Genomic DNA, 922746 nt, shown 5'->3' on the forward strand with positions numbered 1-922746 from the left:
TCTGACACCAGACCTGAGTACCTGCTCCTCCGCCTACTCAGGGCCGTCAAAAAACTCCCGGCACTCCTTGTCGGTGGGTCTGACGACGGGGAAGTCCTTCACGTCCCGGGAGTGCACGAAGGAGCCGTCGATTGAGTCCCACGCGGAGTACGTCAGGCCCGACACGCGCTTGTCGCCGCTTGGGGCCGTGTACTTCAGGAATGCTCCGCTCCATCGCTTCAGGAGAATGGCGCCATCGCCCGCGCGCTGGACCCCCATCACTCCGAAGTCATCATCGTCCTGGCCGCCCTGGATGTGGACGTGGGCGCTGCTCCCGCTCACATCCAGGCGGATCTGCACCACGCTCGAGTCACAGTGCTCGACGATGGCCAGTCCCCCGAGGTGCCGGTCCAACCGGGTCCACTCACCCGTGAGCGGACCCAGCAGTCGCAACTCCTCCTCGGACAGGACCCCTTCGAGCCGCTTCGAGAAGCCAGGCAGCGCCACGTCCGAGGGCTTCTCAGGCGCCAATGCCAGCACCATCGCATCCGAGGGCACATAGCGGTTGGCCGTGAAGACCTGCACATCGAGGTCCTTCGCATCACCCTCGAACGTTCCGGCGCGAACCCAGAAGTGCGGTGACTCGGTCTGCGGGATGGGCTTCTCCAGCATGACACTCACGAACAGGCGCCGGGGTGTCTGCTCCTGGCGTGCGATGTCGAGGCGGTCCCACGCAACGATGCTGACCCCGTCCTTCAACACGCTCATCAGGCAGCGCTCCACCGGGGTCTCCTCGCCCTCGCAGGAGGCCCGGGCGTGGAGCACGGGGAGGGGAGCGTCCTGCTTCGCGAGGAGGTGTTCGACGGAGCTCCGCTCCTGCTCGACAAAGAGGCTCCAGAAAAGCTTCCGGGCGCCAGCGTGAGCGGGCTCCAGCGTCACCGCTCTCTGGGCCGCGTCGAACCGCTGCTTCAAGGGACGCTTCGAATCCCCGGCGGCGGCCAGGAGTGCCTCGACGGTGGGCTTCTCGGACGAGAGGAGGTCGGCCATGGCCCACCCCTGAACGTCACCGCAGCGGATGCGCCACCAGCCGGAGGCGGCCTTCTCCTCGACGGCACACTCGGTGGCGATGGGGACCTGCTTGACGGCCTTGGCGGTGGGGGATGCGGCCTCGCGCAGGTCGACCAGGGTGCCGGAGATGAAGGCGCGCTCGCCGGGGGCGACCTGCGTTTCGGCGACAGCCTCGGGCGGACCGGCCTGGGGGCCCTTGCCGGTGCTGACGAACGCCACCGCTCCCAGGATGAGTCCCAGCGCGCCCACTCCGGCCGCGAGCCCGATGGCCGTGCGATTCTTCTGTGACTTGCCCATGAGATGTCAGGCTATCACGTCCGGGTGCCTGACCTTGCCATGGTCCCCTCCACCTGTACTGGTCGGCGCGGCCCGCCGGAGTGGAGGACTCTGACGAAGCCCCTGTCACGGTGCGCGGGTCGAGGCCAGGCCCGAACACGACTCGCGCTCAACCCTCACGCGAGCGCATCAGCGCCGCGAGTGCATGGTTTCCTGGTAGGGGGCTGCGCTCCAGGCCGTGGATGACGCCCTGCCGGTCCTGGGCGCCCTTGTTCTGGCTGAGCTTGACCTGGCCCTCCACCCGCGAGACGACCACCTCGAAGGCGATGACGTCCGCCAGGAGCCGGCGCACGTAGTCCCCGGAGTGCTCGAGCCGCCAGGGCACGGGGTTTCCGGCCTCATGCAGGGCTGCGGTGTCACGCAGGATGCGCAGCAGGGCCTCTGGCTCCTGGATGACGCGGGGGCGGCCGTAGGCATGCACGGTGACGAAGTTCCACGTGGGCACCTGGGGCGTCGTCGCGTACCAGGTGGGAGACACATACCCATGCGGCCCCTGGAAGATGACGAGCGCCTCGCGCTCCTCCGTGAAGCCGCGCCACTGCGGGTTGAGCCGGGCCATGTGCGCGAGGAGGTGGAAGTGGCCCTGCGCGTTCCGCTCGACGAGGAACGGCAGGTGCGTGGCGAAGGGGCCTCCGTCGTCGCTCGCCGTCACCAGCGTGGCGAAGGGGTATTGCTTCATGAGCCCGAGAAGGCGCTCCGGGTCCTGCTCCTCGAAGGGGCTGGGGATGTACATGGTCGTGGGTCGCGTCTCGGCGGACGCGAGTCATCTACGGGCCGGGTCATGCGGGCGGAGGGTGGAGACGGTGACCTCCACCGAGATGCCCGCGTAGAGGGGGAGGTCCGGAGGCAGCTCTCTCCAGGCGATGCGGACCGGCACCCGCTGGACGATCTTCACGAAGTTGCCCGAGGCGTTGTCCTGCGGAAGCAGCGAGAAGCGGGCGCCCGTGCCCCCGGCGATGCTCTCCACGACTCCCTTCAGCTCGACACCGGGGTAGGCATCCACCGAGATGGACACCTGCTGCCCGGGGCGCATGTCTCCAACCTGTGTCTCCTTGAAGTTGGCGATGACATGCGTCTGTCGCGACACGAGCTTCGCAACCGGTTGTCCCGCGGACAGCAACTGGCCCACGTTCACGGACAGCTTGGACACCTGGCCGCTCATGGGCGCGCGGATTTGCGTGTACTCCAGCAGCAGCCGGGCCTCCTCGAGCTCGGCCTCGGCGGCCCTGGCTCGAGCACGTGCGAGCAGGGCGTCAGCGCGCGCCACTGCAATCTTCGCGTCCACCGGCGCGCTCTGGTCGAGCTGTCCCCGTGCCTCGGCCACCTTGCTCAACGCGGCCTGTCGGGCCTGTTCGACGGCGGCGAGCTGGGCCTGCGCACCGGCCAGCGCCGCCTGAGAGCTCTCACTGGCGGCCTCCGCGGTCTCGAAGGAAGCCTGGGCGACGACACCACCCGCGAGCAGCACCCGCACGCGCTCGAAGTCCAACCTCGTGCGGTTCGCCTCCGCGTCCGCCCGCCTGAGCGCCGCGCGGGCGACCTGTATCTGGGACTCCGCGGTGCTCGCAGCTGCAAGACTGGATGAGAGCATGGCCACTGCGGTGGAATGGCCTCCTCGCGCCCCCGCCTCTGTTACGACGGCTCGCGCTTCGGCCGAGGCCTCCTCGGCCCGTGCCGCCTCCAGCTCCGCCTCCGCCTGCTTGACGCGAATCTCGAACTCGCGCGGGTCGAGCTCGACGAGCACCTCTCCCTCCTGGACGAAGGCGTTGTCCGCCACGGGCACCCTCAGCACCCGCCCGTTGAGACGTGAGCTGAGTGGCACGACATCCGTCTCCACCTGGGCGTTGTCCGTGGTCTCCTGGTGGCGCGTCAGCAGGGCGTGCCCACCCACGCCGACGACCACTGCCACGGCGAACGCGCCGAGCCTCAGCGTGTCGCGCCAGCCCCTGCTGACCGGCGCCGGCGACTCGGCGCCCGGTGTCTCCTCACGCTTCAACCCGTGGAGCCTCACGCTCATGGCCTCAGGCCTCCTCGAGGTGGAGCGGGGCTGGCGGCTGACTGCTCCGCGCCGAGCGGAGGACGAGCAACAGCGGCACCGTGAGCACGAACAGCAGCGCCGACAGATGGAAGAGTTGGTCGAAGGCGATGACCATCGCCTGGCGAAGCACGGTCTGCCCGAGCAACTGCCGGCTCGCCTCCTGGATGCCGCCGGGCTCCAGGCCGCCCGCCATCAGCCCGCGTTCCAGTTGGGCCAACCGCTCCAGGACCTCGGTCCGCTCGACGTTGAGTCCCGTGATGATGGCTTGCCGGGCCTGTTCCGCGTGACGCGGCAGCAGGAGCGTGAAGCCAGCGAGGGCCAGCGAGCTGCCCACGTGGCGGATCATCAGGTTGACGCCCGCGGCGTCCGCCATGCGCTGGGTCGGCACGTGGGTGAAGATGACGGTGTTGAGCGGTACGAAGATGAAGCTCGCCCCCAGCCCCTGCAGCATGAGGGGGAAGAGCATGTCGCTCGTGCTGGTGTCGACGGAGACGCCGCTCACGGCATAGACGCCGAGCCCGTTGATGAGCAGGCCCACCGCGACGAGCGCACGTGTCGGCAGCCGACCATAGAAGCGCCCGACGAGGGGCATCATGAACATCATGACCAGCGTGCGGGGGATGATGGCGCTTCCGGCCTGCGTGGCCGTGAAGCCGAGCACCTCCTGCATGAAGATGGGCAGCAGGAACATGTTCGCGGTGACGACGGAATACACGAGCACGCCAATGAGGGCGCCGGAGCAGAACACCGGCTCCTGGAAGACGCGGAGGTCCACGACGGGAGCGCGCGCGTGAAGCTCGCGCACGACGAAGGCCAGCAGACACATCAGCGCTGCCCCAGCCAGGACGGCAATCCGGCCCGAGTCGAACCAGTCCAGGCGCTGCCCCTCTTCCAGCACGTACTGGAGCAGGGCGAGGCCCAGGCTCAACAACGCAAGCCCGCCCCAGTCCAGCTGTCGCGGCTGGAGCATCGCCGACAGCGGAGGCGTGGCCCGCGAGTCCTCCGGCTCATCGACGATGAACCACACCATGAGAAACCCAATCACCCCGATGGGGAGGTTGATGAAGAAGATCCACGACCAGGAGAAGTGGTCGACGATGTAGCCGCCCAACACCGGACCGATGGTGGGCCCGGCGACGATGACCGTGGTGAAGATGGCCATGGCCATGCCCTGCTCATGTGCCGGGAACGTCCTTCGGAGGATGGCCTGCTCAGTGGGGGTGAGCGCTCCCGCTCCAATTCCTTGCAGCGCGCGGAAGAAGACGAGCGAGGGCAGGCTCCAGCTCAGCCCGCAGAGGACCGAGCTGACGATGAAGAGCGCCAGGCACGCGAGGTAGGCGCGCTTCTGGCCAAAGAGTCGGCCGATGAAGCCCGTGAGCGGGAGGACCACCGCGGTGGCGACGATGAAGCTCGTGCTGGCCCAGGTGCTCTCCTGCACGGTGGCGCCGAGGGAGCCGCGAATCTGTGGGAGGGCCACCGTGATGATGGATGCATCCAGCGCGCCCATCAGCGTTCCGGAAGACACCGCCACCGTCACCAGCCATTTGTTGGCCGGAGGCCTGCGCGAGTCGATGGACATGGGCCTGGCCTCGAGCGGCTACCGCTCGTCCATGATTCGGCGGAGCTTCCCCGTTCGCGGATTGACCGAGAGCTGTGCGGGCAAGACCCAGTCGACGCGGGTCGGGTGGATCTTCCCCGCGTTCTCCCAGTCATGGAGCATGGGCCGCTGCGCATGAAGCGCCGCGAGGAGCGTCTGGGAGGCCGAGCCTGGCAGGGCGGCCGGCTCCTGGACCGCCACCACCAGTGAGAGCCTGTCCTTGCGCTGCTCGTGAGCAATCCGGAGCTGATAGCTCACGATGCCGAGCTGCTTCTGGAAGGGTGCCAGGATGGGCCTGACATCATCGTAGTAGAGGGTGATGGCCCCCACGCGCGCGCCCTCCTCGGCCCTCCCGAGGAGGCGGAACTTCCTGTCGGGGCCCGACCCCCGGGCGTCGACCCACTCGGCCCTGTCACCCGACGGATAGCGGATGATGGGCATCAGCGCGCGGATGAGGTTTGTCACGACGAGGCGGCCCGCGCGACCGGTGCCGGTGATGGGCTCACCCGTCTCATCGTCGAGGATTTCCACGATGCTCTCGGCGCCGAACGCCCGGTGCTCGTCGGGGGCACAGGTGCCATCCGAGTAGCCGATGAAGCCCGCGTCCACGCTCGCGCAGCCGATGGACTGCACCTGGATGCCCGGGAATATCTCTTCGAGGCGCGCCCGCTGGTCCGGATAGAAGGACTCACCGCCGAAGAGCGCCTTGCGGAGCCGCGGCTTGCCGAACTTCGCTGGATGCGCGGCAACGTGCTCCGCGAAGGCCATGAGCGACGTGGGGACTCCGGCGAGGGTTTCGATGTCGAAGTCGAGGACGGTCTTCACCATCGCGTCGAGCGAGGCGGCGCCTCCGATGGGGAACTGGAGGACCGGGACGGGAGACAGCTCCAGGGACCGATGGATGAAGAGGAAGGAGGCGTAGAGCTCGCCCGCGAAGAAGATGTTGCCGATGCGCTCGCCGGAGCGCAGCCCGCTGGCGACCATGCCCCTGGCGAAGGCCCGGCAGAAGTCGTCCCATTCCTCGCGCAGGTAGAAGGAGAACTTCGGGTTCCCCGTCGTGCCGCCGCTCTTGTAGATGACGCCATCACTGACGGGGCCCGTCAGCAGACGGTTCTCCCGCGCCGAGTTGGCCTCCCAGAATGCCTGCTGCGGGACCACGGGGAGCGCCTCGATGCGCGCCTCGTCCTCGGGCAGCGCCGAGTAGAGCTGCCGGTAGAAGCCCGAGTTCTTGCGCACGAAGCGGAGCAGCTCATCCAGCCGGTGGACAGGCATCTCAAGCGGCTCCCAGCAGGGCCATTCCGTGGTCATTCAGAAGCGCAGGCGCGGCCGGTGGGTGGGGGAGGGCAGTCAACGAAGGCTCCTGGCGGGAGGAACGGACGAGAGGCTCCTCCACCTGGCCTCGGCGGCTCTATCCGGATGTTGCCCTGGAGGCCTGGCGCCTCAAGGTGATGCGCTCGCGTGCAAGAACTGGATAGAGCCCGTCAGACACCGCATGCAATGGACCTCCCCTGGCAGCAACGGCAACCCACAGGTTGTCTCACGCAAGGGGAGAGCACCGAGAATGGCAAACTATGCGCAGGGCGTAGAAGACTACAAGCGAGCGTGTCAGCGCGCATGTGACGGCGTCGACTCGGCCGAGTTCTACAAGTATGCCTTTTCGCAGCAGCGCCAGTGGTACCTGAACCTCTTCAGGGCGTTTCCGATACCGAAGCCCGCCAACATCGTCGTCCGCGATGATTCCGTGGTCATGCCCACGCATGAGATTCCGCTGAGAATCTATCGGTCCAAGACGGCCGGAGCCCATGAGCCGTGCATCCTGTATGCCCATGGCGGCGGCTTCGTGAACGGCGCGCTCGAGGCCTCCGACAGCATCGCGGCGGACCTGGCGGACCGCCTGGGCCTCACCGTCATCACCCTGCACTATCGGCTGGCGCCGGAGTCCCGCCATCCCGCCGCGCTCGAAGACTGCTACCAGGTGCTGGTGACCGTCACGGAGCGGGCCGCGGCCTACGGCATCGACCCGGCGAAGCTGGTGTTCGCGGGCGAGAGCTGCGGAGGGAGCTTCGCGGCGGGAGTCTCGCTGCTCGCGCGCGACAGGGGAGGGCCACGCCTGTTCGGGCACGTGCCCATCAACCCCGTCTTCAACCTCCATCGCTGGGCGCGCCGCGAGGTGAAGGAATGCTCGGAGGAGTTCCAGGTCGAGATGCACCACTACACGAGCAACTACCTGGGCTCCAACATGGAGCTGCTCCCGGAGTACGCCTCGCCCCTGCTGGCGAAGGACCTGTCGGGGCTGCCGCCCGCGTTCATCTGGGCGGTGGAGGCGGACCCCCTCAGCAAGGAGGCCAGGGCCTACGCGGAGCGACTCCAGGCCGCGGGAGTGCCCGCCCGGCTCCACATCCACGAAGGCGTGGTCCACGGCTGCCTGCGGGCTCGCGGGCACTACTCCTTCGCCGCCGAGGCATTCGACACGCTGTGTGATGGCTTCAGGGAGCTGCTCGGCCGCAAGGGCTCCTGAGCGCTCGTGGTGAATGCTGGCTGGCGCGCGGCAGGAGCGCGCCAGCCAGGGACGGTCCGCCTCGCACCGCTACCGCGCGGAAGGCACCGCGAGCAGGACGCGCCGCTGGGCGCGGACCGGTACGTCTCCGGCGCCCGGGAGGACCACGACGGCGCTGTCCCGCCTGACAATCATGGGCATCGCATTCCGGCGCAGGTGGCGGAGCGTGATGCGCTGGCAGTGCCAGGGGCACTGGACCACCTCGGCCGCCACGTCCAGCTGCCCCAGGTGGAGCGGGCCTCCTCGATGCGGACATTCATCCCGCACCAGCAGGGGCGGTGTTCCCTCGGTCGACAGCAGGAAGTAGCGGTTTCCACCCGCCTCCATGTAATTCACAGAGCGAGGGTCGAAGCCGAAGACAGGCATTTCTTGTGATCTCCAATGGAGTGGATGGTGTACGTGCACTGCTCGGAGTCGATGATGGCGCCGTGAAGGCGGTTGCGCCGGATGACGATGCCCTCTCCGGCGTTGAGCACGGTGTGGCGCTCATGCCCCGTGACGAAGTGCATCACCCCGGAGTCGATGTGACACAGCTCGTCTCCATCATGGACGTGCGTTACTGAGAGCTCGCCCCGGGGCTCGATGAACTGCTGCCGCGAGGGCTGGAGCTCGCCGCTCCGAATCTTCGCGTGGATGGCCGGATGCAGCCCCTTGAGTGTCTGTCCGTCATCCGACCAGCTCACCTGGTCGCAGAAGTCCTGCTCCGCGAGCTGTCCGAGCAGCGACGCCTCTTCGAAGCCGCGGAGGATTTCCGGGATGATGACCTCACCGTGGGTGGCCACCGCCGGCGCGATGAGCTTCTCGTACACCATGCGGCTGTGGTGGTGGTCGATGTGCACATGCTCGGTGAAGTACCTGACGTCCACGTCCTTGCCGAAGACCGCGCGCATCATCTCGGCCATCCGGGCGCAGGAATGGATGAACGCCGTCTCCGCCTGGTAGATGGCGCCGAGATAGCGGAAGAACTTCGTGTGGTCCTTCCCGAGCCAGTTGTAATAGTTGTTCAAGAGCAGCGATGACGTCAGGTAGAACTGCCAATAGGCGTGTGGCGTCTGGGAAAGCTCGCAGGCCGACAGCACATTGCGGAACAAGGTGCTGTGCTTCGTCTCGTGCACGCCATAGCCAAACTCGTCGATGACAATCTTGAAGAGCTCGGACTGGAGCGGGCCAAAGTGGCCGAGGACGTTCCTCCCCATGGCCGACGCCTCGAGCAGGAAGTCCCCCGCGAGCTGGATGAGGAAGGTCCGCGCGGCGTGCTCGCGGTTCGACGAGGCCAGGATGGCCTCCATCGACTTGTTCGACGTCGAGCGGTGCAGCGAGTCGGCCCAGTCATGGAAGTACGCCTGGAGGGAGGCGGCGGTCCACTGGCCGGTGACCGAGATTTCCTTGTCGAGGAACGAGAAGAGGTAGCGCTCCAGCCAGGGCCGCACCACGGCGCTCAGGGCGACGGAGCGGCCGGAGTAGAACTCCTTGAAGTCCGCCTGCTTCGCCTCGAAGTCGCCGTCCGGCAGCAGGAGGAAGTCCTGCTCGTAGATGGTGAGGAGCGTCCGGTTGGCGCTCAGGCTGTTGTAGGTGAGGAGGTCTTCCCGGCGCAGCGGCTTGGAGTAATCCAGGTGCTTGAAGACATGCGGACGCAGCGTTCGCCGGTAGGGATTGTCGTGGCTGAGCCACTCCTCCGTGTCCGTGAACAGCTCGCTCTCCCCATACTGGATGAGGCAGCGCTTGAAGAAGTCGTAGTCCTCCAGGTCGATGGCGGGCGGGATGGACTTGACGGGCGGGTGTTTCACGTGGGGTTCCTTTCGGGCCTGACGCGCGGGACGGGCCTCCCGTGGGTGCCGGGAGGACTCAAGGGGTGAGGGCAAAGCGGATGCTGGTCAGGCTCTGGGTGACCTCGGCGCGCAGCGGCCGGCCGCCCTCGACCCGCAGGGGGGTCTCGAAGCACTGGACGGCCTGCATCCAGTGACTCGCGGGGTTGTCGGGTGAGTTGGACAGGAGGATTCCCCCGCCGAGGTCCAGCTCGAACCAGAAGAGGACGCCGTGGACGACTCCACTGCGCGAGGGGGTGACGGAGACGTGGACGGTCCGGGGCTCCAGCGAGTCGTGCGCGAAGTCGAAGGCCAGGGCCTGGACACTCGGGCTCAGCAGGGCGTGGCTCCACGTCGAGATGCGGACCGGGAAGTACTCCTGGGTCGAGAAGCGGTTGAACAAGCTGACGTCGAACCCGGCGGCTTCCTTCGTGAAGTTGATGCGATGGATGGCGCTGCTCTCCAGCAGGGAGAAGAAGACGCGAGCCCTGGCTGGGATGATTCGCGCCCCCTCCTTGAGGAGCTCCTCGCGAGCGTGGCGGATGATGGGGAGGATTCCTTCTCCCACGAGGCCACAGTCGACGGTCTCCGTCACGAGCAGGTCGGCCCGGGAGGGCAGGTCCTGTCCGAGCGTGAGCACGGAGGACAGCTTCGGGATGATGGAGATGCGATTCGAGAGGCCATTGGCCTCGATGATTCGCCGGGCGATGTGGGCGACGGGCTCGACGACCTCGCAGGAGACGACGGCCCGGGCGCCGGCCCGCACGGCCATCATCGCCAGCACGCCGGAGCCTGCTCCCACGTCCAGGACCAGGTCGTCTGGCCGTACCGATGCCTGCAACGCGGAGGCGAACGCCTGATTGCGCTCCGTGTCGTTGAGCATGGCGAAATGCCAGCGGGGGATGAGCTTCCGGTAGATGCGGTTGATGGTGTTGCCTGGGAGTCCGTCGGGGACATGACATGCCAGGGCCGCCTCGAACGATTCGATGGACTCGTGCGGGGGCCCGGCGCTCGCGAGGCGGACGGCATCATCGAGGACGTCGGTCATCGTGGCTGGCTCCGGGAGTGGACTGGGGAGGTGTTGCGGAACTGCGGCTCGGCGCAGGCGGGGTGCGAAAGGGGTTCCGTCAGGTGCTCGTTGCCCGACCAGGACTGCCCGGGCACCGCGGCCGGGCCGCGCGAGAGTGGGCCCGCGTCGCGCGGAGAGCCCCGCGCCCGCGAGATGTGTCGCAGCGCCTTGCGCACCTTCTGCTGGAAGGCCGTGCCACGGAGCGAGTGGGGAAGGTGGGGGCTGTTCTCAGGGCTGCCGAGCAGGTCGATGATTCGGGGCAGCACCGTCGCGAGCTCCGGCTGGAAGCCGACGAGCTTCGCGCCAGCGAAGCGAGACATCAGCCGGGCCATCAGCTCCGAGGAAGAGTCCCCGAGCTCAATCATGCAGGTGCCCTTCTCGGTCATGGCCACGAGGAGCTTGCCGAGCGGCGACTCGACGATGGTGTGACAGATGTGCAGGCCGCTCCCACCCGACTTGAACCGGGCGGGTGTCATCCCGAGCTCCCTGTCCGTTTTTTCATACAGCCGGCTCGTGGAGCTGAAGCCGGCGTCGTAGAGGGCATCGATGATGGGGGTGCCGCGCTCGAGCAATGTCTCCAGCCGCCTGAACTGACACGCGGCCGAGTATTCCTTGGGAGTGATACCTACGTATCGCTTGAACAGCCTGTGGAAGTAGAAGCGGCTGAGCCCGACGCTGCGGGCGATACGTTCGAGCGACAGGGGGACATCCGCCTCCTCCAGGAGCTTGCAGGCCCGTTGGATCAGCAAGAGGTGTTGTCTTTGGAGTGACTCCGCGTCTGGCTTGCAGCGGCGGCAGGCGCGGAAGCCGGCCGCCATGGCCGCCTCGCTCGTCGGGAAGAACCTCACTCGGCTCCGAACCGGGCGGCGAGCCGAGCAGGTGGGGCGGCAGAAGAGGCTGCTCGGTTGTATCGCGTAGACAAATATGCTTTCGGAACGGGCGTCCCGCGTCACCACTGCTTTCCAGCGTTCATTGTCTGTTGAAAAGAGAGGAGGCTCTGAAGACGACACGAACGGCTCCAGGAGTGGAAACGTTCGCCAGACTCCCTTAGCGGCTCGCGACGGCTCTATCCGGATGTTGCCCTCGTATCCGGATTTCCGGGGATGAGTAGCGGGCTACCCATGCCCGCGATTCGGCTGGAGGGTGGTCAACTCGCTGATGACGTCGACGGGGCGAGCAGGAGACGGGCGCTATCGGCGCAATCCCTATCTCGATGAATATCCGAGCCGAGTCAGGGCTGGGAGGCGGTTGCAGGTCGAGCGTCCGACCCTGACGCATCGTTACAAACCGTCGGGCCGTAACGAGAGCCAGTTTCGATAATGCTCCCGGGAACGACCTCGCTCGGAGGGGGAGCGGAAGAAGAGGTCCGCGCCTCCGTCGTACGGCGCATACACCTGACCGCTGGTGCATGAGACGAGGAGGAGGCGGGCCTCGTCATTGGCGACGGCCCGGAGCAACGCGTCAAGTGTGCCCCTGTGCCACGTGAGTTCTGTCGCGTACAGCCAGACATCGATGGTGGGGTCGGTGTCGTCTCGCAATGCCGCCGCGCCCGGCCAGGTATCGTCGACCTTGCCCAATCGCTGAAGCGGAAACGCCGTGATGGCTTCAGGCTCGCTCAACCCCGTGCGGTCAGGCCTCTCGGGCATGGGTCTGGCCCGGTCCGCGAAGCGGGGACTCACCATGATGCACGGGCTTCCGTCGCCCAGCACGGCCGTGGCCACCGCGTTGTGGCGCGCGAGCAGTTCAGTCCACTCCTCGTGTGTCTCCGGGTATCGCTTCGACCCGGGGAGGCTGTGGATGCGGAGCCATGCCTCCGGATGAAGCTTGCGCATCACATATCCGACGGGAGGTGCGTTGCCGTACCAGCCTCGCCACCGTGCTTTGAATGCCTCTGCGTCCATGGATTACAAGCCAGCCCACGCTCACGGCGGCGGAGGCGCGAGCGCCCGGAAGCCCTCCGCGATGGCAATGCCGATATTGGTCAGCAAATCCTGACGCGCGTTGACGACATACAGGTGCGGAGTGAGCGCCCACACCTCACGCAGGACGCGCCGGGGCGGGGGAGGCGGCTGGGTGCTCAGCTCGGCCTGGAGCAGTGGCAGCACCTTGTCGGACAGCCGCAGCGCCGTGTCCATGACGAAGATGGCCAGGTGCGGCCGCAGCGCTCGCACGCGCCGGAAGAACGCGCCCACCTCGTCCGGCGCGAGGTGCTTGGGCGGCGAGGACTTCATCTCCAGATACAGCAGTCGGCCCTCCGCGGCGGCCACCACGTCCAGGTCGCCACCCACCTCGGGCGCGTGGAACTTCACCCCGGCCGCCACGTCGAAGCCGAGCCGCCCGCGCAGCTCTCGCGCCACGTACCACTCCAGCGTGCCGCCGAAGCTCGCGGCGGGATACAGCAACTGGTACCGCCCCGCGGCCTCCCGCGCCGCGAGCCCCAGTGTCACCAGGTCCTCGGCGAACGTGGCCGCCTGTGACTCCTCCAGGTACTTCGTCGCCTCGGCGGGGAGGAAGGGTCCGCGCCTCAGGATGGCGCCACGCAGGAAGAGGCGGAACGCATAGTGCCCGAGCCGCTCCACCAGCCGCTCCATGCGCTCGGGCTCGAGAGCCTCGGGGAAGGGCAGGTCCAGCGGGGCCACCGAGGGCTGGAACCCCCGGCGCACCAACATGGCGAGCGCTTCGCTCCCTGGCGCCAGCAACTGCCGGGGAGGGGGCGGTGCTTCGGCCGCGCTCAGCTCCAGGTCACGGGCCGTGGGAAGGTCCTTCATTCCGCAACTCTAGCCCGTCCCCCACACGAGCGCAGGTCCGGGGCACTGGACGCCGCCGCCTCCGTCATCAGTCGGCGCAGCCACGGGTGTCCAGCCATGCTCCGGTCCAACTCGAATGACCTGTGCGCTCAGTGGACGTAGACGGGGCAGTAGCGCAGCAGCTCCTGTATTGGAGGCCGGCAGAGCTGCACGCCGCGCCAGGTCTCGATGAAGCTTTTCTCTCGCGCCTGGATGTAGCAGCCGGCCGGGTCGTCCTCGGGCGTGGCGTACTGGCAGAGCTGGAGCACCTGCCCCTCCGTCAGCGAGCCCTCGTCCTGCAGCCGCAGGTAGCACCTCGCGGGGGCCGTCGAGCGGGCACCCTGGCAGAGCTGGGTGGCCAGGTACTCGTCCGTGAACCCCTTCTGCATGATGAGCTGGTAGCAGGTGAGCTGCGGCGCCTGCTCGCCTTCTTCCTCCTGGGCTCGCTGGGGGCTGCCCTCGACGGCGGGCCCGAGCAGGGCGGCGAGCAGCGCCGCGGTACGGAAGAGCGGGGACGTGCCGCTGCCTGGCTTCATGCGAGCCTCCTCCAGGGAATCTAGGTGTCGGCCCGCCGACGGACCGGTGCACCGGCGAAGGCACGGCCCCGTGGGAGGAGACCGGCACGGGGCACGGCCGGTCGCCTCCCCCGATTCAATACCGCCTGGTTCCGCTCCGGGACGTGGCTCGGGTCATCTTTCGTGTCACGCGACTCAGTCGCACCTCGATAACAAATGTTCCCCAGTGGACATTGTTCGTGTGGGGTCGGTACGCTCCCAGTGAAGTCGCCGTGCCACGTCGAGACGAAAGGAATCAAGACCCCATGAGACGACTGTTGTTCCTTGTCGCCGCGTTCGTTGCATTCATCGGGACCTCGCCCGCGTCAGCCCAGACGCTGCAATGGGCCAGGGGCCTGTCGGGAAACAACTCGAACATCGAGCACCTGGAGGTAGGTAGCAGCGGCTCTGTATACATCACGGGCGAATTCTACGGCACGTCTGACTTCGACCCGGGCACGGGCACGGCGAACCTGACGAGCGTCGGGACGTCGGATTGTTTCATTGCCCGGTATGACGCGAGCGGGAACTACCTCTGGGCGAAGCGCATCAGTGGCAGCGACACGGAGTACGCGTTTGGCCTGGCCGTTGACAGCGCGGGAAGCGTCTACGTCGGAGGCTACTTCCGGGGGACGGTCTCCTTCGACGCGTCCACCACGCTGACCAACAGCGGCAGCTATCCCAACCCCTTCATCGCGAAGTATGACGCCTCGGGCAATCTCGTCTGGGCCCGGGGACTGCTGGGCTCCGGCAGCGGCTACCTGCGCGGGTTGCGCCTCGACAGCTCCAGCAACGTGGTGGTGACGGGAACGTTCATCGGCACGCTCGACTTCAATCCATCCACCGCGACGCTGAACCTGACGTCCAGCAGCAACTACAACCTCTTCCTGGCGAAGTACTCGTCCGCGGGCAACGTCGTCTGGGCCAAGATGCTCGACTCCTCGGACGGCATCTACTTCCCCAGCCTCGTGCTGGACTCCAGCGGGAATCTCTATCTCGCGGCGGGCTTCTCGGGCTCCCTGGACGCGGACCCGGACAGCGGTACCGTATGGGTCTCCGGCACGCCCTCGGCCTCCGGCCCCACCAGCTTCTTCCTGGGCAAGTACACGTCGAGCGGCACCCTGACCTGGGCGCGCGGCATCGTGGGCGCGGGCAGCGACGACTTCGGCGTGGGCAGCGGGATTGCCGTGGATGGCAGCGGCAACGTCATCGTCACCGGCTACTTCACGGGGACGGCCAACTTCGGCTCACAGAGCCTGACGTCGTTCGGGAACTGGGATGCCTTCGTCGCGAAGTACTCGTCCACCAACGCGGCGCTGTGGGCCGTGCAGCTGGGCGGCGCCGGCGCGGACGTCGGCAGCGGCGTCGTGGTGGACGGCTCGGGCTCCATCTATGTCCTGGGCTCCTTCTACGACTCCGGGGACTACCACCCGAGCCCGAGCGCGACGGTGACGCTCACGCACCTGGGCGCCGCGGGCTACACGGGGGACACGTTCCTGGAGAAGCTCGGCTCCGATGGCTCCTACCAGTGGGCCTACGCGCTCAACAGCTCGGCGGATGACCTTATGAAGGACATCACGCTGGATGGCTCGGGCAACCTCTACGTCAATGGCCTCACCCACGGCTCGGTCGACTTCGACGTGGGCAGCGCCACGGCCTACGCGACGGGAGGCGTGGCCGCGAAGTATTCCGTGGGCTCGGGCTCCACCAGCGGCCTGGTTCCTCCCATGACCAGCGGCACGACTCCCTCCGGAGCCGTGACGTCCAGCGGCACCTACTCCTCGGGCTACGAGGCCTACAAGGTCTTCGACGGGAACACCGGCACCCTCTGGCTCTCCAACTCGAATACCTCCTCGGTATGGATTGGCTATGAGTGGGGCGGTGGAACGCAGAAGACCGTGACGTCGTATGACGTCCGGTACAACAACGGGAGCTGCTGCGAGCAGCGCGGGCCCAAGAACTGGACCCTCCAGGGATGGAATGGCTCGTCGTGGATTACCGTCGACACGGTGACCAACCAGACGGGCTGGTATGCGAACTACTACCGGACCTACACGGTCGACTCGCCCGGGAGCTATCTCTCGTATCGCCTGCTCATCACGGCGGACAACTACAACAGCACGACGTACCCCATCACCCTCGTGTCCATCGCGTCGATTCAGTTCTACTGAGCGGCGAGCGCGCATCCGGCCCGTGCATGCCCAGCACGGGCCGGACCGTCCCCGCCTCGCCGCACAGCGAGCAGAGTCCTTCCAGCGGCCCGCACGGCTTGTAGAGTGGGTGTGCTGTTTGCGCATCCTGGCGTCGGTGGAGAGGACGGCATGGTCGACGTGGCATCGGACCTGGCTCCGGAGTGGCGGGCCTGGCTGGCGGAGAACCTGGTGTTGGGCGTGGCGCCGGAGACGCTGGAGCGCACGCTGCTCCAGGCGGGCTTCGCGGCGGAGCGCGTGCGGGCCGAGGTGGCCTCCGTCCAGCAGCACCCCGCGGTGGAGCAGGGGAGGCTGCGCGCGGCGGGGCACGGGCGGCTCCGCGCACTGCTCGACACGCGCGTGGCGCTGCACCGGCAGTCGGGGTGGCACCAGCGCCTGGAGCGCCGCCGCAACGTGTCCGCGCGGGAGCTCATGGAGCGCTACTACCTCGCGCACCGGCCCGTCATCCTGGAGGACTTCATGGGGGGCTGGCCCGCCCTGGAGCGCTGGCGGCCGGAGGCGCTGGCGTCGCGCTTCGGTGACGTGGAGGTGGAGGTCATGGCGGGCCGTGAGTCCCGTGTGGACCACGATTTGGACCCGGACGCCTGCCGCACGGTGATGCGCTTCGGCGAGTTCATCCGCCGGTTGCTGGAGGGGGGCCCCTCCAATGACCTGTACCTCACGGCCCGCAACTTCGCGCTGGAGCGCGCGGAGCTGCGCTCGCTGCTGGAGGACGTGCGCTACCCGCCGGGGGTGCTGCGCCAGACGGAGCTCGTGGGGGCGGTGAAGCTGTGGGTAGGGCCCCAGGGCACGCGGACGGCGATGCACCATGATTTGGGCACCGTGTTCTTCGGACAGATTCACGGGCGCAAGCGCTTCCGGCTGATTCCGTCGTTCCAGACGCACTGCATGTACAGCCACCGCGAGGTCTGGAGTCAGGTGGACGCGGATGCGCCGGATCTGGAGCGCTTCCCCGCGTACCGGGAGGCGGAGGTGCTGGAGGCGGTGGTGGGGCCCGGGGAGATGTTGCTCATCCCCGCGGGCTGGTGGCACCAGGTGCTCTCGCTCGACGTCAGCGTGTCCGTCACCTTCCAGGAGTTCGACGTCCCGGGAGGCAACACGTGGTGGAGGCTGCGATGAGGCGGCTGCTCACTTCTTCAGCGGCGGCGTGGTGGGCGGGGGAGTGGGCGCCTTGCGCTCGGTCTCCGGATGCGAGTGGCTGCCCGGGTTGGGGACAATCGCTTCCCGGCGGATGGTGGGGGGATTGGGGGGAGGGTTCGGCACGATCTTCGGGAGCGGCTCGTTCTTCGTCATCGACTTCTCCACGACCATGGGGGGGACGGCCTTGGTGGTATACCGCACCCCGCGCGTGATTCGGCCGGAGGAGAATGCCTCGCACACAAGACGTGCATGGCTGGCGGAGAACCTGTCGCGCGGAGTGCCGCCGCGCCGGCTCGTCGCGCTCCTGTGTGACTCTGGCGCCACGCCCGAGGAGGCCCACGCGGAGGTGACGTCCGTCGCGGAGCATCCCGCCGTCATCCAGGCGCGCGCCCGGATGGCGCGGCACCGCGAAATGGAGACGCTGCTGGCGTCGAGGGCCGCGCTCTACCGGCAACAACAGACATGCGAGGACGGCCCTCGGGTGGAGCGGGTTCGGGGCCTGTCTCCGGAGGCGTTCTTCGAGCGCTACTACCACCGCAACCGGCCCGTCATCGTCGAGGGATTGATGGCGGACTGGCCTGCACTGTCTCGCTGGTCGCCGGAGTGGCTCGCGGAGCGCTTCGGCGACGAGCCGGTGGAGGTCATGGCGGGGCGCGAGTCGGACACGGACCCGGACTTCAACGCGGAGCGGCTGCGGCGCTCCCTGCCGCTGCGCGAATTGGTGGCCCGCATGCGCGGCGGCGGCGAGACGAACGACGTGTACCTCGTGGCGCGCAACAGCCTGCTCTTGCGCGAGGCTTTCCGCCCGCTGCTGGACGACATCCGGGCTCCGGCGGGGTACATCCACCCGGACATCGCCGCGCCGCACAGCGTGCACCTGTGGTTCGGTCCGGCGGGCACGCTGTCCAACCTGCACCACGACCACCTCAACGTCCTCTTCTGCCAGGTGCTGGGGCGTAAGCGCTTCTGGCTGATTCCCTCGTGGGAGACGCCGTGGCTCTACAACGACCGCGGCCTCTACAGCGCGGTGGACATCCGCGCGCCGGACGTCGAGCGCTTCCCGGACTTCGCGCGCGCCACGGTGCACACGTGTGAGGTGGGGCCGGGGGATGCGCTGCTCATCCCCGTGGGCTGGTGGCACGCGGTGCAGGCGCTGGATGTGAGTCTTTCCGTGACGTTCGTGTGTTTCGACCGGGATGCCCGGAACGCGGAGTGGCGGGACTACTGGATTGGCCCTCGGCCGGAGAAGGTGGAGTGATGAAGGACGGCAGTGACGGAGTGCTGGCTCCCGAGTGGCGGCGCTGGGTGGTGGAGAACCTGCTGCGGGGCGCGGATGAGGTGGAGCTCGTTTCGGTGCTGGAAGGGGCGGGCGTGGGCGTGGCGGTTGCTCGCGAGGCCGTGCGCGCCGAGATGGCGGACCCGTGCTTCGAGGGGACGCGGAAGGCGCTCGCTCTGAACCGGAAGCTCGAAGGGCTGTTGGACTTGTATGGGGATTTGTATCGGCAGGCGGACGGGCATGAGCGGGTGGACCGGCGGGAATCCCTGTCACGAGAGGAGTTCTTCGACCGGTATTACTTCCAGAACCGCCCGGTGGTGATGCGGGGCACGGTGGTGGAGGCGGCGTCGCTGGAGGCGTGGCGGCCTGAGCGGCTTTCGTCGCCCGGTAGTTCTCGTGACGCGTTGTTGCTGGAGTCGCTGCGGCCTCCCGAGGCCTACGTTCGGCCGGACGCGCGCGCGGGCGGGCCAGTGCTGTCTGTAGAAGAGCAAGAGCTCCAGTCGGAGTCGCGTCCGGTCCGGGAGAACATGCTGCTCTGCCAGGTCCACGGACGGCGGCGGCTTCAGCTCATCCCCGCGTTCGAGCTGCGCCGCATGACAGGGGAGCTCGAGGAGAAGGCCGCGGCAACACGCCTGGAGATTGAATTGGGACCTGGGGAGATGGCCCTGGTCCCCGTGGGGTGGTGGCTTGCGTACCGGGTGGTGGAGGCGAGCACGTCGGTAGCTTTCTTCACGTTCGCGGTGTCCGAGCCCAACGCGAGATGGGCGCAGGAGCCGGCGCCTCCGGAGCCGACACCTCCGCCGTGGCGAAAGAGCAAGTGACGGATTTCCGCGTCGGGCCCGATCTCGTGCGCTGCTGGAGTTCCTGCGCGAGCTGCGTGACTCACATGCGGCCGGATGTGACTCTCTCGGGTTAGAGGGCCCGACTCCCGAGTCCACTGCTTGGAGAGGAGAACATGAAATACATTTCATCCATCGCCAGCACCCTCCTCGTGGGCATGCTGGCTGCGGGCGTCAGCGGAGCCGCGGCGGCCGCCGAAGTGTCCCCCCAGCCGGCGCGGTCCGCCACGTCCGAGGTCATTTCCGCCGAACCGCCATTTCCAAACGACGGTCGGCTCGAAGTCATGCTTTGCGCGACCATATCTCTGGCCGTCAGCCCGGGTGATCCCCTCGAAAAATGCCTTCTCCTTCAAGGCGTGAGCCTGTGGATACATGAAATCAACGAGGGAGAGGCCCATGTGTCCGTGCTGTCGGGTGCCTGCGTCGGCATGACCGGGTGGGTGTTGCTGGAAAGCCTCGCTCCCCCCGGAGGCTGTCAGGGTCCACTCATGTAGCTCTGGCGAAAGAAACTGCATGTCGGTTCTGCCTCCCAGACGCGCAGCCAACCGGCGCGGGTCTGGGACGCCTTCCCTGCCATCTCAGGGTTTTTGCGCTTGTGCCGGACGTAGCCGTCCACGCGGCTTCTCCCTACTCAGTCAAGTGGTTGAAGGAGCCTGAGTACACGGGAGCCTTGGGAAATCCTTGTCGGTATCCGTTGCAATGCCCTTCTGCCACAATCAGTGCCCAGGAGAGCACTCGTGCCAGAACTCAACCAGGGAATCCGATGGGAAGCGAACCTGACCCAGGCGCCAGGCCCGCAGACGGGCGGCTGCATCGCCTACGGCATGCTCATCATCGCCAATGGCTCGGTGCTCATGGGCTTCAACCTGTTCTCTGGAGCACTGGAGTTCAGCCAGACCCTGCCTATCGACCCCCGGGTCATCGTGCCGTTCAACGGCAGGCTGGTCGTCAGCAATGACACGCGGGACAGCCAGCTCTTCGTGTTCAATCACACGAACGGCACGCTGACTCCCTTCGTGTCCATCCGCGGCTCCGTCTCGTGGATGACGGGCTCCGGCCAGACCCTGTACGTGGTCTCGGACCAGGACATCGTCGCGGTGAGCCGGGGGAAGCGGCGGTGGGAGGTGGCGCAGCGCAGAGGGAGCGGAAGCAGCACCCGGCCCGTGTACCATGCCTCGAGCGGCGTCCTCTTCGGCACCGGGCAGGGGGCAGGTATGAGCCCGACCGTCTTCGCCCTGTCACTTCAGAACCTGCGCACTGTCTGGGAGTACGCCGCGGACGCGACCGTGGACGTTCCCATCGCTACGGACGGCCACTCCGTCTACGTGGGGACAGCCCGGCACACCGCTCAGGCACTGGATGCCCGGTCCGGCCAGGTACGGTGGAGGGGCTCACTCCCCGCCAACATCAGCACGGGCCCCGCCGCAGGCCAGCAGCACGTCTACTTCGCCTGTGAGAACAGCCTCGTCTACGTGCTGGACAAGGACACCGGGAAGTCCGTCAACGAGTTCCGCTCCACGCAGGCCGTCACCACGAGCCTGTATGTCAATCCCGTCGACGACATCCTGTACTTCGGCCAGGGGAACTCGCTGTACGCCTACGCCTCGGATACCGGCAACCTGCTCGAGCACGCCCTGGGCTCCTGGTCCAGCGTGCTGGCGGCCCGCGGGAGCGATGTCTTCGTGACCGGCGGCAAGAAGCTCCAGGCGATCCGGTTCGCGGAGGTGCTCAACCAATTCTCCATCGATGCCCAGCTCCTCCAGGACTTCGAGCGGGACGAGTCACAGCCGCTCACCCAGGGCAAAGGACTGAAGAGAATCTCGCGGTATCATACGGACGTCTCCCTCCACTGGCCGGACGGCTCGGCCCTGGCGCAGGAGGAGGTGGTCGTCCACGCCACGGAGCAGGTCTCCCTGAGCATCAATGGCGAGCTCCACCCCGTGGGGCCCAAGTCCTCGGTTCAGGTACGGACGAACGCCCATGGTCAGTTGCGGATCGTCTTTTCCGCCGACAGCATCTCCGCGCCGGGTCTCCTGCTCCGCCCCTCGTTCCTGCTCGAGGGAGAGCAGCTCGTGGTGTACCCGGATCATTCGCTCCACAAGCGCCTCGGCGATGTGGATGAGAATGCGCTGCGGGAGGCCACTGACTTCGAGGGAAACCGGATCCTCACCGGCACCTACCAGGACAAGCCCGAGGCGTGCGCGCACGCGGCGAGCGCCATCCGCAACGCACTGGGCATGGTGCTCGAGGCACGCGACCACAGTGCTCCCACGAAGAAGCGCCAGCTCGACGGCTCTCCGGGAGTGCTCCTCAACGCAGGCGCATTCCTGGTGACCCAGGAAAAGCAGCTCTCCCCTCCGCTGACGCTGCCCGACAACTGGCACCTCAGCCTCGATGATCAGGCTCCGTTCTTCCGCCAGGGCCTCACGGGACAGGAGCTCCAGCAGCGGCGCAACCCCGTGGGACGCGCGGAGCGCTCGTTCACGGGGGACATCTGGGACGCCATCAAGAATCAGGGCGCGAAGGTGAAGGATGCACTCATCGCCTACGCCGACGAGGCTCGGGACCGCATCCAAGCCCTCATGAAGGTCGTCATCGATGGCGTGACCTATTGGGTTGACGCCGTGCTGGACTCCCTCGTGAAGGTCACCCTCCTGGTTCAGGGAATCCTCCAGGAGCTCACCACCGGCATCCAGAAGGCGCTCGAGTGGCTCAGTGCAGCCCTCGACTGGCCGGCCATCCTCGCCACCCACGACGAGCTCAAGGAGACCTTCCGCGGCGCCATGAATCAGGTGAAGCAGGGCCGGTATGTGAGCCAGGCGCGCGGCTTCATCTCCGCACGGCTGGCAGAGATCCGGCAGAACGTCGACACGGCGTTCGACGCCCTGCGCGACAGCATCGGGCAGGACAGCTTCAATACCCGCACCGAGGGCAGGCGGGAGAGCCCCCTGCAGGGCGCACAGGCCTCCTGGCTGCTGTCCCGGACTCAGGAGTCCCTGGCCAGCCAGCGGGTGGAAGACATGAAGCGCTCGGAGGCGACGGACGCCACGTCCATCCGCCTCGACCTGGCCCGGAGCGTTGCCCAGGCGGTCGTGGAGTTCATCAACTCGGTGGCGGGGACCGTCTCGGCGGACCTGCTACGGACCCGGGACCAGCTCGTCCAGGGCTTCACCCACGCCTCGGCCTCCGACCTCCTGGCCAGCTCGCTGGCGGCCCTCCTGACCGTGTTCCAGGGCATCGTCGACCTGGCGCTCGACCTCGCCGGGAGCGTCATCCTCGGCCTCGTCAAGCTGCTGGAGACGCTCATCGAGAACGATGTTCTCCTGGCGCTGCTCGAGCAGGAGCTGCCCATTCCTTTCATCAAGGATCTCTACCGGTACCTGACCAACAATGCGATGACGATGCTCGACGTCATCGCGCTGCTGATCGCGGTTCCGGCGACGCTCCTGGAACCCACCCAGGGAAGGAGCCGTGGCCCGGCCCCCCGGCAATCGATCCGAAAGGCCCATTTTGCCTACTGGGGCTTTCTGGTCTGGGCCATCGTGGACGCCGCGCTGGAGATCCTCGATGCCACCACGCCCAACGCATCAGGGCCGCTCCTGGGCGGCCGCTCGATTGCCCAGACCGAGAACGTGCGCATCCACTTCGGCCTGCAGGTGGCCTTCGGGATTTCCTTTCCCATCTTGATCCAGACGCTCCTGCTGGTGGACCTCTTCGAGGTGCTGGGAACGACCCACCAGGCCTTCGAGCCCAACGCCGTCATCTGGACCTACTCGTCCGTTCCCATCGTCATCGACATCGCCGTCGCGGCGATGAGGTTCTTCGGTGAGGGCGCGTCCCCGGAAGAAAAGGCGTTCGCGCTCGCTCGCTACGAGGTCGGCGGACAAATCATGCTGCTCGCCGTGGGACTGCTGACCTTCTACAGCTTCGGCTACTACATCGACCGGAACGAAGCGTTCCGGAAGGATACGTACACCCTCCTGCTGGCGAGCCTGCCCAACGTCTTCATGCTCACGAAGCTCTTCCGGAATATCCAATACAACGGCATCCCCGTCGGGAGGGTTACCCTGGCCGCCGTGGACGCGGCGCTGAACATCGCAACGGGGACCATCGGCATCCTGACCACGGTGTAGATGCCAGCCTCCAGGACCCACGAAACCCAAGGGAGCCTCTCATGACGACGCAGCGGCAGCCGCCTCGCAGCAAGGTCCTCTCGTTCACTCCGGGGGCCTTGCTGACCTATGACCGACTGGACCAGTTCCCCACCCACTCCCTTACGGTGTGTTGCTGGTTCGCGTGGGTGGAGCCCGACAGGATCGACGAGGACAGCTCCTACGCCACGGATCGCTCCACGGCCACCCTGGTGAACTACGGAGAGGACCCGGAGGGCTTGAGCAACGCCTATCGGCTCATGATCAGCTCTCCGGCGAACCTCCGCGTGTGGTGGAGCAACGGCAGTCTCGGGCCCACCGGGGTCTCCATCGCCGACGGGGACTGGCACCATCTGGCGGTCACCCTGGAGCCGCAGGGTGCGGATCGGTACAAGATCCAGGTCATCAAGGATGGAGAGCCGGCCGCCGAGGCGGCCATCCTCCATGAGGGCAACCACCTTCAGGCCGGGCGTCAGCTCGTCCTCGGGCAGCGCTACGCGGGGGATGCGAACGATCAGTTCCTCGGGGACATGGCGGAATTCACGCTCTGGGATCACGTCCGGTCCATCGAGGACATCCGCCGTGACATGTCCCGCAAGCTGAGCGGCAACGAGCAGGGACTCCGCCTCTACTGGGGACTGGACGAGACTCCTCCCGAGGCCTCGCACGGGAGCCTGCGCTTCATCGACGTCGAGGGAGAGGACCCATTCAAGTGAGTGCCGTGCCAGGTGCAATGCCGATCAGTCAAGGGCGAGAAGGTTCGAGAAGAGCGCGGACGCGTGGGCCCACGCCAGCGCGCGTCGGCATGCGTGGAGGAGGCTGGCCCTGTATGGAGTGGACGGCACGACAGCCCGGGTGCCGGACTCGAAGGAGAACCGGAAGCACTTTGGAGGGCAGGCGGTCGGCCGGGGCGGAGGACTCAGCGGCTACCCCTTGGTGCGGCTTGTCACGCTGATGGCCCGGCGCAGCCACCTGCAGTCTGGCTGCTGGGGTCTCGAACTCCAGGGTCTTGCGGGGACGCTGGTTCAACGGAGCGCCACCGCGTCCAGTTGCCTCTGAGTGAAGAGCTGCCTGCGTCAGAGCCTTGACGACGCTGGTGCTGTCCTTGCCTGCCACCCTCACAAGCATCGTGAAGCGGGAGTGTCGCTCGACGCGCGTGGCGATGTGACTGTTATTCGCTCCAGCCAACAAATACGAGAAGCTCTCGTCGCCTTCATGTGGTGTCGTCGCCTTGGGACGATGCCCGCCGTCGCGGTGAACGACGCCGGCGACGCGGTCATCTGTTGATGGCCATTCCCACGGCAGCCGAACTGTCCAATGCCCCGGCGTTCCAGGGGCTCCTCGCCATCGGCTGACCGTTCAAACCCGACGGGACCTGGTACTGGACGCCTCTCCCGGTCGGTCCCAGCGCGCGTGGGTGGGGACATCACGTGGGCCGCTGCGTGGACTCCCGCGCAGCGGTCTCACGCTCGATTCAGTTCTCCGTCATCCCCACCACTCATCCCAGAGGTTGAAGTCGTTGCCTTCGATGAAGACGTGGGGGCTCTCGCCCGAGGTGGGCGTGTCCTTCACGGTGACCGCACCCATCAGGCCGCGGATGTTCGCGCTCTGGGGCCTGCCCAGGTTGCTCCAGTACCAGTCCGTGCCGCTGGACCAGCGGCACCAGAGGTTGCCGTCACTTCCCGCCAGGAAGACGCTTGGCCTTTGAGGCGAGGTGGGCGTGTCCATCACCGTCACCGCTCCCGCCAGGCCAACCAGGTTCACCCCCTGTGGTTTGCCCATGTTGAGCCAGTTCCAGCCCGAGCCGCTCCACCAGAGGCACCACAGGTTGAAGTCGTTGCCCTCGATGAAGACGTGGGGCCTCTCGCCCGAGGTGGGCGTGTCCTTCACGGTGACCGCGCCCATCAAGCCGCGGATGTTCGCGCTCTGGGGCCTGCCCAGGTTGCTCCAGTACCAGTCCGTGCCGCTGGACCAGCGGCACCAGAGGTTGCCGTCGCTTCCCGCCAGGAAGACGCTTGGCCTTTGCGGCGAGGTGGGCGTGTCCATCACCGTCACCGCCCCCGCCAGGCCAACCAGGTTCACCCCCTGCGGTTTGCCCATGTTGAGCCAGCTCCAGTCCGAGCCGCTCCACCAGAGGCACCACAGGTTGAAGTCGTTGCCCTCGATGAAGACGTGGGGCCTCTCGCCCGAGGTGGGCGTGTCCTTCACGGTGACCGCGCCCATCAAGCCGCGGATGTTCGCGCTCTGGGGCCTGCCCAGGTTGCTCCAGTACCAGTCCGTGCCGCTGGACCAGCGGCACCAGAGGTTGCCGTCGCTTCCCGCCAGGAAGACGCTTGGCCTTTGCGGCGAGGTGGGCGTGTCCATCACCGTCACCGCTCCCGCCAGGCCAACCAGGTTCACCCCCTGCGGTTTGCCCATGTTGAGCCAGTTCCAGCCCGTGCCGCTCCACCAGAGGCACCACAGGTTGAAGTCGTTGCCCTCGATGAAGACGTGGGGCCTCTCGCCCGAGGTGGGCGTGTCCTTCACGGTGACCGCACCCATCCTCGTTCGGAGGTTCGCGGCGGGGGGCTTGCCCAGGTTGCTCCAGTGCCACCGAGCCCCGGGCGTGCCACTCAAGCCGCAGCGCGCCGTGAAGTCATTGTCGAATGTCCGAATCGCTCCGTTGTTGGTGAGCTGCCCACGGACTTTCAGCCAGGTGTCCAGCCGGGGATAGGCTTTCGCCACATCCGCGGCGGTCAGGTCGTTGGACAGGCCCCAGTGCTGGATCCCTCCGTGCGCTCGAGCGGTGTCTTCGAGGCGTTTCAGCAGTGGCACGGTGCTGTCCAAGCCAGCCGCGGCGGCGAATTCAATCGTACAGGTTCGCTCGGACCGGGACTGCGGTGACAGATAGGCCTTGGACCTGCCCTGGAACCGAAGCGAAACCCAGCCGCCCCAGCCGCGGAGATTCTGCGCGTACTCCGCGTCCAGGAGCTCCAACGCGGCATCTACGAAGCCCAGATATGCGTCGGTGGTGGCGTCGAATGCAACCTCCAGCGTCAGTCCTTTCGCCGGCGGCTCGCGTGAGGAGGCCATCACGGTGTGTGCCCAACCGCGCCGTGTCTCCTGCTTGAGCGACTGGAACAGCACGCCCTTGACGACGCCCGGGTACATGTTGGGATTCCCATTGAGCAGGGGCACGGAGAGACTGGCCAGCAGCGAATAGAGGTTCTCCATCGGATCTCCGGCGAGCGGGAAGGTCTTCTCCCTCTGCTTGCGCCGGGTCAGGAAGCAGGGACGTGACCCATCGTCGTGCTTGAACTGACTCACGACCACCTGCAAGGCACGGTGGCCCGCGAAGGGGTCGTCCGCCGTGCCAGTCGACCGCAGCCGGGCCTTCATCGTTTCCCAGTCGAAGTGCTCGCAGGTCGCCTCCAGGTCGTACTGCGGATCCACCTCGACGATGAGGGAATAGATGATCCCCATGCTGCCCATGGACACGAGCACGGAGTTGAACCAGTTGTCGTCGTAATGGATCTGGGTCTCGGGGATGCCCAGTGCCATTGCCAGAGCGGGCCCCCGGGTAATTCCTATCGTCGGCTCAATCCAGTGCTGGACGCCCCCCGGGCCTACCAGGTGGATTGCTCGGATGGTGTCGGGGAGGACGCCTCGGTCGAAGTCCGAACCGTGAACCCCGGTGGAGAGCGCGCCAGCCAGCGACTGGCCGGTGGCGCCGCCCAGGGTCCGCATGGCCCAATCCCTGCTGTCGAGCAGCCTGTTCAGGTCATGAAGCTTGATGCCAGCCTCGACGTGCAACAGCCGGAGCCCCGCGCCGGCGTCGTTCAATACGCTCGGGCTCGCGCTCAATACATCGGTCAAGACCCTGTTGAGCTGGTCTGTCTCCACCAAATAGGCGTCATCGCGGGTGGGCACGGCCACGTCTGAGTTGGACCAGGAGCTCCCGACGGCCCGCACCCGGCGGCCACTCCGCTCTGCTTCCTGTACCTCCGTGACCAGCTCCCGGAGGCTGTCCGGCCGGCAGCGTCCGGCAACGGGGATGGGACCGTGGTTGCCGGGCCAGTTGGTCCAGGGTTCATGGCTGGCGTTCTCCAGCCCGCCTCCTGGCCATTGCTGCAGGGAATTATCCGGGCCACGAACGAAGACCTCGATCTGGTTCGGGGCGCGAGCCACCGCGCTCACATCGCCCGCTGGCAGGTTGTTGCCGAAGGAGTCGGGACCGCTCCAGCGGGTGCCATGCCATTGCCAGCGAACCAGGCGGCCCTCCCCGGAGATGCCGAAGACATCCAGTTGGTTGGGGGCATGGGACACCGCGCTGACCGTCCCGGGGACGAGATTTCCACCCAAGGACTCTGGGGGGCTGAACGTGCCGCCGTCCCACCACCAATGCAGGAGGGGGTTGTTATTCCCACCTCCGCGCGCGGCGGCGAAGACGTCCAGCCGGCCAGGGCCCCAGGAGACGGCGCTCACCCCCTCGGCAGGCAGATTCCCGCCGCGCTCCGCCACGTTCCAGAACGGAGAGAGGGTCGCATCCCACCACCAGTGCCAGAGGTGATTGCCGGCTCCGGCGGCGAACACATCCAGACGCCCTGGCCGGGGAGAGACAGCGGCGACAGGGACGGGTTGCAGGTTCGCGACGGCCGGGAGCTGAACCGGAGGGCTCCAGCGCATTCCATCCCAATGCCACCAGTTCGGGGTGTTGCCCTGGCCCGCGGCAAAGACGTCGATGTTGTTGGGCCCCGCGCAGACCGCGGCGACGGGCACCGGGTGCAGGTTCGCGCCGGTTGGGAGCGGCCCGCGTGTCAGCCACATCGTCCCGTTCCATTGCCACCACCAGGGGGTGTTGCCGGCGGGACTTGCCACGAAGACATCCAGGATGTTCGGCGCCGACGACACGGCGCAGATGCCTTCCGCGGGAACGGGCCCCCACTGGAGGTCTGCTTTCCTCCACGCATCACCATTCAACTGCCAGTGCGCTATTTTGTACGCACCCTGTTCCGAGACAACAGCGACAACGTCGGTGCGCCCGGGAGCGCACGAGGTGGCGCTGGGGGCACCAGCGAGCGAGCTTCCAAGTGATTTCATGAGGACGGCCCCCCCTCGAGCCACGAGCCTGATTCCTCGTCTCGGGACTTGTTCAAGCCAACGGTCTGCATGTCCCCACGGGGGCGCAATCACTGGCACAGGCACGAGGCCATGCACGCTCATCAGGGAGGAAGGTTCACGCCGGTCCGTGTCCAAACCCGGGCCGGCGGACGGGACTGAGGGCGGAGTTCGGCCCTGTGCTGTGTCAGCCCTCCGCGCGCTACGCCGAGCGCCCGAACGAATAGCAGGTGGACGGCGGGGTATTCCTCCCCACCCTCGTCCTGACGGCATGTACCGAAGTCGAGGACCTGGAGCTGGCTCTGGCGACCGGCGCCAACGACGTCGTCCCCAAGCCCTGCTCCGCATGGAGTTGCTCGCGCGGGTGTGCACGCTGACGCGTGTGCGCGCCCAGGCAGAGGCGTTGCGCGAGCGGGAGGTGGCGCTGCGCGACGGCCAGGCCGCCCTGCGCGCGAGTCACGACTTCGTACCTCCTCGCCATGCCACGTGACGAGGAGAGGGGTACACTCCACTGCCGGTGGATTTCATCCGCCATCCCACCGATGCGCGGAGTCTGCCAACCACGGGGGAAACATGGGCGCGCGAAGCACTGTCGAGCGATGGCTGGAGCGCATCGAAGTCAGCCTCAGCGTAGGCGTGACCATCGGCACGGCCTTCGTTGCCGTGCTCGGGCTCGCAGCGTTCCTCTTGGCAATTGTGCGCAGGGGGCTCCTGGCGGGAGCCTTCGACGCTGTCGCCATCGCGCACCTGCTCGATGTTGGGTTGGTGGTGTTCATCGCGCTCGAGCTCTTCAAGATTGGAATCGCACATCTACGCAACCGCAGCATCGTGCCAACGGTGATGGAGGCCGCGCTGATTGCGGTCGTCAGAAAGATTGTGGTGATGGAGCTCGACGCGGAAAATCTTCCGAAGGTCCTGCCCCTCTCGCTGCTCCTTCTGTCCGTCGGCGCCACCTGGTTCCTGGTCCATCGGCTCCACGCCAGCGATGGCCCTGATTCGAACCGCGAATAGACGGCGAAGCCGCGTCCCGATCGAGTCCCTCGGACGCCCACATCAGGTCCGCGTCAGAGCACGGGCGCCACCCGCCCTGACTGCGAGCTCCTTGGCCACGTCGATGAAGAGTCGCAAGGGTCCCGAGCGCTGCGCGCGGCTGGGGAAGTAGAGAAAGAAGCCGGGAACGCTGGGGGAGTACTCCTCGAGCACCCGCACGAGCCGCCCGTCGCGCAGCGCCTCCTCCACGGCCGGCTCGAAGGCATACGCAAGCCCCTGGCCCTGCTCCACCAAGCTCTGCATCAGCTGACGGCTGTTGGTGACGACGCCGCCGCGCACCGGCACCCGCCAGTTGCGCTTCCCGCGCTCGAGCTCCCAGGCGTAGAGCGCCCCGCTCGAGGGGATGCGGATGGTGAAGCACTCGTGGCGCAGCAGGTCCTCGGGCTTCCGGGGCGTGCCGTGCTTCTCGAGGTAGGCGGGGGCGGCCACCACCACGAAGCGGAAGGCCTCCGTGAGGCGCACCTGCACCATGTCGCGCTCGATGGCCTCGTGCAGGCGCACGCCTGCGTCGTAGCCCTCCGCGACGATGTCCACGAAGCGGTTCTCCGCGACGACCTCCACCTCCACCCGCGGGTGACGCGCGCGGAAGGCGGGCAGCACCGGCGCGATGACAAAGGGGACCGCAATCTCGGGCACCGTCAGCTTCAGCCGGCCCACCGCCTCACCCGGACCCGCCGACACCTCCTGCAGGGAGGCGAGCGCTTGCCCGAGGCCAGGGCCCGCGCCCTCGAGCAGCCGACGTCCCGCCTCCGTGAGCGCCATACTCCGGGTCGTGCGGGTGAAGAGCGTCACGCGCAGCTGCTCCTCGAGGTGCCGCACGGACTGGCTCACCGCTGCCGGCGAGATGCCCAGCTCGCGCGCCGCGGCGCTGAAGCTCTGCCGTAGGGCCACGACGAGGAACGTCTGCAGGTGCGGCAGGAGGTTGGTCTTCACCGAGAGCGTCCTCCCAAGCGCACGAACGAATGCTTCACCGGAGCATGGCGCCTCAGGCGCCGCCATTCCGCGGTCTTAGCAGGGGCCATTTTAAATCGCAGCTTCAAGGCCCTTCGCCCATTGGCCGTCTGGTGGCGCGCACCGGGCAGCGCTACTTCTCTTCGCGTCGGATGCGGGGCCCGCACAAGTGGCGCCCGCCAGGCGCCGCGCGCACGGACGCGCTGAGAAGGCTGGACCATGAGCACCAAGAACCCCTCACTTACCCTCAACAACGGCGTGCGGATGCCGGCCCTCGGCCTGGGCGTCTTCCAGAGCCCGCCGGCCGAGACCGCGGCGGCCGTCGAGGCGGCCATCCGGACTGGCTACCGCCTCATCGACACCGCCGCCGCGTACGGCAACGAGCGCGAGGTGGGCGAGGGACTCCGCCGCTCCGGCCTCGCCCGCGACGACGTCTTCATCGAGACCAAAGTCTGGATTAGCGACTACGGCTACGACGCCACCCTGCACGCCTTCGACAAGAGCGCCCGCAAGCTCGGCGTCGAACGGCTCGACCTGCTCCTCCTGCACCAGCCGCTGTCGTCGGATTTCCAGCGCACCCTCGACGCGTACCGCGCGCTCGAGACGCTGCTCGCACACGGCCGGGTGCGTGCCATCGGTGTGAGCAACTTCATGCCCGGGCACCTCGAGCGTCTGCTGGGCGTGGCGAAGGTCGTGCCCGCCGTGAACCAGATTGAGGTGCACCCCTACTTCCAGCAGGCGGAGCTGCAGCGCCTGCACGCGAAGCACGGGATTCTCACCCAGGCGTGGTCACCCATTGGCGGCATCACCGCCTACTTCGGGGGCAAGGAGCGGACCTCCTTCAACGACCCGACGCTGCTCGCCATCGGGCGCGAGCACGGCAAGTCGGCCGCCCAGGTGATGCTGCGCTGGCACCTGCAGCAGGGCCGCTCGGCGATTCCCAAGTCCGTCAAGCCCACCCGCATCGCCGAGAACTTCGACGTCTTCGGCTTCGCGCTCACGCGCGAGCAGTTGGCCGCCATCGACGCGCTCGAGACCGGCGCCCGCGGGGGCCCGGACCCGGACAGCATCACCCTCGCCAACTACGGCCGTGCCATCCCCGAGGCATGAGGACCGAGTCATGGACCCGAACTCTCGATGCGCTGTGCGCGAAGACCTCGAAGCTTGGACTTCCCCCCGCAGTGAGGAGGCCGTAGCTCATGGCACAGGACCGTAAGAACAAGATGGGCCGTCGCTCCTTCCTGCTGTCGGCAGGCGCGTTGGGGGCGGCTCCCCTGCTGGGGTGCGCGGCCTCCCAAGCCTCTGGGGCGGCGGCAACGTCGCGCAGGCCCGCTGCTCCCTCGGAGCTCGGCCGGCGCCGGCTCGGCAAGCTGGAGGTCTCCAGCGTCGGCCTGGGCGTGCAGAACATGAGCCGCACGTACCAGACGACGGTCCCGCACCGGCCCGAGATGCACAACATCATCCGGACGGCCTTCGACCGGGGCGTCACCTTCTTCGACGCGGCCGAGGCCTACGGTCCGCACGAGGTCGAGCGCATCTTGGGCGAGGGCGTCGCGCCATTCAGGGACAAGGTCGTCATCGCCACCAAGTTCGGCTGGAACATCGACCCGGAGACGGGCGCGCGGCGCCCTGGCCTCAACAGCCGCCCCGAGCACATCCAGTTGGTGGTGGAGGGCATGCTCAGGCGCCTGCGCACCGACCGCATCGACCTGCTCTACCAGCACCGGGTCGACCCGTCGGTCCCCATCGAGGACGTCGCCGGGGCAATCCAGGAGCTCATGGCCCAGGGGAAGGTCCTGCACTGGGGCCTGTCGGAGATGGGGCCAGGCACGCTTCGGCGCGCGCACGCCGCGCTCCCCGTGAGCGCCGTGCAGAACGAGTACTCGATGCTGTGGCGCGGCCCCGAGGCGGAGGTGCTCCCGCTCTGCGAGGAACTGGGCATCGGCTTCGTGCCGTGGAGCCCACTGGGCGTGGGGTTCCTCACGGGGGCCATCGACGCGAACACGCGCTTCGCGCCCGGGGACATCCGCGGCGTCGAGTCCCGCTTCTCTCCGGAGAACCTGCCGCACAACCTGGCCCTCGTCGACGTGGTGAAGCGCTGGGCCGAGCGCAAGCGCGCCACGCCCGCCCAGGTCGCCCTGGCCTGGCTCATGGCGCAGAAGCCCTGGATTGTCCCCATCCCCGGGACGACGCAGATGGCGCACATGCTCGACAACATCGGCGCGGCGGACGTGCGCTTCACGCCGGCGGAGCTCAGCGAGCTGAACCGTGACGTCTCGGCCGTGGACGTCCGCGGCGCCCGGCTCCCGGAGCAGGTGCAGGTCTTCTCGGGCGTCGAGGCGCCCCCGAGAAGGTAGCGCCCATGGCACATCCCGAGGACGACCCATGAATCGACCGACCTTCACCGCGGCGCTTCTCCCGCTCCTCCTGACCGCGGCCTGCGCCCACACGAACAAGGCGAGTGCTGCCCCGGTGGTTCAGGCGCCTCCGGGCGACGGTGCACAGTCGCTCCAGATTGCCCGTGCCGGCTCGCAGCCCTCGCGCGAGGGGCCCGCCGAGAACTTCACCGGGGCCGTGCGCGTGGACCCGCTCTTCCAGGCGAAGGCCCCGGCGCGCGCCTCGGGCGCTGCCGTCACCTTCGAGCCGGGGGCCCGGTCCGCCTGGCACACCCACCCGCTGGGCCAGAGCCTCTACGTGATTGAGGGCGTGGGCCGGGTGCAGCGCTGGGGCGACCCTGTCGAAGAGATTCGCAAGGGGGATGTCGTCTGGATTCCTCCCGGGCAGAAGCACTGGCACGGCGCCGCGCCCGACAGCCGGATGACCCACGTCGCCGTGTCGGAGCACCTCGAGGGCAAGTCCGTCGACTGGATGGAGAAGGTGACCGATGCCGAGTACGGCGCGCCGGCCACCGCGCGGCCGGCCACCCCGGTACAGGCCGGCGCCGCCAGCCAGCCCTCCCGGGCGCAGCAGCTGTTCGGCGACATCTCTCCGAAGATGGTGGAGCTCACGGACGGCGTGCTCTTCGGCGACATCTGGGAGCGGCCGGGGCTCGCCAAGCGGGACCGCAGTCTGGTGACGGTCAGCGCCCTCATCGCGATGAACCGCCCGGACCAGCTCCGGAGCCATTTCGCCCTCGCGCGCACGAACGGCGTCACGCGCGAGGAGCTCATCGAGACCATCACCCACCTGGCTTTCTACGCGGGCTGGCCGAGCGCGGTGACGGCGCTCGGCGTCGCGAAGGAAGTCTTCGACGGCAAGAAGTGACGCTGCGCCGCTCGCCTGCCGCCAAACGACCCAAGAAGGGCTGAAGCCATGAACCTCAAGAAGCGCATCCCCCTCGTCCTCGCCCTGAGTGCGCTCGCGACCTCGTGCGCCTCGACCCCTTCGGCCGGCGCGTCGGCGGCGTCGTCAGGGCTCACCCTGAAGGAACAAGGAAGCTTCGCCGTGGGCGGCACCGTCGTGACGGCCCCGGGGACCTTCGACTCGCGTCGGCCCTCGGCCGAGGGCGCGACGCTGCACGGAGACCACGCGTACGTCTTCTACCAGGTGCCGGCCGATGCCCGCCCGCTGCCGCTCGTGTTCTGGCACGGCGCCGGTCAGTCCTCGAAGACGTGGGAGACGACGGCGGACGGCCGCGAGGGCTTCCAGACGCTCTTCCTGCGGCGCCGCTTTCCGGTCTACCTGGTGGACCAGCCACGGCGCGGCAAGGCGGGTCGTAGCACCGTGCCGACGACAGTCCCGGCCACGCCGGACGACCAGACCTGGTTCGGCATGTTCCGCATCGGCGTATGGCCGGACTACTTCCCCGGTGTGCAGTTCCCGCGGGAGCCGGCGGCGCTCGAGCAGTACTTTCGCGCGATGACGCCCAACACCGGGCCCTTCGATGCGGAGGTGAACGCACGCGCCGTTTCCGCGCTCTTCGACCGCATCGGCCCCGGCGTCCTCGTCACGCACTCGCAGGGTGGCGGCCCCGGCTGGCTTGTTGCGATGCGCAACCCGAAGGTGCGGGCGGTCGTCTCGTACGAGCCGGGCAGCGGCTTCGTCTTCCCGGAGGGCGAGGTGCCAGCGCCCATGCCCAGCCTCACCGGCGCGCTCGAGGCCACGGGCGTTTCGATGGAGCGCTTCCTCGCGCTGACCCGGATACCCATCGTCCTCTACTTCGGGGACAACATCCCGGAGGAGCCGTCGCCCATCCCCGGCCAGGACAACTGGCGCGTGCGGCTCGCGATGGCGCGCCTGTGGCGCGACGCGGTGAACCGGCACGGCGGCAGTGTCACCCTCGTCCACCTGCCCGAGCTCGGCATCCGAGGGAACACCCACTTCCCGTTCTCCGACACCAACAACGTGCAGATTGCCGACCTCCTCTCGAAGTTCCTCGCCGACAAGGGCCTGGACTGAGTTGCTGAGGCAGTCCAACGAGAGGAGCTTGCAGATGCGACACACCACTTTGAAGGCCACCCTTCTGGCGGCGATGACCGGACTCCTGGCTGGCGAGGCCGGGGCGGCCGACTCCAGGAGGAACCCGTTCACCCTGGTCTACGAAGGTGCCATCACCAGGAATGAGCCGGGCAAGGTCAACATCCGTCCGGTCACCTACAAGCTCAACGGCTTGAGGATTTCCGCCAACGTCTACACCCCGGCGCAGTACGACCCGAAGAAGAAGTACCCTACGGTCGTCGTGGCTCACCCCAACGGCGGGGTGAAGGAGCAGGTCGCGGGCCTGTACGCTCAGCGGCTGGCGGAGCAAGGCTACATCACGATCGCTGCAGATGCCGCGTACCAGGGCGCGAGCGGCGGGCAGCCGCGCAACGTGGATAAGCCTGCGCACCGTATCGAGGACATTCACGGCATGGCGGACTTCATCACCCGGTACCCAGGTGTTGATGCCACGCGTCTGGGCCTGCTCGGCATTTGCGGCGGCGGCGGCTACTCCCTGGCGGCTGCGCAAACCGACAAGCGCTTCAAGGCGATTGCAACGGTCAGCATGTTCAACTCCGGCCGGGCGCGTCGCAATGGCTATGCGGACTCGCAGCTGGAGACGATTCAGGAGCGTCTGCAGCAGGCTTCCGCTGCTCGCGCGCAGGAGGCGGCCGACGGGAAGGTTCTCTATGCCGGTGATGCCGAGCTGACCGATGAGCAAACGCCGCGATGGACAAGCTCACGTCGTTCTTCGCCAAGACGCTCTGACCCAGGCAATCCGCCAGTCCGACGTCGCCTATGGGCTCGTAACAGGACGCCGACCAGGTACCGCGCCCGCGCCCTCATGATGATCATCTGCAGGGAGGCCGGGGGCTACTTCAGAGCGACGTCACGGGACGTCCGAGAAGATGGATTTGGGGAACTTTTGATGACCGCGTAGGCAGCAGCGCATTGTGCAGTCGAGCACGGGATGAGAACCGCGGGAGGGACCTCCTGCCACTCCCTATCCCGCAGGACATGAGTCGGCCTGGAGCTCGAGGCGGGCCGACACCGTGAGCCTTCTTGCGTGGCTCAAGTGACATGCGCTGAGTCAGCGGGACCTGGTGGGGTTGTTCATGGGGGCGGGCGCCAGTCAACGACGAGTCGGTTTGAAATTGACGGACGCGAGATAGGGGCGCCTCTTTCGTCATCCGGTCCCAGGCTGCGGCTGGAGTTGCCGCACCAGCTCGCGCAGGGCAGGGGAGTCTGCCTCGCGCCCCAGTTGCGGCAGCGTGTCTCTCACACAGTCCAGCCGTCCCGCCGCCTCCAGGGTTTTCAGCGCCCGGTACTGGATGACTTCCTCCGGCGGCATGCAGTGCGGAACGGGCACCAGTCCCTGCAGCGGCACGCGCCCGCGCCGCGCCACCAGGTCCGCGAGCACGCCGACATCCTCCGCTTCGAGCGGGGATGACCCGGCGACGGCCTCCGCCTCCATCTGACCGAGCAGCTCCAGCACCGCTTCCCAGGCGAAGCCGCGCGCCGGAGCCTCGTGCTCCACCACCCACCGCCTGAGCTGTTCGCGTGTCGACGGCATGGCGTCTCCTAGCGTGTCCACAGGATGCCGAGTTCCGGCACCTGCTCCGTCCTCACGGTGATGCCGAACGCGCCCCGCGCCACGTCCACCTCCCAGAGCCTTCCATTCACCCGCAGCGCGCCCATGACGTATGGCATTGCCGTGTGCAGGTAGTCCCTCCGGAACGGCGCCTCCGGCCCCAGCGTCACCGGCTGCCCGTCCGGCACCGGCAGCGGCATGTCGAGCGCGACGGCCTCCGCCCGGAAGCTCGGGTCATACAGGTACAACCTTCCTCCCTCCTCCAGGAAGTTCACCGAGTGCCCGTCATCCCACCCCGCGAAGAAGCAGTACCGCGAGTCCTGCCGGCCGAGCAGCTCCACCGGCTCGTCCGGTGTGACGGGGTACTTCGCACAGTCATTGAACCAGCCGTGCAGGCGCGTCTGCCTCGCTGGCTCCACCTGATTCTGTCCCGGTGCCACCGCCACCATCGCCTCCCAGCGCACCTCGTCCGTGCTCGCATCATGCAGCGGCACGAGGTGCAGTGTGCGCCCTTCCACCGTGACACCCTGGCAGTTGGCGAGCTGTTGGAACAACTGATACCAGCCGCCGCACATGCCCCCGCCCGCGAGCAGCATGTGGCGCACCGACCATGCGGGAAGCCCGTATTGCAATCGAGTTTCCGGTAGCCCCTGGAGGATGGCGTCGCAGAGGGCCTTGCGCCCCTCCAGTCCCGCGCACCACCGCGAGGACCAGCGCATCAGCGGTACATACGCCCCCACGGGTGGCGCCCCGGGCACGCCGTGCTCCATGGGTGCGCCGGTGGTGTGCAATTCATGCCGCGTATTCCCGAGGAAGAGCCGCCGCGCCGTGCCGTGGACGTCCGTCCACTCCGCGAACCACTGGAGCTCCAGCGTGTGCACGCCGATGCGGTTGGGCAGCGGCCGGTTGAAGGGCACCGGCTCCGGCAGGGTGCTCCACCCGGCGGTCCGCTCCAGCGTCACCGGATGCGGCCCCACCCAGCGCACCGTGCCGCCCTCGCCGAGCCCCGGGCCGAAGGCGCTCAAGTCGAAGGCCGTGGGCACGAAGTGGTTCGCCAGCAGCGTCACGCTGACGGACGGCCGTGAGCCCCGCACGTAGGCGGCGGGCTCCTCCCTCCGGCCGCGAATCCACTCGGGCAGCGCTCCCAGCCGGGTGTCCGTGACAGGGTCCCAGAGGGGAATCGCGCCGCTGGCGGCGTCGTCCCGTTCGAAATGCAGGCTGTACACGGCGAGTGGTTCCGCGGTGAGCATTCGCCTTCCCCCTCTCTCACGCTTCGCGCCGCGCGGCTCGTTTTCAACGAAAGGCCGCGCGCGAAGAGGCGTGCCCTACTCGTACAACAGGACCCGGCCCACCCAGCTCGCGGTGGGGTCCGCGCGCAGCGTGCGCTGGCGCTCCTCCCGCAGGGCCCGGGCCGGGCTGGCGCCGACGCGAATCCGCTCCCTCACGGCGTGGAAGAACCGGCCCGCCGTGTTGGGGATGTCCACCGTCGCCGCGAACACCGCGCGCGCTCCCGAGCCGATGAAGGCCTGCGGCAGCGAGGACGTCTGGTGCAGGAGGGGCGGCAGCCGCGCCGCGCTGCACGCGCCGAGCAGCACCATGGGCGCCCCCTCCAGGCGCACCCGGCGGATGGCCTCGGCGGTGAGGGCGAAGCGGCCGTCGTGCTCCGGCGCCAGCGCAATCACCGTGGCGTCCGACAGGCTGCGGTCCACCATGCCGTGCGCGTGGAACTCGATGTCCGTGGCCTTCGTCATCGCCTCCAGCACGCGCGACGGCGTGGCGTGGGGCCCCTGCAGCTCCAGGGGCCGGCCCTCCGGTGCGTGCGGAGACTCCGCCTCCCACGAGGGCAGGCGCGCCAGCCGCAGCGACTGCGGCGTCGCCACGTTGGCCACCACCACGTGCAGCGGGGGCACGGTGGAGGAGGGCGCGGACAGCTTCTCGGTGCCCACCCGGTAGCGCCAGGCCAGGTCCGGCGGCAGCAGCCCGGAGCGGCTGTCCAGCGGCGGCGCGGCGAGCACGTCCACCTCGGGGCAGCGGCGCAGCAGCGCCACCAGCTCGCGCGGCACCACACCGGAGAGGTCGTCTCCGAGCGGCTCGCGGCGCGAGGCATCGTGGTAGCCGCGCACCTCGCCGGACGGCCCGCGCGCCACCACCACCGTGCGCTCGGACTCCATGGCCGCGGCGAGCACGCAGCGCTCGGGCGCGGTGACGCCGAGCTGCTCGGCCACCACGCCGGGCACCGCGTCGAAGTGGCCCGCTTTGCCCGCGCTGACGGCCAGCGACTGGTACGCCACGGCGCGGGCGTCGCGCGCGTCCGCGTCGGTGGCGAGCAGCGGCTCGGCCTCGGCGATGGTCTTCCGCAGCAGGGCGTTGCCCTCGTCGCGGTTGCGCTCCACCACGAAGCGGGCGGCGATGAGCGTGGCCAGCACCCGGCGCCCGGGGCCGTCGAGGGTGGGGTTCACCTGCGCCAGCTCGCGGCGCACCAGCTCCTCGTCCGAGGGGCGCGGGTCCATGCGCCCGAGGTCCGCGAGAATCCACGCGCCCACCAGGCCGACGGAGGGGGTGCACTCCTGGGCCTCCTCCAGCGCGTGCCGGGCCTCCTCGGGCCGCAGCCGCATCATCGCCAGTGAGGCCAGGTTGCGGTGCACGTAGTTGCGCGCGTCGCAGTCACCCGGGCTGCGGTGGAGGAACTCGTCCAGGTAGGCCCGCGCGGGCGCGACGCGGAACTGGTAGCGCGCCACCTGGCCGAGCGCCCGGATGGCGAAGCCCTCCTGGCCCCACTCTCCCAGCAGCCGCGCCTCGCGCCAGCTCGAGCGGGCCAGCTCCTCCGCCTCAGCGAGCCGGTTCGCCGAGGTGGCGTTGGCGCTCATCCGCCGCTGCAGGTCCAGGCACCTGAGGCCCAGCTCGCGCTCGCGGCACGTGCGCAGCGCCTCGCGCAGGCGCTGGCCGGCCTCCCACGTCTTGCCCGTGAGGTTCTCCAGCCGCGCCAGCTCCTCCTGTGCCAGCACGCCCACCCAGGGGTCGTCCCACTTCTTCGCCAGGGCTTCGATTTCCGCCGCCTCGCGGGGCACGGAGGTGCTGAGCAGCAGCGCGCCGAGCAGCACGTCGTCCTCGTTCGAGCCGCGCAGCCGCTGGATGAAGCCAGCCGGGTCCGCGTGCGTGCGCCGGATGAGCCGCGTGTACTCGGTGGCCAGCGGCCCGCGCCGGGTGAAGTCACGCGCCGCCACGCGCCGGGTGTAGTCCGCCAGCGAAGTCCCACCGAAGGCACGGTCCAGCACCTCCGCGAGCGGGAGCAGCTCACGCACCCGCGCGGCGGAGGGCGCGGCGCGGATGGCATCGTAGAAGTGCGCTCGCGCGGTGCCGGGCAGGCGGCGTGCCGCGTCCAACGGAATGGGCGCGGCGGAGTCGCTGGCGAGCGCGTCGACGGCGTCGCGCGTGCTCCGCCACTGCGCGGCGCGCTCCTGCTCGCTCGCCCGCAGCGCGTGGGCCAGCTCCCGGGCCTCGGTGCTCCAGCCCGGCTCGCCCAGCGCCGCCACCTCGTCGAAGGTGACCGCAGCGACCAGCGTCAGCCCCAGCTCGCGCAGCACGAGCGCGCGGTTCCACAGCGCCTGCGGGTGGTGGGGATGGGCGTCCAGCGCGGCGTCGAGCAGCGCGAGCGCCTCGTCGTAGCGCTGGAGGAGGAAGTACGCGGCGGCGCGGTCGCACTCGCGGCCCGGTGACGGGGGCGCGTGGTGGAGGTGGGCCAGCGCCTGCTGCGGGTCTCCATGGACGAGGTACGACGCGGCGATGCCCGAGCGGTCCCCGAGCGCCTCCAGCCGCGCCAGCTCGCGCAGCGGCACCGGCGTGGACTCGGGCGTGCGCGCTGGCACGTAGGGCCGGTAGCCGTCCGCCTGCGCCACGCTGAGGCGCGGCTCGATGGGGCGGGTGGGGGACGTGCTGAGCCAGACGCGCTGCGCGACGCGGTCCGCCGTGGGGTCCGCGCCGGAGAGGATGAACGCGGCCAGGACGAGCAGCGGAAGTGGGTACCAGAAGCGCATGCGCGGAGGTCCGCGCCGATGGGCGGCGTCGTGCGCTCCTGGTGTTCCCAGCCCATCCGCCATGCGCTGGACCTCCGGGGTGACGTCTCTGGCCGTCACCTGACTCCATCTTGGGGCAACCCGACCTACGGGAACAAACCGCCACTCCCGCCTGCCTGTCCCGAGGGGCACTTGACAGGAGGTGTCGAAGCCGTCCCGGCCCGGCGTTTCCGGCCCGGGAAGATTCCTTCGGGCTGTCGTTCCCACGACACAACGAATCACCAAGAGGGAGGGGGGACGACATGCGCTCGATGGCGCTTCGATTCATGGGACTGGGTGTGGCGGCGGCGCTCACGGGCTGCGATGGCGGGCCGTACGCCGCGAGCATGGACTCGCTCGCGAGCACTCGGACGGAGCTGGTCTCCGGCACGCTGACGCTGGGCGAGGACTCCAGCATCGGCGGCTACGCGTGGAAGGAGTACTGCAAGGTGCCGCAGGACGTGCTGACCCAGTTGGGCAGCGGCGTGGGCCGGCAGCTCCGCGTGCGGATGGGCTCCGGCTCCACCCTGCAGCAGGGCCTGTGCACCGTCACCGAGGCGCTCGACGCGGGCGTGGGTGTGGTGAGGCTGCACCCTCAGGGCATCTCCCGCCTGGACATGACGGCCGACGCGGGCGTGGTGCTCACCGCCATGCACGGCAGCGCCAGCGACAAGGACGGCGTCACCTGGCACGCGCCCACGGACAGCGAGGCGGTGCTCGACAGCATGCAGTCGACGAAGCCGAACGACCTCATCGAGCGGTTGTCGGACGACGGGCTGAACAACACGCTCATCTACACCGCGCCGCACGGCGGCAACATCGAGGTGAAGACGGCGGAGCAGGTGGAGCGCATCGCCCCGGCGGCCACGTCCCACGTGTCCTCGTGGCGGGTGAAGGGCTGGTACTCAGGCACCAACAAGGCGAAGGACCACTGGCACATCACCTCCGCCGACATCCATCCGTCCAGCTTCCAGAGCCTTGGGGGCGTGTCCGGGCGCGACTTCAAGTACGCGGTGTCCTTCCACGGCTTCGCGGACGCCACCGCGCCGGACGCGGGCGTGCTGGTGGGTGGCGGCGAGGAGGTCGAGTTTCGCAAGGGGGTGGCGGAGGTCATCACCGATGCGCTGCGCGGGACGAATCTCAAGGTGCTGCACGAGCCGCCGTCGAATCTCGCGGGGGACGAGCCGACGAACTTCATCAACGAGCTGGCGCTCGGCGGCCGAGGCCTCCAGTTGGAGCAGTCCAACACGGCCCGGTTGAACCACTGGGACAAGATCGCCGACGCGGTGAAGGCGCACTACACGTGCCTCATCGGCACCACCGCCGAGCGCACGCTGACGCTGGCGGGCGCGGAGGCGTCCGAGAGCAGCAATGGCATCGTGTACGACGGCACCGGCTGCAAGATGTTCGCGCTGGACCTCACCGCGAACGCGCTCGGCGTGGCGAAGACGTACACGGTGTCGGCGGACACGGCCCTGGACGGCCTGTCCCAGGACGACTGCACCCGCACCGAGTGGTACTTCAGCGTCTACCGGTGGAGCCTCGCGGCGGGGCGCTACCAGCGCGTGGGCGGCAGCCGGGGCGTGGGCGCGTACTCCAACGGCACCTGCCATGCCGACTTCAAGTCCGGCTATGGCGCGGTGAGCTTCTCCTCGCCTCTCACCGGCTCGCTCCCCGTCGCGTACCGGGTGGTGGCTTGGGCGCGCCGCTACCCGCAGACGGGGGCGTATGTGCCGCTGCCGGTGACGGTGAGCGTCACGCCGTAGCGGCGGCGCTCACGAGGCATGGGCGCGCAGCACGCGCCCGAAGCCGCGCTCGCGTCCCAGGGCCGGGGACAGGCCGCCCTCCTGGACGGCCTCTCGGCCGGAGATGAGCACCGTCTTCACGGCGGCGTCGTTGCGGCGCACCAGTCGCACGAAGCCGCCGAAGTTCTCCATGGGAGCCTCGGCGATTTCGTCCACCTGCGCGTCCAGGCCCTCGGGGTTGATGACGGCCAGGTCCGCGCGGCGGCCTTCCGCGAGCACTCCCGCGTCCAGCCCGAACCACTCGCCAATCTCCCCGGTGAGCCGGTGCACGGCGCGCTCGGTGGTCATGAAGGGCTCGCCGCGCTTCTCCGCCTCGCGCACCAGGCGCAGGAGCCGGAGCGGGAAGTTGTAGTGGGCCATGTTGCGCAGGTGCGCGCCCGCGTCGGAGAAGCCCACCAGGATGTCCGGGTGCCGGCAGATGCGCTCCAGCTCCTCGCGCCTGTCGTTGGCCATCACCGTGTACCAGCGCATCGCGTCGCCGTGTTGGACGACGAGGTCCAGGAAGACGTCCACCGCGTGGCGTCCCTGCTCATTCGCCACCTGGGCGAACGACTTGCCCACCACGCTCGTGTCCGGGCACTGGAGGATGCGCGACTCGTTGAAGTCGCGGTGGAAGGCGCGCGGGAGGAAGCGGTTGGTCCACTGGCGCCGGAAGCGGTCGCGGTACGCCGGGTCCTTCAGCAGCTCCGCGCGCGCGGCGGCGTCCTGGAGGTGGAGGGCCGCGGTGCCCGCGCCGAACTCCTCGAAGACGACGAGGTCGATGCCGTCCGCCCACAAGTCGAACACCTCGGGCAGCGCCTGCCAGCGGAAGTCCGCGCGCAGCACCGTGTTGGCGAAGCGCGAGAGGACGCCGATGAGGCGGTGGATGCCGCGGCTGGCGCGCGCGTCCATCATGGAGATGACGGACGTCTTCAGGGCCCGGCGCCCCAGGCCGATGCTCTCCAGGAAGAACAGCAGCACATTCACCTTGGTGGTGATGTTGGGCACGCCCTGGAAGACGCGGCCGCGCTCGCGCAACAGGCGGGTGAGGCGGCGGTACTCGCTCCAGCTCGCATAGGTGGAGGGGAGGGGCCGGCTGCGGATGTCGCGGCTGCCGCCCATCTTGTCCCACTTGAGCGTCTGCACCGACAGGCCCAGGTACCCGAGGTCCAGGCCCTCGCGGACCAGCGACTCCATGCGGCGCAGCTCGTCCTCGGTGGGCTTCACACCGGAGTCCAGGCTCCGATGCAAGCCCATGACGTGCGCGCGCAGCGCCGAGTGGCCCAGCATCGACGCGACGTTGGGCCCGAGCGGCAACGCGTCCAGGTGCTCCAGGTAGCCGCCCAGCGTGTCCCAGCGCTTGCGCTCCTCCAGCAGGTTTCGGACGGTGGCGTAGGGAATGGCCTCCACGCGGCAGAACATGTCGGCCAGGTCTTCCGGCGTGCCCACCGCGAGGCTGAGCGAGCAGCTCCCCATGACCACGGTGGTGACGCCGTGGCGGACGGACTCGGAGAGGGACGGGGCGAGTTCCACCTCCGCGTCGTAGTGCGTGTGGAAGTCGATGAAGCCGGGCATCACCCAGTGGCCGGCGGCGTCGATGACGCGCGTGTGCGGCGCTCGGGGAAGTGGTGCCTCGGAGATGGCGGCGACGATGCCGTTCCGGACGCCCACGTGCGCGTGGCGCGGCGCAGTCCCCAGCCCATCGAACAGCAGTCCGTTCTCGACGATGAGGTCCATGACCCCGGAGCCTATGTCCGGAGTCGTGCGGGCTGCCACCCGGGGACGCTCAACGCACCACGTCGTTCACCTCGTTGTACGGCACGCCCGCGGGGATGCGCGAGCCGTCCGGGGCCCACCGCTCCTCGGTGGCGATGGACCAGCAGTCCACGGTGGCGTCGTCGTCGAGGTTGGCCGCGGCCGCGCCGACGAAGACGGGCCCCTGTGCGCCGTTGGCCGGCGTGACGCCCAGGCCCACCGCGCGTCCTGTGAACAGGGTAACAGGTGTCACCGGGCAACCGGTGTCGGCGAAGGTGGTGAAGCCTCCGCGATAGTCGCGCCCGGAAGGGTCCGCCGGGACGACCTGGAACGGGGAGGAGGGATGCTCGCGCTCCGACCGCGGGAGCGCGCGTCCCGTGGCGGCGGAGAAGTACGTGTACCGGTTCTCCGGCTCGGGCAGGAAGCCCACCCGGGCCATGTCCTCGTCGTAGACGTCGTACTCCATGAGGTACGAGCGCTCCGCCGTGAAGAGCGACTTGAGGTGGCTCTTCACCTCGGAGACGGTCGGGCGCTGGTGCGCCCACAGCCGCTTGCGCACGAACCGCACCCCGGGCACGCCGAGGCCCACCGCGAACGCGACGGCGGCCAGTGCGACCAGCCACGAGGGAACGGAACGGTGCGGGGAGGGTGGGGACATGAAGCCTCTTCGGTTGAATCCTATATGGCGCGAGCGTCCAGCACCGGGCAGACGGCCAGCCAGGCCATCCCCAAGCCCGAGCGGTGGTGGCAGATGGCCCCATGCCCCGACGCCCTCCGGTGCTGCTCCTGCTCTGCACCCTCGCTCTCGCCACCGGTCTGCTCCTCTCGCCCATGGCCTGTCCCGGCGCGCCCGGAGGCAGAGGCGAGACGCCCGACGGAACGCCGCCCGACACGGACCCGCAGGTGCGCGAGGACGCGGGCGGGGAGACGCAGGACTCCGACGCCGGCCTCGACGCCGGCCCCGACGCCGCGTCCGACTCCGGTGAGCCCATCCCGAGCGTCCCCTACGGGCTCGACACGCGGCCCGCGAATCCCACCTGCGTGGCGCCCGCGCGTCCCGCCGAGGCCACCGGTGTCTCCCTTCAGCGCGTCTTCCCGAGGCTGTCATTCACCCAGCCGCTGCTCGTGCTCCAGGCGCCCGCTGACAACAGCCGCGTCTACGTCGTGGAGAAGGAGGGCCGCGTACGCGTCTTCGCCAACGAGGAGGACCCGGCGAGCAGCTCGCTGGTGCTCGACATCTCGGACCGGGTGAATTCATCGCACGACGAGACGGGCCTGCTGGGCATGGCCTTCCACCCACGCTTCGTCAGCAACGGCGAGGTGTTCCTCTCGTACATCCACGAAGAGAGCGGGGGAAAGCTCTTCTCGTACATCTCCCGCTTCCACAGCACGGACGGCGGCGCGACGCTGGACCCGAGCAGCGAGGAACTCCTCCTCAAGCTCGCGCAGCCTTACTCGTACCACAACGGAGGACACCTGGCCTTCGGGCGGGATGGCTACCTCTACATCGGCTTCGGTGATGGCGGCGGCCGGTTGGACCCGAACCGCACCTCGCAGGACCCGCAGCAGTTGCTGGGCAAGATGCTGCGTCTCGACGTGGACAAGGCGCGGCCCTACGCCATTCCCTCCAGCAACCCGTATGCGAAGGGCGGCGGGCGGAAGGAAATCTACGCGCTCGGCTTCCGCAACCCGTGGCGCTGGAGCTTCGATCGGCGCACCGGCGCGCTGTGGCTGGGCGACGTGGGTGAGAAGCGCTTCGAGGAAATCAACCGCGTGGCGCTCGGAGGCAACTACGGGTGGAGCATCCTCGAGGGCACCGCGTGTGTACGCAGCAGCACGTGCAACACCCAGGGCCTGACGCCGCCAGTGGCCGTCTACGGGCGCGATGAGGGCGTGTCCGTCACCGGAGGCTACGTGTACCGGGGCGGCGCGGTGCCGGCGCTCGCGGGCCAGTACGTCTTCGGAGACTTCGGCACGGGCCGCATCTGGACGCTGCCGGGAGACGCGACACCCGGTGGTGGGGCGAAGCCGAAGAGCGTGCTCTCCACGTCGCTCAACATCTCCTCCTTCGGCGAGCTGAATGATGGGGAGCTGCTGGTGGTGGACTTCGGCGGAGGTGGACTGCACCGGCTCGTCCCCGAGAAGCCCGCGCCGGGCGGAACGTTCCCCACGCTCCTGTCGGCGACGGGCTGCGTGGACGCGCGTGACGCCACGAAGCCCTCGGGTGGCCTCATCCCCTACGCCGTGAATGCGCCGCTCTGGTCGGACAACGCGGACAAGGAGCGCTTCCTCGCGGTGCCGGACGGAACGACAGTCACCGCGGGCGCGGACGGAGTGCTGGAGCTGCCACCGGGCAGCGTGTCGGTGAAGACGTTCTTCCTCCAGGGTCGGCGCGTGGAGACGCGCCTCTTCATGCGCCACCCGGACGGGAGCTGGGCGGGCTACAGCTACGAGTGGAACGACGCCGGCACGGACGCGGTGCTGCTGAGCACGGGCAAGGTGAAGCAGGTGGCGGGCAGGACGTGGACCTTCCCCAGCCGCGCCGAGTGCATGCAGTGCCACAACGCCACCGCCAGCCATGTGCTGGGCCTGGAGCTGGCGCAACTCAATGGCGACTTCGTCTACCCGGGAGACCGGCGCGCGAATCAGCTCGTGACGCTGGCGCACATCGGCGTGCTGACGTTGCCGGGGGCGCCGGACACGCTGCCCCGGCTGGCCACGTATGACGGCGCGGAGTCCGCGGAGGCGAAGGCCCGCGCATACCTCCACGCCAACTGCGCCATGTGCCACCGCCCGAGCGGGCTCGGTCGTGGCACCGCGGACCTGCGCAGCTCCACCCCGCTGGCGCAGGCCGGCATCTGCGACGCACCACCTGAATTGGGCGACATGGGCGTCCCCGGGGCCCGGCTCGTGGCGCCCGGCCACCCGGAGTCGTCGCTGGTGTCGCTGCGCATGCATGCGCGGGACGGCTTCCAGATGCCGCCGCTCGCCACGCGCGAGGTGGACCCCGGCGGCACGGCGCTGGTGGATGCGTGGATTTCGTCACTCAAACGTTGCCCGGAGGGCCTTTGAGGGCAGGCGTGCCTACCTTTGCGGCCGGACGCGGACGCAACACGAACGAGGAGGCAAGCGATGGCGCGACGGAACTGGCGGTGGCTGACGTTGGCGGGGCTGTGCGGGGTGCTCGGCGCGGCGGGCTGCAACGAGCGGCAACAGGAGTCCGTGCGAGAGAACGCCCGTCAGGTGGGCCGTGAAGCAGGCGAGGCGGCGAAGGACGTGGAGCACGGCGCGAACAAGGCGGCGGAGCAGGTGAAGGACGCGGCGCACGAGGCCTCCGAGGGCTTCAAGGAAGGCACCGGCGGCTCCGGCAAGGCGCCCATCGGCGACACCCCCGGTGTCATCAATGACGGCGAAGGTCCACTGGAGAACGGACGCGGCCCGCTCGAGGAGCAGAAGGCGCACTGACACCCCCACTTGGCGCGTGCTTCCTGGCGGTGCGAGGATTGCGCGCGGACCGGCGCTCGCGGTTGCCGGTTGGGGGGTTGAATGAACGAGCTCGAGCTGGACAGGGTCTACCGCCGAGGTGAGCGGGGCCACGACGTGCGGCGCATCCAGGAGTGGCTGTCACTCCAGGGCTTCGCCGTCGCCATCGACGGTGACTTCGGCGCCGCGACGGAGGCGGCGCTGAAGCGCTTCCAGGCCAAGGCCGGGTTGACGGTGACGGGCGTGGGCGACGCGGTGACGTTCGACCGGCTCGTCGCGCCCCTCAAGGCCGCCGTCGCGCCGGTGCCCGCGCAGGGCCGCTCTCTGGGCTCGATGGTGGTGGCCTGCGCCACGCAGCACCTGCGCCAGCGTCCGCGAGAAATGGGCGGAGAGCACCGCGGCCCGTGGGTGCGCCTCTACATGGAGGGCTCCGAGGGCCGAGGCTTCCCCTGGTCCGCGGGCTTCGCGACGTTCTGCCTCCAGCAGGCAGCGAAGGCGCTCGGCGTGCCCATGCCGGTGGCGCGCTCGCTGTCGTGCGACACGCTGGGGACGTTCGCCCGGGAGAAGGGGCGGCTCGTCTCCACGACGCCGGACAGGACGCGCATCCACCCCGGCTGCCTCTTCCTCCGCCGCCGCACCGCCAGCGACTGGGAGCACTGCGGCGTCGTCACCGAGGTGGACGAGGAGACCTTCCAGACCATCGAAGGCAATGACGAGGTCTGCGCGCGCACGCGCGGCTTCGAGAAGATGGACTTCGTGCTCGTCTGAAGCTCAGGACTGCTTGCTGTTGCCGGAGGGCGGTTTGACTTCCCGCATGCCGGGCCCGCGCACGATGTAGTGCGCCACGACGGGCTGGTGGTCCGAGGACTCGGTGCTGCGGTCCACCTCGAACAGCACCGGCACCAGGCCGGGCGACGCGTAGATGTTGTCGAAGCGCTTGCCGGTGGCGGGCACCACGCCTGTCTCGTCCGGCAGCGAGGTGAGCGTGGCGCTGTCGGCGATGTCCTGCAGCCGCAGCCACTGCTCGCTTCCGCGCGGCACCTTGCCGGAGCGTAGCTCCGCGCTCGCCTGCTTCGGCGTCATCACCTTGCCGTCCTGCAGCCGCACCTGCGTGAGCGTGGCGTGGGCGATGGTCTCCGGCAGCTCCTGCTCCAGTGCGTGCAACTCGTTGCGAAGGCGCGGGTCGGCGATGTTGCCCACGCCCTTGTCGCCCACACTGGCGTGCGGGTCGCCGTAGCGCACCGTGTATTCCCCCACCGTGACGGTGTCCTCGTGCATCGTCAGGTGGGCCATCAGCCACGAGCCGCCGCGCTTGATGGCGGTGTTGGCGTTGAAGTCCCCCATCACCACCGCATGGGCCACCTCGCGATGGCGCAGGAGCGCGTTGAGCTGGCGCAGGTTGCGCGCGTTGATGCCCGAGTCCCCCAGCGCGTGGTGCACGTTGAAGAGGACCACCGGGTGGCCCTCCACCTCCAGCCGGACGCAGAGCGCGCCCCGGTCCTCCGGCAGCTCGCACGGGTCTCCGCGGCGGCAGATGGCGTCGTGGCGTATGGAGTCGGGGATGACGTAGGTGAAGTGCGCCGCGTCCACCAGCGTGTGGCGGGTGAGGAAGGCCTTGCCGTTGATGAGCCGCCGGCTGTCGTGGCCGTCATGGCCCTGGTAGACCATGTGGAACCCGTACCGCTTCGCCAGCAGCACGGTGATGGGCACGTTGGCCTCCTGCAGGCCGATGACGTCCGGCATGCGGCCCTGCGCCTCGAGCTGGTCGAAGTACTCCAGCAGCGCCTCGCGGCGCTGGCCGCCGAGCAGGATGTTGTAGCTCATCACCGTCAGGCCCGGGCCCCGGGGCGGCAGCGCCGAGGCGTTGCGGACGACGTAGGTGCGGCCGTCGCCCAGCTCCCGCTCCGCCATCGACATGGGTACGGCCTCGAAGTCGGGGAACGTCACCGTGAGCTCGACGCGGGGGCGTGGCTCCTCCTGCGTGCTCGGTATGCGGGCGAGCAGGGGGCCGACACCTGGGAGATACTCCAGCAGCTCGGGCACCTTCATACAGGCTCCCACCCGGGGAGCCGCGAGTGCGGAGCAGGAACGCGACAGTCGTGCTGGATGGTGACTCGAGCCACTGGTCCTCCTGTGTGGACACAAGTTCTGCGCTGTTCCGCGCGGAGGCCAGGGGGCGCACGGGCTGCTGAGGGTTGGCCCCTCCGCCTCGCCAGCATGAGGAGCGGGCGGGCAGGGGAGCGCGGCCCTTCCCTCGTCGGGCACCGTGGCGTCAGCGCGTGGGCATGCCCAGCACGTAGCTGATGGCGGCCTTGCCGGGTGCCTTCGCCTCGCCGACCTCCCAGGTGTAGCCCTCGCGCGCGAGCGACGCCGTCATCGCGCGCAGCTCCTCCGGACGGTGGGCCCGCAGCGCGGACACGAGCCCGTCCCAGAAGATGATGAGCGGCGCCACCGGCACCACGTACGTGAGCAGCAGGCGCAGCGGCGTCACGGGCCGCACCAGCGGGGTGAAGAGCAGCACCAGCAGCGGCACCAGGAACATGGAGAGGATGCCCGCTGGCGTGCGCCGCACCGACTCCAGGATGGCGATGGGGACACCCCGGGCCTGCGCGTCCGCGAGCACCGCGCGCGCGTCCTCCGGCCGGAAGTGGTGAAAGGCATTGACGAGGGTGCGCATGCCACGCAGGTCCGCCGGCACGCGCAGCGCGTCCACGGGGCGCTCCAGGTAGTCGACGCCCTCCTCGCGGGCCCGCTCGGCGGCGAGCGCGTTGGGGTACTTGTCGCTGAGCCGCACGCGGGCCTCCAGGCCGTGCCGTTCGGCCAGCAGCCGGCGAAGGCGGGGCAGCGGGCCCCGTCCGCCCGAGGCCAGGTCCAGCACCTCGTGGCCTTCCGAGGCGCGCAGGCCCCGGGCCAGCACCTCGGCCGCGCCGTCGAAGAGGCCCAGGCGCGTGCTGACGGTGTGCAGGTAGTCGGTGGCCAGGTCGCGCAGCGCCGCGGGGCACCAGTCCTGGTCGATGAGCTCGAAGAGGTGGAGGCGGGGTGGAACCATCGGGTGTCCTTCGTGCATGGGACCAGGGTGCTGGGGCGGGGGCCGCGACGCACTGACGGCTCGCGCCAGAACGGCTTGCCGCGCGCGCCAGCCCGCCACTACGGTGCCCGGCGTGGCGAAGGCGACCTCCACCTCCGAGCCATCCCTCTCCGCACGCATGGCGCGCCAGGCCCTGCGGATGGCGCAGGGGTTGGGGCTGCCGGTGGATGCGCTCTGCCGCGAGGCTGGCCTCCGGCTGGACGACGTGGAGGACCCCGAGCTGCGCATCCCCTACGCCGTGCTGGACGACATGCTGGAGCGGATGGTGGCGCTCTCCGGCGACGCCAACCTGGGCCTGCACATCGCCCGCGTGGACCTGGCGGACCTGGATGACCCGGCCACCTTCGTCGTCCTCACCAGCGCCACGCTGCGCGACGCCATGGAGCGGGGCTGCCGCTACCAGCGCGTCTGGGGTGACGGCGAGCGCTTCCGCATGGAGGAGACGGAGGCGGGCGTGCGCATGCGCTTCACCCCCGTGGGCGCGCGGCGGCCCGCGCACCGGCACCTGACGGAGGCCGCGCTGGTGCAGTTCGCCACCGGCGTGCGCTTCTTCACCGGCGTGGACGTGCGGCCCCTGCGCGTGCGCTTCGTCCACGCCGCCCCACCGGACACGTCCGAGCACGAGGCCCTCTTCGGCTGTCCCCTGGAGTTCGGCGCCCCCTTCAATGCCATCGAGTTCTCCGCCGAGGACGCGCGGCGGCCCTTCGTCCACGCGGACGCCCTGCTCAACACCATGTTCGAGAAGCAGGCGCGGCGCGCGCTGGAGCGGCTCCCCCAGTTCAGCACCACCACCGAGCGGGTGCGCGAATCGGTGCGGCACGCGCTGGCCGGCGGGGACTTCTCCTGCGCCGCGGTGGCCCGGGCGCTGCGGCTGCCCTCGCGCACGCTGCAGCGGCGGCTGGCCGAGGAGGGCCAGACGTACGCGGGCATCGTCGAGGCGCTGCGCCGCGAACTGTCCGAGGTCTACCTGCGCCGCCGCATGTCCATCGCCGAGGTGTCCTTCCTCCTGGGCTACGCGGAACCGGCCGCCTTCCACCGCGCCTTCAAGCGCTGGTGGGGCCAGAGCCCGGAGAGCTTCCGGCGTGGACGCCTCGCATCCCCTTCCTGAGCTGCTTCGTGAGAGGACTTCGCTCCGCGACGAGCGAGGGCGCGCGAACCCCACCCCCGGGGGCACATGCCAGTGCATTGGCAACCACGTGGCAAGCAATGTTTGACTATGGCTGTTGCGAGTCCTTAGCATCCGGGACCAGTCAACTGGGGGAACCACTTCCACATGCAGGCCTTGACTGAGGCACCCGGGTACATGGCCCAGGGTGAGCACTCGCTCTATTTCGTCCACCACCGCGCCCCGGGAGGATGCCGGGCCGCGGTGCTGCTGGCGGGCCCGCTGGGGCTGGAGCGCTCGCATGCGTACATCGTCTGGACGCGGTGGGCTCGGCACCTGGCGTCCCGGGGCGTGGATGCGCTGCGGCTCGATTACCGGGGCTGCGGGGAGAGCACGGGGCGCTTCGAGGACATGACGCTGCAGCGCTGGGAGGAGGACGTGCGCGCGGGGCTGGACTTCCTGCGTCGCGAGCGTCCCGGCGTGCCGGTGGTGCTGCACGGGCTGCGCCTGGGCGCGCTGCTGGCCGCGCGTCTCTTCCAGCAGGAGCGGGCGGAGGGGTTGTTGCTCTGGGACCCGCCGGAGTCCGGCCGTGCGCACCTGATGGAGGTGCTGCGCCGGAAGGTGGCGGCGGACAACCTGGAGGGGACGGGTGGCTCGGCGCGCTCGCGCGAGGACTACGTGGCGGAATTGGAGGCGGGGGGCTTCATGGAGGTGGAGGGCTTCCCCTGGTCCCGCGGCTTGTGGCGGAGCGCCGAGTCGTATGACCTGGCCCTGCCGTCGAAGGAAGACGCGCGGCCGTGGCGCGTGGTGCACCTGGACGGGCGCCCGGCGGAGCGGTGCCTGGCGCCGGGCCATGGCCGCTCGGTGCGCACGCCGCGCCCCTTCTTCTGGACGACCAGCAACCGGCTGTTGCCGGACCTGGGGGAGCTGTTCGACGACGGAGCGACGTTCGCTTCCGGCGTCGGCACGCCGCACGAGAGCAAGGGGGGACGGTCATGAGGGAGCTCATCCAACTGGACGTGCAGGGCCACCGGCTGTGGGGGACGTACCACCCCGCGGCGTCGCCGAAGCCGGAGCGGGTGGGCTTCCTCTTCTTCAACCCGGGGCACGTGCCGCGCTCGGGCCATGGCTCGCTGTCGGCGCGGGCCGCGGACCGGCTCGCCGCGCAGGGCTTCCCCTGCTTCCGCGTGGACCTGCCGGGGCTGGGGGACTCGGACGGCCCGTTGCCGGAGACGACGGCGGAGCTGTACCAGTTCGTCTGCAGCGGCGGCTTCGTGGAGGTCGCGCAGGCGATTCACGCGGAGCTCTTGAAGCGCCACGGGCTGAAGGGGTTGGTGGTGGGCGGGCTGTGCGGCGCGGCGACGACGTCGCTCTACCTCGCGGACCGCCTGCCCGACGGCATCGAGGGCGTCTTCATGTTCGAGCCCGAGTTCTACCTGTCCGAGCAGGAGGCGGCGAACGCGGGCGGCGAGGCACCGCGCGAGGAGGAGGCGACGTGGCGCTCGCGGCTGCCGTTGCGGCGGGTGACGTCGAAGGTCTTCTCGTACTGGGGCTGGATGCGGATGCTGACGCGGGAGAACGAGTACGCGCGGCTGTTCCGCTACGTGCCCTTTCCGCGCCAGTTGTTGCTGGACCTGCTGATGGACTGGGGGACGCTGCCGGCGGTGGCCAATGTGCCGCTGGTGCGCACGTGGCAGCGCGTGGTGGAGCGGGGCCTGCCGGTGCTGGTCATCACCGCCGAGGGCAAGCTGCGCGACGTCTTCTTCGACCGCATCCACCGGGCCGCGTTCTCGGACCTGAAGCTGCGGACGCTGGAGCGGCTGCGGCTGCGCGGCACCAACCACATCTTCACTACGGGCGGCGCCATCGACGCGTGCATCGGTCACCTGTCCCGCTGGGCGGCAGAGCGCTTCCGTGAGGGCGGCGCCTCCATGCCCGCCATGCCCCAGGTGGCGGAGCTGCACGGCGCGGGCTGAGCCCCGACGCCGCCGTGAAGCTCGAGCACCGCCAGGCGTACTGAGCCGCATCGGGCAGGGATGCCCGGCGTGCTTCCGCCTGCCTGCCTCGTGGACACGGGCGGGCGTGCTGACGGCCGGCCTCTTCGCGCCGCTCCTGTCAGTGTCCGGGCGCGTCTCCATACTGTCCACATGCACCGTGTTCAGCGCGCAGGTGAGAGGCCTCCGCGAGGGGCCGCGGCTGCGCGGGCGCGAGGGAAGGTCCTCCTGCCGCGGCTGGACGCGGAGGAACGCGCGTGCCTGCGGTCCGTGCTCGGCGTCCTCGGCCATGAGCCCGTGGAGGCGGACGCGCCGGACGACGCCGTCGTGCTCCTGCGCGACGAGTACTTCGGGCTGCTGGTCCTCGACACCGAGGCGCGCGACTGGAATGCCTGGGCCCGGATTGCCTGGCATGCCCTGCGTCAGCGGGAAGTCACGGCGCTGCTGCTCCTCGTTTCCGCCGAGCGCCCTGAGGCCTGGCTCCTCGCGGACGCGCTGCCGGGCACCCTGGCGTATGCCTCCCGGCCGCTCACCCGGGACGCGCTGCTCGGCACCCTCCGCCCGCTCCTGGAGAGCGGCCAGGAGTCGCGGGACGACTCGGCGGAGCTGCTGGCGTCGGAATGGAGGCAGGAGCTCCGGCACGAGCGCCGGGCCCGCGCGGTGGCGGAAGGCCGGCTGAGGGAGCTGATGCGCAGCGAGCGGCGTCTGCACGCCCTGCTGGAGGCCACCACGAGCGTGATGTGGACGGTGACGCTGGATGGCCGCGCGGTGGAGCGAAGCGCCTCGTACGAGTCCTTCACCGGGAGGACGTTCGCGGAGTACCGCGGCCACGGCTACATGCGCTTCATCCACGCCGATGACCGCGACCGCGTCATGAAGGAGTGGGTCCCGGCGCTGCGCCGGCCCACGGCGTACGCCTCCGAGTACCGGCTGCTGCGCCACGATGGATGCTGGCGGCAGATGCTGTCGCGCGGAGCCCCCGTGCTGGGCGCGGACGGGCGCGTGGAGGAGTGGGTGGGCTGGCTGGTGGACATCACCGAGCAGCGGCAGCGCGAGCTGGCGCTCCGCGAGAGCGAGGAGCAGTTCCGCACCTTCTTCAACCTGGCCGCGGTGGGCATGGCCCAGGTCGCCCTCTTCTCGGGCCGCTTCCTGCAGGTGAACGCAAAGCTGTGCGAGCTGCTGGGCTACAGCGCCAGGGAACTGCTCCGCATGGGCTTCATGGACCTCACGCACCCGGAGGACCGGTCCCTCGACTACGCCGACATGGAGCGGGTGGCCCGGGGCGAGGAGCCTCCCGCCATCCACTCCCGGCGCGCCATCCGGAAGGACGGCGCCATCATCTGGCTGGACGTCACCTCCGCCAGCATCCGCGACGAGTCCGGGCGCCCCGCGCGGCTGCTGTCCGTGGTCCAGGACGTCACGGCACGCAGGCAGGGCGAGCTGGAGCGCCGCCGGCTGGTGTCCGTGGTGGAGAGCACGCCCGACGTCGTCGGCATCCACGACGTGGACGGGCGCGTCCTCTACCTCAACGAGGCGGGTCGGAAGCTGCTGGGCCTGGACAGCCTGGCGGAAATCCAGGGCACCTCGATGCTGCACCACGTCCACCCGGAAGACCGTCGCATGATTGAAAGGGAGGCCCTACCCACGGTGCGGCGGGAGGAACAGTGGAAGGGAGACTTCCGGCTCGTCAGCCCACGGACGGGCAAGACGCTCTCCGTCTTCAGCCAGTTCTTCCTCGTGCGGGACACCGAGTCGGGCCGGCCGATTGGACTGGGCAGCATCTCCCGCGACATCACCGAGCGGAAGCGCACGGAGGAGCGCCTCACCTTCCTGTCCGGAGCCAGCCGGCTGCTGGCCGGAGGCATCGACGACGAGGCCTCGCTGCTCCAGTGCGTGGCGGAGCTGGCGGCGTCCTCGGTGGCCACCTGCTGCATGGTGGGGCTGACGCATCCGGAGGGGCCGCTTCAGTGGCTGGCGGTGTCGCACCGGGACAGGGGGCTGTCCGCGCAGGTGCTCCGCGTCCTCGAAGAGGCCGGTGGGGCCGGTGGGGCCGCGCCCCTCGCTGGACTGGGGCGTGACGGGCACGACGTGCTGTGGGTGGATGCCCGGGACGTGAAGGCGTCCTGCTCCCCGCACGGCGCGCTGCTCGAGACATTGGGGGCGAGCGCATGCCTCGCGGTGGCGCTCAAGTCGCGCGGCCATGTGCTGGGCGTCGTGGCCTTCACCTCGGAGGACCCGGACCGCGGCTTCGACGACGCGGACCGGGTGATGGCGGAGGAGCTGGCCTTCCGGGCCGCCGCGGCGGTGGACAATGCCCGCCTCTACGCGCAGGCCCAGCGTGCCATCCGGCTGCGCGACGAGTTTCTCTCCATCGCCAGCCATGAGCTGAAGACGCCGCTCACACCGCTGGCGCTCAAGCTGCAGGGCATGCGGCGCGCGCTGCCCACGGAGGCGACGGACGTCACGGCGGAGCGGATGCGCGCCGACCTGGACATGGCCCAGCGGCAGGTGCGCCGGCTGGCGGAGCTGGTCGACGGGCTCCTCGACGTGTCGCGCATCTGCGCGGGCAAGCTGCAGCTCACGCTGGAGTCGGTGGACCTGACCGAGCTCGTTCGCGAGCTGGTGGCGCGCTACGAGCCGCAGGCCCAGCGCGCGCAGTCGCGCATCGCCCTCGACGCCGGGCCCGCAATCGTCGGGAAGTGGGACCGCTCACGGCTGGAGCAGGTGGTCTCGAATCTCCTGTCCAACGCGCTGAAGTACGGCGCGGGCAAGCCGGTGCGTGTGTGCGTGGAGTCGCGCGGAGGGCTGGCCCGGCTGGTGGTGCGCGACGAGGGCATCGGCATCGAGCCGCAGTCGCTCCTGCGCATCTTCCAGCGCTTCGAGCGCGCCGTGTCGGAGCGGCACTACGGGGGCCTCGGGCTGGGGCTCTACATCACCCGGCAGATTGTCGAGGCCCATGGCGGCACCGTGCTGGCCGAGAGCACGCCAGGGCAGGGCGCAACGTTCACCGTCACGCTGCCGCTGTCAGGGCCCTCGGACGTGGACCCGTGCGGCACCGGGACGGAAGGCCGCGCGGAGCCGGACGGGGCCGGGAGCGGGTGACGCACGTTGCTGTTCGGAAATGTCGGGACATTCCGCGCGCAAAACCCCCGACAAAACCGAACAGGACGGTGCACCCGCCGCCCCGGAGGGCCTCACGCCGCCTCGCGTCCGTCCTCACCCTGGCCGCGAGCCAGGCGCTTCTGGATGGCCAGGAACAGCGCCTCGTGCGTGGCGGGCGAGGCAAGCTCCACCTCGCCGCCGCTCCGCCCGAAGGCGGCCACCGCGTCGCGCAGCGCCTCGCGAGCGGCGAGCGCGAGCATCAATGGCGGCTCGCCCACGGCCTTGCTGCCGTGAATCGTGTTGTGCTGCCGCGCCTTCTCCATCAGCCGCACGCGGAAGTCGATGGGCGCATCGCTGAACGCCGGCACCGCGTACGTGCTGGCCGAGTGCGTGAGCAGCCGTCCGTTGGCGTCCCACCGCAGGTCCTCGCCCGTCAGCCACCCCAGGCCCTGCACGAAGCCGCCTTCAATCTGCCCGCGGTCCACGCCGGGGTTGAGCGAGTCGCCCACGTCCTCCAGCAGGTCCACGCGCAGCACGCGCTTCATGCCCGTGTACCCATCTACCTCCACCTCGCACACGGCGGCGCCATAGGCGAAGTAGAGGAACGGCCGGCCCCGGCCGAGCGCCTTGTCGTAGCCGATGCCCGGCGTCTGGTAGTAGCCCGTCACCGACAGCCCGATGCGCGCGACGTACGCGGCCTCCGCCACGGCGGCGAAGGGCAGGGCCACCTCGGGTTCGCCCGGCGGCCCGACGCGCCCATTCTCGAACACCAGCGCCTCGGGAGCCACGCTGCGCCCGTGCTTGTCCGCGAGCAGCTTCGCGGCCACGGGGGCCAGCCGCTCGCGCAGGGTGACGCAGGCGTTGCGCACGGCCGCGCCATTCAGGTCCGAGCCACTGGAGGCGGCGGTGGCGGAGGTGTTGGGCACCTTGTCCGTGGCCGTCTTCGCCAGCCGCACGGCGCTGGGGGGCAGGCCCAGCTCGCGCATGGCCACGCCCTGCACCTTGGTGTGCAGGCCCTGGCCCATCTCCGTGCCGCCGTGCGACACCATGACCGAGCCGTCCCGGTACACGTGCACGAGCGCCCCGGCCTGGTTGAGGAACGTGGCGGTGAAGGAGATGCCGAACTTCATCGGCGTGAGCGCGAGGCCTCGCTTGATGCGCGGAGAGCGCGCGTTGAACTCATCGACTTCCTTCCGCCGCCGGGCGAAGTCCGCGGACGCCTTCAGCTCACGCCAGAGCTGGGGCATGCGCTGGTCCTCCAGCTCCTGCCCGTAGTGCGTGGTGTTCGTCTCCCCCGTGCCCGAGTAGAGGTTGCGCTCCCGCACCTCCTCCGCGGGCAGGCCGACGGCGCGAGCCACGCGGGCCAGCACCTCCTCACAGACGAGCATGCCTTGCGGCCCGCCGAAGCCACGGAAGGCCGTGTTGGACACGAGGTGCGTCTTCGCCACGCGGCCGGAGTACGCCAGCGCCGGCACGTAGTAGGCGTTGTCGAGGTGGAAGAGGGCGCGGTCGAGGATGGACTCGGACAAGTCCAGGGACCAGCCGCCGTTGGACACGAGCTGCGCGCGCAGGGCGAGCAGCCGGCCCTGGCCGTCGAAGCCGACCTCGAAGGTGGCGTGGAACGGGTGGCGCTTCCCGGTGAGCGCCATGTCCACGTCGCGGTCCATCATCCACCGCACGGGGCGGCCGGTGTGCCACGCGGCCAGCGCGACGAGGGCCGCGGGGGCGTTGCCCTGCGTCTCCTTGCCGCCGAAGCCGCCGCCCATGCGCGGGGCCTGCACCACCACGCGGCTGCGCGGCAAGTCGAGCACGTGGGAGATGACGGCCTGCACCTCGGACGGGTGCTGGGTGGAGGACGTCACGGTGATGTCGCCGTCGTCACCGCGCTCGGCGAAGGCGGCGTGGGTCTCCAGGTAGAAGTGCTCCTGGCCGCCGATGGACAGCGTGCCGGAGAGGCGGTGGGGGCTCGCGGCCAGCGCCGCGTCCACGTCGCCCCGGCGGATGAGGTGCGGCTCGGTGTGGTAGCTGCCCTGCGAGATTGCGTCCTCCACGGTGAGGATGGCGGGCAGCGGCTCGTACTCCACCACCACGGCGCGCGCGGCGGCGCGGCACGCGTCGATGGACTCACCGACGACGAGCGCCACCACCTGTCCGTGGAAGAGCACCTCCCTGTCGGCGAGCAGCGGCTCGTCGTGGCGGATGGGTCCGGTGTCGTTCGTGCCGGGGATGTCCTCGGCCATCAGCACCGCCACCACGCCGGGCAGCTTCCGCGCGGCGATGGGGTCTCTCCGGAGGATGCGCGCGTGAGCGTGCGGCGAGCATACCGGCCACACCTCCAGCATGGGCCGCTTCTGCGCGAGGTCATCCACGTACTGCGCGCTGCCCGTCACATGGCCCAACGCGCTCTCGTGTCGCAGCTCACGGCTCGAGTCCGCGGACGTCCCCGGCTCGCCTGTCGTGAAGCGCGGAGCGGCGTCCAGGGAGGCGCTGCGCTCGCCGGAGAAGAACTTCTCGAACAGTCCCGTCACCAGCCCGCGCCGGTACTCCGCGCTGCCGCGCAAATCACTGATGGGCGTGATTTCCTCCGCCAGCACGGACACCGCTCGCGCCACCGTCTCGAGCGTCCACGGCTGCCCGGTGAGCACCTCCTCCGCGCGTCGCGCGCGCACGGGCGTGGCCGCCACGCCGCCGTAGGCCAGCCGCGCGAGCCGCACCACGCCGTCCGCATCCAGTTCCACGCGGAAGCCCGCGGCGACGATGCTGATGTCCAGCTCGCGCCGCTTGGACACCTTGAACGAGTCCGACAGCCGCCGGCCGCCCGAGGGGACGGACGCGTGGGGGATGACGATGTGCCGCACCACCTCGTCCGGACGCAGCGCCGTCTTCCGGTACGCGAGGAAGAAGTCGGAGAGCGGCACCCCGCGCTCGCCCTTCACGGAGGCGAGGACGAGCTTCGCGTCCAGCGCGAGCAGCACGGGGGCCATGTCGCCAATGGGCGAGGCCGTCACGAGGTTGCCGGCCAGCGTGGCGCGCTGGCGAATCTGCCGCGAGGCGAAGACGTTCAGCATCTTCGTCACCTCGGGCAATTCCGCGCCCAGTGCGTCCTCCAGGTCCACGAGCGACGCCGCGCCGCCCACGTACCACCCGTCCGCCTCGCGGCGGATGGCGCGCAGCGACTCCACGCCCTCGGTGGAGACGAGGAACGGGTAGCGCCGCGCCTTCTTGGTGATGTCCACGCCCAGCTCGGTGGCGCCGGCCACGAGGAGCGCCTCCGGGTGCGCGGCCTTGAGCGCGAGCAACTCCTCCCACGAGTCGGGCCGAAGGAAGGTCTGCCCGTGAGCCTCGTAGCGGAGCGGAGGCAGCGGCGCGGCGGGGCCACCGAGGGAGACGCCCGGTAGCGGCTCGCTCGGGGTGCCCGCGTCACGGGTGGCGAGCGCTTCCATCATCGCGTCGCGGATGGGGCGGTAGCCGGTGCAGCGGCAGATGTTTCCACAGAGCTGGTCCGCCACGGCCTCGGGGGTACAGACCTCCTTGCGTGAGTACGCCTCCGCCATGGAGACGACGAACCCCGGCGTGCAGAAGCCGCACTGCGAGCCGTAGTGCTTCACCATGGCCTGCTGCACGGGATGCGGTGCTTCGCGGCGGCCCACGCCCTCCACCGTGACGATTTCGCGGCCGGCGACCATGGGGAGCAGGGCGATGCACGCGTTGAAGGCGCGCAGGCTCCGGTTGCCCTTCGCGTCTCGGTCCACCATGGCCACGGTGCACGCGCCGCAGTCGCCTTCCGCGCAGCCCTGCTTCGTCCCCGTCGCCCCGCGCGAGCGCAGGAAGTCGAGCAGGGTGGTGTTGGGGGACACGTCGTCGACACGGACGGGCGTGCCGTTGAGCAGGAACTCGAACATGGTGCTCATTCTCCAGATACCCCGCGCACGCGGGGCTGCTCCGGGTGCGACACCCCGGAGTGTGTGTCAATGCTCAGGCCGTGGTGCACCTGCAGGAGGCCGGCGGCGATGCTCACCGCGACCTCCTGCGGCGACTTGCCACCAATGGGCACGCCCATGGGGCAGTGCACCCGGTCGATGTTCCGCGCGGCCACGCCCCGGGCCTCCAGGCGCTGGCGGAAGCGGGCCCACTTCGTGCGGCTGCCGATGAGTCCCAGGTAGCGCGCTGGCCGCTCCACCGCGTACGCGATGATGTCCTGGTCCAAATCGTGCCGGTGCGTCATCACCGCCACGTACGTGCGGCGTGCGTCCCACGAGGCGCGGGAGGCGAAGGCGTCCCATGGCTCGTCGTGGCGCACCACCGACGCGGGGATGCGCTCGCCTTGGAGCCACTCGGGGCGCTCGTCCACGAGGTGGATTTGGAAGGGCGTGCCCTCCAGCGTGCGGCACAGCGCCTGGCCCACGTGGCCGGCGCCGAAGAGGTAGAGGCGCGGGCCGTGATTCACGAGCTCCACGAAGACGTCCACCACGCCGCCGCAGCACTGGCCCAGCTTCGCGCCCAGCGGGTAGCGGAACGTGCGCGCCTCGCTCTTCTCCAGGCACGCCCGCGCATCCGCGAGCACGAGCTGCTCCAGGTGGCCACCGCCCACGGTGCCGTGGAACGTCCCGTCACCGCGCACGAGCAGCTTCGCGCCGGGCTCGGCGGGGGTGCTTCCCTGGCAGGCCGTCACCGTCGCGACGGCGAAGGGCGCATCTTCACGAGACCACTCCGCGAGCTGGCGGACCCAATCCCACATGGTCCGACCGAGTCTGCCACAGCCTGGGCCTCAACCGTCACGGCTCAGACGGAGCGTGCGGGTCAGAACGCGTATCTCACCCGGCAGTAGGGCATGCGGCGGGCCAGCAGCTCCGTGAGCTCGGCCACCAGGCGGCCCTTGAGGCCGGTGCGGTAGCGCACGTTGGCGCCGCCGCCCTGGGACACCTTGGCCTCCTGCGTCTCAGGGGTCCACAGCAGGGCCTCGGCCTTCGGGTGCCAGCGGAGGTTCACCTCGTGCAGGCCCGCGTGGTGGGTGAGGAAGATGACCTCGGCGGCGAGCTGGGCCTTCGCCTCGGGCGAGAGGACGTCGTCCACCTGCTGGAACAGCTCGTCGTACTCGGCCTGCCAGCCCTCGTAGGCGACGACGGGCGAGAAGTTGAGGTGGACCTCGTAGCCAGCGGAGACGAAGTCGTTGATGGCGGCGATGCGCTCGGGGATGGGGCTGGTGCGCACGTCGAGCAGCTTCGCCTTCGACTGCGGCATGAGGCTGAAGCGGATGCGCGTCTTTCCCTTCGGCGCGTAGTCCAGCAGCTCGCGGTTGACGAGCTTGGTGGCGAAGGTGCCCATGGCGTTGGGCAGCGTGGTGAAGAGCCGGACGAGGTCCTTCACGTTGTCGCTCAGCGCCGCGTCCGCCGCGCAGTCGCTGTTGCAGCCGATGTCATAGGCCTGGTAGCGCGGGTCCACGCTGTTGGCCTCCGTCTTCGGCCCCAGCTTCTGGGCGTGCCGGCGGATGGAGGCCAGGATGCGGTCGATGTTGACGAAGACGGTGACGGGGTTGGCGTAGCCCTTGTGGCGCGGCACGTAGCAGTACGCGCAGCTCATGACGCAGCCGTTGGCGGTGGACGGGGGGATGAAGTCGCAGCTCCGCCCGTTGGGGATGAAGGACATCGTCTTCTTCACGCCCAGCACCAGGGTGCTGCCCTTGATGCGGTTCCACGCCTCGGCGTTGCCCTCGTTGCCGAACAGCCCGGGGATGTTCTGGTGCGACGCCACGGGCACCCGCTCCGCGTCCGGGAAGCGCGCGAGGATTTCCCTGCCGCGGAAGTGCTCCTCCACGCCAGGCTCCAGGTAGATGCGGGAGACCTTCAGCAGCCGGTCCAGTGCACCCGGGCCCATGGGGGGAGGGGGCGGGGCGAACAGGTCGAGGTTCGTCACCCGGCGTACGTAACCCGAAGCCGGCCGCCGCGCAGGAGCGCCAATCAGGCCCTCGTCTGGAGGCAGGGAGGGCAGGAGGGGGCATTGTCCGGTGCGGGACACTCGGACTAAGAGCGGGAGAATCTCTGGAGGGGGAGTCCCCATGCGCGGAATGCAAGCTCGCGCGCGACCGGCCTGGGCCGTCGCGCTGATGTGTGCGGTGGCGTTCGGTGGCTGCAAGAAGCAGGAGTCCACGGAGGCCGCCGGCGCGCAGGACGCCGGGCAGGCCTCGGCCATGCCGGCATCGGCCGCGAAGGATGCGGGCACGGTGGCGGTGGCGGAGACGCGCACGCCCTTCACCTTCAAGGACGTGACGATTTCGCGCACCGGCGACAAGGTGAAGCTGGCGTACACGCTGGAGAACCACGGCACGAAGCGGGCGCGCGGGACGAGCTGCCTGTCGCTGCACGACAAGGACGGCTACGTGCTGCAGAACCTCACCCTGGGCCCCATCAGCCTGCGGAGCGGCGAGTCCGACACCTTCGAGGACACGCAGAGCGTCGACATCGCCCTCTGGGATGATGCCCGCACCGTCCGCCTTTTCGCCGGCACGAGCTGCTACAGCCTCACGGGCGACTCCGTCATCAGCCAGGTGAGTCACCTGGACATGACGGGCCGTCCCGCGCCGGCGGGGGTTCCCGCGTCCAAGCTGACTCCGGACGCGGAGGATGGCGTCGCCGTCTTCGAGTTGACGGAGGTGGGCCTGAGCCAGGAGTCGTCCTCGTCCTCCGTCGTCCTGACCTTCAACGTGAAGAACAATGGCGCGGCCCGGATGAACGCGAGCGTGTGCCTGCGCCTCTATGACAGCGCGGACGCCACGGGTGACATCGACGAGGCGAGCTCCAACTACTTCAACCTCGCGCCGGGCGCGACGAAGACGGTGTCCAGCGACCTCACGCTGGACGACGACAAGCACTGGGACTCCACCGTCCTGCTGCGGGCGTACGCGTCCAACTACGGCTGCTCCAGCAGCGCGCGGACGGCGGTGAGCAACGTGGTGGAGCTCCGCAAGCCCGCCGAAATCCACGCGCCCGTCGATGACGTCGATACGTCGGCCGGTGACGAGGGCGGCGACAACTACCAGCCGGACGAGCCCGTGGACGACGAACCCGAGCGCGCCGCCGACGGCGTGAGCGACGGGCAGTAGGAGCCCTTCAGAAAGCCACGGGCACGTCGAGCTGGAAGATGGAGTAGCCCGCCGTCTTCATGGGCGCGTCGAGCGCGAAGGCGTACGAGAGGCCGGGCCGCACCACCACCCTGTCGCTCAGCTGGATGTGGAAGCGGGGGCCCGCGGCGACCGTGAGGTTGTCGCGCAGCTCCTCCGACGTCACCGTCGACGGCGTGGACAGCCAGCGCTGGTAGCGCAGCTCTCCGCCGAGCGAGACGGCGGGAATGAGGAAGTAGCCCAGGTGCAGGCCCGAGGTGAAGTTGGTCCTCGAGCTGTCCTTCTGGACCGCCTCGCCGCGCACGCGCGTGAGCTGCAGCACCGTGGCTTCCACCTGGGCGGTGAAGCCGTCCGCCACGTAGGACAGGCCCACGCCTGGGAATACGGTGAAGTCGTTCACCGCGAACATGGCGTTGTCCATCGCCGAGCGCGCCGGCACGCCCGCGCGGGCGGCGCTGGCCGTCGCGGCATTGGGCGTGTCGCCGCCGCCCATTCCTACCGGAACGGTGACGCCGAGGAAGAACCCCAGCCGCAGCGCATCACTCAGGTCATGCGAATAGATTGCGCCGAGCACCGGATTCACCAGCGCCGCGCCCGGGCGCCCCGTGCCCGGCGCGGAGTCCACGTAGCCCACGCGCACCAGGGGGGCCAGGTGGGGCGTGAGCTTGTAGCTCGCCAGCACGAAGGTGGCCGTGGTGACGCTGTCACCCGTGGCCTCCGTGGAGGAGAGCGCCAGCGACGTGTCCGAGCGCACCACGTTCACCGCCGCCGTCGGACGCAACTGCCAGGGGAGCGAGTAGGGCGCCTTGGGCGCCGCGAGTGCAGCCCCCGGAGCGAGCGTGGCGAGGAGGGAGAGGGATGCGACGACGCGAGCAGTGTGCGAGCACATGGCGGTCTGCCTTTCGAATGGAGTCAGGCGTGGGGCGCGGGAGTGCCGCGCGAGAGAGGTACCAGGAAGGCGGCCCACACCACCGTCGCGCCGAGGAAGGCTGCCGCGGCGATGCCCAGCCAGAGGGTGAAGCGCTCCGCCGTGAAGGGCACCAGCACGCGCGCCACCACGGCCACCAGCATCAGCGTGCCCACCGCGCCCACCTGCCACGGGTTGCCCATGAGCAGCCGCCCCTGGCCGCCGTGCGCGAGCATCACGTGCACGGAGACCGCGAGCGCCATCAGCGCGAAGCCGCCGACGAAGACGACGTGCAGCCCCGCCGTGCGCAGCTCGGGCCGCAGCGCCACCACGGCGTAGCCCAGCGGCACCAGCCACCCGGACGCCCAGATGAACCAGCGGTGCAGCCCGGCCTGCGTCGGCGCGCGCCACAGCCGCGTCGGCGCCACCAGGGCCGCCACCACCACCAGCGCCCTCAGGCCATGGCCCCAGCGCGAGGACGCGAGCAGCTCGACGAAGAAGCTCGCCACGAAGCACAGGGCCGCGGCCACGTGCAGGGCCTGCCTCGCCCGGCGGCGCGCACCCTCGGAGGCACCCGGCGGCTCGCCGTGCAGGAACATGGGCAGCAACATCCCGCCGACGCCCAACACCAGCCCCGCGAACATGCCCTGCAGCAGGAGCCCCGTCCCCAGCGCGTGGAGCCAGTGCGGCCCCGCGCCCGGGGGAATCGCCGTCAGCACCGCGCCGGCCGCGCCCATGGCGAGCGAGAGCGGCACCCACAGCATGCCCTCGGGCACCGTGCGGCCCGGGCCCGGGGTCAGGATGCGCGGCACCACGAAGGCCAGCAGCACGCCGAGCTGCGCCAGGAAGCACGCCTCGGCCAGCCACCAGGCCTCCCACCACGCGCTCGCGGTGACGGCCACCGGGAGCACCAGCGACACCCCGAGCTGCGCGGCGGAAGGCCCTTCCGTTCCGGTGCGGCGGGGAATGAAGGTGTAGAGGAATCCGAGCGCGAAGCAGAGCATGAAGCCCTGCACCTGCGTCAGCGCATGCGAGGTGGAGCGCCACGTGGAGGCGAGGCCCAGCGCATACAGCAGCCAGTGCACCACGCCCACCTGGCCCAGCACCACGCCCAGGGGGAAGAGCAGTCGGTACGGCTCACGGCGCCATACGGAGACGGGGCGCGGCGAAGGCACGGCGTTCATCAGAGTCCTCCTTCCGTCCCGGGTCGCTCGGCTCCCGGAGTCCTTCGCGCGCGCATCTCCGCCAGCAGCGCGCGCATGTCCTCGGGAGACAGCAGGGTTCGCGCCTCGGGGAAGAGCGCCTGCTCCTCCAGGAGGAGGTGGGACTCCAGCAGGGACGCGAGCAACTCGCTGTTCCGGAGGAAGTCCCCGGGCGGCTCCGGGGCCTGCTCGGGAGCGGCTGCCAGCGCGCTCCAGACGGGGAGCAGCATGGCCAGCAGCACCTCGATGCCCACGTGCTGCCGCATCATCTCATCGAGCGCGTCGGCCCCTCGGGGCGACAGTCCGGCCCGGAGCAGTCGCGGGGCCAGCGACAGGTCCTCGTCCGCCACATGGCGTGGAAGGCCCTCGGTGAAGTAGCGCTCCAGCCTGCGCGCGGCTTCCGAACGCTCGTGTGGAGGCGCCTCCACCTGGCGGGCAAGCCGCAGCGCGAGCTGGCTGAAGTCGCGAATCCGCCCATGACACTCGAGGAGGAGGTGGAGGGCGTCCTCGGGCGGGGCCGAGGCGGGCTGGAAGCGGAGCTGGACGAACATGGCGTCTCCTGCTCCAGGGACTGCAATGCGAAAGCCAGCCCCACGCGAGGCGACGCCGGGCCGCGTGGGTGCAGCGTCTGCGCCCACACGGCCGGGATGCGCACTTCATGCGCTGGGGCGTGGGGCCGCCGTCAGGCCGCCACCGGGGCCCGGTGGCCCGCGGCGTCCTCGCGCCGCATCGGCTGCGCCTTCCCGTAGGTGAGAGAGCGCCATACCCACTCGGCGGGGCCGAAGCGGAAGCGCGACAGCCACAGGTGGCTCCACACCACCTGCACGGAGAACACGGCGAGGCACAGTCCGAAGCACGCCGCGGGGCCGACCTTCGTCACCTGTCCCAGGCCGTACCCGTAGAAGAACAGCACGCTCATCACCGTCTGCGACAGGTAGTTCGTCAGCGCCATGCGGCCCACCGGCGCGAGCAGGACGAGCAGCTTCTGCCACGTGGCGCGCTGGAAGAGCAGGGTGATGGCGGACACGTAGACGGCCGCGAAGCCCAGCTCACCCAGGTGCCGCAGGGGCGCCATCGCGAAGGGCACCCACGTGGGCAGCGTCTCCGGGATGAGAATCTTTCGCAGGATGAGCTGCTGCATCACCAGCCCGGCGCTGCTGCCCACGAGCCCCGCCACCAGCCCCCACCCGAGCAGCCGGCGGAAGAAGCCCAGGTGCTGGGGCGCGTCGTGGAAGAGCCGCCGCCGTCCCGCCAGCAGGCCCAGCAGGAACCGGCCGAACGTCGCCAGCATGGTGGCCCGAATCATGGGCAGGAAGCTGAAGATGTAGAAGCTGCCGCCCGCGAGTACCACGTCCAGCCAGCTTCCGCTCGTGAAGGCCGCCAGCGCCTTCGACTTGAAGTCCGCGTCCCGCTCCGTCGCCGCCTTCGTGAGCGCGGCCGCGGCCTCCGGCGTGTCCGCGAGCAACTGCGGCAGCTTGAGGATGGCGGTGCCGATGATGGGCCACACGAGGACCAGCAACGCGGCGCTGATGAGCAGCGTCCTGTCCGTGCGTCGCCGGAACAGGAGCAGCCCGAAGCCCAGCACCGCGTACGTGCTGAGGATGTCCCCGTACCAGAGCAGGAACAGGTGCGTGAGCCCCATCACCAGCATCACCCCCAGCCGCCGCGCGTAGAGCGGGGTGATGGAGGCACCGCGCTCCTCCGCCCGGCCCATCTGCACCGAGAAGCCCAGGCCGAAGAGGAAGGAGAAGATGGTGATGAACTTGCCGAACACCAGCAGCATGAAGGCCTGCGTGGTGACGGTGTCCAGCAGCGAGGCGTTGGCCATCGCCGCCATCATCTGCTCGCGCGGCACGAACGCCCTGCCGCTGAACCACATATAGACATTGGAGATGAACACGCCGCACAGCGCGAAGCCGCGCAGCGTGTCGAGGAGCGCCAGCCGCTCGCTCGAATCAATCGGGCGGGCCTCGGCACGGGGAGCCGCGACGGTGGAAGGGGCAGGGGTCATGCTCCTTCAAAAGGCGGCCGAACCCGAGCCCGCCCGCACGTATTCCGCGCGTCCATGCATCCATGCCGGTGCGGCACGCGCGTCCCACGGGCGGACGCGGCGGGCACTTCGTTTCCCACGTCCGGACAGCGCGACGCGCGCAGTCACACGCCGATGCGCGGACAGATGTCCTTGAAGACACACTCCTCGCACTTCGGCTTCTTCGCCGTGCACGTGTACCGGCCGTGCAGCACGGTGGCGGGCCCGAAGAAGGTCCACTCCTCCTGGGGGACCAGCTTCATCAGGTCCTCTTCGATGACGTCCGGCTTGTCGTGCTTCGACAGCCCCAGGCGCTGGCTGACGCGCGCGACGTGTGTGTCGACGATGATGCCGGAGGGCAGGTTGAAGGCGGTGTTGAGCACCACGTTCGCCGTCTTGCGCGCCACGCCGGGCAGCGTCACCAGCTCGTCCACGGTGCGCGGCACCTCGCCGCCGAAGTCCGCCAGCAGCGCGCGGCTCATGGCCTGCACGGACTTCGTCTTCTGCTTGTAGAAGCCGGTGGGCTTCAAATCCTCCTCCAGCTCGGTGGTGTCCGCGTCCGCGAAGGCGCGCGGCCCCGGGTACTTGGGGAAGAGCGTGTCGGTGACGCGGTTGACGCGCTCGTCCGTGCACTGCGCCGCGAGGATGGTGGCGACGAGCAGCTCGAACGGCGTGGACCAGTTGAGCTCGTAGCGCGCATCCGGGTGGGTCTCCCGGAGGCGCTCGAGGAGGACGGGGACTTTCTGGGCAGGTGTCATGGCGTGTGCTTGCCATGAACCTACCCGGCGAGTCTGACATCCGTCACGCGCGGCGGGCTTCAGCCCCCCGACGGCGCGAGTTGCTGAAGCAGCCGCACCGTCTCTGGCGCGGCGAGCGACGGCGTGAGGGCGGTGAGGGCGACGCCGGACACCACGCGGGTGATGTTGTGGTCCACGCGTCCGGCCTGGGACCATACCTCCGCGGTGGGCGCGGTGATGTACGCGGAGAAGGTGTGGTGTCCGGTGCCGGGGCGCTCGCCAATGATGTGGATGAGGGCGCGGTGCTTCTTCGCGTCTCCCAGGCCACCGAAGAGCGCCTCGCCCGCGCGGTAGCCGGCGCGCACGCGGCCCGAGGTGAGCAGCAGCGTCTCCGGCGCGGGCATGTACCCGGCCTGGGTGAGCAGGTTCCTCAGCGCGTCCAGGTACGGCCGGAGCTGGCCGGCGTCCATGATGGACAGCGCGTTGAGCCCGTCGGACACCATGAGCTGCACGTCGTACTTCCCCGCGTGGCGCACGCGCAGCGAGCGCAGCGCGTCCAGCGACGCGTCGTCGAGCTGCTCGCCCGTCTCCGGATGGAGGATGTATTCCTTGCGGTCCTTCGACTTCGTCAGCAGCCGCACGGCATCCGGCACGGTGACGATGAAGGCCTCGCTCAGCTCCGTCCACAGGCTTGTCTTCGAGTCCGCGTAGACACGTCGCATTTCCGCATCCAGCGCGGGCTCCAAATCCCACGCGTTCGTTCCGTGGCCCACGGCGATGGGCACCCCGCGCGCGCGAATCTCGTCCAGCCGCTTCCCGCCCTCCGCGCGAATCTCCTCCTCGGTCCGCGTGTCGCCCTTCGCGCGCAGGTACTGGAGGTACACCCAGACCGGGTCGCCGAAGTGCTCGGTGGGCCGGCCCTCCGCGTCGATGACACCGAGCCGCTGGAAGAAGGCCCACATCCGGTCCTCCACCTTGTAGCCGAAGCGCTCGCGCAGCCGGACGTGGTCCTGGAAGCCGGTGGTGAGGTAGCCCAGCATGGGGTCGTTCTTCGTGGGCAGGCCCATGAGGTACGCCGGGTTCGCCGGCATGATGCGCTCCAGGCACCAGTCCAGGTCGTCCAGCGTCACGTCCATGTGCAGCGTGGAGCAGACGTCCAGGCCGATGGTCAGCCCGTGCAGCTTGCCCATGACGATGTCCTCGAGGCAGCAGCGCACGAGCTGCTCCTTCGTGCGGAACACCTCGGGGCCGATGAAGCCGGCCACGTCGTTGAGGTGCACCCACGGGGCAGCGGCGCGGCCCGAGCCCTCCTGCGCCCTCGACACCTTCTGCGTCAGCGCGCGCGCGAAGCCGTACTTGCGCGACTCGTGGATGACCATGTCGTAGCCATGGCCGGAGCCGTTGGTGAAGTCCGCGCCCTGGCCCGTCTCGAAGTAGAGGCCGAACTGGCCGGTGCGGGTGGCCGCGTAGTCGACCATCTTCTTCACGGAGATGTCGAAGGTGGCGTTGGCCGTGTCGCTGCCGGCGATGCTCTGGAACCAGATGCCGGTGGTGCCCGGGTGCAGGCGTTCTACCTCCGCCTGCACGTCGATGTGGGCCAGCACGCAGTGCGGGAGCACGTCCTGCAGGCCGAACGTCACCCGCAGCTCGTGCAGCGCGGCTTCAACCGCCGCCACCGACTCCGGCGCGGAGGACACCGGGTTGCAGCCGAGCACCACGTCGCCCACCGCGTACGCCCACCCGTCGAACACCTGCCAGCGGATGTCGTCCACGTTGTCGGTGGGCGAGTTGGGCTGGATGCGCGCGCCCAGGTAGCCCCGCGCGCCGATGTGGCTGCCCGGCAGCGGGTTGAACACCTTCTTGCCCACGGCGATGAGCTCTTCGTCGCTCATCAGCTTCACGACGCAGGCGATGACGTCGCTGCCCAGGCCCGGAACCAGCGCGTGGATGGCCGCCTCGTCGCTCTCCAGCAGGAACTGCTTCAGCCGGCCCACCGTCCAGTCCCGCGAGCCCGACGCGGCCACCCGGTCCTCGGACTCCACCAGCAGCGCATGCAAATCATCCTGGCGCAGCGGGTGGTCCCCCAGGTCGATGAGGCGCGTGTTCTCCAGCAACTGGCGCGCATTCTTCCGGGAGCTGTCTTCCGCGGCGGCCACGCCCACCAGCGCGTCGCCCTCCTTGAAGGCGTTGGCCGCGCCCAGCACCTGTTTGTAGAGCGCTTCGTCGAAGGCACCCTTGATGCGCTGAACGTAGCCGAACACGTCCTCGCCGGGGCGGACCTCCGGGATGTAGACGCCCTCGGGCACGGGGCCTGGAGGAGGGCGGGTGACGGAGTCCTTACCGCAGCCCAGGAAGGACGCCGCCGCGCCGCCCAGCATCGCGGCCAGCACGGTGCGCCGGTGCAACAGGAACCGGGGTTCCAAAGCCATGTTCCGTCCTCGCTTGCGGCGCGCTCCGGGAGGCTCCGGCCTCCCTTCCCCCGCGCGCCATCCAGCGACTCTCGGCGGCTCCGGTAAGCCGAGCCAAGCCGGCGACTCGTGCTTTTGGACGGCAACCGACGCCCACCTGTACCCGGGACGGAGCCCGGGCGCGGGCGCAGGACAGTTGTATGCCCCCGCGTTGTTGGATTCCGTGCGGGTGCGTCAGGGACCGGGCGCCGGCCGCGGCGCCACCTCCACCGTCCGCACCACGTTCTCCGGCGTCCCGTCCTCGAGGGTCCGCACGTCGAACGTGACTCGCACCGACGTGCCGGGTGGGAAGCTCTCACGCAGGTACGTCTCGACTCCCTGGGCCCGGGGGATGCGCTGTCCCTTCACGCGCGTGGCGTGCGTCACGCGCAGGGGGACGGCAGGTCCCTGGGTGCTCTCTACATAGAGGAGGCCCGGGCCCGCGCGGATCACCTTGCCGGTGAGCGCGTGCTCCTCGCCCTGGACGCTCTCCGTGTCCGGCCCGGTAGCCTGCTCCGGGGCCTGCGCCAGCGCCGGGGCGTTCCACATGAAGAGCCCGACGAGCAACCCCAGGGTCGTCCGCTTCATCGCCGCCACCCCCTGTGAGGCGGGCTTTCCGCCCCGGTGAAGCGTGCGCATCCCCGGCCCCGCGGGCAGCGCGCGCTTCCCTGGACGGATGCTGTCTCGGGGCCTAGCGTCCGCGGCCGTTCAACCCTCTCCCGAGAGAGACGCCTCCATGGTTTCGGCCATCTTCAATCCGGCTCGCTGGAAGCCCGTCGAGGGCTTCAAGTTCAAGGACATCACCTTCCACCGCGCGGTGGACCAGGGCACCGTCCGCATCGCCTTCAATCGTCCCGAGGTGCGCAATGCCTTTCGTCCCCGCACCGTGGACGAGCTGTCCCGCGCGCTCGAGGCCACGCGCTTCATGACGGACGTGGGCTGTGTGCTCATCACCGGCAACGGCCCGTCCCCCAAGGACGGCGGCTGGGCCTTCTGCTCCGGTGGGGACCAGCGCATCCGCGGCAAGGACGGCTACAAGTATGAGGGCGAGGAGGGAGAATCCGACCCGGCACGTCTGGGCCGCCTGCACATCCTGGAGGTGCAGCGGCAGATTCGCTTCCTGCCCAAGGCCGTCATCGCGGTGGTGCCGGGCTGGGCGGTGGGCGGCGGGCACAGCCTCCACGTGGTCTGCGACATGACCATCGCCAGCAGGGAGCACGCCGTCTTCAAGCAGACCGACGCGGACGTGGCCAGCTTCGACGGCGGCTACGGCTCCGCGCTGCTGGCGCGGCAGGTGGGTCAGAAGCGCGCGCGGGAAATCTTCTTCGTCGGCGCCAACTACTCCGCGGAGGAGGCGCACAAGATGGGCATGGTGAACGCCGTCGTGCCGCACGCGCAGCTCGAGGACTTCGCGCTCGACTGGGCCGCTGAAATCAACACGAAGAGCCCCACCGCCATCAAGATGCTGAAGTACGCCTTCAACCTCCCCGACGACGGCCTGGTGGGGCAGCAACTCTTCGCCGGTGAGGCTACTCGCCTGGCCTACGGCACCGACGAGGCCCAGGAGGGCCGCGACGCCTTCGTCCAGAAGCGCAAGCGAGACTTCAAGCGCTTCCCCTGGTCGTACTGATACACGCCGGGCGCGATATAAGCGCCGGATGGGCCCTTCCAGGTGACGCGTCGCATGCACGCGATGAGTCACCTCGAAGGGCCCTTCCTGTTTCAGCCTGAGAAATCATGAGGTTGAGGTCATTTTTCACCTCTGGGTCCGTCAGGTATTGACTATGTGAATGGAAGGATTTAGAAACACGGAAATAAAGAAGCACGGCTTGACCCGGTCTCAGGGGGTTCGAAGCAGGGTCCGGGAAAGCCGCTGTCACCAGGAGAGCGCACCTTGGTCCTTCCACGAGCAGCGGCCGGTGTCATCGTCCAGCAGCAGCAGGATGCGTTCTTCCTCATGGACACCGAGGGCGGGGAGGTCTTCCGAATCAATGAGACCGCGGCGCGTATCTTCGAGCTGTGCCGTAGCGGCAGCACGCTCGAGGACGCCGTACGGGCTCTCTCCCGTGGAATGGGCGAATCGGCACCGATGCAGGAAATCGCCGACGACGTTCAGAGTACTGTAGCTCAGTTCCAGGAACTGGGGCTCTGCGAGCCCCCCAGCGCTTCCTGAGACGTCTCATCCCCCCACCGAAATGATGAATCCGGTTCATCCCGTGGCCCGTATGGCCATGGCAGCGCATTGCGCGCGGAGGAACCCAAGATGTGTGTGTTTTATTTGTCGATAAAACGCATACGACGCCTGTGAGGCGGAACGCGGTGTTTCACAGCACAGGCCCAACCCCAACCCGAAAGAGGTTCACCATGTACGTCAAGGCCCAGATCGTTCGCGTCGCCGCTTCCTCCGACAAGTGCTCCTGCGGCGGCACCATGACGGTCCTCACCGTCGCCGAGTAGTCCATCCTGCCGTTGTCTCTTCCTCCCTCCACACCCCGAAAGAGGACGCCCATGTACATCAAGCCCGAGATCGTCCGCTGTGCTGCTTCGAGCGACAAGTGTTCGTGTGGTGGCACGATGACTGTGCGCACGTCCATCGAATAATTCGATGGTTCGGGCGGAGAGGACCTCCTCTCCGCCCGATTTCGTTTCAGCCCTGTCGTCTGTCCGTGCGTCCGGTTCGCCGGGACGTGGAGGGGAAGGCTCTACCCGCAGTCCCACGAGGTTCACCATGTACGTGAAGGCCGAGATCGTCCGCGTTGCCGCGTCGTCCGACAAGTGCTCCTGCGGCGGCACCATGACCACTGTCAGGGTGCTCGAGTAGTAGTCACGGAGCGCGCGGAGGGCTTCCTTCCGCGCGTGCCGTACGCAGTACCCCGCGCCGCGCGCCGGCTCACACCGGAACGCGGACGGGCTCAACCCACAACCCAGCGAGGTTCACCATGTACGTGAAGGCCGAGATCGTTCGCGTTTCCGCTTCCTCCGACAAGTGCTCCTGCGGCGGCACCATGACGCTCGACACCGCCACGGTGGTCCAGTAGCCGGCGCCCGCGCCGTCAACCCGCAACACCCCGAGAGATGACCATGTACGTCAAGGCTCAGATCGTTCGCGTTGCCGCTTCCTCCGACAAGTGCTCCTGCGGCGGCACCATGTCCGTGGCGCTGACCGCCACCACGGCGGAGTAGTCCTCTCCGGTGGAGGCGGGGAGGGTGACCTTCCCGCTTCCGCCGGATTGCAGCACCCCACTCACGGCCCGGTTCGCCGGGCCGTGGGATGGGCCTCAACCCCAACAACCCGAAAGAGGTTCACCATGTACGTCAAGGCCCAGATCGTTCGCGTTGCCGCTTCCTCCGACAAGTGCTCCTGCGGCGGCACCATGACCGCCACGGTGCAGGTCGCGGAGTAGTCGTCAACGGCAGCACCCGGCCGCGGTCCGGTTCTCCGGGCCGCGGCTGGTTTCCCAACCACACCCCAAAGACAGAGGTCACCATGTACATCAAGGCCGAGGTCGTTCGCGTTTCCGCTTCCTCCGACAAGTGCTCCTGTGGCGGCACCATGACCACCACGGTGCGCACCGTCGCGGAGTAGTCGCGGCTCGCGGGCGGGAGGTGCTTCCACTTCGGGAGTGCTTCCCGCCTGTGTCTTCCACACCCCTTTTCCTGTTCCTCACTCCACCGTGTCCTCCTCGTCCACCCCATTGCTGCTGCTCACCCAGGCGGACCTCCATGGCGCGCCGCTGTTCCGGCTCGTGTCCGTCGACGTGGCGGTGCGTCCGGGCGAAGGCCGGCTCTGGGTGGACCTGTCCCGTGACACCGGCTACGCGCCGGCCTGGCAGCAGCACCTGCGCCACCTGAAGGCCGTGGGCCTCGGGCGCTACGCGCTGCCGTGGGACGAGACGGACTTCTTCTTCTCCGTGCGCGGCCGCAAGGTGACGCTGGATGGGCGCAGCGCGTCCCTGCCGCTGTTCGTCGCGTGGGTGGCGTTGCTCGCCGGCCGCGAGCTGCCCGCGCCCTTCCTCGCCACCGGGGTGGCGCTCGACGGCAGCGAGGCGCTGGTGCCCGCGCCGCTCGACAAGCTCCAGGGCAAGCTCGCCGCCGCGGACGCCTACGTGCGCCAGGTCCACGCGTCCGCCGGGCGCGTGGCGGCCTGGGTCCCCGCCGGTAGTCAGTGGGACGCCGCGCCGCTGAGCGCGCTGGACGTGCGCTCCGTCCCCAGCCTCACGGCGGCCGCCGAGTCCGTGCTCGGCGCGCTGCCGCTGCGTGCGGCCGCTGGCGCGATTTCCGGAGGGGTGGCGGCATGATTTCCCGGGGGCTTCGCGCGGTGCGCGAGATGTACGAGCTGACGCGCGGGCTGGGCAACCTGCGGGTGCTGATGGTGTCCGGGCTGGTGGGCACGGTGGCCGGCGGCCTGCTCAACCCGGTGATGCCGCTGTACCTCCAGTCGCGCGGGCTGGATTTGCAGGGCATCGGCCTCGTGTACTCGGTGGGCTCGCTGGTGCCCATCTTCCTGCAGCCGGTGATGGGCGCGCTGTCGGACCGTTACAGCCGCAAGGGCTTCGTGGTGGGCCTGTCGCTCGTGACGTCGCTGCTGGTGCCGGTGATGGCGCTCTTCGCGCACCCGCTGCCCCTGGCCGCGGCGCTGTCGCTGAAGCTGCTCCTGCAGCGCAGCGCGCAGCCGGTGAACGGCGCGCTGGTGGCGGACTTCGCCCCGAAGCAGAAGCGCGCCACCATCTTCGCACTGCTCGACGCGAGCACCAGCCTGATGTTCGTGCTCGCGCTGGGCGCCTCCGCCTTCGTCATCCGCTGGCTGTCCACGCAGTACACCTTCTTCCTCGCCGGCGCGCTCTTCCTCGTCAGCAGCCTGCTGCTCCTGAAGCTGGAGGAGCCCGCGCGCGAGGCGCCGAAGGCGCGCGCCTCCGGCGGCGGTTGGAAGCTCGCGCTGGACGCGGTGCGCGCCCCGGTGGACTACGTGCGCGGCTCGCCGCGGCTGGCGGGCCTGTTCGCCTGGCAGTTCTTCTTCGCCTTCGCGCTCAATCTGTTCCCCATCTACGTCCCGCTCTACGCGATGAAGCTGGGCGCGCCGTCGGAGGCCGTGGGGCCGCTCGTCGCCGTCTCCTGGCTCGTCTACGCCTTCGCCCAGCCCTTCGGCGGGCGGCTGTCGGACGGGACGCAGAAGCGCCACGGCATCATCCTCGCGGGGCTCGCGGGCATGGTGCTCATGAGCGGCATCCTCGGCCTCTCCGGCTGGCTGCCCGCGCCGTACGGCCTCGCCCTCATGGTGGTGTCGTGGGCGCTGCTCGCGGTGCCAGACGGCCTGCACCGCCCCTCCGCGCAGGCGGTGGTGGTGGAGGTGGCCCCCACGTCGGAGCGCGGTCGCTTCCTGGGCGCGCTCGGCGGCTGCGCGGCGCTCGCGCAGGTGCTCGCTCCGCTCACCTATGGCTTCGTGGCCCGGCACGCCGGGCTCTCCAGTGCCTTCCTGCTGTCTTCCGGCGCGTTGCTCCTGTCCCTGGCTGGCATGGCCTGGGCACCCGGGCGCTCCGCACCGGCCGCCGTACCCCACACCCCCGTCCTCACCCCATCTCAGGAGCCCGGATGAAAACGTCGACCTGTACCTGGGGCGCCGCGCTCTTCCTCGCGTGCTTGCCGACCCTGGCCCTCGCTGATTCGCCCGAAGACAAGCAGCACTACAACTACAAGGCCACCTTCACCAGCGAGCCCATCACCATCGACGGCAAGCCGGACGAGGCCGTGTGGCAGACGGCCCCGGAAGCCTCCGGCTGGCACCTCACGCGCATCGACTACGGCAACCCCGCGCGTGACGACACCAAGGTCCGCATCCTCTACGACAAGCACAACCTGTACGTGCTGTTCTACTGCCTGGACAAGGACCCCTCGAAAATCACCGCGTACAGCGTCCAGAACGAGTCCTTCCTCCACCAGGAGGACAACGTCACGGTGATGCTGGACACGTACAAGGACCACCGCAACGCGTACTACTTCTGGACCAACCCGCTCGGCGTGCGCACCGACGGCCGCATCGTCGCGGACGGCGAGGCCTTCACCACGTCCTGGGCGGGTGAGTGGGAGTCCATGGGCTCCGTCACCCAGGACGGGTGGTACTCCGAAATCCGCATCCCCTTCGCCAACTTCCAGTTCCCGGACGTGAAGGAGGGCGAGGAGGTGACGTTCGGCCTGATGCTGGACCGCGAGCAGGCCCGCACACAGGAGTGGAGCAACTGGACGCCGGACGGCGTCAACAGCGCCAAGGTGAGCCGCTTTCCGCACCTGGAGGGGCTCAAGGGAATCGAGGGGCGCCGCAGCTGGGGCATCACCCCGTACGTGGCCACGGACTTCGCGCTGAAGACCACCGCGGACCGGAAGAAGTTCAAGCCCAACGCCGGCTTCGACGCGCGCATCGACCCGACGTCGAACGTGGCCCTGAAGCTGACCGTCAACCCGGACTTCTCCGACGTGGAGGCGGACCAGGACCGGCTCCTGCTGGACACCGAGGAGCCGCTGCTGCCCGAGCGCCGTCCCTTCTTCGTGGAGAGCGAGCACCTCTTCCTCGCGCCCATCAAGATCTTCACCTCCCGCCGCATCGCCATGAAGCCGCACGACCAGGTGCTCGGCGGCGCGCAGTTGACGGGCAAGGTGGGCGGCCTCGGCTTCTCGCTGCTCGACGTGCAGCACCGCGACGACCCGGGCGACGGCAGCAACGACAAGGAGAACCTGAACTCCGGCGTGCTGCGCCTCCAGCAGGACATCGGCAAGCGCTCCGCCATCAACCTCATCGCGGTGAGCCGCAAGGGCGACAAGTACGGCTGGTTCCGCACCACCGGCCTCGACGCCAACATCCACATCTGGGAGGAGCTCTTCGTCCAGGCGCAGATTCTGAAGAGCTGGAGCGACGTGGCGGGTCACAAGGACTCGGAGGCGTACAAGGTCGCCATCCACCGCTTCGACACCAACTCCGAGTTCTGGATCCACCTGGAGGACATCGGCAAGCGGTACGCCAACCCGCTGGGCTACACGCCGGTGCTCGACAAGCAGGGCTGGAATACGCACCTGTACCTGACGCCGTTCCCCAAGCTGAAGTTCCTGCCGCAGGTCAACCTCACGTGGGACCACCTCTGGCGCCGTGACCACGACAAGGTGCGCACCCGTCTGCGCCACCGCGTCAACGTGCAGCCGTACCTGCACCACAACTTCGCCCTCTACGCGGACTACGTCTACGACGACAACGAGGGCTTCAAGGACCGCATCGCCACCGGCGGCTTCATCCTCTTCCCCAACGACTGGCAGAGCCTGACGCTGACGGCCTTCACCGGTAACTTCCTCGGCGGCCCCACGCGCGGCATCAACGGCGCGCTCAACATCAAGATGGGCAACCGGCTCCAGGCGAAGCTCAGCGGCTTCTACACGGAGAGCAAGGACGTGCCGGAGAACAGCGAGCTGTATGGCACCTCCGGCACGGGCCACTCGTGGAGCGGCTACGCGCAGCTGCGCTACCAGTTCAACCCGAACCTCTACACCCGCGTGACGTTCCAGCAGGGCGCGGTGTCCGAGCTCGCCGACTACAGCAACGTGAAGGGCACGCTGCTGGACGCCGTCTTCGGCTGGCACTACCGCGAGTGGAGCGACCTGTTCCTCGTCTATTCGGACCAGCCGTTCAACGGTTCGCAGGAACGCCGCATCCTCTCGAAGATCTCCTTCACGTACTGAAGTGCCCGGAGTGAATCTGTCATGAGCACCGCCAACACGCCGCAGCCGCAGGACATCTCCAGCCGCTACAACCAGGTGTCGTCGACGTACAACGACAGCAAGTACACCAAGGCGGCGCACAAGTTGTTCTGGGTGGTCTACGAGGAGCTCACCTGGAGGGCCGTGGAGAAGGTGCTGCCTCCGGCCGGCACGTCGTGGCGCGTGCTCGACGCGGGCGGTGGTGGCGGCAAGTTCAGCGCGCGCTTCGCGGAGGCCGGCCACAACGTCACCGTGCTGGACATCTCCGCGGGCATGCTGGACTCGGCCAAGGCATATCTCGGCTCGAAGGGGCTGTTGGAGCGCTGTTCCTTCATCGAGGGCACGGTGGCGGACCTGCCCTTCAAGGACTCGGAGTTCGACCTCGTCTTCAGCGAGGGCGACCCGGTGTCCTACTGCCTGGACCAGTACCCCAAGGCGATGAGCGAGCTGGTGCGTGTGGTGAAGCCGGGCGGCCCCGTCATCATGGGCGTGGACAACCGCCACGAGCACTTCATGTTCGAGCTCAAGCACGGCAAGAAGGCCGAGGCGCTGAAGATGCTGCTCACGGGCCGCGGCAAGTGCCCGTACGGCCTGCCGGTGCACCTGTTCACCCTCAAGGAGCTGCAGGACGGCGTGAAGGCGGCGGGCGCGGACGTGGAGGAGATCTTCGGCAAGCCCGTCATGTACTTCGAGATGCTGGAGGCGATGCAGGCCGAGCGCGGCCCGGACTTCGACGTGTGGGCGGCGCGTGATGAAATCATCGCGATGCAGGAGAAGCTCGCGCACGAGGGCTATGCGCTGCAGGGCCAGCACTTCCAGGTGATGGCGCGCAGGAAGAAGTAGGAGGCACGCCGTGTCGTCGATTCCATTCCTGGGCGTGGGGCTCAGCTACCGCTGGGACTTCCAGCCGAACCTCGCGCGGGGCAACCCGGGCGTGGACTGGCTGGAGGTGATGCCCGAGCACTTCTTCCCGCTGACGGAGGACACGGTGCGCCGGCTGGAGGTGCTGGCGAAGCGCTATCCGCTGGCGGGGCACGGGCTGGAGCTGTCCGTGGGCTCGGACGGCGTGGATGGCCCGGACTACGTGTCGAGCCTGAAGCGGCTGCTCGCCACCACGCGCGCCGCGTGGCACTCGGACCACCTGTGCTTCACGCGCGCGGGCGAGCTGCCGGTGCGCTCGCTCACGCCGGTGCCCTTCACGGAGGACGCGCTGGAGACGTGCGTGCGCAACATCCGCCGCGTCCAGGCGGAGCTGGGCCTGCCCTTCATCGTGGAGAACATCGCCTGGCTGTTCGACACGCCGCTCAGCACGCTGGACGAGGCGGACTTCCTCACCCGCGTGGTGACGCAGTCCGACTGCGGCCTGCTGCTGGATTTGCACAACGTCTACGCCAACGCGGTGAACCACAAGTTCGACCCGTACGCCTTCATCGACAGGCTCCCGTTGGACAGGGTGGTGCAGATTCACCTCGCGGGTGGGGTGACGATGGAGGGCGTGTACGTGGACAGCCACTCCAGCGTGTCGCCAGAGGAGGTGTGGCGGCTGTTGGAATACGTGGCGCCGCGCTGCCCGGTGCGCGGAGTGAACTTCGAGATGGACAGCGGCTTTCCGCCCTTCGCGCGGCTGGTGGAGGAGCTCGCGCGGGCGCGGGCCATCCTCAAGCGCTGCGGCGCGAGCGCGGCCTGACAGGACGACACGACATCATGGGCTACTCCGAGACGCTGGAGGTGCTGGCGCGGTTGCACGTGGATGCACGCTTCCGCGAGGCCTGGTTGCGGGACGCGAACGCGGCCATGGCGCCGTACACGCTGACGCCGCGCGAGCGTGAGGCACTGGCGGGCGCGGACGCTGTCGTGGTGGAGCGGGCGGGGCGGATGTTGGACGGGCACCGCCTGTCGCGTGTGCACGAGCATCTGCCCTGGGCGGACTCGGCGGTGCGGCCCGGCCTGCTGCCGGTGCTGAAGGACTTCCTCCAGGACGCGCTCCCGGAGTTGCTCAACCGCGAGGAGGCCATCGCCTTCTGCCGCTACCTGGAGGCCGCTCCGCGCGGGAAGCTGCCCGCGTACATGGCGGACCTGGCCCGCTGTGAGCGGCTGCGCATCGCCCTCGCGTGGGGGCTGCAGCCGATGGCGGGACCTACCCACGTGGAGTCGTTCCAGTACCCGGTGACGGAGTTGCTCGCCGCGCTGGCGCAGCCGGGCTGGCCGGAGGCGGCCGTGCGTCCCACGCGCGTGGAGTACCTCAAGGTGCCGGGCCTGCCGGCGGTGATGGTGCGCGCGCTGTAGCGGGCCGGGCCTTCGCCTTCAGCGGTTCCACAGGAAGTCGGTGAGGACGCCGTAGTGCACGGCGGCCGCGGCGATGACCATGAGGTGGAAGACCTCGTGGTAGCCGAACACCCTGGGCGCGGGGTCCGGCCAGCGGCGCGCGTACACCACCGCGCCCAGCGCGTAGAGGACGCCTCCGAGCGCGAGCCCCGCGACGCGTGCCGGGCCGATGACCTCCGGCAGGTGCATCACCACCGGCGCCGCCAGTGTGCCCAGCGCGACATAGAGCGCTGAACGCGCGCCCCGCGACGCGGAGATGCCGAGCAACGCGAGCGTCGCGCCCGTGAGCGCACAGCCCCACATCAGCCAGAGGAGGGGAGTGCTCCATCCGCTCCGCGTCTCCAGCGTGGCCATGGGTGTGAAGCTGCCCGCGATGAGGAGGTAGATGGCCGCATGGTCGCACCGGCGCAGCCGCAGGTACGCGGCGCGGCTCCACGTGGGCCAGTGGTACGTGCCACTCACACCGAACATCAGGACGAGGCTGATGCCGAACACCAGGGCCGCCGCGTAGTGCGCCCCCTGCGCGGGGGACAGCGCGAGCTGGACGCAGCCGCACAGCGCCGCCACCGCCGCGAGCAGGTGTGAGAGGCCCCGCAGCCGGGGCTTCACTTTGTCGTCCATCAACAGTGCTTCGATGCCGCGTGGAGATGCAGCCATGACCTCTGGGTAGTCACGGCATGTCACCGCTGCGTCAGCGCGTGCCCCTCGCGTCCAGGTCTTGACGCACGTCGTGCTGAAGCGTCCAGCGCTTCACGGGTGGAAGTGCCAGCGGGTAACAGCCACGTGTCAGTCCGCGGGCGACACGAGCACGGAGTCCGCCGTGCGACGCGTCGGGCCCTGGTAGACGGCCTCGATGTTGTTGCCGTCCGGGTCCAGCACGAAGGCGGCGTAGTAGCTCGCGTGGTAGTGGCGCAGGCCAGGCGCGCCGTTATCTCGGCCCCCCGCGGCGATGGCCGCCGCGTGGAAGCGGTGCACCGTCTCGCGGTCCTTCGCCTGGAAGGCCAGGTGGATTCCGTACCCGGAGGGAGAAGCGCCCGCGTCGAGGGGGCCGACGTAGAACTCGTCGGCGGAGAAGACGTGCTCGTTGTCATCGGAGATGGGGACGCCGAGCACGTCGAGCACCGCGCGGTAGAAGCGCTTGCTCGCGTCGAAGTCCTTCACGCGGATGCTGACGTGGTCGATCAGGCGGCCCGTGTGGAATTCCTGCATGTGGTTTCTCCTCGGTGGTATGGCGAGGCTGCCATGAAACCCCGCCTGCTGACCTTCTTCTGTGAGCTGGGAGCCGGCCCGCTGCGTGAGCTTTTCCGCACTCCGGGCATTGTCGAGGACCTGGTGGCGCTGAGTGCCGGCGTGAGCCTGGGCCTCTTGGACCTGAGCCCCGAGCGCGCCGAGGTGGTGCGCCGTCTCAACGCGGAGGGCGTCCCCGTCACCGCGTGGCTGTTGCTACCCGAGGACCAGGGCTACTGGTTCCACGCGGGCAACGTCGCGCAGGCCGCCGCGCGCTACGAAGCCTTCCTCGCGTGGACGGCCGCGCACGGGCTGAAGTGGGACGGCGTGGGCCTGGACATCGAGCCGGACATCCGCGAGCTGCGGCAGGTGCTCGGGGGCGAGTGGTGGAAGCTCGCGAGGCTGCTGCCCCGGCTGGTGCTCGGCGGGCGCTTGAGGAAGGCGCGGGCCGCGTACACCGCGCTGGTGCAGCGCATCCGCGCGGACGGCTATCGGGTGGACACGTACCAGTTCCCGTTCATCGTGGACGAGCGGCAGTCGCGCTCCACGCTGCTGCAGCGCGTGTCGGGCGTGCTGGACGTGCCATCGGACCGCGAGGTGCTGATGCTCTACACCAGCTTCGCGCGTCCGCACGGTGCCGCGCTGCTGTGGAGCTACGGCCCGGGTGCTCCCTCCATCGCGGTGGGCATCACCGGGGGCGGGGTGGAGCTGCCGGGCGCGCACCTCCCGCCGCCGCTGGACTGGGCCGAGCTCTCGCGAGACCTACGCCTCGCGGTGCGCTGGACGCATGACCTCCACGTCTTCAGCCTGGAGGGCTGCGTGCGGCAGGGCTTCCTCTCGCGGCTGCGCACGTTCGACTGGGATGCGCCGGTGGACCCGCCCGCCATCCCCGCGCGGCGCGTGGATGTGCTGCGCCGTGCGGCGCGCGGCGTGCTCCGCGTGAGTGCGCGCGTGCTCCGCTGACGCCTCGGAGGGCAGGCAGGGGGCCAAGGCGCCCCGCGTCATGTGCCTGGCTGGAAGGTCTGGGTTGACGCTCGGGAGAGGGGGAAGTGTCATGGCGCCCCCAAGCTCCCCCAAGCCTCAAGCCCGGCACCGTCCGGGACGTGACTGCTCATGACCGACCACCGCAAGACGTCGAAGCTCCTCGGCGCGCTCCTGCTGTTCGTGGGCGCGCTCCAGGCCACGCCCGCCCGGGCGGCGCCCGCGTCCCCGCCGACTCCCGTCCCCGTGCCCAACGGCGGCTTCGAGCTGGCCGGCGGCGCCTCGGCGGTGCCCGCCTTCTGGACGGCGAAGGGGCAGGGCAAGGTGTCCGCCGCGTCCGACACGAAGGCGGAGGGCGCGCGCGGTCTGGTCATCGAAAGCCCACAGGGCGGCGCGGAGACCACCGTCGAGTCCGAGGCGATGAAGCTCCAGGTGGGCCAGCTCTACAGGCTCAGCGCCTGGGTGCGCACGCGCGGCGTGCAGGCGGACCCGCAGGCCCGCTACCCCACGGCGCTCGGCGCCTGCATGTCGATGAAGAGCTTCCCCTTCACCAACTGCACGCCCGCGCCCGCCGCGGAGGGCGGCAGCCGCGTGTCGGCGCTCTTCTTCGCCACGCAGGCCTCGGACCGCGTGCAGCTCCACCTGGGCCGCAACGGCAAGGCCACCGGCACCGCGTGGTTCGACGACGTGCGCGTGGAGAAGGTGGACGACATCACCGCCTACGTGCCCATGGAGTCCGTGCGCTGGGCCGGCAAGGGCTTCCGCTATGACGACGGCGGGTGGATCTATGTCCACGTCGAGGGCGAGCCGTACGAGCGCGGCACGCAGCTCGGTGAGCTCACGGGCGCGGAAATCGTCCGGTACATCGAGAAGCTCGGCATCCAGAAGGACAAGACGGACGCGGTGAAGGGCTGGAACCACGCGCGGCTGCTCGCGGACGCGCTCTTCCTGCGCAAGTACGACCCCGAGTTCCTGGAGGAGATGAAGGGCATCGCCGACGGCGCCAACAAGGCCGGCGCGAAGTTCAAGGACCGCGAGCTGGACCTGCTGGACATCGTCACCATCAACTCCGCGGTGGACGCGGGCCAGCTCGAGGAGGCCAACCGCGCCACGGCCACGCCGCTGTCCGGCCGCACCTTCCTCAAGGCCGAGGACGAGGCCGAGCGCGCCGGCAAGGGCGACCACTGCTCATCGTTCGTGGCCACGAAGTCCGCGACGAAGGACGGCCGCGCCATCATCGGCCAGATTTTCATGTGGAACGGCTACACGGGCGTCCACTGGGACGTGATTCTCGACGTGCAGCCGACGAAGGGGCACCGCTTCGTGATGCAGACCTTCCCGGGTGGCATCCACAGCGGCGCGGACTGGTACGTCAACGCGGCGGGCATCGTCATCGGCGAGACGACGGTGGGGCAGACGCCGTTCGACATGAACGGCTCGCCGCAGAGCAACCGCATCCGCAAGGCTGCGCAGTACGCGTCCAGCATCGACGACGTGGCGCGCATCCTGAAGGACGGCAACAACGGCCTCTACAGCAACGACTGGACGCTGGCGGACACGAAGACGGACGAGGGCGCCTGCTTCCTGCTCGGCACGAAGAAGACGCGGCTGTGGCGCACGGGCAGCAAGGGCAACGCCGCGGACACGCCGGGCAACCTCAAGGACTTCATCTGGGCCAACAACAACACTCGCGACCCGGAGGTGCGCAAGGAGTACGTGCCCAACCCGGACAACGCCCCGGTGGACCTGGCCTTCAACACCTGGAACCGCGACATCGCCTTCCAGGAGTACTACGCGAAGTTCGGCAACAAGGGCTTCGACCTGGACGTCGCGACGCGGATGATGGCCTCCACGCCCATCAACCGGCCCCACGCGTGCGACGGCAAGGTGACGACGTCCGAGATGGTCGAGAAGCTGATGTTCCTCGCGCACTACGGCAAGACGACGCTGCGCGAGAAGATGATTGGCAGCCGCTTCATGCCGGACCTGCCGGGCGCCACGCCGCACCTCTCACTGGGCTACACGACGTTCAGCCCCGTCGTCGTCGCGGACAAGCTGAAGGAGGCGCACAAGACGTGGAAGGCGCCCGAGGACCCCGCCGCGCCGAAGCGGGACCTGGCGAAGGTGAAGGACGCCGTCACCTTCGACGAGTCGCTCCTGTGGTCCAACACGGTGTTTCCCGCCACGGACGGTGACAACTGGCTGTCCAGCGGCACGGCCGCGTACTGGAAGCTGCTGAAGGACCTGCCCGACGGCGCGGACAAGGCCTTCGAGCAGCAGCGCGACGCGCTGGCGGAGCTGAACGCGCGCTTCCTCTTCTTCACCTCGCGCGAGCAGGACGTGGTGCCGGTGAACGCGAAGACGGACTACGGCAAGTACGGCCCGTACATGCTGCCGCGCATCAAGGGCACCTTCGCGCTGCACCAGCTCCGGCTGCTGCTGGGCAACAAGGACTTCAGCAAGGCGATGGGCGCGGTGCACACGCGCTACGCGAACAAGGACATCACCACGGCGGACTTCAAGCGCACGGTGCTGGAGGCCACCAACAAGGACGTGGGTGCCTTCGTCGCGCAGTGGCTGGAGCGCACGGGCCTGCCGCAGCCGCGCATCCGCGCGAGCGCCGTGCAGGTGAAGGACGGCTACGAGACGACGCTGAAGGTGGAGCAGCCGGGCCTGCGGCCGTGGCACTTCGTCACGCTGGTGGAGGTGAAGACGGCGAAGGGCTCCACGCTGGAGCGCGTGGAGGTGAAGAGCGCGAACGAGACGTTCACCTTCCGCACGGCGGAGGCGCCGGCGCGCGTGGTGTTCAACGCGTCCAACGACATCCCCGTGCCGCGCGAGCGCTTCCAGGTGCTGGGCAACCAGACGGACGCCTTCGACAAGCTGCTGCTGGTGCACGGCACCGCGCGGCAGACGGAGTCCATGCGCACGCTGGCGCTGGGCTACCGCGACGTGCTGGCGGACGTCTTCACGGAGGTGCTGCCCCCGGTGAAGCCGGACGGCGAGGTGACGGACGCGGAGCTGGCGGACCGGGACCTCGTCCTCTTCGGCGGCGCGGAGGACAACGCGGTGCTGGCGCGGCTGGCCGAGGAGAAGAAGCTCCCGGTGGAGCTGGGCCGGCGCTACTTCCGCTGGCAGGGGAAGACGTACGGGCGCCCGGATGACGGCATCGCCATGGCGCTGCCCAACCCGTGGAACCCGAAGCGGTCCCTGTACCTGTACGTGGCCAACAGCGGCCTCCAGCTCTGGCAGATGACGCGTGCGTACCAGCGCAACCTGCAGGGGTGGGCGCGCTTCCAGGGCAATGACGTGAGCGCGAAGGGCTTCCATGATTTGGAGTCCCTGTCGCAGGACGTGACGGTGACGCCGCCGCCCGCGCCGCCGCCGGCACCGCCGCCCGCGACGCCGCCGGGACCTCCGGCGCCGAAGCTGGGCATGCTCATGCGGTGACGCGGTGAACGGGCGGCCCGGTGCGTGCCTCACACCGGGCCGCCTGGGAGGCGAGGGCGCGGGTGGACAGTGCCGCGCGGGTGCTTAGGCTGGGCGACACTCCTGATAGAGGTCCTGTGTGAGCTCCCTCGTCATCCGGCTGGTCTGTGGCCTGCTGTTCACCGCGCTGGTGCTGGGAGCCGTCGTGCACCCGCCCGACAACATCTCGCAGGGCATCGGAATGCTGCTCCCCGGGGCCCTGCTGCTGAGCGTGGCACTCAAGGGACCGCGCCGCTCCATCATCAAGAAGAAGCGCGCGCCCATGCCCACGGGCGAACTGCCGCCTGGAGTCTGAAGCAGTCCAGCACCAGGCCAACTCCGCGAAACTCCTGGCCCCATGCTGGGCAGGTAGGCATCTAGATAGGTATCTCGATATATCTTGAATCTAGATATATCGCGTCCTATATCTGGAGCATGAGACATCCACACTGGGGCGGCCCGGGCCGTCCTTTCTTCCATCAGGACGACGGCTCCGAGCATCACCACCGCAGGGGACGTCACGGACATCATCGCGGCGGCGGTCGCGGGGGACGGCTCTTCGACTATGGGGAGCTGCGCTTCCTCATCCTCGCGATGCTCGCCGAGCGCCCGTGTCACGGGTACGAGCTCATCAAGGGCATCGAGGAGCGGCTCGGCGGCGCCTATAGCCCCAGCCCTGGGGTTATCTACCCGACGCTCGCCTGGCTGGCCGACATGGGCTACGCCGAAGTCGAGAACGAGGAAGGCGGGCGCAAGCGCTACCGCGCCACCTCGGAGGGACAGGCCTTCCTCGCCGCCAACCGCGCGGCCGTTGACGGGCTGCTCGCTCGCATCCGCTCTACCGCGCCCGGAGGGCCGGACCCCGTGCCCGCGCAGGTGGTGCGCGCCATGGAGAACCTCAAGGTCGCCATGCGCCTGCGCTTCAAGCAGGGGCCGATTGATCAGACGGCGGCGGAGCGCATCGCCGCGGCGCTCGATGCGGCGGCGCAGGCCGTGGAGCGCAGTTGAGCACTGGCACAACTCCCAACGGAGGAACCACCCATGGATGAGAAGAGCATGGCTCGGAATGGGGCCGACGCCGGCCAACCGGGCGCGCCTCATCAAATCATTCGCGTGCGTCACGAGCTCCGGCGGCGCAGGCTCGTCGTCAGCGGCGTGGAATCCCTGACACCCCGCATGCGGCGAATCCGTTTCACGTCGCCCGACCTCGCGGACTTCAACAGCCCGTCACCGGACGACCACATCAAGCTGTTCTTCTCGGGCCGGGACGCGGCGACAGGCGAACCGGTGATGCGTGACTTCACGCCGCGCGCCTTCGACAACGCCGGGAAGACGCTGACCATCGACTTCGCCCTCCATGGCTCCGGGCCCGCGACGGAATGGGCCGCGGGGGCGCAGGTCGGCCAGACGCTCGAGATTGGCGGGCCGCGAGGCTCGACCGTCGTGCCCGATGACTTCGACTGGTACCTGCTGATTGGCGACGAGAGCGCGCTGCCAGCCATTGGCCGCCGGGTCGAAGGGCTGCGCCCTGGCGTGCCCGTGACGACCGTGGTGTCCGTGGCGAATGAGCGCGAGGCCCAGCGCTTCGTGACTCGGGCCTCCTGGCAGCCGGAGTGGGTCGTACGCGGGGACCCGAGCGAGAAGGACGGTGAATTGCTGCTCCGCGCGCTCGCCCGGTTCTCGCCTCCGGCGGGGGATGGCTTCGTCTGGATTGCTGGCGAGGCCGCGCTCGTCTCCGAGGTGCGGGCGCACTTCGTCGAGAAGCGCCGGCATCCGGCGGACTGGATCAAGGCAGCGTCCTACTGGCACCGGGGCGGACATGAGGAGGGTGGCGCCCCGGGCCATCGTGCATGACGTTGCGCGGTGTCGCGCTCAGCGGCCGCTGCCTTCAGCCCGTGCCACGTTCGGCGTACCTCTCCGCGCGTGTTCGGCCACCATGTCGACGAGCTGTTCGAGGACCCCATGCGCCAGGTAGTGGCCCATGCCGGGGATGGTGACGTGGCGGGCTCCGGAGATGGCGGCGGCCGTCGCGCGTCCGCCGCTCGGGTGCACCATGAGGTCGGTGTCCCCGTGGATGACGAGCGTCGGCGCCGTGATTCGTCGAAGCTCTTCCGTCCGGTCCCCTGATTTCATGATGGCGCCAATCTGCCGCGCGACACCTTGCTGGGCCGTTCGTCCGTCGCCGCGCACCCACGCTTCCGCGGCGTAGGCTCGGACGGAGGCGTCGTCGAACGGAAAGCCTGTCGCCGCGATGTGGCGGACGATGCCGAGATAGTTCGTCACCGACTCCTCGCTCGTGCTCGCCGGGCTCCTGGCGAGCCGCAGGATGGTCGAGAACGCGGGCTGCCCGACGCTGCGAGCGCCAGTCGTGGAGAAGATGGACGTGAGGGAGCGGGCCCGCACCGCATGCCGCGCCGCGAGCGTCTGGGCAATCATGCCGCCCATCGACATGCCCACGAGGTGCGTGCTCGCGATGCCGAGATGGTCGAGCAGCCCCACGGTGTCGGTCGCCATGTCGGCCAGGTCGTAGCCATCGGGCCGGGGAATCCGGAAGAACTGCTGGAACTTGCTCGGGGGAGGCACCTGCGCACGCGATGAGCGGCCCACGTCGCGGTTGTCGAACGCGACGACGTAGAAGCCCCGGTGCACGAGTGCGTCAATCATGGCCTTCGGCCACGAGGTCAGGTGGAGCCCGAGCCCGGCCAGCAGGAGCAGTGGCTCGTCCGTTTCTCTTCCCCAGGTGCGGAAGCAGAGGCGGATGCCATGGGGCAGGTCGCAGAAGCGGTCCTCCCCTGGAGCGTCGGCAATGGCGAGCGGCACGGTGCTCATACCGCTACCGCGACCTTCGGCTCGGACGCGACGACGTCGCGGACGTGTGAAGAGAAGCGCAGGTTCGGGTCCTCCACCGAGTCCTCCTTCAGGAGCTTGACGTCGGAATAGTAGTCCATCGACATCAGCCAGGGGGCCTGCATGCCCTGACGTGGAAGCTCGCTGATGGAGCGCTTCACGTACCCCGCTCCGAAGTCGAGCAGCGGCCGCGTCGGCATGGACGCATCGCTCAACTCGGGCCGGCAGATGGAGTGGCCGTTCGCATCCATGTACGAGAGCAGGCGGCAGAAGTGCTCACAGAGCAGGCCAATCTTCAGCGTCCACGACGAGTTGGTGTAGCCGACCGCGAGCGCGAGGTTCGGGACACCGTCGAGCATCATGCCCTTGAAGGCCACCTTGCCAGCCAGGTGCACCGGCGCTCCGTCGACCGTCAGGTTCATCCCGCCGAGCGGCAGGAGGTTCAGTCCCGTGGCGGTCACGATGATGTCGGCTTCGAGCTCACGCCCCGATTCGAGGACGAGGCCGCGCTCGGTGAAGGTCTGGATGCGGTCCGTGACGACCGACGCGTTGCCCTGGCTGATGGCCTTGAAGAGGTCCGCGTCGGGGACCATGCATAGCCGCTGGTCCCATGGCTCGTACGGCGGATTGAAATGCTCATCCACCGGATAGCCTTTGGGGAGGTACTTCGCATTGAGGTAGCGAATCAGCCGCCGCGCCGTGCGAGGGAAGCGCCGGCAGAACCGCCAGAAGGCCCGCTGCACGGCGATGTTCTTGCGCCGCGTGAGCGCGTACGCCCACTTGCGGGGGAGCAGCTTGCGCAGCAGGTTCGCAATCACATCCTCGGAGGCGACCGGCATGATGAACGTGGGGGTCCGCTGCAGCATCGTCACGTGGCCCGCCGCGCGGGCCATCGCGGGCACGAGCGTGACAGCCGTCGCACCGCTTCCGATGACGACGACGCGCTTGCCGGCGTAGTCAAGGTCCTCGGGCCAGTGCTGCGGATGGACGATGCGCCCCTTGAATTGCCCGGTGCCTTCGAAGCGGGGCGTGAAGCCCTCGTCGTAGCGGTAGTAGCCGCTCGCGCAGAACAGCCATTGGCACTTCAACTCGATGCGCTCGCCCGTGTCGGTGCGCTCGACGTCCACGAGCCAGCGGGCGTCCTCGCTCGACCAGGAGGCGCCGAGCACCTTGTGGTGCAGCCGGACCTTGCGGTCGATGCCATTCTCGGCGGCCGTCTCGCGAAGGTAGGCGAGGATGGCGTCCGCGCTCGCGATGGCCTGGTCCTTGTCCCAGGGCTTGAACGCATAGCCGAACGTGTGCAGGTCGGAGTCCGAGCGGATGCCGGGGTAGCGGAACAAATCCCACGTGCCGCCCGTCGCGCCGCGCGCCTCGAGGATGGCGTACGACTTCGCCGGGTGCTCCTTCTGGAGATACCAGGCCGCGCCGATGCCTGAGATGCCCGCGCCGACGATGAGCACGTCGACGTATTCGGAAGGCGCGGAGACGCGCGTGAGGGACATGGTGGGCTCCGTGGATGTGCAAGCAGGGGCGCTGCCAAGGCCGCCCCTCGGGGTGCCGACGACGCAAACATTGCGACACCGAAGTCCCGATTCAAGGTGCAGGCTGCACAAAAGTTCGTTACCCGTGGTGCAGAATGCACCGGCAGGAAAAGGGAACGTGGCAGTGGGAGCGCCCGTCGGCGCGCGTGCGCGAGCTCATCCGGCGAGGGGCGGAGAAGGCCCTGAACGCGCCTCCGGAGTGGATGGATGAGCTGGACGCGGCGACGCTGTCGACCGAGCACATGAGGGTCATCGCGGAGGACCCGGTGCTCGCGGCGGCCACCCGCCGGACGAATCGCGCGAACCTCATGCACTGGGCGGCGGCCAACCTCCGGGACCCGGGAGCGCCCGTCCCGGCGAACGTTGGCGCCGAGCCGCTCGCCATCGCACGGGACCTCGTGCGGCGGGGGTTGAACGAGTCCGCGCTGCACACCTACCGCACCGGGCAGAACGCGGCCTGGCTGCGGTGGATGTCGATTGCCTTCGAGCTGACGTCGGACCCCGGCGAGCTGCGCGAGTTGCTCGACGTGACGGCCCGCTCCATCTCCGCGTTCATCGATCGTCGAGCAGGTGCACACGGCGATTCGGCAGACGCCGTACGTGCGGATGGCGGTGGGCTCGGTGGGCCGTGGAATCGAGGGCTTTCGCCGGAGCCATCTCGACGCCCTGACGACTCAGCGGTGGTTGCCCGCCTCGGCTCCGAGCGGCGCGTCGTCAGCTTCGACGACGTGCGGCTCGTCTCGTTGCTGACCCAGGACGCAGAGGGCGCGGACCAGTTCGTCAAGCACACGCTGGGAGCGCTCGAAGCGGCCGACGCGGAGCTTCGGCGCTCGCTGCTGACGTTCCTCAATGAAGGGTGCAATGCCTCTCTCACGGCGGTGCGGCTCCACACCCATCGCAACACGCTGCTGCGGAGGCTGGCTCGTGCCGAGGAGCTCCTCCCGCGTCCGCTCGCACAGAATCGCGTGCAGGTCGCCGTCGCACTCGAGGTGCTGCGCTGGCGGGCGGGGGGCGCCTGAACCCAGCTACCTCGCGTGGTTCTGGCTGCTGCGCCGCTACTTCGCCTCCAACCTGGCTGTCTTCTCCTTCATGACGCCGCTGTTCGGCGTGTCGTTGGGAGTGCTCGTCCTCGGTGAGCCGCTCACGCTGAACTTCGTGTTGGGTGCGGCCCTGGTGCTCGCGGGCATCGGATGGGTGAGCGGCGAGGCGTGGCTGCGCCGGCGGTTGATTCAGAGCGCGTAGACGGTCCTCACCTGGCGAGTTGCGCGTAGGACAGTGTGGCTCGTGCTCATGGAGCCGGCGCCGGAGTGCACCGGACAGCTTCGGCATGGCGTAATGCTCCCCCGCATTGCCGCCGAGCGGGGTCGAGCCACTCACGGAGCGTTCTGACCGGCGACCTTTCTGGCCGGCTCGGGAAGGGAGGCCGCTGGAGGGGCACTCGCCACCTCCGCCTCCTGTCTCGCCAGCGCTTCCTGCATCCGCCGCGCGTCGGCCACGAAGCTCCGCGAGGCCAGGAAGATGAACACCGAGGTGAACAGCAGCATCACCGGGATGAGGAACATGGCGCTGTGCAGCCCCGTCGCCTTGAAGGCCTCCGTCACCTCTCCCGTCCCCGCCTCCCGCATCGCCGTGACGGTGAATGCGTCGGAGAGCCCGCCCACCACGGCCGGGCCCAGGGCTCCGCCGAGCACGTACACGCCCGCGAAGAAGACCGCCACCGCCCGCGCCCTCAGGCGCGGCTCCACCACGTCTTGAATGGCTGGATAGACGCTCGTGTAGAAGTTGTAGACGCCCAGCCAACCCAGCCCGAAGCACAGGGCGAACAGAGGCACTGACGTCTGGCCCAAGAACAGCGCGAGCCCCGTGCCGAGCGTGCCCGCGAGCAGGCTGACAGCCCCGAAGGTGAGACGCCCCCGCTCCGACCTCGAGTGCAACCGGTCTGCCATCGCACCACCGAGCGTCAGCCCCACGAGCCCGGTGACACCGGTGATGCAGCCGGTCACCACCGCCGCCTTCACCAGGGACAGACCGAAGTAGCGCTGCAGCAGCGGCACCAGGAAGCCGTTGCCCGCGTACGTCGCGAAGTTGCACGTCACTCCCGAGAGCGTCAGCCAGAGGAGCGTGCGGATGCGCAGCAGCGTGCGGATGGGCTGCGCCACCGGTTGCTGTGAGCCGCGCGCCACCTCGTGCGCCCCGCGCTCCGGTTCCTGGATGCGGAACAGGAAGAGCGCCAGCATCACCCCCGGAATCGCCGCGATGAAGAAGGGCGCCCGCCACGAGTCGAAGGCCGCCACCATGCTGCCCACGGTGAAGAAGGCGAGGACCAGTCCCACCGGCAGCCCCAGCATGTAGATGCCCGTGGCGCGCGCCCTCCGGTTCGCGGGGTACAGGTCGGCGATGAGCGAGCCGGCCGCCGGGGCGTAGCTGGCCTCGCCCACGCCCACGCCCAGCCGCAGGAGGAAGAAGGACCCGTAGTTCCACGCCAGGGCGTTGAGCCCCGTGAAGGCACTCCACACGAGCAGGCCCCAGCCGAGCACCTTCCGCCGCGCGCCCGTGTCCGCCATCTTCCCGAGCGGGATGCCCGCAATGGCATACACGAGGGTGAAGGCGGCGGAGACGAGCCCCAGTTCCAGGTCACTCAGCGCGTACTGCTTCCGCAACGGCTCGATGATGATGGCGGGGATGGTGCGGTCGTAGAAGTTCAGCAGGTTGGCGAGGAAGAGCAGGAGGAGCACCCTGCTTGCGTTGACTGCCTGCCCGTTTACGACATCGCCCATGGGACCTCCCGGAGAGTCCGGCTACCCGGTGTCGATGAACCGCCTGTGTCGGAAGACCGCCTGCGGAGCTCCCATGTCGTGAAGAGAGTCTCGGGACGAGCTCGTGCCGCGAGCTTGTCACGAACGGCGCGTCGGTTCCCCCCTCCCTCCGGAGGGGCTGCTGCGCGGGAGTTTCTCGCTGGACGTGTGCGTCTGCGCGAGGTGTGAAGGCTGGCGCCGGATGCTGGCGTACCTGGCAGCACCCGACAGGGGCGCGCCATTCTGGAGCCCTGGCCCCTGAGTCACACCTCGGTTGATTGAGTCGGGCCCACTCTGGCGCGGCGCCGTTCAGTTCGCCGGCGCGTTGGCATACCAGCGCACGTAGTCCACCTCGAGCACCTGCGGGAACACGGTGCTCGACGGGTCTCCGCCCAGGTCTCCCAGCGCGAGGTTGAGCAGCAGGTAGTTGGGCCGGTCGAAGACCCACGTCCCCATGCTGCCTCGCGTGAAGGTGAAGCGCTTGATGCGGTCCGCGTACCACTCCACGCGGTTGGCATCCCAATACATGCCGAAGGTGTGCCACGCATCGCCCACGCGCGCCGGGGCGTAGTCCACCTGGCCGGGCGGGTCCCAGCCATAGGCGATGCCGGGCGCGTGGATGGTGCCGTGCGCCAGCGTGGGCAGTGTCCCCTCGCCCTCGAAGAGGTCGAGCTCGCCATTGGCGGGCCACTCACCCGTGGAGCCCATCATCCACGCAGCAGGCCAGGTGCCCGCCCCCACCGGCGCCTTGAGCCGCACCTCGACGTAGCCGTATTGGCGCTCCATGCGGCCCTGCGTGTGGATTCTCGCGGACGTGTAGTCGCGCGGCACGCCGTCCTCCCCCGTGTAGCGCTCGCGCAGGGCGATGATTTTCAGATGGCCGCTGCCGTCGAGCTGCACGTTCCGCGGGCGCGCCGTGTATTGCTGGAGCGTCCGCCCGTTGTCCCACATGCCGCCCGTTTCGGGCTCCCACACCTGCGGATTCGGCAGGCTTCCCGCAGGGCCGTCGAACTCGTCGCTCCACAGCAGGTTGCTCGGCTCGCCCGGCGTCGTCGGCGGAACCACCTCCAGCGTCAGCGCGTCCGCGAGGAAGACGTTGCCCGACGTCGCGCTGGACTGAAGGACATACACGTCCAGCGTGTTGCCCGACTGCTGCACGGTGGCGTCGACCGTCAGGCGCTGGAAGGCCGTGGTCAACGACACCTGGGCCTCCGCGTAGCCCACCGTGGTACCCGAGGCATTGCGCTCGCGGACCACCAGCACCGCGGGCTTGCCCACCGTGCCGGTGTTTCCAGCCGCGACCCAGGCCGACGCCCGGTAGACGGTGCCCACCGCCGTGGACGCCACCGCGTCCGGTGAATCATCCAGCGAGTACATGTCTCCCGCCGTCCTCGCGACGCGGGCGACATAGGCGCCATCCGGCGCCGACGCGGGGGCCACTCGGCTCAGCGAGCCCTGCCAGCTCGACCAGCCGGTGAGGCCGGACTCGAAGGAGGGATTGGGCAGGAAGTTGCCCGGCGGCAGAGAGAGCCGCGCCTCGGACGAGGAGGGCTCCTCCTCGCGCCCCACGTCGTCCGCGCAGCCTGGCCCTGTCCCCGTGACGAGGGTGGCCGTGCAGAACAAGCTCACCCAGCTTCGACGCCGTGTCGTGATGTGATGACTCATGAGTTCCTCGAGCAAGAAGGGGAGGCCCGCATGGATTCACGCTCATGCGAGAGGCGTCATCACATACACATGAGATGCAAACATTGCTCATCTTCCTATGTCATTGCGGTTTTTCAGTCGCAGGTCGGAATCAATGAGCCAATTAAATCCGGTCCGTGTCTGGACTGAAATGCGCGAGGCCTGGAGCGCGTCTAACCCGCCAACGGTGAGGCCTTCATCGTGTCCACCATGTGGCGGATGAAGGCACGCACGCGGTGCGGGACCTGCCCGCCTCCGACATGGACGGCGTGGATCAGCTCCAGGTCGCCCGGATTGTATTTCTCCAGCAGGGGGACGAGGCGGCCAGCCTTGAGCTCCGCGGCCACGTGCCACAGGCCCAAGCGTCCGATGCCCACCCCGTTCAGGAGCATCTGCTTCAGGGTCTCTCCATTGTTCACCTGCACGCTTCCCGCGACGACCTGTTGGGTGATGCCGCCCGCCTCCCGGAAGGGCCAGCCTCTGCGGGCGCGCCGGAAGTTGAAGGTCAGGCAGTCGTGGTGTCGAAGCTCGGCTGGCGTCTTCGGCGTGCCCTTGCGCTGGAGATAGGAGGGTGAGGCGCAGACGACGCGGCGGCTCTGCCCGAGCTTGTGCGCGAGCAGCGCGCTGTCGGGCAGGTCGCCCGTGCGAATGGCGACATCGGTCTTCTGGGCGAGCAGGTCGACCACGTCATCGGTCAAGCTGAGGTCGACGATGACGTCGGGGTGGCGCGTGAGGAAGGCGGGGATGGCGGGGACGACGAACTGGGTGCCAAAAGGAATCGACGCGTTGACGCGCAGGCGGCCCCTCACCGCGCCCGCGGCGGCGGCCTGCTCGGCGTCGTTCAACTCCTGCAGAATGCGCTGTCCCGTCCGGTAGTAGGCCTCGCCTTCTTCAGTGAGGCTCAGCGCGCGGGTCGTCCGCATGAAGAGGCGGGCGCCAAGCCGGGTCTCCAGCCGGGTGATGAGCTTGCTGACCGCCGAGGGCGTGAGGCCCACGCTCCTGGCGGCCGCGGAGAATCCTCCCTCCTGCACCACCCGCAGGAAGACCTCCAATTCGCCGGAGCGCTCCATGAGGATGCGCGTCATTCGTGAATCCCATTCACAAGTATTGAGACCATCCTGTGAATGTTCATCCTGGCACGCAAGGGTTATTCCGTCTGCATCGCGGCATGGCTCACGCAGCCCCTTCCTCAACGCCGCCTGGGAGCTCTCATGGACCTGCAATTGAACAAGAAGACCGCGCTGGTGACTGGCGCCACGGCCGGCATCGGCCTCGAGATTGCTCGGACGCTGGCGGTCGAGGGCGCCGAGGTCCTCATCACCGGTCGCACGCGGGCCAAGCTCGACCAGGCGGTGGAAGACATCCGCTCGTCTGGTGGCAAGCACATCCGCGGCGTGCTGGCGGATGCGGCGACCGCCGAGGGCGCGGCCTTGATTCAGAAGGACGCGAGCGACGTCGACATTCTCGTCAACAACCTGGGCATCTACGAAAGCAGGCCCTTCGCGGAGATCTCCGATGCCGACTGGCTTTCCTATATCGACATCAATGTGATGAGCGGCGTGCGGCTATCGCGGGCCTACTTCCCGGGCATGCTGAAGCGCAACTGGGGACGCATCATCTTCATCTCCAGCGAGTCCGCGCTCACCATTCCTCCGGACATGATCCACTACGCGACGACCAAGACGGCGCAGCTCTCCATCTCGCGGGGACTCGCCAACCTGACGAAGGGCACGAAGGTGACGGTCAATTCGGTGCTGCCGGGGCCCACGCACTCGGAGGGCATCGTCGACTTCCTGCGCAGCGTCTCCAGTGAGCCCGAGGCCCCGGCCGACAAAATCGTCGCCGAGTTCTTCGCGAAGCACCGGTCGGCCTCACTTCTGCAGCGGATGATCGATCCGGGGGAGATCGCCAGCCTGGTCGCCTATCTGGCCAGCCCCCTGTCCGCCGCGACGAACGGCGCGGTGCTCCGTGCCGAGGGAGGCCTCGTCACCACCATCAGCTGAAGAGGGTATGGCGCAGCCCGGCCAGGGGCTTGCCGGGCTGCCGCTTCGCGCCTTCTCGCTCAGCACACCGCTGGTGGCGGCGAGCAAGGTGGAGAGCGGCCTGCCTCGAGTGGACTCGACCTGTCTCCACCGAAGCGGGTATCGCTCAGCCGGCGCCCCGAGCCCTCTCACGGGCTGGACGGTCTGTCCGCCCCGTGGACGGGGTGGGGTGCAAAGCCACGCGCAAGGGCTTGGAATCCTTCAACTCCCCTCGCGTCCTGGCTGGTGTCGCGCGTGCAGGACGTGGCTTCGCGCCGCGGCGTCGCGCCTTCCCTGCACCCACGCCGCTGGAGAAGCGAACATGCTCGACAAACTCCTCGGAGGCCTGACGGCATCCTTCACGAGCGGGAATCCGCTCGACAGTATCGGTACCGGAAGCGTGGGCCACGCCCTGGGGCTGGACCCGGCGGGAAGCCTCCTCAAGGGAGGGCTCGGCGGCGGTGGAAACGCGGTGGAGGCCGCGCCGTCCCGCGCTCTGTCGCACCGCGAGGCGGCGCATACCGAGCTGCTGGACGGGCCGTACGGCGCTGAAGGGTATGCGGACGTGAAGACTCAGCAGGCCGCCGCGAGCGCCCCGGCGCAGGGCGGTGGAGGGCTGTCCGGCCTGCTGGCGAAGCTGGGGGACCCGCTCGGCCTGTTCCCCGGCATCAACCTGGGGGATCCGCTGGGCCTGCTGGGGGGCGGTGGCGGGGGGCTCCTGGGAGGGCTCCTGGGCGGAGGTGGCGGCGGGCTGTCGGGGTTGCTCGGCGGCGAGGACGGGAAGAAGGCGGAGGGCCTGCTGGGAGATCAGTCGAAGATGGGCGGGCTGCTCTCGATGCTGGGCTCCGGCTCGGGTTCGCTCACCTCGCTGCTGGGGGTCCTGAAGTGAGCGCGGCGGACGTGAACGTGGAAGCGGTCCGCTCCCGGCTCGCGGCTGTCGTGCGGGGCGAGGTGACGCTGGCGCAGCTCCAGGGCATCACCTCCGAGGATGCGCGAGCCATCGCCCAGGTCGGCTGCGAGCTGTCCGCGGCGGGGCGGCTGGAGGAGGCCCGCCTCCTCTTCAAGGGACTGGTGGCCACCAACCCGAAGGACGCCGGGGCCCATGCGGCGCTGGGGACGGTATACCAGCGACTGGGGCGCGGCGAAGACGCTCGGGCTTCCTATGACGCGGCGCTGGCGCTGAGCCCCCGCCACCCCGTGGCACTGTCGAACCGTGGCGAGCTGCGCCTGCGCGCCGGTGACCTGGGTGGGCGGGAGGACCTCGCCCGCGCGGCGGAAGCGGACCCTGAGGGCCGGACGCGCGCCGGGCGCCGGGCGCGGGAGCTGCTGGAGGCGATGTCGCTCGCGCGTGAGGCGGTGGCTCGCTGACCCGACTCCAGGCCCCCGGGCGCGTATGTGCCCGGGGCCGGCCTGGCATGCCTAGCCGCCGGTCCAGGGCCCGAGGGTGATGGTGACGATTGAGGTGCCGGCGGGAGTGGGGTCGAACTTGGAGGGCACGGTGGGCTGATTCTGGAGGTTCGACGGGGCGTGGACCGGGCTCTCGTCGAAGGCGAAGCCGTAGGCCTGGCTCATCACGAGGCCCTGCGGCGTGGCGACGGGCTCCGGAGGCTGCGTGAAGATGGGGACGTCGTTCTTCTGCGCGTTCGTCACCTGCGCGGTGTGCATGAACAGTGAGAACTGGTTCTGCACCTGGCTCGTACCGGTGTCGCTGAGCTCGAGCGGATACCAGTTGCTCTCTGTGCCCCAGTAGTAGGAGGTGTCGCCCGCGGTGCGGTTGGCGGAGCCGGTCGGCGCCTTCAGCGCGATGCCGCGGTTCAAGGCGCTCACGATGTCTCGCTGCAGGCCCAGCGCGACCTGCACTGGTGTGGGGCTCGTCGAGCTGTTCTGCGCGACGAGGACGTTGCCCGATGCATCGTTGAACACGCCGTCGTTGGCGAAGACCTGATACCCGGCGCCCAGCTGGATGTTCGGGGCTGCTGAATCGGGCGTGAGCGGGCTGTAGATATGAAACGTGTTCCCGTTCGGCTGCGTCATCGCCGCGTCCGTGTAGCCGATGAACTCCAGGACATTGCTCCCGTTCACCGTCGTCGGCGTGCCCCGGTAATACGCCTGGTCGTCGCCAATCATGTTCAGCGATGTGATGCCGGTGAACAGTGTCTGGAGCGTCGTGTCCCAGATGGAGTTGAGCGGGCTCTGGGAGTTCTCGCTGTTGGCGAGATAGGCCCCCGGGTTCAGGATTCCCGGATATTGGCCATTGATGTCGTCGGAATTCCCATACAGCAATACCGAGTACGAGTTGCCCGCGGGGAACGTGTTCTGGAACGCGGTGATGATGGCGGCCCGGTCAACGCCGTTGCTCGGCACGGGCTGGCCGACCTGTCCCAGCGGGTTCTTGTTGGCGTCCTGCAGCGTGAGCGAGAGGGGGAACGTGAAGCCATCGACGGTCTGCACGTCGATGTGCAGGTTGCCGCCGCTGGAGGCGGGGTCAATCGTCGGTTCGGAGATGGCGAACGGCGGGTAGCTGCTCGTGAGCGACGGTGAATTGGGCGGGTTGTTGGGCTGCATGACGCCGAAGCCCGTCGCCGACCACGCATAGGGAAACCCGGGCGGGTTGGTGGGAAAGCCAACCAGGCCGGGTTGCGTGGCCGCGGCCGGCCAGCTGCTCGGGACGACGAAGAAGTAGATGCGCGCGCCGTTGAGCCCCGCTGCCTGGGTGGAGGGGTCGAAGCCGAACGACGTGTACTGATGGATGTCGAAGCTCGGGATGATACCTGACGGCGGGGGCAGGGTCAGCGACTGCGAGCCCGATTGAGTGACCGGGTTCGAGAGCGTGATCTCCGACGCCGAGTTGATCTGCGTGATGGTGGTGCCGCCGGGAATGCCGGGACCGGTGATGGGATAGCCGACCCCCAGGTTGTTGGTGGATGTCAGGCCTGTAATTGAAGGGCTGCCGGAGCTGAGCGTGCCTGACTGCCCCTGGGTGAATGTCAGGTTATTGGTGCCGCTCGCAGTGGCCGCGTTCGAGAGCGTGAGGACGACGCTGTCGATACTCGAGATGAGAGTCCCGGAGGGAAGCTGGGTCGCGCCGGTGACAGCGGCGCCAATGGCGAGCTGGCTGGTCGAGGTCAGGCCCGAGAAGGTGGCCGAGGTGCTGCCGCTTGTGAGCGCGCCCGGGAGCTGCACCGAGAACGTCAGCGGGCTGGTGCCGGAGTACGAGGCGCTCGCCGACGCGGCCAGCGAGAGCGTAATCTGGCTCGCCGAGTTGATCGCCGACAGCGTGGTGCCGGCGGGAATCCCGCTTCCAGTGACGAGCTGGCCGACGCGGAGGTTGCTGGTCGATGGCGGCGGCGCCAGGCCGGTGATGGTGGCTGAGCCGGCGGTGGCCGTACCGCCCACCATGACCTGCGCGCCGATGGTCAATGGCGTCGAGACGGTGCCGGTGGCCGGGTTGGAGAGCGTGACTGTCACGCTGATGCCTGTGACCGTCGTCCCGGTTGGTATCCCCGTGCCGCTGACCTGGGCGCCGAGGGAGACGGCGGTGAATGGCGGCAGGCCGCCGGCCCACGTCACGGTATTCCCACCGCTGGTGAGCGCCGCCTGCATCGTCAGCGCCGTGGGGAAGGGGCCCCACTTCAGCGTCGTCGCGGTGTCGGGCTGCAGGAACAGCTGCGAGGCCACGCTGAAGCCCAGCACGCGGAGCGAATTCTGTGTGAGGTCCAGACCCGAGTCATCGACCAGTGGAAATGTGAAGGGACCCGCGATTGACATGCTTTCGAGCATATCCCGCAGGACGTTCGGTAGGACGCATTGTGAAAACATCCCTCGTGTGTGGGCGGCTGGGGCCAGCAAGGCCGTGCGCCGCGCCGGTGTCGTGGGCCGTGCCCGCCCTTTGGGCTGCGCTCCTGCCTCATGGCTCGCTGAGAGCGCAGCTCCCTTCACGTACGCCCGGAATGCACGTCCAACCCTGAGCGCCCGCCCCCGGGGCCCGGGTCACTGCTGCTCGGAGAAGGTGAGCTCGAGCCGCACCGGGTTGTGGTCGCTCAGGGAGGTCCCTCCATCGGCCGGCACCGCAAGCCCGGTGACGACGGCCGGCGTCGAGGTGCCGAGCTCCTCCTTCAGGCCCGGCGTCGACACCATGTGGTCGAGCACGAGCTTCGCGGGAATGAACGTCACCTGACCCGACTGCTGCAGCGCACGGGAGAGGACGGTGGTCCCGGCGTCGCCCTCGAAGGTTCCCGACGGCGAGCACCCGTTGTAGGGCGCCACACCGTGCGCGTGATTGAAGCGGAGCACGGTTCAGAACCGCCGCTCCATCTCGATGTCCGCCCTGGCGTAGCCCGCCTCGCGTGACACCGCTTCGCCCTCGCGCACGGTGACGAAGCCGTGCTTGCGGTACAGCCCGAGCGCGGGCCCGAGCTTCGTGTTCGACACGAGGTACACCCGGCGCGCGCTCCGCTCCCGGGCGAAGCGGAGCACGGCCTCCATCAACACATCCCCGAGCCCCAGGCCACGAGCCTCGGGGTCCACCGCCATCTTGCACAGCTCGTAGGTGTCACCGTCCTCCGGCTCCCGCCGCAGCGCGCACGTGCCCAGCACCCTGCCGTCCACGAGGGCGAAGAACACCTCGCCTCCGCTGGCGACAAAGGTCCCGTGAGGGTCCGCGAAGCTCTCCAGGTCCGCGGGCTCGAGCTTGAAGTGGTGCTCGATCCACGCGCGGTTGAGCCTCGCGAAGTCCTCGCGGTAGCGCGCGTCCCAGGTGACGACCTCGGGCCGCATGCCGGACTCAGGCCTTCTTCGCCGTGGGCTTGTTGATGTTGGCGAAGAAGTCGTTGCCCTTGTCGTCCACGACGATGAAGGCGGGGAAGTCGACCACGTCGATCTTCCACACGGCCTCCATTCCCAGCTCCTTGTACTCGAGGACCTCCACCTTCTTGATGCAGTCCTGCGCCAGCCGGGCCGCCGGGCCGCCAATGGAGCCGAGGTAGAAGCCGCCGTGCTTCTTGCACGCCTCGGTGACGGCGGGCGAGCGGTTGCCCTTGGCCAGCATCACGAAGCTGCCGCCCTCGGCCTGGAACTGGTCCACGTAGGCGTCCATGCGGCCCGCCGTCGTCGGGCCGAATGAGCCGGACGCCATGCCCTCGGGCGTCTTCGCCGGGCCGGCGTAGTAGACCATGTAGTCCTTCATGTACTGCGGCATGCCCTGGCCCGCGTCGAGGCGCTCCTTGAGCTTCGCGTGGGCGATGTCGCGCGCCACCACCATGGGCCCGGAGAGGGACAGGCGCGTCTTGATGGGGTAGCGGGACAGCTCGGCGCGAATCTCGCTCATGGGGCGGTTGAGGTCGATCTTCACCACCTCGCCCTCGAGGTCCGCCGCCGTCGTCTCCGGCAGGTACTTCGCCGGGTCCGCCTCCAACTGCTCCAGGTAGATGCCGTCGCGCGTAATCTTCCCCAGCACCTGCCGGTCCGCCGAGCACGACACGGCGATGGCCACCGGGCACGAGGCGCCGTGGCGGGGCAGGCGGATGACGCGCACGTCATGGCAGAAGTACTTGCCGCCGAACTGCGCGCCGATACCGGTGCGCTGCGTGAGCTTGAGCACCTCCTGCTCCAGCTCCACGTCGCGGAAGCCGCGGCCCTGGTTGTTGCCCTCGCGGGGCAGCGTGTCCAGGTAGCGCGCGGAGGCGTACTTGGCGACCTTCAGCGCGTACTCGGCGGAGGTGCCACCCACGACGATGGCCAGGTGGTACGGCGGACACGCGGCGGTGCCCAGCGAGCGAATCTTCGCGTCGAGGAAGGACAGCAGGCTCTGCGGGTTGAGCAGCGCCTTGGTCTCCTGGAACAGGTAGCTCTTGTTCGCCGAGCCACCGCCCTTGGCCATGAAGAGGAATTTGTAGGCGTCGCCCTCGGTGGCGTAGAGCTCGATCTGCGCGGGGAGGTTGTTGTTGGTGTTGACCTCCTTGTACATGTCGAGCGGCGCCATCTGCGAGTAGCGCAGGTTCGACGTGCGGTACGTGTCGAACACGCCGCGCGAAATCGCCTCCTCGTCGTTGCCGCGGGTGAGGACGTACTGGCCCTTCTTGCCCATGACGATGGCGGTGCCCGTGTCCTGGCACGAGGGCAGCACGCCGCCGGCGGCGATGTTGGCGTTCTTCAGGAGCTCCAGCGCCACGAAGCGGTCATTGGCGGAGGCCTCGGGGTCCTTGAGGATGTTCGCGAGCTGGCCGAGGTGGCCGGGGCGCAACAGGTGCGCGATGTCGCGCATGGCCTGGCGGGTGAGGAGCGTGAGGCCCTCGGGCTCCACCTGGATGAAGGTGCGGCCGGCGGCCTCGAACGTGGAGACGTGGTCCTTCGTGAGGAGCTTGTAGGGCGTCTCGTCCTTGCCCAGCGGGAGCATTTCCTGGAACTGGAAGTCGTTCATATGCGTAGGCGTAGCGCCGTTGGCGCGTCGGTGGGTAGCGGAAGGCGCCTGCTCGGGGAGGGCCGGCGGGTGGAGCCGAAAACCTCTCCCGATGGGAGCCAAAAGCGGGGGTGGGGGACGCGTCAGTCCTCGAAGGCCGTCCCCGGCGCGATTCCCGAGGTGGGGTCCCCCTCCGCGGGGTCGTAGATGTGGTTACACGCCAGGCAGCGGTAGCGCTTGGACATGTCCGGAGGATAACGCCGGACGGGGGCGGGAAGGGGGGCGGAGGGTCGGCTGGCCGCCAGCCCGGGTGGCGGACAACTCGCGATGTGGCCCGGTTGTGAGATGCTGTAGCCCCCCGTGGCTTCCTCCTCCTTTCAGGCACTGCTTCTAGTCATCATGGGACTGCTCGCCGCCAACGCGCGCGCAGCCGAGCCTTCGTCCGTGGAGCAGCGGGCGCGCGAGGATTTGGACCGCCAGCTTCAGGCGCTGGTGAAGACGCCGCCGCCGGAAGTGGTCATCTCCTTCGAGGGCCTTCCCGGCGCCGGCACCTCGCGCGGCTACAAGCTGGTGGAGGCGGACTTCTCCCTGAACAACCAGCCGCTGGCCGTCCCCGGGCCCGAGGCACTCAACGGGCCGGGCCTGCACCGGCTGGCGGTGGTGAAGGTGGAGGAGGGCTCCTTCACGCTCGTGTCGCGCGTCACGTACGCCAGCGACGCGTGGAACCTCTTCAGCGAGGAGAGCGGCTTCCTCTGGAAGCTGACGGCGTCCGTCACGTTCCAGGTGCAGAAGGGGCTGCGGGTGAAGGTGAAGGTGATGCCCGGCATCAACCCCACCGCGCCGGACCCGCGGCTGAAGCTGAAGCTGTCGCATGACACCTCGGTAGAGATGACGGCGCCGCTCGCGGACGCGGACCTCCGGGAGGCGCCGGACGCGGGGACGCCCGCGAAGGTGGCGCAGACGCCGCCGGTGACGCCCGTGCAGCCCGCGTCGGGGACGGCGCCGGTGACTCCGCCGCCGGCGATTCCTCCCGCCGGCACGGTGGCCGTGCGCCCCGAGACGGCGCCCGCGAAGCTGTTCCTGAAGGTGCTTGCCGGGAAGAAGCCGGTGGCGGCCACGGTGTACGTGCGCGGTGCGAAGGGCGCGCCGCAGCAGGTGCTGGTGGACGCGAAGGCGAAGAAGCCCACGCAGGTGATGCTGCCGCCTGGGGACTACACGGTGGACGTGCTGTCGCGCGGGTACCTGGCGCAGACGCGCAAGGTGAAGCTGGTGCGTGACACGGAGCCCACGTTGGCGTTCACGCTGGCGAAGACTCCGGCGAAGAAGACGCAGCTTCCCAGCGTGAAGGGCGAGCGCGTGGAGTTGCCGGGCGAGCCGCGCTTCGCGGAGCGGCAGTCGGCGCCGAAGAAGGGCACCACCAACGCGCTGGCGCTGCTGGTGGACATGCTGGTGCGCGACGACTCGCTGCGCCTGCGCCTGGAGGGACACACGGACAACCAGGAGGGCCCGGGGCCGTCGCGGCAGGGGCTCTCCGAGTCCCGGGCGAAGGCGGTGGCGGAGCTGCTCGTGGCCGCGGGGGTGGATGCTTCGCGGATTGAAACGGCGGGCCTGGGGGACACGCGCCCCAAGGCGCCGAACCTGATTCCGCGCGGGCGGGAGCTGAACCGCCGCGTGGAGTTCGTGCTGCTGCGCGGGAAGTAGGCGGGCGCCTCAGTCCCGCTGCTCCAGCTTCGCCGTGAGGTGCTGCTTCACGGCAGGCCACTCGGCCGCGAGGATGGAGAAGACGACGGTGTCGCGCAGGCTGCCGTCCGAGTGACGCATGTGGCCGCGCAGGACGCCGTCCTGCTTCGCGCCGAGCCGGGCAATGGCGGTGCGTGAGGCGTGGTTGAACCAGCTCGTCTCGAAGAAGACGGAGATGCAGCCGAGCGTCTCGAAGGCGTAGGTGAGCAGCAGGCGCTTGGCCTCGGTGTTGAGGGCGGTGCGCTGCACGCGCTTCGCGTACCACGTGTAGCCGATGTGCACGCGCGGGACGCTGGAGTCGAGGAGGTAGAAGCGGGTGCTTCCGACGACCTGCCCGCCCGCGTCGCGCACGGCGAAGGGGAGCGCCTGGCCGCGCTCCTTCATCGCGAGCGCTGTCTCCACGTAGCCCGCCATTCCCTCGGGCCTGGGCACGCTGGTGTACCAGCAGTTCCACAGCTCGCCGTCCGTGACGGCGTGGCTCAGGGCCTCCACGTGGGAGGTGTGCAGGGGCTCCAGTCGGACGTGGCGGCCCTCGAGAGTGGGGATGTGCGACCAGTCGGCCATGGTGTCTCCGGAAGATGGGGCCCGGGTGGGCTCGGCGCGGGCGGGCATAGCACGTAGACTCGCGTCCCATTGAGCCCGGACGCCGTGCGCCGATGAGCGGCGCCGCTCACGAATGGGAGCGCCCGCCAGGCTTCAGGAAGCGATCATAGGTACGTAACAGGACATCGAGATGCGCGGAGTTGTCGAGGTCGAGCGACGCCAGTGTGCTTGACGAAGCACTCGCCGGTCGCGGTGCGTCGGGCTCGGGAGAGCAGCGTCGCATCGTTTGAAGGGACCAGGAACCTGCTGGACTGGTTGCTTGGTCGTGTGAAGGCTCGGACCCTATTGACCGTGTGACATCGTTTGGCCGACGCTTTCACTGCGCGGCTGGACGCTGCCGTACACCCTGGTAGGTTGTGGCCATGGTGCCCAACGTACTACTCCTGCGGTTTGCCTTACCTCTGGTCCTCGCGGCAGCCGTGGCCGGAGCGGAGGAACGGCAGTCGGTCGTCCGAGGGGTGTTCCTCCCGGGAGCGCCTGCGGACAAGCCCAACAACGTGTACGTGGCTGGCGGCGTGGCGACCGTGCTCCGCTTCGAGAAGCCCTGTGACTCCACTCGGACGAAACTCCTGGGCTGGGAAGGCCGCTTCGAGCCGCTGCTCGTGGGAGGAAAGAAAGTGGTCCTGGAGCCACTCCGGGACCTTTCGCCGGAAGACCGGTTTCTCCTCCTGGTGACGCTGGAGGACGGAACGGAGGTTCCCTTCACTGTGACGGCACGGGATGGGCGGGTGGACCATCAGGTGGACATGTACCCGGATCCAGAGTCCCCGAGTGCCCTGCGTGCGTCGCTGGCCAGTGCGCTCTCGCGCGAGCAGCGCTACCGGGAGGAAGTCGAGCGATATCGCGAGGAGGAGACGTCAGTCGACCATGCACTCGCGGCTCTCCTGGCCAAAGGCACTCTCAAGATGACGCCGTTCCGGCACCACCGAAGCTGGCGGTTCTCCGTCGATGGGGCCCAGATTGAGGTCAAGACGTACAACGGGCACCAGAAGGTTGGGGTCCGCTTCCGGGTGACGAATGAGGGGTCGGTCGAGCCATGGAAGCTTCGGGACGTTCGGCTGACGACCGCATCCTCCGCAGAGGTAAGGCCTTTCGCCTTGAGGATGGAACAGGAGGAGATTGCCCGTGGAGCAACCGGCAATTTCGCGGTGGTGCTGGACCACAGTGCCTTCGAATCCAAGTTGGCGAAGTCGGGTCTCGACAAGCTCCTTCTGGAGGTCTTCCGAGCCGACGGGATGCAGCAGGTCAGCGTCGTTCTGGAACTGGAAGAGCAAGGCGCACGCAAGTAGAGGTGCGTATCATGCGCCTTCCTCGTGTCATCGTCTTCACGTCGGTAGCTCTGCTGCTTGCGAGTTCCGGCTGCGCTTCGAGCGGAGCGGCTCTGCGTCCAGACGGTAGCCCGGGGCCAGAATCCTGCCCGGACGAAGCTCTGAATGCGATGCGCATCCTTGGCCTTCGAGTTGGCGATGGAGCGGGCGTGGAGCTCGACGTGAATCAGGCGGAAACGAGCCCCATCACACTGTACGAGGGCCCCATTGAGAGCGACCTGAACGACAGCCTGGGTCCCCTGGAGCCACCCACCCGACTGTACGGGAGGGTGTGGACTGGCGGCCCGCAGGTCGTCATCCGCTACTACGAGGCACATCCCCCGGACCGGGAGAAGTTTCCCATCTGCGCCGTGGCCCGTGTCGCGCGCGGGCAGTTCAAGAAACGCCCTGAGTCGAAGCCCGGAACGGCCATCATCGAGTACTCGACCGCGTCCGTCTTTATCGTCGACGCGTTCCGGTAGATGCCGCGCTCATTGTCGGGTGCGCTCATTCGTGCACATGAACTCATCCCGGAGAGTGGCGGACGCTCGTCTCCTGAGACCTGCATGGATGCACGCAACATCGAAGGGGCGAGCACCGAGGAGCTCGTCCACGAGTATGAGCAGGCAGCGGTTGCCTACGGACAGGCGCTGGCCGCTGCGAATCATCGTGCCGCCAATAAGGCCCATGACAGGATTGCAAGTGCCTATCGTGAGCTCCGAAGTCGCGCGGCTGCCGCTCAGCTCCTCCCGCTGTTGAAGAGCGAGGACGAGAACGTCCGTTCTGTTGCCGCGGCTCACGCGCTCGAGTTCGCACCAGAGCAGGGGGAACCTGTTCTGGTGGAGTTCGCTGCCCGCCCAGGGCGTATCCGGACCCGCGCGGAGTACGCGCTCAAGGCGTGGCGCGAGGGTACACTCAAGTTCCCTTGAGTCTCCATTCACCGGAGATGGGCGCCGCCAATCTCGAGTACCCGCCGCTCCGTCTTCATCGCCGCCGTATTCCGGTAGACTCCGCCCATTGAGCCCGGACGCCGTGCGCCGATAAGCGGCGCCGCTCCGGATGATGGGGGACAGGGCCATGTCGTCGCGAGAGCCAGTCAAGAACGAGTACCTGGACCAGGTACGCGAGCAGCAGCAGCGCATCGAGGTGGACCTGAAGGCGCGCAAGGGGATGGCCCCCGCGCCGATGCAGGCACAGAACGTCCTGCCCATGCGGCGCGCCGCGGCCGCCGCCGTGGCGGAGCGGACGGGCAACGCGGTGGACGTGCGCATCACCGGCTTCTGGCGGTGGAAGACCGTCATCGTCCCGCCCAATGCCTACGTCGTGCACACGCGCCGGGGCCACGCGCAGCCGCTGCACATCGGCCTGGGCGTGTCGTTCCGGTTCGACCCGGCGCTGGACTCGTTCATCGTCGCGCCCGGCGCGATGCAGACCATCCTCATCAGCGCGCACTGCATCTGCCGCGAGCTCCAGGGGCTGCTCGTCCAGGGCTACGTCCAGTGGATCATCGAGGACTTCGCCACCGCGTACCGGAAGCTGGACTTCACGGACGCGGAGGACCCGATGCGCGTCGTGAATGTCCAGCTCCGCGAGCAGGCGGAGGCGGCCATCAAGGACAAGGTCGCCACGATGAGCATCGACGCGGTGCTGTCCGACAAGCAGCCCATCATCGAGGAGCTGACGGCGCGTCTGCGGCACGTGGCCGAGGGCGGCGGCGGTGGCGACAAGGGCCTGGGGCTGCGCATCGTCACGGTGCAAATCAAGGAGGCTGTGGTCAGCTCCGGGCGCCTCTGGGAGAGCCTCCAGACGCCGTTCCGCTCCGAGCGTGAGCGCGTGGCCCGGCTCGCGGCGCTCGGGACGGAGGAGGCGCTGGCGCAGCGCGAGCTGGAGGTGGGCCAGAGCCGCGAGCGCATGCGCCTGGAGAGCGACGGCGAACTTGCCATGCTGCGCGCACGCAAGGGCGCGGAGGCGTATGACCGCGAGCAGGCCGAGCGCCTGCGCCGGCAGCAGCGCGAGGAAGAGGACGCGCGGCAGCTCGCGGTGGAGCGGCAGCAGTCCGCGCTCCAGACGGTGGAGCTGGAGAAGGCGCGGCTCGCGGTGGAGGCGGAGCTGACGCGGCAGAAGCAGGACGCGGAGGCCGCGAGGCACAAGCGCGACGCCCTGGCCGGTGCCGAGGTGTCAGACGTGCAGAGCGCGGCGGCCCACCGTCAAGCCCAGGCGGAGCTGGAGCTGCTGGAGACGCGGCAGCGCATCCTCAACGGACTCACCCCGGCCAACCTCCAGGCGCGGCTGGTGGAGCTGCTGCCCGACATCGCGGAGAAGCTGCCGAAGCCCCAGGAGCTGCGCTCGGTCTCCATCGCGGGGAGTGGCGGCGCGCACGACGGGCAGGGCGTGGCCACGCTGGTGGCGCAGATGATGGCCCTGGTCAACATCCTGAAGGCAGACACGGCTCCGCGCGCACCCGCGCAGGCCGTGGCGACGAGCACGGCTGGGGCCAAGCCCGAGTCTCGCTGAGCGAGGCCGTCAGGGCGTCATTCGCTGACGGACAGGAGCCAATCCCAGTCATACTTCTCCAGCATGGCTGGGTGCCGCGCGCGCAGCACGTGCAGCTCCGCGCGCCAGGCATCGGCTCCGCCTCGCACGGGCCAGGCGCGGGTGACGGTGCCCCGTTCGGGCCAGTCGAAGTTGCGCACCAGCATGCGATTGACGCGGTCGATGACCTGCGGCGTCGCTCCGGCTCGCAACTGAATCTCCGCGCCGAGCAGGGCTCCCTCCTCACGGACCCGGCTCGCAGGTTGTTGTTTCTCGATGTAGGACCACAGTCCGAGCAGTGGCGGCTCGAGCCCTTCGAGCAGCGCCGCATGGATGCGGTCATGCCCATCCAGCACGAACCACTTCGAGAGGATGTCCACATAGAGCAGCAGCGCGGGCGGCAGCATTCCTTCCCTTGCGTGCTTGCGCCAGCTCTTGATGCGGCCGTCCTCCGCGTCGGACGGTGCTCGCAAGGGGAGTACGACTCCTGGGTTGTGCTCTGGCGCGTGGTCCCACCATCGCTCCGACCAGACCTGCCGGAAGCGCTGCACGGCCTCCAGTGAGTGCGGTGGAGAGGGAAGCTGGCCGAATCCCCACTCCATCGAGCTGATGGCATGGCGTGAGGAACGGGCGGCTGGAATGGTACGCATGGGCCGCAGGCACCATCGGCCCGTGTAGAGCACCGGCTCAGGTGCCTCTACGAGCGCACGTCCCACCTTCCACGCCCACGCCTCCCACCACGGCGGAGTCCCAGGCTCGTGCGTCACCGAGCGCACCTCGGGCGCCGACAGCAGGGGCAGTACACCGTGAGCCAGGGGTGTCCCCCGGGCGAGGACACAGCGGTCCCAGTATGGGTCGATGCGGGCCCAGAGCAGCGGCTGGCCGCCGTGGACGAACCGCAGCCGGTAGCGCGGCGCGGCCTCCAGGTGCAGGGCCGGACGCTGCAACCAGCGCCCCTTCGCGGGGACCTCCAGCAACAGGCCCGGGCCTGCGACGGGCACGTACCAGTCCTCCGTGTCATCCGCCTTGAACGACACTCCCGGGGGCATGCGTCCTCCTCCCTGGGAGTCTGCCTCACTTCTCCACGGGGGTTCCAAGCTCATGCATCCCCAGGTGCGGACGGACCCATTCGGGCGTGATTGATTTCCTCGCAACGCTCGCATCTGCTGCTGGAGCCAAAGGGGAGCAGCATGATTCAGACGCAGTTCGATGACACGTTGAAGACCCGGCTTGCACAGCTCCGCGACTGCCTTTCCACGGACCTCATCGAACGCGAGACACCCATCCGCCTCGCACTCCTGGCGGCCCTGGCGGGGGAGCACCTGCTGCTCGTGGGGCCTCCCGGCACGGCCAAGAGCGAGCTGGCCCGGCGACTGCGGCTGGCCTTCCGGGACGCCCCGCTCTTCGAGCGCCTGCTGACGCGCTTCACGGTGCCGGAGGAGCTGTTCGGTCCGTTGTCCATCAAGGCCCTGGAGCAGGACCGCTACCACCGGCAGACGGAGGGCTACCTGCCGTCGGCCGCATTCGCGTTCCTCGACGAAATCTTCAAGTCCAACAGCGCCATCCTCAACTCGCTGCTCACCCTGCTCAACGAGCGCGAGTTCGACAACGGCACGGAGCGGGTGCGCACGCCGCTCATCTGTGTCATCGGCGCGAGCAACGAATTGCCCGAGGGCGAGGAATTGGGCGCACTCTATGACCGGTTCCTGCTGCGCTGCCGCGTCCCGCCGGTTTCCACCGAGGGCTTCGAGGCCCTGCTGGGCCTGCGCCGCACCCAGCCTCCCGAGCCGGATGTCGCCCTGCGCCTCACCCGCGCGGAGCTGGAGCGGCTCCGCGAGCAGGCCCGCACGGTGGTGCTGCCTCCCGAGGTCACCACCCTCATCATGGCCCTGCGCGCCTTCCTTGAGGAGCAGAAGATCGCCGTGTCGGATCGGCGCTGGCGGAAGATTGTCTATCTCCTGCAGGTCTCCGCCCTCAGCCACGGCCGCACGGAGGTGTCTGTCTGGGATGGGTGGCTGTTGCAGCACTGTGTCTGGGAGAAGCCGGAGCAGTGCGCCGTCATCTTCGACTGGTATCAGGCGCGGCTGGGCACGGCCTCCGCTGCGGAGCCGGAGCGCCTCACGCGGCTCGTCACCGCATTGGAGAAGCAGCTCGAGTTCGAGAAGCTGGCCCGCTCCCAGGCGAGAGACGAGAAGGGGAATCCGCTCTACATCGACCACAAGGGCAAGCCCACCGCCGAGGCCCAGGGATGGAAGCGGAAGGCGAATGCGGCCATGGAGCCCCTGTTCCTGGCGCCTCCCGACCGCAGCAGGGACAGGACCCTCGGCGGCCAGGGCATGACGCAGCAGGAGCTGCGTGACCACTTCAGCTATCACCCGCAGGAGTGGCAGCGATACATCACCAACGAGAACAACTTTTACTTCGAGTCCACCACGCTGCCCCCGCTGATGGAGCCAACACGCTACTCGCAGCTCCACATTGAGGGCCGTGTGAAGCAGGTGTACGAGCTGGTGGCGGAGTTGACGGCATACTCTCGCGGGCTCGACGCGCAGATTCAGTCGGTGACCTCGGTGGTGGAGAACCACCTGTGGATTGCGCCCGGCTTCTCCCGCCCCGCGCGAGCCAACCTGGAGCAGCGCCAGGCGCACCTGAAGCGCCTCGATGACCGGCTGACCGCACTCCACGCCGGATTCCACAGGCTGCCCCGGAGTGACGTGTGAGCACCAGCCAGGCCTTCGACGCGGGAGCCCTGGAGCAGCGCTACCGGCTCCTGGACCGGCTTCCCGAGTCGCTCTTCCACGCCGCCGCGACCCACCTGCACGGCACGTTGCGCGAGCGCGTGGAGGGCCTGCTCCAGTGGCACGACGCGCTCCTGGAGGGGACGCTCCCCGAACCGGATGGGTTGAGGTGGCCCGACGCTCCGACGGCGGAAGTGATTCGCGCTGAGCTCATGGCGCTGAGGCTTCCGCACTTCTGCAAGGGAGAGACGGCGCTCGTCGAGGCACTCCTGCTCGACGTGCTGGATGCGGTCGCGACGGGACTGCTCACCCGCTCGGAGTGGCAGTCCCAGCTCCTTCAGCAATTGCTGAAACAGCGGAGTCCTCCGGTCCACGTGAAGGTGGCAGGGGATCGCGACGGCCCACGGAGGCAGGGCGCCGCAGGCGCCGGGCCGGCGCGCAACGCGCCCGAGGATGCGCCTCCTGGAGGTGGGCAGGGTGGGGCAGGGGCTCCGTTGGAACTGGACGCGAAGGCCTTGGCGGAACTCGAAGCCGAGGCCGCGCGACTGGCCGACCTCCAGGTGGCGGACGCGCTGCGCAAGCGGCTGCGAAGCCCGTGGGAAGAGCGCGTCCGCCTCTGGGCCGAGCTGGAGGACGTCTTCGGCGAGCTGGCGATGCTGCTGGGACGGGGCTGGGACTTGTCGCGAGGTCTGCTGCGCTCCCAGGGATGGATGGAGGTCGTGCGGCTGCGTGAGCTGCTGGAGCGGCTCCCCGCATTGAGGGAGCTCGTCCGCGTGCTGGGACGCATGCAGACGGCGGATGACCCGAATGTGTCTCCCGTCATGGAGTCCGTCATCGGCCCCTTGCGGCGTATCTTCGAGGAGCGAATCGAGGTGTACAGCCCACTCGCTCGTTCGGAGACGCGCGGCATCGAGCGCTCGGACGACGTGCAGCGCATGCTTCCCGCCGAGGCCGCGCTGCTGGGCCATCCGGTGCTGCGGCTCCTGTGGCACGCCCGCCGCGCGGAGCGGACGCTGCTCACCTACCGCGTGGAGGGCGTGGACCTGGAGCGTGTCGAAACGGAGGCCGAGGTCCACGAGTCCCAGCCGCGTGCCCGACCAGCGGAGACACGGGGCCCCATCATGGTGTGCCTCGACACGTCCGGCTCCATGGAGGGTACGCCCGAGGTCGTCGCCAAGGCGCTGGTCCTGGAAGCGATGCGCGTGGCCTTCGCCGAGAAGCGGGCCTGCTACCTGTATGCTTTCAGCGGCCCTGGGGACGTGGCGGAGCATTCGCTGGAGATGTCAGAGGCAGGGCTGGTCCGGCTGATGACCTTCCTCACGCGCTCCTTCTCGGGTGGCACGGATGTGACGGCACCGCTCGCGCGTGCTGTCGCCCGGCTCGACTCGGAGGGCTGGGGACGCGCGGACCTGCTGCTCGTCAGTGACGGCGAGTTCCCGGTGCCCGTGCCCACGCGTGAGCTGCTGGCTCGTGCTGGTGCCCAGAAGGGGTTGAGGACGCACGGCCTGCTCATCGGCGCGGGGGCGGGGACGGCGATGGCCTCCATTTGTTCGCCCGTCCATCGATTCAACGACTGGTCCGCGCTCCTGGGCGGAAACGTGCCTCCCTCGATTCCTCGCCGGTGACACTCCGGCGGGCCAGGGGTGTTTCCCGTAAGTCCACCACGGCGGAGACAGACCCATGGCTTGCAGGCCCTTCATCGCGTGTCTGACCGGTGCGCTCGCACTCGGCGGACCTGTTGGTTGCACGGATTCAGTTCAGGAGGAACACGGGGCACCGGAGCCCACGGTGGAAGCCGTGGCCACGCCCACGGTACAGGCCCAGGCCACGTCCGAGCTGGGCAGCACCACCGCTGGCAAGCGGTTCTTCACCCAGGCGTTTCCCAATACCAACGGGCGCTCCTGCGCCACGTGTCACGTGCTCGACGAGAGCACCGCGCTGCATCCCTCGAATGTCGAGGCGCGGCTGGCCTCCAATCCCAGGGACCCGCTGTTCAACCGCATCGACGCGGATGACCCCGACGCCGCCGTCCCCACGTATGAGCACCTGAAGAAGGGGCTCGTCCGCGTGGTGCTGCCGCTTCCGGCCAACATGGATGTGATTGACGTGGACGGCAACGTCATCACTCCCGCGGACCGGAAGGTCGCCGTGTGGCGCGCGGTGCCGAGCATCCAGGACACGGCCTTCACCGGTGCGTTCCAGTTCGACGGCCGTGAGGCGAACCTGGAAGGGCAGGCCCAGTCCGCCATCACCAGCCACAGCCAGGGCGGCACGGTGGCACTGGCGCAGCTGCGGCAGCTTGCCGCCTTCGAGCGGAGTGTCTTCTCGTCATCTCGCGCGTGGCTCGTCTCGGCGCTGCTCGAGTCCGGTGTGCCCCGTGCCCAGGTGCCCATCCCCGAGGACTTCATGACGCTCAATCCCCAGGAGCGGCGCGGCCGGGAGGTGTTCAAGGCCGCCTGCGAGGGGTGCCATGGCGGCGCCACGCAGACGGACGTCACTCACCTGGGGCTGAATGAGCTCGCGCGACAGGGGCGGCTCCTGAAGCCGGATGGCAACGTCGTGTTCACCGTCCTCCCGGACGTGGGGCCCGTTCCCGTCGTGGTGCCTCGCGCGGATGACAAGTTCTTCAACGTGGGGTTCGGGTTCTTCTCCTACCTGGGACAGATTGGACAGTTCCCCACGTACAACGCGTCCGTCGAGCTGCCCCGGTATCGCTTCCGCTTCTACGCGGACGGCACGCGGCAGCAGCAGGTGACGGACCTCCCGCCCATCCCCGTGACGGCAAGCGGAGACCCGTACGACGGCAATCCGAAGCTCGACGAGAACGGGGCTCCCATCGTCGGCCCCAATCTCCTGCCGCAGTGGTTCACGACAGACCCTGGCCGCGCGCTCATCACCGGTGACCCGCTGGACTTCGAGCTCTTCGACATCCCGACGCTTCGAGGCGTCGCGCGGACGGCGCCGTACTTCCACGACAACAGCCACGCGACGCTGAAGGACGTCGTCGATACCTACAGCCAGTTCATCCTGCCCTTCACGCCTCCTCTGAACCTGCCGGCCGTCTACCCACCGGAGAACCCGGGCGCGGGGCCCGAGTCACTCAGCCTCGGGCAGAAGCAGGACCTGCTCAGGTTCCTGAATCGGCTCTGAGCGCTTGCAGGAGCGCCGCGGAGACATCACAGCGCCAGTCGGCGAGCGGAACTTCGACGAACGGGCGTCCTTCCTCGTGCGCCAGATGTCGCTCCAGTTCGTGGTCGATGAGGAAGGTGCACGCACCTCCGATACTTGCTTCGAGAAGGGCCGAGAGGTCCTCCGGGCTGCCGAGACGGGACAGTGCCAGGACCACATCGATGGGTTCGAGCAGACGCTCCCGTCTCGGCAGTCGCAGGTACGCCGCGAGCGCCTGATGCAGCACGGGACGGTCTTCCTCGGAGTGGAGCTCGCGAAGCCAGCGTGCGGCGTCGGCTTGTAGCCAGCGTTCTGGCGCATCGAGCACCATCGTTCGGAGGAGCGAGTGGTACTCGCTCCTGCCTTCCTTCGCGAGGCACGCGGCCGCGCGAAGGCGCACCAGGGGGTGGGCGGAGCGGGTCAGGGTGGTGAGATGGTCGCACCAGCCCTCGCCCGACTCGCCCAGGTGGAACAGCCCTTCGAGCGCGAAGCACTGCGCCACGTCATCCGTTCCCCGGAGCGCGGTCAGGAACAGGTCGCGGTCCCCGGGCTCGGGCATGGGCGCGGCGCGCAGGAGGACGTGGTGGACCAGGGTGAGGTTGTCCGGATATCTCGCCGCGACGATGGCCCAGCGGATGGCGGTGGCCCGCTCCGCCGTGAAAAGTTCATCGACCAGCACGCGTCGGACGTCGTCCTCCATGCCGAGGTCGCAGATGAGCCGATACAGCAGTGGGCGCGCCTCGTGCCATTCGACCAGTAGCTTTGCTGCCCGGCGGAACCCCAGTGCGCCCTGCATGAAGGCATACCGGCATGTCGCCGCGCGCTCCAGACGGCGCAGCAGCGCTTCCCGGCCGTGGTAGGCGACGAGTGCGGGCGGGGGGAGAAGGAGCTGCCGGGCCGCCGCGTCGCGCAGCCCCGGAGCGGAGTCCAGGAGCCGCTCCCGGTCTTCACTCGGGAGCTCCCAGTACAGGAACGGCTCCAGGTCACCGGTGGTTCGGTTGCGCGCCCACTCGACGAGGAGCTTCCATGCCTCCGGCTTCTCGCGGTGCTCGAGCGCGACCCGGACGTTGTCGTCGTGTCCCCAGGCCTCCGTTTCCGTCAGGTGGTGGCGGTCCTCGGCGTGCCAGCGCGCGAACAGCCATTCCTCGAGCCGCGAGGGCAAGGGGCGGTCATCCTCCTCGGTGAGGATGTCGACCCGCGCCTTGGGCGACATCCGTTCCAACGCGGCCTCCGCGGCCGCGCAGGCGTCGTCATCCTCTCCACGCACCATGGAGAGGAGAGTTCCTGGTTTCAGGAACCACGTCCCATAGGGCGAAACATTCCTGCGGTCGAGCGCCTCCGCCTCCGCCAGGAGGTCGGAGAGCTCCGGTGCGGAAAGGCACAGGCCGTGCAGCCGCCCAATGACCAGGGCTTCGCTGCGGACGAACAGCGCCTCTCCCCGGTCGAAGAGGATGCCGCGAAGGAGCGGAAGCAGCTCCGGGTTTCCGAGGACGCGCCGATGCCGGAGGATCTGCCAACGGCGCGCGCTGTCGTTCTGAGGCGTTGTGTTCAGGAGGGACAGCAATTGCGCGCGGATGTTCTCGCGCGTGGACCAGACCAGCCTGGGGGTCGAGGACAAGCCAGACGCCGAGTTGGGACCGGCTGGCGAGACCGGCTGCAAGCATGCAGAAGTCCCCTGAAGGTAGTGGCCATGTGCCTCCGATGCAACCCGGACGGGAAGGCTGGGAGGCGCCTCCGAGTTGGAGCACAGTGCGGCTTCGGAGGTGCGCGGTGGCGGCAGATCTGTTGCGTGAGTTGGCGGCCGTCTTGCCGTCGGAGTCCATCATCACCGATTCCGACGTGCTGGAGGCACACCGGAGGGACCAGGCCGAGTGGGCTCCGGCGGGTGTGCCGCGGGTCCTCATACGTCCGGGCTCCACCGCCGAGGTGCAGGCCGCGCTTCGCGTGGCCTCCGCGCTTCGGGTGCCCGTGGTGCCTCGCGGCGCGGGCTCGGGGTTGTCCGGAGGCGCGAACGCGGTGGACGGGTGCATCGTCCTCTCGCTGTCGCGCATGAACCGGGTGCTGGAGGTGGACCGGCGCGGCATGTTCGCCGTCGTGCAGCCGGGCGCGCTCAATGCCGCGGTGAAGGCCGCGGCGGCGGAGCAGGGGCTCTGGTACGCGCCGGACCCCGCGAGCTGGGAGTTCTCCTCCATCGGCGGCAACCTCGCCACCAACGCGGGGGGCCTGTGCTGTGTGAAGTACGGCGTCACCGGAGACGCCGTGCTCGGGCTGGAGGCCGTGCTCGCGGATGGCTCCGTCGTCCGCACCGGCGGGCGCACGATGAAGAACTCCGCGGGCTATGGGCTCACGCGGTTGTTCGTCGGCTCCGAGGGCACGCTCGGCGTCATCACCGAGGCCACGCTGAAGCTCCGGCCCCGGCCACCCCGGGCGACGACGCTCGTGGCTTCGTTCCCCACGCTCGTCGGCGCGGGCATCGCCGTGACGGACATCATGGCGTCCACGCGCCCCTCGCTCCTGGAGCTCATGGACCGCGCCACCGTTCGTGCCGTGGAGGCCCACGGGCCCATGGGGCTGGACGTGGATGCGGCGGCCCTGCTGCTGGCCCGCTCGGACGCGGGAGGAGAGCAGGGTGTCGCGGAGATTGCTCGCATGGCCGAGGCCTGTGAGTCCGCCGGCGCCACCTTCGTCGCGCAGTCCGCCGACGAGGCCGAGGGCGAGTTGCTGATGCAGGCCCGCCGGCTCGCGTATCCCGCGCTGGAGAAGCAGGGGGCCACGTTGCTCGATGACGTGGGTGTTCCGCTGTCTCGCATCGCGGACCTGCTGGCCGCGGTGGAAGGGATTGCCTCCCGGCGCGGTGTGCTCGTCGGCACCTTCGGGCATGCGGGGGACGGCAACATGCACCCCACCGTCGTGTTCGACCGGAATGACGCCGTGGCCCTGGTGCGGGCTCGCGCCGCCTTCGATGACATCCTCCGCGCCGCGCTGGAGCTTGGCGGCACCATCACCGGCGAGCATGGCGTCGGTGCGCTCAAGCGTCCCTTCCTCGGCGAGCAGGTCGGCGCGGGTGGACTGCGTCTGCACCACGCCATCAAGGGCGCGCTGGACCCGCTTGGCATCCTCAACCCCGGCAAGGTGTTCTGACGTACGCGCCCGGAGAATCCCCATGCCCCGTCTCGTTCCGCTCATCGCCGCCCTCGTCCTGGGCACCGTTGCCTGTGAGAAGAAGTCTCCGCCCTCCGCGCCTCCGCCGGAGGCCGCGTCGAAGCCCCAGGCCACCTCGGAAACGGGGCCCATCGTCATCGGCACGCTGGGCAGCCTCTCGGGCTCGGAGGCCTCATTCGGCACCGTAGTGCGCGACGGCATCCAGTTCGCGGTGGAGGAGGCCAACGCCAAGGGCGGAGTGAAGGGCCGCAAGGTGGAGCTGCGCTCCTATGACACCCAGGGCCGCATCGAGGAGTCCGTGGCCGCCGTCCAGCGCCTCCTCACCCAGGACCGCGTGACGCTCATCCTCGGGGACGTGACGTCCTCCGGCTCGCTCGCCATCGCGCCCGCCGTGCAGGCCGCGCACGTGCCCATGGTGACACCCTCCGCCACGGACCCGGGCGTCACGCAGAAGGGCGACTACATCTTCCGCACCTGCTTCATCGACCCGTTCCAGGGCGGCGCCATGGCGCGCTTCGCCCGGGAGAACCTGAAGCTCGAGCGCATCGCCGTGCTGCACGACGCGAAGAATGCGTCCTCGCTCGGGCTCAGCGAGGCGTTCCAGGAGGCCTTCAAGAGGCTCGGCGGGACGGTGGTGGCGGTGGAGACGTATTCCAAGGGCGACACCGACTACCGCGCGCCGCTGCTGGCCGTGAAGAAGGCGAAGCCCCAGGCGCTCTACCTCCCGGGCTTCTACAGCGAGGTGGGCGTCATCGCCCGGCAGGCTCGCGAGCTGGGCATGACGCAGCCGCTGCTCGGCGGAGACGGCTGGGAGTCCGACCGCATCTTCGAGCTGGCGGGCGGCGCGCTGGAGGGCGCGTACTACTCGTCGCACTACGCCGAGGACAACCCCGCGCCGGAGCTCCAGCGCTTCATCACCGCCTTCCGCGCACGCTACGGCCGCTCCCCCGAGGCCGCGTCCGCGCTGGGGTATGACGCCGCCCGCGTCGCGCTCTCCGCCATCGAGCGAGCCGGCTCGCTCTCCGGGCCCGCCATTCGCGATGCGCTCGCCGCGACGAAGGACTTCCCGGGCGCCACGGGCTCGCTGACGATGGACGCGAACCGTAACCCCGTGAAGCCCGCCGTCGTCCTCACCATCCACGAGGGGCGGAGGAAGTTCGCCGCGGCCGTGACGCCGTGACCGCATAGGTGGCTTAGGCTATTCTTTCCGATTGGGCGTGGATTCCACGGTGGAGTCTGCCCATGGCGGTCATCTGGAAAGGAAGCCCATGCGTAACCTCCGTTCCCTGGCGTTGCTGGCGGGTGTGTCCCTCCTGGGCTCGGCATGCGGCAGTGCCGAGGTCGAATTCCTCTCCGAGGAGGAAGTACGGGACGTGTCCTTCGAGTCGTTCCTGGAGACGGCATACGACGAGCCCGACTCGGACGTGTATGTCATCAACGGTGACGAGTCCGTGCTGGGAATGGACGGGCTCCGGCAGTACTTCGAGAAGCGCATCCGCCGAAGTGGGACGCTGGGCACGAGCGAGGGCGCGCTGACGGCCTCCTGCCCGGGTGGCGTCTACAACAAGTGGTCCGCCGCCGCGGCGCGCAACCTCACCTACTGCGTCAGCACCGCCTTCGGCTCCCGCTATGCGACGGTGGTGAATGCGCTGAACTCGGCGACGGCCGGGTGGGAGTCGGTGGCCAACGTCAACTTCGTCCACGTCACGTCGTACGACAGCAATTGCACGGCGTCCCAGGCGGGCGTCGTGTTCGACGTGCGTCCGGTGAGCACCGGCGGGGCGTACCTGGCGCGTGCCTTCTTCCCGAATACGCCGCGCTCCGGCCGCAACATCCTCATCGACAGCAGCGCCTTCGGGAACATCGGGCCGTGGACGCTGACGGGCGTGCTGCGGCACGAGCTGGGACATGCGCTCGGCTTCGTGCACGAGTACGTCCGTATCAGCACCTCGGGTTGCTACGAAGACCCGTCGGGCACCTGCCCGCTGACCGCGTATGACCCGTACTCCATCATGCACTACCCCCAGTGCGGCGGAGCGTCGACGTCGGACCTCGTCTTCTCCGCGCTCGACCGGCAGGGGGCTCGCATCTACTACCCCTGACTCCGCTCACCGGCGCGCGCTGCCCGAGTCGCGCGCCGGCTTCACCACGTACTCCCCCGTCTTCGTGTCCACCGACGTGACGGGGATGTGCCGCGCCTCCTCGAAGAGGACATACGCCGGCTGGAGGCTGCGCCAGAAGGCGACGAGCGGGTCCTTGGACTCGCGGCCCGCCGCCAGCGCCTTCATGCCCGCGTCATCCAGCCTGCGCGGGAAGATGTGGATGGGCACGTTGCGCTGCGTCTTCGCGCGCGTGTCCAGCACCATGAGGTACAGCTCTTCAATCGGCTCGTCCTGGATGGCGATGCAGCCGATGCTCACGCAGTCGCCGTGGACGAAGATGTTGCCACCCGGGTCCACGCCCTTCGGCGTCTTCCGCTTGTCCGCCGCGTTCGGATAGCTGACCCGCATGGACAGGTGGTAGTTGCTGTACGGGTTGAACATGTCGATGCTGTAGAAGCCCTCGGGCACCTGGAGGTCGCCCTGCTGGCGCTTCGGGCCCAGCTCTCCCGACGCCGCACAGAAGGGGTACGTCTTCACCTTCACCAGCGGCCCCGCCTTCGGCCCCGCCCAGACCTCCAATTCGCGCTCGCGCTTGAAGGCGCGCACGTACATCTGCTCCGGCGGCCAGGCCACCCCCGCCTTCTTGAACAGCGCGGCGACGACGGGCGCACGGGCCTTACGCGCGGCGGCGACGCGGGCCTCCTCGGCGTGCGCGGAGAGCGCGGTGAACAGCAGCAGGCAGGCGGCGAGTGTCCTCATGGCGCCTGGGACACCGGCCGCGCCGAATCCGTTCCTTCCTCGCCGCTCAACGTGCATGGCGCTCCCTCCGCAGCGGCCTCCACTGGTAGGCACACTCGGTGAGGTGCAGCACCGAGTCCAGCCTCGCGCCCGGGGCGAGCGGCCCCTCCGCGAAGTACTCGCAGTAGAGCTCCACGGGTTGGACGAAGCGCGCGTTCCACGGCTCGCGGTCGATGGTGAGCACGTAGACGAAGCCGTCCGCCACGCCGAGCGCGTCGTAGCACTCCACCAGCGGCTCGTGCAGTTCCTCCAATCCCTTCCACACGCTGCCCGGGGGAGGGTGGACGCTCGGACGCGTGTCGAAGACGCCCACCAGCTTGCCCCCGGGGAACTCCGGCTCCGGGTCCACGGCGGTCGTGAGCAGATGGTCCTCGCGCGCCATCACCATGTGCGCCTCGCCGAACTCGTGGAACTTGAACTCCTTCAGCGCGTTGCCCACCCGGCGCATCACCGGGTCATTCGTCTCGCTGCGCACGAAGTAGCCGCCGCGCCGCCAGTCGCCCGCCGCGTTCCGGTAGCGCACCGCCGCGCGGTAGCTCACCTGGTAGAAGCACACGCCCAGCAGCGGGCTGACGCCCTGCGGCCGCATGTCCCGCAGCGATGACATCAGCACCTGCACCCACGCTCTGCCGTGGAACACCTCCGGCTCCAGCGGCGCGGGCAGCAGCCGGGCGAGGCGCTCCGGGTCCACCGCGTAGTTGATGGACACCGCCTCCACCCAGTGCGTCTGCACCTGGGTGAGCCACGGCACCGACGGGCACTCCTCCATGCCCTGCGTGGTGGGGCTCGGGTCATGTGCTCCCGCGAGCGCGGCCTCCGCGTCCCGCAGTGCTTGATGCCCCTCGGGCGTGAGCGAGTACAGCGCGCCTTCCGCGCGCACGAGCCCGGCGGCGGCGAGGCCTTGAATCATCTCCGCTGGTGCCTTGACTCCGACTTCGCGAAGCCGGCGGCGCAGCTCGGCCCCACCCAGCCCGAGCGGCTCCAATGCCAGCGCCACCAGCGCCGCGAGCGACTCGGGGCTCATGTCCGCCACACCCCGCCCGGTCCGAGCGGCTCCCATGTCCGCACCTTCAGCGCCGCGCTCGACTCGGAGCTCATACCAGTCGCGCTCCGGTGCCCATGGCGGCGAGCCTGCGGCGGCGGGCCCGCTGCAAGGCGAAGCCACCGCCGAACTGCGTGGCGAACCACAGCGCGGCCAGGATGTCGAACGCATGCTCCGGCACCTGCGTCATCCCCAGCGCGGCCAGCGCGAAGCCCGCGGCCACCGCGAACCAGATGCGGCCCATCAGCGCGCCCATCATGGAGAAGGCTGTGGCGAAGAGGACGCACGCCACCGCGGGCATGAAGAGCCTGTCCAACCCGAGCAGCCAGTTGATGACGGCCACCAGCACCATGCCGGCGATGAAGGTGGTCCAGATGGCCCATATCTGCCGCTCGATGAACGAGCGCGCCCCGGCCGTCTGCCCGCGCTTGAGCACGAAGATGCTGACCATGTTGAAGGACAGCACCCCGGCCCACAGCAGCGCGTAGGGCCCGGGCGTGCGGTGGCCCGCCATCCACAGCCGGTTCGTCGCCGCGAAGCCCGCGGCATTGACGAAGGCGTGGAGCATCCAGATGACACCCCAGTTCTGCAGCGCCGAGTCATCACGCGCCTGCGCGACGACGCGGCGGATGAGCTCGAGGGCCTTGCCTGCTTCTTCGCGATTCATCGTGCGGCGGAGCTTACGCCAAGAAACGCGTCCACTTCGTCCAGCGGCACGAGGCGCGGCTCGGCCGTGGGGGCCACCGCGTCGCGCACGGCCTGGGCGAGCGACCGGGCCCGCGCGTCATCTCCGCCTTCCTTCCTCAGCGCCCGGGCAAACGCGAAGCGGGTGGTGGCCAGGTCGAGCGCGCTCGTGCCGTCCTTCTCCCAGCCCGCCACGGCCTGCTCCAGGAGCCCCCTCGCGGCGGCCGCGTCCCCTCGCTCCAGCAGCACCCGGCCGAGCACGGCCTGGGCGTCCGACTGGCTGGATGCGCCGGACTCCGCCTGTTTCATCCGGAGCGCCAGTGCCTCCCTCGCCACGCGCTCCGCCTCGGGAAGGCGGCCCGCGCCGAGCAGGGCCAGGCCCTGCGTGGAGAGGACGGCCGCGAGCTCGTCCTCGGCCTTCAGCGCGCGCAGCATCGCCACCGCGCCGCGCGCGGCGAGCACAGCCTGTTCGAAGCGGCCCACTCGCAGGAAGACCTCCGCCTCCTGCCGGAGGAGCTGCGCGCCGCGCACGCTGTGCCGGCCCTCCGCCTCCGCGGCATCCAGCTCCCTGCGCACGGACTGCAACAGGCGCAGCGCTTCCTCCGTGCGTCCCAGGTTCGTGAGCGCCATCGCCAGCGGGCCCGCCAGCATGGCGCGGTCCGGGTGGCCCGGCGGACGGTTCTCCTCCGCCAGTCGCCAGCCCTTCTCCAGCGTGCGACGCGCTTCCTCGAAGGTCCCCCGCGACAGGTGCACCGAGCCCATGTTGCCGTAGAGCGCGAGGACGTAGGGCACGGGCTGCCCAGGCCCGTAGGCCCGCTCGAAGGTGGCCATGCTCTCCGCGAAGGAGGCGAGCGCCTCGTCGTACCGGTGCAGCGCGTTGTACGTGCCCGCGATGTTGTTGAGCGTCATCGCGGCATACGGATGGTCCTTCCCGAAGGTGTGCAGGATGATGCCGAGGGTCCGCTGCTGCGTGGCGAGCGCCTCCTCCATCCGGCCCACGCTCCGCAGCGCGGTGCCCAGCGTGAGCAGGACGTCGGTGAGGTACGCGTGCTCCGGGCCGAAGGCTCGCTCGCGCATGGCGAGGCACTGGCGCAGCAGCGGAATGGCCTCGGCCGAGCGGCCCTGACGGACCCACGCCGTGCCCTGGTGGAAGGCGAGGTTGGCCTCAAGCCGGTCATCCCCGCCGATGCGCTCCAGCAGCGACTGCGCCAGCTCGCGCCACAGCTCCGCCTGCTCCGGGCGTTCGGCCAGCTCGCCCTCCACGAAGACGAGGTTGGCGAAGGACTCCGCGGCGTGTTCATCGTCCCGGCCCGCCTGCGACGCCAGTGCGGCCCGGCGCAGGATTTGAGCGGCCTCCTTCTCCTGCCGCAGGTGCAGCAGGGAGCGGCCCTGGGTGAGCAGCGCCTCGCCGAGCAGGGGCTTGTACCCGACGGCCTCCGCCTCGGCGGCCACCGTCGCCGCAATCGCCGCGGCCTCCTGCCAGTGCCCGGCGTGGTCATGCGCCATCGCCACGGCCTGCTGGTCATACGCGGCGCGGACGCGAGCGGCCGCAGGGCCTCGCGTGGGCAGCGGCACGGGACGGGCCAGTGCTTCGACGTCGGCGCAGTCGGACACCGGCTGCAGGCCCTGTACCGTCTGGGGCGCGCTCATCACCGCATTCGGGTCAGCGGCGAGCAGCAGGTCCACCGTGGCTCCCAGCTCGCGCTTGCGCCGCTCCAGGCAGTGCATGCGCAGGTCCATCGCCGTCTCGGACTGCTCGCCGCGCACCCGCGTCGCCTCGCACGCGTCGCGGTGTCCTTCCGCCCAGGCCGCCGCGTAGGCATCCAGCGTCTGCCGCACCGCCGCGAGCAGCGAGGCCGCGCCCGGTGCCCCCGAGCCGAGGAAGGTGCGCTCCAGCGCCGCGCCTCGCGCCGTGTCCCACGTGCCGGACAGTCGCTGGAGGCTGTCGGTACAGGGCTGCGGACCACGCGCGACGAGGATGGAGGCGATGGCGGCGGCCACGCCGATGCCCGCGCCCAGGCCTCCCGCGAACCGGGCCGTACGTGGAGACACCGCCCGCTCCAGCGCGGTGAGCAGGGCGTCCATCGACGCGTGCCGTGCCTCCGGCGCCGGGGATAGGCCCCGCTCCACGGCGGCGTGCACCGCGCGGGGCACGTGGGCGCGCTCCCGCGCCGCAGCTTCTCCGGGCGCACCGGGCCTCAGCCCGTAGAGCCCCTCGTACAGCGCGACGCAGAAGCTGTACTGGTCCGAGCGCGAGTCCACCGGCCCGCCCGCGAGCGCCTCCGGGGCGATGTAGCCCGGCGTGCCCGCCACGGCCGTCGCCACACCGCCGTGGCCGCTGCCAGGGCTGCCACCTGGAGAGCCGGGTGTGGGGAGGGCGGCGTCCGTCGAGGTGGCGAGGCGCGCCAACCCGAAGTCCGTCACGCGTGCCCGCCCCGCGCGGTCCACCAGCACGTTGTCCGGCTTGAAGTCGCGGTGGACGACGCCCGCCGCGTGCGCGGCCGCCAGCCCTCGTCCCGCCTGCAAATACAGGCGCACCACCTCGCGCCAGCCCGGCCGGTGCGCGGCGAGGTGCTTGCGCAGCGTGCCTCCGTCCACCAACTCCATGGCGATGAAGACGATGTCCCCCACCACGCCTACGTCGTGGATGCCGACGACGTGCGGGTGCTGGGGGCGCGCCGCGGCGCGGGCCTCGTCGAGGAGCCGCTCGGTGGCGCCCTCGACTCCGGGCGCGGCCTGCACCAGCTTCAGGCCGATGCGCCGGTCGATGCTCGGGTCATACGCCGCATACACCACGCCCATGCCCCCGGCGCCGAGCCGCTCCAGCACCACGTAGCGCCCCAGCAGCGTTCCCCGCGCCAGCGCGCGGAGGCGGGTACGCGTGGGCGCCCGGGTGTCCTCGATGACGGTGGTGACGGCCTGCGTGGGCGCGACGGCCGTCTGGCTTCTGGCAGATGCCGGGGCCCTCGCCTGGAGGAAGCCCGCGAGCAGCTCGCGGCAGGTGGCGCAGCCGTCGAGGTGTGCCTCGGCGCTCGCGCGCAGGGGCTCCGGTGCCACGCCGTCCGCCAGGTCGAGCAGTTGCGTCTCGTCGAGGCAGCCGGGGAGGGGCGTCGGGCTCATGGCTTCATCCTTCGTCCAGCAGGGAGGACAGGCTCACCGCGAGGCTCGCGTCCATGACGCGCAGCAGGCTGTCGAGCTGCGAGGTGCTCAACGCCAGCCGTCGCGCGAGCGCGGCGCGGGTGTCCTCGAGGAGCGACTGGCGGGCTCGCGCGAGCCAGCGGGAGATGGTGGACGCATGCACCTGGTGGAGCATGCCCAGTGACTCCACGCCCAGGTTCTGCACCAGGCTCAGGCGCAGGAGGTTCCTGTCGCGCGGAGACAGGCCGGACAGCGCCTCCGCGAAGGCGGCGCGGAAGGCGGGGCGGTAGCGCTCCTGCATCAGCGCCAGCTCCGGGTCCGCGGTGCGCAGCTCGGAGACGATGGGCGCGTCGTCCAATGGCAGGGCCTTCACCGCCCCGCGCTTGAGCGACACCGCGACGCCGAGCGCCACGGCCTCCGTCCAGCGCCGCAGCGCACCCCGCCCGGCGTACTCCGCCAGGCGCGGCTCTTGGCGCACGCCGCCCACCAGCAGCTTCATCCGCGTGAGCTGGAGCACCTCGTCCACGAAGGCGTCGGACGCATCCACCCGCCGCACCGCCCGCCCCACCGGCACCAGCACCGCGCGCTGGAGGCCGTCGAGCGCGGCCCGGTCTCCCGCGAGGCACGCGCGCGCGAGGTAGAGGTCCTCCGCGGCCAGGGCGCGCAGCCCTTCCACCAGCGGCGCCTCGCGCGACACGCGCGCTCCCAGATGACGCGCGAAGTCCTCGGGAGGCACCTCCACGCCAGGCCACGCCGCGCGGGCTCGAGCCACGGCCTCTCCGAGCAGGCGGGCGAGCACGTCCGACTCCTCGGGCACCGCTGGGCGTGCCGCACCCTCCAGGAAGGACCGCAGGGGCTCGGTGGTGTTCATGGCGAGAGCCGTCAGCGGAGCGAGCCCAGTCCGGAGATGAACCGGTCCACGTCCTCGGCGGTGTTGTAGTGCAGCAGCGAGGCGCGCACCGCGCCGTCGGGCATGAGTCCCAGCGCCTGCGCCGCCATCGTGGCGTAGTAGTGGCCCGCGGCCACGCCCACGCCTCGTGCCGCCAGGTGCTCCGCTACCGCGCGCGGCGGCATGCCCTGCACGTTGAAGCAGAAGGTGGCCACGCGACCCTTCGGCTCGCGCGGGCCGTACAGCCGCACGCGCGGGTGGGCGAGCAGCCGCTCCAGCGTGGACTCCAGCAACGGTCGCTCCAGCGCTTCGATTCGCCGGAACGCTGCTTCCAATCCGGCGCGCCCCGGCTGCCCTCCACCCAGGACGTCGCGCAGATATGCCAGCGAGCCCAGCCAGCCGGCCAGGCCTTCATGGCTGGCGGTGCCCGGCTCGAACTTCTGCGGGCTGTCGTCGGGTACGAACCAGAGCTTGTCCGCCGGCAGCCCGGGCAACAGCTCACGGCGCACGTAAAGACAGCCCAGGTGCGGGCCGAAGACCTTGTATTGGGAGAAGGTGACGAAGTCCGCGCCCCAGGCCTTCACATCCGGCAGGTGATGCGGGCTGGAGTGCACCGCGTCCACGATGAGCCACGCGCCCACTCCGTGGGTCAGCTCCGCCGCGGCGGCCACGTCCGGCGTCGCACCCACCGAGTTGGCCGCGGCCGTCACCGCCACCAACCGCGTGCGGGGGCCGAGCAGCGCGCGCAGGTCAGACGGCTCCAGAAGCCCATCCGGCCAGCGCGCGCGCCACGTCTTCACCGTGACGCCCTGGGTCTCCAGCATCCTCCAGGGCGTCGCGTTGGACTCATGCTCCAACTCGGAGATGACCACCTCGTCGCCCGTCCGGAAGAGGCGCGAGAAGGCGCGCCCCAGCTGGAAGGTGAGCGCCGTGGCGCTGGTGCCCAACATCACCTCTTCGGGCTGGCAGTGGAGGAACTCCGCGGTGGCCGCCCGCGCGCGTGCCTTCAACTCCGTGGCCGCCACCGAGGCAGGGTAGGGCTGACCCACGTTGCAGCTCCCGTTGGAGAGGAATTGGGAGATGGCATCGATGGTGTGCGTGGGCACCTGCGCCCCGGCGGCATTGTCCAGGTAGCTGAAGCCAGAGCGCAGGGCAGGGAAGTGCGCGGCGTGCGAAGAGGTCATGTCATTGCGCAGCATAGACGTACCCAGAGTGTGGAGTGGCCGTTCGGGCCTCCACGGAGTCTCCCACGACGGACGTGGAATCCGGGTGATCCACCCCTGGACGCCATAGGCCGAAAACCCACACATCCCTGAAGTCACGGGCGACCCCTTCACCCCGCAGGAGCGTCGATGTCTCAATCCAAGAAATGGCAACGGTTGGTCGCGGCAGCGGTCCTGGTCATGAGCGGTGCGTCATTGGCGGGAGAGAAGGACGACCCCAATGCGCGCAAGAGAGCGATGGACGAGTGGTACAACGAGTCCTACGGCAAGCCGCACGGCAAGGAATTGCGCAAGGGCGGCCCGTGGTCGGCGTCGTTCCGCAAGTTCATGAATGACGCGGCCGCGAAGGAGCGCGCGAAGTACGCCTCCATGCTGCCCGGCACGAGCACCAGCATCACCGCCTCGGGGGACCCGAACGCGTCCATCGCCGCCACGGGCACGACGTGGGTCAACATCGGCCCCACGAAGGCCAACTACATGCAGAACGGCAGCACCAGTCTGAACAAGACAGACGCGGGCCGCGTGCGCGACATCATCGTCGACAAGAACAACCCCTCCGTCATCTATGTCGCCTTCTCTGGCGGCGGCGTCTGGAAGACCACCGATGGCGGCACCACGTGGACTCCCAGGTCGGAGACGCTGGGCAGCCTGTCCACCGGCTCGCTGGCCATCGACCCCAACAATAGCAACACGCTGTACCTGGGCCTGGGCGACCCGTTCGACGGCACGGGCATCGGCCTGGTGAAGTCCACGGACGGCGGCGGCACCTGGTTCAACCCGGTGTACCTCGGCAGCGCCACGGAGATTGCGGACCTCATCGTCGCACCGGGCGACAGCAACATCGTCCTGGCCGCCACCAACGCGGGCCTCTTCCGCTCGGTGGACGCGGGCGCCACGTGGACGGCCCTCTCCCTGAGCACCGGCTTCACGGGCGCGCCGTACGGCTGGTCCATCGAGTGGGCCGGCGGCACGAAGTTCGTCGCCTCCATCGACGCGGACCCGGCTGCCGCCAGCGGCACCAACCAGGGTCAGGTCTGGTCCTCCAGCGACAACGGGGCTACGTGGACGCGCGCCACGGGCGTCACCGCCACCGCGGGCCTGGAGCGCATCACCGTCGCCGCGGCGCCGTCCAACCGCAACATCGTCTATGCGCTGGCGGCCAACCCCAGCGGGGACCTGGCGGACCTCTACAAGTCCACCAACGGCGGTGCCACCTTCACGGCCCTGTCCGCGGGCGGCAAGCGCTACAAGAACGGCAACGCGGAAGGCCGCACCGTCAGCACCCTCTTCAATACGCAGGGCTGGTACGACCAGCTCCTCATCGTCCACCCGACGGACCCGAACCTCGTGTTCTTCGGCGGCGCGCTGCACCTGGCGAAGACGACGGACGGCGGCGCCGCCACGTACTACCAGGTCACCAACTGGCTGGGGCAGTTCTCCCTGCCGTACGTGCACGCGGACTTCCACGCGGCGGCGTTCGACCCCACGGGCACGAAGCTCTACGTGGGCAATGACGGCGGCGTCTTCTTCAGCACCGACGGCGGCGCGTCCTTCAGTGACTCGATGAACGTGGGCATCGCCTCGCACCTCCTCTACGACATCGGCATCTCCGGCGCGAATCGCAACGCGGTCATCGGCGGCTTCCAGGACAACGGCACCCGCGTGCGCGTGAGCAGCACCGCCGTCTACAACCAGGAGATTGGCGGCGACGGGTTCGACTGCGAAATCCACCCGACCAACGCCAACCTGATGCTCGGCTCGCTGTACTACGACCGCATCCAGCGCAGCACCGACGGCGGCCTCAACTGGACGTCCGCGTGCAGCGGCATCACCGAGTGCAACAACAGCAGCACCGCGCCCTTCACCACGCGCCTGGCCATGGGCCTGGCGGACGCCACCGGCAACACCGTCTACACGCACTCCAACACCAAGGTGTACAAGTCCACGAACTTCGGCAGCGCGTGGACCGCGCTCGGCGTCAGCGGCCTGCCCACCACCAGCCTCTTCATCCGCAACGTGGGCGCGGCGAAGTCCAACGGCAGCGTGCTCGGCGTGGTCGCCAACAGCGGCCGCGTGTTCCTCAGCAACAACGGCGGCTCCACGTGGACGACGCCCGCGGCGCTGCCCAACAACGGCTTCAGCCTGAGCGACATCACCTTCGACCCGACCAACGCCAACACGATTTATGTCGGCTCGGTGGCCCCGGACGGGACGAAGAGCCACCTGTGGAAGTCCACCGACTTCGGCGCGAGCTGGACGGTCATCGAGAACGGCCTGCCCGCGGGCGTGCCCGTCAACACCGTCGCCGTGGACCCCGGCAGCAACACCACGCTGTACGCCGCCACGCACCTGGGCGTGTACCGCTCCACTGACGCGGGCGCCTCGTGGACCCGCTTCGGCGCCGGCATGCCGCTGGTCAACGTGACGGACGTCGCGATTCTTCCGGACTCCAGCCTGGTGCGCGCCGCCACCTACGGCCGCTCCGTCTGGGAGCTCCAGCCGTAGTCGCGGCCCTGGCTGTTTGAAGCATCGGGGGCCCGGACCTGCGACGTGGGTCCGGGCCCCTTCTTCTGGAAGACGTCACGCCACGCCGCGAGGCTCCACGGGCGCGAGCTTGTGCACCCGTTCCAACAGGTCCTTCAGTGAGAAGGGCTTCTTGAGGAAGCCCGCCGAGTCGTACTCCGGCGGCTTCACCGACGGGTCGATGGCGCTCATGATGAGCACCGGCAGCTTGCTGAACTCCGGGTGCTTGCGGATGGCGCGGATGGTCTCGAAGCCATTCATCACCGGCATCATGATGTCCACAATCGCCAGGTCCGGGCGGGTGGAGTCCAGGCGCTGGAGCGCCTCCTTCCCGTTGGCACACACGATGACGTGGTAGCCCTCGTCCTCGAGGATGGACTTCACCGCGTCCGCGATGTCCAGCTCGTCGTCCACGACGATGACGGTCTTCATGACCGCCTCCGGCGCAGGAGGCCCCGGCGGGGCTTCTTCTCTTTCTCCTTCTTCTTCTTCGCGGGCGAGCCCATGGGCGGCTCGATGCCTGCCTCCTCCGGCCGCTCACCCCGCAGGCGCGCCTGGCCGGTGAGCACGGCCTCCGCGCTCTTGAAGGTGTCCGCGACGACGATGCCGTCGTCGGAGATGGCGAACTCGCGGATGCCGCTGTCGTATTGGCTCTCGCGCATCTTCATGATGGAGATGAGCCGGTAGAGTTGCGAGCGCAGCTCCACGTAGCGCAGGTAGATGATGTTCTCCACGTACGCCGCCGCCTCGGGCTGAGGCATGTCCACGCCCGCGGAGAACAGCGCCGTCTCGTCGGAGTAGAGCGTGGTGACGTCCAGCATGCGGAGCTGATGCGACAGCGCGGAGAAGAAGCGGGGCATGCGGTCCGGGTACACGGCCGCGGAGCGGAAGCCCGCCACGCTGTCGATGAAGACCCGCAGGCGCTTCACGTTGCGCTCGTGGATGCGCTCCAGGAGTCGCTCCGCCAGCGCGTCCATGTTGTGTTCCAATGGCGGTTGCCACTGGATTTCGATGAGCCCGTTGTCGACGTACTTCTTCAGGTCGCTCATGCCCACGCCGGCGGCCTTCTCCATCAGCCGGGGGGGCGTCTCGTAGAAGCCGAAGTAGACGCCCGGCTGTCCCTCGCGGGCCCCTTGCAGGAGGAAGTGCAGGCCCAGCAGCGTCTTGCCCGTGCCGGGCGCGCCCAGCAGCAGGGTGGTGGAGCCGGAGAGCAGGCCGCCCCGCAGCGACTCGTCCAGGCGGGGAATGCCGAAGGACATGCGGACGCGGTCCTCGCGGCCCTTCTCCTCGGGCTTGGAGAACTGCACCTCGGTGCGAGGGTGGATGATGATTCCCCTGTCGGAAATCTCCATCTCGTGCTTGCCCAGCAGCGAGTCGCTGCCGCGGAACTTGAGCGCCACCAACTCGCGCACCGCGCGCGGGCCCGACAGCCAGAGCGACAGCTCGAAGATGCCGTCCACCGCCGTCGTCTCGGGGTGGATTTCCCCCTCGTGGTGCGGGGACAGCAAGAGCGTGGTGCAGCCGATGATGGAGACGAAGGTCTGCAGCTCTTGGAGGAAGCGCTTGAAGCTCAAGTCGCTGCGGGCGAACTCCCTCGCCGCGTCCATGCCGTCGAGGATGAGCAGCGTGGCCTCGTGCTGCCGGGTCGCGCGCCGCAGCAGCTCCAGCAGGCCCTTGAGCCCCTCCGTCTCCAGCTCCCGGTAGCCGCTGATGTAGTGCAGCTTGTCGGGGATGAACTTCACGTCGAAGAAGGTCATCTCCTCCAGGTTCGTCAGCATGCGGGCGTGCGACTCCGTGAGGAGCGTCACGTAGAGGACCTTGCCCCCGTCTCGGGCGTGGTGGAACGCCACCTGGTGCGCCAGCACCGTCTTGCCCGAGCCGGGCGGGCCCAGTATCGCGTACGACGCCCCCTTCAGCAGGCCGCCCTTGGTGATGAAGTCCAGGCGGGGAACGCCCGTCTCCAGCCGCTCCTGGGTTGTCTTCCTGTCCTCGTTGCCCTCACCGGCATCAGCCGACACAAGTGTCCTTCCTTTCGTCAGTACCGCTCCGTCCGGTGCCTCGGGAGCACCACCTGGAACGTCGCGCCCTGACCGGGAGCGCTGTCGACGGTGATGGTGCCTCCATGGGCCGTGACGACTTCCTTCGCGATGAACAACCCGAGCCCCAGCCCGGCCTCGCCCGCGGGCCCGGCGGCGCGCTCGAAGCGGTTGAAGATGCGGGCCTGGTCCGCGGGGGCGATGCCGATGCCCTCGTCCCTCACGGTGAGCACCACCGTGTCCTCCCGCTCCTCCAACCGGACGTGCACGGGCTTGCGGTCGCCATACTTGAAGGCATTGGTGAGCAGGTTGCTCACGACCTGCTCCAGCCGCACCCGGTCTCCAGCCAGGAGGATGGGCTCGGCCGGCAACTCCAGCCGCAGCTCCACGTCCGCCGCGCGCGCCGGGAGCGCCAGTCGCTGGGCCACGTCGCGCACCGTCTCCGTCACGTCCAGCATGCCCACGTTCAGCGTGAGCCGCTGGTTGGCGACGCGTGACACGTCCAGCAGCGTGTCGAGGAGCTGCTGGAGGCGCACGAGCTGACGGATGGCGGGCGTGGTGCTGGCCTCCACGGTGCTCCGGGCCAGGGTGTCGGAAGGAGCGCGGGAGATGTGGTGCTGCACCCGCTCCAGGTGGAGCCGCAGCGCGGTGATGGGCGTCCTCAGCTCGTGCGCGGCGATGGAGAGGAACTCGTCGCGCGCGTGGACGGCGGCCTGGGCGCGCGTCTGGAGCCGCAGCAGCGCCTCCACGTTGGCGAGCAGCTCCTCGTCCTCCATGGGCGTCGTCCAGTAGGCATCCGCGCCCTGGGCGAGGCCCCGGACGCGGTCCTCGCGGCTGACCGAGACGGCGGAGAGGTGGGCGATGAGGAGGTCCTTCGTCTCCTCCCGGGCGCGCAGGCGGCGGCAGACCTCGTAGCCGTCGATGTCCGGCATGTGGACGTCCAGGAGGACCATGTCTGGCCGCCCGGCGGCCAGCCGGAGCGCCTCCGTCCCCGAGGTGGCCTCCACGACGTGGTAGCCCGCCGACCTGAGCACGAGCCCCGTGAGGTACAGCACCGAGGGTGTGTCATTGACGACGAGCACGGTGGCCCTGGGACGCGGCGTCTCTGTCGTTGGGCTCTGTGCGCTCACGTTGGTGTCCATCACGTCCAGCACGGAGAGTGGGGGCCCTTGTACCCGAACGGAATCCCCCGTGTGCGACTCCGTGGAGGATGTGCAGGCCCTGACACATCCGGGAGGGGTGTGGGTCCACTCCTGGGCCCTCGAACGAACGGGTGGGAGCGCGAATAAAGTGGCGCTGCTCCCGTCCATCATCCCGAACGCGACAACGGGCTCCGAGCCCACCGAGGACACCCCCATGAACCGCCTCTCTTCCGCGCTGGTCGCCGCCCTGCTCTTCGCTGGCAGCGCCCAGGCCGCCGACTCCCGCCGCAACCGCGTGGAGCGTGCCCAGGACCACCAGGAAGTGCGCCAGGACCGCCGCGAGCTGCGGGACGACAAGCGAGACGTCGAGGAACTGAAGGCCGTGCTCGCGACCTTCGACAGAGCCTGGGCCCGCCGGAGCGAGCGGGACATGGAGGCCGTGGAGGCCACGCTGCGCGGGCTGCTGAGGGCGGAGCTGGCGGAGAGCCGCGCGGAGCTGTCGTCGGACCTGCGCGAGGCGCGCCGCAGCGAGCGCGAGCTGCGCGCCGAGCAGTGGGAGACGCGCGACGATGCCGCCTGGCGCAACCGCGGGTCGTACCGGGATGACCGCCGCGATGTGCGGGACGACCGCCGCGACCTGGCCGATGACCGCCGCGACGTGAGGGCGGAGGTGGCCGCGCTGCGCACGCGCCAGGTGATTGCCCGCGAGCTGGCGGAGCTGGAGGGGCTGCGGCGGGGCGGGGCGCTGAACCGCAAGCGCGCGCTCATCGTGGAGCTCATCCAGCTGGGCCAGCAGGAGGTGCGCGAGGGGAAGCAGGAGATGCGCGAGGACCGGCGTGAAATCCGCGAGGACCGCCGCGAGACGCGCGAGGACCGCCGCACGCAGACGTACCGCCCTGCGGCCTGGCGCCGCGGCTGAGGCTCTTGCGCGGCGCGGCGTCAAACGGTGCTTCCGATTGAAGGGGCGCCGGTGTTGACTGCCGCGCCATGGGTATCTGGTCGAAGAAGAGCATCGCCCAGCTCCAGGGTGATGAGGGAGCGGGGCACGAGCTGCGCCGCACGTTGACGGGCGTCCACCTGGCGCTGCTGGGCGTGGGTGCCATCATCGGCGCGGGCATCTTCGTGGTGACGGGCACGGCGGCGGCCCAGCACTCCGGGCCGGCCATCATCCTGGCCTTCATCCTCGCGGGCGTGGGCTGTCTCTTCGCGGGGCTGTGCTACGCGGAGTTCGCGGCGATGATTCCCGTCGCGGGCAGCGCGTACACCTACGGCTACGCCACGCTGGGCGAGCTGGTGGCCTGGGTCATCGGCTGGGACCTCATCCTCGAATACCTCTTCGCCTCCTCCACGGTGGCGGTGGGCTGGTCCGGCTACTTCACCGCGTTCCTACGCGACTACTTCCACCTCAACCTGCCGCGCGAGCTCATCACCGCGCCCTTCGAGGTGGCGGCGGGCTCGCACGTGCCGCACCTCACCGGCGCCATCATCAACCTGCCGGCGATGCTGCTGGTGGGGCTGCTCACGGTGCTGCTGTGCGTGGGCGTGCACGAGTCCGCCCGGGTCAACAACATCATCGTCTTCATCAAGGTGACGGTGGTGCTGCTGGTCATCGTCTTCGGCGCCTTCTACGTGGAGCCGGCCAACTGGACGCCCTTCATCCCGGAGAACACGGGCCACTTCGGCGAGTACGGTTGGAGTGGCGTGCTGGCGGGGGCGGGCGTCATCTTCTTCGCCTTCATCGGCTTCGACGCCGTCTCCACCGCCGCGCAGGAGACGCGCAACCCGCAGAAGGACCTGCCGGTGGGCATCCTCGGCTCGCTGGCCATCTGCACGCTGCTCTACGTAGCGATGGCGGCGGTGATGACGGGGCTGGCGCACTACAGCACCCTCAACGTGCCGGAGCCGGTGTACGTGGCCATCTCCAAGGCGGGCTCGGCGCTCAACTGGCTGCGGCCCATCGTGAGCCTGGGGGCGATTGCCGGCCTCGCCTCGGTGGTGCTCGTCATGCTGATGGGCCAGCCGCGCATCTTCTACGCCATGTCGCGCGACGGGCTGTTGCCGCCGTTCTTCTCCCGCGTGCACCCGCGCTTCAAGACGCCCTATGCGTCCACGCTGCTGACGGGCGTGGTGGCCATGGCGGTGGCGGGGCTGTTCCCCATCGGCCTGCTGGGAGAGCTCGTCTCCATCGGCACGCTGTTCGCCTTCGTCGTCGTCTGCGGCGGCGTGCTGGTGCTGCGCTACCGCAGCCCGGAGCTGAACCGGCCCTTCCGCACGCCCTTCGTCCCCTTCGTTCCGGTGATGGGCATCCTCATCTGCGTGTTGCTGATGGTGGGCCTGGGCATCGAGACGTGGCTGCGCCTCGTGGTGTGGCTGGCCATCGGCCTGGGCATCTACTTCGGCTACGGCCGCAAGCACTCGCGCATCGGCCACGGCGAGCGCGCCGCGGCCACGCCTCCGCACGCGGACCTCGGCGGGCCGCTCTGAGCGCTACGCCTTCAGCGGCACGGGCTCGAAGTGGATGCGCGTGTCGTGGGGGCGGGTGAAGAAGGCGCGGACGTTGACGCCGGGGTACGCCTTCTGGAGCTCCTCGGCGGCGTGGCGCAGGTCCGTGAGCTGCTGCTCGGAGATGAACTCCGGGCCCAGGCTTCCGTGCCGGGCGTTGTAGTAGCCGCAACCGGCGTGGGCCAGCAGCAGCACCTCGGTGATGTGGTGGCCCTCGATGAGGAAGCGCGCGGCCCGGGTGACGACGTCGCTCTCCAGGTAGTCCGCCACCCAGCGGTTGAGGAGCGCCGGGCCGCCCGGAATCGTCAGCGTGTCGATGCGCTCGTGCCCGAGGTGCTGGGCGAGGTCCTCGACGGCATCCGTGAAGCGCCCGTCCGAGCAGTAGACGGCCAGGACGGTGGGGTGGGTGTGCTCGTAGGCGACGCGGGAGACGAACGTCTTTTCGTCGGACATGCCCCCCACTCTAAAGAGCTTCTCGCCAGGAGATAAGCCGCCCCCTCACGCGGGGTGCAGCACGAGGGGCAGCGCACCGGGGCCGCGCACCACCAGCGTGCGGTGCCACGCCATGGGCTCGGGGCCGCGCTCCACCCGGCCCACGCGGTCCAGCACCGCCTCCAGGGCCAGCCGTCCCTCCAGCCGCGCGAGCTGCGCGCCGAGGCAGAAGTGGATGCCATGGCCGAAGGGCAGGTTCTGCGGGCCGGGCCGGTCCATGTCGAAGCGGTCTGCTCTCGGGTACTGCGCTTCGTCGCGGCACGCGGAGCCGATGAGCGTCAGCACGCGCGTGCCCGCGGGAAGCCACATGCCTCCCACCGCCACGTCCTGCGTGGTGACGCGCGGCGCCGCGTGGATGGGGGGCTCATAGCGCAGCACCTCCTCGATGAAGGCGGGGATGCGCGAGCGGTCCGCGCGCAGCCGGGAGAACAGCTCCGGCTGCTCGGCCAGCACGAGCAGCGAGGTGCCCAGCATGTTCACCGCCGTCTCGATACCGCCCACCATCAGCATGGCGCAGAAGGCGAGCAGCTCGTCGGTGGACAGGGACTCGCCGTCCACGCGGAGGCGGACGAGGTCGCTCAGCATGTCCTCGCCGGGCTCGTGGCGGCGGCGCTCCAGCAGCTCGCCGAAGTGCGTCTTCAGCTCCTTCACCGCGTCGCGCGCGAGCTGCTTGCGGTCCTCCTCCTCCGGGCGGACGGTGGTGACGCCGCCGGTGATGAGGTCCGCCCACCGCTTGAGGCGCAGGTGCATCGAGGGCTCCACGCCCAGCACGTCGCCAATGACGCTGGCGGGGATGCGCAGCGCATAGGGCTGCATGACGTCGAAGGGCTGGCCCAGGGGCAGCGCGGCCACCGTTTCGTTCGCGATGGCGCGCACCCTCGGCTCCATGCGGGCGATGGCGGAGGCACCGAAGGCGCGGGAGATGAGCCCCCGCAGCCGCCCGTGGATGGGCGGGTCCTGGGCGAGCATCGAGTCGGAGAGCGGGTTGCCGCCCAGCCACGGCGGGTTGGTGGCGGCGCCGAAGCCCGTCGAGGAGAAGAGCTGCGGGTTCTTCAGGACGTACATCACGTCCTCGTAGCGGGACACGGCCCACATCCCACCCGGGTCCACCTGGCACACCGGCGCGTTGCGACGCAGGTCCGCGTAAGCCGGGTACGGGTTGGCCTTCAGCTCGGGGGACAGCAGGTTGTGGCGGACGGTCATCGTGGGTGCTCGCGGGAACGGAGGCTGCTGGGGAGGATACGAAGGGAAGGGGATTTCCTGGCCCTTCTCGGCCCGTGGTGGGCATCGTACGCGGACCGTCCTCTCGTCCAGGTGCCGCCCATGAAGACGTTCGCCTCCGCCTGCCTCGCCGTGCTGCTGCTCACCCTGCCTGTCGCCGTGCTCGCCGCGCCGAAGAAGGACGGCAAGTCGAAGGCGCCCCCGCTGGTGCGGGTGCTGCTCCAGACGGAGAAGGGCGACATCGAGCTGGAGCTCGACGAGGCCCACGCGCCGAAGACGGTGCGAAACTTCCTCACGTACGTGGACGCGGGTCTCTATGACGGCGGCGTGTTCCACCGCACGGTGACGCCGGACAACCAGCCGGGCAACCCGGTGAAGATTGAAGTCATCCAGGCCGGCGTGGACCCCGCGCGCCAGTCCGAGGAGAAGGCGCCGATTCCGCTGGAGCGCACGAGGGACACCGGCCTGAAGCACGTGGACGGCGCAATCTCCATGGCGCGCGACACGCCGGACACCGCGACGGGGGACTTCTTCATCTGCCTCGGCGCGCAGCCGGAGCTGGACTTCGGCGGCAAGCGCAATCCGGACGGGCAGGGCTTCGCCGCGTTCGGCCGGGTGGTGAAGGGCATGGACGTGGTGCGCGCGATTCAACAGGCGCCGCACAGCGAGCAGAAGCTCACTCCGCCGGTGCGAATCCTCAAGGCCACGCGCCAGACGGCCCCCGTCAAGGGCTGAGGCGCCGGGAGGCGCACGGTGGGGCGGTTGCCGGGCTTCGGCGGCACCCAGGCGTGCACATGATGGGAGTTGGCGTTACCCGCGAAGTGCGGTCCGCCGCCGGACGGGCTGACGGGAGCCCGCCGGCATGTCAGCCTTCCCTCATGAGGACAAAGCCCATGAAGAACAAGAGCTTCCCCGACAAACCGTCGCATCCGAGCTGGCAGCCGCCCTGGCCGAAGAAGCAGGGCAACCCGGTCTCGAAGATGACGAAGGTGGCGGGGAGGCGGATTGGGGGCGCGCTCCGGGCGGAGCAGGCGCGCCAGCAGAAGCGGAAGGATAGCCGGTAACACACTTCTTTACACAGGCCGGCTGGCCAGACACGGCGCGAGCCGTTAGACACGCGCCATGTCTTCTTCAGGACTCCGACTCGAGCGGGTGCGGGCCTCCCAGCAGTTCGCGGACGGCCGCTTCCGCAACACCGCGCCCGTCGGCCCGGGCATCCAGGGCAACCCGCTGCCGATTCTCGGCGAGTACTTCTTCGGCGGCACCAACCGCACGCCCCCGGCGCCCCTGCCGCTGGAGAGCCCGCTGGAGACGTGGGCGCGCAAGCCGGGCAGCGGCTTCCGCGTCACGTGGCTGGGCCACAGCACGATGCTCCTCGAGCTGGACGGCGCGCGCATCCTCACGGACCCCGTCTTCGGCGAGCGCGCCTCGCCCATGTCCTTCGCGGGGCCGAAGCGCTTCCACCCGGTGCCGGTGCCCCTGGAGGCGCTGCCGGAATTGGACGCGGTGCTGGTGTCGCACGACCACTACGACCACCTGTGCCGCTCCACCATTGCGAAGCTCGCGAAGCGGCGCGTGCCCTTCGTCACCGCGCTGGGCGTGGGCGCCCACCTGGAGTCGTACGGCGTGGCGCCGGAGCTCATCACCGAGCTGGACTGGTGGGAGCAGACGCGCGTGGGCCCGGTGGGCTTCACCGCCGCCCCGTCGCAGCACTTCTCCGGCCGCGGCATGGGAGACAGGAACCGCACGCTCTGGGCCTCCTGGGTCCTGACGACCGATAAGCGCCGCGTCTTCTTCAGCGGCGACACCGGGCTGACGTCGGAGTTCGAGGAGATTGGCCGCCGTCACGGGCCCTTCGACCTGGTCATGCTGGAGGTGGGCGCCTGGCACCCGGCCTGGGGCGGCATCCATCTGGGCCCGGAGAATGCGCTCAAGGCGCACGCCATGCTCGGTGGAGGCACGCTGATGCCGGTGCACTGGGGCACCTTCAACCTCGCGCTGCACGCCTGGGACGAACCGGCCGAGACGCTGCTGCGCCTCGCGGACGAGCAGAAGGTGCGCCTCTTCACGCCGCGCCTGGGCTCCGCCGTCGAGCCCGGCCACATGGAGCTGGCCACGCCGTGGTGGCGCGAGGTGGCCCCCGCGCAGCTCGCGGTACGGCCCGCGGTGGGCGGGTAGGGACGCCGCCCCGGTTGCTTGATAGGTCGGCGCTATCGCGAGCATCGGAACGATGTCTTGGCGAATATCACGGCCGAGGCGCATCTTTCCCTCCGTTCTCCGGTGGGAAAGGACGGGTTCCGTATGGTGATGGCGCTCGCAGGGTTGGGTTCAGGTGCACTCCACGCGCTCTCGGGACCGGACCATCTGCTCAGCCTCGCGCCGCTGTCGGTGGGTCGGCGCCAGGGGGCCTGGCGGGTGGGGCTGCTCTGGGGCATCGGTCACGGGCTGGGGACGCTGGCCGCGTCGGCCGTGCTGCTGCTGGTCCTCTCCACGGTGCACCTGCAAGGAGTCGAGCGCTGGGCCGAGCGGGTGGCCGCCCTCGCGCTGATGGGCATGGGCCTCTGGGGCCTGAAGCGCCGCGTCCTCACCGGCCCGTCCGAGGCCGAGACGCGCAACGTGATTACGGTGGGCCTGGTGCACGGCCTCACGGGTGCGGCGGCGCTGCTGCTCATCCTGCCCGCCGCGGTGTCCGGCTCGCTCGCGGACAAGGCGCTCTACCTGGGCGGCTTCTCCGTCGGTAGCACCGTGGCCATGGCGGGGCTCACGGCGGGCATCGCCAGCGTGTCGCTGAAGCGCCGCTTCTCCGCAACCATGGGCGCCCGCGTGCCGAGGATGGCGTCCGCCCTCTCCATCGTCCTGGGCAGTGCGTGGATGGTCGGCAGCCTATGAACGGAGTGCCCGCTGGAGTAGGCGTATGGGCATGCCCCTGAACATCGCCATCCTGGATGACTACCAGCGTGTCTCGCGGAGCCTCGCCCGGTGGGAGCGGCTGCCCGAGGGGAGCACGCTCCACGTCTTCGACCAGCACCTCGCGGACCCCGAGTCGCGAGTGGCCGCGCTCCAGCCCTTCGACGTCATCGTCCTCATGCGCGAGCGCACGCCGTTCCCCGCCGCGCTCATCGAGCGGCTGCCGAAGCTGCGGCTGCTGGTGACGACGGGCGGGCGCAACGCGGCCATCGATTTGGAGGCCTGCCGGAAGCGCGGCATCCCCGTGTGCGGCACGGGCAACATGGGCGCGCCGACGGCGGAGCTGGCCTGGGGGCTCATCCTCTCGTTGGTGAAGCGCATCCCCATGGAGGAACGGGCGCTGCGCGCCGGCACGTGGCAGACGGGGCTCACGGAGGGCCTCGCGGGCAAGCGGCTCGGGCTGGTCGGGCTGGGGAAGCTCGGCGGGCAGATGGCACGGGTAGGCGCCGCCTTCGGCATGGAGGTGGTGGCCTGGAGCCAGAACCTCACCGACGCACGCGCGGCGGAGGTGGGGGCGCGCCGCGTGGAGAAGCAGGAGCTCTTCGCCACGGCCGACGTCGTGAGCCTGCATCTCGTCCTCGGCGAACGGACGCAAGGCATCGTCGGAGCGGCGGAGCTGAACGCGATGAAGCGCACCGCGTGGTTCGTCAACACCGCGCGCGCGGGGCTCTTGGACGAGGCGGCGCTGCTCTCCGTGCTGAGCGAGCAGCGCATCGCCGGGGCCGGGCTGGATGTCTTCTCCGTGGAGCCGCTGCCGGCGAACCACCCGCTGCTGTCCCTGCCCAATGTCGTGCTGACGCCGCACCTGGGCTACGTGACGCGGGAGAACTACGCCGTCTTCTACCGCGACGCGCTGGAGGACATCCTCGCCTGGCACTCCGGCGCGCCGGTGCGGCTGCTCACCTGAGCGCGCCGCACCGGGCCCGCCTCAGTGCGCCTGTCCGGTGAGGAAGAGGTTGCGCACCTGGAGCATCGCCACGCGGACGTTCTCCCGGCTACCCACGAAGATGAAGCTCCGGAAGCCATAGCCTCCCGGAGCGAGTGGGCCCCGGCGGAACACCGCGCTCCACTTCGTGGTGGAGTTGGCCGGGTTGCCGGAGTCGATGAAGGCGAACTTCGCGTACTGGCTCGCGTTGGGGCCCGGCAGGTCCGGAGACCAGACACCCATGGCGGACGAGCCGTCCGGCACCGACAGCACCACGGGCCGCGTCAGCTCCTCGTTGGCCTGTGACAGCGGGACGAGCGTTCCGGTGGCGAAGTCCATGGCGTGGAAGCTGGAGAACTCGCCGGAGAGGTAGCCGGTCGGGCCCTCGAGCTGGAAGGCGTTGATGGACTCGGGCACCTGGACGGCCATGTTGAACTCGATGGCGTGGCGGATGCCCATGAAGCCCACGCGGATGTCCGTGTTCATCACGTAGTTGGAGAGGTTGGTCGTGTTGATGGCGCGCGTGCAGTTGGGCGAGGGGAACGGATGTGCCTGACCCGCGGCGAGCCAGAAGGCGGGACGCGTCTGGAAGGCCAGGCGCGACGGCTCGCTGTAGGTGCCCTCGAGGATGCTCGTGGTGCCCGAGGACAGGCCGTCATTGGCGCTGCCTGCCTGCGTGGGGTTGTAGCACTCGCCCCAGTTGTTCGCGATGACGGCCATCTGGAGCTGGCGGCCGTGGTCCCACGAGTTGATGAGCTCGCGCCCGTTCCACATGAGGCTGTCGATGGCGCCCGCCGTGCGTGCGGACGCGCTGATGCGGATGATGTCGTTCTCCGCCGTCCAGCGCCCGTAGCCGCCGGAGTAGTACCCCTTGCGGCCCTCGTTGATGCCGTAGGTGAGGTAGTGGTTCAGCGCCGCGGCGTAGTTGGTGCCGAAGGCCGCGCGCAGGTCCGCGTACAGGTCCAGGTACTGGAGCGTGTGGAATCCGGAGGTGGCTTGCCGCCCCTCGCGGATGCCGTTGTTCTGCCAGTGGTTCATCGCCCCCTGCGGCGTGACGATGCCCGCCCGCAGCAGGTCCGCGTTGTTGTTCAGGTAGAAGAGCCAGTTGAAGACGCGCGGGTCGAAGATGTTCTGCGCGTGGGCCGCGGGCGAACAGCCCAGGGCCAAGACCACCACCGCCAGCTTCAGCACTGCCTTGAGATTCAGGTGCCGCATCGTCAGCCTCCTTGCGCGCGATGGGCGCGACGGGCGGAAGGCTAGGCCGCCGGGCTGAGCTTGGTAAGCTGTATTTGCTTGAATTGCTGTTATTGGGCCTGGGGCTTCCGCCCCGCGAGCTCCATCAGGGACAGCACGGCCTTCGTGTGTCCGCCATCGAGGTTGTTCTCTGGGAATACATCAAGCGGCTGCGAGGGCGGAATGCCGCGGGCCTCGTAGGCCATCCCCTTCGGGTCGAGGTACAGCTCGTTGGACAGCTCCATGCGCCATCCGAGGGCACGGGGCGTGAGCCCACGGAGGAGGCGGCACAACCAACGAGTCCGGCTCCGAGTGCGAAAGCAGCCGCGAAGAGGAAGTCCAGGTGTCGCAAACGAGCCTCGAAGGTGGGGACCCAAGAGGCTAACGGGAAACCGCCACCCCGATTGCGAGGAAACGGCCGTGAGCACCCGACGTCCCCCGAGAATCCGGGCCGTATGCTGCAAGCGGGCCCTCGACGCGAGGGCCCGAAGCTCATGGCGTGCCGGCACCTGAGTTGCTCGAGACGCCAGGTGCCTCACCCGCCTCCTTGGAGACGCCGAGGCGTTTCAAACGGGCCCTCGACAGAGAGGGCCCGGCACCGTCACTCCGCCTTCTTCGGCGCGGTGGCGGCCTGCACCACGCGGTGGATGGGGTACAGCTCGCCGGTCTGGAGCATCCCGTCGAGGAACTGCCAGCGGCACAGGCCGTCATCGGAGTGCGGCTCCAGCAGGTACACGGCGAGCGTGCCGGTGCGCTGCGCGGTGGGCACGTAAAGCGTTCCCGCGGGGAACTCGCGCGTGGTGCGCTCGGGCGCCACCGTCAGCACCGTCTCGATGCGCACGGGCTTGGGCTTCTGGCTGAGCGGCACTTCGGCCTCGCCCGGCGGCGGCACGTTGGCGGCCACGTCCGGGCTGAACGTCTCCTCGCGCCGCGCCACGCGGTAGCTGTCCACCGTGTAGCGCCGCGCCTCGGGCAGGCGCTCGAAGCGGATGCCGTGGCCCTCCAGCCGAGAGGCCAGCTCCGCCGGGACGAGGTACGCCACCGGCGTGGTGACGGCCTGCGTGGGGATGAACGTCCGGTGGTGGGGCACGCGGTACGTCTTCTTCCGCTTCCCCGGGTAGCGCCGCTCCGCGACGCTCGCCTCGTCGTAGGCCAGCACGGTGGCCACGTCGCCGGGCTTCGCGGACGCGGGGTACTCGAAGAGGAGCGCGCCCTTCTCGTCACGCGTGGCGACGCCGTAGTTGATGCCCACGAGCGCCTGAGGGTCCGGCGTCTCGCCGCGAGCGATGATGCGCTCCTCCTCGGCGTCGGTGACGGCGCGGTACGCCTTCGCGTGCTTCGCGGCGTCGCGCAGCAGCTCCAGGACCCACGCCCGTGTCACCGCGCAGCGGCGCTTGAAGTCGATGTAGCTGTACGTCTCCAGCAGCACGTCGATGCGGCCCAGCAGGCCCCGGTAGTGGCTGCCGAAGCGGGGCAGCGCCGGGTACGTGTGCCAGCCCGAGCTCGGGTCTCCCTCCAGGCGGTAGTTGCCGTACCAGTAGCTGTCGAACTTGTGGCCCTTCTTCACCGCCTTCGCCACGCGCTCCAGCAGCTCGCGGTTGAACTCGCGCAGCTCCGAGAAGAGCGGCTCGTTGGAGTGTGACGTGTCGAAGGTGAGGTCGTTGGCGTGGATGCTGCCGTCGGTGGTGTGGCAGTCGATGAACACGTGCGGCCACCACGTCTGGTGGAACGCCGCCAGGGCGCGAGTCTCCGGCGCCTCCTGCTTCGTGTTGTCGCGGTTGAGGTTCCAGCCCTCGCCCGTGTAGCGCGTGCCCACGCCGCCCTCGGGGTTCACCTGCCCCTCGAGCTCCTTCAGGTTGAGCTTGCGGTTGTTGGGGCTGATGCGGTCATTGCCGTCCGGGTTGAAGTTCGGGACGAGCACGAGGCACAGCTTGTCCAACAGCGACTTGCCCAGCTTCGTGAGCGTGAGGTCTCGCGCGAGGCCGAGCACGGCCTCCTTGCCCTCCACCTCGCCGGCGTGGATGTTGGCCTCCACCAGCACGATGACCTTCTTCTGCTTGCGCGCCAGCTCGGGCGTGAAGCAGTTGCGGTCGCTCACGATGAGCGCGACCAGCGGCTGGCCCTCGCCGCTCTTCCCGAAGTCCACGCGTCGCGCGAGCTTCGTGCGGCGGCACAGCTCGTCCACGAAGGCGAGCACGTCGGAATGGAGAGAGGTCTGCTTGTACTTCGAAGCTTCAGCACGGGTGAGCAGCTCGGTCATATGGGCGCGCATCCGAGTCCTCCGGACGTACCCCGTCAAGCACTTGCGCACGCGCCGGAGCTGACGCCTCGCGCCAAGGATCGGACGCACGTTTCCGTGCGCGGATGATTCAAAACGGACGTTGTCAATGAGGCATGGTGCGCCCGGCCCGGAGGGGCCGGGACGGGGGCCCTGACGACATCGTGGATGTCCCGCAGTCTGGAAGGGCCACCCGAGTGCCCGTTCCAGGACGTTTGCTTTCCATCGTTCAGGAGCGGCGTCCCCTGTCGTGGCCCCACATTGTCGTCGGGGGCGCTTACCATTAAGTCGGAGACATGTCCTCGGTCCCACCCCGCATTCCTCCGGCGTCGCCCATGCCCGAGCGGGAGCCGGAGATGGTGCAGGAGAAGGCCACTCCAGCGGCGGTCCCCGACATCCCGATTCCAGGTGTCCTGCTGGTGGATGACAACCCGGCCAACCTCCTGGCGCTGGAGGCCGTCCTCGCGCCGTTGCAGGTGCGGCTGGACAAGGCCGCGTCCGGCCGCGAGGCGCTGCGCCACCTGATGCGCGAGGACTACGCCGTCATCCTCCTGGACGTGCAGATGGCGGGGCTGAGCGGCCTGGAGACGGCCTCGCTCATCAAGCGGCGAGAGCGCTCCAGCGAGGTGCCCATCATCTTCATCACCGCGCACCAGTGGACGCAGCAGGAGGTGCTCGAGGCCTACGGCTCCGGCGCGGTGGACTTCCTCACCAAGCCCTTCGTCCCGCAGGTGCTGCGCGCGAAGGTCTCCGTCTTCATCGAGCTGTACCGCGCCCGTCAGGACATCCGCCGTCAGGCGGCGCTGTTCCAGGCCCGCGAGCGCGAGCTCCTGGAGCGCTCCCATCAGGAGCACCTGCACCGCATCTTCATGCAGCAGTCGTCCGCGGGCATCGCCATCAACCGCGGCTCCGACTTCGTCTACGAGTTCGCCAACCCCCTCTACGAGAGAATCATCGGCCGCCGCGTTCCGCTCGGCAGCACGCTGTCGGAGGTGCTGCCGGAGGTGCTCTCGCAGCCCATGGTGATGGCGGCGCTGCGCCGCGTGCTGGAGACCGGCGAGCCCTTCGTGGGCACGGAGTCCTCGGTGCTGCTGGACCGCCGCGGCACCGGCGAGCTGGAGGAGGCCTTCTTCAACCTCAGCTACCAGCCCACGTGGGACGCCCAGGGGAAGGTGGACGGCCTCATCACCTTCGCCGTGGAGGTGACGGAGCACGTGCGCGCCCGCCGGCGCGCCGAGTCGCTGGCCGAGGACCTGAAGCGCAACGCGGAGCAGCTCGCGCGGTGGGACCAGCTCTTCCACCATGCGGGCTGGGGCATCGCGAGCACGGACCCGAACACCTGGCGGCTCGACGCGGTCAACCCCGCCTTCGCGCGCATGCACGGGTATGACAGCCCCGAGCAGCTCATCGGCGTGCATGTCAGCGACGTGGTCGCCCCCGGTACCTTCGACCACTTCCGCGAGGAGCTGGAGCGGACCATCGAGAAGGGCCACCACACCTACGAGAACATCCACGTCCGCCGGGACGGCACCCGCATCCCCATCCTCGTGGATGGAGTGGCGCTGAAGGACGAGCACGGCCGCGTCACCTACCGGGCCGCGAGCTTCCAGGACCTGACCGAGCGCAAGGCGGCGGAGGAGCGCTTCGCCTTCCTCGCGCGCGCGGGCGAGGTGCTGGCGTCGTCCCTCGACGAGGGCACGCTGCTCCAGCGGCTCGCGGAGCTCGCGGTGCCGCAGCTCGCGGACGGGTGCGCGGTGGACATGCTCACGGAGCGCGGCACCGTGGAGCGGCGGGTGGTGGCTCACAGGGATGCGGAGAAGGTGGCGCTGGTCTTCGAGATGGCGCGCCGCTGGCCCATCGACGTGGTCGTTCACGGCGGCATCGCCCAGGTGCTGCGGACGGGGGAGCCCCTGTGCGTTCCGGAGGTTCCGGAAGAGGCCCTGCCGAGGTTCGCGCGCGGCGACGAGCACCTGGCGCTGAGCCGGAAGCTGGGCCTGCGCTCCTGCCTCGGCGTGCCGCTGCTGGCGCGAGGTAGGGTGCTGGGAGCCATCTCCCTCACCATCGAATCCGGCTCCCGGCGCTTCGGTCCCCGGGACGTGGAGCTGGCGCAGGAGCTGGCCCGGCGCGCCAGTCTCTGCCTGGACAACGCGCTCCTCTTCCGGGAAGCGAAGGAGGCCCAGGCGCGCACCGAGCGGCTGCAGGGCATCACCGCCGCGCTGTCCCGCTCCGCGTCGGTGGAGGAGATGGCGGAGGTCATCATCCACGAGGGCCTCGCGGCCACGCGGGCGCAGCGGGGCGCCTTCCTGCAGCTCCGCGATGGGATGCTGCGTTGGGTGCGCCACTTCGGCTACAGCGAGGCCATCGCGGCCGCGCTGACACCGATGCCGCTGGCGCGGGTGCCCAGCCTGGCGCGGGTGCTCCACAGCCGGGAGCCCGTGTGGGCCTCCTCCCTCGACGAGTACCTGGCCCACGTGCCGGAGGTGGCCACGCCCTCCGACGTGCTCGGCGAGGGGGCGCGGGCCCTGCTGCCGTTGGTGACGGAGCAGCGGATGCTCGGATTCATCGTGCTGCGGTGGACGGAGGCGCGGGCCTTTTCTCCGCACGAGAAGGCCTTCCTGGAGGCCCTCACGCGTCAGTGCGCCCAGGCGTTGGAGCGCGCGGAGCTGTACCGGGACGCCCAGGCGGCGGTCCGCCTGCGCGACGAGTTCCTCTCCGTGGCGAGTCACGAGCTGAAGACGCCGCTCACGTCGCTGCGCCTGCAGCACGCGCTCATCGAGCGCGCGGTGGCGGAGGGGCCCGGAGAGAAGGTGCGCACGCGGATGGCGGCGGCGGCGCGGCAGGTGGACCGGCTCGCGTCGCTGGTGGACAGCCTCCTGGACGTGAGCCGGCTGTCGCTGGGCAAGCTCGCGCTGGAGCTGTCGGAGGTGGACCTGACGCAGGTGGTGAGGGACGCCCACGAGCGGCTGGAGGAGGTGTTCGCGCAGGCGGGCTGTGAGGTGCACCTGTCGCTGGATGCGGAGGTGCGCGGGCATTGGGACGGCTCGCGGCTGGAGCAGGTGGTGGTGAACCTGCTCTCCAACGCGGCGAAGTACGGCGCCGGCAGGCCCGTTCGCATCGAGGTGGACGTGGACGCCGGCCTGGCGCGCCTGCGGGTGCGGGACGAGGGCATCGGCATCTCCACCGAGGCCCTGTCGCGCCTCTTCGGCCGCTTCGAGCGAGGCGTGTCCGAGCGCCACTACGGAGGCCTCGGCCTGGGGCTCTACATCTCCCGGCAGATTGTCGAGGCCATGGGCGGCACCATCGACGTGCGCAGCGAATTGGGGCAGGGGGCGCTCTTCACGGTGCGGCTGCCGACGGTCAGGTGACCTCGCTCGTCACCTGGCTCCGCCAGTGCCGCTTCTCCAGCCGCCTCACGTTGTCGGCGTCCGCGAGCGTGGGCAGATACCGGCCCAGCAGGAGCAGCTCGTCATCGTCCGCCCGCCCGTCGTACTCCTTCACGTAGATGGCATTGCCGTGGTTGTGCACGCACTTCGCGGGCGTGTCGTCGACGATGAGCATGCGCTCCAGCCGGTAGCCGTGGCGCTTCAGCTTGTGCAGCTTCTTGACGTAGTTGAAGTGCGAGGAGGGGTCCAGGAACCCGTCCTCCTGCACCTGCCGGAAGTTCATCGAGAATGTGCACCGGCTCCGGCCCCAGATGAACGCAGGCGTGAGCGAAGCGGGGAAGATGCGCTTCACCATCGCCTGGACGTAGTCGTCCGAGGCCGAGGACCAGACGGCGAGGCGGAACCGGTCCGCGCAGTCCGCCAGGAACCGGGCGAGGTGGGGACGCACGTAGACGTGGAAGTCGAACAGGCGGAAGTCCGCCGCGCGCGCCAGCGGCTGCTCGCTGGCGTGAATCAGGGTCTCATCGAGGTCGAGGATGAGCAGTATCCGGTCCATGCGCGCCGTCAGTGACTCTACCGGACCTGCCGGGTGTCACGGCCCTGACGCGGGCGCCCGAAAATGGTGAACCCGGTCAGCCTGTCCTGCTGACCGGGTTCGGGGTGCTGCCATTCGTGAGGTCCGCACGTTTAAGTCCCTGCTTCAGGTTGAGACCTCGTGTCCTGCGATTGAACGACCGCCGCGCAAGGCGGATGGAGCGGCGGGCTGGAATTGCACCAGCATCTCGAGGGGGCGAGCGGGGACGGTTGATCGGACCTGCGACAGCGAATGCTGAGTCTGGAGTGAGAGCTTGATTCTGGGGTGCCTCACGCCTCCTGCTGTCGCTTGCCTCTACCGATTGGGCTACCCCGTCGTCAGGAGTGGTGACGGGGGCAGGGCTCGAACCTGCACTGACGGCGACCTGGAAGCGCTCCGCGTGAGTCTGCTGCTGAGCTTGAGTCTGTACTCCGAAAACTTTAGTGCGTTACGCCTGGCCGAAGACGTAGCCGAGCAGCGCGTCGCCGGCCTTCAACTCCTCGACCTCGGCGGCGTTGGCCTCCTCGCGCGCGAACTTCACCGCCTGCTGGAGCTTCTCCACTCGCTCGAGCATGTCGTGCACGCGGGTGGCGGGCAGGGCGCCGGAGAACTTCACCGTCTTCCAGTAACCGACGACGATGTCCTCGTAATACACCTCCACCTGGGCCGGGTGCTTCTCCGTGGCCTCGGACTTCACGTGGTTGCGAGGGACCTTCTTCGTCTTGGCCGTCTGCACCGGCTCCGTCGCCCACAGGCCCTGGGCGGGGTCCGGCACCCAGCTCTCCGACGGGTCCAGCGTGGGGAGCTTCTGCACGAAGGTGTGCAGGTCCACCAGCTGCTTCTCCAGGAAGAGCAGGTACGTCGCGGGGGCGCCCTTGAGCAACACCTTGCCATCCACCTTCACGTCGGCGCGAGCGTGGCAGTTGGTGAGGTCCTTCGTGGCGGTGACATCGAAGAGCCGGACGAGGATTTCACGGGTCTTCTTCAGCACGTCGTCGGTTCGCACCTGGACGCGCGTGGACTCGGGGGGAAAGCGCTCACCCTCCTCGTCACGGGGCTGGTAGGTGCGGGAGATGCCGGCGAGGAGCTGCGGCTTCTGCAGGTCGTGGTGGGCCTGCGTCAGTTCCTGCTGCGAGCGGTTCTTCACGCCCTTCTCGACAGCGATGATCTGGTTCAGCTTGGTCATGACGTCTTCTCAATCTCGTTTACGTTTGGCCCTCCTGGACGACGGGCGTGCCCACCGCCTGACACGCCTCGGAGGCTCCACCTTCTTTCACCCGGGGTGTTGGTAGGCTGGCGGTTCCTCCACCGGATGGAGAGGTGCCATGCGTGCAATTCAAATTGTCCCCATCGTCCTGCTCACCGTCGCGGCCGCCTGCAGCAGTGCGCAGACGGTGGATGACCCGACGAAGCCTCCACCGCCGGAGACGACCGTGGAGGTGAAGAACCTGAAGACGGTGGACTGCAACGTCTACGTGCTGAACGGCGCGCGCCAGTTTCGCCTGGGCATGGTGCCGGGAATGGCGACGCGCAGCTTCGTCATTCCCTCGCACCTCGTCGGCGACGCGGACCGGCTCCGCTTCGGGCTCGAAATCATCGGGACCTTCAAGAAGCCACCCGCCGGCACGGAGCCGACCATCACGAGCGAGGAGAGCATGCCGGTACGCCCCGGTGACAACCTCTCCCTCTCCATCCAGTAGGGCCCACGGCGGGGCCCAGAGGGAGTCAGGCGTTCACCACCTCGCCGTCCTCCGGCACCAGCGCGTAGGGGAGTGTGAAGTGGCTCGCGTCCCGGAAGCCCCAGCGGGTGGCGACCTCGGCCGTGAGGTCCTCGGGCCGGCTCGTCAGGTCCTCCGCCGCCCGCTCCAGCCGGCGCAGGCGGATGAAGTCCGCCAGCGTCCGGCCGGTGGCCTTCTTCAACACACCGTCGAGGTAGCGCCGGCTCACGCCCTGCTCGCGCGAGATGTCCTCGGGTTGGAGGCCCGGCTCCCCGAGCCACGCGAAGGCGCCTTCCTCCAGCACGGCCTGACGTCCGTCCTGCCGGAGCACTCCGCTTCCCTCCACCGCGACGACGAGCTTGAGCGCGCCCTGCTCACGCTCGGGCTCGCAGCGCACCGCGAAGGGCTCCGGCCGCAGCCACAGCAGCTCGCTCTCTCCCATGCGGACGGAGTGCCCGGCTCCACGCCTCGGGTCGGCAGGGCGCTGGAGTCGCTCGGCCGCACGTGGAAGGACCTCAAGCTCATCATCGTCACCCACGCGCACGTGGACCATGCGGGCGGCGCCAGGCCGTCAGGGTCCGGTGAGGCGTCAGTGGACGTCGATGCCCAGGGCCTCGCTCGCGAAGCGGGCCATGCGCTCGAGGAGCTTGTGGGACTCGTCCACGACGCTCCGGCCGGCGAGGTTCATCGCCGTCTCCAGCTTCTCCCGGCACCGCAGGTCCAGGCAGAGGTTGACGCCCACCCGGCGCTTCGCATCGACGTCCGTGGTGAGCAGTCCAATCTGGTCCCCCGCGCCAGGAGAGAGGCACCAATCACAGACATGGGGGGCTCCAGCCTTGTCCCCCTGCTGGTCCCTCCGGAAGACGATGCCCGTGAGGCGCTTGCTGCCCGGCGCGGTGAACACCAGGAAGACGCGCACCCCGTACGGGTCCACCCAGGCGAGGTAGTCACGGACGAAGAGGGGAAGGCGGGTCCCCTTGGGCAGCTCGACGTGCTTGCGGTCGCGTGAGCGGAACGCGCTCAGCAACTCCTTCTCTGTCTCGATGCGGAACATGGCAGTCATTCAAGCTACCACGTCCCATTCCGCAAGCTCAGAGACTCGTCCGGGCGATGCCCATGGCGTCGAGCAGGTCGCTCGGCGAGGTCGCCCCGTAACCCTTGTCCCAGAAGACGTACATCGCCCCCGTTCGAGCGCTTCCTCACGCTCGAGTTCCTTGGTCCGGGCCATGGGCCCTGTCTGATGATTCCGGACCGGACGGCCAATGAAATCGGGAGGGGCTACTTGCGCCCCTCGGGCCTGCGCGTCTCGCCGGCCATCGCCGTCCAGTTCATGAGCGCGAGCTCGGCCACCCGCCGGAGCTGCGCGGGGGTGGCTCCGCCGGCGGCCTGCACGGCCAACCCCTGGGCCACGGTGTACACGTACCGGGCCAGGTCGGCCGGCCGTGCCTCGGCCGGCAGGTCTCCTTCTTTCTGGGCGCGCACCAACCGCTGGGCGAGCAACTCCTCCGTCTCGCGGCGCCGCTCCGTCACTTCCTGCTGCACCTCGGCCGACTCGGGGCTGCACGCCAGTGCGCCCTGGACGAGGAGGCATCCCGCGGGCGCGTCGGGGCGGGCCTCGGTGTAGAAGCGGAGGAAACGGCGAACGACGTCCTCGGACCTCGGCTCGTCGAGCGCGCGCCGGATTTCCTCGCGGGCGTTCCGGATGTAGCGCTCCATGGCCTTGCTGAAGAGGGCGCGCTTGTTGCCGAACGCCGCGTACAGGCTGGGCTTCGCGATGCCGAGCGTGGACGTCAGGTCCTCGAGGGACGTCCCCTCGTAGCCCTGCTTCCAGAACAGCCGCATCGCGCGGTCCAGCGCGACCTCCTCGTCGAAGCTCCTCGTGCGTCCCATGACCTCTTGACTATACCAGGCGGTACAAAATTCACTTGACGGAAATGTCCACCGGCCGCATTCAGTACCAATCGGTATAGAAAAGGGACCGACGGCGGTCCGCTCGGGAGGTCGTCATGGCTGACGTGAAGAAGGTGGCATTCATCACCGGTGGCAACCGCGGTATCGGGCTCCAGACGGCGCGCGAGCTGGGGCAGAAGGGCTTCGAGGTCATCATCGGCGCGCGAGACGCGAACAAGGCCGCGGCCGCGCTCCAGGAGCTCCGCTCGGGCGGGGTGAAGGCGGAGTTCGTGCTCTACGATGCCCTGCGGCCGGAGACCGACCAGGGCGTGAAGAGCTACATCGAGTCCCGCTACGGCAAGCTCGATGTGCTGGTGAACAACGCCGGGCTGTTGCGCGAGGAGCTGCTCGGGAAGAATGCGTCCAACGTCCCGGAGGACGTCCTGCGCGAGACGTTCGAGACCAACCTCTTCGCCGTCGTGCGCCTGACGCAGACGCTGCTGCCGTTGGTCAAGAAGTCGCCCTCGGGCCGCATCGTGAATGTGTCGAGCATCCTGGGCTCGCTGGGGCTGCACTCCAAGGAGGACTCGCCCATCGCCGCGGCGAAGTCGTTCGCCTACAACGCCTCGAAGGCCGCGCTCAACGCGTTCACCGTGCACCTCGCGGACGAGCTGAAGGGAACGAGCGTGAAGGTCAACTCCGCGCACCCGGGCTGGGTGAAGACGGAGCTGGGGGGCCCGCACGCTCCCATGGAAATCGAAGACAGTGCACGCACGAGCGTGCTCCTCGCGACGCTGGGGGCGGATGGCCCGAGCGGCGGGTTCTTCCACGAGAACGACCGGCTGCCCTGGTAGAGGGCGGAGGACCTGGGGGAGGGGCGACCGCCGCGGCGGGCTCGCGGGCCCGCATGCGCTCCGCCCGTGCGCGTCGGAGATTAGCGGAGGGCATGCCCCAGCGAGTGGGAGGGAAAGCCATGACCGACACAGACAGAATCCGTGACGTCCTCCGTCAGATTGCCGAGCTGGCCAACTCGGTGGCGAGGGAAGGCAGGCCTTCGAAGCGGGGAGGTGTCCCTCGCGAGGAAGGTGTGGAGACGCTTCCGGCAAGTCAGGGCGGCTGTACGCTGAAGGCCCTGCCCAGCCGCCTGGTGGTGAAGGCGGCCGAGTATGCGCGGAAGGTCAACCCGGCCAACTCACCGCTGCTGGTGCCACTGGGCGCGGCGGGGCTGCGCGTTCCGCAGGACCCGATGCGCATCGCCGTCCTCACGTCGAAGTACTGGGGCGCGGCCACGCGTCAACTGACGGTCAGCTTCATGGAGTCCACACCGACGGACCTGCGGGCCCGCATCGTCAGCCACCTGAATTCATGGTCGACGAGCGCGGGCATCTCGTTCGTGCAGACGAGCGGCGTCGGCGAGGTCCGCATCTCCCGGGGCCAGGGCGGCTACTGGTCCTATCTCGGCACGGACATCCGGCTCATTCCGACGAACCGGCCGACGATGAACCTCGAGGCCTTCACGATGAACACGCCCGAGTCCGAGTTCCGCCGGGTCATCCGGCACGAAGCGGGGCACACGCTCGGCTTCCCGCACGAGCACATGCGCCGCGAATTGGTGGACCGCATCGACCCGCAGAAGGCCTATGCGTACTTCCTCGCGACGCAGGGGTGGGACAAGGAGACGGTCGACCAGCAGGTGCTCACTCCGCTCGATGAGCGGTCCATCTTCGGCACTCCCGCGGACCAGACCTCCATCATGTGCTACCAGCTCCCGGCCATCATCACCCGCGACGGGAGGCCCATCGAGGGCGGCCTGGACATCAACATGACGGACTACCTGTTCGCGGGCCTCATCTACCCGAGGTTCGGCTTCGGAGAGGCCGTCACCAGCCGCCAGGTGGAGCCGGTGTACGAGGAGGAGCAGGCTCCCGTCGCGTCACAATCCTACGCGACGCAGGACTGGGACGCGGCGCAGGACCCGCAGAACCTCATGTAGCCCGCGTCTACCCGGCCGCCTTCCGCGGTGCGGCGATGTCGAGCTCCTTCATCTTCAACATCGCCGCCATGGCTACCTCCTTGGAGTGGGGGAGGGGCAGCAGAACAGGGCGTGGCCCGTGGCACGGCGCCGTGCCACGGGGCCCGTCAGCCAGTCGACAGCCGGGCTACCACTGCGCGGGGTCGGCGTCGGCGAACGTCGTGCCCGCGCCAATCTCGTCGAACCAGATGCTGCGCGTCCCCTGGCTGCCCTGCATGTACCCGCTGTCATGCCAGCCATTGGCATACAGGCCGACGCGGAACTGGAAGTAGCGGTCGTCCGCGACGGTGGTGCTCAGGTTGTACTGCTCGAGCACCTTCGTGCCGTCGAACCACAGCTTGTAGAAGCCGGTGCCGTCGCTGGCCCACTTCGCCTGGATGACAATCTTGTGCCACTCACCCGCCGTGACGGTGGCGAGGTTGCCGAACGTCACCGTCTTCTGATTGCAGACGGTGCCCTGCTTCACGCGGGTGAAGAGCTGGTTGCCCTGAAGCCAGACCATGCTGGTGGGCATGTAGTCGTCGCAGCCCGTGTCGGAGAAGTCCGCGATGAACTGCGCGATGTTGTAGGACTGCGGCTGGAACTGCCAGTCGGACTGCAGGCGGAACGCGAAGCCGTAGAAGCCCGTGTCGCCTCGGCGGTATACGTTGTTCTTCACCACCTCCGAGTGGTACCGGCCCGTGTACGACGCGTCATGGACCTGAGTCGCCTTGATGGCCGTGGGCCCCTCGTACGTGACGTTGGTGACCTCGAGCAGGGACCCGTTGTGCTCCCGATTGGTGGAGCTCCAGCCAGACAATGTGCCCGTGTTGTGGAAGAGGACCGCCGCTTCTGCGACCAGGGCGAACACCAGCAGCGAGCCGCCCACAGCAATACCGAGGTTCTTGGCTCTCATGAGTCCCGAGGGGAGAGGGGGACTCGCCGTATAATCTCGAATTGCGGCTTGCGCACGGGTTCTTGTCACGCTGTCTCCGGGATGTCTTTCCCTGGAGCTTCCGCGGCCATTGTTCCAGTGCTGGCGCAGGCGCGGATGCCGGTCAAGTCATCACGAGGCCGTCTTTGCCTGCGTCTCGGTGCCGGCTTGCATCACGCCCCCATTCGAACATTTCAAGGGGGAGTGTCATGTCCGGGCAGCCAGGCGCAGTCCATCTCGAAGCAGGAGCCGCTCCCGCCGCGGCGGCCCGAGCACCATCGCGCTCCGGATGGTGGGTGGTCGCGACGTCCACGCTCGGGTTGATGCTCGGCTATAGCACCTATATCTCCTACGTGTTCGGCGTGTTCGTCCGGCCGCTCGGCGCCGAGTTCGGCTGGACCCGGCCGCAGATTGCCTTCGCGCTGACGCTCTGCAACTGGTTCGTCGTGGCGCTGTCTCCGCTCGCGGGCTTCCTGCAGGACCGCGTCGGCCCGCGCCGGATGCTGCTGCCTTCCGTGGTGGGGCTCGCGGGGATGTTGTTCGCGCTCGCGCTGCAGCCCGGCTCTCTGCCCGTCTTCTACGCGCTCCACCTCGGCCTGGCGCTGGCCGCGCTCGGCACGCTTCCCGCCGTGTACACGCGGGCCATCGTCGGCTGGTTCGACGCGCGCCGCGGCATCGCGCTCGGCATCGCGCTGGCGGGCGTCGGGCTGGGCGGAATCCTGCTTCCCCCCGCGCTGCAGGCCGCCATCGGCGCGCTCGGCTGGCGGGGGGCCTATACCGCGCTCGGCGTGACGATGCTCGTCCTCGTGCTGCCCGTGGCGCTCCGGTTCTTCGACGATGCGGGCACGGCAACCGTCAGCGCCGTACCCGTGCCGACCCACGGCGTCGCCAACCTCCGCGAGGCGGTTCGGACGCGGGCGTTCTGGCTCCTGATTGGCATCTTCGTCCTGCTGGGGACCATGACGCTGGGCATCTCCGCCAGCCTGGTGCCCATCCTCACGGACTTCGGGCTGACCCCGCAGGCCGCGGCGGCCATGGCCTCGTCACTGGGCGTCGGTGTGCTCGTGGGGCGCGTCGCCTCGGGCCTGTTGATTGACCGGCTGCCGGCCCGCCTCGTGGCGCTGACGTGCCTCCTGGCCTCCAGCGCGGGCCTCGTGGGCCTGTCGCGGGGGAGCGCCGAAGCCGGACCCCTCATCGCGGTCAGCCTCTTCCTGACGGGCTTCGGCATCGGCGCCGAGTTCGACTTCATGAGCTGGTTCGTGAGCCGCTACCTCGGCCTGCGCGCCTACGGCCGCATCTACGGCTGGACGTATGCGGCCTTCCAGCTCGGCTGTGGCCTGGGTCCGCTGCTCATGGCCATCGGCCGCGAGCGCCTCGGCGGCTACGGCCCGGGGCTGCTGGGCCTGAGCGCGGCGGCAACGCTCGCGGGGCTGCTGTTCCTGGCATTCCCCCCGCTGCCGCACGGTGCGAAGCGGGAGGCTTCCGCGGTTCCGTCCGGAGCCGCCGCGAAGTAGCTGGGACGCGACGGCTCGCGCTCACCGCGCGGCGACGCGCGTGCGCTTGAGGGCGCGGGCCGTGGCGTCGAGGAACTCGTTGCTCGCCTCGGAGAGGTCCACCGCGCGAGCATCCACCCAGCCCTGCAGGGAGTTGTAGCCCATGACCGCGGGGATGGCGACGAGCAGGCCGAAGGCCGTCGTCACGAGCGCCTCGGAGATGCCCGTGGAGATGGTGCCGATGCCGCCCGCGCCCGCCACGCCCATCTCCTGGAACGCGGTGACGATGCCGATGGTGGTGCCGAGCAGGCCCACGAAGGGCGCGGTGGAGGCCACGGTGGCCAGGTGGCCCAGGCCGCGCTTCATGCTCTGCACCTCGCGCTGCGCCTGGCGCTCCAGGCTGCGCGCCACCGACTCCATCGCCTCCTCACGGCTGTCCGTGGCCGAGACGCGGTAGGCCGTCAGCCCCGCGCGGATGGTCCGGCCGAGGTAGCCCACGTCCTTCTCCAGCTTCGCCTCGGCCGCGGCGTCGAAGTCCCCGCTGGCGAGCAGCTTCCCCATCTGCGCCGCGAACCTGCGCGAGCTCCTGCGGGCCGCGCGGAAGACCAGCGAGCGCTCGGCGAGGATGAGCAGGGACACCACCGACATCACGGCCATCGCGATGACGATGAGCTGCGCGACGGGACCCATGTGCTGCCACAAACCCATGAGAGTGAAGTTCATGACTGGAACGAGACGCGCCTCCTCGCGCGGTGGGCCACGGCGTGGCCCCTGAGGGAACGACGGCTGGGCTCAACGGTGTCCAAGGTACGCAGGCGCCTGGGTGAGAGGGTGGGCCCGCGTCCATGACTTGGTCATCGTTCCGTCATCGCGTGCTTCGTCCAGCTCGGGCACCGGCTCTCGCGGGAACCCCTGGAGCGGGGCCGCCCGGCTCGGTTGCCGGGCCGCCCCTTTCTCTACCGCGACGTGTGGAGTCCGCTCAGTTCGCCAGACGACAGGTCTTGCCGTCGCAGTAGTACCCATCCGGGCAGGGCTTGGGGACATCCACCTTGCACATGGGCAACTCCTGCTCCTGGTTGGCCAGGTGGGACTCCGTGATTTCGTTCTCGGCGGGGCCGCCACAGCCCACCAGCGCCACTGCCGCAATGAACCCCAGTCCCTTGAGCAACATGTCTCGCAGCATTGCGTTCCTCCGGTTGAGGCCCCAAGGTTCCTCCAGCCCCCAGGGGAACGTCAATACAACAGCAATGATGTTGCGTTTGTGGGTGTTCGCGCCAGGTCAGGCGCTGCATGCCGCGCTGCCGTCCAGGGGCAGCTCGACGGTGAAGGTGGCGCCCTGGCCGAGCGTGCTCTCGGCCTTCACCGTGCCGCCCAGGGCCTCGACAATCTGGCGGGAGATGTAGAGCCCCAGGCCCAGTCCGCCGTAGTGACGCTCGGACACGGCGCGCTCGAACTTGCCCCAGATGCGCTGGAGGTTCTCCGGCGCGATGCCGATGCCCCGGTCGTGGACCGTCAGCCTCGCGCGCCCGTCCACGGCCTCCACGCTCAGCGTCACCGGGCTGCCGGGGCCATACTTGACGGCATTCGCGAGCAGGTTCGTCACCACCTGCTCCAGCCGCGAGCTGTCCCAGGTGCCATGCACCGGCGTGGGCGCGTGCAGGCGGACCTCGCAGCCCGCGCGCTTCGCCTCGGTGTCGAAGCGCCCGGCCACGTCGCGCACCAGCGCCGCGAGGTCGCACTGCTGGGGCTTGAGCGTGAGGGCCAGCCGTCCCGCGCGGATGTTCGACACGTCCAGGAGGTCGTTCACCAGGGTGGTGAGCCGCTTCACCTGCCGCCGTATGACCTCCACGTGGGGCGCGATGCGCCGGGCCATGGGGGAGTCCGGCTCGCCGCCGGCCGCGCGCGCGAGCGCCTCGAGCTTGAGGGCCAGGGGCGTCAGCGGCGTCTTGAGCTCGTGGCTGGCGATGCCCAGGAACTCGTCGCGGGCGCTCACCGCCAGCTTCAGCTCCTCGAGGAGCCGCTCCCGCTCCTGCTCCGCCTCCTTGCGCGCGGTGACGTCCACGCCCACCACCACGCCGTGGGTGATGTGGCCCTGCGCGTCGCGCACGGGGGTCGCGCTGTACTCGATGATGCCCCGGCTGCCGTCACCCCGGATGACGTGGATGGCCTCGGCCATGACGGGCACCCCGGTGGCCATGGCGCGTGGCAGGGGCCACTCCTCCGGCGCGTAGGGCCGCCCATCCGAATGGAAGCCCGGATAGGCGCGGTACTCGCCCACGTTCTGGGCGGGTTGGGCGGGGCCGCGAATCTGCAGCTCCGCCTGCGCGTTGGCCAGGAAGAGCTTTCCGCTGGGCGCTTCGGCAATGTAGACGGAGTGCGGGAGCTGCTGCAGCACGGCCTGGAGGATGCTCCGCTCGTGCATCAATTGGCGGATGAGCTCCTCCCGCTCGGCCTCCACCCGGACGCGCTCCGTCACGTCCAGCGACGCGACGCTGAGGCTGGTGACGCGGCCGGCCTCGTCCAGGACGGGCTGGTAGAACACCTCGAAGGTGAGACCGGCGGTTTGGACGATGCCGGAGAAGCTCTCTCCCCGGAGTCCCCGGTGGAGGAACTCCAGCACGTGGGGTTCGTTCGCGTACATCTCCAGGGCGGACCGTCCCACCACCTGGCCCGGGGAGAGGCCCAGGCCCTGGAGTCCCCTGCCCTCGGACACGACGAAGCGGCCGTCGGCGTCGAGGACGGCGAGCACGATGGGCCCGCTGTTGATGACGGTCCGCAGCCGCTGCTCCGCCTGGACGAGCTGCTCCTCGGCCTTCCGCTGCTGGGTGACGTCGCGCGCGGAGGCGTAGATGAGGCCCGTCTCCGGCACGGGGACGGCGGTCCAGTCGAGCCACCTCCACTCACCACCCCTGCATGCGAAGCGCAGGGCGACACCGGTGTTGAGGCTTCCCCGGGTGAGGGATGCCAGCGTCTCCTCCGCCTTCCCGCGGTCCTCCGGGTGGATGCAGTCCAGGAAGGGCCGGGCGCGGAGCTCCTCCTCGCTCCAGCCCAGGATGCGCGTGAAGGCCGGGTTCACCCGCTTGAAGTAGCCGTCCATGCCGGCGATGCAGAACATGTCCGGCGCCAGGCGGAAGAACCGCTCTCGCTCCGCTTCGGCCGCCTTGCGGTCGGTCAGGTCCAGCACGAAGGTCGCGTACTGGCCCTGGTCTGGCAGGAGGACGCTGCCCAGGAGGACGGGCACTCGGCCGCCGTCCTTGCGCACGTATTCCTTCTCGAAGGTGGTCGCCACGCCGTGGGCTTCGATTTCCTCCACCGCCCGCTGCGTCGCCGCGCGGAACTCGGGTGGGGTGATGGTGATGAAGTTGATGCGGCCCGCCGCCAGGTCCTCGCGGCTGTAGCCGATGATGCGCAGGAAGGCGTCGTTGGCATGGAGGACTCGGCCCTGGCTGTCGCTGAGCACGAGCCCGATGACGTGGGATTCGAACATGCGGCGGAAGCGCGACTCGCCCGCCTGGAGCTGCCCGGCCAGCGCCTCCGCGCGCTTCCGGGCCTCGTGCTCCTTGTGGAGGAGCGCATCCCGTTCGCGCTCATAGCGCTTGCGGGCCGTTACATCGCGGAAGCTCCAGACGCGACCAACCACCTGATGTCCCAGCCGCTGGGGCTGTGAGTAGCGCTCAATCGTCCTGCCATCCTTGAACTCGAGGACGTCGAAGCTCGTGGCCTCGGGCATCGCATAGAGCGCCTCGACCTTCGTGATGAACGACGCGGGGTCGACGAGCCGGGCGAGCGCGCTCGCGAGGGCCCGCTTGTCATCGCGCGTGGCGATGACGTCCTCCGGAATGCCCCACAGCTCCTGGAACTGCTGGTTGAAGTCCACGATGCGCCCCCGCGTGTCCACGACGAGGAGCCCATCCGCCGTGGACTCGAGCGTGGCGCGCAGGAGGGAGTGCGAATGCTCCCATTCCTGCCCGGTGCTGGCATGGCTGTCGAGGCGCACCATCAGGCACCGCAGCTCGGGCGCATGGCCCTCGCCGCGTTCGAGCGGGAGCACCTTGAAGAGGAAGGGGAGCGCCCGCCCGTTCGCCGCCACGAACCGGAATACGCCGCTGCGCTCCGTTCGGCGGCGCGCGCCGTCGTGGTACAGCGCGAGCGCGGCGTCACGGTCCTCGGGATGGAGGTGCCGGGCGAGGAAGTCCGGCTCGGTCCACCACTGCTCCAGCGGATAGCCGAGAATCCCGCCGGCATTCGGGCTCACGTGCGAGAGCTGGAGCGTCGCGGCGTCGGCGGCCCAGATGATGGCGTCGAACTGCCGGGCCCAGTCGGAGAGGCCGAGCTCTTCGGTGCTGGCCTCGGCTGTCATCATCCCTGCTCTCCCTCCGAGGCTCCGCGGTCTGGGGTTCCCCGTTGATTGTAAGGATGGTCGAAAAGGTGGATGCAGGGGCCCGCGTTCAAGGAGCGGGGAGGGGACCCCTGCGCGGAGGGGCTGCCGGGCGCGATGGGCGAGGAGGTCCCTACCTTGAGGGCGAAAGGTCGCGGCTTTCTCGCGACGCGCCCGCACATGGACCTCTACAGCGCCGCCAGGCGGATGGCCCGCCCCTTCCGGTTCAGCAACCCGGCCTCCTACCGGGAGGTCCCCCTGGCCGGCCGAGGGGTGATTGGTGACGGGAGCTCCTGCGCGCTCGTCCGGCCGGACGGAGTCATCGACTGGCTCTGCTTCCCCCGCTTCGACAGCCCGAGCGTCTTCGCGGGCATCCTCGACGACGAGAAGGGCGGCATCACCGGCATCACCCCCGTCGTGTGGCCCTTCGAGAGCCTGCAGCGCTACGACCCGGACACCAACGTCCTGGAGACGCTCTTCCGCTTCGAGCACAAGGGCGTCATCCGCATCATCGACTACATGCCGTGGACCAACGACCCGCGCTCCACCGTCCACGAGGTGCACCGTCGGATTGAGTGCCTCGAAGGCGCGGTGGAGTTGAACGTCGTCTTCGACCCGCGCTTCGGCTACGGCGCCACCGAGACGCGGGTGGAGCGGGAGGAGCACGGCCTCGTCGCCCGTGGAGCCGGGGGCGAGCGGCTGGTCGCCGTGCTCAGCGGAGCGGCGGAATGGCGGTCCTGCCGCGAGCTCCGTGGGCAGCCCTGCCGGACGGACGCGGGTCTCCAGGCGCGCATCCGCCTGGGGGCGGGCGAACGGCGCTGGATGATTCTGTCGTGGGACTCGGACCGGCCGGAGCCCCTCGCCGCGTACCGTCCGTTCGACCACCTCCGGGACACGCGCCAGGCCTGGCGCGAGTGGGCGGCGCAGCTCCACTACGAGGGGCCGTGGCGGCACCACGTGCTGCGCTCCGCGCTGGTGCTGAAGCTGCTGATGTACGGCCCCACGGGCGCCATGGTGGCCGCGCCCACCACGTCGCTTCCCGAGTGGATGGGCGGGCCGCGCAACTGGGACTACCGCTTCAGTTGGGTCCGCGACTCGGCGATGGCGGTGCGGGCCACCAACCTCCTCGGCTTCCTGAGCGAGTCGCGCGAGTTCTTCTACTTCGTACGCGACACGCTGCAGGGGGGAGACCCGCTCCAGGTGATGTACTCGCTGGACGGAAGCCTCGTGCCGCCGGAGCGGGAATTGACACACCTCGCGGGCTTCCAGGGCTCGCGGCCGGTGCGGATTGGCAATGGCGCGAGGGACCAGTTCCAGTTCGACACCGCGGGCGCGCTGCTCGACGCGGCGTACCTCTACGAGCGCTTCGGCGGCCGGCTGCCGCTGCGCACGTGGCGGCTGCTGCGCTCGGTCATCCATACGACGGCCCGCCGCTGGCGCGAGCCCGACCACGGCATCTGGGAGCCGCGCCGGGACATGCGCCACAACGTGCATTCGAAGCTCATGTGCTGGCTGGCGCTGCGCCGGGGCCAGCACCTGTCGCGGCTCTTCGGTGAGACGGCGCTGGAGCAGTCCTGCACGGACCTGGCGGACGTCATCCGGGCGGACATCCTCCGCAACGGCGTGGACCCGGCCCGGAGGCACTTCGTCGGCGCGTACGGAGAGAACGCGCCGGACGCCGCGCTGCTGCTGTTGCCCATCGTCGGGTGCTTCCGGGCGAGCGACCCTTACATCCTGCGGACCATCGACTGGTTGCGCGGCGAGCTGGGCGCGGGGCCGTTCCTTCGCCGGTACCGGATGGATGACGGAGTCGGGGGGCCCGAGGGCGGCTTCATCCTCTGTGGCTTCTGGCTGGCCGAGGCGCTGGCGCTGGCGGGCCGAATCGAGGAGGCCGAGGACGTCTTCGTCGCGCACGCCGAGGCGTCGAACCACCTGGGCCTCCTGGCGGAGGAAATCCATCCGCTGACCCGCGAGCAGATGGGCAACTTCCCGCAGGCCTTCAGTCACCTGGGGCTCATCAGCGCCGCCGCGCGCATCGACCGCGCGCTCCGGCTGCGTGACGAGGGACAGTCGGAGCCGCCCCACCTGCTGGAGCCCGAGCCGCCGGTCATCGAATGACACGGACTGCCCGCGAGTCCTGGTGAGTGTCGGGCGTTCCGCTCGGGGACGGCGCGCGAGGGTCATGGTTGCACGAGGTGTCGTTCTCTAGCCTCCGTGTCGCTGTCTTCCCCCGAAATCACAGTCAGGACGTCCGAATGTCTGCCCATCCGCGCTGACCTACCTGCTGAACGTGGTGCCGAGGGGCAGGAGGTAGGGCTCCGGAGTCATCACCGGAGCCCACCCTGCCGGGACACCGGACCTACGGCCCCCGGAGGACCGTCAGCCCCTGGTCGGTGAGGACGAGCAGCATGCTCGGCGTCACGGTGGGCTCGTAGACGAGCTGCAGGACGCGCTGGCCGGACACCTCGCGCACCTGCTTCAGTGTGGTGCCGTCCGGCTCCAGCCGCCAGAGGCCCGCGCCGTTGGTGCCGATGTAGAGCGCGCCGTCATCCGTCGCCTTGAGCGACTGGATGCGATTCGTCGGCAGCCCGGCGAGCTTCGACCAGTTGCCCGCGGAGCGGGACTTCGGCGTCATCGCCCAGACGCCATACTCCGCGCTTCCCAGGTAGTAGCGCCCCGAGGAGACCTGCTCGAAGGCGCGCCAGTAGTCATCGGTCGCCATGGCGTTGAGCTTCTCGTTGTAGCTCTTGAAGGTCCATGGCGTGGGCCCCTCCCAGGTATTCTCCCGGTCCCACTCCTCGAGGTTCGGGCTCGGCACGAGCACTCCGGTCATCTGCTCGTTCGCGACGAGGACGTCGCCATTCGGTGCGATGCCCAACCCGTACATGTAGGGGCATTGCAGCGAGCCCCACTCCGAGCCGTCCTCGAAGAGGTACCAGCCCGGGTGACGGTGGCTGTTGTAGGTGAGCCCCTGGATGCGCGTCACGCCGTGGTTGGTGGTGATGTAGAGGTCGCCGCGGAACCGGCCGCGCGTCACACGAGCGCAGTTGAGGACGGAGCGGTCCTCCTCGTAGTGGAAGTCATTGGTGTTGTGGATGCCAATCTGCTTGTCCTTGTTCGACGCTTTGACGGTGCGCCAGATGTGCTCCTCGAGCGCGACGCTCCCGTCCGCCTGGAGGCGGACCGCGTCGAGGTCTCCCTTCTGGTACTCGGCGTAGCGCTCGGGCGTGTAGTACGCCTCGCCCGGTCCGGGGATGTACGTGCGCTGCTCGATACCCGGCGCGCGCTTCATCTCGTTGGCGAGATACCCCACGTACGCACGTCCGGCCTCGCCGCCGCAGATGACGGTCGAGTCCATGGCGAGCGAGTCCGGGCCGAACGCCTGTCTTGCCTGACCGATGCCCGTGGTCCACGTCGGGGCCGTGTCGCCCGGGCGCAGCACGCCGATGCGGCGGCCGTCGAGGAGCCAGACGTTCAGCCCCTCATCGAGGCCGACGCTCTGGGGTTTGCCGACGCCAAACGAGCGCGTGTAGTCGAGCACCGCGTCCTTCGGCCACGGCCCCGCCTCGGGCGCCGTGCCGCCGTCGGTCGGCTCGCCAGCGTCGGGCGTCGTCCCCGCGTCCGCCGGCTCGCCCGCGTCGGGCGTCGTCCCCCCATCTTCGTCTTGCGGGAGCGTGCCTGCATCAGCCGAGGCATCCGGAGGGGCAGGCGAGGGAACTTCGTTTCCCTCGGGTGGACCGGGAGCCTGCTCCTCCTGTGGATCGACTGTTGTGCCCTCGTCAGCGCAACCCGCCGAGAGCAAAGAGATGACCGCGAGCCCCGCCCCTACCGCACCTGCCCGTATGCCCATCCGTTCCTCCGTCAGCGGAGGCTCCAGTGCACGTCCCGGGCCGGCGGCCTCCATCGGCTTCCTGAGTCCAGGCCCGCGCGGTGGCCGGCCCCCTTGCTTTTGTGAGGACCGGACTGCGGAAATGGGAATGTGTGCACGGCCTGTCAGTCAGGGGCCAGGATTGGGATGAACCATGACCACTGAAGACCCGTTGTCTGCATTCCTGCGCTTCCGAGACCAGGTGCTCGCCGGTGCCAAACCCTTCGAAGGAGGGGAGCACCTCTGGGTCGGCAACGAGGGGGTTGCCCGCGCCACGGCGCGTGTGGGCTTTGGCACCTTCGGGCCGTTCAAGCGAAGGAGCGCAGGCGAAGCGCTCACGTACGGAGAAATCGTCGCGTTCTCGGGAGACTTCTATGAATCTCCCGGAGACCTCTTCAACGAGAAGCCGTCCCCGCTGCCGTGGCTCTGGGACGCCAATGACCTGGATGACCTGCGCGCGGCGCTGGGCCGCGAGACGAACTGGATTCAGCGGCCCCCCGCGAACCGGGGGACCTCGTACCCCGACGAGAACGTGGCGCTGTGGTGGAACGCCAAGCAATACACCGAGCTCGCGCTCCGGAACACCAGCCACTTCGGGTGGCACAACGCGCTCGAGTACGTCCGGTGGCACGAGGCCGCGCTCGAGCTCGCGGCGCGGGCCTCGCGGGAGCTGGACGGTGACGCGAAGTCATTGCTCTGGAGGGAGGCGGTCTACACCAATGGGTTCGCCGACCACTTCCTCACGGATGGCTTCGCGGCCGGCCACGTGCGGACGCCGGCCGCGCAGATTCGCGAGTGGGCCCGGAACGCAGGCATGAACGAGAAGCTCGCGGGCGCGCTCATCAAGGTCATCCATGACCAGGATGGGCATGTCCAGGAGCTGCATGGCCAGGTCGACCACCGGCACTCCACCGAGGGGCTGCGCGTCGTCAACGCCAGACACGAGTCCTGGCACACACGCTGTGACGGCCAGCTCTTCCTCACCGGGACGCAGGACGCGGCCGTCGAGCAGGCCGTCGAGGCCGTGGCGGCGTCACTCGAGGAGCTCCTGGACGCGTACCGGCATGGGCGCATCGTCGAGGGTGTGTTCACGGCGACGCGACGGATTCCGTGGCCCCATCCCGAGGAGCTGCCCCTGACCCGGAAGTTCCCCGTCGACCTGGATGATGCAAGAGCGCGGAAGCTCTTCGAGGGCGTCAGGTGGTACCTCAAGCTGCCGAAGGTCAGCGCGGGCATCCAGCCGGATGACATCAAGAAGTGCTGTCAGGCGCTGCCCGGGCTGATGCAGGCGTTCCGGGAAGACGTCGCGGAGAAGGCTCGTAGCGCTCCGGAAGTCGTTCGCCGCCTCGCGCCCGAGCTCGTCGAGGGGTACAAGGCGCTCCAATGACCTCCGCCGACCATGAGGACCGGCTGCGGCGGCTGCGGCGGCGTGGAGAGGTGCTCTTCGCGAACCTGACGCGCACTCCCGCCGAGCACCGACGGCTCATGGAGCGCGCCTGGAAGGAAGCCTGGGAAGCGGCAGGCGGCGTGTCCTCCTCCGCCGCCGATGAGGCGTTGAACGCGTCCATCAAGGCCTCGCGGCTGGATTCCATCCTGAGCCTCCTGGAGCGAATCACCCGTCCGTCTCATTGGCTCGACGAGCAGGCGTCGTGGTTCAACCGGGTGCAGGCATGCCTGCTGGACGCGGTCTCGTGCGTGGGGGACGGCGCGTCCATTCCTCCGCCCATCCTGGCGGTGGAGCCCATCGACTCCCCGCTCTATGTGCCCCGCACCCGCGTTCCCGGGGCATGGCTTCCCCAGGCCACTCCCGCGGACTTGCCGCTGCCGGTGGTCCTGTGCCCGGGAAACCTGCTCGAAGAGCCCTGGGCGTGGGCGACGTTGTTCCACGAGCTCGGCCATCACCTGGACGATGCGCGGGGAGACACGCGATGCCTGGTCCCGGTCCTGGAGGAAGCGGGGCGACGCGTCGACCTCGGCTCCTGGTCCAGTGAGAGGTGGGTGGGCGAGCTGGTGGCGGACCTCTACGCAGGGCTCCTGGGCGGACCGGGGGCCGTGGACACCCTGAAGGCGGCGCTCACGACGAAGTCATTCTCGGCGAGCCATCCCTCCGACGCGGACCGGAGCGCCATCCTCGATGCGGCCTGGAAGGGCGTGCGGGATGGACAGCCGCCTCGGGGGGAGAGGCCCACCGAAATCGTGGCGCGGGCGCTCGTGGAGCGTTTCCGTCCCTGGCAGGCGCACGTCCAGAGCGATTGCACCCGGGCCTCGGGCTCGCCGGACTCCGCCCGGCTCCTTCCGGGCTTCCTGCGCCACCAGCACGCAGCGGGAGGGGGGCCCGAGGCCTTGCGTGAGACATGCCGGGATGTGTTCGCGTCCGGTCGGCTGGGCACCCCCGCCTGGGCGCTGACCGAGGCGCACCTGGAGACGCTGGCCGCCGCGATGCGGAACCTCGTCGAGACGCGTGTCCAGCCGGACTCCGACGGCTTGAAGGTTCCTCCTGTCGAGCTGCTCATCCGGCACAACAGGATGAGCTTCGTGGGGGCCACCCACGGACAGCTCCTGGCGAAGCTGCGCGAGGCGATGAAGCACCGGCGGAAGCCGTATGAGCACATCGAGCTCTTCGCGTTGGAGGACGCGCCGCTGCGGGAGCTCATCCTCGATGGAAGGACCGGGGACGTGCTCATCCAGGAACGGGATGCGAGCCTCGGGGCGCTTCGCGAATTCCTCACCCGGGAGAACATCCCGCATCGCATCTATCTCTACTCCCAGCCGTATGTCTTTGCGTCGTACTGGGACGTGGAGCCGGGGCCAGCGGATTCAGGTGTCGCACTCCCCGCCCACCTTCATGTGAGCAACGCGCTCTGGGGCATGGACCTCCGTCGCGCCGTGGGCCAGGACCTGGAGGCTCCAGCCGGTGAGCCGCTCCCACGGGCCATGAAGCACCGGGTGGAGGCCCTGGCCCACCTGCGCGAGATGAGCCGTGAGCTGAAGTGACACGATTGGCTCATTCGGGAGCGCTTCCCTGGACTGCCTGAAGCGGACGCGCTCGCCTGACCGCTTGATACGCTCGGGGGCGATACAAAGCCGGGGCGCACGGAGTCGCGCTCCGGGTGAGGTACCCCCTGTGAGCTTCGTTCGTCGCCGTCCATCGGAAGCAGAGCTGGAGTTCTTCCGGGCCGCGGTGCGGCGGCTCGGTGTCACCAACCGCGAAGCCGAGGCGCAGTTGTTCGCCGCCGACGTGCCGCGCTCCACCATCCTGCTGGCCATGGGAGACCCGCCTGACATCTCGGGGCTCGTGCGCCACCGCATGCAGGCAGACGATTGCGGGCTTCGTCCCGGAAGGGTCGCTGTCGTGCACCGCCAGCTCGACGCCCGCCACGGGCACACGCGTCATGGGCTGGCGCACGCCCAACGCCTGCCGGAGCGGGGCAGCGCCGGGGGGAGGCGGGGCCCGCCGCGCCGCCGCGCAGCCGGTCAGGGTGAGCATCGATGAGAGGGCGAGGAGCAGGGAGCGCATGGGCGCATGCTCCGATGAGCGAGGCACCGGTGCATCAACATGGGTTTAGTCCCAAGGGGGGACTCTCGGGAGGCATGCCCCGGGGCACGCCGTCCGTCGGCGGACATCGCCTCTCCCGCAGACACACGCGAGGCGTGCCGCGCGGGCAGCCCACCTGGTCGGCTGCCCGGACGCGAATGGGTCCTGGTCACCTTCGTCAGTGACGCACTCCCTCTGGGTGAGGGGCTCCGCGGCATGCCGGGGAGCAGCGAAGTCATCCAGGCACCACACGCACAACAACGCCCAGGAGGAATCCAGAATGGCCGGTGACGCCAGAATCACCAATGCAAGTCTGAAGTTCGCGGGCCTCAGCTACTTCCGCGCGAACGCGCCGAGTGTGCTGCTCGGCGCGTTCGGCGAGAAGAAAACGCCGCTGACGAAGCAGAATTACATCGAGGTGCTCGGCCGCATCCCCGCGGCCCGGCTGAAGGTGCATCGGGCCACCACGGCGACGATTGACTTCACCGGTACCAACTCGGTCGATGTCGGCGTGGACGTGTCGGTGCCGGTCTCGGGCACGGACACAGGCCTCGGCACGGACTCGGGCCTGGGCACGGACACGGGGACAGGCACGGTCACGCTCTCGCCCTCCGTGGCCTACGAACAATTACGCCATGACCAGCTCCGCCTCGTGAAGCTGGACATCTACCCGAGCGACATCATCAAGGCGGCCAATGACTCGCCGGCCGTGCTCGCCCATCTCAAGGAGTGCGGAGACGGCGGCCGTCTGGTGCACCAGATCTTCATGGTGCTGAGTGCGAAGACGGCCAAGACCTTCAGCAACAGCACATCCCTGGCGCTGTCGGCGAGCAATGGACAGGTGTCGGTCACCGCGAAAGGCAGCAATGGGTCCACGGGTGACCTGACGCTCAGGCTCTCGCCGGGCACGACCTTCGCCTACCTGTTGCTCAAGCTGAAGTGGGACGCCCACCAGAAGAAGAACTGGAAGTACATCGAAGGCTCGGAAGACGACCAGCAGAGCCTGGATTGATTGCGCCGGCGCACGTCCATGAATGACGAGGGCCGGGGGGCTTCGCTGGAAGCCCACCCGGCCCCGAAGCCGGTCACCCGTCACGTGCTACTGACGGGTGACCGGGGCAGGTCAGCAGCCGCTGGGCACCGCGAAGCCGTTGGTCGGCGTGGTGCTGGCGGAGCCACCGGAGACGGCGTTGGTGCCGAGGCCGAAGGCGGCGAACGCCCTCCACAGGGTGCAGACGTCCGCGCCGCCGTTCATGGCGGTGGCGGCCTGGATGATGCCGTCACGCACCTGGGTGAAGGTGGGGCTGCACGGCGTGTTCTTCAGGCCCTGGATGAAGTACTGCATGAAGCGCTGGTTACCCGCGCCGCCCGTCGCGTTGTAGAGGTTGCCGTTCCACGCCCACTGCTGGACGATGAGCCAGTAGGCCTCCCACATCGCCTGGGTGAACACCGAGCCCACGCCGTGCGGCACGGCCATGCCGTTGATGCTGGCGTAGGTCCAGGTGTTGACCGCCGGGTCCGTGCTGTAGCGCTGGGTGCGGATGCCCACGCCGGTGGTGGGCTGGTTCAGCGCGTAGGTGCCCACGCCGCGGCCCATGGGGCCCGTGTCCGTCGACCGCGCCGTGAACCAGAGTGAGAAGAAGTCGCTGATGCCCTCACCCGGCTGCTGCCGGTTGGCGAGGCACGACACATTGCTGGGGCCGCCCACCAGGCGGTTGGAGATGCCATGGCCGAACTCGTGGATGATGATGCCCGAGTCCAGGTCTCCGTCCTTGTCCGGCGTGGGCGCCGTCCAGACGTACATCTGCATGCGCGGGCGCTGGCCGTCCGGAGGGGTGGAGAAGTTGGCGTTGTTGGTGCCGCCGCCGTCCTGCGCCTCGGCGCGCACGTCGTCGTTGCCCAGGCCGCCCTTTCCGTAGTTGTTCACCTGGAAGTTGCCGGCCGCCTCGTTGAACCCGTACTGGTACGTGACGTCGTGGATGATGTTGTTCCAGTAGAACAGGTTGGTGACGGCCGCCGGGATGTACGTGGAGGGCGCGCCGGTGAGGGCGAGGGTGAAGTTGCAGTTGAGCGTCGAGCCGCAGCTCGGCTCGGACGCGGGCGGAGCGCCGTTGGCGTCCCGGTCCTCGTACGCGTGGACGTTGTTGCCGCGGGGAATGAGGAACTCGGCCCCGGCGACGCCGTTGGTGTCGTGCCAGCCGTAGGGCGAGGCCAGCGCGTTGGCGGGGTTGGTGACCACCACCCGGCCGTCCGACGGAGGCAGCGGCGAGGTGTGGTTGGGGCTCTCCACCGGCACGGGGTAGACCTTGTAGGAGTCGGACGCCACCCAGTCGAAGCGCGTCCAGACCTCGCCCGACTGCGCGTCCACCGTCACGTCGAAGTCGTGCTGCTGGTCCGGAGTGTGGACCTGGAAGTTCCACACGAGGCGCGCCTCGCCACGGCGCACCGGCAGCACCGCCAGCTTCGCGTCGATGGGCTCGCTCGACAGGCCCTCCACCTCCACGCGCGTCTTCCGCGCCACGCCGGGCTCCGGCTTCAGCCCCTGGGGCGCGGTCCTGAGCGACACGCCCAGGTGCTTCGCCAGGCTGGCCACCGCCTCGGCGGCGCTCACGCGCGGCTCCGCGCTGGCCAGGGTCGACTCGATGGAGGGCAGGAAGTCGCTGTGCACGCCGAGCACGCGCCCGTCGCGGTCCACGTTGAGCTGGAGCTGGGCGTTGTAGACCGGCAGCCCCTTGAGCGTCTGCCGCAGGTAGATGTTGGTGATGCCGCTCTCCTTCGAATAGACGCGGTCGGTCACCTCCAGGTTGGCCAGGTCATTCAGCCCCAGGCCAAAGGCATCCCGGTGCTTCTGGACGAAGTCCAGGCCGATGGCCAGCGCATCCCCGCTGCGCGGCTCGGACAGCGCGCCCACGGGGTTGGTGAGCGAGCGCACCAGGCCATTGGACTCGTCCGTCTCCACCAGCAGCTCCGGTACGCTCTGGCGCAGCGAGGCGATGCCATCCTGCTGCGTCACGGTGAAGCCGAAGCGGGCTTGCGCGTTGTACCGGTCACGTGCGTCGAAGTTGCGAGGCTCGTCGGCTTCCTGCGTTACGGCAAAGGCAGTCGGGCCCGTGAGGGCCCCCATGAGAAACACCGCATGAAAAAGGCGCCTTCGGTAAGGACCTGAGGACATGTCGTGCTCCTGCACCGCGGGGGACGTCGCCTCCCTCGAGAGGGACAGGCGACGCGTGGCAAGAAAGCATGAATTGCTCGAAATGCGCAAATGGCTGTTTTGGCGGATATTTTAAGCTTTCTTGTGAGTTCTGAGTGGTGGCGCTACCCGGATGGTTCTTGACCCGTCCGCGCCGCGTCGGTACTGCTCGTGAAACCTGAATCACCATTCAATTCAGGGACACGTCTCACAACCACACCTCAGGGGAACACATGCATTCGATTGGTCGTCTTGGAGGTCTTCTCGTCGGGCTCGGGCTGTTCGTTGGCTGTGGAGGGCAGGAGCCGCAGGTGCCCGCGCCCGAGGGCGCCGAGTCGCTGGAGACGGCGGAGTCCGCGCTGTACGAGGCGCCGGACAGTCTCTCCGGGCTGCTGGGAACCTACACGCGCTACTGGCCACCGGCGGCCGCGGAGGAGATCACCTCCATGACGCTGACGGGCGTGGAGTACGTGGACCACGTGGAGGGGAGCTACGTCCGCACGGTGAGCCGCGCGTGTCCCATCTACGGTTGCAACACGGAGACCGGAACCTTCTGGGCGCTGCCCAACAACCCGGCGGTGGGCGCGGTCATCGTCTTCAAGGACCCCACGGGCGCGGAGCGGGACTTCTACGCCATCAGCCAGATTCAGCGCAGCGCCTTCACCGGGAAGATTACCGGCATCGTCCTCATCAAGGGCGGCAGCGTGTCGCCGGTGCCGTTCACCATGACGCGCGTGGGCTTCTGATTTCGTCAGGCTGATGGGCGAAGGCTCATGGGAGGGCTGCTTCCTCCCATGGGCACGGCGCCTGAGCAGCCCCCGGTTACACCTGAACCGGCAGGCGGGCGGACCTCAGACGCGCCCCGGTCCGCCCGCGGAGGAGAGGGCCGAGCGCATCACCTCGGCGAGGCAGCGCGCGAAGCCCTCGATGAAGTCCACCTGGCCACGCCGGCTGGCGAGGAACGGGTCCATCACGGTGCAGCGGATGACACGCACGCCGCCGGCGCGTTGATAGTCTTCGAGCCCGAAGCCGAGCTGCTCCACCAGCGGCAGCGCGGCGCGGCCGTACTCGCCCGCGCGCAGGAATGTCTGCGTCACCAGATAGTCCAGGCGCCGGGCGCTGCGCCCCTCGCCGCTGCTCATCGCCTGGTGGATGCGCGCGACGAAGGCGTTGGTCTCTTCGAGGCTGGTGAGCTCCGGGTGGCCCACCGCGAAGCAGACGATATTCAGGTCGGGGTCGGGCAGGGGCAGCAGCCGGAAGGGCGCGAAGTCGCCAGCGGACAGGCGCCGGTGCAGCGCCCGCGCGCCCTTGGCCGTCTCGCCCACCAGCCGACCGTAACCCTCGGCGTTGAGCGGCAGCACCCGGTGGCTCATCCACACCGCTGCGGCCGCCGCGCCCGGCTTGGAGCCCTCCAGGATGAAGCGGCCGATCTGCGCGCTCTCGGCGGTGCCCGCGAGGAAGACGTAGGGCGCATCGGTGGAGACGAGCGCACGCACCCGCTTGTCGCGGAAGGACACGGCGCCCGCCGGGTAGGGCATGAAGCCCAGCTTGTGCGGGTCGATGGTGACCGAGTCGGTGCGCTCCAGCGCGCACAGGGCCCGATACACGCCCTCGTCGGGAAACACCTCGGGCGCGTAGTCCGCGAGTGCTTCGGCGTGGGTGCGCCGCCGGCCGTCCGCACCACGGGTGATGGACGCGGCATAGCCGCCCCACGCCGCGTCCGCGTGCAGGTGGAAGGTCATTCCGTGGCGCTGCTCCACCTGGGCGCGCACCTCGGCGATGAGGTCCAGCCGGTCGATGGCGCTCTCCTCGGTGGTGCCCACCACGGAGACCAGCGCGAGCACGGGCTGGCGCCGCCGGGCGAGCTGCAGGAGCTCCGCCTCCAACGCGCGCGGGTCCATGCGGAATCGACCGTCCACCGGCACGTGCACCAGCTGCTTGCCGCCGATGCCCAGCGCCCGGCACAGCTTCTCCCATGAGTAGTGCGCGGTGGCGGGCACCAGCACCACCCCGGGGGCGAGCGCGTCGCCGAACTCGGAGGACAGTCGCAGGCCGAACTCCTGGTAGCCCATTCCGGTGAGTGCGTGGCGCTGCAGGAGCGCGTGGGCGCGCAGCGGGTCCCCCACGCGCGCCCGGAACGCATCCGCCGCATCCAGCGCGGCGCTGGGGGAGAGGTTGAGCAGCTCCCACAGCTCCAGCCTGCCCAGCGACTCGCGGCCTCCTCCGGGCAGCGCCACCTCCAGCGCGCCCAGGCCCGCCTCCTCCGCCGCCCAGCGCAGGGCGAGCGGCAGGTAGCGCACGTTGCGCGCCACCCAGAGCGCCTCGAAGTTGGCCACGGTGCCGCCCGACGTGAGGTGGCCCCACTGGCTCTCGGAGGGGTAGCCCACCATGGCGGCCAGCTGCGCGGCCACCTCCAGCTCCAACCGCGTGGTGACGGGGCTTGCCTCGGCCGCCACGTTGTTGGGGTTGTAGAGCATCGTGGCGAAGTAGCCGATGAGGCTCGCCAGCGTGAGGTCGCTCGACATGTGCCCGATGTAGCGAGGGCTGAAGAAGGGCACGCCCTCCTTGAGCTCGCCCAGCAGCCCCATCAGCTCCTGCGCGAGCGCGCTCTGCGCCGCCTCGTAGCCTGGCTGGCGCTTGTGGCCCTCCTGCACGAGGAAGCCGTCCTCGGGGTGGAAGTTGCGCCGCCAGAAGACGTGGTCGCGGAAGGCCTCGAGCAGGAGGCGCTCGAAGAATTCGGCGTTCTCCGCCTTGGGGCCGAGGAACAGGGAGGCGAGGTCTCGGGTGGGCGTGGTCACGGCGACGAAGGCAGTGCAAGCGCCGTGTCATGCGCCCGCGGAGCCCACGGGCGCGGCGCCGTACGCAGCCTTTGCGGTCCCCGGAGCGGAGCGGTGCAAGCCTTGCGCGCGAACGCACCTCCTGGCACGGCTGTGCCGGGAGTTGATGATAACCGTCAGGTTTGAATAAGCCGTAAAGCGTGTTAATGGCGTGGCTGGAGTTACAACCAGACAGAGAGGTCCTTGTGAATCATCGCATTGCTTCGCGTGTCCTGCTCCCAATCCTTGCCGTCCTGGCCGTCACCGCCGGGTGTGGTCCCGAGCCGATGCAGGACGGGAAGGACTCCGCGCCGGGCGTCGCACATCAGGCGGTCATCACCGTGGCGCTCCACCGGGCCGTGATTGACGGCTCGAACCTGAGCATCACGTACTCGAAGGGCTTCGCCACCTGTGCGCATCTGCTGAACTCGAGCTATCAGATTACGCACCAGAGCAACTTCTTCTGTACCTCGGGTGACAACCTCACCGTCACGCAGCCCCTGTCGGCCTTCACCGGTGTATCGGCGGGGCTCCAGGTCAAGCTGTGTGATGGCAACAACTACAACACGTGCAGCAACCTGGTGACGGTGGAGAACGCCTCGGTGACGCTGCACAAGGCCGCCATCGAGGGCTCGAACGTGCGCCTCACGTACTCGAAGAACTTCGAGACCTGCGCGCATCTGGTGAACTCGAGCAATCAGATTACGCACCAGATCAACTTCGTCTGCGCCGTGGGCAACAACCTCTCCGTCACGCAGCCGCTGTCGGCCTTCACGGGTGTGTCGGTGGGCACTCCGGTCAAGCTGTGCCACGGCAACAACTACGGCATCTGCAGCAGCCTCGTCGCGGTCCAGTAGTAGGGAGCGCGAAGGCCCGTGGCGCCAGCAGGTGCCACGGGGCCGGGCAGCGGCTCTCTTCGGGTTCCTCGGCTCCCACCCGCTGCCCGTGAAGTGCCTCAATCCCATCCAGGCGCTCCGCCCGCTCGAAGCCGGACGCCGGGTGTGGGCGCCGCACGCTCCGCGAGCCTCGGGCTATCCTGCGGAGGAACGATGGCCCTCCGATTCACGCGCGGTGTGCTCTGGCTCCTCCCCTTGGCGCTCATGACGGTGGCCCATGCGGGCGTGCCGCCTGCGCGCGGCTCCCGCGTCATCGAAGGCGTCGCTGTCGCGAGCACGGGGCCGATGGCCTCGGTGAAGGTCCGTGCGACTCATGGAGTGCGCGTGGTCACCACCCGGACCGACGCGCACGGCCACTTCGTGCTCCGCGGCCTGTCCGACGGCTGGTGGACCGTGACTGCCTCCCGAGACTCCGAGGTGGGTGAGGTCCAGGTCGCGCCAGCGGCCGGAGACCCGAGCTTCGTGGTGCTGGAACTGGGCCTGCCCAGGACCGTGCGCGGTGTCGTGCGCTCCGAGTCGGGCCAGCCTGTTCTCGGAGCACGGGTCGAGGCGGGTCTTCAAGGCGTGGACGGCCTGCGGAACCCCCGCGAGTACCGGACCGCCAGCAAGGGACGGTTCGAGCTTGCGGTGCCAGGGTTCTCTCCCATCGCGGTCCAGGTGAGCGCTCCGGGGTACATCTCCCAGCGAGTCACCGAGGCGTCGGCCACCGGAGAGTGGGACGTGGTGCTCGAAAGCGCGGTGGAGCTGCGCGGCGTGGTGACAGACAGTCTCGGCACGCCGGTGAAGGGCGTCCGGGTCCGTCTCAAGCGGTACGGGCGGACGTCGTTCCCTGCATCCGCCTCTGGCCAGGACCCGCTCACCACCACGACGGACGGCGATGGGTCTTTCGCCATCGGCGGCCTTCCGCGAGGCCGGTACGCGTTCCTGCTCCAGTCGCGGGACCACGCCTCTCTCTCCGGCGACGTGGAGGTCCCCTCCGGCGAGGTCCGCTGGGCGCTCCCGGAGGGTGTCCGCGTCTCCACCACCGTCACCGGTCCGCGCGGTACGCCCGTGCCTGCCTCGGTGTCCTTCTCGGGGCCGCTGTCGGACCCGGACTCCTTCGCCGCGGAGCGGACCGTCGAGACCGGCGCCGCGGGCGGCACGGCTGTCGATGGCCTTGTCCCCGGGACCTACCAGGTGTCGGCGACCCTCCGGTCCGGTGAGGAAGAGCGGACCACGTCGCGCAGGGTCCTGGTCTCCACCCGCGAAGAGGTCCTGTCGTTGGACTTTCGCGGCCCTCACAGGCTTCGAGTCAGCGTCGTCGACACGCGAGGGCGCCCGGTGCGGGGGGGGAGGGTTTCACTCCGCCACGTAGAGGAGGAGCGGGCGGACTTCTCGGTGATGCGCCGGAGCGTCAATGGCCCCTTTGCCTTCGACAGCCTTCCCGACGGGGAGCTGACGGTGGTGGCCTTGAAGGATGGCTACGAGCCCCTCTCCACCACGGTCCGGGTCCCCGCTTCGGCACCGCTCCGTCTCGTGCTGAGGCGGCAGCGGAGTGTCCCCGTCACTGGCCGCGTGGTGGATGCGCGCGGCCGACCCATCCGCTCGTTCCGCGTGAATGGCGTCTCGAAGCGGCACGCGGGTGGCCGCTTCTCCGTGCCGGTGTTGCCGGGCGAGGAAGCGGTGGTGCTCCGCATCTCGGCTGATGGCTTCGCCCCCAGGCTGCTGACCGTTGACCCTCGTCAACCGATGTCGCGGAAGCTGGGGGCCGTCCGACTTGGCTCCGGAAGGACGCTCACCGGGCGCGTTGAGACTCCGGAAGGATGGGAGCTTGCCGGAGTGACGGTCCGGTGCCGGTGGCCCGGAGCACAGACACACCGGGACCCGAGTGCCTGCCACGGCGAGACGCTTCCTGATGGGAGCCTCTACCTTGCTCACGTGCCGGCGGAGCCGGTCCTGCTCGAGCTCGACCACCCTGATTGGCCACTGACGCGGCTCCTCATGCCTGAGGGCGTCACGCAGGCACGGGTACGGCTGCCCCAAGGGCTGACGGTGCGGGGCACCGTCAAGGACGCGCGCGGGCTGCCACTGGAGGACGGCGACGTACGCGTGGAGGTGCAGGGAGAGGCGCACCTGGCACCCATCCGTCCCGATGGGACGTACGTCATCCGGGTATCGCCCGGGCGCGGCTCCATCCAGGTCGTCAACCAACAGGGCAAGCCGGAGGCATTCGAGGGCGCCGAAGGACAGACAGCCCGGGTGGACCTGTTGGTGCAGAGCGACTCTTGACCTGCCAGGCCCCGTGCGAAACAGCGGGCGCATCGAGGTGGGGCTCCCCGACGGGATTCGAACCCGCAGACACGGCGATAGGAAACCCCAGGCAGGACACGCTGTTACCCGCTATCGCCTTGAGCTCACGTCGGGTCGTTGTGCCGCCCTATCTCGTTACGCCCCGTCTTGTGAGCCTCCCTCGGTTTTGTGGCTCTCCCAAGCAGGTGAGGAGGTGTGGAAGCAGGCTTGAGGGGGCTGGCGTACGTGAAGGAATCGGGAGGGGGGCGCGCGATTCTGGAGCACCTGAGCTTGCCGCTCGGCCCGGTCAGAACGTACACGGGCACTGGCCATACGTGCTCGCGGCCAGCTTCATCATCCGCTCATTGCCTGTTCCGGGGCATGCCGAGAAGGCATGCCGGGAAGGTTCCCGTCAGGGACCGATGACCGCCAGGGCACTGCGGTCGAAGTCGATGACCCGTCGGGCCACGTCGCGTACGTGCTCGGCCGTCACCTCGGAGACCCGCTGCGCATAGTGCTGGAAGTTCTCCTGGCCGACGCCGAGACACCCATCCATCGCCAGCATTGCGGCGCGAGACGCATTGCGCTGGAGCCCCAGTTCATGCACCCCGATGAGGTGCTGGCGCGCCCGCGCGAGCTCGTTCTCGCTCACCCGTTCGTCTCTCACCCGCTCGAGCTCGGAGCGGATGACTCCCAGCGCGGATGTCACCTTCTCCGGGCTGGTCCCGATGGAGACGGCGAAGCAGCCCGGGTCCACGCCTTCCACGCTGTGGCTGTTCACGCTGTAGGCCAGGGCGCGCTTGTCACGCAGCTCGCGAAACAGCCGCCCGCCCTGTCCCGCGAGCAGGGTGCTGAGCACCTTCAATGCGTGGCGCCACGAATCGGTCACCCGTGCCCCCTGGAATCCCAGCGCCAGATGGGTCAAGGCGCGCGCGAGCACCTGCCTGTGCTCGCGTGGCGACGTTGGAGGCGGCTCGGGCTCCACGGAGGGCGGCGGCGCCACCTCGCCCGGGGCATGACCAAACAGCTCGTGTGCCTGTGCCAGCACCTCTTCCGCGCGTACGTCTCCCACCACGCTCAGCACCATCTGCGCCGGCGCCATATAGGCCGCGTGCCAGGCGCGCAGCGCTTCGGGGCGCAGCCGTTCCACCACGGTTCGCGCCCCCGACATCAACAGCCGGTAGGGATGCGTGAGGTAGAGGGTGCTCGCGAGGGCATCGAACAGCCGCCCCTCGGGATTGCCGTCGCGAGCGCTCAGCTCCCTCAGCATGTTCTCGCGTTCGCGGGCCACCGCTCGCTCGGGAAACAACGGAGCGCGCAGGCAGTCCGCGAAGAGCCGAAGCGCAGGCTGGAAGTGGCGTGACAGGAACTCGCCGCGAAGCTCCACGAGGTTGCGCCCATGGGCGCCTTGAAGCGAGCCCGCCAGGGTGGTGACCTGCTGGGCAATCGACTCCGCGTCGCGAGTGGCCGTGCCACCGGTGAGGCCACGGCAGAGCAGTGCGGTGAGCCCATTCGTCTCCGAGGTCTCGTAACGCACGCCACCCGGGAAGGCCGCTCGCATCGCGACCAGCGGTACCGCGCGCGTTTCCTGCACCAACACCCGTGCCCCCGAAGCAAGACGCGCCTCCACCACCTCTCGTGCCGTCTCGGCCGTCCTTGGCGTCACGGGGCGGAGCCTCGGCTCCGGCTTCCCACGCATCGAGGCGGGTGGGCGCATCCGTGGAGCGCACTCGCGTGCGGCCTGCATCAGCAACGTCTCCGCCTTCGCGGCGGAGAAGTCGCAGCCCTCGGGGAGCAGCCCCGTGAGGATGGCCCGGTCGAAGCGCAGATAGCGCTCCGCCACCTCGTGGAGTCGCTCCGGCGTGAGCTGCGCGATGGCCGCCTGGTAGCGCGTCTCCGCCTCCCATCCGCCTCGCATGAACTGGTAGTAGCCCAGCCGCCGTGCCAGCTCCTGCACCTCCTCACGCTGTCGCACGGCCCGGGCTTCGAAGTGGGCCTGTAACAGCGTCAGCTCCTCAATGGGCACCGGCTCCGCGCGCAGACGGGCCAGCACCCGCAGTTCCTCCTCCACCGCCTCCACCAACGTGTCCGGCGTGAGCGTGAACCGGAGGGTGAAGAGGCCGGGGTCCAATGGCGTGTAGGCCGAAGACTCCAGCGCCCTGACGAGACCCCGTCTGCGTTTGCATTCACGGATGACCCGCGAGCGCTCCCCCAGTCCGGTCTGCAGCGCGAGCACGTCCAGCGCCGGCACGTCCGGATGCGAGATGTCGGGGATGGGGAAGGCCAGGTGCAGCCACGCCTCCTTCGCGTCATCTTCTCGCAGGCATACCCGTGGCGCGGTGTGCTCCGGCTCCGCGGGTCGCCGCACCGGCCCCGAGTAGGGCTGTCCCCAGTCGCCGCCGAAGAACGCGTCCACCCACGCTCGCAGTTGCGACTCGTCGAAATCGCCCGCGGCGCTGAGCACCAGATTCCGCGGGGTGTAGTGACGTGCATAGAACTCGAGCACCCGCTCCCGGGTGAAGGCGCGCACACTCGCGGCCGTGCCAATCACGGGGCGTCCGTAGGGGTGCTGCGCGTAGGCGGTGGCGAACAGCTGCCGCGAGGCGCGGCGCGCGGGAAGGTCGTCGTTGCGTTTGAGCTCCTCGCACACCACCTCGATTTCACGCGCCAGCTCGCCCGCGTCGAACGAGGAGCCACGCACCGCGTCCGCGAGGATGTCCAGCCCCAGTCGGGCGAACCGGCTGGCGATGACGACATGGAAGACGGTCTGGTCGTAGCTCGTCCAGGCGTTGATGCGCCCACCATGGGCCTCCACCGTCCGGGCAATGTCCCCCGGTGCCCGGCGCGCCGTGCCCTTGAAGAGCATGTGCTCGTGCAGGTGGGCCAGGCCCAGCTGGTCAGGGCGCTCGTCCGCGCTGCCAGCTCGGACCCAGACCTGGAACGCGACAGCGCGGGTGGTGTGCCGTGGCTCGAAGACGACGGTGAGCCCATTGTCCAGCGTGTAGGTTTGTGTTGTCAGGGGCCTAACCTCCCACCATGGCCTGGCGCTTGAGCACCAGGCGACGACGCCACGCGAGCCCCAGCGCCAGCGCGGCCCCCGATAGCAGCGCGAAGGCGAAGCTCACCGCGAAGGTCCGCGGGATGCCCAGCGACGCCCCGAGCGTTCCGCCCAGGAGCGCGCCCAGCATCGTCGAGACCTCGGGCATCAGGCTGATGACGGCCATGACACGGGCGAGGGCGTTGGAGGGCACCTGTCGGGGGACCGCCGCGAAGAGCGTGATGAGCAGCAGCGAGGCGCCGAAGCTGCCCAGCAATTCGTAGTTCAGACACGCCAGGAGCCCCAGCGCCCCGGGCCGAGCCAGCGGCAGCAGCGCGAACGAGCCGGTGAGCATGGCCACGGCCACCACGAGAGTCCGTTGCGCTCCCAGGCGCCGGTGGAAGGTTCCCACGAGGAGGCTGGCGATGATGCCCCCCACGGAGCCAATCCCCAGGATGGGGCCGATGAGCGAAGGCGACATGCCCAGGTGCTCGGACATGAAGAGGACCAGCAGCGCGGAGACCACGCCGTTGGCCAGGCAGAGGTACCCGACGATGCCGAGCCCCACGCCCAGCAGGGGCCGCTGGAGCAGCAGTGAGAAGCCCAGGGTGAGCCCCTTCAGGCTCGCCGTGTTCCTCGCCGGGACATGCCGCGGCTTCCTGGGGACACGCACGGCCATCGTCAGGATTGCGGCCACGATGAAGGAGGCCGCATCCACGAACAGCGCCACCGGCGCGGAGAGCACGGAGACCAGCACGCCCCCCAGGCTGCGCCCCGAGACGTCCGCCAGGTTCCGCGTCACGCCGAACCGGCCGTTGGCTTCGACCCACTGCCCGTCCCCCACCACCGCTGGGAGGACGGGGGCGGCGAACATCCCGCCAATGGCGCTGACCGACGTCAGGCAGAACGCCGTCCCCAGGAGCAGCCCGAAGTTCAGCAGGCCCATCCACCAGAGCACCGGAATGGCGGCGATGAGCAGGCTGCTCAGCAGGCTGCACGCCACCATGACGGGCACATGCCGCGAGCTCGCATCCGCCCACGCCGCGGCGGGAAGCCGCAGCAGTAGCGTCGGCGCAATCTCCACGGCCAGCAGCAGCCCCATCTGCTGGGGCGTGAGGTTCAGGAGGGTCACCGCGATGAGCGGCAGTGCCACCTTCGTCACCGCTGAACCCGTCAGGGAGACCGTCTGCGCCGCCCACAGCCGCAGGAAGGTGGCGTTGCGCCAGAGACCGGGCGGAGGGCCCTGGCTCATCCTGCCCGCTGTGTCCGGGCGGCGGCCTTCTCGCGCTCCGGCAGAGGACACACATCGCGCATCTCCTCGTCGCCGGTCAGTCCGCAGCAGTTGCCGTCGATGTCCTCGTTGAAGACCAGCCTGGGGTGTGGCACCTGCGAGGGTTCGAGCTTCAGCAGGTCCAGCGGCACCTGGTCATCATCTACCCACACATGGCCTCCTGGGGAGATGAGGTCCATGTGGATGGGCGAGTAATAGTCCATGACGTGGATGCTTTGGTTGTGCTGGCCAAAGCCAAGGTGCACACCCGGTTGGCGTTCGTTGAGGTGCGAGTTCATGGGGATGAAGTCACCCAGCCCGCCATTCGTTCCAAAGCCAACCTCGCCCACACGCCGGGAGTTGGGTTGGGCGAAGACCGCCTCCACCAGCCGGCTCACTTCCGGGCTGTCGCATTCATAGTCGACGGCATGGCCGTCCTTGATGCGGATGCGGATGGGGTTCCTGGACAGGCGCGCATCCACCTGGGTCAAGGCGTTGACGTTGAAGGCCCCGTCCGCGACCAGCACGCCGTCCACCGTGCTGGGAAACGTCGCCACCTCTCCAGCGGGCAGGATGACGAAGCTCCCGGGCCGCCACACGCCGCGGTTGCTGATCCACCGGTACCGCTGGGAGTCGAGCCCGATGCGCAGGTCGGTTCCCCCTGGCGTCTTCACCTTCAGCTCACGCGCTTTCATGAACCGGTCCAGCAGGCCGGCATTGATTTCCGACAGCGTCCCGGATTTGACGTTCAGCGCCTTGAGGAAGAAGTCCTGGGAGGCATTGATGATTCGGACCACCAGCCACTTGTCCAGGTCGTAGCGCGCCAGGGCGCCTCGGAAGACCTCCATGTGGGACATCGAGTCGCGCTCGACGGTGAGGATGACGAGCTTGCCCTGGAGGTGCTCGGGAGGCGGGAGGGCATCGTCCAGTCGCTGCGCGAAGGTTTCGTCCTTGAAGGGCCTGGGCCGCATCCCCAACAGGCGGGCCTCCATCCCACGCATCCGCAACGCCGTGGCAATCCATGCGGCGGACTCGCGACTCTCGGGCGTGTATGCCACGAGGACCTGGTCCTCCGGACTGAGCCGCGCATAATCGCCAAGCAGGACATCAATGCCGGCCCAGACTCGCTCGTCCACTTTGCTCATGTCGCGACTCCCCTGACGTGCTGCGGCAGCAGGTTGGGATTGCCCATGGTTCACTTCACGCCGAATACCCTGACCAGTCTTTACAGCCTGTCCCAGGCCCCAGCAGCGCCTGGGACAGCTGTCTGTGCAAGGTCCCGCGGTGGGACTGTCAGGTCAGCCCGGTGGTCCAAATCACCCACATGCCGATGGTGTGGTCGACGCTGGAGTCGCTCTGGTTGCAGGAGTCCAGTCCGGAATTTTCGAAGCCCGCTGGCTCCGCGCTCTGCATCTCCATCAGGGTCTGCGCAAGGATTTCATCACGCTCCGAATGTTCCATGTGCAACCTCCCGGTACGCCGGTCACGCCTGGATTGGCGCCCTCAATTGCTACCAGAATGCGCACCATGCGATAGATGTCCCGTCGTTTTAGGTGAAATTGTATTTGATTTCACACAGTGTCTTTGCTTGTGATTCCGTCAATCCCAGCAACCTGGCCTGCCTGCGCCGTTCATGACTGGACAGGGTGTCATGACGGTTTCAGGTGCCCGCCGTGTTTCATTTTTACGGACTCCTTGCTGTATGGGTTTCCCGTGACAGGGATTTCCGCATATGGCTCCGTGCCAATGCCCTGCGTATGGAGTCCGGCGGCGCAAGTCGCCGGCCAGGCGCAGTGTTGGCGCGCAGTGAGTGGCGCGTCTGGCAGACGCTCGTGCGGCGTCGGCCCGAATCGCTCCTGAGGGAGCGGGCCTGGTGCCTGTGCGAGGACAGACCGTGGAGTTCCGACACCTCTCCGCGCCCGCCTGGTCGGCGTTCCAATCCTGGCTGCTCGAGTTGCGCGGCGTTCCCATCGACGGGGGCGGATGCGCTCGAGTACAGGCTCCGTCTCGGTGGAGGCGCGGACAGGCGGCAGGCCCGTGATATGGAGTCCGCGGTCGTCCTCCACCATGTCCCTCGATTCCATCTCCGCGACGATTCCCCGGCCTGCTCCGCGTGCATTCCTTCTGGCCACCTGCGCCCTCTTCCTGGGCGTGGTGCTGTGGCATGCATGGCTCAGCGACGACGCCTACATCCTGCTGCGCTCGGTGGACCACTTGGTGCGAGGGTATGGCCTGCGGTGGAACGTGGTGGAGCGGGTGCAGTCCTTCACGTGCCCGCTGTGGACGCTGCTCGTCACGGCCCTCTATGCCGTCACGCGCGAGGAGTACTTCACCACGCTGGCCCTCTCCAGCGCGGTGTCGCTGGGGGCCGTCTTCCTGTGCCTGCGGGCGGCCCCCACGCGCACCCATGCGCTGCTCGCGGTGCTGGCGCTCACCGGCTCGCGTGCCTTCGTGGACTACTCCACCTCGGGGCTCGAGAATCCGCTGTCGCACCTGCTGCTGGGGAGCTTCTTCCTCGTCCTGGCGCGGCCGGAGGCAGGGGGGCGGTACCGGGTGGGGCTGCTGTCGCTGCTGGCGTCGCTGCTGCTCACCAACCGGATGGACCTGGCGCTGGTGGCCGGTCCCGCGCTGCTGTGGGAGGTGTGGCACGCGCGGAGCTGGCGGACCCTGGGGCTGCTGGTACTGGGGCAGGTGCCCTTCCTGGCGTGGGAGGTCTTCTCGGTCATCTATTTCGGCTTCCCCTTTCCCAACACGGCCTACGCCAAGCTCAACACGGGCGTGCCCTCGGGAGAGATGGCGCTCCAGGGCCTGAAATACCTGGACATCTCCACGCGCTTCGACCCGCTCACCTCACTGGTGCTGCTGGTGGGCCTGGGGGCGGCGGTGCGCTCGCGCAGGCCGGTGCTGGTGGCGGGGGCGGTGGGCGTCGTCCTGTACCTGGCTTATGTGGTGCGGGTGGGCGGCGACTTCATGGCGGGCCGCTTCTTCACCGCGCCGCTCTACGTGGCGGTGCTGCTGGGCCTGCTCGCGAAGCCCGCGCTGTCCCTCCGCACGGTGCGGGTGGCGCTCGGTGTGTTGCTGCTGTCGCAGGTGCCCGGCCCGCTGGGCACCGCCGTGGCCGAGGCCGCGGGCGTGAAGCCCCTGCGCTGGTACAACACACGTCAGCTGGAGCCCGAGGGCATCACCGACGAGCGTGCCGTCTACGCGGAGGGCGCCGGCCTTCGTCACTGGCGTCCGGGAAAGCAGTGGCCCGCGTACTATTTCTGCACGGAGGGGCTCGCGGACCTGGCCGCCCATCCCGAGGGTGCGGTGCTGCCGGCGCACAGCATCGGCATGAAGGGCTTCTGCGCCGGGCCCGCCTTCCACTACGTGGACATCTATGCCCTGACGGACCCGTTGCTGGCGCGCATGGTCCGCCCCCGGCGCTGGTGGCGCATCGGCCACTTCGACCGGGACATCCCCCCGGGCTACCTGGAGACGCTGCGCACCGGTCGCAACGTCGTGGAGGATCCAGCCGTCGCCCGGTACCTGGACACGCTGACCCTGGTGGTTCGCGGTCCTCTCTTCACCCGGGAGCGCTGGCGCGCCATCTGGGAGCTCAACCGCCAGCGCACCGTCCCGGCAGGCGCGTCCTCCATGGCGGAGGACTCCCGCACGCAAGCGCACTGAGCGCCACCCTCTTTTCCCGGTCGAGGGGGATGCCTGTGGTTTTCTGCCTCATCGGTTCCTGTGTCTTCGAAAGTGGATGAGGCACGCCTCGCGTGCCCACAACCTCACGGACGCGTCACCCGTGGATGTCTTCGAGGGTCAGAAGATGCCCTGGCCCGGCGTGAGGACGTGGTCCGGGTCGTAGCGCCGCTTCGCGTGATCGAAGCGTTCCCAGAAGGGATGGAAGTGGCGGCGCCAGTCAGCGGGGCTCATCGGAACGGCGTCGACCGGGTAGATCTTCCCGCCAATGGCGGTGAGCTGCTCGAAGATGGCGCGGTTCTTCTCCACGAGGGCGGCCACGTTCTCCGGCGTCGGCGGGATGGCGGTGCGTAGCAGCGAGAAGAGGTAGACGTGCCGGTCCGTGGGAGTGCGCAGGAAGGGCGTGGTCAGCTCGGCGGAGCGGATGGGGTAGAGGAGGATGGGCCCCTGTCCCATGTCGGCCTCGGTCGTCTGTGCGAGCACCTCCTGCACGAACGCCTCCGCGGACCGTGCGGGGACGAACATGTCCAGCCACGGGTGGGGGAAGTACCAGACGCCGAGCTGCTTGAGCAGCTCCACCAGCGGCGCGAGCCGGTTGACGAAGTCGAAGTAGCTGCTGTCCCGCACCTGCAGCGTCCCGGGCTGGAAGCCGAGCCCCGCGAGCAGCCTCGCGTCGTCCGGCTCCGCGCCAGGGGTGAAGTACTTCACCACCTCGAGCTGATACGCCCAGCCTCCATTGGAGGGGAGGGCGAAGCCTTCCACGTAGTCGAAGCGGGCGTCCTCGATGAGCCGCCGCTGGTCCTCCATGAAGCGGTGGAGGTCGTCGTACAGCGCGGTATAGGTCCGCGCGCTGGCAGGCACGTCGACGAGCCGCACCCGGGCTCGCACGATGATGCCGAACTGGCCCAGCCCCGAGCGCACGGCGTCGAACAGGGGCCGCTCGCGCCAGCGTGAGCACCGCACGAGCTCGCCCCGGCCCGTGACGACGTCCAGCTCCAGCACGTTGTCCACCTGGAGGCCCCAGCGGAACGCCTGCCCACCGATGCCTCCCGCCGACAGCGTCCCGCCGATGCTCAGCTCGATGTAGTCGGTGAGCACTGGAGGACTCCTGCCGGAGGGGAGCGTGGCCGCCAGGAGCTCGTGCCACCGGACGCCCGCGTCCACCCAGGCGCTGTCGTCACAGACCTCGTGGATGGTCGACAGCGTGGACATGTCGATGACGATGCCCGCCTCCACCTGGGACTGGCCGAAGGTGCTGTGGCTCTCGCCGAGGCCTCGCGCGGCGGCGATCTTCAAATCCTGGCGGCGCGCGAAGCGGACCATGGTCACGATGTCCTTCACCGAGCCGGGGACGAGCACGGCCCACGGCGTGCGGTGGCGGATGTGGCCGAAGTCCTCCGCGGCCGCGGTGCGCGACGCCGCGTCCATCAGCAGCTCGCCATCCAGCGGTGGCAGGGGCACCGCGCCGGGCTCTGGCGTGGAGGCCCAGCTCCGGCTCACGGGGTTGAATGCCGCTGCCACCAATGCCCCCTGGAGCAACGTCCGCCTGGAGAGACTTCGACTCGCCATGGAGATTCCCCCTCGATGTCAGGCATCCGGCAACGGCACGTCGCCGGCCGGGATGGACCTCATCCTGGGCCTGCCTACCGGAGCAGTTCCAGGACGGCGCGGGTGACTCCCACCATGTGTCCTGACCCGATTGTCTGGGTCCTCTCCGGCAGTCCGCTCGGAAACACTCCTCCTTCCGCGTCCTTGCCCCCCGGATGCGCATGTCGGGGTGGCCGCCCTCCGATGAGCAGGGACATGAGAGGGATTGGAAAGGGGGCGCGGCCTCAGCTCGCGGCGCGGAGGGGCGTGGCCGTGCCGCGGGTGGCCTCGTCCACCCGGTCCAGCCACGCGCTCAGCCGTTTGCGGCGCGCGACCTGGTCCGCCTGCCACGGCGTGAGCGGCGTGCGCAGGCTGTGCAGTTGGGCGAAGAGGGCCAGGTCCGCCACGCCGAGCCCGCCGGGGAGCCAGAATCCCTGCTCCGGAGCGCGCGCGTCGAGCTGGTCCAACTGTGCCTCGAACCGGCGCCAGCACGCCTCCGGGCCCGCGCGCCACACGTCACGCGCCACCAGCGACCGCACCACCTTGCGGCGGAGCAGCCCTGGCACCACCGCGCGCACTGGCGCCGGCATGGAGCCGAAGTATGCGGCGCGGCTGAATGGCCAGTTGCGCTCGTCCGCCCACCGGGCCGCCACGAGGAAGCCGTTGACGGCGGTGTCGGCCAGCTCCTCCCAGAGCAGGGCCTCCGGACTGGAGGCGATGCGCCCCGGCGCGAGCTGGATGATTCGGGCGAGGATGGCGGTGGAGTCCGGCACGGCCTCGCTACCCACCAGCAGCACGGGCACCTGCCCCGTGGGATTGTGGGCCCGGTGAGACGCCGGGTTTCCCGCGCAGCGCCGTGTGTAGGGCAGGCCCGCGTACTTCAGGGCGCGGTGCACCTTGAGGCAGAAGGGGGAATAACTCTCGACGTCGGGCAGCCCCGCGTCGGGCAGCTCGAGCAGGGTCAGGGACGGAAGTGCGTTCGTGCTCATGGAGCCAGAGTGTATCTGGCCAGGAATGCGCACGTGTCCGCGGTTCAGCGCCAGCGCCGGCGGGAACCCGCCCCAGGCGATGGGCTTCGCATGACGCCCGGCCATGGAAATGCCGAAGGGAGGGGAGGGGAGGGGCTGTGACACCGCTGCGGCGCGCACGGCGGCGGCCGCCTTTACGAGAGCGACTACCGGATGGGCCGAGGCGCAGCGCCCCCTCCCTAAGTATGGATTGTTGTTGATGAAACACGATTTACAGCTATTGACTTGCCGTTTGGCCCGGTGCACCTTGCAGTAAAGCGGGTCAACCGACCGGCCGGTAGGGGGGCCGTAGCAATCCACAGGGGACGCGTCTCCGGTGGCGCCACGTGTGACGTGGTGCCCTGGCCGTGGACGTCGTCGTGGCGACTACACCCGGCTGGGGCCCGGCACGGGTGTATGCGAATCAGTCGTGGTGTCTGGATTTGAAACCAAACACATAGCCAAGGAGACGTCATGCTCCCCCGTGATTCTGTCCGCTTCGTGGAATCCCCACACCGGTTTGCCCTGCGAGTCATTGCAGGGGTGGTGTTCGTCTTTCTGGGCCAGGTGAAGTTCTTCGCATCCATTCACCTGGGGACTGACGCCGTCGTCCTGCCTCGGGGGCCGGAAGGCTTCGCCATCTACCTCGGTGCCATTGGCGTGCCATTTCCGCTCTTCAATGCCTATATGGTGTGTTGGGTCGAGATGGTCTGCGGCATTCTCCTGATGCTGGCCGCCTTCCTGCCGCGCTCCCATTCCGTGCGCGTCACCCGCCTGACGGCCCTTCCTCTCATGGTGGACATGCTGGTGGCCTTCTTCACCGTGGGCCTGCCCAATGCGCTCGGCCACCCGGTGCGCGTGAATCACATCGCCGTCACGACCCAGGCCTGGCGGCTGCCGCTGGAGTTGGCCCTGCTGTTGATCACCATCTACCTGGTGCTCAATCCAATGCCCCGCTTTCAGGTCCAGGCATCAGGAGAGGCCCCCACCTGAGCAGCTGGGGTTCAGCCAGGGGCGGGGACACGTCACTGTCCGGCCTCGTCCGGTGGTGGGTGCCCTCATGGAAGAACGTCGACTCCAGGTGCTCCGCCGTGGCCTGTGGGTCGAAGTCCGGGGCGGCTTGCGCAGGGCGCCCACCGGAATCTCGTGTTCCTGCCCCTCTTTCAAAAAAAAGAATTGCGCACAATTCGATTGGACGCAATATTTCATGGCGACAGAGCCGCGCGAGCAGAAGGAGTCCACCATGTCGACGCCTGCCAGCCCGAACCCCTACGAGGTTCGCCCCTCCTCGAACGCAACGCGCGGCAACGTGCCGCTCTCCCTGCGCGGGGTGTAAGCGACGCTCGCTTGCTCCACGGTCGGACTCCTCGCCGAGGCGCTCGGGACGGCCACTTCCATTCGCATGTGATAGGGCGCGGTCATGAGCCTTCGAATCTCCGACCAACTCTGTTTCGCGCTCTACGCGGCCTCTCGCGCCGTGACCGCCACGTACGTGCCGCTCCTGGAGCCGCTGGGGCTCACGTATCCGCAATACATCGTGATGCTCGTCCTCTGGGAGAACGACGGGCTTTCCGTGAAGCGTATCGGTGAGGAGCTCACGCTCGACTCGGGCACGCTGACCCCGCTGCTCAAGCGGCTCGAAGCCCAGGGGCTCGTCACACGGCGCAGGAACAAGCAGGACGAGCGCATCGTCGAAATCTTCCTCACCGCGCAGGGCAAGAGCCTCAAACAGAAAGCGAAATCCGTGCCGGAGAAGCTCGTCTGCAGCGTCGGTGTCCCCGTCGATGAAATCATCAAGCTTCGCGAAGCGCTGCAGTCCCTGACGCGCGCCATCCACGCGCAGGGCGAGGGCCGTCGCGAGGACTGAGGGGCATCCGCTGCTCACGGTGTGCCGGCCCGCATCCACGAATTCCCCTTGGAGGATTCATGTCTCGAGACGCTGCCGTGGCACGCCCCAGTCTGCTGAAGACCCTTGCACGCATCTGGCTGGGAGCCTCCCTGCTCCTCGCGGGGGCGGGCCACCTCACGTGGGCCCGCACCGAGTTCCTGGCCCAGGTTCCGAAGTGGGTCCCCCTCGATGCGGACTTCGTCGTCCTTGCTTCGGGTGTGGTCGAGCTCGTGCTCGGCGCGGCGCTCCTCTTCGCGCGCCGCCTGCGCACGCAAGTCGGGTGGGTGGTGGCCGCGTTCTTCGTCGCCGTCTTTCCGGGCAACATCTCGCAGTACACCAACGGCATCAGCGCGTTCGGTCTCGACACCGACAGGGCGCGGTTCATCCGGCTCTTCTTCCAGCCCGTCCTCGTCGCCTGTGCCCTCTGGTCGACCGGCGCGTGGGCGGCCTATCGCGCGTCGAAGCGCCGCGGTGACGGCTCCACGGCTCCCGTGTCGCTCGACGGGCGTTGAGGCCCTTCACCGTGAGGGCTGCGGCCCGGTGCGCGGAGACTGAGGCGAGGGTTGCGTCCCGGGGCGCGGGCGGGTAACCCGGCGGCGTCCCAGCTCTTCGTGCTGACCGGCTCCGGAGGTCCACCTTGGTCGCTGCACCCGTCGTCCAGCCACGTCCCGCCGTCCTGGCCGACCGGTTCGCCCATACGCGGGCGCATGATGTGATGCTCGTGCTCGGAGCCGCCCTGTTCACCGCGCTCCTCTCGCAGCTCGCCGTCGCGGTGCCTGGCTCGCCCGTGCCCATCACCGGCCAGACGCTCGCGGTCATGCTCACCGCCGCGGCGCTCGGGCCGCTGCGCGGCATGCTCGGGCAGCTGGCCTATGTGCTGATGGGGGCGGTGGGACTGCCGTTCTTCTCTCGGGGCGCCAGTGGCTTCGAGCATGTCCTCGGGGCGACCGGCGGCTTCCTGGTGGGCTTCATTCCGGCGGCCTTCCTGGTGGGGCTGGCGGCGCGCCGCGGTCTGGACCGCTCCGCGTGGAAGGCCCTGCCACTCTTCGTGGCCGGACAGTTGGTCATCTTCGCCGTCGGTGTGCCCTGGCTCGCTGTCGTTGCCCGGCTCGAGGTCGCCACGGCCGTGCAGAAGGGGTTCCTGCCCTTCGTCCCGGGGGCGCTGGTCAAGGCCGCCATCGCCGCCACGCTGATGCCGCTCTGCTGGCGGCGCGGGCGTCCTCGCGAGGAATGACAGCCGACGCGGTTCGCGGGATGCGTTCAGGACTCGCCGGATGGGTGCGCCTCTTCACGTCGACTCCCTCCGCGTCGGGTACGCTCCGGGCATGACGATGGACCCATACGGGGCCTGGGCGTATCGCCCGGAGTCTCCTCTTCGCGGCGCGGCGGACGGGCCGTTGGCGGGACTGACGTTCAGCGCGAAGGACCTGTACGGCGTGCCGGGCTGGCCGCTCAGGGGCAGCTCGCGGGCGGTCCTGCCCGAAGTGGGGGACAGTCCTCTCGTGGCGCGACTCCTGGGGCTCGGGGCGACGCTCGTCGGCAAGACGCACCTGCATGAGGTGGCGCTGGGCATCACCGGCGCCAACGCCTTCGGCGGTACGCGCAACCCGCTGGACTCCACGCGTGTGGCCGGAGGCTCCAGTGGCGGGGCGGCCGTGAGCGTCGCGACGGGCGAGGTGGACTTCGCGCTCGGCACGGACACCGGTGGCAGCATCCGCGTGCCGGCCGCGTGGTGCGGCGTCGTGGGCTTCAAGCCCACGAAGGGCAGTGCCGCATGGCCCACCGACGGTGTGCTGCCGCTGAGCTTCACCTGCGACCACACTGGGCCGCTCGCGCGGGACGTGCGCGGGGTGGTGCGTGTCCACACCGCCCTGTCGGGCGAGGCCGTGGCACCCCGGGCGTGGACGGGCGTGCGGGTGGGCGTGTGGGACGTTCGTGCCTGGGTCACCCCGGAGGTCTGGGCCGTGGTGGAGGCAGAAGCGGCGCGGCTGGCGGGGCTGGGGGCGCGAATCACGCAGGTGGCCTTCCCCGACGTCATGGATGCGTACACCGCCATCGTGCTGAGCGAGGCGGCGGCCATCCATGCGCGCGCCCTGGCGAGCGAAGCGCCGGGCTTCATCGCCGCCACGGAAGCGAACCTGCGCGTGGGGGCGGCGCTGAGCCCCGCGGACGTGGCGGCCGCGCGCGCCAGGCGCGAGGCGTACCGCACGCGACTGGAGGCGCTGTTCGGCGAGGTGGACATGCTGCTCGGCCCCGCGGTGCCGGACGTGGCGCCACGGATGGACCAGGAAGAAGTCGCCGTCCTCGAAGGAGTGCTGCCGGTGCGGCGTGCGGTGCTGCGCATCACCGCGCCATGGAGCCTGCTGGGCGCGCCGACGCTGAGTCTCCCGCGTCCGCTCGGTGCGCTGTCGGTGGGCGTGCAGTGGGTCGCGCCGTGGGGACAGGACGCGGCCCTGCTCGGCTGGGGGCTTGGCTGAGGCTTCGTGCTCCCCGGACTGAAGCACGCCCGCGAGGGGCGAGCCCCCGAGTCATGAACAGACCCGGGGGCTGTCCCCGCGCCGGACTGGACAATCTCCCGGGTTGAAGCCGCTCCGGTTCCCTTTCATTTTTCCGCCCCCGGGCCCAAATCGCATCCGCGTCACCCACCTGAGCGCAAGCTGTGTTCCTGTACAAATGTCTGCCTTATTGCCTTTCTGGTTTTTCGGGACCTAGCATCTGCTTGCCTTTACAGGCGCTGCAATCCCTCACACAGGAGGTCCGCAGTGAAGAAGATGATCCTCGCGCTCCAGCAGCTCCCGACGAACCAGAAGGAGGAGTGTCTCCGCGACAGCACCAGCAGCCTCGGCTGCAGCTCGAACATCTGTAATGGCAATGGCTGAGCCTCACCTGCCCGTTCCCGAAGGCCTCGAGGCGCCCGTCCTCCTGGCATGAAGGGTGGGGAGTGGGTCACCTGCTTCGGCGGCTCGACAGCGCCGGGGCAGGTGGCCGAAGTCATCATCGCGTCGCGCCCCGGAGCCTCGCATGGAGGAGTTCGCGTCCTTCACCTACAGCGACCGAGAGTATTTCGAGTCGCTGGGCCGCTTCCCCATCACGACGACCTATTCGGACCTCCTCCGGTCGTGGCTTCCGGCGGACTGGAAGGTCTCCCGCTTCGATGTCTTTCTCCAGGCCCGCTCGGAGCGCACGGTCCTGAAGCCGCAGGGCTTCAAGGTCCACATCTCCTCGCCCGCGGCGGAGGCCCGGACGGTCCTCCAGCGGGTCGTCCCGGAGTGTGTCCGGGCGGAGGTGATGTTCAAGGTGGTCGCCGACCCCAGGCTGCTCCGCTTCCAGAACTCGAAGCGGTACTCGCGAGGGGGCTCGGGCAAGTTCGTCACCATCTATCCCCCGGACGAGGCGTCCTTCCTGCGGCTCATCGAAGCCCTCCACCAGGCCACGAAGGACTTGGAAGGCCCCTATATTCTTTCGGACAAGCAGTACCGGGACAGCAAGGTGGTCTTCTACCGGTACGGCGGCTTCCAGCGGATGTATCAACTGCTCACGGACGGGACACGGCAGACTCTCATCCTGAAGCCAGACGGCACGGGAGTCCCGGATGTGCGGACGCCGTACTTCCAACTTCCCGAGTGGGTGAAGGACCCGCTCCCGGATGAGCCGGAGCCGGAGGACGGCACCGGGCTGCTGGGAGGGCGCTACCAGGTGGTGGAGGCGCTCTCATTCACGAACACGGGCGGGGTCTATCGGGCCATCGATCAGCAGACAGGGCTCACCGTCTGCATCAAGGAGGCGCGGCCGCATACGGAGACGTGGCTGGGCGGGGAGCGGACGGTGGATGCCATTACCGCGCTCCAGCGGGAGCACGACAACCTCCAGCGTCTCCAGGGGCTGCCCTGTGTGCCGCGGCTCATCGAGCTGTTCCAGGCATGGGAGCACCGGTTCCTCGCCGTCTCGTTCGTGGAAGGGGTGCCGCTGGCCACGGTTCGGGTCAGCGAGGATTTCATCGTGCTGACCCACGTGGACGAGCCCGAGCGCGTCCTGCGCTTCTGCACCGCGTGGCGGGACCTGGCGCTCCGCCTGCTGGACGCGGTGGAGTCCATCCACTCGCGCGGCATGGTGGTAGGCGATATTTCTCCGGGCAATGTCCTGCTCAACCGGGACACGGGCGAGCTCACGCTCATCGACTTCGAGGGGGCCCTGGTTCGGGGAGAGGCCTCGGCCTTCTCTGCCCAGTGGTTCAACCCGGGCTTCCGCAGGCCGGACCGCCGCCGGGGGGACACACTGGAGCCCGCCGACGACTTCTATGCGTGCGGCATGCTCCTCTACAACCTCGTCTGTCCCATCCAGAACCTGTTCGAGCTGGACAAGGCGCACCCGCCGTTTCGCATCCTCGACCACTTCGTGGAGGCGGGGTTGCCTCCCCAGGTGCGGAGCATCATCCAGGCGCTGCTGGAGGGACGTGCCGATGACGCGCGCCACGAGGCGGCGTCCTGGACTCCCTCGCGGCGAAGGGTGCTCCCGAGCGAGGCCTCTCCACCCGTGGTGGCGGAGGCCGACCTGCTGAGCGACACGGTCCGCGGCCTCGCGCGGCACATGCTGGCGGTGATGGACCCGAGCCGGACGGACCGGCTCTTCCCGCCAGACCCCATGGCGTTCCAGACGAACGCGCTGAACCTGGCGCATGGCGCCTGTGGCACGGCGCTGTTCCTCCACGACGCGCTGGGCGAGCTCCCCCAGGCCGTCCGCGAGTGGTTGCTGGCGCAGCCCGTGGACGTCACCTCGTATGCGCCGGGGCTCTACTCGGGCATCGCGGGCGTCGCGTGGAGCTTCGCGGAGCTGGGGCTCCAGGCGCGGGGGCTGGAGCTCCTGGAAATGATTCCCAGGTCACCGCTGGCCTTCCAGGCCGTGGACATGTTCGACGGGGCCGCGGGCTGGGGGCTGGCCTCGCTGGCCTTCCACCAGCGGACGCGGGACGAGAAGTTCCTCGGGCTGGCGTGCAGGGCAGGGGAGCACCTGCTGGAGACCGCTGAGCGCTCGGAGGCCGGCCTCTGCTGGCGCCGGGAGGATGGCTCCGTCCCGCTCGGCTTCGCGCGCGGCGGGAGCGGCATGGCCTTCTTCCTGCTCTCCCTCTGGCGCGTCACGAACGAGGCCCGCTACCTGGAAGCGGCGCGGCGGGCCATGGACTTCGAGGTGGCGCAGGCGCAGGAACGGGACGGTGGGCTCGTCTGGGGTGTCACCGCCGGCGAACCGGGACACCGTCCCTACTGGCTGCGCGGGGGCGCGGGGGTGACCTCCTCGCTCATCCGGTTCTACGAGGTCCTGAAGGAGGAGCGTTACCTGTCGCTGGCGCACCAGGCGGCGCGTGGCTGCGCGGCGTTCTTCTCCGCGGCACCCCACCTCTTCGAGGGGCTCGCCTCCATGGGCGAGACGCTGCTGGACATGTACCGGGTGACGGGGGAGTCCCGGTACCTGGAGCAGGCGCGCAGGAAGGCGATGCAGTCGCTGTTGTTCCGAATCGACAGGCCCCAGGGCGTGGCGTTTCCGGGCCGCTACCTCCAGCGCATCAGTCACGACTATGGGCTGGGCGGCGCGGGCATCGGGCTGTTCCTGCACCGGGTGGCGACGCGGGGGAGACGGAGGTTCCACGACCTCGACCTCCGCGTTGGCGACGCCAGTTGATTCAGGGCCGCGCCCCCGCCACTGCCTCCACCGCAGTGTCTTCTACGCACGGCCGCGCTCCGAAGCGGCCGTGCCTGGCCCACGTCTCCTGCGGAATCGCGAGTCAATCCAAGCACTTCGCCCCATGTGAACGAAGGTGATTGTCTGTCGCAGGCGGCCGCCGGAAAACTGACAGGAAACCATAAATACCCACATCCCGATAACACCTGCATCCCCCCGCAGATGCAGGAGCGTCGCCATGCGCATCGATGACACTCGCAAGACGCAGTCGGTTCAGAAGGCCCCGCCTCCGCCCCCGCCCGCTGCTCCCCCGAAGCCAGCGGCGGCGCCGAAGCAGGCCGCTCCGAAGGACACCTTCGCGGCTGCGGGCGCGGCTGGGGGAGCCAAGGGGAAGGTCGAGCTGAAGCCCAACGGTCAGGCCACCCCGGTGAAGGCGCCGGCGCAGAGCTCGCCCCTCGAGGCGCTGAAGAAGTTCCCCAGCGAGCTGGGCACCTTCGTGGCGGGTGAGCAGATGGTGGCGGCGAAGCTGGCCAAGGGCGACACCGTGGGCGCGCTGAAGACGGCGCTCAACTCGGACGGCGACACCCTGTCGGTGAAGCTCGGCGGCCAGGGCAGCCTCGGCGAGGGCGTGAATGCCGGCGTCGGCGCCAGCGGTGAGGCGAAGATTACGCGCGTCAAGGACCCCGCGACGGGCAAGGAGCAGTACGAAGTCACCCTCACCGCCGAGGGCAAGGTCACCGGCGGCGCGGAAATCGACCAGGGCAACGAGCTCAACGCCGAGGCCGCCGCGAGCATCAGCCCCAAGTTCAAGTTCGACACGCCCGAGGAGGCCGCGCGCGCCGTCGAGACGCTGTCGCGCGTCGCCGCGGATGCCAAGGGCACCCTGACGCAGGCGGTGGTGGACGGCGTCGCCGGGAAGGTGGCGGACACGGCCCGCGGCGTGGAGGACAAGGCCAAGAAGAACCTCCCGGGGCCGCTGGGCAAGGTGGTGGCCTGGGGCGCCGACAAGGTGGGCGACGCGGCCGAGAAGGTGGACGGCTCCTCGAAGGCCGCCGAGGACCTCAAGTTCCTCCAGGACCACCTGAGCGGCGTCACCGTGAAGGGCTCCTCGGCGCTGGAGCTGTCCGCCAAGCTGGGCCTGCCGGGCGCGGACCTGGAGGGCTCCGGCCTGAAGGGCGTGGCCAAGGGCAAGGTGGAGCATGGCCTGGAAATCTCCTTCACCCACCCGCCCACGGCCACCGTCACCAGCTCCGCGCAGCTCGAGGGCAAGCTGAAGGGCGGCACGGGCGTCGGCGTCGCCGGCAGCGCCGAGGGCAAGGCCACCGCCACCGTGTCGAACAAGTTCGAGCTGAAGGGCGACCTCAACCCGCTGAAGCTGCTCAAGGGCGAGGCCCCCCACCTCGACGTGAAGCGGACGGAGTCCAAGGTCTCCTTCGAGGTCGACGCGAAGGCCACGGGCGGTGTCACCGCCGGCGGCGTGACCGCGGAGGTCGGCGGCGGCGGCAAGCTGAAGCTGACCGTGGACGCCAAGGACCTCGCCAAGGATGGCCTCGCGGCGAAGATTGCCCGGAGCGCCGCCGACGGCGACGTGGAGGGCGTACTCACCAACCTGGGCAACGTGCCCGTGGAGGTGGATGCCCAGCTCTACGGCACCAAGACGCTGAAGGGCGAGTGGGGCCTCAGCGAGGCCGGCAACGGCGGCAAGATCGAGGCCGAGGCCAGGTGGGAGGACGTGCTCCTACGGGACAAGGGCCGCAAGGTCACCGGCAACCAGTTGCTGCGGGACACGTCCCCGGTCGTCCGCGCCCTGGTCGCGGATGGAGTCCTCCAGCAGCAGGTGCGCGACGAGTCCCGCCGGTACATCGCCGCCTGAGCGCCCTCCCGGCCGCCGCGCTGAGGCGCGGAGGCCATGCGCCGGGGCACGCGTCAGTCGTGATGGACGCGTGCGCCACCGTCCAGTGGCGGTGTCTTTCTAACGAAGACGCAGCTCGTGATTTCGGGCTGCGGCAATCCCGTTGTTCTTCCTACTTCGTCCCACGCTCTCCCCCCCAGAGTCCCCCATGTTCAACCCCATCAATCGCTTCGTGAACAACACCCTCCTGCGCCCGTTCAAGGACGCGCCGCGCCCGGAGCCCAAGCCCACCCCTGGGGCCTCGCCCTCGCCGCGCCCCGTGGACAGCTTCGAGCCTCCCAAGACGCGCCCCACGCCCTCCCCGAGCCCGGGCAAGGCGCCTCCGGGCTACGGCACCGGGACGGCTCCCAAGGGCCCGGCGCCCCTGACGCCGCCGTCCACCGACCCGACCAACCCGACGCCGGAGATGCAAGTCCGTCCGGCGAAGTCGGACCGCTACAACGACCGTCCCGCCGGCGCGGACATCGACACCATCGTCCTCCACCACACCGCCGATGGCTCCGACAGGAGCAGCCTCGAGACGCTCACCGGCGAGGGGGGCGGCCTCGTTGGCCAGGCCAAGCAGTGGCTCAAGGAGAAGCTCAACGGCGGCAAGGTCAGCGCCCACTACATGATTGGCAAGGACGGCACCATCTACCAGCTCGTCGGCGACCAGAAGCGCGCCTGGCACGCCGGTGATGGCTCGCTGCATGGCGACGGCAAGGACGTGAACGACCGCTCCATCGGCATCGAGATCGTCAATGAGGGCGATGGCAAGGACGGCTACACCGAGGCCCAGTACAAGGCGCTCGAGAAGCTCGTGCCCTACCTCTCCAAGCGCTACGACGTCCCCACCGGGAACGTCGTGGGCCACAAGGAGACCAATCCCCAGAAGAAGGACCCGTCGGAGAACTTCGACTTCGACCGCATCCTCCGCGCCACCGAGAAGAAGGTGCAGTGACCCTCGCGGCTCCCGTCTCGACTCCGTGACGGGAGCCACGCGCGGCGCGGGTCCCAGGATGACGGTCGCCACCCGCGGAGGTCATCGCGGGTGGCGAGGGGCCGCGCTCAGGTGGGCAGGCCGTTGTGCTGCCGGGCCAGGGGCGACAGCAGCTCGAAGACGCGGGAGGCGGGCAGCGTCTGTCCCGCCTCGAGGCCCGCGGCCGCGAAGTCGGTGATGGGCGTCAGCTGTAGACCGGTCGCATCGCGATGGGCGATGAACTCGATATTGAGCGCCGGCACTCGCACGAGCAGCGTCGGTCCGACAGGGCCGCCAGCGGTGTTCACGACCCGCCCGCGGATGCGCTCCATCGCCTGCACATGGGCGGGTCCGGCGAAGCCGCGCGCGCTCCAGACCCCATCCACCTTGCTCACCACCATCTCACCGTGCACCTTGCCGGCGACCTGGAGCGGGTACACCACCGTCAACATGTCGTGCAGCAGCTGCGCGGGATCAGAAGCGGACCCAGGCTGGTATTTCCGCAGCTCGTCGAGCCGCACCATGCTCACCACGTATGGTTCGCCGAGCGCGGCCTTGTCCATCTGAGCGGAGTCCGGCATCCCCGCCAGCCGTGGCCCGGTCTGCCCTCCCAGCTCCTTCAAGGCCCGCACCGAGGCGGCCTGCGCTGCTGGCTCCACGACAATGGAAGCCAGCTTCTCCCCGGCGAAAGCCGCCGTCCCAATGAGCATCATCCACACGCTGAACGAAACCAGGATCTTGCAACGCATCTTGTGCTCCTTCTCGTCTTGATTTGATGGGTCGGAATTCTTGTTCTCTTCACGTGTGGCTAGTTCCGGGTGACGTTGTAGAAGTCGGTCCAGTGCGAGTAGCCCGTGCCGTCGACGTAGTCGGCGTAGAGGATGTCTCGCTGGCTGCCCTCGTTGGGGGCCCAGGGGTCGTTGACGCTTACCCAGTTCTGGCCGTTGATGACTTTGTATCCGGTGACCACCATCATGTGGCCGCCGCCTCCGTCCCAGGCCCACGAATACGCGAAGGGCGTGCGCCGCAAATCGATCTGCGCCTTCAGGTCGGTCCAGCTCAGGGCGCCTCCGGTGTTGTAGGTGAAACCGTATCTCCAGAACTCGGGCCAGCCGCCGTTGATGCAGGCCGATGGGGTGGGGCTGTTGCAGCAGTCGGTACGACCGAAGCGCCGGTTGGCCTGCTCGCACTGTGAAACCATGCCGCCCAGGTACTTCATGACCATCTCGCCACTGGCCGCCCAGCACCACGAATGCGTCTGCTGCGGGAACAGGTTGGCCGGCAGCGGGTTTGTGTTTGCCGGGTCGAGATAGTTGAGCAGCATCGTTCCGGAGCAGCTGATCGCCCCGACGTTCTTGACGCCGACGTAGTAACGCCGCTGGGTGGTGCGGTCCGGATTGAGCATTTCCATGAAGTAGGTGGGCAGCAGCTCGAGCTGGCAGCTGGTGGCCGACGTCGCTCCGAGGGGAGAGACTCCCGGCACGTACACCCGGTTGAGCGGGTTGGCGTTGTTCCAGAACCAGGCGGCGGTGCCTCCAGGGCTGATGGTTCCCGTCGACCAGGACGCGTTCACATTGACATTCGTTGCGAGCAGGATTTGGGCGCCGCAGGTGATGCTGCCGATGTTCTTGACGTAGAAATGGAACCGCCGCTCTCCGCTCGGCTGCTGGCTGTACCAGGAGCGGGTCACCTCGAACTCGCAGGTGCTGGTGCTGGTGGCGCCGCTGGGCGCGACGCTGACGTAGTGCGCGGCATTGAGCGGGTTGGCGTTGTTCCAGGTCCAGCCTTGCGTGGCACCGGGGCTGACCGCCCCGGTCAACCAGGTGCTGGCGGCAGCCTCCGATTGCAGCAGGATGTTCGCGCCGCAGGAGATGCTGCTCGTGTTCTTCACGATGAAGTGGAACTCGCGCTCGCCGCCGGGTTGCTGGACGTCCCAGGAGCGCATGACCTGGAACTGGCAGGAGCCCGCGGTGCCCGAACCGGACGGTGCGAACCCGACCTTGTACACAGCGGTGCTGGGGGCGTTGTTCCAGTACCAGTGCTGCTGTGCTCCAGGGGCGAGGAGTCCCGTGTACCACTTCGCCAGCGGACCGGTCGTGCCGCCCGTGGGGGCGTCGCCGGTCCTGGCCACGGCGGCCCTGCCGTCGAGGGCGGGGCCGGCCGGGAGCGGCTTATCCCTGGATGCCGCCGGGTCGTCACTCGCGACCGCCAGCGGCATGGGACTCGCGCTGTTTCTGTCGGCTTGCTGGGCGAGCGTCTGCTCGGTTTGAGCGACGTCTTCCCCGATGTCCTCTCCTGGTTGCGCCCCGCAGCCCGCTAGCAGCGCGGCACCGAGGACGACGCGTGTCGTGAGCTCGAGCTTTCTCATCGGTGTTTCCCTCTCCTTTGCCGGATGATGGATGCACCGCGCAGGCCCGCTCCGGCGACAGACCGCACGGCTTCATTCAAAAGACACACACCCTTGAGCAAAGGCAGTGCCAGTTGTTGAAGCTCTGCGAGGAGACGGGTGCCGAGAGCGCGAGCCAGGAGATTGGGCTCATGCAACGGTTGCACAGGAGGCAAGGCCTGCGTTCCAACGGAAGACAACCCAGGCAAGCCTTGCATTGCCAGGGCTCGATGAAGGGCGCTGGTATCCCAGTAGAGGGTGCGGAGCTGGATGTCCGCGGCGAGTCTCCGGCCTGGAGACATCCTGGAGCCGCGCCGAGCCCCGGAAACAACAAGGCCGGAAGCCGCTGTCTCCAGCGACTTCCGGCCTTCCGGCGCTCATGGCCCTGCGCGAGCGGGGAGCAGAGCCCTGAGACATGGGGGCCATCCTGGCTGGCCGGTATCGGGTGTGTGGCACCGGGTTCGCAACCGCGGCTCTGGGCTCGGAGGCGAGGCGGCGCCGAGCCGGGCCATCACGCCGTGCACGACGATGGGAGCGGGCCCTTGCGGAGCGAACCGGCGGCTTGCTCCCTGGCAACCAGGAGGCCCAGCGGCAGAAAGTAGAGCGCGGCGATGGCCGTTCCGACGACCACGGGTCCCGTCGCGCCCAGTGACGTCTCCAGCGCGACCCCGGCGAGCTCCGCGCGAATCGAAGGAATCGGGTGGTCCGCGTCGTCGGGCGCCACCATGCGGTAGACGATGAGGGCGCCGACGGCCGCGAGCACCGCGAGCGCCCAGAACGGTCCACGCCAGCCCATGACCTGGCCTGCGAAGGCACCGAGCGGGACGCCGAGCACGACGGCGAGCATCCCGCCCGCTTGCACGATGCCCATGGCGCGCATGCTCGCCGCCTCACCGGCGGCACGCGCCGCGACGACCGCGGCTACCGACCAGAAGGCACCGGTTGCGAGGGCGGTGACGAAGCGCACGCCCAGCAGGAGCGCGAAGCCCGAGCTCACTCCCAGGATGACGTGGCCGACGGCGAAGACTCCGAGCGCGAGCCCCAGCGTGAGCACCCCAGTCGCGCACATCGGGAGGAGGCGAGCGCCACGTGCTCGGGGTTGGCCGCCATGAAGCGCTCCGGAGTCCGGATGATGAGCGTGCCCTTGTCCTCCAGCGGCTCGATGCGCACCGGAGCGGGCAGCGGCGGCACCGTGCCCCGATGACGGAGCTGGAGCGTGGCGAGCGCGCGGTCCATCGGGGGGCATTGACTTCCTTCACTTGACCCGATAGTTCGCTATACGAAATGTTTTCGAAAGCGAAGGGTCGGGACCTCGACCTCATCATCGAGACCCTCATCTACCTCCAGGCGGAGGGGCGCCGGCTGGCCCGCATCGAGTGCGAGCGCGTGGGCGTCAGCCCGACACAGCTCAACGTCATCATGCTGCTCGATCAGATCGAGGACCTGACCTGCTCGGAGCTGGGGCGCCGGCTGGCGACCCAGAACTCCACGGTGACGGGCATCGTCGACCGGATGGTCGAAGCCGGGCTGGTGAAGCGCGAGCAGTCCCAGGAAGACCGCCGCATCTGGCACATCCGGTTGACCGAGCACGGGAGCAAGATTGCCCGCCAGGTCAACGTAGCGCCCTGGGCCATCCTGCGGCGAGCCATCAACGCCATGGAGCCCTCGGAGCAGAAGCAGTTGTTCAAGCTCCTGCACGGGCTCGCCGGAGAAGTCGCCGTGCAGATCGAGAAGGCGAACGGAAGCAAACGCGAGAAGGCCTGAGGATCCAGACAATGCTCTTCACGGAAGAACATCAGAAGCTCCGCGCCACCGTCGCCCGCTTCATCGATGAGGAAATCAACCCGCACGTCGATGCCTGGGAGGAGGCGGAGATCTTTCCGGCACGGGAGCTCTTCAAGAAGATGGGCGCGCTGGGGTTGCTCGGAATCACCAAGCCCACCGAGCACGGCGGCTCCGGGCTGGACTACTCCTACTCGGTCGCGTTCGCCGAGGAGCTCGGCCACTGCAACTGCGGCGCGGTCCCGATGGCGATCGGCGTACAGACGGACATGGCCACGCCAGCGCTGGCCCGCTATGGCTCCGAGGAGCTGAAGCGGGAGTTCCTGGCTCCCACCATCCAGGGCGAGCTGATCGCGTCGGTGGGCGTCAGCGAGCCGGGCGCGGGCTCCGACGTGGCCGGTTTGAAGACCACCGCGGTGAAGGACGGCGACGACTACGTCATCAACGGCAGCAAGATGTGGATCACCAACGGCATGCAGTCCGACTGGATCTGCCTGCTCGCGAACACCAGCGACGACAAGCCGCACGTGAACAAGTCGCTCATCGTGGTCCCCATGAAGGCCAGGGGCGTCAGCCGGGCGAAGAAGCTCAAGAAGATTGGCATGTGGGCCTCGGACACCGCCCAGCTCTTCTTCGACAACGTCCGCGTCCCCCAGCGCTACCGCATCGGCGAGGAGGGCGCCGGCTTCATGATGCAGATGCAGCAGTTCCAGGAGGAACGGCTCTTCGGCTCGGCGAGCACCTTGAAGGCCCTCGACCGGGCGGTCCAGCAGACCATCGACTACACGCGCGAACGTCAGGCCTTCGGCATGTCGATCCTCGACAACCAGTCCGTCCACTTCAAGCTCGCCGAGCTGCAGAGCGAAATCGAGGCGCTCCGCGCACTCGTCTACCGCACGTGCGAGATGTACGTCGCGAACCCGGACGACATGGAGACCGTCAAGCTGTCCTCCATGTGCAAGCTCAAGGCCGGCCGGCTCTCGCGCGTCGTCACCGACGCCTGCCTGCAGTACTGGGGTGGCATGGGCTACACCTGGGACAACCCCGTCTCCCGCAACTTCCGTGACAGCCGGCTGATCTCCATCGGCGGGGGTGCGGACGAGGTGATGCTCGGAATCATCTGCAAGCTGATGGGCATCCTCCCCCGCAAGAAGAAGGCCTCTTGACCATGCCCTATCTGTTCGAAAGAGAGGACCATGCTGCGCTGCGGGATCAGGTGCGCCGCTTCGCCGCGAAGGAGATTGCCCCTTTCGCCCACGCGTGGGAGGAGGCGGAGGAGTTCCCCCGCGAGCTGTACGGCAAGGCGGCCGCCGCCGGCCTCCTCGGGCTCGGCTACCCCGAGGCACTGGGCGGCGCGGGCGGAGACCTCAGCCACGTGCTCGTCGCGAGCGAGGAGCTCGTGCTCGCCGGCCACTCGGTGGGCACCTGCGTGGGCCTGGGCTCGCTCGGAATCGCCCTGCCGCCCATCATGCGGCTCGGCAACGACGAGCAGAAGCGACGCTTCGGCACGCCCGTGCTCCGCGGGGAGAAGATCTCCGCGCTGGCCATCACGGAGCCCAACGGCGGTTCGGACGTCGCCTCCCTGAAGACCCGGGCGGTCCGCGACGGCGACCACTTCGTCGTCAACGGAGCGAAGACCTTCATCACCTCGGGCGTCCGCGCCGACTTCGTCACCACCGCGGTGCGTACCGGCGGCCCCAAGCACTCGGGCATCTCGCTCCTGGTGATTGAGCGCACGACGCCCGGCTTCCATGTCTCGAAGAAGCTCAAGAAGATGGGTTGGTGGGCGAGCGACACGGCCGAGCTGACGTTCGAGGATTGCCGGGTCCCCGCCGCGAATCTGATCGGCGAGGAGAACGAGGGCTTCGTCGCCATCATGATGAACTTCGTCGCCGAGCGGCTGGCGCTCGCCACCCAGTGCGTCGCCATCGCCGAGCTCGCCTTCCGCCAGAGCCTGGCCTACGCGCGGGAGCGGCAGGCCTTCGACAAGCCGCTCATCGGCTTCCAGGTCACCCGTCACAAGCTCGCCGAGATGCAGACGCGCATCGCCGCGGCGCGCGCCCTCGCCGGAGAGGTCATCACGCGCTACCTCGCTGGCGATGAGCAGCCCTCGCTCGCGGCGATGGCCAAGAACGTCGCCACGGACATGTGCAGCGCGGTGACGGACGAGGCGGTGCAGCTGCACGGTGGCTTCGGCTACATGCGCGAGCAGATGGTGGAGCGGCTGTACCGCGACGCCCGCCTCTATCCGATTGGCGGCGGCACTCGCGAAATCATGAACGAGCTCATCGCGAAGGCCGAGGGCTACTGAAAGGCCAACGCTCGAGTTTCTAGCGCAGCGCCGCGAGGGCCGCGCCGACCTTCGCCACCGTCACCGACACGGGCGTCGTCACCTCCGGAGCGAAGAGGGCCACGCGGAGCTCCTCGAAGGCCCACCGCAGCTCCTGCGCCGCCTCCTGGTCACGCACGGTGGCGCGCCTGGTGAGGAAGGTCTCCCACAGGGGAGTGAAGGGCGCGGCCTTCCCTGCGTCCTTGCCGGGGTTCGCCACCGCACGCGACAGCCGTGCCTGGGCCGCGAGGAGGTAGCGCGGGTAGTTCAGCAGGCGCGCGAAGGGAACCCACTCGATGAGGTTCGCGGGGAACAGGTGCCCGAGCTGCGAGCGGATGTCCCGCACGGCCGCCGCGCCGCTCGGCCCCCTGGATGCTGACTTGAGTGCGGCGAGCGTCGCGGCGAGCTCCGAGGACGTGACAACGACGGCGTTCGCCCAGTCCCGGGCCGTAGGCTCGATGCGCGGTGAGCCCTCTCGGACCAGCGCCTCGAAGGCCGCCTTCGTGCGGGGCAGCGGCGCACCCGGTGCGAGCTTGAACGCATCGTCGACGCTGCGTGCGAGGACGAGCGCCCGGAAGGCGTCGGCCTGGCCCCGCGCGGGCGGCGCGCCGTCGAGGGACGGGAAGGGCGGCGGCATGCGCGAGGCGCTGACGGCCACGTGTCCGCGCGCGGCGAGCATCAGGAGCCGGCGGACCCCCGTGCGCGTGGCCGCGTCGGCGGCGGAGGATGTCTCGAGCAGCACCAGGTCCACGGCAGCGCCCCGGTCGACGAGCGCGGGGTAGCTGCGGACCTCGAGCCCGCCGAACCGCCGGGTGACAAAGGGGGGCAGCTCTCCGAAGGTCCAGGCCGTCAGCCCCTTGCGCTCCCAGTCCGAAGTCGGTGCCGCGCTGCGCAGCGCCGCCCGTGCCCGTCCCCCGTGCTGCTCGAGCAGCGCGTCGGCGTCGCGGCTCCGCGCGAGCTCCTTTCCCCGCTCGTCGAGCACCCGGAGCGTGATGCGCAGGTACGGCGCCACGGCATCCGCCCGGAAGGACTCCTCGGGCACGTCCACGCCGCACAGCCGGGACACCGCACGCGCGAGCGCTGGAATCATCGGCCCGCGGAAGGGCACCAGTTCCTTCTCGAGACGGTCGACCAGGGCCGGCACCGGCCCCAACTGCTTGCGCTGGGCACGGGGGACCTCCTCGAGCAGGGCGGTGAGCTTCTCCCGCTGCCACCCGGGGATGGTCCAGTCGAGCTCCCCCGGGACCAGCTGGGCGAGCAGCAGCAGCGGCACGCTCAGGGTGATGCCGTCGTCCTCGGCCGCGGGGTCGAAGGTGTACGTCACCGGCACGGACGCGCCGTGCAGGGTGATGGTGTCCGGGTAGTGCGCCGGGGACAGGCCCGGGTCGTCCGAGAGGGCATCCTCCATCGAGAGGACGAGCACGTCGGGGTCGGCCGCCTCGGCCTTGCGGCGCCAGACCTCGAAGCTCGCTCCGTCCGTCACGTCCGCCGGGACGCGCTGGTCGAAGAAGTCCAGCAGCGCCTCGCTGTCGAGCAGCTCGCTGCGCCGGGCCTTGTCCCGCAGGCGCGCCACGCGCTCGAGCACCTGGCGGTTCTTCTCCTGGAACGCCCCCCGGGTGCGGTACTCGCCGCGCACCAGGGCATGCTCTAGGAACATCAGCCGTGCCCGGGCGGGGTCCATGCTGGCCAGGGCCACGGGGCGCTCCTTGAAGACCTGAAGCCCGAAGAGGGTCGCGTTCTCCTTCACGACGGCGCGCGCGGACTTCTCCGACCAGTGCGGCTCGGAGTAGCTGCGTTTGAGCAGGTGGGGGGCCGCCTCCGCGAGCCACTCCGGGTCGAGCTTCGCCACGGTGCGCGCGAACAGCTGGGACGTCTCCACGAGCTCGAATGCCATCGCCCAGGCAGGAGGCTTCTTCGCGAGCGCCGACGAGGGGTGGACCATGAAGCGCGTCTGCTTCGCGCCCGTATAGTGGCGCTGCTCCGGATTCCACTGGCCGATGCGGGACAGGAGCCCGGTGAGGAGCGCCTGGTGCAGGGCGTCCCCGCGCGCCGGGGCGCCCCGGCCCTTGCGCGGCAGGCGCAGCTCGCGGACGGTCTCCTCGAGCTGGCGCTGGACGTCCCGCCACTCGCGCACCCGCAGGAAGGACAGGAAGTTGTCCCGGCACACGCGCCGCAGATGGGACGTCCCCCGGCCCTCGGCCTCGCGTACGAACGCCCACAGCTTGAGGAGCCCCGTGAAGTCCGAGTGCTCGTCACGGAAGCGCCGGTGCAACTCGTCCGCCTTCTGCGCGAGCTCCCGTGGCCGCTCGCGCGGGTCCTGCAGGTTGAGCGCCGCGGCGACGATGAGCACCTCGTCCAGGCACCCGTACTCGGCGCCGGCGAGAATCATCCGCGCGATGCGCGGGTCCACCGGGAAGCGCGCGAGCTGGTGCCCGAGCGGCGTCAAGGTGCGCTCCTTGCCCTCGATGGCCCCGAGCTCCTCGAGCACCCGCCAGCCCTCGGCGATGGCCCTCGGCTGGGGCGGGTCGAGGAAGGGGAAGTCCTCGACGTCACCGAGGCCGAGGGACTTCATCCGCAGGATGACCCCCGCGAGCCCGGTGCGCTTGATTTCCGGGTCGGTGAAGGCGGGCCGCGTGGTGAAGCCCGCCTCGTCGTAGAGGCGCACGCAGATGCCCTCGCGCACGCGGCCGCAGCGCCCCTTGCGCTGGTCGGCGCTGGCCTGGGAGACCGGCTCGATGTGCAGGCGCGTGGTGCCCGAGCGTGGCTCGTAGCGCGACAGGCGCGCCACCCCCGTGTCCACGACGTACACGATGCCCGGGATGGTGACCGACGTCTCCGCGACGTTGGTGGCGAGGATGACCCGGCGCTCGGGGATGGTGGCGAAGACGCGCGACTGCTCGGCGGCCGACAGGCGCGCGTACAGGGGCTGCACCACCGTGCCGCGGAGCTCGCGCGCGTTCAGGGCATTCTCGGCCTCGCGGATCTCCCGCTCGCCGGGGAGGAACACGAGGACGTCCCCGTCCGGGTCGAGCGAGAGCACGTTCGCCACCGCATCGGCGACGGAGTCGGCGAGCTCGGCGTCCTCGGGGGGCGGCTCGTAGAGCACGTCCACCGGAAAGGTACGGCCCTCCACCTGGATGACCGGAGCCTTCCCGAAGAACTGCGAGAAGCGCTCGGTCTCGATGGTGGCCGAGCTCACCACCACCTTGAGGTCGGGGCGCCTGGGGAGGATGCGCTTGAGCCACCCGAGCAGGAAGTCGATGGTGAGGCTGCGCTCGTGGGCCTCATCGAGCACGATGGTGTCGTAGCGTTTCAGGAGCGGGTCGCTGTGAATCTGCGCGAGCAGGACGCCGTCGGTCATGAACTTCACGGCGGTCTGTCGGGACGAGCGGTCCTCGAAGCGAATCTGGTAGCCGACGTCCGTGCCCAGCTCCGTGCCGAGCTCGCGAGCCACGCGCGCCGCCACGCTCGTCGCGGCGATACGCCGGGGCTGGGTGACGCCAATCTGGCGTGGGCGGCCGCGCCCCATGGCGAGCAGGACTTTCGGCAGCTGCGTCGTCTTCCCCGAGCCGGTGGCCCCCGCGACAATGACCACCTGATGGGCGGAGATGGCCGCGGTGATGTCCTCCACCCGGCTCGAGATGGGGAGCTCGGGGGGGAAGTGCAGGGTGGGCAAGCCGCCGGGGGTGGGGACGGGTGATTCGCCGGACATGGCCGCATGGCCTAACACTGAAGCGCACGCGCTGCCCCTGACGAATCGTGTGGGCGCCTGCGCGCCTGGAGGGCGAAACACCGCGCCATCCAGATGCTGGAGGAGGGGCGGGATACGTCTCCGGGACATTCCGGAAACGAGAGGGACCCCGAAAACACCGAGGCCGGAAGCCGCTGTCTCCAGCGACTTCCGGCCTTGGCCTTCAGTGTCCCCGACGGGATTCAAACCCGTGGAAGAGGTGGCCCTAAACCCACGAAGGTACACGCCTTTTGAGCAACTACGAGTAAATCCGGGCACTTCGAATCCACAGGGAGTCCTCGCTAGTCCCGCCTGTCCCCCGGAGTACCCTCCAGTCCTGGAGACATTTGGGAGACGGCGTCGGAGGCAGTGCCCTGCCCGTGGTCGCGGCCCTAACTCCCTGCATCTCGAATATAGCAAGCCGGCCGGCTGCCAACCGTTCGGGAGGTCGCGGAGCGGCTGGGCGATGTCCGCGTTCGTGGTGGAGCGGATGCTGCCGCACGCGCCCTACCAGCAATGGCGCTGTCATTTCCGCACCGGGTGTGGTGGGGGCTTGAAGGAGGCGGGACTGCTCTCGGACGTCCTCACGCTCTTCCTGCGGGCGGTGTTCGCTCTGTATCGGCGGAGGGCATGGCGCCAGGGCTGGTGTGGCGGGCAGTTTTGGGCCTGAACTCGTTCATCCAGTTCTTCGGCTCGGCCCTGCAGGTGACGCCGCACTTCCTCTCGCTGGTGCCGGACTGCGTCTTCGTGCCGGGGGCGGGCGGCGTGCGCTTCGAGGCATTGCCGCCGTCCAAGCACGATGAAGTGGAGTAACTGATGCGAGTGGTACGCCACCGGGTGCTGCGCCTTCTGCCGAAAAGAGGGGTCCCCCCGCTCAAGGGTCTCGGCAGCGTTCTTGTTTGGCTCACGTTGCACGCCTATCGTTCGTCCCTCTGTCGCTCCGATGAGGTCTCGTCCATGGCCAGGAAGAAAACCGAGCCGCTGCTCCTCCGAGAGGTGCGGCTCGAACGGTTCAAAGCGGCGTTCAGGCCGGACCCAATTCAGCTCACGCCGTTTACGGTCGTCATCGGGCGGAACGGCTCCGGGAAGAGCACGTTTCTGGAAGCGCTCCAGTGGGTCGATCGCACGCTCCGAGAAGACGCACGTCGCGCGTGTGCGCGCTACCAGGGCATTCACGACATCATCAACGTGCGGTCGCAGACGAAGCGCCGGTTCTTTGGCCTTGAGATGACGTGGGAAGAGCAGGCGGGGTCAACCGATAGCCTGCGCTACCACCTGGAAGTGGATGAAGGCAAAGACGCCTCACCGCTGATTCACAGGGAAAAACTGACGGCCCATGCAGAGGGCCGCCGAACTCCTCTCATCGACACCACGAAGGAAGGCGATGCGGAACTGCTCCGGCCCGGCGAGCGCGTCCTTCTTCCGAAGGACAAACTGCGGAAGCGCGTCTTCGACGAGCCGGACCGTCTCGTCCTCGGGCGTCTCGGGCGGACGAGCGAAGCCGGGGGACTCGCCGAACTCGGACGGCTCAAGGATTTTTGGGACCGCGCCGTGTTCCTCCGACTGAGTCCGAGCAGTCTTGCTGGGGGGTCGCTCGCACGACGGGCTTCCTTCGAGCCGCTCCTCGATGAGGAGGGCCACATGCTGCCCGCCTTGTTGTCCGAACTCTCGCCAGCAAAGCTCAAGCAAGTGGTTGCGGACGTCAACGAGGTGCTGCACGACATCAAGGGACTTCGCGTCACGAAGCCCCGCAGATCTCGAGAGGAACTGGTTCACTTTTCGTTGCTCGAGGAGATGCCTTACGTCGGGCGCAAAGGACGAGGCACGTTCGAGATCCCTGCGTGGATGCTCTCCGAGGGCACGCGACGCATCACGGCGCTGTTCGCTCTCCTCAACCACGATCCTCCGCCAAGCCTGCTCTGCGTCGAGGAGATCGAGAATGGGCTCGATCCGTGGACGACCCTTAATGTGCTGCGAAAGCTGCGGTCGGCGGCGCTCAATGGCATCCAGGTGATCGTGACGACACACTCGCCTTGGCTCCTCGATCATGTGCCAATGGCGGATGTACTTCTGGTTAAACGCGAGGTCGGTGAAACCCGCTACTACCGTGCATCCGACACGGAGGAGTTCACGACGTTCTCTGCTGACATCCCCCCGGGGGCTCGGTACGTGAACCTGGAGCGGTCCCCATGACGCTCAAGGTGGCGCTCTTCGTGGAGGGCAGTCTCGGTGAGAAGGATCGGTCGGGCCGCCCATGGTTGGATATTCTGTGGGGCGACAAGCTTGCTGCCGCACTCGGCTTGAAGCCGTTCGCTCGCGTGATTCCGTTCCACAAGGGACAACTCACGGTACTGGACAAGAAGGAGAACTTTCGCCGTTCGCCCACGATGAATGTCGGTCTCGACGAACTCATCCGTGTCGAGCTTGCGCGCGATTCTTTCGACGCCGGCATCATCGCGTTCGACCTCCTGCCTCCATGGGATGCGAACGTAAAGGTCTGCCGGTGGGAGGAGACGCTACGCTTCTATCGGGCACTGAAGAACTCGCCCCGCCTTCCCGAAGACTTCCGTACGCGTGCAGGCGAGCGCCTCTCAGAGATGGAGGCGCGTGCCCGCCCTTCAGATCGCTTCGCGCCTCCTCGTCTAGGCAGGGGCTCTCTGCTCGCGGTCTGTATGGACCCGGAGTTCGAAGCGCTCTTCGAGGACGAAATCGCGGTGAGGAGAGCGCTTGGCGTGGGACGGAAGGTTCCGAAAGGTTGGCCTCCCACCTGGGGCGAAGGCGGTGTCGCCCTAAAGACGTTACTTTCTCGCGCGATTAGCGCTGCGCGCTCGCTCGATCCGGCGCCGAAGGCTCTGCGTCAGATACGAGGTGACTTCGTCGATCGACCTCATGAGTGGGCTGCGTACTTCGCAGGCTGTGGTGAGGCACGGATGCTTGAGACAATTTCCCGTCACCCGACGTCACAGCGGCTACGGGAGCTGTACGGGGTATAACGCCCCGCATTTCCTCCTCGCCACGCGGGGCGTCCTGCCGCTCTCCATCAAGGAGTCGGCGGGTCACAGCAGCCTTCGCGCCACGATGCGGTTCATGCACCTGGAGAAGGTGGCGAAGCACCGCGCCATCCAGATGCTGGAGGAGGGGCGGCATGCGTCTCCGGCTTGGAGACATCCTGGAGACGAGCAGGAGCCTGAAAACAACAAGGCCGGAAGCCGCTGTCTCCAGCGACTTCCGGCCTTCAGTGTCCCCGACGGGATTCGAACCCGTGTTACCGGCTTGAAAGGCCAGCGTCCTGGGCCTCTAGACGACGGGGACGGCTCTACCTCTCTACTACATGAGTCGCGGGGGGATCGAACCCCCGACCCTCGGCTTAAAAGGCCGGTGCTCTACCAGCTGAGCTAGCGACTCGCACTATTCTTTTTTCGTACCGCGACCGATTGCCCCGTCAGCCTCCGGGGCAGGCGCTCTCTACCAGCACTCCCCAGCGCTTTCCACTGGCGAGCACACGTCCCCCTTCCTGACATCCGTTCCCCGACTTCCGGTGAACGTCCGAGCCGGCGTCTCCACTCCGCCGTCACCGTCCGGCGGTATACAGGGAGCATGTCCCAGGACGTACACCCCGACATGGACGACATCGAGGACGACGAGGAGAAGGCCCCGTTCCGCCGCTACCTCACCCGCTCGGGCGCCGAGCGCATGCACCGCGAGCTGGTCCACCTCCTCAACGAGGAGCGTCCCAAGGTCACCGCCGAGGTCTCCGCCGCCGCCGCCCAGGGCGACCGCTCGGAGAACGCCGAGTACATCTACGGCAAGAAGCGCCTGCGTGAAATCGACCGGCGCCTGCGCTTCCTACAGAAGCGCCTGGACACCGCCACCATCGTCACGCCCTCTGAACAGACGGAGCGTGAACGAATCTACTTCGGGGCCACCGTCACCCTGGAGGACGAGGACGGCGCGCGCACCACGTATCAGATAGTCGGTTCCGATGAGATCGACGCCGCCGGAGGCCGCATCAGCGTGGAGTCTCCCATCGGCCGCGCGCTGCTGCGCAAGGCCGTGGGTGACTCCGTCGAGGTGCGCCGCCCCCGGGGAGAAATCGAGCTCACCGTGGTCGACATCCGATACGAATAGGAGGCTGTCATGCCTCGGACGCAGCCCATCAACACCCGCTTGCGCCGCATCTACCAGCAAATGAGCGGAGCGGACCTGGCTGTCTCAGAGGACGAGGACCTCACCCTGGAAGACCTCGGCCTCGGCGGAGACTGCTCCAAGCAGTCCCGCGTCGAGCTCGTCTTCGGCACCTACAGCCCCGAGGGCTTGGAGCGGGCCCTGCGCGCCTACGGCCTGCTCCAGCGCGTGGAGGAGCGCGTGGGCCCGCTGGAATTGCGCGTCCGCTGCGACGACCCGTACCGCCCGCGCCTCGTCCTCTGGAGCCGCCGCTTCTACGCCCCCGTCGTCGACGTGAGCCTCCGCAAGAGCATCGGTGCCGAGGTGGGCCTGGAGGACGCGCTCGCCACCGCGCCGCTCCTCTACGTGGACTCGCTCCTCCTCCAGAACCCATCCCGCGCCTTCGACTGGCACCGGCCCCCGTTGCCCGGGCAGAGCCACCCCGGTCTCGCCCTCTCCGGGCAGGTGCTCGATCTGCTCCTGCTGATGACCCGCCGCATCGGCGCCGAGGCCCTGGCCCTCATTCCCTCCACCTTCGCCGCCGCCTGCGTCTACGAGCGCCGCTTCGTCTTCGTGGACGGAGCCGCCCACGGGCGCTTCCTCGCCTTGAAGGCCGCCGGCCAGCAGCGCCCCCGCTGGCTCCTCGCCTGGGCCGTGGAGCTGGGCTGCATGCGCGACCCCCAGGGCCAGTCCATGCCCTTCATGCCCACCCCCATGCTGTCCCCACTCAGCCGCCGGTTGATCCACCACTTCGACGCGCGCGAGTGGGACGACGCGCTCCAAATCAACGCCCGGCAGCCGCTCGTCCTGGACGAGGAGGCGCTCCAGCAGCGCTTCCCCTGGGAGCGCATGCCGCCAGGGCCGCCGCCCGAGCGGGTGTCGGAGCTGCTCGGGTATGATCCGCTCGCGCCCGTCGCCGCGCACTGAAGCCGGAACGGGCTGCTACAGCCCTGTGGCTTGACGGGACTGGGGGCACGGCCCCCGAACGTTCAATGGCCAGGGCCGGAAAGCCGCGGCCCGGGGGCGCGGTGCGTCGGCTCGCGTGCGACGGGCGTGGGGTTTCGGACAGCCGACCTTCCAGGCGAGAAGCTGGCTGTTTCCCCCGGGGGCGGTGTCTATATTGGGTAGAAGAAGAAGCCCCGTCGCACGCCACAGCGGTCGCACCCGAACCTTCAGGTCGCGCAACCCACGATGCGAAAGAACTTCATCCTCGATACCAACGTCCTCCTCCACGATCCGCGCAGCATCTACGGCTTCAAGGACAACAACGTCATCATCCCCATCTACGTCATCGAGGAGATCGATCAGTTCAAGCGCGACCTCTCCGAGCTGGGACGTAACGCGCGTCTGGTGGCCCGATACCTCGACTCCTTCCGCGCGGAGGGCTCGCTGAAGGAGGGCGTGCCCCTGCCGCACGGGGGCATGCTCCGCGTCAACTTCACCGACCGTGAGCTGCCGCTGTCCATGGCGGACAGCAACCTGATGGACAACCGCATCCTCGCGGTGGCCATCGACCTGATGGAGAAGGAGCCGGAGACGCAGGCCGTCTTCATCACCAAGGACACCAACCTGCGCATCCGCGCGGACGCGCTCGGCCTCATCGCCGAGGACTACGACGCCGAGCGGGTGGAAATCACCGAGCTGTACACCGGCTTCACCGAGCGGCTCGTCCCGCGTGATTTGGTGGACCAGATGTACAAGCAGGGCGCTGAGGTGGAGCTGCCCGACGCGGACACGCTCGCCCCCAACCAGGTGGTGCTGCTCAAGGACGAGACGAACCCGTCCCACACCGCCATGGGGCGCTTCCACGGCACGAAGGGCAAGCTCGTGCCGCTCCTGCGCAGCATCAAGGACGGCACCTGGGGCGTCCGCCCGCGCAACATGGAGCAGGCCTTCTGCCTGGACCTGCTCCTCAACGACGACATCAAGCTCGTCACGATTGTGGGCAAGGCCGGCACGGGCAAGACGCTGCTCGCGATTGCCGCGGGCCTGCAGAAGGTGACGGAGGAGGGGCTGTACCAGAAGCTGCTGGTGAGCCGGCCCATCTTCCCGCTGGGGCGCGACATCGGTTATCTGCCCGGCAGCGTCGAGGAGAAGCTCAACCCCTGGATGCAGCCCATCTTCGACAACGTGGAGTTCCTGATGAACCTGAGCCGCGCGGACAAGAAGGCCGGGCGCGGCTACCACGAGCTGCTCGATTTGGGCCTGATGGAAATCGAGCCGCTGACGTACATCCGCGGCCGCAGCCTGCCCAATCAGTTCATCATCGTGGACGAGGCACAGAACCTCACGCCGCACGAGGTGAAGACCATCATCACCCGCGTGGGCGACAACACGAAGATCATCCTCACGGGAGACCCGTTCCAGATCGACAACCCGTACGTGGACTCGACCAACAACGGCCTGGTGCACGTGGTCAACCGCTTCAAGAACGAGAAGATCGCCGGCCACATCACCATGGCCAAGGGTGAGCGCAGCCCCCTGGCCGAGCTGGCCGCCAACCTGCTGTAAGCGCCTGCGCCCGCGCAACCGACGAGACGTGCCATGACGAAGGACGGCCCTGGAAAGACTCCTCCCGCGGAGGACGAGAAGAAGCCCCTCATCGAGTACCCCACCATCTACACCTTCAAGGTGATGGGCAAGCAGGAGCACGGCTTCGCCGAGCACGTGAGAGCGCTGTTCCGCAAGCTGATGGGGACCGAAATCTCCCCGGACTCCATCCGCGAGCAGCCCAGCACCAAGGGCAAGTATCTCTCGCTGAGCGTGTCGGTGTATTTGCTCTCCGAGGAGCACCGGCGGGCCATCTACAAGGAGCTCCACGAGGACGAGCGGGTCGTCTATTACCTCTGAGGAAGGACCATCGCACGCCCCCGCGCCCGGTGCGGAAGGGGCGGGTGCGTGGCTGGAAGTCCGGACGGGGCAGGTATATGAGGAATCCCATGAGCCCCCCCGAGCCCTTTCCGCTGTTCCACCCCGCAGGAGTCCGGCGCGCCTTCGGCTCGGACGAGTCGACGCGCCGCTTCGCGAAGGTGGCGCAGCTGGAGCCGGGCGCGCGGGTGTTGGTACTCGGTTGCGGTCCGGATGCTGGCGCCGCGCTGCTGCTGGTGAAGGAGCTGGGCTGCTCGGTGGTGGCCGCGGATACGGACGAGTCCCTGCTGGCCCCACTGCGTGAGCGGGTGAAGGCCCAGGGGCTCGGCGACAGGCTCGAGGTGCGGCGCGTGACGCTGGACGCGCTCGGCCTGCCCGAGGGCAGCTTCAACGCCATCCTCATCCAGGGCCACGTGCTGTACCCGCTGCGCAACACGCTGACAGGCCTGAGGCCGCTGCTGGCGAAGCGCGGCCGGCTGGGGGTGACGTTCCCCGCGAGGGTGGGGCGCTTCGCTCCCAAGGCCGCGCTGGACTTCTGGGAGCGCCGCGTGGGCGGGCCGCTGCTGTTGCCGCGCGAGCTGCTCCAGGCGCTGGAGACCGCCGGCTACGAGCCCGAGTCCGCGGAGACGCTCCATGACTCGGAGCTGGACGCGCTCTACCGGGACATCGAGGCGCAGCTCACGTCCGGGCCCACGAATCCGCAGGCCGCGGGGCTGCGCGAGGAGCTGGCCCTGCACAAGGAGAGCAACGGCAAGGCGAGCGTCAGCTACGCCTTCGTCGTGGGCCGCCGCAAGGAGCCGGGCGAGAAGCCTCCGGCGTCGAGAGACCGCGGGTAGTCGGGGCCGGGCCCCTCGCGAAGAGGAGGGGCCGCTCGTGCCGCCGCGCTTCAGTTCATCGCGCCGCTGAAGTCCACCAGCTCGATGGACTCCGGGGCGACGGACAGCTTCACCTCGTCGCGGTAGCCGGCCGCGTCGCCACCCACCTGGAAGGGCATGGGGTTGGCGAAGCGAATCGTCACCTCGCGGGCGTGGAAGTCGTGGAGGCCCTCCGGGAACCAGCGGCCGTTCCACAGCTTCGGCAGGTTGGCGAGCACCTGGCCGGGCTTCACCTGGCCCAGGCGCAGCTGCATGAAGCCACGGCGCTCGCTGGCGAAGGGGAACATGCGGAAGCCGTAGCCGTAGAAGGGCATGGTGCCCGCCGCCGCCATCATCAGCCGGCCGCGGAAGAGCGTCTCGCCGGGGGCAATCGCGCCGCCCACCGCGCGGCCATCCGTGCCCAGCCGGTACGCCTCGCCGGCCTGGCCGTTCACCACCTCGCACTCCACCCAGGTGGAGTGGGTGAGGTAGTGCGGCACCGTCTTGCAGGCCACCGCGGAGAAGTAGCCGCCGCTGCCCGTGAGGACGCTCTTGAAGAAGCCCTTGCCCAGGTTCTCCTTCACCCAGATGTAGTCGTTGAGCACCTTGCCATCCACGCCCAGCCCGGCGAACGGCGCGCGCTGGCCGTCCACCATCAACAGGTCCATGGAGCGGTAGCCCGGAACCTCGCCCGTGCGGGCGCGCAGCACGTCATTGAGGATGCCGTCGCCGCGCGTGCTGGAGGCGTTGACGTGGTTGGCGATGCCGTTGCCCGTGCCCAGCTTGAGGATGCCGAAGCGGGGCGCCGTCTGGCCCGCGAAGCGGCCGCGGGGGCCCACCTGGTGCAGCACCTCGTTGACGAAGCCCATGAAGGTGCCGTCGCCGCCACCCGTGAAGACCATGGGGTAGCCCCGCTCCAGCACCGTCTGGACGATGCGCCGCGCATCCAGCGGCGAGCGCGAGAGGAACAGGTCCTGCTCCGGCACCACGTGCGACAGCGACTTCACCACCCGCGCATCCACCTTGCGGGCGTTGGCGTTCAGCAGCACCGCGACCTTCGGCTCGGCGGTGATGTCCGACGCGGGGGCACGGCGGAAGTCCGGAGAGCGGAGGGGCTGGACGAGCATGCGGCAGGCTCCTGGGTGACTCGGGCTGGGGGCGCCCGGTAGCGACGGCTGCCCGACTGTGCACTTTTCTCGCCAAGCCCTGACGCGAGGCGTCAGCAGGCGGGCAGGCATGGGATTCCAAGGGGTTGCAGCGTTGGCTGCTGATCTCCAGGCCGCCCGGTTGCTACCGCGGGGTGACGGAGGTGTAGAGCGCGTTACGCACCCGTGCCGCGTTGGTGGCGCGGGCGTGACGCGGCGCATGCCTGCCTGCGCACTGCGCTACGCACCGGGGGTTGCCACCTTCACAGCGACGGGCCTGAGCGCGCCTGCCCCGGTTTGACACGAGGGGGTGGGTGGTTACGTTGGGCGTACATCAGGAGCTTTTCAGAAAAACGCAGTCTTTTCCGGAGGATACGAACCGTGGGCAAGATTATCGGGATCGACCTGGGCACCACGAACAGCGTGGTTGCGATCATGGAGGGTCGCGAGCCCAAGGTGATCGTCAACGAGGAAGGCAGCCGCATCACGCCCTCGGTGGTCGCGTTCACGAAGGATGGGGAGCGTCTGGTGGGGCAGGTGGCGAAGCGTCAGTCCATCACCAACCCCGAGCGGACGGTGTACTCCATCAAGCGCTTCATGGGCCGGCGCCACGATGAGGTGACCGAGGAGGCCAAGCTGGTCCCCTACAAGGTCGCCCGTGGCCCCCATGGCGACGCGCGCGTGGACATCGACGGCAAGCAGTACAGCGCGCCGGAAATCAGCGCGCAGGTGCTGCTGAAGCTGAAGCGGGCGGCGGAGAACTACCTGGGTGAGAAGGTGACCGAGGCGGTCATCACCGTCCCGGCGTACTTCAACGATGCCCAGCGTCAGGCCACCAAGGACGCGGGTGAGATTGCCGGCCTCACGGTGAAGCGCATCGTGAACGAGCCGACGGCCGCGGCGCTCGCGTACGGCCTGGACAAGAAGAAGGACGAGAAGATCGCCGTCTACGACTTCGGCGGCGGCACCTTCGACATCTCCATCCTGGAGGTGGGCGAGAGCGTGGTCGACGTGCTCGCCACCAACGGTGACACGCACCTGGGCGGCGACAACATCGACCTGCGGATCATGGATTGGCTGATCTCCGAGTTCAAGAAGGACACCGGGCTCGACGTCAGCAAGGACAAGATGGTGCTCCAGCGCCTGAAGGAGGCGGCGGAGAAGGCGAAGATCGAGCTGTCCTCCGCGATGGAGACGGACATCAACCTGCCGTTCCTCACGGCGGACGCGTCCGGCCCCAAGCACCTCAACGTCAAGCTCACGCGCGCCAAGTTCGAGGCCATGATCGATGACCTCATCGAGCGCTCGCTGGAGCCGTGCCGCAAGTGCCTCAAGGACTCCGGGGTGGACCCGAAGGACCTGAACGAAGTCGTGCTGGTGGGCGGCACCACGCGCATCCCGAAGGTGCAGGAGGCGGTGAAGCGGCTGTTCGGCAAGGAGCCGAACCGCTCGGTGAACCCGGACGAGGTGGTGGCGGTGGGCGCCGCGGTGCAGGCGGGCGTGCTCTCCGGCGAGGTGAAGGACATCCTCCTGCTGGACGTGACGCCGCTGAGCCTGGGCGTGGAGACGCTGGGTGGCGTGATGACGAAGCTCATCGAGCGCAACACCACCATCCCCACGCGCAAGTCGGAGGTCTTCTCCACGGCCGCGGACGGCCAGACGCAGGTGGAGATCCACGTGCTGCAGGGTGAGCGCGAGATGGCGGGCGACAACCGCAGCCTCGGCCGCTTCCAGCTGACGGGCATCCCCCCGGCGCCTCGCGGCGTGCCGCAGGTGGAGGTGACGTTCGACATCGACGCGAACGGCATCCTCAACGTCAGCGCGAAGGACAAGGCCACCAACAAGGAGCAGAAGGTCACCATCACCCACTCGTCCGGCCTCGCGAAGGACGAGGTGGAGAAGATGGTCAACGAGGCTCGCTCCAACGAGGCGGCCGACAAGTCCCGCCGCGAGCTGGTGGAGCTGAAGAACCAGGCCGAGAGCCAGTCCTACGCGGCGGAGAAGCTGGTGAAGGAGAACAAGGACAAGCTCGGCGCGGACGTGGCGAAGGGCATCGAGGACGCGGTGGCGGAGCTCAACAAGGTCCGCGACGGCCAGGACAAGGACGCCATCAAGGCCGCGCTCGATAAGCTGCAGGCGGCCAGCTACAAGGCGGCGGAGGAGATGTACCGCGCCACCGGCGGCGCTCCGGGCGCCGAGGGCGCGCCGGGTGCCGGCCCCTCCGCGGCTCCGGGCTCGCAGGCCACCGGCAAGAAGGACGACGTGGTGGACGCCGAGTTCCGCCAGTCGTAGTGCCGGGGCGGTGAGAGCCGCCGGATGTGAGTGATTGAAAGAGGGCCGGTGCTCCCACGAGGGCGCCGGCCCTCTTGCATTGCGGGGGGCGTGGGCGGATGCGGGCTTCCGAAATGGCGGACGGGCCGTACGTGAACCGGGACGCGCGGGCGGGCAAGTCCTTGAGGAGACTGGGGTGGTGGCTGGCGGAGCGGCTGCAACGGGGCAGGGCACCTCGTGCCAGTGAAAGGGCGCCCGCATGTCCCGCATCGAATCTTCGCCGTCCTCCCCCCACCCCGGCCTCGTCGACACCGGGGCCGCTTCGGCCACCCAGGCCTCGACTTCGCAGGGGCCGGCCGCATCCCGCCCGGCGGCCTCCGTTGCCCCGGCCAGCACCGTGGAGGTCTACCGCGGCGTGGAGGGTGGAGCGAAGGAGGGCGTCATCGTCACGGGCCCGCGTTCCGGGCCCATGACGGGGGCCGGCAACAAGTTCGACTTCGCCATTGGAGGCTCCTTCCCCCCGAAGCCCACGGGCAACCTGGCCCAGCAGATGAAACAGGCGACGCTGACGGCCGCGCAGTCCGAGGCCGCGGCGTATAGCCTGTTGATGGGGGGCGGGCGCCTGGTGGACTCGTACGCGCGCGAGCACCTGAAGCACCTGGACGCGAGCCCGCCCATCCAGGGGGCGCCCACGTCGCTCACGGACTACACCAGCTCCATTCCGGGCGTGGCGCCGGAGAAGGCCTATGCCTACTTCGTGCGCAACCCGGGGGCGGTGTTCGAGTCGGCGGGCATCCAGGTGCGGCCCTCGGTGAATTCGCTGACGGAGGGGGCGAAGCTGTTCCTGGAGGAGAAGGGCCCGCCGCCGGTGTGGGCGCCCATCACCGTCCACCTGGAGCCGGCGAAGAACACGGTCCACATCACCACCCTGGACGGGCACCCGCTGCGCGGGACGAACCGCTTCGTCTTCCAGGATGACGGCCAGGGCGGCACGCGGCTGCGCCAGTACTCCGCCTTCCAGGGCAGCTCCCCGGCCACGTCCGTGGGCATGGCGGTGATGGACCCCATCGAGCGGCAGCACGGCATCTGGCGCAGCGTCCACGCGCACCTGCACGACACCCTGCGGGAGAAGTGAGCTTGACGGGGAGTGGGCCCCGGTCCACTTCAAATGGGGCGAGGGCGGCGGATAGCATGGGCGCGTCCCCGCTACCTCTGGGTTGTCCGTGCACGCTCATCCGCCCCCGTACCTCCAGGCCGCCCGGGCCTTCCGTCACTTCTTCGGCGAGCTCCGGGACGCCTACCTGGAGCGAGAGACGCTCTTCACGCAAATCGAGCTGGCGCTCCTCGGGCGGGAGCACGTGCTGGTGGTGGGGCCGCCGGGCACGGCGAAGAGCGCCATCGCCAGCGCGGTGCTGGGGCGCATCACCGACGAGCGCACGGGGCAGCCGTCGCTGTTCTCCAAGCAGCTCGCCGAGTCCACCGTGCAGACGGACCTCATCGGCCCGGTGGACTTCAAGGTGCTCACGGAGACGGGGCGCACGGAGTACCTCACGGAAGAGGGCATGCTGGGCTCCGAGCACGCCTTCCTGGACGAGGTCTTCGACGGCCGGGACATGCTGCTGCGCTCCATCCTCAACGTGCTGTACGAGCGCGAGCTGAAGCACGGGCGGCGGGTGACGTCGGGGCGCACCGAGTGCGTCATCATGACGAGCAACCGGTACCTCTCCGAGGTGCTGGCGCGCTCGCCGGAGCTGCTGCTGGCCTTCGCGGACCGGCTGAGCTTCATCTGCTTCGTGCCCAAGTCCTTCGCCCGGCGGGAGAGCCGGGCGGCCATGCTCCAGCGCTTCTCCTCCGGGGCGCGGCCGGATTTGCGCGCCCAGCTCACGCTGCAGCAGGTGGACCTGCTCCAGGACGCGGTGACGAAGGTGAAGGTCCCCAGCCACGTGCTGGAGGGCGTGGAGCTCCTGGCGGACGCGCTGGAGCGCGCGCTGGCGGCGCAGGTGTCCAAGCTGCCCGACTACGTGCCCACGAAGTACTTCTCCCAGCGCTCGGCGGTGAAGGCGCTGTGGGCGCTGAAGGCGGCGGTGGTGAGAGATCAGCTCTACCGGCGGCCGGAGCGGCCGCTGGAGGCGACGGTGGAGGACCTGGACTCGCTGCGCTGGTTCTTCCTGCTGGGCGGTCCGCCCGCGGCGGAGACGGAGGCGCTGCTCAAGTCGGTGGTGGACCCCCGCGAGCGGGCGCAGCTCGAAATCGTCCGGCTGGAGCAGCGGGCCTTCGACGAGGCCCTGGCGAAGGTGCGGCAGGAGCTGGGCGGCGGCGTGGAGCGCGAGGCCCAGGCCCTGGGGGCACAGGACGAAATCACCGCGGCCGAGGCGCTGGGGCGCAACTGGCAGCCGGCGCTGGTCTCCAATACGGCGAAGGCGCTGCTGACGAAGCTGGTGCCCGGGCCGCGCCACGCGCAGAACCGGGCGCCACTGTTGGTGGCCGCGCGGGCGCTGGTGGCGGCGCTCGAGCAGCGGCTGGCGCGCGGCATGGCGGGGCAGGGCGAGGGCCGTGGCGGGCTGGCGCTGCTGTCCTCCTTCCGGGATGCGCTGGAGCTGTGCCACGCCATCCCCGAGCTTCGCGCCAACTTCGCGCCGCTGTGCGAGGCCACGGCCCGCTTCCTGGAGGGCGCGCTGGAGATGATTGCCCTCTCCGCGGAGAGCGTGGACTTCGAGGACGGGCTGAAGCTGGAAGGGCTGGTGGGGCTGGCGGACAACCTGGAGGAGGAGCTGTCACAGACGACGGAGCTGGCCGGGCAGCTCGCCGAGGGAGCTCCAGCGGCGCTGGAGCGACTGCGGGTGATGGAGGTCGCCGTGCGTCGGCGCGTGGTGTCCGCCCTGCGGCGCCGCGCCGCCCTGGCGTTCCAGGGCTCCACGGGCCGCTCCCGCAAGGAGCCGCTGGAGGCGCTCTCCGCCGACTCGCGCCGCCTCACGCAGTTGGAGCACTCCCTGGCCGTGCTGGACCCGTCCCAACAGGGGCTCAAGCAGGAGCTGCTGTTGCCCCTGGGGCTGGCCTACGCGCGCGACGTGCTCAGCACCACGCCCTTCGAGCGCATCGAGCAGTACGGCCGCGCGGTGCAGTCCGTGGCGGAGAACCTGCGGCGCGAGGGCCTGTCCGCGGAGCTCGTCATGGCCGAGTGCCGCGACATCATCGAGACGCGGCTCAAGGAGCACGCCCGGCTCCTCACGCGCGAGGTGGCCAGCCCTCCGCCCCAGGCCACGGCGGTCCTCAATGGCGACGCGTACGTCTTCTACCGGGGCGAGTTCTCCGCCCGCGCGCCGGACGGGGAGCTGGCCGCGTTGCTCGGGTTGGACGGGCAGCTCGCCGTCACCCGGAGCGGTGGCTCTCCGGGCTTCCTGTCGGAGCACGTGCGGGCGGCGGTGGCTCAGGCGGAGCTGACCTTCGTGCACTCGCGCGTGAAGTACCTGCGGAGCTGGCTGACACAGCTCCTCACGTCGCTGCCGGCGCCAGACTCCATCTCCGAGCGGGCCGAGGCGGAGCGCACGGTGGACCGGCTGGTGCGCAGCCGCTTCCCCATGCTCGCGCTGAAGGAGGGGGAGCTGGTGCGGCTGCGCGGCGTGCTGTCGCTGCTGGGCTCCATGCCCGGCGAGCTGGGCGAGAGCGCGCGCCGGCTGGAGGGGCAGCTGCGCGGCATCGACGACGACTTCGGACGCTTCAGCCGCCAGGTGTTGGAGCGGCGGTCGGCGTCATGAGGGGGGCCTGAGGCGTGCTGTCCCGGCGGCTCACGGAATTGCGGCGGCGTCTGGACGCCCTGCACCAGCCGGCACCTGCTCCCGGCGGTTGGCGGGGGTGGACGCTGGGCCGCCGTGCGCGCGGGCCGGAGGACCTGGCCCTGCCGGTGCTCACGGCGCTGGACCGTGAGCTGGACCGGGTGGGCGTCCACACCGCGGCGGACGCGCAGCTCCTCCGTGAGCTCGGCGTGCGCAAGGGGAGGGCCGGGGCGCTGGCGCAGGGCCTCCAGACGCGCGCCCAGCAGGCGCTCGAGGAGGTGGAGGCGTGCGTGCTGTTGGTGGAGCGCGCATGGCGCGCCGGCGAGCCTCCCCCGGGCGCGCTCACCGTGCTGGAGCGGGCCTTCGTGCAGCTCGCGCGGGCGGTGAAGGTGGCGGACCTGTTCTCCCGTCCTCCCGCCGAGAGCATCGACGCGGACTTCGAAATCTACGTGCGGCCGGAGACGACGCGGAGGGACCGCCCGCCCACCAGCGCCCGCATGGCGGCGGCCGAGTTCTTCGCGGCCCGTGCCCGGGAGAACGTGGCGGACGTGGTGCAGAAGCGACGCGACCTGGACCTCGCGCACGAGATGTTGCTGCGCCTGGGCGCCGACCATGACCGCGAGCGTGGCCTCACGCTGCGCCGGCAGGTGGTGGAAGCCCGCGAGCGCGTCCGCGCGGTGCCGGCGGTGCGCTCGCTGGAGGAGTTGCTGCGCCACGTGCGGCACTCGGCCCGGCGCGAGCCCCAGGTGGCGTATCGCTCACTGCGCGGGCTGTACGAGCGGGCACTGGAGGCCGGTGACACGCAGCTCGCGGACGCCGCGCGCGAGGCGCTGAAGCCGCTGCTGCCACCCCGGCAGAGCCTGTCGTCCCTGGTGGAGACGGCGGAGCGGGACTCGCTGTCGCACTGGTTCGGCGAGGAGGCGCAGAAGCCGGAGGCCGCGGCCCCTCGCTCCGACGAGCTGCTCGCGGACCTGGCCTTCTCGCTCAAGCCCGAGCAGCTCTCCACCTTCGAGCTGGCCGCCGGTTGTGCCCGCTACTTCGACGTGGAGGATGCGCTGTCCGAGGAAATCGTCCTCGCGGACACGCAGACGCAGCGGCCCGTGCCCCGCCGCGTGCCTTACCCCACCCAGTCGATGACGTTCGAGACGACGGGCAGCCTGCACGAGGTCCACAACTTCGTGCTGAGCGACCCGCGCATGCTGCTGCGAGACCTGGCCGCCAATCGCCAGCTCGTGCGCGCCTACCTGGAGGACGAGCCACCGCCTCGCCCCAAGAAGGTGAAGCGCACCGCGGTGCGCGTCTATGTCTGCGACGCCTCCGGCTCCATGCACGGCGGCCGCGCCCGCTTCCGCGATGCGCTCGTCATCGCCGAGCTCAACAACCTGCGCGTGAAAGCACGCCGGGGCGAGCCGTTCGACCCGCTCTACTTCAGCTTCTTCAACGACGTGCCCACCGAGCTGGCCCGCGTGGACACCGCCGTGGAGGCCACCCGTCAAATCGAGAAGCTCTTCCGCGAGTCGCCTGCCGAGGGACAGACGGACATCACGCTCGCGCTGATGTCCGCCTTCGACTCCATCCGCGCCGCGCAGGGGAGGGACCCGTACCTCGCTCGCGCCACCGTGGTGCTCATCACCGACGGCGAGGACCGCGTGGACCTGGAGCTCATCCGCCGCACCCGCGCTCCCATGGGCGCGCTGGACATCGCCCTGAGCTTCATCTCGCTCGGCGAGGAGAACCCCGACCTGCGCCTGCTGGTGAAGGAGCAGCGCGCCGCGGGAGGCCGCGCCTTCTACCACCACCTCTCCGACGAGGAGATTCAGTGGGCCCGCACCGAGTTCGACACGCCCTGGCGCACGCTGCTGCCCCGGGACGTGCCGGCCACCGCGGATGCGCTGGAGCAGCTCGCTCCGCACCTGGACGCGCTGGAGGCGGTGGCCGCGGGGCGGGGCTCGCCCGCGCAGGTGGCGGTGGACGCGTCCTTCGACGCGCTCTTCCCGGAAACGCCCTCCGCGCCCGCGGTCCGTGAGGTGCCGGGCCCGGACGTGGTGAACCGCGTGGTGGACATCCTCGGCGCGCTGGTGGAGGCGGCGTCGCTGGCCCCGGCGGAGCGGCGGGCCTCGGAGAGCGTGGTGCTCCTGCAGCACCTCTTGTCGGTGTACGGCCTCACCCCCGCTCGCTACCTGGCCGCGTTGTCCGCCGGTGGGCTCCCGGTGCGCGAGGCGCTGGAACGGGTGCGGTTGTTGTGCCGGCCCTTCGGGTAGGCTTCGCGTCACGCCATGTTCTTCGGCCTGTTCGGCAAACGGAAGAAGGAGCCCTCCCGGCCGGTGGACCCGCTCGCCGCGCTGGACCAGCTCATCGAGAAACTGGAGCGCCAGGCGGCGGAGGTCCGCAAGTCGGCGGCCACGCTGCTGGCCCTCAAGGGGGACCTCTCGCGCGGCGTGGAGCGCTACACGCGCCGGCTGGAGGACATCGCCTCGCGCCGGGCCACCGCCGAGTCGCGCGGGGACGGCAAGGCCGTGGCCGTGCTGGCGAAGGACCGCGAGCAGGCGGAGGCCCTGCTGGCTTCCACGCGCGACGCGCTGGAGCGCGCGGACGCGGACGGGAAGCTGCTGCTGGAGGCCGCGGGAGAGCTCGGAGACCGGGTGACGGAGCTGCGCCGCGAGCGGGAGAGCGCCTCCGCGCGCCTCACCGTGGGCGGCATCGTCACCGAGGCCATGCGTGAGCGCGTGGCGCGCTTCGAGCAGGCGTTGGTGGTGGACGCGGCCCGCGACGAGGTGGAGCGGGCGCACGCGCTCGCGGACATCTACCGCGAGGAGCTGCGAGAGCAGGAGCGCTGAGGCGCCGCGCGACTCAGGTGCGGCGCGCCGTCTGGTGCAGCTCCAGGACGATGTTGCCGCCCTTGAAGAGCCGCACCGCGCCGGACGTCTGGCTCACCACCAGCGCGATGCAGTGCGTGGTGGACGTAATCCCCGCCGCCGCCGCGTGCCGGGCGCCCAGGCCGAGCGGAATCTTCACCGCGTCATCCGTGGCGGACAGGTAGCGGCCCGCGGCCAGCACCACGCCGTCCTCGCGGATGATGAAGGCCCCGTCCAGCACCGAGAAGTTCTTGATGGCTTCGCGAATCTTCGGGTCCAACACGTTCCGCTCGGCCTCGGAGAGTCCCTGGAACGGGTTGATGGTCATCTGCCGGCTCTTCTCCAGCACCGTCGTGTGGTCGCCGATGGTGATGATGGTGCCGATGGGGTGCCCCTCGAAGCCCTCCTGGCCCACCTGCAGCGCGAGCTGGATGAGCGCGTCCACCACCTGCGAGTTGAACTCCTCGCCGAGCTTCACGCCCTCGATGGTCAGCCGGTCATCCAGCGAGCCACCGATTCGCATCTGCATCAGCGTGTCCGGCGCGCGGCCCACCTTGCCCGTCATGCACAGGACGAGGTCCCCTTCCTTGAACGCTCCCTGGGACAGCGCGGACACGAGCGCCACCTTCACGCGCTCGGTGCGGGAGTAGTCGTAGGCGGGGATGACCAGCGCCCGGAACTTCTTCGCCTGCAGCTCCTGGGTCAGCTTGTCCAGCGTCACCGCGTACACGAGCTTCTTGCGAGCAGGCCGGCCCCGGAGCTCCTCGGGAGGGATGGGCGTGTCACAGATGTAGAGGAAGTGATCCACTTCGCTCTTGCCCGCCAGCGAGAGGGCCGAGCGCAGGAACTCCCGATCGAACTTCGTGTTCTCGGTCAAAAGGCCCTCCCTTCACCCGCAGTCTGCACCCAGGTCAGCTTGACACCGAAGGGTCCCTGAATAAAACTTTCGGGCCCTTTTTTTGGGGGCAGGGCCCAAACCCTCGCTGGACTGGAGCGAAGGCTGTGAACCAGAAAGATCTCAAGCGTTACAAGAAGATGCTCGAGGACAGCAAGACGAGCCTGCTCGAGAGCGCCAAGAAAACCCTGGTGGAGGAGTCCAACTTCGACACGGACGACCTCCCTGACGAGATCGACCTGGCCTCTTCCGAGTACGCGCAGTCCATGGTGTTCCGCCTGCGCGACCGGGAGAAGTTCCTCCTGCAGAAGATTGAGAAGGCGCTGGCCCGCATCGAGGACGGCACCTTCGGCATCTGCGAGCGTTGTGAGGAGGACATCTCCCCCAAGCGGCTGGAGGCGCGTCCGGTGACGACGCTCTGCATCCGCTGCAAGGAGGAGCAGGAGAAGAAGGAGAAGTCCTACGGCTGAGCGCCGTGGGGCCGGGCCGCGCGAGTGGAAGCTCGTGCGGCCCTCCCTTCCGAGATGACCGTGCCGGGCGCCCTCAGGCCGCGGGCGCCTGGATTTCCACGCGGAGCAGCTGGCGGCCGATGAGGAAGTGGTCCCCGTTGTCGACGAACGTGGGGCCCGCCAGCCGGATGAAGGTGCCGTTGGACGAGCCCACGTCGCGCACCTGGAGCCGGTCCTGGCGGACCTGCAGCACCGCGTGACGCCCGGACACGAAGCCGTCCGTGGGGAAGGTGAGGTCGCCCTGCTCGCGGCCCAGCAGGTTGTCGCCCTCGCGCAGCGGGAAGGCCCCGCCCCTCAAGCCCCCCTCCAGCAATTGCACCAGCCGCAGGCGGTAGCCGGGATCCGGTGAGCCCCACACCTGCGTGCCGCCCTGGCCGGTGGCCGCGGCGGGGATGGGCTCCAGCACCAGTCGCTGGCGGCCCAGGCGGAGCTCACCGCCGGGGGACAATTCCCGCTCCTGGCGCAGACGGACGAAGACGCCGTTGGCGCCTCCCACGTCCTCCACGGCCAGACGAGCGCCCGAGAAGAAGAAGCGCAGCTGGACGGGCATGATGAAGGGGTCGTCCGGGAGCGCGATTTCACCCTGCTGGCCGCAGGTGAGGGTGTCGCGCTGCATGCGGACGACGGACTCGGGGCCGCCGTCGGCGCGCACCACGCGGATGGAGACCTGCGGGCGCGCGGCGACGCTGGCCACGGCCATCACCATCGTCCCGGAGCGGATGGGCGAGCCACACGCCCGGCAGACGGTGGCGTCCCGGGCATTCTCTGTGTCACAGCGGGGGCAGTATTCCACGGCGTCCATGGCGTCCTCGGGGTTCTACCAGGGGCCGGGCCGGGTTGCTCGCCTTGTGCATGGCTTGCCCCTCACCCGAGCGACGTGGTGAAGTCCGGGCCCCACCCCATTGGGGAAAGTTGCCTTGCTCTGCCCCTCCTGCGGCGCCGACGCCCAAGAAACCTCCCGTTACTGCCCCGCCTGTGGCGCGACGCTGGTGCGCGCGGCCGATGCGGACGAGTACGTCGGCAAGACGATTGCCCACAAGTACCGAGTGGAGGCGCTCATCGGCGAGGGCGGCATGGGCAAGGTGTACCGCGCCCGCCAGCTCGCCCTGGACAAGGTGGTGGTGCTGAAGGTGCTGCGCCACACGCTGCTGTCCGACGAGCGCACCGTCGCGCGCTTCCAGCGCGAGGCCAAGGCCGCCAGCCGCCTCAACCACCCCAACTCCATCAGCGTGCTGGACTTCGGTCAGGCCGAGGACGGCGCGCTCTTCATCGCCATGGAGTACGTGGCGGGGCAGGACCTGCACCAAATCCTCAGCCGCGAGTGGCCGCTGGGGGAGGCGCGCGTGGTGCGCCTCGTCAGCCAGGTGCTGAGCGCGCTGTCGGACGCGCACGGCGCCGGCGTCATCCACCGGGACCTCAAGCCCGAGAACATCATGGTGGAGCAGCGCCGCAACGAAGGCGACTTCGTGAAGGTGCTGGACTTCGGAATCGCCAAGATTACCGACTCCACCGACGAAGGCCCGGCGCTCACCCGCGCGGGCTTCGTGTGCGGCACCCCCGAGTACATGTCGCCGGAGCAGGCGCGCGGCGCGACGCTGGACCACCGCTCGGACCTCTACGCGGTGGGCGTCATCCTCTACCAGTTGATGACGGGGCTGTTGCCCTTCGAGTCCGACTCGGCGGTGGGCTTCGCCACCAAGCACCTCACCGAGGAGCCGCCGCCGCCCACCCGCCGCCGGCCGGACGCCCGAATCTCGCCGGGGATGGAGCGGCTCATCCTCCGCGCGCTCTCCAAGAGCCCGGATGACCGGCCCGCCAACGCGGAGGCCTTCAAGGCGGAGCTGCTCGCGGTGGACAAGGAGCGCCGCCGGGCCGATGCCTCGCCGCGCCGCGCGCAGGCCTCGGCGGTGCTGGCGCCGCTGCCTCGCAAGTCCAACGGTGGCTCGCTGAGCGACGGCCGCGACACCACCGTGCCGGGCTGGGACAGCAACGAGGTGACGATGGAGGCGACGGTGCGCGCGCTGCCGGGCGTGCTCGCGCCGCTCCCCGCGAATGCGGACAAGATGCCCGCCACGCGGGAGAAGACGGACTCGGTGGCGCCGACGAATCCCGGCTCGGGCGGGAGCGGGCTCGCGTTCTTCTTCAAGTCGCTGACCATCCTGCTCGTCGTGGCCGCGGCGGGCTTCTTCGCCTACTACTTCTACATGGGCGCGGGCAGCGGGGCGCAGGACCTGCCGTACGCACTGCCCAAGAACGCGCCCGTGCCCGGCAGCGCGTCCTCCAGCACCGAGGTGGTGCCGCTCTACGAGCGGCAGATTTCCGCGGCGGATCGCAACGTGGAGCGCGCCGGCCAGTTGGCGAGGGATGGAGACCGGGCGCTGCAGCGCCTGGACACCTCGCTCGCGGCGTCGAGCTACCGCGAGGCCTTCAGCCTGAGCGGAGACCCGGAGCTGGCGCTGAAGCTGGGGGACATCTACTGGAGCCGGCCGAATCCCGACCTGCAGGAGGCCCGCGGCTGGTGGGAGCGCCACCTGCGCGAGGTTCCCCACTCCAGGGCGCGCGAGCTCATCGAGCAGCGCCTGGGCGGGGCCATCGCCCAGCCGTCCTCGCCCTGACGGCGGACGGCGCGGTTCGCTCGCAAATCGACAGGGTCGAAACTCCCGGCGCCGTGTCGCCCGGGAGCTCGCTCAGCCCAGGTTCTCCACCTGGAGCACGTGCTGGCCCAGGCGGACGCGGTCTCCCGGACGCAGCGGGCGCTCGACACCGGCGGCGAGGCGCACGTACGTGCCGAGGCCTCCGGACAAGTCCCGCAGCAGCGCGCCCGTGGGAGTGGGGGAGAGCTCGCAGTGGCGGCCGGCCAGGCCCTCGTCACCCGGGAAGCTCAAGTCGCAGTGCGCCTGGCCGATGGTGAGCAGCGGCGCCGCCGTCACCACCGCGCGGCCCGCGCGCCCGCCCACGAGGATTTCCTCCACCCCGTACACGGCCTGCCCCAGCGGCACCGGCGCGCCGTAGACGTGGGGACGGCCCGCCACGGGCGCCACCGGCTCCAGCCGGCCCGTGTAGCGGAACAGCCGCTGGCCCGCGCTGAAGAGGGTGCGCGGCGTGAGCGCCTCGGTGCCCGCGACGGCCACGAAGATGCCCGACGCGCTCGACTCGTCGCGCACGAACAGCGCCCCTTCCTTCACCAGGAAGGTGGCGTGCAGCGGCGACACGTAGACGTCATCCGCGAAGAGAATCGCCCCGCGCTGCCGGCCCACGACGCAGCCGGTGACGGGCAGCTTGTAGCGCTGGCCCCGCGCGGAGCCGGCAATCACCGCCAGCCCGAAGCGAGACGCGGCCGGAGGCGCCGGACGCGCGCCCGCCGGAGCACCCGCGGGTGGAGCCACCCCGGGCCGCGCGGGCATCGCACTGTCCGGAACCGGGGGCGGCGGCCGCGTGACGGCGGGCCCCGGAGGCACCGGAGCCGGGCCTCCACCCGCGCGGGGGGCCACGGGCGGCACCGCGGCGGCACCACCGGCCGGCGCCGTCGCCCGGGCCCCCACGGGCACGGGGCGCTCCACCTGGAGCCCCGCGGCGGCGGTGGGCGGAGGCGTCCGCGCCGAGGGCCGCAGGCCGGGAGGGATGGCGCTCGGCGGAGGCGGCGTGGTGTGCGGCACGCCGGTTTCCCCCTTGGGACCGGGGAAGGTGGACACGGCCACGGGACGGCCGGCGGCGGGCGCGGCGGGACGGGGAGGGGCCCCCGCCGGCTTCACGCCAGGCGGCCGGGCGGCCTCCTCCAGCGCCTGGCCGCAGAGCGCACAGGCAGCCGAGCGAGGCGGATTGTACCCGTCACAGTTCGGGCAGACCACGGCGAGAGCGGACAGCAGGAGCTGTGACATGGGAGAGCGCGAATTTAGGGGCCCGTAAAACGTCGGGTCAATGAAAGCGAACGCTCCGGGTGGGATAGTCGCCCCCGGGTGGGACGTGAACTGGAACACCCCTGCGTGGGGTGACGTTGCCCCCCCAGGGGGGCAAAGTTACGATTGCCCTTCACACTCGATGATTCGCCTGAACGACATCCTCCAACGGGTCTCCTCGTATCACCCCGACCCTGACCTGGACATCATCAAGAAGGCCTACGTCTATTCAGCCAAGGTCCACCAGGGCCAGCTGAGGAAGTCAGGCGAGCCCTACCTCGTCCACCCGCTCGAGGTGGCGGGCATCCTGGGAGAGCTGAAGCTCGACGAGGCGTCCATCGTCACCGGCCTCCTCCACGACACGATTGAAGACACGCTCGCCACCGCCGAGGAGCTGACCGAGCTGTTCGGCTCCGAAGTGGCCCAGCTCGTCGACGGCGTCACCAAGCTGTCCAAGTTCTCCGCGTCCGCCAGCCTCTCCCAGGAGGAGAAGCAGGCGGAGAACTTCCGGAAGATGATCATCGCGATGGCGCAGGACATCCGCGTCATCCTCGTGAAGCTGGCGGACCGCACGCACAACATGCGGACGCTGGACCACATGTCCGAGGAGAAGCAGGCGCGCATCGCCCAGGAGACCCTGGACATCTACGCGCCGCTCGCCAACCGGCTCGGCATCTCCTGGATAAAGACGGAGCTGGAGGACCTCAGCTTCCGCTACGTGAAGCCGCAGGAGTTCTTCGCGCTCCAGGAGAAGCTCAACAAGCGCAAGAAGGAGCGCGAGAAGTACATCGAGGACACCTGCGACCTCATCCGCACCAAGCTCACCGAGCGCGGGCTGAAGGGCGAGGTGTCCGGCCGCTTCAAGCACGTCTACAGCATCTACAAGAAGATCAAGTCGCAGGGCATCGACTTCGACCAGATCCACGACATCATCGCCTTCCGCATCATCGCCCCCACCGCGCCCTCCTGCTACGAGGCGCTCGGCCTGGTGCACGAGATGTGGAAGCCGGTGCCCGGCCGCTTCAAGGACTTCATCGCGATTCCGAAGCCCAACATGTACCAGTCACTGCACACCACGGTGATTGGCCCGCTGAGCGAGCGCGTGGAGGTGCAGATCCGCACCGCGGAGATGCACAAGATCGCCGAGGAAGGCATCGCCGCCCACTGGAAGTACAAGGAGGGCAAGGCGGTCATCTCCAAGGACGACGAGAAGTTCGCCTGGCTGCGCCAGCTCATGGAGTGGCAGCAGGACCTCAAGGACCCGAAGGAGTTCCTCGAGACGGTGAAGGTGGACCTCTTCACCGACGAGGTCTTCGTCTTCACGCCCAAGGGCGACGTGCGCTCGCTGCCGCGCGGGGCCACGCCGGTGGACTTCGCGTACGCCATCCACTCGGACGTGGGCAACCGCTGCGTCGGCGCGAAGGTGAACGGCAAGATTGTTCCGCTGCGCTACAAGCTGAAGAACGGCGACACGGTGGAGGTGCTCACCAGCCCGCAGCAGCACCCGTCCAAGGACTGGCTCACCTTCGTCAAGACGAGCCGCGCGCAGCAGCGCATCCGCGGCTTCATCAAGCAGCAGCAGCGCGACAAGAGCCTCCAGCTCGGCCGCGAGCTGACGGACCGCGAGTTCAAGCGCTTCCAGCTCAACTTCAACAAGCTGCTCAAGTCCGGGGACATCAAGAAGGTCGCCGAGGAGCTGGGCTTCCGCATCGAGGACGACCTGCTCGTCGCCATCGGCTACGGCAAGGTGACGCCGCAGCAACTGGTGCAGCGGCTGGTGCCGCAGGAGAAGCTCACCGCGGCGGAGGCCGCCGCGCGGACGGACGGACCGGGCAACACGGTGGCGCAGTCCACCGCGAGCAACTCCTCCATGCTGCCCGGCCTGTCGCGCGTCACGGACCTGGCCAAGCGGCTGGTGGGGCGCAGCAACCGCAGCGGCGTGCAGATTGGCGGCGTGGACGATGTCCTGGTGCGCTTCGGACGGTGTTGCAACCCCGTCCCCGGCGACCCCATCGCCGGCTTCATCACCCGGGGACGGGGAGTGACGGTGCACACGGTGGGTTGTGAAAAGGCGCTGGCCACGGACCCCGAGCGCCGCGTGGATGTGTCCTGGGACGTGCGGGGCGACTTCAAGCGCCCCGTCACACTGCGCGTGCTGACGGCGGACCGGCCAGGCCTCCTGGCGGACATCTCCAACACCTTCTCCAAGAAGGGCGTCAACATCTCCCAGGCCAACTGCCGGGCCACGGGGGATGACCGGGCGGTGAACACCTTCGAGGTCACCATCTCCGACCTCAAGCAGCTCACCGACCTGATGCGCACCATCGAGCGTCTCAACGGCGTCTACTCCGTCGAGCGAATCTAGAGCGCCTGCCTTTGTGGTAGAGCGCCCCGGAAACCGAGGCGGCTCCGTCAAGGGGCCGCCTCCTCTACTTCCGAGGTGCCCTCATGGCTCGCAAGGCAATCCACTCCGACCAGGCTCCCAAGGCCATTGGCCCGTACTCCCAGGCCGTGCAGGTGGACGCGGGGAAGATGACCTTCCTCTCCGGCCAGATTCCGCTGGACCCCAACACCATGGAGATGGTGCAGGGCGACGTCGTCGCGCAGGCGGAGCGGGTGATGGAGAACCTCAAGGCCGTGCTCACCGCCGGCGGCCTGGACTTCTCGCACGTGGTGCGCTGCACCATCTTCCTCACCGATTTGGGCGACTTCGCCCGCGTCAACGAGGTGTACGGCCGCTACTTCACCGGAGCCCCTCCGGCCCGCGCCACCGTGCAGGTGGCCGCGCTGCCCCGCGGCTCCAAGGTGGAGATCGACGCCATCGCCGTCTCGTGAGGTGACGCGCGGCGCGGTCTTGGGTGGGCCGCGCCGTCTCCCCGCGAAAACACAGAGGCCGCCGGACCTGGATGGTCCGACGGCCTCTCGTGCTTCAGCGTGTCGAGCGGAAGGCGGTTACTTCGCCTCGGCCGCCACCACGCCCGCGCCGGCCTTCTTCAGCTCCTCGTCGATGACCTTCTTGAAGTTATCGAGAGGCTGCGCACCGACGAGGGTGCGGCCGTTGATGAAGAACGTCGGGGTGCCGTTGGCGCCCAGGCGCTGACCCTCGGCGGAGTCGGCCTCGATCTGCGCGTTGAACTTGCCGCTGTCGAGGTCGGCCTTGAACTTGCCGACGTTGAGGCCAATCTCCTGCGCGTACTTCTCCAGCGAGGCGCGGTCCAGGGCGCGCTGGTTGGCGAAGAGCTTGTCGTGCATCTCCCAGAACTTGCCCTGCTCGTGAGCGGCCAGCGCGGCGGCGGCGGCCGGCTTGGCATTGGCGTGCATGGGCAGCGGCTGGTTCTTGAAGGCGACCTTGACCTTCCCCTGGTACTGGTCCTCGATCTGCTTCAGCGTCGGAACCACGCGGCTGCAGAAGGGGCACTCGAAGTCGGAGAAGGCGACGATGGTGACGGGGGCATTCTTCGCACCCTTCACCGGAGCGTTGCCGACCTCCACCTTCTGCACCGGCGGCTCGGCCTCGGCGCCCGGCGCGGGAGCGGCCGGGGCGGCGGCGATGTTCGCCGCGAGAATCTTGGCGTAGAGCTCCTCGGGCCTGGTGCCGGAGGCCAGCAGCTTGTCGGCCTTGGCAACCTCCTCGTCGATGACCTTCTTGAAGGAGTCGAAGGGCTGGGCGCCGACGAACTCACGGCCGTTGATGAAGAACGTGGGGGTGCCGTTGGCGCCCACCGCGCTGCCGGCGGACATGTCCGCCTCGATCTTCGCCTTGTGCTTGCCGCTGTCGAGGTCGGCCTTGAACTGCGCGACGTTGAGGCTGAGCTCCTTCGCGTACTTCTCCAGGGAGGCGCGGTCCAGGGCCTTCTGGTTGGTGAAGAGCTTGTCGTGCATCTCCCAGAACTTGCCCTGCGCGTGCGCGGCCATGGCGGCCTCGGCGGCGAGCTTCGCGTTCGGGTGGAAGGGCAGCGGCTGGTTGCGGAAGATGACGCGCACGTCCTTCGCGTAGGTCTGCTTGATCTGCTGGAGCGTGGGGACGACGCGGCTGCAGAAGGGGCACTCGAAGTCGGAGAACTCGACGATGGTGACCTTGGCGGTCGCCGGGCCGAAGACGGGAGAGTCGGACGGAATCTCGATCTTGCGGACGGCGGCGGCGGCCTGCTGCGCGGGGTTCTGCTTCGGGGCGGCCTTCTCGGCGCCCTTCTCGATGATCTTCGCGTACACCTGCGAGGCGGGGACGCCGCCCTTCACGAGGGCCTCGGCCTTGCCCAGCTCCTCGTCGATGAGGGCGCGGAAGTTGTCGATGGGCTGCGCGCCGGAGAGGAAGCGGCCGTTGATGAAGAAGGCCGGGGTGCCGCTGGCGCCGAGGGTGCTCGCCTGGGCCTGCTCCTTCTGGATGATGTCCTGGAACTTCGGGTTGGCCATGTCGGCCTTCCACTTGTCGATGTCCAGGCCCACGTCCTTGGCGTAGCCCTCCAGGGAGGCCTCATCGAGCTTCTTCTGGTTGTCGAAGAGCTTGTCGTGCATCTCCCAGTACTTGCCCTGCTCACCAGCGGCCAGCGCGGCGAGGGCCGCGGGCTTGGCGTGCGGGTGGAAGGACAGCGGGTTCTGCTTCATCACGACCCGGAGCTTGTTGCCGTACTGCTCCTGCAGCTTCTCCACGGTGGCGTGCGCGCGGCTGCAGAAGGGGCACTCGTAGTCCGAGAACTCCACCAGCGTGACGAGCGCGTCGGGGCTGCCCTTCACCGGGGACCCCTCGATGTTCACCTTGAAGACGGTGGGGTCCACGGGACGCCTGCCGGGCGCCTGCGCGGTGGGGGAGTTCGCGGCAGGCTTGGCGGCATCGGTCTTCGAGGGGCCGCTGACGACGCGACCGCCAAGGAAACCGAGCACCAGGCCCACGATGAGGGCCACGATGACATTGGGCTTCATGGGTTGGTTATGCTCCTTCGCCATGGGTCCGACTCCGGGCCCGAGCGTGAGGGTTTTGACAGGGCAGGGGCGGGGTACTTAACAGACGGATTTCCAGACACGCAAGCCAGTGTGGCTGGCTTCCGACAGGGGTACAGACCCCCCTAGGGGCCCGGAAACTGGGGAGTTTTTGGAAAAATTCCGCCAGAGTGAGGAATATGGAAGCCGCTGTCTGCCTGGACACCTCGGGGGCACTCTGCCCCATGCCCATCCTCGAGATTGCCAAGGCCATGCGGAGGCTTCCGTCCGGCGCCGTCGTGGAGCTCATCTCCACGGATCGCGGGCTGGAGGCAGACCTCCCCGCGTGGTGTGAGGCCACGGGAAACACGCTCCTCGGCATGGAGCGGCGGGGCGCGAGCTACGTGGGGTGGGTGCGCAAGGCCGGCTGAGCCGCCACCTGCCGGGCGGCCCCGCCATTCATCGGCCTGTTGCGTCAGAGAAGCTGGAGGACGCGGTCTTCCAGGCGCTGGCCACGGCTGACGCCGAGGATCAGCACGTCGTGCTGGAGGAGGTGGCCCACGACGCGGCTGATGACCTCCTCGGGCTTCACACCACCGCGGATGCGTACGCGCAGGATGGACGGGGACTCCATGCGCGCGTCGGTGACGTCGGCCAGGGCGGTAATCTCGGGGATGAGCACGTCGCCGCGGGCAATCTGCACGCGGAACTCGGAGCCCTGGCCGGTCAGCTCGGACATGGTGCCGGCCTGCGCGAGCGTGCCCTTGTCGAGGATGGCGGCCGCGTCGCACAGCTCCTCCAGCTCCTGGAGGTTGTGGCTGGAGACCACCACCGTCTGCCCTGCGTCCTTCATGCCCTTGATGACCTGGCGCACCTGGGCGGCGATGCGCGGGTCCAGGCCGGCGGTGGGCTCGTCGAGGAGGACCAGGGGCGGCTTGCCCATGAGGGACTGGGCCATGGCGGCGCGCTTGGCCATGCCGTGGCTGAGCGCCTGCGTCTGGACGTTCCACGCCTCCATGAGGCCCACCTGCTCCAGGGCCTCGCGGGCCTCGCGCTCGGGCTCGGGGAGGTTGGACAGGCGGGCCCAGTAGGTGAGCAGCGCGCCCGTCTCCCAGCCAGGAGGGAGCACCGCGTCCTGGGGCAGCGCGCCCAGCCGGCCCTTGAGGGCGCCGGGCGTGGCGGGGTCCACGTCCATGACCTTGAGCGAGCCCTCGGTGGGGTAGAGGTAGCCGCACATCATGGAGAAGGTGGTCGTCTTGCCGGCGCCGTTGGGGCCGATGAGGCCGAACACCGAGCCTTTGGGCACGGAGAAGCTCACCGCGTTGACGGCCACCTTGGGGCCGAAGCGCTTGGTGACGCCGAACAACTCAATGGCCAGGTCGCTCACAAATCCCTCGCGCGCAGGACGGCGTAGGCGCCCAGCAGGAAGAGTGTCGCGAAACCCGCGTACGCGGCACCACTGGCGCCGAACTCGGCCAGGTTCGGGTGCAGCAGGTTGCCCGCGTAGTGCGAGGGCGACAGGTACTTCAGGAAGCGCAGCACGCCCGTCTCGCCGGACGCCTGGCCGATGGTGTCCATCAGCCAGAAGACGAACAGGGCGATGAAGTTGAAGACGAGGCTCACCGCCGGGCTGCGGAAGAGGCTGGAGCACAGCGTGGTGAGCGACACGTAGGCCAGCGAGAAGACGATGGCCGCCAGCCAGAACTTGAGCAGGTTGAGCACCACGTAGCCGAAGGCGAAGTCCGGGTTGGCGATGCGGGCGTAGATGAAGATGGCCAGGTCGACGATGAGCACCAGCCCCAACAGCAGCGTCGCCTGGGAGAGGAACTTGCCCAGCAGCACCGACGAGCGGCGCGCGCGCACGGTGAGGTAGCGCATGGAGCGCGGGCCCACCTCGCCGCTGATCTGGTCGAAGCCCATCAGGGCCACGTAGGCCGGCAGGAAGAAGAGGGTGATCTTGAAGACGACGAGGACTTCCAGCGGGACCTGCGCGAGCGCCTCCATCATCGAGGAGTTTTCGCTGGTGAGGAATCCCAGCATCCACTTGCGCATCTCCTCGGCCGCCTGGGCCGGGGCGTCCGCGTTGGCGCCCACGCTCTCCAGTTGCTTGTTCACCGCGTCGCGCACCTGGCTGGCAATCCAGCCGACCACCAGCAACACCAGCGCGGAGAACATGCTGTAGAGCCCGAGCAGCACCACCGCGCGCCCGCTGCGCACGGCGCGGCGCAGCTCCGCGCTCCAGATGACCAGGGTTTCTTTCAGTCCGTCCAAGATGTGGGGGAACCTAGCGGAGTTGCGCACCCCTCCGCCAAGTTTCTAACGCCAGCGGCCGGCGGAAGCGGCCGAGGAAGCGCCAATGGACAGCGCGCCGCCAGCCGGTAGAGTTCGCGCTCAGCTCATCTCCGGAGGAGAGTCATGCTCACCTCCGGAGCCCCCCTGGAGCCCCTGCGCAGCAATGACGATCCGCCGCCGTCTCCTGTCCGCCGCAGCGCTGTTCCCCCTCGCACTCCTGCTGGGCGCCAATGAGCCCCGCCAGGACGCCGCCGCCATTTCCGGTACATCGGACCAACCCGGCACAGCGGCCGCGCAGGGTGGGGCGGGGCAGGCCACGGCCGCGGCATCCACGCACGCCGGTGCGAATGGGGCGGAGCAGGCCGCTGCCTCCACGACGGGCAATGTGGAAGCTGGCGCCGCCGCGAGCACGGGCAGTGCGGGACAGACAGCCGCCGATGCCGGAACGCCGGAGTCCTTCGCCACGGCGAGCGCCGCGGTGCTCGGGGGCGCGTCACCGGATGGCGGGCTCGCGGCGCTGGCCGCGGAGCCGGGCCTGGTGCCTCCGGTGCCGGTGCCCTCGCGCGAGTCGGCGCCTCCGATTGCGAAGCTGCAGCCGCTGCCCCGCGCCGCGGACCTGCTGGCCCGCGCGAAGCTGGAGGGCGAGCGGCTGGTGGTGAAGGAGAAGAACGGCCACAAGCAGGTCCTCACCATCGACCCGCTGCTCCAGACGCAGTTGACGAACATCATGCGCGACTACGGCACGCCGTACGCCGCCGCCGTCGTGCTGGAGCCGTCCACCGGGCGCGTGCTGGCCCTGGCCGAGCACTCCGCCGCGCAGCCGGAGATGCGCGGCCTGCCCGTGCGCGCCGTGTTCCCCGCGGCGAGCATCTTCAAGATCGTCACCGGCAGCGCGCTGCTCGAAGCGGGCGTCCCTCCCTCGGTGGAGGAGTGCTTCCACGGCGGCAAGCGCCGGCTGTCCGAGAAGCACCTGGAGGACAGCGAGCGCGACGGCGCCTGCATGTCGCTGGCGCTGGCCATGGGCAAGAGCGCCAACGTCATCTTCGCCAAGCTGACGAACAAGCACCTCAACGTGGACGCGCTGCGCCGCATGGCGGCCCGCTTCCGCTTCAACCGCGAGATTCCCTTCCCCATCCCCACGGACGTGTCGCTCGCCGCCATTCCGGAGGAGCCCTTCGCCCTGGCCAACACCGGCGCGGGCTTCGGCGACGTGTACCTGTCCCCGCTGCACGGGGCGCTGATGGCGTCGGTGGCCGCCAACAACGGCCACTGGGTGGACCCCGTGCTCGTGGAGCCCGAGGCCGGCCCTCTGCTGCCTCCCGAGGGCGAGCCCGTCCTCACGCCCGAGGCCGCGAAGGACCTCACTGCCATGCTGGAGGAGACCGTCACCCACGGCACCGCGCGCGGCGTCTTCCGCGAGCGCGCCTTCCGCGTGGACGGCGCCGTGGGCAAGACGGGCACGCTGGCGGACCGCAATCCCTTCCGCGACTACTCGTGGTTCGTGGGCTTCGCGCCCAAGGACAACCCGCGCGTGGCCGTGGCCGCCGTCATCGTCAATGACCCGAAGTGGCGCATCCGCGGCGCGTGGCTCGGCCGCGAGGCGCTGCGCCTGGGCCTGCTGCGCGTCCCCGAGCCCGTGGAGATGACGGCTCCGGCGTCCGCCGCCGGGAAGCACTGAGGCGCGTCCGCCTCAGCGCTGCGTGAGCTTCACCAGGCCCCGGTCCACGAAGCCCTGGAAGAACTTCAGCGCGTCCAACTCCTGCAGCGGCGACACGTGGACGATGGCGGCCACGTCGCGCCGCCCGTCGATGCGTGACAGGAGATATCGCTCAGGCGCGGAGAGCTGCAGCGTCTTCAGGTGCGCGGCCGCCACCAGCAGCGCGGGCACGCGCGGCGGGTCCACCAGCTCCCTGCGCAGCTCCACCACCAGGCGCTCCTGCGCCTGCTTGAGCAGCTCCGACGTGCGGGGTGACGCACCCATCTCGTGCGCTCGCTTCGCCAGCGCCTCCGCGTCGCGCACGTTGCCGGCATCGAGGAAGAGCTGCGCCGCCTGGAGCACCTCGTCCGCCGAGGACTCCGAGCCGATGACGCCCGCGTCCTCCTCTTCCTCCTCCACCACCATCGTCGTCGGCGGAGGCTCGGGCTCCAGCTCCGACACCTTCACCGCGTCCAGCCGGTAGAGCGCATACAGCCGCTGATAGAGGAAGAAGTCCGTGGCGTGCAGCGCCAGGGCCATGCCGTCGATGCTGAGCCCGTCCTTGATGAGCTGGACGATGCGCTCGTCCATGCTGCCGGGCTTGCGCTCGGGCAGCTTGCGCTCGTCCACAGATAGCCGCACGCCCCCGGAAGGGAACACGGCGCGGATGGCCTGCCACGCCGTCTCGCGGAACTCGCCCTCGCGGTGGATGTCCAGCAGGTCCACGCTGACGTCCAGGCCCGGCACCTCCGGCGCCGTGTCCGAGGCCTCGAAGGCGAACTCGCCCTCCGCCCAGTGGAAGGCGTCCAGCAGCATCTCCCGGAACTTGTGACTCAGCGCGCTACGCACGGTGGCCTCGGGGACGAGGCCCGTCGTCACCAGAATCTTCCCCAGGAAGACGCGCGTCTTGGCCTGCGTCGCGAAGGCCTTCTCGAGCTGGTCCTCCGTCAGGTGCCCCATGTTGATGAGGAATTGGCCGAAGAACTCACGCGGCTCGTTGGAGCTGGCGCTCACCACGTGGCCGTCGCGCAGTTGCAATTGCTTGCGCACGTCCCCACGCTCCACCTTCAGAGCACCGGTGACGCGCCGGTTCCCGAGGTAGACGACGAGGTCCTTGAGGGGCATCGTCGAGAAGTCACCAGACAGACCACGCATGGACCGGCCATCCTGCACCGCATGAGAGTCGATATCTACTCGAAACCCAACTGCTCGCTCTGCGACAAGGCAGCCGCCGTCGTGGAGTCCGTGCGTGCTCGCATCCCCTTCGAGCTACGGATCATCTCCATCCTCGAGGACGCGGCGGCCTTCGAACGTTGGCGCTACGACATCCCCGTGGTGGTCATCGACGGCGTGCCTGCCTTCAAGCACCGCGTGGAGCCAGCCGAGCTCGAGGCACGCCTACGTGAGGCACAAGGTGGCACACCCATTGCTAAATCCGCTGCCCAGGATGGGTAGTTCGGTGCCCTTCTCCAGCAAATCCGGGGAGATGCAGAGGTCAGGGGAGGGCGCGGGACTGTAAATCCGGGTGCGGGCCGGAGGCGCGGTGAAGAAGAAAGTTCTGTCGGGGAGGGTGGAGCGGTGGGCGTGAGACGGAAGCGGGTGGGCAAGGCCGGTCAGCCGCCCACCGTGCTCGTGGTGGAGCCACGGGCCGAGGACCTGGAGCGGACCCGGCTGCTCCTGGGGGAGGCCGGCTTCCGGGTGGTGCCGCTGACGCGCTTCGACGCGGCGATGCCACTGTTCGAGGTCATCCGTCCGGATGCGGTGCTGCTGGCCGCGCAGGCTCCGGACTACAGCGCGGTGCAGGTGGCGCGGCGGCTGCGGCAGGTGAGCCGGGGCACCGTGCCCATGCTCTACCTCGTGGACCCGCACGACATGGAGGCGTACCGCTTCTGCCTGGAGAAGGGGCAGTGCGTGGACATCGTCTCGCGCGGGAGCAGCGGGGCGGAGCTGGCCATGAAGCTGCACGCGCAGCTCAAGCTGAAGCACGCGGTGCTGCGCGCGGCGGCGGGCGAGGAGTCCGGCACGGCGCTGGCGCTGCATGACCCGGTGACGGGGCTCTACAACCGGCCCTTCCTGCTGGCGCTCATCGGCCAGGAGGTGCGGCGCGCGGAGCGGTACGGCGGGACATTCTCCCTGGTGGCGGCGGAGGTGGGCGGCTACGGCGCCTTCCGCAAGGAATTCGGGCGCGGCATGGCCGAGCGCCTGCTGGTGTACAGCGCGGTGGTGCTGGGGCAGACGGTGCGCGAGGCGGACGCGGTGGCGCGTGTCGCCGACAGCCAGTTCGCGCTGCTGTTGCCGGGCACGCCCGCGGAGTCGGTGCCGGAGGTGCTGTCCCGGGTGAGCGCGCGCTTCGAGGCGGCGCGCTTCCAGGTGGAGGGCCGCGTGGTGCGCACGACGCTGGAGTTGGGGGCGGTCAGCTTCCCGGACGCGGTGGGCACGCCCACGCAATTGCTGGCGGCGGCGCTCCAGGAGCTGAGGCGGACACGCGAGTTTCGTCGCACGGTCGGGGGACCGACCCGGCTGTCGGTGTGAGGATGGGTGGAGGTTCGATGCACAGGGCGAGCGGAGGCGAGGGGATGGATCGGATCGCGGTGCTGGTGGTGGATGACGAAGAGTCGGTGCGCACGTTCCTGTCCGAGTTGCTCGGCAGTGCGGGCTACCAGGTGCGAAGTGCCGCGAGCGGCGCGCAGGCCCTGGAGATGCTCTCGGGAGGTTCCTTCGACGCGGTGCTGCTGGATGTGGTGATGCCGGAGATGAGCGGCCTGGAAGTCCTGCGCCGCTACCGGGGCGCGGGGGGCACCGCGCCGGTCATCGTGCTCAGCGCGCTGGCGGGCGCGGACGACGCGGTGCGCGCCATGAAGATGGGCGCCAGCGACTACCTGTCCAAGCCATTCGGCAACGACGAGCTGCAGGACGCGCTGGCCCGGGCCCTGGGCACGCGCGCTCCGGAGCGGCAGGCCGCGGCGCCGGGGCTGCCTCCCCGCGTGGCGTCTCCTCTCATCGACCCTTCGGCGGATGCGGCGCGGGTGCTCATCTCCACGTCGCCGTCCATGCGCCGGGCACGCGCGCTGGTGGAGCGCATCGCGGACACGGACGTGCCGGTGCTGCTGCTCGGTGAGTCCGGCACGGGCAAGGAGGTGATTGCCCGCGAAATCCACGCGCGCAGCCAGCGGCGCGGCAAGCCGTTCATCAAGGTGAACTGCGCGGCGCTGCCCGGCGAGTTGCTGGAGAGCGAGCTGTTCGGCCACGAGCGTGGCGCCTTCACCGGCGCCACCGCGGAGAAGCCCGGCAAGTTCGAGCTGGCGGACCAGGGCACCATCTTCCTGGATGAGATTGGCGAGATGGCCATCCGCCTCCAGGCCAAGCTGCTCCAGGTGCTGCAGGACGAGGAGTTCTTCCGCGTCGGCGGCAAGAAGAGCGTGCGCGTGGACAGCCGCGTGGTGGTGGCCACCAACCGCGACCTCGAGAAGGAGATTGCCCTGGGCAACTTCCGCGAGGACCTCTACTACCGCCTCAACGTGGTGGCCATCCGCCTGCCGCCCCTGCGCGAGCGCCGCGAGGACGTGGTGCCGCTCACGGACCACTTCCTGAAGAAGTACGGCCGCCACTACATCAACGGCGTGTCCGAGCTGCCGCGCGAAGTGCTCCAGGCCTTCTCGGACTACGACTGGCCCGGCAACGTGCGCGAGCTGGAGAACATGGTGCGCCGGCTGTGCGTGCTGAAGGACGCCACGCTGGTGCTCGACGAGCTCAGCGCGGCGGGCCGCTCTCCCGCCAGCGCGCCGTCGCTGCCCACCGCGTACGGCGGTGACGACGGCACCCATGGCCGCGTGCAGGAAGAGCCGGTGCGCGCGCCGTCGTCCTCGTCCGTGCAGGTGCTGGAGATGCCCACGCGCGGGGTGTCTCCGGCGATGGCGTCCTCCGTGCCGGTGTCGGCTCCGGCGGTGCCGGAGCCGGTCAACTCGGTCATCCCGACGCCGCGGTACGCGAATCCGTTCGACGTGCCGCAGCCGCCTCCGCCTCCCGCTCCGACGGGAGATTTGTCGCTGAAGGACATCGGCAAGCGGGCGGCCATGCTGGCCGAGCGCGAGGCGATTCTGGCCATGCTCCAGCGCACCGCCTGGAACAAGCGCCGCGCGGCCACCAAGCTGCGCATCAGCTACAAGGCGCTCCTGTACAAAATCAAGGAGTGCGGAATCATCGACCCGCGCGCCAGCGCGGAGCTGTAATCCGTCTACACGCGCACTTGCGTTGCCCCCCGTGGTCCCGCTATCGCGGGGGGCATGACGCCCCCTCTCGTCCTCCTCGGCTCCGGGTACACGCTCACGCGGCTTGCCGTGGCGGAAGCGCGTGCGGGCCGCGACGTGCTGGCGGCCACTCGTGACGCCGCGCGGCGCGCGGAGCTGGAGCGCGCGGGGGCTCGCGTCACCTCGCTGGAGGACGCGCTGTCCCGGACGGCCGGGGCGCATGCCGTCATCTCCGTGCCGCCGGACGCGGGGCTGGACGCGCGCATCGCGGAAGGCCTGGCCCGCAATCCACCGTCGCGGCTCGTCTACCTGTCGTCCACCGGTGTCTACGGCGGCGCGCGCGGCCACGTGGACGAGGACACTCCGGTGGACCCGTCCTCGAACACGGCTCGCGGCCGCATCGACGCGGAGTCGCGCTTCCTCCCGCTGGGCGCGGTGGTGCTGCGCATCGCCGGCATCTACGGCCCGGAGCGCAGCACGCTCGCGCGCCTTCAGGCAGGCGCCGTCCGGCTGCCGGAGCGCGGGGGAGGGCGCATCTCCCGCGTCCACGTGGACGACCTGGTGGAGGCCATCCGCGTGGCGCTCCAGCGCGGCGAGCCCGGCGCCATCTACTGCGTCGCCGATGACCGGCCCGCGTCCCAGGAAGAAACCGTCACCTGGCTGTGCGAGCGCCTGGGGCTGCCTCCGCCGCAGCGCGTTCCGCTGGAGAGCCTCCACGAGTCGTTGAGGGGCGACCGCGCGGTGTCCAACGCGCGCCTCAAGGCCCGGGGCTGGTGGCTGCGCTACCCGGACTACGTCGCCGGCTTCACCGCGCTGCTGGAGGCCGAGGGGCGTCCCGCCGGGGCCGGGCCGCTGACGGTGCGCAGGATCCTCCCGGACGAGGCCGGGGTCTTCTGGGCGCTGCGGCTGCGCGCCCTGCGCGAGCATCCGGAGGCCTTCGGCGCGTCTCCCGAGGAGGACGAGGTGCGGCCGATGGAACAGGTGCGCGCGCGGTTGAGCGGGGACTCGCAGCTCGTCATGGGCGCCTTCGATGGGGACCGGCTGGTCGGGACGGCCGGCCTGAAGCGGCAGGACGGGCGGAAGTCGGCCCACAAGGCCTTCATCTGGGGGATGTATGTCGCGCCCGAGGTCCGCTCCCGGGGCGTGGGCCGGAAGCTCGTCACCGCGGTCATCGACGAGGCCCGGAAGATGCCGGGACTCGTGCGCATCACCCTCGCCGTCACGGTGGGCAATGCTCCGGCCCAGACGCTCTACCGCTCCATGGGCTTCCGCACCTATGGCGTGGAGCCGGCGGCCCTGAAGATTGGCACCACCTATGTCGACGAGGAGCTGATGTGCCTGCCCCTGTGAGCCCCGCCATGGGACCTGCACACAGTGTCGTACCCGGGCCTTTCGCAATCGTCACATGCATGTGGCGTGATCCGGTGACAGTTCCCGCGGGCGCTGGTGTTCGATGGGAGGCGCGTCGTGCCGCGCTGGAGGCTTCCCCGAGCATGCCCCTGTGCATTCCCCACTGGTTGCTGGAGCGAGTCGCCCTGGGCGAGCTGCCCCCGGAGGCCCTGGCCGACGCTCGCGCGCGGCTGGAGCGCGAGCCGGATGGGGCGGGGCGCCTGGCCCGGTTGGAGGAGGACTCGCGCCGTACCCTGGAGCGCCACCCGCCCGCCGCCGTGGCCGCCGAGGTGGAGCGCCGCCGTGCCGCCCGCTCCCGCATGGACGCGGCCCGTGAGTCCGGGCAGGGCGGCTGGCACGGGCTGGCCCTCGGCATGCCCGTGGCCGCCTCGCTCGCGCTGCTCTTCCTGTCCACCCAGCGGGAGGCGCCGGAGCCCATCGACGTCGATACCGTCTACGCGCCCATCGTCTGGCAGGGCCCGGAGCGCCCCAAGGGCGACCCCCTGCTGCGCGTCCACCGGCAGGGAGCCACGGAGCCGGAGTTGCTCGCCAACCACGCGAAGGCGCGCCGGGGCGACGTGCTCCAGCTCAGCTACGTGTCCGCGGGCCGCCCGTATGGCGTGGTGGTGTCCGTGGACGGGCGCGGCGCGGTGACGCTGCACCACCCGGCCACGCTCACCGGCTCCACGGCGCTGACCCCCGGTGATGCCGTGACGCTGGACCACGCGTACGAGCTGGACGACGCCCCCGGCTTCGAGCGCTTCCTCTTCGTGACGTCCGAAGCGCCGCTCGACGTGGCCACGGTGCTGGAGGCGGCGCACGTGCTCGCCCGCCAGCCCTCCGAAGCGCGCACCCGGCCGCTTCCCCTGCCGGAAACCCTGGTTCAGATCTCCTTCACGTTGGAGAAGGTGCCGTGATGACGCGGTCACTCCTGTTCTCGCTGTTGCTGCTCCCCGTGCTCGCCACGGCGGCTCCGCCTTCCGCTTCCGCCACGGCCTCCCAGCCGGTGCGCCGCTTCGCGCTGCTGGTGGGCGTCAACGACGGCGGCGCGGGCCGCGCGAGGCTCCGCTACGCCGTCACCGACGCGAAGGCCTTCGGCGAGGTGCTGGAGGAGCTCGGCGGCGTGTTGCCTCAAGACAGGCTGGTGATGATGGAGGGCAACCGCGCCGACCTGGAGCGCTCGCTCTCGAAGTTCAAGGCGATGATTGCCGCGGCGAAGACGGGCGGCGGCCGCACCGAGGCGCTCATCTACTACTCGGGCCACTCGGACGAGGAGGGACTGCTGCTCCAGCAGGACCGCTTCGGCTACAAGGAGCTGCGCCAGGCGCTGGAGTCGCTGCCGGCGGACGTGCGCATCGCCATCCTCGACTCGTGCGCGTCCGGCACGCTGGCTCGGCAGAAGGGTGGGGTGCGCAGGCCGTCCTTCCTCGTGGACGCGTCCACCGCGGTGCGTGGTCACGCCATCCTCACGTCCTCGTCCGAGGACGAGGTGTCGCAGGAGTCCGACCGCATCGGCGGCTCGTTCTTCACCCACAACCTGATGTCCGGCATGCGCGGCGCCGCGGACGCCACGGGCGACGGGCGCGTCACGCTGCACGAGGCCTACCAGTTCGCCTTCCACGAGACGCTGGCGCGCACCGAGCAGACGCGCGCGGGCGCGCAGCACCCCGCCTATGACATCGAGCTGGCCGGCACCGGCGAGCTGGTGATGACGGACCTGCGCTCCACCGCGGCGGTGCTGGTGCTGGGCGACATGCTCGATGGGCGCCTCTACGTGCGCGACGCGCCGGGCCGCCTCGTGGTGGAGCTGAAGAAGTTCGCCGGCCGCTCCACGGAGCTGGCCCTCCAGCCGGGGCGCTACACGGTGATGCGCGAGTCGCTCGGCTCGGCCTCGCGGGCGGAGCTGGTGCTGGACCAGGGCGGGCGCTTCGTGCTGGCGGAGACCGCCTTCAAGCCGGTGGGCGTGGAGATGACGGCCATGCGCGGAGGGGGCACGCCGCGCCTCGACGGCGTGGCCGGCGTCATGGGCGCGAGGGAGGCGCCTCCCGGCGCGGACGGCACGCCGCACCGGTACATGCCCGTCAACCTGGCCCTGTTCCCGACGGTGCAGACCAACGACATCGTCGGCGGCAACGTGGACAACAGCTTCTCGTTCGGCCTGGCGGCGGCCCGTTCGGCGCGGCTGAAAGGTGTGGCGCTGTCGCTCGGGGCGAACTGGGCGACGGACTCCGTGTCGGGCCTCCAGATGGCCATCGGCGGCAACGTCGCGCGCGCGGACGTGACGGGCACCCAACTGGCCGTGGGCGGCAACTGGGCCTCAGGCGAGGTGACGGGCCTGCAGATGTCGGTGGGCCTCAACATCGCGCGCCAGGGCGGCCTCGCGGGGCAGCTCACGGTGGGCGGCAACATGTCCAACGCATCGCTGGACGGCGCGCAGCTCGCGGTGGGCGCCAACTGGGTGGCCGGCGACTTCGGTGGCTGGCAGGCCGCCGTGGGGCTCAGCTACGTGCGGGACCAGATGTCCGGCGTGCAGATGGCCGTGGGCGCCAACTACGCCGCCACGGCGCGCGGCGCTCAGTTGTCGCTCATCAACGTGGGCGGCGACGTGAAGGGCATGCAGCTCGGGCTCGTCAACATCGCGGGGAAGATGAACGGCCTGCAGCTCGGCATCGTCAACGTGGCGAACGAGATGGAGTCCGGCGTGCCGGTGGGCCTGCTGAGCATCATCCGCAACGGCCAGTTCCACGTCGAGGCGTACGGCAACGACGTCAACTTCGCCAACACCGCCATCAAGGTGGGCAGCCGCACCCTCTACACGACGGTGGTGGTGGGCATGGGCAACGCTGGAAACTCGCGGGGGCCCAGCCACTGGTCCCTGGGCCTCGGCCTGGGCGCGCACCTCCCCGTGTCCGAGCGCCTCTCCGTCGACGTGGACGCGGTGACGAGCTCCGTCTACGACTGGGACGAGGCCTTCACCACGACGCGCCTGTGGCACCAGGTCCGCGTCATCGGCGGCTTCCAGCTCGCGAAGCGCTTCGCCATCATCGGCGGGCCGACGATGAACCTCATGCACGGCGTGGACGGCGACGCCATCACCGGGCTGAGCCGCTTCTCCCGCGAGGGGCCCAAGCACTTCATCTGGTGGCCCGGCGTGCAGCTTGGCGTGAGGCTCTGACGCCCGCGCGCGGAGATTAGGCATCCTTCGCGGTCCCGTTTGGAGGACCAATGGGTTCAGTCCGCGGGGGCCCGAAGGACGCCTTTTCACGCCCGCCCCCACGGTGACAGGCTCTTCCCCCTTGGCCGCGGCGGCGCGGCCCGAGCCAACCTTGCTTTGGGGGCACGATGTCAAAGCTGTTGTTCGCGGCGTTCAGCGAGGGCGTCAACCTCTCGATGTCCGGCAACCACGAGGCCGCCATCCTCGCGTTCGACAAGGTCCTCGCCGTGGACCCGAAGCACGTCCCGGCGCTCACGGCCAAGGGTTCGTCCCTGGCCGCGCTGGGCCGCACGCAGGAGGCGCTGGCCTGTTTCGAGCGCGCCATCGAAGTCGACCCGAACGCCGCGGACCCGCACCGCGACGCCGCCTTCTGCCAGCTCGAGCTGGGGGAGCCGGAGACCGCTTCGGAGCTCATGCAGCGCGCCGTGCAGCTCAACCCCGAGCCCGGCTACCGCGAGGCCGCCGCCGTGGAAGTCTATTCACTGGGCAACGCCCTGCTGACGCGAGGCTCGCGCCGGCCGGACAAGGCACGCTACCGGCAGGCTCGCCACGTCTTCGAGCTGGCCCTGGAGCTGTCACCCGCCTACGTCGAGGCAGCCAAGGCCCTGGCGGACGTCTGGGAGCACCTCGGGGATACCGCCCAGCGAGACCACTACGCGCAGCTCGCCAGCCGGCTGCGCCCCGCCGCGAGCTGACCCGGCGGGCAGGGTGCCGAGCGCTCCACGCGCTCGATGGCGCCTCACGAAGGCGGCCCGCCGTGTCTGTCCCGAGGGGCGGACGTCGCGGGCCGCTTCGGGTTGTTACACCCCGCGCGGCCCTGATTCCGTTATTCTTCACGGCAGGTACGACAACGAAGGTACGACAACGCCGCGCGGGAGAAGCCAGAATGATTGTCATGCTCGAGCCGGACTCGCCTGAGTCCGTGGTGTCCACCGTCCTGAAGGTCGCTTCCCAGTACAAGGGAATCACCCCTCGGGCGCACGTCATGGAGGGCGCCGAGTACACGGTTACCGAGGTGTACCTGCTCGGCCCCACGGCGCAGGTCCCCACCGAGCCCTTCGAGCAGATTCCCGGCGTGCGCCAGGTGGTGCGCGTCTCGCAGAAGTACCGCGTCATCGGCCGGCACAAGGGCCAGGTGGCCTCGTCCGGCTTCGAGTACAACGGCATCACCTTCGACGAGAAGTCGGTGCAGCTGTTCGCGGGCCTGTGCGCCGTGGACAACCGCGAGAATGTCGACACGATGATGGGCGCGCTCGCGAAGTGCGGCATCAAGACGACGCGCATGGGCGCGTACAAGCCGCGCACCAACCCCTACGAGTTCCAGGGACTGGGCGCCGCGTGCCTCCCGTGGGTGTTCGAGCTGGCCGGCAAGCACGGCATCAAGGTCATCGCGATGGAGGTCACGCACCCGCGCCACATCGACGAGATTCGCGAAGCGCTGGAGCGCTCGGGCAACGCCACCGGCGTCATGCTGCAGGTGGGCACGCGCAACGCGCAGAACTTCGAGCTGCTGAAGAGCATCGGCCAGCAGCGCACGTTCCCCGTGCTCTTCAAGCGCGGCATGGGGATTACGTTGGAGGAGTCCCTCAACGCGTGCGAGTACGTGGCGAGCGAGGGCAACCCGAAGATTGTCTTCTGCCTTCGCGGCGTGAAGACGCACCTGGGTGACCCGCACCGCAACATGGTGGACTTCGCGCACGTGCCGGTGGTGCGGCGCCTCACGCGCATGCCCGTGTGCGTGGACCCGTCGCACGCCATCGGTCAGGCGGCGGCGCCTCCGGACGGGCTGCCGGACATCTTCCACGCGATTGGCCAGGGCCTCATCGCCGGCGCGTCCATGGTGCTGGTGGACTTCCACCCGCAGCCGGAGGCCGCCCTCTGCGACGGCCCGCAGGCGCTGCGCCTGGAGCAGCTCCCCGCGCTCCAGAACTACACGCGCATCGTCCGTGATGCGTACATGGCCGCCGTGAAGAACGGCGACGGCAGCAAGCCGGCAGCGTCCTGAAGCCCCACGGCTCTGGCGTGACGCCCCGATTGCCCGGGGCTCACGCCACGCCGTAGCTTCCCAGCACCCGCAGGGTGATGCAGGCGCCCTGGGCGGCGTCCACCGCCTCGCGCACCCGCGCATCTCCCAGCGCGCCGTCCACGTCCATGCACCAGACGTACTCCCACGCGCGGCGCTGCGGCCGGGACTCCAGCCGCGTCACGTTGAGCCCACGCGAGGAGAAGGCGCTCAGCACCCGGTACAGCGCGCCCGGCGTGTTCTCCACCGTGAAGGCCAGCGCCGTCTTCCGCCGCGTCCACGTGCGCTCCGGCGGCGGGCCCAGCGTGACGAAGCGCGTGTGGTTGTCCGGCGAGTCCTCCACGCCCACGTCCAGCACCGCCAGCCCGTACAGCTCCGCGGCCATGCGGCTGGCGATGGCGGCTGTGCGGGGCGGCGCCTCCTCCGCCACCCGGCGCGCGGCGATGGCGGTGTTCGCCTCCGGAATCGGCAGCAGTCCGCGCCGGCGCAGGTAGCCCGCGCACTGCGACAGCGCCTGCGGATGCGACATCACCCGCTCAATCCCATCAATCGTCCGTCCCGGCGGCGCGAGCAGGCAGTGGCGGATGCGCAGGGACAGCTCGCCGGTGATCGGCAAATCATGCTCCAGCAGCAGGTCCACGTTCTCCGCCACGGGGCCGCCGAGCGTGCTCTCCACCGGCACCACGCCACCGTCGACGCGGCCCTCGGCCACGGACTCGAAGACGGCACGGAAGGTGAGGACGGGGACGGACTCCACCGCCGGGCCGTGCAACGCGCGCAGCGCCTCTTCACCGTATGCGCCGTGCTCGCCCTGGAAGGCGATGCGGCGCTTCGGCTGCTCAGCCATGGGGGCCCTCCGCTCGCGCGTACGTGCCCAGCACGCGCAGGGACGACGTCAGCGGGCGGATGTCCTCCAGCGCCGCCATCAGCGGCGCCGAGGCCGAGTGTCCCTCCACGTCCACGTAGAACTGGTACTGCCACGGCCGGCCCGGAATGGGCCGCGACTCCAGCTTGCTCAGGTTGACGCCGCGCAGGGTGAGGCGCTGGAGCATCTCGCCCAGCGTGCCCGCCTTGTGCTCCAGCACCATCAGCAGCGACGTCTTGCACGGCACGCCTGGAGCCAGCGGCGTGGGCTCACGGCCCACCTCCACGAAGCGCGTGTAGTCCGAGCCGGGCTGCAAGTCGCGCGCGAGCACCTCCAGGCCGAAGCGCTGCGCCGCTGTCTCGCTGGCGATGGCCGCCACCGACAGGTCATTCCGCTCGCGCACCTTCTGCGCCGCGCCGCCGGTGTCCGCGTCCGGCACCGCGCGCGCCCAGGGCACCTTCGTGCGCAGGAAGCTCTCGCACTGGGCCAGCGCTTGCGGGTGGGAGAGCACCTCGCGCAGGCCTTCCAACTTCGCGCCCGGCAGCCCCAGCAGCCGGTGGTCCACCTGGCTCACCAGCTCCGCGGTGATGACCACGCCGCCCTCGGCGAGCAAATCGTACGTCTCGTTCATGCTGCCCGCGGTGGTGTTCTCAATCGGCAGCAGCACCAGGTCCTGCTCGCCCCGGCGCAGGGCCTCCATGGCCTCTCGGGACGAGTCGAAGCCGGAGAGCAGCACGCCGCCGGGCCGGTTCGCGTAGCGCTGGCGCGCGGCCAGGTGGCTGTAGGAGCCCTCGACGCCCGGGTAGCCCACGCGCAGGGGCGTGGTGTCCAGCCGCGTGACGAGCGCCTGCTGCCGCGCCACCGACATGTCGATGAAGAGCCGCCAGGCGCGCTCCACCTCGTGCGGGTCCAGTCCGTGCTCGGCGGCGCGGGTGCGGATGCGGCGCAGGAGCAGGTCTTCCCGGCGCTGGTCGCGGAAGGGCGCCGCCGCGGCCAGCTTCGCCCGCGCCACGTCGTCCGCCAGGTCCATGCGCCGCCGGAGGGCATCGAGGATTTCCTCGTCGATGTTCTCGATGGCGACGCGCACTGCCTCCAGGTCGGGGATGCTCATCGAGAAGACTCTAGGGTTCGCCACATGAAATGGTGGGGGCCGATGCCGGGGAGCTCGAAGGGGTCCCCCTTCTGTGAGAAGCCGAGCGAGCGGTAGAACCCCATGGCCGCTGCCCGGGCGTTGCACCACACCTGGGTTCCGCCCTGCCCGAGGGCATGCTCCAGACAGGCCCGCAGCAGGGCGGCGCCAAACCCGGAGCCTTGCAGGGTCTTGTCCACCGCCATGCCCCTCAGGCGCCACGCCGTGGTGGTCCTGAGGGAGTCCGGAGGAGGCTCCCGGTAGAGAGAGGCCACCCCTACGAGGCGCCCCCCTGTGTACGCGCCGAGGTGGACGGTGTCGACGTCCTCGTCCCCGGGGTAGACGACCATGTTGGGCGACTGGTGCGGCCGGAGCACGGTGTGGCGGAGACCTCGGGTCTCCACGGCGGAGATGCGACGGATTTCTGGGGCACTCACGAATTCGAGTATGCCGGTTTCCCCGCCCGTGCGTCCTCATTCACGTGTAGTCGATGGGAGGTCGTTTCGCCGTGAAGGGCACCGCCATCCTGGACGAGCCGACGAGCCCGCCGCGCGCCACGGCCGCGCGGGACTTCGACGCGCTCCTGGAGGCGGAACAGGCCGGGCTGCTGCGCCTGGCCCGGAGGCTGGTCTGGGACGGGGAGGAGGCCCGAGACCTCGTCCAGGCCACCCTGGCGGACGCATACGAGAAGCGCCACACGCTGCGAGACGTGAAGGCCGGGCCCGCGTGGCTGCGCAGCATCCTCGTGTCCCGGGCCATGGGACACCTGCGCCGGCGGAGGCTGTGGACGCTGGTCCGTGAGGCGCTCGACTTCGGGCCCTCGGAAGACCTGTCACCGGAGGAGCACTTCGCCGGGGCCGAGCGCTGGCGCACCCTGGGCCGAGCGCTGCGGACGCTGCCCGCGCAGCAGGCCACGGCCTTCACCCTCCGCTACCTGGAGGGCCACGATTTGGACGCCATCGCCGGAGCCATGCGCATCGGCCGGGGCACCGTCCGCATCCACCTCTACCGCGCCCTCAAGAAGCTGAAGGCCGCAGACGCACTGGAAGGAGACACCCCATGAGATGCAACGATGCGGCCGCCGCCCTCATGGAGGAGCAGCGCACCCCCGAGCTCCAGGCCCACCTGGACACCTGCGAGGAGTGCCGCACCCTGGCCGCCCTGCACGCCTCGGCCTCCAGGCTGCGCCCACCGTCGCCTTCGGCGCTGGCGCCCATTCCTCGCGACGCCGTGCTGGGCGAGGTGCGCCGCCGCGTCGTCCGCCGCCGCGCCGCCGCAGGGGCCGTGGCGTCCCTGTGCGTGGCGGGGCTGGTGTGGTGGACGCGGCCTCCCGCTCCGGTGCTGGAGCATGGGACGGCGCCGGAGTACGCGGAGGAGGACCCGCGTCCCCCCCGGGCCGAGCTGGGGTTGAGCGGCGAGCCTCGTGAAGATGCCTTCGCAGAGGAGGTCCCCGCTCGCGCCGTGCTTGTGGCGGGCCGGGGCTCCCTGATGAATTTGATGGGCGAGGTGCGCGGCTACACGCGCCGCGACCTGGTGGTCCAGGACGAGACGTACCGGCCCTTCGGCACGCTCGCCGTCTGGGTGCGCCCTCCCGATTCCCGCGCGCTGGAAACCCCGCCGTTCCGAACGGCGGTGCTGCCTCTCTATCCTCAGGAGTGATGCGATGAAGACACGCGTTTCGAAGCTGTGGAGCACCGCGGTGGCCGCCCTGGTCTTGGTGGTGCCCGCGCTGGCCGGAGCCCAGTCGCAGGACGAGGACGTCCTCATCCAGCACGGCGGCCCCGGCGCCCAGCGGACGATGGTGATTGCGAGCGGCGGCCCCCCGGGAATGGCGCTGGGCAATCTCCCCCCGGCCGCCTACGGCATTCCGCCGGAGCTCGTGGAGAAGCTGGGCGTGCCGCGCGACGTGGCGCAGAAGGTCCAGGACCTCACCTTCGAGTCCAACGAGGCGCTGATTCCCCTCGAGGCGGACCTCAAGCGCGCCCAGCTCCGGCTGGAGCGCCTGCTGCGCGCGCCCTCGCCGGACGAGCGCGCCATCCTCAATCAGTCGGAAGAGGTGGGCCGCGCGGAGACGGCGGTGCGCCGCAACCGGCTGACGCTGTTGGTGCAGATCAAGAAGCTGCTGGGGCCGGACCTCTGGCAGAAGCTGGAGGCGGAGATGGGGTCCATGCGCTTCGAGAAGCGCATCAAGCTTCTGCGGCCAGGGCAGGGCGACGAGGAGGGTGACGTGCGCCCCGGCGCCCCCGCGCAGCCTCGCAAGCCGTAGCGTTCCGGACAGACGCGGGCCCCGGGTGGATACCCCTCCAAGGCTTCGTGCCCGGGGCCCGCGTATCCTGACGCCATGGCCACCAGTCCGGACCGTGAGCGCCAGCTCCAGGAGGACGCCGCCCAGCTCCAGCGGCTGGGGTACGCGCAGCAGCTCCTGCGCGACATGGGCGGCTTCTCCAACTTCGCCGTCTCCTTCTCCATCATCTCCATCCTCACCGGCGCGGTGACGCTGTATGGCCACGGGCTGCGCTTCGGCGGGCCCTTCGTCATGGGCGTGGGCTGGCCGTTGGTGGCGGTGATGACGCTCGCGGTGGCGGCGAGCCTCGCGCAGCTCGCCTCGTCCTTCCCCACGGCGGGCGCGCTCTACCACTGGGCCGCCATGCTCGGCGGGCCTCGCGTGGGCTTCTTCACCGCGTGGCTCAACACCGTGGGCCAGTTCGCGATTACCGCCGGCATCGACTACGGGCTGGCGGAGTTCGTGGCGGACATGCTCGGCCTGTCTCGCGAGCGCGGGGACGTGCTGCCGCTGTACGCCGCGATTCTTCTATCCCACTCGGTGCTCAACCACGTGGGAGTGCGCGTGGTGGCGTGGCTCAATGACTTCTCCGCCTGGTACCACCTGGCCGGCGTGGCGCTGCTCATCGGCGCGCTCGCGGCGCTGGCGCCGAAGCAGGACGCCGCCTTCCTCCTCTCGCGCGTCAGCACGGAGCACCCGGCGTCGTACACGTACGGCTTCCTCATCGGCCTCTTGCAGGCGCAGTGGACCTTCACCGGCTACGACGCCAGCGCTCACATCTCCGAGGAGACGAGAGACCCCACGCGCAACGCGCCCTGGGGCATCTTCCTCTCCGTGGCCGTCAGCGCCGTGGTGGGCTACGTGCTGCTCGGCGCGGTGACGCTGGCCATTCAAGACCTGCCCGCCACCGTCGCCGCGCCCAATCCCTTCCTCTACGTGCTGACGCACGCGCTGGGCCCGTCCGTCGGCGGCGCGCTGGTGTGGGTGGCCATCGGCGCCATGTGGTTCTGCGGGCTGTCGTCGGTGACGTCCAACTCGCGCATGCTGTTCGCCTTCGCACGCGACAACGGGCTGCCCGGCTCGCGGTGGCTGAAGCATGTGTCGCCGCGCTTCCGCAGCCCGTCCGTGGCGGTGTGGGTGTCCGCGGTGGCCGCCTTCGTCGTGGCGCTGTGGGCCCAGGCGTACGCGGCCATGGTGGCGCTGAGCACGCTGGCGCTCTACGCGTCCTATGCACTGCCCATCTGGGTGGGCTGGCGCGCGCGCCGCTCGGGGACGTGGTCTCACCAGGGGCCGTGGGATCTGGGCCGCGCGTCGCCTTGGGTCAACGCGGTGGCGCTCGTCTGGTGCGCAATCATCACGGTGCTCTTCGTGCTGCCGCCCAACCAGCTCGCCGGCTACACCTTCGCCGGCGCGCTGGTGCTGCTGGGGCTCTACTGGTTGCTGATGCAGCGGCACACCTTCACCGGACCGAAGGTGACGTTGCTGCGGCCCCGGGAGGACCCGCCTACTTCTTCGGCAGCGCGGTCTTCCCCATCTTCAGGATGAGCTTGAAGTGCTCCGCGGTGACGGGCACCACGCTGATGCGGCTGCGGGTGAGGAGCTGGCAGTCCTTCAGCGCGGGTGTGGCCTTGAATGTGGCCAACTCCACCGGTTGCTTCAGCGCGACGACGGGGCCCACGTCCACCGAAGCCCAGTCCTCGCCCGGCGCGGTGGGGTCCGGGCCCGCGGCAGCGAGCACCTTGGCCACGGCCACCACGGCCTTGCCCTCGTTCGAGTGGTAGTAGAGGCACAAGTCACCGGCCTTCATGGCCCGGAGGTTGTTGCGCGCTTCGTAGTTGCGCACTCCGGTCCAGTCCGTCTTCCCGTCCTTCTCCAACTGGGCGTACGCGTAGACCGAAGGCTCGCTCTTGATGAGCCAGTACTGGGATTTCGCCATGGCGGCGGAACATAGAGCAGGGGAGGGCGCCGGGCGCCAGCGGTGAATGGGGGGCGCCGAGCGCCAGCGGTGATGGTGGCGGGACGCATGGGCACACCGGACGGCTGGCCATGGCCATTGAGCGGACACTCGCCGTGAATGCCACGTGCTCGCCCCGGGATTCCGAGACAGGCTGCGCCCCGTTTCCGCACGCTGGCCGTGCGCCCGGCCGCGCGAGCCGTTAATGGGTGCGGCCAACTTCAGGAGTGGAACACATGGACCTGGAACTGAAGGACAAGGTTGCGCTGGTGAGTGGCTCCACGGCGGGCATCGGCCTCGCCATCGCGGAGGCCCTGGCTCGCGAGGGCGCGGAGGTCATCGTCAACGGCCGCACGCAGGAGCGCGTGGACGCGGCGCTGAAGGAGATTCGCGCGAAGCAGCCGGGCGCGAAACTGCGCGGCGTGGCCGGAGACCTGGGCACGCGCGAGGGCGTGGCGAAGGCAGTCCAGGCGGTGCCGCGCGTGGACATCCTGGTGAACAACCTGGGCGCCTTCAAGCCCATCCCCTTCGAGGAGATTTCCGACGAGGACTGGTTCAGCATCTTCGAGGTGAACGTGATGAGCGGCGTGCGGCTCAGCCGTCACTACCTCAAGGGCATGCGCGAGAAGAACTGGGGCCGCATCCTGTTCATCTCCAGCGAGTCCGGCCTCCAGATTCCGGTGGAAATGGTCCACTACGGCGTCACCAAGACCGCGCAGATTTCACTGGCTCGCGGCATCGCCGAGGGCACGATGGGCACGAACATCACGGTGAACTCCATCCTCCCCGGGCCCACGCGCTCCGAGGGCGTGGAGGGCTTCCTGCAGAACCTGTCCCGCAACCAGGGCGTGGACGTGGCCACCGTGGAGCGCGACTTCTTCAAGAACGCGCGGCCGTCGTCGCTGCTCCAGCGCTTCGAGCGCCCCGAGGAGATTGCCGAGCTGGTGGCCTTCGTGTGCAGCCCGAAGTCCTCCGGCATCAACGGCGCCGCGCTGCGCGTGGACGGCGGCGTGGTGCGCTCCATCGCCTGACGAAGGGGAGGGGCCGGAGCGAGCCGGAGGGGTTCCTGTTCGGAAATGTCGGGGGTTTTGCGCTGCCTCAGCCGCCTCAAATGTCCCGACATTTCCGAACAGCACGGTCCCGGATGTGTCGGGAAGGGGTATCCGTCCGCCGTGGCGGCGTCCGCCGTGACGGCCCTCAACGGGCCACGCGGAGGGAGGAGCGCCTGCGTCTGTCGTGACGTCACTGCGCCCGCGTGCGAGCATCCGCCGCACACGCCTTCGCGGAGCCGCCCGCGCCCATGGAATCACCGTCTCTCTTCCGCCGCGTCTTGCGCCACCCCTTCACGCGGCTCGTGCTCTGCGTCGTGGCCTCGGTGGGGCTCTCGCTGTTGCTCTACTGGCTCGTGTCGCTCACCGGGCTGAAGCGCGGCAGGTCGGGCACTCCGGGCATCTTCGTCATGTCGGTATGCAACGCCATCGCCGTGGTGCTGGCGATGTGGCTCGTGGAGTGGGGCATCGGCCGCCGCACGCTCGCGCAGCTCGGGTTGGGCCAGCACCGCGCGTTGCGTGAGCTGGGCTGGGGGCTGCTGCTGGGCGCGGGGCTCATCAGCGCGGTGGTGGGCATCATGGCCCTGGCCGGCTGGTACCACCTGGTGGATGGACCTCCCGAGTCATTCCAGGACGAGGCCCGGGACGCACTCGGGTGGTTCGCCACCTTCACGGCGGTGGGCATCTTCGAGGAGGTGGCCTTCCGAGGCATCGCCTTCCGGCTGCTGGAGGAGTGGCTGGGCTCGGCGGCGGCGCTGGTCATCAGCAGCGCGTTCTTCGGCCTCGTCCACCTGATGAATCCCAACGCCACCTGGTTCGCCACGCTGGCCATCGCACTGGAAGCCGGCGTGCTGCTCGGCGCGGCGTACATGCTGACGCGCTCGCTGTGGTTCGCCATCGGCGTGCACATCGCCTGGAACTGGACGCAGGGCGCGCTCTACGGCGTCGCCGTCTCCGGCACCGAGGTGGCCGAGCTCCTGGAGAGCCAGGTACAGGGCCCCGAGCAGTGGACCGGCGGTGCCTTCGGCGCGGAGGCGGGTGGCGTGGCGGTGTTGCTGTGCACCGCCGCGGGAGTGCTGCTGGTGGTGTACGCGGTGCGTAGGGGCCAGTGGATTCCCGTCATGCCCCGCCGCCGTGCCCGGCGCGAGGCCGCGGCACCGCTCGCCACCGGCGAAACAGGAGTCTGACGGGCACGGAGCGCCGGAGCGTGTAGAATGCACGCACTCGGCGTCGCCGTGGCATCCGCTGACGCACCGCACGGAGGGGGAACCTCATGTCCGGCTGGAAGTGGTTTGCGCCCGCGCAGCTCCTCGTGCCAGCGCCACAGCCTGAACGGGAGCGTAAGCACCTGCCTCCCGTGTCGCGGAGCCTGGCGCCCCCATCGTTCCAGACCGCCATGCCTGGCCCGGCGGTGTCGCGAGGCAGCCTCGGCGATGGCGGCGTGCCCGCGCGCTTCGGACATGGGCTGGACCGCATCCGCATCGACACGGACTCGCGCATGGGGGGGACGTCGGGCTTCTCGATGGGAGGCTCTCCCTTCTCGTCGCTCGGCGCGGACCGGGGCTCTCCGGTGTCCTCGGGTGCGGCATCGAGGACGGCGCACTCGCGGGGGCCCTCGGCCATGCCTGCCGGGGTCCAGGCCCGGATGGAGGTGGGGCAGCCCAATGACCCCTCCGAGACCGAGGCCGAGCGGTTCGCCGAGAGCCTCCAGTCCGGTGGCACGCCCACTCCCGTCACCGAGTCCGCCAGCGTCGCGACCGAGCCGGGGCCGGGTGAAGAGGCTCCTCCTGGCGCCAAGGTGCTGATGGAGGGCGGCTCGTCCGAGGGCACGTTCCCCATGAAGGAGGAGGCCGCCGAGGTCTCCGCCCGCTTCCAGCCCGGAGCGTCGGCTCCGAAGCACGCGCATGGACTGGAGGCTCGGCTCGCCGGGTCCTCCGAAGGTGCTCCGCTGCGGGACGTGGACCGCGCGCGGTACGAGCCGGCGCTCGGCAAGGACCTCTCCGGCGTACGCGTCCATACCGGCTCCGACGCGGCGGCCATGAGCTCGTCGCTCTCCGCGCAGGCCTTCACCCGCGGGCGGGACATCTATTTCTCGTCCGGCCGCTATGCGCCGGGGAATGCGAGTGGGCAGCGCCTGCTCGCGCACGAACTGGCTCACGTGGTGCAACAGGGGGGCACGGGCTCCGCGGCGGCGCGTCCTGGCCCCGTGCAGCGCAAGCCCGGCGGTGGCAAGGGGACGAAGAAGGCCGGCGGTGGCAAGGGCGGCAACTACGGCCCGTTCCACGTGAAGATTCCCGGGCGCGTGGACAGCAACGAGCTGGCCATCCTCACGTTCATGCAGGTCTTCGGCCTGTCACGAAAAGAGGCCGCGGACCTGGTCAGCTCGCGGAAGGTCTACATCGCGAACTTCACCCTTACCGATGAGGAGGTGAAGAAGGGCATCTCGGACATCACCATCACCGCCCGGCTCTACGAATCGGTGATGGTGGTCAAGTCCGGCGCCAGCGACGAGGCGGCCCGGAAGAAGCAGGCCGCCGAGCGCAAGGCCCGGCTCCAGAAAGGCTCCGAGGAGAAGAAGCAGGCCACGCGCGACGCGGTGGACCAGGAGTTCGAGAAGCGCACCGGGCGCAAGCCTCCGGACAAGAAGAAGGGCTCGAAGGAGGACCAGGAGCTCTACGAGCGCGTCGAGGAGGACGTGCTCAGCGAGCAGGACAAGGCCGCCAAGGCCCGGCTGGACGCGCTGCCCGAGGAGGTCAAGGCGCTCATCCTCCGCGGGGACAAGGTGGCGAAGCCCGCGGACTACGAGCAGATCGCCCGCATCGGCGAGAAGCTGGCGAAGCTGTCGCCGGACGACCTGTCCGTCTACGCGCTCGTCGCGAAGCAGATGAGCGAGGACCTGAACCAGTTCGAGAAGTCCGTCGACATGTTCATCCAGCTCCGCAAGCAGATTGCCGAGGGGCTCGAGCAGGCGGCGAAGGAGCAGCAGAAGAAGGCGGAGGAGAAGAAGGACGACGAGTCCATCGAGGCCGCGTCGAAGAAGGCGTGGGAGGGCTTCGACCCGAAGCAGCTCGAGGGGCTCGACGAGACGCAGAAGCGGAGCCTCGCGCGCGACATCGCGTGGAAGGAGTCTCGCGCGCAGCTCAAGCACATGGCCTCCCATCCGGGGCAGACGGCCCTGGGCATGGGGCGCTCGCTGGTGCGAGTGGACGAGATGGCCGGCTCCATCGCCGACGACGTGAAGGCCGCGGCGGACGGTGACCGCAACGCGTACTCGCGGTGGGCTTCCGGACTGGGGGCGGGCGCCAAGACGACGGGGTGGCTGGCGGGGGCGCTGGGGGCGGTGGCCGCGGCCGTCTATGTGGGCATCCTCTTCATCCCCGGCGTGAACGCCGTGGCGTTGGCCACCACCGCGCTCGCGCTGGGCGTGGGCGCCGTCCTGTTGTCGGCGGGCGAGTACGAGCTGCGCATCCGCGCCGCCGGCGAGGCGAAGTCGGAGAAGGAGTTCCGCGAGGAGGTGGACAAGGCCGCCGCGGCGGGCACCAACGCCATCGTCGGCGCGGCGATGCTGGCCGCGGCCGTGGCCATCAAGCTCATCGCTCGGACGCCGTTGCCGGGCCGCCTCCAGAACGTGAGCAACGCCCTCCGGCTCGCGCAAGAGGCGCTCGCCAAGACGCCGAAGGGCGCCGCGTTCCTCAAGTGGCGCGGGGACATGCTCTTCGCGCTGCGCCAGAAGCAGGCGGGCCTGTGGGAGGCGCTCGGCGTCGCGAAGAAGACGCTGGCGGAGCAGGCCAAGGCGCTGGAGGGAGTCAAGAGCGGTACGGAGCTGGCGGACCGGCTCGCAGCGGGTGACAAGGCCCTGAGCGAGCTGACCGGAATCACGAAGGAGCAGGGGAAGACGTACCAGAAGCTCGCGGCGACTCCGGAGGGCAAGGCGGCCCTGGAGCGGCTGCGTCAGGAGTTGATGCGCGCCGTGCACGATGCGCCGAAGCTGGCCGAGAAGCAGGTCGCTCGCGCGGATGCCGAGCTGAAGAAGCTCATCGACGAGCTGCAGAAGGCGCAGGATGCGGAGGCGGCGAAGGCGGCGCTGGCCAACGCGGAGAAGAACCTGAGCGCGGAGGAGGCCGGAAAGCAGATCACCGCCGACCAGGAGGCCTACGTCCAGGGCCGACTGCAGGAGGCCGCTGCCGCCGCGTCGCAGGAGACCTCGGCACAGGGCGCCGCGCAGAAGCCAGCAGCCGAGGCGAAGCCCGCTGCGGAGAAGGCTCCCGCCGAGCAGAAGCCGGTGGAGGAGAAGGCGCCTGTCTCCGAGAAGCAGCCCGCCGAGAAGGCACCTCCCGCCGAGCAGAAGCCCACGGAGGAGAAGCCGCCCGTTGCGGAGAAAAAGCCCGCGGAGGAGCAGGCGCCTCCCGCCGAGCAGAAGCCCGCGGAGGAACAGGCCCCGGTCCCGGAGAAGAAGCCCGCCGAGGAAAAGGCTCCCGTTTCGGAGAAGCCGCCCGCCGAGGAGAAGGTTCCCGCTGAGGAGAAGCCACCCGTTGCGGAGAAGAAGCCCGCGGAGGAACAGGCCCCGGTCCCGGAGAAGAAGCCCGCCGAAGAGAAGGCACCTGTCGCGGAGAAGCAACCGGCCGAGGAGCAGCCTCCCGTCTCCGAGAAGAAGCCCGTCGAGGAGAAGGCTCCCGCAGAGCAGAAGCCTGCGGCGCCGGTGTCTCCCGAGGCCGCGGCGAAGGCGTGGCTGGAGCGGCTGCAGGCGTCGCTCGGCTCCGACGCGAAGAAGCTCCTTGCGAAGATGCGCAAGGGCAAGACGGACCTCGAGGTCCGTCAGTTGGTGGAGAAGCTCGGCGGCAAGGCCTACTTGGAGCAGGAGGCCGCCGCGAAGCCTGGCGAACCCGCCCGTCCTCCCATCGACGTCGAGGCCGAGGCCAGGGCTCGCGCCGCGCTCGACAAGCTCGAAGAGCGGCTCTCTCCCGCAGCGCGTGAGCAGCTCTACAACGTGCGGCGCGTGGCGACTTCTGACGTCGATGCACTGAGCAACATCGAGAAGGCAGGTGGCGAGACATTCCTCGAGAAGCTTGCCGCCGAGCGTGCTGCGCAGAAGCAGGCTGCGGAGGCTCAGGCCAAGAAGTCCGCCGGCATTCTCCAGTCGCTCAAGCAGCGGCTCCTGGCCTCGGGCTTCCTCAAGCGGCCCGAGGTCCTGAAGATCCTCACCGGCAAGGGGGGCGCCTCCCAGAAGGCGCAGAACCTGAAGGGCCTCATCGCCGAAGAGCTCGCTCTCGAGGACGTCCAGGCCCAGTTCAAGGACCAGCCCAACGTCCGCATCCTCAAGAGCGTCCGCGTCATCCGCGAACAGCCCTTCAAGACGGTGAAGGAGTTCATGGCCGACTTCGCGGCCAAGAACAATGGCAAGCCGTACGAGGGCGTGGTCTTCGCAAAGGGCGGTAAGGTGTACACCGTCTCAACGGACATCGACATCCTCGTGGTCGAGGATCCGTCCGGAGGCGGGAAGGCGCGCATCCGCTACCGCGAGGAAATCAAGTCGGGCGCGAAGGACACTCCGGGCCAGGCGCAGTCGCAGCTCGACACGGCGTCGAAGCGATTCACGGAGGCCGCGAACGGCGACAAGACCGTCCGCTTCGAGGCGTCGGATGGCACCGACATCACCGACACGCTCGACCTCGCCAGCGACGCCAGCGCCAAGAAGGCGCATCGTGGTCCCGCCAGCTCCGGCAAGGAGTTCAACAAGGACACGGGAGTGACTGCTCAGGATATGGAGAAGCTCGCAAAGGAGCTGGTGGACGAGTTCAATGCCTCGCAAGGCCCCACGCCCCCCGAGAACCCGCCGAAGGGCGAGCCTCCCACCCAATAGCGGACGACGACACACCCATGGACCTGCGAATCCTCGGACTGGACCCCAGCGAAGTGGACTTCGAGCCGGACACCAACCCGGGCGGCTTGCGGGAGGTGCTGCCCCACGGTGGTGATTACCTCTTCCTCGCGGCCGACCTGCTCGACATCGTGGCGCCGGAGAAGGGCTCGCGCCTGCGCCACATCCTGGAGCATGAGCTGGTGCCGGACGACGAGGGCGGCGAGGTCATTCCCGAACTCGACGTGGGCCGCATCTATTTCCTGTTGGAGGAATTGGATGACGACGTACAGGCCGTCACGGACGAGTACTGGCGGCTGCGTCCCGAGCACGCCGACGCCGTGCTCAAACGTGCTCCTGAGCTCGTCTACACCTTCACGGACGAGAGCGGCCGCACCGTGCACACGCTGGAGAACACGGTCGCCGCTGTGCTCACCGCGCGCAGCCTCTTGCGTAATGCGACGCTGCGCAGCCGGAAGGTCCACCTCGAGTAGCGCATCGCCGCGCGAACCTCCCGCCGAGCAACAGGTGGCTACCTCATGGACCTGCGAATTCTCGGACTGGACCCCAACGAAGTGGACTTCGAGCCCGACACCAACCCGGGTGGCCTGCGCGAGGTGCTCCCTCATGGCGGAGACTCCCTCTACCTCGCGGCCGACCTGCTCGACATCGTGGCCCCGGAGAAGGGCGCCCGCCTGCGCGACATCCTGGAGCACGACCTGGTGCCAGGAGAAGGGCTTCAGCAACTCATCCCGGCGCTCCATGTGGGCAACATCTATTTCCTCCTGGAGGAAGTCGACGACGACGTGCGGGCCGTGACGGACGAGCACTGGCGACTGCGTCCCGAGCATGTCGACGCCGTGCGTAAGCGTGCCCCCGAGCTCGTCTACACCTTCACGGATGAGAACGGCCATACCGTTCACACACTGGAGAACACCGTCGCCGACGTGATCACCGTGCGCAATGTCCTGCACGACGCGACTGTGCGCGGACGCAAGGTTCTCCTCGAGTAACACCCCATGGACCTGCGAATCCTCGGACTGGACCCCAGCGAAGTGGACTTCGAGCCCGACACCAACCCGGGCGGCCTGCGCGAAGTGCTTCCCCACGGTGGTGATTACCTCTTCCTCGCGGTTGAATTGCTCGACATCGTGGCCCCGGAAAAGGGGGCCCGCCTGCGCGACATCTTGAAGCATGACCTGCTGCCGAATGATGAAGGCGGACGTGTCATCCCCGAGCTGGACGTAGGCCGCATCTACTTCTTGCTGGAGGAAATCGATGACGACGTGCAGGCAGTGACGGACGAGCATTGGCGGCTGCGCCCCGAGCACGCCGATGCCGTGCTCGAGCGTGCCCCCGAGCTCGTCTACACCTTCACGGACGAGAACGGCCGCACCGTGCACACGCTGGAGAACACCGTCGCCGCCGTGCTCACCGTGCGCAATGTCCTGCACGATGCGACGATGCGCGGCCGCAAGGTCTTCCTCGACTAACGCACCAGGCCCCGCTCACGTCGTGACGTGCGTCTTCATGAAGACGCGCAGGGCCTCGGCCACGCTCCATGCCTGGGCGATGCAACCTCTCGGGCGGAAGGGCTCCGTCGCATCGAAGATTTCGCTGATCTGCCCGATGCCCGTGTGCAGCAGGTGCTCCTCCAGGCCTCGCAGCAGCGCGCGCGCCGCGCTCACGTCCGGGTTCACCTTCAGCGTCGCGTCCACGTAGTGGCCGATGAGCCAGCCCCACACCGTGCCCTGGTGGTACGCCGCGTCCCTCGCGCGCAAATCACCGTCGTAGTTCGCCTTGTAGTCCGCGTGCCCCGCCGCGAGGCTGCGCAGGCCCACCGGCGTCACCAACTCACGGCGCACCACCTCCAGCACCGGCTCCCACCGCTCGCGGCGCAGCACCGGGTGCTTGAGCGAGATGGCGAACACCTGGTTGGGCCGGACCGCCGGGTCCTCCTTCAGGTGCTCCCCGTCCACCACGTCGTAGAGGCACTGCAGCTTCTCGTTCCAGAAGCGCTTGTTGAAGCTGCCGTACACCTTCTCCGCCGCCGCCAGGTAGGGCCGCGCGTCGTGCCCCAGCCGCTCCGCCCAGGTGGCCATCAACCTCAGCGCGTTGAACCACAGCGCGTTGATTTCCACCGCCTTGCCCCGCCGAGGCGTCACCACCCAGCCGTCCACCTTCGCGTCCATCCACGTGAGCTGGTAGCCCTCCGCGCCCTGGCGCAGCAGGCCGTCCGCCGGGTCCACGCCGATGTTGAAGCGCGTGCCCTTCTGGTGGTGCTCGATGATGGAGCGCAGCGTGGGGAAGATGTCCCGCAGCAGCTCCTCGTCCTTCGTGGTCTCCAGGTATCGGTCCACCGCGTGGAAGAACCACATCGTCGCGTCGGCCGTGTGGTAGACGCCCTCGCTCTCGCCGTCGGGGAAGTAGTTGGGGATGAGGCCGTCGCGCACGTAGTGCTGGAAGGTGCGGAGGATGGCCGCCGCCTCGCGGTGGCGGCCCGTGCACAGCGTCAGGCCGTCGAGCGAAATCATCGTGTCGCGGCCCCAGTCCGTGAACCAGTGATAGCCGGCGATGACGCTGCGCACGTCCTGGTCCATGGAGCGCGCCCAGGCGTCGTCCGCGGGGCGCATCGGGTCGATGATGAACTGGTCCGCCGCGAGCACCAGCCGCGCGGGCACGCCACCCCGCGCCTCCGCGGGCGCGCGGCCGAGCAGCCGCCGCTCGCGCTCCAGCTCCAGCGCGAAGACCTCGACCGGATTGCGCTCCAGGCAGCTCCAGTTCTCCATGGTGATGCCGAGGGCGAGCGTCTCGCCCGGCGGCAGCCTGCACTCGAAGTAGCCCGGCGAGTGCTGTACCTCCGTGTGCTCATAGCCCCGCGCCTTCTCCACGCGGTAGAGCTGCACGCTGGACGTCTGCTCCAGCCCCACGAAGGGCGCGGGGCAGCGGCCGTACATGTGCAGGCGCATGGGCGGCACGTCGTCCGCGACGCGCAGCTCCACCTGCGAACCCTTGAGGACGACGGTGGCCTCGATGTGGCGCGAGGGAATCGGCCTGTCGTGCGGACGGTCCACCGGGAAGGGGCGCACCCTGAGCGAGACCTCCGGGCCGGACACGTGCTCCCAGGCGACGAAGACGGTGTTCTCACCGTGCACCATCACCAGCTTGCGCCGCAGCCGGGCCGGGCCGAGCTGGTACTCCCAGACGGGGACGAGCCCGTCGAGGTGGAAGTCCCGCAGGCACTGCGCTCCGTCCGCCTGGGTGGCGCCGTCCGAGCGTTCCTCGCAGGAGAGCGGGTACGTCTTCCCTTCGACTTCCGCGTGCTCCACCAGCCGGGCCAGCAGCACCGTGCGGCCGCGCTTCTCCAGGTTGGGAATGAACACGCCGTGGTAGCGGCGCGTGTTGCAGCCCACCAGCGTGCCGGACGCGTAGCCGCCCCGGCCGTTGGTGACGAGCCACTCGTGGTACAGCTCCTTCTGGAAGTCGGGGCCCTGGGGCCACTCGAAGCCGAGGCGGGGGAGGGCAGGGGAGGGGAGGTCCGCGGTCACGCCGTCTTCTCCTCGGTGCTCGTCAGCACCAGCGCTGTCTGCCCGGGGAGGTGCAGCCTTCCGTCCCCGGGAATGGGTGGAGTGCCCATGCCGCCATAGCGGGCATGCTCACTGGACACGAGAAGCCGCCACGTCCTTCCCGCCGGTGGCGCCACCAGCGGCTCCGGACACGGCTCGTAGTCCAGCCCCGTGCCCAGGTTGAGCAGGAGCAGGCGGTCGCCCTCCGGCTCGCTGCCGGAATACCGTAGCACCAGCGCCGCCGGGCCCAGCACCGCGCCGTCGACGCGCGCGCGGTCCTGCGCGGCGAACACCGGGTCCTCGCGGCGCAGGCGCAGCAAGTCCCTGTGCAGCGCCACCGCCCCGGCGTTCCGCTCGCGCTCGCTCCAGTCCAGCTTCGAGCGGCGGAAGGCCTCCTCGCCGATGGGCATCTGGAAGCCCTCGGCCTCCACCGCGTGCTTCGCGCTGGCGAACTGGGAGAGGAACCCGTCGCGGCCCTGCTTCACCAGCCGCTGCAGCTCGGGCTTGTGGTCCACGAAGTAGAGGAAGGGCGCGGAGGCGAAGAACTCCTGCCCCATGAAGAGCATGGGTGTCTGCGGCAGCAGCAGGAAGAAGGTGGTGAGGGCGCGCATGCGCGGTGCGCCCGCGAGCACGTGCAGCCGCTCGCCGCGCAGCGTGTTGGCGAGCTGGTCGTGGTTCTGGAGGTAGAAGACGATGCGCTCGGCCGGTGTGCGCAGCAGCGGCGAGCCGCGGCGCTTCTTCTGCCAGCCATAGTACTGGCCCTGGTAGAGCGAGTTGCGCAGCGCGCACGACAGCAATTCCTGCGCGGTGCCCCGGTAGTCCATGAGGTAGGCCTCGGACCGGCCCACCGCCGCCACGCGCGCCGAGTGGTGGAAGTCATCCACCCAGACGCAGTCAGCCCCATGGCCGCCCGCGTCCGGCGGCGTCACCGTCTTCACGTCCTGCGGCTCGTTCTCCGCGATGAGAAGGACGTCGCGGCCTCCAGCGGCGGCGCGGGTGCGCTCCACCAGCTCGCCGACGATGTTGCGCGCGGACGCGTCGTAGAGGCTCTGCGTGGCGTCCAGGCGCAGGCCGTCGAAGTGGTACTCGGCCACCCAGTAGCACGCGTTCTGGATGAAGAAGTCGCGCGAGGGGCCCGCGGCGTCGCCGTCGTCGAAGTTGGTCGGGTCACCCCACTCGTTGGGGTACTTCTTGTTGAAGTACCCGGGCGAGTACTGCGCGAGGTAGTTCCCGTCCGGCCCGAGGTGGTTGTAGACGACGTCCAGGATGATGCCGAGCCCGAGCCGGTGCGCCTCGTCGACGAGGCGCCGCAGGTCATCCGGGTCTCCATAGACGGCGCAGGGGGCGAAGAGGGTGACGCCGTCGTAGCCCCAGTTGTAGCGCCCGGGGAAGGTGTGCAGCGGCATCAGCTCCACGGTGGTGATGCCCAGTTCCTTCAGGAGGGGCAGCTTCGCGGCCGCAGCGGCGTAGGTGCCCTCGGGGGTGAAGGTGCCCACGTGCAACTCATAGAGGACCTGGCCCTGGCGCGTGACACCGCGCCAGCCGGCGTCGCTCCACACGTAGCGCCGCGGGTCCACCACCTGCGAGGGGCCATGCGGCCCTTCCGGCTGGAAGCGCGAGCACGGGTCCGGAAAGCAGTCGCCGCCGTCGAGTCTGTATTTGTAGCGCGCGCCCACCGGCACCGGGTGGGTGGCCTCGAAGTAGCCACGCTCCGCGGGCTGCAGCGGCAGGTGGCGCGCGGTGCCGTCTTCATACAGGCACACGTCCACGGTGCGACGCCTGGGCGCCCACACCCGAAACCGCGTGCGCCCATCTCCCAGCGGCTGTGCGCCGAGGCTGAGCTGGAAGGCCGTGTCCCGCAACGTTCCTCTCCCGCGCCGTACCCCCGCCGAGGCGACGTTGTGCATGGACGCTGGGAGAAGAAAGGACCGGGAGTCGGGCCCGCCGTGCCCCGGCGTTCGGCAGCCAGGCGCCGCGCGAGGGGTTGGCAACGCACGCGACGTTGTTCAAGCAGTCCGCCCCAGGTCGCCTGCCTGGCGGGCGAAGGAGCGGGCGAAGGATTCGCGTGGTGCGCCTTGCCGCGAGTGGAACAGCACGTGTGCTTGCCATGTCACTCTGCACGGAAGTGCTTGTTCACTGACGCGAGGGGGAATCCATGGGTTCCCACCGTGACAGGACCTGACGTTGCCGCGAGATGGGCCAATCACACTCGAAGTCGAAGGGCCTCCGCGATTGCAGCGTCAGCTCGAGCGCCGCACGGGCCCGTGCAGTTGGTGGGGTGGCCGGGTGCTTCAGCTCCTCGATGCAGCCCGCGAGGGTGAAGGGGCGGCCGTGGCGCCAACGCTGGCTATCGCTGAACCTGGAGCGGTGAGCCGTCCACCAGCCATGCCAGGACGCTGGGGTGAGGCTCCACTGATCGACTTCCACGGCCTCCTCCAGGCTCTCAACATCGTCGACGTGCGCACGCACCTTCTCTTTGAGCTCCGCGGCACTCAAGAGTCCGAGCGCCGTCGCAGCTGCAACACGCACCTTCCTGTCCGCTGCTTCCAGATGCGAGAGCAGTACTGGCACCGCCGCGATGAGTCCGAGTGTCCCCATGGCCTCGAGACTTGCCTCGACGAGCTCCGGGTATTCACTCGCCTGGCGCAGCAGGGGCATTGCCTGGGCATCCCCCGCCAGACCCAGCAATCTCAGGACATGAGGCGGCATGTCTGCTGGGGCAGATTGCCGGTATCGGGCCAGGACATGAGGCGAGCCCAGCATCAATGCGGCCCGCACGAGCGACTCGGATTCCAATGCAGGTCCGCGAGCGAGCAGCGCTTCGATGGAAGCGAGGGCGGGGCGATGACCGATTCGTGCCAGCGCCAATGCTGCTTCACTGCGGACAGAGATGTCTTCGTCCGCGAGTAACGCGAGGAACTGCGAAGGGCTTCCCTCCCTGCGGTACCCCAGAACCGAGGCAGCAGCGGCTCTTACCGGAGCGCGGACGTCCGACATGGCGCGCGTGCAGCACGGCATTGCTCCTGGATGGTTCGTCTGGGCAAAGGCTCTGGTCCACGCAGGCAGGACGTCCGCGAGCTCCACTTCACGGGCCTGAAGGATGAAGTCGATGTCGACGCGTTCGGGGGCAAAAGACGCAAGGACGTGCATCGCCGCCTGGAACTGCCACGTATCGCCAGCCGTCAGCAGCCCGAACGTGCAGTCCAGCGCCTGATTCATGGAGGCCCTCATGGCATCCAGATGGAGGGACAACCGCAGCTCGGCGCCTTCCGCATCAACCCAGCGAGCGCCAGGAGAATGGAGCGCATTCAGTCGCTGCTGGAGGAGGAACTCCACCTCGGAGAGATGCATCTCCTGGAACTCCTTCAGGAAGGCTGCGGCGTCTGGATGTGCTCGCAGCGTCACTTCTCTGCCAGGCGCCCTTCGGGCGTCAGACGAGACTGGAGTGGTCACGCAACACCTCGCAGACCCTGGAAAGTTCTGTCTTGTCGCTCCCAGCCACTTGAACGATGAGCCCTCCCCGTGGGGGCAGATGTCCGTAGATGGCGGCATCCTCGCGGTTGAGCAGGAGACAGAGGGGCCCTGTTGAGCCGACACGCTTGAAGCGCAGCCTCAACGCCAGGTGCTTCAGGTGTCTGACCTGCTCCATCTGCGCGGGTCTTCCTCCCTCGTGTTTCGCCGGTGATGCGGACAGCGTCACCTGGAAGGGCAGGGGCTTCAGCCGTTTGTGCAGGAACCCGAGCGAGAAGAGCATGTCGCTGAAGGAGTGGTAGCTCGGGTGGACACGCCCCTCGAACACGGCCTTGCCACCGGTTTCGAATCGGACCACGGCGAAGTCCGAGTCATTGGGATTGTGGAGGTCGAGGTAGTAGTCGAAGTAGGGGTCTTTGGTCTCGAGCGCGACCAGGAGGAAGCGCGGGGGAGGGCGCCAGTCGTCGGACTCATGTGTCTCGATGAGTTGCTCGATGGCGAAGCTCAGGTCCGGAATCTCCAGGCTCCCCATGCTCTCGCCCATGCGGCGCAGGAACTCCACGTAGACCGGCGGGAGTTGGACAGTCCCCACGAGGTTGGTCAGTTGCGCAATGCTTTCCCATGAGGCTCCTCGGATGGTCGATGGGTACTCGGGGTCGAAGCTGCCGAGAAACTGGATGAGCTCGTCCATCACGGGTGTGTACCTCAGGACTTGCAGGGAATGTCGGTGGGGCAGAGCATGGGGGTGAGGTGAATCTGACAGGTCGCACAGGATGGCACGAGCTCGCCATGCTGGAACTGCCGGGTGACTCGGGTCGTGGTTTCCCCAAGGGTTTCCATGAAGGTCACTTCCACGGTGGTGCTTACCTGGGTCTTCTTGTTCCGTTTCTGGGCGCGTGTCACCGCTGCAGGCGGGAAGTAGAAGACTTCGCTCATAGCCCCCGGCTTGTGCCCGTCCTGATGGGCTTTCTGGATGAGCTTGGGGGCCGCACAGGCGCCTGCGGGATTCGTGGGAGCCGGCAGCGTTTCCAGGAAGAAGGACTGGCCGTTGGGAATGGGCCCGGTGGCATCCCGAATCTGGGAGAAATCCACCGGTCTACACAGGACCCAGCGCTTCTGTTCGTCCTGCTCGTTGAGCAACTCAACGGCCTTTTTGAAGCCGTCCAATGCCTCATCGTCGCCGGACATACCGGCGTAGATCTGCTTCCCACACTCGCACAAGAGGACTCCGAGCATGTAGCCTCCTCGCTGCTTGAAGACCGGCAGGTGGCTCAGCTTGGGGTTCGCGCTGATCTGGTCGAGGGTACCCAGCAACTGCATCGCCAGGCCTCGGCTCTCGGAGGTCTCCCGGATGCCGTGCGCTGGCTTCTCCTTCCCGCACTGCCGAGGGCATTCGTTGCTCTCTCCAACAGGGTCATCGCCGTATGCCCAGCCCGTTCCACCGTCCTGCATGAACGCCGTGTTGAACGTGTTCCCATTATGCTGGGTGACATCCATGAAGCGGACGACCCCCTTTCCCTCGAACTTCACGTCGAGGCTGAAGGTGCCCCAGGTCATCTTTCCCCGGGTCTTGGCGGAGATGAGCCCGCCACCCGCAGTCCCCGCTTCGTCTCCTGTGCTCGTGCTCAGATTCGAGTTCTTGAGGGCCACCGGGTTGCCCCCAATGCTCACGGTCCTGCTTCCGTCGGCCAGGTCGCGGTCCCGGGCCACGTTGACATAGGGCACCGGCACCGGCCCACCAGGCGAGGGTGTCTTGCACACATCGGGAGCCGCGCAGGTGTTGGTACCTCCGTCACCTGAGTGAACGATGGAGCGCCCGTTGGCGAAGGTCTTGGTCATACTCCCCTCTCGATGACGCAGGCTCCGACCTGCCCCTCGTCGGAACATCCGTAGATGAGCGCTCGGGGGCCGGGCGCTGGCTCCGGGGGGAGCCCGCGTAGCACGTGGAGTCCCTGGCTCAATTGGATGACGCCGGAGCTGGCGCCTGCGTCACCTAGGCTCTCGGCGACGAGGTCGACTCGAAGCGGCTCGGGCATCAGCGCGGTATTGCGCAGATAGGCTCGGTTGAACTCATGGCCCCAGAAGGTTTCGCCCGTCTGGCAGGAGAGCACGTGGGCTACACGCCGTCCCCGGATGGCTGGGTGGGTTCGCAGTTGGCGGAAGGCTGCGGTGAGTCCTTCGGCCATGCTCGGGGCTGCACTCGTCATGGGCCGGGGCTCACTTGCCGTGGCGACAGCCAGGATTTGCCCCAGGGGCGCAGGAGCCTGGCGACCCTGGGGCTCAGCACGAGCGAGCAGCATGAATCCGGCTCCTTCTCCAGGAAGGATGCCATCACGAACGGTCGACGAGCGCAGCCGCTGTTGGGCCAGGAGCCTCCTCATCGAGATGGGGTCGCAGAGCGAGTCGGCCGCCCCGACCAACACCCGCCTTGCGCTGCCCGAGCGAAGCACCTCCAGCGCTCGTGTCAACGCCGTGAAGAACCCAGCCCGCCCCTGGGCACAGAGCCCGACTTCCATGTCGAGTCGATGGGGAAGGGCCACAGCCGCGAGGACATCCAATAGCGGCTCCGTCTCGATGTCCGCACCGCTCCCAGGGGCTGGCAGGGCAAGGAGCAGCGGAAGGCGCTCGCTCCTATTCAGGTGGACGTCCTCAAGACATTCCTCGAGCGCGGTCGCCGCCAGCCCGATGATGCGCTCCGTGCGAGAGCGGCGCGATTCCAACAGGGACAACATCGATGCTCGGACCGCTTCGCCCTGTGCGTCGACGACATCGGTCAAGAAGAACTGGACCGTGCCCGCAGCTATCTCCACCTGGGTGTGTCGCGCGGTCAAGCCCAGCGGAGTGCAGAGCCCCAGCCGCAATACCACCATCTCCTCGGTGCTCTGGTTCACGAGGGCGCCTCCTCCCACGACTCCAGCTCCCGGACGGTGCTGTACTCGTGCATGGACAGCACCCCATGCGCCTGGATTGACGCACGCCAGATGAGCGTCAGCGCATGTTCTTCTGCGTCGATGTGCACCGCATCCAGCACCATCGGTTGTCGTTCCACGCGTTGGCGGAAGATCGCCTTGACGACCAGCCGATGTCGGGGCAGCGGGAAGGCAATAAATCCATCGGGAGACAGGCCTGAAAGCACCACGGGCTCCCCACCCGTCAGCCATGGAGCCGCAACGAGCCCTGGAGCCGCCGCGAGGAAGAAGCGGTGGTCGAAATCTGCGGGCCATAGCGGGGCCCGTTGTTCAACCCAGGACTCGTCATAGGTCCCAGCCCACGTGCGCCGGGGGTGCCAGCCTCGCGAGATGGGGCCGAGTCCCGTGGGTGTCACGGGCTTCGCGAAGTGCGTGAGTCGTTCGAGAGGCTCTTCGATGTTTGGAAGTGGCTGCTCCAATGCTGCCCGGGACGAGGTGTGGTGACCTCGCCCCACGGGGTTCCGGGGCTCATCCACTCCACCGAAACTCCGCTCGTATACGAGTGGCATCGATTCGAACGGGAGCGGGTCCGACGGCTGCAACGCCAGTACGCCCCGAGTCCACACGCGCTCTCCAACGACGTGGAGAAACTTTCTGCAGGGCCCCACCTCGACGGCTACCTGCATCTGCCTCACGGGCTGTCCACGGGGAGCCCACGCTCTCCCGGAGATGTAGATGTCCGTCGCAGGGCGGAACCAGGTGCTCTGGCCCTCCATGCGTAGGCTGGAACTGGCGGGCTCACCCCAGTGGATGTCCGCGAGAGGGGGCGGCACCTGTAGCTCGCTGCGCAAGGGCGCGGTGGCCGAGGGCCGCCCCGCACGCGGCAGGTCGAAGCGACCCGCGACGCACACGACCACCAACTCGCGTCCATTTTCGTCCTGGGAAGGAAAGGAAACTCCGCTGAACGAAGTGAGATTTTGCAGGTCGGGCATGGATCCGCGTGTCCCCCGGCACGGCAGCTCGAAGAGTAGCCGAGGGGCCCCGCAAAGAAAAAAGGGCCCGGCCTCTCCTCCGAGAGACCGGGCCCCTTCCTCCTGAAGACTGAAGCGTCTACGCCTGCTTCGCCACACCGCCCGTTGGCGCCGTGGCCGTCGCCCTGCCGTTGAGCAGCGAGCTGCTCGCATACAGGGCCAGACCCACGACTCCCAGCACCGCCGCTTCGAGATGGGAAGCGAGCGTCACGCCCATCAAGGTCATGGCTCCCGTACCCATCGCGAACGCCGCCGCCACCGCCCCCGCCGCCTTCCTCATCCGCCTGTCTCCCGGGCCCCCCGGCCCGCTGTGTGTACCGTCTTGCCTCATCCCCCTTCGTTATCAATCCGCGTGCCACGTACGACGCGTGTGAAATGGGAATGCGTGTGGCTCGGAGTGGGCAAACCTCTTCTCTGATCTGACCCACCCCTGCAGAAAGCACTGGATGGGACGCCGGTACGATGCCGGAAAAATTTCCTGGCTCCGGGGACCTCTCCAGGTGGGGCATTGCGTAACCCACGACGATCCATGGACTTTCCCTCTCCGCGTCGCGTGGCACACCCGCTGCTATGGGACTGCCGCCGGAAGCGTGGCGCAACGGACTTCAAGCCACGTGCGAGACATGCGCAGCGAGGGAGAGCAGACGATGGGCAAGACGAGCGCGGGGTTCTGGACGGTGTTGGGCGTGATGCTCCTGGCGGGGTGCGCGCATCAGCCGAGTGTGAAGGTGGACAACTCGGAGCAGCCCTACCGCATTGGTCGTGAGGATGTGTTGGATATCGCCGTGTGGAGGGACCCCGAGCTGTCCCGCACGCTGCCCGTGCGCCCTGACGGCTTCATCTCCATGCCGATGGTGGGCGAGCTGCAGGCCGCGGGCAAGACGCCCACGGAGCTGGCCGAGGCCCTGAAGCACAGCCTGCAGCCGTACGTGCAGGAGCCCCGCGTGACGGTGATTGTCCGCGAGGTGAACAGCAGCCGCGTGTTCGTCACCGGCGAGGTGCACAACCCCGGCGCGTACCCGCTGCGCGGCCGCGTGTCCCTCCTCCAGGCCATTGCCCTGGCGGGCGGCTTCACGGACTTCGCCAACTCGGACGGCATCGTCGTCATCCGCACCGACTCCAACGGCGGCCAGATTCCGGTGCGCTACAGCGACCTGATTTCGCCCGATGGCGCCCAGGAGCTCATCCTCCGGCCGGGTGACACCATCGTCGTGCCGTGAATGGTTACAGGGATGTCGTGGGTGGAGTGGTTCGGGCAGTCGGGTGGCGTGTGGGACGGAGGGCGACGGTGAAGGGCAACTGGAAGAAGTGGCTGCTCACGGGCCTGCTGCTCGTCGCGCCGGCCGCGCGGGCGGCCACGGTGTGGGAGCCGAAGCTTCGGCTCACCGCCGAGGAGCGCTACGACGACGACCTGCGCCTGGGTGACGGCGAGGCCGGCGGCCAGCTGATGACGAAGCTGTCTCCGCGGCTGGGCGTGGAGGGCGGAGACGGGCGGCTGAAGCTGGACGGCTTCTACGCGGCGGACCTCCTCATGCGGCACGGCTCCGGCAAGACGACGCTGGACCACCGCGCGGGGCTGGAGCTGCACCACCAGCTGACGCGCCGGCTGAAGGTGGACTCGGCCGTCCGCGTGTTCCGCGTGCAGGACCCGGCCTCGCTGCCGCGTGACGGACTGGCGCGCTCCACGGCGCCCACGTTCTTCACCCAGGCGAGCCTCGGCGCCACCACGCGCGTCTCGGAGCGGCTGGACGTGCGCGCCGGCTACAAGTTCGAGGCGGTGCGCATCCTCGAGGCGGGGCAGCAGTCGGGCTATGCCCATACCCCGTCGGTGGAGGCCTGGTACCGCCAGACGCGGCGCCTCAGCCTGGGCCTGGAGTACCGGTACCAGGGCTTCCTTTACCTGGGGGACTGGGCGCAGGCGCACGGTGTGGCGGCGGGCCTGCGCTACCGGCTGACGCGGCCCACGACGTTGACGGTGCGCGCGGGGCCGGTGCGCTACCGCGGGCCCGGCGGGCGGCAGCAGGGCTGGGTGCCGCGAGTGAATGTGGAGTTGATGCGCGAGGGTGAGCTGCTCGACGTGGGCGTGGCGCTGGGCCACGACCTGGTGGGCGCGAGCGGCTTCGCCAGCGCGGTGTGGGCGGACTACGCGTCGGTGGTGCTGGCGCGGCGCTTCACGCAACGGTTCAACGTCTTCGGTGCGGCCAGCTTCTTCCGCAACGGACGGGCGCCGGATTTGGAGTGGGGCGTCTTCAGTGGCTCGCCCACGGTGTCGCAGGGGTATGCGTTGAGTGGTGGGGTGGAGTACCGCATCAGCCGGCAGGTGTCGGCGCAGGGTGCGGTGGACCGGATTGCACAGGTCGGAAGGGCGGAGACGGCGGGAGCGGGAGACCTGACGCGCAATGTCTTCGCCGTCCGACTGGTGGTGTCGCCTTGGTAGCAACAGCGAGAGGGATGGAGGAGGAGCGGAACATGGAGCGAGGGATGACGGCGGACCAGCTGCTGGCTGCCCTGTGGCGCCGAAAGGCCTTGGTGGGAGCCATCGCAGCAGCGGTCTTCGCGGTGGGCGCGGCCATCGTGATGACCCGGCCGAGCATGTACGAGGCGTCGGTGGTGGTCCGCGTGGAGCCGCAGCGGCCGGGCGAGGAGATGGTGCAGCGCACGGTGAGCGAGCTCATCGAACAGCGGCTGCTCACCGTGAGGCAGGAGCTGCTGGCCCGCCCCGTGCTCCAGAAGGCCATCGAGGAGATGAACCTCTACCCGGACATCGTGTCCGAGAAGGGCATGGAGTCCGCCGTCGCGCAGATGCGCAAGGACCTCACGGTGCGCGTGGAGGGTGACACCGCCTTCGAGCTCACCTATGCCAACCGCGACCCGCAGGTGGCCGCGCAGGTGGCCAACCGGCTGCCGGACATCTTCTCCTCGGAGACGCTGAAGATCCGCCAGACGCAGGCGGCTCGCGCCACGGACCTCTTCAACGAGGAGATGGCGGCGCTCGGCGCGGCGGTGACGTCCTGGGAGCGCAAGATTGCCCAGTTCAAGGTGGACCACCTGGGTGAGCTGCCCGAGCAGATGGAGATGAACATGCGCGGCCTGGAGCGCGTGTCCCAGCTCATGCAGACCCGGTCCGAGGAGCTGCGCGTGGCCGAGGCCCGCCGCTCGGATTTGGCCCGCGCCCGCAACGCGGTGGACAGCGAGGCCGGCCGGCTCGAGTCCGCGGAGAGCGGCATCACCCGCGCGCTCGTCCAGGCCCGCACGCAGTGGACGGAGGACCACCCTGAAATCAAGCGGCTGTCCAGCGAGCTCGACAACCTCACCAGCAAGCGCAAGGAGGCCGAAGGCCGGCTGTGGGCCGAGCGCGCCGAGCGCACCCGGGTGGCTTCGCTCATCGAGTCCATCCAGAAGGAGATTGTCGACCTGCAGAAGCAGGCGGAGACGTACCAGTCGCGGCTGAACAACACGCCGAAGTGGGCGCACGAGCTGGCGGTGATGAACCGCGACTACGAAATCACCCGCACCAAGTACCAGAGCGTGGTGAGCCGCAAGGTGGAGGCCGAGCTGGCGCAGGAGCTGGAGGCCAAGAGCGCCAAGAGCCTCTTCAACGTCATCTCCCCGGCCGGTGTGCCGGCGATTCCGGCCCGGCCGGACCGGATGACGGGAATGATGATTGCGCTGCTCGTGGCCCTGGGCCTGGGCATCCTCACCGGCGCGGTGCTGGAGATGCGCGACGACAGCCTGCGCGACGGCACCGAGGTGCGCGAGCGCCTGACGCTGCCGGTGCTCGCGGTGGTGCCCGACATGCACGGCAAGACGGAGCGGCGGATTCTCATGCCGGCTTCGGGGGCTCGAAACACCGTGTCTTCCCCCACGACGTTGAACTGAGTCGCCTCGGAAAAGGACGGAGGACCAAGACATGGATCAGACGATGGAGCGGGCGGGCAACTTCCTCCCCCGGGTGGATGACAACGCGAGCGGCGGCAACGTGGTGGACCGCCGCGTGGTGACGCTGACGGCGCCGGCCTCGGCGGCGGCGGAGCAGTACCGCAGCCTGTACTACCGGCTGGAGCGGATGCGCGAGCTGCGGCCGATGAAGGTGGTGGCGCTCACCTCGGCCATGCCGGGCGAGGGCAAGACGGTGACGAGCGTGAACCTCGCGCTCTCCGCGGCGCGGGCCAACCCGGAGCGCCGCATCCTCCTGGTGGACGCGGACCTGCGCCGGGGCGGCGTGGCGGCCACGCTGGGCATGCGCAACAAGACGGGCCTGGCGGAGCTGCTCGGCGGTGACTGCGAGGTGCGGGACGTGGTGCGGCGCTTCAACTCCACGCGCCTGGCCATCATCCCCGCGGGCAGCACGCCGGAGGAGCCCACGCAGGTGCTGGCCAGCGCGCGGATGAAGCAGTTCCTCAAGGCCGTGCGCGAGGGCTTCGACGAGGTGTATCTGGACCTGCCGCCGACGCTGCCCTTCGCGGACGCGGCGATTCTGGGCCATCAGGTGGACGGCATCCTGATGGTGATTCGCGCCAACGTCACCCCGGGCAAGTCGGTGCACCAGGCGGTGGAGAGCCTGGGCGGCGCGCCCATCCTCGGGTGCGTGCTCAACGGGGCGGAGCTGCAGGCGACTCCGTACCTGAAGAACTACGAGAAGAAGTAGCACCGGGCGGCCCTTCGCCTTTCGCCCCCTGGCAACAGGGGGCGCGGGGCAGGGGGCGGATGCGAAGCGGGTTGGGGCGGGTTGGTTGGAGGGGCACGTGCTCCGCGTTTTTCACCACTATTTCTCTGCAAAGAAACTCACGTTCTTCCTCGCCGAGAGCTCGGCGATCGCGTTGGCCTGTGTGATGGGCGCGGCGGCCTGCGCGGCACTTTTCGCTCCCGCGGGGACCCGGCCCCCGCTTTCCGAGATGTGGCCCACGCTGCTGGGACTGGGCGCCGCCTTCGTCGTCACCTTCCAGTTCACGCTGTACCTGTTGGATTTGTACGACCTTCGCGTCGCGGCCGAGGACCGCGTGCGTGGCTACCGCTTCCTGAAGGCCGCGGGCGTCACGGCGATGGTGGCCGGCGGGGTCATGCTGGTGGTGCCGCTGGTGCTGCCGGTGGCGCTGCCGCCGGGCACGCTGCTGGGCGGGGCGATGGGCGCCCTGGCCGGCACCCTGACGGTGCGGGTGTCCATTCGCGCGCTGGTGGGCGCGCCGGACACCGTCCTCCTCGTCGGTGACGGCCTCAAGGCCCGCGCGGTGGCGAGCGCGATTGAAGCGGGCGGCGAGGGCAGCTACCGCGTGGTGGGCATGGTGGACCCGCGCAGGCTCTCCGAGCCGCTGGAGAAGCTGGCGGGGCGTCTGAATGCCTCCTACGTCGTGCAGGCCGCGGACGACATGCGCGGCGCCAACTGGGTGGAGTCGCTCTTGAGCTGCCGGCTCCAGGGGCGCCGGGTGTACGAGGCGGCCGGCTTCTGCGAGCGCGTGCTGCGCCGCATTCCGGTGCAGTTCCTCCGGGCGAGCGACTTCGCCTTCGCGGACGAGCTCACCGTGTCGCCGCTGCGCCGGGCGCTCAAGCGCGGCTTCGACATCCTCGTGGCGTCCACGCTGCTGCTGCTCGCGTCGCCCTTCCTGCTGCTGGTCGCGGTCGCCATCAAGCTGGACTCGAGGGGCCCCGTCTTCTACCGCCAGGAGCGCACGGGCCTGGGCGGCAGCACCTTCCACTTGTGGAAGTTCCGCAGCATGCGGACGGATGCGGAGAAGGACGGCGCGGTGTGGGCGCGGGCGAATGATGACCGCGTGACACGGGTGGGGCGCTTCATCCGCCGCACGCGCGTCGACGAGATTCCCCAGGTGTTCAACGTGCTGATGGGGGAGATGAGCTTCGTGGGGCCGCGTCCGGAGCGCCCCGTCTTCGTCGAGCAGTTGAAGCAGCAGATTCCGTTCTACGGCCTGCGCGAGGCGGTGAAGCCCGGCCTCACGGGGTGGGCGCAGATTCGCTACCCCTATGGAGCGTCGGTGGAGGACGCGCGCAACAAGCTGGAGTTCGACCTGTACTACGTGAAGAACGGTTCGCTGTTCCTGGATGTGGGAATCATCTTCCACACCGTGAGGCATGTGCTTCTCGGTCGTGGGGCTCGGTAGCGGTTTGGGGGAGTACCGCCGCGTTGGCCTCCTTTTTGGAAGGAGAGGCGCAGCGCGGCGGGCCCGCCCGGTTGTCGGGGGGCGGGTCTCGGGCGTCGTGGACGGGGGTAGGGCAATGATTGGGATGGACTTGGATTCGCCGCTCTCCGAGGGATGGGAGGAGACGCGCCGCCGGCTGGAGCTGGATCGAGAGCGCAACGAGCTGCTGCAACCCCAGGTGGAGCGTCCCACGCGCATCGTCGCCATCGGCGGCGGCACGGGGCTGCCCATGGTGCTCCGCGGCCTGGCCCGGCGCGCGCTGCCGAAGTCCGGGGACGTGGGCGTGGACATCACCGCGGTGGTGGCCATGAGTGACGACGGTGGCAGCTCGGGCCGGCTGCGCAGGCTCCACGGCGCGCTGCCTCCGGGCGACATCCGCAACTGCCTGGTGGCGCTCGCGGGAGGGAAGAACGCGCTGAAGGACGTCTTCCAGTTCCGCTTCGGCGGGGCGCGTGGCCTCGCCGGGCACGCGGTGGGCAACCTGCTCATCGCCGCGCTGGCGGAGCTGAAGGGGGACTTCCTCGAGGCGGTGCGCATGTCCGGCGAGCTCCTGGGCGCGCGGGGGCGGGTGCTGCCCTCCACGCTGTCCTCGGTGCAGCTCGTGGCGCAGATGCATGACGACACGGAGGTGGTGGGCGAGCGCAACATCTGCCGCGCCCACGGCCGGGTGCGCCGGGTGTCACTCAGTCCACGCCTGCCGCCGCCCACCGACGGGCTGCTGGAGGCCATCTACACCGCGGACCTGATTGCGATTGGACCGGGCTCGCTCTACTCGAGCGTGCTGCCCAACCTGCTGGTGGACGGCGTGGCCCAGGCGCTGAAGGAGACGCGGGCGCTGAAGGTCATGGTGTCCAACCTCATGACCCAGCCGGGGGAGACGGACGGCATGACGTGCCTGGACCACGTGCAGGCCGTCATCGACCACGTGGGCCCGGTGCTGGACGCGGTGCTGGTGAACGGCACGCCGCCGTCCTCCGAGTCCATGAAGCGCTATGCGCGGCGTGGCTCCTATGTCGTCCCGGTGGACCGCCGGGACTTGATTGCCGCGGGTGTGGTGCCGGTGCAGGCGGACCTCCTGAAGGAGGGGTCCAGGATCCGACACGACAGCCGCAAGGTTGCCTCCTGCCTCCTGAAGATGGCCCGCAGCGGCTTGTAGCCGCGCGAGGCCGTCACCACCTTTGGCGCCCTGATAATGGAAGCAAGACACCTCAACGCCCGGCCGTCCGTCGTGGAAGTCAACGAGCGGGCGGCCTTCATGGCCCTGGAGTCCGAGTGGAACGCGCTCGTGGAGGCCACCTCCCACGAGCTGTTCTACCGGCATGAGTTCCTGCGCATCTGGCTGGACAACTTCGCGTCCGGTGCGCGGCCTCGCGTCCTCACGCTGCGAGACGGTGACGGCCGGCTGACGGCCGCGCTGCCGCTGTTCGAGGAGCGCACCACCCTGTACGGCGTGCCCGCGCGGCAGCTCTCCGCGATGGCGAATGTCCACTCCTGCCGCTTCGATTTGCTGGCACGGGAGCCGGACGTCGCCGCGCAGGCCTTCCTCGCGCACCTGCGCTCGGTGGGCGCCTGGGATGTGCTGCGGTTGACGGACGTGCCGGACGGCGGTGCGGCCTGGCGGCTGCATGCGCTGGCGCGCGAGGCGGGAATGCCGGTGGGTGAGTGGGAGTCGCTCCAGTCGCCCTACATTCCCCTGCCGTCGAGCCGGGATGCGTACCAGGCGACGCTCCAGTCCAAGTTCAAGGCCAACTGCCGGCGGCGGCGCCGGAAGCTGGAGGAGAAGGGGCGCGTCACCTTCGAGCGGGTGGACGGCGGCCTGGACCTGGAGGGCACGCTGGAGGAGGGCTTCCTCCTCGAGCAGAGCGGCTGGAAGGGCGAGCGCGGCACGGCCATGGCGCAGGACGCGCGCACGCGCGGCTTCTACACGGAGCTGGCGCGGGACGCGGCGTACCGGAAGCGGCTGGCGTTGTACTTCCTGCGACTGGACGGCCGGCCGGTGGCCTTCCACTACGGGCTGGAATATGGCGGGCGCTACTTCCTCCTGAAGCCCGGCTACGACGAGGGCCTGCGCGAGTGCAGCCCGGGGCAGCTCCTCATGGAAGAGGTGGTGGGGGACTGCATCGACCGTGGCCTGCGCGAGTTCGACTTCCTGGGGCCGGACATGGTGTGGAAGCGCGACTGGACGGACAAGACGCGCCGGCACACCTGGCTCTACGTGTTCAACGACTCCGCCTTCGGCCGGGCGCTGTGCGCGGCCAAGTTCCGGTGGGGACCCGCGATGAAAGAGGTGGTGGCGCGATGGAAGCGATGAAGCCCTCGGGGAAGCTGTTCGTTCCGTCCCTGCCGACGCTCTGGCCGCACATGTTGTTGTCGCGGCCGAAGCCGGGGGCGCTGCCTCCGTTCTCCTCGCCCAACGTCCGCTACTTCTACTTCGCCCGCAACGCCATCTGGCTCACGGTGAAGATGCTGGGCCTGGACGCGGGCGAGGTGCTGGTGCCCGCCTACCACCACGGCGTGGAGGTGGAGGCGCTGGTGGACGCGGGCGCCACGCCGCGCTTCTACCGCGTGGGCAGCCGCTGGGACGTGGACCTGGAGGACGTGGCCCGTCGCATCGGCCCGAAGACGAAGGCGCTGTACCTCACGCACTACGCCGGCTTCCCCGGCCCGGTGCGGGAGATGCGGAAGCTGGCGGACGAGCACGGCCTCATCCTCATCGAGGACTGCGCGCTGTCGCTCTTGTCGTCGGACGGCGCGGTGCCGCTGGGCACCACGGGTGACGTGGGCATCTTCTGCCTCTACAAGACGCTGCCGGTGCCGAATGGCGGCGCGCTGGTCGTGAACGGCCCGCGCCAGTACAGCCTGCCGGAGCCGCCCGCGCCGCCGGCGGCCTCGACGTTCAGCCACACGGTGTCCGCGCTGCTGCAGAACCTGGAGCTGCGCGGCGGAGCGTTCGGCCGTACGGTCCGTGGCGCCGTGCGCAAGCTGGGCCACGGCACGGTGAAGGCGGCCAGCATCGAGCGCGTGGCCACGGGCACGCAGCACTTCGACCGCCGGCACGTGGACCTGGGCATGAGCCCGCTGACGAAGCGCATTGCACAGGCGCAGGATTTGGAGGCCATCGTCGAGCAGCGGCGGCGCAACTACTTCTTCCTGCTGGGGCGGCTGCGGGACGTGTCGCCGCCGCTGTTCAACCAGCTCCCGCCGGGGGCCTGCCCGCTGTTCTACCCGATGGTGGTGCAGGACAAGGCGGAGGTGCTGGCGCGGCTGCGGGCGCAGGGTATCGACGCCATTGACTTCTGGAAGCGCTTCCATCCGGCGTGCGACGCGTCGGCGTTCCCCGAGGTGGCGCAGCTCCGTCGGTCCATCGTGGAGATTCCGTGCCACCAGGACCTCTCGCCGGAGGTCATGGCGGACGTGGCCGCGGCGGTGCGTGACGCGTTGAAGTCGGACCGCCGGACGAAGAAGCGCGCGGGCTGAAGCAGGGCAGGGAAACGGGCACAGGGGAGGGCGGACGGTGATTCGCGAGGATGAGCTGACACAGGGGCCGCAGGCCGCGCAGTGGCTGGAGGTGGGGGCCGTGGGCAACACCTCCGCGCTGGCGGGGATGCGGAAGGAGTGGAGCGCGTTGCTCGACGCGAGCGACGCGGGCCCCTTCAACGCCTGGGAGTGGCTCTATCCCTGGTGCCGGCGGATTGCGACGAACCGGCGCCCGCTGGTGCTCACCGCGAAGGACCGCACGGGAGCGCTGGTGGGGTTGATGCCGCTGGGCGTGGAGTACCGGAGCGTGGCGGGCGTGCCGGTGCGGCGCCTGAGCTTCCTGGGCGAGACGCACGTGGGCAGCGACTACCTGGACGTGGTGGCGAAGCGCGGCCGGGAGAGGGACGTGGCCCACGCCTTCGCGCGGATGCTGTACGCGCTGCGCGACGAGTGGGACGTGCTGGACCTCACGGACTTCCGCGAGGGCTCGCCCACGGTGGACGTGCTGCGCGAGGTGTTCCCGAGCGGGGATGTCTTCGTGACGCCGCGCTACGTGTGCCCTTACGACACGTTGGACCCGAAGGAGCCATTCGACGCGTTCCTCAAGCGCACGGGCCGGCGCGACAACTTCCTGCGGCGGCGCAAGTGGCTGGAGAAGCAGGAGGGCTACCGGATTGAGCGCACAGAGGCGCCGGGCGAGCTGGCCGCGCCGCTGACGGACTTCTTCCGGCTGCACTCGGCGCGCTGGGCATCGGATGGAGGCTCGCAGGGCATCAAGGGCGCGGGCGTGGAGTCGTTCCACCGGGATGCCACGCAATTGCTGGCGGAGCGCGGACGCCTGAGGATGTACACGATGAAGGTGGGCGGCCGGGCGGTGGCTTCGGTGTATGGCATTGTCCACCGGAACAGCTTCGTCTACTTCCAGTCCGGGTATGACCCGGAGTGGCGCAACCGCAGCGTGGGCCTGGTGCTGGTGGGCGAGACGTTCCGGGATGCGCTGGCGTCTGGCTTTGCCGAGTACGACTTCCTGCGAGGCACGGAGACGTACAAGTCGGACTGGGTGACGAAGCAGCGGCACACCGTGTCCGTGCGAGTGCACGCCGGGACGTGGGCAGGGCGCTGGTTCACGCGCTCGGAGGAGTGGGCGCGTGAGGTGCGCAACGGCGCGAAGGCGGTGATGCCGGACACGCTGGTGGAGAAGGTGCGGCGCTTGCGCCGGCGCCGGGCTGCGGTGCGGTGACGCGGCCCGGCGGCTGATTGCTCCCGGCGCATCTGCGCAGGCTTTCTACGGGGTGTTGGAATCCGCCGGCAGCACGCAGATGTTGATCGTGCCTGTCGTTACGGCGCCCTGGGGATCAGAGAGCCAGACAGTGATTGTGCAGTTGTTGCAGGTGGAAGAGGCCGGCAATTGAGTGGGCGTGAACTGGTTCGTCAGTGAATCGAACTGGGAGAACTGGCCGGGGCAGTTCGAATACCACTGCGTGAATGGCGTAAGGGTTTCCGGGTCCAGGGCAAAGACCGAGAAGGTGGTGCTCTGGCCAAGGCGCACTCGCCCCTCCGATACCGTGAACGAGTAGATCACCGGGGGACTGTTGAAGCTCACCTCGATGGTGGCAATGCCGCCCTGTGGCTGTTCCGGGCCAACCTGAATGAACAGCCGTGCCGAGCTGGAACTGCCCCGCGAATCCTGCACGGTCAGGGTCAGGGTTGCTGTCAGTGATGTGTTTGGCGCGGTCCAGTCCGTGGAGGTGGTAGTTGGACTGGACAGGCTGCCCGCAGTTGCCGTCCAGGAATACGTGAGTGTGTCGCTGGCATCCGGGTCGTGCGCACTTGCGACCAGATGGATGGTCTGACCCGCGCTTATTGTGATGGACGAAGCCACGACCGAGTCGATGATGGGAACATCATTGGATGGATAGGGAGCAACGTCCACTGCCTGCAACGTCACAGCGATGAGCGCCGTTTGTCCCGCGACAATGACGACACCTGACGCTTCGCCCTCGTAGACCCTCTTGCCGCTCGAATCGAAAGCCCGAAACAAGAAGCTTCGGTCGGCACCTGCGGGAATGCCCGCGATGGTGCCACCCCATACTCCATTGGCTTGTACGAGTTCTTGCGAGAAGGAGGCGAAGTCAGGTCCCGAGATGGTGACCTGGATGCGGACGACGACGCTGGAGTCCACCGCCGCCGTTTGCGTGGACACTGTGAACTGCGCCGCCCCAGTATCGGTGGTGGGACTGCATCCCGCGATGATTGCCCAAAGGAGCGCGACAACGGGAAGGAGTCTGTGTTTGTGCATGAGAAGCCCCTTTCGCTCACGGGCGTGGATTCGCCCAGTAAGCGCCGAGGTCCAGTAATGCACAAATGTTGGATGCAATAGAAGCCACGGTCGTGTCGACAATTCCAATTGCGCGGCCAGGGAGCCCAGTGGGGCTTTGGATTCTGGTTTGTCTGACCTGGCACGTCGTTGGTGGTCTTCCACTGTCCGGAATGACCCGGTTGTGTTCCTGGGGGCGTTCGGTGTTCCGTGTCCTCCATGGACGAAAGCCTCCTCCCGGACATCCTCGACCAGGTGGGCCGCCAGCCGCGTGAGTTCGGCGCGGTGCAGCTCCACGTGGACCCGGTGGTTCGCGCGCCCGAGGGCACCCGGGCCACCGCGAGCATCTGGTTGCAGGGAGCCTTCACGCCCATGGCTCCCGGCGCGAGCCTGCGCGTCCTTGATGCCGCCACGTGTCGCGAGGTGCTGCATGCGCAGTTGCCCTCGCTGGAGCGAGGGCAGGTGCTGCGCTGGACGCTGCCTTTGAGCCTCGATGCCGAGGTTCGCGAGCTGCTCTTCCAGCCAGTGGCCCCTGTGCCCGAAGGCGCCGTGCGCGTCCGTCCGCCGTGGCGCCTCTTCGACACGCTGGAGTTGGTGACGGAGACGCGCCCGGTCGTGAACAAGGACCTGCTGGCGGCGGGCACGGCGGTGTCCCTCGCCATGGGAAGCCTGCCGGTGGCAGCCCTGCTGCGCGCCTCCAGCACGGCCGTGCGGGAAGAGATTCGCACGAAGCAGCATGCGGCCCGGGCGCTACCCGCTGGCTTCGTGGCGGAAGTCACCGCGGGCCCGGCCTCCGAGGCAACGTTCGAGGGGCCGGCGGCCATCACCGTCTGGGAACCGGGACAGTCGTTCGATGCGGCGCCCTGGCGAGAGAGCATCGCGGCGCTCCGTGAGGGAGACGCCCGCCGCGTGCAGTGCGCATGCGGCGCCGTGGCGCCCCGGCAAACGGAGTTCTGTCCGAGCTGCCTTGCGTCCCTCGCGGGAGCCGCCGTGGCCGTGGAGGCCACGGTGTCACCGCTGCCTGATGGAAGCGTGGCGGTCTCGGGCCATGCGGATGCGGCGCGGTCCTCCGAGGTCACCGCGTCGCTGTCGCTTGGTGAAGGCGTTGCTGTCCCAGGCCCCGCGGATGCGGTCGCGCACGCCGACACAGGTCCGCGCTGCCCCCGGCACCCGATGGTGGAGGAGACGCGCACCTGTCCGCGCTGCGGCGGTTTCTACTGTGACGGCTGCCTGCCGGAGTCCCTCGAATCGGAGCGGACGCACTGCCCCGACTGCCTCGCGCGTGAGACGGTGACGGACCCGGTGCGCCTGCGCCGCACGCTGGTTCGGGACATGTCGCTCGTCCACTGCGGCGTCGCGGTGGGCATGGTCATCATGGGCGTCCTCGGTTCGCTGGGCGCCGTGGGCAAGGAAGCCGAGGCCCTCATCGGAGGCGCGTGCTTCGCCGCCGTCTTCCTCGGGCTCGCCGGGCTTCTGGCGCTCACTCGCAACACCGTGGTCGGCTGGGGCGCCTTCGCGCTCGACGTCCTGCTCGGAGTCACCTTCCTGGTGATGGGAGGCCCGCTGGAGGGAGGCATTCTCTTCCTCGCGGCCGTCATCTCCTGCTTGCAGCTCATCAAGGCGCGGGGCCTGTCAGGAGCGAATGCGCCCGCCTGAAGCGCCGGGCGAGAGGCTTCAACTCAGGAGGCGTCGGATGGGGAAGCGGTTTCCGGCTGCTCACTCTTCACGACGACCTTCCCGAGAGAGGACTCGAAGGAAAGGGTGGGGCGCTCCCTGCCTCGCGAATGCCACTGCCACTCCTTCTCGATGAAGAAGTGGATATCCGCGATGAGTGCCTCCGCCGTGAGCGGTGTCATCGGGTCGACGCAGCGCGCGTCGGGCTTGAACGTGATGAGCGTGCGTCAGGGCGGAGTGGTCACGCCTGTCTCGGGTGGCCGAGGCTCCGCTGAGGGCGGCGCCGCACGGCCTCCGCGGCGGTGATCTTCTCGATGGGCGGGACGCTGCCTTTCTTCTGCTCACCCATCGCCGGGCCCTCCCGTCACCTCACGGCGTGCCGCCACCACCCATGACTTCCGAGCGGAGCTGCGCAATCGCGGGCCCGAGCTGCGGCGGCTGCATGTTGCGCGGCACCTCGACGGAGAAGCGCTCGAAGTGCTCCAGCGCCTTCGCCTTGTCGCCGCGCCGCAGCGCGAGGCTGCCCAGGAAGATGAGCGCCTCCTGCGCGTCCGGCCACGTGTCCACCAGCTCCGACAGCTCCGCCTCCGCGCCCTCCAAATCTCCCTTCGTCGCGCGCAGCACGCCGCGGTGCACCCGCAGCTCGACGTGGAACGGGTCCGCGGCCAGGCCCTTCGCCGTCACCTTCGCCGCCTCCTCGAAGTCCTGCCGGCGGATGAGCTCGTGGCTCAGCAGCGACGCGGCCTCGACGTCCCCGGCGTTGGACTGCAGGCGCGCGCGGGCCTCCTGCATCTCGGGGTCCTCAGCCTCCTCGCCCATGCCCTGGCCCTGCTGCTGCTGTTGCCGCCCGCCGCCCGGCATCCGGCCCGTGGCCTCCTGGCCCTCGGTGCGCACCTGCTGCTCGGAGACGAGCAGGTAGCTCAGCCCGCCGAAGAACAGGACGATGCCCGCGCCCCACAGGGCGCCCGCGAGCTGCGGATTGCGCGCCGCCCAGCCGTTGCCCGCCGGTGCGGGAGCCCGCTGCCGCGCACCGTCGCCGGACGCCTTGCGCTTCAGGTGCTCGTCCTTCGCGCGCAGCGCGTTGGCGGCCTCGCGCTCCAGGCGGGACTTCTCCGCCGCGTACTGCTCGGCGCCCAGGTTGTGCTTCTCCGCCTCCAGCGCGCGGAGCTGGTCGATGAGCGACTGCGCGCGCTGCGTCAGGTCATCCAGCACGCCGTCGCGAGGCTCGTTCGTGGCGAGCGCGCCCCGGCTGCGCTGAAAGATGAGCCAGGCGGCGGCGGCCACGAAGGCCACCGCCAGCACGATGATTCCAGGCAACCAGTTCGTCGTCTGCGGCTGCATGCCTTAGCGCTCCAGCTCCCGGCGCACGGCCGCGAGGTACGGGTCTTCTTCTTCCTTCGACGGAGTCTCCGTCGTCGTCGCCGGGGTGGCGGGCTGCTGCGAAGTCTGTGTCTCGGCGGGGCCGGGGCCGCGCTGGAGCTGTCTCCAGATGACGATGCCGCCCAACGCGACGAGCGCCACCGGGCCCAGCCAGACGAACCAGTTGAAGCCCTCGGCGGTGGGCTCCAGGAGCACCCACTCGCCGTACCGGGCGACGAAGTAGTCCACCACTTCCTGGTCCGTCTTCCCCTCGGCGACGAGCTCGCGCACGGTGTCGAGCTGGGCGCGCGCCATGGAGGCAGGGCTGTCCGAGATGGACACGCCCTGGCACACGGCGCAGCGCAGTTGCTTGCCGAGCTTCTGGACGCGGGCCTCCAATTGAGGCTCGAGCGGCTGGCTTCCGCCCTGCGTGGGCGCGTACTGGCCGGTGAGGAGGCTGAAGGCGAGGGTCAGCGACAGGAGGGCAGCGGTCATCGGACTCCCTGGAACCGTCCCTACGTAGCTTTGCGTGACGGGTGTTGCCCAGGGAAACCGCTGCCCCGAGCGCCCGGACCTTCGGCCCCTCTCCGAGCGATATGCATTGATTTGTAGAAATGCTGGATTTGACACAGTGTCAGCGGAATTGCTAGGCAGTCGACAGTCGTCAGATTGCTCGTCCTGACCTGGGGTCGGGGAGGGGGCGCTCCGCCGAGGCGCGCTCCCGTTCGAGGGGGAATTTCGATGAAGCCAGCCACGTGCCGTGGGGCGCACCCGTGCGCTTCCGAGGGCCGTCGTGCGTGCAGCGGTGTGGGGCGGGGTGGGTTCGGCGCGCTGGTGCTGGCGCTGCTGCTGCCATGGGTGGCCTCGGCGCAGCAGACCCCTCATGTGGCGCGGCTCCAGGTAGATGGCTCGAGCTACGACCGCGGCGTCGGTGGCTTCGCGTCCCGCGAGGCGGCGGCGCGCCAGTTCTTCCAGACGCATGCGGACCGCTACGACTTCCTCATCGTCTTCCCGTCGTTCCCCACGGACCTGGGCGCGGAAGCGGTGGGCGTGCACTGGCTCTTCCGCAACGACGTGCAGGGCATCGGCAAGCCCATTGGCACGCAGCGCGATGACGGCAGCGGCGGGCGCCTCAAGGGCTACATCGACCTGGCGGGCCTGAGGCCCGGAGACCAGCGCAGCGTCGCGGAGGTGCTCCAGACGCTGGGCCACGAGGTGGCCCACCAGTGGTCCGGCCAGGTGACGTGGCTGGACCCGGTGACGAAGCAGCGCCGCACGGACCTGCTCGGCAGCGAGGGCGGCCACTGGAGCTTCTTCCTCGACTCGGACGCGTCGCTCCTCTACGGCTCGGACTGGCGGAGCAACGGCGACGGCACCTTCACCGCGCGCGAGTCGGTGCGCCGCTACGGCCCGCTGGACCTGTACCTCATGGGCCTGGTGCCGCCGGGCGAGGTGCAGGCGGTGACGCTGCTGCGCCCCTCCGGCTCCACGCCCTACGAGCCCACGGCGCGGCCTCCGCCGGACGGCACGAGCGTGCCGGCCACTCCGGTGCAGGTCGGCATCCAGGACATCATCGCGGCGGAAGGCGCGCGCGTGCCCGCGTCCACCCTGTCGCAGCGCCACTTCCGCGCGGCCTTCGCCGTGCTCACCGCGCCGGGGCAGAGCCCGACGCCCCAGCAGCTCGCCTTCGTGGAGTCGGTCCGCACCGCGTGGCTCGACACCTTCTTCTTCCTGTCCGGCGGCCGGGCCTACATGGAGACGGACCTCCTGGAGGTGCCGGCCGGCCCCGTGGCGAGCGCCCCCAGCGTGCGCAAGGGCGTGGACTACCTGCTGTCTCGCCAGGCCGCCGAGGGGAGCTGGGCGGACGCGCCACCCACGCGGCTGCGGGACACCCAGCTCGCCATGGAGGCGCTGGCCGGGTTCAGGACGACGGCGGGGGCGACGACGGCGGTGTCGCGCGGCGCGGACTTCCTGGGCACGGTGGAGGACGCCACCGTGGATGGCCGCTCGCGGCGCGCGCTGGCGCTGCTGGCCGCGCTCCGCCCGCCCACTCCGGCGGAGGAGCTGCTGGAGTGCCGTGAGCCGGAAGGGCTGCACTCCGGCGGCGGCGTGGGCTACGCGGCGGGCTATTCGTCGAGCGTCATCGACACGGTGCTGGCGGCCGCGGCGCTCACCGGTACCTCGGGGGCCGAGCCGGTGCTCACCGGCTTCGCGAGCTACCTCCTCGCCACGCAGAACCGGGACGGCGGTTGGGGCTTCACGCCCGGCGGCCCCAGCCGCATCGAGCCCACCGCCCGCGTGGTGGCCTTCCTGCTGGACGGCCCCGTCGCGCCCGGGCGGGACGAGGCCCTCATCCGTGGCACGGCCTTCCTGCACGGGCTGCGCACGGCGGACGGGGACTACCGCGACGATGCCATTTCCCCGGCGGGCACCGCGCAGGCACTGCTGGCGCTGGCGCGCCACGGGAGCCTCTCGGCGGTGGCGGCGCGGGCGGCCAGCCAGTTCCTCCTGTCCCAGCAGCAGGAGGACGGGAGCTGGCGGGGCTCCGTCTCGCACACCGCCCAGGTGCTCCAGGCGCTTCGCGTGGTGCTCACGCCCAACCTGTCGGTGGACGGCTCGGGCGTGGTGGCGTCCTCGCACACCGTCACCGAAGGCGAGCCCGTGGCCGTGACGGTGCCGGTGCGCAACGCCGGCTACGTGGACGCGGGCGCCTTCACCGTCCAGGCCTTCGATGAGGGCGGGGCGCCGGTGAGCGCGACCGTGCAGGTGGCGTCGCTGGCGGCGGGTGCCACGGTGAGCGTCACGTTGAACGTGGACACCTCCACGCTCGGCGGCGCGACGCGCGTCTTCCTCGTGGTGGACCCCGAGGGGCACATCGACGAGCTGCGCGAGGACGACAACCGGCACGCCCTGCCGCTCGTCGTGCAGGAGCCCCCGGAGGGGCCGGAGCTCAGTGTCAGCGCGAGCAGCCTCGTGGTGAGCCCGTCGAGTGTCTCGGAGCTTCCCACCGAGCTCCAGGTGGTGGCGGGCGTGGCCAACCTGGGGCAGTCGGCGGCCTCCAACGTGGAGGTGGCGCTGTCCGTCAACAGCACCATCGTCGCGAGGCAGCGCGTGACGGTGGGCGCGAAGTCGCTCGTCCCCGTCACCTTCACCGCCCCGGTGGAGCGCCTCTTCGGCGCCGTCGGCGTGACGGTGGTGGTGGACCCGGGCGGGGAAGTCGACGAGGCCAACGAGGCCAACAACAGCGCCACGAAGGTGCTGCCCGTCACGCCCACCATCGACCTGGCGATGACGGCGCTCAGCGTGGAGCCGGCGCGCGTGGAGCAGGGGCAGGACGTGCGGGTGCGAGTGTCGGTGGCCCACCGGGGCACCACGCTGGCGGCGGGCGCGCAGGTGCAGGTGGAGGTGTTCGACGGCTCGGGCGCGCGGGTGGCCGTGCTGTCACCGGTGCGCAAGGACCTCGACGCGGGTTCCACCACGGACTTCGAGCCGCTCTGGCGTGCCTCCGTCGCGGGCCCGCTCAGCGTCACCGCGAAGCTGGTGCACGTGGCGGACCGCTCGGCGGGGAACGACAGCCGCACGGTAGCCCTCCAGGTGGACGCCTCGCAGCGGCCCAACCTGCGCTTCGCAACGGGCAGCTTCCAGGTGACGCCGACTCCTCCGAAGGAGGGCGAGCAGGCCTCCCTGGCCATCACCGTGGAGAACCCGGGCGCGGTGGCCACAGGCGCGTTCGACGTGGACTTCGCGCTCCAGAATCCCGCGGGTGAGACGCGCGTGGCGCGAGTGCGGGTGGAGGACCTGGCGGCGGGGGCGAGCACGCGAGTGACGGCGTCCTTCACTCCGGAGTCGGCGGCGGCGCTCACGCTGGTGGCGCGCGCCGACACGGGACAGCTCGTGGGGGAGTTCGACGAGGACGACAACGTGGCCGTCGTCCAGATGGCGCCGCTGTCGCTGCCGGACCTGGCCATCACCTCGGCGGACCTCCTGCTCGAGGACCCCTTCCCCCGGCCGGGGCAGACGGTGCCTGTCACTGTCTCCGTCTTCAACCGGGGTGGCCAGCCGGCGCTGGACGCGACGGTGGAGTTGTTCGAGGGAGCGCCGGAGCAGGGCGGCAAGAGGCTCGGCGGTGTCAGCGCCGCGCGCATCGAGTCCAACGCGCGCTTCGAGCCCACCTTCTCGTGGCCCACCGGGGACGCGTCCGGCGCCGTGGTGCTGGTGGCGCGCGTGACGCTGCCTGCCTCCGGAAGGGAAGGGGACACCGGCAACAACCGCGCGCAGCGCGAGGTGGTGGTGCAGTCCGGAGCCTTCGCGCTCACGCCCGCGTACTTCTCTCCGACTGGCGACGGTGTGCAGGACACCTCGGGCGTCCGCGTGCAGCTCGCCCAGGCCGGCGCGCTGGACGTGCAGTGGCTGGATGCGGACGGCGCGCTCGTGCACCAGGAGACGCGCGAGGGGCTGGCTCCGGGGACGTACACGCTGGAGTGGAATGGCCAGACGGCGCAGGGCGCGTGGGCGAAGGACGGGCGCTACCGCGTCATCGCGGAGTCGCGCGTGGGCGGTGCCACCAGCGCCACCCGGGTAGGCGACGGCACGGTGGTGCTGGACCGCAACCGCGAGTCCCTCTCCCACGCGGCGGGGACGCCGCTGGTGTCCTGGCGGCGGCTGGACGTTCCCTCCAACGCCCGCGTCTTCATGGGCGACGACGACGAGTCGCTGCTCCTCGTGACGGGAGTCTTCACGCCGACGACGGAGCGCACGGACATCACGCGTCAGGGGCTCGTGGACGGCAAGCGCACGCTGGTGGCGTCGATACCGGCCTGGTGGGACGGAGGGACGCTCCAGTGGGCGGGAACCCTCGGGCACATCGTGTACCAGACGCTGTCGGGGCAGTCCTTCTACAGCGCCGTCGACACCCGCTTCCACTACTGCATGACCGAGGCCGGGGTGCACGCCATCACCCCGGGAGCATCGGCGCCGAGCCGGCTCTACACCGCGGTCCACGGGCCCTCGCTGGACTACCAAGAGAACTGCCGGGACACGGTGCGCAGCCATGGCCCCGACGTGGATGCGACTTCCATTCCCATGCGCGTCGGCCGCGACGGCCGGATGCTGGTGAAGAACTGGTACTACAGCGAGTACTTCGGCCACCACTACTTCTGGACGCTGCTCGATGCCTCGGGCGAGGTCCTCAAGACGAGCCCGTCAATCGATGGGACGTCCAATGTCCAGGAGCTGAGGCTGTCGCCCGAGGGCACCCGGGTCGCGTTCGCCACCCGGAGGGATGCCGTCACCATCACCGACCTGACCCACCCGGGCTCCTATGCGACGGAGGGGGCGTGGAGTGTCCCGCTGCGGATTCCCTTCTCGCGCTCCTTCTTCTGGCTCAACGAGCGGGAGCTGGCCTACGCCGGCGTCGAGTCCATCACCACCTCGGATGATGCGGAGGTCTGCCGGCTCGAGTACTGCGCGGACGGCTCGTGCGAAGTCGAACCGCCCTGTTCCATCTACCGCGGCGGTGGCATCTACGTGCTGGACACCGTGTCGGGCCAGACGCGGGCCCTGTACCGCGACGAGACGCGCGCCAGCGAGAAGTTCTCGCCCGACACCTACCTGTCGATGACGGCCGCGCCCGACGGCTCCATGGTGGCGTACACCTTCACGCCGGGCGCGTACGACGACGAGGAGGTCTGGGGCGTCCCCTCCCAGGGCGGCGCGCCGCGCCTGCTGCTCGCCCGCCGCCCGGGCCTGGCCGTCCAGGTGAAGGAGTGGTCTCCCGAGGGCACCTTCCTGCTCGTGGACGCGGAGGTCGCCACGACGGGCGGCTCCACCACGACGGCCCCGCACATCATCTACTCGCGAGCCAACCTGGCGGCGGAGATGACGGCGGTGCGCGCCCAGGGCACGCGCATGCTGTCGCTGCGCGGCTCGGCGCAGGACCAGAACTTCCTCCGGTATGAGATTTCCGCGCGGCCCGCCGGCTCCAGCGCCGCGCCCACCGTCATCGCCCGCTCCCTCACGCCCGTCGTCGACGGAGAGCTCGCCGGCTGGGTGCCTCCCGGTCCGGGCCGCTACGAGGTGGAGCTGGCCGTCTTCGACAAGGCGGGCAACAGCCGGCGCGTGCCGCTCACCGCGGCGTGGAGCGACGTCCCCATGGTGGCCGGCCTCTCGCGGGACCTCGAGTACCTCTCGCCCAACGGCGACGGAGTGCGCGAGGTGTCGACGGTGGAGTACTCCGTCCTCGGGCCCGCCAGCTTCGAGTTCGTCGTGCGCGACGCGGGCGCCCGAATCCTCCGGCGCTTCCCGCGCAGCCATCTGGAGGCGGGGACGGGCACCTTCACGTGGGACGGGCGGGACGAGGCGGGCGACGCGGTGGCGGATGGCCGCTACACCCTGGAGGGCGAGGGGCTGTCGCTGGGCTTCGTCGTGGACAAGGCGTACCCCACCGTCGAGCTGTCATCGCCCGGGAGCGGGAGCGCGGGCGCGTTCTCCGTGCAGCGCGTCCGGGCCTATTCCACCCTGGGCACGCTGCCCGAGGTGGCCGTGCTCAAGGGCCGCGTCACGGCCAGCGCGAAGGACACGAACCTCGACACCTTCCGGCTCGAGCAGAGCATCCCCGGCACGGGTGACAGCCAGTTCGAGACGCTCGACTCCACGAACACGCTGACCGCGCTGTCGCGCCCCGTCTCCATGACCGAGGCGCGGACGCACGCGTGGCGGGCGAGGGCGGAGGACCTCGCGGGCAACGTCAGCACCACGGCGACGAGGACGTTCCCGGAGCAGCTCACCCTCATCGGCTTCGGCCATGCCTCCGTGCTGGCGCCCGACAAGGGCGCGCTCTACGTCGGCGGCGAGCGCTTCCCCCGGTTGGACCTGCTCCAGTCACCCTTCGACAGCACGGAGAACCGGTTCCTCTTCACGCCGCAGCCGTATGCCTTCGTCCTCCAGACGTCGGTGCGCAAGCCGTTCGTCCGGTTGGACGTGGACTACCGCGTGAAGGGGAGCCCCGAGTGGACGCGAGCCTCCGCCGGAGAGGTGCAGCTCGTGTCGGAGACGTCCCTCATCTGGAACGCCACGCACCTGCTGCCCCGGGACTACGAGCTGCAAATCGTCGCCACGGACACGGAGGGGCGCGAGTTCCGCAGCGGACTCGAGCTCTACAGCCTGGAGTCGCAGACGCTGCCGCTGCGCACCTGTGTCGGCGTCGATGACGAGGGCGCCGAGCTCCTCAAGCTCGGCTTCGACCTGCCGGTGTCAGGCCCCGGGGACATGCTCGCGGAGGACGCCACGCTGGTCTTCAAGAGCGACGGCGCCACCGTGACGATGCCCTTCAGCCTCCCCACGCTCGCGTGGGTGCCCGGCGAGGAGCAGATTCCGTATGAGACGGGGGTCTCCACGGGAGACCTGGAGGGCTGCAAGTACGATCTCGAGCTCCACGCCCACACGCTCTCCGGGCAGGCCGTGAGCGCGAGCGCGAAGGTGGACCTGTGCGGCGTCGAGGTGAAGGACCTGCGCACCCTGTCGCCGCAGGGCGTGGCGACGCTGGTGGAGACGTTCCGCGAGGACGTGTCCTACGTGGAGGTGCTGTTCCAGTCCGAGTCCACCGGAGTCTGGAAGAAGGTGGGCATGTCCCGCGGCTTCAGCGGGAGCACGTCCGTGCCGCTGGACTTCACCGAGCTGGCGACGTGCGGCGCCCACCGCATCCGGCTGGTGGCCCACCTCGGGGATGGCTCGGTGGTGGACTCCACGGAGGAGCGGGAGGGCTACCACGCGTGCGTGCCTGGCGGACAGGCGTCGCTGGGCTGCACGCAGGTGGAGTTCACCACCATCACCGAGGAGCCGCCGCTGTCGTTCTGCAGCTCGGGCGAGCCCGTGCATGCCATTGGCATCAAGGCACGCTCGCTGGACGGACGCGTCGTCAATCTGCAGGCCTGGAGCCAGCCCATTCCGGGGACGTCGACGTCGCCGCTGGTGGTGACGGGCTTCACCCCCGGCGCCACCGTGGAGGCGCGCGCCATGCTGTCCACGCAGGGGCTTTCGCAGGCCTCGTACGTGGTGGGGGCCCGGGCCACGGATGACCGCGGCAGCTCCGCCACCGCCACGCTGCCCTATGCGCGCGCCATCATCGTGGACTCCACGCCGCCGCAGGCCGTGGTGTCGAAGCCCGCCGCGGGCGAGCGCGTCTGCCCGCGCGTGGAGCGCTCCGCGTCGGGGCTGGAGGTGTCGCGCCTCGACGTGGAGGGGGCCGTCGAGGACGAGCACCTCGCCGGCTACACCGTCCTGCTGCGCGGCCCGGATGGCGTGCTGCGCCCGGTGGCCACGAAGAGCTTCTCCGGCCGGACGAACACATTGGTCGAGGGAACGCTGGCCACCGCGGACGTCAGCGCGCTGCCCGCTGGTGACTACGAGCTGGTGGTGGATGCCCGCGACGCCAGCGGGCGGCTGTCATGCTCGGCTCCGGTGCCGTTCCACCTGGTGGGCGGTGTGCAGGTGAGCGGGCTGGCCGCGAGCCCGGCCGTGTTCTCTCCCGTGGGCGCGGAGGGCTTCCGCCGCGTCGGCGTGGACTTCACGCTGAACGAGCCGGCGGCCGTCGCCGTGTCCCTGCTGGCCCCGGACGGGCAGTCACGTGACGTCATCACCACGGCGGCGCCCGCCGGAGCACTGCACCTCGACCTGGATGAGGCGTCGCTGCGCGCGGCGGTGCGGGAGGACGGTCGCTACGCGCTCGTGGTGAAGGCCACGGATGCGTGCGGCCTCGTGTCGTCCGCCCGCGTGCCCCTGGACGTGGATGCCACCGAGCCCGTCGCGCGCATCGAGCGCCCCGTGGAGGGCGGCTCCGTGTCCGGTACCTGGAGCGTGGAGGGCGAGGCGACGGATGCCTCGCTGCGAAGCTATGAGCTGGCCGTGGGCAGCGGGCCGTCGCCCGCGTCCTTCACCGTGCTCGTCACGTCCACCCGTCCGGCTCGCGGGCTGCTCGGCCAGGTGGACGCGGCGTCGTGGACGCCGGGGACGTACACGCTGCGCCTGCGCGTGGAGGACGTCACCGGTGCCACCGCCGAGGCGCTGCGCACCGTCATCGTGGAGGCGCCCCGGCTCATCTCCTCCTTCACGGCGAGCCCCACCGCGCTGTCGCCCAACGCGGACGGCGTGCAGGAGCGCGCGGACGTGACGCTCTCCGTGCTGTCGCCTGGGACGGCGAAGCTGGAGCTCTTCGCCGCCCAGGGGACGCTCGCGCGCGAGGTGATGCCCGCGACGGCGGTCTCCTCGTCGCTCGACTTCGTGCTGGGTGGCGCCGCGCTGGACGGCATCCCCGACGGGCCGTACCGCCTGCGGCTGAGCGCCTCCTCCTCCTCGGGCGTGGAGGAGGTCCGCGAGCTGCTCATCGTCGTCGACCGGGAGCGGCCCACGCTGCGCGTGACGGCTCCGGTCGCGGGCGCGCGGGTGCCGGACGCGGTGACGGTGTCCGGCAGCATCGCGGACGAGAACCTGGAGTCCTGGTCCCTGACGCACCAGGCGCCGGGCCAGGGCGAGGCGGGTGTCTCCGAGGGCCACGCGCCAGTCTCCGGCACGCTGGCCCGCCTGTCCGGGCTGGGCGCGGGGACGCACGTCCTGGTGCTGCGCGCGCGGGACGCCGCGGGCAACGAGGCCGAGCTGCGGCACGAGCTGAGCGTGGACGCGACGCGGCCCGTGGTGGCCTTCGCCGAGCCCCGCTCCGGCGCGGTCCTCTCCGGCCGCGTCCAGCCCATCCTCGTCCGCGCCAGTCTGGTGGAGGATGCGCTGAAGTCCCTCACGCTCGAGCTGGAGCGGGACGGGCAGCGCACGACGCTCGCGGAGCGCACCGAGCTGCCCGCCGATGGCACCGTCCTGGCCTGGGACGCCGCCTCGCTGGAGGGCGGCCCCGCCACGCTGGTGCTGCGCGCGGAGGATGACGCAGGCCTCACCGCCGAGGCCCGCATCGACGTGGTCATCGACAACACGCGCCCCGACGCCGTCATCGAGGGCCCGCGTGGAGGCGTGGGCTCCGCGGAGCTCGACATCGTCGGCACGGCCCGGGACACGAACCTCGCCGAGTACACCGTGGAGCTGGCGAGCGGGCCGGAGGGCTCCTCCGCGCCATTCGTCACGCTCGTGAAGGGCACGCGCCCGGTCTCCTCGTCCACGCTGGCCACCACCACGCTCCCGGGCCAGGGCACCTGGCGGCTGCGGCTCCAGGTGAAGGACCAGGCGGGCAACGTGAATACGGACACGGCCACGGTGGTGTTCGACACGACGCCGCCCCGGCCGGTGCCGTCGCTCGTCGCGGTGCGGGAGCCTCCGCGCGCGGCGCGCCTGTCCTGGGCGGCGAGCCCGGACGCGGACGTCGACGGTTACGAGGTGTCGCGCACGCGCGGCAGTGGTGGCGAGCCGGTGTCGTGGCTCGTTCCCGCCAGCACGCGGGAGTACCTGGACGCCGAGCTGGAGGATGGCGTCTGGACGTACACGGTGCGGGCGCGCGACGCGGCGGAGCTGTGGAGCGAGCCGTCGCCTCCGGCGAAGGTGCACGTGGACACGCAGGCGCCCCAGGTGGCGCTGCTGGAGCCCGTGAACGGCGCCGTCGTCCGGGGCCAGGTGACGGTGCTCGGCTCCATCACCGCGGCGGACCTGGCGGAGTACCGGCTCCTCGTCGGGCAGGGCCAGTCCCCGTCGGACTTCCAGGTGCTGGCGCGCGCGTCCGTGCCGGTGAGCGCGGGCCCCATCGGTGTGCTGGACACCACCACGGTGGGCGAGGGCGCCCTGCTGACGCTGCGGCTGGAGGCCGAGGACGTCGAAGGCAACGCGCGCTCCGTCACCACCACCGTGAAGACGGACAACCTCGCGCCGCCGGCCCCCGTGCTGAATTCCGCGCGCGTGTCCTCCGGCGGCTCCGTGGAGTTGGCCTGGAGCCGGAGCGCGGCCGCGGACCTCCGCGGCTACCTCGTGCTCCGCAACGGCGAAATCGCCAACGCCCCGTCGGGTGCGACGCCGGCCGACCTCTCGCCGTACCTGCTCACGTCCACCAGCTATTACGAGCAGCGGGTGGACGGCTCGTACACGTACGAGGTGCAGGCGGTGGACAACGCCTTCAACGTGAGCGTCCCGTCCAACTCCCGGTCCGTCGTGGTGGAGACGGACGCGCCCAGGGCGACGGTGGTGTCGCCCGCGGCCTTCAGCCAGCTCGACGGGGCCACACTCGTGTCGGCCACGGTGGATGCGCAGGACGTGGCACAGGTGCAGTTCGAGGTGCGAGGGAAGGGCGCCACGGACTTCGCGCCGCTGGGGCCGCCCGTCACCCGTGAGCCCTACCGGGTGACGCTGGAGCCCTCCGCGTTCCCCGCCGGTGTGCTCGAGGTCCGGGCCGTGGCGCGCGACACGGCCGGCCACGTGGACCCGGCCCCCGTCCCCGTCTACTTCTTCTCCACCGAGGCGCCTCAGGCTCCTCCGCTGGTGGCGCGCGTGGACGCGCAGTCCGTCTCGCTCGACTGGAGCCCGGGAGTGCCGGAGGCCCAGTCGTACCGCCTGCTGCGCGGCGTCCAGGTGCTCGGTACCTCCGCCGCGCTGCCCGCGGCGGAGCTCTCCGCCACGTTCACTGCCAATGACACGACGCCCGAGGCGGGACTCGACGGAGACCCGGACACGTATTGGGACGGCTTCGCGGAGGACGCGCTGGACTACACGTGGCAGGCCCTCTTCGCCGAGTCCGTGCTGCTGGACGAGCTCCGCCCACAGCTCAGCTTCTACGGCACCGTGGTCGCCTCCGTGCGGGTGGAGGGGACCTGGGTTCCGCTGGCCGACGCCTCGAATGGAGATGGCCTCCGCTTCACGCCGCCCGGTGGCGGCGCTCTGCGAATCGAGGGGCTCCGCTTCGACTTCCACTGCCCCTGGTCGGGCTGTGGAGCCTCCCTCTACGAGGCCGGGGTGAGGGCTGGCGCGGTGATGGACGGGCTGTCCTTCACCGACGCCCCCGTCACGTTCGGCTCGCACACGTATGTCCTGGAGGCCCACGGTGCCGGAGGCCAGGTGGCCCGGACGCGCCGCACCGTGCGCATCTACGCGCCCGTGCTGTCCGCGCCTCCGCCGCGCGTCTCCGAGCGCACGGTGCGTCTGACTGGCGACGAGGCGGAAGCCCTGGGCGCCGTCACCTTCTTCGACGGCACCGGCGCTCTGGCGGCCCGGGTGACGGCGGATGCGCAGGGGCACTTCGCGGCGGACGTGACACTTATCGAAGGGCGCAACACCTTCTCGGCGGAGGTCGTGGACGCAGAGGGCAACCGCAGCGTCCGCTCCGCGCCGGTGAGCGTGCTCCACACGCCCCCTCCGGACGTGAGGGTGGTGCTGGCGTTGGCCTCCGTCACGGGCAGCAGCGTGTCGCTCACCTTCACCCCGGAAGGACAGTTGGAGCGCGTGGCCTCCTTCCACGTGTACCGGCAGTCCGATGGCGGGGCCCGTACCCGCGTGGCGTCGCTGGACGCGACGGCCCGGAGCTTCGTCGACACGGGGCTCCCCAACGGCCGTCATGCGTACACCGTCCAGGCCGCGGACCTGCTGGATGTGGAGGGCGCCGCGTCGAACACGGTGGTGGCGGAGGTGGCGCAGCCGCTGCCGCCGGTGCCGTCGCGGCCGCGCGTGGACGCTCCCGCGTCGGGCGGACAGCTCCTCGTGAGCTGGGTCGGTGCGGGCCCGGGCCTGCGCTACGTGGTGGAGCGCGCGACGAGCACGGGCGCCTTCTCCGTCCTCACGCCCACGCCCGTGGAGGTGCTGGAGTGGCGGGACACCGGGCTGACGGATGGCGTCGCGTATGCGTACCGCGTGCGCTCGGTGGATGCGCCAGGCAACCGGAGCGCGCCTTCCGAGCCGGCGGTGGGCATGCCCCAGCGGACGCTGCCGATGCGCCCGCCTCGCATCACCAGTCCCCAGGACGGGAGCTACGCCTCGGGCTCGAGCTACGTCTCCGGTGTCGCCGAACCCGGCAGCCGGGTGGACCTCTTCCACCAGGGCCGCCTGGCGGGCACCACGGTGGCGAGCTCGCTCTTCTCGGACATGTCCTGGCTGCCCCTGTCGGCGGAGCTGCGGGGCGGTATCGACTTCGCCGTGGGCTCGGACCGCGTGGCCTATGTGGCCAGCCTCGACTGGGTCACCACGATGGTGCGCGTGGAGACGCTCGGCTCGGACGACTTCTTCGACGTGGCGCTGCCCGGCATCGAGCTGACGGGCGCGCTCGTCCTCTCTCCGGATGACCGGCAGGTGGCGGTGGTGGGCCGGCCCATCGGCGCGTCGCTGAGCCGCGTGTACCGGGTGGACCTGGAGACGCGGCAGGGATGGCCCGTCGCCGAAGACGTGCAGGGGGAGGTGCTCCTGCCGGCCTGGAGCCCCGACGCCACCTCGCTCGCCTTCGTCACGCGCGAGGAAGGTGCCAGCACGGAGCTGCTCCAGGTGCAGTCCGTGGCCGGAGGCCCGAGCCGTCCGGTGCTGGAGCTGGAGAGCGGTACGACGCGCGACCTGACCTGGCTCGCGGGCGGGGACTCGCTGCTGGCGGTGCTGGCGGCGAGCGGGGCGCAGCCGACGGTGACGCGCATCTCCGTGGCGGACGGCGCGCGCACGGACGTGTTCACCAGCGAGGACGCGGAGGCGCCGCGCCTCAGTGCCTCCGCGGCGGGCACGCGCGTGGCCTGGGCCGCGCCCTCGGGAGGCCGCACGGACGTGTTCCTCCTCGAGGCGCCCGGCGGCCGCGTGGTGAACCTCACCGGCTCGGAGGCCTTCGAGCAGTCCATCGCGCTGTCCCCGGACGGGCAGCGGCTGGCGTGGTTCTCGGACGCCGTCCTCATGGTGGAGGACCTCGAGTCCCACCAGCGGCATACCTATCCCGAGCTGTCGAGCCGGGCGCTACTGGCCTGGTCCCGGGAGCGCCTGATGCAGGTGTCCAGCGGCTTCGTCAGCGAGGTGCTCTACGGCGCATCGTTCCGCTTCGAGGGTGTCCCGCTGGAGTACGGGGAGAACGTCTTCTGGGCCACGGCGTCCGGTGCGGCTGACGTGGCGTCGGAGCCCTCCAACATCGTCCGCGTGACGCGCTTGGGGAGCTCGTCGGCGTCGGACCTGACCGTGGCGGTGCGCTTGGAGCCCGCGGTTCCCGTGGCCGGCGAGCCCGCGTTCGCCGTGGTGACGGTGAGCAACGTGGGACAGAGGAGCGCGGGCGGCTTCCCCACCGAGCTGCGCCTGCTCACGCAGGATGGCGTCGTCCTGTCTTCCGACGTGCGCCAGACGCAGGACACCCTGTGGCAGGGTGCCAGCATCGAGCTGCGCTTCCCGCTGTCGCTGGCGGGGCGGCTGGGCGAGCACCGGCTGCGCGCGGTCGTCGACCCGGCCTCGTCCATCCCGGACGTTGACCGCTCCAACAACGAGGCCACGGCCACGTTCCGCGTGGTGGGCACGCCGGGGCTCCAGCTCCAGGTGTCCGCGGCTCCGGCCGAGGTCACCGCGGGTGGCGTGGTGACCGCCAGCGTGCAGTACCTGAGCGTCGGCGCCATGGCGGGCGTCACCTTCCAGTCGCGGCTGGTAGCGGCGGATGGCAGCACCGTGCTGTCGGCCCTGGACGAGGTGCGCGGTGCGCTGGCGGATGGCGAGGCGGGGAGCTTCACGCGCGCGTTCGCCGTGGGCCGCACGCTCGCGGGGGACTACCGCGTTTTGGTAGAGGCTCGCGCGACGGGCGCCGCGGCGGTGCAGGCGCAGGCTCCCGTCCGCATCACTCCGGACGCGGCGCCCGTCCTGACGCTGGTGGCGGAGCGCTCCACCTGGCGCATGGGCGAGCTGATGGCCCTGGAGGCGCGGCTAACGCAGGCCGCGTCCAACGCGCTGCTGGTGGACGGCACGCTGGAGGTGGCGCTGCTGGATGCGCTGGGGCAGCGCGTGGGTGAGCGCACGGTGACGCTGCCGGTGCTCTCGCCGGGCGCGCGGCGCACCGAGCGCGTGACGTTCGACTCGGCGGGGCTGGCGCCCGGCGTCTACCAGGCGACGGCGGTGCTGCGCGTGGCCGGTGTGCAGGCCGTGGGCGCGCAGGTGTCGGTGCAGGTGCTTGGCCAGCCGGTGCTCCCGGGCTCGGTGGCGGTGGTGGGCACGGCGGTGCGCCGTGGCGAGGAGGCGCGGGTGGAGTGGCGGGTGAGCAACGCGGGGAACGCGCCCGCGGAGGGCGTGGTGGCCCATGTCCTCGTCGTCGACCCGCTCACCTCTGCCACGCTGGCGAGCTTCACCACGCCGCTGGGCACGGTGTCTCCGGGAGCCATCCTCACGGGGACCCACGGGGTGCCCACGTCGGGCCTGGCGCTGGGGAGCTACCCGGTGGTGCTCGGGGCCGAGCAGATGGGCAGCGCGAGCGGCATGCTCGCCACCACGAGCTTCCGCGTGCGCGACGGGCTTGCTCCCGTGCTCACGCTGCTGGGGCCCGCCGAGGGGAGCCATGTCTCCGGCTCGGCCAGTCTCCGGCTGCGCGGCATGGATGACGCCTCCGGCACGGCCGCCGTCGTCGCGGACGTGGACGGGGCGGCGCGCACGCAGCTCACCGCGCGCTCTGGCACCGCGCTGGATGGCGAGTGGGCGGGCGTGGTGCCCCTCCAGGGTGAGGGACTGCACGAGCTCGTGGTGTCCGCGGTGGACGCGGAGGGCAACTCGGGACTGGCGATGCCCTCATCGGACAACCCGCTCGTGCTCCACGTCATCAACGACACGCGCGTGCCCGAGGTGCGCATCGACGGCGTCGAGCCCCAGGGCTTCTACGCGCGGGCCGTGCAGCCGGTGGTGGTGGCCGAGGACGAGCATCTCGTCGGGGTGGCGGTGACGCTCGACGGCAACCCCTTCACCTCCGGCACCCTCATCACCGAGGACGGCACGTACCAGCTCGTGGCCGAGGCGCGCGACAGGGCGGGCAACGTGGGCCGCGCCGAGGCCCGCTTCACGGTGGACCGGACGGGGCCGCGCATCGTCGTCTCGGGCGTGGCCGACGGTGAGCTGCGCCGCGACGACGTGGTGCCCAACATCCAGATTTCCGACCTGGCGCTGGCCTCGTCGAGCGTGACGCTGGACGGCGTGGACTTCACGTCCGGCACCGTGGTGACGGCGGAGCTCGAGCACACGCTGCACGTGTCCGCCACCGACACCGCGGGCAACGCGACGGAGCGGACGCTCGTCTTCACCATCGACCGCACGCCGCCCGTGCTGCACGTGGGTGGCGTGACGGACGGCCTCCTCGCGGGCGGGGACGTGCAGCCGACCTTCACCGCCGAGGACCTGCACCCGTTGTCGGTGGAGGGCCGCGTGGACGGCGCGCCCTTCGCCTCTGGGGAGCGCGTGACAGCGGAGGGCGAGCACGGGCTGGTCATCGCCGCCTTCGACCGGGCGGGCAACCGCACCGACTGGAGCGGCCGGTTCCGCATCGACCGGACGCCGCCAGCCATCACCGTCAGCGGCGTGACGGAGGGCCTGGTGACCGACGCCAACGTGACGCCCGTCGTCACGTTCGAGGACGCGACGCTGCGCTCCACGTCGCTCCAGTTGAACGGACAGGACTTCGAGAGCGGCGACACCGTGACGGCCGAGGGCGAGCACGTGCTCGTCGCCTTGGCCCGTGACGGGTTGGAGCGCGAGAGCAACGTCCGGGTGGCGTTCAGCATCGACCGGACGGCGCCCTCCATCCGCATCACCGGGGTGGAGGAGGGCCAGCGGTACACGGAGCCGGTGGTGCCCGTGGTGGAAGTCACCGACGCCCACCTCGCCGAGTCGACGGTGACGCTCGACGGGGAGACCTTCGTCCCGGGGACGCGGGTGTCCGCCGAGGGCCCGCATGAGCTGGTGGCGAGCGCGAAGGACCGGGCCGACCATGTCGCGACGGCGCGCGTGTCCTTCCGCATCGACTCGGAGCCGTCCACCGTCTCGCTGGCGATGGACGTGGACAAGGGGACGCCGCGCGTCCTGCTCTACCTGCGCGAGGCGGATTGCAGCATGACCGCAGGGAACGCGCAGCGCGTGGAGAGCTTCTTCCAACGCGTGGTGCCCGCCGGACGGCTTCACGTGGTGAAGGACGAGAGTGCACTGCTCTCGGCGCTGCGGTCCGGGCGGCACACCGTCCTGGTCTGGATGAGCCTGGACACGGCCGACCCGCTGTGCCGGGAGGACGACGCCGTCGAGAGCCCGACGTCCGCGGCCGCCGCTCCGGCCTGTCAGAACGACGCGCTGTCCAGCGAGCTGACGGAGCTGGTGCACGGTGGGCACCTGGGGCTGGTCATGGTCCGCACGCGGCCGGCGAACCTGCCCGCGATGCGGGACGCACTGGGTCTGGACCTGCGCACGCGCACCAGCTCGACGGTGGTGCGCGTGGAGGCAGGGCCCCTGGGGGCCGGGACGGCGCTGCTGCTGACCTCGGGCGCGGTACGCCTGAAGCCGGACACGGCCACGGAGGCGGCGATCTACGTCAACGACATCGCGGTGGGTGAGCCGCCCGTGGCGGCCGCGGTGAATGTGCTGGGAGCGGGTCGCGTGGTGACGCTTGGCTTCGACCCGAGTCGGGCCGGGTCTACCTCCGCCGTGAGCTCCGTCATCGGCTCGGCGCTCGCCTACGTCGCGCCCACACCGCGGCAGGTGGCGCCACTGGCGGTGGTGGAGACGGGGCTGGCGGTGACGACGGCCGTCTCGGTGGCGGCGCTGGACCTGCGCCAGTCGGTGGAGTCGCCGCTGCGCTTCGAGTGGGTCTCCCCGGGCCAGCCGTGGTCAGGCACTGAGTACACCTGGACGCTCACGCCGCCCGTGGGGGGCAGCTCGCGGGTATGGTCGCTCCTGAGGGCTCCGGACGCCGTCGGCACGTGGGACATCACCGCCGAGGTCCGCCTCGGCACGCAGTCCCTGGCCACGGTGGCGCGGGAGCTGACGGTGGCGCGCTCGGGCCCGGCCCTGATGACCGAGGCCCGCGCGCAGGTCGCCGCCCTGCCGGCGACAGGCGACGACGGGGCCATCCGCCAGCAGCTGGCGGCCCTGCTGGGCGCGGTGTCGGCGCGGCAGCCGGGGACGGGATGTGTGACGCCGGAGGCCAACCTGAAGGACCTGCTCACGGCGGTGTCCCAGGCCCGGCAGCTCAAGGTTCCTTCGACGCAGGTCCGGCTCGCGCTGGATGAGCTGATCTTCTACTGGGGGATGCGGTGTTCGGTTCAGTGAGGGCATTGGTGGTGGGGCTGCTGGCGACGGCGGCCCTGGGTGCGGCACCCCGCGTCCATCCCCTGGAGTCCGTGCGCCAGGCGCAGCCGGATGACCTGGCGGCCCGTGAGCGCACCGAGCGCTACGAGCGAGCCATGGCACTGCGCCGGCGCGAGCAGCGCGTCGCGCCGGACCTGCGCGACGCGCGGGTGCTGATGGGCCGTGCCCAGGAGCGGGTGGGGTCGGCGCCGGGTTTGGTGGACCGACTCCTCGCGTCGAGGGTGGACGCGGAGGCGCGCGAGGCCGCCCGCCGCGACGTGGACGCGGCGCTCGTCGTGCTCTCCCGCCTCCAGCTTCGAGCGCGCGAGGGACTGGCGCTCGCCCGCAAGGCGCCGGGCACGTCGGAGGCACTGGCGTCCCTGCGCGAGGGGCACGTCGTGGCGGACGCGCGCCTCCAGGAGGTGCTGTCCCGGGGCGTGGTCCTCTCCGAGGCGCTGCGCACGCAGGGCGAGGAGGGTTGGCTGTCGCGCGTGCTCGGAGAGGAGCCGCGCGCGGGCCTGACGCGGCTGCGCGAGCTGCTCGATGGCGCCGCGGGTGAGCGGACGCGGCCCGTGCTCAGCGCGGACCTGTCCTACGTGCAGGGCGCGCTCGGCCCCGCGCCAGCGCCCCAGGGCGAGGTGCTGCCCGCCTTCATGAACGCGAGCGCGGGCGCCTCGCTGCTGGAGGACACGACGGCCGGGCGCGAGGTGGAGCTGTCGAAGGAGGTGCGTGACACGGCGGCGAGCCTCGGCACGGCCCGCGCCGCCATCGACTTCGTGCAGCGCGACTTCACGCTGGAGTGGTACTACGGCGCCGTCCAGGGCGCGCGAGAGACACTGCGCCAGAAGCGCGGCAACGACGCGGACCTGGCCACGCTGCTGGTGTCGCTGCTGCGTGCGCAGGGCGTCCCGGCCCGCTACGTGCGCGGCACCGTGGAGCTGCCGCTGGCCCGGCTCGCGGACCTGATGGGACTGCTCACCGAGCAGCAGGCGGATGCGTTGGACCGCGCGGTGCCCGACGGCGTCCCCTTCGTCCTGCCCGCGGAGCTGGAGCCCCTCGTGCTGCGCACGCTGGCGGACTCGGGCACGCCGCATGAGCCCGTCCTCTCCGGAGGCCGGGTCACCGCCGTGCGCCTGCCCCGCGTGTGGGTGGAGGCGTACGTGCCCTACGCGGACTACCGCGGCGGTGGCGCGAGCACCGAGGGGCGGCAGTGGATTCCGGTGGACCCGGCGGTGACGGGCCGGGCCCGCCGCTCGGCCACGCCGCCCGCGCTGGACGTGCTGCAGTCCATGGGCATCAGCGCGGCGGACCTCACCCGGGGCTACCTGGAGCACGCGCCGGGGCCCTCGCTGCTGGAGTACGTGCGCGCTCGCGTGACGGAGCACCTGTCCACCGCGCGGCCGGACCTGACGTACGCGCAGGTGCTGCGCACGGTGCGAAATCGGACGGAGTCGCTCGCGCTGCTGCCGGGCACGCTGCCGTACCGCGTGGTGCGCGTGCACGAGGAGTCCGCCTTCCTTCCGGACTCGCTGCGGCACCAGGTGCGCGTGAAGGCGTGGGACGCGCAGGGCGCGCTGTTCGAGGTGACGCTGCCGCTGCACCAGCTCGCCGGCCACCGGGCGCTGTTGGCCTACAAGCCGGCGACGGAGGCCGACGCGCAGCTCGTCGGCACGTACGGCGGGCTGTACCGCGTCCCGCCCTCGCTGCTGCACGTCCTCCCGGTGCTGCGCGTGGACGGCCGCGAGCGCGCGGTAGGCAGCCGCGGCGTCTCCATGGGCGCGGAGCACGGCTGGAGCGTGGAGTTGCTGCTGCCGGACGGCTCGGCGCGCCGGGTGGAGAACCGCATCGTCGCCGGCAACCTGTATGCGCTGGGACTGGGGCTCGGCGGCAATGGCTATACGGCGGAAGAGGCCGAGGACGCCGAAGCAGAGGACCTGGACGGAGGGGCGGCGCGCTTCCTCTACGAGCGGGCCGCCGCGTATTCGCGCGCCTGGCACGCGTCGGAGGAGGAGCTGGCGCGGCTGCTCCAGGTGGTGCCGCTGCGGCCCACCGCGGGCCTGGTGCTCGTGGGCTACGCGCTGCGCGTCGAGGAGTCGCTCGGCATGGTGCAGGCGGTGCGCTTCCGGGGCCTGGAGGTGGACTCGGACCTGCGCACGCTGGTGCCGCTGGAGCTCGTGCCCGGGCGCGGGCAGGCGCTGCTGCGCATGTCGGGCCACGAGGGCTCGTTCCTGGAGGCGCGCGTGCTCACCGAGGGCACGCACGAGGACGCCATCTCCACCATCGGCATCCTCCAGCGCGCGAGGCAGGAGGGCATCCCCGTGCTCACGCTGGTGGGGCCGGCGGGGCTGGCCACGCTCGCGGACCTGACGCTGGACCCGGAGGTCCGCGAGGCGGCGCGCGTGCAGCTCGAGCGCGGCCGCGAGGTGATGCTGCCGGAGGTGGACCTCACCGTGCGGGACTGGACGGGCACGGGCTTCATCGCGCGTGACGTGCAGACGGAGGAGGGCGGCTACTTCCTGTCCGGCCTCATCTCCGGTGGCACGACGGTGGTGTCCCCGCTGTGGTGGACGGACCCGCTGCTCGTCGGGATGTTGGAGCAGCCGGAGGCTCCGCCCGCGGTGGAGGACCCGACGAAGGCGGCCCGCATCCTCAAGGTGGACGCCACGGACCTGCAGCAGGGCGTTGTGGGGCAGCCGCTGGCCATGGCGGCCGCGGTGTTCGTCACCACCGAGGACGGGCGCCCGGTGCAGGGCGCGGAGGTGCGCTTCCGCGCCATCAACTCGGCGAAGCCGCGCTTCCTGGCCGCGGGTGGAGCCGCGGGCACGCCCATGGAGGAGCTGCGCACGACGACGGACGCGCGCGGCCGTGCAGTGGCGCGGGTGGTGCCGGACACGAACATCTCCCGCGCGTACTTCTCCGGGCCGGGCTCGCCATACCCGCAGCAACTGGGCCTCAACGAGGTGACGGCGGAGACCTCGGACGCGGGAGGCAGGACGCTGGTGCTGGCGCTGCCCTTCACCTTCGTCGGACTGCCGGACGTGCCCGCGCGCGTGGACGTGGGCGGCACGGAGGTGCTGGAGCGCGAGGTCGCCGTGGAGCTGGGCACCACGCTGTTCGCGCGCGTGGAGGACCAGTACGGCAACGCCCTGGCCAACCGCCGGGTGACGTGGACGCAGGCACCGGGGCTGGGGCGCTTCTTCGTCCCGTCGGAGGCCGGCTCGGTGCTGACGCTCGATGCGCTGGATCCGCGGCAGCACGCCGCGCTCGAGCGCGTCTCGGACTCCCTGGGCGGGGTGTCCACCGGCTACATCCCCGGTGCGGTGCCCGGCATGTACATGCTCACGGCCAGCACCGCCGGGGTGTCGGGCTCGTTCAGTGTGAGTGCCATCCTCCCCGAGGGCGAGTACACGTTCCGCGCGACGTCGCGGAACGCGGGCGTCCGGGGCATCTACCTCACGTCCTACCCGTACCCGGTGGCGACGGAGATTCTCAAGCGCACCACGGACGCGGCGGGCACCCGCTGGGCGCCCATCCGCGGCGACGAGCGCAACGCCGACGGGCAGCCCGTGTACGAGCGCGTCGAGCTGCGCATGCAGGTGCGCTCGGCGGCCGGGGCGGTGCTGGGCTCTGAGTCCGCCGTGCCCGTCACCGTGGGCACGGACGCGCTGGACGACGCGGACACCGCCGTCTTCCGCCCGCGCTTCCTGGTGCTCGACGGGTGGCAGCGCGCCGACTACTGGGGCGAGGCCTTCCTGCGCGAGGTGAAGAGCAACGGCGACGTGGAGGTGCGCAAGGTCTGCTGCAACCGCAGCTACTACGGCGAGGCGTACTCCTCCATGCCGAAGGTGGTCCCCAGGCGCCGGCTGCCAGGGGGCGAAATCGTCAACGCGGCGGGGCTGGGAGTGGCCAGCACCTCGGACCTGAACGTGGGCTTCTCGGTGGAGAACGCCAGCTCGTTCCCTGTCTATGCGCGCGTGCACGTGCAGCCCACGCTCACCGGGGACAAGGTGGTCTACATCCCCGACGGCACGGAGCTGCCGAGGGATTCGAGGGACCCGTCCCTCTTCGTCCTGCCTCCCGCCTCCACGTCGGGACTGCTGTTCCCGCTGCTGCAGGGCACGGGCGGAGGCCGGCTGGAGCTGGAGCTGATTGGCAGGGACCCGGGCTCCTCGTCGCTGCGTGAGGTGGCGCTGGGCACGACGGTATTGCGCATCATCCGTCCCGACACGGAGCTCCAGGCGGACGAGCCGCTCACCGCGCGCATCATCCTCCCGGTGCGCGACTTCACCTCGGCGGAGAACCCCCGGGACGACCCTCCCGAGCCGCCGGACGTCAACGAGCTGCCCATCCGGATTCCCGCCCGGCTGCGCATCACCGCCTTCGAGCGCGGCCTCCTGACGGTGCGGGTGGCGGGCACGTCCTTCGCCTCGGCGCGCATCCTCGCCAGCGAGCGCGGGGTGCTGAGCGTGGAGCCCGTGTCCGGTGAGCCATTCCAGCTCCTCACGGACGGCAGCATCGTCGTGGAGGTTCCGCCCAAGCTGCCCGGGCAGGAGAAGGTGGCGATCGAGCTGAAGCCGGACGACGGCACCCGCCCGACGCTGAAAAAGGAGCTGGTGCTGACGACGTCGCTGTCGACGATGGGGCGGCTGCCGGTGGGCCACACCTTCGTCAAGGGTGTGAGCGTGGTGGACGGCCACCTCGTCAGGCAGGCCACGGACCTGGAGCTGCGCTCGCGCGGCCCGGGGCTGTCGTGGTCTCGCTCCTATTCGAGCGGCCATGCCGAGGACGGCACGCTGGGCCGGGGCTGGACGCACGGGTACGAGTCGTACGTGCTGCCGGTGCGCGACGCGGGTGGCTTCCGCTACTCGGTGGTGGGTGGCGAGGGCGGCGGCCAGGTCTTCGTCTGCACCCAGGAGGGGAGCGGCTGCAAGGCACAGCGCGGCTTCCACGGGACGTTCCGCCGCGAGCTGGTGGGCACGGGCGACGCGGCGCGCCCGGAGTTCGTCTTCCGCTCCAAGGGCGGCGTGGAGTACCGCTTCGGGCGGCTCGACTCCGGAGTGTCACCGGCGCGCTACCGGCTCACGTCCATCGTCGACGCGAGCGGCAACCGCGTGCTGCTGGAGTACGGCCCCGCGGAGCTGGATGGGGCGCTCACGCGCGTGTTCGACGAGGGCAGCGGTCGCTTCCTGCAACTGGTGTACGGGCGCGGGGAGAACAACGGCCCGCTGCGCCTGGAGCAGGTGGAGCTGCGGCTGGGCGTGGACGGGAAGCTGCCCGCGCCCGGCCAGTCGGGTGAGAGCCTGGGCGTGTGCCTCGGGTATGGCTACGACGCGAAGGGCCGGCTCGCGTCCGCGCGCCGCCATGACGGCGCCTGCTCGGCCCCGGTGCTGCGCGAGGAGTCCTTCACCTACGTGGACTCGCCGCGCGAGGAGGGCCGCACGCGCCTGGCGTCCTATACGTCGCCGAATGGCGAGGTGACGTCCTACGCCTGGTATTCGCGCGAGGACATGCTCCCGGGAGAGGACGCCTTCTATCTCTTCGGGGACAAGGAGGAGCGCGTGCGCTCGGTGACGGAGCCGCGCGAGGCCGTCACCACCTTCACGTACGAGCTGACGCCGTTGGTGCGTGGCGTGGTGGGCAAGCCGCTGACCACGTACCTGACGCGCGTGCAGGGGCCGCGTCCGGGCGTGCCCGCGACGCTGTACCGGCTGGCGCGCAACGGCACCACCGCGGAGGTGGAGCGGCCGCTGTCCGCGCAGCAGCAGGCCCGCACCTCGGTGCGCTGGGACGCGGCGCACCTGCGCCCGGAGGCGGAGGAGGACGCGCGCGGGCGCATCACCGAGCTGCGCTACGACGCCTTCGGCTTCCTGGTGGAGCGCCGCATCCAGACGCCCGCGCTGCCCGCCTCGGGTGGCGCGAGCGCCACGGCGCCGCTGGTGGACGCGGACGGGAAGACGGTGGACGCGGTGGTGGAGAAGTCCGCGTATGACGCGGCCTTCGGCGCGCGGACGTGCCACGTGGACCCGGAGGGCCGGGCGACGGTGTTCCGCCTGGACTCGGCGGGAGTGGACCCGCGGACGGCCACCCCGTCGGGCACGGGGCTGGTGCTGGAGCAGCGGCGCTATGTGGCGCGGGTGCCGCGCGAGCAGCTCCTCTCCAGCAAGGGGTGCGCGGAGCTGGTGGCGTCCCTGGCGCGGTCTGCCCAGGACCTCGTCATCTCCAACCGGTACTGCGGAATCAACAGTGTGGGCTGCACCCAGGGCGCGCGCAGGGGAGACCTGGTCGAGACCATCGATGCCAATGGCTACTCGCAGCGCATCACCGCGTACGACGCGCGCGGCCACGCGCGAGCGCGCTGGTCGGAGGTGGACGGGGACAAGGGCATCACCTCCGAGCTGACGCTCGACACGCGCGGCCGCCTCGAGGTGGAGCAGGACAGCCAAGGCCACCTGACGACGCGCACGTACGACGGGCTGGACCGGATGTTGAGCGAGACGCGCCACAACACCCGGGGCGGCTCACCGGAGCTCGTGCGGACCCTGGACTACTACCCGGACGGGCAGCCCAGGCGGGAGACGCGCGGAACGGACTTCATCCGCGAGACGGAGCTGGACGAGCACGGGCGGGTGCACCACGTCACGGAGCGGGGCGGCGGCCTCGGCCAGGTGCTGGAGACGTGGATGGAGTACGACGAGGCCGGCAACCGCACGGGGCTCGTCGACCGGCGCGGCGTGCTGACGCGCACGGAGTACGACTACGCGGACCGGCCGGTGAGCGTGTCCGTGACGGTGCGGCCGGAGGACGGCGAGCGCTTCAAGGCCCAGGGCGGCGCGGCGGACGAGGTGGGCCTCACGCGCGAGGTGGCCCGGTACGGCTACGACGCGGTGGGGAACAAGGTCTTCGAGGTGAACCTGTCGGGCCACCGGCGCGACTTCACGCTGGATTCGCTGTACCGCGTGGTGGCGGAGACGGGGCCGGAGGTGCCGGGCGCGGACTTCGGCGCGGGGCCGGTGCGCTACGAGCGCAAGGCCCGGTACGAGCTGACGGGCGGCGTGGTGCGCGAGGAGGACGGCAACGGCCACGTGCAGACGACTGTGTACGACTTCGCCGGCCGCCCGTCGGTGCTGACGGACGCGGTGGGCCGCGTGGAGCGGCGCACGTATGACGGCAAGGGCAACGTGCGCGAGGTGCGCCGCGAGGTGGGCGGCACGCACCACCGGACGACGACGACCACCTACGACGGGTTGAATCGGCCGCTGTCGGTGACGGAGCGGGCCGTGGCCGGCGCCGGGCGGAGCCCCGAGCTCGTGTACACGCGCGAGCAGGTCTACGACGACGCGGCGCATGTCATGTGGCTGCGCGACGCGCGCGGCTTCGTGAGCGCGCGGCACCTGGACGACCTGGACCGCGTGTACCGCGAGGAGCGGGACGTGGTTGGCGGACCGCTGGCGCGGCAGCCGGACGACAGCGGAGTGGGCCCCGCGCTGGGGCTGGTGCAGTCGTACGAGTACGACGTCTACGGGCAGCGCGCCGCGGTCGTGGACGCGCTGGGCCGGCGGACGGAGTGGACGTACGACGCGCTGGGCCGCCTGCGGGAGCAGCGCCGCCCCGCGGGGGTGCGCGAGAGCTCCACGTACGACGGCGAGGGGCACCGTACGTCCTGGGTGGACGGGCGCGGAATCACGGGGCGGGCCACCTTCGACGCGCTCGGCCGGCCGCGTGACACGGTGCTGGTGGAGTCGCTGTCCAACGGCGGGCGGCCGCTGACGATGCAGGCGCGCACGTACTTCGACGCGAAGGACGCGCAGGCGCTGTCCCGCGTGGAGGAGCGCGACGCGCGTGGCGCGGTGACGCGGCACTGGGTGGACGGCCTGGGGCGCGAGGTGCGCGCGGAGGATGCGGAGCGGCACGTCCTCGAGGCGCGCTTCGACGCGTCGGTGCGGCGGGCGACGAAGGACGCGAAGGGCTACGTCTCGCGCCTCCGCTACGACGCGGTGGACCGCCTGACGACGACGGAGGACTACGCGCTGCAGGGCACCGCGCCTCGCTACACGCAGACGGTGCGGTACGACGACCTGGCGCTGAGCACCACCGCGACGGACCGCCAGGGGCACAGCGCGGTGAGCTGGCGGGACGGGCTGGACCGCGAGGTGAAGACACTGGCCGGGGCACAGCCGCTGCCGCGCGTGGAGGAGCGCTTCCTCGACGCGGCGGGGCAGGTGGTGCGGGCGGTGGACCCGAACGGCCATGCGACGGTGCGCCGGTATGACGGCGCGGGCCGGATGGTGGAGGAGACGCGCGGCGTGGGCACGCTGGAGGCTGCGCGCTGGACGTACGGCTACGACGCGGCGGGCAACCGGGTGTCGAGCAAGGGGCCGCGCGACACGGGCGTGGCCTGGGACGTGAGGACCACGTACGACGACCTGGACCAGCCGGTGCGAGAGGAGGACGCGCTCGGCAACGTGACGGCGAGGGCGTACGACGCGGCGGGGAACCGGCTCTGCGAGAAGAAGGCACTGGGGGCGCCGTCGCTGCCGCACGGGGGCGCGCGGGGCCGCACGCTGGCGGAGCTGGAGACGCTGGCCTGCGAGGGCAGCCACGTCACGCGCTTCGAGTACGACGAGCTGGGCAAGCAGGTGTCGCTGCGGGACGCGCTGGGCGGGCAGTACACCTTCGTCTACGACACCGCGCGCAACCTGGTGGCGAAGCAGGACGCGCTCGGGCGGCTGACGACGTATGCGTATGACCTGCTGGGGCGCCGCACGGAGGAGCACCAGCACCTGGACGCGCACGCGCGGCTGACGGCGGCGGACCGGAGCGGTGTGCCGGGACACGAGCCCGGCGCCACGCCCTCGGGCGAGGTGGGGACGCTGACGTGGCGGTGGACGTACGACGACAACGGCAACCGGCGGACGGAGACGGACCCGAAGGGCCAGGTGGTGACGTCCACCTACGTGCTGCTGAACCGGCTGGAGCGGCGGGAGTACACGGGGCACGCGACGCCGAGGGAGCTGCCCTCGGTGGACCAGCACGTCTTCGAGTACGACAGCAACGGCAACGCGCTGCGGGTGGAGGAGCACAAGCTCACGTCGGCGGGCCCGGTGGTGGAGGAGACGGTCCGCACGTACGACGTGCTGGACCGGCTGGAGACGGAGCAGCGGTACGACGGCAAGACGCTGAGGTACGGCTACGACGCGAAGGGCAACCGGACGCGGGTGGAGGACGCGGACGGGGTGGCCACGACGTACACGTATGACGCGCTGGACCGGCTGAAGACGGCGGTGATGCCGGAAGGCACGACGACGTACGTGTACTGGCCGGACGGGCTGCTGAAGGAGATGTCGCAGCCGCACGGCCTGCGCGAGGGGCGCTGCTACGACGCCGCGAATCGGCAGGTGGCCCAGGTGCTGGGACGCTCGCAGCCCGCGGTGGACTGCGCGGTGGGCACGGGCACGGTGAGCGCCTTCGCGTGGACCTACGACGCCAACGGCAACCGGCTGACGCAGCGGGAGCGGCGGACGGACGTGTCCACGCAGGCCCTGGGGGCCGAGGAGACGACGCGCTACGGGTACGACGCGTTGGAGCGGCTGACGGGCGTGGCGTACGGCGACGGGCACGCGGAGCTGTACCGGCTGGACGCGGTGGGCAACCGGGTGGGTGAGCGGCATGCGCCGGCCTCGTCAGTGACGGGGTTGGGAGCGGACGCGTACGACGCGGTGGACGCGGCGGTGCTGAGCCGGGACGAGACGTCGCGCTTCAACCGGGCGGACTGGCTGCTGGGGCGGACGGACGCGAAGGACGCGTCGCGCGAGGTGTCGCTGGGCTACGACCTGGCGGGCAACCTGGTGCTCAAGCAGGTGGGGGCGCTGACGCGCACGCTGGCGTGGGACATCCGCGGCACGCTGACGGTGGTCCGCGACAACGGCACCGAGGTGGGCCGGTACGACTACGACGTCAACCTGCAGCGGGTGAAGCGGAAGACGCAGCAGGAGGACGTCGAGTACGTGCTCGACCAGGCCTTCGTGCTGCAGGAGGCGGATGCGCGGCAGGCGAGCCATCCGACGAAGCGGCGCTACCACTACGGCAAGAGCCCGCTGGCCGTGAGTGATGTGGCCACGGCCACGACGACGCGCTTCCTGGTGACGGACGCGCTGGGCAGCGTGACGGACGCGACGTCCACGAGCGGCGGCGTGGTGGCCGCGCGCAAGTACGACGCGTGGGGCAACCACCGGGGCGGGACGGCGCCGGGAGCCGGGGACTTCAAGCTCGGCTACACGGGCCACCAGTACGACGTGGAGACGGGCCTGACGTACGCGCGGGCCCGCTACTACGACAGCGAGCTGGGACGGTTCATCAGCCGGGACACCTTCGAGGGGCGGCTCGGCGAGGCTCCGAGTCTCCACCGCTATGCGTATGCCTACGCCAACCCGCTGAGGTGGGTGGACGCCAACGGGCACGACCCCTGGGGCCCGGGAGAAGTCTACGTCGAGCAGCAGATGCTCGACGCCGGCGTCATCACCGAGGAGGACCAGTACAGGATGCAGATGGGGCGTGGTCTGGGGGCCGCCATCGGGTTCGCAATCATGACGGGCACCGCCGCCGTCATGGAAGCCCCGGCCCTCTGGGCCGCCTACGGCGTGCCCGCGCTCGCGTGGCTCAGGCAGACGGCGACGAACATCAGGACGGAAGGCATCGTCAATTTCGTTCTCAGTCGTCCGGAGACGACGAACAAGGTCGCCATCGAGGTGGCCGACACGGTCTTCAACGATACGCCCGTCAGTGTCTCCACGGAGATTGACCTCGTTGAAGACGTCGCCGAGCGCGGCGCCAAGGTCGTGGTCGAGAAGGCGGAAGAGGTCGGCACCGCGCTGGTGAAGAAGCTCGATGACGTCCCCGGCGGAGTCCCGGACTTGCCGCCGGTGCCGGAAGGTTACGTCCGGCTGTATCACGGCACTGTCGACGTCTATGCGAAGGAAATCGATGCCAAGGGCGTCAACGTCAAGCACGGCACCCAAACGGAAGACATGGGGTACGCCTTCTACATGAGCGAAGAGCGTGGAGTCGCCGAGTCCGCCGCGGAGTGGATCAAGAAGCGGCTGTCGACGTCGAGACCCGACCTCCAGTGCTCGCCCATCGTCGGCTATTGCGACATTCCTCGCTCTGAGTTGGGTACCATCGTCGACATGCAGCCCGGAGGCCCCGATGCTCCGTCTTGGGAGAAGTTCCTTTCAGATCCAGTCTTCCCAGGTATGACCGAGACAAACCGAGACTTCATGAAGAAGAATTCTGACTTCCGTGGAGTGGCCTTCGAGACCTACTTGAAGCAGCTTGGGAAGGAGGATGCCACCAGCTTCGGGCCGCTCAAGAGCGACGTCTGGGGTGGAGAGGTGCAGGGCGGTGACACCCAGGTCGGCATCAAGAGCCAAGAGGTGGCGAACAAACTGAAGCTCATCTGGGAGGAAAAGAAGCAGTGATTGAGCTCCGACGCTGGTTCCGCAGCGTGTCCTTCGACGAGAAGAAGCGGCGTGGACTCGAGTCGCTCGATGTCTGGACGATGCGTGCATCGGGGCTCTTCCACCTCGTCTGTGGCACGGTCGTCGACGCGCCGAGATATGAACAGGCCGAGCTCTCGGCGCGGGTCGCGACCTTCGCACGCGAGATTGGCTGGGATGGCTACAGCCATTCGGTGTTCGGGTTTCTCCAGGCGCTGGAGTCGCGAATCGCCGGGGACGAGCTGGCCCTCAAGGGCAGCCGTGACACCTCCCAGCGTGGAGGAGTCTCCATCGGCGGGCTCGCTGTCTGTGCGAACTACGACATGGTCGCGTTCAGGATGGGCCGCTTCAGGGTGTACATCGACGACCGTGTGGCGCTTTGGGAGCAGACGGAGCTGCATCGTGCGCTGGCCAAGGGGGTCCATTTGCCGGAGGGGCCGTTACATCCGTTCCTGCAAACAGCCGTCTCCATCTGGCCAGCCTCACGCCTCGGTGCGGAGGACGTGCTTCAGGTGGGCGAAGAGCACCGGAGCGTTCGCGTCGTGTATGCCCCGGACTTCACCCCGGCCGAGGCCGTCCCGGAGCCGGGCATCTCCATCGAGGCACTCTGGGGCGACCCGCAGTGGTCGGGGCGGCGCGAAATCTGAGTCGGCGTCAAAGCAGCTCTTCGAAGGTAGGGCCCAGGACGGGGTCCGCGCAGAGCAGGTACGCGCCCCGGCTCAGGAACAGCTCCAGCGGCAGGGCGACGGGGTTCCTGGGCTTCATGAGGCCATGGAACGACTCGGATTGCCTGTGAAGGACGCGACCATCCTCCAGGAGGATGGCCCAAGACAGCTCCCCGCCGCGATCGGCGTCGATGCGGTAGCGGGCCACCGCGGCGCGCGGGGCCGAGGGCAGAGGGGCCAACGGCGTCACCCGGGGCGGCGCCTCCATCCGCCCATCCGCGCGGTAGCGCGCCTCCACGAGCAGGGCCCGACGAGGGTTCTTCGGCGATGCCGCTATCAGCGCCGCATGGAGCCGTCCCGCCGAATCAATCCACAGCCCGGGCCCGGACTGCGGCATGGGGCGCACGCCGCGCACCAGGGTGCTGGCCACGCGAGTCAGACGCCCGGTGCTGGTGGTGCGAACGTGGTGGAGGTCCAGCCCTCCCAGGGACTCCTCGACCAATAACACGCTGACTCCATTGCCGATGGACGCGGGCTGCAGGGTGGCACGCGCGGCCACGGGGACTCCGGGAAGGATGACACGGCCCACCTCGCGTCCCGGGGTGACTTCCGTGGCGTCGTAGGCGGTCTGGAACCGGATGAGCCGAAGTGTCCTCCCGCCAGCGCCCAGCACGGGGACGAGGAGCTCTCCGCTGGCGGTATCCAGGGGGGGCTGCACGATGCGCTCGGGAGTCTCGCCCAGGTCGAAGCGGAATGGATTGCGCGTAGTCGCCGGCCCCGCCAGTGCCAGGAGCGAGGTGCCCTGGCGCCAGAGAATCCAGTGCGCGGACAGGTCGCCCTGGACGTCGTTCGACCAGGGGTTCAGCACCTCCGTGGTGCCGGGCTCGACAGGGCCGAAGACTGTCGCCGCCCGCATGGTTATTCCACCATTGGTGTCCTCTGCATTTTGATCGTCGTAGTAGCTACCCAGGAGCAGCGACTGTCCGTCGGCGTCCTGGAGCCACACCGCCATCGTGCCCGTGCCGAAGGAAGCATCCACGGTGAAGCCCAGTGAAGCGGGGCCGGCCGAGGACGACACGAGGTCGAACTCGACCGGGGTTGCCGTCGCGGTGATGCCCTCCTGATTCAGCCGGGCACTCAGGCGGTAGCGTCCGGGACGGGTCGTGGGGAACCATTCACTCAGGTCCACGACGAACTCGATGGCCTGCCCCGCGCCCAACCGGATTCGAGGCGTCGCATCCATCGCGAGGATGTAGGCGGGGTTTCGCAGGACGAACGAGCGCCAGGTGAGGCTCTGCCCGTCCGGATACTCCGGCCCCGTCAGCGTGTAGATCAGTGACTGGTCCGCCTCGCGGAAGGGGTCCCTCATCTCGAGGGGCACGTTGCCCTCGTTGCGGATGATGACGCGCGCCGTCCGTGATTCCGCCGCGGTGAAGCGCTCCTTGGGTAGCCGGAACTGAATGCTCAAGGAAGGACCTCCGGTGGATAGGGAGCGGCGGGGCGCGGCCGAGCCGGGGGGAGGGCTCGCATCGCCCGCAAGCGAGAGGACCAGCAGCAACGCTGGACACGAAAGGACAAGCGCGCTCATGGGTGGGCGTTCCGGATTCCGTCGCTGTTCAAGAGCGTCGAGTTCCAGCCCCGGAGCCGCAGGATGCACAGACCGCACAGCTGCCGCTCCGTGGAATATTCGTAGCCCATCAGGCAGTCACTTGCGTTCCGGTCATGCAATGCCGCGCGCGAGCCGGCCGGAACTCGCTGCACGGGGAAGGGCGCATGGGGTAGGAAAAGCTGGTGGCCCAGCTCATGGGCGATTGTCTGCTCCAGGGAGTTGGAGTTGCTGGCGTAGTTGTTGGCCGAGCCGCACTGGATGATGGCGCAGCGGCTTCGGTTTCGTGACGGGAACTCCTTGGAAAACCCATTGACCAGAAGGCCACCCGGCTGCCGCTCCAGGTTGTAGAGGCCGGAGAATTGGAGGAGCAGAATGCCCGGCTTGCCGTTCGGCCCATCATCGAAAGCCCTGACGAGCAGCTCCTTTGCCCAGTCCTTGCATTGAAGGTTGTAGGCCGTCTCCTGGAACAAGGGGAGTCGCTCTCGGGTAGCTTCGAATAGCTTGGCAAGCGCGGCGTCATCACAGCGCTTCTGTCGCTTCACCTCCGCCAGGAACTCCTCGTGCGTGCGGAAGGTGAGTGCGTGGTTCCCCGAGGCGTGCTGGTCAACCTTGGGGTCGATAGCCGCACGAATCTGCCACGAGCGTAACGCTCTCACCGCCGCCGCGATGCGCGCGTTGTACTCCTCCGCCGGGACGTCCGCGACGCCGCCGCTGCGGTCCACCAGCCTCAGGAAGGCGCGCTCGAAGTGCGCCTGCACGGTCGCCAGCGAGAATCCGGCAATGCCAGCGTGCTTGCGGGCCACACGGGAGATGTGGACCTCACGCCATGTTTCGAAGACGCCAGTGGTGGCGCGCACCGCCGCGGGCAGGGGCGCGGTGTCCTCCGTGTCCAGCGCCACGGCGCCGTCCTTCCGCCGCTCATACGCGAGCTGCACCGTCACGCGCCACGCGTCTCCGGCGATGCGCGAGGGCTGGAACAGCACGCCCGTCCGTCCCGCATACGCACCGGAGGTCCAGGCCTCACTGAAGGCCGCCCACTTGCGGTGGTTGCAGGGGACGACACGAAAGGGAAAGACACCGTCACGCGCCGCGTCCTGATGCACGTACCCCGCCTGCTTCGGGAACACGGCGGAGGAGGGCAGGCCACGCTTTCCGCCGACGTCGCGGTGCGCGTTGTCACCCGTGGGTCGCGAGGCCGAACACTGTCGGTTGAGCGCCTGCTCCAGGAATGCGCGCGCATGCGGGGTATGGGCGGTGAGGTCCTCTGCGACGTCCTCCCAGTCCCAGAGAAAGCGCACGCGGCCCAGGGCCTTCGGTGCATCCACACGCTGTCCTGCCGAGTCCTTCACCCAGGCACGCGCGAAGACGGGGATGCCCGGTCCGTTGGCCCAGGTGGCCCGGTACTGACGAAAGTCCGTGTCGTTCCCCATCTCGTCGGTGCTCGTCTTGAAGACATTGCTGACGAGCCGCACCTCGGCCTTCTCGCCAGGCGCGGGCAGCTTCTTCAGCGCCGCCGTCACCTCGCGGTCCTTCTTCTGGGCCAGCACGTGCACGTCCCCCAACTCCAGCTCCAGTCCGTCCACCAGCACGTGGAAGTACGTCCATGCCACGGGGCACTCCGCCCATCCGCTGCCGTGCAGCGTGAGCTTCAGCTTGTAGGGCGAGTGCTCCACGGTGACGACGCCGTCCGGAAACGCGTCACACTTCGACACGCGCCCGTCCCAGCGCACGCGATGCTCTCCCTCCGCGACTTCCTCGGCGGACAGCTCGCGGGACCACAGCGGCGCCTTCCGGTGGCGTGTGAAGAGCTCCAGCTTCCCGTTGCGCGCCAGGCCCGCGTCATTGCCGAGCCGGTACACGAGCTCCACCGGCTCCACCTCGGGCGCGAAGTGGAAGCCGTCCTCTCCGCCGCCGGGGGCGCGAAAGAGCGGGGGCAGGTGGCAGCGGGAGGACATTCCGCCGGGTGTCGAGAGCCGGAAGTCCGCCACCCCGAAGCTGGCGGGACGCAGCCGGTTCCGGTTGCGCCCTCCCGCGGGGGTGAGGGCGACACAGGCCGTAAACGATATGTGGGGCATGGGAGTGCGTCAGGCGTCGTGTTGCCGGATGAGCTCCTGCTGCACGTCCGCGAGCTGCCCGGTTTCTGGCAGTCCGTGGCTGCGTTGGAAGGCACGCACGGCGGCGCGGGTGCGAGGGCCAAGAAGGCCTCGCTCACCCTCAGTAGGGAAACCCAGGTTGTGCAGCCGCTCCTGCGCGGCGCGCACCGCGTCCGCGTCGAAGCTCGGCAGCGGCTGGAGCTGGAGTGTCCAGCGCAGCATCATCGGCTCGGCCGCGAGGGCCGGGTTTCCGTCCGCGAAGTCTGCGTCGCGGACGGGTGGAGGGTAGGGCGGTGGTGCTCCGGGTGGTGCGGAGGAGACCGGGGCCTCGGGCGCGGCTTCCGCCTTCGGTGGTGGAAGCGTCAGCACCAGCTCACCGGAAGGCAGCCCCGGCACGTCATGCGAGAGCGAGCCGTCGGCGGCCGTGCGGCCATGGTGTTCCGTTCTTCCTACCGTCAGTACGTACTCCTGGCCGGCGTATGGCGCCTCTCGTGGGTCTAGAAGGACGAGGTGCAGGCGCTTCTGCTTCAGCGTGAATGTGCTCGTGCTACCCGTCCGTATGGGTGCCGTCCTCGGGCCGACCATGCCGCGCTCCCCCGTGCCTGGCTCGCGATGGTGCCTGTTCCATGTTGGTTGATGGCGGCGCCAAGGTACGCGAAGCCCGCGGGCGACCGTGCAGTCAAAGTTCTGCAAAGTGCGCGGAGTGTTGGTTGGGTTGACGAAACTCAACCTCCCGGGTCGTTGGGGCGACGCCGGGCCGGCCGGCCGTCCCACGGGATTGATCGCTGGCGGACGCGCGAGGCTCCGCGAAAGCTCAATCGCAGAACTCCGTCTGCATGGCGGCCCGTGGGCTGACGGACTGGGGCAACACCTCCATGACCGCCAGGCCGTGGCACCCCTCGTAGCACGTGGAGCGCGCGATGACGTAGGGGCGCCCGTCCTGGAGCAGCGCGGTGACGGGAGGCCCCCCGAAGACGTCCTTCTCGTCATTGCTGCACTTCATCGACGTGGAGATGAGACGCGGCGCGCCCTCGCGTTCATCCAGCCAGCTCTCCGTGGTGCATTGGATGCCACAGGGGTTGGGATTCCCGGCAGTGGGAGGCGTGACGGCGAAGACCCGGGTCCGGCGCACGTAGCAGAGCCGCCCGAGCTCCGGCAGGGCCCCCGAGCACAGGACGTCTGGATGGAACCCCTGCTCAGGACGCGGCACGACTTCCGTCACCTTCGTGAGGGACGCGTCGGGGCACGCGCCCGTCGGGCCTTCCAGTGCGCGCCGGGCCTCGCGCTCGAGCCCCTCGGGCACCCGCTTGTCGAGCTTCACCAGGGCGGCCTGCTGAGCGGCCGGAACCCGGGCGAAGGGATACAGGGGCACCTGTCGCGAGAAGGCCAGGTCAGGCTCCTTCAAGGCCGGAGCCCCGCGGAGCGGGAAGCCCCAGACCTCGTGTCCACACTCTCCCTTGAGCCGCGTGGGGCGCGACTCCGCGGAGAGCGTGAAGGAGGGAGGCGTCCCCGCCGCCGCCCCGGGCCGGGGAGCGAACCACTTCCCGGTGCCCGAGCCCGTCAGGAACTGCCCGGGCGCAGGGGCCCACTCTCCCGTCGCATGGGAGAGGATGGGCTCGATGAAGAGCTTCGGCACCACCTCCGCGTCTCCGGAGCCTGCCCCAGGTTCGGTCGGCGCATACGAGACGAAGGCGACGAAGAGCTCCATGTCCGGCTTCTCTGGAGGGAACTTCGCGAGCAGCGCCTCGAAGGCGGCGCGGGCTCCGGGCTCCTCGTCGCAGAGCTGGCGGCCCGCCTGCAGTCCTCGCCGCGTCGGCAGCCCGCGGTCTCCGGCCTCGGCGAGGACGAAGGAGGACACGGCCTGCTCCACGGGATACAGGCTCGCCTGGACCCATCGGGCATCCCGGAGCGACTTGGGCTGCTTCGCGGCGTGGAGCAATTCCTCGCGCCGGGTGACCACGTCCATGCATTGAAAGCGGTTCGCGGCGAGGCGGGCGGCCCGGAGGTCCTCCGAGCCCATCAGCGACAGCAGGCGGCCCTGGCGCTCCACGCGCGGTTCGAGCGCGTCGAAGATTCGCATCGCCTCGTCCTCCATGGAAGGAGAGGTGCTCACGAGCGCGGGAATGACGGCCGGGCCCATGGCAATCAGCGCCCGGTGCCGCTGGTCGAGAAACCCGGGCGCCGGAGTGCTGACGTCCTGGAGCAGGAGCGGAGCGACGGGAGCGGCCGCCGGCCCCAGCAACCCCAGCGCGCGGATGATGGAGGCCAGCCAGGAAGGCGGAGCGCTCTCACCGGCGGCCAATGACTGTCGCAGGAGGCGCTCCAGCGTGGGGAGCGCCCGCTTCGAGCCCAGTTGCTCGACGGCGCCCGCGAGCGCCACGCTGGCGTCGAACCGGCGCCCCAGGTCCTTCGACTCCAGGTCTTTCAGCACCGCGAGCGCGTCTGGCTTTGGGGCCGCGAGGAGCGCGGAGAGCGCGGGAGGCAACGGAGACGGCGGCGCCGACACGGAAATCTCCGCGGTGGCGCCGCTCTTGAAGTCGAGCACCACCTTGCCCTCGGGACGTTGCTGGAAGGCGCGGCCCTCGGCGCTGTCGGGAGAGACGAAGAGGGCGAGCTCGAGTCCCTCCCCGGGCGGGGCCCTCGCGCCTCCCGCTTGGGGGACGGAGTCGCCGGCCTCCCACTCCCGCTGCAGCAGCCGTCCGGGCTCCTGCCAGGACGCGATGCTGACGCCCCAGAGCGGGCCATTCATCCCGAAGGTGCCCCAGCGCTCCCTTCCGTCCGCCGAGAGAATCCTCACCGCGGACAGGGGCCCTCCCTGGCAGGTGCGGACGGCGAGCACCAGGTCCGGCCGGCCATCCCCACCGACGAGCTCCGAGGCGTCGGCGACATCGCGTGTCCCGGTACCCAGCACGTGGGCCCATGGCACGCAGGCGCTCGGAGCCGCGTTCGCGGCGGAAGGTGCCTGCGCGGAGCCAGGTCCCGAGGCGCCCATGAGCCCGTGCGCCAGTGTGAGGACGAGGAACGGCCGGAGGAACTTCGAGCGGAGAGCGGTCATGGCGGCGCGGGTGAGGTCGGGAGCAACCCTTGAACGAACGACGCGACGCAGCGTATCGCAGGGTCCGTTCCGCGCCCCGGGTGTTCAATGACTTTCATATACATCCGATGTTTCGCATCGCGGAACCAGGGCCCCTGAAGTTTCGCATCGCAGAACCAACAGAGACGACATGTTCCGCAGGGCAGAACCCCGAGCCCTCAATGTTTCGCATTGCGGAATCGAACGAGAAAAAGCCGCCTTCCTTAGATAAGCGGTATAGACAAACATCGTGCTATGGGTTTAGAGATGTATCAGTAGCGTCGGCGGTGAACCCCCAAACAACGAGGAGCAGTCATGAAGACGGTTGGTCCGAGCTTCCTTCTTGGCGTGTGCCTGGCCCTGGTGTGGTCTTCTTCAGCCGGCGCACAGTCGGTGAGCAGCTTCACGGCGACGTACTCGGGCGGCAGCGGCCTGGTGTGCGGAACGACGTACAACATCCGCGGCCAGGAGCCGTCGGCGTCGGGCAAGTACCCGGTGTTCGTCTACACGGTGGGCACCACCGAGCAGTATGACCATTCGTCGGCGCTGGCCGCGGTGTCGGAGATGGCGGCGCGCGGCTACGTGGCGGCCACCGTCGAATATGACAACGCCACCTTCGGCTCCTGCTCCACGCTGACCAGCCGCGCGAAGTGCATCTACGACGGCAGCCGCGCCTCCAGCGCCATCGGCCGCCTCTGCTCGCGCGCCAAGGCGGACTGCTCCAAGGGCATCGTCGTGGCGGGCTTCAGCCAGGGCTCCGTCATGGCGGTGCTGGCCAAGAACTATGACTCCCGCGTCCAAGCCGCCTACGGCCTGGGCTGCGGCGTCCAGTACTCCATCTATGACCTGAGCTCCTGCGTGGCCAACGGCAACCGCGCCCTGCCGAGCAACCGCCTGCGCATCATCAACGGCGAGCAGGACATCTTCGTCGGCCCCACCGAGTCCGCGGTGCGCAGCCAGAACACGCAGACGACGGGCTACTCCTGCCCCCTGGCCACCTCCTGCCTCCAGAGCAACGGCAGCGGCTGGTACATCATCAAGGACACGCAGGTCGCCGACCTCCAGGCGGACCACTGCTACATGCGCACCGGCACCTGCGTGGGCCTCACGCTGGACTCCACGTGGCGCAGCGGCACCGCGCCCTGGTCGCTGCGCACCAACCTGAACTGGCTGACGCAGTTCACCACGCCGTAGTCAGCGGCACGGCGTGACGCGCGAGCTACCCCGCCTCCGACTCGTCGAAGTCCGAGGAGTCGGGAGGCGGTGGTGGCTCCTCCTCCACGCCCGTCCACGCGCGGGCGGCGAGAAAGCCCACCGCGCCCAGGCCCACGATGAAGCCGATGGGGCCGGGGACGAGCCGTAGGTTCAAGGCCACCCAGACGAGGCAGAAGCCCACCGCGCCCGCGGGCACGAAGCGCGCCCAGGACGGGCGCTCCACCTCGGGGCGCAGCGCCAGCATCGCGAGCACCACGAGCAGCGCCAGCTCCGCCAGCACCGACGCCGGCATGTCCCAGCCGGACAGCAGCGAGGCGTCGCCGCTTCGCGCGTAGAGCACGTCGTCCGACGGGCGCACCGTGTTGATGACGCGCAGCTCCGGAGGGCCCTGGGGCACCGGCGCGTTCGAGGCCAGCGGCCCCAGCTCCGAGCGCACCGTCGCCCACGACGCGAAGAGGGACAGCAGGCACACCGCCACGCCGCCCAGCGCCACCACCTCGGGCATCCGCAGCAGGCGGCGCGGCTCGAAGTACGGGCCCACGCCGTCCTCGCGCGCCACCACCTTGGGCCACTGGTCCCACGCGATGAGCCCCACGCCCGCCACCCACAAGAGCGGCACGAGGCCGAAGCCCAGCATCCGCACGGCGATGGCGGCCAGCACCACCATGGCGGCCGCCGCGGCCTCGGGGCGCAGCAGCACCTCCGGCACCCGTTCGGTGAAGTCCGGGGCCTGGCCGGCCTCGCGCAGCTCGCGCGCCACCAGCACCGCGCCGGCCACCAGCGCCAGCAGCGTGCCCGGCACGCCCGCGTCGGAGAAGAAGGGGAGGACGGACAGCACCACCGCCAGCGCGACGAGCCCCACGCCCGCCACGGTGGGCGAGTGCGCGGGCACGTGCTCCAGCCACTTCGGGCCGTCATACGGCGGGCGGGAGCGCCCGGGGTCCGTCTTGTCCTCCGGGGGCAGCTCGGGCGCTTCGTGGACGGAGGAGACCCGCGAGTGCTCCTCCACCTCGTCGAGGATTTCCTTCGCGTAGGCCGGCTCGGACGCCGCCCGGCTGGGGCGTGCGGTGCGCGCCGCCGGGCGCGGGCCGGTGGACTGCTGGCGCACCGGCATCTGCGCGCCGCAGTGCTCGCAGTACTTCAGCCGCACATCCGAGGTTTCGCCGCACTCCGGGCACCGCATGCGTCCCACCTCGCTGAATCAGGCTGTTGCTATCGAGTGGCCTCGGCGGGAGCGGCGGGGACCTCTCCCGTCAGCTCGCGGATGCGCTGGGTCAGCGTCTGCGGGTCGATGGGCCCCACGTGCTTGCCCCGGATGATGCCGTTCGGGTCGATGAAGTACGTCTCCGGCACGCCCGCCACGCCGTAGTCCACCGCCATGCGCGAGCGCGGGTCCACGAGCTGCGGGAAGCTGGCCCCGTAGCGCTGGAGGAAGCCGCGCGCGTTGTCCTCGGTGTCCTCGAAGACGACGCCGAGGAAGACGGCCTTGGAGCCGAACTGCTCCGCGCCCCAGTTGAGCACCGGGTGCTCCTGCAGGCACGGCCCGCACCAGGACGCCCAGAAGTTGATGACCACCGGGCGGCCCTTCAGGTCCGCCAGGTTCACCTTCTCGCCGCTGTCCAGCGCGCGCAGCGCGAAGGCCGGCGCGGGCTGGCCCTTCAGCATGAAGGGCACCTCGTGCGGGTCTCGCCCGAAGCCCTTGTAGAGAATCACCAGCAGGGCCACGCTGAGGCCCACGAAGGCGAGGGTGTAGCGCCAGCGTTTCATCTAGGCCGCCCCCCGTTCCGCATCCCCGCCGGCCAGCGGAGGCGCCGCGCCCATGTCCGCCGCGGGCGACACCGCCACCGCCGCCTTGCGGCGCGGGAAGATGGCGATGAGCGTGCCCAGCACCAGCAGGGGGATGCTCCACCAGATCCACCCCACCAGCGGGAAGACCCAGACGTTGAAGCTCGCCGTGCCGGCCTGCTCGGAGAAGGCCATCATGGAGATGTAGAGGTCCTCGGCCGCCGTCTCGCGCACCGCCGGGGTGCCGATGGGGTCCGTGCTGCGCTCGTAGTAGTTCAGCCGCGGGCGCTGCTCGGACTCCGCGCCGTTGGGCGCCGTGACTTGCAGCCGCGCCGCCACGTAGGTGCGGTGCGGCTCCTCGCCGCTGACCAGCCCCAGGTACTTCATCTGGTAGCCGCCGAGCTCCAGGCTCTCGCCCTTCCGCACCGTGCCGGACGTGTGCTTCACGTACGAGGACGACGCGGCCACCGCGACGATGATGAGGACGATGCCCAGGTGCACCACGTAGCCGCCGAAGCGGCGCTGCGCCTTGGTGGCGCTCATCACCAGCGCGGTGAAGAGGCCCTCCTTGCGCTCGGACATGCGCACCCGCACCGGCGTCACCAGCTCGCGCAGGGTGATGACGGTGACGAAGCCCGCGAGGCCGAACGTCAGGAGCGGGTAGAAGCCGCGCAGCCCCGCCGCGTAGCAGGTCGCCGTCACCACCAGCCCCACCACCGCGGGGATGATGAACTGGCGGCGCAGCGTGGCCTTGTCCGGCGTGCCCCACGGCAGCATCGGACCCACGCCCATCAGGAAGAGCACGGCGATGCCGCCCGGCACCGCCATCTTGTTGAAGTACGGCTCACCCACGCTGACGCGGATGCCGCGCACCGCCTCGGACACCAGCGGGTACACCGTGCCCAGCAGCACCGTGAAGGTAATCGCGACGAACACCAGGTTGTTCACCAGGATGCTCATCTCGCGGGACAGGGCCGAGCTCAGCCGCCCCTCGGGCACCAGCAGGTGGCCACGCGCGGCCAGCAGGCCGATGCACGTCACCAGCAGGATGCCGAGGAACACCAGGAACGTGGGCCCGATGTCTGACTGTGTGAAGGAGTGCACCGAGTTGAAGATGCCGGAGCGGGTCATGAACGTGCCCAGAATCGTGAGCACGAAGGACGCAAGCGCGAGGCTGAGCGTCCACAGCTTCAGCATCCGCTTGCGCTCCTGCACCATGGTGGAGTGCATGAACGCCGTCGCCGTCAGCCACGGCAGGAAGGACGCGTTCTCCACCGGGTCCCACGCCCAGTAGCCGCCCCAGCCGAGCACGGCATACGCCCACCAGGCGCCGAGGATGATGCCGATGGAGAGGAAGATCCACGCCACCAGCGTCCAGCGGCGCAGCGGGGCCATCCACGCCTCGCCAATCTCACCGCGAAGCAGGCCCGCCACCGCGACGCCGAAGGGCACCGTCATGCCCACGTAGCCCAGGTAGAGCATGGGCGGGTGGATGACCATGAGGAAGTGGTTCTGCAGCAGCGGGTTGGGGCCGGGGCCGTCCGCCGGGACGGGGAACACGGCGCCCCACGGGTTGGCCGGGCCGGCGATGAGGAAGGCGAAGAAGACGCCCACCGCCAGCATGGTGCCCAGCGCCAGCTGCATGTACCGCGCGTGCTCGCGCCGGTGGATGTACGCGAAGGCTGCGACGTAGCTGCCCATGATGAGGCCCCAGAAGAGGATGGACCCCTCCAGGGCGCTCCACAGCGACACCACCTTGTAGAGCAGCGGCGTGTCGAGGCTGCCCACCTGCGCCACGTACTTCACGCTGAAGTCGTTCGTGACGAGCGCCTTCACCATGGTGAGGTTCGCGCCAATCATGCAGGCGGCGAAGCCCCACACGGCGCGCAGCACCCAGGGGTAACCCGTCTCGCTGCGGCGCAGGCCGCTGGCCAGGCCGACAATGGCGCCGAAGGCGGCGAAGGCGAGCCCGCCCAGCACCAGGCTGTTTCCAAGCGTGCCGTTCACCGCGCCGCCCCCGTGCTGGCCGACGTGGTGGTGGCGTCGGACAGCGTCTCCCGCCACTTGTTCGGGTCCTCGCCCTCCTTGGGGGCGCGGTACTCGTTGGAGTGGTTCACCATCAGCCGGTTGGAGCTGAAGACGCCGGACGCGTCATAGGTGCCCTCGACGACGACGCCAATCTTGTCGCGGAACATCTGCGGGGGCGTCTCGGTGGAGCGCACCAGCACGCTGGCCGCGCCCGCCTTGTTGTCGTCCGCCACGCGGAAGTGGAGCGTGGTGTGCTCCGCGTTCCACTGGATGCTGCCCGGCTGCACCACACCGCCCAGGCGGATGGTGGCCGAGTACGCCTTGTCCCCCTGGGACAGCATCTCCGAGGGGCTCCAGTAATAGACGAGGTTGTTGCCGATATCGCCAAAGGCGACGAAGGCGAGGCCGGCACCAGCGACGAGCAGGGCCCCGAGGGCGATGAGGCGGTTTCGGGCGACGGGCGTCATGGGATTACTCCTTCGCGTCGGGCGAGGCCCCGGGCCGGCGAACCCAGAGCGACAGTGCGTAGAGGGCCAGCAGGGCGAGCGTAATTCCGTAGCAGGCCCAGACATAGCCCCACCCACCCTGGATGCGGCCGCTGCCCACCTGTCCCGGGGCGAGCTGCGCAAGCAACATCAGCGTCGAGAGCGTCGTCATGTTCAGGCCACCTTCGAGGGGTTGTGGGCCATGGGCGAGGACGTGTCGCCGGGGAGCGCGTCCGGGAGGGCCACCTCGGCCCGGCGCTCGGCCAGGGCCTGCCGGTAGCGGATGATGACGAAGAAGAGGGTGAGGGCCAGCATGCCGAAGGCGGACACGCGCAGCGGAATCACCATCTGCGGGTCCACCGTCTTCGGGCTGGACTGCACCTGGTGGAGGCTGCGCCACCAGCGCACGGAGAACCAGACGATGGGCAGGTTGATGGCGCCGATGATGGCCACCACCGCGCTCCATGTGGCGCGCTTGTCCGGGTCCTCCACGAAGCGCCGCAGCACGAGGTAGCCGGCGTACGTCACCAGCATGATGGCCTCGGACGTCAGGCGCGGGTCCCAGGACCAGTAGACGCCCCACGTCGGCCGGCCCCAGATGGCGCCGGTAATCATGCCCGCGGTGCCCAGCAGCAGGCCCACTTCCGCCGCGGCCTCCGCCGTGGCGTCCAGCCCCCAGCTCGCGCTGCTCTTCAGCAGGTAGGTTACCGCTGCCACGAAGTTGACGAACATCATCATCATGGCCATCCACTGGAGCGGCACGTGGACGTACATGATGCGCTGCACGTCGCCCATCTCCCGGTCCGGCGGCGCCCAGGCCAGGCCCAGCCACCAGCCCGCGCCGAGCAGGCCCAGGGCCAGCAGCGGCAGGCCCCACTTGACGAACTTGTTCATCGCTCAGTCCTCGATGATGCGCGGGAACAGCAGGAAGCCTACGCCCCAGTAAATCAGATTGAATCCGCCCAAAAGCCCCAACCATGAGCTTAACTGATTCATGGGGTCACCCTGCAGGACGAGGGTCGTCGCCTTGGCTGCGGAGAGAAGGGCCGGAATGACGAGCGGGAACAATAGCAGAGGCAGCAGCACGTCCCGCGCCCGGGCGTTGCTCGAAATCGCCGCGTAGATAGTGCCCGGCGCGCTGAGGGCCAGGCAGCCGAGGATGAGGATGAGGGCCAGGTCTCCGAGGCTGGTGGCGACGCGGACGCCGAACAGGGCCACCATGACGGGGAAGATGAGGGCGCCCAGGGCGAAGAGGAGCAGCGTGTTGCCCAGGGCCTTGGAGAGGAAGATGGCGCGCGGGTCCGCGGGCGCGAGCCGCACGCCGTCCAGGCACGCGTTCTCCGCCTCGACGCGGAAGGACTCGCCCAGCGACAGCACGCTGGCGAAGAGGATGGCCAGCCAGTAGTAGCCGCCCGCGTTCTTCTCCAGCAGCTTCGTGTCCGGCCCGAGTGCGAAGGAGAACATCAGCAGCGTGGCCAGCGCGAAGAAGATGATGGCGTTGAGCCGCGCGCGGGTGCGCCACTCGATGAGCAGATCCTTGCGCAAGAGCGCCAGCGTGGCGGCGACGATGCCGATGGGCCGGGGGCGGGGAGGCGTGCTCATGCGGCCACCGCCCGTCCGTCCTGGAGGTGCAGGCGCTCCTCGCACAGCGTCAGGCCCTGCTCAATCAGGTGCGTGGCGAGCACGACGGTGACGCCGCCGGCCTTGAGCTCCGCGATGATGCGCTCCATGTCGCTGATGCCCTGCGGGTCCAGCTCTCCGAAGGGCTCATCCAGCAGGGCGATGGCCGGCGTCTTCATGAGGAGCCGGGCGATGGCGAGCCGCTTGCGCATGCCGGCGCTGAAGCTGCGCACCGGGCTGTCCGAGCGGCGGGTGAGGCCCACGCGGGTCAGCAGCGAGCTCGCGGCGTCCTCCGGGGCAGGGATGCCGAGCAGCCGCGCCAGGACGGTGAGGTTCTGGAGCGCGGTGAGGTCCTCGTAGAGGAAGCTGGAGTGGGACAGGAGCGCCACGTCGCGACGCACCGCGTCCCGCTCCACCACGGCGTCGCGACCGAGCACCTCCACGCGGCCCGCGGTGGGACTGAGCGCGGTGGCGATGAGGCGCAGGAGGGTCGTCTTGCCGGAGCCATTGTGTCCGGTAAGCAACAGAGAGCGTCCGGCGGGGAGCGCGTAGGTGAGACGCGCCAGGGCCCAGCGGCGCCCATAGCGCTTGCTGACGTCGTGCAGCGCGAGCGCGGGGGCGGAGAGGGGAGGCATCGGCGCCGTCGTTCGTATCCGGAAATGGAAATGTCCTCCAGTGAAACCCGGAGGCACGGCAGGTCAGTGAAGGAGCGGGCCCACTGATCTGGAAAGCTTTTCCCATGGATGTGGTGAGAGGTGCCCGTGGGTTCCGTCCGGTTTCCACCGGAGGGCGTGTCCACCGCCCGGCAGCTTCCCTGCGCCGCCGGCCCCTTCCCTCTGCGAGAGCCACACCGGTGCCTACGTTCGGCATGGCATCCCCCCTGCACAGGCGCGGCGTGGGTTCTCCTCCCCGGGGAGGGAGGAGTCGGGCGGGAGGTTTCTTCTCCGCGCGGAGGGCGTGATGGGTACGGGAATGGTGGCACGCAGGGCAATCAAGGCGGCAGCGGCGGGAGTGATGCATTACAGCGGACTGCGCAAGGCGATGGCGGCCTTGCGTCGCGCGCAGTCCGGTGGCCGGCGCATCCTCATCGTCAGCTACCACCGCGTGGTGAGTGACTTCACCGGGGAATTGCAGCGCTCCATCCCCGGCCTCCTCATCTCGCAGGAGACGTTCCGCAAGCACCTGGAGGAGGCGCACGCCGCGGGCTTCGAGCTGACCTCCATCGGCGACGCGGTGGACGTCATGGCGGGCCGGCGTACCGCGAAGAAGGATGTGTGCGTCATCACCTTCGATGACGGCTACCGCGACGTGTACCGGTACGCGTACCCGGTGCTGAAGCAGATGGGCATTCCGGCAATCACGTACCTGCCCACGGCGTTCATCGGCACGGACAAGCGCTTCAACCACGACCGGCTGTTCCACCTGCTGCGCCGCGTCCAGGAGCGCCGCTTCCGTCCGCTGTACGACGCGCTGCCCGCGGCATCGCTGGAGCTGCTCGGGCCCATCGTCTCCGGGCAGAAGACGGTGTCGGCAGCGCTGGACGACTTCATCGGCGAGCACCCCACGCGCGTGCTCACGGACATCATCGACGCGCTGGAGAATCAGCTCGGCGGCGGGGCGGACCTGGTGCCGGAGCAGGGCGACGTCATGAGCTGGGACGAGGTGCGCCGCATGGCGCGCGACGGCTTCGAGTTCGGCGCGCACACGCTGGGCCACACCGTGCTCACGCTGGAGCCGCAGGCGGTGGTGGAGCGCGAGATTCTCGAGTCCAAGCGCACGATTGAACGCGAGGTGGGCATCACCGTGCGCGACTTCGCCTACTGCAATGGCTGGTACTCGGACGAGGTCATCCGCGTGCTGTCGGCCAATGGCTTCCGCTCGGGTGTCACCACGGAGGACTTCCCCAACCGGATTGGCGGAGACCCGTTCACCCTCAAGCGCAAGGTGCTGTGGGAGAACTTCAGCCTGGGCATGACGGGGGACTACTCGTCTTCGCTGACGGCGTGCCAGTTCGATGACTGCTTCGGCGTGTTGGGAATGAACCACCCGGTGCCGGGCAGGCGCCCGCACCACGTTGCCGGCACGGCGGGGGGCAACATCGTGCAGCCGGAGGCGGTGACGCCGCCCGTCCCGGCGGCGGGCAACGTGCTGGCCACGAAGGCGGCGACGCCTCCTGTCGCGGCCGTGGCGGGCAACATCATGAATCCGGAGGAGGCGGCGTCGCCGGTGAAGGAGGTTCCGTGAGCGGCAGTCCCACGCCGGCGGCGACCGGGGGAAGCTTCCTCGGCCGCGCCGGCCCCCTCGTGTTGGCCCGGCTCTTCACGGCCGGGCTGACGCTGTCCATTCCGCTCGTGCTCGCCCGGGTGCTGCACCTGGACGAGTACGGCACGTACTACCAGCTCTTCCTCATCGCCACGACGCTCTACTACGTGCTGCCGTTCGGCGTGGTGCAGAGCCTGTACTACTTCCTGCCCCGCGCGGAGGCGAAGCGGCCGTACCTGGGGCAGACGCTCCTCTTCATGTCCGCCGCCGGCCTCGTGGGCGCGCTGGGCGTGTACGGGCTGTTGGGGTACGTGGCGGGCTGGTTCTCCAACCCGGCGCTCGCGCAGTACCGGCTGCCGCTGGCGGCGTATACGGCCTTCCTGCTGGGCAGCTTCCCGCTGGAGGTGTCGCTCACCTCGCAGGGGCGCACGAAGGCCTCGGCTGTCGCCTACCTGGTGTCCGACGCGGTGCGCGCGGGCGTCATGGTGGTGCCGCCGCTGCTGGGCGCGTCGCTGTACGGGATGATGGTGGCGGTGGCCGCCTTCGCGGGCCTGCGCTACGTGGCGACGTGGATGGTGTCGCTGCGCGGTGTCACCGGGCCGCTGGTGGACCGGAAGCTCTTCCGCGAGCAGCTCGTGTACGCGGCGCCCTTCGGCGCGGCGATGCTGCTGGCGATTCCCCAACAGAACGCGCACCTGTACATGGTGGCGGGCGCGGTGGCGCCGGCGATGTACGCGCTCTACCGCGTGGGCTGCTTCCAACTGCCCGTGGTGGACCTGCTCTACACGCCTACCAGCGAGGTGTTGATGGTGCGGCTGGGCGAGCTCGAGCGCGAGGGCCGCCTGGAAGAGGGCGTGGATGCATTCCGCGAGGCGGCGGGGAAGCTGGCCTACGTGTTCCTGCCCTTCGCCGCGTTCCTCTTCGCGGCGGCGCCGGAGTTCATCGGGGCGATGTTCGGCGAGAAGTTCCTGCCCGCGGTGCCCGTGTTCCGGGTGAGCGTGCTGGGCGTGGTGCTGTCCATTCTTCCCATGGACGGCACGCTGCGCGCCCGGGGGCAGACGCGCGCCATCTTCGCCTCGTACGCGGTGAAGGCGGCGGTGACGGTGCCCCTGGTGTGGCTGGGCGTGAAGCACCTGGGGCTCATGGGTGGCATCGGCTCGTGGGCGGTGGCGGAGGTGGTGGGCAAGGCCATGTTGCTGGCGCGCGTGCCGGCGGCACTGTCCACGCCGCGACTGAAGCTCGGAGTCGCGGACGTCATTCCGTGGCGGGAGCTGGGCAAGGCGTCGCTGTCCGCGGCGGCGGCGGCGCTGGGCGTCTTCGTGCTGAGGGCCGCGGCGCATGGCGCGTATAGCCACCTGCCGGCGGGCTTCGTGTGGCGCGCGCTGCCGCTGGCGTTCGCGGGTGTGCTCTTCGTCATGGGCTACCTGGGCGTGCTGTATGCAGCGGGGGTGCGTCCGTTGAGCGTCCTCGCGGGGATGCGTGCTCGCAGGGCGGGGTGAGCGTCGGGCGGAACACGTGGGGAGGGCACTTCCCTCCCCACGGATGGGTACCTACCTTCCTCGCCGTCGGGAAATCGGGGTGAGGGAGGCGTGATGGGTGTCGACGCGATGACGTTGTACCGGCTCGCGCGCGGTCTGAAGAGGCGGGGCATTCCCCTGCTTCCGGCCGTGCTTCGCAAGGCCATCTACTATCTGCACAGCTCGTACATCCCCGAGGATGCGGAGATTGGGGAAGGGACGCAGCTGGGCTACGGCGGGATTGGAGTGGTCATCCACCGCGCGGCGAAGGTGGGGAAGAACTGCCTCATCTCGCAGCAGGTCACCATCGGCGGGCGCTCGGGCCTCGAGGGCGCGCCCGTCATCGGTGATTACGTCCGCATCGGCGCGGGCGCGAAGATTCTGGGCAACATCCGCATTGGCGACTTCGCGGTGATTGGCGCCAACGCGGTGGTGCTGAAGGACGTGGCTCCGGGCACGGTGGTGGCTGGAGTTCCGGCGAAGGTGATTCGCCAGGACCCGGATCCGCTCACCACGTACCAGCGGGAGATGGGGCTGTTGCCCCAGCGCGCACCGCTGTCGGCGGTGCCTCCCCCGGCTTCCATGCGGCAGTAGGGGAGGGCATTCATGAAGGTGCTCCTCATCGGGGACTACCCGCCTCCGTATGGCGGTGTGGCCATCCACGTACAACAGCTACACGGTTACCTGCGCGGTTGTGGGGTCGAAGCGAAGGTGCTGGACATCGGGAAGGGCGGCCGGCCGGCTCCGGACGTCCTTCCGGTGCGGAGTCCCGCTCACTTCGCCCTCCGGCTGGCGGGGTTCCTCTCCTCGGGGTGGACGTTGCATGTCCACACCAGCGGCAACAACCCGAAGTCCTGGGTGCTGGCGGGAATGGTGGGCGGGATGCCCGGGCTCCGGTCATCCCGTGTCATCACCCTCCACTCGGGGCTGCTGCCGGACTACCTGGCGGCGTCCGGAGCCCGGCGCAACTTCGCTCGCGTGGCGCTGGCCGGCTACGGGCGCGTGGTGGCGGTGTCCCAGGCGGTGAAGGACGCCGTCGTCGCGTGCGGCATTCCCGAGGAGAAGGTCGTCGTTCATCCCGCCTTCCTGGCGTCTCAGGTGCGGCCGGGGCCGGTGCCCGCGGTGGTGGACGCGGCGCGGGCCCGCCGCAGGCCGCTCATCGCCATGGCGCACCACCCCTCGCCCGTGTACGGGCGGAGGCTGGCGTTCCGCGCGCTGAAGCTCCTCGCGAAGGAATACCCGGACGTGGGCCTGGCACTCTTCGGGCCGGGGACGGACACCGAGGACTTCATCCGCGACGTGCGTGAACTGGGCGTGGCGGGGCATCTCGAGGTGCTGGGGGAACTGGACCACCCGGCGGCGCTCGGGTTGATGGCTCGCAGCGATGCCTTCCTCCGGCCCACCACGCACGACGGGGACTCCATCTCCGTGCGCGAGGCGCTGGCGCTGGGCGTGCCCTGCGTGGCCAGCGGCGTGTGCACCCGTCCCGAGGGGACGCGGGTCTTCACGGCGGATGACCATACGGACCTGGCCCGCGCGGTGAAGGAGGCCGTGGCGGCGGGGCCGGCGGAGCAGCCGTCGGTGGACGTGGGGCCGGAGTTGCTCGCGCTCTACACCGAGCTGGCCGGGATGCCAGCGGAAGCGGCAATGCCTTTCACGAAGTCAGACGACACAGCCTTCGATACGGGGGAGACGAATCATGCGGCGCAGTGATGACATGGACCTGGCCCGGCGCGCGTTGCGCGGGCGCGACCTGGTGGTGTTCTCCAACGACTGGGATGGGGACCCGCTCTCCAAGGTCCACATCATGCGGATCCTCTCCCGGGACAACCGCATCCTCTGGGTGAACAGCATCGGCAACCGCGCGCCTCGCGCGAATGCGCACGACGCGAAGCGCATCCTCAACAAGCTGGAGAAGTTCACCCAGGGCATCAAGGAGGTGGAGCCCAACCTCTTCGTCCTGTCGCCGCTGGCGATTCCCTTCTACGGCTCGGAGCTGGTGCGCAATGCCAACCGGCACCTGCTGCGGCTCCAGGTGCTCCGGGCGATGAAGCAGCTCAACTTCAAGAAGCCCATCTCCTGGAGCTTCCTGCCTGCCTCCGCGCCGGTGTCCGGCACGCTGGGCGAGGACTTCGTCGTCTACCACTGCGTGGACGAGTTCTCCGCCTTCAGCGACACCAACGGCAAGCACATCGCGGAGCTGGAGGAGCGCCTGCTGCGCCGCGCGGATTTGTGCATCACCTCGGCGGAGCGGTTGCGGGAGAGCAAGTCGAAGCTCAACCCGCGCACGGTGCTGGTGCGGCACGGCACGGACTTCACGCACTTCGTGAAGGCGTGTGACGCGGCCACGCCCATTCCGGCGGACATCGCGAACCTGCCGAAGCCCATCATCGGCTTCTTCGGCCTGGTGGCGGACTGGGTGGACCAGGAGGCCATCATCGCCACTGCGCGTGCCCATCCGGAGGGCTCGGTGGTCATCATCGGCAAGACGACGCCGGACTGCGATGACTCGAGGCTGCGCGCCGAGAAGAACATCCACATGCTGGGCCGCAAGCCGTACGCGGACCTGCCGGGCTACAGCAAGGCGTTCGACGTGGCGCTGATGCCCTTCAAGGTCAGCGAGCTGACGCTGAATGCCAACCCGCTGAAGGTGCGCGAGTACCTCGCCGCGGGCCTGCCCGTGGTGTCCACGGACCTGCCGGAAGTGCGCAAGGTGGGCTTGTGCAAGATTGCTTCGGACACCGGGGACTTCGTGCGCAAGGTGGATGAGTGCCTCGCGGAGGGCCCCGGTCCGAAGCGTGAGCGCGCGGACAGAATCTTCAGCGAGAGCTGGGACGCTCGCGTCGAGGAGATTCGCCACCACGTGGGCGCCGCCCTCGCGGCGGACGGGAAGGACCTCTAACCCGGGTCCGTTCGGGCGTAGCGGCGCCGAAGCCCGATTTTTCGGCCTCGGCGGTGGTCACCCCTGACAGGACATGCTCCGGCGGTTTCAGGCCGCAGTGTCGAGCGCGTCGGACTCACGGCCCGTCACCACGCGCTCCAGGTGCGCGTAGTGGCGGGCCACGCGCGCGTAGTCGGACGGGCGGATGTCCGGCTGCGCGAGCGTGCGCGTGAGGTCCGCCTTCGCTTCGAGGTAGTCCCGGCCACCGCGCTCCATGGCGCGGGCGGCGTCCTCGTCGGACAGCGTCAGGGGAATGCCGAGCCGCTCCTGCATGAGCTGCCGCAGCGTGTGGTCCAGCTCGGGGAGCAGCTCGCGCTCCACCTTCGCGCGGCGCATCAGCCAGCCCATGCTGCGCACGTACTCCAGCGCGGAGCGGTGCCGCTCCTGGCGCAGCGGGCGGGGCGCGCCGAAGCGCGTGCCGCGTGAGACGGCGTAGAGCATTCCCACGACGAGCACCTGCGCGACGAAGGCCCAGATGCCGCGCGACAGGGGCGGCGGTGGCTCGAGCTGGTGGTGATACTCGTCGACGAGCAGGGGGCCACGCGCGGCGAGCGCGTCCCAGAAGCGCAGGTTGTCCAGCAGCTCCAGCCGCCGGTTCTCCACGAGGTCCGCGCCCGCGAGCACGTAGATTTCGCCGGAGCCGAGCGCGCGGCGCCACACCGCCACCGCGCCGCCCAGGCCCGCCAGGGGCACGGCGTCGTCGTGGAGCATGCGCAGCCCCCGGTCCTGCGACACGCGCAGGCCCGTGAGTCCGCGTAGGGGCCCCGCGGCGAGCCACACGTCCACCGTGGTGCCGCCCGCGTCCGCCATCGTGGAGTCCAGTCCGCGGCTGCTCGCGGGCAGGAGCAGGCCGGAGTCCAATCGCAGCCACTTCTCCAGCGCCGCCTGGTATTTCCCCAGCTCGCGCGGGGACATGTAGACGAGCGTGCCGCCGGCCCGGACGAAGCGCTCCAGCTCGGCCACTTCTTCCTTCGACACGGGCCGGCCTTGAGGCGCCGCGAGCACCAGCGTGCGTGTGCTGGAGGGAATTGATTCGAGCGAGGTGGGGTGCGCGTCGACGCTGCGCCCGCCCTCGCGGAGGTAGAGATAGAGCGCGCGGGCGCCCTGCGCGCCGGTGTTCTCCACGGTGGGCACCACGGACTCGGGTGCCTCCGCGCGGGTGGACAGGCCCACGGCGAGCGCCAGGGCGATGAGGACGCCGAAGATGACCGCGATGCGGAGGTTCTTCACCGCGTGCCCTCCGCCGGCAGCGTGCCGTTGAGTTGCTCCACCGCCGCGACGAAGCTCGCCGCCTCGTCCGCCGGCACCGGCGCGAGCGAATAGAAGGCCCGGTCATACCAGCGGACCAGTCGCTCGACTTCGCTCACCACCGTCGCGGGGGCGCCGCGCGCGGGCAGCTCCGCGGCCAGCTCGCGGTTCGTCTTCACGCGGTCCGGTCTCGCCAGCCTTCGCTGCTCCAGCGCGGACAGCATGCCCAGGAGTCCCTCGCGAATCGCCTCGCGCGCATCCGAGCCCAGCGCCGCGCGGGCCCTCCGCAGATGCTCCCCCGGCGAGTCCAGCACCAGCGGCGCCTCGGCCTGCGTCGATGCGAGCGGCGCGGCGGCCTTCCGTCCCCGGCGCGAGGCGAAGCGCAGCACGCCCCACAGCGCCAGCGCGAACGCCAGTCCCAACATCACCGCGCGCGTGGCGACCGCGAAGCCCTGGGCCTCGTTCGACTCGAAGAGGCCCTCCAGCCAGGCCTCCAGCTCGCGCAACAGCCGCTTCACCCAGTCTCCGTGACGCTGGCGTGCGCGCGAGAACTCAGGCCGGTCCAGGATGGCCTTCAGCCGCTCCGGCTCACTCGCGGGCATCGCGGCTGGCGCGTCCCGCTCCGCCTCCTGCAGCGCGCACGCCCGCTCCAGGAAGCCCGTGAGTTGCTTCGCTCGCTCCGCGGGAGACGCATCCTCCTCCGCGGCGGGCAGCGGCATTCCGCCCATGCGCGCGGCCAGCCCGTCCACCACCGAGGACAGCTCGGCCGGGCGCGAGGCCGCCGTCTCCTCCAGCAGCCGCGAGGTGCTCTCGCGGTCCGCGCAGGGCAGGGCGGCCAGCATCAACAGGGGAATGTTCGTCAGCGTCACGGAAGCCTCGCGAGGGCGTCAGACGGCCAGCGTCGTCGCGGACGGCGCATCCATGCGGCGCTCCAGGTCCAGCGCCTCCCGGCGCACGCGCATGTCCAGGTAGAAGAACGAGCAGAAGACGTAGTGGATGGGCGTGAGGCACGACTGCGCCACCACCTGCACCAGCTCCGCGGGCACCAGCAGGTACTGCGGCGCGCGCGCCATCGCCGCGGTGTCGAACGGGCTTCCATACGACGCCATCACCAGCCACGTGGGAATGCTGGAGACGAGCTGCACGGAGATGAGGATGAGGCTCATCACCGTGTAGAGAATCATGGCCCGCACCACCACGCGCCCGAGGAATCCCGGACCGATGCGTCCGGACAGCAGCTCCCCGGAGCGCTTGAAGGAGTCCCAGGCGCCTCGGTCCTCCATGGCCATCACCGGCGGCAGCAGGAGGAAGCGCAGGAAGTACCAGAGCATCGCCGCGATGAGGCCGAGCACGGCGATGGGGACGGCAATCACCGCCAGCACCAGTGCCAGCGTGCTGGAGCCCATGCCCGCCACCACGGCCGCGATGCCGCCGAGGATGGCGCCGGGGCCCAGCATCAACACCGTCATCAACAGGGCCCACGCGATGGAGGCGACATACGCGCCGGTCAGCGGGCCCGCGCGGGAGAAGGCGCGGCGCAAGCCGTCGGCCGGGCTCACGGGCTCGCCGAGCTGCGCGGACACCACGTACCGGGACGTCGCCAGGGTGGCCAGCCAGTAGCTCCAGAAGAGGAACACGAAGAGGACCACCCACAGCCCGAACGACACGCCCGCCTCGCTCAGGAACCCCGTGGGGTCCTTCTGGGACAGGGCCTGCATGTCGGGCGAGTAGAGCATCGGCGACAGCCGCTGGCCCGTGAGGAGGGTGGCCTTCGTCGCGATGTAGTTCACCAGCGAGAAGCCGAAGCTCAGCACGAAGAGCGGCTTGAGGTGGGCGCGCCAGAAGGTGGCGGCACGGTCGATCATCTCCCCCATGGCGAGGGGGCGCAGCTCGGGAACAGGAGTGGGACTCACGCGAGGCGCAGCATAGCCCGAGCCGCCGCCGCCGGGTCTTTCGCCTCCAGCACCGCGGAGATGACCGCGAAGCCCGCGGCGCCGCGCACCTCGGGTGCCCGCTCGGGGGTGATGCCGCCGAGCGCCAGCGCCGGGCAGGGGAGCATCGCCGCCAGGGCCGCGAAGCCCTCGGGCCCCAGCGTGGCCCGCGTGTCCCCGGGCTTGGAACCGGGGGAGAACACCGGGCTCACCAGCGCCAGGTCCGCGCCGCGTGCCGAGCGGGCTTCGGCCTCGTCATGCACGGCCACGCTGACGAGCCGCCCGGGGGGCAGGTGCGGACGCACGTCCCCGGGTGTGGGCCCATGAGCGGGCAGATGCAGGTGCGCGCCCACGAGGAGCGCGACGTCCAGGCGGCCGTTGATGAAGAGCGGATTGCCCCGCGCACCGCACAGCCCGGCGAGCAGGCGGGCTTCTTCGAGGAAGCGGCGCCCGGAGGCCTCGGGGTGGCGGTGCTGCACGGCCACGTCGGGGCCCGCCTCCAGCGCGCGGGAGACGGCGCCCAGCAGTCGCTCAGCGGGCAGGCGCCAGTCGGTGATGACGATGAGCCGGGGGACCACCGCGGCCTAATGGTGGTGGATGCCTTCGAGGGGGCTCGACGCGGAGCCATAGGCCTTCTTCGGGATGCGGCCGGCGAGGTATGCGTCGCGGCCCGCCTCCACGGCCTTCTTCATGGCCACGGCCATGCGCACCGGGTCCTTCGCGCCGGCGATGGCGGTGTTCATCAGGATGGCGTCCACGCCGAGCTCCATGGCGATGGCCGCGTCCGAGGCCGTGCCCACGCCCGCGTCCACGATGACGGGGACCTTCACCGTCTCCATGATGAGGCGGATGTTGTGCGGGTTGCGGATGCCCAGCCCGCTGCCGATGGGCGCGGCCAGCGGCATCACCGCCGCACAGCCGGCGTCCTCCAGCTTGCGCGCGGTGATGGGGTCATCGCTGGTGTAGGGCAGCACGGTGAAGCCCTCCTTCACCAGGATGCGCGCGGCCTTCACCGTCTCCTCGACGTCCGGGTAGAGCGTCTTCTCGTCGCCGAGCACCTCGAGCTTCACCCACTTGCTCATGCCCAGCTCCTCGGCGAGCCGGCAGGTGCGCACCGCGTCGTCCGCCGTGTAGCAGAGCGCCGTGTTGGGCAGGAGGCGCACGCGGTTGCGGTCAATCCAGTTCATCAACGACGCCTCGCCCGTGGCCTTCAGGTCGAGGCGACGCACGGCCACCGTCACCATCTCCGTGCCGGACTGCTCGTGGCACTGCTTCATGATGTCGTGGCTGGGGTACTTCCCCGTGCCGAGGATGAGACGCGAGCTGAAGGTGACGCCCGCGAGGGTGAAGGGCTTGTCCTGGATGCTCATGGAACTCTCCTAGCCGCCGCCGACGAAGGTGACGATTTCGATACGGTCTCCCGCCTGGAGGTGGTGCTCGGCGTGGCGGGCGCGGCGCACCACCTCGGCATTCACTTCCACGGCCACTCCGGGACCGCCCACCTGGAGCGACTCCAGCAGCGCCGAGAGGGTGACGCCCTCCGGCACCTCGCGTGTCTCTCCGTTGACCCAGACCTGCACGGCGTCACGGCTCCTTGCGACGGGGACCAGGGCACGCACTACAGGGGGCCCTGTGCGCTGTCAACGCGCTCTCCCACTTCGGCAGTGACGTGACGCTCCCACCCGCCGTGCGTTCGTCGACATTGTTCCCGAGCTGGGCAGCCGGGCGGCCGGGCGCCGAGTACCCGGGCGGCTTCCCCTGTGTCGTGAATCGCCAATGGCAAGCCCTGTGCAGGGGCCGCATCGACGCTCACTTTCTGCCCAACGCCGGGGACGGGTTCCCCGGTTCAAGGGAAAGGAAAGAACTCATGCGCAAGCTCATGATGGCGGTCACCGCGGTGGCGGGTCTGGCGATGGTTCCCGGTTGCAAGCGTGACAACGTCGAGTCGGAGCGCCGCGACGTTGCCGAGGCCCAGCAGGAGGCCTCGAAGGAAACGGCCGAGGCCCAGCAGGAGGCCTCGAAGGAAACGGCAGAGGCCCGCCAGGAGGCGTCTCGCGACATCGCTGGCGCGCAGAAGGAGGCGAACGAGGACATCGCCAGCGCGCAGCAGGACGTCCGCGAGGAGCAGGGTGAGCTGGCCGAGGCCGAGCGCAACCGCAACGAGGACCTGGCCGAGGACCAGCGCGAGCAGCAGGAGGACCTGGCGCAGGGCGGCTCCGGTGCGGCCGGGGCGACCTCCGCCGCGGCGGCCACCAACGTGCAGGGCCGCGTGCTCTCCACGGGGCATGACTCGCTGACCCTGGTCGACACGAGCAACAACAAGCAGCTCAAGCTGAAGACGAACGACCAGACCCGCATCCTGCAGAACAACGCGCCGGTGAAGCTGGACGACATCGCCGAGGGTGCCCAGGTCCGCGCCTCCTACGTCATGGACGGCAAGGACATGGTGGTCCGCGAGCTGACCGTCACCCAGCCGGTGCAGAAGAAGCAGTAGTCCCACGCACGGAGCAGTGGCCGGTACCGTTTCCTCACGGGCCGGCCCGGACGGCTCCCGCCTCTGGCGGGGGCCGTTCCCTTTTATTCGCGAATCCGTGCTGGGGGGTTGGATGGGTGTGTCGGACGTGGGTGGTAGGAGGGACCCGTGAGGTTTTCTCACGCCTTCCCAACCCAGGGGAGGACTTCCTGCCCAGGAGCCTATGGCCACCCATCACCCCGAGCACCCCTCTTCGAAGCCGTTCATCCTCTTCACCGCCGGGGCCACCTCCTATGAGCTGGTCCGCTTCCTCGGCCCCCGGGGGCCGGGGGAGATGCTGCTCGCGCGCCGGCACTACGCGGACACGCCCGGGGACCTCGTGGTCATCAAGCGGCTGCAGGACGCGGGGGATGTCCACGGGCGCGCGCGGCTGCGCGAGGAGGTGAAGCTGCTCATGCAGCTCAGCCACCCCGCCATCGCCCAGGTGTTCCTGGTGCGCATCCACGAGGGCTCGCCCCACCTCGTCATGGAGTACGTGGAGGGGCACAGCCTGGAGACGCTCACCAGCTTCGCGGCGCTGCGGCGCCGGCCCTTCTCGGAGGCCTTCGGCGCCTACGTGGGCGCGGAGGTCGCGGACGCGCTGCACCACGCCCACACGCTGGAGGACGCGCGTGGCCAGCCGCTGGGCATCGTCCACCGGGACGTGTCGCCGCGCACGCTGCGGCTGGACGTGCATGGTCGGGTGAAGCTGGCGGACTTCGCCATGGCGTGGGCGAAGCTGCCGGGGCGCGTGGGCACGGAGGGCCACGTCGTCCGGGGTGATTTGGCGTACGCGTCCCCGGAGGCGCTCGCGCGCCAGCCGCTGGATGGGCGCTCGGACCTGTTCTCCCTCGGCGTGGTGCTGCTGGAGCTGCTCACCGGGTTGCACCTGCTGGATTTGGAGGACGTGGAGCGCGCCGCGCTGGCCACGGGGCCGCTGCCGGAGGCGGAGACGCTTCGCGCGGAGGTGCCCAGCTGGCTGCCGGCGCCCATGATGGCCGCGCGCATGGCGTGCCTCGCTCCGGAGCACGTGGAGCGCGCCACTCGCGGGCTGTCCGGGCCCATGCGCGCCATCCTCTCGCGGCTGCTGCGGCGTGAGCCGGGGGAGCGCTTCCAGTCCGGCCTGGAGCTGCGGGACGCGCTGCGCGGCGTGCTGGGCGGGCTGGGCTACACCTACGGCCCCCGCGAGGCGGAGCGCGAGGCCGCCCAGGTGCGCCGCGACGCCCGCTCCCGTCGCAGGGCCGCGGACGTGCTGCGGTGGGAGGACTCCGCGCGGCCGGACTCCACACGGCGGGGAGACGCCCCGCGTGACGCGTGAGCAGGTGGTGGCCCGGGCCTTCACGCCTGTCGGGCACCGGCGTTCCGGCGCGGGTGGCGCTTGTCTCGCGCGCCCGGCCGGGCAGACTGGTGGGCATGGCTGACGTCAAGGTGAATGAGCTCCATCAGCGCTGGTGCCTCGCGGACGGGCACGCGGACTCCCTCATGTGGAACCGGGATTTGACGGCCCGCTCCGAGGAGGGGCACGTGGACTTCCCCCGCCTGCGGGAGGCGGGGGTGAAGCTGCAGTGCTTCACCATCGTCACCCGGGGCTTCCCCTTCATCGGGGGCTTCCCGGTGTTCGCCGCGTGGAAGGGGTGGCCCCGCGAGGCGCGCGCCAGCGAGTGGACGCGGGCGCTCTGGCAGATTGAGCGCATGGAGGAGTTCTGCCGCCGCTCCGGAGACTCGGCGCGCATCACCACCACCGGGGCCGCGCTGGAGGACAACCTCGCGCACGGGCGCCTGTCCGCGGTGCTGGGCGTCGAGGGCGGACATGCCATTGAAGGCCGCGTGGACCGGCTGGCGGAGCTTCACCGGCGCGGGGTGCGCTTCATGGGCCTCACCCACCTGTCCAACAATGACCTGGGCGGCTCCTCGTTTCCGATGATGGGCAACCGGGGACTGACGTCGCTGGGCCTCGAGGTGATGGAGGAGATGGCCCGGCTGGGGATGAGTGTCGACGTGGCGCATGCCTCGGAGCGCACGCTGGAGGACCTCTTCGCGCACCCCACGGTGCGGTATTTCTGTTCACACACGGGCGTGCGCGCGGCGGGCGGCGGCTGGCGCAACCTCAGCGATGCGTCGCTGCGGCGCATCGCGGACCGGGGTGGGGTGGTGGGCATCATCTTCGCTCCCGTGTACCTGGGCGGAGACTCGGTGGATGACGTGGTCCGCCACATCGAGCACGCGGTGGACGTCATGGGCGTGGAGGGCGTCGGACTGGGCTCGGACTACGACGGCATGGTGCCGCTGCCTCGGGGCATGAAAGACGTCACGGACCTGCACCTGCTCACGGAAGCCCTGCTGAAGCGCCATCCAGAGTCCTGGGTGGAACGCGTCGTGGGTGGAAACTTCCGGCGTTTCTTCCACGCGACACTGGGTGGTTGACCGGGAGCGGGACGCTCGAAATATTGGCCGCAAGCCTATGAACCGCTCTCTTCTCGTCGCCGTGTCCGTCGTTGGCTCCCTCCTCTTCGCTGGCTGTGGCCAGAAGGCGGGGGACAGCTGTGAAGGCAGCGGCTTCATCTGTCAGGAAGATGTCCTTGCGCTGGAGTGCCGGAGTGGCACGTGGCGCGAAGTGCCCTGCCGCGGGCCGCTGGGTTGCCGCGAGACGGACGACTCCGTGCGCTGCGACACGTCCAACAACCAGGCGGGCGACGCCTGCGCCTCCAGCGCCGAGGGCAAGGGCGTGTGCCGCCGGGACGGGCTCGCCGTCCTCGAGTGCCGCCAGGGCGTGCTGGAGGAGACGGCCTCCTGCTCCTCGTGCTCCGTCGAGGGCGACCAGGTGACCTGCCAGCCCTGAGCTTCAGGCCGGCCGTCAGGATTCTCCCGACGGGGCGTGTGCTAGCGTGGGGGTGCCGCTCGCGGGACTCCGATGCGACTTCCGATTCAAGCCTTTGGAGCCTGACACGCTGGTCGTATCCCTCTTCCCCGAGCGGCGCTTCCGTTCCAGTACCGGAAGCCTCGGGGAGGTCGTGCGCGGATGCCGGCGGTGATGGAAGTGCGCAGCGAGCAGGTCGCCCGCGAGGACCTGGTGATGTTCGTCAACGCGTGCTTCTCCTGCACCGGTCAGCGGGAGTTCTACGGCGACGCGCGCGGACAGTCCGTCTCCATCGAGTTCCTGCACCAGTACATCCTGGGCAACTACCGCCGCCTCTACGCGCGCACGCTCGCGGCCGGCATCAACCACTTCAACCAGGCGCAGATCGTCCTCAACCTGCTGGCCAGCGGCAGCCCCGCGTCGCCGGAGGACCGGGCGGAGGAGGGCGCGCTCATCGCCGCCACCCTTCGTGCGCTGCCTCCGCCGCGGGCCTTCCGGGTGCTGGAGTCGCTGCGCGCCCGGCGCATCAACAACCGCCGTGCCCGGGCCATCGTCCGTGAGTACCTCGCGGGCCGCGCGGACCTCGCCTTCGACGCGGTGAAGTACCGCTCCAAGCTGCGCGCGGCGGTGGTGCATGGGCACGTGAAGCTGCCGGGGGAGCTGGGCCCGTTCCTCATCCACGGCTGGAAGAAGCGCACGTATACGCAGCCGCTGCTGGAGGCGTTCCGTCAGGCGCACTTCACGCAGGATGCCGTCTACGCGCTGCCGTACACGGTGGCCGAGGGGTTGGCCGTGAAGCACAACATTCCCCGCGACGTATTCCTCCAGCGCATCGAGCCGCGACTCACGGCCGCGGAGCGGCTGCGCCTCCAGGAGTCCGCGGCGCGCGAGGCGGGCCGGGCGCCCACGGTGGACCTGGAGCGGGCGCCGCTGACGAAGCTGGCCCTCTATGTCCTGGCCCTGAAGCCGGAGGAGCGGCGGGAGCGGCGCGACGTGCTGCACACCGCGCTGGAGAAGGCCGCGGCGCGCGTGCTGGGCCGGGCGCCCGTGCCGCTGGGCCGGGTGGCGGCGGTGCTGGACAACAGCTACTCCGCCTCCGGCTCGCTGGAGAAGCGCCGCCGGCCGCTGGGCGTGGCGCTCGCCGCGCACTACCTGTTGTCCGCCGCGTCGCGCGACTACCGCGCCTTCTGGACGTGCCCCGTCGAGGACGCGGTGCAAGTTGGTGCGAGGGGGCAGACGGACATCGCCACGCCGCTGCTGGAGGCGCTGGCGTGGGGCGCGGACCTGGTGGTCATCGTCTCCGACGGCTACGACAACGACCCGCCGAAGGCCGTGGCCGAGCTGACGCGCGTCTTCCGCACGAAGCTGGACCCGGCGCGCCGCACGGCGCTGGTCCACGCCAATCCGGTGTTCGACGCGGAGGAATACGCACCGCGCTCCTTCGGGACGGCCGTGCCCACCGTGGGTGTGCGTGACGCGGAGGACCTGCCCACCGTGCTGGGCTTCGCCCGCTTCGCCGAGGGTGCGGCTCCGTTGTCGGAGTTGGAAGGCTACCTGTCCGCGCGCGTGCGCGGGCTGCTGGAGCGGGACGCACGCAGGCGGCAGCGAGACGCCGCGTCGGTAGCGCCGGTCATGGCGGAGGAGGGCGAGGGATGACGGACGCGCGACTGCTCGAGACGCTGGAGCCCGCCGGGCTGCGGCTGGCGCCCTCGCAGGTGTGGGGCGGCATCCGGCTGGTGCCCGTGCTGCGGGACTCCGTACGCAATGACTTGCGCTTCGCCCGGCGGACGTACGACGACCACCTCACCGTCGTCTCGCTGGAGGGCGAGCTGAAGGCGCCCGGCCTCAAGTACTGCTCGTACATTCCGCACGGCCTGGTGATGACGTGGGGCAACCGTCAGGCCGACGCCGTCCACGGCACGCAGCTCCAGGCGCCCGATGGGAAGCGCGTGAAGGTGGGGCCCTTCTCCGTGCGGTTGCTGCATCGCATGGTGCACCGCGAGGACCGTAACCAGCTCCGCATGCTGCCACTGCACCTGGCCATGGAGGGCTTCCTGGCCATGCACTTCGGCGGGCCGGAGATTGCGTGGACGGAGTACTCGCGCGAGGCGCTGTCCCACGGCCTGAATCCGCGCATGGAGACCTCGGTGCCGGGATGGGCCAACAACGCGCTGGATGGCGCGCTGCGCACCTTCGAGCTCCACGAGCGGCAGGTGGGCCTGCTCCTCTTCAACGCGGACGTGCTGCTGTCCGCCTTCGTCGTCTCGCACCCGGAGGACTACCGCGCGCTGCACCGCACGCTGCTGGAGGACTTCTACGGTGAGCTGCTGCTCCAGTACGGCTTCCTCGGCGCGGTGCCGGAGCTCGGTCTCTCCCTGGACGACGCGCGCATCACCAACCTGGACGACCTGCGCGCGGCGGTGGCGCGGATGCGCGGCGACTGGGCGGACTTCCACGCCTTCATGGCGGGAGGCCTCTTCGGCACGCCGGTGACGTCCGAGCGCATCTACGACGCGGGGCCGTTCCTCCTCCAGCGCTTCCACACGAGTCTCAAGCCCTCGGAGGAGAACCACCTGGGCGAGGCCATCGTCCGCGACGACGGCACGCTGGAGTACCTCAAGACGTACCGCCTCTCCTCGGCGCAGACGCGGCGCGCGTACCTCCTCCAGCAACTGGCCCAGGCCGGCTGGAAGCTGGAGAGCGCCGCGGAGCGCCTCACCACCACGCGCGACGACCTGGTCCTCCGCCTGCGCAACGCCGGTTTCGGCTACCTCCTCAAGGAGCACGTCCTCGAGGAGGCCACCCGCCGCGCGCGGCGCGGGCGCTGAAGGCTCCACGCGGGCTACTTCTTCTCCTGTCCCGGAGGCAGCGGTGAGTCGACGTAGCCGCCCTGCGCCAGCCGCTGCCCGTTGCGGTGATACATCTCCGCGGGCATCGCCTGGACGCCGGTGCCGTCAATCCAGCGATTGTAGAAGTTGAAGAGCGCGCAGACGGAGATGGCGTCGTAGATGGCCTCGTCCGTCCAGCCCACCGCCTTCAAGCGGTCGATGTCCTCCTGGCGCACCTGCGCCGACTCCTGGTTGAGCTTCTCCACGAAGACAAACAGCGCCTTCTCGGCGTCGGAGATGGGCGCCGAGCCCACGTCCTCCAGGACCGCCTTCACCACATCCGTGCTGCCCAGCAGTTCCGCCGCGACCGCGGCGTGAGAGCCCGTTCAAAACAAACATTCATTGCCGCGCGACGTATACGCGGCGATGAGCTCACGAAGCCCTGGCGAGAGGGGAGAGGGGCCGCGCATCACCTCCTGGGTGAAGACGGAGAGCGCCTCCGTCATTCGCGGCTTGAAGGCGAACAGGTGCCAGATTTGCGGAACGGGCGAGCCCGCCTCGCGCATCTTCCGGATGAGCCGGCCGTAGTGCGTGTCCGACTCGTGGGACTCCACGTCCTTCAGGTACATGCGCTCCACTGTCACCCTCCCGCGCGGACGAAGCCGGGTCCGCACGGGATGTTCGCACGCCGGAAGGACGCACCGCCAGCGAGGGCCCTCAGAGCGACGACAGGAACGCGTCGAGCACCGCGTTGAACTTCTCCGGCTGCTCCTGGTTGGACAGGTGCGCGGCGCCGGGGATGACCTCCAGCTTCGCGCCGGAAATCAGGTCTGCCATCGCCTTCGCCTTCTCGGGCGGGGTGATGGAGTCGTGCTCGCCCACCACCACCAGCGCCGGGCCCGCGTAGCGCGCCAGCATGTCCTTGCTGTCCGGCCGCAGCGCCATGCCCCGCTGCGCGGCGGCGATTCCCTCGCGAGACGCCGTGCGAATCATCGCCGCCACCTCGCGTCCCACTGGCGAGTCCGGCCCTGAGGCCACCAGCTTCGGCAACAGGGTCTGGATGATGGGCTCCGGGCCCTTCTCCAACGCCTCATTCGCGGACGCCTCGCGCCGGGCCTTGCCCGCCTCGTCATCCGCGGTGGCCTGCGTGTCCACCAGCACCAGGCCGGCCACCCGGCCCGCGTCCTCGCGCAACAGCGCCATGGCCGCGTAGCCGCCCATGGACACGCCGCCCAACACCACCCTGTCGAGCTTCAGCGAGTCCAGGAGCGAAATCGCATCCCGAGCGATGCGCGACATCTCCGTGGGCCCGTCGCCAATTCTGCTCTGCCCGAAGCCTCGGTGGTCCGGGATGATGAAGCGGTAGCGTCCCGAGAGCGCCTTCACCTGCGCGTCGAAGGAGTCACCATTGAGCGGGAAGGCGTGTAGCAGCAGCACCGGCGGGCCCTGGCCCACGTCCCGGTAGTGCAGGGGGATTCCATCCACCGACACGGTCAGCATGTTTCTCCTCCGTGGGTCAACGAGACGTCAGAGCCACTGCTTGTGCTTGAACCACAGGATGAGCGCCACCGGGAACCCGATGAGCGTCGCCCACATGATGTAGTAGTAACCGCGCGTGGTGATCTGCTCGAAGTTCTGCCCGAAGAAACCAACGATGAACGACAGGGGCAGGAACAGGGTGGCGAAGATGGTGAGCTGCTTGGAGATGTCGTTCGTCTTGTTGGCGACCATGGACAGGTAGCCGTCCATCACGTTGCCCACGATGTCCCGGCCCGCGTCGATCTGCTCGTACAGCCGCACCAGGTGGTCGTAAACGTCGCGGAAGTAGAGCGTCGTCTTCTCGTGGATGTGGGGGATGCCGCGCCGGGACAGCAGGCCCACCACGTCGCGCTGCGGCGACAGCACCCGGCGGACCTTCACCAGCATCCGCTTCATCTCGAAGATGCGTTGCAGGTGTGACTTGTCCACGTTCTCGAAGATGGCGACCTCCAGGTCCTCCAGCTCGTCGCTGAAGGAGTCCAGGATGGGGAACTGCGCGTCCACCAGTCCGTCCGCCAGCATGTAGAGGACGAAGTCCATGCCCCGGCCAATCGTTCCCTTGGGGTCGTCCTTCACGCGCTTGAGCACCGAGTCGAAGCCGTCGAAGTGCAGCTCGTGCACGCTGATGAGCCAGTCCTGGGCGAGGAAGAAGTGGTGCTCGTGGAGCGTCACGTCACAGACGTTCTTGCTCGCGACGGTGAAGCCCTGCATCACGATGAACTGGTGGTTGGGGTATTCCTCCAGCTTGGGCCGCTGGTCCAGGTGGAGGCAGTCCTCCACGGCCAGCTTGTGGAGGCCGAACCGCTCCGCCAGCCGGGCCATGACCTCCTCGGTGGGCTGCTCCACGTCAATCCACTTCCGCCCCTCGTGCGAGAGCAGCTCCTCCCCTCCGCAGACCACGTGACCGTCCTTCAACAGACAGACCTGGATCATCCCGTAGCGCTCCTGATTCTCGGCGGCCGTGCCCGGAGGCGAGTGCTAGAACTCCCCCGCGCCGAAGTCGAGCGCTAGTAGAGTGTGACTCCCGTGTCCGAAGCCGCTGAGAATCCCCAGGCCTCGCTGTCGCCGAGGCTCGAAGAAATCCTGAAGTCCATTCCCGACCGCGCGTTCGCCGGCCGCCTGCGCAAGGTGTACGCCGCCGCGGCGCAGGCCATCGCCCGGCTGAGCGACATGGACCTGGTGAAGTACGAGACGCCCGTCGTGGACTCGTCCCCGGACCTGTCGCTGTGGGAGGAGATGGCGCCCGTCATCCGCGACACGGTGATGGACGTGAACGCGCTGCTCAACGTCATCCGAGAGCAGTTCCCCGTGCAGCCCCTGGGCGGCATCGCCGACACGGTGAGCCGCGCGGCGAACGAGGCCGGCAGGGGCCCGGGCGGCGTGGACGACCCGTCCGGCGTGCTCCAGGAGGCGATGAGCCAGATTGCCCAGGGCGTCACCCAGCTCGGCGAGGCGATGCGCAACCCGTCCGTGGTGAGTGACCGGTGGACGCTGCTGTCGGAAATCCAGCGTTTCCGTTCCCGCTTCCGCGAGCAGGTGAGCAACCTCGTCTTCGAGTCGGTGAGCACCTTCGGCGAGGTGACGCGCGCCCAGGTGGTGCCCGGCTACGAGGCCGAGGTGAAGGCCGCCGTGACGGTGCGTGCGATTACGTCCGACCTGGCCCGCATCATCGCCGCGCGCCTCAAGAAGGTCCGCGAGGCCGAGCCCGAGGACGTGCAGTGGAACGCGCAGCAGCTCCAGACGGAGCTGGACGCCTTCGGCCGCACCGCCGCGTACCGGAACCTGCGCGCACAGGACAAGCGCCACATCGTGGAGATGCGCGCGGAGGTCGGCCGCCTGGCCATCCTCCCCAATCCGGCCAGGCCGGAGCTGGTGACGGTGGTGGAGCAGCTCGATGAGTTCGTGCGCGGCCTGTCCGCCGTGAATCAGCGGCAGGTGCTCATCATCCATGACCGCGAGGTCTGGGCCTCCTGCGGCGTGCGGCTGGAGCGGGCCCTGTCGCTGGTGGGCACGGACGTGGCCGGCGCTGCGAAAGCGCTCGCGGAGGCGGCTGGCAGTGCCCAGTCCCTCTATGGCCGGGACTCCGAGCTGGATGCCTTCCTGCGCAAGGCGCGCAAGCTTCAAATCGGCCAGATGTCCCAGGCCGAGCTGCGCTCCACCATCGAGAGCTTCCAGGGACTGCTCGCCCAACTGGACGTGATGTGATGGCGGCCTCCAGCAAGGTGGCTTCTCCGCGCCCGCTGCGCGAGGCGGACCTGTCCCGCGTGGAGGGCATCTTCACGGACGTGGACGGCACGCTCACCACGGGGCACAAGCTGCGCTCGGGCACGGTGCAGGCGCTCGAGCGCCTGTCCGCCGCGGGCCTGCACGTGGTGCTGGTGAGCGGGCGTCCAGCGGGGTGGGGCGAGGCGTGGGCGAGGCAGCTCCCCGTGGACGGCGTCATCGTGGAGAACGGGGGCCTGTTCTTCCTGCGAGGGAAGCACGGCCGGCTGCGGAAGGTGTACGCGGAAGCGCCCGCGGAGCGCATGGCCAATCGCAAGCGCCTCCAGGCCGAGGTAGCCCGGGTGCTGAAGCAGGTCCCCGGGGCGCGGCTGTCGCTGGACAGCGCGTACACGGAAGTGGACCTCGCGGTGGACTACAACGAGGAGGCGCGGCTCGGAGACGCCGGGGCCACGCGAATCGAGGAGTTGCTGACCGCGCGGGGCGTGACGGCGGTGCGCTCGTCGGTGCACGTCAACTGCTGGCTGGGCCGCTTCGACAAGCTGCACGCCACGCGGCGCTTCGCGAAGGTGGCATGGGGCGAGCGGCTGGAGCCGGGGGACGGGCGTTACGTGTACGCGGGGGATTCTTTCAACGACGCCCCGATGTTCGCAGCATTTGCACTGGGCGTGGGCGTGGCGAATGTCCGCTCCGTCCTCGACAGGATTGACGCGCCGCCGGCTTTCATTACCCGGGCGGCCGAGGGGCGGGGCTTCGAGGAGCTGGCAAGAGCCGTCCTCGCCCGCCGGGCCCGCAGAGGCTCGTGAGGAGTGACACCGTGAATGTCGTGAAGCTGGAGCTGGCGCGAGGACTGGGGCGCCACCTGCGCGCGGGGCACCCGTGGGTGTTCCGCAAGGCGCTGGAGCACGTGCCGAGGATTCCGGCCGGCTGCGTGGTGGACCTGACGGAGAACGGGAAGTTCGTGGCGCGCGGGTACTACGACCCGCACTCCGCCATCGCCGTGCGCGTGCTCACCCGGGACCCGCGCGAGTCGGTGGACGCGGCCTTCATCACCCGCCGGGTGAAGGCTGCGCTGGCCGAGCGCCAGTCCCTCATCGACCTGACCGACACGGACAGCTACCGCCTGATTCACGGCGAGGGAGACGGGCTGCCGGGCGTGGTGGTGGACCTCTACGCGGGCTGGGCGGTGATGAAGCTCTACTCGGCGGGCCTCACGCCCTACCGGCCGCTCATCCTCGAGGCGCTGAAGGCGGGCGTGCCCGGACTGAAGGGCGTCCTCGGCCGCGACGAGGTGGGGCGCGACGACGTGGACGAGGACGAGGGCCGCGGCTCCGGGAAGATGCTCTACGGCCACGAGGCGCCGGAGCAGATTCCCATCCGCGAGCGCGGCGCAACGTTCCTCGTGGACGCGTGGCGCGGACAGAAGACGGGTTTCTTCCTGGACCAGCGCGAGAACCGCTACCTCATCCGGCGGCTGGCGAAGGGCCGCGACGTGCTGAACTGCTTCAGCTTCAGCGGCGGCTTCTCCGTCAACGCGGCGCTGGGCGGAGCGAACAGCGTGTTCTCCGTGGACCTGGACCCGGACGCGATTGCCCTCGCGCGTGAGAACTTCACGCGCAACGGGCTGCCCGCGGAGAAGTACGACTTCCTCGCGGCGGACGTGTTCAAGATCATCCAGTCTTTCAAGGACGAGGGCCGTACCTTCGACCTCATCATCCTGGACCCGCCGGCCTTCGCGAAGAGCCAGCGCGCGGTGCAGGCGGCCATCGACGGGTACGCGTCCCTCAACCGCCAGGCGCTGGGCATCCTGCGTCCGGGCGGGCTGCTGGCCACGGCGTCGTGCTCGGCGCGAGTGAGTCCGCTCGACTTCATGGGCGCGGTGCGCGAGGCGAGCTTCAAGGCCGGCGTGGACCTGGCGCTCGTCGAGGAGCGCTACCAGCCGCCGGACCACCCCGTGCGCCTGCAGTTCCCCGAGGGGAAGTACCTCAAGTTCTACGTGCTGCAGTCGGTGTAGCTCGCGCGGGCCTCGAGGCCTGAAACGCACCGGGTGGCGCCTCGCACGGCGTCGCCCGGTTCGTTCTCCACGCGCTGCACGGTGCGTCGTGCAGGCTGGGCTACTTCTTGGCGGGAATCACCTTCGCCGCGACGCGCTCGAACACGGGGCCGCCCCAGGTGACGCTCGCGTCCATCAGCTTCTGCATGCCAATCGCGAACGACTGCTCGGGCGGAGCCGCGGTGTACGTGCGGCTCAGGAAGAGGCTCTTGCTCTCCTGCTCGAAGTCCACGGTGCCGCCGCCGGTGTCCGTGCCGGCCTTCTCCTCGGCGCGGAAGCCGTCGAGGACGCCGGGGCGGGGCGCGTCGCGGAAGCGGTAGATGAGCGCGCTGCACTTCAGCTCGCCCGAGGTGGGGACGAACTCGAAGTAGAGCTGCGCACCGCCCTTGGCGATGCCGCCGAAGCCCTGGGGATTGAGGCCCGGACTGAGCTGCTCGCCCTGGGCACGCATGAAGGACTGCACCAGTCGCTGCGCCTCTTCGATGTTCATGTGCGCCTGTTTAGCACGACGTGCCCTAGAAGTTCCCGGCGCGGCCCTGCTCGAAGGGCACGCGGTGCTTCAGGTACGTATCGGCCAGGGCGTGCGCGCCGCTGAACATGTTCTTCTCGGAGAAGTAGTGCACCTTCGCGCCCTTGCCCGCGTCGCGCAGGAAGTCCATCGGGCTCTTGCCGCTCCCGCCGAGGCCGAAGAGGGTGGGGACGATGTCCTTGTCGTTGACGTAGTGCACGTAGTTGGGGCCGTCCGGGTACTTGCACGCGGCCGCGCCGAACGTCTCCACGTTGAGGCGGCTCATCGTCTGCTCCACCTGCGCCTTGGACATCCCATCTTCGATGCGCAGCCGGCGCGCCACGTCATTCAGCGCGCGCGAGGTGATGAGCCCGCCGTGGCTGTAGCCCATCAGGTGCACCGAGCGGCCCGCCTTCAGCTCTGAGTAGAGGGTGTCCGCCAGCGTGTCGACTGCCGGGTTCTTGCCCTTGTCCAGCTTGTCCTTCACGCACTGGAGCAGGTCCGAGACGACGCCCTCGGTGGCGTTGTGGATGCCGATGGCGCGCATGCCGGACTGGTCCGCGATGGCCTGCAACTCCGCGGACTGGCCGTTCTTGTCCGTGGAGATGCCATTCACGTAGATGAGCGTCTGTGTTGCGTTCGGGTTGTTGCGCGGCGTGACGGCGGGAATCTGGCTCAGCGGAGTGCCGGGCTCGAACGTCTGCCCGCCCGCGCCCACCAGCTTGCCGTCATAGGCTTTGTCCTTCGCGCCCGGAGGCGCCGTGAAGACGCCGGCGACGGTGCTCGTCTTGGCGGCCTTGCTCTCGAAGCCGTCCGCGACGGTGTTGAGCTTCTGCCCCGCGCGCTCCGCGACCTTCACCGTGTTCGCCGCCGGGGTGCTCGCCGTCTGGGTCTTCGCCACGGTGTTCGTCGTGCCGGTGCCGACCTTCGGGGTGAGGTTCCGGTTTCGGTCGATGAGGCTCATGCGGGGGGACTCCTGACTGGGTGTGGGGGAGAGGGCAGGGACGCCGCTGTTCTCCATTCTCCCTCTGCGCCCGTGGAAGTTGCGTGGGGTTGGACGCTTGAAGTGTGGGGAGATGTGCCTGCGTATGAACGCCAGGGCCGCGCCGCACCTGCGAGGGTTAAGGTGGGCGCATGGTCCAGAAAGGACAGTTCCTGGAGCGCGCCACGCTGGTCCCGGTGGGCAGAGAGGTGATGGAGGGCACCGCCCACCGCGGCACCAAGGCACCGCCGCTGCTCGTCATTCCGCCCCGTCCGGACGAGGGTGGAGGCATGGACCACGTCATCGCGGCGGAGCTGGTCTGGGCCGCCGCCAACGCGGGCTTCCCAACGCTGCGCTTCAACCACCGGGGCGTGGGCGCCAGCCAGGGCACGCGGGGGAAAGACCTGGCGCTTCTGGAGGACGCCGAGGCCGCCATGCGCATGCTGATGGAGAACGCGGGCACGTCCGCGGTGGCGGTGGCGGCACTGCATGGCGGGGCTCAGGTGGCCCTGGCGCTCCAGGCGAAGCACCCGTCCGTGGGGGGCCTGTGCCTGGTGGCGCCCGCGGACGTGGCGCCGGAGGTGCTGGGCCGGGTGACGTGTCCGCTCCTGGTGGTCCAGGGCGAGCAGGACGCTCGCCTGCCCAGGGCGAAGGTGGCGGCCGCTGTCGCCCAGGCGGGCGGCGATTTAGAGGTCATCGACGATGCCGGCGTCACCTTCCAGCGCAACCTTCCCCAGGTCGGCCGGGCCGTGGCCGCCTGGCTGCGGCGACTCTCCGGCGGATGACCGATGCCGATGCAACCCTTTGGACTTCTTCACGTTTCTTGACGCCCGGGCCCTTGCACGCCGGGAGAGGGGGCGTACAGACTGTGAGTGCAGACCCAATCGTTCCGACATTCGTTCGTAGGGGTCTTCTGGAAGAGCCTCGTTCCTCAAGGAGTGGCCCGATGCGGATGGTGCGATGGACCCTGGGTGGCGCGGTGCTGGCCCTGACGCTGGCAAGCGCCTGCGCATCTCGCTCGGATGAGCAGGAGTCGCCCCCACCGGCGGAGTCCGGAGCCGCGGCGGCCGAGGCGCTCGAGCCCGCGGACGTAGTCCCCGGCGCCATCGTCGTCGACTTCAAGGACGGCACCACCAAGGCCGAGTTCGACGCCTGGGAGTCCGACTGGGGCATCGACCTGGAGCTCAACTCCGTGGAGAGCGCCGACGACGCCCTCACCCTGGCGGTGGGCGTGGATGACGTGGAGGGCACGCTGGCTCGCATCCGCCAGAACCCCAACGTGGAGTCCGCCGAGCCGCTGATGGAGGTCCACGCCAGCTTCACGCCGAATGATCCGCAGTACTCCGAGCAGTGGAACCTGCGGATGATCGACATGCCCAAGGCGTGGGAGCGCAACCACGGCAAGGGTGTGGTGGTGGCGGTGCTCGACACCGGCATCGCGTACGAGGACTACGACGAGTTCAAGCAGGTGCCGGACCTCAAGGGCGCGAAGTTCACGAAGGGCTACGACTTCGTGAACGACGACGAGCACGCCAATGACGACCACGGCCACGGCACGCACGTGGCGGGCACCATCGCCCAGGCCACCAACAACAAGGAGGGCGTGGCGGGCGTGGCCTTCGAGGCGACGCTGATGCCGGTGAAGGTGCTCAACCACTTCGGTGGCGGCACCACGGCGGACATCGCGGACGCCATCCGCTTCGCGGCGGACAAGGGGGCCAACGTCATCAACATGTCCCTGGGCGGCGGCGGGTACTCGCAGGTGATGGCGAGCGCGGTGGAGTACGCGCGCAAGAAGGGCGTTACCGTGGTGGCGGCGGCCGGCAATGGCGGGCGTGCGCGCGTGGAGTTCCCCGCGGCCTACCCAGGCGCGGTGGCGGTATCGGCGGTGGGCCCGGACAGCACGCTGGCGCCGTACTCGTCCTATGGCAAGGAGCTGGACATCGCCGCGCCGGGCGGTGACAAGCGCCGCGGCGACCAGGGCGGCATCCTCCAGAACACCATCGACCCGAGAGACCCGTCCCGCTCCGTCTACGCCTACTACCAGGGCACCAGCATGGCCACGCCGCACGTGGCCGCGGTGGCCGCCATGCTGTACGCGGCCGGCGCCAAGGGCCCGGACGAGGTGGAGAAGGCGCTGTATGCCGGCGCGAAGAAGGTGGCGGACCAGGCGTGGAGTGAGCAGTACGGCCACGGTCTGCTCAACGCGGAGGCCTCGTTGGCGTCGCTGCGCGGCGGGCTGTCGCAGTGGCCGCCGCTGTACTGGGCGCTGGCGCTGCTGGCCTTCGTCCTGCTGACGCTGCGCGGGGGGGCGCGGCCCGGCTACCTCAACGTGCTCTTCAAGCCCGCGTTCCTCATCCCGCTGCTGCTGTCGACGGTGGGCGCCTTCTTCCTGAAGAACTGGTTCGGCGGCGCGGAGGGCGCGGCGGGTGACGTGGTGAACGTGGCCTCGCTGCCCATCCCCGACTGGGAGCGCATCATCTTCGGCCGCGGCAAGACGGTGAACCCGCTGTTCTACAGCGCGCTGATTCCGCTGCTCATCTCGCTGCCGTCCATCAAGTGGCGCGGGCTGCGCGCGGCGACGGGCGGCCTGGCGCTGGGCTTCGCGGGCTTCCTCGCTTACTCCGCGTGGGCGGGGGCTCCGGCGCTGGCGTGGATGCCCTTCACCTTCCTGGCGAAGCCGTGGCTCGGCTTCAACACGGTGCTGTGCCTCATCATCGCCCGCGCGATGCTCAAGAAGGAGGACGCGTGAAGCTCACCGGACGCGTCGTCTTCCGCGACATCGAGACGGGCGTATGGGTGCTGGAGGGTGACGACGGCACCACGTACCAGCTCGCTGGCGGCGACCGCAAAATCAAGAAGGACGGCCAGCGCATCGAAGCCGAGGGCCGCGTGGACAAGGACATGCTCACCAGCGCCATGGTGGGCCCGGTGTTCCACGTCAGCTCGTACCGCTTCGTCTGACGTCACCGGCGCCGCCGCCAGGTCACGGCTTCTTCGGAAGGGGAAGGCCCAGTGCCTGGCGGTGCGCGCGTATCTGTCGCTCGCGCTCTTCCTGGTAGCCCTCCATCGGCGCTTCGCCCCGGCGCGCGGAGCCACGGAGCGCCATGAGCGCCTTCCGCTCCGCGACGAGCCCGGGAGGCGCGTTCTTCCCGAGCTCGGGCAGCGGGTGCTTCATGTCGTAGTAGTTGAGCGCGAGGCCGCGGGAGTCCACGGCGGCCAGTACGCCCAGCGCCACCGTGGCGCCCACCACCCAGGGCAACAGCAGCAACGCGAGGTCCGGACGGGGCGCGGGCGAGCGTGCCTCTTCGTCGGTGGCTCGCGGCGGCCCACCCAGGAGCGCCGGGAAGTGGCGCGCGGCGGTGAGCAGCGCGGACAGTCCGATGAGGCCCAGGCCCGCGAGCGCGAGCACGGCGCGCGGGTCCGTCTCCGTGTCGGCGGCATCCTGTCCCAGGGCCTTCGCCGCGAGGAAGAGCACGGAGGACACGATGTTGTTGGCCGCATGCGCGGCGATGCCCGGCCACAGCGAGCCGGTGCGCAGGTAGAGCCACCCGAAGAGCAGCCCCAGCTCCGCACGAGCAGCGAAGCCCACCGGGTCCAGGTGGAACGCGCTGAAGATGATGGCCGACACCACCAGCGCGCGCACGGGAGAAGCGGGGGGCGCGGGCGTCAGGCCCCGCTGGAGGATGCCTCGGAAGAAGAACTCCTCGCACACCGGCGCGGCGATGGAGACGCCGCAGAGGATGAGGGCCAGCTCCAATGACGTCTGGCCCTCGAAGAGGCGCGAGCCGTCGAACAGCTTCGTGAGCCACTCGGGGGCAATGCTCTGGGCGCCGTACTGGATGGGCACCACCAGCGCGAAGAAGTTGGCCACGCCCAGCATGAAGCCGAAGAGGGTGGCGGCGCGCGGTGCCGGCGTCAGCCCGGTGTACTCGCGAGGCTTCCACCCGCCGAAGCGCAACATCACCCAGCCGAGGGCAAAGAAGACGAAGATCTCCGTGAACCAGATGCCGAAGGCGGTGTTGAGCAGCTGCACTCCAGCGCCCGCGGTGATGAAGAGCAGCAGCGCGAGGATCGTCCCCACCACCGCCAGCGTGAGAGGGCTCGTCGGAGCCTTGGAGGGGGGCTCCGTGGGGCCGGGCGGCTGCGGCGGTTGCGAGTCGCTGGGAACGGAGTGTTCCACCGTTGTGTCTCCTTGTTGCGAAAACCAGACTGCCCGGACTGCGCCTTCCTGTCCTGCTGGTACGTTGACGTCCTTCATCCTGGCTCGAACAGCGAAGCGGACGTGGTGCTTACACCCTGTGCACCCTGTGGCTGGGCCTGGGGGCTGCGACGTCGCACGCGGCGGCGCTCCAGATGGAGGCGCGCACCGAGGCACAGGCGTACCAGATTCGAGCGTGGCGCGGCACCACGCCGGACGACGACGGCGCCCTGAGCGGGCGCGTTACCGTCGCGTGTAGGGGAAATCCTCGGAGACGGGATTGCCGTTCTCGTCACCCTCGACATGGGCGGCGAGCCGGTCCGCGGACTCCTGTCGGTAGAGGATGCGCTTCGGGTGGTCGTGCAGGCCGAGGCGCAGCCTTGCTGCGTACGTCACGCCCGCCTGAGGTACTCGCGGATGCTGTCCGCGAGCTGCCTCCGCTTCTCTGCGTCCTGCGCCGTCGGCCCCAGCTCCAGCTTCTTGTCCTTGTCGACGAGGAGCTTCTGGTCCTGCAGGTAGGCCACCGCGTTCTCCAGGGTGACCTTGGCCAGGGACTCGGCGGCGGTGATGCGGCCCGCGTGGTACTCCGCGCGGCCCGTCTCCAGCGCCAGCTTGATGAAGGCCTTCTTGTCCGTCGCCACGCCGGTGGCCACGTCCTCCATCGTCATCGCGGCCAGCAGGTACGACTCCAGGTAGTCGCGCAGCAGGTCGGCCAGGAACTCCAATTCCGGGCGCGCATGGGGCTCGGGGGCGAGCTTCAGCGTGTTGCCCTCGTGCAGCACCAGGCCCATGCGCGCCAGCCGCTCCACCGTCTCCGCGAAGATGGTGTCGAAGGTGAGGCCCACCCGGTAGATGAACTCCACCTTGAAGAGGCGAGATAGGAACAGCGCCCGGTCCTTGACGTCGTCGTACTCGGAAGGGGAGCCGGCCGCGAGCAGCGCGTTGGCCACGAGGCTGCGCGCGGCCACCAGGTTCATCAGCGTGTTCTTGTAGAAGGACATCTCCGGGCGGCGCGAGTCCTCCACCTGGTAGATGACCTCGCCGCGCGCCTCCTGCGTGCGCACCATCTCGTCGTTGATGAACGTGCGCATGGCATCCTGGATGGGACCCATCGTCTCCGGATTGCTCGGAGCGTTGCGCAGTTCCTTGGACAGCGGCGCGCCGTCCTCCAGGGCGATGCGGCGCAGGACGCTGATGCGGTCCGTGAGCTCGCGCTGCCCGAGCCCACGCAGCCGGTGCGCCAGCAGGGCCGTGCTCACCAGCGCGTGCGGCGTCACGGTGGACACCTTGCTGATGCCGTACATCACCCGGTTGCCGAGCGCGCGCACCAGGCCCTTCTTCTGCTCGTCGTTGACGGGCTCCTCGGGGTTGAGCCCGCGGCCCTTCATGAACTCCTGCAGCGAGATGGGCTCGTCGAAGCTGAGGTGGATGCGCCCGTAGCGGGCAGCGAGCACCTTGGGCGTACTGAGGAGCGCCTTGAGGTCCTCCGGCTTCTTCTCTCCGCCGGCGAGCTCCTTCGAGTAGCTGCCGGACTCCACGACCTTCTCGTAGTCGATGGACACCGGCACGAACATGAGGTCGTTGCGCGCGCCCTCGAGCACCGACTCCACCTGCCAGGTGAACATGCCCAGCTTGGGCAGCAGCAGCTTGCCCGTGCGCGAGCGGCCGCCCTCGGGGAAGAACTCCTGGTGGGTGCCGTCGTGCACCAGCTTGCGGACGTACGCCTTGAAGGACGCGGCGTAGACCTTGTCGTCCTTGAACGAGCGCCGCAGGAAGAACGCGCCGCAGCGGCGGAAGATGGGGCCCAGCGGCCAGAAGGAGAGGTTGGCGCCCGCGGCCACCAGCGGCACCGTGTAGCCGCGGTTCCACAGAATCCAGCTCATCACCAGGTAGTCGACGTGGCTCTTGTGGCTGGGGCACAGCACGAGCGGCGCCTTGCCCGCGGCCTTGAGCGCGCGGTGCAGGCCCGCCTCGTCCACTTCGATGCCGTCGTAGATGCGGTTGAACACCCACTCCAGCGTGGGCGCGATGAAGGCCAGCGTCGTCGGGCTCGGCCGCGCGGCGATGGCCTCCAGGTTGCGGCGGGCCTCGCGCAGCACGCTCTCCTGCTTGCGCCCCGTCGCCGCCGCGTGCTCGTCCAGCACCTTGCGGAGCTGGCGATCTCTCAGCGTCTCGTCGATGACGCGCGCCGCGGGCTTCACGGGCGGGCCGAACACGGCGCGCGTCTCGCGGGCGAGGTGGACGTGGAGCGTGCTGCGCACCTTGCGCGCCAGCACCTCGTTCGAGTCCGTCGGGTTCTGCTCCACGAAGCGTCGCAGGTCGATGGGCTCGCCCACGCGGAACTGCGCGCGCTTGTAGTTGCGGAAGAAGGCGAGCATCGAGTGCAGGAATCCCGGCGCCTCTGGGCTCCCGAACACGATGTCCACCCAGTTGGGCTTGAGGCGCGCGGTGCGCTTCTCCCAGATGAACAGCTCCGGCACCAGGTACACCGGCCGGTCCGACTGGCGCGCCATGGCCACCAGGGCGGGGAAGGGGTCCTCGCGGGTCTCCTTCCCCGACGGGGCCAGCAGCGCGGTGCGGCGTAGGAACACGAGCCCGCTGCCGCCCTGCTGCCGTGCGTACTCGAAGCGGTGGGCGAAGTCGCCGCGGTGCTTCGTCTGCCGCCAGGGGCGGGTGAACCACGGCCGCAGGTTCACCACGGCCCGCACGGGCGGCAGCGCCCGGCGGACCATGGCCCAGGCCAGGTAGAGGAAGTTCACCCACGCCGTGGAGCGCATGACGTGCACCACGAACCCCTTGGCGTGCAGGGTGCGCAGCTCGTCCTCGGTCTCCGCTGAGAAGTGGACGCCGTCCAGGTAACGGGCACCCAGCGCCCGGCCCATGGGGCCGAACTCTTCCTTCAGCGATGCCTCACCCTGATTCCCAGTCTGAGTCAGCACGGTGTCCACGTGAGCCCCCCGGCTACATGTTGTCCGGCGTCGGAATGCCCAGCAGCGTCAGTCCCGCCGCGAGCGTAATCCGCGTCGCGTCCGTCAGGGCAAGCCGGGCCGCGCGCAGCGCGTCGTTGCCTTCGATGTTGATGCGCTTGTCGCGGTCCTGGTTTCCCAGCGTGTAGTAGCGGCTGAGAGCCGCGGCCACGTCGAGGAGCAGTCGCGCCACGAGGCTCGGCTCGTACTGCTCCGCGGCCTCGCGCACCACCTCGGGCAGGCGCATGACTTCGCGCACCAGGGCCTGCTCCTCGGGAAGCGTCAGCAGACTCGCGTCGTAGCTGGCCGGCGCTCCACCGCCCTTGCGCAGCACGTTGACGACGCGCGCGTGCGCGTACTGGAGATAGGGACCGGTGTGGCCCTCGAAGCTGAGCACCTCTTCCCAGTCGAAGGTGTAGTCGCTGGCGCGCTTGTGCTTGAGGTCACCGAAGGCGATGGCGCCCAGGCCGATCTGCTCGGACAGCACCTCGGGGTCGTCCGTGTAGATGCGGCCCGCCTCGATGTTCTCCCGCACCTTGACCGCCACCCGCTCCTTCGCCTCGTCGAGCACCTCGTTGAGCTGCACCACCTGGCCCTTGCGCGTGCTCATGCCGTGGATGCGGCCGAAGGCCACGTGCACGGTGCGGTCTGCCCAGGGATGGCCCATCTCCTTCAGGGTGCGGAACACCTGGCGGAAGTGCAGCGCCTGGTCTTGCGCCACCACGTACAGTGACTTGTCGAAGTGGAAGCGCGCGTACCGGTCCTCCGCCGCGGCCAGGTCGCGCGTGGCGTACAGCGTGCTGCCGTCCTTCTTCTTCAGCAGGATGGGCGGCTCGTTCTCCGCGTAGGGCAGGTCGACGATGAGCGCGCCCTCGGACTCCTTCACGCCGGGCTTCTTCGCGATCTGCTCGATGACCGCGTCCATCTTCCCCTGGTAGCGGCTCTCGCCCTCGATGTGCTCGAACTCGATGCCCATCCGCTCGTAGATGAGCTTGAAGCCCTTGATGCTCGTCTCTCGGAACTGGTTCCAGAGCTTGAGCGCCTCGGCGTCACCTGCCTCCATGCGCCGGAAGAAGTCGCGGGCCTTCTCGTCGAACTCGGGCTCCGCCTCGGCGCGCTTGTTCGCCTTGACGTACACCTCCACGAGGTGCCCCATGTCGTCGATGCGCTTCGGGTCGCCGTACTCCTGGAAGCCCACCGCGACGAGGCCGAACTGCTTGCCCCAGTCGCCCAGGTAGTTGATGCCCTCCACCTTCCAGCCCAACGCCCGGTAGATGTTGGCGATGCAGTGGCCGAGGAACGTGGTGCGGATGTGGTGGAAGCCGATGGGCTTGGCGATGTTGGGCGACGAGTAGTCGATGACCACCGTCTTGCCGCGCCCCGCGTCCTTGTCGCCACCGTAGGCCAGCCCCGCCGAGCGGGCGGCGTCGATGACCTCGGCCGTGAAGGGCAGGGGAGCGAAGCGGGCGTTGACGTACGGGCCCACCGCCTTGATGTCGAGCCCCGGCACGCTGACCGACTGGGCGAGCCCCGCGGCAATGGCGGGCGGCGCCTTCTTCTGCGCCTTGGCGAGGGGGAAGGTGGCGAAGCTCAGGTCGCCGTGCGCCGGCTCGGCGGGCTTGATCTGAGCTTCAATCTCGGACGCCGGCACACCCAGGGCCGTGGCGAGGCCCTGGGCGAATGCGGCGCGATATCGGGAGTAGACGGAATTGCTCATGGGAACGCGGCGATACTAGACAAACCGAGGCGCCGAGCGGCCACCTCTTGTTCGCGCCCAGGGGCCTTCCGTCACTCAGGGTACGGCTGGTGCCCGGCGGCTGGGCCGCACCACCGCGGACACCGTATCCAGCAACTTGGGCAACTGGAGGGGCTTCTCGAAGAACCCGTCGATGCGCTCCAGCCCCTGTCCCGAGGTGAGGGAGGCCACCTCGCTGGCTCCCGAGATGATGTACACGGCGATGTCCGCCAGCGACTCATTGCCGCGGATGAACCGCAGCACGGACTGCCCGTCCTCTTCACTCAGGCGCAAATCCAACAGCACCATGGCCGGACGGATGTGGGACAGGATGGAGCGCGCCTCCGAGGCCCCCGAGGTGGCCATCACCCGGTAGCCCTCCTGCTCCAGCACCTGCTGGAGGACCTCGCGGCAGTCGGCGTCGTCCTCCACGAGGAGGATTCCGCCGGACTTGGGCGCCGCCTGGTTCATCTCCGGAGCGCTGACGGCCCCGGCGAACATCGGCAGCACCATCTGGAAGGTGCTGCCCTCTCCGAGGACGCTGGAGGCCTCCATGCGCCCGCCGTGCAGGGCGACAATCTTCCCCACCAGCGGCAGGCCCAGGCCCGCGCCCGGCGGCCGGGGCATGCCCGGCTGCGCGCGGTAGAAGGCGTCGAAGACGTGCTCCAACGCCTCGGCGGACATGCCGGGGCCGCTGTCCTTGACGGTGAGCGTGGCCAGCCCGTCCTCGGTGGACACCCGCACCTCGACGGTGTCGTCCGCCTCGCTGTGGTGGATGCCGTTCTCCACGAGGTTGTGGATGGCTTCGGCGATGCGCTCGCGGTCTCCGCGCACGAAGACCTCGGGGCAGGGCGGAATCACCACCCGCACCTTGCAGTGCTCGGCGAGGGCGGCCAGCGCGCGCACCACCTCTTCGGCCACGGCCTTGAGCCCGAAGGGGCGCTGGTTGAGCTGCATCTTCCCGGACTGGAGCCGGGACATGAGCAGCAAATCGTTCACCATGCGCAGCATGCGGTCCGAGTTCCGGTCGCAGATCTGCACCGCGCGCCGCTGCGAGTCCGTCAGGGGCCCCAGCTTCTCGCGCCCCATCATCGCCAGGTAGGACTTGATGGTGGTGAGCGGGTTCTTCAAGTCGTGCGAGACGTTGCCGAGCAACTCCTCGCGGTTCTGCTCCAGGCTCTTGAGGCCGGCGATGGCCGTCTGGAGGTCCTTGTTGCGGCGGGCGCTGTCATCGCGCAGGCGCGCCACCTCGTAGGCGGCGGTGAGCTGCGCGGCCAGCGACTGGAGCAGCATGTCCGAGGGCTCGCGCCGGGCGCCGAGCACCACCAGGACACCCGTGCAGCCCTGGGGGGCCTCCAGCGGGACGGCCACGGTGTCGCCCTCGCGCAGCAGCGTCTTCGTGGAGAAGGCCCGCCCCACCACGCCCTCGCCGGGGACGGCGGCGGTGACGCGGTCGTCGTAGCGGCCGCGCACGTGCTCGACGTGCAGTTGCTCGCGCGAGGGGAAGTGGCGGGCCACGTAGCAGACCTTCGGCTTGAGCAGCGCGTGGATGGTCTGCAGGTGGGAGCGAAGGGCCTCCGTGGGCCCCGCGTTGTCCGTCAGGTGCCGCGCCATCTCCAGCAGGGCGCGGTGGGCGGTATCGCCATCCACCGGCGGGGCCGGCTTCACGGTCCGCCGAGCGGGCTTCTTGTCAGTCTTGGCAACCGGCCGCAGCGGGACGACTTCCGCCAGCGGCCCCTTCTTCTTCGAGCGCACGGGTAGATCCTGCTCCATGTACCGCGCGCGAGGAAACGGCTCCGTCTCGCAGGGCCTTCCAAAGGACAGTAGTCGTGTCGGCTGTCCGACAGGCCGGCGCTCAGGCCCTGCGCTGGATGCGGCCGTCCTGACCCAGGGCGTACGGCTCCACCAGGAGGGGCTGCACCTTCGTCTGGTAGCCCTCCACGGAGAAGCCGCTCTCGGCCAGAGCGGCCAGGGCGGACGTCTGCACCCGGCGGCCCGTGTCGTCGGCGGTGAGGAGCTTCAGCATGGGCTCGCGCGCCGGCTCGTACTTGAAGGAGCCGAGCGCCTTGAGCGCGGCGATCTTCACGTCGTCCGACATGTCCTCGAGGAAGGGCAGCACCACCGGAGGAATGCGAGCGTCCGTCTTGCCCGTCACGTGGTGCAGGAGGACCACCTTCTTTTCCGGGTTCTTCGTGTACGTCTTGGAAAGGTGCTGGAGCGAGTCCACGCAGGCGCCGAGCACCTCGTCCTCGGTGAGGAGCTCCCCCATCAGCCGCAGGGCCCACGACGTGGCCGACTCGTTCTTCTGGAGGAACTCGGTGATGGGCGGGACGGCGTTCTTCCCGAAGCTCTTGACGAGCTCGAAGGTGCGCTCCTTCTCGTCTGCGTCCGTGGTGAGCGGGTCCACGGTGATGGTGAAGCGGGCGAGCAGCACGCTGACCGCCTCGGGGATGTTCATCTCCCCGAGCTGTTCGATGGCCTTCTGGCGTGTCGCCGGGTCCCCGTACTTCTGGGTCACCTTGGACTTGAGCTTGAGGGCTTTGTCGGGGCCCGAGCCGCCCGTGAAGATGTCTAAGAGGCCCATTGCGCGTGTGCTCCGTTTCCTGCGGAAGCGTGATGCGTGAAGGTAGGAGGCGCCGTCTATGCCGACCCGGCGCCCGGGACAAGAGACAAGAGGATCAGAGCGTCAGCTCCCGGCGGACATCGGCCCGGTATGCGCGCGAAAGTGTTTCGGCCGCGGCACGGGCCTCGGCGCTGGCGTCCTCCGGCACCTTCACCTGCAGGTGGAGGTAGAGGTCTCCTGGCGCTCCGCCCTTGAGGGAGGGCACACCGCGCCCCTTCAGGCGCATGCGCCGGCCGGACTGTGAGCCCGGTGGCACCTTCACCGTCACCTCGCCCTGGAAGGTGGGCACGCGCACGTCCGCGCCCAGGATGGCCTCGGGCACCGTTACCGGCAGGTCGATGTGCAGATCGTCGCCCTCGCGGCGCACCAGCGGATGCTCGGCGACCTCCGTCTCGATGTAGAGGTCGCCCGGGGGGCCGCCACGCGTGCCGGCCGCGCCCTGTCCGGCCAGCCGGACCTTCGAGCCCGTCTGCACGCCGGCCGGAATCTTCACCGTCAGCCGTGTGGTCTCCTCCTTGACGCCGGTGCCGCCGCACTGGGGGCAGGGCTCCATGGCCCGACCGGTGCCCTGGCAGTTGGGGCACACGCCGCCCCCGCCGAAGAGGCTGGCCCGCTTGGGGCGGCCGGTGCCGCTGCAGGTGGGGCAGGTGCCCATCTTCCCCGAGTCGCCCCGGCCGCTGCACGCCTGGCAGCGTCCGGGCCGGCTGATGGAGAGGGTGCGTTCCGAGCCGGAGACGGCCTCGTTGAGGGTGAGCTGCACGCGGGCCGTGAGGTCCTCGCCGCGCTCGGGCCCCGTGCTCCGGGCCCCACGCCGGCCGAAGAGGTCGCCCACGTCGAAGCCGCCCCCGCCGCCTCCGCCACCACCGCGCCCGCCGAACAGGTCGCCGAAGAGGTCGCCCAGGTCGAAGCCCTCGGCGCCAAAGGGCATGCCGCCCGCGCCGCCGCTCGAGGCCGCGGACTTGTAGGCCCGATAGGCCTCCGCCTTCTTCTCGTCGAAGCCTATCTTCTCCGCGTCGGGGCCGAACTCGTCGTAGAGCTTGCGTTTCTTCGGGTCCGACAGCACTTCGAACGCGGAGCCAACCTGCTTGAACTTCTCCTCGGCGGCCTTGTTGCCCGGGTTGACGTCGGGGTGGTACTTGCGCGCGAGCTTGCGGTACGCCTTCTTGACGTCGTCCGCCGAAGCCCCCCGGTCCACACCGAGAATCTGGTAGTAGTCGTCCGCCATTTGTTCCCGCCGTGATGTACCTGATTGAACGTAACCAGCCGGCGGGAGCACGCCAGCGTGGAGTGCCCGTTTGGCGCGAGATGTATAAAGTCGCCGGAAGATGAGGGAGGCCATGGAAGCGCCGCGCCAGACTGGAGCGGGAACCCTGTGGCTGGTGGTCTGGCTCCTGTTCGTGCCCGTCGCGGGGGCCCGGGCCGCGCCCCCGCCAGCCCCGGACGCACGTACAGCCGAGCCCGAGGGCCGCGTCATCGACCGGGTGGTGGCCATCATCGAGGGCCAGGTCCTCACCCTGAGCGAGCTGCGCTTCGAGGCCCGGGTCGCGCTCATCCAGCGAGGGGGCGTGCAGGCCCTGGAGGCTCCGCTCGACGAGGACACGCTCCGGGGCGCCCTGGAGTTCCTCATCAACCAGCGGGTCCAGGTGCTGAACGCGGACCGCCTCCAGGCCTTCCCCGCCGAGCCGGCGGAAGTCCAGGCGCGGCTGGCCGCGTTCCAGGCCCGCGTGGGCGGTGAGGTCGCGCTGCGGCGCTTTCTCGCCCGGCATGACGTGGATCAGGAGGCGTTGGAGCGGGTACTTGCCCGGGGGCTGCGCGCGGAGCGCATCCTGGACAGCCGCATCCGGCTCCGGGCGCAGGTAGGCGAGACGGAGGTCCGCCGCTACTTCGAGCAGCACGCGAGCGAGTACCCCGCGGACTACGAGGCGGTGCGCACCGCCATCCGGGAGAAGCTGGTGCGTGAGCGGTATGCGGTGCTGGCGGCGGAGGAACTGCTCCAGGTGCGGGCCTCGGCGCAGGTGCGCCGGGTGGCCCCCTTCGCGCGGGAGGCACGGCGATGAGGCGGATGCGCGACGACGCCGCGCCGCGCGGGAAGCCGGACTTCGTCATCCGTCAGATGACGGTGGCCGACATGCCGGCGGTGATGGCGCTGGAGAAGCAGGCCTTCAAGAACCCCTGGTCCGCGGAGCTGCTCCAACGCGAGCTGCAGCACGAGTGGTCCACCATCCTCCTCGTCGAGGAGGAGCGGAAGGACGAGGCTCCGCTGCTCCTGGGCCTGGCCATCTTCTGGATCGTCCACGACGAGGTGCACGTGCTCAACGTGGCCACCGCCCCGGAGCACCGACGGCGTGGGGTGGCCCGGGCCGTCATGGACGAGGTGCTCGCGCGGGGCAGGGCGCGGCGCTGCACCCTGGCCACGCTGGAGGTGCGCCGCAGCAACGAGCCCGCGCTCCAGCTCTACAAGTCCCTGGGCTTCCGGGCGGTGGGCATCCGGCCGAACTACTACGTGGACGAGGGCGAGGACGCCATCGTGATGGTCCTCGACTTCTAGTTGCACGCGGAGTAGACGAGCGCCCCGTCGTACACCCGCCATGCTCCGATGCTCCGGCATCCGGGAATGCGCCTCCGGGGGCTCACCAGTTCATAGGCAGGGTCCAGGCCGTGCTTGACACGAAGGGGGCCCTTCCTATACTCGCGGCCCTTTCCGTAGCACTGTAGGTAGATATGCGCCGCCTGGTGTGTCCGGCGGCGGCCAACCCGAAGAAGAGGTATCAGTTGCCGACCATCAGCCAGCTGGTTCGCAAGGGCCGCGAGAAGCTCGTCATCAAGGGCAAGAGCCCCGCGCTCAAGGAGTCCCCCCAGAAGCGTGGCGTCTGCACGCGCGTGTACACCACGACCCCGAAGAAGCCGAACTCGGCCCTCCGCAAGGTGGCCCGTGTTCGTCTGACCAACGGGATCGAGGTCACGTCCTACATCCCCGGCGTGGGTCACAACCTCCAGGAGCACTCGGTGGTGATGATCCGCGGTGGCCGTGTGAAGGACCTCCCGGGCGTCCGCTACCACATCATCCGTGGCACGCTGGACTCCGTGGGCGTCGCAGGCCGTAAGCAGGGCCGTTCCAAGTACGGCGCGAAGCGTCCGAGCTGATCGCTCGAAACGCGGACCACCTTCTCGCAGTGATTCGGACGCATGGCCCCGCACCCTGGGGAGCGTCCCAGGCAGTTCCTCCAAGTGGTACTTGAAGCCCCGTTGAGTGCTCTCCGGAAGGGGAGTGGGGCGTAAGGGAAGAGAAAGAGATGCCTCGTCGTCGCGTAGTCGCCAAGCGCAAGATTCTGCCGGATCCGAAGTTCCAGGACCGCCTGGTCACCAAGTTCGTCAACGACCTGATGCGGAAGGGGAAGAAGTCCATCGCCGAGGGCGTGTGCTACGGCGCCTTCGCCCTCATCGAGGAGCGCGCGAAGGAAGACCCCCTCAAGACGTTCAAGAAGGCCCTCGACAACGTGAAGCCGGTGCTCGAGGTGAAGAGCCGCCGCGTCGGTGGCGCCACCTACCAGGTGCCCGTCGAGGTCCGCCAGGACCGCCGCGTGGCCCTCGGCATGCGGTGGATCATCAGCTACGCCAAGGCGCGTGGCGAGAAGACCATGCAGGAGAAGCTGGCCGGCGAGATCATGGACGCCGCCAACAACCGCGGCAACGCGGTGAAGAAGCGTGAAGACACGCACAAGATGGCGGAGGCCAACAAGGCCTTCGCTCACTACCGCTGGTAGGCCGTCAAGGCTTCGCGGTTGCCGCCCGGATGCAGATGCTGCATCCGGGCGGTTTTGTTAGATGGCGCAGGTTCTCTGAAATCGTCCGGTCGGTGGGTGACGCGGCCCGGAGGCCCGCCCCGCTTTTCGAAGAGGTATTGAGTCATGGCCCGTGAGCATCCCCTCGAGCGCTACCGCAACATCGGCATCATGGCGCACATCGATGCCGGCAAGACGACCACCACCGAGCGGATCCTCTTCTACACCGGCGCCATCCACAGGATGGGCGAGGTTCACGAGGGGACCACCACCACCGACTGGATGCCGCAGGAGCGCGAGCGCGGCATCACGATTACGTCCGCCGCGATTACGGCCTTCTGGAACCGGCGCGACCAGCGCTACCGCGTCAACATCATCGACACGCCGGGACACGTGGACTTCACCATCGAGGTGGAGCGCTCGCTGCGCGTGCTCGACGGTGCCATCGCCGTGTTCGACGGCGTGAATGGCGTGGAGCCGCAGTCCGAAACGGTGTGGCGCCAGGCGGACAAGTACAAGGTTCCGCGCATCTGCTTCATCAACAAGATGGACCGGGTGGGCGCGGACTTCGAGATGTCCGTGGGCACCATCAAGGAGAAGCTCGGCGCGCGCGCGGTGCGCATGCAGCTTCCCCTGGGCTCCGAGGACAAGCTCCGCGGCGTCATCGACCTCATCAAGATGAAAGCGCTCGTGTTCCACGACTCGGAGCAGGGCAGCCGCTACGACGAGGTGGACATCCCCGAGGAGTACCGCGAGGCGGCCGAGGCGGCCCGCGGCGAGCTGCTCGAGGCCGCGGCCGAGCAGGACGACGCGCTGACGGAGAAGTTCCTCGAGGGCCATGAGCTCACCGAGGAGGAGATTCGCGGCGCCATCCGCAAGGGCTGCGTGGGGCTGAAGCTGTTCCCCGTGTTCTGCGGCTCGGCGTTCCGCCACAAGGGCGTGCAGCCGCTGTTGGACGCGGTGGTGGACTACCTGCCCAGCCCGCTCGAAATCCCGCCCGTGCACGGCAAGACGCCCAAGGGCGAGGACGCCATCCGCGAGACGAAGGACGACGCGCCCTTCAGCGCGCTGGCGTTCAAGATCATGAACGACCCCGCGTTCCAGTCACAGACGCTGACGTTCCTGCGCGTCTACTCGGGCCGCCTGGAGGCGGGCACGGCGGTGTGGAACTCGGTGAAGGGCAAGCGCGAGCGCGTCAGCCGCCTCGTGCAGATGCGCGCGGACAAGAAGGACGAGCTCACCGAGTGCTTCGCTGGCGACATCTGCGCGGTGGTGGGCCTGAAGCTGGCCAGCACCGGCGACACGCTCTGCGACGACAAGCAGCCCGTCATCCTGGAGCGGATGGAGTTCCCCGAGCCGGTCATCGACATCGCGATTGAGCCGAAGTCGACGGCGGACCAGGACAAGATCATCCAGTCGCTGCAGCGCCTGGCGATGGAGGACCCGTCCTTCCGCGTGAAGACGAACGAGGAGACGGGGCAGACCATCATCGCCGGCATGGGCGAGCTGCACCTGGAAATCATCGTCGACCGCCTCCTGCGCGAGTTCAAGGTCGACGCGAACATCGGCAAGCCGCAGGTGGCCTACCGGGAGACCATCACCACGCAGACGGAGGCGGAGGGGAAGTACATCCGCCAGACGGGCGGCCGTGGCCAGTACGGCCACATCTGGCTGCGCGTCATGCCCAATGAGCCGGGCAAGGGTTTCGCCTTCGAGAACAAGGTCGTCGGCGGCGCGGTGACGAAGGAGTTCGTGGAGGCGGTGAAGGAGGGCGTCTTCGAGTCCATGCAGAACGGCCCGGTGGCTGGCTACCCCATGGTGGACGTCAAGGTGGAGGCCTACGACGGCTCCATGCACGACGTGGACTCCAGCGAGATGGCCTTCAAGATCGCCGGCTCCATGGCGTTCCGGGATGCCGTGCGCAACGCCACGCCGGTGCTGCTCGAGCCCATCATGAGCTGCGAAATCGTCACCCCCGAGGACTTCATGGGCGACGTCATCGGCGACCTGAACGGCCGTCGCGGAAAGGTGCTGGGCATGGTGCCCCGGCCGGGCCGCGTGCAGGCCATCCAGGCGCAGGTGCCCCTGGCCGCCATGTTCGGCTACTCCACGGACCTGCGCAGCCGCAGCCAGGGAAGGGCGACCTACACCATGCAGTTCAGTCACTACGCGCCCGCTCCCAAGACGGCTCTCAACCGGTGACGGCGGCACGCCCGGCGGCATACCCGCCGGGCGATTTCAGTTGACGTTGCGGGACGTTTGGAGCAGGACGCAGCACCTTCGCAGTTGTTTCCCGAGATTACGCGCGCCGGGTCCGCTGACCGGCAGCCCCGCGAGGAGAGGTCATGGCCAAGGAGAAGTTCGAGCGTAACAAGCCCCACGTGAACATCGGCACGATCGGACACGTGGACCACGGCAAGACGTCGCTGACGGCCGCCATCACGAAGGTGCTGGCGAAGACGGGCGGCGCCACGTTCATGGCGTACGACCAGATCGACAAGGCGCCGGAGGAGCGTGAGCGCGGAATTACCATCTCCACCGCGCACGTGGAGTACCAGACGAAGAACCGGCACTACGCCCACGTCGACTGCCCGGGCCACGCCGACTACGTCAAGAACATGATTACCGGCGCGGCGCAGATGGACGGCGCCATCCTGGTGGTGTCCGCGGCCGACGGCCCGATGCCCCAGACGCGTGAGCACATCCTCCTGGCCCGCCAGGTGGGCGTGCCCTACATCGTCGTCTTCCTGAACAAGGTGGACATGCTGGACGACCCCGAGCTGCGCGAGCTCGTGGAGATGGAGGTCCGGGACCTGCTGAAGAAGTACGAGTTCCCCGGCGACACCATCCCCATCATCCCCGGCTCGGCGCTCAAGGCGCTCGAGGGTGACACCAGCGACATCGGCGAGCCGTCCATCCTGAAGCTGATGGAGGCGGTGGACAGCTACATCCCCACCCCGGTGCGCGCCACCGACAAGCCCTTCCTGATGCCGGTGGAGGACGTGTTCTCCATCGCCGGCCGTGGCACCGTGGCCACCGGCCGCGTGGAGCGCGGCAAGATCAAGGTGGGCGAGGAGGTCGAGGTGGTCGGCCTGCGTCCCACGCAGAAGACGGTGGTGACGGGCGTGGAGATGTTCCGCAAGCTGCTGGACGAGGGCATGGCGGGCGACAACATCGGCGCGCTGGTGCGCGGCCTGAAGCGTGAGGACCTGGAGCGTGGCCAGGTGCTGGCCAAGCCGGGCAGCATCACTCCGCACACCAAGTTCAAGGCGCAGATCTACGTGCTGTCGAAGGAGGAGGGTGGCCGTCACACCCCGTTCTTCAAGGGCTACCGTCCCCAGTTCTACTTCCGCACCACGGACGTGACGGGCACGGTGAAGCTGCCGGACAACGTGGAGATGGTGATGCCGGGCGACAACATCGCCATCGAGGTGGAGCTCATCACCCCGGTGGCCATGGAGAAGGAGCTCCGCTTCGCTGTCCGTGAGGGCGGCCGCACCGTGGGCGCCGGCGTCGTGGCCGAAATCATCGAGTAGAAGCAGTCCACCGGCTCCCTGGGGACCCCCATCCGGGGAATTTTCAGGGAGCCGGAGGAAATCCAGTTGCACACCCCCGGCGCGGGATGGTAATCACCGCGCCCCTTCGTTCCGAAGAAACGGCTCTGTGAAATCCAGGGGACGTAAGTCGTAGCGCCGCCCGAGGCACAGGCAGGGCTCGTTCTAAGAGGTTCTTGCGAATGGCGACACAGAAGATCCGCATCCGGTTGAAGGCGTACGACTCGAAGCTCCTGGACCAGAGTGCCGGGGAGATCGTCGAGACGGCCAAGCGCACGGGCGCGAAGGTGGCCGGTCCGATCCCCCTGCCGACGCGCATCAACAAGTTCACGGTTCTGCGGTCCCCGCACGTGGACAAGAAGAGCCGCGAGCAGTTCGAGATCCGCACGCACAAGCGCCTGCTCGACATCCTCGAGCCCACGCAGCAGACGCTGGATGCGCTCATGAAGCTGGATCTGTCGGCCGGCGTTGACGTCGAGATCAAGTCCTAGGAAGCGGGTGGGCGTTTGAGTGGTTTCACTCCGACCCCGCGAGGAAAGAGCCATGGCGAAGTTTGACGTTGTCGACCTGGATTTGAAGAAGGTGTCGGAGATCGAGCTCTCCGACGACGTGTTTGGCGCCGAGCCCAACACCCACCTCTTTTACGAGGTGGCGAAGATGCAGCAGATCAACCGGCGTCGCGGCACGGTGGGGGTGAAGAACACCTCGCTGGTCAGCGGCGGCGGCAAGAAGCCCTGGAAGCAGAAGGGCACCGGCCGCGCCCGTCAGGGCTCGATCCGCGCCTCCCACTGGGTGGGCGGCGGCAAGGCGATGGCCCCCAAGGCTCGCGACTACTTCTACCGCCCGCCCCGCAAGGTGCGCCGCGGCGCCTTGAAGTCCGCGCTGTCCCTCCGGGCCCGCGAGAAGACGCTCATCATCCTGAACGGCTTCTCCCTGGATGCTCCGAAGAGCAAGCAGGCCTTCGAGGTCCTCACCAAGCGCCTGAAGCTGCAGAACGCGCTGGTGATTGACGACAAGGGCAACACCAACCTGCACCGCAGCGTGCGCAACCTGGCGAAGTTCGACGTGCTGCCTCCCGAGGGTCTCAACCTCGAGGCCGTCCTGCGGCACTCGCACATCGTCCTCACCTCCGCGGCCGCGAAGACCCTTGAGGGGGCGCTGTCATGAATCTCAACGACGTCATCAAGGGCCCGCTCATCACCGAGAAGCTGGACAAGGCCCGCGAGAAGTTCCGTCAGTACTCGTTCATCGTCGACCGCAAGGCCACCAAGCACGACGTGGCCCGCGCGGTGGAGACGCTCTTCAAGGTCACCGTCGAGGGCGTTCGTACCAACGTCGTCCGCGGCAAGGTCAAGCGGGTGGGCCGGAACATCGGCAAGCGGCCCAACTTCAAGAAGGCGGTCGTCACCCTGAAGCAGGGCGACTCGATCGAGCTCTTCGAGGGAGGGGCGGCCTGACGCTAATGCGTCGCTGCCTGCGAGGAACACACCATGGGCATCAAGAAGTACAAGCCGACTAGCGCCGCCCGCCGTCTGATGACGGTGTCCGACTTCGCGGACATCACCAAGGACTCCCCGGAGAAGAGCCTCACGGCTCCCCTGAAGCGCTCCGGTGGCCGCAACGTCCACGGGCACATCACCCGCCGTCACCAGGGCGGTGGCCACAAGCGCCGTTACCGCATCATCGACTTCAAGCGTCGCGACAAGGACGGCGTGCCGGCCAAGGTCGCCGCGGTGGAGTACGACCCGAACCGCTCCGCGAACATCGCGCTGCTGCACTACGCGGACGGCGAGAAGCGCTACATCCTCGCTCCGGTGGGTCTGAGCGTGGGTGACACCGTGTTCGCCGGCGAGACGGCGGACATCCGTCCGGGCAACAGCCTCCCACTGCAGAACATCCCGGTGGGCACCATCATCCACAACGTGGAGCTGAAGCCGGGCCGCGGCGCCCAGGTCATCCGCTCCGCTGGCACGAGCGGCCAGTTGATGGCGAAGGAGGGCCGCTACGCGCAGGTGCGCATGCCTTCCGGCACCGTCCGCATGGTCCTCATCGAGTGCCGCGCCACCGTGGGCCAGGTGGGCAACATCGAGCACGAAATCATCCGCATCGGCAAGGCGGGTAAGAGCCGCTGGCTGGGCATCCGCCCGACGGTTCGTGGTCTGGCGATGAACCCTGTCGACCACCCGCACGGTGGTGGTGAGGGTAAGTCCGGCCAGGGTAACCCGCACCCGGTGTCGCCGTGGGGCCAGAAGACGAAGGGTCTCACCACGCGCACCAACAAGCGCACTGACAAGTTCATCGTGAGCGGCCGGCGCCAGGGCGCCCGCAGCCAGTAAGAGGATTCCTGAATCATGGCTCGTTCGATCAAGAAGGGTCCGTTCGTCGACGACTTCCTCGTGAAGAAGATCGAGGACATGATCAAGACGAACAAGAAGGCGGTCGTGAAGACGTGGTCGCGTCGTTCCACGATCCTGCCGGAGTTCGTCGGTCACACCTTCGCGGTGCACAACGGGAAGAAGTTCATCCCGGTGTTCGTCACGGAGAACATGGTGGGCCACAAGCTCGGCGAGTTCGCCCCGACGCGTACGTTCGGCGGTCACTCGGCGGAGAAGAAGGTCGCCAAGGCCCCGGGCAAGTAGCCTGGCGCATTGCCTGAGAGCCTGAGGAGAAGACCATGGAGTCGACTGCACATCTGCGTTTCCTGCGCATGAGCCCCCGCAAGATTTCCACCGTTGCGGCGCTCGTCCGGGGCAAGCCCGTCGAGGCGGCCCTCAACATCCTGAAGTTCACCAAGCGCGCCGCGGCCAAGCCGGTGGAGACGCTCATCAAGAGCGCGGTGGCCAACGCGACGGACAAGTCCAAGGGACAGGTCGACGTGGACACGCTCTACGTGAAGACCATCTCCGTGGACCAGGGCCCCACCCAGCGCCGGTTCATGCCGCGCGCCATGGGCCGGGCCACCCCCATCAAGAAGAAGACGGCCCACGTCCACGTGGTGCTGGCCGAGGCGAAGAAGAAGTAGGACCCGAGTCGGGCCTGCGCCCGGAACGTTCAAGGAGATTCACGTTGGGACAGAAAGTTCATCCGATCGGGTTCCGGCTCGGCGTCATCAAGACCTGGGACTCCAAGTGGTTCGAGCACAAGAACTACGCTCAGTGGCTCCATGAGGACATCCGCATCCGCGAGTTCGTGAAGAAGTCGCTGAACCACGCGGGCGTGTCCAAGGTGGAGATCGAGCGCGCCGCCAACAAGGTGAAGGTCAACGTCCACACCGCGCGTCCGGGCATCGTCATCGGCAAGCGCGGCGCGGGCATCGAGACGGTGAAGAAGGACCTCCAGCAGTTCACGAAGAACGAGGTCTTCCTCAACATCGTCGAGGTCCGCAAGGCGGAGACCGACGCGCAGCTCGTGGCCGAGAACATCGCCACGCAGCTCGAGCGCCGCATCGCCTTCCGCCGCGCCATGAAGAAGGCCCTGCAGACGGCGATGAAGTTCGGCGCCAAGGGCATCCGCGTGGCCTGCTCGGGCCGCCTCGGTGGCGCGGAGATGGCGCGCTACGAGTGGTACCGCGAGGGCCGCGTGCCCCTGCACACGCTGCGCGCGGACATCGACTACGGCTTCGCCGAGGCCAAGACGACCTACGGCAAGATTGGCTGCAAGGTCTGGGTCTGCAAGGGCGAGGTCCTCCCGGGCAAGGGTGGCCAGGCCCCCATGCCCTCCAACCGGTAATCAGCCCACCCGCGCCGGGCTGCTCGTGAGAGCGGCCCGGGGCAGGGCGGCCAAGGACAGCGACGATGCTTCAGCCTGCTCGTACCAAGTACCGCAAGATGCACAAGGGCCGCACCCCGGGCGCTGCCCACCGTGGCAGCGACATGACCTACGGTGAGTACGGCCTGATGAGCCTCCAGCCGGGTTGGATCACCTCCCGGCAGATCGAGGCGGCCCGTATCGCGATGACCCGCCACGTGAAGCGCGGCGGCAAGATCTGGATCCGTATCTTCCCGGACAAGCCCATCACCAAGAAGCCCGCCGAGACCCGTATGGGTACCGGTAAGGGTGGCGTGGAGTACTACGTCGCGGTGGTGAAGCCCGGCCGTATCCTCTACGAGATGGAGGGTATGACGCGCGAGGTGGCCACCGGGGCGCTGAAGCTGGCCCAGGCGAAGCTGCCGGTGCTCACGAAGATCGTGACGCGCTCGGACCTGAGCCTCTAAGGCATACAGCGGCGGGGGCCGGCCTCGAGGTCGGCCCTCCTCGCATGTGGAGACTGCAATGGCGACTGCGAAGGAACTGAAGGAACTGTCCGCGGAAGACCTGCAGCGGCGCGCGACGGAGCTGCGCGAGACGCTGTTCCAGGACCAGCTGAAGCGGCGTACGGGCTCGTTGGACAGCCCGGCCGAGCGCACCAACCACCGCCGCGACCTGGCCCGAGTGCTCACCGTCCTGACCCAGAAGGCGAAGGCGGCGAAGCAGGGCTGAGAAGTCAAACCTCCAAGCGCGCTCTGTGGTAGAGCGCGCGCGGCCATCCGGGAACTGAAAGCCCGGGTGCATGAGAGATAGTGAGACCGAAGATGGCTGAAGCGACCGAGACGCCCGCTCCCGAGACCTCGACCCGCGGTCGTCCCAAGACGCGCGTGGGTATCGTCACCTCCAACAAGATGCAGAAGACGGTGGTCGTCACCGTCCAGCGTCGTGCCCCGCACCCGAAGTACGGGAAGATCATGAGCCTGCGCGAGAAGTACAAGGCTCACGTGGAGGACCACGACTACCCGAAGAAGATCACCATCAACGAGGGTGATCGGGTCCGGATCGCCGAGACCAAGCCCGCCTCGAAGGACAAGCGCTGGCGCGTGGTCGAGGTGCTGGAGAAGAGCAAGAACGTCTAGCACGCACCCCGGCGACAAGGAGACTTCCAGATGATTCAGATGACGAGCGTGCTCGACGTTGCCGACAACTCGGGCGCGAAGAAGGTGTTCTGCATCAAGGTGCTCGGCGGCTCGAAGCGCAAGTACGCGTCCATCGGCGACGTCATCGTCGTGTCGATCCGCGAGGCGCTGCCCAACTCGAAGGTGAAGAAGGGTGACGTGGCCAAGGCCGTCATCGTCCGCACCAAGCGCGAGGTGGGTCGTCCCGACGGCAGCTACATCAAGTTCGATGGCAACTCCGCCGTCCTCATCAACAAGGACATGGAGCCCATTGGTACGCGCATCTTCGGGCCTGTTGCCCGTGAGCTCCGCGCCCGCAAGTTCATGAAGATCATCTCGCTGGCGCCCGAAGTCCTCTGAGAGGACGCCAGGCCGGACGGCGAGCAGCCAGAGAGAGGAAGCCATGCAGAAGCTGAAGGTGGGAGACACGGTCCAGGTCATGGCCGGGGCCGAGGCCTCCGAGAAGAACGCGGCGAGCAAGCGCGGCAAGATCCTGAAGATCGACCGCGAGTCGGAGCGCGTGACTGTTGAAGGGCTGCGCCTGGTGAAGCGGCACCTGAAGAAGACGCCGCAGAGCCCCGAGGGTGGCATCGTCGAGAAGCCCGGCACCATCGCCCTGGCCAATGTCCAGGTGGTGTGCGCCAAGTGCGACAAGCCGACGCGAGTGGGCTTCCGCACCGAGGGTGAAGGCGGCAAGAAGAAGCGGTTCTGCAAGAACTGCGACGCCCTGATTGACTAGGTGAGCGTGTTGGTGCATGTATGCGCGCCCTTCGCCCTCCCGGGTGGGAGGGACGGTGGGCGTGCAGGCATGGAGGGCCCGTGGAGCAACAGGGGCCCTCGTGGTGTTTCCAGGTTCCATACGAAGGACTGATCGAGGCGCTGGGTCCACGACGGCGCTCCGAAGCAGAGGACAGGACAATGGCTGACGAGAAGAAGGCCGAGCAGAAGGAAAAGAAGGCGAAGCGGGGCAAGAAGGAAGAGTCCAAGAAGGTTGGCTTTGCTGCCAACATCGAGGAAGGACTCGAGTCCAAGCCGGCTCGCATGAAGGTCCGCTTCTTCAAGGAGGGCGTGCCCGCTCTCATGAAGGATCTGAACCTGAAGAACCCGATGCAGGTTCCGCGGCTGGAGAAGATCGTCGTCAACATGGGTCTGGGCGAGGCGCTCGCCAACAACAAGATCCTGGAGTCGGCGGTGGATCAGCTCGCCGCGATCACCGGCCAGAAGCCCATTGTCACGCGCGCTCGCAAGTCCATCGCGAACTTCAAGCTGCGCCAGGGCCAGGCCATCGGTGCCGCCGTCACCCTCCGCGGTGACCGCATGTACGAGTTCATGGACCGCCTCATCACCGTGGCGCTGCCGCGCGTGCGTGACTTCAAGGGCGTGTCTCCGAAGGCTTTCGACGGGAAGGGTAACTACACGCTCGGCGTCCGCGAGCAGATCATCTTCCCCGAAATCAACTACGACCAGATCGAGAAGGTGAAGGGGCTCAACATCAGCTTCGTCACCACGGCCAACAACGACGAGCAGGGGCTGGCGCTGATGCGTCACTTCGGCATGCCGTTCCGTCAGTAAGCCCTCGAGCCAAGGACCCGAAGACAATGGCCAAGCTCTCCAAGATTGCCCAGGCAAAGCGCAAGCCGAAGTTCGCCGTGCGCCAGTACAACCGCTGCCCGCTGTGCGGTCGTCCTCGCGCCTTCCTGCGCAAGTTCAAGATGTGCCGTATCTGCCTGCGCAACCGCGCCCTGCGCGGTGAGATCACCGGCGTCACCAAGTCGTCCTGGTAGCCGGAAGGGCAGGGCGCCTGGCAAGGCCGTGAGGTCTGGCAGGCGCCCTGGGCGTGCTCCGAGAGGAGCCCGCGCTGGAAGTTCTGCTGTACGAAGTGGCAGCCGTCGCGAACCCCCGGGATGGGCCCGGCAGGCGCGGTGGTTGCGAACGCGGGGCGCCCGGGAAGGGGCCCTGCCTCGGAAGGTACTTCATGCCGGTCAATGATCCCGTCGGCGACATGCTGACCCGCCTGCGCAACGCCTCGCGCGCGCGGCACGACAAGGTCGTCATCCCCCACTCGAAGCTCAAGCTCGAGATCATCAAGGTCCTCAAGGATGAGGGCTACATCGGTGAGTTCACCGTTCACGAGCTCAAGCCCCAGAACGAGATCACCGTGCAGCTGAAGTACGGCCCGGACCGCGCGCCCGCCATCACCGGCATCCGCCGCGTGTCGAAGCCGGGTCTGCGCCGCTACGTGAACTCGCGCGAGATTCCTCAGGTGCTGGGTGGCCTGGGCATCTCCGTCCTCTCCACCTCGCGCGGCATCATGGTGGACTCCGAGGCCCGCAAGCAGAAGGTGGGCGGCGAGCTGCTCTGCACCGTCTACTAGCCAGCCGCCCAGGTGCGGCGCCCCGCGAGGGAGCGCCCCCCGGGCAGACAGGAACGAGGCAACCATGAGTCGGATTGGAAAGCTGGCAATCAAGCTCGGCGACAAGACGAAGGCCACCGTCGCCGGCCAGCAGGTGAATTTCGAGGGCCCCAAGGGCAAGCTGTCCGTGAAGCTGCCCGCCAGGGTCAAGGTGGAGGTCAAGGCCGGTGAGGTGACGGTGCAGCGCGAGGACGACTCTCGCGAGGCCCGCAGCCTCCACGGCCTGACGCGCACCATCCTCGCCAACGCAGCCAGGGGCGTGTCCACGGGCTTCGAGAAGAAGCTGGACATCCGCGGCGTCGGTTTCCGTGCCGAGGTGAAGGGCAAGGCCATCCACTTCTCCCTGGGCTTCTCGCACCCGGTGGTGTTCAACCTGCCGGAGGGCGTGACGGCCGAGGTCGACAAGGCCTCGCGCACCGAGGACAGCCTTCCCACGGTGGGCCTGACGCTGCGCTCCGCGGACAAGGAAGTGCTGGGCGCCACGGCGGTGAACATCCGCTCGCTGCGTCCGCCCGAGCCGTACAAGGGCAAGGGCATCAAGTACGCCGAGGAGCGCATCCGTCGCAAGGAGGGCAAGACCGGTACGACCTAGTCGTCCCGTCTGTCCTGAGTATTCCAAACCCCGCCGGGCCCTGAGGGCCTGGCGGCATCATCCGGCGGCGGAAGGCCGCATCGCCGCCGGACGGAAAAGGAAGCAGCCATGGCATCGAAGATCGAACAGCGCCTCAAGAGGAAGAACCGCATCCGCAAGAAGCTGTCGGGCACGACAGAGCGGCCGCGGCTCACCGTCTACAAGAGCCTCAAGCACATCTACGCCCAGGTGGTGGACGACACCACGGGCCGCACGCTGGCGTTTGCCTCGTCGCTGTCCAAGGACCTGAAGGGTCAGGACGAGGGCGACAAGAAGGCGGACGCGAAGCGCGTCGGCACCCTGATTGCGCAGAAGTGCAAGGCCGCTAACGTCGAGGCGGTGGTGTTCGACCGCAACGGCTTCCCCTATCACGGGCGCATCGCCGCCGTGGCCGACGCCGCGCGCGAGGCCGGGCTGAAGTTCTAAGAGTTCGAAAGGAATCCCCAAGTGGCAACTCCGATCAATCCGAACGATCTGGACCTCACCGACCGCGTGGTGAACATCAACCGCGTGGCCAAGGTCGTGAAGGGCGGCCGTCGCTTCTCGTTCGCCGCCCTCGTGGTGGTGGGGGACGGCGCCGGACACGTGGGCGTGGGCCTGGGCAAGGCCAACGAGGTCCCCGAGGCCATCCGCAAGGGTGGCGAGAACGCCAAGAAGAACCTGTTCCGGGTTCCGCTGATGGGTCACACCATCCCGCACGAGGTGCTCGGGCACTTCGGCGCCGGGTGGGTGCTCCTGAAGCCGGCCAGCCAGGGTACGGGCGTCATCGCCGGCGGCGCGGTCCGCGCGGTGCTGGAGGCGGCGGGCATTCGCAACATCCTGACCAAGAGCCAGGGCTCGCGGAATCCGCACAACGTGCTGAAGGCCACGGTGGCCGGCCTGAAGATGCTGCGCAGCGCGGAGCAGGTGTCCCGTCTGCGCGGCAAGGACGTCGAGGCGACGAAGCTCGCCGGCGAGCAGAGGACCTAAACCATGGCGCTCAAGGTCAAGCTGGTGAAGAGCTTCGCGGGTTCGTCCGGTGACATGCTGGACACCATCCGCGGTCTGGGCCTCAAGAAGTTCGGCGAGGAGCGCATCCTGAAGGACACCCCGTCCGTTCGCGGCATGGTGTTCAAGGTGAAGCACCTGGTCAGCCTGGAGACGGTGTCCACTGAGGCGGCGGCGCCCAAGCGCCGCAAGCCGCGCAAGGTCGCTCTCAAGGAGCGCGCCCTTGCGTACCAGGCCAAGCAGGGCAAGGCCTGAGTCACGAGAGGATTGAGACGATGAGCACTCTGCACGATTTGAAGCGTCCGTCGCGCTCGTGGCACCGCAAGAAGCGCGTGGGCCGCGGCCAGGGCAGCGGCCTGGGCAAGACGGCCGGTCGCGGTGGCAAGGGCCAGAAGGCCCGCACCGGCAACATGCGGTTCGAGGGCTTCGAGGGCGGCCAGAGCCCGCTGCAGCGCCGCCTGCCGAAGTTCGGCTTCAACCCGCCCAACCGCACCATCTACGCGGTGGTGAATCTGGCGGACCTGGAGCATCACTTCGACGCTGGCGCCACGGTGGACGAGGCCGCGCTGAAGTCGGCGGGCTTGGTCAAGGGCCGCTACGACGGCGTGAAGCTCCTGGCCCAGGGTGGACTGACCAAGAAGGTCACCATCCGGGTCCACAAGGCCTCCGAGGCGGCGAAGTCGGCCGTCCAGCAGGCCGGCGGCTCCATCGAGGAGCTGCCGCTGATGGCCCACAAGCCGGAGTCCGCCGCCAAGGCGCACGCTGGTAAGGGCGTCAAGCAGCCCAAGGCCTAGAGCGTGTCCGGCGCGCATCACTTGTCGGTGGTGCGCGCCTTTTCGCTTGTGTAGGCTTTCGCGCCCCTTTCCCGTTAGTGGAACAGGGGCGTTTTGTCGTCCTGGCAGAACCCTCACGAAGAGGATGGCTACCCCGTGGCTCTGAACGCCTTCGCCAACGTCTTCCGTATCGCGGAGCTGCGCAGCCGGCTCGCGTACTCGCTCGTGTTGCTCGCCGTCTATCGCATTGGCATCTTCATCAACACGCCAGGCGTGGACCGCGCGGCAATGAACGCGTTCATGGAGGCCCAGAAGCAGTCGGGTGGCCTCGTGTCGCTGTTCAACCTCTTCTCCGGCGGCGCGCTGGAGCAGATGTCCATCTTCGGCCTGGGCATCATGCCCTACGTCAGCGCCTCCATCATCATGCAGCTGCTGGCGGTGGTGGTGCCCAGCCTGGAGCGACTCCAGAAGGAGGGCGCCGGCGGCCGGCAGAAGATCAACCAGTACACGCGCTACGGGACCATCGTCCTGTCCGTCATCCAGGGCATCGGCATCTCCCGGTGGCTGGCGTCGCTGGGCCGTTCCGACGGCGGACAGAGCGGGTTCAACCAGATTGTCGTTCCGGATGACAGCGCCTGGTTCACCTTCATGACGGTCATCAGCCTCACGGCGGGCACGGCCTTCATCATGTGGCTGGGTGAGCGCATCACCGAGCGCGGCATCGGAAACGGCATCTCCCTCATCATCTTCGCCGGCATCGTGGCCCGCGTGGTTCCGGGTGGAAAGACGCTGCTGGACCTGACGCGCCAGGAGGTCATCGCGGTGGCCGAGGTTCTGGGCCTCTTGGCCTTCATGCTCCTCATCATCGGCGTGGTGGTCTACGTGGAGCGCGGCATGCGGCGCATCCCCATCCAGTACGCCAAGCGAATGGCGGGGCGGCGGATGTTCGCGGGCCAGGCCACGTACTTCCCGATGAAGGTGAACACCTCGGGCGTGATTCCGCCCATCTTCGCCGGCGCGGTGCTGTCCTTCCCGGCCACGCTGGGCACCTGGTTCCCGTTCCTGCAGGACTTCCAGCGCGCCATCGAAGGCAACCTGTGGATCTACAACGGGCTTTTCATCCTCCTGGTCATCTTCTTCGCGTACTTCTACACGGCGCTGACCTTCCGCCCGGATGACGTCGCGGACAACATCAAGAAGCAGGGTGGCTACATCCCCGGTATCCGCCCGGGCCGCCAGACGGCGGAGTTCATCGAGCGAGTGCTCAACCGGCTCACCTTCGGCGGCGCGCTGTACCTGGCCGTCATCTGCGTGATTCCGTCCGTCATCAGCGGCCTGCTGGGGGTGCGCTTCACGTTCGGTGGCACGGCGCTGCTCATCGTCGTGGGCGTGGCGCTGGACACGGTGCAGCAGATCGAGGGCCACCTCATCAGCCGCAACTACGAGGGCTTCGCGGGTCCCCGCGGTCCGCGCATCCGCGGCCGGGTGCGCGCGGCGGCCTGAGGCACGGGGCGTACGTACCGGGCGCCTCTCCCCGTCGCGGGGAGGGGCGCCTCGTCGTTCCAGGGTAATGTCGTTCAGGGGTATTCGGTGGTGCACACGGGGGGCTCTCGGAGGTTTGTGGCCGATGACTTCCGTGCCTTCCTTCGGAGCTGAGAGGAGCACATGAACCTGATCCTGTTGGGGCCGCCGAACGCGGGGAAGGGAACCCAGGCGAAGAAGCTGTACGCGGACTTCCACATCCCGCAGATCTCCACCGGTGACATCCTCCGCAAGGCGGTGGCGGACGGAACGGAGCTGGGGAAGGTGGCCGGGCCGCTGATGGCCTCGGGCCAGTACGTGCCGGATGACGTCGTCATCGGCATCGTCGAGGAGCGGCTGAAGCAGCCGGACGTGGCCAACGGCTTCGTGCTGGACGGCTTTCCGCGCACGCCGGGCCAGGCGGACGCGCTGGACCGGATGCTCACGCGCCTGGGCAAGAAGCTCGACGCGGTGATTTCGCTCGAGGTGCCGCACGCGAAGCTGGTGGAGCGCGGCTCCGGCCGGCGCGTGTGCCCCGTCGACGGCAGCGTCTACCACGTCTACCAGAGCCCTCCGAAGCGGGCGGGCTACTGTGACAAGTGTGGCACGGGGCTCGTGCAGCGTCCGGACGACATGCCGGACGTCATCGAGAAGCGCCTGCAGAAGTACGACGCGGAGACGGCGCCGCTGAAGGCCTTCTACGAGAAGAAGGGCATCCTCAAGAGCGTGGACGGCGTGGGCTCGCCCGAGGGCATCTACGAGGAGATCAAGGCCGCCGCCGGCAAGGGGTGAGCGCGGGTCGGGCGTGCGGGGAGGGCGGCCGTTGCGGCGCCTCGCCTCGCTGCCCACCGATTTCCTCGGGGCTCCCGCGGGCCCGGGACACGTCCATGAGCCAGGTCGCCATCAAGAGCCTCGAGGAGATTGCCCTCATGCGCCAGGCGGGGCGCATCGTGTGCGAGGTCCTCGACGCGCTCGAGGAGGCCGTGGCTCCGGGTGTGACGACGTGGGACCTTGACGCCCTGGCCGCGGAGCTCACCTCCCGGAAGGGCGCCAGGCCGGCGTTCAAGGGGTACCTCGGCTTCCCGTGTGTGTTGTGCGCCTCCATCAACGAGGAGGTGGTGCACGGCATCCCCAGCCGGACGCGGAAGCTGGCGGAGGGGGACCTGATGAAGCTCGACTTCGGGGTGTCCTACCGGGGCTTCTTCGGGGACTCGGCGCGGACGGTGGCGGTGGGGAAGGTGAGTGCGCAGGCCCGGGCGCTGATGGATACCACCCGGGAGTCGCTCCACAAGGCCATCCAGGCCATGCGGCCGGGCAACCACCTGGGCGACATCGGACACGCGGTGCAGCGGCACGTGGAGGCGCGGGGTTACTCGGTGGTCCGGGGCTTCACGGGGCACGGAATCGGGCGCAAGCTGCATGAGCACCCGCAGGTTCCCAATCACGGCCAGCCGGGCGGGGGCATGAAGCTGCGGGCGGGGATGGTCCTGGCGGTCGAGCCCATGGTCAACCAGGGCACCGACGAGGTGGAGCTCCTGGAGGACGAGTGGACGGCGGTGACGGCGGACGGGAAGCTGTCCGCCCACTTCGAGCACACGGTCCTGATTACGGACCACGGCCCCGAGGTGCTGACGCGAAGGGCTTGAAACCCCTCCGACTGCGGGTGAAATACCCAGGTGTCATGGGGGGTTGGTAGGAATCCGAGTTTTACTGTGCGCGGCGCTTGCCACTTGCGGACCAAAGTGCTATCCCGCCGCGCTTCCAAGAGGTACGTGGTCCGGGAAGAGAGTCTGACGCTTGCCGAAGGATGATTCCATCGAAGTCGAGGGGACGGTGATGGAGCCCCTGCCGAACGCGATGTTCCGCGTGGTGCTGGACAACGGCCACAAGGTGCTCGCGCATATTTCGGGCAAGATGAGGATGCACTTCATCCGCATCCTCCCGGGTGACAAGGTGAAGGTCGAGCTGTCTCCGTACGACCTGACGCGCGGTCGCATCACGTACCGGGCGAAGTAGACAAGGGCCACATGCCCGCCAGGGAATGGCGGGTGGCCCGCTGGGCTTTTCTTTAGCTGAGGAAGGAAGTTCGCTCCATGAAGGTTCGGGCGTCCGTCAAGAAGATCTGCGACAAGTGCAAGGTCGTTCGTCGCAAGGGTATCGTGCGCGTCATCTGCGCTTCGAACCCGCGTCACAAGCAGCGCCAGGGCTAACGGCCAGACGGCCGTTGGCTTCAGACCAACTCCACCCACGAAGGAATACCGAAGATGGCTCGCATCGCCGGCATCGATCTGCCGCCCAATAAGCGCGCTGTGATCTCGCTCCAGTACATCTACGGGATCGGCAACAAGTCCGCGCACGACATCATCGAGGCGGCGGGCATCGATCCCACCACTCGGACGAAGGACCTCACCGAGGACCAGGCCCGCAAGATCCGCGAGATCATCGAGGCCAACTACAAGGTGGAGGGTGACCTGCGTCGCGAGGTCACCATGAACATCAAGCGTCTGATGGACCTGGGCTGCTACCGCGGCCTCCGTCACCGCAAGGGCCTGCCGGTTCGTGGCCAGCGGACCCACACCAACGCCCGTACCCGCAAGGGTCCGAAGCGCGGCATCGTCCGGGCCAAGCCGGCCGCTCCGGCCCGCTAAACACGCAGCGCGGGCCCTGTAAGGGGCCCGCGTCGATCACCTTTCAGGAGCAGCAACGCACATGGCTGACGAGACCAATACTTCGGCTGCGGCGCCCGCGGGCGCCGAGGGTGCCGAGGCCCCTGCCGCGAAGAAGGCCAAGCGCAAGGGCAAGAAGAGCATCCTCAACGGCGTGGTCCACATCCAGTCCACGTTCAACAACACCATCATCACGATCACGGATGTGTCCGGGAACGTGATCTCCTGGTCCTCTGCTGGCGCCCGTGGCTTCAAGGGCAGCCGCAAGTCCACGCCGTTCGCGGCGCAGGTGGCCGCCGGTGACGCCGCGGCGAAGGCGATGGAGCACGGCCTGAAGAACGTGTCCGTGTTCGTGAAGGGCCCGGGCGCGGGCCGCGAGTCGGCGCTGCGTGCGCTGGCCGCCGCCGGCCTGAAGATCAACCTCATCCGCGACGTGACGCCCATCCCGCACAACGGGTGCCGTCAGCCCAAGCGCCGCCGCGTCTAACCCCTTCCGGGCCGCCTTCGCGCCTCGCGGCGTGAGGGCGGTTCCAGACCACCTTTCAAGGACTTCTCAATGGCTCGTTACACCGCCAGCGCCTGCCGCATCTGCCGGCGCGAAAACCTGAAGATGTACCTCAAGGGCGACCGTTGCTACACGGACAAGTGCGCCATCGAGCGCCGCCCCTATCCTCCGGGTCAGCATGGCCAGGGCCGCGTGAAGTTCTCCGGCTACGGCGTGCAGTTGCGCGAGAAGCAGAAGGTCAAGCGCATGTACGGCCTGCTGGAGAACCAGTTCCGCGGCTACTACCACCGCGCGTCCGCCGCCAAGGGCAAGACGGGTGAGAACCTGCTCCAGCAGCTCGAGCTCCGTCTGGACAACGTGGTGTTCCGCATGGGCTTCGCGGACACCCGCGCCGAGGCCCGCCAGCTCGTTCGCCACGGGCACTTCCAGGTGAACGGCCGCAAGGTCAACATCCCGTCCTTCTCCGTGAAGCCGGGTAGCTCCGTGGAGGTGGTGGAGAAGAGCCGCAAGGTGCTCCGCATCTCCGAGGCACTGGAGACGGTGGACCGCCGTGGCGTTCCGCAGTGGATCTCCCTGGACAAGAAGGCGTTCAAGGGCACCGTGTCGACCGCGCCGAACCGCGAGGACCTGACCATGCCCATCCAGGAGCAGCTCATCGTCGAGCTCTACTCGAAGTAAGCCGCTCCGGAAGTTGCAGGACAGGCGCCCTGGCCGCTATGAGGCCGGGGCGTCGTGCTTTATCGCAGGCGCTTCAATGCAGTCCCCGCGTGCCCATCCTCTCTCCATTCCTGGAGGGTAGGTCGGTGGTGGCGCACGATTCGAGGAGTCGTACACCATGGCAGATACGTTCGTTGCGAAGAACTGGCGTGACCTCATCAAGCCGCGCCGCATGGAGGTGGACCAGGACAGCCTGACGCCCACCTACGGGAAGTTCGTCGCGGAGCCGCTGGAGCGCGGCTTCGGCACCACGCTGGGCAACTCGCTGCGCCGGGTGCTGCTGTCGTCCCTCCAGGGCGCGGCCATCACCTCGGTGAAGATCGAGGGCGTGGACCACGAGTTCACCACCATCCCCGAGGTGTCCGAGGACGTCACGGACGTCGTGCTGAACCTGAAGGAAGTCCTCCTTCGGATGCACACGAACGAGACGAAGACGCTGCGCATCGAGGCGGAGGGCCCCAAGGAGGTCAAGGCTGGTGACATCATCACCGACCCGGACACCGAGATCCTCAACCCCGGCCACCACATCTGCACCATCTCCGAGGGTGGCAAGCTCCGCATGGAGCTGTCGTGCCGCCGCGGCCGTGGCTACACGCCGGCGAACGTGAACAAGGTGGCGGGCTCGCCCATCGGCACCATCCCCATCGACTCGCTGTTCTCGCCCATCCGCAAGGTGAACTACCAGGTCACCAACGCGCGCGTTGGTCAGGTCACCGACTTCGACAAGCTGTCGCTTGAGGTGTGGACGGACGGCTCCGTGTCCCCGCAGGACGCGGTAGCGTACGCGGCGAAGATCATCAAGGAGCAGCTCACCGTCTTCGTGAACTTCGACGAGACGGAGGAGCCCGTCATCGCCGAGGCCCCGAAGGAGGAGGCGAAGCTCAACGAGAACCTCTTCCGCTCGGTGGACGAGCTGGAGCTCTCGGTGCGCTCGGCCAACTGCCTGCAGCAGGCCAACATCAAGACCATCGGTGACCTCGTGCAGCGCACCGAGGCCGAGATGCTCAAGACGAAGAACTTCGGCCGCAAGTCCTTGAAGGAGATCAAGGAGATCCTCGCGGAGATGGGTCTGTCGCTCGGTATGAAGCTGGAGAACTGGCCGCCGAAGCAGGCGCCGGCGCCCGCGGCGCCGAAGGCCTAGTTGTTTCACGCAGCACCTCCTCGCGCGCCGCGGGCATGGCGGTGAAGCGGCGCAAGGGGAACACGGTCGCGGGGAAGGACCTCGAGGCTGATTAAGATGGCGGGCCCTGTGCCCGGTCCGCCCTTCCCACCCGGTACCTGATACGGCCGGAGTGGTTGGGGTCGCGCCAAGCGTCCCGGAGCACGACGATGCGTCACAAGGTCGGACAGAGGAAGCTGCACCGTACGACGAGCCACCGGCTCGCGATGCTGAACAACATGGTCACCTCGCTGCTCGAGCACCAGGCGATCCGCACCACGGTCCCCAAGGCGAAGGAAGCCCGGAAGATCGCGGAGCGCATCATCACCCTGGGCAAGAAGGGTGGCCTGTCCAACGTGCGTCTGGCGGCCCGTACGGTGAAGAACCGCGACGTGCTGCAGAAGGTGTTCGGCGAGTACAAGGACCGGTACGCGAACCGTCCCGGTGGTTACACCCGCCTCATCCGGCTCGGCTTCCGCCGCGGCGACGCCGCGGAGATGGCCCTGCTGGAGCTGGTGGACCGTCCCGCGACGGCGGCCGCTCCCGTGGAGACCGAGGGTGGCGAGGCCACCGAGGCTCCCAAGGCTGAGTAACGGTTGACGCCTTCCGCGCCCTTCCGAGAGGAAGGGCTCGAGGCAACACGAGGGCGCTCTTCCCACCCGGGAAGGGCGCCTTCGTGTTGCTGGGGATTGCGGCCTGGCCAGGCGTGTCCCCCAGCGGGCGCGGCTGGCGGGGCCGTGGCGGGAGCGCTGGCGACTACTTGGGGCCGGTGAGGCGCTCCCACTCCTTGCGGAGGTCCTCGGTGAGGTCGGCGCTGTCGTCGCGGCTGCGCATGCGCAGCGTCTGGAAGCGCAGGTCCGCGGGCGCGGCCCCGCTGCTTCCCATGAGCTGCTTGGGCGTAATCGTCATGAACTCGCCGGGCGACACGGACGGCACCGCCGCCTGGTACTGCTCGTTCACCGTGACGACGATGTCCTTCCACGTCTCCTGGCTCTCGTTCCAGATGGTGAGGGAGGGCCGGTCCAGCTTGTCGCTGAGCACCAGGCGCGCGTCCATGTCACCCCCCTTCACGTCGCTGCCGGGACAGGCGATGGCGAAGCTCGCCACGGTGATTGCCAGGTAGCCCGCGACGATGGAGGCCTTGTACTTGAAGAAGCGGTCCTGCTGGCGGAAGTCCGCCACCATCTCCTTGAGGATGGAGAGGCCGTTGAGGAGCTGGTTGGATGCCTCGCTCGCGACGCGCTTGGCGAGAGGTCCTTCCACCTTCTCCTTCTGCAGCGGCGCCGCGCGCGCGGCCGTCATGACGCGCATGCCCGGGTTGGTCGGCGTGCGCGGCATGCCCGGCGTCGACGGAGCCCGGGGCATGCCGGGATTCGTCGGCGTACGCGGCTGCGTGCCGGGACTGGACGTCGTCCGCGGTGGCTGCGTGCCAGGAGATGAAGGCTTGCGACCGTCGCTCATCGGACAGCGAGTGTAGAGGGCCGGGCCACTTGGTGGCTACTGCGCCTTGAGTTGCTCGAGCGCTCGGGACGCCACCGCGTTCTCCGGCTGCGTCTCCAGCACCTTGCTCAGCCAGCGCTCCGCTTCCCCGGCCGCCGTCTTCCGCGCGTCCGGACGCGAGGCCTTCAGTGCCTGCTCGGTGAAGAGCAGCCCCAGCCGCAGGCTGAACTCCATGTTCTCCGGGTCCTTTTCGACCACGTACCGCAGCTCCCGCTCCGCGGAGGCGTAGTCCCCCTCGAGCTGGTACACGAGCGCCAGCTTTCCTCGCGGCGGCACGGCCTCCGATTGGAGCGACACGGCCACGATGAAGGCCTCCCTCGCAGCGGTCAGGTCGCGCCGCTCCAGGTGCATGTCACCCAGCTGGAACCACGCCTCGTCCAGCAGCGGGTTGAGGGCCACGGCCTTCTCGAAGGCGGGGCGCGCCGCGTCCGGGCGCTGGCGGGCCAGGTACAGCTCGCCCAGGTAGAGCTGGTTCTTCCCGTCGCGAGGGGCGCGCTCGATTGCCTGCTTGAACTCGTCCACCGCGCGGCCGGCGTCGTCGAGGCGCTGGTAGGCGAGCCCCAGCAGCGCGTGCACCACGGCCAGGTCCGGGTAGTCCTGCAGAATCTCCTCGAAGGAGAGGACGGCGTGCTGGGGCGCGTCCAGGTCCTTCAGGTAGCGCAGGCCCTCCTCCAGCTTCGCCTCGGCGGCCTTGGGGAAGCCGCTGAAGGGGTCGGCAATCTGGTCCATCAGCGCCCGCGCGGTGGTGACTTCCGCTGGCGTGGGTCTGCCGCGCACGACAGCACCCAGGGCCTCCACGGCGCCGCTGGCGTCACCCGTGCGGTGCAGCGCCTTGGCCAGCGGCAGGCGCCAGCCGGCGCGCTCCGGAGCCAGCGTGGTGGCGCGGCGCAGGGGCTCCACCGCGGCGGCGTACTGCTCGGACTCCAGCCGCGCGAGGCCGAGGCGGTAGTGGTACTCGGCGGTGTCCGGCGACAGGGCGATGGCTCGCTCGAAGGCGGCCACCGCCGGCGCGCCCGCGTCCCGGGCTCGCGAGAAGAGGGCGAGGCCAAGCATGTACTGGTCCACCGCGCGCTCCTTCGCGGCGATGCGGCCCTGGAGCTCGGCGACCCATGCGTCCGTGTGGCCCGCCTTCACCTGGGCCTCCGTCAGCAGGCGCGCCACGTCCAGGTCTTCCGGCGCCTGGAGGTGCAGCTCGCGCAGCAGCCCGAGCGCCTTCTCCGGCTGGTTCTCCTCCAGGTACGTCCGGGCCCGCGCCCGCGTGTCCGGGGCCCGGGTGCCGGAGGTGGAGGCCGCGGTGTGCGTGCAGCCGGTGACAAGGCCCAGGCCGAGCACGGCGGCGCGGAGCCAGGGACGCGACAGGAGCGAGCGGTTCGTCTTCACGGTGGGACGTCTCAGTGAGAGGAGGTGGCGCGCGGGTGCGCGGTGCTGACGCCCTCGACGCCCGCGTCGGCGACGGCGTCGTCCACGTCACCGCCCATGCCTCCGAGCGACAGGCTGTCGGCGATGATGACCTCACGCACGGCACGGGCGAGCCCCTCGCGGTCATTCTCGGCGAAGCCGGTGGTGTTGATGGGCTTGCCCACCTTCACGCGGATGGGGCCGGGCGTGATGTTCCAGGAGTTCTTGGGCATCAGCTTGCCGGAGCCCTCGATGGTGACGGGGACGACGGGGACGCGGGACTTGAGGGCCAGGGCGAAAGGGCCCTTCTTGAAGGGGAGGATGCGGCCGTCCGGAGAGCGCGTGCCCTCCGGGTAGAGGAAGATGCTCTTCCCGCCGCGAATCTTCGCCGCGGCCGCGTCCAACGAGGCGATGGCCTTGCTCCGGTGGGTGCGGTTGATGAAGACGTGTCCCGCCAGCGCGAGGAACCAGCCGATGAACGGCACCCACTTGAGCTGGCTCTTGGCGACGTACCGGAAGGGCACCGGCACCGCCAGGAAGTGCGCGGGGATGTCGATGGTGGACTGGTGGTTGGCCACGTAGATGGTGGGCCGCTTCGGGTCCACGTTCTCCCGGCCAATCACCTCCAGCGTCGCGCCGCCCGCCCACAGCAGCACCGGGGACCAGAGCTCACGCGCCACCCACACGGAGTTGGCGGGCTTCAACGTCAACACCATGGCCAGGATGGCCAGGGGGAAGCAGACCGCCGACCAGACCACGGCTACGAACATGCAGAAGAGCTTGCGCATCCCTCAGGCCCCCTCCGTGGAGCCGACGCGACGGGTCGGCGAGTCGCCGGGGCCGCGGACACGCTCCAACCCCGCCTCTTCCCTGGCGTCCAGGCGGCCGGGCCCACCCTGGAAGGTGGCGGCGCCGGGGGCGCGATGGGGAGGAGGCAGGCAGAGCATGCACTTCTTCTACCACGTCCTACCTACACGTTGTTTCTGGTGCGCGCCGCTCGCCGGGGTTACAAGCAAGGGTGGCGTGGCCAGGAAAAAGTTCATCGCCATCGCGGGCAACATTGGGGCCGGGAAGACGGAGCTCACGTCCTTCCTCTGCCGGAAGTACGGCCTGACTCCGTCCTTCGAGCCCAACGACCAGAACCCGTATCTGGCCGACTTCTACAAGGACATGAAGACGTGGGCGTTCCGCTCGCAGCTCTTCTTCCTGACGCACAAGTTCCGCCTGCACCGGGAGCTCGAGCGCACGGCGGGCACCGTGCTCCAGGACCGGACGCTCTATGAGGACGCGGAGATCTTCGCCAAGAATCTCCACCGCCAGCGGCTCATCGACAAGCGTGACTGGAAGACGTACTGCGAGCTGTACGAGACGATTTCCGAGTCGCTCCGGCCGCCGGACCTGATGATCTACCTGCGCTGCCCCGTGCAGACGCTGCGCGAGCGCATCCGCATCCGCGGGCGTGCCATGGAGAAGGACATCCCCACCCGTTACCTTCAGCGCCTCAACGCCCTCTACGAGGAGTGGTTCGAGAACTACAAGCTGTCTCCCGTCCTGGTGCTGGCCACGGACAAGCTCGACTATCTGACCAATCTGGTGGACCGCGTGGACCTCTTCCGACAGATAGAGAAGCACCTGTGATGGAGGTCTATCTCCTCGCCATCGAGCAGGACGGTCCGGCGCCGCTCGACGCGCTGCGTGCATCGTTCGCCACGGATGACGTGGAGTTCACCCCGGACGAGGATGGCCAGGGCTTCACGCTGAAGGCGGACACGTCGGAGGTGAAGGTACGCCTGACGGTGGGCGCGGAGCACCTGCCCCGGTTCAGCAAGGAGGTCTTCAGCGGCAGCGCGGAGGCCTTCGAGCGGCTGGGGCGCTCCCGGGCCTTCTACCGGCTGTCGGTGGAGCCGGGGGGGCCTCAGCCCACGCTGCCCGTCTTCGAGGCGCTGTGGGCGGTGCGCACGCTGCTGGAGCACGTGAAGGGCGTGCTGGTGGACATCACCGCCTTCAAGCTGCACGAGCCCGACGACGTGGTGGAAATCACCGAGCTGGACTTCGACATCCGGGACCACGTGCACCTGCACGCGGTGGAAGCCACGGAGGGCGACACGCCGCTGTGGGTGCACTCGCACGGCATGGAGAAGTTCGGCGCCCGGGATTTGGAGATCTTCCACCTCGCGGAGGGTGACCTGCTCGCGGCGGAGAGCTTCCTCCACGAGCTGTGCACGGACCTGGCTTTCGGGCAGGGGCCGGCGCTGCGCTCGCAGGTGGGCACCAGCGAGGGGCAGAGCTTCATGCTCGTGCCGTCCGAGGAGGCCCGCACCAACCTGCTCGGCGTGCCGCTGGAGACCTTCGAGGGGCACGAGGGGCTGTTCCTCTCCGTGGTGTCCCCCGGAGGTCGACACAACACGTCACAGCTCCTGGCGCCGTACCGCGAGCGCTTCGAGAAGGAGCCCGAGGAGCAGACGCAGGCCATGCGGCGCGAGGCCCAGGCGCTGCTGCCGTCCTTCCTCGCGCGCTTCCAGCGCAAGGGGCTGATGGAGCCACTGACGTTCCTGGTGCGCGCCCCCTTCGACACCCACCCGGACGGCGGCACGGTGGTGGAGAACCTCTGGCTGGAGGTCATGGCCCGGGACGAGGGGAGCCTCGTGGGGAAGCTGATTGATGGCGCGGTGCACACCACGGAGTGGCGCAAGGGGGCGGCCGTGGAGGTGGATGAAGCCCACGTCAACGCGCTGGCCATCACCCGGGAGGGCAGGACGCTGGACGAGCAGGAGATTCGTGCGCTCCTGAACGCCGAGCGACCCATGTAGTCCACGCGGCGCGGACAGGGAGCGCTTGCCCGGCAACGGCGGGACGCTACGCTCCGCGCCCCATGCCCGCACTCCTGCTGCTCACCGGTCCATCCGCGGGGCGCCGCTATGAGGTGCTCACGGAAGCGACGATCGGCCGCAGCCCGTCGTGTGAAATCCCCCTGGAGGACGACCAGGTCTCGCGCCGGCACGCGCTGATCACCCTTCACGAGGGGCAGGCGCGGATCCGCGACTTGCGCTCGCGCAATGGGACGCTCGTCAATGGGGAGCGCCTCTCCGGCGAGGTGGTACTGCAGCCGGGAGACCGCGTCCGCGTGGGGACGACGACGGCCGTCTACGAGCCTCTGGCGGTGACCTTCGTCGAGGGCGGGCCCAAACCGCACGGGCACGTACCCATCGAAGAGGTGCTGCCGCACGTGGGCACGGCCGCGGCCATGTACTCCGCGGGGACGGCGCTGCTGGGGGCCACCAGCGAGGCCATGGTGCTGCGGCGGTTGGCGGACGAGGTGACGCACGCGCTCAGCGCGGACCGGGCGGCGGCGCTCTTGGGCAGCAGCGGTGGATTGCTCACCGCGTCGGTGGTGGGCGCGGAGACGCTGACGGTGCCGCGCGCCATGGCCCAGGCGGCGCTGGAGCACAAGGAGTTGAGCCAGTCGGGTGACTCGATGTGCGCGCCGCTGGTGGCCTCGGGAGGGATGCCCTTCGGCGTGTTGTTCGTGACGCGCGCGGAGCCTCCGTTCAGCGCGGGCGAGGGACAGTTGCTGGCCGCGCTGGGGCGGCTGGGCGGCGAGGCGTACACGGCGGTGCGCTCGCGGGTGGAGGCGGAGGCGCCCGCGCTGGCGCTGGTAGGCACGTCGAGGCCGCTGCGGGCGCTGCTGGATGCGGCCCGCCGTGCGGCGGCGAGCGCCGCGCCCGTGGTGATTCACGGCGAACCGGGGACGGGGAAGACGTTGCTGGCGCGCATCGTCCACTCGCGCTCGCCGCGGGCGCTGGGGCCGCTGGTGACGGTGGACTGCCGGCAGCCGCAGCCGGCCGTGGACGAGGCGCTGTTCGGCCGTGCCAGCGCGCCGGGGCAGCCGCCGGTGACGTCCGCGCTGCTGCGCGCGGATGGGGGCTCGCTGCTGCTGCAGCACGTGGAGGCGCTGCCGCGTGCGTCGGCGGAGCGACTGGCGCGGCTGCTGGCCCGACGGTCCGCTCCGGCCCGGCAGGGCGGTGAGGAGCCGGTGGACGTGCGGGTGCTGGCCACCGCGCTGGAGGCGCTGCCGCTGCTGGCCGCACGGGGCGAGGTGGAGGCGTCACTCGCGCGGGGGCTGGCGGGCTTCGAGCTGGAGGTGCCGCCGCTGCGCGAGCGCAGGGCGGATGTGCTCGTGCTGCTGGAGGGCTTCACGGCACGGGCGGCGCGACGCTCGCGGAAGGAGCCTCCCACGCTGGGGCCCGAGGCGCGGCGCCTGCTGGTGGACTACGAGTGGCCGCAGAACGTGCGCGAGCTTGAGTTGGTGGGCGAGCGGCTGGGCCTGCTGTACGCCGGGAGCCGAGTGGGCGCGCTGCACCTGCCGCCGGAAATCCAGGAGGGCGGTGCCTCCACCGGGCCCCAGACGCTGCAGGAGCGTGTGGCCCGGCTGGAGCGCGACGCCATCGCCGAGGCTTTGAGGGAAGCAGGCGGGAAGAAGGTCCGCGCGGCGGCGACGCTCGGCATCAGCCGGCCCACGCTGGACAAGAAAATCGAGGAGTACGGCCTCTCCGTCGAGCGCGGCAGGCGCGGCGGGTGAGCGCGACGTGGCCCACCGGGCGTGGGACATGAGTTGGAGCGCTGTCGCTCGGCCTCGCTGTCGAGTGCGGCAGGTGAGCGAGACGCGGGCCACCGGGCGTGGGCGTGCGACTACTTCCGCCGGCTGAGCAGCACACCCGTGAGGATGAGGCCCGCGCCGAGCACCTGGAGCAGGGTGGGCTGCTCGCCGCGCACGGCCCAGGCGGTGAGGGCGGCCACCACGGGGATGCCGGTGTTGTAGAGCGCCGCGCGGCTGCTGCCCACGCGCTGCACCGTGCGGCCCCAGATGAAGTACGAGAGCACCAGCGGCACCAGCGCCGAGTACACCAGGCCCGCCCACGCATCGAGGCCCACGCTCGTGGTGTCCAGCTCCATCACCGCCGGCACTCCGGCGAGCACCACGCCCGGCGCTCCCGTCAGCATGGTGATGGCGGTGATGCGCAGCGCGGACACCTCCGTGCCCACCGTGCGGATGCCCACCGTGTACACCGCCCAGCACGCGCAACCCGCGAGGATGAGCCCATTTCCCATCCACGTCGCTCCGCCCAGGTCCGGGCCTCGCGCGCTCACCACCAGCACCATGCCGGCGACGGCGAGCGACAGTCCCAGCACCAACGGCCGCGTGAGCCGCTCCACACCCAGCGCCGCGCCGAGTGCCGCCACCATCACCGGCGTCGCCGCCGTGAGCAGGCCGCTGTTCGCCGCCGTGGTGTGTGCCAGCCCGACGATGAAGCACACCTGGTACACCGTGTTCCCCACCAGCCCCAGCGCGGTGAGCTTGAGGAACGTCTTCCGGGGCAGCGGCTTCCAGCCCTCCACCGCCCACAGCAGCGCGCCCATGGCCAGCGCGGCGACGGCGAAGCGCAGCGACATGAAGGCCAGCGCCGGAATCGTCGCCAGCGCCTCCTTCACCACCGTGTAGTTGGTGCCCCAGACGATGACCACGCCGATGATGGCCAGGTCATTCGCGGAGAAGGTGCGGGTGGGAGCGGCGGGAGTCGCGGTGGCGGCGGACGTGGACACGGCGGGCAGGGGAATAGGGCGGAGCGCTCGCGCGTGCAAGCCGACGTTTCCCCCTCGCCCCCGCTTGTCCGCATGCCCGCCCGGGGATAAACGCGCCCTCATGGAACTACGCTTTTCGGACGAGGTGCGGCGAGCTCGCGATGCCGGTCAGCCGCTGGTGGCCCTGGAGACGAGCGTCGTCGCGCAGGGGCTTCCGTATCCGGACAACCTGGCCGCTGCTCGCGCCTGTGAGGAGGCCGTCCGCCGCGCCGGCGCCATCCCCGCCGCCATCGCCGTGGTGGACGGAGAGGTGTGCATCGGCCTGGAGGAGACGGCCATGCGCCGGCTCGCGGAGGGCAAGGAGCGCCTGCTCAAGCTGGGCTCGAGGGACCTCGCCATCGCCGTGGCCACGCGCGCCTCCGGTGGCACCACCGTGAGCGCCACCTGCGAGCTGGCCGCCGCCGCCGGCATCCACGTCTTCGCCACCGGTGGCATCGGCGGCGTGCACCGGGGCGCCTCCGAGCACTGGGACATCTCCCAGGACATCGCCGCGCTGGCCCGCTACCCCGTCGCCGTGGTGTGCGCGGGCGCCAAGTCCGTGCTGGACCTGCCCAAGACGATGGAGTTGCTGGAGACCGCCGGCGTGCCCGTCATCGGCGTGGGCACCGACGAGCTGCCGTCCTTCTACAGCCGCGGCTCCGGCCTCAAGCTGGAGCACCGCGTGGACGACGTGGACACCGCCGCGCGCATCGCCCACGCCCGCTTCGAGACGCTGGGGCAGGGCGGGCTCCTCTACACCGTGCCTCCGCCCGAGGAGACGTCACTGCCCCGCAACGAGGTGGAGCTGCACATCGCCTCCACGCTCGCGGACGCGGACCGGCAGGGCGTTCGCGGCAAGGAGGTGACGCCGTTCCTCCTGTCGGAGATGGCCAAGCGCACCGGCGGCAAGACGCTCAAGGCCAACCTCGCGCTGCTCACCAACAACGCCCGCTTCGCCGGCCAGCTCGCCGTGGCCTACGCGAAGAAGGGCTGAGCGACACCGGAGGGCGGAGCCTGCATGCTCCGCCCACCTACAACGGCGTTACTTCTGGAACCAGCGCATCAGGTCTTCCAGCGCGCGCCGGTCCACCTCGTCGAAGGTGCTCTTGTGCTCGGAGTCGATGTCGAGCACGGCGAGGAGCTCGCGATTCCTGCCGAACACCGGGACGACGATTTCCGACGCCGAGCGCCCGTCGCAGGTGATGTGGCCGGGGAAGGCGTGCACGTCGGCCACCACCACCGTCTCGCCCTTCGCCGCGGACGTGCCGCAGACGCCCTTGCCGAACTGGATTTCCAGGCAGCCGAGGGTGCCCTGGTAGGGCCCCACGCGCAGCAGCTTGCCGGGCGTCACCACCCGGTAGAAGCCCGTCCACAGGTGCCCGAAGGCGTTGTGCAGCAGGCAGCTCATGGTCGCCATGCCCGCGATTTCGTCGTCGATGCCCTCGAGCACCGCCAGGACGTGCTGCTTCAGCTCCGCATAGGCCTCGGCCTTCGGCATGCCGCGCAGATCGAGTGTGACTTCCGCCATGATGGAGTCCTTCGGAACGGGGAACGTCACCGGGGCGTCAGGCCCGGGTGAAGTCGTCGTCCCTCAATACCCCGAATCATTTCCCGCCGCACGGGAGGCGTCATGGAACAGCTCATCCTGGACTCGAAGACCTGGCTGCTCGTTCTCACCGGGGCAGGGGTTTCTGCCGAGAGCGGAGTCCCCACCTTCCGTGGAATGGACGGACTCTGGGAGAACCATCCCATCGAAGATGTGGCCTCTCCGCAGGGCTTCCAGAAGGACCCGACGCTGGTGTGGCGCTTCTACTCGCAGCGCCGGGCGGGCGCCTCCGCCGTGAAGCCCAACCCCGGGCATGACGCGCTGGTGGCCTGGGAGCGCCACCTGGGGGACCGCTTCCTCCTGGCGACGCAGAACGTCGACGCGCTGCACCTCCGGGCGGGCAGCCAGCGCGTGGTGGAGATGCATGGCAACCTCTTCAAGACGCGATGCAGCAACTGCAAGCGCGCCCCGTTCGAGGACACCACCGTGTACCCGGAGGGCACCGTGCCCTCGTGCGACGCGTGCGGTGGACGCCTGCGTCCGCACATCGTCTGGTTCGGCGAGTACCTGGACCCGGCGGACATGCAGCGAGTCGAGGACTTCGCGCTGCGTGGCTCCACGTCGGGCGGGCGCTTCGTCTTCCTCGCGGCGGGCACCTCCGGCCTCGTCTACCCGGCCGCGGGCATCGTCAACCATGTCAGCGCGGCCGGCGGAGAGACGTGGCTGGTGAACCTGGACCCGGCGCAGAACACCAGCAGCTTCGACAACGTCATCACCGGTAAGAGCGGCGAGGTGCTCCCGAAGCTGGCGAAGCTGGCGTGAGCGGGGCCGGGCGCTACTGCGCCTCGCCCAGCAGGAAGCTGAAGTCAGCGGACGCGCCACCATCCACCGTGGTGGCGTGCTTGTGACAGCCGAGGCAGCTCGACTTCGGTTGGATGAAGGTCTCCATCGTCACGTTGGCCAGCGGCGTGGGCGTGCCCTGGGGCGCGCCGCCCGTGGCCCACTGCGTGCTGATGAGCTGGTAGTTCTCCCAGACAGAGCCCTTGAGCAGGCCGCGGTAGTACGCGTTGAGCCCGGGCGAGGTGCCCTCCGCCTGAATCGGCGTGGTGCGCACCACCTGCACCGGCGCATTCAGCGGACCCCCGTCCGGCGCGAGCTCCGTGTAGGGCTTCTTCGCCGTCTGCGTGTTGTCCTGGCAGTTGGTGCAGTGCGGGTTGAAGAAGGACGACGTGGTGTTGTCCACCTGCTCGAAGGTGGACCAGAACCACGTGTTCTGCGTCGCCGTCTTGTGGATGATGTGCAGGCCCACGAGGCCCACGGTGACGGGATTCTTTCCGGGGCTCGGGTCCCCGGCCTCGTCGTTGAAGACCCACGCCTGCCGCATGTAGAAGCGCTTGCCCGCAATCTCCTGCGCGTTGAGCACCTTCCACGAGGCCTTCAATTCCATGGCGCCCGTCGGACCGCAGGGCCCTCCGTCACACGGGCCGGGGTTCTGGTTCGGACCGGTGGGGAAGCTCACGGTGGCACCGCTCTGCCCGGCCGCGTTCCACAGGTTGTTGGCGATGAGGTAGTTGTACTCGTCCAGGTTGACGCGCTTCTCGTAGCGGACGAAGCGCCCGTTCTGGTCCGTCAGCGGCCCGCCGACGGCCTGGTCGATGCCGCCGAAGCGCTCCGCGACGAGGTCCGACGCCTTCGAGTCGCTCACCAGCACCTTGTCCACGTGGCCGGCGGCCAGCATGTGGCGCTCGGCCGGCGTGGCCCTCCGCAGCTTCAGGAGCGCCTTCTCCACGGCGGCCGGCGTGCTGAACGTGCACCACTTGCCGGGCGAGCCCGCGTCGGGCGCCAGGAAGATGTCCAGGTCCTGCGGATACGTCTCCCAGACGACCGGCCCGTTACCACCGAGGATGCTGCTCTGGGTGTTGGGCAGACAGGTGCTCGTGTCCGCGGGCCAGTTCATCGCGATGAAGGTGTTCCACGAGTACACGTCCACGTCGCTCTGGCTCTCACCGAAGCGCGGGCACGCATCCACGGGCGGAGTGGAGAGCGCGGAGGTGATGGACGTGGCGCACGTGGAGCCGGGGCATGTCGGGTCCGGGTTGCAGGCCGGAGGAAGTGCCTGCGTGGCCGTCTCGGTGTCGCCGGGGGGCTTCGGCCCGGTGGACGACGTGGTGGTACAGGCAATGACGGCGGCACAGGCCAGTGCACCGGCCAGCAGCAGGCGGCGCGCGCGCGGCGAAAGGACGTTCATCGGAATCCTCGGAGGAAGGGGCGTGGCGCAAGGCGACAGCCCGGACTCCGAGTGCAAGCGGCGGACCTGACAGTGGAGCGAGGCCCTCCGTCGTGCGGGGCGAACCGCGCTCACGAGGGCTTCACGGCCCGTGCGTCATCACGGGACGCGCCCGCGTCGGAACGTGACGCGGGCGGGGTGGGGGCTACTCGAAGACCTGAATCTCCTGCCCGCCGCCCTGCTTCGTCTTGGCGGGGCGCGTGGGCGCGGCGGCGCGCACCGGATCCAGCGTCACGTCGACGGACTGGCTGTCCCCGGCAATGCGGCTGAAGTTGAGCGTCCGCTCCTCGTCCTTGTAGCCGGCGAGCCGGAAGCTGAGCGCGGTCACCTTGTCGCGGGGCAGCTCGAGCTTGATGGGCGTGGTGCCCAGCATCTGGTCGCCCTCGAAGATGGACGCACCGGACGGCGTGGAGCTGAACGTCACGATGAGGTTCTTCGACACCGTCGTCGTCGTGCCCGGGTTGCCCGCCGCCGCCGGGGTGGGCTTCGGCGTCTGCGCCTCGATGGGCGTCAGCGTCGCCTGCTGCGCGCCACCACCCGAATTCCCCATCACCACGGCCGCGCCAATGCCGAGCAGCACCAGCGGCACCGCCACCAGCGCCACCTTCTTGCCGGTGGACATGCCCTGGGGCTCGGGAGGAGGGGGCGGAGGCGGCGGAGCGGCCCTGGGCGCGGGAGTGGCCGGGCGCGCGCGGCTCGGCGAGGAGCCACTGCCCGGCGCGGCCGCCTGGCTCTTCGCCACGACGATGTTCGAAGGCGTGGCGCCCCGGCCCGCCGCGCCAGCACCGGCGCGAGGCGCACGCACGCCGCTGCCACTTCCACTGTTCGGACGGCCCGCGCGGCTGCTGGAGGCCCTGCTGCCGCTGCCGCGCTCAGGCGAGCCCGAGCCGACGCCGCCACTGGGCTTCGCCTCCAGCTCCTCGGGCGACAGGTCCGCGATGGCGTCCTGCATCGCGTCGATGAACTCCTGCGCGTTCTGGTAGCGGTCCTCCTTCTCGGGGGAGAGCGCCTTCTTGAAGAACGCATCCAGCTCGGGCGGCACCGGAGCGCCCTGGCGCTTCGTGTTCACTGACGCCACCTGCTGCGTGAGCGCCGCGGTGAGCGCCTTGCGCACGGTGTTGGCGCCGAAGGGCGAGCTGCCCGTGAGGCAGAAGTAGAGCACGCCCGCCATGGAGTACAGGTCCGAGCGCTGGTCCACCGCCTCGCCACCGGCCTGCTCGGGCGGCATGTACTGCGGCGTGCCCAGCACCTGGCCCGTCGAGGTGAGCTGCTCCTCCTCCTCGGCCTCCATCGCCTTCACGAGGCCAAAGTCCAGCACCTTGACGAAGTCCTTGCCGCCCAGCTGCTGCACCATGATGTTGTGCGGCTTGAGGTCGCGGTGCACGCAGCCCTCGGCGTGCGCGTGCGCGAGGCCCTGGCAGGCCTGCTCGACGAGACTCACGGCGCGGTGCAGGGACATGGGCCCCTCGCGCTTCACCATCTCCTTGAGGCTCTCGCCCTGCAGGAGCTCCATCACGAAGTAGCAGGTGCCGTCCGGCGCGCGGCCGAAGTCGAAGATGGTGATGACGTTGGGGTGCCGCAGCCGGCTGGCGATTTCGGCCTCGCGGCGGAAGCGCTCGAAGAACTGGGGCGCGGCGGCCAGCGACGGGTTGAGCGTCTTCACCGCCACGGGGCGCTGCACGGACGTCTGCGTGGCGCGGAACACCATGCCCATGCCGCCCTGGCCCAGGACGCTCTCAATCTTGTAACGGCCGTCGAGCACCTGGCCGAGGAGCTGGAGGCTCTGGCCGGAGCAGAGGTGGTCGACGCCGTCGGTGCTTCCACAGTGGGGGCAGGGGGCAGCCATGTGGGGCGGGAGTATAGGCAGGCCCTGGGGAGGTGCGGAAAGGGGCTGGAAGGCCCCGGGGCTACCGGGCAGGCATACTCGGACGTTCCCGAGGGGCCTCCGGGCTGTTACATCCCCGCCCGCCATGAGCCTCGTCATCGCCCAGGACCTCTGTCTCGCCTATGGAAAGAAGGTCCTCTTCGACAACGACAACTTCACCCTCGGCCCCAGGGACCGTGTAGGTCTGGTCGGCGCCAACGGGACGGGCAAGAGCTCGTTGATGAAGATACTGGCCGGGGTGAATCAGCCCGACTCCGGCACCGTGCAGTACGCCCGGAAGGCCCGAGCGGGGTACTTGCCCCAGGAAATCGCCGGCCTGCCCGAGGGCACGGTGGTGGAGGCCGTCATGAGCACCGTGCCGGGGCGCGACGCCCTGGAGGCCCGGCTCAAGGAGACGGAAGCCGCGCTCGCCGAGGCCACGGACGAGGAGGACCAGCTCGAGCTGTCCCAGTCGCTCGCGGACCTGCACGCCGAGCTGGACGACTTCGAAAACCGCTACGGCAAGCACCACGCCGAGCGCATCCTCAAGGGCCTGGGCTTCCGGGACGCGGACCTGCTCAAGCCCACCTCCGCGCTGTCCGGTGGCTGGCGCATGCGCGCGGCGCTGGCAGGCCTGCTCCTCCAGGACCCGGACCTGCTCCTGCTCGACGAGCCCACCAACCATCTGGATGTGCCCACGCTCACGTGGTTCGACGAGTTCCTTCGCCGCTCGAACAAGGCGCTGGTCCTCATCTCCCACGACAAGGACTTCCTCAACCGGCAGATCAACCGCGTGGTGTCGCTGGAGCTGGAGGGCGTGCGCGAGTACGCCGGCAACTACGACGACTACAAGCGGCTGCGCGCGGAGGAGAAGGAATTGCTGAAGGCGCGGGCGGAGCGCGTGGAGGCGCGGCGCGCGGAGCTCCAGGCCTTCATCGACCGGTTCGGCGCGAAGGCCACCAAGGCGCGGCAGGCGCAGAGCCGCGCGAAGATGCTGGAGAAGATGGAGAAGGTGGAGGTGCTCGAGGAGCGGAGCACCATGCGCTTCCGCTTCCCCGAGGTGGAGCGCAGCGGCCGCGACGTGGTGACGCTGGAGGGCATCACCAAGAAGTACGGCGCGCAGACTGTGTACGACGGCCTCGCCGCGCGCCTGGAGCGCGGGCAGCGCATCGCCGTGGTGGGCGCCAACGGCGCGGGCAAGACGACGCTGCTGAAGATGGTGGCGGGCGAGCTGGCCCCGGATACGGGCAAGGTGACGCTCGGGCACAACGTGGTGGTGGGCTATTACGCGCAGCACCACGCGGACAAGCTGGACCGGCGCAACACCATCATCGAAGAGGTGCGGCCGCTCGCGGCGGACAAGCCGGAGAGCTACGTGCGTGGCGTGCTGGGCGCGTTCCTCTTCAGCGGCGACGACGTGGACAAGCCCATCGGCGTGCTCAGCGGCGGCGAGCGCGCGCGCGTGGCGCTGGCCAAGCTGCTGCTGGTGCCCTCCAACTTCCTGCTGATGGACGAGCCCACCAACCACCTGGACCTGGACTCGTCCGAGATGCTGATTGAGGCGCTGAAGAGCTACACGGGCACGCTGCTCTTCGTCAGCCACAACCGCAGCTTCATCAACAACCTGTGCACCCACGTGTGGGAGGTGGCGGACGGGAAGCTGACGCCGCACCCGGGCAACCTGGACGACTACCTGTACCACCAGGAGCAGCTGCGCCAGGCGCAGGAGGCCGCGGCGGCGGCATCGAACTCGCGGGACGGCAAGGCGTCCGCGGGGCCGATGACGGAGAAGGACCGCAAGCGCATGGAGGCCGAGGCGCGCCAGCGCCGCAGCGTGGTGGAAGGCCCCATCAAGAAGGAGATCGCGAAGCTGGAGGAGCGCATCGCCGCGCTGGAGTCCGAGCAGAAGGAGCGCGAGGCGCAGCTCGCGGACCCCGCGCTGTACAACGACTTCGCGCGCGCCAAGCCGCTGATGGACACGCACCGCGCCGGCAAGGAGGAGCTGGAGAGCCTCTATGCGCGGTGGGAAGAGGCGCAGGAGAAGCTGGCGCAGGCGACCGCGTCGCTCGGGTGACGCGGCCGGCGGTCACCGCACGTCGTAGACCTTGCGGACCGGCCCGCCGCCGCGGTCGATGTCGAGCTCGATGTGCTTCGCCTCGCGAAGCTTCGTGAAGGCCTCCAGGACGCGCTCGGGTGAGTCGAGCGTCAGGCCGTTGATGCGCTTGAGCACGTCACCGTTCTGGAGGCCAATCTTCGAGTAGAGAGAGTTCTGCCGGATGGCCGCGAGCTTGAAGCCCACGGACACGCCGTTCTCGAAGGCGGGCAGGGCGCGCGCCTGCGTGGACAGTTGGTCCAGGCGCGAGAGTGCGGTCTGAAGCTCCTCGCTCGGAATCTCGTAGCTGTGCTCACCGGTGGCGCGGATGCCGCTCTCCGGACCGGAGCTGGCGGTGGGCGTGGTACGCGCGAGGGCGGGGGCGGCACTCACGGTCGGCGAGGACTCACCGTCGATGAACTCCTCGCGGTTGTTGGCGGCGATGATGACCCGCTCGCGCTCGATGGAGAGGACCTTCGCGCCCATCAATTCGTCACCCACCATGAGGCTCATGGCGCGCTGGGTCTCCAGGTCCTGGATGGAAGCGAAGGACCACTGCGCATCGTTCGACACGAGCGTGCCGAGCAGCTTCACGCGCAGGGAGCTCCGGACGGGGCCGGTGGCCACTTCGTCGAGCTTGGGCTCGACGACGGCGGGCTCGTCCTTGCCGAAGCTCAGCCCCGTGAGCTTCGCGAGCCCTGGACCGTCGAGCGCGATGCGAGGCTCTTCGCGGGCGGCGGACGCGGGAGCACGTGTCGTCTCGATGCCGGTGATGGAGGGAGCAATCGCCAGCTCCACGAAGAGATTGGCCGTGCGTGCCGCCATCAGCGCGACGCACAGGATGAAGGCTCCGTTCACGAGCCAGAAATACCTACGGAAGATGAGTGCCATTGGCCATTCCCCCTCGATACAAATGTGACTGGCTCAGAGCTCGTCGAGCACGTCGTACGTCTTCCTCACGGGCGTCCCTTCTCGCTCCAGGTCCAGCTCGACGTGGCGCGCTTCACGGAGGCTCTCGAAGGCAGTCATCGCCGAGCTCGGCGTCGTGAGTGACATCCCGTTGACCTGCGTGAGCACGTCCCCGTTCTGGAGCCCGAGCTTCGCGAACAGCGAGTGCGGCCGGATGGCGAACATCTTGAAGCCCCGGGCCTTTCCGTCCTTGAAGGCCGGCACGATGCGCGACTCTTTGGCCAGGCCTTCGAGGTCGGAGAACGCGGCCGCGACGTCTGTACTTGGAACCACGTAGGTGTGCTCGCCGACGTTCCGGATGTCACTCCACGGGGTGGACGTGGCGAGACGCTCGGCGAGCTGCGAGGGAGACGGCGGCGTGACCTGTCCGGTGATGACGGCCGGCATGATGATGCGCTCCCGCTCGATGACGATGGCGGTGGCGTTGGGGTCGGGCTCCAGCGCGGGCATGTGCCGGGCGAGCTTGAAGTCCTTGAACCACTGCACAGTCGCCGCCGCCACGGGCGACGCGATGATGACGAGGAGGACTCCGCTCAACAGCCAGACGTATTCACGGATGAAGCGCTTCATGGGCGTGGCTCCTCTCGGAACAGAGACACGACGGACATGAGCAAGCACGGTGCCACCGTGGCCGCGACTCGCGATTCTCCTGTGGAGACGTGCACTTCGCGCGGGCGTGGCGCCGTCACGCCACCACGGAGACACGACCTGCTGTCACGATGTCCGCGCGGGCGAATGACAGGTTGTCATTCGCGCCGCGGCGGCCTGCCTCAACGTCCGAACACGCGAGAGAACAGCCACGTCAACGCGGAGCCGGTGGCATCCGCGGCCATGGCGGCGTTGTAGCCGGAGGACTCCGGCGCGGAGGAGGCCTCGCTGGGCGTGGCCTTCATCAGCTCTTCGGAGAAGGGCGCGGAGCCCTCGGGTGCGCAGCTTCCACAGTAGAGCTGCTCCTCCCAGACAAAGCCGTACTTCGGCTTGAGCCCTCGCTTGCACGCGGCGCACGCCTGCACCACGCCGATCCGCACCTTGGGCCTCACGTCGAGCGGCTCGTTCCGGTACTTCTCCGCGGCGCGCTGGAGTTGCTGCAGCTCGCCCGGGTCCAACGCCACGCCCGCGCAGTCGGAGCACACCTCCACCGTCACGCCGAGCGCATCCACCACCGGCAGCGGCGCGCGGCCGCAGCTCGGACACGTGGGGGCCTGGGCGCCGCAGTCGGGACAACTCGGCACGTACTGGAGCTTCGCGTTGCAGCCCTTGCAGATGCCGGGGTGCCCCTTCGCTCGACGCACCAGCGCGTCGGAGACGGAGCCGCCCATCACCTTCGCCAGTGACTCACCTTCGAACCAGACGGCGCCACAGGCGTCGCACTCCTCGCGGGGCAGGCCGCCGAGGAAGGTGGCTCGCATATTCGTCTGGCAGAAGGGGCAGGCGCTCATGCTGGCAGAGCCTACAGGACCCGCATCCGACTCCAACACCGCCTCGTAGCAGTCGACAGAAGGGCCTGGATGACCCAGGCCCTCGAACGAAGGCGAGGCACACGTGGAAGCGAATCAGCAGCAGAAGAGGGAGCTCCAGGTCTCCGTGCAGGAGATGGAGCTCGCGGGAGCAGCCGGGCGCGGGCTGTGGGTGCGTTGGGATGGCGAGGGGGCAGGGGACGGACTCTCCGCCTACGACGTCAACCTGGTCCTGGAGAATGGCCGGGTGCTGCAGCTCGCGCAGGGGCTGCCCTCGGAGGTGCACGAGTGGGTGTCGGCCTCGGCAGCGGCGGCATCGGGCAAGGCGCGCGTCCAGGTGGTGGGCGTGCAGGCCGGCGACGGCGCGATGATGCAGGGGATGGGGCCGTGGATGAAGTTGCCAGAGGCCAAGGACACCGAGCGGGCCGTGCTGGCAGTCGGCGCGCCGAGCATCAGCTCGGTCAACCCGAGCACGCTCTCCGCGGGCACGAACTACGTGACGGTCCAGGGAATGAACCTGCCGCTGTCGTTCGGGTACGCAATCACCAACCAGTACGGGCAGCCGGTGTTGGGCACGGGAACGAGCTTCCCGTCCGGCAGCTCCACGTCGGTGAGCCTGTCCTTGTACGTCTCCTCCAGCGTGCCGCCGGGACAGTACCTGCTGCGCGTCTCCAACCCGTACGGGAGCGCGTCGACGCCCGTGTACATCGCAACGACGCTGAGGGCGCCGACCATCAGCTACCTCGACCCGAGCATCATCTACCCGGACAACAGTGGCCCCACGCGGCAGATGATTGTCGGTGGAGACAACCTGCCCACGAGTGTGTCGGGCTACTCGGTGTCGTCGCCGCAGATCGGCCTGTCGCTCGCGGTGCCGAATCCGTCCAGCGCCATCCTGGTCCTGTCCAACCTGACGTCGGTGCCGTCAGGGCGCTACACCCTGACGGCCACCAACGCGGCGGGCTCGGCCTCGCGGTACTTCGACATCGTGCGCTTCTTCTGAGCCGAGCCGAGCCGCGCGGGCACGTCACGGCCCCGCCGCCTCCAGAGAACCGGGCTCCTCGGAGATGAGCTCCACCTTCGAGAGCACGTAGTCGAGCGCCGTGCCGTGCATGACGAGGTGCTCGAAGCGCTCTGCCAGGGACGGATTGGACTCGAGCTGCTCTTGCAGTTCCTCGGGTGAGGTGCCGATGCGCTCCGCGAGGGCGTCGCGAATCGCCTCGACGTCCTCGGGCTCCGGTCGCACGTTGTCGCGCTCGATGATGGCCCGGAGCGCCACGGCCCCACGGAGCCGCCACTCGGCGTCGAAGCGGGTGGCAGCGTCGGTCCTCCAGCCCTGCCAGGCCTCCTCCATCTCCTCCAGGGTGAAGTTCCTGCTCGCGAGCACGGGCTGCTCCTGCTCCAGCCATCGCAGGCGGATCTCCTGGTCGACCAGTCCTTCCGGCACGTCGACCTCCGTCCGTTCGACCAGGACATCGAGCACTCGGTCCTGGAGCTCACGCCGCGCCTCCGCCTCACGTTCCTCGGCGAGCGCCTCGGCGATGTTCTCCAGTGTCTCCTCGAGCGTGTCGCCCAACCCGAGCTTGGACAGCAGCTCGGGGGCGTCGAAGTCCACGGGCTGCGGCTCGTACGCGGCCTTCACGTCGACGAGGAACCGCGCGGTCGCACCCCGCAGCGTCTCTACCGGATACGTGTCCGGAAGCTGGAGCTCCACGTTCATGGACAGGCCCACCTCGGCCCCCACCAGGGCCTCGAGGAACCCTGGTAGCAGAGGCTCCTCCTCGATACGGGCCCGCCAGTCAGCACGCACGGAGAAGGGGATGAGCGCGCCGTGGGCGTAGCCCATGACGTCCAGGACGACGATGTCTCCCAGCTCGACTTCCTCTCCCTGCCCGCGCTCGCGGTGGGGCGCGCGCTCACTGACGAGGTCCTCCAGCCGCTCCAGGAGGTCACCCTCGGTCACCGGCGCGGGAGGAACCGCCTCCACGCGCAGGCCGTCCAGTGACGGCGCTGGGACGGTGGGGAGTGTCACGTCCGAGGGCCCTTCGAGGGCCTGCATTCCTGGCGTGCGTTTCAACAACATCAATCCCTGCAGCTCCCCCAGGGACCGGCCCGCGTCCGCGCGTGTGTCTTCAGGTATCGCTTTCATGCGTCACCTTTTCAGTCGAAGGGGTTGAGCCAGCCGCCCACCTTCTTCGCGCCGGACTTGATGCCCGAGCCCACCTTCTTCGCGCCGGACTTGATGCCCGAGCCAATCTTCTTGGCTGCCTTCTCGCCCATGTCGGAGCCGGCGAGGCTGGAGAGGGTGGAGACGACGGCGCCGGCCTGACTCAGGCCCGGGACGTTCGTGGCGGCGAGGACGGAGCCCGCGGCCGTGACGACGGCGGTTCCCTTCTTCCACCCCGAGGCGTTGCTCTTGAGCGTGGCGGCGGCCGTGGCCACGTCCGCCGCGGCGATGGCTCCGTTCAAACCCGGAGCGAAGCGGCCTCCCGTCTTCAGCGCCAGTCCCGCGGGCGCACGGCCCTTGAGGACGGCCTGGGTCGTCTTCTGGACATCCTTGGCCACCGTCTTGGCCAGCTTCCGCGAGGCCGGGTCGTTCCCGAGCTTCCGCTCCGCGAGGCGCTCCATCGTGCGGATGTCGCTCTTGCCCTGCGGCCTGGTGAAGCGGGAGGCGAGGTCCTTCGCCTTCGCACGGAACGTCGTGCCCGAGGGCCGGTTCCACGGAGCGATGACCTGCTTCGTCATGCTCTTCGACAACGCATCGGCCTGGGCGCGGAGCCGGCTCGCGGCGGGGCCGAAGCCGGCACGTGCCGCGCGCTCGTTGATGGCCATCCGGGCGCCGGCCCGCACGTTGAAGGCCTCGGCGCGAAGCCCGCGGAAGTCCGAGATGCCCTTGGCCGCGTTGAAGGCCACGGAGGCAACGCTCGTGGTGGAGCCGATGGCGGTGGCGACGTCTCCCTTGCCCCGTGCGACATCGCGCCAGTCCTTGATGGCCGAGGCCGCCGCGAACGGGAGCTGGGCCGCGCCCAGGACGCCGGAGCCTCCGGCAACCCCTCGCGTGAAGCCCGTGTTTCGCGCCCCGACGGTCCGCACGTCCGGGCCCGAGCGGCCGAACTCCCGGTTGCCGATGACCTTACGTTCGCCGCGAACATCCCGGCCATTGAACGCCATGGCGGCGTCCGCCGGGAGCTTCACCGTGTTGCCCCAGCGGCCGGCCGCTTCGTTGACGTCGGCCATCCGGTCCACGAGGCCCTTCTTTTTTGGCTCGGACTTCTTCGCAGTGGCCTTGGGCGGGTCCCTGAGCGAGTCCATCCTGTCCATCGCCCGCATCTTCGCGGCCAGCCCCGCGGCCATCGCGGAGCGCGCGGGCTTGGGATCCGGCTTGGGGGCGGGCTTCTTGGGAGCGGGCTTCTTGGGCTCGACCTTCCGAGGGGGAGGTCTGCTGGCACCGATATCGGCAGGCCGCATCGATGAATCTCCTGGGGGTGGGGGGATGCTGAATCATCGGCGGTCGTGAAACTGAGTTGCGTAATGATTTATCAATTTCTTACGCGACTCATTGACCACTCCCCGTCTCGAAAACATGCAAAGACATACGTCAGCACCTCGGGTGTCCCGAGCGTGTTGAGGTGTCAGTGGCCCGCGTGTATCGCGGCTGCATGTGATTTCGAGGTCGGGTCGCCGGTGGTCCTGCTCCAGGGGCGGAGCTCGCGACGTGCGAGGTCCAATCTGGGGACACGCACCGTCTCCAGGTGGCGCACGCGAATTCGCGAATTTTCGCGACTTCTCGCGCAACCCCGTGAAATCCAAGCCGTTCTCCGGTGCCCCGGGCCACCCCGGGCTCCGCGAGTCACTCCGTGGTGTCGCCGTGTGATTCCAGCAGCAGCCGGAGCAGGTCAGCGAGGTCTGCGCGCTGGGACTTCTTGAGGCCCGCGAGCAGCCGGTTCATGGTCTCGATGTGCGCGGGGAGGACGCGGTCGATGAGCGCCTTGCCGTCCCGGGTCAGCCGGACGTGCACCACGCGGCCGTCCTCCTCGCTGGGGGTTCGAGTCACGAGGCCGATTGACTCGAGGCGGTCGAGGCGCTGGGTGATGGCCCCCGAGGTGACCATGGCCGAGCGCATCAGCTCGGCGGGAGTCAGCCGGTGCGGAGGCTCACTGCGGCGCAGCGTCGCGAGCACGTCGAAGGACGCGGCATCCAGGCCATGCTCATTGAAGGTGCGGCGCAGCTCGGCATCGACGACCTGGTAGAGCCGCTTCAGCCGCCCGATGACCGCCATCGGGGACGCATCGAGGTCCGGCCGCTCCCGAGCCCACTGCTTCAGCACCTGGTCGACATGGTCCGCCACGCACTTAGCGTAGCGAATATCTTAGGGCTGAGTTAATTCATCTTAGTGCTAAGAAATCGCCTCTCGACACTCCTGCTCACCGCGTTGGCCCCGTGCATCTGGGGAACGACGTACTTCGTCACCACCCAGTGGCTCCCTCCGGGCCGTCCGTTTCTGGCCGCGGTGGTGCGTGCGTTGCCAGCGGGACTGCTGCTCATGTTGCTGACACGGCGCCTGCCACAGGGAGCATGGTGGTGGCGCGCGTTGGTGCTCGGTGCGCTCAACATCGGGGTGTTCCAGGCGCTGCTGTTCATCGCCGCCTACCGGCTGCCCGGCGGAGTCGCCGCGACGGTGGGCGCATTGCAGCCGCTGATCGTCGCATTCCTCTCGTCCGTGTTGCTGGGGGAGCGGCTGTCCTCGCGCACCGCGCTGGCCGGGGTCGCGGGCGTGGCCGGAGTCAGCCTTCTCGTCCTCCGGGCCAACGCGCGACTGGATGGCATGGGCATTGCCGCCGCGACCGCGGGCACGGTCGTCATGGCCATCGGAGTCGTCCTCAGCAAGCGATGGACGTCACCGGCCCCGTTGCTGGCGACCACCGGATGGCAGCTCGTTGCAGGTGGGCTGCTGTTGCTCCCGGTGGCGTTCCTCGTCGAGGGACCGCCGCCCGCGACGCTGTCCTCCACGAACCTGGCGGGCTACGGCTATCTCACGCTCGTGGGCGCGGCGCTCTCCTACAGCCTCTGGTTCCGGGGCATCCGGGAGCTGTCTCCCACGCACATCTCCTTCCTCGGGCTGCTCAGTCCCGTGGTGGCGACCACGCTGGGGTGGCTCGCGCTCGGGCAGGAACTCACAGCGGCGCAGGCCCTGGGAGGCCTCATCGTGCTCGTGGCCCTCGTCATGGCCCAGATGCGGCGCCCGCAGGGCGCACGGTCGCAGCAAGTCGCCCCTCAGCTCACGGCCCCTGGGACCGGCGAGCACATTGCCCGGTAGACCCTTCGGTCAACGTTCGTCCCCTGAAACCGGGCCGCGATGAGCTGCTTGTCGATGACACGGGCCGCTCGATGATTTCGATGGAGGACCTCGCCGTCGCCTTGCTGGACGAAGCCGAGCGACCTCTTCACCATCAGACCCGATTCACCGTCGCGTACTGACGTCCGTCATCCCGCGCGCCGCCGCCGGTCTCGCTTGCGGCCCGGCTCGGGTGCTGTCGGCTTCGGCGTCACCTCGCGTAATTCATCCGGCATGGGCAGGGACAGCGAAGGCCGAGTGCCGGGCGCGGGCGTGCCGTCCACTGTCACTCCGTCCGCGGGCTGCTCGGCGGGCAGGGCAGGGAGGCGGATGATGAACGTGGTGCCCTCGTTTACCTTGCTCTGCACGGAGATGCTGCCGCCGTGGTTCTTCACGATGCGCTGGCAGATGGCGAGGCCCAGGCCCGTGCCCTTCTGCTTCGTCGTATAGAACGGCACGAAGATGTGCGGCTGCTGGTCCGACGGAATGCCCGGGCCCGTATCGGACACCAGCACCTCCACGAACTCGCCGCCCGCGTTGCGAATCTCTCCGAAGCGCTCCGGCTTGTCCGTGCGCACGGTGATGCGCCCCTCGCGCGTGCCCAGCGCCTGCACCGCGTTCTGCACCAGGTTGATGAGCACCTGCTTGAGCTGCTCCGCGTCCCCGTCCACCCGCTGGAGCTGCAAGTCCAGCTCCACGGCCAGCGAGATGTTCGGCGGCACGTCGTTCTGCACGAGCCGCATCGTCCGCGTCACCACCTCGTTCAAATCCGTGGGCCCGAAGCTCTGCTTCAGCGGGCGGGCGTAGTCGAGGAACGCCGTCACCACGCCGTTGAGGCGGTTCACCTCCTCGACGATGACGTCCAGGAACTCGCCGTCCTCGCCCGGCAGCCGCTTCGGGTCCAGGCACTGCGCCGCGCCCTTGATGGCGCCCAGCGGATTGCGAATCTCGTGCGCCAGACCCGCCGCCATCTCACCCAGCGCCGCGAGACGGTCTCGCTCCCGAATCTTCTCGTACAGCTTCGAGTTCTCCAGCACCGTCGCCAGCCGCTCGGCCACCTCGAGGATGAGCGCAATCTCGTCGGACGCGTACGCCTCCGGCACGCGCTCGTCCCACAGGTTCAGGAACCCGATGACGCGGTCATTGCCCATCAGCGGCACGGTGATGCCGGCCTTCACCTGCACCAGTGCCGCGCGCGTGTCATTCAACCGCTTCAGCTCGTCGCGGTAGCGCTTGCCCTCCACCGCCTGCAACCGCATGGTGGCGATGCGCCGCTCCACGTTCTCCCGCAGCACCGCCTTCTGCCCGCTCGCCGCGGCGAAGAGCAGGCCGCGCGCCACCGCCGTGTCCAGGAACGCCACCGGCGGCGGGCCCCGCGAGTCCAGCAGCCGGTACCCGGGCCGGTCCTCCGCCAGCAGGTACACCGACGCGTGCGTCACGCGGCCCGTCTCGTGGAGCGTGTCCAGAACCAGCCGCGCCAGCTCCGAGATTTCAATCACGTTCACCATCCGCGCCCGCAGCGTGCCCAGCGAGTCGAGCAGCGCGAAGCGCTCGCGGAAGAAGATGCGCACCACCATCTCCTCCACCTTGGCGCGCAGCGGGTCCAACAGGATGAGGACCACGAACGCCGCCACCACCGTGTTGAAGACGAAGAGGCCCGTGTCCTCGTCCACCCACGCCGTCAGCACCGTGAAGACGGCCGCGAGGATGACGGCCAGCACCGTCTGCGACGCAATCTTCCCGAGCAGCTCGTGCAGGTCCATCAGCCGCAGCCGCAGCAGCGTCTGCGCGAGGAAGAACAGGTAGAGCGTCGTGAAGACGGGCCCCAGCGTGGGGAACGGAATCCCGTAGCGCCCCAGGAAGTCGAGCGCCGCGAACAAAATGGCCGCCCCGGCTCCAATCGCCAGGTACATCAGCCGGAGCTGCTCGATGCGCGATTCGGTGGTTCGGACTCTGTGGAGCAGCAACGAACCGGAGGTCAGCAGCGTGCCGCCCACCCACACGCCGATGGCCACCCGGGCCCACTCCTTGTCGGCCAGGGGGGTGACGGCCACGGCGAGTCCCAGGAAGGCGGACAGCATGGCAAGCCGCCGGCCGACCTGGTGGGTGCCCTTGCTGACGCCCAGGAACTCCAGGAAGAAGGCTACCGCGGCGCCCGGCACGAGGGACGCGACGAGGACGGTGACGCCCAGGGCGATGCGCGACACCCAGGGGTACTCCGCCGAGGGGAAGATGCTGTGGAAGAAGAGGGCGAGGTAGTACCCGGCAACTGTCAGGGCGAAAACGGAGTACAGCGTCAGAACCCGCGGTCGTCCGGGCCGCAACAACATGGACACGCCGAGCGCGAGCCCGATGATGGATGCGAGGAGGGCGCTTTGAGTCCGGATGTCCATATGCAGGCGGACAGTCTAACCTGTGTCCACGGCCGGAAATTTTCCATGCGCTCCCGGTTGTCCTCGGGCGTGCCCGCGCGCATCAACCAGGGTGCCAGCCCCCGCGTATGAAGCCCTATCTCTCCAAAGTCGCCGTCATCGCCTCCGCGCTGCTCATGTCCGCGCAGGCTCCCGCACCCCCGGTGCCCGCCTCCGAAGCCTCTGGCTCCAGGGCCTCCGGCTCCGAGGCCCCCGGGTCCGAGGCCTCCGAGGCCCCTGTCCAGCGCCCGGACAGCGCGCCTCCGGAGGCCGAGCTGTCTCCGCCGCCGGACTCGGAGAAGGTCCCCGCGTCCCCGGGCTACGTGGAGGTGCTCAACCCCGCGTTCCCCAACGCCGCGCCGCCCACGCCCGTGGTGCACCGCGGCCGTCGCTACGGCCTGGAGGACCTGTCCCCGTACTTCGCCGAGGGGAAGAAGAAGGAGGCCCGCGAGGCCTTCGACCGCGGCCAGTACACGCGCGCGCGAGAGTTGCTGAAGGGCGAGGGTGACAGCGCGCCGGTGCGCTACCTGCGCGCCCTGTCCGCCGTGCGCGCCGGGGATGACGAGACGGCCGCGGCCGAGTTCGCCGCGCTCGCGCCGGACTACCCCGCGCTGAAGGACCGCTGCCTCACGCACGCCGGCGTGGCGCTGGAGGGGCTGCGCCGCTTCGACGAGGCGGCCGCGCTGCTGACGCAGGTGCCCCAGGACTCGAAGCTGTACGTGGACGCGCGGCTGGCGCTGTCCCGCGTGCTGCGCAAGAAGAAGGACGCGGCGGGCGCGATGGCCGCGCTGGAGCCGCTCACCTCGCGCGCCGCGCCGACGTGGGGCCGCAACGTGGGCGCCGAGGCGCTGATGGCCATCGCCGACATCGCCGCGGAGAAGAAGGACAAGGCCGCCGAGCGCGACGCGCTGTGGCGTCTGTGGGGCGCGTACCCGCTGTCCCCGCTGGCGAAGCAGGCGGAGAAGCGCCTCAAGGGGCAGAAGGCTCCGAACGAGGCGAAGGTCTCGCGCGGCGAGGCGCTGGTGGAGCTACACCGCAACAAGCAGGGCCTGGAGGTGCTGGAGCCGCTGCTCACGCAGCTCCAGTTGCCGGACGCGCTCGCCTGCCGCGCGCACTTCATCTACGGCAAGGGCCAGCGCAAGGAGCGCCAGCACACACGCGCCATCCAGGTGCTCACCCCCGTGGTGGAGAAGTGCCAGGACAAGGATTTGCTGGCGCGCGCGCTGTACGTGCTCGGCTCGTCGCGCTCCATCGTGGACCAGGCGCGCGGCACGGACACGTACGAGCGGCTGGCGCGTGAGTTCCCGGACCACACCTTCGCGGACGACGGGCTCTTCTACGCGGCGGACCTGTACGTGAAGACGGGCCGTCCCAAGGAGGCCATGGCCCGCCTGGACGAGCTGGCGCGGCTGTACCCCGCGGGGGACTTCCTCGGCGAGGCGCTCTTCAAGGCGTTCTGGATTGCGCGCACCAGCGGCGCGGAGGACTCCGGCCTGTCCTTCCTGGACCGCATCGAGGCGCAGTTCGCCCAGGCGGACGAGAGCTACGACGTGGAGCGCGCGCGCTACTGGCGGGCTCGCACGCTGCAGGAGAAGGGCAACATCCAGGGCGCGGCGGAGCTCTTCGAGAAGCTCGCCGTGGAGCACCCGGCCACGTACTACGGGCTGATGGCGCGCTCGCAGCTCGCCTCGGTGGACCCGGCGCGGCTGGAGAAGGTGTCCCCGGACATCTTCAAGGTGCCCGAGGCCGCCAGCCCCTGGCCGCTGTTCGCCGGCCCCATGGGCGAGGACCCGCACTTCAAGGCGGGCGTGGAGCTGTACCGCCTGGGCTTCAACGACTCGGTGGCCACCGAGATGCTCGCCGTGAATCGCGCCAACCTGCCCGCGGAGTCCATCCGCCTGCTGGTGCTGGTGCTGCACGAGGCCGGTGACGAGCGCTCCGCGCACGCGGTGGCGCGGCTGGCGCTGCGCAAGGACCTGAGCGGCCGGATTACGCCGCAGACGCGCGTGGTGTGGGAGGTGGCCTACCCGAATGCCTTCCGCGACCTCATCGAGAAGCACACGGCGGACGCGGGCGTGGAGCCGGACCTGCTCCAGGCGCTGATGCGCGAGGAGAGCGCGCTGGACCCCAAGGCGCTGTCCTGGGCGGGCGCGCTGGGCCTCACGCAGCTCATGCCGTCCACGGCGAAGACGGTGGCGCGCGAGCTGAAGCTCAAGCGCTTCTCCATCGACGCGCTCCTGCAGCCGGACACCAACATCCGCCTGGGCGCGCACTACCTCGGGGGCCTGCTGAAGAAGTTCAACGGGCACACGCCGTACGCGGTGGGCAGCTACAACGCGGGCCCGGGCGCGGTGAACCGCTGGCGCTCGGAGAAGCCGGACCTGCCGCTCGACGCGTGGGTGGAGGAGATTCCCATCTCCGAGACGCGCGGCTACATCAAGCGCGTGCTCCGCTCGTTCAACACGTACCAGCTGCTCTACGGCCACGCGCCGAAGCTGCCCGTGCTCAAGAGCGCCTCGAAGTAGGGGGGCGCCGGACGAGGGCCGCCCCTCTTGCCTGACGGGGTAGGACAACGCGGCGCGGAAAAAGGTCCGGAATCAGGCGCAGCAACTGCGTGTTATGTCCCGGTCCTGACAAAAAAGGGCACCTGGGAGGATGTATCCCCCTATGCAACCGGGTGGAAACGTGTCACACGGCAGGGGCCACATCTTCGCAGGCGTGGCATCCAGCTCAATTCATGAAGCTGGCAGAGAAAGAAGAAGAGAAGAGTAATGGCGACTGGTACCGTGAAGTGGTTCAACGACGCGAAGGGCTTTGGGTTCATCATGCAGGACGGCGGGGGCGAGGATCTCTTCTGCCACCACACTGCGATTCAGACCCAGGGCTTCCGCACCCTCCAGGAGGGTCAGAAGGTGGAGTTCGACGTGGCCCGCGGCCCCAAGGGTCTGCAGGCTCAGAACGTTCGCCCGATCTGATGTCCCGCTGAGCGCGCACTGACGCGTTCGGTACGAAGGCCCGGTCTCCCTGGAGGAGGCTGGGCCTTTTCCTTTTTCGTCACGACGGCCCCACCGGTTGGCGGCGGCCCGCCGGCTCTCCTAGACTCCGGGTGTGGGCGCACCGTCGAATAGCAGCGGGAAGAACGCGCTGCTGCGCGGGCTCCCCTCCATCGAGCAACTCCTGCGCCGCCCGTCGCTGGAGCCGCTGCTGGCCGGCATCCCCCGGGCCCGGGCCGTGGCCGCGCTCCGACTGGCGGTGGACCGTGTGCGCACCCGGCTGCTCCAGGGCAGCCCCCGCGCCTTCGAGGACGCCGACGTCCGTGACGCGCTGGCCACGCTGGCCACGCCGGGCCTGCGGCCCGTGCTCAATGCCACCGGCGTGGTGCTGCACACCAACCTGGGCCGCGCGCCCCTGGCCCCGGAGGCGGTGGCCCGGGTGGCGGAGATTGCGCGGGGTTACTCCAACCTCGAATACGACCTGGACGAGGGCGAGCGCGGCAGTCGCTATGCACCTGTCATCGGGTTGTTGCGGACATTGACCGGCGCCGAGGACGCAATCGTCGTCAACAACTGCGCGGGCGCGGCGCTGCTGGTGCTGGCGTCACTGGCCGCCGGTCGCGAGTGCATCGTGTCTCGCGGTGAATTGGTGGAGATTGGCGGCGGCTTCCGCGTACCGGACGTCATGCGCCAGTCCGGCGCGAAGCTGGTCGAGGTGGGCACCACCAACCGCACGCGCCGCTCGGACTACGCCAGCGCGGTGGGCCCGGACACGGGCCTGTTGGTGAAGGTGCACCGCTCCAACTTCGCGCTGGTGGGCTTCACGGAAGAAGTCGATGTGGCGGAATTGGCGGCGCTGGGCCGCGAGCGTGGGGTGCCGGTGTTCCAGGACCTCGGCTCGGGCGCGCTGGTGAAACTGGAAGGGGAGGGAGTCTCGCAGGAGCCCACGGTGCCGCAGTCGGTCGCCGCGGGGGTGGACGTCATCGCCTTCTCCGGGGACAAGCTGTTGGGTGGGCCGCAGGCGGGAATCGTGGTGGGGCGCGCGGCGCTGATCGCACGAATCAAGTCCCACCCGCTCACCCGCGCGCTGCGGGTGGACAAGATGACGGTGGCCGCTCTGGAGGCCACGTTGGAGCTGTACCGTGACGGCCGGCCGCACGCCGTGCCCACGTACAGGTTGCTTGCCCAGCGGCCGGAGGAGCTACGCACCCGTGCGCAGCGGCTCCAGGCCCTGCTGGCGGAGCGGGGTGTGAGTGCCCGGGTGGAGGGCGTGGTGGGACAGGTGGGCGGGGGCGCCATGCCGCTGGCCCGGTTGCCTTCCTTTGCCTGCATCCTCAACCTAGAGACGCCGGAAACATTCCTCGACTGCCTGCGCAGCGGGGATGTGCCGGTTATTGGCAGGATCGCGGACGGAGAGGGGGTCCTCGACGTCCGTTGTCTCGCGGAGGAGGAGCTCATTGCGGTCGCCGACGCCGTCGCGGCCGCACGTCCTGGGAACCCGCCATGATCAACAGCGCCGTCCTCGTCCTAAACCGGTACTACCAGCCGGTGCATGTCACCTCGGTGAAGCGGGCGTTCTCGCTGCTGTATCAGGGCGTGGCCAAGGCCATCGACGCGCAGTACCGGCTCTACGAGTTCGACGACTGGGCCGCGCTCAGCGCCACCCAGGACTGCATCACCACCATCAACCGCACCATCCGCGTGCCGCGTGTGCTGGTGTTGAGCGCGTATGACCACCTGCCCCGCGGTCGGGTGCGCTTCTCACGGCTCAACATCTACGCGCGCGACAACGACACCTGCCAGTACTGCGGAAAGAACCTCCCGCGCAGCGATCTGAACCTGGACCACGTCATGCCTCGCTCGCAGGGCGGAAAGACGACGTGGGAGAACGTCGTCTGCTCCTGCGTCCCCTGCAACCTGAAGAAGGGCGGACGCACGCCAGAGCAGGCGAGCATGAAGCTGCTCAAGAAGCCGGTGCGCCCGCGCTGGACGCCCCTGTTCCGCGGCGCCACGCGCAAGGTGACGTACCGCGAGTGGCTGCCCTTCCTGCACCTGGCGGATGCCTCGTACTGGAACGTCGAACTTCTGGACGAGTAGTGGAATCTCCGTTCGTCATCTGACGGCTCCCTGACGAAACGCGTGGCCGCTGCCGGGGGTGTCCGGGTCCACCCGAACACGCGCGGAGCGTCCGCGCGCATTCATGGCCTGCCCGGTGCGCCTGTGCTCCCCGCCGCGGAGTGCGCCGGCACGGGAGGGGAGTTTCCAGATGAAAGCGAACCGCTGGCTGATGCTGGTGGGCATGGTGTTGGCCCTGGGCGCCGTCTCGGGGTGCAGCAATGACAAGCCGCCGTCGAACCCGCCGAACAACGTGGATGCGGGCTCTGGCGAGGACTCGGGGACGGAATTGCCGGACGGTGGTCCAGGCTCCGTGTGCCTCGAGATTGGCGCGGCGTGCAGCCGTGACTCGGGCGCCGTGTGCTGTACGGGCGCCTGCTCGGAGTCGGGCACGTGTCCCGAGCCGAGCGAGCAGTGCACCCCGGCCGGTGAGTCCTGCTCCAGTGGCATCGAGTGCTGCACGCAGAGCTGCCTCGGTGGCAAGTGCTCCACGCAGCAGTGCCTGGACGTGGGCGGCTCCTGCGGCTCCGCGGAGGAGTGCTGCACCAAGATTTGCGGTGGCGACGGCAAGTGCGCGCCGCTGCCCGCGGGCACCACGTCGTGCAAGGTGCCGGGCCAGGCGTGCGGCGCGGACAGCGACTGCTGCTCCACCAACTGCCAGGCCGGCGTGTGCAAGCCGGCGTACTCGTGCCAGGCCAACGACGACATCTGCCTGAAGAACGAGGACTGCTGCGGCGGCGTGTGCTCGCAGAACGGCACCGGCACGCCGGGCCGTTGCCTGGCGGTGGGCGGTGCCGGTGGCGGCAACTGCGTGCAGGACGGCAACCCGTGCTCCGGCGCCAGCACCTGCTGCTCGCGCACCTGCGTGGACCTGGGCTACGGCGCCACGGTGTGCCAGCCGGTGGGCGGCTGCCGCCCCACGGGCAACTACTGCACCGATGACGGCGTGTGCTGCGGCGGCGAGAAGCTCTCCAACGCGGTGGACTGCCGGGAGAGCCGCTGCGACAAGCCCAACGGCTGCAACCCGGTGGGCAACATCTGCGGCTCGGGCATGCTGCCCGACGGCGGCATCATCGACGTGAACGCGCGCGAGGCGTGCTGCGACGGCCAGAAGGCCGTGTGCAAGGTGGACTCCTCCGGCGTGCCGCGCTGCTTCGGCGGCTGCCCCAACAACAACTGCCCCGCCGGGTGCCCCACGGGCTACACCGGCGAGGCGCCGTGCTGCATCTCCGAGGGCGCCACCTGCCAGTTCAGCGACCAGTGCTGCGGCGGCAACCGCTGCCTGCCGGGCGCGGACGGCGGCGCCTTCACCTGCCAGAAGCCGCCCTCGTGTGATCCGGTGGGCACGGTGTGCACTCCGGGCAGCTCCGCCTGCTGCGCGGGCACCGAGTGCAAGGCCATCGACGAGCTGACCTACGCCTGCCGTCCGACGAGCACGACGCCCGGCGGTGGCGCCGACGGCGGCACGGGCGGGACGGACGCCGGTACCGGCGGGCCGGATGCCGGCCCCGTCTGCAAGGCCAACGGGCAGGCGTGCACCAGCGGGGCGGGGTGCTGCTCCGGCATCTGCACCGGTGGAACCTGCCAGGCGCCGCAGGTGTGCCAGCCGCAGGGGAGTGTCTGCACCTCGGCCTCGGACTGCTGCGCCGGGCTGGGCTGCCGTATCCCCGGAGGGAGCACCACGGGTACGTGCGAGTCGGGGGCCACCTGCTCGGCGGGCGGCCAGGCGTGTTCACCGAACAACCCGTGCTGCTCCGGCCTGATGTGCGAGACGGCAACCGGGAACTCGTGCGACGGCAGCCAGCCGTGCACGTGCAACATCATCATCCGGTGACTTCCACCTGACGGACGCTTTCTGGCGGGGAGTCGACTCGGGCAGTAGGACGGGCTTTGATGGGAGCTCCATTGAAGGCCGTTCCACTGTCAGCCATGAGCGAACCCTCGCGAGCGCCCCGGAGCGAAGCCCGTGCACCGGGCTCCGGCTCCGGAGCCAAGACTCCAACCCCGGCGGTCTCCGGACCGCCGGGATTGTCCCCTCGTCCCCGTCCGCGGCGCGTCATCGCCGTGGGCGGAGGCAAGGGCGGCGTCGGCAAGTCCATGGTGTCCGCCAACCTCGGCGTCGCGCTGGCACAGGCGGGGCTCAACGTGTTGCTGGTGGACGCGGACCTGGGCGGCGCCAACCTGCACACGTGCCTGGGCGTGGGGCAGCCCGCGGCCACGCTTTCTGACTTCCTGCGCAAGAACAAGGCGACGCTCGAAGAGGTCATCATCCCCACGGGCGTGCCGCGGTTGTCGCTCATCGCCGGCGCGCAGGATGCGCTGGACGCGGCGAACCTCAAGTACGCGCAGAAGCAGAAGCTGCTGAAGACGCTGATGGGCGCGTCGGCGGACTACCTGATCCTCGACCTGGGCGCGGGCACCAGCTTCAACACCATCGATTTCTTCATCATGGCGGACCACGGCCTGCTGGTGGTGCTGCCCGAGCCGACGTCCGTGGAGAACGCGTACCGCTTCGCGAAGGCGGCCTTCTTCCGGCGGCTCCAGCAGGTGGAGTCGCAGTACGGCATCGAGGACATCGTGGAGAGCGCGCTGACCACGCGTGAGGGCTCGCTGCGCACGCTGCACGACGTGCTGGCGCAGGCGCGGCTCAAGGACCCGGCGGCGGCGGAGCGGCTGGAGAAGGAGCTGGCGGAGTTCCGTATCCGGCTCATCGTCAACCAGGCGCGCACGGACGCGGACAACAACGTGGGCGTGGCGGTGGCCTCCGCGTGGAAGAAGTTCTTCGGCATCGAGATGGATGATCTCGGTGCCATCCGCTACGACGACGAGGCCTGGCGCGCGGTGCGCAAGCGCCGCCCGGTCCTCATCGAGCGGCCCGACTCTCCGGCGTCCTCGGCCATCCAGCGCATCGCCGCGCGCCTTCTCGCACTCGACAGCAACCTCGACCCGTCTTCCCCATGAAGCCCTTCGAGCAGCAGACCTATTACGAGCTCCTGGAGGTTCCCGTCTCCGCGCCGATGGATGACATCCGCGCGGCGTACTCGCGGTTGATGGAGCTGTATGCGCCGGACTCCATCGCGGTGTACGCGCTGGTCGACCCGGAGCAGGTGGACAGCCTCCGCGCCCGGATGACCGAGGCGATGGAGATCCTCACCGACGAGGACCTGCGCGCCGAGTACGACAAGGAGCTCGGACTGCCGGCCCGGCGGATGGCGGAGACGGTGACGGCGGGAGGCAAGCCGTCGGCGGAGGCCACGCCCACGGCGGGGACGGTGGAACGTGCCGCGGAAGCGCTCGCGAGCACGGCGGCCGTGAATGCGGAGGAGGGGAGCGCGGCCGACGCGAGCGAGACGCGGGTGAGCGCGGCTTCGACGAAGGCGGCGGAAGCTCGTGCCTCCGAGCCGGCCGAGGCGAGTGCAAAGACGGCGGATGGGGCCGAGCGCGCCGCCGACCCGACGCCCGTGGCGCATGAGCAGAAGGCCGCAGCGACGCCTTCGTCCTCGGAGTCCGTGACGAGCCCGGAGGCGGGGCCGGCGGACTTCCGCGCCACGTTCTTCCGTGGGTTCTCCTTCGCGTATGTGTCCAGCTCGCTGCAGGACTCGCAGCTCGTGGGCAGCGCCGTGTACGTGCCGACGGCCGCGTCCACTTCGGAGCAACCTTCGGCACAGGCTCGTGACACGGCGACCGCGCCGAGCGAGTCCGGCTCGTCCAGCGTGAGCGTGCCCGCGGAGCCTGCTCCGAGCGCACCGACGACGAGTCCGGTGTCCGCCCGTGTCGCGTCCACCTCGGAGACCGCGCCCACCGCTTCCGTGGCACCGGAAGCCGTGCCCGCCGCCGCGTCGACCGCCGCGGCCGCATCCATCACGGCAGCAACACCTCCGCCCCTGCCTACGCGGTCCGTCGCGCCCGCCGTTGCCGCTGCGGCCACGGCGCCTGCGTCCGTCCCGCCGCCACTTCCCACGCAGTCTGCTACGCCCGCTGTTGCGGCACCGCCACCTGCGTCCGCGCCGCCGCCGTTGCCTGCTCAGTCCACCGCGCCCGCCGTTGCCGCTCCGGCCACCGCGGCGGTTCCGCCCCCGGTTCCCTCGGCGTCGAGCACGGCGCTCGCCACCGTACCCGGGCGTACTGAGCCCTCCGCCCCCCGGCCGGGCGCCCGCACGCCGGCCACCCGCATCGCCGCGCATTCGCCCTCCGAGCCCGGCCGCCCGGCACCGCGTTCGGGACCCGGCCGTCAGCTCGGCGACGCCCAGGTGCTTGCCCAGGACTCGGCCATCGCCACGGCGGAGGCCGCGCTGGCGCAGGTGGCCGCCCGTGTGCGCGAGCCGCGCCCTCGCACCCCGGACATCCCTTCGGACGCCGAGTTCAACGGCGAACTCCTGCGCCGCGTGCGCGAGGCCCGGCAGTTCACCCTCCAGCAGGTCGCCGACCGCACCCGCATCTCCAAGGCCCACCTGGAGAACGTCGAGGCCGACCGCTACGGCGCCCTCCCGGCCCCCGTGTACCTGCGCGGTATCCTCATGAACCTCGCCCGTGAGCTCGGGCTGGATCCGCTCCGGGTGTCCCGGAGCTACCTCGCCCTGGCTTCTGAGAAGTCAGGGAAGAAATGACTTCGTCAGGAGTCCAGGCAACCGGTGCAGGGGTGCGATGAAAGTTGACTCCCCCCAGACCGGTGCCTAAGTAGGTAGGACGATGACGGACGAGGAAAAGGTCAAGGCGATGCGGCTCGCCCGTGCGATTGCCTCGGATATCTCGCTCTACAACGAGCAGAAGATCATCAAGGGCATCGAGCAGGACAACCTCTTCGAGGTCCTCAAGGAGGAACTGGAGGAGGGCCGCGAGCTCTACAAGAGCCGCGTCAGCCAGGAGATCTTCACGAAGATGAACTTCTTCGAGCGCGCCATCAACGACATCGTCCTGCGCTCGAAGGCGCACGTGAAGTCGAAGATCTGGTAGCCCGTACCCACGTGGCAGCGCCCGACACGCGAGAGCACCGCGCCCCGCCCGAAGCTCGCGGAGAGCGCGTGGACCAGTACCTCGCCCGGGCCTTCCCGGACCTCACCCGTTCCCGCATCCACGGCCTCATCGAGGCCGGGCACGTGCTCGCCGACGGGCAGCCCGCCAAGCCGTCGCGGCGCCTGCGCGGCGGTGAGCTGCTCACCCTCCACGTCCCCGCGCCCGTGGCCGCCGTCCCGGTGGCGGAGGAACTGCCGCTCGCCGTGCTGCACGAGGACAAGGACCTCGTGGTGGTGGACAAGGCCGCGGGCATGGTGGTGCACCCCGGCGCGGGGCATGCGTCCGGGACGCTCGTCAACGCGCTGCTGCACCGGGTGAAGGACCTGGCCGGCGTGGGCGGGGAACTGCGCCCGGGCATCGTCCACCGGCTGGACAAGGACACCACCGGCTGCCTCGCGGTGGCGAAGAACGAGCAGACGCTCGTGGCGCTGCAGAAGGCCTTCAAGACGCGCGCGGTGGAGAAGACGTACCTGGCCATCGTCCACGGCACGCCGCTCGCCGAGGGGCGCATCGAGACGCTCTACGGCCGCCACCCCGTCCACCGGCAGAAGTTCACGGGCAAGGTGAAGGAGGGCAAGCAGGCCATCACGCTCTTCCGCGTGCTCGAGTCCTTCGACGGCGCGGCGCTGGTGGAGGTGGACCTGCTCACCGGCCGCACGCACCAGATTCGCGTGCACCTGTCCGAGTCCGGCCACCCGCTGCTCGGCGACGCGCTCTACGGCGCGGGCCGCAAGGCGAAGGGCCGGGCGGTGGAGGCGCAGGAGCGGCTGGGGCGGCAGGCGCTGCACGCGTGGCGCCTGTCCTTCGCGCACCCGCGTACGGGCAAGGCGCTGAACCTGGAGGCGCCCATCCCCGAGGACTTCACCGCCGCGCTGGAGTTGCTGCGCGGCGAGCCCGCCGCCACCGTGGCGGCACCGAAGGCGACTGCCAGGGCAAAGCCCGCCGCCCGGAAGAAGGCCGCGAAGAAGCGGGCGACGAGCTGAGCGCGCGGCCCGCCCGCCCCGACACGCTGAACCGGATTACAGGCCCGACACGCTGAGCGACTGCTGCCGCTTGGACAGCACCTTCACGGGCTGGATGGCCATGACGCGCATGAAGACCTGGAGCAGCTCCGGGTCGAACTTGTTGCGCATCTCGGTCCACATCAGCATCAGCGCCACTTCGGGGCCGTAGGCGTCGCGGTACGGACGCTTGGAGGTGAGCGCGTCGTACGCATCGCAGATGGCGATGATCTTCGCGTACGCCCCGAGGTTCGTCTTCGGGATGATCATCTGGATGTTGCCGCGCGAGTCGCGCACCGCGGTACCGAAGTCCGTCTTGTGCTCGAACGTCGTCACCACGCGCAGCAGCGTGGAGCGGCTGAAGCCCTTCTCCATGAGGATGTTGCGCACGGAGATGAGCGGCGCCTTCTGCACCGTGACCTTCTCCTCCGGAGACAGCGCGCCGCGCTTGGTGGCCAGCTCCTCCGGCAGCGTCGCCATGCCCGCGTCGTGGAACAGCGCGATGTAGCCCAAATCACGCAGCTGCGGCTTCGTCAGCCCCAGCTCCGCGCCGAAGACGATGCTCATCAGGCAGACGTTGACCTGGTGGTACACGAGGTAGTCGTCCTCGCGCCGCATCGTCGTCATGCCCAGGAAGTGCGTCTTCTGCTCGTAGGAGATGTCCACGAAGTCCTGCACCAGCCGCAGCGCCTTGGACGCGTTGAGGGGCTTCCCGGCGCGCACGGACTCCAGGTACTTCGTGAGGAAGAACACCGCGCGGGCGTAGATGGTCATCGCGTACTTCTTGCGATCGACCTTCTGGTCGCCCGGGTTGTCCATGTCCTTGTTCAGCTTCTCCTTGAGCTTGGAGAACTTGGCCACCCGCATGTTCAGCAGCTTGCGGCCCGCGAGCCCGTCCTCCTCCGTCGCGCTGGACTGCTCCTTGGCGAAGATCCAGACGAAGTTCTTCAGCTCCTGAATCGTGACGGGCTTGGTCAGCGTGAAGCCGCCCACGTCCTTGCCGCGCAGCTCCGCCAGCAGGTAGCGCTGGTTCTCGATGGAGTTCAGGTCCACCTTCACCAGCATGCCGTTGAGGTAGAAGGACTCCTTGACGCCCGTCAGCTCCAGCCGGCCTTCCTTGCCGATGATCTGGTTGATGATGTCCTGGAGCTGGTGCAGCGGCTTCTGGAAGACGGCGTTCTCGGGGTCATACATCTTCACCGAGCGCACCAGCATGTAGAGGCCGGCGACCAGGGAGCGCGCGAGCGACTGGAGCTTCTCGTTGTGCTCGCGGCCGTACTCGTTGACGTTTTCGTCCTGGGCCTGATTGATCTTCAGATTCTCGGCCATGGTCTATGCCTCCTCAGGGAGCGCCGAGTCCCCGAACAATGTCTTGCGCGTCTGGTACATCGCCTTGCGCGCGGCGGTGAGAACCTCGAGCGGCTGGTTCTTGTCCTCCACCACCGTCTGCAACAGCTTGTAGCCCTGGATGGAGCACGCGCCGCCCAGCCCGTGGATGGCCAGCAGCTTGTCCTCCAGCACGCGCTTCTTGTTGAGCAACGAGGGCTTCACCGCCAGCAGCTGCTGCATCAGCGACAGCGCTCCCGGCGTCCCCGTGGAGCCGATGGCCGTGTAGAAGGCCACGCGCTCGTCGGGGACCTTCTTCTCGAACGACGGGTCCCTCACGACGCGCATCAGGTCCGAGTAGGCCTTGTCGCGGTCGAACTCGGGCAACAGCTTCGCGGCCAGCACGCGCACCTGGGAGATGGGGTCGTTCAGCGCCTCGGCCATCATCCGCCGTGCCTCGCCGGTGCGGCCGCGGCCGATGATGGTGAGGACCTCCAGCTTCACCACCAGGTTGGGGCTCTTGAGCACCTGGGCGAACATCTTCAGCCGCTCCGGGTGGTTGCTCTTCTCCAGGATGTAGACCATGTCGCGCACCGTCTGGGGACGGTCCGACACCAGCCGCATCACGAAGGGGTCCGGCAGCTCGCGCGCGAAGCCGGCCAGCACGTCGCACAAGAGCGCGCGGTTCTCCGGCACTTCAATCGTCTCCAGCACCGCGAGCAGCGGGAGGATGGCGTCCCGGTCCAACGCCTGGAGGTAGCGCGTCACGTCCGCCGGGTTCTTCGCGCGCGTGGACTTGAGCGACTCGCCCATGCGCATCAGCCGCTGCTCCTCGCCCATCTTGTGCAGGAAGCCCTGGAGCAGCCGTCCCAGGCCGTCGCCGCCGTCGCGCTGGGAGAGCGCGCGCAGCTTGAGGACAATCTGGTTGATGGTGCTGAAGTCGTCCTGGATGAGGAGCATGTCCAGGAGCTGCACGAAGATTTCCTCGAGCAGCGTGGCGTCCTCCACGCCGCCCTCCACCACCTGGAACACGGCGCTGACCAGCTTGGGGAACAGCCGCGCGTTCTCCTCCTCCATCACCTCGCGCTGCAGCTTCGCCTTCAGCTCGTCCGACGCGTGGCGCCCGCCCACCACGAGGCCGCGAATCTGCTCCACGCCGTCCAGCTTGGACTCCAGGTCCTCCGCGGACACGCGCGCGAAGCGCAGGTAGTCATCCGAGTTCGTCTGCAGGCGCGAGTAGAGGTAGCCCACCACCTTGTCCACTTCGACCTGGACCTCCTCCTCGCTGGCGGACTCCATGGAGAAGCCCTCCACCACGACGTACTCCACGTGCTCCATGCCCGCGCGCCACAGCTGCGCCAGCACGTCCTCCGCGCCGCGCTCCGGCTCGGAGAGGGCAATCATCGTGAAGGTGACCAGCTCCTCCACCTGCAGGCCCGGGCGGAAGATGAGCTGACGGATGCCGTCCCGGAAGAACTTGTAGGGCAGCGGCGTGTCCTCGGTGAACAGCGGCTCGCCGTACAGCACGAGGTTCTGCTGCTCCACCTTCATGGACAGCGCGCCGAACCTGTCGGTGTACGCCTGCACCGCCTCGAGCGCCTTGCCGAGAAACTCCGGGAAGCGCGCCTCGTTGTGGCGGTACATGCCGATCTGCTTGATGCCCTTGAGCAGGTGGAAGGTGAACGTCTTCGCCAGCTCCACCTTCTCCTTGGCCTCGGGAGTCAGCTCGGCGCTTGCATCGGGGGCTTCGGCTTTGAGGGGCTGGGCCATGCGTCTGCAACTCTCCGCTCGGGCGGTATCCCAAGCCTACTCTGATTTCTTCCCGTTACCCAGGGGACGAACCGGTGGAAGTTCAAGGGCTTGAGGTGACAGCCGTGAAACAGCCCCCCGGATGACCGGGATTCCGGGGTGTGGTACGAGCCGCGCCATCCACCGAGGGGGTGTGAAGCGCATGAAACGGGTGCTGGCCTGCGGGGTGATGCTGGTGTCGTTGACAGGGTGCTTCCGGATGAGCGTGCGCTCCGGGGCGCCGCGCTCGGGCGACGGGGGGCACCGCAACGGCGTGAGCCTCGCGTACGGCCTGACGACGTCCAACGTCGCGGCGAAGGAATGCCCGAATGGCCTGTCCCGGGTGGACGTGTACTGGCCGGCGTGGGGACCCATCGTCTACTTCTTTACCTTCGGCATCGTCGCGCCGCTGCGTGCCGAATATGTCTGCGCCGAGGGCGGCGCCGTGGGGCCCGGCCCGGCACGGCCCGACACCGGAGGTGAAGAGGCGCCGCTTCCCTCGGACGTGCCTCCGTCGCATCCGCCGCTCTGAGGGCATGGTGGAGGGCATCCCGCGCCGCTGAAACGACACGAGGCGGCGGGGATGGCTCCCACGCCGCCTCGGCTCACCTCATGCGCGGTGCCTCAGGCGGGCACCGCGGCCGGAATCAACGTCAGGCCTTCTTCTGCGGCGGCGGAGCCACCGCGGCGCTCTCGCCCCTGAGGGCGGAGCGGAGCAGGAAGGCGGTGAGGCCCGCGAAGAAGACGAGGCCCCAGACGTTGGACCACAGCGGGTGCGCCATCTCGCTCTCGCCCACCGCGTTGAGGAAGCCGCCCAGGCCGCCCTGGTGGCCGAGCATGGCCGGCAGGTTGATGGCGCGGGTGAGGGCACCGTCGGAGGCAATCTCCAGGATGGCGATGAGCACGCCGGCGATGGAGCCACCGGCGATGTAGCCGGAGGAGAGCAGGGTGCCGGGGGAGAACTCGGACTCGGCCGCGCTGCCGCCGCGCACGCGGTCCACCACGTAGCGCACCATGCCGCCCACGAAGAGCGGCGCGCTGCTGCTGATGGGCAGGTACACGCCCACCGCGAAGGGCAGCGCCGACACGCCGCACAGCTCCAGCATCAGCGCGATGAACACGCCCAGGAGCACCAGGTCCCACGGCAGCCGCTGCGTGAGGATGCCGTCGATGATGAGCGCGAAGAGCTGCGCCTTGGGCGCGGAGTAGCGCGTGAGCTGCTGGCCCTCGTAGGCGCTGATGCGGCCGCCGATGCCCGGGTCCACCACGTACTGGATGGTGCCGGACTCGTCGACCAGGTACTTGCCCGCGGGCACCGGCGTGTCCGCGCCGCGCACGTGGCCCTCCTTGTACGTGCGCTTCGGCCCTTCCGTGAGCGTGCCCAGCTCGGACACCTTCACCTGCTGGTTGTTGGCGAGGCTGAGCGTCACCGCGCCCACGTCCTGAACGGGCACGTCGCGCCAGCTGCGCAGCTCGGGCGTGCCGCCCTGCGTGTTCAGCTCGTAGCCCTGCGCCCACAGCGCCTTGCGCACCGCCGCCTCATCCGTGCCGCGCGCGGTCAGCGCCTCGGGCGACACGGCCCAGGGGAAGGTCTTCTGGACGTGCGTCTCCTCCGTCGTGTCCGTCACCTTCACGCCCGGGTGCGGCTCGGGGATGATGGCGGTGGCGCCGCGGTTGAGCGTCACCAGCACCAGGCCGATGAACATCGCGCTCGTCAGCACGCCGACGAACAGGGCGATCTGCTGCTTCCTGGGCGTGCCGCCCACCAGGAAGGCCGTCTTCAAGTCCTGCGCGGTGGTGCCGCCGTTGGACGCGGCGATGCCGACGATGGCCGCCGTGGTGAGGGCCATGAAGCGGTCCTCGGAGGACGTCCACCCCAGCAGCAGGTACACGAGGCAGGTGACGAGCAGCGTGGCCACCACCATGCCGGAGATGGGGTTGGACGAGCTGCCAATCTCACCCGTGATTCGCGCGCTCACCGTCACGAAGAAGAAGCCGAAGATGACGATGAGGATGGCGGAGATGAAGTTGACCTGCAGCGGCGGCGCCAGCCAGATGGCCAGCACCAGCAGCAGGCTGCCCACGAGCACCACGGTGATGGGCAAATCCTGCTCGGTGCGCAGCAGCTGCGGCGCGCCACCGTGGCTGCGCGAGGCACGCAGCGTGGCCACGCTGCGCTGGAACGCGCCGATGATGGTGGGCATGGAGCGGATGAGGCTGATGAGACCGCCCGTCGCCACCGCGCCCGCGCCGATGTAGAGCACGTACGCGTTGCGAATCTGGTCCGGCGACATGTCCCGGATGAGCATGCCGTTGTGCACCAGCAGCGGCGTCTCCAGCCCGCTGCCGAAGAAGGAGATGGCGGGGATGAGGATGAGGTAGCTCAGCACGCCGCCGGCGAACGTAATCGCCGCCACGCGCGGACCGATGATGTAGCCCACGCCCAGCAGCTCCGGGCTCACCTCGGTGGAGAGCGTGGCGCTCTTCAGGCCCTTGAGCGGCGTGGTGAGCACCTCCTTGAAGAGCTTCATTCCCGAGTAGAGGAACTTGTAAACGCCACCCACGACGAAGCCGATGATGACGGTGCGCGCGTTGGTGCCGCCCTGCTCGCCGACGATGAGCACGTCCGCGCTGGCCGTGCCCTCGGGGTAGGGCAGCTTGCCGTGCTCCTGGACGATGAGGCCCTGGCGCAGCGGAATCATCATCAGCACGCCGAGCACGCCGCCCAGCGCCGCGGTGAGGAACGCGTGGGTGAGGCTGATGTCGTAGCCCAGCAGGAGCAGCGCGGGCAGCGCCGCCGCCACGCCGAAGGCCAGCGACTCACCGGCCGAGCCCGCCGTCTGGACGATGGTGTTCTCCAGGATGCTGGAGTTGCCCAGGGCCCGGAAGATGGCGATGGAGAGCACCGCCACGGGGATGGACGCGGACACCGTGAGGCCGACCTTGATGGCCAGGTACACGGACGACGCGGCGAAGACGACGCCGAGAATCGAACCAAGCGCCAGGCCCCGGATGGTCATCTCCAGGGGCGACTTGTCCGGGGAGACGTAGGGCGTATGGGGATGCGGGGCGTGCGCCTCCGCGATGGGGACGCGGTCTTCGGCGACCGGCGGGGTTCCGTGGGCCAAGCGTGAAGCTCCTTCACGAGGGAATCGGGGGCCCCTTCTAGCAGGGTGCCGCGCCGCCGTGAAACAGAGGCTCCAAATGGCAAGCGCCTCCGCCCCGGGTGGGGAGGAGGCGCTCGAAGGCGGCCGACCTGCCGCGTCAGTCAGCTGCTACTGCTGGAGCGCGGCGGCCTCGGGGTCCACCTCGGCCATGAGGGCGGCCAGCTCGGACTTCAGCTTGTCCTTGGCGCGAATCTCGAGCTGGCGGGCGCGCTCGCGCGAGAAGCCGAAGTGCTCGCCCAATTCCTTGAGCGTCATCGGCCGCTCGTTCATGACGCGCTGCTCGATGATGAAGCGCTCGCGCGGGTCCAACCGCATCAGCGCGGTGCGCACGCGGGCGTTGATGAGGCCCGCCTCCTCCTTGTCCGCGAACTCGTCGTCCTGCGGGGCCGAGGCGCTCACCACGAAGTCCACGTGGCTGTTGCCGCCGTCCTCGCCCATGGGCGCGTCGAGGGACAAATCACGCCCGCCCATGCGCTGCTCCATCTCGCGCACCTCGCCGGGCTTGACGTGCAGGCGGCGGGCGATGTCGTCGACATTCACCACGGCCTCGCCGCTGCCGAACTTCTCCAGCTCACGGCGCGTGCGGGCGAGGCTGAAGAACAGCTTGCGCTGCGCCTGCGTGGTACCGAGCTTCACCAGCGACCAGCTCTTGAGGATGTAGTTCTGGATGTACGCGCGGATCCACCACACCGCGTAGGAGATGAGGCGGATGCCCTTGTCCGGGTCGAACTTCTGCACGGCCTTCATCAGGCCGATGTTCCCCTCCTGGATGAGGTCGGACATCTTGATGCCATAGGAGCGGTACTCGTAGGCGACCTTCACCACGAAGCGCAGGTTGGACGTCACCAGGCGGTGGCCGGCGGCCAGGTCGCCCTTGATGAAACGCCGCGCCAGCTCCTGCTCCTCCTCCACCGTGAGGAGGGAGTAGTGGTTGATCTCCGAGAGGTACATCGCCAGAGAGCCGGAGTTGGACGACTGCTCGGTGGAAGCCTGCATGAGTGATGTCTCCCGACGGGGGCCTCGCGAATGGGAGGCCGAGAAGGTTTTCAGACCGGCTGACAACTTGACGAAGGAGCCTTGAGCAACGGCGGTGCCAACTTGCTGCCTTGCGTCTTTCCCTGTGTCTGCGGGGGGTTGGCGAAGGCGGACCGCGTGTACAAGGCGGGAAACCTGTAACCGTTACATCGCGCCCGGAGGGCGGCCTCGAAAACAGAGCGGTAGGAAGTTCAGGGCAATCCGCAAGCGGCCTCCTACGAGAGGCCCGGGCCTGTCTGCCCGGGCGACGCAAAAGGCGTAACGACTCCCTTTTCGGATGACAGGCGCGTTTCAACACACGCGCTGGAACGCTCGGAAGGCGGGCGACGGAGCAGGGGCCTTCAGGCTCGCAAGGCCACGCCAATGTCCGAGGCCGGCGGCTCGGAAGGCGGGGCCGTCAGGCGATACGGACGCTGACGCCGTGTCGTGCTCACAGCGGCTCGCGCGTCCCGACGCTCAGGACGCGCGGGCGCGAGGGGCGCGAGCTTCTTCAGCGGCGCGGCGGGCCTCGGCGGCGACGGCGCGCTTGAGGGTGCCGAGCAGCTCGGCCGCCTCACCCTTGCGCAGCGGGCGGCCGCCGAAGCGGGCCTCCAGATACCGGCGGGTGATGGGGCTCAGGGCAGGGGAGAGCGGATGGCGCTCGCGGGCGAGCCGCGCGTCCAGGTCCTCCAGCGCCTCGTCCTCGCGGCGCTCCAACCGCGCGGACGCGAGCTGGGCCTCCACCGCATCCACGAAGCGCGTGGCGTCATGCGGGCGCTCGCGCTCCAGGAAGCGGCTCACCCTGCGCCAGAAGAAGTAGGCCACCGCGCCGGCGACGAAGGCCGAGGCCCAGGCGCGCAGCGGGGGCAGCCGGCTCGGCTGCCCGTCGTCTTCTTGGCCGCGCGGCGGACGGACGAGTGCGCGCGCCACGTCCAGCTGGTCCCTGAACGAGTAGTCGACGACGGCGCTACGCCAGCGCTCCTCCAGCGACTCGTAGAAGCTGAGCAGTTCCTCGAGGACCTGCGAGGCCTGACTGGTGCGGTGTGCCGGCGGCGTCGCGTCCACGGTGACGAAGCCACGCCCGGGCACCAGCACGTGCGTCCACGCGTGCGCGTCACCCGCGCGGACGACGTAGACGTCGTTCACCCGCTCGCCCCCGAAGAAGCCGGTGGCCAGCCGCGCGCGGATGCCCTGCGTGCGCAGCATCAGCGTGAGGGCGGTGGCGAAGTGCTCGCAGTGTCCGGCCTTGCGCTCGAACAGGAAGTCGGCCAGTGGGTCCGGCACCTCTCCGCCCTGCTCCAGCGTGTACGTGAAGTCCCGCTGCAGCCACGAGGCCAGCTTGCGCGCGGCGGCCAGCGGCTCGCGCTCGCCATTCAGCACTCGCGCCGCCGTCTGCGCCACGCGCGGGTCCAGGTTCTGCGGCAGCGCCATCAGCGCGTCCTGCTCCTCGGCGGGCAGCTTCTCGAGGCCGTCACCGCTGCCGCCGGGAGGCAGGCTGTAGGCCTCGTAGCTGTAGGCGACGCCGGAGTCGAGGAAGCGCACCTCGCCGCCGCCCAGCTCCTGGAGGCGCGCGCGCCGGCTGCCCGCTTGCGAGTGCGAGGCCGCGTTGCCCAGCCGCGAGGGCGTCTCCAACGCCACCAGCGTGCGGGCCCCGTATGCGGGCAGCAATTCCACACGCTGATGGACGAGTCCCTCGCGTCCCGGGCGCAGCGTCACCATCCAGTCGCCGCTGCCGCGCGCGCCGCCCAGGTTCGTCCATTCCTGCCCGTCGAAGACGTCGTAGGTGCGGCCCACCCAGTACGCGTCCAGCTCCTCCTTCTCCGGGTCCGGCTCGAGCCTGGCGCGCAGGACGATGCGGGGGTTGTCCTTGATGGTGCCGGCGCCGCCCAGCCGCACGGTGTTGGAGAAGCCCGTGGTGGCGATGCCCAGGCCCGGCGCGGCGCGCAGGCCCATCATGTTCCAGTTGAGGCGCGGGAAGAGGATGAAGAAGGCCACCGCGCCAGCCACCGCGAAGGTGATTCCCCGGCTCAGCGGGCGCAGCACCTCGCGCACCGGGATGGGCTCGCCCTCCGGCACCGCGGCCTCCACCACGCCCAGCGCCAGGGACATGCTGGACAGCACGCAGAAGGCCACCAGGCACAGGCCGTAGACGAGCTCGCCGGTCAGCGCCGCGCCTCCCGCCACCATCAGCAGCCCGGACAGGTGGACCTGCCCGTCGGTGGCCGGCCCCGGCTGCGACAGCAGGCGGTGCGCGGAGATGAGGCCCGCGAAGGCGCACGCCGCCACCACGAGGTTGAGCGAGCCGGCCAGGACGTTCATTCCCAGCACCGCCGCCACGACGAGCAGCAGCAGCGCCGTCAGCTTCTCCCTCCGGCCGAACAGCCGCCATCCCAGCAGCGCGAGCAGCAGCGCCAGTCCGTACAGCGCGAGCGTCCACACCGGGAGCTGTCCGGACACGCCCATGGAGGCGAAGGCGGCACCGGCGCCCAGGTCGCGCAGCACCATCCGCAGGCTGCTCCTCATGCCGCCTCCTCGTCCGTGCGCGGGCCCTCGTAGCCCAGCCACGCCAGGGCCCGGAGGATGCGCCGCTCCTGCGCGCTGCCCGCGGCGGGGCGCACCCGGCCGTCCGCCGTGTCCAGCCCCACCTCGTGGCCCTCTTCGATGAGCCGGTGCGTGAGCGCGGCCACCTCTTCACAGCGGCGCTCCAGCGCGTCGCCCTCCAGCCCGGCGTCCACCGCCAGAATCCAGGTGCGTCGCTCCTCGCGCTCACGCTCCACGCGCAGGAGCTTCCCCACCGACGCGCTCTTGCGCCAGTGGATGCGGCGCGCGTCCTCGCCCTGCGCCAGCTCGCGCAGGCCGGACACGTCGCCGGTGCCGTCGTTGCGGCGCGGGTTGCCCGCGTCACCCACGGGCCCGCGCTCCGCCTCGCCCGGGTCCTGGCAGGCGTAGCCGCGCCGCGGGTAGACGAGCAGCGTGCTCTCCAGCGGGAAGACGCGCGACTTGGCGAACAGGCCCAGCGGCCACGTCGTGGTGATGCGCACGCCCGTCAGCGGCACCGGGCCGCGCTGGGGCGCGGTGAGGTTGGCGCGCACCACGTGGTCCACGCCCGCGCGCAGGTAGCCCACGCCGCCCTCGCCCGTCAGCGGCGAGTCCGCCTCTTCCAATGTGATTGCGAAGCCGTGGCCCTTCTTCTTCGAGATGGCCCAGCGGAAGGCGAACGGCTCCGCCGCGAAGGCCGCGTCCGTGCCCACGCGCCGCACGGACAAGTCCCGCAGGCAGCGCTCGGACAGCACGCCAGACACCACCACCATGCTGAGCAGCAGGCCCAGCAGCAGGTAGAGGAGGTTGTTACCGGTGTTGAGCGCGCCCAGGCCCACGCCGAACGTCACCACCAGGTACGTGCGGCCGATGCGCGTCACCTTCAGGGTGCGCGGCGGCCGGAGCCGGGCACGAAGCCAGGCCCACCACTGCTTGAGGCCGCGCCGCTTCACCGGGGCGCCGGAACCTTCCGGGAGATTTCCTCCAGGAGGTGGGCCGCCTCGTCTCGCGCCGACACGCCCTGCATGGCGCTGCGCAGCAGCACGCGGTGCGCCCAGCAAGGCACCAGCAGCGCGCGCACGTCGCCCGGCGTGATGAAGTCCCGAGACTCCCACAGCGCGTGCGCCCGCGCCGCCGCGCCCAGCGCCAGCACCGCGCGCGTGGACGCGCCGCGCTCGATGTCGCCGTGCTGACGCGTGGCCGTGGCCAGCCGCACCACGTAGTCCGCCACCGCGTCATCCAGCTTCAGCTCGGCCGCCAGCGCGCGCAGGGAGGCGACCTCGTCCGGCCCGGACACGGTCTCCACCGCGTCCAGGGGCGGCACGCCGCCGCGCGTGGCCAGCAGGCGCGCCTCCACCTCCGGCGCGGGGTGGCCCAGCGACATGCGCACCATGAAGCGGTCCAGCTGCGAGTCCGGCAGCGGGTACGTGCCGGAGAAGTCCACCGGGTTCTGCGTGGCCACCACGGTGAAGGGCGAGGGCAGCGGGTACGTGGCGCCGTCCAGCGACACCTGTCCCTGCGCCATGGCCTCCAGCAGCGCGGACTGCGTGCGCGGCGGGGCGCGGTTCAGCTCATCCGCCAGCACCAGTTGGCGGAAGAGGGGACCGGGACGGAACTGGAAGGTGGCCGTCTGCGCGTGGAAGACCTGGGCGCCGAGGATGTCGGCGGGCATCAGGTCCGCGGTGAACTGCACGCGCGCGAAGCTCAAACCACAGGCCCGCGCGAGCGCCTCGGCGAGTGTCGTCTTGCCCACACCCGGCACGTCCTCCAGGAGGAGGTGCCCTCCGGCCACCAGGCACGTCACGACGAGCTGGGCCTGGGCCTCCTTGCCCTGGACCGCGCGCCCCAACTGGACGGCGATGCGTTCCATCGCCGAGCGTGCCGAGGCAGGAGAGGGAACGGGGGACAGGACGCGGGCGGGCTGATTCATCTCCCGCCACTCTAACCGACTCCCCCACGGGCCGGCACACCCGTTCGCCGCGCGTCCCTCGCGGGACGCCTGCCTGCTCACCGGGTGGGGGATGCTTACGCCGAGAGGATGTCCTCGGGCGTGTAGTACGCACGGCGTTGCTGGGACGAGCCCGTGCCCACGCCGAAATAGCGGAACATCCGCTCGTGGTGCGTGGCCAGGCCGCGCAGCTGCACCGGACGCTCGACCAGGTCGCGAGTCAATACGCCCACGGCGCTATCCTTGAACTCCCGCAGGTGGGTGAAGTCCAGGACGACCTCGCGCCCGCTGAGCGATTTGAGCGAGGTGCGCACTTCCTGCGCCGTCCTGCCGTCCAGGATGCCCTCCAGCCGAAGGGTGACCCGGCCTGCGACCTCCTCACTGTGAATCTGTAGCCCCGCCATCGCTGTGCGCTCCCAAGTGGATGCTGTGTGCATGGTGTGCCGTTGAGATGGGCACGGCGGCTGTCTGCACTTCCCGGGCCCACCTGCGAGCCCGGTGCTCCACGAGCGACACAACCCGTGGAGTGCTCTCAGCCGGGCGCAAACACTGCACCTTGACGGATGAGAAGGTCAGCCCCCCTTGAGAAAGTTTCACCGGATTGTCATGCAACGGTCGTCCAGCGTGTTGCCTGTCGGTCAACCCTTGCGGTCATCCGTTGTCTGCTGGTCTCGGAGGGTGAGCTGGCGCTCCTGCTGAGCCTTCAGCTTCCGGAACTCCTTTACGACCTTGGTCGGATAGCCGGCCATGAACTTCTTGCGAACCTCCGGCTTGGCGAGGATGCGCCTGGCCAGCCCGGGGCCCGCGTTGTACGCGACGAGCGCGCGCTCCACGGTGCCGAAGCGGGAGATGAGGTCCGCCAGGTACGCGGTGCCAATCTGGACGTTCGTCTCCGAGTCGAAGAGGTTGCTGGAGCGGCCCAGCTTGTAGCCGGCCTTCTCCGCCAGGTACTTGCCCGTGTCCGGCATCACCTGCATCAGCCCCATGGCCCCCACGCCCGACACCGCGTAGTTGTTGAAGCTGCTCTCGCACCGGATGACGGCCACCACCAGCAGCGGGTCCACGTTGTTGCGGCGGGCCTCGCGGACAATCGCCACCGCCAGTCGCCGCTGCTGGCGCTCCGGCAGGCCGGAGGCCTTCACCAGCTCCGCCACGCCCAGCCGGTCCGCCTCGGCGTAGTCCGCCTCGTCCTCGTACGCGTGGATCTTGGCCATGGCCTGCTTCAGCTCGGCCTCGCGCGCGGCCAGCTGCGCGCGCAGCTCCACGACTTCCGGCGCCTCGCCCTGCGGGCCCTCCGGCACCTGCACCGGAAAGGCGAATGCCTCCGTTCCCGCCAGCCACGCCGCTGCTGCCATCGCCACCGTCCAGCCCCGCATCCCGCCCTCCCCGGCGCCCGCTGCTGGCGCGCCCGCTGAACCTGCAACTCCAACCGACTTCTGATGCGACGGCGGCAAAGCAGGCGGCGTGCCATGCGCCCTTCACACTGCGTCCCTCCTTAAGAGATCCCCATGCAAGGGCCGGAGGATCTCCTCGCGCGCCGGAAAAAATGCCCGGACGGGGAAGTGCTTTACCCAACGTGAGGCTGTGAAAAGGACTGGGTTGCCCGCTCTGGTACCCGTTCCTAGCTTTGCCCGCGCCAGGGTGTGGGGCGTGGAGGTGTGGCGTGTACTGGACGATGGGAATGATCCTGCTGGTGCTGTGGGGGCTGGGCCTGACGGCGGGCTCCACCGAGGGCTACTGGGTCCACCTGCTGCTCTTGTTCTCTTTCGTGGCCTTCCTGCTCGCAGTGGCCTCTCACGGGCGGCGCACCACGACGGCGCGGCGGACGGCGGGCTCATGAGCGCGCATGCGCCGGAGGTGATGGCGCTGGAGCTGCCCCGGGACACCGCCGGCTTCTCGCGGCGCGAGTGCCCCGGCTGCCAGCGCCCCTTCAAGATGCGCCCCGGCACCGTCGAGGCGCGCGCGGTGCTGCACAAGCTGCAGGCCTTCTTCTCCTTCGAGAACGCGCACGAGGGCGAGGAGGGGCTTCCGCTGTGGCGCTGTCCCTACTGCGGCCAGCGCGCGGACGCGGACACGTTCCTCACGCCCGCGCAGCAGACGCACCTGGAGTCCGTGGCGCGCGCCTGGGCCAACCACGTGCGCTACGAGCAGCTCGCCCACGTGAATCGCACGCTGTCCGTCAACCCGCGGCCCACCTTCGTCGCGGTGCCGCCGGAGGCGATGCCCGGGCCCATGGACCCGGAGGCGGACGAGTTGCTCCGCACGCTGCCCATGCTGTGCTGCGGAGAAGACCTCAAGGTGCTGTGGGACTGGGACCAGCCCTTGTACTGCCCGTATTGCGGCACCCGGCACGGCGGGCTGAGCGGCCGGCAGCAGGTGCAGCTCCGCTTCGTCCAGGAGTAGGCGGCCGTCCCGTCTCGCGGATCACGCATGTCTGGCGGTGGACGCGGACCGGCCGCGAGGGCAGGCTGCGCGTCCATGACGAGGGCCTCCCCCCGGGTGGTGTTCGCGGCCTTCCTCCTGGTCGCGGGCGCGGCCTCCGCGCACAACGCGGACATCCTCTATTCACAGGTGCGGCGCACCGCTCCGGAAGGAGCCCCGCGGCCGTCGCCCGGCGGCGAGCCCGAAGGCTCGGAGGTCCGCCAGGTGCTCACGCTGACGGCGGGCACGCTCGGCCTGCTGCTGCCCGCGGACGCGGACGGCGACGGCACGGTGTCCCAGGCGGACCTGGACGCGCGCCGCGCCGCGCTCGAGGTGGGCGTGTGGGACGCGCTGCCGCTCACCGCGGGCGGGCGGCCCTGCACGCGCACCTCCCACGCCGCGCTCTTGCGCCAGACGTACGTGGAGCTGTCCGCCACCTTCACCTGCCCGCCGGGGCCGCTGCGGCAGACGTACACCGTGCTGTCGGTGCTGCCGGCCGGATACCGGGTGATTCTCGGCAGCTCGCTGGACGGTGAGGTGACGGGGTCCATCTTCGCGGACGCCGCGCAGCCGAGCGTGGACATCCCCGGCCCCGCGGCGGCGGGAGGGGAGGGCGGCGCGTCCGTCAGCGGCTTCACGGGCTGGGTGCTGGAAGGCATCCACCACATCTTCCAGGGTTATGACCACCTCGCCTTCCTGCTCGCGGTGCTGCTGGTCGGCGGGAGCTGGAAGCGCGTGCTGCTGCTCGTGTCGTCGTTCACCGTCGCGCACTCCATCACCCTCGGGGCCGTCGTGCTGGGCTGGGTGTCGCTGGATGGAGACAGGGCGCGCTGGGTGGAGGCCACCATCGCCGCGTCCATCATCTATGTGGCGGTGGAGAACCTCGTCCTGCGCGAGCACCGCCACCGCGCCCTCGTCACCTTCCTCTTCGGGCTGGTGCACGGCTTCGGCTTCGCGAGCGTGCTGAAGAACTACGGGCTGGGGGACTCCGTCGCGCCGGCGCTCCTGGGCTTCAACATCGGCGTGGAACTGGGGCAGGCGACAGTCGTGGCCGTGCTGCTGCCGGTGCTGCGCATGGTGCGGCGCAGGCCCACGTTGCACCTCAAGACTGTGCGCGCGGTGTCGGTGCTCATCCTCGCGGCTGGTGGTTACTGGATGTTCGAGCGGGCACTCGGTTGAATCCGGCGGACCCCGTTCCTACGTTGCCGGCATAGAGGGTAGGGAACGGGGGACGTCAATGGGTGCGAGGCATACCCGGCTGGCCGCTGCGCTGGCCGCCGCATGGGAGGCGGAAGTCGTTTCCGCCCGGCGGATGACAGCGCTGGCGGAGCGCATCGGAGATGCGCGGGTCCGGGCGCGGCTGATGGTGCTGGCCGCCTTCTGCCGCGCGCACGCCTCGCGCCTGCTGGCCCGGCTGGCCGCCCTGGGCCGCGGCCCGTTGCCCGTGCCGCCCGAGGACATCGAGCTGGATCCGGACACGATTCTGGAGCTGCGCCGCGAGGGCTGCTTCGCCCGCGCCTCCGCCGCCCGCTACGAGACGACAGCCGAGCTGGCGCGCCAGCAGGCGGACCTGTCCTCCGCCTGGGTGTGCGAGCTCAACCGCACCGAGGAGCAGGACCGCGCCCGCGAGCTGCTCGCCCTGGCGGAAGGGGCCCTGGCCGCCGTCATGCATGGCCCGTCCTCCACCATGGACGCGTCGCCCGGCTCCTGATCGCCTGAAACGGCCTTCCGGACGTCGCCCAGGTCCGCTCTCCCGGTGACAGTCCCCGCGCGTTGGGCGTAGAAACGGCGCCCATGGCGAAGGAGACCTACAACGACCTCATCTTCCAGCTGGGCGACCTGGCGCGTGATCGGCTGCCGGGCAAGCCCAACTGCCCTCGCTCCATGGACCGCGTCTACCGCGCCGAGGAGGCGGTGGTGGCCCGCCGGGACGAGCTGGCGGCGCTCGAGCAGGAGATGAATGACGAGGACGGCGCCTGGCAGGACTTCCTGGCCCAGCAGGCCGAGGAGCGCACCGGGCACCAGGCCATCGTCAAGAAGTGGAAGAAGGCGGTGGACGCCATCGAAGGCAAGGTGAAGGAGCTGCGCAAGACGCTCTCCACCCGCCGCGCCGACCTCCGCTACGCCCTGGACGGCCTCGGCAAGCTCGAGCAGAAGATCCAGGACATGGAGCTGACGGGCCAGGAACCCAGCAAGATCGACGTCGCCCGCACCAACCTCAAGAAGAACCGGCTCGCGCAGATGCGCCTGGGCCGCGAGGTGGAGGACCTGGAGGTCCGCCTGTCCAACGCCCTCACGCCCGTGCCCGGCCAGCCCGGCGCCCCCGGCATCCTGGCGCACAAGCGCCTGCTGGAGATGGAGGACGAGGAGGAGGCGCGCAAGCTGGAGCACGAGCAGCGGATGGCGGAGCTCGACCAGGCAATCGCCTCGCGGGAGGAACAGGTGAAGGCCGCGGAGGATTACCTGGATCAAGCGCTGTTCCTGCTGGGCGAGGACGTGTACGCTCGGCGCATCCCTGATGCGCAGCTCGCACCGTTCTACCCGCGGCTTGATCGCGCTCAGTGAGGGGCTCCCCCGCCCGTAGTGCTTGACGTGGGGGTCGCGTCTGCTACATTGCGCCGCTTCCTGGCGACCGCGGGGACGCGTGCAGTCCAGGTCATTGATTTCATTGGGTTTTTCCGCGCCACCACGCGCGCGCTGGCAGTGAGGACGACGTGAAGGGTCTGATTGGCAAGAAGATCGGGATGACCCAGGTGTTCAATGATGAGGGCAACCTCGTCCCGGTCACTGTGATCGATGTGGGTACCTGCCAGGTCGTGGGCAAGCGCACCCCGGAGAAGGACAAGTATTCCGCGGTGACCCTGGGCTTCGGCGAGATTCGCGAGAAGATTCTCAACAAGGCCGAGCGCGGCTTCTTCAAGAAGGCCAGCGCGCCCTACCGCCGCCACCTGAAGGAGTTCCGCGTCACGCCGGAGGAGGCCGCCTCCTTCAACGTGGGCGACGCCGTCAAGGCGGACCTGTTCTCCAAGGGCGAGCTGGTGGACGTCACCGGCATCACCAAGGGCCGCGGCTTCTCCGGCGTCATGCGCCGCTGGAGCTTCAAGGGTTCGCAGACCAAGACGCACGGTACGCACGAGTATCAGCGTCACCCAGGCGCCATCGGTCAGCGTAAGACGCCGGGCCGCACCTACCCGAACAAGAAGATGCCGGGTCACTTTGGCGTGGAGCAGGTCACCACCCAGAACCTGACCGTCGTCGACGTGGACGTGGAGAAGGGCCTCATCCTCGTGAAGGGCGCCGTCCCGGGCCACAACGACGCGGTGGTCTACCTCCGCCCGAGCATCAAGGTCGCCCTGCGCGCGCAGCACAAGGCCGCTCGCGGTTGATTCGCTGCTGAGCGCACTGAAGTCCAGTCGCTCCTGACGCCCCGCCTCCGGGCCCGATTCCTCGGGCATCCGGGCGGGGCGTTTGCGTTGCGGGCGCGTGCGTCCCACCGTCCCGGGTGGGTCCAGGTGTGCCCCTCGTGGTACCCTGCCTGCCCCTTTCGCCACGGCCGCGTCATGCGGTGCCCCTGGAAACGTTGACCGGTGGGCGCCGGACACCGACGAGGGTGAAAAGAATTCCGACTCCGCGCCATCGTGGCTTGTCGCTCGCGGAAGCCGTGTGCACATGGATGCGCCACGAAGGGGCCTGATCGTCAATGACGCAGGCGCCCGGGTTGGGGGAGGCTCGGCCTCCCGCACACGGCGGCCCACCCCACGGGCCGGGCAGGAACCATGAACGCACGCACGCTCCGCGTCTTTGCTTCGTTGGCCATCTCGCTGGCGGCGCCCTTCGCCGCGGCGCAGGACGACGACAGTGAGAAGGTCCTCGACAACGTCGTCGTCAGGAACCGGCTGTTCGAGCCTGGAGGGCACCTCGAGCTGTCCCTGGGCGTGGGCCTGCCGGTGCAGACGCACCTGACGGCGCACTACTTCTTCAACGCCGGGGTCGCCTACAACCTCTTCAACACCTTCGCGATTGAAGCGCGCGCCGGCTACGCGGCCAGCCGCCACACCGGACTGGCGCGCTCCATCTCCGAGAGCTTCCTGGACCGTCAGGACAAGAAGGTCACCGACGAGCTCGAGGACATGTGGGAGATGAATCTGCACGGCGTGGCCGGCGTGCGGTGGGCGCCCATCTACGGGAAGCTCAGCCTCGTGTCCGACTTGCCGGCGCACTTCCAGGCGTACGTCTGGGGTGGCGGCGGCATCGGCTCGTTCCAGCGCCACTCCGTCATCCAGTGCACGCAGGTGGTGGACCGCGAGCTGGGCATCTGTGACGACCGCACGGTGCCGGAGGACCGCGGCTCGGCCTCGAATGACTTCTGGGTGAAGGAGACGCGCGTGGCCCCGGTGGTGTCCGGCGCGGTGGGCTTCCGCTTCTTCATCGGCAACACGCACGGCCTGCGGCTGGAGCTGCGCGACTGGGTGTTCCGCGATTCCTACCGCGTCAACCTGCTGCGCGACGACTGGGAAGCGGGGCGCGAGACGGGTGAGGCCGCGCCCAGTCCGGGCTTCACGCACCTGGTGCAGTTCGACCTTGGCTACACCTTCTCCTTCTAGGCGCTCTGACCATGCGACTCTTCCACTCCCTCGCGCTCCTCGTCGCTGCCCCGGCCCTCGCGCTCGCGCAGGCGCAGCAGCCCGTGCCCGCGCCCGGCGCGGAGACGTCCGTTCCGCCGCCGCCCGCCCAGGCCGAGCCGAAGCCGGAGGCGCCTTCGACGCCCTCGTCGCGCCCCGAGCCGATGGCTCCCCAGGAGGCCCCGGAGGCGCCCGCTTCGGACATCGCCGTCCAGCCTCCCGCGCCCGCTTCGACGGACGAGACACCCGTGGTGTCCCAGCCCGAGCCGCCACAGCCGCCCGAGGACGCGCCCGTGCTGGCCTCCGAGGGCCCGCGCACCACCGAGGCGCAGCAGCAGCGCCTGGTGCACGGCGCGCCGCTCTACAACCCGAACGTCAACGTGCACATCGTCCAGAAGAAGCGCTTCGCGGACGAGGGCCACCACGAGCTGGCGCTCTTCCCGGCCACGGTGCAGGTGAACGGCAAGTACACCAACCACGCCGGCACGGCGCTCCAGTACATCTACCACCTGCAGGAGAACTTCGCGTTCCAGGTGACGGGCCAGTACAACTGGTACTCGAACGAGAGCGACTTCAACCTCGAGCTCATCGACAAGGTCCGCGAGCAGGCGCAGGCGGCCTCGTCGCTCCTGCTGGTGTGGGGCGCGCAGGCGGGCGTGGAGGTGACGCCGCTCTACGGCAAGTTCGCCTTCCTCAACGACTCACTGGCCCAGTTCAGCGTGGTGCTCAGCGGCGGCGCGGGCATCGGCTCCACGCGCCACCTCATCCGGCCGGAAGTGGCCAACGAGGTGGACGGCGAGACGTTCACCGTGCCCGCGCGCTTCGGTGACACCGGCACCAAGTTCCTCGGCTCGGTGGGCGGCGGCTTCCGCCTCCAGTTCGGTGAGAGCTACGCGCTGCGCATGGAGGTGAGGGACCTCATCTACACGGCGCGCGTGGACAAGGTGGACGGCTGCAACCTGGCGGACTTCGAGGCGCTGGAGGCCGCGCGCGCGGCGGGCCAGGACTTCTCCTCGCTGCAGCTCAGCGGGAGCTGCAAGTACGAGAAGTTCGACGGCGTGGACCCGAAGACGAAGAAGAACTACCGCGAGGACATCATCCTCGGACGCGACCTCGTGGCCGAGCCGTCCTCGGACGTCCTCAACAACATCAGCTTCTACGCCGGCTTCTCCATCCTCTTCTGACGCCCATGAAGGCACCACTCGCCATGAAACGACTGCTCAGTCTCTTCGTCGTCCTGGCGCCGCTCGCGGTGCCCGCCCAGCAGGACGTGGGCGGCTACAACCGCGCGCTGGCCGCCTTCAACGCCGGTGACTACGACACCGCCGCGCCGCTCTTCTTCCAGCTCTCCGAGGGCGGCGCCGACGCCGACGTGAAGGGCAAGTCCGAGTTCTTCCTCGCGCAGACGCTGGCGAAGAAGGGGCTGCCCGTCTCCGCCTTCATCTCCTACGCGAACATCGTCAACGCCGGGCCCAATCACCCCTCGTACCTCAAGGCGGTGGAGGGGCTCGTGGACATGCAGCAGCAGCTCGACGAGCAGAACCTCATCCCCAGCATCCTCAACCAGGCGTACACCGACGAGGTGCGCGACCGGTGGGTGACGCTGCCCAAGGAGGTGCTCGCGCGCATCAACTACCTCGTGGGCACGGTGAGTCAGCGCCGCGGCCGCTTCGAGGAGGCGCGCAACCTGCTCGAGGCCGTGCCGAAGGACAGCCGCGTCTACGCGAAGGCGCGCTACCTGCTGGGCGTGGTGCTGTCGGACCCGCGCTTCCCCGGCCGTCCCGGTGAGGCTGACGCGCTGGACAAGGAGGCCCTGTCCGCCTTCAACGCCGTGCTGTCCGCGAAGGAGCCGCAGGTGGAGCTGAAGCCCACGCAGCAGCTCGCGCTGCTCAGCCTCGGCCGCCTGCACTACCGCCGCGGTGAGTACGCGGAGGGCAGCACCGCGTACGAGCGCGTGCCGCGCTACTCGCGCTATTGGGACCAGGCCCTCTTCGAGAACGGCTTCGCGCGCTTCCAGAACGAGGACTTCGGCGGCGCGCTGGGCAGCCTCCAGGCGCTCCACGCGCCCCAGTTCGAGGGCGCCTTCCAGCCCGAGTCGTGGATTCTGAAGGCCACCGTCTACTACTACTCGTGCCTCTACGACGAGGTGAAGACCACGCTGGCGGCCTTCGACGAGCTCTACGGCCCCATGGCGAAGCAGTTGGACCCGTTCACCGGCGACGACGTGCAGCTCGTGCAGGCGTACAACCTCGTGGCCGCGGAGAACCGCCGGCTGCCGCGCCCGGTGTACCTGTGGCTGCGCAACAACGAGCGCATCCGCGAGGTGATGCGGATGCTGGACCAGGTGGACCAGGAGAAGCGCTCGCTGAGCAGCGGTGGCTGGCGTGGCACGCCCATGTCCGCCCAGACGATGGCCTCGCTGGAGGAGGTGCGCGGCACGCTGCTCCAGGTCGGCGGCACCCTGGCCAAGAGCCGCATCCGTGAGGCGGCGGACAACCTGCGTACCTTCTCCGACCAGGCGGAAATCATCCGCGTGCAGACGGCGCTGGACGAGAAAGATTTGCTCCAGGCCGGCGTGGACCAGAAGGCGCTGCTCACGCGCCAGTCGCTCTACCGGCCGAAGATGCCGGGCGCGAACTACAACTACTGGAAGTTCCAGGGCGAGTTCTGGATCGACGAGATTGGTTACTACCAATACACGCTGAAGCGCGGCTGCCCGGCGAAGACGGGCGACTCGCAGCCGTCGCAACAATAGACACACATGGGCTGCTGTCGCCCACGGTCGTACCCTCGAGGGGGCCGTCTCCGAGCGCGTAGACTTGCGCCGGGGCCGGCCCCTTCGCCGTTGTCGGACACTGGAAGAAATCATTGCCAGACAATGGGTTACGGGCCGCAAGACTCGTTCCACGGCACTTCTCATTCCTGGAGTGCGCGTCTACTTTCCGTCGTCCCTCGTCAGTGGGCGTCTGATCGCCCACGTGTCGGGTCGGCTTCACGGCAGGAGCTCGCATGAAGGTGGTGCTTCGTTTCGGTGCGCTGGCGGTGGGTGTCGCGCTCGCCGCCGGTGGGGTGGGAGAGGCGGCGGAACCGCCGGCCCGCAAGGCGGTGAAGAAGCCCGCCTCGGCGTCGGCGTCGAAGACCCCCGGGGCTCGGGAAGCTCGGGAGAAGGCAAAGGCCTCCGACAAGAAGGCCGAGGCCGCGAAGCAGGAGGCCGCTAAGGCCCCTCCGCCCGGCGTGGCGCCGGAGGATGTGCGCAAGGGCCCCGCGCGCGTGAAGCCCGCCACGGCGAAGTTCGCGGACGTCCCGCGCATCGCCGACTCGAAGAAGGACGCGCTCGCGGACAAGAAGCGCGACGAGGCGATTGAAGCCCTCAAGCGCCTCGTCTCCAAGCTGCACGACGACAACATGCAGAAGGCGGAGATGCTCAGCCGCCTGTCCGAGCTCTACTGGGAGAAGTCGCAGTACCTCTACCGCCTGGAGATGGACCGCTTCCTCGCGGCGGAGAAGCAGTACGACGCCGCCGTGGCGCGCGGCGAGAAGGCCACCGAGCCGCAGCAGGACCACCGCGAGAGCGAGCGCTACCGCGCGGAGACGATGGCCATCTACGAGGACATCCTCCGTGCCTGGCCGCAGTACCCCAAGCGCGACGAGATTCTCTTCTCCATGGGCTACAACCTCTACGAGCTCGGCCGCCGCGATGCGGCCGTGGCGCGTTACGAGGAGCTCATCCGCGACTTCCCGAAGTCCGAGTTCGTTCCCGACGCGTACATCCAGCTCGGCAACCACTACTTCGAGAACAACAAGCTCATCCCCGCCAAGCAGAACTACGAGAAGGCGCGCGACACGGGCGTGCCGAAGATCTACGCGTACGCCATCTACAAGCTGTCCTGGTGTGACTACAACACCGGTGACTACGAGGAGGGCCTGAAGAAGCTCCACGAGGTGGTGGACTACTCGGCGAAGAAGGAGGAGCTGGGCGACCTGCGCACCGAGGCGCTCAACGACCTCACCGTCTTCTACGTGCAGCTGGACCAGCCGAAGGAGGCCATCGCCTACTTCAAGGAGAAGGCCCCCGCGAAGCGGCAGGGCCGGCTCATCGCCAAGACGGCCGCGGGCCTGGTGGACGCGGGCCACTTCGACAGCGCCATCCTCACCTACCGCACGCTCGTGGACGACGAGCCCATGGGCGCCAACGCCCCCGAGTACCAGCAGGCCATCGTCCGCGCCTACGAGGGACTCCGCCAGCGCCAGCAGGTCCGCAAGGAGATGAAGCGGATGGTGGACCTCTACAGCCCCGGTGGCGAGTGGTGGAAGGCCAACGAGAAGCAGGCCACCGTCCTGCGCAACGCCTTCAACGTCACCGAGGAGGCCATGCGCGTCATGGTGACGGAGTACCACCAGGAGGCGCAGAAGACGCGGCAGGTGGAGACGTACCGGCTCGCGCGCGACATCTACAAGCAGTACGTGGACGCGTTCGCCTCCAGCAGCAACCCGGACTTCGTCGCGGACTCTGCCTTCAACATCCGCTTCTTCTACGCGGAAATCCTCTGGGCCCTGGAGGAGTGGCAGGCCGCCGCCGCCGAGTATGACTCCGTGGTGGCGTTCAAGATTCCGGACCGCGACACGGCGCGCGAAATTTCCAACGAGAGCTACCGCAAGAGCGCCGCGTACAACGCCATCCTCGCCTACGACAAGCTGGTCAAGATTGAGCGCGGCCAGCTGGCGAAGAGCGACCTCAAGGACGGCCAGAAGGTCGACGAGAAGAAGGACAAGGGCGACGTCGCGAAGCAGCGCATCGTCAAGCGCGACGCGAAGGAGCGCGAGGAGGAGCCGCTCACGAAGTTCGAGGAGCGCCTCGTCAACGCGTGCGACGTCTACGTGAAGCTGTACCCGGACACGCAGGACGAAATCGACCTGCGCTACCAGGCGGCCGTCATCCTCTACGACCGCAGCCACTTCGTGGACGCGGCCCGGCGCTTCGGCGAAATCATCGACAAGTACCCGGAGGAGCGGCGCTCGCGTGACGCGGCGGACCTCACCATGTACGTGCTCGAGAGCCGCGAGGAGTGGCTGGAGCTGAGCACGCTGTCGCGGAAGTTCCTCTCCAACAAGCGGCTGTCCAAGCCCGGCACGGACTTCGCCGCGCGCGTGGCCCGCGTCGTGGAGGGCAGCCACTACAAGTGGGTGGACGAGGTCGTCTACAAGAAGGAGAAGAACCCGAGGAAGGCCGCCGAGGAGTTCCTCAAGTTCGTCGCCGAGTTCCCCAGGTCGGACAACGCGGACCGCGCGCTCACCTACGTCATGGTGATTGCGCAGGAGGCGGGCGAAATCGACAAGGGCATCGAGGCGGGTGAGCGCTTCCTCAAGGAGTACCCGCGCAGCAACTTCGAGCTGAAGGCGCGCTACTCGCTGGCCGGCCTCTACGAGAAGGTGGCCGAGTACCGCAAGGCCGCGACGATGGCCGAGTCCTTCATCGCCGAGTACGACGCAGCGGTGAAGGCGCAGGAGTCCGAGTCCAGGAAGACGAAGGACAAGAGCAAGGCCGTCGCGAAGAAGGACGACACGCCGGGCGCCGCCGAGGACGCGGAGTCCAAGAAGTCGCAGCGCTCCGCCGAGCGCAAGGCGCTGGTGGAGGAGGCCGGCGCCTGGGTGGCGGACGCGCAGTTCAACGCCGGTGTCTGGTGGGAGGGCGCGGGTGAGCCGCAGAAGGCCGTGACCGCGTACACCGCCTACGTCACGCGCTTCAAGGACCGCAAGGACGTGCCGCAGGTGGCCTACGCCATCGCCAACGTCTGGGAGAAGGAGAAGAAGTGGAGCGAGGCGGCGAAGGCCTTCGGCTCGTTCGCGGAGACGTATGGCCGTGACTCGCGCGCCGCCGCGCCGCAGCTCTACCTGGCGCGCTACCGCGAGATGCTCGCGTACCAGCAGCTCAAGAACGTGCGTGAGCAGGAGCGCGTTCAGTCGGAGCTGGTGCGCGGCTGGAACCGGCTGCCCGAGGCCGCGCGTAAGGATGTGGCGGTGCTCAATGCCTACGGCCACGCGCGCTTCCTGGCGCTGGAGCCTGCGTGGAAGCGCTACACGGACATCAAGTTCGCGCGGGTGAGCACCATCCGCAGGGACCTCGCGGCGAAGCAGCGTGAAATCCAGCGCATCGAGAAGGAGTACCTCGCGGTGCTGGCCACGGGCTCGGGTGACTGGGGTATCGCTGCGCTCACGCGCATCGGCCTCGCGTATGCGGACTTCGCGAAGAACATCATGGACTCGCCGGACCCGCAGGGGCTCGACGAGGACCAGCTCGCCATGTACCGCGGGGAGCTGGAGAACCTGGCGCTCCCGCTGGAGGACAAGTCCACCGAGGCGCTGGAGAAGGCGCTCGACAAGGCCTACGAGCTGGGCATCTACAGCCAGTGGACGCTGGCCGCGCAGGACCAGGTGAACAGGTTCCGCCCCGGCTCGTACGCGCAGGTGCGGCCGGTGCAGTACCGCGCCAGCGACTCCATGGCCCGCGCGGAGCTCGCGCGTGAGCCGGATGGCACGGCGGAGGCCTCGGTGGCTCCGGCTCCGGTGCCCACCGAGCCCGGTGCTCCCGCGCAGCCCGCGGACAAGGCCGCTCCCGCGGACCCGGCCCAGCAGCCGCCGACGTCGCAGGAGAAGGCTCCCGCGCCCACCGCTTCGCTCGGGGAGGTGCGGCCGTGACGCGCAACCGCTTCAACACCCTTCATGCAGGGACAGGGAAGACGCAGATGAAATGGTTCCGCTCGCTCCTCGCGGGCTCGCTGGCCTTCACGGCCGCGTGCGCGTCGGGGCCCCAGACGAAGCCCTCCGTGCTTCCGGAGAAGCCGGCGCCGTCGGCCGCGTCCGCCCAGAAGCCGGAGCAGGGCACGCCCGCGGCGCAGGCGCAGCAGGCTCCCGCGCCGAAGGACGGCAGCGCCACGGAGCTCTTCTCCGCGGCACTCCAGGCCTACGAGGCGGGTGATTTGGACGGCGCGAAGCAGGGCTTCGAGAAGTCGCTCGCGAAGGACCCGCGCAGTCTCAACGCGCAGTTCAACCTGGGCGTCATCGCCGAGCGCCAGGGCCGCATCGACGATGCTCGAGTGGCCTACGAGAAGGTGCTCCTGCTGGACCCGGGGCACGTGCCGTCCGCCGTCAACCTCGCGGTGCTGCACCGCGACCAGGGGCACACGGACGAGGCGATTGCGCTGCTGGAGAAGGCGCTGAAGCAGCCGGGGCGCGAGCATGACGCGTCGCTGCTCAACTGCCTCTCGTTGACGTACCGCGTGGCGGGGAAGCTGAACGAGTCCGAGGCCGCCGCGCGGCGCGTGCTGGTGCGCAGCAAGGACAACCCGGGGGCGTACAAGAACCTCGCGCAGGTGGCGTATGCGCGCGGACAGTTCCGGCTCGCGGAGCTGTTGACCGGCACCGCGCTCAAGCACGCGGAGAAGGACCCGGCGCTCTACAACCTGCTCGGCATGGTCTACCTGAAGCTGGAGGACCGGACGCGTGCGCTCGCGCAGTTCCAGAAGGCGGTGTCGCTCGATGACAGGTTCGCGCCGGGCTACCTCAACCTCGGGGCCATGGCGCTGAGCTACCGCGACTACGTGGGGGCGGAGCGCTCGTTCACGAAGGTGACGGAGCTCGAGCCGGACTCGGCGGAGGCGAGGCTGTACCTCGCGTGGGCGCTGGACGGACAGAAGGGCAGGGACCCGAAGAAGGGCCTGGCCGCGGGTGAGACGTTCGAGAAGGTGCTCGCCTCGCGCGCGGACCTGCCGGAGGCGGTGTGCGGCGCGGGCTGGGCGTACGCGTCGGACCGCGCGGGCTGGGAGAAGGCGATTGCCTTCCTCGACCGCTGCAAGGAATTGCAGGGCACGACGGATCAGGACAAGCAGATCATCACCGCGAAGGTGCAGGGCCTGCAGAACATGCTGAAGGCTCCGCCGCCCGCCGCTGCTGAAGCGGATGGAGAGAAGAAGAACGAGGCCACCGGCGGCGCGGGCTCGGTGCTCAACCAGCTCCCGCAGGAGCAGGGCGGTGAGGCGCCGGCGGAGGGCGCGCCTCCTGCCGAAGGCGAACCGTCCGCTGATGGCTCGGCCTCCGAGGACGCGGCTCAGGGCGCGCAGGCGCCCGCCCCCGCGCCGTCGAAGGTGCCGTAGTGGACGGCAATTGTGGTGGTCAGGAGGTGGAACTTTTTTCCATCTGCCGGGCCACCGCATGGCAGGCGGCAGGCAAGTTCCTTAGGATTCACGGACTTGAAGTTGGATCGCGCTGTGCATTGGACCCGCGGGAACCTGTTGGAAGACCCGCTGTCTCACCCGATGAAGTGAATGGAGGCTGGGTATGAGGCGACTGGCATCGGTGGCGGTGGTGATGGGGCTGTGGGTGGCGCCGGCTGTGGCGTTGGCGCAGGACAACTCGAAGGACACGGTGAAGGTCATCCAGGAGGAGGACCGCACCGTCTTCCGCAAGAAGACGGTCATCGACTTCACCGATGTCGCGGTGGAAGGCGAGCTCACGAAGCCGGAAGGCTCGTACGTGCTCCACCGCAAGAAGTCGGACTTCCAGAGCCTCATCAAGGTCCGGGAGAATTTCGATCCGGAGTTACAGAAGTCAGTCGATAACCTCTAGGGCGGCGGCGGTCGGTCGTTTTCGGGTGGAAGGGAAGAAGGAAGAATCCTCATGGCGGCGGCGAAGAACAACGGCTTGACGCTCCGAATCACTGGGCCGGACGGCTCCACGGTTGAGGCCGTGTCGGAGGCGGATAGCGTCATTGTGGGGTCGGGCGCCCAGGCGGCGGTGAAGATTCAGGATCCGCGGGTCTCCAACCTTCATGTGATGCTCAAGGTGGACAAGGATGGCTCCGTCACGGCCATCGACCTCGGCAGCGAGAGCGGCACGGAGGTGCGGGGCGAACGCCTCGTCATCCCCACGGCACTCAAGCCCGGGGACGTCCTGAAGATGGGTGGCTCGAGGGTGGAGGTCCTCTTCGGTCCCCCCGAGCCCTTGCGCAACGCGCCCGTGGGCGCGCAGGTGGCGGGGCCGGCCTTCCAGGGCTCGGTGACGCAGCGTGCGCCCGTGGCGGTGAAGATGCCCGAGGTGGTGACACCCCCCTCGGCCATGCACCCGCCGCGCGCGCCGGTGCCCGTGCCCATGCCGGGCGCTCGCATGGAGGCGTCCTCGGCGGGCGTCGCCGTGCGCACGGAGCGGCCGGTGACGCCGGTGGTGCCCCCCGTGGCGCAGCCGGTGACGAACAAGGCCCGGACGGTGACTCCGACGGCCACGGCGAAGGCGAAGCCCACGGTGGCGCCGCACCTCCAGGAGCCGCTGCCTCCCGAGGCCATGCCGCTCGCCAATGCGAAGGTGCTCCAGGTGGCCATGCTCTGGGGCGACCAGATGCTGGAGGTCCAGCACTTCAAGGACGGCGTCCCCGTCACCATCGGCGAGGCGAAGCAGAACTTCTTCCACGTCTTCGCGCCGTCGGTGGGCCAGCGTCACGTGCTGGCGGTGAGCCGCGGTGAGAAGCTGGAGGTGCGCGCTCCGGCGGGCTCGGGCCTCATCGTCACCAACCAGGGCAACGTGCGCACCAAGGACTCGCTGCGCGCGGCGGGCGCGCTCACCGGCGCGTCCGCGGAGCAGGAGCAGGTGCTCACGCTCGGCCTGTATGACCGGGTGGAGCTGTCGCTCGGCAACGTGGCCTTCGTGGTGCGCTACGTGCGGCCCTCGCCGTCCATCGCCGCCAACGCGCTGGTCGAGGCGGACTTCACCTTCTTCAAGATTGCCAGCATCTGCCTCCTGGCGGGCCTGGCCGTCATCCTGGCCATGGTGCTGACGCCGCGCTCGGAGCATCCCGAGACGGCGGACATCTTCCAGGACCAGCAGCGCGTCGCGAAGTTCCTCATCACCCCGGAGAAGAAGCTCGAGCAGAAGAAGCTCCAGCTCACCGGTGTGGAGGAGGGCGCGAAGGCGAAGGACGAAGAGGGCAAGTTCGGCAAGGAGGAGGCGAAGCAGCAGGAGGCCGCTCCCTCCAAGCCGGGCACGCCGATAGTGGACAGGAGCAAGAAGGAGAAGGACCGCCAGGTGGTGGGCAAGGTCGGTCTGCTCGGCGCGTTCAAGGGGCTGAAGGGCGGGGCCTCGGACGTGTTCGGCCCCGGCGGCTTCGGCACTGGCCTCAACAACGCGCTCGGCGGCCTCAAGGGCGGCGCGGCCATGGGTGACGCGCAGGGCGTCGGTGGTCTCGGCTCGCGCGGCACGGGCACCGGCGGTGGCGGCACCGCGCTGGGCATCGGTGGCCTCGGTACGCAGGGCACGGGGCGCGGCGCGGGTGGCTCGGGCGGCATCGACCTGGGCGGCCGCGGCAAGTCCATCACCAAGGTCATCCCCGGCAAGACGACGGTGGTCGGCGGTCTCGACAAGGACGTCATCGCCAAGGTCATCCGGCGCCACCAGGGGGAGATCAAGTACTGCTACGAGTCCGAGCTGAACAAGGACCCGAGCCTCGCCGGCAAGGTGGCGGTGGCCTTCACCATCGACCCGACGGGCGCGGTGTCGGACGCCAACGTCAGCGAGACGACGCTGAACAACTCGAAGGCGGAGCAGTGCATGCTGTCCCGCATCCGCCGCTGGAAGTTCCCGGAGCCCAAGGGCGGCGGCGTGGTGTCCGTGACGTACCCGTGGATCTTCTCGCCGGCCGGTAATGGCGAGGGCGGCGAAGAGGGGTAGTCCTCCGCTTCGAGCCGTAGATGTTCTCTAGTGGCGTGGACGCAGCGGTCCACGCCACTTTCGTTTCCGCCCCTCGTTGCCGGAACGCGGGGGGCATCATTAACGTCCAGCGCCGCTCCTGGGAGTCACCCGGAGGGCACGCGTGTCGGGAGGATTCGTGAAGAAGTCCCTGCTAGTCGCCGCGCTTGCGCTGCTGTCGTCTCCGGCCCTGGCGGCCACGCCTCCGGAGGGAGTGGAGTTCCAGCCGCGCCGCGGCTTCTTCACCGAGACGGACATCGGCGTGTTCTTCACCCTCGGCGGGGAGAACGTCTATTCGAACGCGCAGACGTACCTGCAGCTCGGGCTGGGGTACGACCTGACGGAGAAGCTGTCGCTGGGGGCGCACTTCGGCCTCGGCTCGTCCGCGCAGAACTGCTTCGCGGGCTACCTGCCGGGCACGGAGACGTGCGCGCTCTCCGACAACTTCACCATGGCCTTCCTGGACCTCACGGCGGCGTACCACGTGAAGGTGATGGACCGGCTGTACCTGACGCCGAAGGCGGTGGCGGGCTACACGCGGTTGGACCCGGCGCCGGTGGACCCCGAGGCGGGTGACCCGGGCCGCGCTCTGAGCGCGCCCAACGCGGGCCTGGGCTTCGGCATCGAGTACGCCACGGGCATGGACCACTTCTCCGTGGGCGCGGACCTGCTGGCCCGCTACGTCATCGGGCCCAACATCACCGCGCTCTCCATCTTCCCGAAGGTGAAGTACACGTTCTGAGCGTCAGAGGGGCCGCAGCGAGTCCACGGTGGCGCGGAAGAACTCGCCCTCGGACTCGAAGCGCGGCCCGCCGAAGAACCAGCCCGCGCGCATCCGGCGCGGCACGGTGAGCCCCGCGACGGTCTGCTCCTCCAGCACCTCGCAGCCGAACGGGTGGAGGCCGAAGGCGCTGCCCGGAGTCGGCGTCCCCCAGCGCAGGAAGCTCACGCCGCGCAGGGCGCCGCCATCACCCAGTTGCAACCGGATGTCGAAGGGCTCGCCGTCGACGGTGAAGTGGGCCACCGCGGTGCGAGGCCCCTCGTCGGTCCACGTGACATGAGGGCCCACGAGCCAGGTGGGCACCATGGCGGTGGTCTCCGCGGCGAGCCGGCCGCGAGCGGAGCGGGTGATGTCCGGTCCGTCCCCGGTCGCCACGGGAATCAATCCGAGCAGCTTCCAGCGCATCTCCCCGCGCCCGTCGGCGTAGAGGTCATGGCCGACGACGGGCAGGCCCATCATCCGCGCGCGGGCCTTCCACAGCATTCCGCGGCCCGGAGCGTGGACCTGCATGGCCTCGAAGGGGCACCAGCGTCCGTTGACCTTGATGCTGCCGTGCATGCGGAGCCGGGCCGTGCGCCACAGCGGGGTACCGACGGCAATCGCATGCATGAGCCAGTCGCGCGCGGGTTGAGGAAGGCCTTCCACGAGCTCCGGCCGGAAGCTCCCGCGTGGCGGCGTGTCCATCAGGCGCTGCGCCACGTCCTCTTCTTCGCGAGATAGCGCTGGACCCGGCGGGGTCGACTCCGTGAGCGAGCCATCCATGGCGTCCTCCTCACCATCGTTTCACCGCGCCGTGCTCCACGCTGTCATGCGTCAGCGCGAGGCATGGTCATGCAACACTTCAGCTCTGCAAGTACGTCGCCATGAGGCCCTTGGCCGCATGTCACGCCGCCACGCGAGCCGTGGTGCGCCAGAGCGCTCCGTGGTCGTGGATGTAGTCGCGCATCGTGCGGCCGGGGCGGCCGAGCAGCCGTGTGAGCGTCGGGTCCACGCGCTCCGCCTGTCCGTGGCGCAGGCCCGCGTGGAGCACCGTCTGCACCAGCACCTGCGTCATGGGCACCCCGCGCCGCAGCAGGTGCAGCATGTAGCCGGGAATGCTCGCGGCCTGGTAGCGCACGTGGACGCCGAGCATCTCCGTCAGGCACTCCGCGGCCTCGAGGAAGGTGTAGTGCTCCGGGCCCGTGAGGGTATGGGCCTGACCGGCGTAAGCCCCGGGCTCCACGAATGCGAGGGCAGCGACGTCGGCCACGTCGCGCGCGTCGACGAACGCCACCTGGGCCTTGCCCGCTGGGACGTAGATGCGGCCGTCCTCGACGATGTCGCGCCGGTACGCATCCCCGAGGTTCTGCGCGAGGAAGCCGGGCCGCAGCACCGTCCAGCCCGTGCCGGACTGCTTCAGGTGTTCCTCCACCTCATGGTGCGGAACGAGCTTGCTCGTGTCCGCGCCCGCCACCGAGAGGAACACGATGTGCCGGACACCGCTCGCGACGGCCACGTCCACCAGGCGGTCGAGCGTGTGCTTCACGTCCGAGATGGCCGCCGGCCGCAGCAGGAACAGCCCATCGCAGCCCTGCAACGCGGGCTGGAATGTCCGCGCGTCCATGAAGTCCATCGCGACGATGTCGGCCTCGGCACCGAGCACCGCGCGAGCACGCTCTACCGAACGGGCGGCCGCCCGGGCCGCGATGCCCCGCGCGGAGAGCGCGCGCAGCACCTCGCGCCCCATGTGGCCGAGCGCTCCGGTGACGAGGACCCGGTTGCAGGGGCCGGTGGTGCCATCCTGCCTACCGGGCGATGAAGGGGGCCTGTCGTCCATGGCGGTGCTCCTGGAGCTCCTTGAGGATGAAGTCGGCGACATCCGCGCGGGCCACACGAGCGCCCGGCGGGGTCAAGGTGCTCACCCGATACCTGCCAGTCTTCGGCCCGTTGGTCAGTTGCGACGGGCGGACGGCCGTCCAATCCAGTCCGCTGGCTCGCAGAGCATCCAGCTCGCGCTGTTTGTCGGCGACAATCCGCCCTCCGAACAGCCGGCCCATCCGCGCGGCCACGCGCCCGATGAGGTCCTTCGAGTCCCCCGGCATGTCCACGTGCGAACCGGAGACGTAGACGTAGCGCCGGGGGCCCTCGGCCTCGAGCACCTCGCGAACGACGCGGCTGACGTGGCTGCACGCCTCCGGGTCCTCACGGCCGGGGCCCACGGCGCTCACCACCGCGTCCACGCCGCGCACCAACTCGCGGATGTGCGCGGGGTCTTCCGCGTCGCCGGTCAGCACGGTGAGCCGAGGGTGGGACTCGGTGACGGACTCGGCCCTGCGGACGAGGACTCGGACCTCATGTCCGGCGGCCAGCGCCTGGGAGACCAGTTGACGTCCTGTTCGGCCGCTCGCACCCAGCACCGCGATTCGCATGTACACCTCCTGGCGTCATGCGATTGCACGAGGCGCGCCGGCCCCACAGGGGGCCTTCAGTCAGAGCCCGCAGTGGGGCAGGGCACGGACATGTGCCCCGCCGGCGCAGGACTTGCGTGGGTGGGGACCGTACGCGCAAGACGTTCGCACGCGAAGGCGGCTTCAGCACCACGACAGGCGGCTCGAGGGGACCGGCCTCCACCGGCCTGTCCACTGCGGTGGCCTTGCCCACCCATGTCACCCCCACGCGCCTCCAATGCTGCACCATGCCTGTCTGCGAGATGCTGAAGGCGGAGAGGGCGCCCACCGCGAAGAGCGGAATGAGGTGGTCCGTCACGCCTCCGAAGGCGACGAGCAGGGCCGCGGCCAGCAGTGAGAGGACGATGATGCCCGTGGAGTAGACCAGCCGCCGTCCGGAGTGCGCGAAGCCCGACGGCAGGTAGCCATCCAGCGCGAGCACGCGGCAGAGGCGCGGGAAGCCCGCGTAGCTGGTGTTGGCGGACAGGCACAGCACCGCGACGATGGCGCCCATGGTGACGAAGTAGAAGACGCCTCGGCCCGCGACGGCGGCGACGAACTGGGACAGGACACTCTGATACCCGGCGCGTCCTGGAGGTGTCGCCATTCTCCTCTCCGTTCGGGATGGCCTTCCCGAAGAGGAGTCGTCCCAGCGAGGTGCGCATGCAGAAGCCCATGCAGGCTGTCGTTGCGTGATGCCTGGAGGGAAATGTGACGACCCGTCGCGACGAAGGAGGTTGGACACAGGTCCAATCCTTCGAAGCGGGCAGGGCAGCCAGGAGGGATGCGGCCGCTCGCAAGGCTTTCAACTGAGAGCGCTGGAGGAACCCTCGCGCCGCGACGCGGTGGAGCGGGTCCTTGCCCATCTCACCGAGAAGCATCCCGGGGCGCTCGATGACTTCGCGCCGCATGAGCTGACGACCTTCATCCGCGCGAGCGTGGACGCGGCGTCGGGTTACGGCTTCGAGACGCTGTTCTCCCTCGTGTGGTTCGCCCGGATGCAGCTCGAGCTGTCCCCGCGCTTCCACGAGCAGCGGGTGATTCATGCCGTTCTTTCGAATCCGTTGCTCCCCGAGGAAGAGAAGCTCGAGCGCCTGTTCTCGCGGGTGAGCGACTTCGACTGGGACGAGGCACGCACGCAATGACAAAGTCGATGAAATGCAGTCAATGCACGAAGCGGGGCCCGAAGTCCGTCTCGAAGTGCAGGGAGTGCAGGGTCTGCTTTTGCAAGACCCACTATGGCAAGCATGTCTGCGAGCCGAAGAAGTCCACGGGGCCGTCGGAGGAGAAGGCCTCGCAGGAGAGCGAGGCGTTCAAGTTCTGGCTCGCCGTCGTGCACACCTCTCCCTCTGGAGGCGTCAGGCCCAACGCCATGGAGATCGTCTCGCTCCGCGCCTACTGGCCGACGGCGGAACAGGGTGCCGAGTCGGCCCCGCGCGCGATGCTCTTCGCGGGCGACTGGTACATGGAGGCCGGGACGGCCGTGCGCCGCCGGTTGCGGGTCCGCCGTGCCGCCTCGAGCTCGATGGAAATCAACGAGGGGGAGGTCACGGGAGAAGAAGCAGAAGACGAGGGGCGAGCCGACGCTTCGCTCGCGGACGACCACGTCATGGAGGGGCCGGGAGTCCAACGGACGGACACGACACTGTCCATGGAGGACGAAGCACAGGTGGCCGAGCCGTCAGAGCCGGCTGACGAACCCGCGCCGCGCCCGGTCGACTGGGGGCCCTTCCTGACCAACGCCGGGCTCAGCCGCGTCGCGGTCGGAGCGCACTGGACGAACTGGGTGGCGCGCGGAAACGGCATGTCCGCGGACTACTTCGTCATCGACCAGAGCTTCCGGAACGCCTCGGCGACGCTGGCCACGTGGGACGGGAAGCGCGTGACGGGGCGCGCGGAGGGCGAGCTGTCCGACAAGGACTACAAAGAGGGGTTCTTCGGCTGGCATGCGACGGGGCGGGAAATCTCGGACCACGCTCCCATCCTCCTCCGGCTCGAGGCGACGACGGACACAGTCGAGTGCGAGAAATACGCGAGCACCGCGCCAGCGGACCAGCGCAGGTCGTCGCGCACGCGCGCGCAGCCACAGCGGCTCGGGATGAAGAAGCACGTGGAGCGCACGGTCGCCACGCTGCCCCTCACCCCGATTGCCAACACGAAAGACGCCGCGAAGCGGGCGCTCCAGGAGGCGAAGTCCGAGGAGGGGTTGATGCAGAAGCGGCGCAAGCTCATTGCGCCCTGTGAGAAGGGAACGGACGCGCCGTCGCCCGACGCGCCCATGGGAGAGAAGACGGACGAGGCACCTGAGCCGCCCGAGGTGTTCGGCCCGTTCTCCGTGCTCACCTGGAACATCAACCATTTCGGTGACGTGTATTGGCGCCTGGGATGGTCAGAAGCAGCAGATGCTCGTGGGGGAGGATGTCTATTACGCCTCGACGCGCCCCGCGGTGGTGTACGAGGTGACGCTGTTCAGCGGCTTCCGGGCTCCCGCGCCTGAAGCGCCCGCCAACACGTCAGCAAGGAAGTGGGAGGTGCTGTGGATGCCGGCGGACCACGACTGCTTCTTCCATGGCGTTGCCCACTTCGTGAAGGGAGACGCCACCCAGGCAGGAGAGGTCCGGCAGGAGCTCGCCAGATACCTCGTGAGCCAGTGTACCCCCGGGTACACGCTCGAGACGCTGACGGAGGAGTGGGAGAAGAAGTCCGGGGTCCTCAGCGAGAACGTGCTCAAGGGCGAGCACTTCGCGAAGTGGCTGGGGTACTTCCAGGGCATGAAGTCCAGCGACTGGATTGGGAATACCGGGGCCAACCTCCCCGAACAGTTGGTGCGGATGCAGTTCACCCATCAGCGGCAGAAGACGAAGATGGGCGAGAGCTACAGAACCGAGACGGATGACGCGACCATCTGGGGGGATACGCAGTTCACCGCGGAGGCGGTCGCGGCCTACTACCAACGGGCCATCATCTTCTACACGCAAGACGAGAAGCGGGAGCCCAAGCCCTGGGCCGCGCGCGGGATGCGCTTCGCGAAAGGCGGGACGCACGAAAACATGGCCAAGGGCCCGCCCATCCGGTTGCGCTGGTCTGGCAACCACTTCGACGTGGTGCGAGGGGAAGGGCTGGCGGAGCCAGACACGTCCGACGGCACCTTCGCCCTCCTCTGACCTGGAAGGGGCTTGGAGCTCCCGGCGCTATGCCACGGCGCGCTGGCGCACCCACGCGGGCGCGGAGGACGCCACGGAAGCCCCCCGTAGCCACGCCAGCGTCGTCAGGCGGTTCTCGTCGAGGATGCGCCGCGTGGTGACGCGGTCCGGGTAGCACCGCATGAACATGTTCGTGAAGTGCGTGCCGTAGTGGATGAACTCACCGCTCGGAGGCCCCATCAGCGGCCGGATGCACGTGTCGAAGGCGGGCTCGTGGAAGTACGCCATCGAGAAGCGCTCCCGCGTGTTGAGCCGGACCTTGTGCGGCGTGGAGAGCAGGTGGCCGTTCGTGAGGAATTGCAGGATGTCGCCGGGGAACACCGTCAGCACCTTCGGCACGGGCGTGACGAAGGTCCACGGCTCCTCATTCTCATACATGCCCGCGGAGCTCTCGGTGGGCAGCCAGTTCCGGTTGCGCAGCTCGCCCTCCACCGGTGGGCGCACCAGCAGGCCTCCCACGTCATCCTGCGCGGCGATGACGAGCAGGCCGTAGTCGGTATGGGCGCCAATGCCTCGCGCGGGCCTGGACGTCACGGGAGGGAAGCGCAGCACGCGCATGTGATGCCAGCCATCCCGCGTCAGTCGGGTCAGCGCGTCGATGTCCAGCCCCAGGCCCAGCGCGGTGAGCTCCAGCAAGCGCTCGCCGACGGAGCCCAGCTCGGCGGTGAAGTCCGTCATGCGCTGGCGGTAGTCCTCGTCCGGCCAGGGCGTGGGGCCGTGGCATGGCCATTTCCCATACACGCGCGGGTCGTCCAGCGACACGTCCTTGCAGACGGTGAAGATCTCCGAGGAGTCAGCCTCGCCCGCGGTGACTTCTTCACCGGAGGCGACGTAGCCGCTGTATGTCAAATCACTCACGCAGCGGGCCTTGGCTTTCAAAGGCAGACGGAAGAAGCGGCGGCTCGCCTCGAGGGCGCGCTCTGTCCTGGCGTCCTGCTCCTCGCTCATGGCGACCTGGAAGATGCCGTCGCGTCGCCACGCGCGAATCATCCGGCCGGCCAATTCCATATCAGAGGGTTGCCCGGTGACTGCGTCGGGCAGGACGAACGTCTGCAATCCAGTCATGGAGGGGGCTCTCGACTGCCGTTGCGGGCCGGGGGTAGCCCGTCAGAGCGGCGCGCCTGGATGCCCTCCGAGATGGCGTCGAGTGACCAAGACTCGGTACGGAGGAATGAACAACCAGACTGTCGAGAACCTAAAACTCGGATTAATCAGACGTCAACCTGCCCTGTGGGGCGGGAGTCCAAGACACACATGGGCGCGCGATGTTCCAGACGCACGAAGGGCCCGCTCCCGGGTGGGAACGGGCCCTCGGCACTACGACGTGAGGCTCACCGGAGCGACTACTCGCCCGCGGCGCGCTCCTCGCGCTTGCGGTCGCGCTCGGCGCGGTAGCGCTCGCCCACGGCCAGCGCCTTCTTGCGCATGCGCACGGACTTGGGCGTCACCTCCACCAGCTCGTCGTCGGCAATCCACTCGAGCGCCTTCTCCAGCCCCATCTCGCGGGGCGGGGTGAGGATGACGTTCTCGTCGCGGCCGGCGGCGCGGATGTTGGTGAGCTTCTTCTCGCGGCAGCAGTTGACGTTCAGCTCGGACGGGTGGGCGTGCTCGCCGATGATCATGCCCTCGTACACGGTGACGCCGGCGCCCACGAACAGGGCGCCGCGCTCCTGGATGCTGAAGAGCGCGTAGGGCACGGTGTCGCCCAGGCGGTCGGAGACCATGGCGCCGTTCTGCCGCTTCGGGATGTAGCCGAACCACGGCTCGTACCCGTCGAACTGGCTGCTCATGATGCCCTCACCACGCGTAATCGTGAGGAACTCATTGCGGAAGCCGATGAGGCCGCGCGCGGGGATGCGGAACTTGAGGCGGGTGCGGCCCGAGCCCAGGCTCTCCATGTCCACCATGCGGCCCTTGCGGGGCCCCAGGCGCTCCGTCACCGCGCCCACGCTGGTCTCCGGCACGTCGCAGAAGAGCAGCTCCATGGGCTCGTGGACGGCGCCGTCGATTTCCTTGGTGATGGGCTCCGGGTTGGAGGCCGTCAGCTCGTAGCCCTCGCGGCGCATGTTCTCGATGATGACGGCCAGGGCGAGCTCGCCACGGCCCACCACGCGGAACGCGTCGGGCGTCTCGGTGTCCTCCACGCGCACGGCCACGTTGCGGTAGGCCTCGCGGTAGAGGCGCTCACGCAGGTTGCGGGAGGTGACGAACTTGCCCTCCTTGCCCGCGAGCGGCCCGTCGTTGACCTTGAAGATCATCATCATCGTGGGCTCGTCCACGGTGATGCGGGGCAGGGCCACCGGCTTCTCCGGGTCACCGATGGTGTCGCCGATGGACACCTCCTCGATGCCGGCGATGGAGACGATTTCACCCGGGCCCGCGTCCGCGATCTCCACGCGCTTGAGGCCGGAGAAGCCGTACAGCTTGACGATCTTGCCAGGCTGGACCTTGCCCCCCTCGCGCACGACGGACACGGGCATGTTGGGCGTCAGGCGGCCGGCCTGCACGCGGCCCACGGCGAGACGGCCGACATAGTCGTCGTAGTCCAGGTTGGCCACGAGCAGTTGCGGCGTCTTCTCCTCCGAGGCGGGCGGAGGCGGGATGTGGCGGATGATGGCGTCGAACAGCGGCTCCAGCGTCTTGCCCGGCACGTCCAGCTGCGTGGAGGCCTGGCCCTGACGCGCCACCGTGTAGAGGACGGGCATCTCCAGCTGCTTATCGTCCGCGCCCAGGTCGATGTAGAGCGAGTAGACCTGATCGAGCACCTCGGGCGCGCGAGCGTCCTGGCGGTCGATCTTGTTGATGACGAGCACGGTCTTCAGGCCCATGGCCAGGGCCTTGGTGAGCACGAAGCGCGTCTGGGGCAGGGGACCTTCGGCGGCGTCCACCAGCAGCACGACGCCGTCCACGAGGCGCAGACCCCGCTCCACCTCACCACCGAAGTCGGCGTGACCCGGGGTGTCGATGATGTTGATCTGCATGCCCTTGTAGCTGACCGCGGTGTTCTTCGCGAGAATGGTGATGCCCTTCTCGCGCTCGAGGTCGTTCGAGTCCATCACCCGTTCGGCGACGTGCTCGTTGCTACGGAAGGTGCCCGCCTGGCGCAGCAGGTGATCGACGAGCGTGGTCTTGCCATGGTCAACGTGGGCGACGATGGCGATGTTTCGGATGTTTTCGCGAGGAATCATACGGACCGAACTGAGATGAATGGTGGGGGAGCGCCCGAAGCGCCCGGGGCTTCCGAACCCCACTGGAACCCGGAAGGCGGGCGCTTATATGCCGCGAGTGCGCCTCCTGCAATGAACGCGGAAGCCCACCAGCCGGGCGGCCCTTTCCGGCCCCCCAAAGGTCGCGGCTTCTCGCGCCCCGCAGGCAACACCTGAAGCGCGCCGATTCTCCCACACCGGTACCGTCACCCGGCTGTCACCCGGCTCAGGTGCCGGGGGACGAAGCGGCCGCCTTTGCTGGGGTTTCGGCCGGCCGGTCCGCCTCCAGCGGGGCGGGGTGCGAGCCGGCGGCCGTGCGTACGCCCAGCCGCTCGCGGAGGAAGCGTTCCACCCGCACCTCCACCTGCCCGGGCGCCTCCAGGGGGGCGGTGTGGGTGCCCTCGGGGATGAGCAGCAGCTCGGCGCCGGGAACCTGGGCGGCCATCTTCCGGGAAATCCAGCCGGGGGTGAACCTGTCGCGCTCGCCCGCGATGACCAGCGTGGGCACGTCCACGTGGGCCAGGTGGTCCCACGCGTTGTGCTCGGCCAGCGAGTCCAGCGTGCGCACGAAGACGACGGGGTCCATGCGGGCCAGGTGGTCGAAGTAGGGGGCCAGGTCGTTCCGGGCGATGCGCTCGCGGTTCATCTCCAACGTGATTGCGAGCTGCACCGTGAGCTCCGTGCGGAGCGCGGCGTGGATGATGCGCGCGGATTGCTCCGGGTAGCGCTCCACCACGCGCTGGATGAGCGGGAAGGCGCGCTTGAGGAGGGTGGAGTCGTGGAAGGTGTCCAGCGGGTTGCCGTAGCTGCCGCACACCAGGACGAGCCCGGCCACGCGGCTGGCATAGCGGCGGTGGAACTCCAGGGCCACCTGCACGCCCATGGAGTGGCCGAAGACGACGGCGCGCTCCAGACCCGCGGCGTCCATGATGCGGCGCAGGTCGTCGCACGTGTACAGCATGCCGATGCGCGTGCGGTCATCCGGAATGCCGGAGCGGCCATGGCCCCGGTAGTGCCAGCGCAGCACGCGGTGGCGCCGGGCGAGGAAGGGGGACAGGTACTTCCACGCGAAGCCGTCGCAGCCCAGCCCGTCGCACAGGACCATGCCGGGCAGGCCGTCTCCGGCGCACTGGAAGTACAGCTCCGCGCCGTCGGGGACGCGCAGCCTGTCCTGATGGAAGTAGAGCGCTTCGGGGCTCATGCCTCTCCCATTTCCGCCTCGTCGTCGGGCAGGCCCTTGTCCAGGCCGTAGCGGGCAATCTTCAGGATGAGGTTGGAGCGGCTGATGCCCAATTCGCGCGCCAGCCGGCTCTTGTTGTAGCGGGTGCGCAGCAGGCCCTGCTGAATCATCTCCCGCTCCAGCGCCTCCACCGCCTCGTGCAGCTTGCCATTCGCTCGCGGAGGGATGAACGGCCCGCCGCCGGGCACCACCGCGTCGCGGATGCGGCTGGAGATGAGCTCGGCGGGGATGGTCTCCAGGTCACTGCCCAGCACGAGCAGCCGCTCGATTTCATTCTCCAGCTCGCGGATGTTGCCCGGCCACGAGTAGGCCCCGAGGATGGCCAGCGCCTCCGCGGCCAGGCCCCGCGCGCGCTGCCCCTCGCGGTGGTGCTTGCGCAGGAAGTGGTCGATGAGGACGGGCATGTCGTCGCGGCGCTCGCGCAGGGGCGGCAGCTGCACGCGGATGACGTTGATGCGGTAGTAGAGGTCCTCGCGGAACTCGCCCCGCTTCACCAACTCGCCCAGGTCCTTGTGCGTGGCGGCGATGACGCGGACGTTGACCTCCTTGAGCTGGGTGCCGCCCACGGGGAGGAACGTCCCCTCCTGGAGCACGCGCAGCAGCTTGACCTGGAGCGCGGGGGACATGTCGCCCACCTCGTCCAGGAAGAAGGTGCCGCCGTCGGCCACCTCGAAGAGGCCCTTCTTGTCCCGCAGCGCGCCGGTGAACGAGCCGCGCGTGTGGCCGAAGAGGGCGCTCTCCAGGAGGTTGTCGTTGAAGGCGGAGCAGTTCTGCACCACGAAGGGCATGTCCTTGCGCGGGCCGTTGTGGTGGATGGCGCGGGCCACCAGCTCCTTGCCGGTGCCGGACTCGCCGTTGATGAGGACGGTGGAGTCGGAGTTGGCCACCTTCTCCATCAGCCGGAAGACCTCCATCATCGGACCGGACCGCCCGATGATTTTCTCGAACCGGTAGCGGTCGCTCAGGTCCGAGGAGAGCGACTGCATCGGGTCGTCCCGGCGCGACAGCTCCAGCTCGTGGTTGGCGATCTCCGTCACGGCCACTTCGAGCAGGTCGGACAGCTTGCTCACCTCGGCGCCGTCGAGCACGGGCACGCGGTCCCCGGCGCGGTCCAGGTCCGAGTGGGGCGGGGCGAACTGGAGCATCCTCGCCTTGAGCAGCTCCGCGTCGCGCGCGTCGAGCGGCTGGCGGGCGAAGCCCTCCACGAAGAGGAAGCCCTCGTACTCGTTGTTGATGTAGATGGGGGCGCCGACGATGCTGAAGCTGAGGTGACAGTCATGGACGAGCGCGCGGCGCAGCTTGCGACCCGCCTTGAACTTCTCGTGGAGCAACCGCACCGACTGCTGACAGCGGCGCAGTCCCTCTTTCGTGGTCAGCGAGATGCGGCAGAAGTCATTGGGTGGCGGGACGATTTCGCCGCGCTGCCAGTCGTGCACGATGCCGTGACGGTCCGCGTACGAGAGCTCGACCTGCCACCACTTGCGGATGACATCTCTCAGCATGATGATGGTGTGCAGGCCCAGGTGCTTCTCGAAGTCCATCCCTACCTCCGTGCGCCCCCTCGCTCGGGGCTGGGGACACCGGGTCGCCGGAACTCGATTCCTCGTCTCTCATACCCCATGACCGGGCTTTATCCGCACCCCTCTCTCCCGTGACTACCTCCACTCACACCCGCGGTGGATCCGGGCATGGCCACGAGCATGAGCACGGCGAGGGGCACGACCACTCGCACCACCATCATCATGGACATGGGCACGGCCATGGGCACGGTCCCCGGAAGGGGAGCCTGGCGGAGGAGCGGCGCAAGGACCGCAGCCGGCTCATCTTCGCGCTGGTCCTGACGGCGACCATTGCGTTGGCGGAGGCGGCGGGAGGCTGGCTGACGAACTCGCTGGCCCTCATGTCCGACGCGGGCCACATGCTGACGGACGTGTCCGCGCTGGCGCTGAGCCTGCTGGCGCTGTGGTTCGCGGGCAAGCCGGCGGACGTGAAGAAGACGTACGGCTACTACCGGATGGAGATCCTGAGCGCGCTGCTCAACGGCGTGATGCTGCTGGGCATCACCGCCTTCATCCTGTTCGAGGCGTGGGAGCGCTTCCGCCAGCCGGCGCCGGTGGACCTGAAGCCCATGGCGCTGGTGGCCACGGTGGGCCTGCTGGCGAACCTGGGCGCGCTGGGCTTCCTGCACCGGACGCACTCCATGAACGTACGGGGCGCGTTCCTGCACGTGCTGGGGGACACGCTGTCGTCGGTGGGCGTGCTCATCGGCGCGGGCATCATGGCGTACACCGGCTGGTACGTGGTGGACCCGCTCATCTCGGTGGTCATCTCCGTGGTCATCGTGGTGGGCGCGGTGCGCCTGGTGCGCGACGCGGTGGACGTGCTGATGGAGGCGGTGCCCGCGCACGTGGACATGGCCCACATCCGGGACATCCTGCTGAAGGTGAGCGGCGTGACGGCCGTGCATGACCTGCACGTGTGGACCATCTCCAGCGGCGTGTACGCGCTGTCGGCGCACCTCGTGGTGCAGGACCCCATGGTCTGCAACAACGACGAGATTCTCTCGGCGGTGAAGCACGAGCTGTACGACCGCTTCGGCATCGACCACACCACGATTCAAATCGAGAGCGAGACCTACGCCCACCTGGGCGAGGTCCACTGAAGGCGGCGGCGACGTCGCATGGCTGGGCCCGGGGATGGCGTGACTCGGAGCCCGGGCTTCGGGTAGGAAGGGCCCCTCGCGCGAGCCGGAGAGGGGCCGGCCAGGCCGCGTCGCCCAGGGTTGTTCATGTCGCGGCTGTTCTTGCTCGTGCTGTGTTGTGTGCTGGTGCCCCTGGTGGGACGTGCCGGGGAGGTCGCGGCGTCCGAGCCCGCCTCCGTCCAGGACGCGCCTGAAACTCCTCCGGCGATGGACTCCGCGCCAGGGCCCGAGGTTTCCGCTCCTCGACACGTCGCGGATGCGCCGCTGCTGGAGGCGACTCCTTCCGCTGACGCGCCGCCGCCCACGGTGAGCACACGCTCCAGCTCAGGAACGGGGCCCGTCATCCGCCGTGGCCTGGTGGAGGTGCTCGCCGGGAGCGGCGGCTTCCTCGTGGGCGGCTTCATTGGCCGGCAGCTGTACTGGGAGTTCCACGTCAGACGCTGCTCGGACTGCGGAGCGGATTACACCAACGCCATCCTGCTGGGAGGAGGTCCGGTCTCGGGGCTGGGGGTATATGCGGCGGGCCGCCTCATGGGCGGGGAGGGGAGTTTCCTGGCCACCATGGCGGGGGCGGGGCTGGGAACGGTGTCCGCGCTCGTGTTGGTCAACGTGGGCGATGCCCCGAGCAGCGTGGCCCGCGATACAGGGGCCGTGCTGATGCCGCTCGTGGGAGCCATCATCGCCTACGAAATCTCCAACGCCCTCGCGGGGGACGCTCCGTCGTCGCCTTCACCTCACGGCTCGCGTGAGGCACCACGACTCGTGCCCATGGCGGCGACGACGAGGGATGGAGGCGTGCTCGGCGGGCTCGCCGGCGGGTTCTGAGGGTCTCGTGGCGGCAACCCCGTTGCAGGTAGGGCTGGGGGTGACGTGACTCGGAGTCCGGGTCCAGGTAAGAATGGACCCATGCGCGGGCCGGGGGGCCGGACGGGCCGCGCGCTCCCCGAGGTCGTTGCCATGTCGCGACTGCTCTCGCTTGCGCTGTGCTGTGCGCTGATGCCTTTGGTCGGACGCGCTGAGGAGGCCGCGACGAAGGCCGCCTCCGCCGTCCAGGACGCTCCCCCCGCGGTGGAATCCGCGACGCCTTCCGACGGCGCCGCTCCTCGCCCCGCCGCGGATGCGCCGCTGAGGAAGGAGGAGACGCCTTCCTCCGACGAGGCGCCAACCGAGGTCATCACTCGCCCCTTCGGGCCCGGTCAGGTCGCCCGCCGGGTCGCGGTGGAAGTGCTCATCGGTGGCGGTGCCTCCGTGGTGGGCCTCGTCGCGGGGCAGGCGTTGACCCCTGAGAGTCTCAACGGGAGCTGCGATGGCTGCACGAAGGACTACTCCACGGAGGCCGTGCTGCTTTCGGGCCTGGGCTCCGGGCTGGGGGTGTACACGGCGGGCAGCCTCATGGGCGGGCAGGGTGACTTCATGGCCACCATGGCGGGGGCGGGGCTGGGGACGGCGGCCGCGATCGTCATGTTCGAATCGGCGGATGACCTGCGAGGTAGCGCCCGCACCTTCACGGGCGTGCTGATGCCGCTCGTGGGGGCCATCACCGGCTACGAGCTCTCCCATGCACTCGCGGGCTTCACCCCGTCGACCCGCTGGGGCAGTGAGGCCCCGAGCCTGGTTCCCGTGGCGTCGACGACGCGGGACGGCGGAGTGCTCGGCGGGCTCGTGGGCACGTTCTGAGCCGGGCTCCTGCGCCCGTCACCCTCGCGGGCAGGCACGCGTAGCGCAACGGACGCTCAAGGCCGGTTCGTCTTGCGCCGGTGGGACGGGCGGACAATCCTCCGCGGCCCATGAGCATGCTGGACAAGGTGCTGTCGTTGCGGCCGGGGAACACGGTGGCCCGGGTGGGCGCCGGCTCGCGCATTCCGCTGCTGAACCCGCGCGAGCTGCTGCGCGCCCTGGACCGCGCGCCGGTGGCGCTGCCGTGCGTGCCGGTGCAGGCGAAGGGCTCGTTGCCGGGGCTGCTGCGCGCGGCGCGAGCGGAGGACGCGGTGCTGGGGCTCGCCTGCCCGCATCCGCTCGCGGACCGGGGCGCGGCGGAGCGCTTCGTCGCGGCCGTGCACGAGGCCGCCGTGGAGGCCGAGCACTCGCGGCCGCTCTTCCTCCAGGCAGGCCCGGTGCGCGTGGCCCGCGTGGACGGAGACGCGCTGGGGCCGCTGCAGGAGGGCCTCTTCCGCGTGGTGGACGCGGGCTTCACGCTGGTGTCCCTGGACCTGTCCCGCCTGGACTCCTACGCGGCCGTGGAGGCGCTGAACGTGCTCGCGGGCCCGGTGTCGGAGCGTGAGCTGTCGCTGGAGCTCACGGCCCCGGCCTCCTCCAGCGCGGACCCGCTGGACGCGTACCGGACGCTGCTGGAGGGCCTGCGCCAGTGGAAGGTGCCGGTGCGCTTCGTGCGCATCGCGGAGGCGGCGCTCGGCCAGGACGAGCCGGACGTGGCGCTGCTACGGCGGCTGGTGGACCTGGCCGCGGACTACGACGCGGTGGTGACGGTGGGCGAGGTGGGCGCGGGCGCGCCCCAGGCCCTGCCCACCTACGTGGCGGCCGGGGTGCGCAAGGTGGACTGCGTGGGGGCCTTCGAGCGGCTCGCCCTGGGCGCCTGGCCGCCGGAGTCTCGCGCGAGCGTGGAGGAGAAGGCCGCCGCCGCGGGGCTGCCCCCGGGAGAGCTGCTCAGCGTCCTGGAGGAGCAGCTCCCGCCGCTGACGCCCGCCGCGCGCGAGCGCCTGGAGGCCCTGTCCTTCGCGGAGGCGGTGGAGGTGCTCTCCGCGCTGGGCGCCACGCGCTCGGGGCAGACGTCCATGCGCTTCCTCGCGCAGAACCGGGGCGATTAGCCGCGAGCCGGTGTAGAAGCCCCCCATGCGAATCGTGGCAGGCACCGCGAAGGGCCGTGCGCTGGCCGGCCCCAAGCCAGCGTCGCGGCACATCCGTCCCACGGCGGACCGCGTCCGCGAGACCATTTTCAACATGCTGGGCCAGTTCCTGGATGGCCAGGCCGTGCTGGACCTCTACGCAGGCACCGGGGCGCTGGGGCTGGAGGCCGTCTCGCGAGGCGCCGGGCGCGCCGTACTGGTGGACCAGGACCGCGAGGCCCAGGCCCTCTGCCGGGAGAACACGAACCACCTCGGCTTCACCTCGCAGGTGGAGCTGCTCGCGCAGCCCGTCGCCCGGGCGCTGGACACGCTGGGCAAGCGCGGCGAGCGCTTCGAGCTCATCTTCGCGGACCCTCCCTACGCGGCGCGGGTGGTGGAGACGGTGCTGGAGGGGGTGGTGGGCGCGGGGCTGGTGGCGCCGTCCGGCATGGTGGTCGTGGAGCACGACAAGCGGGAGGCCGCGCCGGAAGCCCACGCCGGGCTCACCCGGGAGGACCAGCGCCGTTTCGGGGACACCCTGGTCAGCTTCTACCGGGCCCCCTGAGCATTCCTTGACCGGCTGGCGGGGGCGTCCGAGACTCGGTGTCGCATGCCGGTCGCCATCTATCCTGGTTCTTTTGATCCGCTCACCAACGGGCACCTGAGCCTCATCCAGCGCAGCCTGAAGATGTTCGATCGGCTCATCGTGGCCATCGCGGTGAACCCGAAGAAGACGCCCACCTTCACCGAGGAGGAGCGCCGCCAGCTCATCACCGAGGCCTGCGGGAACGACCCGCGCGTGGAGGTGGATTCCTTCCACGGTCTGCTGGTGGACTACGTGAAGCGCCGCAACGTGGGCGTGGTCATCCGCGGCCTGCGCGCGGTGTCCGACTTCGAATACGAGTTCCAGCTCGCGAACATGAACCGCAAGCTGGCGCCGGACATCGAGACCGTCTTCATGATGACGGGCGAGGACTACTTCTACATCTCCTCCCAGCTCGTCCGGGAGGTGGCGTCCTTCGGCGGTGATGTGACGGGTCTGGTACCCGCCAATGTGAACGAGAAGCTGAAGGCGAAGTTCGCCGGGCGGAAGTAGCGCGTCTCTCCCCTTGTGGGCCCGGGCGCTCCCGGGCTACGCAAGAGGTCATGAAATTCGCCCGCCGGCTCCAGGCCATCAAGCCGTCTCCGACGCTCGCTCTCAACTCGCGCGCCAAGGCGCTCGCCGCCCAGGGGGTGGACGTGGTGGTGCTGGCGGCCGGCGAGCCCGACTTCGACACGCCCGACTACGTGAAGCAGGCCGCGGTGGACGCCATCCGCGCGGGCTTCACCAAGTACACGGCCACCAACGGCATCCCCGAGCTGCGTGAGGCCATCTGCCGCAAGCTCGAGCGCGACAACGGCCTGCGCTTCACGCCGGAGCAGGTGCTGGTGACGTCCGGCGGCAAGCAGGCGCTCTACAACTTCTGCCAGGCCGTGCTGGACGAGGGCGACGAGGTCCTCATCTTCGCCCCGTACTGGGTGAGCTACCCGGACATGGTGCACCTGGCGGGCGCCACGCCCGTCATCGTCCCCACGCGCGAGGAGGACGGCTTCGCGCCGGACCCGGACGCCATCCGCCGCGCGCTCACCCCGCGCACGCGCGCCGTCATCATCAACAGCCCGGGCAACCCCACCGGCGCCGTGTACTCGCGCGCCGCGCTGCAGGGCATCGCCGACGTGCTCCGTCCGCATGACTGCTTCATCGTCACGGACGACATCTACGAGAAGCTCCTCTACACCGACGAGCGCCTGGGCATCAGCGACGTGGCCCCGGACCTCGTGCCCCGGCTGGTGGTCATCAACGCGCTCAGCAAGTCGCACGCGATGACGGGCTGGCGCATGGGCTACGTGGCCGGCCCCCGGCCGCTGGTGGCCGCCATGCAGTTGGTGCAGGACCAGTCCACGTCCAACGCCTCGTCCATCGGCCAGAAGGCGGCGCTCGCCGCGCTCAACGGGCCGCCGGACACCGTCGCCGCCATGGCGAAGGAGTACCACGCGCGCCGCGACTTCTTCGTCGCCGGCCTCAACGCGCTGGACGGCATCAAGTGCCGCCTGCCCGAGGGCGCCTTCTACGCGCTGGCGGACGTGCGCGGCCTCTACGGCCGGAGCTTCAAGGGCAAGCCGGTGACGGGCTCCATGCAGCTGTCGGAAATCCTCCTCGACGAGTTCCGCGTCGCGGCGGTGCCGGGAGACCCGTTCGGCGCCGAGGGCTACATCCGCATGAGCTTCGCCACCTCGCGCGCCGTGCTGGAGAAGGGGCTCGCGCGCCTGGGCGAGCTGGTGAAGGCGCTGAGCTAGTCAGTCCGTGTACGCGAAGGCGCGGTACTCGTCGCGGTAGGGGCGGAAGAGGAAGACGCCGGGGTGGCCCGAGAGGTTGCCCACGGCGGCCCAGACGTCCTTCTCGTTGCGCAGGTCGAGCCCCAGCCGCGCGGGCGCCTTGCCGTACTTCTTCTCCATCTCCGCGAGCGGCAGCACCTCGATGTCGTAGAGGGTGATGAGGTCCGTGCGCTTCATCCGGAGCTGCTTCACCCACGCCAGCACCAACTCCTCCGCGGTGCCGTAGCGCTTGTCCTCGAGCTGGAACGGATACATCAGCTCACTGGCCGCGCTGCGCACGTCACCGGTAATCAGGCTCTGGAAGAGAAAGCGGGAGTCGTCGCGGATGTCCTTGCGAATCTGCTCCTCGCGAGAGAGCTCGGGGTGTGCGTCGGGCGGCGGTGTGGGAGCGGCGGCGCTCGCCTTGGAAGGCTGAGCCGCGCTCGGGGAAGCAGGCGAGGGAGCGGCAGGCGTGGGCGCCGGGCTGGCGGTCGGCGCGGGAGGCGGAGCGGCCTGCGCGCGGCGCCGGGGCGCGGGTGCCGGGGCCGCGGGAGTGGGAGCGGGCGTCTCGGTCGCGGGAGAGGGAGCAGGCGTCTCGGGCGCGGGAGCTTCCGCCGCGGGCGCGGGCGTGGGCGCCGCGGCCTCGGAAGGAGTGGGAGCGGCGGGGGCCTGGGCGAGGGCAGGTGACGCGAAGGAGACGAGCAGGGCCAGGGACCAGCAGCGGCGCATGAAACCTCCGGAAGGGGCGGAGCCTAGCAGACAGTGTTGAGCGGGTCCGGAATCCCTGCGAGCGGACAGCCGCGAATACAGTCCGTGCATGTCGCGGCGGACGTTGGTATGGGGGCGGCCCGATGCCTAAACGTACCGATATCCGCAAGGTTCTGGTGATTGGCTCGGGCCCGATTGTCATCGGGCAGGCCGTCGAGTTCGACTACTCCGGTACTCAAGCCATCAAGGCGCTCCGGGATGAAGGCGTGGAGGTGGTGCTGCTCAACAGCAACCCCGCCACCGTGATGACGGACCCGGAGTTCGCCCACCGCACATACATCGAACCCATCACCGTGGATGCGGCGGAACGCATCATCGCCGCCGAGAAACCGGACTCGCTGCTGCCGACGATGGGTGGCCAGACGGCGCTCAACCTCGCCAAGGCGCTGGCCGAGCAGGGCATCCTCGCGAAGTACGGCGTGCGCCTGATTGGCGCCTCGCTCGAGGCCATCAACAAGGCCGAGGACCGGCAGCTCTTCAAGGCCGCCATGCAGAAGATTGGCGTCTCGCTGCCGAAGAGCGGCTACGCGACGACGCTGGACCAGGCCATGTCGCTGGTGGAGGAGATTGGCTTCCCCGCCATCATCCGCCCGTCCTTCACGCTCGGCGGCACCGGCGGCGGCATCGCGTACAACCGCGACGAGTTCGAGGCCATCTGCCGCTCTGGCCTCAAGGCCAGCCCAACCTCCACCATCCTCGTCGAGGAGAGCGTGCTCGGCTGGAAGGAGTACGAGCTGGAGGTGGTGCGCGACTCGGCGGACAACGTCATCATCGTCTGCTCGATTGAGAACCTGGACCCCATGGGCGTGCACACCGGTGACTCCATCACCGTGGCGCCCGCGCAGACGCTGACGGACCGCGAGTACCAGCGCATGCGGCAGGCCTCGCTGGCCATCATCCGCGAGATTGGCGTCGACACGGGTGGCTCCAACATCCAGTTCGGCATCAACCCGACGGACGGCCGCATGGTCGTCATCGAGATGAACCCGCGCGTGTCCCGCTCCTCCGCGCTGGCGTCGAAGGCGACGGGCTACCCCATCGCCAAGGTCGCCGCGAAGCTGGCGCTGGGCTACACGCTGGACGAGCTGCGCAACGACATCACCCGCGACACGCCGGCCTCCTTCGAGCCGACGCTGGACTACGTGGTGGTCAAGGTCCCGCGCTTCAACTTCGAGAAGTTCCCGCACGCGTCCCGCACGCTGACGACGAGCATGCGCTCGGTGGGCGAGGTGATGGCCATCGGCCGCACCTTCCCCGAGGCGTACATGAAGGCCCTGCGCTCCATGGAGCTGGGCCGCGTGGGCCTGGAGTCGCCGGAGCTGCCCGCGGAGAAGGAGGAGCGCGAGAAGGTGCTGCGCGAGGCCCTGCGCGTCCCTCGTCCGGAGCGCCCGTGGTTCGTGGCGCAGGCCTTCCGCGAGGGCCTGACGGTGGAGGACGTGCACGCGCTGTCCGCCATCGACCCGTGGTTCCTGCGCTACATCGAGATGCTGGTGCGCGAGGCGCAGGCCATCCAGGAGTGCGGCCGGTTGGACCAGCTCCCGGACGAGCAGCTGCGGCAGGCGAAGTCGCACGGCTTCTCCGACAAGTACCTGGGCAAGCTGCTCGGCTACCCGGAGGAGGAGGTGCGGGCGCACCGGCACGCGCGCAAGATTCGCCCCGTCTTCAAGCGGGTGGACACGTGCGCCGCCGAGTTCGAGGCGTACACGCCCTACCTGTACTCCACCTACGAGGAGGAGGACGAGGCGCCTCCGACGGACCGGCAGAAGGTGCTCATCCTCGGCAGCGGCCCCATCCGCATCGGCCAGGGCATCGAGTTCGACTACGCCTGCGTGCACGCCGCCTTCGCCCTGCGCGAGGCCGGGTACGAGACGGTGATGGTCAACTGCAACCCGGAGACGGTGTCCACGGACTACGACACGTCCGACCGCCTCTACTTCGAGCCGCTGACGATTGAGGACGTGCTCGAGGTGTCGCAGCGCGAGAAGCCGGTGGGCGCGATTGTGCAGTTCGGCGGGCAGACGCCGCTGCGCCTGTCGGTGCCGCTGGAGAAGGCGGGCCTGCCGATTCTGGGCACGCCGCCGGACGCCATCGACCGCGCGGAGGACCGCGAGCGCTTCGCGAAGCTCATCGAGAAGCTGGGCCTTACGCAGCCGGAGAACGGCGTCGCGCGCAGCCATGCGGAGGCCTTCAAGGTGGCCGAGCGGATTGGCTACCCCGTCATGGTGCGCCCCTCGTACGTGCTGGGCGGCCGGGCGATGGAAACGGTGTACGACCAGGCGAGCCTGGAGCGGTACATGCGCGAGGCGGTGAGCGCGTCGCCGGAGCACCCGGTGCTCATCGACCGCTTCCTGAAGGACGCCATCGAGGTGGACCTGGACCTGGTGGCGGACCGCACGGGCGCGGTGCTGATTGGCGGCGTGCTGGAGCACATCCAGGAGGCCGGCGTGCACTCGGGTGACGCGGCGGCGACGCTGCCTCCGCACTCGCTGTCGCCGGACCTGGTGGAGCGGATGAAGGACCAGGCCATCGCGCTGGCTCGCGAGCTGGGCGTGGTGGGCTTGATGAACGTGCAGTTCGCCATCCAGGGGAAGACCATCTACATCCTGGAAGTGAACCCGCGCGCGAGCCGCACGGTGCCGTTCATCTCGAAGGCCACGGGCATGGCGATGGCGAAGATTGCCGCGCTGTGCATGGTGGGCAAGACGCTGAATGAACTGGGTGCGACGCAGGAGCCCGAGTTCAAGCACGTGGCGGTGAAGGAGAGCGTGTTCCCCTTCGCGCGCTTCGCGGGCGTGGACGTCATCCTGGGGCCGGAGATGAAGTCGACGGGCGAGGTGATGGGCCTGTCGGACGACTACGCGTCGGCCTTCGCCAAGAGCCAGCTCGCCGCAGGCGTGCGCCTGCCGAAGAGCGGCAAGGTGTTCATCTCGGTGAAGGACGACGACAAGCCGGCGGTGGTCGATTTGGCGCGGCGCCTGCGGAACATGGGCTTCTCGCTCATCGTCACGGCGGGCACGCACCGGTACCTGTCGACGAAGGGAATCGAAGCGCAGGTGGTGCAGAAGGTGAAGGAGGGCCGGCCGAACATCGTCGACAAGATTGTCGACGGGGAAATCGTGCTGGTCATCAACACCACCTTCGGCAAGCAGGAGATTGCGGACAGCTTCTCCATCCGCCGCGAGGCGCTGATGCACTCGGTGCCGTACTACACGACGGTGCAGGCGGCGCGCATGGCGGTGGGAGCGCTGGAGGCACTCAAGCGCGCGGACCTGTCGGTGAAGCCGCTCCAGGAGTACCTGGGCATCCCCGGCGGCGGGAAGGTGTCCGGCGTGGCCACGGGGACGAAGCGGTAAAGGTGTCCCTGCGGTGAAGTGACACGGCCTCGCTCCTGCTGGGAGCGGGGCCGTGTGCATTTCAGGGGACTACGCGGCGACGAAGGTCTTCCACTGCCGCATGTAGTTGATGAAGCCGTCGGAGACGCCCTCGCCGCGGAGCGTGTCGGCGGCGACAGGCATGCGATTGATGGCGGAGTCTCGGCGGATGCGCTCGGGCCAGTCGTGGTTGGCGATGGCGGCGCGGCCGAGGGCCACGGCATCCGCGCCATGGGCGAGCTGGGCCTCGGCCTCCTCGCGAGTCCAGATGGCACCGGCGACGACGATGCGGACTTGGGAGGGGACGGCGGCGCGGAAGAGGGGAACGGCGTGGGACTCGGGGCGCTTCTTGGTGTTGAGGGCGGAGCGCCAGAGGGAGAGGTGGAGGATGTCCATGCCGTCGTCGGCGAGCATGCGGGCGACGTCGAGCGTCTCGTCGAGGTCGAGCCCCTTGGCCTGGCCGAAGTCCTCGGGTGAGAGGCGGACGGCGAGGACGAGGGACGGAGCGGCACGGCGGACGGCGCGGACGGTTTCACGGATGAGACGGGCGCGGTTTTCAAGGGAGCCGCCCCAGGCGTCGGTGCGCTGGTTGTAGACGGTGCTGAGGAACTGGGAGAGCAGGTAGCCGTGGGCGCCGTGGAGCTCGACGGAGTCGAAGCCGGCCTGGGCGCACCGGCGGGCGGCGGCGGCGAAGGCTTCGATGGTGCGGTGGATGTCGTCCTCGGTGCCGGCGCGGCAGCGGGTGTCGTCGTCGGTGTGGGCGCTGGCGCTCCAGCGCTCCAGGCCACTGACGGCGGGGTCGGCGCGGAGGCCACCGTGGAAGAGCTGGGCGGAGATGAGCGCGCCACCCTGGTGGACGCGAGCGGCGAGCTTGGTGAGGCCGGGGAGCATGGCGTCGTCATGGACGCCAAGCTCACCGGGCCAGGCCTTGCCGTCCTGGGTGACGTGGGTGGCACATGTCTCGACGAGGCCGAAGCCACCGTCGGCGCGCTTGCCGAGGAAGTGGAGCTCGTCCTCGGACAGCGTGCCATCGGCGTGGCTCTGCATGTTCGTCAGAGGCGCGAGCCAGATGCGGTTGCGGGCAGTGACGTTCTTCCGGAGCTCGAGGGGGGCGAAGAGGCCTGTCATGTCGACGTTTCCTGGGGGCGGGCACGGCGTCCGGCCCCAGTGATAACGCGGAAGGCGGCGCTCGGCTCGGGCAGGTTCACGTAGCTGGGACCTCCGGCGGAGGAGAAACAGTGTGAATCGATTCCAGCACCTCCCACAGCGTCTCAAACGGCTTCTGTCGAGTCAGCGCGCGGCCCTTCTACTTGCCAGCACGACTGCCTTCACTTGCATCGTGCGGGGGCGCGTCCTCCCTAACACGAGAAGGTGCGCACTGGTTCTTGCCATTGCACGGAAAACGCCAGGCTTGGGATTGCTTGTTCATGGGGCCGGAGGCTTCTTCTTTGTCTCTTTCTGTTGCTTTGGATTCTCGTCCTGAGGCGGCTGGGGATTGGCGTCTTGAGATGGCTGTGGTGTCGAACTCAATAGCTGCATAAGTTCGGGATTCTGTTTGATTTCTTCCTTTAGATTATTCAGCGCCTCTCTTTGTTGATCTTTTCTTTCGTAGTAGTTCAGCTTGCCTTGGGCGCTGTCCAGGGAGTCGCGGCGTGACTTGAGCCAGTCTGCCAAGACATCAATGCACACGTCGTAAGCCTCGTCATCATTTTTTAGTTTGTGCGCGCGCGCTGCTGCCGCTGCTGTGTCCGATGCTGCGTTTGACCTGTCGAACATGTAGTAGGCAAGAACGCCAAGTACTGCGCCGCCTGTTGTCAGCAAGAATCCGGGGTGTCTTGCAAGGGCAGTTGTTTTGGTCGGATCATCTCCAACGAGAGGCCCCGCCGCGAGTCCTGCTGCTGCAGGAATGGCCAGAGACCATCCCGTGATAGTATATGCTGAAGATGCTAGTTTGCCGCCATCGACCAGATCTGAGCATAGTTTTCTCTTCTCTATCTGTTGTTCATGCTGGCTGGCCGCATATTGGCTTGGACTTGGGACGTTGCTGCGGGTGGCGGAACAGCCGGCGAGTAGAATTGAAACAATGAGGATTGATGTTGTATTTATTTTCATTTGTCTGTCTGTATGGCGTTGTCGGATCTGTGTGATTTTTGTTCTTATGTGTTTGTGAATGACATGGCGGGTTTCGAGTTGTGTGGATTGGCTGTGATTGTGGGTGTTGTCCTCTTGGCTGTGCTTCTGATGTGGAGAGTCGCGCTGGATGCCTCCGAATCCCGCCCTGAGTGGATTGCAGATGTAAAGATGCCACTTGGTGGAACGAAAAGAGCAGTCTAGGCCAATCAACTACTGATGACGCTGTCTCCCGTTGAGCCTCCGGCGTCGTTTGTTGGCGCACTCTGGCGTCTCGTCTCCTCTTCATACGCCACGAGAACGAGCGCCCGAAGCTTTTCGACATCACTAGTCGCGTTGAAATAGACGCGGCTCTTGCCAATCCCATCTGGGGCCGCTTCGACCTCGAAGCCGGGAGCCAGCATCGACGTCTGTTCCACCGGAAGCCGGGTCACCAACGACTTCTTCTTCCCGTTGGTGAAGGCGCGCAGGAACCAGGAAGAGACCTTGCCCAGGTTGATGCCGAAGTAGCTGGCCGAGTCCTTGTAGCTGATGGCCTGCTTCAGCGCGGACTCCGCGCACATCCGCTGGACGATGCGGAAGATCTCCAGCTCCACCTCCGTCGTTTCGATGAGCGCTCCCGTCGAGCCGGATTCCGCGGTGTCTGCTGCCTTCTGAAGTGCCTCTGCGGGAGTAGGGGAGGGCGGCGCCGCCGGAGCCGCGCTACCCACCTGAGCGTTGGGCTGTGCAATCTCCTGCTGGATGGACTTCGTCATCATGTCCAGCAGCGTCGTCTGGATGGCCTTCTTGACGATGGGGACGAACCGCTCCACCACGTTTTTCGTGACTCGACCGGAGACCAGCTCCACCTCCGCGAGGAGGAAGCGCACGAAGCTCTCCGAGGGATTCCGCAGCAGCTCGTTGATGAGCGCCGTGACCTTGCCCACGAAGATGATTTCCTCGGCATGGCCCTGGATGGACGCCGCGTCAAAGGACTCCTTCGTGAAGGGGCGGAGCAGGTCCACCTCCCGGTCGCTGAACGAGAGGATGTTGAACTCCATGAACGGAGCGGCATCCATCACGTTCGGAGACTGGAGGTCCGTGAAGAAGCGGTAGCGGACGCCGTTGGTGACCACCGCAATCCGAACCGACGGGGTGGCGTTGAAGTAGCGCGCGAGCTGTCCGTCATGGTCCTCGGGCGCCGCGTCCACCGCCTTGCATTCGATGAAGAGCGAGGGCTGTCCCTTGAGATGGAGCGCGTAGTCCACCTTCTCCATGACGCCGCCGCGCTTCTTGGCGAAATCCGCCACGTATTCGGGCTGCGTCTCCGTCGGATCGTAGATGTCGTATCCGAGTACTTGCAGGAAGGGCAAGATCAAGGCCTGCTTCGTGGCCTCTTCTCCCTTGATGAATGACTGCCGCTTCCGGACCTGCTCTGAGAGCTGACGCAAATCTTCGCAAAGGCCCATGTTTGTTCCCCCCGGTGCCGCACGAACCCAATGGTTCGAGGCAAGGGAGAGGCTAGAACAGGCAGACGCGAATACTCAAACGCAAGAGTTGCGCAGACACTGAAGTCAAAGGTCAGAAGTGACACCAAGCGCAGGTTGGCTTTCAGCGAAGCAGTCACCGCGTCTCGCTCGCGCCGACCTCCGTGAGCAGCCCCTGTCGGTAAAGCCAGCCCAGGATGGCGACACCCCGGCGGAATGGCACTTGGCGTCCCCATGTGTCCGCGAGCTGTGGCATCGTCAACCCATCGCGGAGCTCCTCTACGAGTGGCGCCAGCTCCACCCCGTCGAGCCATGCCACCGGCCGCCCGAGACGGGGATGGCTCAGCGCCCGGCGCAGCTCGATGAGGTCTCCGACGATGCACGGCGTGTCCACCAGCGCCGCCTCTCTATCCAACCGCCACCGGCGGTGGAGCAGGGCCTCTCCCTCCAGCGGAGGCGGGCGCATCTCCAGGGTCGCGAGCGTGGACGACGCCTGTGCGCGGCACTTCCAGAATGGCCTGTCCCGGTACGTGCGGTGCTCCGCGTAGTACCCCTCCGCCCATGCCGCGTGCCGGGCCACGGACTCGCGCTGGTCCTCCGTGTAGAAGCGCAGCGCGGCGGAGGCGTTGTCCGGCCGGACGAGCAGCGTATGGACGGCCACCGCGCCGCTCAGCGCCGTCTGCATGGCCTTCTGCACCCCTGACGAAGACAGCGGGTCGATGGAGAAGCTGGCCTCGCCCACCTTGATGCAGTCGCGCTCGATGGGCACCGCGTCCCGGTAGCACGTGGCAACACTAGCCAGCACGCTCCCCACCAGTCGCGGCGATGTCCACGCGCCCAGCAGTCCCGAGCTGGCCAGCAGCTCCCGGTAGAAGGACTCCAGCGTGCGCCGCGTGACGCCTCGCTCGCGCAGCAGCCCCGGGTCCACGAAGGCCATGGCGCTGAAGGTGCCGTCCGGCAGGTGCGCGCCCCAGTACCAGGCATCCGGCCCCGCCTCCACGCGCGTCTCCGGGCCGTGAGGCCTCTCTCCTCGCCAGGAGCCATGGAGCGCTAGCGTCCGCGCGGAGACAGCCTCCTTCCGGCCTCCCAGGCAGGTGCCGCGCCCGCTCGCGTCCGCGAAGAATCGCGCCGATATGCAGAGCCTCCGTACTCCCGACAGGATGACGGGCACCGTCCAGCCACCGTCCCGGCGCTCGGGCCGGTGCGCCGCGGCCGGCTGTAGCACCCGCACGCCCGCGTCGCGCGCCGCGCCCAGCAGCAGCGCATCGAAGCGGCCCCGGTCCACCAACAGCCCGGGCTCCCGCGAGCGCACGCTCCGCCCGGTGTCGTCCTCCCAGCGCACCAGCGCCTCGCGCGCGGGAAGGAAGCGTGCCCGCCGCACCTCCTCTGCCACTCCAAGCACGTCGAGCAGCGGCCACACCCCTGGCGTCAGGGATTCGCCCACGTGGGGCCGGGGAAAGGCATGCCTCTCCACGAGACAGACCGAGTGGCCCAGCCGCGCCAGCCGCAGCGCCAGCGAGGCCCCGGCTGGTCCACCACCGACGACGCACACCTCCGTGTCGAGCCGCGCTTCCAACGGGCTCACCCGTTCGCGGAAGGAAGGCCGAAGTAGTCCGGCCGGGCTCGGGAGAGCCGGCTGTACGCCTCCAGGCAGTAGTGCAGCCAGCCACGGATGTAGTCACAGGCAGGGCGTCCCCGCTGGATGACCTCGTGGTGGCAGCCGCCGGAGCACAGGTAGCGCGCCCAGCACGAGCGGCACGGCTCCTGCCGGTGCACGTGGCGCTCCGCGAGCCAGCGCGCCTGGCGCTCGCGGTCCACGCCGGTATTCACATCGCCCATGGCGCCTTCCTCGTCGCCCACGAAGCGGTGGCACGCGGCCAGTTCGCCACTGGCGGAGACGCCGAGGTAGCCCGCGCCCGCGCCGCACGGGTAGGGCCGATGGGTGCCCTTGTGCAGCTCGCGCATGGCATTGACCATGTTGGAGAACGGGTAGCGCCGTCCGGCCACGAGTCGCCGCTCGAACTCTCGGCCGCAGTCCACCATCTGTTCGAGCATCGTCTCCAGCTCGGCGTGCCCCAGTTCGTCACGTCCGGTGGGCGAGGCGAGCATGGGAGAGAAGCCGACGGAGTGGAAGCCCAGGTCCACGAACGCATCCAGCGTCTGGCGCAGCTCCAGGTTGCGCGGCGTGACGGTGACGCGCGCGGAGACCTGCATCCTGCGCTGGCGCTCCAGCAGCGGCGTTACATTCGCCATCACCTTGTCGAAGCTGCCCTGGCCTCCCTTGAATGCTCGCAGCCGGTCATGCGTCTGCCGGGGCCCGTCCAGGCTCACCGTCACCGCGAAGCCGTGGGCCTCCAGGAAGTCGGCATCGTCGGGCGTCAGCAACGTCCCGTTGGTGGTGAGCGACAGCGTCAGCGAGACGCCCTTCGCCCGAGCGCCCTCCACGGCCCGCTCCGTCGCGGCCCGGATGACGGCGCGGTTGAAGAGGGGCTCGCCGCCGAGGAACGAGAGGTTCACGCGCTCGCCCCGGCCCGCGTCGCGCAGCAGCAGTTCCACCGCCTCCAGCGCCGTCTCCAGCGGCATGTTGCGCGCCGGGCCGCCGAAGTCTCCCTGCTGTGCGTAGCAGTACGTGCAGCCCAGGTTGCACTTCTGCGCCACCGCCAGCGACAGCGCCCGCACGGGCGGAGTCTCCACGGGCCGGTCATCGACGAAGGGCGGCTCGGCGACTCCCAGGGACTCCAGCAGCCGCCGCACCGCCTCGCCGTCCCTCGCGAGCCGCGCGCGGTCCAGTGCTCCGCACACCTCGGCATCCACGTCGAAGAGGCGGCTGCCGTTCACCACCAGCAGGTGCTGGCCAACCTCCGTGGCATAGAGGTGCAGGTCCGGCACGTGGGGCATGGACAGCTCGAAGAGCCGCCGGGCCCAAGCCGTGTCCGGAGCACTCACTTCGAGGGCTCCACGTCCGCCTCCGGGAGCGGGACGACATCGCGGTCCCTCCCTTCAATCTGGAAGTGCAGCAGCTCCTCCCACTGGCGGAAGAGGTCGTCATAGGAGACCAGCCGCGAGTCCTCGCGGTCGTCGAGGATGTACTGGTGGGGTGCCTCGGGGCCGCGCTCCTTCTGCATCCAGTTGATGCCGATGCTGACGCCCTGCGGGCCCTGCTCCACGCTGACGTAGTCCGGGCGACTGGCGGCCCAGTAGTAGCAGGCGCACTCGCGGTAGTCGTTCTGCCAGGGCGAGCACAGCCCCTGCGTCAGCTCGCCCGGCTGGGCCAGCTCCTCGGCGATGACGGCGAGCTGTCCCTGCGCGCCCCGGGCGAAGAAGTGCCGGACCTCGAGGTTCTCCACGATGAGCTTCTTCTTGTCGGTGGGGATGGCGGCCGGCAGCGAGGACTCCGCCAGGGTGAACTCGCAGCGCACCTTCTTGCCCGCCTTGCCGTGCAGCACTTCGGCGAGGGCGTTGGACCACTCCATGAAGGCAACGCCCTCCGGATTGGCCGAGTTGGTGAGCTGGATGGAGGCCGCGCCCGGGCGCTGGGGGCCCATGACGGGGACGACGAGCGGCTGGCCGTCCACGCGCAGCAGGCGGTGGTGGAGCAGGTGCTCCAGGCCCTTGTCCGTCTTCATCACGTAGTTGTCCGCCTCGTGCATCTCGATGCCGACGAAGATGCGGCGCCACACGTTGCGGAAGTCGAACTCCAGCCCGGGGAAGCAGTTGGAGATGGCGGACGCGGGCAGGGTGCCCGGTGGGTTGCCGGCGGCGCGGTAGTGGAGCTGCGCGGACAGGTTCTTCGGGTCGAGCTTCTTCATTCCGCGTCCCCTCCGTTCCGCTTGAACAGGGCCCGCCGCGCGGCCTTGCTGATGATGTCCACCTGACGGCGGGTGAGCGTCAGCGCGCGTCCGTCCGCGCCGCGCATCAGCGCCGGCATCTTCCGGCGCCCCTTGTCGCCGAGGTCGCCAATCTCGTCATGGCGCCTCAGCACATCCGAGAACCAGGGCGCCGCCCCGCCGCGCAGCGCGGTGAAGATGTTCTGGTGCAAGGCCTTGATGGTGAGGTTGTCCACCAGCGACGGGGCCATGATGGGCTCGAAGAGGCGGCCGGTGTCCGCGGTGTCCTGGCGCACCATGGTGCTGGCCACGTCCACCTGGCCATTCACCGTGTTGCCATTCATCACGGCGGTGTTCATCAGCCGGATGGTCTCGAAGGCGCGGCGGACGATGTCCTCGGCCGCCTCCAGCGTGGCGTCGCGGTCTGCCGCGCGCGGCCCGTTCAGCGCCTGGTCCAGGTCGTCCGCCACCGTGCGCACCGGGAAGCTGTCCGGAGCGAAGGCCGGCGGCCCCGCGCCGATGCGGGCGAAGGCCTTCAGCGGCTCGGGGGTGCCCTTGAGCTTCAACTGCACGTGGACCAGGCCATCGCACTCGTCGTCGAGGTAGCCGCGGCTCACCCAGTCGTCGCCCTCGGGATAGCCGGCGTAGATCTGCGCGGGCATGGTCAGCTCGGGACTGACGCTCTCCTTGTAGCCCTTCCAGTCGCCCTTCTCCGGGTCGTAGATGATGTTCTCGGGAGGGAGGTTCTCGTCGGGAACCGGCTTGCCATCCGGCCCGGGCGTCTCCGCGCTGGCGCCGTACACCTCGCCCTTCGCGGGCGTGAAGCGCAGGCGTATCTCCGGGAACTCTTCGGTGGGGCGGATGTAGCGCACCGAGCCCAGGGGCAGCACCTTGCCCTCGCGGAAGTTGCGGCACCTGCCTTCGAGTGGGTGGACGTCGTGGTCGGAGAAGCGCCCCGTGACGGCCAGGACCTTGTCCTTCTCATTGCCGGTGCGGCGGAACATCTTGATGTTTCCGACCCGCACCTCCCACTTCACGTCCGAGGGGCGCAGCCCATGCTGGGCGAGCAATTCCACGGTGAGGGGGACGAGGCTGTCCTTGTCGGTGACGGCCCAGACCTCCAGGAAGGGAGCCACCGGGCGGATGAGGTTGTCGGGAGACTTGAAGGCAATCTCCGTGGGGAGGAAGGCCTCGGAGATGGCACCCGTCGCCGGGTCCACGCGGAAGGTGGGGGCGGGCTCGAGGCGTCGGAAGCCGAGCGGGTCCTCGTCAGGCACCGTCAGCTCGTAGTTGTCCAGCGGTTCCGGGGCCGCGCCGAGACGCGCGATGGCCAGCGGGGGAAGGATTCGCAGTTCCTTGATGGTCACGCCAGGTCCTCCGAATGAGGCGGAGCGAGTGCGGCTCAGGGCTTCGGAATCATCTGGCGGACGCTCTGCAGCGCCGCCCCGTCCAGGTCCTCCAGGGCTCGCAGGTAGTCGGCGTGCCGATTCGGATACTGCTCGCGCAGCGTGCGGACGAGCAGCTGGGCGGCCTCCAGCAGGTCGCGGTGGAGCCTCCACCGGTCCGCCTCCGTGTCGGGCAGGTCCAGCGTGTAGGGCATCTCGAAGGGCGGCCCCGCCACCGCACCGGAGCCGGAGTCGTCCAGCGGCAGGTCCACCAGGATGTGGGAGATGGCGCGCACGTTGTACATCTCCCCGAACGTGCGGTTGATGAGCAGCCCGCGCGGGGTGAGCGCGTCGCCCTGACCCGTGGCGCCGGCGAGCTGGTACGCGTGGGACAGGTACACCAGCAGCATCCGGTAGCGCACATTGAACAGGTGCGCCCACGTGGCGGACTCCGGGTGGGTGATGGGCGTGCTCGTCACGGGCGCCGCGGCGCGGCCTTTCGCCGTGGCGCGCACCACGCGGTTGGCGTTGAGGTCCATCACCGTCTTCGGGTTGAGCGGCACGGGGCGGGTGGGTGTCCACTCGCCGTCGGGGAACTCGCGGTAGATGTCGAGGAAGCGGCGGAAGTGGGAGCGCTCGTTGTCGCCCTCGTCGTAGAAGAGGGCCTCGCCCTGCTTGCCGATGGCGGCCAGTGCCTCCACGGCCTCGTCGCGGCTGCTGACGGGGCGGACGATGACGTCCGGCGTCTCCTGCCGTTGCGGCGAGGTGGACTGCCCGCGCGCGCCGCGCATGTAGCCGCGCCCCCACTCGTCCCAGGAGGCCTGGAAGGTGGTGGTGGCCGGCTGGAAGTCGGCCTCCTTCACGTACTCGGGGTTGGCGAGAATCTTCTGCATGCGGTCATACAGCTCGCCCACGCGGTGCAACGACTGCTGACCGCTGGAGCCCTGCTGCGCGCGCTTCTTGATTTCCTTCGCCTCGTCGGTGTCCCAGCCGGCGGGCATCTCCGCGTAGACGTAGCGGGCCAGCGAGTCCTTGGTGAGGGGCTCCAGGGTGAACTCGAACGGGTAGAACTGCGCGCCCCAGGGGTAGTCCTCGCGGTCCAGGCACAGGGGCGCGCCGATGAGCCGCAGCACGTTCTGCACGGTGATGAGGTGCCCCATCTCCTCCTTGGCGATGCCCAGGACGACTTCCTGCCAGTGCCTGACCTTCTCGCGGTTCCTCGAGGGCACCTGCGGGCCGCCCAGCGAGTAGGCGGCGTACAGGTACTGCGCCATCAGGGCGTGCTCCACCTCGGCGGCGATGTGGAGGAGGAGGACGGCGTAGTCGTGCCAGGAGAACTCAGGGGGCAGCACCGGGGCGGTGCGCAACAGCGGTTTGACGCCTCGGGCCTTCGGCGCCAGGGCTCGCAGCTCCGCTGCCGCCGGCTCGAATCGCAGCAGCGACTCGAGGTGTCTGCTCATCCGTGCACGCATGTCCCCTCCCCGACATCGTGGATGCAGCGGCCGGGGACCAGAACACTCCGAATTTCAGGAGTCAATTCGTTGCATCTGCGTGGACGGACGGAAGTGTTCGCCAGCAACCGTTGCTATTCATTCAGTGAAGTCAAAGCTCAGAAGCAACACCAGACACAGGTTGGCTTTCAGCGAAGCGGAGGGAGAAGCGTGTCGCTCCATCTGCTCCCTTGAGCCGCGTCTGGAGCAGCAACACGTAGCCCACTCCCATCCAGCACAGCTCACGGGCTCGCTTGAGCAGGACGAAGGCCGCCACCGCATTCAGTCCGTCCGCTCCTTCCGAGCCCGAGAGGAACGCCGCGTAGCCAGCGTCCTGCACACCCAGCCCCGCGGGAATGAAGAACACCAGGGCGCGCACGACGGACATCAGCGCCTCCAGCGCCACCGCGTCGCCGAACGTCACATCGAAGCCCAGCAAGCGCAGCAGCAGGTATGCCTCCACGGACTCGGCCAGCCACATCCCGAGGTACGGCACGGCCAGCGGTGCCAGTTGGCGCGGAACGAGCACCCGGCGCAGCGTTCCATCTGCTTGCTCGAAGTCCGCTCGCTTCCGCTCCACCCATCCTCGAACGGAGTGAATGGGCAGTCGCTGGAGCCACCGGCCCAGTCTCCCCGCGAGGCCGCCTGCCATCACCCAGCCGGACATCAACGCGATTCCCACGAGGGCCACTGCCATGGCGCCCATCAGCCAGGGCAGGGCGCCACCGCCAATGCGTTGCATGGATGGACCCGTGAGGATGCGCGTGCCCAGCATCAGTCCCACGCAGAGGTAGAGCCCGTGTCCCAGGAGGATGAGCCCCTTGCGCACGGCGATGACACTGACGCCCTCGGTGAGCGGGACGCCATGTTGCGAGCGCAGCAGCACGGGCTTCATCGTCTCCGCCAGGAGCGCTCCCGCGGGCAGGCTGATGACGAGCGCCTCGGCTCCCGCGCGGAGGCAGAAGAGCTTCACCGCGTCCACCGACCGGCCCAGGGTGGCCAGCAACCGGCTCCAGGCCAGACCGTCCAACGCGAGCGAGACGCCATAGGGCACGAAGGCCAACAACACCACCGGCCCGAGCTGTGTCACGGTCTCCCACGTCCGCGACAGGTCCGCGTTCCGGAACGTGAGGTGGAGGCACACCGCCGCGAGGACCAACCCCAGCACGAACACTGCCTGCGCGCGGTACTTCTTCATCCGACAAAGGAGCGCTCCGTCCACCGGTCCTGGCACGTGGGCTCCGACGCTTCCGCCTCCATGGGTCATGCCCGAGCACCCTAGAGAGGCCACGTGACATCCACGCCGCGCTCGCGTGGACCTGGGTGACATTTCGCTGCCACCTTTTCAACGCGGCCTGTGTCCGGGCTCTTCGGAGGCTGCACCCATGTCGCCCGGGAATCCCCATGGGTGGAGAGCAGTTGCGACGCCTGCCGCTCCTGCGGAGGATGACGCTCATGGCTGATTCGAAGCGCCGGTATGGAGTCTGGGGGATTTTGAGCTTGCTGTTGCTGGGCCTCGGGCTGTGGTGGGCGCTGGCTCGTGACTCCGGAACGCATCCTCCCGAGTCCACGCAGACCTCCAGGACTTCATCCGCCGGTACGCGCTCCGAAACCGCCAGCGCGCCGCCGTCCGCGATGCAGCCCGCACCGTCCACTCCGTCCGCACCGGTTCCCGCTCCGTTGCTCCGGTTGCCGTCGGCACAGCGCACAGAGGCTCCCGCCAATGCTCCCGGGGCCTTCTCCGGTCGGGTGGTGTCCGCCACGAACGGGCAGGGCGTCCCGAGTGCGGAGCTGACCTTCGCGGGTCCTTCAGGCGCGGCCAGCACCCGCACGGACGGCGCGGGCGCCTTCCGCTTCCTGCCGGACCAGGAGGGGCTCTGGCAGCTCGCCAGCATTCGGGCGGAGGGCTTCCTGCCCTTCGGTCCGGATTGGGGCCAGAGCCCCGTCCGCCTCACCGCGCGTCCCGGCAGCGGCGTCGATGGCCTGGTGCTGGCCCTCACGCCCGAGGAGTCCTGGACCGTCCGCGTGGAAGGTCCCGATGGCAAGCCGCTCGCGGACGCGCAGGTGCGGCTCCTCACGGGCCGCTCCGGAGAGACGGTGCTCTTTCCCACCAACGATGAATTCACCACCAGCGCCGATGGCGAGGTCCGCCTCAGTGCTCCCGAGGGCTCCTCTGTCGAAGCTCGCCATCCCAGACATGCTCCCGCACGCGCCGCACTGACCTCGCGCCTCGCGGGCCGGCGTGCGGTGCTGCGCCTCAAGGCGGAGACGCCGGCCACCAGCGAAGTGCTCGCGGGTCGCGTGGTGGACGAGTCAGGCACTCCCATCGCGGGTGCAGGTGTCCGCGCCGGCCCGCCTCGCGGTTCTCGCCTGCCCGGTGCCGAAGACAACGGCGCTCCCATGGCTGAATCGATGACGGACGCCGACGGCCGCTTCCTCCTGGAGCGCCTGGCACCCGGCCGCTACGACGTCTTCGCGGAAATCCTCGGACGCGTGAGCGCCACTGCAGCCAACGTAGAGGCCGGGCGGCGGGACCTCGTCCTCACGCTGGCTCGCGGCGCCCGCCTCACCGGCCGAGTGCGCGACGAGCGCGGTGCTCCTGTCGCGTCCTTCCAGCTCGAACTGCAACTCCATCGCGGCCCCCTGGAGCGCGAGTTCGGTTCCGCCCTGACCGTGGTGGACGCCGACGGCCGCTTCACCGTGGAAGGACTTGCTCCCGGCACGTACACGCTGCGTGTCGCCGCCTACGGACTCGCTCCCTCCGCGTCCACGGTGGAGGTTTCTCCCCATGTCGCGGACGTGGGCCCCATCGACATCACGCTGTCTCCCGGCGCGCGGCTGGAGGGGCAGGTCGTGAAGAGCGGAGGCGGAGGCCCCATCAGCGGAGCCCGCGTGCAAGTGGAGGGCGGTGTCTACGACGCGTCCCTCGCCACGGCGTTTGACGCCATGACCGACACGTCCGGCCGCTTCACGTTGGACGGACTGGCGCCGGGCTCGCTGTCCCTCTCCGTGAGCGCGCCGGGCCATGACACGCGTCTCGTGGACCGGGTGACGGTCGGCCCTGGCGCGCCGGCGCTGCCGCCCATCGAGCTCAACCCCGTGGCCGACGGAGGAACGGCGCGCATGGAGATGGTGGGTATCGGCGCGGTGCTGGGCCCTCGCGACGACGCGCTGGTGATGGGGCAGATCATCGCCACCGGTGGAGCGGCCGAGGCGGGGCTGCAACCCGGAGACGCCATCGTGAGCATCGACGGGACCAACGTGGTGGAGATGGGCTTCCCCACGGCGGTGCAGCGCATCCGCGGCCCCGAGGGTAGCCGCGTCATGCTCGGCATCCGGCGCGCGGGGCGCACCGACGTCGAGGTGGTTCCCGTCACCCGGAAGAAGATCCAGGTCTGACTACTGGCTGCTTTCCATTTTTGGAAACCCCATTTCCGCCGCTCGCCGTAGTCGGGTGGGTTCGTGCTCGTCACCATTGGCGCATGAACCCTTTCGATTTCGCAGGCAGGACGGTGCTCGTCACCGGTGCATCCATGGGGCTGGGCGCGGAGTTTGCCCGGCAGCTCTCGCGGCTCGGTGCCTCGCTGATTCTGGTGGCTCGCAGTGAGGAGAAGCTCCAGGCACTGGCAACGGAGATGGGCAGGGCCCACGTCATCCGAGCGGACCTCACCGCTTCGGGCGCATCCCAGCGTCTCTTCGATGAGGTCCGGGCCCGAGGCCTGGAAGTCGACGTCCTCATCAACAACGCCGGGTACGGCCTGCATGGCGGGTTCGACGTCCTGTCCCTCGAGGAGCAGCGCGGAGAGATCGACCTCAACGTCCGTGCGCTCGTCGAATTGACGTACCTGTTCCTTCCCGCCCTCGAACGGCGCCAGGGCGGCGTCATCCAGGTAGCCTCGATGGCCGCCTTCCAGCCGACGCCCTACATGGCCGTGTACGGCGCGACGAAGGCGTTCGTTCTCTCGTTCAGCCACGCGCTCTGGGCGGAGTACCGGGAGCGTGGCGTCCGCGTGCTGGTCCTATCTCCCGGCGCCACCGACACGCCCTTCTTCGAGCGTTCGGGCGAGGGCGCCTCACCCGGAAAGAAGGCGCGTCCGGAGGACGTGGTGCGGGTGGGGCTCGATGCATTCGTCGCCGGCCGTGCGTCGGTCGTGCACGGTACCGGCAATCGGCTCGCTGCATTCAGCACGCGTTTCTTCAGCCGCACATTCGCCGCGAAGCTCATCGAGCGCATCACGAGACCGCGGCCTTCCGCGCTCCTCCCGCAGCCCACGGGCAGGCATTGACGTCCACGCATCGCCGCTCGAGGCAAGAAGCTGTAACGTGCTTTCCACTCATGGAAAACAAGCTGCCGGCCTGGGATGACCTGCGCGTCCTGCTCGAAGTGCATCGCCAGGGCAGCTTCTTGGAGGCAGGGCTCCAGCTTGGCTTGTCCACCTCCACGGTGGCACGCCGCATCGGGGCACTCGAGAAGGACCTGGGGCGTGCCCTGGTCCACCGGACGTCACGAGGCGCCCTGCTGGAGAAGGACGCGCTGGAGCTCATCGCGCTCGCGGAGAACTTCGAGCAGGGGCTCCGCGCGCAGCGGCGTGACGGCGGCCGGCGCTCCCCCTATGCGGGCAGGGTCCGCATTTCGCTTCCGGATGGCTTCATGACGGCCGCGGCCGAGGCCGCCGCACGCTTTCGTCGCCGGCATCCGGAGACCCATATCGAGGTCATCTCGGAGCTGCGCTTCGTGGACCTGGCCGCGCGCGAAGCGGACATCGGCGTGCGCGGTGGACGGTCCACGTCGCCAGTGCTCATCGAGAAGCCGCTGGGTGACGTCATTCCAGGGCTCTACGCGAGCGCGGAGTACCTCGCCCGTGCGCTCCCCAGCCGCTTCCTCGCTGACGGCGACCATGCCCGGCACGACTTCATCGTCGAGGACGAGAGTCCGCAGGGGCGGGGCTCCTCGCAGTGGCTGGTGCAGCGAGGGGCCTCGCGGTTCCCGTTCCGCTCGAACTCGGTCGAAGCACGCCTGCACGCCGCGAAGTGCGGGATGGGGCTCGTCCTCCTCGGGCTCGGCGCGGAGCGGCAGCATCCTGGCTTGATTCGCGTGGGGCTGGAGACGCCGCTTCCGGGCCTCCGCTTCTACCTCACGATGCACAAGGACCTGCGCGGCGTCCCCCGCATCAGAGGTGTCGCGCTGGCCCTCCAGGAGGTCTTCTCCGAGTACCTGGCCACGCAGGCCGAAGCGGAAGCCCGGGCGCGTCAGGACCGACCTGGACCGAAGGCGAGGTAGCACTGCGTCCTCGAAGGCGGGGGGCTTCCCGCTCGCCTTCTGAATGACGATTCCACGGCGCGGCCCTTCCCGGGGTTCGCGGTGGAGGCTACCGTTCGCGCCCCTTCATCGCCCGAGGAATGCCCGTGAGTCCGTCCCCCACCGCCCCCGACTTCGACCTTGCCGCCGTGGACGTGGACGGCTTCCACCGCGAGCTGAAGGAGCTTCGCGAGCAGGTCGACGCATCGCTCGGCGAGGCGGACGCGGCGCACCTCCGGAAGATCGAGCGGTGGGGTAGGGTGGCCACGCTGCTCGGCGTGGCGACGTGCTGGATTGGGCCCAATCTGCTCAGCGCCGCGGCGCTCAGCCTGGGCCGCTCCACGCGGTGGCTCCTCATGCACCACGTGGGGCATCGCGGCTATGACCGCGTCCCCGGACTGCCCGCGTCGCGCACGGGCAAGGGCTTCGCGAAGGGCTGGCGCCGCTTTCTCGACTGGCTCGACTGGATGCTGCCCGAGGCCTGGATCTTCGAGCACAACGTCCTCCACCACTCGCACACCGGCGAGGACGCGGACCCCGACCTCCTGGAGCGCAACGCGGAAGGGACGCTGCGCAACCCCGAGCGTCCGCTCGCGCTCCGCTACGTGCAGCTCGCCCTGCTCGCGCTCACCTGGCGCGCCAGCTACTACGCGCCCGAGACGCTCAGCTCGCTGCGCCGCAAGGGCCGGCGCAAGGGCGGCTCGCTCACGGGCGCGGAGCTGAAGGAGCTCGTGCTCAGCTGCTACCTGCCTTACGCCGCCATCCAGTTCGGCCTCTTCCCCGCGCTGTACCTCGTCGTCAGCCCGTGGGCGGCCTTCAGCGCGCTGTGCAACTCGGTGCTGGCGGACATCTTCACCAGCCTGCACACCTTCCTCGTGGTGGGCCCCAACCACACGGGCGAGGACCTGTACCGCTTCGACTCGGCCCCGGAGAACCGCGGCGCGCGGTACGTGCAGCAGGTGATTGGCAGCGCGAACTACCGCACTGGCGGGGACCTGAACGACTTCGCCCACCTGTGGCTCAACTATCAAATCGAGCACCACATCTGGCCGGACCTGCCGATGCTCAAGTACCGCGAGGTGCAGCCGAAGGTGCGCGCCCTCTGCGAGAAGTACGGCATCCCCTACGTGCAGGAGAGTGTCTGGACGCGCGTCCGGAAGATGGTGGACGTCGTCGTGGGCAAGAGCTCCATGAAGCGCCTCACGCCGCGCCAGGACGAGGCCGAGAACCTCGCCACCGATCCGGTTCCGGCGGCCTGAGCCGTCGGCCCTCAGGGCACCTCGGGACGCGAGTACGTACAGGCGCGAAGCGCTGCGGGCCGGGAGAGGGCCTCACCCGCCGCGGCTTCGAGCCGCACGAGCTGCGACTCATCCAACGGGTCCCCGCCGCACACGGCCGCGCACTTCGCCTCCGCTGCATCCACTTGCTGGCAGTAGTCCTCCAGCACGTCCCGTGGGGATGCCGAGGTGCCGGTGCCGCCGAGAGGGAACGGAGGCCTCCGCGTCCCGGGCGGCGGCGGACCGAGGTGCTCCGTGGCGGCGTCGATGCAGAGGAACTGGCGCTGGACCTCGGAGAGACAGTCCCGAGCCGCGTCCCGGGGAATGCCCCGACCGTCCCACTCGGCCAGGCCCGCGGCAGCCGCGGCGCGCACGCGTGCGTCGGGAGACTGGAACGCACGAGCGAACATCTTCGGCTTCTCCTCCGGCCACAGGAGCAGGGACGCGACGTAGCGCACGAGTCCAGCCGAGGGCTGTCCCTTCAAGGCCTCGTCGACGAGCAGGCGCAGGGCGTCATCCTCCAACGTCACGCGCCACAGCCCCTTCCGCCCGAGCAGGCCATCGAGCACCACGTCGCGGCCGCCCAGACGGTCCACATTGCGCGGCGCGAGCAGCTTGCCGGCCACCGCCGCGTTGACGTGCAGCGCTTCGAGCAGCATCGGCTCGCGCTCCACCAGCCAATCCACCAGTGCCTCGGCCCGCGCGGGCACGTCGAGTCCCAGCGCGTTGCGCAGCCCGCGCAGCTTCTCCGCCGGCAGGGGCTCCAGTGCATCCATCAACTCTCGCGGCTCCAGCGTGGCCGTGTGCTGTTCGAGCACCAGCATCGTGGTGCCCTGGCAACGCTCGTGGGTTCGAGCGAGTGCCTTCAGGCGCGGCCCCGTGAGCCGGAACGAATGGGCATCGGCGAGCTGTGAGCAAGGCGCGGTCTCGGCCCAGGCGCCGAAGGCCGCATCGCTCGCGCGGCCCTGTCCCTGCGCCTCGTCGAGCAACTCCAGCCGCCCGGTCAGGGAGGGATGCTTCGCGCGAGCCTGGTCGAGCAGAGCGAGGACCACGGGCTGTCGCGGCAGGGGCCGCAGTTCCCGCAGTCCGGGCCATCGGCCCTCCAGGACGTCGGCGAGCGCCGCGGCGCTGGCAGGCGGTGACACCGCCGCCACGTCGGTGATTCGCCTCGCCCGTGCCTCCGGGGCCTCGGCCATGAGCAGCGTGGCCACTCGTGGCGCATGGGCCGCGAGCAGGGCCTCGCGTCCCGCCATCTTCGTGCTGTTCGCGAGCGCCAGCAGCGTGAAGCAGTGGGCTCCCGGGCACACGGCGTCGAAGCGCGCGAACACCCGGGGCAGTGCCGCGCGCACGCCCTCGACGCGGCACTCTGGCGAGAGCACCGCATCGAGCAACCCGCCTTCACGCTCCAGGGCTGCCGCGGCGTCGGCGCGTTGCTCAGGCGTGGAGCGCAATCCGCAGAGCGTCGTGCTCAAGGGCGGAGGCGACTCGTCCAGTGGCACCAGCTCTCGCGCGGTGGGATGGGCCGCGTATTCCTTCCGTGCCACGCCGACACCCGCACGTGCCAGCGTCGCCAACTCCTGGAGTGCCGCCGCGCAGGGATGGTCCTTGGCGTACGGGCCGCCCACACAGTCATGCTCCGCGACGATGTCGTGGTAGTGCCAGAGCGGGTCTGCCTTCTTCCTCCAGGCCTCGCAGTCGGGCATCTGGACGGGAGCTTTCGTCCCTGCTCGCGTGACGACGCCATGCGCATCCAGTGCGAAGCGCAGCCCCTCCACGCCAGGCCCCACGCCTCGCGCCTCGGCCTTCAGCGCCTCGGCGGACGTGCCCGCCTCGGTCACCGTGAAGACGAACCCGCAGCCTCCCACGGACGCGGGCTCCGACTCGGGAGGTCGAGTTCCGCCATGACACGGGTGGGGGAGGAAGCCGACCTGCTCGGGCGGGGCGTAGCGGTCCTTCTCGGCGAAGTACGCCTTCTCCGCCGTGAACAGCCACGTCAGTCCGCATACGGCTTCGCTCGTGGACGCGGAGGGCGCCGGGGAAGCCGCCGCCATCGCGAGAAGCACCCAACCTGCCACCGTCACCATGAATCCCCTTCCATCGACTGTCCCGTGTGCGGGCGCTCAGGCCCGGCGGTGCCGCGCGGGCGGCGCGGGCCGGTCCAGCGCCGTCTCCGTGGACGGCTCCTCCTGCCGGACCACCTTCACGTCCACCACGCGAGCCCCATCCGGCGGCATCGGCGGCCCGAGCGTCACCACCAGCGACCGGTATGCCTCCTCCAGCCGCTTGTGCAGCTTGGTGAAGACCTGCTGCGCGGTGCCGGGCATGTCCTCGGTGTACGTGAAGTACCAGCGCAGCTCGTCCAGGCGGTCGTAGAAGTGGTCCACCACGGCCTGCTCCTGCTCGGAGAGGTAGACGAGCTGCTCGAAGGCCCCGCTGGCGTAGCGCGAGGCAACGGTGCCCAGCAGCGGCTCGCGGCTGCGCAGCCGCGAGAAGAGGGCGAACATCTCGTCACGCCGCGCCTCCAGCCGGCGCATGATGCCGGCCGCGTCCATCGCGAGCAGGTTTCGGACGCGCGCGGCCACTTCATCGGCCTTCTTGCGACGAGCCATGGCCCGTGAGCCTACCTCCGCCGCGCCTCTGGACCAATACGGGGCCGGCGCCGTCAGTAGACGCGCAGCAGGTGGGCACTGCACACGAAGCGCGGGTTGCGGAAGTCGATGACCTCGATTTCGCCCGTCGTCTCCTCGAAGCGGCCGGCGAGCACTCCGGCGGCGAGCGCGGCGGCCATGTAGAGGGAGTCCTGCGTCTTCAGGTCCTTGAGCTTGCGCAGGTATATGACGCGCCCTTCCACCGACCAGAGCGTGTGGATGCCGTCAGGCCGCACGCCCCGGGCGTCGTCGGGAGGAGGCGCGAGCTTCGCCAGCGCGGGTGGCACGCCGTTCAAGACATACGCGTCATAGGCCTTGTTGCCGCTCGTCGACACGAGCTTCGCGTCGAGCAGCGCACCATCGGGTCCCTGGTGCAGCTCGAGTGTCACGACGAGCTTCTTCCCCCCACCGCCCGCGAGCTTCTGCATCTCCTCGCCGGCCTGGACGCGTTCGCGCAGGTACTCCATCGCCTCGTCTCCGCGCTCCTGCAGAATCTTGAGCTGCTCGGACACGGTGGGCGCCATGGGGGCCGGGCCCGTGCCGGGATTGCCTGTCGCGCCGAACCTGCCGGCCTGCGAGGCCCATGAGGTCGTGGATTGCTCCAGCAGGCTGGTGCCGGCGAAGACGGGTGCGTCTTCCAGCGACTTCTCGAGGGCCGCGCGGAGCCGGCTGAAGTACGGGTCGATGAGCCCGTTGTCCACGCGGAGCGCCGCTTGATTGTCCTCGATGAAGCCCCGCACGCGGCCACCGACACGGCCGCGCTCCTGGGCGGCGAGGGTCTCGGGAGAAAGGCTCGGGTCTCCCGGGCGGAGAGTTCGGCCGCTCTGCATCTTCGGACCGGTGACGGGCGGACCTCCGGGGATGAGCGACGGCGGCAGGGGGTACATGGAGCCGTCGGACACACGCGGGCGACTCGGCGCGTCCGGGCGTGGAGGCGTGGAGGAGTCAGGCCCGGAGGACACCGGGGGCGTGTCTGTCATTGGCTGCCCCGGTGCTGTGTCCGATGCCCGCGATGGTGGCGACTCCGCGGCGGGTGGTGATGCAGGGACCGGCGTCACGCCATCGGGCGGGGAGGGTGACGCTTCCGTCCGGTCGTCTACGGGCGGAGCCTCGCGTTGGCGCGGAGGCTCGGGAGCGGGTTTCTCGCGAGGTGGCGGCGGAGGCCTCACGGGGGGCACTGCCTGCGCGGGCGGAGGCACCACGGGCGGCGCGCTCTTCGGCCGGGTGACAATCTCCACGACGAGCGGGGTGTTGCTGGATGGCCGTGCGGCGGAGCGCGCCGGAGGCTCCGCACGCCAGAGGAGCGCGAGCAGCGCCAGGTGGATGGCGAGCGAGATGAGGGTGGCCCACCCGAAGCGTTGAAAGCGCCGCATTGCTACTCCCACGCTCCCTGAGACATCGCCTCGGCCCCGTCGAGGTCGGGGTTTCGCGCCGGCCCTGCGCCCCCCACGAGGATACCGAGGGGGCTTCTTCCACGGAGGCTACGGCTGATGCGCCGCGACATTGCGTGAGGTCCCCGCCATTTCCCTCGGACGGATGCGTGCGATGTCGGACGCTTCGCCACGAGACGCAGCGTGCCATCGCCGTGCGGGAAAGACCTCGGCCGGGGGCCGGAGGGCGTGGCTCGGCCTCGGGATGGAGGGACCTCCGCCTCGCGGCCGACTTCAGGGAGGGATGGGATTCCGCGCACCTGGAGTATCGTGCCCGGCGCTTCTCGTCGTGCATGGGTGTTGCCCGCCCGGAAAGGTTCGGGGCCGCGATGGAGTTCAGGAAGCTGTTCCAAATGCTGGTGATGGGCGGCGCGATGTCGGCAGGCGCCACCGCTTGCGGCGGAGTGCCGGGCTTGTGAGCGACACGAAACCGGAGCTGCTGCCGGAGGTGGTGCGACGGCTCGTCGCCGAGGCGTGGACGTTCCGCCGCCAGGTGGAGTTGGACGCGGAGCTGCGCTTCGTCCGGCTGACGGAGCGGCTCGCGCGGTTCGGTGCACCCGAGCCCCTCGTCGCCCTGGCCCGCCGTGCCGCGGACGACGAGCGACGCCACGCGGGCATGTGCGAGCGGCTTGCGCGCGAATATGGCCAGGAGGAGATGCCTCCGGCCCCCGTGGCGGTGGAGGAGGTGGCGCCGCCCGCGCTGCCGCTGCGCGAGCAGGTGCTCTACGAGGTGGTCGCCGCCTGCTGCATCACCGAGACGGAGAGCACCGCCGTGCTCACCACGCTGCTGGTGCCGGACGGACCGCCCCGCGTGCGCTCGGTGCTGCGCGACATCCTCCGGGACGAGGTGGCGCACAGCCGCCTGGGCTGGGCCTGGCTCTCGCACGAACACGAGCGTGGCTCGGTGGGCTTCCTGGCGCGCCATGTGCCGGCGATGCTGGAGGGCAGCGCGGCGCCCAACCTCTTCGCGCCGGGACGGCCGGAGGAGGAGAGCCCCGCGCTGCTGAAGCACGGGGTGCTGCCGCACGCGCGCAAGCGGGAGACCTTCGTGCGGGCGCTGCGCGACGTGGTCTTCCCGGGCCTGGAGCGCTTCGGAGTGGACACCGCGCCCGCGCGGGAATGGGTGGAGCGCCGAAGCGCCGCGGGAGCGTAGCGGGCAGGGCCCCGGGCCCTGTACCGTTCGCGCATGGTGCTCAAGATCGTTCAGGCAGGGGAGCCGGTGCTGCGGCAGAAGGCGCGGGATTTGACTCTGGAGGAGATTCGCAGTCCGGAGACGCAGCGCCTCATCGAGCTGATGCGCAACACGATGCGCGACGCGCCGGGCGTGGGGCTCGCGGCGCCGCAGGTGGGCGTGGGCGTGCGGCTGGTGGTGATTGAAGACCGGGCCGAGTACCAGGCGGGCCTGTCTCCCGCGGACCTGGCGGCGCGAGAGCGCGGACCGGTGGCCTTCCACGTGCTCATCAACCCGAAGCTCGTGGTGGAGGACCCGACGCCCGCGGAGTTCCACGAGGGCTGCCTGAGCGTGAGCGGCTTCGCGGCCCTCGTGGCGAGGCATCGGGGCGTGCGCGTGGAGGCGCTCAACGAGCACGGCCAGCCGGTGACGCTGAGCGCGAAGGGCTGGTACGCGCGCATCATCCAGCACGAGCTGGACCACCTGGACGGCACGCTCTACATCGACCGGATGGAGACGCGGAGCTTCACCACCGCGGAGAACCATCGCCGCCACCACGCGGGTCGCAGCACCGCGGAGCTCCGTGCGGCCCTGGGACTGCCCGAGCGGAAGGGGTAGGGCGTCAGTCGAGGAAGCGGCGCTCCCAGCGGACAAGCTCCTCGGGGGTGAAGCCCAGGTTCATGGCGTAGGGATGCTCCTCATGGAAGAGCCATGGCTCGAGGACGCACGCCAGCTCACGGTAGGCGGGGAGCGTTTGGCCCCGCTCGGTGTCACCTGCCTCCGGCCAGTCGCCGAGCGTGATGACGGCGCTGTCGTTCCCCAAAGGTTCGACTGTGGTCCCGGGAGAACGAAGTCGGTCCCGCAGCGCTGCGACGCCCCCGAGCCCATTCAACGCGGGCTGCCCGAGGAACGTGAGCCACGCCGGGCCACGCACCTTGGTGCCAATTTCCCAGGAGACGTGCAGCATCTCGAGGATGTCGAGGCCCGGATAGCGGAAGACATATGGGCGCACCCGCTGTGGAACGCCCACGAGGTCGAGGTCGCCAGCAATCGAAAGCCCTGCATGGCCGGAGGAGTAGGGCAGTGCTTCCGCGAGTTGCAATGCAAGCGCACGGACCCATCCCGGGCCTCGCTCCTCCATGAGTTCAGTGGGGAGCCTGAAATACGCAGCGCAGGTGGCATCTGGTTGATTGCGCAGCGCGGTGTTGGCCGGTTTCCCATAGGACTCGAAGACGTAGGCGTTTCCTCGCGACGTGTCTCTCAAATGCGTGATGAAGCCACGGCAGCCGCGTAGCCAGGACCTGATGTGCTCCCAGCCAGTCTCATCGAGTTCCTGCCACTCACCTTCGGAATCCGCGTACAGGCCCAGTGTCTGGGAACCCACCGCGTCAACGAAGACGTCCAGCGCGCGTAGCAGGTCCGGCGCGACCTCGGCATATGGCCGGTGCATGTAGAAGCAGAAATGCACCGCTTCCCGGGCCAGGGTGTAGCCGTTCTCCGCCATGACACGGACTCTCGGGTAGCGCTCACTCATCGAAAGACTCCCCACCTTGGTGCAACACGCCAGACCTCCGCGCCGAGTGCCTCCCGGTAGATGGTCTCCTGTACATCTCCTCCGTAGGGGTGTCCTTGCGGGTACTGCCTTGGGCGAGGTGGCTCGTTACTGTTCGCACAGGGGAACTTGAAATCATAGATGGCCTGGGCTTCGAGCGGGTTACCGGAGTGGATGACGATATCCGGAACGAGGGTTCCCCTCAGCTCCTCGCCACACCGCAGGCGCAGCAGGGAGCGGACCTCTTCGGCGCTGACAAGCGCCAGCGTCCGGGCTTCCCTGTCGTAGCGGTATCGCTGCTCCAGGCTGAACCTTCCCGAGAATCGCCTTCCGAGCGCCTCCCGCGTACACGCCAGGGCCACCTCGTGCATGAGGCAGCCGAGCTGCATGGCCCGGGTGATGCGCCTGCCGGTGCCCGACTCCTCCACGACCTCACTGCACTCCCGTGGTGTTGGGCTCCTGCCGCCGAAGTACTCCAGCAGCACCTTCGAACGCGCCTGCTCGGCACACGCGGTGAGCTCTTTCTCCACCACGACCCGAGTCGCCTCTTCCAGCACCCGAAGCACGGTAACTCCGGTCCTCACCGTCGACGCTACCGTCTTCAGGGTGCGCGCCAGGGGGACCGCAGTCTCCTCGCCCGCCATGCGAGCACAGAGCGCGGGTTGTTGCTTGCACCCCGAGGTCGCCGAATCGAATGCGTAGCGCCCAGGTGTACCGCTGTCCGGGGTGCCTGCGCAGGCCGCGATGAACAGCATGCACGGTACGAGCAGCACCTGAATCCATCTTGAGCTTCCCATCGGCACGTGTGTCTCCCGGGTCCACGTCCCGTGGAGGATAGATGAGCAGCCTCCTCTTCAGCCCCGTGGCCCTGCGTGAAGTCCAGCTCCACAACCGCATCGCCGTCTCACCCATGTGTCAGTACTCCGCGGACGACGGCTTCGCGAACGACTGGCACTTCGTCCACCTGGGCAGCCGTGCGGTCGGTGGCGCGTCGCTCGTCATCGTCGAGGCCACCGGTGTCGAGGACATCGGCCGCATTTCTCCGCAGGACCTCGGCCTCTGGAAGGACGCGCACGTCGAGCCGCTCGCCCGCATCACCCGGTTCCTCGAGCTGCACGGCGCCGTGGCCGGCATCCAGCTCGCCCATGCCGGACGCAAGGGGTCCACCCTGCGCCCGTGGGAAGGCGAGGGCGCCGCGTCTCCCTTGGCTGGAGGCTGGCGTCCCGTCGGCCCGACCGCCACGCCCTTCGGGCCCGGCTACCCGGAGCCCACCGCTCTCGATGCGAAGGGAATCGCCCGCGTCGTCCGGGCCTTCGCCGACGCCACCGTGCGTGCACGTGCCGCCGGCTTCCGCCTCATCGAGGTCCACGCCGCCCACGGCTACCTGCTCCATCAGTTCCTCTCGCCGCTCTCCAACTCCCGCAAGGATGAGTACGGCGGCTCGTTCGAGAACCGCGTCCGCCTCACGCGCGAGGTGGTGCGCGCCGTGCGCGCGAAGTGGCCGGACGAGCTTCCCGTCATCGTCCGCCTGTCCTGCACCGACTGGGTCGAGGAGGGCTGGTCGCTCGAGGACTCCGTCGCGCTCGCGCGGTTGCTCCTGCTGGATGGCGTCGACCTCATCGACTGCTCTTCGGGCGGCGTCGTCCCCGGAGTGAAGATTCCCGCGGGCCCCGGCTACCAGACGCCCTTCGCCGAGCACATCCGCCGAGAGGCGGGCATCCCCACGGGGGCCGTGGGCCTCATCCGCTCCGCGATGCAGGCCGAGCACATCCTCCGCACGGGGCAGGCCGACCTCGTCTTCCTCGCGCGCGAACTGCTCAGAGACCCGTACTGGCCCCTGCGCTCAGCACGCAAGCTGCGCGCGGATGCGCAGTGGCCCGTGCAGTACGAGCGCGCCCGCGATTGATTCCCTGCGAACCGCGCGTGCACGGGCCCGTGTGTCCGGGCAGCAGCCGTGAAGGCACCCTCCCCATGGGCCCTCTCGCCGCATGCGCGCGAGAGCCCCACTCCTGAGATGTCCCCCTCGCCCAGGAGCCGCGCATGTCCCTCCCCGCGAAGAAGCTCGCCATCCTGGTGGCCGCCTGGCTCGTCGTGCCTGTGGGCCTCGCCTCCGCGCAGCAAACCGAATCCACCGCGCCCTCGGGCCCCGCCTGTGGCGGCTTCGCCGGCATCGCATGTCCCGACGGATATTCCTGCGTGGACGACCCCAGCGACGACTGCGACCCGAACAACGGCGGTGCCGACTGCGGCGGCATCTGTACCCCCGCACCCGAGGAAGCGGCGCAAGCGGGCGACGGCGGCACGCGGGACTCAACGGCCTGCGAGTCCAGCGACCCGAACATGAGCTACATCTCGAAGGACCCGGAGCGGTGCGCGGCCATCCGCTTCGTCTGTGAGACGGGGAAGGAGCCCTTCTTCAACGACTGCGGTTGCGGCTGCCAGCCTGTCGCGCAATAAGCGGCGGATGCTCACCGAGGTCGCAGCGGGTCCCTATACCGTCCGCGGAATCTCCGTCGGCGGCGTTTACACGTCCCTCCAGGTGCCGGAGTTGGACTCCGTGCTGGACGTGGGCGTGCCCATCCGCTCCTTCGCGGGGACGGACCGCATCTTCCTCAGCCATGCGCACCCGGACCATGCCAGCGGGCTCGGCTCGCTGCTCGGCATCCGCCGGCTCATCGGCAAGGGCCCGCCGCAGGTCTTCCTGCCCGCGGAAATCGAGGCGCCCGTGCAGGAGTCCCTCGCGGTGCTGTCCCGCCTGCACCACACCTCCATGGAGGTGCGCACCGTCCCGCTGCGCCCGGGGGACGTGCACGCGCTCGGGCATGGCCTGTACGTGCGCGCCTTCCGCACGCACCATCCGGTGCCGTCGCTCGGCTACCAGTTCTTCCGCCGCATCACCAAGCTGCGGCCCGAGTTCCACGGCCTCCCTCCGCAGGAAATCGCGAAGCGGCGGCAGGCGGGGGAGAACCTCCTCGACGAGGTGGACCGGCTCGAGCTGGCCTACGCCACCGACACGCTCTCGCGCGTGCTGGAGACGGAGCCGTCCGTGCTCGAGTCGCGCGTCCTCATCATCGAGTGCACCTTCGTGGACTCGCGCCACACCGTGCAGGACGCGCAGGAGCGCTGGCACCTGCACCTGGACGAAATCGTCGCCCGCGCCGACCTCTTCCGCAACGAGGCGCTGGTGCTGATGCACTTCAGCCAGGCGCACGGCCCCGAGGAGGTCCAGGCCACCATCCGCGCGCGCCTGCCTCCGTCCCTCTACGAGCGCGTCCGCGTCTTCGCTCCCACCACGGGCCGCTGGTTCGGGTGAAGCGGGCTCACTCGGGGCGCAGGGACTCCAATTCCGAGAGCACCGCGCGCAGCTCCGGCGACTCCAGCGCCTTGTCCACCGAGGCGTAGAACTGCGAGAGGTCGCCCATGCCCTGGTGCTCGTAGACGCACGCCTGCAGGCCCATCTCCAGCCGGTCGAGCTGCCGCACCAGCCTCCCCTCGAAGGAGGTGCCGTGCTCGTACTCGTCCCACAGGGCCAGGTACTCCGCGGCGCGAGGCAGCTTGCCGAAGATGGTCTCCACCGCTCGCCGCTCCAGCGCCTGCTTGGTTGCCTTGTCCACGCCGTCATGCGGGGTGATGTCACCCGCGTACGCCTCGCCCAGGTCGTGCAGCAGCGCGATGCGGACCACCTTCGACGCATCGGCTTGCGGGAAGAGGCTCTCCGCGACGAAAAGTCCCAGCAGCGCGACGAAGAACGAGTGCTCCGCCACGCTCTCGCACCGCTCCGGGGGAATGCCCACGCGCAGCCAGCCCTGGCGGAAGAGCTGCTTGAGGTGGTTCAGCTCGAAGTAGACCTCGATGAGCGGGAGTGTCTTTCGACCCTGGAGCAGGGCCACCGGGGGCGCGGCCTTGGTCTTCATGCGTCATCTCCTCGTCCCGGCACCGTACACCGGCCCTCGGGCCCGTACTCCTGGTGAGGATGATTCCAGAGGGGAAAATCGGCTAGATGTGGGCCGAGGATGGTCCGCGCCGTTTCGCCTCCGGGCGGAAGACCCACGGGCCATGAGGAGGGGGAGTTCATCGTGGTGCATTCGTCCTGCTGGAGCCTGTCGTCCGCGCGTTGGCTGCTCGCCGCCGCGCTCCTCGTCACCGCCACCGCCTGCAAACGGGAAGCTGTCGAACCGCCGCCCGCGCCGCCCGCGAAGCCGAGCGCCGCCGTGGAGCCGGACGACCCGCCGTTCCCCGAGGAGCTGCTCGCCCGCGCCGACGTGCCCGCCACGAAGGATGCCCCGGCCGAGCCCCCGCCGCCGCCCGAGCCGCCCTTCACCGGAGACCTCGCGGAGCTGCGCAAGCGAGGCACGCTGCGCGTCCTCGTGGACGGCACCGAGGAGGAGTCTCTCCCGCGCCAGGGCATGCCCCAGGAGCAGGACCGGGCCCAGTTGGAGCGCTTCGCGGAGAAGTACGGCATGGCCGTGGAGCTCATCCCCGTCGCCAGCTTCGACCAGCTCATCCCGATGTTGCGCGAGGGACGCGGCGACCTCATCGCCGCCGACCTCACGGTGACGCCGGCGCGCGCGAAGGAGATTGCCTTCACGCGTCCCATGGCTCGGGTGAACGAAGTGGTGGTGGGCAAGCGCGGCGCGCAGGGACTGCCTCGCAAGCTGGAGGAGCTGGCCGGCCGCACCGTGCACGTGCGCGCCAGTTCCACGTTCGCGGCCACGCTGAAGGAGCTGGCGAAGGAGAAGGCTCCGGGGCTCGTCATCGAGACGGTGCCGGAGACGTTGGACCCCGAGGAGCTCGCGTGGCAGGTGTCTCGCGGTGAGCGCCCGCTGACGGTGGTGGACAGCCACCTGCTCGCGGCGATGGAGACGTACAACCCGGACGTGGAGGGGCTGTTCCCGATTGCCGAGGGACGGCAGCTCGCGTGGGCCGTGCGCCTGGAGAACCCCGCGCTGCGCGCCGCGCTGGACGCCTTCCTCGTGGAGCGCGCGCTGACCGAGAGCCGGGACACGCGCGTCACGGTGGACCTGGACGGCATCCGCAAGCGCGGGGTGCTCCGCGTCCTCACGCGCAACAGCCCGGTGACGTACTTCCTCCATCGGGGTGAGCAGGCCGGCTTCGACTACCGGATGGCGAAGCTCGCCGCCGAGGCGCTGAAGGTGCGGCTGGAGGTGGTGGTGCCGCCCACGTACGAGCAGCTCCTCGCGTGGCTGAAAGAGGGACGTGGTGACGTCATCGCCGCCGCGCTCACCGCCACCGAGGAGCGCGCGAAGGAGGTGGCCTTCAGCGCGCCGTACCTCTACGTGGACGAGGTCCTCGTGCAGAAGGCCGGGGCGGAGAAGCCCGCGTCGCTGGATGCGCTGAAGGGCAAGGCCATCCACCTGCGCAAGTCGTCCAGCCACTTCGCCAACCTGAGCGCGCTGGGGGCGCAGCACGGCTTCACGCTCGTCGAGGAGCCGGAGGACATGGACACGGAGACGCTCATCGACCGCGTGGCGCGCGGGGAGATTCCGTACACGGTGACGGACAGCCACATCCTCGCGGCGGAGCGCGTGTACCGCGACGACGTGGAGGCGGCGCTGACGCTGCCCGGACAGGGCACACCGGCGGGGAAGGATGGGCACTACGGCATCGCCTTCGCGGTGCGGAAGGAGAGCCCGAAGCTGAAGGCCTTCCTCGACGGCTTCGTGAAGAAGACGTACCGGGGCGTCGAGTACAACGTGGCCCGTCGCCGCTACTTCGAGGGCCACCGCGACGAGGCGCCGGCCACGGTGGAGACGGCGCTGACTCCGGGGGCGATTTCTCCGTATGACCCGCTGGTGCAGTCGTACTCGGCGCGCTACGGCCTGGACTGGCGGCTGATGGTGGCGCAGATGTTCCAGGAGAGCCGCTTCAACCCGAAGGCACGCAGTTGGGTGGGCGCGCAGGGGCTCTTCCAGGTGATGCCCGCCACAGGCAAGGAGCTGGGCTTCGTCAAGCTGGAGGACCCGGACCAGGGCATCCACGCGGGCGTGAAGTACATGCACCAGCTCATCGGCCGGATTGCACCGGAGATTCCCTTCAAGCAGCGCCTGCGCTTCGCGCTCGCCGCGTACAACGCGGGGCTCGGCCACGTGCTGGATGCGCGCCGGATCGCGCTGGAGCAGGGCCTGGATGCGAACCGGTGGTTCGGCAACGTGGAGAAGGCCATGCTCATGCTGGAGAAGCCGAAGTACTACCGGCGGGCGCGCCATGGCTTCTGCCGTGGCTCCGAGCCGGTGAAGTACGTGTCGGAAATCCAGACGCGCTACGGCAACTACACGGAGGTGGTGCAGCGCTGAAGGGTAGGGTGCTGCACGGTGTGCCCCGGGCTCGAGAGAGCTCGGGGACTCCACGGCGGTGGTGGAGCGTTGAGGCGTGAGGTGCCGCACTCCATGACCGGGCTCAGGGGAGCTCGGGGAAGTGGATGACGCGGCCTCCGGGGCCCACGGCCCAGATGTTGGTCGGGGTGACGCTCACGATGTCCCGCAGCGGGCCCGCAGGCGAGGAGGTGTACAGCGCCGGCAGCCACTGAGTGCCCGTGTAGCGACGGATGACGCCCACTGAGTCCGTGACGTAGACCGACGTGCGGTCCGGCGCGCAGACGCTCGTGTAGTTGGTGACTGCTGGAGGCGTTACAGCCGCCCAGTTGGAGCCTCCCCACCTTGCGATGGTGGAGTTGTCGCCCACCGCGTACGCGAGCGTCGGCGACGTCATCCAGACACTCCGGAGCGAGGATTCATTCGACCCCAGCACGCCCATGGTGGTGGTGTCTGTCCCGCCGGTATAGGTCTCGATGAGGGGCTTGTGGTTTCCTCCCGGCTCCTGGGTCGCGATGAACAGGCGTGAGCTGTCGAAGCCGTGGACGTCCCGGTAGACTGGGCTGTTGTCGTCGACCTGCGTCGGCGCACTGCCTGAGGTCCAGGAGTGCAGGCGGCCGCTGTCATCCACCACGTAGAGGAGCGGGGTCGGCCCATCAAAGCCGATGAGGCCCGTGCCGTTGGCGCCGCCAGGCAAAGCGTGCTGCTGGACGCACGTGCTCCCGTCGTGCTGGGCCACCCGGCCCCCGTCACCCGAGAGGAACACGCGTCCATCGCTGCTCACCCAGGCCGCGTTCCAGTTGATGGTGCCACACGTGCCATCGAAGCTGGTGAACGTTCCGCTCGCGCTGGTGCGGCGGGCCAGCGCGCCACCAGCCCCGGCAATCCACACCGGGTAGCCGCTGGCGCCGTCCTTGTGGATGGCCACCGTGTTCCAGTCGCGCCCCGTGACGGCCGGGTCCGTCAATTCCTTCCAGCCGGCGCCCATGCAGACGTTGTTCTCGTCGGCATTGGTGTCGCAGTCGTTGTCGCGCTGGTCGCAGACCTCGGTGCCGTTGCCCTTGTTGTACTTGTCTGTGTCGTCGCAGTCGGTATTCCGGTCCGCCATGTTGGCGGGGACGTTCTGGCCGGGGCAGTAGGACTGCGCGGTGGTGCCGGTCGCGCCATCCCCGTCACCATCCGCGTCTGTGTAGTAGTTCGTCGGCGACGGCGCGTTGCAGGATGTGCCGGTCTGCGCTGTGTTGCATTCATAGACACCCGGGCAGGCGACGCCGCAAGCGGCCCCCTTCCGGGTCGGCCCCGAGGTGAAGGGCTCGTCCTCGTTGCCGTCGCAGTTGTCGTCCTCCTCGTTGCACAGCTCCTGAGCACCGGGCTTCACCGCGTTCTTGCTGTCGTTGCAGTCGAAGGTGGCGGTGGGCCCCACATAGCCGGCGGGCTGCATGCAGCCCGTCCGTGAGTCACTCTGAAGCCCGTAGCCGTCGCCATCCCCGTCGCGGTACCAGACCTTGTTGAAGCCTTCGTCCGAGCCGTTGCGGCAGTTGTCGTCCTCTTCGTTGCACACCTCCTGCGCGTTTGGATTCACGGAGGCCTTGTCGTCGTTGCAGTCGGTGTTGTTGGGCACGTAGCCGCTCGGCGCCCTGCACTTTTCTTGCGAGTTCGAGGCAGTGCCGAAACCATCGCCGTCCGCATCCCGGTAGTACGTGCTCACCGGCAGGCCATCATCCGGCACGTTGTCGCAGTCGTTGTCCTTGTCGTCGCACGTCTCCGTCAGCCCGGGCTTGCGGTCGCTGTCGGTGTCATCGCAGTCGTTGTTGGTCGCGACGTGGTCGGGCGGGGCTTTGCAGGCACTCACCATCGGCCCGGCGCCCACACCGTCATGGTCCGCGTCTCGGTAGAAGCTGCTCTGCGGCAGGCCGTCGTCGATGCCGTTGGCGCAGTCGTTGTCGATGCCGTCGCACACCTCGGCTCGGCCCGGCGCCTTCTCGGTGGTGGAGTCGTCGCAGTCCCCGCCCCGTGCCACGTACTGGGCGGGCTCCGCGCAGCCCTTCACCGGCTCTCCCGCGCCGTACCCGTCTCCATCCCCGTCGCGGTAGTAGGTGCGCTGGGACACGGTGGCGTCGTTGTCCGCGCAGTCCGTGCCGCCGTTGGCGATGGGGACGAAGCCGTCGCCGTCGACGTCCACCGCGCTCAAGGAGACTTTCACCGCATTCACGCCCTCCGCATCCAGCGTCACCGTCTGCGTGTCGCGCGCCACCTCGGGCCCCGAGCACGACTGCTCGCGCGCGGTAGTGACGACCTCCAACGTCAGCCCCCAATCGGAAGCGCGCCGGAACTCGGCTTCGACCTTGCGTGCCGAAGCGTCACGGTCCAGGACCTCGAAGCGGGTGATGAGCGACTTGTCGGGCGCCGCCTTGTCGCGAGCGAGCACCTCGATGCAGCCGGCCTTGAAGTTGAAGGATGCCTCCACCTTGACGGAGCGCTCTCCGAGCAGCTCATCCAGGCTCGGCACGGTGCAGGCGCAGAGCATCAGCACCACACCCAGGCTCAACGGCTTCATGACACGCATCACGCACCTCTCCGGTGCGAGCTTCCCCCGCTCGCGCGAGGGCAAGCCATACCATTGCCCTACCCACGTCCGCGAGGCGTGCGTTAATGAGACGCCATGTCAATTGCCACGAGCACCGCGCCCAGACACATCCTCATCGCCGGTGCTGGAATCGGAGGCCTCACGCTGGCCTGTGCGCTCCGCCGCGCGGGCCACACCTTCACCGTCTTCGAGCGCGCGGATGCCCTGCGCTGGGTGGGCGCGGGCATCATCGTGCAGATGAACGCCGCCGTGGCCCTGCGCCGCATCGGCCTCGACGGCGCGGTGGCCGCGGCCGGTGCCAGCCCCACGGACAGCGCCATCCTCCGGCCCTCCGGCGCCACCATCACCCGGCTGCCCATCCAGAAGCTCCAGCAGGAACTGGGCGCCCCCATGACCTGCCTCCACCGTGCCCGGCTCCAAGGCGTGCTGCTGGAGCACGCGGGGGCGGAGCACGTGCGGCTCGGGCTCGCGGTGACGGGCTTCCGTGCTGACGGCAACGGCGACGGCGTAACCGTGACGCTGTCCGATGGGAGCACCGTGAAGGGCGACGCGCTGGTGGGCGCGGATGGCCTTCGCTCGGCGGTGCGCAGTGGCCTGCTCGGAGATGCGCCACTGCGGTACTCGGGTTACACGAGCTGGCGCGGCATCTCTCCCGAGGTCCCCAGCGTGCGGCCGGGCCGAGTCTCAGAAACGTGGGGCCGGGGGGCGCGCTTCGGCGTCGTGCCCATCGGCTTCGGACAGGTGTACTGGTACGCCACGCTCAACGCGCCCGCAGGCAGGCAGGATGCTCCCGGCACTGCGCGTGTCCGGCTCCAGGAGGTCTTCCGAGGCTGGCACGCGCCCATCGCGGACCTGCTCGCCGCGACGCCGGACGACGCCATCGTGCGCACCGACATCCACGACCGACCGCCCGTGCAGCGCTGGAGCCATGGGCGCGTGACGCTGCTCGGCGACGCCGCGCACCCGATGACGCCCAACCTGGGGCAGGGCGGTTGTCAGGCCATCGAGGACGCCGTGGTGCTGGCGGAGTGCCTGTCCGCCGACGCCGACGTGGCGCGCGCCCTCATCACCTACGAGGAGCGCCGACGCGAGCGCGCCAATCAAATCGTGCTCCGCTCGTGGCGGCTGGGGCAGCTCGCGCAGATGGAGAGCCCCGCTGGCCGATTCCTGCGCGACGCGCTCTTCCGGCTCGTTCCCTCGGGACTCGCCGCGCGTGGCGTGAAGGACCTGGTGCGCTCCGCCGGGTGAGCGGAGCGCGCGGAACGTCAGAGACTCAAGCCCAGCAGCGCGCCGGCAAAGGGCCCACTGATGGAGATGGAGAACCTGTCCGACGTCGCGCCGTCTCCGAAGCCGTCCGCCTTGTTGAAGTACTGCGTGTAGCCCACCTGGACGCGCGAATAGACCCAGCGCCCGAAGGAGTAGTGGAGCGACGCCATGCCGCCCGCGCCGAAGACCCATTTGCGAGCCCGGTTCTCGGAGAAGCCGCTGCCCAGCACCGGCCCATTCGGCTCGGATTGGTTGAATTGAATCCGCCCGGTGGGCAGGGATACCTCGGCCGCGCCGCCGTACGCGCCCACGCCCAGCGACAGCCGCTTCGCCAATGAGAAGCGCTTCTCCAGCCCGGGGCGGAACGACAGCACCTGCACGTCATCCGCGAAGTACCAGTCGACGCCGTTGATCCACCACAGGTCGTCCCGGTTCGAGCCGCGCAGGAGGTTGAAGTGCAGCCCCCCTGACAGCCGCACCGCGTTGTGCCGCGCCTCCAGGGGCTTCGTGAGCACGGCCGTCCTGGCAATGAACGCGGCCGGGTGCTCCATGCGAGTGAAGGAGCCGCCCACCTCCACCGCGAGCTGCGGCGGCCGGGCGTAGTTCCCATCCGCCTCGGGCGGCGGCGGGGGCGGGTCCTCCGCCAGCGCCGACGCGGGCAGTCCGAGCGACACCAGCAGTCCAAGGGAGCACAGTGCGGAGTTGAAGCTCATGGGGGTTCCTCCTCCCGAGGGAATAGTCACGGGCCGTACCACGGAGGAAGAGGCCCACCCAAACGGCTGTTGCGCGGTGGAACCATCACAGCCCGGCCACCTTCGACGCGCTGGTGACGGTGTACGCCAGCGAAAGTTCCTGCTGTGAACGGGGAGGGGCCGCCAGCTCGAAGCGGACGATGCCGTCGTCGCTCACCTTGGCCGGAGCCGGCTTCGTGGCGTCCTTCAGCAGCATCACCTCCACCGCCTCCACCTCGGAGACGGGCATGCGCTCCTCCAGGGCCACCGACTCGGGGCGGGAGCCCATGTTGGACAGGTACAGCCGCACCCGCTGCGTGCGCACGCGGCGGCCGGTGAGGCGGCTCGTCTCCACCTCCTCGTCCACCTTGCGCGCCACGCGCAGCGAGTCCTCACTGCCGAAGCCCAGCTTCACGCGCTCGCCGCGTCCGGTGAAGCGCAGCTGCGCACGGCCCACGTAGCCGCTGGAGCGCACCAGGTCCACCGGCCCCGCCAGCAGCACCGACGGACCCGTGTTGTCGAAGCGCGCCACGCGGTGCACCAGCGGAGACAACTCCGGGCACGCGAGGAACTCGGCCGCCGCGGGCGCCGTGAAGCGGAACAGCGGCACGCGGTGCGGCTCGCCATCCGAAGGCACGGTGGCCCGGTGCTGTGCCAGCAGCGTCAGCGGCTCGCCTCCGTCGTCCATGCCGGGCAGCCCTTCCTCGCGCTTCGCCGCGCCGCCCTCGCCGGTGGTCTGGATGACCTCCTCGCGGATAGCCACCTCCACCACCTGCTTCTCGCGCTCCGTCTTGTCGCGCAGCCACAGCCAGTCCTCCACCAGCCGGGGCGGCGAGGCGCCCAGCGTGGGGCGCGCGGTGGAGAAAGCCAGCTCCGCGTCCTTCCACTCCTCGTCGGTGCGCTGCCACACCACGGCCTCGCACTCCAGCGTCACCGATTCGCCCTTCTCGCCTCGCTCCAGCGTGGCGCGGTAGGCCGGACGCCACGCCGCGCAGGGCACCAGGTACGTGACGGACAGCACCGCCGAGCCACCGGCGGGGTGGCCCACCTCCAGCTCGGCGTACACGTCCAGCTTCGACTCCGGCACCTCGGTGCCTGACAGCGCGTTGCGTGCTTCCTGCAGCCGCTCCTTGCGCTGTTGCACGTCACGGCTCGCCGCGCGCAGCGCCGCCTCCGCCGCGTCCAGTGCCTGGCGCACGGTGGTGAGCTGCTGGCGCCACGCCTCGGGTCGGTCATGGCCACGGCCGGCGTCCTCGGAGATTGCGCGGTACACGTCCTCGTGCGCGCTCAGGAGCAGCGTGTGTTGGTATTGCCGCCGTTCCTCCTCCGCCTGGGCCCGGCGCAGCTCCTGCTCCAGCTCCGTCACGCGCCGGCCCAGCTCGGTGCGGTGTTCGCGCAGGGCCTCGGGCCTGTACGGCTTCACCGCGCGGCGGATGCGCGCCTGCGACACCGTGCCTCCAGCCACCTTCGCCTGGAGCGAGCGGTCCACCGCCAGCGGCGACAGCCCCTCGATTACCAGCCGCTGCGCTCCGGCGACGAGGGGCACCTCGCCACGCCGCTCGACGAGCGCGCGGTCCTCGAGGACGGTGACCTTGACCACGGGCAGGGTCATCGGGGTGCCCATCATGTCCTCCGGTTCCCCCCGCCGAGCATCTTGCTGGCGGGAATCTTCACGGTCCACGTCGCCTTCAGCGTCTGCGCCTCACCCGGCTGGAGCACCACGCGCCACGCGCGCTCGCCCTCCACCTGCGTCTCACCGGGCAGCGGCGTGCGCTTCTGCCAGAGCGGTGCCACCTCCGTCTCCTCCACCTTGATGTCCTTCTCCGAGCCTGCGGGCACCGCGGGCACGCGCTCGCACACCTCCACGAGGATGCGGTTCGTCAGCCGGTTGGCCAGCTCCACCGACACGTGGTGCGTGAGCATCGTCGCGCCGCCGAAGATGCCGCCGGTGGCCTCGTCGAAGCGCGTGTTGCGCGCGACCTTGATGGACTCCTCCACGCCCAGGCCCAGCCGCTGCGTGGCTCCGGGCGGCATGGTGGGCAGCGGCGACGTCATCAGGAACTCGTCGCCCAACGTGACGTCCACCGGCCCTGCGAGCAGCGGGTAGGGCGTGCGGTTCTCCACGCGCACCGTGCGGAAGGCCCGCGTCTCCACCGAGGGCACGCAGACGTACTCGGCGGACAGGCCCACCGGCACGGACAGCACCGGCACCGTGTGCCACGTCCCATCCGAGGGCACGTCCGCCCGCGCCTCCACGTCGAAGCGCGCGTCGAAGTGCGGCGACGACTGGCGGGGCGGCACGGACCACGCAGGCGAAGGCGCCTGCCACACCGTGGATACCTCCTGCTCGCTCACGGCGACCAGCGCCATGACGTCGATGCGCACGTGCACCGCGGCCAGCGCCAGCAGCTCGCGGGTGACGTGGGCGGGGCGGGGACGCAGCCGGCCACGCGCGCCAGGCTCGTCCGCGGACGCCAGCTCCAACCGGTCGTAGTCGAGCAGCGAGTCGGAAGGCTCCACGCGCGAGGCCTGTTGTCGCTCCTCCGCGCCGCCACCACCGCCGAGCGTGCCCGGAGCACCGCCGAAGCCCTCGGCCATGTCGGCGAAGGCTTCCATGGGAGCCTCCTCCTCGACGTCCGCCGGCCTGGGAGGCGCGCCCGCGCGTTTCTTCGAAGGCATGGACCGGGAGGGGGCAGCGACCACCGCGGCGCGCGGGCGGGCCATGGGGGGCATGGACGCCATCGGTGCACCCGCCGGTGCGGGGGCGGGAGGAGGGGGCGGATAGGCGCCCGTGGTCGACAAGCGGTCGTCCCGGGCCAGCTCCTCTGTGTATTCCTTCTCGGGGGCGGGCTCCTGCATGGACATGGGAGCCGCCTGGCCCTTCGGCGGCGCGGGCGGCTCGAGCTTCGCGAGCGAGGGAGCACGCGTGGAGTCGAAGCCCGCGAACAGCTCGTCCAGGCCGGGCGGAGGCTCACGCCAACCGGAGCGCGCGGGAGGCGGCTGGCGCCTTCCGATGCGCAGCGCCTTGAGCTCCGGCACCTCCGCGCGCCGCTCCAGGTCGGCGGTGGAGACGGACAGCTTCACGCCCGTCCAGTCCTCGCCGGTGCGTTGGAGGACGGAGGCCCGCATCCGCAGCGTTCCTTCCTCCAGCGTGCGCGGCAGCCGCAAGTCGTACGTGGGCACCCAGCGCGCGCCCGGCACCGCGTACTCCAGCGCGAGCTTCGCGGGGTGCTCCACGCCCGGGACGCTGGCCAGGGTGAGGACGGCGGCGCGGTACACGCGGGCCCGCTCGCCGCGCGCCGACATGGAGGCCTCGGCGAGGCGCTGCTTGCGCATCGTCACCTCGGCCTCGGCATCGCGCTGCTGGCGCTCCAAATCCAGCTTCTTCGCCAGCAGCGTGCCCAGGTCCGAGTCCACCAGCGACGCGAGTGACAGCAGCGCGGCCACCGGCGCGTCGCGCGGCTGCACGTCTTCCTTCTTCCGGGTGGGGTAGGAGGGCGTGAGCTTCACCACCGCCCGCAGCTCGCGCTGCACGACGCCCAGGGCCGCGGTCGCCTCGGTGAGCCGGGCGCGAGCGGTCTCCAGCGCGTGCAGCTCGGAGGGCACATCCACCTCGTCGGGGAGCTGGACGTCGAACGCGGCGCGGATGTCACGCACCGCGAGCCCTGGAGGGCCCTGCAACACGGACGCGCGCAGCGAGCCGGGGCGCAATGACAATGGCAGGCCATTGATGCGCACCTGCGTGGGGAGGCGGCCACCCTCCGCCTGTACCGTGGCGACGCGCGTACACAGCGCCCCCTCGGCATGAACGGTGACCGCATCCAGCATGGACGGCACGACGAACATGAACCCCCCTCACCGGGCAGAGGCGCACACGGTAGTCGAGTTGCCCTTGGGAAATCATGCCCCCATGACCCCGGGTCCAGCGGATATGGGCGTCGGGCCAGGCCCCTGGAAAACCACCAGTGCCTCGCATTTCTGAGGGGCCCCCTCGGGGCGGGCTCGTGGAGTTACGCGTGGTTCAGTGCGTCATCCACCCGGTATGTGAGTTGCTTCCAACCTGGGGCATGCTCCGGACCGCTGCCTTCCCACTGCTCGCCGCGCTCGCCCTGGGCGGGTGTGACCTGCCCTCGTCCCTGGAGCGCTCGTTCTCGGATGACGACAGTCCTCCCAGCGCGCGCTCGTGCGAGGGCATCTCCTGTGGCCCCTGTGCGCCCGCGATTACGGTGCGCGTCACGGGAGGGCCCGGCAACCCCATGCCCGAGGCGTCGCTGTCCGGCATCGACGGGAGCTGCGGGGCAGATGGCACCACGACGGTGTGCTCGACGAATGTCCACGCGCCTGGCGACTACGCCTTCGCGGTCAACGCTCCCGGCTACAAGCCGGCGGCCGTGGAGGTGACGGTGCCCGAGGTGCTGGTGGTGGGCGCGTGCTGCAACTGCGGCTACGACGCGCGCGTGGTGGACGTCACGCTGGAGCGGCAATAGCTCAGCTCGCGTCCTGCTTCGCGACGGGCGCGGCGACGGGCTCCGGCTCCAGCTCGCGGCCCAGGCAGTCCTGTCCCTCCTCGGGTCCCTGCGTGGAGCGCGGGCGGTACTCCCAGTGCCACGGCTCCGACGGCACCGTGCGGCGGAAGCCGAAGCGGCACGCATGCGACGCGAGCCAGTCGTAGGTGAGCGAGGTGATGTCTCCCACGACGAGGTCCACCGCGAGGCCCCGCTGGTGGTTGGAGCGCCCGGGACGCGCGGCCTTGGGACCCAGTCCCTGCCGGTAGCGCTGGTACAGCCACCGCTGCTCTCGCCGCGAGCGGTAGCCGCTGGTGACCCACAGCGATACGCCTTCCTCGCGAGCCTCCGCGCTCATGCGCAGGAACGCCGCTGCGGCGGCATGGTGGAGCAGCTCTCCGCCCTTGATGCGGACGAGCTTCGCGCCCTTCGACTTCGGCCGCCGGCTCTTCTTTTCGGCGGCGAAGGAGGAGGACGCGACGAGGCACACGAGGATGAAGACACCCCAGCGGAGGAACGCGAGCGGCATGTTGGATTCCGGCCCGGTGGCCGGAGTGTGATGCTCTCGCGTCTATTCCCGCGTGCAAGCAGGCGGGGAGGCAGGCGTCTGCTCGTCAAAACAGACGAAGCTGCGCGTCCGGCGCGTCGCCAGGACGCTTCGGCAGGGTCTGGAACCCGTGGGCGCGGGCCCATTCCTCGCTCGGCCCAGACCAGTGGTGCGCGTCCATCCGCACATGGCCGCGCTCGTCGAAGGCGACACCTTCGGACTCCAGCAACTCGCGCTGGCTGTAGCCCGACGTGCTGATGCCGCCGGTGCGGTTGATGATTCGCTGCCACGGCACCGTCTCCGCGCGGGCGCCGAGCGCGCCCAGGGCATGGCCGACGATTCGGGCGTCACAGCCGTCGCCGACGATGGTCGCGAGGTCGCCGTAGGTGGCCACCTTGCCGGACGGCACCTGCTCGCAGGCGGTGTAGATGCGCTCGAAGTATTCGCGCTCGTCGCGCACGGGTGGGGTGGACATGGCGCCCTCCTGGCCGGTGAAGGTCTCCACTGCCCAATGCCGTGTCATGGGTTGTGAGTCAAGGGCACAACCGGGCAGGTGGGGTGGTATCGGGCCGGAGCGTCCGGTGGCGGGCGCCCGTGCGTCAGCCCTTGCGGTCCCTCAGGCGCGTGTACGTGTACGAGATGACCAGCAGCATCACCCCCAGCAGGATGAACGTGAGGACGCGCTGGTCGGCGGGGAGGTTGGACAGGTCCACCACCAGCAGGCGCACCAGCGCGAGCCCGAGCAGCGCGAGCGCCGCCCAGCGGTACCAGCGCTCGCGCACGGCGAAGCCCAGGGCGAAGAGGCCGAAGGCGGCCACCACCCAGCCCAGCGTGACGAGCCCCGCGGGCATCAGCCCGCCCACGAGCCAGAGCAGCGACAGCCCCGCGCCCACCGCGCACGCGGCCTGGATGAGGGCCCCCTCCTGCCGCACCGCCGCTGCTGACGGCAGGCCCGGCCAGGGCACGGAGCCGGCGCGCTCCACGACGACGAAGGCGACGAAGAGGGCCGCGAGCAGCAACGTCCGCTCCGGCGTGAGCACCTCGCACGTGCCCAGCGCGGTGAAGAGGATGAGCACGCCCACCCACCGCAGCACCGGCGAGTCCGCGCCGCGCGCCGCGAGCCCCGTGGCCAGCCCCGTCACCGTCCACGCGGCCACCAGCGCGGCGTCCTTGTACTCGGTGGGCATGGCCAGGGCGAAGGTGAGGGCGGTGAGCGCGAGGTACGCGTGGAAGAGGGGGCCGGGGGCACGCCGCGCGCGGGCCACCATGGCGCTGCCGGCCTCGGCGAGCGCGAGCACCACGAAGAAGGTGAAGAGGTGGCCCTCGCTCCACCGCGCCACCTCGAACCCGCCGAGCAGCGTCATCCCCATCCAGTTGAGCAGCGCGAAGGCGAGGCACGCGCGCTGGGACAACTCACGCGGACGCGCCAGCAGCGCCACGGAGAAGAGCGCGAAGTAGATGACGAGGAAGCTCAGGCTGAGAATCAGCCGCTCCCGCTCCGGAGCGCCGGGGGCCACGCTGTCGTTGCGCAGCGCCCACACGACGTGCGTCGAGTACACCGCGACGAGGCTCGACAGCGGCACCACGACCCAGCGGTTGCGCACGAGGAAGAAGAGGGCGCCGGACGCGAGCAGCGTCGTGGACAGCAGCGTGAAGGTGGTGATTTCGCTCAGCATCCCCGTGTGCAGCCCGAGGAAGAGCGCGATGCCGGCCACCGTCTCCGACTGCATCCGGTGCGCGATGACCACGATGGCCACGACGAGCAGCGCGAGCAGCACCAGCGCGAGCGCCTCGCTCTCGATGACGCGCACCGAGGGCAGGAAGTGCAGCGCGTACGTGACGAAGTAGGCCAGCGCGAGCCCGCCGCCGAAGACGATGCGCCCGAACAACTCGTGCCGCCGCGCCAGCCACAGGCCGAAGGCGCCCAGGCCCGCGCTCAGCACATAGCCGGCCACCACGCGCGCCAGCACGCCCAACTCACCGAAGTGGTAGGTGATGAGGTACGCGATGCCGATGATGAGCGCGACGATGCCCAGGCGGCTCAGCCAGTAGGTGCCGAGGTGCGCTTCTAAATCCCGCTGCTCCGGCGGTGGCGTGACGGTGCCGGGGGGCGTCACAGTCGCGGCGGGCGGCGGCGCTTCGGACCGCACGGTACCCGAGGCCTCCAGCCGGGACAGGCGCGCCTCCAGCGAGGCCACCGTCGACTCCAACCTGCGGATGGCTTCGCGAAGCTCCTGCTCCTCCCCCTCGACCGCCATTCCCTCGACCTCTCGTCAGCGAGGGCACCGGCACGGCCACGATGCCCGATATCGACTCCAGGTGCCGCTGATGCGCGCACAGCCGGACGCGCCGTCATCCAGGGGCAAGGGTGTACATCAAGCGCGCCGCGCGCGATGTGCAAGTGCCAGACACGTCGCTGCAAGGGATTCACGGTGTTGACGCGCCACGGCGAAGACTGTTCGCGCCGCGAGATCCATCCGGGACTGTTGGTTTCAATACCCATTCGAGCCGTGGTGCGGGGCCAGGACGCGCCACGGTCATCTCCTCGAAGTCACAAAGGAAACGTCATGTCCCGCGACAATCTCTTCGCAGCCGGTGCGGCGCCCGCTGCTCGGCGGAACACGGGGCTTGTGACCCTGCCCCTGGCATTCCTCGTCCTTGGCGCGCTGGCGCTGGCTGGCTGTGATCAGGGCCCCGATGAACCTCCTGACGATGGGCAGCAGGACGCGGGCACGGGCCAGGATGCGGGAAGCGACGGAGGTACCACGCAGGCCTGTGGTGGCGGGTGCTCGGAGCCGGAGGTGTGTGGCGGGCGGGGCATGGCCGATGTCTGCGCGATTCCCGCGGCGGACCGCGAGTGCAGCGCGGATGGCTGGTGCTGGGAGTATCCGCTGCCGCACGGCAACACGCTGGCCAGCGCCTTTTTCCGAGCGCCGGATGATGGCTGGGCGGTGGGCGAGCTCGGCCGCATCCAGCACTGGGATGGAACGCGGTGGACGCGCGTGGCCAGTGGTACGACGGACGACCTGCGCGGCGTGCATGCCGTCTCCGCCACGGAGACCTGGGTGGTGGGCCGCAATGGCACCGTGCTGCGCGGCTCGGGAGGCACCTTCTCCGCGGTGGATGCGGGAACGCGGCAGGACCTGTCCTCCGTCTGGGCTTCGGGCGCGAATGACGTCTGGATGGTGGGCGCGGCGGGCACGGTGGTGCGCAACCGCGGGAGCGGCTTCGAGGCCATGGACGCGGGCACGACGCAGGGCCTCAATGATGTCTGGGGCAGCAGCCCGGAGGACGTGTGGATGGTGGGGCAGCGCGGCACCGTGCGGCACCATGACGGCAACAGCATCGTCGGCATCGCCACCAGCACGAAGCTGCCGCTGTACGAGGTGACGGGCACCGGGCCGAACGACGTCTGGGCCGTGACGTCGGAGGACCCGTGCCTCTTCTGCGACGACTACGGCATCGTCTACCGCGTCTCCACGGCCGGTCTGGAAGAGCGGCTGCACATGTCGGATGAGTTCTTCCACGTCCATGCGCCGGCGCCTTCGACGCTGCTCGTCGTGGGTGAGGGCGCACGCTATCGGTGGGACGGAGCGACCTGGCAGCGACTGGGGTCGGGGAGCGACGGCACCATGGCCGGCAGCGGCGCCAATGACGTGTGGCTCTTCGGCCGGGCCGGCCTCGTCGAGCGGTGGAACGGAAGGTCCTGGACGACGAAGGTTCCCCGGCGCGAGCTGAACGCGACGCGCGACATCCACGGCAGCGGCCCGGACGATGTCTGGGTGGTGGACAACAGGGGCAAGGTGCTGCACTGGAACGGCGGTGGCTTGAAGGCCTCCGAGCCCATCGACCTCCTGCTGGACGACGTGCAGGGCGTCTACGCGGCCTCGCCGACCGAGGTCTGGATGGTGACCGCCAGCAATAGTGACGACCCCGTCCTCTGGAATGGCTCGGCGTATTCGCGAGCGCCGCACGTGGACCACCAGGGACTGATGGCGATTCATGGCTCGTCGGCGACGGACATCTGGGCGGTGGGCGTGTCGGGTGAGGCGCTGCACCGTGATGCCTCGGGCTGGACGCACGTCGCCACTCAGGTCACCAAGACGCTGAATGACGTCTGGGTGCAGAGTCCGTCGCTCGCGGTGGCCGTGGGCGCCGAGGGCACCATCGTGCTGTGGAACGGCACCGCGTGGAGCGCGATGACGTCGGGCACCACGAAGAACCTGCTCAGCGTGTGGGGCACCAGCGCGTCCGACATCTGGGCCGTGGGCGAGACGGGCACCCTCCTTCACTTCAACGGCACCGCCTGGCAGCCCGTGTCGAGCGGAACGCAGGTGAACCTCAACGCGGTATGGGGCGTGTCCACGACGGCGGTGTGGGTGGTGGGCGAGGACGGAACGCTGCTGAAGCGCAACGGCGCCCAGTGGGTCTCCGAGCGCACCGGCACGCGGAACGACCTGTCCGCGGTGTGGGCCGCCTCCGCGTCGGATGTGTGGCTCGGCGGCACCGGAGCGGTGCTGCGCAAGAACTGACTCAGCGCGCGAAGGACTCCAGCAGGGCCATGGCGTCCGTGGCCCGCGCGGAGGGGATGAACAGGTGGTCGTGGTAGTACGCGGCCACCGGATTCACCCCGATGCCGTGCGAGGCCAGACGCGTGGAGACGGCGGCGATGAAGCCCACCGCGTCCAGGCTGGAGTGCACCGACAGCGTCACCAGCCGGAACGTCCCCGGATACGAGAGGCCCGCCGCGTCGGCGCGCTCGCGGCGGAGGATGAGCGTGAGGCCCTCGTCCTCGTGGAAGAGGCCCACGGGCGCCAGCGCGTTCAGGTCCGGTGAGGCCGGGTGGGGCAGGGTGCAGAAGACGTACTCCCCGTCCTTCAGCACCGGCTTCATGGACTTCAGCAGCACGTCCAGGTTCGTCTCGCCCGCCATGACGCCGTTCCTCGGGACCTACCCGCTGCGGGAGCCCAGCCCGGTGGCCTCGCCCGAGCAGAGGCGCTCGTGCAGGGTGCCCGTCAGCAGGTACCAGAACTGCACGTTGCCGAAGCTGAGGATGTCGCCGTCGCGCAGCACCGCCTCACGCGCACCCAGCGTCTGCGCGTTGAGGAAGGTGCCGTTGGTGGAGCCCAGGTCCTGCACCGTGCAGCGTTGCTCGGCGCCGTTCCAGCGCAGCTCCGCGTGCATCTTCGAGACGGACGCGTCCTCGATGACGAGGTCGCAGTCCATGCGCCGGCCGATGCGCAGCCGGTCCGTGGACTGGAGGGGTGGAAGCGTGGCGACGCGGAGGTGTTCGAATTCGAACAGGAGCGCCAGCATTCCCTGCTGGATGTCCTCGGGGTCGGCCATGCGGGTGGGGGCGAGGACGGCGGCGGACGCGTCGGCGGGTGGGCGCTGGATGAGCGCGAACGGGCCGAGCTGACGCTGGAAGGCGGCGGTGGGCAGCGCGGCGGCGAGCGCGCGCAGTTCCTGGACGGACAACACGCGGGCAGCCTACCGGGTCACCCGTCGGACGGACAGCACCCGCCCGATTCTCTGTGCGGGTTTCGTTGACCAAGTTGTGAGGGGTTCCCTACATTGGGGCTTTCGTGGGGGGCCGGGCTCCGGGAGGAGCGCCGGCCCTCCGTCTTATTGAACCTCTGGGAGTGGTGGAAGGAGCCGTTTCGATGAGCAGCGGGAGCGACAACATCCCGATGACCCCGTCCGGACTGCGCAAGCTGAAGGAGGAGCTGAAGCACCTCCAGTCCGTCGAGCGTGGGAAGATCTCGCGCGAGATCGAGGTCGCCCGCGCCCATGGGGACCTGCGCGAGAACGCCGAGTACCACGCGGCCAAGGAGAAGCAGTCGCACATCGAGGGCCGCATCCTGGACCTCAATGACTGGATTGCCCGCGCGGAGGTCATCGACCCGAGCAAGCTGGGCGGTGACAAGGTCGTCTTCGGTGCGACGGTGGACCTCGTGGACACGGAGACGGACAAGCCGGTGACGTACCGGCTCGTCGGCGAGCTGGAGGCCGACCTGAAGAAGCGGTGGATCGCCGTCACCTCGCCGGTGGCGCGCGCGCTCATCGGCAAGAAGGTGGGCGACGTCGCCACGGTGCAGAGCCCCGGCGGCGTGCGTGAGCTGGAGATCACCGAGATCCGCTTCGAGGACCCGTCCGAGGGCGCCCCTTCCGAGGGCTGATCAGGATTCCCCTCTGGGGAGCGGCCGGGGGAGCGGGCACGGGCTCGCTCCCCCGGTCTCGTTTCCTGGGACACGTCACCCCCATTCCGTAGGATGAGCGACGGAAACCCGCGCGTGAACCATCCGCTCGCCAGCCTCGTTGGGCCCCTCCGATACGCGTGCCAGCGCGATTTCGCGATGCTCGCCACCGTGAAGGGCCTGCGCCCGGTGTTGGAGCGCGCGCTCGCCGGGGCCAGCGGCGTGGACGCGCAGGCCCTGGAGCACCTGCGCGCGGCGCTGCCGTACGTGGACGACCCCGCGCCCGAGCGGCGCAAGGCCGCGCTGCGGCGTGTGGTGGCGGGGCTGAAGCTCAGCGGCGTGGAGCTGCCGGCGGAGTTGGCCGGGGTAGGGACGGGGGCGGCCCGCTCAGGTGCGCTGGCTCCGGTGGAGAAGCCCCGGGCACGCACCAGGCCGGTCCAAGGCATGCCCGTCGTGGACGATGACGCCCGTACGGCCACGCCCGAGGGCTACGTGCCTCCGTGGAAGTCCGTCGAGCCCGTGCCTCCGCCTTCTCGTACGAAGGATGCTCCGGCACAGGAGGCCGGTGCCCGCCCTCCAATGGCTCCGGGGGCCGCACGGGCCGCCACGAAGCCCCGGCAGGCCTCGCTCGTCGCGGAGCCGGAGGCCATTCCCGGCGCGAAGACGCGCAAGGAGAAGGTGGAGCGCAAGAAGAAGCGCCAGGCGGCGGCCGAGGCCTCGCGCTCCGAGGCGAAGCTGCTGTCCATCGCCCCGCGCACCGGCCCGCTGTCCATGCCGCTGAAGACGCTCGACAAGCGGCTCGGGCCCCGGCTCGTGTCCACCCTCAACCGGAAGGGCCTGCGCCGCCTCGGCGACATCCTGTTCCTGTTGCCACGCTGCTACGAGGACCGCCGCCGCCTCAACACCATCGCCGAGCTGGAGCCCGGCCAGCGCGGCGTCACCGTGGGCGTCGTCAGGAAATCGGAGTTCGTCCCCGGGCGCGGCGGCAAGCGGATGTTCCGCGCCGTGGTGGCGGACCGCTCGGGCAGCATCGCAGCGACGTACTTCAACGCCGGGCCGTGGTTGAAGGAGCGCTTCACCGTGGGCAAGCGCCTCGTCCTCTCCGGCGAGGTGCGCGCCACCATGAGCGGCCGGGAGATGACGCACCCGGAAATCGAGCCCGCCGAGGACCTGGAGTCCTCCTCCGTCCACTTCAACCGCATCGTCCCCATCTACCCGGGCTTCGAGCGCGCCGAGCAGCGCTCCTTCCGAGACCTCGCCGCCAGCGTGGGCGAGAAGTATGCGCACGCGCTGGAGGACCCGCTGCCCGCGGACCTGCGGCGCCGCCTGGAGCTGATGGGCCTGCCGGACGCGCTGCGCTTCATCCACTTCCCGCCCGGCGACGCGGACCTGGGGACGCTCGACACGCACGAGAGCCCCGCGCACCGGCGCCTCGCGTTCGACGAGCTCTTCTTCCTCCAGCTCGGCATGGCCCTCAAGCGGCAGGGCATCAAGGCGGAGGAGGGCATCTCCTTCGACGTGTCCCCGTCCCGCCTGGACAAGGCCCGCGCCGCGCTCCCGTTCCAGCTCACGGACGCCCAGGCGCGCGTGGTGCAGGAGATTGCCCGCGACATGGCCCGTCCGGAGCCGATGAACCGGCTGGTGCAGGGCGACGTGGGCAGCGGCAAGACGGCGGTGGCCATGGTCTCCGCGCTGGTCGCGCTGCAGCACGGCTACCAGGTGGCCGTCATGGCCCCCACGGAAATCCTGGCCGAGCAGCATGAGCGCAACTTCCGCAAGGTGCTGGAGCCGTTGGGCTACCGCGTGGGGCTCATCAGCGCCGCCGGCACCGCGAAGTCCAAGCGCGAGCGGCGCGACGCCGTGGCTCGCGGAGACATCCACCTCGCGGTGGGCACGCACGCGCTCATCCAGGAGGAGGTGGCCTTCCACAAGCTGGGCCTCGCGGTCATCGACGAGCAGCACCGCTTCGGCGTGCTCCAGCGCCACACGCTGATGAGCAAGGGCCCGAAGCCGGACGTGCTGGTGATGACGGCCACGCCCATTCCGCGCACGCTGGCCATGACGCTGTACGGGGACCTGGACCTGTCCGTCATCGACCAGCTCCCGCCGGGGCGCACGCCCATCACCACGCGCGTCTTCAACGACAAGCAGCGCTCCCGCGTCTACGAGTCCATGGCCACGGAGCTGGCCAAGGGCCACCAGGCCTACGTCGTCTATCCGCTGGTGGAGGAGTCCGAGAAGCTCGACCTGCAGGACGCCACGCAGGGCGCGGAGAAGCTGGCGCAGGTGTTCCCCCAGGCGAAGGTGGGCTTGCTGCACGGGCGGATGAAGGGCGAGGAGAAGGACGCCGTCATGGAGGCGTTCCGCGCGAAGCAGGTCGACATCCTCGTCTGCACCACCGTGGTGGAGGTCGGCGTGGACGTGCCCAACGCCTCGGTGATGGTGGTGGAGCACGCGGAGCGCTTCGGCCTGTCGCAGCTGCACCAGCTCCGCGGCCGCGTGGGCCGTGGCGCGGCGGCGAGCTACTGCTTCCTGATTGCCGGCGCCGCGCGCTCGTGGGAGTCGACGGAGCGGCTCGGGGTGATGGAGCGCAGCAGCGACGGCTTCGTCATCGCGGAGAAGGACCTGGAGATTCGCGGGCCCGGCGAGTTCCTGGGCACGCGGCAGAGCGGCCTGCCCGAGCTGGCGGTGGCCAACCTCGCGCGCGACGGCGACCTGCTCTCGATGGCCCAGGGCGAGGCCCGTCAAATCATGGAGAAGGACCCGGAGCTGAAGGCGAAGGAGCACCAGGGGCTGGTGAAGGCGCTGGAGGAGCGGTGGGAAGGCCGCCTCGCGCTGGCGCGCGTGGGGTAGGGCCGCCCGGAGGCCGTGGGAGCGTGCCTGCCTGCCCCCCAGTGACTATCGTCACCGCATGGGCGACCTGGGGCGGGCCGAGTACCTGAAGCACCAGGGCATTCGAGACCGGCGCGTGCTGGAGGCGATTGCCCGGCTGGAGCGCGCCGACTTCGTGCCGGAGCGCATGCGCGGCGACGCCGGTGCGGATGCGCCGCTGCCCATCGGCTATGGGCAGACCATCAGCCAGCCCTATGTCGTCGCGGTGATGACCGAGGCCCTCCAGCTCAAGGGGCACGAGCGTGTGCTGGAGATTGGCACCGGCTCCGGCTACCAGACGGCGGTGCTCGCGCTGCTGTGCCGGGAGGTCTACTCGGTGGAAATCGTCCCCGAGCTCGCGCGCTCATCGCGGCGCCTGCTGCGGCGGCTGGGCTTCGAGAACGTGTACTTCCGCCAGGGGGACGGCTCGCTGGGCTGGCCCGAGGCCGCGCCCTTCGACGCCATCCTCGCCGCCGCCGCGCCCAGCGAGGTTCCGGTGCCCCTGGTGGATCAGCTCCAGCGCGGCGGCCGCATGGTCATCCCCGTGGGGCCCCTGGGCGGCTCGCAGCAACTGCTGCGCATCCAGCGCGCCCGGCGCCGGGGCGAGCTTCCCGTCGTCGAGCGGCTGCTCCCCGTGCGCTTCGTCCCCATGACGGGGCAGGCCTTCCCGCAGCCGTGAGTGGGTGCATTGGGTGGGGGGTGACCCGCCGCTTGCCCGCCTGCATGCTCACATCCGACTGGAAGGCGCGTTGCCCAGTGGAGCGGCGGCCCGCTAACGTTGGCGCATCATGATCATCTGTCCGGTGTGTGACCACGTTCAACCCGAGGGCTCGGAGTGCGATGTCTGTGGCCGGGTCTTCCCCGCGCCTGCTGTCGCCGCGGCGCCCGTGGCCCCGCTGCCGGAGCTGGAGCTCACCCCGCACACGGGAGGCCGCGTGGCGGTGGAAGTCGCCGTGCTGCCCGAGCTGGACTCGACGCGGATGAAGTCCGGCCCCGACCTGCCGGCGCAGGTGGTGCAGGACCTGGAGCTGACGCGCGCGCCGGCCACCGGCGCGGTGGCCGTGGCGGCGATGCAGGAACTGGACACCGGCCGCGCCGAGGACGACGGCGTGCGTACCGCCGCGCCCACGGGCGCCGTCGTGTGCCGGTACTGCCGCAACACGCAGGCCGAGGGGCTCTTCTGTGACAACTGCGGCATGCGGCTGTCCCGAGCGCGCCCGGCCGCCAACGTCGTAGCCACCGCGAAGCGTCCGGCCGGGGACGATGACGGGTGGATCGCCTGCTCGTCGTGCCACACGCCCGTGCGGCCTGGAAAGGCCTGCTCGGAGTGCGGGACGCGGGCTAGAGTGGAGGCATGATCGTCCCGGATCCGAAGTTCCACGCCGAGTACCGGTGCAGCGACGGTTGTGACTTCCGCGCCTCGCTGCTGGATGTCGTGTACCGGTGCCCGCGCTGTGGCGGCCTGCTCGAGGTCTCGCACGACGTGGCGGCCCTGAAGGCGGTGCCCGCCGTCATGTGGAAGCGGCGCTTCGAGTCGCGCTTCGGCTCCTCGCGGCTGCCGGATGCCTCGGGCGTGTGGGGCAAGCGCGAGTGGGCGCTCCCGCAGGTTCCCATGGACGAAATCGTCTCCCTGGGCGAGGGGCGCGTGCCGCTCAAGCCGCTGCCGCGCATGGCCTCGGAGCTGGGGCTGGCGGCGCTGGACTTGAAGGAGTGCGGTGTTTCGCCGACGGGGAGCTTCAAGGACTGGGGGATGACGGTCCTCGTCTCCGCCGTGAAGCACATGCGCGCGAAGGGCGTGCCGCTGCGCGCGGTGGCGTGCGCGTCCACGGGCGACACGTCCGCGGCGCTGTCAGCCTACTGCGCGGCGGCGGGGATTCCGGCGGTGGTCTTCCTCCCGCGCGACAAGGTGTCGCTCGCGCAGCTCGTGCAGCCCATCGCCAACGGGGCGCGGGTGCTGTCGCTGGACACGGACTTCGACGGCTGCATGAAGCTGGTGCAGGCGGTGACGGCGGACACGGGGCTGTACCTGGCCAACTCGATGAACTCGCTGCGCATCGAGGGCCAGAAGATGGTGGCCGTGGAGCTGTGCCAGGACCTGGGCTGGGAGCCGCCGGACTGGGTGGTGATTCCCGGCGGCAACCTGGGCAACGCCAGTGCGCTGGGCAAGGGCTTCGAGCTGATGCTGGAGCTGGGGCTCATCACGAAGCGGCCGCGCATCGCCGTGGCGCAGGCGCAGCGCGCCAACCCGCTGGCCCGGGCCTTCCGGGGCGGCTTCAAGGAGCTGCTGCCAATGCAGGCGGAGAAGACGCTGGCCTCCGCCATCCAGATTGGCAACCCGGTGTCCTTCAAGCGCGCGGTGCGAATCCTGAAGGCCTTCGACGGCGTGGTGGAGGAGGCCACCGAGTCCGAGCTGTCCAACGCCGCGGCGCGCGCGGACCGCGAGGGCACCTTCACCTGCCCGCAGACGGGTGTGGCGCTGGCGGCGCTGGAGAAGCTGGTGGCGCAGGGCGTGATTGCCCGGGGCTCGACGGTGGCGGTGATTTCCACCGCGCACGGGCTGAAGTTCGCGGACTTCAAGGTGGGCTACCACCGGAGCACGCTCGCGGACGTGACGAGCCGCTACGCGAATCCTCCCGTGGAGCTCCCCGCGAACCTGGACGCGGTGCGCGGCGCGCTGGCCGACCTGGGCTGAGGCGGCTGGTGGCGGGGGCTCCAGGGTTGGAGCCCCCGATGCGCGTCAGTCCGCGAGCAGCGGCACGCGCTTGTCGATGGTGAGGCCGAAGCCCGCGAGGCCGCGGTAGGTGATGTCCGTGTTGGTCATCACCTGGAGCGAGCGCACGCCCAGGTCATTCAAAATCTGGCAGCCCATGCCGAGGTCGCGAGACTCCTGCGGGCCGCGCGCGGGGCCGCTGCTGCCGTCGCTGTTGCGCTTGTGGTGGATGCCGAAGTCGTCGCCGTGCATGCCGGGCAGGTACACGAGGACGCCGGTGCCCTCGCGGGCGATGCGTGCCAGCGCCTGGTCCAGCAGCGCGTTGCAGTTGCACGACGGCGAGCCGAACACGTCGCCCATGGCGCACGCGGCATGCAGCCGCACCAGCGCGCTGGGCTTGGAGGCGGGGTCACCCTTCACGAGCACCAGCGACTTCGCGTTGTCCGGCAGCCACGTGTACGTGAGCGCGGTGAACTCGCCGTAGCGGGTGTTGACGGTGTGCTGGCCGGGCTCGCGGCGCACCAGCCGGTCCTTGCGGCGGCGGTACTCGATGAGGTCCGCGATGGTGATGACCGCCAGCTTGTGCTCGCGGGAGAAGGCCATCAGGTCCGGCATCCGCATCATGGTGCCGTCGTCCTTCACCAGCTCGCAGAGGATGCCGGAGGGCTCCAGGCCGGCGAGGCGGGACAGGTCCACCGTGGCCTCGGTGTGGCCGGCGCGGCGGAGCACGCCGCCCTCGCGGTAGCGCAGCGGGAAGATGTGGCCGGGGCGCAGGAAGTCGTCCGCCTTGCTCGTCGGGTCCACCAGCGCGCGGATGGTCTTCGCGCGGTCCGCCGCCGACACGCCGGTGGTGGTGCCGTGCCGGTAGTCCACGGAGACGGTGAAGGCGGTGCGGTGGGACTCGGTGTTGTCCGCCACCATCTGCGGCAGGCGGAGCGCGTCGAGTCGCTCGGCGAGCATGGGCTGGCAGACGATGCCGCTGGTGTGGCGGACCATGAAGGCGAGGTGCTCGGGCGTCACCTTCTCCGCCGCCATGATGAGGTCACCCTCGTTCTCGCGGTCCTCGTCGTCGGCAACGATGACGAACTTGCCGTCGCGGATATCGCGGATGGCGTCCTCGATGGAGGAGAGCTGGGTGTCGTGACTCATGGAGGTGTCGGTTCGCCGGGAGGGCTGCATGTCCTGGGCGCATGTAGCGCGCGCGCCCCAGGCTCGCAAGGCTACCTGCTGGACGCTGTGCGTCCTGGTGATGGGGCGGATGAGCCCGGCAGCGCTCCCTGTTTCGCCTGGTGGAAGGGGCCGTTGGAGGGCCGACGATTGGTCGGGCGCCAGGGCGGCGACTCGACGGGTGGGGCGAGGTGATGTAGGGTCCCCGGCTCCGTGATGAGCGCCGATACCCAGGATTTACGGACGCAGCTCGACCAGCTCCAGGAGAGCCTGTCCGTCCGCCAGAGCACCACACACTTCGCCCACACGGGCGTGTCCACCATCGCCGCCCTGCTGATTGGCGGCGCGGCGGGCAAGTTGTTCTTCGACTCCCTCCGCACGCCGGTGCTGGCGTGGGGCGCGGCGCTGCTGTCGCTGGGGCTGCTCGTGTACGCCTTCCGCCACTACCTCCTGGGCCGCAAGGTGCTGGCGGAGGAGCTGAAGGGCTACGAGACGATGATGGCGCTGCGCCGCCAGCTCAAGCTGGACGACCCGTCGGCGTTGCTGCCCCGGTGAGCGCCGCTCGGAAGTCCGCCCGGAAGGGGCGGTTCATCGTTCTGGAGGGGCTCGACGGCGCCGGCACCACCACGCAGGTGGAGCGGCTGGCGGCGGTGCTGCGCTCGGAGGGGCACCCGGTGCTCACCACGCGCGAGCCCTCGGATGGGCCGGTGGGCACGATGATTCGCCAGGCCCTCACGGGGCGGCTGGGCCTGCCCGGCGGGGCGGGGCCGCTGTCCCAGGAGACGCTGGCGCTGCTGTTCGCCGCGGACCGGACGGACCACCTCACGGCGCGGGTGCTGCCGGCGCTGGCCGAGGGCAAGGTCGTCCTCTGTGACCGCTACGTGCTGTCGTCGCTCGCGTACCAGGGGGCCTCGCTGCCCATGGAGTGGGTGGACGCGGTGAATGCGTGCGCGGTGCCGCCCGACCTGACGCTCTTCGTGGGCGTGAAGCCCGAGGTGGCGGCCCGCAGGCGCGCGGCCCGGGGCGGAGCGCCAGAGTTGTTCGAGGCGGACGAGGCGCAGCGGCGCATCGCGAAGCAGTACGTGGCCGCCATCAAGCTGCGCGAGAAGCGGGAGCGCATCGTCCACATCGATGGCGAGCAGGGCATCGAGGCGGTGACGGAGGCCTCGCTGAAGGAGATTCGCAAGCTGCTCGGCCGCAAGCGCTGAGCAGCGGCGGCCTCTGGTGTCAGGGCGCGACGTCCCCGGCGCGCTCGGCAATAGGACGGGCATGGCGGACGAGCGAGAGCAGCACCTTGCCCGGCTCCTCGGCCATCAGCTCGTGCGCCGACTGCTCGAACCAGACGAGCCGCTTCGACGGTGCCTTGACGCCCGCGAACCACTCGGCGGCGACCGTCGCCGAGACGTTGTAGTCGTGGCGTCCGAGGAACAGGATGAGCGGCGTCTTCAGCCGCTTCACGTGCGACAGGTCCGTCGTCAGGATGGGGGCGAGAAGCTGCTCGACCGAGAGCCCCTCGGCCTTCCACACCTGGCGCACGTCCTCGTCGGTGTACTCGGGCGACAGCGCCGCCGCCGCGCCCTCGAAGCTCGCATCCGGACGGCGCCAGGCGGCTCCGCCGAAGAAGTTGAGCCAGCGGCGCTGCAGCATGATGTCCTTCAGCGGCACCGGCGTCTTGCCAGCGGCATAGGGTGCGATGGACTCGAGGTCGCGGATGGCCTCCTCGTTCTTCGTCGCGCGGGCCTGTTCCATCGCCCAGGCCCAGCCGCGCCGCTCGCTCTCGCTCGCGTCGATGCCCTGGCCGACGCCGATATAGGCGTGGAGCCATTCGGGATGCTTCTGCGCCAACGTCAGCCCGAGGATGCTGCCCCAGCTATGGCCCAGGACGAAGATCTTCTTCTTGTCGAAGGTCTTGCGCGCCCATTGGACGACCTCCTCGGCATCGGAGTGCATCTGGTCGACCGTGAGCGTCGGGGTGACGATGGTTGGATCATTGGCGACATAGGTCTTGCCCGCGCCGCGCTGGTCCCACTGGATGACGGTGAAGAACTCGTCCCAGCCGTGCGCGACGTACCAGCTCGTTGGCATGGCCACCCAGCCGGGGCCGCCATGGAGCACGAGCAGCACGGGGTTGCGCAGGTCGCGGCTCCGGATGGAGACCCATTGGTCGATGCCTCCGATGCGGATCTTCTCCGTGCGCTCCAGGCCCTCGGGCGCCACGATTTTGCGCAGCTCGGAGATGATCTGGACGGCCTGGGTCCGGCCACTGGGGCCCGGCATCTCCTGTGCCTGTGCGAGGGGACTCCCCAACAGCAGTACCGCCAGCGGCAGCCACGAACCCTTGCGCATCGTGTCCTCCAGACAGCTCATGTGGGCCTGCCCGGCGCGACCCGCCCCCGGTTACGGTGGAAGAAGTGGGCTATTGCGCCGCCGCGGCTCGCTCGGGCCCTCAGAGTCCGAGCGACACGCGGGGCCTTCGGTCTAGAGTCCGGCCTCTCATGGAGCGCACCGGCGCAGCGGCGGTCATCATCGGAAACGAGGTCCTGACCGCGAAGGTCACGGACCTGAACGGGCCCCACCTCATCAAGCGGCTGCGCGAGGTGGGCATTCCGCTGCACTCGGTGGAAATCGTCCTGGACGACGTGGACGCCATCGTCAGCGCGGTGGCGCGGGCCCGGCAGAAGGCGCGCTACGTCTTCACCAGCGGCGGCATCGGCCCCACTCACGACGACGTCACGGTGCGCGCGGTGGCGCTGGCCATGGGCCGGCCGGTGGTGCGGCTGCCGGAGATGGTGTCCCTCATCACCGCCCGGGCGCCCGGCGGCCACGTGACGCCCGAGGGCATGCGGCTGGCAGACGCACCCCAGGGCGCCGTGCTGCTGCCCCAGGCGGGCTCATGGTTCCCGGTGCTGGCGGTGGACGACGTGTACCTGCTGCCCGGAGTGCCACAGCTCTTCCGGATGCAACTGGAGACGGTGCTCGCGCGGCTGCAGGGCTCGCCGGTGGTGCTGAGCTGCCTCTACCTGCGCCTCGGAGAGAGCGAGATTGCCGCCGTGCTGGACCGCGTGGCGCTGGACATGCCGCACGTGGCCATCGGCTCGTATCCGGAGTTCGACGCGGGCAAGGACTACCGGGTGAAGATCACGGTGGAGTCCGTGGAGTTCGCGCCCGTGCAGGAGGCCCTGGAGCGCATCGTGAAGGGCCTGCCTGAGGGCGCGGTGGTGCGGCGGGAGTAGGGCTTCGTCGTTGAAAACTTGCCTAGGAGCCTGTCGCGGTAACGGGCTCGCGAGCAGGTACCGGACGGCATAATGGCCGCGCCGCCGCTCTGCTGGGGCAGGCCGCTACGCGGCCGCCACGTGGAAGAGCTTGAGCAGGTTGTGGGTGGCGCAGATGAGCGCCCACTCTTGCTGCGCCGCCTGCAGTCCCCGTCGAAGCAGAGCACGGATGCCACGTGCCTCTTTGATTTGTCCAAAGACGGGCTCCACGATGGCCTTGCGCATTCGGTACACCTCTCTGCCTCGAGTCGTCGCCAGCTTACGGGCCATCCGCTGCCGCGGGGTGAGTCCCGCGGGCGGACGGCCTCTCACCTTTGGCGGCTCTTCTCCGTGCTTCTGGCGGCCGGTGGCGATGTATGGCTCGACGTCCACCGACTCCAGCCAGCGGACGTTCTGCGCAGAGAAGTAGCCCGCATCCGCGCTCAGCTTCCTGGGCAAGTCCTCGACGTTGTCCGCCACGCGGTCCACCAGGGCCGGCAGGTGCTCGGCGTCCGGAGGCTGGTTGGTGAGCGCCTGAGCGACGATGACCTGGTGCTCGGAGTCCACCGCCGCCTGCGCGTTGTAGGTGTTGCTGAGCACGGTGGTTGAGGGAGAGAGGCCGCGTTTCGGACCGACTGGATGATGGGAGTCGGTGACGGGTGGGCGCATCGGCCATCGGCGAGCCGGCTTCTTGCGTGTCGCTGTCGTTGATGTCCGCTTGTTGGCCGGCGAGAGGGCGGGGCGCGGCGTGGAGCGCTGCTACGGCGGCCGGAGCGTGCCGGCTGCGAGTAGGCGGTGGGAGGGGTGTGGCGACACCCCTACCCACCAATGCCCCGCGAGAAGACTTTGACGAGAGATTCGCGGAGCACCCGAGAAGTCATCCGAAGCGGGGTGGGAGTCAAGTCCTGGGCCGGGGCGGTGCCCTCGGTGGAGGCGGTGCGTCCGGCCCGCTGTCCCCGCTGCGGTGCGGCCAGCAGGCCCGTCGGAGAGGGGCTGGGACTGCATGGGCATGGGCTGCGCGACAGGCAGGTGCTCGGCCCTCTGGAATGGGGCGACGGCGCGCAGGTGCGGGTGGTTCGGGTGCGCCGTTTCCGGTGCACTGCGTGCGCAGCGACGTGCACCGTCTGCCCTCGGGAGGTGCTGACCCGACGGTTGTACTCCGCCTCCGCCATTGCCCTGGCGCTCGCACTCTTCGGGCTGCTGGGGCGCACGGTGGCCGAGGTGCGTACGCGGGTGAGTCCCTGGCGGGTGGTGGGCCCAGGCAGCGTGGGCCGCTGGTGTGCGCTCGCCGCGTGGGTACGGGCCCTGGCTGGGGACGGGCTGTTCGGTGCGCTGCCCCCAGCCCCCGAGGAGTGGAGTTCTCGTCGTGTCGCCGCGCGAGCGGCGGCCGCGCTCGCCGCTCGCACACCCGAGGCGGTGGGCACCAGCCCTCCTCCGCTGCACGTCCTGGCGCCCCTGGGGGCCGCTCACCCAGGATGATGGGCCGCGTCGCCGTGTGGTCGCTGCGCAGCCCCGGCTTTGCCGTCCCACCCGACAGCCCCGCTGCGTCCCCGTCCCAAGCCCCGGCACCCTCCCGGTGGCCCGCCCAGCCCTTGCTCGCGGCGGGCCTTCCTGGAGGAGTGCATGGACGAGCTGTCACCTGACTCTCACGCAGAGGCCGTGGCTGTCTTTCGCCACGGCGTCATCGGTGCCCTGACTCACGCCGAGCTGGACCGAGGCCAGCTTTCGGCGGCGCTCGCGCAGCTGGCCACCCAGCGCTTCCGGCCCCCTGGGGCGGAGGCGACGCGCAGCTACTCGGTGCCGACACTGGAGCGGTGGTACTACGCCTTTCGCAAGCAGGGCCTGAGCGGCCTGACGCCCCAGCCCCGGCGCGACAAGGGCCGGGCGCAGGACGTGCCGCCCCCGCTGCGGCAGCTGCTCTGCGACATCCGCCGTGAGCACCCCTCTGCTTCGGCCACTCTGATTGTGCGCACGCTGGTGGCCGACGGACGCATGCAGCAGGGCGCCCTCTCCCCTTCCACCGTCCGCCGCCTCTTCCGTCAGGAGGGCTTGGACCGGGTGGCCCTGCGCGACTCGGCCGGCAGCCGCACGCGCCTGCGATGGCAGGCGGCGCGTCCCATGGCGCTATGGCACGGAGACGTCTGCCACGGCCCCGCACTCGAGGTGGGTGGCAAGGCGCGGCCCCTGCGGGTGCATGCCCTCTTGGACGACGCCAGCCGGTACGTCGTGGCCCTGGAGGCCCACCACTCCGAGCGGGAGGTGGACATGCTGGGCCTCTTCGTGCGCGCGCTGCGCCGCCACGGCAAGCCCGACGCCCTCTACCTGGACAATGGCGCCACCTACCGCGGCGACACCCTGGCCACCGCGTGCGCGCGCATGGGCATTTCCCTGCTGCACGCCAAGCCCTACGACGCGCCCGCCCGCGGGAAGATGGAGCGCTTTTATGCCGAGTCCACGATTATGCGGAGGTCGAGGCGCATCCCGAGGCGGGAAGCGCCCCGACGCTGCGCATAATCAGAGTCCGTCGAGGAACGACAGCAGCTTGTCGCTCGCCTTGTACCGCTGTGCTCGCGAGGGTGCTTCCGCGAGCTTGGCGAGCGCCCGCTCCTTCATCGTGAGGTCGGCTTCGACGTACATGTGCGTGGTCGCCGGGCTTTCGTGGCCAAGCCACATCGCGATCACCGTCACATCTACTCCCGACTGGAGCAGGTGCATGGCCGTCGTGTGACGGAAGGTGTGGGGAGAGATTTTCCGACGCTGCAACGAGGGGCACACTTGGCATGCCTTCTGGACAGCAGTCCGGAGCCGCTCCTCAATTCCGGAGCGGGAGATGCGGTGCCCACGACGGCTGGGGAAGAGAGGCGTAGCCGGCGAGCCGCTCGTCTCTGACAGCCATCGCCGGAGTACACCTGCCGTGCTCTTCCACAGAGGAACCACCCGCTCCTTGCGGCCCTTGCCGTGGATGCGGACCGAGCGACTATGCGCGAGCGACAGGTCGGCGACGTTCATCGTCGCGAGTTCGGAGACGCGGGCGCCGGTGTTGTACAAGGTCATGAGCATCGCGTGGTCTCGACGTCCGCTCCAGGTCGTTCGGTCCGGCGCGTCGAGAATCGCCTCGACTTCCTGGCGGCTGAGGAAGCCAAGGAGGGGTCGATCGAATCGCTTCATCGGAATTGCGAGCACACGCTGTGCGCTCGGTAGCGAAGTCGGGTCGCGAAAGGACGCGTAGCGAACGAAGGAGCGGATCGCGGCAAGGCGGGCATTTCGGCTCCGGGCACAGTTTCCTCGGTCGGTCTCGAGGTGCCTGAGGAAATCGACGACGAGGGGAGCGTCCAAGTCCGCGAGAGTCAGTGCCGTCGGGGACTTCCGGCGGCGACTTGCCGTGTAGCGGAGGAGGAGACGAAACGAGTCCCGGTAGCTGGCGACTGTCCTCGTACTGGCGTTTTGCTCGGCGACGAGACGCTGGCAGAAGAAGTCCTGCAGCAGGGACGCAAAGGTCGGTGAAGAGGTCCTCATGGCTGCCTGCTCCGACCGAATTCGCGCTCACACCGAGCCGAGGCCACCGCGAGAAGCTCCGGGACGGCCGTGAGATACCAGTAGGTGTCCCTGACCTTGACGTGCCCCAGGTAAGTCGACAGCGCGGGCATCTTCTGGTCGACGTCGATGCCGGCCTGATACCAGGCCAGAAGCCTCCGGACGGCGAAGGTGTGGCGCTAATGCCGCGCTCGGCATTAGCGGCATTATGCCGACCTCCGAATAATGCCGACTCGAGCCGCGACACGCGCGTGGCGCCGAGCAGCGAGCGACGCCGAGGCCTTTCTGGACGCGGCATAATCAGGGTGACTTCTCCCGGCGGCACTGACGCCGCCCAAGGAGAAGCCATGTTGGACGACTACTTCAGGCGCGCAGAGATCCTGCGCCGCCACCGCGCCGGGTTCTTCGGCGCGTACCTCGATACCTACACCTCGACGGCGAAGGAGCACGGGTACCCGCCAGATACGGTGCGCAATCACTGCTACGTGTTCCGACTCTTCGGCCAATGGCTCGAGCGACGCGGGCTGAGCGTCGCGGAGATCGACGACGACGTCATCGCGGAGTTCTGGCGGAAGCAGCGACGAGTGCCGCGCGTGCGCCACACGGGGACGAAGCCGCTGCGACGGCTCCTCGGCCTCCTGCGCACGCAGGGAGTGGTCCCATCGCAGCAGCCCCCGGAGCGCACCGAGGCCGCCGCCCTGGCACACCGCTTCGCCACGTACCTCGAGCAGCGTCGTGCGCTGATGCCCGAGACCGTGCGTCGGCACATCTCCGTGGTGCAGGAGTTCCTCCAGCGCTGCTTCGGTCACGGTCCGCTTCAACTTCATGCGCTCGGAGAAAAAGACATCACGCGCTTCGTGTTGTGGACAGCCAAGCGCCTTTCTCCACGCACCCAACAGACCCACATGAGCATCCTGCGGTCCTTCTTTCGCTTCCTGCTCGAGCAGGGAGAGATCGAGGTGGACCTCACCGGCGTTGTGCCCACCGTCGCGAGGTGGCGGTTCGCCGGCGTGCCGAAGTACATCACTCACGGGCAGGTCGAGCAGGTACTGGCTTCGTGCGATCGAGGCACGCCGATGGGACGGCGCGACTTCGCGATTCTTCTGTTGCTCGCGCGGCTTGGACTGCGTGCGTGTGAGGTCGCGCGTCTCGAGCTCGACGACATCCGATGGCGGACTGGAGAGCTGGTCATTCGGGGCAAGGGCAGCACGATCGAGACGCTGCCGCTGCTCGCCGAGGTGGGAGAGGCGCTGGCTGCGTACATCAAGAGGGACCGGCCCAAGTGCGAGACGCGCCGGGTCTTCACAAGGATGCGTGCTCCCATCGCCGCGATCGCAGGCCAGGGCACGGTGACGACGATTGTGCGCGACGCCACGCTCAGGGCTGGGCTCGACGTGCCGACGCGAGGCGCGCACATGCTGCGCCACTCGCTCGCGACCAACATGCTCCGCGACGGCGCCTCGATGAGCGAGATCGGCGTCGTGCTCCGCCACCGCAGCCCCGCGACGACGGAGATCTACGCGAAGGTGGACATCGCCTCTCTGCAGCGGCTGGCCCAGCCCTGGCCTGTCGGAGGTGCCCGATGAGCACGCTGCGCAAGTCATTGGACGACTACCTCAAGCTCCGTCGCGCGCTCGGTTTCAAGCTCGAGAGCACGGAGCAGTGTCTGCGCGGCTTCCTCGGCTTCCTCAACGCCGAAGGGGCCAAGCACATCACCACCGAGCTCGCCCTGCGCTGGGCGCGCCGACCGGCCAACGGCGACCCGTTCACATGGGCGCAGCGGATGCTGTTGGCGGTCATCGCGGAGCGCGGAAATCTGGTCATCGGATGCAGCTCGGCCCCGCCCCCACCGCGGAGCGGGAGAGCGGGGCCGGCTGGCCGCAGTGGGACGCGGAGGGGGTCAGCCCTTCTTGGCCTTGCGCTCGGCGCGGGACTCCTCGGCCACGCGTCGGCGGTAGCTGTCGCCCTCAATGCTGATGATGCTGGCGTGGTGGATGACGCGGTCGATGAGAGCGATGGCGCACGCGGCGTTGGGGAAGATGGTGGTCCATTCCGAAAACGGCAGATTGGTCGTCAAGACAATCGGCTTTTTCTCATACCTGCGCGACACCACTTGGAAGAGCAGGTCCGCGTTCCGGGCGTCGTAGGAGAGGTAGCCAATCTCGTCGATGACGAGCAGACCCGCCTGGGTGCAGTAGTGCTTCAGGCGCCGGTCCAGGGCCCTGGCGGAGTCCTGACTGCCCAGGTCGAGCAGCAGTTGGGAGGCGGTGGTGAAGAGGACGGAGTGGCCAGCCTGCACGGCGTTGTAGGCGATGTTCTGGGCAATCATCGTCTTGCCCAATCCCTGAGGGGCGACAAGGACGACATTGGCGGGGCGGGCCATGAAGTCCAGGGCCAGGGCGCTCTCGACGGCCGGCCTGTCAATGCGCTTGGGCCAGCCCCAGTCGAAGTCGGCCATCGTCCTGAGCGCGCCGAGCTTGCTGCGTGACAGGCGCCGCTCCACGCTGCGACGAGCCCGGTCCTTCGTCTCCTCCTCGGCGATGGCTTCCAGCAGCTCGGTCGGCCCCCACCTGCGCTTGGTGGCCATGGCAATGAGGTCATCGAGTGCGTCGCTGGTGTGGCTCAGGCCGAGGGCGGTGAGACGTTCTTTCAGGGGCATCATGGTGCTTGCTCCGGGTCGCCCTCGAGGAGGGCGTCGTAGGCGTTGAGGGAATGCTGGGGGACGCGCTGCTCACGCACGCGCGGGTCATCTGGCAGCACCAGGGGCAGCGGCGGAGGCGCCCCCTTCTGACGGCGTCGCTGGTCGAGGACGTGGGCGACGGAGGCGGGCCCGAGTGCGCCGCGCTCGAGCGTCTCGGCCAGGGCGGCGTCCAGTTCCGCGGCGCCGTAGCGCTCTGCTAGCGCCAGCAGCTTCACGGTGTGGTTGCCGAGGTTGTCACCGCGGTCGGCGAGCGCCTGGAGCATCTGGTCGGCGCGTGGGCAGCGGGCGCGCAGCAAGTCCCGTCCGCGCAGCTCGTGGGCGTGGGCCTTCTTCCTGGCCAGCGCGGCCAGGTGCTGGGCGTCCTCGACGAGGGCGCCCTTGTCCCAGCTGCGCACGTGCGAGGCGACCTGCTGGGCGCCGTCGAGCAGGCGCACCGTGGTGGCAGAGGCCACCAGCGTGAGAGGACGGCGTACCAGGCCATCCGGAATCGAGTAGTCATTGCCGTCGAAGCGCACGTAGGGCGTCTTGCCGGAGGAGGCGGGGCGCACCACGTCGGTGGGCAATGGGTGGGCGGGCAGCGGCAGCAGGCGGGGACGCTCGTCTTCCAGTGCCTCGGCCACCGTGCGGCCCGAGGCGTCGCCGGGCACCCGACGCTGGTGGGCCACCTCGTCCACCCAGCGCTTGAGCTGCCGATTGAGGTCGTCCAGGCCGTGGAAGCTGCGAGCGGCGAAGAAGGAATCGCGCAGGTAGCGGATGGTGCGCTCCACCTTGCCCTTCTCGTTGCCGCGGTAGGGGGCACAGGGTTTGGGCGCGAAGTGGTAATGCCCGGCGGCCTCCAGCACGCGGGGGTGGAAGCGGATGGCGTCTCCGGCCCGCTCCAGCACGACGGACTTCAAGTTGTCGTAGAGGAGGCTGCGAGGCACGCCCCCGAGCGCCTCGAAGGCCTGGACGTGGCCCTGCAGAAAGCACTCCATCGTCTGCCCCAGGAAGAAGCGTGCGTACATGGCGCGCGAGTGGCCCAGCACCAGCACGAAGCAGGAGAGCGTCCGGGAGGCCCGCCCCACCTGCACCTTGCCGAAGCTGCCCCAGTCCACCTGCGCCTCTTCGCCAGGTAGGGTGCAGCGGCGCAGGAAGGCCTCGGCCTGGGGCCCAGGGCGCACCCGCCGCACGTAGCGCTTCACCTGCTCGTAGCCCCCCGGGTAGCCCCGGGCCTTCACCATGTGGAAAAGGCGCGTGGCCCTCAGGCGCGGGTGGGCCTTGAGGGTGGCGTCGATGAAGTCCGTGTAGGGGCCCAGCACGGTGGGTTTCACCGTGCTCCTATCGGCAGGGGCCACCTGCACGTCCTCGAGGGCCGCCTCCACGGTGTCGTGGTGCAGGCCCAACTCCGTGGCGATGGTGCCCACCGGCCAGTGCTCCGCGTAGTGCAGCCGGCGGATGCGGGCACGTACCTCCGGGGCAATCATCCGCCCACCTCCTCACGGAAGGCCGCGCCGCCAACGCGGGCCCACTCGGGTGCGCGCCAAGGTGGTGTGGCGGAGGAAGGGGCTTTGGCGCCCGCAGAACGTGCAGGCGGGAGAAGGCGGCAGTGCATGCGGAGGGGGCCTCGCTGCGCTCGGCTCCGAGGCCACCTGCGTGGTGGCCTGGACCGGCGCGAGTGGCACCGTCGCCTCGTGAGCCGCCTCCGGGGGAGCCTGATGCGTCACTTTCCTGCGTCGCTCCCGGTATGCAGCCTGGCGCGCAGCGTGGGCGTGCCGCCCGTCCCGCGTGCGCTGGTAGCGCCGCCCGGCCGCACGCACCGACTCCGCGCGCGCCCTCCTGCCGCAGGCCCGCTCGCAGTAGCGCTGGCCCCGGTCGCATCCGGTGCACAGCTGAAACAGCCGTCGGCACTCCGGCCGACCGCACACCGCCAACCGCAGCGACTCCACGCGCAGCCTCCCGCGCGCGCCGACTTCTGGCGCTACGCCCCGGACTGCGCTACCCCTGCCTCACCGGCCCGCCCCTCTCGCACACCAGGGCGCGCCTCCAGGAGGGCCCTCCAGGTGTCGCTGGTGGGCCTTCCGTTTTTCAGGACGCGCGCGACCGCGGACTCCACCGGCGCACTCCCCACCCCTCAACTTTTTGGCTGCACGCGCCGACGGTGCCGGCCACGAAGTCACGGAACTCCGGGCGACCGATGACCAGGAATCAGCGCTTCCTGGAGACCATCAACATTCCTGCCGGCCTACAGCCCCGGCTTCAATCCCATCGAGCTGTGGTGGGCCGATTTGAAGCGGCAGCTGCGCAAGCTCGCCCTCGTGCCGTCGATGCGCTTGCCCAGGCGGTGCGGCGGCTCCGCGCTGCGACTCCTCTCGCGAAGCTCGCCGTTTGGTTCCGCCACTGCCTATACTTACTTTAGTTTCACTGCTCTCCGCGTCAGGCACTCTGCATCGCATTGGCTGAGTTCTTGTGCTCAACAGCCAATCTTGATGCTCTCCATTGTTCGTATGATGTCCTGATGAAACGAGCTCTCATCTACTTGCGTGGGCCTCGGATGACTGCGTAATAAACTGCTCGCCAGTTGTCAGGCGTATCCGGTTGCTTGGCGCCATAGTCGGCTGAGAGTAGCGCACGGATGATGTCGATTTGAACGGTCCGGTTAGCGCGCTCTTCCTCTTCTAGGAATTTTCGAAATGGCTCTGGCATTGCGGCTTTTAGCTGCGCAAGTTCTTGCTGATCTGATATTGCGTTGTCTGTAGCATCGTCTCGGGTGGGGCGAGAGTCAGTTACACTCTCAATAAGATCTGCCAAGGAAACATCAAGGGCTTTCCCGATCGCGCTTAATGCCCGGAGGCTCGGGCTGCCCGCGTGTCCGAGTTCCAATTCTTCGAAGGCGTTTCGGTCGATTCCCGCTTTTTCGGCAGCGGCATCTAGGGAGAGGTTACGAAGCTGGCGAAACTGGGTGATTCGAGCGCCCAGTTCTTTTGTGTTGATGGTCATTTGCGAATGCCACAGGTTGGGTGAGTGCCATTGCTTCCGTATTCTATCCTGTCGCAGCCATAGGTCGCGGTGGCGTCTCTACAGCGCCAGTCCCAGCCGCTGGCGCAGCCGGAAGAAGTCATCCGTGAAGGCCCAGGAGAGCAGGGTGCGCAGCCGCTCGCCCTCGCGGATGGCCTGGAGCACGGGCTCCTGGCTGTCCAGGCGCGCGCCGGCGAAGTTGGGGTCCTCGCGCAGCACCATGCTCAGGCCCACCGTCACGTCGCCGCAGATGAGCAGACCCGCCCGGTCCGCCGAGTAGTCCAGCGCGTCCAGCCACATGGGCAGCTCCAGCTTCTGGGCGCCGCCCAGCGCCATCGCCGGCATCTCCAGCGCCTTGAGCGCCTTGCGCGAGTACGCCTTGCGCAGCTGCTTCACCGACTCGTCGTTGCGCCGGCCCAGCGCGCCGAACTGCGGCGCGTGAATGCGGATGGAGCTGCCGATGAAGTCCGCCGTCTCGCCCTGCGACAGCTTCGCCAGCACCGCCGCCTTGTTCAGCAGACCCAGCGCCGCGCGGCCCAGCAGGAACTTCTGCTCGCGCGCGTTGAAGCGCCGCACCACGTCCTGGCCGATGCACACCGACAGGGGCTCCGTCGTCTCCAGCACCGCCAGCCCGCGCCGCGACTGGTACGCCTCGAACTCCTCCACGCCGAAGACGTTCGCCACCGTGCGCATGGCCTTGAACACCGCGGAGTCCTGCTTCAGCTTGTCCGTCTTGGGGTTCACGCCCACGACGTCGAAGCTCGGCGGGTAGACCTTCTCGAGCTGGTCTCCCACCGCGCGCAGCACCTCCAGCAGCGGCCCGCGAGCGGCCGGGTGCATCAGCACCGAGTCCACGTCCGCGGAGCCCAGCGACTCGCGCGCCTCCTGCGCAAGCTTCGCGCGGCCCTCCGAGTAGAAGACCTGCTCCACCTCGTTCGCCGCGCGCAGGAACTGCAGCACCGACGCCGCGCAGAACGCCTTGTCGTGCTGCTTCATGGCCTCCCACAGCTTGAACAGCGCGTGCACGCTGCTCACCCGCGTCGGGTCCTGCCGGAGAATCTGGCGGTGCTCTTCAATCGCCATGGGCACGGACGAGGTGTCGCGCGAGTACAGCTCCGCGAGCGCCGCCCGCGCTGTCAGGTTGGTGCCATCCGAGTCCACCACCTGCCGGTAGATGGCCGTGGCCCGGGCGGGCTCGGACAGCGGGCCGGAGTACAGGTCCGCCACGCGCATCCGCATCGCCGCCGAGCGCTTCGGGTCCACCGCCAACTGCGCCTGGGCCTGCGCCTCCAGCAACTGCGCCAGCTCCGGCAGGTTGCGAGCGCGCTCGTACAGCGCCACCAGCCGCTCGATGAGCGCCGGGTTGCCCGGCGTCAGCTCCAGCGCGCGGCGGTAGAGCGGGGTGGCCGCGGCCGCGTCGCCCAGGCCCTCGTCGTAGGTGCGCGCCAGCTCCAGCGTGAAGCGCGCCCGCGCCTCCGCCGGCAGCTCCTGCTGCAGCAGCTTGTGCAGGCAGTCCACCGCGCCCGCCCAGTTGCGCGCCTGCGCGTGCAGCGCGGCCAGCCGCTCCAGCGCCTCCAGGTTGCGGGGCTGGGTGGCCAGCACCGTCTGGAAGTGCGCCGCCGCGCGGCTCGCGTCGTTCAGGTGCGTGGCGTACAGGTTGCCCAGCGTCAGGTGGAGCTGCGTCAGCGTGCGCGCGTCTCCGCCCTGCTGCACGCGCTGGCTCAGCATGGCCGCCGCCTCGGCGTACTGCTGCGCCTCCAGCAACAGCGAGCCCCGCAGCTCCAGCGCCTCCGCGAAGCCCGGCTGCGCGGCCAGCGCCTTCTCCAGCAGCGCCAGCGCGCGAGGCCTGTCATTCAGCGCCGTGTGGTACAGCCGCGCCGCCGCCACGAAGCCCGTCGACGCGGCCGCGCCGTCCTTCAGCGCCAGCTTCGCCTCGGCGCGCCGCTCCTGCAGCGCCGCCAGGTCCGCCGAGCCGCCGCGCTGCGCGAGCAACTCCTCCAGGCCGGCCTGCGCGCCCGGGTGCAGCGGGTCCTTCTCCAGCGCTTGACGGTACAGCGCCGCTGCGCCCTCCGTGTCACCCAGCTTCCCGGCGGCCAGCTTCGCCGCGGCGATGAGGGCTTCGATGGCGCCGCGCGGGTCCCTGCTCGTGCGGGCCTCGGCCTCCAGGGCGCTCCGCGCACTGGAGAAATCCCCACGCTTGAGCGCCACGCGCCGCGCGCCCTGCAGCGCGGGCAGGCACTGCGGCTGCAGCTCCAATGCCTGACGGTAGAGGGCCGCCGCGCGCTCCAAATCATTGAAGCGCCCGTCCGCGAGCTCGGCGGTGCGCAGCAGCATCTCCAGCGCCTCGTCGGCGTCCTGCGCCGCCGCCAGCCGCATGGTGTAGAGGCGCGCCAGCCCCGAGGCATCTCCCGCCTGCCGCAGCCCGCGCTCCAGCACGAAGGCGAGCCGCGTGTCGGCCGGGTCCGCCTCGTAGGCGCGCTTGTACGCCTCCAGCGTCCCCTCCGCGGGCGTCTTGTCCAAATCCAGCGCGGCGGACAGGCGCAGCGCGGTGGCCAGGCGCGGGTCATTCACGCGCTCGGCGATGCGCTGGCGCAGCTCCGCGCGGCGGGGCCGGTCGGACGCGCGGATGCGCTCCAGCAGCGTGAGGGCGGTGAGGTTGCCGGGCTCCAGGCCCAGCACGGCCTCGGCGCACAGGGCCGCGCGCGACGGCTCCTGGAAGCGGTCCAGGTACAGCCGCGCCAGCTTCAGGTATGCCGTCACCTTGGCCACAGGCGTGCTGCCCACCTGCGTCTCTCGGTCCAGGATGGCCACCAGCTCCTTCACGTTGTCCTGCGCGAGGTACAGCCGCTCCAGCGCGCGCAGCGTGGCGGCGTGGCCCGGCGTCAGGCGCAGCACCTCCTGGTACGTGTCGATGGCGAGCTGCGGCCGCTGGAGCTGGTCCTCCCAGATGGTCGCCGCCTGGTACAGCGCGTTGGCGCGCTCCAGCGGGTCCGTGCGGTTGGCGGCCTCGGCGCGCAGCACCTCGACGAGGCTCTCCCACGCGCCGTTGGCGCGGTAGATGCGGGCCAGCGCGCGCAGCGCCGGGAAGTAGCTGGGCGCCAGCATCAGCGCCTCGTTGAACGAGGCGATGGCCTCGCTCTCCATCTGCAGCTTCTGCTCGTACAGCTCGCCAATCTTGTAGATGAGCGCCGCGGCCTGCTCGGTGTCCGACGAGGACTCCGACTCCGCGCGGTACATGTCGATGAGCTTCGTCCAGCGCCCGTCCTGCGCGTACAGCCGGCCCAGCGCCTTGAGCGCGGGCAGGTACGACGGGGACAGCGCCAGCACGCGCTCGTACGCGGAGATGGCACCCGCGCGGTCCTTCAGGTGCTCGTCGAGGATCTCCGCGTTGCGGTGCAAGAGCGACAGCACCTGCTTGGTGTCGCCCGCGAGCGACGCCTCCAGGTCATTCGTCTCCAGCAGCTCACGGTAGCGCCCGGCCCGCTCGTACAGCCGCGCGAGGTTGCGGATGGTGGGCAGGTGGTCCGACGCCAGGTCGAGGATGCGCTTCATGCACTCGATGGCGTGGTCCAGATCCCCGAGCCGGTCCTCGTACACCAGCGCCATCTTGTTCAGCGTGGTGATGAGCTGGTCGCGGTCCGACGTCTGGAGCAGGTCCTGCTCGTACATGGCCACCAGCTCCGCGAAGCGGCCCTGGCGCTCGTAGAGGCGGGTGAGGGCCTTCTGCGCGGGGAGGTAGCCCGGCTGGAGCTGGAGGCAGGTGTTGTACCGGGTGATGGCGTCCTCCTGCCGGCCCAGCCGCTCCTCCAGAATCTCCGCCGCCTTGTACATGCGGGCGGCCTTCTGCTTCGCGTCCTCGGCGGCGGCCACCTCCGCGTCGAACACGGAGACCAGCCCCTCCCAGTTCTGCATGCGGTAGTACAGCTTGCCCAGTCCCGCGAGCGCCGCCGAGTGGCCGGGGATGCGCGCCACAATCGCCTGGTAGCGCGCGGCCGCGTCCGCCTCGCGCTTCAGCGTCTCCTCGTAGAGCGCGGCCAGCCGGAGGTTGGTGGCCACCAGCTCGCTCTCGTCGTTGAGCGAGCCCACGCGCACCAGCAGCACGTCCGCCAGCTCCTCGTAGCGGCCCTGCGTCTCGTAGATGCCGGCCAGCTCGCTCAGCACCAGCGGTTCGTTGGGCGCCACGCCGCGCGCGTCGAGCAGCGCGGCCAACGCCTCCTCCTTGCGGCCGGCGCGCTCACACACCTTGGCGATCTGCAGGTACGCGGGCGCGGCCTGGGCGCCCAGCGCGGTGGCTTCAGCCGTCAGCACCTCGAGCAGCTCGTCGGTGCGGCCCTCGCGCTCGGACAGGCGCTTCATCGCCGCGAGCAGCTGGAGGTCCGAGCGGTCCAGCGCGAACGCCTGACGGAAGAGGACGGCGGCCGAGTCGCGCTGCTTCAGCCGCTCCTCCAGCAGGAGGCCCGCGGCGGTGAGGTAGTGCGCGCGCAGGGACGGCTGGTGCACGGCGGCGGACAGCAGGCGGTACACCTCCACCAGCGCGTGCGAGTCGTTGCGCGCGGCATAGACGGACTCGAGCTGGGTGAGGACGACGACGTCGGTGGGCCGGCGCTCCAGGCACAGCTTGAGGCAGGCGGTGGACTCCTCGTCGCGGGACAGGCGCTCCTGGAGGATGATGCCCTTCTCGAAGAGGAGCGCGGCCTGGTGGCGCGCGTCCTCGGTGGCGGTGAGCTCGGCATCCAGGAGCTGGAGCACCATCTGCCAGTTGCCCACGTCCGCGAAGAGGCGGCGCGCGGCGCGGATGTTGACGAGGTACTTCGGCGCCAGCTTGTACGCGCTCTGGAAGGCCACCGCGGCGTTGCGCGGGTTCTTCAGCGGCTCCTCCCAGAGGAGGCCCACCTCGTGGAAGAGGAGTGCGGCGGCCTGCGGCTCGGTGGCGCTGAGTGCACGGGCCTCGCGCTCCAGCGAGGCGATGCGCTCACGGGCCTCGTCCTCGGCGCTGGTGTTGGCCGGCGCGGGAAGCTGGCTGGTGGACTGGGCGAGCGTCTCGGTAGCCGTTGCCGCGGGCCTCGCGGGTGCACCAGGCACGGGCGGAGAAGTCACGGGGACAGCGGGCCGCGGTACGTCGTTGCGCTCACTCATGAGAAGACGACTCCGAATGGCCAATGCGGGGATGGCAACCTGGCCGGCTTCGGTCGTAACACGCGCTTGCCCGGTCTCTCAACTTCCCGACTTTCCTGACGATTTGGGCGGCAGTCCCCCCAGCGGACGGGCAGGCGGGAGGGGGCAGGAGACCCGGTGCTAGCATGCGCCTGCTTCGCCACCAGCCGGCCGCGCGCTCCCTCCGCCGCGGCGAGAGGGGAGACTGGCCATGAACCGCCGTGCCCGCGTCGTCCGTGCCGTGCTCGTGCTGCTGGGGCTCTCCGGGCCCGCGCTCGCCGCCGAGCCGGAGGTGGACGGGCTCGTCATCGGCAAGACGCGCTGTGATGACGCCATCCGCGCCCTGTACGCGAGGGACCGCGAGCGCGTGCAGGCGATGACGGAGACGCCCGGCGAGGGCTCCATGGAGCTGAACGGGCTGCGGGCCCTGCTCGGAAAGCCGAAGGGCGACAAGACGTCCTACAAGGTCCTCTACGCGGAGGAGTCGAAGCGCGACGAGCAGAAGGACCTCGAGGCCGCGGCGAAGGGCCCGGACCTGCCCGGACTCAACACGGAGGAGTGCAACCCGTTCGGGTACCTGTCCATGCACGAGATGGCCACCCGGGCGCTGAACCTCTCCGCGCCGGTGCGGGTGGATGTCGCGGCGCTCGGCGCGAAGAAGTGCCCCTACGGGGCCAACTTCGTCAGCGTGGCGGTGACGGCCCACCGGGACGGACGGCTCCTGTGCCTGGATGGCGTGGTGGGCGTCTACTCGAAGCTGCTCCGCGCGGAGCTGCCGAAGGTGCGGCAGGAGTGGACGGCGAAGCAGGGGGCGCCCAGGGAACTGGGCATCGAGGCGCTCACGCTCGACACCGACACGATGACGGCGGCGCGCTTCCAGTCCGGAGCGGCCTTCCGAAGCGAGGACGGCGCCGTCGTGCTCACCGGCTTCGGCATCCCTCCTGGCGGGCCCGTGAGCGTCACGAAGAAGGGGAAGGACTTCGCCTACAAGACGCCCACCGAGCTGACGTACGACACGATGACCGAGGTCATGTACGTGTCGCGGGCCGCGGTGGAGGCGCTGGAGAAGGACAAGAAGCTCTACGACGGGTTCGCCGCCAAGGCGGCCGCCGCCCGGAAGAAGAAACGCCGATAGCGGTCTGTAACACCCGGACAATTCGTGGGTCCAACCTCCCGACTCGAACACGGAGGTTGCACATGAAGAAGCTTGCTCAGAAGGTCGCGGTCGTCACGGGTGGTACCAGCGGAATCGGACTCGCCACGGCGCGGTTGCTCGCGGAGGAAGGGGCGAAGGTCGTCGTCTTCGCGCGCTCCGAGGCGAGCCTGGCGGAGACGGTGAAGTCGCTCGGGCCGAACGCACACGCAGTGCGTGGGGACGTGACGCGCGTGGCGGACCTGGAGCGCCTGTTCCAGGAGACCCGCGAGCGGTTTGGCGGAATCGACGTCCTGTTCGCGAACGCGGCGGTGGTGAAGGTGGCGCCCATCTCCGACACCTCCGACGCGCTGTTCGACGAGCTCGTCGGGGTGAACATGAAGGGGACGTTCAATACGTTGAGGCTGGCCATGCCGCACCTCAATGCCGGCGCGTCGGTGGTGGTGACGACGTCGTGGCTCAATCGCATCGGCTTCGAGGGCGCGAGCGTGCTGAGCATGACGAAGGCCGCGCTGCGTTCGCTCGTCCGGGTGGCCGCCGCGGAGCTCGCGCCGCGAGGGATTCGCGTCAACGCGGTGTGCCCTGGAGCCATCGAGACGCCACTGTGGGGCAAGCTGGGACTGCCCGCCGAGCAGCTCGAGGCCATGGGAGCGGGGCTCACCGCGCAGATTCCGGTGAAGCGCTGGGGGCGCTCCGAGGAGCTGGCCCGCGCTGTGCTGTTCCTCGCGACGCCCGACTCGTCGTATGTCACGGGAACGGAGCTCGCGGTCGATGGAGGACTGCGCCAGGTATGACGTCGCGCCACGACAATCCCTTCCATTCCGGGTACGACACCGACACGGACCGCGGCCTCGTGGAGCGCGCGGTCGACGGAAGCAAGGACGCGCTGCGCGAGCTCGTCTCGCGGCACCAGCCCTTCGTCTACAACCTGGCCCTGAAGATGTGCGGAAGGCGGGAGGACGCCGAGGACCTCACCCAGGAGGTCTTCGTGAAGGTCATCACGTCCCTGCGCACCTTCAGGGCGGAGAGCGCGTTCCGGACCTGGCTCTATCGCCTCACCGTCAATCACCTCCTGAAGAGCCGCCGGCGCGGGATGGAGGTGCTGGTCGACGACTTCGAGACCTACTTCGCCGCCGTCGCGGCGATTCCAGACGAGGCGCTGAATCCACACGAGCTGCGGGACGCTGACCGCACGGTCGAGGAGCTGCGGATCCGCTGCACGACGGGCATGTTGATGTGCTTGGACCGTGAGCAGCGAATCGTCTACGTGCTCGGAGAGCTGTTCGGGGTGGACCATCAGCTGGGCGGGGAGATTCTGGAAATCTCTCCGGGGAACTTCCGCGTCCGGCTCACCCGCGCGCGGAAGGACTTGTACAGCTGGATGAACCAGCGCTGCGGGCTGGTGAACCTGGCCAACCCGTGCCGGTGCGCCAAGAAGACGCGGAGCCAGGTGCGCAGCGGTGCGGTGGACCCTGAGCACCTCGTGTTCAACGCCGACTACGTGGACAGAATCGAGGCCCTCACGCGCAACAAGTCGTCAGAGGTCATCGACACCGTCGAGCAGCTCCACCAGCGGGTCTTCCTGGAGCACCCGCTCCAGGTCAGTCGCTCGAAGGTGGTCGACGAGGTCCTCGGGAACGACACCCTGCGCACGTTCTTCGGCATCTAGGCGGAAGTGCCGGCGCTCTCGGCGTGGTGCCTCGCCGAGAGCGGCCGGCAGAAGCCCGGCGTGCGTCTACTTCCGCCGGGCCCGCCACTCCTCGCGGCTCTGTCCCCAGGCCTCGATGACGGCGGTTTCATACGGCGGTGGCATCTGCACCGGGCCGAGGAGCTTCGAGCCGAGCCTCCGTGCCACCTCCGCGGACGGCGTGTTCTCCGGCGCGATGCAGTGGATGACGCGCGTCCACCCCAGCGTGTCGAAGGCCCAGTCGATGGCCGCCGTCGCCGCCTCGGTGGCGTAGCCCTTGCCCCACGCGCTGCGCAGCAGGCCCCAGCCAACCTCGGTCCCCGGCCAACCCTCCGGCATCCACGGGCCGATGCGGCCCACCCACTTTCCCGTGGACTTCTCCAGCACGGAGAACATGGCGAAGCCCTGCAAGGCCCATGAGCCCGCCATGGCACTCATCGCCCGCCACGCCACGGAGCGCGGCTGCACGCCCCCGATGAAGCGCGCGGACTCCGGGTCCTCGATGATTGCCGCGAACCCATCCAGGTCCTCCAGCGCAGTGGGTCGCAGGATGAGGCGCGCGGTCTGCAGCGTCGGTCCGGGGGCAATCATGTTCGGTCTCCAAAAAACGAAGGGGCGGAAGGCGAACCGTATATCGCCTCCCACCCCTATCGTCCCTCAGTGACTCATGTGAACGTTCAGTTCACTCGTCACCGTCGAGCACGCCGTCCAAATCACGGTCGATGCCGACGCGCTGGCCCGAGCCCGGCGGCGTGCACGTGTACGTCAGCACGCCGTTGTTCTGGACGATGCCCTGGCGCAGCTGCGCATCGAAGAGCTGCGGCACCACGGCCCGGTCCGCCTTGAACTTCGAGCCGCCCACGTACAGGAGGCCCACGTCGTAACCGGACACGCGGCCCTTCGCCACGAGGTCGCACTCACCCGCGTCCGCGCGCTGGCGGAGCAGGTCGATGCGCGGGCCCGCGAGGGACGGGTTGCTCGCGGTGAGCGTCACCTGCTGCCCGACGATGGGCGCCAGGTTGCTCTCGAAGGCGAACATGTACTGCTCCATGTTCTTCTTCGCGGCGAAGCCCTCCGGCGTGTCGGGGATGCCCACCGAGTTGAAGATGGGGTGGAAGTCGAACCCGCTGTTGAAGTGGAACAGCGTCGGAATCGCGCCGTCGCTGTTGAAGCCGATGCCGCGCACCTGGTCTCCCAGGAACGAGTCCGCGGGCGAGTTGCCGAAGGGGAACCCGGCGCCGAACATGCCGACCTTCTGGTACATGTTCCGCAGGTGCGGGACCTTCGGGAACAGTGGCTCCGCGTCGAAGGACGACTTGCCGTCCGTGCCGAAGAAGCCCTTGAACGGGCCCTCGGACGGGTTCGCATTCACGTCCACGCGGTGGCAGGACTCGCAGGAGCCGTGGAAGAAGCTCGTGGTGCCGACGAAGAAGTCGCGGCCCGCCTGCTGCTCCGGCGTGAGCGAGTTGTCCAGCCGGCGGATGGGGTTCGGCGGGTACATGAGCTGGAGGGCGAAGTCGGTGAACTTCTGCAGGTCCTGCTCGGAGAGCTGCGAGTTGCGGCCGAGCAGGTCCATGAACGCGGGGTTGAACTGCTTGAAGGCCGCGGCCTCGTCGAAGGCGCCGCTGTTCGGCTGGACGCTCGGGGCGTCGGCGCCAGCAGTACGGTCTCCGCGCCAGTGCATGGCGCCGTGGTTCGCCATGCCGCGCAGGCTCTGCGTGGACAGGGGGCCCTTCATCGGGTGGAACGACGTGTCCTGACCGAAGGTGGGGTCCGGGCCGAACTCGGCCAGCACGGGCACCACCGGGTTGAAGTTGGCCTTCACCGGCGCGTCCGGGTTGCCGAGGTCCCACGTGGTGCTGTCGAAGTCACCGAAGATGTGGCAGCTGCCGCACGAAGAGTCACCGTGGCTGGAGCTGTTCCGCGCGTCGTAGAGGAACGGACGTCCCGCGACGATGCTCGCCGGCTCCGGGTTGAACATGGGCAGGTGGGCCACTTCCTGCTTCGTGCTGGTGTTCACCACGGAGATGGCGTTGTCGAAGCGGGTGAGCACGTAGAGCCGGCCGCGCGCCTCGTCCAGCACCACGCCGGTGGGGCCGCCGCCGGTGAGCTCGACCTGGTTCGCCGTGCTCGGCACGAAGGTGTCCGACTCCAGCGCCGCCGTGGAGTACACGCCCAGCTTCGAGGAGCCGAAGGCCGCGACGTACAGCGTGGCGCCGTCGGACGTCACCGTCATGCCCGTCGGCTGCGCGAGGCTCTTCTCGCTCTCCGCGTTGGGCGCGGGCGCGCAGCACACGGCGTAGTTGATGTGCTTGTTCAGGTGCCGGGGCGTGACGCTGCCCGGGCCGCCCAGCACGGTGATTCGGCTCTCGTGCAGGTGACCGCGCAGGCTGCTGCCGGCCAGGGTGCCGGGGCCCTCGAAGCGCAAGTCGTTCCGCGCCTCGGTGTTGCTCACGTAGACCTTCCCGTTCACCGGGTTGACGGCCATGTTGAACAGGATGGTGCCCACGCCCGAGTAGAAGCCCGCGGTGCCGGAGACCTGCACCGGCGGATTCGCGGTGGCGGAGATGGCGAAGACGTCCTTGTCCGGCAGCGAGAAGGGCATCTGCTGCGTCCACGGGCGGCCCAGGATGTCGAGCCAGTCCTGGCCGTTGTACTTGACGATGACGGACACCTCGGTGGCCGGCACGCCCTGGAAGTTGGCGTTGGGGCCGGGCACGCCACCGGCCGCCTCGCCGCCGTTGGGCACGAGGCTCTCGTGCACCACCGACGTGCGGTTGCCGGAGTGGAATGCCGCCGCGTACACGCGCGAGCCATCCGGCGAAACCGCGAGCGCGCGCGGCGTGTCGCTGAACAGCCGGACGATGGTGAGTGGGGTGCCGCCCAGCGTGCCGCCCAGGTTGTCCGAGTCGAACACCCAGACGTCCGCGCGGCCGATGCCCGGCGTGGTGAGCTGCGGGTCGAACGGCGCGTTCTGCCCACGGTGCGCGGCGGTGATGAAGGCGCGCTTCTTGCCCGGGCCCGCGAAGACGATGTCGCGCGGCTCGTCACCCACGAGCAGCGTCCGCGTCACCGTGCCGCTGCTGCCATTCGCGTCGATGCGCACCACGCTGACGCTGTCGGACAGGTGGTTGACGACCCAGACCTCGTCGTTGGTGCGCGCGGCGACGGCCACGGGCTCGAGGCCCACGGGCACCGAGCCCCGGTGGACGAGACCGCTGCTCTCCACCCCGAAGATTTCCAACCGGTTGTCCGGCGTGTTGGCGGCGAAGAGCAGCTTGCCGTTGGGCGAGAGCGCCAGGGGCCGGACCTGGCCGCTCTCGAAGAGGGTGAAGTGGGCCGCGGAGGCGGTGACGCTCACGAGGAGCATTGCCGCGAGCACTGCTGTCGATATGCCACGGCTCAGAGCCGTGCCTGGGACCTTCATGGTGCCTCGCTCGAGGGGGTCGGACGACGTGCCATCCGGAATACGGAGGCACGGGGATGCGCGGGTTGCGCGCCGCGAGCGTAGGGCTTTGGGTTCAGCGAAATACAGAACCGCCCGGGGCGGGGGACGGGGTCTCCGTCCCGCCGTCACCGGGCGGGTCCGTGGATACCTCCAGCGACTACCAGATGCGGACGCGCTGGTCCGGCGTCAGGAAGAGCTGCTGACCGGGCTGCACGTCGAAGGCCTGGTACCAGGCGTCGTTGTTGCGCACCGTCAGCGCGCGGTACTGGCTGGGCGAGTGGCCGTCCGTCAGGAGGATGCGGCGCAGCAGCGGCTCGCGGTACTTGTTGCGCCACACCTGGGCGAAGCCGAGGAAGAAGCGCTGGTCGCCCGTGTAGCCGTCAATCACTGGCGCCGGCTTGCCGCCCAGCGACAGCTTGTAGGCGTCATACGCCACGGCCATGCCGGCCACGTCGGCGATGTTCTCGCCCAGCGTCAGGTCGCCGTTGACCTTCAGGTCCGGCAACGCCTGGTAGGTGTTGTACTGCTCGGTGAGCGCCTTGCCGGCGGCCTGGAAGCGCGCCTCGTCCTCCTTCGTCCACCAGTTGGCCAGCTTGCCGTGCGCGTCGAACTTCGCGCCGGTGTCGTCGAAGCTGTGCGAAATCTCGTGGCCGATGACGGCGCCGATGCCGCCGTAGTTGATGGCCGGGTCCGCGTTGGCGTCGAAGAACGGCGGCTGGAGGATGGCGGCGGGGAAGATGATGCTGTTCTGCTGCGGCGAGTTCAGCGCGTTCACCAGGTGCGGCACCATGAACCACTCGGTGCGGTCCACCGGCTGGCCCAGCTTGGCCAGGTTGCGCTTGAGCTCGAAGAGGGACGCGCGCTCCGCGTTGCCGTAGGCGTCGTCACGCGAAACCTGGAGCGCGGAGTAGTCCCGCCACTTCGCCGGATTGCCGATGCTCGTCTGGAGCGTGCCGACCTTCTCCTTCGCCTTGGCCTTCGTCTCGGGGGACATCCAGGTGAGCGCGTCCACGCGCTTGCCGAAGGCCTCCACGATGTTGCGGACCATCGTGTCCGCGGCGGCCTTCACCTCGGGCGGGAAGTACTTCTCCACGTACAGCTTGCCCACCGCCATGCCCATGGCGCCGTTGGTGAAGTCGATGCCGCGCTTCCAGCGGGCCCGCAGCTCCTTCGCGCCGGCGAGCACCTTGCCGTTGAAGTTGAAGCTCTCGTCCACGAAGGCCTTGGGCAGGAAGCCCGCGTTGCGCGCGACGGCGCGGAAGGTCAGGTAGTCCTTCCAGGCCTGGATGGGCTCGCTGCCGACGAGCTTGGAGATGCCGGTGAGCGCGCTCGGCTGCCACACCAGGACCTGCGGCTGCTGCGCGAGGCCGGCGGCGGTGAAGAACGCGTTCCAGTCGAAGCCCGGGGCCTTCTTCGCGAACTGCTCGCGCGGCCAGGGGTTGTTCGTCTTGGTGATGTCGCGCGAGTCGACCTGGGCCCAGTGGGCCTTCGCAATCTTCGTCTCCAGGTCGATGACGCGCTTGGCGCGGGCCTCGGGCTCGGACAGGCCCGCCAGCTTCAGCATGGTGGCGATGTGCTGCTCGTACGCCTTGCGCACCTCGTTGAAGCGCGGGTTGTCGACCAGGTAGTAGTCGCGGTCCGGCAGGCCCAGGCCGCCCTGGAGGAGGTACGGGGCGTAGCGGGTCGGGTCGTTCAGGTCCTCGGCAATCCAGAGGCCGAAGATGCGGCTCGTGGTGATGTTACCGGTGTTGAGCGCGTCCACGTCGGCGCGCAGGCCCGCGCCCAGCTCGGCGGACAGCTGCTTCTTGTTGGACAGGGCGGCGATACGGTCCAGCTCGGGCTTGAGCGGGGCGATGCCCTTGGCCTCGATGCCGGCCTCGTCGACGTAGCTGGCGAAGAGGTCGCCAATCTTGCGGGCCTCGCTGCCCTCGGGGGCATTGGCCTGGGCTTCAATCAGCTCGCGGGAGCGCTGGTCGGCCTGCTCCGCCAGCTTCGTGAACATGCCGTAGCTGGAGCGGTCGGCGGGAATCTCCGTCTTGTCCAGCCACGCGCCGTTGGCGTACCGGTAGAAGTCGTCACCGGCCTTCGTGGCCTTGTCCATGCCGTCGAAGTCGAAGCCGAAGGAGCCGTACGTGGGCTTCGGCGCGGGAGCGGCGGCGGGGGTCGCGGCGGCGGGGCTCTCCGCGGGAGTGGCGGGCTGCGTCTTCTCCGCCGGAGCGGAGGACGCGCAAGAGGTCATCAGCGCGGAGGCGCACACGGCGATGACTCCGCGCGTCGCGACCGGGAAACGACGAGGGTGAAGTTTCAAGGTGAGGCTCCTGAACGAGAATCCACTGCGCCGGCCCGGAGGTGAGCCCCCCGGGGCCTTCGAGACCTGGGGATATAGACGGTCTGGCGCATGGAGTGGGGCCGCGAACAGCGGGACGGGCAATTTCATCCCGTCCCGCTTGCGAGATGCCCAACGGATGACGCTCTGCTTCAGGAGCCGGGTCCGGCGCTACCGGGCGGCCCAGTTGAGGTACCAGCCGGCCTGGTTGGCGATGGCGGGGGTGATGCCCGGGTAGTTGATGTACACGCGGAAGCCGGTGGCCGTGCGGTCATAGATGGCCGTGGCGCCATAGGCCTGCCAGTTGCCGGAGTCGCCACCCAGCGACGTGAAGTACAGCGGCGCCACCGTGTTGCCGCAGGACGCCGTATTCACATCCAGGTAGATGCCGTCGGTGCTGTACTGCTGCCAGGCCGTGGACCCATACGCCGTCTGCCCCGTGCAGAGCCCGGCCTGGCGCACGTTGTTGGGCGTGGCCTGCCAGTTGAGGTGCCAGCCCCAGGCGTTGGCCGTGGCAGGAGTGATGCCCGGGTAGGAGACGTAGACGCGGAAGCCCGTGGCCGTGGCGCCATAGATGGCCGTGGCGCCGGAGGCCTGCCAGTTGCCGGAGTCACCGCCCAGCGCTGTGAGGTACAGCGGCGTCGCGGAGAAGCCGCAGGCCGACGTGTTCACATCCAGGTAGATGCCGTCGGCGCTGTACTGCTGCCAGCCCGTGGAGCCGTACGGCGTCTGACCGGTGCACAGCGTGGACTGCCGCAGGTTGTTGGGGGTGGCGTGCCAGTTGAGGTGCCAGCCCAACTGGTTCGCCAGGGCCGGGGTGATGCTCGGGAAGCGGATGTACACGCGGAAGCCCGTGGCCGTGGCGCCATAGATGGCCGTCGCGCCGATGCTCTGCCAGTGGCTGGAGAGACCACCGAGGGACGTGAAGTACAGCGGCGCCGAGGTGAAGCCACAGCCCGACGTGTTCACGTCGAGGTAGATGCCGTCGGTGCTGTACTGCTGCCAGTTCGTCGCGCCCTGCGTCGTCTGGCCCTTGCAGGCCGTACCGCCGGTGAGGACGCGGGAGATGGCCTGACGCAGGTTGGGCAGGCGCCCGATGTTCTGGCTGGACGCGGCCTGGGGCGTGCCCGTCTCCGCGAGAATCTGCCGGACGGTGACAGGGGCGAGCGAGCCCCGGCCACTGGCCCGGGCTACGCCCTGGAGGCTGGCGACCGCGCCGGTGACGATGGGCGAGGCGCTCGAGGTGCCGCTGAAGGAGGCCGTGTAGTACTGGTCCTCGCCGCTGGCGAACAGGTCGCCATAGCCCATGGAGTAGACCTGCTCACCCCAACCGTGGACGTCCACGCGGCTGCCGTAGTTGGTCCAGCACATGGGCACGCGCGTGGTGGCCGTGCTGGCGCCCACGATGATGGCGCCCGAGTCGCGCACGTTGCGATTGAAGGCGTTGCCGTACGCGGCGTTGTCCAGGTCGGCACTGCCGTTGCCGGCGGCCTCCACCACGGTGACACCGTTGGCCGTCGCCGTGGCGATGGCGTCGTAGTTGGCCTGCCAGTACTCCATCGCGATGTAGTTGCACTGGCTGGTGTTGCACGTGCACGCCGTGCCGTCCGAGGGACCCTGCGAGTGCAACTCGATGAGCACGACGCCGCCAGCGCCCGCGGCGGTCGCCGCCTGGGAGATGGCCGTGGCGGTGCCCACGGTGTAGCTCTGCACGCCGGCCTGCGCTTGATGGGCGATGCCCGTCACGCCATACGCGTTGGCGACGCTCACCATCTCACCGAGCACGGCGGTGCCGTGGTTGCGCCATCCGATGTCGTTGACCTGGGTGCCGCCCTGGAAGAAGAGGCCCGGCATGTCCTCGTGCGTGGTGCGCCAGCCGCCTTCCACGTCGACAATCTTCACGCCTGCGCCCGCGCCGCCGGCCACCGTCCACGCATAGCGCGCGTCGATGCCGGAGGGCGCCGGGTTGAGGTAGCCCTGGTTGTTCTCATACAGCGGCGTGGTGGGAGGAATGTCCGCCGCGGCGAGCAGGCTGCGCACCGCCTCGCTCATTCCGAAGTCCACCATGGCGGGCTCCGGACGGGGCTCCGCGTAGGCCACCTCCACGCTGTCCAGCGCGTTGAGGCGCTCCACCAGCGCGGCCACGTCCGCCGCACGGGTGCCGGGCAGCAGGGGCACCTCGAAGTAGAGGTTGAGGTCCGCGAGCTGCCGGCCGCCGCGCTCCTCACCGGTGCGCTTGCGCTCGGACAGCAGCGACTCGTCCTCCTTGAAGAGCCGGTCCACGCCGCTGATGCGCGGCGCGCGCTCCGCCAGCGCGAGCACCGAGGCCACGTCCGACTCCAGCCGCGTGTCCGACAGGCCACGCTGGGCGAGCAGTGCGCGCTCGTCCTGTCCGCGCTCCTGGGTGAGCGCCACCATGCGGCCACCGCGCAGGCGCACGCGTGAGCCCTCGTGGAACTTCACGATGAGCCGCTCCACCGGCACATCCACCGCCAGCCGGGACTGCGACTTGTTCGCGACGGGCCGCTCCTGCAAATCATTGGGCGCCGCGTCCGCGAAGGGGGCGGCGAGCATGCCCAGCCCGAGGGCCAGGCCTCCGAACCGTGAAACAGCGAATGAGCTGCGTGGCTTCATCTGCGCTCCTCCTGGTGATGGTGCGGAGGGCAGCGAAGCATGCGGGCCTGACAGTTAATACGGCTTATTCGTGAATATTGAGTCTCGCTGTATCCTGCATGGGTCGCGGGGAGGGCAGGGCGACACCGCCCCCGCCGCTCCCGGTGCGCGCTGTTACTTCGCGAGCCACGCGGCGAAGCGCTTGTCGAGGAGGGGTGCAGCCTTGTCGACGGCTTCCCAGGTGTCTTCGTTCAGCTTCGGCTCATCGTGACCGAACGGGCCCTTGCGTTTGCCGAACGTCTTGATGAGGTCCGCCGTAATCCACAGGTCGTTCATGTTGTGGAACCAGCGATACGCCATCTGCCTGAGCCCGGGCGCATCACGGAGGTGGTCGTCCCAGAGGCCGCGCGAGAGCGCCTGCTTCACGAGCTCCGAGCCTCGTGCCTTGCGCTTGGAGACTGCGTCGAGCAGCTCGCGATGCGCCGCGAATCGCGAGGCGTCCAACAGGCCTCGCGTCGCGGCATAGCCGACGAAGAGCCCGGTCGTGACATCGGGACGGGGCTCGAGCTCAGCGGCGCTCTTCACCGAGACGGTGACGGAGAGGCCGTCATCGTACTCGAGCACGAGCGACACGTGTCCCGAGGTGTCGAGCTCGCGGGTCCAGTACGCGACGGTGAGCTCATCCTCGTCCGCGAAGGCGGCCGCGCGGTCGGTGGGCGGTCCGAGCACCTTGGTGACGTCCGCCTCCGAGGCCACCTTCCACGGCACTCCCAGAACCGTCTCGCCAATCTTCGACCTCACCCATGCATGGGTGACGTAGGGGATGAACGTCTTGGACGTCTTGGGAATCGGCGGGAAGGCTTCGTTCAGGACGTTGTGCGAGAAGACGAGCTCGACGCCGTGCTTGGACGCCTCCACGTTCGCCGAGTCATTGTTCTCGGTGGTGGACTGCGGCACCTTCTTGCCGAGCACCTCCGTCACATAGGCGATGACCTCGGGGGAGTCCGCGCGTCGTCCGAGGACCGACGCGAGGCGCTGCACCTTCGGGCCGAGCTCCTTCATCACCGCCGTCGGCTTGAACGTGGGCGCGGCCACCGCCTGCGCCGTCGCGGGCGCCGGGACGCCACCATCGAGCCAGGCCGCGAAGTCGAAGTCCTTCACCTTCGGCGCCTTGACCTTCTTCTCCTTCAGCCACGCGGCCAGTGCCTTCCGTCCGGACGCAGCCTCCTCGTCGTCGAGGTCGTGGATGTCCGTATCGCCCTGGGACCAGAGCTTCAGGAACTCCTCGAGGCTGTTCGCGATGGTCCGTGCCTCGCCCTCGGAGCCGAGCAGCGCCACCGCGGGTGGCGCCCCGGCCCCGGGGTTCACGAGAGCGAGCATCGAGCCATCCGGAAGACTCAGGAACGCGAAGGCCTCGCGACGGAGGCGGTCCGCCTTGTCCGGGGCCCACTCCTTCGGGATGGCCTCCGCGGCCAGCGCATCGAACCATCCCAACGTCCCATGCTGCTGCGTGCGAACGAAGTCGCCGACGTCCGTGAGCAGCGGCGGCAGCACATGCCCCTTGGGAGCCGCCGAGAGCTTGACCGTGTATTTCGCCATGCGCGGCAGCTTCGATCGCCTCCGCCGCCAAGGCGAGCGGTAACACGCCTCGCCCGGCGTTCCGGATGACCGGCGTCACTGAGTTACAGCGCGCTCACACGATGTTGCCGTGGCCCGCGATGATGGCCCAGGTGGCCAGGGAGCTGTTGACGCTGGTCCAGTAGCCGTAGGACTCGTAGTACCAGACGGCCCAGTGGGCCTGCATGTTGAGCGCGCGCGGTGAGTCGGGCAGGTCGCCATTGATTTGCGGGTCCGACGCATTGCGGATGACGAGCCACAGCGGCGCCTCATCGCCCAGCTCCTCGGCCACGAGCCCGAGCACCGCGTCTCCCATCTCCACGCCCGCGCCCGCTGCCTCCAATCCGTTGCGCGAGGTGCCGAACTCGAAGAAGTCGGTGGTGAGGATGGGGTGGAACTCGGGCATGTCGCGCCCGTCCACCTTGAAGTCCGGCGTGTTGCGCGGGCCGTGGATGAGCGGGCCGGTGAAGGCGTAGCGCTTGGTGGGCGGACCGAAGTCCGGCTCCGCGAGCTGGTCCGCATGGCGTGCCATCAGCCGGTGCGCGTCGTCGAAGTACTGCGTGGGAATCGTGAAGTCGCAGCGATACGTCTTGCCGTTGAAGTCCTCGTTGCGGAACTCCTGAGACAGGCGGAACCTCGCGGCGCGGGTGATGATGACGTCGCCCAGCTCATGGTCTGGAAAGGTCGCGCCCGCGGTGCCCACGGTGAGCACCATGCGCGGCTTCACCTCGCGGATGAGCTGGTGGAACATGTCCTTCACCGGCAGTGTCGCGGTGCCATCTCCGGTGCGCTTGCCGTCCTGGTTGAGGTGCAGCTCCGACTTGAAGCACAGCACCTTCTTCGTGCCGATGCGCGTGAGGAACCAGCTCCCCAGCCGGCCCACCCGCTGCGAGGGAGCGCCCTTGCGGATGTTCGGCCGGTACTGCGACTCGTAGTTCCGGTCGTAGTTGTACCAGCGCTCGCGCCGCACGCCCGGGGTGAGGGTGTCCGCCAGGGCTTCGACCTCGGCCACCGTCCAGGTGACGACCAGGTAGTCCGCCTCGGGCAGGGGATCTCCAGGCAATGGAGCAGGGGTGACAGGCTGGGGGGTGGGCGCCAGGCCGGCGGGAAAGGGTATCCCGAGGATGACCTTCTCCAGCGCGGCCCGCTCCCTGGGTATGCCCAGGGCCTCCAGCGGCTGTTCTTCCTCCAATGCCCCGTAATCGATGATGTGACGCGCAAGCAGGGTGGGGCTGCTCAGGATGGAGTGGGGGTTCGGCACGGCGCACCTCGCAGGAGAGTCCTCTGATTGGAGGGCGCCCGGGTCGGGTGTGACGCGGTGCCCCGGCCCTCTGGCTGGAGGCTCGGGAAGGGGGCGCAGAACTTCCGGCCTGCTCACCCGTTGACGGATGCCATGACCCTCCACGTCTCGCGTGCCCTGCGCACGCTCCTGCCCCTGGGGTGCATCGCCCTCCTCGCGTTGCTGTCTCCTCGAGTCCTCGCGGCCCGGGCCACCACCCGCTCGCTGGGCGGCGCGAACCGCTACCTGACCTACGTCACCACCGACAAGCCGTTCTACCGGCCGGGCGAGCAGGTGCTCGCACGCGGCCTGGTGCTGGAGGCCCTGAGCCGCAAGCCCTACGCGGGCGCGCTCCAGGCACAGGTGGAACTGCGCGGGCCCAAGGGAGACGTCGTCACCACCAGCACGGTGTCCACGGGAGATTCCGTCTGGGGTTACGCGTGGCCCATCCCCGCCGGCCAGCCCGGTGGCGAGTACACCCTGCGTGTCACCTACCCGTGGACGGGCGCGGCCCCGGCGGAGCGGAAGTTCGACGTGCGCGCCTTCCGGGCTCCGCGCCTCAAGTCGCAAATCGAGTTCCTCCGCGATGGCTACGGGCCGGGGGACACCGTCACCGCGACGCTGGACGTGAAGCGCGCGGAGGGCGGCGTGCCCGAGGGCGCGAAGGTGACGGCCAACGCGCTTGTCGACGGCGCCACCGTGGCGCAGGTGCCGTGCACGGTGGACGGGAAGGGGCGCTGCACGGTGCGCTTCCCGCTGCCCAAGACCATCGAGCGCGGCGAGGGCACGCTGGCCTTCACGATTGAGGACGGCGGCGTGGTGGAGTCCGCGGCGAAGACGATTCCGATTCTCCTCCAGACGCTGGACCTGGCCTTCTACCCGGAGGGCGGAGACCTGGTGGCGGGGCTCGCCTCGCGCGTCTACTTCGAGGCGCGCACGCCCGCGAAGAAGCCCGCGGACCTGGTGGGCCGCGTGGTGGAGGTGGGCTCCGGCCGCGTCGTCGCCACCGTGCGCTCCGAGCACGAGGGCCGCGGCCGCTTCGAGCTGACGCCGCAGGCCGAGGTGAAGTACGCGCTGCGCATCGACGCGCCGTCGGGAATCAAGAAGACCTTCCCGCTGCCGGAGGTGAAGCCGAGGGGCGCCGTCATCCGCGCGCGCGAGGACGTGGTGCCCGCGGGCCGCATGGTGCAGCTCGCGGTGGGGGTGTCTGGTGTGGGCCGCGCGACGGTGACGCTGAGCCAGCGCGAGGTGCGCGTGGCCTCGGCGGTGCTCGGGGACGAGCAGGGTGGGCCGGTGACGCTGGACCCGGGCGAGGCGGACGGTGTCCTCGTCGCCACGGTGTGGGACCACGACGGGCGTCCGCTCGCGGAGCGGCTGGTGTTCCGTCAGCCGTCGAAGCAGGTGGAGGTGGAGCTGAAGGCGGACCGCAAGCGCTACGTGCCCGGTGGCCCGGTGCAGCTCACGGCGCGCACCACGCGTGACGGCAAGCCGGTGTCCGCGCTGGTGATGCTCACCGTCACGGACGACGCGGTGCTGGAGATGCAGGAGAAGCGCGACCAGGCGCCGCAGCTCCCCGTCATGGTGCTGCTGGAGCCCGAGGTGAAGGAGCTGGCCGACGCGCAGCTCTACCTCGACGCGAAGAACCCGAAGTCGAAGCTCGCGGTGGACCTGCTGCTGGGCACGCAGGGCTGGCGGCGCTTCGCCCTGACGGACACGCAGGGCTTCCTCTCGCGCCACGGTGAGGCGGCGATGCGCGTGCTCGCGGTGCGCTGGCCGCAGGAGCGCCCGGTGCGCAGGCCGATGCCCTCCGTCCGCAAGGGTGGGCGTGGGCGCGGGTTGGCCCTGGATGACCGGGCGCCCGCGGCCGCGCAGAAGGCCATGGAGGAGCCCATGCTCGAGCGAGAGGAGATGCCCGAGGACATGCTGGGTGCGGACGAGGGCGCCGTCATGGGCGGCGTGGTGGGAATGGCCCAGCCCGTCGCGGCCATGCCGGCTCCCGCGGCTCCTCCGGCTCAGGCTCCCATGGCCCCGGGGCCCGCGAACCCGGCGCCCGTGCTCCAGGCGAAGGAAGAAGCGGCGCCCATCGAAATCGAGATGGAGAAGGTGGCGCGGCGCGCGAAGCGAGACATGCGCTTCGACGAGGTGCGCGGCCAGATGGGGCAGCTCGTCTACCTCCGCGAGTACGCGCACACGGCTCGGCCGAACCGCAAGGCGGGCGACCGGGTGGACTTCGCGGAGACGCTCTATTGGAACGCCGGCGTGCGCACGGATGCCGGCACCGGCGAGGCGCGCGTGGCGTTCGCGATGAGCGACTCGGTGACGACGTTCAAGGCGTTCGCCGGGGCGGTGGGGAATGACGGCGCGCTCGGCTCCGCGGTGGCGGAGCTGGAGTCGGTGCAGCCGTTCTACGCCGAGCCCAAGCTGCCGCTCGAGGTGACGTCGGGAGACGTGGTGCGGCTGCCGGTGGCGCTGGTGAACGGGACGGAGTCGAAGCTCGCGGGCGCGGGCGTGAAGGTGGAGCTGAAGGGCGACGTGAAGGTGACGGGCAGCCGCGCGGTGGACCTGGCCTCGCAGGCGCGGGCCCGGCAGCTCTTCTCGCTGGAGATTGGCCAGGAGACGCAGCCGGTGGACGTGAAGCTCACGGCGAGCGCCGGTGAGTACTCGGACGTCGTCACCCGCACGCTGTCCATCAAGCCGCGCGGCTTCCCGGGGCGCGTGTCCTTCGGCGGGCTGCTGTCGTCTAAGGCGCCGGTGGCGCACCGGGTGGTGCTGCCGGACAGCGTGGTGCCCGGCAGTGTGCGGACGTCCATCGCCGTGTACCCGGGCCCGCTGGCCAACATGACCGAGTCGCTGGCTCGTCTCATCCAGGAGCCCTCCGGCTGCTTCGAGCAGACCAGCTCCACCACGTACCCGATGACGATGGCGCAGCAGTACTTCCAGACGCACACCGGCGTGAGCCCCGAACTGGTGGCGAGCGCGCGGGAGAAGCTGGAGCGCGGCTACCAGCGGCTGGTGGGCTACGAGACGTCCGAGAAGGGCTACGAGTGGTTCGGCCAGAATCCCGGCCACGAGGCGCTGACGGCCTTCGGCCTGCTGCACTTCACGGACATGCAGCAGGTGCGCGACGTGGACACCGCGATGCTGACGCGCACGCGGGAGTGGCTCCTCCAGCAGCGGGACGGGCAGGGCGGCTTCAACCGCAAGCGCCGCGCGCTGCACGTGTGGGTGGAGGACCCGGACACGTCGAATGCGTACATCCTCTGGACGCTGCTGGAGAGCGCGGGGCAGCCGGCCGCGCAGGCGAAGGAGCTGTCTCGCGAGGTGGCCTCGCTGAAGGCCGCGGCGGCGAAGAGCACCAACAGCTACGTGGTGGCGCTGGCGGCCAATGCCATGGCGCTCGCGGGGGACACCGCCGAGGCGCGCAAGCTGATGGACCGGCTCGCGTCGCAGCAGGGCAAGGACGGCGTGGTGGGCGGCGCGACGCAGTCCATCGTGGGCAGCCAGGGTGAGACGCTGAACATCGAGACCACCGCGTTGGCGGCGCTGGCCTGGATGCGTCAGCCCGCCTACGTGGCGAACCTGGAGCGCGCGATGAAGTTCATCGCCGAGTCCAGCGACGGCGGCCGTTACGGGACGACGCAGAGCACGGTGCTCGCGCTGCGCGCCATCATCGCCTACGACAAGGCGCGCGCGTCGAAGCTCACGCCGGGCCTGGTGCGCGTGTACGTGGAGGGCCGTCCGGTGGGCGAGCCGGTGCGCTTCGATGGCTCGTCGCAGGAGGCGCTGAAGCTGCCCGACGTGAGCGCGCTGCTCGGCCCGGGCGAGCGCCGCGTGGAGCTGCGGATGGAGGGGGGCGCGGAGCTGCCGTACTCGGTGGAGGTCACGTACAGCGCGCTGGTGCCGGACAGCTCGAAGGAGACGCCGGTGGCGCTGGAGGTGGCGATGGCGAAGACGGACCTGACGGAGGGCGAGCCCACCGAGGCGCGGGTGGTGATTGCGAACCGCACGGGCCAGCGGCTGCCCACGGCGGTGGCCATCTTCGGCGTGCCGGGCGGGCTGGAGGTGCGGCATGACCAGCTCAAGGAGTTGGTGAAGCGGCAGGTGGTGGACGCGTACGAGGTGCTCGGGCGCGACGTCGTCCTCTACTGGCGCGGCATGGAGCCGCGGAAGCGCATCGACGTGCCGCTGTCCCTGGTGGCCGCGGTGCCCGGCACGTACACCGGCCCGGCCAGCCGCGCGTACCTGTACTACGCGGACGAGCACAAGACGTGGAGCGAGGGCGTGAAGGTCTCCATCGCTCCGAAGCCGTAGTGACATGAGGGGCCGGGCGGGCACATGAAGCCCGTCCGGCCTCGTGCGCTATCTGACGCAACTTCACGGCGTCTCTTCGTCCAGCTCGAAGCGGGCCTCAAGGTCGCCGCGCGCGCCCGCCAGTTTCCTCGGTTCCCGACTCGATATGGCCCAACTTGACGAGCCCGCTCGAGTACCCGAAATCGCGATAGTAGATCGCCAGGTTTCCCCAGGGCGCGTAGTAGGTCAGGGTCCGCGCCAGCGGTCGATGGAGCCATGTGCTGTATACGGAGCGTTGGGTTCGATACCACCCGCGTTATTCAGGAGAGGCAGGCGCGTGTGACGGTGCCGGATGCTCCCTTCTCTCCCCCATCAGTCGCGTCTCGCACTCGGGGAGTCAAAGCCGAGACAATGTTTCACTCCCGGGGGCACCCAGGCGCCGCACGGCTGGGAAAAGGGGGCCGCGTCGGCACGGCGCGCGTCAGCGGGATGCCCTGCGAGAGAGGGCATCCGAGCGCGAGCCGCCGTCCCTCTTCACTCGGCGATGTCAGTCCGGCCGCGGACGAGCGAGCGGCTGGGGTGCAGAGGCAGGCAGCGTAACCAACCTGTCCACCGAAGCGGGGATGCTCAACCTTCTGGAGGAGCAGGAGGCCCCGGATGCAGAAACGACAGGTGAACGACACCGTTCGCTGGACGGATAGCTCCCCAGCGGCGGGCCTTGTCATTCTCTTTGAGCTGGAGGGCGGCAGCTCATTCCCCGCCACCGAGGCCCTCTTCCCCCGCTTCGTCTCGGTCACCACCGACCACACCGGCAGGTTCACCGCCGAGCTGTGGTGCAATGCAGAGGGGGAGACCCCGACCCTCTGGCGAAGCACCTTCCCGACTGGGGAGGTGTTTCGTTTTGTGCTCGACCCCGGCACCACCCCGGTCACCTTCCGCTCCCTACGGGCCGTGGGCAAGGCCGTGACGAGCAGCCGCACCCTACGCTTCGCTTCGCTCGACGAGCGCTACGCGCTGAAGGACGCGGTGGCAGTGGTGGGACCCCAGGGCCCCAAGCAGGGACCACGAGGCGAGGCTGCCCCCCAGGGCGAGCCCGGGCTCGCAGGCAGTGGCGGCAGCTCCGAGCCCCAGCACGGCTGGACGGCTGACGGGGACCACTTCTGGATTGCGCCCGAGAACATCACCGTCGAGAGTGCGGAAGAGCGCGGGACGGGGAGCCTCACCTACGGCAAGGCTACCGGCTTGCAGACGAGCTTCGCCGCGGCTTCGCTCCCGGTGCCGCTGCTGATGGGCGACGTGCTGCGCCTCCGGGCCACCGGGGTGAGCGGCTGGAAGGCCGTGCTGCTCCGGCTCGGCGCCTATGCCCCCGAGGCCCCGGCTCCCGAGGTGGTCACCTTCGACTACCCGACTGCCGTCGCTTCGGGCTACGTCCCGAGCGAGGACGCCATCACGCGGCGGGCCAAGGCCCAGCTGAAGGCGTTCACCGACTGGCTGGACACCCACGGCCGACCGAAGGGCTACGTGGGCGAGGTGGGCTGGCCCAAAACCGACGACAACTGGCACGCCCTGGCCGAAGCCTGGTACTCCGCCGCCGACGCCGCCAAACTCCACGTCACCAACTGGAGTGTGGGCGACTGGTGGGGGGACGCCCAGTGGCAGCCCTACACCCTCTCCTCGGGCGCCTGGACGCCGACCGGGAGCGCCCGGGTCGTGGAGGCTCACCCGACGACGGAAGACCGCTGGCGCGGCGTCAACCTCAACATCGCGGAGTTCGGCACCGGCGAGGACCTGCCCAGCAACGGCGGCGCCTTCTCGAGCATCAACCCGGGGACCTACAACCAGGACTTCAAGTACCCCCGCGAGGATGTCTACGCCTACCTCTACGGGCGCGGCGTGCGCGTGGGACGCCTGGCCTTCCGCTGGGAGCGCATGCAGCCGACCCTGCGCGGCCCACTGGACGCCACCGAACTGGGGCGCCTGACCGCAGCCGTGAACGCTGCCAACGCCGCGGGTATGAAGCTCGTGCTGAACCTGCACAACTACGGGCGCTACTGGCGCGGGACGGACGCGAACACCCGCACGGAGCTGTCCTTCGGCAACGGGCTCACGGCCGCCGACCTGGCCGACGTGTGGGGCCGTCTCGCCACAGCCTTCCAGGGCAACGCAGGAGTCCTGGGCTTCGGTCTGATGAACGAGCCCCACGGCTTCGGGGCGAACGGAGCCTTGCTGTGGGAGCAGGTGAGCCAGGCCGCCGTCACCGCCATCCGCAACGCGGGCAGCGGGAAGCTCATCCTGGTCCCCGGTTACGACTGGGCCTCTGCCGCCGTGTGGCCGACCCATCACACCCGCGGGAGCTGGATTGACGACCCGAGCGACAACTTCGCCTACGAGGCTCACCACTACTGGGACGACACCCGCTCGGGCGCCTATGAGAAGACCTACGCCGAGGAGAACACGCTGGCCGAGGACCAGGGCTACGGTCTCCCGGTGGTTCCTCCCGGCACGCTGAAGATCATGCCGCTGGGCGACAGTCTGACCGGCGAGCCCCGGGCCTGGCGTCTCCCGGCCTATACGCAGCTGACGGCTGCTGGGTTCAAGGGCGGCAACTGGACCTACGTGGGTGCGGAGTACGACCAGTTCAGCTCCATGCCCACCGAGTACAGCAATCATCAGGGCAAGGGCGGCTGGAATATGTGGGATGTCTCGGACGGGGTGAACGCCTGGCTGACCGCGACACCGGCCGACGTCGTCGTGCTGCACATCGGCGCCAACAACATCTACAACCAGCAGAACGAGACCTCGGCCCAGCTCAAGGACGCCTGGTTCGCCCTGGTGGACAAAATCCTGGCGCACAGCAGCAACGTCACGCTGCTGGCCTGTACCTGGGGTGCGGTCAGCTCGCAGACCAATCCTCCGAACAACTACGACCGGGCACAGACCGTCGTCGAGGTGAACAGCCTCATCAAGGCCCAGATCGTCAACCACCCGCACTACGGGACCCGGCTCCACCTCGTCGAGCACACCTACACCGATGCCGACACCCGCGACGGGGTGCATCTCACCGAAGCGGGCTACGAGAAGATGGCCCTGCCCATCACCACGAAGCTGATGGCCGTCTACCCGCCTGGCGCACCCGCGGGGGTGACCGACCTGGAGGCAACGGCTCCTGCCGCCACCCAGGTGACCCTCACCTGGTCCGACGCCGCGGGTGAGGCGAGCTACACCGTCGAGCGCAGTCCCGCGGACGCGGACATCTGGAAGGTTGTCGAGGCGGGCATCCCGGCCAACTCCACGAGCTACGCCGACACGACGGTGGTGGCGGAGACGGCCTACGACTACCGTCTGGCCTCGGTGAACGCCGGGGGTACCACCTCCTCGAACGTAGCGACGGTGACCACACCGGCCGCGGCGGCGGCGGGCCTGGCCTTCATCAACGCCTCCCACGGGAGCGGCGAAGGTGACCAACAAATCATTCTTGCCCGGCCTGCGGGTACGGTGGCGGGGACGGAGCTGTACCTGGGCGTCTTTCCGGGCGGCGACGTCGCGGCCCCGACCTTCCCTGGCTGGGACCTCGTGGCCGGTGCGACGGTAACCGGCGAATACGCGGGCTTCATCTACCGGCGCGTGGCTCAGGCTGGCGACGGCGCCAACTACAGCTTTCCGCTGGCCGAGTGGTGGAACTGGCGGGCGGTGTTGGGGGCCGTGGCCGGCGGCGACGGGGTGGCCGACACCGCGGTAGGCACGAACCACTGGGAGGAGCAGACGGCCCAGCTGACGGTGACTGCCCCTGCGGGCAGCCTCCTCCTGCACTTCGCCAGCGGCAACTTCGATGCCGTGACCGGCGACGGCGGGATGACGCCCAGGGTGAAGGCCGATACGTACGCGCTGCACAGCGAGGGGCCCGTGGCGGCAGGCGGTTATACCCGGCGCCTGACCGTGCAGCACGCCCAGCTCAACGCCGCGATGCTGCTGGCCCTGAAGCCGAAGCCCTGACGGAGACGCAAACGACCGACGGGGAGTGGGGCCGCCTGAAGGCGGCGGCCCTCGAGTATTCGGTGTACCGGCCGCGGCTGGACATCACCACCCGCACCACGCACTCCGGGGCTCCTGCGCTGGAGCGAGCTGCGCGGGTCGCGTGGGAGGGCTCGGGGCCTCGGGTCCAATGTGCTGCTGCCCGCTCCGGAGCCTGCCCTGTTTCGTACGAAGCGGGTCGGCAGCTCCGGTGGGCAACTTCTATGAAGCGGTCCCCGAGCCGGGCACCGCGCCCCAGCGCCTTGTTGACAACTCATACCTCTCTTGAAACTTCGCGCTCGCACCAGGCGGACGGTACCCATGGCGCATGAGGGGCTCACTTCGCAAGGGAAGTAATTGACGCCATGCGCCGCCACGCCCATGCCGGCTGGTTATCCGAGGCAGACGCCGCTGACTGTATTGTTGCCTTCATTTGATTCAGCGACCACGCCGGTTGCGTCTACGGTGATGCGGAAGGCGCAATTGGCTTGGAAGCAGTTCGGTGGAATGGGGGCAGGCGGCAGAACTACTTGAGCTCCCGGGCCGAGGGGCGGGGTCGGAATGTCGACGGATGTCCCGGTGGCGAAGGTGACACGAGTGACCGATGCGCCGGCGGCGCCTGTCCCCTGATTCCTCACAGTGACTATCAAGCCCTCGGCCGTACGGTTGCAGAAATCGCCGTTGGGTAACGGCACCGGCACCAGGTCCGGCAGCCCCTCTGGAGGTTGGACTCGGCAACAACAGACTGGCTTACGCGGGTGGACGCGTTCGGTGTGGAAGGAGACGAGCTGGCCGTCACGTCCTGATGCGGTGTAGACAGCGACGACATCGAGCTCGACGTCGCTTTCGATAATGGCGAAGCCCTTGGCGAACGGTTCGTCGGTGCCGATGTGGCGGAGAATGTCCTCGGTATCGATTTCGAGTGCGCAGTCCGGACCGAGCTTCACGTTGACGAAGTTCGTGACCGGGCCGGACCTTTCCGAGGGGAAGCCCACGGCGAAATTCTTACGGAGGCGGATGGTCTTGTACGTCGGGTTGTGGACGTTGATGGCGGTGAAGTACATCCCGGGCGATAGGATTTTGCCTTCGGCTTTGCCGCAAACGAATTTGACGGCGTATCGGTAGGCCGGGGTGTCTTGCGAAAGTTCCAGTTTGGCGCCGGAGATGAGGGAGTCGTCGGCATAGCGCATGGGCAGCTTGCCGTTACCAGCGGCGAGGGCGGCGAGGATCGCGCCTGGGGTGTAGGTGGGGATGGCGAGGAGGTCGATCTGGATGGTGCTGGTCACGTTGACCGGCAGGGTCACAAGCGGTGCTCTGATGCCATCGAAGCCTGGGAGATCCAATACGACCATGTCGGTGGAGACTTGCTGGTTCTTTGGCGTGAGCGTGAGGGTGAGGACAGCGGATGTGAGTCCTTGGGCCTGGGTGAAGAGTTGATAGGCCGGGTCGGCGTTGAAGTCGAATGTCCAGCGGGTCTCTTCGTCGTGGCCATCGCCAACGGCGCTTGCTCCGGGGGGAGCGTTGATGAAGAAATCGCCGTTCTTGACAGTGTCTGGGTAATTACCCGTAGCTGGGGCGAGGCTGCCGCTTGCGGTGGCTGTGATGGTAATGTTCATTGGACCTCCTGAAAGCCTTGCGGGCCCGATTGAATGTGAGTTGAGAGAGGAGACTGGGGGCTTCTCCACATGCCCTTGGTTTTCACGGGACGTCCCTGGTGAGGGACCGTTTGCCCATCCTCCGGCGATGCCGCTGGTGCAGTGCCAAGCGCCACTCACGTGTCCAGGAACACCTCAGTGTGGGCAGTCTCAGATGACGGGATGGTTGTAGATCCTCGTGAAAACACCTGATGAACCGGTTGGAGGTGCGCTTTCCGGGACGGCAATGTCCAACCAGCCCCGGGTATCAGGTAGTGACCCGCGGGGGGGCGGGACGTTGGGACTTCAACAGGGGCGCGGAATAGGAGCCTGCTCCCGGGAGTCCTTCGGATGCCCACCGCATCCACCAGGGCGAGCTGTCCCAGGTGCCCCCCGCGGACGCGCTGGCCGACTTCTACTTCGTGGAGAAGGAGCGGCCCGAGACCATCCTCGCGGCCCTCAAGACGTTGGGGAAGGAGCGCATCCCTTCCGCTTCGGGCTGCACCCAATGGACGAGGTGCAGGTGCTCGTCCCGACGGACCGGGAACTCATCGGGACCTCGAACCTCAACGCCGTGCTGCAGGAGCACTTGAATCCCTCGGGGGAGGAGCTCGCCCGCAGCAGCCGGACATTCCGGGTAGGCGAAAGAGTCATGCAGGTGCGCAACAAATACGAGCTCGACGTCTTCAACGGGGACACCCAGAAGCGCTTCACGCGGTTCGCCGCGCGGCGAGGCATTCCCGACGAAGTATCACCATTCGTCCCTGCCCCCGGATACAGCGCTCAAGGAGAGACTCCGCTACCGGCGATCGCGTGGCATCTCGAACTAGGCGTGTCGGATTGCACGCATCTCCGCTGTTTTCTGCATGATCCGCGCGAGAGGCTCGGCGGAACGCTCGTCAGGCAGGGGCGTGCCCTGGCGGTTGAGCATCATCTTCTCGACTTCTGCGGTCACTTCCTCCCCCTTGGTCATGACCGCATCCGCTTGCTTGACGGCGGAGGCTGCCTGCTGCTGGGCTTGGGCTGCTCGGGCGTCCGCAGGCACACGGCCGAAGTAATAACCAATCACCACACCGGCAAGGCCCACCAACACCTGCAGAATATCCTTGCTGTCGCCCATCTTGTCCGAGTTACCGGCGTTGTCGACGGCACGTACGGAAAGATAGACGGTGAAGCCCACGAGGAGCAGGCCGATAATGGCAGTGATCGCCTCCTTGAAAACCTGGATGATCACCTCCGGTGTCCACTCGCGCGCACGAGGCGGCTGTTCCAGTGGCGTAAGCGGAGGGGAGACACTGCCAGACGTGGGCCCGGTAGGCTCGGCGGTGCTGGCCTGCCCCGGTGCGCCTGCCGTGAGCCCGATTGCGTTGGTGGCCTTTGGCAGTGGGATGAAGCGGGCGGCTCTGGCTCCCTCCTCACCCAGGACGTGAGGGGCTGGCGTGCTGAGGATCTCGGCCACGGGCTCGTACCGACGCACGAGTGCGAGCACCTCCGCCGTCAGCGCCTCCTCGTTCTGCATCACTGGCGGCAGGCTGCGTTGGGCGAGCGCCCGTCGCTGGTCGTCGAACTCGGCGAAGGCTTCCTGGCTCAGCTTGGCCCGGATGGCATCACGGTTGTCGTCGAGGGCTGCGAGGATGTCATTCACGTTGGGCATCGTATTTCCTCCAAGGCTCATGCGGCTCGCACGACCGCCTCGGGATGGGCGTCAAGGCTGTGAGCCATCCAGGAGAAGCAGGCACAGGCCCCGCGGCAGATTGGTATGGCGCGCCGCTCGCCGGGAGACTCCTGAGCTTGGGTGTGCTCGCTCATGACTTCGACCTGACCAGCCCCATGCCCAACCCACTCTCGATAACACCAATCTTGGGTTGACCCGCTTCAAGGCAAAGAGAGGCCATGCTCCCTCACCGAGCGCTTTGCTGAACGGGCTTCCTTCACAGGGCTGAGGCCGCCCAGCGGTGAGCATCAAGGTAGTTGGCGCGTGAGCGGATTCAGCCCCTGCGCTTCATTTCCTGCACTGCCGGGGTGAGGTTAAGAGCGGGTCGGGCGGGCGAGCGCACGCAGTTCGCGACGCTGCCTTCTCACAAGCGTCGCGAGCACTCTCCCTCCACGCGGAGAGGAGGGACTCCGATGATGCGAGCGAAGTGGATGGGCGTAGGGCTGCTCACCGTGCTGCTGGGCGCATGCAGCCAGGTGCAGAGGACGGCGGACGAGGTGGGCGCGCAGCTTCCGGGTACCGGGCAGAGCTCGGAGGAGGACGGGCAGGGGACAGGAGGTTCAGGGGCTCCGTCTCACGCTCCCTCCACACGTCCACAGCACTTCTCCCGCGAGTGGTACGTGAGCACCTCGGGCTCCGACAAGGCGGCCGGCTCGAAGTCAGCTCCGTTTCGCACCATCCGCCGGGCCTTGAAGGCGGTGGGCCCCGGTGAGGCCATCCTGGTCCTCCCGGGCATCTACGCGGAGACCGTCGTCATCGACGGCGACGTGAAGGCGGGACGTAAGGACGCGCCGATTACGCTCAAGGCCGTGAAGCACGCGCGAATCTTCCCGGGTGGGGGAGGGACGCTCGTGCAGATCCGCAAGCCCTACTGGATTGTCGACGGCTTCGACATCGACGTGAGGAAGCAGCCGCGCTTCGCCGTCATCTTCGAGGGCAACACCGAGGGCTCGATGCTGGTCGGCTCGCACCTCCATGACGGCACGCTGGGCGGCGGCGTCACCACGTTCGGCGGCGCGCACGGCGTCACCATCGAAGGCAACAACATCCACGACTTCCGCAAGAAGCCCCGAGGCGACTCGCACGGCATTGTCGTGCAGGCCACGTCCCGCGACATCACCATCCGCGACAACGACATCCACGACAACTCGGGGGATTCCGTGCAGTGCCTGAAGCCGGACCGGGCGGGCCAGACGCCCGCGCGCGGGCTGCTCATCGAGAAGAACCGCCTCTACTCCAACGACGAGAACGCGGTGGACATCAAGACGTGCAGCAGCGTCGTCGTTCGCGACAACGACATGCACGGCTTCCGCAAGTCGGCCACCTCCGCGGGCGAGGCCGTCGTCGTCCACTACTCCGCGCGCGACGTCAGTGTGGAGAACAACCGCATCTCCGACGCGGGGCGAGGCATCTCCGTCGGCGGCGTGAAGGACGGACGCCAGCCGAACCCCACCGAGGTGGAGGTGAAGAGCAACAAGATTACCGACATCTCGAAGGAGGGCGGCGGTGACGGCACCGGCATCCGGGTGGAGAACGCGAAGGACGTGGCGGTGGTGGGCAACACCATCGACAAGACGGAGGGCTACGGGCTGATGGTCGGTCTGGGAGCCAACAACGCGCCCAGTGAGAATGTGACGGTCCGTGAGAACGTCGTCCGGAGCCCGAACCTCGTGAGGCTCGGCCGGCACCGTCCCGGGCTGCGCATGGACCGCAACCGCTACGCCCGCGGTGGACTGCTCAAGGCGGACCCGAAGGAAGTCCGGGACCTGACGCAGTGGAAGAGCATCTCCGGGGTAGATGGCACTTCCGCGCAGGTGCCCTGAGGGTTCCTCGTGCAGGTCGGCGCGCAACAGGCCATAACTCGGCATGCGTGCCCACCGGCACGGACGGACAGACCCTTTTGCAGGAGACGCGAGCCCATGGCCTGGCAGATGCCCGACGAGCCCTTTGTCGATTCGGAGCCCGGCTCCGCCCTGGAGACCGTCATCATGCCGCGCACGCGGGACCTCGGTGACGGCTTCGAGGTGCGCCGGGCGTTGCCCTCCGTGCGGCGCCGCATGGTGGGCCCCTTCATCTTCTTCGACCAGATGGGGCCGGCGCTCTTCCAGTCCGGGCACGGGCTGGACGTGCGGCCGCACCCGCACATCGGTCTGGCCACGGTGACGTACCTCTTCGAGGGCGAAGTCCTCCACCGCGACAGCCTGGGCACGGTGCAGTCCATCCACCCCGGCGCGGTGAACTGGATGGTGGCCGGGCGAGGCATCACCCACTCCGAGCGCACGCCTCCGGGCCTGCGCGCGGCGGGCGGGAAGCTCTACGGCATCCAAATCTGGGTGGCCGCGCCGAAGACGCACGAGGAGACGGAGCCCGCCTTCACGCACACGCCCGCGGAGGCGCTGCCCGTGCTGGACGACGCGGGTGCGCGGGTGCGGGTGATTGCCGGTGAGCTGTATGGCGCGCGCTCGCCCGTGAAGACGCTGTCGGAGCTCTTCTACGCGGACGCGGTGCTCGCGCCCCGCGCGCGGCTCCAGGTGCGTCCGAGCCACGAGGAGCGCGCCGTGTACATCGCCGAGGGGCTGGTGGAGCTCGAAGGGCAGACGTATGGCCCCGGGCAGCTCCTCATCCTCCGGCCCGGGGCGGACGTGGTGGTCAACGCCTCGGGCGAGAAGGGCGGCCGTGTCCTGCTCTTCGGTGGCGAGCCCATGGATGGGCCGCGCCACATCTGGTGGAACTTCGTCTCCAGCTCGAGGGACCGCATCGAGCAGGCGAAGGAGGACTGGAAGGCCGGCCGCATGGCCAAGGTCCCCGGCGAGACGGAGTTCATCCCGCTCCCGGAGCCCGAGCCCTCCGGCGTCGCGCGCTACCCGTGAGGCCTACCGCGTGACGTCGACGTCATAGGTATCGTCACCCGAGGCGGCGGTTCCCCTCACGCGGGTGCTGCCCGCCTTGCGGCGGACCTTGCCGGTGCCGTCGTCCTCGATTTCTCCCGTCAGCGTCAGGTTCAGGGTGACGGCGCCCTCCAGGTCTCCGGTCATGTCGTAGGCCCCCAGCAGTGCGCCGGTGAAGGTGCCATTGGGGATGTTGCGCAACTGGAGGTCCAGCGACGGCGGGACGGTCGTAGAGGACGCGTAGGTGATGTTCACCGGGTCGTCGTCCTCCACTTCGACTTCCCCGTCGGAGTAGCCGGTCAGCGCGATGATCAGCCGCATGCCCTTGTTGTCGGAGGACCCCTGGTCCACCTGGCCCGTGACGAGCATCGTTCCGGACGCGTCACCGTTGGCGGACTGGGGCGGGATGTTCGCGCTCGTCGCGGCGTTGAAGCCGGCGAAGCCGAGCTGCAGGGCCTTGTCGATGGACTTGTCGAGCCCCAGGTAGGCGATGCGGGCCTGTTCGTCGGAGCTGACCCCGTCATCGCCACAGGCAGTCAGGCTCGTGGCCAGGAGCACGGAACACGCGACAGCGCGCACGACACGCGGAAGGGATGTGGGCATGCCGTCTGTGTATCTCAATCCCATTGCCTTGCACCAGCCGAAGCACGTCAGACAAAAGTGCATCGCCGGTGTGGCCGAAAGGCATCAAGGCGGGTCTGAGGTTGCGTACAGCTTCAGGTATCTGCGCGCCTCCTCGGCGGAGGGCCCCTCGGGCTCCAGTGCGAGGTGATGGGTGAAGTGTTTCATTGCATCCCGTATCGCGCCCCGGCGCGAATAGATGCGAGCCAATTCCAGATGGCACCGCGCCTGGGATGTATCGAACCGCAGGCATTGCTGGAACCACCCCAGGGCCCGGTTGTCATCCGCGCGAGAGGTCCAATACAGGCCGTTTTCGAGCGCGAGTCTTGCCTGCTCCTCCGGGGAGTGCGCGTCGGGAGCGGCGGGCCCATCCAGTGCACTGTCGATGGGTGGAGGTGGCTCGGTGGCCACTTCGACCGGGGACGTCCCGGCGTCGGGTGTCGCGGCGGTGGCGGCCACCACGACCGAAGACGTGCCGGTGGCGGGTGTCGCGGTGGTGTCGGTCGGGGCCTGGGGCCTCGTCGGCTCGGGGGGCGCGGTCGTGGCCGTCGCGGTGACCGGCGCTGCTTCCCGGTGCTCACGCGCGTGGGAGGCCCAGAACACCGCCGTTCCCACGAGGCTCACGACGCCCACGGTGACTCCGGCCAGCACCGCCTTCACCACCGCCGACCGGCGCAGCAGTCGCGCACGGAAGCGGGAGCGCAGGCTCGGGTGCGTGGGGCTCGTGCCGGGCGCGTCCACCGGCTTCGCGGCGGAGGACGCCACCGCCTCGCCGGTGGGCCGCTTCGTGGCGCCGGGCGCCAGCGCCTCACTCGAAGGCCGTGTCGCTGAGTCGTTGTCCACCGGGAGCGCGGGCCTCCCAAATGGCGACGCCCGCGGCGGGCTCAGCGGCGTGTCCGTCCGGGGCGCACCGTCCTGCACCATCGGCGCGGCGCCCCGGCCTCGCCACGACTGGAGCTGGGACAGGAAGTCCGCCGGAAGCTGCGGAGGACGCTTGTGCGTGGTGAGTTCCTCCTGGAACAGCCACCCCATGAGGTGCTTGCGCGCGTTGGCGGGGAAGCGCGGCGCGCGGAAGCCCAGCCAGTCGGACAGGGACTGCTGCATCGCCTCCGCGCTCAGGTAGCGCTTCTCGCGCGACGTCGACAGTGCGAGCTTCAGGATGCTTTGCAGGTCCGTGTCCAGCGAGGGGTTCAAGGAGAGCGCGGGCGTGAGCTCGCCCTCGGAAATCTTGCGCATCACCTCGAACTCGGTGCCCTCCGCCGGGCGCTGGCCGCAGAGCATCTGGTACAGCACCGTGCCCACCGTATAGACGTCTGAGCGCGCGTCCAGCGGCTCTCCCCGGGCCTGCTCCGGCGAGAAGTAGAGGTACTTGCCCTTGACGACGCCCACCTCCGTCTCCGGCCGCCCCGCGAGCCTCGCCTTGGCGATGCCGAAGTCGGTGAGCTTCACCTCGCCCTCGTAGCTCAGCAGGACGTTGTCCGGAGACAGGTCCCGGTGCACCACGCCGAGCGGCTCGCCGCGCGCATCCAGCCGGGTGTGTGCGTGGTGGAGGCCCTTGCACATCTCCAGGGCGATACCCACCGCCAGCGGCGCGGGGAGGCACGGCAGGCCCTTCTGCCTCGCGGCCCGGAGCACCCGCCCCAGCGTGTGCCCATCCACCAGCTCCATCGCCAGGTAGTACTCGTCCTCGACCTTCCCGAAGTCGAACACCTGCACGATGTTGCCGTGGCTCAGCCCCACGCAGATGCGGGCCTCGTTGAGGAACATCTCCACGAAGGCCGGGTCCTCCGCGTACGTGCCCAGCACGCGCTTGATGACCACGGGCTTGGTGACGCCGGGCGCCGCCGTGTAGAGCGCGCGGTACACGACGGCCATGCCGCCGGTCCCCAGGCGATCCAGGAGCTCGTACCTGCCGAATGGGATGGGCTGCGACTGACTCACGCCTGGTGAAGCTACCACCGGGTAGCGCCGCGGGTCACACCCCGGGCCTCCGCTGTGGCGCCCGGCGCTACAAACGGCCGAGGGCGGCGGAAGGCCCTGTCCTGGCCCCCGCCGCCCACCGTGATGCGCCAACCTCGAGCCCTCACCGCGTGAAGGTGGCGCTACCCATCCGCGTCCGCTTCACGTCCATCCAGCCCAGGGTGTCGTTGTGCGCCGGGTGGGCGACGGCGGAGAAGCGCAGGTTGAGCTCGCCGACGGAGTCGATGTTCTCGAAGGTGTACTCGAGCTCGTTGGTGCTCGCCGAGGAGATGGGCTCATTGAACGACTTGCCCAGCCACAGCTCGTACTGCACGGCGCCCGGGGCGCGGGTCCAGTTCATGCTCCACGACGAGCCCGTGGGGTGGCTGACCGGCGCGTCCAGGTGCAGCGCGAAGTCGCCGGGGAGCGTGAGGGTGCGGCACAGCACCTCGCCCTGGCGCATCACCCTCAGCTCCACCGTCTCCCCCAGCCCCGTGCCGCCGCCGACCGTGAAGAAGCCGTTGTGGAAGCCGCCCACCGCTCGCTCGTACGGCACGTCCCAGCCGCTGAGCATCACCTTCGCGTCCGTCACGGACACTCCGTCGTCCTTCACGTCGGCGAACACCTCGCTCTGCTCGTCGCCGGTGATGTCCCGGGCGAACTGCATGAAGTAGCCGTCCACCGTGAGGCCGCTGCCGTCCGTCTTCGTGTCGCACGCGGTGAAGGAGAGGGGCAGCTCGCGCACCCGGCGCATCCTCAGACCGTCAGTCACGTCGATGGCCTCGATGCGCAGCGTCGCCGTGCCCTCGTACGCCTCCGGCGTGACGGTGAGCGAGTTGTTCTGCGTCGCCGAGGACGCCAGCGCGTAGCCCTCGCTGGCAATCACCCGCACCGAGTACCGCGTAGCGCCCTGCGACTTCGTCCACGCCACCCGCATCTCGGCGCCAGGGCTGTAGCTCATCGGCATCGTGGGCCACGTCACCTGGAAGTCCGAGGGCACCACCACCGTGTTCCCCACCACCGCGTCACCCCGGCGAGCCACCAGCGTGACGAGGCCGCTCTCGACGACGGCCGAGGCCTCATCCAGGTGGAGGACGTAGCGGCCGCGCTCCGCGTCGTACGCGGCGACGAGGTCTCCCACCGTCACCTGTGCGTCCGTCACGTTCGCGCCGTCCTGGCTCACTGCGAGCGAGATGTCGGCCGTGCTGCCCTTGAAGACCGCGTCGGCGAAGAGCTCGAGGGCGTCCTCATCGGGGTCCTGGTGTCCGGGCAGGCCGCAGGGCACCTGGTTCGTGTCGCCGTCCCACGCCGCCTCGCAGACGAAGGCGTCGAGCATCGGGTCGTCATGCAGCGCGATGGGGATGGACGTGGCGATGGGCACCACCTCGGTGGAGAGGTTGTCGGCGATGCGCATCAGGTTGAAGCCCTGCTTCAACCCCGTCGCGGGCGTCTGCGCCGACTCGAGGTAGACCACCATGAAGGCGGGCGGGCGCGTCCACTCGAGCGAGGCCCCCAGCACGTGGTCCACCGGGGCGCCGTCCGCGGGGATGGTGTCCAGCGTGCCGTTGCCGTTGCCGTCGCTGTAGGCGAGGAGGATGCCCACAGCGCCCTTGCCCTGCATGCCCTCGCCGAGCTGCACCATCGCCTCGGCTGGCGGTGCGCTCTTGACGTCGAAGGTGTAGCTCGCGGGGAAGCCGCCCGTGTACGTGAGGCTCTGGGTGACGATGCCGGCGGGCCGGGTCATCGTGCCGGTGTCCTCGGCGAGCAGGGTGGGGTACCACGCGAGCGCGAGGCGGACGGGGCCATTGAGGTCCGTGCCCTGCTCCACCGAGAGCTGGCCCTGGAGCGTGGCGTTCGAGCCGTCCGAGGGAGGCGGGTCCTGGGGGGACCGCGGCTCCGGGTTGGACTCGCAGGCGGAGAGGGAGAGGAGGGCCAGGAGCGAGAGACTGCGGAAGCTGCGACGTGCGGCGAACATTTCGGACTCCGGTTCAAGAGAGTGGCCCCCGAGGCTGCGAGGCGCTCACGTCTTGAAGACCGGCCGGGCATTTATTTTTGGGAACTGCTTTTCTCGGAGGGGAGTGCCGTGGACGTCCCCCCATCATCGCGCTCCGGCACGAGTAGATTGTCCCGTGGTCCAGGGCGCCGCGGTTGAACGCCCGCCAGCCCTGGAGCGAGGCTCTGGCCGAGCCGGTGGGAATCGAACGGAGGGGAGTGGAGATGAGCAATGACGACTTGTTCGCTCAGTACCCGGCGCTGCAGGAGATACTTCAGTCCATTCCGGGTGCCCGGTTCCGGGGGGTGGAGGAAACCGTCGGCCTGAATGTGACCCCGCTGCTTGCGTATCGGTGGGGGCCAGGGCTTCTTGAAGTTCCGACCCGTTCTACCGAAGCCTCGACTTCGTTTCATGCTGATGAGTTTGCTGCATGGATTCGAGCTGGATTGAGTGATGTCGACTTTTCTGAAGGGTGTTGCTTCTGGGTTGTCTCCGCTCGGCCCGGCCACATGGGGCTCCCCTGGATCGACGTCGAGCTGGATGCCCCTGATGCATTGCTTCCTCTATGGCTCAAGTTGGAGTTTCCGGTTGTCATTATTTTCTCGCCTGCGAGCTATTGCATTCTGGCGTTCTATTCGGCTGAGGGTGGCTGGAAATTGTTCAGGCAGCCGTGACCTTGTCTGCGTTCTGTTGGGTTGATGGCTGCACGGCCTCTGCGCCGGCCGGGAGCACGGGCAGGGCTCTGGAGCAGATGACTATGGACCGCCGTCTCGATCCACGGGGGCCGAGGTGGCAGGGCGTTCCCGAGTCATGGCGGGGAGGTAGCACGCGCCCCTGTATTCAACGCCGCCCCATTCAGCACAGTCCTTCATGTCCACGGGCTGCTTTGTCCAACAACCGCCGTTGATTGCCACCTGCACCTTGCCGGGACAGCGGCCGTTGTTGTCCGGGCGCTGTTGCCCTGGGAAGGGTTTCGATGGCAGGTCTACCGCGATGGGTGACCACACGGAGGGGGCTCGCTCGGGCGCCACCCGCGCCGTCAGCGCGGTGTCCCCGACGGCCACGGTGCCGCCATCCCTCGACTCTTCCTGCTCCGCGAGTTGAGGCGTTGCGGGCTCCTCGGAGCGACTCACGCTCAACACCCCCGCCGCGCTCAGCGCCAGTGCGCCTCCGAGGCTTGCAGCCGCGAACCCGGGCCACGTGCGCGGGCGAGGAGGGCGTTGCACCGTGACGCGCTGGGGAAGGGGAAAGAGGCCCGCGGGCCGTGGCTCTTCTCCCGTGAAGAGCGGTACATCCGCCTCGCGTCCTGCGCCGCGCGCCGCCTGCTCCAGCGCGTCCGCCACCTCCCGCGCGCTTCCTCGCGCCTCGGGCTGGGGTGAGAGCATCCGGGACACCAACGCACTCAAGTCCGGAGTGCAGCGGGGGTTGCAAACCCGCGCCGTCCAGTGCGCCAGCTCCTCGGGGTTCCAAAGCCAGACGTTTTCATCCTTCGGGTGCGCCGACGGTGGGTACTTCGCGGTGACGAGCCGGTAGGCCGTGACGCCCAGGGCGAAGAGGTCATCCGCGGGCCCCGGGGGATATGGGACATCCGGGGGCTTTGGGGAGCCAAGCACGAAGCGCCACGCCTCGGGCGAGCGGTAGGACGGAGTGCCGGGAGGAAAGAGCTGCGACGTCAGCGTGGAGGCTCCCAGGTGGTGGCCGGCGCCGAAGTCCATGAGGAAGGGCAGAGCGTCCGCGCGCCGGACGAGGATGTTGTCACCTTTCACATCGCGGTGGAGGCCGCCTGCTGAATGCGTGGCGTCCAGGGCTCGTGCCAGCCGGGCCAGAAGTTGAAGCACCTTCCGTGACGACGGGCGCTGCGCCACGGCCCAGTCATAAAGAGGCACTCCCTCGACCCAGTCCATGACGAGCCAGGCATAGGAGACGCCCTCGCGAGGCTGCCAGAGGCCCTGGTCCAGCAGGCGGGGGACGGCGGGGTGGCGGATGCGTGAGAGCAGCTCGGCCTCGCGCGCGAAGCGCGCATCCCTCCGGTGCATGGCCAGCTTGAGGGCCACGGAGTCCGAGGCCTGCGACTTGCTGTTCACGGCGCGGTAGACGACACCGTAGGTGCCCCGGCCGCGCTGCTCCAGCAGGCGCCACGGGCCAATTCGCGTCCCGGGGGGCAGGCTTGCAGGATTGAGGACTTCAGACTCCATGAGCTACCTCGTGAGGCGGTCCGCACCGCGCACGAGGAGCCTACTCGCGAGGTAGTTGGACTCCAACGCCATCCGGCAGGTGGACGACAGCCCTCCACACCGGACCGACGTGGGGAATCCGGAGAGCCACAGGTGGATGTCGCGCAACGGCCTGGAGTGACTCTTCCGCCTGGTGCAGGCGCCCCGCCGGATGCGGCGGCGCTACCGGGTGCGTGACCCGAAGTTCCTCCTCATCCTGGCGCGCGGGTGGCTCCAGCATCGGCGTGCCCGCGCTGTCAGGGGTGGCCTCATGGCCGCGTGACGTGGACGAGGCTCGTCATGGCGTCCACGTACAGCGTCTTGTCATCGGCGTACAGGGGCAGCAGGGGAGTGACGGATACCTGGTTCAGCAGGGTCTTGCGGAGCTGGTGTGTGACCGGGTCCTTGAACACGGCATACGGCACATCCTGGATCACGTAGGGCTCGCCGTTCAGATGGCCGATGATCATCAGCACATGCCCGGGAACGACGACGAGGTCGCCCACCTGCGCCTTGGCCAGCGCGCGTATCCGCTCGGCATGTGAGTCCTGCGCCGTGAACAGGCGGTGATTGAATGCCGCGCTGGACCCCTGCAAACCGGAGTTGGGCGGCAGGTAGATGCCCATGCTGCGGTAGACCTCGCTGGTGAAGCCGCTGCAGTCACGGGCGTTGTAGAGGTGCCCCCAGCCATAGCGCTCGCCCAGATACTTGAACGCCTGGCGGATGATGTTGGCACGGGTCAGCGGCAGATAGCCGGGGGCGGTATCCGCGCTCCGTCGCAGCAGCGCACTCTTGAAGGTCAGTGCTCCGTCCGGCTGGCGCACGGGCAGCAGTACGGGCCACGAGGCATGGCTGCTCGCGCCGTTGACGGGCTCGCCGGCCGGCACGTCGGCCAGCGGCAGCGCGGTCCCCATGTCGAGCTCCAGCTCGGACACCTCGGGCGCTTCCGGCGTGAACACCGTACGAACCTGGTCGCCCGTGACGACGCGACCTGGCGCCTTGGCTGTGTACGAGAACACCGCGTCCGCCGTGCCTTCCGCGATATCGCTTCGCTTGACCCAGGCGGGCCCCTGGGTGGTCAAGACGAGCAGCCAATGTTGGTCAGCGCTTTGATGGGCGATGATGACCGGCTCGCCTGGGAACAGGATGCCAGCCTGCAGACTCTCGAAGTCGCGCAGGTCGTTCGACGCGAAGAAGCGTCTGTCGGACGGAAGCGCTCGCAGGTGGGCGCGCCGTACACTCAACCCGTAGCGCGCAGGTGCCGTCTCGGGAATGCGCTCGGCCGCGGCGTTCTGCTGCAGCTCACGCAGCGTCGACTCCGCGACCGGATGACCGTTCTCGTCGACGGCCGCTTTCACCGGCGTCTGTTCGGCTTGTTTGAGCCAGCCGGCGACCTGGGCTCGCGTCAGGGAGGGCGCGATGCGCGGCAGATCAATCAGGCCCCCCTGTGGAGCGAACACGCGCAGGCGTTTGTCCGCCACCTGGCGCGCATCGAGCAGCACGGAGCTCGATGCTGGCGCCCGGCGGACCCAGAACTCGGGAGACAGCATTTCGTCGCTGACCCCGGGCACACCAGCGGGCGAAACGGCGAGTGCGGGAGGACTGCCTTCGGCTGCGGTGACGTGGGTGCTCATCAACGTCAGTGAGATCGCCAGCACACGCCATGTGTGCAGCCCGAACCCACGCACTTCCACGCATGCCCGCATGCAGGACGAGAGGTGTAGTGACCGTGTTGAGTTTCTCATGCGCTCTGCCCTGTACAACGGACCAGGGCACGGAGCATTGCATTGGGGCTGGGCGAGCTCTCCCGCGGCCATCCAGGATCAGAGCACGTCGTTCTCCACCAGCGTGGCGAAGACGCCCATGCCCAGGAAGGCCACGCCCAGCACGAGGTAGAGCACGGCCATCCCCAGCGCCCGTCCCCCGGTCGCCTCCATGTGGGCCGAAGGGTGGGGGTCCAGCGGGTTCTTCGCCTGGGCCAGGGCCTGGAGGAGCGAGGCAGGGGTGGGCATGGCATCGCGAGGCCGGGAGCCCGTGCCATCAGCGCGCCGCGGCGGGCTCCGGCGCGTCCACCTCCAGGTGGGACGGACCGAGCCCGGTGAGCACGCGTCCCTGGATGCGCTGGTTCATCACATCGTCGTCGGTGATGAACTCCGTGTAGAAGATGTTCACCCGGCCGCCTCCTTCGGAGACGAGGACGGGCTCGGTCTCGGGCTCGGGCTGGTGCGTGGCGATGGGCCTCCCCCCGCCGGGGTCCCTCACGGTGCCGTTGGTGCGGACGCGTGCGCCATAAACGTCCGTGGGGTAGTCCAGCGCCGGGAAGTCCTCGGGGGTGCCGCTCTGCACCCACGCCAGCCAGAAGTCCCTCCCATCGAAGGTGGCGGTGACCTCCGTCCGCAGCCGGTCGCTGCTGGTGGCCACGACGATGGGCGGCGTGTCCAGGACCCGGCCTCCCGAGTCCACCCGGGTGGCGAGGACGTCCCGACTGGGGCCGAAGAAGATGGGATCGAGCGTCCCCCATGCGACCAGCGTATTCCTCCCATCCCAGGCCAGCGCGGGCGGGGTGAGTATCGGGCTCTCGCTGATGAGGAACTCCGGCCTGTCCAGCACGCCGCCATCCGCGTCCACCCGGGCGCCGCGGATGCTGATTTCGATGCCCCCCGGGGCAGCGAAGTCAATCTGGGCCCAAGCGACGAGATAGCCCCGGCCCCCGGTGGCGACGACAGCGACGTTCTGCTGAAAGAACGGCTCCGCCGTGGAGATGCGGAAGCCTCCCGGGTCCAGCACCGCGCCGCCGGAGCTCACCCGCGCCCCGTATATGTCCTCGTCGAGGGGGCCGAAGTTCGTCCAGACGACGAGGAAGCCATCGTGGTTGGAGGCCACCGACGGCTCCAACTGGAGATCGCTCGAGGTGGCGATGGGAATGCTGACGGGGTCCAGCAGCACGCCCGAACTGGACACCCGGGCCCCGAAGAGGTCGACCCCGGTGTCGAGGAATTCCTCCCAGACCACCAGCCACACGTTTCCATCCCACGCCACCGAGGGGAGGCCCACGTTGGGGCTGGCCGGCAGGGTGAGGGGCACATCGAGCACGCGGCCATCCGGACGCACCCGGGTGGCCAGCAGCCGCTGCGTCCCCGCCCGCACCTCGGTCCAGACGACCAGGGAGCTGCCCGCGCCGGCGGCGGCGGCGGAATTGCGCTGGAGGTACGCGGAGCGGGTGAAGCGCAGGGCTGGTGAGTCCTTCACCGTGGTGTCGTGCTGCACGCGGGTGCCCAGGATGTGCTCGAACACGAAGTCCGGGCTCCCTCCGCTGAAGACCACGAAGAACTGCCGATCGCCCGCGGCCACGCCGGGCAGCTGCTCCTCGTCCTCATCCCCCGAGGAGAGGGTGAAGCCCGCCGGGTCCAAGACGGTGCCGTCGTCGCGCACGCGAGCGCCCCGGGCGCGATGGGGCCCCAGGCGGGTGTCGTCCCAGACGACGAGCGACTTGTTGCCGCTGTGCGCCACGTGGGGAACGGTCTGCGCGCCGGTGCCGGCGGAGATGGCGAAGTCGGTGGTGGTGACCGGCTGGAGGTCCCTCCGGAGGCGGGCCCCGAAGATGTCCGGCGTCCCGAAGCGGTCGTCCTCCCAGACGACGAGGAAGTGGCCACCGGTCCACGTCACGTCGGCGAAGCGCTGCGCGCCAGGGAGCGTGACGAGGGGCCTGCCACCTGGGTCCACCACGGTGCCGTCCCTCCTCACGCGGGCCCCATGGATGTCATACCCCTCCGGGCCACCGCCGCGCTCATCCTGCCAGACGACCAGGAACTGCGTGCCGTCCCACGTCACCGAGGGGAAGCGTGCGCCGCTGGGCAGGGACGAGAGCGTGACCCGGTCCAGCACGTCGCCATTCGACGTCACCCGGGAGGCGACGACGCTCGGCGCTTCGCCACCCGTGGTCTCGAAGGCCACCAGGCACAGCCTGTTCGCGCACGCGATGCCGGGAGGGCCAAACACCTCGGTGGGGGAGGCGATGACGAAGTGGCGCCGCACGTCGCCATCGCTCTCCACGTGGGCTCCGAAGACGCCGCCAGTGAGGCTCCACCAGACGACCACGAACTGCCTGCCGTCCCAGGCCACCCGGGGCTCGCCTCCCTGCAGCGCGGGGTTCAGGCTGTTGATGGGGAAGCCCGCCGGGTCGAGGACCTTTCCGTTGGGCTTCACGCGCGCGCCAAAGACGCCGCCGATGCGCGCGTCCCGCCAGACGACCAGGTACTGCTTGCCGTCGAAGGCCACCGCCCCGCTGGGGTACCCCGTGGGCTCCACCTGCAGCGAGGGCCGGCTGATGTCGAACGGACGGGAGACCCCGGAGCATTTGTTCGAAGCCTCCCGCGCATCCACCGGCTTCGCGTCGAGCGGCAGCGGAAGCGCCTCCTCCACCGTGGGCTCCGGGACGGTCGTGCCCTTCGCACCGGGCTCGTCCTCGGGCATGGGCCCGCAGGCCGCCAGCAACGCCCCGAGCAAGACGCTCACCCACCGCGCGACCCGCGCGGAGCTCCATCCTGTCTTGCTCATGAGTCCTCCCCTCGATGGGGCGGCAAGGTCATGCATGCGAGGAAGCGCCACAATCCCCCCGCGAGGGAGGGAAGGCGTCCGGCCGTTCTCATCCGGCGCGCCGTTGGGGCACGTGGGCTGCTGTTGAACTTGAAGGCCTGGACGGTGGCCCAGGCGAGCGCGCCCACCTTCTTCGGTTGGAGGGAGCCCACGCGTGGCGGGATTCTCGCCGCGCCCGGTCGCCGGTTGCGTCGCGCCCGGACTTGCCCCTTGGAGCCAGCTTCTGGTGGGTTCAGCCTTCTCATCCGAGGATTCAATGGGACAACCGACTCGACTGGCGGTCAGGCCTCAGACGTTGATTGCGGTGCGGGACGTGAAGGCCAGCAGCGCCTGGTACCAGACCTTGCTTGGAGTGCGCTCGGGGGGCGATCCGGACCATCCCCATCGTCTCGTCTATGACCGACTCCTGAGTGGGGACGCCCTGGTCCTCCAACTGCACCGCTGGGATGCCGAGGAGCACCCCAATCTGGTGAATCCCGACCGGGCCCCGCATGGCCATGGCGTCCTTCTCTGGTTCGAGGTCGATGACTTCGATGCCGCCGTGGACCGCGCCCGACGTCTGGGGGCTCGGGTCATCGAAGAGCCACACGTCAACCCGGCTCCGCAGCACCGGGAGATCTGGCTCCAGGACCCGGATGGGTATGTCGTCGTCATCGCCAGTCCAGACGGAGAGGCAGCGGAGGCGTGAATCCTCGCCGAGTCCGTCTGTGGGTCCTGCTTACGACCATGAAGAAGAACAAGAGCGTCATCTGGCAGCACGTCGACACCGCGAGTCTGGACTTGAAGGACTGGAAGGTCGCGGTCGTCGGCGGCACCGGCGGCCTTGGACGCGCGATCAGCAAGAGCCTCGCGGCTCGGGGCGCGAGCGTGACGGTCGTCGGGCAGACGTTCCGCGACGCGGGTGTGCCTGGCATCGATTTCGCGAAGGCGGACTTGAGCCTGATGCGCGAGGCCGGGCGCGTGGCAAAGGAGCTTCCCGCCGAGCAGCTCGACCTGGTCGTCTTCACGACGGGCATCTTCGCCGCGCCGAAGCGCGAGGAGACCGCCGAGGGCCTCGAGCGCGATATGGCGGGACCTCGAAAGTCACAGCGGGGCGATGTTCAACCAGAAGGGCGTTGCCATCATCCCCTCACCGAAGCTCTCGGACCGTGTGCACGTCAGCTCGTTCCTCGCGGAGTCGGAAGCACTCGTCGCGCGGGCAATGGGGTGAGTGGCTGCGCTCAGGCCGCGACGCCAGGGCCGCTCGCGGAGCCCAGGCTGGCCGGGCGTGCTATCGGCAGTGTGACGATGAACCGGGCGCCACCGCCCTCCTTGTTCTCGGCGGTGATGGTTCCACCCACCCGCTCGACGTACTCGCGGCAGAGCGCGAGCCCCAGCCCGGTCCCCATCCCGGCGGGCTTGGTCGTGAAGAAGGGCTCGAACAGGCGCTCCAGCACGTGCTCGGGAATTCCCGGCCCGTTGTCCTCGACATGGAGGACGACCGTTTCCTCCTGCTCCATCGCACGGATGCGGAGCTCTGGCCCATTGGGGGCTGCCGTGGCGGTCGTCGCGTCCACCGCGTTCGTCAGCAGGTTCAGCACCACCTGCACGAAGCGGCCCTTTCCGAGCCGCACGCGCGAAAGCTGGGAGGGAACCTCGTCGATGACGCGCACGCTTGCCTGCAGCTTCGGCCTTCCGAGTCGGAGCGCTTCCGCGACGACCTCGGCGGCGGAGGAGTGGGTGTCGCCATCGCTCGAATCATCACGCGCGAAGCTCATCAGGTCCCGGACAATCTGGTTGATGCGCGCCACCCCCGCGCGCGAATCGCGGTGAATCTCCGCGAGCTCCTCGGGGGCGCACACCTGGCCGCGCGCGCCCAGCTCTTCCAGATAGCGCAGGTTCGAGCTCACGAAGGCGAGGGGGTTGTTGATTTCATGCGCCACGCCCGCGGCGAGCTGCCCGAGCAGCGCGAGCCGCTCGAAGCGGCCCCGGCGCTTCTCGCTCTCGGCGAGCTGTCGCAGGGTCTCCGCGCGCTCCCGCTCGTGGCGCAGCTTGTCCTGGAGGACCCGGTGGTGCGCGTAGGTGCCGTACATGCCGGTGACTCCGGCGACGACGCTCATGCCGCCCCAGAGCGCGGCTTTGACCACGCCGCCGCCGCCAACTCCGACGATGACCATGACGCCGACCGCGTTGAGGACGGTGCTGACCACGACTGCTCGCAGGTCACCATGTGCAATCGCCATGAAGCACAGCGGGATGGCGATGTTCCAGGAGAAGAGCGGGCTCTGCGCGCCCCCCGTCTGGAGGACAAGCACCGGGAAGCAGAACGCCGTCACCACCGCGACGACGGTCGCATGCCAGGAACGCTCATCCGGTGGGGTCCGGCTGAGCAGTCCGAGCAGGACCATCGTGCCGCCCCAGACGCCCCGGGCTGGCAGCGTCGTGAGCGTCACCCGGCCCAGGATGGCCCAGTCCAGGACCACGCAGGCGGTACACAGGATTCCGCAGAACACATACCCGGCGCGGACGGCGTCGAGGCGGCCGGGAACGCGCTCACTGCCAGCGGAAGCGAACCCACCGAGTCGCTGAAGCCATCGTCGTGTGACCGTCTTCATCCGAGGGGAATCATCGCACAGCCGTCCCCGGTTGGCCCCCTCCAGGGGCGTGTGAGCCGTCGCACGGTTCCACGCGGCCAGCTGTCCCCGCTGGAGTGAGTGGACCTGGACCCGGTGTTCGCTCGTTCCCCTTGGCCGGTGTGAGTGACAGCCCGCAGAAGGAACGACGTCTCAATGGTCATCGGACAGATTGCTGCGCGTAGGGGCGGCTGGAAGTCAAGTCCGCCCATCCGAAGATTATGCCAGGGCGTCTCCGCAGTGACTGGCTGCTTCCAGCGCATCCCATTGGATGGACCTGGCACAACACCACCGGCTTGTTTTGAACAGGGGATCCTCCAGTTGCAAAGCTTTTGGAAGGAGGACGTGTGGATCCTCGATACCCGCCTACTGGCACCCCACCGGAGGTTTCTCGTCGTACATTGCGCTTGACGTTCAAGGCATCGGACGACGGCGTTGAGCTCGTCTCCGTCGAGCGGCTTGCGATGATCACGCCGCCGCAACTGGGCGAACGACCAGAAGCCGGAAGACATGGCGGGCACTGGTTTGAATTGCGCGACGGTCAGGGCCGCGCGTTGGCGCATCGGCTGATCGACTCCTCTCTTCTGGACTCGGTCGAGGTCCATTCGCCGGACGGCAAGATCCAGCGCGAATTCGGCGCCATGAGGAGCGGTGTCTTCGAGGTACTGCTCCCTGACCTGGAAGCCGCACGCACTGTTGCTCTGGTTGGCAATTCCCTCGGGCGCGCCAGGAAGGTCGCTGGCCGCGAGGAACCCTCGAGCGACCTTGCGAGCTTCGATCTTGCCTCCGACCGCAGGGGCGCAAGCCGATGAGCGCGGGCGACGGTTATGTAGTTGGCGCTACCAAGGTCGTCGACCATGGGCCGGACAGTGCTCGTTGGAACCTTGTCATCATCGGAGACGGCTACCAGGCCGGCGAGTTGGCGAGCTACCACACGCATGTGCAGGCGTTTCTCAACAGCCTGCGTACGACGCCGCCCTTCAACGAGCTCTTCTGCGGCATGAACGTCTACCGCATCGACGTCGTCTCCACCGACAGTGGGGCCGACGATCCCGGTTGCTCCGGCGTGCCCGCGGTCACCGCCAACACCTATTTCGACGCCACCTTCTGCAGCATATTCGCAGGGAGTCCACTCGACCGGTTGCTGACAGTGAATACCGTCCTCGCGCTGTCGGTTGCCAATACCTACGTGCCGCTGAAGCACCAGGTCATATGCATCGTCAATTCGACGAAGTATGGCGGGTCGGGAGGCACGATCGCGACCTGTTCGGTCCACGTCCAGGCCAATGAGATCGCCATCCACGAAATGGGCCATAGCGCCTTCTTGCTCGCCGACGAGTACGGCGGAAACGGCACGGGCACTCCCGTAGGCGAGCCACCGCAACCGAACGCCACGCGCAACACCGACCGCAACACCAACAAATGGCGTACGCTGATCGCGGCAACGACGCCCATGCCTTCGCAATGCGACGCTTCATGCGTGGCTTCCACATGCGTCCCGCCGGCCGCACCTCCAGCCGCGGGCGCCGTTGGCACCTACGAAGGCGCGGTCTACTCGGATTGCAACACCTATCGACCGCTGCCGTCCTGCTTCATGCGCGACTACGGCCCGTTCTGCCCCGTCTGCGCAGGCGTCATCAGGGCAACGCTGCAACCCTTCCTGCCAGCGGAGTCCATCGCGCTCGTGACACCGAGCATTTCCTTCACCAATGTTCCGGCCGGAATGGGCGGTATCGGCGTCACCACGCACCGCGCCATTCGATGGGACGTAGTGACCTGCCGGACGCTGCATTTCGAGGTAACGGCGGGACCGACCGGCGGCTTCGGCACGCCCTTCGGTACGTCTGTCACGGTGACTGCCGATCCAATCATACCCGCAGCGGCGGCGCCGATATGGCTTTCCTACACGTCGACGAACCCGGGAGACATCGCAAGCGGCAGCGTGACGGTACGCTGCGTGGAGACCGGCCAGACCTGGGTGATCAACATCAACGCCAACACCATTGCACGGCCGCGCACGGCGGTTGCCCTCGTTCTCGACCGGTCCGGAAGCATGAACGATGACGCGGGTGACGGCGTCACCAAGGTCGCGAAACTGCGCGAGGCGGCGCACGTCTTCGTCGACGTGATGCTACCCGACGACGGCATTGGCCTCGTGCGCTTCAATGATGCCGCGCAGCGCATCATGGAAGTCGAGGACGCGGGCGTTGCGCCGGGGGGCGCCGGGAGAACCCATGCTGGCACGCATATCGACAGCAACGAAATCGCCCCCTCCGGTGCGACCTCGATTGGCGATGGCGTGGTCAACGGCCGCAACATGCTCAACGATGCGCAGGCGGCGCCGACGCCTGACTATGACGGCACGGCGATGGTGGTCCTCACCGATGGCATGTGGAATACCCCCCCTTCGCTTGCGAGCGTTTCTGGCAGCATCAACGCCACGACCTATGCCGTGGGTTTCGGACTTCCTTCCAACATCAGCGTGCCGGCGCTGACGACGCTCTGCCAGGGTCACAATGGCTACCTGTTGATCACCGGAGCGATCAGCACGAGCCAGTCTACGCGGCTGCAGAAATACTTCCTGCAGATCCTGGCTGGCGTGACCAACGCCCAGATCGTCGCGGACCCGGCCGGCGTACTCGAGCAGGGGGCAGAGCACCGGATTCCCTTCTGGATCTGCGAAGCGGATTTCGGCATGGATGCGATCTTGCTGAGCCCCGCTCCCTATACCGTCGACTTCCGGCTTCAGGCGCCGGACGGGTCCATGATCGATCCTTCCTCCGGCGCCGGCGGGGCCAATGCGCAATTCGTGCTCACACGAAACGTCGCCTACTACCGGTGCGCCCTGCCTGTGCTGCCGGCCAATGAAGCGGGCAGCCATGCGGGGCTGTGGCACGCGGTGCTTCGGCTCGGCAAGAGGTTCCAGGGGAAAGCCTCGGGCGGTCGCGCCTTCAGCAACGCCAGAGGCCAGGTCCTCGTGCCCTACGAGTTCGTCGCGCATACCTATTCGAGCCTGACTTTCGCCGCGCATCTCTCGCAGGCTGGCTTCGAGGTCGGCGCCGTGGCGGAGATTTCGGCTTCGCTCCTCGAATACGACGTCAAGCCACGCGGTCGGGCGACTGTTTGGGCGGAGGTCCAGCGGCCCGGCGGCACGGGTGGCGACGTGGTCTCGCTGACCCCGGCGGAGGGCGGCTCTTTCGCGGCAAGCTACGCCATGCCCATTGCCGGCGTTTACACGTTCCGCATTCGCGCCCGCGGTGAGACCATGAACGGCCTGCCGTTCGAGCGAGAGCAGACAGTGACCGGCGTCGCGGTGCCTGGAGGAGATCGATGGAGTCCGGATGATCCGAAGCCGGACATGCTGTGCGAATTGCTGGAATGCTTGCGCCGGACCGGCGCACTCGACAGCGAGTTTCTCCGGAGAGTCAATGCATTGGGCATCAATCTCGAGGAGTTGATCAAATGCCTTGAGAAGAAATGCCGCCGTCAGGGTGCCGATGAGCGCGGCAAAAGCGATGCCGGACCCACTGTGCGCGAAGACCTGGGCGCACTGAACCTGGAAAGGTTGGCGGAGTTGATCGCCGCGCGGCTCAAGAGCGGCGAATGAGTACTGTCGATTGACAGCACTCATGACCTGAACCGATTACGCCCGTTGCACACGCTCGGTGTGCGCCAGGATTGCCTGCGCGATCTTCGCGTACGGCGGGCGGGGCAGGTCGTGCCCCAGCCCTTCCTGATCAACAACCTGCTATTTCTTCGCGAGGACGGGGCCGAGCACCTTCAGCAGTTCCTCGGGCGCCTCGGAAACCCAGGCGGGCGGAATCTCCACGTATTCGTCGCGCAGCACCTTCACGAGGCGGTCCGCCAGCGCGCGGTCCTCCGGCCAGGCGGGGACGAGGTACTCGCGGACCAGCAGTTCCACCGTGGCCTTCTGCCGCCAGATGACCTGGGACAGGCGCTCGAGCACCCCGGGTGGCTCCACCTTCATGCCCCGCGCCAGGGCGTGGTACGCGGCCGGGTCCTCCACCTTCGACAGGCAGGCGTAGAGCTGCCCTCGCACCGCGTCGTCCTGCTCCGCTTCCAATCCGGAGAAGAGCAGGGGCCGGGTCTTCTCCGGCCAGCACTTGAACAGCACCTGGTACAGCGCGCTCCGCACCGGGGCGAACCCGGGCCCCGCGTTCTCCGGGGCCCTCAGCGCGGCCTCGAGTTGCTCGAAAGCCTCAGGCGTATCCACGAAGGTCCTGTGGCCATACTCGGCGCGGCTCATGACGGTGGCGTCCTGGACGCTGCTCATGCGCGCCTTCAGCGAGCCCGTGGTGAAGGGGCGCTGGGGGTCCCGCTTCGAGCCGCCCCGGGCTCGCTCCTTCTTCGGACAGGGCTCGAAGGTCCCCGGCGCCGGAGTGCCCACCGCCGAGCGCATGCGCTTGCGCACCTCGCCGTCCTCCACCCAGGGGTAGAGCGGCGCCAGGGCGACCCCCTTCTTCCGCTCCAGCGTGGCCACGAAGTAGTGCCCGGCGATGTCCACGAGGGCCTGGAACTGCTTGGGCTCGAGCACCGCGGCGACCTGCGCCAACACCTGCCGTGCCTTCGGGAGCTCGAAGAAGCGCTCGGGCAGGTTCAGCAGGTGCGCCTCGGCGGAAGCACCCTCCGCCGCGCCGTCGAAGAGGTCGAGCAGGCTGTCCGCGTCGACGGAGAGCGGGACCCGGGCCTCCTCGCCTTCCGGCACCGCGAACGCGGCCAGCGCATCCTCCTTCAAGGACCAGGAGACCTGCGCCTCGTCGAGCCCGCTGTCGGAGGCCAGGAACACGCCGTGCTTGAATTCCCAGAACGTGTCCTGGAACACCACGCAGATGAGCGCCTCCGGAAAGTCTTCCAGGGCGTCCAGCAGCACCTGCTCCACCTTCTTCTTCTCGTGCAGCTCCGTGCCCGCGGTGATGCCGTGCCTCTGGAGCGTTGGCAGCACCTCTTTCGGGGCCTCGCAGCCACGAATGATCACGTAGTCGACGTGGGGCATGCCGGGAGGATAGCCCCGACCCCGTCACGATTCCGTACTTTCCACTACGCCAACGCTCCGAGCCGCAACAGCGACTGCAACCGACCTCGTCGCTTGCGCAAAGCCCGGTGAGCAGCGTTGCGTAACATCTCTCGTTACAGCCCCCGGGTTTCGTGACGAAAGAGGTTACGCGCGTCTGTTCAGTGGCAACCACTGCGCCTGGAAGAGTCCACGAGCCGCCCTCTCTGCGTATCAGAAAAAACAGACATTGATTCCAGTGGGCATGAGATCTGCTTTGACGGATTTCTCGGTTGACAATCCCTGTCGACCGCACCCCTGTATCACCAAGGAGTTTCCCCATGTCATCTCATTCCGTACGAGGCCTCCCGGGCCTCGTCCCGTTCCCGTTGCGTGTGTTGCTTCTGTCGCTGCTCGCGCTCGGAGGATTGCTGCTGGCCCCGTCGGCGCGAGCCGCGGACGGTGTTGAGGAGGGCCCCGTCGCGACCATCACAGACCTGTCGCCGGGGGAGGGGGGCCTGCGGGTCCGCATCCTCTGGTCCAAGACGCAGCCCCTCCCCAGCGCCGCGAAGCTCGTCTCCTATGACGGACAGGAGAGCGCCAACGACAGCGCGGCAGTGTCCCCGAAGCCCGGCGAAGAGACGGAGGTGCGGCTGGCCAACGCGCTGAAGGAGCCCTGGGAGACGGGCTGGTCGCAGAAGCTCGTCCTGGAAGACTCGAAGGGCGAGGTGGTGCTCTCTCAGCCCTACAACGTCAACCTCGACTGTGGCGAGAATGGTGACAAGGATTGCGCGCTGACCGTGTCTGCGGGCGCTGCCTCCTCCGGGGACGTGGTACCTGTGAGCGCGGAGTTGGACGAGGTCATCACCAGGCTCGAGGAGAGCCATCCCGACCAGGAGTTCGACCTCATCGACGCGGTGAAAGCGTCCAATCCCCGGCTGCTGGGCGAGGCGTTGGTCTATGCCCACACGATGGAAAGGTTTCAGCTCAGCGGCCCCTGCACCTGCGTGTGGCAGAGCGTCATCACCAAGGCCCCGGGCGGCGTGGGGTATGGCATCAACGTTACGAACGCCTCGGGCACCCTCGCGGGCTGGAACGGGCCCGGCGCCAAGCACTCCCTGACCGCCATCGGAGGGAACGCCTCGGGCATCGCCGGCACCGTGACAGGCATGAGCCAGGTCGCGCTCAAGCTGAACTGCACGCGGTGGGTCTACTACTACTACCAGCAGATCATCATCCGCTGGCCCTGGGGCACCGTGGTTGTCATTTCCATCCCGATCCCCCGGCTCGTTCCCTGCACTTCGAGCTGCGCGGCTCGCTTCGACCACCAGGGGCGCGTCAGCGGCTCGACGTTCGTCAGCTACACGAGCCCCGGCAGCTCCGCCAACGCGAAGGAGCAGGGCATCTACCGCGTGGATGGTGTCCCGTACCTGAATCTGTCCGCCAGCCAGGGCGGCGCCTTCAACCAGATCGCTGGCACCTCGGTGATGTCCAACATTGGCAGCACGGGCCGCGTCGACTCCTATGGGTACACCCAGGCGGCGAGGTCCCTCCCGTTCTTCGGGTCGGCCTCCGTGGCCAATGGCCACTCCATCGCCATCTATGGCGCCGCGAGGTGTCCGTACGGTCCCTTCGGACCTGCCGCGGTCTGGACCTGGGGCACGTCGCAGGGAATTCCGCAGACAAACAGCCTGAGGAGCTCCATCCAGAGCTTCTTCTGGGCGCGGGGCCTCTGGATCCCCAACCCATGACCTGCCGGCGACCGCACTGACGCACCGGAGGCCGGCACGCAGTCTCGCGTGTCCGGCCTCCGGGCTGGAATGGGGGGCCGTGCTTGCCTTTGGGGACCCCGCCGGGCGAGCGTGCGATGTCCCTGTTCTTCATCCAGGAGCTTCGCGATGACCTCTTGCTGGCGTGCGCTTTCGCTGATGACAGTCCTGGGCGTTGTCCTGTCGGGGGGGCTTCCACGCGCGGCCCGGGCCGAGGCTTCGGGGCCTTCGAAGGTGGCCATCCGCGCGGCAAGGCTGTTCGATGGCAAGAGCGCGAAGGCGCTGACGGACGCCGTCGTGCTCATCGAGGCCAATCGCATCAAGGCGGTGGGCAGTGGCCTGTCCATTCCCGAGGGGACGCGGGTCATCGACCTGGGAGATGTCACGCTCCTGCCAGGGCTCATCGACGCGCATTCACACCTGCTCATGAGTGACGACATCGCGCTGGCCGGGAACAACCTCGAGCTCAACGTCGCGAGGATGAGCACCGCCGAGCGAGCGCTGCTGGGAGCGAAGCTGGGGCGAGAGCTGCTGGAGGTGGGCATCACCACGGTGCGGGACGTGGGCAACTCCGGGGTGAACGGCGACGTGGCGCTGAGAAATGCAATCCAGCGGGGCTGGGTGGAGGGGCCGCGCATCTCCGCATGTACCCGCGCGCTCGCGCCTCACGGAGGACAGTTCGGACGACTCCAGCCCAGGGCGCAGGGACTCATCGAGGAGGAGTACGTCACCGTCGCGGGTGCGGACGACGCCCGGCGCGCCGTGAGGCAGGCCGTGTATGACGGCGCGGACTGCATCAAGGTCATCGGCGACAACGGATACAACCTCCTCTCGGAGGAGGAGCTGAAGGTCATCGTCGAGGAGGCGCACCGCGCGAAGCGTCCGGTGGCGGTGCACACCACGACGGACGAGAGCATCCGCGCGGCGGTGGCGGCCGGCGTGGACTCCATCGAGCACGCGTACTCGCTGCCGGACGACGTGCTGGCGCCGATGGCGCGCAAGCGCATCTTCCTGGTGTCCACCTATGGCTCGGTGGAGATGTGCGAGGAAATCGATGCGATGCCCGGTGACGAGGCGATGAAGCGCATGAGGAAGGAGCGATGTCGGAAGGCCATCAAGCTGGGGCACGAGAAGTTCCGTCGCGCGGTGGCGGCGGGGGTGAGGGTGGCGGCGGGCTCGGATAGCTACGTGGAGCTTCCGGGAAAGACGCGCGGCGAATCCACCCGGGCCTATCTGCTCGCGTATGGAGAGGCGGGGCTGCCGGCGGTGGAGGTCCTGCGCGCGGCGACGGCGAATGCGGCGGAGTTGCTGCGCATGCAGGACCGGGTGGGGACGCTCGAGGCCGGCAAGCTCGCGGACCTGCTCGCGGTGAAGGGCGACCCATTGAAGGACCTGGCGGCGCTGAAGCAGGTGCGCTTCGTGATGAAGGACGGGAAGGTGGTGGTGGGCGCGAGCGAACAGGCGGAGCGGGTCACCGCCCCCTCGTACTGACAGGCCTATTGCGAGGTGGACGAGGACTGGGTCAACTCAGGCCATGCCCACCCTCCACTCCTTCATGAAGGCCGCCGTTCCGGCGCTGCTGTTCGTCCTGCTGCTCGCCCCGCCCGCTCAGGCGCGCGGGCCATCGGTGGTGGAGGAGAAGGGCAAAATCGTGCTCGTGGAGGCCAACGGGAAGAAGCGCCCGCTGACCTCCTCGGCGCAGGACACTCAGCCGAACCTCTCTCCGGATGGCAAGGCCGTCGTCTTCGTCCGCAATGGCTCCGGCAAGAAGGTGGAGTCCGCCACGGGCGAGGTCGAGGCCAATGAGCTCTGGTGGGTGGACACCGCGGGCGGCAAGCCCCGGCGGCTCGTCGCCTCCGCCGCGAGCGATGACCCGAAGAAGTTCCTCGGAGCGCTCCAGGACCCTCAGTTCTCTCCGGATGGGAAGACGGTCTTCTTCCTGAGCGCGGCCTGGGCGACCTCGGGCGCCGTGCACAAGGTGGACGTGGCCACGGGCAAGGAGCAGTTCGTCTCGCCGGGCAACGCCCTGGAGGTCATCCTCCGCGGCGATCACCAGGGCAAGCTGATCGTCCAGCTGCACAAGTACTTCCTGGGCGGCGGCAGCTACGACTGGTTCTGGCTGCTGGAGCCCGATGGAAAGGAAGTCGGCCCCATCGGCGATGACGTGAGCCACTTCCGCGAGATGTACCTCCAGGAGCCGGCCTCGCCCTGAGCAGTCCCGGGTGCTCCCTTCACTGCCAAAGCCGCGCGAGCTCCGTGAGCGTGGGCAACCCGCGCGAGTCCGACGAGGGCTACCGCTACGGGTGGTGGGCGGGTAGCCTCCCCTCCACACTGAGGGGGCACACGCGATGCCGCGCTTCGAGTTCAAGGAAGGCACGTCGAGCAAGTTCTGGGAAATCACCCGGGACGGCGCCGTCATCACCACCCGCTGGGGCCGTATCGGCTCCGAGGGCCAGGAGAAGACCGAGGAGCTCGGCCACGAATACGAGGCGCGGCGCGCGTACCGGAAGCAGATCGAAGAGAAGGAGAAGAAGGGCTACACCCGCGTGAAGCCCATGGATACCGGCCCCGGGTTGATGTCCAACCCGGAACTGGAGGAGCTCATCCTCCGTGATCCCGAGAGCCCGGACGGCTACCTCGTCTATGGCGACTGGCTCCAGGCCCAGGGCGACCCACGCGGCGAGCTGATTGCCCTCCAGTACGCGCGGCTCCAGGCGGGAGGCGGCGAGGTCGGCGTCTTCAAGCGCAAGGTGACCGACTACCTCAAGAAGCACCAGGACGTGCTGCTGGGCGCGCGTCTCTCGTCGATGCTGGGAGCGCCGACACTGACTCTGGAGTGGTACCTGGGCTTCATCCGGAGCGCCCGCGTGGCCGCCGCGGAGAGCGGAGACGACCCGGAGTTCGGAATGGACGAGACGCTGTCGATGCTGCTCGCTCACCCATCCGCGCGCTTCCTCCAGGAGCTGACGCTCGGCCCCACCAATGACAATGGGACGAACGAGTACGAGGATTACATCCAGCGCATCGCGAAGGCCGCGCCCGGCAGCCTGCGGACGCTGTTCATCGGGGACTTCGACTTCATCCCCGACGAGGCGGAATTCTCCTGGGCTGACTTCGGCAACGTCGCGCCCCTGTTCAAGGCGCTGCCCGGGCTGCGCTCCCTGCGCCTGCGTGGCCAGGACGGGCGCTTCGGGAAGATCGACCTGCCGGAGCTGCGTGAGTTCACGCTGGAGTCCAGTGGCCTGTCGCGCGCGGCGGTGAAATCCATCGCCGCCGCGAAGTGGCCCAGGCTGGAGAAGCTGGAGGTCTGGTTCGGCTCCGAGGACGATGGCGCCGAGGGCGATGAGGACGACATCCAGTCCATCCTCGACGCGGAGGGGCTGCCGGAGCTGAAGCACCTGGGGCTGTGCAACGCCGAGTTCACCGACGCCCTGTGCGCGGCGCTGCCGAAGTCGAAGGTGCTGAAGCAGCTCAGGACGCTGGACCTCTCCCGCGGCGCGATGACGGACGAGGGGGCGGAGCTGCTGCTGAAGCACGCGGCCGCCTTCCAGCACCTCGAGCGCCTGAACGTCTCCGAGAACCTGCTCAGTGGCAAGGCCGCGAAGTCGCTGGCGAAGCTGTGCGCGGACGTGGTGAGAGGCGCGCAGCGCGACCCCGACTACGAAGAGGGCGTCGCCCACCGCTACTCCTCCGTGGGCGAGTAGCGCCGGAGGGCGGCTCCTTCGATGCCCGGTTGCTAGAGAAGCACGGTTGCTCGGATAGAATCGGCGTGCGCTGGCATCGGGCGGCGCAAGGAGAGTGCACGAACGATGCGGCCCCATTGCATGGGTTTGAGGCTGGGAGTGTGTCTGGCCCTGCTCGCTGTCTCGGGGGCAGCGGCACAACAGGCGAAGCCGGAGGAGCAGGAGCGCACGCGGCTCCAGAGGCTGACGGCGCTGGGGGAGCTCTGGGGGCAGGTGCGTTACCGCCACCCGTGGATGCTTTCACGGCACATCGATTGGGACGCGGCGTTCATGAACGCCGTGCCGAAGGTGGAAGCCGCCAGGAGCACCGACGAGTACGCGGCGGCCGTGCAGTCGATGCTCGACGCGCTCGAGGACCCTGCCACGAAGGTGAAGAGCGCGAAGCCGGCCGCCACGCTGGCGCCGCCGACGCTCCGGCCGCTGATTGGCGTGGAGAAGGACGTGGTGGTGCTGGACCTGCGCAACCTCACGTCCCCCGAGGGACTCCAGGAGTTCTGGGGCCTGGGCCCCAAGCTCTGGCAGCCCTTCGACAAGGCGCGAGTCGGAATCGTGGACCTGCGTCTGCGCGGCTTCGACCCGGAGGAGGTCTGGAGCGTCTCCGACGCGGCGGACCAGATCCTCTCCCTGTTCTTCACGGGAGACCTGGCCGTTCCGGGGCTGAGGTCCACGATTCATGGGGGATACAAGGCGCAGAACGGCATGGAGACCCCCTACACCACGGCCTTCACCCAGGATGCCAGCTCGGTCATGAAGGGTTCCAACGGGAAGAATCCCCCGCGGGCCGTCTTCCTGCTGGACGACCACAGCCGGGTCTCTCCGAAGATGCTGGCGCTGCGCGCCGCCGGCCGCGCGCTCTTCGTGGGCGAGGGGCCCGTGACGGACGTGCTGACCGTGGACACCCAGGACGTGCCGCTGGGCGAGAAGCTCACCGCCACCGTCCGAACGAGCGAGCCGGTGCTGCCCGTGGGCCTCGATGAAGAGCTCCCGGCGCGAGCCGACCTGAAGGCCCCCGACGCGGCCTTCGCCCGGGCGCTGGTCCTGGTCAGGCAGAAGTTCAAGCCCAAGGGCTCCACTGCCTCCGCCCAGCCCGAAATCCTGTGGCGTCCGGACAAAACATACAAGGAGTCCCCGTACCCCTCGCGCGAGCTGCGACTGCTGGCGGCCGTGCGGCTGTGGAACGTGGTGCAGCTCTTCTTTCCCTATACCCACCTGATGGACGTGGACTGGAGCCAGCAGCTCCCCCTCTTGCTGAAGCGCTTCGAGGCCGCCAGGGACGCGAAGGAGTATGCGCTCGAGGTCGCGAAGGCCTCCACGGACCTGCGCGACGGCCATGTCTCCATCAGTGGTCACCCCGCGTACCAGGAGTTCTGGGGTGGAGGGTGGGCTCCCTTCGACGGGCGAGACATCGAGGGGAAGGTGGTCGTCGCCGAGATTCTCGATGCGGAGCTCGCGCAAGGGCTCTCCGTGGGGGACATCATCGAGAAGGTGGACGGCGAGCCGCTGGAGGATCGGATCCGACGCTTCGACTCCTTCAAGCAGGGCTCCACGAAGGCGGCGACCCGCCTCTTCAACATCAACATGGCGCTCGCGGGCCCCCAGGGCACCGAGGCGACCTTCACGGTGCGCAACGAGAAGGGGGTTCGCGAGGTGAAGGTGACGCGGGCCTCCCATGTGTCCCGGAAGGAACGCGCTCACGAGCCCTTCAAGCTGCTGGAGGGCGACATCAGCTACGTGGACCTCGCGCAGCTCGAGCCCGGCGAGGTGGCGGAGGTCATGAAGAAAGCCCAGGGGACCCGGGCCATCGTGTTTGATCTGCGGGGCTACCCGCGGGGGACGCAAAGCGTGCTGGCGCCGTACCTCAACGTGAAGGGCGCGAAGACCGAGGCTCGCTTCGAGGTCCCCCTCGTCGCGGGTTCGGCGCTGGTGAATGGCCGTGCGGTGTTGATGCAGGACCTTCCCACCGCGGATGTGCCGGTGTACCGCGGCCGCACCGTGACGCTCATCGATGCGGGTGCCATGAGCGCGGCGGAGACCCTGGGATTGATGTTGGAGGCCACCTGTGGGACGACCTTCGTTGGCAGTCCCACCGCCGGAATGAATGGCAACATGACGTACACCGTGCTGCCCGGCGGCATCTGGATGAGCTTCACGGGCATGGACACCCGTCACGCGGATGGGAGCCAGCTCCAGCGCAAGGGGCTCACGCCCCATGTGGCCGTGCACCCGACGCTCGCGGGCCTGCGCGCGGGTAGGGATGAGGTGCTGGAGCGCGCGCTGCGGTTCCTCAAGGAATCGGCAAAGCCCACAGCCGCCGAACGCCCGTAGCAGGTGCTCTCCGCGTTGGGTGATGAGAGCCGCCAGTGCGGCGGCGATGGCTGATATGGGAGTGGGCCATGGACCTTGCATCCACCATCCGACGTTTCGAGAGCCACGATGCGCCCGCGCTCTCGGGTGATGACGGCGCGGCGCGCGAGGTGGAGCACTCCCTCGCGTACCTCGGCTCGGAGGCGGCGCTCGCCAGCCTCTCGGAGGACCCCTACTGGCCGAAGTGGGACTCGCCGTGGTGGCACCTGCTGCTTCTGCACGAGCGGGGCGCGTCGGAGCGGACTCCGCGTGCAGCCACCGAGGCGCTCGTCGCCGCGGTCTCCCGCATGCCGCTGAAGATCTTCCCCATCCACCCCGAGGACACGCCCGCCGGGCTGGATCCCGCCCTCGATTCGTTCTGCCACTGTGCCCTGGGGTGCATCGTGCCGGTGCTGCTCGCCTGCGGCGTCGATGTGGACACCCGCCTGCCCTGGGTCCGCGACTGGTTCGCGCGCTACCAGATGGCCGATGGAGGGCTGAGCTGCGACCCGGAGGCGTACCTCGTCCAGGGCGAGGTCCCCAGCTCCATGGTCGGCACCGTGGCACCGCTGGAGGCGATGCTGGCCCTGGCGGCCGTGCGCACGCGCCCCGAGGACGTGGCGTTCATGGACCGCGCCGCGGGCTTCCTCGCCGGACGTGCGCTCGTCCGGGGCTCGGACACCGTGCACAACGCGGAGGAGCGGGGGAGCGCGACCGCGTGGCCGCAGCTGACCTTCCCGCGCTTCTACTTCTATGACGTCCTGCGCGGCCTGGCCGTGCTGGTGGAGTGGGCGCACCGGCTGCACCGCCCGCTGCCCTGGAGCGCGATAGCGCACGTCGTCGCCGACCTCGAGGCCCGGTTCCCGGATGGGCGGGTCCGCATCGGGCGGCAGGCGTTCGCCGGCAAGACGACGCGGGTTCCGGCGGAGGACGGGAGGTGGACGAAGCGCGTGCCCGCCTCCAGCTTCCCGCTGCTCGAGGCCTCGAGCAGCGTGGGCGAGGTGTCGCCCTTCCTGACGCGCTCCTGGCAGACGACGCGCGAGCGGCTCGTCGCGCTCGCGCGGGCGGGGCTGCTCCTCTAAGCCATCCGGAGTAAATCTTTGCCTACCCTACGAGGTCGGGCAGAGGAGAAGAGACGTCGGAAGCCTCCTGGGCGGCCCAGCTGCTCCAGGAGGTGGACGACAGCAGCATAGAAGTCCTCCCGCTTCTTCGTCAGCATGCGACTGAAGTACGCCGCCTTGAGGTGGCCCCAGAGGCTCTCAATCCGGTTGAGTGTCTCCGAGGTGTACTTCGGCAGCCAGAAGGGGCGCACCCACGCCTGCACCGTCTGGAGCACCTGAGTCGAGAGCTTGGAGGTGAAGGCCCCGTCGTTGTCGAGCACAAGCACGATTCGCTTGCCGGTGGCCTGAGCGCGGGCCTTCAGCTTGCGCACCAGGGCGACGAAGAGGACGGAGTTGACGCTCCTGGGCTGATGGCTGAAGAGAAAAGGGCCGTCCGGGAAACGGTAGGCCCCGCAGACGGCGACTCGCTCGTTCTTGCCGGGCGTCTCCACCAGCAGCCGTTGCCCCTTGGGGCGCCACATCTGGCGCACGACGGGTGACAAGTCGAAGCGCACCCCGTCGCCGTACCACAGCTCGAAGTCCGCGTCCGGGTGGCAGGCGGCCCTCTCCAGAGCGCGCAGGCGACGCCGGGCTCGTTCTTTTTTCCCCCTCGTCCACCAGGTTCTGGGTGGTGCGCTTGGAGCGTCTCCAGACGAAGCCGTGCATTCGCAGCAGCTCGCCCACCCAGTCGGCACTCAGCAAGGTGCCCGTTTCTTGCCGCAGGTACTCGGAAAGCCGCGGGGCCGTCCACCGGGAGAAGGCGTATCCCACCTGTCGCGGGTCCTTCTGCACCGTCTGCACCAGCAAGCGCACGTAGTTGGAATCGGCTCTCGCTGGCCGGCCCATCCGGCGAGCATCCTCCAGCCCCGTCAGACCGCCCAACCTCCACCGGCGCCGACAGTCGCGCACCATCCGAGGGCTGACGCCCAGCGCCCGCGCAATATGCGCTGCGCTATCCCCGGCAGCGCTCAACAGGACAATGGTCGCCCGGAGCCCTGCGGCCGCCGAGCCGGCGCCCCGCGCCAGCCGCTGAAGGGCTCGGCGCTGGGGCACCGTGACTTTCAGGTGGTTGCCACTCCGGGTCATCCACCGCTCCTCCTGCCCTCCAGCAGGGCAGCGGTGGATGCTACCTACCTAGGCAAAGATTTACTCCGGATGGCTTAGCCCCGCCTGCACTGCCACCTGCGTCGTGGCCAGGCGATGTAACCCGGATATTCACATGTGCGTACTCCCTGAAAACCCACCACGGGAGACGCACATGGGAATCGGCTCATTGCTGAAGAACAACCCGGTCACCAACGCCTACAACGCCACGAAAGAGGCGGTGACCGAGACGGTCGACTCCGTCATCGACACAGGCGAAGAGGCGCTCGACGCGGCGACGACCCAGGCCACCGAGGTCTACGACGGCATCAGCAGCTTCATCGACTCCCCGCCGTCGGTTCCCTTCCTCCTCAATCCCATCGCCAACGCGCGAGACAAGATCGCCGAGGCCGCGGAGCGCGGTGTCGATTTCGTCACCGACATCAAACGCAAGGTGGTCGACACCCTGAAGGACAAGGTCGACTTCCTCGCGATTGAAGACCAGGTCAAGGACCTCGGCCCGGGCGACAGCTACCAGCTCAGCGCGAACATCGACGGCTCGGTGTACGGCATCGGAGGCCGGCTCGAAGGCACGCAGACCATCACGAAGAACGAGGACGGCACGTACACACTCGCGGTGGAAGGCGAGGCGGGGGCGGGCGTGATGGCGAGCCTCGAGAAGAAGGGCGCGAAGCTCTCCGGCGACAGGTTCACGAACTCCAGCGCCACCGTCGAGTTCACCTTCGACAGCGCTGAAGAAGTGGCTGACGCGGCCCGGACGTTCCTGGGGCCCGTCGCCGGCGGCGTCTCGGGATTCCTCGACGGCGGCATCAAGGGGGCCCTCGATGGCGCGACGCCGGACTATCCCGCGCTGCTCGACAACGTCTCCGCGCTCGAGCTCAACCCGAACACGTCCTCCGACCTCGTCGGCAAGTTGAGCGGCGCGAAGCGCGCCTCGCTCGGGGCGGGCACGTCACAGGAGCTCGGCGCGAACGTGCGCCTCGAGTTCGGCGACGGGCCTCCGAAGCTGGTGCTCAGCCAGTACACGAGCATCTCCGCCGAGACAGCCGGCTCGCTCCCGGGCATCAAGGGCGAGCTCAGCGGGGACGTGAAGCTGAAGGTGGATGAGAGCTTCGAGCTCCCCGAGGGGCTCAGCGTCAGCGACGTGCTGAAGGACCCGGGCGGGGTGGTGGAGGAGCTCGCGACGACGGCCGTGCACACCGGCGAAGTCTCGGTGTCGCTCACGGCGGATGTGAAGGCGGAGGGCAAGCTGCCCATCGTGGGCGAGCTCGGCGGTGAGGCCGAGGCGAAGCTCGAGTTCTCCGGTGGCGTGGACGAGGTCTTCGGCTCGGGCGGTCTCGAGTCCCTCCTCCGCGGTCAGTTCGGGACGGCCTTCAACCAGCTCGCCGGAGTCACGGAGCTCGAGGCGAGCCTCACGCCGTACGACACCGACGTCACCGAGTTCTCCAAGGGTTTCGGCAGGGGACTGAGCTCGATTGGTGGCGGCTTCTCGGCGACCACCACCGACCGCAAGGCGCCGATCTTCGAGTACTCGGGCACGGTGGCGGACGTACGCGACCAGCTCCGCGATGAGGTCAACCGCCTCCGTCACCAGGTGCGCTACGCGTAGCGTGGCACCTTGAAGCGAGCCCGGTGACCGATGATGGGGGTCAGACGGGTGGTGGAGTGGACACATGCTCCACTCCACGCGGGAGCACCACCGTGAAGGTCGAGCCCTCGCCGGGTGTGCTCTCGACGGAGATGGTGCCCCCATGGGCGTCGATGATCTGCCGGGAGATGAAGAGCCCGAGCCCGAGCCCGCCATAGTGACGCTCGGAGACCGCCCGCTCGAACTTCTCGAAGATGCGGGTCTTGGCCTCGCTCGGGAATCCGATGCCCTGGTCCCGCATGATGAGCCGCACCGTTTCCGGCCCGGGCTCCACCCGGAGCTCGAGCGGCTTTCCCTGCCCGAACTTGATGGCATTCCCGAGCAGGTTGGCGACGAGCTGCTCCATCCGAAGCCGGTCCCACCACCCGACGGCGGGACAGCCGGTCTGAAGCTCCAGCCGGGAACCGCAGCGCGTCAGTTGCTCGCGCGAGCCCTCCACCACTTCATGGACCACCTGGCAGAGATCCACCTCCTCACGGTTCAGCTCGAAGCGCCCCGCGCCGATGTGCGAGACATCGAGGAGCTGTTCGATGAGCGAGTGGAGCCGATCGGCCTGGGCTTCGAGGCGGGGCAGCTCGCGCAGCAGGGCTTCGGTCCGGACCCCCTGCGGCGGAGCCTCACGGGCCAACCGGCGAAGCGCCGAGAGGCGGAGCTTCAGGGTCGTCAGGGGCGTGCGAAGCTCATGGGCGGCGACCATGAGGAAGACATCCCGGATGCGAATGGCCTCCTGGGCTTGTTGATACAGCCGGGCATTGTCGTACGCGACGGTGGCGCGCCGGGCCACCTCCTGCGCCAGCTCGAGCTCCTTCGGCCCGTAGCGCCTTCCCGGTGCACCCGAGCCCAGGGTGAGCACTCCGACCACGTGTCCTCGCGAGATGAGCGGCACCGCGATGGCGCTCCGGGTTCCGAGTGCAAGGATGAGTTGTGCGTGCTCCTCGCTCACACACGTGGCCCGGATGTCATCCTCCGTCAGCTCGGGGTAGAGACGTGGCTGACGGGTCCTCAGCACCTCGCTGGCCGGACTGGGGCTTTCCATCGTGGCCGGGTAGCGTTCGGCGAGCGTGTCGAGCAGGGGCTGCTTCATGGGGCTGACATGGGCCCCGGCGAGCCGGAGGATCCGATCTTCCTTCACCACGTCGATGACGCACCAGTCGGCGAGGTAGCGCACGCACAGGTCCCCCAGGCGGGAGAGGGTTTCTCCGTAATCGAGCGTCTCGGAGAGGATGACGCTCGCCTCCGCGAGGAACGAGGCATTGCGATGAGCCTCCGCGAGGTCAACGGTTCGCGCCCGTACCTTCCGCTGCAGGGCCTTGTTCCAGGCGATGACCGTCCCCACCACCAGGCCCACTCCCACCGTCAGGAGCGCCACGATGCGCCAGAAGAGGGGGGTGAGGTAGAACGGCGCCTCCTGCGGGTAGATCCAACGCTTCCAGATGCGCTCCCGCTCCTCGAGCGTGATCTGGTCCAGTCCTTTCTGGACGATGGGGAGCAGGATCGGCTCGTCCCGCCGGACCGCCATGGCCAGCTCGTATTGGTAGGGGATTCGTCCCGCCACATGGAGGTTCGTCAGGTTCTCCTGGGTGATGTAGAAGGACAGGGCCGCGACGTGAATGATCATCGCATCGACTTCGCCAGTCGACAGGCGCAGCAGCCCTTCGAGATCATTGGGAACGGGGACGAGCTGAAGCTCGGGATGACTGCTCTTCAGATACTCATGGGCTCCGAACCTCTCGCCGACCGCGATCCTCAACCCCCGCATCTTCTCGAGGGTGAGCGTCTCAAACGTCCCCTGGCGCACGACGATGAGGTTCGGGATGCGGACGTACGGTTCGGAGAAGAGGAGGAATTCCGAACGCTCGGGGGTCCGGGTCAGCCCGCTTGCCAGGTCCACCTGCCCCTCGCGCAGGTTCTGGAGCAACTCGTGGATGTTGACGGCAGGTGCCCTGCGGAACGTGAAGCCGAGCTTCTTCTCCAACAGCCGGGCGTAGTCCGCGGTGATGCCGCTGAACTCCCCCCGTTCATTGATGAACGACAATGGGGCGTTGATGTAGGGCTGGAGTACGAGACTGCCGGAATGGCTCTCGAGCCACTCCCGTTCCTCCGGAGTGAGCAGCTCCGAGGCGCGCCCATGGAAGATGCCGCGCCCGAGCACGAGGGCCGCTCCGGCCAGGAGAACCAACCCGGTCAAGAGAAGCCATCGTGGAACCCGTCCCCGGCGCATAGGAGAGCCGCTCCTCCCTCGAGCAGTCACGACAGCGGAATCCGGGGCTCCTGGGTAGCGGTATCCCGCTGAAGTGGTTCGAAGCGAACGGGGGGCTGGGCGCAGCCCGATGGGAGCTCACCTGCCCCACACGAGGTGGAAGAGGGCCTGGCTGGGGGCCTGCGGGGAGTAGAGTGCGGCTTCCAGTGTCCAGAGCCCCTCGTTGGTCAAGGGGTTGTCCGGGGGGAGGAACTCCAGGTCCAGGTCCTCCAGCTCCAACAGCGTCTCCACGGCCTCGGCGAGCGGACCGGGTGAGTCGAACGCGAGGATCTCGTGCTCACCGGCTGGAATCAGCGTGTCGCGGCGAGGGTGTTTTTTCGTGCTGAGAGGTCCTTCTGTCCCACGTACACGCGACGCACGGTGGGATGGGGAAAGGCGTCGAACGGGGGGCGTGCCCCCAGCAGGTGAAGCTCCTGGAGGTTGGGGGTCGCGGCGATGAGTGCGTCTCGCACCGTGTCGCTGACGTGCACGGCGGGGCCGCTGGGAATGAAGGTGAGCTGAACCAGCCAGGGCCGTGGACGACTCACGAGTCGTGCCAGCGCCTGCTCATCGCCACGCACCGTGTAGCGCCGGACGAAGGTCCCCAGCGGACTGTCGAGCAGGCCCGGAGGATGGAAGCGGTCATCGCGAAGCGCGTGGATGAAGCCATGCTGGACGAGGTGTCCCGCGCGGGCCGCGAGCGGCTCGCCCAGCCATCTTGCGAGCAGCTCCTGTCGGATGGCGGTGCCGAAGTCGTGCCACGGCGAGTCATGCCTCTACTCTCGCATGAAGGCGAACACCTCATGCACCGCATGGGCGTCGAGGCGGGGCGCGCCCCTGAGGGCCTGACGGGCTCCAGGTCTCCTCAACGGGCGCGCCCGCGACCGCGGCTCGCTGTTCCGGGGCTCAGAAGTTCGTGTTGAGCGAGCCGTTGGTGAGCCTGAGGTATGTACAGGTGCCGTTCGCGTCCCACCTCACGTCGAAGAAGCCCCGGGATCTCAGGGCCTGCTCCCAGAGAGACGAGACGGTGGCGTCTGGGATGCAGGTGTAGGCGGTGTCGGTGGTGGCGCCCGGCACGGTGGCCCGGGCATAGAAGCTGCGGTTGCCGGCCAGGTCATCACGGAATTGGGCGGAGGTGGTCGCCGCCGCGTCCTCGCGGAAGCCGATGAAGTTGCCATAGCAGCGGCCCGAGCCATCCGTGTTCTTGTTGCAGGACACGGTCCTCGTCTGGAGGCCCGCGCTCGCGACGGAAGCGATGCCGAGGGCGGCGAGCGCCACCACCGGGGACAGCGACTTCAGGGAAAGGGACTTCAGGGAAAGGGACTTCGTCATGGTCTTCTCCTGGATGGGATGACTTCCGACAGCAGGACTCTGGGGTGAGGCGCTACGGCAGCCCGTCTGCTTCGTCGGAAGGAATGAGTCGGTTCTGGTTGATGGCGACGACGAGCCTGCGTCGGAGCTCCGCGGCCTCGGTGCGGCCGCGGAGGTGGGAGAGCTCCTGTCGAATCTCAAGCACATCCTCCGCCGTCATGCGCCCGCTGGAGACGACCCGCTCCACCAGCGAGCCCGCGCGGGCCACCGATTCGCGCTGCTCCGGGGTCAGCGCTGGGGCAGGAGCGGGAGGCTCCGCTTCGCGTGAGCCCATGGCGAGCGCTCCGGACTCCGTCAGCAGGGTCGCCATCCGCTGGGCAATGGCATCCAAATCTTCGGCGGTGGGCCTTGCGGAGCCCGAGGCCAGGGACAGGGGAATGCCCGCGGAGCTACTCCCGGAAGGACTGCCGGGGACGTGATGCATGGCCTGGACGACCCGGCGCAGCGCAGCGACCTCGGTGGAGAGTTCCTGCATGCGCAGGTCCTGGGCCTGCTGTCCCTGGCTCATCGCGAGCCAGCAAGCCATCGCGCTGCCCAGGGCTGATGTCAGGCCCAGGAACCCCATACGCAAGACATGGGCGGTCATGGCGGCTCAGAAATGAGAGTATTGGCTGCCGTTGTTCAGGAACAGCGAATAGCATTCACCCATGACGTTCCAGTAGATGGAGAAGTAGCCCTGGTGGTTCATGGCCTTGCTCCACTGTGCGCCCGTCGCTGCGTCAGCCGTGCAGTTGAAGTACTCCGTCGTCGTGCCAGTCGTGAGGGCCGCGGTGAAATACAAAGCGGAAGCGCTGGTCTGGGTGAACAATGCCTGGGTGTTGGCGCCAGAGTGATTGCGGAAGCCGAGGAGGCTGCCGTAACACCGCCCCGAGCCATCCGCGTTCTTGTAGCAGTTCGCGGATTCCGACTGGTAACCGGCCAGGGCCGCGGGAGTTGTCATCAGTGTCGCGAGACAGACGGCGGCCGCCCAGGTCTTCGAGGTATGACTCATGTGGGTTCCTTTTCTGGAGCTGGCCAGGGCCCGGGCTCCTGCCCGAATGCCTGGCCGGGAGAAGTGACGTGAGGTCCTTCGCCCGAAACAAATCCTACGGCGAGGCTCTGACGTCGCGGTGCCCCGGCTCCGACAGCGTTTTCCGTCAAGCTCGCGCCGACAGCCAACGCCCCAGCGGTCCAAATCCGCGGGGCTCATTCCACACGGCCCCGGCCACCATGACGCTCAACCCGAACGCCAGGGTTCCGAGAACGGTCCCAGCCGTGGCCGCTCCGTTGAAGCCAACCAGGTCGAGCATGGGGACCCGTGTGGCGTTGAGCGCGACATAGAAGCCGAACAGGAACAGCGCCAGGAAGGTCCGCGGAGTGTTCGTGCAGCGGCCCAACAGGCTGGCGAGCGCGCTCAGACTGAAGGTGCCCACGACCACGGCGCAGGCGCGTACCGGCTCGGCCGACGCCCAGCGCACCGCGATGGTGCCCATGAAGAGCAGGCCGAGGACGAAGGTGGCGGCGAGCTGGCGCGCGTAACGCATCGGGATACCGCCCTGGACGGCGCCCGTCAGCTGCAGGGTGCCCGACTGGTGGTCGCGCGTGCTGACCTCGCTGACGAGGATCGCCCAGAAGGCCACGGCCGCCGTCAGGACGGCCGCGAGCGTGTCGGCGGGAAGCACCAGGGACGCGGCCAGGGACAGGAGCAGCGCGGCGATGGACGAGGGGGCGACCGTCAAGGTCAACGCGACATCGGCGACCATCTGCCCTGAAGGGCCAGGCAGCAGCGAAGCCAGCCGGAACAGCGGCCGCACCAGCGTCGTGAGCGGTCGGAGTCGCCCGTTGATGACCTCGAGGGGTGAGCGGCGCTTGCGCGACTGGCGGCCCGTCACGCGGTCCGGCGAGAAGCGGTGGAACAGCACCGTCGCGGGCAGCAGTGGCAACAAGGCCAGTACAGCGGAGCCCATGCGCGCCAGGAGGGTCGACCGGGTCCACAGCAGGTCGGGTAGGGTGATTGGCGGGAGGCTCGCATCGAACGAGGCCATGCCCAGGGCAACCTGGCTCGTGTGCAGGATGGCCTGCAGCCTCTCCATTCCGGCCGCGACGCCCAGGAAGTCGAGGACCTGGATGCCCACGCCCTCAGGGGCGCTGGCGTCGAGCTGCGACGAGAGCGACAGCAACGCCACCCAGAGGATGAAGAACAGGACGTCGCCGCGCTTGCCCATCAGGGGCGCCCAGCTGTCGAACAGCACCGCGCAGCCGGCGGCGAAGAACACGGTCGGCAGCAGCAGCAGGCCAAAGGTGTACAGGTAGATCAGCGGCTGGATCGGCCCCTCGCCGCGCAGGAGATGGAGCACCATCGTGGCGGTCATGAAGGCGACGACGAGCGCACCGAGAGAGGCGACGCCTCCCAGCCACCGCGCGAACAGGAACTGGCCGTTGCCCACCGGCGTCGAGGCAATCACCCCGCCCGTGCCGGTGCGCAGGTCCTCGCCGATGCGTCCACGCAGGAGGAAGAAGCCGACGAGCCCGAACAGCAGTCCTCCGAGCGAGGCGCTGCCCAGCGCCAGCGCGGAGCTGGTGTAGCGCACGCGCGCCTCGCCCACGGCCATCAACGTCTCGCCGCCCGTGGGGTCTGGGAGCATCATCCAGATGAGGGCGACCACCGCGAGCAGCGCCGCGAGGCTGGACAGGCGCCGCACGCGCATGCGCATCTCCAGCCGCGCCATCGTCTTGAGCAGGTGGCCATTCATGCTGCCCGCTCCTGCACCGCGTAGCGCTGGGCCATCAGCGCCTCCTCGAGGCTGGGCTCGGCCGCCACGGCGCCAGGGCAGGGCGGCTGCGCATGCGCGATGCGCAGGGCGATGCGGCCGCTGCCCTGGCGCTGCGCCTGCAGGACGTGCACGCGAGCGCGCAGCTCCGCGTACTCCCCGTCCGCGACCTGGGCCGACCAGATCTGCCCGCGAGCGTTCTGGAGAATGGCCTCAGGCGTCTCGAAGGCGATGAGCCGCCCCGCGCGCAGGATGGCGAGCTGACTCGCGATGCTCTCCACGTCTGAGACGATGTGGGTCGAGAGGAGGACCAGCTTGCGGAAGCCGAGCTCGGCGAGCAGGTTCCGGAAGCGCAGGCGCTCCTCGGGGTCGAGCCCCGCGGTGGGCTCGTCGACGATGAGGATGTCGGGGTCGTTGAGCAGCGCCTGGGCGATGCCGAGGCGCCGCTGCATCCCGCCGGAGAATGCGGCCGCCGGCCGGTGGGCCTGGTCGTGCAGGTTGACCAGCTCGAGCAGGTGGCGGATGCGGGCAGGGTCGCGCACGCCCTTGAGCGCGGCGAAATACTGCATGAACTCGAGCGCGGTCAGGTTCGGATAGACGCCGAACTCCTGAGGCAGGAAGCCGAGCCGGCGCCGGATGGCCTCTGGCTTCTTCACGACGTCCACGCCGTCGAAGAGGATCTGCCCGCGGGTGGGCCGGGTCAGCGTGGCGATCATCTGCATCAAGGTGGTCTTCCCGGCGCCGTTGTGGCCGATGAGGCCCACCACCCCGCGCTCGAGCGTCAGCGAGACGTCCGCCACGGCGGTGACGGCTCTTCCATAGGTCTTCACGACGTTGCGAACTTCGAGCATGGAGGTTCTCGCGAGGGGGTAGTCCGTGAGGTGCACTGCTGGCTACGCGGTGAAGCGCGCTCCATTGCGTCCGCGTTCCTCACACCGGCGGGGACTGTCCGCGAGCAGCGGGGCCGCGCGCCCGACAGTCGCCCCCTGGCGCCCGGCGATCGCCCAGCCCCAGGGCCGTCCCCGTTCGAGAGGCCTGCTAGCCTCGCGCCATGAGCCCGTCCCCCCGTCGCAGCGACGCACGTCCCCCGTCGGCATGGTGGTCCGAGAGCGAGCGGGAATGGGTGGAGGGCCCGCGCGACGCCGAGGAGCGCCTCCATGGCCTGGTCCGCTATTGGGACGCCGAGGAGCGCTTCATCTCCGAGTGCGAGCACCAGCACGGCCAGCCCCATGGCCGGGCCCGCCGCTACCACGTCGATGGCTCGCTGGCCCAGGAGTGCACCTATGTCCTGGGCCGGCTCGAGGGCGTCCGCAGCTGCTACCGGCCCGAGACTGCGGGCGTGGAGGCCCTGCGCGTGCTCGCCCAGGCCGCGCCCACCGTCACGGTCTACGAGTGTGAGTACGAGCAGGGCAACCTCGTGGCGACCCGCTTCCGCGACCACTCCGGAGCCGAGGTCAATCTCGAGATGCGCCTGTGGTACCGGAATGGGCAGCTCCGCGAGGAGAAGCGCGAGGATGGCTCTTGCCGCGCCTTCCATACCTCACCGGCCTCGAATGGCTCGAGCTGGGTCGCGTCCAGCTCTCACCGGCGACACGAGAGGCATTGCACGCCCGCTACGGGGCTCGCGTCAGGTTCCAGCTCCCATGAGCCCCTGTGCTGAAGGAGAGGACACCGCGATAGGAACGCCCTCGCGGTAGCCTCGCTCCCTGGCTGGGGCCACGCGAATGCGTGATGGGCGAGCGCGGTTTTCGGGAGCCCTTCGCCTGGGTGCACTGCATACGGGTGAAGTACGGCACCGCGACATCCGCCGCTGTGCGCACCTCCTGCTCGGCGGTGACCGCCCGATGGAGGCTTCCAGCTCGCCGGGTTGCTGTCGGCGCCGCATTTAGTTTACGGTGTATATAAATTCTGAATGACAGGAGGCGCGCGGCATGGGCGACCGATGGCTGCTTCGTGGTGCGGAGGTCATCACCTGCGACCCGGAGCAGGAGGACCTGCCGCGTGGCGACATCCTGGTGGAGGACGGGGTCATCGCCGCGATGGGGCCCGACCTGCGCGCTGGCGACTGCCGGGTGCTCGACCTGGGTGGGAAGCTCGTCATTCCAGGGCTCATCGATACGCACCGGCACACGTGGCAGACGCCGCTTCGCGCGCTGGGCGCGGACTGGACGGTCATGGACTATCTGGCGGCGGTGCGCGTGAGGCTCGCGCCCGCCTTCCGGCCGGAGGACATCCATGCCGCCAACCTGGCCGGAGCACTGGAGGCGCTGGACGCGGGCATCACCACCCTCGTGGACTACTCTCACTGCATGGAGTCTCCCGAGCACGCGGATGCCGCGCTCTCCGCGCTCGAGGACGCGCGCATCCGGGCCCTCTTCGCCTACGGCTATGCGGCGGGCCCCCGTGAGAGCCCCTCGCTGCCGACGCACGCGAGCCGACTCCAGGAGGCACGGCGCCTGCGGACCACGCGCCTCGCCTCGGACGATGGGCTGGTGCGGCTGGGCATCGCCCTGACGGAGATGCAGGTTCCCTGGGAGCAGAGCCGCGCCGAGCTGCGCTCCGCGCGCGAGCTCGGTGTCCCCATCACCGCCCACTGCTCCGCGTGGCCCGTGTCAGGCCCGAGCGAGGTGCAGCGCCTGGCGGACGAGGGGCTGCTCGGGCCGGACCTGCTCTTCGTCCACTGCACCTGGAGCTCCGACGAGGACCTGTCGCGCATCGCCGGAAGCGGCGGCTCTCTCGCGGTGACGCCGGAGACCGAGCTGCAGATGGGCATGGGCTTCCCCATCACCGGACGGGCGCTGCGTGCCGGCGTCCGGACAACGCTCGGCTGTGACGTCGTCTCCAGCAATGGCGGAGACCTGTTCACCGCGATGCGGCTGGCCCTCCAGGTGGAGCGCGGCAGGACGAACGAGCGTGTCGGCCTGCCCCGTGCCCTCGAGCTCAAGGCCGCTCGTGTCCTCCAGATGGTGACTCTTGATGCCGCGGAGGCCCTGGGCCTGGGCCGCGTCACGGGCTCGCTCCGTCCTGGCAAGGACGCGGACCTGCTCGTTCTCTCCGCTGACGCGCTGAACCTGACGCCGCTGGGCCGACCTCGTGACGCCGTGGTGCTCCAGGCCCACGCGGGCAACGTCGAGTCGGTGATGGTGCGTGGCAGGTGGGTGAAGCTCCACGGCGCCCTGGTCGATGTCGACGTGGCCTCAGTCCGGCGCCGGGTCGTCCAGGCGCGCGACGCGGTGCTCGCGCGGGTGGGAGGCCCGGCTGCGCTGCTGGAGGAGCGAGCGTCGCTCGACGCCCACTGGGACATGGGCGGTGGGTGATGGCGCCGGCAGTCAGCTTCGGCGGGAGCGTGGGCGCTTTCGAGTGCCGTCCCGCCGCGCGTCGATGCGCCGCTGGATGCCTTCGAGCATGAAGCCCAGGCTCGTCTCGAACTCCCGTTCCACCTTCGTGGCGCGCATGTGGGGCAGGCTGTGGGCGATGCCCGGGTAGTCGGCGGCGGGGAGTGCCGCGGCGGCCGTGTAGAACTTCTGGAAGGGTGACTCCGGAGCGCTGGCGTCCCACGGCTCCTGCCTGCGGACGGCGCCGGCCAGCCAGGAGAAGAAGGTGTTGTGCAGCGCTCCCGCCTCCTTCCAGGGGATGCCGGCGTCGTGCAGCTTGCGCACCGTCCTGTCGAGGACGACGAGCGAGGTGTGGGCGATGGGACCCTCTTCGAGGAGGAAGTCCATGACGCCCCGGTGCGCCAGTCCGAGGGCCCGCACGCGCTTCGCCAGCTCCCGGAGCCAGGCCACCGGCTCCAGGCGCTCGTCCGGGAACACGAGGGGCGCGAGAATCGCCTCGACGGTCAGGAGCGCGAGCTCATCCCGGTTCTCGACGTGCTTGTACACGGCCATGGGAGTCGCCCCCAGGCGCTCCGCCAGCGTCCGCATGGAGAGCTGCCGCAGCCCCTGCTCCCGGACGAGGCCGACGGCGGCCTCCACCACCAGGGCGCGTGAGAGTCGGGGAGGGCGTCCGCGCGCCGCTCGCTCATCGGAAGTCATTCACCCGAGCATAGGGCACGGCCGCCGGTTGTAGACGCCTGCGTATGAAGGCCGGTCCCTCGCCGCTCCTCAGTGCGCGGTGAAGCCGCCATCAACCGGCAGGCCGACGCCAATCACGAAGCTCGCGCCCGGGCTGCAGAGGCCGGTGCGATGGCCGATGGCGGAGCGCCCGCGATCGAAGGCAGCACGGTCTATGCCCTGTCCGGTCTGGGGAAGTGCCTTCGCGCGCTCGTCACCGTGAAGGTGCAGGATGCTCGGTCAGGTCTCCGTCGTCGTGGTGCGCAGGCCGACGAGCGTCCCATCCGGCAGGCGCCCGAAGAGGAAGGTGCGCACGCGCACCACGCCCTCGCCGCGCACGAAGAGCAGCGTGAGGTCGGTCAGCACGGCCTCCATCATCCCCTGGAGGAGCATGAAGACGGAGGAGGGGCCCGGCGCATCGTCCGGGGCGCGGTCGAAGAAGAAGTCCCCCGACTCGAGGTCCAGGCGGTAGCGCGAGCCGATGCCCAGCGCGGCGCGGAGCGTGTCGGCGTTGATGGGCTCGGTGGCGGCGAGGTCCGCGCTGAACGGCGTGAAGTCGTCGTCGCTCTCGCTCATCGGGTTGAGCTGGTCATCCATCAGCGCGGAGAACGCGCGGGCCAGGTAGGGGGCCGCGTAGCCTGTGGACTGGTTGTCGGTGAACGATGCCACCGGCGTCGCGGCGAGCTTCGCGGTCTTCGTGGGCTTCTTCGTCGGGGTCTTCTTCTTCTTCGAAGCCTTCTTCGCCATGGTGTGGCTCCTCTCTTCTGGAAGACGACGCAGGAATCATTCCAACCGACTCCGACACGATGCCGAAGCTCGGCAATCTGCGCCAGATGCGGCGCGCTCCTGGACTCCTTCCTCTACCTGGCGACCCTCAACGTCCCTATCGCCGTCAACCGGTAGTGCCGGGACCGCCGCGAGGCCCATGGCGGCGGAAGCCGAGCCCACGGCAAGGCAATCTCGAGCCCCTGACGTTCACGCCCCGTCGCCTGATACATAACATGAAACATTCTCACGCAATGGACCCGACGGCGTGGCGCCTGGCTGTCCTTCCGCAATGTCAGAGCATGCGGCTAGTTTCCGCCCTGCTTCTTCAGAGGGGGTCGCATGCACGAAGACAACGGAAGCAGCATGAAACATGGGCTCGGTGGGGTGCTGTTGCTGGCGGCGGCGCTGGCATTCCAGGTGGCCTGCGGGGCGGTGGAAGGCGCGCCGGAGGCAACCGGATTGGGAGTGGCCGAGCAGGCCACCCGGGGCTTCCTCCCGGACCTGACGGTGGAGGAGGTCTCGCGAGGCTCGGGCCTCTACAAGGCGAAGTTGTGCAACAGGGGGTCCTACGGCTCGGAGAGCACCTTCACGGTGCTGATGACGAACGCGGACACGGGCGCCTCCATGCAGTCCGACCCCCAGTATCCCTATTCCGTGCCGGTGCCGGGCACCTGCATCTGGACGGGGGGCCTCTACTGCACGCACCTGGGCTCCGGGTGCGACAGCTTCATCACGCTGACCGTGCTCGTGGATGACACGAACAACGTGACGGAGACCTATGACGACAACAATACGCTGACGGTGTCCCTCCGCGAGCTCAGCGTCCTGCCGGACCTGACGGTGGATCAGGTCGTCCGCACTTCCACGGGCTACCATGCGCGGTACTGCAACCAGGGCATCGCCGACAGCACCGGCACCTTCGCGATGCGGTTCCGCAACGCGGGGACGGGGCAGATGCTCCAGACGGCGGCTACCGTCACGGTTCCAGCACAGGGCACCTGCGCCTGGACTTCCCAGGTGCCCTGCATCAATGTGGGAAGCACCTGTGTCGACACCCTCGACGTGCAGGTGACCGCGGACGTCACGGGCACGATCTCCGAGTGGAGCGAGATCAACAACGACGCGGTGGTCCACTTCACGCCGTCCTTCGCGCTGCCGGACCTGGTCGTGTCGAACGTCTGGCGGCAGGGCAGTACCTATGTCGTGTCGTACTGCAACCAGGGACTGGGGACCTCCACGAGGCTCTTCAGTCTCCGGCTGATGTACACCGCGTCGGGGTGGTCCTACACGACTCCGTCCAATCTTCCGGTGCCAGCACCGGGGCAGTGCGCGCAGACCACGAGCAACACCTGCTCCGTTCCGGGCTGCCGGCCCGGAAACTTCTGGGCCACCGTGGACGTCTCGAACGACGTGTTCGAGTCCAACGAAAGCAACAACTCCCTGTACCTGGCGGTCCCCTGAGCGGATTGGCTGTACCCCTGGGCCGGAAATCACGTGCCGTGACGATTTCCGTGCGACTTCTTCCGGCCCGGGGCCCTTTGCTTCACTTCCGTTTGCCCCTCTTTTCGACGAGCATCTCTTGTGGCTTCGATACTGCGTTGACGGCTCTCAGCGCCGCGCAGCGCAAGGCGATTGCGGATTGGGCAGACACTCTCAGTCAGGAGTGGGCATCGTCGGAGTGGATGTCGCGGTTCTCCAAAAAGGCCGCCAGGCTGGCTCGGACCTATCGCTCCGCTGGAACCTGAGCTTCCAGCGCCCGTCCGCACGCTGTGGGGGGCACTCCCCAGTCTGGGGGATGAGCGCCGCACTCATTCCTCCACGGCGTGGGCCACCTCAGCACCAAGCCCTTGAAATTCCACCCCAGTCGACCCGCCACGGGGACGGCATGGGAGTTGCCTTTCCGGCACGCCCCGCTTGCCAGAAAAGCCCCCCTCCCAGGAGTCCCCCGCCGTATGCGTCTTGCCTGTTTGATAGTCATTGCAGCCAGCGTTTGTGTCTCGAGCAGCGCGCGTGCCGAGGTTCCCATCGTCTACGTGCGCTGTCCCCGTACCGATGGTCCCGTGACGGTGTCCGGCCCGCTGACGAAGGGCGGCGTTACCACCACCCAGACCCTCACGCTGAAGCATGCGGACCTGGTGGAGATGCTCCCGGATACCGCCAACACCCTGCGCGGATTCGTGGCCCCGTGTGACCTGGTGTATCGGGATGCGAACGGCAACGAGCGGATTCTGTACGACTGCATCTCCAAGGCCACGCCCACCGAGGGCTGCGCGGCGCTGGATCCGGCCGTCTCCTTTGACGGGCGCACCGTGGCCTTCGCTGTCTTCCGCGGCAAGCTGGCGCAGCTCGAGGCCATGGGCACGGGCCTGCTCTTCGACCCCGCGGCGGAGAACACCCAGTACTTCAGGACGACGCTGCCCGCCCACGAGTTGGAGAGTCGGGAGGCGCAGCTCTTCCTGGTGGACATTCCCTCCGGGCAGCTCACCGCGCTGCCGCACACCCCCGCGACGTTTGACTTTGGACCGGCCTGGATGGCGGACGGGCGGCTTGCCTTCACGTCCACCCGGGCCCTGGACTTCCGTACCCAGCCCCGCTGCGGTGCGGACCAGGGACCCGTGCCGCAGCTCTTCAGCATGGACGTGACGGGAAGGAACGTCGAGCGGGCATCGCCCCATGCCCTCTCCGGTGAGCTGCACCCGCTGCAACTCGACGACGGGCGGCTTGCGTTCTCGAGCTGGCAGATGTTCGGGATGATGACCGCCCACAGCAAGGGGCCGGTGACGGGTTGCACGACGCTGGCCAACCTCTTCCAGCTCTATACCCAGAACCCGGATGGCGCCGGCGGCTTCGCCCTCTACGGCCAGCACCTGGGAGACGCCACGGCAACGGAGTACGGCCAGGTGCCCAGCCACGTGGCGGCGCACTTCCTCGGGCAGACGAGCGACCGCCGGGTGTGGAGCGCCGAGTACTACCGGGGCAACAACCTGGGCCTCGGCGCGGTGGTGGGCTTCCCCTTGCTTCCCGAGGGACAGGAGGGCCTCAACGTGGAACAGGCCAAGGCCCTGAAGGTCACGCCCTTCCGCATCCCCGGCCAGGTGCAGGTGGCTCGCTGGGCCTCGATGAGTGACCAGGGCTCGCCGAAGACGCCCGCGCCCGCGTGGACGCCGCCCGGGTACTCGAGCCCGCTGCAGTTCGCCGGCAAATTGGGACATCCCTCGGGCCTGCCCGGCAACCGCCTGATGCTGTCCTATGGGCTGGGGTACTGCAGCATGGCCGGGGAAAGCCTCGCGCTCCTGGGAATGAAGCGCTTCTCCTCCGAATGGGGAGATGAGCCGGCCTGCGACGTGGGCATCTACCGGACCGAGGCCCTCCCGGCCTCCGGCACCAACTTCATCGCCCACCCGAAGGACCTGGTGCCCATCGTCAACCGCCGCGAGTACCACGAATTCATGGCGCGGCCGGTGGTGACGTATCGGGATGTCTTTGGCGTGGACAAACCCGCGGTCCGTGCCCGGGCGGAAGTGGTCGCCTCCGGAGACCGCAGTCTCCCGGCCGGCACCCCCTTTGGCGTGCTTGGGGCCTCCTCCATCCTCCACCGGGAGACTCATCCCGCGGCGGGGCTGCGCTTCGAGGGCGGGGATGCCTTTGGTCAACAGGGCACGGACACCATCGCCTACGCGGATGACGAACTGTGCGGCGTGCGCATCCTCGCCGTGCTCCCCAATCGAAAGGACGAAGTCATCAAGCTCCTGGCGTCGAACGCGGTGGGCGAGCGTCTGTCCATTCTGGGCGAGTTCCCGGTGCGCAAGGTGGATGGCCAGGGGCAGGTGGTGAAGGACGGGCTGGGAATGCCAGACACCTCCTTCCGGGTTCGCTTCCCGGCAAACGTGCCCTATCTCATGCAGGGCATCGACTGCGAGGGACGCACGCTCAACACCGACCAGGCCTGGCAGTCCCTGCGGCCGGGCGAGGTGAAGACCTGCAATGGCTGTCATGTCCACTCCTCGCACGCGGACGACCTGCCATTCTCGACGACCGCGGCGGCCAGCCCCAATGCGCCCACCGTGCGCCTGGGCGAGGGGAGGGTGCCACTGCTGACGGGGGGCAATGGCGCGAACGTGGGCGTGCGGGAGGTGTCCGGCCTGGGCTATCAGGTCGAATTCGAGCGGGACGTGATGCCCATCTTCCAGGCCCGCTGCAATTCCTGTCATGGTGGGCTGAACCCGGCGGCGGGCCTCAAGCTGGACGTGCCTCGCACGGCGGACATGGCCCGGTTCCGCGTGCCGGACACCAGCACCTATTACCGGCTGGCGATGGACTTTGCGCAGGCCTTCGTCCCGGAGGCGCTGCGCTATCCGGGGCAGCTCGGCAACAACATTGCCAGGCCCAACCTGACCAAATACGTGCGGACGCTGAACGCGCGCCGCAGCCTGCTCCTGTGGAAGGCCGCGGGGCAGCGGCTGGACAACTTCACGGATGAGCAGTTCCCGTCGCGGAAGGACCCGCTGGTGCCCAACACCGGGCAGTACGACGTGGACTTCGGCGCCGCGCACCCCACCGGAATCACCCCCCAGGAGCTGGGCGTGTTGTCCCGGTGGATTGACCTGGGGGCAGGGTGGGGCGCGGACTATTTCGGAGACTCCATCCGACCCACCCTGTCCGTGGTGGCGCGCGCGAAGGGCGGAGCGCTCGAAGGCGTCTGGGTGGGTACGGCGGACGTCGGCAGCGGCGTCGAGCCGTCCTCGCTGACGGTGTGCGTGGTGCCAGCGGGCGGCGGCGCGTGTGGCGCCAACCTCGCCCCCGCGGCAGCCGCGGCAGGCACGGTGTCGGTGACCTTCCCATCCCCCCTGTCCGATGCGCAGGCCGAAGTCGTGACGAAGGTGAAGGACACCGCGGGCAACGAGTCCGAGCTGCGCTACACGGTGGGGTGGCTCCTCCAGCAGCCGCCGCCCAAGCCATCCCAGGGGCCCGACATCGTGTGGACCCCGGACGCAGGCACGGGAGGGCAGGATGGCGGCACGGGAGGGCAGGATGGCGGCACGGGCGAGGAGCCTGATGGGCCCAGGGAATCGGGAGGGTGCGGTGGGTGCAACACCGCGGGGGCGGGCCTGTCCAGTCTGCTGGGGCTTCTCTTGCTCGCAGGGGCCTCACGGCGCCGCCGGGAGGTGGGCTCATGAAGGCGTGGGCGTGGTTGTTGGCAGGGATGCTCCTGGCCGCGTGGGTGGGGTGTCTGGGGACAGGAGGCGACCCTGGAACGGAGGGGGGCGCCCCACCCGTGGAAGAAGGCCCGGGCACCCAGGATTCGGGGAGCAACGATGCGGGCTCGACGGACGCAGGCCCGAAGGACGCAGGCACGAAGGACGCAGGCCCCCTCGTCATTGACGGCGATGACACGAACTATCCCCCGGACACGCTGCTCCAGTTCCCTTCTCCGTGGCGGCTGGATGAGGAGCAGGAGTCGCGGCTGACCGTGGAGGTCGCGAACAATGTCCCGGTGCGCATCTTCGCGCTCGGGCTTCCTCCGGGGGCACGCTGGGACGAAGCCTCGCGCACGTTGGTATTTCGTCCCGACTTCATCCAGGGCGGGCGGGTGTGGCGGGTGCGCTTCCTGGTGAGGCAGGGCGATACCGTGCGGCAGGCCCTTCTCGACGTGGAGGTGAATGACACCATCCGGCCGCCGGAGCCGGTGGAGGTTTCATCCTCGGCAAGCAATTGCGGCGGCTGCTCCGTCAAGGTCTTCAGCGTGCGCACCGACACGTTCCTCGACAGCTCCGAGCTCGCGGGGCGCGAGTTCCGGTTCACGGTCGTCGTTCCCAATACCGCCTCCGCAAGTCAACGCATGCCGGTCCGGCTCGGTCTCCATGCGTATGCCTCCCCGCCGCCCGCGAATGGAACCACCGCCAACGGCAACTCCACGGCATTTGGCGTGGGGCCATCCGCGGACCCCGTCCTCAACTGGTGGACCGGCTACGCGGACATGACGCAGAGCCCGCCCGTCTTCCGGCCGTACACCCAGCGCCGCGTCATGCACATGCTCGACTTCGTCCTGCGCACCTTCCCCGGAGCGGACCCCGAGCGCGTGCATGTCGGGGGGTACTCGATGGGTGGCAGCGGCGCGAGCTTCATCAGCATCCGGTACGCGCGACACTTCGCTTCCGTGCAGAACCTGATTGGCTTCGCCACCACGCTTGCGCCGGAGCGGCCCCCCACCCAGTTGGCGCGCGATGGTGGCTTCGGGCCGCAGGATGCGGGCTATGTGGATGAGCAGGGAATGGTGGCCTGGCAGCGGTATGACCTGTCGCGGGCCCTTCGCGATGACTGGTCCGTGCAGAACCAGTTCTTCTTCACCAACCACGCCCATGACGACCAGGTCGTCTCCTTCCGCAGCATGGCAGTCGCCACAGCCCCCACGGGGTCGAGCACCTATGGGGCCCTCGAGAGCTTCCGGGTGGGCCACGAGTCCGTCTGGCACGCAGGAGGGCACTCGCAGGTGGACCCGAGCCTTGGGGCGAACTGGTGGAAGGGCCTTACCCCCGAGCAGGTGCTCCGCCGCGACAAGGCCTTTCCCGCCTTCAGCCGCAGCACTGCCAATGATCCGCCCCCGACCTTGCTGGGGGTGGATGGGGGACGCGACGTCTACAACGACGCGCGCCCGGGTGTTCTCAACCGCTATCTCCGCTGGAACCCGGACACACTCGTGGACCGCGTGGACCGCTTCGAGGTGGAGCTCTGGGCCAATGTTTCGGCCGTGGCGACGGATGGAGGCTGGCCACCGATTGGAACGGATTACTTCGGCTCCCTGCCCATCCGGGCGGACGTCACCTTGCGCCGGGTGCAGCGCTTTGTCTGTCGGCCGCGCGAGTCGCTCCGGTGGGAGTACCGAGGGGAGAGCGGCACGGTGCAGGCGGACGACCAGGGCGTGGTGACCCTGCCACAGCGTGTCTTCGAGCCCGTGGCATCACGGCTGGTGCTCACGCGCATGGAGTGAGGCGAAAGTGAAATCAGCAAAGAGAGAAATGGGCGCGCCGCTGTTCGGATTCTTCACCGTGGCCCTGGCACTGGCCGTTGCGGGCTGCCAGGGCGAGCCCTCGGAGGAGGTCGCCCCCCCAGCCGAGCAGGACGCGGGTCCTTCCATGGACGGTGGCAGTGACGCGGGCCCATCCGATGCCGGGGGGACTGACGGAGGAAGCACCGACGCCGGCTCGCCCCCGTACGATGCCGGAAGCTACGCCCCCGGCCCCGTGGACGCAGTCATCGAGGCGATGCCCGCCAATAGCTGGAAGACGCTCCCCAATACCCTGATGAAGGACGTCTGCCCTCTGCCCTACCAATCGTATTTTTGCGAGTCGGTGGTCAGCGCCTGGAGCGGTGCGGCCTACGACTCGAGCCGCGACCGGATGCTCGTCTTCGGAGGCGGACACGGGGACAGCTACTACAACAACCTCTTTGCCTTCGACGTGGGGCAGATGCGGTGGCACCGCCTCACGGAGATGCCCTCGGGTGCCACCGGTAACGCCCCCACCAGTGCCATGAAGGCGAGCGCATTCGAGACCTGCGGGTACTACCCTCGAGGGACCACCGTTCCATCCCTCCCGCGCGAGTATTTCCTCGACCCCGGGACCTATCTGAAGCCCGAGGCGTGCGACTACCCGGACGTGGCGCCGTGGGTGGATGACCAGCAACCCCGCTCCAGCCATACCTACAGCAAGAACGTCTACGACCCGTTCGAAGACAGGTTCTGCTACCTGGCCGGGTCCTACTACCCATCCGCCCAGACCAGCAGCGCGCGAGCGGTCTGCTTCTCCTTCGCCACCGGCCAGTGGAGCCGCATCGCCAACGTCCCCCAGGTGTCTCGTGGCGCCTCCGGAGTGGATGCCTTCGGGCACTTCTGGAGCGTGCCCAACGGCACGGGCAAGCTGGACGAGTACGCCCCTGCCACCAACACCTGGAAGCGCCACGCAAACAGCTTCCCGAAGGACGGCTATCCCACCACCTATCTCACCGGGGACGTGGACCGGACCCGCCACGACTTCTACGTGCTCGCCTACCAGGGCCAGATGTTCCGCTATGACCTGGATGCTCCGGATGCCCAGCTGCAGTGGCTCCAGCCTTCCGCGGGGGCACCGTCCTTCTCGGGCAGCGGGGGCCTCGTCTACGCGGATGGCCTGGACCGGTTGGCGGCGTGGAGCGGCGGGCAGACCGTGTATTTCTTCGCCCCTGCCACGAACACCTGGACCCCATATACCGGTACGGGAGACAACCCGGGAGCCGCTGAAAGCAACGGCACCTTCGGCCGCTGGCGCTACAGCCCGAAGCGCAAGGTGTTCGTGCTGGTGAACTCCAGCGTCCAGAACGTCTACCTGTACAAGCCACCCGCCTCTCCGTGACACGCGGAGCGGCGCCTGCATCCCGGTCAGCCAGCACTACGTCGAGTCGCACCCGCCCGCGGGTGCGGCTCCCGACGCGTCCGCAATCTCAAACACTGAGACCGCTCCGTGTGGAGCTTTTCAGTGATATCGCGAGTCGCGGAAATGCCTTGATCTGAACTTGAGTGTGATATTGCATTGTCACCTCACCTGCGAAAAGGAGTGTCATCATGTTTCTGCGTGGGCTGGCGATGGCCGCTGTTGTTTCTGTCTTCGGGATGGGCTGTGGTGGAACGGAGGTGACGGAGGGAGTCGAGAGCAGTGGTCAGCCGGGGCAGGACTCCTCCGAGCTCACCGGCGAAACCTGCGACGTGCTCCAGACCCGGGCTTGTATCTTTGACTCGTCGAGAGGCTGTTATTGGGCCAGTGGCGCTCTGGGCGAGTGCTACTGTCAGGGCGCCCCCAACACGTGGTTCTGCTGGGTCAGCGACTGACGGCCCTGCCGTGGCATCTCGCAAGCGGGTAATCTCCGCTTACGTCTGGCCCTCATGGTGGAAGGCCCGGACAATGGGATGGTGACGCAGTAGCGACAAGGTAGAGCGGCCCGCTCTGAGTTCTCTGGGGCGGGCCGCTGTACGTTCGGCGGTGCACGTGCGACGCGATTGACGTCGCAGTCCTTCCCAGCAGGGGCTGAAGTCGCCGGCCCACGCCTCGTCGGGATCGAGCCTCTCTGCGAGCCGATCCATCTCCGCGTCGTCGGTCGAACCGGATGCCATCCATTCGAGCACCAGCGCGAGGGCGTGGGCCTCCTCGTTTCCGCCCTGCCGCAGCTCGGAGAGCCTGCGATGGCGACTTGGGCGACCGGATAGGTGTCACGACGACCGGCGACCAAGAGCCACGACGTCAGCGCATCGTAGTCCTCTGCGGAAGGGCGAGCTTCCGCGCCTTGCCCTTGGCGGGGAGGTGGAACGCCTGCGCGTCGGTGTGCAGCCGGAGGGTGGAGGCCACGTAGCCGTAGGGAAGCGCCTTGGGCAGCTTGGTGCGCGTCCAGCCTGTTTCGCACGGTCGTTCAATTCACGACCCCGGCCGCGGCCCGCTGGAAGTACGCAGACGGCATCTGATTCGGCTTCTGAGCCATGACTCCCGAACCCTTCAAACAGCGAATGCTCGCCATCTCCCAACGTGGGGAGATGTTCATCAATCCGGAGTGCGCCGAGGGAGCCGCGCTGCACCTGAGCCATGTCTGGCTTTCCTCGGCCCGTCCTGAATGGGACTTCGAGCGCACCCGGGAGCTGTGGAGGTCGGTGGCCCACGATGTCGCCCACCGTCCATGGCTCTCGGGAGACCAGGAGGCGCTCGGGCGCTACAGGGCCTGGCGCTGGGGGGCTCGGGAGGAGCTTGCCCGGAAGCAGGTGGTCCAGGCCTATGAGCGGGTCTCCGCCGCGCTTCGCTGGACGTCCCTGGCGGAGCCCGCTTCCGGGAGCTGGGGGGCGTTGTTGCTGGCGCGCCCCGAGCTCGCGGGGCCTCCGGATGTCCTGGATGTGGAGTCCCTGCTCGCGTCAAAAAACTCCTGAGGGCGCCTCCTCCGGCCGTACGCGGCGTAGTTCCCCTCCAGGTCGTGGAACTCCCAGGAGATGAAGAGCACCAGGGTTCGCTCCCGGACAGGAGGACCCCATTGACTGGGGCGAGCCATCCGTCGAACAACTAAATCAATAGTTGAAATCCAACTAAGGCCTTAGTAGTTTGCGGCTCGAAGGTTGGGACCGTGTCCAAGTCATCCGAGAACGAAGCGCCCAGACCGCTCACGCCCGTGGAGCTGGATGGGATGCGGTTCGTCTGGCGCAAGGCTTGTTCAACGAAAGGAACCGCGGTGCGAAATTCGACCGTCCGATTCATCACCGCCGCCGCGCTCGCTTTGGCGGCGATGGCCGCCCAAGCGCAATCCGTCGCCTTCACGTTCGACGACGGCCCGCATGTCAGCGACACGCCGCGCATGAACGCGCAGCAGCGCAACCAGGCCATGCTTGATGCACTGGCAAAACATCGCGTGCAGGCCGCGCTGTTCGTCACGGCGGGAAACGGCGCCAATACCGAGGCTGGCCTGACGCTGGCGCGTGCGTGGGGGAAGGCAGGCCACGCGATCGGCAACCATACAATGACGCATCCGGACCTGCACAAGGTGCCGCTTGATGCATACCAGCGCGAGATACTCGATTGCGACCGCATCATCAGCGACCTGCCGGGCTATCAGAAGTGGTTCCGCTTTACCTTCCTTCGCGAAGGGAACACGCCGGAGAAGCTCGACGGCATGCGCAGCTTCCTCAAGCAGCAGGGCTACCGGAATGCGTACGTGAGCGTCGATACCAGCGACTGGCGGCTCAATGACAAGTTGGTGGAGACGCTGAAGAAGAATCCTGCCGCCGACGTGAGCGCGATCAGAGATGCCTATCTGAGTCACATCCGCCAGCGAGCCCTCGCCTATCGCGACTTGTCGCAGAAGCTGCAGGGCCGAGATATCGCGCAGGTGATTCTCCTGCACCACAACCTGATCAACGCGCTGTGGCTGGACGATGTGATTGCGATGTTCAGGCAGATGGGGTGGACCCTCACAACGCCGCAGGCGGCGTTCGCCGACCCGATATATGCGCTCGCGCCGGATCGTCCGGTCGCAGGGCAAAGCCTGCTGCTGTCGATGGCCCGCGCGCTGGGCCTCGGCAGGTTCGAGGGATGGGAACGGCTGGTTGATGACGGCGATTACGAAATCGCCGCGCTGGCTGCGAAAGGATTATAGGAACCCGGCCCACGTCGCGCAGAACGCCAGCGCCCGACGCCGTACGGCCATTGATGGCCGAACGACAGCGAGCGCCGGCTACTGCTTGAGCCAGCGGGCACGCAAGAGAATCGAGGAGAATGGGGGTTGGATGAAGAGCGGCTGGGGCCCGTTTCTCACGTCAAGGGAGGACAAACCGAGCCTGGATGCAACGCGCCGTGCGCATCAGAGCTCGCAATTGACCCAGACGGAGTCCTGGCGATAGACGCCCGTCTTCCCTGTGACGGGCTTGAAGTCATATTCACACCCACCGTAGGGAGGGAAGTTCGAGAACCCGGCGCTCCTGAACCGGACGATCGTGTTCTGGAGGTTCGTCTGGGTCGGCTTGAAGTGTCCGCTGTCATTGGTGATCCACTGGATCACGCCATTGTTCAGCTTGATGGTGCCCGCGCCGATGACATTGATTTGCTGCCGGGCGTCTTGTCCCGGGGGCGTGTTCGGCCTGGGCAAGCCCGCGATCGACCCCATCAGGATCCCGGCATGGGTCGTCAATCGCGGCCTGGTGCAATAACGGGTCGAGCTGTCCGGCGGCTTGGTCTCGTTGATACAGTTGGCCGAGCCGCGAATCTGGATGAACCGGCCATCGACGTTGATCATGTAGATGCGACCGTCCCGGGCGTCGATGACGTACAACGTCTCGCTCACGGAGCTCACGGCCCAGGTGCTCACCGGCGTGTTGGTCGTCTTGTAGTAGGCGACCCCATTGCTGAAGACGACCTCGTAATCCGCGAGCGCGTCGTTCGGGATGCCCTTGGCGCAATTGGAGACGCCCAGCCAGGACTCGCATACGCCATTGGCGGTCGTCCCGCTGTCGTTGTACTCCAGGTAGACTGGGAAGTCCTTGCAGATCTGGCCGGCAGGGCAGGCGGGTTGGCAGATGCCATTGGCATTGACGCTCAAGCCCGTTGCGCACGTGCTGACCGTTCTGGAGCAGGAGCAGGACTCCTTGATGCAGCAGAAGTTGAACGGCCAGTAGACGCACACTTCCTCGGCGCATTGGGAGCACGGCTTCTGGTTGGCACCACCGCAGGCCGCGTCAGTGACGGACGTCCTGGCCAGGGCGCTTGTAGAGTCGAAGTCGCTCGAGAACCCGGAGCCATGGCCTCTGCTCTGCGCGATATCCGCGGAGGTGATGGTGAACCCCCGGCTGGCCGCGAGCGAGATGAGGAGGCTGTCGGTCGTGGCGGTACGCAAAGCGGCCATGAGGCTGTGGTCGTTGACCGCCGCGTCGAGCAAGGCGTTCATTGCCGCGTTGTACGTGGGCTGTCCCGGGGTAGGGGGCGTCATGCAGGTGACCGTCGAGGACGGAGAGGTCACCGTGGAGCTCACGAAGTCGAACCAGGGTTGCTGCTTGATCGCGCACAACTGCTTGCCAGCGCCGTGCTCCACATAGGGGTCGAGGATCTGGCCCGAGCCACTGCCGAAGGGGGCGGGGGCGCCATAGTTCGCCACGCCGTTCGTCCACCACGCCTGACCGCTGAGGGCCGTGGGCCAGATGACATGGTTCGCCGTCGTCGCCCCGCTCATCTGGGGGACGATGAGGTCGGTCCACTTCAGGGTGAAGGTGTTGCTCCCTTGCCCCTTGAAGACCAGCGTGTGGTTCGTGGCATCGACCGCGATGTCCCAGATATAGCGGGCCCCCGCCTTCTCGATGAGGCTCACGACGTTGCCGCTGGCGTCATACGCGACGATGGCCATCCCCAGCCTGTTGTCGAGGTAGCTCAGGGCCCAGTAGGTCAGGCCGTTCGCGGTGATGACGGGACACATGTCGCTGGCGTCCAGCGTGTCCGGCCCCTGCAAGCAGGTCTTCTTCAGCTCGATGGGCACGCGCAGGGGCGTGGCCGCGTCGACGAAGTGGACGGTCGGGATGATCGTCGCGGTCCCGGAGGTGCTCGGGAGCGCGCAGCCACACACGGCCTGTCCTCCTCCCGAATCGATACATGCCTTCACGGGAGGGTGGCTGGGATTGTTGCTCCAGTTTCCCGTGAACACCATTCCGTATTGCGTGCAGACCGGGGCGCACACAGTGGGGGCCGAAGAGTTGTTGGCGATCTGTGGGCTGCAACGGTCGCCGATCGCCGCGTGGGCCATGGGGGCCGTGAGGAATGCCACGGCGGCAGACAAGACCACTGCTCTTTCAAAGAGTGTCATGAGGGTTCCTTGTTGGGCTGCTGTCTCTTGCGCGCCTGGATTGGGTGTGGGGCGGGGACAATCAGGCGGCGGGTTCGAGTATAGGCGTCCGTCGTCAAACCCTGTCAAACCATGTGGCGCCCCAGCGGCCCCGGACAGGAATTGCCCACGGGCCCGCATAGGGGAACATCGACCTTCCTCGCACGTCGTGCCCACCGTGCCCGCGTGATGTCCTCTACCGGGTGATGGCCTCCAGGATGTCGTCACGCATCTGCCCGCGGATGTCCAGCAGGCCCTCGTTGGGGAAGGGCCTGCCGTCCAGCACCTCCAGGGCGATGCTGGGATAGAACGGATCCCTGCGGACCTTCGGCGTCGCGTAGGCATCCAGCGTGGCGGGCACGAGGTAGCGCGGCACCCGCGTTCCCGCCGGAGCATCCTCGCTCATCAGAATCCACTCGAAGGTGCTCGGCCGGCTCATGTACTCCACGAACTTGCGCGCCGCCTGCTCGCACGCGCCAGTGCAGCGGACCGACAAGAAGTACGAGTCCGTGAAGAGGATGGGACGGTTGCCCTCGCCCAGGGGCGCGGAGGACAGCTTGATGTCGGACGCGCTCTGGCCCTCGGGCAGGTTCTTCAGGATGACGTGCAGGCGCTCCGAGTAGCCGATGGTGACGTCCGCCTGCCCCTGCGCGAAGCGTGTCGCGGCGAGGTCGTAGTTGTCGCTGTAGGTGCCGTCCACGCAGGGGTTGGCCCCATTGGTTTCGCAGGCCTGGGTGACGCGGCGCAGGCCATCGAGCGCGGCCGGGTCATAGTAGGACGTGGTGACGGCGGACTCGATGCGCCTCGCCCCGTTCGTGTCCGCCCACGCATCGAGGTACAGGGCGGGCAGGTTCCAGCTCCCGAGCAGGTCCGCGGCGATGTCGGGCGCCGGCGTCTGCCGGGCCTCCAGCGCCTGGAGCAGGTCGCTCACCGTCCGGGCCCGGCGCACGTTCTCGTCGCGCGAGATGACGAAGTGGCCGCAGAGCCAGTGGGGAATGCCGTAGAGCTTCCCCTGGTGGAACGAGGAGGCGACTCCGGCGGGATGCCAGAAGACGTTCTCCGGGAGCCGGGACCACGGCCTCACTGCTCCGGTGGCGACGAGCTCTCCCAGAATCACCGTGTCCGTCTCGATGACGTCGTAGTTGCATTCCCCTTCTCCCTTCAGGGAGCGCGCAATCGTGGACGGCTCATAGAAGTCGTCCTGGAAGCACGAGGGGTTGAGCACGAGGTCGACGTCGGGATGCTGCTGCTCGAACTCCGTCTCCAGGCGCGTGAGCAGGGACGCGAACTGGTCCCCGGCCGCGTCCGGGATGTAGGGGTAGATGGGGACGCGAAGGGTGACGCGACCATTCGAGAGAGGGGCCTCCGTCTGGGCCTGGGCGGTGCGGACACCGGTAAGGGAGAAGACGGCGGCCGTCAGGATGCCCAGGGACTTCGATGCATGTGCGCTCACGTGAATCGACCTCCAGATGTCAGGACCGCGAATGCAGACCTGTCTTCAACCAGCAAAACAGGAATAGCATGAGCGGGTGACTACGGGGGCCGCGACAGGGCCCGGACGTACCGCCTCCAGTGCGGGCGCGGGAGGCGGCTCGGGCGATGACCCGCGCCTACGTCTTGAAGACCTCCACGCTGTGCAGATCGCGGTGCAGAAGGTGCACCTTCAGGATGCCGGCGAAAGCGCGGAAGCCCAGCACCTCGTAACACTACTGCGTTAGGGGTATGCGGGGGAGCGAGCGACTGAGGGCTGCGCGCCCTTGGCTACCATTGCGTTGTGCGCCCGGTGTCCTACTCATGAAGTAGGTATGGACTCCATCATGAATGCCGCTGCTGTGCAGCGGCTTGAGAGGTACTTCCAGCGAATCGGGGACGTGCTCGGCGAGGAGAGCCGGCGTGGCTCGTTCGCCCTCTATGCCATGGGCCTGCTGGGAGACGGGGAGCGCAAGAGCGTCGAGCCCATCGCCGCCCGCGCATGCCCGGACCCCGGAGGGGTGGATGCCATGCACCAACGGCTGTTGCACTTCGCCGTGGACTCGAAGTGGAGCGACCGGGACGTGCGGCGGGCGGCGGCGCAATACGCGCTGGAGGCGATGACCTCGCGCGAGCCGGTGGAAGTCTGGATTGTGGACGACACGGGCTTCCTCAAGCAGGGCAAGCACTCAGTGGGCGTGCAGCGGCAGTACACCGGCTCGGCGGGCAAGGTGACCAACTGCCAGATTGGCGTCAGCCTCAGTGTCGCCACCCGCACCGAGCACCTGCCCCTCGACTTCGAGCTGTACCTGCCCGAGTGCTGGGCCCAAGACGAAACGCGCCGCCGCGAGGCCCGCATCCCCGCCGACGTCTCCTTCAGAACCAAGCCTCAACTCGCATTGCAAATGATTGACCGGGCCATGGAAGACGGCGTCCCTCCGGGGATTGTCCTGGCGGACACCGCCTACGGCAGCTCCAGCCAGTTCCGTGCCCATCTGCGCTCGCTGGGCTTGCACTACGCGGTGGCGGTGGACCCAAGGACCACCGTCTGCCTGTTGGATAAGAAGGGGCGTCCCCGAAAGGACGCGCGGAGCGTTGCGGACCTGGCCTTGCGCATTCATGAGCGGGGAGGTTTTCGACGGTGCACCTGGCGCCAGGGTACACAGGAAGCCTTGTCGGCGCGCTTCGCCTTGCGTCGCGTCGTCGCCGCGGGCGTGCCTCAGCGAGAGCAGGAGCCCCTGTGGCTGCTTATCGAGTGGCGAGACGGTGAACCCGAGCCGGCCAATTACTTCCTCGCTTCCCTGCCGGAGCGCAGGACGAAAAAGCAACTCATCCGTTTGGTGATGCAGCGCTGGAGAACCGAGCGCGTCTACGAGGACCTCAAGGGTGAGCTGGGCCTGGACCATTACGAAGGCCGCCGCTTCCCGGGCTGGCATCACCATGTCTCCGTGGCGCTGTGCTGCTACGCGTTCCTCGTGGCCGAACGCGCGCGGCGTTTTTCCCCCTCGGCCCGAGGGGCGGCTGAAACCTACACGCAGCCACTCTCGGCCTGAGCGCTACTTCCACGACAGTTTCATCACCGCACGCCTCGCCATGGCGCGGGTGATTGCCACCTGGCTGCCTCGCTGCCCCACCTGCCACCGCGCCAACCCCCGACGCTCCTCACTCGGCCGGCTCGGTCTCCCCGTTCACCCCTCGGGCCCCTGACGCAGTAGTGATAACCGAGCACGCTGGGGCGCGTGGTGTCCCAGTTCATGTGGCCCTGGTATCGGCCGCTGAAGAAGGGGACGGACTTCTTGAGGAACGACAGGAGCGACCGGAAGTTGTCCCTCAGCGAGTCCATCGCGTGGAGGAACGCCGGGTCTCGCTTGGATTGTTCGGTGATATGCGTGGGATCCTGCGGGTGGAAGTTGCGCCGCCAGAAGGCGTGATCGCGGATGGCCTCGACGACGAGCCGCTCGAGCTCCTCGACGTTCTCGGCCTTGGTGCCCAGGAACCAGGCTTCCGGTGATCGGGTGCCGGCCCCCTTGAGGAAGGGCCTCTCGCCGAACTGGAAGTAGCGCTTTACGCCGGACCCGCTGCCACGAGAATTTGCTTTCGTCATTTCTCTTCGTTTCTCTTTGAAATGGTTTGAGCCGAGAGGCGAACCCACGCCAATGCGGAAGCAAGACCCTCAGCAGGTCGGCGCGGGCTGGCCCTTCTTCCGCTCGGTCCCCGGAACCTTGGCGCCGGTCTTCGGGTTCACACACCAGCTGTAGCCGGTGGAGCCGTGGGCCTGGACCAGCTCGAAGTAGCCCTGGGCGGTGCACTGCGGGACGTACGCGCCGGGGGCCGGGGACGACGTCGCTGCCTTTTGTGCCTCCACGCACGGGCCCGGGGTGGAGGAGGCGGCGTGGGCCGCCAGGGCGGTGAGCAGCAGTGTTCCTGCCGCGGTTCCAAGGATACGCAGTCGCGATGTGGTCACGATGTGGCTCCTTGCAAAGGGTGTTCTCGTGCGGCTCCTTGCAGAGGGCATTGGGGCGGGCCGCGCTCGCGCGCTTCGACGTGTCAACGGACATGTCATTGACGCGTCAGTGGCCAGGGAGCGGGGCTCGCCGGAGCCACTCGTCGAACCGGCCCGGCCACCTCGACGATGCCGGGGACCGGCGCCCCCAGCGTCGCGTCGGCCAGCCTGGCGCGGGCCGCCAATCGACGCCCGGTGGGGTATCCGGGATGGAAACCCGCGTGGTGACGCCACTTTCGAGGACGTCCGTTGCAATCGCATCCAGGTTGCGAGAGGGGCGGAGCCGCGCCGACCCCAGCCATCGGTCGGTCGTCGTATGTCATTCGATGCTGACCTTGGGTTACACCTTGTCCCAGTTGTTCATTGAGGGGGGGGACATGACCATGCGGATCCAAGCGAGGATGGCGTCACAGGTGCCTCACAACGCGCTGCCGGAGGGAACGGCGCGCGGCAACACGACGCGGGGGACTTCACCCCGGTCATCGCAGCTGACGGCTCGCCGTGCGGGCCTCTTCGAGCAGAGCGCGTTCGTCTCGAAGCAGCCGGATGTGACGTCCACGTTCAAGCGCGAGTTCGGCGCACTGGCCTCGGACAAGCAGAAGTTCCACGAGACGATGCGGACGGTCTACGGCGCGGGCTACGACTCCGCCAAGGCCGAGCAGTTCCGGCAGCAGGCCCTGAAGGGCGACTTCAGCTGGCTGCCTCCGGTGCGCACGGTTCCCGCGGAGACGCTGAACGGCGCCAACGGCGCTTACGACGCGGAGTCCGGGACGGTGCTCATCAACGCATCGCTGGACCCGTCGCTCGCGGCGTCCACCTTCGTGGAGGAGGCCGGCCACCACCTGGACACCCGGCTCAACACCGAGGACACCCAGGGCGATGAGGGCGAGCTGTTCCGCCGCGTCCTCTCCGGAGAGAAGCTGACCCCGAAGCAGGTGGCGGACATCCGCGCGGAGAACGACAAGGGCATCATCCGCGTGGACGGCCAGGAGAAGGAGGTCGAGTTCTGGGACCCCTTCGGCGCCATTGGTGACGCGGTGGGCGGCGTGGTCAAGGCCGTGGGTGATGTCGCCAGCTCGGCGGTGGACGCGGTCGGCTCGGCGGCCAAGGCCGTGGGCGGCGCGGTGGGCACGGCGGCGAAGTGGGTGGGCGGCGCGGTGGGCACGGCGGCGAAGTGGGTGGGCGGCGCGGCGAAGACCTTCTGGGACCGTTGGACCGACGGCGCGCGGAGCATGTTCACGGGCGCCTTGAGCACCATCCTGGGCGCGGTCCGCAACTGGAAGGAGGGGATCGGCACCTTCTTCGGCGGTATCGGCAAGCTGTTCCAGGGGAAGTTCGGCGAGGGCCTCAAGGACATGGGCATGGGCGTGCTGAAGACGTTCGTGCAGACGCCCGCGGACGCCTTCTTGATGATGGGGGGCCGGGCCCTGAGCGCCATCCAGACGATGGTGGGGCTGGAGCCGCCCGGGCGAAAGCTGAGCGACAGTGAGATCGCCACGCTGCGGAGCGTCTATGGGGACTCCATCGACTACTCGAAGATCCGCATCAAGGAGGGTAACGCAGGCGTCTTCGGTGCCTCCGGACGCGCGTTCACCCACGGCGACACCATCTACATCCCGAAGAAGTACCTGCCCCTGAAGGCGGACCTGTTGGTGCATGAGACGGCGCACGTCTGGCAGCACCAGAATGGCGGCACGGACTACATGAGCGAGGCGCTCCTGGCTCAGGGCGTGGGGGATGGCTACGAGTTCAAGAAGGGGCTGGACGAGGGCAAGTCCTGGAGCGAGCTCAACCCCGAGCAGCAGGCGGAGTTCCTCGAGCAGGCCTACCTCGCCGGCTGCATCACGACGCCCGGCAAGCCCTTCGTGTACAAGGGCACGGACTACACGGCGCAGCTCAACGCGGCCCTCGCCGAGGTGCGGGCGGGTCGAGGAGCGGGGTAGCCCATGAGGTCCTCGTCCCTCGCCAGGCTGGGGTGGGTCTGTGGCCTGCTCCTGTTGTCCACCGCGTGCCGCCCACTCCTCCAGGTGTCGTTGGAGGAGGGCGCGCGGTTGCCCGCCCCGCGCTTCACCGTGGTGGACCCGGAGCACGAGGACCGCCCTCGCTACAGCAACATCCAGGTGGTGAACCGGGCGGGGGACGTCTACTGGGAACTGCGAGCCGAGCCGTTCGGCGACGAGGCCAGCGTGGCCTCGCTGACCTACGGCGAGACGCCCGCCGGCTTCATCGTCCTGGACGGGCCCCGGGCGCTCCAGCCCGGGGGGCGCTATGCCCTGTTCGTGGTGGGCACGAACCGGGGCTCGCTGCACTTCGACGTCGACGCGGAAGGGCTCGTCACGCAGGTCGACCCCTAGCTTCGAGTGAGGTGCCCCTCATTCGAAGCAGAGGGAGACCCGCTCGGAATAGTCCGAACGCATCGCAGGCCTCGGAGAAGGAGCACGTCGCGAACGAGGACTTCGGCACCTCGGGGATGCCGATGCCGGAGTCAGGGGAGTCGTTGGAGTCGGAGCTGTGACTCCTCAAACGTTATCTCAGGCCCCGTACATCGACTCAATCAACGCCGCGTGCTTCCGCGCAACTGTGTGGCGCTTGACCTTCAGCGAGGCCGTGAGCTCGCCACCCTCCACCGTGAACGGACCGGGCGACACACGAAACGCCTTGATGCGCTCGAAGGACGCCAGGCCCGAATTCGTTTCCTCGACCAGCGTCCGCAGGATGTTGCTGATTCGCGGGTGCGCTGGATCCGCCGGAATACCCTCGCGTCGAGCCACCACCGCGAGTATCTCCGCGTCGAGCGCGAACAAAGCCGTACAGTAATTCCGCCCGTCGCCGACCACGACCACCTCCTGGACGAGCGGGTGTCGCTTGAGCTGTGCCTCGATCTTCAGCGGCGCCACGTATTTTCCACCACTCGTCTTGAGCAGCTCCTTCTTCCGCCCGGTAATCCGAACGAACCCCTCCGAATCAATGGAGCCGAGATCTCCCGTCCGGAACCACCCGTCGTCATCGAATGCTTCAGCCGTTGCATCCGGGCGATTCAAGTAGCCCCGGGAGACATTCGGCCCGCGAGCAAGGAGCTCACCATCGGGCTCCAGCTTGAGCTCGCATCGTTTGAACGGTCGTCCAACGGTTCCTGGACGCACGTCCTCTTTGCGATTGATGGTCAAGCCGGGGCACGTTTCCGTCAGTCCGTAGGCCTCCAGAACGGTCAGTCCCAAGGAGAGAAAGAACATCTGGACATCTTCGCGAAGCGCAGCGGCTCCCGAGAGAAGAACGGAAGCGTTGTTCAGGCCCAAACGCGCGCGCAGCTTCGCCAACACGAGGCGGTCCGCCAATCCACGCTGAGCTGCCAGCCACACCGGCAGCGAATCGCCGGCAGCGCCACGGGACGCGACTTGACGACCCACGCCCAGGGCCCATTCCAGAACCCATCGTCGCAACCCTTGCTCGCTTTCGATGGCGCTCGTGACCTTCGCCATCATCTTCTCGAAGACACGCGGAGCCGCCGGGAAGAACCCCGGGCGCGCAGCGAGAAGATCCGCTGCCAGCGTGGGCACCGACGACATGACCAGAGGCGCGCCGAAGAACGGACCCGCGAACTCCACCATTCGTCCGAAGGAGTGCGCAGCGGGTAGGAAGAGAAACAAGCCGTGCCTGAGCACGTTGTCATCCAACAGCCCAGCGTCGGCGACGTCTTCGAGCATCGTCAACATGTTGTCGTGGGTTTGAATCACCGCCTTCGGCGCTCCGGTGGTTCCCGAGGTATAGGTGTAGGTCGCGACGTGCTCGCGTCGAATCAGTGACGCCCTTCGACGCATCTCATTCTCCAACGCCGCTCGTCGGGCGCGACCCCGGGCCTCGAGGCTCTCCAGGCTCTCCCAATCGTCCGCGGGAGCAAGACCGGCCGTATGGATGACCACGACCTTCGCCCGGGCACCGAGCACGGCCGGCGAGTAGCGCTTTTCGAAGAACGTGAATCCCTCTCGAAAGGCTCGCACCTTGTCGAGTTGGCTTCCGTCGTCCACGACGATGAGCTGTGCCGCGGTGTCCACGTGCATGTAGCCCACCTCTTCCGGCAGCAGGCTCGCGTAGACGGGGACCGTCTTGAGACCGACGCTCAGGGCCGCGAAGTCGACGAGGCACGACTCCATCGTGGTGTTGCCGACGATGGTGATGCATGCGCCATCGTCCACCGGACCAGCGCTCAGCAACCCCGACGCGATGGCTTCGATGCGCGGGAGCAGCTCCGACCAGGGGACGTCGACATAGGCATCGTCTCGTCGCACACGGAACGCGACGCGGCGCGGTGAAGCGCGCGTCCGGTCGAGAATCATCTGGGAGAGGGACGGGTGTTCATCGGCCATGAGGCCTCCTCTGTTCGAACGAACAGTCGTCGGTACGGCTGGGGCAGGGGAGCGGCGGGCTCAATGCATCAAGCTACGTGCGGCGCCACGTCCCACGCTTGTATGATTCCGCAGATGCGGAGCCACTTGTTGCTGGGCGGAGGAAGAGCGCTGTACGTCGGCCGCTTCCACGAGCTGCCCAGGCATCGGTTCGCCGCCAACGCCGTTCTCGTGGGGCTCGATGATGCGTTCGACCTCGTCGACGGCGACGGGCATGTCGAACACCACGAAGCCGCTTTCGTGCGTGGGTGGCAGTGGCATGCGCTCGACTTTCATGGCGGACGAGCCGCCGTGCTGTTCCTGGAGCCTGGCGCGGGACTCAGCCGTCGGGTCGACGCGGGCGCGTTGCGCTCGGCAGTCGAGACCGCCCTTGCGGCGCGAAAGCCCGAACCCTGGACCGAGCTCTTCCAGAGCGCTCTGAATCTGGGACCCTGTCCGCTGCCGGTCGACGCACGCATCGCTCGTGTCGCCGCGTTTCTTTCCACACCCGACGACGAACCCTCCGATGCGGTGACGATGGCGCAACGGGTGGGGGCCTCCACTTCCCTCGTCGAACACCGATTCAGCGAACAGGTCGGCGTCCCGATGGGCGCATTTCGCGCCTGGCACCGGATGCAGGTGGCCACCGCGCTCGCACTCCGAGGCCGAAGCCTCACCGAAGTCGCGCACGCCGCGGGCTTCTACGATTCGGCCCATTTCTCCCGACTGTTTCGCGCAATGTTTGGCCTGCCGCCCTCGAAGGTCTTCACCCATGGCCTCACGGGCGCCGTCTTCGACGCACGAAGCGCTGACGCGAAGCGATGAGCGGCCCACCTCGCCCCGGGTGAAACATTCCGTGCGACATACTGCGCGTATGCCCGTTCAACGGATGCGGCCGGGCTGTCTGGCGAGGCTCCTCGTCCACGGAGCTGCGCTCTCCGGCGTTTCGGCCCGCGAATGAACCACTCAGGAGAAGGCGGTGGAAGCGGTGCGCGCGAAGCGCGGCTACTCCGTGTCGTTCTACCCGGCGGTGAGCACGCTCACCTACGCCGGCTTCAAGTCGTCCATGTACTGGAGCTTCGCTTCGACCTCGCTTCATTCGCTCCTCCTGTCCACGTATGGCAACGGGACGGAGAACGTGCAGGTGAAGCTCCTCCAGAACGTGTCCTACGAGGGGGGCGGCACCTGGTACGACGACGTGTTCGTCATCCTGTTCCCGCAGTCGCACAAGGTCCTCGTCTTCGAGCAGATGTACTGAGGGGACTGGAAGGTCCGCGGCGGGCAAGCAAACCTGAGCAGGGCTGCCTCGCCGCACCTCCGCGCTGGACGTGCTCGCCTACCGGGGGAGGGCGCCAGGGCCCTTCCTGCGTCCAAGCACGAGCAGGGCTCTGGAGCCGCAGGCTATGGACTGTCGTCTCGATCTGAGGGGCCCGAGGTAGCAGGGCGTTCCGAAGTCATCGCTGGGAGGTAGCACGCGCCCCTGTATTCAAAGCCATCCCACTCATCACAGTCCTTCAGGTCCACGGGCAGCTTCCTCCAACAGCCGCCGTTGATTGCGACCTGCACCTTGCCGGGACAGCGGCCGTTGCCGTCCGGGCGCCGCTGCCCTGGGAAGGGTTTCGGTGGCAGGTCTACCGCGATGGGTTGCCACACGGAGGGTGCTCGCTCGGGCGCCACCCGCGCCGTCAGAGCGGAGTCCCCGACGGCCACGGTGCCGCCATCCTTTGACTCCTCCTGCTCCGCGAGTTGAGACGGAGCGGGCGCCTCGGAGAGACTCACGCTCAACACCCCCGCAGCGCTCAGCGCCAGTGCGCCTCCGAGGCCGGCGGCCGCGACCCAAGGCCACCTGCGCGGGCGAGGAGGTGGTCGTACCGTGACGCGCTGGGGGAGGGGAAAGAGGCCCGCGGGCCTCGGCTCGTCTCCCGTGAAGAGAGGCACATCCGCCTCACGTCCCGCGCGGCGTGCCGCCTGCTCCAGCGCTTCGGCCACCTCCCGCGCGCTTCCTCGCGCCTCGGGCTGGAGTGAGAGCATCCGAGACACCAGCGCGCTCAATTCCGGAGTGCAGCGGGGGTTTCTGACTCGCGCCGTCCAGTGCGCCAGTTCCTCGGGCTTCCAAAGACAGACCTCCTCACCCCTCGGGTGCGGCGAGGGTGGGTACATCCCGGTGACGAGCCGATAGGCCGTGACGCCCAGGGCGAAGAGGTCATCCGCGGGCCCCGGGGGATAGGCGACATCCGGGGGCTTTGGGGCGCCAAGCACGAAGTGCCACGCCTCGGGCGCGCGGTAGGACGGGGTACCGGGAGGAAAGAGCTGCGACGTCAGCGTAGCGGCTCCCAGGTGGTGGCCGGCGCCGAAGTCCATGAGGAAAGGCAGAGCGTCTTTGCGCCGGACGAGGATGTTGTCGCCCTTCACATCGCGGTGGAGGCCGCCTGCCGAATGGGTGGTCTCCAGGGCTCGGGCGAGCCGGGCCAGGAGTTGAAGCACCTGCCGTGAGGACGGGCGTTGGGCCTGGGCCCACTCATAGAGCGGCACGCCCTCAATCCAATCCATGACGAGCCAGGCGTAGGAGACGCCCTCGCGGGGCTGCCAGAGGCCCTGGTCGTGCAGGCGTGGGACGGCGGGGTGGTGGATGCGGGAGAGCAGCTCGGCCTCGCGCGCGAAGCGTGCATCCCTCCGGTGCATGGCCAGCTTGAGGGCCACGACGTCCGAGTCCTGCGACTCAGCATGCACGGCGCGGTAGACGACGCCGTAGGTGCCCCGGCCGCGCTGCTCCAGCAGGCGCCACGGGCCGATTCGCGTCCCGGGGGGCAGGGTTGCCGGATTGAGGACTTCGGACTCCATGAGCTACCTCGTGAGGCGGTCCGCACCGCGCGCGAGCAGACTACTCGCGAGGTAGTCGGACTCCAACGCAATCCAGCAGGTGGACGACGGCCATCCACACCGGACCGATGTGGGGAGTCCGGAGTGCCACAGCCGTCGGCTGGTCCACATGATGATTGGGGACGCGACGGCGTCACTCCACGCGTGGCGAGATCAGCCGATGGGGCAGGGCTCCTGTGATGGGCAGGCCTGCCGTTACTGAGTGAACGGAGGCCTTGGACGGTCGTCGCGGCGCTTCGAGGCCTCTCGCCATGGCCGTGAGCCGCGCGCGAGAGCACTGACACGTCAATGCCACGCCAATGACATGTCAACCGGGGCGCGGCGGGAGGCGCTCTCGAGGGGGCTCCGTGTGTACCGGTGCTGGCATGCGCCGTGCTCTGCGAGGGCATGCCCCGGTCACCGCGCTGATACAGCACCGCGACTTGTAATCAGTCAGCGGTGTTTCCGGGGGAACTCTCGCTCGCATCGACAGAAGGATTCTTCGTGTCAACGCCCCTCGCTTCCATCTCGACAGACTCACCACCATGCCATGAGGGTTTGAACCTCTCCGCTCACTCCGCTGTTGCATCCGAATCCCTTCCTCCAGAGACCTGGGGCCTGATGCGAACCGAACAGGGTTTGTGCCTGGAGGGGAAGTCGCTCGCGAGCCTGGCGGACCGCTGGGGCAGCCCGCTGTTCGTCGTCCACGCCGCCCGGCTCGCCGAGAATGTCCGGCGCTTCCAGCAGGTGCCACCGGGCCGGCAGCGGGGTGCCGAGGTCTTCTGTTCCTACAAGACCAATCCGATTCCAGCCGTGCTCCAGAGGCTGTCCCAGCTCGGCCTCGGAGCCGAAGTCGTCTCTCCGTACGAGCTGTGGCTCGCCATGCGGCTCGGGGTCGCGCCCGGAAACATCATCTACAACGGCCCGGGCAAGACGCCGAGCATCGCGCGCACGCTCGTGCAGAACGAGCTCCTGCTCACCAACCTGAATCATCGCGAGGAGATTGCGCTCGTCGCACGGGCCGCCGCGGAGCTCGACAAGCGTCCCAACGTGGGCCTGCGCGTGGCCACCTCCGATAGCTGGTCGGGCAAGTTCGGCATCCCCATCGCCGGGGGGCAGGCGCTGGCGGCCTACGAGGAGGCGCTGTCGCATCCCTCGCTACGAGTCGTCGGTCTGCACGCGCACCGGGGCGTGGCCATCGAGGACGCCGAGACGCTGGAGCGCTTCGTTCGTGAGGTGCTGGAGTTCTGTGACGTGCTCCACGCCCGGCTCGGCCTCGCCGTGGAGATGCTCGACCTCGGCGGGAGTCTGGCGGTGCCGACGGTGCTGCCACTCGAAGCCTCACCGCTCTCGCTCACCGAGCGGGTCCGTCGCAGGCTCTCGATTGAGGACTACCTCGCGCGGCTCGTCGGGCAGGTCGAGGACCACTTCCATCGCGCCGGCCGTCCCGCACCTCGCATCTTCCTGGAGCCCGGCCGTGCGATGACCGGGAACACCCAGCTGCTGCTGTGCCGGGTCAGCAGCCTCAACGCGGCCGGAGCGGGGCCCGCGCACGCCATCCTGGATGCCGGCGAGAACATCGCCCACATCCTGCATCGCGAGTATCACGAGATATTCCACGCCGAGCGGTGGGGCGAAGCTCCGAGTGAGACGTACACCCTCGACGGCCCCACGTGCAGCCCGATGGACCGCCTGCGGACCGCCATCGAGCTTCCCCGGCTCCGGACGGGCGACACGCTCGCGGTGATGGACGCGGGGGCCTATCTGGTCTCCTTCTCGAACTCCTTCTGCTTTCCGCAGCCGGGAATCGTGGTCCTGGAGCAGGACCGCGAGACGCTCGTCCGTCGCGCGGAGACGTACGAAGACATGGTCTCCAGGGACCTCTACGCGGACGACACAGCCCGATGAGAGCCCCTGCGATGTTTGCGTTTCCGCCGCGGGATGTTCCGTCCTGCGTGCCGCGCGGCGATGCCGTCGAGCTCTCGCTCGGGCGCATCGAGGTGACGTACCTCGCGCCCGGGGAGTCGCCGCGAATCTCCATCGCCGGGCAGCCTCTCTCGATTGAAGCCGCGCTGCCGGCCCATGACACGGTGGCGTTCGCCCTGGCCGCCGGTCAGGACAGCATCCTGATTTCGGACCGGGCCACGCGGCTGGCGCTGCTCGTTCCGCGCGACGGCGCGTCACTGCGGGAGGCACGGGCCCCTCTCCATGTCACGGGGCCGGACCCCCGGCGCGCGGACCGGTTCCGCGTGACGGCCCACCACGCGGCGGCTCCCACGAGTGTGCTGTACGTCGCGCAGGCCTTCGGGCACACGACGGGCTGGGTGCCGGCCGTGCACGGAGCCCTCGCCAGGCTCCCGGACCCCGTGCCGTTCACCGCGGCCATCCGGCGACAGGAGGACGCGGCGTATGCGCGCCGGAAGGCCGAGCGCTCGGAGGGCATCCACGTGGTGCCGCTCTATTACAGCGACTCGGAGTCGGCGACGATTACGTCCGCCGATGTCGCCAACAGCTCGCGTCCGGCGCTCCTGAACCGCGAGGCGGCCCTCTTGTGGCTCGCGGACAACCTCGAGCTCGCCCGGGCCAGCGCGGGCGCCGCCGCCATCGTGAATGACTGCCGGCCGGAGACCTGGATTCTCCACCAGCTCGCCGAGCACGCGCAGCAGAAGGAAGTTCCGCTGCATGCCGTGCGATATGCGTTCGAGGAGTTCGAGTGGCTCCGTCAGCTGGAGCGACAGGCCCGGTCGACGAAGGTGACAGCGGGAGTGGCGGAGCTCCTGGCCGCGTCCGCGCCCGCAATCCACACGCGGCGCGAGCTCACGGACGCGCTGCGCGAGTCGGGGATTGACCCGCGGCGCAATCCCTCGGTCGACTTCGAGGCCTCGAGCCGGGAGCTCATGGCCAGCGTGCCGGAGCGTGGCACCGTCTGGTATCAGGCCGTCAACTGGCGTGACTGGCGGTTGCTGGAGTCGGGCCAACAGCCCTACGTGGTCATACCGCCGCTCGGCCAGGCCAGCGCGCTCTCCCCGGAACAGGCCGCGGAGCGGGCCGGAGCCCTCCTCGCCCAGCGCTCGCCGGCGCTCCAGCACCTCTTCACCCCGAGGGACTCTCGCGGCGTCGTGCTCGTGTCGCAGGGCAATGGCTTCTCCACGTGCAGCCGCCGGCACTGGCGCGCGATGCTGGCGCTGGCGGCGCGGATGGAGGACGTGCACTTCCTGCTCGCGGGCGGGAGCGCGGAGGACCGCGCGTGGCTGTCGCTCGAGCTCGAGCGCTCGCGGCCCTCGAATGTGACGCTCCTCGGCTGGATTGACGAGCACTGGAGCACGTTCCTCCGGGCCCTCACCGCCAAGCCCCAGGCGACCTTCGTCTGCCGCCCGGGTCTGAGCAGCATCGGCGCCGCACTGGTGAATGGCATTCCTCCACTCCTCATGCCGCCAGACCCGCTGGAGGGGCCGGAAGGCGGCGTGGATGCCATCACCGCGGAGGTGGCCATGGAGCGCGCGGTCTACGCGTTCCAGCTCGAGCGGCTCTATGACAGCCAGTGCGCCACACACCGGGATTCGCCGCTGCCGGTCCTCGTCGACACGCTCGGTGAGCAGGAGCGGGCGCTGGCCACGTTGCGCCGTGCGGTGGACCCGGCCGTCCAGTTGCGCCAGCGAGCGGCCATTGACGGGTACTGCAATTGGTCCCGCGTCGCGCACCTCATCGCGAGCGTGCTCGCGCGCGAGGCGGCCTCCGGCGCGCTGCCGATTCACGTCAAGCGCCGGGTGCGCGACCAGGAGCTCGCGGTCCACCGCGAGCCACCCGCCGCGCTCCCACCGTCATCACCGCGGGGCCATCACTCCCATGGGATGCGACGCGTTCGCATGGCTCGCGAGCGACGCACCCCCAGGCCCCATCACGATTGAGGAAGGTCATGCCCAGACATCTGGTGGTACCCCGAGACTTCTACGAGCTGCGGCTGTCGCGGCTCTGGTCAGACAGCCTTCGCCGTGACGACGTCGGAGTGAAGGACGACTTCTTCGAGCTCGGCGGCAACCGCGCCACGGCGGAAGCCGTCCTCGCTGCGACCTCGGCGCGGTTCGACACGCCGCTCTCGATGGAGGCGTTCCTCCAGGAGCCGACCATCGAGCACGTCGGCTGCCTGCTGCGCGCGAAGTCGAGGAAGCTCAACGAGGAGCCCGTCGTCCCGCTCCAGCCGCATGGCTCGAAGCGCCCCTTCTTCTTCGTGCCGAGCGGGGAGGGGAACGTCTTCAACTTCCACGCGCTCGCGCGCCGGATGGCGCCGGAACAGCCCTTCCACGGACTCCAGACGCGAGGTGTCCATGGCGGGCCCCCGCCGTTCGACCGCGTCGAGGAGATAGCGGCCGACCACATCGAGGCGATGCGCGCCGTGCAGCCGCGCGGGCCGTACCTTCTCGGAGGTCACTGCATCGGCGCCATGGTCGCGCTGGAGATGGCGCTGCAACTGCAGCGGCGCGGGGAGCGCGTGGCCCTGCTCGCCGCCATCGATGGACTGGCGCCCGCGCCCTTCTATCAGGATGACGTCATCACCATGGCGGACGACCCCGCCGACTTCTTCTTCTTCCTCTCGAAGGGCTTCAAGTTCTGGTTCGGCGAGGACGTGCCGCTGGAGCGCGAGGCGCTGAGCGGCCTCTCGCCGGACCAGCAAGCCGCGCGCTTCATGGACCTCGCCAGGAAGCACGGTATCTACACGCCCGATGCGCCCGATGAGCGCGCGAATCGCATCCTCGCCCTCGGCCGTCACCTCTGTCGCAATACGTATGTGCCCCAGGGCCGCTTCACGGGCACGCTCGCCTTCTTCCGTGGCCTCGACTCCCAGTTGTGCGTCACCCCCACGGGAGGCTGGGAGGAGGTCTCCACGCAGCCGCCACGCGTCCGGGAGCTCCCGGGCAACCACGTCACGGTCGTCACCGAACCCCACGTGGATGCCCTGGCGCGCGAGCTCCGGGGCGCCATCGCGGAAGCGCAGGTGTGATTCCCAACCGAAGCATGTGAGAACGACGATGCCCCAGCGTTTCATTCCCCCACGAGATGCCTACGAGCTGCGAGTCTCGCGGCTCTGGGCGGGCCCCCTGCACAGAGCTGCCATCGACATCGGGATGAAGGACGACTTCTTCGAGCTCGGCGGCGACCGCGCCCGGGCGGAGGCCGTCCTCGCCGAGACCTCGGCGCAGTTCGACACCCCGCTCCCGATGGAGGCATTCCTCCAGGAGCCGACCATCGAGCGCCTCGGATGTCTCCTGCGCGCGAAGTCGAGGACGCTCAATGAGCAGCCCATTGTCCCGCTCCAGCCACACGGCTCGAAGCGCCCCTTCTTCTTCCTGCCGGGAGGGGAGGGGACGACGCTCAACTCCCATGCGCTGGCGCGCTGGATGGGGCCTGAGCAGCCCCTCTACGGTCTCCAGACCCGTGGCCTCCATGGCGCCCGCCCGCCGTTCACGCGCGTCGAGGAGATGGCGGCCGACCACATCGAGTCCATGCGCGCCGTGCAGCCGCATGGCCCGTACCTCCTGGGAGGCCATTGCTCCGGCGGCACGGTCGCGCTGGAGATGGCGCTGCAGTTGCAGCGCCGCGGGGAGCGGGTGGCCGTGCTCGCGGTGCTGGACGCCTGGTCGCCCGCCATCGTCCGCCAGCGCATGCCGAACGAGACGTTCCTGGACGACCTCGTCGAGTTCTACTCCATCGTCGCGGCCGGCTTCCGGTACTGGTTCGACGTGGACATCGGGCTGAAGAGCGATGAGCTGCGCACCCTCGGTCCGCAGCAGCGAATCGCGCACTTCATGGACCTCGCCAGGAAGCACGGTGCCTATCCGCCGGATGAGCCCGACGAGCGCATCGAGCGCATCCTGGCGCTCTATCGCGCCGCGAGCCATTCCGGCTATGAGCCGGCCGAGCGCTTCCAGGGCCCCATCACCTTCCTGCGCGCCCAGGACAGCAAGTTCTGCGAGACGCTCACCGAGGGCTGGGAGGACGTCTCGATGCAACCGCTGCGCTTCCGCATGGTCCCGGGCAACCATGTCTCGCTGCTGACCGAGCCGCACGTGGAGAGGGTGGCGAACGAGCTTCGTGCCGCCATCGCAGAGGCGCAGGTGGCATGAGCGCGGGGCGTGAGCCCTCCGGCCCATTCTCGCGGCACGGGAGCAGGGGGGCGCCATGGCCTCCCGCCCCCTGGGTCAGGGAAGATGGCGTGCGACGTCGCTGCTGTGCCCGCCATGAGCCAACACGCCTTTTCGCCCCGACTGGATGTCTTCGGAGACGCACTGCCCGAACGGGCACTGAGCCGCTGCGGCACGCTCCGCCTCTGGCACCCTCCCTCGGAGGGCGAGCTTCCCTTCGAGCAGCATGCGGTGGCCTTCTCACCCGACTCGAGTCAGGTGGCCTCTGCCAATTCGGACACAGCCCGCGTCTGGGACCTGGAGGACGGCCGCGAGGTCGCCGTGCTCTCCGGCCACGTGGACAAGGTGGAGGCCGTGCTCTTCGTGTCTCGCACACGCATCGTCACGGCGGGTTCCGACAGCACCGTGCGGCTGTGGGATGCGGCGAGCGGCATCGAGCTTCGGCGGTGGGCGCTCGCCTGTGATGGCATCAGTCGCCTGGCCCTCTCTCCCGACGGACGCACGCTCCTGGCCGGTGCACTGGGCTTCGCCGTGCTCGACCTGGAGACCGAAGCCCTCATCCGGTGGGTACGGCCCAAAGGCAGCGCCGGAGGAACGAGCGCGCTCTCCTTCTCTCCCGACGGCTCACGCGTCCTCATGCTCGAGCGGACCAACGAGCCCTGGCGCCTGTGTGTCTTCGACACCGCGACCTGGACGCTGCAGTGGACCGCCAGCGGCGAGCTGTATGAGCGCTTCGCCTGGGCCACGTTCTCCGCCGATGGCTCCACCGTGAGCTGCGCCAACACCGGCCCTGGTTGGCGGGGCGCCGTGCACACGTACGACGCGCGCACGGGCGCGCTGCTGGAGAAGGCCGATGAGTGGGGCAGCCTGCCCGTGTCCCTGCCCGAGGGCGGGCACGTGCGGATTGGCGGCAACCGACTGGTGTTCTCCCGTGAGGGCGTGGAGGAGCGGACGCTGGAGCTCCCCACCTCCACCTTCCCCGGGGACTGGGAGCCCGTCGTGTCCCCTGATGGCCGTTGGATGTCCTTCGCTCGCGGGCCCGCGTCGGTCCTCCTCCTCAACCTGCACACAGGGGTGACCCGGCCCGAGCGCGTCCACCGGGACTGGGTGCGGCAGCTGACCTTCTCCGAGGATGGCAGGCACCTGCTGACGCACGCCCAGGACGGGACGGTGCGGCGCTGGGACTGCGACTCGGGCCGGCAGGTGGAGCGCCTGGCGGTGGAACCCTACGGGCGCGTCGTCCTTGGGAATCCTCGAGGAGACCTGGTCATCCACGATGCTCTCGCCGGGAGCGAGGTGGAGAGGGACGACTTCCTCGCGGCCTCCTCGGCCATCTGGTCCGAGGACCGCTCGCTGGTGGGGGAGCTGACCTCGGACCGCGGCGTGCACAAGGTCCGGGTGCATGACGCACGCACGGGCCGACGGCTGCACAGCGTGCCCGTCCCCGACGAGGAGTCCGGCCTGCGCGCACTGTCCCGCCGCTTCATCGTCACCACCCAGACGTCCCTGACGCCCACCCTGCGATTCTGGGACGTGGAACGAGGCGAGAGGTGGCTGGAGCTGCCCGTGCCCCTGAGCGCCTACTTCACACTCGGGTTCTCCGCCGACGAGGCGTGGTTCGCCTTCCAGGAGGCCCCTACCGTGGCAACCCTCGTCGACCTTTCACAACCCGACCGCCGCATCCGCGTACAGACGCGCGTGCGACTGTCCGCCATCACCATGTCCAGGGACGGACGGCTCCTGGCCACCGGGGACGAGCAGGGCGAGGTGCGGGTGTGGAACACCGGAGGAGCGCTGCTCGCAGCGCTCGAAGGACACCGCTCGCTCGTGACGACCCTGGCCTTCTCCTCGAATGGGGCATTACTGGCCTCGGGCAGCGCGGACACCACCGCACTCATCTGGCCCCGCTCCGCGTGGAGCTGAGCATCACGGTGACGACGGAGGAGGCTCGAGGCCCAGTGTGTGCTCAAGCGCTCCGCGACGCGATGAGCGCGAGGTTGCGCGGAGACAGGCGCGGATCGAAGAGCTGGAGGAGCTCGACCTGGAAGCCCAGCTCCTCCAGGAGGAGCGCGCGATCAAGCAGAAGCACGACCTCCAACGCCCTCGCGAAGCGGTCCCTCAGCAGATGGCAGAGCAAGAGTTCCCGCGTCTCGGCGCGAACGGACACCTCGAAGGAATCCAGCTCGGCGTCCGTCATGCCGGGAGCGAGGCCCAGGCGCTCCAGGCGGTCGCGCGCGTAGACGGCGAAGCTTCCGGCATAGAGCGTCCGGGGCGCGTCCCCTGCCCGTACGAAGCCGCGCTCGGGAAAGTGCCGCCTCGCCAGGAGATCGAACGCGAAGCGCCACGCGTATACCCGCTTCATCCGCGCGAACTCCGCCTCGGTCTTGTGATGCCGTCCCCGCGTCGTCAGCGCCAGGGCATGCGGGGTGAAGGGCAGCGGATGCGCGCCCCCGAAGCGGGAGACGGGGTAATCCCGAGGGGCCTCCAGCTTGTCGTAGCAGCAGCCGATGTTCAGGACGAAGCCCGCACCCTGGCTCTTGCGGAGCTGCGTGAGGGCGAGCGGCCCGCAGGTGTGCAGACCAATCGAGGCCCTGTCCCGGCCGGAGAAGAGCGGGTCGAGCCGTGGTTGGGGCCCGTCCTCGACGGAGGCCTGGATGAAACACAGGGTGTCCCCGCTCGGAGGGTGGGTTCTCTTCAGCCACCGCCGGCCCTTGTCCTGCAGCGCGGCGTCTCGATCGATGCTGTGGAAGGTCCACCCGAACGTCCGCGCACAGAGGCGGGCGAGATGTCCCATGCCGCCGCCGATATCGACCGCCTGGTGGATGAAGCGCGTCCTCGGCGCGAGCAGGGCGAGCACCCGCTCGAGCTCGTGGGTCTTCTTGACGCTGAGTCCCTGGGTCTGCGCGACCGTCAGCGGGTGAAGGCCCTCGTGCCAGGGCAGCGCCGTCAGTTCCTGGAGCGCGCCCAGGAGCGCGCGCAGGGACGGAGGCGGGACGCCCACGAGCTCCCCCTGGTCCAGCCGCCGCTCGCCCGCTTCATCGAGCGACCGGGCATAGGCCAACCAGTCCTCGGGATAGGCGGCGCCGGACCCGGGCCAGCCCTGGAGGATGGAGCGGGACCAGAGCGGGGACCAGGGCCGGAGTTGGTGCGTGAGCGCCTCGAGTCGCGCCTGGAAGTCCATGTCGGCGCATCCTATTCGCCGCCGCTCCGCCGGTGGGTGATGACGGGGCCGCACTCCCAGGGCTTGAGAGTCGGGTGAAGGCTCCGAGAGGGTGCCGGGTGGGCCCCACGGCTGTCCAAGGCGGCTGACGCTGCCTCGCTCGTCGATGACGGCTGGAACGACAAGATGTCCTCGCTCATCGTGAGCGTAGCGGGCGCCAACCTCGAACCCGATGTCAGGAATTGAGCAATCCGCGGATGGCCGACCCACGCGTGGAAGAGACGTTTTCGAAGAGCATCCCCCGGCGCTGTCGCGGGCGGGTTCGCACTCTGCTCAAAAGGCCGTCAGGTCGAAGAGGCGCAGGAGCCGCTCCAGCGGGTGCGCCACCCACAGCCTGGGCCGACGCAGCTCGCCGTGCGCCACGTCCACCGCGTCGCCGATGTGCATCCCCACCACCGTGCGCTCGCGCGTGTCGACGATGAGCGCTCCCGAGTCACCCTCCACGCCGAAGGGCTGTCCATCCACGGACTCGATGAGAACGTCCTCTTGCGCGCCATGGCCACGGGACGGCCAGTCCACGGCGACGATGCGTCCCTGGCGCACACCCGAGGCCCAGCCCACCTTGAGCACGGGGTGGCCCACGCGAGGCTCGCCGGGCACCGGCACCCAGGGCAGCGAGGGGAAGGTGCTCGCACAGAGCGTCTCGTCCACGGGCGCGGCGATGCACGCGTCCGCGGAGCCCGGAGCCCCACGAACTCCGGAGGCCAGCACCCGCGCCACCGGGGTCCGCGAGGGCGGCGTGCACAGCCAGACGGGCTCGGACTCCAGCGAGAGGAGCGGGCCGGGCGGAGGAGGGCGCGGCAGGGCCGGAAAGGCGCGCAGCGCGGGCGGGGTGAGCAGGTGCGCCACCGTGAGCAGCGCCGGCCGCCCCGAGGCGCGCTGGCGGAACCACCCACCCAGCGTGCCGCGCAGGAAGCTGCCCGGCTCGGCCAGCGCATCCCCCGCGCGCAGCACCCTCGCGGACTGTTCCCCGGGCGCGCTCACCGGCAGCCGCGCAGGTGGCCGAAGTCGCAGTTGACCATGGGGCAGCTGTTGGGCGGCATGGGGGGCGGCGCGGGAGGCGGAACCCATGCCCGAGGCAGAGGAGGCACGGGCACGCCTCCCACCAGGGCGCCCGCCTGGGGTACGGCGTACGTCAGGCGCGTCACCGTGGAGGTGATGGTGTTGTCGATGTGGGTCGCGTTGTGGGCCTGCGGCACGGAGTAGTAGTTGGGGCTGGGGACGGCGGCCACGGCGTGGGCCGCGTTGAGGTTGCCTGCGGTGGCGTTGCCATAGGTGGCCGGCGAGGCATTGGCCAGAGTCACGTTGCAGGGCAGGCGCAGGCCGTGGTTGGCGTGGCGCACCAGGCTGTGACCCACCGCGCGGTCCAGCACCGTCACGTCGCGAAGCAGCGTCACCTGCTGCACGTGGCGCTGGCCCAGGCTGAAGTCGAGCGCCGCCAGCCGGGCATTCACCGTCCGCGCGGTGCGCCGGCCGTCGTGGTCCCCGTTCGTGGAACCGTCCACGACGACGGAGCTGTTGGCGGCCAGGGCGCAGTGCTGCGGCAGCTCCACCAGCAGGGTGCCGGGCGCCCTGTCGTAGAGCGTCACCACGGCGCCGCCCACCCGGGCCGTCGAGCTGCCGAGGGCCCCGGTGGAGACGGCGATGAAGTAGTAGTCCGCGTCCACCACCTCCGTGACTTCGAAGGTGCCGTCGTAGGTCGGGTCGGTCGCCTCCGTCAGCGTCACCCGCTGGAGCCCGCGCTGATGGTTGAGGTGTGTCACCGTGCACTTCGTCCCATCGTCGATGACGAGGACGCGCTGGCCTCCCACCCGGGCATCGATGCGCAGCGGCTGTCCGGTGGTGACGTTCGTCTCGTAGGTGTCTGCATCGACGACGCGTGTCACCGTGTGCACGGCCTCCAGCGCGAGGTTGCGGGTGCCGCTGATGCGCACCTTGCCGAGCCCGCGCCCGTGCTGGTTCTGGTTGATGGTGCACGCCGCGCCGTCGTCGTCGAGTGTGATGGCCGTCCCATCCACCAGGATGGGACGGTTCACGACGATGCTGGCGGAGGCGTAGTCCGTCTCGAAGACGTTGGCGCCGTGGACGGCATCCACGGAATGGAGCTGGTCCACGCCGGCGGCTCCGCTGCCGAGGACGTTGAGCGTGTCGTGCAGCAGCCGCCCGTGGGCATTCTGGGTGATGAAGACCGCGGTGCCCGTCTCGTCCGTCATCAGCGCCCGGGTGTTGTCCACGCGGCCCGCCACGGCGACGAGGATGCCGCCCGTGGAGATGCTCGTCCGGTAGTGGTCCGCGTCGATGATGGCGGTGATGGGATGGGCCACGTTCAGCGCCGGGTGGGCCGTGCCGCTGACGTTCACCGTCTCCAGTCCCCGCCCGTGGGCCGCGTGGTGGACGGTGCACTGCGTACCGTCGTCTTCGACGAAGACCACCGCGCCCGCCACCTGGGCCGCGTAGCGGCACTGCCGGCCCGTGGTGAAGCCGAGGCGATAGGTGTTGGCGTCGACGATTGCCGATACCTCGAACTCGCCCTCGAGCTCGGCACAGGCCGTGTCCGTGACGTGCACCGGCCCCAGTCCGCGGCCATGGGCCACGTGGTGGATGGTGCAGCGCGTGCTGTCGTCGTCGACCTGGACGTCCACGGCGCCGGTGTCACCCGCGAGATTCACGTGCGCGTGGGCGCTGGTGACGTTCGTCTCATAGGAGTCGGCGTCGATGACGGTGGTGACGGTGTGCACCGCGTCCAGCGCGGGAACGCCGGTGCCACGAACCGTGAGGGTCGAATGCTGGGCCCGGCCATGGCGGGGCTCCCGGATGGTGCACTTCGTCCCGTCATCGTTGATGACCAGGTCCGTGCCGCCCAGCCGCGCCGCGAGGTTGTTGTGGTTCGCGGTGGTGGTGACCGTGACGTGGTAGCTGTCGGCGTCGACGAGGGCCTCGACGGAGTGCTCTCCGTCCAGCGCGGTGCCGGTGCCGCGGATGCGGACCTTGCCGAAGCCGAGGCCGTGGCCGGGATGGTGCACCAGGCACTGCCCGGGCGGCGCGTCCACGAGCATCGCCGGGACGCCCACCCGGGCCTCCGGGAGGACCCGGTCGGCGTTGCCCGTGGCGTCCAGCGTGTAGTGGTTCGCGTCCACCACGGCGGTGAGGTTGCGGGCGCCGTCAAGGGGCGCGCCCGCGCCATCCAACGTGACGCCCACCGGCTGGGCGAAGCCGTGCTGGGGCTGGTGGACCAGGCACTCACCGGGGGCGATGTGGAGGAGCTCCACGGCCTCGGCGGTGACGGTGTTGGGGCCCGTCGGGTCCAGCAGCGAGCGGGTGGGGTGATGACCGGCGTCGATGACCGGGTCCGGCACCTGCTTGGGGGCGACAAGGGGGCGGGGCGGGGCCTGGCGCTGGCAGTGCACCAACTGGTCCGTCTGGAGCACCCCGTGGGTGGCGAGGCTCCGCGCCGACGCCTCCGCGGCCTGCTGGGCGGTGACGACCCCGGCCAGCGCGTGCTGACGCAGCAGCTTCCAGGCCTCCTCGATTCGCGCATGCGCGGCGCCACGGCGCTGCGTGGCATTACCCACCGCCTGCGTCCGGGCGACGGCGATGGCGTGGCGCAGCGTCGCGCGGGTGGCCGGGGTGGAGGCATGGCGGGTGAATGCCGCGGACGTCATCGCGGCCTCGGCGGCATCCGCCACGTCGTCCGCGTCGTTTCCGCTCGTGGTCTTGGCCGCCGTGGAGGCCCTCACGACGACCTGCGCGGACTGGAGCTGCGTGTACGCCTGGTTCACTGCCGGCAGGGTCTGCTCGTAGCCCTGGACGGCGGGCTGCACCAGGGCGGCCTGGGTGCCGGACAGTTCCCGCCAGGACAGGAGGCAGTTCTGCCGCTGCGTCAGGAGCGTGCCCAGGCGGTGCAGGCGCATCATCGTGGCGGCGTTCTTGTCGGGCCCCGCGGTGATGGTGAAGTAGTCCGCCAGGCCCCCGGGGACGCCCACCGCGTGCGTGACGCCGTTGGGGTAGACGCGGCCGGAGACGTCCCGCAGCTGGATGGAGGTGGTGGCTGGCAGGCCGTGGGCTGGCGCGAGCACGAAGGCGGACCCGGGCGCCGCCTGGAGGACGGTGATGGGCACGCTCGCGCGGCCCGCCACGGCCACGGGGGTGCCGCCAGCAAGGGGACGGCTGGCCACGGGCACGCTGTAGTGGTGCGCGTCCAGCACGGTGATGTTGTAGGGCCCTCCGTCGTATGCGGCGCCCGCGTGGGCGAGGGACACCATGACGGGGGTGCCCGGGAGGAGCCCGTGGTCCCGGTGCCGGACGACGCAGTGGCCCGCCGGCACGTCGTAGATGACGGCGCGCTCTCCGTCGGACGTGCCATCCGGCTCCACCACGGCCGCGGCCGGGCCCGCGGACAGGGGCACGGTGTAGTAGTCCACGTCGATGACCTTCACGGCCACGCCCATGCCGTTGTAGAGGGGCGTCACGACGTTGACGTTGCTCCCGTTGAGCAGCCCGTGGCCGGGGCTCCAGACGAGACACTCGGCGTCGTCCCGGTCCAGGAGGGTGACGACCGACTCGCAATCGGCCGTGGCGACGGTATCCGCGGCACCCCGGGCAAGGTCGATGGAGTAGTGGTCCTCGTCGTACTCCTCCGGGGCCTGTTCCGTGGGCGTCTTCTTCAGCAGGCGGACGGTGTAGGGGCCTCCATTGAAGGCGCCGTGGGGAGAGTTGGAGAGCCACACCTGGTCTCCGGTGGACCGGCCATGCCCCGGATGGCGGACGAGCGTGCGCGTGTTCTGGGCGTCCAGCAGCGTCACGGTGATGTCGGACGCGGTATCCATGCGGTGGTGGTAGCCGCGCAGCCGGTAGAGATTCACCGCCTCCTGGAAGGGATGCCCCTCACCGCTCACGGCATAGCCGTGCTTCCCCTTCGGGTGGGCATTGGTCGCCTGGTGGAAGATGCCGTACGAGTAGACGACGGTGGGCGGCACGCCATGGAGCGGCGGAGCGGCGCGGGGGATGTACCGCTCGACCAGCCCATGCTTGGCGCCGTGGTGCGAGGCGACGAGCGCCACCACCTTGCCGTCCAGGTCTCCGCTGTGGCACGAGGCGATGTTCTCGTGCATGGCATCGCCCGTGAGCAGCACGAAGCGCTCGTTGGGGAAGAGCTCGGGGCGGGCGCCCTCGGCGTCGAGTGCGCGGCGGTGGCCGACAGGCGGAGCGTCCGGGTCCTCCTGGATGCGCACCAGCGCCACGAAGCCGTTCTCGTTCTTGTTCGACTCCGTGATGGTGTTGCTGTCCCGGGCGCGCAGGAGGAAGCCCCACTCGAGCTCCTCGAACTGCCGCTGGTTCCTGGGGCGCACGCGCACGTGGGTGAGCCGGTTGAAGAAGTTGCGGTCGTCCGCATTCACCCTGCCGTCGAGCACCAGCCACGGAAGGTGGAAGGCGGACGGATGGTCCACCGCGAGGTCGCGGTGGTCGGCGTCGAAGTGGGAGAGCACCACCGTGGGGTTGCCGGCGAGGCAGGGCCGGTAGGCCTCCGGGAGCGTCTCGGTGAAGCCCGACTTGGCGCGGCCGAAGTCGTAATAGAGGAACGGGTGGCCGTCCGCGTTGAAGAGGGCGCTGCACGAGCCCTGGCCGATGTCGAACACCCCGATGAATGCGACCTTGTCGCTCAGCCGGGCGCTCTGCTGACCGGTGCTCTCCGACGGGAGGATGCAGAAGACCTCTTCCAGCCGCTTCGTGCGCTCGCCCGGGTCCTCCACGGCCACCAGCCAGCGCGTCTCGAGCGGACCATGCTTGAGGCTGGGAAGCTGCGGGCGGTACTCCACCTCGAAGGTGCCGTTCTCCTCACCCATGGCCGGACGCTCGGTGGAGAGCTTCAGCTTGAACCACTCGTTCTCGCCGACGCTGACCTTGCCCTCGCGCGTGGCCAGCGTGAGCGTGTACTCGACGGAGCGCTCCGGCTCGTCCGGGAAGGTGCGGCCGGTGAGGAGGGCGACCTCGGCGTTCTCGACGAAGGGATGGGTGCGGTGGAACGTGGCGTGGTCCAGCCCGTCCTGCGAGTCGAACCACTCGGCATCGATGACCGAGAGCGTCACCAGGGTGTGGTCGCCCGTCGCATCCTGCTCGAACTTGCCGGGGCTGCAGTAGAACCACTTCTCGGGAGGCTCCTGCTCCTCCTCCGTGAGGTCGGGCTCCTCCTCCTCGGGCGGCTCGGGCGGGGGCAGGGAGTCCATGCACGACGCCACGAGCCGGACCAGCAGTTCCTCGGTGAAGGTCGCGAACTCGCGAGACAACCTGGGCTCTTCCGTCCGCTGCCGCTTCCAGGGCCTGGCCGTCTTGGGAGCCTGCCGCGAGGAGGACTGTCGGTCGTCGTTCCGGTTGGACGTGCCGGGAGGCTGTGCGTCGTCCTCGCGCTTGCGCTTGCGCTTGCGCTTCGCCGCGGGCTTGCGCATGCCGCCCTTGCGCAGATTGCGTCGCTTCGGGTGCTTCGGCGCGGACGGGTCCACGGTGGAGGACGTGTGGGCGCCCGAGCCCTTTTCGTCATCGTCCTTGCGCTTGCGCTTCTTGGCGTTGTTGTCGTCGCCGTTGCCGGGGGGGCCGTCGTCTCTGAACCAATCCATCGGTCAGGCACCCTCGCCGAGGACCAGTTGGTAGAGCATCTCGGCCCGTTCGTCCGGGGTGACATCGCTGGAGAAGGGGCCGTGGGGAGGCACGCGCAGCGGCACGTCGAAGCCGTCGCCGAAGCGCCACGCCGCCAACACGAAGAGCGCGGCATCACACTCCGTCACGAGGCCATAACCCTCCGCCTTGCGGACCTGCGCCAGGACGAAGTCGTGCAGCGGGCCGTCTCCCAGGTCCACGGCCGGGGCGGAGGTCTTCCGCAGGTGGGACATGACCTTGCGAACGAAGCGCTCTCGGGAGGGGTCCGCGAGGAGGTCGAGCTGTTGCTTTCGGATGGTGAGCACCGGCCGCATTGTCCGAAGTGCAACGGGGCTGGGTCAACCCACTGTTTCCGAGATGCTATTGAAATTCAATGTCATATCCATCACAGGGAGAGCAGCGCCCGGGCCTCGTGCGCCTCCCGGCCTCCGCGCCATCTTCCTCAGGGGCCCCCATCCCGCTTTTGTGTCAGGGCTCACGCATAGGCTTGAGGGTCTTCACTATCTGTCACCAGGGTGGATCATGGGCAAAGCACGTCGCGAACTGAAGACCGACCCCGCTCGCGGGCTCACCGTCGCCGGGCAGAGCGTCTATTACAGCCTCGGCTCGCCGGATTGGACCAACCTGACGGGCGGGCCGTACGCGTCCTCGACCTACAGTTACGCGCCGCCGCCGGCCGGGGGTGGGCCGAACATCGAGCTGGCGACGATGAACATGGCGAACTGGGGAGGGGAGGGCTCCTGGTACTCGGCGAAGATGCGGCTCGGCGTCGCGCTCGGCTTTGGCCAGTACGAGCTGTCCATCAAGGTGGGCGCCGGGAGCGGCGTGACCACGACCTTCTACTTGAGCGAGTTCAATCAGGACCAGCAACAGGAGATCGACTTCGAGTTCTCCGGCCACTGCACCCCCGGGTCCACGCCGTGTGGCACGCAGAGCGTGTCGACCAACGTCTGGTGGCAGGGGGCTCAGTACGTGAACACCGCGACGCCGCTGTGGACGGGCACTCCGCCGAACCCGCTGCCCGACACGACCTCCGGCTGGGGCGCGTCGGTGTACCGCTACCGCATCGACTGGGAGCCGGACACGGTCACCTGGTCGGTCGACCTCACGGGCACGGGCAACAACTACGTCGTCATCCGGAGCCAGGACATGTCGACGGTCGGCCCTTACGACGAGTCGCTGTGCTACGCCTTCATCAGCTTCTGGCAGGGCTGGACGCCCGACGGCTCGCCGTTCCTGAACGGCGCCGACGCGTCCGGCAACTGCGGCGCGTCGGGCGGTTGCTACCAGGCGTTCTATTTCCAGTCCCTCAAGTTCACGCCCTCGGCGAACAACCAGCTCGTCGCGCTGGTTCCCTGAGGCGCCTGGGAAGGCGGGGCCTTCTCGCCATCCACGCCGCGAGCAGCAGCGCCAGGAGCGCGGGCTCCTGTCCTCCGGATGCGCAGCCACCGCAACCTCCGGAGGACTCCGCGTCCAGGATGCGCACCGTCACCGGCAGCGGCGCGCTCTGGAGCTTCCCGTCGCTGGCCACGACGTTCAGCGTGAGCACCGTCGCCCGTGAGACGTCCGGCGCGGTGAAGGACACCCTGGGAGTCGTCGCTCCCTCCGGCGTCACCTCGGGCCCTTCCACCACCGTCCACGCGTAGGTCAGCGCGTCACCGTCCACGTCCTGGCCCGACGCCACCAGCGAGACACGTGTCCCCTCCCGAACCTCGAGGCCCGGCACGGGGCTCAGCGTCGGCGCGTGGTTGAGGCAGCGTCCCGCGTCGTCCACCACCGCCGGGAACGGTGTGTTGACGAGCCCCTCGAAGTGGAGGTCATCGACATCCCAGACAGGCATCACGGCCAGGTTCTGGTCGTACAGGTTCGTGCCCACCGCGAAGCGGAGCCGCACCGTCTTCCCCGCGTAGGCCAGCCCCAGGTCCACGCTCACCGGCTCGAACTCCGGGTAGGCCGCGTTCCGGGCACACCAGGCCGCGCGATTCACGAGCGGGTTCTCGTCGCCCCACCTGTCCGAGATGACGTCGTTGTACGTCGGCGTCGCCGCGCTCCCGATGTCCGTCCAGGTCCGCCCATCGTCCGTGCTCAGCTCGAGGACGGCGCCATCCAGCGAGAGCACCGGATCGCTGAGTTCGTCGGTCTCGAAGAAGTGACGGTGCTGGAACGTGAAGCGGAAGGGGCGATCCGTGGCCACCTGGAGGGGTGGCGAGACAAGTGACCGCAGCCCCGGGAGGTCCGTGGGAGGCACGTTGAAGTGATGGCCCCCATCGCTCGCGCGGGCCACGCGGGCCCAACCCGGCCCGAAGTCCGCTGGCTCCTGCTCCATCCGCCAGGGATGGCGCACCGCCTCCACGCTCTCCACCGTGCTCGTCGCGGGCACCTCGTCCCGACTCGTCCATAGCGATAGCGTCGCCGTCTGGTCGCCGGACACGCTCTGGTCCTCGTCCCGGAACGCGATGCCCACCTGGAACGTGCGAGGGGACACACCGTCCACCTCCACGGGCACGTCCACGCTCACCAGCCCGAAGGGCTCCGACGCCGGAACGTCCCAACGATGACCCTCCGGGAACCGCAGCCCCTCCGGCGCGCTCGTCACGGTGACGCTCGACCGCTCCAACCGGCCCGTTCCCGAGTTGCGGAGGGTGATGCGCACATGCGCCTGCTCGCCCGGGTCGAGCGTGTCGTCGTCATCACAGTCGCGCGCGCCCGGAACCAGCTCCGCGCGGACGAAGGTCAGGTCGCGTCCCGTGGCATCGCTCTCGATGACCCCTTCATGGTGGTACGAAGCCCGGTGAGGAGCGACGGCCCGCAGGCCCGCGCCGCGACGGGCGAACGCGAGCGAGAACAACTCATGGTCCCGCGCGTCCCGGGCCACCGCCGCCGCGAGCAGCGCGTCCCGCGCCTCCAGCAGCGTGGGATTGACGGGCGTCAGCTTGAGGGCCGTGACGAGATACTCCTTCATCCGCGTCTGGGCCTGCTCGAAGGTCAGTCGCCCGGTGTCCCGCAGCAGGGCGACGTAGCAATCCCAGAGCATGCTCGCCCACACCTCCCCGGTGTTGTGGGGCTCGGAGTTCTCGGGGACAGAGTCGGGGTTGACCGGCACGCCCTCCGGCAGCGGGACGAGGTCCTCGATGTGGCGGAAGCGGAGGGGGTTCTTGCCCAGGTCCGTCGAGTACGGATAGCGCCGAACGCCCCAGTAGTAGCCCTGGCTGGTTCCTCCGCCCATGGAGTAACCCGACACCGCATAGGTCCCCCCGAAGTCCGCGTTCCCGGGGAGGTGGGCATCCGCCTCGCGCGTCGTCAGGAGCAGCGCCACGAAGTCGCTCCATCCCTCTCCCAGTGAGAACCCCTGGTTGTTGAGCAACCCCGCGCCGTCCCCGATGAGGCGGTTGGTCATGTAGTGCGCCCACTCGTGGGTGATGAGGGTCGTGTCGAGCGCCGAGTCCCGGGAGGCTCCGTTCCTCACCAACCGCAAGGTCGTGGGCCCCTGGGCCATCGCCTCGCGAATCCGGTTGCCCACCTCCGTGACGACACCCGTCGCGGGGATGGTGAGCTCACTGGAGCGTCCCGAGAAACCATTCATCCGGCTCACCTGCGTCTCGGGCGCGATGAGCAGGGCCACCGCCCCCGCCGCTTGCACGTTCCGCGTCTTGACCATGACGTCACACCCGCCGCGCCGGTCCACCACCGCCACCTTGCCGCGCACCTCGTCCGCGTTCGTCAGCGGCTCGCAGGCGTCATGGAAGGTGCCTCCAGCGACCCCATCCACCGCGAACACCGCCGGAGCGGAGAAGGCGTATTGCTGGGGGCCATAGTCCGAGCCCGCGAGCTCGAACGGCCCCTGGGTGCCCGAGGCCGTCTCGATGAAGAGCGAACGCTCCACGCCGGAGTCGAAGATGAAGAAGCGCACCACCGTGGGCATCCCATCCGCGGCGACCTCGACGAAGGCGTTGTTCCGCCCCTGATGGTGCTGCGTCCTCACGTCCAGCGCGTCTCCCCCCAGTCCACCCCGGCCGAAGTTGTCCTGCTGCCCGTTGCCCGACGCCTCGTCGAAGCCCGCGTCGTAGAACCAGTCGTGGAGGAAGTTGTTGACGTAGAAGAGGTGCGTGAGGCCCACCCGCACCTGCTCGTCCGTGATGCCGGGCGCGTAGCGATGGTCATAGCCGTGGTCGAAGACGGCCGGGTCCGTGATGGCGCCGAGCAGGTCGCCATCGCCGTAACCATCCGGCGAGGCGAGGTCCGCGAAGGCCACCACGTTGTTGCCCTCCGTGCGGGTGGCGCCCGGCGGCAGCCAGGGGTCGTTCCGACTGAACGGGGCGTTGCGCAGCGTCACCCGGCTCGGCTCGACGAGCGGTGCTTGATAGCCATCCGGCAGCCCCGTGGGATGCGGATTGCCGTGCTCGCCCTGCGGTCCATCCCAGGGGAGGAAGGAGCCGCCGGGCTCGGCCCAGACGCGGTAGGTGAACTCCCCCGCGTCCCGCCGCAGCGAGTGGCGCAGCAGCAACCGCCCATCATCCGCGGCAATGACATACGCGTACAGGCCACTCGCCCCCTCCTCCAGGGACTCAGTCCCCACCTCCACGTAGTACGCGGGCACCAACGCGTCCGGCAGCGCGAAGTAGACGGGCTTCACCCGCGCGGGTCGGGTGAGTCGGACGGCACGAGGGCCGGAGGACAGCTCGAAGTGCCGATAGGGTCCACGGCCCGTCCCCGTGTCGCGCAGGCTCTCGGGTGGCAGCGCGTGCCCCTCCAGGTCCCCATAGCTCAGGGCAATGGCCTCACGCGGCTCCAGCGCGAAGGGCCGCCCCCTGGCGAACCGGGCCTGGGACGCCACCGGGCTCAGGTGACCCGACAGCGACACCAGGTCCCCGTTCGCGTCCAGGAACACCTTCAAGGACTGCCGGAAGACCTCCACGCCCTCCACGCGCTGGGCGAGCTCGACGATGCGTCCGCCGGAGGCAATGCGGTGCACGGCCCGCACCGGTGTGTGCTCCGCGTCCGTCCGCTCCAGGCGGTAGAGCGGCGCATGCTTCTCGAGCAGCTCCCGCGCGGCCTGCTCCGGAGACCGAGGCTTCAACGACAGCGCGGACGACAGACTCGCCGCTCCGGCGCGGTCGGCCCAGACGAAGGTGGGCACGCCGAGGCGTTCCTCCTCATGGGCGATGATGAGGCCCGGAGCGGCCGAACGGTCGAGGCGTGCGTGCGAGGAGGAGGTCGGGGCCGAGGTGAAGACATCCACCGTCGGCAATCGCTCTCGGGCCAGGAGGGGAGACGCCGCCAACACCATGGCGACGGCGAGAAGCGAGGGCAGTCTCGTCATGCGCGTGGCTCCTGGACAGAGGGTCCCGAAAGCCTTTCACAGACGTCCTTCCCTTTACCTCCTCCCACCGTCCCGCTCCGGTGAAGCCTCTCACCGCGAACAGTACTTTCTCCAGCCATTGACATCCCATGGCGGTTTCAATGCCGCTTCCGCGGCCCGGCTGATGAGAGCATCAGCTCGCGCAGTGCCGAGGGAGGAACGTCGTTGTACCTGCGAAACGTCCTGGAGAAGTGCGCCTGGTCGGAGAAGCCAGTACAGAAAGCGATGTCCGTCAGCGTCAGGCCCGCGTCGCCCATCAGCGCATGTGCGGCGTCGACACGCGCCCGCTGCAGGGTCTCGGAAAACGTCGTTCCTTCCTGCTGCAGGGCGCGTTGAAGGCCACGGCGGGACAGGGAGAGTCGCTGCGCGCTCTCCTCGAGCGTCCAGGAATGCAGCAGATCGCTGCTCATGAGCTGCTGAAGCCGGCCACGAACCTCTTGGAGCGCGCCCTCTCCCGGCGCAGCGCACGCCGGAAGAGGCGCCTGCCTCGTGGGCTTCCAATGGAAGGTCGCCACGTCGGTCACGTCAGGCAGCCTCCTCGAAGCGGACTTCGAGGCCCCGCCGTGGATGACGACGGGCGCACCGGACGCACGCTCGAGTGTCACGGTCAACCCGGTGAAGCCCGCGGTCTCCAGGAGCGCCACGAGGACGCCCCAGATGAACAGGTCGTTGACGGTGAGAATCTTCCCTCCGTCGATGGCCACGTGCCGCACGGTCATTCGAGCACGCGTCAGGTCATGCTCGAGGAGCTGGGTGCGGTGGCGCGAGTGGAGGAAGCGCTCGAGGGTTCTCCACCGCTCCATCGCGTGCCGGGGCGTCGGCCCCGCGACGAGGGCCCTGAGCACGGGGTGCGACGACAGGGTCCGCAGCTCACGTCCCAGCTCCAGCACCGCTCGCCAGCCATGTGCGTCCATGACGTCCTGGAGGACGGCGACCTTGTCGCGTCCCTCGGTGGAAATCTCCGGGTAGTCGCGGGCGACGGTCGCCTTCAGCACGGCACTCAGTGCCGGGCTTGTCATCACACCTTGGTCCACCATGGTCAGCAGGTCCTCGTCAGGGGGAGGCCTCCGAAAGCGTGCCGGATTCCGGCTCGCACCGTCCCGCATGGCGCCAGTCACTGAGCGCGGCGAGGAAGTGGACGTTGAAGTCCGCGCCGGAGAATGGATTCTGGCTCGTCACCAGGTTGCAGTCGCGCACGGCGCGGGAACGGCCCGGAAACGCTGTCTCGTGCCGGTAGCCTGCCTCGTCGAGCTGAGCTCCGATGCCTCGGACCTGTGCGCGTGCGCCCATCACGAAGGTCTCGATGTACCACTCCTCGAAGCCCGACACCGAGGTGACGTGCCGGCCCGCGAAGGGACTCTGCTCCTTCGGCAACCGTGAGAGGAGCGCGGGCGCATGGCAGACGAGTCCCACGGGGCGGGCCGTGGCGCCGAAGTCGAGGAGCAGTCCATGCAGGTCCGTGTCGTGGAGCAGGTCCACCATGACGCCCTGGCCGCCCGGCACGAGGAGGGCCTGAAACGCGTCCGAGCGTGTGCGGACCTCGGACAGGGGAAGCGGTGCACGCAGCTGGGGAAGCTGCGTCAGCAGCGCCTGCGCTTCGGAGAGCGCCTCGGGATGCTTCTTCCAGTAGGACGGCTTCACGCCCTCCGGGTCGAACGCGGGAGCCCGCCCCTCCGGCGTCGCGAGCACCACCTCGTAGCCCGCGTCGACGAGCGCCTTATAGGGCTCGTAGAACTCGTTCAAGAAGACGCCCGTCTGGCGGGTACTTCCGTCCGCGAGCTTCTGCTCGGACGCGGCGGAGAGGACCATGAGGACTGCTCCGGGAGCGCGGACCTCCGCCGGGGCGGAAGGAAAGACGACCCGGTGGGCCGGAGTCGTTGCGCAGCCCCACGCGGTAGTCAGGCCCGCGAGCGCGAGCGGAGCGAGAAACCACGTCAAGGCCTTCCCTGCGTGGAACGTCTGGGTCTGAGTCGAACTGGGCGCACCCATGCGGGTCCTCCTGGTGACAGCGTCATCACCAGCGTAGGAATCCGAGGGTGGGCGGGCTTGAACAAAGGCGCCAATCCGCCTGGGGCCTGACGGGTGCCCCAGGGGCGGCGCGCCGGGAGCCTACAGGCCTTGATTGCGCGTCGGCGCGAGCGGCAGATGCTGACTCCAGCCGCGCGCCATGCCCGCCGCCAGGGCCGAAAAGTCGCTGGCCTTGCTCGCTTCGTTACGGCGCAGGCAGGCCCGCGGGTCGCGGCTGAACAGGCTCGCCGCGATGGCGCGTCCGGCCATGGTGACGGCACGGGTCTTTTCGAGGCGCAGTCCGGTGAAGGCTTCGAACGCGCGCCGCGAGTCTCCGGGATGGCCGGCCAGGCAGTTCGCCAGGTGCCAGCCATCCTCCAGTGCCTGGCAGGCCCCCTGTCCCGAGGTCGGCAGCGACGCATGCGAGGCATCGCCGATGGCGATCACATTGTCCCGGTGCCAGCGCGGCATCGGGTCGTGGTCGTGCACGTGGATCTTGTTGATGCGCTGGGCCGGCGTCGCATCGATGACGCGCCGGACCGCTTCCGGCCAGGGTGCAAACAGCGCCTCCAATTCCGCCTTGTATCGGTCTGGCGCGTTGGCCTGGATCGCCATACTGGCCGCGCCGCCAGCCCAATACCCCTTGTGCGCGCTGACCGGAACGATGCCGAAACGCTCGCCCACGCCCCAGTAGTCGGTGACGGCGATGTCGTCGAACATCGATTCGTCCGATTCAACCACGCCAATCCAGTTGATGAAGCCTTGATACACGGGCGCATTGTCGCCGTTGACGTAGAGGCGCGCACGCGAGGCCATGCGCCCGTCGGCGCCGATGATGATGTCGGCCTCGATGACATCCCCTCGAGCCAGCAGCACACTCGCCATGCCTGATTCCGAGGTAGCAAGGCGCTCGACCGCGGCGCCGTACTCCACTTCGACGCCAAGCGACGACAGGCGGCGCAGCAAGATGTCTTGGAAGTCGGTGCGCAGCACCGACAGACTTGGATAACCCATCTGGCTGTCAATCAGCGTGATGTCGAGCGAGCCCAGGTCCTCGCCGGTGTTCGAGCGGCGGCGCATGGCGACCGGGCGTCCGCTGACCGCCTCCATCTCCGCCAGAACGCCAAGCCGGTCGAGCACGAAGGCGGCATTCGGCCACACGACGATGCCGGCACCGATGTTGGTTTTTTCGCGATGTCTCTCCAGCACCTGTACCGAAAACCCCTGCTGCCGGAGTGCAATCGCACTGGCAACTCCGGCAACGCCTCCTCCGATGATGACGACATTCATGAGTGCTTCAATACCATGATATCGAGCGGCGGCTCCGGCCCGGCACGTGCTCAAGCGCTCCGCGACGCGATGAGCGCGAGGTTGCGCGGAGACAGGCGCAAGCCTTCCGAGGAGCAGGAAAAGAGTCATATTCATTCGACCTCTTCCTGCTCGAGCTCGCCCCCGCGCTCGATGAGACCGGCGATGTCTGCTATTCATGCGTCTCGTGACATCCCACGTCGGCAAATACCAGCGCATCCGCCTGCTCACCGAAGGCATCATCGAGGATTATCTGGCCAAGGCCACCGGCCCGCGGGGCGTCGAGAAGACGCTGGTGCTCCAGTGCCTCCGGTCGGACATGGCCGAGGACGTGGAGCTCCGGGAGAGGTTCCTCGACACGGCGAGGGAGGCCGCCCGGCTCTCGCACCCGCACCTCGCGCAGGTCTTCGACTTCGGTGTGGCGGACGGCACGTACTTCCTCGCCAGGGAGCACATCGAGGGGCCCAGCCTGCGCAGGGTGATCAATCACCTGGCGGCCCAGCGGATGACCCTTCCGGCGACACTGTGCGCGCGCATCATCTCGCAGGCCTGCGAGGGGCTCGCCTACGCCCACGACCTCACCGACCCCCAGACGAAGCAGCCGCTGCGGCTCATCAACCGCTGCGTCAGGCCGTACAACATCCTCCTGTCGCACCAGGGGACGGCCCGGGTGGTGGACTTCGGCATCGACCATCTCCGGGTCCAGTGCACCCCCGAACATCACATCCCCAACTGGAGCAAGTACGTGTACATGGCGCCCGAGCAGATACGGGGCTTGCCGTCGGACCGGCGGGTGGACGTATATGCGCTCGGATTGGCGCTCTACGAACTGCTCACCGCGCGCAGGCCCTTTGACTCCAACAAGTCCGGCGCGGAGCTGTTTAATGCCATCGTATCCGAGCCGCTGGTGCCCGCCGAGCAGCACCGGCCGGACCTGCCCGGTGCCCTGCGCGCCATCCTCGCCCGGGCGCTCGCCAGGGAGCGGGACCTGCGTTACCCGGACTGCCGCGCGTTCCAGTCGGACCTGGAGGAGTTCATCCTCTCGGTGGGTGAGCCGGTGACCCCGCGGCAGGTGGTCCAGCTCATCCATCAGGTGACCGCGAGCGACAACCCGACCGTCATCGCCCCGGTGCCCCCGACGCCGTCCGGCGCCTCGTTGTCGGACGGTCCACCGACGCATACGCCAAGGCCCGCGTCTGCGCGGCTCGACGACGACTCCAGCCCGGGGCCCACCCCGCGGACGCCACGGACGGACCTGCCAGACCCGCGCTCCTCGCCGTCGCCTGCCCCGGCTCCCGACGGCCCGGTGACCCAGGCACGGCTCCGCTGGGGAAGAGGGTGGGTCCTCGCGGCGGCCGTGGGCCTGGGGTTCCTGCTCGGAGGCGGCGTCATGCTCTGGAAGATGGGCGCTCGGCCCGAGCCGGAGAAGGCTCCAACTCCGGCTCCGCGGCCCATGACTCCGGAGCCCGCCCGCGAGTGACCTCGCCCGTCATGAGCTGCTCGAGGACAGGGGGCGCGGTTCGGGCATCGCGGCTCTCCGCTGCCGGGCTGGGTGAGACGTCGAGTCCGGACGATATCGCTCGCATCCTGACTCCCACCCGTGTCTGGCAGGTCCATGGGGCCACGCACGGCGTCTGGCATTGAGGCGATTCTTCCCTCAAGCGAAGGGGAGGGGAACCGATGTGTTGGATTGCCCGGACGTCTCAATACCCGCGTCGGGCGGTCGGCGGCGGGAGGGCGACAGCCCACGAGGGCTCGTGGGCATCCGGCGACCTCGAGTTCGTCTCACTCAATGAAAGAATTGGAAGTCCTCCAGGTGGCCCCTCTTGAATTGAGTGTTTCGCTCGAAACACTCGAATTCACAGGACCTTCGCCAGCTCCCGAGGCGTTTGGGGTCGAAATGGGGCCGGTTCACGGCTATAGACTGAACGAACATTCGTTCATTGCCCCACCCGGCCCGTTGGGAGTCGTCCCCTGAAGCGCTCGTACACCCTGGTTTTCCCCCGGCACACCTTGTGGTGGCTCGTGGCGGGGCTTGTCCTCATCTACGTGGTGCTGGCGATGGTGCTCACGCCCGCGTCCATCCACCTGCTGCCACGAGACATGGTGGTGGGCATGCTGCGCAGCAACTACGGGTTCCCCTTCTTGCTGCTCGGCATTCCGTGCGGCATCTACCTGATGGCGTGGCGTGGCGGTGACTTCTTCGTCTGGTGGTGGTCCCCGCGCTCACTGGTGGTGGACGACAGGGGGCTGCGCTCAGGCAGGACGACTCTCGCGTGGCGCCAGGTGCGCTCCCTCGTCCGAAAGCACCAGGAGGACCAGCTCCTCCTGCGGCATGACAGAGGCACGTACCGGCTCCGGCTGTTCCTGTGGAACGACCCGGGCGAGCTCGAGGCCCTGGTCACGGAGAACGTGGTCGCCGAGCTCCTGGAGGAGGTGCACCAACAGGTGGCCCAGGGGGAGTCGGTTTCCTTCGGTCCCCTGACCCTCGATGACGATGGGCTGACCTACAAGCGGAAGCTGTTTCAATGGGACGACATCGACAGCATCCGTTTCCAGGACGAGAACGACGCGGGCGCTGAGACGCGTGAGCTCATCCTCACGGTCAACGGCAGGCGCCACAAGTTCGACGAGGCGAAGATTGTCAACGCCCCCGTCCTGCTGGCCTACCTGGCCGCGCGCCTGGCCGACTGATTCCCCTTCACCCCAACACAGGCATCACATCATGGAAATCTACAGCTCCGCGAAGTCGCGGGCGAAGTCGGAGAAGCCGCACGAATTCTATTACTCGCGCACCAGGCTCATCGCGGGCGCCTTCCTCTGGGCGGTCACCAGCGCGGGCTTCCTCGTGCTGACCGCCATGGCCATTCCCAAGACGGGCGCGGGTTACCTGGTAGGGCTCATCGCCTTGGCCATGGTGTGGATGTTCATCGGCTGCATCCGGGGGCTGGGGAAGCTGCACACGCCCGCGCTGGTGATTGGCCGGGATGGAATCACCTTCCCCGACGGTCAGCTCATCGCCTGGGACGACATGGAGGAGAACACCTACCTCAACCAGACCTATATGGGCATCATCCCCATCGGCCGGTACGTCATCGTCAAGACGCGGTTGAAGAAGCCCAAGACGAAGAAGATGCGCGTCTTCGCGCTCGACATGACGAGCGACGAGTACCTGGCGCTGTGCGACCGCTACGGCTCGAACGAGCGCTGAGCGCCTGGGCCCGGGCGGCCCGGAGACCCGCCGCTACTTCGCGCCGCCCTTGACCACCGCGTTTCACCTCCCTGAAGGTCTCCAGTGGCTACAAGGTCACCTTGTACGAACATGACAACTTCAGTGGTGCCAGTCTCACCAAGGCGGCTGACGATGCCTCGCTCGTCGACGACGGCTGGAACGACAAGATGTCCTCGCTCATCGTGAGCGCGTCGGGGATGTAGGTCAGCGCCGTGAAGCGTGGCGGGCGCGGCCTTCACCGCCCCGAGAGGGCCTCCGCGCGTGGCTTGCCTTCAGCGGATGCGGGCATTCCCATCTCCAGGAGCGCGGACAGCGTGGGCGCCACGTCTACCGGGTCGATTTCCTGGGGGTACAGCCCCGGCTTCACGCCCCGGCCCGCGAACACCACGGGCACCTGCACGTCGTAGGCGTACGGCGTGCCGTGGTTCGTCCCGCGCGGGTAGTCGCTCACCACGTGGAACGGCTTCGACACGAAGAGGACGTCCCCGCTGCGCATCGGGTAGTAGCCGCGCCGCAGCGGCGCCACCAGCCCTTCGATGTCCGGGGCCGTGTCCAGGTCGTCCTTCGCCACCGCCGTCATCGCGAAGGGCTGCTTCGACAGCCACGCCGCCGCCGCGCGCCGCACCGCCACGCCCTCCACCTCTCCCGACTCCAGGGCCTTGCCGCCCAGGTACACGTCCAACTCCAGCATCTTCACTGTCACGTCGACGCCGAACCTCGAACGCAGCTCCTGGGCCAGCCCTTCCGCGACTTCCACCGGGTTGATGCGCTTCGCGGGCACGCCGGCCTGGGTCCAGGCCTCCGGAATCTCCGCGCCCCCATGGTCCGCCGACAGCGCGATGACCAGGTTCGCCCTGCCTCCCGCCGCGCGCTCGGCGGCGGAGATGAGCTCGCCCATTGCCTGGTCCAACCGCAGCAGCGTGTCCTGCATCTCCCATGAGAACGGCCCGAACGCGTGGAACACGGCGTCCGTGCCGCTGAAGCTCACCGCGAGAAGGTCCGGCACGTCGTCCCTGCCCAGGCGCTCGCCCTCCAGCGCCGCCTTCGCCGCCTGGACCAGCAGCTCATGCGAACGAGGCGACACCGCGAAGACCCGGTACGACGCGGGCCCAGGCTCCTTGCTCCCTCCGGTGAGCGCATGGGGGAACGTGCGGCCCATGCCGTAGGGGTTCGGGGGTTCCGCGGCGCGGTCGTCCTCGCCCACGTACTCGGCGCGCGGGCGCAGCAGCTCCCACGTCTTGCCAAAGGCCGCGTCCGCCAGCCTTCGCGCGTTGAACGTCTGCATCCAGGCGGGCACCGCCTTCGCGTACCAGGTGCTCGTCACCATGTTTCCCGTGGCCTCGTCGAACCACCACGCCTGTCCCTGTCGCCCGGCCAGCGGAATCGCCGCGCGAGCCTTGAACGACAGCGCCACCACCTTGCCCCGGCCCTGCGTGGACACGCGCAGCCGGTCCGCCAGCGTCTCCGCCATCAGGTTCTCGGGACTGGTGTCCGACGCCGGGGCGGTGACTCCGTCCAGGATGGGGTACCTCGGGTCCCTGTAGGCCTGAACGCTCTGGCCCGTGACACGGTCATGGACGTCGTTGTCCACGATGCCGTGGCGCCAGGGGTTCGCGCCGGTGGCCAGCGTGGCGTGCCCCGGCGCGGTACGGGCCTCCGCATAGGCGTAGCGCGCGTAGGGGTAGAACGCCCCCGTGGCGAGCAACTGTCCCAGGCCACCGGTGAGGCGTGGACGGTTGCGCAGGAGCAGGTCACTGCCCATCGCGTCCACGCTGATGAACAAGGTGAGCTTCGGAGCCCTGGCCGAGGCGGGCAGGGCGGACAGGACGAGGAGGGCGGCGAGAAGGCGAGACACGCCGGACAGCCTCTCCGGCCGGATGGACGGAAGCAACCCTGATGCATCGTCATCGCCAGGCCCTGCGCTGGGGATGAAGTGGACCTGTGCACTCGCGCGACGGCGGCAGCACCCGGTCAGGGCGCGCACCACGAGGGTGCCGACGTTCAGCCCGAACACCCTCGCGATGCTGCGTGCCACCGTTGACGACTACAGGCCCGTCACCCGGTCCGGGGGCGCCGAGAGGGTGCCCGCCGCGGAGAGGTAGGCCGTGAAGTTCTCGAGGTCCTCCGGCCCCCCCAGGCGGTTCTGCCCCTCCGTGAACGGGGTGAAGAGGTCACCGCCGTCCGCGAGGAAGTTCAGCGTCCCCACCCGGTACGTCGCCGCGAGGTCCAGGGGAACACCGTGCAGCTTCATGGACCCCGGGACGACGCGGCTGCCCTCGGGCTGGGTGGCGTCCCACTCATACGTGAAGCCCTGGGACACGCCGAGCGCCAGCATGGGGCGCGAGCCACGCGCCGGCACGGGCTGGTACTGCGCCTCCAGAATCCGGCGGATCTGGTCTCCCGTCAGGTCCAGGCTCACCAGGAGGTTGCCGAACGGCAACACCAGGTACGCCTCCTCGTAGGTGACCTCGCCCGGCAGCTCGCCATTGGTGATGGTGCCATAGCGCAGGCTGGCCCGCACGCCGCCCACGTTGGTGAGGGCCAGCTGCGCGCCTCCCTTCGCGCCTTCCGTCCCGAAGAGAATCGAATCCGCGACGAGGTCCGCCATGGGCGTCTCGATGGCCCGGTTCCCACCCGAGTCGCCGGTGATGTCGCCGGTGATGCGCCCCACCACGCGGGCAGCGCGCGGCGCGGCCATGGCATTCCACTTGGAGATGATGGCCGTCTGCGCCGGGTCCTTCGCCACCGTGCGCGTCACCAGGTGGTTGACCGCGGTGGTCCGCTCCGGGATGACGTTGCCGGAGCGGCGGTTGAGGGTCAGGTTGATCTCCGTCACCACCCGGCCGTACGACGCCGCGCTGGTCACCGGGCGCAGCCGGCCGTCCGGACCGGGAAGGTTGCAGACGTACGGCTCATGGGTGTGCCCGGTGATGAGCACGTCGATTTCCGGGTCCAGCTGCGAGGCGATGGTGGCGACCGGCCCGGAGATGCCCGCGCACTCGTTGTAGGCCCCCGTCTGGAGGCCGCCCTCGTGCATGAGGACGATGAGGGTCTTCACGCCCTGGCGGACGAGCGTGCGCGCATACCGGTTGGCGGTGGCCACCTCATCCAGGAAGTCCACCGTGGCCACGCCGGCAGGCGAGACGAGCGTGTTCGTCGCCGCGAGCGTCATGCCGATGAACCCGACCTTGACGCCGTCGACCTCGCGCACTTCATAGGCAGGCAGGAGCGTGGTGCCGTCGCACTTCTGGACGACATTGGCCGCGAGCCAGCGGAACTGCGCGCCGGGGTAGGAGACTCCGGGCAGGAAGCACCCAGCCTCGGGGTGGCAGCCGCCGTACTGCATCCGCAGGAGCTCCGACGTCCCCTCGTCGAACTCGTGGTTGCCCACGCTGGAGACATCCAGCTTCAGCGCGTCGAGCGCCTCCACGGTGGGCTCGTCCTGGAAGAGGCCGGAGATGAAGGTGGAGCCACCGATGAGGTCGCCCGCCGCCACCGTCAACGTGGCGCCGGGAGCCGACGCGCGCAGCTGCTGAAGCGTCGTCGCGAGGTACTCGACTCCGCCCACCGGCGTCTGGCCCGGGTCCTGCCGCCGGGAGAGCGGCGGGTCATCCGCCTTCAGGTGGCCGTGAAAGTCATTGAGCCCGAGCAGGCGCAGCTGCACGTGGTTCTTGTGGGCCTGCTCCTGCGCCAGGGCGCTCGGAGCGGCCCCTCCAACGAGGAGGGCGAGGGGAAGACACCAACGGAGGTGGGACGGACCGGATGAGGGCATCGAGGTGCTCGTGAGGAATGGAGGTGCCGTCTTCTATTCGATAGTTGATGGGAAAGCCATTGCGGGCGTGTGTCTTGGGAGGCTGGTTCAGACAGACACTTCCCCAAAGCGGGAACGGAGGAGGGGAGCATGGCGCCCTCGAACCCGATGTCAGGTATTGAGCAATCATTTCCTTGGGGCACATCGAACCGGTAGGGTGCGTCCCCCTCCGGAGGATTCCCTTCCGGCACGGCTCATGGTCGAGGCCTCTTGAACCGCTTCCCCTTCTTGATGCGCGCGCTGCGCACCAGCACGCTCTGTCTCGTGGGTGCCAGCTCGCTGCTGACCGCCTGTGACTCCAACGATGACCCGCCCCCCAATCAGACCCCGGTGGACACCTCGCCGCGCACGTTGACGCTGCTCCAGACGAGCGACCTGCACACCAACATCTTCCCGTGGGACTACTTCACCGGGAAACCGGACGCGAAGCGCGGCCTCGCCAGGGTGGCCACGCTCGTCAAGCAGGAGCGGGCGAAGAACCCGGACTGCACGCTGCTCGTCGACACCGGTGACACCATCCAGGGCTCGCCGCTCGGCACCTACTACGCCCTGGTGGACAACGCGCCCAAGCACCCCATGGCCACCGCCATGAACGAGCTGGGCTACGCCGCCATGGCCCTGGGCAACCACGAGTTCAACTATGGCCAGGACGTCCTCAACAAGTTCAAGAGCGAGGCGAACTTCCCCGTCCTCGGCGCCAACGTGCGCAAGGTCGCGGACGGCTCCGCGGCCTTCACCCCGTATGTGATGACCACGGTGTGCGGCGTGAAGGTCGGCATCCTCGGCCTGGTGACGCCGGGCGTGGCGACGTGGGAGCGCAAGGACAACATCACCGGGCTGCGCTTCGATGACCCGCTGGAGACCGCGAAGGCCTACGTGCCGGAGATGAAGCAGGCCGGCGCGGACGTGGTGGTGGTGGCCATCCACAGCGGCCCGGACAAGCAGCCCGTCGGCAGCGCGACCAGCCCGGAGTCGTGGCTCGCGGACTACGCGGACCCCACGAAGTGGACCGACCGGGGCAACCTCCCCGGTGAGAACGAGGCCGTGCAGATTGCCCAGCAGGTCGCGGACGTGGACGTGCTCCTCACCGGCCACACCCACCAGCCCATCCCGAAGATGCTGCTGAAGAACCAGGACGGCCGCGAGGTCCTCCTCACGCAGCCCAACCGCTGGGGCAGCCACCTGGCCCACGTGCAGCTCAACGTCACCTGGAACGGCGGGCGCTGGGGCGTGGACACGCACGACTCGCAGCTCCACGCGGTGGACGACACGGTGGTGGAGGATGCCACCGTCAAGCAGCTCACCCAGTCCTACCACGACACCACGGTGACCTACGTGAACCAGAAGATTGGCAGCACCACCGCGGCCTTCACGGGCGGCTTCCCGGGACGCTACGTGGACAGCCCGCTGGCGGACCTGCTCAACACCGTGCAGGAGGAGGCCGCGGAAGAGGCCGGCTTCCCCGTGGAGCTGTCCGCGACCGCCCTGTTCAGCAACAACGTCGCGCTGCCGGCGGGGGAAGTCACCCTGCGCGATGCCTACAGCGTCTACATCTACGACAACACGCTGTACGTGATGGAGATCAACGGCTCCATCCTCCGGCGCGCGCTGGAGATGAACACGCTGTACTTCAAGCAGCTCGACGCGGCCAACCTGCCCGCGAAGCCCGAGGACGCGAAGGCCACCGCGCCCGTCGTCGCGGACTACAACTGGGACCTCTACTCGGGCATCGAGTACGGCTACGACCTGACGAAGCCCGCGGGCTCCCGGCTCACGCACCTGCGCTTCAAGGGCCTGGACGTCCGGGACGACCAGGTCTTCCGCATCGCCGTGAACAACTACCGAGGCGGTGGCGGCGGCGGGTACAGCATGTTCAAGGAAGGCCGCCTGCTGTGGTCCTCCGCGGACGGCGTGCGGGATTACGTCGCGCGCTACATGCAGGAGCACCAGGGCCTGTCGCCGGCCTCGGTGAACACCTGCAACTTCACGCTCGCGCCCGACCTCTACACGCCGTACTTCCAGGCCACGCTCGGCCCCGCGAAGTGCCTCACCGTGAAGTGACGTAGCCACCAGGGATGCCCGGTGGACAGCCTCCTCTCCGGAGGGCACGTCCCACCGGGCCTCCCGTGTTCCTACCTTCCCGCGGTCGGCGCCCCAGTGGAGATTCCCGAGGCGCTGTGCAGGGGAAGGGGAGTGGGCCCTCCTGGATTCGAACCAGGGACCCATCGGTCATGAGCCGGGGTGGGGCCGGTTGGCACCGTTTCCACGGTTTCGACTCGCCATGGTGCGCCGGTGGTGCGGAACATGGTGCGGCCGGTGGCCTCGCCGATGCTCACGGTGCGCGAGGTGGCGGAGGAGTTGGCCGTTTGCCGGGCCACCGTCTACGCGCTCCTTGAACGCGGGGAACTGGAGCGGGTAAGGGACGAGGGGTGTGTCACTCCTGCAACGCGAAGCGAGCGCATGTGACGGCAGTGCACCTGGTGGAGCAGGTGCTGCCGCATGTGCCCTACCGGCAGTGGACGCTGTCCTTTCCGCATCGGGTGCGGTGGGTGCTGCTCAAGGACGTGGGGCTCCTCTCGGACGTCCTCACCCTCTTGCTGCGCGCGGGGGCACGCCCTGCAGCGACGGAGGGCGCGAGGGCCGCCCCAGAGCGCGTGGTGTTGAAGCTCAAGCCGCCACAGCCAGCCAAGAGAGCCAGGCACCTGCCGCGCCCCACCTGGGAAAGCGGCTGGGCTGGGCAGGCTATGTGTGGCGGATTCGCCGTCCGAGGGATGCGCGAGACGTGCTCCTGGCCGCGTCATCGAGCGTGGACCCGGCCCGCCTCCCTGTCTGAAGCGTTCACCGTGAACTCGCGCTCATAGATGCCGTGGACCTCATCGAGGACCGCCTGCGCACTGTGCGCGAAGGGCAGGGGCGTGACCTTGCCCTTGTTGAGGAAGCTCCCGTCGGGGACACGGAGGCTCCCCAGGGCCGCGCTGTGAATCCGGTCGGCGCCCACGCTGGGCGGCTTGAAGAAGAACCGGGCCACGAGGCCGAGCGCCCAGGGCATCCCCGCGCTCGCCGTGAGCGGCGTCTTGTTGGGACCGGGGCACGCGGAGACGCTGGAGATGCCCTGCGTGGACAGCTCATCCGCCAGCGCCTGCGTCCACAGGGACAGGGCCAGCTTGGAGTGGGCGTAGGCGCCCAGGAGTGGCCGGAACTTGCCCGTGGGATGCGCGAGGCTCTTCGGTTCGAAGGACTTCACGTACAGCAGCGCGTTGGAGGACGTGTTGGCCACCCGCTTCAACTGGCTGTTCGCCACGTTGGGGGCCAGGGCGCGCGTGAGCACATAGGGCACGACGGTATTCACCTCGAAGCACAGCTCACGGCCCTGCGCTGAGAAGAGCAACTCCCCGGGACCGACAGCCGCGTTGTTGAACAACACGTCGAGGGAGGGCTCCTTCCTCGCAATCTCCTGGAGGGCGCCCCGGAGGCTCTGGAAGTCCGACAGGTCCGCGCGGTACGTGCGCAACCGGCCGGCTTCTTCGGCGGCGAGCACGTCTGGCACCTCGGCGATGGGCGAGCGCACCAGCACCGCCACGTCCCAACCCTCCGCCAGCAGGCGCCGCGTCAGCGCCAGTCCGACCCCTGTGCGCGCACCTGTGACCAGCGCCGTCCTCGTGTCAGGCCGCATGCTTGCTCTCCTTGGCGGGAATGCCCTTCGGTGCGCCGCTATATGCTGGCCACGGGATTTCCAAACAAGGACGCACTTTGAAGATACCGCCCTCGCCCATGGCGCTCCCCCCGGATGTCTGCAAGGAGGTCGGCGAGGTGCTGGCCCGCGTGGGAGACAAGTGGTCCATCCTCGTCATCCGTCACCTGCGCGAGGGCCCCGTCCGGTTCAACGTAAGTCCTCGCCCGAGCCCGTCGAGTTCTCCGTTGACGGAGAGCTCGGCGGATGATGCCGCTGTGGCCCGACTCAGCGTGATGGACCGCGTGCCTCCGCCCAGAGGGAGAGTTCTCCGTTCGCCTTCACGCGCAGTTCCCAGCGGCCCACGGCGCGCAGGTCGTTCGCGAAGTGCTGGCGCTTGCGGTCCACGAGCGCGTCGACCATCGCGAGCATCGTTGTCCGGCCGGGCTGGGGCATCGCTTCCAGGCGCCGGTAGACATCGGGCAACAGGTTCTCCTTCCCCCACTGCGCCACTACCAGCGCATTCCAGACGGTGATGACGACTTGGAGAAAGGCCTGCTGCTGCTGAAGCGACGCGCCTGGTGGCATCTGCGCGAGCAGTGGCGCGGCGTACTCCAGCAGGGTTTCGGAAATCTTCGCGGCCATGGAAGCCCTTTCAGGCAGCTGTCGCGTACTGGTGCGGTAGCAGTGGCGACTCGCCGTTGAGCGCCGCCAGCACGGCAGCGCGCAGGTAGGCCTTGGGCTCGACGCCGCACAGCTTCGCCGACTCCAGCAGGCTGTAGAGAATGGCGGCCACCTCGGTGCCGCGGCGGCTGCGGCTGCCGTAGTGGTTCTTGCGTCCCACCACCGGCCCGCGCAGGGCACGCTCGGTGGCGTTATTGTCCAAGGGCACGCGTGCGTCGTCCAGGAAGCGCGTCAGTCCGGGCCACAGCTCGCCCAGGTAGCGCAGGGCCTTGCCCAGCGCGGACTCGGGCAGCACGCGCACCTGGAGGGCCCACGCGTGCAGGCGGGCCACCACCGGGCGGCTCTTCTGCTGGCGAAGTGCGTGCAACCGCTGCAAGTCGGGCGGGCCCGTCTGGTACTCGCGCTCCACTTGGTACACCTCGCCAATGAGCTCCACAGCGACTGCCGCCTGGGGCCCGCCGCACTCCAGAAACTTCCTCCGCACATGCGCCCAGCAGTGCGCCACCTGGAAGCGCCCAGCACTCTCCTTCTGCAAGGCCCCGTAGACGGCGTAGCCGTCCGCCATCAACACGCCGGAAAAGTCTTTCAACAGCTCGCGCGCGGCCTCGGCCCCTCGGGTTTCGGCGATGCGGTAGACGACGGCGTGCGCACTGGCCAGCGCCCACAGGTGCCACTTCGTCTGTCCCGGGCTGCCCAACAGCGGCCAGCGCGTCTCGTCCGCGCCCAGCACCTGCTGGCGTAATTGCTCAAGCCAAAGCGCTTCCCACGTCGGTAGCAGCAGGCGCGCCAGCAGCCGCACCTGGTCCCAGAGCGTCTGGCTGTCCACCACCATGCCCTCGCGCGCCATGGCCCGCACCTGCCGCTCCAACGGCGCGTGGTCGAGGTACTTCTGCACGGCGACTTCAATGGCGAAGGCCACGGAGTAGCGGCCCCCCGGCACCAGCTTTGGCGGGCCCAGGGCTGTCTCCACGCACGCGCCGCAGCCGCAGCGGTACTTCTGCCGCCGGTGGCGCTTGAGGACGAAGCGTCGCTCCACCACGTCGACTTCCTCGGCCTCCTCGTACTGGCCGGCCATGGGCGAAAGCGCGCCGCCACACTGGGGACACTGCTGGTCCGCCTCGTCCAAAAGGTGCACCTCCTCTTCCACCGGCAGCGCCTGCTGGCGCGGGCCGTGGCCTCGCTGGGGCTTGCCCTCGGTGGGCGGCGGCTCGGGCTTCGGGCGCGGGCGCTTCTCGCTGGAGGGGCCGAAGAGGGCGGCGCGTGCCTGGGAAAGCTGCCGCTCGACTTCCGCCAGCCGCAGCTGCAGCACCTCGGCGGCCTCGCCGCGCGCCGTCAAAAGCTGGCGCGTCAACTCCACCACCCGCGAGGTCAGGCGGCGATTCTCCGCCTCCAGCAGCAGCGCCGCCTGGCGTAGCCTTTCGACGTCTCGCTCGGTTTCCAGCCGCACCATGCTGGGTCGTGCTGGTGCCACACCACCCTCCAGGTTGCAAGCTCCTCAGCCCACCTGGCCCCGCGCCAGCGCGAAGACCGGCACCGCCTCGGCCGCCGCGGGCGAGAGCGCCTGGTGCCCTACCAATTCGCTGCCCTCGAAGAAGAGCGCCAGCTCCGGCAGCGTTAGCGCCACCGGCTCGCCCTCTTCTGCCCGCTTCCACACCGCCGCGAACCGGCCCCTCTCCAGCCGCTTCGCGTACAGGCACAGCCCCGTGCCGTCGAAAAAGAGGGCTTTGGCCCGCTTCCGGTTTCCACCCACGAAGAGAAAAACGTCACCACTCAGCAGCTCGCGCCCCATGCCCTGCGTCACCAGTGCCGACAGCGTGTCGAAGGACTTGCGCATGTCGCACGGGCGCGCGTACGCGTACACCGCCAGCCTGCGCGTGGTGCCCATCATCCCCCAAGCCCCCTGAGCACCTGCACCACCTGCGTCACGCTGAGGCCCTCCACCCGCACGCCCCCGGGCCCGTGCACCACCAGCGCGCTGCGTACCGCCACCTCGCGCTTCATCTCCACCGGGTGGAAGGCCGCGCCACTCGTCTCCGGTGCTGCTCGCGCGGGCCGCCCTCGCTTCACCGGGCCTGCCTGCCGGCCCCACCGCGACAGCGTCCACGAGGACAGGCCCACCTCCCGCGCCGCTTCCTCCTGCGTCCCTCCCTCCGCCTGCCGCGCCCTCAGATACGCCACCACCTGCGCACGGAAGCCCTCCTCGAATCGCCACCGCGTCCCGCGACCCCGCTGCGCTTCCACCTGCTCCTTCAGCTTCTGCGCCGTCTCCTTCAAGTCCATGCCGTCGCGCTCCTCCTGCTTTGAGTCGAGCGTCGACTTCGCACTTCATCCGCCCCCCCGTCACGACGGGCTCAGGCGAGGAGTTACGGTTCAACGACCTGCGCCGGGACCTGGGCGGCATCACCCACAAGGTGCTGACGTCCACGCTGCGGGGTCTGGAGCGTGACGGCTTCGTCCTGCGCACCGTCACGCCCACGGTGCCGCCGCGCGTGGACTACGCCTTGACGGAGCTCGGCCAGGAGTTGATGGAGCCCATCGACATGCTGGCGACCTGGGCGCTCCGTCGCCGTGACGCCGTCCACCACGCCCGCGCCGCGTATGACGCGCGTGAAGCGCCGCCACCGCAGCGCGAGTCACGCTGAACTCCGAGCCGGAGTGCGCCGCAGGGGTGCTGCCGCGCCAGCATCCAGGCAAACACCTCGAGGGAGAGGTGGCCATGGCCCTGCCGTGCAGGGGGCCACCGCGTCCGTGCGGGCCAGATGAGGGGCATCCCTCAGGGGCGCTGGTGCGGAAAGGAGGCCCTCGCCAGAATCGCCAGTCTCCTTTCGGACGAAGGCTCCAATCACATGCGAACGATTCGCCTCGGTGCCGCGCTGCTCTTGTTGGCTGCTTGTGATTCCTCGACGCCGGCCCCCACGCCGGATGACACGCCCGGGCTTCACCGGGTGACGCGCCTGTCGGCCGCGCGGGGCGTCCAGTTGGAGGTGCTCGACTTTGGCGGCGAAGGCCCGGCCCTGGTGTTCCTCGCGGGCATGGGCAGCACCGCGCATGTCTATGACGAGCTGGCCCCCGAGTTCCGCGCCACCCACCACGTCTACGCGCTCACCCGGCGAGGATTCGGGGCCTCGGACTGGCCCGACTGTGACGGGCCGGCGCAGGGTTCTGGCGTACCTGACGGGGCGGGAGGCAGTGCGGGCGATATTGGAGCACCTGGCACTGCCCTGGCAGCGGCCGAGGCTGGCCCCGGCGCAGGGGCCCCCCCAGAGCGCGTGGTGGGGGTGAACGCACTCCAGCCGTAGCCAAGGCGCGCCAGCCAGCGGCCGAGTCCCCCTGGGAGCACGGCGTTGGCAGGGGTGTGCCTGAAGGGGGCTGCATGGTCGCTCCACCGGAAAGGCGCATCAGCTTGGGGGCCCCCTCCAGCAGCCCTCTTGCCCCGCAGTGCCCCGGGCCGCTCCCCGCAACAGTGCCCTCATCCTTCCTATTGGCCGCACGACTTGTGGAGCACGGTGGTGCGCAAGGGCAAGGCGCCGGAGCACGAGCAGCTCAAGGTGGCGCGCATCGCGAGCCTCGCGCTGGGCATCCTGGCCATCATCCTGGGCGTCATCTTCAAGGGGCAGAACGTCGCGTTCATGGTGGGTCTGGCGTTCGCCATCGCGGCGAGCGGCAACTTCCCCGCGCTGCTGTTGTCCATGGCGTGGAAGAACTTCACCACGCAGGGTGCGGTGGCCTGCATGCTGGTGGGCACGTTCGCGGCGGTGGTGCTCATCTTCCTGTCGCCCACGGTGCAGGTGGACCTGCTGCACAACGCCGCGGCGCCCTTCCCGCTGAAGAACCCGGGCATCATCACCATTCCGCTGGCCTTCGTGGTGGGCGTGGTGGTGTCGCTGCTCTTCCCGGAGCGCGAGGCCGCGGACCGCTTCGCCGAGGTGCGCCACCGGATGCACGTGGGAGCGCCCACGCCGAGCATGCCCGCGCCCGAGGTGCCGGCGTCGATGGCGGTGGCGACCGCGCCGACGGTGGTCCGCCCGAGCAAGGCCTGACGACGACTTCGCCCTCCCACTCCTCCTCGATGGGAGGGCAGGGACGGGGCCCGGGTCTCCAAGGGACCCGGGTCCCGCGCCCGTCTTCACGGGCAGCACTCGCGACGCTTCAGGCCCGGGGCGTCACGGCGCCGTGCTGACGTTGGGGAGCGTGCTGCGCACTCAGGGTGTGCTCCCCGCTCATCTCACCTTGACGACGACCTTCCCTTTGGCCCGTCCCGTCTCGACGTAGGTCATGGCCTCGTTGATGGCTTCGAACGGAAACACGCGGTCCACGACAGGGCGAATCACTCCTGCGTCAATGAGAGCAGCGAGCTCGCGCAATTGGGCACCCTGCGCTTTCATGAATAGAAACGAGAAGCCGACGCCGGAGCGCCTGGCCTTGCGCCTGATTCCGTAGCTCAAGAGATGCGTGGCCAGCTTCACGTACCAGGGCGCGCCGATTTCCCTTCCGAAGTCAGGATCTGGCGGGCCTGAGATCGAGATCAACCTTCCGCCGGGGCGCAGCACGCGCAGCGACTTCTCGAGCGTCGCCGCGTCCTGACTGTGGAGCACCACGTCGTAGTCGTGGAGGAGCGTCTCGAAGTCCTCCTTCTTGTAGTCGATGACGACGTCCGCGCCGAGCCCCTTCACCCAGCCTGCATTGTTCGCGCTCGTCGTCGTGGCCACTGTCGCGCCCAGGTGCTTCGCGAGCTGGATGGCGAGCGTTCCGACGCCACCGGAGCCGGCCTGGATGAACACCGACTCTCCCTTCTTCAGCCTCGCCTTCTCAACCAGCGCTTGCCATGCGGTCAGCCCGACCAGGGGGATGGATGCGGCTTCTTCCATCGTGAGCCGCCGCGGCTTGAGCGCCAGGGAGCTCTCCTTGACCGCGATGAGCTCGGCGAACGCGCCGATGTGGAAGTCATCCGGCCTGGCGTAGACCTCATCGCCCACCTTGAAATTCCGCACCTGCGCACCGACGCTGACCACGACCCCGGCGACGTCGTGCCCCAGAACGAGCGGCAAGCCATAGGGCAGGATGAGCTTGAACTCTCCGTTTCTGATCTTGGCGTCGAGCTGGTTGATGCTGGCCGCGTGGATCTGGACCAGGACCTCGTCCGCGCGAGCTTCCGGCGGAGCCACTTCGGTGGCTCGCAGAGGCGTGTTCTTCCCGTATCGGTCGACGACGAAGGCCCTCATCGCGAGCCCCGCTCGGTGGACGGTACCGCGTCGAGCCGCAGGTCTTTTCGAATCCCGGCGTCGAGTATGCCAGCGGGCGCGAACCGGCGGAGCAGGCGCAGACGATTCGCCGCCGCGCCAGCCGTGTATCGGACTTTCGGGTTGGCCGCCGTGGCGGCCTTCAGCACCACGTCAGCCACGACGCCTGGCTCGTCCGCGTTCGCCATCGCCTGGCTGACCACCTTCGCCAGGTGCGCGCGCACCTCCCGATACTCGTCGAGCTTTGCATCGGGCTCGAGGTTGTTCGCCTCGAATTGCGTCTTCGTGAAGGCGGGCTCGATGACCGAGACGCGTATCCCGCGCGTGCGCAGCTCGTGGTCGAGTGACTCCGTGTAGCCCTCGACGGCATGTTTGCTGGCGGCGTACAGCGCCACGTAGGGCAGCGGCACCACGCCGAGAATCGAGCCGATGTTGATGATGCGGCCGCGACCCTGGCGACGCATGAAGGGCACCACGGCGCGGGTCATGCGGACGAGCCCCAGGAAGTTCGTGTCGAAAATCGCGCGGGCCTGCTCAATCGAGCTCTCCTCGGCTCCGGCCGGGGCGACCCCGAAACCGGCGTTGTTCACGAGCAGGTCGATGCGGCCCTCCAAACGCATCACCTCTCCGACGGCGGCCTCCACGGATGCGTCGCTGGTGACATCCAGGGTGAGCATCTCGAACGCTCGTTTGCTCCCCTGAGCTCCCTTTCTGCTGGTGCCGTAGACCCTGCAACCCGCCTGGGTGAGCCGCTCTGCCGTGGCCTCTCCGATGCCAGACGAGGCACCAGTAACGATGGCGACCTGGTTCTTCATGTCCTGCCTCCGCGCTTGCCCGCTCATTGCATTATGACCATACTGCCATCAAGAGCCGCAAGTCGTGAGCCTCCAGTTCCTGGAGCTACAGTGGGAAGGCACCCCATGCGATACGCTCCCGAACACAACGAAACGACCCGTGCGCGAATCCTGGACGCTGCGTCGCGCCTCTTTCGCAAGCACGGCATCGCCGCCGTGGGCCTCGCGAAGATCATGGCCGAGGCGGACCTGACCGTCGGGACCTTCTACACACACTTCAAGTCGAAGGAGGCGCTGCTCCAGGAGTCGCTCCTTCGCTCACTCGAGGCTCGTCACGCGGAGCTCAAACAGGCACTCCGCTCAGGGGACCTGGAGGCAGGTATTCGCGCCTACCTCAGTCCCGAGCACCGGGATGCCTTGGGGACAGGATGCCCGGTGGCGGCCCTCGTACCGGAGGTGGCACGACACCCTCGTGCGACGCGCGACGCGCTCGTGCACAGCATGGAGCCAAGCCTCGACGTGCTGGCAGAGGTGTTGTCCGCGCGGCGCGGCACGAAGGTGAGCCGCGCGGACGCAGCCGCCTTCTTCGGGCTCCTCTCCGGCACACTGCAACTCGCACGCGCAACCCCAGACCGCGCGGAGTCGGGTGCGATTCTCGAAGCGGGAATCCGCGCGGCGCTCCAGCTCGCGCTGTAGCACCCTCGTTGCGTTCAGGCAGCCGTTCCGGAAGACAAAGTCAGGCCCGAGGTGTCACGGCTCCGTGGAGCGCCTGTCGCACCGCCGCGCGCACGGGCGCGGGGACCTCGTCGCCGGGAATGCGGCGGCAAAGAGACACGGTGCGCTTGAGGGATTCACAGGCCTCGTTGCAGCGCTTGCAGCGCCCGAGGTGGTCCTCGATGCGGACACACGTGGCCTGATCGATGTCCTGCGCGGCGTAGTCCGTGAGCTCCTGCGCCAGCTCGGGACATTCCATACCTGCCGCCGCGTCCTCTCCCATGAGCGTCGCGAGGTGCTCTCGCAACTGCATGCGCGCGCGGTGCAGCCGGCTCTTGAGGGCGCGCACCTCGATGCCCACCACGCGTGCGGCCTCCTCGGCGGACAGGCCTTCGACGTCCCGGAGGATGAGCGCCTCCCGGTACGTCTCGGGGAGCGCGAGGATGGCGGCCTGGAGGACTTCGCCCATCTGCCGTGCGTGCGCCTTCTCGTCGGGACGCGGGCCCTCGGTGGGCACTCCGGAAGCGTCGGGTGAGTCGAGCGTCAGGTGCTCCTCGGGCATTCCCGCCCGCCGCCGCCGGGCACGGAAGCAGTGACTCCGCGCGACCTGGTAGAGCCAGGTGGACAGCTCCGCGTCGGCCCGGAAGGCGTGCAGGCCCCGGAAGGCGGTGAGCAGCGTCTCCTGGAGCACCTCCTTCGCGTCCTCCTCCGAGCCGCACATGCGTAGGCCGAAGCGGTACACCTGATGCTCGTGCCGTGCGAGCAGCGCGTCCAGGGCTCCGTCGTCGCCCTCCCGTGCCGCCGCAATCAACTCCGCGTCACTTCTCGCCGCCATTGAAGGGGCCTCCTCGAAAACGCCCGGCCAGGGGGACGGCGGGCGCCTGTTCCGGCTGCCCGGTGAATCCTTTTTCCATCGGCCTGACTCTCAACGTGTGGGGGCCACGACGATGCTCTTCCGACAACTCTTCGATGCCACGTCCTCGACCTATACCTATCTCATCGCCGACCTGGCCAGCCGCAAGGCGCTCCTCATCGACCCGGTTGCCGAGCAGGCGGAGCGCGACCTGACACTGGTGCGTGAGCTGGGTCTCACCCTCAGTCATGTCTTCGACACCCACGTCCACGCCGACCACGTCACCGCCTCGGGCCTCTTGCGGGAGCGCACGGGCGCCAGGGTGGTGGGAGGCGCGGCGGGCGCACCGTGCGCCGACCTCCACGTGAATCACGGCGACGTGGTGCGCGTGGGCACCCTGGAGCTCCAGGTGCTCGCCACGCTCCACCGGAAAGGCGCATCGGCTTGGGGGCCCCCTCCAGCAGCCCTCTTGCCCCGCAGTGCCCCGGGCCGCTCCCCGCAACAGTGCCCTCATCCTTCCTATTGGCCGCGGCGAGACGCGGGCCCATGCCCGAAGCACCTCAGTTGAGAGAGGCGCGGGAGAAGCAGGCAGCGGGCAAGTCCGACTCGGCCACCGAGGAGGCGCTGATGCTGGAGCCTGGCTCCTCGCCCGTCAGGCATTGACCAGGGCTCGGGAGGAGGCAAACCCGGCCACTCGTTGGAACGGCGGGGACCAACCGCAAGCAGAGAGGACACCGTGGCTACCGTGTGACAGGGAGAACCCGACGGGCAAGGCTGGCGCCGCGCTCGAAGGAGGGGGCCCAGCCACATCGGTGACGACGCTGGGGGTGTGGCGGTGCAGGCATGCTCCCGGCGCTGAGGGCGCCGTGGATGTGACGTCCCGAGCGGAACCGGTGCCGAAGCGGTGCTTTGGAGCACGGGCTTCAACGCGCTGTGCCGGCGTCAGTGGGTGCTGTCCCAGAGACACTGGGGACCGAATCCTCGGTGCAGGTGGTGTCCTCGTGGAGGAACGTGCGGCGTTCCTCGCAGGTGAGCGTGCGGCCCACGTCAAGCTTCGCGAAGGCTTCCGGGTCCCAGCGCCAACTCGGCCACAGGCGCGCGGTGCCGTCATGAGAGGCGGTGAGGACGCGCGAGCCGTCGGGGCTGAACGTCGCTGTTCTCACGATACCGGAGTGGCCCTGGAGTATGGCCAGGGGCTTGCCGGTGGAGGCCTCCCACAGCCGCGCGGTGTGGTCCCAAGAGGCGGTGAGGACGCGCGAGCCATCAAGGCTGAAGGTCGCTGACTCAACGTTACCGGAGTGGCCCTGGAATGTGGCCAGGGGCTTGCCGGAAGAGGCCTCCCACAGCCGCGCGGTGTTGTCAAAAGAGGTAGTGAGGACGCGTGCGCCGTCCGGGCTGAACGTCGCTGACCACACGATACTGGAGTGGCCCTGGAGTATGGCCAGGGGCTTGCCGGAGGAGGCCTCCCACAGCCGCGCGGTGTTGTCCCCGGAGGCGGTGAGGACGCGTGAACCATCGGGGCTGAACGTCGCTGACCACAGGCCGTCGGAATGGCCCTGGAGTATGGCCAGGGGCTCGCCGGAGGAGGCCTCCCACAGGCGCGCGGTGCCATCCTCGGAGGCGGTGAGGACGCGCGAGCCGTCCGGGTTGAACGTCGCTGACCTCACGGCCTTGGAGTGGCCCTGGAGTGTGGCCAGGGGCTTGCCGGAGGAGGCCTCCCACAACCGCGCGGTGCCATCCTCGGAGGCGGTGAGGACGCGCGAGCCGTCGGGGCTGAACGTCGCTGACCTCACGGCCTTGGAGTGGCCCTGGAGTATGGCCAGGGGCTTGCCGGAGGAGGCCTCCCACAGCCGCGCGGTGCCGTCCTCGGAGGCGGTGAGGACGCGTGAGCCGTCGGGGCTGAACGTCGCTGACATCACGTAGTTGGAGTGGCCCTGGAGTATGGCCAGGGGCTTGCCGGAGGCCTCCCACAACCGCGCGGTGTTGTCATACGAGGCGGTGAGGACGCGCGAGCCGTCGGGGCTGAACGTCGCTGACTTCATGTCCCGGGAGTGGCCCCGAAGTGTGGCCAGGGACTTGCCGGAGGAGGCCTCCCACAGGCGCGCGGTGTGGTCCCAAGAGGCGGTGAGGACGCGCGAGCCGTCGGGGCTGAACGTCGCTGACCACACGTCGTCGGAGTGGCCCTGGAGTGTGGCCAGGGGCTTGCCGGTGGAGGCCTCCCACAGCCGCGCGGTGTGGTCCCAAGAGGCGGTGAGGACGCGCGAGCCGTCGGGGCTGAACGTCGCTGACTCCACGGCTCCGGAGTGGCCCTGGAGTATGGCCAGGGTCTTGCCGGTGGAGGCCTCCCACAACCGCGCGGTGTAGTCCCAAGAGGCGGTGAGGACGCGCGAGCCATCGGGGCTGAACGTCGCTGAGCTCACTTCCATGGACTCGCGCTGGAGTGTACTCACGATCAGGGAGTGACCCTGAAGTGTGACCAGGGGCTTGCCGGAGGAGGCCTCCCACAACCGCGCGGTGCCGTCCTCGGAGGCGGTGAGGACGCGCGAGCCGTCGGGGCTGAACGTCGCTGACCTCACGGCCTTGGAGTGGCCCTGGAGTGTGGCCAGGGGCTTGCCGGTGGAGGCCGCCCACAGCCGCGCAGTGCCGTCCTCGGAGGCGGTGAGGATGCGCGAGCCGTCGGGGCTGAACGTCGCTGACACCACGGCCTTGGAGTGACCCTGGAGTATGGCCACGGGATTGCCGGAGGAGGCCTCCCACAGCCGCGCGGTGCTGTCATGAGAAGCGGTGAGGACGCGCGAGCCGTCGGGGCTGAACGTCGCTGACACCACGGCCTTGGAGTGACCCTGGAGTGTGGCCAGGGGATTGCCGGAGGAGGCCTCCCACAGGCGCGCGGTGCCGTCATGAGAAGCGGTGAGGACGCGCGAGCCGTCGGAGCTGAACGTCGCTGACCGCACGACACTGGAGTGGCCCTGGAGTGTGGCCAGGGATTTGCCGGAGGAGGCCTCCCACAGGCGCGCGGTGCCGTCAGTGGAGGCGGTGAGGACGCGTGAGCCGTCGGGGCTGAACACAGCCATGCTGATAAGACCTCGGTGCCCCCGCAGGACAAACAGGCAGGGCTCCAGGCATCGAGATGCTCGCCGAGGTTGTTGACCGGTGCGAGGCGTTGGGCCTCCTGAAGGAGGAGGAGGGGCCGCTGAGGGTCCTCTCGAATGGTCTGACGCGCGCTCAGGACAAGCTCGCGTGAGAAGGCGACGCGCTTCTCATCCTCTGCTCGTTGAAATTGCCTGTAGAGCAGGACCGAGCCAGCGATGACGGCAGCGATCGCGAACAGCAGTCCGCTGACGAGGTTCCGCAGGGAGCGGGCCGAGCGCCGGGCTTTCGCCGCTCCCTCGGCTTCGACCCTGCGCCGGGCTTCCGTCTCCTCGGCGAGCCGGCGTGCGGCCTCGAGCTCGCGCTTCGTTTGTTCCTCCTCCTCACGCTTGTGCTGGTCGCGCAGGACGATGCTTGCCTCGAGGAACTCGCGCTCGATCTGGTTGAGCAGCGCGGGCTTGTGCGCGAAGAGTTCCTCGGCATCGAGGAGATGGGCACCGGTGTAGAGGTAGCCGACGCTGCGTCCCTTCTTGCTCCACTCACCGGCCGCCTCCGCCAGGCGGCGCTGGCCCCGGAGCTCGCGCCGGTCCTCGTCCAGCCATTTGCGCAGGGTGGGCCAGGTGCGGATGAGGACCTCGTGGGCTACCTCGACGCGGTCCTGGTCCACGACGATGAGCCGCGCCCCAGGCCCCGAGAGCACCCGCAGCACGTTCTCGACGCGCGCCTCGGGAATGCCAGGGAAGGCGAGCTCGGCGCGGGGGATGCGGCGCCGGGTGTCCTCGCGGCCTTCCCCCAGGGACGTGAGGCGGACCAGGATGAGCCGCACCACCTTGCGCTCCTCGGGCTGGAGCGCCTCGTAGCAGGCCTGGGCGCGACGCTGGAGGGCCTGGGAGATGCCGCCGCTGGCCTCATACGCGCTCAGGGTAAGCCAGGCCCCAGTGCGTGTCCGCCAGAGCTGGTCGAGGGCATCCTCCAGCAGGGGCAGGGCCCCGGGCTCACGAGAGACGTCCTTGAGGATGGCGGTGAGCAGGCCCTTCTCCAGGTACGCGCCCACCTTCTGGGCCGGGCGAAGGATGACATCGCGCAGGGCCTCGTCGCCCAGGCTGCCCAGCAGCACGATGCGGTCCTGGAGAAGCTCGCGGAGGGGCGCGAGGCCCAGGCAGCGGTCGAAGAAGTCTGCCCGCAGGGTGACGAGGATGCGCAGGGTACCGCTGCCTTCGAGCGTGGCGTTGCGCAGGTTGGCGACGAAGGGCGCTACCTCCTCCGTTCCTCCGTCCCCCGGGGCATATGTGAAGAGCTCCTCGAGCTGATCGACCACCAGCACGCACGGGCCGGGGCTTTTCTCCGTGAGGGTGGCGAGGGCGGTGCGCAGGCCGTCAGGGCGCTCCAGGAAGCGTCCGTGGAGGGAGTCGGACAAGGAGAGACGCTGCTCGCCAGAATCCTCGCTGGAGGCGAGCGCGTCCGACAGTGCGCGCAGGGGTCTGCCGCCTGGGCGTATCGTCCAGGTGCGTACCCCCGGGCCGAGCATGCCGCCCTGCCGCTTCAAGCGATGCAGGACACCGCCCAGGACGAGCGAGGACTTGCCGCAGCCGGAAGGCCCCACCACGGCGACGAACCGCTCGCGGCCGAGCTTCTCCAGGGTGCGAGCGATGTCGGGCTCACGGCCGAAGAAGTACTCGCTATGGGCCTCGTCGAAGGCCAGCAGGCCGCGGTAGGGAGCAGGCTCGTCTGGCAGCGTGAAGACATCCCCCGCAGGAGCCCGTCCCTGGATGCCGGCCACCAGGCGCGCGAAGGCCCCCTCGCTGTCGAGGCCATCGCGGAAGTCGACCCAGGTGCGCAGGCTGAGGAAGCCCTCCTCCATCTGCTTGGGGTTGGCACCGGGGAGAAGGACGGGGATGACGCGGAAATCGTCGCGATTCTTGACGGCGCGGACGAGGGCCAGTTGCCACTCCTCGTTGTGCCAGGGGCCTGGACCGGAGGGGCCGAAGAAGATGGCGGCGGTCTCGCTGTCGGCGAGGGCCTGCTCCAGCGCGGGTTGCCAGGAGTCACCCGGGACGAGATGCCATTTGTCCAGGAAGGGGTTGAGGCCGGCCTGAGCTCGTAGCCGCAGAGCGAGCTGCTCGACGGCAGGCTTGTCCGCGCTGCTGTGCGAGAGGAAGACATGGAACACGCGGCCCCCCGGTGTGCTGGCTCATCGACTCCATCTGAATCAGCGCTCGCCCCGACCGGTCTCTCCCCTCGGTGTCGTGGGCTCCCAGTGCGCCGTCACGTGGAGGGGAGCTCGACCACCGGGCCCATCGTGGGTCGAGCCAATCTGGACATACTCAGGCTCGGCACCTCGCCGTCATCGTTCTGCGTGAAATTGACGATTGAGATTGTCATCATCTGGCAGTCCCCCCTGCGTGGTGAGGGTCAGCGTACTCGCTGCGCAAGCCACAGTTCATCGCCTCGCGGGATGTCGAATGTGCTGACAACGGGACAATGGTGGATGGCGAGTCATTCAATTGAAAGGGTAGGTCGCGCTGGTTGGAACGGATAGGGTGCGGCAATGCACGAGCTGATCCTGCACCAGTGCGTGAGTGATGACGTCGGCGAGGTCGTCGGGATGAATGAATGCGATCCTCCCTTGCCCGGTAGAGGAACGGAGGACCCCCTCCGTGGCAATCGACTGAGCCCAACCGAGCACGTTCGACATGAAGGCGGCTGACTGGATGAACGTGTACGGCATACCGCTCTGCCGGACCGCGTCCTCGCCGCGCGCGTGCCATGGGCCGGTTCCCACCCCGGTCCGGACGTCCAGCGTCGAGAGCTTCACCATGTGCTTGACACCCGCATCCACAGCGACCTGAACGACGACTCGGTCCCGACCGGCGAGGCGTGGCCCGCTGTTGAGGAGAAACACGCCGTCGTTGCCGGCGAGTGCCTTCCGTAGAGCGGGGCCTGGCTTGGCCAAGTCGCCGACGTGCATGTCAACCTCGTCGCCGAACAGCGCCCGTGCTCGGGCTGCATCCCGGACAAAGACGCGGGGACGATGCCCACCTCTGATGAGGCGATGGGTGACGAGAGAGCCGATATTACCTGTCGCGCCAGTAACCAAGAATGTCATTGAACGCGGCTCCAGGTTCGCATGAGCTCAAGGACGACCTTTCGCTGACCGGCAAGCGAAAGGTGCAGGCCATCCTCCGTGAAGAGCTCAGGCGGTGGAGATGCGCCGAAGGCCGCAAAGAGGTCGACCGTGGGCTCCTCGAGGGCACGGATGGCCTCCGCGACACGGCGGACGTCCTCGTTGCGGAAGTGGACTCCGAAGCGGGACAGCCCCCAGTGCTTCGACGCGCGATCCTCAAGGACCGGGGGAGGATCTGCCGTGTGACTGTCGCCGAACGTGACAATGCGTGCGCTCTTGCGCAACGGTAGTTTTTCCAGCATCCGGCTGAACTCGGGTTCCGCGAGCAGCCCCTGTGCGGCTTCTCTTGCGCCCTTCTGGCTCTGAGCGAGCTCGGCGCGGTACGTCTCCGGCTCGAGGCCGAGCAAGGCGGCGCACGTCTCGGCAGATACTTTGCCGCCGCCCGGAAGCGACGAGACGGTCCTCTCCGGTTGAAGGACTTTCACGAGCCAGCGCCTCTGTTCAGTTGACCATTCCATGTGCTCCATCTCCGGTGATTGGGGAGGCATGGAGGTACCGGACAGGGGCCGCACGGTCAGCTCGCGTTGCCCCGCGGCCAAACCTTTGAAATGACTCCTTCCTTACGCAGCGGCGAGTGACTTGCTCAGGTTCCACGCACAAACGCGCAGGGGTCGTGCTCGCGGAGGCCCGTGATCGTCAGGCCATCAGCCGTAATTGGGGAATGAGACATAGGTCCTTGGCCGTCGCGGCGAGCAGGTGCAGGACACCGCTCTGGTTCACTACCGTGCGCGTCCCCTCGGGGACAAGGAAGGCCTCGGGCTCGACATCGAGCTCGGGGCCTTCTTGCTTTGGGTCATTCAGCTGCGGCGGCGCCGGCGTGCGACGGCCGCGAGTGCGCCGACGAGAATCGGCGCTTCGCCGGGGTGGGGCCGGTTGGCAGGGGCTCGCAGGCCCTGTCACTGGCTCGCAACCCGCGAAAAAGACTGGTGCTGTGCAGGGGACGGGGGCGGCGCCGGTTGGCACCGTTTCCACTGTTTCGACTCGCCGTGGTGCGCCGGTGGTGCGGCCGGTGGCCCCGCCGATGCTCACGGTGCGGACGCGCTGCAGGCGCACCAGGTGCACGCGCTGCAGCAGCGGCTGCGCTGGACTGAGGTGGACGTGCGGCTCCCTCGCCCTCAGCGCCCCTGCAGCACCCACCGCGGCGTCTCGCCCGCGTTGGTGCCCAGCTTGACCTCCAGCCGCTTGCTGGAGAGCGAGCGCATGAACCAGACGCGCACCTGGTTCTGGCCCTGGGACCAGAAGGCGAAGCGGCAGTAGCCGGAGAAGTTCTCGGTGAAGATGATGTCGCCGAAGGTGTCCGTCCCCCCGTTGGCCGGGGCCTCGCCCACCGCGACCGAGTTGGTGAGGGTGTAGTGGTCGGTGCCCGAGAAGGTGAGCGTGACCGTCTGCGAGGGCGCGCCGGTGGTGCCGTTGTCGCTGACCTCGGTCACGGTCCACGGCCCGCCGGCCTTCACGGCCGCCCACCACTGCGAGCAGCTCGCCGACTGCTGCAGAGTGGAGCCGCCGCCATCCTCGTCCTCGTCGCCACCGCTGATCTGCGTGAACTGAGCCACCGAGCCCGAGAGCGCCTGGCTGCGCAGCGTGATGAGCGTGCCCTCCGTCTCGATGTCGACCACCGTCCGGGTGTAGCTCGCGAGGATGCCGTCGACGATCTTCGGATTGACGATCTGGCCCACGCACTCGGTGTCATCGCACTCGATGTCCTGGATGAAGGCATCGCCGGTGTCGAACACGGAGCGGTTGGTCCCGAGCGGCGAGTTGCCGAAGTCGGTCACGACGGCCGTGTCACCGTTGAACTCGATGGTCAGGCCGTCCACGCCGCGCCATACGCCCTTGAGCGCATCCTCGAGGGGGTTGCCGCAGCCGCCGAGGACGAACAGGGCGGCGAGGCAGAGCGAGGCGGTAACGGAGGAGCGGGGCAGGAGGTGCATGGCCGTTCTTCTACCCTCAGTCCGTGTCCGCCGCCATCCGCGGCGGGTTCCAGGGCTTCGCCTCTCTCCCCCCGAGGGTGGCTGAACGCGGAAGGCTGTCGGAGCTTCAGGGCGCGCGCCGGCGGCGCAGCCACCACCGCACGAGCACGAGGCCGAGCTCGGCCCCCCCGTCAGCGGCCCTCCTCGTCCCCGCTGCTCCTGCCCGCCACCCTCAACAGAGTCCCTATCCGTCTTATTATGAGCCGGACATCTGCCTGGTGCCGCAACTCCACGGAGCCCGGCGTTTCGCGGTAGACCTGACGCCGTACCCCACGCTGCTGCGCATCGAAGCGGCGTGTAACGAGCTCCCCGCCTTCCAGGCGGCCCACCCCGACCGGCAGCCCGACGCGGTGCCGGCCTGACGCTCGCTTCGAGCGCAAGGAGTCACGGACATGGAGAAGCAGGAGTCGCTGGGCATCAAGACGCTCGAGAGCATCCACTGGTACGTGCATGACCTGGAGCGCAGCCGGGCCTTCTACACGAAGGGACTGGACTTCGCGGAGCTGGGCGTGTCGTCGCAGGAGTTGGAGAAGCAGGGCAAGCAGAAGTCCGCCGTGTTCCAGGCGGGTGACATCGTCCTCATGGTGAGCCAGCCGGTGGGCGAGGGCGGCCGCGCGTGGCGCTGGCTGCGCAAGCACCCGGACGGGGTGGGCACCCTCAACTTCGAGGTGGAAGACGCGCAGAAGGCCTTCCGCCTGCTGGACCAGCGGGGCGCCACCTTCATCACCGACATCCAGCGCTCCACGGACTCGCGGGGCGGGAAGCTGGCGATGTTCTCCATCACCACGCCCTTCGGTGACACCACCTTCCGCTTCATCCAGCGCGACGGCTACAGCGACCTGTACCCGGGCTACGTGCGCCACGCGACGCCGCTGGGTGGGAAGAACAAGTACGGCTTCGGCCGGGTGGACCACGTCACGTCCAACTTCCAGACGATGCGGCCCATGCTCCTGTGGATGGAGCACGTCATGGGCTTCGAGAAGTTCTGGCACATCGAGTTCCACACCGAGGACGTGGCGGCCAAGGAGAAGCGCTCCCACGGCAGCGGCCTGAAGTCCGAGGTGGTGTGGGACCCGAAAAGCGGCGTGAAGTTCGCCAACAACGAGCCCTACCGCCCGTTCTTCAAGGCCTCGCAAATCAACCTCTTCAACGAGGACCACCGGGGCGATGGCGTGCAGCACCTGGCGCTCACCGTGAAGGACATCCTCTCCACGGTGAAGGACATGCGGCAGTCCGCGGGCATCGAGTTCATGCCCACGCCCGGCACGTACTACGACGCGCTGCCCGAGCGCATCCAGAAGCTGGGCATCAAGAAGATTGACGAGGACATCAAGACGCTGCGCGACCTGGAAATCCTCATCGACGGGGACAAGGAGCACAGCTACCTGCTCCAGATTTTCATGAAGGACGCGGCCAGCCTCTACAAGGAGCCGTCGGCGGGCCCGTTCTTCTACGAAATCATCCAGCGCAAGGGTGACCAGGGCTTCGGCGGCGGCAACTTCCGCGCCCTCTTCGAGAGCATCGAGCGCCAGCAGGCCTCGGAAGGGCGCATCTAGGACGGGCCGCGTCCGGCCTCCGGAGGGCTGTTGCAGTTGTATCCGTCATGCTTGAGTGGAGCGGCATGCGGACATTCCTCCGGAGGCACACGGTCGCCGCGCTCGCGGTGGGGTTGAGCCTCCTCCTTTTCGGATGCACCATCTTGAGCACCCAGGGTTCGAAGACGTCCGGCAGTCCCCCTGAAGCCACGCGGTACCCGCAGGAGATGGAGGCTGCCATCGAGGCGGCGCTCATCCTTGCCGCGCTGGGCCCGGCGCAGGGGGCCGATGAAGAGCTCCTGGCCCGGCACCGGCTGGAAGCTGGGGACAACGAGCTCGAGCTGCTCCGGCGCTACACGCTGGAGGGCGAGGGCCCCGAGGCAATCTCCACGAGGGAGGCCGAAGTGATGCTGGAGCTGACGGGCTTCGCGCCCGGCGACCCCGTGGAACTCACTGTGGACGTCGCGCGCCTGCCGCACCTGCTCGTCCGCCTCGCGGACCCGGAGGCCCGGGTGCTGTCGCGCGCGGCCGCCGTCGCGGGCGTGGACGAGGCCGAGCTGCGTACGGTGCTCCGGCGCTCGGGCCTGGACCTGGAGGCGCGCACGCTGAAGCGCCACCCGTGGACCCGGATGCCAATCGCGCGGGACAGGTCGTGGACGAGCGTGCAGGTGGTGGAGACGGTCAAGGCCCCGGGCCTGCAATTGTCGCTGCGCGAGGCCCGGCTGCTGGACCCGTCTCTCACGGTGGGGCCGAGGTGGAGACGCCGAACACCCGGGAGGCGCTCAGCGACGTCCTCGAGGCCCTGCCTCCCCAGGCGCTGTCGCCGCGGGAGGGGACCGGGGCTCGAAATGAGCCCCGGTCCGACTCAGGACGCGCGCGCGTGGAGGTACATCAATCCAAGCAGATGCGCCGCACGCAGCAGTTCCAACACACGGTGTGGTTGCCGCCGCCGGACTCACATGCAGCGATGCATTCGGCCATCTCCTCGGTGATGCCAGGAGTGCCGCCGGTTCCCGAAATGCTGCTGGACGCAGCGGCAGCCGCGCCTCCGATTCCCAGGCCGAACAGGAACACGCTTGCGGTGAACAGCTTCTTCTTCATCTCGGACTCCTCCGGGCAGTGCACCCCACCCTGGGGTGCTGGAGAAGATTAAAACACAGAGGAGGCCACGCTGGCGCTTTCGGGGTGCACGTCTGCGCGCCGCCACGTGCTCGCCGCGACCTTCAGAGCGACTGAAGGAACTTGAGCAGCGCCGCACGGTCCGAGCCGGCCATGGTGCGGAACGCCTCTTTCGAGCCCTCGGCCTCGCCGCCATGCCAGAGGATGGCCTCGCTCAAGCTGCGGGCGCGGCCATCGTGCAGATAGGCCTCGCCTCCGCTCACGCCGGCGGTGAGCCCGATGCTCCACAGCGGCGACGTGCGCCACTCGGCGCCCGACGCGGTCCACTCGGACAGGTTGTCGGCCAGGTCGGGGCCCAGGTCGTGCAACAACAGGTCGGTGTACGGGTGGATGGTCTGCCCCCGTAGCTCGGCGAGGGGGTGATAGGGGCTCGTGGTCATCGTCGGTGCGTGGCACTGCGCGCAGCCCGCCGAGGTGAACAACGTCTCACCCTGCAAGGCCTCCGGGTCGGTGAGCTCCCGGCGCGCGGCGACACCGAGCGTCGCGATGTAGCGGTACAGCAGGGCCAGGTCGGCGTCGGACAGCTCGGTGCTCGGCCCCGGCTCCGGCTGTGACGAGCCACGGTCGACGTTCGGGAAGATCGACGTCGTGACTCCCATGTCGTTGACCAGTGCGCTCGCGAGCTGATGAGTCACGCGCGCCTGCCCCGCCTTGTAGCCGAACCGACCGAGGCGCTGGGCGCCAGTCTGCGGGTCGATGACCCACTGCATGCGGCCAGAGATGCCGTCGCCGTTCGCGTCGTTGGGATCGGCGAGCGCGGCCACCGCGTCTTCGCGCACCGCCTCGAGCAACCCGAGCCCGACCAGCTGCGGCGTCAGCCGCACCGAGTAGAACGAGGGCACCACGCCGGTGAACGTGTAGCTCGGCTTCCGCAGGGAATAGGGGGTGCCGTCGCCGTAGGTGCCATTCGTGGTGGTGTAGCTGCGGATGTACGCGCCGCCCTCGGCCACGCCCGAGGTGACCTGCGGCTGCAGGTAGCGGCCGAGGTTCGGGTGCGAGGCCCCGGTCGCGTCACTGCCGACCCGAACGACGGACTCGAGCATCGGGGCGCCGATGGTGGGCGGGAGTGCCCGGCCGTTGTTCACGTGACAGGCCACGCAGCTTCGCGCGACGAAGGCAGGACCGAGCTTGCCGGCCTGCGCGGTGAAGATTGGGTTACCGGGCTCTTCGTGTGAGCCGTCGCCAAAGTCGGTGTGGTGCAGGCGGCGGCCGAGCATGAACGGCTGCACGCTGTTCTCCGACATGTGCCCTGCGATCTGCTTGAACCGGTGCTGGGGCTCGTTGGAGTACTGGTACGGCAGCGTGGCGCGGCCACCCATCCACGCGGACTGCGGCAGGGGAAACGAGTCTTGTGCGCCCGACGGCAGCACCGGCCCCTGGCCGTACCAGGGCACGAGGCCGCCCGAGCCAACGATGTACAGCACCGTGGTGCCGTAGTAGTTCTCGCGGCCGTTGGTCGGAGCCTTGAGAAACTGGCTGACTTCGATCTCGACGCGATCACCCACCCGCAGCGGCCGGTTCTCTTTGGGGTTGTGGCTGATGGTGGCGCGGTAGTGCAGCGGGTCGAGCCGGGTCGCGCTCAGGTTCAAGTGGTACTCGGCCTTGGTGGTGATGCCGCGGAAGATGGCTCGGAACTCCGGCGCCTCGAGCGGCCATTCGGGGTTGATGTTGAACTCGATCTCGGTTCCACCCTTCGCGACCTTGTCGACGATCTCGATCTTCGCGGTGCGCTGCTCCCAGTAGAACGTGAGGTAGTGGTCGTAGATGTGAAACTCCGCTTCGCGGGCGTGGCGATCTCGCGCCCGGTCCCCGAAACGGGTGATCAAGGCGGTCGGCGTGTCCTCGACCATCGCCGGCTCGAGCACGGTGGTGGCGTCGAACAACGGCACCGGCCCGCTGCCCGCGGCCAGGGTCGTCGCCGTCACGGTCGCGCTGAAGGCGCTGGCGCCAGCGGCGTTGGTGGCGCGCACCGCGTAGGTGTGCGTGGAGCCGGCCGCCAGGCCGGAGTGCGCGTAGGGCGAGGTCACGCTGGTGACAGTCACTCCGTCGCGCTGCAGGTCGTACCCGGTCGCTCCCGGCACCGCGCTCCACGAGACGGTGAGTTGGCTCTCGCTGTCGGCGGTCGCGACCAGGCCTGAAGGCACCGCCGGGGTGCTCGGCCCGGCACTTCCATAGACTTCAAGCTCCCACAACGAGTAGCCACCCGAGGTGCCGCGTGCGGTGCCATACATGCGTACGTAGCGGCCGGTGCCCGAGACGGCGTGCGTGGCGACTCCCCCGCTGCCTCCGGTGACCGTGACCACGTCCGTCCACGTGGTCAGGTCGTTCGAGAGCTGGATCTTGTAGTCCTTTCCGTAGGCCGTCTCCCAGCGCAAGACGATGGTGGAGATCGTGTAGCTCTGGAGCAGATCGACCCAGATCCAGCCGGGATCGGTGGGGGTGCTCTCCCAGCGAGTGCCGAGGTTGCCGTCGCAAGCCTTGTTGGGCGTGTTGGTGGCGTTCTGGGTGTTGGATGCCGAATACACCTTGCCGATGGCGAGGTTGGTTCCCAGCGGGTTGATGGTGAAGACCAGCGTCTTCGAGTCGGTGCCAGCGGCGTTGATGGCGCTGATGACCACGCTGGTGGTGCCAACGGCGGTGGGCGTGCCCGAGATTTCTCCCGAGGCAGGGTTGACGCCGAGGCCGGGCGGCAGACCGGCCGCGGCGTAGCTGCTGGGAGCGTTGCTGGCGGTGATGAAGTAGCTCAACGAAGTGCCCACCGTTCCGCTCTGGGAGAGCGGGCTGGTGATGGACGGCGGGGCCACGGCTTCAGCGATGGTGAAGACCAGTGTCTTCGAGTCGGTGCCACTGCCGTTGGTGGCGCTGATCGTCGCGCGGGTGGTACCCGCCCCGGCCGGTGCGCCCGAGATCAGCCCGCTCGTCCGGTTCACGTTCAGCCCAGCCGGTAGGTTGCTCGCGTCGTAGGCCGTCGGCGAGTGGGTGGCGGTGATCTGGTAGCTCAACGTCACGCCCGCGGTACCCGCCTGGGTGAGCGCGCTGTCGATCACTGGCGCCACTGGCGTCACTGGCGGCTGCCGCTGCTCGGCCGGCTCGCACGCCAGGACCGCACACAGGACGAGGCAGAATCTGAAGAGGGTCGAGTGCATGCGAGCCCTGCGCTACTGACGGAAGTACACGTTGTCGACGTAGAAGGTGCCCGGGGCGGTGGTGAAGAACTTGATCAGCCCCAGACGGTTGAGCCCGCCGGGAGCTCCGGGCGGACCGAGCGCCGAGAGCGGGAGATCGAAAGAGACCCACGCGCCCGCGCCGACGGTGTTGGCGCCTGAAGCGAAGTTGTCGCCGGCGCTGGCTCCGCTCGCCGCGCCGGGCCCGGCGATGGTGCTGGTACCGTCAGCGTTGACCAGGTGAACCTGGAAGTTGGGCGAGCCGTCGGGCGACCACACGTCGAAGTGCAGCGTGGTCATCGTGGTGGCATTGATGAGGTTGGCGCCGGTCTGGGTGCCGCCGTGGCAAATCACCGAGTCGGGCGGCGACGACGTGCCACCCGTCGCTCCGATCAGCTCAATGATGGCGAAGCTGTGGGAGGGCACGGTGTACTTCTTCACCACATGCGAGGTGCCGGCGATGGTGTAGTCGGCGACGGTGGTGCCGGGCGGGCCGAAGCAGCTCGCGCTGTATGAGCCCACCCGCCCGCTGTAGTCGCCGCCCGCGACGCCTCCCGTGTACGTCGCGCTGTACACCGAGATCACGCTCTCGGGCGGGGCGGTCGGCGCGGTCGGCGGCGAAGTGGGGACGTCGCCCCCGCCGCTTCCCGCGTTCTTGAAGAAGTAGATGTTGTCGACGTAGACGGTGCCGCCGTTCGGCGCCACGAGCACGAGCTGGCCGAAGTGCTGCAGTTTGGCGCCCGAGCTGCCGAAGTCGTTGCCAGGGAAGTCGGTGGCGAACGCGAGGTCGTACGAGAGCCACTGCCCGGTCGCGAGCGGCGGCGTCGAGGCCGGTGTCAGCGTGGCGATGCCGCTCATCTCGCCGCCGTTGAGCAGGCCGTTGGGCCCCGCGTCGACGAGCTTGATCTGCAGGTTGCTGGCGTTGTCCGGCGTCCACACGTCGACATGCAGGTGGGTCATTGCGCTGATGTCGAGCTCGTTGCTTCCGGTGATGGTGCCGTTGCAGCTTCCCGGCTGGGTCGCGCCGGTTTTTCCGAGCAGCTCGATGCCGACGTAGTTCGCAGTGGGGGTCATCACGTACTTGCGCGGGTTGGCGGTCTGGCCCGTCACGGTGATTGGGAACACATCGCCGCCGGCCGCCGCGCTCCAGCAGGTGCGCCACGTGTCGACGTTGGCGCTGCGATCCGAGGTGGTCCCGTTGTAGCCACCCGGCACCGAGCTGTAGACCGAGATCACCTCGGCGCCGGCCGGGCTCGCGGGGACGGGCGGCAGGGTGGTCGGCGTGGCGAGGGCGCTCGCCGTCACGGTGAGGGCGAGCTGATTGGCCGTGGAGACCGTGCCCAGCGAGGCGGTGATGTTGGCGACCAGCGGTGAGGTGCCGGCGTTGGTGCCGGTGATGAGGCCGCCTTCGCCCACCACGGCGCCCGCGTGGTCCGAGGCGAACGTGAAGTAGCCGGGGCTGGGGACGCGCAGGGTGACCGGCTGCGAGTTGATGGTGTAGTCGATCTTCAAGTCGCTCCGCTGCACCGTGTAGCTGGCGCCGCTCGCGAGCTGAGCCGCGGTGTTGAGCCAGGCCGGCGCCGGCTCGCCGAGCACGCTGCTGCCGAGCCGCTCGTACTGGATGTCGGCGAGCCAGACGGTGGTCGAGGTGCCGGTGGGGCTGTGGTTGGTGCCGTCGGCGAAGTGGAAGAGGCCATCGATGGCGGTCAGCTTCGACGCCAGCGGAATGGGCACGATGAACTTCTGCCACGTGGTGGTGAGTGCGAAGCCGTTCTGCTCGACATCGTAGAGGTTCGGGCCCACCGCGTTGTTGCCCAGGCCGACCTTCTCGAACGTCAGCGGTTCGCTCGCCTTGGCCCAGAAGGTGACCGCATCGAACGAGGTGAGATTGCGCGGACCGCGGGTGTCGACGAAGGCGCCCCCGGTGTAGCCGCTCTCCGGGTAGACGATCTTGAGCGACGCGTGACCGGTGTCGTTGAGGGTGGTGGCGGTGTCCACGCTGATGTTGTTGGTCGATTCGCCGAAGGAAGTGAACTCCACCCCGGCGCCGTACGCTCCGGCGTAGAAGACCACGCCCACCGAGTCCGGGGTGACGTTGACGACGGTAGAGCCTTCGACCGTGGCTGCCCCCTCGGGAGTCACGCTTGCGGTGATGGTGGTGCTGCCGCTCGCCACGGCGGTGACGAGGCCGGCCGCGGTGACCTTGGCGGTGGCGGGCGCGAGCGAGGTGAACGTCGCGCTCGAGGTCAGATTCCGCGTGGGGCCCGAGTTGTACGTGCCGGTGACGACGAGCTGCGCGGTGGCCCCGGGCGTCAGCGGCACCGGGTTGGGCGTGACCGAGATCGAGACCAGCGTCGGTGCCGCCGACACCACGGTGACCGCGACGGTGGTGGTCTTACCCGATGCGGTCACGGTGATGGTGGCGTCGCCCGCGGCAACGGCGGTGATGACGCCCGCGGCGCTGACTTTCGCCACGTCGGGAGCCGACGAGGCGAAGGTCGCGCTCGAGGTGAGCGTTGCGCTCGTGTCGTCGTCGTAGCTGCCCGTCACCGCGAGCGGCTGCGAGTCACCGACCTTGAGGTCGACGGTGGCCGGCGTGGCCGAGAGCGAGACCAGCGATGGCGTCGGGGCCGTGACCGTGATGGTCGCGGTGGCTGTCTGGTCGCCGACGGACGCCGTGATGGTCGCGCTGCCGGCGGAGACACCGGTGACCACGCCGGTCTCGCTCACCCTTGCGACGCCCGCGGCCGACGTGGCCCACGTGGCGGTGCCGACGGCCTGTTTCGACCCGTCGCTGAACGTGCGCTCGACCTTGAGCGCTTGCGTCTGCCCGGTAGCGACGGTCGCCGTCGATGGCGAAATCGCGAGACTACTGGAGACGGAAGACCCGCAGCCGATTGCCAGGAAGATGAGGATGAAGCCGCAGATACCGCGCACGGGTTGGAGCAATGTTGTTCCCTCGGTCGGATACTTTGTTCGATTCTCGAACAAACTATCCTTGACTCAGCGATGTAAAGGCGCGGTGCGTCGTCCCCTCGATTTGCGTCACCCTCCAGAGCCCCCGCTGACACCGCGAGACCTCCCACTGTCGAGCCCGCCTTCCACGGATTGTCCTGCTCGCTGCCGTCTGCTCGGTGATGGCAGCCTGTTCGGCACAGGTCGAAGCCCAAGATCGTGCTCTTCACGGCGCCGATCGACGGTCCGGTCGGCTTCCACAAAACCCTCGTTGCGAACGGTACGACACGGGCGAACCAGTACGGCCAGTATCTCGGCAATCGCTACAAGAACAACCACAACATCGTCTGGTGGATGGGCGGCGACTCTTTCGATGTCGACGTCAATGACAAGGCGCTCATGGCCGCGGTGGCGAGCGGCATCACGAGCGCGGACAACGTCAATCCGAAGCTCTTCGTGCTCCAGCTCGCACCCACCACGGGGACCAGCTCTAAGGAATCCAAGCGGATGCCCGTGTTCGTGCTCCAAGAGCTCAGCCACGCCTATCATGACCAGGTGCTCGGCTGGGAGCACGCCGGCCTCGCGGCTGTCTATGAGCGCGCGATGGCAAGCAAGAGCTACGACTGCGTGGAGCGCTGGCATGGGCCCGAGCTGCCCAACACGTCGGAGGCGCTCTTCGGCCGCAACGACTTCTATCCTTTCACACGTGAAGAGCTGGGCAAGCACGACCCGGGCATGCTCGCGCTGCTCCAGCAGGTGTGGCAGGTGCCCACGACCACGACACCCACCCCGCCCACGACACCCACCCCGCCGCCGGTGTCCGCCGCCTTCGATGCCTGCAGCTACTACCGGTTGACGACCCTGTCGCAGGGCGATGGCATGTCGCTGGACATTCTCTATGACGGCAAGGCCAACAACGTGCCCATCCTCGCCAAGACGCGCAACGTCGATGGGCAGGCGTGGAAGCTGACTCCGGAGGCCAACGGCTCCTACCGGCTGACGACCCAGGCGCAGGGCGACGCGCTGTCACTGGCCATCGTCAATGACGGCAGGGCCAACAACATCCCCATCCTCGCCAAGACAGGCAATGTCTCGGGGCAGCTGTGGAAGGTGGCCTCCGTGCTCCCTCGTTGATAGGTGGAGGATTCGCCGTGAGCCAGGACTGGGGGACACCGGGCTTCCCGCCCGCTAGTGCAACACGGTAGCGTCTAGCGGGTCCCCCATGAAATCCACCGTTTCTGCTTCCGGCATCCTGCGCGTCTACGCGCGACCCGCCCTCCTGCTCCTCGCGCTCCCGCTGTTCGGGCTGTGGTTCGCCCAGCACGCCATCGGCCGCTACGACCGCGAAATCCTCGCCAACATCGAGAGCAGCATCGCCAAGGACGCCGAGCTCGACAGCGCGCGCCGGCAGGAATATCTGGAGTACTTCCGCGCCGTGCCGGCCTCGGCGGCGTGTCTCTCCGAGGGCGAGGAGCTGGCGGACTTCCGCAAAAACCTCGGCGAGACGTGCTCGGACTTCAAGCAGTTCAACTGGATGTACCTCGCCGCGCTCGCCTCGTTGGTCCTGGGGGGCGCGTCCACGCTGATTGCCCTGCTGTGCGCGCTGGCGGCGTTCGTCTCGCGGCCCTTCCAGTACGGCAGCTTCGTGGTGGGCTGGAACGTGCTCCGCATCACGGGGGCGCTGCAGGTCATCACGCAGGGCGCCCTCGCGGTGGGGCTGTCCTATTGGGTGACGGCGCTGTGGACCCACAGCTACTACCCGAAGCTCATCATCGGCATCGGCCTGGTGGTGGCCATCGCCCTCTTCATCGTGGTGCTCGCCATCTTCAGCCGCCCGTCGATGGACTTCGAGGTGGAGGCGGAGGTGCTGGAGCCTTCACAGGCGCCGGAGCTCTGGGCGCGCGTGCGCAAGCTCTGTGAGCGGCTCCAGTCGCCGCCGCCGAACAACCTCCTCGCAGGCATCGACACCAACTTCTTCGTCACCGAGCACGACGTGCGCGTCGGAGACCGCACCCTCTCGGGCCGGACGCTCTTCGTGAGCCTGTCCCTGCTGCGCCTGCTGGAGCGCTCCGAGGCGGACGCGGTGCTCGCGCACGAGATGGGGCACCTGCTCGGAGGCGACACGGGGCACAGCAAGCGGCTGGCGCCCATGCTCGCGCGCTTCGGGTCGTACCTGGAGACCCTCCAAATCGGCGTCCTCACGTGGCCCATCTACTACTTCATGCTGGCCTATCGCGGCCTCTTCGAGCTGTCCCTCGGGGCCAGCCGGCGCGCGAGCGAGCTCGCTGCGGACCGGCTCGCCGCGAGCGTGACGTCGGGCGGCGACATCGCCCGCTCGCTGGTGAAGGTGGGCGCGTACGCCAGCTTCCGCAACCGCGTGGAGGAGGAGCTCTTCTCGCGCAGCCACCAGCACGAGTCCGTGGCGATTGCGCAGCGGGTGGCGCTGGGCTTCACGCAGTACGCCCGCTCCGAGGCCGTGCACGGAGACCTGCACGGCACGACGACGCCCCACCCCTTCGACTCCCACCCGCCGCTCGGCGTGCGCCTGGAGAACGTGGGCCAGAAGCTCGGCCCGGATGACGTGGTGCAGCTGCTGCTGGAGCCGGCCCAGGACTCCTGGGCGAGCGCCATCATCGACGCGGAGGCCATTGAGGCACGCCTGTGGGGAGCGTACGAGGCGCGCTTCTCGCAGGCACACGACCTGTCGCTCGCCTACCGCTACGAGCCGTCCACCGAGGAGGAGCGCCAGCACGTGGAGAAGCACTTCCCGCCCGTGACGTTCCCCGGCAAGGAGGACGGGCCGTCGGTGGACCTGAGCTACGCCGAGGTGCACTGCACGGAGTGGGACAGGTCCCTGCGCCTGGAGGAGGTGAAGACGGTCACCAAGGAGGAGCGCTTCCTCAAGAAGTACCTGGACCTGCAGGTACTGGGCACCGGCCCCTTCGCGGAGACGTACTCCATCTGCTTGAACAAGCTCCAGGACCCGGACGCGCTGCTCGAAGCCTTCGACCGCTACCTCGGACGCCAGCGGGCGGCGGAGGAGCACCAGAAGAGCTCTCAGAACGCCGCCTAGGTCCTGTCTGACGGATGCAGGTGGCGCAGGTAGGGGGGATGAGCGCCACCTGCCCCATGGCCAGTCATCGAGGTGCTCTCGCGCCTGGTGGCGGTGCACGGTCCGCCGAAGTACCTGCGCAGCGACAATGGCCCGGAGTTCATCGCCAAGGCCCTGCGCAGATGGCTGGAGGCCAGCGGCATCCAGACGGTCTACAGCGAACCGGGCAAGCCCTGGCAGAACGACACCAACGAGAGCTTCAACGGTCGCTTCCGCGACGAGTGCCTGTCGGCGGAGTGGTTTGCCAGCAGGAGGGAGGCCGTCGTCCTCATCGAGGCGTGGCGGCGCGACTACAACGAGAAGCGTCCGCACAGCAGTCTGGGCTACAAGACACCCGCGGAGGTCGGAGCTCGCCGTGCCCATGCGGGCCCCGCCGCATCATCCCCCGAGCACGGTATCCGCAGCGCCGCAGGACTCTCGTAACTCGTGGCCCGAAGAACGGGGGCAGATCACAGCTCCATGCGTCCGCGCTGAAGATGCGCGGCACCGTGCTCGCTCAGTGCCGGTGTGGAGTCGAGCACGAGTGCCCTGCGTCCGCGCTGCCGTGGTGCTGGACTATCGAGCGCGTACTCCTTTCCCACGGAGCGCACGGACGCGTTGGCTCAGAACGCCCCGCCATTCGCGCGCCGTCCAGGGGACGAGCCGAGCGTGGGGTTGAGCTGGGGATGGGGGACGAAGGGCGCGTCGGCCTGGGCGTCGGGTGAGCGATTGATGGAGACGTTGTCCTGGGTGGACGTGTAGCTCAAGTCATCCACGACGGACGAGCTCAGTGCACGCAGGAACACGGAATCGCTGCCGTTGCTGAGCCCGAGCGTTCCGGTCGATGCGGACACGGTGTTCGGTGTACCGGGCGAGAAGCCACGAGCCCCACCGAAGACAACGTACGCCGAGCCCGCGGGCAAGAGCGTCCCGTTGGCGAAGACATGACGGACGTTGAGGGCATCCGACAAGGTCCACCCGGACAGGTCGGCGGGAGCAGTGCCGAGGTTGACCAGCTCGATGAACTCGTAATCGGGGTCCGGCGCGGAGCTGCCGTCGCTGTACGTGATGGAGGGCTCGTTGGCGAGGACCTCGTTGATGATCACCGTCGGAGTGGCCGGCGTCGCTCCGCCAAAGGCATAGCGGCTGATGACCGGGTAGTGGTCGCTGACGACGTTGCCGTAGTCGGGAATCCCCGTGGGCCGGACGACCTTCAGCGAGCCGGGGACGAAGGCCCCGGCGACGCTCGCGTTGACGAGGGTGTGGTCGATGGTGTCGACATGACTGGTGGTGGTGCTCTCCGAGCGACTCGACAGGGCCCGGGTCATGAAGGTGTAGCGCAAGTCGCTGGTGAAGTTCTCGTAAGGCGTGACCATGGGCACACCGGCGATGGTGGTGATGGACTCGTCCACGTCGTCATTCCAGTCTCCGATGACGAACACGCGCTCGAATGCATGGGTATCGAGGTAGTACTTGAGCCCGGTGCTCGCATCCTGTCGCCGCGCATGTGAGTACTCGTCGGCGAACGCCTTCATGTGCAGGACGATGACGGTGAGGGGCGTGGACGTCCCGCGGAGGGTGAAGTCGACGCGGAGAGGAGGGCGTCCGCCGAAAATGGAGGCGCTCTCCACGAGGATGAGCTCGGCGCTCTGGAAGGTGACGCTGTCGTCGTAGACGATGGCCAGCTTCTGACCGTTCGTGGAGTAGTAGTTGCCGGCGTTGGGGACGCGGCTCGAGTCATTGGAGATGAAGCCGGAGTGGTTGGGGAGCTGCGCGAGCAGGGAGTCGAAGTCCTGACTGTCGACGACTTCGACGAGCCCCCAGATGTTGGCGCCGGTGGCGCGGAGGATGTCGCGGGCGTGCGCGATTTGCAGGTCATCGAGCGCGCCGCCGGGAGAGGTGGAGTTCGGAGGGCCCTCGGTGTCCGAGCCGAACCACTCGAGGTTCCAGTGGCCCACGGTGAGCTCGGTCGTGGCGGGGAGGATGTTGAGCGGCAGCTCGTGTGAGTCGAAGGTGTTCTGGTCGTCGGTCACCACGAACGTGATGCGCGGAGCTCCAGCCGTGGTGGGGGTGCCGGAGAGTGTTCCCGTCGTGGAGAGCGAGAGCCCCTCGGGCAGGGTGCTCTGGGTGCTCCACCGGAGGGGCGCGCGGCCGCCGGACGCGGTGAGGGTGACGGAGTAGGGCCGGCCCACGGTGGCGTCGGGCAGGGCCTCGGTCGTCACCGTGGGAGGCGGGTAGATGGTGGTGAACGAGAGGCTCTTGTCCGCGAAGCGGCCATTGGCGTCGGTGGCGCGGGCAGTGAAGGTGGTGGAGCTCGCGGTGGTGGTGCCGCTGATGCCGCCGGAGGAGGAGAGGCTCAGTCCCGAGGGCAGCTCACCCGAGGCGATGCTCCAGGTGATGGGCGCCTTGCCACCGGAGGAGGTGAGTTGGGTCGAGTACGGCTGTCCGAGCGTGGCGGGAGGCAGCAGGTCCGTGGTGACGCTGGGGAGCGTGTAGACGGAGACCGTGACATCACGAGTCGCGGAGCGGCTGGCGCCGTCGGTGACGCGAACGGTGATGTTGGACGTGGCGGCGGTGGGGCCGAGGGTGCCGGAGACGAGCCCGTTGTCAGGTGAGAGGGTGAGTCCCGAGGGCAGGCTCCCCGAGGCGAGGGACCAGGTGAAGGGAGCACGTCCACCAGCAGCGGTAAGGGAGCTGGAGTACGAGGTGCCCGAGTAGCCGTCACCGAGCGCGCCGCTCAGGGTGAGCGGAGCAGCGACGATGAGCGCGAAGGAGCGGCTGTCGGTGCGTCCATTCGCGTCGGAGACGCCCAGGGTGAACGCGTGGGCGCCCGGGGTCGAGGGCGTGCCGCTCAGCGCGCCCTGGGTCGACAGCGAGAGACCCGAGGGAAGCGCGCCGGAGGCCAGCGTCCACGAAAGGGCCCCCTGTCCACCCGTGGCGGCGAGGGTGTGTTGATAAGCGATGCCGCGAGTCCCATCGGGGAGGCTCTGCATCGTGATGGTGGGCGGCTCGAAAACGGAGACGGAGACGGTGCGCGAGACGGTGCGGCTGTTGGCGTCACTGGCGACGACGACGAAGGTGAAGACGCCGCTCTGCGTGGGCTGGCCGTGGAGGAGCCCTTCGCGAGCGAGGGTGATTCCGGGAGGAAGCGGACCCGTCGTGGAGAACAGGTAGGGGGCCTTGCCCTGGGAGGCTTCGAGGGGACGGGTGACGTTGTCCCGGACGTAGAGGCTCGATGCCGGAACGGCGGCGAGCGCTGGGGGCAGATAGGTCGAGAGTGAGACCTCACGTGAATCCGTGGCGCCGAGGGCGTCCGTGACACGAAGGACGAACGTGAAGTCACCCGACGTGGTGGGAGTCCCTTCGAGGTTCCCCGAGTCACGGAAGCTCAGTCCGGGAGGCAGCGTCCCGCTGACGAAGGCCCATGTATACGGCGCCTTGCCACCGAGCGCGGTGATGGCCTGGGCGTAGGCCCTGTCGGTATAGGCATCGGGAAGGTGTGTGGAGGTGACGGTGAGGCCGTCGCGGATGGTGAGCTGGAAGGCGGCGGAAGCCGAGCGGCCGTTGGCGTCACGGACCTCGAGGGTGAAGGACGAGGTGCCGGCGGTGGTGGGTGAGCCGACGAGGGACAGGGCTTCGAGGCGGAGTCCCGCGGGCAATGTGCCCGCGGCGACATGGAGGGGCAGGGGAGGGCGGCCGCCCGAGGCCGTGAAGGCGAAGGAGTAGGGGCCACCGACGACGCCGAGCGACAGGTTCGCGCTGGCGAGGGTCGGGGGTGTGAGGACGGTGAGCTCGAACTGCTTGGAGATGCGAGTGCCGGAGGCGTCCTCGACCTGGAAGGTGACGGCGAAGGTGCCGACGGCGGCGGAGGTTCCGGACACGAGTCCCTGGTCGGAGAGTCTCAAGCCGGAGGGCAGCTCACCACTGGAGAGGCTCCAGACGAGGGGCGCGGTACCGCCGGAGGCGACGAGGGGCGAGGCGTACGACTCACCGAGGTACGCGTCGGGGAGTGAGGAGGTCTGGAGGGAGAGCGGAGTGCCGCCGCCGCCATCGGAGGGGCCGGAGCCCGAGTCGGGAGTGTCAGGGAGCTTCGGCGACGGGGAGCTGGAGCACGCGGCGAGGAAGAGTGCGAGCAGGAGCGACGGGGCGCGATGTAGCCGCATAAGACTCCGGTCCATTGGAGCTGGAGGAATTGCTCCGTGGCGAAGTTGACACTGTAGTCACCGGGAATGACACGGATTCAAGGAGTCTCGGTCCTGGGCTTCCCTGAGGTCAGTGCGCGGTGACGGACAGGGTGAAGAGCTGCATCTCCGAGCTCTCGTTGCTCCAAATCACCAGGTGCGTGGCGCCCACCGTCCTGCCCGTCAGGCGCAGCACGCCGCCGCCCAGCATCTCTATCTCCATGATGGTCGGTTCGCCCACCGCGATGCGCTGGATGCCGGGGATACGCAGCTCCTTCACCTGTCCAATGCGCAGCGAGATGAGCGGGTTCGGCGGGACATCACGCTCCGCCGCGACCGGGGCTGCTTGCACCTTCGCGTCAGGTCGCTCGGAGTGCAAAGGCTGCTTCCATAGGAACACCCCGATTCCCACGCCCATCAACACGACAGCGACTCCTCCCAGGCGATGCAGCCGCGACGGAGGTGGCAGGGAGAGCGCCGCCATCAGCGCATCCATGGAAGGGAATCGCTCCTCCGGGGCCTCCGCGAGCCCCCGGGCCAGGGCGGCGCGGACGTGCTTCGGCAGGTCCGAAGTCCGCGGTCCCCGCTGAAGGGCCTGTCGTGACGAGGGCGTGGAAACGCTCGGCGGCCGCTCACCCTGGAGTGCCTCATGGAGCGCGACACAGAAGCTGTACTGGTCACTGCGCGCGTCCACGGCCCGGCCTGCCCGTTGCTCGGGAGACATGTAGGCGGGCGTACCCGGAACCCGGCCCCGCTGCGTGAGCGCATGCGCCTCCGCGGGAGCGGCTTCGTCTCTCGCTCCAGACGTCACGGCCCGCTGCTCCTCCGTGCCGTGCCTCGCGAGGCCGAAGTCCGAGACACGCACCCGTCCGTCGAGTCCCACCAGGACGTTGGAGGGCTTGAAGTCGCGGTGGACCAGTCCCGCCCGGTGCGCGGCGGCAAGCCCCGCTCCCGCTGCGAGGAACACCTCCAGCACCTCGCGCCATGGACGCTCGCGCTCGCGGAGCCAGCTCGCGAGCGTCGTGCCTTCCACCCACTCCATGGCCAGGAAATCGCGCCCCTCCGCCGTGCCCAGCTCGAAGATGGGCAACACATTGGGATGTGACAGCCGCGCCATCGCCTGGGCTTCCCGGTGCAGTCGCGCTCGGCCTTCTTCCTCCGCTCCCTCCTGCAGTGGCCTCAGCAGCTTGAGCGCCACCCGCCGCCCCAGCCGCGGGTCGTCCGCCGCGTACACCACGCCCATGCCCCCCATGCCCAGCACGCCGCGAACCACGTAGGGCCCGAGCTGCGTCCCCGGCGGAAGCTTCTCTTCCCGCCGAGCGTCCGACAGCGTGGGCGCACCGGTATCCAGCCGCGTGGGCGCCTCCAACCCGCCCGTGCCCGGATGAGAGGCTTCAGCCGCCACGGCAGCCACCAGTGCCCGGCAATCCGCACAGCCAGAGAGGTGTGCTTCCACCCCTGGCACCTTCACCCCGGGAAGCGAGCCGGTTGCGAAAGCCGCGAGCAGGTTCTCGTCCGGGCACACCGGCATGGGAGGGCAGGGCAGCGGGTTCATGGCGTGCGTCGAATCTTCGCAGCCCGGACATGCGCCGGAAAGCCGGGGGCGGCGTGACGAAGCGCCACGACACGCCCCTCCATCATGCGCTGCTCGCGCGTGGAGCATCCAGGCCCCCATGCTGGGAGCCCGGAATCCCCCGCCGCGCGTGGGCCGCGTGGGTCAGTCGTGAACGACGATGCGGTAGGTGCCGCGCTTGTTCTCGGGTCCCGACCAGACGAGCAGCGTCGTCTCCCCGGCCTTGCTGCCGGTGAGGCGCAGCACGTCCTTGTTCGGTACGTCGACGTCGGCCACCTCCGGGTCGTCAATCGCGACACGGACCATGCCCGGCACGCGCAGGTCCTTCTGGCCGCCCTTCTTCAGCGTCACCGTCCCCTCAGGGTTTGGCGCGGCCTCGGCGGCCTTGGCCGGCTTCGTCTCCTCCGCCGCCAGTACAGGGGTTCCCACCAACGTCAGCGCGACCAGGGCCAGCTTCATTCCGTGATGCATGGGGTGCGTCCTCCAGGGGGTTGTTCCACCTTCACCGGGATGACACCGGCCACCTCGAGGCGTTGCACGACACCTCAGAAATATTCTGGGCGCACGAGGCTACCCGGGCTTGCTCAGCAGGGAAGGGAGGCTCAGGTCCAGCTCGCCGTGCGCGCGGCCGGATCCGGATCGCTCATGCCGCCGCATGCGCGTGGTGGCGTTCTGCTGACGACGCGCTGCCTCAATCGTCCTGCAGCGGACGCTTGCATCCCTCTACGGGTTTCCCCGCACTCCCTCCACGCCCTCCGGGCCGTTGATGCGCCACCCGCCGCGCCGACGCGTCAATCGCGGCTGCTAACGCGTCGGTTGTCGCACTGGCGTGTCAGTCCTTCCTCCTGACACGTGCCCTCCCCAGGGCACCACGCCGCGATTCCCTCGCGAGAGCCCTCTTCCCAGCAGCGCGTCGCCCTGGCGCAAGCCATGCACAACGCCGGCGCCGCAGTGCACCTGAGCCGGAGAACTGTATGCCTTTACCTGGATGTCCCCGCCATGTCGCACCCCCAACCCGCCCTCGCCACCGAGGTGGCGGCGTGTGGGCGGGCCTCTTCTCCGCGCTCCTGCTGCTGGGCTCGACAGCCTCCGCCCAGCCCTCCGCCCCCGCGGGCAAGCCCAGTGCTCTCAACAATGGCAGCGCGGCGGAGGCATCGGCCTACTACAAGAAACTCGCAAGGACGCTGAACTTCCTCACGCCGGAGACCATCGAGTCGAAGGCAAACATGCAGGAGCTGCTCAACTATCTCGGCTACTCGGAGCTCACTCCCGAGGTCGTGGAGTTCGAGGCCCCTGAGAAGTTGATGGGCGCCGGCTCGAACCCGCCCCCTGCGTCTGCCTTTCCCTACTGTGGCAAGTCCATCGAGCTCAAGTCGTGGAAGGGCGACTCGCTGAACCGTCCCGACACCACCCAGGGTGTCACCTCCGCATCCACGGGGACCGGCAACGTCTGGGCCGTCGAGTGCGTGGGAGACAAGGTCCGGTTCAAGTCCTCGAAGGGCGACTACCTGCACCGCCCCGACAGCAACCAGGGCATCACCACCTGGCACACGGGCCCCGGTAACGATTGGGCGGCCGAGTTCACCAACGGCAAGCTCATGCTCAAGTCGTGGAAGGGTGACTACCTGCACCGCCCCGACAGCATCAAGGGCGTCACCACCTGGCACTCGGGCATCGGCAATCAGTGGACCGTCGTCGAGCGCGGCGGCCCCAACCCACCCCCTGCGTCGGCCTTCCCCTACTGTGGCAAGCCCATCGAGCTCAAGTCGTGGAAGGGTGATTCTCTGAACCGTCCCGACACCGCCCAGGGTGTCGCCACCGCATCCACGGGGACCGGCAACATCTGGACCGCCGAGTGCGTGGGAAACAAGGTCCGGCTCAAGTCCTCGAAGGGGGACTACCTGCACCGCCCCGACAGCCCGCAGGGCGTCACCACCTGGACCACGGGCCCCGGCAACGATTGGACGGCCGAGTTCACCAACGGCAAGCTCATGCTCAAGTCGTGGAAGGGTGACTACCTGCACCGCCCCGACACCGCCCAGGGCGTCACCTCCTGGCACACGGGCATCGGCAATCAGTGGACCGTCGTCGAGCGCACCTCGCCGCCTCCCCGCCAGAAGGGGGACATCCTCGTCTCCCGCTTCTTCGCGCCAAAGATTGTCAACTTCGCCGTGGCGCCCGAGAAGCGCAACATCGGCTGGCGCCGGCTGGTGCGCATCAACTCCCGCCCCAACTCCGAGGCGGCGAAGCACCACGTGGAGAGCGCGTGGATCCTCTTCAACCACTTCACCAGCCCGCCCGTCCATAGCCCCTTCGGAGGCAAGGGCTCCGTCAACACCCAGGTGTCCCTCGTCACGCACTGCACCGGAACCAGGGAGGAGTGCGCGGAGGTCGACAGCATCTACTGGGTGGACTTCGGCCCCTCGGCGAACGGCTACAAGCTCTCCTACCAGCTCGATGCCTTCTTCGACGCGGGCAACCTGGTGGCCGCGGGTGACACGGCCGGCGCGGCGCCCTACTTCGTGCCCAATGGTTGCGATACCTGCCACGGCTCGCTCAAGGGGCAGGCCATCCTCAACCTCCTGGATACGGACCACTGGATGGACCGCCTCACGGATGGCGACTTCCCGGCCCTGGCCAAACCAGACGCCCCGGCCCCGCTGTTCGATGCTGGCAAGGATACGAAGTCGCCCCAGTACGCCGCGGCCTTCGACATCCTTCGCACCGTCAACCGGGAGATCGCCGACCAGCAGCGGCGCGTCAACAACCAGAGCTTCCAGCTCGCCGCCACCGACAAGTGGCTGCAGTTGCACCAGAACTCGGTCCAGCCGGAGCCGGACCTCATCACACGCGGCTTCGAGTTCGCCAACTTCAACCACCCGCTCCACAGGACGCGCAAGCCGACGCCCACGCCCCTGACGTGGAGCTCCAAGCCTCAGGACAAGGAGATGCTGGGGCTGCTGAACAAGTACTGCTACCGCTGTCATGGCGCCATTCGCTTCGATGTCTTCAGCAAGGACCTGATCGCCGACCAGACCAGTCCCATGCTCGACCGCCTCGACCCGAACCCCACCCAGGCCAAGATCATCGGCTTCAAGATGCCCCCCGACCGCGACATGCCCGCGAAGGACAAGCAGCGCCTGTTGGACCTCCTCGACCAGCTTGACCAGGAAACCCACTGAAAGAACGGAGCAGTCACCATGAGCCAGAGATTCTTCCGAATCCACCCCTCCATCGGCGTCGCCCGTGTGGGCGACTCCCCAACCGAGTTCTTCATCGGCCCCGAGAGGCCCAACGAGAGGCCCAACTTCGACGCCGCCCAGAAGACGTTCCGCCCCTTCAAAGACAGCCAAGGCCGCATCAAGCGCCAGGCGGCTCGCTTCCGCATCTTCGAGTACGAGCTCAAGGGCAACCAGATTGTCCCCTTGCGCGAGGTGATTGCTGGCACCCAGGGCATCACCCAGGTCACCTGGAAGGCCCACCTGGCCAACCGCAAGGCCGCCTTCTTCAAGTTCGACGGGCAGGACGGCGCGGAAGGCCAATGGAAGGGGCCGGAGACCGAGCCGGGCGTGCATGACACGAGTAACCGGCTGCGCAACAGCCACGTGCCCGCGGCGGACCGGGAGCGGCTGCTCGTCATCGACCCGGGCGCGAAGTCCATCTCGGGCCGCAACACCCCGCCGGTTCCCTTCACCAACACCAAGAGCCACATCCCCATCAAGTCCCTGGGGGAGCTGCGCACGGATGAGAACGGCCACCTGCTCGTGCTCGGCGGGCGCGGCGAGGCCCAGACGACGAAGCCCGGCACGCTCATCAACAACTACGTGAACAACGACCACTGGTTCGACGACATGGCGGACGGTCCGGTGTCGGCCGAGGTCACCTACGTGGTGGACGGCAAGACGCAGGTGGCGAAGCTGGAGGGTGACACCGGGGCCTGGGTCCTGGTGGGGCCGCCCGACTTCGCGCCCTCGGTGGGCATCACCGTCCGCCTGCTGGACACCCTGTGGGACGTGGCCGTGCGCTTCCCCCAGGAGGTGAAGCTCGTCGACACGGATGGCCTCTTCTCCCAGGGGCTCTTCGCGCGGCTCGCGGCGCAGCGGGCGGACTGGGACGCCCAGGGGAACAAGTTCAAGAGCTACAAGCCCTCCTTCCTGCACGAGGTCTACCCTCTGCTTGATCGTGCCCTGCAGCAGCGACAGGTGCACAACCCCGAAGCCTCCAAGTCCTTCCATGGGAGCCTCGCGGGCGTGGAGCAGGACCTGGGCTCGGTGGCCTCCAGCCGAGGCAGGCGCATGCGCAGGACGATCTTCGGCTACATGCGCAACCCCTCCAACAACACCGGCAACGAGCCCCTGCTCATGCCCAAGGGGCTGGGAGACAAATACTCGGACCTGGAGAAGCAGCCCGGACCGGACTACTTCATGAGCCTCACGCGCGTGCAGTACGCGGTGCTCGAGCGCTGGGCCGCGGGTGAGTTCGTGGAGGACTGGGATCCGGCGGCGGCCCAGGCCATTCCCCAGGCCATCACCGCCGAGGGGCTGGACCGGGCCGCGATGGAGAACTCGGTGGGAGGCCCCTTCTTCCCCGGCATCGACTGCAGCTGGATGGTGCGCAGGCCCGAGCTGTACGGAACGCCTTTCCGCGTCAAGCATTCGGGGAATGCCTTTCCCGGTGCCCCGGACACGCTGCCCATCCGCCCGGGCTTCTTCTCCCAGCAGATGGCGCTGCCCTGGCAGGCGGACTTCTACCAGTGCAAGAAGCAGCTCTACCCCGCGGCGCACATCCCGTACGACGGCGAGCGCATGTACCACATGTGGTGGTGCGCCCACCGGCCGGATGACGTGTTCGCCAAGAAGGGGGACCTCGCCATGGTCTCCTGGACGCGCGAGCTGGAGAAGGTGGCCGAAGTCGAGGCGCAGAAGCCGGAGCTCCAGTCCCAAGCGACGGACGACACTCCCGCCAGGGACCTGGCCATGTACATCCAGATGCAGCAGAAGTGGTCGAGCCTGGGCTTCGTCCTCCAGGACGGCGAGCACTTCTTCGAGTCGCAGGAGCGGAGCAAGTGATGGACGGGCGAGCCACCTACACAGCCGTGGTGGTGGGCGGCGGGGTCGCGGGGCTGAGCGCCGCGCTGACCCTGGTGAGGGCAGGGGTGTCCACGTGCGTGGTGGAGCGCACGGACTACTCGCCCTGGCGCCCCGGGGAGACACTCTCCCCGGTGGCGTTCGCCGAGTTGCGGCGGTGGCTCGCCCCTGAACCGTTGGAGACAGAGGGCTTCCTGGCCTCGTACGGCCTGGAAGCCACCTGGGGCTCGGAGGAACCCCACCACCACTCCTTCCTCACCAACCCCTACGGCCAGGGCTGGCACGTGGAGCGCCGGCAGTTGGACAGCCTGCTGGCGCGCCACGCGCAGTTCCAGGGCGTGGAGCTGTGGAGGAACACCTGCGTCACCCACCTGGAGCGTGAGGAGCGCGGGTGGCGGCTCCAGCTCAGCACGTCCGAGGGCCCGAGGGAGTTGCACTGCACGGTGTTGATAGACGCGACGGGACGCTCGGCGCAGGTGGCGCGATACCGCGGCGTGCGGCGGCAGAACCATGACAGGCTTTGCAGTGTGTCGGCCGTGGTGGACAGGCCGCCGAGCCACGAGGAGCACCTGCTCCGGGTGGAGGCCACACCCTCGGGCTGGTGGTACGCGGCGCCCCTGCCCCAGGGGCGCCTCATCTTCACCCTGATGAGCGACGTGGATGTGCTGGAGCGCCACAACGCGTTGCGCCCCGCCGGGTGGAGCGAGCTGCTGGCCCGGACCCGTCACCTGACGCGGGGGCTGGGAGGGCTGCCGACGGTGCGGCGGCTGCATGTCCGCCCCTGCGAGACGAGCCGCCTGGAGCGCGCGGCCGGAGAAGGCTGGGCGGCAGTGGGGGACGCGGCGGCCATGTGGGATCCACTGTCCTCGAGCGGTATCGTCAAGGGGCTGCGCACGGGGCAGGCGGCGGCACGCGCGCTGTTGGCCTCCCTGCGAGGGAACCGGGAGGCGCTGGAGGACTACGCACGGGAGCGGGAGGAGGAGTTCTCCGGCTACCTGGAGGCACGCCAGGCCCACTACGCTCAGGAGCGGCGCTGGATGGACGAGGCCTTCTGGCAGCGGCGGCACGCGCCCGCGCTGAGCGTGCACATGGCTCCCGGGGCAGCGTGAGCGAAGCCCCAGGATGCACGCGCCCGGTCTCGGGCGAGAGGTTGACGGACCTCGTGGGCATCAGCCCACGCCGCTCCTCCACTATAAGGCGGACGACGCCGCATCGAGCCGCCGCTTCGTTGCTACCTCCTCGTGCCGCGGTTGTGGACAGTTGAAGGGCTCGCCGGAACACCACCGCGCACGACGAACGCCGTCCCCCCCGGTCGGGATAGGTCGTGCGCGGTGGCTTCATCCGTGGCTATCGCGGATCAGACGCTGTCGATGCGTAGATGCTGAGCCATGCGGTGTTGAGTCGGGTATCGGCCGGGATGTTCGCAACCGTGTGCCCCGGGGTGAAGCCCACATACGGCGCGGTCCCCGTGTAGCAGAGGTTCCGCACCAGGTCGCACTGGGCCAGGTTTCCTCCCTCGGCGCCCGCCCAGAGGCTTCGCACCCGACCATTCCAGAAGAGGATGGGGATCTGGTTCAGCCAGGCGTAGACCGTCTTCGACAGGTCGAGCACCCCGATACCGTCCGCGGCGTCCCGGTTGAGGCAGAGCCTGGAGCCCTTGAAGTCCGGGCTCGAGAAGAGCCACAGCGCAGACGGGTTGTTGCAATCCAGGATGACGGGGAGGATTTGCTGGCGAACCTCCCCGTTCTGCATCGCCTCCTGCTGCGCCCGCCGGGTCGCCGCCTGGGCTTCCCGCTCCGCGCGGGTGACGAGCTGCCTGGACTGCTCCACTTCTCCATTGGCCTTCAACCGGATGACAATGTCCTCGAAGAGCTCTTCGCTGTCTGTCGCGGGCTCGGGAGCGAGAACGTCATCCGAAGGCTGTCCACAGCCCGCCAACAGCGCGAGGAGACATCCCCACAGCAAAGGACGTGAAGGCTTCATGGTGTGGCTCCCAATTGAGGTGGATGCTGCCCCCAAATCCTGGCTCAAGATTGGATAGCTTGAAATTCACTAAAAATAGTGAGTCAGCGAATGAGCGGAGGTGCGCTTCGAGGTTCACAGGTCCGAGCGCGGGTCTTCCTGGTCAACGAGGCCCATGAGCTGAAGACGGGGCGGGCGGAGCGGCCCCGGGCCTGCCTCTTCGCCGTCTTGCAGCTGCTGCCCGCCGTCCCCGGGACTTCAACGCGCAGTGTGTCCTGGGCCCTCCTCACCGTAGCGCTGATGCCCCACGCCGGGGCGCGGCAGAGCAACACTCGAGAGTCGGCTCGCAGCGTCGACCGTCCCTTCTCCGACTCGATGTCGTCGCAGTGCCAGGCCACGAGCACGGACTCCCTCTCGCCCGCACAGGTCACCGGGCTCGAGGAGCTGCCCGAAGCCATCCGAGACGAGCTCCTCCAGAACCTCCCGCTGCAGGTGACCGGAAGCTCGCAGCACGAGCCGTGTCTGGACGCGGCGGCCGAGCTCTTGGCGGCTCGGCTGGGTGCACTCTGCTGGAGGGACGCGAGCGTGACGTGGACGGGGGACGGCGAGGCGGGTTCATCCGTCTCGAAGCTCCGGTTTCGCGTCAATCTCGGGGCGCCTTATCAGGTCGGCAAGCTCTGCGTTGCCACGGACGAGAACCCCAGGACGTCACCCAGGCTCATCATCGAGAGGGCGCAGAGCGCGCTCCCAGCGAACAGGGCGTGTACGGCGACCCTGCTCGAGGACATGCGGGAGCGCGTCTCCCAGCTCGAATCCCTCCAGGAGGTGCGGGTGGTGACGGCCGCCCCAGAGGGGGAGAGGGGGAAGTGGGTTGTTCCCGTGGTCATCGATGTCAAAGAGAAGGCTGAGAGCCCTCCATGAGGATGTGATGCCGTTCACCCCCCCGGGGTTTCAACCGAGAACTCCAGCGGCGCTTCGACCGGGCTGGTGTCCTCCTTCCACTTGATGCGGACGTAGTACGTGCCGGGCTGCTTCGCGTCACGCTCACCCGCCTCGGCGCCGACAGCCCCGAGCTGCACGCCGACGCTCACCACGCGCTCCCGGATGTTGACCTCGTAGCCGCGGACCTCTTCACCGCAGCACATCTTCTTGAGGGCCGGGTTGAAGAGCTGGACCTCGAACGTGTTCCCGACATCGAACCGGTCATCCATCCGGTCCAGGGTGGCCTTCACCACCAGCCCCACCACGCCGAACCCCGCGCTCATGAGGCAACGCTTCAAGGAACCTGCCACGTTCATGAGTAGCCCCCTCCCGTAGTACGGCCCTCCGATGAGCGGGTCCAAAACCAATCAGTCAGAGCCTCTGTGCCGAGGTCCTACGGACAGGTGAAGCTCTGGGGACTGTTGGTCAGCTGGACCCGGGTGCCCGTGCCCAGGTCCAGGGCATAGACATACACGGTGTGCGGCCGGCCATCGCAGCGGCTCGCTGGGATGGGCACGCCGAAGCCGTGGTTGCAGCCCGTCAGGAAGTCGCAGAGGTCGGCCCGGTACCGGTCGGCGCAGTACTGTCCGCCATACGTCCCCACGCCCACCGGGCCATCGTAGAAGAACTCGACATACGTCCCGACGGTGAGCGTGTCTTCATCATACGCCCAACCCGTGACCCCGCCTCCCTGGGCGGATTCGACGAAGCCAATGGGCGAATTCACCGCGGGAGGGACCTTCCACTTGATCATGATTCGCACCCGGAACGTCGGATTGCTCGCGCCGGTGTCCACCGTCGGCCGGGCCGCCCACAAGCCCTGGTTGACGCGCTTGCCCTTGAAGGGCGCCGTCATCTGGGAGTTTGGGGTCGGGAAGATGAACGCGCCGTTCACGTCTCGCGTCAGGACGTTCGCCGTGGAGCCCAGGTACGAGAGGGTGATGCTCCTGAAGGCGGGGTTGAACCACCAGGACAGGTCGGTATCCAGGTACAGGGATTCGACCAGCGCGTTGTCCGGGGCGCACCCGTAGACCAGCGGCATGCTCCCCGGAGGGTCGGTCCATGAGTAGTTCAAGATGGCCGTCCCTGTCGTGCCGGGCGAGTAGACCGGGCACCCGCTGGCCTTGACCTGCGCGCTGATGGTGGGCAGCTGTTGCGCCTGGGCGCTGGCGGATGCCGGAAGCATCGCGGCCAGCACCACCATGAGAATCACATACTTCATGGGAGCTCCTGGAAGGGTTGTGTCGGTTGCAGGAGCAAGACGCACGGCGGCTGGCGTGTTACCTGCCACGAGCGTCGCCAGCGGCGTCGGCGTCGGTGGCTCGCAGATTCGCGTCAACGGGAGCGTTCGTACGAACGAACTGGTCGGCGTCTACAACCACGGCCACCCTGAGGGAGCGGAGCCGCGAGACACCCGCTCCGCTCCCCATGCCCCGGGACGACGGGGGACGGCTACTCCTTGCTCAGGGTGATGTCGAAGCGGACGCCACCCGACTCGGCAATCTCATCCGGCTTCTCGGGGCTGCCCGAGTGCTGGACGAGGTCCACCTCGAACCGCTCCTCGTCGGCGCTGGCGTCCTGTGCCATGAACGTGACGTCCACCTGGTGGGCGCCGTCCGGCTTCAGCATCAGGCCCTCGAGGCGCGCGCCGTCCGGGTTCACGATGCGCACCGTGCGCTCGGCCACGATCTCGAAGCCCGTGCCCTGGCGCTGCCAGGTGGCCCACAGTTCCTGCGGCAGGGTGAGCATCAACTGGCCCCGCTTGAGGAAGGAGGGGGCGGTGCGGTTGGGGATGCGGACCTCCAGCGCGGCCGGGCCCTCACGCTGCGCCAGCAGGTTGCGCAGACGGAAATGGAAGTCCTGCCTGGGCGCGAACGGCGACAGGTTCACCACGTTCACGTTCTTCCACGCCAGGTTGTTGTTCCACCGCGTGTTGTTGAGGGTGTTCGAGCCGACGGTCTCCGTCAGCGTCATCGGGTCCGTCAGCGGGGCCACCCAGCGCGACAGCAGGCAGTAGTGCCCCGGCGCCGGCACGGTGGTCCACGGCACGAAGAACTCCTGCGTCGCGCCAGCGGCCAGGCTGACACTGGAGATGCTGCCGATGAGGGCCCAGTCGGTCGGCCAGACCGCGGCGCCGCCAGAGCCCGTGTAGTAGACGAACAGGCTGCCCGTGGCCGGGTTGCCCACGGGGGCGAGCGGCCCGTTGTTGCGCAACGTCACATAGACGAAGTTGGTCTGCCCGAACTCCGGGTTCTGGTGCCCCACGCAACCAAACGTCGTGCAGACGCGGATATCGGGGCTGACCCAGATGGGGTCGACGGTCGGCGTGAGGCCAACGTCACTGGCATTGTCCTTCGAATAGACGTCCACCCGGCAGGGGGTGATGGTCAGGGTGACGTAGTCCACCGCGCTGTCGTCCTGGACGATGACATCCACGAAGCCCTGCGCGTTGAGCGTGGGAATCAGGTTGGCGCCACCGGGCAGCGCCGCCAGGTTGAGGGAGATGGTGCCCGAGGCGCCCACGGCGATGCCGCGGTTGACGAGCGAGTCCCCCCAGCCGGTTGCCAGCGCCGTGCCTGTCGGGCCCATGAACAGCAGACCCACGGAGTCGTTGAAGTCGCCGTTGCGTACCCCCATCCGGAGCGTGGCGCCGCAGATGTTGCCGTTGCGCCGCAGCCCGGTGAAGGTGGTGGCGAACCACCGGTCGATGCTCGTGTCATCATGCGGGCGGGAGCCGGGGTAGGTGTAGTTGGCCGCGATGTACGCGAGCATGCCGGCGCTCGGAGACACGGGCTCGGTCGGCAGGACGTAGTTGTCCACGATGCCCGACTGATAGGTCTGCGCCTGGGCGGTGCCACTCCAGGCCATGGAGACAGCCACCAGCAACGATAAAACAGCACTGAATGAGATGCGGGGGTGTGGGTAACGCATACGTTCCTCTTGCGGATGTTGTGGTTTCAGCCCCACCGTCCTTGGCTTGAGGAAACAGAATCGATGGTGAGTGAATGGCGGGCTGCGTCCAGGCGAAGCAATGGACATGCCCACTGCCGGACACAGACCTATCCTGGAGGGCGCGGTGCGAGGGCAGGGGGCGTTGCGACATCCCAGGTCACAAGGCCCCGCAAAGCGTGACATGGAAGGTTACGGCAGGCCCGTTGGGACCCCCCTCATGATGCGGGAAACCACAGGGGGCACATGTCAGTGGCAGTGAGGCACGTAGGGGCTGGAATGACGCCTGGCACCGTGCGGTCGTGGAGAAGGTCACCCCCCTCTCTCAATCCTTCTCCTGTAGAGGGATTTTCCGTCCACGAGCAGGCCCGCCTACCAGAGAGGAGGGCGCACAGCCGAATTCCTCCTGGAAGGCCTGCGTGAAATGACTGTGGGATGAAAAGCCCATGGCCAGGGCAAGCTCGGTCAAACGTCCGGCCGCGCCCGGGAGCTCGAAGAGGGCCGCGCGGAGCCTCACTCGGGTGAGGTGCCGGTGCAGGGTCTCACCCGTCACGGCCCGGAAGACACGGCTCGCGTGAAAGGGAGATGTGCGGCACGCGGAGGCCATGACCTCCAAAGACAAACGCTCCTTGAAGCGAGTGGCCACCACGTGTTGCAGTTCCTCGCTCAAGCGGCGCCATGCGCGGGAAACGCCCTGAGCGCGCTCCGGCTGAGCCCGCGCATCCGACAACACACACTGTACCAGCGACAGCGCCGTCTCCTCCCGGGCCAGTGGATCCACGGCGTGCAGGAGCCGGGCATGAAGGCGCGCGGCTTGCGGTGAGATGGAACAGTTTCGCGTGGGCAGACGCGGAATCAGCTCCTCGGCCAGTGCGCCCCGGAGCAGGAGCAGCGTGCCCCGCTGAGGACGTTCCGTGGGAGCGGCCATCCAATACTCATCCGAGGGTGCATGGAGCGCGGCGGTCGTCGAATCCACCACGTTGCGTTGATGCCCCAGGTCACGCACGTGCGTTCCCGTCTGGAGGAGATCCACTTCGTGATACAGGGCTCGCTCCCGCCAGCAGGGAGGACGCGGCGAGCCGCCAGCGCAATGCCATTCACCCACGAAGAGCTCACGCCCGTGGAGCAGCGTGCGCATTGGAAAGGAGAGTTCCCAGTTCATTCGAGCAAGATTCTGACAGCGGCCGTGCTGGCCAGGTCCCATATTGGCGGCCATGCGAACCGTTCTTGTCAACGCACTTCTGCTCGGGGCCGCATGCGCCCATGCCCCAGAGACAACCCCTCCTTCCGTCCATGTTGAGACGGTGCCCGCCAATCCGGAAGATGTCAGCACCATTGACGGGGTGATGCGCGCCTTCTACGAGGTCGTGAATGTCGCCCCGGACGCACCGCGGCAGTGGGCCAGGGACAGGACGCTCTATGCTCCGTGGATCCACTTCGTCGCCATTGGGAGCAAGCTGACGGTGTTCGATCATCCATCCTTCGTGGCACAAGCGGAGCCGCTGATGCGCGAGGGTTTCCGTGAGCCGGAGCTCCGCCGCATCGTGCACCGCTACGGCAACATTGCCCATGTGGCTTCCAGCTATGAGCTGCTCAGGCGCTCGGATGGCAGCCGGTACGCTCGAGGCGTCAATTACATCCAGCTCTATTTCGACGGGCAGCGCTGGTGGGTCGCAAGCGTGGTCTGGCAGGACGAGGACGCGGAGCACCCCATCCCTCCGGAGCTCCTGCCTCCCTCGCCGTAAGCTTCCCTCAAGCAGGTGCGGAGGAGGCGAGCGCGGGGCTTGAGACGGAGTCGCCTCCATCCTACGAATGACTGTATGGCGCGCCCCCGGGCTTGCTGCAAGCCCCATCCCGGGATGCAGAGTCCGCGGCCCCGGAAAGAAACCCCGGGAACTGGAGGCGCGAGATGCATGTGAGCGACGTGATCGTGGTTGGCGGTGGCCCGACCGGCCTCATGCTGGCCTGCGAGTTGCGGCTGCAGGGTGTGCACGTGGTCGTCCTGGAGAAAGCGGCGGAGCCGAGCCCGGTCGTGCGCTCGCTCGGTCTGCATGCGCGCAGCATCGAGGTGATGGACCAACGCGGCCTACTGGAGCGATTTCTCGCGCTCGGCAAGCAGCATCCGATCCGCGGTTTCTTCGCAGGCATGGACAAGCCTGCGCCCGAGAATCTCGACACCGCGCACGGCTACGTGCTCGGCATCCCCCAGCCAATCACGGATCGTCTTCTGGCCGAGCGCGCCAGCGAGCTCGGCGCGCAGCTACGTCGTGGTTGCGAACTGGTCGGGTTGGAGCAGGACGACGACGGCGTGACCGGCGAGTTGGGCGATGGCACGCGGCTGCGCGCGCGCTATCTCGTCGGCTGCGACGGCGGCCGCAGCACCGTGCGCAGGCAGGTCGGGGTCGACTTCCCGGGCGAGCCCACGCGGGTCGACACGCTGCTGGGCGAGATGGCGGTGGCCATGCCGCTGCAGGAGCTCATGCCCCTGATGGCCGAAGTCCGCAAGACGCAGAAGCGGTTCGGCTTCATGCCGTTGGGAGACGGTGCGTACCGCGTCATCGTGCCGGCGGAAAGCGTGGCCGAGGATCGCACGCTTCCGCCGACGCTCGAGGAGTTCCAGCGGCAACTGCGCGCGGTCGCCGGCACCGATTTCGGCGGTAAGTCCTCGCCCGAGCCCGTCGAGTTCTCCGTTGACGGAGAGCTCGGCGGATGATGCCGCTGTGGCCCGACTCAGCGTGATGGACCGCGTGCCTCCGCCCAGAGGGAGAGTTCTCCGTTCGCCTTCACGCGCAGTTCCCAGCGGCCCACGGCGCGCAGGTCGTTCGCGAAGTGCTGGCGCTTGCGGTCCACGAGCGCGTCGACCATCGCGAGCATCGTTGTCCGGCCGGGCTGGGGCATCGCTTCCAGGCGCCGGTAGACATCGGGCAACAGGTTCTCCTTCCCCCACTGCGCCACTACCAGCGCATTCCAGACGGTGATGACGACTTGGAGAAAGGCCTGCTGCTGCTGAAGCGACGCGCCTGGTGGCATCTGCGCGAGCAGTGGCGCGGCGTACTCCAGCAGGGTTTCGGAAATCTTCGCGGCCATGGAAGCCCTTTCAGGCAGCTGTCGCGTACTGGTGCGGTAGCAGTGGCGACTCGCCGTTGAGCGCCGCCAGCACGGCAGCGCGCAGGTAGGCCTTGGGCTCGACGCCGCACAGCTTCGCCGACTCCAGCAGGCTGTAGAGAATGGCGGCCACCTCGGTGCCGCGGCGGCTGCGGCTGCCGTAGTGGTTCTTGCGTCCCACCACCGGCCCGCGCAGGGCACGCTCGGTGGCGTTATTGTCCAAGGGCACGCGTGCGTCGTCCAGGAAGCGCGTCAGTCCGGGCCACAGCTCGCCCAGGTAGCGCAGGGCCTTGCCCAGCGCGGACTCGGGCAGCACGCGCACCTGGAGGGCCCACGCGTGCAGGCGGGCCACCACCGGGCGGCTCTTCTGCTGGCGAAGTGCGTGCAACCGCTGCAAGTCGGGCGGGCCCGTCTGGTACTCGCGCTCCACTTGGTACACCTCGCCAATGAGCTCCACAGCGACTGCCGCCTGGGGCCCGCCGCACTCCAGAAACTTCCTCCGCACATGCGCCCAGCAGTGCGCCACCTGGAAGCGCCCAGCACTCTCCTTCTGCAAGGCCCCGTAGACGGCGTAGCCGTCCGCCATCAACACGCCGGAAAAGTCTTTCAACAGCTCGCGCGCGGCCTCGGCCCCTCGGGTTTCGGCGATGCGGTAGACGACGGCGTGCGCACTGGCCAGCGCCCACAGGTGCCACTTCGTCTGTCCCGGGCTGCCCAACAGCGGCCAGCGCGTCTCGTCCGCGCCCAGCACCTGCTGGCGTAATTGCTCAAGCCAAAGCGCTTCCCACGTCGGTAGCAGCAGGCGCGCCAGCAGCCGCACCTGGTCCCAGAGCGTCTGGCTGTCCACCACCATGCCCTCGCGCGCCATGGCCCGCACCTGCCGCTCCAACGGCGCGTGGTCGAGGTACTTCTGCACGGCGACTTCAATGGCGAAGGCCACGGAGTAGCGGCCCCCCGGCACCAGCTTTGGCGGGCCCAGGGCTGTCTCCACGCACGCGCCGCAGCCGCAGCGGTACTTCTGCCGCCGGTGGCGCTTGAGGACGAAGCGTCGCTCCACCACGTCGACTTCCTCGGCCTCCTCGTACTGGCCGGCCATGGGCGAAAGCGCGCCGCCACACTGGGGACACTGCTGGTCCGCCTCGTCCAAAAGGTGCACCTCCTCTTCCACCGGCAGCGCCTGCTGGCGCGGGCCGTGGCCTCGCTGGGGCTTGCCCTCGGTGGGCGGCGGCTCGGGCTTCGGGCGCGGGCGCTTCTCGCTGGAGGGGCCGAAGAGGGCGGCGCGTGCCTGGGAAAGCTGCCGCTCGACTTCCGCCAGCCGCAGCTGCAGCACCTCGGCGGCCTCGCCGCGCGCCGTCAAAAGCTGGCGCGTCAACTCCACCACCCGCGAGGTCAGGCGGCGATTCTCCGCCTCCAGCAGCAGCGCCGCCTGGCGTAGCCTTTCGACGTCTCGCTCGGTTTCCAGCCGCACCATGCTGGGTCGTGCTGGTGCCACACCACCCTCCAGGTTGCAAGCTCCTCAGCCCACCTGGCCCCGCGCCAGCGCGAAGACCGGCACCGCCTCGGCCGCCGCGGGCGAGAGCGCCTGGTGCCCTACCAATTCGCTGCCCTCGAAGAAGAGCGCCAGCTCCGGCAGCGTTAGCGCCACCGGCTCGCCCTCTTCTGCCCGCTTCCACACCGCCGCGAACCGGCCCCTCTCCAGCCGCTTCGCGTACAGGCACAGCCCCGTGCCGTCGAAAAAGAGGGCTTTGGCCCGCTTCCGGTTTCCACCCACGAAGAGAAAAACGTCACCACTCAGCAGCTCGCGCCCCATGCCCTGCGTCACCAGTGCCGACAGCGTGTCGAAGGACTTGCGCATGTCGCACGGGCGCGCGTACGCGTACACCGCCAGCCTGCGCGTGGTGCCCATCATCCCCCAAGCCCCCTGAGCACCTGCACCACCTGCGTCACGCTGAGGCCCTCCACCCGCACGCCCCCGGGCCCGTGCACCACCAGCGCGCTGCGTACCGCCACCTCGCGCTTCATCTCCACCGGGTGGAAGGCCGCGCCACTCGTCTCCGGTGCTGCTCGCGCGGGCCGCCCTCGCTTCACCGGGCCTGCCTGCCGGCCCCACCGCGACAGCGTCCACGAGGACAGGCCCACCTCCCGCGCCGCTTCCTCCTGCGTCCCTCCCTCCGCCTGCCGCGCCCTCAGATACGCCACCACCTGCGCACGGAAGCCCTCCTCGAATCGCCACCGCGTCCCGCGACCCCGCTGCGCTTCCACCTGCTCCTTCAGCTTCTGCGCCGTCTCCTTCAAGTCCATGCCGTCGCGCTCCTCCTGCTTTGAGTCGAGCGTCGACTTCGCACTTCATCCGCCCCCCCGTCACGACGGGCTCAGGCGAGGAGTTACTTTCGGCGTGCACTCCCCGCGCTGGCTGTCGCGCTTCGGCGATGCCACGCGACTGGCCGAGCGCTACAGGGCCGGCCGCGTGCTGCTGGCCGGCGACGCCGCGCATATCCATCCGCCGGTGGGCGGACAGGGACTCAACCTCGGCATCCAGGACGCGTTCAATCTCGGATGGAAGCTGGCCGCCGAAATCGAGGGCTGGGCACCGGCGGGGTTGCTTGACAGTTACGAGCTGGAACGCCGCCCGGTCGCGGCCGATGTGCTCGACAACACCCGTGCGCAGATGCTGTTGCTGTCCACCGAGCCCGGGCCGCAGGCCGTGCGCCGGCTGCTGTCGGAGCTGATGGACTTCGCGGACGTGAACCGCTACCTCATCGAGAAGATCATCGCGATCTCCGTCCGTTACGACTTCGGCGAGGGGCACGCGCTCCTGGGCCGCCGCATGCGCGACATCGCGCTGGACCAGGGGCGCCTGTACGCACGGATGCATCGCGGTCGCGGGTTGCTGCTGGACCAGACCGGCCGGCTCTCGGTCGCGGGTTGGGGCAGCCGAGTCGACCACGTCGTCGCAACCAGCGAGGAGCTCGAGGCGCCTGCCGTGCTGCTGCGACCCGACGGGCACGTGGCGTGGCTCGGCGATGACCAGCAGGCGCTGCTCCCGCAGTTGCGCAGGTGGTTCGGCGTCCCGAGCAATTGAAAGCAGCGCGTTCCGAGTCGACGCGGGGCTCGCGGTGCGCGCTACGGGCCTCCTATGGATGGAGGCCTCGGCCCTCTGTGTTGATGGTCTCCAGGAAGCGCTGATTCCTGGTCATCGGTCGGTCGGAGATCCTCCACAGGCTGAACGATGATCGAGCGCTTGCCCACGTCGAGCACCCGAATCCGCACCCCTTCGCCCGGAACCGCCGCGTCGACCGTGCGCGGCTGCCCGTCAACCGTCAGCGTGCATTCCGCGATGGCGGTCGGGAAGTACAGCCAAGTCGGCGACGCTGCTTCGACGCGAATCTCGGGCAACGGTGCATCCGGGTTGACGACGACAGAAACGGCCCGCTTCCGCTCCGTGCGCGGCGGGGCGGCATCGGCTCGCGGCGCAGTCGCCCAGACGAGCACGAGCGCAAGGGCCAATCTAACAGGTTGCAGCAATGGTGCGTGACCTCCCGGATGGGCACCCTTCCATCGCCGATATGCGCGCAGGGGCGCTGTCTCGCCGGGCCTGGGAGCCCGCCCCGGCGTCCTTGTGAGCAGCTCGCCGGGGCGGGCCTATCGGTCGCGGGGGCAATTCAGACCTCCTCGAACCGTCCTCCCGTGATGCCGGCTCGCTCCAGAGCTTCCTTGATCTCCGCATCGACGATGAGGGCAACGTGGTAGCCCCAAAGCCGGAACACACGCTCGTTAACTACCTTCGACTTGTCGATCCGCAACCCAATAACGGATCGGTACTGACCGGCCCGATCCGCATGCAACTCCTCGTCAGCAGAGAAGAACTGAACCTCTCTGCATGCAGCATCGTCTATGCAACGAACCTCGCGCGCAACGTTTAGCAAAAAGTAGGGTTCCGCTTGCCCCTCAACCTCAACCGGGAAGAGTTGCACGTCGTTCGCCGCAATTTCGCGGAACACTGATGCAACACGCGCACTGACAATCGGAGTTTGCCCCGCTCCGGCAAAATCGATGTCGAGCGGCTTGCCGGGCCTGAAGATGGGAATACGCAGCCGCTCAGTTATCTCAACCGGCCGTCCCTGTATGAATGCCCAGATATCATCTACTTCCTCCCCGGCAAGGTTGGTGGGTTCCGATAGATACCAACGCCCCGGCACATAGGCATCGACTCTCAGGTCAAAGTAGCGCTTCGTCATGTCTCAGGCTCCAGGGTCCTTCATAATGAGTTTACGCAGCATGGTTCCTGTCGTCGTGAGATCTTTGGCAATCAGACTCAACTCATTGGTTAGTGCGACCCGGCACTGAGCAGCACCCCGGCAACCCTCCATGGCAAGAGTAATCCGCCGAAGCACCTCCTCGTGATACTCTCGAATATGAGAGCCTTTATGCCCTCTGATGCGCACCAGATTCGCTGGGTCATTAAGGTCCATATTGGCACGCCTGAAGAGCTTCGCAAAAATCGGAGTCCACGGGCCACCTGTCTTGTCGGATATATCATTCTTGTTAGTGCAAATGTGGTGAATCTCGCCGTCCGGGTCGCCCTGAATGGAACTTTGTCCCCCGGCTCCGCCGGAACTTCCAGGCCCCATTGCAACCGCTGCAACGGCAGTCGGCGCGAGCGTCATGTTCAGCACGCCGGTCGCCGGGACCGCAATCGCCTGGACCTCGCCCGCGAAGGCGGCGGATAGCTGGAACCCGCCTTCGGTCTGCGCCCTCAATGCAGCCTGCGCCGCGCCCGGCAGCTTGGGGGCCTGCGCAGCCATGGCATTCCTTCCGCCGAGTGCCGCCAAAGCTACGATCACCAGAACGCGAGCCCCGTTGTCGCCGAGTATCTTCCCGAAACGGTGACCCGCGTCCTCCAACTCGGAGAAGTTCTTCGCGTCCTTTGACTCATCCCACAAGCGAAGGAACCCTCGCCCGAGATTCCACACAGGGCCCGTTCCAAGATACGCAATCAGGGATGCCGTCAGCGCAATAGCAATGAATTTCGTCACTGGCTCAGGCGCGACAAGCATGACGAGTGCGGTCCCAATCATTGCCGTAACCATCGCACGAAGGGCTGCGGGATTCGCCAAGTCCTTGATCGCCATTTCAACCCCTTCCCAAACGGTGTCGAGCGCGAAGTAGAGGGCAAGCATCCGCCGTTCCATTACGCCCAGCGTAAACCCACCTGTAATCAGGCGCAGGCAGCTATCGGGGTCGCTCTGCCGCTGACAAATCCGTTCGTAGGATGAAGGCACCGTGCGCCCCTGAGCACCGTCGACGATCCCCTCGGAGGAAGCGAGCAACGAGAGTCCTTCGTCTCTTTCGGCCTCATTCAGTGCGACGTTCAGCTTCAAGTCGAGCACGAGCTGCGTGACCGCGCTCTTGAACTCCTCTTCGCTTATCTCGACCGGATCGGTCTCAACCGGCGTGTAGACGATCGGCGCTCCCTGCCCGGTGTCCAGGTGGACAACCCTCGTCGTCGCGCATCCTGCCGCGAGCACAAGCAACGCAACAATCCCGCATACCCTCATGAGAGCCCCCCAGAGTTGAATGCCCCCGGACATCAGGAGCAAGTCGCCACATACCAGCCGGCTCTGACGACTCTAAAGGTCTCTCGTGAGAATCCTACCCAACAAGCCCGCTCTCAACCGGCGACCACACGAGTTCAGACGTCCGGTGAAAGTCCTGCGGCTGCCTGGGTTTAGATTCAGTCGCCTCCGTTTCTACAGGTACACCTTGCCGCCCCAGATGAACGCGCCCCCGACGAGCGGCACGGAGTAGGCGTCAACGCTCCCGGTGGGCAGCAGGTACGCGATGAGCAGCTCGTTCTCCCACCCACCGGGGCGCCCCTTCATCCAGTCCGGATCGAGGGGGTGCCCCGCGCCGATCGCGATTGCCCGGCAGTTACCTTGCGACCTGCCTGTTGATGGTCTCCAGGAAGCGCTGATTCCTGGTCATGGGTCGCCGGGAGTTCCCTGACTTCGTGGCCGGAACCTGCGGTGCGTGCGGCCGAAAAGTTGAGGGATGGGGAGTACACCGGTGGAGTCCGTAGCAATCGGTCGCGTCGCTCCGGCTCGGTGATGCTCACGGCCGACAAACCCAAGCCGAAGCGCAAGTCCTTGATGTCCCGGAAACTCTCCTCGGTGCAGAAACGGCGACTGTAGAGCGCCACGACTTGGGAGGCGCTCGTCTCACTCAGACTGGTGGCCAGACACCACGCCTCCTTCATCCCCTTCTTCTTCACGAGCACCGCCGCGCCCACCTGAGCCTCGTCGTCGGTGACACGGGCTGCTTTCAGACGCAAGGCACGGCCCGAGGCGGACACCCACTCGGCTGCCGCGCGCCGTTCTGCGCGGGCCGTGGTGACGGTGATGCACTGGCGGAAGCGAATGACATATTCGAAGCCCACCTGCCCCAGCAGGGCGTAGAGTTTCTGGTCGGCAAAGGCCCGGTCCGCCAGCACCGTCACCTTCACCTCTGGGGCGATGCACTCGCGCAGGCGCAAGAGGACGGAGTCCTCCACTTCGTTGCGCAGCCCCTGAAGGGTGGATTTCTGCACCGTCAACCACACCAGGGGCGGCGAGCGGCCGTGGCGCGTCTTGAGCGCGGCCACCAGCGTCGTCTGGTCGTCGGCCTCGAAGTCCGTCCAGTCGAGCGACACCACGGCCTCGGTGCGCTGCCCCAGCACGTAGGGCACCCACAGGGCGAACAGGTGCCAGACGTCGATGCCGGTATTGGACAGCAGCCGGTCGACCTGCTTCACCCCATGCCTGCCCTTGGTGCCACGGGCCAACGCCAGCGACTGGCCGATGGCGTACACCGACAGGCTGGCCGCATGGACCACGCCCAGCGTCGCCAGCGACAGCGACAAGACTCTCTTGGCATGCAGCTCATCCCCGAAGAGTCCGTCGAGGAAGGCGTGCACCTTCTTTTCGTTGATGGAAGAGGTTCTCACCCAGTACGTAGTGTCCAGGTGGCCCTACTCCTTGCACGAACCAGCCGGCCCGCCGCTTCCTCTCCAGCTTGCTAAATGAGGGGATGCCTCAGACGGGCCGCTGGTGCCACTGGAGTAGGGCGGTCAGCGCTTCGGCCAGGTCAGCTTCCAGAGGTCGTCGAGGAACTCGCTCGCGCCGCCGTCGGACGTGGCCCCACCGTTCAGGTACAGCTCGTAGGCGGTGGGTGTTTCCCGCACGAAGGAGATGCCTCCGACGCGGGCCGGGGGGATGGGAGCGCCTGAGTCGAGGGCCACCTCGGTCCACCGGTTGTCCTTCACCGAGTAGAACCACAGCTCGCTGGAGAGGCCGTCGAAGCGCTGCCCACCGAAGACGACCAGCCCGCCATGGGCGGTGTCGAAGAACGCCACCGTGTTGTCGCGCGGCGAGGGCAGGGGGCCCGTCGGCTGGAGCCGGGTCCACGTGAGCGTCTCGAGGCTCAGCGACCAGAGGTCGTTCTCGTAGTTCGTCGGACCGAAGAGCTCCCCGGCCGGCGTCTCGGGGCCTTGATCCGCTCCGAGGCGATAGCCACCGAAGACGAGCAGCGAGTGGTTGTCCGGATCGTACCCGCCGGCGGCCCAGGCGCGAGGCGCGGGCTTCTCACCGGCTGTCGTGACGAGCCTCCAGCCCGTGTCCTCGTCATGGACGGCGACATCGTTGCGAAGACCGGTGGACGTCGTGGCGAAGCGTGGAAGCGTGTTGCCCACGCCGCCAAACGCATAATAGGTCTTCTTGCCGGGCTGGCCCGCCCGCGGCACTTCGACGACCAGGGCGGAGGAGCGGCGCACGGCGAACGGGTCTCCCAGGTTCTCGGAGGAGACCTGCTCCCAGTGCTGGCGCTGGACGTCATAGGTCCACATCTCGGGGAACATCAGGTCCGAGCCCGTCCGGAACCGGCCCCGCCCTCCCACGATGCTCACGCAGCCGTCGCACGGACCGGGAATCATCAGGGATTCGGCGCGTGCGGCGGGGGGCGGCGGCGAGGCCAGTTTCCTCCAGGTGGCCGTGGCGATGTCGAAGGCATGGAACTCGTTGACGGTGAAGTCGTTCGGGAAGTTCCCACTCTGGCCTCCGAAGCGGTAGACGACGGCCGGTTCGCCGCTCGTGCGAGAGAACGAGGCACTGGCCTCCCAGAGCGCGGGCGGGATGTCTCCCTGCTGCTCGACGGCCTCCCAGCGCGGGCTCTCGCAGAGCGGCGATGTACCTGACTCGGAGGAAGGTGAGGCGTCCGCGCACCGGGGCGGCGAAGGCTTCTCGGTGCCACAAGCGGTCAACACGAGCAGGGTGGCGAGGCCGCAGCCGCGGCGAAGCAGGGCCAGGCGGGGTAGGGCGTAGGACGTGGACGGTGTCATGAATGGCATGCCCGATGATGCTGCGGACGACTGGCTCCGTCGAACACTTCTTCCGCGGCTGCTCGCGTGGCCGCCTCGAATGCTCACGCTCGCACCGGGACGAGAGGGCTCAGCAACTCTGCCTCGGTTCCGGGACGCGGCACGGCGAACATCAGCCCTGCTGCGTGGTGGAACACGAAGCGCGGGAGCGCCACGGAATCGGGTCAGGCTCGGTGGCTCAGTTGCCGGCGTAGGCGGACATATTGCTGCCCGGATACCCGCCGGTGCCGGACCAGGCGGAGGGCAGCGTCGCGAGGCCCGGCTGCACCTTATAGGAACCGGTGCCGGGGGTCTGCCTCCAGTAGATGTCGCCCCCACCGCTGGGGCTGAGCACGGCCAGCCAGTACGTCGTGCCCGACGTCACCGCCTGTGACGCAATGGTGCAGACGTTCCATGCATCGGGCGCGACTGTCGCGACAGTGCAACTGCGCAGCAGCGCGCCGGGCGTCCCGCTCCCATTCGCATACAGGCCGAGCTGCAGCGAGGTGGCCGCCGTCTGTCCATCCACGTAGAGGTACAGCCGCGTGACGTTGCCGGTGGCGCTCGCCACGTAGTTGAACGCGGCCGCGACGCCCGCATGCTCGAAGTCGGACGTCGTCAGCACGGTGCTGTTCCCGACGAGGGCCGTGGGCGCGGCGGGAGTCGTCGCGCTGACGTTGGCCGTGAAGGCCGAGCTCCCCACGGCATTCGTGGCCCGGAACCGGTACCAGTAGCGCGTGCTCGCGGCCCGGCCCGTGTCACTGAACGTCGTCACGTTGGCACCCGGCGTCCCGACCTGGGCGAAGGTGCCCGGGGCCCCGGAGACGTCCGGCGCCCGCTCCACCTGGAAGCCGCTCTCGTTGGTCGAGGCGTCGGTCCACGTCAGGTCAATCTGCCCCGACGACACCGCCGTGGCCGTCAGCCCGGTGGGGGCCGCGGGCGCGGTGGCGGCGCTGCTCACGGTGATGGAGACGGTGGCGGAGCTCGTGCTGGCAGCGGAGGTGCCGGTGTCCATGGCCACTGCGCGCACCGTGTGGCTTCCCTGGGAGGGATTGCTCCAGGTGCAGCCGTAGGGGCTGGTGGTGCTGGAGCAGAGGAGCGACGTGCCGTCCGCGTAGAAGTCCACCCGCGCGATGCTCCGGCCATGGCCCGCGCTGGCGGTCGCCGCGAGCGGCACGGAGGCGGGCGCCGTGTACGTGGCATTGGCGGCGGGCGAAGTGAGGCTCACCGTGGGCGGGTTGGACAGCGTCAGGGGCACCGCGGCGGAGGTGGTGGTCTGAAGCGTGTCGTCGGTGGCCTTCGCCGTCACGCTGTGCGCGCCGTCCTGGAGCGAGCTGACCCCACAGCTCACGGACGTCGTGGTGGGCGCGCTCACGGTGCAGAGCAGCGCCGTGCCGTTGTCGAAGAACTCGACCTTCGTCAGCGTGCGGCCCGGGCCCGCCGTGGCGGTGGCCTGGAGGTTCAGGTTGGCGGGCGCGGTGAAGTTGGCGTTGGCGGCCGGCGAGGTAATGGCCACCGTCGGCGCGGTGGATCTTCCCGCGGAGAGGCCATACATCGAAGCGTTGGACGCACCCGTGTACACGGTGGAGGTGCCAAACGTGGGGCCTGGCAGCGCGGAGAGGCCGGTGGGGGAGTAGCGCATGGAGCCGGTGGGCAGGTCCATGTAGCGGAACACACCGCTCCCGTTCGCGCCCAGCAGGGCCAGCCAGTAGACGGTGCCCGACGTGAGCGTCACCTGCGGCGAGGCGGTGCAGCCGTACCACTGGCCTGTCACCAGCGGCAGCGGCTCCACCACGGTGGCGGTACAGGAGGAGAGCAGGGTGCCCGGAGCGCCCGACGCATCACTGTAGACGCCAATGGACAGCGAGGCATTGGCATTGCCCGGCGCCGCGAAGACCTTGAGTGTCCCCAGCGTCCCCGTCGCCACGGCGGTGTACTGGAACGCGTTCACCGAGCCGCCGTTGTCGAAGTCGTTCTGCGTCCCCACGGTGTCCACGCCCACGAGCCGTACACCGCCCACGGAGGGGCTCACCGTGAAGCTCACGGGCGCGGAGCTCGTGACGAGCGCCGGGCTGCCATTGTCCGTCGCCCGGGCGAAGACGTTGGAGTACGTGCCGGCCGTCGCGTTCCAGGTGCACGCCGTGCCGGTGGTCGTGAAGCAGAGCGACGTGGTGCCCTGGAAGAACTCCACGCGCGTCAGGGTCCGCCCCGCGCCCGCGCTGGCCGAGGCGCTGAGGACCGTGCTCCCCGTGGGCAACGTGGCGCCGGAGGTGGGGCTGAGGATGCTGACCGTGGGCGGGCCGGCGACGGTGATTGCCACCGACGCGGAGCCGCTCTCTCCCAGGTTGTCCACCGCCTCCGCGCTCACGGTATGGCTGCCATTGCCCAGGGTGCTCGTGGCCGTGCAGGTGACGGGGTTGGAGACCGGGGCGCTCACGGTGCAGAGCACGGTGGCGCCCGCGCGGAACGTGACGCTGGCCAGCGTGCGGCCCGTACTGGCCGTGGCCGTGGCGCCCAGGCTGAGCGTCGCGGGCGCGGCGAAGTTCTGTCCGGAGGCGGGCGTGGTGATGGCGACGGCGGGGGCGGTGGGAGGCGCTCCGGAGATGACGATGACCCCGCTGGTCGAGTGGCGGATGCGGAGCGCGTTGTTGCCGGTGTCGAAGGTCCACCCGTCCGCGGCCAGGTCCGTGCGCTGGGCGAGGGCGGTGCCGCCCGCCGTCACGCTCGAGGGAACGAAGGCGAGGCGGAGCACCTCCGTCGCGCTGGCGTCGTAGGTGGTGTAGCGGACCTCGTTGCCGGGCCCATAGGTAACGCTCTTCACGACGGAGGTGGAGCGCAGCAGGTGGTTCTGTCCGGCGGGCGCCCAGTCCGGCTGCGCGCCCATGCCGATGACGAAGTGACGGATGAAGTCGCCCCAGCCATCCGTGAACCAGACGTTGTTGGGGTAGGGCCCGTCGATGGTCAACCCGCTGTTGCGCACCATGTACGTGGCCCAGTTGAACGCGCGGAAGGCCTTGTCCTTCGCCGCCGCATCCCCGGTGAGCTCCGCGTAGCGCGGGTGAGCTGGTTTGCCGCGTTGATGGCCATGTCGCGCCAGGCCGTGTTGCCATTGAACTTGAAGGCCTGGACGGCGGCCCAGGCGAGCGCGCCCACCTTCTCCGGCTGGAGGTAGCCTACGCCGTCCCCCACGCCCACCGACGAGCCTGCCTGCGTGCCGGCGTACGTCAGCGTGCCGCTGGCGCCGCTCGCGTAGGGCACCTGCGACCAGTGGTCCCCCACGGCCGTCATCCCGTGCGCCAGGTGCCAGTCCAGCAGCGCCAGTGCGACGTTCCGCAGGCGCGGGTCGTTCTTGTAGGGCGAGTACGCGAGGCCGGACTCGAGGAGCATCGCGTTCAGCCCGGCGGGGTTGTGGGGCCAGCCCACCGGCTCGCCGGCGGGAGAACACCCGGGCGCCGTGCCGCTGCACAGGTACGAGTGCGCGTAGTACGCGGGCTTGGGCACCGACGGGTTCGTGAGGTTGGACAGGTCCGGCAGCGCGAGCAGGTAGCCCTGGTTCAGCTCCAGCACATAGTCATATGCGGCGGAGGAGCCGGGGTTCGTGGGTGGCGCCCAGGACAGGAGTTTTCCCGTGCCGTCGCACTGCGCGGCGTGCTGGTCGATGCTGCCGCCTCCGCTGCATGCGAGCCCCTGGCGCACGGTGGTGGCTGCAGGCGCTTCGGTGGGCTCGGGAGTGCCGGAGGGGGCAATGCAGCCGCTGAGCAGGATGCAGGTGAGTGCGCCGATGAGGCCCGGGCGCGACGCGAGGAGGGCGCGGACGGTCCGCTGCGGAGGAGGGGAGTGCATGGGGTGGGGGCCCTTCAGGGGGGGGGCGCGTATGACGCAACAGAGATGTAGATGTGTCAACGTATGCACGAGAGTTTGCTTGAGGCCCGCACCGAATCCCGGGAAGGAGGTGGCAAGCAAAGGAGCGTCTCAATGCACGTGCATCACCTGCTTGCCGTCGTTCGCCGCACCGGACCGGCCTTGTTCCTCGCCACCGTCGCTGCCTGTGGAGTGAAGTCGGAGAATGAACCCGAGCTCTCGACGCAGACCGCCGCGGTGACCGCGGGCACCCGGCTCATCGGCGTGCAGTCCGGCCGCTGCCTCGATGTGGCCCAGAACAGCCAGACACCGGGGCAGGGGCTCAACATCTATGACTGCCACGGCCAGGCGAACCAGCGGTTCCTGTTCACGCCCGAGGGCGAGCTGCGCGTGTTCGACGGCGCCTGGTGCGTCCAACCCGCGACCGCCAGCGCCGGAGGAAGGGCGGTCATCGAAGCCTGTACCGGAGCGGCGAACCAGCGGTGGGTCCGCAACGCCAACGGCACGGTGGTCCACACGGCGTCCTCGCTGTGCCTCGACGTGTCCGGTCAGGCCACCGCCAACAGCTCGCCGGTGATTGTCTGGAATTGCAACGGCCAGACGAACCAGCAGTGGTCGCTGCCGCCCGACACCCAGCCCCCCACCGTGCCCACGGGGCTCGCCCTGTCCAACGTGACGTGCAACTCGGCCACGCTCTCGTGGTCCCCGTCCACGGACAACGAGGGGGTCGCCTTCTATGACGTCTACCACGATGGTCAGCTCATGAAGTCCGTCTCCGGCGCCACGGTGTCCACCGTGCTGACCGTGGTCCCCGGAGCGACCTGGGGCCTGTATGTGAATGCGCGGGACGCGGCGGGCAATGTCTCTCAAGGCAGTGCCACGCTCTCCATCACCCCGCCGGCGTGCCAGCCGGACACCCAGCCTCCCAGCATCCCCACCGGAGTGACCGCCACGGCCTCGGGCACGAGTGTGACGGTGAGCTGGAGCGCGTCGACCGACAACCAGGGCGTGACCGCGTACGACGTGTTCCGAGGAGGCGTGAAGATTGGCACGGTGTCCGGCTCGCCGCCCGGGACGTCTTTCGTCGACAGCGGCCTGTCCCCGAACACTGCCTACTCCTACGCCGTGCTCGCCCGTGACGCCCAGGGCAATGCGTCCGCCCAGAGCGCGTCCGTGACAGTGACGACCGGCCAGGCCTGCACGAATGCTGTCTGCTCCGTCACCCAGGTCGCCACCGACACGGACATTCCGTGGGGCCTGGTGAACCTGCCGGACGGCTCGGTGCTTTACGGTCGCAGGGACGCGCAGAACATCGTTCGCCTGGACCCGGCGACGGGCCAGAAGACGTCGGTGGGAACCGTCCCCAACGTGCAGAGCACCGACGGCGAGGGCGGGCTGATGGGGCTGGCCGTCGCTCCCACCTTCTCCAGCGACCGCTGGCTGTATGTGATGCATACGTCCCCCACCGACAATCGCATCGTGCGCCTGCGGTACGAGAACGGTGCCCTCAACACCGCCTCGCTCCAGGTGCTGGTCCAGGGCATCGGCCGCAACAAGTTCCACAACGGCGGGCGCCTGCGCTTTGGACCGGACGGGAAGCTCTACGCATCGACCGGGGATGCGCAGAATGGCGCCTACGCGCAGGACATCAACAACCTGGCCGGCAAGGTGTTGCGGCTCAATCCCGACGGCAGCGTCCCGTCCGACAACCCCTTCGGCAACTACGTGTGGAGCTACGGCCACCGCAACCCGCAGGGGCTGGACTTCGATTCCCAGGGCCGCCTCTGGGAACAGGAGTTCGGCAACTCGGTGATGGACGAGACCAACCTCATCCAGAAGGGCGGGAACTACGGCTGGCCGAACTGCGAAGGGACGGTGTCCCAGGGCGGTTCGGGCTGCGCGACGGCCGGGTACATCGCCCCGAAGCAGACCTACTCCACGGCGGAAGGCTCCTGCTCCGGCATCGCGGTGGTCCGCGACGTCCTCTACGTGGCCTGCGCTCGCGGCTCACGCCTCTACCGCGAGGTCATCAGCGGCTCCAGCCTGACCAACGTGCAGCAGTTCTTCGTAGGCACCTACGGCCGGTTGCGCACCGTCGAGCCGACCCCCGACGGTCACCTGTGGCTGACCACCACCAACCAGGGTGACAAGGACAGCATCCCCGACAACAGCAACGAGAAGATCTTCCGCGTCCTGCTCGGTCAGTAGGAAGCGTCACTGCCCCTGGAGCCCCTGTCCTGCGTTTCTTTCGCGTGCAGCACGACGAGGGCGCCGGGCTGGTCGCGGCAACCCCACGGGGAGGGGCGCGTCATGACGCCTGACGGAGGAGTCGCATAGGCTGCCCTTCGGCTCTCACGAAAGGCTTCGACTTGAAGGCTACCTATACGCTCAGCCACCCCGTGCTCCCCATGGGGACGTCGTCCAAGCTCGATCTGCTGGTGTCGTTCTCGGCGGAGGGCGCCGGGCCGTCCTCGCGGCGTTCGCTCAACCTGGGGCTCGTCATCGACCGCTCGGGCTCCATGGCGGGAGATCCGCTGAAGAACGCGCTCCAGGCCGCCCGCGAGCTGGTGGATCGCATGCGTCCCGAGGACTCGCTGTCCATCGTCACCTACGACGACGTGGTGTCCACGGTGCTCGCTCCGGTGAAGGTCACGGACAAGGCGGCCATCGGCAAGGTACTGGACAAGGTGAACGCGGGTGGCTGCACCAACCTGAGCGGTGGGTGGCTCAAGGGGGTGGAGCACGTGAAGAGCCAGCTCTCCAGCGAGCGCATCAACCGCGTGCTCCTGCTCACGGACGGGCAGGCCAACGCGGGCATCCGGGACGCGGACACGCTCACCAACATGGCGCGGGAGAAGTCCGGCGAGGGCATCGTCACCACGACGCTGGGCTTTGGCGCCAACTTCAACGAGGACCTGCTCATCGGCATGGCCAACGCCGGCGAGGGGCACTTCTATTACATCCAGTCGCCCGAGGACGCCGTCGGGGTGTTCAAGATCGAGATGGAGGGCCTGGGCTCGTTGGTGGCGCAGAACCTGGAGGTGGTCATCAAGCCCGCGTCCACGGTCAAGGTCGCGAGCGTGCTCAACCGCTACCGCTTCGAGGCGCGGGGCCAGGAGGTGGCGGTGGGGCTGGGGGACGTGTACGCCACGGAGGCACGGCAGCTCGCGGCGGAGCTGTCGGTGGATGCTCCGTCGATGGCCGGGCCGACGACGTTGGCCACGCTGGTGTTCCGGGCGCACGTGGTGGAGGACGGGCGCGTGCGGGAACTGACCGGCGAAGTGCCCATCCTCGCGCACCTGGCCCCTGCCGCTCAGTCGGGGACGGCGGCGGCGGACAGGAACGTGCTGGCCCAGACGAGCCGCCTGCGCATCGCGCGAGTGAAGGACCAGGTCATCGAGCTGGCGGACAAGGGCGAGCTGGCGGCGGCCTCCAAGCGCCTGCGCGAGGTCATCTCGGAGCTGTCATCCCTCCTGGACAAGGCGTCGTTCGAGCTCGCCGAGGAGGTCGAGCAATTGGCGCACTACGCGCAGCGGCTGGAGTCGCGCAGGTACGATGCCGTGATTCGCAAGGAGCTGCGGGACCAGTCGTATCAGGCGGGCACCCGCAACCGTGGAGACCTGGCACTGCGCGGGACGGCGGGAGGCTCGGCGGACAGTCTGGACGCGGTGAGCGACGCGGGCACGGGCATCGTGCTGGAGTGCGTGCGCGAGGGCGGCAAGCTGCGCGTGCACACCGTCTCCCCGGGGTATGACGCGAGCTTCAACGTGCAGTTCCCCCGGAGCGTGCGCGAGGAGGGCGTGCGCTACGTGGTGGAGAAGCTGGAGACGTCCGGAGACGGCACCTTCTACCGCGTGGTGGGCAACATCAAGCGGCTGGGGACGCCGGGACAGGGGCGGCCGGCGCGCAGCCAGGAGGCGGACCCGGCGAAGAAGGGCAAGCCCACGGCCTCGAAGGTGACGGCGAGCTCGGCGGCGGACCTGCCCACGACGAACACCGTCGGCACGGGTGTCATCATCCAGTGCGTCAAGGAGGGCAGCAAGCTGCGCGCCCGCGTGGTGTCGGACGGATACGACCCGGATCTCAACATCCGCTTCCCGCGCGACATCCGCGAGGAGAATGTCCTCTACGTGGTGGATGAAATCATCACCATGGCCAATGGCAGTTCCTACATCGCCTGCGGCGAAATCCGCCGCCTGGTGCAGTAGGCGGTACCGCGATGAAGGATGGGCTCTGGTTTCCAGAGCCCATCCCGCTTCACGTCAACCGGGCGACGCGAGCGGCATGGACGCCCGAAGCGACCAGCCGCAGGGCCCCCCCTTCCCGCTGTCTTCAGGGCACCAGCGTGAGCGGCTGGGTGCGCACGTTCTCGACGGAAATCGACCAGCGCCGGTACTCGTCCCAGGCCTGATACACGGCGGCGACGCGGAGGGTGACATCCCCCACGTACGGGTCGGGCCGCACCGTCGCGAGCGTCTCGTTCGTGAAGAGGTAGTAGAGGTTGTTGAAGTAGGTGTCCCCGGGTGACTCCAGCGTCGCGACGTAGACGTTCGCGCTGGGGGCAGCCGTCCAGTCGACGTCGAACTCCGTGTTGCTCTTCACCCGCGCCCCCGGGGCCGGCGTGAGGATGGAGAAGCCATCGGGGACGGTGAGCAGTCGGCGGGTGACGGTGTCTTCCCAGCGCACCACCAGCTCCACGGTGCCGCCCTCGGTGAGCAGCGTGGAGTCCGCCTCTTCGAGATAGTGGGCGAGGCGGTTGTTCACGAAGGGGATGGTGCGTCCGGCCAACGTGACGGTGGCGTCGCTCAGCCGCACGTCGTCACGGACGATGTAGAGGTCGACCTTCACGGCGCGGCCTTCGAGTGACACCGAGCCGTGCACTTCGAGCGTTCCTTCGGGCGGAGGTGGCGGGTCGAAGGTGAGGCCGCAGGGCAGCTCGGACTCGGGAGCCTGGTCCCACGCGACCTCGCACGCGAGCAGGTCGAGCTGCGCGCTGCCCGCGCTCAGCGCGAGTGGAATGGGCGTGTCGAGTGGCACCACGCCACCGCCGTCAACAATGACGTGGACGAGGTTGAAGCCGCGCTTCAGGCCCGTGTCCGCGTCCTGCGCCTCTTCGAGGTACAGCAGCACGTACGAATCGAACCCGCCCCACGACGAGCCCACGACTCGGTCCCGATTCGGTCCGCCACCATTGGCCGGGAGCGGGTCGAGCCGGTGGTTGTCATTCATGTCGCGGTAGGCGAGCAGGAAGCCCGTCGCGGCGCGTCCTCGGATGAGGCCTCCTACCGCCACGCGCGCCCCCTCCGGTGGCGGCTGATTGAGTGGCAGCGTGAAGTCAGCGGGGAAGGTGGGCTGGAAGGCGATGTCCTCGGTGAGGATGGACGCGGGGGCGCTCGGCAGCGCGGCGGAGTCGTCCACGAGCCCCGGGTACCACGCGAGCGTCAGTCGCACGGGGCCATCGGGACGATCGGTGGCGGAGAGACTCGCCTGGCCATGCAGCGTGACGAGCGGCTCGCCCGCGTACGTCGTGTCCACGGGGTGGCCACAGGCGGCGGCGAGGACGAGCAGGAGCAGCAGCCCCGGTTGACGGCGCATCACGGTGTCCTCTCAGAAGCGGAAGCCCGCGCCCGCGCTGGCGAGCGGCACGAGGCGCAGTGGAGCCACGCCGTCGCTCGACGGTGGCAGGTAGCGCACCAGCAACTGTCCCTGGAGGAGCGCGAAGGCCGAGCCGGGCAGCGGTACCTCCACGCCCATCACCGGCCCGGCCGCGACGCCCAGTGAGTTCCGGGGTTCCAGGGGAGGAAGTCCCATCGTGTCCTGGATGTCCTCCTCGCGGTCTCTTCGGAACGACTGCCGCAACCCCATCAGCTCCACGGACAGGCCCACGTGCGGCACCAGGGCCCATTCGAGCCACCGGTAGCCGCCGGATGCGCCCAGTCCCAGTGCGCCCTCGGTGATGCCCAGGCCCACGCCCCGGTATGTGGAGCGCGTGCCCGACATCGTACCGAGCGCCCACCACGGGCCCCACGTGTGCCGGTAGCCCAGCGCTCCCGCCACGCGCGAGCCCGTGCCTGGAATCGGTGCTCCTTCCCAGCGCCCGAGCGCGAGCACCGCCGCGTTCTTGAGCTCCAGCGCGCCGCCCTTCACGGCGACCTCCTGGTAGCGGCGCCATTCCAGCGCGGACTCGTTCACCTGCCGCTCGCCACCGAAGGGCAATTCCACTTCGAGCAGGCCCGTGCTCGCGCCCGCGCGCTTGCGCACGAGATAGCGCCCCGGAGGCACCGCGAGCCGCAGCGGACGTCCCGGCTCCTTGTCCACCTCGGCGACCACGTCCGGCCGGGGACGGCTGGACACCACGTAGCGCCCCGATGCGGCGGCGGGGAAGACGAGCGCGCTCCTCGCGCCCGAAGGCTCGGTCATCACGAGTTCCCCCGTGCCCGCGAGCTCCATCGCATAGGCCGGGTGCTGCCCCGCGCCGGCCGCGCCCGCCACGGTGCGACGGTAGGAATAGGCATACGCCTCGGAGAGGGACACCTTCCCGTCGGAGTCCGCATCCGCGTCGCCGCGCAGGCCCGTGAGCAGGTGGTGCGTGAAGAGCGAGCCCTGAAGTGAGTCCCACTCCTCGCTCAGCTCGGCCGGGCCGCTCGACGAGATGACCACCTCGCCGTGCAGCGGCAGCTTCTCCAGCGCGACGTCATACGCTGGCGCCGCGCGGCCGCCCTTCTTCTGCGCCAGCGTGCCGCTCTCGCATGCGTCCACCACCACCAGCGTGAGGCGGGCACCTGCCTTGCGCGCGGAGTCGCGCAGCTCGGCCAGGGGAAGGTGCGTGCCGGCGAGGTGCAGCACGCCCGCCTTCGCATGCGAGGAGACGTAGACCACCAGCACCGGGTCATGTCCCTCGCCGCGTAGCTCGGCGACGCGGCCAGCCACCTCCGCGAGCTTCTGGCGCACCTCCTGCGCTGGGGCATCCACCAGCACCGATGCGCGGTCCGCGCGCACGCCGCCCAGCTCCACGAAGAGCTGGCGCACGCGCGCCGCGTCGTCATCCGCGAAGCGCAGCACCGCGTCGTCCGGGTCGCCCACGTTGGCGCCGATGGACACGAGCAGGCGCACCGTCTCGGCAGGCGCGAGGGCGGGCCACAGGAGCACGAGCAACAACAGGGGCAAGCGCCGCATACGGTTCACGGCGCCTTGCGAAGGCGCAGCGCGGAAACGCGGCAGCCATCGCAGGTGAGGGTGGGCTCGGCGCGGCCCGCCTGCTCACGCAACTGCGCGAGGAGCGGAGCCGCCTGGAGCGGGCGAGGAGAGAAGACGGCGAAGAGCCACTCCGTTCCCGGCGCGTCGTCCAGCTCCACGCTGCCGGGCAGGAAGTCGCGCTGCATGGCGGCGATGGGCGCGGACGTCGTTCCGTTGAACGGGTGGAAGACGCTCGCGTTGCCTCGGCCGTCCAACTCGAGCACCAGGAGATTCCCGGCCTCGGGCGCCTCGTAGGCGAAGCGCAGCCGGTCTCCGGCCTTCACCGCGCTGTCCGCAGCGAGCGGAGCGGGCTCCACGCCCGGACGTGCGGCCACGACGCGGAAGGGGGTGGCCTTGATGCCAACGTAATCGTCCGGCCCGAGGAGCCGCGGCCCCACCACGAGCACCAACACCAGCGCGGGCACCACCGCCACGATGACCGGCAGGAAGCGGCGCCACGGCGAGGGCGCGCGCGCAGCCGTCTCCTCACGTCGTTCGAGCTGTCGGAGGAACCGGTCCGTCGGCCGGGCCTTGAGGAACGCCTCCCGTCCGGCCGTCAGCGCTTCGAGCTGCGCACCACACGCGGCGCAGGTCTTCACATGCGCGCGAGTCGTCTCCGGCGTGGGCTCGCCGGCCGAGAGCGCTTCGAGCACGGCGGCGGGAGGACACTCGGGGCCGCGAGGAGAGGGGGGAAGGGGAGCGTTCATCGTGAGGCCTCGTTGCCGCGTCCACCGAAGAGCTGGCGGATGCGGTCCTCGAATGTCTTCAGCTTCTTGCCGACCGTCTTGCGCGAGAAGCCCGTCTGCTCGGCCACCTCTTCCTGCGTGTAGCCGTCCAGGTAGTGGAGCACGCCGATGGTGCGCGTCTTCCCGTCGAGCGTGCGCAGCGCGGCGCCCAGCAACGCGCGCCGGTCCGCGTCCTCCGTGGAACCGCCACCTCGCTCCTCCAAGGTGGCGAGCTGCGACTCCTCGGCCACGGGCTCGCGGCCGCGCTTCTCCATCAGGTCGAAGCAGCAGCGCGCGGCCACCGTGTAGAGCCAGGCGAGTGTGGCCTCGCCCTCGCGCGGGGGGCCATAGCGCTTCACGCGGAGGAAGGTCTCCTGGAGCGCGTCCTCGGCGTCCTCCGGCCGGCGCACGAGCTGGAGGCAGCGCCGGTGCACGAGGAAGCCATGGCGCTCATAGAGCTGGCCGAGCCACGCGTCATTCATGGCGCGCGTCTCCTCCTGGCCTTGGCTTCCGGGCGTTGGAACTCACGGCGGTGCACTCCTTCATGGGAGAGACCGTCCGGGCGCCGGAAATTGGGAACCCCTTTTTTCGGAGGCCGGATGGCTGACACGGCCGCACAGCATCCGCCATGCGGCCGGCCGGGACCAGCCACTCCAGGAAAGGGGCGCCCGTCAGTTCTTCACGACGGTGGTGATGGTCAGCGGCTGCGGCGTGCCGGTGAACTGCCCGTCGTTCACACACGGCACGGGGATGCTGGCGAAGTCCGCCGCGTAGTAGCCGTACGTAGACGCGTTGCCCTTCTCGTAGAACACGTTGCCGTCGGGCAGCACGACCTTCCAGACGTAGTTGATGTTCGAGTACGACGTGGAGCTGCGCGCCCGGAAGATGCTCGTCACCTTCGTGCCCCAGTAGTACGGCGCCGTCGCGGGTGCCTCGACGGTGGTCGGCTGCGGTTGCCAGTCGAAGGACGTGCCGGGGCTGCTGGACCCGCCCCATCCGTAGATGAGGTACACGGACGTGCCCCACGGCAGGTCGAGGTTGCGGTAGGAGAGCGTCACCTCCACCTGTGCGTTGCTGAAGTAGCCGCACGAATTCAGGATGGCTCGCGCCTGGACCCACTGCTCCCCCGCCAGGGCGGTGGTGGAGGTGAGCATCAGGGCAAGGACGAGTGCACGGCGGGAAACTGCGGTCATCGTGGAACTCCGGCGAGAAGTGGAACTGCCGCGTCCATCTACCAGAGGTGCGGGCCCGCCTGCTCGCTGGCCGGACGCACGGCCGGACCCTGTTGTTCTGACTCATCCGACACCACCCTCAAGCAGACCTCGCATGCGCAAACTCCGAGACCTCCACCCTCCCGATACGGCAGGCGACACGCGAACGGGCTACGTCCGTGTCCGGGGCGCCCGCGAGCACAACCTGAAGAACCTCGACGTGGAGATTCCCCGGGACGCGCTCGTCGTCTTCACGGGCGTCTCCGGCTCGGGCAAGTCCTCGCTGGCCTTCGGCACGCTGTACGCGGAGGCCCAGCGCCGCTACTTCGAGTCCGTGGCGCCCTACGCTCGGCGTCTCATCGACCAGGCCGGCGTCCCCGAGGTGGACTCCATCGACGGCCTGCCTCCCGCGGTGGCCCTCCAGCAGCACCGGGGCTCGCCCACGTCCCGCTCGTCGGTGGGCAGCGTCACCACCATCGCGAACTCGCTGCGCCTCCTGTACTCGCGCGCGGGCACGTACCCGCCGAACCAGCCGCACCTGGACTCGGATGCGTTCTCTCCCAACACGCCGGCAGGGGCCTGCCCCCACTGCCATGGCCTGGGCCGCGTGTACGAAGTCACCGAGAAGTCCATGGTGCCGGATGACTCGCTGACCATCCGAGAGCGCGCCATCGCCGCGTGGCCGCCCGCGTGGCACGGGCAGAACCTGCGCGACATCCTGGTGACGCTCGGCTACGACGTGGACACTCCGTGGAAGGACCTCCCGAAGAAGGACCGGGAGTGGATTCTCTTCACCGACGAGCAGCCCACCGTCCCCGTCTACGCGGGCTTCACTCCGGCGGAGACGCGCCGCGCGCTCAAGCGCAAGGAGCCGCCCAGCTACATGGGCACCTTCACCGGCGCGCGGAAGTACGTGCTGCAGACCTTCGCCACCACGCAGAGCGCGCTGATGAAGAAGCGCGTGTCGCAGTACCTGGTGGGCGGACAGTGCTCCGTCTGCCAGGGCAAGCGGCTGAAGCGCGAGTCCCTCTCCGTCACCTTCGCGGGGCTCGACATCGGCGAGCTGTCGCGGCTGCCGCTGAAGCGCGTGGCGGAAATCCTGCGGCCCGCGGCGGACGGCACCGGTCCGGGCGCGGCGAAGCTGGCGCGCGAGCACCCCGAGAAGGCGCTCGTCGCCCAGCGCATCGCGAAGGACTTGCTCGCGCGCATCAGCGTCCTCACCGAGTTGGGGCTGGGCTACCTCTCGCTGGAGCGCAGCACGCCCACGCTGTCGCCCGGGGAGTTGCAGCGGCTGCGGCTCGCGACGCAGGTGCGCTCCAACCTGTTCGGCGTGGTGTACGTGCTCGACGAGCCCTCCGCGGGCCTGCACCCGGCGGACACGGAGGCGCTGCTGAAGGCGTTGGACCAGCTCAAGGGCTCGGGCAACTCGCTCTTCGTCGTGGAGCACGAGGTGGACGTCATCCGGCACGCCGACTGGATTGTCGACGTGGGCCCGGCCGCCGGTGAGAAGGGCGGGCGCATCCTCTACAGCGGGCCGCTCGAAGGACTCCAGCGCGTGGAGGCGTCGCAGACGCGGCGCTACCTCTTCGGCGCGGAGACCCGACTGCACCACGCGCCGCGCGAGCCGAAGGGATGGCTGCGGCTCGAAGGCGCCTCCCGCAACAACCTGCACGAGCTGGACGTGGACTTCCCGCTGGGCGTCTTCACCACCGTGACGGGCGTGTCCGGCTCCGGCAAGTCGAGCCTCGTGAGCCAGGTGCTGGTGGAGCTCGTCGCGGAGCAGCTCGGCCACGAGGTGCCCTCGGAAGAGGAGGACGTCGACGAGCTGGAGCGCACGGTGGTGCTCACCACGGGCGGCCGGATTGCCTCGGGGATGGAGGCCATCAAGCGGCTGGTGCGCGTGGACCAGAAGCCCATCGGCCGCACGCCGCGCTCCAACCTCGCGACGTACACGGGCCTCTTCGACAACGTGCGCAAGCTGTTCGCCTCCACGCCCTCCGCGAAGGCCCGGCACTACGACGTGGGCCGCTTCTCCTTCAACGTGGCCAAGGGCCGCTGCGAGACGTGCGAGGGCGAGGGCTTCGTCAGCGTGGAGCTGCTCTTCCTGCCCAGCGTCTATGCGCCGTGCCCCACGTGCCATGGCGCCCGCTACAACGCGAAGACGCTGGAGATTACGTACCGGGGCAAGAACATCGCCGAGGTGCTGGGCATGACGGTGGACGGCGCCTACGCGTTCTTCGCCGACGAGCCGCAGGTGCTCCGCTCGCTCGGTGTGCTGCGCGAGGTGGGCCTGGGCTACCTGCGCCTGGGCCAGCCCGCGACGGAGCTGTCCGGCGGTGAAGCGCAGCGCATCAAGCTCGCCACGGAATTGCAACGCACGCAGCGGGGCAACACGCTCTACGTGCTGGATGAGCCCACCACGGGGCTGCACCCCGCGGACGTGGACAAGCTGATGTCGCAGCTCAAGGGGCTGGTGGAGGCGGGCAACACCGTCATCCTCGTCGAGCACGACATGCGCGTCATCGCGGAGAGCGACTGGGTCATCGACATGGGCCCGGGGGCGGGGGACGAGGGCGGCAAGGTGGTGGCCGCCGGCACACCCGCCGATGTCGCGAAGTCGCGCACGAGCCGCACCGCGCCGTTCCTCGCCCGCGTCCTCGCATGAGCGAAACGCGGTGAAACACGGGGCCTTGCGGGGCTCTCTCGCACTTCAAGATTTCGAGGTGCGCCAGATGAGTCCGTGAGGCGGGTTGCGGCTGGCCTCTGGAGGGAGCTTCCACTACAAGCCTCGGCTCCCACGTCAGAGGAGCCCCCCTTGAGCGAGCACACCGTCGAGCTGACCGACGACACCTTCCAGCAGGCCACGGAGAAGAGCGGCCTCATGCTGGTGGACTTCTGGGCGGAATGGTGCGGCCCCTGCCGTGCCTTCGCCCCCACCTACGACGCCGTCGCGAAGGCGAACCCGGACGTCGTCTTCGCCAAGGTGGACACCGAGGCGCATCCGGACCTTGGAGGGCGCTTCGACATCCAGTCGATTCCCACCCTCATGGCCTTCAAGGACGGCGTCGTCGTGCACCGCTCCAGCGGCGCGCTGCCGAAGGGGCGCCTGGAGTCGCTGGTGCAGTCGCTGAAGGCGCTCGACGTCGCCCAGGTGAAGAAGGCGGAGGAGAACAAGCGGCTGACGGAGCAGGGCATCGCCCCGCCGGGCGTCCACCCCGAGGCCGAGTGGGACGAGAACGACCAGGAGTGGGCCCACGGCGGCCAGGACGACGACGGCGAGAAGCACGGCCCGTGGAAGTACTGGCGCGCTGACGGCACGCTCTGCAACGAGTGCATCTTCGAGCACGGCCAGCCCCACGGCCCCTTCCAGCGCTTCCACGAGAGTGGCGGCGTGTCCCAGGAAGGCCAGTTCGTGAAGGGCGCGCTGCACGGCCCGCGCACCTGGTACGCCACCGAGGGCTTCACCACCGAGCGCATGCACGAGAACGGCGTCTCGGACAAGGTGCGCAAGACGGTGATGACCTATGACCACGGGCGCGTGGTGGGCGTGAATCACTTCGACGCCCAGGGCCGCCGCGTGATGCCGAGCACCGGCGAGCCGTACCCCGACCGTCCCAAGGGCGTCCCTCAGGAGGCGGAGTACCGCGAGGACACCAGCCAATGGGCCCACGTGAGCCTGGACGAGAGCGGGGAGCGGCACGGACTGTGCCGGTTCTGGACGGACGATGGCGAGCTCCTGTGGGAGACCGAGTACGTCCATGGCAGCCGCACCGGCCGCTTCCACTCGCGCGCGTCGGGCGAGTACACGGACCCGCGCGTCGCGTTCGACGAGGGCCAGTGCGAGGAGGACCTGGCCCACGGCGTCTGGTCGCTGCTGGACGCGAGCGGCAAGGTGGTGATGACGCGCGATTTGGGCGTGGCGCAGGGCGAGGACGAGCTGGGCGAGTCGCCCGTCTTCTCCAACCTGCCCCGGAAGGCGAGTGAGTGGCGGGAGTACGCCGCGACGAGCGCCGAGGCGAAGAAGTACCGCGAGGCGGTGCTGGCCGTGGCGCGCGCGGCGGCGTGCGAGCAGCGGCACGAGGAGCTGACGGCGCTCCTGGCGCGGGTGGTGCTGCCGCGCACGCCGGAGAACGCGCGGAACGTCGCGGGACAGACGCTGGAGGGGGCGGGGGATTCCTGGGCGCCCATGGCGGACACGCTCGTGCGAGGGGGCGATGCGGGCATGTTGCTGCGCGGGTTCGCGGTGCTGCTCGACCAGAATGACCGGCCTCGCGCGGCGCTGGACTTCATCCACGCGGCGATGCTGCTCCATCCGGAGCGCACGGAGTACCTCTTCACCCGTGCCCTCATCCTGATCAACCTGGGGTTGGACCAGCACTCGAAGCGGGATGCCGAGGCGCTCGCGGCGACGGAGCCGCAGACGTCCCGGTTCGTGGCGACCTACGCGCGCAGCCTCTTCCGGAAGCTCGACTTCTGGCCGGCGGAGGAGAAGCCCCACTCGACGTACGACGGGCTCCCAGAGGGGCCGGGGCAGGAGCTGACGGCCGTCCACCGCATCGTCCAGAAGTACGCCACGCGGTTGCAGTTGGTGCGCGCGGCGCTGCTGAAGCGCTTCAAGCCGGGAACGTCGCTGCCCTGGATTCCGCCGGACTTGTCCGCGCTGCTCCCGGGCGGGCCCGTGGAGCTCGTCGAGGACGAGTTCGACGACGAGGACGGAGACACCATCTCCATCGACGAGACGCTGCCCATCTCGCGGATGGGGCTGCCGGACCTCGCCCGTGCGGCTCGCGCGGACTGGAACGCGCTGACGTGGCTGATGTGGGCCTGTGGTGAGCGCGGGGTGGCGATGCCCAAGGCGGTGGCTCCGCCGGCGGAGTTCGGCCACGCCGCGGGCATGTCGAGCCAGCGTCTGTGGCGCAGCCGGGACCGCCGGGTGACGGGCGGGCGGGGCGCGAAGATGTCGAACTCGCCGGGCTTCCAGTTCGAGGGCGAGGACATCGACGAGCTGCACCCGAACCTCGTGGGCATCGCCGAGCAGCAGTACGCGGAGATGCAGGCGATGTTCCTCTGGCTGATAAACCCGTCACATGTGTCGCCCTGGCAGGACAACCTGAGGGGGAGCTGAGCCATGAACCGCACTTCCCGCACTGTCTCTGTTTCGGATCCGCTCTGGACCGCCCTGGAGACGATGAGCCGCGAGATGGGCGTGGACCGCGACGTCCTGCTCAATCAGGCCATCTTCTCGCTGGCGCGCCAGTTCGGCTTCATTACGCCCACGCAGGTCAGTCTCCTGGACGGAGCGACGAGCGCGCCCCAGGCGCCCGCACCCGTGCAGGTGGTCTCCGCTGTGGCCGCGCCCGTGCAGGCGGTCTCCGCTCCGGCCGCGCCCGTGCAGGTGGCCTCCGCGCCGGCCGTGCAGCCGCAGGCGGTCTCCACGCAGCCGAAGGTGGAGGTGGCTCGGGCCGGCGACGGTGCACGCGGCGCCGACGGCGAGGCGCCACGCGCAACGGGTGAGGAGCCGGCTGCCGTGAAGCTGGAGGAAAACGAGCCCTCCGAGACGGAGGCCGCGCTGGCGGCGCTCCGTCCCGAGCCGGAAGTCGAGACTCCCAAGGTGGACGTGGAGGCGCTTCGTCAGGGTGTGGTGGCGCGCATGCGCGACCTCCTCGCGGACGTCGACCGGCTGGTGGAGCCCGTGGACGCGCAGTCCGGTGATGACGCGGAGGACTCGGACGACGAGGACGCGTCGGACGACGACGCCGCTTCGGACGACGATGACTCCCATGCCGAGGACTCCACTGGCGAGAATGAGGTCTCCGACGACGAGGACGCGTCGGAGGACGAGGAGTCCTCTGACGAAGACGCGAACGCCGCGGGTGCCTATGACGACGATGACGACTCGCCGTCCGAGGGCGGTGGAATGCCCGTGCCCGTGCCCGTGCCGAAGCCGCCTGCTCCCGTGGAGACCACCATCGTCGTCAAGACGACGTCAGGGGTGCCGCTCCACGTCCGGCTCGATGGTGACGAGCCGGTGCGCGTCGCTCGCGAGCGCTTCATCATCGGCCGTGGAGCGCACTGCGACCTGGTGGTGAGGTCCGCGCGCGTCTCCCGCGAGCACGCCGCCGTGGTGCAGGAGGGCGCCGAGTACTTCATCGAGGACCTCACGTCCTCGAACGGCACCTGGTTCGACAACACCCGCATCGCCCGCCGGCTCGTGTCCGACGGGGAGGAGTACCTGCTCGGAGGCATCCGGGTGACCTTCACCCTCGGGTGATGGCCGCGTGGGGCCCCGGAGCTACAGCGGGGCCCCGCGACACGCCTCGACTCAGGCGTTCGGTGCCGTGGGGGCTGCCGCTCCGTTGGCGCCGAGCGTCTGGCGGGCCATGCCGGACATGCTCTCCGCCAGCGACTGGACGGAGCGGGTGGCCTCCTGGGTCTCCTGCACCGTCTTCAGCGTGCGCTGCATCTGACCGGACAGCTCCTGGATGGCCGTGGCCATCTGGTGCGTGCCCGCGTCCTGCGCGCTGACGGCGGCGGAGATCTGCCTCACGCTCGCGCTGGTGTCCGCGATGAGCACCGCGAGCTGCTGGAACTGCGCGCTCGACGTGCGGACCGCGTCGAGGCTCTGGCGGACGCGCTCGTCGCCCTTCTCGCTGTTGCGAGCCGCCTCGCGCATGCTGTTGCTCACGCCGTCGAGCACCTCGCGGATGCGGTGCGTGGCCCGGATGGACTGGTCCGCGAGCCCGCGCATCTCCCGCGCCACCACGCCGAAGCCCTTGCCGCTCTCACCGCTGCGCGCCGCTTCAATCGCCGCGTTGATGGCCAGCATGTTCGACTGGTCCGCGAGGTCCTTCACCGACTCCACGATGGTGGACACCTCACGCGTCTGGTCATCCAGCGCGAGGATGCGCCGCGCCATCTCCGACACCTCGGAGCGGATGGCCGCGAGGTCCGTCAGCGTCCGCTCCAGGGCGTCCATGCCCTCGCGGCCCACCTGCTCGGCGCTCTCGGACGCCTCCGCCAGCGCGGTGGCCTTCTCGGCCGTCATCTGCGAGCTGCGGCGAATCTCCTTCACCGTCTGCTCCGCCTCCTGGAGCGCCACGGCCTGCCGGCTGACGCCCTCGGTCTGCTGGTCGCTCGACGAGCGCAGCTGCTGCACCACGGTGGCGAGCTCGCCCGCGCCGCTGCTCATGCGCTCGGCCAGGGCGCGCACCTCCTGCTGGCGCTCCTCGAGCTGGCGCGTGTGCGTCTCCAGCGCGCGCACCACCTGGATGGAGCGGCGCGCCACCACCGCGACGAGCGACAGCGTCAGCGCGAGGTAGCCCCAGTGCGACACGTTGCCGAACGACGACTTCATCACCCCGATGACGGGCAGCACGGTGACGACGAGCGCCACGACGAGGACGCACAGGCCGGTGACGAAGAGGCGCGCGTCGGGGTTGCCCCGCCACGCCTCGAGCGCGGCCACGCCGAAGCACACCATCAGGACGAGGAGCGCGGTGGGCATGAACGGCACCATCACCCGCTGGCCCAGCCCCAGGTCGACGAGGGACAGGAAGGCCCCCACGCCAGAGAGGATGGAGAAGCCCACCGAGGCCTTGTAGAACCACCGCAGCCGGTTCTCGAGCAGCGCGTCCGAGACGAACGCCATCAGCCCCGCCGCGAGCAGGAACACGCCCAGGAGCATGCCGCGCGTCGCGGCGACGGACGCGTCCCAGAGGGTCGCGGGCAGACCGCTCAGGGCCAGCAGCAGCATGCCGCCGCTGGCGGAGAAGACCGCCAGCCCCGCGAGCATCCGCCGCCGCCAGTGCATGAGGAAGGCGCCGCCCGCGCCCAGGGACACGGCGAGCAACAGGCAGCCCATGACGAACGGCGCCTGGCCTTCCCGGGTGATGGTGGCGAGCAGCTCGTGGCGAGCTCCCACCTTCGCTTCTCGCGTCACGCCGATGGTGGGCGCGTTGGACTGGATGCGCAGCAGCACTTCCTTCCCGAGCACTTCGCGCGGCAGCGCGATCAGATGCAGGCCGAGATTCTCGGAGACCTCACGGCCGCCGCGGTTCATCCGCCCGCTCGTGTAGACGCGCTGGCCGTTGGCGTACACCTCGATGGCGCTGGTCACCTCGCCGAGGTAGAGCGCGGGGTCGGCCCAGCCACCGTCGGGAATGGGGATGCGCAGCCACACGAAGGTGTGCTCGCCTCGTCCCGGAATCTCCGTAAGTGCCTTCGTCGAACGCCACGCCTCCGGAGCGCCCGGCGCCTTCACCCACGTGGGGATGCCATCCGTACCCGGGGGGGAATCACCCCAGCGATAGCGCCAACCCTCGACCACGGGAACGACAGCGCCTGCACCCTCGGAGGGCTGCGCGGCAGAGGGGAGGGAGAGCAACGACAACAGCACGGCGCCCAGCGCGACGAAGCGTGCGAGCCGGCGGGACTGACAGGGCGAATCCATTCTGTCCAATGCTCGACTCCCTGGCTGCTTAAGTAAATGGGTCCAACCCGCCTCCGGGTATCCAGCGACAGCGCCGCCTACATCCACCTCCTCAGTCGCCGAAGCAGTCTTCCAAGGTGGCGTCATTTTTCAGGATTTCCGCAACTTCGGGCCCACAATCCCGTGACGAGAGGACGGTGTGGAAGCCCTCCTTGAGCGTTGGAGCGAGGCGCGCCGCGTCAATCCATTCCCGGCGGGAGAACGGGTCCGCGCGGATGCCCTGCCAGAAGCCGGTGGCCTCCAGCACCGAGGCGACCCGCTGGGTCCCCTGGCCTTGAAGGCGGCTGACAACGTAGGTCGCCACGCCCACCTGCAACCCGTGGAGTCGGGGGCGCGCGGACACGGCATCCAGCGCGTGCGACAGCAGGTGCTCGCTGCCACTGGCCGGACGTGAGGAGCCGCTCACCTCCATGGCCACTCCGTTCAGCATCAGCGCCGTGGCCAGGAGCCGGACGCCTTCGAGGTCCTTCACGGGCCTCGCCATGAACTGGAAGACGGTGGCGTCCGAGAGCAGCGCCGCGAAGTCATCCACCGGCGTGCCTCGCGCATGGAACGCGAGCTTCCAGTCGGCGATGGCCGTCACCTTCGCGACGAGGTCTCCCACGCCGGACCACCACAGCGGCGCCGGTGCCTGGAGACAGACGTCCGTGTCCACGACGACGCCCGAGGGCATCGCCGCGCGCAGCGAGCGGCGCCGGCCTCCATGCGTGAGGCTCGACTGCGGGCTGCAGAAGCCGTCATTCGACAGCGACGTCGGCACCGCGAGGTACGGCAGGCCCGCGAGGAAGGCCACGTACTTGGCGACGTCCAGGGCCCGCCCACCGCCGAAGCCGACCACGGCCTGACAGCTCGCGGGCAGCGCGGCGAACAGCGCGCTGGCCCGCTCGAAGCTCGCCTCGTCCACGTCCTCGCGCCGCAGGACGGTGATGCCCTGGCTCGCGAGGCTCGTGTCCAGGCGCTGCTCCAGCGCGCCGTGGAGACCGGCGCTCCGTAGCAGGGCGATGCGTTGGTGCCCGGCGCGGGCGAGGTAGACGCCGAGCCGGTCGAGCGCACCGGGCTTGATGCGCACGAGCGCGGGGATGGAGAGGGACGAAGTGCGGGCGGGCATGCGAGGCCGCCGAGCATGGCACGGCGGCTACGAGCTGCACGACAGCGCCGAGCATCCCGGCTTCGAGCGCGCCCAGTCCGGACGCTTCTCCGCGTAGTGCTCGCGCCCGGGCTGCTCCTCGAAGGGCCGCCGCATGACATCCAGCAGCGTGTGGACCTTCGAGTCATCCCCTGCGTGCGCGGCGTCGATGGCCTCCTGCGCGAGCCAGTTGCGCAGCACGTACTTCGGATTCACCGCATCCATGCGCCGCGCCAGCTCCGCCGGAGGCACGTCCTCGCGCCGTGTGCGGTGCCACCAGGCCGCGAGCCACTCGACGCCCCTGGCCACGTGCGCCTCGGGCACCTCGCCGTAGAACGTCTCGCGCACCACGGGCGGCAGGCTCGTGGGGGCGGCCGGCATCGTCACCACGGACGAGAGCGCGCGGAAGAAGCGCGTCATGTCCGTCTCCTCCTCCGCCAGCCACGCGAAGCACTGGTTGAGGAGGTTGATGTCGGCCTCGTCCTTCAGCGGGGGCAGGCCCAGCTTCGCGGCGAAGCGACGGCCGGCCTCCTCCTCGAAGGCGCGCTGGTATTCGAGCAGGCCCGCCTCCACGAGGGACTCGTCGCCCTCGAAGAGGGGGAACAGCGCGGCGCCGAGCCGCTGCACGTTCCACAGGCCGATGGCGGGCTGGTTGCCGAACCGGTACCGCCGCATCTCCGCGTCCGTGGTGTTGGGCGTCCAGCCGGGGTTGAAGTCATCCACCCAGCCATAGGGGCCGTAGTCGATGGTGAGGCCGAGGATGGACATGTTGTCGGTGTTCATCACGCCATGGACGAAGCCGACGGCCTGCCAGTGCGCGATGAGCCTCGCCGTGCGACGTGCCACTTCCCGGTAGAAGGCCGCGTACGTCTCCTTCGACGGCGCGCCGAGCTCCGGAAAGAAGTGCGTCACCGTGTAGTCCGCGAGCTGCTTGAGCAGCGTCACGTCGTCGCGGCTGGTGGGCAGCTCGAAGTTGCCGAAGCGCAGGAAGGTGGGGGCGACGCGGCAGACGATGGCGCCGGGCTCCGCCTCCGGGTTGCCGTCGTAGAACATGTCGCGGATGACGGAGTCGCCCGTGGACACCAGCGACAGCGCGCGCGTGGTGGGCACGCCGAGGTGGAACATCGCCTCGCTGCACAGGAACTCGCGGATGGACGAGCGGAGCACTGCGCGGCCATCGGCGCGGCGCGAGTAGGGCGTGGGGCCCGCGCCCTTGAGCTGGAGCTCCTGGCGCGTGCCGTCCGGCGTCACCAGCTCGCCGAGGACGATGGCGCGGCCGTCTCCGAGCTGCCCGGCCCAGCGGCCAAACTGGTGTCCACCGTAGTTGGCGGCGTAGGGCACCATGCCGGGCCAGAGCGCGTTGCCGGCCAGCACCTGGGCGGCCTCGGGGGACTGGAGCGTGGCCTCGTCCAGTCCCAGCAACCGGGCCACCTCGGGCGACCAGGCAATCATCCGGGGCGCGGAGACCGGCGTCGGCTCCACCTTCGACCAGAGCGCGCTGTGGACCTGCCGGGGACGGCGGTCGCTGAGCGCATCTCCGGGGGTGGATTCGACGAAGCGGGAGAGGAACTGGGGCATGTGGACTTTGATGCTGGAGGGGCCGGGGCGATGCATGGCGGGACGGCTCTAACATCGGCCCCGCATGGCTCGCACGCCCATCTCCCGGGCGGCCGGGCGCCTGGTGGCCGCTCAGCCTCCGGTGCGCGCTGGGCCCAAGGGGCGGTCGGAGAGGGTGCCCGGGTCCACCGCGAGCTGCTCGACCTTGAACTCCGGCAGCGCGCGGAACAGCAGCCACTCGCCACCCTGGAGCGGCCCCTTCACGAGCTGCCCGGTGTCGAGGAGCTGCCGGCCGATGGGGCCCGAGGTGTCGCCGAGGGCGTGCTCGAAGCGGAGGTGCTCCATGCGTCCGTCGTCGAGCTTCACCTCGCCTTCAATCCGGACCCGGTCGTCACCGAGGAGGACGCGCGAGGCGCCCTCCACGCGGCCATAGGAGTTGTCCGCGAGGACGAGCTCGAAGGAGTCGTCGCGCAGCAGCGAGGGACAGTCACCGCTGGGCGTGTGCCCCACCACGAGCCGGTGGATGCCGACGCCGGTGAGTCTCTCGATGAGCGCGGGCGAGGGCAGGGTGGGGTGGTTGAGCTCGGTGGCCATGCGCCCGTACACGACGCTGCCGGTGTTGATGCGCCTTCCCGGCGTGGGGGCCTGGTAGGCGATGACGGATTCCCACGCGGGCCGGCCATCCGCGTCGAAGCGCCCCTCCGAGAAGGCGGCGAGCTGCTCGCGGTACCACACGTTGAGGGCCTCGGCCCAGGCGTCCACGTCGTCGATGTGCTTCCGGGAGGGCACCGCGCCGAGGCTGTCCTCGTGCAGGCCGCCGTGGAGGAAGAGCGTGTGGCCGATGCGGTGCGTGAGCTGACAGACCGAGAGGTATTCGCGCAGCGCGCCACCGGGGCCGAGGTCCTCGAGGTAGCTGTCGACGACGTCCTCGTCGGTGACGGCGGCGTTGGAGCGGGCCAGCTCCGCCTTGCGGAACTCGAAGGCGCCGCGGGCGCCCATGGTGTTCTCGAAAATCCACCGGAGGAGCACGGGGCGGGGTGCGCTCCGAATCTCCTCCGGCGTGCGTGCGAGCGGGTGGCCACGCAGCTCTCGCACGAGGCGGAGCTTGTTGATGTCCCGGTTGCCCGCGAGGAGCACGACCTGGGAGGGCTGCCTGCGCCGGGCCTCCAGTAGCGTGCGCACCACGCGCCGCCCGTCGGGCCCCCGGTCGATGGCATCTCCACCGAAGACGAACGTCGCTCCCGGGCGCACCACGAGACGGTCCCCGTCGAGGGACACGAGCGGGTTGTCCTGACAGAAGCTGGTGAGCTTCTTCCAGAGACCCTCCACGTCGGTGAGGTAGGCGACGGAGGGGAAGGGCGTCGACATGGGCCTCTTCTAACATTGGCCCCGCACATGCCGGGGAGGAGAACTGCACGGCGGCGGCCTGGAGTGCGAGCTGCCGGCCTCCTGGCGCGCGTCAGGCCCGCGCCATCACCGGCGATGCGCTGAAGGGGCGCGGACCTGTCGCACACGGGCCTTGTGCCAGCATGTTTCAATCGTTGTCCGGAGGCTCCTCCCATTCGACAGGCTGCTAGTCTGCGCGTCCCCCGCAGTCCTGGAGTTGCCTGTGACACGTCTCTCCGCAGTGTTCGCCGCGGCGGGCCTCGCGTTCGGCGCGATGTCCCCCGCGTATGCCGCTGATCCTCCTCCCGAATTCGGCACTGACTGGGATGACCCTCGCACCGCAGCCCCCGCGGTGGAGAAGCCCACGACGCCCTCGTGCACCGTGAAGATTGTCGACGAGCCATTCGACGACTTCACGCCCTACACCAGCACCTTCACCCCGCCCGCGAACTGCCCCGGGCCGTGGAACAAGATTGTCCTGCGCATGGAGGGCGCGGTGCAGGGCGTGCAGTACGACCGGCTCGGGCACCTGGAGGTAGGTGGGGTCGCCATCTTCAAGACGTCCACGCCGGAGCCCTCGCGCGACGGCATCACCTGGGCGGTGGAGAAGGACGTCACCGAGTACGCGGCGCTGCTGTCGAAGCCCCAGTCGGTGTGGATGCTCATCGGCAACGTGGTCAACGAGACGTACACCGGCGTGCTGAACGTGCAGGTCTACCTGACCTTCTACCAGGCGCAGGGCAGCAACAAGCCCGCCGCGACGGCCAGCGACGTGCTCCCGCTGTCCAACACGCACCGCGAGGGCAGTGCGCTCGTGGGTGAGGTGACGGTGCCGAAGAACACCGAGCGCCTCGTCGCCGAGGTGTACGCGACGGGCTCGGGCGGTGGCTGCGAGGAGTTCTGGTACATCACCGCGCCCACCGTGGTGCCGTACTCGTGCCCCGCGGATGACGGCCCGTATCGCGAGGTGCAGGTTGAAGTGGACGGCCGGGTGGCCGGCATCGCCATGCCCTTCCCGCACGTCTACACGGGTGGCTGGTCCAATCCGTTCCTCTGGTACGTGCTGCCGGCGCCGCGCGCGTTCAACATCCGCCCCATCCGCTATGACCTCACGCCGTTCGTCGGCCTGGTGACCGACGGCCAGCCGCATCAAATCAAGGTATCGGTGCTCGGTGTTCCCGAGGGCCGCCCCGGCTGGGACTTGCCGACGAACGTGTTCGTCTGGCGTGCCTCGACCAGCGCGCGCGTTCAGGGCGGGCTGCTGTCGCACGAGGTCGGCCCGGTGACGAATGACTCGACGCACTCGCTGGTGGACGGCTGGAACCAGGTGGACACGCAGGGCGGTCATCACCTGCGCGTCTCCGGCTGGGCGCTGACCCCGAAGGGCCGGGTGGTGACGACCGTGGAGCAGACGGTGTCCAACTCGAGCATGCACCGCTGGCTGAGCGACCAGGAGAACCCGGATGAGCTCACCGCGACGTGGACCGACTCCAGCAGCACCCTCGCCGTCGTCGGCAGTGGCTACCCGACGGTGAGCCGCAACGAGAAGCGCTTCGTGCTCGATGGGCATATCGACGTCACGCCCGAGAATCGGCTCACCACGGTCATCACCGTGAATGACTCGGAAGACGCGCGCACCACCACGGGGCCGTACTCGGCGACGCGGAAGTCGCTGAGCGACGTCTTCACCGGCGAGGCCGCCTACAACCTGGGCGTGCCGCGCGCGCAGCGCAACGCGCAGGGCGTGTCCACCCAGCACTACAAGCTGAACGAGAACGGCGCCTGCTACGAGCGCAGCATCTCCACGAAGAACGGCACCGTCACCTCGGACGTGCAGGGCTGCCACTGAGCCCATGAGGCTGTCGCCCGGTGTCTCCGTCGGGGATACCGGGTGACCACCGCGTTTGAATTGACGCACCATTGCATAGGCAACTCATTTCCTATTGCAATGCTCGCTTCCAGTGATTCCAAGGCTGTACCATGCGTCCTCTCGCGGAGAGGAGAAGACGAATGGGCCAGCGGACCTTTCGCACCTCGAAGTGCAGTCGCCACGGGCATCCGGAGTTCACAATAATCTTCAGCGGGCAAGTGCCCGAGCCGCTCAAGCTGGAACAGATGCTGTTGGAGTACTTCGAGGATGGCGTTGCGCAGGGGACGAAATTCCTTCCAGGCCAGCACGTGCAGGTCGGATGGGCAGTCCTCCGGCTGATGAAGCGCCCGGACGGCACCATCGGAGTCCTGGCGATGGATGCCCAGAACGAGTCGGGATGGGTCGAATCGGTCGACAAGGCTCTCATGGAGACGTGGTTCCAGAAAGAGGTGGTTGCGAGTCTGGGCCTCGAGGAGCTCCCCGACTTCCCGCACCAGATGCAGAACGCCATGGTGTGCACGAAGCTTCTCGAAGGCCCCGAATTCCTCCTCACGCGCAGCGAGCCGCAGGCAACCAGGGATTCGGGTTGGTTCCTGGGCTGCTTCGAGAGGGAGCATGACCACGAGGCTGACGAGAACGTCGGGCCCGCCCAGCTCGCGAGCGTCACTGCCCGCATGCCGTTCATCACCCAGTTCCTGGCGCTTCCACCAGGAGTCATCGTTCATCTCTACGGCTCTGAACGACTGCGTGCCACGATCCTGCTCGACGGTAAGGAGCTCATTCCGGTTTCGGGCTCCTATCTGGCCGCGTGGAACTCCTTGAAGAAGGGCCCGTTCGGCTGAATGAAGGATGGGCAGTGGCGGAACCCGGCGGCGAGCTTCGCGAGAGGGTTGGTCGCTCGCGGCCGGCGCGCGGACCGGGTCAGTCCAACCGGGACAGTGACAGTCCCCCTTCGGTGCCGAAGAGGGCGGAGTCGCCTTCCACGAGGATGGCGTAGACGCGCGGATCCGCGAGCCTCGGAAGGGGGCGCACCGTCCCGCTCGCGGCGTCGAAGCGCGCGGCCCCGAGCAGCGTGCCGATGAGCGCACCGCCCGGCACGAGCGCCGCAGAGACGATGGCGCGCGAAGGCAGGCCTTCCGCCTCCCGCACGCGCGCCCACCGAGCGCCATCGAAGTAGCTGAAACCATCCTGGCAGGTGCCGGCGATGACGCGGCCCTCGGCGTCGGCGGAGAGTGTCGTCACCCAGTTGTCCGTCAGGTCTCGCCCGTCGTGGAAGCGTTGCCATCGCGAGCCGTCCCAACGCACGAGCCCCCGGTCCTCGCTGGCCACCCAGAGGAAGCGGCCGGCTCCATCCGCCACGGAGGCATGCTCGCTCCAGCCCTCGGGCACCGACAGTCGCTCCACCAGTGAGAGGGATTGTCCACCCGTCGCGACGGTGGAGACTCCGCGTCCGTCGACCAGGGCGATGCCCTTGTCCACTCGCACCGCGGCGAGCACAGAGAGCTTGCCGAGCGCCACCGGGTTGCGCCCGCCGAAGGCCACCTGCGTCCAGACCTTCCCGTCGTACAGGCCCAGTCCATACGTCGTGGCCACATAGAGGTGCTCCCCGTCACTGGCGACGCCGAGCACCATGTTGCTGGGGAGCGCGGGCCTGCGGAACGTCTGCCACTTGCCGTCGTCCCGCTGCCAGCACACGCCCCGGTCGAAGGTCCCCACCACGAGCCGGCCCCGGTGCCGCGCCAGCGCGGTGATGTGATTGCCGCAGAGCTGTCCCGTTGGGGTAACGCGGCGCCAGCCCTTCTCCGCGCGCAGGTACACCCCCGAGTCGCGGGTCCCCACCCACGTCGTTCCCACGCTCGAACGGTCCATCGTCGTGCCAGGTGATGATCGGGTCGCTGCTGTGTCTTTCAGCGGCGTCGAGCCTGCTGACAGACGGCTCATCGACGTGGCCCCGAGAGGTAGCTCCCACGGCAGTCCGGAGGAACCTTCGGGAAGGTCTCTGTTCCACGTCCTCGCTTCGCCCTGAGAACCGAGGATGGACACGGTGCTGTCGCCAGTGCGCACATACTCCAGCGGGCCCACGGGTACGTCTCCAGCGACAGACAGCTTTCCTCCCGCGTCGATGAAGAACGCGCCCTCGCTGGTCCCCACCTTCAATCCGCGCGACTCCTCCGAGAGGAACCGCACCGGCCCGGGGACGGGCCACATCCGCTCCGTGCCGAGCTCCAGCACGCGTCCGTCCGCCGTGCCCGCGAAGCGCGTGGATAGCGCCGTGTACGTGGAATCTGCGGGCAGCTTCGTCGCGAGCTGGCCGAGCCTCGCTTCGTACTCCGCGCCGCTCACCCCATCCGCCGAGGGCAGCGCGTGCCAGCGCACGTCCAGCACCGGCCGCACCTGGAAGCGCGTATCCAGCGATACCAGCCCTTCATCTGTCGCGGCGAAGAGCTGGTCCCCCGTCCGCTCCAGCGCTCGGCAGAAGTGGCTCGGTAGCCCATCCTCGACGGTGAGGACCCGGACGGACGCACCGGCGGGGGAGAACACCTCCAGTCCCCCTTCGGTGCAGGCAACGACATGACCCGCGAAGGCTTCCAGGTCATGCACCGTCTCGGTGTTCGTGACGGTGGCGGCGAGGGCCGCGGCGGTGACGACGGAGAGCGCGATGGACATGCCTTCCCCCATTGCGAACCGTGGGCCACCGCCTGTGTCTCCCTCCGGCCACAGTGCGCCGGAGGGAGCAGGGGACTACCGCACCTGCAGCACCCAGGTGTTCACCCGCACCTTCTCGCGGCGCTCGAAGCGGTTGCCGGCGTTGTCCCGGGCCACGAAGACCAGCTCGTACTCCCCGGGCGCGGCGTCCTCCGGCACCGTCAGCTCACCCGTGAAGCGCAGGCCGTCCTTCGTCTCCAGCAGGTGCTGCTGCTCGCCGAACAGCTCGCTGTACACGCTGACCTCCTTCGTGGCCTCCACCGCGTCCACGTCCAGCTTCAGCGTGCCTCCGGCCGCCAGCTCCGCCGAGGAGAGCGTCACGTCGAACTCGTTCCCCTTCGAGTCCAGCCGATAGCGCACCTCGCGGCGCAGCACCCGCCCATCCGGCAGCTCCGCGGCGATGATGACCTCGTAGTACCCGTCCTTCACCGACAGCGGCACCAGGAACCGGCCTCGCCACGCGCCCGTCACCGTGTCGTAGGTGAGCGGCTTCACCAGGCCGAAGGGGAAGTATGCCGTCACCCTCCGCGCCTCCTTCGGGGCCCGCACGCTGATGATGGGGTCTCCCGGCGGAATCTCCTCGCGGCTCAGCTCACCGAAGACGCCCGCGTAGGACGTGCCCTCGGGCAGGTGCACCGGCACCATCTCCTTCACCGACTCGCCGCCCGGCTCCGTGCGCGCCACCTGCTCCACCGCGACGAAGGACGTGTACTTGCTCATCAGCCCGTACTGGAGCGCCGTGGAGGTGATGCCCTCCACCACCTCGGGCGTCTCGCCGCGGTAGCCCTGGACCGTGAGCTCTTCAATCCGCTGCCGGGCCCACAGGCTCCGCAGGGCGGAGTTCTCGGGAGCGGACTCGGGGAAGTGCACCGGCACCTCGAAGCGGCGCTCCACGCCGCGCACTCGGCCGGTGATGCGCAGCACGCTGTCGCCCGTGCCGTGGAACCGGCCCACCATGAACAGCGGCTGACCGGCGAACAAGTCGGGCAGCACCTTCGGGTACACGGAGCTCACGGGCAGCCCGTCCAGCTCCGCGCGCAGTGACGTGAGCACCGGGCCGCGGATGCGCGTCTCGAACTCGCGGGCCACCTCGTCCTCGGGACGCTGCAGGTTGACGAAGGTGGAGCTGCCCCGGCCCACCTCGGCCATCTTCGCGACGAGGTAGCGGTTGACGCCCTCGCCGACGCCGGCCGTGAAGATGCGCGTCTCCTCGCCCAGGTGCTCCTGGATGGTGCTGAGCACGTAGTCGTCGCCGCCGATGAGGCCGTCCGTCATGAAGAGCACCATGCGCAGCCGGGCCGGGTCATTGGGAGGAATGATGGCCTCCTGCGTGGCCGCGTTGATGTCCGTGCCGCCACCGCCCCAGAAGTTGGCGACGTAGGGCAGGGCGCGCGTCACGTTGTCCGGCGTCGCGGGCACCGCCTTCTCCGCGAACTTCTTCACCACCGTGTTGAAGTCGAGCACCTGGAAGGAGTCCTCGGGATTCAGGTGGCGAATCACCTCGGCGGCAATCGCCTTGGACTTCTCGATGGGCGCGCCCGCCTGCGAGCCCGAGGTGTCGAGGACGAAGTACACCTCGCGCGGCACCACCTCCTTGTCGGTGGGCTGGAGCTGCGGGTTCAGCAGGACGAGGAAGTAGCCGTGGTCCGCGCCCGGCTCGCGGTGCACGAGGACCGCGGGGCGGATGAGCGCGTCGGCGACGGTGTACTCCAGCGTGAAGTCCTTGTTGGGGATGCGCGCGTCCTGGCCGAGCTGCACGTGGGCGCGGCTGCGGCCCTCGCGCGACACCTCCACGCGGTGCGACGTGGAGCGCAGCGCCTGGATGGGCAGGCCCGAGTCGAGCCGCACGGTGAGCTGGATGTCATGGCCGGCGCGCGTCTCGGGCGGGAGGACGGGCGGGGAGATGCGGCTGGCGTCGGGGACGGTGGTGGTGTCCGGATGCGTGCCCTCGCCCTGGCGGATGGGCAGCGCCTCTCCGCCCATGTAGCGGGGGCCCACCACCATGGGGAAGGTGAAGCGGTACGTGCCGGACTCGTACGGGAGCCGGTCCACGTAGTGGATGCGGACGCGAATCTGCTCGCCCGGGAGGATGTTGGCGACGGACTGGGTGAAGACGTTGGGGCGCTCCTGGTCCAGCAGCGCCGCCGTCTTGCCCTCGGCCTTCGCCTGCTCATAGGTGGCGCGGGCCTGGTCCTTCGTCTGGATGACGCCCTTGATGATGCGCTGACCGATGACGAGCTCCATGCCGTCCACGGCCGCCTTTTCCGGCAGGGGGAAGACGTAGAGCGCCTCGAGCGGCTCGGTGTAGGGGTTCTCGAAGACCTGGGTGACGGTGACGGAGGCGAGGAAGCCGCTCACCTCGGCGTCCACCTCGGTGTGCTTGAGGCTGAAGGTGCGGGGCGCCGTGTCGGGGCAGCCCGTGGCGTCCGCGTGCTGGCGCAGCCGGGCCACCAGCGTGCCCTGGGCAATGGCGCCGGGGCTGAGCGGTGAGGACGGCGTGGGACACGGCGCCTGCGCGGCGGCCGTCAGGGACAGCAGACAGACGGAGAGCGTGGCGAGGAAGACTCGCATGGGACCTGGGCCTCTGTTTTCGGGGTGTGCCCGGGGGATTGCAGGGCCCGGGCCAGCGCGAAACGTGGCGAGTCACCCACGGTTACGAGGCCATCCGGGGCTGGGTCGGCGCTACCCGTGTGCCGCCGGTAACAGGGGCCCGTGGCCGCCGGGCCACACATGCAGCGTCCGCGCGCCGCGATGGCCTCCGTCATAAAGGCTGCCAGCCCACTCCACCCCTACGAGAGAGGAAATCCATCCACCACGAAGAGGAGACCCCATGCGTTCACAGGAAACCCGAGCACAGGCAGCGACAGGCAAACCCACACTCCGGAGGGGCGCGACGGGGCCCGACGTCACCGTCCTCCAGAGACTGCTGGCGAAGGCCGGCTTCAGTCCGGGCCCCATCGACGGAGACTTCGGGCAGGGGACGGAGACCGCGGTGATGGCCTTCCAGCGTGCCCGCGGGCTGAAGGCCGATGGCATCGTCGGCACCGACACCTGGGCGGCGCTGAGGACCCCAGCCCCCATCCCCACTCCTGTGAGAGGGCTGCGCGCGAAGCTCGTCGCGGAGGCCGAGTGGGCCATCGAGCACGAGAGCTCCATCCACTACGAGCATCTTCGCCCCATCGACGGGCTCAACGAGCGTCGCAAGCTGCCGCTCAACACGGATTGCTCCGGGTTCGTCACGCTCTGCTACAAATGGGCGGGCGCCTCGGACCCCAACGGCCTCGGCTTCAGCGGCCAGGGGAGCACCGATACCCTGTTGAGCCACCTGACCCCCACCTCCCAGTCCACGGCCCGGCCGGGAGACATGGTCCTCTGGGCGTTTGGCCGGGATGGCCAGCACGTGGCCATGGTGCTCGAGTCGGGCGCTGACCCGCTGCTCGCGTCTCACGGCATGGAGGCCGGTCCCTACAAGGTCCGGTTCTCGGTCTCCAACAGCAGCCATTCGGGCACGGAGGTGCACTGGCTGAGGCTGCCGTCGGTGGACCAGTACGGGCGCGGCGGCCCCGCGTAGGTCACTCCCTCCATACCGGCACTCTCTCTAGGAAAGGAACAAGCCCCAACGAGCCGGGGCTCGGGCAGCGGGCGTGACGCAAGCGTGCGGTCCCATGACGGCGTGTCTGGCTTCGACAACGAGCGCCCATTCACCCTCTCGCCCATCGAACCGATGGCGGGCAATCCAAGAACAGGAGACACGAAGATGAACACGCAGCAATTCGACGAAGATACCTGGGCAGAAGTGCGCGACGAGCTGAACCAGCGTTTCCCGGAGCTGGGCCTTTCCACCCTGGAATCCGGTGTCGACCCCGAGGAAGCCGCCGCACCGCGCTCCGCGAAGGGGAGACTCACCGTCCGCAAATTCATCTGGGGCTTCCGCATCGAGGTCAGCAGCAAGGACCTGAGCAGCTTCCTGAAAGTGGCCAAACCGGCCAATGCCATTGTCGCCGCAATCGGGCCTGAGACCGGCCCCGCGGCGCCATTCATCTTGGCGGCCGCTGGTTTCATGGCAGGCGCACTGAAGTTGCTGGAGAAAAAGGACCACGGCCATGGCGTGTACATCTCGATGACCTGGGTCACGCCCGGCGTGTTTGTTCCCACCTCCGTCCCCGCGAAGAAACGTGAACTCGTGCCGCCCGTTGAATGAGTCGCGGAAGTCGTCTCCTCGACGATACGCTCTCGACGATGGACTGCCTCGTTCGAGGCAGTCCTGAACTCATCTTTCGGTCTGTAGCAGCCTCTTGGGAGGGCGCGTGGAGAGCACTGGCTCGCGCGTGCGGGCCAGTTGCTCCAGCAGCACGGCAGCCTCGGTGGGAGCGTCGTGCGCGGCAATCTCCGCCTGGAGCCGCTGCGCCTGCTGACGGAAGCTCCGCGTCGCGAGCACGGTGCGGACGGCATCCCGTACCTGCTCGGGCGTGGGCGTCTTCGTCTTCAGATTCAGGCCCACCCCCGCCCAGGCCACGCGGTTGGCAATCTCCGGCTTCTCCTCCGAGGTGCCCGCGCACACCAGCGGCACACCCTGCGCCAGGGCGCACTGGACGCCGCCGTACCCGCCGTTGGTCACCATCACCGAGACGTGCGGCATCAGGTGCGCGTAGGGGATGAAGCGCTCCACGCGGACGTTGGCGGGGAAGGGGCCCTTGCCGAGCCACTCCACCGGCTGGCCTCCCGTGGCCGCCACCACCCACACGTCTTCATCCGCGAGCGCCTTCAGCGTGGCGAGGATGAGGTGCGGCTCCTCCGTCGCCAGCGTCCCCTGCGTGACGTGGACCACGGGACGGCGTGACTCCATCACCTCGCTCCACCATGCGGGCGGCTTCCAGTCCGCGGGGGCTTCGGGGAGGAACGGGCCGATGAAGTGGACCTGCGGCGGCAGGTCGGTGCGCGGATATTCGAACGACGGCACCGAGCCCTGGAGGTACAGGAAGGGCGACACGGGTACGTCGAAGATGGGCTTGCGCGTGGGAGGCAAGCCGAGCCCGGCGCGCATCCGCTGCAGGTGCGCATTCACGTCCCGGAACACGATGTTGTTCACACCCCATGCGAGCGCGCGGTTTCGCAGCCGGCCTGGCGTCGAGCTCGAGGGCATCAACCCCAGGCCGAAGGGCGCCGTGTCCACGCTGGCCACCGTCATCGCGGTGATGCCGAAGGCGGCCCAGGGGAGTCCCCGCCGCTCCTGCAAGAGCGACGCGCCGACGAAGCCGGTGTCGCAGACGAGGACGTCCGCGGGGAAGTCCCGCAGATCCGCCTCCAGGTCCGCCACCTGGCCGGGCGCCGAGTCGATGAAGAAGCGCGTGAGGTCGAACTTGAGCTTCGCGAAGTCGCTCAGCTTCGCGCGCTCGGGGAAGACCTCGCCCACGGTGGAGTCGTGGAAGTCCTTCGCGGCGCGCATGGGCACGTAGCGCGCGCCGGTGGCTTCCACCTTGGGACGGAAGAGGCTGCCCGTGTACCAGCGCACCTCGTGCCCGCGCTCGACGAGCCGGCGGGCGATGGGGGCACCGGGGTTGAAGTGACCCGAGAGGGGAATGGTGGCGAGGAGGAAGCGTGCCATGCGCGGAACGGTACTCCTGGCAGCGAGGCGCTGCTCTGCATGGCATACGAATCCAGGCGCGCGATCCGGTCGCCAGACTCGGTTCATGCTGGTGACATCAAGCCCCCCAAATGCCCTGCTCCCCAGCGGTAGACTGAATGCCGGATGCGGTAGTCGCCCATGCTTTCCTGAGGGAAGGAGTCCGTGTGCAACGACAGGTGCGAGGGGCGCTGACGAGTCTGCTGATGGGATTCGGTATGCTTGGAGCCATTCAACCGCCCCCTGCACATGCGGAGCCTCCTCTGACGAAGGCGCCCGGGTGCGTCAAGCGTCGATGGCCCGCGACCGTCACCTGCGGAAGCACGGCGTGCTTCGATTCGAGCTGTGGCGAAGGCAAGTGTCCCTACTGCTTCATCGAGGGCATGGAGAACCTCGCCATCAAGGGATGGGCAGTCTACACGTGCCTGAGCGGCGACAGCGTGACGGGCAAGGCGCTGCCCTTCAACGCTCGCCTGGGCCCCTTCTGTGGCTGAGGCTTCATGGGAGCAGGAGGCTGCCGTGGTGGCCGAGGCGCTCAACCTGCTGACCGTACTGGCTGCACCTCGTCTCTACTCGAGGTGGTGCAAGCAAGCCCCGCCCGCGGAACTGCGTGCAGCGCTCCAGTCCCGCATGACGGCGCTCGTGGCTTTCTGCGTGAAGGCGTGGGGGAGTCCGGATGCGGAGCGCTTCCGGGCCGCAGTCCCCAAGGTGCAGACGCTCGTCGAATCCCTGGAAGGTGCTCCCACTGGAAGTCTCTCGGAAGCTGGATGGACCGCCCAGGCCCGCGAGTGTTTGGACGTGCTCGGTATCCCAGCGCCGCCAGAAGGATGGGAAGCCTTCGAGGGGTGGAGTTCTGGTGGTGAGTGAACTCCATGTCGGTGCGTCCGGTGTCCTGGAGTTTGAAGGTGGGGGTCAAGGGCTGGAAGGAGGCCCATACCTTCGGAGGGGGCATGGGGATGGTGTCACGCACTCCGCCATTGAATAGGGGAGCGGGCATCGGTACATGCTGCCGCCGCGAACAGGAGGCAGCATGACGACCGGTACCGGCAGCGACAGCGGCATCCAGTTCCCTTCCACCTCGGACGGGCGGCGCAGCACCAGCGACACGGCGCGCTCCGTCTTCGAGGCCGCCTTCGACGCCATCGGCGCTGATGCCTCGCGAGAGCTGCGCGCGGAGAAGCGCTGGCGCGAGCGCTATCCGCACTACGTCCGGCTGCTGGTGGAGCGCTCGCTGGAGACTCCCGAGAACGCCCTCGCCGTCGCCCGCGCCGGCCTGGACGCGACGCGGAGCTCCTTCCAGTTCTGGCGCGACGGCCAGCCCCTCACCCTCGACACGGCGATGGCCGCTCCGGCGAAGGAGGGCTTCCGCACCACCACGCTCGAAGGGCGCGGACATTCTTCGTCCGCCGTGACGTGGGAGGTGCCATACCGGGGGCAGACGCTCTCCGGCGACGCGCTGCTGCGCCAGCTCGACGCGTGGGAGCGCGCGGGCGTGATGGAGCCCTCGCACGCCGAGGCACTCCGGCTGGTGCAGCGCAACCCGTCGTGGCTGGACCTGTCGGACCGGACGCTGGTGCTGCTCGGCGCGGCGTCGGAGGCGGGGCCCTTCCCTTGGCTCATGCGCTGGCGGGCCAACGTGGCGGCGGTGGACCTCCAGCGTCCTCGCGTGTGGCAGCGCCTCGTCGACCTCGCGTCCACGGGCAATGGCCGGCTCCTCGCGCCGGTGGCCTCGCACGCGCCGGTGGGGGAGGGCGCCGAGCACCTGCGCATGCACGCGGGCGCGGACCTGCTCACCCAGACGCCGGAAATCGTCGCCTGGCTGAAGTCGCTGCCGGGAGACCTGGACGTCGCGTCGCTCGCGTACCTCGACGGCGAGCGGCACGTGCGCGTGACGGTGGCGATGGACGCCATCGTCACCGCGCTCTCCGAGGCGCGCTACGGCACGTCGCTCGCGTACATGGCGACGCCGACGGACGTGTTCGCCGTGCCCGAGGACGTCACGCGCGCGGCGGCGGCCCGGTATGACGGGCGCGCGATGCTCGGGCGCGCGGCCCAGGCCACGCTGCGCGGGGTGAGCGGGGGCTCGCTGTATCAGCCGAACGCCAGCCGCATCGTCGAGAGCAGCAACGGCCAGCGCTACGGCACCGTGGACTGCCTCATCCTCCAGCAGGGCCCCAACTACGCGCTGGCCAAGCGGCTGCAGCAGTGGCGCGCCATCTCCGCCCGCGCGGCGGGACAGCGCGTGTCCATCAACGTCGCGCCGTCCACCGCGACGCACTCGGTGGTGAAGAACCCGCTGCTGGCCGCGGGCTTCCGGGGCGCCCGCAGCTTCGGCGTCGAAATCTTCGAGCCCGTCACCACCAACGCGCTGATGGCGGCGCTCTGGGTGCACGACCTTCGCAACCCCGAGGCGCTCGCCAACCCGCGGGTGCCGCTACGCCACCCGCTGGAGCTCATCATGCAGGGCGCCAACCACGGCGGCATGTGGCGCCTGCCCTACGTGCCGCGCTCGGTGCTGCCGCTCGCGGCGCTCGCCGGCTTCACGCGGCGCTCGATGTACTGACGGCGCGGCGGCGCCCCCGCCACAGCCACCACCCGAGCCCCGCGAGCCACACCCAGCCGCCGGTGCCCTGCGTCGCGCCGCAGCCACAGCCCGACTTCGACTCCGACTCGGGCGTTGGCGTCACCTTCACGTTGAAGGCGCAGGAAGACTCATTGCCCGCCACGTCCCGCGCGGTGACCTGCACCCGCGTCTCACCGCGGAACAGGCTTCCCGGCCTGCGGCTGTACGTGAGCGTCGGCCTGGCGGTGACGGCGTCGGACGCAGTGGCGGCGAAGTCCACGTTGGCGCCCGTGCCCTCCTCGTCCTCCGCCTTCACCTCGATGTCCGCCGGGCACTGGAGCTGGGGCGCGGTGGTGTCCTTCACGGTGACGCTGAAGGAGCACGTCGACACCGGGTAGCCCGGGTCCACGGCCTCCGCGGTGACAGTGGTGTCGCCCAGGACGAAGGTGGCCCCCGAGGCGATGCTGTAGCGCACCTGCGTCCCCGCCTGCGCGTCCCCGGCCAGGCGCGCATTGGCATACGGCACAGGGGCTCCCGCGGCACTGGTGGCCTCGACGGTGAGCGAGGGCGGGCAGATGACGGACGAGAGCGGCAGCCGCCACAGCTCGCGACCCGTCGTCCCATCATCCGCGGCGAACAGGTACTGCCCCCGGAAGCGAACGGATGCCTTCAGCGGCTCCTGCCACTGCACGTTGCTGGCGGGCGGAGGGAAGGGCTGCACCAGGCCCAACCGCGTCGTCCCTTCCGGTGTTCCGTCCGTGCGCCACAGCGCGTCCCCGGCATTCGTGCGGGCCTGGAAGTACAGCTGCCCGTCGCGCTCCGCGAAGAAGTAGAGGCCCGCCACCGATGAGGTGCCCTCGTCCGGCAGGCTCAGCACGCGTCGGGTCCCCGCCACCGTTCCATCCGACCGCCACAGTGAGTGGCCGTGGTCCGCCACGAGGTACCGCGCAGCACCAGACTCGGCGATGACGAACTCTGAGGAGACCTCTCCCTCCGCGCCGCGCAGATCCAATTGGCGCGTGCCGGCCTCCGTCCCGTCCGTCTCCCAGAGGCGCGCCTTCGCAGGGCCGAAGGGCGTGAACCACAGCTTCCCGCCCACCACCCGCAGCCCGATGGGATACGCGCTGTCGCTCCCGGGGACCACGTCCCGCACCAGGGCCGTTCCTTCGGGCGTGCCGTCGGTGCGCCACAGCTCCTCACCATGGACGCCATCGTTCGCGGAGAAATAGAGCACGTTGCCCATCATGGCCATCGCCACGCTGTACGAGAGGCCATCCCCGATGCCCGGCCGGATGTCCGTCACCCGCCGCGTGCCCGCCTCGGTGCCGTCGGTGCGCCAAAGCTCCCGCCCGTGATCACCGTCATCCGCCGCGAAGTAGAGCACGTCGCCAGCAACGTAGAAGTCCGCGGGCTCGGATTGCCCCACCGGGTAGATGTCCTTCACCCGCCGGGTACCCGCGGAGGTGCCGTCCGTCCTCCAGAGCTCCAGGCCCGCCTCGTCCTGCGCGTCGAAGTAGAGCACTCCGCCCATGACAGCCCACTTCCGGACGAGGACCCCGAAGGTCGTGGGCGTGTCCTGCACGGGCCCCGTTCCCGCCTCGGTGCCGTCGGTGCGCCACAGGTGTAGGGCGCCACTGTCCTGCTCCACGGGGAAGTAGACGTGATTGCCCAGCCGCGCGAGGCCCGCGTAGTTCCGCGGCAGGTGGAAGTCGCCGAGCCTCCGCGTCCCCTGCGCCGTGCCGTCGCCGTGCCACAGCCGCCGCGGGCCGGTGGCGCCGTCATTCGCGGTGAAGAGCAGCTGGTCTCCGAGCACGGTGAGACCGTCCACGTCCGAGCTGGCCGGCGTCGAGCCGACGTCCTTCAGGAGCATGGTGCCCGCGGCGGTGCCGTCGCTGCGCCACAGCTCGACACCGAGGCCGGGCGACTCTTCCGCGAAGAGCAGGGGCCCCCCGGGCGTGCCGGACAGGGTGGGGCTGTGCTTCCCCGGCAGCGGTCCCTCGTGGACGCGGAATGTGCCCTCGGGCGTGCCATCCGAGCGCCACAAGTCGCGAGTGCCCCCGGTGTTCGCCGTGAAGAACAGCAGCCCGTTGCTCGAGGTGAAGTCGTCGAGCTCCGACCCCGCGGTCCCCGCTCTCACGTCCTTCACCAGCGTCGTCCCGTCTGGCGTTCCATCCGTCCGCCACAGCTCGTCGCCCGTGTCCGCCGTATTGCCGATGAAATAGACGAGGTCCCCCGTGCTGACACTGCCGCGGACTCCACCGGACCCGAGGCCGTACAGATTGACCATTTTGATCAGTCCCGTCCTTTCCATCGTCCCATCGCTCACATAGATCCGGAGAAGGGCCGATTCGGCGTCGACCACGGCGAAGATCAGCCTGTCACGCACGACGTGCATCCAGGCGAAGGACGAGGACGACGTCCCGCCTCCAGGTTTGGACCAGATGATCCACGTGCCCTCGAGGGTGCCATCCGTGCTCCACAACATCCGGTCATGCCCCTCGGTCTCGGCGGTGAAGACGAGCGTGTTACCCACGGCGGTGAGACGCTCGGGCGATGCGTCCGCCGGGCCCGGGTTGATGTCCCTCACCAGCGCGGTCCCGGCGGCGGTGCCATCCGTGCTCCAGAGCTCGCGCCCGTAATGCGGATGGCTCATGCTGAAATAGACACGCCCGCCCACGGCCGTGGCGAGCGGGGCAGGTGAGGAGCCGGTCAGGGTGGCTTCCTTCCGGGCCGTCGTCCCCTCCACACGCCAGAGCTCCACCTCGGAGTCTCCCCGCTGCTCGAACAGCAGGAGCGCATTGCCGAGCACCGCCACCGCACCGGATGGCGCGGTCACACGCTGACCCGCGCCGTCCACCACGGGCACCGTCCCGGCGGCCGTCCCGTCCGAGCGCCACAGCTCCCAGCCCTGCTCCGCGAGGTAGTAGAGCGCGTTGCCCACCGCGTGGCCGCCCAGCCCGGAGGTTGCGGGCGGGCGAGACGGGGACGAACCCACCGACGACACCTTCACGGTGCCGGAGGCCGTGCCATCCGACTTCCACAGCGTGTTGTCCGCGGCGAAATAGCGGGTGTTCCCCACGCGCACGAAGTTCGAGGGCTCGCCGGACAGGGTTCCCGGGGACAGGTCGAGGACAAGGGACACCGCTTCCTCCGCCCGGGCCGGCCGGGTGGAGGTGAAGACACACAGCAACAACAGCAGGGGCGTGAGGGCTCGGCGCATGCTCGCTCCGGGTTGGACTCGGAGCGAAGGCTTTCACAACCGGCCGGACCATTTCCATACATGCAATGGAATTTCGATAAGTCGCGGGCAATCCTAGAGGTGCGCGGGCTCCGTCGGCGCGGAGGGCCACCTGGGCCGGAGGTTGGCGCGGGCCTTCTCCAGCAGCTCCACCACGTCCTCGTCCGGCACCTGGTGGAAGTCCGCGTACCACTGGCTGATGGCATATAGCGAGCGCGCCGGGAGGACACACACCACGTCGTCCACCAGCGGCTGGAGCTCGGCGAGGGTCTGCATCGCGGCCACCGGGACGGCGAGGACGATACGCCCGGGGCGCCGCAGCCGGAGTGACTGGATGGCGGCCCGCATGGTGCCGCCCGTGGCGATTCCGTCGTCGACGAGGAGGATGACCTTCCCCTCGATTCCGGGCGCCGGCGCTCCCCGGCGGAAGCGCGTCACGCGCTCGTTCACTTCGGCGCTCTTGCGGCGGACGGTGGCCCGCACCTCCTCCTCCGTGGCGCCGACCTCCTCCATCAATTCGCGGTTGAGGAAGGCGATGCCGCCCTCGGACACCGCGCCCAGCCCCAGCTCCTGGAAGCCCGGCGCGCCCACCTTCCGCACCACCCAGACGTCCAGGGGAGCGCCCAGCGCGGATGCCACCTCGTAGGCCACGGGTACGCCTCCGCGAGGCAGCCCCAGGACGAGCGTGTCCTCGCCCGTGTACCCATGTTCGAGCAGCAGCTCGGCAAGCCTCCTGCCCGCGTCGACGCGGTCCTCGAAGTTCATGGCTCCCCCTCTCGCCCGGGCCTTCTTGAAGCTAGGTGCGCCCCACGCCGAGCGGCACCACCTTGAAGCCGGATGCCCACTACCGGAGGAGGGGCCGTGGAGCAGGGGACCTACGAGTTCGAGCCACACACCAGCGAGGTCCAGATTCGCGTCGAGGGGACGGACCTCGCGGAGCTCTTCGAGGAGGCGGGGTACGCGCTGGCCGAGGTCATGCTCGGCGAGGAGCCACCGGAGCCACCGCCCAGCATGGAGGATGAGGACGTCACGCTCGACGCGGCGGACACCGAGGCCCTGCTCGTCGACTGGCTCAATGAGCTCATCTCCCGCACGGACATGAGGAAGCGCGTCTACACGCACCTCGTGGTGGATGAGCTCGAGGAGCGGAAGCTGCACGCCCGCATCCGCGGCTTCACGCCCGACGTCCTCAAGACGGCGGTGAAGGCCGCCACCTTCCACGGGGTGGACATCCGCGAGCACGAGGACCGCTTCATCGCCACCGTCGTGCTCGACGTCTGACTCTCTTTATCGGCCCCTGGCCGCATTCGAGGCGCGGATGGAAACCTCTGTCGAAGAACAACGAGCCCTCACGCCAAAGCTCCGCCAGGTGGGCCCCGCGCTCTACGAGCTGGACCGGAGCTTCCGCGAGGACATGCGCGTGCCGGCCCGCATCGTCGCCGACGAGGAATTGCTCCGGCAGATGGCGAGAGACAGGAGCATCGCCCAGCTCGTCAACGTGACGACGCTGCCGGGCATCCAGGGCTTCGCCATCGGCATGCCGGACATGCACGAGGGCTATGGCTTTCCCGTGGGCGGCGTGGCCGGCACGCTGCTGCCGGACGGCGTCATCTCCCCGGGTGGCATCGGCTTCGACATCAACTGCGGCGTGCGGCTGCTGTCCACCGGGCTGCCGCTCGACGAGGTGAAGGACGTCATTCCGGAGCTGGCGCATGACCTCGCGCGGAGCATTCCCACGGGCTTCGGCCGGCACGGCCGGCTGGCGTTGCGCCCGGAGCAGGTGGACCGCGTCCTCACCGAGGGCGTCCCCTACGTGGTGCGCGAGCTGGGCATGGGACTGGAGGAGGACCTGCCGAGCATCGAGTCCGGCGGCCACCTCCCCGGCGCGGAAGCCGCGCGCGTCTCCGTGCGGGCACGCGAGCGGGGGCATGACCAGCTCGGGACGCTCGGCGGCGGCAACCACTTCATCGAGTTGCAGCGCGTGGACCGCGTCCTCGACGTTGAGGCCGCCGAGGCCTTCGGGCTGTTCGAGGGCGAGCTGACGGTGCTCATCCACACCGGCTCGCGGGGCCTGGGGCACCAGGTGTGCACGGATGCCGTGCGGGAGATGGACCGGGCCCTGGCTCGCGAGGGCATCCGGCTGGTGGACCGGCAGCTCGCGTGCGCGCCGTTCTCGTCACCCGAGGGACAGGCCTACTACGCGGCGATGTGCGCGGCGGCCAACTTCGCGTGGTCCAACCGGCAGGTGCTCACGCACCGCGTGCGCGAGGTGTTCGGCCGCAGGCTCGGCGCGGGCGTGCGGCCGCGCATCGTCTACGACGTGGCCCACAACATCGCCAAGGTGGAGACGTACGGAGGCCAGCGCCTGTGCATCCACCGCAAGGGCGCGACGCGGGCCTTCGGTCCGGGCAACCCGGAGCTGCCCGAAGCGTGGCGCGAGGTGGGCCAGCCGGTGTTCATCCCCGGCAGCATGGGCACGTCGTCCTTCGTCATGGCAGGGAGGAGCGAGTCGCAGTCCGTGTCGTTCAGCAGCGCCTGCCACGGCGCGGGCCGGCAGATGAGCCGCGCCGCCGCGAAGCGCGAGGTGGTGGGCGCGGAGCTGCGCAAGTCACTCAATGCGCGGGGCATCGTCGTGGAGTGCCCGTCCAATGCGGAGCTCGCGGAGGAGGCACCCACGGCCTACAAGGACGTGGAGCGCGTGGTGGACGCGGTGGACACCGCGGGGATTGCCAGCAAGGTGGCGCGGCTGGTGCCGCTCGCGGTGCTCAAGGGCTGATGGGCTCCGAGGAGGTGAGGGCAAGAACCTGTAAGACCGCCACGTGCGCGGTGCGTACGGTGCCGCCGTCTCATTCGAACGGAGAGCACATGTACGACCACGTTGGCTTGAAGGTGAAGAACGTCGCGGCGAGCGTGAAGTTCTACGAGGCCGCGCTCGCGCCCCTCGGCATCGTCGTGAGCAATCAGAACGCGGAGGGCGCGGGCTTCGGTCCTCCGGGCGCGCCCGCGCTCTGGCTCAACAAGGCGGACGCGACGGGGCCCGGCGCGCACCTCGCGTTCAGCGCGAAGACGCAGGAGGCGGTGCGGGCCTTCCACGCCGCGGGGCTGAAGGCAGGTGGGAAGGACAACGGCGCGGCGGGCCCGCGTCCGGATTACGGTCCGGACTACTTCGCGGCGTTCCTCATCGACCCGGATGGGAACAACGTGGAAGCGGTCTGCCTGAAGCCGGCCCGCTGAAGCGCGCACGGAGCCGTGGCACCGGGGGTGACGTCGTCCGCGTCACTCCCGCCGTGGTATAGAGCGCGCCTCTTTCCGAGGAAGGTTTCGATGCGCGCCCTGTTCGCCCTGTCTCCCCTGGCCGTTTCCGCGTTGCTCTCCGGTTGTGCTTCCACCGGGTCGAGCAAGGCGCAGGAGGTGCTGCTGAACCGGCCGCCCGCCGTGATGGTGATGAACCGCACGGCGTCACTCACGCCGCGTCCCGCCGGCTGCACGGTGGAGTTCGTGAAGCAGGACCCGGAGGGCGCGTCGCGCACGCGCAAGGTGGCGAAGCTGGTCGTCACCGGCACGGGGCTCGACAGGGCGCAGGCCGAGAAGCTCCTGAGCGACAAGGTCTGCAGCCTGGGTGCGGAGCGCGTCTTCATCGAGTCAGAGGAGTACGGGCGTCCGGGGGAGCGCGACGAGGTCGAGGCGGTGGCCTATGCCTACGACTCGCTGGTGCAGATTGCCCACTCGGGGCTGGTCGCGAACCTCGCGGCCAAGAAGCCCGACTGCCAGCTGGCCTTCCTGCGCACGAAGCAGCCCGAGGCGCGCTACCAGGAAATCGCCGGCCTCCATCTGAAGCTGCCCGTGGTGTTCGACCCCGGCAACAGCGTCTCGCCCCAGGTGCGCGCCATGGAAGAGCTGCGCGCCACGGCCTGCCACCTCGGCGCCGACGCCGTCCTCATCACCCAGGAGAGCTACGAGGTTCCTGGCGTGGGCACCATCGTGTCGGGCACCGCCATCGTGTTCGACGAGAACCTCCGCCGCGAGGAGAAGCCACCCCGTCCGGACACGCAGACGCTGTAGTCCGCTCAGCGGGGCCGTCGCCGACGGAGCCCGACGAGTGTGCCCGCGAGCAGGAAGAGGACCGCTGCACCCGCCAGCGCCACGTGGTGGGTGCCCGTGAGCAGGCCGCGTGACGCCTCCGGCTCGCGTGGCTCCACCGCCACCAACGCGGCATCTCCCAGCACCACCAGCCCCGCCCACGCGGAAGAGGGCTGCCCCTCCTCGATGGCTTCGAGCTGCGCGGCCCTCAGCGCGGCGGATGCGCTCAGGCCGCGTGCGAGGTGCCGGTAGAAGCGGGCCACGAGCCCGGCCGCCTCGTCGTCGCGCAGCGGCCACAGGCTGGCCACCACCGCGCGCGAGCCCGCCTCGAAGAAGGCGCGGGCCAGGCTCAGCACGCCTTCGCCCGGCAGCACCGCTCCGGAGGCGCTGCGGCAACTCGACAGCACGACGAGCGCGCCGCCCAGTTTGAGCTCAGCGATTTCGCGCGGCTGGAGGATGCCGTCCTCCTCCTCGGCGCCCGGGGCCAGCACGAGCGCGGAACGCTCGGGGGCCTGCGCGTCGACCACCGCATGCGCCGCCACGTGCAGCACGCGCACCGAGGCGAGGTCAGCGCTCTTGAGAGCGCGCTCCGAAGCGCTCGCGCCGACGAGCAGCCTCGGCGTCACGTTCGTCTCGCGCAGGGCCTCCGTCACTTCATGCCCTTCGCGCCGCGCCTCTGGTAGCGCGCCAAGCTGCGCTGCCTCCTCGAAGACGCCGGACCGCTCGGACGCCGTGGCCCTCCTCGCCATCCGCATGTCGCGGCCCCGGTCGGGGTCGGCCAGCACCAGGGCCTCGCCTCCAGGTGCGAGCGGTGGCTGCTCGCGCCAGTAACGCCACAGGCTCGCGGACGGCACCAGGGCCAGCTCGTAGCGAGCGACAAGGGGAGGCCCGTCGGGGCGCTCGCGAAGCGCGGCGAAGGGCAGGTCATGCAGCGGCCCATCCGGCACCAGCAGCAACCGGCGCACACCCGACGGAAGCTGCGCCAATGCCGGTGCGAGGAGCTGCGCGTGCAGCGCGGCCGCGGCGCCTGCCTCGGAGCCATCCCGGCGCTCGATGAGTCCAGCGAAGAGGGCCACGGCGGGTGCAATCCGGTTGCGGTCAGGCAGACGGTAGACGTGGGTCCCCTCGCGCGTCACCGCGAGCAGCCACGCGCCTCCGGTGGGATTGCCATAGAAGTCCTGGTCCTCGCCCACGAGGAAGGCGAGCAGCGCCTCATCGGCGGCGAGTCCCTGTTCGACGGCCTCCAGGGAGGCGAACCCGGTGGCGCCATGTCGTGGAGCCGGGCGCAGTTCCTCCTCGCTCCGCTCCAGCTCCTGCAGCTCACGCAGGGCCGCGTCGCGCGCGCCGGCCGCGAGCCCCGGTTCGAGCAGGCGCCGCTGCACCGCCGCCAGCCGCCGCTGCACTTCCGCGCGAGCCGCACGCCGGCCCGGCTCGTCGGTTGAAGCGGACAGCGCCCGCGAGGCGACCAGCGCGTCGAGCAACGTGCGCGCCCGCAGTCGCTCGCTCACCCGGAACGCACGCGCCAGCGCAGCGCGTGGCTCCAGGTGTGGGGGCCTGCCTGTCGCGCCGCCAGCTTCCAGCGTCCAGCCCGCGAGCCGGTGGTAGTCGCGGGCCCAGCTCGCGAACACCTCGGCCTGACTGGAGGCATCGCGCTGCAGCTCCCGCAGCGCTTCCGCTCCGTCGAGCGCGCGCTCGGCATGGCGGAGTGCCTCGGACAGCGGCTGTGTGCGGTAGGCCACCGTCGCGCGTCCCCGCAGGGCGAGGGCGAGGGTGTGCGGATTGCCATGTTCGAAGGCGAGGCGCAGCGCCGCCTCCGAGTCCCGCTCCGCCGCCGCCGGGTCCACCTTGGACAGCCGCTCCGCGAGAGTCCACAGGCAGCCGATGCGCCGATCCGGCATTGCCAGCTCGTTCGTGAGGTCCAGGCAGCGCCGCAGGTACTCCTCCGCCTCGCGCTGTTCCTCGGGAGAGTCCCCCAGCATGTCCGCTACCAGCCGCAGCGACATCGCCTCCAGCGTCTTGCTGCCGGCCTGTTCCGCCGCGGCCAGCGCCTCGCGGGCCAGCGCCAGGACGCGCTCGCGGCCGCCGGGCTCCGGCTGGCGCTCATTGCGTTGCAGCGCCAGGTTTGCCAGCGCGAAGCGCACGCGCGCTTCCTCAGGCCCCTCGTGGGTGCTCCGGGCCAGCTCCGCCAGACGGTGGTAGGCCTCGACGGCCTCATCCAGCCGTCCGAGGCGTGTGCTGACCGTGGCCAGCGACGTCAAACACTGCTTCTTGAGACCGTCACCGCCGGCCGGGAAGACGAGCGCCTCCGCGCGCTTGAGCAGGCGGTAGGAACCGCCCACGTCGTGCTCCACGTCGAAGCGCTCGTTGGCCTCGACGATGAGTGCACGCGCGTTGAGCTCCGCGCTGCCCGAGGCCCGGGCCACTTCACCGATGCGCTGCGTCCACTCGCGGGCTTCTTCCGTGCGCCCCTGCGTCACCAGCACGTTGCGCAGGTTGATGGCCGCGAGCACTTCGCCCTCCGCGTCCCGGAGGCGGTGGAAGCCCTGGACCGCGCGGCGGTAGGCCTCCTCGGCCGGGCGTGGCCCGGAGAGCAGCTCCACGTGCCCCAGCACCAGGGGAAGCCAGGGCCGGTCGGGGTACCGGACCTCCAGCGCCTTCAACTCCTGCCGCGCGGCGTCGCGTCCCTGCGCGCCCTGGGCTCCCTGGTAGAAGCACAGCGCGGACTCCCGCTCGTGGGGCCGCGCCTCGAAGCGTGCCACGCACGCCGCCACCGCCGCGGGTACCTCCACCCCCGCGTCCGGTGCGGACAGGGCAGGGCGTGCCATGCCCAGCCCCGCCACGAAGGCGAGGATGAGCAGGGGGTGGAAGTGGCGTCGCGGCGTTCGGAGCACGTTAGGGGGTGGTGCGGTCGACTCGCTCCCGCTTGCAGCTCGTGACCGGCCCGGGCGGCGGGCCGTCCTCGCCCATTATCTCGCAGATGACCGGGGTCGGGGCCGTGAGCGGGAGGCTGGGATTCCAGCGCTCCAGCGTCACCACCGGGGCGGACAGCGTGCTGGAGCCCAATGGGACGATGACCTGCGCGGAGACGCCCGCGGTCGAAGAAGCCCGGTAGCTCAGCCGCAGCGGGACGCCCTCGCTGACGACGCCCGAGGTCTCCGCGACGATGGCACCGTTCGCGTCCAGCACCCGCAGCGTCACGCTGACGCGCGCACCGGTGCGCACGCCCGTGTCCACCACCGAGGCCACCACCGTGTCCGCGGTGGCGCCGGTGAGGGGCGGCGTCGTCACCCGCAGGATGCCCGTAGGGGTGCTCTGCGCCCACGCCTGAGTGGCCAGTCCGCAGCACAGCACCACTCCGAGAACCGCCTTCCACGCGCTCTTGCGCAGCCCCTTCTTCGTACCTTCGGTCTTCATGGAATCCCCCTCACATAACGGCATGACAGCTTCACTCGACTCGATTCACGAACGTGGCGCTGCGCTTCACTGCGCCATCCGGCAGGCGCGCCTCGACCTGCCAGAGCAGCTTCGTCCCCTTGGGCAGCGCGGAGAGCACGCTGGCGGGCACCGTGTACTCGGCGCGCGTCAGCGAGTCCTCGTGGTGCACGACGCTCAGGTCCTCCGAGGAGAGCTGGAGCGACCAGCGCGTCCCCTTCGGCCCATCGCTCCAGCGCAGCACACAGTGCTCGCGCGGAAGGGGCGTGTCCTCGGGCACCTGGGAGACGATGCTCACGGTGTCTCCGCCGCGCAGGGGAGAGTCCTCCGGCCCCTGCTTCAGCACGATGCCCACCACGACGAGCACGAGCGCCGCCGTCGCCAGCGCCCCCCACGCGGGGCGGCTCCACGCGCGGTGGAAGCGGGGCCCCCGGGGACTCCGAGCACGCTCCGTGTCGCGCCGGGCCCGCGTGTCCGGCGTCTGCTCCTCCCGGGCCGTCGCCTCGGAGGAGGCCCGGTGCAGCTCGTGCGCCAGCCTCCAGGCCGAGGCCCAGGCCGGGTCCGCGGCCACGCGGGCGATGACTTCACGGCGCTCCTCGGGCGAGGACTCGCCGCTCACCGCGCGCCAGACGCGGTCCGCGTCCACGGGCTCCCCGGTGGCTTCCAGCGAGTCTCCTGCGCGGAAGGCCTCGCGCAGCCGCTCGACGGTGGCGTCATCGAGCGTGTCATCCGGCGTGCGTTCGCTCACGGCTCGATTCCCTTCGTCGCGAGGCAGGCCCGCAGCCCGCTCAGCCCGCGGTAGACGAGGTTCTCGGTGCGCTTGCCGTCCCAGGCGAGCAGCTCCGCGGCCTCTGGAATGGTGTGTCCCTGCAGGTACAGCGTCACCGCGAGCCGCCGGTCCTGCACGAGCCGCTGGAGGCAGTCGCGCAGCGCCCGGCCAATCTGCGAGGACCTCGCGGAGCGCTCGGGGTCTCCCGGGGCCACCGGCTGGAGGGGCTGCGCCTCCACCTCCTCGAGGGCCACCTCGCGCCGCCGGTCCTGGCTGCGCATCTCGTCGATGAGCGCGGTGTAGGCCACCCGGTACAGGTAGGCGGGGGTGAGCCGATTCGCGTCCGGGTTGCGACGCTGCAGCTCCACGACGCGAATCATCGCGGTCTGCACCAGGTCATCGCGCCGGTCCGCCAGGGCTGGCGGGCAGACGCGGGAGACGGCCCGCTCCAAATCTCTTCGGAGCCGCGCGAGTCCCTCGTCAGGGAGTGCCTTCGCGACCGGCTCCGGTCTCTGTTGCAGCTCCACGTGGAAGATCCTCCATGAGGCGCCCATGGTCTTCGATACCTCTCCCCGAGAACAAGGCAGGGACGCCGCCGGGTATCTGCCCGGCAAGCATCTTTTCCTCCTCAACGTGGGCCGCTGCTATTTCCCCTCACCCCTATTTCCCGGAGGATTTTTCCAGCCCATGGCGCGCCGCGCTCGGAAGCTCGCGCAGCCTGCGTGAAGCGTCAGATGATTCCGCCGTTGGCGCGCAGCGTCTGTCCGTTGACCCAGCCCGCGTCGGGGCCCGCGAGGAACGCGACGGTCGCCGCGATGTCCTCGGGCTGGCCCAGGCGTTCCAGCGGCGCCAGCTTCGCGAGCCGGTCCACCGCCTCTTGTGGCTTGCCCTTGAGGAAGAGGTCCGTGGCGGTGGGGCCGGGAGCCACGGCGTTGACGGTGATGTTGCGCCCGCGCAATTCCTTCGCGAGCACGCTCGTCAGGGCCTCCACGCCCGCCTTGGTGGCCGCGTAGACGGCGTACGTCGGCTGGAGCAGCCCCACCACGCTGGACGAGAAGTTGATGATGCGCCCGCCGTTGCGCAGCCGCCGCGCGGCCTCGCGCAGGGTGTTGAAGGTGCCCTTGAGGTTGACGGCCACCTGCCGGTCGAACGTGGCGTCGTCCATGTCGGCGATGTTGGCCAGGTGCATGATGCCCGCGTTGTTGACGAGCACGTCCACGCCGCCGAAGGCCGCCTCCGCGGCATCGAAGAGGCGCCGCACGTCCGCGCTGTTGCCGACGTCCGCCTTCACCGCGAGCGCCCTGCCGCCTGCCTGCTCAATCTCGTGGACCCGCGCCTCGGCCGGTGCCGCGCTCTCCGCGTAGTTGACGATGACCGCGAAGCCATCGCGCGCGAGCCGCTCCGCGACGGCGGCGCCGATGCCGCGGGAAGCGCCCGTCACCAGGGCCACCTTCTGAGTCTGTGCAGTCATGGGTTCTCTCCGTGCCGGCGTCGTTGCCGGGATGGAGAGAAGATGCCGCCGCGCCCGCTCCGGATAATCACTCCGGGGCTGGCATCACTGTTCGGCGTTCATGAACAGTGGAGGCCCACCTGGGCGCACACGCTTCCCCCATTCAGGTGATGTCACTGCCTGGCTCCAATAGGTATGGAGGACATTCAGCCTCGCTGGAGGAATGCGGAACGGATGACGGTCGCGGCGAGGCAGCACGGAAGGCAGACGTGGCGGGGGTGTTGGCTGTGGAGCCTCTGCGCGCTGCTCTTCTGGAGCGCGGCCGCCACCGCGGAGCCGGACAACCGGGACCGCGGCATCAACCAGTTCTACCACTCGCGCTGGACCATCAAGGACGGCGCTCCCGGACAGATTTCCGCGCTCGCGCAGACGCGTGACGGCATCCTCTGGGTGTCCGCGGCGTCCACGCTGTACCGTTTCGACGGCGTCCGCTTCGAGCGCTTCGAATCGTCTGACGGCATCCCGATTCCCAGCATCCAGACGCTGCAGGCCTCACCCGATGGAGGACTGTGGATTGGCTTCCAGCATGGCGGCGCGGCCTTGCTGAAGGACGGGCACCTCACCCGCTACGGCGAGACCGAGGGACTGCCGGTGCACCAGTTGATGTCCTTCGCCTTCGAAGCCGACGGAACGGCGTGGGCCGGTGGCAGGTCCGCCGGGCTCTTTCGCCTGCAGCGCGGATACTGGCACCGGGTGGGCGAGGACTGGAGCTTCCCCGATACGCAGGCCGCGATGCTCTACATCGACCGCGACGGCACGCTCTGGGTCGCGACGAAGGACTCGCTGGTGTTCCTGCCGAAGGGCAGCCATGCATTCCGCCAGACGGGCGTCAGCGTGAAGTGGGTGGGGAAGATGGCCCAGGCGCCGGATGGCGTCATCTGGGTCTCGGAGCTGGATGGCAGCGTGAAGCCCGTGGTGCGCGCCAATGGAGAGCCGGTCATCACGCCCCCGCGCATCGACGTGCTGTCGGCGGGAATCCTGTTCGACCGCGAAGGCAGCCTGTGGCTCTCCACGCTGGGCGAGGGAATGCGCCGCCTGCCCCATCCCGAGCGCTGGGCGGACCCGCCTGAGGGACGGCTGGACTCGTTCGTGGAGTCCTTCACCGAGAAGGAGGGCCTCAGCGCGGACTACGTGTGGCCCATCCTCGAGGACCGCGAGGGCAACATCTGGGCTGGCACCAGCGGGGGACTCGACTGCTTCCGGCACAGCACGCTGGTGCTGGCGGAGTTCCCTCGCGGCACGCATGACTTCGCGCTGGTCCCGGGGGACGACGGGGCCATCTGGGCGGGCAGCACCAACCGTCCCGTGATGAAGCTCCACGACAAGCAGGTGCGGTTCACACCGCTCACGGTGCAGCTCGGTTGCGCCTATCGCGACCCGAAGGGCACGGTCTGGCTGGGCGGAGAGGGGCGCATCTGGCGCATCGAGAACGACGTGCCGGTGCTCGTCGCCACGATTGCCGGGGCCGGGCCGGATCCGGATGCACCCCAGATCCACGCCATGGCGATGGACGGGAGCGGTGCGCTGTGGGTCGGGGTGACGGGGGCCAGGCTGTGGCGCTGGAAGGACGGCGCGTGGACGGACATGACGAAGGTGGCGCAGGTGACGGCGAGAGCGCGCGTCTCCTCCGCGACGACCGACGCTCAGGGCCGCGTCTGGCTGGGGTACACCGACGGCGCGATTGGACAGGTCGACGAGGGGGGCGTCCGCCGCTTCGTCGCCGTCGCCGGGCTCAACCCGGGCGTTGTCACCGCGCTGCGGGTCGCGAAGCGGTTCTGGGTCGGCGGGCAGTTCGGCCTGGCCTGGTTCGACGGGGAGAGGCTCAGGCCCTTCCAGGTGGCCGGCAGCGAGCCCCTGCGCGGCGTGGGCGGCATCGTGGAGACGCCGGATGGCGGCCTGTGGATCCACGCCGTGCCGGGCATCTTCCACCTCGGCCCTGAGGAGGTGGAGCGCGCGCTCGCCGACCCGGACCACGCCGCGTCCGGCGAGCGCTTCGACTTCCTCGACGGCCTGCCGGCGCGCCCCACCACGCTGCGTCCGCTCCCCACCATGGTCCAGGGCACCGACGGCCGCCTGTGGTTCGCGACCAGCAACGGCGTGGTGTGGGTGGACCCGGAGCGCATCTTCCGCAATCCGCTGCCGCCGCCCGTCGTCATCCGCTCGGTGCAGGTGGATGGCCACCCGCTGGCTCCGGGGCCGCTGCTCACCCTGCCGGTGGGCGCGAGGAACCTCGAGCTCGACTACACGGCCCTGAGCTTCACCGTCCCCGAGCGCGTGCGCTTCCGCTACCGGCTCGAGGGCGTGGACGCGGAATGGCAGGACGTCGGCACGCGGCGCGAGGCGTACTACACGCACCTGGACCCCGGCCGGTACCGCTTCCAGGTCATCGCGGCGAACAACGACGGCGTCTGGAACGAGGAGGGCGCGACGCTCGAGCTCGTCCTGCCGCCCGCCTGGTATCAGACGTGGTGGTTCAGGGTCCTGTGCGGAGCCGTCGTGCTGGCCGCGCTGTGGGCGCTGTACCTCCTGCGCGTACGCCAGGTGCGCGCGCACCTGCGTGGCCGGCTGGAGGAACGGCTCCGCGAGCGTGAGCGCATCGCCCGCGAGCTGCACGACACGCTGCTGCAGGGCGTCCAGGGGCTGATTCTGCGCTTCCAGTCCGTGGCGGAGCAGCTTCCGGAGGGCACGCACACGCGGGCCTCGCTGGACAAGGCGCTGGAGCGCGCCGACGGCGTCCTGGTGGAGGGAAGGGACCGCTTGCAGGACCTGCGCACCGCGGCGGAGGGCCTCGAGGAGCTGTCCCAGTCCCTGGCCCGGGTGGGTGAGGAGCTCCGGGAGGGCACCTCCGTGCACTTCCACGTGGAGGTGGAGGGCGAGCCCACGCTGCTCGATGCGCTCGTGCGCGACGAGGTCTACAGCATCGGCCGCGAGGCGCTGGTGAACGCGTTCCAGCACGCGGGCGCGAAGTGCATCGAGGTGGTGCTCGCGTACGGCGACACCGAGCTGCGCCTGTGCGTCCAGGACGACGGCCGCGGCCTGACCCCGGAGCTGCTCCAGGCCGGCGGGCGGCCCGGACACTGGGGACTGTCGGGCATGCGCGAGCGCGCGCGGAAGATTGGCGCGAGGCTCGACCTCCAAAACCGGGGTGGGGCGGGAGCGGAGATGGAGCTGCGCGTGCCGGCCGCGGCCGCGTACCAGCGGGACACCCGGCGCACCTGGAGCCACCGGCTGCGGCGGCTCGTGGGTGGAGGGCGCTGAAGCCGCGCGTCAGATGTCGATGATGCCCCGCTTGAGGGCGACGACCACCGCGTGCGTCCTGTCGCGCGCGCCGAGCTTGGTCAGGACGTTCTTCATGTGCGTCTTGACCGTCTCCTCGGAGACGCCCATGCGCGCGGCGACCTCCTTGTTGGCGTTGCCCGCGGCCACGAGGGCGAGGACGTCCCGCTCGCGCGACGTCAGCTCGTCGTCCGCCATGTGCTCCGCCATCTCGGAGGCGATGTCCGCCGAGATTTTTCGCCGGCCCGCGTGCACGCTGCGGATGGTCTCCACCAGCTCCTTGCGGAGCATGCTCTTGAGCAGGTAGCCGGACGCGCCGGCCTTGATGGCTCGCAGCGCCTGCGCGTCGCCCGTGTAGGTGGTGAGGACGACGATTTTCGCGGACGGGAACTCCGTGCGTATCGCGGTGATGGCGTCGATGCCGTTCATCATGGGCATCCGCACGTCCATCAGCGTGATGTCGGGACGGTGCTCGCGGAAGGCCTTCACCGCCTGCTCGCCGTTCTCCGCCTCGGCGACCAACGCCATGTCCGGCTGCCCGGCAATCATCGCGCTGAGCCCTTCACGCAGCAGCGGATGGTCGTCGGCCACCAGGATTCGGATGGGTGAGCCCGCGGCACTCATCAGTGCCCGGTTATCCCACGTTCACCCGTGCCGCACCAAGTAGTGCGGGGTCGCCTGGTGCCGGCTCAGGCGCACTCCGCCGTGTCGTCGCGGACGAGCAACGGCTGGAGCTGGGTCCACAGGGCAGGCGGCGTGTCCAGGAAGGCCAGTCCTACCTCGTAGCGGGCCACGGAGCCCGGCGGCAGCCTGGCCGTCCAGACCACGCGCGCGGTACATTCCAGCGAGCCTCCGCCGGACAGGAAGAGCTCCAGCTCCAGCGTGCTGCCCTCCGCGTGGAACTCGTCGGAGTAGATGCGAGCGCCACTCCGGCTGACATCCACCACCTGCCGCCCCGCGCCGAAGCTCAGCCGCGCCGGCCGCGAATACAGGGGCGCCTGGAGGCGAGGGAACGAACGTCGGTCTATCTGCTCGGTTCGGGATTGCATGGGCGGAATGATTGCCTGAGAGCGGACGCGCGGATCCAATTCTGAGAACCCGATAAGTCGACTCGCTGACACGGGAGTGCCGGGTTTTTACCGCCCGACACTCCTCCCGTCCCGTCAGGATCCTTGCACGGCGTGCTTGCGCCCAATCACAGACGCCGTGGGAGGTGGTGGCGAGCCGTCAGAGCTCCACCAGCGTCTTGAACCCGCCGAAGATCATCCGCTTGGTGTCGAAGGGCATGTCCTTGGGGTCCATCATCTTTGCGAGGCGGGGATCCGCCATGACCTTCTTGTTGATGCGGTTCCGCTCGGCGCGTGACTTGTAGACGATCCACGAGAACACCACTGTCTCCCCCGCCTTCAGCTTGACGCTCTGGGGGAATGAGGTGCGCTTGCCGGGCTTCACGTCGTCGCCGACGCACTCGATGTACTGGAGCGCGCCGTGCTCGCGCCAGAGCTTGCCTGCCTTGCGCGAGATGCTCCGGTACGCGGCGAGGTTCTTCGTGGGAACCGGTACGACGAAACCATCGACATAGGCCATACGTCCTCCTCGAAGGGATGGCTTCAAACGCTATCACCACATCAGCCCATTGCAGGCCGCGGATGACCGCGGGTGTCGGGTCCGGGACTTCAGGGAGGGACGGGCGACACGCGCTGCGCAGGGCGCCTCCCTTGCTCCATGGGCAGCGGAGCGGCTCGAAGCAGGGAAGGGGCCCGCTCCACGTGCCGGAGCCGGCAGCGGTCGCCAGCTTGTCCGCGGGGAGGAATCCGTCCATGGCCAGCAATCGCGGCGTCGTCTATCTCGGTCCCGGCAAGGTGGAGGTGCAGTCCATCGACTACCCGAAGATGGTGAACCCGAAGGGGAAGCCCATCGAGCACGGGGTCATCCTCAAGGTGGTCTCCACCAACATCTGCGGCTCGGACCAGCATATGGTGCGCGGCCGCACCACGGCGCCCAAGGGGCTGGTGCTCGGGCACGAAATCACCGGGGAAGTCATCGAGAAGGGCAAGGACGTCGAGTACCTCGACCTCGGCGACCTCGTCACCGTGCCCTTCAACGTCGCCTGTGGCCGCTGCCGCACGTGTCGCGAGCAGCAGACCGGCGTGTGCCTCAACGTGAATGAGGCCCGGGCCGGCGGTGCCTACGGCTACGTGGACATGGGCGGCTGGGCGGGAGGCCAGGCCCAGTACGTCCTGGTGCCCTACGCGGACTTCAACCTCATCCGCTTCCCCGACAAGGCGAGGGCCATGGAGAAGATTCAAGACCTCACCATGCTCTCGGACATCCTCCCGACGGGCTTCCACGGCGCGGTGTGCGCGGGAGTCGGGGTGGGCTCCTCGGTGTACATCGCCGGCGCGGGTCCGGTGGGCCTCGCGGCCGCGGCGTCCGCGCAGCTGCTGGGCGCGGCGGTGGTGATGATTGGCGACATGAACGCGGAGCGGCTGAAGCACGCGAAGTCCGTGGGCTTCGAGCCCATCGACCTCACGAAGAGCGACAAGCTGGAGGAGTTGATTGAAGCCGTCATCGGCGTGCCGGAGGTGGACGCGGCCGTGGACGCGGTGGGCTTCGAGGCGCGCGGCCATGGCGCGCAGCACGTGACGGAGGCGCCGGCCACGGTGCTCAACTCGCTGATGGCGATTACACGCGCGGGCGGCGCCATCGGCATCCCGGGGCTCTACGTGACGGAGGACCCGGGGGCGAAGGACGAGGCCGCGAAGCAGGGCAACCTGCGCATGCGCTTCGGCCTGGGCTGGGCGAAGTCCCACCGGCTCTACACGGGGCAGACGCCGGTGCTGCGCTACAACCGCCAGCTCATGCAGGCCATCCTCCACGGCCGGCTGCCCATCGCGAAGATCGTCAACGCCACCGTCATCCCGCTCGACGAGGCGGCGCGCGGCTACCACGAGTTCGACACGGGCGTGGCACGCAAGTTCATCCTCGACCCGCACGGACTGGTGAAGAAGGCGGCGTAGTGGCTCCTGCTCGCGGGCGGCCGTGCCGGCGCACGAGGCCCGGCTCGCGAAACCCGGCCGTGGTTGGCGGGGCCATCGCGCATGGCCATGGTGAACGTGCGGCGCAAGGTGGACGGGAGTCCGCCTCGCCGCGGCGGCAGCGCGAGAAGGAGGGGGCGATGACACCCGACATGCGTCCGGAGTCCCTGTATGAGCTCATCGGAGCCATCCGGGCTGTCGACAATCACACCCACGCGAGCACGGTGGTTCCCGAGGACACGGAGTCCGATGCGCTGCCATTGGACGTGCTGGGGGACTTCCCCATCCCGGTGATGCTGCGGCCGGAGAGCCCGCAGTGGGTGGCGGCTTTTCGAGCGCTCTACGGCTTCTCCCACGAGGAATTGAGTGACGCGTACTGGCCGGAGCTTCGGGCCACCATGCGGGAAGTCGCCAGTCAGCAAGGCGAGAGGTTCCCCGAGTGGGTGCTCGACCGCATCGGGACGGAGGTGATGCTCGCGAACCGGGTGGCGATGGGACCGGGCCTCGCGCCGCCGCGCTTTCGCTGGGTGTCCTTCGTGGACGCGCTGATGCTGCCGCTCTCCACGCGGGCGGAGGCCGAGGTGACGCCGGACCGCCGCAAGCTGTACCCACTGGAGGAAGCCCTCCTGCGGCGCTACCTCGCGGAGCTGCGGGTGGGTGAGTTGCCGCGAACGTTGGAGGATTACCTGAGCACCGTGGTGGTGCCCACGCTGAAGCGCCACCGGCAGGCCGGCTGCGTCGCGGTGAAGTTCGAGGCGGCCCTGCTTCGAACGCTGGACTTCGCGGACGTATCCGAGGACACGGCTCGCGCGGTGTACGCGCGCTACGTCGGTGGAGGCGAGCCGACCCGCGCCGAGTACAAAGCCCTGCAGGACCACCTCTTCCGCGAAATCGCGCACGAGGCCGGCCATCTGGGGATGGCGGTCCACATCCACACGTTCGAAGGCCCTGGCGCGTTCTATGCGACCGCCGGGGCGGACCCGCTGCTGCTGGAGCCGGCCTTCAATGACCCGACGCTGCGCCACACGAACTTCGTCCTCGTGCACGGCGGCGGCATCCACGCGGCGCACGCGGGCGCGATGCTGTGGAAGCCGAACGTGTACGTGGACACGTCCGCGATGGCGCTGCTCTATCCCCCCGAGACGCTGGCCGCGATTCTGCGGGACTGGCTGCTCGAGTTCCCCGAGCGGGTGCTCTTCGGGACGGACGCGGCGTCCTTCGGGCCGGACCTCGGTTGGGAGCTGACCGCCTGGATGGGGACGACCCGGACGCGGATGGCGCTGGCGCTGGCGCTCAGCCACATGATGCGCGCTGGGGAGGTGAGCCGTACGCGCGCCGAGGAAGTCGCGACGATGGTGATGCGCACCAACGCCGGGGCGCTCTATGACCTGCACCTGGGGACCGAGGGCGTGCCGCGCACGTCGGGAATCGAACCCACCCTGGAATCGCAGCCGGCCGAAGGCGTGCATTGAGACGTGCCCACGCGCGGCTTCAGGCGGAAGCGAGGCGGAGCGTCCCGCTCGCCGAGCCCTCCGCTCCATTCGCTGCGCGCCGTGCGCCATTCGCTGCTTGCTGATGGGGAGGGGAGGGCTCCGGCGCGAGAGTGGCGCCGGAGACCTCGAATCATGCACATGACGCTTCGTCCCTGGTTGCTGGTGCTCGCCTGCCTCGCCTCGGGTTGCCGGACGGCTGCCCCGGACTCGCCGCGCACGGTGGAGTCCGCGGAACGGCTGGGCGCCACGCCGGGAGCCTTCGTCGCGCTGTCGGTGGCGGACCTCGACCCGATGGTGGCCTGGTACCGGGACACGCTTGGCTTCCGGGTGTTCGACTCCGGCACCGCACCGAATGGAAAGATACGCTTCGCGCTGCTGGAGCAGGGCTCGGCGCTGGTGGAGTTGCTGCAACTGCCCGACTCGAATCCGCGCTCGGTCGCCGCTCCCGGGACGACGAATGCGCACCAGATTCAGGGCTACTTCAAGTCCGGCTTCGTCGTGGCGGACATCGACGGCGTGTATCAATCACTGCGGGCACGCGGTGTGACGCTGGCCTACGAGCTCGGCCAGCCGCCGGGTGGCCCCTACCGCTCCTTCGGCGTGAGGGACCCCGAAGGCAATCTCCTGCAGTTCTTCGGCCGGTGAGGCCCGACGCGACGCGCCGCCGTTCAGCCTTCCGCCGCGTCGGGCACCAGGGGGATGTGGTCGACCTGGAGCCCGGTGTCGGTCAGCGAGTAGCGGGACAGCGCCGTGCCCTCGGCGTCTTCCATGAGATACGCGCGGATGGGGCCGAAGACGTACCGCAGCTCCTCGAGGGTGCAGGTGGGCAAGTAGGAGCGCAGGACGCGCGGGTCGTAGTAGCGGAAGTAGAGGCGCTTGCCGCGTGAGTCCTGGACCTTGAGGAACCGGCGCAGGTGGCGGCGCAGCACCTCGGCAGTGCAGGGCGCTTCGATGAAGAGCCCCCAGGCCTTTCCCCACCCCTGCTTCAGCAGCTCACGCGTCACGGAGGCTTCACGCTCCAGCCGGAGGAGGTAGGGGGCCACCTCGAGCAGCTCCGGCGCGATGCGCCCTTCGTAGAGGCACGATGCGCCCGCCTCCCAGCGGACGAGCGGGTACACCCGGGCATCCCTCGCCGCGTCGAGCACGGCATAGCGCTCCAGCGGCGCGCCATCCCGAGGGGGCGTCCAGAGCAGCTCGATGAGACGCTCGGCGGGCGGACCTGACATCCCTTCCTCTCGTTCAAGCGGCACGGCGCCGCTTCTCGCACTCCTCGCAGAAGGGGGTGCCCTCCGCGGCGGCTTCTCTCAGGACGCGCACCTGCGCCGCCACGTCCACCTCCGCCTCCACCGGCACGGGTCTCGGCGCCGGGGGCGGAGGCTGTGCCTCCATGGAGACGGGGGCTTCCACTTCGAACGGCGGTGCCACGCTCACCGGGCGGGGCACCTCGCGCGCCACCAGCTCGCCCTCCCGCAGGGCCCGCTCCAGGCGCTTCTGGAGGGCCTGCTCGAAGCGGACGCGCTCCAGCGAGGACAAGCCTAGCGGCTGTGGGCCGCCCAGGGCCTCGTAGAGGGAGTACAGCGTGGCCCGAGAGCTGATGCACCACCGCTCCAGGTGCCAGGCGATGAGCCCCTCCGGAACCCATTGCCTCGGCCCGTCCTCCGCCGTCACGTCGACGGAGCGGATGAGCTCGTAGTCGAGCTGGGTTCCAGGAAGCAGCCAGGACCGGGGCTTGGCGCGGCGCGGGAGCATGGCCGCATCATCCGCGAATCCGGAGCAATCTGGAACACCTGCATAGTGATTTCAGTAGTGCTCGAGCACGTTCCGGCGGGCGTTGGCGACCGATGCCCAGCAGGTAGCCGGGGGATGTGGAGACGCTGCTCCATGGGATGAGCTCTTGTCCCCCCTTCAGGACCCGGGCCTCCATGAAGTCGACGGTGTCGCCGCCGTCGGTGCTCACTCGGGTGAAGAGCGCGTGATGGAGCCGGCTGGCGTTGAAGTTCTGCGTCTGGTTGCTCGCCAGCGCGTTGAACGCCTTCGAGACTGGCGCAAACTCATGGAAGCGCAGCCCCGGCGTGAGGACGTATCTCGCTCCGGCGGGGAGGTCCCCGAATGCATAGGTCCCGTCGGGCCTCGCGCGCTGGGTCACATCGACCGAGTCGCCCGTGAGCCGGATATCGGTCCCACCGGGCGCGGACTTGGGATTGATCTTCCCGCTGAGGGAGACCCGTGCCTGGAAGTCGACCTCGGTGTCATCCCCGAGATTGGCGATGGCATGCTGCGCCGGATGGAAGCTGACGGAGCCCTTGGCGGGGCGGAGCACGTAGCTCTGTCCGGGCTCCACCGCGTCGAACGAATACCTGCCCTGGTTGGTGGTCTGGTCCTCCTGGACCAGCTCCCCGCTGGCCCTTTCGAGCCGCAGCGTCACCTGCTGCACGGCGGCGCAGATGGTGGCCGCGGTCACCCTTCAAGGAGTGCACCGCCCCGAGCCCCAGGCGCCGGATCCGAGTGACTTCGTCGACGCCCGGCTCGGCCAGGATGTCGCGTGCCCAAGGGCGCTCCACGTCGAACTTCGGCCCCAGGACGAAGACGAGCCGGACGAAGGCGGCGACGGTGTCCTCGAGCTCGAAGCCATGGCGCGTGGCGCGCTGGACGGCAGCCTCGACCTCCCTGCGCACGCCTCCGGGGCCCAGCGCGCGTGCCGCATCGGGGAGGGTCTGCTCGAGCTCCTCGGTGAGCCGCTTCACGAAGGGCTCGCGGAGCAGCGCATCGAGGACCCACTGCTGCTCCTGGCGGAGAACAAGCACGGGATGCTCCTGCATCGGCCGGGGTCGCGACGCTTGCGACACGTCGAGGCCCTCGGCGAGGGCGGCATGCCCATTCGCGCCAAGTCTGTTACCCGGTTACAACTAAGTCAACGTTGCCAGACCCCGTTCATGACGCCGTGGGGGGAAGGGGGCGGGCGGGGCCGCCGGCTTCACCGGCCACCTTGAGCGCTCGCAGCTCCTCCTGGCTGCTCGCCTCCAGCACCTCGCGGAGCCACTGCTCTGCCTCGCGCGCGCTCGCGAAGCGGTTCGAGCCGCCGGTCACGGTGCAGTCCCGGGTGAGCACGACTCGGCAGCCGGAGCCGGAGACTGGCACCACCTCCCATGCGCCGCTCACCGCCGTCAGTGGGGGAAGGGGAGACTCCTGCTCGAAGTCGATGCGGTAGCCATTCGGGGAGAACACCCGTCGCGAGCGGGCGGTGTGGGTGCTTCCTCCAATGCGTGCCGTGAGCTCGATGCGCATCGCTCGCTCGCCCTGCTCCAGCACGGACGCGGACACACAGTGGGGGAAGATCTCCGGCCAGCGGTCCACGGAGACGATCAAATCGAAGACGTGGGCGGCTTCCTGGCGGATCCAGGTGGAGTGCTCCAGTCGGAATGACGCGGTATCGGACATGCGGTCTGCCTCTCTCCTTCAACCAGGGCGCGGCCCTGCGCCTCGCCCGGACAAGGTATTGGAGTGAGGGCGGGCATCTTGTGAATCACACTCGCGCGTGAAGGCTCTCAATCACAGGAGCCGCGCATCCTCTCTAACGGAGGTGAACGAAGACCGAACGGGTCTTCCCCCGAGGAGAGCCATGAGGAACCCGTGCCTTCACGCAGCCGTATCGTCCACGCCCGTCTCCGCGATGTGCGCGCCGCTCATCAACCGGATGCGCCTGGGCGGACTGGACTGGGACGACATCCGCCCCTGCCTGGAGGCCTTCGAGGCCGCGCCGATCCTGGAGGAGCAGGCCCTGTGGCACGAGGTCTGGACCTCGTGCGCGCGCGCCTGTGAGGTCCGCTCCCAGGATGCGGCCGACGCCCGTGAGCACGCCACCCAGCGGCGGATGCTCCTGCGGTCCGCGGCGTGCCACCACTTCGCGCAGCTGCCCTACTTCGACAACCCCGAGGCGAAGTTCATGACCCGGAGGAGGGTGACGCGCCTCTTCGAGTCCGCCCGCACGCTTCTTCCCTGGGAGGTGCACTCGCTGCGCATCCCCTATCAGGACTTCACGCTGCCCGCGTTCCTCGTGTCCGCGAGCGCCGGCGAGCGCACCCCCTGCGTCCTCCTGGTGAATGACCTGGGCACGGCCAAGGAGGTCGAGCTGTACGCCCTGGCGCAGGAGTTCCTCGCGCACGGCGTCTCCGTGCTGCTCTTCGACGGGCCGGGGCAGGGAGAGCTGGCGGGGCTCCACCGCCTCACGGTGGCATTCGAGCAAGTCGTCGCGGCGGTACTGGACTGCATCCGCGAGCTGCCCCAGGTGGACGCGGAGCGCCTCGGCATCTGCGGCCTCGGCCATGGCGGCTACCTGGCGGCCCGGTCGGCGGCGCTCCTGCCCCAGCGGCTCCGGGCCTGCATCAGCATCGCGGGCGGGTATGACCATGGCCACTACGCTCGGCTGCCCGAGCTGGTGCGCGAGGAGCTCAAGTACGCCTACTGCGAGCGCTCCGACGCCGCCATGGAGCGGCTCGCCCTGCGGGAGCTGACGCTGCGAGACGTTCCGAGGCTGGAGGCTCCCCTGCTCGTCGTCCACGACCCGTGGGACGGGGTGTGGCCGCGCGCGTCCTGCATTCAGCTCCTCGACTGGGCGCGGAGTGACAGGGACTTCCTGTGCTCGTCGTCCGAGCATCCGTCCCATACGCAGCCTGGCTCCTGGGCGGCCAGCGCACTTTCGAGCGTGCGCGCCTGAGTCCCCCGGCCGCGTCACATCCGGCGCTGGGACCACCAGAAAGAGTCCCATGCAAGCCATCACCGCACAGCAATCCCTCCGGCTCGTGGACCTGAGCGTCCCCGTGGACGCGAATCACTGGGAGCCCGACGTCATCCGCTGCGAGTACATCGACCACCGGCGCGGGGCGGACCTGCTGGGCAGTGCGCTCATCCACTCGCGGGGCCGAGACTCCCGGCTCGCGCGGATGCGCGAGTGGCTCAAGCACAAGCTCGGCCTGGGCGTGGACCATCGCGACTTCCCGGACGGCAAGGGCCTGTCGCTCATGCGCTACACGCTGACGACCCACACGGGCACGCACATGGACGCGCCCTTCCACTACGGCGACGTGGACGCGCGCGGCAACCGCGCCCGCACCATCTGCGAGGTGCCACTGGAGTGGTGCTTCCGGGACGGCGTGGTGCTGGACGTGCGCGGCGAGCCCGGCGACGGCCCCGTGACGCGGGACGAGGTCATCGCGGAGCTCGAGCGCATCCACTACACGCTCCAGCCGTTGGACGTGGTGCTGCTGCGCACCGGCGGGGACGTGGACGTGGGAACGCCGGGCTACTTCGCCCACTTCCGCGGCGTCACCGAGGAGGCCACGCGGTGGCTGGTGGAGCAGGGCATCCGCGTCATCGGCGTCGACAGCTTCGGCTTCGACGCGCCCTTCCACCAGATGCTCGAGGAGTACCTGCGTACGGGCAATCAAGGTGCGCTCTGGCCCGCGCATCTCTTCGGACGCCGGAGTGAGTACTGCCAACTGGAGCGACTCGCGAACCTCGACAAGCTCGAGCGGCCCCACGGCTTCAAGGTGTCCTGCTTCCCCATCAAGCTGGCCCGGGCGGATGCCGCCTGGTGCCGCGTGGTGGCCCTCTTCTGAATCCCCCCACAACAGGAGCTGCTGCATGTACCGGATGAAACATCAGGTGGAGATTGATGCGCCCGTCGACGTGGTCTTCGACCTCATTCGCCACGTCGAGTGCTGGCCGGCCATCTTCCCGCCCTGCAAGGCCGCGCGGGTGCTGGAGGAAGACGGAGGCCGGCAGGTCATCGAGCTCTCCGCGCTCGCCAACGGCCGGCTGATGAGCTGGCACTCGGAGCGGGAGCTGCACCCGGAGGTGCACCACATCTCCTTCCGACAGGTGCGTCCCTCGCCGCTGCTGGAGCGCATGGAGGGCGGCTGGCACTTCCACCCGCTGCGCTCGGGGACGCTGGCAGTGCTGGAGCACCGCTTCGCGGTGAAGTCCAAACCCCACGGGCTGGTGGAGGGCGTCACCACCCACCAGGAGGCGCTGGACTTCATGGTGCGCTCCACGGACGACAACAGCCAGCGCGAGCTCCAGGCGCTCAAGCAGTTCCTGGAGTCGAAGGAGCGGGCCGGCACGAAGCAGGAGCCGCCGCCGCCGCGCGCCGAGTTCGAGGAGAGCCTCACCATCAGCGCGCCTCCGGAGCGCGTCTACGCGCTGCTCCAGCAGGCCACGGACTGGCCGCGCCTGCTGCCCCACTGCCGCGCCGTGGACATGCGCTACGACGACGGGCGGAACCAGGAGTTCGTGATGACCGTGGACGTGCGCGGCAACGAGGAGCGCATCCGCACCATCCGGCGCTGCAACACCCACGGCGGCAACATCACCTACTTCCAGCCCGAGCCGCCCCCGGTGCTGCGCGAGCACACCGGTGAGTGGCGCGTGGAGCCCGTCCCCGGTGGGGTCCGGGTCGTGTCGTGGCACGCCGTGGAGCTCGCACCGGAGAAGGCGAAGGCGCTCTGGGGCGACATCGGGACGGACGAGGCGCTGCGCCGGGTCGCCAATGCCATCAACGCCAACAGCCTGGGAACGATGAAGGCCATCAAGGCTCGCGTGGAAGCGTGAGCACGGGAGGAAACACCACACCATGAATGCAACGACGGACATGACGAAGGACACGCCGAAGGTCGCGCTCATCACCGGCGCGGGACGGGGCATCGGACGCGCGGCGGCTCTGCGGCTGGCGCGGGACGGGTACAGCGTGGGGCTCCTGGCGCGCTCCCGGGAGCAGCTGGAGGAGACGGCGGCCGCGGTGCGCGAGGCGGGAAGCCGGGTGGCCATCGCCGTCTGCGACGTGCGCTCCGCGGACGCGGTGCGGGAGGCGGTGCACGCTGTCGTCTCCGAGCTGGGACCGGTGCGGGTGCTGGTCAACAACGCGGGACGCGGCGGTGGCGGCGTCACCGCGAAGATGGAGGACAGCCTCTGGCGCGAGGTGTTGGAGACCAACCTCGACAGCGTCTTCTACGTCACCAAGGCAGTGCTCAACGAGAACACCGGCGAGGCGCTGGAGTCCATCATCAGTATCGCCTCCACCGGCGGGAAGCAGGGCGTCATCTACGCGGCGGCGTACAGCGCCTCCAAGCACGGGGTGATTGGCTTCACCAAGTCGCTGGCCCTGGAGCTGGCGCCGCGGGGCATCACCGTCAACGCGGTGTGTCCGGGCTTCGTGGAGACGGAGCTCGCGAGCCACGCGCGGCGCGGCTACGCGCAGCTGTGGGGCGTGGATGAAGAGGGTGCCCGCAAGCGCATCGAGCAGCGCGTGCCCATGGGCCGCTACATCCAGCCGGACGAGGTCGCGGAGATGGTCGCGTACCTGGCGTCCCCGAGCGCGCGAGGCATCACCGGCCAGGCCCTCAACATCTGCGGCGGCCTCGGAAACTACTAACCCCCTCAGCGAAGAGATGAGCAGGAGTCGCGATTGAAAGTCAGGGACATCAAGCAGAGACGGCGGGTCGTCGTCACGGGTATCGGAATCGTGGCCCCCAACGGGATTGGCAAGCAGGCCTTCTGGGCCAGTGCGATGGCGGGGCGCTCCGGCGTCCATCCCGTGGAGGCGTTCCCCACCCAGGGATTCAAGAGTCGCATCGCCGGTCAGGTGCTGGACTTCGAGCCGCTGGCGCGGGGATTGAGCGCGGAGCAGGCGCGGCGGTTGGACAGGTACATCCAGTTCGCGCTGGTGGCGGCCCAGGAGGCGGTGAAGGACGCCGGGCTGGAAGGCGCGCGGGTGGACGGCGAGCGCATGGGCGTGTGCGTGGGCAACGCCATCTGCGGCACGCCGCTCATGGAGCGGGACTTCCTGACGTTGACGGAGCGGGGGACGCGGCCCATCGCTCCGGAGAAGGTCCGCGACACGCTGTACCAGGCGGCCACGTTCAACGTCGCTTCGGCGGAGGTGGCCAGCCGCTACGGTGCCCACGGGCCCTGCGGCGCGCTCACCACGGGCTGCACCGGCGGGCTGGATGCCATTGGCTTCGCGCTGGACTGCATCCGGCACGGCGAGGCGGACGTGATGATCTGCGGGGCGGCGGAGGCCCCCATCACTCCGGTGGCCATGGCGGCCTTCGACGTCATCGGCGCCCTGTCCAAGCGGAACGACGAGCCCCAGCGAGCCTCGCGGCCGTACGACGCGAATCGCGACGGCTTCGTGCTGGGCGAGGGCGCGGGCATCCTCATCCTCGAGGAGCGCTCCCATGCGCTGCGGCGCGGGGCGCCCATCCTGGCGGAGGTGCGGGGCTTCGGCTCCTGCAACAACGCCTTCCACATGACGGACCTGCCTCCGGATGGCGCGGCGCTCGCGCGCTCCATGCGGCTGGCCCTGGAGGACGCGCGGCTGCCGGGGACGGCGGTGGACTATGTCAGCGCCCACGGCAGCTCCACCGCGCAGAACGACGCCAACGAGACGGCGGCCCTCAAGAGCGTGCTGGGCGAGCACGCGTACCGGGTGCCCATCAGCTCGCTGAAGTCCATGGTGGGCCACCCGCTGGCCGCGGCCAACGCGCTGGAGGCGGTGTCCTCGGTGCTCACGCTCACGCGGGGCGAGATACCCCCCACCATCAACTACGAGACGCCGGACCCGAAGTGCGACCTGGACTACGTGCCGAACGAGGGACGCCACCAGCGGGTGAACGTGGTGCTCAAGGGCGCCAGCGGCTTCAGCGGGATTCACAGCGCGATGGTGCTCACACGCCCGGACTACGAGGGAGGTCTGTCATGAGTCGTCGAGTGGTGGTGACGGGAATCGGGTTCATCGCTCCGGGTGGCATCGGCCGCCAGGCCGTCTGGGACAACGTGCGCGCGCGGAAGGGCGCCATCCGAAGCGTCACCCGGTTCGACCCCACGGGCTTCCCATGCACGCTCGCTGGCGAGGTGGATGGGTTCAACCCCACCGACTTCATGCCCATGCGGCTGGCGCGCAAGCTGGACCCGTACACGCAATACGCCGTGGCGGCGTCACAGCTCGCGCTGGACGACGGGCGGCTGTCGCTGGAGTCGGTGGACCGCGAGCGCATGGGCGTCTTCGTGGGCAACAGCTTCGGTGGCTGGGACTTCACGGACCGCGAGCTGCGCAAGCTCCACACGCAAGGCGTCAAGGAGGTGAGCCCCTTCCAGGCAACGTCCTGGTTCCCCGCCGCGCCGCAGGGGCAGATCTCCATCCACTTCGGGCTGCGCGGGTTCAGCAAGACGGTGTGCGCCGAGCGGGCCAGCGGGCACCTTGGCATCGCGCTCGCGGCGCGGAGCATCGCCAGCGGGCACTGCGACGTGAGCCTCGCGGGTGGCGCGGAGGCCCCCATCACGCCCTTCGCGTACCTGGCCTGCGGCACCGAGGGCGTCCTCGTGGGCCCGGACACGCCAGCGGACGGAGCCTACGCCCCGTTCGACGCGAGGCGGCGGGGCCTTGTGCCGGCGGAGGGTGCGGCCTTCCTGCTGCTGGAGGAGCTGACGCACGCGCTGGAGCGTCAGGCCCCCATCTACGCGGAGGTGCGGGGCTTCGGGCTCACGAATGACGCGTGCCATCCCGCGCTCCTCCCGTCGGAGGAACGCCACCTGTCGGTGGCGATGCGCAAGGCGCTGGAGGACGCGGACCTGCCGCCCGGTGCCGTCTCGTACGTCCTCGCGGACGGGCTGGCCACGCAGGAGGGCGACCGGCAGGAGGCGGCGGCCCTGCGAAAGGTGTTCGGCGGCTCCCACCGGCGCGTGCCCGTCACCGTGCCGAGGACCATGACGGGGCATCTCTACGGGGCAGCGGGTGCCCTGGATGCCGGGCTGGCGGCGCTGTCCATCCAGCACGGCGAGGTGCCGCCCACGGCGGGTATCGGCACGGTGGATGCGTCGCTGGACGTCTCGCTCGTCACGGAGGCTCTGCCCATGCAGCGCGTGGAGCACGTGATGCTCAACGGCCGCGGGTCCGGCGGGCTCAACGCGTCTCTCATCATCAGCCGCGTCGCCAGGGCCTGAAGCCCGGGCGCGGTCCCCACTCATCAAGGACACGGAGGAACAGAAGCAATGGATGCCATGGTGGACAACGAGAAGAAGGTGCGCGAGGTGCTCGCCAGACTGCTGGGGCGCAATGAGGCGGAGTTCGAGCCCGGCGCCTCGCTGAAGGACGACTTCGACGTGGACTCCACGGAGATGGTGGAGATCGTCTGCACGATGGAGAAGGCCTTCGCGCGCCCGCTCGGCGAGGGCGCGGAGAAGAAGATCCACACCGTGCGGGACATCTACGCGCTGGTGGGCGTGGACGCGGGCTGAGGACGGCCACTCCCGGCGGGGGCGCTGTGCACCCGCCGGGGGAGGGGGACGGGAATGATTATCGGCGTGGGAATGGACCTGTGTGGGATTGAGCGGATGGCCGGGCTCCTCGTGCGCAACGAGGGCCGGTTCGAGGACCGCGTCTTCACCGAGGCGGAGCGGGCCTACTGCAAGGCGAGGGGACGGCCCGCCCAGCACTTCGCGGCGCGCTTCGCGGCGAAGGAGGCGCTGCTCAAGGCGCTGGGGGCTCCGGACGGATTGTCCTGGCACGAGCTGGAAGTGCGTCACACGCCCGACGGACGGCCCGAGATGCTCCTGCGAGGCGCGGCGAGGGACGTGGCGGGGAGGCTCGGCGTCCAGCGCCTCCACCTGACCCTGACACACAGCGAGGGTGTCGCGGTGGCCACCGTCATCGCCGAGGGCTGACGCGCGCGGCCGGCATCACGAGGAGCCGGGCGCTCCACCTTCTCGAAGCTGACGGGATGACACACCTTGAGACCACCCGACACCATTCTTCCCACACAGACCACGAACGAAAAGGCCCGGGGCATCCGCATCATCGCGAGCTCGCTGTTCCGCGAGCTCGTCGCCCACGGGTACTCGCAGTCCCACATCATCAGCCTGACCACCGAGCTCATCGAGCTGCTCATGACGTCGATGCGCAGCGGCGGGATTTCGCCGCTGGAGCGCGAGGTGGTCCCGGGCCACGAGGAGGGCGCCGCCGGTCAGGACGTCACGAACCCGACGCGCGCACTCCTATCCAACAACTCCTGACCCGAGGCGCCTGGCCAACGCTGGTGCCCAGGCGCGCGGAGTCCACACCCCAGAGAGAGACATGAAGGCGACAAGCGTGAGGAAGCAGGCGGAGCGGGCGCAGCGACTGGAGGTCGGGCAGAAGCTCTCGACCAGGACCTATGAGACGTGCGAGCTGTTCTTCTCGCGCATCGGGCTGTGCGGTCTGGACTGGGGCGACATCGTTCAGACCCTGAGCGGCCTGCGAAAGAAGAACACCTTCGAGGACTGGGACGACTGGCATGCGCGCTGGGCCGCCACCGGGCGCCGCTACGAGGAGCGCGGGCTCGAGGCCGCCGAGAAGGGCCACCGCGTCACGGCGCGGCAGTGGCTGAAGCAGGCCGCGGGCGCGTACCACATCGCGGAGTTCATGTACTTCGACAACCCCGAGGCCAAGGCCCACTCGCGCCGGCAGGTGACGCGCATCTTCGAGCGCAACATCGAGAACCTGGGGCACCCCGTCCATCGGCTCTCCATCCCCTACGAGGGCCTGTCACTGCCCGGGTATTACATGCCCGCGCCCGGCCCGGGGCCTTCGCCCTGCGTCGTCCTGATGAACGGGCTCGACTCGGCCAAGGAGGTGGAGCTGTACGCCTTCGCGCGCGAGTTCCTGGCCCGGGGCTTGTCGGCCGTCATCTTCGACGGGCCGGGGCAGGGCGTGCTCGCCGAGCGCCACCCCATGGTCCCTGCCTTCGAGCGCGTCTTCGAGAGTGTCCTGGCCACGGTGCTCCAGCTCGACGGCGTGGACAAGGACCGCATCGGCCTCTTCGGCGTGAGCTATGGCGGCTTCCTGGTCTCCCGCTCGGCGGCCTGGTTCCAGAAGGAGGTCAAGGCCGTGGTCAACCTCTCGGGCGGGTTCGACCATGACAACTACCGGGACATCAACGTCATGGTGCGCAAGGACTTCCGGCACGTGTTCGGCCAGCCGGATGATGAATCGATGGCACGACTGGCCATCGAGGAGCTCAATCTGCGCTCGGCGCCACGGATGACGGCGCCGCTGCTCATGGTGCACGGCGAGAACGACGGCATCATCCCGTACGAGTCCTGTCAGCGGCTCCTCGACTGGGCCCGGGGGGAGAAGGAGCTCATCCTCTACCCGCGCGAGCGACACGTGTGCACCAATTACTTCAACGACTTCATCCCGCGCATGTCGGACTGGCTGGCCACGGCCCTCATCGCTCCGCGTCGTTGAGATGCCCGCCGCTTCGAGCAGGAGGAGTGAGTTGCCCATGAGTGCGCCACGCAAGACCCCCTGGCTGACGCGGGTGCATGGCATCGCCGGCACGCTGGCGCTCGCGTTGATCTCCACGTTCATGGTGTCGACGCTCGTCGTCGAGCTGCTGGGCGACACCGCGGACATCGTGGCGCTCAAGCGGTTCATCGCCTACGCGCTCACGCTGGTCATCGCCTCCATGGCCACGGCGGGGGCCACTGGCTTCCGGCTCTCGCGCCACCGGGGCGGGCGGGTTGTCGAGGGAAAGAAGCGGCGGATGCGGTACGTGGCGATGAATGGCCTGCTGGTGCTCATGCCCTCCGCCATCACCCTGTACCAGCTTGCTCGCGAGGGCCGGTTCGGCACGCTGTTCGTCACCGTTCAGGTCATCGAGCTCGTGGCTGGAGCCACCAACATCTTCCTGCTGTCCCGGATGATGCGTGATGGTTTCCGGCTGACCGGGCGCTTCAAGCCCCGCCGGGCGAAGACGGCCGAGCCGCTTCCACCGGCAGCGGGGGAGTCGCACCCGTAGTTGATTCATTCGAGCAATGCCTGAACAGCATTGCCCCGGATGAGTGGCATTGGGAGAGCGCACGCCAAGAACAACGGGCCCCCCACCTGCGTGGGAGGCCCGTCGCTCACTTCCGGGACATGCGTTGTCTCAGACGGGGACTACTTGCCCGCGCGGTACGTGGTCCACATGCTGTTCATGCGGCTGACCTGGCCGGCGCTGAACGTGTTCATGCAGGAGTCGTAGGTGTAGTCCATGAAGTTGGTGATGGGGTCCAGGCCGGCGCTGGTGCAGGTGTCGCGGCCGGAGGGGCAGCCGTAGGCCGCGGAGCCCTCGAAAGGCGTGTCATCCACGCTGTCGCCCGGGCTGGTGCAGCCGCCCTGGAACGTGTGGTACAGGCCCATCCAGTGACCGACCTCGTGGGTGCCCGTGTCGCCCTCGTTGTAGTTGGTCGCAGTGCCGCCGGGCAGCGAGGTCTGGAGGACCACCACGCCGTCCATGTTCGGGCTGCTGGCGTAACTCCACGGGAAGGTCGCCCAGCCGAGCAGACCCCGGCCCATGTTGTTGGTGTAGAAGTTGAGCGCGGACGCGGTGCCCTTGTGCAGCGCGCTCTTCATCTTCGTCTCACAACCACCGCCGGCGCAGGTGTACCAGGTGCCGTTGTTCGTGTAGTCCACCCCGGCCAGGGTGAAGCTGACGCCAGCCGACTGGTAGGCCTGGTTCAAAACGCTGATCTGGTTGTTGATCTGCGTGGTCGTCACGCCACCACCGCCGTTCGAGTCACGGATGACGTGGACATAGACGGGGATGGAGATGGCCATGGCCTGCACGTTGCCGCCCATCGCCTGCACCGCGCGGGCTGCCTCGTAGCGGGCCTCGATGGCCGCCACCTCGTCCTCGGTGAACTCCTGCGCACCGCAGTTGCGGCCATCCACCACGGCGGCCTGGGTGTCCTGCTGCTCCGTGTCGTCCACGGGACCGCAGCCGGTCATCGCGGCAATCGCACCCAGGGCCACAACCGTCTTTCCAGCAATACGCATGTGACTCCAATTTTCAGGACTGATGGCGGAAAATTCCGCTAATTGCTGACCCCGGCTGTTGCGGTTCGGTCACATGGTTTCTTCACGCTGGGAACGGAAGCACCAGGCCCGTCCCCAGGAGGGGGAGGGTCAAACCCGCCCCGCCGTCAGAATGCCAGCCAGCGTGCGGAGGAGACCTTGTCGCCGAAGCTCCAGTCGTTGAGGTTGACCTGATGGATGGTGCCGTCGCCGACGAGGTCCTTGGTGCTGCCGCCTTGGTTGGAGTCGCTGTACAGCCGCACGCGCCAGCCGGGAGGGATGCACCAGCGGACGGCGGAGGCCTTGTCGTTGAAGGCGTCGATGTTGTGGAAGCTGGCCCAGTTCTTCAGGCCCCGGTCCGCGTAGTCGTAGATGAAGCCGCGGTCGCTGAAGTTGGAGTCGTCGTAGAAGTCGACCCAGGCGTGGTTGATGTCGCCGCCGCACCGGGCGTCCGCCCAGATGTTGCGGAACTCCACCATCTTCACCGAGCCGGCGGGCCCGTCATCGGCATGCTCGGTGGCATAGAGGAGGAGGTTGCGGTCGGCGTCGACGAAGACGCCGGCTGCCGCGTCGAGGTTGCACTGCCGCGAGCCGTCGTTGCTGCAGTACAGGTGCTTGGATGCGACGTGCTCGATGCGCATGTGCGCGTCGATGTTCACCCGGTAGAGGTGGGCGTAGTCGTCGCTGACGGCGCCCCACCGCAGCCCGCCCAGCCGCGTGGCCACCAGGTAGAGCTGTGAGTCATTGCAGTCGGTGACGAGGTTGAGGTTCTGGAAGGGGCCCCACTCGCCGGAAGCCAGCTCCCAGTCGTACCACTGGTCCACGCGCGCCCAGTCGTTGTCGGGGGAGCGGATGTTCGTCTCCGTGGAGAAGAAGACCTCGAGCGACGTCGCGTCGTACTGCCCGAGCAGCAGCACGTAGTGCCCGTTGGACAGCTTGGAGATGGACGCGGTCCCCGCATTGTTCGAGTTGCCGCTGACGACGGCGAAGGGGCTTGGGTTGAGCGTGAAGTTGTAGTCGTAGAGCGCGATGCGCCCGAGCCCGGGGCCTTCCTCCATGGGGAGGGCGACGACGTTGCCCACGGCCTGCATGCCGCCGCCGTGCTTGTAGCCGTCGAGCACCGGCAACGCCGTCACCGCGCGGTCATCCGCGAGCGGGGCGGTGTCCTCGGGCTGGGCGATGCTGGTGGACAGCCGGTTGGAGCGGAAGCGCAGCCCGTCGCCGTTGCGCGTGCCCATGGAGATGAGATGGCCCACGTTGCCGCCGGCGCGGTCATCCCGCTTGGAGAGGACGAAGTAGCGGCCGTAGTCGAGCGGCAGGCGCTGGATGCCTTCCCAGTGATTGCTGCTCGGGTAGGCGACGTTGAAGTCATACGGCCCCGGGTTGAAGCCGAGCACCTCGCCGTGGTCCCGGATTTCGTTGAAGCGGGCGGGCACGTCCGGGACGCAGAGGTTGCAGTCCATGCTGCCCGGAGCGCAGGACGTGTATCCGCCGAGCGTGACGAGCGGAGAGGAGCGGGTGGTGGTGGCGGAGTCGCTCGGGTCGCCACCGGGCCCGGCACCGTCCGGTCCACAGCCGATGAGGCCGACGAGTGACAGGAGTCCGGTCAGCGCCAGGGCCGGCGCACGCGATGACGTGTGTTGTAGCTGAAACATGATTTTCCCCCTGGGAAGTGCTGCTGGTGCGGATACGGAAGCGGGGTCGAGAGTTGGTTGCTCGCCGGCAACCACTTTTCGGTGCGCTGATATGCGCGGGGCCGCTTGTCGTTCCGACGACATATGACCAGAACCTCTCGTTTGGGCAGTGGTGTCGTGGCCGCAGGAATGCTGTTTCTCTCCGCCGCACCTGTGTACGCCGCGGGTGCGGAGGTGGAGGGCCTCCATCAAGAGGAGGCGCGGGAGAAGTCCGGCATCCGGGGGCGTCGCTTCTCCATCTATCTGAATGGCTCCGAGCGGGTGGAGGTTCCCGAGGATTTGTCCGCGGTCTCCATCTATGCGTGGGTACGGACCCCTGGCGGCTTCACGCGCGTCGAGGGGCAGGGGACCGCGCACGGCACCTTCACCGTTCCGGGCGTACCCCGGGGCGCCACGTACACGCTCTGGGTGGGCGACTTCTACGTCGTGGGCTCCGAGCGCGAGCTGGACTTGAGCCGGGAGTACCTCGGTCGTCCGGACGTGATTGCGCCGGCCGAGCCCACGGCGCTCACCTTCGACGTGGACCACCTGGCGCCTTGGGGAGCGGGTGACAGCTTCCAGCTCTTCTCCGCGGGCTCCGCCACCGCGCTGTTCGACATGCAGTACTCCTTCGACCCCGGGGCTCCTTCGGAAGGAGACACCCGTCTGGCGGGAGCATCGGTGGACTTCTCCGCCGAGTTCTTCGGGACGCTCATCGACGGGACGCGGGGAGACCGCGCCTTCGTGACGCGACTGTCGGCGAAGGTGGCGGGGGCGAAGTCCTATCAGGCGGTGACGCAGGTCTTCCGGCCCGGGCCCTTCACGATGGTGAATGGCCAGGAGACGTCCATCCAAGGCAGCTTCGAGGACGTGCCCCAGCGGGAGCTGCTCGCCTACGACTACCGGGCGGCGAGCTTTGACATCCACCGAAGCGACGTCCACCCCCGGGCCGTGCCCTCGGCGACCATCCCGCCCTCGCTCACGGTGAGCGTCGCGCCCTACACGGCGAAGCACGGGTACTACGCGAGCGCAATCCCAGACGTCCTGGTGACGCCGCTGGAGGAGGGCGTCCCGGCCCCCATGCCCTACGGCAACCCGTTCCCGCGAGACTGGCCGCTCGTGATCAACTACTCGCGCTACGACACCGTTTCGTTCTCGCTCAACGGGACGCGGCCGTGGACCACTTCGGGCATCCTTGGGACGACCGTGGAGCTGTCCGGGTCCGCGTACCAGCACATCGAGCCCATGATGAGCCCGGTGCGAGACATCCGGGTGGACGGCGTCTCCGCCGACGATGACCAGGTGCTCGGCTCGCTGACGCCGACCGTGAGCTGGTCCCGGCCCGCGGTGGGCCGCCCTGGCGATTACACGGTGACGTTCTTCCGGGTGGTCGAGGACGGCACGCGCACGATGACCCAGGGCAACGTCAGCTTCCGGACCACCGGGCGCGAGTTGACGGTGCCTCCGGGCGTCCTCGTCTCGGGAGCGAACTACGTGGTGCGCATCCGCGCCCTGCGCGAGGGCAACGTGGACCTGGGCAGGTATCTCTTCCGCCAGGACTTCCCCAACGCCTACGCGTACGCCTTCACGGGCATCCTGCGCGCCCCGTAAGTGGAGCCCTCGGGAGGCGGAGTGTGCCTCCCGAGGTGCGCGGGCCTCAGTTGCGCGCGCACTCGTCGAAGAGGACGCGAACCTTCAGGGGCGCGGCGGGGTCCTCCGCGTCGTCGAGCACGGCCGTGCGTCCGCAGGGCACGTCGTAGATGTGCTCCACGAAGCGGGGAAACTGGTCCTTCGCGGCGGCGAAGCTGGGGAACTCCAGCGTGGCCATGCAGGAGTGGCTGCGGCAGTCCACGTCGAGCAGGTTCCCGCGCCGGTCCGCCGGCAGGCTCGCCAGGAGCGTGCCCATGCTGGCCTCCAGCGACTTGCGCGCGGGGTCCGCCCACGCGGCGTCCATGCGCTCCTGCTGGTACGCGTCCACCTTCATCTCGAACATCTCCATGCCGGCCTCACGGCGCTGCACCAGTTCCTCTTGAGTGGGGGGCATGGGCGGGGGCGGGATGTTGATGCGAGCCGCCTCCTCGGAGCCGAGCCGCTGGGAGAGCTGCTCCACCTGCTGCTCCAACTGGCGCAGGCGCGCGGCATCCGCGGAGGCGCCTGGCGCGACCGGGACGGACGGCGCGGGCACCGGCTCGGGCGCGGGCGCGGAAGTGGCGGTGGGGCCTGACGTCAGGCCGAGACTCCAGGCGATGCCAGCGACGAGGGTGGTGGTGGTGATGGCGGCCAGCCAGGGGCTCTTCAGCGAGAGAGACATGGTTCCTCCAGGGGGAAACAGCCCGGAGCGCGGGGCACGCGGCCCCACGCTCCGGGAGTCAACGCGAGCGGGTGGGGCGGCGGCCTAGTAGGTCGAGTAGCCGTAGACGACGCTGTTGCCCAGCGGCCCCTGATGGGGAATCTGGATCTGGAGGAAGGAGTAGTCGCCCTGCCAGGCCTCCTTCAGCTTGTTGACCTGCGCCGCGTCCAGCGCGACCTGGTACGGGCCCGTGAAGGTGACGTCAGTGGAAATCGGGCGGAGCACCTTGGGCGTCGAGCAGGAGGAGCCCGTGCCTTCCCTGAACACGTAGCAGACGGTCGCCTGGGCGTTGTAGTAGTCGCTGGTGCCGTTGTGCCCGTCGTAGCCGCTCACGTAGATGGTGGCGACGGCGGGCCGCCAGCTCACGTTGGACGTGGTGGCGCCGGGGGCGCCGGAGTTGTCGTCGATGATGGGGCAGCGGATGTTGCGCGCGCGCGGGCTGAGGCCGGCGCTCTGGTTGGCGATGCCGAGCGACCAGACGTAGTCGCCGGCGTAGTCGCTCTCGTAGGTGCAGCCAGCGGTGGGGTAGGCCCGGTACGCGCTCGCGGTGCCCGGGAGGATGGCCAGCACGGCGGGGACGGCGACGGACAGACCGATGGCGGCGCGCTTCAGCAGCGAGAGAGTGCTCATCTTTTCTTCCTCTTGGTTGGGTGGACTGCCTGGGATGGCGCCCCATCCGGTGGGCCCGGTGGTGTTCGCCATCTGCGGGGACCCTGAGCAAGCCTCATGCCCGCGCGCCTACCTCGCGAGCAGCGGCCTCCGCGGAGACTTCGCCCGGACGAATTCTCCTCTGGGAGCGGGCCCAAGGCCGGCCAGTCCGGCCCCTGTGCCGAGCGCGCTGCCCCCCGCGACACCGCACGGGTGGCACACGTGGCACATGTGCCATGTGCCGTCGTGAGCGATGTCCGGTACCTCGCGGCCGTGTCGCCCGTGAAGACCCGGCTCACTGGACCGCCGGGGCGGGGCCCGGGCAGCATGGAGTGGGGGAACCCCAGGAGACCGCGCGCCCATGTCAGCTTCCGAAAAGGAAAGACTGGCTCTCGACCCGACGCTTCCGCCGGAAGGCCTCGACGCCCCTCGGCCTTCTCCCATTGGCGCGCACGAGGCGCGGTCTGGGGAGACGCTGGTGTCCGTGCTCCCCCCGGGCTCGGACGAGGTGTTCCCGGTCGGCGACTGGGAGCGCTACGAGTTCATCGAGCCGCTGGGACGCGGCGGCATGGGCGAGGTCTTCAAGGCGCGTGACCGGCGCCTGGGCCGCGTCGTCGCGCTCAAGTTCATCCGTGGGGCGCATCCGGACCGGGTCATGCGTCTGCTGCGCGAGGCCCGCGCGCAGGCGCGCATCGACCACCCGAACATCTGCAAGGTCTACGAGGTCGGCGAGGTTGGCGCGAAGGCCTACATCGCCATGCAGCTCGTCGGCGGACAGCGGGTCGACCAGGCCTCAATGTCCGTGCCCGAAAAAGTACGGGTGATGAAGGAGGTCACCGAGGCCATCCACGAGGCGCACCGGCTCGGCGTCATCCACCGCGACCTCAAGCCCGCCAACATCCTGGTCTCCAGCAGCGAGGACGGGCGGTGGCTCCCGGTGGTGCTGGACTTCGGCCTGGCGTACGAGGTGGACCAGGGGCACGGCCTCACCGAGTCGGGCGCGGTGATGGGGACGCCCGCGTACATGGCGCCGGAGCAGGCCCGCGGTGATGTGCGGAGCATCGACCGCCGGACGGATGTGTACAGCCTGGGCGCCACGCTCTACGAGTTGCTGACCGGCGTGCCGCCGTTCGTCGACTCGACGCTCATGGGCACGCTGGCGAAGGTGCTCGACGAAGAGCCGCTGCCTCCGCGCACGCGCGTGCCCCAGCTCGCGAGCGACCTGGAGACCCTCGTCCTCAAGTGTCTGAGCAAGGAGCCGGACCTGCGCTATCCGTCCGCGCGGGCGCTGGCCGAGGACCTGGGCCGCTATCTCGACGGCGAGCCCATCCTCGGGCAGCGCCCGAGCCTGCTACACCGGCTGAAGCGGGGGGCCCGCAGGCACCGGGCCCTGGTGGCCGTCTCGGCGCTGTCGCTGGTGAGCATCCTCGTCCTCTCCGCCCTCGGCGTGCGCTCCTGGCTGGAAGCACGGCACACGCGGGAGCAGTCCGCGGGACGCGCGCGGCTGGCCGAGCAACTGGGCCAGCAGGTCAAGGAGCTGGAGTACTTCCTCCGCGTGGCCCATGGGTTGCCGCCGCACGACACGACCCGTGAGCAGCAGCACGTCCACGCGCTCATGGAGAAGATGGCGGCGCGGGAGCACTCGCTCGGGGATGCGGGTGAGGGGCTCGTGCAGTACGCCCTGGGACGCGGCCACCTGGCGATGCTCGACTTCGAGAAGGCGCACGAGGCGCTGACGAAGGCGCGGGAGCTGGGCATCGACACGCCCGAGCTGCACCTGGCCCGGGGCCGCGTGCTGGGCGAGCTGTACCACCGGGCCATGGAGGACGCGCGGCGCAGCGGCGGCGCGGAGTGGCTGGCCGGGCGGCAGCGGGAGTTGGAGAAGCAGTACCTGGAGCCGGCGCTCCAGTCGCTCGAGCGCAGCCGGGGGCTCGCGCTGGAGTCACCCCGCTATCTCGAAGGGCTCATCGCCTTCTACCGTCGGGATTACGACGCGGCGGCTCGGGCAGCGGCGGAGGCCACCGCTGAAGCCCCGTGGGAGTACGAGGCGCTGAAGCTCGCCGGGGACGTCGAATACACGCGGGCGATGGAGCTGCTGGAGCGAGGCGAGTACGACGCGGCGCGCGCGCGACTCCAGGAGGCAGTGCGCCAGTACGAGCAGGCGGCCGAGTCCGGGAGGAGTGACGCGAGGATTCAGGAGGCGCTCGCGGAGGCGTGGCTGCAACAGTCGGAGCTGGACCAGCGGCAGGGAAGGCCTCCCCAGGAGGCACTGCGGCGCGCGCTGGAGGCCGGGGGCAGGGCGATGAAGGTGGCTCCGCTGCGCGCGTCTGGATACACCCGGCAGGCGCAGGTCCTGTTGAAGCGCTACTACCTGAACCGGTTCCAGGGCGGCAGCGAGGACCCGGCGCCCATCCTCGCCGAGTGGCTCGCCATGGCGGCTCGCGCGGTGGAGCTGGATTCGAGCGACGTGTATGCCTACGACTCGCTGGGCAATGGCCACTTCCAGCGTGGCTTCCAGGAGGCCAGGGAGGGGAGGGACCCAGGGCCCGCATGGGACGAGGCCATCTCCGCGCTGACGAAGGCGCTCGCGCTCCAGCCTCGCTATCCCTGGGGACTCAATGACCTGGCGCTGGTCTATCGCTGGAGGGGCAACCACCAGCGCGAGCACGGACAGGACCCGCGCGGTGCCTTCGCGGAAGCGGAGCGCTATTTCCGCCAGGCGATACAGGTGGACCCTCGCTACCTCTACGCCTTCGAGAACCTGGGCGACCTGTACGACGACCAGGCGACCTACGAGCTGGCTCACGGACGCGATCCGGAGGCCGGAATCCAGAAGGCACTCCAGGTGGGCCAGCAGGCCCTCTCCATCGATGGGCGCTTCTACCTGGTGCTGAATCAGGTGGCTGCCGCGGAGCTGACGCGCGCGCAGTACCTTCTCGACAGTGGGGGAGAGCCGCGCCCCGCGCTGGAGCGTGCGTTCCAACACCTGGAGCACTCGCTGGGTATCAATGCCACGTTCGGGAGGACGTACCTGTACCGCGCCCGCGGCCATCTCGTGGCGGCGGCCCACGCCCTGCGCGGGGAGCGCAATCCCGACGGTGACCTCCAGGCCGGGCGGAGGGCGCTGGTGGAGGCGCTCCGCAATGATGCGGGGTGTGTGGACTGCCGCGTGATGAGCGCGCGGCTGAGCCTGCTGGAAGCGGCGTGGGTGAAGCGGCGGGGACGGCCGGGCGTGCCGCTGCTCCAGCAGGCGCTCGCCGAGGCACGTCAGGCCGTGGAGCTGTATCCGTACTTCGAGGCCCACCAGGAGCTGGCGCGCGTCTACTGGCGCCTGGCGGAGGAACAGCCCGCCAGCGCCGCGCTCGAGTCCGTCGCGCGAGGCGACGAGCAGGTAGGGCTGGCGCTGAAGCTCGACCCGGCCCTGGCGCAGGCTCACGCCATTCGTGGAGGACTCCTGCTGGCGCGGGCCCGGCTGGAGCGTCAGGCGGCAACACGCATGGAGACGCTTCGTCAGGCCCGCGCCGCGCTCGCGCGGGCCGTCGAGCTCAATCCGTTGCTGCGGAGGGAGTATGAGGAGCCGCTGCGCGAGGTGGAGCAGCGGCTCTCTCGGCCCTGAACGTGGTTGTCTCAGGGGAGGGATTCGGGGCTGGTGGAGAGCCTTCCGAACCCGCTCTGTTCCCATCGGGTCTCCGTGCAGTCGGGCAGCCCGGTGTCGCGCTTCAATCCGGCGATCAGTGACCGGAGCTCGGCGCGGCGAACGTTGGCCACGTTGAGGCACTCCGCGCCCCTGGGGCTCCAGAGCGCTTCGAGGTGGTCCATCCGCTCGGCGTTGATGCCGTACGGGTCCCGTTTGAGGATGTGGGTTCCGGAAACCGTATAGCTATTGAAGTTCCCGAACTGGACGAAGTAGGCCGCGCGCTTGGCGTGCAGGCACGAACGGAAGAGGTAGTCGCTCCACCTGGGGTCCCCGGTCCGGGAGCTCCACGGCGTGTAGCCCCAGGCGAGACAGGTGCTGATGGCGCCCGTTTCGCAACTCAGGGTCGTGACGCCGGGATCATCCGTCACTCCAGCCGTCAGGCCATCCACCTTCTTGCCCCCCAGGAAGGAGATTCTGTTCCCCGTGGCGGAGTCCTCGCAGTGAGCCATCCAAGCGGACTGAATGCTGCCCAGCTTGTACCGGTAGGAGAGGAGATACCGCTGAATCTCCTCCGGCCCCCCGGCGCCCGGCGCGGCATTGAGTTTCATCTCATACAGGTAGACGTCATCGATGACGCTGAGCTGGAACTCGAGCCTCACCTGCTCCAGCCCGGCTCCGGAGACCTCATGCACCTGACCGGCCGTCTCATAGGTGATGACGAGCCGGCTCTGGTCACTTCGGATGCTCTTCATGTTGACGGACTGACGGGTGCCGGAGGCGGGCTCGAGCCAGGCTCGAACAGGGGCATCGCGGACGTAATTGGGGTTGGTCCAATCTCGTACCTGCAATCGAACCCCGCTGGGTGTGTTGATGAAGAGCTCGGGGCAGAATGAGTATGGGAACGAGGGGGAGGCGGCGTGCTCGTCCCTGAAGCAGTAGCTCCTCACCTCGGTGTTGGAGACGTAGATGCCCCTGCCATTCTGGCTGCCGGGATGGCATGAGCCCGTCGGGCAGGCGGCGAAGCTCGTCGGGACGTCGGGCGGCGGCCACGGAGCCTTGCACTTCCCATCGCCGCACCCGGTGGTGGACAGCGGCTCGTCAGCAGGGGACGTGACAGTGCCGGCGTCGGCCGCGACAGTGCCGGCGTCGGCCGAGGCCTCCTTGTCCGGGATGGGCCGAGGCGGCGTCACGTTGGACCCGCACGTCTTGCAGCCGCTCACCCACAGCAACAGTGCCATCAGTCCGAGCCATGAAGGCTGGATGTGCTTCACCTGCGTCATCTCGAGTCCCCCTCGTTGCGATGTGTTCGGGCTGGTTCCTTCCAGCCCCTGGATGGAAACGACTGGCGTCTCGTGCACGAAGTGCCTGCCGCCAGAGCAAGGCATGTACCAGCTTCGCTGCCACGGACTCTGACGCGATGGAGCGCGGGCGCGTCAATCATCTCGCGCACTTCTTCGCGCGTTCCGGGCGGAGCCTCCACGCATGGCACACCCGGTGGCACATGCCGTACCTGCTTCGTGTGCCAGGAGCCGCATAGGATGAAGCCCCATGGAGAAGGACCCATCGACACTGCAGCCGAGCGGAGCGGATGGAGGCGCGAGCGGCTCCGGCGAGGAGAAGGTGCCGGGCCTCCTGCGCCTGTTCTGCGGGGACGCGGCGATGGCGGAGGCGCTGCCCCTGCGGGACGGGGCCCTGGAACTGGGGCGGGGCGCCGCCGCGCTGGGTGAGGTCCAGGACCCGCGCATGTCCCGGCGCCACGCCCGCGTCCACTTCGACGGGCGGCGCTTCTGGGTGACGGACCTCGGCAGTCAGAACGGCACGTTCGTGGAGGGGAAGCAGGTGCCCTCCGGAACGCCGCAAGAGGCGCAGCGGGTCATTCGCATGGGGGACTCGCTGTTCGTCCCCTGCGCGGACGTGGGGCCGCTGGCGCGGCACGGTGTGGTGTTCCGGGATGGCTTCGTGCGCGGCCACGCCATGCAGCGGTTGCTGGCGGAGGTGGCTCGGCTGGCGCAGGTCGGGTCGACGCTGCACATCCATGGGGAGAGCGGTGCGGGCAAGGAGGGCGTGGCGCGAGCCTTCCACCAGAGTGGGCCCCGGAGCGCGGGCCCCTTCGTGGCGGTCAACTGCGCTGCGATTCCTTCAAGCCTCGCCGAGCGGCTGCTGTTCGGCGCGAGGCGCGGCGCGTACTCCGGGGCGGATGCGGATGCCCAGGGCTACATCCAGGCCGCGGACGGCGGCACGCTGTTCCTGGATGAAGTGGTGGAGCTGGACCTGTCCGTCCAGGCGAAGCTGCTGCGGGTGCTGGAGAGCCGGGAGGTCCTTTCCCTGGGCGCCTCGAAGCCGAAGCCGGTGGACCTCCACGTCTGCTCCGCGAGCAACAAGGACCTGCGCGCGCGGGTGGCGGGCGGGCACCTCCGGGAGGACCTCTACTTCCGCCTGGGCCGGCCGGAGGTGATGTTGCCGCCGCTGCGCCAGCGCCCCGAGGAGCTTCCGCTGCTGCTCCAGCAGGAGGTGCGGCAGGTGGCGCCCGGGCTGGGGCTGCACGTGTCGTTGGTGGAGGAGTGCCTGCTGCGGCCCTGGCCAGGGAATGTCCGGGAGCTGCGGGTCGAGGTGCGCAGTGCCGCCCAGGCCGCGCTCCTGGGCGGCGAGGCGCGCGTGAAGGCCCTCCACCTGAGCCCGAGCGCCGGCACCGCGTTCGGGCCCGCGACGTTGCCTCCGGTGCCGATGGAGACGGGGAGAGTCAGGCGAGAAGCATCCTCGCGGGCCCCGCCCCTGGAGGTCGAGGAGCGGGCGCGCATTGAGGAGGCGCTGCGCCAGCACGGCGGCAACGTGGCCGCGGCGGCGCGTGCGCTCGGCATGCATCGCACGCACCTCCGGCGGCTGCTCGCGCGCCATGGCCTCGTCGCGGCTCCTGGGAGCGACGGCGACTGAAGCCCCGGTCGCGAGCTCGGGGCCTTCGATTGACAGGGGCGCCAGCGGTGGGCGCCGACGTTCGTTGAATGCCGGCTCACCCCGGTGGGCGCAGGAGCGCGAGCTTGCGTTCCTGGAACCCGAAGCCGACCGAGGCATAGACAGACGTCGCGGGTCCGTCCGCCACCGCGACGATGACCCACTGCTTTACGCCCCAGTACTCGCGGGCGTGCTCCGCGGCGCGCCACACGAGCGTGCCGCAGATGCCGCGACGCCGGAAGTCGGGGTGCGTCTCCACGTACTGGTAGCGGGCGATGGGGCCCTCGTGGAAGAGGCCCAGGTCCGCCACCAGCCGCCCCTCGAGGAACGCGCCGAACCAGGCACCGCGCCCTGCGTCGGCCATGCGCCGGAATTGCGCCATCTGCCTCGACTTGAAGGCGCGGTAGGGCGCCTCGTCGAAGTGGGGCTCGCGCATGAGCACCTGCTGCTCCAGCGCCTCGGCCCACTCCGCGTCCGTCTTCAGGGGACGGAAGGTGGCCTCGGTGTTGGGGGAGGGCGGCGCATGGACGGCGGAGGTCGCCAGCACCACGTCCTCCGAGAGCTCGAAGCCCGCGTGGGTGAAGGGCGCGAGCGCGGAGGCGGACGGCGCGCCTCCGCTCCAGGCGAACAGCACGTGCTCCACCCGTGGTGGCCGGCCGAGCTCCTCGGCGAAGAGGTTCATCCAGCGGTGGAGGTCTCCGTCTACGGGCGGTGCGTCGAAGATGAGGTAGTTGCCCCAGTAGAAGGTGGGATTCTCCGGCGTGCGCACCACGAGGAACGGGCCGCGGTCAATGACCTGCCCCTCGAAGCGAGGGATGAACAAATCCGTTTCATTTCCGAGGGACGGGCGGGCCATGGCGCGGAGGATAGAGCAAGGGCGGCTCCGGGAAGGCTCGACTCAGCTCCTCACCCGTCTCGGGGGTGGGGCCGAGCTGTCTCCCTCCACCGCCTGGACAGGCCGGAGCGCATCACGCTCCTCGCTGTCCATGTGCTCGAGCGCCTCTGTCACGGCGGCAAGCTCCTCGCGCACGCGCCCCAGACCGCGCTCGAGCTCAGGTGAGCGGCCGGCGCTTCCGACACTCTTGACCTGGACGAGCTGGGCAATCGCCGAGTCCATGCTCCACCGCAGCCGGGTCAGCTCCGCGTCGAGGCGGTCCGCGTTGCGTCCGAGCCGCTCGCGTTGGGCTCGCTGCTCGTCGATGGCGGCGACCGCCTCCTTGAGACTCGCGCGCACCTGCTCATCGGTGGCGGAGTCAATCCGCCCCTCGAGCATGGTGCGCTCGCGCTCGAGCCTGGCCAGCAATTCGGGAGCGACCTCCCGCCGGAGGCCCCGCTCCCGCGCGATGAGGTCGCGGCACCCCTTCCGCAGCTCCGTGAGGGAGCCCGCGTTCGTGCCGAGAAACTCACGGAGTGCCTGAGAGCTTTGGCCAAGCTCTGCCTCGAGCCGATCACAGAGTGCCTCGAGCTCCGCGGCGCGCGGGTCCTCGACGCTGGGTGATGGCGAGGGGGGCGTTTCAATGGCGGCTCGAGGGGATGCGAGGCCCTGGGAAGCGCCCAGCGTGGCCCCTGCTCCGAGGTGCCCTCCCGCGCTCAGCACGGCGTTGCGGCCCACCGTCGCTCCCGCACCGACGCTCGCCGCACGCTGCACGGTGGCGCCCTGCCGCACGGTGGCGCCCCAGCCAATCACCGCCCCGCTCTCGACCGTTGCTTCGCGCTCCACGGTGGCGCCCATTCGAACGATGGCGCCCGTCCGCACCTTCGCGCCCGCGCCAATCGTCGCCCCCATCTCGATGACCGCTCCCGGCTCGACCGTGGCGGAGTCGTGCACCTCGGCGCCGAGCCCGATGCGGGCGTGGCTCGAGCCGGACGCGAGGCCCGCATGCTCGGCGAGCGCCCCTCGCACGATGAAGATGACACCGGAGGCGACCGAGAGCACTCCCGCGGGAATGAAGAGCCAGGGCGTCGCGAGCAGGGCCGCGACACCAAAGGAAGCTCCGCCCAGCAGGAGTCCCTTGCCCACCACTCCGAGCACGGTCTGGGCGCCCACCCCTCGCGGCCGGGAAAGCTCCTGGTTCGGCACCTCCTGCTTCATGAGCGCTCCTCGGTGGGGACCCGGCGGGAGTTCTCTCTCTTTCCCCGCACCGGTGCAAGGAGCAGGGGAGTACCCTCTCTTGGGTCTCGCTCTCCTGACGAGGTGCACCCTCATGAAGACTGGAACCTGGAAGCTCCTGCTGCTCCCGCTGCCATTGTTGCTGGGCGCCTGCGCCACTTCGGGCACTGGCAACCACGAGGCGCAGTCCCCTGATGCATGGCTCTCGCGTGCGCGTGTCATGGAGCTCGGCCATCCCATCACCCCGGACATGCCTCTCTTCCCGGGCGGGACGCGCTTCAATGCCAAGGTGCTGGGCACGGTCGAACGTGACGGGTACTACATCCGCCAGCTCGAGCTCGGCGAGCACGGAGGCACGCATGTGGATGCGCCGGCCCACTTCGCCGCGGGCACGGCTTCCGTGGACCAGCTCCCCGTCGAGGTGCTGAGTGGCCCGGCCGCGGTGGTGGACGTCACCGCGCAGGTGGCAGGCAACCCGGACTACGAGGTGTCCCCCGCGGACATCGAGGCCTGGGAGCGCGCCCACGGCCAGCTCCAGCCGCGGCACCTGGTGCTCATCCGCACGGGCTGGGCCTCGCGCTGGCCCGACGAGCAGCGCTACCGCAATGCGGACGCGGCGGGAGTCATGCACTTCCCCGGGCTCTCCGTGGCCGCCAGCCAGTTGCTGCGCCAGCGCAAGGTGCGAGCCATTGGCATCGACACGCTCTCCACGGACCCGGGTCCCAATGCCACCTTCGAGCAGCACAAGGACTTCCTGCCCGGGGGCGGGTACCACATCGAGAACCTCGCGGACCTCTCCGCGCTGCCACCGGCGGGGGCCTTCCTCGTCGTCTCCCCGCTGTTCGTGAAGGATGGCAGCGGCTCTCCGGCGCGCGTGTTCGCCTTCCTTCCTCAGTAGGGAAGAGCGACTCCTGTAGCCCTGGCGGCCAGCAGGACATCCACGGCGGGCGGTATTCCTCGAGAGGCCGCCCGCCGTGGGGGGCTTCGACCTCGGCTACGGATTACCGCCCTCTCAGGGGCAAATCATCCGGGTTCCCGAGCACCTGCAGGTGGCGGTCATGCAGGCGGTGCCGCTGACCCAGGAACACGTCGCCGTGCCGGTGCCCTTGCAGAAGGTCCAGTTCAGGGCGTCGCAATCCGGTGCGACACAGTTGCAGGTACCATCGGCGCACAACGCGGCCTCCGTGGTGCCCACGGACTCATCGGCCTCCGCGGGGCTCGGGTCTGAAACACCGCCACAGCCGACCAGCAGCCCTCCGAGCAGCAACGACAGGAACGCGGAGCTCTTCATGCGACGCGAGTTCATGGTCATCTCCAAGGTGTGGGTTTGCGCCGGAGCGCGCTGAAGACATACCACGTGAACACACGGAAGCTCAGAGACTCCAGGGAGTCATTCCAGACCCGAGATGTCCCGAATCTCGAAGCGCAGGATGGTTTTCGGGCTCGTGGGGGCGCGACGCCCCGAGCTCGAAGCAGGTCGTGACATGGGGCCTTGGAGGCGCGCTAGGAGCTCGCCGGCGAATACACCAGTGGAATCGGCGGGCCATTCGCGTCCAGCAGCACGTCTTCCGGCAGCGTCCACGTCCCCAGGCGCTTGCCGTTCAACGTGATGTCCACCGCGTTGGGTTGGACGAACATTTCCCAGCCTTTCGGTGACTTCTCCCGGCGGGCGACGAGGATGCCCGGGAGGAGCATCACAAGGATGAGAGCCAGGAAGAGGAAGCCCAAGGTGATGAGACTGCTGGTTGCTGCATCCGCCATGGCTCCCCCTCGACGACAAGCGACCGGATGAGCGAACGCTCAGGCGTACAACTCGGACGGCGTCGGCCCCAGCTCTAGCGATAATGACGGGCTGCTACCGGGTCAACCGGGCTCCGCCCGTCCGGTCGGGCTGTGCGGAGCACGAGCGGATGGCTATTTCCTCCCCTTCGGGGGAGCACATGGCCGCCATCCACTACGTCATCCTGTCGGACCTGCACTTCGGGGAGCGCAACAGTCTGCTGAGTGACCCCACCAGCAATGGCGCCACGCGGCCGCTCATGGCCAACGACGCGTTGGACGGCTTGGTGGCGTGCTTGAAGGATGTCGCGCGGGCCAACCCTCCCGGCATCAAGCCCTACCTCGTCCTGGCCGGCGACATCTTCGAGCTCGCACTCGCGCCCACCCACGTCGCGCTCGACGGGTTCGACCAGTTCATCAGCCGGCTCTTTCCAGCCGACGGCGAAGCGCTCTTCTCCACCACAATCGTTTTCATCCCCGGCAACCACGACCACGAGCTGTGGACGGGGACGCGTGACGAGCTCGTCGCCGAGCGGATGATGCGCATCTCGCCGGATGACCCACTCGAAGCCTCTACCCCGACGACTCTCATCTTCGCGGAGCTCCAGCCCGCTCCCGGCTCACTCCCCGAGCAGCAGCCCACCGAGAACGTGCTGCTCACGCGCATGCTGCGTCACCGCCATCCCGCCCACCCCGACTTGCGGGTGGTGGTGGGCTACCCGAACCTGGGCGTCATCCGGCAACAGCGGATGCTGCTCGCCCACCACGGCCACTTCGCCGATGACGTCTACCTGCTGATGACGCCCCTGGCCCGGGCCATCTATGGCGAGGCGGAGGAGGCACCGACGATTGCCCAACTGGAGACGGACAACGGCGCGTGGATCGACTTCCTCTGGTCCAGCCTCGGCCGCGAGGGACATGTGGGGGCGGGGGTGCGACGCAGCTATGACATGCTCAAGACGGACCCGGGAAAGGTCCTGCTCGCCAGCCGCCTGGCCGGAGCACTGGTCTCGCTGAAAGGCCGGAGGTTTGGCCGCCGCATGCGCCAGCGCCTGCTGTTGCCCTTTCTCCTGCGGGCCCTGGACCTCGTCGAGGAGAACGACGTGCGCCAGTCGCTCGAGTCCCGGAAACAGGTGGACGAGGGCGTCATCAACTACCTGAAGGGGCCGCTCGCGACGGAGGTGGCTCGAGAGCTGAGCGCCCGCAATCATCCGCTCCCCACTGAGCAAATCTTCATCTACGGACACACCCACCATCCGCTTGCGCAAGAGGTGGAGCTGCCGGAGCTCGGCTCACGCGTGCGCGTGTACAACACCGGCGGCTGGGTCGTGGACACACCCGAAGCGCGTCCGGCCACCGGAGGCGCCATGCTGCTCGTCGACGACGCGCTCGACACCGCGCTGGTCCAGCTCTGCGCCCAGACGACAGAGCCCCACCGCTCGCCGGTGATGGTGTTGCGCGCCGGAGACGAAGCCGCCGCGGGCCCGCTGCTGGCGCACGTGCGCGCCCTGGTGGACCGGCCGGAGGGCCCCTGGCGTGCGGCGGCCTTCGCCTGTGGCAACGCCATCCTCCGGCGGCGGGCCGAGCTGTCGGCGAACCTGCTGCACGAAGTGCGGGAGCTTCCCCTGACGGAGCGGCTCGCCCTGGGGTCCGAGTACCTCTACAAGCTCCTCCTCAAGCGAGAGCGCCGGGGCCGGTACCAGCTGAAGAGACATCTCCTCACGCAAGGGCGGCACGAACCGATGCGGCCACTTCCCGCGCCGCCCGCCTCAAACGCGCAGCCGGACGTTTCCTCCCCGCACTGAACTGGCCCGCAGGTGGCTTCCCCTGTGGATTCCAGAAGGCCCGGGGCCACGAGTCATGGCTGCAGGTTCACCTGCGAGACCCCCCCGTGCTTCGTCACACGATGCCCACCGGTAATTGGGGAGCCTTCGGTCCGCCCGAGGAGAAGCGCTCGCGCAGGAGCTGGATGAACCGGGTCAACGACGCGGGGCGCTGGCGGGACGTGCGGGTGACAGCGCTCCAGCGGCGGCGGATTCCTCGGGGCGTGAGCCGGATGGCGTGCAGTCCATGTCGCTGGGCTGGCAGCATCCATCCGGGCAGCGCCGTCACGCCGACACCTCCTCGCACCAGCTCGATGAGCGCCTCGGTGAGGGGCACGGGGGAGACCCGCTTTGGCTCGACGTTCGCGGGCCAGAACACGCGCGTGAAGACATCGAGCTGCTCCCGGGGCGCGGCATAGGTGAGCAGGTGCTCTGACCCCAGCTCCTCCGCCGTGACATGGCCGCGCCGCGCCAGCGCGTGGCCCGCGGGAACCACCAGCAGGAGCTCGTCCACGAAGAGGGCGGTCTGCGCCAGGCGGGCTTGCCGTGGGACGTCCGTGGTCAATGCGAGATCCAGCTCGCCATTCAGCAGCGCTCCGAGAGGCTGACGCGTGGCCTCCAGGACGATGCGCAGCTCGGCGCGTGGGTACTCCGCCTGCCACTGCCCCAGGATGGGCGGCAGCCAGCCATACACCGTGTAGCAGCCGGTGCTGAGCCGGAGCAGGTCGTCCTGCGGGTGTGCACGGCAGAGCGCCTCGGCCTGGGCCACCTCGTTCAGGACCCGTCGCGCCGAGTTGAGCAGCTTCTCACCCGCGCCGGTCAGGAGCAGACGTCGCTGGCGGCGCTGGAAGAGCTGCACGCCCAGCCGCTCCTCGGCGTCGCGGAGCTGGTGGCTCAGTGCCGAGGACGTGAGGTGCAGTTGTCGGCTCGCCGCAGCCAGGCTTCCGGTGTCGGCGACCGCGGCAATCAGCTTGAAGTGACGAAGCTCGAGCATGCCGGGGCAGTTTTGCATGAACTCCATTCATCAACTTCGCGAAATCGTTTCGCTGCACTCAGGACACGGGCCTCCTTAACGTTGACGCCCCATTGCCAGGAAGGCGGACGGATGCCCCAGACAGACAGCTCCCCGAGGACGCAGAGCCCTGCCGTACCCCCATGGATGTCCGTGCGAATCGACGACATCGAACCGGTCATCGTCGGCCCCGGCTGTCTGCGCAGGGACCTGCCGAGCACCCGTGACGTGCGGGTCTGGGTCGTGGACTTGTCCCCCGGGAGTCAGTGGCCGTCGGTGGACTTCCACGACACCGGCGAGGAGGTCTTCGTGGTGAGCGGTGAGCTCATCGAAGGACAGCAGCGCCTGGGGCCGGGCTCGTACCTGTTCTTCCCGCCGGGAAGTCGTCACCAGCCGCGGACCGAGACGGGCGTGCGTCTCTTCGGCATCAACCTCGTTGCCCCCGCGTCGGCCCGGTGAGGAGACACGCCATGACGACATTCCAGGCATCGGCAGAGGCGGCACGGCCCGAGCGGACCGGCCGCCGGGACTTCCTGCGCGCGGCGGTCTCTCTCGCCGCGGGCGCGGTGCTACTGCCCCCTGGCACGGGCCGCGCGGCGAAGCCTGACGACGGCGCGGCGCTTCGTGCACAGCGGCTGGCCTGGGCCGGAGTTCGGCTGCAACTGGGGAGGGACACGCTCTTCCTGGACCCATTGCTCGACCCCACTGTGTGGGGGCCCGCGCTGAAGGACCCGCTCGTCCCCCTGGACGCGACCGACGGCGGGCGCTACGTGCTGGTGACCCATCGCCATCCCGACCACTTCGACCGGATGGCCGTTCGCAAGGTGCTGGGGGACACGGGCACGCTGGTATGCGCCCCGGACACAGCCGCCGCGGCCGCCGCGGCGGGGTTCCGAGTGCGGTCCGCTCCGCTCTACGAGCCCGTCCTGCTCAATGACTTCACAGCCACTGCCGTTCCCGCGGCGGATGGCTACGGCGATCCCCAGGTGTCGTGGGTTGTCTCCGGCGGAGGCCGTCGCATCATCCACTGCGGCGACACACTGTGGCACGGGTCCTGGTGGCACATCGGACGTCAGTTCGGTCCCTTCGATGCGGCATTCCTGCCCATCAACGGGGCCCGCTTTGGATGGCGGAAGCCCGTGAGCGACGTCCATGCCGTCCTGACCCCGGAGCAGGCGGTCGCGGCGGCCGTGGTGCTGGGAGCTCGGCTCCTCGTTCCCATCCACTATGGCGTCACGGCCTCCGAGGACTACCAGGAGGTTCCGGACGCGGAAGCGCAGCTCCTGGCAGCGGCGCGGAAGCGGAAGGTGAACGTGGAGCTGGCACGCCCGGGGGAGTGGGTGACCTGGCAGCCCCGGACCTGAAACGTGACTCATTCTGTCACCTTTGTGGGAGAAGGTCACCGGGTCGCGAAGAACGCGGCCAGAGCACGAGAGACCCATGACCTTCTTGCGTGGAATGAGCACCATCAACCTCTGGGCGGACGACGTGCGGCCGGCGACCCGCTGGTGCTCGGAGTTGCTCAACCACGACGTCCTCGGGGCCCGCCATGGCGCGCGCTGAGCGAGGTGCCGCCGACGAGGCCCCGGTGAGGGCGTTTCGCGGCGCGGCGGAGTTCGAGGCGTGGCTCGAGGAGAACGGTGGTGCTCGTGCTGGGGTCTGGCTGAAGCTCGCCAAGAAGGGGACGGGCATTGCCTCGCTGACGGATGACGAGGCGGTCGACATGGGGCTCTGCTTCGGCTGGATATCCGGCCAACGGAAGTCACTCGACGAGCGCTTCTATCTCCAGAAGTACGTGCCGCGCCGGCCGCGCAGCCGTTGGTCCCAGGTGAATGTGCGGAAGGTCGAGGCGTTGCTCGCCGCGGGCAGGATGCGACCGGCGGGGCTCGCCGAGGTCGAGGCCGCCAGGGCGGATGGGCGCTGGTCCGCAGCCTACGAGTCGCAGCGAAACGCCACGGTCCCCAGCGACCTGACGGCTGCGTTGTCCGCGAATCCCCGGGCTGCGCGTGCCTTCGAGGCGCTCGGCAAGACGCGGCGATACGCGCTCATCCTGGAGGTCGTGACGGCGCGCACCGAGACAGGCCGCAAGAACCATCTGCGCCGCATCGTCGACTCGCTCGTGTCCAAGGGCTGAAGCCCCTCTGGAGGTTCGTCATGCGAGCGGCTCGTGCTGGAACCGACTCCAGAGGACACGCTGACAGTTGCGGATGCAGCGAGTAGGCTCGCGGCGCTTGCAGCGAACCTCCCGCCTCGTGGGACACGTCATGGACTCCGGCCCCCTATATCCAGCACGACTGCCGCCAGGGACGAGGGTGGGGCCCTGGCGTGTCGTGGGGCTGTGCGGCTGGGGCGCGTACGGAGCCGTCTACCGTGCGCTGGGGGTAGAGGACGTGCGGGGTCCCGTGGCGCTCAAGGTGTCCCTGCACCCCGAAGCTGGGCGCTTCGCGCGAGAGGTGGAGCTGCTCTCCCGCCTCCGCCACCCGAACGTCCCACGCCTCATGGACCATGGGCTCTGGCAGCAGCCCGGGGGCCGTGCCTACCCCTATCTCGCGATGGAGTGGGTGGAAGGCGCGTCTCTCTATGACTGGGCGCAGGTGCAACGCCCCACCTCGCGCCAGGTGCTCCGCGTACTCGCCAGCCTCGCGCGGGCGCTGGAGGCCACGCATTCCGCGGGCGGCGTCCACCGCGACGTGAAAGGCGAAAACGTGCTCGTGCGCGCCGCGGACGGACAGGCCTTCCTGACCGACTTCGGCTCCGGAACCTACGTGGGCGCAGCGATGCTCACGACGCCGCCATTTCCTCCCGGGACGCAGCCCTACCGCTCACCGGAGGCGTGGCGCTCGGTGCGCCTTCCCTTCAAGCCGTCGGAGCCGCCCTATGCGCCCGGACCGGCCGACGACGTCTTCGCGCTGGGGATGACCGCGTACCGGCTGGTGACAGACGACTACCCGCCCATTCCCGCGCTGCTGGAGGAGGTGAGCCACCTCTGGGGCCCGGAGGGTAGGGGCCCCGTGCCTCCCATGGGCGTCAATGCCCGTTGCTGCGAGGAGTTGAGCGGGCTGGTGTCACGGATGCTCTCCGTGCGCCCCGAAGCGCGTGGCGGTGCCGGAGAACTGGCGGAGCTGCTGGAGCAGGCTGCGCGTAGAGCAGGGCCTGAAGCGGATGTGCCGCTCTTCACCCGGAAGGAGCTCCCTGCCGAGGAGGCGCGGCGCGTCCTTCAGCAGGGCAGGGGGCCTGCCCCGTGGTCCCGGCTCATGGCCGCCGCCAGCGTGGGAGCCGCCATGGCACTTGGAGTCGCGTGGATGCTGAGCGCCGGGCCTCATGAGAAGACCGAAAAGGGCCACGCATCAGCCACCGAAGAGGCGAAGGATGGCGGCACCGTCGCCGTCGGCGAGGCCGCACTGACGGCCCCGGTGTCTCGCACCGGGGCTCCGTCTGCCTTGTCTGTCATTGCCGTGGAGCTGCCTCCCAAGCCCCTCCCAGGGCAGATTCGGCCCGATGCGGCTGGTCGCTGTCCTCGCAGTTCGTGGATTCCCATCCATGGCGGATGCTGGATAAAGGTGGACGTGAGCCTGAAGGACTGTGACGAGAACTATAGCTTCTACGTTCACAAAGGCGCGTGTTACAGCCCGGTCTTCCCGCCGGCGCGCCCCGCCACCTCGGGTCCCACGGAGCGCTCTGTCGACGACGCTCCATAGCAATGCTCATCCCGCCGCCTCGTTGGTCGTAATGTAATAAGGTGGCGATACGACGGCGCCACCTCAGGCGTCGAGGAGGCAGGCATGCAGCGCTGGGCAATCGACATCGATCGCGATGACATCGCGCAGGCGCGGATCGCCGCAGAGCCCGAATCGCCGCTCAGCGAAGGCGAAGCGGAGTTCGCGGTCGAGCTGTTCGCCATGACCGCCAACAACGTGACCTATGCCGTGCTCGGCAAGCCAATGGGCCTGCTCGGGCCGGATGCCGGCTATTGGGATTTCTTCGCCGAGCGCGGCACGCCGGGGCGACTGCCAGTATGGGGTTTCGCTCGGGTGACGCACGCGAAGGTCGCGGGGCTGGAGCCGGGCGAGGAATTCTACGGCTATTGGCCGATGGCGAGCCATGCGCGGTTGCGCCCCGAGCGCGTCGGGCAGGTCGGCTTCACCGATGCGACACCGCGCCGCCAACCATTGCCCGCCTTCTACAATCGCTATCAGCGGGTGACAGCGCTCGACGGCTTCGTCGAGGACGACCGTATGTTGTGGCCGCTGTTCCGGCCGCTGCAGATGACCGGCTGGCTGCTCGCCGATCAGCTGGCGGAAGCGGGCGATTATGGTGCGGAGCGCGTGCTGGTATCAGCGGCGTCGAGCAAGACCGCAATCGGGCTCGCGCACGCCTATCGTGCGCGGCGCGAACGCGCGGAACTGGTCGGGCTCACGTCGCCGGGAAACGTCGGGTTCCTCGAACGGCTCGGCCTCTACGATCGGCTGGTCACGTACGATGCGATCGCAAAACTCGACGCGGTGCCGGGCGTGCTGGTCGACATCGCCGGCAATCCCAAGGTGATCGACGCGCTGGGCGAAAGACTCAAGCGTGTCATCATCGTCGGCAAGGCGCATTGGGACGCGGCGTCCGGCTTCGGCGGAGGCGGCGGTGGACCCAAGCGCGAAGCCTTCTTCGCGCCCGGCCGCATCGCCAAGCGCTCGGCCGACTGGGGCGGAGAGCAACTGCGCGAGCGCGTCGGCGAGAGCTGGTCCGCCTTCCTCACCACCATGCGCGACGCGACGCGGATCGACCTGCGCCACGGGGCCGATGGCGCGCTCGCCGCCTATCGCGAGGCGGTGGCAGGCAGCGCCGATCCACGCAGCGGCGTGCTCGTCGCCATTCCGTAGCGGCGCGCGGCCGCGCTCCCAATCCGGACGTTGCCCATGTCGCCCCGCGACCGCGGCCCTGCTGCACCCACTTGGGGCTGATGGGATTATCGGGGTGGGCCGCACGAAGTTCCGTCCCGGGAATGCCATACAGCCGTGACGTTCCCACCATGGGCCTTGGTGCTGGCCCTCTCGAATCGCCTCATCCTTGACTTCGCACAGGGGGCCTGGATCTAATGATTTCCAGGGAATGCGGCTTTTTTGAATCTTCAATCATGCATTCCTCCCTCACCAACGAAGTCCGAAGGAAGGCTGTGCAATGCGCAATACTGCTGCCTTTGATTTGAAGCTGGGCGCGCGGATCCTCGGTCTTGCAGCGACTGCCGCGATTGCAGCTTCAGGCTGTGCACCGGACGCGGTGGGCCAGGACGGCGCCGCGGGGAGGTTGGCCCAGGGCACCACGGACCTGGAGTCCGCCAACGTCATGCTCTACACGAACTATGACGGTGGAGACCTGGCCATCAACGTCGACAGCAACCTGCCCAACATCAAGATTGGCATCAATTCCTACGAGGCGATGAACGTCCGCATTACCGGGCCGTATGCCGGGAATGTCACGCAGGTCGTGTACGCGGGCTACAACGACGCGCCCGGTACGCGTATCTCAGGTGTCGACCCATCCATCATTACCGTCCTCGCCAGCCCCCCGGCGACGGTATCGGACGTGAATGGGAATCCGCGCATCATCTGCAACTACTCTGGAGGAACCGGGTCCCAGGGTGGTTGTAACACCCGCACCCAGGTGCAGAGCTACTTCGAGTCGGTCTTCGGAGGCACGCTGAGCTTCCACAAGTGCCAGTACAACGTCTTCAGCGGCACCCAGAACACGAGCGCTGGTGGAAGCTGCGCCGACCCGACTCCTCCCGCCAACGTCATGCTCTACACGAACTATGACGGTGGAGACCTGACCATCAACGTCGACAACAACCTGCCCAACATCAAGATTGGCATCAACTCCTACGAGGCGATGAACGTCCGCATCACCGGGCCGTATGCCGGGAATGTCACGCAGGTCGTGTATGCGGGCTACAACGACGCGCCCGGCTCGACCATCACCGGCGTGAGTCCGTCCATCGTTTCCATCCGCACCCGGCCTGCCGCGACGGTGTCGGACCCGAATGGGTACCCGTACATCATCTGCAACTACTCCGGAGGCTCCGGGTACCAGGGCGGCTGCAACACCCGCACCCAGATGCAGAGCTACTTCCAGTCGGTGTTCGGAGGTTCCCTCAACTTCCACAAGTGCCAGTACAACGTCTTCAGCGGCACCCTGAATACGAGCGCTGGCGGCACCTGCGGGTGATGGTGGTCCTGCCCCAGGGGGGCTCATGATGAAGCCCCTGGGGCAGTCCTCCTCCCGGCAGCCCCGCCCTCGACATTCGAATTTCTTCCATGTTTTGTTCGGTGCCCTCATTCATGTAACTGCAGGAACGGTGATAAGTGAGTGCACAAACAAAGCTCTTCAAGACTCTTCTCGGCTCACTCGTGATTGCGGCGACCGGCTGCGGCGCGCCTGTCGACGTAGGCGGCTCGGAGGTCGAAGTGGGGCGCGAGGAATCGGCGCTCGAGCCCGGCCCCGGCCCCTGCCCGATGGGCAATGAGCTCATCACCTACGAGTTGCTGACCCCGGCATCGATCCCGAGCCTGTCCGCGCTCGACCGCGCGCAGATCATCCGGGCGGTCCAGGAGTCGGCGCACACCGACGTCACCACCATCGAAGAGGCCTTCGACAGGGTGGATGAGGACTTGATCAACCGCTTCGTGAGGCGGGACAGCTACACCAACCAGTTCTACGTGGAGATCGAATACGGCGCGGGGGACAACTCCTATGGCGCCTATCTCTACTGGGGCACGGCGCAGGTGGCCGCGGCCATCCACGACGGCTTCCCGGAGGAGTGCGGCCCGACTGTCTTCAACTACGACCTCGGGGACACCGCGCCGGAGTGCCACGGCTTCCTGAACTACGTGAACACGGCGACCTTCGCCCAGCTCGACGCCTATCTGCCGAGCAACGTGGCGCAGGAGCTCGTGAACGCGCGTGCCGCTCAGCCGTTCAGCTCGGTCGCGTCGGTGGTCGCGGTGAACGGCGTCGCCGAGGCGCGCCTCCAGCAGCTCTTCACGGCGGCGAAGACCGGCGGGTACGTTGGCGCGAGCTGCAGCGGTATCCATGACCAGGTCGCCGTCTCCACGGCCGAAGCGAACGCGCTGGTCGACTTCGTCAATCAGGCGAACCGGGAGGAGATTCGGGGCACGCTCTCGTTCCTCATCAACGAGACCGTCGTCGACACCCTGACCACCACCCGGCCGTACGCGGGCATCGTCGCGGTGTCGAACACCTCCGGCGTCGGGAACGCGGTCTTCCGTTCGCTGCGCAATGCCGCCACCAAATGGCGGCCGTTCGAGCAGCTGGTCAGCAAGGTGAACGCTCTCAACCGTCCCGATGCACAGACCCGGCTGGCTCAGCACTTCGACTGGCGGCCCATCGTCGCCGCGGCGCAAGACGAGCGGATGACCTCCATGGAGTGCTTTGGCATCGACCCGGCGCTGCTGCCGCAGGGCGCAGTCCATCGCCCGAACCTGGCCAACGGGAGCGAGGTGCTCGGCGTCGTCAGCGACGCCGTCGCGAGCTCCGGCGTGGCGGCGTCATTCAATCCCGCTCCGGGCCTGGCCGACCTCGGGGGACGCTCCGCCAATCACTCGTTCCTCGGCTGCTACATCCACTACCACCCGAACCCCTGGGTGTACGACTCGAAGGTCTTCTTCGTCGACACGCAGAACGGCGCCAGCATTCTCGTCAGCCAGCACTACGTCGAGTAGCGCGCGCCTGCCCGTCGGTTCCACTCGAGGCACGGCCGGGCTTCGCGGACCAGGCGTACCTGACGCACGCCTGTGTCCGCTTCGCTGGTGATACGCCCCGGCACCTGGCCAATGCCCTGTGCCCGAGCGCGTGAGTCTGGCGACTCGACCCGGGGCTGCTATTCGACGGAGACGACCTTGTCGTCGTCGTTGAACTTGACCTTCACCTTGGTGATTTTGCTCTTCCAGTAGGTCCAGGTGCTGGAGTTGTACGCGGGCGTCTCATGGGGAGGAGGAGGGCCCCACGCCATGCGCACGGCCGCGCGAGACATGCCGGGCACCACCTCCGTAGCGGAGACCTTCTTGCGGTCCTCCGTCGACAGCGCCTCGAGCTTGGAGGCCTGGTCCTGCTCGGCGAACGCGGCCTTGAACAGGACCCAGGTGTCCGCGCCGGAGCGGGAGTCGTTCTCGAACGTGAACTCCCCTCCGGTCTCCACGACCCGGAACTTCACGCTGGAGGACCCCTTGTCCAGCACCTCGATGCGGGTGTTGAACGGGATGATGGGGCCCTTGAGGTAGTTCACCCAGGACAGGGTGGCGTCCTCGAAGTGAAAGTTCGCGGTCGCATAGTGGAAGACCTTTTCCGCCGGAGGGGGCACGGGCGCCGCGGCGGGCGCGCGAGGCTCGTCGCCATAGGACACGACCTTTCCGTCGCCGTCGAAGACGACTTCGAAGGTGGCGAACTTCGAGCTCCAGTAGGTCCACCGGCTGCTTCCGAACGACGGCGTGCGGTGGGGCGGCGGCGGGCCGATGGTCAGAAGCACGGCCTCGCGAGACATGCCCTTGGCCAGCTCACCCGCCTTGACTTGCTTCTGCTCCTCCGGCGTGAGCGCGGCGATGCGCGGGGCGGGGTCCGCCGCGGCGAAGAACCCGGAGAACAGCAGCGACGCGTTCTTTCCCAGGCTCTTATGGGAGACGAACTTGAACTCGGCGCCCGTTTCGACGATTCGGCATTCGACCTCGTCGTCGTCCCGATCGAGGACCTCGACCTTGGTTCCCACGGGAATCAAGGCGCCCTTGTTCCGGTAGTTCACCGCGGAGAGCTGGTTCTTGTTGAGCAGGAAGTTGGCCTGGGCGAACACCACCTCGGCCTGAGCACTCAACGCCGTCAGCAACCCCATGGTCAGCAGGGTGCCGAGAACGTTCCTTCGATACATCATGTAGACCCCTCGGTTGTGCAGCAACTTGGCTTGTAGGTGTCCTGTCTGACTTGTCGCAAGGACATTGCGCGTGCTCAAAGCGATGGCTCGCCCCGAGGCGCCGGGCACCCACCCGGAGCTGAAAGACTCCGGGCGGGCAGCACGACCCAGGCTGCGCTGAGAACGGTGGAGCGGGGCCGGTATTCACCGAGGAGCCACAGGTTCTCCTCATCCACCACCATCCGAACCCTCGTCAGCCAGCACTACGTCGAGCAGCGCCTGCCCGTGGTTCCATTCGAGGAGCGGCGCGGCTCGTGCTGGAACCGACTCCAGAGGACACGCTGACACTTGCGGATGCAGCGAGTAGGCTCGCGGCGCTAGCAGCGAACCTCCCGCCTCGTGGGATACGACATGGACTCCGGCCGACTGTATCCAGCACGCCTGCCGCCAGGGACGCGGGTGGGCCCCTGGCGTGTCGTGGGGCTGCGCGGCTGGGGCGCGTACGGCGCCGTCTACCGTGCGCTGGGTGTGGAGGACGTGCGGGGTCCCGTGGCGCTCAAGGTGTCCCTGCACCCCGAAGCGGGACGTTTCGCGCGAGAGGTGGAGCTGCTCTCCCGCCTGCGCCACCCGAGCGTCCCGCGCCTGGTGGACCATGGGCTCTGGCAGCAGCCCGGGGGGCAGGCCTACCCCTACCTCGCGATGGAGTGGGTGGAAGGCGCGTCCCTCTATGACTGGGCACAGGTGCAACGCCCCACCTCGCGCCAGGTGCTCCGCGTACTCGCCGGCCTCGCGCGGGCGCTGGAGGCCACGCATTCCGCGGGCGGCGTCCACCGCGACGTGAAGGGCGACAACGTGCTCGTGCGCGCCGCGGACGGGCAGGTGTTCCTGACGGACTTCGGCTCCGGAACCTACGTGGGCGCTGCGCTTCTCACGTCGCCGCCATTTCCCCCCGGGACGCAGCCGTACCGCTCACCGGAGGCGTGGCGCTCGGTGCGACTTCCCTTCAAGCCGACGGAGCCGCCCTATGCGCCCGGACCGGCCGACGACGTCTTCGCGCTGGGGATGACCGCGTACCGGCTGGTGACAGACGACTACCCGCCCATTCCCGCGCTGCTGGAGGAGGTGAGCCACCTCTGGGGCCCGGAGGGTAGGGGCCCCGTGCCTCCCATGGGCGTCAATGCCCGCTGCTGCGAGGAGTTGAGCAGGCTGGTGACACGGATGCTCTCGGTGCGCCCCGAAGCGCGTGGCGGTGCCGGAGAACTGGCGGAGCTGCTGGAGCAGGCTGCGCGTAGAGCAGGGCCTGAAGCGGATGTGCCGCTCTTCACCCGGAAGGAGCTCCCTGCCGAGGAGGCGCGGCGCGTCCTTCAGCAGGGCAGGGGGCCTGCCCCGTGGTCCCGGCTCATGGCCGCCGCCAGCGTGGGAGCCGCCATGGCACTTGGAGTCGCGTGGATGCTGAGCGCCGGGCCTCATGAGAAGACCGAAAAGGGCCACGCATCAGCCACCGAAGAGACGAGGGATGGCGGCACCGTCGCCGTCGGCGAGGCCGCACTGACGGCCCCGGTGTCTCGTACCGGGGCTCCATCTGCCTTGTCTGTCATTGCCGTGGAGCTACCGCCCAGGCCTCTTCCAGGGCAGATGCGGCCCGATGCGTCTGGGCGGTGTGCCCACCGGGCACACGTTGCTATCAATGGTGGGTGTTGGGTGGAGCTGAATGTAAGCCTGAAGAACTGCGACGAGCCCTATTACGTGCACAAAGGCACTTGTTACGGTCCCGCCTATCCGCCTCCGCGCCCCGCCACCTCGGGTCCCACGGAGCGCCCTGGCGACGACGCTCAATAGCAGTGCTCATCCTATTCCTGCCGCGACGGCTAGAGCGCCAATTCGGCGATGCGTGGCGTTCGTATAACGAGAAAGCCTTCCATCCCCAGATTGGGCCGCCGGGTGAAGGCAACGTCCGCGATCTAGTTCGCATTGCCTTCGAGGCCCGTAGCAAGGGAGGCAAACCGGCCTGAAAGGCACGCAACTCGAACGTGCGCAGGCGGGCACCCTCCGGCTCAAGCTGCTGAAGGTGGCCGCCGTCGTCCGCGTGAGCGTCCGCCGCGTCGTCCTGTCGTTGAGCGCTCCCGCCCCAGTCAAAGACATCTTCACACGCATCGCGGAGCAGCTGCGCGACGTCCCCCACTCCCTCCTGACGCTCGCGGCTCTTTGACAACCTCGCGCGGGTCCGGCTCCGGCAGGAGACAGCAGGGCTTTGCCCGTTGCCAGAGCCAGAGCCGATGCGAGGCCCGGAGCGCTGCCCTCACGCAGGCGAACACGTCGAACGTCGAACGTCGAACATCCTCCTCAGCAACTCGGCCCAGTCCACTCGCGGCGTCCTCTGCTTCATCCGCTCCGTTCTGGCCGCTGCCTCCTTCCCCGCTCTCGCCTCCTCCTCTCCTGCTTGGGGGAACGCACTGTCTTCGCGCCAACGCGGAGGACACGAAGCTGGAGGCTGGCTCGACGCTCAGCCGTGCATGGTGGTAATGAAGATCCCGTGGCCACGAACCCGAAGATCAACATTGGCTTTGATGTCGAGTGGGACCTTGAGCGGGGGCTCAACTTATGGGCAGGTACCCCGACGCTGAGTATGTGGATCTCGACCACAGTCGCCGGAATGATGGAGGGACTGTGTACAATGGTCGGAGTCGAGCGCTTCAACCTGTGCATGCAGCTCGGCGGCCAGCAGAGCGTGGAGGGCGATTGGGCCGTCATCAGCGCGCAGCCATCCTTCGAGGAGGGGCTGAAGCTGATGGCGAGCATCGCCTGGCCGGCCGGGTGGGGCCGCTGGGAGCTGGTCTCGCTCGATCGCGCGCGCAAGCAGGCCCACTATCGCGTGACCAACGGCTGGGAGGCGATCTACCAGCGGGCGCTTAACGTGAAGTGGGGCAGCGCGATGATGGCGGGCAAGCTGGCGGGAATCACGTCGAAGCTGTTCGACACGCCGTGCTGGGCCGAGCAGACCGCCTTCGCCGCCACCGGCGCCCCCCACGATGAATTCCTGGTGAGCCCGACCGACGTGACGCTCGAGGAGCGACTGAACCTGTTGCTCGAGGCCGGTCAAGCCACCAATGCGGACCTGGCGGTCGCGCTGCAAAAATTGCGGACGGAGATCGACGAGCGCGCCCGGTCGGAAGAGCAACTGCGCGAGAAGTTGTTGCTCATTCAAGAACAGGAGCGGGCGCTACGCGAGCTGTCTGCACCGATCCTGCAAGTGTGGAGCGGAGTCCTGGCAGTGCCCGTGATGGGTGGCCTCAATGAGGAGCGCGCGACCTCGCTCATGGATCGCCTGCTGCACGCGCTCCCCGGCACCCAGACCCGGCACGTGATCCTCGATCTCACCGCGGTCGACATGGTCGACACCAACATCGCCGACCATCTGCTGCGAATCGTCCGCGCCGTCGAACTGCTGGGAGCCCGCGTGGTCGTCACCGGCATTCGCGCCGCGGTGTCGCAGACGCTGGTGTCGCTCGGGGTGTCGCTGGGAAACATCACCACTCTGCGCAACCTGCAAGAGGGACTGAGCGCGTGCCTCGCCGACCAGGGCAAGCGCCCGGAGCGGTAGCACTTCGCCGCCACGGGCGGCACGGGGCCTTGACCAGCTCCACCAGCGCAGCGGGCGGATGAGCGGGGTGAAGCCCCACACGAGGGGGCCGAACCGCAGGGACTGCACGAGGGCGTACGGCAGCGTTCGCTCGGTGAGCTATTTTTTGACGTCCCAGGCGACCTCAAGGGACACGGGGCCCCGAAACATGGTGACCTGCCAGAACTTCACCGGTCGTTCGTCCGCGAGGCGGAGGCCTGGCAGGCGCTGCGTGAGCACGGAGAGCGCCACGCGCCCCTGGAGGCGCGCAAGGGGGGCACCGAGGCAGAAGTGCACACCACGGCCAAACCCAAGGTGCTCGTCTGAACCGGCGCGCCCCAGATCGAACCTCGATGGGTCCTCGAAGACGCTCTCATCGTGATTGGCAGAGCCCAGGAGCACGAGGATCCGCGCATCCTTGGGGATCGTGACGTCTCCAATCGTCACTTCGACATTGGCGACACGGGCTGTCCCAGGAACCGGGCAGTCCCGGCGAAGGGTTTCCTCCACGGCGGCGGCGGCGAGGGACGGATCGCGCACGAGCGCCGCGAGCTGCTCGGGGTGCAAGAGCAAGAGGCGCAGGGCGTTGCCGAGGAGGTCCGTGGTGGTCTTGTGGCCCGCAAACACGAACGCGGTCGCATAACTGACAGCCTTGGCCATGTCGAGCTGGCCGCTCGGAGCCGTGGCCGTCTGGATGAGAGTGGTGAGGAGGTCGTCGGCCGGCGTGCTCCTGCGCGCGGAGATGAGATCCGCGAGATAGTGCTGCATGGCCACCACGCTCTCGGCCGCGCTCACCCATTCATGGGTGGGCAGCTGACCGCTCATGAGCAAGCGCGCTGCGTCATCTGCCCATTGGCCGAACTTGCCGACGTCGGCCCGCGAGACACCCAGGATGTCCCCGATGACCGCCACCGGCAGCGGGCCGCAGAAGCGCGCGATGAGATCCGTCCGACCCGTAGCCTCGAAAGAGTCCACGAGCTCGTTCGCCAGCGAGGTGATGGCGCCCTCCAGGGAGGCAATTCGCTGGGGGGTGAAAGCGGCGTTCATCCTCCGCCGGACCGACGTGTGCTCCGGCGGGTCGAGATGGATAATCGAGCCGGTCCTCGGGAACCCCCTTCGCATGACGGCCACGACCTCGGGCGGCGGCTCCTTGACGCTCACGGTGGTGAGCCGCGAGGAGAAACGGTCCGTGTCGCGGAGGATCGCGGTGACATCCGCATGCCGGGTGGCTACCCACATGCCCAGATCTTCGGAGAAGAAGATCGGCTCCTCGGCGCGGGCCTGCGCATAGAGCGGGTACGGGTCCTGCTGCACTTCCGGCGAAAAGAAAGGAAACACACGCGACATGGACCACCGGGGGCAAGGAGAGTGCAGCCCTCTCCTTTCTAGCACGCCCGCAGTCCCGTCTTCCGGGGCCCTTGGTTCAGGTCGAGCTTGGGGTCGACGCCCGTCTGCTTGCACAGCTGCTCGAACTTGATGTCCTTCTGGCGGCCCAGGTTGTTCAGCACGGGCGAGTCGTCGACGATCTGCGCCCAGCTGGTGACCGCAGTCACCAGCAGGATGGCGCCAGTCACCATGGCGCCCGCGCTTGCCCCCCTGAGCGTTTGCTCGGAAGCTGCCTGGGAATGATCGACCCACGCTTTCCGCCCAGGCTTCTGGAAGACCTGTCCCAGCAGCGCAGCACCGTCGGGCCGAAAACGCGCCTCAACATCGACAGGCACGGAGATGCGAGTGAAGAGCTGCCCCCCGGTCTGCTCCCCTTCGCCAGGGATGGGGGCGGCGGCGTCTGGTACCTCGACGTCGAGGACCGGCTCAAAAGGGGCGTGGGGGCCGTCTTCTACCTCCACATGAGCGAGACGTATGGCGATACCCGCTTCATCGCTCCCTCCTACGACGCCCTCTTGCAGCGCGTCGCGGAGGGCCTGCATCCGTACGACATGCCCTCCTTCGACCAGCTTGCGTCGGAGAACGCCCCCAGGAACGTGCGGGTGCCGGGCATCGAAGGACTGGTGGACGTCGAGAACATCCACGCGTCCACCGGCAGGCCCGCGGTCGTGACGCCGCATGACGACGCGCGCTGCGAGGGAGGCTTCGTGGCTCGGGCGGGCACGTCCGTCTACATGACCGACACGGGCCGCATCCACCTCGTCACCCTGGCCGAACGCGCGGTCGTGGACGGCATCCCGTGCGCCGAGGGCACGGTGCTCTCCCTTCATCCGGAGACGGGACGCCCGTTGCGCTTCACCCCGGCCGAGCCCCTCGTCGTCGACGGCCTCCCGCTGGCCCCCCTCCACGAAGTCTCGGTCGAGGATCCCATCTTCTCCCCCGGTGTGAGCGGCGTGCTGGCCCGTGATCACGACGTGGAGGGGCTTCCCCTGGCTGCTGGCACCCGGGTGGTTCTCTTGAGGGGAAAGCTCGACAGCGGCACGCTGCGCGGCGATGCGAACGTCGTGGGGACGGCGCTTCCCGCCGGCACCTGGTTCGAGCTCGTGAGCGGGCTCCTCTTCCGTACCCGCCCGCCCGCGACGTGACGCCCGCGGGCGGGACACCGTGAAGCCCTGCCAAGCCTAGTTGGCGCGCTCCCACGCGTCCTGCCAGGCGAGGCCCGTGCCCGGCGCGTAGTACGACGCCACGCCTTTGCACCAGCCGGAGTACGGGAACGGCTTGCAGCGATAGAGAAGCCCGTCCGTGCCCTCCACCAGCGTGCCCGCCGTGTAGCTGTCGATGCCCGCCGGGTACTTGTACTGCGCGGTGCCGCCCGTGCCGCCGTCACTGCCACCGCCGGTTGAAGGCTTCTCGATGTCCACCTGGAACGAGTAACCCGTCTCCTTCCCGTACACGCGGTTGCCCAGCGCGTCCTGTACCGGCGTCACGCTGCCATTCGTCTGTAGCACGCCCACCTGCACGCGGCTGGAGCCCGCGTTCACCTGCTGCGCCAGCCGGTACATCCACGTGGCCGCGGGCGTGGCCGCGTCGAGCGTCAGCGGATACGACTCGGCGTCGCGGCCCGCACTGTCGAAGAGGCGGAACGTCACCTTGCTCGACTTCGGCAGGTCCTCGCGCGCCTGCACCTGGCCCAGCTCCTTCCATGCCACCGGCGGGGGCGGCGTGTTGCTGAACTTCACGTCCGTGCAGGCGTAGAAAGCCTCCGGGCTGTCCGCGCGCTGCCAGATGGCGTAGATGACGTGCGCGCCCGTCCGGCTCGCCGGGAAGGGGCAGTTGAGCCGATAGCGGTTGTTCACCGCGGACACGTTGGTCACGTTGCAGAAAGGCGTCGGCTCCAGGTCCGACCACTTCAGCGGTAGCGACGGGTCATAGCCCTCCTTCGTCACGAAGAGCTGGAAGTAGCCCGTGGCGTGTACCGCGGTGGCGTGGAAGACGAACTCGAAGCGGCCGTTGCCGTCCGGGGTGATGAGCGTGGACGGCCAGTCCGTGCGCGCCAGGTCCAACCCCTTGTGACTCTCGTTGGCGGCGCTACACAGCTTGCCGTCGGGGATGATTTCGCGGTGACGTCCGTTGGCGGCGCCCTGCCGGACGCCGTTCCAGTCATAGAGCGCCTGCGTCCCACCGGCCTGTACCGCGGCCTTGCATGCTGCGGACTTGGGACTCTCCGGCCCTTCCTTGAAACATGCATAGACGCGGCTCAGGGGCACTTCCATGGAGCCGTGTGCAGCCGCCGGACCGGCGGACAGCAGGGAGACGAAAGCGAGCGACGCGGTGAGGGCCTTGCGGATTGCTGGGAACATCCCTTCCTCCTCTGTTCGAAAAGAAGGGAGAAAGGGCGGAGGCGATTCGGGTCAACGGCGGGCGAGGGAAATCCACGCGCCACGCCCCTCCAGTTCCACGCCGCTCAGGCCAGAGACTCCGGAGGGGCACACTGCGGGCTCATGAGGGAACGAGGGGAAAGAAAAAGCCCAGCAACCCGTTGAGAGGATTGCTGGGCTTCCTCTAGCGAGGAGTATGGGACTTGAACCCGCGGCCTCAGGCCGTAGCGGACTTCACCGCCGCGATGAGCGCGCCCGAGTCGATGAGGTTGCTCACCGCCTCGATGTCCTTGTGCAGCTCGCGGTCCCTGTCCATGTGGGGGACCTTCGAGCGCACCAGCTCATACGCCGCCAGCGCGCCCTTGCCGGGCTTCACCGGCAGGCGGAAGTCCAGCGCCTGCGCCGCGCACAGCACCTCGATGGCCAGACACGAGCGGGTGAAGTCACTCACCTGCCGCCCCTTGAGCGCCGCCGTCATGCCCATGGACACGTGGTCCTCACGGCCCGCGGAGGACGGAATCGAATCCACAGACGCCGGGTGGCTCAGCACGCGGGACTCGGCCACCAGCGCCGCGCTCGTCACCTGCGCAATCATGAAGCCCGAGTTCAACCCCGAGTTCTTCGCCAGGAACGCCGGCAGGCCCGACAGCGACGGGTTCACCAGCTGCTCCACGCGCCGCTCGCTGATGGACGACAGCTGCGTCAGCGCCATCGCCACCACGTCCATCGCCAGGGAGATCGGCTGCCCGTGGAAGTTGCCGCCGGAGACAATCCGCTCCGTCTCCGTGAAGACGAGCGGGTTGTCCGTCGCGCTGTTCACCTCCACCTCGAGGATGCGTCGAGCGAAGGCCATGCCCTCGCGCGCGGCGCCGTGCACCTGCGGCATGCAGCGCAGCGAGTAGGGGTCCTGCACCTTGCTGCAGTTGACGTGCGTCTCCACCAGCTCGCTGCCCGCCAGAATCCGCCGCAGGTGCGCCGCCGTGGCCTTCTGGCCCGGGTGCGCACGCACGTCGTGAATCTCGGGGATGAACGGCTTGTGACTTCCCAGCAGGCCCTCCAGCGTCATGGCGCCCGCCACGTCCGCGATGTCCGCCAGCGTCTCCGCGCGGAGCTGGAGCAGGGTGCCCACCGCGCACATGGCCTGCGTTCCATTCACCAGCGCCAGGCCCTCCTTCGCCTCCAGCACCACCGGCTGCAGGCCCGCCCGCTCCAGCGCCTGACGCGCCGGCATGCGCTGCCCCTGGAAGTACGCCTCGCCCTCGCCGATGAACACCAGCGCCAGGTGCGCCAGCGGAGCCAGGTCACCCGAGGCGCCCACGCTGCCGCGCTCGGGCACCACCGGCACCACGTCCCGGTTCAGCATGTCCAGCGCCAGCCCCAGCGTCTCCGGACGGATGCCGGAGAAGCCCTTGGCCAGCACGTTGCAACGCAGGAGCAGCAGCGCCCGGGCCTCGGGCAGGGGCAGGGGCGTGCCCACGCCGCAGGCATGGGAGAGGATGAGGTTGCGCTGCAAGTCGCGCAGGTCCTTCTTGTCGATGCGGACCTCGGCCAGGGTGCCGAAGCCCGTGTTGATGCCGTACGAGGGGGTGTCCCCGGCGGCGACGCGGTCCACCAGGGCGCGCGAGGCGCGGACGCGGGCAGCGGCCTCGGGGGCCAGCTCCACGGTGGCCTCGTTCCGGGCTACCTGGAGGATTTCCTCCAGTTTCAGGGTGTCACCGTCGATGAGGATACGAGCGCGAGACATTGGGGCTCCAATGGGGTGCGGAAACGCCAGATTGCCGGCTGCGGGCGCTTTACACCCGAGGGCGCTGCTCGTATAGCTCCCGCCCGTCTGAAGAGGGAGGTCGCAGACGCCGTGGCATTGATCGTCCAGAAGTATGGCGGTACCTCGGTGGGAAGCGTCGACCGCATCAAGAACGTGGCCCTTCGCTGCCTGGCTGCCCAGGAAGCGGGGCATGACGTCGTGGTCGTCGTCTCGGCAATGTCGGGGGAGACGAACCGCCTGCTCAAACTCGTGGCGCAGATCACGGACCGGCCCGACGAGCGCGAGCAGGACGTGATCGTCGCCACCGGCGAGCAGGTGTCCATCGGACTCGTGGCGCTGGCCATCCAGGCCCAGCAGGGGAAGGCGACCAGCTTCCTCGGCCACCAGGTCCGCATCGTCACCGACAGCACCTTCTCCAAAGCGCGCATCAAAAGCATCGACGCGGCGCCCATCCGCGCCGCCCTGGCGAAGGGCCACATCGTCGTCGTGGCCGGCTTCCAGGGCGTGGACGAGGAGGGCAACGTCACCACGCTGGGCCGCGGGGGCTCGGACACCACGGCGGTGGCCGTGGCCGCGGCGCTCCAGGCGGATGCGTGCGAAATCTATACGGACGTGGACGGCGTCTACACCACCGACCCGAACATGGTCCCCGCCGCGCGCAAGCTGGACCGCATCACCTACGAGGAGATGCTCGAGCTGGCCAGCGTGGGGGCCAAGGTGCTGCAGATCCGCTCCGTCGAATTCGCCATGAAGTACAAGGTGCCGCTCTGGGTGAAGTCGTCCTTCACCGATGACCCCGGCACACTCGTGTGTGAGGAGGACAAGTCCATGGAGGACGTGCTGGTCCGCGGAGTCGCCTACGACCGGAACGAGGCGAAGATCACCGTCTGCGGCGTGCCCGACGTTCCGGGCGTCGCGGCGAAGATCTTCGGTCCACTCGATGAGAAGGCCATCGTGGTGGACCTCATCGTCCAGAACCCGTCCAAGGACGGCCGCACCGACCTCACCTTCACGGTGGGCAAGGCAGACTTCCTGAAGGCCCAGGACGTGGTGAAGGCCGCCGTGAAGGACATTGGCGCCACCGGCATCGAGACCGACGACAACATCGCCAAGGTGTCCATCGTCGGCGTGGGCATGCGCAACCACTCGGGCGTGGCGGCGCGCATGTTCCAGGCGCTGTCCGCCGAGGGCATCAACATCCAGATGATCTCCACGTCGGAGATCAAGGTGTCGTGCGTGGTGCACTCCAAGTACACGGAGCTGGCCGTGCGCGCGCTGCACACCGCCTTCGGGCTGGATCAGCCGCTGCCTCCCGAGGGTGTCGCCACCGTCTCGGAGACCGCCGCCCTCAAGGGCGAGAAGGTCTGACGTCCGTGGCGGGCCGCACCGCCGCGCTCGCCGTCGCCGCGCTGGCGGTGATGGGGCTGGGCGCGGTGGCCCGCTTGCAATGGCCCGACTCCGCTCCGGCGCTGGACTGCGCGCCGGAGGCGGTGCGGATGGGACCTGACGGCGTGGCCACCTGTGGCGCGGGAGCCGCGCCGACGGGGGCGCAGGCGTTGGCGCTCGGGCGGAGGCTGGACCTCAACACCGCCACCGCGGAGGAGCTTGCCCTCCTGCCGGGCGTGGGTCCTTCGCTGGCCCGTCGCCTTGTCGACGCTCGCGAGGAGCGGGGCGGCTTCACGAGCTGGGACGCGGTGGATGCCGTCCCGGGCGTGGGTGCTGCCAAGTTGCAGACCCTCCAGGCAGCCACGTCACTGGGAGCCCCTCCGGACGCCGGGCCCGTGTGGTAAGCACGGTGCGTGCAGATCTCCTGCCCCCAGTGCTCGATGCAGTACGTGCTCGACCCTCGCCTGCTTCCTCCGGGAGGCGCTTCGGTCCAGTGCACGCGCTGTGGTCATGTGTTCATGGCGTCGCCCAACGGGCCGGTTCCGGCGCCCAAGCCGGCTTCCACGCCGCCCGGTGGGACGAGCTCGGGTACGAACTCCACGCAGATCTTCGGCGCGGGGCGCTCGCCCGCGATGTCCACGCAGATCTTCGGCTCGGGGCCGCATCCGAAGCCGCAGGTGGACGGGGTGGCCTCCTCGCCGGTGCCGAATACGACGCAGACCTTCGGTGCGGTGCAGGGCGCCGAGAAGCCGGTCTCCGCCGCCGTTCCTCCTCCGCCGTCCATCCCGCCCGTGGGGGTGACGCGGACGTCCGGCGCGGCGCCGGGGAATGCGACGCAGACGTTCGGCGCGGTCCCCTCGCATGGCACGGTTCCTGGCAACACGACGCAGACGTTCGGGGCAGTGCAGTCGCCGGGTAACACGACGCAGACCTTCGGTGCGGTGCCGTCCAGGGGCTCCACGTCACCTGGCAACACGACGCAGACCTTCGGCGCGGTGCCCGCGCACGACGCCCGCGCGCCCATCGGCAGGTCCCAGACGTTCAGCGCCGTCTCCTCGCAGGTGGCGCCGGTCGGTTCCGAGCGTGTCGTGGGCATCGCGCCCGTGGCTCCTCCCGAGCCCGGTGGGCCCACGCCCTCCGCCTCCGGCATCTTCCCGGTGCGCGGCTCGCACTCGCCCATGGGCGCGACCCAGACCTTCGGCGCGGTGCCTTCGCTTCCGCCCGAGGACGGCGCGGTGGCCTCCGAACCGCCGGCGGGGCAGGGCGCCAATTCCAACCGCACGTCCCTCTTCGGCGCGGTGCCCTCCGAGCCAGCGGGGCAGGGCGCCAGCTCCAACCGCACGTCGCTCTTCGGTGCTGTGACTCCAGCTCCCACGGAAGACACGGGCCTCCAACTGCCCCCGGAGCCCGTGGGCTCGGAGACGCTGCTTCCCTTCGGCCCGTCGGCGCAGGGGCCCGCGGCCGTCGAGCCCGTGCCGAGCCCCGGGAGTCCCTCGCGTCGCGCTCCGGTGGAGCTGCCTCCGGAGCTGCTCGCGGCGACCCGGGAGCCTGCCTCCTCGGGCATTTCCTTCGACTCGGGGCGCACCTCGATCGGCCGCGAGCGGCTGTGGCTCATCGTGATCGGAGCCGTGGGGCTCATCCTGGCGGCCGTGCTGGCCTACCCGGCGTGGAAGGAGCGCAACACGGACATGCCGGCGGCGGCGGTGGAGGACAAGGACCGCGCGGCGGCCCTGCTGCGCCGTGACGACCCCGCCTCGCGAGAGCAGGCCATCCAGCGCCTGCGTGCCCTGAACGCCACCTTCCCGAAGTACGTCGAGGCCCAGGCCGAGCTCGCCGTGGCCCTGTCGCTGCGCCTGTCCGATCTCCAGGCGGAGATCGAGCTCCTCCAGTCGCGCTCCGACAAGCTGAACGTCAAGAAGCAGGAGACGCGGGACCTGGTCGACGAGGTGGAGCGGCAGCTGCGTGTCGCCTCGCTCAACAAGGACCTGGAGGACGTCCGCGCCGCGCTGGCCCCCATCCGCGAGGACGCGGAGGCGCTCCGCAAGGACCTGTACGCGCACGTCTCCGCCCTGGCCAATGGTCCCGAGGTGGAGCCCGCTCCGGCCGTCGTCGCGAGGGTGAAGGCGCGCGCCGTCCACGCCGGTGTGACGGTGGCCTCGGACGCGCTCATGCTGGCCGAGCGGCTGCGCAACGTGGAGGGCTCGCCGCAGACGTGGAGCTCGCTGGCCCGGGCCGAGTACGCACTCAGCGCCAGCTCTCCGCCGGACTCGCTGGTGGAGGTTGCCAAGGAGCTGGAGGCGCTGCGCCAGTCCGACCAGACGCTGCTGCGCACCTACGTCCTGGGCGCCCGCCTGGCGATGCGCCTGGGTGATCCGACCACGGCCCGTTCACTTCTGGACGACGTGATCGCCCTCAATCCCAACCATCTGCTGGCGAAGCACCTGCTCGAGCAGCTCGAGGCGAACGCAGAGACGCCCTGAAACGAAGACTGTCTCGTGGCGCCCGTGGGCTGGAGAAAGTCCAGTCCCTCACGGGTCGCTCCGCCGCCAGCCCCAGCACTTACGGGTGGATTCCGAGATGCCTCGGGCTGGCGCATGTCTTGCTAGACCTGGTGCAGGTTCGGAGACTGGGTACTGGAGGCATGGTCGATGGCGGAGGTCTTCTTCTGGTGTGCCGCGTTGCTGCTCGCGCACACGTACTTTCTCTACCCGCTCATCCTGTTCGCGATGGATGGGGGCGCGCAGGTGGCCCAGAACATCCGGGCGATGAGGAACAGAGGCGGAGCGGGCCGGAAGGAAGCACGCAGGGCAGGGCCGAAGAGCTCGGTCAGTCTCGTGGTGGCGGCGTACAACGAAGCGTCCTGCATCCAGCAGAAGCTGGAGAACAGCCTCGCGCTCGATTACCCCGCGGAGAAGTTCGAGGTGTTGATTGGCTCGGACGGCTCCACGGACGGCACGGATGACATCGTCCGCGGGTGCCCGGACGCGCGGGTGCGGCTGTCTCCGGCGCCGCGCGCGGGCAAGACGACGGTGCTCAACCGCTGCATCCCCGTGGCGAAGGGGGACATCGTGGTCCTCTCGGACGCGAACACGATGATCGAGCCCGACGCGATTGAAAAGCTCGTGCGCCACTTCGATGACCCGGAGGTGGGCGCGGTCTGCGGGAAGCTCAAGCTCTACAACCCGACGAAGCAGGACTACGAAGAGAGCGCCTACTGGAGCTACGAGTCGCTCATCAAGCTGTACGAGGGGCGGCGCGGCGCGGTGGTGGGGGCCAACGGTGGCCTCTACGCCATCCGGCGCACCCTGTTCACGGAGCTGCCGCCGTCCACCATCGTGGACGACTTCGTGATTCCGCTGCGCATCCTGGAGAAGGGCTACAAGGTCGTCTACGAGGAGCAGGCCATCGCGCACGAGGAGACGACGGAGGATTACGGCAAGGAGTTCGGCCGCCGCGCGCGCATCGCCGCGGGCAACTTCCAGAGCCTGCGCATGGTGCCGGGGCTGCTGCTGCCGACGGCGGGCTTCCCCGCGTTCGCCTTCTGGTCCCACAAGCTGCTGCGCTGGTGCGCGCCCGCGCTGATGGGCGTGGCGCTGGTGGCCAACGTGTTCCTGCTCGACAGCATGTTCTACCGCTTCACCCTCTTCGGGCAGGCGCTGTTCTACGCGCTGGCGTACCTGGGGAAGGTGGGCGCGCTGAAGCGGGGCACGGCGCAGCGGGTGGCCTCGGTGGCCTACTACTTCGTCACCATGAACCTGGCCATCGTCGTGGGCTTCTGGCGCTTCCTGCGCAACTCGCAGCGCGCCGCGTGGGACCGCACGGCGCGGGCGTGACGTCGTGGTGGCAGTGCCTTCCGGGGCCGGAAATCCGGCTCCGGACGCGACGGCACGGATGAGGTGAAGCGACGGCCGGTGTGCGGTGGAGCCTAGCGCAGCGCCACCGGCACCGGCTTCGTCTTGCCGGGGCTCGTCGCGGGCAGCACGCTGCCGAAGGACGCGAAGAGCTGGCCGGTGAGCACCGGGTCGCGGTTGGGACCCGGGTGGCGGAGCAGGTCGTTGAGCACCTCGCCCGTCTTCGGGTTTCTCGGGAGGTTCGGGCGCGCGAGGTTCATGTGGTAGCGCACGACGCCCCGGCGCACGCGGTGGATGACGGTGACGGTGCCGTCCGCGTCCACGGCGTCGACGATGCCCACGTGGGTGAGCCCGTCGTTGCGCCGGCCGTCCCGGTTCTGGTCATACGTCTCGCGGAAGAACACGAGGTCGCCGGGCATGGGGCGGCCCTCCGTGTACACGCGGCCGCGCGCGCGGGCGTGGCGGTAGAGGGCGGTGACGCCGTTGTCGCCGGGCTTGAGCGTGCCGCGGAAGGTGATGCCGGCCTGGGCATAGACGCCCTCGATGAGGCCGGTGCAGTCCGCCGGGTACTTGCGCCCGTTGATGACCACCTGGGGCTTGCCCACCAGCGCGCGCGCCGTGGCGAGCACCGTCTCGCGCGGGCTGGCCGGCGGGGTAGGGCGCGCGGGCTCCGTCGTGCGGGCGGGCGTGGCGGCCGGCGCCTTCGGAGCGCGCGAGGCCACCGGAGTCGTCCTGGCCTTCGGCTGCGCCGCCACCGTGCGCGAGGGCGTGCGCGACGGCGTCTCGGCGACGGGGCTGGAGAGCGACTCGCGCGGGAAGGCGGGCGGGGAGGCGGAGCGGTAGCGCAGGCTGTACGAGTCCAGCGAGGGGTCCAGCGGCGCGCTCGTGGTGGCACAGCCCGTCGCCAGCACCGTCAGCAGTCCCATCAGCGCAACCGACCTCATGGAGCGACCTCCCTGTAGCGTCCTGACTCGACATGGTCGGCCCGGGGCGGGGTGTGGTCAAAAAAACCACCCAGGCAACCGGCCGTCTCGGCTCAAGTTTCCGGGTGCGCAAGGGTGAGGTATGGCTGGGGGTGAATGGCTTCCCTCCGTCGAGCTCTCGCCATCCTCCTGCTGGCCACCGGCTGCATCCCCTCACCGTACGAGCGCGCGGCGAGCGCCGACACGGTGGAGGCGTACCGCGCCTTCCTGCGCGAGAACCCCGACCACCCGGACGCCGACGCCGCCGAGGAGCGGCTGGCGGAGCTGGAGTTCGAGGAGGCGAAGAAGCTGCACACGGTGATTGGCTACAAGCGCTTCCTGGCGGCGCACCCGGACTCCGGGCCCACGCGCACCGCGAAGAAGCTGCTGGAGGGCCTGCGCTTCAACGTCGCGAAGGAGGCCGGCACCGTGACCGCCTGGCGCCAGTTCCTCCAGGAGCACCCGGACGGCGCGCAGCGCGACGAGGCGAAGCGCCTGCTGGCCGAGGCGGAGGCCCGCGAGCTGGCCACCACCGATGACCCGCGCAAGCTGACCGAGTACCTGAAGTCCGCGCCGGATGATCCGCGCCGCCAGGAGGTGGAGGCGCGGCTGGACGGTCAGGCCTTCGCCGAGGCCAAGGCCTCCGGCGCGACGAAGCTCTTCGCGTACCTCAAGGACTTCCCGGCCGGTGCGCACCGCGAGGAGGCGCGCGTCCTCCTGCTGGAGTTGGAGGTGGAGGGGCTGCTCGTCTCCGGCCTCGTCGACGAGGCCGAGGCGCGCGTGAAGGCGCACCCGCTGGGGCCGAAGCTGACGCGCTTCCCCGAGCGCCTCGCCAAGGCCCGCGCCGAGCGCGCCGCCCTGGCCCGGCCCGAGCCCGTGGTGCAGGCCGCGCACGTGGGGCACTACCTGCGCGACTTCGAGGACCTGAAGCGCGCCCTCGTGGCCCCGGACGCGTTGGACCGCTGGCAGGCCGCGGAGGAGCTGGGACAGCACGTCTCCGTGCGCGCGTTGGATCCGCTGCTGGACGCGCTGCGCTCCGCGCGCAACCCCCTGGTGCGCCAGTACGCGTTGGAGTCCCTGCGCACCATCCTCTCCACGCTGCCGCATCCGGTGGCGGATTACGAGGTGGCCTCGCGCCTGGAGTCGCTGCGTGAGCGGGCCTCGAGCCCGGAGCTGTACCTCCAGGTGGCCGTGCTGCTGGACCTGTCCGGCAACCTCGTCCAGGCCTCCACGGAGTACCAGCGCGCCGTCGACGGGGGCGCGCCGGATCCGGTGGTGCTGCGCCGCTGGGTGCAGATCCGCGAGGAGCGCAAGCAGGCCTTCTCCGCGGCGGTGGCGGCGCGGCAGCTCGCGCTGTGGGCGCTGGAGGTGGTGAACGAGGAGTCCGTCACCTCCGAGGGGCGCCTCCCCCTGGGGTCCGTCCGTCAGCTCTGCGCGGCGGCCGTCAACGCGCGCTTCGCCGCGGATGCCATCGCCCGCGCCCGCGCCTCCAGCTCCGAGTTCTCAGAGGACCTCGCCGAGTTCGAGCGCAGGGCCGCCGAGGCGAAGCGGCTGGCCGAGGCCCGGCTGGCGGACGCGGAGCTGATTCTGCGCGAGCAGTCTCCCGGCGTGCGCACCTGCTCCGACCAGGGCGTGCGCGAGCGGCTGGACGGCGCGGTGAAGGAGCGCACCGCCGCGCTCGAAGCGGTGTCCACGAAGCTGCCCCAGCAGGTGGGGCGCATGTTGCTCGAGCTGGCGAGGGAGCGCGACCCGTCTCCCCAGGTCCGCGCCGCCGCGTCGGCCCGGCTGACGGCGCTCAAGCCCGTGCCTTGATCCGCGCGGATCCGGCTGTCCGCGAAGGGCGGGGCGGTTAGAGTTCCGCGCCCCATGGCCACGCGCACGTACACGCTGAAAGTCGCTCCTCCGACGAAGCCGTCGCGGATCGACTATGCCGCCCTCCTCAACGAGGAGCAGCTCGCGGCGGTGGAGGCGGGGGACGGGCCGGTGCTCGTCATCGCCGGCGCGGGCTCGGGCAAGACACGCACGCTCACCTTCCGCGTGGCCCGCATGCTGGAGCGCGGCGTGCCGCCGGAGGGCATCCTCCTGCTCACCTTCACCAACAAGGCCGCGCGCGAGATGACGCGGCGGGTGGAGGAGCTGGCCGGTTCCTTCGCGGACGTGAGGCGCATCCTCGGCGGTACGTTCCACCATGCCGCGCACGTGCTCCTACGGCAGCACGCGGGCGTGCTGGGCTTCTCCACCAACTTCACCGTGTTGGACCGCGAGGACGCGCGCGACCTCATGGTGACGTGCATCGCCGAGCGCAAGCTCAAGAGCGACAAGCGCTTCCCGCGCCCGGAGCTGGTGCTGGACCTGGTGTCCATGGCCACCAACCTCCAGCAGCCCGTGTCCCAGGTGCTGGTGGACCGCCGCCCGCAGTTCCTCCCTTTGGCTCCCGAGGTGCTCGCCACCGCCGCGCGCTACCAGCAGCGCAAGGCGCAGATGCACCTCATGGACTTCGATGACCTGCTGCTCCACCTGAAGCGGCTCCTCACCCAGCACGCGGACATCCGCGAGCAGCTCACCGAGCGCTTCCACTGCGTCCTCGTGGACGAGTACCAGGACACCAACCGCCTGCAGGGCGACCTCGTGGACCTGCTCGCCGGGGAGCGGAAGAACCTCACGGTGGTGGGCGACGACTGCCAGTCCATCTACAGCTTCCGCGGCGCGGACTTCACCAACATCATCGGCTTCCCCGAGCGCTACCCCGGCTGCGCCGTCTACACCCTCACGCGCAACTACCGCTCCACGCCCGAAATCCTCCGGCTCGCCAACGCCTCCATCTCCCGCAACGAGCGTCAGTTCCCCAAGGCGCTCACGGCGGCGCGCCCTCCCGGCGCCATGCCCGTCGTCGTCCCCACCCGGGACGCCGCCGAGCAGGCCGCCTTCATCGCCCAGCGCATCCTCGAGCTGCGCGACGAGGGCCTCTCCCTGGAGGCCATGGCCGTCCTCTACCGCGCGCACAGCCACTCGCTGGAGCTGCAGCTGGAGCTGGCCCGCCGCGGCATTCCCTTCCGCGTGCGCTCCGGAGTGCGCTTCTTCGAACAGGCCCACATCAAGGACGTGCTCGCCCACCTGCGGCTGGTGAACAACCCCGCGGATGAGCTCGCCTTCAAGCGCGTGGTGCGGCGTGTCCCCGGTGTCGGCCCCGCGACGACGGAGCACCTGTGGACGTCCCTGCGCGCGCTCCCCGAGGGCACGCCCCTGGCGGAGGGCCTCGCCCATGCCGACGTCCGCGCGCACCTGCCGCGCAAGTCCCAGAAGGGCTTCCAGCGCTTCTCCGACCTGATGGGTCGCCTCACACGCCCCGGGGGTGCGGGCACACCCGGAGTGCTGATTGAAGACGTACTGGCCGGTGGGTACGCGGAATACCTCAAGGCCGAGTTCGCGGAGGAGGAGCAGCGCGAGGAGGACATCCGCCAGTTGGCCGAGTTCGCCGCCCGCTTCGAGGACCTGCCGCGCTTCCTGTCCGAAATCGCCCTGGTCGCGGAGTTCGCCGCCGAGCAGGCCCTGGCGGGTGACTCGGAGACGGAGGTCCCGGACGAATACCTGACGCTGTCCACGGTGCACCAGGCCAAGGGGCTGGAATGGCGGGCCGTCTTCGTCCTCTGGCTGGCCGACGGTCGCTTTCCGCTGTCACTGGCCTCTCGCCTGCCCGAGGAGGAAGAGGAGGAGCGCCGGCTGTTCTACGTCGCCCTGACGCGGGCCCGGGACGAGCTGGCGCTGGTGTACCCCCTGACAGTGCTGCCCCGGGACGGGGAGCGCATCCTCCTGCGCGTCTCCCGCTTCATCGAGGAGCTCCCTGTGGGAGACGCGGCGCCCTATGATCGGCTCGTCCTGGCCACCGTGGAGGAGGCGCCAGTCGCACCGCCCCGGGAGGCGGCGACCGACGTCCTACCCCGGGGACCGGCCGAGCCCCCGCCGGGCGACCCGGACGTGGAGGCCTGAGCCGGACGCCCAGAAACGCGCACGCGCGAGCGCGACGTGATAGAGAGTGGGGGGCAGGCGCGCCTCCTCTGGCCCACGCCCCCCGAACTTCATGGCGGACAGACCTCGCATCGTCGGGATTGACCTGGGCACCACCAACACGCTGGTGGCCTCCGTGCGCAACCGCATCCCGAAGATCGTCCCCACGGACCGCGGCAACCTCACGCTGCCGTCCGTCGTGGCCCTCTCGTCGCGCGCGGAGCTGGTGGTGGGCGGGGTGGCCAAGGACCAGATGGTCACCAACCCCAAGAACACGCTCTGGGGGACCAAGCGCCTCATCGGCCGCAAGTACAACTCCAAGACGGTGGAGGAGCTGAAGAGCTACTTCCCCTACGACATCGTCGAGGGCCCCAACGGGGACGCGGCGGTGATGTTGGGCGGCAAGCTCTACACGCTGCCCCAGGTGTCCAGCTTCGTGCTGGCGCAGGTGAAGACCATCGCCGAGCAGTTCCTCGGCGGCCCGATTGAAGCGGCGGTCATCTCCGTCCCGGCCTACTACAACGACAACCAGCGCAACGCGGTGAAGGAGGCCGGGAAGCTGGCCGGCTTCGACGTCAAGCGCATCGTCAACGAGCCCACCGCGGCGGCGCTCGCCTACGGCTTCAACCGCGGGCTGGACCAGAAGGTCCTCGTCTACGACCTGGGCGGCGGCACCTTCGACGTGTCCGTGCTCCACCTGGCCGGCAACGTCTTCGAAGTGCTGGCCACCGGCGGCGACACCTTCCTGGGCGGCACGGACTTCGACAACCGCATCATGGAGTACGTGCTGGAGCGCTTCCGCGAGGAGAACAAGGTCGACCTCGCGGAGAACCCCATCGCCCTCCAGCGCATCAAGAACGCGGCGGAAGCGGCGAAGATCGACCTCACGCTCATCCCCAACGTCGTCATCGACCTGCCCTTCATCGACGAGCGCAAGGGCAAGCCGTTGGACCTGCGCATCCCGCTGACGCGCGAGTTCCTCAACAGCCTCACCGGCGACCTGGTGGACCGCACCTTCGACATCTGCGACCGGGTGCTGGAGGAGAAGGGCATTGCCCGCTCCGAAATCGACGAGATCATCCTCGTCGGTGGCCAGAGCCGCATGCCGCTGGTGCAGCAGAAGATTCAAACGCACTTCGGCAAGGCCCCGCGCAAGGGCGTCCACCCGGACGAGTGCGTGGCGCTGGGCGCGGCGCTGCTGGGCGACTCGCTGGGCAGCATCGACGCGGTGACGCTGCTGGACGCGCTGTCCATGCCCATCGGCTACGCGATGCCCAACGGCCGCGTGAAGCGCATCATCGAGAAGAACTCGCTCATCCCCCTGGTGAAGAGCTTCCGCCTGCCTCCGCCGAAGGAGCCGGGCTCGCCGTTCATCGAGCTCGACATCTACCAGGGCGACAGCGACATGCTGGTGGACAACGAGTACCTGGGCACCGTGCGCGTGCCCTCGGCGGCCGCGGGCCGGAAGATCGACTTCCGCCTCACCGAGGAGTGTCTGCTCCAGGTGACGGTGGAGGAGGCCAGCGGCATGCGCAAGGTGGACCTCGCCACGCGCGACACGCCGGAGCAGCTCAAGCGCGCCCTGCAGGAGGCCGCCGCGCGCAACCCGCAGCAGGGGCCCTCGTCGAGCAACGCGAGCGACAACGGTGGGCTCCTGTCTCGCATCGGGAGCATCTTCCGCAGGGGCTAGGGAGTTCTGTAATGCCGAAGTTCCCGTCGAAGGAGTGGTTGGACGAGGCCGTCCGCCTCACCAACGAGGACCCCGAGTGCGCCGTGGCCGGCAAGGGCTGGCAGGGCGACTTCGGGGCCGTTGTCGAGGCCGAGCCCGGCAAGCTGGCGAAGTCGTTCGTGGTGCACGTCGTCCCAGGCGACTGCCGGATTGAAAAGGCCCGCGTGCTGTCGGATCCGGATGACCTGGACGAGCTGGAGCCCGTGTACCTGGCGCGCGCGCCGTACTCGGTCTGGAAGCAGCTCCTGAAGGGGACGTTGGATCCGGTGGAGGCGGTGCTCAAGCGCCGCATCTCCATGCGGGGCGACCTGCAGCCGCTCATCGAGCGCATGAAGTACAAGGGCATCGCCGACCGGGTCTTCGCGAAGCTGCAGACGCAGTACCTCGACGAGCCGTGAACGGGGGGAGAGCCACATGGGCATCCGAGACGACTTGAAGAAGCAGGCGCTGGACGTGTCCGGCAAGGCCGTGGAGAAGCTCATGGCGGACGAGAAGCGCGCCATGGCCATCGCCTCCGCCATCGGGAAGGTGCAGCGGGGCAAGCAGGCGCTCGACCGCGGGCAGGAGGAGCTGATGAAGGCCTTCCACTTCGCGCCCAAGAGCGAGTTCAAGGCCCTGGGCAAGCAGCTCTCTGGACTCAAGCGCCGCCTGCGCGAGTTGGAAGAGAAGCTGGACGGGCTGTAGTCGAAAATGCGTTGACACCTGCGCGGGCGGATGGCATCTACACCCGCGTTCGCCGCTGACGCGGGCCACGCGGTGGCGGCGACACAGACAGCACGGGCGTATAGCTCAGCGGTAGAGCACTGCCTTCACACGGCAGGGGTCGCAGGTTCAAACCCTGCTGCGCCCACTTCAAAGAGGCCGTGAGTCTCAGGGGAAACCCGAGGCTCACGGCCTCTTCGTTTTCCGGCCGAGTGTTCACTGCGTGCGGCCTCGTGCTGCGGGCGGATGGCGCAGTGGCCCGGGCGTGCCACCCTTGGCACGTGCCGACGAGGAACCTCCGATTCTCATGGGAGCCGAGGGGAGGCGTGCTGGTGAGTGCCACGCCTCCGAACGACGTGCTGGCGGACTACCTCTCCGAGGAGCTCCGGCCGGGCTCGGGCGCGGCGGAGCGGCTGCTGGCCCTGGTGCAGGAGTTCCGCACCGGCCGCACGGGCACCTGGGAGGTGCCCGGGGACTGCTACAGCGTGGAGCTCACCGCCGCGCGAGCCACCCTCCGCACCGAGCACGCCATTCCAGGGCGCACGCTGCACCTTCCGCTGGAGGACTTCGCGGAGGCGGTGCGCTCCTGGCTGGACTTCGTGGCGCTGTCCCGCGCCTCGGCCTCCTGAGCGGCTGGCCGGGGGCGCGGGCCGGCGTCAGGCCTCGTGCGCCTCGGGCAACGGCTTCTCCGCGGGCGCGTTCCGGCTCTTGATGAGCGACGCGACGATGCTGGCGCCCAGCAGGGTGGCGATGATGCCCAGCGACAGCGCGGGGGGAATCTTCACGAAGTCCACCACGGCCATCTTCGCGCCGACGAAGACGAGCACCGCCGACAGGCCCACCTTCAGGTAGCTGAACTTCTCCACCGCGCCGGCCAGCAGGAAGAACATCGAGCGCAGGCCGAGGATGGCGAAGATGTTCGACGTGAAGACGATGAACGGATCTCGCGTCACCGCGAAGATGGCGGGGATGGAGTCGAGCGCGAAGATGACGTCCGACGCCTCCACCAGCAAGAGCGCCATGAAGAGCGGTGTGGCCAGCCAGCGGCCGGTCTCCTTCGTGAAGAAGTGATGGCCGTGGAAGGTGCTCGTGGAGGGGATGGTGCGCCGGGCGAACTTCATCATCCAGCCCTCCTCGGGGTGCTCCTCCTTGTTGCGCTGCAGGAAGAGCTTCACGCCGGTGACGATGAGGAAGGCGCCGAAGACGTAGATGAGCCAGTGGAAGCGCTCCAGCATGGCCACGCCGGCGAAGATCATGATGGCCCGCAGCACCAGCGCGCTGAGGATGCCCCAGAAGAGCACCCGGTGCTGGTAGAGCGCGGGGATGCGCATCGCCGAGAAGATGACGACGAAGACGAAGATGTTGTCGACGGAGAGCGACTTCTCGATGAGGTAGCCGGTGAGGAACTGCATGCCGGGCTCGGCGCCGAACTTCCACCACACGCCCGCGTTGAAGAGCAGCGCCAGGCTGATCCACACCGCGCTCCAGCCCAGCGCCTCCTTGACCTTCACCACGTGCGCCTTGCGGTGGAAGACGCCCAGGTCCAGCGCCAGCATCGCGATGACGAACGCGATGAAGCCGCCCCATAGGGCCGGACTGCCTACGCTCTCGAGATTTCCCATAGGGACTCTGAGTTAAGAACCGTCCCACCCATCCACAAATAGAGATTCCAGCGGTGCTCCTTCGAGAAAACCGAAGGATGCGCGGCGGGCAGGTGTTCGCCCGTCCACACGGTAAGCAGGCGACGGAGCGGCCCGTCGTCCGGCGTCGGGTCGGGAAATGTTCAGTAGCGAGATGGGTTCAGCCACGTCCCGGTTGGACTGAACAGTCACGGGCAACGAGACCAGCCAGGCGTCCCCGTCCCCCCCGCGAAGGCAACCCGGCCTTCTGGGACGCGGGGCGCGGCGTGAAGGCCGCCCGCGATGGCGCGCGCGGCCCCGTCACTCTCGTGGCCCCCCGAAGAAGGACAGAGCATTGATCCGGAACCGTTTTCTCGCCTCGACGTGTGGCGCGCTGTTCGCGCTGGCCTCTTTCTCTGCCTGCGGCAACGGTGGCAACGGTGGTTCCTCCACGCCAGGGGCCGTCGAGTCGCCCGCTGAGCAGCCTTCCACGCCGACCCCCACTCCGTCCGAGCCCCCGGTGACCGAGCCCGCTCCGGAGCCCACGCCCGCCCCGGTGCCCACGCCCACGCCCGCACCGGTGCCCACGCCCACCCCGACGCCGGAGGAGCCCGCGCCCACCCCGACGCCGACTCCCACCCCGACTCCGGCACCGGATGAGTCCGCGCAGACGCCGTCCAATCCGGGCGCGGACAAGTTCGGCGTGACGATGCTCCACCCGACGGTGAATGGCGGCGAGCAGTGGTTCCTCGCGGACAACGCGACGGCGGACAAGCGCTTCGACCCGCAGGACACGATTACGCGCAACTCGGACGGCTCCTGGAAGATGAAGAGCAGCCAGGTCCGCATGGGCGTGTCCACGTCCACGGGCTACAGCGCCTCGAAGATTCCGACGTATGACCGCGACGTGCTGGCCAGCCGCGGCTACATGCAGGCCGCCAACGACTGGAAGAACATCGAGATGACGGGCTTCGTGAAGCTCAACGCGGCGCAGGACGTCTCGGACAACTTCGACTGGTACGCGCGCGGCGGCAAGCACAACGACGACAACTCCGGCTGCGAGGGCAGCAGCTACAAGGGCGGCCTGCACTACGACGGCCGCGCCCGCTGGCAGAAGGAGACGTGGCACGTCTCCTACGAGCAGGCTCCCTACAAGCCCGCCACCTCGGCGCTGAAGGGCCGCTGGGTGGGCTTCAAGGCGGTGATGCGCAACACCACCGCCAAGGGCAAGCAGGCCGTGCACCTGGAGCTGTACGTCAACGAGAACGCCGACAAGGTGACCTGGAAGAAGGTCCACGACGTGGTGGACGCCGGTGACTGGGGCGGTGATGCCGATCACTGCGGCGGCGCCGTGGGTGCCATGCCCATTACCTGGGGCGGCCCCATCGCCACCTTCCGTTGGGACAACGCGAACGACGTCGACTTCAAGTGGCTGTCGGTCCGCGAAATCCAGCCGGAGTCCTGAGGGCTACCGGCTTCATCGCGCTGAGACGGTGAAGCCGGTGTCATGAAGTCAACGAGGGCGCGGAGGACGAGGGTCCTTCGCGCCCTTCGTGTTTCCTGGCGGACGTGGGAGGCGTCCGTTGAAGGACGTCCGCATTGTACCGGAGGGCAGGTGGCCGGGCTCGCGGACGGTTCCCAGCCTTCGGGCGCCGACGCGCCAGTCGCCGGCATTCGTCTGTCCGGGCGCGGCGCCTCGCCGGCCCGCCTCATGTGTCCGAAGGGGTAGGGGAGACTTCCATGCAGATTACTTTCCTGGGCCACGCCGGCTTCGTCGTGGAGACCGCGGGGGCCATCGTCGTCATGGACCCGTGGCTCTCCCCGAAGGGCGCCTTCGACTCGGCGTGGATGCAGCTTCCTTGCAACCACCACCTGGCTCCGTTGGTGCGCGAGAAGCTGGAGACCCCGGGCAAGGAGCGGTTCCTCTACATCAGCCACGAGCACAAGGACCACTTCGACCCGGAGTTCCTCGCCACGGTGCAGCGGCGGGACTTCACGGTGCTGGTGCCGAAGTTCCATCGCTCGGAGCTGCAGGACGTCTTCGCGAAGTATGGCTGCAAGCGCGTCATCGCCTGCGAGGACGCGCGCGAGGTGCCCATCAAGGGCGGCTACATCAAGCTCTTCGTCTCCGAGCAGGGCACCAACCGCGACTCGGCGGTGATGGTGCGCGGGGACAACCAGTGCTTCCTCAACCTCAACGACTGCAAGCTCCATGACCGCATGGTGCGCATCGTGGCGGAGGAGGGGCCCATCGACGTCTTCTCCGCGCAGTTCTCCGGGGCCATCTGGCACCCCACCTGCTACGAGTACCCGGCCGAGACGTACGCGGCGATTTCGCTGAAGAAACGCGACAGCAAGTTCGAGGCGGTGGCCCGCACGCTGGAGCAGGTGGAGCCGCGCGCGTACATCGCCGCCGCGGGCCCGGCGTGCTTCCTGGACCCGGCGCAGTTCCACCTCAACTTCGAGAAGGTGAACATCTTCCCCAGTGCGACGCAGCTCTTCGAGTTCATGAAGAAGCGGCTGCCCCACGCCACCACGCGCTACCTGGAGCCCATGCCCGGAGACGTGCTGGACGTGAAGTCGTTGGAGTTCGTCTCGCTGGTGCCGGAGCGCGTGACGCCGGAGAACATCGGGCAGTACCTGCGCGACTACGCGGCCATGCAGGAGCACGTCTTCCGAGAGCGGCGCCGCAACATGCTGCGCGCGGAGGTGGATGAAATCCACGAGCGCCTGCGCGTGGAGCTGCAGCGCAAGCTGGACCTGCTGGACCTGCACGAGCGCGTGGGGATGCCGCTGTACGTGGAGCTGACGGAGCTGCCCGAGCGGCTGTTGCGCGTGGACTTCAAGGGCCGGCGCGTGGACGTGGTGCCGGAGATTCGCGAGACGGTGCGCTACACGATGAAGACGAGCGCGGCGGACATCGTGCGCGTGCTGGACCGGAAGCTGAACTGGGAGGACTTCCTGTTGTCGTTCCGCCTGCGGCTGAGCCGCAACCCGGACGTGTACGAGCCCGTGCTGCATGGCTTCCTCGGCGTGGAAATCGAGGACATGCGTGAGTTCTGCGAGGGCATCCGCGCCACGGAGGCGCAGCGCGAGCGCGCCGTGGTGGAGGTGGGCGGCAGGCGCTTCTCGATTCAGCGGTTCTGCCCGCACCAGGGCGCGGACATGTCCGGAGGCTGGGTGGAGGAGGGGCGCTACCTCGTGTGCCCCCGGCACCGCTGGCAGTTCGACATGCAGAACGGTGGCCGCTGCACGCTGAACAACTCCAGCCTCTGCGCGGAGCCCGTGACAGAGCGCGAGTCGTCGGACAAGGCCGAGAAATCGGCCGCTGCCGCGACGGGCGCCGAGGCGCGCACGTAGGCGGAGTGGGGCAGGGGGCCGGTGCGTGAGCCCGGCCCCTCGGGCGCATGAATCAAGGCACGGGGCTGAAGAGCTGAAGGGCCACGCGCACGTTGTCCGAGCGCAGCCCCACCGGGCCGTTCAGCTCCAGCGCCGCCTCGGGCAGCTCGCCTTCCCATGCGAGCTTGCCGTCCGTCCAGACGCGCAGCGCGGCGCCGTCGAGCACGGCACGCAGCGTGTGCGAGGCTCCCGGCGCGGGCGCGCCCACGGAGGTGCTACGTAAAGGGCGCACGGTGGTGTAGCCCGCGTTGCCGCACTCGCGGCTGGTGTGCTGTCCCGGGTTGAGCTTGTAGTTCACGACGACGCCCGGCTTCGGGGCGATGCGCCACATCACGTACACCAGGTTGCAGCCGTCCTGCGCGCGCAGCTTCAGGCCCACCTGCTGTCGCTGCTCACCCGAGGCCAGGGCCTTCTGCTGCGCAGTAGTCCCGAGCACCGTGAAGCGCAGCTCGACGGAAGAGGACGTCGCGTCCCCCTTCAGCACTGCGCGCATCCGGGGCCCGTCGACGGTGAGCTGCCCATCCTTCCCCGGGAGCATCTCACCCTCCGTCACATTCAGCGCGGACAACGCCACGGGCGCCGGCATGCGCGTGCCTCCTGCGCGAGATGAGGACTCGTCACTCGCGGCTGGCGCGGGTGCGGAGCCAGGTGACGCCGAATTGCGCGTGCTTCCTTCTCGGGGTTTGGCGCGTGGGCGCATCGCTTCACTCGGGGCCGGCTCACGCGCGGAAGCACGGGACGTCGCCGTCCGGGCCGGAGGGGACGCCTCCTCTCCATCCTGGCTCTTCCCCTTGCACGCCACGGAGCCGCCGAGCAGCACGGCCACGGCGACACAGGCCGTGAGCACGTGCCGCGGGCCCCTCGGTGTCACGGCTTTCCGGCTCCAACGAGCGAGCCGAGCGAGTCCACATGCGCGCGCAGGTAGGCCTGCTCCGCGCGCAGTCGCGTCAGCTCCAGCAGCAGGTAGTCGCGGAAGCGTCGGACCTCGCGCGTCCGCAGCGCCTCCACCTCACGGAGCTGCCCCTCCAGGTCCGCCACCAGCGTGGACACCTCGCGCAGGCGGCCTTCCTCCGTGCGATGCCTCGCGCGCAGCTCCGCCATCAGCTCCGCCACGCGCTGGGACACACCGGACACGTCCTGGAGCGACGCACGGCGACGGCCCTCCCTCGCGCGCGCGTTGGCCGAGCCCTGCCACAGGTGGCCCAGGTTGTAGGTGAGCAGGAGCTGCCCCGACAACGGGACGCTCTGCTCCACGTCGAAGACCTCGTCGTAGCCGCCGCGCACGCTCAGCTCCCAGGCCTCCGCCCGGCGCAAGCCACCGGAGTACGACTCCAGCTCGTCATCCGCGGCGCGCATCTCCTCCAGCAGCGCCTCCAGCCGCTGGCCCCCCGCCAACTGGGGCCGGCCCGCGAGCTTCTCGCGGGCGAGCGCGGTGTTCGTGGCCAGCTCGCGCAAACCGTCGAGCCGCACCTGCACCGCGTTCAGCTCCTCCAGCGTCGAGCGCCCCTCACGCAAATCGTTGCGCAGCGCCGCGACGAGCTCCTCAGCGCGGGGCAGTGACTCCTGGAGCACGCGGGCTCGGGCCTCCAGCGCGGCATCCTCGCCCAGCCCGGGGCCCTGGTGGACGGCGGCCTCGAGCAGGGCCATGGCGCGCTGCCGGCGGCAGTCCGCCTCCGCGCGCTTGCGGAGCGTCGCGCCCCGGTACAGCCCCACGAAGTCGTAGCTGACGCCGGCCGTCAGCCGTGGCTTCGGCTTGCCCAGCGCACTGCCGCCGCTCGACTCGCCCGCGTTCACCACGCCGAAGCTGGTGTACAGCTCCGGAGCCAGCTCCAATACCGACTCCGCGTCCGCCACGCCGCGCACGAAGTCGCAATAGCCGCTGGCCCGGTCCTCCAGCCTGGCCGCGCCCTCGGCTTCGGGCGGAGGCGCCGACTGCGCCAGCGCGGTGCGCGCGACCAGGGCCAGCAGCGCACCGCCAGTGAGCATCATCCGCATAAACCGTCTCCACCTCCAGGAGGCGATGCCATCAGAGCAGCATCGGAGGACTGCCCAGGTGCAGCAAATCCTCTCGTGCGGACGGCGAGTCCGAGAGCTGGATTTCCACCATTACGCCCCGGATCATGTACTGCCGGATGGGGTGCTTGAGGGAGACCTCGCCCTCCAGCACCTTCCCCGTCACGCCCACCTCTCGGCACCAGAACAGCTTCGCCGCGCAGGCATACAGCGGCGTGCCCTGCTCGGCGTGGCTCAGGTTCTCGTAGGGGACGAAGGCCACCGTGAGGTCCTTCTCGATGGCCCGCAGGTACGGCGACGAGCGCAGCGAGGCAATCAACGTCTCGTACCGCAGGGCCACGTCGTCCAGCGCCTTCAGGTCCTGCTTCAGGCTCCTGAGGGTGGCCTCGGCGCGAGCCAGCTCCAGCGTGGAGTGGGTGAACTCGCGCTCCAGCAGCAGCACGTCCGTCGTCATGCCGTCCGCCGAGGACTCCTGGCCCAGCCCCTTCTGCACCGCCGACAGGCCCGCCATCTCCCGCTGGAGCGAGTCCAGCTTCGTCTCGATGTCCACCGAGCTCTGCGCCAGCGACAGGTTGCTCTGCGCGAGCTGCGCCAGGTGGTGGTTGATGGTGAGCTTGTCCTCCTGCTCCAGCAGGCGCGCGCCGAACAGCGCGTCCGTGCGCACGCGCGTCAGCCCGGAGAAGGCGCGGTTGGACTGGACGATTTCCGCGCGCGCGAGCCCGAACTCACGCCGCAGCGCGGAGAGGCGCCGGGACACGCGCTCGCGCGAGGCCCGCTCGCCATTCAGCGCCACCCGGAAGCGCTGCTGGAACGAGCGCTCCGCGGCGATGGTGCGCTCCGTGTCCGCGATGCGGTCCTCCACCGCGCGCCGCTCCGAGAGCACGTGGTCCCTCGCGGACGTCTGCGCCGCCACCTGCGTGCTGAGGGAGAGGATTTCCGCGTCGGTGGGCGAAATCACCGTGGGCGTCACCCAGCTCCGGCTCACCATGAAGAAGCCCTGTACGGTGAGGAAGGAGAGGAGCCCGAGCAGGATCAACGCCAGCAGCACCGAGCCCATGAACTTGTAGGCCGACACCACGACGGAGTTGATTTTGTTGGCGACGCGTTGGTTCATGGATGTGAGCCCTCACCAGCCTGGGTGCGAGGAAGGCTGCTGCTGTCGTTCGCGGGCGACGTGGCTGGCGCGACACTGGGACTGCCCCGCGTCTCCCAGCTCCCCGAGTCCAGCGTGAGCAGCGCGAGCGGAGTGAAGAGCGCGTAGGTCACCGGCATGAGCAGCCCCATGGGAAGGAAGCTCGCGCCATGCACGCGCCGGTCCTCCGGGAGGTGCCGGGTCTCGATGCGGTAGATGATTCCCAGCAGGCCGATGACGAGGAAGTGGAAGGCAAGGATGTCCCAGAACTCACCGTTGATGACGTTGTGCACGATGACCACCGGGTACGAGAGCAACAGCGCGAGCTGCGACACGTAGTGGACGGTGATGACGGGGTGCAGCCGCCACGCGTGGGACAGGCCGCCCAGCAGGTCCACCAGGTTGGAGCGCCGCCACCGCAGCTGCTGCGAGAAGTACCCGGCCAGCGTCGCGGGCGCGGCGGTGAAGCAGAACGCGTCCAGCGTGTAGACGGTCTCGTAGTTGTGCTTGACGATCTGCCGCGTGAGGAACCGGTCCTCGCCGTACTTGATGGGAACGCCGGCGATGGAGCGCGCCTCGAGGATGGGCTCCAGCTCCAGCATGACGTGGCGGCGGTACGCGGTGAGGCAGCCCGTCAGGCACATCACCTGCCGGAAGCTGCGCTCCAAATCCTTCAGCCACTCCTGGGCGAAGTGGAACTTGATTTCAATCATCCGCGTCAGCCAGTTCTGGTGACGGTTCGTCACGAAGGTGCGGCCGCCCACGGCGCCGATGCGCGGGCTGGTGAAGCGCCGCACCAACTGTCGGACGGCGGACTTGTCCACGATGACGTCCGAGTCCACCGAGACGATGATTTCCGCGTCCACGGCGGCCTTCACGCCCCGGTTGATGCCCTTGCGCTTGCCCATGTTCTCCGGGTTGCGCATCACGAGGACGTTGGGGTGTCCCTCCGCGGCCTTCAGCGCCCAGGCGTAGCTGTCGTCCTTGGAGCAGTCATCCACCACGACAATCTGGAGCAGCTCATGCGGGTAGTCCTGCTCCAGCAGGCTGCGGACGGCGTGGAAGATGCCCTTCCCCTCGTTGAAGAGGGGAATGACGATGGCCACGCGCGGCCGGTACGTGTCATCGACCCGGTCGAACCGATCGCCGCGCATGCGCCGCAGGAACGGACCGAGGATGTAGCGGTTCATCAGCACGACGATGAACAGCAGATGAATGGGAAAGAGCTCCATCTAGGTCCAACTCCCCGTCACGCCTGCGAGCTCCTTCCCCACGAAGGCGCCCCGCCCTCGCTGCCCCCGAGATGAGCGACCGGAAGGTTGGCGGGGCGCCTCTCGCCGCCAACTGCCCACGTGTACAGGTGGATTGACGAGGAGTGAGCAGCGCCCTCGCCTTCAGCCCGTCACCTTCAAGGCAGGACTTGCGACTGGCGCCGGGGATGCCGGTGGACCCGGGGCCCCTCAGGTTCAGCCACCGGACTTCCGGCGGTGCTCCGCCTGGGGAGAGCCATGTCATCAGGATCAGGATTGAGGGCACCGCGAGCGTTCGCGGTGTGGCTGTGGGCGTGTGCGCTGTTGGTCAGTGGCGCGGCGCGCGGACAGGCTCCTTCCGACGTCGGACAGTGGACGTACCTGGGGGCCTGGCCCATCTCCGCCACCCACGCCAGCCTCCTCCCCAACGGCAAGGTGTTCGTCTTCGGCGAGTTCGAGGAGGGCAGGGGGCCGCCGGTGCTGTGGGACCCCGCCACCAACACGCGCCAGTCCGCGGCCCGGCCCGCGTACAACATCTTCTGCTCGGGGCATTCGTTCCTCGGCGATGGCCGGCTGCTGGTGACGGGCGGACACAGCGATTCGCACGTGGGGCTGTCGCACACGAGCATCTACGACGCGGAGAACGACACCTGGCTCAGCGGCTCCGAGATGCCCGAGATGAATGACTACCGCTGGTACCCCACCAACACCACGCTGCCCAACGGCGACGTGGCCATCCTCTCCGGGGAGTCGCACGGCCCTGGGATGATCAACCAGCTCGTGCAGGTGTTCCAGCTCGGCGGGCCGGACAGCGGGACACCCAGCTCGCTGCGGGATTTGTCCACCGCGGTTCGTGAGCTGCCCTACTACCCGCGCATGTTCGTGGCGCCCAACGGGCGGCTCTTCTTCGCCGCGCCCCGGCGCGCCACCCTGTTCCTGGACTGGCGCGGCACGGGCACGTGGTGGGAGTACGGCCGCAGCCTCTTCGGCGGGCGCACCTACGGCCCGGCGGTGTACTTCGACGGGAAGGTGATGATTCTCGGCGGCGGGGACCCACCCACGGCCACCGCGGAAATCATCGACCTCAACCAGGCAAAGCCGGCGTGGCGCTACACCGCGTCCATGTCGCTGCCCCGGCGGCAGGCCAATGCCACCATGCTCCCGGACGGCACGGTGCTCATCACCGGCGGCTCCAGCGCCAGCGGCTTCAACACCGCCTCCGGCGCGGTGAAGTACGCGGAGGTCTACAACCCCGCGACGGAGAAGTGGACGAAGTGGGCCTCCGCGAGCGACTTCCATGGCTACCACGCCACGTCGCTGCTGTTGCCGGACGGGCGCGTGCTGCACGGCGGTGGCCGCAACGTGAAGACGATGGAGGTCTTCTCGCCGCCGTATCTCTTCAAGGGCTCGCGCCCCACCATCGCCTCGGCGCCCGGCCTCATCGAGCCGGGGAAGAGCTTCAGCGTTTCCTCGCCGGAGGCGGCGTCCATCCGCAAGGTGACGCTCATTGGCCTGGGCTCGTCCACGCACGCCATGGACCAGGGGCAGCGCTTCCTCACGCTGGGCTTCACCCCGACGGCGGACGGGCTCACCGTCACCTCGCCTGCCACCAACGTGGACGCACCTCCGGGGCCGTACATGTTGTTCCTGGTGGATGACCGGGGCGTGCCGTCGGTGGGGAAGATGGTCACGGTGGCGCTGGTGACCCCGAAGCTCGAGCGCCTCATCTCCTTCAGCGACGTGTGGAAGTACGACGCCCGGAACGTGGACATCGGCTCGGATTGGATTCTCCGGGACTATGTCGACTCGTCGTGGCCCTCCGGCCCCGGGCAGCTCGGCTACGGGGATGGGGACGAGGGCACGCTGCTGACGCGCACGTCGCCGGCCCAGCCCTCGGTGTACTTCCGCAAGCACCTCACGCTCGACAAGCCTGTGACGCGCGCGCAATTGGAGGTGCTCTTCGACGACGGCATCGGCGTGTGGGTCAACGGCGTTCCCGTGTACGCGAAGAACCTGGGCAACGGCGTGGCCTTCGGTGCGTACGCGTCCGCCTCGACGAGCAACGAGTTCGACCGCGCCACGGTGCCGCTGTCGGGCAACCCCTTCGTGGTGGGGGACAACGTCATCTCCGTGGTGGTGAAGCAGGCGAGCGGCACGTCGGCGGACCTCACCTTCGCGCTGGGGCTGGAGGCGGAGCTGGGCAGCGAGGGGCCTCCGCCGGACACGCTCACGCTGGTATCGCCCAACGGCGGCGAGAGTCTGCTCGTCGGCGCGTCCACCCACATCCGGTGGAACACCAGCGGCAACGTGTCCGCGGTGGACCTGGCGCTGTCAGTGGACGGCGGTGCCCACTGGGCGCCCATCGCCTCCAACGTGGTGAATACGGGAGCGCATGTGTGGCGGGTGCCGAACGTGTCGACGTCGCAGGCACTGGTGCGCGTTTCCCGCGCCGGAGGCGGCGCACCGATGGACGTGAGCAACGCCGTCTTCACCCTCTCCAACGTGCGACGCGAGACGCCCATCCCCTGGCGCTCCACGTGGAAGTTCCGGGACAACGGACAGGACCCGGGCGCGACGTGGACGTCCGCGGGGTACGACGACAGCGCGTGGCTGTCCGGCGCGGGCCAGCTCGGCTATGGCGACGGGGACGAGACGACGGTGCTCACGCGCACCCTCCCGTCTCAGACGAGCGTGTACTTCCGAAAGAAGATTGCCGTGTCCGGTCCCGTGACGAGCGCCACGCTCAACGTGCTCTACGACGATGGCCTCGTCGTGTACGTCAACGGCACGCCGGTGCTCTACCGCAACGTGGCGGCGAATGGCACCGCGCACGCGAAGTACGCCAACGCGGGCTCGGAGAACTCGACCGCGATGGCGGCCCTGGCTCCAGACGTCTTCGTGCAGGGAGAAAACACCATCGCCGTCATGGTGAAGCAGGTGGGCAGCACGTCGCCCGACCTGACCTTCGACTTGTCGCTGGAGCTGGGTATCAGCGTGCCGCTGCCGCAGGTACGGCGGTGATGGCGGCCGCGCGCTTCAAATCCCTCTCCAACTCGAAGAGGCGTGCCTCGCGCTGACCAGGCGAGGTGAAGGCGATGCCGGCGATGGACTCCTGCGCGGCGCGGGCGATGCGCGCCACGCCGTCGCGGGCAATGACTCCCACCTGGAAGGCCTCCACCGCGGCGCCCACGTAGGTGTCGAAGAAGAAGATGCGCTTCGCGCGCCAGGACTGGCGCGTGGCCTCCGGCGTGTCCACCACGTCGTGGATGAAGACGGCGTGCACCGAGTGCGGGGCCGCCACGAGCATCCGCTCTCCGAACTCCACGTCGCCCTGGCCGCTGTCGCCCACGAAGACGAAGCCGTACTCGGGGAAGAGGCGGAGGTAGCGCGTGAAGTTGTCGAACTTCTTGTCGGCGATGCGCGAGTTGCCGATGAGGTTGGCGAAGCTGCCGGAGAGCACCGCGGGCGGAGGGACGCCGCGCTCGCGCAGGGTGTCCAGCGTCATGTTCTCCACCACGCCCAGCGCGTCCATGGGCCGCGCGGTGACGAAGGTGAGGTCTCCGTTGCGGCCGGGCATGATGCCGGGCCCGCGGTCCAGCTCGGCGTAGAAGGCGATCACGCCCGGGTACACCGTCTTCGACGGGTAACGCCGGTCCTTGAGGTTGGCGTAGAACGTGTCGTCGATGTCGCTGAGGACCTTGTTCTCACCGCTGGGCGTGGCCTCGGCCTCGTGGCGGATGTGGGCGAGGATTTCCTCGCGCACGCCCGGGTCATCCACGTCGTCGAAGACGAGCTTCTCCAGGTCCTGGTGGTTGCCGCCCGCGTCGAGCAGGTTCTTGAAGGCCGTCAGCTCGCGGCCGTGCAGCCCGAGGAACAGCTCCCGGATGTGGCGCTCCGCGTCCGACGGCGTGGCGCCCACCTGCAACGCCGTCACCAGGCTGGCGCGCACGGGGAGGGACAGCTCGCCTGCACGCCGGACGCACAAGAGCTCCAGCAGGGCGGTGTGGTTGGCCGGACCGACCAGGCGGTCATCCACGTCCTCGAGCAGTGCCTCCAGGTCCACGTTGCTCAGCAGGAAGTTGAGCTCCGCGGCGCTGGCTCCGGTGAGCAGCTCCAGGATGCGGCGCTCCTCTGCGGCATCCGTGTGGCCGGCCATGAGGTCGCGCAGCGTCTCCAGCTTCTTCGTCGCGGCAGTCAGGTCCATGGTTCTTTCCCCCCGGCCCTTCGGGACGTGTCCGGGCCACCCCACAGCCTACGCGGGCCGGATGACGGCGTGGTAGATGTGGGGCATGTCGAATGTCTCGAACCTCCTGGAGCTGCGGCCGGAAGAGGTCCACGTATGGATTGTGGAGCCGGAGCGCATCGATGACCGGAAGCTCCTGGACGCGTACTGGAACCTGCTGGACGCGGGCGAGAAGGAGAAGCAGCGCCGCTTCCGCTTCGAGCGCCACCAGCGGCAGTACCTGGTGAGTCACGCGCTGGTGCGGCTGACGCTCTCACGCTACGCGCCGGTGGCGCCCACCGCGTGGACCTTCGCGACCAACGCGTATGGGCGGCCGGAGATTCAGGGCGAGTGGGGCCCGAAGCTGCGCTTCAACCTCTCCCACACGGACGGCATGGCCCTGGTGGCGGTGGGCACGGGTGCGGAGCTGGGCGCGGACGTGGAGGACGCGGAACGGCCCGGGGAGACGGTGGAGATCGCCGACCACTACTTCGCGCCCACGGAGGTGGCCACGCTGCGCGGCCTGCCACAGGAGCGCCACCGCGCGCGCTTCTTCGAGTACTGGACGCTGAAGGAGGCCTACATCAAGGCTCGCGGCGCGGGCCTGTCGCTGCCGCTGGAGCAGTTCGCCTTCCACCTGGAGCCGGGGACGTCGCCGCGCATCTCCTTCGACCCGCGCATGCGCGACGAGCCGGACGCGTGGCAGTTCGTCCAAATCAAGCCGTCCGAGCGGCACCAGGCGGCGGTGGCCCTGCGGCGGGCGCGGGGCCTGCCGCTGAGCGTGCGCTGGCAGTTCACCGTGCCGCTGGCCGGGGACACCACGCCGCCCCGAATCCAGGCGGCGTAGGCACGGCAGGGGACTTCAGGGCGACGGAGCCATCCAGCGCCCGAGGTCCTCGCGCACCGCGGTGAGGATGGCGCTCTGCTGCTGGTGGATGAAGAAGTGGCCGCCGGGGAAGTGGCGGACCTGGAAGTGGGGGCTGGACGTCTCCTCGCGCCACGTTTCCAGCTTCTCCACGGGGACGTGCGCGTCGCCCACCGCGCCCATGACGGAGATGGGCACGTTGAGCTTCACCGGGTGGTTGCCGTTCTCCCACCAGGCCAGCGCGAAGTCCGCTCGCAGCGTGGGCAGGAGCAGCTCCAGCAGCTCCTTGTGCTGGAGGATTTCCTCCGGCGTGCCGTCGTACTTGCGCAGGTGGTCGATGAACTGCGCCTCGGGCAGGTGGTGGATGGGCTCGCGGTCATTCGCGCGCGGCGGGCCGGCGGCGGCCAGGAGGAGGCCTCGCGGCATGGGGCCGTTGCGCACGTGCAGGCGGCGCGTCAGCTCCAGGGAGATGCGCGAGCCCATGCTGTAGCCGAAGAAGGCGAAGGGCCTGTCCAGCAGCGGCGCGAGCACGGGAAGCAGCGCGTCCACCAGCGCCGGCAGGTTGTCGAGGGGCTTCTCCATCAGCCGCCGCTCGCGGCCGGGGAGCTGCACCGCGCACACCTCCACGCCCATGGGCGACAGGGCGTCGACCCAGTTCTTGTAGATGGCCGCGCTGCCTCCGGCGAACGGGAAGCAGAACAGCCGCATGCGTGGCTCGGGCAGCGGCTTGCGCGTCGGGAACCAGCGGTCAGGGCTACTCGGGCTCGGGGAGGTCGGACTTGGCATGGCTTGATGGCTCTGTCGCACGGGCATGGAAAACGGGTCAAGTCCCCGGGGCCGGGCGCACCATGATGAGCTTCGGGTACGCGCAGCGAAACCCCGCCTTCTCGTAGCTGCGCTGAGAGGCGGTGGAGGGCTCCGTGGACGCGGTGGCCACGTCACAGCCCCGCTCGGCCGCCCACGTCAGCCGGCCATGGATGAGCGCGAGCTGCAGGGCCCGTCCGCGGTAGGGCGGAGGCACACCATCTCCCGACAGCAGTGCCACGCCCTCCGTCGCGGACACCACGCCCACGCCCCGGGGCTCTCCGTCCACGCACGCGAAGAAGCACGTGTTGCAGGGCGCGCGCGTGAGGTTGAGCCCGCCGAGCAGCTCCACCTCCGCCGTCGCGGGCCGTCCCGCGTAGGCGTGGAAGAAGAGGCCCGCCCAGGCGCGCTCCTCGCCCGCGAGGATGGGCCGCACCGTCACGCCCGGCGGAGGTGGAGGCACCTCGCCCGGCTGGCGCCACCAGACGAGCTGGAACGACTCCACGGCGTAGCGGCGCTTCGCCAGCTCCTGGCCCAGCGACGGGTCCGCGAAGGGATTCAGCTCGATGCGCACCGCGCCGCCGCCCTGGCCCAGCAGCGCCTCCATCCGGTCCACGTCCGCCGCGCTCACCGTGCCCTTCAGCCCCACGCCCAGCGCGACGGAGAACAGCGCGCGGGGCCCGGTGTAGATGGCACGCCCACCCGCCACGTGCAGCGAGGGCCGCCCGACACGCCCCGGCAGGGGCGTCTGGTCCACCTGCTCCGCCTGCGCGTGCTCGATGCGCCACGCCAAATACCGCGCGTCCATGGGCCACCTCGGGGACAGTCTGCTCCAAACCCACACTGCGCGTGAGCCCGCGCCCGTTGCACTCCCACCCGGGACGTCGTGCTTCGAGCTGGTGCATCCGATGTATCAAGTGTCACGGGAAATAGGGGGCTGGCCGGGCTGACGGATAGCTGTGCTAGCTTGCTCCCTCGTGAGTTACGAGCTGTCACATCTCGAGGCCCTGGAAGCCGAGTCCATCTTCATCATCCGCGAGGTGGTGGCCGAGCTTGATCGCCCGGTGCTCCTGTTCTCCGGAGGCAAGGACTCGGCGGTGATGCTGCACCTGGCGGTGAAGGCGTTCGCGCCGGCGCCGCTGCCCTTCCCGCTGATGCACGTGGACACCGGGCATAACTTCCCGGAAGTCATCCAGTACCGCGACGCGCGCGTCGCGGAACTGGGTGCGCGGCTCATCGTCGCGTCCGTGCAGGAAGCCATCGACGCCGGCAGGGTGGCCGAGGAGAAGGGCCCGCGCGCCTCGCGCAACCGCGCGCAGACGGTGCCGCTGCTGGAGGCGATTGAAAAGCACCAGTTCAACGCCGTCTTCGGCGGCGCCCGGCGCGACGAGGAGAAGGCCCGCGCCAAGGAGCGCGTGTTCTCCTTCCGCGACGAGTTCGGGCAGTGGGACCCGAAGAACCAGCGCCCGGAGCTCTGGAGCCTCTACAACGCGCGCCACCGCCGCGGTGAGCACCTGCGCGTCTTCCCGCTGTCCAACTGGACCGAGCTGGACATCTGGCAATACATCGACCAGGAGAAGGTGGCGCTGCCGTCCATCTACTACAGCCACCGGCGCGAGGTGTTCCGCCGCGACGGCATGCTGATGGCGTGGTCGCCCTTCCTGCAGATGCTGCCGGGTGAGGAGGTCATCACCGCCGAGGTGCGCTTCCGCACCGTGGGCGACATGACCTGCACCGCGTGCGTCGAGTCCTCGGCCACCACGGTGGAGCAGGTCGTCAATGAGATTCGCGCCTCGCGCGTCACCGAGCGCGGCGCCAGCCGTGCCGACGACAAGTTCAGCGAGACGGCGATGGAAGACCGCAAGCGTGAGGGTTACTTCTAGTGGAACTGCTTCGTTTCGCGACCGCGGGCTCCGTCGATGACGGAAAGAGCACCCTGATTGGCCGGCTGCTCTATGACACCAAATCCATCCTCGAGGACCAGCTGGCCGCCGTGGAGCGCACCAGCCGCGCCCGGGGCGACGAGTACGTCAACCTGGCGCTGCTGCTGGACGGCCTGAAGGCCGAGCGCGAGCAGGGCATCACCATCGACGTGGCGTACCGCTACTTCTCGACGGTGAAGCGCAAGTTCATCATCGCGGACACGCCGGGACACCTGCAGTACACGCGCAACATGGTGACGGGCGCCTCCACGGCGGACCTCGCGCTCATCCTCGTGGATGCGCGCAAGGGCGTGCTGGAGCAGACGCGCCGCCACGCGTTCATCGCGTCGCTGCTGCGCGTGCCGCACCTGGTGCTGTGCATCAACAAGATGGACCTGGTGGGCTTCGACCAGGCCGTCTTCGACGGCATCCGCGAGGAGTTCCGCAAGTTCTCCATGAAGCTGGACGTGCAGGACCTCACGTTCATCCCCATCTCCGCGCTGGGCGGGGACAACGTGGTGTCGCGCTCGGAGAAGATGCCCTGGTACGAGGGCCCCACGCTCCTGCACCACCTGGAGAACGTGCACATCGCGTCCGACCGGAACCTCATCCACGTGCGCTTCCCGGTCCAGAGCGTCATCCGCCCCATGTCCGCGAAGTACCACGACTACCGCGCGTACGCGGGGCAGGTGCTGGGCGGCGTGCTGCGTCCGGGTGACGAGGTCATGGTGATGCCCTCCGGGTTCACCACCACCATCCGCGACATCGAGCTCGCCGGGAAGAAGCTGGACGAGGCCTTCCCGCCCATGTCCGTCAACGTGTCGCTGGCCGAGGAGCTGGACATCAGCCGCGGCGACATGATCTGCCGCCCGGGCAACCCGCCGCTGGCGGGCCAGGACATCGACGCGATGGTGTGCTGGCTGTCGGAGAACACCGTGCTGCAGCCCGGCGCGCGGCTGGCCATCAAGCACACCACGCGCCTGGCGCGGGCGAAGATCAACCAGCTCCACTACCGGCTGGATGTGAATACGCTCCACCGGGACGAGGGCAGCGCGCAGCTCAAGCTGAACGAGATTGGCCGGGTGACGTTGCGCACCACCGTCCCCCTGTTCTTCGACGAGTACCGGCGCAATCGCCACACCGGCAGCTTCATCCTCATCGACGAGGCGACCAACGCCACGGTGGGTGCCGGGATGATCAACGGCCCCGCGGTTTGAGGTGAACGACGATGCGGCAGAACTCGGGATTCATCCTCTGGCTGACGGGTATGTCTGGCGCGGGCAAGAGCACGCTGTCGCGCGCGCTGCAGGCGCGGCTGGACGGCGTGCGGCCGGTGGAGTTGCTGGACGGTGACGAGGTGCGCACGTGGCTGTCGCGCGGCCTGGGCTTCTCGCGCGAGGACCGCGAGGAGAACGTGCGGCGCATCGGCAACGTGGCGCTGCTGCTCGCGCGGCACGGCGTGGGCGTCATCGTCGCCGCGATTTCTCCCTACCGGAGCTCGCGCGACGAGGTGCGCCGCATGGCCGCGGCGAAGGGCATTCCCTTCCTCGAGGTCTACATCCAGGCCAGCCTGGACGCGCTCATCGCCCGCGACGTGAAGGGCCTCTACAAGAAGGCGCTCGCCGGGGAGATTCCCCACTTCACCGGCGTGTCGGACCCGTATGAGGCGCCGGAGTCCCCCGAGGCCACCGTGCGCTCGGACGCGGAGCCGGTGGATGCGGGCCTGGAGCGCGTGCTGGACATGCTGCGCAAGCGCGACCTGCTGCCTTCCGCCGCGGCGGCTTGAGCTGGCAGGTGTGACGGCGGCCTCGGTAAAGGCCGCCGTCCGTTACCCGCGCTGAACGACTCACGGAGGCGCTCCATCCACACGGAGGAGCGCCTCTTTTGCGAGAGCTACTTGAGGATGCGCTCCATCCGCACGTAGGGGCGCTCGGCCTGGATGCCCTTGCCCTTGCAGAACTCGAGGAACTTGTTCGACTCGACCATCTGCGGGGCCTTGTCGTCGTACACGAGAATCATCACGTGGCGCAGCCACGGCTCCTGGCCCATGGCGTAGACGTAGACCTCCTTGGGCGCCAGGTAGTTGGTGATTTCGGAGGCGCGCGCGGAGTCCGAGCCGTTGAGCCGGCGCGCCTGGTCCATCTTGCGCGGCAGCGGGTTGCTGAGCAGCGGGCCGTACATCCAGCTCATCGGGCCGCCCTCGCACTCCATGCCGAGGAAGAGCACGTCGATGGTGCCGATGATGTCGCGCAGGTACTGGTAGAGGCGCGGCTCAATCGCGTTCGAGTCCGCCGCCATCAGCATGGACTTGCCGCCCAGCCGCACCAGGTGTGCCGTCTTGGCCTGGATGGCGAGGTCGCTGTGCTCGCCCATGAAGGGCAGGCCGGTGATGGAGCCGCCCGGCACGGGAATCTCCTGCAGGTCGTCGATCTCCACCACGTTCTTGAAGCCGGTGTGGTGCAGCATCAGACGCAGCGACGGGTCCGCCAGCGAGTTGCCGTTGTTGCGCGGGACGATGATGGTGCCCACGCGGTGACGGAGCTGGAGCAGCGTCTCCATCATCAGGTGGTCGGCGTGGCCGTGGGTGATGAGGACGTAGTCGATCTTCTCGGGCAGGTCCGAGTGCGTGAAGCGCGGCAGGTCCGTGGGGAACTCGTAGCTGATGACGGGGTCCGTGAGGATGCTCACGTCCTTCGTCTCCAGCAGCACGCAGGCGTGGCCGAAGTAGCGCACGCGCACGCCCTCACCGGTGTAGCGCTCCGCGCGGCGCGGCGCGGTCTCCGTGAAGAGGTTGGCGAAGGCGGCCGAGGCGCTGGCGGGCACGCCCAGCATCTCCGCCACGCGGCCCGGGGAGCCGGCGGTGTGGCGCATGCGGAACAGCTCGTCCAGGCCCTCGTGCTTGAAGGGCACCTTCAGCCACAGCGGCGAGTCCTCCTCCAGGCGCGGCGTGCTGAAGATGTACGGGCGCCAGTCGCCGTCCACCATGTTGAGCGTCACGCTCTGCGAGGACTCCTGGTGGAACTTGCTGCGGTACAGCAGCGGCTCGATGACGCGCGCGCTGGCGCGGTGGGCCAGGTCGTACGTCAGCTCCACGTAGCCGCGGAGGATGTCCGGCACCTTGGGGTAGAGCGACTCCAGCGAGCCGCCGTTGTTGGGCGCCATGAGCTGCTCGAGCTCGGCCATCGCCTTGGTGTACGCGAGCATGTGCGCCTGCTCGCGCTGGGTGCGCTCCAGCAGCTCCTTCACCTGCGGCACGCGCGAGGCCGGGTGGTTGATGAAGGGCCCGCCCATCAGCATCGGGTTCTTGAGCGCCGCCACGTGGACGTCCGGGTTGGCCACGAAGGACTGCATCAGCTTCAGGTGCAGGTTCGTCACGAACAGCGGCGCCGTCGCCGGCGACAGCAGGTACCACCAGACGTACCACTGGTTGTAGAGCGGCTCGATGGCGACGTTCGGCTTGAGGTACATCGGGCGGTCCAGCATCACAGACTCCAGGCGAGGCTTGATTAGTCAGCGGGCTACGCGAGCAGCGAAGCTCGGTTGATACACGGATTTCCGCCCACAAGCACGGGTGGGGGGACGGGGACAGGGGCGGTGTAGGTGCCGTGCGCGTGAGTGTCCGTGTTCGATATGGTTCCGGTTGTTTCCGCGTTTCCCGCGTGAGACACACCGCGCCTCACAGGGGGTTCCCACGGATGAAGACAACGTGCGCGACGTTCCACCGAGGTGCCGCCGGGGCAGTCCTGGTGCTGCTGGCGGCCATGACGGGCTGCAGCGAGCCGACGCACCTCACGGAGACGCGCTTCGGCTCGGCGGCCATCGCGTTGCGAGCGACGCCGCCCACCGAGCCGTCCTCGCTGCGTGGAGAGCTGCCCCTGGACCCGAGCAAGCCGGATGGCGGCACCGGCATCCTGCTGGTGCCGGATAGCTACAACCCCGACACGCCCGCGCCGGTGGTGGTGCTGCTGCACGGCGCCGGCGGCACGCCCGAGTCCATCCTGACCATCATGAAGGAGGAGGCGAAGGCCAACGGCACGCTGGTGATGGCGCCCAAGTCCGTGGCCGGCTCGTGGGACATGATTGCGTTCGGCCGGTACAACGTGGACCTGGCGCACATCGAGCTCGGGCTCAAGCGCGTGTTCCGCGAGTACTCCATCGACCCGGAGCGCGTCTCCATCTGCGGCTTCTCCGACGGCGCGAGCTACGCGCTGTCCGTGGGCCTCACCAACGGCGAGCTCTTCCGCCGCATCACCGCCTTCTCACCCGGCTTCGTCGCCGCGTCCGAGCTGCGCGGCAAGCCCCACGTGTTCATCTCCCACGGCACCCAGGACCAGGTGCTGCCCATCGAAACGGGAGGCCGCCTCATCACCAAGGAGCTCCGCGAGGAGGACTACTCGGTGGACTACCGCGAGTTCGACGGCCCCCACGCGGTGCCCAAGGCCCTGGCCCAGGATGCCTTCAACTTCATGACGACGCACTGAGCCGTCCTCCCGGCACGAAGTCGGGAACTACCCACGAGGGCGGGGTTTCAAGACAGTCCGCCCCATCTGGAATGTTCATCTCTCAATGAAGTATCATGCGACCCCAGCTTCGTGGGAACGCAGGTATTTCAGGGAAGTTGACCAGGTGGAGGACTTCCCGCCCGGCGCACCCTTTTCTTCGAAGTCATCCAGCGCAAGGAGGCGCGCGGGTTTGGCGGAGCCAACATCCGGGCGTTGTCCGAAGCGGTGGAGCGTGAGCAGGCCCGGAGGCCCTGAACCATGTCGTCCCCGATGAACACCCCTGAGCTTCCCCTGGCGTCCTGGGCACGGCGGATTGCGCCGTCCGCCATGCAGGACATGCTGCAGAACATCACCAAACCCGGCGTCTTCTCGTTGGCCCTGGGGCTGCCGGCCGCCGAATTGTTCCCCACGGAAGGCATGGGGCAGGCGGCGGCGCGCGTCCTGGCGGAGCAGGGTGGGGCGCTGCAGTACTCGGCGACGCTGCAGCCGTTGCGCGAGCACGTCGTGCGGATGATGGAGAAGCGCGGCGTGAAGTGCTCGCCGCAGCAGGTGTTCCTGACGACGGGCGCGCAGCAGGGGATGAACCTCCTGGTGCGGCTGATGCTGGAGCCCGGCCAGTCGGTGATGCTGGAGGACCGGGTGTACTCGGGCTTCCAGCAGGTGCTGGAGCCGTACCAGGCGAAGCGGCTGCCGGTGCGGCGGGACTCGCGCACGGGTCTGGACTTGGACGCGGTGGAGGCGGTGCTGAAGTCGGGCGAGCGGCCGGCGTTCCTGTACACGATGAGCGACGGGCACAACCCGCTGGGCACGAGCATGGCGATGGAGGCGCGCGAGCGGCTGGTGAAGCTGGCGCGCGACTACAAGCTGCCCATCATCGAGGACGACGCGTACGGGTTCCTCCAGTACGAGGACACGGTGCTGCCGCCGCTGCGCGCGCTGGATGAGCGGTGGGTGTACTACGTGGGCTCGTTCTCGAAGATTCTCGCGCCGGCCCTGCGCGTGGGCTGGGTGGTGGTGCCGGAGCAGATGGTGTTCCGGCTGGCCACGGTGAAGGAGTCGAGCGACATCGACACGGCCACGTTCACCCAGCGCATCGTCCTGTCGTTCCTGGACTCGGGGAAGCTGGAGGGGCACCTGACACAGCTGCGCCAGGAGTACCGGACGCGGCGGGACGCGCTCCTGAAGGCGCTGGACGCGCACATGCCCAAGGGCGCGACGTGGACGAAACCGACGAGCGGCATGTTCGTCTGGGTGGAGCTGCCGGAAGGGGCGGACACCACGGCGCTGCTCGCGAAGGCGCTGGAGACGGAGAAGGTGGCGTACCTGCCCGGGCAGGCGTTCTCGGTGGCGGGGGGAAGGTCCGCCGCGCACTGCATGCGGCTGAACTTCAGCAACTGCGAGCCTGCGCGGATTGAAGAGGCCGTGGCCCGGCTGGGGCGGGTGCTGAAGGCGTAGAAGAGGGTGGGGGCCGCCCGGAGGGACGGGGCGGCCTCTCACTCCGTCGGGTAGCTGTCAGGAGGACGCTCGAATCACAGTCCGTGCAGGAGCGGGCTTCGAGTTCGTTGCGCGCCCGGGGCCGCTTGCTGTAAACCGCCCCGCAGCCGACCCCGTAGCTCAGTTGGATAGAGCGGCGGTTTCCTAAACCGCAGGCCACAGGTTCGATTCCTGTCGGGGTCACTCGCCCTGCTTCCCAAGCACTGGAAGCAGGGCTTTTTTCTGTCCGGTTGCCCTGGCTTTAGAGGGGGGCCTCACCCGCCGTGGGCGTTGCCTCGTCCTGCGTCACCTGGGAGTTCAGGGTCCAGCTCAAGGAGTAACGCGAGCCGAGCAGGCGGTAGGTGGCGCGTTTGCCGCAGCCCGTGACGCCCGCCGTGTACTTGTCAATCCGCTTCGTGTCGAGCTGCGCCCTCGGACAGCCCAGATCGAACTCCGCGCGAGCCTTCACGTCGGGCACCCAGGAGCACTGCCCCATGATGCAGCGCAGCTCATAGGTGCCCACGGCACCGCAGCCGCTCAGTTGGTACTGGTTCTCACCGAGATAGGTGGGTACCAGCTCCTCGGAACAGTTGAGGTCCTGAGCGGCGAGCTTCTCCAGGTTCGCATAGCGCTTGGAGTTCATGGACGGTCCCATCTTGGAGAAGTCCACCTTGGAGTTGCTCCGGCTCCCGCCACAACCCGTCACCAGGAATGCCAGACCCAATCCAGCCCACCATCGAGAAAGACTCATGGGCATTTGTCTAGCACGTCCCTGTCCACTCCGGTCCGCCCCAGCGGATGGCGCTTCACGGCACCAGCCTTCTTCTGCGAATGCCAGGCTTGGAGTGGCACGCGGAGGGCGGTGGCATTTACGCCCAGCACCTGCCTGGATGGGCCGCGTCAACGCTTGCAGGCCGCGTCGCGCAATCGCTCCGAATGCCTCTGCATCTCCTGGAAGCGCTTGTGCGCCTCGGTCGCTTCATCGAGGGCCCTGGAGAGGGCTTTCGCCGCATCGCGCGTCTTGTCCTCGACGTCGTCCAGGTCGAGCTTCTCAGCCTCCTTGCGTGCCTCGGACGTGCGGTCCTGCGAAGCCTTCAGCGTGGCGATGAGGTCCTCCGAGGCGTCCGCCCGGCGTTCGTACTCCTTGGCATCCTGCGTGTGCTGGCGGCATTCGTCGGAGGTGGCCTGGCCCGCGAAGGGGAGCGTGAGCGCGAGGGACAGGGTGATGGTCGAGGCGAAGCGATGCATGACGACCCCTTTCGATGATGTGCGAGGCTGGCGGTGCCAGCGCGGTATCTCACGAGGACGAAAGGACGGGGAGTCATGAAGGTTATTCTCTTCGGCGCGACGGGCATGGTCGGACAAGGCGTCCTGCGCGAGTGTCTTCTCGCCCCGGACGTGGAACAGGTCCTCACCGTCGGGCGCAGGGCATCAGGCCAGCAGCACGAGAAGCTGCGTGAGCTCGTTGCGTGACTCGGACATCAACGCGCTGGTGCCCACGAAGGGCCGTTGATGGCCCTCTGCCTCACGCACGCCACATCAGCGCGGGGTCGCTCGAGTTGACCGGCGCCGGCGCCGGTGCCGGTGCCGGCTCCCGGCGGACCGAAGTCCGGCAGCGGATTTCCGCGGCCCGCGCGCTCGCGGCCTCCGCGTGCCGGCCCGCCGCCGCCAGAATCGCCGCCGCTCGCGCGTGGTGCTCCGCGGCCTCCTCCGTGAGCATCAACTCCTCGTCCGCCTGCGCGGCCGCGTACAGGTAGGGCAGGGCCCGCATCTCCTGGCCCGCCTCCATCCAGTGGTGCGCGAGCAGGTTCGCGGGCGCACCGTCGCGCTCGAACACCACCGCGAGCCGGCCGTGCAGGAAGCGCGCGGCGGACCTGCCAACCGTCGCCTGCACCGCCTCCTGTACCAGGTCGTGGCTGAACCGGTCGCCCACCAGAATCTGCGCGGCCTCCAACTCACACAGCGCCGCGTGAATCGCCGCCGCTCCCACCTCGAGGGCTTCGGGCACGAGCGCCGTCCGGAAGCGCGCACCCGCCCTCGCCGCGAGCTGCGCAATCTGTAGCGCCAGCGGTGTCAGTCGCTCCAATCGCCGCTGGATGAGTGGACCCACCCGGCCCGGCGGCGGCAGCCGGTGCGGCCAGTCCTTGTGTAGCGAGTCCGTCTCGATGAGGTGCTTGAGCGTCTCGACGATGTACAGCGGGTTCCCGCCCGTGTACCGCGTCAGCGCCTCCGCGTGGGACGAGGCGCCGGGCAGGTCCAGGCTGTCCAGCAACTGGCGCACGCCGTCCGCGGACAGCGGGCCCAGGTCGATGACTCGCGCCACGCCCGCGTCCACCAGCTTGCGCACGTTGGCCTCCGAGTACGCGGGCAGCTCGCCCCGGCGGTAGCAGTCGATGAAGCAGGGCAGCGGCCGGGTGCGGGTCCTCGGGTCCAATATCCGCGTGAAGGCATGGGTGAACAGCCGCGCGCTCGCCACGTCCCAGTACTGCACGTCATCCGCGATGACCACGCGCTCCCTTTCGAGCAGCAGGAACATCGTCTCCGCATGGGCCTCGAAGAAGCGCAGCTCGTCGGCCTCGGAGAGCAGGGGCGGCGCCGCGCGTCCATCACCGAGCTCGGGCATGAGGCGCGCCATCTCCACGCGCAGCCGGTCCGGCAGCTTCACGTCCGGGTGCCGCTCGAGCTGTTTCCGGTAGGCCCGTGCCTGCGAGGCATAGGGCACGTCCTGGTCCCCGGGCCGCGCCTCGCCGCGGAACCATGGGCCCTTCGTGCTCGCGAACTCCTCGACGAGCCGCGACTTGCCGGTGCCCGGGTCTCCCACGATGAAGATGAGCTGCCCGGCCTCGAAGCCTTCTTCGAGCTGCCGCCAGGCCTCCTCGCGCCCCGCGAGCACCGGCGGACGCAGCACCGTCAACGGCAGTTGCGGATGGGCTACCGGCGAAGGGTGGGGGACCTGGGTGCCTTTTTCAATCTGCCGCACCAGCGCGAGCGTGTCCGGCATCGGCGAGACGCCCAGGTCGTGGGACAGCGTCGTGCGCAGGCGCTCGAAGGCGGACAGTGCCGCGCCCCGGTCTCCCTGGAGGTAGTGCAGGCGGATGAGGTGACGGCCGGCCTGCTCGGACTCGGGCTCGTGTTGCACCCACGCCTGTGCGAGCGCGAGCGCGGGCGCCCATTCTCCCGCCGCCATGTGGCGTTGAATCTCCGCCTCGCGGGCCGTGCGAATCCAGCCCTCCACCGCGGCGCGCGCACCGTCCAGCCACCGCGCCAGCTCATCGCAGTCATCGAAGTCGAAGCCGGCGAGCAGCGGTCCTTCGCCTCCACTCCGCAGCGCCTCGAGGACGCCCGTGTGGGCGTGGGCGACGGCCGCGCGCTTCAGGCTCGCGACGTCCAGCGACAGCCGGGGTGAGAGGAGGAGGCGCTCGGAGTCGGACTCCACCAACTCCACACCGCCGCAGGCCAGGCGCAGGCGGCGCAGGAGCTGGCGCATGTTGTTGCGCACGGTCGCGGGCGGTGAGTCCGGCCACAGCAGGCTGGCAATGGGGAACTTGGGCGACGGGCCTTCCAGCCCCAGATAGGCCAGCAGCGCCGCCGCCCGCCGCTCCAACCGCAAACGCTGTCCCTCGGGTCCCTGCAAACAGGCGAGTCCCAATACCTGGGCGTGCCACTCCGACTGGCTCAACGCTCACCTTCCTTGATGAGAACTCCGCGCCAGACACGCGACGCCTTGCAGCCTGACATCAACGGTGGACCACGGGTTCCATTGCTTTCTTCTTGAACGGTATCCGCGCGCGGATGTCTCGGCGTCTCCGCGGTCACGCTCCCATCACCCTGACCGCGCCAAGGCTCTCCTTGCCAGACACTCCGGGTCTGGGAGTCGGCACATGGCCTGTCATTTCATGGGGTGCCGCTCGAAGTTCCATGCCGGCCTCTGGACGCAATTGTGTGGAGGGCGGGGCGCGCGCTTGGATTGCGCGAGCTCCGCCGCTACAACGTGGAGTCGATGATTGCCAACCTCCACAACGCAGACATCCCCAAGCCCGTCCTGGAAGTCATCTCGCGGCTGCGAGAGCTGGGACATGCCGTTTACCTCGTGGGCGGCTGCGTCCGGGACATGGTGCGCAAGGTCCACCCGAAGGACTTCGACGTGGCCACCAGCGCGCTGCCCGAGGAGGTTCAGCGCGCCTTCCGCAAGGTCATCCCCACCGGCATCCAGCACGGCACCGTCACCGTCGTGCAGGGTGGCACCCATGTGGAAGTCACGACATTCCGCTCGGAGGGGGACTACCTAGACGGCCGGCGCCCCAGCTCGGTCGCCTTCGAGCGCGACATCGTCAAGGACCTGAGCCGCCGCGACTTCACCATCAACGCCATGGCGTACAACCCGTTGGACCGCGAGCTGGTGGACCCCTTCGGCGGACAGTCAGACCTCCAGGCCCATGTCATCCGCTGCGTGGGCTCCGCGCAGGAGCGCTTCTCCGAGGACGGCCTGCGCCCCCTGCGCGCGGTGCGCTTCGCCGCGGTGCTCGGCTTCACGCTGGAGCCCGCCACCCGCGATGCGATTCCCGCCACGCTCGGCGTCTTCCGCAAGGTGGCGCTGGAGCGCGTGCGCGAGGAGCTGGTGAAGACGCTCATGTCCCCGCGCGCCGAGTCCGGCATGGTGTTGCTCGCGGACACGGGCCTCTTGGACGTGTTCCTCCCCGAAGTGGCCCGCGCGGACCCGGAGGCCGCCCGCCTGGCGCGCGCCGCCGTGCAGAACGCGCCCGTCGTGGTGGAGGTGCGCGTGGCCGCGCTGCTCGCGGACCTCGTGAACCGCACCCAGGCTCGCGACATCTGCCTGCGCCTGAAGTTCCCCAACAAGACGGCCGACCACGTCGCGCAGCTCGTGGAGCACGCGAAGGTGGAGGAGCGCGTCGCGGACACGGACCCCGCGCTGCGCAGGCTGCTGGCCCGGCTGGGACTGCCCCTGGTCCCGCACCTGATTGACGTGGCCCGCGCCCGCGTTGGCGTGCGTGCGCCGGAGCGCGTCTCCGAGCTGGAGGCCCTCTTCGACCGGGTCGAGGCGCTCGCGGATGCGAAGCCTCCGCTGAGCCCGAAGGAGCTGGCGCTCACCGGCGGCGACATCATGGCCACCCTGGGCGTGGGGCCTTCGCCCATCGTCGGCGAGGCCACGCGGTTCCTCATGGAGTCCGTGCTCGATGACCCGGGCCTCAACACGAAGGAGATGCTGACGGCCCGGCTGAAGGAGTGGCACACGCGCGCCGCGCGGTGAGCCCGTGGATGCCGGCAGGGCAGGGGAGCGGGCCTTCCGCCCCATGCCTCCCCGGGTGCGCCGTGGCTGTTCATCCCCTGGCGCATGTCGGGAAAGGGCCCTTCCGGGCGTCCTCCCGCGTGCGCCGGAGCGCCCGGGCGTGTAGGAAGGAGCACCATGCGAGTCGTCGTAGCCATGAGCGGCGGGGTGGATTCCTCGGCCGCGGCCGCCCTGCTCAAGGAGCAGGGCCATGAGGTCATCGGCATCACCCTGCGCGTCTGGTCCTACGAGGGCAAGGCGACGTGCGGGAGCTGCTGCAGCCCGGACGACATCGATGACGCCCGGGCCGTGGCGCAGACGCTGGGGATTCCCTTCTACGTGGCCAACGCGGAGGAGATCTTCCAGGACCGGGTCATCAACCCGTTCGTCCAGTCCTACCTCGGGGGCCGTACGCCCATCCCCTGCGTCGCCTGCAACCGCGACGTGAAGTTCAACTTCCTGCTCAAGCGCGCCCGCGCGCTCGGCGCCCGACTGGCCACCGGCCACTACGCCCGCGTGGAGGAGGTGGACGGCCGCTACGTCCTGCGCCGCGCCGTCGACGCCGCGAAGGACCAGAGCTACTTCCTCTTCACGCTCGGCCAGGACGAGCTGCGCGACATCATCTTCCCCGTGGGCCACATGACGAAGGCCGAGGTGCGCGCCGTCGCCGAGCGCCATGGGCTCGTCACCAGCCAGAAGCCGGAGAGCATGGAGATCTGCTTCGTGCCCGACGGCGACTACGCCGGCTTCGTGGAGAAGGTCGCCGGGCCCCAGCCCGCGGGCGAAATCGTCGACACCGAGGGCAACGTGCTCGGCACGCACCAGGGCATCCACCGCTTCACCGTGGGCCAGCGCAAGGGGCTCAACCTCGGTGGTGGCGAGATCCGCTATGTGCAGCGCCTGGAGCCGGAGACCCACCGCGTCGTCGTGGGCTCCGCGGAAGGGACGGGCCGTGACAACTTCGGCCTCCTCCAGCCGCACTGGGTGGACGGGCCGCCGCCTCCCGAGCAGTCCGTGCAGGTGCGCATCCGCCACCGTCACGCGGGCGCTCCGGGGCGCGTGCACGTGTCGCCGCATGGGCTCGTCTCCGTGAAGCTGGACGAGCCCGCGCGCGCCGTCACGCCGGGACAGGCCGCGGTGGTCTACCATCAGGACCGCGTGCTCGGCGGTGGTTGGATCGTCTGACCCGCGCGCGGACAGGGGAGGGACCGGACATGGCGCAGCGCCTCATCGGTGTTCTGCTCGTGGTGGCCACCCTCGTCGCCGGGTGCAAGGAGCGCTCGGACAAGCCGATTGCCGGGCTGCTGGCGGCGGGCGCTCCGGTGCTGCGCACGGTGGGGAAGGAGAAGCTCCCCGTCGCGGTGGGCGCGCAGCTCCTCCCGGATGAGCAGCTCACCGCCACGGGCCCCGCGGTGCTGGAGTACTTCGGCGGCGGCCTGCACTTCCTGGAGGAAGGCGACACGCTGGAGGTGGGCGACGCGGACGAGGCGAAGCTGCACGGCGTCAACCTGCCGTCCCGTCGCTGGGAGTCGGGGCAGGTGCACGAGGCGCCCCGCACGATGCGCCTCGTCGCCGCGCGTTACACCGACGTGCGGGTGACGCCCGAGTCGTCAGCGCAACAGGATGGCTCCTACAGCTCGGCGCAGTATTTCGTGGCCTTCTTCACGCCCAACGGGCTGAGCAGGCTGGGCTCCGACACCGCGAAGCCGGACGGGCCGAGCCGGCCGCTGCCGCCGCCGCCCTTCCGACCGAAGGTGCCCTTCATCCACGCGGGCGCCCTGGGCGAAGGGGGCCTCGTGGCCACCGTGGAGGATGGCTTCGTCGTGGCGGAGACGGATGACCTCGCCACCGCCGTGCTGCTGGAGGACCGCGAGATTCCGTTGGGTCGCACCGTGCGGCTCGTGGTGCCGGACGGCGCGGAGGTGGTGCTGCGTTCGGCGGATGGTCAGAAGACGGAGGTGGAGGGGCCGGCGGACCTCCGCCTGCGGTAGGGCTCCCGAAGTCGGACTTCGCGGACGGGCGGCGGACCTCTGCCTGCGCCAGGCCATCCGCCCCCTCCTCACGGAGGGGGCGCGTGGAGGCCCGGCTTTCCAGTCCGAGCGGCGATGGCCCCCATGACGCGGGCCGCGCCCCGGTGACTTCGCCCTGGAGGGAGGGTGGTTTGTCCTCGCGGGGCAGGACTCTGTAGAGTCGCGCCTCCCTCCAAAGAGGTGTGCGATGACGAGGAGTGAGCTCATCGAGCGCATCGTGGCGCGTGCCCCTCACGTCCCCCGGCGTGAGGTGGAGGCCATCGTCCATGCTGTCTTCGATTGCATGTGCGAGGCGCTCGTCGCCGGCAAACGCATCGAGCTGCGCGGCTTCGGCGTCTTCTCCATCCGCACCCGCCGCGCGCGCACCGGCCGCAACCCGAAGACGGGGCAGAGCGTCTCCGTGCCCGAGCGCCGGACGCTGTCCTTCGCCGCTGGCAAGGAGCTGCGCGAGCGCCTCAACGCGCCCGCCGTGGCCACGGCCGCGGCGCCGGTGCCGCTCACTCCGGCCGCGGAAGCCTCCGCGCCGCTCGCTCCTCCGCCGTCGGCACCGCCCGCGTTCGCCACGGGTTGACAGCGCCAGCGCCTTGCGCTTTCCGCGAATTTGACCGGCCCGGAGGTGGGGCGTACCTTGCCCTCCATGCCGACGCTACAGGAAGCAACACGGACTCGTGTGGCCCGCAGCGTCCGCGCCCGAGGATTTCCAAGCCATGCGTGACGCCCACCGGATGAAGGAGAAGTTCGACGTCTCTCTGGACAACCGGCAGATCGTCAGCCTGCTGATTGCCGGCATCGTCGTCATGGGCGCCGTCTTCGTGCTCGGCGTCGTCGTCGGCAAGAAGCTTGCGGGCAACGCCCAGACGGCCACCGCGCCCGACCTGCTCTCCGCGCTCGACGCCAACGCGCAGGCGCTCCAGGACGTGCAGCAGCGCGACGCGCAGCTCACCTTCCAGGACGAGCTGACGAAGAAGGCCGCCTCGGAGCCCGCGGCGATTGCCGCCGCGCCGAAGCCCACGCCCAAGCCCGCCGCCGCGAAGCCGGCCGAGGCCGCGGAGAAGCCCGCCGCCGAGCGCCCGAAGCTCGCCCCCACGCCCGATCCGGACACGGGCGAGCTGCCCCCGGAGGAGCCCGAGGAGCCCCAGAAGGTGGTCGCCGCCGAGCCTCCCTCCGAGGCCGCCGAGAAGCCCGCCGCCGTGGCCCAGAAGCCGGAGGCCGCGAAGGCCACCGAGCCCGCCGCCAAGGTGGAGCCCGCGAAGGCCGAGGTCGCCAAGGCCGACGTCAAGGCGGTGCCGGTGTCTGGCAAGGTGGAAGCCGCGGCGGTGCCCACGCGGACCACGAACAAGGAGGGTGGGGGTCTGAAGGAGGCCATCGCACGCGCGGCCCAGCCGCCCGCCCAGGCCGTGAAGGGGGGCGCCTTCACCCTCCAGCTCTCTGCCTTCCAGGACCGCCAGGAGGCCGACCGCTTCGCCGCCCGGTTGCGCGACAGAGGCTATGCCCCCTATATCCTGGCGGCCGAGGTGCCCGGCAAGGGCACGTGGTACCGCGTCCGCATGGGGAGCTTCGCGACCCGGGATGCGGCCAGCCGGTATCTGGCAGACTTCAAGCGTGAGACCTCGCTCGACGCGTTCGTGGCCGGCACGAACTAGGGCGGGGTGAGAGAGACGGTAGCAATCATGACGACGACGAGGCGGGTGGAGAAGCCCTGGGGTCACGAGCTCATCTGGGCCCACACCGAGCGGTACGTGGGCAAGCTGCTGCACGTGAAGCAGGGCCACAAGCTCAGCCTGCAGTTCCACAACAAGAAGGACGAGACCATCCACGTCCAGAGCGGGAAGCTGCTCTTCGTCGTCGACGAGGGCCAGGGGCTCATCGAGAAGGAGATGAACCCCGGCGAGAGCTACCACATCAAGCCGCTGATGAAGCACCGCATGGTGGCGCTGACCGATTGCGACATCCTCGAGGTCAGCACCCCGGAGCTGGACGACGTCGTGCGGCTCGAGGATGCGTACGGCCGCACCGGCACCAGCAAACCGTAGTAGCCAATCGGCGCTGAGCGGCGAGCGCGGCCGGCGACCTACTCGCTGGCCGCGTTGTTGGGATTACGGGTCCACTTGTCCACCGTCCCGTCCCCATCCAGGTCCTCGCCGATGCGGTCCACCTGGCCGTTCTCCCAGTACTCCCAGTAGTCCACCTTCCCGTCGGCGTTGGTGTCGCGCTCCTTCCGCACCAGCGCGCCGCGCTCGTAGAAGGTGAAGCTGTCCGGACGGCCGTCGCCGTTGACGTCGCGCTCGCGGCGCGTGTTGACGCCCTTCTCGAAGAAGTACGTGGCGTCCACCTTGCCGTCGTAGTCGAGGTCCAGCGTCTCGCGCGTCTGCTCACCGCTGGCGTCGAAGTAGCGCGTGAGGTCCACGCGGCCGTCCCAGTTGAGGTCCAGCTCCTGGCGCACCTTGCGGTCGTCGCCGGCGTTGGCGTCCTTCACCGTGTACGTCCACACGTCCGGCTTGCCGTCGCCGTTGACGTCCTGCTCCTGCACCCGCTCGTCACCCGAGCGCTCCGGTTGAATCGCCTCCGGCTGCGCGCGCGCCGCCCCGGCCTCCTGCCCCTCCGCCCCGCGCTCCGCCGCCTTGCCGCCCGCGCAACTTGTCAAGGCACCCATGGCGAGAAAACCCAGGAAAATCAAATGCTTGCTTTGTGACATGCGAGACTCCGAGGTGTCGAAGCGGCGGGGCCACGCCGTGTGCACGAGAGGCTTTCGCGCGACACGTCACTTCATATATTTTCACATATCGCCATGGCCCGAAAGAAAGTCAGCACCACCATCTACATCACTCCGGAGCAGAACGAGCTCCTCAAGGCGCTGAACCAGAAGACGAAGGTGCCCGTGGCCGAGTACATCCGCCAGGGCATCGACCTGGTGCTCGAGAAGTACAAGGCCCAGCTCCCGGGTCAGGCGACCTTCGACGAGCTGTGAGAGAGAGGCGTGACGTGAAGAGCTTTCGTGGAAAGCGGGTGGTGGTGCTCGGCGGCGCGGGCTTCGTGGGTTCGCATCTGTGTGAGCGGCTGCTGGATGACGGCGCGGCGTCCGTGGTGGCGGTGGACAACCTCATCACCGGCAACGAGCAGAACCTCGTCACGCTCAAGCCGCGCTCCGGCTTCGAGTTCGTGAAGGCGGACATCGTCGAGGGCATTCCGGTGCAGGGCCCCATCGACTACGTGTTCAACATGGCGTCGCCCGCGTCGCCCATCGACTACGCGGAGCTGCCGATTGAAACGCTGCGCGTGGGCTCCCTCGGCACGGAGAACGGGCTGAAGCTGGCGGAGAAGCACAAGGCCATCTTCCTCATGGCCTCCACCTCCGAGGTGTACGGAGATCCGCTCGTGCACCCGCAGCGCGAGGACTACTGGGGCAACGTGAATCCCATCGGTCCGCGCTCGGTGTACGACGAGGCCAAGCGCTACGCGGAGGCCATCACCGCCGCCTACGGCCGCAGCCGCGGCGTGCAGGTGCGCATCGTCCGCATCTTCAACACCTACGGCCCGCGCATGCGCCTCAACGACGGTCGCGTGGTGCCCGCCTTCGTGGGCCAGGCGCTCAAGGGCGAGGACTTCACCGTCTTCGGCGACGGCAGCCAGACGCGCTCGTTCTGCTACGTGAAGGACCTGGTGGACGGGCTGGTGCGGCTGATGCTGTCGGACGAGCCCAACCCGGTGAACATCGGCAACCCGCGCGAGATGACCATCCGCCAGTTCGCCGAGGCCGTGCGCGCGGCGGCCGGCGGCGGCGGGAAGATCATCGAGAAGCCGCTGCCCAAGGATGATCCGAAGCAGCGCCAGCCGGACATCACCCGCGCCCGCACCCTGTTGGGCTGGGAACCGAAGGTCCCCCTGGAGGAAGGTCTGAAGGAGACCATCGCCTGGTTCCGAGAGGTTGCCGGGCGCCCTCAGTCGGCCTAGTTTCGCGGCGTCAATGGCATTGAAGACCTGTAGGCATTTCGGCCACACGGACGGGTGGCGGGAGGCAGCGTGAAAGTCCTGGTTACGGGTGGTGCGGGCTTCATCGGTTCGCACGTATGCGACGAGTTCCTGCGTGGCGGGCACGAGGTCATCGCCCTGGATGACCTGTCTGGCGGCAAGCGGGAGAACCTGGACCCGCGCGTGCGCCTGGCCGTGCATGACATCCGCAGCCGCGAGGCCGCGGAGCTCATCAAGGCCGAGAAGCCGCAGGTCCTCTGTCACCTGGCCGCGCAGATGGACGTGCGCCGCAGCGTGGACGACCCGGGCTTCGACGCGGATGTGAACATCCGCGGCATGCTCAACCTGCTGGAGGCCGCGCGCGTCTCCGGGGTGAAGAAGGTCATCTTCAGCTCCACGGGCGGCGCCATCTACGGCGAGCAGGACGTGTTCCCCGCGCCGGAGAACCACCCGACGCGGCCGGTGTCGCCGTACGGCGTCTCCAAGGCGGCTGGCGAGCTGTACCTCGGCTACTTCCGGGCGCAGTACGGCCTGCCGTACGTCGCCCTGCGGTACGCCAACGTGTACGGCCCGCGGCAGAACCCGCACGGCGAGGCGGGCGTGGTGGCCATCTTCAGCCAGCGGCTGATCGCCGGTCAGGGCTGCACCATCTTCGGCGAGGGCAAGCAGACGCGCGACTTCGTCTTCGGTCCGGACGTGGCTCGTGCCAACCGGCTCGCCTTCGAGAAGGACTACGTGGGCGCCATCAACATCGGCACCGGAGTGGAGACGGACATCAACCGCCTCTTCGAGCTGCTGGCCGAGGCCGCCGGCTCCAAGGCCACCGCGGCGCACGCCCCGGGCAAGCCCGGCGAGCAGCTGCGCTCCTGCATCGACAACTCGCTGGCGAAGAAGGTGCTCGGCTGGGAGCCCACCGTGGACCTTCGCGAGGGCCTGGGCCGCACCATCGCCTTCTTCCGTGAGAAGGCGGGCGCGCCCAGCCGCGCCCACGGCTGAGAAGGCGTCTCGGGCAGCATGCCGCCGCGTGCGCCTGGCCCGTGAAGGGGCCGGGGGCGCGCGGGCCCGGCCAATGTCGAGAAGAAAGCCCCCCGCCAGGGTGCCCGCTCCGTGACGGAGCCGTGGCCGGGCGGGGGAGGGGCCTCCCGGGCGGAGGCAACAGGCTCCCGGGAACAAACGTGCTCCCCCGGAGGGTTGCTCGTCTGGCGGACGGTCGCGCTTGGATTTTCGCGCGGTTCGGTGTTACTCACGCCCGCTTCTTCCGACGAGCGCCCCGAACATGCCGGCTGAAAACGCGCACATCCGCAACTTCTGCATCATCGCCCATATCGACCATGGAAAGTCGACGCTGGCTGATCGTCTCCTCGACAAGACGGGGACGTTGAGCAAGCGCGAGGCGCAGGCCCAGTTCCTCGACAACATGGACATCGAGCGCGAACGGGGCATCACCATCAAGGCCCAGTCCGTGCGGATGAACTACACCGCCAAGGACGGCAAGCAGTACGTCCTCAACCTCATCGACACGCCTGGACACGTCGACTTCGCGTACGAAGTCAGCCGCAGCCTCGCCGCATGCGAGGGCGCGCTGCTGGTGGTGGACGCGTCGCAGGGCGTGGAGGCGCAGACGCTCGCCAACGTCTACATGGCGTTGGACCACGACCTCGAAATCATCCCGGTCATCAACAAGATCGACCTGCCCAGCGCGGACGTGGCGCGCACGCGCACGGAGATTGAAGACGTCATCGGCATCGACGCGTCCATCGCGGTGCCGGCCTCCGCGAAGGAGGGCATCGGCATCGAGGAGATCCTCGAGTCGGTGGTGCAGCGCGTGCCGCCCCCGAGCGGCTCGCCGGACGCGCCGCTCAAGGCCCTCATCTTCGACTCCTGGTACGACAACTACCGGGGCGTGGTGACGCTGGTGCGCGTGCTCGAGGGCACGCTCAAGCTCAAGCAGAAGATCAAGCTGTGGAGCAACAACAAGGTCTTCGAGGTGCAGGAGCTGGGCGTGTTCAGCCCCTTCTCCCGCCCCGTGCAGCAGCTCATGGCTGGTGAGGTGGGCGTCCTCGTGGCCAACATCAAGGAGCTGCCGGACGCCAAGGTGGGCGACACCGTCACCGAGGAGGCCCGCCCCACGGACGCGCCGTTCCCCGGCTTCCAGGAAGTGAAGCCCATGGTGTTCTCGGGCATCTTCCCGGTGGACTCCGCCGAGTACGAGAACCTGCGCGACGCGCTGGCGAAGCTGAAGCTCAACGACTCCGCCTTCACCTACGAGCCCGAGTCGTCCACCGCGCTCGGCTTCGGCTTCCGCTGCGGCTACCTGGGCCTCTTGCACATGGAGATCGTCCAGGAGCGCCTGGAGCGCGAGTACAACCTGGACCTCATCACCACCGCGCCCAGCGTGGTGTACCGCATCACCAGCAGCAAGGGTGAGGTGATGCTGGTGGACAACCCGGCCAAGCTGCCGCCGGTGCAGAACATCGAGAAGTTCGAGGAGCCCATCCTCACCTGCCACATCCACGTCCCCAACGACCACCTGGGCGCCATCCTCAAGCTGTGCCAGGAGCGCCGCGGCGTGCAGAAGGACATGAAGTACCTGGGCAGCAGCGGCCAGCGCGTGCAGGTGACGTACGAGATGCCGCTCGCCGAGGTGGTGTTCGACTTCTTCGACAAGCTCAAGAGCGTGTCGCGCGGCTACGCCAGCCTCGACTACGAGCTGTCCGGCTACGCGGAGGCCGATCTGGCGCGCCTGGACATCCTCATCAACGGCGACCCGGTGGATGCCCTCAGCGTCATCGTGCACCGCGAGCGCGCGTACCTGCGCGGCCGCGAGGTGTGCCAGAAGCTGAAGGAAGTGATTCCGAAGCAGATGTACGAGGTGGCCATCCAGGCGGCCATTGGCGCGAAGATCATCGCTCGTGAGACCATCTCCGCCATGCGCAAGAACGTGCTCGCCAAGTGCTACGGCGGCGATATCAGCCGCAAGCGCAAGCTCCTGGAGAAGCAGAAGGAGGGCAAGAAGCGTATGAAGCAGGTGGGCACGGTGGAGATTCCACAGGAAGCCTTCCTCGCGGTCCTCAAGACGGAGCAGTAGCCCATGAACGCGGCCAGTCCCTCCGCAACCCCTCCCGTGAAGCTCGCCGAGGCGATGGCCGCCCGCCGCACGCCGGAGCAGCTGCGCGCCCGCCGTGTGCTGATGTGGCGCGAGCTGCTCACCAGCCTGTGGGCCCCGCTGTGCATCATCGGCCTGGCCTTCGTGCCCTACACCATCCTCATCGAGTTCTCGCCCGCCGCGGCCGCGTGGGCCCAGCCGCTCATGAAGGGGCTGGGGTTGTTGATGGTGGCCTACTTCTTCGCCCTGCTGGTGTGGCGCAACGTCTCCCCGAAGGAGAAGGCGCTGCGCGGGCTGCGGCACGAGGCGCACGAGCTCATCTCGGAGAACGAGCGCATCCTCGCGAAGCCGCACGTGCGCGAGAAGCTGGGCCCGCAGGTGTACGAGCGAATCACGGAGCAGGCGCTGCGCGTGGAGACGGCCTCCATCGCCGGTGACGCGGAGCGGATGCGCCAGGAGCTCAAGGGGCTGGAGGAGCTGACGGCGCAGCACCTGGGCGCGTGGCGCAAGCAGTCCGCCATGGACTTCATCGGCGGCTTCGGCAAGGCGCTGCTGATTGCCCTGGTCATCCGCACCTTCATCGTGGAGCCGTACCGGATTCCGTCCGGCTCCATGCTCCCCACGCTGCAGATTGGCGACCAGGTCTTCGTCAACAAGTTCATCTACGGCGTGCGGGTTCCCTTCATCAACAAGGTGCCGTTCGTCATCGTCCGGCCCCCGACGCGCGGGGACGTCATCGTCTTCAACAACCCCGTGGACGAGACGAAGGACTACATCAAGCGCGTGGTGGGCATCCCCGGGGACACCGTGGAGGTCATCGACGGCGTCATCCACCTCAACGGCCAGCCGCAGGCGCGCACGGCCGTGTCCACCGACTACGTCGTCCACAACATCACCGACGACGGCCGCTGGTATGACCAGTCCGAGGCGCTGTTCGAGGAAAACCTGTCCGGGGTGACGCACTCCGCGCTGCAGACGCTGTCGCAGATGCCCGCGCGCGAGGGCCCGTACACCGTGCCCGCGGGCCACGTCTTCGTCATGGGCGACAACCGCGACAACAGCGCGGACAGCCGCCACGGCCTCGGCGTCACCGGCCGCGGCAAGGTGGAGTACGTGCCCTACGGCCACATCAAGGGCAAGGCCATGGTGGTGTGGCTGTCGCTGGGCTTCGAGGGCCTGTTCCACGGCTTCTTCGGCGGCACCGGCCTGCGGGTGGACCGCTTCTTCGAGCCGGTTCGCTGACGCACATGGCGGGGGCAGGCGACCCGGCGCGCTTCGCACGGTGCTTGACGCAGCGTGCGGCGCGGGGTACGCGGCGCCCCCGGCCATGAGACACCTCCTCGGAATCGAAGGCTGGCGCCGGGACGAGCTGGAGACACTGCTCGATCGCGCGAAAGCGCACCTGCCCGGCGAACCGGATACGACGCACATCCTGCGTGGGAAGGTGGTGGCGAACCTCTTCTTCGAGGACTCCACCCGCACCCGCACCTCGTTCCACATGGCCGCCAAGGGCCTGGGCGCGAGCGTGATGAACTGGACCCAGACGGGCTCCTCCGTCTCCAAGGGCGAGACGCTGCTGGACACCGCGCGCAACATCGAGGCGACGGGTGTGGCGGCCATCGTCATGCGGCACAAGTCCTCGGGCGCGCCGCACCTGGTGGCGAAGCACGTGCGCTGCGCCGTCATCAACGCGGGCGACGGCACGCACGAGCACCCCTCACAGGCGCTGCTGGACGCCTTCACGCTCCGCCGCCGCTGGGGCTCGCTGGACGGGCGCACGGTGCTCATCCTCGGTGACGTCATGCACAGCCGGGTGGCGCGCTCGAACCTGCTGTGCCTCAAGGCGCTGGGCGCGCGGGTGGTGCTGTGCGCGCCGCCCACGCTGATGCCGCCGGGCATGGAGGCGACGGGCGCGGAGGTGACGCACAACCTGGACGCGGCGCTGCCTCAGGCGGACGCGGTCATGTGCCTGCGCCTGCAGTTGGAGCGGCAGACGGAGAACTTCCTGCCCTCGCTTCGCGAGTACTCGCGCCTGTTCGGCCTCAACGCGGCCCGCGAGGAGCGGATGAAGGAGGGCGCGCTGGTGATGCACCCCGGCCCCATCAACCGAGGCGTGGAGATTGCGCCCGCGGTGGCGGACGGGCCCCGCAGCGTCATCCTGGAGCAGGTGTCCAACGGCGTGGCCGTGCGGCGGGCCATCCTGGAGGTGTGCGCGTCATGAGCTCCACGGTGCTCTTCCGGCGGGGGCGGGTCATCGACCCGCGCAATGGTGTGGATGGTGTGCGCGACGTGCTCGTGCGCGACGGCAAGGTGGCGGAGGTGTCCGAGGCGCCGCTGCCCGTGCCCTCGGGCGCCGAGGTCGTCGAGGCCAGCGGCAAGTGGGTGCTGCCGGGCTTCATCGACCTGCACGTCCACCTGCGCGAGCCGGGCGAGGAGGGGAAGGAGACGGTCCTCACAGGCTGCCGCGCGGCGGTGGCGGGCGGCTTCACCGCGGTGGTGGCCATGCCCAACACCAAGGTGGTCAACGACAACGGCATGGTGACGGAGCTGGTGCTCTCGCGCGCTCGCGCGGCGAACCTCTGCCACGTGTACCCGGCCGGCGCGATTACGAAGGGCCTCAAGGGCGAGGAGATGGCGGAGATGGGCGAGCTGGTCTCCGCCGGCTGCGTCGCCATCACCGATGACGGGCGCCCCGTCATGAACGCGGCGCTGATGCGGCGCGCGCTCCAGTACTCCACCCAGTTCGACGTCCCCATCATGGTGCACGAGGAGGACCTCACGCTGTCCGCCGGCGGCGCCATGCACGAGGGCCCCACGTCCACGCGGCTGGGCCTGCGCGGCATCCCCGCCTCGGCGGAGGTGGCCATGGTGGCTCGAGATCTGGTGCTCCTGGAGGAGACGGGCGCCCGGCTGCACCTGGCCCACGTGTCCTGCGAGGGCAGCGTGCGCCTCATCCGCGAGGCGAAGCGGCGCGGCCTGCGCGTCACCTCGGAAGTGACGCCGCACCACCTCATCCTGGATGACCGGGCGGTGGGCGACTACGACACCCACGCGAAGATGGCGCCGCCGCTGCGCTCGAATCGCGACGTGGAGGCCCTGCGCGAGGCCATCGCCGACGGCACGGTGGAGGCCATCGCCACGGACCACGCGCCGCACGGCGTGCTGGACAAGCTGGTGGAGTTCGAGAAGGGCATCAACGGCATCATCGGCCTGGAGACGGCCTTCAGCCTGACGATGGAGCTGGTGCACGCGGGTGCGCTCACCGCGAAGCGGGCGGTGGAGCTCCTGACGCACGGGCCGGCGAAGGCATTCGGCCTGCCGGGCGGTCACCTGGCTCCCGGGGCTCCGGCGGACGTCGCGGTGGTGGCCCCCGAAGAGGAGTGGACGGTGGACGCCCACCGGTTCTATTCCCGCAGCCGGAATACGCCCTTCCATGGACGGAAGCAGAAGGGTCGTGTCGTGCAGACATGGGTGGGGGGACGGAAGGTCTTCGAGAACGGCCAGGTTGGCCCGAGCAAGGAGTCGCGGTGATGACGAAGAAAGCAGTGCTCGCGCTGGCGGATGGCACCACCTTCGAGGGCCGGGCCTTTGGCGCGGCCGGCGAGACGGTGGGTGAGGTGGTCTTCAACACGACCATGTACGGCTACCAGGAGGTCCTCACGGATCCCTCCTACGTGGGCCAGATTGTCACCATGGCGTACCCGGAGATTGGCAACGTCGGCGCCACTCCGCAGGACGAGGAGGGCTCGCGGGTCCACGCGGTGGGCATGGTGGTGCGCGCGCTGACGGAGCAGCCGTCCAACTGGCGCGCGAAGGAGTCCCTGGACGCGTACCTGAAGCGCAACAACGTCGCGGGCATCGAGGGCATCGACACCCGCCGCCTCGTGCGCCACCTGCGCACCTACGGCGCGCAGATGGGCGTCATCTCCAGCGAGAATGTGTCCACCCAGGCCCTGGTGGAGCGCGCCCGCACCGCACGCGGCATGGAGGGCCTGGACCTGGCCACCGGCGTGTCGACGAAGACGCCGTACACCTTCACCACGCCGTCGCCGGATGTGTTCACCGGCGTCGGTGAGAAGGTGCCGGAGAAGGAGCTCCGCTTCGACGTCGTCGCCTACGACTACGGCCTGAAGAAGTCCATGCTCCACTTCCTGGTGGACCAGGGCTGCCGGGTGACGGTGGTGCCCTCCAACACCACGGCGGAGGAAGTCCTGGCGCGCAAGCCGCACGGCGTCTTCCTGGCCAACGGCCCCGGTGACCCGGCGGCGGTGAAGGGCGCGGACCGCACCGTGGCGGCGCTCCTGGGCAAGGTGCCGGTGTTCGGTATCTGCCTCGGGCACCAGATCATGGCGTTGGCGTTGGGCGGCCGGACGTACAAGATGAAGTTCGGACACCGCGGTGGAAACCAGCCCGTGAAGGACCTGACGACCGGCAAGGTGGAAATCACCGCGCAGAACCACGGCTTCGCCGTGGACGACGCCAGCCTCAAGGGCCTGGCCGTCGTGACGCACATCAACCTCAACGATGGCACGGTGGAGGGCCTGGCCGTCCCGGATGCACGGGCCTTCAGCGTGCAGTACCACCCCGAGGCCTCGCCCGGGCCTCACGACGCGCGCTATCTCTTCGGCCGGTTCGCGAAGATGATGGCGGGGTAGAATGGCGCACCTTCTATGGAATCGCCGCTGTCACCGCTCTCGTATCAGCCGTACCTGGACCAGCTCATCGCCTTCGGCAGCCAGGAGGTCCGCAAGGAGGACCTCCTCGCCGCCAAGGCGGAGTACTTCCGCCTGACGGGAGAGGTCTTCGAGGACGACAAGATGTTCGAGCTGAGGATGGCGTCCTTCCTCGACTACTACCTCTACGACCGCGTCTCGCCGCTCACCGGCAAGACGCCGGCCGCCGAGCTTTATGAACAGCGGCTGGCCAACGCTCCGCCGGAAGAGGCCAACGCCTTCCGCAGCTTCACGGAGACGGTCCACGGCCTCTTCGAGGTCCGCAAGCTGGGCAAGGGCGAGGTCCGCCTGCGCGAGCTGTACTCCGGCAAGGACTTCGACGTGACGGAGCGCCGCCACATCGCCGGCCTGGAGACGGGGGACATCATCGAGGCCCGTCTCATCCCCTTCGGCGGGCACCTGCTGTTCTCCTCCGCCTTCTGCTACCACCCGCGCGTGGCCGTGAAGCCCATCAAGGCCGAGGTGAAGCGCCGCAAGAAGAAGGAGCCGACGCGCACGCCCAACGAGCTCGTCTGGGAGTGCGCCCGCCGCGCCCTCAACGTGGAGCGCTACCGCCAGCTCCCCGTCGAGAAGCTCTACGACTTCGAGCAGAAGGTGCTGTGAAGGCTCGGGGAGGGCTCGCCCTCCCCGTGTCTAGACGCGGTGGATGCTCATCAGGTTGGTGTTGCCGGGCACGTTGAGCGGTACGCCGGCCACCACCACCACGGGCGTGCCCGGCTTGCAGATGCTCTCCTCGCGGCACAGCGTGCGCACCTGCTTGAGCATGGCGTCCGTGTTGTTCACCCGGCCCACCTGGAGCCCCGTCACACCCCAGTAGAGCGCCATCCGGTTCACCGTGTCCTCGCTCGGCGTGAGGGCGATGATGCGCGCGTGGGGCCGGAACTCGGAGATGAGTCGCGCGGTGTGGCCGCTCTCCGTGTAGGCGACAATCGTCTCGATTTCGAGCTGCGCCGTCGCCGCCACGGCCGCCGCCGCCACGCCCGTACCGATGTCCTCCGAGCGCTCGAAGGGGGAGTGGTGCTGATGGCGGTGCACCCCGCGCTCCGTCTCCTCGACGATGCGGGCCATGGTGGCCGCGGCCTCCACGGGGAAGCGGCCCGCCGCTGTTTCGCCCGACAGCATGACGGCGTCCGCCCCGTCCAGAATCGCGTTGGCCACGTCGGACACCTCGGCGCGCGTGGGCCTCGGGTTGCCCACCATGCTCTCCAGCATCTCCGTGGCGACGATGACGAGGCCGCCCTTGCGGTTCACCTCGCGCACCATGCGCTTCTGGATGGCGGGGAGCTGCTCCAGCGGCATCTCCACGCCCAGGTCGCCACGGGCCACCATGATGCCGTCCGCCGCGTCGGCGATGGCGTCGAGCTGCTCCACCGCCTGGGGCTTTTCAATCTTGGCGATGAGCGGCGTGCGGTTCTTCTTCACGTGCTCGCGAGCCTTGTGGATGTCCGCCGCGGAGCGCACGAAGGACAGGGCCACGTAGTCCACGCCCACCTCCTGGCCGAAGGCCAGGTCCACCACGTCCTTGCGGGTAATCGTGGGCACGGACATGGGCGAGCCGGGAAGGTTCAGCCCCTTCTTGTCCTTCAGCAGCCCACCCACCTCCACCTTGCAGGTGACGTCCTGCCCCTGGACCTTCAGCACCCGCAGTCGCACCCGGCCGTCATCCAGGAGGATGGGGTCGCCGCGCACCACGTCCTTCACCAGCGACTTGATGGGTGTGGGGATGATGGAGCCATGGCCCATGACGGCGCGCGTCGTCACCGTCACCGTCTGGCCGGCCTTCACCACGAGCTGTCCGTCCTCGAACTTCCCCAGGCGGATCTTGGGCCCCTGGATGTCCTGGAGGATGGCCACCGGAATGCCCAGGCGCTTCGAGGCCTTGCGGATGGTGGCCACCCGCTGGCGGTGCTCGTCGTGCGTCCCGTGGGAGAAGTTCAACCGCGCCACGTTCATGCCCGCCCGGATGAGCCCCTCGATGACCTCCGGTGAGTCCGACGACGGCCCCAGCGTGCAGATGATCTTCGCCTTGCGCATATGCGCGGGCATCCTAGGCGCCTGGGAGGCCGGCTTGACAGCCTCACGCTCGCGGGACAATTCTTCCGCCACACGCGAGGCACCCACCGCAAGGCGGGGCCTCGCGGCTTCTTTTGTGCTCTCGACGTTTGAGAGAGAAAGCCCGGCTTCCCTGGGAGGGGGGGCCGGGCTTTCTTGCGTCTGGTGCTGACTTCGCTGCTGCCGCGGAGGCGGGGGCCCGTCTCAGGCTCGAGTGCTAGAGGTCGATCTGCTTGCCCTTGCCCTGGGGGATGACGGCCGGATGGCCGTGCGGCTGGGCGTCCATGTCCATGTCGAGCGGCGTCTGCTGCTCCGACGGCGGAGGGGTGGGCGCGCCGGGCATGCCGGGCAGGGGGAGGGGCTCGGCGTCCTCGTTCATGTCCATGCCGCCCGGACCGCTGCCGCCCACGCCGGGGCCACCCTGCATGCCTTCAATCTCGTCGCGGCTGATGCCGGCGAGCGTCAGCACCTTGCGGGTGACGCGGATGCGGGCGTGGCTGGTGAGCGCCATGGCGATGGAGTCCGAGGGACGCGCGTCCAAGGCCAGCTTCTTCTTGCCCTGCTCCAGGAAGACGCGGCCGGAGTAGACGTTGTCGCGCAGGTCGTCGATGCGGACCTCGGTGACGCGGCCGCCGAGCTGCTTCACCACGTCATCGAGCAAGTCCTGCGCGAGCGGCTGGGGCGGCTCGCGTTCGGCCAGCCGGAAGGCGATGGAGACGGCCGAGGCCTCGTCCACGAAGACGGGCAGGACGATGTCGCGGTCCTTGGTGGTCAGCACGACGGCGTGCGTCTGGGCCTCCACCAGCGGCACCACGTCCTGCACCTCGAGCTCCACGAGCTCGGCACAGGCCCTGGGGTCGTCCCCATGGTCGGTGATGCAGGGTTGCTCCGAAGCGCTCGCTTCCGGCGCCGAGGCGGCGATGGCGCCATTCGAGCTGAACGCGGGCAGCAGCAGCAGCCCTCCCAGCGCCACGACCACTGCGGAGAGAGGAGCAACGAAGAGGGTGGCGCGGTTGGGCGTTTTCACACCCTTAAGCTACGCACCCGGATACCCCCCGGGAGGGCGCGGCTCCGGGGGTGGCACATCGAGAGGAACGGCCGTGCCCCCCGGGTTGGAGGGCAGGCGGGCGACCTTCAGCGGTCGTCGTCTTCCTCGTCGTCGTCGTAGTCCTCTTCGTCGTCGACGTCCTCGTCCTCATCCTCGTCGAGCTCGTCGTCCTCCTCGGTCTCCTCCTCGTCCTCGTCGTCCTCCTCGTCGTCGAGGGTGTCCTCCACGTCCACGGACTCGAGGGTCATGGACACGGCGAACTTCTTGTCGAGCGCGGCAATCTGCGCCCGCATCTCCGTGAGCGCGGCGACGAAGTCCTCCGTCAAGTTGGCGGGCGCCTTCGCGTCGCAGTGAGGGCAGACGATCTTCTCCGTCCCCTCGATGAGGTCCTGGGCGTCCAGCTCGAAGCTCGCCTCGCACTTCTGGCAGGTGAAGTCGATGCTCATGGTCGGGCGCGGCATACAAAGCCCTCCAACATGCTGTCAACGACGGAGACGCGCGACGCCGCTGGCGGGGGCCGGTGGGACTCCGTTACGTTCCGCCCATGGAACTACCGAAGACCGTCGTCCATGCGCTCCACGAGCGGGCGAACCAGTTGGATCAGCAGCCTGCCCTCTGGAGGCTCCAGGGTGGAGCCTATGCGCCCACCTCCTGGTCGGAGTACGCGCAGCGGGTCCGTCGCTTCGCCCTGGGCCTGCACGCCCTGGGCTTTGGCGCGGGGCAGCCGGTTGGCATCCTCGGCTTCAACCGCGAGGAGTGGCACGTCGCGGACCTGGGCTCCATCGCCATGGGCGGGGTACCGGTGGGCCTCTACACCACCAGCTCGCTGGATCAGCTCGAGTACATCCTCGGACACTGTGAGGCCACGGTCCTCGTGGTGGAGAACGAGAAGCACCTGCGCACGGGCCTGGCCCTCCGGCCGAAGCTGCCAGCGCTGAAGCACCTCATCGTCATCGACCCGCCGGCCGTGCTGCCCGAGGGCGTGTTGACGTACGCGGACGTCATGGCTCGCGGCACCGGCGTGGACGAGGGCCCCTATTGGGACAGCGTCAACTCGCTCAAGCCCGAGGCCATGGGCACCCTCATCTACACCTCCGGCACCACCGGCCACCCCAAGGGGGTGATGCTGAGCCACCACAACCTGGTGTGGACGGCCAACCAGCTCAAGGAGTCCGTGGAGTTCGGCGCGGACAACCCGCCGTCGCTCATCTCCTACCTGCCGCTGTCCCACATCGCGGAGCAGATCATCTCCCTGCACTGCCCGTTGCTGATGGGCATCCAGGTGTACTTCGCCCAGTCGGTGGACAAGATGCCGGACGCGCTGAAGGAGGTGCGGCCCACCTTCTTCTTCGGCGTGCCCCGCGTGTGGGAGAAGTTCAAGGTCAAGGCGGAGTCCGGGCTGAATTCGCAGCCGCCCATGAAGCGGCGGCTGGTGGAGTGGGCGCGCGGTGTGGCCATCGAGCGTCACACCCGCCAGATGCGCCACGAGCGCGTCCCCGTGCTGATGGAGGCCAAGTACCGGCTGGCGAAGAAGCTCGTCTTCGCGCCGCTGCGGGCGCGCATCGGCATGGACCGGGTGGAGTTCTTCGCCACGGCGGCGGCGCCCATCAGCCGGGACGTGCTGGACTTCTTCGCCTCCATCGACATCGTCATCCACGAGGTGTGGGGCATGACGGAGGTGACGGGGCCGGGCACGGTGAACACCGAGGGGGCCACGCGGCTGGGCACGGTGGGGCGCCCCATGCTGGGCGTGGAGCTGCGCATCGCCGAGGACGGCGAAATACTCGTCCGTGGCGGCAACGTCTGCATGGGCTACTACAAGAACGCGGCGGCCACCTCGGAGCTGCTGGAGGACGGGTGGCTGCACACCGGTGACGTGGGCCAGCTGGACGCGGAGGGCTTCGTCCACATCACCGGCCGCAAGAAGGAAATCATCGTCACCTCGGGCGGGAAGAAGACGGCCCCGGGCAACATCGAGGAGATGCTGAAGGGCCTGCCGGGCGTGGGCAACGCGCTGGTGGTGGGCGAGCGGCGCAACTACCTCGTGGCCCTGCTGGCGCTGGAGTCGGAGAAGGCGCTCGCGCTGGCGAAGGAGAAGGGCTGGCCGCAGGACATCGCCACGCTCTCCGAGGACCCGCGCCTGCTCCAGCTCCTGCACGAGGCGCTCGAGCGCGACGTCAACCCGAAGCTGGCCCGCTTCGAGACCATCAAGAAGTTCGCCGTGCTGAAGAGCGAGTTCTCCGTGGACGGCGGCGAGCTGACGCCCAAGCTGAGCGTGCGCCGCAAGGTGGTGGAGCAGAAGTACGCCGCCATCATCGAGGCGCTCTACGCCGAGTCCAAGCACGGCGCCGGAGAGGCCCACGCCGGCTGAGACGCGCGGGTGCGCGGGGAGGGCCCTCGGGCTCTTCCCGGGTGCGGCCGGGAAAAGCGAAGGGGCGGGGAACCTCGCGGTTCCTCGCCCCTTTTCACTTCAGGCTCGCGGGCAGGTTACTTGCCGACGCGCTTGTCCATCGGGATGAATTCGCGGCGCTTGGAGCCGGTGTAGACCTGACGCGGACGGGCAATCTTCTGCTCCGAGTCCAGCACCATCTCCTCCCACTGCGCGCACCAGCCCACCGTGCGGGGGATGGCGAAGAGCACCGGGAACATCTCCACCTGGAAGCCCATCGCCTCGTAGATGAGGCCGGAGTAGAAGTCGACGTTGGGGTACAGCTTCCGCTTCACGAAGTACTCGTCCTGGAGGGCGATGCGCTCCAGCTCCAGGGCGATGTCGAGCAGCGGGTTCTTGCCCGTCACCTCGAAGACCTCGTCCGCCACGCGCTTGATGACCTTGGCGCGCGGGTCGTAGGACTTGTAGACGCGGTGGCCGAAGCCCATCAGCTTCTTCTCGCCCTCGCCGCTCTTCACGGACTTGATGAAGTCCGGAATCTTCGAGATGTGGCCAATCTCGCGGAGCATGCGGAGCACCGCCTCGTTGGCGCCGCCGTGCAGCGGGCCGTAGAGGGCGCCGATGCCCGCCGTGACGGCCGAGTACGGGTCCACCTCGGAGGAGCCGACGGTGCGCACGGACGTGGTGGAGCAGTTCTGCTCGTGGTCCGCGTGGAGGATGAAGAGCACGTCCAGCGCGCGCTCCAGCACCGGGTGCACCTTGTAGGTGGTGGTGCCGATGCGCTTGATCATCGCCAGGAAGTTGGCGACGTAGGACAGGTCGTTGTCCGGGTAGATGTACGGCAGGCCCATGCTGTGCCGGTAGGAGAACGCGGCAATGGTGGGCATCTTCGCGATGAGGCGCGTGATCTGGATGCGGCGGCTGCGCTCATCCTTGATGTTCTTCGCGTCCGGGTAGAAGCCGGAGAGCGCGGCGACGGTGGAGCCCAGCATGGACATGGGGTGCGCGTCGTAGCGGAACCCGTCCATGAAGGACTTCACGTTCTCGTGCACGTAGGTGTGGTGCGTGACGAGGTGGGTGAACTGCTCGAGCTCCTTCTGCGTCGGCAGCTCGCCGTTGAGCAGGAGGTAGGCAACTTCGAGGAAGCTCGACTTCTCCGCGAGCTGCTCGATGGGGTAACCGCGGTACTCGAGGATGCCCTTGTCACCGTCGATGAAGGTGATGGCGCTCTTGCAGTTGGCCGTGTTGAGGAACGCCGGGTCGTAACCCATCAGCCCGAAGTCGTCTTCACTGGCTTTGATCTGGCGGAGAGCGTTGGTGCGAATACAGCCGTTCTCGATCGGGATTTCGTAGGTCTTCCCGGTCCGATTGTCGGTGATCGTCAGCGTGTCCTTGGCCATGGGGCGCAGATTTCACAGGGCGCAGAGCGCTTTCAACAAAAAAGAACGATAAGTCCGTAGGGGTGACACTGATGCGTTCTACTGCGCGCCAGAAATAAGAACGCCAGAGCGCGCAAGCTGCCGCCAGAACCCGGGAAAGCTCTTCTCCACGCACTCAGGACCTGAGAGCAGGAGTGGCGTACCGGACAGCACGCACAGTGTGGCAGCCGTCATCGCCAGCCGGTGGTCACCCCGGCTGTCCATCTCGAAACGCGCGGGGGGCCTGGCGGGAGGGTGGATTTCGAGCACCTCGCCCTGGAGGTCCGTACGGCCCCCGTAGGCCGCCACCAGCGTGCGGATTCCCTCCAGGCGGTCGCTCTCCTTCACGCGGAGGATGCTCACGTCCGTGAGGGTGGACGGGGCCGGCAGGACGCACGCGAGCGCCGCCAGCGTGGGTAGGAGGTCCGGACATTCCTTCCCGGAGGCTCGCAGGCCGCCGGAGAGCCGTCCCTCGACCTTCAGCGTGTGCGACGGCCCGGCGGGCACGGCCTTCAGGCCCACCTGCTCGATGAGGCGGAGGATGGCGTCGTCCGGGTGCGCACTGCCGGTGTCGGCCCGCTCCACGGTGCCGCCCGCCTTCCACGAGACGAGCAGCAGGTACCCCAGTGAGGACCAGTCGCCCGGCAGCGAAGGGGCGCTCGGGGGCGCCGCGTACCCGGACACCGTGTAACGGGACGGTGACTCCTGGAGCACGAAGCCGAAGCGCTTCAGCCACGTCACCGTGAGGTCCAGATAGCCGGCGCTCGTCAGCGGGCCTTCGATTTCCACGCTCCACGCGCGGCGCTCGCGCAGGTAGAGCGCGGCGCAGCCCAGCAGCAGGCTGGAGGCGTACTGGCTGCTCTGCGCGCCCGGCACGCGGAACACCGGGGCCACCGAGGTGGTGTCCCGAGGGGCACGCAATTCCACCGGCCAGGGTGAGCCCTCGGTGAGGGTGAGTCCCGCGCCACCGAGCGCGTCGCGCAGGGAGGTGAAGAGCGGGCCATGCGGGCGCTCACCGAGGCGCGGCGTGCCGGTGAATCGCACGTGCGCTCCGGGCGTCACCGCGGCCTGGGTGACGAGGATGCGGAACGGAGCGCCGCCGTCCGCGCAGCCCACGTCGCGCACCGCGCCCGGAGGTTGGCGCAGGGCCTCCACGCCCCGGCGCAGCACGCGCACGTCGGCGGGCAGGTCCTCGTCGGGCTCGGCCTGCACGGAGGGCAGCGGCCACGCGCCGGTGAGGTGGCCCAGCACCAGCGCCCGCTGCGCGTCCGACTTGGACACGGGCGGGGTGAGGGGCGAGGCCTTCAGGCCGGCCGGGTCCACGAGGATTCGGGACGTGCTCGTCGAGCTCATGGGCGGACTCCCTTCGTCCAGGCGGGCCACAGCTCGCGCCAGGTGGCTTCCGCGACGTCGCGCACCTCGGTGGTGCCGATGGCGGTGAGGAGCACCATGCGCAACTCGCCGCCGCTGCCCGCCTTCTTGTCGGCGTTGAGCAGCGTGACGATGTCCTTCAGCGGCGCGCGGCGGAGCAGGGCGGCGGCGCGCTCGCGGCCCTGCACGCCGGGGCCGTTGGCGAGGGCGGTCTCGGCTTGCTCGGCCACGGGCCCGGGCGTCACGCCGAGGAGGCGGCCCACATCGAGCGCCAGCAGCATGCCCAGGCCCACGCCGTCACCGTGGGACAGCTTGAAGCGGGACACACTCTCCAGCACGTGGCCAAAGGTGTGGCCGAAGTTGAGCACGCGGCGCAGGCCCTGGTGCTCGTACGGGTCCTGCGAGCAGACGCGCTCCTTCAGCATGCGCGCGTCCTTCACCAGCTTCTCAATCGCGGGTGGCTTGCGCACGTACCGGCGGAAGAGCGAGGCGTCGAGGCTGATGACCATCTTCCACGCTTCGAGCGCGCCCTCGCGCACCTGCGTCTCGGAGAGGGTGGAGAAGAACTCCGGGCAGAGCCAGCCTTCCTCTGCGTAGTGGAAGACGCCGGCGGGGTTCTTCACCACGCGCCCGCGCACCGTCATGTCCACCGCGCCCTTGCCACCGAGGCTGCTGTCCACCGCGGCCAGCAGCGTGGTGGGCACCTGCACCAGCCGTACGCCGCGCTTGAGCAGGTGCGCGGCCACGGTGGACACGTCGCCCACGGTGCCTCCGCCCACGGCCAGCAGCGTGCCGGAGCGGGGGAGGGACAGGCCCGCGGCGAGCACCTTCTCCAGCGCGGTGAACGTCTTCGCGCTCTCGCCGCCCACGAGCTGGATGATGGCGCGCGGCCTGCGGGCTTCGAGGGTGGAGATGAGCGTCGGGTGCAGCTTCGCGACGGTGCGGTCCACCACCGCCACGCTGCCCTCGGGGAGGCTCGCGGCGAGGCGGGAGAAGGTGCCCCAGCGGTCGACGGGAGGACGGTAGGCGCCGGGGGGAAGGAATGCGCTCATAGCGTGTGGGGCCGGGCGTTCAGTTGGAGGACGAGGTCGGCGATGACCAGCGACACCATCGCCTCCAGCACCGGAACGGCGCGGGGCATGATGCACGGGTCGTGGCGTCCGCCCTTCGCGTGGTCCTTCAGCGTGGCGGGCGGCTTGAAGAAGGCGCGCACCTGCACGGGCTCTCCGTTGGCGAGGCCGCCCTGGATGCCGCCGTAGGCGTCCTTCACCGAGTGGAACACGGTGCCGGGCTGGCCGATGCGCTCGAGCAGGTCCGGCGGTCCCCAGACGACGCCCGTCACCGCGCCGATGCTGCCGAGCGCCTGCGCGATGAGCGCCTTCACCTTGCCGAAGATGGGCTCGCCCAGGCCCACGGGCAGGCCCTCCACGCGCACGTCGATGGAGCCACCGAGGCTGTCCCCGGCCTCCTTCGCGGCGAGGATGCGGCGGGACATCTCCTCGCGGATGTTGGCGTCCGGGCAGCGCGTGGGGTGCGCGTCCACCAATTCGCGCGTGAGGCCGGGCGACGGCACGGCGGCCACGAGGTCTCCCACCTGCGACACGTACGCGACGGTGCGGATGGAGGGCAGGTCGCGAGCGAGGTACGCCTCGGCGATGGCGCCGCCGATGACGCGGCAGAGCGTCTCGCGGCCGCTGGTGCGCCCGCCGCCGCGGTGGTCGCGGTGCTTGAAGCGCTCGCGCCACACGGCGTCCGCGTGGCCGGGGCGGTCCTCCTGCTTCAGCTTCTCGTAGTCGCCCGAGCGCTGGTTGGTGTTGCGGACGATGGCGGCGATGGGCGTGCCCAGCGTCTTGTCCTCGAAGACGCCGGAGAGGATTTCCACCTGGTCCGGCTCGCTGCGAGGCGTGACGAGCGCGGACTGGCCCGGACGGCGGCGGTCCAGGGCGACCTGAATCTGCTCGCGGGTGAGGGGCACGCCGGCGGGGCAGCCGTCGATGACGGAGCCGAGCGCGGGCCCGTGGCTCTCGCCAAAGGTCGTCAAGCGGAAGAGGGTGCCGAAGGTGTTCATGTCGCGGACTCCCAGAGCTGGCGCTGCCGCCGGGCCTGCGCCACGAACCACGCCGCGCCCAGCAGGACCGGCGTCCCACCACGGCGCTGAATCTCCGCGGCGATGCGTCGGCCGGGCGCACCGTATGCGATCACCGCGACGCGCGCCTTATTGAAACGCAGTTGCTCCGGCGCGGGCACGCGGTCCGGCCACGTCCACACGCCTGCTCCCGTCAATGGAGCATCGATGTCGGCCCGGCGGAGGACACGCAGGCCACAGCCCGCCTCGCCCGCCACCGCCTTCATCGCCGCGGTGGCGCCGCCGTCACCGAGGACGAAGGCCTCCTTCGCATCGAGCCGGTCCAGCACCGTGCTGGCGCCGAACGTGTCGGTGTTGAAGGACTCCCAACGGTTGCCCCGGCGCACCAGCGTGTTGATGGCCGGCAGCGACGAGCGCGTGTGCTGCGCGAGCCGGAGCTTGAAGGGGCTGGTGACGGCGAAGCCCGCGTAGTGCGGCAGCAGCGAGTCCACCAGCGTCTCGACGGGCCCGTCCTCGGGGATGTCGATGCGGTCGAAGGGTTGCTTGTGGATGCGCGGCGAACGCGAGTGGACGATGCCCGTCCCGAGGATGCCGAGCCGCAGCGGTGGCTCCAGCGTCAGCCGGTCCACCCCGCGCATCTCGCGCACCACGTCGTCGAGGAGCCGCTGACCGGGCGCCGCGACCCAGGAGCCGCCCATCGCCACGTAGTCGAGCACGTTGTTGCGCGCCAGCACCGCCCGCGCCGGCAGCGCCACGGGCCCCATGCCCAGCACGGTGACACGCGAAGCGCCAAAGCGTTGCACCAGCAATCGCTGTGTCTCCAGCAGCGTGCGCAGGTGCTCGGGCCCGAGCATGGGCTCCACGTGCTTCACCAGGGCGTCCGGGGGCAGCTCGCGCTCCCACAGCTTCAGGGCCTCGGCGGTGGAGAGCTGCCGCTCCGCGTGGTGCGACGCGAGCAGCTTCCCGGAGGGCGCGTCCAGCGAGCCCTCGCGTCCCCGCGTGTCCTTCAAGTCCCGGTCCACGCGCCACGCGGCGGAGACCCAGGCGGGCGGCAGGGGCCTGCCCCGCTCGGAGATGAGCAGCGGGAGCACCTGCGCGAACGCCTCGATGTCGACGGCGTCGGCGGTATGCAGGTCGGTGCGAAGCTCGAGCACGTCCGCCCCCCGGCGCTGGGCCTCGCGGACGAAATGCAGGGCGTCGGAGCCCAGGATGGTGGGGGGCAGGGTGACGACGCGACGGGCGGGCGTCACGGAAGGACCTCGGCGGTGAGGCAGCCCCGGAGGAAGTCCACCAGGGCCACCGTGGGGACGCGGGCGTGCAGCGCCTCGCGCTCATGGAACACGGAGGACAGCTCGTCTTCGAGCGAGAGCTCGGGACGCAGGCGCGGGCGCGTCCGGTCCCTGAGCAGGCGCTCGCGGTACGTCTCGAAGCTGATGGGGACGAGCAGCGTGAAGAGGCCCGTCAGCGTGTCCGCGTGATGCGAGAGGAAGCCGCCTCCCAGGGACACCAGCCCGCCGGGCGGCAGCTCCACCAGGGCACGGCGCTCGGCGGCGCGGAACTCCGCCGGTGCCTCGGCCACCCATCTGCGCAGCGGGCGGCCGTGGATGCGCTCCAGGTGCGCATCGAGGTCAATGCCCGTCCTGCCGAGCAGCCCGCCCACTAGAGGCAGGAGGCGCGTCTTGCCCGCGCTGCGGTGGCCGGCAATCGCCACCGTCTGCCCGGGGGCTGGCAGGAGGGAAGGCCCGGGAAGGGCAAGCGCCTCGCGCAGCCCCGGCGCGAGCAGGGGGTCCACGGAGGCGAGGACCTGTTCGACGAGGTGTTGTCGCTCCTCAGCGGACGGTGCCGACATAGACGTAGGCGGTGCCGAACGTCAGCGGATGGGCGGCCCGCTCCGAGTACGCGCCGGACTGCTCCATCAGCGCGACGAACTTGTCTCCGGCGGGGAAGTTCGCGGAGGTGCGGGGCAGGTACTCGTACGCGGCGCGGTTGCCGGTGAGGAGGCCGCCGATGGCCGGCATGATGCTCTTGCTGTAGAAGCGGAACAGCGCGCCGAAGACGCCGTTGGGCTGGCCGAACTCCAGCACCACCACGCGGCCGCCGGGGCGCACCACGCGGGCCATCTCCTTCAGGCACTTCACCGGGTCATCCACGTTGCGGATGCCGAAGGCGATGGAGGCCACGTCGAAGGAGTTGTCCTGGAAGGGCAGGTTGAGCGCGTCCGCGACCTGGAACTCCACCTGGAGGCCGGCCTTGGCCGCCTTCGCGGGAGCACTCTCCAGCATCTCCGGGCAGAAGTCGGTGCCGACGACGCGGCCACTGGCGCCCACCGTGCGCTTGAAGACCATGGCGAGGTCGCCGGTGCCGGTGGCGCAGTCGAGGACGGTGCTGCCCTCCTTCGCCCCACTGAGACGCACGGCGGTCCGTCGCCACAGGCGGTGCACGCCGAACGAGAGGACCTCGTTCGTCACGTCGTACCGCGGAGCGATGGAAGAAAACATCTGACGGACTTCGGTGCTCATCGAGCCCTCGCGACCTGGGCCGGGCTGTCCGGCCTCCAAAGGTGTCGGTCCACCGCTCCTAGCACGGCTGGCAGCCGGCGCATCAACGTCTGGAAGCGCTCCGGCGTCAGGGCCTGGTGGCCATCGCACAACGCCTGCTCCGGCCGGGGGTGGACTTCAATCAACAATCCATCCGCCCCCGCGGCCGCGGCGGCCAGCGCCATGGGGAGGATGAGCTCCGGGACGCCCGTCGCATGCGACGGGTCCACGATGACGGGCAGGTGCGAGCGCTGCTTCGCCCACGCCACCGCTGCCAGGTCCAGGGTGTTGCGCAGCTCGGTTTCGAACGTCCGGATGCCACGCTCGCACAGCATCACCTGCTCGTTGCCGCCATCGAGGATGTACTCCGCCGCCAGCAGCCACTCCT

The 922746-nt window shown here is 69.1% G+C and carries 748 protein-coding genes, 4 tRNA genes and 11 pseudogenes (1 of these 763 running past the window's edge); 407 read left to right on the top strand and 356 right to left on the bottom strand.

Features of this window, described 5'->3' with window-relative positions:
* Positions 1 to 33: 33 nt before the first annotated feature.
* From ACVTJA_RS20705 to ACVTJA_RS20725, 5 genes are all read right to left on the bottom strand, one after another.
* Positions 34 to 1344: an SH3 domain-containing protein gene (locus ACVTJA_RS20705; protein WP_465838530.1), complete on the bottom strand. Its 1311-nt coding sequence runs from the start codon at positions 1342 to 1344 to the stop codon at positions 34 to 36.
* Between the two features lie 148 nt (positions 1345 to 1492).
* Positions 1493 to 2116: an FMN-binding negative transcriptional regulator gene (locus tag ACVTJA_RS20710; RefSeq protein WP_465838531.1), complete on the bottom strand. Its 624-nt coding sequence runs from the start codon at positions 2114 to 2116 to the stop codon at positions 1493 to 1495.
* 30 nt (positions 2117 to 2146) lie between these two features.
* On the bottom strand, positions 2147 to 3397 hold the full coding sequence (locus ACVTJA_RS20715) for an HlyD family secretion protein (protein WP_465838532.1): 1251 nt from the start codon (positions 3395 to 3397) through the stop codon (positions 2147 to 2149).
* A gap of 4 nt (positions 3398 to 3401) precedes the next feature.
* A complete protein-coding gene (locus ACVTJA_RS20720) occupies positions 3402 to 4997 on the bottom strand; it encodes a DHA2 family efflux MFS transporter permease subunit (RefSeq protein ID WP_465838534.1) in 1596 nt (531 codons plus the stop codon).
* Positions 4998 to 5015: 18 nt separating this feature from the next.
* Positions 5016 to 6287 (bottom strand): phenylacetate--CoA ligase family protein, encoded by a 1272-nt coding sequence (locus tag ACVTJA_RS20725; RefSeq protein WP_465838535.1) that lies wholly within the window; start codon positions 6285 to 6287, stop codon positions 5016 to 5018.
* A gap of 289 nt (positions 6288 to 6576) precedes the next feature.
* Between ACVTJA_RS20725 and ACVTJA_RS20730 the strand changes: the two genes are divergently transcribed.
* Positions 6577 to 7533, top strand: coding sequence for an alpha/beta hydrolase (locus ACVTJA_RS20730; RefSeq protein WP_465838537.1), 957 nt, complete (start codon positions 6577 to 6579; stop codon positions 7531 to 7533).
* 69 nt (positions 7534 to 7602) lie between these two features.
* Here ACVTJA_RS20730 and ACVTJA_RS20735 read toward each other — a convergent pair whose 3' ends face one another.
* The 8 genes and pseudogenes from ACVTJA_RS20735 to ACVTJA_RS20770 all read right to left on the bottom strand — a co-directional run bounded on the left by ACVTJA_RS20735 (position 7603) and on the right by ACVTJA_RS20770 (position 13768).
* Positions 7603 to 7938 (bottom strand): Rieske 2Fe-2S domain-containing protein, encoded by a 336-nt coding sequence (locus tag ACVTJA_RS20735; RefSeq protein ID WP_465838538.1) that lies wholly within the window; start codon positions 7936 to 7938, stop codon positions 7603 to 7605.
* Positions 7905 to 9359 carry an iron-containing redox enzyme family protein gene (locus ACVTJA_RS20740; RefSeq protein ID WP_465838540.1) on the bottom strand — a complete coding sequence of 485 codons (1455 nt, stop codon included), beginning with the start codon at positions 9357 to 9359 and terminating at the stop codon, positions 7905 to 7907. The genes ACVTJA_RS20735 and ACVTJA_RS20740 overlap by 34 nt, the downstream gene beginning before the upstream one ends.
* A 58-nt stretch (positions 9360 to 9417) precedes the next feature.
* On the bottom strand, positions 9418 to 10425 hold the full coding sequence (locus ACVTJA_RS20745; RefSeq protein ID WP_465838541.1) for a 50S ribosomal protein L11 methyltransferase: 1008 nt from the start codon (positions 10423 to 10425) through the stop codon (positions 9418 to 9420).
* A complete protein-coding gene (locus ACVTJA_RS20750; RefSeq protein WP_465840469.1) occupies positions 10422 to 11195 on the bottom strand; it encodes an AraC family transcriptional regulator in 774 nt (257 codons plus the stop codon). Before ACVTJA_RS20750 ends, ACVTJA_RS20745 begins: the two co-directional genes overlap by 4 nt.
* 87 nt (positions 11196 to 11282) lie before the next feature.
* Positions 11283 to 11456: pseudogene (locus ACVTJA_RS20755) on the bottom strand (Ada metal-binding domain-containing protein); the annotation flags it as partial.
* A gap of 270 nt (positions 11457 to 11726) precedes the next feature.
* Positions 11727 to 12278, bottom strand: coding sequence for a DUF3885 domain-containing protein (locus ACVTJA_RS20760; protein ID WP_465838542.1), 552 nt, complete (start codon positions 12276 to 12278; stop codon positions 11727 to 11729).
* Positions 12279 to 12368: 90 nt separating this feature from the next.
* On the bottom strand, positions 12369 to 13214 hold the full coding sequence (locus ACVTJA_RS20765; RefSeq protein WP_465838544.1) for a hypothetical protein: 846 nt from the start codon (positions 13212 to 13214) through the stop codon (positions 12369 to 12371).
* Positions 13215 to 13342: 128 nt separating this feature from the next.
* Positions 13343 to 13768 carry a hypothetical protein gene (locus tag ACVTJA_RS20770; RefSeq protein WP_465838545.1) on the bottom strand — a complete coding sequence of 142 codons (426 nt, stop codon included), beginning with the start codon at positions 13766 to 13768 and terminating at the stop codon, positions 13343 to 13345.
* A gap of 284 nt (positions 13769 to 14052) precedes the next feature.
* Here ACVTJA_RS20770 and ACVTJA_RS20775 point away from each other — a divergent pair, with 284 nt between their 5' ends.
* Together ACVTJA_RS20775 and ACVTJA_RS20780 are read left to right on the top strand one after the other, a co-directional pair.
* Entirely contained in the window at positions 14053 to 15957 is a 1905-nt protein-coding gene (locus tag ACVTJA_RS20775; protein WP_465838547.1) for an SBBP repeat-containing protein, read from the top strand.
* A 150-nt stretch (positions 15958 to 16107) separates the two neighbouring features.
* A complete protein-coding gene (locus tag ACVTJA_RS20780; protein ID WP_465838548.1) occupies positions 16108 to 17115 on the top strand; it encodes a cupin-like domain-containing protein in 1008 nt (335 codons plus the stop codon).
* Between the two features lie 9 nt (positions 17116 to 17124).
* On the opposite strand, the gene ACVTJA_RS20785 is transcribed toward ACVTJA_RS20780, so the two are convergent.
* The gene (locus ACVTJA_RS20785; RefSeq protein WP_465838549.1) at positions 17125 to 17289 is read right to left on the bottom strand and encodes a hypothetical protein; all 165 of its coding nucleotides are present in this window, start codon (positions 17287 to 17289) and stop codon (positions 17125 to 17127) included.
* A gap of 55 nt (positions 17290 to 17344) precedes the next feature.
* On the opposite strand from ACVTJA_RS20785, the gene ACVTJA_RS20790 reads away from it, so the two are divergent.
* The 5 genes from ACVTJA_RS20790 (at position 17345) to ACVTJA_RS20810 (ending at position 24118) form a co-directional block, all read left to right on the top strand.
* Positions 17345 to 18394, top strand: coding sequence for a cupin-like domain-containing protein (locus ACVTJA_RS20790; protein ID WP_465838551.1), 1050 nt, complete (start codon positions 17345 to 17347; stop codon positions 18392 to 18394).
* Positions 18394 to 19233, top strand: a complete 840-nt coding sequence (locus tag ACVTJA_RS20795; protein WP_465838552.1) for a hypothetical protein — start codon at positions 18394 to 18396, stop codon at positions 19231 to 19233. Before ACVTJA_RS20790 ends, ACVTJA_RS20795 begins: the two co-directional genes overlap by 1 nt.
* A gap of 134 nt (positions 19234 to 19367) precedes the next feature.
* Entirely contained in the window at positions 19368 to 19745 is a 378-nt protein-coding gene (locus ACVTJA_RS20800) for a hypothetical protein (RefSeq protein ID WP_465838554.1), read from the top strand.
* 243 nt (positions 19746 to 19988) lie between these two features.
* Positions 19989 to 23384: an outer membrane protein assembly factor BamB family protein gene (locus ACVTJA_RS20805; RefSeq protein ID WP_465838556.1), complete on the top strand. Its 3396-nt coding sequence runs from the start codon at positions 19989 to 19991 to the stop codon at positions 23382 to 23384.
* Between the two features lie 41 nt (positions 23385 to 23425).
* Entirely contained in the window at positions 23426 to 24118 is a 693-nt protein-coding gene (locus tag ACVTJA_RS20810) for a LamG domain-containing protein (RefSeq protein WP_465838558.1), read from the top strand.
* A 28-nt stretch (positions 24119 to 24146) separates the two neighbouring features.
* On the opposite strand, the pseudogene ACVTJA_RS20815 reads toward ACVTJA_RS20810, so the two are convergent.
* Positions 24147 to 24593: pseudogene (locus tag ACVTJA_RS20815) on the bottom strand (hypothetical protein); the annotation flags it as partial.
* A 294-nt stretch (positions 24594 to 24887) separates the two neighbouring features.
* Positions 24888 to 28259 (bottom strand): DUF8189 domain-containing protein, encoded by a 3372-nt coding sequence (locus tag ACVTJA_RS20820; RefSeq protein ID WP_465838559.1) that lies wholly within the window; start codon positions 28257 to 28259, stop codon positions 24888 to 24890.
* Between the two features lie 586 nt (positions 28260 to 28845).
* Here ACVTJA_RS20820 and ACVTJA_RS20825 point away from each other — a divergent pair.
* Positions 28846 to 28989, top strand: coding sequence for a hypothetical protein (locus tag ACVTJA_RS20825; RefSeq protein WP_465838561.1), 144 nt, complete (start codon positions 28846 to 28848; stop codon positions 28987 to 28989).
* Positions 28990 to 29072: 83 nt separating this feature from the next.
* Positions 29073 to 29510: a phosphate-starvation-inducible PsiE family protein gene (locus ACVTJA_RS20830; protein ID WP_465838562.1), complete on the top strand. Its 438-nt coding sequence runs from the start codon at positions 29073 to 29075 to the stop codon at positions 29508 to 29510.
* Positions 29511 to 29552: 42 nt separating this feature from the next.
* Here ACVTJA_RS20830 and ACVTJA_RS20835 read toward each other — a convergent pair whose 3' ends face one another.
* Positions 29553 to 30482 (bottom strand): LysR family transcriptional regulator, encoded by a 930-nt coding sequence (locus tag ACVTJA_RS20835; protein ID WP_465838564.1) that lies wholly within the window; start codon positions 30480 to 30482, stop codon positions 29553 to 29555.
* Between the two features lie 237 nt (positions 30483 to 30719).
* On the opposite strand from ACVTJA_RS20835, the gene ACVTJA_RS20840 reads away from it, so the two are divergent.
* From ACVTJA_RS20840 to ACVTJA_RS20860, 5 genes are all read left to right on the top strand, one after another.
* Positions 30720 to 31610 carry an aldo/keto reductase gene (locus ACVTJA_RS20840; protein ID WP_465838565.1) on the top strand — a complete coding sequence of 297 codons (891 nt, stop codon included), beginning with the start codon at positions 30720 to 30722 and terminating at the stop codon, positions 31608 to 31610.
* An 89-nt stretch (positions 31611 to 31699) separates the two neighbouring features.
* Positions 31700 to 32857, top strand: a complete 1158-nt coding sequence (locus ACVTJA_RS20845) for an aldo/keto reductase (protein ID WP_465838567.1) — start codon at positions 31700 to 31702, stop codon at positions 32855 to 32857.
* A 28-nt stretch (positions 32858 to 32885) separates the two neighbouring features.
* Positions 32886 to 33764, top strand: a complete 879-nt coding sequence (locus ACVTJA_RS20850) for a (R)-mandelonitrile lyase (protein WP_465838569.1) — start codon at positions 32886 to 32888, stop codon at positions 33762 to 33764.
* A 48-nt stretch (positions 33765 to 33812) separates the two neighbouring features.
* A complete protein-coding gene (locus tag ACVTJA_RS20855) occupies positions 33813 to 34898 on the top strand; it encodes an alpha/beta hydrolase (protein WP_465838571.1) in 1086 nt (361 codons plus the stop codon).
* A 34-nt stretch (positions 34899 to 34932) separates the two neighbouring features.
* Positions 34933 to 35859, top strand: a complete 927-nt coding sequence (locus ACVTJA_RS20860; RefSeq protein WP_465838573.1) for an alpha/beta hydrolase — start codon at positions 34933 to 34935, stop codon at positions 35857 to 35859.
* Positions 35860 to 36105: 246 nt separating this feature from the next.
* Here ACVTJA_RS20860 and ACVTJA_RS20865 read toward each other — a convergent pair whose 3' ends face one another.
* The 3 genes from ACVTJA_RS20865 to ACVTJA_RS20875 form a co-directional block, all read right to left on the bottom strand.
* A complete protein-coding gene (locus tag ACVTJA_RS20865) occupies positions 36106 to 36492 on the bottom strand; it encodes a hypothetical protein (RefSeq protein WP_465838575.1) in 387 nt (128 codons plus the stop codon).
* An 8-nt stretch (positions 36493 to 36500) separates the two neighbouring features.
* A complete protein-coding gene (locus ACVTJA_RS20870; RefSeq protein WP_465838577.1) occupies positions 36501 to 37760 on the bottom strand; it encodes a hypothetical protein in 1260 nt (419 codons plus the stop codon).
* A 75-nt stretch (positions 37761 to 37835) separates the two neighbouring features.
* Entirely contained in the window at positions 37836 to 40643 is a 2808-nt protein-coding gene (locus tag ACVTJA_RS20875) for a CHAT domain-containing protein (RefSeq protein WP_465838579.1), read from the bottom strand.
* 191 nt (positions 40644 to 40834) lie between these two features.
* Here ACVTJA_RS20875 and ACVTJA_RS20880 point away from each other — a divergent pair, with 191 nt between their 5' ends.
* On the top strand, positions 40835 to 42328 hold the full coding sequence (locus tag ACVTJA_RS20880; RefSeq protein WP_465838581.1) for a poly-gamma-glutamate hydrolase family protein: 1494 nt from the start codon (positions 40835 to 40837) through the stop codon (positions 42326 to 42328).
* 9 nt (positions 42329 to 42337) lie between these two features.
* On the opposite strand, the gene ACVTJA_RS20885 is transcribed toward ACVTJA_RS20880, so the two are convergent.
* Both ACVTJA_RS20885 and ACVTJA_RS20890 read right to left on the bottom strand, forming a co-directional pair.
* Positions 42338 to 44083, bottom strand: a complete 1746-nt coding sequence (locus ACVTJA_RS20885; protein WP_465838583.1) for an N-acyl-D-amino-acid deacylase family protein — start codon at positions 44081 to 44083, stop codon at positions 42338 to 42340.
* A gap of 49 nt (positions 44084 to 44132) precedes the next feature.
* Positions 44133 to 44759, bottom strand: a complete 627-nt coding sequence (locus ACVTJA_RS20890; RefSeq protein ID WP_465838585.1) for a hypothetical protein — start codon at positions 44757 to 44759, stop codon at positions 44133 to 44135.
* A gap of 101 nt (positions 44760 to 44860) precedes the next feature.
* On the opposite strand from ACVTJA_RS20890, the gene ACVTJA_RS20895 reads away from it, so the two are divergent.
* The 3 genes from ACVTJA_RS20895 (at position 44861) to ACVTJA_RS20905 (ending at position 48352) form a co-directional block, all read left to right on the top strand.
* Positions 44861 to 47173 carry a PQQ-dependent sugar dehydrogenase gene (locus ACVTJA_RS20895; RefSeq protein WP_465838586.1) on the top strand — a complete coding sequence of 771 codons (2313 nt, stop codon included), beginning with the start codon at positions 44861 to 44863 and terminating at the stop codon, positions 47171 to 47173.
* Between the two features lie 60 nt (positions 47174 to 47233).
* The gene (locus tag ACVTJA_RS20900) at positions 47234 to 47566 is read left to right on the top strand and encodes a hypothetical protein (protein WP_465838588.1); all 333 of its coding nucleotides are present in this window, start codon (positions 47234 to 47236) and stop codon (positions 47564 to 47566) included.
* 81 nt (positions 47567 to 47647) lie between these two features.
* Positions 47648 to 48352, top strand: a complete 705-nt coding sequence (locus tag ACVTJA_RS20905; RefSeq protein WP_465838590.1) for a peptidoglycan-binding domain-containing protein — start codon at positions 47648 to 47650, stop codon at positions 48350 to 48352.
* A 3-nt stretch (positions 48353 to 48355) separates the two neighbouring features.
* On the opposite strand, the gene ACVTJA_RS20910 is transcribed toward ACVTJA_RS20905, so the two are convergent.
* Entirely contained in the window at positions 48356 to 49633 is a 1278-nt protein-coding gene (locus tag ACVTJA_RS20910) for an endonuclease/exonuclease/phosphatase family protein (protein WP_465838592.1), read from the bottom strand.
* Between the two features lie 223 nt (positions 49634 to 49856).
* Positions 49857 to 50633: a class I SAM-dependent methyltransferase gene (locus ACVTJA_RS20915; protein WP_465838594.1), complete on the bottom strand. Its 777-nt coding sequence runs from the start codon at positions 50631 to 50633 to the stop codon at positions 49857 to 49859.
* A 112-nt stretch (positions 50634 to 50745) separates the two neighbouring features.
* On the opposite strand from ACVTJA_RS20915, the gene ACVTJA_RS20920 reads away from it, so the two are divergent.
* The 4 genes from ACVTJA_RS20920 (at position 50746) to ACVTJA_RS20935 (ending at position 56873) form a co-directional block, all read left to right on the top strand.
* Complete coding sequence (locus tag ACVTJA_RS20920) at positions 50746 to 51780, top strand: AraC family transcriptional regulator (RefSeq protein ID WP_465838596.1); 1035 nt, start codon at positions 50746 to 50748, stop codon at positions 51778 to 51780.
* Positions 51781 to 51945: 165 nt separating this feature from the next.
* Entirely contained in the window at positions 51946 to 52776 is an 831-nt protein-coding gene (locus ACVTJA_RS20925) for a serine aminopeptidase domain-containing protein (RefSeq protein WP_465838598.1), read from the top strand.
* Positions 52773 to 53753, top strand: a complete 981-nt coding sequence (locus ACVTJA_RS20930) for an alpha/beta fold hydrolase (protein ID WP_465838599.1) — start codon at positions 52773 to 52775, stop codon at positions 53751 to 53753. Before ACVTJA_RS20925 ends, ACVTJA_RS20930 begins: the two co-directional genes overlap by 4 nt.
* Before the next feature lie 288 nt (positions 53754 to 54041).
* Complete coding sequence (locus ACVTJA_RS20935) at positions 54042 to 56873, top strand: PAS domain S-box protein (protein ID WP_465838601.1); 2832 nt, start codon at positions 54042 to 54044, stop codon at positions 56871 to 56873.
* A gap of 92 nt (positions 56874 to 56965) precedes the next feature.
* Here ACVTJA_RS20935 and xdhB read toward each other — a convergent pair whose 3' ends face one another.
* The 3 genes from xdhB to ACVTJA_RS20950 all read right to left on the bottom strand — a co-directional run bounded on the left by xdhB (position 56966) and on the right by ACVTJA_RS20950 (position 62786).
* Complete coding sequence (xdhB, locus tag ACVTJA_RS20940; RefSeq protein ID WP_465838603.1) at positions 56966 to 60775, bottom strand: xanthine dehydrogenase molybdopterin binding subunit; 3810 nt, start codon at positions 60773 to 60775, stop codon at positions 56966 to 56968.
* Between the two features lie 5 nt (positions 60776 to 60780).
* A complete protein-coding gene (gene xdhC, locus ACVTJA_RS20945) occupies positions 60781 to 61611 on the bottom strand; it encodes a xanthine dehydrogenase accessory protein XdhC (RefSeq protein WP_465838605.1) in 831 nt (276 codons plus the stop codon).
* Positions 61612 to 61673: 62 nt separating this feature from the next.
* Positions 61674 to 62786, bottom strand: coding sequence for a spore photoproduct lyase family protein (locus tag ACVTJA_RS20950; RefSeq protein ID WP_465838606.1), 1113 nt, complete (start codon positions 62784 to 62786; stop codon positions 61674 to 61676).
* 142 nt (positions 62787 to 62928) lie between these two features.
* Here ACVTJA_RS20950 and ACVTJA_RS20955 point away from each other — a divergent pair, with 142 nt between their 5' ends.
* Positions 62929 to 63972: a hypothetical protein gene (locus tag ACVTJA_RS20955; RefSeq protein WP_465838608.1), complete on the top strand. Its 1044-nt coding sequence runs from the start codon at positions 62929 to 62931 to the stop codon at positions 63970 to 63972.
* 7 nt (positions 63973 to 63979) lie between these two features.
* Here the strand turns inward: ACVTJA_RS20955 and ACVTJA_RS20960 are convergent, their stop codons facing one another.
* The 7 genes from ACVTJA_RS20960 to ACVTJA_RS20990 all read right to left on the bottom strand — a co-directional run bounded on the left by ACVTJA_RS20960 (position 63980) and on the right by ACVTJA_RS20990 (position 71900).
* The gene (locus ACVTJA_RS20960) at positions 63980 to 64879 is read right to left on the bottom strand and encodes a hypothetical protein (protein WP_465838610.1); all 900 of its coding nucleotides are present in this window, start codon (positions 64877 to 64879) and stop codon (positions 63980 to 63982) included.
* Positions 64880 to 64902: 23 nt separating this feature from the next.
* Entirely contained in the window at positions 64903 to 66081 is a 1179-nt protein-coding gene (locus ACVTJA_RS20965; protein WP_465838611.1) for an NnrS family protein, read from the bottom strand.
* A complete protein-coding gene (locus ACVTJA_RS20970; protein WP_465838613.1) occupies positions 66081 to 66650 on the bottom strand; it encodes a hemerythrin domain-containing protein in 570 nt (189 codons plus the stop codon). Before ACVTJA_RS20970 ends, ACVTJA_RS20965 begins: the two co-directional genes overlap by 1 nt.
* A 131-nt stretch (positions 66651 to 66781) precedes the next feature.
* Positions 66782 to 68110: a DUF418 domain-containing protein gene (locus tag ACVTJA_RS20975; RefSeq protein WP_465838615.1), complete on the bottom strand. Its 1329-nt coding sequence runs from the start codon at positions 68108 to 68110 to the stop codon at positions 66782 to 66784.
* A 143-nt stretch (positions 68111 to 68253) separates the two neighbouring features.
* Positions 68254 to 68886, bottom strand: a complete 633-nt coding sequence (nth, locus tag ACVTJA_RS20980) for an endonuclease III (protein ID WP_465838617.1) — start codon at positions 68884 to 68886, stop codon at positions 68254 to 68256.
* Between the two features lie 59 nt (positions 68887 to 68945).
* The gene (eutB, locus tag ACVTJA_RS20985) at positions 68946 to 71294 is read right to left on the bottom strand and encodes an ethanolamine ammonia-lyase subunit EutB (RefSeq protein ID WP_465838619.1); all 2349 of its coding nucleotides are present in this window, start codon (positions 71292 to 71294) and stop codon (positions 68946 to 68948) included.
* A 213-nt stretch (positions 71295 to 71507) separates the two neighbouring features.
* Complete coding sequence (locus ACVTJA_RS20990; RefSeq protein ID WP_465838621.1) at positions 71508 to 71900, bottom strand: hypothetical protein; 393 nt, start codon at positions 71898 to 71900, stop codon at positions 71508 to 71510.
* Between the two features lie 148 nt (positions 71901 to 72048).
* Here ACVTJA_RS20990 and ACVTJA_RS20995 point away from each other — a divergent pair, with 148 nt between their 5' ends.
* Both ACVTJA_RS20995 and ACVTJA_RS21000 read left to right on the top strand, forming a co-directional pair.
* Complete coding sequence (locus ACVTJA_RS20995; RefSeq protein WP_465838622.1) at positions 72049 to 72942, top strand: 1,4-dihydroxy-2-naphthoyl-CoA synthase; 894 nt, start codon at positions 72049 to 72051, stop codon at positions 72940 to 72942.
* A 264-nt stretch (positions 72943 to 73206) separates the two neighbouring features.
* Complete coding sequence (locus ACVTJA_RS21000; RefSeq protein ID WP_465838624.1) at positions 73207 to 73485, top strand: PqqD family protein; 279 nt, start codon at positions 73207 to 73209, stop codon at positions 73483 to 73485.
* A gap of 151 nt (positions 73486 to 73636) precedes the next feature.
* Here the strand turns inward: ACVTJA_RS21000 and ACVTJA_RS21005 are convergent, their stop codons facing one another.
* Complete coding sequence (locus tag ACVTJA_RS21005; protein ID WP_465838626.1) at positions 73637 to 73906, bottom strand: hypothetical protein; 270 nt, start codon at positions 73904 to 73906, stop codon at positions 73637 to 73639.
* Positions 73907 to 74986: 1080 nt separating this feature from the next.
* Between ACVTJA_RS21005 and ACVTJA_RS21010 the strand changes: the two genes are divergently transcribed.
* The 6 genes from ACVTJA_RS21010 to ACVTJA_RS21035 are packed head-to-tail and all read left to right on the top strand — an operon-like array spanning position 74987 to position 81335.
* Positions 74987 to 75610: a hypothetical protein gene (locus ACVTJA_RS21010; protein ID WP_465838628.1), complete on the top strand. Its 624-nt coding sequence runs from the start codon at positions 74987 to 74989 to the stop codon at positions 75608 to 75610.
* Positions 75607 to 76905, top strand: a complete 1299-nt coding sequence (locus ACVTJA_RS21015) for an MFS transporter (RefSeq protein ID WP_465838630.1) — start codon at positions 75607 to 75609, stop codon at positions 76903 to 76905. The genes ACVTJA_RS21010 and ACVTJA_RS21015 overlap by 4 nt, the downstream gene beginning before the upstream one ends.
* Positions 76902 to 79031: a carbohydrate binding family 9 domain-containing protein gene (locus ACVTJA_RS21020; protein ID WP_465838632.1), complete on the top strand. Its 2130-nt coding sequence runs from the start codon at positions 76902 to 76904 to the stop codon at positions 79029 to 79031. The genes ACVTJA_RS21015 and ACVTJA_RS21020 overlap by 4 nt, the downstream gene beginning before the upstream one ends.
* A 21-nt stretch (positions 79032 to 79052) precedes the next feature.
* Positions 79053 to 79892, top strand: a complete 840-nt coding sequence (locus ACVTJA_RS21025; protein ID WP_465838634.1) for a class I SAM-dependent methyltransferase — start codon at positions 79053 to 79055, stop codon at positions 79890 to 79892.
* Between the two features lie 10 nt (positions 79893 to 79902).
* Positions 79903 to 80736, top strand: coding sequence for an MbnB/TglH/ChrH family RiPP precursor modification enzyme (locus ACVTJA_RS21030; protein WP_465838636.1), 834 nt, complete (start codon positions 79903 to 79905; stop codon positions 80734 to 80736).
* Positions 80737 to 80753: 17 nt separating this feature from the next.
* Positions 80754 to 81335 (top strand): hypothetical protein, encoded by a 582-nt coding sequence (locus ACVTJA_RS21035; RefSeq protein WP_465838638.1) that lies wholly within the window; start codon positions 80754 to 80756, stop codon positions 81333 to 81335.
* Between the two features lie 18 nt (positions 81336 to 81353).
* Here the strand turns inward: ACVTJA_RS21035 and trhA are convergent, their stop codons facing one another.
* Both trhA and ACVTJA_RS21045 read right to left on the bottom strand, forming a co-directional pair.
* Positions 81354 to 82031, bottom strand: a complete 678-nt coding sequence (gene trhA, locus ACVTJA_RS21040) for a PAQR family membrane homeostasis protein TrhA (protein WP_465838640.1) — start codon at positions 82029 to 82031, stop codon at positions 81354 to 81356.
* A gap of 129 nt (positions 82032 to 82160) precedes the next feature.
* The gene (locus ACVTJA_RS21045) at positions 82161 to 82583 is read right to left on the bottom strand and encodes a VOC family protein (RefSeq protein WP_465838642.1); all 423 of its coding nucleotides are present in this window, start codon (positions 82581 to 82583) and stop codon (positions 82161 to 82163) included.
* 33 nt (positions 82584 to 82616) lie between these two features.
* On the opposite strand from ACVTJA_RS21045, the gene ACVTJA_RS21050 reads away from it, so the two are divergent.
* The 5 genes from ACVTJA_RS21050 to ACVTJA_RS21070 all read left to right on the top strand — a co-directional run bounded on the left by ACVTJA_RS21050 (position 82617) and on the right by ACVTJA_RS21070 (position 88904).
* Positions 82617 to 83564, top strand: a complete 948-nt coding sequence (locus tag ACVTJA_RS21050; protein ID WP_465838644.1) for a hypothetical protein — start codon at positions 82617 to 82619, stop codon at positions 83562 to 83564.
* A 150-nt stretch (positions 83565 to 83714) separates the two neighbouring features.
* Complete coding sequence (locus tag ACVTJA_RS21055) at positions 83715 to 87032, top strand: C45 family autoproteolytic acyltransferase/hydolase (RefSeq protein WP_465838646.1); 3318 nt, start codon at positions 83715 to 83717, stop codon at positions 87030 to 87032.
* Between the two features lie 118 nt (positions 87033 to 87150).
* Positions 87151 to 87366 carry a hypothetical protein gene (locus ACVTJA_RS21060; protein WP_465838648.1) on the top strand — a complete coding sequence of 72 codons (216 nt, stop codon included), beginning with the start codon at positions 87151 to 87153 and terminating at the stop codon, positions 87364 to 87366.
* Between the two features lie 119 nt (positions 87367 to 87485).
* The gene (locus ACVTJA_RS21065; RefSeq protein WP_465838650.1) at positions 87486 to 88058 is read left to right on the top strand and encodes a PadR family transcriptional regulator; all 573 of its coding nucleotides are present in this window, start codon (positions 87486 to 87488) and stop codon (positions 88056 to 88058) included.
* 168 nt (positions 88059 to 88226) lie between these two features.
* Positions 88227 to 88904 (top strand): siderophore-interacting protein, encoded by a 678-nt coding sequence (locus ACVTJA_RS21070; protein ID WP_465838652.1) that lies wholly within the window; start codon positions 88227 to 88229, stop codon positions 88902 to 88904.
* An 18-nt stretch (positions 88905 to 88922) separates the two neighbouring features.
* Here ACVTJA_RS21070 and ACVTJA_RS21075 read toward each other — a convergent pair whose 3' ends face one another.
* A complete protein-coding gene (locus ACVTJA_RS21075) occupies positions 88923 to 89879 on the bottom strand; it encodes an alpha/beta fold hydrolase (protein WP_465838654.1) in 957 nt (318 codons plus the stop codon).
* A complete protein-coding gene (locus ACVTJA_RS21080; RefSeq protein WP_465838656.1) occupies positions 89876 to 91399 on the bottom strand; it encodes a flavin-containing monooxygenase in 1524 nt (507 codons plus the stop codon). Before ACVTJA_RS21080 ends, ACVTJA_RS21075 begins: the two co-directional genes overlap by 4 nt.
* 134 nt (positions 91400 to 91533) lie before the next feature.
* Between ACVTJA_RS21080 and ACVTJA_RS21085 the strand changes: the two genes are divergently transcribed.
* Positions 91534 to 92457, top strand: a complete 924-nt coding sequence (locus ACVTJA_RS21085) for a PucR family transcriptional regulator (RefSeq protein WP_465838658.1) — start codon at positions 91534 to 91536, stop codon at positions 92455 to 92457.
* On the top strand, positions 92363 to 92680 hold the full coding sequence (locus tag ACVTJA_RS21090) for an EamA family transporter (protein WP_465838660.1): 318 nt from the start codon (positions 92363 to 92365) through the stop codon (positions 92678 to 92680). The genes ACVTJA_RS21085 and ACVTJA_RS21090 overlap by 95 nt, the downstream gene beginning before the upstream one ends.
* A 131-nt stretch (positions 92681 to 92811) precedes the next feature.
* Here the strand turns inward: ACVTJA_RS21090 and ACVTJA_RS21095 are convergent, their stop codons facing one another.
* From ACVTJA_RS21095 to ACVTJA_RS21105, 3 genes are all read right to left on the bottom strand, one after another.
* Complete coding sequence (locus tag ACVTJA_RS21095) at positions 92812 to 94215, bottom strand: spinster family MFS transporter (RefSeq protein WP_465838661.1); 1404 nt, start codon at positions 94213 to 94215, stop codon at positions 92812 to 92814.
* A 327-nt stretch (positions 94216 to 94542) separates the two neighbouring features.
* A complete protein-coding gene (locus tag ACVTJA_RS21100; protein ID WP_465838663.1) occupies positions 94543 to 95898 on the bottom strand; it encodes a family 16 glycosylhydrolase in 1356 nt (451 codons plus the stop codon).
* A gap of 191 nt (positions 95899 to 96089) precedes the next feature.
* Positions 96090 to 97001, bottom strand: coding sequence for a LysR family transcriptional regulator (locus ACVTJA_RS21105; protein ID WP_465838664.1), 912 nt, complete (start codon positions 96999 to 97001; stop codon positions 96090 to 96092).
* Positions 97002 to 97127: 126 nt separating this feature from the next.
* Between ACVTJA_RS21105 and ACVTJA_RS21110 the strand changes: the two genes are divergently transcribed.
* The 3 genes from ACVTJA_RS21110 (at position 97128) to ACVTJA_RS21120 (ending at position 99305) form a co-directional block, all read left to right on the top strand.
* Positions 97128 to 97919, top strand: coding sequence for an SDR family NAD(P)-dependent oxidoreductase (locus ACVTJA_RS21110; RefSeq protein WP_465838666.1), 792 nt, complete (start codon positions 97128 to 97130; stop codon positions 97917 to 97919).
* Positions 97920 to 98259: 340 nt separating this feature from the next.
* Positions 98260 to 98826, top strand: coding sequence for a hypothetical protein (locus ACVTJA_RS21115; RefSeq protein ID WP_465838667.1), 567 nt, complete (start codon positions 98260 to 98262; stop codon positions 98824 to 98826).
* An 11-nt stretch (positions 98827 to 98837) separates the two neighbouring features.
* On the top strand, positions 98838 to 99305 hold the full coding sequence (locus ACVTJA_RS21120; protein WP_465838669.1) for a tetratricopeptide repeat protein: 468 nt from the start codon (positions 98838 to 98840) through the stop codon (positions 99303 to 99305).
* Positions 99306 to 99356: 51 nt separating this feature from the next.
* Here the strand turns inward: ACVTJA_RS21120 and ACVTJA_RS21125 are convergent, their stop codons facing one another.
* The 5 genes from ACVTJA_RS21125 to ACVTJA_RS21145 form a co-directional block, all read right to left on the bottom strand.
* On the bottom strand, positions 99357 to 101630 hold the full coding sequence (locus ACVTJA_RS21125) for a hypothetical protein (protein ID WP_465838671.1): 2274 nt from the start codon (positions 101628 to 101630) through the stop codon (positions 99357 to 99359).
* A 297-nt stretch (positions 101631 to 101927) separates the two neighbouring features.
* Positions 101928 to 102230 carry a hypothetical protein gene (locus tag ACVTJA_RS21130; RefSeq protein WP_465838673.1) on the bottom strand — a complete coding sequence of 101 codons (303 nt, stop codon included), beginning with the start codon at positions 102228 to 102230 and terminating at the stop codon, positions 101928 to 101930.
* A 3-nt stretch (positions 102231 to 102233) separates the two neighbouring features.
* Positions 102234 to 102713 carry a GNAT family N-acetyltransferase gene (locus tag ACVTJA_RS21135; protein WP_465838676.1) on the bottom strand — a complete coding sequence of 160 codons (480 nt, stop codon included), beginning with the start codon at positions 102711 to 102713 and terminating at the stop codon, positions 102234 to 102236.
* A gap of 7 nt (positions 102714 to 102720) precedes the next feature.
* Positions 102721 to 104355 (bottom strand): fumarate hydratase, encoded by a 1635-nt coding sequence (locus ACVTJA_RS21140; protein WP_465838678.1) that lies wholly within the window; start codon positions 104353 to 104355, stop codon positions 102721 to 102723.
* A gap of 122 nt (positions 104356 to 104477) precedes the next feature.
* Positions 104478 to 104579, bottom strand: coding sequence for a rubredoxin (locus ACVTJA_RS21145; RefSeq protein ID WP_465838680.1), 102 nt, complete (start codon positions 104577 to 104579; stop codon positions 104478 to 104480).
* A 154-nt stretch (positions 104580 to 104733) separates the two neighbouring features.
* Between ACVTJA_RS21145 and ACVTJA_RS21150 the strand changes: the two genes are divergently transcribed.
* Positions 104734 to 106035: an OmpA family protein gene (locus ACVTJA_RS21150; protein WP_465838682.1), complete on the top strand. Its 1302-nt coding sequence runs from the start codon at positions 104734 to 104736 to the stop codon at positions 106033 to 106035.
* 9 nt (positions 106036 to 106044) lie between these two features.
* On the opposite strand, the gene ACVTJA_RS21155 is transcribed toward ACVTJA_RS21150, so the two are convergent.
* On the bottom strand, positions 106045 to 106638 hold the full coding sequence (locus tag ACVTJA_RS21155) for a GNAT family N-acetyltransferase (protein WP_465838683.1): 594 nt from the start codon (positions 106636 to 106638) through the stop codon (positions 106045 to 106047).
* Positions 106639 to 106744: 106 nt separating this feature from the next.
* Positions 106745 to 106900, bottom strand: coding sequence for a DUF5953 family protein (locus ACVTJA_RS21160; protein WP_465838684.1), 156 nt, complete (start codon positions 106898 to 106900; stop codon positions 106745 to 106747).
* A 139-nt stretch (positions 106901 to 107039) separates the two neighbouring features.
* Here ACVTJA_RS21160 and ACVTJA_RS21165 point away from each other — a divergent pair, with 139 nt between their 5' ends.
* The 4 genes from ACVTJA_RS21165 to ACVTJA_RS21180 all read left to right on the top strand — a co-directional run bounded on the left by ACVTJA_RS21165 (position 107040) and on the right by ACVTJA_RS21180 (position 110498).
* Positions 107040 to 107966, top strand: coding sequence for a DUF2381 family protein (locus tag ACVTJA_RS21165; protein WP_465838686.1), 927 nt, complete (start codon positions 107040 to 107042; stop codon positions 107964 to 107966).
* A 200-nt stretch (positions 107967 to 108166) separates the two neighbouring features.
* Positions 108167 to 108466 carry a hypothetical protein gene (locus ACVTJA_RS21170; RefSeq protein WP_465838687.1) on the top strand — a complete coding sequence of 100 codons (300 nt, stop codon included), beginning with the start codon at positions 108167 to 108169 and terminating at the stop codon, positions 108464 to 108466.
* 84 nt (positions 108467 to 108550) lie between these two features.
* Positions 108551 to 108913, top strand: coding sequence for a hypothetical protein (locus tag ACVTJA_RS21175; protein WP_465838688.1), 363 nt, complete (start codon positions 108551 to 108553; stop codon positions 108911 to 108913).
* A gap of 148 nt (positions 108914 to 109061) precedes the next feature.
* The gene (locus tag ACVTJA_RS21180) at positions 109062 to 110498 is read left to right on the top strand and encodes an SPFH domain-containing protein (RefSeq protein WP_465838689.1); all 1437 of its coding nucleotides are present in this window, start codon (positions 109062 to 109064) and stop codon (positions 110496 to 110498) included.
* Between the two features lie 17 nt (positions 110499 to 110515).
* On the opposite strand, the gene ACVTJA_RS21185 is transcribed toward ACVTJA_RS21180, so the two are convergent.
* Positions 110516 to 111565 carry a hypothetical protein gene (locus tag ACVTJA_RS21185; protein ID WP_465838690.1) on the bottom strand — a complete coding sequence of 350 codons (1050 nt, stop codon included), beginning with the start codon at positions 111563 to 111565 and terminating at the stop codon, positions 110516 to 110518.
* A 141-nt stretch (positions 111566 to 111706) separates the two neighbouring features.
* On the opposite strand from ACVTJA_RS21185, the gene ACVTJA_RS21190 reads away from it, so the two are divergent.
* The 3 genes from ACVTJA_RS21190 to ACVTJA_RS21200 all read left to right on the top strand — a co-directional run bounded on the left by ACVTJA_RS21190 (position 111707) and on the right by ACVTJA_RS21200 (position 116404).
* Positions 111707 to 113236, top strand: coding sequence for an AAA family ATPase (locus tag ACVTJA_RS21190; protein WP_465838692.1), 1530 nt, complete (start codon positions 111707 to 111709; stop codon positions 113234 to 113236).
* The gene (locus ACVTJA_RS21195) at positions 113233 to 114879 is read left to right on the top strand and encodes a VWA domain-containing protein (protein WP_465838693.1); all 1647 of its coding nucleotides are present in this window, start codon (positions 113233 to 113235) and stop codon (positions 114877 to 114879) included. Before ACVTJA_RS21190 ends, ACVTJA_RS21195 begins: the two co-directional genes overlap by 4 nt.
* 163 nt (positions 114880 to 115042) lie before the next feature.
* Positions 115043 to 116404: a cytochrome-c peroxidase gene (locus tag ACVTJA_RS21200; RefSeq protein WP_465838695.1), complete on the top strand. Its 1362-nt coding sequence runs from the start codon at positions 115043 to 115045 to the stop codon at positions 116402 to 116404.
* On the opposite strand, the gene ACVTJA_RS21205 is transcribed toward ACVTJA_RS21200, so the two are convergent.
* Positions 116382 to 117635, bottom strand: a complete 1254-nt coding sequence (locus tag ACVTJA_RS21205) for a hypothetical protein (protein ID WP_465838696.1) — start codon at positions 117633 to 117635, stop codon at positions 116382 to 116384. The two genes, ACVTJA_RS21200 and ACVTJA_RS21205, sit on opposite strands and share 23 nt — an antisense overlap.
* Positions 117636 to 118192: 557 nt before the next feature.
* Between ACVTJA_RS21205 and ACVTJA_RS21210 the strand changes: the two genes are divergently transcribed.
* The 3 genes from ACVTJA_RS21210 to ACVTJA_RS21220 all read left to right on the top strand — a co-directional run bounded on the left by ACVTJA_RS21210 (position 118193) and on the right by ACVTJA_RS21220 (position 121686).
* On the top strand, positions 118193 to 119563 hold the full coding sequence (locus tag ACVTJA_RS21210; protein WP_465838698.1) for an FAD-binding oxidoreductase: 1371 nt from the start codon (positions 118193 to 118195) through the stop codon (positions 119561 to 119563).
* A 22-nt stretch (positions 119564 to 119585) separates the two neighbouring features.
* A complete protein-coding gene (locus ACVTJA_RS21215) occupies positions 119586 to 120764 on the top strand; it encodes an ABC transporter substrate-binding protein (protein ID WP_465838700.1) in 1179 nt (392 codons plus the stop codon).
* A gap of 88 nt (positions 120765 to 120852) precedes the next feature.
* A complete protein-coding gene (locus ACVTJA_RS21220; RefSeq protein WP_465838701.1) occupies positions 120853 to 121686 on the top strand; it encodes a matrixin family metalloprotease in 834 nt (277 codons plus the stop codon).
* A 6-nt stretch (positions 121687 to 121692) separates the two neighbouring features.
* On the opposite strand, the gene ACVTJA_RS21225 is transcribed toward ACVTJA_RS21220, so the two are convergent.
* The 6 genes from ACVTJA_RS21225 to ACVTJA_RS21250 are packed head-to-tail and all read right to left on the bottom strand — an operon-like array spanning position 121693 to position 129421.
* Positions 121693 to 122445 (bottom strand): L,D-transpeptidase family protein, encoded by a 753-nt coding sequence (locus tag ACVTJA_RS21225; RefSeq protein ID WP_465838703.1) that lies wholly within the window; start codon positions 122443 to 122445, stop codon positions 121693 to 121695.
* Positions 122446 to 122491: 46 nt separating this feature from the next.
* Positions 122492 to 123544 (bottom strand): DUF2071 domain-containing protein, encoded by a 1053-nt coding sequence (locus ACVTJA_RS21230; protein WP_465838704.1) that lies wholly within the window; start codon positions 123542 to 123544, stop codon positions 122492 to 122494.
* A gap of 34 nt (positions 123545 to 123578) precedes the next feature.
* Positions 123579 to 124193, bottom strand: a complete 615-nt coding sequence (locus tag ACVTJA_RS21235; protein WP_465838706.1) for a hypothetical protein — start codon at positions 124191 to 124193, stop codon at positions 123579 to 123581.
* Positions 124190 to 127330 (bottom strand): tetratricopeptide repeat protein, encoded by a 3141-nt coding sequence (locus ACVTJA_RS21240; protein ID WP_465838707.1) that lies wholly within the window; start codon positions 127328 to 127330, stop codon positions 124190 to 124192. The genes ACVTJA_RS21235 and ACVTJA_RS21240 overlap by 4 nt, the downstream gene beginning before the upstream one ends.
* 4 nt (positions 127331 to 127334) lie before the next feature.
* Positions 127335 to 128219, bottom strand: a complete 885-nt coding sequence (locus tag ACVTJA_RS21245; protein ID WP_465838708.1) for an RNA polymerase subunit sigma-70 — start codon at positions 128217 to 128219, stop codon at positions 127335 to 127337.
* 11 nt (positions 128220 to 128230) lie between these two features.
* On the bottom strand, positions 128231 to 129421 hold the full coding sequence (locus ACVTJA_RS21250; RefSeq protein ID WP_465838709.1) for a cysteine desulfurase-like protein: 1191 nt from the start codon (positions 129419 to 129421) through the stop codon (positions 128231 to 128233).
* Between the two features lie 219 nt (positions 129422 to 129640).
* Here ACVTJA_RS21250 and ACVTJA_RS21255 point away from each other — a divergent pair, with 219 nt between their 5' ends.
* Positions 129641 to 131965: a WD40/YVTN/BNR-like repeat-containing protein gene (locus ACVTJA_RS21255; RefSeq protein ID WP_465838710.1), complete on the top strand. Its 2325-nt coding sequence runs from the start codon at positions 129641 to 129643 to the stop codon at positions 131963 to 131965.
* A gap of 75 nt (positions 131966 to 132040) precedes the next feature.
* On the opposite strand, the gene ACVTJA_RS21260 is transcribed toward ACVTJA_RS21255, so the two are convergent.
* The 3 genes from ACVTJA_RS21260 to ACVTJA_RS21270 are packed head-to-tail and all read right to left on the bottom strand — an operon-like array spanning position 132041 to position 135149.
* Positions 132041 to 132415, bottom strand: a complete 375-nt coding sequence (locus ACVTJA_RS21260; protein WP_465838711.1) for a response regulator transcription factor — start codon at positions 132413 to 132415, stop codon at positions 132041 to 132043.
* Positions 132412 to 134001, bottom strand: coding sequence for a DUF7125 family protein (locus tag ACVTJA_RS21265; RefSeq protein ID WP_465838712.1), 1590 nt, complete (start codon positions 133999 to 134001; stop codon positions 132412 to 132414). Before ACVTJA_RS21265 ends, ACVTJA_RS21260 begins: the two co-directional genes overlap by 4 nt.
* Before the next feature lie 17 nt (positions 134002 to 134018).
* Positions 134019 to 135149 (bottom strand): hybrid sensor histidine kinase/response regulator, encoded by a 1131-nt coding sequence (locus ACVTJA_RS21270; RefSeq protein ID WP_465838714.1) that lies wholly within the window; start codon positions 135147 to 135149, stop codon positions 134019 to 134021.
* 226 nt (positions 135150 to 135375) lie between these two features.
* Between ACVTJA_RS21270 and ACVTJA_RS21275 the strand changes: the two genes are divergently transcribed.
* Together ACVTJA_RS21275 and ACVTJA_RS21280 are read left to right on the top strand one after the other, a co-directional pair.
* The gene (locus ACVTJA_RS21275) at positions 135376 to 136080 is read left to right on the top strand and encodes a hypothetical protein (RefSeq protein ID WP_465838716.1); all 705 of its coding nucleotides are present in this window, start codon (positions 135376 to 135378) and stop codon (positions 136078 to 136080) included.
* 68 nt (positions 136081 to 136148) lie between these two features.
* Positions 136149 to 137645 carry an amino acid permease gene (locus tag ACVTJA_RS21280; protein ID WP_465838718.1) on the top strand — a complete coding sequence of 499 codons (1497 nt, stop codon included), beginning with the start codon at positions 136149 to 136151 and terminating at the stop codon, positions 137643 to 137645.
* Between the two features lie 3 nt (positions 137646 to 137648).
* Here ACVTJA_RS21280 and ACVTJA_RS21285 read toward each other — a convergent pair whose 3' ends face one another.
* Together ACVTJA_RS21285 and ACVTJA_RS21290 are read right to left on the bottom strand one after the other, a co-directional pair.
* The gene (locus ACVTJA_RS21285; RefSeq protein WP_465838719.1) at positions 137649 to 138116 is read right to left on the bottom strand and encodes a carbonic anhydrase; all 468 of its coding nucleotides are present in this window, start codon (positions 138114 to 138116) and stop codon (positions 137649 to 137651) included.
* A gap of 45 nt (positions 138117 to 138161) precedes the next feature.
* Positions 138162 to 139358, bottom strand: a complete 1197-nt coding sequence (locus tag ACVTJA_RS21290) for a cytochrome P450 (RefSeq protein ID WP_465838721.1) — start codon at positions 139356 to 139358, stop codon at positions 138162 to 138164.
* A 120-nt stretch (positions 139359 to 139478) separates the two neighbouring features.
* Between ACVTJA_RS21290 and ACVTJA_RS21295 the strand changes: the two genes are divergently transcribed.
* The 5 genes from ACVTJA_RS21295 to ACVTJA_RS21315 all read left to right on the top strand — a co-directional run bounded on the left by ACVTJA_RS21295 (position 139479) and on the right by ACVTJA_RS21315 (position 143250).
* A complete protein-coding gene (locus tag ACVTJA_RS21295; RefSeq protein WP_465838723.1) occupies positions 139479 to 140111 on the top strand; it encodes a peptidylprolyl isomerase in 633 nt (210 codons plus the stop codon).
* 158 nt (positions 140112 to 140269) lie between these two features.
* Positions 140270 to 140440, top strand: a complete 171-nt coding sequence (locus ACVTJA_RS21300) for a hypothetical protein (RefSeq protein ID WP_465838725.1) — start codon at positions 140270 to 140272, stop codon at positions 140438 to 140440.
* A 58-nt stretch (positions 140441 to 140498) separates the two neighbouring features.
* The gene (locus ACVTJA_RS21305; RefSeq protein ID WP_465838727.1) at positions 140499 to 141554 is read left to right on the top strand and encodes an MBL fold metallo-hydrolase; all 1056 of its coding nucleotides are present in this window, start codon (positions 140499 to 140501) and stop codon (positions 141552 to 141554) included.
* Positions 141555 to 141677: 123 nt separating this feature from the next.
* On the top strand, positions 141678 to 142265 hold the full coding sequence (locus ACVTJA_RS21310) for a hypothetical protein (protein WP_465838728.1): 588 nt from the start codon (positions 141678 to 141680) through the stop codon (positions 142263 to 142265).
* 25 nt (positions 142266 to 142290) lie between these two features.
* A complete protein-coding gene (locus ACVTJA_RS21315; protein WP_465838730.1) occupies positions 142291 to 143250 on the top strand; it encodes a D-2-hydroxyacid dehydrogenase family protein in 960 nt (319 codons plus the stop codon).
* 21 nt (positions 143251 to 143271) lie between these two features.
* Here ACVTJA_RS21315 and ACVTJA_RS21320 read toward each other — a convergent pair whose 3' ends face one another.
* From ACVTJA_RS21320 to ACVTJA_RS21330, 3 genes are all read right to left on the bottom strand, one after another.
* On the bottom strand, positions 143272 to 144483 hold the full coding sequence (locus ACVTJA_RS21320; protein ID WP_465838732.1) for a hypothetical protein: 1212 nt from the start codon (positions 144481 to 144483) through the stop codon (positions 143272 to 143274).
* Positions 144484 to 144572: 89 nt separating this feature from the next.
* Positions 144573 to 144746 carry a hypothetical protein gene (locus ACVTJA_RS21325; protein ID WP_465838733.1) on the bottom strand — a complete coding sequence of 58 codons (174 nt, stop codon included), beginning with the start codon at positions 144744 to 144746 and terminating at the stop codon, positions 144573 to 144575.
* 356 nt (positions 144747 to 145102) lie between these two features.
* On the bottom strand, positions 145103 to 146761 hold the full coding sequence (locus tag ACVTJA_RS21330; protein WP_465840471.1) for a M14 family metallopeptidase: 1659 nt from the start codon (positions 146759 to 146761) through the stop codon (positions 145103 to 145105).
* Positions 146762 to 147075: 314 nt separating this feature from the next.
* Between ACVTJA_RS21330 and ACVTJA_RS21335 the strand changes: the two genes are divergently transcribed.
* Positions 147076 to 150144, top strand: coding sequence for an ATP-binding protein (locus ACVTJA_RS21335; protein ID WP_465838735.1), 3069 nt, complete (start codon positions 147076 to 147078; stop codon positions 150142 to 150144).
* Here the strand turns inward: ACVTJA_RS21335 and ACVTJA_RS21340 are convergent.
* A complete protein-coding gene (locus ACVTJA_RS21340) occupies positions 150137 to 150718 on the bottom strand; it encodes an NIF family HAD-type phosphatase (protein ID WP_465838737.1) in 582 nt (193 codons plus the stop codon). The genes ACVTJA_RS21335 and ACVTJA_RS21340 overlap by 8 nt on opposite strands.
* Before the next feature lie 466 nt (positions 150719 to 151184).
* Positions 151185 to 151922, bottom strand: a complete 738-nt coding sequence (locus ACVTJA_RS21345; RefSeq protein ID WP_465838739.1) for a DUF7873 family protein — start codon at positions 151920 to 151922, stop codon at positions 151185 to 151187.
* A 139-nt stretch (positions 151923 to 152061) separates the two neighbouring features.
* Between ACVTJA_RS21345 and ACVTJA_RS21350 the strand changes: the two genes are divergently transcribed.
* Positions 152062 to 152436 (top strand): hypothetical protein, encoded by a 375-nt coding sequence (locus ACVTJA_RS21350; RefSeq protein ID WP_465838741.1) that lies wholly within the window; start codon positions 152062 to 152064, stop codon positions 152434 to 152436.
* 25 nt (positions 152437 to 152461) lie between these two features.
* Here ACVTJA_RS21350 and ACVTJA_RS21355 read toward each other — a convergent pair whose 3' ends face one another.
* On the bottom strand, positions 152462 to 152896 hold the full coding sequence (locus tag ACVTJA_RS21355) for a helix-turn-helix transcriptional regulator (protein WP_465838743.1): 435 nt from the start codon (positions 152894 to 152896) through the stop codon (positions 152462 to 152464).
* Between the two features lie 9 nt (positions 152897 to 152905).
* On the opposite strand from ACVTJA_RS21355, the pseudogene ACVTJA_RS21360 reads away from it, so the two are divergent.
* Positions 152906 to 152968: pseudogene (locus ACVTJA_RS21360) on the top strand (hypothetical protein); the annotation flags it as partial.
* Positions 152969 to 153043: 75 nt separating this feature from the next.
* Here ACVTJA_RS21360 and ACVTJA_RS21365 read toward each other — a convergent pair.
* On the bottom strand, positions 153044 to 153517 hold the full coding sequence (locus ACVTJA_RS21365) for an FBP domain-containing protein (protein ID WP_465838745.1): 474 nt from the start codon (positions 153515 to 153517) through the stop codon (positions 153044 to 153046).
* Between the two features lie 215 nt (positions 153518 to 153732).
* Positions 153733 to 154344 (bottom strand): TetR/AcrR family transcriptional regulator, encoded by a 612-nt coding sequence (locus tag ACVTJA_RS21370; protein WP_465838746.1) that lies wholly within the window; start codon positions 154342 to 154344, stop codon positions 153733 to 153735.
* 116 nt (positions 154345 to 154460) lie between these two features.
* Here ACVTJA_RS21370 and ACVTJA_RS21375 point away from each other — a divergent pair, with 116 nt between their 5' ends.
* Complete coding sequence (locus tag ACVTJA_RS21375; protein WP_465838748.1) at positions 154461 to 155198, top strand: SDR family oxidoreductase; 738 nt, start codon at positions 154461 to 154463, stop codon at positions 155196 to 155198.
* A 119-nt stretch (positions 155199 to 155317) separates the two neighbouring features.
* Positions 155318 to 156337, top strand: a complete 1020-nt coding sequence (locus ACVTJA_RS21380; protein ID WP_465838749.1) for a M12 family metallopeptidase — start codon at positions 155318 to 155320, stop codon at positions 156335 to 156337.
* A 166-nt stretch (positions 156338 to 156503) separates the two neighbouring features.
* Here ACVTJA_RS21380 and ACVTJA_RS21385 read toward each other — a convergent pair whose 3' ends face one another.
* Positions 156504 to 157271 (bottom strand): polysaccharide lyase, encoded by a 768-nt coding sequence (locus ACVTJA_RS21385; protein ID WP_465838751.1) that lies wholly within the window; start codon positions 157269 to 157271, stop codon positions 156504 to 156506.
* A 314-nt stretch (positions 157272 to 157585) separates the two neighbouring features.
* On the opposite strand from ACVTJA_RS21385, the gene ACVTJA_RS21390 reads away from it, so the two are divergent.
* Positions 157586 to 158803 (top strand): MFS transporter, encoded by a 1218-nt coding sequence (locus ACVTJA_RS21390; RefSeq protein ID WP_465838753.1) that lies wholly within the window; start codon positions 157586 to 157588, stop codon positions 158801 to 158803.
* 21 nt (positions 158804 to 158824) lie between these two features.
* Here ACVTJA_RS21390 and ACVTJA_RS21395 read toward each other — a convergent pair whose 3' ends face one another.
* From ACVTJA_RS21395 to ACVTJA_RS21405, 3 genes are all read right to left on the bottom strand, one after another.
* Complete coding sequence (locus tag ACVTJA_RS21395; protein WP_465838755.1) at positions 158825 to 159505, bottom strand: MotA/TolQ/ExbB proton channel family protein; 681 nt, start codon at positions 159503 to 159505, stop codon at positions 158825 to 158827.
* A gap of 256 nt (positions 159506 to 159761) precedes the next feature.
* Complete coding sequence (locus ACVTJA_RS21400) at positions 159762 to 159965, bottom strand: hypothetical protein (protein WP_465838756.1); 204 nt, start codon at positions 159963 to 159965, stop codon at positions 159762 to 159764.
* A gap of 96 nt (positions 159966 to 160061) precedes the next feature.
* Positions 160062 to 163145, bottom strand: coding sequence for a PAS domain S-box protein (locus tag ACVTJA_RS21405; protein ID WP_465838758.1), 3084 nt, complete (start codon positions 163143 to 163145; stop codon positions 160062 to 160064).
* Between the two features lie 153 nt (positions 163146 to 163298).
* Between ACVTJA_RS21405 and ACVTJA_RS21410 the strand changes: the two genes are divergently transcribed.
* On the top strand, positions 163299 to 165278 hold the full coding sequence (locus tag ACVTJA_RS21410) for a glycoside hydrolase family 15 protein (protein ID WP_465838759.1): 1980 nt from the start codon (positions 163299 to 163301) through the stop codon (positions 165276 to 165278).
* A gap of 241 nt (positions 165279 to 165519) precedes the next feature.
* On the opposite strand, the gene ACVTJA_RS21415 is transcribed toward ACVTJA_RS21410, so the two are convergent.
* The gene (locus tag ACVTJA_RS21415; RefSeq protein WP_465838760.1) at positions 165520 to 167010 is read right to left on the bottom strand and encodes a hypothetical protein; all 1491 of its coding nucleotides are present in this window, start codon (positions 167008 to 167010) and stop codon (positions 165520 to 165522) included.
* 172 nt (positions 167011 to 167182) lie between these two features.
* Between ACVTJA_RS21415 and ACVTJA_RS21420 the strand changes: the two genes are divergently transcribed.
* The 4 genes from ACVTJA_RS21420 to ACVTJA_RS21435 all read left to right on the top strand — a co-directional run bounded on the left by ACVTJA_RS21420 (position 167183) and on the right by ACVTJA_RS21435 (position 171575).
* On the top strand, positions 167183 to 168415 hold the full coding sequence (locus tag ACVTJA_RS21420) for a hypothetical protein (protein WP_465838761.1): 1233 nt from the start codon (positions 167183 to 167185) through the stop codon (positions 168413 to 168415).
* On the top strand, positions 168412 to 170022 hold the full coding sequence (locus tag ACVTJA_RS21425; RefSeq protein WP_465838762.1) for a hypothetical protein: 1611 nt from the start codon (positions 168412 to 168414) through the stop codon (positions 170020 to 170022). Before ACVTJA_RS21420 ends, ACVTJA_RS21425 begins: the two co-directional genes overlap by 4 nt.
* A gap of 130 nt (positions 170023 to 170152) precedes the next feature.
* The gene (locus ACVTJA_RS21430; RefSeq protein WP_465838764.1) at positions 170153 to 170521 is read left to right on the top strand and encodes a hypothetical protein; all 369 of its coding nucleotides are present in this window, start codon (positions 170153 to 170155) and stop codon (positions 170519 to 170521) included.
* Positions 170522 to 170843: 322 nt separating this feature from the next.
* The gene (locus ACVTJA_RS21435) at positions 170844 to 171575 is read left to right on the top strand and encodes a hypothetical protein (protein ID WP_465838765.1); all 732 of its coding nucleotides are present in this window, start codon (positions 170844 to 170846) and stop codon (positions 171573 to 171575) included.
* Positions 171576 to 171686: 111 nt separating this feature from the next.
* Here the strand turns inward: ACVTJA_RS21435 and ACVTJA_RS21440 are convergent, their stop codons facing one another.
* Positions 171687 to 173687, bottom strand: a complete 2001-nt coding sequence (locus ACVTJA_RS21440; RefSeq protein WP_465838766.1) for a M36 family metallopeptidase — start codon at positions 173685 to 173687, stop codon at positions 171687 to 171689.
* A gap of 299 nt (positions 173688 to 173986) precedes the next feature.
* Between ACVTJA_RS21440 and ACVTJA_RS21445 the strand changes: the two genes are divergently transcribed.
* Positions 173987 to 174499, top strand: a complete 513-nt coding sequence (locus ACVTJA_RS21445; protein WP_465838767.1) for a hypothetical protein — start codon at positions 173987 to 173989, stop codon at positions 174497 to 174499.
* 105 nt (positions 174500 to 174604) lie between these two features.
* On the opposite strand, the gene ACVTJA_RS21450 is transcribed toward ACVTJA_RS21445, so the two are convergent.
* A complete protein-coding gene (locus ACVTJA_RS21450; RefSeq protein ID WP_465838769.1) occupies positions 174605 to 176551 on the bottom strand; it encodes a pyridoxal phosphate-dependent decarboxylase family protein in 1947 nt (648 codons plus the stop codon).
* 305 nt (positions 176552 to 176856) lie between these two features.
* On the opposite strand from ACVTJA_RS21450, the gene ACVTJA_RS21455 reads away from it, so the two are divergent.
* Both ACVTJA_RS21455 and ACVTJA_RS21460 read left to right on the top strand, forming a co-directional pair.
* Entirely contained in the window at positions 176857 to 177426 is a 570-nt protein-coding gene (locus tag ACVTJA_RS21455) for a hypothetical protein (RefSeq protein WP_465838771.1), read from the top strand.
* A gap of 192 nt (positions 177427 to 177618) precedes the next feature.
* Positions 177619 to 179733, top strand: coding sequence for an MSCRAMM family protein (locus ACVTJA_RS21460; protein WP_465838772.1), 2115 nt, complete (start codon positions 177619 to 177621; stop codon positions 179731 to 179733).
* 412 nt (positions 179734 to 180145) lie between these two features.
* Here the strand turns inward: ACVTJA_RS21460 and ACVTJA_RS21465 are convergent, their stop codons facing one another.
* From ACVTJA_RS21465 to ACVTJA_RS21480, 4 genes are all read right to left on the bottom strand, one after another.
* Positions 180146 to 182752: a M16 family metallopeptidase gene (locus tag ACVTJA_RS21465; protein WP_465840473.1), complete on the bottom strand. Its 2607-nt coding sequence runs from the start codon at positions 182750 to 182752 to the stop codon at positions 180146 to 180148.
* A 4-nt stretch (positions 182753 to 182756) separates the two neighbouring features.
* Complete coding sequence (locus tag ACVTJA_RS21470; protein WP_465838773.1) at positions 182757 to 184022, bottom strand: MFS transporter; 1266 nt, start codon at positions 184020 to 184022, stop codon at positions 182757 to 182759.
* A complete protein-coding gene (locus tag ACVTJA_RS21475) occupies positions 184019 to 185185 on the bottom strand; it encodes a 2,5-dihydroxypyridine 5,6-dioxygenase NicX family protein (protein WP_465838774.1) in 1167 nt (388 codons plus the stop codon). Before ACVTJA_RS21475 ends, ACVTJA_RS21470 begins: the two co-directional genes overlap by 4 nt.
* A gap of 148 nt (positions 185186 to 185333) precedes the next feature.
* Positions 185334 to 185501: a hypothetical protein gene (locus ACVTJA_RS21480; RefSeq protein WP_465838776.1), complete on the bottom strand. Its 168-nt coding sequence runs from the start codon at positions 185499 to 185501 to the stop codon at positions 185334 to 185336.
* 606 nt (positions 185502 to 186107) lie between these two features.
* Between ACVTJA_RS21480 and ACVTJA_RS21485 the strand changes: the two genes are divergently transcribed.
* Positions 186108 to 187709 carry a hypothetical protein gene (locus ACVTJA_RS21485; RefSeq protein ID WP_465838778.1) on the top strand — a complete coding sequence of 534 codons (1602 nt, stop codon included), beginning with the start codon at positions 186108 to 186110 and terminating at the stop codon, positions 187707 to 187709.
* A 138-nt stretch (positions 187710 to 187847) separates the two neighbouring features.
* Here ACVTJA_RS21485 and ACVTJA_RS21490 read toward each other — a convergent pair whose 3' ends face one another.
* Both ACVTJA_RS21490 and ACVTJA_RS21495 read right to left on the bottom strand, forming a co-directional pair.
* Positions 187848 to 189248: an FAD-binding protein gene (locus tag ACVTJA_RS21490; protein ID WP_465838780.1), complete on the bottom strand. Its 1401-nt coding sequence runs from the start codon at positions 189246 to 189248 to the stop codon at positions 187848 to 187850.
* Between the two features lie 311 nt (positions 189249 to 189559).
* Positions 189560 to 190303: a glutathione S-transferase family protein gene (locus tag ACVTJA_RS21495; protein WP_465838782.1), complete on the bottom strand. Its 744-nt coding sequence runs from the start codon at positions 190301 to 190303 to the stop codon at positions 189560 to 189562.
* A 492-nt stretch (positions 190304 to 190795) separates the two neighbouring features.
* Between ACVTJA_RS21495 and ACVTJA_RS21500 the strand changes: the two genes are divergently transcribed.
* The 8 genes from ACVTJA_RS21500 (at position 190796) to ACVTJA_RS21535 (ending at position 200734) form a co-directional block, all read left to right on the top strand.
* On the top strand, positions 190796 to 191314 hold the full coding sequence (locus tag ACVTJA_RS21500) for a DoxX family protein (protein WP_465838783.1): 519 nt from the start codon (positions 190796 to 190798) through the stop codon (positions 191312 to 191314).
* A 427-nt stretch (positions 191315 to 191741) separates the two neighbouring features.
* Positions 191742 to 192188, top strand: a complete 447-nt coding sequence (locus ACVTJA_RS21505; RefSeq protein WP_465838785.1) for a MarR family winged helix-turn-helix transcriptional regulator — start codon at positions 191742 to 191744, stop codon at positions 192186 to 192188.
* A gap of 59 nt (positions 192189 to 192247) precedes the next feature.
* Positions 192248 to 192721: a DoxX family protein gene (locus ACVTJA_RS21510; RefSeq protein ID WP_465838787.1), complete on the top strand. Its 474-nt coding sequence runs from the start codon at positions 192248 to 192250 to the stop codon at positions 192719 to 192721.
* Positions 192722 to 192846: 125 nt separating this feature from the next.
* Positions 192847 to 193443, top strand: coding sequence for a biotin transporter BioY (locus tag ACVTJA_RS21515; protein ID WP_465838789.1), 597 nt, complete (start codon positions 192847 to 192849; stop codon positions 193441 to 193443).
* Between the two features lie 91 nt (positions 193444 to 193534).
* On the top strand, positions 193535 to 194686 hold the full coding sequence (locus ACVTJA_RS21520) for an amidase (RefSeq protein ID WP_465838790.1): 1152 nt from the start codon (positions 193535 to 193537) through the stop codon (positions 194684 to 194686).
* Between the two features lie 544 nt (positions 194687 to 195230).
* Positions 195231 to 197882, top strand: a complete 2652-nt coding sequence (lanKC, locus tag ACVTJA_RS21525) for a class III lanthionine synthetase LanKC (RefSeq protein ID WP_465838791.1) — start codon at positions 195231 to 195233, stop codon at positions 197880 to 197882.
* Positions 197883 to 198120: 238 nt separating this feature from the next.
* Positions 198121 to 199755, top strand: coding sequence for a hypothetical protein (locus ACVTJA_RS21530; protein ID WP_465838793.1), 1635 nt, complete (start codon positions 198121 to 198123; stop codon positions 199753 to 199755).
* A gap of 187 nt (positions 199756 to 199942) precedes the next feature.
* Positions 199943 to 200734: an N-acetylmuramoyl-L-alanine amidase gene (locus tag ACVTJA_RS21535; protein WP_465838794.1), complete on the top strand. Its 792-nt coding sequence runs from the start codon at positions 199943 to 199945 to the stop codon at positions 200732 to 200734.
* A 107-nt stretch (positions 200735 to 200841) separates the two neighbouring features.
* Here the strand turns inward: ACVTJA_RS21535 and ACVTJA_RS21540 are convergent, their stop codons facing one another.
* From ACVTJA_RS21540 to ACVTJA_RS21555, 4 genes are all read right to left on the bottom strand, one after another.
* Complete coding sequence (locus ACVTJA_RS21540) at positions 200842 to 201501, bottom strand: hypothetical protein (protein ID WP_465838796.1); 660 nt, start codon at positions 201499 to 201501, stop codon at positions 200842 to 200844.
* 59 nt (positions 201502 to 201560) lie between these two features.
* Positions 201561 to 203120 (bottom strand): papain-like cysteine protease family protein, encoded by a 1560-nt coding sequence (locus ACVTJA_RS21545; RefSeq protein WP_465838797.1) that lies wholly within the window; start codon positions 203118 to 203120, stop codon positions 201561 to 201563.
* 529 nt (positions 203121 to 203649) lie between these two features.
* Positions 203650 to 204192: an MFS transporter gene (locus tag ACVTJA_RS21550; RefSeq protein ID WP_465838798.1), complete on the bottom strand. Its 543-nt coding sequence runs from the start codon at positions 204190 to 204192 to the stop codon at positions 203650 to 203652.
* Positions 204132 to 204374 (bottom strand): Imm52 family immunity protein, encoded by a 243-nt coding sequence (locus ACVTJA_RS21555; protein WP_465838800.1) that lies wholly within the window; start codon positions 204372 to 204374, stop codon positions 204132 to 204134. The genes ACVTJA_RS21550 and ACVTJA_RS21555 overlap by 61 nt, the downstream gene beginning before the upstream one ends.
* Positions 204375 to 204422: 48 nt before the next feature.
* Between ACVTJA_RS21555 and ACVTJA_RS21560 the strand changes: the two genes are divergently transcribed.
* From ACVTJA_RS21560 to ACVTJA_RS21570, 3 genes are read left to right on the top strand one after another with little or no spacing between them, the layout of a single operon-like run.
* A complete protein-coding gene (locus ACVTJA_RS21560) occupies positions 204423 to 204902 on the top strand; it encodes a MarR family winged helix-turn-helix transcriptional regulator (protein ID WP_465838801.1) in 480 nt (159 codons plus the stop codon).
* Between the two features lie 11 nt (positions 204903 to 204913).
* A complete protein-coding gene (locus ACVTJA_RS21565; RefSeq protein WP_465838802.1) occupies positions 204914 to 206086 on the top strand; it encodes an acyl-CoA dehydrogenase family protein in 1173 nt (390 codons plus the stop codon).
* Between the two features lie 2 nt (positions 206087 to 206088).
* Entirely contained in the window at positions 206089 to 207231 is a 1143-nt protein-coding gene (locus ACVTJA_RS21570) for an acyl-CoA dehydrogenase family protein (RefSeq protein ID WP_465838804.1), read from the top strand.
* Positions 207232 to 207250: 19 nt separating this feature from the next.
* Here the strand turns inward: ACVTJA_RS21570 and hrpA are convergent, their stop codons facing one another.
* Entirely contained in the window at positions 207251 to 210961 is a 3711-nt protein-coding gene (gene hrpA / locus ACVTJA_RS21575) for an ATP-dependent RNA helicase HrpA (RefSeq protein WP_465838805.1), read from the bottom strand.
* Positions 210962 to 211445: 484 nt separating this feature from the next.
* On the opposite strand from hrpA, the gene ACVTJA_RS21580 reads away from it, so the two are divergent.
* The 4 genes from ACVTJA_RS21580 (at position 211446) to ACVTJA_RS21595 (ending at position 213972) form a co-directional block, all read left to right on the top strand.
* On the top strand, positions 211446 to 211649 hold the full coding sequence (locus ACVTJA_RS21580; RefSeq protein WP_465838807.1) for a hypothetical protein: 204 nt from the start codon (positions 211446 to 211448) through the stop codon (positions 211647 to 211649).
* Entirely contained in the window at positions 211640 to 211792 is a 153-nt protein-coding gene (locus ACVTJA_RS21585) for a hypothetical protein (protein WP_465838809.1), read from the top strand. The genes ACVTJA_RS21580 and ACVTJA_RS21585 overlap by 10 nt, the downstream gene beginning before the upstream one ends.
* Before the next feature lie 144 nt (positions 211793 to 211936).
* Positions 211937 to 213172, top strand: coding sequence for an AAA family ATPase (locus tag ACVTJA_RS21590; protein ID WP_465838811.1), 1236 nt, complete (start codon positions 211937 to 211939; stop codon positions 213170 to 213172).
* The gene (locus ACVTJA_RS21595) at positions 213169 to 213972 is read left to right on the top strand and encodes a hypothetical protein (protein WP_465838813.1); all 804 of its coding nucleotides are present in this window, start codon (positions 213169 to 213171) and stop codon (positions 213970 to 213972) included. The genes ACVTJA_RS21590 and ACVTJA_RS21595 overlap by 4 nt, the downstream gene beginning before the upstream one ends.
* Before the next feature lie 246 nt (positions 213973 to 214218).
* Here the strand turns inward: ACVTJA_RS21595 and ACVTJA_RS21600 are convergent.
* Positions 214219 to 214291 (bottom strand) — tRNA-Glu (locus ACVTJA_RS21600).
* Positions 214292 to 214311: 20 nt separating this feature from the next.
* Positions 214312 to 214384, bottom strand: a tRNA-Lys gene (locus ACVTJA_RS21605).
* Between the two features lie 192 nt (positions 214385 to 214576).
* Between ACVTJA_RS21605 and greB the strand changes: the two genes are divergently transcribed.
* The 5 genes from greB to ACVTJA_RS21630 all read left to right on the top strand — a co-directional run bounded on the left by greB (position 214577) and on the right by ACVTJA_RS21630 (position 218847).
* Complete coding sequence (gene greB, locus ACVTJA_RS21610) at positions 214577 to 215107, top strand: transcription elongation factor GreB (protein ID WP_465838815.1); 531 nt, start codon at positions 214577 to 214579, stop codon at positions 215105 to 215107.
* A 9-nt stretch (positions 215108 to 215116) separates the two neighbouring features.
* On the top strand, positions 215117 to 216070 hold the full coding sequence (locus ACVTJA_RS21615) for a deacetylase (RefSeq protein ID WP_465838816.1): 954 nt from the start codon (positions 215117 to 215119) through the stop codon (positions 216068 to 216070).
* Between the two features lie 264 nt (positions 216071 to 216334).
* Positions 216335 to 217654, top strand: coding sequence for a PhoH family protein (locus ACVTJA_RS21620; RefSeq protein ID WP_465838818.1), 1320 nt, complete (start codon positions 216335 to 216337; stop codon positions 217652 to 217654).
* A gap of 33 nt (positions 217655 to 217687) precedes the next feature.
* Positions 217688 to 217993 carry an HP0495 family protein gene (locus ACVTJA_RS21625; RefSeq protein WP_465838819.1) on the top strand — a complete coding sequence of 102 codons (306 nt, stop codon included), beginning with the start codon at positions 217688 to 217690 and terminating at the stop codon, positions 217991 to 217993.
* Positions 217994 to 218082: 89 nt separating this feature from the next.
* Positions 218083 to 218847 carry an SAM-dependent methyltransferase gene (locus ACVTJA_RS21630; protein ID WP_465838821.1) on the top strand — a complete coding sequence of 255 codons (765 nt, stop codon included), beginning with the start codon at positions 218083 to 218085 and terminating at the stop codon, positions 218845 to 218847.
* 50 nt (positions 218848 to 218897) lie between these two features.
* Here ACVTJA_RS21630 and ACVTJA_RS21635 read toward each other — a convergent pair whose 3' ends face one another.
* A complete protein-coding gene (locus ACVTJA_RS21635) occupies positions 218898 to 219992 on the bottom strand; it encodes a diacylglycerol/lipid kinase family protein (RefSeq protein WP_465838822.1) in 1095 nt (364 codons plus the stop codon).
* A 399-nt stretch (positions 219993 to 220391) separates the two neighbouring features.
* On the opposite strand from ACVTJA_RS21635, the gene dnaK reads away from it, so the two are divergent.
* The 5 genes from dnaK to ACVTJA_RS21660 all read left to right on the top strand — a co-directional run bounded on the left by dnaK (position 220392) and on the right by ACVTJA_RS21660 (position 228891).
* On the top strand, positions 220392 to 222302 hold the full coding sequence (dnaK, locus tag ACVTJA_RS21640) for a molecular chaperone DnaK (protein WP_465838823.1): 1911 nt from the start codon (positions 220392 to 220394) through the stop codon (positions 222300 to 222302).
* Positions 222303 to 222540: 238 nt separating this feature from the next.
* Positions 222541 to 223416, top strand: coding sequence for an SRPBCC family protein (locus ACVTJA_RS21645; RefSeq protein ID WP_465838824.1), 876 nt, complete (start codon positions 222541 to 222543; stop codon positions 223414 to 223416).
* 88 nt (positions 223417 to 223504) lie between these two features.
* Positions 223505 to 226036 carry an AAA family ATPase gene (locus tag ACVTJA_RS21650; RefSeq protein ID WP_465838825.1) on the top strand — a complete coding sequence of 844 codons (2532 nt, stop codon included), beginning with the start codon at positions 223505 to 223507 and terminating at the stop codon, positions 226034 to 226036.
* Positions 226037 to 226050: 14 nt separating this feature from the next.
* Positions 226051 to 228315 carry a vWA domain-containing protein gene (locus ACVTJA_RS21655; RefSeq protein ID WP_465838826.1) on the top strand — a complete coding sequence of 755 codons (2265 nt, stop codon included), beginning with the start codon at positions 226051 to 226053 and terminating at the stop codon, positions 228313 to 228315.
* Positions 228316 to 228330: 15 nt separating this feature from the next.
* Positions 228331 to 228891, top strand: coding sequence for a PspA/IM30 family protein (locus tag ACVTJA_RS21660; RefSeq protein WP_465838828.1), 561 nt, complete (start codon positions 228331 to 228333; stop codon positions 228889 to 228891).
* A 13-nt stretch (positions 228892 to 228904) separates the two neighbouring features.
* Here the strand turns inward: ACVTJA_RS21660 and ACVTJA_RS21665 are convergent, their stop codons facing one another.
* Positions 228905 to 229786 (bottom strand): DNA integrity scanning protein DisA nucleotide-binding domain protein, encoded by an 882-nt coding sequence (locus ACVTJA_RS21665; protein ID WP_465838829.1) that lies wholly within the window; start codon positions 229784 to 229786, stop codon positions 228905 to 228907.
* Positions 229787 to 229911: 125 nt separating this feature from the next.
* Between ACVTJA_RS21665 and ACVTJA_RS21670 the strand changes: the two genes are divergently transcribed.
* The gene (locus ACVTJA_RS21670; RefSeq protein ID WP_163999307.1) at positions 229912 to 230274 is read left to right on the top strand and encodes a TraR/DksA family transcriptional regulator; all 363 of its coding nucleotides are present in this window, start codon (positions 229912 to 229914) and stop codon (positions 230272 to 230274) included.
* A gap of 73 nt (positions 230275 to 230347) precedes the next feature.
* Here the strand turns inward: ACVTJA_RS21670 and ACVTJA_RS21675 are convergent, their stop codons facing one another.
* Positions 230348 to 231115 (bottom strand): FHA domain-containing protein, encoded by a 768-nt coding sequence (locus ACVTJA_RS21675; protein WP_465838831.1) that lies wholly within the window; start codon positions 231113 to 231115, stop codon positions 230348 to 230350.
* A gap of 115 nt (positions 231116 to 231230) precedes the next feature.
* On the opposite strand from ACVTJA_RS21675, the gene ACVTJA_RS21680 reads away from it, so the two are divergent.
* Positions 231231 to 232928: a protein kinase domain-containing protein gene (locus tag ACVTJA_RS21680; RefSeq protein ID WP_465838832.1), complete on the top strand. Its 1698-nt coding sequence runs from the start codon at positions 231231 to 231233 to the stop codon at positions 232926 to 232928.
* Positions 232929 to 233000: 72 nt separating this feature from the next.
* Here ACVTJA_RS21680 and ACVTJA_RS21685 read toward each other — a convergent pair whose 3' ends face one another.
* Complete coding sequence (locus ACVTJA_RS21685; protein ID WP_465838834.1) at positions 233001 to 234191, bottom strand: FHA domain-containing protein; 1191 nt, start codon at positions 234189 to 234191, stop codon at positions 233001 to 233003.
* Positions 234192 to 234351: 160 nt separating this feature from the next.
* On the opposite strand from ACVTJA_RS21685, the gene ACVTJA_RS21690 reads away from it, so the two are divergent.
* Positions 234352 to 236574 (top strand): RelA/SpoT family protein, encoded by a 2223-nt coding sequence (locus ACVTJA_RS21690; RefSeq protein WP_465838835.1) that lies wholly within the window; start codon positions 234352 to 234354, stop codon positions 236572 to 236574.
* A gap of 83 nt (positions 236575 to 236657) precedes the next feature.
* Positions 236658 to 237044, top strand: a complete 387-nt coding sequence (locus tag ACVTJA_RS21695; RefSeq protein ID WP_465838837.1) for a RidA family protein — start codon at positions 236658 to 236660, stop codon at positions 237042 to 237044.
* Between the two features lie 117 nt (positions 237045 to 237161).
* On the opposite strand, the gene ACVTJA_RS21700 is transcribed toward ACVTJA_RS21695, so the two are convergent.
* Positions 237162 to 239129 (bottom strand): DsbA family protein, encoded by a 1968-nt coding sequence (locus tag ACVTJA_RS21700; protein ID WP_465840474.1) that lies wholly within the window; start codon positions 239127 to 239129, stop codon positions 237162 to 237164.
* Positions 239130 to 239326: 197 nt separating this feature from the next.
* Here ACVTJA_RS21700 and ACVTJA_RS21705 point away from each other — a divergent pair, with 197 nt between their 5' ends.
* Entirely contained in the window at positions 239327 to 239557 is a 231-nt protein-coding gene (locus tag ACVTJA_RS21705; protein WP_465838838.1) for a sulfurtransferase TusA family protein, read from the top strand.
* Positions 239558 to 239601: 44 nt separating this feature from the next.
* Here the strand turns inward: ACVTJA_RS21705 and ACVTJA_RS21710 are convergent, their stop codons facing one another.
* Entirely contained in the window at positions 239602 to 240513 is a 912-nt protein-coding gene (locus ACVTJA_RS21710) for an ABC transporter ATP-binding protein (RefSeq protein WP_465838840.1), read from the bottom strand.
* The gene (locus ACVTJA_RS21715; RefSeq protein ID WP_465838841.1) at positions 240510 to 241397 is read right to left on the bottom strand and encodes an ABC transporter permease; all 888 of its coding nucleotides are present in this window, start codon (positions 241395 to 241397) and stop codon (positions 240510 to 240512) included. Before ACVTJA_RS21715 ends, ACVTJA_RS21710 begins: the two co-directional genes overlap by 4 nt.
* Before the next feature lie 85 nt (positions 241398 to 241482).
* Between ACVTJA_RS21715 and ACVTJA_RS21720 the strand changes: the two genes are divergently transcribed.
* A complete protein-coding gene (locus ACVTJA_RS21720; protein WP_465838843.1) occupies positions 241483 to 243096 on the top strand; it encodes a penicillin-binding transpeptidase domain-containing protein in 1614 nt (537 codons plus the stop codon).
* A gap of 12 nt (positions 243097 to 243108) precedes the next feature.
* On the opposite strand, the gene ACVTJA_RS21725 is transcribed toward ACVTJA_RS21720, so the two are convergent.
* Positions 243109 to 244269 carry a DUF4388 domain-containing protein gene (locus ACVTJA_RS21725; RefSeq protein WP_465838844.1) on the bottom strand — a complete coding sequence of 387 codons (1161 nt, stop codon included), beginning with the start codon at positions 244267 to 244269 and terminating at the stop codon, positions 243109 to 243111.
* 21 nt (positions 244270 to 244290) lie between these two features.
* Between ACVTJA_RS21725 and ACVTJA_RS21730 the strand changes: the two genes are divergently transcribed.
* The 8 genes from ACVTJA_RS21730 to ACVTJA_RS21765 all read left to right on the top strand — a co-directional run bounded on the left by ACVTJA_RS21730 (position 244291) and on the right by ACVTJA_RS21765 (position 253969).
* Positions 244291 to 244569, top strand: a complete 279-nt coding sequence (locus ACVTJA_RS21730; RefSeq protein WP_465838845.1) for a glutaredoxin family protein — start codon at positions 244291 to 244293, stop codon at positions 244567 to 244569.
* Between the two features lie 123 nt (positions 244570 to 244692).
* The gene (locus ACVTJA_RS21735; RefSeq protein WP_465838846.1) at positions 244693 to 245646 is read left to right on the top strand and encodes a GGDEF domain-containing protein; all 954 of its coding nucleotides are present in this window, start codon (positions 244693 to 244695) and stop codon (positions 245644 to 245646) included.
* Between the two features lie 44 nt (positions 245647 to 245690).
* The gene (locus tag ACVTJA_RS21740) at positions 245691 to 247343 is read left to right on the top strand and encodes a sigma 54-interacting transcriptional regulator (protein ID WP_465838847.1); all 1653 of its coding nucleotides are present in this window, start codon (positions 245691 to 245693) and stop codon (positions 247341 to 247343) included.
* Between the two features lie 54 nt (positions 247344 to 247397).
* Complete coding sequence (locus ACVTJA_RS21745) at positions 247398 to 248711, top strand: GNAT family N-acetyltransferase (RefSeq protein ID WP_465838849.1); 1314 nt, start codon at positions 247398 to 247400, stop codon at positions 248709 to 248711.
* A 143-nt stretch (positions 248712 to 248854) separates the two neighbouring features.
* Positions 248855 to 249667 carry an ActD protein gene (locus ACVTJA_RS21750; protein ID WP_465838850.1) on the top strand — a complete coding sequence of 271 codons (813 nt, stop codon included), beginning with the start codon at positions 248855 to 248857 and terminating at the stop codon, positions 249665 to 249667.
* Positions 249667 to 251925 (top strand): caspase family protein, encoded by a 2259-nt coding sequence (locus ACVTJA_RS21755; protein WP_465838852.1) that lies wholly within the window; start codon positions 249667 to 249669, stop codon positions 251923 to 251925. The genes ACVTJA_RS21750 and ACVTJA_RS21755 overlap by 1 nt, the downstream gene beginning before the upstream one ends.
* Positions 251926 to 252092: 167 nt before the next feature.
* On the top strand, positions 252093 to 252659 hold the full coding sequence (locus ACVTJA_RS21760; RefSeq protein ID WP_465838853.1) for a tetratricopeptide repeat protein: 567 nt from the start codon (positions 252093 to 252095) through the stop codon (positions 252657 to 252659).
* A 191-nt stretch (positions 252660 to 252850) separates the two neighbouring features.
* Complete coding sequence (locus ACVTJA_RS21765; protein WP_465838854.1) at positions 252851 to 253969, top strand: 3-deoxy-7-phosphoheptulonate synthase; 1119 nt, start codon at positions 252851 to 252853, stop codon at positions 253967 to 253969.
* Between the two features lie 40 nt (positions 253970 to 254009).
* Here ACVTJA_RS21765 and pheA read toward each other — a convergent pair whose 3' ends face one another.
* Genes pheA through ACVTJA_RS21780 form a run of 3 tightly spaced genes read right to left on the bottom strand, consistent with a single transcriptional unit; the run spans position 254010 to position 256331 of the window.
* Positions 254010 to 254834 (bottom strand): prephenate dehydratase, encoded by an 825-nt coding sequence (gene pheA, locus ACVTJA_RS21770; protein WP_465838855.1) that lies wholly within the window; start codon positions 254832 to 254834, stop codon positions 254010 to 254012.
* Positions 254827 to 255963 (bottom strand): bifunctional chorismate mutase/prephenate dehydratase, encoded by a 1137-nt coding sequence (locus tag ACVTJA_RS21775; protein ID WP_465838856.1) that lies wholly within the window; start codon positions 255961 to 255963, stop codon positions 254827 to 254829. The genes pheA and ACVTJA_RS21775 overlap by 8 nt, the downstream gene beginning before the upstream one ends.
* Positions 255960 to 256331 (bottom strand): GNAT family N-acetyltransferase, encoded by a 372-nt coding sequence (locus ACVTJA_RS21780; protein WP_465838857.1) that lies wholly within the window; start codon positions 256329 to 256331, stop codon positions 255960 to 255962. The genes ACVTJA_RS21775 and ACVTJA_RS21780 overlap by 4 nt, the downstream gene beginning before the upstream one ends.
* 140 nt (positions 256332 to 256471) lie before the next feature.
* Here ACVTJA_RS21780 and ACVTJA_RS21785 point away from each other — a divergent pair, with 140 nt between their 5' ends.
* The 4 genes from ACVTJA_RS21785 to ACVTJA_RS21800 all read left to right on the top strand — a co-directional run bounded on the left by ACVTJA_RS21785 (position 256472) and on the right by ACVTJA_RS21800 (position 259810).
* The gene (locus tag ACVTJA_RS21785) at positions 256472 to 257044 is read left to right on the top strand and encodes an RNA polymerase sigma factor (RefSeq protein ID WP_465838859.1); all 573 of its coding nucleotides are present in this window, start codon (positions 256472 to 256474) and stop codon (positions 257042 to 257044) included.
* Complete coding sequence (locus ACVTJA_RS21790; protein WP_465838861.1) at positions 257041 to 257640, top strand: hypothetical protein; 600 nt, start codon at positions 257041 to 257043, stop codon at positions 257638 to 257640. The genes ACVTJA_RS21785 and ACVTJA_RS21790 overlap by 4 nt, the downstream gene beginning before the upstream one ends.
* Positions 257641 to 257644: 4 nt before the next feature.
* Positions 257645 to 258247: a hypothetical protein gene (locus ACVTJA_RS21795; RefSeq protein WP_465838862.1), complete on the top strand. Its 603-nt coding sequence runs from the start codon at positions 257645 to 257647 to the stop codon at positions 258245 to 258247.
* 75 nt (positions 258248 to 258322) lie between these two features.
* A complete protein-coding gene (locus ACVTJA_RS21800) occupies positions 258323 to 259810 on the top strand; it encodes an amino acid permease (protein ID WP_465838864.1) in 1488 nt (495 codons plus the stop codon).
* Here the strand turns inward: ACVTJA_RS21800 and ACVTJA_RS21805 are convergent.
* On the bottom strand, positions 259770 to 260201 hold the full coding sequence (locus ACVTJA_RS21805) for an EVE domain-containing protein (protein WP_465838866.1): 432 nt from the start codon (positions 260199 to 260201) through the stop codon (positions 259770 to 259772). The two genes, ACVTJA_RS21800 and ACVTJA_RS21805, sit on opposite strands and share 41 nt — an antisense overlap.
* A 254-nt stretch (positions 260202 to 260455) precedes the next feature.
* Here ACVTJA_RS21805 and ACVTJA_RS21810 point away from each other — a divergent pair, with 254 nt between their 5' ends.
* The 6 genes from ACVTJA_RS21810 (at position 260456) to ACVTJA_RS21835 (ending at position 268618) form a co-directional block, all read left to right on the top strand.
* Complete coding sequence (locus tag ACVTJA_RS21810; protein WP_465838867.1) at positions 260456 to 261250, top strand: SDR family NAD(P)-dependent oxidoreductase; 795 nt, start codon at positions 260456 to 260458, stop codon at positions 261248 to 261250.
* Positions 261251 to 261519: 269 nt separating this feature from the next.
* On the top strand, positions 261520 to 262455 hold the full coding sequence (locus tag ACVTJA_RS21815; RefSeq protein WP_465838869.1) for a lysostaphin resistance A-like protein: 936 nt from the start codon (positions 261520 to 261522) through the stop codon (positions 262453 to 262455).
* 86 nt (positions 262456 to 262541) lie between these two features.
* Entirely contained in the window at positions 262542 to 267128 is a 4587-nt protein-coding gene (locus ACVTJA_RS21820) for an eCIS core domain-containing protein (protein ID WP_465838870.1), read from the top strand.
* A gap of 17 nt (positions 267129 to 267145) precedes the next feature.
* The gene (locus ACVTJA_RS21825) at positions 267146 to 267619 is read left to right on the top strand and encodes a hypothetical protein (RefSeq protein ID WP_465838871.1); all 474 of its coding nucleotides are present in this window, start codon (positions 267146 to 267148) and stop codon (positions 267617 to 267619) included.
* A gap of 45 nt (positions 267620 to 267664) precedes the next feature.
* Positions 267665 to 268138, top strand: coding sequence for a hypothetical protein (locus ACVTJA_RS21830; protein WP_465838873.1), 474 nt, complete (start codon positions 267665 to 267667; stop codon positions 268136 to 268138).
* A 6-nt stretch (positions 268139 to 268144) separates the two neighbouring features.
* Positions 268145 to 268618 (top strand): hypothetical protein, encoded by a 474-nt coding sequence (locus ACVTJA_RS21835; RefSeq protein WP_465838874.1) that lies wholly within the window; start codon positions 268145 to 268147, stop codon positions 268616 to 268618.
* Positions 268619 to 268633: 15 nt separating this feature from the next.
* Here ACVTJA_RS21835 and ACVTJA_RS21840 read toward each other — a convergent pair whose 3' ends face one another.
* The 8 genes from ACVTJA_RS21840 to ACVTJA_RS21875 form a co-directional block, all read right to left on the bottom strand.
* Positions 268634 to 270673: an amylo-alpha-1,6-glucosidase gene (locus ACVTJA_RS21840; protein WP_465838876.1), complete on the bottom strand. Its 2040-nt coding sequence runs from the start codon at positions 270671 to 270673 to the stop codon at positions 268634 to 268636.
* A complete protein-coding gene (gene treZ / locus ACVTJA_RS21845; RefSeq protein WP_465838878.1) occupies positions 270670 to 272553 on the bottom strand; it encodes a malto-oligosyltrehalose trehalohydrolase in 1884 nt (627 codons plus the stop codon). Before treZ ends, ACVTJA_RS21840 begins: the two co-directional genes overlap by 4 nt.
* A gap of 271 nt (positions 272554 to 272824) precedes the next feature.
* Complete coding sequence (locus ACVTJA_RS21850; protein WP_465838879.1) at positions 272825 to 274042, bottom strand: HEAT repeat domain-containing protein; 1218 nt, start codon at positions 274040 to 274042, stop codon at positions 272825 to 272827.
* A 79-nt stretch (positions 274043 to 274121) separates the two neighbouring features.
* Positions 274122 to 274856 (bottom strand): SMI1/KNR4 family protein, encoded by a 735-nt coding sequence (locus ACVTJA_RS21855; RefSeq protein WP_465838881.1) that lies wholly within the window; start codon positions 274854 to 274856, stop codon positions 274122 to 274124.
* 11 nt (positions 274857 to 274867) lie between these two features.
* On the bottom strand, positions 274868 to 276001 hold the full coding sequence (locus ACVTJA_RS21860) for a DUF4150 domain-containing protein (RefSeq protein ID WP_465838883.1): 1134 nt from the start codon (positions 275999 to 276001) through the stop codon (positions 274868 to 274870).
* Positions 275998 to 277053, bottom strand: coding sequence for a beta-ketoacyl synthase N-terminal-like domain-containing protein (locus ACVTJA_RS21865; RefSeq protein WP_465838885.1), 1056 nt, complete (start codon positions 277051 to 277053; stop codon positions 275998 to 276000). Before ACVTJA_RS21865 ends, ACVTJA_RS21860 begins: the two co-directional genes overlap by 4 nt.
* Positions 277050 to 278255 (bottom strand): DUF2169 family type VI secretion system accessory protein, encoded by a 1206-nt coding sequence (locus ACVTJA_RS21870; protein ID WP_465838886.1) that lies wholly within the window; start codon positions 278253 to 278255, stop codon positions 277050 to 277052. The genes ACVTJA_RS21865 and ACVTJA_RS21870 overlap by 4 nt, the downstream gene beginning before the upstream one ends.
* A complete protein-coding gene (locus tag ACVTJA_RS21875; RefSeq protein ID WP_465838887.1) occupies positions 278182 to 278382 on the bottom strand; it encodes a hypothetical protein in 201 nt (66 codons plus the stop codon). Before ACVTJA_RS21875 ends, ACVTJA_RS21870 begins: the two co-directional genes overlap by 74 nt.
* Before the next feature lie 367 nt (positions 278383 to 278749).
* On the opposite strand from ACVTJA_RS21875, the gene ACVTJA_RS21880 reads away from it, so the two are divergent.
* From ACVTJA_RS21880 to ACVTJA_RS21920, 9 genes are all read left to right on the top strand, one after another.
* Positions 278750 to 279322 carry a polysaccharide biosynthesis/export family protein gene (locus ACVTJA_RS21880; RefSeq protein ID WP_465840476.1) on the top strand — a complete coding sequence of 191 codons (573 nt, stop codon included), beginning with the start codon at positions 278750 to 278752 and terminating at the stop codon, positions 279320 to 279322.
* Positions 279323 to 279390: 68 nt separating this feature from the next.
* Positions 279391 to 280539 (top strand): hypothetical protein, encoded by a 1149-nt coding sequence (locus ACVTJA_RS21885; RefSeq protein WP_465838889.1) that lies wholly within the window; start codon positions 279391 to 279393, stop codon positions 280537 to 280539.
* Positions 280540 to 280553: 14 nt separating this feature from the next.
* Entirely contained in the window at positions 280554 to 281981 is a 1428-nt protein-coding gene (locus ACVTJA_RS21890; protein ID WP_465838891.1) for a GumC family protein, read from the top strand.
* A gap of 31 nt (positions 281982 to 282012) precedes the next feature.
* The gene (locus tag ACVTJA_RS21895; RefSeq protein WP_465838892.1) at positions 282013 to 282750 is read left to right on the top strand and encodes a CpsD/CapB family tyrosine-protein kinase; all 738 of its coding nucleotides are present in this window, start codon (positions 282013 to 282015) and stop codon (positions 282748 to 282750) included.
* A gap of 97 nt (positions 282751 to 282847) precedes the next feature.
* Positions 282848 to 284215: a polyisoprenyl-phosphate hexose-1-phosphate transferase ExoE gene (gene exoE / locus ACVTJA_RS21900; protein ID WP_465838894.1), complete on the top strand. Its 1368-nt coding sequence runs from the start codon at positions 282848 to 282850 to the stop codon at positions 284213 to 284215.
* Positions 284216 to 284330: 115 nt separating this feature from the next.
* The gene (locus tag ACVTJA_RS21905) at positions 284331 to 285410 is read left to right on the top strand and encodes a gluconeogenesis factor YvcK family protein (RefSeq protein WP_465838896.1); all 1080 of its coding nucleotides are present in this window, start codon (positions 284331 to 284333) and stop codon (positions 285408 to 285410) included.
* A gap of 36 nt (positions 285411 to 285446) precedes the next feature.
* Complete coding sequence (locus ACVTJA_RS21910) at positions 285447 to 286565, top strand: GNAT family N-acetyltransferase (RefSeq protein WP_465838898.1); 1119 nt, start codon at positions 285447 to 285449, stop codon at positions 286563 to 286565.
* Positions 286562 to 287731, top strand: a complete 1170-nt coding sequence (locus ACVTJA_RS21915) for a DegT/DnrJ/EryC1/StrS family aminotransferase (protein ID WP_465840478.1) — start codon at positions 286562 to 286564, stop codon at positions 287729 to 287731. The genes ACVTJA_RS21910 and ACVTJA_RS21915 overlap by 4 nt, the downstream gene beginning before the upstream one ends.
* A 37-nt stretch (positions 287732 to 287768) precedes the next feature.
* A complete protein-coding gene (locus tag ACVTJA_RS21920; protein ID WP_465838900.1) occupies positions 287769 to 288971 on the top strand; it encodes a GNAT family N-acetyltransferase in 1203 nt (400 codons plus the stop codon).
* Between the two features lie 45 nt (positions 288972 to 289016).
* On the opposite strand, the gene ACVTJA_RS21925 is transcribed toward ACVTJA_RS21920, so the two are convergent.
* Complete coding sequence (locus tag ACVTJA_RS21925) at positions 289017 to 290030, bottom strand: Ig-like domain-containing protein (RefSeq protein ID WP_465838901.1); 1014 nt, start codon at positions 290028 to 290030, stop codon at positions 289017 to 289019.
* 237 nt (positions 290031 to 290267) lie between these two features.
* Between ACVTJA_RS21925 and ACVTJA_RS21930 the strand changes: the two genes are divergently transcribed.
* A complete protein-coding gene (locus ACVTJA_RS21930; RefSeq protein WP_465838903.1) occupies positions 290268 to 291704 on the top strand; it encodes an RING finger protein in 1437 nt (478 codons plus the stop codon).
* 387 nt (positions 291705 to 292091) lie between these two features.
* Here ACVTJA_RS21930 and ACVTJA_RS21935 read toward each other — a convergent pair whose 3' ends face one another.
* Positions 292092 to 293063 (bottom strand): tetratricopeptide repeat protein, encoded by a 972-nt coding sequence (locus ACVTJA_RS21935; protein WP_465838905.1) that lies wholly within the window; start codon positions 293061 to 293063, stop codon positions 292092 to 292094.
* A 3-nt stretch (positions 293064 to 293066) separates the two neighbouring features.
* The gene (locus ACVTJA_RS21940) at positions 293067 to 293576 is read right to left on the bottom strand and encodes a cytochrome c-type biogenesis protein (protein WP_465838906.1); all 510 of its coding nucleotides are present in this window, start codon (positions 293574 to 293576) and stop codon (positions 293067 to 293069) included.
* Between the two features lie 246 nt (positions 293577 to 293822).
* Here ACVTJA_RS21940 and ACVTJA_RS21945 point away from each other — a divergent pair, with 246 nt between their 5' ends.
* From ACVTJA_RS21945 to ACVTJA_RS21955, 3 genes are read left to right on the top strand one after another with little or no spacing between them, the layout of a single operon-like run.
* A complete protein-coding gene (locus ACVTJA_RS21945) occupies positions 293823 to 311288 on the top strand; it encodes a CARDB domain-containing protein (RefSeq protein WP_465838908.1) in 17466 nt (5821 codons plus the stop codon).
* Positions 311273 to 322780, top strand: a complete 11508-nt coding sequence (locus ACVTJA_RS21950; protein WP_465838910.1) for an RHS repeat-associated core domain-containing protein — start codon at positions 311273 to 311275, stop codon at positions 322778 to 322780. The genes ACVTJA_RS21945 and ACVTJA_RS21950 overlap by 16 nt, the downstream gene beginning before the upstream one ends.
* Before the next feature lie 26 nt (positions 322781 to 322806).
* Positions 322807 to 323445, top strand: a complete 639-nt coding sequence (locus ACVTJA_RS21955; RefSeq protein ID WP_465838911.1) for a hypothetical protein — start codon at positions 322807 to 322809, stop codon at positions 323443 to 323445.
* Positions 323446 to 323452: 7 nt separating this feature from the next.
* On the opposite strand, the gene ACVTJA_RS21960 is transcribed toward ACVTJA_RS21955, so the two are convergent.
* The 4 genes from ACVTJA_RS21960 to ACVTJA_RS21975 form a co-directional block, all read right to left on the bottom strand.
* On the bottom strand, positions 323453 to 324931 hold the full coding sequence (locus ACVTJA_RS21960; protein WP_465838912.1) for a hypothetical protein: 1479 nt from the start codon (positions 324929 to 324931) through the stop codon (positions 323453 to 323455).
* A gap of 116 nt (positions 324932 to 325047) precedes the next feature.
* Entirely contained in the window at positions 325048 to 327147 is a 2100-nt protein-coding gene (locus tag ACVTJA_RS21965; protein ID WP_465838913.1) for a hypothetical protein, read from the bottom strand.
* Between the two features lie 9 nt (positions 327148 to 327156).
* Positions 327157 to 327750 carry a peptidoglycan-binding domain-containing protein gene (locus tag ACVTJA_RS21970; protein WP_465838915.1) on the bottom strand — a complete coding sequence of 198 codons (594 nt, stop codon included), beginning with the start codon at positions 327748 to 327750 and terminating at the stop codon, positions 327157 to 327159.
* Positions 327751 to 327979: 229 nt separating this feature from the next.
* On the bottom strand, positions 327980 to 330220 hold the full coding sequence (locus ACVTJA_RS21975; RefSeq protein WP_465838916.1) for a hypothetical protein: 2241 nt from the start codon (positions 330218 to 330220) through the stop codon (positions 327980 to 327982).
* A 333-nt stretch (positions 330221 to 330553) separates the two neighbouring features.
* On the opposite strand from ACVTJA_RS21975, the gene ACVTJA_RS21980 reads away from it, so the two are divergent.
* Positions 330554 to 331432 (top strand): alpha/beta hydrolase family protein, encoded by an 879-nt coding sequence (locus tag ACVTJA_RS21980; RefSeq protein WP_465838918.1) that lies wholly within the window; start codon positions 330554 to 330556, stop codon positions 331430 to 331432.
* Between the two features lie 25 nt (positions 331433 to 331457).
* On the opposite strand, the gene ACVTJA_RS21985 is transcribed toward ACVTJA_RS21980, so the two are convergent.
* The 8 genes from ACVTJA_RS21985 to ccmA are packed head-to-tail and all read right to left on the bottom strand — an operon-like array spanning position 331458 to position 338006.
* Entirely contained in the window at positions 331458 to 332636 is a 1179-nt protein-coding gene (locus tag ACVTJA_RS21985; protein ID WP_465838919.1) for a zinc ribbon domain-containing protein, read from the bottom strand.
* A 29-nt stretch (positions 332637 to 332665) separates the two neighbouring features.
* Positions 332666 to 333220, bottom strand: a complete 555-nt coding sequence (locus ACVTJA_RS21990) for a TlpA family protein disulfide reductase (protein ID WP_465838920.1) — start codon at positions 333218 to 333220, stop codon at positions 332666 to 332668.
* Positions 333221 to 335245, bottom strand: coding sequence for a heme lyase CcmF/NrfE family subunit (locus ACVTJA_RS21995; RefSeq protein ID WP_465838921.1), 2025 nt, complete (start codon positions 335243 to 335245; stop codon positions 333221 to 333223).
* Complete coding sequence (locus ACVTJA_RS22000) at positions 335242 to 335733, bottom strand: cytochrome c maturation protein CcmE (protein ID WP_465838922.1); 492 nt, start codon at positions 335731 to 335733, stop codon at positions 335242 to 335244. The genes ACVTJA_RS21995 and ACVTJA_RS22000 overlap by 4 nt, the downstream gene beginning before the upstream one ends.
* A gap of 4 nt (positions 335734 to 335737) precedes the next feature.
* The gene (locus ACVTJA_RS22005; RefSeq protein WP_465838923.1) at positions 335738 to 335923 is read right to left on the bottom strand and encodes a hypothetical protein; all 186 of its coding nucleotides are present in this window, start codon (positions 335921 to 335923) and stop codon (positions 335738 to 335740) included.
* Between the two features lie 2 nt (positions 335924 to 335925).
* Entirely contained in the window at positions 335926 to 336645 is a 720-nt protein-coding gene (ccsA, locus tag ACVTJA_RS22010; RefSeq protein ID WP_465838924.1) for a cytochrome c biogenesis protein CcsA, read from the bottom strand.
* A gap of 3 nt (positions 336646 to 336648) precedes the next feature.
* Positions 336649 to 337353, bottom strand: a complete 705-nt coding sequence (locus ACVTJA_RS22015; protein WP_465838926.1) for a heme exporter protein CcmB — start codon at positions 337351 to 337353, stop codon at positions 336649 to 336651.
* Positions 337350 to 338006, bottom strand: coding sequence for a heme ABC exporter ATP-binding protein CcmA (ccmA, locus tag ACVTJA_RS22020; RefSeq protein ID WP_465838928.1), 657 nt, complete (start codon positions 338004 to 338006; stop codon positions 337350 to 337352). Before ccmA ends, ACVTJA_RS22015 begins: the two co-directional genes overlap by 4 nt.
* Before the next feature lie 406 nt (positions 338007 to 338412).
* Here ccmA and exoL point away from each other — a divergent pair, with 406 nt between their 5' ends.
* The 5 genes from exoL to exoP all read left to right on the top strand — a co-directional run bounded on the left by exoL (position 338413) and on the right by exoP (position 344052).
* Complete coding sequence (exoL, locus tag ACVTJA_RS22025; RefSeq protein ID WP_465840480.1) at positions 338413 to 339615, top strand: spore coat polysaccharide deacetylase ExoL; 1203 nt, start codon at positions 338413 to 338415, stop codon at positions 339613 to 339615.
* Positions 339612 to 341132: a spore coat polysaccharide flippase ExoM gene (exoM, locus tag ACVTJA_RS22030; RefSeq protein WP_465838929.1), complete on the top strand. Its 1521-nt coding sequence runs from the start codon at positions 339612 to 339614 to the stop codon at positions 341130 to 341132. The genes exoL and exoM overlap by 4 nt, the downstream gene beginning before the upstream one ends.
* Before the next feature lie 93 nt (positions 341133 to 341225).
* A complete protein-coding gene (locus ACVTJA_RS22035) occupies positions 341226 to 341744 on the top strand; it encodes a serine O-acetyltransferase (RefSeq protein WP_465840481.1) in 519 nt (172 codons plus the stop codon).
* Between the two features lie 12 nt (positions 341745 to 341756).
* A complete protein-coding gene (locus ACVTJA_RS22040) occupies positions 341757 to 342863 on the top strand; it encodes a glycosyltransferase family 4 protein (RefSeq protein WP_465838931.1) in 1107 nt (368 codons plus the stop codon).
* Entirely contained in the window at positions 342850 to 344052 is a 1203-nt protein-coding gene (exoP, locus tag ACVTJA_RS22045; RefSeq protein ID WP_465838933.1) for a spore coat polysaccharide biosynthesis glycosyltransferase ExoP, read from the top strand. Before ACVTJA_RS22040 ends, exoP begins: the two co-directional genes overlap by 14 nt.
* Positions 344053 to 344139: 87 nt before the next feature.
* Here exoP and ACVTJA_RS22050 read toward each other — a convergent pair whose 3' ends face one another.
* The 6 genes from ACVTJA_RS22050 to thiS are packed head-to-tail and all read right to left on the bottom strand — an operon-like array spanning position 344140 to position 348850.
* A complete protein-coding gene (locus tag ACVTJA_RS22050; protein WP_465838935.1) occupies positions 344140 to 345321 on the bottom strand; it encodes a DUF4350 domain-containing protein in 1182 nt (393 codons plus the stop codon).
* Positions 345318 to 346202 (bottom strand): DUF4129 domain-containing protein, encoded by an 885-nt coding sequence (locus ACVTJA_RS22055; protein WP_465840482.1) that lies wholly within the window; start codon positions 346200 to 346202, stop codon positions 345318 to 345320. The genes ACVTJA_RS22050 and ACVTJA_RS22055 overlap by 4 nt, the downstream gene beginning before the upstream one ends.
* Before the next feature lie 24 nt (positions 346203 to 346226).
* A complete protein-coding gene (locus ACVTJA_RS22060; RefSeq protein WP_465838936.1) occupies positions 346227 to 347252 on the bottom strand; it encodes a hypothetical protein in 1026 nt (341 codons plus the stop codon).
* The gene (locus ACVTJA_RS22065; RefSeq protein WP_465838938.1) at positions 347249 to 347848 is read right to left on the bottom strand and encodes a thiamine phosphate synthase; all 600 of its coding nucleotides are present in this window, start codon (positions 347846 to 347848) and stop codon (positions 347249 to 347251) included. The genes ACVTJA_RS22060 and ACVTJA_RS22065 overlap by 4 nt, the downstream gene beginning before the upstream one ends.
* A 6-nt stretch (positions 347849 to 347854) precedes the next feature.
* Positions 347855 to 348640, bottom strand: coding sequence for a thiazole synthase (locus ACVTJA_RS22070; RefSeq protein ID WP_465838940.1), 786 nt, complete (start codon positions 348638 to 348640; stop codon positions 347855 to 347857).
* Between the two features lie 9 nt (positions 348641 to 348649).
* Complete coding sequence (thiS, locus tag ACVTJA_RS22075) at positions 348650 to 348850, bottom strand: sulfur carrier protein ThiS (RefSeq protein WP_465838942.1); 201 nt, start codon at positions 348848 to 348850, stop codon at positions 348650 to 348652.
* 287 nt (positions 348851 to 349137) lie between these two features.
* Between thiS and ACVTJA_RS22080 the strand changes: the two genes are divergently transcribed.
* The 6 genes from ACVTJA_RS22080 (at position 349138) to ACVTJA_RS22105 (ending at position 355467) form a co-directional block, all read left to right on the top strand.
* Positions 349138 to 349764: a hypothetical protein gene (locus ACVTJA_RS22080; protein ID WP_465838944.1), complete on the top strand. Its 627-nt coding sequence runs from the start codon at positions 349138 to 349140 to the stop codon at positions 349762 to 349764.
* Between the two features lie 202 nt (positions 349765 to 349966).
* Positions 349967 to 351100 carry a serine/threonine-protein kinase gene (locus ACVTJA_RS22085; RefSeq protein WP_465838946.1) on the top strand — a complete coding sequence of 378 codons (1134 nt, stop codon included), beginning with the start codon at positions 349967 to 349969 and terminating at the stop codon, positions 351098 to 351100.
* 95 nt (positions 351101 to 351195) lie between these two features.
* Positions 351196 to 352206 (top strand): dipeptidase, encoded by a 1011-nt coding sequence (locus ACVTJA_RS22090; RefSeq protein ID WP_465838948.1) that lies wholly within the window; start codon positions 351196 to 351198, stop codon positions 352204 to 352206.
* Between the two features lie 37 nt (positions 352207 to 352243).
* Positions 352244 to 352621: a hypothetical protein gene (locus tag ACVTJA_RS22095; RefSeq protein WP_465838949.1), complete on the top strand. Its 378-nt coding sequence runs from the start codon at positions 352244 to 352246 to the stop codon at positions 352619 to 352621.
* A gap of 180 nt (positions 352622 to 352801) precedes the next feature.
* Complete coding sequence (locus tag ACVTJA_RS22100; protein WP_465838950.1) at positions 352802 to 354295, top strand: hypothetical protein; 1494 nt, start codon at positions 352802 to 352804, stop codon at positions 354293 to 354295.
* Positions 354292 to 355467 (top strand): ARPP-2 domain-containing protein, encoded by a 1176-nt coding sequence (locus ACVTJA_RS22105; protein ID WP_465838952.1) that lies wholly within the window; start codon positions 354292 to 354294, stop codon positions 355465 to 355467. The genes ACVTJA_RS22100 and ACVTJA_RS22105 overlap by 4 nt, the downstream gene beginning before the upstream one ends.
* Positions 355468 to 355481: 14 nt before the next feature.
* On the opposite strand, the gene ACVTJA_RS22110 is transcribed toward ACVTJA_RS22105, so the two are convergent.
* The 4 genes from ACVTJA_RS22110 to corA all read right to left on the bottom strand — a co-directional run bounded on the left by ACVTJA_RS22110 (position 355482) and on the right by corA (position 357939).
* Complete coding sequence (locus tag ACVTJA_RS22110) at positions 355482 to 355805, bottom strand: carboxymuconolactone decarboxylase family protein (RefSeq protein ID WP_465838953.1); 324 nt, start codon at positions 355803 to 355805, stop codon at positions 355482 to 355484.
* Between the two features lie 48 nt (positions 355806 to 355853).
* The gene (locus tag ACVTJA_RS22115) at positions 355854 to 356096 is read right to left on the bottom strand and encodes a peroxidase (protein ID WP_465840484.1); all 243 of its coding nucleotides are present in this window, start codon (positions 356094 to 356096) and stop codon (positions 355854 to 355856) included.
* An 88-nt stretch (positions 356097 to 356184) separates the two neighbouring features.
* Positions 356185 to 356967 carry an alpha/beta fold hydrolase gene (locus ACVTJA_RS22120; protein WP_465838954.1) on the bottom strand — a complete coding sequence of 261 codons (783 nt, stop codon included), beginning with the start codon at positions 356965 to 356967 and terminating at the stop codon, positions 356185 to 356187.
* 27 nt (positions 356968 to 356994) lie between these two features.
* On the bottom strand, positions 356995 to 357939 hold the full coding sequence (gene corA, locus ACVTJA_RS22125; protein ID WP_465838956.1) for a magnesium/cobalt transporter CorA: 945 nt from the start codon (positions 357937 to 357939) through the stop codon (positions 356995 to 356997).
* Positions 357940 to 358023: 84 nt separating this feature from the next.
* Between corA and ACVTJA_RS22130 the strand changes: the two genes are divergently transcribed.
* From ACVTJA_RS22130 to ACVTJA_RS22140, 3 genes are read left to right on the top strand one after another with little or no spacing between them, the layout of a single operon-like run.
* Complete coding sequence (locus ACVTJA_RS22130; RefSeq protein WP_465838958.1) at positions 358024 to 359211, top strand: hypothetical protein; 1188 nt, start codon at positions 358024 to 358026, stop codon at positions 359209 to 359211.
* Complete coding sequence (locus ACVTJA_RS22135) at positions 359211 to 360032, top strand: HAD-IIB family hydrolase (RefSeq protein WP_465838959.1); 822 nt, start codon at positions 359211 to 359213, stop codon at positions 360030 to 360032. The genes ACVTJA_RS22130 and ACVTJA_RS22135 overlap by 1 nt, the downstream gene beginning before the upstream one ends.
* A gap of 11 nt (positions 360033 to 360043) precedes the next feature.
* Positions 360044 to 361240, top strand: a complete 1197-nt coding sequence (locus ACVTJA_RS22140) for a class I SAM-dependent rRNA methyltransferase (RefSeq protein ID WP_465838961.1) — start codon at positions 360044 to 360046, stop codon at positions 361238 to 361240.
* Positions 361241 to 361340: 100 nt separating this feature from the next.
* On the opposite strand, the gene ACVTJA_RS22145 is transcribed toward ACVTJA_RS22140, so the two are convergent.
* Positions 361341 to 361769: a hypothetical protein gene (locus ACVTJA_RS22145; protein WP_465838963.1), complete on the bottom strand. Its 429-nt coding sequence runs from the start codon at positions 361767 to 361769 to the stop codon at positions 361341 to 361343.
* 25 nt (positions 361770 to 361794) lie between these two features.
* Complete coding sequence (locus tag ACVTJA_RS22150; protein ID WP_465838965.1) at positions 361795 to 362751, bottom strand: hypothetical protein; 957 nt, start codon at positions 362749 to 362751, stop codon at positions 361795 to 361797.
* Between the two features lie 170 nt (positions 362752 to 362921).
* On the opposite strand from ACVTJA_RS22150, the gene ACVTJA_RS22155 reads away from it, so the two are divergent.
* From ACVTJA_RS22155 to ACVTJA_RS22165, 3 genes are all read left to right on the top strand, one after another.
* Positions 362922 to 363554 carry an alpha/beta hydrolase gene (locus ACVTJA_RS22155; protein ID WP_465838967.1) on the top strand — a complete coding sequence of 211 codons (633 nt, stop codon included), beginning with the start codon at positions 362922 to 362924 and terminating at the stop codon, positions 363552 to 363554.
* Between the two features lie 161 nt (positions 363555 to 363715).
* Positions 363716 to 365521: a S8 family serine peptidase gene (locus ACVTJA_RS22160; protein ID WP_465838969.1), complete on the top strand. Its 1806-nt coding sequence runs from the start codon at positions 363716 to 363718 to the stop codon at positions 365519 to 365521.
* On the top strand, positions 365518 to 365733 hold the full coding sequence (locus ACVTJA_RS22165; RefSeq protein WP_465838971.1) for a DUF5818 domain-containing protein: 216 nt from the start codon (positions 365518 to 365520) through the stop codon (positions 365731 to 365733). The genes ACVTJA_RS22160 and ACVTJA_RS22165 overlap by 4 nt, the downstream gene beginning before the upstream one ends.
* Before the next feature lie 22 nt (positions 365734 to 365755).
* Here the strand turns inward: ACVTJA_RS22165 and ACVTJA_RS22170 are convergent, their stop codons facing one another.
* The 7 genes from ACVTJA_RS22170 to ACVTJA_RS22200 all read right to left on the bottom strand — a co-directional run bounded on the left by ACVTJA_RS22170 (position 365756) and on the right by ACVTJA_RS22200 (position 375519).
* Positions 365756 to 366952 (bottom strand): CPBP family glutamic-type intramembrane protease, encoded by a 1197-nt coding sequence (locus ACVTJA_RS22170; RefSeq protein ID WP_465838972.1) that lies wholly within the window; start codon positions 366950 to 366952, stop codon positions 365756 to 365758.
* Between the two features lie 261 nt (positions 366953 to 367213).
* Positions 367214 to 367366, bottom strand: coding sequence for a hypothetical protein (locus ACVTJA_RS22175; protein ID WP_465838974.1), 153 nt, complete (start codon positions 367364 to 367366; stop codon positions 367214 to 367216).
* A complete protein-coding gene (locus ACVTJA_RS22180) occupies positions 367363 to 369852 on the bottom strand; it encodes a 1-acyl-sn-glycerol-3-phosphate acyltransferase (RefSeq protein WP_465840485.1) in 2490 nt (829 codons plus the stop codon). The genes ACVTJA_RS22175 and ACVTJA_RS22180 overlap by 4 nt, the downstream gene beginning before the upstream one ends.
* 79 nt (positions 369853 to 369931) lie before the next feature.
* Complete coding sequence (gene argS / locus ACVTJA_RS22185) at positions 369932 to 371653, bottom strand: arginine--tRNA ligase (protein WP_465838975.1); 1722 nt, start codon at positions 371651 to 371653, stop codon at positions 369932 to 369934.
* Positions 371654 to 371728: 75 nt separating this feature from the next.
* Entirely contained in the window at positions 371729 to 373426 is a 1698-nt protein-coding gene (locus ACVTJA_RS22190) for an ATP-binding protein (protein WP_465838977.1), read from the bottom strand.
* A 100-nt stretch (positions 373427 to 373526) separates the two neighbouring features.
* The gene (locus ACVTJA_RS22195; protein WP_465838978.1) at positions 373527 to 374255 is read right to left on the bottom strand and encodes a HEAT repeat domain-containing protein; all 729 of its coding nucleotides are present in this window, start codon (positions 374253 to 374255) and stop codon (positions 373527 to 373529) included.
* Positions 374256 to 374349: 94 nt separating this feature from the next.
* The gene (locus tag ACVTJA_RS22200) at positions 374350 to 375519 is read right to left on the bottom strand and encodes a DnaJ C-terminal domain-containing protein (protein WP_465838979.1); all 1170 of its coding nucleotides are present in this window, start codon (positions 375517 to 375519) and stop codon (positions 374350 to 374352) included.
* 112 nt (positions 375520 to 375631) lie between these two features.
* Here ACVTJA_RS22200 and ACVTJA_RS22205 point away from each other — a divergent pair, with 112 nt between their 5' ends.
* The 36 genes from ACVTJA_RS22205 (at position 375632) to rplQ (ending at position 398520) form a co-directional block, all read left to right on the top strand.
* On the top strand, positions 375632 to 376351 hold the full coding sequence (locus ACVTJA_RS22205; protein WP_465838980.1) for a hypothetical protein: 720 nt from the start codon (positions 375632 to 375634) through the stop codon (positions 376349 to 376351).
* Entirely contained in the window at positions 376348 to 376842 is a 495-nt protein-coding gene (gene rimI / locus ACVTJA_RS22210) for a ribosomal protein S18-alanine N-acetyltransferase (RefSeq protein WP_465838982.1), read from the top strand. Before ACVTJA_RS22205 ends, rimI begins: the two co-directional genes overlap by 4 nt.
* Before the next feature lie 224 nt (positions 376843 to 377066).
* Positions 377067 to 377438, top strand: a complete 372-nt coding sequence (gene rpsL / locus ACVTJA_RS22215) for a 30S ribosomal protein S12 (protein WP_223753772.1) — start codon at positions 377067 to 377069, stop codon at positions 377436 to 377438.
* Positions 377439 to 377587: 149 nt separating this feature from the next.
* Complete coding sequence (gene rpsG, locus ACVTJA_RS22220; protein ID WP_044191600.1) at positions 377588 to 378058, top strand: 30S ribosomal protein S7; 471 nt, start codon at positions 377588 to 377590, stop codon at positions 378056 to 378058.
* A 144-nt stretch (positions 378059 to 378202) separates the two neighbouring features.
* Positions 378203 to 380278: an elongation factor G gene (gene fusA, locus ACVTJA_RS22225; protein ID WP_465838983.1), complete on the top strand. Its 2076-nt coding sequence runs from the start codon at positions 378203 to 378205 to the stop codon at positions 380276 to 380278.
* A 143-nt stretch (positions 380279 to 380421) separates the two neighbouring features.
* Positions 380422 to 381612 (top strand): elongation factor Tu, encoded by a 1191-nt coding sequence (tuf, locus tag ACVTJA_RS22230; protein ID WP_465838336.1) that lies wholly within the window; start codon positions 380422 to 380424, stop codon positions 381610 to 381612.
* Positions 381613 to 381812: 200 nt separating this feature from the next.
* Complete coding sequence (gene rpsJ, locus ACVTJA_RS22235) at positions 381813 to 382121, top strand: 30S ribosomal protein S10 (protein ID WP_002633608.1); 309 nt, start codon at positions 381813 to 381815, stop codon at positions 382119 to 382121.
* A gap of 52 nt (positions 382122 to 382173) precedes the next feature.
* Positions 382174 to 382797: a 50S ribosomal protein L4 gene (rplD, locus tag ACVTJA_RS22240; protein WP_465838986.1), complete on the top strand. Its 624-nt coding sequence runs from the start codon at positions 382174 to 382176 to the stop codon at positions 382795 to 382797.
* Positions 382794 to 383087: a 50S ribosomal protein L23 gene (locus tag ACVTJA_RS22245; protein ID WP_206728472.1), complete on the top strand. Its 294-nt coding sequence runs from the start codon at positions 382794 to 382796 to the stop codon at positions 383085 to 383087. The genes rplD and ACVTJA_RS22245 overlap by 4 nt, the downstream gene beginning before the upstream one ends.
* A gap of 33 nt (positions 383088 to 383120) precedes the next feature.
* Positions 383121 to 383966: a 50S ribosomal protein L2 gene (gene rplB, locus ACVTJA_RS22250; protein WP_465838987.1), complete on the top strand. Its 846-nt coding sequence runs from the start codon at positions 383121 to 383123 to the stop codon at positions 383964 to 383966.
* A gap of 15 nt (positions 383967 to 383981) precedes the next feature.
* The gene (rpsS, locus tag ACVTJA_RS22255) at positions 383982 to 384269 is read left to right on the top strand and encodes a 30S ribosomal protein S19 (protein WP_002633604.1); all 288 of its coding nucleotides are present in this window, start codon (positions 383982 to 383984) and stop codon (positions 384267 to 384269) included.
* 35 nt (positions 384270 to 384304) lie between these two features.
* Positions 384305 to 384652 (top strand): 50S ribosomal protein L22, encoded by a 348-nt coding sequence (gene rplV / locus ACVTJA_RS22260; RefSeq protein WP_465838989.1) that lies wholly within the window; start codon positions 384305 to 384307, stop codon positions 384650 to 384652.
* A 44-nt stretch (positions 384653 to 384696) separates the two neighbouring features.
* A complete protein-coding gene (gene rpsC / locus ACVTJA_RS22265) occupies positions 384697 to 385359 on the top strand; it encodes a 30S ribosomal protein S3 (RefSeq protein WP_002633602.1) in 663 nt (220 codons plus the stop codon).
* Between the two features lie 65 nt (positions 385360 to 385424).
* Entirely contained in the window at positions 385425 to 385844 is a 420-nt protein-coding gene (gene rplP / locus ACVTJA_RS22270) for a 50S ribosomal protein L16 (protein ID WP_465838991.1), read from the top strand.
* A gap of 46 nt (positions 385845 to 385890) precedes the next feature.
* Complete coding sequence (gene rpmC / locus ACVTJA_RS22275) at positions 385891 to 386109, top strand: 50S ribosomal protein L29 (protein ID WP_465838993.1); 219 nt, start codon at positions 385891 to 385893, stop codon at positions 386107 to 386109.
* An 80-nt stretch (positions 386110 to 386189) separates the two neighbouring features.
* A complete protein-coding gene (gene rpsQ, locus ACVTJA_RS22280) occupies positions 386190 to 386516 on the top strand; it encodes a 30S ribosomal protein S17 (RefSeq protein ID WP_205519441.1) in 327 nt (108 codons plus the stop codon).
* A gap of 30 nt (positions 386517 to 386546) precedes the next feature.
* Positions 386547 to 386915 (top strand): 50S ribosomal protein L14, encoded by a 369-nt coding sequence (gene rplN / locus ACVTJA_RS22285; RefSeq protein WP_164021706.1) that lies wholly within the window; start codon positions 386547 to 386549, stop codon positions 386913 to 386915.
* A 43-nt stretch (positions 386916 to 386958) separates the two neighbouring features.
* The gene (gene rplX / locus ACVTJA_RS22290; RefSeq protein WP_465838994.1) at positions 386959 to 387294 is read left to right on the top strand and encodes a 50S ribosomal protein L24; all 336 of its coding nucleotides are present in this window, start codon (positions 386959 to 386961) and stop codon (positions 387292 to 387294) included.
* A 302-nt stretch (positions 387295 to 387596) separates the two neighbouring features.
* A complete protein-coding gene (gene rplE / locus ACVTJA_RS22295) occupies positions 387597 to 388127 on the top strand; it encodes a 50S ribosomal protein L5 (RefSeq protein WP_465840487.1) in 531 nt (176 codons plus the stop codon).
* A gap of 26 nt (positions 388128 to 388153) precedes the next feature.
* A complete protein-coding gene (locus ACVTJA_RS22300; protein ID WP_015350175.1) occupies positions 388154 to 388339 on the top strand; it encodes a type Z 30S ribosomal protein S14 in 186 nt (61 codons plus the stop codon).
* 191 nt (positions 388340 to 388530) lie between these two features.
* A complete protein-coding gene (rpsH, locus tag ACVTJA_RS22305) occupies positions 388531 to 388929 on the top strand; it encodes a 30S ribosomal protein S8 (protein WP_206728466.1) in 399 nt (132 codons plus the stop codon).
* A gap of 64 nt (positions 388930 to 388993) precedes the next feature.
* Positions 388994 to 389560 carry a 50S ribosomal protein L6 gene (gene rplF / locus ACVTJA_RS22310; protein ID WP_465838996.1) on the top strand — a complete coding sequence of 189 codons (567 nt, stop codon included), beginning with the start codon at positions 388994 to 388996 and terminating at the stop codon, positions 389558 to 389560.
* A 108-nt stretch (positions 389561 to 389668) separates the two neighbouring features.
* Positions 389669 to 390025, top strand: coding sequence for a 50S ribosomal protein L18 (rplR, locus tag ACVTJA_RS22315; protein ID WP_267854201.1), 357 nt, complete (start codon positions 389669 to 389671; stop codon positions 390023 to 390025).
* Between the two features lie 21 nt (positions 390026 to 390046).
* Complete coding sequence (rpsE, locus tag ACVTJA_RS22320) at positions 390047 to 390568, top strand: 30S ribosomal protein S5 (RefSeq protein WP_163989304.1); 522 nt, start codon at positions 390047 to 390049, stop codon at positions 390566 to 390568.
* Positions 390569 to 390571: 3 nt separating this feature from the next.
* On the top strand, positions 390572 to 390841 hold the full coding sequence (rpmD, locus tag ACVTJA_RS22325) for a 50S ribosomal protein L30 (RefSeq protein WP_465838998.1): 270 nt from the start codon (positions 390572 to 390574) through the stop codon (positions 390839 to 390841).
* Between the two features lie 20 nt (positions 390842 to 390861).
* Positions 390862 to 391380 (top strand): 50S ribosomal protein L15, encoded by a 519-nt coding sequence (gene rplO / locus ACVTJA_RS22330; protein WP_465838999.1) that lies wholly within the window; start codon positions 390862 to 390864, stop codon positions 391378 to 391380.
* A 135-nt stretch (positions 391381 to 391515) separates the two neighbouring features.
* Positions 391516 to 392862: a preprotein translocase subunit SecY gene (secY, locus tag ACVTJA_RS22335; protein WP_465839000.1), complete on the top strand. Its 1347-nt coding sequence runs from the start codon at positions 391516 to 391518 to the stop codon at positions 392860 to 392862.
* Between the two features lie 162 nt (positions 392863 to 393024).
* Positions 393025 to 393672, top strand: a complete 648-nt coding sequence (locus tag ACVTJA_RS22340) for an adenylate kinase (RefSeq protein ID WP_465839001.1) — start codon at positions 393025 to 393027, stop codon at positions 393670 to 393672.
* 95 nt (positions 393673 to 393767) lie between these two features.
* Positions 393768 to 394526, top strand: a complete 759-nt coding sequence (gene map / locus ACVTJA_RS22345; protein ID WP_465839003.1) for a type I methionyl aminopeptidase — start codon at positions 393768 to 393770, stop codon at positions 394524 to 394526.
* 190 nt (positions 394527 to 394716) lie between these two features.
* Positions 394717 to 394896: a translation initiation factor IF-1 gene (infA, locus tag ACVTJA_RS22350; RefSeq protein ID WP_013375891.1), complete on the top strand. Its 180-nt coding sequence runs from the start codon at positions 394717 to 394719 to the stop codon at positions 394894 to 394896.
* 77 nt (positions 394897 to 394973) lie between these two features.
* On the top strand, positions 394974 to 395090 hold the full coding sequence (gene rpmJ / locus ACVTJA_RS22355) for a 50S ribosomal protein L36 (protein ID WP_002633586.1): 117 nt from the start codon (positions 394974 to 394976) through the stop codon (positions 395088 to 395090).
* 54 nt (positions 395091 to 395144) lie between these two features.
* Positions 395145 to 395528, top strand: coding sequence for a 30S ribosomal protein S13 (rpsM, locus tag ACVTJA_RS22360; RefSeq protein ID WP_465839006.1), 384 nt, complete (start codon positions 395145 to 395147; stop codon positions 395526 to 395528).
* A 61-nt stretch (positions 395529 to 395589) separates the two neighbouring features.
* Entirely contained in the window at positions 395590 to 396033 is a 444-nt protein-coding gene (rpsK, locus tag ACVTJA_RS22365) for a 30S ribosomal protein S11 (protein WP_206728458.1), read from the top strand.
* Positions 396034 to 396102: 69 nt separating this feature from the next.
* Positions 396103 to 396729 carry a 30S ribosomal protein S4 gene (gene rpsD, locus ACVTJA_RS22370; RefSeq protein ID WP_465839008.1) on the top strand — a complete coding sequence of 209 codons (627 nt, stop codon included), beginning with the start codon at positions 396103 to 396105 and terminating at the stop codon, positions 396727 to 396729.
* Between the two features lie 157 nt (positions 396730 to 396886).
* Positions 396887 to 397909 (top strand): DNA-directed RNA polymerase subunit alpha, encoded by a 1023-nt coding sequence (locus ACVTJA_RS22375; RefSeq protein WP_465839009.1) that lies wholly within the window; start codon positions 396887 to 396889, stop codon positions 397907 to 397909.
* A 188-nt stretch (positions 397910 to 398097) separates the two neighbouring features.
* The gene (rplQ, locus tag ACVTJA_RS22380) at positions 398098 to 398520 is read left to right on the top strand and encodes a 50S ribosomal protein L17 (RefSeq protein ID WP_465839010.1); all 423 of its coding nucleotides are present in this window, start codon (positions 398098 to 398100) and stop codon (positions 398518 to 398520) included.
* A gap of 163 nt (positions 398521 to 398683) precedes the next feature.
* Here the strand turns inward: rplQ and ACVTJA_RS22385 are convergent, their stop codons facing one another.
* The 3 genes from ACVTJA_RS22385 to ACVTJA_RS22395 all read right to left on the bottom strand — a co-directional run bounded on the left by ACVTJA_RS22385 (position 398684) and on the right by ACVTJA_RS22395 (position 401613).
* A complete protein-coding gene (locus ACVTJA_RS22385) occupies positions 398684 to 399292 on the bottom strand; it encodes a hypothetical protein (protein WP_465839012.1) in 609 nt (202 codons plus the stop codon).
* Positions 399293 to 399424: 132 nt separating this feature from the next.
* Complete coding sequence (locus tag ACVTJA_RS22390; RefSeq protein ID WP_465839014.1) at positions 399425 to 400807, bottom strand: tetratricopeptide repeat protein; 1383 nt, start codon at positions 400805 to 400807, stop codon at positions 399425 to 399427.
* An 11-nt stretch (positions 400808 to 400818) separates the two neighbouring features.
* The gene (locus ACVTJA_RS22395) at positions 400819 to 401613 is read right to left on the bottom strand and encodes a lysophospholipid acyltransferase family protein (protein ID WP_465839015.1); all 795 of its coding nucleotides are present in this window, start codon (positions 401611 to 401613) and stop codon (positions 400819 to 400821) included.
* Positions 401614 to 401848: 235 nt separating this feature from the next.
* Between ACVTJA_RS22395 and ACVTJA_RS22400 the strand changes: the two genes are divergently transcribed.
* From ACVTJA_RS22400 to ACVTJA_RS22410, 3 genes are all read left to right on the top strand, one after another.
* The gene (locus tag ACVTJA_RS22400) at positions 401849 to 402463 is read left to right on the top strand and encodes a deoxynucleoside kinase (RefSeq protein WP_465839017.1); all 615 of its coding nucleotides are present in this window, start codon (positions 401849 to 401851) and stop codon (positions 402461 to 402463) included.
* On the top strand, positions 402463 to 403635 hold the full coding sequence (locus ACVTJA_RS22405) for a DUF2314 domain-containing protein (RefSeq protein ID WP_465839018.1): 1173 nt from the start codon (positions 402463 to 402465) through the stop codon (positions 403633 to 403635). The genes ACVTJA_RS22400 and ACVTJA_RS22405 overlap by 1 nt, the downstream gene beginning before the upstream one ends.
* A gap of 62 nt (positions 403636 to 403697) precedes the next feature.
* Positions 403698 to 405404: an FHA domain-containing protein gene (locus ACVTJA_RS22410; RefSeq protein ID WP_465839020.1), complete on the top strand. Its 1707-nt coding sequence runs from the start codon at positions 403698 to 403700 to the stop codon at positions 405402 to 405404.
* Positions 405405 to 405514: 110 nt separating this feature from the next.
* On the opposite strand, the gene ACVTJA_RS22415 is transcribed toward ACVTJA_RS22410, so the two are convergent.
* Entirely contained in the window at positions 405515 to 406465 is a 951-nt protein-coding gene (locus ACVTJA_RS22415; RefSeq protein WP_465839022.1) for a DMT family transporter, read from the bottom strand.
* Between the two features lie 61 nt (positions 406466 to 406526).
* On the opposite strand from ACVTJA_RS22415, the gene ACVTJA_RS22420 reads away from it, so the two are divergent.
* Entirely contained in the window at positions 406527 to 407438 is a 912-nt protein-coding gene (locus tag ACVTJA_RS22420; RefSeq protein ID WP_465839024.1) for a pseudouridine-5'-phosphate glycosidase, read from the top strand.
* A 48-nt stretch (positions 407439 to 407486) separates the two neighbouring features.
* On the opposite strand, the gene ACVTJA_RS22425 is transcribed toward ACVTJA_RS22420, so the two are convergent.
* A complete protein-coding gene (locus tag ACVTJA_RS22425; protein ID WP_465839025.1) occupies positions 407487 to 407972 on the bottom strand; it encodes a GAF domain-containing protein in 486 nt (161 codons plus the stop codon).
* 102 nt (positions 407973 to 408074) lie between these two features.
* On the opposite strand from ACVTJA_RS22425, the gene ACVTJA_RS22430 reads away from it, so the two are divergent.
* Positions 408075 to 408812 carry an SIR2 family NAD-dependent protein deacylase gene (locus tag ACVTJA_RS22430; protein ID WP_465839027.1) on the top strand — a complete coding sequence of 246 codons (738 nt, stop codon included), beginning with the start codon at positions 408075 to 408077 and terminating at the stop codon, positions 408810 to 408812.
* A 13-nt stretch (positions 408813 to 408825) separates the two neighbouring features.
* On the opposite strand, the gene ACVTJA_RS22435 is transcribed toward ACVTJA_RS22430, so the two are convergent.
* Both ACVTJA_RS22435 and ACVTJA_RS22440 read right to left on the bottom strand, forming a co-directional pair.
* On the bottom strand, positions 408826 to 410238 hold the full coding sequence (locus ACVTJA_RS22435) for a hypothetical protein (protein WP_465839028.1): 1413 nt from the start codon (positions 410236 to 410238) through the stop codon (positions 408826 to 408828).
* Positions 410239 to 410422: 184 nt separating this feature from the next.
* Positions 410423 to 411991 (bottom strand): serine/threonine protein kinase, encoded by a 1569-nt coding sequence (locus ACVTJA_RS22440; RefSeq protein WP_465840489.1) that lies wholly within the window; start codon positions 411989 to 411991, stop codon positions 410423 to 410425.
* Positions 411992 to 412247: 256 nt separating this feature from the next.
* Here ACVTJA_RS22440 and ACVTJA_RS22445 point away from each other — a divergent pair, with 256 nt between their 5' ends.
* The gene (locus ACVTJA_RS22445) at positions 412248 to 414215 is read left to right on the top strand and encodes an ABC-F family ATP-binding cassette domain-containing protein (RefSeq protein ID WP_465839029.1); all 1968 of its coding nucleotides are present in this window, start codon (positions 412248 to 412250) and stop codon (positions 414213 to 414215) included.
* A 12-nt stretch (positions 414216 to 414227) separates the two neighbouring features.
* On the opposite strand, the gene gspC is transcribed toward ACVTJA_RS22445, so the two are convergent.
* The 3 genes from gspC to ACVTJA_RS22460 form a co-directional block, all read right to left on the bottom strand.
* Positions 414228 to 415124, bottom strand: coding sequence for a type II secretion system protein GspC (gspC, locus tag ACVTJA_RS22450; RefSeq protein WP_465839031.1), 897 nt, complete (start codon positions 415122 to 415124; stop codon positions 414228 to 414230).
* Between the two features lie 33 nt (positions 415125 to 415157).
* Entirely contained in the window at positions 415158 to 415772 is a 615-nt protein-coding gene (locus tag ACVTJA_RS22455) for a PDZ domain-containing protein (RefSeq protein WP_465839032.1), read from the bottom strand.
* A gap of 200 nt (positions 415773 to 415972) precedes the next feature.
* Complete coding sequence (locus ACVTJA_RS22460; protein WP_465839034.1) at positions 415973 to 416641, bottom strand: zf-TFIIB domain-containing protein; 669 nt, start codon at positions 416639 to 416641, stop codon at positions 415973 to 415975.
* A 103-nt stretch (positions 416642 to 416744) separates the two neighbouring features.
* Here ACVTJA_RS22460 and ACVTJA_RS22465 point away from each other — a divergent pair, with 103 nt between their 5' ends.
* On the top strand, positions 416745 to 417662 hold the full coding sequence (locus ACVTJA_RS22465) for an immunoglobulin domain-containing family protein (RefSeq protein ID WP_465839036.1): 918 nt from the start codon (positions 416745 to 416747) through the stop codon (positions 417660 to 417662).
* Positions 417663 to 417686: 24 nt separating this feature from the next.
* On the opposite strand, the gene ACVTJA_RS22470 is transcribed toward ACVTJA_RS22465, so the two are convergent.
* The 3 genes from ACVTJA_RS22470 to ACVTJA_RS22480 all read right to left on the bottom strand — a co-directional run bounded on the left by ACVTJA_RS22470 (position 417687) and on the right by ACVTJA_RS22480 (position 421007).
* A complete protein-coding gene (locus ACVTJA_RS22470; RefSeq protein WP_465839037.1) occupies positions 417687 to 418808 on the bottom strand; it encodes a trigger factor in 1122 nt (373 codons plus the stop codon).
* Positions 418809 to 418819: 11 nt separating this feature from the next.
* Complete coding sequence (locus tag ACVTJA_RS22475) at positions 418820 to 420127, bottom strand: hypothetical protein (protein WP_465839039.1); 1308 nt, start codon at positions 420125 to 420127, stop codon at positions 418820 to 418822.
* Positions 420128 to 420509: 382 nt separating this feature from the next.
* A complete protein-coding gene (locus ACVTJA_RS22480; protein WP_465839040.1) occupies positions 420510 to 421007 on the bottom strand; it encodes a MarR family winged helix-turn-helix transcriptional regulator in 498 nt (165 codons plus the stop codon).
* 84 nt (positions 421008 to 421091) lie between these two features.
* Here ACVTJA_RS22480 and ACVTJA_RS22485 point away from each other — a divergent pair, with 84 nt between their 5' ends.
* Complete coding sequence (locus ACVTJA_RS22485; RefSeq protein ID WP_465839041.1) at positions 421092 to 421976, top strand: EamA family transporter; 885 nt, start codon at positions 421092 to 421094, stop codon at positions 421974 to 421976.
* Between the two features lie 167 nt (positions 421977 to 422143).
* Here the strand turns inward: ACVTJA_RS22485 and ACVTJA_RS22490 are convergent, their stop codons facing one another.
* The gene (locus ACVTJA_RS22490) at positions 422144 to 424387 is read right to left on the bottom strand and encodes an ATP-binding protein (protein ID WP_465839042.1); all 2244 of its coding nucleotides are present in this window, start codon (positions 424385 to 424387) and stop codon (positions 422144 to 422146) included.
* A gap of 107 nt (positions 424388 to 424494) precedes the next feature.
* On the opposite strand from ACVTJA_RS22490, the gene ACVTJA_RS22495 reads away from it, so the two are divergent.
* From ACVTJA_RS22495 to ACVTJA_RS22535, 9 genes are all read left to right on the top strand, one after another.
* Entirely contained in the window at positions 424495 to 426930 is a 2436-nt protein-coding gene (locus tag ACVTJA_RS22495) for a transglycosylase SLT domain-containing protein (RefSeq protein ID WP_465839043.1), read from the top strand.
* A 246-nt stretch (positions 426931 to 427176) separates the two neighbouring features.
* The gene (locus ACVTJA_RS22500) at positions 427177 to 427380 is read left to right on the top strand and encodes a cold-shock protein (protein ID WP_465839044.1); all 204 of its coding nucleotides are present in this window, start codon (positions 427177 to 427179) and stop codon (positions 427378 to 427380) included.
* 133 nt (positions 427381 to 427513) lie between these two features.
* Positions 427514 to 428905, top strand: coding sequence for an L-seryl-tRNA(Sec) selenium transferase (selA, locus tag ACVTJA_RS22505; RefSeq protein WP_465839045.1), 1392 nt, complete (start codon positions 427514 to 427516; stop codon positions 428903 to 428905).
* Complete coding sequence (locus tag ACVTJA_RS22510; protein ID WP_465839047.1) at positions 428902 to 429495, top strand: HNH endonuclease; 594 nt, start codon at positions 428902 to 428904, stop codon at positions 429493 to 429495. The genes selA and ACVTJA_RS22510 overlap by 4 nt, the downstream gene beginning before the upstream one ends.
* A gap of 169 nt (positions 429496 to 429664) precedes the next feature.
* Positions 429665 to 431347, top strand: coding sequence for a hypothetical protein (locus ACVTJA_RS22515; RefSeq protein WP_465839048.1), 1683 nt, complete (start codon positions 429665 to 429667; stop codon positions 431345 to 431347).
* A 230-nt stretch (positions 431348 to 431577) separates the two neighbouring features.
* Complete coding sequence (locus ACVTJA_RS22520) at positions 431578 to 432474, top strand: P-loop NTPase (RefSeq protein ID WP_465840490.1); 897 nt, start codon at positions 431578 to 431580, stop codon at positions 432472 to 432474.
* On the top strand, positions 432471 to 434120 hold the full coding sequence (locus tag ACVTJA_RS22525; RefSeq protein WP_465839049.1) for a helix-turn-helix domain-containing protein: 1650 nt from the start codon (positions 432471 to 432473) through the stop codon (positions 434118 to 434120). Before ACVTJA_RS22520 ends, ACVTJA_RS22525 begins: the two co-directional genes overlap by 4 nt.
* A gap of 82 nt (positions 434121 to 434202) precedes the next feature.
* On the top strand, positions 434203 to 434466 hold the full coding sequence (locus ACVTJA_RS22530) for a hypothetical protein (protein ID WP_011553384.1): 264 nt from the start codon (positions 434203 to 434205) through the stop codon (positions 434464 to 434466).
* Between the two features lie 11 nt (positions 434467 to 434477).
* Positions 434478 to 435509, top strand: a complete 1032-nt coding sequence (locus ACVTJA_RS22535; protein ID WP_465839051.1) for an RluA family pseudouridine synthase — start codon at positions 434478 to 434480, stop codon at positions 435507 to 435509.
* Between the two features lie 36 nt (positions 435510 to 435545).
* Here ACVTJA_RS22535 and ACVTJA_RS22540 read toward each other — a convergent pair whose 3' ends face one another.
* Positions 435546 to 436856 carry an HD-GYP domain-containing protein gene (locus ACVTJA_RS22540; RefSeq protein WP_465839053.1) on the bottom strand — a complete coding sequence of 437 codons (1311 nt, stop codon included), beginning with the start codon at positions 436854 to 436856 and terminating at the stop codon, positions 435546 to 435548.
* 3 nt (positions 436857 to 436859) lie between these two features.
* On the bottom strand, positions 436860 to 438623 hold the full coding sequence (locus tag ACVTJA_RS22545) for a HEAT repeat domain-containing protein (protein WP_465839055.1): 1764 nt from the start codon (positions 438621 to 438623) through the stop codon (positions 436860 to 436862).
* Between the two features lie 181 nt (positions 438624 to 438804).
* On the opposite strand from ACVTJA_RS22545, the gene ACVTJA_RS22550 reads away from it, so the two are divergent.
* On the top strand, positions 438805 to 439173 hold the full coding sequence (locus tag ACVTJA_RS22550; RefSeq protein ID WP_465840492.1) for a hypothetical protein: 369 nt from the start codon (positions 438805 to 438807) through the stop codon (positions 439171 to 439173).
* 121 nt (positions 439174 to 439294) lie between these two features.
* Here ACVTJA_RS22550 and ACVTJA_RS22555 read toward each other — a convergent pair whose 3' ends face one another.
* From ACVTJA_RS22555 to ACVTJA_RS22585, 7 genes are all read right to left on the bottom strand, one after another.
* Entirely contained in the window at positions 439295 to 441769 is a 2475-nt protein-coding gene (locus ACVTJA_RS22555) for an OPT family oligopeptide transporter (RefSeq protein ID WP_465839056.1), read from the bottom strand.
* A gap of 147 nt (positions 441770 to 441916) precedes the next feature.
* Entirely contained in the window at positions 441917 to 442804 is an 888-nt protein-coding gene (locus tag ACVTJA_RS22560; RefSeq protein ID WP_465839057.1) for an RNA polymerase factor sigma-32, read from the bottom strand.
* 495 nt (positions 442805 to 443299) lie between these two features.
* Complete coding sequence (locus ACVTJA_RS22565; protein WP_465839059.1) at positions 443300 to 445345, bottom strand: transglutaminase TgpA family protein; 2046 nt, start codon at positions 445343 to 445345, stop codon at positions 443300 to 443302.
* Positions 445342 to 446313 (bottom strand): DUF58 domain-containing protein, encoded by a 972-nt coding sequence (locus ACVTJA_RS22570; protein ID WP_465839060.1) that lies wholly within the window; start codon positions 446311 to 446313, stop codon positions 445342 to 445344. The genes ACVTJA_RS22565 and ACVTJA_RS22570 overlap by 4 nt, the downstream gene beginning before the upstream one ends.
* Positions 446310 to 447290 (bottom strand): AAA family ATPase, encoded by a 981-nt coding sequence (locus ACVTJA_RS22575; protein ID WP_465839062.1) that lies wholly within the window; start codon positions 447288 to 447290, stop codon positions 446310 to 446312. The genes ACVTJA_RS22570 and ACVTJA_RS22575 overlap by 4 nt, the downstream gene beginning before the upstream one ends.
* A gap of 95 nt (positions 447291 to 447385) precedes the next feature.
* Positions 447386 to 447712 carry an STAS domain-containing protein gene (locus ACVTJA_RS22580; protein ID WP_465839063.1) on the bottom strand — a complete coding sequence of 109 codons (327 nt, stop codon included), beginning with the start codon at positions 447710 to 447712 and terminating at the stop codon, positions 447386 to 447388.
* Between the two features lie 234 nt (positions 447713 to 447946).
* The gene (locus tag ACVTJA_RS22585) at positions 447947 to 448684 is read right to left on the bottom strand and encodes a lytic transglycosylase domain-containing protein (RefSeq protein ID WP_465839064.1); all 738 of its coding nucleotides are present in this window, start codon (positions 448682 to 448684) and stop codon (positions 447947 to 447949) included.
* A gap of 287 nt (positions 448685 to 448971) precedes the next feature.
* Here ACVTJA_RS22585 and ACVTJA_RS22590 point away from each other — a divergent pair, with 287 nt between their 5' ends.
* The 14 genes from ACVTJA_RS22590 (at position 448972) to cglE (ending at position 465824) form a co-directional block, all read left to right on the top strand.
* A complete protein-coding gene (locus ACVTJA_RS22590; protein ID WP_206728420.1) occupies positions 448972 to 449148 on the top strand; it encodes a lmo0937 family membrane protein in 177 nt (58 codons plus the stop codon).
* Positions 449145 to 449711, top strand: a complete 567-nt coding sequence (locus ACVTJA_RS22595; protein ID WP_465839065.1) for a hypothetical protein — start codon at positions 449145 to 449147, stop codon at positions 449709 to 449711. The genes ACVTJA_RS22590 and ACVTJA_RS22595 overlap by 4 nt, the downstream gene beginning before the upstream one ends.
* Positions 449712 to 449786: 75 nt before the next feature.
* The gene (locus tag ACVTJA_RS22600; protein WP_465839067.1) at positions 449787 to 450908 is read left to right on the top strand and encodes a HupE/UreJ family protein; all 1122 of its coding nucleotides are present in this window, start codon (positions 449787 to 449789) and stop codon (positions 450906 to 450908) included.
* A 58-nt stretch (positions 450909 to 450966) separates the two neighbouring features.
* Positions 450967 to 451440: a hypothetical protein gene (locus ACVTJA_RS22605; protein ID WP_465839068.1), complete on the top strand. Its 474-nt coding sequence runs from the start codon at positions 450967 to 450969 to the stop codon at positions 451438 to 451440.
* An 83-nt stretch (positions 451441 to 451523) separates the two neighbouring features.
* On the top strand, positions 451524 to 452294 hold the full coding sequence (locus ACVTJA_RS22610; protein WP_465839070.1) for a hypothetical protein: 771 nt from the start codon (positions 451524 to 451526) through the stop codon (positions 452292 to 452294).
* A 149-nt stretch (positions 452295 to 452443) separates the two neighbouring features.
* Positions 452444 to 453115, top strand: a complete 672-nt coding sequence (rplC, locus tag ACVTJA_RS22615; protein WP_465839071.1) for a 50S ribosomal protein L3 — start codon at positions 452444 to 452446, stop codon at positions 453113 to 453115.
* Positions 453116 to 453505: 390 nt separating this feature from the next.
* On the top strand, positions 453506 to 454333 hold the full coding sequence (locus tag ACVTJA_RS22620) for an outer membrane beta-barrel domain-containing protein (RefSeq protein WP_465839072.1): 828 nt from the start codon (positions 453506 to 453508) through the stop codon (positions 454331 to 454333).
* A gap of 11 nt (positions 454334 to 454344) precedes the next feature.
* Positions 454345 to 455535, top strand: a complete 1191-nt coding sequence (locus tag ACVTJA_RS22625; protein ID WP_465839074.1) for an outer membrane beta-barrel domain-containing protein — start codon at positions 454345 to 454347, stop codon at positions 455533 to 455535.
* Positions 455536 to 455558: 23 nt separating this feature from the next.
* Positions 455559 to 457106: a tetratricopeptide repeat protein gene (locus ACVTJA_RS22630; RefSeq protein WP_465839076.1), complete on the top strand. Its 1548-nt coding sequence runs from the start codon at positions 455559 to 455561 to the stop codon at positions 457104 to 457106.
* Between the two features lie 254 nt (positions 457107 to 457360).
* Positions 457361 to 461047 carry a tetratricopeptide repeat protein gene (locus ACVTJA_RS22635; protein ID WP_465839078.1) on the top strand — a complete coding sequence of 1229 codons (3687 nt, stop codon included), beginning with the start codon at positions 457361 to 457363 and terminating at the stop codon, positions 461045 to 461047.
* 47 nt (positions 461048 to 461094) lie between these two features.
* The gene (locus tag ACVTJA_RS22640) at positions 461095 to 462501 is read left to right on the top strand and encodes a tetratricopeptide repeat protein (protein WP_465840493.1); all 1407 of its coding nucleotides are present in this window, start codon (positions 461095 to 461097) and stop codon (positions 462499 to 462501) included.
* A gap of 184 nt (positions 462502 to 462685) precedes the next feature.
* Positions 462686 to 462973, top strand: a complete 288-nt coding sequence (locus tag ACVTJA_RS22645; RefSeq protein WP_206728410.1) for a hypothetical protein — start codon at positions 462686 to 462688, stop codon at positions 462971 to 462973.
* A gap of 51 nt (positions 462974 to 463024) precedes the next feature.
* Positions 463025 to 465064, top strand: a complete 2040-nt coding sequence (locus ACVTJA_RS22650; RefSeq protein ID WP_465839080.1) for a TonB family protein — start codon at positions 463025 to 463027, stop codon at positions 465062 to 465064.
* A gap of 157 nt (positions 465065 to 465221) precedes the next feature.
* Positions 465222 to 465824, top strand: coding sequence for an adventurous gliding motility protein CglE (gene cglE / locus ACVTJA_RS22655; RefSeq protein WP_465839082.1), 603 nt, complete (start codon positions 465222 to 465224; stop codon positions 465822 to 465824).
* Between the two features lie 3 nt (positions 465825 to 465827).
* Here the strand turns inward: cglE and ACVTJA_RS22660 are convergent, their stop codons facing one another.
* From ACVTJA_RS22660 to ACVTJA_RS22675, 4 genes are all read right to left on the bottom strand, one after another.
* Complete coding sequence (locus ACVTJA_RS22660; protein WP_465839084.1) at positions 465828 to 466625, bottom strand: DUF6544 family protein; 798 nt, start codon at positions 466623 to 466625, stop codon at positions 465828 to 465830.
* 121 nt (positions 466626 to 466746) lie between these two features.
* Positions 466747 to 467679: an NmrA family NAD(P)-binding protein gene (locus tag ACVTJA_RS22665; RefSeq protein WP_465839085.1), complete on the bottom strand. Its 933-nt coding sequence runs from the start codon at positions 467677 to 467679 to the stop codon at positions 466747 to 466749.
* Positions 467648 to 468271, bottom strand: a complete 624-nt coding sequence (locus ACVTJA_RS22670; RefSeq protein ID WP_465839087.1) for an NAD(P)-dependent oxidoreductase — start codon at positions 468269 to 468271, stop codon at positions 467648 to 467650. Before ACVTJA_RS22670 ends, ACVTJA_RS22665 begins: the two co-directional genes overlap by 32 nt.
* Positions 468195 to 468896 carry an amino acid permease gene (locus tag ACVTJA_RS22675; RefSeq protein WP_465839088.1) on the bottom strand — a complete coding sequence of 234 codons (702 nt, stop codon included), beginning with the start codon at positions 468894 to 468896 and terminating at the stop codon, positions 468195 to 468197. Before ACVTJA_RS22675 ends, ACVTJA_RS22670 begins: the two co-directional genes overlap by 77 nt.
* Before the next feature lie 130 nt (positions 468897 to 469026).
* On the opposite strand from ACVTJA_RS22675, the gene ACVTJA_RS22680 reads away from it, so the two are divergent.
* Genes ACVTJA_RS22680 through ACVTJA_RS22690 form a run of 3 tightly spaced genes read left to right on the top strand, consistent with a single transcriptional unit; the run spans position 469027 to position 471453 of the window.
* Complete coding sequence (locus tag ACVTJA_RS22680) at positions 469027 to 469434, top strand: hypothetical protein (RefSeq protein WP_465839089.1); 408 nt, start codon at positions 469027 to 469029, stop codon at positions 469432 to 469434.
* Positions 469431 to 470786 carry a hypothetical protein gene (locus ACVTJA_RS22685; protein WP_465839091.1) on the top strand — a complete coding sequence of 452 codons (1356 nt, stop codon included), beginning with the start codon at positions 469431 to 469433 and terminating at the stop codon, positions 470784 to 470786. Before ACVTJA_RS22680 ends, ACVTJA_RS22685 begins: the two co-directional genes overlap by 4 nt.
* Positions 470692 to 471453 carry an OTU domain-containing protein gene (locus tag ACVTJA_RS22690; protein WP_465839092.1) on the top strand — a complete coding sequence of 254 codons (762 nt, stop codon included), beginning with the start codon at positions 470692 to 470694 and terminating at the stop codon, positions 471451 to 471453. The genes ACVTJA_RS22685 and ACVTJA_RS22690 overlap by 95 nt, the downstream gene beginning before the upstream one ends.
* A 27-nt stretch (positions 471454 to 471480) precedes the next feature.
* Here ACVTJA_RS22690 and ACVTJA_RS22695 read toward each other — a convergent pair whose 3' ends face one another.
* The 4 genes from ACVTJA_RS22695 to ACVTJA_RS22710 form a co-directional block, all read right to left on the bottom strand.
* Positions 471481 to 472557 carry an isopenicillin N synthase family dioxygenase gene (locus tag ACVTJA_RS22695; RefSeq protein WP_465839094.1) on the bottom strand — a complete coding sequence of 359 codons (1077 nt, stop codon included), beginning with the start codon at positions 472555 to 472557 and terminating at the stop codon, positions 471481 to 471483.
* A 278-nt stretch (positions 472558 to 472835) separates the two neighbouring features.
* The gene (gene typA, locus ACVTJA_RS22700; protein ID WP_465839096.1) at positions 472836 to 474680 is read right to left on the bottom strand and encodes a translational GTPase TypA; all 1845 of its coding nucleotides are present in this window, start codon (positions 474678 to 474680) and stop codon (positions 472836 to 472838) included.
* Between the two features lie 244 nt (positions 474681 to 474924).
* Positions 474925 to 475899, bottom strand: a complete 975-nt coding sequence (locus ACVTJA_RS22705) for an alpha/beta fold hydrolase (protein WP_465839097.1) — start codon at positions 475897 to 475899, stop codon at positions 474925 to 474927.
* Entirely contained in the window at positions 475896 to 477479 is a 1584-nt protein-coding gene (locus ACVTJA_RS22710; protein ID WP_465839099.1) for a sigma 54-interacting transcriptional regulator, read from the bottom strand. The genes ACVTJA_RS22705 and ACVTJA_RS22710 overlap by 4 nt, the downstream gene beginning before the upstream one ends.
* A gap of 110 nt (positions 477480 to 477589) precedes the next feature.
* Here ACVTJA_RS22710 and ACVTJA_RS22715 point away from each other — a divergent pair, with 110 nt between their 5' ends.
* The 7 genes from ACVTJA_RS22715 to ACVTJA_RS22745 all read left to right on the top strand — a co-directional run bounded on the left by ACVTJA_RS22715 (position 477590) and on the right by ACVTJA_RS22745 (position 483819).
* Positions 477590 to 478600, top strand: coding sequence for a cation diffusion facilitator family transporter (locus ACVTJA_RS22715; protein ID WP_465839101.1), 1011 nt, complete (start codon positions 477590 to 477592; stop codon positions 478598 to 478600).
* Between the two features lie 126 nt (positions 478601 to 478726).
* Positions 478727 to 479464, top strand: coding sequence for a hypothetical protein (locus ACVTJA_RS22720; protein ID WP_465839102.1), 738 nt, complete (start codon positions 478727 to 478729; stop codon positions 479462 to 479464).
* Between the two features lie 132 nt (positions 479465 to 479596).
* Complete coding sequence (locus tag ACVTJA_RS22725; protein WP_465839104.1) at positions 479597 to 480316, top strand: hypothetical protein; 720 nt, start codon at positions 479597 to 479599, stop codon at positions 480314 to 480316.
* Positions 480317 to 480426: 110 nt separating this feature from the next.
* Positions 480427 to 481464: a hypothetical protein gene (locus ACVTJA_RS22730; protein ID WP_465839106.1), complete on the top strand. Its 1038-nt coding sequence runs from the start codon at positions 480427 to 480429 to the stop codon at positions 481462 to 481464.
* A 25-nt stretch (positions 481465 to 481489) separates the two neighbouring features.
* Positions 481490 to 482047, top strand: coding sequence for a 16S rRNA (guanine(966)-N(2))-methyltransferase RsmD (gene rsmD, locus ACVTJA_RS22735; RefSeq protein ID WP_465839108.1), 558 nt, complete (start codon positions 481490 to 481492; stop codon positions 482045 to 482047).
* A 45-nt stretch (positions 482048 to 482092) separates the two neighbouring features.
* The gene (coaD, locus tag ACVTJA_RS22740) at positions 482093 to 482578 is read left to right on the top strand and encodes a pantetheine-phosphate adenylyltransferase (protein ID WP_465839109.1); all 486 of its coding nucleotides are present in this window, start codon (positions 482093 to 482095) and stop codon (positions 482576 to 482578) included.
* Between the two features lie 50 nt (positions 482579 to 482628).
* Positions 482629 to 483819, top strand: a complete 1191-nt coding sequence (locus ACVTJA_RS22745) for a pyridoxal phosphate-dependent aminotransferase (RefSeq protein ID WP_465839110.1) — start codon at positions 482629 to 482631, stop codon at positions 483817 to 483819.
* Here the strand turns inward: ACVTJA_RS22745 and ACVTJA_RS22750 are convergent, their stop codons facing one another.
* The gene (locus ACVTJA_RS22750; protein ID WP_465839111.1) at positions 483820 to 484566 is read right to left on the bottom strand and encodes a hypothetical protein; all 747 of its coding nucleotides are present in this window, start codon (positions 484564 to 484566) and stop codon (positions 483820 to 483822) included.
* 122 nt (positions 484567 to 484688) lie between these two features.
* Here ACVTJA_RS22750 and carB point away from each other — a divergent pair, with 122 nt between their 5' ends.
* Positions 484689 to 487958: a carbamoyl-phosphate synthase large subunit gene (gene carB / locus ACVTJA_RS22755; RefSeq protein WP_465839112.1), complete on the top strand. Its 3270-nt coding sequence runs from the start codon at positions 484689 to 484691 to the stop codon at positions 487956 to 487958.
* A 69-nt stretch (positions 487959 to 488027) separates the two neighbouring features.
* Here carB and ACVTJA_RS22760 read toward each other — a convergent pair whose 3' ends face one another.
* From ACVTJA_RS22760 to ACVTJA_RS22800, 9 genes are all read right to left on the bottom strand, one after another.
* A complete protein-coding gene (locus ACVTJA_RS22760) occupies positions 488028 to 489104 on the bottom strand; it encodes an NADH:flavin oxidoreductase (RefSeq protein WP_465839113.1) in 1077 nt (358 codons plus the stop codon).
* Positions 489105 to 489401: 297 nt separating this feature from the next.
* On the bottom strand, positions 489402 to 490088 hold the full coding sequence (locus ACVTJA_RS22765) for a hypothetical protein (RefSeq protein ID WP_465839115.1): 687 nt from the start codon (positions 490086 to 490088) through the stop codon (positions 489402 to 489404).
* 227 nt (positions 490089 to 490315) lie between these two features.
* On the bottom strand, positions 490316 to 491554 hold the full coding sequence (locus ACVTJA_RS22770; protein WP_465839116.1) for a type I restriction endonuclease: 1239 nt from the start codon (positions 491552 to 491554) through the stop codon (positions 490316 to 490318).
* A 154-nt stretch (positions 491555 to 491708) separates the two neighbouring features.
* Positions 491709 to 493157, bottom strand: a complete 1449-nt coding sequence (gene qhpG / locus ACVTJA_RS22775) for a flavin-dependent monooxygenase QhpG (RefSeq protein WP_465839118.1) — start codon at positions 493155 to 493157, stop codon at positions 491709 to 491711.
* The gene (locus ACVTJA_RS22780; RefSeq protein ID WP_465839120.1) at positions 493154 to 494518 is read right to left on the bottom strand and encodes a radical SAM protein; all 1365 of its coding nucleotides are present in this window, start codon (positions 494516 to 494518) and stop codon (positions 493154 to 493156) included. The genes qhpG and ACVTJA_RS22780 overlap by 4 nt, the downstream gene beginning before the upstream one ends.
* Complete coding sequence (locus ACVTJA_RS22785; protein ID WP_465839121.1) at positions 494515 to 495381, bottom strand: hypothetical protein; 867 nt, start codon at positions 495379 to 495381, stop codon at positions 494515 to 494517. Before ACVTJA_RS22785 ends, ACVTJA_RS22780 begins: the two co-directional genes overlap by 4 nt.
* Positions 495378 to 496766 (bottom strand): hypothetical protein, encoded by a 1389-nt coding sequence (locus tag ACVTJA_RS22790; RefSeq protein WP_465839122.1) that lies wholly within the window; start codon positions 496764 to 496766, stop codon positions 495378 to 495380. Before ACVTJA_RS22790 ends, ACVTJA_RS22785 begins: the two co-directional genes overlap by 4 nt.
* Before the next feature lie 35 nt (positions 496767 to 496801).
* A complete protein-coding gene (locus ACVTJA_RS22795) occupies positions 496802 to 498244 on the bottom strand; it encodes a ferritin-like domain-containing protein (RefSeq protein WP_465839123.1) in 1443 nt (480 codons plus the stop codon).
* Positions 498245 to 498386: 142 nt separating this feature from the next.
* Positions 498387 to 499472: a lysylphosphatidylglycerol synthase transmembrane domain-containing protein gene (locus ACVTJA_RS22800; RefSeq protein ID WP_465839124.1), complete on the bottom strand. Its 1086-nt coding sequence runs from the start codon at positions 499470 to 499472 to the stop codon at positions 498387 to 498389.
* Between the two features lie 554 nt (positions 499473 to 500026).
* On the opposite strand from ACVTJA_RS22800, the gene ACVTJA_RS22805 reads away from it, so the two are divergent.
* The 4 genes from ACVTJA_RS22805 (at position 500027) to ACVTJA_RS22820 (ending at position 504832) form a co-directional block, all read left to right on the top strand.
* Complete coding sequence (locus tag ACVTJA_RS22805) at positions 500027 to 501673, top strand: carboxypeptidase regulatory-like domain-containing protein (RefSeq protein ID WP_465839125.1); 1647 nt, start codon at positions 500027 to 500029, stop codon at positions 501671 to 501673.
* Positions 501674 to 501756: 83 nt separating this feature from the next.
* Entirely contained in the window at positions 501757 to 502560 is an 804-nt protein-coding gene (locus tag ACVTJA_RS22810) for an SDR family NAD(P)-dependent oxidoreductase (RefSeq protein WP_465839127.1), read from the top strand.
* A gap of 50 nt (positions 502561 to 502610) precedes the next feature.
* Positions 502611 to 503555 carry a LysR family transcriptional regulator gene (locus ACVTJA_RS22815; RefSeq protein WP_465839129.1) on the top strand — a complete coding sequence of 315 codons (945 nt, stop codon included), beginning with the start codon at positions 502611 to 502613 and terminating at the stop codon, positions 503553 to 503555.
* Positions 503556 to 503680: 125 nt separating this feature from the next.
* On the top strand, positions 503681 to 504832 hold the full coding sequence (locus ACVTJA_RS22820; protein ID WP_465839131.1) for a fatty acid desaturase family protein: 1152 nt from the start codon (positions 503681 to 503683) through the stop codon (positions 504830 to 504832).
* Between the two features lie 11 nt (positions 504833 to 504843).
* Here the strand turns inward: ACVTJA_RS22820 and ACVTJA_RS22825 are convergent, their stop codons facing one another.
* From ACVTJA_RS22825 to ACVTJA_RS22835, 3 genes are read right to left on the bottom strand one after another with little or no spacing between them, the layout of a single operon-like run.
* Positions 504844 to 506934: a hypothetical protein gene (locus ACVTJA_RS22825; RefSeq protein WP_465839133.1), complete on the bottom strand. Its 2091-nt coding sequence runs from the start codon at positions 506932 to 506934 to the stop codon at positions 504844 to 504846.
* A 36-nt stretch (positions 506935 to 506970) separates the two neighbouring features.
* Positions 506971 to 507459, bottom strand: a complete 489-nt coding sequence (locus ACVTJA_RS22830; protein ID WP_465839134.1) for a hypothetical protein — start codon at positions 507457 to 507459, stop codon at positions 506971 to 506973.
* 53 nt (positions 507460 to 507512) lie between these two features.
* Positions 507513 to 508400, bottom strand: a complete 888-nt coding sequence (locus ACVTJA_RS22835) for a TonB C-terminal domain-containing protein (RefSeq protein WP_465839135.1) — start codon at positions 508398 to 508400, stop codon at positions 507513 to 507515.
* A 943-nt stretch (positions 508401 to 509343) separates the two neighbouring features.
* On the opposite strand from ACVTJA_RS22835, the gene ACVTJA_RS22840 reads away from it, so the two are divergent.
* Complete coding sequence (locus tag ACVTJA_RS22840) at positions 509344 to 510081, top strand: ferritin-like domain-containing protein (RefSeq protein WP_465839137.1); 738 nt, start codon at positions 509344 to 509346, stop codon at positions 510079 to 510081.
* Positions 510082 to 510114: 33 nt separating this feature from the next.
* On the top strand, positions 510115 to 510717 hold the full coding sequence (gene def, locus ACVTJA_RS22845) for a peptide deformylase (protein WP_465839139.1): 603 nt from the start codon (positions 510115 to 510117) through the stop codon (positions 510715 to 510717).
* A gap of 4 nt (positions 510718 to 510721) precedes the next feature.
* Here the strand turns inward: def and ACVTJA_RS22850 are convergent, their stop codons facing one another.
* Together ACVTJA_RS22850 and ACVTJA_RS22855 are read right to left on the bottom strand one after the other, a co-directional pair.
* Positions 510722 to 511603: a type VI immunity family protein gene (locus tag ACVTJA_RS22850; protein WP_465839141.1), complete on the bottom strand. Its 882-nt coding sequence runs from the start codon at positions 511601 to 511603 to the stop codon at positions 510722 to 510724.
* A 26-nt stretch (positions 511604 to 511629) separates the two neighbouring features.
* Positions 511630 to 512295 carry a hypothetical protein gene (locus ACVTJA_RS22855; protein WP_465839143.1) on the bottom strand — a complete coding sequence of 222 codons (666 nt, stop codon included), beginning with the start codon at positions 512293 to 512295 and terminating at the stop codon, positions 511630 to 511632.
* Between the two features lie 194 nt (positions 512296 to 512489).
* Between ACVTJA_RS22855 and ACVTJA_RS22860 the strand changes: the two genes are divergently transcribed.
* From ACVTJA_RS22860 to ACVTJA_RS22870, 3 genes are all read left to right on the top strand, one after another.
* The gene (locus ACVTJA_RS22860; protein ID WP_465839145.1) at positions 512490 to 513557 is read left to right on the top strand and encodes an NADH:flavin oxidoreductase/NADH oxidase; all 1068 of its coding nucleotides are present in this window, start codon (positions 512490 to 512492) and stop codon (positions 513555 to 513557) included.
* Between the two features lie 134 nt (positions 513558 to 513691).
* Complete coding sequence (locus tag ACVTJA_RS22865; RefSeq protein ID WP_465839147.1) at positions 513692 to 514108, top strand: hypothetical protein; 417 nt, start codon at positions 513692 to 513694, stop codon at positions 514106 to 514108.
* 7 nt (positions 514109 to 514115) lie between these two features.
* A complete protein-coding gene (locus ACVTJA_RS22870; protein WP_465839149.1) occupies positions 514116 to 514964 on the top strand; it encodes an MBL fold metallo-hydrolase in 849 nt (282 codons plus the stop codon).
* A gap of 7 nt (positions 514965 to 514971) precedes the next feature.
* Here ACVTJA_RS22870 and ACVTJA_RS22875 read toward each other — a convergent pair whose 3' ends face one another.
* Complete coding sequence (locus ACVTJA_RS22875; RefSeq protein WP_465839151.1) at positions 514972 to 515565, bottom strand: HD domain-containing protein; 594 nt, start codon at positions 515563 to 515565, stop codon at positions 514972 to 514974.
* A gap of 162 nt (positions 515566 to 515727) precedes the next feature.
* On the opposite strand from ACVTJA_RS22875, the gene ACVTJA_RS22880 reads away from it, so the two are divergent.
* A complete protein-coding gene (locus ACVTJA_RS22880; protein WP_465839152.1) occupies positions 515728 to 517965 on the top strand; it encodes an MltF family protein in 2238 nt (745 codons plus the stop codon).
* A gap of 103 nt (positions 517966 to 518068) precedes the next feature.
* On the opposite strand, the gene ACVTJA_RS22885 is transcribed toward ACVTJA_RS22880, so the two are convergent.
* Entirely contained in the window at positions 518069 to 520549 is a 2481-nt protein-coding gene (locus ACVTJA_RS22885) for a MopE-related protein (RefSeq protein ID WP_465839154.1), read from the bottom strand.
* A gap of 96 nt (positions 520550 to 520645) precedes the next feature.
* On the opposite strand from ACVTJA_RS22885, the gene ACVTJA_RS22890 reads away from it, so the two are divergent.
* The gene (locus ACVTJA_RS22890) at positions 520646 to 521818 is read left to right on the top strand and encodes an FAD-dependent monooxygenase (RefSeq protein ID WP_465839155.1); all 1173 of its coding nucleotides are present in this window, start codon (positions 520646 to 520648) and stop codon (positions 521816 to 521818) included.
* A gap of 17 nt (positions 521819 to 521835) precedes the next feature.
* Here the strand turns inward: ACVTJA_RS22890 and ACVTJA_RS22895 are convergent, their stop codons facing one another.
* From ACVTJA_RS22895 to ACVTJA_RS22905, 3 genes are all read right to left on the bottom strand, one after another.
* Entirely contained in the window at positions 521836 to 522549 is a 714-nt protein-coding gene (locus ACVTJA_RS22895; RefSeq protein WP_465839157.1) for a hypothetical protein, read from the bottom strand.
* 85 nt (positions 522550 to 522634) lie between these two features.
* The gene (locus tag ACVTJA_RS22900; RefSeq protein WP_465840495.1) at positions 522635 to 524191 is read right to left on the bottom strand and encodes a mucoidy inhibitor MuiA family protein; all 1557 of its coding nucleotides are present in this window, start codon (positions 524189 to 524191) and stop codon (positions 522635 to 522637) included.
* Complete coding sequence (locus tag ACVTJA_RS22905; protein WP_465839159.1) at positions 524191 to 526413, bottom strand: DUF4139 domain-containing protein; 2223 nt, start codon at positions 526411 to 526413, stop codon at positions 524191 to 524193. Before ACVTJA_RS22905 ends, ACVTJA_RS22900 begins: the two co-directional genes overlap by 1 nt.
* Positions 526414 to 526634: 221 nt before the next feature.
* On the opposite strand from ACVTJA_RS22905, the gene ACVTJA_RS22910 reads away from it, so the two are divergent.
* Entirely contained in the window at positions 526635 to 527054 is a 420-nt protein-coding gene (locus ACVTJA_RS22910) for a peptidase associated/transthyretin-like domain-containing protein (protein ID WP_465839161.1), read from the top strand.
* Between the two features lies 1 nt (position 527055).
* Here ACVTJA_RS22910 and ACVTJA_RS22915 read toward each other — a convergent pair whose 3' ends face one another.
* From ACVTJA_RS22915 to ACVTJA_RS22925, 3 genes are all read right to left on the bottom strand, one after another.
* A complete protein-coding gene (locus ACVTJA_RS22915; RefSeq protein ID WP_465839163.1) occupies positions 527056 to 527601 on the bottom strand; it encodes a M15 family metallopeptidase in 546 nt (181 codons plus the stop codon).
* A gap of 85 nt (positions 527602 to 527686) precedes the next feature.
* Positions 527687 to 528094 (bottom strand): MGMT family protein, encoded by a 408-nt coding sequence (locus tag ACVTJA_RS22920; RefSeq protein WP_465839165.1) that lies wholly within the window; start codon positions 528092 to 528094, stop codon positions 527687 to 527689.
* Between the two features lie 124 nt (positions 528095 to 528218).
* On the bottom strand, positions 528219 to 529877 hold the full coding sequence (locus ACVTJA_RS22925; protein WP_465839167.1) for a DUF2339 domain-containing protein: 1659 nt from the start codon (positions 529875 to 529877) through the stop codon (positions 528219 to 528221).
* 309 nt (positions 529878 to 530186) lie between these two features.
* Between ACVTJA_RS22925 and ACVTJA_RS22930 the strand changes: the two genes are divergently transcribed.
* Positions 530187 to 532151, top strand: a complete 1965-nt coding sequence (locus ACVTJA_RS22930) for a WD40/YVTN/BNR-like repeat-containing protein (RefSeq protein WP_465839169.1) — start codon at positions 530187 to 530189, stop codon at positions 532149 to 532151.
* 1 nt (position 532152) lies between these two features.
* Here the strand turns inward: ACVTJA_RS22930 and ACVTJA_RS22935 are convergent, their stop codons facing one another.
* Positions 532153 to 532551, bottom strand: coding sequence for an ACT domain-containing protein (locus ACVTJA_RS22935; RefSeq protein ID WP_465839171.1), 399 nt, complete (start codon positions 532549 to 532551; stop codon positions 532153 to 532155).
* Between the two features lie 18 nt (positions 532552 to 532569).
* Positions 532570 to 533100 carry an FHA domain-containing protein gene (locus ACVTJA_RS22940; protein WP_465839173.1) on the bottom strand — a complete coding sequence of 177 codons (531 nt, stop codon included), beginning with the start codon at positions 533098 to 533100 and terminating at the stop codon, positions 532570 to 532572.
* Positions 533101 to 533282: 182 nt separating this feature from the next.
* Here ACVTJA_RS22940 and greA point away from each other — a divergent pair, with 182 nt between their 5' ends.
* The 5 genes from greA (at position 533283) to thrC (ending at position 539379) form a co-directional block, all read left to right on the top strand.
* Positions 533283 to 533798, top strand: coding sequence for a transcription elongation factor GreA (gene greA, locus ACVTJA_RS22945; protein ID WP_465839175.1), 516 nt, complete (start codon positions 533283 to 533285; stop codon positions 533796 to 533798).
* 177 nt (positions 533799 to 533975) lie between these two features.
* Positions 533976 to 536669, top strand: a complete 2694-nt coding sequence (gene recG, locus ACVTJA_RS22950; RefSeq protein WP_465839177.1) for an ATP-dependent DNA helicase RecG — start codon at positions 533976 to 533978, stop codon at positions 536667 to 536669.
* 58 nt (positions 536670 to 536727) lie between these two features.
* The gene (locus ACVTJA_RS22955) at positions 536728 to 537366 is read left to right on the top strand and encodes a protein-L-isoaspartate(D-aspartate) O-methyltransferase (protein ID WP_465839179.1); all 639 of its coding nucleotides are present in this window, start codon (positions 536728 to 536730) and stop codon (positions 537364 to 537366) included.
* A 256-nt stretch (positions 537367 to 537622) separates the two neighbouring features.
* Positions 537623 to 538045: a hypothetical protein gene (locus tag ACVTJA_RS22960; RefSeq protein ID WP_465839181.1), complete on the top strand. Its 423-nt coding sequence runs from the start codon at positions 537623 to 537625 to the stop codon at positions 538043 to 538045.
* Positions 538042 to 539379 (top strand): threonine synthase, encoded by a 1338-nt coding sequence (gene thrC / locus ACVTJA_RS22965; protein ID WP_465839183.1) that lies wholly within the window; start codon positions 538042 to 538044, stop codon positions 539377 to 539379. Before ACVTJA_RS22960 ends, thrC begins: the two co-directional genes overlap by 4 nt.
* A gap of 45 nt (positions 539380 to 539424) precedes the next feature.
* Here thrC and ribB read toward each other — a convergent pair whose 3' ends face one another.
* Positions 539425 to 540576 (bottom strand): 3,4-dihydroxy-2-butanone-4-phosphate synthase, encoded by a 1152-nt coding sequence (gene ribB / locus ACVTJA_RS22970; RefSeq protein WP_465839185.1) that lies wholly within the window; start codon positions 540574 to 540576, stop codon positions 539425 to 539427.
* A 204-nt stretch (positions 540577 to 540780) separates the two neighbouring features.
* Between ribB and ACVTJA_RS22975 the strand changes: the two genes are divergently transcribed.
* Positions 540781 to 541119 carry a hypothetical protein gene (locus ACVTJA_RS22975; RefSeq protein WP_465839187.1) on the top strand — a complete coding sequence of 113 codons (339 nt, stop codon included), beginning with the start codon at positions 540781 to 540783 and terminating at the stop codon, positions 541117 to 541119.
* A complete protein-coding gene (tmk, locus tag ACVTJA_RS22980) occupies positions 541116 to 541772 on the top strand; it encodes a dTMP kinase (RefSeq protein ID WP_465839189.1) in 657 nt (218 codons plus the stop codon). The genes ACVTJA_RS22975 and tmk overlap by 4 nt, the downstream gene beginning before the upstream one ends.
* Positions 541773 to 541791: 19 nt before the next feature.
* On the opposite strand, the gene ACVTJA_RS22985 is transcribed toward tmk, so the two are convergent.
* Positions 541792 to 542910 (bottom strand): alpha/beta fold hydrolase, encoded by a 1119-nt coding sequence (locus ACVTJA_RS22985; RefSeq protein ID WP_465839191.1) that lies wholly within the window; start codon positions 542908 to 542910, stop codon positions 541792 to 541794.
* 149 nt (positions 542911 to 543059) lie between these two features.
* Here ACVTJA_RS22985 and ACVTJA_RS22990 point away from each other — a divergent pair, with 149 nt between their 5' ends.
* Entirely contained in the window at positions 543060 to 543797 is a 738-nt protein-coding gene (locus ACVTJA_RS22990) for a competence/damage-inducible protein A (RefSeq protein WP_465839192.1), read from the top strand.
* A 105-nt stretch (positions 543798 to 543902) separates the two neighbouring features.
* On the opposite strand, the gene ACVTJA_RS22995 is transcribed toward ACVTJA_RS22990, so the two are convergent.
* Positions 543903 to 544415 (bottom strand): transposase, encoded by a 513-nt coding sequence (locus ACVTJA_RS22995; protein WP_465839194.1) that lies wholly within the window; start codon positions 544413 to 544415, stop codon positions 543903 to 543905.
* Positions 544416 to 544967: 552 nt separating this feature from the next.
* Between ACVTJA_RS22995 and ACVTJA_RS23000 the strand changes: the two genes are divergently transcribed.
* Both ACVTJA_RS23000 and ACVTJA_RS23005 read left to right on the top strand, forming a co-directional pair.
* A complete protein-coding gene (locus ACVTJA_RS23000) occupies positions 544968 to 545294 on the top strand; it encodes a hypothetical protein (RefSeq protein ID WP_465839196.1) in 327 nt (108 codons plus the stop codon).
* Positions 545295 to 545438: 144 nt separating this feature from the next.
* Positions 545439 to 546329, top strand: a complete 891-nt coding sequence (locus ACVTJA_RS23005; RefSeq protein WP_465839198.1) for a DDE-type integrase/transposase/recombinase — start codon at positions 545439 to 545441, stop codon at positions 546327 to 546329.
* On the opposite strand, the gene ACVTJA_RS23010 is transcribed toward ACVTJA_RS23005, so the two are convergent.
* Positions 546330 to 547331, bottom strand: a complete 1002-nt coding sequence (locus ACVTJA_RS23010) for a tyrosine-type recombinase/integrase (RefSeq protein ID WP_465839200.1) — start codon at positions 547329 to 547331, stop codon at positions 546330 to 546332.
* Between the two features lie 365 nt (positions 547332 to 547696).
* Between ACVTJA_RS23010 and ACVTJA_RS23015 the strand changes: the two genes are divergently transcribed.
* Complete coding sequence (locus ACVTJA_RS23015) at positions 547697 to 548935, top strand: tyrosine-type recombinase/integrase (protein WP_465827807.1); 1239 nt, start codon at positions 547697 to 547699, stop codon at positions 548933 to 548935.
* Between the two features lie 314 nt (positions 548936 to 549249).
* Here the strand turns inward: ACVTJA_RS23015 and istB are convergent, their stop codons facing one another.
* Positions 549250 to 550011, bottom strand: a complete 762-nt coding sequence (istB, locus tag ACVTJA_RS23020) for an IS21-like element helper ATPase IstB (protein WP_465824711.1) — start codon at positions 550009 to 550011, stop codon at positions 549250 to 549252.
* Positions 550008 to 551513 (bottom strand): IS21 family transposase, encoded by a 1506-nt coding sequence (gene istA / locus ACVTJA_RS23025; protein WP_465824713.1) that lies wholly within the window; start codon positions 551511 to 551513, stop codon positions 550008 to 550010. The genes istB and istA overlap by 4 nt, the downstream gene beginning before the upstream one ends.
* A gap of 780 nt (positions 551514 to 552293) precedes the next feature.
* Between istA and ACVTJA_RS23030 the strand changes: the two genes are divergently transcribed.
* Positions 552294 to 552545 carry a hypothetical protein gene (locus tag ACVTJA_RS23030; RefSeq protein ID WP_465840496.1) on the top strand — a complete coding sequence of 84 codons (252 nt, stop codon included), beginning with the start codon at positions 552294 to 552296 and terminating at the stop codon, positions 552543 to 552545.
* A 16-nt stretch (positions 552546 to 552561) separates the two neighbouring features.
* Here ACVTJA_RS23030 and ACVTJA_RS23035 read toward each other — a convergent pair whose 3' ends face one another.
* Both ACVTJA_RS23035 and ACVTJA_RS23040 read right to left on the bottom strand, forming a co-directional pair.
* Positions 552562 to 553026 (bottom strand): helix-turn-helix domain-containing protein, encoded by a 465-nt coding sequence (locus tag ACVTJA_RS23035; RefSeq protein WP_465839202.1) that lies wholly within the window; start codon positions 553024 to 553026, stop codon positions 552562 to 552564.
* A 78-nt stretch (positions 553027 to 553104) separates the two neighbouring features.
* Positions 553105 to 558180, bottom strand: coding sequence for a tetratricopeptide repeat protein (locus tag ACVTJA_RS23040; RefSeq protein WP_465839204.1), 5076 nt, complete (start codon positions 558178 to 558180; stop codon positions 553105 to 553107).
* Between the two features lie 229 nt (positions 558181 to 558409).
* Between ACVTJA_RS23040 and ACVTJA_RS23045 the strand changes: the two genes are divergently transcribed.
* From ACVTJA_RS23045 to ACVTJA_RS23055, 3 genes are all read left to right on the top strand, one after another.
* Complete coding sequence (locus tag ACVTJA_RS23045; protein WP_465839206.1) at positions 558410 to 559333, top strand: hypothetical protein; 924 nt, start codon at positions 558410 to 558412, stop codon at positions 559331 to 559333.
* 62 nt (positions 559334 to 559395) lie between these two features.
* Positions 559396 to 560145 carry an SDR family NAD(P)-dependent oxidoreductase gene (locus ACVTJA_RS23050; protein ID WP_465839208.1) on the top strand — a complete coding sequence of 250 codons (750 nt, stop codon included), beginning with the start codon at positions 559396 to 559398 and terminating at the stop codon, positions 560143 to 560145.
* Complete coding sequence (locus tag ACVTJA_RS23055; protein ID WP_465839210.1) at positions 560142 to 561020, top strand: RNA polymerase sigma factor; 879 nt, start codon at positions 560142 to 560144, stop codon at positions 561018 to 561020. Before ACVTJA_RS23050 ends, ACVTJA_RS23055 begins: the two co-directional genes overlap by 4 nt.
* 66 nt (positions 561021 to 561086) lie before the next feature.
* Here the strand turns inward: ACVTJA_RS23055 and ACVTJA_RS23060 are convergent, their stop codons facing one another.
* From ACVTJA_RS23060 to ACVTJA_RS23085, 6 genes are all read right to left on the bottom strand, one after another.
* Complete coding sequence (locus ACVTJA_RS23060; protein ID WP_465839211.1) at positions 561087 to 561629, bottom strand: GNAT family N-acetyltransferase; 543 nt, start codon at positions 561627 to 561629, stop codon at positions 561087 to 561089.
* 91 nt (positions 561630 to 561720) lie between these two features.
* On the bottom strand, positions 561721 to 564408 hold the full coding sequence (locus ACVTJA_RS23065) for a YncE family protein (RefSeq protein ID WP_465839213.1): 2688 nt from the start codon (positions 564406 to 564408) through the stop codon (positions 561721 to 561723).
* Between the two features lie 235 nt (positions 564409 to 564643).
* Positions 564644 to 566725, bottom strand: a complete 2082-nt coding sequence (locus tag ACVTJA_RS23070) for a M13 family metallopeptidase (RefSeq protein WP_465840498.1) — start codon at positions 566723 to 566725, stop codon at positions 564644 to 564646.
* 258 nt (positions 566726 to 566983) lie between these two features.
* Positions 566984 to 569446, bottom strand: a complete 2463-nt coding sequence (locus ACVTJA_RS23075) for a S8 family peptidase (protein WP_465839214.1) — start codon at positions 569444 to 569446, stop codon at positions 566984 to 566986.
* Between the two features lie 153 nt (positions 569447 to 569599).
* Positions 569600 to 571024 carry a hypothetical protein gene (locus ACVTJA_RS23080; RefSeq protein WP_465839216.1) on the bottom strand — a complete coding sequence of 475 codons (1425 nt, stop codon included), beginning with the start codon at positions 571022 to 571024 and terminating at the stop codon, positions 569600 to 569602.
* A 94-nt stretch (positions 571025 to 571118) separates the two neighbouring features.
* On the bottom strand, positions 571119 to 572303 hold the full coding sequence (locus tag ACVTJA_RS23085) for a hypothetical protein (protein WP_465839217.1): 1185 nt from the start codon (positions 572301 to 572303) through the stop codon (positions 571119 to 571121).
* A gap of 132 nt (positions 572304 to 572435) precedes the next feature.
* Between ACVTJA_RS23085 and ACVTJA_RS23090 the strand changes: the two genes are divergently transcribed.
* Positions 572436 to 576632: an MG2 domain-containing protein gene (locus tag ACVTJA_RS23090; RefSeq protein ID WP_465839218.1), complete on the top strand. Its 4197-nt coding sequence runs from the start codon at positions 572436 to 572438 to the stop codon at positions 576630 to 576632.
* 97 nt (positions 576633 to 576729) lie between these two features.
* Here the strand turns inward: ACVTJA_RS23090 and ACVTJA_RS23095 are convergent, their stop codons facing one another.
* The gene (locus tag ACVTJA_RS23095; protein WP_465840499.1) at positions 576730 to 576873 is read right to left on the bottom strand and encodes a cyclophilin-like fold protein; all 144 of its coding nucleotides are present in this window, start codon (positions 576871 to 576873) and stop codon (positions 576730 to 576732) included.
* 395 nt (positions 576874 to 577268) lie between these two features.
* On the opposite strand from ACVTJA_RS23095, the gene ACVTJA_RS23100 reads away from it, so the two are divergent.
* Positions 577269 to 580604, top strand: a complete 3336-nt coding sequence (locus ACVTJA_RS23100) for a cellulase family glycosylhydrolase (RefSeq protein WP_465839220.1) — start codon at positions 577269 to 577271, stop codon at positions 580602 to 580604.
* Positions 580605 to 581014: 410 nt separating this feature from the next.
* Here the strand turns inward: ACVTJA_RS23100 and ACVTJA_RS23105 are convergent, their stop codons facing one another.
* Positions 581015 to 582238 carry a CARDB domain-containing protein gene (locus ACVTJA_RS23105; RefSeq protein WP_465839222.1) on the bottom strand — a complete coding sequence of 408 codons (1224 nt, stop codon included), beginning with the start codon at positions 582236 to 582238 and terminating at the stop codon, positions 581015 to 581017.
* 526 nt (positions 582239 to 582764) lie between these two features.
* Between ACVTJA_RS23105 and ACVTJA_RS23110 the strand changes: the two are divergent.
* Positions 582765 to 582893: pseudogene (locus tag ACVTJA_RS23110) on the top strand (hypothetical protein); the annotation flags it as partial.
* 189 nt (positions 582894 to 583082) lie between these two features.
* On the opposite strand, the gene ACVTJA_RS23115 reads toward ACVTJA_RS23110, so the two are convergent.
* Positions 583083 to 583910, bottom strand: coding sequence for a hypothetical protein (locus ACVTJA_RS23115; RefSeq protein WP_465840782.1), 828 nt, complete (start codon positions 583908 to 583910; stop codon positions 583083 to 583085).
* A gap of 473 nt (positions 583911 to 584383) precedes the next feature.
* On the opposite strand from ACVTJA_RS23115, the gene ACVTJA_RS23120 reads away from it, so the two are divergent.
* Together ACVTJA_RS23120 and ACVTJA_RS23125 are read left to right on the top strand one after the other, a co-directional pair.
* Positions 584384 to 585793 carry a right-handed parallel beta-helix repeat-containing protein gene (locus ACVTJA_RS23120; RefSeq protein WP_465839224.1) on the top strand — a complete coding sequence of 470 codons (1410 nt, stop codon included), beginning with the start codon at positions 584384 to 584386 and terminating at the stop codon, positions 585791 to 585793.
* Between the two features lie 96 nt (positions 585794 to 585889).
* Entirely contained in the window at positions 585890 to 586840 is a 951-nt protein-coding gene (locus ACVTJA_RS23125; protein WP_465839225.1) for a pirin family protein, read from the top strand.
* A 3-nt stretch (positions 586841 to 586843) separates the two neighbouring features.
* Here ACVTJA_RS23125 and ACVTJA_RS23130 read toward each other — a convergent pair whose 3' ends face one another.
* The 3 genes from ACVTJA_RS23130 to ACVTJA_RS23140 form a co-directional block, all read right to left on the bottom strand.
* Entirely contained in the window at positions 586844 to 587461 is a 618-nt protein-coding gene (locus ACVTJA_RS23130; protein WP_465839227.1) for a hypothetical protein, read from the bottom strand.
* Between the two features lie 84 nt (positions 587462 to 587545).
* Positions 587546 to 589354, bottom strand: coding sequence for a serine/threonine-protein kinase (locus ACVTJA_RS23135; protein ID WP_465839228.1), 1809 nt, complete (start codon positions 589352 to 589354; stop codon positions 587546 to 587548).
* Positions 589355 to 589562: 208 nt separating this feature from the next.
* Positions 589563 to 591413: a hypothetical protein gene (locus ACVTJA_RS23140; protein ID WP_465839229.1), complete on the bottom strand. Its 1851-nt coding sequence runs from the start codon at positions 591411 to 591413 to the stop codon at positions 589563 to 589565.
* A gap of 242 nt (positions 591414 to 591655) precedes the next feature.
* Between ACVTJA_RS23140 and ACVTJA_RS23145 the strand changes: the two genes are divergently transcribed.
* Complete coding sequence (locus tag ACVTJA_RS23145; RefSeq protein WP_465839231.1) at positions 591656 to 592105, top strand: hypothetical protein; 450 nt, start codon at positions 591656 to 591658, stop codon at positions 592103 to 592105.
* A gap of 81 nt (positions 592106 to 592186) precedes the next feature.
* Here the strand turns inward: ACVTJA_RS23145 and ACVTJA_RS23150 are convergent, their stop codons facing one another.
* The 4 genes from ACVTJA_RS23150 to ACVTJA_RS23165 form a co-directional block, all read right to left on the bottom strand.
* Positions 592187 to 593626 carry a serine/threonine protein kinase gene (locus ACVTJA_RS23150; protein ID WP_465839233.1) on the bottom strand — a complete coding sequence of 480 codons (1440 nt, stop codon included), beginning with the start codon at positions 593624 to 593626 and terminating at the stop codon, positions 592187 to 592189.
* A 287-nt stretch (positions 593627 to 593913) separates the two neighbouring features.
* The gene (locus ACVTJA_RS23155) at positions 593914 to 595278 is read right to left on the bottom strand and encodes an SH3 domain-containing protein (protein ID WP_465839235.1); all 1365 of its coding nucleotides are present in this window, start codon (positions 595276 to 595278) and stop codon (positions 593914 to 593916) included.
* Positions 595279 to 595467: 189 nt separating this feature from the next.
* A complete protein-coding gene (locus ACVTJA_RS23160; protein ID WP_465839236.1) occupies positions 595468 to 595656 on the bottom strand; it encodes a hypothetical protein in 189 nt (62 codons plus the stop codon).
* Positions 595657 to 595684: 28 nt separating this feature from the next.
* A complete protein-coding gene (locus ACVTJA_RS23165) occupies positions 595685 to 598201 on the bottom strand; it encodes a hypothetical protein (protein WP_465839237.1) in 2517 nt (838 codons plus the stop codon).
* A gap of 295 nt (positions 598202 to 598496) precedes the next feature.
* Between ACVTJA_RS23165 and ACVTJA_RS23170 the strand changes: the two genes are divergently transcribed.
* Positions 598497 to 598928: a VOC family protein gene (locus tag ACVTJA_RS23170; RefSeq protein WP_465839238.1), complete on the top strand. Its 432-nt coding sequence runs from the start codon at positions 598497 to 598499 to the stop codon at positions 598926 to 598928.
* Positions 598929 to 599460: 532 nt separating this feature from the next.
* On the opposite strand, the gene ACVTJA_RS23175 is transcribed toward ACVTJA_RS23170, so the two are convergent.
* A complete protein-coding gene (locus tag ACVTJA_RS23175; protein WP_465839240.1) occupies positions 599461 to 600834 on the bottom strand; it encodes a sensor histidine kinase in 1374 nt (457 codons plus the stop codon).
* 419 nt (positions 600835 to 601253) lie between these two features.
* Between ACVTJA_RS23175 and ACVTJA_RS23180 the strand changes: the two genes are divergently transcribed.
* Positions 601254 to 601664, top strand: a complete 411-nt coding sequence (locus tag ACVTJA_RS23180; protein ID WP_465839242.1) for a hypothetical protein — start codon at positions 601254 to 601256, stop codon at positions 601662 to 601664.
* Positions 601661 to 604459, top strand: coding sequence for a M64 family metallopeptidase (locus tag ACVTJA_RS23185; protein ID WP_465839243.1), 2799 nt, complete (start codon positions 601661 to 601663; stop codon positions 604457 to 604459). The genes ACVTJA_RS23180 and ACVTJA_RS23185 overlap by 4 nt, the downstream gene beginning before the upstream one ends.
* 141 nt (positions 604460 to 604600) lie before the next feature.
* On the opposite strand, the gene ACVTJA_RS23190 is transcribed toward ACVTJA_RS23185, so the two are convergent.
* Positions 604601 to 605815: a hypothetical protein gene (locus ACVTJA_RS23190; RefSeq protein ID WP_465839245.1), complete on the bottom strand. Its 1215-nt coding sequence runs from the start codon at positions 605813 to 605815 to the stop codon at positions 604601 to 604603.
* A 389-nt stretch (positions 605816 to 606204) separates the two neighbouring features.
* On the opposite strand from ACVTJA_RS23190, the gene ACVTJA_RS23195 reads away from it, so the two are divergent.
* The 6 genes from ACVTJA_RS23195 to ACVTJA_RS23220 all read left to right on the top strand — a co-directional run bounded on the left by ACVTJA_RS23195 (position 606205) and on the right by ACVTJA_RS23220 (position 614800).
* Entirely contained in the window at positions 606205 to 607614 is a 1410-nt protein-coding gene (locus tag ACVTJA_RS23195; protein WP_465839247.1) for a hypothetical protein, read from the top strand.
* Between the two features lie 147 nt (positions 607615 to 607761).
* Complete coding sequence (locus ACVTJA_RS23200) at positions 607762 to 609123, top strand: amidohydrolase family protein (RefSeq protein ID WP_465839249.1); 1362 nt, start codon at positions 607762 to 607764, stop codon at positions 609121 to 609123.
* A gap of 43 nt (positions 609124 to 609166) precedes the next feature.
* Positions 609167 to 609844 carry a TolB family protein gene (locus ACVTJA_RS23205; RefSeq protein WP_465839250.1) on the top strand — a complete coding sequence of 226 codons (678 nt, stop codon included), beginning with the start codon at positions 609167 to 609169 and terminating at the stop codon, positions 609842 to 609844.
* Between the two features lie 136 nt (positions 609845 to 609980).
* Positions 609981 to 611336 carry a WGR domain-containing protein gene (locus ACVTJA_RS23210; RefSeq protein ID WP_465839252.1) on the top strand — a complete coding sequence of 452 codons (1356 nt, stop codon included), beginning with the start codon at positions 609981 to 609983 and terminating at the stop codon, positions 611334 to 611336.
* 138 nt (positions 611337 to 611474) lie between these two features.
* Complete coding sequence (locus ACVTJA_RS23215; RefSeq protein WP_465839253.1) at positions 611475 to 613700, top strand: S41 family peptidase; 2226 nt, start codon at positions 611475 to 611477, stop codon at positions 613698 to 613700.
* Between the two features lie 68 nt (positions 613701 to 613768).
* Positions 613769 to 614800, top strand: coding sequence for a hypothetical protein (locus tag ACVTJA_RS23220; protein WP_465839255.1), 1032 nt, complete (start codon positions 613769 to 613771; stop codon positions 614798 to 614800).
* On the opposite strand, the gene ACVTJA_RS23225 is transcribed toward ACVTJA_RS23220, so the two are convergent.
* Both ACVTJA_RS23225 and ACVTJA_RS23230 read right to left on the bottom strand, forming a co-directional pair.
* The gene (locus tag ACVTJA_RS23225; protein ID WP_465839257.1) at positions 614797 to 615321 is read right to left on the bottom strand and encodes a transposase; all 525 of its coding nucleotides are present in this window, start codon (positions 615319 to 615321) and stop codon (positions 614797 to 614799) included. The genes ACVTJA_RS23220 and ACVTJA_RS23225 overlap by 4 nt on opposite strands.
* Positions 615322 to 615508: 187 nt before the next feature.
* A pseudogene (locus ACVTJA_RS23230) lies at positions 615509 to 615904 on the bottom strand (helix-turn-helix domain-containing protein); the annotation flags it as partial.
* 172 nt (positions 615905 to 616076) lie between these two features.
* Between ACVTJA_RS23230 and ACVTJA_RS23235 the strand changes: the two are divergent.
* Entirely contained in the window at positions 616077 to 617531 is a 1455-nt protein-coding gene (locus ACVTJA_RS23235; RefSeq protein WP_465839259.1) for a hypothetical protein, read from the top strand.
* A gap of 40 nt (positions 617532 to 617571) precedes the next feature.
* Here the strand turns inward: ACVTJA_RS23235 and ACVTJA_RS23240 are convergent, their stop codons facing one another.
* From ACVTJA_RS23240 to ACVTJA_RS23275, 8 genes are all read right to left on the bottom strand, one after another.
* Positions 617572 to 619758, bottom strand: a complete 2187-nt coding sequence (locus tag ACVTJA_RS23240; protein WP_465839261.1) for an ATP-binding protein — start codon at positions 619756 to 619758, stop codon at positions 617572 to 617574.
* Positions 619759 to 619908: 150 nt separating this feature from the next.
* On the bottom strand, positions 619909 to 620061 hold the full coding sequence (locus ACVTJA_RS23245) for a hypothetical protein (RefSeq protein ID WP_465839262.1): 153 nt from the start codon (positions 620059 to 620061) through the stop codon (positions 619909 to 619911).
* Between the two features lie 59 nt (positions 620062 to 620120).
* A complete protein-coding gene (locus ACVTJA_RS23250; protein ID WP_465839263.1) occupies positions 620121 to 620357 on the bottom strand; it encodes a hypothetical protein in 237 nt (78 codons plus the stop codon).
* A 358-nt stretch (positions 620358 to 620715) separates the two neighbouring features.
* Positions 620716 to 621141: a hypothetical protein gene (locus ACVTJA_RS23255; RefSeq protein WP_465839264.1), complete on the bottom strand. Its 426-nt coding sequence runs from the start codon at positions 621139 to 621141 to the stop codon at positions 620716 to 620718.
* A 52-nt stretch (positions 621142 to 621193) separates the two neighbouring features.
* Positions 621194 to 621766 carry a hypothetical protein gene (locus ACVTJA_RS23260; RefSeq protein WP_465839265.1) on the bottom strand — a complete coding sequence of 191 codons (573 nt, stop codon included), beginning with the start codon at positions 621764 to 621766 and terminating at the stop codon, positions 621194 to 621196.
* 6 nt (positions 621767 to 621772) lie between these two features.
* Positions 621773 to 622171, bottom strand: coding sequence for a hypothetical protein (locus ACVTJA_RS23265; RefSeq protein WP_465839266.1), 399 nt, complete (start codon positions 622169 to 622171; stop codon positions 621773 to 621775).
* Between the two features lie 145 nt (positions 622172 to 622316).
* Positions 622317 to 623888, bottom strand: a complete 1572-nt coding sequence (locus ACVTJA_RS23270; RefSeq protein WP_465839267.1) for a hypothetical protein — start codon at positions 623886 to 623888, stop codon at positions 622317 to 622319.
* A gap of 20 nt (positions 623889 to 623908) precedes the next feature.
* Positions 623909 to 624781 (bottom strand): ABC transporter ATP-binding protein, encoded by an 873-nt coding sequence (locus ACVTJA_RS23275; protein ID WP_465839268.1) that lies wholly within the window; start codon positions 624779 to 624781, stop codon positions 623909 to 623911.
* Positions 624782 to 624981: 200 nt separating this feature from the next.
* Here ACVTJA_RS23275 and ACVTJA_RS23280 point away from each other — a divergent pair, with 200 nt between their 5' ends.
* Together ACVTJA_RS23280 and ACVTJA_RS23285 are read left to right on the top strand one after the other, a co-directional pair.
* Positions 624982 to 625590 carry a toxin-antitoxin system YwqK family antitoxin gene (locus ACVTJA_RS23280; protein WP_465839269.1) on the top strand — a complete coding sequence of 203 codons (609 nt, stop codon included), beginning with the start codon at positions 624982 to 624984 and terminating at the stop codon, positions 625588 to 625590.
* A 271-nt stretch (positions 625591 to 625861) separates the two neighbouring features.
* On the top strand, positions 625862 to 627247 hold the full coding sequence (locus tag ACVTJA_RS23285; RefSeq protein ID WP_465839270.1) for an amidohydrolase family protein: 1386 nt from the start codon (positions 625862 to 625864) through the stop codon (positions 627245 to 627247).
* 12 nt (positions 627248 to 627259) lie between these two features.
* Here the strand turns inward: ACVTJA_RS23285 and ACVTJA_RS23290 are convergent, their stop codons facing one another.
* Both ACVTJA_RS23290 and ACVTJA_RS23295 read right to left on the bottom strand, forming a co-directional pair.
* Positions 627260 to 627964: a TetR/AcrR family transcriptional regulator gene (locus tag ACVTJA_RS23290; RefSeq protein WP_465839271.1), complete on the bottom strand. Its 705-nt coding sequence runs from the start codon at positions 627962 to 627964 to the stop codon at positions 627260 to 627262.
* Between the two features lie 258 nt (positions 627965 to 628222).
* Entirely contained in the window at positions 628223 to 628729 is a 507-nt protein-coding gene (locus ACVTJA_RS23295) for a nuclease A inhibitor family protein (RefSeq protein WP_465839272.1), read from the bottom strand.
* Positions 628730 to 629113: 384 nt separating this feature from the next.
* Between ACVTJA_RS23295 and ACVTJA_RS23300 the strand changes: the two genes are divergently transcribed.
* From ACVTJA_RS23300 to ACVTJA_RS23330, 7 genes and pseudogenes are all read left to right on the top strand, one after another.
* On the top strand, positions 629114 to 630211 hold the full coding sequence (locus tag ACVTJA_RS23300; protein WP_465839273.1) for a hypothetical protein: 1098 nt from the start codon (positions 629114 to 629116) through the stop codon (positions 630209 to 630211).
* A 599-nt stretch (positions 630212 to 630810) separates the two neighbouring features.
* Positions 630811 to 633927, top strand: a complete 3117-nt coding sequence (locus tag ACVTJA_RS23305; RefSeq protein WP_465839274.1) for an HzsA-related protein — start codon at positions 630811 to 630813, stop codon at positions 633925 to 633927.
* 98 nt (positions 633928 to 634025) lie between these two features.
* Positions 634026 to 635738, top strand: a complete 1713-nt coding sequence (locus tag ACVTJA_RS23310; protein WP_465839275.1) for a hypothetical protein — start codon at positions 634026 to 634028, stop codon at positions 635736 to 635738.
* Positions 635739 to 635766: 28 nt separating this feature from the next.
* A complete protein-coding gene (locus ACVTJA_RS23315; protein ID WP_465839276.1) occupies positions 635767 to 637137 on the top strand; it encodes a Kelch repeat-containing protein in 1371 nt (456 codons plus the stop codon).
* A gap of 1115 nt (positions 637138 to 638252) precedes the next feature.
* Positions 638253 to 638690 (top strand): hypothetical protein, encoded by a 438-nt coding sequence (locus tag ACVTJA_RS23320; RefSeq protein WP_465839277.1) that lies wholly within the window; start codon positions 638253 to 638255, stop codon positions 638688 to 638690.
* Positions 638691 to 638881: 191 nt separating this feature from the next.
* On the top strand, positions 638882 to 639907 hold the full coding sequence (locus tag ACVTJA_RS23325; RefSeq protein WP_465839278.1) for a polysaccharide deacetylase family protein: 1026 nt from the start codon (positions 638882 to 638884) through the stop codon (positions 639905 to 639907).
* Positions 639908 to 639917: 10 nt separating this feature from the next.
* Positions 639918 to 640046 (top strand): annotated as a pseudogene (locus ACVTJA_RS23330) (IS5/IS1182 family transposase); the annotation flags it as partial.
* Between the two features lie 65 nt (positions 640047 to 640111).
* Here the strand turns inward: ACVTJA_RS23330 and ACVTJA_RS23335 are convergent.
* Both ACVTJA_RS23335 and ACVTJA_RS23340 read right to left on the bottom strand, forming a co-directional pair.
* Entirely contained in the window at positions 640112 to 642097 is a 1986-nt protein-coding gene (locus ACVTJA_RS23335) for a hypothetical protein (RefSeq protein WP_465839280.1), read from the bottom strand.
* A gap of 214 nt (positions 642098 to 642311) precedes the next feature.
* Positions 642312 to 643568 carry a type 2 periplasmic-binding domain-containing protein gene (locus ACVTJA_RS23340; protein ID WP_465839282.1) on the bottom strand — a complete coding sequence of 419 codons (1257 nt, stop codon included), beginning with the start codon at positions 643566 to 643568 and terminating at the stop codon, positions 642312 to 642314.
* A 364-nt stretch (positions 643569 to 643932) separates the two neighbouring features.
* Between ACVTJA_RS23340 and ACVTJA_RS23345 the strand changes: the two genes are divergently transcribed.
* Positions 643933 to 645138 carry an IS701 family transposase gene (locus ACVTJA_RS23345; RefSeq protein ID WP_465839284.1) on the top strand — a complete coding sequence of 402 codons (1206 nt, stop codon included), beginning with the start codon at positions 643933 to 643935 and terminating at the stop codon, positions 645136 to 645138.
* A 23-nt stretch (positions 645139 to 645161) separates the two neighbouring features.
* Here ACVTJA_RS23345 and ACVTJA_RS23350 read toward each other — a convergent pair whose 3' ends face one another.
* Both ACVTJA_RS23350 and ACVTJA_RS23355 read right to left on the bottom strand, forming a co-directional pair.
* Positions 645162 to 645689: a hypothetical protein gene (locus tag ACVTJA_RS23350; RefSeq protein WP_465839285.1), complete on the bottom strand. Its 528-nt coding sequence runs from the start codon at positions 645687 to 645689 to the stop codon at positions 645162 to 645164.
* 69 nt (positions 645690 to 645758) lie between these two features.
* Positions 645759 to 646049, bottom strand: a complete 291-nt coding sequence (locus ACVTJA_RS23355) for a thyroglobulin type-1 repeat-containing protein (RefSeq protein WP_465839287.1) — start codon at positions 646047 to 646049, stop codon at positions 645759 to 645761.
* A 416-nt stretch (positions 646050 to 646465) separates the two neighbouring features.
* Here ACVTJA_RS23355 and ACVTJA_RS23360 point away from each other — a divergent pair, with 416 nt between their 5' ends.
* Together ACVTJA_RS23360 and ACVTJA_RS23365 are read left to right on the top strand one after the other, a co-directional pair.
* Entirely contained in the window at positions 646466 to 648031 is a 1566-nt protein-coding gene (locus ACVTJA_RS23360) for a hypothetical protein (RefSeq protein ID WP_465839288.1), read from the top strand.
* 3 nt (positions 648032 to 648034) lie between these two features.
* Positions 648035 to 648442 carry a hypothetical protein gene (locus ACVTJA_RS23365; protein WP_465839289.1) on the top strand — a complete coding sequence of 136 codons (408 nt, stop codon included), beginning with the start codon at positions 648035 to 648037 and terminating at the stop codon, positions 648440 to 648442.
* A 177-nt stretch (positions 648443 to 648619) separates the two neighbouring features.
* Here the strand turns inward: ACVTJA_RS23365 and ACVTJA_RS23370 are convergent, their stop codons facing one another.
* The gene (locus tag ACVTJA_RS23370) at positions 648620 to 650452 is read right to left on the bottom strand and encodes an AMP-dependent synthetase/ligase (protein WP_465839291.1); all 1833 of its coding nucleotides are present in this window, start codon (positions 650450 to 650452) and stop codon (positions 648620 to 648622) included.
* A 102-nt stretch (positions 650453 to 650554) separates the two neighbouring features.
* Between ACVTJA_RS23370 and ACVTJA_RS23375 the strand changes: the two genes are divergently transcribed.
* Together ACVTJA_RS23375 and ACVTJA_RS23380 are read left to right on the top strand one after the other, a co-directional pair.
* Positions 650555 to 651295, top strand: coding sequence for an AraC family transcriptional regulator (locus tag ACVTJA_RS23375; protein WP_465839293.1), 741 nt, complete (start codon positions 650555 to 650557; stop codon positions 651293 to 651295).
* A gap of 154 nt (positions 651296 to 651449) precedes the next feature.
* Positions 651450 to 651728 (top strand): hypothetical protein, encoded by a 279-nt coding sequence (locus tag ACVTJA_RS23380; RefSeq protein ID WP_465839294.1) that lies wholly within the window; start codon positions 651450 to 651452, stop codon positions 651726 to 651728.
* Between the two features lie 143 nt (positions 651729 to 651871).
* Here the strand turns inward: ACVTJA_RS23380 and ACVTJA_RS23385 are convergent, their stop codons facing one another.
* Positions 651872 to 653311 (bottom strand): serine/threonine-protein kinase, encoded by a 1440-nt coding sequence (locus ACVTJA_RS23385; protein WP_465839296.1) that lies wholly within the window; start codon positions 653309 to 653311, stop codon positions 651872 to 651874.
* Positions 653312 to 653950: 639 nt separating this feature from the next.
* Between ACVTJA_RS23385 and ACVTJA_RS23390 the strand changes: the two genes are divergently transcribed.
* The 5 genes from ACVTJA_RS23390 (at position 653951) to ACVTJA_RS23410 (ending at position 661392) form a co-directional block, all read left to right on the top strand.
* The gene (locus tag ACVTJA_RS23390) at positions 653951 to 655237 is read left to right on the top strand and encodes a diaminopimelate decarboxylase family protein (RefSeq protein ID WP_465839298.1); all 1287 of its coding nucleotides are present in this window, start codon (positions 653951 to 653953) and stop codon (positions 655235 to 655237) included.
* A gap of 47 nt (positions 655238 to 655284) precedes the next feature.
* Positions 655285 to 657237, top strand: coding sequence for a hypothetical protein (locus ACVTJA_RS23395; RefSeq protein ID WP_465839300.1), 1953 nt, complete (start codon positions 655285 to 655287; stop codon positions 657235 to 657237).
* A gap of 8 nt (positions 657238 to 657245) precedes the next feature.
* The gene (locus ACVTJA_RS23400; protein WP_465839301.1) at positions 657246 to 658328 is read left to right on the top strand and encodes a thioesterase domain-containing protein; all 1083 of its coding nucleotides are present in this window, start codon (positions 657246 to 657248) and stop codon (positions 658326 to 658328) included.
* Between the two features lie 28 nt (positions 658329 to 658356).
* A complete protein-coding gene (locus ACVTJA_RS23405) occupies positions 658357 to 659451 on the top strand; it encodes a thioesterase domain-containing protein (protein WP_465839303.1) in 1095 nt (364 codons plus the stop codon).
* Between the two features lie 114 nt (positions 659452 to 659565).
* Entirely contained in the window at positions 659566 to 661392 is a 1827-nt protein-coding gene (locus ACVTJA_RS23410) for a WD40 repeat domain-containing protein (protein WP_465839304.1), read from the top strand.
* A 43-nt stretch (positions 661393 to 661435) separates the two neighbouring features.
* Here ACVTJA_RS23410 and ACVTJA_RS23415 read toward each other — a convergent pair whose 3' ends face one another.
* The 4 genes from ACVTJA_RS23415 to ACVTJA_RS23430 form a co-directional block, all read right to left on the bottom strand.
* Entirely contained in the window at positions 661436 to 662650 is a 1215-nt protein-coding gene (locus ACVTJA_RS23415; RefSeq protein WP_465839305.1) for a methyltransferase, read from the bottom strand.
* 312 nt (positions 662651 to 662962) lie between these two features.
* Positions 662963 to 663673 (bottom strand): Nal1-like putative serine protease, encoded by a 711-nt coding sequence (locus tag ACVTJA_RS23420; RefSeq protein WP_465839307.1) that lies wholly within the window; start codon positions 663671 to 663673, stop codon positions 662963 to 662965.
* A complete protein-coding gene (locus ACVTJA_RS23425; protein ID WP_465839308.1) occupies positions 663670 to 669300 on the bottom strand; it encodes a hypothetical protein in 5631 nt (1876 codons plus the stop codon). Before ACVTJA_RS23425 ends, ACVTJA_RS23420 begins: the two co-directional genes overlap by 4 nt.
* A gap of 3 nt (positions 669301 to 669303) precedes the next feature.
* The gene (locus ACVTJA_RS23430) at positions 669304 to 669645 is read right to left on the bottom strand and encodes a hypothetical protein (RefSeq protein ID WP_465839310.1); all 342 of its coding nucleotides are present in this window, start codon (positions 669643 to 669645) and stop codon (positions 669304 to 669306) included.
* A gap of 217 nt (positions 669646 to 669862) precedes the next feature.
* Here ACVTJA_RS23430 and ACVTJA_RS23435 point away from each other — a divergent pair, with 217 nt between their 5' ends.
* Positions 669863 to 670699, top strand: a complete 837-nt coding sequence (locus tag ACVTJA_RS23435; RefSeq protein WP_465839312.1) for a family 16 glycosylhydrolase — start codon at positions 669863 to 669865, stop codon at positions 670697 to 670699.
* Here the strand turns inward: ACVTJA_RS23435 and ACVTJA_RS23440 are convergent.
* The 4 genes from ACVTJA_RS23440 to ACVTJA_RS23455 form a co-directional block, all read right to left on the bottom strand.
* A complete protein-coding gene (locus tag ACVTJA_RS23440) occupies positions 670656 to 674660 on the bottom strand; it encodes a M36 family metallopeptidase (protein WP_465839314.1) in 4005 nt (1334 codons plus the stop codon). The two genes, ACVTJA_RS23435 and ACVTJA_RS23440, sit on opposite strands and share 44 nt — an antisense overlap.
* Before the next feature lie 137 nt (positions 674661 to 674797).
* On the bottom strand, positions 674798 to 675736 hold the full coding sequence (locus ACVTJA_RS23445) for a helix-turn-helix transcriptional regulator (RefSeq protein ID WP_465839315.1): 939 nt from the start codon (positions 675734 to 675736) through the stop codon (positions 674798 to 674800).
* 16 nt (positions 675737 to 675752) lie between these two features.
* Positions 675753 to 676508, bottom strand: a complete 756-nt coding sequence (locus tag ACVTJA_RS23450; RefSeq protein WP_465839317.1) for a type 1 glutamine amidotransferase domain-containing protein — start codon at positions 676506 to 676508, stop codon at positions 675753 to 675755.
* A 300-nt stretch (positions 676509 to 676808) separates the two neighbouring features.
* Positions 676809 to 677996: an FAD-dependent oxidoreductase gene (locus tag ACVTJA_RS23455; protein ID WP_465839318.1), complete on the bottom strand. Its 1188-nt coding sequence runs from the start codon at positions 677994 to 677996 to the stop codon at positions 676809 to 676811.
* A gap of 196 nt (positions 677997 to 678192) precedes the next feature.
* Between ACVTJA_RS23455 and ACVTJA_RS23460 the strand changes: the two genes are divergently transcribed.
* The 4 genes from ACVTJA_RS23460 (at position 678193) to ACVTJA_RS23475 (ending at position 681449) form a co-directional block, all read left to right on the top strand.
* The gene (locus tag ACVTJA_RS23460) at positions 678193 to 679494 is read left to right on the top strand and encodes a serine/threonine protein kinase (RefSeq protein ID WP_465839320.1); all 1302 of its coding nucleotides are present in this window, start codon (positions 678193 to 678195) and stop codon (positions 679492 to 679494) included.
* A 545-nt stretch (positions 679495 to 680039) separates the two neighbouring features.
* A complete protein-coding gene (locus ACVTJA_RS23465) occupies positions 680040 to 680708 on the top strand; it encodes a DUF6585 family protein (RefSeq protein ID WP_465839321.1) in 669 nt (222 codons plus the stop codon).
* 31 nt (positions 680709 to 680739) lie between these two features.
* Positions 680740 to 681225, top strand: a complete 486-nt coding sequence (locus ACVTJA_RS23470; protein WP_465839323.1) for a hypothetical protein — start codon at positions 680740 to 680742, stop codon at positions 681223 to 681225.
* 101 nt (positions 681226 to 681326) lie between these two features.
* Positions 681327 to 681449, top strand: a complete 123-nt coding sequence (locus ACVTJA_RS23475) for a peptidase inhibitor family I36 protein (RefSeq protein WP_465839324.1) — start codon at positions 681327 to 681329, stop codon at positions 681447 to 681449.
* A 32-nt stretch (positions 681450 to 681481) separates the two neighbouring features.
* On the opposite strand, the gene ACVTJA_RS23480 is transcribed toward ACVTJA_RS23475, so the two are convergent.
* Complete coding sequence (locus tag ACVTJA_RS23480; RefSeq protein WP_465839325.1) at positions 681482 to 683101, bottom strand: alkaline phosphatase family protein; 1620 nt, start codon at positions 683099 to 683101, stop codon at positions 681482 to 681484.
* A gap of 189 nt (positions 683102 to 683290) precedes the next feature.
* Positions 683291 to 685018, bottom strand: a complete 1728-nt coding sequence (locus tag ACVTJA_RS23485; protein WP_465839327.1) for a bifunctional metallophosphatase/5'-nucleotidase — start codon at positions 685016 to 685018, stop codon at positions 683291 to 683293.
* 249 nt (positions 685019 to 685267) lie between these two features.
* Between ACVTJA_RS23485 and ACVTJA_RS23490 the strand changes: the two genes are divergently transcribed.
* Positions 685268 to 687118 carry a bifunctional metallophosphatase/5'-nucleotidase gene (locus ACVTJA_RS23490; RefSeq protein ID WP_465839329.1) on the top strand — a complete coding sequence of 617 codons (1851 nt, stop codon included), beginning with the start codon at positions 685268 to 685270 and terminating at the stop codon, positions 687116 to 687118.
* Between the two features lie 267 nt (positions 687119 to 687385).
* Positions 687386 to 687523, top strand: coding sequence for a helix-turn-helix domain-containing protein (locus ACVTJA_RS23495; protein ID WP_465840501.1), 138 nt, complete (start codon positions 687386 to 687388; stop codon positions 687521 to 687523).
* Positions 687524 to 687854: 331 nt separating this feature from the next.
* Here ACVTJA_RS23495 and ACVTJA_RS23500 read toward each other — a convergent pair whose 3' ends face one another.
* The 5 genes from ACVTJA_RS23500 to ACVTJA_RS23520 all read right to left on the bottom strand — a co-directional run bounded on the left by ACVTJA_RS23500 (position 687855) and on the right by ACVTJA_RS23520 (position 691691).
* Positions 687855 to 688730 carry an SDR family NAD(P)-dependent oxidoreductase gene (locus ACVTJA_RS23500; RefSeq protein ID WP_465839331.1) on the bottom strand — a complete coding sequence of 292 codons (876 nt, stop codon included), beginning with the start codon at positions 688728 to 688730 and terminating at the stop codon, positions 687855 to 687857.
* A gap of 285 nt (positions 688731 to 689015) precedes the next feature.
* Entirely contained in the window at positions 689016 to 689372 is a 357-nt protein-coding gene (locus ACVTJA_RS23505; protein WP_465832652.1) for a hypothetical protein, read from the bottom strand.
* A 10-nt stretch (positions 689373 to 689382) separates the two neighbouring features.
* Positions 689383 to 690882 carry an IS66 family transposase gene (gene tnpC, locus ACVTJA_RS23510; RefSeq protein WP_465832653.1) on the bottom strand — a complete coding sequence of 500 codons (1500 nt, stop codon included), beginning with the start codon at positions 690880 to 690882 and terminating at the stop codon, positions 689383 to 689385.
* A 24-nt stretch (positions 690883 to 690906) separates the two neighbouring features.
* The gene (gene tnpB, locus ACVTJA_RS23515; protein WP_465832655.1) at positions 690907 to 691299 is read right to left on the bottom strand and encodes an IS66 family insertion sequence element accessory protein TnpB; all 393 of its coding nucleotides are present in this window, start codon (positions 691297 to 691299) and stop codon (positions 690907 to 690909) included.
* On the bottom strand, positions 691296 to 691691 hold the full coding sequence (locus tag ACVTJA_RS23520) for a hypothetical protein (RefSeq protein ID WP_465832657.1): 396 nt from the start codon (positions 691689 to 691691) through the stop codon (positions 691296 to 691298). Before ACVTJA_RS23520 ends, tnpB (ACVTJA_RS23515) begins: the two co-directional genes overlap by 4 nt.
* A 20-nt stretch (positions 691692 to 691711) precedes the next feature.
* Between ACVTJA_RS23520 and ACVTJA_RS23525 the strand changes: the two genes are divergently transcribed.
* From ACVTJA_RS23525 to ACVTJA_RS23535, 3 genes are all read left to right on the top strand, one after another.
* Positions 691712 to 692053 (top strand): winged helix-turn-helix transcriptional regulator, encoded by a 342-nt coding sequence (locus ACVTJA_RS23525; protein WP_465839333.1) that lies wholly within the window; start codon positions 691712 to 691714, stop codon positions 692051 to 692053.
* A gap of 204 nt (positions 692054 to 692257) precedes the next feature.
* Positions 692258 to 692710, top strand: a complete 453-nt coding sequence (locus tag ACVTJA_RS23530) for an alpha/beta fold hydrolase (protein WP_465839335.1) — start codon at positions 692258 to 692260, stop codon at positions 692708 to 692710.
* Between the two features lie 210 nt (positions 692711 to 692920).
* Positions 692921 to 693451: a sodium:solute symporter family transporter gene (locus ACVTJA_RS23535; RefSeq protein ID WP_465839336.1), complete on the top strand. Its 531-nt coding sequence runs from the start codon at positions 692921 to 692923 to the stop codon at positions 693449 to 693451.
* 180 nt (positions 693452 to 693631) lie between these two features.
* Here ACVTJA_RS23535 and ACVTJA_RS23540 read toward each other — a convergent pair whose 3' ends face one another.
* Together ACVTJA_RS23540 and ACVTJA_RS23545 are read right to left on the bottom strand one after the other, a co-directional pair.
* The gene (locus ACVTJA_RS23540; RefSeq protein WP_465839337.1) at positions 693632 to 694633 is read right to left on the bottom strand and encodes an NADP-dependent oxidoreductase; all 1002 of its coding nucleotides are present in this window, start codon (positions 694631 to 694633) and stop codon (positions 693632 to 693634) included.
* Positions 694630 to 695466, bottom strand: a complete 837-nt coding sequence (locus ACVTJA_RS23545; RefSeq protein WP_465839339.1) for an oxidoreductase — start codon at positions 695464 to 695466, stop codon at positions 694630 to 694632. The genes ACVTJA_RS23540 and ACVTJA_RS23545 overlap by 4 nt, the downstream gene beginning before the upstream one ends.
* 105 nt (positions 695467 to 695571) lie before the next feature.
* Between ACVTJA_RS23545 and ACVTJA_RS23550 the strand changes: the two genes are divergently transcribed.
* A complete protein-coding gene (locus tag ACVTJA_RS23550) occupies positions 695572 to 696141 on the top strand; it encodes a TetR/AcrR family transcriptional regulator (RefSeq protein ID WP_465839340.1) in 570 nt (189 codons plus the stop codon).
* A gap of 40 nt (positions 696142 to 696181) precedes the next feature.
* Here the strand turns inward: ACVTJA_RS23550 and ACVTJA_RS23555 are convergent, their stop codons facing one another.
* Positions 696182 to 696994 (bottom strand): sigma-70 family RNA polymerase sigma factor, encoded by an 813-nt coding sequence (locus tag ACVTJA_RS23555; protein ID WP_465839342.1) that lies wholly within the window; start codon positions 696992 to 696994, stop codon positions 696182 to 696184.
* A gap of 112 nt (positions 696995 to 697106) precedes the next feature.
* Between ACVTJA_RS23555 and ACVTJA_RS23560 the strand changes: the two are divergent.
* Positions 697107 to 697433, top strand: a pseudogene (locus ACVTJA_RS23560) (MBL fold metallo-hydrolase); the annotation flags it as partial.
* A 502-nt stretch (positions 697434 to 697935) separates the two neighbouring features.
* On the opposite strand, the gene ACVTJA_RS23565 reads toward ACVTJA_RS23560, so the two are convergent.
* The 6 genes and pseudogenes from ACVTJA_RS23565 to ACVTJA_RS23590 all read right to left on the bottom strand — a co-directional run bounded on the left by ACVTJA_RS23565 (position 697936) and on the right by ACVTJA_RS23590 (position 705217).
* Complete coding sequence (locus ACVTJA_RS23565; protein WP_465840502.1) at positions 697936 to 699711, bottom strand: WD40 repeat domain-containing protein; 1776 nt, start codon at positions 699709 to 699711, stop codon at positions 697936 to 697938.
* Between the two features lie 108 nt (positions 699712 to 699819).
* A pseudogene (locus ACVTJA_RS23570) lies at positions 699820 to 700086 on the bottom strand (WD40 repeat domain-containing protein); the annotation flags it as partial.
* Between the two features lie 593 nt (positions 700087 to 700679).
* Positions 700680 to 702272: pseudogene (locus ACVTJA_RS23575) on the bottom strand (toll/interleukin-1 receptor domain-containing protein); the annotation flags it as partial.
* 330 nt (positions 702273 to 702602) lie between these two features.
* Entirely contained in the window at positions 702603 to 703208 is a 606-nt protein-coding gene (locus ACVTJA_RS23580) for an SDR family oxidoreductase (protein WP_465839344.1), read from the bottom strand.
* Entirely contained in the window at positions 703205 to 703744 is a 540-nt protein-coding gene (locus ACVTJA_RS23585) for an SGNH/GDSL hydrolase family protein (RefSeq protein WP_465839346.1), read from the bottom strand. Before ACVTJA_RS23585 ends, ACVTJA_RS23580 begins: the two co-directional genes overlap by 4 nt.
* Before the next feature lie 657 nt (positions 703745 to 704401).
* On the bottom strand, positions 704402 to 705217 hold the full coding sequence (locus ACVTJA_RS23590; protein WP_465839347.1) for a hypothetical protein: 816 nt from the start codon (positions 705215 to 705217) through the stop codon (positions 704402 to 704404).
* Between the two features lie 245 nt (positions 705218 to 705462).
* Here ACVTJA_RS23590 and ACVTJA_RS23595 point away from each other — a divergent pair.
* From ACVTJA_RS23595 to ACVTJA_RS23605, 3 genes and pseudogenes are all read left to right on the top strand, one after another.
* Positions 705463 to 705618: pseudogene (locus ACVTJA_RS23595) on the top strand (glutathione S-transferase family protein); the annotation flags it as partial.
* A gap of 30 nt (positions 705619 to 705648) precedes the next feature.
* Positions 705649 to 706812, top strand: a complete 1164-nt coding sequence (gene hppD, locus ACVTJA_RS23600) for a 4-hydroxyphenylpyruvate dioxygenase (protein ID WP_465839349.1) — start codon at positions 705649 to 705651, stop codon at positions 706810 to 706812.
* 143 nt (positions 706813 to 706955) lie between these two features.
* A complete protein-coding gene (locus ACVTJA_RS23605) occupies positions 706956 to 707783 on the top strand; it encodes a hypothetical protein (protein ID WP_465839350.1) in 828 nt (275 codons plus the stop codon).
* A 231-nt stretch (positions 707784 to 708014) separates the two neighbouring features.
* On the opposite strand, the gene ACVTJA_RS23610 is transcribed toward ACVTJA_RS23605, so the two are convergent.
* Together ACVTJA_RS23610 and ACVTJA_RS23615 are read right to left on the bottom strand one after the other, a co-directional pair.
* A complete protein-coding gene (locus ACVTJA_RS23610) occupies positions 708015 to 711116 on the bottom strand; it encodes a di-heme oxidoredictase family protein (protein ID WP_465839351.1) in 3102 nt (1033 codons plus the stop codon).
* Positions 711117 to 711128: 12 nt separating this feature from the next.
* A complete protein-coding gene (locus ACVTJA_RS23615) occupies positions 711129 to 714125 on the bottom strand; it encodes an Ig-like domain-containing protein (RefSeq protein WP_465839352.1) in 2997 nt (998 codons plus the stop codon).
* Positions 714126 to 714308: 183 nt separating this feature from the next.
* Between ACVTJA_RS23615 and ACVTJA_RS23620 the strand changes: the two genes are divergently transcribed.
* The 3 genes and pseudogenes from ACVTJA_RS23620 to ACVTJA_RS23630 all read left to right on the top strand — a co-directional run.
* Positions 714309 to 715223 (top strand): RICIN domain-containing protein, encoded by a 915-nt coding sequence (locus ACVTJA_RS23620; RefSeq protein WP_465839354.1) that lies wholly within the window; start codon positions 714309 to 714311, stop codon positions 715221 to 715223.
* 88 nt (positions 715224 to 715311) lie between these two features.
* Positions 715312 to 717162: a M48 family metallopeptidase gene (locus tag ACVTJA_RS23625; protein WP_465839355.1), complete on the top strand. Its 1851-nt coding sequence runs from the start codon at positions 715312 to 715314 to the stop codon at positions 717160 to 717162.
* A 63-nt stretch (positions 717163 to 717225) separates the two neighbouring features.
* Positions 717226 to 717624 (top strand): annotated as a pseudogene (locus tag ACVTJA_RS23630) (integrase core domain-containing protein); the annotation flags it as partial.
* Positions 717625 to 717803: 179 nt separating this feature from the next.
* On the opposite strand, the gene ACVTJA_RS23635 reads toward ACVTJA_RS23630, so the two are convergent.
* From ACVTJA_RS23635 to ACVTJA_RS23645, 3 genes are all read right to left on the bottom strand, one after another.
* Complete coding sequence (locus tag ACVTJA_RS23635; RefSeq protein WP_465839356.1) at positions 717804 to 721343, bottom strand: putative Ig domain-containing protein; 3540 nt, start codon at positions 721341 to 721343, stop codon at positions 717804 to 717806.
* Positions 721344 to 721452: 109 nt separating this feature from the next.
* The gene (locus ACVTJA_RS23640) at positions 721453 to 722766 is read right to left on the bottom strand and encodes a protein kinase domain-containing protein (protein WP_465839358.1); all 1314 of its coding nucleotides are present in this window, start codon (positions 722764 to 722766) and stop codon (positions 721453 to 721455) included.
* 312 nt (positions 722767 to 723078) lie between these two features.
* A complete protein-coding gene (locus ACVTJA_RS23645) occupies positions 723079 to 723405 on the bottom strand; it encodes a pilus assembly protein N-terminal domain-containing protein (protein ID WP_465839360.1) in 327 nt (108 codons plus the stop codon).
* A 569-nt stretch (positions 723406 to 723974) separates the two neighbouring features.
* Here ACVTJA_RS23645 and ACVTJA_RS23650 point away from each other — a divergent pair.
* The 3 genes from ACVTJA_RS23650 to ACVTJA_RS23660 are packed head-to-tail and all read left to right on the top strand — an operon-like array spanning position 723975 to position 729130.
* Positions 723975 to 726116: a hypothetical protein gene (locus ACVTJA_RS23650; protein ID WP_465839362.1), complete on the top strand. Its 2142-nt coding sequence runs from the start codon at positions 723975 to 723977 to the stop codon at positions 726114 to 726116.
* An 18-nt stretch (positions 726117 to 726134) separates the two neighbouring features.
* Positions 726135 to 728003, top strand: a complete 1869-nt coding sequence (locus ACVTJA_RS23655; RefSeq protein ID WP_465839364.1) for a LodA/GoxA family CTQ-dependent oxidase — start codon at positions 726135 to 726137, stop codon at positions 728001 to 728003.
* The gene (locus tag ACVTJA_RS23660) at positions 728003 to 729130 is read left to right on the top strand and encodes an NAD(P)/FAD-dependent oxidoreductase (protein WP_465840504.1); all 1128 of its coding nucleotides are present in this window, start codon (positions 728003 to 728005) and stop codon (positions 729128 to 729130) included. The genes ACVTJA_RS23655 and ACVTJA_RS23660 overlap by 1 nt, the downstream gene beginning before the upstream one ends.
* A 238-nt stretch (positions 729131 to 729368) precedes the next feature.
* On the opposite strand, the gene ACVTJA_RS23665 is transcribed toward ACVTJA_RS23660, so the two are convergent.
* A complete protein-coding gene (locus tag ACVTJA_RS23665) occupies positions 729369 to 730004 on the bottom strand; it encodes a hypothetical protein (protein ID WP_465839365.1) in 636 nt (211 codons plus the stop codon).
* A 249-nt stretch (positions 730005 to 730253) separates the two neighbouring features.
* Between ACVTJA_RS23665 and ACVTJA_RS23670 the strand changes: the two genes are divergently transcribed.
* Entirely contained in the window at positions 730254 to 730904 is a 651-nt protein-coding gene (locus ACVTJA_RS23670) for a hypothetical protein (RefSeq protein ID WP_465839366.1), read from the top strand.
* A 14-nt stretch (positions 730905 to 730918) separates the two neighbouring features.
* Here ACVTJA_RS23670 and ACVTJA_RS23675 read toward each other — a convergent pair whose 3' ends face one another.
* From ACVTJA_RS23675 to ACVTJA_RS23690, 4 genes are all read right to left on the bottom strand, one after another.
* Positions 730919 to 731248 carry a hypothetical protein gene (locus ACVTJA_RS23675; RefSeq protein ID WP_465839368.1) on the bottom strand — a complete coding sequence of 110 codons (330 nt, stop codon included), beginning with the start codon at positions 731246 to 731248 and terminating at the stop codon, positions 730919 to 730921.
* A gap of 110 nt (positions 731249 to 731358) precedes the next feature.
* Positions 731359 to 732186, bottom strand: a complete 828-nt coding sequence (locus ACVTJA_RS23680) for a hypothetical protein (RefSeq protein ID WP_465839370.1) — start codon at positions 732184 to 732186, stop codon at positions 731359 to 731361.
* A 230-nt stretch (positions 732187 to 732416) separates the two neighbouring features.
* Positions 732417 to 733832, bottom strand: a complete 1416-nt coding sequence (locus ACVTJA_RS23685; protein WP_465839371.1) for a hypothetical protein — start codon at positions 733830 to 733832, stop codon at positions 732417 to 732419.
* A 406-nt stretch (positions 733833 to 734238) separates the two neighbouring features.
* Entirely contained in the window at positions 734239 to 735129 is an 891-nt protein-coding gene (locus tag ACVTJA_RS23690) for a helix-turn-helix transcriptional regulator (RefSeq protein WP_465839373.1), read from the bottom strand.
* 88 nt (positions 735130 to 735217) lie between these two features.
* Between ACVTJA_RS23690 and ACVTJA_RS23695 the strand changes: the two genes are divergently transcribed.
* Positions 735218 to 735658: a hypothetical protein gene (locus tag ACVTJA_RS23695; protein ID WP_465839374.1), complete on the top strand. Its 441-nt coding sequence runs from the start codon at positions 735218 to 735220 to the stop codon at positions 735656 to 735658.
* Between the two features lie 170 nt (positions 735659 to 735828).
* Positions 735829 to 736626, top strand: a complete 798-nt coding sequence (locus tag ACVTJA_RS23700) for an FAD-dependent monooxygenase (protein ID WP_465839376.1) — start codon at positions 735829 to 735831, stop codon at positions 736624 to 736626.
* 17 nt (positions 736627 to 736643) lie between these two features.
* Here ACVTJA_RS23700 and ACVTJA_RS23705 read toward each other — a convergent pair whose 3' ends face one another.
* The 4 genes from ACVTJA_RS23705 to ACVTJA_RS23720 are packed head-to-tail and all read right to left on the bottom strand — an operon-like array spanning position 736644 to position 739319.
* Positions 736644 to 737000 (bottom strand): hypothetical protein, encoded by a 357-nt coding sequence (locus ACVTJA_RS23705; RefSeq protein ID WP_465832652.1) that lies wholly within the window; start codon positions 736998 to 737000, stop codon positions 736644 to 736646.
* 10 nt (positions 737001 to 737010) lie between these two features.
* Complete coding sequence (gene tnpC, locus ACVTJA_RS23710) at positions 737011 to 738510, bottom strand: IS66 family transposase (protein ID WP_465832653.1); 1500 nt, start codon at positions 738508 to 738510, stop codon at positions 737011 to 737013.
* A 24-nt stretch (positions 738511 to 738534) separates the two neighbouring features.
* Positions 738535 to 738927, bottom strand: a complete 393-nt coding sequence (gene tnpB / locus ACVTJA_RS23715; protein WP_465832655.1) for an IS66 family insertion sequence element accessory protein TnpB — start codon at positions 738925 to 738927, stop codon at positions 738535 to 738537.
* The gene (locus ACVTJA_RS23720) at positions 738924 to 739319 is read right to left on the bottom strand and encodes a hypothetical protein (RefSeq protein ID WP_465832657.1); all 396 of its coding nucleotides are present in this window, start codon (positions 739317 to 739319) and stop codon (positions 738924 to 738926) included. The genes tnpB (ACVTJA_RS23715) and ACVTJA_RS23720 overlap by 4 nt, the downstream gene beginning before the upstream one ends.
* Before the next feature lie 94 nt (positions 739320 to 739413).
* On the opposite strand from ACVTJA_RS23720, the gene ACVTJA_RS23725 reads away from it, so the two are divergent.
* Positions 739414 to 740100: an FAD-dependent monooxygenase gene (locus ACVTJA_RS23725; protein WP_465839377.1), complete on the top strand. Its 687-nt coding sequence runs from the start codon at positions 739414 to 739416 to the stop codon at positions 740098 to 740100.
* Between the two features lie 41 nt (positions 740101 to 740141).
* Here ACVTJA_RS23725 and ACVTJA_RS23730 read toward each other — a convergent pair whose 3' ends face one another.
* The 8 genes from ACVTJA_RS23730 to ACVTJA_RS23765 all read right to left on the bottom strand — a co-directional run bounded on the left by ACVTJA_RS23730 (position 740142) and on the right by ACVTJA_RS23765 (position 749250).
* Complete coding sequence (locus tag ACVTJA_RS23730) at positions 740142 to 740510, bottom strand: DUF2381 family protein (RefSeq protein ID WP_465840506.1); 369 nt, start codon at positions 740508 to 740510, stop codon at positions 740142 to 740144.
* Between the two features lie 170 nt (positions 740511 to 740680).
* Positions 740681 to 741256: an imm11 family protein gene (locus tag ACVTJA_RS23735; protein WP_465839378.1), complete on the bottom strand. Its 576-nt coding sequence runs from the start codon at positions 741254 to 741256 to the stop codon at positions 740681 to 740683.
* Between the two features lie 3 nt (positions 741257 to 741259).
* Positions 741260 to 742576: an AHH domain-containing protein gene (locus ACVTJA_RS23740; RefSeq protein ID WP_465840508.1), complete on the bottom strand. Its 1317-nt coding sequence runs from the start codon at positions 742574 to 742576 to the stop codon at positions 741260 to 741262.
* A gap of 192 nt (positions 742577 to 742768) precedes the next feature.
* Positions 742769 to 742900, bottom strand: coding sequence for a hypothetical protein (locus ACVTJA_RS23745; protein WP_465839380.1), 132 nt, complete (start codon positions 742898 to 742900; stop codon positions 742769 to 742771).
* A complete protein-coding gene (locus ACVTJA_RS23750) occupies positions 742897 to 744000 on the bottom strand; it encodes an IS4 family transposase (protein WP_465839381.1) in 1104 nt (367 codons plus the stop codon). The genes ACVTJA_RS23745 and ACVTJA_RS23750 overlap by 4 nt, the downstream gene beginning before the upstream one ends.
* 123 nt (positions 744001 to 744123) lie before the next feature.
* Entirely contained in the window at positions 744124 to 745398 is a 1275-nt protein-coding gene (locus tag ACVTJA_RS23755; RefSeq protein ID WP_465839382.1) for a Kelch repeat-containing protein, read from the bottom strand.
* Positions 745399 to 745606: 208 nt separating this feature from the next.
* A complete protein-coding gene (locus ACVTJA_RS23760) occupies positions 745607 to 748390 on the bottom strand; it encodes an Ig-like domain-containing protein (RefSeq protein WP_465839384.1) in 2784 nt (927 codons plus the stop codon).
* Positions 748369 to 749250, bottom strand: a complete 882-nt coding sequence (locus ACVTJA_RS23765; protein WP_465839385.1) for a hypothetical protein — start codon at positions 749248 to 749250, stop codon at positions 748369 to 748371. The genes ACVTJA_RS23760 and ACVTJA_RS23765 overlap by 22 nt, the downstream gene beginning before the upstream one ends.
* A gap of 132 nt (positions 749251 to 749382) precedes the next feature.
* On the opposite strand from ACVTJA_RS23765, the gene ACVTJA_RS23770 reads away from it, so the two are divergent.
* Together ACVTJA_RS23770 and ACVTJA_RS23775 are read left to right on the top strand one after the other, a co-directional pair.
* Positions 749383 to 751476 (top strand): PQQ-dependent sugar dehydrogenase, encoded by a 2094-nt coding sequence (locus ACVTJA_RS23770; RefSeq protein WP_465839387.1) that lies wholly within the window; start codon positions 749383 to 749385, stop codon positions 751474 to 751476.
* A gap of 161 nt (positions 751477 to 751637) precedes the next feature.
* The gene (locus ACVTJA_RS23775) at positions 751638 to 753476 is read left to right on the top strand and encodes a vWA domain-containing protein (protein WP_465839389.1); all 1839 of its coding nucleotides are present in this window, start codon (positions 751638 to 751640) and stop codon (positions 753474 to 753476) included.
* Positions 753477 to 753600: 124 nt separating this feature from the next.
* On the opposite strand, the gene ACVTJA_RS23780 is transcribed toward ACVTJA_RS23775, so the two are convergent.
* From ACVTJA_RS23780 to ACVTJA_RS23800, 5 genes are all read right to left on the bottom strand, one after another.
* Positions 753601 to 754863 (bottom strand): hypothetical protein, encoded by a 1263-nt coding sequence (locus ACVTJA_RS23780; protein WP_465839391.1) that lies wholly within the window; start codon positions 754861 to 754863, stop codon positions 753601 to 753603.
* 12 nt (positions 754864 to 754875) lie between these two features.
* Positions 754876 to 756444 (bottom strand): caspase family protein, encoded by a 1569-nt coding sequence (locus ACVTJA_RS23785; protein ID WP_465839392.1) that lies wholly within the window; start codon positions 756442 to 756444, stop codon positions 754876 to 754878.
* 5 nt (positions 756445 to 756449) lie between these two features.
* A complete protein-coding gene (locus ACVTJA_RS23790) occupies positions 756450 to 757211 on the bottom strand; it encodes a hypothetical protein (protein ID WP_465839394.1) in 762 nt (253 codons plus the stop codon).
* Positions 757208 to 757711 carry an RNA polymerase sigma factor gene (locus ACVTJA_RS23795; protein ID WP_465839396.1) on the bottom strand — a complete coding sequence of 168 codons (504 nt, stop codon included), beginning with the start codon at positions 757709 to 757711 and terminating at the stop codon, positions 757208 to 757210. Before ACVTJA_RS23795 ends, ACVTJA_RS23790 begins: the two co-directional genes overlap by 4 nt.
* Positions 757712 to 757900: 189 nt before the next feature.
* On the bottom strand, positions 757901 to 758422 hold the full coding sequence (locus ACVTJA_RS23800) for a hypothetical protein (protein ID WP_465839398.1): 522 nt from the start codon (positions 758420 to 758422) through the stop codon (positions 757901 to 757903).
* 133 nt (positions 758423 to 758555) lie between these two features.
* On the opposite strand from ACVTJA_RS23800, the gene uvrA reads away from it, so the two are divergent.
* The 3 genes from uvrA to ACVTJA_RS23815 all read left to right on the top strand — a co-directional run bounded on the left by uvrA (position 758556) and on the right by ACVTJA_RS23815 (position 764711).
* Complete coding sequence (gene uvrA / locus ACVTJA_RS23805) at positions 758556 to 761105, top strand: excinuclease ABC subunit UvrA (protein WP_465839400.1); 2550 nt, start codon at positions 758556 to 758558, stop codon at positions 761103 to 761105.
* A 150-nt stretch (positions 761106 to 761255) separates the two neighbouring features.
* Entirely contained in the window at positions 761256 to 763565 is a 2310-nt protein-coding gene (gene trxA / locus ACVTJA_RS23810; RefSeq protein ID WP_465839401.1) for a thioredoxin, read from the top strand.
* Positions 763566 to 763568: 3 nt separating this feature from the next.
* The gene (locus ACVTJA_RS23815) at positions 763569 to 764711 is read left to right on the top strand and encodes an FHA domain-containing protein (RefSeq protein ID WP_465839403.1); all 1143 of its coding nucleotides are present in this window, start codon (positions 763569 to 763571) and stop codon (positions 764709 to 764711) included.
* A gap of 51 nt (positions 764712 to 764762) precedes the next feature.
* Here the strand turns inward: ACVTJA_RS23815 and ACVTJA_RS23820 are convergent, their stop codons facing one another.
* From ACVTJA_RS23820 to ACVTJA_RS23835, 4 genes are all read right to left on the bottom strand, one after another.
* The gene (locus tag ACVTJA_RS23820) at positions 764763 to 766889 is read right to left on the bottom strand and encodes a methyl-accepting chemotaxis protein (RefSeq protein WP_465839404.1); all 2127 of its coding nucleotides are present in this window, start codon (positions 766887 to 766889) and stop codon (positions 764763 to 764765) included.
* 91 nt (positions 766890 to 766980) lie between these two features.
* Positions 766981 to 768036: an iron-containing alcohol dehydrogenase family protein gene (locus tag ACVTJA_RS23825; protein WP_465839406.1), complete on the bottom strand. Its 1056-nt coding sequence runs from the start codon at positions 768034 to 768036 to the stop codon at positions 766981 to 766983.
* 27 nt (positions 768037 to 768063) lie between these two features.
* The gene (locus ACVTJA_RS23830; RefSeq protein WP_465839408.1) at positions 768064 to 769668 is read right to left on the bottom strand and encodes a protein adenylyltransferase SelO; all 1605 of its coding nucleotides are present in this window, start codon (positions 769666 to 769668) and stop codon (positions 768064 to 768066) included.
* Between the two features lie 75 nt (positions 769669 to 769743).
* Complete coding sequence (locus ACVTJA_RS23835) at positions 769744 to 770979, bottom strand: hypothetical protein (RefSeq protein ID WP_465839409.1); 1236 nt, start codon at positions 770977 to 770979, stop codon at positions 769744 to 769746.
* A 241-nt stretch (positions 770980 to 771220) separates the two neighbouring features.
* Here ACVTJA_RS23835 and ACVTJA_RS23840 point away from each other — a divergent pair, with 241 nt between their 5' ends.
* A complete protein-coding gene (locus ACVTJA_RS23840) occupies positions 771221 to 772846 on the top strand; it encodes a peptide-N4-asparagine amidase (protein ID WP_465839411.1) in 1626 nt (541 codons plus the stop codon).
* A gap of 161 nt (positions 772847 to 773007) precedes the next feature.
* Complete coding sequence (locus tag ACVTJA_RS23845; protein ID WP_465839412.1) at positions 773008 to 773709, top strand: immunity protein Imm33 domain-containing protein; 702 nt, start codon at positions 773008 to 773010, stop codon at positions 773707 to 773709.
* Between the two features lie 79 nt (positions 773710 to 773788).
* Here the strand turns inward: ACVTJA_RS23845 and ACVTJA_RS23850 are convergent, their stop codons facing one another.
* Both ACVTJA_RS23850 and ACVTJA_RS23855 read right to left on the bottom strand, forming a co-directional pair.
* Entirely contained in the window at positions 773789 to 775534 is a 1746-nt protein-coding gene (locus ACVTJA_RS23850) for a ligand-binding sensor domain-containing protein (protein WP_465839413.1), read from the bottom strand.
* Between the two features lie 75 nt (positions 775535 to 775609).
* Entirely contained in the window at positions 775610 to 778144 is a 2535-nt protein-coding gene (locus tag ACVTJA_RS23855) for a VIT domain-containing protein (protein ID WP_465839415.1), read from the bottom strand.
* 259 nt (positions 778145 to 778403) lie between these two features.
* Between ACVTJA_RS23855 and ACVTJA_RS23860 the strand changes: the two genes are divergently transcribed.
* Positions 778404 to 779144: a peptidoglycan-binding domain-containing protein gene (locus ACVTJA_RS23860; RefSeq protein WP_465839417.1), complete on the top strand. Its 741-nt coding sequence runs from the start codon at positions 778404 to 778406 to the stop codon at positions 779142 to 779144.
* Between the two features lie 186 nt (positions 779145 to 779330).
* Positions 779331 to 779774: a hypothetical protein gene (locus ACVTJA_RS23865; protein WP_465839419.1), complete on the top strand. Its 444-nt coding sequence runs from the start codon at positions 779331 to 779333 to the stop codon at positions 779772 to 779774.
* A gap of 69 nt (positions 779775 to 779843) precedes the next feature.
* Here ACVTJA_RS23865 and ACVTJA_RS23870 read toward each other — a convergent pair whose 3' ends face one another.
* Positions 779844 to 781178, bottom strand: a complete 1335-nt coding sequence (locus ACVTJA_RS23870) for a glycosyltransferase (protein ID WP_465839421.1) — start codon at positions 781176 to 781178, stop codon at positions 779844 to 779846.
* A gap of 1048 nt (positions 781179 to 782226) precedes the next feature.
* Here ACVTJA_RS23870 and ACVTJA_RS23875 point away from each other — a divergent pair.
* Positions 782227 to 783759 carry a hypothetical protein gene (locus tag ACVTJA_RS23875; protein WP_465839422.1) on the top strand — a complete coding sequence of 511 codons (1533 nt, stop codon included), beginning with the start codon at positions 782227 to 782229 and terminating at the stop codon, positions 783757 to 783759.
* On the opposite strand, the gene ACVTJA_RS23880 is transcribed toward ACVTJA_RS23875, so the two are convergent.
* Positions 783737 to 786979, bottom strand: coding sequence for an ELWxxDGT repeat protein (locus ACVTJA_RS23880; protein WP_465839424.1), 3243 nt, complete (start codon positions 786977 to 786979; stop codon positions 783737 to 783739). The genes ACVTJA_RS23875 and ACVTJA_RS23880 overlap by 23 nt on opposite strands.
* 93 nt (positions 786980 to 787072) lie before the next feature.
* Entirely contained in the window at positions 787073 to 787762 is a 690-nt protein-coding gene (locus ACVTJA_RS23885) for a phosphoribosyltransferase (protein ID WP_465839425.1), read from the bottom strand.
* A gap of 96 nt (positions 787763 to 787858) precedes the next feature.
* Between ACVTJA_RS23885 and ACVTJA_RS23890 the strand changes: the two genes are divergently transcribed.
* The 4 genes from ACVTJA_RS23890 to ACVTJA_RS23905 all read left to right on the top strand — a co-directional run bounded on the left by ACVTJA_RS23890 (position 787859) and on the right by ACVTJA_RS23905 (position 791059).
* Positions 787859 to 788278, top strand: coding sequence for an archease (locus ACVTJA_RS23890; protein WP_465839427.1), 420 nt, complete (start codon positions 787859 to 787861; stop codon positions 788276 to 788278).
* 37 nt (positions 788279 to 788315) lie between these two features.
* The gene (locus ACVTJA_RS23895) at positions 788316 to 789773 is read left to right on the top strand and encodes an RtcB family protein (RefSeq protein ID WP_465839428.1); all 1458 of its coding nucleotides are present in this window, start codon (positions 788316 to 788318) and stop codon (positions 789771 to 789773) included.
* Positions 789774 to 789862: 89 nt separating this feature from the next.
* Positions 789863 to 790231: a VOC family protein gene (locus ACVTJA_RS23900; RefSeq protein ID WP_465839430.1), complete on the top strand. Its 369-nt coding sequence runs from the start codon at positions 789863 to 789865 to the stop codon at positions 790229 to 790231.
* A gap of 90 nt (positions 790232 to 790321) precedes the next feature.
* Positions 790322 to 791059, top strand: a complete 738-nt coding sequence (locus ACVTJA_RS23905; protein ID WP_465839432.1) for a hypothetical protein — start codon at positions 790322 to 790324, stop codon at positions 791057 to 791059.
* Positions 791060 to 791064: 5 nt separating this feature from the next.
* Here the strand turns inward: ACVTJA_RS23905 and ACVTJA_RS23910 are convergent, their stop codons facing one another.
* The 5 genes from ACVTJA_RS23910 to ACVTJA_RS23930 form a co-directional block, all read right to left on the bottom strand.
* Complete coding sequence (locus tag ACVTJA_RS23910; RefSeq protein ID WP_465839433.1) at positions 791065 to 793902, bottom strand: CHAT domain-containing protein; 2838 nt, start codon at positions 793900 to 793902, stop codon at positions 791065 to 791067.
* Between the two features lie 67 nt (positions 793903 to 793969).
* Entirely contained in the window at positions 793970 to 794491 is a 522-nt protein-coding gene (locus tag ACVTJA_RS23915) for a hypothetical protein (RefSeq protein WP_465839434.1), read from the bottom strand.
* A 31-nt stretch (positions 794492 to 794522) separates the two neighbouring features.
* Positions 794523 to 795257, bottom strand: coding sequence for a hypothetical protein (locus ACVTJA_RS23920; protein WP_465839436.1), 735 nt, complete (start codon positions 795255 to 795257; stop codon positions 794523 to 794525).
* Positions 795254 to 795805 (bottom strand): RNA polymerase sigma factor, encoded by a 552-nt coding sequence (locus ACVTJA_RS23925; protein ID WP_465839437.1) that lies wholly within the window; start codon positions 795803 to 795805, stop codon positions 795254 to 795256. Before ACVTJA_RS23925 ends, ACVTJA_RS23920 begins: the two co-directional genes overlap by 4 nt.
* Positions 795806 to 796008: 203 nt before the next feature.
* The gene (locus ACVTJA_RS23930; RefSeq protein ID WP_465839439.1) at positions 796009 to 796749 is read right to left on the bottom strand and encodes an SDR family oxidoreductase; all 741 of its coding nucleotides are present in this window, start codon (positions 796747 to 796749) and stop codon (positions 796009 to 796011) included.
* A 213-nt stretch (positions 796750 to 796962) separates the two neighbouring features.
* Between ACVTJA_RS23930 and ACVTJA_RS23935 the strand changes: the two genes are divergently transcribed.
* Entirely contained in the window at positions 796963 to 800046 is a 3084-nt protein-coding gene (locus ACVTJA_RS23935; RefSeq protein WP_465839440.1) for a sensor histidine kinase, read from the top strand.
* A gap of 9 nt (positions 800047 to 800055) precedes the next feature.
* Here ACVTJA_RS23935 and ACVTJA_RS23940 read toward each other — a convergent pair whose 3' ends face one another.
* The 3 genes from ACVTJA_RS23940 to ACVTJA_RS23950 all read right to left on the bottom strand — a co-directional run bounded on the left by ACVTJA_RS23940 (position 800056) and on the right by ACVTJA_RS23950 (position 801651).
* Positions 800056 to 800688 (bottom strand): response regulator, encoded by a 633-nt coding sequence (locus tag ACVTJA_RS23940; RefSeq protein WP_465839442.1) that lies wholly within the window; start codon positions 800686 to 800688, stop codon positions 800056 to 800058.
* Positions 800689 to 800753: 65 nt separating this feature from the next.
* The gene (locus ACVTJA_RS23945) at positions 800754 to 801113 is read right to left on the bottom strand and encodes a PilZ domain-containing protein (RefSeq protein ID WP_465839443.1); all 360 of its coding nucleotides are present in this window, start codon (positions 801111 to 801113) and stop codon (positions 800754 to 800756) included.
* Positions 801114 to 801291: 178 nt separating this feature from the next.
* Complete coding sequence (locus ACVTJA_RS23950; protein ID WP_465839445.1) at positions 801292 to 801651, bottom strand: DUF1428 domain-containing protein; 360 nt, start codon at positions 801649 to 801651, stop codon at positions 801292 to 801294.
* A gap of 233 nt (positions 801652 to 801884) precedes the next feature.
* Here ACVTJA_RS23950 and fdhA point away from each other — a divergent pair, with 233 nt between their 5' ends.
* From fdhA to ACVTJA_RS23965, 3 genes are all read left to right on the top strand, one after another.
* Complete coding sequence (gene fdhA, locus ACVTJA_RS23955; protein WP_465839446.1) at positions 801885 to 803084, top strand: formaldehyde dehydrogenase, glutathione-independent; 1200 nt, start codon at positions 801885 to 801887, stop codon at positions 803082 to 803084.
* A 158-nt stretch (positions 803085 to 803242) separates the two neighbouring features.
* Positions 803243 to 804574 carry an amidohydrolase family protein gene (locus ACVTJA_RS23960; RefSeq protein ID WP_465839448.1) on the top strand — a complete coding sequence of 444 codons (1332 nt, stop codon included), beginning with the start codon at positions 803243 to 803245 and terminating at the stop codon, positions 804572 to 804574.
* 159 nt (positions 804575 to 804733) lie between these two features.
* Entirely contained in the window at positions 804734 to 805240 is a 507-nt protein-coding gene (locus tag ACVTJA_RS23965) for a VOC family protein (protein ID WP_465839449.1), read from the top strand.
* Between the two features lie 23 nt (positions 805241 to 805263).
* On the opposite strand, the gene ACVTJA_RS23970 is transcribed toward ACVTJA_RS23965, so the two are convergent.
* The 4 genes from ACVTJA_RS23970 to ACVTJA_RS23985 form a co-directional block, all read right to left on the bottom strand.
* Positions 805264 to 805821, bottom strand: a complete 558-nt coding sequence (locus ACVTJA_RS23970; protein WP_465839450.1) for a DUF4123 domain-containing protein — start codon at positions 805819 to 805821, stop codon at positions 805264 to 805266.
* Between the two features lie 13 nt (positions 805822 to 805834).
* Entirely contained in the window at positions 805835 to 806344 is a 510-nt protein-coding gene (locus tag ACVTJA_RS23975) for a hypothetical protein (protein WP_465839451.1), read from the bottom strand.
* Positions 806345 to 806351: 7 nt separating this feature from the next.
* Positions 806352 to 807056 carry a hypothetical protein gene (locus tag ACVTJA_RS23980; protein ID WP_465839452.1) on the bottom strand — a complete coding sequence of 235 codons (705 nt, stop codon included), beginning with the start codon at positions 807054 to 807056 and terminating at the stop codon, positions 806352 to 806354.
* A 470-nt stretch (positions 807057 to 807526) separates the two neighbouring features.
* The gene (locus tag ACVTJA_RS23985) at positions 807527 to 808033 is read right to left on the bottom strand and encodes an aromatase/cyclase (protein ID WP_465839453.1); all 507 of its coding nucleotides are present in this window, start codon (positions 808031 to 808033) and stop codon (positions 807527 to 807529) included.
* Between the two features lie 181 nt (positions 808034 to 808214).
* On the opposite strand from ACVTJA_RS23985, the gene ACVTJA_RS23990 reads away from it, so the two are divergent.
* From ACVTJA_RS23990 to ACVTJA_RS24040, 11 genes are all read left to right on the top strand, one after another.
* Entirely contained in the window at positions 808215 to 809309 is a 1095-nt protein-coding gene (locus ACVTJA_RS23990) for an alpha/beta hydrolase family protein (RefSeq protein WP_465839455.1), read from the top strand.
* A gap of 49 nt (positions 809310 to 809358) precedes the next feature.
* Positions 809359 to 810210, top strand: coding sequence for a cyclase family protein (locus ACVTJA_RS23995; RefSeq protein ID WP_465839456.1), 852 nt, complete (start codon positions 809359 to 809361; stop codon positions 810208 to 810210).
* A gap of 25 nt (positions 810211 to 810235) precedes the next feature.
* On the top strand, positions 810236 to 811201 hold the full coding sequence (locus tag ACVTJA_RS24000; RefSeq protein WP_465839458.1) for an aromatase/cyclase: 966 nt from the start codon (positions 810236 to 810238) through the stop codon (positions 811199 to 811201).
* 22 nt (positions 811202 to 811223) lie between these two features.
* A complete protein-coding gene (locus ACVTJA_RS24005) occupies positions 811224 to 812021 on the top strand; it encodes an SDR family NAD(P)-dependent oxidoreductase (protein ID WP_465839460.1) in 798 nt (265 codons plus the stop codon).
* A 33-nt stretch (positions 812022 to 812054) separates the two neighbouring features.
* Complete coding sequence (locus ACVTJA_RS24010; protein WP_465839462.1) at positions 812055 to 813350, top strand: beta-ketoacyl-[acyl-carrier-protein] synthase family protein; 1296 nt, start codon at positions 812055 to 812057, stop codon at positions 813348 to 813350.
* Complete coding sequence (locus ACVTJA_RS24015; protein WP_465839463.1) at positions 813347 to 814591, top strand: beta-ketoacyl-[acyl-carrier-protein] synthase family protein; 1245 nt, start codon at positions 813347 to 813349, stop codon at positions 814589 to 814591. The genes ACVTJA_RS24010 and ACVTJA_RS24015 overlap by 4 nt, the downstream gene beginning before the upstream one ends.
* A 48-nt stretch (positions 814592 to 814639) precedes the next feature.
* Entirely contained in the window at positions 814640 to 814885 is a 246-nt protein-coding gene (locus ACVTJA_RS24020; RefSeq protein WP_465839465.1) for an acyl carrier protein, read from the top strand.
* 54 nt (positions 814886 to 814939) lie between these two features.
* Positions 814940 to 815311: a holo-ACP synthase gene (locus ACVTJA_RS24025; protein ID WP_465839466.1), complete on the top strand. Its 372-nt coding sequence runs from the start codon at positions 814940 to 814942 to the stop codon at positions 815309 to 815311.
* Positions 815312 to 815377: 66 nt separating this feature from the next.
* Positions 815378 to 815659, top strand: coding sequence for a hypothetical protein (locus ACVTJA_RS24030; RefSeq protein WP_465839467.1), 282 nt, complete (start codon positions 815378 to 815380; stop codon positions 815657 to 815659).
* Between the two features lie 61 nt (positions 815660 to 815720).
* Positions 815721 to 816872: an alpha/beta hydrolase family protein gene (locus tag ACVTJA_RS24035; RefSeq protein WP_465839469.1), complete on the top strand. Its 1152-nt coding sequence runs from the start codon at positions 815721 to 815723 to the stop codon at positions 816870 to 816872.
* Positions 816873 to 816909: 37 nt separating this feature from the next.
* Positions 816910 to 817425: a hypothetical protein gene (locus ACVTJA_RS24040; protein WP_465839471.1), complete on the top strand. Its 516-nt coding sequence runs from the start codon at positions 816910 to 816912 to the stop codon at positions 817423 to 817425.
* A gap of 140 nt (positions 817426 to 817565) precedes the next feature.
* Here the strand turns inward: ACVTJA_RS24040 and ACVTJA_RS24045 are convergent, their stop codons facing one another.
* Both ACVTJA_RS24045 and ACVTJA_RS24050 read right to left on the bottom strand, forming a co-directional pair.
* Positions 817566 to 818444, bottom strand: coding sequence for a zinc metalloprotease (locus tag ACVTJA_RS24045; protein WP_465839473.1), 879 nt, complete (start codon positions 818442 to 818444; stop codon positions 817566 to 817568).
* A gap of 146 nt (positions 818445 to 818590) precedes the next feature.
* Complete coding sequence (locus ACVTJA_RS24050) at positions 818591 to 820117, bottom strand: hypothetical protein (RefSeq protein WP_465839474.1); 1527 nt, start codon at positions 820115 to 820117, stop codon at positions 818591 to 818593.
* A gap of 168 nt (positions 820118 to 820285) precedes the next feature.
* On the opposite strand from ACVTJA_RS24050, the gene ACVTJA_RS24055 reads away from it, so the two are divergent.
* Entirely contained in the window at positions 820286 to 821746 is a 1461-nt protein-coding gene (locus ACVTJA_RS24055) for a fibronectin type III domain-containing protein (RefSeq protein WP_465839476.1), read from the top strand.
* Positions 821747 to 821792: 46 nt separating this feature from the next.
* Here ACVTJA_RS24055 and ACVTJA_RS24060 read toward each other — a convergent pair whose 3' ends face one another.
* Together ACVTJA_RS24060 and ACVTJA_RS24065 are read right to left on the bottom strand one after the other, a co-directional pair.
* A complete protein-coding gene (locus ACVTJA_RS24060) occupies positions 821793 to 822446 on the bottom strand; it encodes a hypothetical protein (RefSeq protein ID WP_465839478.1) in 654 nt (217 codons plus the stop codon).
* A gap of 84 nt (positions 822447 to 822530) precedes the next feature.
* Entirely contained in the window at positions 822531 to 823115 is a 585-nt protein-coding gene (locus tag ACVTJA_RS24065) for a hypothetical protein (protein WP_465839479.1), read from the bottom strand.
* 496 nt (positions 823116 to 823611) lie between these two features.
* Here ACVTJA_RS24065 and ACVTJA_RS24070 point away from each other — a divergent pair, with 496 nt between their 5' ends.
* Complete coding sequence (locus ACVTJA_RS24070) at positions 823612 to 826749, top strand: protein kinase domain-containing protein (RefSeq protein ID WP_465839481.1); 3138 nt, start codon at positions 823612 to 823614, stop codon at positions 826747 to 826749.
* A gap of 11 nt (positions 826750 to 826760) precedes the next feature.
* On the opposite strand, the gene ACVTJA_RS24075 is transcribed toward ACVTJA_RS24070, so the two are convergent.
* Positions 826761 to 827960 (bottom strand): ADYC domain-containing protein, encoded by a 1200-nt coding sequence (locus ACVTJA_RS24075; protein WP_465839483.1) that lies wholly within the window; start codon positions 827958 to 827960, stop codon positions 826761 to 826763.
* Between the two features lie 358 nt (positions 827961 to 828318).
* Here ACVTJA_RS24075 and ACVTJA_RS24080 point away from each other — a divergent pair, with 358 nt between their 5' ends.
* Positions 828319 to 829701: a sigma 54-interacting transcriptional regulator gene (locus ACVTJA_RS24080; RefSeq protein ID WP_465839484.1), complete on the top strand. Its 1383-nt coding sequence runs from the start codon at positions 828319 to 828321 to the stop codon at positions 829699 to 829701.
* Between the two features lie 76 nt (positions 829702 to 829777).
* Here ACVTJA_RS24080 and ACVTJA_RS24085 read toward each other — a convergent pair whose 3' ends face one another.
* Both ACVTJA_RS24085 and ACVTJA_RS24090 read right to left on the bottom strand, forming a co-directional pair.
* Entirely contained in the window at positions 829778 to 830542 is a 765-nt protein-coding gene (locus ACVTJA_RS24085) for a GNAT family N-acetyltransferase (protein WP_465839486.1), read from the bottom strand.
* A 75-nt stretch (positions 830543 to 830617) separates the two neighbouring features.
* Complete coding sequence (locus ACVTJA_RS24090) at positions 830618 to 831811, bottom strand: LbetaH domain-containing protein (protein ID WP_465839488.1); 1194 nt, start codon at positions 831809 to 831811, stop codon at positions 830618 to 830620.
* A 112-nt stretch (positions 831812 to 831923) separates the two neighbouring features.
* Between ACVTJA_RS24090 and ACVTJA_RS24095 the strand changes: the two genes are divergently transcribed.
* On the top strand, positions 831924 to 832727 hold the full coding sequence (locus ACVTJA_RS24095; RefSeq protein ID WP_465839489.1) for a cyclase family protein: 804 nt from the start codon (positions 831924 to 831926) through the stop codon (positions 832725 to 832727).
* A gap of 114 nt (positions 832728 to 832841) precedes the next feature.
* Here the strand turns inward: ACVTJA_RS24095 and ACVTJA_RS24100 are convergent, their stop codons facing one another.
* Together ACVTJA_RS24100 and ACVTJA_RS24105 are read right to left on the bottom strand one after the other, a co-directional pair.
* Positions 832842 to 833135 carry a hypothetical protein gene (locus ACVTJA_RS24100; protein ID WP_465839491.1) on the bottom strand — a complete coding sequence of 98 codons (294 nt, stop codon included), beginning with the start codon at positions 833133 to 833135 and terminating at the stop codon, positions 832842 to 832844.
* Between the two features lie 197 nt (positions 833136 to 833332).
* Positions 833333 to 833590: a hypothetical protein gene (locus ACVTJA_RS24105; RefSeq protein WP_465839493.1), complete on the bottom strand. Its 258-nt coding sequence runs from the start codon at positions 833588 to 833590 to the stop codon at positions 833333 to 833335.
* Positions 833591 to 833739: 149 nt separating this feature from the next.
* On the opposite strand from ACVTJA_RS24105, the gene ACVTJA_RS24110 reads away from it, so the two are divergent.
* The gene (locus tag ACVTJA_RS24110) at positions 833740 to 835413 is read left to right on the top strand and encodes a metallophosphoesterase (protein ID WP_465839494.1); all 1674 of its coding nucleotides are present in this window, start codon (positions 833740 to 833742) and stop codon (positions 835411 to 835413) included.
* Between the two features lie 94 nt (positions 835414 to 835507).
* Here the strand turns inward: ACVTJA_RS24110 and ACVTJA_RS24115 are convergent, their stop codons facing one another.
* Positions 835508 to 836452 (bottom strand): LysR substrate-binding domain-containing protein, encoded by a 945-nt coding sequence (locus tag ACVTJA_RS24115; protein ID WP_465839496.1) that lies wholly within the window; start codon positions 836450 to 836452, stop codon positions 835508 to 835510.
* Positions 836453 to 836590: 138 nt separating this feature from the next.
* Here ACVTJA_RS24115 and ACVTJA_RS24120 point away from each other — a divergent pair, with 138 nt between their 5' ends.
* The 8 genes from ACVTJA_RS24120 to ACVTJA_RS24155 all read left to right on the top strand — a co-directional run bounded on the left by ACVTJA_RS24120 (position 836591) and on the right by ACVTJA_RS24155 (position 844170).
* Positions 836591 to 836902, top strand: a complete 312-nt coding sequence (locus ACVTJA_RS24120) for a cupin domain-containing protein (RefSeq protein ID WP_465839497.1) — start codon at positions 836591 to 836593, stop codon at positions 836900 to 836902.
* A gap of 11 nt (positions 836903 to 836913) precedes the next feature.
* Positions 836914 to 837807 (top strand): MBL fold metallo-hydrolase, encoded by an 894-nt coding sequence (locus ACVTJA_RS24125; protein WP_465839499.1) that lies wholly within the window; start codon positions 836914 to 836916, stop codon positions 837805 to 837807.
* A 76-nt stretch (positions 837808 to 837883) separates the two neighbouring features.
* Positions 837884 to 838006 (top strand): hypothetical protein, encoded by a 123-nt coding sequence (locus ACVTJA_RS24130; RefSeq protein WP_465839500.1) that lies wholly within the window; start codon positions 837884 to 837886, stop codon positions 838004 to 838006.
* 25 nt (positions 838007 to 838031) lie between these two features.
* Positions 838032 to 838577, top strand: a complete 546-nt coding sequence (locus ACVTJA_RS24135; RefSeq protein ID WP_465839502.1) for a YdeI/OmpD-associated family protein — start codon at positions 838032 to 838034, stop codon at positions 838575 to 838577.
* 178 nt (positions 838578 to 838755) lie between these two features.
* Complete coding sequence (locus ACVTJA_RS24140) at positions 838756 to 840141, top strand: serine/threonine protein kinase (RefSeq protein ID WP_465839503.1); 1386 nt, start codon at positions 838756 to 838758, stop codon at positions 840139 to 840141.
* An 84-nt stretch (positions 840142 to 840225) separates the two neighbouring features.
* Positions 840226 to 841314, top strand: coding sequence for a DUF2855 family protein (locus ACVTJA_RS24145; protein WP_465839505.1), 1089 nt, complete (start codon positions 840226 to 840228; stop codon positions 841312 to 841314).
* A gap of 298 nt (positions 841315 to 841612) precedes the next feature.
* Positions 841613 to 842656, top strand: a complete 1044-nt coding sequence (locus ACVTJA_RS24150; protein WP_465839506.1) for a hypothetical protein — start codon at positions 841613 to 841615, stop codon at positions 842654 to 842656.
* Between the two features lie 137 nt (positions 842657 to 842793).
* A complete protein-coding gene (locus tag ACVTJA_RS24155) occupies positions 842794 to 844170 on the top strand; it encodes a hypothetical protein (RefSeq protein ID WP_465839508.1) in 1377 nt (458 codons plus the stop codon).
* A 158-nt stretch (positions 844171 to 844328) separates the two neighbouring features.
* Here the strand turns inward: ACVTJA_RS24155 and ACVTJA_RS24160 are convergent, their stop codons facing one another.
* A complete protein-coding gene (locus ACVTJA_RS24160) occupies positions 844329 to 845369 on the bottom strand; it encodes a hypothetical protein (protein ID WP_465839510.1) in 1041 nt (346 codons plus the stop codon).
* Between the two features lie 390 nt (positions 845370 to 845759).
* On the opposite strand from ACVTJA_RS24160, the gene ACVTJA_RS24165 reads away from it, so the two are divergent.
* The 3 genes from ACVTJA_RS24165 (at position 845760) to ACVTJA_RS24175 (ending at position 848949) form a co-directional block, all read left to right on the top strand.
* Positions 845760 to 847187, top strand: coding sequence for a serine/threonine-protein kinase (locus ACVTJA_RS24165; protein ID WP_465839512.1), 1428 nt, complete (start codon positions 845760 to 845762; stop codon positions 847185 to 847187).
* Between the two features lie 169 nt (positions 847188 to 847356).
* Positions 847357 to 847557 carry a transposase gene (locus tag ACVTJA_RS24170; RefSeq protein WP_465840510.1) on the top strand — a complete coding sequence of 67 codons (201 nt, stop codon included), beginning with the start codon at positions 847357 to 847359 and terminating at the stop codon, positions 847555 to 847557.
* A 324-nt stretch (positions 847558 to 847881) separates the two neighbouring features.
* Positions 847882 to 848949, top strand: a complete 1068-nt coding sequence (locus tag ACVTJA_RS24175) for an STAS domain-containing protein (RefSeq protein ID WP_465839514.1) — start codon at positions 847882 to 847884, stop codon at positions 848947 to 848949.
* A 138-nt stretch (positions 848950 to 849087) separates the two neighbouring features.
* On the opposite strand, the gene ACVTJA_RS24180 is transcribed toward ACVTJA_RS24175, so the two are convergent.
* On the bottom strand, positions 849088 to 850314 hold the full coding sequence (locus tag ACVTJA_RS24180) for a cytochrome P450 (RefSeq protein WP_465839516.1): 1227 nt from the start codon (positions 850312 to 850314) through the stop codon (positions 849088 to 849090).
* Between the two features lie 38 nt (positions 850315 to 850352).
* Positions 850353 to 850520 (bottom strand): hypothetical protein, encoded by a 168-nt coding sequence (locus tag ACVTJA_RS24185; protein WP_465839518.1) that lies wholly within the window; start codon positions 850518 to 850520, stop codon positions 850353 to 850355.
* Between the two features lie 72 nt (positions 850521 to 850592).
* On the opposite strand from ACVTJA_RS24185, the gene ACVTJA_RS24190 reads away from it, so the two are divergent.
* Entirely contained in the window at positions 850593 to 851498 is a 906-nt protein-coding gene (locus ACVTJA_RS24190) for an SMI1/KNR4 family protein (RefSeq protein WP_465839520.1), read from the top strand.
* A 36-nt stretch (positions 851499 to 851534) separates the two neighbouring features.
* On the opposite strand, the gene ACVTJA_RS24195 is transcribed toward ACVTJA_RS24190, so the two are convergent.
* The gene (locus ACVTJA_RS24195) at positions 851535 to 852713 is read right to left on the bottom strand and encodes a lytic polysaccharide monooxygenase auxiliary activity family 9 protein (RefSeq protein WP_465839522.1); all 1179 of its coding nucleotides are present in this window, start codon (positions 852711 to 852713) and stop codon (positions 851535 to 851537) included.
* A 235-nt stretch (positions 852714 to 852948) separates the two neighbouring features.
* Positions 852949 to 854475 carry a histidine ammonia-lyase gene (gene hutH / locus ACVTJA_RS24200; RefSeq protein WP_465839523.1) on the bottom strand — a complete coding sequence of 509 codons (1527 nt, stop codon included), beginning with the start codon at positions 854473 to 854475 and terminating at the stop codon, positions 852949 to 852951.
* Between the two features lie 111 nt (positions 854476 to 854586).
* Here hutH and ACVTJA_RS24205 point away from each other — a divergent pair, with 111 nt between their 5' ends.
* From ACVTJA_RS24205 to ACVTJA_RS24220, 4 genes are all read left to right on the top strand, one after another.
* The gene (locus ACVTJA_RS24205) at positions 854587 to 855864 is read left to right on the top strand and encodes an aspartate kinase (RefSeq protein ID WP_465839525.1); all 1278 of its coding nucleotides are present in this window, start codon (positions 854587 to 854589) and stop codon (positions 855862 to 855864) included.
* 5 nt (positions 855865 to 855869) lie between these two features.
* Positions 855870 to 856286, top strand: a complete 417-nt coding sequence (locus tag ACVTJA_RS24210) for a ComEA family DNA-binding protein (RefSeq protein ID WP_465839527.1) — start codon at positions 855870 to 855872, stop codon at positions 856284 to 856286.
* A 114-nt stretch (positions 856287 to 856400) separates the two neighbouring features.
* On the top strand, positions 856401 to 858362 hold the full coding sequence (locus ACVTJA_RS24215) for a hypothetical protein (RefSeq protein ID WP_465840784.1): 1962 nt from the start codon (positions 856401 to 856403) through the stop codon (positions 858360 to 858362).
* 168 nt (positions 858363 to 858530) lie between these two features.
* Entirely contained in the window at positions 858531 to 859715 is a 1185-nt protein-coding gene (locus tag ACVTJA_RS24220) for a glycosyltransferase family 2 protein (protein ID WP_465839529.1), read from the top strand.
* 92 nt (positions 859716 to 859807) lie between these two features.
* On the opposite strand, the gene ACVTJA_RS24225 is transcribed toward ACVTJA_RS24220, so the two are convergent.
* Complete coding sequence (locus ACVTJA_RS24225; RefSeq protein WP_465839531.1) at positions 859808 to 860677, bottom strand: CHAP domain-containing protein; 870 nt, start codon at positions 860675 to 860677, stop codon at positions 859808 to 859810.
* A 135-nt stretch (positions 860678 to 860812) separates the two neighbouring features.
* On the opposite strand from ACVTJA_RS24225, the gene ACVTJA_RS24230 reads away from it, so the two are divergent.
* The 7 genes from ACVTJA_RS24230 (at position 860813) to ACVTJA_RS24260 (ending at position 867760) form a co-directional block, all read left to right on the top strand.
* Positions 860813 to 862507: a HEAT repeat domain-containing protein gene (locus ACVTJA_RS24230; protein ID WP_465839533.1), complete on the top strand. Its 1695-nt coding sequence runs from the start codon at positions 860813 to 860815 to the stop codon at positions 862505 to 862507.
* A 54-nt stretch (positions 862508 to 862561) separates the two neighbouring features.
* Positions 862562 to 864682 (top strand): ATP-dependent helicase, encoded by a 2121-nt coding sequence (locus ACVTJA_RS24235; RefSeq protein WP_465839534.1) that lies wholly within the window; start codon positions 862562 to 862564, stop codon positions 864680 to 864682.
* Between the two features lie 91 nt (positions 864683 to 864773).
* Positions 864774 to 866390 (top strand): Hsp70 family protein, encoded by a 1617-nt coding sequence (locus ACVTJA_RS24240; protein WP_465839535.1) that lies wholly within the window; start codon positions 864774 to 864776, stop codon positions 866388 to 866390.
* Positions 866391 to 866401: 11 nt separating this feature from the next.
* Positions 866402 to 866827, top strand: a complete 426-nt coding sequence (locus ACVTJA_RS24245) for an SCP2 sterol-binding domain-containing protein (RefSeq protein ID WP_465839536.1) — start codon at positions 866402 to 866404, stop codon at positions 866825 to 866827.
* Between the two features lie 16 nt (positions 866828 to 866843).
* Positions 866844 to 867113: a hypothetical protein gene (locus ACVTJA_RS24250; protein WP_465839537.1), complete on the top strand. Its 270-nt coding sequence runs from the start codon at positions 866844 to 866846 to the stop codon at positions 867111 to 867113.
* 94 nt (positions 867114 to 867207) lie between these two features.
* Positions 867208 to 867279 (top strand) — tRNA-Val (locus ACVTJA_RS24255).
* 184 nt (positions 867280 to 867463) lie between these two features.
* Positions 867464 to 867760 carry a hypothetical protein gene (locus tag ACVTJA_RS24260; protein WP_465839539.1) on the top strand — a complete coding sequence of 99 codons (297 nt, stop codon included), beginning with the start codon at positions 867464 to 867466 and terminating at the stop codon, positions 867758 to 867760.
* Positions 867761 to 867787: 27 nt separating this feature from the next.
* Here ACVTJA_RS24260 and ACVTJA_RS24265 read toward each other — a convergent pair whose 3' ends face one another.
* Positions 867788 to 868753, bottom strand: coding sequence for a TerC family protein (locus ACVTJA_RS24265; protein WP_465839541.1), 966 nt, complete (start codon positions 868751 to 868753; stop codon positions 867788 to 867790).
* A gap of 352 nt (positions 868754 to 869105) precedes the next feature.
* Between ACVTJA_RS24265 and ACVTJA_RS24270 the strand changes: the two genes are divergently transcribed.
* Positions 869106 to 870215, top strand: coding sequence for a carbohydrate-binding protein (locus tag ACVTJA_RS24270; protein ID WP_465839543.1), 1110 nt, complete (start codon positions 869106 to 869108; stop codon positions 870213 to 870215).
* Between the two features lie 275 nt (positions 870216 to 870490).
* The gene (locus ACVTJA_RS24275) at positions 870491 to 872110 is read left to right on the top strand and encodes a Rieske 2Fe-2S domain-containing protein (protein ID WP_465839545.1); all 1620 of its coding nucleotides are present in this window, start codon (positions 870491 to 870493) and stop codon (positions 872108 to 872110) included.
* Between the two features lie 52 nt (positions 872111 to 872162).
* Here ACVTJA_RS24275 and ACVTJA_RS24280 read toward each other — a convergent pair whose 3' ends face one another.
* From ACVTJA_RS24280 to ACVTJA_RS24295, 4 genes are all read right to left on the bottom strand, one after another.
* Positions 872163 to 872735 (bottom strand): hypothetical protein, encoded by a 573-nt coding sequence (locus tag ACVTJA_RS24280; protein WP_465839547.1) that lies wholly within the window; start codon positions 872733 to 872735, stop codon positions 872163 to 872165.
* A gap of 281 nt (positions 872736 to 873016) precedes the next feature.
* A complete protein-coding gene (locus ACVTJA_RS24285; RefSeq protein WP_465839549.1) occupies positions 873017 to 874144 on the bottom strand; it encodes a hypothetical protein in 1128 nt (375 codons plus the stop codon).
* A 31-nt stretch (positions 874145 to 874175) separates the two neighbouring features.
* Positions 874176 to 875276 carry a hypothetical protein gene (locus tag ACVTJA_RS24290; protein WP_465839550.1) on the bottom strand — a complete coding sequence of 367 codons (1101 nt, stop codon included), beginning with the start codon at positions 875274 to 875276 and terminating at the stop codon, positions 874176 to 874178.
* Positions 875273 to 876526 (bottom strand): glycosyltransferase family 2 protein, encoded by a 1254-nt coding sequence (locus ACVTJA_RS24295; protein WP_465839551.1) that lies wholly within the window; start codon positions 876524 to 876526, stop codon positions 875273 to 875275. The genes ACVTJA_RS24290 and ACVTJA_RS24295 overlap by 4 nt, the downstream gene beginning before the upstream one ends.
* A 294-nt stretch (positions 876527 to 876820) precedes the next feature.
* Here ACVTJA_RS24295 and ACVTJA_RS24300 point away from each other — a divergent pair, with 294 nt between their 5' ends.
* Positions 876821 to 879565, top strand: coding sequence for a galactose oxidase-like domain-containing protein (locus ACVTJA_RS24300; protein ID WP_465839553.1), 2745 nt, complete (start codon positions 876821 to 876823; stop codon positions 879563 to 879565).
* Here ACVTJA_RS24300 and ACVTJA_RS24305 read toward each other — a convergent pair.
* The gene (locus ACVTJA_RS24305) at positions 879534 to 880748 is read right to left on the bottom strand and encodes a phosphatase domain-containing protein (protein ID WP_465839554.1); all 1215 of its coding nucleotides are present in this window, start codon (positions 880746 to 880748) and stop codon (positions 879534 to 879536) included. The genes ACVTJA_RS24300 and ACVTJA_RS24305 overlap by 32 nt on opposite strands.
* Before the next feature lie 85 nt (positions 880749 to 880833).
* Here ACVTJA_RS24305 and ACVTJA_RS24310 point away from each other — a divergent pair, with 85 nt between their 5' ends.
* Positions 880834 to 881613, top strand: a complete 780-nt coding sequence (locus ACVTJA_RS24310) for a 4'-phosphopantetheinyl transferase family protein (protein WP_465839555.1) — start codon at positions 880834 to 880836, stop codon at positions 881611 to 881613.
* A 15-nt stretch (positions 881614 to 881628) separates the two neighbouring features.
* On the opposite strand, the gene ACVTJA_RS24315 is transcribed toward ACVTJA_RS24310, so the two are convergent.
* On the bottom strand, positions 881629 to 882339 hold the full coding sequence (locus tag ACVTJA_RS24315) for a thioesterase II family protein (protein ID WP_465839557.1): 711 nt from the start codon (positions 882337 to 882339) through the stop codon (positions 881629 to 881631).
* A 115-nt stretch (positions 882340 to 882454) separates the two neighbouring features.
* Positions 882455 to 883243, bottom strand: coding sequence for a GNAT family N-acetyltransferase (locus tag ACVTJA_RS24320; protein WP_465839559.1), 789 nt, complete (start codon positions 883241 to 883243; stop codon positions 882455 to 882457).
* A 169-nt stretch (positions 883244 to 883412) separates the two neighbouring features.
* Between ACVTJA_RS24320 and cysD the strand changes: the two genes are divergently transcribed.
* The 3 genes from cysD to cysC are packed head-to-tail and all read left to right on the top strand — an operon-like array spanning position 883413 to position 886143.
* Positions 883413 to 884318 (top strand): sulfate adenylyltransferase subunit CysD, encoded by a 906-nt coding sequence (gene cysD / locus ACVTJA_RS24325; protein WP_465839560.1) that lies wholly within the window; start codon positions 883413 to 883415, stop codon positions 884316 to 884318.
* A complete protein-coding gene (locus tag ACVTJA_RS24330; RefSeq protein ID WP_465839562.1) occupies positions 884318 to 885574 on the top strand; it encodes a sulfate adenylyltransferase subunit 1 in 1257 nt (418 codons plus the stop codon). The genes cysD and ACVTJA_RS24330 overlap by 1 nt, the downstream gene beginning before the upstream one ends.
* An 11-nt stretch (positions 885575 to 885585) precedes the next feature.
* Positions 885586 to 886143, top strand: coding sequence for an adenylyl-sulfate kinase (gene cysC / locus ACVTJA_RS24335; protein ID WP_465839563.1), 558 nt, complete (start codon positions 885586 to 885588; stop codon positions 886141 to 886143).
* A 107-nt stretch (positions 886144 to 886250) separates the two neighbouring features.
* Here cysC and ACVTJA_RS24340 read toward each other — a convergent pair whose 3' ends face one another.
* On the bottom strand, positions 886251 to 887840 hold the full coding sequence (locus ACVTJA_RS24340; RefSeq protein WP_465839565.1) for an MBL fold metallo-hydrolase: 1590 nt from the start codon (positions 887838 to 887840) through the stop codon (positions 886251 to 886253).
* 212 nt (positions 887841 to 888052) lie between these two features.
* Between ACVTJA_RS24340 and ACVTJA_RS24345 the strand changes: the two genes are divergently transcribed.
* The 3 genes from ACVTJA_RS24345 (at position 888053) to ACVTJA_RS24355 (ending at position 890536) form a co-directional block, all read left to right on the top strand.
* Positions 888053 to 888838 carry an alpha/beta hydrolase gene (locus ACVTJA_RS24345; RefSeq protein ID WP_465839567.1) on the top strand — a complete coding sequence of 262 codons (786 nt, stop codon included), beginning with the start codon at positions 888053 to 888055 and terminating at the stop codon, positions 888836 to 888838.
* Between the two features lie 279 nt (positions 888839 to 889117).
* Positions 889118 to 890314, top strand: a complete 1197-nt coding sequence (locus tag ACVTJA_RS24350) for an aminotransferase-like domain-containing protein (RefSeq protein WP_465839568.1) — start codon at positions 889118 to 889120, stop codon at positions 890312 to 890314.
* Between the two features lie 148 nt (positions 890315 to 890462).
* Positions 890463 to 890536, top strand: a tRNA-Arg gene (locus ACVTJA_RS24355).
* A 58-nt stretch (positions 890537 to 890594) separates the two neighbouring features.
* Here the strand turns inward: ACVTJA_RS24355 and ACVTJA_RS24360 are convergent.
* Together ACVTJA_RS24360 and ACVTJA_RS24365 are read right to left on the bottom strand one after the other, a co-directional pair.
* Positions 890595 to 891056 (bottom strand): hypothetical protein, encoded by a 462-nt coding sequence (locus tag ACVTJA_RS24360; RefSeq protein ID WP_465839570.1) that lies wholly within the window; start codon positions 891054 to 891056, stop codon positions 890595 to 890597.
* A 176-nt stretch (positions 891057 to 891232) separates the two neighbouring features.
* Entirely contained in the window at positions 891233 to 891580 is a 348-nt protein-coding gene (locus ACVTJA_RS24365; RefSeq protein WP_465839571.1) for a hypothetical protein, read from the bottom strand.
* A 75-nt stretch (positions 891581 to 891655) separates the two neighbouring features.
* Here ACVTJA_RS24365 and ACVTJA_RS24370 point away from each other — a divergent pair, with 75 nt between their 5' ends.
* Positions 891656 to 891805, top strand: a complete 150-nt coding sequence (locus ACVTJA_RS24370; protein ID WP_465839572.1) for a hypothetical protein — start codon at positions 891656 to 891658, stop codon at positions 891803 to 891805.
* A 52-nt stretch (positions 891806 to 891857) separates the two neighbouring features.
* On the opposite strand, the gene ACVTJA_RS24375 is transcribed toward ACVTJA_RS24370, so the two are convergent.
* Positions 891858 to 894011, bottom strand: coding sequence for an ATP-binding protein (locus tag ACVTJA_RS24375; RefSeq protein ID WP_465839574.1), 2154 nt, complete (start codon positions 894009 to 894011; stop codon positions 891858 to 891860).
* Positions 894012 to 894332: 321 nt separating this feature from the next.
* On the opposite strand from ACVTJA_RS24375, the gene ACVTJA_RS24380 reads away from it, so the two are divergent.
* The 6 genes from ACVTJA_RS24380 to ACVTJA_RS24405 all read left to right on the top strand — a co-directional run bounded on the left by ACVTJA_RS24380 (position 894333) and on the right by ACVTJA_RS24405 (position 899682).
* Positions 894333 to 895601, top strand: coding sequence for a CCA tRNA nucleotidyltransferase (locus tag ACVTJA_RS24380; protein WP_465840511.1), 1269 nt, complete (start codon positions 894333 to 894335; stop codon positions 895599 to 895601).
* Between the two features lie 156 nt (positions 895602 to 895757).
* Positions 895758 to 896804, top strand: a complete 1047-nt coding sequence (gene mnmA, locus ACVTJA_RS24385) for a tRNA 2-thiouridine(34) synthase MnmA (protein WP_465839576.1) — start codon at positions 895758 to 895760, stop codon at positions 896802 to 896804.
* A gap of 29 nt (positions 896805 to 896833) precedes the next feature.
* On the top strand, positions 896834 to 897610 hold the full coding sequence (locus ACVTJA_RS24390; protein WP_465839578.1) for a hypothetical protein: 777 nt from the start codon (positions 896834 to 896836) through the stop codon (positions 897608 to 897610).
* 226 nt (positions 897611 to 897836) lie between these two features.
* Positions 897837 to 898220, top strand: coding sequence for an integration host factor subunit beta (locus ACVTJA_RS24395; RefSeq protein ID WP_465839580.1), 384 nt, complete (start codon positions 897837 to 897839; stop codon positions 898218 to 898220).
* 136 nt (positions 898221 to 898356) lie between these two features.
* The gene (locus ACVTJA_RS24400) at positions 898357 to 899292 is read left to right on the top strand and encodes an SPOR domain-containing protein (RefSeq protein WP_465839581.1); all 936 of its coding nucleotides are present in this window, start codon (positions 898357 to 898359) and stop codon (positions 899290 to 899292) included.
* 27 nt (positions 899293 to 899319) lie between these two features.
* Positions 899320 to 899682: a cupin domain-containing protein gene (locus tag ACVTJA_RS24405; RefSeq protein WP_465839582.1), complete on the top strand. Its 363-nt coding sequence runs from the start codon at positions 899320 to 899322 to the stop codon at positions 899680 to 899682.
* Between the two features lie 38 nt (positions 899683 to 899720).
* Here the strand turns inward: ACVTJA_RS24405 and ACVTJA_RS24410 are convergent, their stop codons facing one another.
* The gene (locus ACVTJA_RS24410; RefSeq protein ID WP_465839584.1) at positions 899721 to 900344 is read right to left on the bottom strand and encodes a hypothetical protein; all 624 of its coding nucleotides are present in this window, start codon (positions 900342 to 900344) and stop codon (positions 899721 to 899723) included.
* 93 nt (positions 900345 to 900437) lie between these two features.
* Between ACVTJA_RS24410 and ACVTJA_RS24415 the strand changes: the two genes are divergently transcribed.
* The 9 genes from ACVTJA_RS24415 to ACVTJA_RS24455 all read left to right on the top strand — a co-directional run bounded on the left by ACVTJA_RS24415 (position 900438) and on the right by ACVTJA_RS24455 (position 910060).
* Complete coding sequence (locus ACVTJA_RS24415) at positions 900438 to 900617, top strand: ribbon-helix-helix domain-containing protein (RefSeq protein WP_465839585.1); 180 nt, start codon at positions 900438 to 900440, stop codon at positions 900615 to 900617.
* A 14-nt stretch (positions 900618 to 900631) separates the two neighbouring features.
* The gene (locus tag ACVTJA_RS24420) at positions 900632 to 901600 is read left to right on the top strand and encodes a UDP-glucuronic acid decarboxylase family protein (RefSeq protein WP_465839587.1); all 969 of its coding nucleotides are present in this window, start codon (positions 900632 to 900634) and stop codon (positions 901598 to 901600) included.
* Positions 901601 to 901669: 69 nt separating this feature from the next.
* Positions 901670 to 902614, top strand: coding sequence for an NAD-dependent epimerase/dehydratase family protein (locus ACVTJA_RS24425; protein ID WP_465839589.1), 945 nt, complete (start codon positions 901670 to 901672; stop codon positions 902612 to 902614).
* Positions 902615 to 902894: 280 nt separating this feature from the next.
* Positions 902895 to 904706, top strand: coding sequence for a translation elongation factor 4 (lepA, locus tag ACVTJA_RS24430; RefSeq protein ID WP_465839590.1), 1812 nt, complete (start codon positions 902895 to 902897; stop codon positions 904704 to 904706).
* 3 nt (positions 904707 to 904709) lie between these two features.
* Positions 904710 to 905966, top strand: coding sequence for a signal peptidase I (gene lepB, locus ACVTJA_RS24435; protein WP_465839591.1), 1257 nt, complete (start codon positions 904710 to 904712; stop codon positions 905964 to 905966).
* Positions 905967 to 906051: 85 nt separating this feature from the next.
* Positions 906052 to 906945, top strand: coding sequence for an aspartate carbamoyltransferase catalytic subunit (locus ACVTJA_RS24440; RefSeq protein ID WP_465839592.1), 894 nt, complete (start codon positions 906052 to 906054; stop codon positions 906943 to 906945).
* Positions 906942 to 908255, top strand: a complete 1314-nt coding sequence (locus tag ACVTJA_RS24445; protein WP_465839593.1) for a dihydroorotase — start codon at positions 906942 to 906944, stop codon at positions 908253 to 908255. Before ACVTJA_RS24440 ends, ACVTJA_RS24445 begins: the two co-directional genes overlap by 4 nt.
* The gene (gene carA / locus ACVTJA_RS24450; RefSeq protein WP_465839594.1) at positions 908255 to 909379 is read left to right on the top strand and encodes a glutamine-hydrolyzing carbamoyl-phosphate synthase small subunit; all 1125 of its coding nucleotides are present in this window, start codon (positions 908255 to 908257) and stop codon (positions 909377 to 909379) included. Before ACVTJA_RS24445 ends, carA begins: the two co-directional genes overlap by 1 nt.
* 15 nt (positions 909380 to 909394) lie before the next feature.
* Positions 909395 to 910060, top strand: a complete 666-nt coding sequence (locus ACVTJA_RS24455) for a DUF7986 domain-containing protein (protein WP_465839595.1) — start codon at positions 909395 to 909397, stop codon at positions 910058 to 910060.
* Positions 910061 to 910090: 30 nt separating this feature from the next.
* Here ACVTJA_RS24455 and pyk read toward each other — a convergent pair whose 3' ends face one another.
* The 3 genes from pyk to ACVTJA_RS24470 form a co-directional block, all read right to left on the bottom strand.
* Entirely contained in the window at positions 910091 to 911491 is a 1401-nt protein-coding gene (pyk, locus tag ACVTJA_RS24460; RefSeq protein WP_465839597.1) for a pyruvate kinase, read from the bottom strand.
* 235 nt (positions 911492 to 911726) lie between these two features.
* Positions 911727 to 912536: a bifunctional nuclease family protein gene (locus ACVTJA_RS24465; RefSeq protein WP_465839598.1), complete on the bottom strand. Its 810-nt coding sequence runs from the start codon at positions 912534 to 912536 to the stop codon at positions 911727 to 911729.
* Between the two features lie 107 nt (positions 912537 to 912643).
* Positions 912644 to 913018: a hypothetical protein gene (locus ACVTJA_RS24470; protein WP_465839600.1), complete on the bottom strand. Its 375-nt coding sequence runs from the start codon at positions 913016 to 913018 to the stop codon at positions 912644 to 912646.
* Between the two features lie 83 nt (positions 913019 to 913101).
* Between ACVTJA_RS24470 and ACVTJA_RS24475 the strand changes: the two genes are divergently transcribed.
* Positions 913102 to 914928 (top strand): AMP-dependent synthetase/ligase, encoded by a 1827-nt coding sequence (locus ACVTJA_RS24475; RefSeq protein ID WP_465839602.1) that lies wholly within the window; start codon positions 913102 to 913104, stop codon positions 914926 to 914928.
* Positions 914929 to 915044: 116 nt separating this feature from the next.
* Here ACVTJA_RS24475 and ACVTJA_RS24480 read toward each other — a convergent pair whose 3' ends face one another.
* The 8 genes from ACVTJA_RS24480 to aroF all read right to left on the bottom strand — a co-directional run.
* Positions 915045 to 916346: a citrate synthase gene (locus ACVTJA_RS24480; RefSeq protein ID WP_465839603.1), complete on the bottom strand. Its 1302-nt coding sequence runs from the start codon at positions 916344 to 916346 to the stop codon at positions 915045 to 915047.
* Between the two features lie 78 nt (positions 916347 to 916424).
* Positions 916425 to 917717, bottom strand: coding sequence for a 3-phosphoshikimate 1-carboxyvinyltransferase (locus tag ACVTJA_RS24485; protein WP_465839605.1), 1293 nt, complete (start codon positions 917715 to 917717; stop codon positions 916425 to 916427).
* Positions 917714 to 918787 carry a 3-dehydroquinate synthase gene (locus ACVTJA_RS24490; RefSeq protein WP_465839607.1) on the bottom strand — a complete coding sequence of 358 codons (1074 nt, stop codon included), beginning with the start codon at positions 918785 to 918787 and terminating at the stop codon, positions 917714 to 917716. The genes ACVTJA_RS24485 and ACVTJA_RS24490 overlap by 4 nt, the downstream gene beginning before the upstream one ends.
* Positions 918784 to 919803 carry a chorismate synthase gene (gene aroC / locus ACVTJA_RS24495; protein ID WP_465839608.1) on the bottom strand — a complete coding sequence of 340 codons (1020 nt, stop codon included), beginning with the start codon at positions 919801 to 919803 and terminating at the stop codon, positions 918784 to 918786. The genes ACVTJA_RS24490 and aroC overlap by 4 nt, the downstream gene beginning before the upstream one ends.
* Complete coding sequence (locus ACVTJA_RS24500; protein ID WP_465839609.1) at positions 919800 to 921071, bottom strand: shikimate dehydrogenase; 1272 nt, start codon at positions 921069 to 921071, stop codon at positions 919800 to 919802. The genes aroC and ACVTJA_RS24500 overlap by 4 nt, the downstream gene beginning before the upstream one ends.
* A complete protein-coding gene (locus tag ACVTJA_RS24505; protein WP_465839610.1) occupies positions 921068 to 921613 on the bottom strand; it encodes a shikimate kinase in 546 nt (181 codons plus the stop codon). Before ACVTJA_RS24505 ends, ACVTJA_RS24500 begins: the two co-directional genes overlap by 4 nt.
* Positions 921614 to 921650: 37 nt before the next feature.
* A complete protein-coding gene (ubiE, locus tag ACVTJA_RS24510; RefSeq protein WP_465839612.1) occupies positions 921651 to 922340 on the bottom strand; it encodes a bifunctional demethylmenaquinone methyltransferase/2-methoxy-6-polyprenyl-1,4-benzoquinol methylase UbiE in 690 nt (229 codons plus the stop codon).
* On the bottom strand, positions 922337 to 922746 hold the end of the coding sequence (gene aroF / locus ACVTJA_RS24515) for a 3-deoxy-7-phosphoheptulonate synthase (RefSeq protein WP_465839614.1). Its footprint extends 430 nt past the window's final position; 410 of the gene's 840 nt are visible here — the last part of the coding sequence; the start codon falls outside the window, past its right edge — the gene reads right to left on this strand; it ends in the stop codon at positions 922337 to 922339. Before aroF ends, ubiE begins: the two co-directional genes overlap by 4 nt.

This window comes from Pyxidicoccus sp. M6, assembly GCF_055568925.1.

Bases quoted from the DNA above. Each gene is read 5' to 3' on its own strand.
- ACVTJA_RS20705 (WP_465838530.1), bottom strand. From the start codon at position 1,344: ATGGGCAAGTCACAGAAGAATCGCACGGCCATCGGGCTCGCGGCCGGA.
- ACVTJA_RS20710 (WP_465838531.1), bottom strand. From the start codon at position 2,116: ATGTACATCCCCAGCCCCTTCGAGGAGCAGGACCCGGAGCGCCTTCTC.
- ACVTJA_RS20715 (WP_465838532.1), bottom strand. From the start codon at position 3,397: ATGAGCGTGAGGCTCCACGGGTTGAAGCGTGAGGAGACACCGGGCGCC.
- ACVTJA_RS20720 (WP_465838534.1), bottom strand. From the start codon at position 4,997: ATGTCCATCGACTCGCGCAGGCCTCCGGCCAACAAATGGCTGGTGACG.
- ACVTJA_RS20725 (WP_465838535.1), bottom strand. From the start codon at position 6,287: ATGCCTGTCCACCGGCTGGATGAGCTGCTCCGCTTCGTGCGCAAGAAC.
- ACVTJA_RS20730 (WP_465838537.1), top strand. From the start codon at position 6,577: ATGGCAAACTATGCGCAGGGCGTAGAAGACTACAAGCGAGCGTGTCAG.
- ACVTJA_RS20735 (WP_465838538.1), bottom strand. From the start codon at position 7,938: ATGCCTGTCTTCGGCTTCGACCCTCGCTCTGTGAATTACATGGAGGCG.
- ACVTJA_RS20745 (WP_465838541.1), bottom strand. From the start codon at position 10,425: ATGACCGACGTCCTCGATGATGCCGTCCGCCTCGCGAGCGCCGGGCCC.
- ACVTJA_RS20760 (WP_465838542.1), bottom strand. From the start codon at position 12,278: ATGCGCAAGCTTCATCCGGAGGCATGGCTCCGCATCCACAGCCTCCCC.
- ACVTJA_RS20765 (WP_465838544.1), bottom strand. From the start codon at position 13,214: ATGAAGGACCTTCCCACGGCCCGTGACCTGGAGCTGAGCGCGGCCGAA.
- ACVTJA_RS20770 (WP_465838545.1), bottom strand. From the start codon at position 13,768: ATGAAGCCAGGCAGCGGCACGTCCCCGCTCTTCCGTACCGCGGCGCTG.
- ACVTJA_RS20775 (WP_465838547.1), top strand. From the start codon at position 14,053: ATGAGACGACTGTTGTTCCTTGTCGCCGCGTTCGTTGCATTCATCGGG.
- ACVTJA_RS20780 (WP_465838548.1), top strand. From the start codon at position 16,108: ATGGTCGACGTGGCATCGGACCTGGCTCCGGAGTGGCGGGCCTGGCTG.
- ACVTJA_RS20785 (WP_465838549.1), bottom strand. From the start codon at position 17,289: ATGACGAAGAACGAGCCGCTCCCGAAGATCGTGCCGAACCCTCCCCCC.
- ACVTJA_RS20795 (WP_465838552.1), top strand. From the start codon at position 18,394: ATGAAGGACGGCAGTGACGGAGTGCTGGCTCCCGAGTGGCGGCGCTGG.
- ACVTJA_RS20800 (WP_465838554.1), top strand. From the start codon at position 19,368: ATGAAATACATTTCATCCATCGCCAGCACCCTCCTCGTGGGCATGCTG.
- ACVTJA_RS20810 (WP_465838558.1), top strand. From the start codon at position 23,426: ATGACGACGCAGCGGCAGCCGCCTCGCAGCAAGGTCCTCTCGTTCACT.
- ACVTJA_RS20825 (WP_465838561.1), top strand. From the start codon at position 28,846: ATGGAGTTGCTCGCGCGGGTGTGCACGCTGACGCGTGTGCGCGCCCAG.
- ACVTJA_RS20830 (WP_465838562.1), top strand. From the start codon at position 29,073: ATGGGCGCGCGAAGCACTGTCGAGCGATGGCTGGAGCGCATCGAAGTC.
- ACVTJA_RS20840 (WP_465838565.1), top strand. From the start codon at position 30,720: ATGAGCACCAAGAACCCCTCACTTACCCTCAACAACGGCGTGCGGATG.
- ACVTJA_RS20845 (WP_465838567.1), top strand. From the start codon at position 31,700: ATGGCACAGGACCGTAAGAACAAGATGGGCCGTCGCTCCTTCCTGCTG.
- ACVTJA_RS20850 (WP_465838569.1), top strand. From the start codon at position 32,886: ATGAATCGACCGACCTTCACCGCGGCGCTTCTCCCGCTCCTCCTGACC.
- ACVTJA_RS20855 (WP_465838571.1), top strand. From the start codon at position 33,813: ATGAACCTCAAGAAGCGCATCCCCCTCGTCCTCGCCCTGAGTGCGCTC.
- ACVTJA_RS20860 (WP_465838573.1), top strand. From the start codon at position 34,933: ATGCGACACACCACTTTGAAGGCCACCCTTCTGGCGGCGATGACCGGA.
- ACVTJA_RS20865 (WP_465838575.1), bottom strand. From the start codon at position 36,492: ATGCCGTCGACACGCGAACAGCTCAGGCGGTGGGTGGTGGAGCACGAG.
- ACVTJA_RS20870 (WP_465838577.1), bottom strand. From the start codon at position 37,760: ATGCTCACCGCGGAACCACTCGCCGTGTACAGCCTGCATTTCGAACGG.
- ACVTJA_RS20880 (WP_465838581.1), top strand. From the start codon at position 40,835: ATGGCGCTTCGATTCATGGGACTGGGTGTGGCGGCGGCGCTCACGGGC.
- ACVTJA_RS20885 (WP_465838583.1), bottom strand. From the start codon at position 44,083: ATGGACCTCATCGTCGAGAACGGACTGCTGTTCGATGGGCTGGGGACT.
- ACVTJA_RS20890 (WP_465838585.1), bottom strand. From the start codon at position 44,759: ATGTCCCCACCCTCCCCGCACCGTTCCGTTCCCTCGTGGCTGGTCGCA.
- ACVTJA_RS20895 (WP_465838586.1), top strand. From the start codon at position 44,861: ATGCCCCGACGCCCTCCGGTGCTGCTCCTGCTCTGCACCCTCGCTCTC.
- ACVTJA_RS20900 (WP_465838588.1), top strand. From the start codon at position 47,234: ATGGCGCGACGGAACTGGCGGTGGCTGACGTTGGCGGGGCTGTGCGGG.
- ACVTJA_RS20905 (WP_465838590.1), top strand. From the start codon at position 47,648: ATGAACGAGCTCGAGCTGGACAGGGTCTACCGCCGAGGTGAGCGGGGC.
- ACVTJA_RS20910 (WP_465838592.1), bottom strand. From the start codon at position 49,633: ATGAAGGTGCCCGAGCTGCTGGAGTATCTCCCAGGTGTCGGCCCCCTG.
- ACVTJA_RS20915 (WP_465838594.1), bottom strand. From the start codon at position 50,633: ATGGTTCCACCCCGCCTCCACCTCTTCGAGCTCATCGACCAGGACTGG.
- ACVTJA_RS20925 (WP_465838598.1), top strand. From the start codon at position 51,946: ATGCAGGCCTTGACTGAGGCACCCGGGTACATGGCCCAGGGTGAGCAC.
- ACVTJA_RS20930 (WP_465838599.1), top strand. From the start codon at position 52,773: ATGAGGGAGCTCATCCAACTGGACGTGCAGGGCCACCGGCTGTGGGGG.
- xdhB (WP_465838603.1), bottom strand. From the start codon at position 60,775: ATGTTCGAGTTCCTGCTCAACGGCACGCCCGTCCGTGTCGACGACGTG.
- xdhC (WP_465838605.1), bottom strand. From the start codon at position 61,611: ATGTGGGATTGGGTCCGCCAGCTCGCGGAGTGGTCTCGTGAAGATGCG.
- ACVTJA_RS20955 (WP_465838608.1), top strand. From the start codon at position 62,929: ATGCGCGGAATGCAAGCTCGCGCGCGACCGGCCTGGGCCGTCGCGCTG.
- ACVTJA_RS20960 (WP_465838610.1), bottom strand. From the start codon at position 64,879: ATGTGCTCGCACACTGCTCGCGTCGTCGCATCCCTCTCCCTCCTCGCC.
- ACVTJA_RS20965 (WP_465838611.1), bottom strand. From the start codon at position 66,081: ATGAACGCCGTGCCTTCGCCGCGCCCCGTCTCCGTATGGCGCCGTGAG.
- ACVTJA_RS20970 (WP_465838613.1), bottom strand. From the start codon at position 66,650: ATGTTCGTCCAGCTCCGCTTCCAGCCCGCCTCGGCCCCGCCCGAGGAC.
- ACVTJA_RS20975 (WP_465838615.1), bottom strand. From the start codon at position 68,110: ATGACCCCTGCCCCTTCCACCGTCGCGGCTCCCCGTGCCGAGGCCCGC.
- nth (WP_465838617.1), bottom strand. From the start codon at position 68,886: ATGACACCTGCCCAGAAAGTCCCCGTCCTCCTCGAGCGCCTCCGGGAG.
- eutB (WP_465838619.1), bottom strand. From the start codon at position 71,294: ATGGCTTTGGAACCCCGGTTCCTGTTGCACCGGCGCACCGTGCTGGCC.
- ACVTJA_RS20990 (WP_465838621.1), bottom strand. From the start codon at position 71,900: ATGAAGCGGACGACCCTGGGGTTGCTCGTCGGGCTCTTCATGTGGAAC.
- ACVTJA_RS20995 (WP_465838622.1), top strand. From the start codon at position 72,049: ATGGTTTCGGCCATCTTCAATCCGGCTCGCTGGAAGCCCGTCGAGGGC.
- ACVTJA_RS21005 (WP_465838626.1), bottom strand. From the start codon at position 73,906: ATGGACGTGCGCACAGTCATCGTGCCACCACACGAACACTTGTCGCTC.
- ACVTJA_RS21015 (WP_465838630.1), top strand. From the start codon at position 75,607: ATGATTTCCCGGGGGCTTCGCGCGGTGCGCGAGATGTACGAGCTGACG.
- ACVTJA_RS21020 (WP_465838632.1), top strand. From the start codon at position 76,902: ATGAAAACGTCGACCTGTACCTGGGGCGCCGCGCTCTTCCTCGCGTGC.
- ACVTJA_RS21025 (WP_465838634.1), top strand. From the start codon at position 79,053: ATGAGCACCGCCAACACGCCGCAGCCGCAGGACATCTCCAGCCGCTAC.
- ACVTJA_RS21035 (WP_465838638.1), top strand. From the start codon at position 80,754: ATGGGCTACTCCGAGACGCTGGAGGTGCTGGCGCGGTTGCACGTGGAT.
- trhA (WP_465838640.1), bottom strand. From the start codon at position 82,031: ATGGCTGCATCTCCACGCGGCATCGAAGCACTGTTGATGGACGACAAA.
- ACVTJA_RS21045 (WP_465838642.1), bottom strand. From the start codon at position 82,583: ATGCAGGAATTCCACACGGGCCGCCTGATCGACCACGTCAGCATCCGC.
- ACVTJA_RS21050 (WP_465838644.1), top strand. From the start codon at position 82,617: ATGAAACCCCGCCTGCTGACCTTCTTCTGTGAGCTGGGAGCCGGCCCG.
- ACVTJA_RS21055 (WP_465838646.1), top strand. From the start codon at position 83,715: ATGACCGACCACCGCAAGACGTCGAAGCTCCTCGGCGCGCTCCTGCTG.
- ACVTJA_RS21065 (WP_465838650.1), top strand. From the start codon at position 87,486: ATGAGACATCCACACTGGGGCGGCCCGGGCCGTCCTTTCTTCCATCAG.
- ACVTJA_RS21070 (WP_465838652.1), top strand. From the start codon at position 88,227: ATGCGGCGAATCCGTTTCACGTCGCCCGACCTCGCGGACTTCAACAGC.
- ACVTJA_RS21075 (WP_465838654.1), bottom strand. From the start codon at position 89,879: ATGAGCACCGTGCCGCTCGCCATTGCCGACGCTCCAGGGGAGGACCGC.
- ACVTJA_RS21080 (WP_465838656.1), bottom strand. From the start codon at position 91,399: ATGTCCCTCACGCGCGTCTCCGCGCCTTCCGAATACGTCGACGTGCTC.
- ACVTJA_RS21085 (WP_465838658.1), top strand. From the start codon at position 91,534: ATGCACCGGCAGGAAAAGGGAACGTGGCAGTGGGAGCGCCCGTCGGCG.
- ACVTJA_RS21095 (WP_465838661.1), bottom strand. From the start codon at position 94,215: ATGGGCGATGTCGTAAACGGGCAGGCAGTCAACGCAAGCAGGGTGCTC.
- ACVTJA_RS21100 (WP_465838663.1), bottom strand. From the start codon at position 95,898: ATGAGTCATCACATCACGACACGGCGTCGAAGCTGGGTGAGCTTGTTC.
- ACVTJA_RS21105 (WP_465838664.1), bottom strand. From the start codon at position 97,001: ATGACGCGCATCCTCATGGAGCGCTCCGGCGAATTGGAGGTCTTCCTG.
- ACVTJA_RS21110 (WP_465838666.1), top strand. From the start codon at position 97,128: ATGGACCTGCAATTGAACAAGAAGACCGCGCTGGTGACTGGCGCCACG.
- ACVTJA_RS21115 (WP_465838667.1), top strand. From the start codon at position 98,260: ATGCTCGACAAACTCCTCGGAGGCCTGACGGCATCCTTCACGAGCGGG.
- ACVTJA_RS21135 (WP_465838676.1), bottom strand. From the start codon at position 102,713: ATGCGGCCCGAGGTCGTCACCTGGGACGCGCGCTACCGCGAGGACTTC.
- ACVTJA_RS21140 (WP_465838678.1), bottom strand. From the start codon at position 104,355: ATGAACGACTTCCAGTTCCAGGAAATGCTCCCGCTGGGCAAGGACGAG.
- ACVTJA_RS21145 (WP_465838680.1), bottom strand. From the start codon at position 104,579: ATGTCCAAGCGCTACCGCTGCCTGGCGTGTAACCACATCTACGACCCC.
- ACVTJA_RS21150 (WP_465838682.1), top strand. From the start codon at position 104,734: ATGGGACTGCTCGCCGCCAACGCGCGCGCAGCCGAGCCTTCGTCCGTG.
- ACVTJA_RS21155 (WP_465838683.1), bottom strand. From the start codon at position 106,638: ATGGCCGACTGGTCGCACATCCCCACTCTCGAGGGCCGCCACGTCCGA.
- ACVTJA_RS21160 (WP_465838684.1), bottom strand. From the start codon at position 106,900: ATGCGACGCTGCTCTCCCGAGCCCGACGCACCGCGACCGGCGAGTGCT.
- ACVTJA_RS21165 (WP_465838686.1), top strand. From the start codon at position 107,040: ATGGTGCCCAACGTACTACTCCTGCGGTTTGCCTTACCTCTGGTCCTC.
- ACVTJA_RS21175 (WP_465838688.1), top strand. From the start codon at position 108,551: ATGGATGCACGCAACATCGAAGGGGCGAGCACCGAGGAGCTCGTCCAC.
- ACVTJA_RS21180 (WP_465838689.1), top strand. From the start codon at position 109,062: ATGTCGTCGCGAGAGCCAGTCAAGAACGAGTACCTGGACCAGGTACGC.
- ACVTJA_RS21185 (WP_465838690.1), bottom strand. From the start codon at position 111,565: ATGCCCCCGGGAGTGTCGTTCAAGGCGGATGACACGGAGGACTGGTAC.
- ACVTJA_RS21190 (WP_465838692.1), top strand. From the start codon at position 111,707: ATGATTCAGACGCAGTTCGATGACACGTTGAAGACCCGGCTTGCACAG.
- ACVTJA_RS21205 (WP_465838696.1), bottom strand. From the start codon at position 117,635: ATGTCGCCCAAGGCGCGGGTCGACATCCTCACCGAGGAGGATGACCGC.
- ACVTJA_RS21215 (WP_465838700.1), top strand. From the start codon at position 119,586: ATGCCCCGTCTCGTTCCGCTCATCGCCGCCCTCGTCCTGGGCACCGTT.
- ACVTJA_RS21220 (WP_465838701.1), top strand. From the start codon at position 120,853: ATGCGTAACCTCCGTTCCCTGGCGTTGCTGGCGGGTGTGTCCCTCCTG.
- ACVTJA_RS21225 (WP_465838703.1), bottom strand. From the start codon at position 122,445: ATGAGGACACTCGCCGCCTGCCTGCTGCTGTTCACCGCGCTCTCCGCG.
- ACVTJA_RS21230 (WP_465838704.1), bottom strand. From the start codon at position 123,544: ATGGGAGCCGCTCGGACCGGGCGGGGTGTGGCGGACATGAGCCCCGAG.
- ACVTJA_RS21235 (WP_465838706.1), bottom strand. From the start codon at position 124,193: ATGAATCGCGAAGAAGCAGGCAAGGCCCTCGAGCTCATCCGCCGCGTC.
- ACVTJA_RS21240 (WP_465838707.1), bottom strand. From the start codon at position 127,330: ATGAGCCCGACGCCCCTCCCCGGCTGCCTCGACGAGACGCAACTGCTC.
- ACVTJA_RS21245 (WP_465838708.1), bottom strand. From the start codon at position 128,219: ATGAACACCACCGAGCCCCTGCGGTCCTTCCTGGAGGGTGCGGCACGC.
- ACVTJA_RS21250 (WP_465838709.1), bottom strand. From the start codon at position 129,421: ATGACCTCTTCGCACGCCGCGCACTTCCCTGCCCTGCGCTCTGGCTTC.
- ACVTJA_RS21255 (WP_465838710.1), top strand. From the start codon at position 129,641: ATGAGCGGTGCGTCATTGGCGGGAGAGAAGGACGACCCCAATGCGCGC.
- ACVTJA_RS21260 (WP_465838711.1), bottom strand. From the start codon at position 132,415: ATGAAGACCGTCATCGTCGTGGACGACGAGCTGGACATCGCGGACGCG.
- ACVTJA_RS21275 (WP_465838716.1), top strand. From the start codon at position 135,376: ATGAACCGCCTCTCTTCCGCGCTGGTCGCCGCCCTGCTCTTCGCTGGC.
- ACVTJA_RS21280 (WP_465838718.1), top strand. From the start codon at position 136,149: ATGGGTATCTGGTCGAAGAAGAGCATCGCCCAGCTCCAGGGTGATGAG.
- ACVTJA_RS21285 (WP_465838719.1), bottom strand. From the start codon at position 138,116: ATGTCCGACGAAAAGACGTTCGTCTCCCGCGTCGCCTACGAGCACACC.
- ACVTJA_RS21290 (WP_465838721.1), bottom strand. From the start codon at position 139,358: ATGACCGTCCGCCACAACCTGCTGTCCCCCGAGCTGAAGGCCAACCCG.
- ACVTJA_RS21295 (WP_465838723.1), top strand. From the start codon at position 139,479: ATGAAGACGTTCGCCTCCGCCTGCCTCGCCGTGCTGCTGCTCACCCTG.
- ACVTJA_RS21300 (WP_465838725.1), top strand. From the start codon at position 140,270: ATGAAGAACAAGAGCTTCCCCGACAAACCGTCGCATCCGAGCTGGCAG.
- ACVTJA_RS21305 (WP_465838727.1), top strand. From the start codon at position 140,499: ATGTCTTCTTCAGGACTCCGACTCGAGCGGGTGCGGGCCTCCCAGCAG.
- ACVTJA_RS21310 (WP_465838728.1), top strand. From the start codon at position 141,678: ATGGTGATGGCGCTCGCAGGGTTGGGTTCAGGTGCACTCCACGCGCTC.
- ACVTJA_RS21315 (WP_465838730.1), top strand. From the start codon at position 142,291: ATGGGCATGCCCCTGAACATCGCCATCCTGGATGACTACCAGCGTGTC.
- ACVTJA_RS21320 (WP_465838732.1), bottom strand. From the start codon at position 144,483: ATGCGGCACCTGAATCTCAAGGCAGTGCTGAAGCTGGCGGTGGTGGTC.
- ACVTJA_RS21325 (WP_465838733.1), bottom strand. From the start codon at position 144,746: ATGGAGCTGTCCAACGAGCTGTACCTCGACCCGAAGGGGATGGCCTAC.
- ACVTJA_RS21330 (WP_465840471.1), bottom strand. From the start codon at position 146,761: ATGACCGAGCTGCTCACCCGTGCTGAAGCTTCGAAGTACAAGCAGACC.
- ACVTJA_RS21335 (WP_465838735.1), top strand. From the start codon at position 147,076: ATGTCCTCGGTCCCACCCCGCATTCCTCCGGCGTCGCCCATGCCCGAG.
- ACVTJA_RS21340 (WP_465838737.1), bottom strand. From the start codon at position 150,718: ATGGACCGGATACTGCTCATCCTCGACCTCGATGAGACCCTGATTCAC.
- ACVTJA_RS21345 (WP_465838739.1), bottom strand. From the start codon at position 151,922: ATGACCAAGCTGAACCAGATCATCGCTGTCGAGAAGGGCGTGAAGAAC.
- ACVTJA_RS21350 (WP_465838741.1), top strand. From the start codon at position 152,062: ATGCGTGCAATTCAAATTGTCCCCATCGTCCTGCTCACCGTCGCGGCC.
- ACVTJA_RS21355 (WP_465838743.1), bottom strand. From the start codon at position 152,896: ATGGGAGAGAGCGAGCTGCTGTGGCTGCGGCCGGAGCCCTTCGCGGTG.
- ACVTJA_RS21365 (WP_465838745.1), bottom strand. From the start codon at position 153,517: ATGACTGCCATGTTCCGCATCGAGACAGAGAAGGAGTTGCTGAGCGCG.
- ACVTJA_RS21370 (WP_465838746.1), bottom strand. From the start codon at position 154,344: ATGGGACGCACGAGGAGCTTCGACGAGGAGGTCGCGCTGGACCGCGCG.
- ACVTJA_RS21375 (WP_465838748.1), top strand. From the start codon at position 154,461: ATGGCTGACGTGAAGAAGGTGGCATTCATCACCGGTGGCAACCGCGGT.
- ACVTJA_RS21380 (WP_465838749.1), top strand. From the start codon at position 155,318: ATGACCGACACAGACAGAATCCGTGACGTCCTCCGTCAGATTGCCGAG.
- ACVTJA_RS21385 (WP_465838751.1), bottom strand. From the start codon at position 157,271: ATGAGAGCCAAGAACCTCGGTATTGCTGTGGGCGGCTCGCTGCTGGTG.
- ACVTJA_RS21395 (WP_465838755.1), bottom strand. From the start codon at position 159,505: ATGAACTTCACTCTCATGGGTTTGTGGCAGCACATGGGTCCCGTCGCG.
- ACVTJA_RS21400 (WP_465838756.1), bottom strand. From the start codon at position 159,965: ATGCTGCGAGACATGTTGCTCAAGGGACTGGGGTTCATTGCGGCAGTG.
- ACVTJA_RS21405 (WP_465838758.1), bottom strand. From the start codon at position 163,145: ATGATGACAGCCGAGGCCAGCACCGAAGAGCTCGGCCTCTCCGACTGG.
- ACVTJA_RS21415 (WP_465838760.1), bottom strand. From the start codon at position 167,010: ATGGGCATACGGGCAGGTGCGGTAGGGGCGGGGCTCGCGGTCATCTCT.
- ACVTJA_RS21420 (WP_465838761.1), top strand. From the start codon at position 167,183: ATGACCACTGAAGACCCGTTGTCTGCATTCCTGCGCTTCCGAGACCAG.
- ACVTJA_RS21425 (WP_465838762.1), top strand. From the start codon at position 168,412: ATGACCTCCGCCGACCATGAGGACCGGCTGCGGCGGCTGCGGCGGCGT.
- ACVTJA_RS21435 (WP_465838765.1), top strand. From the start codon at position 170,844: ATGGCCGGTGACGCCAGAATCACCAATGCAAGTCTGAAGTTCGCGGGC.
- ACVTJA_RS21440 (WP_465838766.1), bottom strand. From the start codon at position 173,687: ATGGGGGCCCTCACGGGCCCGACTGCCTTTGCCGTAACGCAGGAAGCC.
- ACVTJA_RS21445 (WP_465838767.1), top strand. From the start codon at position 173,987: ATGCATTCGATTGGTCGTCTTGGAGGTCTTCTCGTCGGGCTCGGGCTG.
- ACVTJA_RS21455 (WP_465838771.1), top strand. From the start codon at position 176,857: ATGCAGGACGGGAAGGACTCCGCGCCGGGCGTCGCACATCAGGCGGTC.
- ACVTJA_RS21460 (WP_465838772.1), top strand. From the start codon at position 177,619: ATGGCCCTCCGATTCACGCGCGGTGTGCTCTGGCTCCTCCCCTTGGCG.
- ACVTJA_RS21470 (WP_465838773.1), bottom strand. From the start codon at position 184,022: ATGAGCCAGGGCCCTCCGCCCGGTCTCTGGCGCAACGCCACCTTCCTG.
- ACVTJA_RS21475 (WP_465838774.1), bottom strand. From the start codon at position 185,185: ATGAGCAAAGTGGACGAGCGAGTCTGGGCCGGCATTGATGTCCTGCTT.
- ACVTJA_RS21480 (WP_465838776.1), bottom strand. From the start codon at position 185,501: ATGGAACATTCGGAGCGTGATGAAATCCTTGCGCAGACCCTGATGGAG.
- ACVTJA_RS21485 (WP_465838778.1), top strand. From the start codon at position 186,108: ATGTCCCTCGATTCCATCTCCGCGACGATTCCCCGGCCTGCTCCGCGT.
- ACVTJA_RS21495 (WP_465838782.1), bottom strand. From the start codon at position 190,303: ATGAGCACGAACGCACTTCCGTCCCTGACCCTGCTCGAGCTGCCCGAC.
- ACVTJA_RS21500 (WP_465838783.1), top strand. From the start codon at position 190,796: ATGCTCCCCCGTGATTCTGTCCGCTTCGTGGAATCCCCACACCGGTTT.
- ACVTJA_RS21505 (WP_465838785.1), top strand. From the start codon at position 191,742: ATGAGCCTTCGAATCTCCGACCAACTCTGTTTCGCGCTCTACGCGGCC.
- ACVTJA_RS21510 (WP_465838787.1), top strand. From the start codon at position 192,248: ATGTCTCGAGACGCTGCCGTGGCACGCCCCAGTCTGCTGAAGACCCTT.
- ACVTJA_RS21520 (WP_465838790.1), top strand. From the start codon at position 193,535: ATGACGATGGACCCATACGGGGCCTGGGCGTATCGCCCGGAGTCTCCT.
- lanKC (WP_465838791.1), top strand. From the start codon at position 195,231: ATGGAGGAGTTCGCGTCCTTCACCTACAGCGACCGAGAGTATTTCGAG.
- ACVTJA_RS21530 (WP_465838793.1), top strand. From the start codon at position 198,121: ATGCGCATCGATGACACTCGCAAGACGCAGTCGGTTCAGAAGGCCCCG.
- ACVTJA_RS21535 (WP_465838794.1), top strand. From the start codon at position 199,943: ATGTTCAACCCCATCAATCGCTTCGTGAACAACACCCTCCTGCGCCCG.
- ACVTJA_RS21540 (WP_465838796.1), bottom strand. From the start codon at position 201,501: ATGCGTTGCAAGATCCTGGTTTCGTTCAGCGTGTGGATGATGCTCATT.
- ACVTJA_RS21545 (WP_465838797.1), bottom strand. From the start codon at position 203,120: ATGAGAAAGCTCGAGCTCACGACACGCGTCGTCCTCGGTGCCGCGCTG.
- ACVTJA_RS21555 (WP_465838800.1), bottom strand. From the start codon at position 204,374: ATGGACCGCGCGCTCGCCACGCTCCAGCTCCGTCATCGGGGCACGGTG.
- ACVTJA_RS21560 (WP_465838801.1), top strand. From the start codon at position 204,423: ATGTTTTCGAAAGCGAAGGGTCGGGACCTCGACCTCATCATCGAGACC.
- ACVTJA_RS21565 (WP_465838802.1), top strand. From the start codon at position 204,914: ATGCTCTTCACGGAAGAACATCAGAAGCTCCGCGCCACCGTCGCCCGC.
- ACVTJA_RS21570 (WP_465838804.1), top strand. From the start codon at position 206,089: ATGCCCTATCTGTTCGAAAGAGAGGACCATGCTGCGCTGCGGGATCAG.
- hrpA (WP_465838805.1), bottom strand. From the start codon at position 210,961: ATGTCCGGCGAATCACCCGTCCCCACCCCCGGCGGCTTGCCCACCCTG.
- ACVTJA_RS21580 (WP_465838807.1), top strand. From the start codon at position 211,446: ATGTCCGCGTTCGTGGTGGAGCGGATGCTGCCGCACGCGCCCTACCAG.
- ACVTJA_RS21590 (WP_465838811.1), top strand. From the start codon at position 211,937: ATGGCCAGGAAGAAAACCGAGCCGCTGCTCCTCCGAGAGGTGCGGCTC.
- ACVTJA_RS21595 (WP_465838813.1), top strand. From the start codon at position 213,169: ATGACGCTCAAGGTGGCGCTCTTCGTGGAGGGCAGTCTCGGTGAGAAG.
- greB (WP_465838815.1), top strand. From the start codon at position 214,577: ATGTCCCAGGACGTACACCCCGACATGGACGACATCGAGGACGACGAG.
- ACVTJA_RS21615 (WP_465838816.1), top strand. From the start codon at position 215,117: ATGCCTCGGACGCAGCCCATCAACACCCGCTTGCGCCGCATCTACCAG.
- ACVTJA_RS21620 (WP_465838818.1), top strand. From the start codon at position 216,335: ATGCGAAAGAACTTCATCCTCGATACCAACGTCCTCCTCCACGATCCG.
- ACVTJA_RS21625 (WP_465838819.1), top strand. From the start codon at position 217,688: ATGACGAAGGACGGCCCTGGAAAGACTCCTCCCGCGGAGGACGAGAAG.
- ACVTJA_RS21630 (WP_465838821.1), top strand. From the start codon at position 218,083: ATGAGCCCCCCCGAGCCCTTTCCGCTGTTCCACCCCGCAGGAGTCCGG.
- ACVTJA_RS21635 (WP_465838822.1), bottom strand. From the start codon at position 219,992: ATGCTCGTCCAGCCCCTCCGCTCTCCGGACTTCCGCCGTGCCCCCGCG.
- ACVTJA_RS21645 (WP_465838824.1), top strand. From the start codon at position 222,541: ATGTCCCGCATCGAATCTTCGCCGTCCTCCCCCCACCCCGGCCTCGTC.
- ACVTJA_RS21660 (WP_465838828.1), top strand. From the start codon at position 228,331: ATGTTCTTCGGCCTGTTCGGCAAACGGAAGAAGGAGCCCTCCCGGCCG.
- ACVTJA_RS21675 (WP_465838831.1), bottom strand. From the start codon at position 231,115: ATGGACGCCGTGGAATACTGCCCCCGCTGTGACACAGAGAATGCCCGG.
- ACVTJA_RS21685 (WP_465838834.1), bottom strand. From the start codon at position 234,191: ATGTCACAGCTCCTGCTGTCCGCTCTCGCCGTGGTCTGCCCGAACTGT.
- ACVTJA_RS21690 (WP_465838835.1), top strand. From the start codon at position 234,352: ATGATTCGCCTGAACGACATCCTCCAACGGGTCTCCTCGTATCACCCC.
- ACVTJA_RS21695 (WP_465838837.1), top strand. From the start codon at position 236,658: ATGGCTCGCAAGGCAATCCACTCCGACCAGGCTCCCAAGGCCATTGGC.
- ACVTJA_RS21700 (WP_465840474.1), bottom strand. From the start codon at position 239,129: ATGAAGCCCAATGTCATCGTGGCCCTCATCGTGGGCCTGGTGCTCGGT.
- ACVTJA_RS21705 (WP_465838838.1), top strand. From the start codon at position 239,327: ATGGAAGCCGCTGTCTGCCTGGACACCTCGGGGGCACTCTGCCCCATG.
- ACVTJA_RS21720 (WP_465838843.1), top strand. From the start codon at position 241,483: ATGGACAGCGCGCCGCCAGCCGGTAGAGTTCGCGCTCAGCTCATCTCC.
- ACVTJA_RS21725 (WP_465838844.1), bottom strand. From the start codon at position 244,269: ATGCGTGGTCTGTCTGGTGACTTCTCGACGATGCCCCTCAAGGACCTC.
- ACVTJA_RS21730 (WP_465838845.1), top strand. From the start codon at position 244,291: ATGAGAGTCGATATCTACTCGAAACCCAACTGCTCGCTCTGCGACAAG.
- ACVTJA_RS21740 (WP_465838847.1), top strand. From the start codon at position 245,691: ATGGATCGGATCGCGGTGCTGGTGGTGGATGACGAAGAGTCGGTGCGC.
- ACVTJA_RS21745 (WP_465838849.1), top strand. From the start codon at position 247,398: ATGACGCCCCCTCTCGTCCTCCTCGGCTCCGGGTACACGCTCACGCGG.
- ACVTJA_RS21750 (WP_465838850.1), top strand. From the start codon at position 248,855: ATGCCCCTGTGCATTCCCCACTGGTTGCTGGAGCGAGTCGCCCTGGGC.
- ACVTJA_RS21755 (WP_465838852.1), top strand. From the start codon at position 249,667: ATGACGCGGTCACTCCTGTTCTCGCTGTTGCTGCTCCCCGTGCTCGCC.
- ACVTJA_RS21760 (WP_465838853.1), top strand. From the start codon at position 252,093: ATGTCAAAGCTGTTGTTCGCGGCGTTCAGCGAGGGCGTCAACCTCTCG.
- ACVTJA_RS21765 (WP_465838854.1), top strand. From the start codon at position 252,851: ATGATTGTCATGCTCGAGCCGGACTCGCCTGAGTCCGTGGTGTCCACC.
- pheA (WP_465838855.1), bottom strand. From the start codon at position 254,834: ATGGCTGAGCAGCCGAAGCGCCGCATCGCCTTCCAGGGCGAGCACGGC.
- ACVTJA_RS21775 (WP_465838856.1), bottom strand. From the start codon at position 255,963: ATGAGCATCCCCGACCTGGAGGCAGTGCGCGTCGCCATCGAGAACATC.
- ACVTJA_RS21780 (WP_465838857.1), bottom strand. From the start codon at position 256,331: ATGGTCGTCTACCCCGGGGACGAGGACGTCGACACCGTCCACCTCGGC.
- ACVTJA_RS21785 (WP_465838859.1), top strand. From the start codon at position 256,472: ATGGGAGGTCGTTTCGCCGTGAAGGGCACCGCCATCCTGGACGAGCCG.
- ACVTJA_RS21790 (WP_465838861.1), top strand. From the start codon at position 257,041: ATGAGATGCAACGATGCGGCCGCCGCCCTCATGGAGGAGCAGCGCACC.
- ACVTJA_RS21795 (WP_465838862.1), top strand. From the start codon at position 257,645: ATGAAGACACGCGTTTCGAAGCTGTGGAGCACCGCGGTGGCCGCCCTG.
- ACVTJA_RS21800 (WP_465838864.1), top strand. From the start codon at position 258,323: ATGGCCACCAGTCCGGACCGTGAGCGCCAGCTCCAGGAGGACGCCGCC.
- ACVTJA_RS21805 (WP_465838866.1), bottom strand. From the start codon at position 260,201: ATGGCGAAATCCCAGTACTGGCTCATCAAGAGCGAGCCTTCGGTCTAC.
- ACVTJA_RS21810 (WP_465838867.1), top strand. From the start codon at position 260,456: ATGGACCTGGAACTGAAGGACAAGGTTGCGCTGGTGAGTGGCTCCACG.
- ACVTJA_RS21815 (WP_465838869.1), top strand. From the start codon at position 261,520: ATGGAATCACCGTCTCTCTTCCGCCGCGTCTTGCGCCACCCCTTCACG.
- ACVTJA_RS21820 (WP_465838870.1), top strand. From the start codon at position 262,542: ATGTCCGGCTGGAAGTGGTTTGCGCCCGCGCAGCTCCTCGTGCCAGCG.
- ACVTJA_RS21825 (WP_465838871.1), top strand. From the start codon at position 267,146: ATGGACCTGCGAATCCTCGGACTGGACCCCAGCGAAGTGGACTTCGAG.
- ACVTJA_RS21830 (WP_465838873.1), top strand. From the start codon at position 267,665: ATGGACCTGCGAATTCTCGGACTGGACCCCAACGAAGTGGACTTCGAG.
- ACVTJA_RS21835 (WP_465838874.1), top strand. From the start codon at position 268,145: ATGGACCTGCGAATCCTCGGACTGGACCCCAGCGAAGTGGACTTCGAG.
- ACVTJA_RS21850 (WP_465838879.1), bottom strand. From the start codon at position 274,042: ATGCATCTCTCCGAGGTGGAGTTCCTCCTCCAGCAGCGACTGAATGCG.
- ACVTJA_RS21860 (WP_465838883.1), bottom strand. From the start codon at position 276,001: ATGACCAAGACCTTCGCCAACGGGCGCTCCATCGTTCACTCAGGTGAC.
- ACVTJA_RS21870 (WP_465838886.1), bottom strand. From the start codon at position 278,255: ATGCGAGCAGCTCGCTGCTCAACGGCAGGGCGACGGCCACGGCGCCAA.
- ACVTJA_RS21875 (WP_465838887.1), bottom strand. From the start codon at position 278,382: ATGAGGAAGGCGGCGGGGGCGGTGGCGGCGGCGTTCGCGATGGGTACG.
- ACVTJA_RS21880 (WP_465840476.1), top strand. From the start codon at position 278,750: ATGGGCAAGACGAGCGCGGGGTTCTGGACGGTGTTGGGCGTGATGCTC.
- ACVTJA_RS21890 (WP_465838891.1), top strand. From the start codon at position 280,554: ATGGAGGAGGAGCGGAACATGGAGCGAGGGATGACGGCGGACCAGCTG.
- ACVTJA_RS21895 (WP_465838892.1), top strand. From the start codon at position 282,013: ATGGATCAGACGATGGAGCGGGCGGGCAACTTCCTCCCCCGGGTGGAT.
- ACVTJA_RS21905 (WP_465838896.1), top strand. From the start codon at position 284,331: ATGATTGGGATGGACTTGGATTCGCCGCTCTCCGAGGGATGGGAGGAG.
- ACVTJA_RS21910 (WP_465838898.1), top strand. From the start codon at position 285,447: ATGGAAGCAAGACACCTCAACGCCCGGCCGTCCGTCGTGGAAGTCAAC.
- ACVTJA_RS21915 (WP_465840478.1), top strand. From the start codon at position 286,562: ATGAAGCCCTCGGGGAAGCTGTTCGTTCCGTCCCTGCCGACGCTCTGG.
- ACVTJA_RS21925 (WP_465838901.1), bottom strand. From the start codon at position 290,030: ATGCACAAACACAGACTCCTTCCCGTTGTCGCGCTCCTTTGGGCAATC.
- ACVTJA_RS21930 (WP_465838903.1), top strand. From the start codon at position 290,268: ATGGACGAAAGCCTCCTCCCGGACATCCTCGACCAGGTGGGCCGCCAG.
- ACVTJA_RS21935 (WP_465838905.1), bottom strand. From the start codon at position 293,063: ATGCAGCCGCAGACGACGAACTGGTTGCCTGGAATCATCGTGCTGGCG.
- ACVTJA_RS21940 (WP_465838906.1), bottom strand. From the start codon at position 293,576: ATGACCGCTGCCCTCCTGTCGCTGACCCTCGCCTTCAGCCTCCTCACC.
- ACVTJA_RS21945 (WP_465838908.1), top strand. From the start codon at position 293,823: ATGAAGCCAGCCACGTGCCGTGGGGCGCACCCGTGCGCTTCCGAGGGC.
- ACVTJA_RS21965 (WP_465838913.1), bottom strand. From the start codon at position 327,147: ATGCCCCACATATCGTTTACGGCCTGTGTCGCCCTCACCCCCGCGGGA.
- ACVTJA_RS21970 (WP_465838915.1), bottom strand. From the start codon at position 327,750: ATGGTCGGCCCGAGGACGGCACCCATACGGACGGGTAGCACGAGCACA.
- ACVTJA_RS21975 (WP_465838916.1), bottom strand. From the start codon at position 330,220: ATGACCGCTCTCCGCTCGAAGTTCCTCCGGCCGTTCCTCGTCCTCACA.
- ACVTJA_RS21980 (WP_465838918.1), top strand. From the start codon at position 330,554: ATGAAGACGGTTGGTCCGAGCTTCCTTCTTGGCGTGTGCCTGGCCCTG.
- ACVTJA_RS21985 (WP_465838919.1), bottom strand. From the start codon at position 332,636: ATGCGGTGCCCGGAGTGCGGCGAAACCTCGGATGTGCGGCTGAAGTAC.
- ACVTJA_RS21990 (WP_465838920.1), bottom strand. From the start codon at position 333,220: ATGAAACGCTGGCGCTACACCCTCGCCTTCGTGGGCCTCAGCGTGGCC.
- ACVTJA_RS22000 (WP_465838922.1), bottom strand. From the start codon at position 335,733: ATGACGCCCGTCGCCCGAAACCGCCTCATCGCCCTCGGGGCCCTGCTC.
- ACVTJA_RS22005 (WP_465838923.1), bottom strand. From the start codon at position 335,923: ATGACGACGCTCTCGACGCTGATGTTGCTTGCGCAGCTCGCCCCGGGA.
- ccsA (WP_465838924.1), bottom strand. From the start codon at position 336,645: ATGAACAAGTTCGTCAAGTGGGGCCTGCCGCTGCTGGCCCTGGGCCTG.
- ACVTJA_RS22015 (WP_465838926.1), bottom strand. From the start codon at position 337,353: ATGAGCACGCCTCCCCGCCCCCGGCCCATCGGCATCGTCGCCGCCACG.
- ccmA (WP_465838928.1), bottom strand. From the start codon at position 338,006: ATGCCTCCCCTCTCCGCCCCCGCGCTCGCGCTGCACGACGTCAGCAAG.
- exoL (WP_465840480.1), top strand. From the start codon at position 338,413: ATGGCGGCCTTGCGTCGCGCGCAGTCCGGTGGCCGGCGCATCCTCATC.
- ACVTJA_RS22035 (WP_465840481.1), top strand. From the start codon at position 341,226: ATGGGTGTCGACGCGATGACGTTGTACCGGCTCGCGCGCGGTCTGAAG.
- ACVTJA_RS22040 (WP_465838931.1), top strand. From the start codon at position 341,757: ATGAAGGTGCTCCTCATCGGGGACTACCCGCCTCCGTATGGCGGTGTG.
- exoP (WP_465838933.1), top strand. From the start codon at position 342,850: ATGCGGCGCAGTGATGACATGGACCTGGCCCGGCGCGCGTTGCGCGGG.
- ACVTJA_RS22070 (WP_465838940.1), bottom strand. From the start codon at position 348,640: ATGAGCATCCAGGACAAGCCCTTCACCCTCGCGGGCGTCACCTTCAGC.
- ACVTJA_RS22080 (WP_465838944.1), top strand. From the start codon at position 349,138: ATGCGCAAGCTCATGATGGCGGTCACCGCGGTGGCGGGTCTGGCGATG.
- ACVTJA_RS22085 (WP_465838946.1), top strand. From the start codon at position 349,967: ATGGCCACCCATCACCCCGAGCACCCCTCTTCGAAGCCGTTCATCCTC.
- ACVTJA_RS22090 (WP_465838948.1), top strand. From the start codon at position 351,196: ATGGCTGACGTCAAGGTGAATGAGCTCCATCAGCGCTGGTGCCTCGCG.
- ACVTJA_RS22095 (WP_465838949.1), top strand. From the start codon at position 352,244: ATGAACCGCTCTCTTCTCGTCGCCGTGTCCGTCGTTGGCTCCCTCCTC.
- ACVTJA_RS22100 (WP_465838950.1), top strand. From the start codon at position 352,802: ATGCCGGCGGTGATGGAAGTGCGCAGCGAGCAGGTCGCCCGCGAGGAC.
- ACVTJA_RS22105 (WP_465838952.1), top strand. From the start codon at position 354,292: ATGACGGACGCGCGACTGCTCGAGACGCTGGAGCCCGCCGGGCTGCGG.
- ACVTJA_RS22115 (WP_465840484.1), bottom strand. From the start codon at position 356,096: ATGTACCTGAAGGACGTGGAGTCCCACGAGTCGGACACGCACTACGGC.
- ACVTJA_RS22120 (WP_465838954.1), bottom strand. From the start codon at position 356,967: ATGCTGACCGTGTCGGTGGATGGAATCCCCCTGCACTACCGGGACGTG.
- corA (WP_465838956.1), bottom strand. From the start codon at position 357,939: ATGATCCAGGTCTGTCTGTTGAAGGACGGTCACGTGGTCTGCGGAGGG.
- ACVTJA_RS22135 (WP_465838959.1), top strand. From the start codon at position 359,211: ATGGCGGCCTCCAGCAAGGTGGCTTCTCCGCGCCCGCTGCGCGAGGCG.
- ACVTJA_RS22145 (WP_465838963.1), bottom strand. From the start codon at position 361,769: ATGAACATCGAAGAGGCGCAGCGACTGGTGCAGTCCTTCATGCGTGCC.
- ACVTJA_RS22150 (WP_465838965.1), bottom strand. From the start codon at position 362,751: ATGAGCCTCATCGACCGAAACCGGAACCTCACCCCGAAGGTCGGCACC.
- ACVTJA_RS22155 (WP_465838967.1), top strand. From the start codon at position 362,922: ATGGTCCAGAAAGGACAGTTCCTGGAGCGCGCCACGCTGGTCCCGGTG.
- ACVTJA_RS22160 (WP_465838969.1), top strand. From the start codon at position 363,716: ATGCGGATGGTGCGATGGACCCTGGGTGGCGCGGTGCTGGCCCTGACG.
- ACVTJA_RS22180 (WP_465840485.1), bottom strand. From the start codon at position 369,852: ATGGGCCGGGCGCTGGGTGCCCGTTACCTGGACGGCGTCCACTTCTCA.
- argS (WP_465838975.1), bottom strand. From the start codon at position 371,653: ATGAGCAATTCCGTCTACTCCCGATATCGCGCCGCATTCGCCCAGGGC.
- ACVTJA_RS22195 (WP_465838978.1), bottom strand. From the start codon at position 374,255: ATGGGCCTCTTAGACATCTTCACGGGCGGCTCGGGCCCCGACAAAGCC.
- ACVTJA_RS22200 (WP_465838979.1), bottom strand. From the start codon at position 375,519: ATGGCGGACGACTACTACCAGATTCTCGGTGTGGACCGGGGGGCTTCG.
- ACVTJA_RS22205 (WP_465838980.1), top strand. From the start codon at position 375,632: ATGGAAGCGCCGCGCCAGACTGGAGCGGGAACCCTGTGGCTGGTGGTC.
- rimI (WP_465838982.1), top strand. From the start codon at position 376,348: ATGAGGCGGATGCGCGACGACGCCGCGCCGCGCGGGAAGCCGGACTTC.
- rpsG (WP_044191600.1), top strand. From the start codon at position 377,588: ATGCCTCGTCGTCGCGTAGTCGCCAAGCGCAAGATTCTGCCGGATCCG.
- fusA (WP_465838983.1), top strand. From the start codon at position 378,203: ATGGCCCGTGAGCATCCCCTCGAGCGCTACCGCAACATCGGCATCATG.
- tuf (WP_465838336.1), top strand. From the start codon at position 380,422: ATGGCCAAGGAGAAGTTCGAGCGTAACAAGCCCCACGTGAACATCGGC.
- rpsJ (WP_002633608.1), top strand. From the start codon at position 381,813: ATGGCGACACAGAAGATCCGCATCCGGTTGAAGGCGTACGACTCGAAG.
- rplD (WP_465838986.1), top strand. From the start codon at position 382,174: ATGGCGAAGTTTGACGTTGTCGACCTGGATTTGAAGAAGGTGTCGGAG.
- ACVTJA_RS22245 (WP_206728472.1), top strand. From the start codon at position 382,794: ATGAATCTCAACGACGTCATCAAGGGCCCGCTCATCACCGAGAAGCTG.
- rplB (WP_465838987.1), top strand. From the start codon at position 383,121: ATGGGCATCAAGAAGTACAAGCCGACTAGCGCCGCCCGCCGTCTGATG.
- rpsS (WP_002633604.1), top strand. From the start codon at position 383,982: ATGGCTCGTTCGATCAAGAAGGGTCCGTTCGTCGACGACTTCCTCGTG.
- rplV (WP_465838989.1), top strand. From the start codon at position 384,305: ATGGAGTCGACTGCACATCTGCGTTTCCTGCGCATGAGCCCCCGCAAG.
- rplP (WP_465838991.1), top strand. From the start codon at position 385,425: ATGCTTCAGCCTGCTCGTACCAAGTACCGCAAGATGCACAAGGGCCGC.
- rplN (WP_164021706.1), top strand. From the start codon at position 386,547: ATGATTCAGATGACGAGCGTGCTCGACGTTGCCGACAACTCGGGCGCG.
- rplX (WP_465838994.1), top strand. From the start codon at position 386,959: ATGCAGAAGCTGAAGGTGGGAGACACGGTCCAGGTCATGGCCGGGGCC.
- rplE (WP_465840487.1), top strand. From the start codon at position 387,597: ATGAAGGTCCGCTTCTTCAAGGAGGGCGTGCCCGCTCTCATGAAGGAT.
- ACVTJA_RS22300 (WP_015350175.1), top strand. From the start codon at position 388,154: ATGGCCAAGCTCTCCAAGATTGCCCAGGCAAAGCGCAAGCCGAAGTTC.
- rpsH (WP_206728466.1), top strand. From the start codon at position 388,531: ATGCCGGTCAATGATCCCGTCGGCGACATGCTGACCCGCCTGCGCAAC.
- rplF (WP_465838996.1), top strand. From the start codon at position 388,994: ATGAGTCGGATTGGAAAGCTGGCAATCAAGCTCGGCGACAAGACGAAG.
- rplR (WP_267854201.1), top strand. From the start codon at position 389,669: ATGGCATCGAAGATCGAACAGCGCCTCAAGAGGAAGAACCGCATCCGC.
- rpmD (WP_465838998.1), top strand. From the start codon at position 390,572: ATGGCGCTCAAGGTCAAGCTGGTGAAGAGCTTCGCGGGTTCGTCCGGT.
- rplO (WP_465838999.1), top strand. From the start codon at position 390,862: ATGAGCACTCTGCACGATTTGAAGCGTCCGTCGCGCTCGTGGCACCGC.
- ACVTJA_RS22340 (WP_465839001.1), top strand. From the start codon at position 393,025: ATGAACCTGATCCTGTTGGGGCCGCCGAACGCGGGGAAGGGAACCCAG.
- map (WP_465839003.1), top strand. From the start codon at position 393,768: ATGAGCCAGGTCGCCATCAAGAGCCTCGAGGAGATTGCCCTCATGCGC.
- infA (WP_013375891.1), top strand. From the start codon at position 394,717: ATGGAGCCCCTGCCGAACGCGATGTTCCGCGTGGTGCTGGACAACGGC.
- rpmJ (WP_002633586.1), top strand. From the start codon at position 394,974: ATGAAGGTTCGGGCGTCCGTCAAGAAGATCTGCGACAAGTGCAAGGTC.
- rpsM (WP_465839006.1), top strand. From the start codon at position 395,145: ATGGCTCGCATCGCCGGCATCGATCTGCCGCCCAATAAGCGCGCTGTG.
- rpsK (WP_206728458.1), top strand. From the start codon at position 395,590: ATGGCTGACGAGACCAATACTTCGGCTGCGGCGCCCGCGGGCGCCGAG.
- rpsD (WP_465839008.1), top strand. From the start codon at position 396,103: ATGGCTCGTTACACCGCCAGCGCCTGCCGCATCTGCCGGCGCGAAAAC.
- ACVTJA_RS22375 (WP_465839009.1), top strand. From the start codon at position 396,887: ATGGCAGATACGTTCGTTGCGAAGAACTGGCGTGACCTCATCAAGCCG.
- rplQ (WP_465839010.1), top strand. From the start codon at position 398,098: ATGCGTCACAAGGTCGGACAGAGGAAGCTGCACCGTACGACGAGCCAC.
- ACVTJA_RS22385 (WP_465839012.1), bottom strand. From the start codon at position 399,292: ATGCCCCGGGCTCCGTCGACGCCGGGCATGCCGCGCACGCCGACCAAC.
- ACVTJA_RS22395 (WP_465839015.1), bottom strand. From the start codon at position 401,613: ATGCGCAAGCTCTTCTGCATGTTCGTAGCCGTGGTCTGGTCGGCGGTC.
- ACVTJA_RS22405 (WP_465839018.1), top strand. From the start codon at position 402,463: ATGGAGGTCTATCTCCTCGCCATCGAGCAGGACGGTCCGGCGCCGCTC.
- ACVTJA_RS22410 (WP_465839020.1), top strand. From the start codon at position 403,698: ATGCCCGCACTCCTGCTGCTCACCGGTCCATCCGCGGGGCGCCGCTAT.
- ACVTJA_RS22420 (WP_465839024.1), top strand. From the start codon at position 406,527: ATGGAACTACGCTTTTCGGACGAGGTGCGGCGAGCTCGCGATGCCGGT.
- ACVTJA_RS22425 (WP_465839025.1), bottom strand. From the start codon at position 407,972: ATGGCGGAAGTCACACTCGATCTGCGCGGCATGCCGAAGGCCGAGGCC.
- ACVTJA_RS22430 (WP_465839027.1), top strand. From the start codon at position 408,075: ATGGAACAGCTCATCCTGGACTCGAAGACCTGGCTGCTCGTTCTCACC.
- ACVTJA_RS22435 (WP_465839028.1), bottom strand. From the start codon at position 410,238: ATGAACGTCCTTTCGCCGCGCGCGCGCCGCCTGCTGCTGGCCGGTGCA.
- ACVTJA_RS22440 (WP_465840489.1), bottom strand. From the start codon at position 411,991: ATGGGCATGGTGTTCCGCGCCACGCAGACGTCCGTGCAGCGCCCCGTG.
- ACVTJA_RS22445 (WP_465839029.1), top strand. From the start codon at position 412,248: ATGAGCCTCGTCATCGCCCAGGACCTCTGTCTCGCCTATGGAAAGAAG.
- gspC (WP_465839031.1), bottom strand. From the start codon at position 415,124: ATGGCACTCATCTTCCGTAGGTATTTCTGGCTCGTGAACGGAGCCTTC.
- ACVTJA_RS22455 (WP_465839032.1), bottom strand. From the start codon at position 415,772: ATGAAGCGCTTCATCCGTGAATACGTCTGGCTGTTGAGCGGAGTCCTC.
- ACVTJA_RS22460 (WP_465839034.1), bottom strand. From the start codon at position 416,641: ATGAGCGCCTGCCCCTTCTGCCAGACGAATATGCGAGCCACCTTCCTC.
- ACVTJA_RS22470 (WP_465839037.1), bottom strand. From the start codon at position 418,808: ATGAAAGCGATACCTGAAGACACACGCGCGGACGCGGGCCGGTCCCTG.
- ACVTJA_RS22475 (WP_465839039.1), bottom strand. From the start codon at position 420,127: ATGCGGCCTGCCGATATCGGTGCCAGCAGACCTCCCCCTCGGAAGGTC.
- ACVTJA_RS22490 (WP_465839042.1), bottom strand. From the start codon at position 424,387: ATGGACATCCGGACTCAAAGCGCCCTCCTCGCATCCATCATCGGGCTC.
- ACVTJA_RS22495 (WP_465839043.1), top strand. From the start codon at position 424,495: ATGAAGCCCTATCTCTCCAAAGTCGCCGTCATCGCCTCCGCGCTGCTC.
- ACVTJA_RS22500 (WP_465839044.1), top strand. From the start codon at position 427,177: ATGGCGACTGGTACCGTGAAGTGGTTCAACGACGCGAAGGGCTTTGGG.
- ACVTJA_RS22510 (WP_465839047.1), top strand. From the start codon at position 428,902: ATGATCAACAGCGCCGTCCTCGTCCTAAACCGGTACTACCAGCCGGTG.
- ACVTJA_RS22515 (WP_465839048.1), top strand. From the start codon at position 429,665: ATGAAAGCGAACCGCTGGCTGATGCTGGTGGGCATGGTGTTGGCCCTG.
- ACVTJA_RS22525 (WP_465839049.1), top strand. From the start codon at position 432,471: ATGAAGCCCTTCGAGCAGCAGACCTATTACGAGCTCCTGGAGGTTCCC.
- ACVTJA_RS22530 (WP_011553384.1), top strand. From the start codon at position 434,203: ATGACGGACGAGGAAAAGGTCAAGGCGATGCGGCTCGCCCGTGCGATT.
- ACVTJA_RS22540 (WP_465839053.1), bottom strand. From the start codon at position 436,856: ATGGCCGAGAATCTGAAGATCAATCAGGCCCAGGACGAAAACGTCAAC.
- ACVTJA_RS22545 (WP_465839055.1), bottom strand. From the start codon at position 438,623: ATGGCCCAGCCCCTCAAAGCCGAAGCCCCCGATGCAAGCGCCGAGCTG.
- ACVTJA_RS22550 (WP_465840492.1), top strand. From the start codon at position 438,805: ATGAAACGGGTGCTGGCCTGCGGGGTGATGCTGGTGTCGTTGACAGGG.
- ACVTJA_RS22560 (WP_465839057.1), bottom strand. From the start codon at position 442,804: ATGCAGGCTTCCACCGAGCAGTCGTCCAACTCCGGCTCTCTGGCGATG.
- ACVTJA_RS22565 (WP_465839059.1), bottom strand. From the start codon at position 445,345: ATGAGGAGCAGCCTGCGGATGGTGCTGCGCGACCTGGGCGCCGGTGCC.
- ACVTJA_RS22575 (WP_465839062.1), bottom strand. From the start codon at position 447,290: ATGAATCAGCCCGCCCGCGTCCTGTCCCCCGTTCCCTCTCCTGCCTCG.
- ACVTJA_RS22580 (WP_465839063.1), bottom strand. From the start codon at position 447,712: ATGGCGGGGCTACAGATTCACAGTGAGGAGGTCGCAGGCCGGGTCACC.
- ACVTJA_RS22585 (WP_465839064.1), bottom strand. From the start codon at position 448,684: ATGCGGGGCTGGACGGTGGCGATGGCAGCAGCGGCGTGGCTGGCGGGA.
- ACVTJA_RS22595 (WP_465839065.1), top strand. From the start codon at position 449,145: ATGAGCGCGCATGCGCCGGAGGTGATGGCGCTGGAGCTGCCCCGGGAC.
- ACVTJA_RS22600 (WP_465839067.1), top strand. From the start codon at position 449,787: ATGACGAGGGCCTCCCCCCGGGTGGTGTTCGCGGCCTTCCTCCTGGTC.
- ACVTJA_RS22605 (WP_465839068.1), top strand. From the start codon at position 450,967: ATGGGTGCGAGGCATACCCGGCTGGCCGCTGCGCTGGCCGCCGCATGG.
- ACVTJA_RS22610 (WP_465839070.1), top strand. From the start codon at position 451,524: ATGGCGAAGGAGACCTACAACGACCTCATCTTCCAGCTGGGCGACCTG.
- ACVTJA_RS22620 (WP_465839072.1), top strand. From the start codon at position 453,506: ATGAACGCACGCACGCTCCGCGTCTTTGCTTCGTTGGCCATCTCGCTG.
- ACVTJA_RS22625 (WP_465839074.1), top strand. From the start codon at position 454,345: ATGCGACTCTTCCACTCCCTCGCGCTCCTCGTCGCTGCCCCGGCCCTC.
- ACVTJA_RS22630 (WP_465839076.1), top strand. From the start codon at position 455,559: ATGAAACGACTGCTCAGTCTCTTCGTCGTCCTGGCGCCGCTCGCGGTG.
- ACVTJA_RS22635 (WP_465839078.1), top strand. From the start codon at position 457,361: ATGAAGGTGGTGCTTCGTTTCGGTGCGCTGGCGGTGGGTGTCGCGCTC.
- ACVTJA_RS22640 (WP_465840493.1), top strand. From the start codon at position 461,095: ATGAAATGGTTCCGCTCGCTCCTCGCGGGCTCGCTGGCCTTCACGGCC.
- ACVTJA_RS22645 (WP_206728410.1), top strand. From the start codon at position 462,686: ATGAGGCGACTGGCATCGGTGGCGGTGGTGATGGGGCTGTGGGTGGCG.
- ACVTJA_RS22650 (WP_465839080.1), top strand. From the start codon at position 463,025: ATGGCGGCGGCGAAGAACAACGGCTTGACGCTCCGAATCACTGGGCCG.
- ACVTJA_RS22660 (WP_465839084.1), bottom strand. From the start codon at position 466,625: ATGGATGGCTCGCTCACGGAGTCGACCCCGCCGGGTCCAGCGCTATCT.
- ACVTJA_RS22665 (WP_465839085.1), bottom strand. From the start codon at position 467,679: ATGGACGACAGGCCCCCTTCATCGCCCGGTAGGCAGGATGGCACCACC.
- ACVTJA_RS22670 (WP_465839087.1), bottom strand. From the start codon at position 468,271: ATGCGAATCGCGGTGCTGGGTGCGAGCGGCCGAACAGGACGTCAACTG.
- ACVTJA_RS22675 (WP_465839088.1), bottom strand. From the start codon at position 468,896: ATGGCGACACCTCCAGGACGCGCCGGGTATCAGAGTGTCCTGTCCCAG.
- ACVTJA_RS22685 (WP_465839091.1), top strand. From the start codon at position 469,431: ATGACAAAGTCGATGAAATGCAGTCAATGCACGAAGCGGGGCCCGAAG.
- ACVTJA_RS22690 (WP_465839092.1), top strand. From the start codon at position 470,692: ATGCTCGTGGGGGAGGATGTCTATTACGCCTCGACGCGCCCCGCGGTG.
- ACVTJA_RS22695 (WP_465839094.1), bottom strand. From the start codon at position 472,557: ATGACTGGATTGCAGACGTTCGTCCTGCCCGACGCAGTCACCGGGCAA.
- typA (WP_465839096.1), bottom strand. From the start codon at position 474,680: ATGATTCCTCGCGAAAACATCCGAAACATCGCCATCGTCGCCCACGTT.
- ACVTJA_RS22705 (WP_465839097.1), bottom strand. From the start codon at position 475,899: ATGAGCCCCGAAGCGCTCTACTTCCATCAGGACAGGCTGCGCGTCCCC.
- ACVTJA_RS22710 (WP_465839099.1), bottom strand. From the start codon at position 477,479: ATGGACTTCGAGAAGCACCTGGGCCTGCACACCATCATCATGCTGAGA.
- ACVTJA_RS22720 (WP_465839102.1), top strand. From the start codon at position 478,727: ATGTCGCGGCTGTTCTTGCTCGTGCTGTGTTGTGTGCTGGTGCCCCTG.
- ACVTJA_RS22725 (WP_465839104.1), top strand. From the start codon at position 479,597: ATGTCGCGACTGCTCTCGCTTGCGCTGTGCTGTGCGCTGATGCCTTTG.
- ACVTJA_RS22730 (WP_465839106.1), top strand. From the start codon at position 480,427: ATGAGCATGCTGGACAAGGTGCTGTCGTTGCGGCCGGGGAACACGGTG.
- rsmD (WP_465839108.1), top strand. From the start codon at position 481,490: ATGCGAATCGTGGCAGGCACCGCGAAGGGCCGTGCGCTGGCCGGCCCC.
- coaD (WP_465839109.1), top strand. From the start codon at position 482,093: ATGCCGGTCGCCATCTATCCTGGTTCTTTTGATCCGCTCACCAACGGG.
- ACVTJA_RS22745 (WP_465839110.1), top strand. From the start codon at position 482,629: ATGAAATTCGCCCGCCGGCTCCAGGCCATCAAGCCGTCTCCGACGCTC.
- ACVTJA_RS22750 (WP_465839111.1), bottom strand. From the start codon at position 484,566: ATGCGCCGCTGCTGGTCCCTGGCCCTGCTCGTCTCCTTCGCGTCACCT.
- carB (WP_465839112.1), top strand. From the start codon at position 484,689: ATGCCTAAACGTACCGATATCCGCAAGGTTCTGGTGATTGGCTCGGGC.
- ACVTJA_RS22760 (WP_465839113.1), bottom strand. From the start codon at position 489,104: ATGACAGGCCTCTTCGCCCCCCTCGAGCTCCGGAAGAACGTCACTGCC.
- ACVTJA_RS22765 (WP_465839115.1), bottom strand. From the start codon at position 490,088: ATGAAAATAAATACAACATCAATCCTCATTGTTTCAATTCTACTCGCC.
- ACVTJA_RS22770 (WP_465839116.1), bottom strand. From the start codon at position 491,554: ATGGGCCTTTGCGAAGATTTGCGTCAGCTCTCAGAGCAGGTCCGGAAG.
- ACVTJA_RS22785 (WP_465839121.1), bottom strand. From the start codon at position 495,381: ATGAAGAAGCTCGACCCGAAGAACCTGTCCGCGCAGCTCCACTACCGC.
- ACVTJA_RS22795 (WP_465839123.1), bottom strand. From the start codon at position 498,244: ATGAGCAGACACCTCGAGTCGCTGCTGCGATTCGAGCCGGCGGCAGCG.
- ACVTJA_RS22800 (WP_465839124.1), bottom strand. From the start codon at position 499,472: ATGAAGAAGTACCGCGCGCAGGCAGTGTTCGTGCTGGGGTTGGTCCTC.
- ACVTJA_RS22810 (WP_465839127.1), top strand. From the start codon at position 501,757: ATGAACCCTTTCGATTTCGCAGGCAGGACGGTGCTCGTCACCGGTGCA.
- ACVTJA_RS22815 (WP_465839129.1), top strand. From the start codon at position 502,611: ATGGAAAACAAGCTGCCGGCCTGGGATGACCTGCGCGTCCTGCTCGAA.
- ACVTJA_RS22825 (WP_465839133.1), bottom strand. From the start codon at position 506,934: ATGGTGACGGTGGCAGGTTGGGTGCTTCTCGCGATGGCGGCGGCTTCC.
- ACVTJA_RS22830 (WP_465839134.1), bottom strand. From the start codon at position 507,459: ATGGCTCGTCGCAAGAAGGCCGATGAAGTGGCCGCGCGCGTCCGAAAC.
- def (WP_465839139.1), top strand. From the start codon at position 510,115: ATGGTGCTCAAGATCGTTCAGGCAGGGGAGCCGGTGCTGCGGCAGAAG.
- ACVTJA_RS22850 (WP_465839141.1), bottom strand. From the start codon at position 511,603: ATGGCGGAGAACGGCTACACCCTGGCCCGGGAAGCGGTGCATTTCTGC.
- ACVTJA_RS22855 (WP_465839143.1), bottom strand. From the start codon at position 512,295: ATGGCGGGCGAGGAGACTGCGGTCCCCCTGGCGCGCACCCTGAAGACG.
- ACVTJA_RS22860 (WP_465839145.1), top strand. From the start codon at position 512,490: ATGAGCAGCCTCCTCTTCAGCCCCGTGGCCCTGCGTGAAGTCCAGCTC.
- ACVTJA_RS22865 (WP_465839147.1), top strand. From the start codon at position 513,692: ATGTCCCTCCCCGCGAAGAAGCTCGCCATCCTGGTGGCCGCCTGGCTC.
- ACVTJA_RS22870 (WP_465839149.1), top strand. From the start codon at position 514,116: ATGCTCACCGAGGTCGCAGCGGGTCCCTATACCGTCCGCGGAATCTCC.
- ACVTJA_RS22875 (WP_465839151.1), bottom strand. From the start codon at position 515,565: ATGAAGACCAAGGCCGCGCCCCCGGTGGCCCTGCTCCAGGGTCGAAAG.
- ACVTJA_RS22885 (WP_465839154.1), bottom strand. From the start codon at position 520,549: ATGCGTGTCATGAAGCCGTTGAGCCTGGGTGTGGTGCTGATGCTCTGC.
- ACVTJA_RS22890 (WP_465839155.1), top strand. From the start codon at position 520,646: ATGTCAATTGCCACGAGCACCGCGCCCAGACACATCCTCATCGCCGGT.
- ACVTJA_RS22895 (WP_465839157.1), bottom strand. From the start codon at position 522,549: ATGAGCTTCAACTCCGCACTGTGCTCCCTTGGACTGCTGGTGTCGCTC.
- ACVTJA_RS22900 (WP_465840495.1), bottom strand. From the start codon at position 524,191: ATGGGCACCCCGATGACCCTGCCCGTGGTCAAGGTCACCGTCCTCGAG.
- ACVTJA_RS22905 (WP_465839159.1), bottom strand. From the start codon at position 526,413: ATGTTCGTCGTGCCGTCCATGCTGGATGCGGTCACCGTTCATGCCGAG.
- ACVTJA_RS22910 (WP_465839161.1), top strand. From the start codon at position 526,635: ATGCTCCGGACCGCTGCCTTCCCACTGCTCGCCGCGCTCGCCCTGGGC.
- ACVTJA_RS22915 (WP_465839163.1), bottom strand. From the start codon at position 527,601: ATGCCGCTCGCGTTCCTCCGCTGGGGTGTCTTCATCCTCGTGTGCCTC.
- ACVTJA_RS22920 (WP_465839165.1), bottom strand. From the start codon at position 528,094: ATGTCCACCCCACCCGTGCGCGACGAGCGCGAATACTTCGAGCGCATC.
- ACVTJA_RS22925 (WP_465839167.1), bottom strand. From the start codon at position 529,877: ATGGCGGTCGAGGGGGAGGAGCAGGAGCTTCGCGAAGCCATCCGCAGG.
- ACVTJA_RS22930 (WP_465839169.1), top strand. From the start codon at position 530,187: ATGTCCCGCGACAATCTCTTCGCAGCCGGTGCGGCGCCCGCTGCTCGG.
- ACVTJA_RS22935 (WP_465839171.1), bottom strand. From the start codon at position 532,551: ATGGCGGGCGAGACGAACCTGGACGTGCTGCTGAAGTCCATGAAGCCG.
- greA (WP_465839175.1), top strand. From the start codon at position 533,283: ATGAGCAGCGGGAGCGACAACATCCCGATGACCCCGTCCGGACTGCGC.
- recG (WP_465839177.1), top strand. From the start codon at position 533,976: ATGCTCGCCACCGTGAAGGGCCTGCGCCCGGTGTTGGAGCGCGCGCTC.
- ACVTJA_RS22955 (WP_465839179.1), top strand. From the start codon at position 536,728: ATGGGCGACCTGGGGCGGGCCGAGTACCTGAAGCACCAGGGCATTCGA.
- thrC (WP_465839183.1), top strand. From the start codon at position 538,042: ATGATCGTCCCGGATCCGAAGTTCCACGCCGAGTACCGGTGCAGCGAC.
- ribB (WP_465839185.1), bottom strand. From the start codon at position 540,576: ATGCAGCCCTCCCGGCGAACCGACACCTCCATGAGTCACGACACCCAG.
- ACVTJA_RS22975 (WP_465839187.1), top strand. From the start codon at position 540,781: ATGAGCGCCGATACCCAGGATTTACGGACGCAGCTCGACCAGCTCCAG.
- ACVTJA_RS22985 (WP_465839191.1), bottom strand. From the start codon at position 542,910: ATGCGCAAGGGTTCGTGGCTGCCGCTGGCGGTACTGCTGTTGGGGAGT.
- ACVTJA_RS22990 (WP_465839192.1), top strand. From the start codon at position 543,060: ATGGAGCGCACCGGCGCAGCGGCGGTCATCATCGGAAACGAGGTCCTG.
- ACVTJA_RS23005 (WP_465839198.1), top strand. From the start codon at position 545,439: ATGGACGAGCTGTCACCTGACTCTCACGCAGAGGCCGTGGCTGTCTTT.
- ACVTJA_RS23010 (WP_465839200.1), bottom strand. From the start codon at position 547,331: ATGAGGACCTCTTCACCGACCTTTGCGTCCCTGCTGCAGGACTTCTTC.
- ACVTJA_RS23015 (WP_465827807.1), top strand. From the start codon at position 547,697: ATGTTGGACGACTACTTCAGGCGCGCAGAGATCCTGCGCCGCCACCGC.
- istB (WP_465824711.1), bottom strand. From the start codon at position 550,011: ATGATGCCCCTGAAAGAACGTCTCACCGCCCTCGGCCTGAGCCACACC.
- istA (WP_465824713.1), bottom strand. From the start codon at position 551,513: ATGATTGCCCCGGAGGTACGTGCCCGCATCCGCCGGCTGCACTACGCG.
- ACVTJA_RS23035 (WP_465839202.1), bottom strand. From the start codon at position 553,026: ATGACCATCAACACAAAAGAACTGGGCGCTCGAATCACCCAGTTTCGC.
- ACVTJA_RS23040 (WP_465839204.1), bottom strand. From the start codon at position 558,180: ATGAGTGAGCGCAACGACGTACCGCGGCCCGCTGTCCCCGTGACTTCT.
- ACVTJA_RS23045 (WP_465839206.1), top strand. From the start codon at position 558,410: ATGAACCGCCGTGCCCGCGTCGTCCGTGCCGTGCTCGTGCTGCTGGGG.
- ACVTJA_RS23050 (WP_465839208.1), top strand. From the start codon at position 559,396: ATGAAGAAGCTTGCTCAGAAGGTCGCGGTCGTCACGGGTGGTACCAGC.
- ACVTJA_RS23055 (WP_465839210.1), top strand. From the start codon at position 560,142: ATGACGTCGCGCCACGACAATCCCTTCCATTCCGGGTACGACACCGAC.
- ACVTJA_RS23060 (WP_465839211.1), bottom strand. From the start codon at position 561,629: ATGATTGCCCCCGGACCGACGCTGCAGACCGCGCGCCTCATCCTGCGA.
- ACVTJA_RS23065 (WP_465839213.1), bottom strand. From the start codon at position 564,408: ATGCTCCTCGTGAGCGTCACCGCCTCCGCGGCCCACTTCACCCTCTTC.
- ACVTJA_RS23070 (WP_465840498.1), bottom strand. From the start codon at position 566,725: ATGACCTCTTGCGCGTCCTCCGCTCCGGCGGAGAAGACGCAGCCCGCC.
- ACVTJA_RS23075 (WP_465839214.1), bottom strand. From the start codon at position 569,446: ATGAAGCCACGCAGCTCATTCGCTGTTTCACGGTTCGGAGGCCTGGCC.
- ACVTJA_RS23080 (WP_465839216.1), bottom strand. From the start codon at position 571,024: ATGGCGAAATACACGGTCAAGCTCTCGGCGGCTCCCAAGGGGCATGTG.
- ACVTJA_RS23090 (WP_465839218.1), top strand. From the start codon at position 572,436: ATGACCCTCCACGTCTCGCGTGCCCTGCGCACGCTCCTGCCCCTGGGG.
- ACVTJA_RS23100 (WP_465839220.1), top strand. From the start codon at position 577,269: ATGCAGAAACGACAGGTGAACGACACCGTTCGCTGGACGGATAGCTCC.
- ACVTJA_RS23105 (WP_465839222.1), bottom strand. From the start codon at position 582,238: ATGAACATTACCATCACAGCCACCGCAAGCGGCAGCCTCGCCCCAGCT.
- ACVTJA_RS23115 (WP_465840782.1), bottom strand. From the start codon at position 583,910: ATGCCCAACGTGAATGACATCCTCGCAGCCCTCGACGACAACCGTGAT.
- ACVTJA_RS23120 (WP_465839224.1), top strand. From the start codon at position 584,384: ATGATGCGAGCGAAGTGGATGGGCGTAGGGCTGCTCACCGTGCTGCTG.
- ACVTJA_RS23125 (WP_465839225.1), top strand. From the start codon at position 585,890: ATGGCCTGGCAGATGCCCGACGAGCCCTTTGTCGATTCGGAGCCCGGC.
- ACVTJA_RS23130 (WP_465839227.1), bottom strand. From the start codon at position 587,461: ATGCCCACATCCCTTCCGCGTGTCGTGCGCGCTGTCGCGTGTTCCGTG.
- ACVTJA_RS23135 (WP_465839228.1), bottom strand. From the start codon at position 589,354: ATGGCCGTCGTGTACCGCGCGCTCTACACGGCGGCGCCCGGCGTCACC.
- ACVTJA_RS23140 (WP_465839229.1), bottom strand. From the start codon at position 591,413: ATGTTCGCCGCACGTCGCAGCTTCCGCAGTCTCTCGCTCCTGGCCCTC.
- ACVTJA_RS23145 (WP_465839231.1), top strand. From the start codon at position 591,656: ATGAGCAATGACGACTTGTTCGCTCAGTACCCGGCGCTGCAGGAGATA.
- ACVTJA_RS23150 (WP_465839233.1), bottom strand. From the start codon at position 593,626: ATGGAGTCTGAAGTCCTCAATCCTGCAAGCCTGCCCCCCGGGACGCGA.
- ACVTJA_RS23155 (WP_465839235.1), bottom strand. From the start codon at position 595,278: ATGAGCACCCACGTCACCGCAGCCGAAGGCAGTCCTCCCGCACTCGCC.
- ACVTJA_RS23160 (WP_465839236.1), bottom strand. From the start codon at position 595,656: ATGCCCACCCCTGCCTCGCTCCTCCAGGCCCTGGCCCAGGCGAAGAAC.
- ACVTJA_RS23165 (WP_465839237.1), bottom strand. From the start codon at position 598,201: ATGAGCAAGACAGGATGGAGCTCCGCGCGGGTCGCGCGGTGGGTGAGC.
- ACVTJA_RS23170 (WP_465839238.1), top strand. From the start codon at position 598,497: ATGGGACAACCGACTCGACTGGCGGTCAGGCCTCAGACGTTGATTGCG.
- ACVTJA_RS23175 (WP_465839240.1), bottom strand. From the start codon at position 600,834: ATGAAGACGGTCACACGACGATGGCTTCAGCGACTCGGTGGGTTCGCT.
- ACVTJA_RS23185 (WP_465839243.1), top strand. From the start codon at position 601,661: ATGAGCGCGGGCGACGGTTATGTAGTTGGCGCTACCAAGGTCGTCGAC.
- ACVTJA_RS23195 (WP_465839247.1), top strand. From the start codon at position 606,205: ATGTCATCTCATTCCGTACGAGGCCTCCCGGGCCTCGTCCCGTTCCCG.
- ACVTJA_RS23200 (WP_465839249.1), top strand. From the start codon at position 607,762: ATGACCTCTTGCTGGCGTGCGCTTTCGCTGATGACAGTCCTGGGCGTT.
- ACVTJA_RS23205 (WP_465839250.1), top strand. From the start codon at position 609,167: ATGCCCACCCTCCACTCCTTCATGAAGGCCGCCGTTCCGGCGCTGCTG.
- ACVTJA_RS23210 (WP_465839252.1), top strand. From the start codon at position 609,981: ATGCCGCGCTTCGAGTTCAAGGAAGGCACGTCGAGCAAGTTCTGGGAA.
- ACVTJA_RS23220 (WP_465839255.1), top strand. From the start codon at position 613,769: ATGGACCTTGCATCCACCATCCGACGTTTCGAGAGCCACGATGCGCCC.
- ACVTJA_RS23235 (WP_465839259.1), top strand. From the start codon at position 616,077: ATGGGAATCGGCTCATTGCTGAAGAACAACCCGGTCACCAACGCCTAC.
- ACVTJA_RS23255 (WP_465839264.1), bottom strand. From the start codon at position 621,141: ATGACGAAGTCCCTTTCCCTGAAGTCCCTTTCCCTGAAGTCGCTGTCC.
- ACVTJA_RS23260 (WP_465839265.1), bottom strand. From the start codon at position 621,766: ATGACCGCCCATGTCTTGCGTATGGGGTTCCTGGGCCTGACATCAGCC.
- ACVTJA_RS23265 (WP_465839266.1), bottom strand. From the start codon at position 622,171: ATGAGTCATACCTCGAAGACCTGGGCGGCCGCCGTCTGTCTCGCGACA.
- ACVTJA_RS23270 (WP_465839267.1), bottom strand. From the start codon at position 623,888: ATGGCGCGGCTGGAGATGCGCATGCGCGTGCGGCGCCTGTCCAGCCTC.
- ACVTJA_RS23275 (WP_465839268.1), bottom strand. From the start codon at position 624,781: ATGCTCGAAGTTCGCAACGTCGTGAAGACCTATGGAAGAGCCGTCACC.
- ACVTJA_RS23280 (WP_465839269.1), top strand. From the start codon at position 624,982: ATGAGCCCGTCCCCCCGTCGCAGCGACGCACGTCCCCCGTCGGCATGG.
- ACVTJA_RS23285 (WP_465839270.1), top strand. From the start codon at position 625,862: ATGGGCGACCGATGGCTGCTTCGTGGTGCGGAGGTCATCACCTGCGAC.
- ACVTJA_RS23290 (WP_465839271.1), bottom strand. From the start codon at position 627,964: ATGACTTCCGATGAGCGAGCGGCGCGCGGACGCCCTCCCCGACTCTCA.
- ACVTJA_RS23295 (WP_465839272.1), bottom strand. From the start codon at position 628,729: ATGGCGAAGAAGGCTTCGAAGAAGAAGAAGACCCCGACGAAGAAGCCC.
- ACVTJA_RS23300 (WP_465839273.1), top strand. From the start codon at position 629,114: ATGAAACATGGGCTCGGTGGGGTGCTGTTGCTGGCGGCGGCGCTGGCA.
- ACVTJA_RS23315 (WP_465839276.1), top strand. From the start codon at position 635,767: ATGGGCGCGCCGCTGTTCGGATTCTTCACCGTGGCCCTGGCACTGGCC.
- ACVTJA_RS23320 (WP_465839277.1), top strand. From the start codon at position 638,253: ATGACTCCCGAACCCTTCAAACAGCGAATGCTCGCCATCTCCCAACGT.
- ACVTJA_RS23335 (WP_465839280.1), bottom strand. From the start codon at position 642,097: ATGACACTCTTTGAAAGAGCAGTGGTCTTGTCTGCCGCCGTGGCATTC.
- ACVTJA_RS23345 (WP_465839284.1), top strand. From the start codon at position 643,933: ATGAATGCCGCTGCTGTGCAGCGGCTTGAGAGGTACTTCCAGCGAATC.
- ACVTJA_RS23350 (WP_465839285.1), bottom strand. From the start codon at position 645,689: ATGACGAAAGCAAATTCTCGTGGCAGCGGGTCCGGCGTAAAGCGCTAC.
- ACVTJA_RS23360 (WP_465839288.1), top strand. From the start codon at position 646,466: ATGACCATGCGGATCCAAGCGAGGATGGCGTCACAGGTGCCTCACAAC.
- ACVTJA_RS23365 (WP_465839289.1), top strand. From the start codon at position 648,035: ATGAGGTCCTCGTCCCTCGCCAGGCTGGGGTGGGTCTGTGGCCTGCTC.
- ACVTJA_RS23370 (WP_465839291.1), bottom strand. From the start codon at position 650,452: ATGGCCGATGAACACCCGTCCCTCTCCCAGATGATTCTCGACCGGACG.
- ACVTJA_RS23375 (WP_465839293.1), top strand. From the start codon at position 650,555: ATGATTCCGCAGATGCGGAGCCACTTGTTGCTGGGCGGAGGAAGAGCG.
- ACVTJA_RS23385 (WP_465839296.1), bottom strand. From the start codon at position 653,311: ATGGAGTCCGAAGTCCTCAATCCGGCAACCCTGCCCCCCGGGACGCGA.
- ACVTJA_RS23390 (WP_465839298.1), top strand. From the start codon at position 653,951: ATGCGAACCGAACAGGGTTTGTGCCTGGAGGGGAAGTCGCTCGCGAGC.
- ACVTJA_RS23400 (WP_465839301.1), top strand. From the start codon at position 657,246: ATGCCCAGACATCTGGTGGTACCCCGAGACTTCTACGAGCTGCGGCTG.
- ACVTJA_RS23405 (WP_465839303.1), top strand. From the start codon at position 658,357: ATGCCCCAGCGTTTCATTCCCCCACGAGATGCCTACGAGCTGCGAGTC.
- ACVTJA_RS23410 (WP_465839304.1), top strand. From the start codon at position 659,566: ATGAGCCAACACGCCTTTTCGCCCCGACTGGATGTCTTCGGAGACGCA.
- ACVTJA_RS23415 (WP_465839305.1), bottom strand. From the start codon at position 662,650: ATGGACTTCCAGGCGCGACTCGAGGCGCTCACGCACCAACTCCGGCCC.
- ACVTJA_RS23425 (WP_465839308.1), bottom strand. From the start codon at position 669,300: ATGGATTGGTTCAGAGACGACGGCCCCCCCGGCAACGGCGACGACAAC.
- ACVTJA_RS23435 (WP_465839312.1), top strand. From the start codon at position 669,863: ATGGGCAAAGCACGTCGCGAACTGAAGACCGACCCCGCTCGCGGGCTC.
- ACVTJA_RS23440 (WP_465839314.1), bottom strand. From the start codon at position 674,660: ATGACGAGACTGCCCTCGCTTCTCGCCGTCGCCATGGTGTTGGCGGCG.
- ACVTJA_RS23445 (WP_465839315.1), bottom strand. From the start codon at position 675,736: ATGGTGGACCAAGGTGTGATGACAAGCCCGGCACTGAGTGCCGTGCTG.
- ACVTJA_RS23450 (WP_465839317.1), bottom strand. From the start codon at position 676,508: ATGGTCCTCTCCGCCGCGTCCGAGCAGAAGCTCGCGGACGGAAGTACC.
- ACVTJA_RS23455 (WP_465839318.1), bottom strand. From the start codon at position 677,996: ATGAATGTCGTCATCATCGGAGGAGGCGTTGCCGGAGTTGCCAGTGCG.
- ACVTJA_RS23460 (WP_465839320.1), top strand. From the start codon at position 678,193: ATGCGTCTCGTGACATCCCACGTCGGCAAATACCAGCGCATCCGCCTG.
- ACVTJA_RS23470 (WP_465839323.1), top strand. From the start codon at position 680,740: ATGGAAATCTACAGCTCCGCGAAGTCGCGGGCGAAGTCGGAGAAGCCG.
- ACVTJA_RS23485 (WP_465839327.1), bottom strand. From the start codon at position 685,018: ATGCCCTCATCCGGTCCGTCCCACCTCCGTTGGTGTCTTCCCCTCGCC.
- ACVTJA_RS23495 (WP_465840501.1), top strand. From the start codon at position 687,386: ATGCTCACGGTGCGCGAGGTGGCGGAGGAGTTGGCCGTTTGCCGGGCC.
- ACVTJA_RS23500 (WP_465839331.1), bottom strand. From the start codon at position 688,730: ATGCGGCCTGACACGAGGACGGCGCTGGTCACAGGTGCGCGCACAGGG.
- ACVTJA_RS23505 (WP_465832652.1), bottom strand. From the start codon at position 689,372: ATGGCCGCGAAGATTTCCGAAACCCTGCTGGAGTACGCCGCGCCACTG.
- tnpB (WP_465832655.1), bottom strand. From the start codon at position 691,299: ATGATGGGCACCACGCGCAGGCTGGCGGTGTACGCGTACGCGCGCCCG.
- ACVTJA_RS23520 (WP_465832657.1), bottom strand. From the start codon at position 691,691: ATGGACTTGAAGGAGACGGCGCAGAAGCTGAAGGAGCAGGTGGAAGCG.
- ACVTJA_RS23530 (WP_465839335.1), top strand. From the start codon at position 692,258: ATGCGAACGATTCGCCTCGGTGCCGCGCTGCTCTTGTTGGCTGCTTGT.
- ACVTJA_RS23540 (WP_465839337.1), bottom strand. From the start codon at position 694,633: ATGAGGGCCTTCGTCGTCGACCGATACGGGAAGAACACGCCTCTGCGA.
- ACVTJA_RS23545 (WP_465839339.1), bottom strand. From the start codon at position 695,466: ATGAAGAACCAGGTCGCCATCGTTACTGGTGCCTCGTCTGGCATCGGA.
- ACVTJA_RS23550 (WP_465839340.1), top strand. From the start codon at position 695,572: ATGCGATACGCTCCCGAACACAACGAAACGACCCGTGCGCGAATCCTG.
- ACVTJA_RS23555 (WP_465839342.1), bottom strand. From the start codon at position 696,994: ATGGCGGCGAGAAGTGACGCGGAGTTGATTGCGGCGGCACGGGAGGGC.
- ACVTJA_RS23580 (WP_465839344.1), bottom strand. From the start codon at position 703,208: ATGACATTCTTGGTTACTGGCGCGACAGGTAATATCGGCTCTCTCGTC.
- ACVTJA_RS23585 (WP_465839346.1), bottom strand. From the start codon at position 703,744: ATGGAATGGTCAACTGAACAGAGGCGCTGGCTCGTGAAAGTCCTTCAA.
- ACVTJA_RS23590 (WP_465839347.1), bottom strand. From the start codon at position 705,217: ATGCACCTCCTGCCCCGCTCCTCCGTTACCGCCTCGCTCTGCCTCGCC.
- hppD (WP_465839349.1), top strand. From the start codon at position 705,649: ATGGAGAAGCAGGAGTCGCTGGGCATCAAGACGCTCGAGAGCATCCAC.
- ACVTJA_RS23610 (WP_465839351.1), bottom strand. From the start codon at position 711,116: ATGCACTCGACCCTCTTCAGATTCTGCCTCGTCCTGTGTGCGGTCCTG.
- ACVTJA_RS23625 (WP_465839355.1), top strand. From the start codon at position 715,312: ATGAAATCCACCGTTTCTGCTTCCGGCATCCTGCGCGTCTACGCGCGA.
- ACVTJA_RS23635 (WP_465839356.1), bottom strand. From the start codon at position 721,343: ATGCGGCTACATCGCGCCCCGTCGCTCCTGCTCGCACTCTTCCTCGCC.
- ACVTJA_RS23645 (WP_465839360.1), bottom strand. From the start codon at position 723,405: ATGCATCACGGAATGAAGCTGGCCCTGGTCGCGCTGACGTTGGTGGGA.
- ACVTJA_RS23655 (WP_465839364.1), top strand. From the start codon at position 726,135: ATGAGCCAGAGATTCTTCCGAATCCACCCCTCCATCGGCGTCGCCCGT.
- ACVTJA_RS23660 (WP_465840504.1), top strand. From the start codon at position 728,003: ATGGACGGGCGAGCCACCTACACAGCCGTGGTGGTGGGCGGCGGGGTC.
- ACVTJA_RS23665 (WP_465839365.1), bottom strand. From the start codon at position 730,004: ATGAAGCCTTCACGTCCTTTGCTGTGGGGATGTCTCCTCGCGCTGTTG.
- ACVTJA_RS23675 (WP_465839368.1), bottom strand. From the start codon at position 731,248: ATGAGCGCGGGGTTCGGCGTGGTGGGGCTGGTGGTGAAGGCCACCCTG.
- ACVTJA_RS23680 (WP_465839370.1), bottom strand. From the start codon at position 732,186: ATGAAGTATGTGATTCTCATGGTGGTGCTGGCCGCGATGCTTCCGGCA.
- ACVTJA_RS23685 (WP_465839371.1), bottom strand. From the start codon at position 733,832: ATGGCCTGGAGTGGCACCGCCCAGGCGCAGACCTATCAGTCGGGCATC.
- ACVTJA_RS23690 (WP_465839373.1), bottom strand. From the start codon at position 735,129: ATGGCCGCCAATATGGGACCTGGCCAGCACGGCCGCTGTCAGAATCTT.
- ACVTJA_RS23705 (WP_465832652.1), bottom strand. From the start codon at position 737,000: ATGGCCGCGAAGATTTCCGAAACCCTGCTGGAGTACGCCGCGCCACTG.
- tnpB (WP_465832655.1), bottom strand. From the start codon at position 738,927: ATGATGGGCACCACGCGCAGGCTGGCGGTGTACGCGTACGCGCGCCCG.
- ACVTJA_RS23720 (WP_465832657.1), bottom strand. From the start codon at position 739,319: ATGGACTTGAAGGAGACGGCGCAGAAGCTGAAGGAGCAGGTGGAAGCG.
- ACVTJA_RS23735 (WP_465839378.1), bottom strand. From the start codon at position 741,256: ATGACGAAGCGCTACTTTGACCTGAGAGTCGATGCCTATGTGCCGGGG.
- ACVTJA_RS23740 (WP_465840508.1), bottom strand. From the start codon at position 742,576: ATGAGGGTATGCGGGATTGTTGCGTTGCTTGTGCTCGCGGCAGGATGC.
- ACVTJA_RS23745 (WP_465839380.1), bottom strand. From the start codon at position 742,900: ATGAAGGGGCGCCCCGGTGGGTGGGAGAACGAGCTGCTCATCGCGTAC.
- ACVTJA_RS23755 (WP_465839382.1), bottom strand. From the start codon at position 745,398: ATGCCATTCATGACACCGTCCACGTCCTACGCCCTACCCCGCCTGGCC.
- ACVTJA_RS23760 (WP_465839384.1), bottom strand. From the start codon at position 748,390: ATGGTGCGCAACAGCGGGTTGACCATCGACGGGCCCTACCCCAACAAC.
- ACVTJA_RS23765 (WP_465839385.1), bottom strand. From the start codon at position 749,250: ATGCACTCCCCTCCTCCGCAGCGGACCGTCCGCGCCCTCCTCGCGTCG.
- ACVTJA_RS23770 (WP_465839387.1), top strand. From the start codon at position 749,383: ATGCACGTGCATCACCTGCTTGCCGTCGTTCGCCGCACCGGACCGGCC.
- ACVTJA_RS23780 (WP_465839391.1), bottom strand. From the start codon at position 754,863: ATGCGCCGTCAACCGGGGCTGCTGCTCCTGCTCGTCCTCGCCGCCGCC.
- ACVTJA_RS23785 (WP_465839392.1), bottom strand. From the start codon at position 756,444: ATGCGGCGCTTGCCCCTGTTGTTGCTCGTGCTCCTGTGGCCCGCCCTC.
- ACVTJA_RS23790 (WP_465839394.1), bottom strand. From the start codon at position 757,211: ATGAACGCTCCCCTTCCCCCCTCTCCTCGCGGCCCCGAGTGTCCTCCC.
- ACVTJA_RS23795 (WP_465839396.1), bottom strand. From the start codon at position 757,711: ATGAATGACGCGTGGCTCGGCCAGCTCTATGAGCGCCATGGCTTCCTC.
- ACVTJA_RS23800 (WP_465839398.1), bottom strand. From the start codon at position 758,422: ATGACCGCAGTTTCCCGCCGTGCACTCGTCCTTGCCCTGATGCTCACC.
- uvrA (WP_465839400.1), top strand. From the start codon at position 758,556: ATGCGCAAACTCCGAGACCTCCACCCTCCCGATACGGCAGGCGACACG.
- ACVTJA_RS23815 (WP_465839403.1), top strand. From the start codon at position 763,569: ATGAACCGCACTTCCCGCACTGTCTCTGTTTCGGATCCGCTCTGGACC.
- ACVTJA_RS23820 (WP_465839404.1), bottom strand. From the start codon at position 766,889: ATGGATTCGCCCTGTCAGTCCCGCCGGCTCGCACGCTTCGTCGCGCTG.
- ACVTJA_RS23825 (WP_465839406.1), bottom strand. From the start codon at position 768,036: ATGCCCGCCCGCACTTCGTCCCTCTCCATCCCCGCGCTCGTGCGCATC.
- ACVTJA_RS23830 (WP_465839408.1), bottom strand. From the start codon at position 769,668: ATGCATCGCCCCGGCCCCTCCAGCATCAAAGTCCACATGCCCCAGTTC.
- ACVTJA_RS23835 (WP_465839409.1), bottom strand. From the start codon at position 770,979: ATGTCGACGCCCTTCCCCTCCGTCGCCTACCTCACCGACGTGGAGGGT.
- ACVTJA_RS23845 (WP_465839412.1), top strand. From the start codon at position 773,008: ATGGGCCAGCGGACCTTTCGCACCTCGAAGTGCAGTCGCCACGGGCAT.
- ACVTJA_RS23850 (WP_465839413.1), bottom strand. From the start codon at position 775,534: ATGTCCATCGCGCTCTCCGTCGTCACCGCCGCGGCCCTCGCCGCCACC.
- ACVTJA_RS23855 (WP_465839415.1), bottom strand. From the start codon at position 778,144: ATGCGAGTCTTCCTCGCCACGCTCTCCGTCTGTCTGCTGTCCCTGACG.
- ACVTJA_RS23860 (WP_465839417.1), top strand. From the start codon at position 778,404: ATGCGTTCACAGGAAACCCGAGCACAGGCAGCGACAGGCAAACCCACA.
- ACVTJA_RS23865 (WP_465839419.1), top strand. From the start codon at position 779,331: ATGAACACGCAGCAATTCGACGAAGATACCTGGGCAGAAGTGCGCGAC.
- ACVTJA_RS23870 (WP_465839421.1), bottom strand. From the start codon at position 781,178: ATGGCACGCTTCCTCCTCGCCACCATTCCCCTCTCGGGTCACTTCAAC.
- ACVTJA_RS23875 (WP_465839422.1), top strand. From the start codon at position 782,227: ATGACGACCGGTACCGGCAGCGACAGCGGCATCCAGTTCCCTTCCACC.
- ACVTJA_RS23880 (WP_465839424.1), bottom strand. From the start codon at position 786,979: ATGCGCCGAGCCCTCACGCCCCTGCTGTTGTTGCTGTGTGTCTTCACC.
- ACVTJA_RS23885 (WP_465839425.1), bottom strand. From the start codon at position 787,762: ATGAACTTCGAGGACCGCGTCGACGCGGGCAGGAGGCTTGCCGAGCTG.
- ACVTJA_RS23895 (WP_465839428.1), top strand. From the start codon at position 788,316: ATGGAAACCTCTGTCGAAGAACAACGAGCCCTCACGCCAAAGCTCCGC.
- ACVTJA_RS23900 (WP_465839430.1), top strand. From the start codon at position 789,863: ATGTACGACCACGTTGGCTTGAAGGTGAAGAACGTCGCGGCGAGCGTG.
- ACVTJA_RS23905 (WP_465839432.1), top strand. From the start codon at position 790,322: ATGCGCGCCCTGTTCGCCCTGTCTCCCCTGGCCGTTTCCGCGTTGCTC.
- ACVTJA_RS23910 (WP_465839433.1), bottom strand. From the start codon at position 793,902: ATGGCACGCCCTGCCCTGTCCGCACCGGACGCGGGGGTGGAGGTACCC.
- ACVTJA_RS23915 (WP_465839434.1), bottom strand. From the start codon at position 794,491: ATGAAGACCGAAGGTACGAAGAAGGGGCTGCGCAAGAGCGCGTGGAAG.
- ACVTJA_RS23930 (WP_465839439.1), bottom strand. From the start codon at position 796,749: ATGACTGCACAGACTCAGAAGGTGGCCCTGGTGACGGGCGCTTCCCGC.
- ACVTJA_RS23935 (WP_465839440.1), top strand. From the start codon at position 796,963: ATGACGGTCGCGGCGAGGCAGCACGGAAGGCAGACGTGGCGGGGGTGT.
- ACVTJA_RS23940 (WP_465839442.1), bottom strand. From the start codon at position 800,688: ATGAGTGCCGCGGGCTCACCCATCCGAATCCTGGTGGCCGACGACCAT.
- ACVTJA_RS23945 (WP_465839443.1), bottom strand. From the start codon at position 801,113: ATGCAATCCCGAACCGAGCAGATAGACCGACGTTCGTTCCCTCGCCTC.
- ACVTJA_RS23950 (WP_465839445.1), bottom strand. From the start codon at position 801,651: ATGGCCTATGTCGATGGTTTCGTCGTACCGGTTCCCACGAAGAACCTC.
- fdhA (WP_465839446.1), top strand. From the start codon at position 801,885: ATGGCCAGCAATCGCGGCGTCGTCTATCTCGGTCCCGGCAAGGTGGAG.
- ACVTJA_RS23960 (WP_465839448.1), top strand. From the start codon at position 803,243: ATGACACCCGACATGCGTCCGGAGTCCCTGTATGAGCTCATCGGAGCC.
- ACVTJA_RS23965 (WP_465839449.1), top strand. From the start codon at position 804,734: ATGACGCTTCGTCCCTGGTTGCTGGTGCTCGCCTGCCTCGCCTCGGGT.
- ACVTJA_RS23970 (WP_465839450.1), bottom strand. From the start codon at position 805,821: ATGTCAGGTCCGCCCGCCGAGCGTCTCATCGAGCTGCTCTGGACGCCC.
- ACVTJA_RS23975 (WP_465839451.1), bottom strand. From the start codon at position 806,344: ATGCTCCCGCGCCGCGCCAAGCCCCGGTCCTGGCTGCTTCCTGGAACC.
- ACVTJA_RS23985 (WP_465839453.1), bottom strand. From the start codon at position 808,033: ATGTCCGATACCGCGTCATTCCGACTGGAGCACTCCACCTGGATCCGC.
- ACVTJA_RS23990 (WP_465839455.1), top strand. From the start codon at position 808,215: ATGAGGAACCCGTGCCTTCACGCAGCCGTATCGTCCACGCCCGTCTCC.
- ACVTJA_RS23995 (WP_465839456.1), top strand. From the start codon at position 809,359: ATGCAAGCCATCACCGCACAGCAATCCCTCCGGCTCGTGGACCTGAGC.
- ACVTJA_RS24000 (WP_465839458.1), top strand. From the start codon at position 810,236: ATGTACCGGATGAAACATCAGGTGGAGATTGATGCGCCCGTCGACGTG.
- ACVTJA_RS24005 (WP_465839460.1), top strand. From the start codon at position 811,224: ATGAATGCAACGACGGACATGACGAAGGACACGCCGAAGGTCGCGCTC.
- ACVTJA_RS24015 (WP_465839463.1), top strand. From the start codon at position 813,347: ATGAGTCGTCGAGTGGTGGTGACGGGAATCGGGTTCATCGCTCCGGGT.
- ACVTJA_RS24020 (WP_465839465.1), top strand. From the start codon at position 814,640: ATGGATGCCATGGTGGACAACGAGAAGAAGGTGCGCGAGGTGCTCGCC.
- ACVTJA_RS24025 (WP_465839466.1), top strand. From the start codon at position 814,940: ATGATTATCGGCGTGGGAATGGACCTGTGTGGGATTGAGCGGATGGCC.
- ACVTJA_RS24035 (WP_465839469.1), top strand. From the start codon at position 815,721: ATGAAGGCGACAAGCGTGAGGAAGCAGGCGGAGCGGGCGCAGCGACTG.
- ACVTJA_RS24040 (WP_465839471.1), top strand. From the start codon at position 816,910: ATGAGTGCGCCACGCAAGACCCCCTGGCTGACGCGGGTGCATGGCATC.
- ACVTJA_RS24045 (WP_465839473.1), bottom strand. From the start codon at position 818,444: ATGCGTATTGCTGGAAAGACGGTTGTGGCCCTGGGTGCGATTGCCGCG.
- ACVTJA_RS24050 (WP_465839474.1), bottom strand. From the start codon at position 820,117: ATGTTTCAGCTACAACACACGTCATCGCGTGCGCCGGCCCTGGCGCTG.
- ACVTJA_RS24055 (WP_465839476.1), top strand. From the start codon at position 820,286: ATGCTGTTTCTCTCCGCCGCACCTGTGTACGCCGCGGGTGCGGAGGTG.
- ACVTJA_RS24060 (WP_465839478.1), bottom strand. From the start codon at position 822,446: ATGTCTCTCTCGCTGAAGAGCCCCTGGCTGGCCGCCATCACCACCACC.
- ACVTJA_RS24065 (WP_465839479.1), bottom strand. From the start codon at position 823,115: ATGAGCACTCTCTCGCTGCTGAAGCGCGCCGCCATCGGTCTGTCCGTC.
- ACVTJA_RS24080 (WP_465839484.1), top strand. From the start codon at position 828,319: ATGGAGAAGGACCCATCGACACTGCAGCCGAGCGGAGCGGATGGAGGC.
- ACVTJA_RS24090 (WP_465839488.1), bottom strand. From the start codon at position 831,811: ATGAAGCAGGAGGTGCCGAACCAGGAGCTTTCCCGGCCGCGAGGGGTG.
- ACVTJA_RS24095 (WP_465839489.1), top strand. From the start codon at position 831,924: ATGAAGACTGGAACCTGGAAGCTCCTGCTGCTCCCGCTGCCATTGTTG.
- ACVTJA_RS24100 (WP_465839491.1), bottom strand. From the start codon at position 833,135: ATGAACTCGCGTCGCATGAAGAGCTCCGCGTTCCTGTCGTTGCTGCTC.
- ACVTJA_RS24105 (WP_465839493.1), bottom strand. From the start codon at position 833,590: ATGGCGGATGCAGCAACCAGCAGTCTCATCACCTTGGGCTTCCTCTTC.
- ACVTJA_RS24110 (WP_465839494.1), top strand. From the start codon at position 833,740: ATGGCTATTTCCTCCCCTTCGGGGGAGCACATGGCCGCCATCCACTAC.
- ACVTJA_RS24115 (WP_465839496.1), bottom strand. From the start codon at position 836,452: ATGGAGTTCATGCAAAACTGCCCCGGCATGCTCGAGCTTCGTCACTTC.
- ACVTJA_RS24120 (WP_465839497.1), top strand. From the start codon at position 836,591: ATGTCCGTGCGAATCGACGACATCGAACCGGTCATCGTCGGCCCCGGC.
- ACVTJA_RS24125 (WP_465839499.1), top strand. From the start codon at position 836,914: ATGACGACATTCCAGGCATCGGCAGAGGCGGCACGGCCCGAGCGGACC.
- ACVTJA_RS24130 (WP_465839500.1), top strand. From the start codon at position 837,884: ATGACCTTCTTGCGTGGAATGAGCACCATCAACCTCTGGGCGGACGAC.
- ACVTJA_RS24145 (WP_465839505.1), top strand. From the start codon at position 840,226: ATGCAGCGCTGGGCAATCGACATCGATCGCGATGACATCGCGCAGGCG.
- ACVTJA_RS24150 (WP_465839506.1), top strand. From the start codon at position 841,613: ATGCGCAATACTGCTGCCTTTGATTTGAAGCTGGGCGCGCGGATCCTC.
- ACVTJA_RS24160 (WP_465839510.1), bottom strand. From the start codon at position 845,369: ATGATGTATCGAAGGAACGTTCTCGGCACCCTGCTGACCATGGGGTTG.
- ACVTJA_RS24165 (WP_465839512.1), top strand. From the start codon at position 845,760: ATGGACTCCGGCCGACTGTATCCAGCACGCCTGCCGCCAGGGACGCGG.
- ACVTJA_RS24180 (WP_465839516.1), bottom strand. From the start codon at position 850,314: ATGTCGCGTGTGTTTCCTTTCTTTTCGCCGGAAGTGCAGCAGGACCCG.
- ACVTJA_RS24190 (WP_465839520.1), top strand. From the start codon at position 850,593: ATGATCGACCCACGCTTTCCGCCCAGGCTTCTGGAAGACCTGTCCCAG.
- ACVTJA_RS24195 (WP_465839522.1), bottom strand. From the start codon at position 852,713: ATGTTCCCAGCAATCCGCAAGGCCCTCACCGCGTCGCTCGCTTTCGTC.
- hutH (WP_465839523.1), bottom strand. From the start codon at position 854,475: ATGTCTCGCGCTCGTATCCTCATCGACGGTGACACCCTGAAACTGGAG.
- ACVTJA_RS24215 (WP_465840784.1), top strand. From the start codon at position 856,401: ATGGCGTCGCCCAACGGGCCGGTTCCGGCGCCCAAGCCGGCTTCCACG.
- ACVTJA_RS24220 (WP_465839529.1), top strand. From the start codon at position 858,531: ATGGCGGAGGTCTTCTTCTGGTGTGCCGCGTTGCTGCTCGCGCACACG.
- ACVTJA_RS24225 (WP_465839531.1), bottom strand. From the start codon at position 860,677: ATGAGGTCGGTTGCGCTGATGGGACTGCTGACGGTGCTGGCGACGGGC.
- ACVTJA_RS24230 (WP_465839533.1), top strand. From the start codon at position 860,813: ATGGCTTCCCTCCGTCGAGCTCTCGCCATCCTCCTGCTGGCCACCGGC.
- ACVTJA_RS24235 (WP_465839534.1), top strand. From the start codon at position 862,562: ATGGCCACGCGCACGTACACGCTGAAAGTCGCTCCTCCGACGAAGCCG.
- ACVTJA_RS24240 (WP_465839535.1), top strand. From the start codon at position 864,774: ATGGCGGACAGACCTCGCATCGTCGGGATTGACCTGGGCACCACCAAC.
- ACVTJA_RS24245 (WP_465839536.1), top strand. From the start codon at position 866,402: ATGCCGAAGTTCCCGTCGAAGGAGTGGTTGGACGAGGCCGTCCGCCTC.
- ACVTJA_RS24250 (WP_465839537.1), top strand. From the start codon at position 866,844: ATGGGCATCCGAGACGACTTGAAGAAGCAGGCGCTGGACGTGTCCGGC.
- ACVTJA_RS24265 (WP_465839541.1), bottom strand. From the start codon at position 868,753: ATGGGAAATCTCGAGAGCGTAGGCAGTCCGGCCCTATGGGGCGGCTTC.
- ACVTJA_RS24275 (WP_465839545.1), top strand. From the start codon at position 870,491: ATGCAGATTACTTTCCTGGGCCACGCCGGCTTCGTCGTGGAGACCGCG.
- ACVTJA_RS24280 (WP_465839547.1), bottom strand. From the start codon at position 872,735: ATGCCGGCGCCCGTGGCGTTGTCCGCGCTGAATGTGACGGAGGGTGAG.
- ACVTJA_RS24285 (WP_465839549.1), bottom strand. From the start codon at position 874,144: ATGCGGATGATGCTCACTGGCGGTGCGCTGCTGGCCCTGGTCGCGCGC.
- ACVTJA_RS24290 (WP_465839550.1), bottom strand. From the start codon at position 875,276: ATGAACCAACGCGTCGCCAACAAAATCAACTCCGTCGTGGTGTCGGCC.
- ACVTJA_RS24295 (WP_465839551.1), bottom strand. From the start codon at position 876,526: ATGGAGCTCTTTCCCATTCATCTGCTGTTCATCGTCGTGCTGATGAAC.
- ACVTJA_RS24305 (WP_465839554.1), bottom strand. From the start codon at position 880,748: ATGGACCTGACTGCCGCGACGAAGAAGCTGGAGACGCTGCGCGACCTC.
- ACVTJA_RS24310 (WP_465839555.1), top strand. From the start codon at position 880,834: ATGTCGAATGTCTCGAACCTCCTGGAGCTGCGGCCGGAAGAGGTCCAC.
- ACVTJA_RS24315 (WP_465839557.1), bottom strand. From the start codon at position 882,339: ATGCGGCTGTTCTGCTTCCCGTTCGCCGGAGGCAGCGCGGCCATCTAC.
- ACVTJA_RS24320 (WP_465839559.1), bottom strand. From the start codon at position 883,243: ATGGACGCGCGGTATTTGGCGTGGCGCATCGAGCACGCGCAGGCGGAG.
- cysC (WP_465839563.1), top strand. From the start codon at position 885,586: ATGCGGCAGAACTCGGGATTCATCCTCTGGCTGACGGGTATGTCTGGC.
- ACVTJA_RS24340 (WP_465839565.1), bottom strand. From the start codon at position 887,840: ATGCTGGACCGCCCGATGTACCTCAAGCCGAACGTCGCCATCGAGCCG.
- ACVTJA_RS24345 (WP_465839567.1), top strand. From the start codon at position 888,053: ATGAAGACAACGTGCGCGACGTTCCACCGAGGTGCCGCCGGGGCAGTC.
- ACVTJA_RS24350 (WP_465839568.1), top strand. From the start codon at position 889,118: ATGTCGTCCCCGATGAACACCCCTGAGCTTCCCCTGGCGTCCTGGGCA.
- ACVTJA_RS24365 (WP_465839571.1), bottom strand. From the start codon at position 891,580: ATGCATCGCTTCGCCTCGACCATCACCCTGTCCCTCGCGCTCACGCTC.
- ACVTJA_RS24370 (WP_465839572.1), top strand. From the start codon at position 891,656: ATGAAGGTTATTCTCTTCGGCGCGACGGGCATGGTCGGACAAGGCGTC.
- ACVTJA_RS24380 (WP_465840511.1), top strand. From the start codon at position 894,333: ATGATTGCCAACCTCCACAACGCAGACATCCCCAAGCCCGTCCTGGAA.
- mnmA (WP_465839576.1), top strand. From the start codon at position 895,758: ATGCGAGTCGTCGTAGCCATGAGCGGCGGGGTGGATTCCTCGGCCGCG.
- ACVTJA_RS24390 (WP_465839578.1), top strand. From the start codon at position 896,834: ATGGCGCAGCGCCTCATCGGTGTTCTGCTCGTGGTGGCCACCCTCGTC.
- ACVTJA_RS24395 (WP_465839580.1), top strand. From the start codon at position 897,837: ATGACGAGGAGTGAGCTCATCGAGCGCATCGTGGCGCGTGCCCCTCAC.
- ACVTJA_RS24400 (WP_465839581.1), top strand. From the start codon at position 898,357: ATGCGTGACGCCCACCGGATGAAGGAGAAGTTCGACGTCTCTCTGGAC.
- ACVTJA_RS24405 (WP_465839582.1), top strand. From the start codon at position 899,320: ATGACGACGACGAGGCGGGTGGAGAAGCCCTGGGGTCACGAGCTCATC.
- ACVTJA_RS24410 (WP_465839584.1), bottom strand. From the start codon at position 900,344: ATGTCACAAAGCAAGCATTTGATTTTCCTGGGTTTTCTCGCCATGGGT.
- ACVTJA_RS24415 (WP_465839585.1), top strand. From the start codon at position 900,438: ATGGCCCGAAAGAAAGTCAGCACCACCATCTACATCACTCCGGAGCAG.
- lepA (WP_465839590.1), top strand. From the start codon at position 902,895: ATGCCGGCTGAAAACGCGCACATCCGCAACTTCTGCATCATCGCCCAT.
- lepB (WP_465839591.1), top strand. From the start codon at position 904,710: ATGAACGCGGCCAGTCCCTCCGCAACCCCTCCCGTGAAGCTCGCCGAG.
- ACVTJA_RS24440 (WP_465839592.1), top strand. From the start codon at position 906,052: ATGAGACACCTCCTCGGAATCGAAGGCTGGCGCCGGGACGAGCTGGAG.
- ACVTJA_RS24445 (WP_465839593.1), top strand. From the start codon at position 906,942: ATGAGCTCCACGGTGCTCTTCCGGCGGGGGCGGGTCATCGACCCGCGC.
- carA (WP_465839594.1), top strand. From the start codon at position 908,255: ATGACGAAGAAAGCAGTGCTCGCGCTGGCGGATGGCACCACCTTCGAG.
- ACVTJA_RS24455 (WP_465839595.1), top strand. From the start codon at position 909,395: ATGGAATCGCCGCTGTCACCGCTCTCGTATCAGCCGTACCTGGACCAG.
- pyk (WP_465839597.1), bottom strand. From the start codon at position 911,491: ATGCGCAAGGCGAAGATCATCTGCACGCTGGGGCCGTCGTCGGACTCA.
- ACVTJA_RS24470 (WP_465839600.1), bottom strand. From the start codon at position 913,018: ATGCCGCGCCCGACCATGAGCATCGACTTCACCTGCCAGAAGTGCGAG.
- ACVTJA_RS24475 (WP_465839602.1), top strand. From the start codon at position 913,102: ATGGAACTACCGAAGACCGTCGTCCATGCGCTCCACGAGCGGGCGAAC.
- ACVTJA_RS24480 (WP_465839603.1), bottom strand. From the start codon at position 916,346: ATGGCCAAGGACACGCTGACGATCACCGACAATCGGACCGGGAAGACC.
- ACVTJA_RS24485 (WP_465839605.1), bottom strand. From the start codon at position 917,717: ATGAGCTCGACGAGCACGTCCCGAATCCTCGTGGACCCGGCCGGCCTG.
- ACVTJA_RS24490 (WP_465839607.1), bottom strand. From the start codon at position 918,787: ATGAGCGCATTCCTTCCCCCCGGCGCCTACCGTCCTCCCGTCGACCGC.
- aroC (WP_465839608.1), bottom strand. From the start codon at position 919,803: ATGAACACCTTCGGCACCCTCTTCCGCTTGACGACCTTTGGCGAGAGC.
- ubiE (WP_465839612.1), bottom strand. From the start codon at position 922,340: ATGAGCACCGAAGTCCGTCAGATGTTTTCTTCCATCGCTCCGCGGTAC.